This window comes from Microbacterium sp. NFH-22A-Y (assembly GCF_021401375.1).
In the GTDB taxonomy this organism is placed as follows: Bacteria; Actinomycetota; Actinomycetes; order Actinomycetales; family Microbacteriaceae; genus Microbacterium; species Microbacterium hominis.
Window position 1 is genome coordinate 57325 of the sequence record NZ_JACBGF010000001.1, and the last position, 906779, is coordinate 964103.

Here is a 906779-nt window from a genome sequence, read left to right on the forward strand (position 1 = left end):
CGGCCCGCTCTCCGATCGCTTCGGACGCGTCGCCCCGCTCGTCGCCGGCGCGGTGCTGTGCGTCGCCGCGAGCGTCATCGCCGTCTTCGCCCCGACGGTCGGCGTCCTCATCGCCGCACGTTTCGTGCAGGGGCTCGGCGGTGCCGCCGGCATGGTCATCGGTCGTGCGATCATCTCGGACCTCGCCACCGGACGGCCCGCTGCGCGCGCCTTCTCGCTGATGATGATCGTCGGCGGCGTGGCGCCCGTGATCGCACCGCTCGTCGGCGGCGTGCTCACGGCGGCGGTCGGATGGCGGGGACTGCTCGCGATCGTGCTGGGGCTGGCGGTCGTGATGCTCGTCGCCGTCCTGGTCGTGGTGCGCGAGACCCACCTCAAGGAGCGGCGCGACGCCCTCCGCGCCGAGCGCCGCGGATCGTCGTCCGGGGCGCGTGAGATGCTCTCGCGCACCTTCATCGGCTACGCGGCGAGCTTCGCCTTCGCGTTCGCCGCCATGATGGCCTACATCTCCGCCTCGCCCTTCGTCTATCAGGACATGATCGGGCTCGACAGTGCGGGTTACGGCATCGCGTTCGGCATCAACGCCCTCGTGCTCATGGTGACCAGTGTCGTCTCCGCGAAGCTGGTCGCGACGCGCTCGGTGCGGGCCGTGCTCGGCACCGGGCTCGGCGGCGTGCTCGTCGCCGCCGTCGCGTTCGCCGTCCTCGCTGTCACCGCCGCCCCCGTCGCCCTGCTCGCCGTGCCGCTGTTCCTGTTGTCCGGGAGCCTCGGCTTCGTGCTCGGCAACGGCACCGCGCTGGCCCTCGCGGCCGTCCCGAAGGCGGCCGGCACCGCCTCGGCCGTGGTCGGGGCGCTGCAGTTCGGCCTGGCCGCCCTCGTCTCGCCGCTGGTGAGCCTCGGCGGATCGACGACCGCGGTCCCGCTGGCCGTGGTCATGCTCGCCGCCGCGGTCGTCGCCCTCGCCTTCTTCGCGATCGCGCGCCCCGCCCGCGCCCGCACGACGTGAGCGGGGGCCCGCCGTCCCCGCCCGCCCCTGCCTCCCCCGGACGTGCCTACGATGGCGGGATGAAGATCGTGCTCACCGGCGCCACCGGCTACATCGGCTCCTCCGTTCTCGCCGCTCTCCGGGAGCGGGGCCACGAGGTCGTCGCGCCCGTGCGCAGCGCGTCGTCGGCGCAGAAAGCCACCGCGGCCGGTGCGACCGCCGTCGTCGGCGACATCACCGACCCCGCCTGGTTCGCCCCGATCCTCGAGGGCGCGGATGCCGCGATCCACACCGCCGCGCCCGGCGACGGCAGCTCGCCGCAGTTCGACAGCGCCGTCGCCGACGCCGTGATCTCCGCCTTCGGCGGCGCCGGCAAGCCGTACATCCACACCGGCGGGCTCTGGATCCACGGCCCGTCCACCGACCTCACCGAGGAGACGCCGTTCGCCCCGCCCGCCCTCGTCGCCTGGCGCGAGGCGGTCGAGTCCCGCCTCGCCGACGCCGACCTGGCGCTCACGATCGTCGAGCCCGGCATCGTGTACGGGCACGGCGGCGGCATCCCGGCGTCGTTGGCCGACGCCCCGAGGGATGCCGAGGGTCGCCTCACCGTCGTCGGCGACGGCACGCAGCACTGGGCGACCGTGCACGTCGACGACCTCGCCGACCTCTACGCGCGGGTCATCGAGGGCCCGGCCCCCGTCGGACGCGTGCTGGGTTTGAGCGGACACAACCCGACGGTGGCCGAAATCGGCGAGGCCTTCGCCGACGGCCCGGTCGTGCCCGAAGGCGCCGCCGCGTCGCGCGAGCGCCTCGGCACCCCCTTCGCCGACGCCCTCATGCTCGACCAGCAGGGGTACGGCCGCCGGGCGCGCGCACTCGGCTGGACGCCCGCGCGCCCGACTCTGATCGAGGAGATCCGCACCGGCTACGCCGCCCCCGCGGCCGACTGAACGAGGCCCTGTCGGCCGCGTCCGCTGCGGTCTACGCTCTCGGCATGTGCCGAAACATCCGGGTGCTCCACAACTTCGAACCTCCCACCACCGATGACGAGGTCCGCGAGGCCGCGTTGCAGTTCGTCCGCAAGGTGAGCGGGTCGACCCGTCCGTCGCGCGCGAACGCGGAAGCCTTCGACGCCGCGGTCGACGAGATCGCCGTGGCCACGCGGCGCCTCCTCGACGCGCTCGTGACCGCCGCGCCCCCGAAGAACCGCGAGGCCGAGGCGGTGAAGGGACGCGCCCGCCACGAGAAGCGGATGGAGCGCGAGGTGCGCATCCGTACGGCGTCGTGACGCGGATGCCGCGCCGGCGCGGCATCCGTCGCCATCCGGCGACTTCCCAGGTTCGCGTCACCCCGCTGCCCTACTCTGACTCCAGTCCAGGGGGAGTACTCCGAGACGGACGGTTCGTCATTACGGTCGCATGCGGCCCGGGCCGCCCGGTCCCGATCAGGGATGGAGGAGACTCTGGCGTCGACCACGTCACGCCATTCTTCGGGAGACCCTTGTGAACATCACGCCGCTCGTGTGGATCGTCACGATCGCCGTCACCATCGCCTTCTTCGTGTGGGAGTTCTTCGCGCACGTGCGCAAGCCCCACGAGCCGACGGTGGGCGAGTCGGCCCGGTGGTCGGCGTTCTACATCGGCCTCGCGCTGCTGTTCGGCGTCGGCGTCGGTGTGGTCTCGGGGTGGACCTACGGCGGCGAGTACTTCGCCGGCTACCTCACCGAGAAGGCCCTGTCGATCGACAACCTGTTCGTCTTCCTCATCGTCATGACCGGCTTCGCGGTGCCGAAGATCTATCAGCAGAAGGTGCTGATGATCGGCATCGTCATCGCCCTCATCATGCGCGGCGCGTTCATCGCCGTCGGTGCGGCCCTGATCGAGAACTTCTCGTGGGTGTTCTACCTGTTCGGTGCCCTGCTGCTGTTCCTCGCCTACCGCCAGGCGTTCGCGCACGGCGAGTCCAACCCCGCCGACGGCCGCTTCATGCGCCTCGTCCGCCGGGTGCTGCCGGTGAGCGACGAGTACAACGGCGACAAGCTCACGGTCGTGAAGGACGGACGCCGCTTCGTCACCCCGATGCTGCTCGTCATCGTCGCGATCGGCTTCATCGACCTCGTCTTCGCCGTCGACTCGATCCCGGCGATCTACGGGCTCACGCAGGAGGCCTACCTCGTCTTCACGGCGAACGCCTTCGCGCTCATGGGGCTGCGCCAGCTGTACTTCCTCATCGGCGGACTGCTCGAGCGTCTCGTCTACCTCGCGCAGGGCCTCGCGGTGATCCTCGCGTTCATCGGTGTGAAGCTGCTCATCCACGCGCTCCACAAGAACGAGCTGCCGTTCATCAACGGCGGTGAGCACGTGACGATCATCCCCGAGATCCCGATCTGGCTCTCGCTCGTCGTCATCGCCGCCACGATCGCCGTCGCGACGATCGCCAGCCTCGCCAAGACGCGTCGGGACCGCCTGGCGGTCGAGCCGCACGACGTCGCCTGAGCGCGGCGGGTCGGGCACGAGACCTCCGCGCCGCGGGCGCGCCGGGATCTAGGCTGGTGTCGCCCGAGGAGAGGACGTCGACGTGGATGCTGTGGTGCTCGTGTCCGGCGGAGCAGCCGTCACCCCGTACACCAGCGCGGAGCGTGCCGCGGGCGAGGGTCTCGCCGCCGGCAACACGTCGACGGCCCTGCGCACCCATCTGCTGCAGCGGCACGCCGCGGTGTTCACGGCGCCGGCGCGCATCGGCGACGGCGAGGTGCGCGAAGACACCGGCTGGCAGGGGTTCTCCGACGTCGCCGACGTCCTTCCCGCCGCGATGACGATCAACGCGGTCGGCGACATCGACGCCGCCGGGGTGAGGCTGGCCGCGTTCCTCGGGTGGCTGGGCGAGGAGCACGGCGTCTCGTCGGTCCGGCTCGTGGCGCACTCGATGGGTGGACTGTTCTGCCGGGCGGCGCTGCGCGAGATCGGACGCGGAGGGCCCGCCGTGTCACACCTGGTGACCCTGGGAACGCCCTGGCACGGATCCCTGCTCGGCGACGTCCTCAGCGGCGATATCACCACGGCCGATGCGCACGACGATCCGCCGACGCTGAGCATCCTCGAGGCGTCGCCCGGGTACGCGGCGCAGAACTCGCAGGGCGCGGCCGCCGAGGTGTCGGCTCACTTCCTTGCGGAGTGGAACGCGGCCCAGCAGGGTGTGCTGGACAATGTCGCGGTCACGGTCATCGGCGGCGGCCACTTCCGCGCGTACCGCGAGCCCGATCGGCTGTGGCCCCACGACGGCCTGGTGTCGCTGCGCAGCGCGCTCGCCACCGACGTCCCCGCCGCGGTGCTGCCGCAGGTGCGCCGACACACGGTGGACGACGACGTGCACAGCATCTTCTTCGCGAACGGCTTCGATCTCCCGTGGGAGCGCGCGCTCACGTGGGATCCGGCGGTGTTCGAGCTCGTCGACGCCGCGCTGACCACGTGACGGGTGCCCGCCGGTCGGGGGCGCGGAGAGTTCGGGCCGCGGGGTGGCGCGGAACGCCACCCCGCCCCGCAGCACGGGCCTCTGGGGAAGGCGGCGTCTGCGGGTGACGAGCCCCCCAGCTCATCGAGGCCCGAACACGGCGGGAAACCATCACCGCCGCATTCATGAGATGGGCATTAGCGTGAATCATGACGCGAGTGTCGAAAAGTCGCGGTCGCACCGGTCTGGGACCATGTCGGCATGAGGACGAGCTTCGACCGGCGCGATCTGCGCGTGCGCCCGGCATCCGTCGACGACGCCCGCGGCATCGCCGAGGTGCACGTGCAGGCCTGGCGCGAGGCCTACGCGCGTCAACTGCCGGCTCACCTCCTCGCCGGACTGCGTGTGGAGCCGCGCGTCGAGCGCTGGGCGGCGATCGTCGCCGACGACACCACGGACGTCTTCGTGGCCGAGGTCGACGGACGTGTCGTCGGCTGGTCCACGGCCTCCGGTGGGCGCGACGACGACCGCCCCACGCCGCGGGAGTTGGAGGGCATCTACGTTCTCGCCGAGCTATCCGGCGCCGGCGTCGGGCAGCGCCTGTTGGATGCCGCGATCGGCACCGACCCCGCCCACCTCTGGATGCTGGACGACAACCCGCGGGCCGAGGCCTTCTACCGCCGCAACGGCTTCGTCCGCGACGGTGTCGAGCGCGATCGCACCATGGCCGGGCATCCGATCCACGTCGTCCGCCTGGTGCGCCACGACGGCGTACCGCAGTGGGCCGCGGTGAAGGATGCCGAGATCGCGCTGCTGCGCGCGGACGTGCGCCGCGATCCCGCACGGGTGAGCGCTCTGCTGCATCCGACGTTCGTCGAGATCGGGCGCTCCGGCATCCTGTGGACGCGGGACCAGGTGGTGGCCGCGCTCGCCGAGGAGGGCGGACGCGCCGAGCCTCCCACCGACCGATGGGAGTTCCGGCAGCAGTCCGCGGATCTCGTGCTGATCACCTACCGGCTCACGACGCCGTCGGGACGCAGTCGCCATTCGTCGCTCTGGGACGTCGGTGGCGCCACGCCGCGGCTGCGCTTCCATCAGGGCACGCTCGTGCCGCCCGCGCACGACGCCGCGCGATAGCGGACCGCGACCTCAGCGGTCGGTGCGCTCCCAGTCGGTGCGCAGCAGGCCGAGCACGACCATGTCTTCATAGGCGCCGCGCACCCACGCGTGTTCGCGCAGCCTGCCCTCGACCTCGAAGCCGGCCTTCTCATACACGCGGATCGCACCGACGTTGGAGCTGATGGCCTGCAGGTGCACGCGTCGCAGATTGCAGCGCACGAATGCGAAGGTGACCATCTTCACCAGGGCGGCGCTGCCGATGCCGCGGCCCCGGTGCTCGGCGAGCACGGCGATGCCGATCTCGGCGTGACGGGCGAGGTCGTCGAATCCGAACAGGCTCACGCTGCCGACCGCGGCGCCGTCGACGTCGATCACGAACTCGATGCTGCGCGTGCCCGGTCCGCTCGCCGTGTCGGTGAGCCGCTTCTCGAACGCCGACCGGGTCAACGGGGAGGGCCGCGACGGTGTGCGCTCCTCCCACGTCTCCAGGTCGGCGGTGAGGCGGTAGAGCGCGTCGACGTCCGCGGCGGTGCGGGCGCGCAGGGTCACGAGCGGGGCGTGGGGCATTCCCTCCACGTTACCGGCGGGGTGCGACGATCGGCCCGTCGGCCTCCGATCGGCGGCCGGCCGGCACGCTTCCCGCGGTCGTCGGGAGTCCGAACAGCACGGATGCCGCGCGGCGGATATGGGTCTCCGCGAGATCGGCGGCCCGATCGGCGTCGCCGCCGTCGATCGCGGTGAAGATCGCCCGGTGCTCGGCGCGCAGCCGGTCGGACTCCTCGGGCCACTCCTCGGTGCGCTCGGCGGCGCGGAGGATCGGCACCTTCATCGCGCTGCGGATGGCGGCGGTGAGCGCCGCCGACAGGGCGCTTCCCGAGGCCTCGGCGATCGCCAGGTGGAACTGCGTGTCGGCGTCGTTGAAGGAGTCCCGCGACGAGTGGGGCTGATCCATCCGATCGAGCGCGTCGATCATCCGCGTCCGCGCGGCGTCGTCGAGCCGGCGCGCGGCCGAGGCGGCACTGGCGCGCTCGAGGACGACACGCGCGTCGGTGACGTCCTGGATGGTGAAGTTCGACAGCGCGACGTGCAGCCGGAGGAAGCGGGTCAGCGCGTCGCGGGGGAGGGCGGCGACGAACGTCCCCGCGGTGGCGCCCGCTCCGGGCTGCGATCGCAGGACGCCCTGCGCCTCCAACACGCGCACGGCTTCGCGCACGCCGGCGCGGCTGACCTCGAGGCTGGCCGACAGCTCGCGCTCGGGCGGAAGGGCGTCGCCGACCTGGAGCGCGCCGGAGAGGATCCGGTCCTCGATCGCCTCGATCACCAGCTCGTGGGCGCGGGCCTTCTTCACCGGTCGCCACGGCGATGCCGTCCTGTCGTCCGTCATCGCGAATCGTGCCGCCTTTCGTCCCCGCTTGACAGCCTACGGCGCGTCGAATACCGTGCGCTAGAGGTCAGACCTCTCCATGACCGTGCGTCGTCGCATCCGAAAGGCCCGTCATGTCACCCATCAAGCGCCAGCTGCCCAAGCCCGCCGAGCTGCTCGAACTCATGCAGTTCAAGAAGCCTGAGCTCGACGCGCGCAAGAGGCGACTGGATGCCGCGCTCACGATCGCCGATCTGCGCACGATCGCCAAGCGCCGCACGCCGAAGGCCGCCTTCGACTACACCGACGGCGCCGCGGAGGGGGAGCTGTCGCTCGCCCGGGCACGTCAGGCGTTCCAGGACATCGAGTTCCACCCCGACATCCTGCGTCCGGCGGCGGAGGTCGACATGTCGACCGAGATCCTCGGCGGCCCCTCGGCGCTGCCCTTCGGCATCGCCCCCACCGGCTTCACGCGGCTGATGCAGACCGAGGGCGAGACGGCCGGGGCGGGAGCCGCCGGCGCCGCCGGCATCCCGTTCACCCTCTCGACGCTCGGCACGACCTCGATCGAGGACGTGAAGGCCGCGAACCCGCACGGGCGCAACTGGTTCCAGCTGTACGTCATGCGCGAGCGCGAGATCTCGTACGGACTCGTCACGCGCGCGGCGGCCGCGGGCTTCGACACCCTGCAGTTCACCGTGGACACGCCCGTCGCGGGCGCGCGCCTGCGCGACAAGCGCAACGGCTTCTCGATCCCGCCACAGCTGACCGTCGGCACGATCATCAACGCGATCCCGCGCCCGTGGTGGTGGATCGACTTCCTCACCACGCCCAAGCTCGAGTTCGCGTCGCTGTCCACCACCGGAGGAACCGTCGGTGAGCTCCTGAACGCGGCGATGGACCCGACGATCAGCTACGACGACCTCGACGTCATCCGCGGCCTGTGGCCCGGCAAGATCGTCGTCAAGGGCGTGCAGAACGTCGAGGACTCGAAGCGGCTGATCGACCGCGGCGTCGACGGCATCATCCTCTCCAACCACGGCGGCCGCCAGCTCGACAGGGCGCCGATCCCGTTCCACCTGCTGCCGGAGGTCGTGCGCGAGGTCGGCAAGGATGCCACGGTCATGATCGACACCGGCATCATGAACGGCGCCGACATCGTCGCCGCGGTCGCGATGGGCGCCACGTTCACCCTCATCGGCCGCGCCTACCTGTACGGGCTCATGGCCGGTGGACGCCAGGGCGTCGACCGCACGATCGAGATCCTCCGCAGCGAGATCGAGCGCACCATGAAGCTGCTCGGCGTCTCGACCCTCGCCGAGCTCGAGCCGCGCCACGTGACCCAGCTCGAGCGCCTCGTGCCGCGCGCGGCGAACGGGAGCGTGCTGACCGCGGCATCCGTGTGAATCGGAGGCTGGCCGCGGCGGCCGACCCCGTGTCGCGCCGCGGGCGCTCGGTGTAGCCTCGGGCGCACAGCGACGGCACCGACGCGAAGGAGCGGAACATGGGACTGATCGTGTTCTCCATGTCGCACTCGCTCGACGGCTACATCACGGATGCCGAGGGCCGTTTCGACTGGGGCGTTCCCGACGCGGAGATCTTCCGGGCGGCACTCGAGGAGGTCCGCGGGCTGAGCGCTCACTTCCTGGGGCGCCGTCTCTACGAGACGATGCGGTACTGGGAGGATCCGGAGGTCGCGTCCACCCTCGATCCGCTCGAGCGCGAGTTCGCCGAGGTCTGGAACGAGCTGCCGAAGATCGTCGTGTCGTCGACCCTGGATGCCGCCCCCGGGCGCAACACGACGCTGCTGCGCGGCGACCTGATCGCGGAGGTCGCGCGCCTGCGCGACGACGAGGAGGTCGGGGAGGTCGCGATCGGGGGCGCGACCCTGGCCGCCGCGGTGGCCGCGGCCGGACTCGTGGACGAGTATCGGAGCGTCGTGTACCCGATCCTGCTCGGCGGGGGCACCCCGTTCTATCCGCGGGGCGTCGGTCCGACGAGCCTCGAACTCGTCTCGAGCCACCGGTGGGCCCGCGGCATCCAGGCGTTGCGCTACCGCGTGGTGCGGCCCGCGCGCTGAGCGCCTGCGGGGTGGGGTGGGGTGGGGCGCGGGCGTGGCCCGGCGGCATCCGAAATGCAAGGGATGCCGGGCGACACGCCGGTGCGCCGCGCGCCCGGGCGGCGTGTCGCCGCGGTGGCCTTGCAGTTCGGGTCATGGGTGGAAGGCAGCAGGCCGGCCGCCTGCCGCCGGAGCAGGCCGAGCGAAGTCCTGGCCCGGCGGCGGACGGTGCGGGCGGGGCCGAAAGTAAGCTCGACGCGTGAGCAGATGGCGGACGTCTCCCGCGCGACGGACGCACCACGCGGCATCCGAGACGCCCCGCTTCTCCCCGACGGTCGAGGCCCGAGCGACACGGTGGGCGCTGGGCGCCGCTCTTGTCGCAGCGGCGGCGACGGTGCTCGTCATGGGTGGGGTGCGGATGCCGCTCGGCGGCGGCGAATCCGTCGGGAGCCTGGCGGCGCTGCTCGCGGCGATCGCGGCCGGTCCCGCCTTCGCCGTCTCGTTCGCCCTTGAACGGCGCCGTGGATATCTCGCGTGGCGCAACACTCTGCCGCGCGCCAAGCGGGCCACCGACCTGATCGCGCTGTCGGCCGCGATGATGATGCTCGCGGCGCTGGTGGTGGTGGCCGTCGCGGAGCTGTTCCAGCTGGGATTCCGCGGCCTCACGATCGACCCGTTCGGTGCCGCTGCCCTCGCCGCCGCTGCCGTCGGAGCGATGACCTACGTCGCGTCGGCCTCGGGCGCGCGGGTCACCTCGACCGGGGTCGCCTCCCTGGCCACTCTCGTCTTGTTCATCGGCACGCTGGCGAGCATGGTCAGCGCCTCACAGGGCGATTGGTGGAGGTTCCACTTCTCCGAACTGGGCAACGAGTCGGGATACGCCGGCTACCAGTTCAACCTCTCCCTCATCACGACCGGTGCGGTGATCACGGCGCTCGCGAACTTCGTCGCCCACGATCTCGAGATCGGACTGCGCGCGCACGTCGAGACCGCGCAGCGGCGTGCACGACTGTTCGCCTGGCTGCTCGCGGTGATCGGCCTGTGTTTGATGGTTGCCGGGTTCGTTCCGGATGCCATGGCTTTCCCGGTTCACGTGGGCGCGGCATCCGGGATGGTCGTCGTCTTCGGCGTGCTCGTGGGTTGCCTGCTCGCCCTCGTGCCCGGGATCGGCCGCGATATCGCGGTCTTCTCGGTGCTGGTGGTCGCGGGCATCCTCGTCGCCGTCGCCCTCTGGGTACCCGTCGATTACTACAACCTCACCGGGTCGGAGTTCATCATCGCCGGCCTGTTGTTCGCGTGGCTCATGCTCTTCGTGCGCCAGGCGAGGGCGTACGCGGATGCCGCCGCACCGGCCGCACCCCTCGCGTCCGCTCCGGTCGCGCAGCCGGACGGGACCGCCGCGACGGTCTGACAGGGCGACCCGCCGTGCGTGCCGGTGACACCCGGCGGGCGGGCGGATGCCGCCGGTGGATCAGGCGCGTCGTTTGGCCTTGCCGGCGGAGCGGCGGACAGCGCCGAAGGCCGCGGTGGCGAGGAAGAGCACGATGCCGATGATCCCGAGCCAGAACAGCCCCTCGATGGCGAAGCCGACGATGCTGAGGATGAGCCAGATGGCGAGGAGGACGATGACGGTCTTCATGGGGTTCCTTCGATGTTCAGCGGGCTGGGGGGGGGAACTCAGATACGTCGTGACCGACGTCGACGAGCGATCGTGGTCAGAGCGCCGCAGCCCACGAGAAGGAGGCCTGCCGCAGCAAGCGGCACGGTGGAGTCGCCGCCTGTCGCCGCCAGCTCCGCGGGGGAGTGGTCGCCGCCGACGTCACCACCCGCCGGAGGGGAGAGGGGGCTCGCCGAAGGCGCGGTCGCCGACGGGGCGACGGTGACCTGAACGACGGTCGTATCGTCCGGCGAGGTGCCGTTGGATGCCGTGATCGTCACCGTCGATGTGCCCGGTGTCGTGGGGGTGCCCGAGATGACGCCCGTCGCGCCGTCCAGGCTCAGCCCGACAGGCAGGCCGGTTGCCGTGAACGTGGGGGCGGGGTTGCCGGTGGCGGTGACCGTGAAGGAGTAGGGCGTCCCGGCGGTTGCGCCGGTCGGCCCGGCCGAGGTGATCACCGGAGCGATGGTCTCCGACGGCGTTCCGGGACTCGGGCAGCCGCTCGGCGCGGTGATCGTGTTCGTGTCGAGCGTCACGGCGCCGTTACGGGCGAGGAGTCGTCCGACGACGACCGCGCCCGTGGTGGCGGTGACCGATTGGTCAGCGAGCACGGTGCCCTGGAACTGCGCACCGGTGCCGATGGTCGCCGAGCTGCCGACCTGCCAGAACACGTTGCAGGAGCTGGCGCCACCGGTGATGATGATGCGCGTGCCCGAGCCGATCGTCAACGTCGAGGCGGCCTGAAAGACCCACACGGAGTTCGCGCTGCCGGCGAGAGTCAACTCACCCGTATCGGCCAGGCCGAGGGTGCCGCCGGAGTAGACACCCGGCGTGAGCGACAGCCCGTTGAGCTCCGTCATGCCCGTCTGGGTGGGGCTCAGCGAGGCGGCGACGTCGTACGCGGTCGTGGCGTCGCTCTGCGCCTGATCGGCCACAGCGTCGGTCTGATGGACCGTGCCGTTGACGACGCCGTCCGGTGCGGCCCCGAAGCCCGTGATCGAGGTGCCCGGGGAGATTCCGAGATCTCCGTTCACGACGGTGGGTCCGGTGTTCGTGACGGCGCTGGCGCCGAGGACACCGTAGGGCGCGGCCGTGCCGAGGTCCACCGGGCCGTCGATCACCGTTGCCGCCGACGCGGACGAGCTGGCGATCATCGCCAGCGACGCGGCGAGAGCGAGGCCGGTGAGGACCGTGAGAAAAGGAGGGAACGAGCGGGATGTGGCCATGGCGGCACCTGTCTGAAGGGGGGAGGACAGGGTAGCCGTCGACGACGTGAGAATGATCTCCTGTCTGTGCAGTATGCTCCTTTCCCGCGCGGATCTGGGGAAACGGCAACGATTGGTGCCAAACGGTCAGGAATGGACGGGCCGCGTCACCGGCTAGCGTGAAGGGGACGAAAGGGCCCGGATGCGTGCAGTGGTGATGGATGCCGTCGGCGAGCCGTTGGAGGTGCGTGAGGTCGATGACCCGGTCGCACCCGCTGGCGGCGTCGTCGTGGAGGTGCGGGCGACAGGTCTGTGCCGCAGTGACTGGCACGCGTGGGTGGGCCACGACGACATCGCGGTGCCCCACGTTCCGGGCCATGAGCTGGCCGGGGTCGTCGTGGAGACGGGCGCGGGGGTCGAGCGTTTCGCGGTCGGCGACCGGGTGACCGTGCCGTTCGTGTGCGGCTGCGGGGCGTGCGAGTGGTGCCGCGCCGGCGACGCGCAGGTGTGCCCCGACCAGCAGCAGCCCGGGTTCACGCACTGGGGCTCGTTCGCCGAGCGCGTCGCCCTTCACGCCGCCGACACCAACCTCGTGCGCATCCCCGACGACGTGTCGTTCGCCGCGGCCGCCTCACTCGGATGCCGGTTCGCGACGGCGTTTCGCGCCCTGACCGCCCGCGCCCGGCTGCAGCCCGGTGAATGGGTCGTGGTCGTCGGGGCCGGTGGGGTGGGGTTGAGCGTCGTGATGATCGCCCGCGCGCTCGGTGCGCACGTCCTGGCCGTCGACCGTACGGAGGCGGCGCTGGCCGCGGCATCCGCTCTGGGCGCCGACGCCGTGGTGCTCGCCGACGGGACGGATGTGCCCGACGCCGTCCACCGGATCACCGGGGGAGGCGCACACGTGTCGATCGACGCGGTGGGCGCCGAACAGACCGCGACGGATGCCGTGCTGAGCCTGCGTCGCCGCGGTCGCCACGTGCAGGTCGGGCTGCTGCCGTCGGAGACCGGGCTGTCGGGGATGCCGATGGCGCGGGCCATCGCCTGGGAACTCGATCTGCTCGGCAGCCACGGTATGGCCGCCGTCGACTATCCGGCGATGCTCGAGCTCATCGCGGCCGGGCGACTGCGCCCGCAGGATCTCATCCAACGCACGATCTCGCTCGCCGAGGCCGCCGCGCTGCTGCCCGCCTTCGACCGTGCCACGCTTGCCGGTATGACGATGATCGATCCTGCGGTGGATGCCGTGTCGGAGGCGACCGCATGAGTGGCGCGAAGCCGAGCGAGCCGACGTTCCAGCGCAACGCCCTCGCCCCCGCGTTGATCGCGGCCGCCGTGCTGTTCCTCGCGCCCGTGCTGTTGACGGCGGGCTGGGGGATCGTCGTGCTCTTCGTCGTCGCGATCCTGGCGCTGATCGTCGGCTGGTTCGCCGTGCAGGCGCGTCAGTGGGTGTGGGCGGCGGTCTTCGCCGTGATCGCCGTGGTGTGGAACCCGGTCTTTCCGTTCGGGTTCGACGGCGTGGTCTGGTCGCTCGTGCAGCCGGCGGCCGCGATCGTCTTCCTCGTCGCCGGCGCGCTGATCAAGACCCCGCGGGGCTGACCCGCCCGGTCTGCGAGGTCTCGCCGCGCCCGTCGATCTTCCCGCGTCCCGAACTGCAAGGTCTGTCGCGCGGCGCGCCGCGGGGTGAGCGGATGCCGCGGCGTGTCGCCCGGCATCCCTTGCAGTTGGGCTCCCCTTCAGGCTGCGGCGGGTCAGGTCGGGCGCGGCCGGGCGGCGGCGCGGGACAGGTTGGGGTGCGTGCGGCGTGCGATGGCTGGTGGCGGTCCGCGTCGGCGCCCGTGCGGCGCCCGGTCTGCAAGGGCTCGCCGCGCCCGTCGATCCTCCTGCGTCCCGAACTGCAAGGTCTGTCGCGCGGCGCGCCGCGGGGTGAGCGGATGCCGCGGCGTGTCGCCCGGCATCCCTTGCAGTTGGGCTCCGCTTCAGGCCGAGCCAGGCCAGGCCGGGCCGCGCAACACCGAGCCCTGCCGCCGGCGGCGGGGGTCAGGCGGGGCGGGCGGCCCGGGCGACGCGCCGGGGGAGGGCGACGGTGCGGGCGCACTCGCGCGCCCGGGCCAGCGCGCCCCGGATGACGACGTCGCCACCGAGCGTCGAGCTCAGCAGCGCCGGCGCGGGAAGGTGGATCTGCGCGGCGAGCGTGCGCTGCGCGGCATCGAGCACGGGCTGGATGCCGTCGGCGATCGCCCCGCACACGATGACGCGCTCGGGGTCGAACATGTTCCCGAGAACGCCCACGATGCGCGCGAGCACGCGACCGACGGCATCCGTGGCTTCGCGGGCGAGCGGATCGCCGGCGGCGGCCAGCTCGAGCACCTCCCGCCCGTGCACGGCGGCGGGGTCGAGCGCGGCCAGCCCGGCACGCCGATCGCCGGCCTCCGCCTCGCCGGCCTCCGCCCCGCCGGCGACCGCCCGGGAGATGAGCTCGCGCGCGTGCCGTTCGAGTGACGGGCCGAGCCCGAAAGCCGAGTCGACGTCGCGGATGTAGTCGAACGCGAACATCTCCCCGACCCCGCCGTGCGCGCCGTGGAGGAGGTGTCCGTCGACGACCACGCCGGCGCCCAGGCGTTCTCCCGCGAGCAGGGCGACGTAGTCGCGGCATCCGACCGCGCCGCCGTCGGTGCCCTCGGCGGCAGCGGCCAGCTGCGCGTCGTTCTTGACCTCCACCACGTCTGCCCAGTCGTGCAGCGCGTCGATCAGCCCCGGATTGGTGCGCTCCCAGAAGCCTTCCGGATGCGGGGGCGAGGCGCCGCGACGCGTCACGGGTGCGGCGACCCCTGCGCACAGCGCCAGCACGCGGTCGGCCGTGATCCGGGCGTCGGCGAGGGTCGCCTGCACGTGCCCCACGATCGCCGCACGACGGTCGTCCACGCTCTGCGCCGGTGACAGCGGAATCTGCGAGCGGACGATCGTCTCGCCCGCCAGATCTGCGATCGCGGCGGTCAGATGCGTGTCACCGGCGTCGAGGGCGACGATGACCCCGGCATCGGAGCGCAGCTCGAATCGGCGCGCCGGGCGCCCCGCGCGGTACTGGCCGGCATCGCGGGCGTTGGGCAGCTCTCGCAGCACCTGCGCCTCGATGAGGGTGTCGATCGCCTCGATCGCGGTCGATCGCGTCAGAGACGCCGCCTGCATGGCGTCGGTCGCGGTGAAGGCCCCGGCATCCCACGCGAAGTCGAGCACGCTGTCGACGCTGGCGCGCCCCGTGCCGCTCTCGACGACCGTCTGATTCACTCTTGACCTCTCCGCGGGTGTTCTGTCAGAGTATTGCCATCCAATTGATTCGACCACTAAATCTAATCTGGATCGAATCTCGAGAGGCGGCGCATGCGCCGCCGGACGGAAGGACGACGGTGTCTGTGAGAACCTCTCGAGCGCTGCGGGCGGTCGCCGCCGGCGTCGCTCTCGCCCTGGCGGGCACCCTCCTCGCGGGGTGCAGCAGTGACGGGCGCGAAACCATCCGCTTCACCTTCAGCAAGCGCGAGGCCCTCGCCTTCATGAACGGCGTGGTCGACCGGTACAACGCGTCGCAGGACCGGGTGCGCGTCGAGATGGACACCTCCGGCGTCGACGTCGTCTCGGCGAGCTTCGTCCGCGGCAACCCGCCCGACATCATGCTCGCGAACTACAACTACGAGACGGCCCGCTTCGTGCAGCGCTGCGCCCTCAGTGACCTGAGCGGTACGACCGCGGCGTCCACGACCCGCGACGACCTGCAGGCCCTCATGGACCAGTACGGCTCGTGCCCGGGTCGCGTCAGCGCGCTGCCGTACTCGGTGATGGCGGCATCCGTCATCTACAACGAGGACCTCTTCGCGCAGGCCGGCATCGACGTGCCCACGACGTGGGACGAGCTGCTCGCCGCCTGCGCGAAGCTGACGGCGGCCGGCATCACCCCGTTCTACGCGACCTTCAAGGACGACTGGACGGTCGGACAGGGCTGGTACGACTACTCGGTCGGCGGCTCGGTCGACGTCGTCGACTTCTTCAACCGCCTCGCCGCGGAAGGCGACGCCGTCGGGCCCGACGCGGCCACCTCGTTCCAGAAGGACTTCACCGCGCCCTTGGAGAAGATGACGCAGCTCACGTCGCAGTTCGTCAACGCGGATGCCGCCAGTCGCGGCTACGGCGACGGCAACCTCGCCTTCGCGAAGGGCGAGGCGGCGATGTACCTGCAGGGACCGTGGGCGTTCAGCGAGATCGCGAAGACCGCGCCCGACCTGAACCTCGGCACGTTCCCGCTGCCGATGACCGACGATCCGGCCGACCTCCGCGTGCGCGTCAACATGGACCTCGCGGCGATGATCCCTGAGGGCTCCCGCCACAAGGATGCCGCGCGGGACTTCCTCGAGTACCTGTACCGCCCCGAGACGATCGAGGCCTACAACGCCGCGCAGCTCGGCTTCACCCCCACCACCGACGCGCCCGCACCGGACGATCCCCGCATCGCCGGAATGATCCCCTTCTACACGGCGGGCAAGGTCTACCAGGGGCCGTCGGTGCTGGTGCCCAAGACAATCCCCGTCTTCAACTACGTGCAGGCCGTCGTGCTGGGCGCGAGCCCCGAGGCGACGCTGCGGACGATGGATGCCGACTGGGCGCGCCTCGCCTTCCGCGCACCCGCCCCCACGACCGAGACAGAGGAGTCCGGGCAATGACCACGTCCACGATCGTCACCGCCGGTGACCGCACCGCCCGGCGCAGCCATCGGCGCGTCGAGCCGATCTACTACTTCTTCCTGCTCCCGAGTCTCGTCCTGTTCACGCTGGCGATCACGGTGCCGGGCGTCGTGGGGATCTTCTTCAGCTTCACCGACTCGATCGGCATCGGCGAGTGGCACTTCACGGGGCTGACCAACTACATCGCCCTGTTCAGCGACCCCGCCATCCTGCAGAGCTACCTGTTCACGATCGGCTTCTCGATCGCGACCGTGATCGTCGTGAACGTGCTGGCGTTCCTGCTCGCGGTGGGCCTCACCGCCCGCATCCGGCTGAAGACGGCCCTGCGGACCGTGTTCGTGATCCCCATGGTGATCTCGGGCATCATCATCGCCTACGTCTTCAACTTCCTGTTCTCGAACTCGCTTCCGTCGGTCGGGGAGGCCCTCGGCATCCCGGCGCTGTCGACGAGCCTGCTCGCCGATCCCGACCTGGCCTGGGTCGCGATCGTGATCGTGACCGCGTGGCAGGCGATCCCGGGGACGCTGCTCATCTACATCGCCGGCCTGCTCGCCGTGCCCGGCGACGTCTATGAGGCCGCGGCGCTGGACGGCGCCTCCAAAGGCCAGCAGCTCGTGCGCATCACCCTGCCGCTGGTCGCCGGGTACGTCGTCATCAACGTCATCCTGGGATTCAAGGGCTTCCTGAACGCGTACGACATCATCGTCGGACTCACCAACGGCGGCCCCGGCACCGCCACCCGCAGCGTCGCGATGACGATCATCGCGGGCTTCAACGGCGGCGACTACGCCTACCAGATGGCCAACGCGACCATCTTCTTCGTCGTCGCCATCCTCATCTCCCTGCTCCAGCTCTCGCTGACTCGCGGAAGGAACGCCTTCTGATGTCCACGCAACCCGCCCTCGTCGCCGAGGATGCCGCGGCCTTCGCGCCCGCGGACGACCGCCGTCGCAAGAGCCCCGCCTCCCGCGGTGAGCGCGTCAGCTGGTCGACCACGGTCGTCCTGATCCTCTGCGCCGTCACCGTGCTGCTGCCGCTGTACGTCACGATCTCGATGTCGCTGAAGACGACCGGTCAGGCCGTCGACGGCAACGCGTTCTCGCTGCCCGCGCCGTTCAGCTTCGACGGCTTCGTCGAGGCGTGGAACCTCACGACGTTCCCGGTCGGGGCGGGCATCTCCCTGTTCGTCACCGCGGGCACCGTCGTCGCGACGATCCTGCTGGCCGCGTTCGCGTCGTACGCGATCGTGCGAAACTGGGATCGGCGGCTGTTCCGGTACTCGTTCTTCTACCTGCTGGCCGCGATGTTCATCCCGTTCCCCGTCGTGGCGCTACCGCAGATCCAGCTCACCGGCCGGGTCGGGCTGGACAACCCGTTCGGGGTTATCATCCTCGCCACGATGTTCCAGCTGAGCTTCAGCGTCCTGCTGTTCACGGCGTTCCTGCGGTCGATCCCGATCGAGCTCGAGGAGAGCGCGCGCATCGACGGCGCCACCACGTGGCAGACGTTCTCGAAGCTGATCTTCCCGCTGCTCGCACCGATGAGCGCGACCGTCGGCATCTTCGCGTTCCTCTACGCCTGGAACGACTTCATGATGCCGTCGCTCATCATCTCCGACCCGGCGCTGCAGACGCTGCCCGTGCGCCAGAACCTCTTCCAGACGCAGTTCAGCAACAACTACAACGTGTCGTTCGCGTCGTACCTCATGGCGATGGCGCCCGCGATCCTCGCCTATCTCTTCACCCAGCGCTGGGTGATGGAGGGCGTCACCCAGGGCGCCGTCAAGGGCTGATCCCGTCTCTCACCTCCCCTCCCATAGCGAAAGGTCCCGCATGTCCGCCCTGCTCTCCGTCTCCGACCGCCCCGCGCTCTCCCGCCCGGAGGATCGGGACTGGTGGCGCCAGGCCGTCGTCTACCAGGTCTACCCCCGCAGCTTCGCGGATGCCGACGGCGACGGCATCGGCGACCTCCGCGGCATCCTGTCGCGCGCCGACTACCTGGCCGAGCTGGGTGTGGATGCCGTCTGGCTCAGTCCCTTCTACCCCTCCGAGCTCGCCGACGGCGGCTACGACGTGGCGGACTACCGCGACGTCGATCCGCGGCTCGGCACGCTCGACGATTTCGACGAGCTCGTCGCGGCGCTGCATGCCCGCGGCATCCGGATCGTCGTCGACATCGTGCCGAACCACACGTCCGACCGGCACGCGTGGTTCCAGGAGGCCCTCGCCGCAGGTCGAGGATCGGCCGCACGGCGGCGCTACATCTTCCGCGAGGGAAGCGGCCCCGACGGATCCGAGCCGCCCACGGACTGGACCGCGGCGTTCGGCGGGTCGGCGTGGGAGCGCGTCGCCGACGGGCAGTGGTACCTGCACAGCTTCGCGATCGAGCAGCCCGACCTCGACTGGAGCAACCCGGAGGTGCGCGCCGACTTCCTGACCACGCTGCGGTTCTGGTCGGATCGCGGGGTCGACGGCTTCCGCATCGACGTCGCGCACATGCTCACGAAGGATCTGAGCGAGCCGCTGCCGTCCGCGGCCGAGCTCGCGGCGCTGCCCGTCGACGGCTCGCACCCGCTGCTCGACCGCGATGACGTGCACGAGATCTACGCCGAGTGGCGCCGCGTGTTCGACGCGTACGACCCGCCGCGCACCGCCGTCGCCGAGGCCTGGGTCGCCTCCGACCGGGTGCCGAAGTACGCGAGCCCGGAGAGCCTGGGCCAGTCGTTCAACTTCGACCTGCTGCGCGCGTCGTTCGACGCGGGCGAGTTCCGCCGGATCGTGACCGACAACATCGCCCTCGCGGCCCGTTCCGGCTCGTCGAGCACGTGGGTGCTGTCGAATCACGACGTGTTCCGGCATGCGACGCGCTACGCACTGCCGCGGGTCGAGGAGATCGACGGCGCCGTGCCGAACCGACACGGCGGGGGCTGGCTCGAAGCCGGCGCCGATGAAGCGGTCATCGATCGGGTCGGGGGACTGCGGCGTGCGCGCGCGGCGTCGCTGTTCCTGCTCGGGCTGCCCGGATCGGCATACCTGTACCAGGGCGAGGAGCTGGGCCTGCACGAAGTGGCCGAGATCCCCGCCGACCAACGTCAGGACCCGACCTTCTTCCGCACGCACCAGGAGCAGTACGGGCGCGACGGATGCCGCGTGCCGCTGCCCTGGACCCGCGAGGGCTCCTCGTTCGGTTTCGGTTCGGGCGGCGCGCACCTGCCGCAGCCGTCGTGGTTCGCGGACGTGTCGGTCGAGGCGGAGGAGGGCGACCCGGCATCCACGCTCTCGCTCTACCGTCGCGCGCTCGCCCTGCGGCACGAGCTGCTCGCGCCGGAGCACCTGGAATGGGTCGAGACCGGCCGGGACGACGTGCTGCGCTTCCGCCGCCCGAACGGGTGGGAGGTCGTGACGGTGTTCGGCGTGGAGCCGTTCGCGCTGCCCCTCGCCTCGGGGCAGCGTGTGGTGCTGTCGAGCGCGCCGATCGACGGGGGCGTCGTGCCGGGGGAGACGACCGTGTGGGTCGCCGCGGCCTGAGCCGGCGGGGTGACCTCAGGGGCGCCCGAACTGCAAGGTCTCTCGGGCGGCGCGCCGCCGGGCGAGCGGATGCCGCGGCGGGTCGCCCGGCATCCCTTGCAGTTCGGGCACCGCGGGCGGGGCCGCGCGAACCTGCACGATCAGACGATCGCGCGCGCCTTGTTGTTGCGGGGGTCGTGCGTCAGTTCGATCAGACCCAGCCGCTCCAAGAGCGGAGGAACGTACATGGCGAACCGTCCTCGATACCCCTTGCGCAGGCCGTACCACCCACCGACAGGGTTCGTGGGCTCCCGAGCCCACGCTTCGATCGTTCCGGGAGATGCCGGCTTGTTCTCATCCGCGGCTCCGAGTGGAACCCAATCCCCCTGCGCCGCGAGCCACTGCGCCAGATCTTCGACGGCACGGGCGTGGTAGGTGAGCCAGGTGGTGCCCACGTGGCAGAACAGCACAGGAGGGTCGGCGGAATCATCCCGGTAGATGCTGTAGCGGGATGTGCCCGGGGCGGTGGTCAGATCCCAGGGGGATTGCTTCGTGCCTTCGACCATGGCTGCCTCCCGCGAGCGTGCTTGACCGTCAGGCTCGCACGGCACCGGCGCCGAGTCAACGATCGCGGCAGCGGTCGAGCCCAGGTTGCCGAGGCGAGGGGGCTGTGGAGAACTTCCGTGGCGGGTTCGTGACGCTGGCTAGGATGCCCGGGTGACAGCCCCCCGCTTCGTACCCCGTACCGCTCTCGTCCTCCTTCTCGGCGCCGCTGCTCTCGGCTTCGCGGGATGCGCCGCCGCGGCCGACGTCGCGTCATCGCCGTCGGTCTCCGGCTCGGGCGCCGTCGGAGCCGCGACGCCCACCGGCAGCACCGGCGATCCCGGCGACGGCGACGGAGGCGACGGCGGTGGTGACGCGGGCGGGGGCAGCGCACCGTCGGTCCCGACCATGGCGCTCGCCGACGTGCTCGGCCGCTACCCCGACTGCGCCGCGATGGGGTCGCTGCTGGGCTCGGCGCTCGACGGGCTCGAGCCGAACGGTGCGGACAACGACGGCCAGACCGTGCAGTGCGACTGGATCTCGGCGATCGGCGACGACGTCAACAATGTCAGCATCACGGTCACGACCAACAACGGCGCCGTCGACGTCGCCGCCAAGGAGGACATCGCCGCCATCGGCTCCGACTATGTCGCGGATGCCGCGCTCGAGGCGCGCGGCGGCATCGCCTGGCTGACGAAGAACACCGGCGACCTGCGCATCTTCGTGACCAACGTCGACGTGCCGGGGCTCGCCGTCGCGATCACCTCCGGGGCCCTCAACCAGGATCCGCGCATCTCCGGCGGCCCCGCGGTCGCCGCCGCGAAGCAGCTCCTCGGCATCGCGGGCTGACACTCGACCGCCGCGCCGCCTCCGGCCCGGGCACACCGACCCCCGGCCCGGGCGTGCCCGGGTAAACTCTGGCGTGCCCGAAAGTCCCGCCGACCCCGCGAACACCCCCGAGAGCTCCGCCTCGGCACCGCCGACGACCGACCCGAGCGCGGCGACGATCGACCCGGCCGAGCTCGAGATCGCGCTGCGCGTCATCGACGCGGCATCCCAGCTCGACCGCGACGACCCCGCGTACATCGCCCTGCGCCGCCAGACGGGAAAGATGTACAAGGACGTCAAGCGCCTGTCCCGTCAGGAGAAGCGCCAGCGCATCGCCGACGCCGACCGCGCGGTGGTCGCCGCCACCGCCACGGGCGCCCCCGACCGCATCGACGACGAGACCCGCGGCATCCCGCTCGCGGCGCGCACGGCGGCGCCGATCGCCGGCGAGCTCATCAAGCCGCGCGCCTGCTACATCTGCAAAGAGCTGTACACGACCGTCGACGCGTTCTACCACCAGCTGTGCCCCGACTGCGCGGCGATGAGCCACGCCAAGCGCGACGCCCGCACCGACCTGACCGGCAGGCGAGCCCTCCTCACCGGCGGCCGCGCGAAGATCGGCATGTACATCGCGCTGCGGCTGCTGCGCGACGGCGCGCACACGACGATCACGACACGCTTCCCCCGCGACGCCGTCCGCCGCTTCTCGGCCCTCCCCGACAGCGCCGACTGGATCCACCGGCTCAAGATCGTCGGCATCGACCTGCGCGATCCCGCCCAGGTCATCGGTCTCGCGGATGCCGTGGCCGCCGACGGACCGCTCGACATCCTCATCAACAACGCGGCGCAGACCGTGCGCCGCTCCGCCGGGGCCTACAAGCCGCTCGTGGATGCCGAGCTCGCGCCGCTGCCGACGGGACCCCTGCCGGAGCTGCTGACCTTCGGCCACACCAACGACGCGCATCCCCTCGCGCTCGCGCAGTCGGTGTCGAGCCACCCCATCCTCGCAGCCGCGGCCCGCACGGCCGACGAGCTGACCGCCGAGGCGATGGCGGCGGGCTCGTCGTCGCTGGAGCGCCTGGCGGCCGGTACCGCCATCGACGCGGGCGGTCTCGTGCCCGACGAGAACCACATCAACAGCTGGACCCAGTCGGTGGACCAGGTCGAGCCGCTGGAGATGCTCGAGGTGCAGCTGGCGAACATGACCGCGCCGTTCCTGCTCGTCTCCCGCCTGCGCCCCGCCATGGCGGCGTCGACCGCGCGGCGAAAGTACGTCGTGAACGTGTCGGCCATGGAGGGGGTGTTCAGCCGCGGATACAAGGGGCCGGGGCATCCGCACACGAACATGGCCAAGGCGGCGCTGAACATGCTCACGCGCACCAGCGCCCGCGAAATGTTCGAGACCGACCGCATCCTCATGACGGCCGTCGACACCGGCTGGATCACCGACGAACGCCCCCACTACACGAAGGTGCGCCTCGCCGAGGAGGGCTTCCACGCACCGCTCGACCTGGTCGACGGCGCGGCCCGCGTCTACGACCCGATCGTGCGGGGCGAGGCGGGCGAAGACCTGTTCGGCATCTTCCTCAAGGACTACCGCAAGAGCCCGTGGTGACCGGCCGCTGACCGGTCGGCGCGCTCAGCGCTCCGGCAGGAAGTAGGCCGCCGCGAGCGGCGCGACCTCCAGAGCGGATGCCGCGGCCCGGTCGACCCAGCGCAGCTCCTCGATCTCGGCATCCGTCACGGGCTGCTGATCGCCGATGTCGACACGGAAGACGTCGGCGACGACGGCGAAGCCCGGCTCGTTCGCGGCGGGCGCGGTGAACTCGCCGAGCGGCGTGAGGTCGGCACCGGTCAGGCGCAGCCCGATCTCCTCGGCGAGCTCGCGGATGAGCGTCTGCGCGGCATCCTCGCCGGCCTCGGGCTTGCCGCCCGGCTGCATGAACGCGCGGGTGCCCGCCTTGCGCACGAGGAGCAGGCGGCCGTCCGCGTCGGTGATCACGGCGGCGGAGACGCGGATCGAGCGTGCGGGTCCGGTCGGGGCGGCGGAGGCATCCGGAGTCGAGGTCACCCACGAACGCTAACAGTCGACGACCCCGTGCCGCCGCGCTCCCGACCGCGCTGAGCCCGCGCGCCCGGCGAGGGCGGCCCCTGGCCGTGCGCCGCCGCAGACGGTTGACTGGGCGTATGAAGCTCCTGCTGACCTCGGGCGGGGTCACCAACGACAGCATCCGCCGCACCCTCGAGGAGATGCTCGGCAAACCCATCGCCGACAGCTCCGCGCTGTTCGTGCCGACGGCCCAGTGGGGGCAGCCGATGTGCTCGCCCGAGACGGTCTGGCGATCCACGGCGGGCACCTGGCCGGACGGCATCCCCAGTCCCGTCGAACTCGGATGGCGCTCCGTCGGGGTGCTCGAGCTCACCGCACTGCCGACGATCGCGCCCGAGCGGTGGATGCCGTGGGTGCGCCAGGCCGACGCCCTGCTCGTCGACGGGGGTGAGGCCGTGTACCTCGCCGAGTGGATCCGCACCTCGGGGCTCGGCGATCTGCTGCCCGAGCTCGAGGACACCGTCTGGGTCGGCATCAGTGCCGGGAGCATGGCGCTCACACCCCGCGTGGGCCCGGAGTTCGTCGACCGCGACCCCGGCGGCACCGACGAGACGCTCGGCCTCGTCGACTTCTCGATCTTCCCCCACCTCGACTACCCGGGCTGGACGGGGAACACGACCGCGGCGGCGCACCGATGGGCGGCCGCCCTCGGGGCGCGCGCCTACGCCATCGACGACCAGACGGCCATCCGGGTCGTCGACGGCGCGGTCGAGGTGATCTCCGAGGGCACCTGGGAGCTGCTCAACGCGTGAGCATCACCTTCAGCGCCTCGCGCGCGTCCATCGCGGCGTAGGCGGCGGGCGCCTCGTCGAGCGTCATGATCCGGTCGAACACGCGGCCGGGATCGATCGTGCCGTCGAGCACCAGCGGGATCGTGTCGTCGAGATAGGCGCGCACCGGGGCCACCCCTCCGGTCAGCGTGATGTTCTTGCCGAACAGCGACGCCGATCCGACCGGTGCGCTCTCGTACTGCGGCACGCCGACGCGGGAGATGACACCGCCGGGGCGCACGACACCGTACGCCTGCTCGTACGCGGGCATGTGGCCGACGGCCTCGATGACGACGTGGCTGCCCTCGCCGTTCGTGAGGTCGCGGACACGCGCGATCCCCTCGGCTCCCCGCTCCGCGACGACGTCGGTCGCGCCGAACTCCACGCCGAGATCGGTGCGGTCGGTGTGCCGACCCATCAGGATGATCCGCTCGGCCCCGAGGGTTCGGGCGGCCAGCACCGCCGACAGGCCCACGGCGCCGTCGCCGATCACGGTGACCGTCTGCCCGGCGCGGACCCGGGCGAGATGCGCGGCGTGATAACCCGTGAGGTACACGTCCGAGAGCGTCAGCAGCGAGGCGAGCAGCGCGTCGGATGCGGCATCCGGATCGACGTCGCGCACGACGACCAAGGTGCCGTCGGCCTGGGGGATGAGGGCCCGTTCGGCCTGGAGGCCGCCGACGCGCCCGCTGCCGTAGAACCCGCCGTGCAGGCACGAGGTCTGGAAGCCCTCCCGGCAGAAGACGCACGTGTTGTCGGAGTAGACGAACGGCACGATCACGAAGTCGCCCGGGCGCACCGCCGTCACCTCGGCGCCGGTCTCCTCGACGACGGCGATGAGCTCGTGCCCCATCCGCCGGCCCTTCGACGACTCGGCCATCGAATGGTACGGGTGCAGATCGGAGCCGCAGACGCACGCGCGGACGATGCGCACGACGGCGTCGGTCGGCTGCTGGACGACGGGATCGGGGACGTTCTCGACGCGGACGTCTCCGGCGCCGAACATGACGGTTGCTCGCATGAGTACATTTCACGCCATCCGGCCTGCCCTTTCCATTATCCCGCGCGGAGGGGGGCTTGCCGCAAGGGCCCCTCCGTGGGGCAGAATCGCAGGTCGCGCCGTCTTTTGCGGCGCGGGAAGGGGATTCGGATGCCGACGGGAAACACTCCGAAGAGCGTGTTCGATCTGCCGCCACGGCTGCACCGCAAGGCCGATCCGCTGCTCATCGGCCGGGACGAGCAGCAGTTCGCCGCCATCGCCCAGGCCCTCGCCGCCGACGTGCGGCGCACCGAGGAGCGTACGGCGGCGCTGCAGCGCGAGGCCGTCGGCGGCGGCCAGCGGGCGCTCGAACGCGACCTCGAGGTGCAGAGCCTGACGGCGCGGCTGCGCATCCTCCGCCGCTTCGGCCTCGATGCCTGCATCGGCCGGATGGTCGATGCGGCGGGAACCGTCACCTACATCGGGCGCTTCGGTCTCGCGGATGCCGCGGAGGAGCGGCTGCTGACGGACTGGCGGGCCCCGGCATCCGCCCCGTTCTTCTCCGCGACCGCGGCGCGTCCGCTCGGTCTCACGAGCCGGCGCCGCTATCGCTGGCGGGAGGGACGCATCGTCGACTACTGGGACGAGGTGTTCGCCGACGACGGCGTGGACCACAGCGGCGCGCTCGACGACCAGTCGGCGTTCATCGCGAGCCTCGGCGCGAGCCGTTCGCCCCGGATGCGCGACGTGCTCGGGACGATCCAGGCCGACCAGGACGCGATCATCCGCGCCGACTCCCGGCGCGCGCTCGTCGTCGACGGCGGCCCCGGGACGGGCAAGACGGTCGTCGCGCTGCACCGCGCCGCGTACCTGCTCTACGACGATGCGCGGATGCGGGCCGGACACGGCGGGCTGCTGTTCGTGGGCCCGCACCGCCCGTACGTCGACTACGTGGACGACGTGCTGCCGAGCCTCGGGGAGGACGGCGCGCTGGTCTGCGCCGTCGACGATCTCGTCGCCGGGGGCGCCGAGGCGGCGGAGGAGGCCGATCCGCAGATCCGGCGCCTGCTCGGCGACGGTCGCGTGGTCGACGCCGTCGACGCCGCGGTGCGCCGGTGGCAGCGCCCGCCGACGCGTGCGACCGCGATCGAGACCGCGTGGGGGACCGTCGTGGTGGGGCCCGCGGAGTGGTCCGAGATCTTCGCCGACGCCGACGAGCTGCCGCACAACGCGCACCGCGCGCGGGCCTGGGATCGCCTGCTCGACCTGCTCGAGGACCGCATCGACGACGACCTGCGCGACGGCGGTGGCGGGTCGGCGGATGCCTGGGGGGAGGGCTGGGGCGAGGCGTCCCGTCCTCGCGACGACTTCGACGCGTACGGCTCGGGCTGGGAGGAGGACGAGTCGACCCGCGAGACGCTGGAGAACGACGAGGAGCTGCGGGCGCTGTTCGATCGGGCCTGGCCGCTGCTGGATCCCGAGGCGCTGCTGCGCGGGCTTCTCTCGACGCCCGAGCTGCTGCGACGCTGCGCACCCTGGCTGGCGGCCGCGGACGTCGACGTGCTCGTCGCGCGCGGTGCGCCGCCCGCGTGGACCGACGTCGATCTGCCTCTGCTCGATGCGGCCCGCCGCGGCGTCGGCGATCCGCGCAGCGAGGTGCGCGAGCGGCGGGCGCGCCGTGCGGCCGCCGAAGAGCGCCGGGTGATGTCCGACGTGGTGAGCGACCTGATCGCGGCCGACGACGGCGACCTGCGGATCATGTCGATGCTGCGCGGGCAGGATCTGCGCGGCACGCTCGCGCAGCCCACGGCATCCGAGCGCGACCCGTACGCCGGGCCGTTCGCGCACCTGGTCATCGACGAGGCGCAGGAGCTCACCGACGCGCAGTGGCGGATGCTGCTGCGCCGGTGCCCGTCGCGGAGCGTGACGATCGTCGGAGATCGCGCGCAGGCGCGCCACGGTTTCCCCGAGACCTGGGGCGAGCGGCTCGCGCGGGTGGGCCTGGATCGGGCGAACGTCACGTCGCTGAGTGTCAACTACCGCACGCCCCAGGTGGTGATGGACGTCGCCGGCCCGGTCATCCGCGCCGCGCTGCCCGATGCGAACGTCCCGGAGTCGATCCGCCGCACCGGGATTCCGGTCGCCTACGGGTCGCGGGACGAGCTGGAGGCGGTGCTGGACGCGTGGGAGCGCGACCGCGCGGAGGGGACGGCCGTGGTGATCGGCGCACCCGCGTTCGCATCACGACCGCGGGTGGCGTCGCTCGATCCGCAGCGGGTCAAGGGCCTCGAGTTCGACCTCGTCGTGCTCGTCGATCCCGACCGGTTCGGCGGGGGGATCACCGGCGCCGTCGACCGGTACGTCGCGATGACCCGCGCGACCCAGCGCCTCGTCGTGCTCTCGTGACACGGGGTGCGCGCGGGAGCGCCGGCACGCTCAGCCGGCGCGGCGCAGACGCAGCCCGAGGAAGAGCACCGCGGATGCCGCGGTCAGCGCCGCGGCGAGCACGATCACCGCGGTCCAGTCGGCGCCGGCGAACAGGTGGGTCGAGGCCGTCCCCGCCACGGTGCTGCCCAGGTAGTACGTGAGCAGGTAGGCGCTCGAGGCGCGCGACGTGCTGCGCCCGGTCGCCTGGGCGCGGGCGACGACCCAGCCGCTGAGCACCGAGTGCGTGCCCAGGAACGCCGCGGTCAGCAGCCCGAGTCCCGCGAACACCGCGACGACGTCCGGCCAGACGAGCAGGCCGATCGCGCCGAGGGTGGCGGCGGCGCCGAGCAGCGATGTCACCGCGCGACCGCGGCGGCGCGAGATCCGGTGGAACAGCCCCGGCGCGAGGATGCCGAGGGGGTAGGCGAGGTAGACGAACACCTCCGCCGCTCCGAGCGAGAAGGGCGGCCCGTCGAGGCGGAACGGCACGGCGTTGTACAGCCCGACGAACGTCGCCATCGCGAGCGCACCGGCGGCGCACACCGCCAGGATGACGGGGTCGCGCAGGGAGGCGACCGTGCCGCCGAGCAGGTCGCCGAGTCGGAGGGGGAGGGGCGCCGCCCCGTCGCGGGGCAGTGCGATCCACACCAGGGCGCCGACGACGACGCTCACGCCGCCGAGCACGATGCTCACCGTCTGCCAGCCTCCGAGGGCCGCGAGCGGCAGCGGAGCGAGCCGCCCGACGGCCCCGCCGACCGCGGTGCCGGAGATGTACAGCGCGTTCGCGCGCCCGTGCGCGTCGTCGCGCACGGCGTCGCGGAGGTAGGCGAGTGCGACGGCGGGCAGGACGGCCAGGGCGAGGCCGCCGGCGGCGCGCAGGGCGAGGAAGAGCTCCCAGGTGGGCGCGACGGCGCAGGACACCGACAGGACTCCGGCGAGCACGAGCGAGCCGCTCATCGCGGTGACGCGCCCGATGCGGTCGGAGAGCGGGCCCGACAGCAGCAGTCCCAGCAGCATGGCCGCGGTCGTGGCGGAGATCGCGAGCCCGGACGCTCCGGCATCCACCCGGAACGACGCCGCGATCGCGGGCAGCAGCGGCTGCGGGAAGTAGATGATCGCGAAGTTCGCGAGGCCGCCGGCGGCCAGCAGGCCGACGACCCGGCGGTAGGAGGGCGTTCCGGCGGCCAGGCGCGCGATCGAGCCGGTGGGGGTGCGGTCGAGCACGCTGGCGGCCATGGGCTCCATCGTGATCCGCCGGTGTCGTGTCCGGAAATGATCTGACGCGCCCGTGTGATGCGTCTGGCGCATAATGAGGCGCATGGACGAGCAGGCACTGCGGATCTTCCTCTCCCTCGCCGAGACGCAGAACACCCGCGACACCGCGGCCGAGCTGCGTGTGAACCAGTCGAACGTCTCGCGCGCCCTCGCCCGCCTGGAGGCGCAGGTGGGGATGCCGCTGTTCGCGCGGCACGGCAAGCGACTCGAGCTGAACGCCGGCGGCCTCGCCTTCCGCGCCGACGCGGCCGGTGTGCTCGACGCCTTCGACGCGGCCCGCCGTCACGCCGAGCTCATCGCGGAGGAGGGGCGGCTGCTGCGCGTCGGGTTCCTGCACTCGGTCGCGCGGTGGATGGTGCCCGACGTCGTGCAGCGCTTCCGCGCGCTCCGGCCCGACGTGCGCGTCTCGCTGCGGCAGGGCTTCGCCCGCGATCTCTACGGCTGGCTCGCGCTCGATGCGATCGACGTCGCGCTGAGCACCGCGCCGATCGCGCCGTCCGCGGCGTCCGACGACATCGGCTGGCTCGCCCTCGCCGAGGAGCCGTTGTGCATCGCCGTCCCGGCGGGGCACCCGCTCGCGGCGGCCGACGGGGTCGAGGTCGGCGACCTCGCCGGTCGCGACTTCATCGGCTTCTCGCGCATCGCCGAGCTGCGTGCGGTGGTCACCGGCATCCTCGACGAGGCGGGCGTCGCCGTGAACGTGACCTTCGAGAGCAGCGAGATCGACACGATGCGCAGCCTGGTCGCCGGCGGTCTGGGCGTCTCGATCCTCCCGCGCACCCCGGGTCGCGACGATCCGGGGGTCGTCTACCTGCCCCTCCGGCCGCGGCGCGTGCGGGCGCTGGGCATCGCGTGGAGCCCGACGGCGCAGGGCGCCCCCTACGCGACCGAGCTGGTGGCGGCGCTCGCGGCTCCGTAGCCACCCGGCCCGACCCGCGAGCCCCGCGCGGCGGACCGACTGACCGACGACGGGCGACGATCCGGACACACGGACGCGGCGGCATCCGCCAGAATCGTGGTGCCCGGCCGTCGCGCGATGGCCGGGCATCCGTTTCGACCCGCCCTCATCCGAAGGACGTGCTCCCGATGACCGAGAACTGGTTGCTGGCCCGACCCGACGTCGACCTCGACGAGGTGCGGGCGCTCGCTCGTCGCGAGTACGGCGTCGACGGCGAGCTGACCGAGCTGGGCAGTCAGCAGGATCGCAACTTCCTGGTGCGCGGCGCCGACGGCGCGGGTCTGCTCGTCAAGATCTTCCACCCCACCGTCGACGCGGCCGCGGTCGCGCTGCACATCGCCGCATCGGACCGCCTGCGCGCCCAGGGGCTGCTCACGCCCGAGGTGCTCACGACGGCAGACGCCGCCCGCACGACGCAGATCATCTGCGCCGACGGGCAGATCGCCCGCGTGGCCGGGTTCCAGATCGTCGACGGCCGGCCGCTGTCCGACGTCACCGACGCCGATGGGGCCCAGGCCGAGGAGCTCGGCGCGCTGGTCGCGGAGGTCACCACCGCGTTCGCGGGGCTGGATGCCGACGACACCGACCGCAATCTGCAATGGGAGCTGGGCAACGCGCTCGCCGTCGTCGAGCAGCTCATCGACGACCTGCCGGAGGATCGGCGCGAGCAGTGCCTCACCGCGGCCCGGCGTGCGGCGGCCGAGCTGGACCGTGTCGCGGCGGACCTCCCGCGTCAGGTGATCCACGGCGACCTGACGGCCGACAACGTCATGCGCGACCGTCGGGGACGGCACTGGGTGATCGACCTCGGCGACGTCGCGACGTCGTGGCGGGCCGCCGAGCTCGCGATGCTGCTCGCCGACCTCATGGGCCGCACCGACGACCTCGCGATCGTCGGCCGGGCCGTCGCCGGCTTCGATGCGCACGCGCACCTCGCCGACGCCGAGCTCGAGGCCCTCTGGCCCCTCGTCGTGCTGCGCGGCGCCGTGCTCGCCGTCAGCGGGTGGAGCCAGCTGCGCATCGACCCGGGCAACGACTACGCGCGTGAGCGGGTCGAGCACGAGTGGCAGGTGTTCGCGCGGACGGCGCGCGTGCCGTCGTCCGAGGTGACGGCGCAGCTGCGTCTCGCGGCCGGGCGGCCGCACCGCCGGGGCGTCGCCTACCGGCCCGTGCTGGCGCGGGGGGATGCCGCGGCCACCGTGGATCTCGGCATCCGGAGTCCGCTTCTCGATCGGGGCCGCTGGACCGTGCCCGGCATCGAGCAGGAGCTCGTGAGGGAGGCGTTGAACGATGCGCCGATCGCCGTGCTCCGCTACGGCGAGAGCCGGCTGAGCCGCGTGTCGACCGACACCACGCGGTCCGCGGCGACGCGGGCGCGCTGCGTCGAGCTGTGGACGCGTCCGGGCGCCGCGGTCGCCGCGCCCTTCCGCGGCTTCACGCAGGTCGACGGGGGCGCCGGGGCGGTGGAGCTCCACGACGCGGGCGTCGTCCTGCGGATCGAGGGGGTCGACCTCGCCGCCGAGGTCGCGGCGGGCGAGGCGGTGGATGCCGGGGCCGTGCTCGGCCGTGTCGCCGAGGCCGAGCCGGGCCTCGGGCGCCTGCGCATCACCCGGCGCCTGCGCGACGCCGCACCGGCCGCCCCGTTCGTCGACGCCGACGGGGAGGACCAGACGCCGGGCGCCGCGGATCCGTCGCCGATCCTCGGCGTGCCGCGGGTGGCCGACCCGGTGGCTGCGACCCGCCGCGCCCGACGGGTGCGGGAGGAGGCGATCGGCGCCGCCGCGGAACGGTTCTACGCCGAGCCGCCGCAGATCGAGCGCGGCTGGGGTGCGCTGCTCGTCGACACGCAGGGCCGCGCGTACGTCGACCTCGTCAACAACGTCTCGGCCATCGGTCACGCCCACCCCGAGTTCGCCGACCGTGTCGCCCGCCAGCTGAACCTGCTCAACACCAACTCGCGCTTCCTCTACGACGCGTTCGCGGAGTTCGCCGCGCGGCTCGTCGCCCATGCCCCCGACGCGTCGCTCGACACGGTGATCCCCGTCAACAGCGGCTCGGAGGCGGTCGATCTGGCCCTCACCCTCGCCCGCGTCGCGACCGGCCGGCGCGATGTCATCGCGGTGCGCGAGAGCTATCACGGGTGGACGAGCGCCGCCGACGCCGTCAGCACGTCGGCGTTCGACAATCCGCACGCCGCCGACTCGCGACCCGACTGGGTGCACCTCGTCGACGCCCCGAACGCCTACCGGGGTCGCCACCGTGGGCCGGATGCCGGGGCCGCCTACGCGCGCGAGGTCGCCGATCTCGCGCGCTCCCTGGCCGCGGAGGGCCGCCCCGCGGGTGCGTTCATCTGCGAGCCGGTGCTCGGCAACGCCGGCGGCGTCATCCCGCCGCGCGGGTATCTCACCGCCGTCGCCGACGCCGTGCGGGCCCACGGCGGCCTGGTCGTCGCCGACGAGGTGCAGGTCGGCTACGGGCGCCTCGGCGACGCGTTCTGGGGGAGCACGCTGCAGGGGCTCGTCCCCGACATCGTCGCGGTGGCCAAGGCCGCCGGCAACGCCTACCCGCTGGGAGCCGTCCTCACCCGCCGCGAGATCGTCGACGCGCTCGCGCGGGAGGGGACCTTCTTCTCGTCGGCCGGCGGCACCCCCGTCAGCGCCGTCGCGGGATCGGCGATCCTCGACATCATCGACGCGGAGGGGCTGCAGGACAACGCACGCCGGGTCGGCCGCGTGATCGCCGACGGGGCCCGCGCGCTGGCGGAGCGGCATCCGCTCATCGGCGCGGTGCACGGCACGGGCCTGTACCTCGGCATCGAGCTGGTCCGCGACCGCGACACCCTCGAGCCGGCCCGCGCGGAGGCCGCGCGCGTCTGCGACCTGCTGCGCGAGCACGGTTTCATCGTGCAGCCGGCGTCGGAGCGGCAGAACGTGCTGAAGGTCAAGCCGCCGCTCGTGCTGACCGAGCCCGACGCGCGTCGGTTCCTCGCCGCCCTCGACACCGTCTTGAGCACGCTCGGCGACTGAGCGCGCTCAGCCCCGCAGGACTGCGACGATCTCGTCGCGGGTGGGCATGCCCGCCGCGGCGCCGGGGCGGGTCACGGCGAGGGATGCCGCGGCACTCGCCGCCGCGAGGGCGTCCGTCAGCTCGGCGCCGTCGGCGAGCCACGCGACGAGCACTCCCGCGAACGTGTCGCCGGCGCCGGTGGTGTCGACGGCGTGCACGGCGCGGGCGGCGACGGGCGCGAGGAGGGTGCCGGCCCGGGCGACGATCGCCCCGGCTGCACCCCGCGTGACGACGGCGATGCCGCTGCCGTCGCCGCCCGCGGCGCGGGCGCTGAGCGCGCGGGCCGCCGCCTCGGGGCCGTCGCCCACCGCCCCCTCGTGGTCCAGCGCCCGCAGCAGCACGGCGGCCTCGCCGTCGTTCGGGATGACGATGTCGGCGAGCGGAACGAGCTCGGCGGCCGCGGGCACGGCGGGCGCCGGGGTGAGCACCGTCCGCACACCGGCGGTGCGCGCGAGCTCCAGAGCCGCGCGCACGAGCGTCAGCGGGCGCTCCAGCTGTACGAGGAGGAACGCCGCTCCCGCGATGGCGCGCCGGTCGGCGTCGGTGAGGGCGTCGTCGGCGTTCGCCCCCGGGACCACCACGATCGCGTTCTCGCCGTCGTCGGTCACGCTGATGGCGGCGACCCCGGTGGACCCGGCCGCCGCGGGCGCGGTCACGGTGCGGATGCCGTCGGCATCCACACCCGCCGCGCGCAACGCCTCGACGAGCCGGTGGCCGAACGCGTCGTCGCCGACGCACCCGAGGAACGCGACGGTGTCCGCGGACCCGGCGGCCCGCGCCGCGGCGATCGCCTGGTTGAGCCCCTTGCCGCCGGGCCCCGTGGCGAACGACGTGCCCGCGAGCGTCTCGCCCGGCCGCGCGAGACGCGGCTGTCGCACGACGAGGTCCATGTTGGCGCTGCCGAGGACGACGATCCGGCTCATCCTCAGACTCTACGGGGAGCGCCCCGCGCGGCGGCCGGCCCGTCCGGGGCGGCTCGTAGAGTGGGGGAGATGACTTCCTCGCCGCAGTCCCGTCGCCCCCTCTCGTCCCGGCCGCTTCCGCGTCGTACCCCTGTCGAGCTCGGCATCCCCGAGGCCGCGGTGCTGGCGCTCGCGGAGAGGCTCGCGGCCGAGGGCCTCGACCCGCACGCGCTTCTCGTCGCCCGCCACGGAGAGGTCGCGTTCGAGACCGCGTGGGCTCCGTACCGGTTGGAGCGGCCGGCGCTCGTGTACTCGGCATCCAAGACGTACACGTCCCTCGCGATCGGCTTCCTCGCCGACGAGGGCCGGCTGCGACTGGACGACTCGGCCGGCATCGCCGTGGGCGAGGACAACCCGCACGGCATCACGGTGCGCCATCTGCTCACGATGAACACCGGGCACTCCGCGGAGCAGATCGACCGGATCGGCGCGGACCCGCTCGTGCTTCTCCGGGAGGCTCCGGCGTTCGCGCCCGGCACGCACTTCGCGTACAACTCCCCGGCCACGCACACGCTCTCCGTGATCGTCACGGCCCTCACCGGCGAGCCGCTCACGACCTACCTGCGCCCGCGGCTGCTCGACCCGCTCGGCATCGGGGAGCGCTGGATGTCGCCGTACGGAGGCATCGAGCACGGCGCTTCCGGCTTCCACCTCACGGTGGACGACCTCGCGCGGACCGCGATCATGCTGGGTGCGGGCGGCGTCTTCGACGGCGTGCAGGTCGCACCCGCCTGGTACGTCGAGGAGCTGTCGCGCCCCTGGTCGGAGACGGCGGCGTTCGACGGTCCGGTGGCCGCCGACGGCGAGGTCAACGACTGGGCGGTCGGCTACGGCTACCAGGTGTGGCGCGGCCGTCACGGGTTCCGGCTGGACGGCGCCGCCGGGCAGTTCGGTCTCGTCCTTCCCGAGCATGACCTCGTCATCGCCTACCAGGGCGCCACGCTCGACACCCAGGCGACGCTGCGCGCGTTCTGGGCGTTCGTCGCGGCCGTCGAGGTCGCGGATGCGGCGGGCGGGGCGGATGCCGCGACCCCCGCTGCCGGGGCGGGCGCAGGCGCGCTGGCCGTGACCGCCCCTGCCGTGCCGCGCGATGCGTGGACCGCGCGTGACCGGCTCGCGGTCAGCGCCGAGCCGTTCGCCTCCGCGGGGCTCGTCCTCGACGACACGGCGGACGGGTGGAGCCTGGTGCTGCCCGACGTCGGCACGCTTCCCGTCGCCCCCTTCTGGCAGGAGGTCGCGGTCGAGGGCCCGGCCCCCGACGGCGCCCCCGGCGCCACCCACCTGCGCCTGGCCACCCGCGGGGAGCGCGGCGACGACGGCAGCGTCCTCGTGCACGTCGTCGACACGACCTCCCCCCACCGCGCCATCATCCGCCGTGCCGCCTCCGGCGCCGTCGACGCCGGCTGGCACGTGCCGCCGCTCGGGGGAGGCTGGGAGGTGCTGCGCGTCCCGGCATCCGTCCCCCGCATCGACACCTCGGCATCGGCCGTGCTGCTCGACATGGACGGCACCCTCGTCGACTCGCACGCCGTCGTCGAACGGCTGTGGACGCAGTGGTCGCTCGATCACGGCGTCGACCCGGCGCGGACCCTGTCGATCATCCACGGCCGCCAGGGGCAGGACTCGATGGCGCTCCTGCTGCCGGATCGCCCGCACGAGGTCAACCTCGCCGAGAACGCCGCGCTGCTCGCCCTCGAGACCGCCCAGACCGACGGGGTCGTCGCGATCCCCGGCGCGGCCGCCCTGCTGGCCGCGCTCGCCGCGGCCGACCTGCCCTACGCCCTCGTCACCTCGGCGACCACGGAGCTCGCGACCGCGCGCATGCGGGCGGCCGGGCTGCCGCTGCCGCCCGTCGTCATCGCCGCCGCCGACGTGAGCCGCAGCAAGCCCGACCCGGAGGGATTCCTCGCCGGCGCTGCCGCGCTCGGGGTGGATGCCGCGCGCTGCATCGTGGTCGAGGACTCCGCCAACGGCATCGCCGCCGGACTCGCCGCCGGCATGCGCGTGATCGGCGTCGGTCCGCACGCCGCCGAGGCGGCGCCCACGTGGACGGTCGCGGACGCCCGCGGCATCCACGTCACCCGCCCCGACGGCGCGGACCCTCTCATCACGCTCGACTGACGCCGCCCGCCGCCCCGCCGCGCCCCCTCCCCCTCACGCGAGAAACCACATCCGCCCCGAGAAACCACGGCGCCGACGGTTTCTCGGGGCGGATGTGGTTTCTCGGCCGCAGGGCGCCCCGCTCGGCCGCGGGGTGTCGCCGTCAGTCGGTCTCGCCGTGCGGGGCGCGGTGGCCCTCGCTGAAGCTGAGGTTCTTGCCGAAGGCCTTGCCGATGATCAGCGCGATGCCGACGATCACGAGACCCACGGCCAGGCCCGCGACGGCCGACACGAAGGTGTCGCCGACCCAGACCACCACGGGCCCGAGGGGTTCGAGCGCGTGCTCGACCGCGTGGAGCAGTTCCACCGGCGCGTGCCAGCCGACCTCGCCGAGGTTCGCGAGCACCAGGTGGCCACCGACCCAGAGCATCGCGACGGTGCCGACGATCGAGATGACGCGGAAGACGCCCGGCATCGACCGCACCACCCGCATGCCGGTGTGGCGCACGCGCGCCGACGAGCTCTTGGCCATCTTCAGGCCGATGTCGTCGATCTTGACCAGCAGTGCGACGGCCCCGTAGACCAGCGCGGTCATGGCGAGCGCGATGACGGCGAGCACGGCGAGGCGCAGCCAGAAGTCGAGCTCCGGGTCGACGTTCGACAGGCCGATGAGCATGATCTCGGTCGACAGGATCAGGTCGGTGCGGATCGCGCCTCTGACCAGGCGCTTCTCGTCGCGCCCGCCCTCGTCGTCGTGACCGCCGTGGTGGAAGCCGAACCACTCGAGCACCTTCTCGGCGCCCTCGAAGCAGAGGTACGCACCCCCGACGATGAGCAGCCACGGCAGCACCCACGGGGCGAAGGCGGTGAGCACCATCGCGATCGGGATGATGATGAGGAACTTGTTCGCGAGCGATCCCAGGGCGATCCGCCCCACCACCGGCAGCTCGCGCGCGGGCGACAGCCCCTGCACGTACTGCGGGGTCACGGCGGCGTCGTCGATCACGACCCCCGCCGACTTCGCCGACGCCTTGAGCGCCGCGCTGAGGATGTCATCGACGACGGCGAGCAGACCCACGGACATGCCAGCAACAGTACCGGCCGCGCACGACCCGGCTCGCGGATGCCGGGGCTTGCATCCTCCGAATCGATTCGATAGCCTGAGACCCGGCGCTCCCCTCCGGAGCGCCTTTCGCCGTTTCCGCCCCCGTCTCGAACCCGGTCGTATGTCACGTTCTCTCACCACCGGTAGCCCCTGGCGCGTCATCCTCGCCTTCGCGGTGCCCCTGCTCATCGGCAACGTCGTGCAGCAGCTCTACCAGTTCGCCGATGCCATCGTCGTCGGCCGTCACCTCGGCGTCGACGCCCTCGCCGCCGTCGGCGCGACGGGAAGCCTGCTGTTCCTGCTGCTCGGCTTCGCATGGGGCCTCACGAGCGGGTTCGCCATTCCGACGGCGCAGGCGTTCGGCGCGCGCGACCTCGGCGCGGTGCGACGCTCGGTGGCGGCGGGGACCGTCCTCACCGCCCTCACGACGCTCGTGCTGACCGTGGCGGCGCCGTTGCTCGCCGGCCCGGCGCTGCACCTGCTGCAGACCCCGCCCGAGCTGATGGAGCAGGCGACCGTGTTCGCCCAGATCAGCTTCCTCGGCGCCGGCGCCATCATGGGCTTCAACTATCTGTCGGCGATCATCCGGGCCATCGGCGACTCGCGCACCCCGCTCGTGTTCCTCACGATCGCGTGCGCCCTCAACGTCGCCCTCGTGATCGTCATGGTCGGCCCGCTGGAGCTCGGCGTCGGAGGCGCCGCGCTGGCGACCGTCGTCTCCCAGGCGCTGTCGGTGCTGCTGTGCCTCGAGTACGTGCGGCGCCGGCTGCCGGTGCTGCACATGCGTCGCCTCGACTGGCGGGTGACCCGCGCCGATCTCACCGAGCACCTCCGCCTCGGCCTGCCGATGGGCTTCCAGGCCTCGATCATCGCGATCGGCACCCTCACGGTGCAGGTGGCTCTCAACACCCTCGGCGCCGATGCCGTCGCCGCCTACACGACAGCGTCGCGCGTGGACGGCCTGGCCGTCGCGCTCCTGCAGTCGCTCGGGCTCGCGGCATCCATGTACGCCGCACAGAACCTCGGTGCGCGCCGTCCCGACCGCATCCGCCGCGGCGTCGTGCAGGCCGTGTGGATGGCACTGATCGCCGCCGTGGTCCTCGGGGCGCTGCTCATCGCCTTCGGTGCGCCGCTCGTGCGTCTGTTCGTCGGCGACGGCAGCGACACGGTCGTGCAGCTCGCCGCGCTCATGCTGCTCATCAACGGCGCCAGCTACACCGCGCTGGGCGTGCTGTTCATCCTGCGCGGCACGCTGCAGGGCCTCGGCAGCACGATCATCCCGACCGTCACGGGCCTCGTCGAGCTCGTCATGCGCGTCGGCGCCGCCGTCGTGCTCGGCCACCTCTTCGGCTTCGTCGGCGTGGTGTGGAGCAACCCGCTCGCCTGGATCGGCGCCGCGGTCATCCTGATCCCCGCCTACGTCCGCGCCCACCGCGCCCTCGAGCGGATGCCGATCGACCCCGACGAGCCGACCCTCACGACCCCGATCGCCGTCATCGGTCCCACCGACGGGTCGATGGTGGTGGATGCCGTGGTCACCCAGCCCATCCCGCTACCGCAGCAGCCGGCCGCCGACCTCGTTGCGGCCCGGCCCCGGCGGTGGAAGGGTGGGACCCGAGCGAAGCGGAGGACGCGATGAAGGCAGTTCTGGGCGATGCGACGGTGGCCGAGGCCGACCGCGACGATCTCATCTCGATCGAGGGCAACTGGTACTTCCCGCCGTCGAGCGTGAACTGGGATCTCCTGGAGGAGAGTCCCACTCCCTACACGTGCCCCTGGAAGGGCGAGTGCCAGTACTACTCGGTGCGCGGCGCCGACGGCCTGCTCGCCGACCGGGCCTGGGCGTACCCGCACCCGTACGAGAGCGGCATCGCCCGGGTCGGCAAGGACTTCTCGGGCTACGTCGCGTTCTGGAAGGAAGTGCGCGTCGAGGACTGACGCGCACCGCAGCGTCGCGGCGACCGCAGAGGCGGCAGGATGGATACCGTGACCGCTCCCCTTCAGAACCTCACGCAGATGCCCGACCCGCAGTACCTCATGGTCGGCGACGGCTACCGCATCGCGACGTACTCGTGGGGTGACGAGGACGCGCCGACCGTCGTGGTCGTGCACGGGTTCGCCTCGAGCACGAAGGACAACTGGGTCGCAACCGGGTGGGTGCGCGACCTGACCGCCGCCGGCTACCGGGTGCTCGCGCTCGACCAGCGCGGTCACGGCGCGAGCGACAAGCCGCATGAGCCGAGCGCCTACGACATCCGCCAGCTCGCCGGCGACGTCGAGACGATGCTCGACACCTACCTCGTCGACGAGGCGTCCTACGTCGGCTACTCGCTGGGGGCGCGGGTGGGGTGGGAGGTCGTGCAGGACATCGCCCCGCGCATCCCGCGGGCCGTCCTCGGCGGGGTCCCCGACGGCATCCCGCTCGCGCGCCTCGACCTCGCCCAGGTGCGCGCCCTCATCGCCGACGGCACCCCGGTGACCGATCGCGTCACGCAGAACTACATCGCGCTCACCGAGCGGGTGCCCGGCAACGACCTGCGCGCGCTGCTGGCGATCGCGGAGGGCATGCGGTCCTCAAAGACCGTCGACCCCGACCCCGCGCACGCGCCGCAGCAGCCGGTGATGTTCGCCACCGGATCGCTCGACGGCATCATCGAGGGCTCGAAGGCGCTCGCCGCGGCGTGCCCGCAGGGCCGCTTCGTCGAGATCCCCGACCGCCACCACTTCAACGCCCCCGGCTCGCGCGTCTTCCGCGCCGCCGCCCTGGATTTCCTGGCCGAGTAACCCCGCCGCCACCCCGCCGAGCCGCCACGCGGTGTGCGAGCCGCCATGCCGCGGGCGGGCCGGCGCGTAGCGGCTCGGCCGCGGCGTAGCGGCTCGGCAGAAGAGGGTCAGGCCTTGGCGATCGCGTCCTCGAGGGCGACCCAGGCGAGCATCGCGCACTTGACGCGCGCGGAGAACTTCGACACCCCCGACAGGGCGGCGGCGTCGCCGTAGACCTCCTCGTCGAGCTCGATCGTGCCGCGCGAGCGCAGCGCCTCGCGGAACCCCTCGACGAGCTGCAGCGCCTCGGCGCGGGTCAGGCCCTCCTCGGCGACGAGGTCCGCCAGCATCGAGGCCGACGCCTGCGAGATGGAGCAGCCGCGACCCTCCCACTGCACGTCGGCGATCGTCTCGCCGTCCACGCGGGCCCGAAGGGTGATCTCATCGCCGCAGACGGGGTTCTTCTGGTACGAGGTGCCGATCGTGCCGGCGACGGCGGGCGCATCGCCCTCATCGGCCAGGCCGAAGTGCTGCGGATGCTTGGAGTGATCGAGGATCAGCTCGCGGTAGAGGGCGTCGAGATCGCTCATGTCAGACTCCGAAGTAGGGGCGGATGCCGCCGACGGCCTCGATCAGGCGGTCGACGTCGTCGGTCGTGTTGTACAGCGCCGTGCTCGCGCGCACGCTCGCGGTGACGCCGTAACGGCTGTGCAGGGGCGCGGCGCAGTGATGGCCGACCCGGACGGCGATGCCGAGCGCGTCGAGATACTGCCCGGCGTCGTGCGCGTGCACGCCGTCGACGTCGAACGCCCACAACCCCACGCGCTCCACCCCCGCGGCGTCGCCGAGCAGGCGGATGCCGGGGATCTCCACGAGCCCCGCGCGCATGCGCTCCGCGAGCATGCTCTCGTGGGCATGTATTCGTTCCAGGCCGATGCCGTCGAGGTAGCGCACTGCCGCGGCCAGCCCGATCGCCGGCCCGACGGGCTGCGTGCCCGCCTCGAAGCGCTGCGGCGGCGGCAGGTACTCGGCCCGGTCGAGCGTGACCGTCGTGATCATCGACCCGCCCGTCAGGAACGGCGGCAGCGCCTCGAGCACCGGCGTGCGTCCGTACAGACCGCCGACGCCGTAGGGTCCCAGCATCTTGTGGCCGCTGAAGACCGCGAGGTCCACGCCGAGCGCAGGCAGGTCGAGGGGAAGGTGCGGGGCCGACTGGCAGGCATCCATCACCGTGATCGCGTCCACCGCACGGGCGAGGGCGATCAGCTCGGCCACGGGGTTCACGATGCCGAGCACGTTCGACACGTGCGTGAACGCGACGACGCGGGTGCGCTCGCCGATGAGAGATGCCGCGGCATCCAGATCGAGGGTGCCGTCGTCGTGGGCCGGGATGTGGCGGAGCACGGCGCCGGTGCGGGCCGCGAGCTCCTGCCAGGGGATGAGGTTCGCGTGGTGCTCGACGGCCGTCGTGACGATCTCGTCGCCGGGGCGGATCAGTCCCGCATTCCCGATCGAGTATGCGACGAGGTTGAGGCCCATGGTCGCCCCGCTCGTCCACACGAGCTGCTCCGGCTGCGCGCCGACGAAGCCCGCCACGGTCGCCCGGGCGTCCTCGAAGAGCTCGGTCGCCTCGGCGGCCAGCGTGTGGGCGCCGCGGTGCACGGCGGCGTTCGCGTGCGTGAGGAAGTCGCGCTCCGCGTCGAGCACGGCCAGCGGCTTCTGGCTGGTGGCGGCGGAGTCGAGGTAGGCGAGGGGATGCCCGTTCACCTGCTCGCCGAGGATCGGGAAGTCCCTCTTGATCGCGGAGGCGTCGAGGGCCGCCACGGGTGCGGCGGAAACGGGGGACGCGGTCGCGGAAGTCACCCCTCTAGGCTACGCCCCGGCACAGCGCACGGCTCCGGAGCGCGGCCCGGCCTCGGCCGCCGCTCAGTGGTCGTCGTCCGTGTGGGCGACGAGTCCGTACGAGGTGATGCGCCCGGCGCGGTCGTCGCCCGGCAGCGGCCGCGAACGGCGCCCGTAGATGAGCTCCGACGAGTCCAGCAGCCAGGGCACGAGGGTGATCTGCACGCCGTGCACGAGCATGAGCTGCTGCGCGATGCGGCGCGCCCGCCGGTTGTGGAGGAAGGTCTCCCACCAATGGCCGACGATGTACTGCGGCAGGTAGACGGTGATCACCGACGGGCCGTGCTTCTTGCGGTACTGCTCGATGAACTGCGCGAGCGGTGCCGCGTACTGCCGGTAGGGCGACTCGATCACCAGGAGCGGGATCGGCATCCGGTGGAACTGCCATTCGTCCTGCACGTCACGCGCCTCTTCGGCGGTGACGGCGACATGCACCGCGAGCGTCTTCTCGTGCTTGGCCGACAGCGCGTAGTCGACGGCCTTCGCCGTGGGCTTCTGCAGCTTGCCCACGAGCACGATCGCGACGTCACCGGTCGAGCCGTAGTGCACGTCGTCGTCCATCGCGATCTCGTGCTCGACATCGCGGTAGTACCGGTGCACGCCGATCATCAGGAAGGACAGCAGCGGGATCGCGATGAAGACGAGGTAGGCGCCGTGCGTGAACTTGGTGATCGTGACGATCACCAGCACGACGATCGTGAACGTCGCGCCCAGCGAGTTGATCAACAGGCCCGACACGGCCTCGCGGCGGGGCTTGACCGCCTTGGGCGAGAGGAGACGCAGCTCCCGGCGCCAGTGCTTCACCATGCCGAGCTGGCCCAGCGAGAACGACACGAACACGCCGATGATGTACAGCTGGATCAGCGTCGTCAGCTTCGCCTGGAAGATCACGAGCACGAGCACGGCGGCCAGTCCGAGCACGATCATCCCGTTGGAGTAGACCAGCCGGTCGCCGCGCGTGTTGAGCGCCTTGGGCGCGTAGCCGTCACGGGCGAGCACCGAGCCGAGCAGCGGGAAGCCGTTGAACGCCGTGTTCGCCGCGAGCAGCAGCACGGCCGCCGTGGCCGCCTGCACGACGTAGAACAGGATGCTTCCGCCGCCGAAGGTGGCCGCGGCCACCTGCGCCATGAGGCTGGGCTGCACGAGCGCCTGGCAGTTGAAGCCGATGAGACGGCAGGGGTCCTCGGAGTAGTGGACCCCGGCGACGAGCGCAAGGATCGTGAGGCCCGCGAACATGGTGATCGCGATCGAGCCCATCAGCACCAGCGTCGTCTGCGCGTTGCGGATCTTCGGCTGGCGGAAGGCGGGCACGCCGTTGGACACCGCCTCGACGCCGGTGAGGGCGGAGCAGCCGCTGGAGAACGCACGCAGCACCAGGAGGATGAGGGCGGCCTGACTCAGATCCTCCGCCTGCACCGCGAACTGGGCGCTCTCGGCGATGGGCGCATCCCCCAGCATCCACCGCACGAGGCCGGTGCCGATCATGAGCATGACCGACCCGATGAACAGGTAGGTGGGGATCGCGAACGCCGTCGAGGCCTCGCGGACGCCGCGGAGGTTGACGAGGATGATCAGGATCACGAAGCCGACGGCCAGCTCCACCCGCCAGGGATCGAGGTTCGGCAGGGCCGAGATGATGTTGTCGACGCCCGAGGCCACCGACACGGCGACCGTGAGGATGTAGTCCACCAGCAGCGCCGCCGCCACCACGACGCCCGCCTTCTCGCCCAGGTTGGTGCGGGCGACCTCGTAGTCGCCGCCGCCGGAGGGGTAGGCCTTGATGAGCTGCCGGTAGCTGAGGACGACGACGATCAGCAGCGCCACGACGGCCGTCGCCACCCACGGGCTGAGCGCGAGGAAGGCCGTCCCGCCGATGAGGAGGATCATCAGCAGCTCCTGCGGGGCGTACGCCACCGAGGACAGGGCGTCGGAGGCGAAGATGGGCAGCGCCATCTTCTTGGGGAGCAGCTGTCCCTCGAGCTCTTCGCTCGTCAGCGGCTCGCCGATCAGGATGCGCTTGGCGATCGGCGTCTCTTCGCCGGGGCCGCGACTGTCGTCTGTCACGGCGGGCGACATTACGCGGTCGCGCGACGCCGCGCAATCCCGGCGTGCGTGAGAATCCGCGCGCGCGGCTGAGAGGATCGGAGCATGGGGAATGAGGTCTACTCCGGTGCGGTCGCGATCGGCATCGGATTCGTCGTCGGGATCGTGCTGTTCGTGCCGTTCGTGGCGCTCAGCTACCGCCGTCGCGGGCGTCTCACCGTCGGCCGCTTCGCGCTGTGGGCGGCCGCCCTCGTCTACTTCTGGGCCATCTGGACGTATACGCTCCTTCCCCTTCCCGACGCCGAGGTGTACGCCTGCGCCGGGGTCAACCTCGATGTCTGGGCGTTCGTCGACGACCTGCGCGGTGCGCGGAGCCTCACCGACTTCGCCGTCCTCCAGCTCGCGCTGAACGTGCTGCTGTTCGCGCCGCTCGGCTTCTTCCTCCGGGTGCTCGGCGGCCGCGGCATCCTCGTGGCCTTCGTCACGGGCGCCCTCGTGTCGTTGACGATCGAGACCACGCAACTGACCGGCGTGTGGGGGCTGTACCCGTGCGCGTACCGCGTGTTCGACGTCGACGACCTGCTGACCAACACGGTCGGCGCCGTGGTCGGCTCGCTGGTCGGCTTCCTCGTGCCCCGACGCCTGTGGGGCAGCCGGGTGGCGGATGCCGGGTCGCGTCCGCATCCGGTCACGCGGGGGCGGCGACTGCTCGCGATGTTCTGCGACCTGCTGGGAAGCGGCCTCGTCGCCTATGGGTCGGCGATCGCGGTCCAGGTGTTCCTGGAGTACGTCGTGCGCGATCACGCCGCCGTGCTCGACGGCGCCGCGGGCCGCTTCGTCATGACGGCGTCGCCGATCGCGGTCTGGGCCGTCGTGGTGCTCGCGACGGGCCGCACACCCGGTGATCTCGCCGTCGAGCTGCGCTACCGGGGCGGGCCGTTGCCGGCGCCGGTGTCACGGCCGCTGCGCTTCCTGACCGGGATCGGCGGGTACCTCCTGCTCGGGCTGCTGCCCGCGCCCTGGTCGATCGCCCAGTTCGTGTTCGTCGTGGCATCCGTGGTGCTCGTGTTCACCACGCGCGGCGGGCGCGGCCTGCCGGGACTGCTGACCGGCCAGCAGCTCGTCGACGCACGCGAGAGCGGTCGGGCCGGAGAGACGGTCGCGGCGACCGCGCCGGAGGGCTCCTCCGCGGAGGCGGGGCACGGCGCTCCGCAGTCGTGAATGCGGGACGGGACGACCGGACCGGCGGCCGCCCCGTCGGCGGGGGCTACTGCGGCGCGTAGAAGTACAGGATCGTCCCGATGGGGCCGTCCGCGCCGTCGGTGTCGGCGAAGACACTGTACGACGGCACGCCGTTCTTGAACGAGGACCGCTGCGGGTCGAACCCGAAACGGATGCTGCCGGACGCGCGCGCCGTCTCGCTCGCCGGCGGCGGCGTCAGCGCCCGCACCTGGTCCGCGGTCATGCCGATCTTCAGGCCGAACTCCGCCGTGATCGCGACCCCGTTGACCTCGTTCGCGGTGAACAGCGCGTAGGCGGGCTGCGAGAAGCTCTCGCGCGTGAGCGCCGCGGTCGGCACCATCTCGAACAGCGAGAAGCCGCTCCACGAGTACACCGTGTAGTCCGGCAGGGTCGAGCCGTCGCCGGCCTGCGTCCGCTGGGTGGGGGCGGCTCCGAAGGCCGTCGTCAGCGCGGCGATCGCGGCCGTGGGATCGTCCGCCCACCGGTAGGTGAGCGGGGCCCCGGAGCTCGTCTGCAGCGTGAAGCCGGTGGCCGACAGCGTGAGCCCCAGGGCGGTCGCGTCGGTCGGGCTGGGTGTCGGCGTCGGGGTGGATGCCGGGACCGACGCCGCCGCGGACGAATCGGCGGGCGCGGGACCCGCGGGCTGCGCCGAGTCGGACGGGCGGGTGAGGGCGAAGCCGAGCACCGCCACCACGGCGACGGCCAGCACGCCCGCGACGATGCCGAGGACGAGCGTGCCGCGCGATCGGCCGTCACTCGGATCGCGCGGTTCGCGCGGCGGTTTCGGCTCGCGCGGCGGGCGGGGTTCGCGCGGCGGGCGGGGCTCGCGCGGGGGTTTCGGTTCGCGCGGGGGCTTCGGTTCGCGCCCCGCCGGTGACGGTCGTTCCGGCTCGTCCGGCTGAGGGCCGAAGAGGTCTTCGAGGCTCATCCGAGGAACTCCCGGGCGGCGACGACGAGCGCGTCCACCCCGCGCTCGATGGTGGGATGCAGCAGCGGCGCGAAGAACGGCGAGTGGTTGGTGGGAATGTCCTCGTTGACGGTGCCGCGGGCCACGGCATCCGCGAACTGCTGGGGGTCGAGCCCGCCCCAGAACCAGTACACGAGCGGCACGTCCGCTTCGCGGGCGAACCACGAGACGTCCTCGCTGCCGGTGAACATGCCGGGGTCGACGACCGTGCCCTCGCCGAAGGCGCGGTCCCAGGCGGCGGTCAGGCGTGCGGTGGCGTCGTGGTCGTTGATCGTCGGCGGGAGCGAGTGGTCGGTCGTGATGACCGGCTCCTGCTCCGCTCCGGATGCCGCGGCCTCCGCCCGCACGATGCGCTCCACCCGTGCCAGCACGTCGGCGCGCGCCTCATCGTCGGGGTAGCGCAGGCTCAGCTCGAGCTTCGCCTCGGCGGGGATGATGTTGTTCTTCAGGCCGGCGTGGATCGAGCCGACGGTGACGACGGCCATCTCCCGCGGATCGATCTCGCGCGACACGATGGTCTGCAGGCGCATGACGGTCGCCGCCGCCATGACGACCGGGTCGATCGTGGCGTGGGGGCGTGACCCGTGGCCGCCGCGTCCGAGGAGGCGCACCGTCAGGCCGTCGGAGGCGGCCATCTGCGTTCCCGGGCGCACGCCGATGGTGCCCGCGGGCAGCGGCGTGAGGTGCTGGCCGAGCACGATGTCGGGCTTCGGGAAGCGATCGAGCACGCCGTCGGCGATCATCGCCTGCGCCCCGGCGCCGTACTCCTCCGCGGGCTGGAACACGGCGACGACCGTTCCCGACCACTCTTCGCGCGTCGCGGCGAGCCGCTCCAGCGCCCCCAGCAGCGCGGTCACGTGCATGTCGTGTCCGCACGCGTGCATGACCGGCACCTCGGTGCCCGCCGGGTCGACGCCGCGGGCCGTGCTCGCGTACGCGAGTCCGGTCTGCTCGGCGACGGGCAGGCCGTCCATGTCGGCGCGCAGCCACACGACCGGGCCCTCGCCCGCGCCGGTGCCGGTGATGCTCGTCGCGACGCCGGTCGTGCCCAGGCCCTCGACGTAGTCGAGCCCGAGCGCCGTCAGCTCGCGCGTGATGACGCCCGCGGTGCGGGTCTCCTGGAAGGACAGTTCCGGGTGGCGGTGCAGGTCGATGTAGAGGGCTTCGAGGTCGATGCTCATGCCATCGAGAGTACGCGGCGTCGCGTTACGGCATGCCCATGCCGTATTCAGTCTGGGCGGCCGCGGCATCCGGCACGGCCCGCGTCGTTCCGCGGCACGGGCGCCGAGCGGCCGCGGCGGAGACTGAATACGGAACAGCGAGCACGGCGCGCCCGCCGGCCGGGCCGGTCAGCGCGGCGGCGCGGTGGAACCCCGCGCGACGAGCTCGAAGGGCAGGGATGCCGAGGGTATCGGCACCCCGTCGACGCCGAGGGCCGCGAGAACCGCCTGACCGGCCCGCTCGCCCTGGGCATGCGGGAACTGCGCGATCGTGGTCAGGTCGAACAGACTTCCCAGCTCGTGCCCGTCGACGCCGATGACCGAGAGCCGGCCGGGCACCTCGATACCCAGCTCGCGGGCCGCGGAAAGGACGCCGTACGCCATCTCGTCGGACGCGGCGAAGATCGCCGTGGGCGCGTCGGGGCCCGCGAGGAGATCGCGCGCGACGCGCCGCGCGCCGTCGACGGTGAAGTCGGCCGCGACGAAACGGGGCGCCGTGACCCCGGCATCCGTCATCGCCTGCGCGAACCCGCGACGCCGCCGGGTGGGGATGTCGAGCGTCTCGCCCGCATCGTCGGGCAGGCTCCAGCCGAGGTGCACGATGTCGCGGTGCCCGAGCGCGAGCAGGTGCGCCGTCGCGAGCCGGCCCACCGCCGTGTCGTCGACCCGCAGCCCGTTCAGCTCGGCGTGCGGCACGCCGAGCCCCACGACCGGCACGGGCAGCTCGTCGAGCTGGCGCAGTTCGTCGGCGCTCAGCTCCACCGACAGCACGATCAGGCCGTCGACGCGCCGCCGCCGTAGCGACGTCTCGAACAGGTTGCGCCGCTGGGCGGGGTCGTCGGTGAGGTTGTAGAGCGTCATGTCGTAGCCGCGGGGCGCGAGCTGCGCGGCGATGCCGTCGAGCACCGTCGCGAAGAACCAGCGATCCAGCAACGGCACGATCACGCCGATGTTCTCGGCGCGCCCCGAGGCGAGCGTGGATGCCGCGGCCGACACGACATACCCGAGATCGGCGGCCGCGGCCCGCACGCGTGCGCGGGTCGCCTCGGACAGTCGGCCCCGGCCGCTGAGGGCGCGCGACACCGTCGCCGTGGAGACGCCGGCGGCGCGCGCGACCTCCTCGATGCCGGTCATGTCAGTCCGCGAGCATCCACACCGCGACATCGGCGGGAAGCTCCGCGCCGTCGAACGGCTCGCTGGCGACCAGCACCGTGCCCGACGGCAGGGCGACCGGGGAGGTGCCGGCGTTGGCGATGACGGTGACCGCGCCCGAGCGGAACGCGATCACGTCGTCGCCGTAGCCGTCCAGCCACTCGAGGCTCGCCCCGCCGAGGCCCTCCGCGCGTCGCGTCGCGAGCAGCGTGCGGTACAGCCACAGCGTCGAATCGGGGTCGCCCTCCTGGACATCGCGGGCGAGCGTGGCCCACTCGGCGGGCTGCGGCAGCCACGACTGTCCGTCGGGGCTGAAGCCGTAGGCCGGGGCATCCGACGTCCACGGGATCGGCACGCGGCATCCGTCGCGGCCGTAGCGCTCGCCGTCGGTGCGGAACCACGTCGGATCCTGCCGCGACTCCGGCGGCAGCGCGATGACCTCGGGAAGACCCAGCTCCTCGCCCTGGTAGAGGTACGCGGAGCCCGGAAGCGCCAGCATGACCGCCGTCGCCGCGCGGGCACGGCGCAACCCCACCTCGGGGATCGGCTGGCCGGGGGAGTCGGGACCGATGCCGTGGCCCTGCGGGTTCTCGGCGGTCAGCGCGAGCCGCGACGCGTGGCGCACGACGTCGTGGTTGGAGAGCACCCAGGTCGCCGGGGCGCCGACCGCGGGGAACGCGCGCAGCGACTCGGAGATGACCTCGCGGATGGCCGCGGCATCCCACTCGGTCATCAGATAGGGGAAGTTGAACGCCTGGTGCATCTCGTCGGAGCGCACCCACTCCGCCGTGCGGTCGACGGTCGGCAGCCATGCCTCGGCGCAGAGGGCGCGGTCGCCGTCGTAGGCCGCGAGCACGCGATGCCAGTCGCGGTAGATCTCGTGCACGCCGTCCTGCCCCCAGTAGGGCACGTCCTCGTCGGAGCCGCCCATGCTGTCGGCATCCACGGCGGGCAGGTGGTCGGGCAGGCCGTCGGACTTGACCAGACCGTGCGCCACGTCGACGCGGAAGCCGTCGACGCCGCGGTCGAGCCAGAACCGCAGGATGCCGCGGAACTCCTCCTGCACCTCGGGGTTGGACCAGTCGAAGTCGGGCTGGCTCGTGTCGAACAGGTGCAGGTACCACTGGCCCGGCGTGCCGTCGGCCTCGGTGACGCGGGTCCAGGCCGGGCCGCCGAAGACCGACTCCCAGTTGTTCGGGGGCAGCTCCCCGTTCTCGCCCTTGCCGTCGCGGAACAGATAGCGGGCGCGCGCGGCACTGCCGGGGGCCGCGGCGAGCGCCTCCTGGAACCAGACGTGCCGGTCGGAGCTGTGGTTGGGCACGAGGTCGACGATCACGCGGATGCCGCGGTCGTGCGCGGCGGCCAGCATGGCGTCGAAGTCGGCGAGCGTGCCGAACAGCGGGTCGACGTCGCAGTAGTCGGCGACGTCGTAGCCGGCATCCTTCTGCGGCGAACGGTAGAAGGGGCTCAGCCACACGGCGTCCACCCCGAGCGCGCGCAGGTCGTCCAGGTGCGCGGTCACGCCGGGAAGGTCGCCGATGCCGTCGCCGGACGCGTCGGCGAACGACCGCGGGTAGATCTGGTAGATCACCGCGGTGCGCCACCATTCGGCGCCCGGGCGGCTCTCGCCGATGTCGGGAAGGGAGGAGGTCAGCTGCGACGTCATGCGCACCAGAATAGCGCAAGCGCTTGCGCACGGGGTCACGGGTCCCGGGGCGCGCGGCGGACAGGAGCCCGGGCAGTCGGGCCGCACCGCACCCCGCTGTGGCGGCGCCCGGCGGTCGCGCCGGCCGGCCGTGACGAGCGTCGGAGATCCGCCGCCGGCCGCCGCCGGCACGGCGCCACCCGGCCCGGGGTCGACCGGAACTCCGACGTTCGTCACGCGCCCCGCCCCGCGGCCCCCGACTAACCCGGCGCCCCGCCGCGCCGCGCCCCGGCCCCCCGACAAACCCGGGCCGCGCCGGCCGGCCCCGTGACGAGCGTCGGAGGTCCGCCGCCGGCCGCCGCCGACACGGCGCCACCCAGCCCGGGCCCGACCGAAACTCCGACGTTCGTCACGCGCCCCGCGCCGCGGCCCCCGACAAACCCGGGCCGCGCCGCCGCGCGCGGGGCCGCGCGTACCGGCGGCTAGCCTTGACCGGTGACTTCCGAGGCTCTCGCCCACGCCGAATCGCTCATCGCCGGCATCCCCGACTTCCCCGAACCCGGGGTGCTGTTCCGCGACATCTCTCCTCTGCTGGCCGACGCCGTCGCCCTGCGCACGGTGGTGGATGCCGTCGTGGAGCCGTTCGCGGGGCGCTTCGACGTCGTCGCGGGCATCGAGGCCCGCGGTTTCATGCTCGCGGGAGCCGTCGCGATCGCGGCCGGCGTCGGTATGGCGCCGATCCGGAAGGCGGGGAAGCTGCCGCGTCCCGCGGCGTCGGTCGCCTACGCGCTCGAGTACGGTACGGCCGAGATCGAGATGAGCGCCGACCTCGCCCCGGGAACGCGCGTGCTGCTCGTCGACGACATCCTCGCGACCGGCGGCACCCTGCGCGCGGGGCAGCAGCTCCTGGACGAGCTGGGGCTGCAGCTGGCGGGAACCGCCGTGCTCATGGAGCTGGTCGAGCTCGGCGGACGCGAGGTGTGCGGTCCGGTCCACTCGGTGTTCCGGGTCTGAGGTCCCCCGGTCAGCCGCGCTCGGCGACCGACTCGCGCGTGCGCAGCGGCAGCGGGATCAGGTGCACGGCCCCACCGGGGCCCCCGGCCTCGTCCCCGTCCTCGCGGGCGCGCTCGATCAGGTCGATGAGCTCGTCGGTCGCCCGCCGGCCGAGCGCCCGCTGCGGGAACGCGAACGTCGTGAGCCCGGGTCGCAGCCAGCGCGCGAACGGGGTGTCGTCGAACGACAGCACCGACACGTCGTCGGGCACCCGTACCCCGGCCTCCTGCAGCGCCTGGTATGCGCCCATCGCGAGCCTGTCGTTGAAGCACAGCAGGGCGTCGGCGGGCTCGCCCCGTTCGACGAGCGCCGTGGTCAGGCGGAAGCCCTCGGGCGGCAGCCACTGGCCGGCGGGCTGAGCGGATGCCACGCGCAGCCCCTCCTCGGCCAGCACGTCCAGCACGCCGCGCAGGCGCTGCGCGGCGGCGAGGGCGAACGGGTGCGCGTGCGCCGGGTCGTCCCCGACGCCGATGAGGTGGATGCGGCGGTGGCCCGTGTCGACCAGCAGCCGCGCCGCCTCGCGGCCGGCGCGGTACTCGTCGGGCAGCACCTGCACGAGATCGGTGCCGCCGTCGGGTTCGATGTTGAGCAGCACCGTCGGCATCCGCGTCGCGGCGGTGGGGATCGTGCGGGCGTGGGTGAGCATGGTGGCGAGCACGATGCCGTCGACCTGGCGGTCGAACATCGCGTCGAGCAGGTCGCGTTCGAGCTGGCCGTCGCCGCCCGTCTCGCCGACGAAGACCATGTAGCCCCGGGCGCGGGCGGCCTCGATGGCGCCGCGGATCATCTCGCCGGCCAGCTGCGACGACGCGACCGAGTCCGAGACGAAGCCGAGCGTGCGCGTGGAGCCGGTGCGCAGGCCGGCCGACAGCGCGTTCGGCCGGTACCCGAGCCGGCGGGCCGCCTCGCGCACGCGCTCCTGCGCCGTGGCGGAGATGCGCAGCTCGTCGGCGCGGCCCGCCAGCACGAGCGAGGCCGTGGATGCCGCGACCCCCGCCTCCTGTGCGACCTGCGACAGGGTCACCCGTTTCCTGACCACGCGGTCCTCCCTGATTCCGTCGTCGGCGTCCCCGGTTCGATGAGGGGGTTGCGCGCGTCGATCTCCGCTAGTACGTTTTAGCACGCGAGCTGAATCGGTATAGCAGCAAACTCCATCCTCGCACCGAGAAACTGCATGGAAAGGCAGACAATGATGTCGAACACGAAGCGCATGCGCGCCTCCGCTGTCGTCGCCACGACCGTGATCGCAGGAGTGGCCCTCACCGCCTGCGCTCCTCCCGGGGCCGACACCTCCAGCACCCCGGCCGCGTCCAGCGACGTGGTCCTGAGCTGTGGAACCGATCCGGTCACCCTCAGCGCGTACGTCGAGACCGGATTCCCGCTGTTCAACGACCTCACGGCGGAGTTCACCAAGCAGTTCCCGAACGTCACGTTCGACACGCGTGAAGACCAGTTCGCGGTCATCACGCAGAACGCCCCGCGTGTGCTCGTCGACTCGCCGCCGGACATCATGCGCCTCCCCACGATCGTCGACCTCGTGAACGACAACCTGCTCTACAACCTCGACGGCTACGCCAAGGGCTACGGGTGGGACCAGTGGCCGTCGTCGCAGCTCGAGCAGCTGCGGGTCAACGACAAGGGTCAGCGCGGCGACGGCTCCCTCTACGCGATGGGCGTCAACTACTCGGTTACCGGCGTCTTCTACAACAAGAAGCTCGCCGCGCAGATCGGCATGACCTCCGCCCCGACGACGCTCGACGAGTTCGACTCCTACCTGAAGAAGGCGAAGGATGCCGGGATCACGCCGATCGCGCAGTTCAACGGCGGGGCGACCGGCGGTCTCGCCTTCCCGCTCCAGGCGCTGATGGCCAGCTATGGCAAGCCGAGCGCGATCAACGACTGGATCTTCCTCAAGGACGACGCCACGATCGACACTCCGGAGAACGTCAAGGCCGCGGAGCACCTCGACTCGTGGATCACGGCGGGCTACTTCGCCGACGACGCCAACTCGATGGACTACTCCCAGATGATCAGCCGCTTCACGAGCGGCCAGAGCCTGTTCATCTTCGACGGCGACTGGGAGTCGGGCAACTTCGACACCCAGATGCCCGGCGACGTGGGCTTCTTCCTGTCGCCCCCGCTCGAGGCGGGCGGCCAGAACGGCGCCATGTCGGCTCCGCTCACCTACGGCGTGTCGGCGAAGGCCGCGCACCCCGACTGCGCCGCGTTCTTCTTCAACTGGGTCGCGACGAACGAGACGGCGCGCACCATCGCGGTGGAGAAGGGCGGCTCGCACCCCATGGGTCCCGCCGACGCCTTCATGCCCGCCGTCAAGGAGGGCACCGTGACGGCCGAGACCCTGGCCGCGGGCGCGCAACTCTCGCAGAACAACGGTTCGATGGACTTCATCGCCAACGCCACCGGCTCGATCTACGCGAAGAGCCTCACGCCGAACCTGCAGGAGCTGTTCGCGGGCAAGCAGACCCCGGCCGGCCTTCTGACCCAGGTGCAGACCGACTATCTGAGCAGCAAGAAGGGCTGACCCATGAGCACGTCCACGCAGCCCGGGCAGGCCCGGGCTGCGCGGGACCGTGCGGCCGCCCCGGCCCGCGACCACCGCGCTCGACGCGCGCGGTGGTCGCGGGAGGCGGTTGTCGGTCTCGCGCTGATCGCACCCGCCTTCGTCTTCTACGCGCTCTTCGTGCTCGTGCCGCTCGCCTCGACGGTGCAGTACTCGTTCTACGACTGGAACGGGGTCACGACCGCCACGTGGGCGGGGCTCGACAACTACGTGCGCATCTTCACCGACGCGCAGCTGCTCGGACCCATCGTCAACGCGCTGACGCTCATCCTGTACTTCTCGATCATCCCGGTGACCGTCGGGCTCGTCGCCGCTGCGCTGATCCGCAAGCTCGGGGGCAGTCGTCTGGCCTCCGTGTCACGCACCGTCCTGTTCCTCCCGCAGGTCATCCCGCTGGTCGCCGCCGGCATCATGTGGACGTGGCTGCTGGCCGCCGACGGTGCGGTCAACCAGTTCCTCAGCGCGATCGGGCTCGGCGGGATCACCCGCGCGTGGCTCGGCGACTTCGACACCGCTCTGCCCGCCGTCGGCGTGATCGGCGCGTGGGTCTCGCTCGGCCTGTGCATGCTGCTGCTGCTCGCCGGCATGACCAAGATCGATCCCGCCCTCTACGAGGCCGCGCGCATCGACGGCGCGGGGCCCATCCGCGAGTTCTTCACGGTGACCCTGCCCGCCATCCGGCAGGAGCTCGGCGTCGCCGTGCTCATCACCGTCATCGGGGCCCTGCGCAGCTTCGACATCATCTACATCTCCACCCAGGGCGGCCCCGGCCGCAGCACGATGGTGCCGGGTCTGGAGATCTACTACCTCGCGTTCTTCGAGCGGCAGGTCGGCCAGGCCTCCGCCCTCGCGGTCGTGCTCACCCTGCTGGTGCTCGCCGTCGTGCTGCCGCTGAACAAGCTCACCCGCGGAAAGGACGAGAGCTGATGAAGACCTCCGCCGTCGAGGTGTGGACCGGCCGCCTCCTGCTCATCGTCGTCATGGCGCTGACGATCATCCCGTTCATCTCGCTGTTCGTGACCGCGCTGCACGCCCCCGGGACCTACCCGGCGGGCCTGTCCTGGCCCGACGAGCCGCACTGGGACAACTTCCTCCTCGCGTTCCAGTCGGCCGACATGCTGAAGATGCTGGGCTCCAGCATCCTCATCGAGCTCGGCGTCGTGCCCGTGAGCCTGTTCGCCGCGACGCTCGCCGGCTTCGCGCTCGGGCACCTCAAAGTGCCGCTGTCGCGCACCCTCTTCGTCGTGTTCGTGCTGGGACTGACCCTCCCGATCGAGGGCATCATCGTGCCGATCTACTACCAGATCCGCAGCTACGGGCTCCTCAACACCCAGTGGGCGATCGTCCTGCCGCTGATCGGCCTGTTCATGCCGTTCGCCGTCATGTGGATGCGGGCGCATTTCGTCAACATGCCGCACGAGCTGACCGAGGCCGCCCGCACCGACGGCGCCAGCACCTGGCAGCTGTTCTGGCGCATCCACGTGCCGCTGTCGGGTCCGGCGATCTCCTCGCTCGCGATCCTGCTGTTCCTGTGGACGTGGAACCAGTTCCTCCTCGCGATCGTGCTCGTCGACGACCCGACCAAGCGGACGATGGCCGGTGCCCTCGGCGCGTTCCAGGGTCAGTGGGGCACCGACATCCCGCTGCTGTGCGCCGGGTCGATCCTGATCCTGCTGCCGACCCTGATCGTGTTCCTGGTGTTCCAGCGGCAGTTCGTCGCGGCGCTGCTCCAGGGTGCGGTGAAGGGATGACGCCGCCGCCGTCGGCCCGCCCGCGGCCGCCGCTCGACCCGGGTGTCGCCCGCGCCTTCGACGAGCTCGACGACATCGTCGTCTCGATCACCCCCGACGACATCGTGCGGGTGCGCGAGAGCGCGACGGTGGCACCGATGACGGACCTCACGCAGCACGGAGCGTTCACGCGCGCCGCGCGCACGATCCCGGGCGCGACGGGCGACGTGGCCGTCGTGGTCTCGCTGCCGGTGGAGTGCCCCCGCCCGGTACCCGTGCTGCTGCACCTGCACGGCGGCGGCCTCGTGTCGGGCACCCCCGATTCGGAGATGCCCGCCGTGACCGCGATGGCCGACCGCGTCGGCTGCGCCGTGGTGTCGGTCGACTACCGGCTCGCTCCCGAGCACCCCTTCCCCGCCGCGCTCGACGACGCCATGGCCGCCCTGCGGTGGCTGGCCGGTCCCGACGCGCCCGCGCAGATCGACCCCGACCGCATCGTCCTCACCGGGGTGAGCGCCGGGGCGGGCCTCGCGGCGGCGCTCGCACTGTACGCCCGCGACCACGGCGGTCCCCGGCCGGCCGGCCTGCTGCTGCAGGCGCCGATGCTCGACCACCGATCGGCGTCGGCGTCGGCGATCCAGATGGCGGGCCACGGGTCGTGGGACCGCGCGGCCAACGAGGTCGCCTGGGCCGCGTACCTCGGCGGCGCCGACGGAGCCGGCCGCGTGTCGGCCTATGCCTCGCCCGCGCTCGCCGACGACCTCGCGGGTCTGCCGCCGACCTTCATCGACGTCGGCTCCGCCGAGACCTTCCGCGACGAGTGCGTCGCGTTCGCCGATGCCATCTGGCGCGCGGGGGGCGACGCGGAGCTGCACGTGTGGCCGGGCGGCACGCACGCGTTCGACCTCATGGCGCCGTGGCTGCCGCTGTCGCGCGAAGCCCGCCGCGCTCGCCGCGCGTGGCTGCGACGTCTCCTCCGGCGCGCGTAGCGCTCCGCATCCCACCCGAGAACCCAGAGAGAGAACCCCGTCATGAACGGCACGCCCCCGCAGCTGATCACCTACGTCGACCGCCTCGCCGGAACCGTCGCCGGCGTGCAGGAGATGCTCGACACACGACTGTCGGGGATGTTCGGCGGCATCCACCTCCTGCCCTACTTCACCCCGTTCGACGGCGTCGACGCGGGCTTCGACCCCCGCGACCACACCCGCATCGATCCGCGGCTGGGCACGTGGGACGACGTCCGCGCGCTCAGCGGCGACGCCGTCGTGATGAGCGACGTGATCGTCAACCACGTCTCGGCCGACTCCGACGCCTTCCTGGACGTGCGCCGTCGCGGCGACGCCTCGCCCTGGGCGCCGATGTTCCTCACGCTCGACGCCGTCTTCCCGGACGGCGCCCGCGAGGACGACCTGGCCCGCATCTACCGCCCGCGGCCCGGTCTGCCGTTCACCGTGATGGAGCTGGGCGGGCGCAAGCGTCTCGTCTGGACGACCTTCACCGCCGACCAGGTCGACATCGACCTGCGCACCGAGGTCGCCTGGGACTACCTCACCTCGGTGCTCGACGCGCTCGGCGCCGCCGGTGTCACGATGCTGCGCCTGGATGCCGTGGGCTACACGGGCAAGGAAGCGGGCACCGACTGCTTCATGACGGCATCCACCGATCGGTACACGCGACGCATCCTCGAGCTCGCCCACGACCGGGGCATGCAGGTGCTGCTCGAGGTGCACGGGCACTTCACGCAGCAGATCGACATCGCCCGCAGCGTGGACTACGTCTACGACTTCGCGCTGCCGCCGCTGCTGCTGCACGCTCTGCACGCGCACGACCTGCGTCCCCTCGCGCAGTGGCTCGACGTGCGCCCCGCCAACACGATCACGGTGCTCGACACGCACGACGGCATCGGCATCGTCGACGTGGGCGAGAGCGACCTGAAGCCGGGGGTCCCGGGGTTGCTCGCCCCGGCGCAGATCGACGCGCTCGTCGAGGCGATCCACGACGCGAGCGGCGGCACGAGTCGCCTCGCGACGGGAGCCGCGGCATCCAACCTCGACCTGTACCAGGTGAACTGCACCTACTACGACGCCGTGGGCGCCGACGACCGCGCCTACCTGCTCGCCCGACTCGTCCAGCTCATGGTTCCCGGCATCCCGCAGGTGTACTACGTGGGACTGTTCGCGGGCCGCAACGACGTCGAGCTGCTGCGTGCGACGGGGGTCGGCCGCGACGTGAACCGCCACCACTACACCGCCGACGAGATCGACCTCGAGCTCGAACGCCCCGTCGTGCGGGCGCTGGGGGAGCTGCTGCGTCTGCGGGCGGCCCATCCCGCCTTCGACGGCGCGTTCACGGCCGACCTCGCCGACACCCGTGGCCTGCTCCGGTGGGAGCAGGGCGCGCATCGTGTGACGGTGGAGCTCGACGTCGCACAGCGCAGCTTCACGCTGACGGCGACCGACGGGGATGCCGACTGGCGACGCACCGTCGACGAGCTGCTCGCCGGGGCGTGAGAGCCCCCTTCCCGGGTGTTGTGCGGGCGTCGATGGGATACTCGTAGGCGTGACCTACGAACCGACCGTCCTCGTCACCTCGCAGACCGCCGCCGAGATCCATCTCGCCGGTGAGGTCGACGAGGTCTTCGCCTCGACGCAGGAAGGGCTGCGCAGTCGCATCGTGGAGTCCATCCGCCTGATGGCCGCGTCGGCCGGCGAGCCGGTGACCGCCACGGTCGTCGACGGCGCCACTCGGTGGGCGCTCGTCGTCAGCCCCGACGGCAGCTTCACGGAGGCCACGGCCCCGGCTGTGGCTTCCGCTCCGGCTGCGGCCTCCGCTCCTGCGGCTGCGGCTTCCGCTCCGGCCGCGACCCCCGGGGCCGAGGACGTCTCCTCGGTCGCGGCATCCTCGGTCGCCGCCCCCATCTCGGCGGTGCCGCTGTCGACGGCCCCCGCTGCCGCGGTCGCGGAGCCGGTTCCGGCGGAGACCGCCGCGGAGCCCGTGGCCGCCGCCCCGGCGACGTCGGCGACGACCGCCGTTGCGACAGCGACGGTCGACGGACCGCTGCGCAGCGGTGCGACGCGGCGGGAGGGCGCTCAGCGCAGCCCCGCGCAGCGCGCGACGCCGACGGTCGACGACCTGCTCAACTCTCGAGCCGACCGGGCGCGGCCGCGTGCGACCGAGGGTTGGCGCGGCGCGATCCGGCGTCTGACCGGCGGCGCGATCTCCCCGCGGCCCGGAAAGGCGGAGCAGTCGCGGCTGGATCGCGAGCGCCTCGTGCAGCGCCGGCTCGACGCGCCGCGCACGATCGTCGTCCTCAACCCCAAGGGCGGTGCGCACAAGACGACGTCGACGCTGCTGCTCGCCGCCACCTTCGGCACCCAGCGCGGCGGTGCGACCCTCGCGTGGGACAACAACGAGACCCGGGGCACGCTCGGCTGGCGCGCGCAGCACGCCCCCCACCACCGCACGGCCGTCGACCTGCTCGACGACCTCGACCGCTTCACGACGCCCGACCGTGCCAGCCTCGCCGCCCTCGACACCTACGTGCGCACGCAGGTCGACGCGCGGTTCGACGTGCTGGCGTCCGACGAGGATGCCGCGGCATCCTCGACCATCGACGCCGCCGGATTCGATCGCCTGCACGACGTGCTGTCGCGCTACTACCGACTGCTGATCGTCGACACCGGCAACAACATGCGCGCGTCGAACTGGGTCGCGGCCGTCGCCGCCGCCGACCAGCTCGTCATCGTCTCGACCGTGCGCGAGGACACGGCGGCCAGCGCCGCGTGGCTCCTCGACGGCCTGCGCGAGAAGGGCTTCGATCACAAGATCGACGAGGCGGTGACGATCCTCGCCGCCCCGTCTGCGAAGCCCGACCGCAAGCTCGCCGACCGCCTCGAGCGCCACTTCGCGCAGGTGACCGCCGAGGTCGTGCACGTGCCGTTCGACGCCGCGCTGGTCGACGGCGGCCCGATCGACTTCGACGCGCTCTCGCCCGAGAGCCGCGACGCGTGGCTCACCGTTGCGGCCTCCATCGCCCGCCGCCTCTGACCCCTCCGCGCGCTAGCTGCGCCGTGCGCTGCGGCCGCTGCGCGCGCAACTGCAAGGCCGCAGCCGCGACACCCCGCGCCGGTGCCCCTGTGCGGCGGCGCGTCGCACGGCATCCCTTGCAGTTCGGTCGAGGCGGATGCCGCGGGTGGGCCCGGATGCCGCCGCACGACCGGTCGGTGACTCGTTCGCGTGCTGACCGCCTGCGAACCACTCAGACTGGGTCCGCCCCGCCCTGCCCCGCCGCCCGCCAACATGCGCAACTGCAAGGCCTCAGCGGGGACACCCCGCGCCGGTGCCCCTGTGCAGCCGCGCGTCGCGCGGCATCCCTTGCAGTTCGGTCGGGAGAGGGTGATGGCGGATGCCGCCGCATCGAGCGGATGCCGCCGCCCTTCCGTCGTCCACCAACGTGCGCAACTGCAAGGCCGCAGCGGCGACACCCCGCGCGGGTGCCCCTGCGCGGCGGCGTGTCGCGCGGCATCCCTTGCAGTTCGGTCGGGAAGGGCGATGGCGGATGCCGTCGCCCACCAACATGCGCAACTGCAAGGCGTCAGCGGCGACACCCCGCGCCGGTGCCCCTGTGTAGCGGCGTGTCGCGCGGCATCCCTTGCAGTTCGGTCGGGAGGGGCAACACCGGCCCCGCCCCCACCCGCCCCCAGCGACCCGCTCAGCCGGGCAGCAACCCGCCGCCGAGGTTGACGGGGCTGTCCTCGATGTTGCCGACGATGCCGCGGATGATGCCGGCGCCGTCGGTGCCGCGCAGGCTCTCGTACCAGGCGTCGGTCACGGCGGGGTCGAAGGCGTGCGTCTCCCACCCGCGCTTGCGTGCCCGCAGCACGAGCTCGCCCGCCCGCTCGACCCGCATCGCGGCGTAGCGGCGGAGGGTGTCGGCGACGTCGAGCGTGTTGGTGGCGAACGCGATGCCGAGGGCGAACGCGTCCTCGAGCGCCGAGCACGCTCCCTGGCCGATGTCGGGGGCGGTGTTGTGCGCGGCATCCCCGAGGATGGCGACCCGCCCCTTCGTCCAGGTGTCGAACGGGGTGATGTCCCAGATCTCCACGCGGTTGAGCGAGGTCGCGGGGTCGATCGCGGAGAGCAGCTCCTGCACGCCGGGCGCCCAGTCGCCGAAGGCCTCGAGCAGAGGGGTGAGGTCGCCCCGCTCGTAGGGGAGTCCCGACGGCTGCGGGATGTCGAACCAGAAGTAGAAGCGGTCGCCCGCGATCGGCATGACGGCGGCGCGCTTGCCCTCGGCGACGTAGGTCGTCCAGGCGGTGGCGCGCCCGATGGTCTCCGACACCGGCACGAGCCCGTTGAGGTTCGTGTATCCCGAGTACTCCCGCTCGATCGGCGGCGCCCCGTCGGGCTGCACGTAGGCGCGCACGATCGAGCGCGCGCCGTCGGCCCCGATGAGCATGTCGGCCGTGTTGGTGGTGCCGTCGGCGAACGTCGCGGTCACGGTCGTGCCGTCGTCGGAGACGTCGGTCAGTCGCTTGCCGAGGTGGATGCCGCCGAGGCCGAACCGCTCCATCAGCAGCGCCTGCAGGTCGGCGCGCGCGACGGGGTAGGGTTTCTGCCCGGTCTGGGCCGTGACGGGCGCGAGCGAGAAGTCGCACATCGTCTCGCCGGTGTGCCCGTCGAGGTAGACCATGTCGGCCATGTCGCCGCCGAGAGCTGCGACCTCGTCGCCGAGTCCGAGCCAGTTGAGCACCTTCACGCCGTTGGGCCACAGTGACAGCGCCGCGCCCACGGGCCGGTTCTCGCGCATCTGGTCGTAGATGACGACCTCGTGCCCGAGTCTCTGCAGCGCGATCCCCGCGCTCGTTCCCCCGACACCGGCTCCGACGACGATCACCTTCATGTCCGTCACGCTACGGATGCCGTGTCACCGCGACGTTTCCCCCGGGTAACCGCGCGGCATCCCGCGCCCGGGGCGGTCCCGCCGGAACCGGAGCGGATCAGGTGCCGCGGTACGTGGAGTAGGCGAAGGGGCTCAGCAGCAACGGCACGTGGTGGTGCCGGCCGTCGGCGACCGCGAAGGTCACGGTGACCGAGGGGTAGAAGGTCGCGGTGTCGCGCGCCGCGAAGTACGCCCCGGTCTGGAACACGAGCGCGTACGTGCCGGCGGGAAGCTCCTCCGGGCCGAGGGCGAGGCGGCCGTCGACATCCGTACTCCCGGCGGCGAGGGCGTCGCCGTCCGCGTCGACGAGGGTCACCTCGACGCCGGATGCCGCGGCCCCGGCGGCCCCGTCCAGCACATGCGTGGTCACGTGGCTCATGCGATCGTCGCCTCCAGTCGTCGCAGCGCGATCTGGCGCAGCTGGTCGAGCGCCTCCGCGGTCTCGGTCTCGTCGTCGTTGTGCAGCCGTCGCTCGAGTTCCGCGCGCATCTCTTCGGGGCTGCGACCCGCGGCGCGGATGAGGAACACCCGGCCGAAGCGCTCCTCGTACGCGGCGTTGCCGGCCGCGATCGCGGCGGCCGTCGCGGCCTCCGCCGTCGACATCGAGGCCTGCTCGTGACGCGAGGCGTGCGCCTCGGCGCTCGCGCCCTGCGGTCTGTCGCCGATGCGCGGGTGGTGGGCGAGCGCGCCGTCCAAGTCGGCGCGCGTCCAGGCGCGCGCGAGCTCGTCCGCGCGCGCGGCCAGCGCAGCCCGCGTGCCGTAGGGGCGTCCCGCGACGACCGCGTCGATCCACGCGGGCACGGCGGCCCAGACGCGCACGAGGGAGGCCGCGGCATCCGGGTCGAGGGTGTCGAAGTCGGGAAGGGCGAGGACGTCGGTCATGTCAGTGGGCTCCGTGGACGATGAGCCAGCGGGCGACGGCCGGCTCGGAGGACGTGTTGTGGAGTCGATGCGGACGCGAGCAGGGATAGCTGATCGCGTCCCCGGCGCGCAGGACCACGCGCTCGTCGTCGAAGTCGACGGTCAGCTCGCCCGAGACGACCGTGCCGATCTCGTAGCCCTCGTGGCGGAACAGTCCGCCCTCGCCGTGCGCCGTCGCCCCCGGCGGATAGGTCGACTCGAAGTAGTCCACCCCGGGCGTCGCGACCGGGGAGATGCGGCGGAAGGCGACGCCGTCGTCGAGGAGGATCGCCGTGTCGTGGGCGGCGCGGCGCAGCCCGAAGCTCGTCGCGCCCGTCCGGGCCGGTGCGCCGGAGGGGTCGAACACCGACGTCAACGGCACGTCGAGCTCGTCGGTGATGGCGATCAGGCGCGACACGCTCGGCCGCATGACGCCCCGCTCGATCTGCGAGACAGCGCTGGGCGAGATGCCGAGCCGTCTCGCGAGGTCGCGCGCCGACATGCCGCGGGCGATCCGCAGCGCGCGCAGGCGCTCGCCCACGCCGTCGCCGTCTCCGGCGGCCGCGCGATCAGCGGCGTCCGCGGGCGCGGCGGTGTGCGACGCGTCGACGGCGGACAGGCGGCTCATGGTCGAGAGCGTAGCGGGCGGCGGCATCCCGTCGGCCCGGTGCCGGGGATTCGACCCGGATTCGTCATCTGTGAAGGGGCGACTTCACATGCTCGTTACACGGGAGACATCCTGCCGCGAAGATGAAGCTATAGCTTCACACTCGAGCCCGGCGCGTCCGGGCGGAAACACCCGCGAAACGACGCCTCGCTAGCGTCGGACCCATTCCCGAGAGAGGCGGCGCCGTGGCAGAGGTGAGGGTGATCCGGGCCGAGCGCGCGTGGATCGACGGAGGGTTCCGCCCCGCGCAGGTGCGCATCGTCGACGGGGTGATCGCAGAGGTGGCCGGTCTCGACGGGCTCGGCGGTCTCGACGGGCTCGACGACGCGGATGCCGCGGCATCCGCCGAGGTCGTGGTGCTCGCTCCCGACGAGGTGCTGCTGCCGGGCCTCGTCGACTCGCACGTGCACCTGGACGAGCCGGGCCGCACCGACTGGGAGGGCTTCGCGACGGGCACCGCCGCCGCGGCCGCCGGCGGCATCACGACCCTGTTCGACATGCCGCTGAACTCGGTGCCGGTGACCACCACGCCCGCGGCGCTCGCCGCGAAGCGGGCCGCCGCGGGCGGAAAGCTCGCCGTGGACGTGGGCTACTGGGGCGGCGCGGTCCCCGAGAACCTCGGCAGCCTGCGTGAGCTGGCCGATGCCGGCGTCGTCGGCTTCAAGTGCTTCCTCGTGCCGAGCGGCATCGACGAGTTCGGACACCTCGACGGCGCGGGCCTGCGCGCCGCGCTGACCGAGCTCGCCGCCTTCGACGGCCTGCTGATCGCCCACGCGGAGGACGAGGCCCACCTGCACGAGGCCGCCGTCGAGGTCGGGGCGGGACCCGACGGAGAGCTCGGTCGTCACTACGACGCGTTCCTGCGCAGTCGTCCGCCCGTCAGCGAGGAGGCCGCGATCGCGGCGGTGATCGACGCGGCCCGGGCCACCGGCGGCCGTGCGCACATCGTCCACGTCGCCGACGGGCACGCGCTCGACCTGATCCGCGCCGCGAAGGCGGAGGGTATCCGCCTCACGATCGAGACGTGCCCGCACTACCTCACGCTGTCGGCCGAAGAGGTGCCCGACGGGGCGAGCGCGTTCAAGTGCTGCCCGCCGATCCGCGACCGGGTCAACCAGGACCTGCTGTGGGAAGGCGTCGTCGACGGCACGATCGACGCGATCGTCAGCGACCACTCGCCCGCGACGCTCGCCCTCAAGACCGCGGGCGGCGGCGACTTCGGCCTCGCCTGGGGCGGCATCGCCGGCGTGCAGACGGGCTTCGCGAGCGTCTGGACCGCGGCGGCGCGCCGCGGCATCCCGTTGGAGCGCCTGCTGCCGCTGTTCACGACCGGGCCGGCGCGCATCGCCGGGATGCCGGGACTCGGCGTCATCGCGCCGGGCGCGCGGGCGAACCTCACCGTGTTCGCCCCGGAGCGGTCGTGGACGGTCGACGCACAGCGGCTGCTGTACCGGCACAAGCTGTCGCCGTGGGACGGCCGCGAGCTGCGCGGCGGGGTCGTCGCGACGCTCGTCGGCGGTACCGTCGTGTACCGCGCCGGCGATGACGAGGCGCGGGCCCGGCCCGGCGTGGAACTGCTGGCCGGTGCCGGTCCCCGTGCCGGTGCGTTCGCCGGTGACGACGTGCGCGAAGGAGCGACATCATGACCGAGACCCTCGAGATCCTGCAGCCCCGCGAAGGGGCGATCCCCGGCGACCACTACGTCGCGGCATCCCCGGCGACGGTGCTGTGGGGGCGACTGCCCTGCGCCGCGGACGCACCGGTGCTGACGATCGCGGCGGGCGAGACGGTGACCATGGACACCGTGAGCCACGAGGGCATCCTCCCCGATCAGGGGCAGGATCCGCTCGGCTACTTCACGGGGCACGGAGTGGCGGCCGCGCACGTGCTCACCGACGCGATCGAGATCGCCGCCACCGTCCCGCGCGATGCGCTCGCCGACGGTCCGCACGTGGTCACGGGACCCGTCTTCGTCACGGGCGCCGAGGTGGGCGATCTGCTGAAGATCACCGTCGTCGACCTCGCCCCACGGGTGCCCTACGGGGTCATCTCCAACCGGCACGGCAAGGGCGCGCTGGTCGGTGTGCTCCCGCGGGGGACCGAGAACGTCAGCGTGTTCACGCCGGTGTCGGACGGCAGCGGCATCCTGCCCCTGGTCGACGGGGGCGAGCGCGTCGTGCGGTTCCCGCTCGCGCCGTTCCTCGGGACGATGGGCGTCGCCGTCGCCGGCGAGGAGCGGCCGCACTCGGTGCCGCCCGGCGCGCACGGCGGCAACATCGACATCAACCTGCTCGTCGAAGGTGCGGTGCTGTACCTGCCGGTGCAGGTGCCCGGCGCGCTCGCCTACGTCGGCGACCCGCACTTCGCGCAGGGCGACGGCGAGGTGGCGCTGACCGCCCTGGAGGCGTCGCTGCGCGCGACGCTGCGCTTCGACGTGGTGCCGCGGGCCGAGGCCCTCGCCGCGTTCGGCGAGGTGACCGGACCGCTCGTCCGCACCGACGAGTACCTCGTGCCGACCGGGCTCGACGTCGATCTCGACGAGGCGATGCGCAAGGCGGTGCGCGCCGCCCTCGATCTGCTGCAGGCGCGGTACGGCATGGCCGAGCACCTGGCCTACGCCTACCTGTCGGCGGCGACCGACTTCGACATCTCGCAGGTCGTCGACATCGTCTGCGGCGTGCACGCGCGCATCCGCGAGGCGGACTTCGCCGCCGTCCGGCCCGCCGCCGGTTCCGCCGCCGGGTCGGTGCCGGGTGCCTCGGCGCCGTCGGGAGCCCCGGCGTGACCGGGGTGGCGGGGACGGGCGCCGCGGTCGGGGTCCCGAACTCCTCCAACTCGCTGCGGTTGCGGGGCGGGGGCGCCCGGACGCGGCCCGCGCCCCCGCGCGTGGAGGAGTCCGGCGCGCGCGCGGCGCGCGAAGCCCCCGGGCGGGTCATCGGCTGCCCGAGCGACTCCGCGGCGGTCGCGGCGGCGGGTTCGCGTGCCGCGTGCGCCCCGAACTCCTCCATCTCGACCGGATTGCCCGGCCCTGAGCACCTCCCGCGGCCTGCGCGGCCCGCGGTGGAGGAGTTCGGGACACCACCGCCACCACCGCCACCACCGCCACCACCGACGCCACAGCAACACCGGCGGGGAGGCCACCGATGACCGCCGACCAGCCCCTGCCCGACGACCTGCGCGCGGCGTTCGAGGCGTACGAGCGGGCGATCCTGGCGAACGACCTCGACGCCCTGGATGCCGCGTTCGCGCCCGGCGACCGCACTCTCCGCGGCGACGGCGCCGGACTGCTGGTCGGCCACGACGCGATCAGCGCGTTCCGCGGCTCTCGCGGCGGTGTGTCGGCCCGCACCATCGAGCGCGTCGAGTACCGGCCGCTCGCCGACGGGGTCGCGCTCATCGTCGCGGTGTCGCGGTTCGCGACGGGCGGCACCGGTCTGCAGACGCAGGTGTGGGAGCTGATCGACGGCCGGTGGCTCATCACCGCCGCGCACGTCACGCCGCGCTCGGCCGCGTTCGACCGCTCGATCTGGCGTACCGTCGGCGACCCGCTGTACCAGGGCGCGTGGGACGGACCGCTCGCCGGTCTCACCGTGGCCGTCAAGGACCTCTTCGCGATCAAGGGCTATCGCATCGGCGCCGGCAACCCGGCCTATCTCGCCTCGGCTCGCGCCGAGACCACGAGCGCGCCCGCGGTGGGCGATCTGCTGCGCGGCGGGGCATCGCTGCGGGGCATCGCCCGCACCGACGAGTTCGCGTACTCGATCGCCGGCGACAACGCACACTACGGCACCCCGCCCAACGCCGCGGTGCCCGGTGCGCTCCCCGGCGGCTCGTCGAGCGGTCCGGCCTCCGCCGTCGCCCTCGGCCACGCCGACGTCGCCCTCGCCACCGACACCGCCGGGTCGGTGCGGGTGCCGGCGTCGTACCAGGGACTCTGGGGCCTGCGCACGACGCACGACCTCGTGCCGCGCCAGGGCCTGCTCCCGCTCGCGCAGTCGTTCGACACCGTCGGGTGGCTCACCCGCGACGGCGCGACGCTGCAGGCCGTCGCGGACTGGTGCCTGAGCTACGACGGCTCCGACTCGACCGCATCGGTGTTCGGTGCCTCCGGCGACGACCTGCCGTGGCGGTTCCGCGTGCCGGTCGAAGCCCTGGCGGCGGCCGACCCGGCCACGCGCGCGGCGTTCGAGGGGATGCTCGCGGCCTCCGGCCTGCCGGTCGAGGAGATCGCGCTGGGCGACCTCGACGATTACCTCGTGCCGTTCCGGACGGTGCAGGGTGCAGAGGCCTGGCGCAACAACGGCGACTGGCTGCGCGCCCACCCCGGCTCGACCGGGCCCGCCGTGGCCGAGCGCTTCCGGACGGCTGCCGCCGTGACCGCGGCCGACGAGGCCGCGGCCCGCGCCGCCCTCGCCCCGCTGCGCGAGGCACTGCACGCGCACGTCCGCGACGCCGTGCTGCTGCTGCCGACGGTGCCCGGACCGGCGCCATCGCGCGCGGCCACCGGCGCGCAGGTGGATGCCGTCCGCCAGAACACCCTGCGGCTGACCACGCCGGCCGCCGTCGGCGGCCTCCCCGCGCTGTCGGTGCCGGTGCTCACGGTCGCCACCGACCGCGGCGACGCTCCGGTCGGCGTCAGCCTCGTCTCGCGCGCCGGCACCGACATCGCCCTCGTGCGCCTCGGCCGCGCCCTCCACGCCCGCATCACCGAAACGGAATCCGTATGAGCACCACCGCCCTTCCCGGCCCGATCGCCCCGCCCGCCCGTCTGCTCATGGGCCCGGGGCCGATCTCGGCGTACCCGAGCGTCCTCACCGCGATGTCGGCGCCGCTGGTCGGCCAGTACGACCCGTTCATGACGGCGACGATGACCGAGACGCAGGAGCTGTACCGCGGCGTCTGGAGCACGCACAACGACGCGACCCTGCTCGTCGACGGCACGAGCCGTGCCGGCATCGAGGCCGCGATCGTCTCGCTCGTGAAGCCCGGCGACCGGGTGCTCGTCCCGGTGTTCGGCCGCTTCGGGCACCTGCTGGCCGAGATCGCCGAGCGGGCGCTCGCCGAGGTGCACACGATCGAGACCGACTGGGGTCAGGTGTTCCCGGCATCCGTGATCGAGGAGGCGATCGTGCGCGTGAAGCCGGCGCTGCTCGCCCTCGTGCAGGGCGACACCTCGACCACGATGCTCCAGCCGCTGGAGGATGTCGGCGAGCTCTGCCGCCGCCATGGCGTGCTGTTCTACTCCGACGCCACCGCCTCGCTGGGCGGGAACGCCTTCGAGGCCGACGCCTGGGGGCTGGATGCCGCGACCGCCGGGCTGCAGAAGTGCCTGGGGGGTCCGAGCGGATCGTCGCCGATCACGCTGAGCCCGCGGGCGGTGGAGGTGATCCGGGCGCGCAAGAAGGTCGAGGCGGGCATCCGCGAGCCCGGCGACGAGTCGTCGGCCGACTTCGTCCGCTCGAACTACTTCGACCTGGGCCAGATCCTCGACTACTGGGGCCCCCGCCGCCTGAACCACCACACCGAGGCGACGAGCATGCTCTACGGCGCCCGCGAGTGCGCCCGGCTGCTGCTGGTCGAGGGTCGCGAGGGCGTCATCGCCCGCCATGAGCTCGCCGGACGCGCGATGCTCGCCGGCGTCGAGGCGCTCGGCCTCGTCGTGTTCGGCGACGTCGGCCACAAGATGAGCAACGTCGTGGCGGTCGAGATCCCGGAGGGCGTTCCCGGTGATGCCGCCCGGTCGGCCCTGCTCGAGGACTTCGGCATCGAGATCGGCACCTCGTTCGGGCCGCTCCACGGCAAGGTCTGGCGCATCGGCACGATGGGCTACAACGCGCGCAAGGATGCCGTGCTCACCACCCTCGCCGCCCTCGAGAGCGTGCTGCGGCGCTTCGGTGCCGCGGTGCCGGCGGGTGGGGGCGTCGAGGCCGCGGCCGACGTGTTCGCCGCCGCCCCGGCCGCCCTGCACGCCCCCGGCGCGCCCGCTCCCACGGGGGCGCCGTGACCGCGGCATCCCTCCTGCGCGCCGCGCCCGATGACATCGCCGCCGCCGCGCGACGCGTGATGGCCCGGTGCGAGGAGCTCGCGCGGGTGAGCGCGGATGCGGCATCCATCGAGCGCGTCTACCTCTCGCCCGAGCACGCCCGCGTCAATCGCCTGGCGGCGGAATGGATGCGCGAGCTGGGCATGCGCACGTGGCAGGATGCCGCGGGCAATCAGGTCGGCCGGATCGGCGACCCGGCGGCGCCCGCGCTGATGCTGGGCTCGCACCTGGACACGGTGCTCGACGCCGGGCGCTACGACGGCATCGCGGGGGTGCTGATGGCGCTCGAGGTCGTGCGGCTGCTGCGCGTGCCGGCGGGCGAGGGCTGGACCGTGCCGCTGCCGTTCGCGATCGAGGTGGTCGCCTTCTCCGACGAGGAGGGCACCCGGTTCGGCAAGGCGCTGCTCGGATCGTCTGCCGTGGCCGGCACGTGGAACGACGCGTGGTGGGAGCTGGCGGATGCCGACGGCGTGAGCCTGCGCCGGGCGTTCCTCGAGTTCGGGCTCGACCCCGCCCGGGTCGGGGAGGCCGCGCGGCGACCGGACGAGCTGGTGGGGTACCTCGAGGCGCACATCGAGCAGGGGCCCGAGCTCGACCGGGCCGGGGAGCCTCTCGCCGTCGTCTCGTCGATCGCGTCGGCGCGGCGGTTCCAGCTGGTGGTGGAGGGTGAGGCCCGTCACGCCGGCGGGACGCCGTACGACATGCGTCGTGACGCGCTGCTGGGCGCGAGCGAGGCCGCCCTGGCCGTGGAGCGGATCTGCTCCGCCGAGCACCACATCGTCGGCACCGTGGGCCGCTTCGAGGCGTTCCCGGGGGCGGTCAACGTGATCCCGGGCGAGGTGCAGTTCTCGCTCGATCTGCGCGGCGAGTTCGACGGCGAACGCGACCGCGTGTGGGACGCGCTGGCCCGCGAGCTGGACGACATCATGGGGCGCCGCGGACTGCGCTGGCGCTCACGCGAAGTGCACAGCGCGCCGGCGGTGTTCTGTGCGCCCCTGCTGCAGGACGTGGTGGCCGGCGGCATCCGCGCGACCCTCCCGCCGCGGTCGGACGCCCCGCCCGTGATCTTCAGCCGTGCCGGGCACGACGGCATGTCGCTGGGGGCCGTGACCGACGTCGGCATGCTGTTCCTGCGCAACCCCGACGGGGTCAGCCATCACCCCGACGAGTCCGTCTCCGCGGGCGATGTGGCCCACGGCATCCGCGCCCTCGCCGAAGCCGTCCTGCTGCGCGGGCGGGAGCGCGTCTGACCGCCGCGGGCCGGCCCGACGCCCCGAGAAACACCTTCCGCCCCGAGAAACCTTCGCTGCGGGGGTGTCTCGGTGCGAGAGTGGTTTCTCGCTCCGAGCCGGATGCCGCCGGAAGCGCTAGGGACGCACGGGCAGCGACAGGGCTCCGGTCATCTCGGCGCCGGGCGAGGCCGCGGTGCGCGCCGGGGGTACGTAGTCGCGCAGACGCGCGAGCGCCTCGGTGGCCTCGGTCGCGACGACGAGCATGTCGGTGTAGCGGGGGTGGGTGAAGCCGCGGTCGCGCATGTTGGCGACGAACGCGAGCAGCGGGTCGAAGTACCCGTCGACGTTGAGCACTCCCACGGGCTTGTCGTGGATGCCGAGCTGCGCCCACGTCCACTGCTCGGTGAGCTCTTCGAGGGTCCCCGGTCCGCCGGGAAGCGCCAGGAAGGCATCGGCGCGGTCGGCCATGAGCATCTTCCGCTCGTGCATCGTGTCGACGAGGATCAGCTCGGTCAGGTCCTCGTTGACGGCTTCGCGCGCCCGCAGCGCCCGCGGGATCACTCCGGTGACCTCCGCGCCGGCCGCGAGGGCGGCATCCGCCACCGTGCCCATGAGTCCGACGTGGCCGCCGCCGTAGACGAGCGCCATGCCGGAGCGTCCGATCGCCGTGCCGACGGCGCGGGCCGCCTCGACGTAGACCGGGTCGAAGCCCGGGGAGGATCCGCAGAAGACCGTGACCGTGAATCGCGACATGCACAGACGCTAATCCGCCCGTGTTTCCGGGCCGTGCACGGGTGTTTCCGTGCCGTGACAGGTCGGAAACATGGCCTGATTAGCGTGCAGAGCATGTCGCTCCTCGTCACGCACGCCCGTCTGATCACCGTCCCCGCCGGCACGGATGACCCGGGCTACATCGAGGACGGCTGGATGCTGGTGGGCGACGACGGCCGCATCGCCGCGCTCGGTGCGGGCACGCCGCCCCTCGGGACGATCGCGGACGAGACGCTCGACGTCGCGGGAGCCTTCGTCGCACCGGGGTTCGTGTCGAGCCACTCGCATCTGTTCACGAGCGGCCTGCGCGGGCTCGGCGTCGCCGACACCCTCTACGGCTGGTGCGACGCGATGCTCGGCACCACCGCGCACATGAGCGCCGACCAGCTCTACTGGGCGACGCTGCACGGCTCGCTCGATTTCCTGTCGAACGGGGTCACGACGGCGTACAACTTCACCGACCCGCTGCAGGCCTGGGAGCCGATGGTCGACGGCAAGCGCACCGGCACCGCGGGCCTGCGCGGCCTCGAGTACCACTGGCGCCAGGCGGACGGCACGCGCGACGCCGGCATCCGTTTCGTGGATGCCGCCGGCATGGACGTCACCGCCGGCACCCCCGAGGAGGTCTTCGACCGCTTCGCCGCGGAGGTCGCCCACACCCGCACGTTCGATGCCGACTTCGCCCTCGGCTCGTCGATCATGGGCCAGGTGCAGTGGTCGCCGCATCCGGATGCGGCGGCATTCGAGGTCGAGGCGATGCGCCGGTTCGGGGTCACCAACCAGGCCCACTTCCTGGAGTCGCCGGAGGCCGTCGAGCACCAGCAGTCCAAGTTCGCGCTCTACCGGGATGCCGGCGCCCTCGGGCTCGGGCTCGTGTTCGGCCACTTCATCCAGACGACGCCCGAGATCATCGCGGAGTCGGTCGCCGGGGGTGCGGCGATGTCGTGGCAACCGGCATCCAACGGGCGCCTCGCGTCGGGGACCGCGCTCGTACCCGAAATGCTCGAGATGGGGATGAAGGTCGGCGTCGGCCTCGACGACCAGGCCTGCACCGACGTGAGCGACCCCTGGCAGAACATGCGCATCGGCATCTACGCGCAGCGGGCGCGCACGAAGGACCCGCTGTCGATGATGCCCGAGCGGATGCTGCGCCTGCACACCCTGGGCTCCGCGGAGATCATGGGCGTCGCCGATCGGGTCGGCTCGCTCGAGGTCGGCAAGTTCGCCGACTTCGTGGTGGTCGACCCGCGCCGCCCCGACGTCGGACCGCTCTGGCATCCCGTGCGCTCGTACGTGCTGGCGATGAGTCCGCGAAACCTCAAGGCCGTCTACGTCGGCGGACGTCTCGTCAACGCCGACGGGGTCTCGACCAATCCGCTCGCCGAGGAGGCGTCGGCGAAGGTGCACGAGCTGCCGGCCGCCGTCCTCCCGCTGCGCGGCCACCCGCACTGACCCCGCCGGCCGCGGTCGCCCTGCCCCGTCGGGCGTGGCCCTTGCTCGCTGCCCGCCCCAGGTCGACCCAGCTCGACCCAACTGCAAGGGATGCTGGGCGACACGCCGCATCCATGAGTCTGGGGCCGGCGTGTCGGTCGCGGGGCCTTGCAGTTCGGTCGCGCTTGAGGCGAGGCGAGGCGAGGCGAGGCGAGGCGTCGGCAAGGCTGCTCACTCGCCCCCCGACATCCGTGCCCGACTCAGCTCGACCCAACTGCAAGGGGATGCTGGGCGACGCGCCGCATCGGCGGCCTGGGCGGCGGCGTGTCGGTCGCGGGGCCTTGCAGTTCGGTCGCGGGCGAGGCGAGGCGAGGCGGCCGGGCTGCGGGATCCGGGGCCCGGAGAGGGCACCGAGTTTGCCCGCCCGCTACTCGCCCGCGCGCGGTCCTCGCCACACCTAGCTCGACCCAACTGCAAGGGGATGCTGGGCGACACGCGGCGTCCGCGGCCCCGGGGGGCGGCGTGTCGGCGGCGGGGCCTTGCAGTTCGGTCGCGGGCGAGGTGAGGCGAGGCGGCCGGGGCGAGGCGGGGCGTCGGCAAGGCTGCTCCCCCCATGCCGCCGCCATGCCCGACTCAGGTCGACCCAACTGCAAGGGATGCTGGGCGACACGCGGCATCCGTGGGCCTGGGGTCGGCGTGTCGGCCGCGAGGCCTTGCAGTTCGGGTCGCCGCCCCGCCCAGCCCCACCCAGCCCCGCCCCAGCCCCACCCGACCCACCCCACCCCGGCCGGGTCAGGCGTCGCGGTGCGGCGACGCCAGGCGCCAGACGCGGTCGCGGCGGAACGGCTGGACGTACGGGCGGGCGCCGAGCGCGCGGGCGATCGCGTTGCCGATCGCGGGCGCGACCGGGTTGTACGGCGACTCGCTCATCGACTTCGCCCCGAAGGGTCCGAGCTCGTCGGCGGTGTCGGCGAAGTAGACCTCGGTCTCGGGCACGTCGCCGAACTGGGGCACGCGGTAGAGCCGGAAGACCGGGGTGACGACCTTGCCCTCGTCGACCATGACCTCCTCGTAGAGCGCGCTGCCGATCCCCTGCGCGACGCCGCCCTCGATCTGGCCGCGGCACTGCGCGGGGTTCATCACGAATCCGGCATCCGCCGACTGGATCGACTGGAGGATGCGGACGACGCCCGTCCGCGGATCGACCGCGACGCGCACGGCGTGCACGTTGAAGGCGAGCGAGCGCTGCTCGCCGGCCTCGCTGCCGTCGGCCGAGATCTCGCCGTCCGCCGTCAGCTCGGCGAAAGACACCACTCGTGCGGGTGTGTATACGCCGTCGGGCATGAGTCGGGCGTGGGCGGCATCCGTGCCGGTCAGCGCCGCCGCGTCGTCGCGCAGTCGCGCCGCCAGGGCGAGGCACGCGGCGTGCAGCGCCTTGCCGGCGACGGTGATGCCGGCGGACGCGAACGCGCCGGTGTCGTGCGCGACCGCGTCGGTGTCGGCGTGCCACAGGGCGATCCGGGCGGGATCGGCGGCGAGGTCGGTCGCGGCGATCTGGCGGAGCACGGTCGTCGTGCCGTTGCCGAACTCCGCCGTCCCGGCGCGCACCAGGTAGGTGCCGTCGGCGCGCAGCGTCGCGCTCGTGTGCGCGATGTGGCCGAAAGGCGCCATCGTGGCGATCATCGCGGCGGCGACGCCCTCACCGACGAGCCAGCCCGCGGGCGCCTCGGCCCCGTTGCCGCGCCGCAGCGCCGACTCGGCGAGGTCGAGGCACTGGTCGAACCCATAGCTGCCCCAGACGAGGTCGTCGTGCTCCGGATCGTCCTCCGGTGTCACCGCATTGCGGCGCCGCAGCTCGAACGGGTCGATACCGAGCCGCTCGGACAGCATGTCCATGGCCGACTCCACGCCGAGCACGATCTGCCCGAGCCCGTAGCCGCGGAAGGCGCCGGAGGGGACGTTGTTCGTGTAGACGACCTCGGCGTCCAGTCGCTTGAGCGGCACCCGGTAGATCGTCGTGGACTCGGCGAGCGAGTGGAACATCACGCCGCGGGAATGGTTGCCGTAGGCGCCCGTGTCGCTCAGCACGTCGATCGCCATGGCCGTGAGCCGGCCCTCGTCGTCGGCGCCCAGCGTGACGCTCACCCGCATCGGATGCCGCACGGCGGCGCGTTGGAACTCGTCCGCGCGCGTGAACTCGAACGCGACCGGCCGGCCCGTGCGCAGCACCGCGAGGGCGACGAGGTCTTCGGTGAACAGCTCCTGCTTGCCGCCGAAGCCCCCGCCCAGGCGCGCGGCGTGCACCCGCACGCGGTCGCGGTCGAGCCCGAGGATGCGGGCGAGCTCGTCGCGCGTGAGGAACGGCACCTGCGTCGAGGAGCGGATGACGAGGCGACCCTCGTCATCGATCCAGCCGATCGATCCGTGGGTCTCGAGCTGCGCGTGGCTCACGCGCGAGGTCTGCCAGGTGCCGCTGACGGTCACGGCGCTCGCGCGGAGGGCCGCGGTGACGTCGGGGCCGGTGTGCACGCTAACGATGACGTTGCGTCCCGCCTCGTCGACGCGGTCGTCGGGCGTGCGCTCAGGGTGCAGCAGCGGGGCGCCGGGTCGTCGCGCCTCGTCGGGATCGAACACGGCGGGCAGCGGCGCGTAGTCGACGCGGACGAGCCGGCACGCCTCGTCGGCGGCCTCGGCGGTCTCGGCGACCACCGCGGCGACCCGCTGGCCGATGTGGCGGACGACGTCGTCGAGCATGCGCGTGTCGTCGGGGTCGTCGGTGCGGTGCTCGTGCCGACCCGTGGAGTAGCGCACGTCGGGCACGTCCCGGTGCGTCAGGACGGCCACGACGCCCGGAACGGCGCGAGCCGCGGAGACGTCGATCCCGGTGATCCGCGCGTGGGCGTGCGGGCTCGTGACCAGCCGCAGCACCAGCGCGTCGGTCGCCGGATGACCGGGCTCGAGGTCGAAGGTGAAGGGCTCGCGTCCCTGCGTCAGCCGCGGCCCGGCCTCCGGCGGTACCGAGCGCCCCACGAGCGGCGCCTCCGGCGGAGCGACGACCCGCTCGCGGCGCGACGGTCCGGTCTCGCGGACGGCCGTCATGATCGCCTCGCGGATCGGACGGTAGCCGGTGCAGCGGCAGAGATTGCCCTTCATGCGTCGGTCGAGGTCGTCGAGATCCGACGCGCACAGGGTGGAGGCCGTCACGCTCATGCCGGGCGTGCAGAACCCGCACTGGAAGCCGAAACCGGAGGCGAGCGCCTCCTGCACGGGGTGCAGCTCGTCGCCGGGTGCGAGCCCCGCCGCCGTCGTCACGGCGCGTCCCTCGACGCGGACCGCCGGGATGAGGCAGGAGTGCACCGGCTCGCCGTCCAGCAGCACCGTGCAGGCGCCGCAGTCGCCGGCGTCGCAGCCCTTCTTGACCTGCGTGTGCCCCGTCTCGCGCAGCAGCGTGCGCAGGCACTGGCCGGGGCGGGGGTCGGCATCCCTCTCGGCGCCGTCGACGGTCCACCTCATGTCAGCTCCCTCCGGATCTCCTCGGCGAGCACGGCGCTGACGCCGCGGCGCCAGTCCGCCGACCCGAGGGGGTCGGTGTAGTAGCCCGCGGCGCCGTCGACCGCCGCGGCGAGGACCGCAGCATCCGGCACGGCGGGGAAGCGCAGCACGGTCGGGCGCCACGTGGCCGCCGTGACCGTGAAGACGCTCGTGCCGTCGGGGTCGACGCGGCCCGTGACGACGGCACCCGAGCGCCCGTGCTCGGCGAGGGCGATCTTGCGCAGCGCGGCGCGCGAGCGCAGCGCGGCGGCCGGCAGGCGGATGCTGCGCAGCACCTCACCGGGGGCGAGCGCTGTCGTCCCGTTGCCGGTGACCAGCTCCGCGACCGGCAGCTCGCGATCGCCCGCCCCGCTCCAGATTTCGGCGACACCGTCGAGGGCGACGCACAGCGACACCATGGCGCCGGCGGCGAACGCCCGGCAGACGTTCCCGCCGACGGTGGCGGTGTTCCAGATCTTGAACGAGGCGAGGAGGGCATTCGCGGCATCCGGGATCAGGGACGCGGCGGTCCACTCGATCGGTGCCTCCGCGGCGAAGGCCACGAGACGCGCAACCGTGCAGGTGGCTCCGATGCGCAGGCCGTCCGCGGCGACTTCGATGTCGGGCCAGCCCATCCCGGTCAGGTCGACGAAGCCGGTCACCCCCGGCTGCGGCTCGCTCATCAGCCACGTGCCGCCCGCGATGACGACCTCTCCGGGCGCGAGCACGAGGTCGTCGCGGGTGTGCGCGAGGCGGAACGCGCGGACGGTGGTGATGTCCATGGTGCTGCTCCGTTACTCGTTCGATGGGTGCGCGGCGCGTTCGCCTGCGCGGGCCCGATGGTGATCGAGTGAAACAGAGCGCCGTTTCGCCCGTGTTTCACGCGCCCGCAACAGGCCCGCAACGAGCGGTGGTTAGCGTGGCGGCCATGCGCGAGATCCTGTCCCCGGCGGCCCGATGGGTGCGCGAGGGGCGAGCGTTCGCGATCGCCACGGTCGTCGGCACGTCGGGCAGCGCGCCGCGTCCGGTCGGCTCGAGCATGATCGTCTCGGCGGCCGGGGTGTTCGGCAACGTGTCCGGGGGCTGCGTCGAGGGCGCCGTCTACGAGCGCGCTCTGGAGGCGATCGCGACCGGCGACGCCTCGGTCGAGACCTTCGGCTACAGCGACGGCGAGGGCCTCGCGATCGGCCTGACCTGCGGCGGGGCGGTGGACGTCCTCGTGCGCCCGGTTCCGCCGACCGGTGCGGCGGCGGCGCAGCTGGCGCTGCTGGCCGAACGGGATGCCCGCGGCATCCCGACCCGGTTCCGTCTCGTCACGTCGGGGCCGCTCACCGGCGCGGGATTCGTCATCGAGGCCGGGGACGAGGACGGCGACGCCGGTACGGATGCCGACGCGGTCGTCGTCGAGGTCGGCGCGCGGCCACGGCTCATCGTGGTCGGCGCCGTCGAGTTCGCCGTCGCGCTCGCCCGGCTGGGCGCCGCCCTCGGCCACCGCGTCGTGGTCGTCGACCCGCGGGAGGTCTTCGCGAGCGTCGACCGCTTCCCGGGAGCCGATGTCGTGGTCGACTGGCCCGACCGCTACCTCGCGACGCAGAGTCTCGAAGGCCCGACCGCGATCTGCGTGCTCAGCCACGACCCGCGCCTCGACGTTCCCGCGCTGCGCGTCGCGCTCGCCTCCGGTGCCGACTACGTCGGCGCGATGGGCAGCCGGCGCACGCACGACGACCGGATGCGGCGGCTGCGCGAGGCCGGTGTCGGCGACCGCGAGCTCGCGCGCCTGCGCTCTCCGATCGGCCTCGACCTCGGCGCCGTCTCGGCCGACGAGACGGCGCTGTCGATCCTGGCCGAGATCGTCGCCGACCGTCACGGGGGGTCGGGCGCTGCGCTGTCGACCCTCGCCGGTGCGATCCACGGCGGCACCGACCCGGCGCCGCCGACGCGCGAGCGGCCCGCAGCGCCGGGCGGCACCGACCCGGCGCCGCCGACGCGCGAGCGGCCCGGAGCGCCGCGCGCGGTGGTCTGCGCGGTGCCGCGGGCTCCGGTGGAGCGTCGGTGACCGTCTGCGCCATCGTGCTCGCGGCGGGTGCGGGCACCCGCTTCGGCGGGCCGAAGGCGCTCGCGCGCGACGCCGCGGGCGAGCCGTGGCTGGCCCGCGCGGTGCAGACGCTCCGGGCCGCCGGGTGCGACCCGGTGCTCGTGGTGCTGGGCGCCGCGGCCGACGACGCTGCCGTCCACGTGCCCCCCGAGGCCGTCGTCGTCCGCGCCCCGCGGTGGCGCGAGGGGCTGTCGGCCTCCGTCCGGGCCGGCCTCGACGCGGCCGCCGGGACCGCCGCCGCGGCCGCGCTGCTGGTGCCGGTCGACGTCCCGGAGCTCCCGGCATCCGCCTGCCGTCGGGTGATGCGGAATGCCGGGCCGAGCAGTCTCCGCCGGGCGCGCTACGCCGGCGCTCCCGGGCATCCCGTGCTCATCGGCCGTGACCACTGGGGCCCGCTGGGGGCGTCGCTGCGTGCCGACCGCGGCGCCGGCGGCTACCTGCGCGCGCACGGCGCGGAGACGGTGGAGTGCGCCGACCTCTGGCACGGGCGCGATGTCGACCGTCGTCCGACGGAGGCGTAACCGCCCCGAAACAGACCCCCGATGTCCGCGAAACGTGCATCTCCTAGCGTCGCTTGCAGTCGCGCCGGTGGCGCACGAGGTCCTCGCCCCGAAGAGAACCGTCAAGAACACGGAGATCACAGCACATGAGCATCCTTTCCTCGCGACGCGCTCGCCGCGCCGCCGCCGCCCTTGCGGGCACCGCCCTCGCCGTCGCCGCCCTCGTCGGCTGCTCCTCCTCGTCGGCGTCGTCGTCCGACCCGTCCGCGTCGGCCGCGGCCGACTACGGCGACCTGACGGTGCAGCTGAGCTGGATCAAGAACGAGGAGTTCGCCGGCGAGTACATCGCCGACAGCAAGGGGTACTACAAGGAGGCCGGGTTCTCCTCGGTGAACCTCGTCCCCGGTCCGTCCACCGGTGTGGCGGAGCTCGCCAGCGGCACGGCCACGGTCGCCCTCAGCGACTCGGTGTCGGTCGGCGCAGCCGTCGCGAACGAGGGGGCGCCGGTCAAGATCATCGGCGCGACGTTCCAGAAGAACCCCTTCACGATCCTCTCGCTCAAGAGCGGCGGCAACATCTCGACCCCCGCCGACCTGAAGGGCAAGAAGATCGGCGTGCAGGACTCCAACGCGTCGCTGTTCAAGGCGCTGCTGAGCGCGAACGGCATCGACCCCTCCGAGCTGACGATCGTCCCCGTCCAGTACGACCCGGCACCGCTGGTCAACGGCGAGGTCGACGGCTTCGTCGCGTACCTCACGAACGAGGCGATCACGCTGGAGATGAAGGGCATCGCGACCACCAACCTCCCGTTCGCCGAGAACGGCCTCCCCTTCGTCGCGGAGACCGTCGCGGCGACGGACGACACCATCGCCAACAAGCGCGAGATGCTCAAGGCGTTCCTCAAGGCCGAGATCCGCGGCTGGAAGGATGCGCTCGCCGACCCGCAGGAGGGTGCCGACCTGGCCATGTCGACGTACGGCGCCGACCTCGGGCTCGACCCCGCCAAGACGCTCGCCGGATCGAAGGCGCAGAACGAGCTCGTCGTCTCGGACGAGACCGTTGCCAACGGCCTGTTCACCATCTCCGACAAGCTCCAGAGCATGACGATCGAGAGCCTCGCCGGCGCCGGCATCACGCTCAAGGCATCCGACCTGTTCGACCTCAGCCTCCTCTCCGAGGTCTACGCCGAGGACCCGAGCCTCGTCGCGTACGCGGGCTGAGGCCGGGGACGACGGAGCTTTCGTGACCGACACGGCCACCCGGACCGGTGCCCAGGCGATGAGCCCGGGCACCGGTCTGCAGATCACCGCACTCAACAAGACCTTCACGGTCGGTCGCACGCAGGTGGTGGCGTTGCAGGATGCCGATCTGCACACCGATCAGGGATCGTTCCTGTCGCTGCTCGGGCCGTCCGGTTGCGGCAAGTCCACGATCCTGCGCATCCTCGCGGGGCTGGAGGAGCCCACGAGCGGAACGACGCGCGTCGACGGCAAGAGCCCGAAGGAGCTGCGCAAGGCGGGGGAGCTGGGCATCGCGTTCCAGGACTCGGCACTGCTGCCCTGGCGCAGCGTGCAGTCCAACATCCAGCTCCCGTTCGAGGTGGCGGGCCGTCCCGTCGACCGCGACTACGTGCGCGAGATGATCGAGCTGGTCGGGCTCAAGGGCTTCGAGAAGGCGAAGCCGGCGCAACTGTCGGGCGGCATGCGTCAGCGCGTGTCGATCGCGCGCTCGCTCATCATGAAGCCGTCGGTGCTGCTGTTCGACGAGCCCTTCGGGGCCCTCGACGACATGACGCGGCAGAAGCTGAACCTCGAGCTCCTGCGCATCTGGACCGAGAAGCCGGCGACCACCCTCATGGTGACGCACGGCATCTCCGAGGCGATCTTCCTCTCCGATCAGGTGGCGGTGATGAGCCCGCGGCCGGGTCGCGTCAAGGAGGTCATGGAGATCGACCTGCCGCGTCCGCGGCTGCCCGAGATGATGCGCACGCCGGAGTTCCACGCCTACGTCGACCGGGCATCCGAGCTGCTGTTCGGCGCGGGAGGCGCCGCGGCCGATGACCACTGACCAGGCGATGACGCGCGGCCTCACCCGCCGCGCCGTCCGCCTCCCGGCCTGGCTCACGGGCGTGCTGGGCGGCGTCGGGATCATCCTGCTGTGGTGGGTGCTCGCCGCCACCGTGTTCGCGCGCGTCGGCCCGGGCGGGGTCCAGGCCATCCCCACCCCGCCGCAGGTCGTCGCCGAGATCGTGGACAGCGGATGGTCGTACTTCGCCCGCAACTTCTCCGTCACGATCAGTGAGGCGGGAACCGGGTATCTGTGGGGCAACGGCCTCGCGCTGCTGCTCTCCGCCCTCGTGCTCGTGGTGCCGCGCCTGGAGGGGGTGGTGATGCAGCTCGCGATCATCACCTACTGCATCCCGATCGTCGCGATCGGGATGCTGCTCGTGGTCATCATCCCGGTGCCCAAGCCGGGCGAGCCGTCGGGCACGGCATCCTTCCTCGCCGCCCTCGCGGTCTTCTTCACGACCGTCGTCGGCGCGCTGCTCGGCCTCAAGGCCGCCGACCGGGCCAGCCTCGACGTGGTCGCCGTCTACGGCGGGTCCCGGCTGACGCAGCTGCGGAAGATCCGGCTGATCGCGGCGCTGCCGTCCGTGCTCAATGCTTTGCAGATCGCCGTGCCGGCGGCCTTCCTCGGCGCCGTGCTCGGCGAGTTCTTCGGCAAGGTGGAGCTCGGTGTGGGGCCGGCGATGATCGCCGCGCAGCAGGCGCTCGACGCCCCGCGCGTCTGGGCGCTCGCCCTCGTCTCCGGCGCCGTCGCGCTGGTCGGCTACGCGCTGCTCGGCCTCGTGGCCCGCCTCGTGGCGCCCTGGGCGAAGGGAGCGCGCCGATGAGCGGCACGGGCGCACTGCGCGCGCTGGGGTCGAGCGTGCTCACCCTCGTGCTGACGGTCGTGACCGTGCTCGTGCTGTGGGCCGGTGCGCTGTGGGCGTTCCGGGTGAGCCCGTACGTCGGCAAGGGACCGCTCGACGTGTGGAACTACCTCTTCACCGTTCCCGCCGCGGAGGCCAACCGGGCCACCGTCTTCGGCCAGCTGTGGGTGTCGCTCGGCCACGCCGCGATCGGCTTCGTCGCCGGGCTGCTCGTGGCGATCCTGGTCGCCGCGCTGTTCCAGCTGAGCGCGGGCGTCGAGCACGCCCTGATGCCGCTCGCGATGCTGCTGCGATCGGTGCCCCTGATCGCGATGGCCCCCGTCATCATCCTGATCTTCGCCCGCGACTTCGCGACGATCGCGGTGCTCGGCGGCATCGTCGTGCTCTTTCCCGCCCTCGTCACGATCGCCTTCGGCCTGAAGTCCGCGCCGGCGCACATGAACGACCTCGTCGAGGTCTACGGCGGATCGTCGTGGACGACGCTGCGCAAGGTCGCGCTGCCCAGTGCGCTGCCCTCGCTGCTCGCGGCGGTGCGCATCTCGGTGCCCGGCGCCATCACCGGGGCGCTGCTGGCCGAGTGGCTCGCCGTGGGCGGCGGCATCGGCGGCGCGTTCGGCGGCTACATCGCCGCCGCGCAGTTCTCCGCACTGTGGTCGTCGGTCGCGGTGATCACCGTCGCGGCGCTGCTGCTGTACAACCTCGTCCATATCCTGGAGGCGGTCCTCCTCGCCCGCATGGGCATGTCCGACCGCGCCTGATCCCCCGCCCCGAAAGGTCCACGATGTCCGACCTCGCCGAGTTCGCCTTCGGCCTGCCCAAAGCAGAGCTCCACCTCCACCTCGAAGGCACGCTCGAGCCCGAGCTGAAGTTCGCGCTCGCCGAACGCAACGGCATCCACCTCGCCGAGACGAGCGTCGCCGAGGTGCGCGCCACCTACGACTTCACCGACCTGACGAGCTTCCTCGCCGTCTACTACCCGGCGATGGAGGTGCTGCAGACGGCGGACGACTTCCACGACCTGGCCTGGGCGTACCTGCTGCGCGCGAAGGAGCAGGGCGTCGTCCACGCCGAGATGTTCTTCGACCCGCAGGCGCACACCAGCCGCGGCGTGCCCTTCTCCGCCGTCATCGGCGGCTACCGCCGCGCCGCCGTGCGGGCTCAGGACGAGCTGGGCATCTCCGCCGAGCTGATCCTCTGCTTCCTGCGCGACTTCTCCGCCGAGTTCGCCATGGCGACCCTCATGGAGGCGCTCCCCTACAAGCAGTGGATCGTGGGCGTCGGGCTCGACTCCGACGAGCGCGACAACCCGCCGTCGAAGTTCGCCGCCGTCTTCGCGCGGGCGAAGGCCGAGGGCTTCTTCCTGACGATGCACTGCGACATCGACCAGGTCGGCTCGATCGACAACATCCGCGAGGTGCTCCGCGACATCCGCGTCGACCGCATCGACCACGGCACGAACATCGTCGAGGACCCGGAGCTCATCGCGATCGCGAAGGAGCGCGGCCTCGGCTTCACGTGCTGTCCCGTGTCGAACTCGTTCGTGACCGCTCAGATGAAGGCCGACGAGATCGTGACGCTGCTGCGCGAGGGCGTGCGCGTGACGATCAACTCCGACGACCCGGCCTACTTCGGCGCGTACGTCGCGGAGAACTACGTCGCGCTCGCGCAGCAGGCCGGGCTCACCGAGGCCGACCTCGCCCAGCTGGCGATCAACTCCTTCGAGGCGTCCTGGCTGACCCCGGCGCGCCGCGCCGGGTTCGTCGCCGCGGTCCAGGAGTACGCGGCCGAGCGCGGTGTGAGCCTGCCGCGCTGACGGCGCACGGGTCAGACCTCGACGGCGCCGCGGGCGTTGTAGACCACCGCGTCGCTCGCGCCGTAGGCCCGGTAGACGGCGACGGCGTCGTCGTAGCCGACGCCGGTGCGCACCCGGATGCCGCGCCGCTCGAACTGTGCGGCCCAGTCGTCGACCATCGGGCCCTCGTCGAAGCCGGTGAGCTCCTCCAGGAGGTCGCCCTCGCCCGCGACGACGAGAGAGCGCACACCGCTCCACATCGTGGCGCCGTAGCACTGCACGCACGGGCGCCAGTTGACCACGAGCGTCAGGTGGGCGCCGCCCGCGCCGAGGTCCCACCGTCCGAGGGCGCGCTGGGCGAGCGCGAGCGCCATGACCTCGGCGTGGGCCGAGGTGACGCCGGATTCGAGCACGACGTTGACGCCGACGGACACCAGCGCGCCCGTCGACTCGTCGACCACGATCGCGGCGAAGGGGCCGCCGTTGCCCGCGCGCCAGTTGCGGTCGGCGAGTTCGTTCACCAGGCGCATCTGCTCCTCGGCCGAGGGCAGAGCCGTCGGCAGGGCGTCCAGGTCGGCGATGAGCCAGCCGGGCAGGGAGGCCGTGTAGGAGGTCGCGAGTGCCGTCATGCCGCGACGATATCGGCGCCATGTTTCGGCCAGGCTACGCCCCGGCGAGGGCCGCGACCGCAGGGGCGCCCGCGTCGCGGATTTACGCGGCGGCGCCCACCACGGCGGCGATCGCCGACGTGAAGAAGGCCAGACCGTCCACACCGGAGCGCATGGCCTCGGGGGTGTCGGGGCCGAAGCCGGGCTCCACCGCGTGCTCGGGGTGCGGCATGAGCCCCACCACGTTGCCGCGCGTGTTGGTGAGACCGGCGATGTCGTCGAGCGAGCCGTTGGGGTTCACGCCGAGGTAGCGGAAGGCGACGAGCCCCTCGCCCTCGATCCGCTCGAGCGTCTCGGTGGAGCAGATGTACCCGCCGTCGGCGTTCTTCAGCGGGATCGTGATCTCCTGGCCGGCCTCGAACTGCGAGGTCCAGGCGGTCGTCGCGTTCTCGACGCGCAGGCGCTGGTCGCGACGGATGAACTGCTGGTGGGCGTTGCGGATGAGCCCGCCGGGCAGCAGGTGCGCCTCGACGAGCATCTGGAAGCCGTTGCAGATGCCGAGGACGGGCATGCCCTGCGCCGCGGCATCCTTCACCTCGGACATGATCGGCGCGAGTGCGGCGATCGCGCCCGCGCGCAGGTAGTCGCCGTAGCTGAAGCCGCCCGGGAGCACGAGGGCGTCGACGCCCTCGAGGTCGTGCGAGCCGTGCCACAGGGCGACGGGCTCGGCGCCGGCGAGGCGGATCGCGCGGTGCGCGTCGCCGTCGTCGAGCGAGCCCGGGAAGGTGATGACCCCGATGCGGGCGGTCACTCGACGACCTCGATGCCCACGACGTCCTCGATCACCGCGTTCGACAGGATGTCGGCGGCGAGGGTGCGCACGGTCTCCAGGGTCTTCTCGTCGGCGACGTCGACGGTCAGCTCGAAGCGCTTGCCGATCCGGACGGACGAGAAGCCCTCGACGCCGAGGCGGTCCAGGGCGCCGGCCACGGCCTTGCCCTGCGGGTCCAGCAGCTCGGCCTTGGGCATGACGTCGACGACGATGGTGGGCATTCGGTCCTCCTGTGGGCCGCGCACGGCCGCGGCTTCCGGTCGCCCCGCGATCGCGGATGCCGGTGGGCCGGCGCACCGCGGATCGAGGGAGGGGTCGGCACCAGTCTACGGGCGCGCGCGGCCTTCGCGGAGCCGACCGGGAGGGCGGCCGCGGCCGGATTGTCACGGCTGCCGTTACACAACCGTGATGCACTCATGGGAGCGCTCCCTTGTGTTCCTGGGAGCGATCCCATAACGTCGTCGCTGTCCGGTGAGAGCGCTCCCATTCCCACATCGATGCGATGGCGCGGGAGGGCGGGAACGCGAACACGCACCTGCAACACATCCACAAAGGAGTGACACGTGAACACACGCGCACTGCGGCGCATCGGCCTCGTGGCCGGCGCCCTGACCACCTCCGCCCTCGTGCTCGCCGGCTGTGCCGGCGGCAGCGGCACGGCGGCGACGGCCGATCCCAACGAGAAGGTCACGCTGACCGTGGCGACCTTCAACGACTTCGGATACTCGGACGCCCTGTTCGCCGAGTACACGAAGGAGCACCCGAACGTCACGATCGTCCACAACAAGGCAGCGACGAGCAACGACGCACGCGCCAACTACTTCCAGAAGCTCGGCAAGACGGGCCTGGCCGACATCGAGGCCATCGAGGTCGACTGGCTGCCCGAGGTCATGAAGTACTCCGACCTGCTCGCGCCGGTCCCCACCGACCTGAAGAGCCGCTGGCTCGACTGGAAGGTCAAGGCCGCCACCGACGCGCAGGGCAACCTCATCGGCTACGGCACCGACATCGGGCCGGAGGGCGTCTGCTACCGCTCCGACCTGTTCGCCGCCGCCGGCCTGCCGACCGACCGCGAGGAGGTCGCGAAGCTGCTGACCGGCGACTGGAAGACCTACTTCGACACCGGCGCGAAGTACACCGCCGCGACCGGCAAGGCGTTCTTCGACTCCGCCGGCGGCACGTACCAGGGCATGGTCAACCAGATCGAGGCCGCGTACGAGAACCCCTCGGACGGCAAGATCGACATCGACCCGAAGGTCGAGACCATTTACAACCAGGTGCTCGACGCCTCCGCGACGCAGTCCGCGCACCTCAGCCAGTGGTCCGACGACTGGATGGCGGGCCTGTCCAACGGCTCGTTCGCCACGATGCTCTGCCCGGGCTGGATGCTCGGCGTCATCTCCGGCAACGCCAAGGACGTCAAGGGCTGGGACATCGCCAACGTCTTCCCCGGCGGCGGCGGCAACTGGGGCGGCTCGTACCTGACCGTTCCCGCGAACGGCAAGAACGTCGCGGCCGCGCAGCAGCTCGCCGACTGGCTCACCAGCCCCGACACGCAGCTCAAGGCGTTCGAGGCGGCCGGTACGTTCCCGAGCCAGGTCGACGCGATGAAGTCCGACACCCTGCTGAGCTCGAAGAACGAGTTCTTCAACAACGCTCCGGTCGGCCAGATCCTCACCGACCGTGCCAACGCGGTGACGGTCTCGCCCTTCAAGGGACAGTTCTACTTCCAGATCAACGACGCGATGCAGAAGGCTCTGACCCGCGTCGAAGAGGGAACGCAGGACAAGGCGGCCTCGTGGGCCCAGTGGCAGACGGAAGTCGCCGCCATCAAGTAATCCCCTTCACCGGTCGTTGAGCGAGGATGCCGTCGGCATCCGAGTCGGAACGCCCGCCCGCTCGGGCGTTCCGACTCGCCCCGCTCGCTCAACGACCGGTGCCCATCGACTCCCGAAGGACATGCCGTGACCACCACCACCTCCCGCGCCCCGAAGCGCATCGGCTTCGGCAGCCGGCTGAGCTCGTGGGATCTCAAGCTCTCGCCCTACCTCTACATCTCCCCGTTCTTCATCCTGTTCCTCGTCGTCGGGCTCTTCCCGATCGGGTACACCGCGGTGATCTCCTTCATGGACTGGGACCTCGTGCGCAACTCGGGAACCTTCGTCGGGTTCGACCAGTACGCCACGGTGATCTCCGACCCGAAGTTCTGGGCGGCGCTGCGCAACACCTTCAGCATCTTCCTGCTCTCGTCCGTGCCGCAGCTCATCGCCGCCGTGGTCATCGCAGCGCTGCTGGACCAGAACATCCGCGCCAAGACCTTCTGGCGGATGGGCGTGCTCGTCCCGTACGTGATGGCGCCCGTCGCCGTCGCCCTGGTCTTCTCCAACATGTTCGGCGACCAGTACGGCATCATCAACACCTGGCTCAGCAGCATCGGCCTGCCCCCGGTCATGTGGCACTCCGACACCTTCGCGAGCCACATCGCCATCGCCACGATGGTGAACTTCCGGTGGACCGGGTACAACACCCTCATCCTCCTCGCGGCGATGCAGGCCATCCCGCGCGACTACTACGAGGCCGCGACCGTCGACGGCGCCGGCAAGGTGCGTCAGTTCTTCGCGATCACCCTGCCCAGCCTCCGGCCCACGCTGATCTTCGTCATCATCACGTCCACCATCGGCGGCCTGCAGATCTTCGACGAGCCGCGCATGTACGACCAGACGGGCACCGGCGGCGCGAACAACCAGTGGCTGACGATCTCGCTCTGGCTGTACGACATCGGGTGGGGGCAGTGGAACCTCGGCCGCGCGGCGGCGCTGGCGTGGATCCTCTTCCTCATCATCCTGGTGATCGGCATCATCAACCTCTTCATCACCCGCAACCTCGTGCGTGACGAGGGCAGTCGCAACAGCCTCACCCGCGCCCAGATGCGCGCCGCGGCGCGGGCCGCCCGCGCGGCGGTGGCGGCCGACCGCGCCGCGGCATCCGAACCCCGTCGCACGAACGAATCAGCGGAGGTGACGCGATGAGCGTCCTCAACGAACAGGCCGTCCCCGTCGTCGACGACGCGCTGCCCGCCCCCAAGAAGGGTGCGAGGACGCGCCGTCCTCGCCACGTCAAGGGCACCCGCCCGGGCTGGATCGTCTACGCCTGCCTCGCCGCCGTGCTCGTCGGCAGCCTCTTCCCGTTCTACTGGTCGCTGCTGATCGGCTCGGGCGACTCGTACACGATCCGCGACCCCAACATGTCGTGGATCCCGGGCGGGAACTTCCTCGCCAACGCGGCGAAGGTCGTCAACGACCCGGCGGTGAACTTCTGGGTCGCCCTGTGGAACTCGATCATCAGCTCCGGCCTGATCGCGATCTCGGTCGTGTTCTTCTCCACCCTGGCCGGGTGGGCGTTCGCGAAGCTGAAGTTCAAGGGCTCCAGCTGGCTGCTGGTGTTCGTCATCGCGACGATGGCCGTTCCCACGCAGCTCGGCGTCGTGCCGCTGTACATCCTCTTCAGCGACCTCGGCTGGACCGGCCAGCTCGGCGCGATCATCGTGCCCGCGCTGGTGAGCGCCTTCGGCGTGTTCTGGATGACGCAGTATCTCCGCCAGGCCGTGCCCGACGAGCTCATCGAAGCGGCTCGGGTCGACGGGGCGAGCTCGTTCCGCACGTTCCTGACCGTGGGCCTTCCCGCCGCGCGTCCCGCGGCGGCGATGCTGGCCCTGTTCACCTTCGTGTCGGCGTGGAACAACTTCTTCTGGCCGTTCATCGTGCTCGATCGGCAGAACCCCACGCTTCCGGTGGCTCTATCGTTGCTGCAGTCCAACTACTTCATCGACTACTCGATCGTGCTGGCGGGGGTGCTCCTGGCGACCATCCCTCTGCTGATCCTGTTCGTCTTCGCCGGCAAACAGTTGGTCAGCGGCATCATGCAAGGCGCGGTCAAGGGCTGAGGCCCGGACCGCTTCAGAAAGGTCGATTCATGACAGAGTTCTCGCGCCCGTTCCCGAAGGGCTTCCTCTTCGGCGCGGCCACCGCCGCCTACCAGATCGAGGGTGCGGCCTTCGAGGACGGCCGCACGGCCTCCATCTGGGACGCGTTCAGCCGGGTGCCCGGAGCGGTCATCGCCGCCGACAACGGCGACGTCGCGTGCGACCACTATCATCGCTTCCGCGACGACGTGGCCCTCATGAAGGACCTCGGGCTCGACACCTACCGCTTCTCGGTCTCGTGGTCGCGGGTGCGCCCCGACGGCGGACCGCTCAACCGCAAGGGGCTCGACTTCTACGAGCGTCTCGTGGACGAGCTGCGGGCGGCGGACATCCTGCCGTGGCTCACCCTGTACCACTGGGACATGCCGCAGGCCATCGAGGAGCAGGGCGGCTGGACCGTGCGCTCCACGAGCGAGCAGTTCGTCGAGTACGCCCTGAGCGTGCACGACGCCCTCGGCGACCGGGTGCAGAACTGGACGACCCTCAACGAGCCGTGGTGCTCGTCCTTCCTCAGCTACACCGCCGGCATCCACGCGCCGGGGCGCTACAGCGTGACCGACGGCGTGCTCGCCGCGCACCACCTCCTGCTCGGCCACGGCGCCGTCGTCCGCGAGCTGCGCGAGCGCGACGCCGACCTGAGCCTGGGCATCACGCTCAACCTCACGGTGGCCGACGCGGTCGACCCGGCGGATGCTGCGGACGCGGACGCCGCCCGGCGCATCGACGGCCAGTTCAACCGCTGGTTCCTCGACCCGATCTTCCGGGGGGAGTACCCGGCCGACGTGGTCGAGGACATCCGCGCGGTCGCTCCGGAGGCGATCGAGGCCCTCGTGCAGGCGAACCGGCCGGGCGACCTCGCCACGATCTCCCAGCCGCTGGACGCGCTGGGCGTGAACTACTACCACGGCGAGTTCGTCGGAGGATCCCCCGACCCCGAGCCGCCGCTTCCCGGCGACGCGCCCACCGACCGCCCGGCGGCATCCCCCTTCCCGTCGCACGAGGGGATCTACTGGCACGACCGCGGCCTGCCGCGCACCAACATGCACTGGGAGGTGCAGCCCGAGGGGCTCACCCGCCTCCTGCAGCGCGTGGGGGACGAGTACGCCGCGCCCGCGGGCACCGCCCTGTACGTCACCGAGAACGGCGCGTCGTACGACGACGAGCTCGTCGTGGAGGACGGCGTCGCGCGCGTGCACGACGTCGAGCGCACCCGCTTCCTGCTCGGTCATCTGGAGGCGATCCTCGACGCGGCGGATGCCGGCGTGGACGTGCGCGGCTACTTCTACTGGTCGCTCCTGGACAACTTCGAGTGGGCCTGGGGATACGCCAAGCGCTTCGGCATCGTGCACGTCGATTACGCCACCCAGGTGCGCACCGCGAAGGACAGCGCGCTGGAGTATCGTCGGGTCATCGACGCTCGCGCGATCGAGGACGCGGCGGTGCCGCTGCCCCGACCCGCCGTCCAGATCACCCCCACTCAGATCTCCAGCCTTCAGAGGTAGCCGTGACCATCGACACGCCGCGAGTCGCACCGACCATCGAAGAGGTCGCCGCCGCCGCGGGGGTGTCCCGGTCGACCGTCTCCCGCGTCGTCAACGGCTCCACGGCCGTGAGCCCGGCGGCGCTGGAGGCGGTCACGCGCGCCATCGCCGAGCTCAACTACGTGCCCAACCGGGCCGCGCGCTCGCTCGCCAGCCGCGCGACGATGGCGATCGCCCTCGTCGTCCCGGAGGACACCACGCGGTTCTTCGGCGACCCGTTCTTCGCCTCGATCGTCTCGGGCATCAACGCCCGGCTCAGCCGCTCGGAGTACGTGCTGAACCTGATCATCGCGAGCGACGACCCGGGCGACAAGACCTCGGCGTATGTGCGCAGCGGTGCCGTCGACGGCGCGATCGTCGTGTCGCACCACACCAGCGACACGTTCATCGACCGCATCGCGCACGTCGTGCCGGTCGTGTACGGCGGTCGCCCGGTGCGCGAGCGCGAGCGCGACTTCTACGTCGACGTCGACAACGTCGCGGGCGGCCGCGAGGCCACCGCGTACCTGATCGGACGCGGATTCCGCCGGATCGCCACGATCGCGGGGCCGGTCACCATGCCGGCCGGCATCGACCGTCTCGTGGGCTACCAGGAGGCGCTGTCGGACGCGGGGCTGGAGGCGGCCGCCGTCGAGGACGGCAACTTCACCGCCGACGGCGGGGCGGCCGCGATGCAGCGCATCCTGGACTCCGGCGTGCCGTTCGACGCCCTGTTCGTCGCGAGCGACCTCATGGCGCGCGGCGCCCTCGCCGCGCTGGGGCGGGCGGGCGTGCGCGTGCCCGAGGACATCGCGATCATCGGCTTCGACGACTCGCCCGTCGCGCGCACGGTCAACCCGCTGCTCACCACGATGCGCCAGCCCTCGCACGAGCAGGGCGAGAAGATGGCCGACGTCCTGCTGTCGATCCTCGCCGGCGGCACGCCGCCGCACGTCACCATCCTGCCCACCGAGCTCGTCGTCCGCGCCTCCGCCTGATCCGGCGGCGGATGCCGCGGGCTCAGCCCACGTTCTCGGGATCGCCGCCCAGCGGGCCGATGGGCACGATCGGGCCGCCGTCGTCGGCGCCGGTCTTGCGCGCCCGCGCGATGGCGTTGCCGAGGTGGTAGATCACGAGGGCGGCGACGGTGCCGAGCACGATGGCGCCGAAGCTCAGCGTGCCGAGGTTCATCGTGAACCCGGCGATCGCGATGACGAACGCGACGGCCACGGTGTACTGGTTGACCGGGCGGGAGAAGTCCACCTGGTTGTCGACCCAGATCTTGATCCCGATGACGCCGATCAGGCCGTAGAGGGCGGTCGTCACGCCGCCGAGCACGCCCGCCGGCATGGCGAAGATGACCGCGCCCACCTTGGGGGAGAACGCGAGCAGGATCGCGACGATGCCGGCGACCCAGTAGGCCGCGGTCGAGTACACGCGGGTCGCGGCCATGACGCCGATGTTCTCGCCGTAGGTCGTGGTGCCCGAACCGCCGCCGAGACCGGCGATCGTGGTCGCGAGGCCGTCGGCGATGAGCGCGCGCCCGGTGCGCTTGTTGATCGAGGCGTCGCCGGTCATCGTCGCGACACCGCGGACGTGGCCGACGTTCTCGGCGATGAGCACGAGGATCACCGGCAGGAACATCGGGAGCATCGCCCAGGCGTGCGCGTCGCCGAAGGCCGGCAGGTGGAACTGGGGGAGGCCGATCCAGGCGGCATCCGCCACCCCGGACCAGTCCACCCGGCCGAGGAGGGCGGCGACGACGTAGCCGACGACGACGCCGAGGAAGATCGAGATGCGCCCGAGGAACCCGCGGAAGAACACCGCGAACAGGATGCAGGCGGCCAGCGTGATCGCGCCGAGCAGTGCGTCCTGCTGGAAGTTGGTCCACGCCACCGGCGCCAGGTTCAACCCGATCAGGGCGACGATCGCGCCCGAGACCACGGGCGGCATGAGCCGCTCGATCCAGCCGGTGCCGGTCGCCTGCACGAGGAAGCCGATGCCGGCCAGCAGCACACCCGCGACGAACACGCCCAGCAGCGCCTGGCTGATCTGCTCACCGGTCTGCAGGGCCTTGCCGTCGCCGGGGCCGAGCGCGAGGATCGGCGCGATGAACGCGAACGAGCTGCCGAGGTAGCTCGGCAGACGGTTGCCCGTCAGCAGCAGGAACAGCAGGGTGCCGAGGCCGGAGAACAGCAGCGTCGTCGACACGGGGAAGCCCGTCAGCAGCGGCACGAGGAACGTGGCGCCGAACATCGCGACCACGTGCTGGGCGCCGATGGCGATCGTGGCCGGCCATCCGAGCCGCTCGTGCGGCTTGACGACGGCACCGGGCTCGACGGTGCGGCCGTCTCCGTGCGGGGTCCAGATGGGCATGCGCGTGCTCCTCGGTCGTCGAGATCCGGTGGTCGTCGGGGTGGCGGGATGCCGAGGTCAGGCTACCTGGGAGCCGGCTGTGAGCCGCGCACGCGCGCCGTGAAAGTCGGTCGGTGAGAAATCGTGCGTCAGCCCGCGGGCCGCGAAGCCCACGCGGCATCCGGATCGCGAAGCACCTCGTCCAGTCGCGCCTCGACCGCTGTCGCGTGCTCCTCGAGGGCGACGAACTGCGCCTCGCGCTGGTCGATGTACGCGGCTTGATAGCGCGCAGTGAGGTCGTACAGCTCTTGGATGGCCCCGGTCTGCTCGCTGCATTGGGCGGCGACCACGGCGACTCGCACCATCGTCTCGTCGGCCCGCTCTCCCGTGCCGTAGTCGGAGCTCGGCATGGATGTCTCGGGATCGACCACGACGCCCTCGTTCTCCATGCACGTGGTGCGCTTCTGGAGGGCGGCCTTGCCCTCGGGGGAGTCCAGCGTCGCGCGCGCCGCCTGGCGGTAGACCTGATAGTCGACGTTGGTCGAGCTCTCGATGAACGTGAGCTCCGGCGCGAGCACTTCCTGCATCCCGTCCCAGCACGGGGTGAGCTGCGAGTTGTAGGCGACGCCGCGCGCCACGGTGTCGATGCGGAACCCTTCGAGCGTGTCCGGTGACGGCACCGCACCGAATCGACTCGCGAGCGCCGTGCTCCAGCGCCCGTAGAGACGATCCTCGTCGGGGGCGATGGCGGGCCAGGAGACGTCCGCGCTCACCCGCGGGTGCCCGTGCTCGGCCATGCACGCGTCCGTGACGGCCCAGATCGCGCGGCGACTCTTGTTGGCCACTTCGGGGGTGACGGCTCGCACGGCGTCCAACGGCATCTCCACGGTGCCGGTCTCATAGTTCAGACGCGCCGTGACATGCGAATAGTCGGCGATCGAGACCTCTCCCCAGTCGTCCTCCGTCTGCGGGCTGGTGGGGGAGCAGCCGCTCAGTGCGGCCATCCCCACGATCGCGAGCAGGATCACGGATGCCGAGCGGGATGTCATCGATCGCCGACCAATCTCTTCGCGGTGTGGTGCCGTGCGGCGTCAGTAGACGCTGCTGGTGAGGTCGTTGAAGTGGTGGTCGACGAGGTTGGACTTGTTCGAGCTCCACGTCGGCGTGGAGGCGCCGCCGTAGTTCTCGTGCTCATACAGCTTCGCGGTCGTTCCGCTGATCTTGACGGCGCTCGCGCGGTCGTTCCAGCTCCCGAGTGCCACCTGCAGGCCGTTGCCGAGGTCGCGCGATCCCCCTCCGTACATGATGTCGTCGTAGATGACGATGGAGGCCTGCGCGGGCGAAGCGAATGCGACGACGCCGGCGACGGCGGCCGCGATGGCGAATCCGAGACGTGCTTTCTTCATGGTCGATCTCCCCTTTTTGTGTCGTGCCTGTCGGCGACGGGCGAGCGTGGCATCGGCTCGCTGGCGGCAAGCTAGCGCCAATGCGGGTGGCGGGGTTCCGGCGCGTCGACGGCCTCTCCCGCGCCCGCCGCGTGATCGCGCGGATCGGAGCGGGTCCGCGAGCGAAATCCGTCGCGAGATTTCACTCGGTCGGATGAAAAAGGCGCGCGGATTCGGCGGCCCCGGCCCACGGCACGATCCGCGGGCAACGCCGGAAGTCCGCGTCATCTCGGGTCGTCCGCGCCGTGGCGCGATGCTCGCGACCGCGCGGGGCACGCCGACGCCGCCGCGTGCGGTCGGTTACGGTCGAGCCGTCCGGCTCCCAGGAAAGCGACGACGATGGTACCCACCGATTCATCCGAGCCCACCGGTGACGACGCCTCCGAGACGAGAGGCTCCGCGACGGGAGCGATCGTCCGGCTCCGCCGCGTGCAGCACCCCGGACGGATCATCGCCTTCGTGGCGGTGGTGATCGTCATGCTGGCCGCGTCGTTCGTCGCCGGAGCCATGCTGGTGGCGCCGGAGAGAGAGGCGGTCGACAACGCGACGACGCGCGTCGAGCCGACGTTGTTCGTCGAAGAGCGGGTCGTCGCCGCCGAGCTCCAACTGTCGGCCGGTGTCGTCGCCGGTGCCAGCTACGACATCGTCCGGGGCCCCGAGTACCTTCTGGGCGCCGAGCGGAGCGTCGTCAGCGCGATGCGCGTCCTGCCGGGCGATCTCATCGACTACGGGACCGTCGTCGCCGAGGTCTCCGGTCGGCCCGTCATCACCGTGCCGGCGGCCACTCCGCTCTACCGTGATCTGCAGGTCGGCGCCGAGGGGGCCGACGTGCGCGCCTTGCAGGTGATGCTGGCCGACCTCGACTACCGCGGCGTCACGGTCACCGGCGTCCTCGACGAGGGGACGATCGACGCGATGCGTCGCCTGTACACGGCGAGCGGCTACCAGCTGTCTCCGGATACGGAGGGGAAGACGATTCGCTGGCGGGAGTTCGCCCGGATTCCCGTCGATCACGGCACCCTCGTGCGGGCGGCCGAGGTGGGTACCGTTCTCGACGGTGAGACGCCGCTGATGACGGTGCAGACCGCGCCCCCGACGCTCGTCGCCCGGGCGACGCTGCTCGAAGCCGACCGGCTCACCGTCGGCCAGGAGGTGATGGTGTCTGCCGGCGGCGGCGCCCCCGTCTCGTCCACGGTGCTCGCCATCGGCGAGTTCAGCACGGATGCGGTCTCCGGGGCCGGGGGCAAGCAGATCTCCGTCGCGTTGCCGCCGTCGCTGGTCGCGGACGCCGGGCAACCGCTCACCGTGCGCTCGCGTGCGCCGGAGCCGACCGGTCTCGCGGTCCCGCTGGTGGCCGTCCAGACCGACGATGAGGGCACGTTCGTGCGGGGGTTCCGCAGCGCCGGCGAGCGTGCCGCCGAGGCCGAGGAGGGCCTTGAGGAGAGCGCGGCCGCCGCGGCGGAGGGCCGGATCGCGGTCGAGGTGACGGCACAAGCCGGCGGATGGGTCGCGGTGGCTCCGAACGATCGGCTTCGCGTCGGCATGCGGCTGGGGATGCCGGAATGAGCGGATCGGGCGCGCCGGGTCGCGCTCCCCTGCTGAGGCTGCGGGGAGTCGGACGCTCCTTCGGCGGTTTCGGCGGTTCCGGCGGTTCCGTGCAGGCGTTGCGCGACGTGAGCTTCGACGTCTACGAGGGCGAGTTCGTCGCCATCGTCGGCCCGTCCGGAGCCGGGAAGTCCACGTTGCTGAATGTGCTGGGCCTCCTGGACGAGCCCGATGCCGGCGAGTACGTGGTCGACGGTGTGGATGTGCGCTCGCTCAGCGAACGACAGCGCGACGCGCTGCGCTCGCGGGCGATCGGGTTCGTCTTCCAGGCGTCGCACATCATGGGAGATGCCACCGCCGCCGAGAATGCGGCGCTGGGTCTGCGGGTGCAGTCGGTGTCGTTGGCGCGACGACGTGTGGAGGTCGCGCTGGCGCTGGAGCGTCTCGGCCTGCTCTCGCGCGCCGGGGCGCTCGGTCGCAACCTCTCAGGAGGTGAGCGTCAGCGGGTCGCCATCGCTCGTGCGATCGCGACGTCACCCCGTCTGATCCTCGCGGACGAGCCGACGGGCGCGCTGGATTCCGCGAACTCCCGGCGTCTGCTCGACTACCTCCGTTCGTTGAACGAGGCGGGGACGACCATCGTGATGATCACCCATGACGAGCGCGTCGCCGCGCAGGCGGGCCGACGATTCCGGCTGTCCGATGGGCGTCTCACGGACGCGGAGCCGGTCGACGACGACCCGTTCCGCCTCCGCCCCGACGCGGGCCCGGACGGGCCGCCCCCCGAAGCGCGGGCCGGTAGGTTGCGCCGCGGAGTGCGCACGGTGGTGGACGAGACGCTCGAAGCCGTGTCTCACCACGCCAACGCGCCGGTGCGCGCGCTGCTCCTGCTCCTCGCGTTCCTCCTCGGCACGGCGGGGTTGGTCGCCTCCCTCGGCATCAGTCAGAGCGCCGCGGCCCAGGTCTCCCAGCGCATCACCACCGCCGGTCTCGATGAGATCACCGTGGAGCCGACGGGATCCACGCTGGAGGACATCGATCGAGACCTGAGCCGGATCCGTCTGCTCGACGGCGTGGAGGAAGCGGGGTTCTCCGCGGCGATCACCTCGGGGGACGCCACCGTCACGGCCCTGGCGCAGAGCCCTCGGCTGGGTCAGGACCGGTTCACCGGGAACGTCGTCATCGCGGATGCCGCTTACCTGGACGCTCAGGGCATCGAGGTGTCTCCCGCCCACGCCGCTGCGCTTCTCGACAACGACTGGGCGGGGCCGGTGGCGATCCTCGGAGCGGACGCCGCCGCACGGCTCGGCGTGGTCGGTTCCGGTTCGACGCAACGGATCTGGATCGACGACGTCGCCGTGGACATCGTGGGCGTCGTCAGCGCACCGGGGCGCGACAGCGGGGTGGCCGGCGGGGTCATCGCGTCGGCGGCTCTCTACGACACCGTGCACCACGGCGCACCGCAACTGCTCGTGCGCACTCGGGTCGGTTCGCCGGCACCGGTCGCGGAGGCCATCCCGCTCAGCCTCGACCCCGGCAACCCCGCCGCGGTGCGCGTGTCCACGGTCGCCGACCTGCGCCGGCTGCGCACGGGCGTGGGGGAGGATCTGGCGACGTTGATCGGTGTCAGCTCGGTGGTTCTGCTCGCGCTCGCGTCATTGAGCGCCGCCACGGCGATGTACCTCTCCGTGCGCAGCCGAGCGCCCGAGATCGCCCTACGCCGTGCCATCGGGTCGAGTCGATCGGCGATCTGGCGCATGTTCACGTTGGAGGGAGCGGTGATCGGCGCGGCCGGGGGCATCGCCGGAGGAGCCGTGGGGATCCTCACCCTTCTCGTGACGGCCGCGATACAGGGGTGGGTGCCGGTCCTCGACCCGACCTTGCCGGCAGTGGGGCTTCTGCTCGGCACGGTCACCGGCGTGGTCTCCGCCACGTATCCCGCGCTCGCGGCGGCTCGCGCGAACCCGGCGGAGGCGATCCGGGGCTGAGCATCCCGCCCGCTCACGCATCGACCGGTGCCGCGCGCATCTCCGTCAGCCGGTGAGCTTCTCGAGCAGCTCGCGATACTTGTCCGCCGTGCGATCGACGATCTCCGCGGGCAGCTCGGGGGGCGTCCCCTGCCCGTCCCACGCGGCGGCGAGCCAGTCGCGGACGATCTGCTTGTCGAAGCTCGCCATCCGCTCCGCGGGGGTGGAACCGGCCGCCCAGGCCGCGGCATCCCAGTACCGCGACGAGTCGCTCGTGAGCACCTCGTCCGCCAGGGTGAGCACGCCGTCGGCATCCACGCCGAACTCGAACTTCGTGTCGGCGAGGATCAGGCCCTTCGCCTCGGCGGTCGCGGCGGCGCGCCGGTAGATCTCGAGCGAGAGGTCGCGCAGCTGCGCCGCGCGCTCCGCGCCGACGAGCTCCTCGGTGCGGGCGAACGAGATGTTCTCGTCGTGCTCGCCCATCGGCGCCTTGTACGCCGGGGTGAACAGCGGCTCGGGGAGGCGGTCGCCGTCCTGCAGGCCCGCCGGCAGGGGGATGCCGCAGACCGTCCCCTCGGCGACGTACTCCTTCCAGCCCGAGCCGGTCAGGTAGCCGCGCACGACGCACTCGATCGGCAGCATGTCGAGGCTGCGCACCACCATCGCCCGTCCGGCGACGGCGGCGGGGACGAGGTCGACCGCGTCGTCCGACGCGGGCGCGAGCGCATGCGTGGCGGCGAGGTGGTTGGGGATGCGGCGGCCGCCGTCCGCGCCCGCGAGCTGGTCGAACCACCACAGGCTGAGCGTGGTGAGCAACTCGCCCTTGCCGGGGATGCCGGGGCTGAGGACGTGGTCGAACGCGCTCACGCGGTCGCTCGCGACGACCAGCATGCGGTCGGCCCGTGCGCCCGCCGCCGGCTCGGGCCGGTACAGGTCGCGCACCTTGCCGGAGTAGACGTGGGTCCAGCCGGGCAGGTCGGTGGCGGAGGAGGGCGCGTCGGAGTTCGAGGAGGCGTCGGTCACGCGTCCATTATCGCGGGGTGGCGCGGTGCGCGCGGGCTGCTCAGCGCGGCGTGATGCGGTCGACGAACGCGTACGCCTCCGCGACGATATCGGGCCAGAGGTCGAGGGCGTCCGGACCCGCGAAGACCCACTCGCGCATCGCGCGGCCGCGCATGGTCATGCGTTCGGCTCTGCCGGTCCGCTCGAGCGCGGTGACCCGCTCTTCGGGCAGCTTTGCGATCAGTCCCGACCGATAGCCCAGGAAGGCGAAGACCTTTCCGCGGATGCGCAGGCCCTCGCTGCCGAACATCGGACCGATGTCGACGCCCGGGAGCATCATGTACTCCGCGGCGATGTCGTCGAAGACGGTGCGCGCGTCGGGGCCCATGAGCAGACGCTAGCGCGCCGGGAGAAATCCCGGTATAGTCCACGTGGACTAGTCGATATGGAGTAGTCGAACGATCATCGAAGGAGTCGCCGTGAAGACCGCCATGAACCGGCTCACACCGCTGGGGGTGATGGTTCTCGCGCTGCTGCGGGAGGACGACATGCATCCCTACGAGATGATCCGGCTCCTGCGGCACCGCCGCGACGACCGCATCGTCGCGATCACCAACGGCACGGTCTACCACACCGTCGCACGGCTCGAGAAGCACGGGCTGGTCGCCGAGGTCGGCGTCGACCGCGACGGGAACCGTCCGGAGCGCACGACCTACGCCCTCACCGACACCGGGCATCGCGCCGTCGAGGAGTGGGTGCGCCGCGAGCTCCCGCTGATCGACCGGCCCGTCGAGTTCCGGGTGGCCCTCGCCGAGGCCCACAACCTCGACCGCGACGAGACCGTGGCGCTGCTGACGGCACGCCTGGCGGCGCTCGCCGCCGCGCGGGACGAGCTGGCCGACGGCATCCGCGGCGCGCGGGATGCCGGGGCGCCCGTCGTCGAGCAGTACCTCCTCGAGATCGACCGCGAACGGGCCCTGCTCGCCGCCGACCATGACTGGCTCGCCGCCCTGCTGGGCCGGCTCGCCCACCCCGACTTCGTGTGGGGATCACACGAGAAAACCGATCGCTACCTGGCACAGAGAGAAGCCGCACGCTCATGACCGAACAACGCACGCGCGACGTGACCGCGCCCGCGCCCACCCCCGAACGCAGCCCGTGGCCGGCCCTCTGGGCGCTCGTCATCGGGTTCTTCATGATCCTGGTCGACACCACGATCGTCTCGGTGGCGAACCCCGCCATCAAGGCGGCGCTCGACCCGTCCACCAACAACCTCGACAACGTCGTGTGGGTCACCTCGGCCTACCTGCTCGCGTACGCCGTGCCGCTGCTGATCACCGGGCGCCTCGGCGACCGGTTCGGCCCGAAGCGCATCTACCTCATCGGACTCGCGATCTTCACGCTCGCCTCCCTCGGCTGCGGCCTGTCGGGGACCCTCGAGATGCTCATCGTGTTCCGCGCGGTGCAGGGCCTCGGCGCGGCACTCATGACGCCGCAGACGATGGCCGTCATCACCCGCACCTTCCCGCCGAACGCCCGCGGCGCCGCCATGGGCCTGTGGGGTGCCACCTCGGGCGTCGCGATGCTCGTCGGCCCGCTGGCCGGCGGCCTGCTCGTCGACGGCCTGGGATGGGAGTGGATCTTCTTCGTCAACCTGCCCGTCGGCGTCATCGGCTTCGTGCTCGCGTGGATGCTGGTGCCGAACCTCCCGACCCACGAGCACCGTTTCGACCTGATCGGCGTCGTGCTCAGCGCGATCGGTCTCTTCCTGATCGTGTTCGGGCTGCAGGAGGGCGAGCACTTCGACTGGGCCGCGTGGGTGTGGACGATGATCGCGGGCGGCGTGCTCGTGATGGCCGTGTTCATCTGGCAGCAGGCCAAGACGCGCAGCGAACCGCTCGTGCCGCTCGGGCTCTTCCGCGACCGCAACTTCTCGGTCGCCAACATCACGATCGCCACGGTCGGCTTCACCGTGACGAGCATGTCGTTGCCGCTCATGTTCTTCGTGCAGCTGGCCCGCGGTCTCACCCCCACCGAGTCCGCGCTGCTGCTCGTGCCGATGGCCGTGGCCGCCGGTGTGCTGTCGCCGCTCACGGGACGTCTGCTCGACCGCGTCGACGCGCGCGTGCTGTTGGTGCCGGGTCTTCTCCTGGTCGCGGGATCGTTGTTCTGGTACGCGTCGCTCATGCACGCCGACACCCCGATCTGGATGTTCCTGCTCCCGTCGCTCATGATGGGCATCGGCAACTCGGGCATGTGGGGGCCGCTGGCGACGACGGCCACCCGCAACCTGGAGCCGCGTCAGGCGGGCGCCGGCGCCGGCATCTACAACACGACGCGCACGATCGGCTCGGTGCTGGGCTCGGCCGCCATCGCCGCCTTCATGCAGTCGCGGCTCGAGGCCAACCTCCCCGGAGCATCCGACACCGGCGGCGACTTCGGTTCGGGGCAGCTGCCCTCGTTCGTCGTCGACGGGTTCTCCAGCGCGATGGCGCAGACCATCCTGCTGCCGGCGATCGTGATGCTGATCGGCGTCGTGGCGGTGCTGTTCATGAAGCGCCCGCCGCACCTCGACAAGCGCTGATCGCGCGCCGCCGCGCACGCCATCGCCGTCCGGGCCGTCAGTCGACGGCGACCCGGGCGGCGATGTCGCGTCGGAAGTGCGCGCCCTCGAGCGCGATCTCGCCGAGAGCGGCGTAGGCGCGCTCGCGAGCCTCGGCGAACGTGCCACCCGTCGCGACGACGTTCAGCACCCGGCCGCCGGTGGCGACCAGTGCGCCGTCTCGGTCGGCGGTGGCGGCGTGCGCCAGGTGCACGCCGGCGACGGATGCCGCGGCATCCGTGCCCGTGATGACCCGGCCGGTCTGCGGCGCCTCGGGGTAGCCCTCGCTCGCGAGCACGACCGTGATGGCCGCGGTGTCGGCGAACGTGGGCGCGGGCTCGTCCTCGAGCGTCCCGGACGCGGCCGCCATGAGCAGCCGGGAGAGCGGGCTCGTCAGACGGGCGAGGACCACCTGGGTCTCGGGGTCGCCGAAGCGCGCGTTGAACTCGATGACCTTGATGCCGTCGGCCGTCAGGATGAGTCCCGCGTACAGCAGCCCGATGAACGGGGTGCCCTCGGCATCCAGGGTGCGGATGACCGGCTCGGCCACCGTGCGGGTCACCTCGGCGACGAAGGCCTCCTCGCCGCCGAAGCCGTCGGCCAGCCACGGCAGGGGAGAGTAGGCGCCCATGCCGCCGGTGTTCGGGCCGGCGTCGCCGTCGAAGGCCCGCTTGAAGTCCTGGGCGGGGCTGAGCGCCCGCACCGTGTCGCCGTCGCTCACGAAGAACAGGGAGACTTCGGGGCCCGAGAGGAACTCCTCGACGAGCACCGGTCCGGTGGGCAGGTAGGTGTCGGCGTGCGCGAGGGCCGCGTCGCGGTCGTCGGTCACGACGACGCCCTTGCCGGCGGCCAGACCGTCGGCCTTGACGACGTGCGGTGCGCCGTAGGCGGCGAGGGCCGCCTCGACCTCGGCGCGGGTCGTCGCCCGCGTCGCGCGCCCGGTCGGCACCCCGGCGGCATCCATGATGCGCTTCGCGAAGGCCTTCGAGCCCTCCAGCTGGGCCGCCGCCTTCCCGGGCCCGAACACCGGGACGCCGTGCTCGCGCAGGGCATCGGCGACGCCCGCGACCAAGGGCGCTTCGGGGCCGATGATGACGAGGTCGATGTCGTGGTCGTTCGCGTACTCCGTGACCGCGGCGGGCGCGTTCGCGTCGAGGTCGGCGACGATCGTCGCGTCGGCGGCGATGCCGGCGTTGCCGGGGGCGGCGAACAGCTCGTGCCCGGCGCCCTCTCCCTTCAGTGCGAGGAGGATGGCGTGCTCGCGGGCACCGGAACCGAGGACGAGAATGCGCACCCGGCCAGCCTACCGACGGGCCCGTCGCGCCGCGGCTGCGTGACGATCGTCGGAACTCCCGGCCGCCCGGCGCCGCACGCCGCGCCAGGGCGCGGGCCGCGCCGTCGCCGGGCCCGCAGATCCGACGTTCGTCACGGGCTAGCGTGGAGGGATGGTCCGCAAGATCTCCACCGGCGACGGCCGCGACGCGCTTGCCGCGGTGGCCCAGGCCGCGGATGCCGGCACGCCGCCGGCGCGCACCGCCCTCGCCACCGCGGTGCGCTACCTCCTGCAGCTGCTCGCCGAGAAGGCGCCCGGCAACACGGTCGAGGTCCGGGTGCCGCCCTTCGGCGCGGTGCAGGTCGTCGAGGGCCCGCGGCACACGCGCGGCACGCCGCCGAACGTCGTCGAGACGGATGCGGCGACGTGGATCGCTCTCGCGACCGGCGCCGAGCGGTGGGCGGATGCGGTGGCCGCCGGCCGGATCCACGCATCGGGCACGCGTGCCGACCTCGCCGCCCTGCTGCCGCTGCGCCCCTGAGCCTCAGCCGGCCCCGCCCGGCGGGATCAGACGGTGACGACGATCTTGCCGCGGGTGTGGCCCTCCTCGAGTTCCGCGTAGGCGGCGGCCGCCTCGTCGAGCGGGTAGGTCGACGCGATCTCCACGCGCAGGTCGCCGGCCGCGGCCAGCTGCGCGAGCTCGCCGAGCTGGGCGGCATCCGGTCGCACCCAGATGTAGTGCCCGCCGAACTCGGTGCGTGCCCGGCTGTCGGCGATGGAGGCGACCACGCCGCCCGGTGCGAGGAGCTCGCGCGTGGTGTCGAGGGTCGACCCGCCGACGAAGTCCACGATGACGTCGAACCCCGACGGCACGAGCGCCCGGGCCGCGTCCACCAGCCCGTCCCCGTAGACGACCGGTTCGGCGCCGAGCTCTCGCAGGTACGCGTGGTTGCGCTCCGAGGCGGTCCCGACCACCCGCGCGCCGCGCAGCCGCGCGAGCTGCACGCCGAACGACCCGACGCCGCCCGCGGCGCCGTGGATGAGCACGTTCTGCCCCGCGCCGACCGCGGCGCGCTCGAGCGTCTGCAGCGCCGTCAGCCCCGCGAGCGGGAGCGCGGCGGCCGCTTCGAAGGAGAGCCCGTCGGGCTTGCGGGTGGCGGCGCGCACCGGCACCGGCATCAGCTCGGCGACCGACCCGTGGCCGACGACGTCGGCGCGGGCGTAGGCGAGCACCGGGTCGCCGACGGCGAACTCGGGCGTGTCCAGTCCGGTCTTCTCGACGATGCCCGCGACGTCCCAACCGGGCACGGCCGGCAGCTGGCTGTCGATGAGGCCGCGCAGGTAGCCCTCGCGGATCTTGTAGTCGACGGGGTTGATGCCCGCGGCGACGACCCGCACGACCAACGTGTCGGGCCCGACGTGGGGCTCCTCCCGCTCGGTGAGCTCGAAACGATCGTTTCCGCCGAAATCTGAGTAGACGAGTGCCTTCATGCTCAGGCCCAACCCTCGGCGCGCGGCATCCATTCCGGAGGCGACGCCCGCGCGCCTATCCTGGGGGCGTGATCAGACTCGCCACGATCGGCACCAGCACCATCACCGAGAAGTTCGCGGATGCCGTCGCGCAGACGCCCGGCATCCGCATCGACGTCGTGTTCTCGCGCGACGCCGACCGCGGGCGGGCCTTCGCCGACCGGCTCGGGATCGACCGGGTGAGCACGGATCTCGACGCGCTGCTGTCGACGGGCGAGGTGGATGCCGTCTACGTCGGCTCGCCGAACGGGGCCCACGCGGCGCAGGCCGCCGCGGCGATCGCGGCGGGGGTCCACGTGTTCCTGGAGAAGCCCGCGACCCCGACGGCGGACGAGTTCGCGCGTCTCGTGGACGACGCCCGCGATCGCGGGGTCGTCGTGTTCGAGGGGATGCGCAACGTCTACGACCCGGGGATGAGCCGCCTGCGCGAACTGCTGCCGCGGGTGGGCGCGGTGCGCCTCGTGTCGTTCGGGCAGAGCCAGCGCTCGGCGCGGTACGATCTCGTGCTCGCCGGCGAGACGCCCAACATCTTCGATCCGGCGCTCGCCGGCGGAGCGCTCTTCGATCTCGGGGTGTATCCGCTCAGCGCCGCGATCGAGCTGTTCGGGGCGCCCTCCCGCGTGCTCGGGGCGACGGTCGCGATCGCGACGGGTGCGGACGGCGCCGGGGCCGCCGTGCTCGACTACGACGGCTTCGTCGCGCAGATCGCGTTCTCGAAGATCGGGGCCTCGCGCCGACCGAACGAGATCCAGGGCGAGCTGGGCACGATCGAGATCGACGAGATCACGGCGCCCCGCCGTCTCGTGCTCGACCTCTTCTCCGGCATCCGCGAGGAGATCGAGATCGACGGCCCCGACAACAACATGCGGTTCGAGGTCGCCCGCTTCGCCGCGCTCGTGCGCGGCGACGCCGACCCGGCCCCGGACCAGCGCCGCAGCCTGGAGGTGCTCCGGACCGTGGAGGCGATCCGCGCCGGCGACGGTGCCCGGGGGCCCGCACGGCCGTGACCTCGGGGATCGACCTCGACACGCTGGTGCGGATGCGGAGGGTCCGCGACATGATGGACCGCGACTACGCGCAGCCCCTCGACCTCGCCGCCCTGGCGCGCGCCGTGCACGTCTCGGCCGGCCACCTGTCGCGCCAGTTCCGGCGGGCGTACGGGGAGACGCCGTACTCCTACCTCATGACCCGGCGGATCGAGCGCGCGATGACGCTGCTGCGCACCACCGAGCTGAGCGTCACTCAGGTGAGCCTCGCGGTCGGGTGTGCGTCGCTGGGCACGTTCACGACGCGTTTCACCGAGCTCGTCGGCGTATCGCCCGGGCGCTACCGGGAGCGCGGTGCTCCCGTGCGCGCGGGGATGCTGCCGTGCATCGCGCGCCGGCTGACCAGACCGATCAGGAATCGAGAAGCGGAGGGCCCGCGACCGGGCCTATCGTGAGCCGCATGGGTATCAGCATCCACTCCTCCTTCCTCCCCCACGTCGATGCCGAGGCGTCGCTGGAGTTCTACCGCGACGTGCTCGGGTTCGAGGTGCGTCTGGACGTCGGCTACGAGGACCTCCGCTGGATCACCGTGGGTCCCGTGGGTCAGCCGGACACCGCGATCGTCCTGCATCCGGTCGCGGTCGGCACCGACATCAGCGACGACGAGCGGCTCGCCCTGCAGGAGCTGGTCGCCAAGGGGAGCTACTTCGGCGTGAACCTCGCCTCGGACGACCTCGACGCCGAATTCGCCCGCATCGCGGCCGCGGGCGCCGACGTGGTGCAGGAGCCCACCGATCAGGACTACGGTCTGCGGGATGCCGCGATCCGCGACCCCGCGGGCAACCTCATCCGCATCCAGCAGACCCCTCCCGCGGCCTGAGCGCCGACCAGGAAAGAAGAGGACCGACATGGCCGACACCACCGGCGGATTCAGCGACGACGAGCGCGCGGCGATGCGCCAGCGCGCCGAGGAACTGCGCACGACGAAGGGCCTCAAGGGCGCCGCGAAGCTCGCGAAGGAGCTGGAGGCGTGCGTCGAGGCGATCGAGGGGCTGCAGGGCACCGACCGGGAGGTGGCGACGCTGCTGCACCGCGTGGTCTCCGAGGTCGCTCCCCAGCTCGAGCCCAAGACCTGGTACGGCTTCCCGTCCTACGCCCGCGACGGCAAGGTGGTCGTGTTCTATCAGCCGGCGAGCAAGTTCGCGACGCGCTACGGCACGGTCGGCTTCCAGGAGGACGCCTTCCTCGACGACGGCGACATGTGGGCGACCTCGTTCGCCGTCGTCGCGGTGACTCCCGCCGTGGAAAAGAAGCTCCGCGCCCTCGTGGAGGCGGCCGCCGGCTGAGGCCGCGCCGGCGCGGTGCCGTGGCGGGCGGAGGCGGATCCCGGCGGCGGACGACCTAGACTGGTGAGGTTCCGCCTTCCCCGATCCGATGAGTCCGACGTGTCCGACGACGCCCCCGCTGCCTCCCGCACCACCGGTGCCGGTGAGCGCCCGACGCGCGCCTTCGACGTGCGTCATGTGCAGCTCGGCCGGGCGCTCCTGGCCGCCGTCGCCGCGGTCATGGTCACGTTCTCGCCCGACCATTCGGCCGCCGTGGGCCTCGCGGTCTTCAGCGGCTGGGCGATCGCGACCGCCCTCGTGCTGCTGATCGGCGCCGGGCTGGTGTACCCGCGGGAGCGCCGCGCGGCGCCCGTCCTTCTCGGTGTCCTGACGCTCGTGGCCGGGATGGCGACCGGCATCCCGGGGCTGCGCTCGACCGCGCTCTTCTTCGTCGTCGTCATCGTCTGGGCGGCGGCGTCCGGGATCGCCGAGCTGGTCGGCGGCATCCGCCTCCGGCGGGGCGAGTACCGCGACGAGGGCCGCGACGGCATCCTGATCGGTGCGGTGACCCTCGCGCTCGGCGTCGCCCTGCTCCTCGTCAATCCCGCCTACAGTCTCGAATACTTCATCTCCGAGGCCGGGCGCAGCTTCACGCTGACCGGCATCACGATCGGGGTCGGTCTGTTCGGCGGGTACGCCGCCGTCATCGCCGTCTTCCTCGGCATCGCCGGCTTCTCGCCGCGCCGCCCGATCGCCGCGGAGCCCGTCTCGTCAGGAGAATCCGCATGAGCACGCCGCGCACCACCCGCCGTGATCTCCTCAAGCCGGTTCAGCTGTTGGGTTTCGCCTTCGCCGCGGCCCTCTTCGCCGGTCTCGTGACGCTCGTGTCGATGGGCTTCTTCCAGGACCTGACGGGCGACGAGCGCGTGCACGTCGTGGTCGTGGCGCTCGTGGTGGCTGGGATCGCGTTCATCGCCACCCTTGTGATCATCGCGCTGTGCATGCTCGCCGTCGACCCCGCCCAGGTGACCCGCGAGGTCGACCACGGCGTGCTCGTCGACGATGCGGATGCCGCGGCATCCCCCGACGCGTCCGACGACGGTTCCGCGCCGCGCGACTGACCTCTCGCGGGAACCGCAGAGCCGCGTCGAAACGCCCTCAGACGCGGTCGACGAGCTCGTCGGCGAGGCCGATGTAGCCGGCGGGGGTCAGCGCCAGCAGGCGCTCCTTCGCGGCATCCCCGATGTCGAGGGTGCGCACGAACTCCGCCAGCTCCGGGCCGCCCACCCGGCGGCCCCGCGTGAGCTCCTTCAGGAGCGCGTACGGGTCGGTGATCTGCGACCGGCCCGCCACGATCTCGGCGCGCACGACGGTCTGGATGGCCTCGGCGAGCACCTCCCAGTTCGCGTCGAGGTCGGCCAGCAGCACGTCGCGCGAGAGGGAGATCTCGGTGAGACCGCGCTGCAGGTTGTCGAGCGCGAGGAGGGAGTGGCCGAAGGCGACGCCGATGTTGCGCTGCGTCGTCGAGTCGGTGAGGTCCCGCTGCATCCGGCTCGTCACGAGCGTCGAGGCGAGGGTCGTGAACAGGCCGCCCGAGATCTCCAGGTTCGCCTCGGCGTTCTCGAACCGGATGGGGTTGATCTTGTGCGGCATCGTCGACGACCCGGTGGCCCCGGCGACCGGGATCTGCGCGAAGAAGCCCATCGCGATGTAGGTCCAGATGTCGGTGGCCAGGTTGTGCAGGATGCCGCCGGCGTGGCGGACCCGGTCGTACAGCTCGACCTGCCAGTCGTGCGATTCGATCTGCGTCGTCAGCACGTTGAAGTCGATGCCGAGGCCCTCGATGAACGTGCGCGACAGCTCGGGCCAGTCGACCTCGGGAGCCGCGGCCAGGTGGGCCGACCAGGTGCCGGTCGCGCCCGAGAACTTGGCGAGGTACTGGCCGCCCGCGATCTGCGCGGCGACGCGCTCCAGGCGCCACGCGAAGACGGCGAGCTCCTTGCCCATCGTCGACGGCGTCGCCGGCTGACCGTGCGTGCGCGAGAGCATCGCGGCATCCCGGTGCTCGTGCGCGAGGGTGCCGAGGGCATCGATGACGACACGGAGCTTGGGCAGCCACACCTCGTCGACCGCACGCTTGACGGTCAGGGCGTAGGAGGCGGAGTTGATGTCCTCGCTCGTGCAGGCGAAATGCGTGAGCTCGGCCACCGCCTCGAGCCCGAGGGTCTGCAGTCGGTCGCGGACGAGATACTCGACGGCCTTGACGTCGTGCCGGGTCACCGACTCGGTCGTGGCGAGCCAGTCGATCTCCGTCTGCCCGAAGTCGCGGTAGAGGGCGCGCAGCGAATCCTTCTGCGCGTCGGTGAGCGGTGCCGAGCCGAAGAGGGAGCGATCGGTGAGGGTGATGATCCACTCGACCTCCACCTCGACACGTGCGCGGTTGAGGCCGGCCTCGGAGAGGTACGCGGACAAGCCCGAGACGGCGCCGCGGTAGCGGCCGTCGAGGGGGCTGAGGGGCTGGTGGGCGAGGGTGTTCGCGGTGGTCACGACGCGGGCTCCGATCACGGTGTCTGTCGACGCGCGGCCGGTGCTCAGGGTGACGTGCTCAGCACGGGCGGATGGCCGGTTCGAGCTGCCGGAAGAGCGCCCGACTCGCGCTCTCGATCATACCGAGCACGTCGTCGAACATCTCCGGCCCCGCGTAGTACGGGTCGGGGACGTCCAGGTTGCCGTGGGCGTCGGCGTCGAACGACAGCAGGAGCGCGAGCTTGTCGGCATCCGCCGTCGTTCGCGCCCAGGTCGACAGGATGCGCTCGTGGGACCGGTCGAGGGCGACCACGAGGTCGTTGCTCTCGAAGTCGTCGAGCGTGAACTGCCGGGCGCGGTGGCGCGCGCCGTCGTAGCCGCGGCGCTGGAGCGCGTCGAGCGTGCGCGCGTCGGCCCGTTCACCGACGTGCCAATCACCCGTTCCCGAGCTGGTCGAGACGACGCGGTCGCCGAGTCCGGCGCGCTCCGCGACGTCGCGGAAGACGATCTCGGCCATGGGAGAACGGCAGATGTTGCCGGTGCAGACGAACACGACGCGGAAAGGTGCGGCGCGGCGAGTCACCTCCCCATTGTGGAGCAGGTCGCTCCCGCGCCGAAAGTGCTCCGTGCCCGGACTCGCGTCGTCGCCCGAGTCCTCCTCCCCCGCGGCGGCGTGCGCCGGAACGTCCACATTCCCCCGGACGTCGTCCGCTGCCGCCGCTGCTTCCGGGACGATCGGGGGGTGAACCGCGTCGACGACATCGACCGCGCCCTCGCCCAGGTGCGGGAGGCGAGCGCGCTGCTGGCGGAGGTCCGTGCCCGCGCTCCCGCGCTGATCGACGAGGTTCCGGGCGGCAACTCCGCCGTGGCGCCGCTGCGCGATGAGCTCGTCGCCTGGACCCGGCTGCTGGCGGCCGCGGCGGCGGAGATCGACGAGTGGGAGCGTTCGCTGCGGCGCGAGCGTTGCCGCGCCCTGGCGGAAGCGGCGGGATGACGGGGGACGTCGACATCCGATCCGGCGGGCTGGTGGTCGTCGACACGGACACGCTCCGACACCTCGCGGCCACGCTCGCCCTGTTCGCGGCACGCCTCGCGGAGGCGGGGGATGTGCTCGGACGCGCGCACGCGTCGTCGCTCGCGGGCGGGCTCTGGGTGGCGTCGCCGCAGGGCGGGGCGCGCGCCGCCGAAGACGCGGCCGCCGCTCTGGCGCGCAGCGTGCGCAGACTCGCGGAGGTCTACGAGCTCGCGGAGCAGGAGGCGCTCGCGCGCATCCGCGGCGCGGGCGGCGCGGACGGCGCGGACGGCCTGCGGCTCGCCGCCCGGCGGCTCGCCGTCGCCCCCGACGTCGCCGCGGAGGCCGCGCACCTCGCGGAGGCGTGGAGCGAGGGCCGCCACGCCGAGATCGAGGGTCAGATGCGCGCCGCCGCCGGGATGCTCGGCGTCTACGGCCCGCTCGGCCCGAGCCTCACGCTGCTCACGGGCGCCGTCCGCGCGGCCGACCGGGGCACGATCCCCGCCGACGCGCCACCCCTGCGGCCGGTGGGGGCGACGGCATCCGTCGTGGAGCTGAGCCGGCACCGGGCCCCCGGCGCCGCGGCGGCTCCGCGCTCGCTCGTCGAGATCATCGACCGGATGCCGGGGGAGGACGGGCTCGACGGGGCGCGCGTCCGCGTCGAGGAGTACCGGTTCGCGTCCGGTGAGCGCGAGTTCTTCGTCTACATCGGCGGCACGCGGGCGGCCGTCGACCGCGACGAGCCGTGGGACATGGCATCCAACGTGCAGCTGTACTTCGGCGAGGAGTCGTCGTCGTACGAGGCGGTCGAACGGGCGCTCGCGGCGGCGGGAGCGGTCGCGGGCGATCGGCTGCACGTCGTCGGGCATTCGCAGGGCGCGATGATCGGAGCGCATCTGGCCCGTCAGGGCGGCTACGACGTGCGCACCCAGATCGGCATCGCGGGTCCCGTGCAGGCGGAGCTTCCGGCGGGGGTGCTGTCCCTGACGATCCGCCACACCGACGATCCGGTCGCGGCCCTGGCGGTGGGCGGTCCGCCCGGGGTGTCGGGCTCGACCCAGAGCCTGGTCGTGCAGCGCACCGCCCACCCGGCTCCGGCGTGGACCGATGCGATGCTGGTCGTGCACGGCCTCGACGCGTATCGCGACACCGCCGGGCTCGTCGACGCCGCGTCCGACCCGCGTGTCGCCGCGGTGCGCGACCGCCTCGCGCCGCTCGCGGGCGCGGTGACAGGCACGTCGATCGTGTACGGGGCCCGCCGCACCTCGTCGGCGGACGACGCACGCGTGCGTCGACGCTCCGGCGGGCTCTGAGGACGCCGGTCAGCGGCGCTTCTTCTCCTGGGGTCGCAGCAGGATGCCGAAGACCCAGTTGATGAGCGAGATCACGATCGCCGCGACGACGCCGAGCCAGAAGTCCCCGACGGTGAGCCCCCAGCCCCACGAGCTCGTGACCCACGCGGTGATCCAGAGCAGGAGGCCGTTGATGACGAACGAGATGAGTCCGAGCGTCAGGATGTACAGCGGGAAGGCGACGATCTTGATGACCGTCCCGATGATCGTGTTCACCAGGGCGAAGATGGCCGCGACGGCGAGCAGGGTCAGCACGAGCTGCAGCGTCTCGCCGGGGGCGAACGGGGTCACCCCCACCTCGAGGGCGGGCAGGAGCGTCACGACCCAGAGGGCGAAGGCGTTGACGACGACGCGGACGATGAAGCGCATGGTCCCTCCAGTGTTCCACGCGGCCGCGCCGCCGGGAAGGTGTCGTCCCGCACGCGTCGAGCGGCGCCCTCGTAGACTCGTCCCGTGACCGAGCTGCCCGTCCGCATCCGCCCCGAGATCGCCGCCCTCCCCGCCTACAAGCAGGGCAAGCAGGCCGGTGCGGAGGCGTTCAAGCTGTCCAGCAACGAGAACCCGTTCCCGCCGCTGCCGAGCGTCGTGGCGGCGGTGCAGACGGCGGTCGCCGTCAACCGCTACCCCGACGCGTCGTCGCCGCGGCTGCGCGCGCGCCTGGCGGAGCGCTTCGGGGTGGGCGACGACGCCGTGCACATCGCGGCCGGATCGGTGTCGATCCTCTTCCAGCTGGCACAGGCCACGAGCGGACCGGGCGACGAGATCCTCTTCTCGTGGCGCTCCTTCGAGGCCTACCCGAGCCTGGCCACGGTCGCCGGCGCCACCGCCGTCACGGTTCCGAACGACGTGGACGGCGGCCACGACCTCGAGGCGATGGCGGATGCCGTGACCGACCGCACCCGCATGGTCATCGTGTGCAGTCCGAACAACCCGACGGGTCCCGTCGTGACCGCCGCGGGTTTCGACGCCTTCCTCGCCCGGGTGCCGGCCGACGTCCTGGTGGTCCTCGACGAGGCCTACGCGGAGTTCGTCACCGACCCCGACGCCGTCTCCGGTCCCGCGGTGCTGGCCGCCGGGCACCCGAACGTCGTCGTGCTGCGCACCTTCTCGAAGGCCTACGGCCTCGCGGGCCTGCGCGTGGGCTACGCCGTGGGCGACCCGCGCATCCTCGCGGCCGCGCGCAGCACCGGCATCCCCCTGTCGGTCACGGCCGCCGCCGAGGAGGCGGCCCTGGCGAGCCTCGACGCCGAGGACGAGCTGCTCGACCGTGTGCGCACCCTCGCCGGGCACCGCGACGACCTCGCCGCGCGGCTGCGCGAGACCGGCTGGGACGTCCCCGAGGCGCAGGGCAACTTCGTCTGGCTGCCCGCCGGCGAGCGCGCGCTCGAGGTCGCCGCGGCGTTCGAGGAGGCCGGGCTGATCGTCCGCCCGTTCGCGGGCGACGGCGTGCGCATCTCCATCGGCGAGCACGAGGCGCTCGACACGATCGTGCGCGTCGCCGCATCCGTCGCGCCGCGCTGAGGCCTCCTCGCCCGAGTTTCGGACGCCACGAGCGCCCGAAACCCGCCCCCACGCCGTTTCGGTCGCCAGAGGCGTCCGAAACTCCCCGTCGCGCGATTTGCCCCGGCGCGTTGTGGCGCGGGCACGGCGGATCGCGGCTCCCGTTGTCGATCCCATGCAGTACGACGCATGCGGAGGGCGTTAGCGTGGGAACATGACCCCGCCTGACGACCCGGCCCTCGTGCGCGTCCTGGCGGCGGACGGGACGTTCGCCCCCACGCCCGAAGCCGAGCGCTACCTGCCGCTCATCGATGCGCTGTCCGATGCCGAGCTCGAGACGTTCTACCGCGACATGGTCGTCGTCCGCGCGTTCGACCGGCAGGCCACCAACCTGCAGCGACAGGGCCAGCTCGCACTGTGGCCCCCGTCGCTCGGTCAGGAGGCCGCGCAGGTCGGGTCGGTGCGCGCCGCCCGCCCGCAGGACCACCTCTTCCCCTCGTACCGCGAGCACGTCGTCGCCACGACCCGCGGCGTCGACCCGATCGACATCATCCGTGTGATGCGCGGTCTCACCCACGGCGGGTGGGACCCCACCGACCCGAAGAACGGCAACGTGCGCATCTACACGCTGGTGCTCGGGTCGCAGACGCTGCACGCCACCGGCTTCGGCATGGGGCTCGTGTTCGACGGCCGCACCGGCACGGGTGACGCGAACCGCGACGAGGCCGTCGTCGTCTACTACGGCGACGGCGCGTCCAGCCAGGGCGACGTGCACGAGGCGATGGTGTTCGCCAACACGTACCGCACGCCCCAGGTCTTCTTCCTGCAGAACAACCACTGGGCCATCTCGGTGCCGGTCGCCACCCAGTCGCGCGCTCCGCTGTACCGCCGCGCCGAGGGCTACGGCATGCCGTCGATCCTCGTCGACGGCAACGACGTGCTCGCCAGCTACGCGGTGTCGCGGCTCGCGCTCGACGAGGCGCGCGCCGGCGACGGTCCCCGCGCGATCGAGGCGATGACCTACCGCATGGGCGCCCACACCACGAGCGATGACCCCACCAAGTACCGCACCTCCGACGAGGAGCAGTCGTGGGCCCGCCGCGACCCGATCGCGCGGATGCGCGCGTACCTCGAGGGCCGGGGGGCCGCGGCATCCTTCTTCGAAGACGTGGATGCCGCCGCCCAGGCCTACGCCGACGACGTGCGGGTGCGCACCAACGCCCTGGGCACGATCGAGCCGGACTCGATGTTCGCCCACGTCTACAGTGAGGACCACCCCCTGATGGTGGAGCAGCGGCGCTGGCTCGCCGCCTACGAGGCATCGCTGGAGGGAGGCGTCTGATGGTCGAGTCCATGCCCCTGGCCAAGGCCCTCAGTGCGGGCCTGCGCGCCGCGATGGCCGCCGACGACCACGTCCTGCTGATGGGCGAGGACATCGGTCGTCTCGGCGGCGTGTTCCGCGTCACCGAGGGCCTGCAGGCCGAGTTCGGCGACCGGCGCGTGCTCGACACGCCGCTGGCGGAGTCGGGCATCGTCGGCACGGCGATCGGTCTCGCGATGGCGGGTTTCCGGCCGATCGTGGAGATCCAGTTCGACGGCTTCGTCTTCCCCGCGTTCGACCAGATCACGACACAGCTCGCGAAGCTGACGAACCGGCACGAGGGCGCGCTGCAGATGCCCGTCGTCATCCGCATCCCCTACGGCGGCCACATCGGCGCGGTCGAGCACCACCAGGAGAGCCCGGAGGCGTACTTCACGCACACGGCGGGCCTGCGGGTCGTGTCGCCGTCGACGGCGAACGACGCGTACTGGATGATCCAGGATGCCGTGCGCTCCCCCGACCCGGTGATCTTCCTCGAGCCCAAGGCGAAGTACTGGATGAAGGGCGACGTCGACGTCGACGAGCGGCCGCTGCCGTTGCACGCCTCGCGCCTCGTGCGCCGCGGCACCGACGTCACGCTCGTCGGCCACGGCGCGATGGTGACGACGCTCCTGCAGGCCGCCGCGCTCGCCGAGAGCGAGGGCACGTCGTGCGAGGTGATCGACCTGCGCTCGCTGTCGCCGATCGACTACGGCCCCATCCTCGACTCGGTGCGCCGCACGGGCCGCATGGTCTACGCGCAGGAGGCACCGGGATTCACCTCGGTCGGCTCTGAGGTCGCGGCGACCGTCATGGAGCGCGCGTTCTTCGCGCTCGAGGCGCCCGTGCTGCGCGTGTCGGGCTTCGACGTGCCGTTCCCGCCCGCCAAGCTCGAGGGCACGTACCTCCCGGATGCCGACCGCATCCTCGAGGCCGTGGACCGCGCCCTCGCCTACTGAACGTCCGCCGCGAAGGAGAACCACGACATGAGCGAGCAGATCTTCCACCTGCCGGACGTCGGTGAAGGACTCACCGAGGCCGAGATCGTGCAGTGGCGCGTCGCGCCCGGTGACGCCGTCGAGGTCAACGACGTGCTGGTCGAGATCGAGACCGCGAAGTCGCTCGTCGAGCTGCCCTCGCCGTTCTCCGGCACCGTGGGCGAGCTGCTCGCGCCCGAGGGGCAGACCGTCACGGTCGGCGCGGCGATCATCACCATCGCCGGCGACGCGGGGGATGCCGCGGCATCCGCTCCCGCCCCGGCCGAGCAGGCCGCGGCATCCGACGACGACGGCGGTGCGGTGCTCGTCGGCTACGGCACGGGCGCCGGGGCCACCTCCCGCCGTAAGCGCCCCGCCGAGCGGGGCGAGACGGTGCGGGCGTCGGTCGGCGTGGTCGCCAAGCCGCCGGTGCGAAAGCTCGCGCGCGACCTCGGGGTCACGCTGTCGGAGGTCACCCCGACCGGTCCCGCCGGGGAGGTCACCCGCGACGACGTCGTGCGCCACGCGGAGCAGGCGAGCGTCTTCCGCAACATCGCGACGCCGGTCGCTCCCGCCGAGCGCGAGCAGACGATCCCGGTCTCCGCGCCGGCGCCCGCCGCTCCGCCCGTGGGCGAGCGTGAGGAGGCGATCCCGGTCAAGGGCGTGCGCAAGGCCACGGCATCCGGCATGGTGCGCTCCGCCTACACGGCGCCCCACGTCTCGGTGTGGACCGATGTCGACGCGACCCGCACGATGGAGCTCGTCAAGCGGCTGAAGGCCTCGCCCGACTTCGCCGACATCAAGGTGTCGCCGCTGCTGATCATGGCGCGCGCCGTGATCTGGGCGGTCCGGCGCACGCCCCTGATCGGCGCCGCGTGGATCGACAAGGAGGACGGCTCCGCCGAGATCCGCGTGCGCAACTACGTCAACCTCGGCATCGCCGCCGCGACGCCCCGCGGCCTGCTCGTGCCGAACATCAAGGACGCGCAGGACCTCAACCTCCGCGAGCTCGCGAAGGCGCTCGAGAAGCTGACGCTGACCGCTCGTGAGGGCAAGACGACCCCGGCCGACCAGCAGGGCGGCACGATCACGATCACGAACATCGGTGTGTTCGGGATGGATGCCGGGACCCCGATCATCAACCCGGGGGAGTCCGGCATCGTCGCGATGGGCACGATCCGCCAGAAGCCGTGGGTCGTCGACGGCGAGGTGCGTCCGCGGTTCGTGACGACGGTCTCGGGCTCGTTCGATCACCGCGTCATCGACGGCGACGGCATGAGCCGGTTCATCGCCGATGTCGCGTCGATCCTCGAGGAGCCCGCGCTGCTGCTGGACTGATCGAGCGGGCCGGCTGCACCACAATGAAGGCATGCTGAGCGTCTTCGTCGCCGCGCTCGCGGCGCTCGTCCCGATCACCAACCCGATCGGCGCGGTCGCCGCCTACGCGGGGCTGGCGGCGCATCTCGACGAGGCGGACCGCCGCCGGCAGTCGTGGCTCACGGGTGTGTACGTCGCGGTGATCCTGACCGTCTTCGCCCTTCTCGGCACGCTGATCCTCGAGTTCTTCGGCATCTCGCTCGGGGCGCTGCAGATCGCGGGCGGCCTGGTCGTGATGCACGCCGGGTTCGGCATGGTCGTGCCGCGCGCTCTGGGGGCGGGGGCCTCGGATGCCGAGAAGGAGCACGCCGCGACGAAGACGGACATCAGCTTCTCGCCCATGGCGCTGCCGCTCATCGCCGGCCCGGGCGCGATCGGCGTCGTCGTCGGTCTCGCGGCGCGCAATCCCGGCATCCTGGACCGCGTCGCGATCGTCGCGGCCGTGCTCGTCATCGCCGCCGCGATCGCGGTGCTGCTGCGCTACGGGACGCCCCTCACCGAGAAGCTCGGTGCGACGGGCGTCGGCGCCATCACGCGCGTGATGGGCTTCCTCATCCTCGCGATCGGCGTGGAGATCCTCGTGCACGGTCTCGCGGCGGCGCTTCCGGGCCTCGCGTGAGCGGACCGTTTCGATGTCGCTCTTGCGTGTTTCGAATGTTTGTTCTATAGTGGGGTGAAGAAACCCCGCGCGTGCCCACCTTCTGTTGCGGGTCCTGTCCTCCGGTTGTGGCCGGGTCAGGGGTGATGATGCACGCGCTGTCGAGTACACGTGAGGGTGATACGACCTGGCCCGGGTTGGATGCCGTGGTGGCCGGTGTCGTGGATGCGCGGCGGTGTGTGGCTCGGGCGCAGGCCGCGGAGGCGCAGTTGCTGGCCGCGGCAGTGGATGTGGTCGCGGAACGTGCCGCGGTGCTGAGGCAGGAGGCGCAGCAACAGGGGCGGTCGGTGAAGTCGTCGGACGCGGATCTGCCGTTGCGGGAGGTCGCGTTGGAGCTCGCGATGGCGTTGCGGGTGTCGGATCGGGGTGTGCAACGGCGGATGTCGGAGGCGTACCTGCTGACGACCCTGTTCCCGCGGACGTTTGAGGTGTGGGCGGGCGGGGAGATCGATGCGGGTCATGCGTGGGCGATCAGCCGCACGGGCACGCTTCTTACCTCTGAAGCGGACCGGGCGCGGTACGAGACCCTCGCCCTGGAGGCGGCCCGGTCGGAGTCGCCAGCGCGGATGAGCGCGGCGGCGAAGGCGATCGCCGCGACCATCGACCCAGCCGCCTTCACCGAGGCCGCGCAGCGCGCGTACGACGAGAGATCCGTGCGCTTGTTCGCCTTGGAGGATGGGATGGCCCGGCTGATCGCGGATCTTCCCGCCCCGCTCGCCCACGCCATCCACGACACCCTGACCGCCCGGGGCCGGGCGATCCTCGATCAGACCGACGAGGACAGCGACGGTGAGGCGGATGTCACCGACGCGGATGCCTTCGCCGATGTCGACACCGATGTCGACACCGATGTGAACACGCGCGTCGCGCGGGGCACGAGTGGCGGCCCGTGTGGCGAGACGCTCATCACGGGCCCCGCCCGCCCCACCGACGCGACCTGCACGACCACGCGCACGGCCACGACCGCCGTGAAGGACACCCGTACGCTGGCGCAGGTGCGTGCGGACATCCTCACCGACCTGCTCCTGACCGCCACTGCCTCCACCCGAGCCACCGGTGCCGGAGTGGAAGCGGTGACGGCGCAGATCCAGGTGACGGTCCCCGCCCTGACCCTCGCCGGCGACCCGAACAGCGGCCCGCCCCTGCTCACCGGGTACGGGCCCATCGACCCGACGACCGCCCGCCGCCTCGCCGGGCTCGCCCCCGGCTGGGATCGGGTGTTCACCGACCCGACCACAGGCATCCCCATCGCCGTCGACCGGTACCGACCCAGCGCGGAAATCCGCCGCTACCTGGCTGCACGGGATGAACGCTGCCGCACCCCCGGCTGCACCCGCCCCGCCCACCGGTGCGACCGCGACCACACCACCGCAGCCGCAGACGGCGGCCCCACAGCACCTGACAACCTCGCCCACCTCTGCCGCCGCCACCACACCGTCAAGCACCACACCGCCTGGCGGGTCCGACACCTCGGCCACGGCACCCTCCAATGGACCTCACCCACCGGACGACACTACGAAGACCGCCCACCCAGCCTCGTCAGATTCGTCCCCACCACCGCCAGACCGAACGACCCGCCCCCCTTCTGAGCGGCGAGGGCCTTCCCGATGTGCACGACCGCGATTGACATCACGCACGCGGGCGCGCCGGCGGACGGCGGCGTCACCGCGCATCCCGACTCTCCGTCCGGCGTCAGCGCGGACGCGAGACCGTGCGAAAGCCCGCGTTGCCCATCGACGAGTCCGGCGTGTTCTGCGAGCGCGCCGAGTTCCGGTAGCGGTTGCAGTACGAGACGTGGCACAGATAGCTCCCGCCGCGCAGGACGCGGGAGGTGCCGGTCGCAGGCCCCCGCGGGTCGACCCGCGGAGAGCGCGCGTAGTAGTCGGGGTCGAACCAGTCTGCGCACCACTCCCAGACGTTGCCCACGGGCTGCCACAGGCCGTAGCCGTTGGGGGCGAACGAGCGCACCGGGGCGGTCGTGAGATAGCCGTCGTCCATCGTGTTCACGCGGGGGAACTCGCCCTGCCAGATGTTCACGGGCCAACCGTCGGTCCCGGGTTCGCGCTCCCCCCAGGGGTACTTCTCGGACTCCCGCCCGCCGCGAGCGGCGCACTCCCACTGCGCCTCGGTGGGCAGCGCGCGTCCGGCCCAGTCGCAGTAGGCGATCGCGTCGTTGAAGCTCACGTGGACGACCGGGTGGTCGGGCAGATCGTCGACCGTCGACGCGCGCCCTCCGGGATGCCGCCAGTCGGCCCCGCGCACGCCGATCCACCAGGGCGTTCCCGGCGCCCTGCCCAGAACGTCCTCCGCGGGGGCGGCGACCGCGAGGTGGAACACGGCGGAGAAGCCGAACGCCTCCGCGTCGGTGACGTATCCGGTCGCCTCCACGAAGGCCGCGAAGGACGCATTGGTCACGGTGGTCGCGTCGATGTCGAACGCGGCGAGCTCGACGGCATGCACCGGGATCTCGCCGTCGCCGACGTTCGCATCGCCCGACGAGTCGCCCATCAGGAACGCTCCCGCCGGCACGTGGATCTGTTCGATGTCGTGGGCGGCGGCCCTCGCCGAACCGTCGTCCGCGCGGCGCACCGGGCCGAGCGCGACGAACGCGTCGCGTCGCGGTCCTCCGCACGAGCAGTTCGGCCCGCACGACCCGCCGTCCTGTCCCGTCGTCATGGTGCCCCCGGTGTGTGCTGTGCGGCCAGGACGAGGACGGCGACGATCGCGGTGACGCCACCGCCGGCGACGAGCCCGGCCAGGACGAGCGTCAGCATCCCGACCGTGGGCACGACGCGATTGGCGGTCAGCTCGCGATACGTGTGCCGGAACCGTCGTTCGCTCAGGAGGTGGAGGGCGACGGCGGTGGCGATGATCGCGAGCGGGACCGGCAGCGCCCAGGGGCCGAGCGCGGACGGCAGCAGCCGCAGCGCGATGAGCCCCGCTCCGCCGATCGTGAGGAGGGTGCGCCGCCACGCCAGCAGCGTCCGCTCCGGCTGGAGCCCAGGGTCGAAGATCTCGGTCATGGCGATTCAGGCGATGAGGAGCCCGAGCACGATCAGCACGGTCACCACGGCGAGGACCACCGCGAGGGGGAGGGCGACGACGGGTACGGGCAGGGGCGTCTGCTGCCGCATCGCCCTCTCGGCCCGGCCCCAGCCCACCCACGCCAGCAGCGGCAGCGCGGCTCCGGCGGCGAGGAGGATGAGGGAGGCCGTCAGGCGCAGAACGGGATGCAGCGGAAGCCCGAGCGCTTCCAGTGCCACCCCGCCCGCGATGAGAGCGAGCGACGTGCGGATCCAGGCGAGGAACGTCCGCTCGTTCGCGAGGGTGAACCGGGGGTCGGGCTCCGTACCGTGCCGGTAGATCCACCGGAGGGTCCGGCCTGCGCGCGGGTTCACCTGGTCTCGCCTTCTGCCGGATGCCGCGTGGTCTGTCTCTCCGAGAGGACGTAGGGCAGCGTCGCGTGCGGGGGATTGCGGCCCGCGATCAGCTGGGACAGGTGTTCGACCAGCGCCTCGCCGCTGGCTTCGGCCGTGACGCCGATGGTCGACACCGCGGGCGTGACGAGCTCGGCCAGTCCGACCTGCTCGCACGCGATGATGGCCAGGTCGTCGGGCACGAGGCGACCGCAGTGGTGCGCCGCGCGCACCGCACTGAGCGCGAGCGGTACGGTGCCCGCGATGATCCCGTCCGCCGGCGTGCTCGCTGACAGTTCGCGCAGCACGAGCTGGGTGGAGGTCGCGTCGGAGTACTGCGTCTGGAGGACGACGGCATCGAGGCCCGCTCGTTCGACCGCGGCGCGGTAGCCGGCTGCCCACCGCGCACCCACGTAGGTGTCGGCGTCGCCGATGAGCAGGATCGGCCGCCGCGACCCGTTCTCGATGAGCCGGGTCGTGGCCGCGTCGGCGATGGACGTGAAGTCCACCCCCACGCCGAACAGGTCGTCTTCGGGGAGGCGGCCGGAGATGACGATCGGCGTTCCGCCGGCGCGGGTCTCCGCGATGACAGCGCCCGCGCGGGAGCGCGACACGTCGTCGCCCGTGGAGATCACGATCCCGTCGACGCCCTGACGAGGAAGCTGACGCAGGAACGTGATGAGCCGCTCCTCGCTGTGATCGAGATCGCAGAGCAGCACGTTGAGGCCGCGTGCCTCCGCGGCGCGCGCGACCGCTTTCGCGACGGCGCTCTGGAACGGCTGCGACGCATCGCCGACCAGCAGTGCGATGGTGTCGAAACGTCCCGTGCGCAGGCCGCGGGCGCGGCTGCTCGGCCGGAAGCCGAGCTCGTCGATCGCGCCCTCGACGCGGGCGATCGTGTCGGCGGGGACGAGGTCGGGATGGTTGAGGACGCGTGAGACCGTGGTGCGCGAGACGCCCGCCAACGCGGCGACGTCCAGGATGGTGGCCGTCCCCGGGGAAGGGGCCGACGGAGAGGTGGCCGGTCGCGATGCAGCCATGCGAGTTCCTCCTCACGTCGTGGTCACACCACGGTATCCGGTGGACGTTCGCGTTCCCGACGGTGGGGCGGAATCGAACACCGCTTGCATGATGCCCTGTTGATCCCCTACCGTAGCGGAATCGATTCCCGGAATCGATTCCAGCGATATTTTTCCCGCCCCGCCTCACACTGGAGTGACCGATGAACCGACCGCACCACCCGCGAGTGCTCACGAAGCAGCAGATGTCGACCCGCGCCCTCGCCGGCGCCACGATCGGCTCCATCCTCGAGTACTACGACTTCTTCGTCTTCGGAACGCTGTCCGCCCTCGTCTTCGGGCGGGTGTTCTTCCCCCAGGACAACCCCGGCGTCGCGTCGCTCCTCGCGCTGGGGACCTTCGCCGTCGGCTTCATCGCCCGTCCGCTCGGCGGCATCATCCTCGGCAACTTCGGCGACCGCATCGGCCGCAAGCGGATCCTGCTCTTCAGCTTCATGCTCACCGGTGGCGTCACGCTCATCATCGGATTCCTGCCGACCTACGCCCAGGTCGGCGTCGTCGCCCCGATCCTCCTCGTCGTCCTGCGTGTCGCGCAGGGCGTCGGCATCGGAGCGGAGTGGAGCGGCGCCGCCCTCCTCGCCGTCGAGCACGCGCCCGACGGGAAGCGGGGCTTCTTCGGCAGTGTCGTGCAGGCCGGTGCGCCGATCGGCGTCATCCTGTCCAGCGGCTCCGTCGCGCTGCTGACGGCCACGATCGGCCTCGAACAGCTCGTCGAGTGGGGCTGGCGCGTGCCGTTCCTGGCGAGTGCGATCCTGTTGCTGGTCGGCATCTGGCTGCGCTTCAGCGTCGACGAGTCCCCCGAGTTCGAGAAGATCGAAGCCGCCGACGACAAGGTGAAGGTCCCCGTCTGGGAGGCCGTCCGTCGCTATCCCGCGCAGATCCTGGCCGCCGTCTTCATCCACGCCAGCGACGCCACCCTCGGACTCGTGGTCGGCGTGTTCGTCCTCGGCTACGCCTCCAACGTCCTCGGCATGGACCCGACGGTCGTCCTGCTCGCCAACATCCTCTCGTCGGTGACGAGCCTCATCATCACGCCCATCGCCGGTCGTCTCGGCGACCGTGTCGGCCAGCGTGCAGTCCTCGTCGTCGGGCTGGTCGCCCTGGTGCTGTGGGCGTTCCCGATGTTCCTGCTGATCGGAACCGCCACCGTCGGGGGCCTGTTCCTCGCCACCGGCATCTCCGGTCTCATCATCGGCACGCTGTTCAGCCAGCAGGCCACCCTGTTCGCCCACTACTTCCCGCCGCGCGTGCGCTACTCGGGCATGTCCGTCGGCTTCCAGCTCGGAACCGTGCTCGGCGGCGGCTTCGGCCCGGTGATCGCTCAAGCGCTCACCGGCGCCGCGAACGGCGCGACCTGGACGGTGTCGATGTACATCGCCTTCATCGCGGTCATCGCCCTGGTGTTCACCATCACGGTGAAGCCGCGCCACACCGTCTCCATCGCCGCCCCGAGCGCGCCCGCGACGGCCCCGGCCACCCGGTGACCGTGCCGTCCCCCGCAGAAAGCAGTCACCGATGACGACCCTCGACCCTTCCTTCCGCGGATCCGTCGGCACCACCGTGGCGGATTCCGTCCCGTGGTGGCCCGAGCCGAACACGACGCCGCGACGGAACCTCGTCGTCGTGATCCTGGACGACACGGGGTGGTCCGATCTCGGATGCTTCGGCTCGGAGATCGCCACCCCCCACATCGACGCGCTCGCGCACAACGGGGTGAGATACAGCAACTTCCACGTCACCCCCCTGTGCTCGCCGACGCGGGCCTCCTTCCTCACCGGGAAGAACAACCACGCCGTCGGGATGCGGTTCCTCGCCGACACCGACACCGGCTTCCCGAACTCCCGCGGATCGGTGCGGGCGGGAACGCCCGTGCTGCCGCAGGTGCTGCGCGAGCAGGGGTACGGCACCTATCTCGTCGGCAAGTGGCACCTCGCCCCGCTCCACGAGATCACTCCCGCGGGTCCGCACGGCAACTGGCCGCTGGCGCTCGGCTTCGACCGCTATTACGGCTTCCTCGACGGGTGCACCGACCAGTACGAGCCGGAGCTCTACGAGGACAACCACGCCGTCCCCACCCCCACGCGGGACGGGTACCACCTCAGCGAGGATCTCGTCGACAGGTCGATCTCGTACCTGCGCGACCACCTCTCGTTCCGGCCGAACGATCCGTTCTACCTGCAGGTGGCCTTCGGGGCGACCCACGCGCCGTTCCAGGCGCCGCGCGCGTTCATCGACAAGTACCTCGACGAGTTCGCGAAGGGGTGGGACCAGACGCGACGTGAGCGCCTCGCGCGGCAGATCCTCACCGGCGTCGTCCCGTCGGGCACGCCTCTGACCGAGCGCAACGAGGGCGTCAGCGCGTGGGAGGAGCTCACCGACGCCGAGCGCGAGGTGTTCACCCACCTGCAGTCCGCCTTCGCCGGGTTCCTCGAGCACACGGATGCGCAGATCGGACGGCTGCTGAACGCCCTGGAGGAGTTCGGTCAGACCGATGACACCGTGTTCGCGCTCTTCTCCGACAACGGCGCCTCGCGCGAGGGCGGCCCGACGGGCGACGTCGACACCAACGGACCGTACAGCGGCATCCGTCGCCCCGCGGCGGCGATGGTCGGCGAGCTCGACAGGGTCGGCTCGGTCACCGGCGGCGCGCACTATCCCGAGGGATGGGCGATGGCGGGGAACACGCCCTTCCGGCGCTACAAGCAGTTCGTCGACCTCGGCGGCGTGCGCTCGCCGCTCGTCATCTCCACGCCCGAGACGTCGCGGGCCGCGGTGCGGACCCAGTTCATGCACGTGGTCGACCTCGCACCGACGCTCTACGACCTCATCGGGGCGACCGCTCCCGACGGGATGGACGGTGAGAGTCTCGCCGAGAGCATCGTGGATGCCACGGCCCCCGTCGGCCGCACCACGCAGTACTGGGAGACGCTCGGCCACCGCGCGATCTGGCACGACGGGTGGCGTGCGGTGACGGCTCACGAGGTCGGCGCGCCGTACGCCGACGACACCTGGCGCCTCTACGACACGCGCACCGACTTCGCCGAGGCGCGCGACGTCGCGGCGGAGCACCCCGACGTGCTCCGCCGGCTTCAGGACCTCTGGTGGCAGGAGGCGGGCCGTCACGACGTCCTGCCGCTCGACGACCGCCCGCTGCGCGTTCTCATCGAGCTCGCCGGACCGCACGGGCTGATCGCGCAGGACCGTCTCGAGCTGCGTCCGGGTCAGAGCCACGTCCCCGGCGCGACCGGGGTCACCGGCTCCCACCGCACCCTGACCGTCCGCGCCCGGCTCGCCGCCGACGTCAGCGCCCTCACGGGAACCATCCTGTCCTCCGGCAACGCGCAGGGCGGCTACTTCCTGTCGGTGCAGGGCGGCGTGCTGCGCTTCGAGCACAAGCTCCTCGACACGCACCTGGCGCTGGTCGGCGACCGGCCGATCCCGCCCGATGCGCAGACCGTCGGATTCACTCTGCACGCCGCGGAAGACCGTCGGGCCCGCGTCCGTCTGACGATCGACGACGTCCCGGCATCCGACGAGCTGGTGATCCCGACGTCGTCCTCGCACCTCTCCTTCTGGGGCCTCGACGTCGGTGCCGGCGTCGTCTCCGGATTCAGCCCGCTGCAGACCATCGCCCTGCCGGCGCAGACGATCGCGCTCGTGACGATGGATGCCTCGCCGCAGGAGGACGACGCGCGCGAGCGCGCCGACGTCATCCTCGCCTCCGAATGACCGATCCGACCCAGAGAGGGCTCCCCGATGTCTGAACCGTCCCCCACCCACCAGGCCGCCGCTGCTGCCGCCGACATCGCACGTCTGACCGGCGTCGCCGAGCACGACATCGCCGTGACGCTCGGCAGCGGCTGGAAGACGGCCGTCGAGCACCTCGGCACCACCGTCGCCGACATCCCCGCCGCCGAGGTCACGGGCTTCCGTGCCTCCGCCGTCCAGGGGCACGCCGGAACGCTCCGCTCCCTCGTCACGGATGACGGGACCCGGGTGCTCGTGCTCGGCGCGCGCACCCACTTCTACGAAGGACACGGCGTCGCCGCGACCGTCCACGGCGTCCGCACGGCCGCCGCCGCGGGTGTGAAGACGATGATCCTCACCAACGGCGCGGGCGCCCTCGACCCCGACCGCATCCCCGGCACGGCGGCACTGATCACCGATCACATCAACCTCACCGCGCTGTCTCCCGTGACCGGCGCCCGCTTCATCGATCTGACCGACCTCTACTCGTCGCGGCTGCGCACCCTCGCGCACGCCGTCGCGCCGGAGCTCGGCGAGGCCGTGTACGTGCAGCTCACGGGTCCGCACTACGAGACCCCGGCCGAGGTCCGCATGCTCCGCGGCCTCGGCGGCGACCTCGTCGGGATGTCCACCGCGCTCGAAGCGATCGCCGCCCGCGAGGCGGGGCTCGAGGTCCTCGGGCTGTCGCTGATCACGAATCTCGGCGCCGGCCTCCAGTCCGGGGCGCTGAGCCACCAGGAGGTGCTGGAGGCCGGGAAGTCGGCCGAGGCGACCCTCGGTCCGCTGCTGGCGCGCGTCATCCGCGCGATCGCCGCCGACTCCTGAGGGGGGTGGGCGCCCGTTCACACGGAGGACGACGCCCAGCCCGCCGTCCTGAGGGCGCTCTCCGCGCGCCAGCGGGAGATCACCTCTTTCAGGCGGGCTTTGGTTCCGGCTGCGGCGGGATCGTCCCACAGCGAGTGCTCCTCGTGCGGGTCGGTGCGGAGGTCGAACAGCTGACCCTCGTCGGAGTCGATGAACTCCACGAGCTTCCACTCCGTGTCCCGCACCATGGTCATCAGAGCCGTCTCGGTGAGGATCATGTCGCGGGCGTGCTCGGCGAAGACGTGTGCGCGTCCCTCCCAGCCGTCGCCGGTCAGCGCCCCGCGCAGTGAGGTGGCCTCCATCCACGGGGGGATGTCCGCGCCGGCGAGCTCGAGGATCGTGGGACCGAGGTCGAAGAGCGAGGCGAGGCCGTCGACCCGCGATCCCTGGCGGACGAACTTCGGGCCCCACACGATGGCGGGCACGCGCACGCTTCCCTCGTACATCGTCCACTTCTGGCTGTGGCCGTGGTCGCCGAGCGTGTCTCCGTGGTCGGAGGTGAAGATGACGACCGTGTTGTCGAGCACTCCCCGTGCCTCGAGGGCGTCGAGCAGGCGGCCGATCTGCGCGTCGATCATGGAGATGTTCGCGAGATAGTGGCGGCGCTGTCGCAGGCTCCGGTGCCGCTCGGGGTCTTCGTCGTGCACGACCGAGTCGTGGTCGTTGCGCACGTGCTCGGTGCGGAGGGCCTTGAGCACGGACGGCTGGCCGTCACGGTCGGCCGCGGAGTTCACCGGCTCCGGCACCTCTCGCCCCTCGAAGAGATCGAGATGCGCGGGCACGGCGTCGTAGGGCGGATGCGGCCCGGGGAAGCCGATCTGCAGGAAGAAGGGGAGGTCCGTCAGACCCGGGAAGACGTCCACCCAGTGCCGCGCCATGTTCCCGACGAAGTTGTCGACGTGCAGCTCCTCGGGAAGCTCCCAGACGAACGCCCCGAGACGATCCTGGTAGTCGGGCACGTCGCGCAGCGTCCGACGGTCGGGCTTGACGTACCCGTGGCTCCACAGCGCCTTGTCCCAGTTGTCGAAGAGGAAAGGCAGCTCGGGATTGCCGCGATCCTTGTTCTCCATCACGTGGCGCTCGTGGAATCCGACGGCGGCGTCATAGGGGAACGTGTGCATCTTCCCGACGTTCACGCAGCGGTAGCCCTGAGCGGCGACGCGCTCGACCCAGGAGTGTCGCCAGACGTCGTCGTTGCGGTAGACGCCGGTGGTGTGCGGGTACAGGCCGGTGAACAGGCTCGCACGGGAGGGCGCGCACGACGGTGAGGTCACGTACATGTTGGTGAAGGCGGTGCCTTCCCGCACGAGGCGGTCGAGGTGGGGCGTGATGGCATGCGAGTGCCCGAGCGCGGCGATGGTGTCCCAGCGCTGCTGATCCGTGATGATGAACACCACATTCGGCGGGGTGTCTGACTGAGGCATGAATCATCTCCGATTCGTTCACACGGCTCTCGTGCCTGACGCAGGCTCGAACTCTGAGGGAAAGCTAGCACAGGTGCTCACATATGAGAGCCTTTATCCCATTTTGCCGCTCGTATGAGCGCTCACCGCATGCTGAGGCCGCCGTCGACGTCGAGGCAGGCTCCCGTGACGTACGCGGCGTCCGACCCGAGCAGGAAAGCGATCGCGGTGGCCACCTCGCGGGTCGAGCCCAGACGCTCGAGCGCGATGCCGGCGGCCGCGTCGCGGCGGACGTCGGCGAGGGCGCGGCCCGTGTCCTCGGCGACCTTCTCCATGACGGATGTCTGCATGGGGGTCGCGATCAGGCCCGGGCAGACCGAGTTCACGCGGATGCGAGGCGACAGCTCCCGGGCGAACGCCTTGGTGAGGTTCACCACGGCGGCTTTCGAGGCCGAGTACGCCATGGAGGCGGGGAAGCGCGCGAGGTGCGCCGAGGTCGAGGCGATGTTCACGATCGCGCCGCCGTCGACCAGTCCCGTGCCGGCGGCGCGGCAGAGATGGAACACCGATTTCACGTTCACGTCGATCGTGCGGTCCCACATGTCGTCGGTGATCTCGTCGACGGGGGCGGAGAGTGCGATGCCGGCGGCGTTCACGAGCCCGACCGCGCCCTCGAGCGCGGTGGCGACGACGGCGCGGCCATCGGCATCGCTGAGATCTGCGGCGACGACGCCGGCGGAGTCGCCAGCGGAGGGGCGGACATCCGTGGCGAAGACCTCGTAGCCTCGTTCCCGCAGCGTCGCCACGATGGCCCCGCCGATCGCGCCGCCCGCTCCGGTGACGACGACGCGGCCGAGGGGGCGGGGTGTGGAGCTACTCATGGTCGTCATGCCTCTCGAATCAGAGTCGCTCATATGAGCGCTTTTGTGTCACACTGGATGCTGACTGTTCTACCCCGCCACGTGATGCATGTGCAAGGAAGCCACAATGACCGACATCGCCGCCACCGACCCGCTCCTCTCGAAGGAACTCATCACCCGTGTGGCTCACGCCTACTACCTGAAGGACGAGTCGAAGGTCGACATCGCCAAGCAGCACGGGATCAGTCGATTCCAGGTCGCCCGGCTGCTGCAACGGGCGCGTGAGCTGGAGATCGTCAAGATCGAGGTGCGTTCGCTGGACGGCGTGAACCTCGGGCTCAGCGAGCGGTTGCGGGCAAAGCTGGGGCTGACCGCGGCATGGGTCGTCGACTCCTCCGACCCGGCCGACGTCGTCGACATCATCGGCGCCACGATGGCGCGGATCCTGGAGGAGACCGTCCACCCCGGCGACGTCATCGGGATGTCGTGGAGCCGTGCGCTCGTCGCGATGACGCGGCACCTCGAACGTCTCCCGAAGTGCGTGACCGTCCAGCTCGCCGGACATGCCGGCAACAGCGCCGATCTCCCCGACAGCTCGGAGCTCGTGCGCCGGATCGCGCGCGCGTCCGGGGGAGCCGCCTATGCGATCCCGTCTCCGCTGCTCGTCACGGACGAAGGCGCGTTGCGCTCGCTCCTCGGCCAGCCGATGATCTCCGCCGCCACGGCGATGTTCGATGCGATCGACGTCGCGGCGATCTCGATCGGCGCGTGGCGTCCGGACGAGTCCGCGGTGTACGCGGCCGCCTCGGAGCGCGACCGCGCTCGCGCCAGCGAGCTCGGCGTGGTGGGCGAGATGAACGGGCGGCTGTTCGACGCCGACGGTGTGCCGGAGGACTCCGTCATCGGCAATCGCGTCGTCGGCATCCCCCTGGATCAGCTCGCGAGGATCCCGCGGCTGATCGCCGGCAGTTTCGGGGCGGCGCGTGCCGAGGCCACCATCGCCGCCACGCGTGCCGGCTACGTCAATGAGCTGATCGCCGATCGGCGGCTCGCGGAGGCCATCCTGAGCGCGTGAGCGCCTGACCCCGTTCCGCCCCGCGCGATCTCGTTCTTGCGCGGGGCGGCGTCATCCCGTACAAATGATCATACGAGCACCTCAACCGCTCGAATGATTGGGACGAGAATGACCTCGAACACGGGATCGGGCACGGCCGCCTTCGATTTCTCCGGCGCGCGCGTCCTCGTCACCGGCGGCTCGCGCGGCATCGGTCAGGCCATCGTCGACGCCTTCGTCGCCGCGGGCGCGGACGTCACGTCGGTGCAGCGCAGCGACCGGGCGGGCGATGCGGCGAGAGTGCGGCGGATCGCGGCGGATCTCACCCTGCCGGACGACGTGGAAGCGGTCATCGCGCAGGTGCGGGCCGCGGGCGGCGTCGACGTGTTGGTGAACAACGCGGGACTGCAGGCGTGGCACGACTCGACCGACTTCCCCCTCGACGAGTTCGACCGGATCCTGTCGATCAACCTGCGTGCCGTGTTCCGGCTGAGTCAGGCGCTGGGCGGCGACATGCTGCGCAACGGGGCGGGGAAGATCATCAACATCGCATCGATGACGTCGTTCGTCGGCGGCTTCCGCGCTCCCGCCTATGCGGCCTCCAAAGGCGCCGTCGCGCAGCTGACCAAGGCGCTGTCGAACGAGTGGGCGGGTCGCGGTCTCAACGTCAACGCCATCGCCCCCGGATACATCGACACCGAGCTCAACCAAGAGCTCAAGGCCGACGCGGCGCGCTCGCGAGAGGTCTCCCACCGGATCCCCGCGGGCAGATGGGGGACCCCCGAGGACATCGCCGGCGCGGCGCTGTTCCTCGCCTCCGACGCGGCCGCCTACATCCACGGCGTCGTCCTGGCCGTCGACGGCGGCTGGCTCGCCCGCTGAACACCCCGCACCCTCAGAAAGGCCTCGCAATGGAGCGACTCACTCAAGACACCCTCGCGGCACTGCCGGAGGACATCGCCCGGCCCACCTACGACCGCAGCGCCGTCACCGCCGGAATCGCCCACATCGGCGTGGGCGGCTTCCACCGCGCGCATCAGGCGATGTACGTCGATCGCCTCCTGCAGCGCGGGCAGGCGCGGGAGTGGGGCATCTGCGGCATCGGCCTGCTGCCCACCGACGCGCACATGCGCGACGTCATGCGCGAGCAGGACGGCCTCTACACCCTCGTGCTCACGCACGCCGACGGCCGCCGCGAGCGTCGCATCATCGGGAGCATCGTCGACTACCTGTTCGCGCCCGACGACATCGAGGCGGTGCTGGAGAGGCTCGCCTCCGCAGAGATCCGCATCGTCTCGCTGACGGTCACCGAGGGGGGATACAACTTCTCCGCCTCGACGGGCGAGTTCGACTTCGCCAACCCCGCCGTCGTCGCCGACCTGCGAGACCCGACGCGACCGAGCACGGTGTTCGGCATCGTCACCGAGGCGCTCGCGCGCCGCCGGGACCGAGGCATTCCGCCCTTCACGGTCCTGTCGTGCGACAACGTCCAGGGCAACGGCGCCATCGCCCGGCGTGTGTTCTGCGCGTTCGCGAGCCGGCGGGATGCGGAGCTCGGCGCGTGGGTGGAGCGGCACGTGACGTTCCCCGACACGATGGTCGACCGCATCACGCCGGTCACCTCGGACGCGGACCGGGTGGAGAACGACGCGGCCATCGGCGTGCACGATGCGTGGCCGGTCGTCTGCGAGCCCTTCGAACAGTGGGTCATCCGGGACGACTTCGTGAACGATCGACCGGAGTGGGATCGCGTCGGCGCGCAGTTCGTCGCGGACGTCCATCCCTACGAGCTGATGAAGCTCCGTCTGCTCAACTCCAGTCACCAGGCGATGTGCTACTTCGGGGTGCTGGCGGGCTACACCTTCGCGCACGAGGCGGCGACGGATCCCGACATCGAGCGCCTGTTGCGCCGATACATGGACGAGGAGGGCACGCCGACCCTCGAGCCGGTCCCTGGGATCGATCTGACCGACTACAAGGACACGCTCATCGAGCGCTTCCAGAACCCGGAGGTGCGCGACACCCTCGCTCGGCTGTGTGCGGACTCCTCCAACCGCATCCCCAAGTGGCTCCTGCCGGTCGTTCGCGATCAGCTCGCCCGGAGCGGCCAGGTGCACCTCTCCGCCGCGATCGTGGCGAGCTGGGCGCGGTACGCGGCAGGGGTCGACGAGAGCGGGAAGGCGATCGAGGTCGTCGACGCGCTCAAGGAGCAGGTGATGGCCGCGGCGCGGGCCCGCCGGGACGACCCGCTGGCCTTCCTGCGCAACGAGGAGCTGTTCGGCTCCCTCGCGGACGAGCCCGCCTTCACCGATCCCTACCTGCGGGCGCTGGACTCCCTGTGGAGCGAGGGGGCGAAGCGCACCGTCGCCGTGCTGGCCGCGTCCGCGGATCCGGCCTCCCGCACCGCCGAGGACGCCCGATGACGACGACGAGGACGCTCGCGCTCAAGGACGTCCCCCGCCGCCGCCGGCCCTCGCTGGAGCCGGTGTGGCGCCGCGAGCCCAGGAAGCTCACGTCCCTGCTCATCTCGGTCGGCTCCGCCGTGGCACTGATCGCCGTCTGGGCGTGGGTGACACGTCCCGGAGGCGCGATCTCCCCGCTCTTCCTGCCCTCGCCGGGCGACGTGTGGGATGCCGCCGTCCGCTTGATCGAACGTCCCTACCTGGGCTCGACGCTCGGCGGGCACATCGTCTCGAGCCTGACCACCGTCATCGCCGGCTGGCTGCTCGCGGCGGCCGTCGGCATCCCTCTCGGAGTGTGGATCGGCTGGTCGCGCAAGGCCCGGTGGACGGTCTACCCGATCTTCCAGCTGCTGCGACCCATCCCGCCCATCGCGTGGATCCCGTTGGCCCTCGTCTGGTTCGGCATCGGGGATCCTTCGCGGGTGTTCGTGGTGTTCGTCTCCGCGATCGTTCCCTGGACGCTGAACTCGATCCACGCCGTCACCTCGGTGGAGCCCACCCTCGTCAACGCGGCACGCGTCCTCGGGGCGCCGCCGCTGACCATCCTGGGACGCGTCGTGATCCCGACGGCGATGGCCACGTTGCTCGCCGGCGGTCAGATCGCGATGGGAAACGCCTGGACGACGGTCATCGCCGCCGAGCTGCTGGGCGCGCTCAGCGGACTCGGATACGTCGCCCTCAACTCCTCGCGCACCCTCGACACCGACATCTTGCTGGTGTCGATGATCACCATCGGACTGATCGGAGCGCTGTTGTCCGCATTGATGAAGCTGCTCACCCCGGGAGGACGGCGATGACCGTCGTGAACGACCTTCCCGCCACCGTGACCAACGCGGTCGTCGACAGACCGCGGCGCGCTGCACGATTCGACACCGGTGCCATCGTCTGGACGACCGGGACGCTCGTGGGCCTGATGATCCTGTGGATCGTGGCGACCGACGTCCTCCAGCTCGTTCCCGAACGGGTGCTCCCGTCGCCGTCGGCGGTCGCCGGGAAGTTCGTCCAGGTCCTCGTGGAGCCGTTCGCCGGCGCGACGCTCGGAGGCCATGTCCTGGCGTCGCTCGGCCGATGGCTGAGCGGTGTGCTGATCGCGATCGTCGTGGGGGTGCCGCTGGGGTTCATCCTCGCGTGGATCCCGGTCGTCCGCGCGATCGTGGCGCCCGTCTTCGAGCTGCTGCGCTACATCCCGCCCTTCGCCTGGATTCCCATCGCGGTCCTGTGGATGGGCGCGAACACGTCGGCGCAGGCGCTCGTCGTCTTCATCGCCGCGTTTCCGGCGATCGTGATCAACAGCCGCCTCGGCGTCACGCAGGTCGACCCTCTGCTCGTGAAGGCGGCGCGCACGACCGGAGCCGGCTCGGCGCGGATCCTCGCCTCCGTGGTCGGCCCGGTGGCCGCCGCATCCGCCTTCACGGGTGTGCGCATCGGATTCGGAAACGGGTGGATGGCGCTCGTCGGCGCCGAGCTCATCGTGGGCAAGCAGGGCCTCGGCAACCTCATCCTCCAGGGGCAGGCCAACCTGTCCACGCCCATCATCATCGTCGGGATGATCTGCATCGCCGTCGTCGCGACGGTCTTCGACATCATCCTCCAGCGCATCCAGCGGCTGCTCTTCTCGTGGGCGCCGAAGAACAAGGGGAACTGACCCATGAACGACATCTCCACCGACAGCCCCACCGCCGCGGCCGTCCCCCTCGAGGGCGGAACCGTCCCGAAGATGCAGGTGCGCGGCGTCTCCAAGCGGTTCGTCACCAAGAGGGGCGAGGTGCAGGCGCTCGCCGAATGCGACCTCTCCATCGCGGAGGGTGAGTTCGTGACGATCGTCGGCCCGTCCGGGTGCGGCAAGTCGACGCTCATGATGATCGCCGCGGGTCTGGAGGATGCGACCACGGGCGAGATCCTCGTCGACGGCAAGGTCGCCGGTCAGCCGGGCCCGAACCGGAGCGTCGTGTTCCAGAAGTTCGCGCTCTTCCCCTCCCAGACCGTGTTCCACAACATCGAGTTCGGCCTCAAGGTCGCGCGGGTGCCGAAAGCCGAGCGCGAGCGCCGCGTGGACGCACAGCTCGCCCTGATGGGACTCAAGAAGTTCAGGAACTCGTACCCCCACGAGCTGTCCGGCGGCATGCAGCAGCGCGTGGCGATCGCCCGCGCCCCCGTCGTGCGGCCGGAGATCCTCCTGATGGACGAGCCGTTCGGCGCGCTCGACGCCCAGACGCGGACGCTCCTGCAGGAGGAGGTCTCACGCCTGCACCGCCACGATCGGTACACGGTCCTGTTCATCACGCACAGCGTCGAGGAGGCCGTGTATCTCGCGGACCGCGTCATCGTGATGAGCGCGCGCCCGGGACGCATCAAAGCGGAGATCCACGTCCCCCGCGATGCCGAGTGGCGCGCGGCAGACATCGAAGCGGCGATGGGCTACGCCGACTTCAGTGAGATCCGCCAGCGGATCTGGTCGCTCGTCCGGGAAGAGATCGTCACGGACGACTGATCCGCACACCCGAAGCCCGTTCCCCACAGAAGCCCGTCCACCACAAAGGAGTGTTTGATGAAGAAGAAGCGAACCAGCATCCGAGTCCTCACCACCGTCGCCACGTTGGCGACGATCGCCCTCACCGCGAGCGGCTGCGCGGGGGGAGGGGGCAGCGGTCAGGCGGATGCCGACGGCGTGACCCACATCACCATCGCGACGCAGGCGCAGCCCACCGGGTTCTCGCTGTGGCTGGCCCAGGACCTCGGCTACTACAAGGAGGCGGGCCTGGACGTCGACTTCCAGATCGCCGAGAGCGGGGCGGCCCTGCTCGCATCGGGCGCGGCCGGTGACTGGCAGGTCGGGTACATGGGCGGTCCGCCGCTCATCAGCGGCTACAAGACCTGGGGTCTGCTCCCCGCCGGAGCGATGATGGACGAGTACCGCAACCTCATCCTCTTCATGGACAAGGACGTCCTCGCGGGCACCGATCCGGCGACGGCGCTCGCCACGACGCCCGTCGGCGTCGTCGCGAACAGCACCAGCGCCCAGCTCCTCTACGCCTGCGCCGACGCACTCGGTGTCGCCGCGGCCGACATCGAGACGGTCCCGCTCGATCCGGCCGCCATCGCGAACGGGATGCTGAACGACGACATCAACGCCGCCGTCCTGTTCTCGGTCAACAACGCGCCCCTCCTGGCGGACCCCGACAAGTACGTGCAGGTGTGCGACGGGGAGAAGGCGGGGGTGTCCATCCTCGACCCGTACGTCGTCACACCCCGCTTCTGGGCCGAGAACCCGGATGCCGCCGCGGCGTGGGTCGACGCCGTGTACAAGGCCAACGAGTGGATCATCGACACGCCTCGGGACGAGGTGCTGGCCACGTTCCAGGTCTTCCTCAAGGAGATGGGAATCGAGGCGACCGACGAGGAGGCCACGTACGCTCTCGACGCGCGGCAGTGGCTGACCTTCGACCAGGCGCTGGAGCAGATGCGCGGGACCGCCTTCACGGACAGCCTCACCAAGACGGCGGAGTTCCTCGTCGGGGCGGGCGTCTACGACGAGATGCCGGCGATCCCCGAGCTGAACGCGAAGGGGCTGGAGATCATGGAGGCCGCGGCCCAGCGCCGCTGACCTCGGCATCCGCACGATGCCGGAGCGCCCCGCGTCGGGCTGGGCGCTCCGGCATCTCCACTCGACAGGAGGGGCAGTCCCATGACGGTCATCATCGGTTCGGATCACGGAGGGCACGATCTCCGGCGCGACCTCCTGACGCACCTGCGTGCGCGGGGCGTGCCCGTGCGGGACATCGGACCCGCAGACGATGCGATCGTCGACTTCCCCGACGTCGCCGCGCAGCTGACCACTGCCCTCCTGCGCAGCGAGGAGGGAAGCCGCGGCATTCTGATCTGCGGCTCCGGCGTCGGGGTGTCGATCGCCGCGAACAAGGTGCGCGGCATCCGTGCGGCGCTCGCGCACGACCACTACTCGGCGCACCAGAGCGTGGAGCACGATGACGCGAACGTGCTCTGTCTGGGAGGACGTGTCGTCGGAACCCAGGTGGCGCGTGAGCTGGTCGACGCCTTCCTCGGCGCGACGTATCAGGGGGGAAGCGACTTCGAGCGTCGCCTCCGAAAGGTGATCGCCCTCGAGAGCGGGCACGGCGAGCGCGAGCGATAGGCGCCAGGAGCGCCAGGAGCGCCAGGACCGCCGCAGCCGTCCCCGACGCTCAGGCGGTGAGGTGCTCGATGAGGATCTGCGTGCCGATGCCGATCAGCACGAGTCCGCCGAGGATCTCGGCGGGCCGGCGGAAGCGGGTGCCGATGCGGTAGCCGATGAACACCGCGATGAACGACAGGGCGAACGTCACGAGACCGATCGCGGTCACGGCGACCGCGACGTCGACGTTCAGGAAGGCGAACGACACCCCGACGGCGAGGGCGTCGATGCTGGTGGCGACCGACAGCAGCACGACCTCGCGGGTCGTGAACGCCTCGACGTCGTGGACATGTTCGGCTTCCCCGGCCTCCGTCGGCGCGTCGGGGGTGAGGGCCTCCCACAGCATCTTTCCGCCGACCAGCGCGAGCAGGCCGAACGAGATCCAGTGGTCGAACGGGGCGATGGCGTCCGCGAAGGTCGAGCCGAGCAGCCAGCCCAGCAGCGGCATGACCGCCTGGGCGACACCGAAGGCGGTCGCGAAGACGAGGGCCGTGCGCAGCACGTGGGCCCGCAGCTGGAGGCCCTTGCCCAGGGCGACGGCGAAGGCATCCGCCGATACGCCGAGGGCGAGCAGCAGAAGAGTCCAGGGTGAGATGACGGCTCCTCGGAACGGAAAGGCGACGACCGGAGAGGTCACGGTCGGAAAGGGGTGACGGGCCGTCCGCGTGCGCCGTCGGCGCGGGGGCCGAACAACAGCCTGACGTCGCGCGGTGCGCTCGTTCAAGCCGAGAGCCCGGATTGACAGCATTTCGGGCCGCCCGGATTTGATAACGATTATCACTAGCCGTACTCTGGGGGACATGAAGCGTCCCGTCGTCCTCCTCGCCGCGCTGACCGCGGCATCCGCCCTCGCGCTCACCGGCTGCTCCAGCTCGACCGGTGCGTCCTCCACGCCCTCCGCCTCCGCCGACGGCACGATCGCCGTCGTCGCCTCCACCAACGTGTACGGCGACATCGCGAAGACGATCGGCGGCGAGCACGTCGAGGTCACCGCCCTGATCGCCGACGAGAGCAAGGACCCGCACGAGTTCGAGGCCACGGCGGCCGACCAGCTCGACATCCAGAACGCGCAGCTGCTCATCGAGAACGGCGGCGGCTACGACCCGTTCATGGCGACGCTGAAGGATGCCGCGAAGTCGGACGCGCCGCTCATCAGCGCCGTGACGTTCTCCCGCGAATGGACGGGCTCCGACCCGTCCGAGGCCGTCGACGGCTTCAACGAGCACGTCTTCTACGACCCGCAGACCATCGCGGCCGTCGCCGACGAGATCGCCGCCCAGTTGGGCGCCCTCGACCCCGCGGAGGCGAGCGTGTTCACCGCCAACGCGAAGGCGTTCCGGGCGGACATCGACGCGAAGGTCACGCCGATCCTCACCGAGGTGGCGGCGGCCCACACCGGCACCGAGATCTTCGTCACCGAGCCGGTGCCGCTGTACCTCGCCGAAGCCGCGGGTCTGACGAACGTCACGCCCGCCGCCTTCAGTGAGGCCGTCGAGGAGGGGCAGGACGTGCCTCCCGCGACCCTTCTGGACGCGCTCACCCTCGTCGGCGGCGGGTCGGTGAAGATCGTCTTCGTCAACGCGCAGGCGGCCGGCGCGGAGACCACGCAGGTCGAGACGAAGGCCGGCGAGGCGGGCGTTCCCGTCATCAAGGCGTCGGAACTGCTCCCCGAGGGCGAGAACTACGTATCGTGGATGACCGACATGGCCACGCAGATCAAGAGCGCCCTGGGTTCGTGACCCCGGCGACATCCTCACCCCTTCGCATCATGGCCGCCGCGCTCTCGCGCGGCGGCCATGAGCTGTGGCGCGGCCTCGACCTCGAGCTCCAGCCCGGCGAGCTCGTCGCCGTGCTCGGCCCGAGCGGGGCCGGCAAGACCACGCTCCTGCGTGCCGTGCTAGGCCTGGAGCGGCTGACCGGCGGCACCATCGAGGCCCTCGGCGAGCGCGTCCGTCGCGCCGGCAACCGCCGCATCGGCTACATCCCCCAGCAGCGCCCGCTGCCCCGGCACACGGCCATGCGCGGGCGCGACCTCGTGCGCCTCGGCGTCGACGGCCACCGCTTCGGTCCGCCCCTGCCGCGCCGCGGCGACCGTCGGCGCGTGCAGGAGCTCATCGACGCCGTCGGGGCGACCGGCTTCGCCGACCGCCCCGTGGGCCTGCTGTCCGGTGGCGAGCAGCAGCGGCTGCGCGTCGGGCAGGCGCTCGCCGACGAGCCCGGCCTGCTGCTGTGCGACGAGCCGCTGACGAGCCTCGACCTGGCCAACCAGCGCGACGTGATCGATCTGATCGATCGCTACCGCACCGCGAGCGGCGCCGGGGTGCTGCTGGTCACCCACGACATCAACCCCGTGCTCGAGAAGGTCGACCGCATCCTCTACCTGACGGGCGGCCGCTTCACGCTGGGCCGGCCCGACGAGGTGCTGACCTCGCAGACGCTGACCGCCCTCTACGACACGCCCGTGCACGTCGCGCGCGTCGGGGGACGACTGGTCGTCGTCGGCGCCCCCGACTCGGATGCCGACCACCATCACCACGGCGACGCCGCCGCACCGGGAGCTGTCGCGTGAACATGGACGACATCGCGAACGCGCTCTTCGGCGGGCTCTCGCGCTACGGCGACATCCTCGCGCTCGTGCAGAACTCGGTGTGGGCGGGAGCCGTGCTCGGCATCGTCGGCGGGCTCATCGGCGTGTTCGTCATGCAGCGCGACATGGCCTTCGCGGTGCACGGCATCAGCGAGCTCTCCTTCGCCGGAGCGGCCGCCGCGCTCCTGCTCGGCTTCGACGTCGTGACGGGCTCCATCTTCGGATCGCTCGTCGCGGCCGGCCTCATCGGATGGCTCGGAGCGCGGGCGCGCGATCGCAACTCGATCATCGGCGTGCTCATGCCCTTCGGGCTCGGCATCGGCATCCTGTGCATCTCGCTCTACAACGGGCGCAGCGCCAACCGCTTCAGCCTGCTCACCGGCCAGATCGTTTCGGTGCAGAGCGATCAGCTCACCGTGCTGATCGTGCTGAGCGCCATCGTGCTCGTCGCGCTCCTGCTGATCTGGCGCCCGCTGACCTTCGACTCCCTCGACCCGCAGTCGGCCGCCGCCCGCGGAGTGCCGACCACGGTCGTGTCCTTCGCCTTCATGCTCCTGCTCGGCATCGTCGTCGCCGTCGCCGTCCACATCATCGGCGCACTGCTCGTGCTCTCGCTGCTGGTCACCCCCGCCGCGGCGGCGATGCGCGTGTCCAACGGTCCCGTCGCGGTGCCGCTGCTCGCCGCCGGCTTCGGCGTCACGGCGGCCGTCGGCGGCATCCTCCTCGCGATCGCCGGCACGCTGCCGGTGAGCCCGTACATCACGACGCTGTCCTTCCTCATCTACCTCGTCTGTCGTGCGATCGACGGGGTCCGTCGGCGGGGCAGTGTCGAGGCGTGAGGGCGGGCTGCGCCGTGTCCAGCCCGCTCCAAGACCCCGTGGGTAGACTCGCCGCATGGCCCAGCGCAACACCTGGCAGCGCGATCGCGTGCGCGAGGCGCTGAGCGACGCCACCGGTTTCGTCAGCGCTCAGACGCTGCATGCCACCCTGCGCGACGAGAACACCGGCATCGGTCTCGCGACCGTCTACCGCGCCCTGGCGACGCTGGCCGCGAGCGGCGAGGCCGACCAGCTGCAGAGCCCGGACGGCGAGGCGATCTACCGCGCCTGCACCAGCACGGGCCACCACCATCACCTGATCTGCCGTTCGTGCGGGCTCGCCGTGGAGATCGAGGCCAGCGAGGTCGAGGCGTGGGCGCAGCGCACCGCCGCAGCGCACGGGTTCACCGAGGCCGAGCACGTGGTCGACATCTTCGGCGTGTGCGCGGCCTGCGCGGCGCAACGGGCGGCGGCGAGCCCCGGAGACCGTGTCGACTGAGGTGCGCGCCGCGCCGGTCCGCACCGCGGTGGCCGTCGGCATCGGCGTGCTGGTCGTCGCGACGCTCGTCGTCATCGCTCTCCTCTCGCCCGGGCCGTCGCTTCCGACGAGGGCGCAGGACGGACTGACCCTCGCGATCAGCGTGCTGATCGAGTCGCTGCCCTTCGTCGTGCTGGGCGTGCTGCTGTCGATCGTCGTGCAGGTGTGGGTGCCTGCCGGCGTCATCGAACGGTGGATGCCGCGCGCGCCGTGGGCGCGCCGCGCCGTGCTGTCGTTGCTCGGCATGCTCATCCCGGTCTGCGAGTGCGGCAACGTGCCGTTCGCCCGCGGCCTCATGATGCGCGGACTGGGCGTCGCCGAGACCCTCACCTTCCTGATCGCGGCGCCGATCGTCAACCCGATCGTCATCATCACGACCCATCAGGCGTTCGGCTTCGACGACGGCATCCTCATCGCCCGCCTGCTCGGCGGGTACGCCGTCGCCAACCTCATCGGATGGCTGTACAGCCGGCATCCCGACCCGGACGGCCTCATCACCGACCGCTTCCGCGCCAGCTGCGAGCTCTCGCTCGACAACGCCGCCCACGGCGGCGGCCCCGGCAAGGCGCAGCGCAGCCTCGCCCAGTTCGTCGTGGAACTGCGCGCCGTGATGCCGGCTCTCGTCATCGGCTCCGCCATCGCCGGCGCCGTGCAGGTGCTCGTGCCGCGCTCGGCACTGCTGGCGATCGGCTCCAACCCCGCACTGTCGATCATCGCGATGATCGCGCTCGCGATGATCGTCTCCATCTGCTCCAATGTCGACGCCTTCTTCGCGCTCTCGTTCGCCTCGACGTTCACGCCCGGCTCGATCGTCGCGTTCCTGCTGGTCGGACCGCTCGTCGACGTCAAGATGCTGGCGCTGCTGCGCACGACCTTCCGCACGAAGGTCCTCGGCGGTCTGGTGATCGTCGTCGTGCTGTTCGCCATCGCCGTCGGATCGGTGGTGAACCTCGTTGCGTGACCTCCTCGGATCCCGGCTCCTCGGTGTCGGCCTCGCCGCCGGCCTCTCCGCCGTCACGGTCGTGCTGTGGCTCACCGGTCAGCTCGCGCTCTACATCAACCCCTCGTCGAACTGGTTCGCGGTGCCGATGGCGATCCTCGCACTGGTCGGCGCCGTGCTCAGCTTCGCGCTGCCGCGCGGCGCGGAGGCCGATCACGGGCACGACCACGGCGACGGGCACGAGCATGAGCACGGCGACGGACACGACCACGGCGACGACCACGGGCACGAGGCGCGCTCGGTGTGGGGCACCGCCGCGACGGTGAGCGGCGGCATCCTGGCCACGGGCGTGGTCGCCGCCATCGTGCTCACACCCCCGGCGACGCTGTCGGCCGAGCTCGCCATGCAGCGCGACACCGGAGCGCCGCCGCTGTTCCAGGGCTCCGACACCGTGGCCCTCGCGTCGACCGGCGACACGTCGACGTTCGGCGTCGGCGAGTGGGCGAGCGTGTTCGCGACCGCGACCAACCCCGAGGCGTTCGACGGGGACACCATCACCCTCACCGGTTTCGTCACGCCCACCGACGGCGGCTTCGGGCTCACCCGGCTCGTGATCACCCACTGCGTGATCGACGCGCAGCCGGCCAGCGTGCCGGTCGCGCTCACCGACGGCATCCCGTCGACCGGCACCTGGGTCACGGTGACCGGGACGATCCGCGACGCCGACGGGCGCCTGCAGATCCAGCCGGCGTCGGTGCAGACCGTCGACCAGCCCAAGGACCCGTATGAGTACTGATCGCGCGACGCGCCGCGAGCGCACGCGCCGGCGACGCTCCCGCGCCTTCCTCGCGGGCTTCGCGCTCGTCGTCGGCGCCCTCGCCGTCGTCGGGCTCGCCGGCTCCGCCGTGACGGTCGCGCAGGGGCCGCGCGTCACCAACGTGAGCGTCGACCCGGATGCCGCGGCGAGCGCCTCCGGCTCGCGCCTGATCATCACCACGACGCAGTCGCTGGCGACGGTCGAACCCGCACAGGTCACGGTCTCTCCCGCGGCGCCGTTCACGGTCGACACGTCGGGGCGCAGCGTCGGCATCCGCTTCACCCAGCCGCTGTGGGACGACACCTCCTACACCGTCACGATCGCGGGGCTCGTCGGTGTGGGCGGCGGGCCGACGGCCGCCGTCGAGCACAGCTTCACGACACCGCCCCTCCACGCGTACGTGCTCCAGCGCGGCACCGGCGGCGACACGATCCTGCGCACCGACCTCGCCGGAGAAGACCCCGAGCCGGTCTACACGAACGCCCACATCGAGGACTTCCGCGCGACGTCCGGCCACCTGGTGATGTCGACCCTCGGCGACGACGACACCTCCCACCTCGTCGTCACCGACCTCGACGGCGGCAACGTCCGCGAGCTGGCACTGCCCGGCAACGGCACCGTGACCGATCTGCAGAGCGCCGATCGCGGCGATCTCATCGGCTACACGTTCACCGACGCCACGGTCGGCACTCCCGGCGCCCGCGAGGCCCGCCTCTTCACGGCGTCGCTGACCGCCGCGCAGTCCGATGCCGCACCCACGATGATCGAACGCACGGGGGGAGAGTCGCGGGTCGACGACTGGCGTTTCGTGCCCGGCACCGACAGCATCCTGATGCTCACCTACGACGGCGCCCTCACCCTCATCTCCCCGTCGGGCGGCGACCCGGTCACGCTGGGGACGGCCGTCTCCATCGACGGCATCGCCCGCGGCACGACGACCGCGATCATCGAGCGTGTGGAGGGACCGGCGGCCATCGATCTGGCGACCGCCACCCAGGTGCCGCTGCCGCCCACCGACAAGGCGCTGGGCCAGACGAACAAGATGACGCCGATGACCGACGGGAGCACCCTGCGCGTGCTCGCCGTCGTCGACGGGTTCACCGTGCGGTCGACGACCGTGAACGTCGTCGACGCGTCGGGGGCGGCGACCCCCGTGTTCTCGGTCGATCCGAAGGACATCCTCATCCAGTCGTGCGTCTCGCCCAGCGGGCGCTACGCCGCCTTCCTCGTGGCGCCGGATGCCGTGTCGAACCCGTACGACGGCTACCGCCTCCCCCTCCCGACCCACGTGCGGACGCACGTCGTCGCGCTGACGGGGGCCGACGCGGGCACCGAGGTGGGCGCGCTCGCCGGCTTCGACATCTCGTGGTGCCAGACCCCTCCGCGCGGATGACGCCATGACGACGACGGGTCTCGTCCCGGCCACGCGCGCGGCGCTCGCGGGGCTGCCGGTCGACGTCGCGCCGCGGCTGCTCGACGGCGTGCTGGAGGTCGCGAGCGACGGCGCGGTGGTCGCGGTGCGCCTCACCGAGGTCGAGGCCTACCACGGCGCCGGCACGGGCCCCGAGCCCGACCCCGGCTCGCATGCGCGCGGCGGACGGACCGCCCGCAACGCCACGATGTGGGGACCGCCCGGGCACCTCTACGTCTACCTGAGTCACGGCATCCACTCGTGCGTCAACGTCGTGTGCGGACCCGAGGGTCAGGCGGGTGGCGTGCTGCTGCGGGCCGGTGAGATCGTCGCGGGAGAGGACGTCGCGTTCTCGCGGCGCCCCGCGGCCCGCGCCGGCCGCGACCTCGCGCGGGGTCCCGGCCGGCTCGGGGATGCCGTGGGGCTCCGGCATCCGCTGCACGACGGCATCGACGCGGTCACGGGAGCGCCGTGGGCCGGCGCGGTCGCCCGGCTGTGGCTGCCGACCCGTCCGCGCACCGACGTCGCCGCGGGTCCGCGGGTCGGGGTGGCCGGCGTCGGGGGCACCGCCGCGTTCCCGTGGCGGTTCTGGATCGAGGGCGATCCCACGGTCTCGCCGTTCCGGTGGGGACGGGGAGCCGGGCCGCTCGCGGGAGTCAAGGCGACACGCCCGGCCGTGCTAGACTGACTCTTTGTCTGCGCGCACTCCAGCACGCAGTTCGTATCCCTGTGTTCAGAGGGATGCAGACAAGGGATCTTGGGTGGCACCGTCCGGTGTCACGGTACTAAGGAGAATCACTATGGCAGCAGTGTGCCAGGTGACCGGAGCAGTTCCCGGCTTCGGTCACAACATCTCGCACTCGCACCGCCGGACGAAGCGTCGCTTCGACCCGAACGTGCAGAAGAAGACCTACTACGTTCCTTCGCTCGGTCGCAAGATCACGCTGAACGTCTCGGCCAAGGGCATCAAGGTCATTGACGCCCGCGGCATCGAGTCGGTCGTGAAGGACCTCCTCGCGAAGGGTGTGAAGCTCTAATGGCGAAGAAGGCTCAGGACGTCCGTCCGATCATCAAGCTCCGGTCGACTGCCGGCACGGGGTACACCTACGTGACGCGTAAGAACCGTCGCAACAACCCCGACCGCATCGTGCTGAAGAAGTACGACCCGGTGATCCGCAAGCACGTCGAATTCCGAGAGGAGCGCTGATCTCATGGCCAAGAAGAGCAAGATCGCGCGCAACAACCAGCGCGAGGAGGTCGTCGCCCGTTACGCCGAGAAGCGTGCCGAGCTGAAGAAGACCCTCGTCGACCCGAACGCGACCGACGAGGCCCGCGAGGCCGCCCGCGTCGGCCTGCAGAAGCTTCCCCGCAACGCGTCGCCCGTGCGCCTGCGTGGCCGTGACGCCATCGACGGTCGCCCCCGCGGCTACCTGTCGAAGTTCGGCATCTCGCGCGTCCGCTTCCGCGACATGGCGCACAAGGGCGAGCTGCCCGGCGTGACCAAGTCGAGCTGGTAAGCACCGCACCCGTCGGAAGGCCCGGTTCTCCTCGCGGAGGCCGGGCCTTCTGCTGTGCCCGCCGCGGTCACATCAGCCACATCCGTCACCGATCCGGGCCGACACGCCGGTGAAGATGACGTCTGAGGGCCGGAAATCCGCGGATTTCCGCGGATCGTAGGTATATTCGGGGACGGTCCAACCGACCAAACCGGTCGCCTCGCGTCCGGTCCGATCTCACTGAAGGCGGCATCTGCTGCCGTCTGGAGGACAACCCCAATGGCTATCACCAAGACTGAGCTCGTCGCGAGCATCGCCAGCGCCACCGGCGAGAGCCAGGCCACCGTCGGCCGCGTCGTCGACGGCCTGTTCTCGGCTGTCTCCGAGGCCGTCGCCAAGGGCGAGAAGGTCACGATCCCCGGCTTCCTCTCGTTCGAGCAGGTCGCCACGGCCGCCCGCACGGGCCGCAACCCGCAGACGGGTGAGGAGATCAAGATCGCCGCGGGCAAGCGCGTCAAGGTCACCGCGGGCTCGAAGCTCAAGGCCGCCGTCAAGTAAGCACGGTCCTGCGAAGGGGGGATGCCGCTCGGCATCCCCCCTTTCGTGTGTCCGGCGCCGCGTAGGCTGGACGGGTGATCTCGACCCGTGCGCTGCGCCTCGCGGGCCCCGCGATCCTCGTCGCGTCCGCCCTCGCCGCTCTGGTGCTCGGGCTGCTGTACGGGGGCGGGGCCGCGCCCCTGCTCATCGGCGACGCCGGTCCCGTCGTGCGCTGGGGGCTTCCCCTCGTGACGCTCGCCGTCAACCTGTCGGCGGCGGGGATGCTCGGTGCCCTGGTGCTCGCGCTCTTCGCGCTGCGGGCCGGGGAGAGCACGTTCGACGCGGCGCTGGACACGGCGTCCATCTCGGCCGCCCTCTTCACCGTGGCCAGCGGGCTCACCGCGTTCTTCACCTTCCTCAGCATCTTCAACGCGACCCCCGACGTCGGTGCGGAGTTCGGCGGACAGCTCGGACGCTTCCTCGTCGAGACCGACGTGGGCCGCGCGTGGTCGCTCACGACGATCGCCGGGGCGGGCCTGACGGTGCTCACCTTCGCCGTCCGCGGGTGGACGTCGACGCTCGTCGTGGCGGTGCTGGCGGCGGCGAGCCTCGTGCCCATGGCGACGCAGGGCCACTCGGGCGACGAGGCCGGTCACAACATCGCCGTCTCGGCGCTCGTGCTGCACATCGTCGCCGCGGCCGTCTGGCTCGGCGGCCTGCTGCTTCTCATCGTGCTGCGACCGCAGCTGCGCGTCGCGGAGCTCGGCGCGGTGCTGACCCGCTACTCGAGCCTCGCGCTCGTCGCCTTCGTGGTCGTGTCGCTGTCGGGCGTCGCCCGCGCGGCCGTCGGCGTCGTCGAGCCCCGCTATCTGCTGTCGCCGTACGGCGCCCTGCTGGGTGTGAAAGTGGTCGCGCTGCTGCTGCTGGGCGCGCTGGGCGCGCGGTACCGCACGGGAGTGATCGCCCGTATCGCCCGCGCCGATCGGGCGGGCCAGGATGCCGCGGCGCGCCGCTTCTGGGGCCTCGTGACGCTCGAGCTCGTCTTCATGGGCATCGCCAGCGGTGCGGCGGTGGCGCTCTCGCGCACCCCGCCGCCCGTGGACACGACCCTGCCAGAGGTGAAGACGCCGGCCGAGATCCTGACCGGAACGCCGCTACCGCCCGAGCTGACCATCACGCAGTGGTTCACGCAGTGGGACATCGACATCCTGTGGGTCTTCGCCGTCGGCTTCGGGCTGTTCTTCTACCTCGCCGGGGTGTGGCGCCTGCACCGCCGCGGCGACCGCTGGCCGATCTACCGCACCGTGCTCTGGGTGCTCGGCCTGCTGTCGCTGTTCTGGGTCACGAGCGGACCGATCAACGCGTATCAGGACTACCTGTTCAGCATGCACATGATCGGGCACATGCTGCTGTCGATGGCGATCCCGATGATGCTCGTGTTCGGGGCTCCCGTGACCCTGGCCTCCCGGGCCATCGCCAAGCGCGACGACGGCACGCGGGGCGGTCGCGAGTGGATCCTGTGGGCGGTGCACACGCCGTTCTCCCGGGTGATCACGCATCCGCTGTTCGCCGCGGCGATGTTCATCGGGTCGCTCTGGGCGTTCTACTACACCGACCTTTTCCGCTGGACCCTCTACGACCACATCGGCCACGAGTGGATGGTCGCGCACTTCCTGATCTCGGGGTACCTGTTCGTGCAGTCGCTCGTCGGCATCGATCCGGTGCCGCTGCGCTACCCCTATCCGTTCCGGCTGCTGACCCTCATCGGTGTCATGGCCATGCACGCGTTCTTCGGCATCGCGATCATGATGTCCACCGGCCTGTTCGTCGCGGAGTGGTTCGGCTCGATGGGACGCACGTGGGGCGAGGCGCCGCTGGTCGATCAGTACACGGGCGGCGGGGTCGCCTGGTCGATCGGCGAGATCCCGACCCTCATCCTCGCCATCACCGTCGCGATCCAGTGGAGCCGTTCCGACGAGCGGACGCAGCGGCGCAGCGACCGTCACGCCGACCGCACCGGCGACGCCGAGCTGGAGGCTTACAACGCCCGGCTCGCCGAGCTCGCCGAACGCGACGCCCGCGCGGCGCGCTGAGGCGACCGCGTCCTCAGCTCGCGGGTTCCACCTGGATGGAGGCGGTGCCGTCGGGAAGCATCGTGATCGTCCCGCCGACCCGGAACGGCACGTCCTCGTCGACGTGACGGACGGTGCCGTCGAAGATCGATCTGATGTCGACGACGACGTGCGCCACGGCATCCGCTGCAGCGATGGCCCACCCGGCGCCGTCGGGCTCGAGCGTGATCGTGGGCTGCGTGACCATCGACCACACCGGCGGCTCGACGATGCGGTTGCGCACCTGGAGTCCGAACGGGCACCCCGTCGGCTGCAGCACCTGCTGGGTCGTGCACGCCGTCAGGAACGACTCGACGCGGTCCTGCACGACCGCCACGAACTGCGTCGTCGGCTGCGTCTGGATGTCGACGGGCACCTGGGCCTGCGGCGTGTCGGACAGGACCGCGACCCCCGCACTCGTGGAGACGGGGGTGTCGACCGAGATGGAGTAGAGGCCGGGCGAGAAGACGAGGAGCGCGACCGGCGCGAGCGGATCGGCCTGCGCACCGGCCGGCGAGACCTGCCGCGTGTCGACCGCGAACCCGTTGACCGAGAACGCGGTGGCGCCGCGGAGCGTCAGGTCGATCACCGCGAGAGGACTCTGCGCGAACCGCCACGTGGGCGCCAGCCCGACCCAGCCGGAGCGCTCCACGCGGAAGGTCGACGTGCCGCGGTGCGGGCCCGCCTGGTACGACATCGTCACGACCTCGACGCCGTCGCTCTCCTGCTCGCTCACGACCTGGATGTCGCTGAGCGGGGCGAGCGCCGCGCGGCGCAGCAGCGCCTCGCTCGCGTCGGCGGGCAGGCCCGCGGAGGTCAGATCGGTGGAGTCGATCGTGACGCCCGGCAGCGCCAGCGCCTCCGGCGCGCGGCCCTGGCTCAGCATCTCCAGATACCGGGTGACGAAAGCGCCGGGGCTGTAGAGATCGCGGTAGATCGTGACGGTCGCCGCGCCGACCGCCGCCAGCAGCAGCACGCCGACCACGGCGAGGGCGGTCAGGTCCAGGGCCAGCCGGCGGCTTCCGCGGCGGGCGGAGGAGCGGAGCGACGCGGCATCGCCTCGCGTCTGCGCCGCGCGCGCATCGACACCCACCACCCCGTCCACAGGTCCAGTCTAGGAAACGGATGCTGATGGCTAGCATGGATCCGGTGAGCATCCCCGCCCTGTCCGCCGAGCAGGAGGAGCTGTTCCGCCTCATCGAGGACACTCGCGAGCACGTGTTCGTGACGGGACGGGCCGGTACCGGCAAGTCGACCCTCCTGCAGCATCTCGCGTGGAACACGCAGAAGCAGATCGCCGTGTGCGCGCCCACGGGCGTGGCGGCGCTGAACGTCGAGGGGCAGACGATCCACTCGCTCTTCCGGCTGCCGATCGGGCTCATCGCCGACAGCGAGCTCGACCAGTCCGAGCCGGCCCGCCGTGTGCTGAAGGCGATCGACACACTCGTGATCGACGAGGTCTCCATGGTCAACGCCGACCTCATGGATGCCATCGACCGCTCCCTCCGCCAGGCCCGGGGCCGCCGGTCGGAGCCGTTCGGCGGGGTGCAGGTGATCATGTTCGGCGATCCCTACCAGTTGTCACCGGTGCCCCCGCGCGGTGATGAGCTGCGCTACATCAACGATCACTACCGGTCGTTCTGGTTCTTCGACGCGCAGGTGTGGGCGGGACCGTCGGCCGACGGCTCCGCGATCCGCTCGGACGGACTGCTCGACCTCGGCCGGGTGGGCGCGCCCCTGCACATCCGCGAGCTGCGCGAGATCCACCGGCAGGCCGACAACGGCTTCAAGGCCATGCTGAACGCGGTGCGCCACGGGGTCGTGACCGCGGAGATCGCCGGCATGCTCAACGCCGCCGGGGCTCGTCCCGTCCCGGAGCCGGTCGACGGCGAGCCTCCGATCATCACCCTCGCCACGCGCAACGACATCGTCTCCCGCATCAACCAGCGTCACCTCGACGCGCTGCCCGGGCCGGTGCAGACGGCGCGCGCCGACATCAGCGGCGACTTCGGCCGGGGCGAGGCGTCGTATCCGGCCGACACGGAGCTGCAGCTCAAGGTCGGCGCCCAGGTGATGTTCCTGCGCAACGACGTGGGCACGCGGGGCGACGGACCGCGCTGGGTGAACGGGTCGATCGGCACCGTGACCCGGATCGCGGGTGGCACGGTGCGCGTCGAGATCGACGGCGAGGAGGTCGACGTCGAGCCGGCCGTGTGGGAGAGGTTCCGCTACGCGTACGACCCGGCCTCGCGAAAGCTCACGCGTGACATCGTCGCCGAGTTCACGCAGTTCCCGCTCCGCCTGGCCTGGGCCGTGACGATCCACAAGTCGCAGGGGAAGACCTACGACCGCGCCGTCATCGACCTCGGCTCGGGCGCCTTCGCCCCCGGACAGACGTACGTCGCGCTGTCGCGGCTCACCTCGCTCGACGGCCTGTACCTCTCACGGCCGCTCCGCCCGAGCGACATCCTCGTGGATGCCGACGTCCGCCGCTTCATGGCCGGGGTCCGCGCCGCCGGCTTCTGACCCTCGGGCGTTTCGACTCGCTGCGCTCGCTCAACGACCGGGGGTCGCACCCGGTCGTTGAGCGACGAGCGCAGCGAGGAGTCGAAACGCGCGGTCAGGCGGATGCCGCGGTCGCGGCCTTCGCGGCGGCGAGGTCGACGAAGAGGTCGGTGTTGAACTGGTATGCCGTCAGGACCTCGTCGATGACGCGCTCGCGTTCGGCGGCATCCCAGGCGACCGCGTCGAGCTGCTCGCGGTAGACATCCTTGAACGCGGCGGGATCGGCGATCTCGTCGAAGAGGTAGAAGCCGATGCCGTTGGTCTCGAAGCCGAACTGCCGCGCCATCAGCTTGCCGATGAAGAGGCCGCCCGAGAGGTCGCCGAGATACCGGGTGTAGTGGTGGGCGACGAAGCCGCCGGGCCAGCTGGTGCCGACCTCCCGGATCCGCTCGACGTAGCGCCGCGTCGTGGGCAGGGGCTCGATGCGCGCGCGCCAGTCGTCGCCGATGAGGAACGCCAGGTCGGCCTCGATCGCGGGCAGCCGCGTCAGCTTGTCGCTGATGAACGGGGCGGCGACGGGGTCGTGCCGCATCGTCTCGGCGGCGGTCTCGAGGGCGTCGTAGATGAACCAGTGCTGTGCGACGAGGGCGACGTAGTCGTCGCGCGTGCCGCGACCGCGCATCAGGTCGTCCATGAAGCCGGCGTGCTCGCTGCCGGAGTGGGCGGAGCGCGAACGCTCGCGCAGGGCGGTGGAGAACGGGATCGGCTCGGTCACAGCCGTCAGTGTATCTGAAACTAAGGCTCACCTAAACTGAAGGTTGCCTCCGAGAATGCTCAGGAGTGCGGGCGCGGCGTGATCCCCAGCCGGGCGCAGGCCTCGTCGTACAGCGCGACGATCTCGCGGCGCACCTCACGGCGCTCCGTGATGGCACCGCCCGGCCACGGGACCACGATGACGTCCTCGGTGCCGTCGGCGAGGCGGACGCGCCACCGGCCCGCCGCCCCGTCGAATCCGATCATCTCGGAGCCGACGACATCGGTGAGCGGAGCGAAGGCGCGGGCGATGAGGAGGTTGTCGTCGGAGTGGTCGTCGTTCATGTGACCGAGCACGCCGGCGAGGGCGTCGTCGTCGAAGGTGTGCGCCATGGCACCCACCTTAGAGCCGGCGCCGCCGCGCCCCGCGACCGGCCGCCGGCGAAATCCGTTCACAGAAACGTCACAGGAGTGTCACGGCGTCCGGTCCGGTGCGCATCGTGTTCTACGCTGAAAGAACTGATCAGGGGGTGAGGATGCGGGGTCTTCGTCGATCGCGACGTCTCGCGGCTGTAGCCGGCACGCTCGCGTTGGCGATCGCGCTGGCCGCGTGCTCGTCGGACGATTCCGTCTCGCTGCCGCTGCCCGATCAGGTGGATGCCGCCATCCCCGCGGACGTGCAAGGACAGCTGCAGACGGCCGTCGAGCGCGCCCTCGCCGCATCCGGTGCGTCGGGAGCCGTCGTGGGCGTCCGGGTGCCGTGGTCGGGCGTGTGGGAGGCGGGCGTCGGCACGACCGCGCCCGAGGGCGCCGCCGTCAGCGACACGATGACCTTCCACGCGGGAGCGACCACGCGGTCGATGACCTGCGATGTGCTCTACGGGCTGGTGCACGACGGCGTCGTCAGCCTCGACGACACGGCCGGCGAGTACGTGGCGGGTCTCGGCGACCAGGGGGGCGTGACCCTCGGCCAGCTCTGCGACTCGACGGCGGGACTCGCGTCGTACGGGCCGTCGATCGAGACGCGCACCCGCGCGACGCCGGCCCGGCAGTGGAACCCCCGCGAGCTTCTCGGCTACGGCATGTCGCGAGGCTCGACGGCCCAGCCCGGCACGGTCTTCGCCGACTCCGACACCGGCTACGTGCTGCTCGGTCTCGCGCTCGAGCGCGCGTCGGGCAAGAGCTCCGCGCAGCTCTACCAGCACTACGTCTTCGGCCCGAACGGCATGTCGGACAGCTCCTTCCCGAGCACCGGCTCCGCGCAGCTGCCCGGGCTGTGGACGGGCAACGCCGAAGACGGCAGCGCGGCCTGCAGTGCTCCGACGCCGATCGAGGACCTCTCGCCGGCGGCGGGGTTCACGGCATCCGGTGTCATCACGGATCTCGCCGATCTGAGCCGCTACGTCCAGGCGCTGGCCCTCGGGCTGCGCCCCTACGACGCCGCCGGCCGCTTCGACAACGCACTGCCGGCGGTCGCCGACGGCCCGTCGTGGTTCACGGCGCGCGGCGGCGTCTACCAGGCGGGCAGTCTCGTCGGGCAGTACGGAGCGGTTCCCGGCGCGCTCACGGCGGCCTTCGCCGACCGCAACACCGGGATGAGCGTCGTCGTGACGCTGAACAACTCCCGCGCCTCCGCCGATCTCGTGCGGAGCCTCGCCTGGGAGCTCGCCGCGATCGCCTCCAAGGCGCCCGCCGCCTCGGGGCGCACGGCCCCGCAGGCGGGGCTCCCGTGGACCGCCGAGGACATGGCCGCCCAGGTCGCGGCGGTCGCCGTCTGCCCGATCCCGTGATCCGCCGCCGGTGACCAGCGGTCGCGCGGGGGCGTCCGCGGCTCCGGCCGCCGTCGCGCTCGTCGTCGCCGGGCTCGCCTTCCAGGAGGGCGGCGCGGCCATCGCGGTCACCCTCTTCCCGCACGTCGGCCCGCTCGGCATGGTGATGCTGCGGCTGGTCTTCTCGGCCCTGATCCTCCTGATCGTCGCCCGTCCCCGGCTGCGGGGTCGCGGCGGTGCCGCGTGGCGCGACGTGGTGGTGTTCGGCGTCGTGCTCGTGATGATGAACGGGCTGTTCTATCTCGCGCTCGAGCGGCTCCCCCTGGGGGTCACGGTGACGATCGAGGTGCTCGGCCCGCTCGCCCTCTCGATCATCGCCGGCCGCGGGAGGGCGGCCTGGATCTGGGCGCTGCTCGCGTTCGCCGGCGTCGTCGCCCTCGCCGGCGGCGGATGGGATCGGCTCCGCCTCGACGGCGTGCTGTTCGCGCTCGGGGCGGCGGCGAGCTGGGCGCTCTACATCCTCGCGTCGTCGCGGGTGGGCGCCGCGTTCCCTCGTCTCGACGGGCTGGCGATCGCGATGACCGTCGGCGCCGTCCTCTCCCTCCCGTTCGGCCTCGTGGATGCCGGTGCTGCGCTCCTCCGGCCCGAGATCCTCGGGCTGGGCGCCGCCGTCGCGCTCTTGTCGTCGACGCTGCCCTACGCCTTCGAGCTCATCGCCCTGCGCCGTCTTCCGGCCGCGGCCTTCGCCGTGCTCATGAGTCTCGCCCCGGCCGTCGCCGCACTCGCCGGATGGGTGCTTCTCGGTCAGCATCTCGCGTGGTTGGAGGTCGTCGGCATCGCTCTGGTGATCGCCGCCTCGATCGGCGCGGTGCGCTCGGCCGGACGGCGCGCGGACGAGGGTGTCGAACCGGTCGGGTGACAGCGGTGACGGGGGGCGATCTCAGCCCCCGCTCGGCTGGCGGATAGCCGGGCGTGGCAGGATGCCGCAGGTGAGCAGCCGCCCGTCGACGTCGCGCCGAGCCGCGGGCCGCCGCCGCCCGGCGGTCAGCGCCCGACGCCGCCGTCAGCTGCGCCGCCGGCGCGCGATCGCGCTCGCCGTGGCCGCCGTGCTCGCCGTGGGTCTGGGGATCGCGGGCGTGGCGATCGGGCGGTCGATCCATCACGCGGCCGTCTGCGCCGAGGCGGACGGCTTCGGTCGGGAGCAGCTCGACAACGCGCGCACCATCGTGGCCGCCGGGCGCGATGCGGGCCTGTCCGCGCGGGATCAGACCATCGCCGTGATGACCGCGCTGGGGGAGTCGAGTCTGCAGAACATCGACTACGGCGACTGGGAGACGGACGGCGTCACCAATCCGGACGGCTCCCGGACGACCTCGATCGGACTGTTCCAGCAGCAGGACGGCTGGGGGAGCCGGGAGCAACGGCTGGACCCGTACACCGCCGCCACGCTCTTCTACCGGGCGATGGTCGAGGACGTGCCCGAGCCGGAGCGATCGGAGACCGCACCCACCGAGGTCGCGCATCGCGTGCAGATCAACCGCGATCCGCAGCACTACGCGCCCTACTGGCCGCTCGCGGAGCGCATCGTGGCGGTGCTGGACGATCAGACCGTCGTCGACACCTGCCTCTGAGTCGCGCCGCGAGGGGCCGGGCCGATCTCGACGGCGACGACCGCGGTGACCGTGCCGGCGGCGGCGGTGAGCAGCATCCCGATCGTCGAGGGGACGAACGTCGCGGCGGCGACGGCGGCCGTCCCGAGCAGCAGGAGCGTGTTGCCGGCCGCCGTCAACCGGGTCCGCAGCGTGAGTGCCCAGATCCCGAGGATGAACAGCGCCACGGGCACGGTGAGGGTGGCGTGCGCGGCGATGTCGGACAGGTGGGCCTCGCCGCCGATGGCGTCGACGGCGATCTCGATGCCCGCCGAGAAAGCACCCGCCGCGGCGAAGATGACGTAGTGGAAGTACCCGTAGCGGAGGGAGGAGGCGAGGGTGCGGATGTGTCCGGTGTGCTCGCGGGAGAAGTACACCCACCACATGCCCGCCGCGATGACCAGCGCCGCCGCCGACACGACGATCAGCTCGGCGAGGTGGTCCTGCTTCTGCACGGCCTCGATGATCGCGCCCGCCGAAGCGAGGATCGACTCGCCGAGCAGGATCAGGGTGAACAGGCTGTAGCGCTCGGTGATGTGATGCGCGTTCCACGGGGCGTGGTCGCGGTGCTCGGCCCAGATGGGCACGAGCGCCTCGGCGAGCACGAGCGCGAAGAAAGCGATCGTGCCGGCGCCCGGGGGCAGCAGCAGGCGCAGCACCCACGCGACCTGCACGAGGGCGATTCCGCCCGCGTACCTCAGGCACACGCGGCGGTACGCGGGTACGGATGCCGCCGCGCGCAGCCACTGCCCGACCATCGCGAGGCGCATGATCACATAGCCGAGCGTCACGATCGTGAAGTCCTGGTGCTCCATCGCGGCGGCGCTGCCACTGGCCAGCACCAGGACGCCGGCCATCTGGACGATCGTCATCACGCGGTACAGCCAGTCGTCGACGGCGAACGACGTGCCGAACCAGGTGAAGTTCATCCACGCCCACCAGACGGTGAAGAACACCATGATGTAGCTCAGGACGGCGACGCCCAGCGCGCCCTCCGACTCCATGTGGTGCAGCTGCTGCGACGACAGTGACACGGCGACCACGAAGACGAGGTCGAAGAACAGCTCCAGGGGGCTCGCGGCGCGGTGCCGTTCACCGGGATCGCGGGCCGTCATCCGGCGGAGGCCGAAACGAAGGGGTGGTGCGGCGTCCTGCGTCATGCTCCCGCGCTCCTCGCTCGCGCACGGTGCGCGACCCGCGGGAAAGATACCAAGAGGCGCTGCGCGCAAGAAAGTGGAGGGGCTGACGGGAATCGAACCCGCGCTGTGCCTCGCATTGGCAATTGGTAGCTGCGGGTCTCGCGCTGTCGCCTGGACAAGCCGCTTCCTCGCCTCGCTGTCGGAGGACGACGATGTTGTGGAGCGCGGTGACGGCCGTGCCATCGGCTTCCCACCGCGAAGCGCTACGCAGCATCTCTTTCGTCGGGCGTGTCCAGCTCGGCGAACTTGGCCGCCATGGTCGGGTTCCCCTTGGTCAGCTTCTTGACCGTGAGTGCAGCAGCCTTGTCGTTCGCGAGGCGGAGGTTGTTCTCGGAGCTGAGCAGGTTGTCCTTGACCTTCTGGAGCCGATCGATCGCGTTGTCGATCTCCTTGATCGCGGTGTCGAACTTGCCCTTGGCGAGCTGGTAGTTGCGACCGAACGCCGACTTGAAGCCTTCGAGCTCTGACTCGAAGTCGGTGATGTCGATGTTCTGCTTCTTGATCTGTTCGAGTTCGGCCTTGACCACGATGGTGTCTTGCGCGGCGTTGCGCAGCAGGGCGATGATCGCCAGGAAGAACTGCGGACGAACGACGAACATCTTCGGGTACTCGTGCGAAACATCGGTGATGCCGGCGTAGAGCTCGGAGTCTTCTTCGAGCATCGAGACGAGCACCGCGTACTCGCAGCCCTTGTCCTTGCGGTCCTTGTCGAGCTTGGCAAAGAAGTCGCTGTTCCTCTTCTTCGTGGCCGTGGCGTCGGACTCGTTCTTCATCTCGAACATGATCGACACATACTCCACGCCGTCGTCGCTGAAGTCTCGGAAGACGTAGTCGCCCTTCGTGCCGGCGGAGGCGTCGTTGTCCTTCCCGAACGTCGCGTAAGGGAACGCGAGAGAGCGCATGCGGTTGAACTCGACCTCGCAGTGCTGCTCGAGGGTCTCGCCGAGGAGCTTTACCGACAGCTTCGCCTTCATGTCCCTGTAGCGGGCGATGAGTTCGTCCTTCAGGGCGAGCTCCTTGGCGTGCGACTCCGTGAGCGCGGCTTCCTTGACCTTCTGCTCGGCCGCCTGGAGATCCAGCTTGCTCTTCGCCTCGTGGAGGTTCTTCTCCGCCGCCGACCGAGCCTTCGTGACAGCAAGCTCCTGGTCGGTCGCCGCCGACTTGAGCGCGGAGGCGAGCTGCTGGATCTCGCTGTCCTTGGCAGCGCTCGCCTTCTGCGCCTGCTGTGTTGCGTTGGCTACAGCGAGAGCGATCTCGGTGGCCTTGGTCTTCTCGGCTTCCGCGAGACGTGCGTGAAGCTCGTGCTCGAACTCGGCGGTTCGCACCTGCTGCAGGATGTCGGCGTACTGCGCCTCGTCGATGGTGAAGAGGGTGCCGCAATGCGGGCACTTGATCTCGTTCGCAGATGTGGTCGGTGTGGTGTGGGTCATGGGTGTCTCCAAAGGGGCGGAAAACGGATCCCGCAGGCGGGGCGGCCCCAACAGTGCTCCGCCTGCGACAGCGACGTGATGCCGCCAAGCAGATCGTGGGTCACAGGGATGTCTGCGCACAAAAAAGGCGCTGATAAGTCGCCTTATCATGTGATGAGGACCAAATTCTCAATGTCGGAGTAGGTTGGCTTCATGTCCACAGCGCCTTCGCTCCTCATCGACCTGGCCGGCGTCGCCCGGCTGGCGGGTGTGCAGCGACCCGTGGCATCGATGTGGCGGTCGAGGTTCGCGTCGTCCCCGGATCCTTTCCCGCGGGCGATCAACGTCGAGGGCGGCCGGGCCGGTTTCGAGGCCGAGCAGGTCGCCGACTGGCTTGTGCGCACCGGACATGGCAACAACCCGGAGGCACGTGGGGACGCGGCGGCGGCTGCAGCTCCCTCGGACTTCTCCTTCTCCGACGAGGTCGCCGTCGCCGAGCTGCAGGCACTCATTGCGCTGTGCGCGCAGGTCGACGACCTCGCCGAACTCACGCGTTCAGAGGTCAAAGAGGCCGCCGCCGCGGCCGACCCTGAAGATCGCTTGCTGCGGCGTGAGATCTTCGCTCACGTGGACCGGGGAGCGCCGTGGCTCGCCTACGCCACCCGCCTTGTCGATGCGGCGTACTCGTCGTCGGCCGCGCTGGCGCTTGTCGCCCGCCGCCACGCCGCTTCGGACCGGGTTGCGGGATCGGCTGGGCCGCTCGTTGCCGACGCGATCGCCCTGGTCGCCGACGCTGCTCTTGCCCTCGCCGGTGAGGACGCCGTTGTGACGCTGGATGCGAGGGACGCCGCGCTGTCCTCGTCGGTCGCGAGCCGGCTCGGTGACGACGTGAACATCGTTCTGCCGCTCGGCGCGGAGTCTCGCCACGTCCGACGTCAGTTGCTCGTCGATGATCGTTGGGTCGCCGACGAAGCCGACCCGGCGCGCAGCTGGGTCGTCGTCGCCCGTGTTCCTTCTGGTCGTGGCGAGGACGTGGCCGCGATCTTGCGAGCGGTGGACGACGTCTCCCTCTCGCTACGGAGCGCGGATACCGCGGTTGTCATCGGCCCAGCGCGGGCGCTCGTCGACCCGTTGGCGCCCACCGAAGAGCAAGCGCGCGCAGACATCCTTCGCTCCGGCCGGGTGCGAGGCATCGCGCGCCTGTCGGCCGGGCTCGTCGACAGCGCGGTGCGCGAGTCCCTCGCTCTCTGGATACTCGGCGAGCCAACAGCCGAGGTCGCACCCGCGCAGCGAATCACCGCGGTCGCAGATCTCACCGGCGTGAAACTCACCCCCGCGACGCGCGCCGACCTGATCTCGGACCTCATGGCGGGCATGGGCAGCGGTCAGGGTCTGCGCGCGCATCAGTTCCGGTTCGCGGCATTTGTGCGCACGACGTCGCTCCAGGCACGAAGCGGCTCCCTGGTGGCATCGGCGACGCGAAGACTCGCAACTTCGACCGAGGACGCGGCAGAGCTTCCTGCCCTCCTCGACATCGCGGCCCAGGCGGTTCGCTCCGACATCGAGCCGATCGAGATCGTGCCCGATCCGCACGACGTCCCGCTCGCCACGTCCGTGGCGGAGCTCATCAATGCCGGACACTTGAGGAGGGTTCAGGGCACCCGCCTTGACCCTGATCTGCTCGGTCCGGAAGGACTCATCGTCGTGACCGCATCCGATCTCGACGCGCCCGCATCGATCGGCCGCATGCGCGTCGACCAGCTCGCGTTCGCAAGCCGGCACCCTTCGGCGCAGCTGACGCGCCCCGGCGACGTGATCTTCCGCACCAGCCCCACCGCCGCCGCGTGGGTCGATACCGACGGCTCGAAGGTCGTCGCCTACCCGGCCCGTGTGCTGCGCATCAAGGCCGCGGATCCCGGTGGCCTTGTGCCCGAGATCGTCGCCGCAGACATCACAGGCGCGCCCGCCGCGCCTGGGGCGTGGACGCGATGGACGCTGCGTCGCGTCGCCCCGCGCACGATGGCACCGCTCCGACAAGCCCTGGCCGACATCACGACCGCCCGCCGAGACCTCGAGGCTCGCGCCGCGCGCCTCACCGACTATGCCGCCTTGATCGTCGCCGGCGCGACGTCGGGCGCGGTGACCATGATCGACTTGGACCACGCCGCGGATGCGGCAGACACGCAGTAAGGATCATCCATGCCCCGCACACCGAAAGCCGCGCCCGCGGCGCCGTCGACCATGAAAGAGCTGAAGGACACGCTCTGGAAGGCGGCCGACAAGCTGCGCGGCTCGATGGATGCCTCCCAGTACAAGGACGTCATCCTCGGCCTCGTGTTCCTGAAGTACGTCTCGGATGCCTTCGACGAGCGACGCGCGGGTATTCGCACCGAACTCGCCGCCGACGGGTACGACGACGACCAGATCGCGGAGCTGATCGACGACACCGACGAGTACACCGGACGCGGGGTGTTCTGGGTGCCTGCCAACGCACGATGGGGCTTTCTCGCCGAGAACGCGAAGGGCCTCGGTCCGTCGATGGACGCACCCGAGAAGTCGATCGGCGCGCTCATCGATGAGGCGATGGATGCCGTGATGCAGGCGAACCCGCAACTGTCGGGCACATTGCCGCGCATCTTCAACCGCGACAGCGTCGACCAGCGCCGACTCGGCGAGCTGATCGATCTGTTCAACTCGGCGCGGTTCACGGCGCAGGGCCAGGGCGGGATCGACGGGCGGCGCGCCCGCGACCTGCTCGGTGAGGTGTACGAGTACTTCCTCGAGAAGTTCGCCGCTGCGGAGGGTAAACGAGGCGGGGAGTTCTACACGCCCGCCGGTGTCGTGCGCGTGCTCGTCGAGATGCTCCAGCCCACGCACGGGCGCGTGTACGACCCCGCGTGCGGGTCGGGTGGCATGTTCGTGCAGGCTGAGAAGTTCATCGACGCCCACCACGGCGAAGGATCCGACATCTCGGTCTACGGGCAAGAGCTCAACGAGCGCACGTGGCGCATGGCGAAGATGAACCTCGCCATCCACGGGCTCACCGGCAACCTCGGCCCGCGCTGGGGCGACACGTTCGCCCGCGACTTGCACCCCGACCTCCAGGCCGACTTCGTCATGGCCAACCCGCCGTTCAACATCAAAGACTGGGCACGCAACGAGTCCGACCCGCGCTGGCGATTCGGCGTGCCGCCGGCGGGCAACGCGAACTACGCGTGGATCCAGCACATCCTGTCGAAGCTGGCACCCGGCGGTCAGGCCGGCGTCGTCATGGCGAACGGCTCGATGTCGTCGAACTCGGGTGGTGAGGGCCAGATCCGCGCCGAGATCGTCGAAGCCGACCTGGTCTCCTGCATGGTCGCGCTGCCTACTCAACTGTTCCGCTCCACCGGCATTCCGGTGTGCGTGTGGTTCTTCGCGAAGGACAAGGGGAAGCGCGCAGGCGAGGTGCTCTTCATCGACGCCCGGAACCTCGGCCACATGGTCGACCGCGCCGAGCGCGCGCTCTCGGATGAGGACATCGCCCGCATCGCCGACACCTACCACGACTGGCTCGGCCGCCCCCCGGTCGTTGAGCGGGAGAGCGAAGCGACCGAGTCGAAACGCCCGACCGCCTACGAGAACATCCCCGGGTTCTGCTACTCCGCGACGCTCGCCGAGATCAAGGCGGCAGATTACGCACTGACGCCGGGGCGCTACGTCGGGGCGGCTGAGGCTGAGGACGATGGCGAGCCGATCGATGAGAAGCTCGCACGGTTGCGGACAGAGCTCGAGGCGCAGTTCGCGACGTCGGCGCGGCTCGCCGACGTCGTGATCGCGCAGCTGAGGAGGGTCTCATGATTCGTTCGACTCTCGCGGGGAAAGTCGAACTGCACCGGGGACAGTCCTACAAGAGTGCGCTTCTCGACGAACCAGGGCCCTACCTTCTCGGGCTCGGAACCATAGCGCGGAATGGTGGTTTCTCAGAAGGGTCGCTTCGAACGTATGGTGGCGAGTCACCTGACCGGATCCTTTTGCGCCCCGGCGACCTCTACCTTTCGCTGAAGGACGTCACACACAAAGCGGAGTTGCTCGGTGCTGTGGCACGTGTTCCCGCGGATGTACCGCTCGGGAGACTGACACAAGATACGGTGCGCCTCCAGGTCACGAGCCCCGAAGTCGATGCTGACTATCTCTATTGGCTCCTTCGGTCACCTGACTACCGCGCCTATTGCCGGATGCGAGGAACGGGCACAACCAACCTCGACCTGAGTCGCGCGGACTTCCTTGGTTATGAGTTCTTGCTACCTGCCGTTCCTGAGCAGCAGGCGATCGCCGAGGTGCTGGGGGTCCTCGACGACAAGATCGCCGCCAACACCGCCCTCGCCGCCAATACAGAGCAGGTTCTTAGAGCCGAGATCGACGTGGCGTGGTTGCGCAGAGAGGACAGATCATCGACACTCGCCGAGTTTGTTGAATTGAATCCGAAGGTAAGTGTTCCGCGCAGTAAGTCCGCGGTCTACGTAGACATGAAGCGGCTTCCCGAGTCGGGTTGGTCTATCGACGGCTACGACCATCGCGAGCCGAGAGGTGGGGCACGCTTCAGGAATGGTGACACGCTTCTCGCTCGCATCACTCCGTGCCTGGAGAACCGCAAGACTGGCTTCGTCAATCATTTGGAAGATGATGAAGTCGGTATTGGCTCAACTGAGTTCATTGTCATGCGCACGCGCCATGGCATCGCAGCGCCGGTTTCGTTTCTTCTGGCGACGGAAGCACGGTTCCGCGAGTTCGCCATTCAGCACATGATTGGAACCTCCGGACGTCAGCGCGTGGCTGCTTCCGACCTCGCAGCCTTCGAGTTGCCGACGCCCGACTTTGCCTGGCTGGATCAGTTCGGAAGACGCGTCGATGCGCTCTTCGCCGCAGTTGCTGCGCAAGCACGCGAGAACCGCACCCTCGCCGCGACCCGCGACGCGCTGCTGCCGCAGCTCATGTCCGGGAAGCTGCGCGTCCGTGATGCCGAGCAAGCGGTCGCGGCAGCTGGCGTCTGAGCGCGAGCGATGCCGAGAGCCGATACATTCACAGAACTGCACCGCTGCATGAATCTTGGGGGATTCACCGCATGACCGACTACTCCGAACTCCACGAACCACCCGACAGTGGCCCGGGGAATGAGATCGAACTGATCAGCGACGGCGAAGGGCTCGTCGTCATCGGCTCACCGGCGGCCGTCGAGCTCTTCGTCGCGTCGGCGGGGGTGCCGTCGCGCGAGCTCGATCTGCGACGACTGAACTCGGCGGTCGCCAAGGGCGGGTCGGCAATGCAGACCGCGTCGGAGATTTCGGCCAACGCCGGACGGTGGATGAAGCTGACCGAGGAGTCGGCGCGTGCTGCCCACAGCGCGAACCTCGTTCAGCGTTCGGGTGGGCAGTTCGTCCAAGCGACGACTCGCGGGCCGAACGGCCAGTTCGCCAAGAACCTGCAGTTCATCAAGCCTGGAAATGCGGGTGCGTTCCTCACCAACCCCGCGATTCTCGCCGGGGTCGGCGGCATCATGGCGCAGTACGCGATGCAGAAGCAGATGGAGGAGATCACCGAGTACCTCGCGAAGATCGACGCCAAGGTCGATGACATCCTTCGCGCACAGAAGGACGCCGTGCTCGCCGACATGATCGGCGTAGAACTGATGCTCGACGAGGCGATGGCCGTTCGCGCAGAAGTCGGCCGCGTGTCGGAAGTCACCTGGTCGAAAGTGCAGGGCTCGGCCGCAACCATCGCTCGCACACAGGCGTACGCGCTGCGTCAGCTCGATGCGCTGGCCGAGAAGCTCGAGGAAGAGACAAAGGTGGGCGACCTCGCAGGGCTGTCGAAGCACGCGCAGGACACGGTCGTCGAGTGGCTTGCGGTCCTTGCGCGCTGCTTCCAGCTGCAGGACGCGATGGCGGTACTGGAGATCGATCGTGTGCTCGACAGTTCACCCGACGACATCGATAGTCACCGGCTTGCCTTGCATGCGGCGCGCCAGCGACGACAGGATGCGATCTCGAAGGCCACGTCGCACCTCGTTTCGAGGATGGACGCAGCCGCGATGCGCGCAAACGCCAAGGTGCTGCTGAACCCCGTTTCGGCCAAGGTCGTCGTGAAGGCGAGCAACGAGGTCGCGTCCGGTGTCAGAGACCTTCACCTCGCTCTCGGGCTCGCTGACGAGCGCGACTTCCTCGAAGCCCGCCGCTGGTCCGCCGCGGCCGCCGATGTGCGCGATGACATGGTCGGCGCGAGCAAGGTCGGCCTGCAAGCCGCCGGTCGCTTCAGCACCGAGACGCTCGAGAGCGCCCGCATGACAACGGGACGACTGGCTGAGAAGCTCGCGAACCGTCGGCAGAATGCGGAGAAGGCCGCCTCCGCCGCGGCCAAAAGCGACGCCGATGAGGAGCAATCATGAGCTTCGCTGTCGTCGACTTCGAGACCACGGGCATCCTGCCGTCGTACCACCACCGGGTCGTCGAGATCGGTGTCACGCACGTCGAGGATGACGGCACGATCACCGCACGCTGGGAGACGCTGATCAACCCCGAACGCGACCTGGGGCCGCAGAGCATCCACGGCATCCGCGCCGCTGACATCCTGGATGCGCCGGTCTTCGCCGACATCGCCGCGGAGTTCGCCGATCTGCTGCGCGGACGGGTGTTCGTGGCGCACAACGCGACGTTCGATCTGCGGTTCTTGCACGCCGAGTTCGAACGGGCCGGTTACGGGCTGCATGCCGATACACCGAGCGTCTGCACGATGGCATTGGGGTCGAGCTTCGGTCTCGGAGCGTCCTGCTCCCTGGCGCATGCGTGCGTCACGTGTTCCATCGAGCCCGGCCTCTCGCACAGTGCCGGCTCCGATTCGTACGCGACCGCTCAGCTGCTTTCGCACTACCAGCGGGCCAGCTCCACGTGGCCCGGATGGGCGGAGTACTGGCAACGCACGGCAGAGGCCGGGCGGGCGCACGAGTACCCCGTGGGTCGCCGAACCAGTGCAACGGCGAAGCCTCGGTCTACGGCAGCTGTCGCTCCCGCGAGCTTCCTCGAGCGAATCTCGACTGAGTCTGTGCGGGATGCGGTTGAGGGAGCGGCGGCGAGATACACAGCGCTTCTCGACCGCTGTCTGCTGGACGGAATCATCTCGGTGAGCGAAGGCGCACAGCTCGGTGAGGTTGCCACGGAGCTCGGCCTCACGCGAGCTGTGGTCCACGGCATCCACCGCGACTACTTCGTCGAACTTGAGCGACGCGCGTGGGCAGACGGAGTGCTGACGGAGGAGGAGAAGGCGGACCTCCGTGCCGTGGGCGCCTTGCTGCAGCTCGGTACGGACGACATTGCCGCGGCCGTCGATGATGTGCGGCCCGCGGCCGACCCCCTGGATTCGGAAGCATTCGCTCTCGCGACGGGGGATCTGATCGTGCTCACCGGCGACATGGTGCGCCCACGCGACGTGTGGGAGGCGGAACTGCGCGACCGCGGCTACCTGCCTCACCCCACCGTGACCAAGAAGGTCACGCTCGTCGTCGCCGCCGATCCCGACTCGCTCTCGGGCAAGGCGAAGAAGGCGCGCGACTACGGGATCCCCATCGTCAGCGAAGACGGACTCGCGAAGTTGCTCGAAAGGGATGAGTGATGACCGCGCTACCTGAAGCTGCGTGGGAGCAGGACGCTCTCGAAACGCTCGCCGAGCCGTTGGGGTGGCGACCGGCGAAGGGCGATGAAGTCGCACCCGGGAGCGGTGAGCGCGACACGTGGGACGACCTGCTGATCCGTCCGCGTCTGCTCGACGCGCTGCGGCGACTCAACCCCGGAGTGCCTGCCGAGTACTTGCAGCAAGCGGTCGCGGAGATCGCGGCGCCGAAGTCGCAGGATGCGATCACCGAGAACCACCGCATCCATCAGTACCTCGTCAGCGGATATCCGTTGAGCTACATCGACACCGACGGCACCGAACAGAATCCGCGGCTCCGACTGCTCGGCACCGACCCGTCCGACAATGACTGGCTCGCCGTCAACCAGCTGACGCTCCGGCGCGGTGACCTCCACCGTCGACTCGACATCGTGCTGTTCGTGAACGGGATGCCGCTCGTCATCGTCGAGCTGAAGCGTGCTGGCTCGGCATCCACCGGCGTCGCCCCGGCGCATGCACAGCTGCAGACGTATCTGCGCGAGTTCCCGATGGTGTTCCGTTTCTGCATACTCACCCTCGCGACCGACGGCATCGATGCGAAGTACGGCACGCCCTTCACGCCGCTGAACCACTTCGCGCCCTGGAACGTTGACGATGACGGCAAACCGCTCGCGCAGCCGCGGATCGAGGACGGTGTGTCGGTCGAGCCGATCGATGACGCTCTCAACGGCCTGTTCAATCAGGAGCGGTTCCTCCAGCTCGTGCGCAACTTCACGGCGTTCGACGAGAACGCCGACGGCCTCACGAAGCGCATCGCGAAGCCGCACCAGTACTTCGCGGTGACGAAGGCGGTCGGCAGCACCGTGCAGGCCGTCGAGACCAACGGCAAGGCCGGTGTCGTCTGGCACACGCAGGGCTCGGGCAAGTCAATGGAGATGGAGCTGTACGCGAACCTCGTATCGCGGCATCCGAAACTCAAGAACCCCACCGTCGTCGTCGTCACCGACCGCACCGAGCTCGACGGGCAGCTGTTCCAGACGTTCGACCAGAGTCTGCTGCTCGCCGAGAAGCCCGTCCAGGTGCGCGAACGCGCCCAACTGCGCGACGAGCTGCGCAACCGAGTCACCGGCGGCATCTACTTCACGACGCTGCAGAAGTTCGGGCTCACCGAGGCAGAGAAAGCGTCTGGCACGCAGCATCCCCTGCTCACCGACCGGCGCAACGTGATCGTCGTCGTCGATGAAGCCCACCGCAGCCACTACGACGACCTCGACGGCTACGCCCGTCACCTGCGTGATGCGTTGCCGAACGCGACGCTCATCGCCTTCACCGGTACGCCGATCTCCTTCGCGGAGCGCGATACGCGCGCAGTGTTCGGCGACTACATCGACATCTACGACCTCACGCGGGCCGTCGGCGACGGCGCGACCGTCCCTGTCTACTTCGAGCCGCGGCTCATCAAGGTGTCGTTCGCCGAAGGTGCGAGCGAGGACGATATCGACCGTGCCGCCGACGAATACACCGTGGGGCTGGATGACACAGAGCGGGCGCGGCTCGAGGCATCCGTCGCCGTCGTCAACGCCGTCTACGGCGCGCCGGAGCGCATCGAGACGCTCGCGGCCGACCTCGTGCGGCACTGGGAAGAGCGGCGGGAGCGGATGAAGCCTTTCCTCGCCTCCCCTGGCAAAGCCCTCATCGTTGGCGGCACGCGTGAGATCTGCGCGCGACTGTATGCGGAGATCGTGCGTCTGCGGCCCGACTGGCACTCCGACGCGCTGGATTCCGGCAAGATCAAGGTCGTCTACTCGGGGTCCGCATCCGACCAGCCGCCGGTCAGCGACCACGTGCGCCGAGACTCCGAGAACAAGGCGATCAAGGCGCGGCTGAAGGATGCCGACGACGAGCTCGAACTGGTCATCGTCAAGGACATGATGCTGACCGGCTTCGACGCTCCGCCGCTGCACACGCTCTACCTCGACCGACCCCTCAAGGGTGCCCTGTTGATGCAGACCCTCGCGCGGGTGAACCGCACGTTCCGAGGAAAGGAGGACGGGCTGCTCGTCGCGTACGCGCCGCTCGCCGACAACCTCGCGAACGCTCTTGCGGAGTACACGACATCGGATCAGGAGAACAAGCCCGTCGGCCGAGATGTCGACGAAGCGGTTGCTATTGCGACTGAGCTCGTTGCTGAGATCCGCGAGATGCTCGCCGACTGCGATTGGCGAGCGATCGTCGCGCGCGGCGGCTCTCGCGCCTGGCGAACGGCAGCAACGACCGCAACCAATTTCCTGCGAGACGCCGCGAATCCGCTGAACGACCCTGAGCTCGGCATCGACCGGCTGTCGGTGCGATACCGCACCGCGACGGGTCAGCTGGCTCGGGCGTGGGCACTCGCGTCCGGCCGTGACGGACTTGCTGAACTGCACGAAGAGATCGCCTTCTACGAAGAGGTTCGCGTCTGGATGGCGAAGTTCGACGCCGCTGAACGGCAGGCCCGCGACGAACCGATTCCCGAGGAGATCTCGCGCCTCCTCGGATCGCTCGTCGCCGAGTCCATCGCTCCCGGGGAAGTTCTCGACATCTATGACGCGGCCGGGCTTCCGCGGCTGGCGCTCGACAACCTCGGTCCTGACTTCCTCGCCAAGGCGCAGGCGGCGCCGAACGCGCATCTCGCGATCGAAGCGCTGCGCAAGTCGCTGACGGATGCCGGCGCGAGCGCGACACGCGGCAACCTTGTTCGCCAACGGGCGTTCTCGGAACGGATCGCCGAGATCATGAACCGCTACACGAACCAGCAACTGACCTCCGCTGAGGTGATCGCGGAGTTGGTGGAGCTCGCGAAGGAGGTCGCCGCTGAAGCGTCGCGCGGCACCCACTTCTCCCCACCGCTCTCTAGCGACGAACTGGCGTTCTACGACGCCGTCGCCACGAACGAGTCGGCGATCGATGTGCAGGGTGAGGACGTGCTCGCGCAGATCGCCCGGGAGCTCGTCGCCGTGATGCGTCGTGATGTCCGCACCGACTGGACCGTGCGCGATGACGTGCGCGCGAAGCTGCGGTCGTCGATCAAGCGGCTGCTCGTGAAGTACAAGTACCCGCCGGACAAGCAGCCCGAGGCTATCAAGCTCGTCATGGACCAGATGGAATCGATGGCTCCGCGGTATGCGGGGGAGCGGTAGAGGAGTGGGTATGGGGGAGTTCAACGCGCGCGCTGAGATCGAGGCTGTCCTCGACGTGCTCGTCGACGGTCTGGCGCCACTGGTGGCGGCTCGGTTCGACGAACTCGCACCGGGCATGGGTGAGTGGACAGAGGTCATCGAAGCCAGGGACCGTCAGGCGGGTCGAGGCTCGGCGAGGTACAACCCGCGTGACCTGTCGCTGATCCTCCGCGCGTTCACAGAGTCCTTCGGATCGTTCGGGTACCCGTTCGCGGACTCGCTCAGCCGCCGCGGGAGGAGCCTTGCGAGTGAGCTCCGCGACGTCCGCAACCGGTGGGCGCACAACGAGGACTTCTCGACCGCGGAGGCGTATCGCGCGCTCGACTCCGCGGAGATGCTCCTGCGTGATGTCGGGGCAGAGCAGCAAGCAGATGAGGCGCATCGACGCAAGGCTCCGGTGCTCGCGGCCCTCGCAGCGGCATCCGACATCCCGGCATCATCCTCGTCGACAGAACCCGTCACAGTCGCCCCGGTCGACAGTCGTTCGGAGCCGCCCGCGGCAGCGTCGACCGCCGACGAGAGCGACCCGACGGTGAGTTTGCTTCCACAGATGTCTGCTGCGGCAGCGGAGCTTGAAGGCAAGGCTCGCATACATGTACATTCGCTGCCCGACCTGAGCTACGCCCAGGCGCTGAGCGCTATCCCTGTCGTCTCGGAGGTGACGGTCGATTACCGAGGCCCTGAGTTGCGGGCTGCGTCCATCGAGATCGACGCGATCTGTGCGCTCGGTCCGCTGGGGGACCCGAAGGTCGTGCTGGCTGACCTCGACGGTCGCGCACCTTCCGTGCTGCGCGGAGTTGATCTGACCCTCGACCCTTCTCGCATGCTCTCGGTCGAGAACCCGATGCCAGGTTCGATCCGCGTGACGCTGCGCGACGCCGCGGGCGTGCCCGTCGCGCGCCACGAGAGTCCGGTCGCCGTGCTCGCCGGGAATCAGTGGCGAGCAAACCCGTTGCAGCTCGGAATCGAACTTCTGGCGGCATTCGTTCAGCCGAATTCGCCAGCGATCGCACCGCTGCTCGTCGAGGCGTCCGACCGACTTCAGCAGACGACGGGCAGCCCAGCGCTCGACGGATATCAGCAGGGGTCGCGCGAGCGTGTGGATTCGATCGTGGGGGCGATCTACGAGAGCATGCGAGCTCGCGACATTCGATATTCCGCGCCGCCCGCGAGCTGGGGGCTCGACGGGCAGAAGGTCCGGACGCCCGCCGAGGTCCTCGACGGGCGTATCGGTACCTGTCTCGACACCACGGTCACTTTGGCCGCTGCTCTCGAAGAGGCGGGCATCAACTCGACTCTGTGGTTGCTCGACGGACACATCTTCCTCGGCTATTGGCGCGATGATGCGAGTCTCGACGGCCCTGCGCAGATGGATGCGGCAGAGGCCGTCAACTACGTTGGCCTCGGACAGATCGAGGTCGTTGAGACGACGTTCCTCACCGGAGGGGCGTCGTCGAGGCCCTTCGCCGATGCGCGGCGTCACCACCACACGGAGACTCTCGCTCGTGACACGTCGTTGATTCTCGGGATCACCGACATCATGCAATCGCGGCTTTCCCGCATCTACCCGCTCCCGAGTCGCACCGTCACAGAGTCGGGCGAAGTGAAGATCGTCGAGTATGCAGTGCGGCAGGGCCCTGCCGCGCTTCACTACGCCCCGTCCGAGCAGGCAATCGCGGGCGGATCGCTGCGCGACGTCCCGGCGCGAGTAGGGCAGTGGAAGAACGCGCTTCTCGATCTCAGCCTGAGAAACCGACTGATCAACTACGGCGAAAAGGCGGGCTATCCCCTTGCCGTGCCGCAGCCTTCGATCGCTGCGTTCGAGGACATGGTCAATCAGGGTACTTCGATCAGCCTCGTCCCGAGCGACCGGATCCCCACTGTCGATGGAACTCGCGGCATCCGCTATGGACAGGAGCTGTCGGAAGCGATGCGCGCCGCTCAGCTCGCAGAGCGGAAGCAAGTCTACGTCGGGGTGACCGAGGCGGCCTATGCCACCCGATTGCGTGCGCTCGCGTACAAAGCGCGGACCATCCGCGAAGAGACCGGCGCCAACAACCTCTACCTCGCCTTCGGGATGTTGCGCTGGAGGAGTGGCGACCGCGATCTGCGCTCCCCCCTCGTGCTGGTTCCGGTCTCTCTCGAAGCAGCCGGCGCCGGCAGGACGTTCCGAATCACGCTCGACGAATCGGGTGAGTCCACTCCGAACTATTGTCTGCTCGAGAAGCTCCGCCTGAGCTTCGGACTCGATATCCCAGGGCTCGCCAATCCCGCGCGCGACGAATCCGGCATTGACCTGGCGGCGGCGTTCTCAGCGACCCGTCGGGCCCTCGCCGCGGCGCAGTTGCCTTTCACCGTCGACGACACGGTTGACCTGGCGATCCTGCAGTTCGCGAAGTATCGACTGTGGAAAGACCTCGACGACAACTGGGGTGAGCTCGCGAAGAACCCGCTCGTCAACCACCTCATATACACGCCGACCGCGGAGTTCTCAGATCCGGCGCCCGGGCCGAGGAATGTCGACCTCGACGCACTCAACAACGCGGTCCCCGTCGCAGCTGACTCCTCTCAGCTCGAGGCGGTCGCGGAGGCGGAAGCCGGACGGACTTTCGTCCTTGAAGGACCTCCCGGCACGGGAAAGTCGCAGACCATCACGAACCTTCTCGCACACGCTCTCGCGAAGGGGAAGCGGGTGCTCTTCGTCGCGGAGAAGCGGGCAGCGCTCGATGTTGTCAAAGACCGACTGGATGCTGTGGGTATCGGGCCGTTCGCTCTCGACCTCCATGACAAGGGGGCGCGGCCCGCTGCGGTGCGGGCCCAGATCCGTGCCGCGATCGATGCAATCGCAAGGCCCGATGAGGCGGCTCTCAGCGCGAACCGAGCGACAGCGGACTCAAGTCGCGGGGCGCTGAAACGCTACGCGCAGCGACTGCACGAACCCAACACCGCGGGGCTCTCCCTCTACGCCGCGCGCGCGCAGTTGCTCGCATTGGCTGACGATGCGGAGCCGTTGGAGATTCCTCAAGCGCTGGTCGCGTCCCGCGCCGCAGGGGACTTCGACCGGTTGCGTGAGCTCATGCGGACACTTCCTGAGACGGCAGACTTCGCACACCCGTCGCGGCTGCATCCCTGGGGGTTCGTGCCCTCGTCCGTGCAGGACAGTGTCGCGGTGCACGCGGCTGCGCGGGAGTTTGACGCTGCACTGAACGCTATTCCGACCGAAGGCGAAACGCAGACGCTGCTGGCAACTGCCTCGAGCCCGGAGCATCTCGAGCAGTGGGCTGTGGTGGCGAATGCGCCGCGGTTTTCGGTGGAAGCGTTGGATGCGGTCCACGGGCGCGCGCTCACAGGCGAGATCGGAGCGATTCAGGCCCTGTTGGAGTCCACCGGCGGAGCGCGAGGTTGGTTCTCGGCGGTGGGGCCGGAGGTGCTCCTCAGCGACGTTCACGAGGTGTATCGGGCAGCCGTCGCGGCGGACGCCTCGGGATTCTTCGGTCGACGGAAGCGCCAGCGGGCTGCCCTCGCGGGATTCGGTTCGGCACTTCGCGTTGATCCCCGCACCTACCCGGCGCGCGATGTCACCCCGCTCGTCGCGGAGGTTGTCGGCGCCGCCGAAGAGATTGGGTCTCTCCGCGCGCAACTGATCAGTCTCCCGCTCCCGCTTGTGAGTGCGACATGGACTCCGTACAGCGAAGAGGGCACCGACTCGGTCAAAACCTCGCTCGCCTGGGCGGTGTGGCTGGGTGACGCGTTGTCCGGCGGCGGTGCGGACTTCAAGGTCGGTTTGCGACGCAACTATGCTGCTTCGTCGCCTGCCCCCGACCTCGCCGGGGCGCTCACTCGTCTCGCGGCGGCGTGGCGTGGCTTGGCAGCGGCGATCGGCGACATCGATCGTCGCGATGGCGTTTCGGGTGCCCTCGCGGCGTGGGCCCCACCGGGGGAACTCTTCGCGGTCTGGCGTTCGACATCAGGGGGTCGAAACCTCGCGACGTCCGAGCCCGTCACTCTCGACCGATGGCTTGCCTTCCTGCAACACCTCGAGCCGCTACTCGGCTTCGGGATGTCGCGTGCCCACAACTCGCTGTTGACAGGAGCGGTCCCCGCAGACCTTGCGTACCTCGCGCTGGAGCGCGGAATTGCGGATGCGTCGATTCGAGAGCGCGAGGAGTCGCAGGCCATGGTGTCATTCGACGTCGCGGCGCACAACCGTGCCATCACGCGGTTCACTACGAGCGCAGCATCCATCCGTGCCGAACTGCCCCGCGCGATTCCTGCGGAGATCCTTGCCCAGCGTCGAATCGATCCGGCCTTCGACGGCGGGATGATGGGCGAACTCAAACGTCAGTTGGGTCGTCAACGCGGTGGTATGGCGGTCCGTACGCTTTTCGAACACTACGGCGATCTGATCACGCAGATTGCCCCGTGCGTGCTCATGAGCCCGGAGTCGGTTGCCCGCTTCTTCCCGGCTCGCGCTGCGATGTTCGACATCGTGGTTTTCGACGAGGCGTCGCAGATCCGCGTGGCTGATGCGGTCGGGGCGATGGGCAGGGCCGGGTCGGTCGTGGTGGTCGGGGACAGCAAGCAGATGCCGCCCTCGAGCTTCGCGGAGGTCAGTAGCGACATCGAGTCCGACCCCTCGTCGTTCGCGGATCAGGTCCTCGATGAGGAGTCGATTCTCACCGAGTGTGTGCAGGCGCGGGTGTCGCGAAAGTGGCTCTCGTGGCATTACCGCAGCCAGGATGAGGCGCTCATCAGCTTCAGCAACCAGGCCTACTACGACAGTCGACTCTCGTCGTTCCCCGCTCCGTGGCCGCACGCGGGTGACAACGCGCGCGCCGATCATGGGATCTCGCTCGTGCGAGTCGACGGGCGGTTCAATCGCTCCGGTCGCGGCAAGGACCTGCGCACGAACGCAGCCGAGGCAGGGGCCATCGTCCGAGAGGTCACCCGCCGGTTCGAGATGTCCGTCGAGAGCACACCTTCGGTAGGGATCATCACGTTCAACTCGCAGCAACGCACGTACATTGAGGCGCTCCTCCGAGAGTCGCCGAACGAACGAATCGCGCAGGCGCTTGACGAACGGGATGGATTGTTCGTCAAGAATCTCGAGAACGTACAGGGAGACGAGCGAGACACGATCTTGTTCTCAGTCGCCTTCAGCGCGAACGATCGAGGCGTCGTCCCCCTGAACTTCGGTCCGCTTTCGCGGGCCGGTGGGGAACGGAGGCTGAATGTCGCCATCACCCGCGCGCGTCGTCAAGTCGTGCTCTTCGCGAGTTTTGACCCGTCTGATCTGCGAGCTGAAGAGACCTCTTCGGTCGGCATCAAGCACCTGCGAGCGTACCTTGAGATGGCGGCATCCGGTGTCGAGTCGAGCGACGGCATGAGTCGTGAGCGTCTCGTCGACCGTCACCGGGACGAGATCGCAGCTGCGCTGCGTTCCCGGGGGTTTGCGGTGCGTACGGACATCGGCCTTTCGGACTTCCGCGTCGACATCTCGATAGCGGATGCCGCAGAGCCCGCCCTGCCGCTCGTCGCGGTGCTGCTAGACGGGGAGAGCTGGCGGGCGCGTCGAACAGTCGCGGATCGTGACGGTTTGCCGGTCGACGTGCTCAAGGGGCTCATGGGATGGCCCGCGGTCGAACGCGTATGGCTGCCCGAATGGATGCAGCAGCGTGAGGAGACGATCGATCGTCTGGGCGCGGCAGTTGAGGCCGCGAAAGCTGGTGTCGAGGCTGCTGAGCCTGTGGCAGCTGAGGCTACTGGGGTGGCGACACTCCCGGTGTCGAGCGAGGATGACGCTGAGCTTGGTATTCGCGATGTCGCCGACATCGGGGTCGGCGCCGCGCCGGAAGTGCCCGCCCCGGTCAGATCCGCGCCGGCGCCGACATCCGGTGTCGCGAGTGCCGAGCTGCGGCATCCGCGCGTGCGTCAGTTCACGCCCTGGACCCCGAGCAGGTCGGGGTCGATTGAGACCCTCGACGATCTTCCCGATCGTCGGGCCGTGGATCAGGTGCGAACGGTGATCACCAAGATCGTCGAATCGGAGGGTCCGATCCATCGTGAGCGTCTCGCGCGACTCGCCGCAGAGAGCTTCGGACTGAGCCGGGTCGCGCCAGCGCGGATGGATGCCATCCTGCGGTGCCTTTCATCAGATCATGTGCGCGCGGCGGACAAGTCGTGTGCCTGGCCGAGCGGTATCGAGCCTGACCGATGGCGTGATGTCCGAGTGAGCTCGCCGGGTGACGGTCGTCCGCTGGAGCACGTGCCGCTCGACGAGATCGCGAATGCGATGGCTGTCGCCGCGGAGCTCGGAGGCGGGATGGCAGAGGGAGAGCTGAAGAGGCAGGCCCTCAACATGTTCGGCGGCAAGCGGGTGACGGCGGGTATCGACGCAATCCTCACGGCAGCGCTGACCCGCGCGGTGAAAACGGGTCGGATCGCGAGGGACGAACGAGGCGTCTTCCTCGCCCAGGGGTAGGCGGACAGTCGGCTCTTGCCAAAGTCCCTGCGCGAGACGCTCCCGGCCTTCTCGAACGGCATACACCTGCCTCTGGCTGAGGCTGAGCCGACCCGGAAATTCGCGCAGAGGCCACGCATCGAGCCGGTGAGCTGGGAAAGGCCGTTCGCAGCTCGGATTGAAGCTGTTCGAGGACCTATGCGAACAGAGCCGCGCACTTCTGCGAACAACCTTTGTGGAGGGGCTGACGGGAATCGAACCCGCGCTGTCTGCTTGGGAAGCAGAAGTTCTGCCATTGAACTACAGCCCCATGCACCGGGAGGTGCGCGGCCAGCTTAGCAAACCGACCGGAGGCCGCCGCCCGCCCCGTCACTCCGACAGGTGCTGCACCGTGTTGGTGTAGGTGATGGAGTCCGCCGTCGACCCGACGAGACCGAGGGTCACGCCGAACATCGACTCGAGGCCCTCGGCGGGCGGCGGGGTGTCGGCGCCCAGGGTGAGCAGCCGGCCCCCGGGCAGCGTCGCGCTCAGCGAGTTGAGGTAGACGGCCACGTGGCCCTCGAGCGTCATCGTGTCGGCGGTCGTCGTCAGGATCGGGCCGGTCTCGTGGCGGACGGTCAGGCTGAAGCCCGAGATCGTGATGCGGTCGGCTTCGAGCTTGAGCGCGGTGGTCCGCGAACCGTCCGCGAGGGGGACCGTCACGACCGAGATCCCCCGCAGCCCGCTGAACGACAGCGACGTCGACCCGAGCTGTGCGGACGGCTGCGTGAACACCGGCCCGTCTTCGTCGGCGACGGGCGCGACCGCCGGGGGCGTGCTCCCCTCCGACGGAGCGGGAGACGGGGCGGGAGGCGGTGCGGGCGCAGGAGTCCCGGGATCCGGGACGGCGGGGGCTGTCTCCGTGGGTGACGACGACGGCGACGGACTCGGCGACGGCGAGGAGGCGCCGTGGCACGGCAGGATGATCGGGATGCACCACTCCGCCGGATGCGGGGTCGACGCCGCGACCGACGTCGCCGGCACGATCGCGGCCCCCATGACGGCGGGCGTGAGCGCGAGCAGCGCCGCCGCGACCGCCGCAGCGCGGGCGCGCGGACGACCGGTCATCGCGCGACCGCCTCGTCGGGGACGATCGCCCCCTCGGGCTCCCTGTCCGCGTCCGCGTCTGCCTCCGCGGCGGGGTCGGTGCCGGGTCTCGGCATCCACGAGACGGCCAGGATGCCGCCGACGGCCGACAGCAGGAAACCGACGAGGAAGCCGCCGAGGTTGACGCCGACGATCGAGTAGACGCTCGTCGCCAGCGCGATGACGCCGTAGAGGATGCGGTGCGCCGGTGTCGCGATGACCAGGGCGCCGAGCACGATCAGCAGCAGGGGGATCACGACGGCCTGCAACCCCTCGATGCCGAGGTGGATGTGCAGCCGGCCGAAGTCGAGCTGGCTCGATCCGAACATCACGAGGCCGCCGAGGATGAGCAGGATGCCGCCGACCAGCGGCCGTTCGCGCCGCCAGCTCCGACCGCGGCCGGGGGAGCGCGGCGCCCGGGCCGCCCGACGTGTCAGAAGCATCCGGTCGATCCGTCCGTCAGTGTCAGCGACATGCCGGTCAGCGTGAACACGGAGGCCTGCGTGCTCCAGGAGATCTGCTGGAGGTTGTCGATGGTGACGCTGTCGGCATCCTGAGCGAAGTCGCCGACGGAACCCTTCGCCGCCGTGTTGACGGTGGACGCGTCCACGCCGATGCGGATGTTCGAGAACGACGAGTCGCCCTTGAGGTCGGTCATGCCGATCTGCAGATCGGTCGCCGAGGCGGGATTCCCGCCGCCGCCCGCGGTGATCCGCACGCCGACCTTGCCGAGCGGGGTGTCGGAGATCACCGACTGACAGAGGTCGTAGAGCTGGGCCGACGCGATGTTCGCGATCGCGACGTTGTGCGAGCCGCCCGCGGTGTCCTGCGTGACCCCCGCGTACTGCGAGAAGCCGGTGCCCTCGAGCTTGGAGGCGCTGATCTGGAACTGGCTGCCGGAGACGGCGAACGAGACGGGGACGGCGCCCTGCGCGACCCCGCCCAGCAGGAACGTCGAGGCCAGGACGACGGGGACGGTGGCGAGGGTGATGCGCCCTGCGCGGGAGCGGGTCGGGTTCGAGAGTCTCATCGATCCTCCGGATGCCGTGGGCGCCGGCTCCGCTGCCGACGCGCTCGATCATCGACTGTGCGCCGGAATTGACAATCAGTCAATAAGGCCGACCGAGTGTGAGAGAACTCTCACCGACCCCTGCGACGTGGCCCGGCCCCTCGGTGTCGGGGAGCGGCTCGGTAGGGTCGGGACATGTCCTCCGACCAGCGTCGACGCCTGTCGCGGGAGGATCGTCGTGCCCAGCTGATCGCCTCGGGGGTCGCCTTCCTCGTCTCCCAGCCGCTCGACGACCTCACGATCGAGGCCCTCGCCGCGCGGGAGGACGTCTCCCGGGCGCTCGTGTTCCACTACTTCGGCTCGCGTCAGGGACTCCACACCGCGGTGGTGACGACGGCGCGGGACGCGCTGATCGCGGCATCCGCGCCGCGCGAGGAGCTGCCGCCGCGCGAGCGCCTCGACGACACCGTCGCACGCATCGTCGCGTTCGTGCGCGCCCACACCGGGACCTTCTACTCGCTCGTGCGGGGCGTCGCCAGCGGCGACCCCGTCGTGCGCGAGCTCGTCGACGAGGCACGCGACGAGAACGCCCGCCGCATCCTCGACGTCTTCCGGGAACTGGGCCACGCCGACTCGGCGACGCTGCGGGTGGCGGCCCGCGCCTGGGTCGCGTTCGCGGAGGACGTGCTCATCGAGCTCGCCATCGCCTCCGATCGCCCCGCGGAGGAGATCACCGGGCTTCTGACCCGGTCCGCTCTGGCCGTCGCGGCATCCGTCGACGGCTGACCCGGAGGCGGTCGCCGGACACGGCCAGTAGGCTGGCGGCGTGCTGCTCAGCGATCGTGACATCCGCACCGAGATCTCCACCGGACGGGTCGGGCTCGCGCCCTGGGACCCCGCGATGGTGCAGCCGTCGAGCGTCGACGTGCGGCTCGACCGGTACTTCCGGCTGTTCGACAACCACAAGTACCCGTTCATCGACCCGGCCGAGGACCAGCCCGATCTGACACACCTCATCGAGGTGCGGCCCGACGAGCCGTTCATCCTGCACCCCGGCGAGTTCGTGCTCGGGTCGACGTTCGAGCAGGTGACGCTGCCCGACGACATCGCCGCGCGGCTGGAGGGCAAGTCCTCGCTCGGCCGCCTCGGGTTGCTGACCCACTCGACGGCGGGGTTCATCGATCCCGGCTTCTCGGGCCACGTCACCCTGGAGCTGTCGAACGTCGCGACGCTGCCCATCAAGCTGTGGCCCGGCATGAAGATCGGCCAGCTCTGCTTCTTCCGCCTGTCGTCCGCGGCGGAGAACCCCTACGGCACCGGCCCGTACCTCAACCGCTACCACGGCCAGCGCGGTCCGACGGCGTCGCGGTCGTTCCAGAACTTCCACCGCACGGATGTCGGGTCCACCGACGCCGGAGCGCGGGGCGCATGAGCGGGGCGAGCCCGGCGGCGCCGGCGGCCGACCCGCTGGCCTCACGCCCGCTCGCCCGCTGGGTGTTCTGGCCGGCGGCGGCGATCATCGTCCTGGTCACCGCCTTCGCGGTGCTGTTCCCGGCGACCGCCGAGAGCGCGTTCGCCGCGGTGCAGGCCACGATCGTGCGCACATTCAGCTGGTACTACGTGCTGATCTCGGCCTTCTTCGTCGCCTTCGCCCTGGTGCTGGGCTTCAGCCGCTTCGGCGACATCAAGCTCGGCAAAGACGACGACGAGCCGGAGTTCTCGGTCGGCGCCTGGTTCTCCCTGCTGTTCGCGGCGGGCATGGGGATCGGGCTCGTGTTCTACGGCGTGAGCGAGCCGCTCAGCCACTTCGTCTCGCCCCGGCCGGGCGTCACCGGAACCGACGCGCAGCTCGCGCAGAGCGCACTCATCCAGACCTACCTGCACTGGGGCGTGCAGGCGTGGGCCATCTACGTCGTCGTCGGGGTCGCGCTGGCCTACGCCATCCACCGCCGCCGGCGGCCGATCTCGATCCGCTGGGCGCTGGAGCCTCTGCTGGGACGGCACGTGCGCGGCACCTGGGGCAACGTGATCGACACGATCGCCCTGGTCGGCACCGTGTTCGGCGTCGCCACCTCGCTCGGCCTGGGCGTCATGCAGATCGGCGCCGGCCTCTCCAGCGCCGGGTTCGGCACCCCCGACACCCTCATGCAGGTGGTCATCATCGGCGTCATCACCGTCTTCGTGCTGTTCTCGGTGCTGTCGGGCGTCGCCAAGGGCATGAAGTGGCTGTCGACCTTCAACCTCGTGCTGGCGGCGCTTCTGCTGGTGTTCGTGCTCGTCGTCGGGCAGACCGAATACCTGCTGCGGGAATGGGTGCAGTCGATCGGGGCGTACCTGCAGAACTTCGTCGGGCTGAGCTTCACCGTCAGCGCGTTCCAGGGCGAAGCGGGGGAGCAGTGGCAGGCGGCCTGGACCTCGTTCTACTGGGGCTGGTGGATCTCGTGGGCCCCGTTCGTCGGCATCTTCATCGCTCGCGTGAGCAAGGGGCGCACGGTGCGGGAGTTCGTGCTGGGCGTCTTGATCGTGCCGACGCTCGTGGGCATCATCTGGTTCGCGGTGCTCGGAGGCTCCGCGCTCTACCAGGAGCTGAACGCCCCCGGGTCGATGCTGCTCCCGGACGGCAGCGTCGATCTGCAGGGCGCGCTGTTCCAGCTGTTCGCGCATCTGCCCGCCGGGCAGGTGCTGACGATCGGCGCGATCGTGCTGATCGGCATCTTCTTCGTCACCTCCGCCGATTCCGGCGCGCTCGTGATGGGGATGCTGGCGACCGGCGGCGACGCGGAGCCGAAGCGGTGGGTGCGGGTTTTCTTCACGCTCGCCACGGCGGCGCTCGCGATCGCGCTGCTCCTCGCCGGCGGGCTGTCGGCGCTGCAGACCGCGGCGATCACGATCGCGCTGCCGTTCAGCGTGGTCATGCTGCTCATGTGCTGGTCGACCGTCATCGCCTTCCGCCGGGAGCGGCGTGTCTACGACCGTGCGGAGCGTGCCCAGCTCGTCGACTACGTCGGCGAGCACTACGGGCTCGACGTCGAGAGCGGCAACGAGCAGGGCGTCCGGATGCCGTCCTGGTGGCGGCGCACGCCGCGCTGACGCGCGGGGCGCCCGGGCGCGGTCCCGGACTCCTCCAATGGCGTCCCGTGCCGCCGCAGGAACCGCGTGGACGCGGGGCTGCGGCGACGGTGAGGGCGACGATCGGAGGAGTTCGGGACGGGCGCACGGCGGTTCGGAACGAGCTCACGCGCCGGCGGCGGTGCGGCCCTCGCTGAAACCGGCGGCGAAGCCGCGCTCGTACGCGCTCTCCGCGTCGCGCTGACGCGGGGCGTGGTCGCGGCAGCCCTCGCCGTGATGAGCCCGGCCCCGGCCGTGCGCGCCCGGTCCGAAGCCGTGCGCGCCCGGTCCGAAGCCGTGCGCGCCGGGGCCGAAGCCGTGGCGGCGGTGTCGGGGATGGCCCTCCGGGCCGTCGCCGTCCGGAGCGCCGAGCCCACGGGCGACGGCCTCGAGGGTCGTCGTGGCGGACGCGAGGTCGTCGGCCGACACGGCCTCGGCGAGGCGGGTTCCGATCTCCTCCCTGCGGTGGGTGAGGTGCTGGGTGAGTCGCTGGGCGGCGGCGCGGCCGGCCTCGGTCAGCGTCCAGGTGCCGTCGGTCTCGGTCGCCCAGCCGCGCTCGGCCAGCCGGCGAAGGCGCTTGCCGCCGTGCGGCAGGTGCTCCGGCAGGTCGGCGGCGCGCTCGGAGGCGAGCAGGTGCAGCAGTCGCGCCTCGCGCGGGCCGATGTCGTCGGCCGTGAACGCGGCGGCGCGCTCCTGCCAGAGGGCACGAGCGACCCTGCGCACCTCGCGGGCGAAGGCGCGCTGGTCGGGGGCGGCGGGGGTGGTTTCGGGGATGTCTGTGAGGTTCTCCATGGGAGGTCCTTTCGTGAGGGATCGCGGGTGCGATCCATTTGCATGTCAATGTGCATGTACATGCAGTGTGACATGCAATGCCGGAACATGTCAAGAGACATGTAAATTCGAGGTATGCCGGATGCCGACTCCTCACCCTCCGACGCCGACCTCGATGCCATCGATGCCGCCCTCGGTCGTCTGCGCGGGCGGGGTCCGGGCCCCGGCGGCGGTGACCGCCACGGGCGTCCCCCGGGCGCGGAGGAGGGAGCGGGCGGCCCGCCCTGGATGAGGGGCGGACGCGGTCGCCACGGCGGTCATCACGACGTCGGGACGCCGCCGTCCTGGCCCGGCGCCCGAGAGGGCGGCCCCGCGATCCGCATGGGCGGCCCGGCACGGCTGCGGTTGATCGAAGCGCTGCACGCGGCATCCCACCCGCTCAGCGTGAGCGAGCTCGGCGAGGCGATCGGAGTGGATCAGCCGCGGGCGTCGCGGCTGGTGCAGCAGAGCGTCGAGATGGGTCTGGTGCGGCGCGAGGCCGACCCCGACGACGCCCGTCGCACGCGCATCGCGCTCACGCCGACGGGGGAGCGGGCCGCGACGGGGTTCCGCGGACGGCGCCGGGAGCACCTCGCCGCCGCCCTCGCGGACTTCAGCGAGACCGAACGCGCCGACCTCGCCCGACTGCTCACGAAGCTCGCCGCCGCCTGGCCGCGAGGCTGAGCGCCGTCGTCAGTCGTCGGCGGGCCAGATCTCGTCGACCTCGAGCGTCAGATCGATGATCTGCTGCAGCAGGCCGCCCATCGTCGTCGCCCGCAGGAGCCGCTGCTGGTCGTACTCCACCAGCGGGGCGATCGCGGCGATCTGCCACACCGCGGCCACCGGGTCGGACGACAGCTCGATGTGCGCTCCCCACGGCGCGTCGGGGAACCGGCCGAGCACCCGCCGCACGATCGCCTCGGCCTCGGTGCGCAGCGGTGTCAGCGCGTCGTTCCATACCAGCGGATCCCGCCGGGACACCTCCGCCCGCGGGTAGGGGGCGTCGTCGAGCCACCCGTCGACGGTGAACCGGTCGGTGCCGACGGCGACCACCTGCAGAGCGTCCGCCCCGGCCGCGACGTTGACGAGGCGCGCCAGCGTGCCGATGTCGGACCGCTGATCGCCGCCGCCGGTCTCGTGTCCGCGCTCGATCAGCACGACACCGAACTGCGGGTCGTCGCTGTCGAGCAGCTCGCCCATCAGCTGCAGATACCGCGGCTCGAACACCCGCAGCGGCAGGGGCGTGTGGGGGAAGAGCACCGCCCCGAGAGGAAACATCGGCATCACGGTCATGCGTCCAGTCAACACCGACGCACGTACAGTGGGCGCATGCCCCGCCCTCTCCCCGAAACGCCGGCTCCCGGGCAGGAGTCGGTGTGGGACTACCCCCGCCCGCCCCGCGTCGAGCCGGTCGCGGCACGGGTGACGATCCGCCTCGGCGGTGAGCTGATCGCCGACACGCGTGACGCGGTGCGCGTGCTCGAGACCAGTCATCCGCCGGTCTACTACCTGCCGATCGCCGACTTCGCCCCGGGTGCGCTGGTGGATGCCGAAGGCTCCTCGTTCTGCGAGTTCAAGGGTGCCGCCCGCTACCTCGACGTGGTGGGCGGCGGCCTCACCCGTCCGGGGGCGGCCTGGAACTATCCGCAGCCCTCGGCGGGCTACGGCATCCTGCGCGATCGGGTGGCCGTCTACGCCGCCCCGATGGACGCGTGCACCGTCGACGGGGAGGTCGTCACCCCGCAGCCGGGAGGGTTCTACGGCGGGTGGGTGACGGCGAACGTCGTCGGGCCGTTCAAGGGAGTGCCCGGCTCGATGGGGTGGTGACGGCGCCGGGCGACTACCGTGGTCACATGGCCTCTGACAGCTCCACCGATCCCGTCGAGGCCGCTCCCGCGCCCGACACCCGCATCGCCGACTCCGCCGAGGCTCCGGCGGCGCCCGGATTCGCCGACCTCGGCCTCGACGCCGCGGTGCTCAAGGCGCTGAAGGACGTCGGCTACGAGACGCCGTCGGCCATCCAGGCCGCGACGATCCCGCCGCTGCTCGCGGGCCGCGACGTGCTCGGCACCGCGCAGACCGGCACCGGCAAGACGGCCGCGTTCGCGCTGCCGATCCTCTCGCAGCTCGACCTGTCGCAGAAGACGCCGCAGGCGCTCGTGCTCGCGCCGACCCGCGAGCTCGCCCTGCAGGTGTGCGAGGCGTTCGAGTCCTACGCCGGTCACCTCCGCGGCGTGCACGTGCTGCCCGTCTACGGCGGCCAGGGCTACGGGCAGCAGCTGTCGGCGCTCCGCCGCGGCGTGCACATCGTCGTCGGCACCCCCGGTCGCATCATGGACCACCTCGACAAGGGCACCCTCGACCTCTCCGAGCTGCGGTTCCTCGTGCTCGACGAGGCCGACGAGATGCTGAAGATGGGCTTCGCCGAGGACGTCGAGACGATCCTCGCCGACACCCCCGCGGGCAAGCAGGTCGCGCTGTTCTCCGCGACGATGCCCGCGCAGATCCGTCGCCTCGCCGGCACGTATCTGAAGGATGCCGAAGAGATCAACGTCAAGGCGAAGACCTCGACCGCGACCAACATCACCCAGCGCTACCTGATCGTGTCGTACCCGCAGAAGGTCGACGCGCTCACCCGCATCCTCGAGGTCGAGAACTTCGAGGGCATGATCGTCTTCACCCGCACGAAGAACGAGACCGAGACCCTCGCCGAGAAGCTGCGGGCGCGCGGATACGCCGCGGCCGCCATCAACGGCGACGTCGCGCAGGTGCAGCGCGAGCGGACCGTCAACCAGCTCAAGGACGGCAAGCTCGACATCCTCGTCGCCACCGACGTCGCCGCCCGCGGTCTCGACGTCGAGCGGATCAGCCACGTCGTCAACTTCGATCTGCCCATCGACACCGAGTCGTACGTCCACCGCATCGGCCGCACCGGCCGCGCCGGCCGCTCGGGCGACGCGATCAGCTTCGTCACGCCGCGCGAGCGCCGGATGCTCGCCTCCATCGAGAAGGCGACGCGCCAGCCCCTCACCGAGATGTCGCTGCCGAGCGCCGAGGACGTCAACGCGACGCGCCTCACCCGCTTCGACGACGCGATCACGGCGGCACTGGCCGAGACCGAGCGCATCGACCGCTTCCGCGACATCATCAACCACTACGTCACGCACCACGACGTGCCCGAGGCGGATGTCGCCGCCGCGCTCGCCGTCGTCGCGCAGGGTGAGACCCCGCTGCTGCTGGATGCGGACGCCCCCGAGCCGCGCCGCGAGCGCGCGGACCGCGGCGACCGCGGCGACCGTCCCGTCCGTGACGGTGACCGCGGTGACCGCGGCGACCGGCCCCGGCGTGAGCGCAGCGGCGGACCCACCGCCACGTACCGCATCGAGGTCGGGCGCCGTCACAAGGTCGAGCCGCGCCAGATCGTCGGTGCGCTCGCGAACGAGGGCGGCCTGCGTCGCGAGGACTTCGGCGCGATTCAGATCCGTCCCGACTTCTCGCTCGTGGAGCTGCCCGCCGACCTCCCCCGCGACACGCTCCAGCGGCTCGAGGGCACGCGGATCAGCGGCCGCCTCATCGAGATCAAGCCCGACCGGTTCCAGCGCTCCGCCAAGCGTCCGGACCGCGGCGAGCGTCCCGACCGCGGCGAGCGGCGCCCGCGCCGCGACTGAGCGCGGCTCGGCATCTATCGGCGCGGGAGCCGCGTTTCGACTCGCTGCGCTCGCTCAGCGACCGGGCGGCGAGATCAGCGGGCGGGCGGACGCACGGGGATCAGCAGTGCCAGCCCCACGAGCAGCACGGCGACGAGCCCGAGCACGCCCCAGTACTGATCGCCTCCGAGCGTGACGAAGACGCCGAACATCATCGGGGCGAGGAAGACGGCGGCGCGGCCGGTCGTCGCATAGAGGCCGAACACCTCTCCCTCGCGACCGGTGGGGATGCTGCGGGCCAGGAACGTACGCGACGCGGACTGGGCGGGGCCGACGAACATCGCCATCGCGAGACCGAGGCCCCAGAACACGGCAGGCCCTCCGTCGTGGAGCACGAAGATCAGGATGCCGCCGACCACGAGCGCGACGAGCGAGACGATCATGACCGGTTTCGGTCCGAACCGGTCGTCGAAGAAGCCCGACGCCATGGTCACGATGCCCGCCACGACGTTGGCGGCGATGGCGAAGATGAGCACGTCCGCGGCGGTGAGCCCGAATGTGCCGGTCGCCAGCACTCCGACGAAGGTGAAGACGCCCGTGAGTCCGTCGCGGAAGATCGCGCTGGCGAGGAGGAACCAGACGGTCGGACGGCTCTCGCGCCACAGCGAGGCGACCGTTCCGAAGAGCACCCGGTAGGAGGCGAAGAAGCCGATGCGCGCCGCGCCGGGCGTGGACGGCGTGTTCTCCGGCACCGCGAACAGCAGGGGGAGGGCCGACAGAGCGAACCAGATCGCGGCGAGGAGCATCGACACGCGCACGGCCATGCCGTCGGCCCCCGTGACGCCGAACAGTCCTACGTCGGGCTTGATGAGCCCGAAGTAGAGCACGAGCAGCAGCACGATGCCCCCCAGGTAGCCCATCCCCCAGCCGAAGCCGGAGACCTTGCCCACCGTGCGCGGCGTGGAGATCTGGGAGAGCATCGCGTTGTAGTTCACGCTCGCCAGCTCGTAGAAGATGGTGCCGACCGCGAGCAGCGTGAGCCCGAACCACAGGTAGGCGGTGTCTTCGCGGACGAAGATCATCAGCGCCAGCATGAGCACGACGACGCCCGTGTTGATGGCGAGCCACCGCTTGCGGTGCGCCGAGGCGTCCGAGCGCTGTCCTGTGATGGGCGCCGTGATGAGCACCACCAGGCCGGCGAGGGTCAGGGCCAGCGACAGGGCCTGCGACGTGCTCGCCGCGTCGCCGAAGGCGCTGCCGGTGAGGTACACGGTGAACACGAACGAGGTGGCGACGGCGTTGATCGAGGCCGATCCCCAGTCCCACAGCCCCCACGCGAGCACGGCGCCACGACCGGTCGAGCGGGCGAGGGGTGCCGGCGGGGCGGGCTGGTCGGGCAGTGACATGTTCGTCACGGTATGTCCCTTCGGTGAACACCGGGTGGCGCGTCATCGCGCGTGCAGGTCACGTTACTCCCGGCATCCGTCGCGAAAGTTGAGCCGATTCATATCAACTTGGGTTTGACAGCCGTGGGTGCCGGGGCTATCGTGGAACACATCGAAGTTGAGCCGGTAGGACTCAACCCCGCAGACTTCCTCAGATCCGTTTCACGAAAGGGAACACAATGGCACGTGCAGTGGGTATCGACCTCGGGACGACGAACTCCGTCGTCTCCGTCCTCGAGGGCGGCGAGCCGAAGGTCATCGCCAACGCCGAGGGCTTCCGCACGACCCCGTCGGTCGTGGCCTTCACCAAGGACGGCGAGGTGCTCGTCGGCGAGACCGCCAAGCGCCAGGCCGTCACCAACGTCGACCGCACGCTCTCGTCGGTCAAGCGGCACATGGGCACCGACTGGAAGACCCAGTCGATCGACGGCAAGCAGTACACCCCGCAGGAGATCTCCGCGCGCATCCTCCAGAAGCTCAAGCGCGACGCCGAGGAGTACCTGGGCGACAGCGTCACCGACGCCGTCATCACCGTCCCCGCGTACTTCAACGACGCCGAGCGTCAGGCGACGAAGGATGCCGGTGAGATCGCGGGCCTCAACGTCCTGCGCATCATCAACGAGCCCACCGCCGCCGCTCTCGCCTACGGCCTGGACAAGGGCAAGGAGGACGAGCTCATCCTCGTCTTCGACCTCGGTGGCGGCACGTTCGACGTGTCCCTGCTCGAGGTGGGCAAGGACGACGACTTCTCCACGATCCAGGTGCGCGCCACCGCCGGTGACAACCGCCTCGGCGGCGACGACTGGGACCAGCGCGTCGTCGACTACCTCATCAAGCAGTTCAAGGACACCACCGGCGTCGACGTCTCGGGCGACAAGATCGCGCTGCAGCGTCTGAAGGAGGCGGCCGAGCAGGCCAAGAAGGAGCTGTCGAGCTCGACGAGCACCTCCATCAACCTGCCCTACCTGTCGCTGACCGACTCGGGCCCCGTGTCGCTGTCGGAGACCCTCACCCGCGCCAAGTTCGAGGACCTCACCAAGGACCTCCTCGACCGCACGAAGAAGCCGTTCAACGACGTCATCGCCGAGGCCGGCATCAAGGTCGGCGACATCGACCACGTCGTGCTCGTCGGCGGATCGACCCGCATGCCGCAGGTCACCGAGCTGGTCAAGCAGCTCACCGGCGGCAAGGAGCCCAACAAGGGCGTCAACCCGGACGAGGTCGTCGCCGTCGGCGCCGCCCTGCAGGCCGGTGTCCTCAAGGGTGAGCGCAAGGACGTGCTGCTCATCGACGTCACCCCCCTGAGCCTCGGCATCGAGACCAAGGGCGGCATCATGACCAAGCTCATCGAGCGCAACACGGCCATCCCGACCAAGCGCAGCGAGACCTTCACGACCGCCGACGACAACCAGCCGTCGGTCGCGATCCAGGTCTTCCAGGGCGAGCGCGACTTCACCCGCGACAACAAGCCGCTGGGCACGTTCGAGCTGACCGGCATCGCGCCGGCTCCCCGCGGCATCCCGCAGATCGAGGTCACCTTCGACATCGACGCCAACGGCATCGTGCACGTGTCCGCGAAGGACAAGGGCACCGGCAAGGAGCAGTCGATGACGATCACCGGCGGCTCGTCGCTGCCCAAGGACGACATCGAGCGCATGGTGCGCGAGGCCGAGGAGCACGCCGCCGAGGACAAGAAGCGCCGCGAGGCCGCCGAGGTCCGCAACCAGGCCGAGACCCTCTCGTACTCGATCGAGAAGCTGATCAAGGACAACGAGGACAAGCTCCCCGCCGAGGTGAAGACCTCCGTCCAGGCCGACGTCGACGCGCTGAAGACCGCGCTCGCCGGTGACGACGAGGATGCCGTGAAGAACGCGTTCGACAAGCTCAACGCGTCGCAGCAGCAGCTCGGCGAGGCCATCTACGCCTCGGCGCAGGCGGCGGGCGAACAGGGCGACCCCACGGTGGCCGACCCGGGCAACGGCAGCGTGCCGAACCCCGAGGAGGACGTGATCGACGCCGAGGTCGTCGACGACGAGGACGAGAAGAAGTAAGAGAATCGAGCCATGACGAACAAGGACTTCGAAGAGCCGATCGACGAAGTCCCCGGTGACGAGGGGTCGGAGGCGCACGCCTCCGGCCCCGACTCGCAGGGGGCCGCGGATGACGGCGACGCGCTGACCGTCGACGACATCCTCGACACGGCGCAGACGGACGAGGCCGCGGTGGCGGAGGCATCCCCCGAGGACCGCGACCTGCTGCTGGATCTCAAGCGGGTGCAGGCCGAGTACGCCAACTACCGACGGCGCACCGAGGAGCAGCGCGAGGTGGAGATCGCCCGTGCGAAGGGCTCGGTCGCCAAGGGACTGCTGCCGGTGCTCGACGACCTCGACCGTGCCGAGAAGCACGGCGATCTGGTCGAGGGCTCGCCGCTGCTGGCGATCGCCGAGAAGCTGCGCGCCGTCGTCGCCCGCCTCGGGGTGGAGACCTACGGCGTCGCCGGCGAGGCCTTCGACCCGCAGCAGCACGAGGCGATCTTCCACGCCCCGAACCCCGGCGGGGTCGAGGACGGCACCATCCTCGATGTCGTCGAGGTCGGCTACCGCCTGGGCACGATCGAACTGCGACCGGCCAAGGTCGTCGTCGCCGGTTCCGCCGACTGACGGGAGGAGGTGTCCATGGCCAGTCAGGATTGGTTCGACAAGGACTTCTACAAGGTCTTGGGCGTCTCCAAAGACGTGTCCGAGGCCGACCTGAAGAAGGCGTACCGCAAGCTCGCGCGCACCTACCACCCGGACTCCACGCAGGGAGACCCGGCGAAAGAGGCGAAGTTCAAGGAGATGAGCGAGGCGTACGCCGTGCTCTCCGACAAGGCCCAGCGCGAGGAGTACGACCAGATCCGCGCGATGGGCGCCGGAGGCGCACGCTTCCAGGCGCCCGGCGCGGGTGCCGGCGGGTTCGAGGACGTCTTCAGCCGTTTCGGCCAGTCGCGCGGGTCGGCGCAGTCGGCCGACTTCGACGACCTGTTCTCGATGTTCGGCCAGGGCGGCGGCTTCGGCTCGGGACGCTTCGGTCAGTCGACCGGGGGATTCCGCGGCTACGGCGGTCCGCAGCGCGGTGCCGACGTCACCGCGCGCACCACGCTGGACTTCCAGACCGCCGTCAAGGGCGAGACCATCACGCTGGCCGGCGAGGACGGCAAGCCGTTCAAGGTGAAGATCCCGGCCGGGGTCTCCGACGGCCAGAAGATCCGGCTGCGCGGACGCGGACGGCCGTCGCCCGACGGCGGCGAGGCGGGCGATGTCGTGGTGAGCGTCACCGTGCGGCCGCATCCGGTGTTCACGCGTGACGGGCTCAACCTGCGCGTGACCGTCCCGGTGACCTTCACGGAGGCGGCGCTGGGGGCGACGATCGAGGTGCCGACGCTCGGCGGCGATCCCGTCAAGCTCCGCGTCGCGCCCGGCACCCCGTCGGGTCGCGTGCTGCGGGTCAAGGGCCGAGGTGTCCACACCGCGAAGGGCACGGGCGATCTGCTCGCCGAGGTCCAGGTCGCCGTCCCGGCGCACCTGGACGACCAGGCGAAGGAGGCGCTGGAGCGCTTCCACGAGCTGGAGCCGAAGGAGAATCCGCGCGCCGACCTCATGGCCAAGGCCCGGGAGTGACGATGAGCGACGAGCAGCCCGACGAGGAGGCCCCGATCTTCGCGATCGCCGTCGCCGCCGAGCTCGCCGGCATGCACCCGCAGACCCTCCGCCAGTACGACCGGCTGGGGCTGGTGGTCCCCGGCCGCACCCAGGGCGGGTCGCGGCGCTACTCGCTGCGTCACGTCAAGCAGTTGCGCGAGGTGGCCGCGCTCTCGGCCGAGGGCATGAGCCTGCCGGCCATCTCGCGGCTGATCGAGCTCGAGAACGAGGCGCGCGGCCTGCGCCGTCGCGTCGCCGAGCTGGAGCAGCGGCTGCAGGAGGAGCTCGCCCGTCGCTCCCGCGTCTTCGCGGCGGGGGCGACGGGGTCGGTCGTGACCCTCCGCCACGGCACGCGCGTGCGCCGGGCGACGGAAGTCGTCCTGTGGCGACCGCTGCCCGCGGCGGACGCCGATCCCGAGCAGTAGCGGCGACTAGACGGTGCGGGTGCCGACGGCGTCGACGAAGGCGCCGTAGTCGGTGCGGGAGAGCGCCGCGTATCCGTACGCCCACTCCACGATGGACTCTGCGGCGGCCCGCCCCGCACCCAGGTAGCCGACCACGCGCGCCGCGTTCGGGGATTGGCCGTGGGCACGCGCCAGCACCGTGGCGCACGCCTGGGCGTAGAGCCGGAAGGGCGCGTCCTCGAGCGTCTCCGCGTCGATCCCGCCCTTCATGTCGCGGAACTGGCGCACGTAGTAGTCGGTGCTCGCGCCGCGGAAGTGCCCGAGGAACGGGTCGGACGAGCCCTGCAGGATCCGCTGCAGGGCGACGACCCGGCCGCCCTGCCCGTGGCTCGCCACGAACGAGGCGAGCTCGGCGGGCTGCGCGGCGCCCCCGTACTCCTCGAGCACGCTGCGGCCGGCCTCCTTCACCTGCATGAGCAGGGCGGCCCCGTCGCCGTCGACGAACACGGCCACGTAGCAGCGCGTGCCCACGCTGCCCACGCCGACGACGCGTCGCACGACGTCCGACAGCGAGTAGTGCGACAGGACGAGCTGCACATCGGCGCGGGTGGTCGCGATGTACTGGGCGAGGGAGGCATCCACCGCGGCGACGATCTCGTCGGTGACGTGGGTCATCGTCGGCGGCTGTTCCACGAAGCGCAGCCGGCCGTCGGGATCGAGGGCGGTCATCTTGCGCACGGCCTTGTCGCCGGTGCGCTTCTCGGCGTCCGCGATCGCCGCACGCAGCACCTTCCGCGACGCCTTGTCGCCGCCGATCAGGCCGCCCGCGGCGTCGAAGTGCTGGTAGAACCGCGCGAGCGGCGTCGTGGTGTCGCCGACGGCGAGGGCCCGCGCGTAGCGCACGACCGCGGCGCGCGCGGCATCCGCGGTGACCGCGTCGTCGCGTCCGGTCGCCTGACCGGCGACGACGATGCTGGCGACCAGGCGCTTGAGGTCCCACTCCCAGCTGGCCCACGCCGACTCGTCGAAGTCGTTGAGATCGAACACCAGCGTGCGCTGGGGCGAGGCGTAGAAGCCGAAGTTGGCGACGTGGGCGTCGCCGCACGACGCGACGAGGATGCCGCTGCTCGGCCCCGCCGCGAGGTCGTCCGCCATGAGCGCCGCAGTGCCGCGATAGAACGCGAACGGGCTGGCCGACATGCGCTCGTCGCGCAGCGGCACGAGTTCCGGGACGCGGGCGGCGTTCTGGGCGGAGAGGATGCCGAGGGGGTCGCGCCGGTGCGTCGGCAGTTCGGCCAGCATCCTCCGGGGGAAGCGTCGGCGCTCGCGGCGGCCTTCCTCGTGCGCGCTCTGCCGGCTCGTGGGCGCTGTCCAGGAAGCGAGGGTCATGCGCTCATGATGGCATCGAATCGTCGGCGTCCCCCGGCGTCGAGCCGCGGGCGGCGTCGAGCGCGCGTTCGTGCTGGAGACGCTGGCCCACCCGGTGCATCTGGTCGGTGAGCGCGGAGATCACCGTGGCGCTGGTGACACCCAGCACGATGAGCCCTCCCATCATGAGCCCCACGGCGATCGTCCGACCGAGCGGTGTCACCGGGACGAAGTCGCCGTAGCCGACCGTCGCCAGGGTCGAGAAGCCCCACCAGATCGCATCGCCCAGGTTGACGATGTTCGCGTGGGCGTCCTGCCGCTCGGCGAGCCACACGAGCGTCGACGCCGTGAACACGAACAGCAGCGTGAAGATCGAGACGAGGATCACCAGGCGCAGCCGCTGGCGCGAGGCGCTGGCGCGGAACCACGGCAGCCGCCACAGGTAGGCGAGGATCACGAACGGACGCAGGTAGACGATGACCAGCGCGACCGCTTCGAACCATCGTGTGCGCAGGAACTCCCGCGGCGACCCGCAGATCGCGAGGCGCACCACGATGTCGGCGATGAACACGATCCACAGGACGCCGATCAGTCCCACCAGGAGGTTCTGCTGGTGCACGGTCAGCTTCGTGTCCGCCAGGCTCCAGACCCACGCCGCGAAGAACACCAGCGACAGGGCGAACATCGGCCAGGCCGTCCGGTCCTCCCACCGCAGCACACGCGGCGACAGCGGCCGCCGGCGGCGCTTCCTCTCGCTCATGCGGCCACCCTAGCGGCCGTCTGCAGGCGCGTCAGCGCGCGTCGCCGAGGTCGAAGAGCTCGATCTGCCGCAGCCGCACCGACTGGCGGGCGCGCACCCGGAGGAAGCGGGCGCGCACCGGCTCGGCGAAGCGGAACGGGGTGGTCCGGTCGGGGGCCAGGGCCGTCGGTGCGGTCTCCGCGACGGGCCGCCACGACACGGCATCCTCGCTCGCCTCCCACTGCAGAGCGTCGGCCTCGACCGCGCCGACCGCGGTCACCGTCGCATCGGTCACGACGGTCGTCGCCGGGAACGCCCACCCGGCCCACGCCCCGGTGCGCAGACGCACGCCGCGGTCGCCGCGCGCCGCGCCGTCGTCGAAGAGTCGTCCGGCGAACCAGACCCCGCGGGAGCGGAGGGCGCGCCCGGCGGTGCCCGTGAGATCACGGTGCCAGGGCGCGGCCGGCGGCGTCGGCGCCGTCCAGAGCGCTCCCTCCGGGACCTCGCCGACATCCAGCTCCAGCTCGACGTCGCCCGCGAGCACCTCGACCGGCAGCGTCGGCGCGCCGAGCGGCATCCCGTTCACCCTCGCCGAGCGCAGCACGTGGGCGCCCGGACCGCTCCGCCGCGTGCGGATGCGCAGGCGCGAGCCGTCGGAGCGCGCCACGGAGATGTCGTCGAAGAGCGGCGAGCCGATGACGAGCGCGCCCGAGGCGGGGTCGAGCGGGTAGAGGCCGAGCGCCGCCCAGAGCCACCACGCGCTCATCTCGCCGTTGTCCTCGTCGCCCGGGAAGCCCTGGCCGATGTGGCCACCGGTGAACAGCCGCCGCGCGAGTCCGTGCGCCACCCCGCCCGCCCGCCAGGGCTCGTCGCTCGCGGTGTACATGTACGGGATGTGGTGCGCGGGCTGGTTCGAGACGGCGCACATCCCGCTGCGCAGCGCCCGGGCCTCGCGCTGCTCGTGGATGACCTGGTGGTAGGAGCCGGCGTAGGCGCGGTCGGCCGTCTCCGGCTCCGCGAACAGCCGATCGAGGTGGGTGCGCAGTCCCCGCGGTCCGCCGTACAGCTGCGCCAGCCCCGCCGGATCGTGCACCGCGCTGACCGACATGCCCCACGCGTTCGTCTCGACGTAGTCCCCGCCCCAGACGCGCGGATCGAATCGCCCGCCCGGGAACGCGCCGTCGGCGTCCCGCCCCCGGAAGAAGCCCACGGCGGGGTCGAAGAGCTGCCGGTAGGAGAGCGAGCGGTTGGCGAGCCAGCGGGCGAGGGCGTCGTAGCGGGATGCCGACGGCTCCGGGGTCCGCGCCGCGAGCCGCCGGGCGAGCCGGGCGAGCGCGGCATCGCTGATCGCGTTCTCCACGCTCCAGCTCATGCCCTCGTGCGTGTCGCGGGGGATGTAGCCGAGGAAGCGGCCGCGGCCGATGCCCTTGCGTCCGCGGCGGGCATCCGGTGCGCGCTCCCCGGCGTTGCGCCACCCCGAGGCGAACGCCGCCTCCGCATCGTCCAGCAGCCCCCAGCGCTCGCCGTCCGCGAGGATCTGATCGCTGGAGGTGCCGACCATCGCGTCGACGTATCCGGGCGCCGACCACCGCGGCATCCACCCGGTGCGCCGCTGCTGCTCGAGGATGCCGTCCAGCAGTCGTCGCGCCCCGTCCGGGTCGACGAGCGAGAACAGCGGCCAGGCGGTGCGGTAGGTGTCCCAGTAGCCGTTGTTGACGGCGAGGCGTCCCGCCACGACCGGCGCGCCGGTCGCCTCGGCCGAGTGCGGGCCGGACGGGACGAACGGGTCGGCGTACACCGGTGCGGGCTGCTCCGCCGTGCCCGCGTTCTCGTGGGCCGCGTTCGGATACAGGTGCAGCCGGTACAGCGCCGAGGCCAGCTGCGCGCGGGAGTCGTCGTGCGCGAGCCCGCGGAACGGGCGCTCGGATGCCGGCAGGTCGGGGATCCGCACGCGATCGACGACGGTGTTCCAGGCGGCGTGGGTGCGCTCGCGCAGCTGATCGAAGGAGAGGTGCTCCGGCGCCTCCAGCGCGAGGGAGCGGCGAGCCTGCTCCAGCGAGACGAACGAGATCGCGATGCGCAGCTCCAGCTCGCCGCGGCCCGCGACGAAGCCGGCCCGGTCGCCGCGTCCGTCGTCGTCGAGGCGGCCCGCCCGCCCGGATGTCGTCCGCACGACGCCCACGAAGAACGTCCGGCCGCCGTTGCCCCACTCGGCATCGCCCTCGCCGACCCAGCCGTGCACGGCGTCCGCCGTCGCGGTCAGCGCGCCGTGGCGACCCGGCTGGTCGATCACGAGTCCGACGTCCCCATCGGCGTGCGGCGCGCACACCCGGAAGAGCCCCACGTGGTCGGTCGCCGTCGCCTCCACGCGCAGGCCGCCGTCGAGGCTCGCCATCCACACATGCGGGTGCGCGCGCTCCGAGCCCGGCGCGATCCATCGGCGCCGGCGGGCCGGGGCGGAGGCGGGGGAGCCGTCGAACGGCATCACCTGGAGCACCCCGCGGTCGCCGATCCACGGACTCGGCTGGTGGGAGAACTGCACCGCCTCCAGACGTCGTCCCGCATCGTCGTCGTGCACGAAGGGGCGGTAGGGCCAGCGCTGGTCGCGGGCATCGGTGGCCGGGACGAGGAAGGTGAACCCGTGCGGGACGGCGACGGCCGGGATCGTGTTCCCCCGCGAGAACCGGTCGCCCGCGTGCGAACCACGACGCGTGTCGACGCGTTCGGCTGGGGAACGGTCCCCGTGCGGCATCCGCTCGACGCGCACCTCGACGTAGCCGCTGACCTCGTCGACGCCGGTCAGGCCCGGCGCGCCCAGAATCACCTCGACCGCCGCCGTGCGTCCGGCGAACGGCGCCAGGCCGACACTGTCGGCATTCCACTGCTCGGGCAGGCTCCACCGGGCCGCGAACTGCGCCTCCGCGGCGATCGGGAAGTCGTATCGATCACGCACACGGGGGTCAACGCTCAGCCGGTCCTCGCCGCTGCGGGCGTCGACGGCCACCGCCAGTGCGGCCCACGGGGCGTGCACGGCGGCATCCCCGTCGGCGTAGAAGGCCCAGTGCAGCACGGTGTCGTCCGTGCACGCGACCTCGTCGAGTCCCGGCACCACCACGGTGACGACGCCGTCGGCCGGACGGAACCGGTAGCGGAACACCGTGCCGCCCAGCACCCCCGTGTGCGGGCGCGAGGACGGCGGGTCGGCCGGCCCGTCCGCCGGCTCCAGCGCGATCATGCCGGGTCGATGCGGAGCACCGTGGCGCTCTCGCCGACCGACAGGTCGTCCACGACCCGCAGCGACCGCGCGAGGTCGTCGACGGCGGGCACCACCGTGCCGAACCGCTCGCGGTCTCCGCCGGTCGCCGTGACGGTGACCAGGTGCGTGCCCGTGTCCCACGTGTAGGTCGCGAACGGCGGCGGCGTCGTGCCCCCCTCGCGCGTCGGGGGCGTCGGCATGACGAGCCGCTCGCCGACGCCGAGGTAGGTGCCGCGGAAGCTCTCGGTGTCGTCGTACTCGATCGGCATCATCGCCCGTGCGGTGCGCAGTTGGGGCGTCAGCTGCTGGATCTGCGCCATGACGACCACGAGCTCGGGATCGGACTTCCACACCCAGACGAGCACGCGTCCGGCCGCCTTGCGCATCAGGGCGGGGGCGGCCTGGCTCATCGCCCAGGCCGCGAACCCGCCGCCGGGCCGGGGCTGCGCGCCGACGGCCGCGTTCGCCTGGCCGAGCAGCATGCGGATCGCCTTCTTGCGGGCGCGACGCCCGGAGAAGCCGAAGGAGTCGGTCACGGCGACCCAGCGAGCCGGGTCCGCATCCGCGGTGAGTCGAGCCATGGCACCACGTTACGCGGCGCGGCTCCTCCCGGGCCAGAGAAGGCCCTCGGGTAGACTCGACGGCGGTGGCTCCGCGATCCGCGGTCTCGCCGCCGCCGCACAGATAGGCCCCGCACCCCGTGACCGAATCCGCGACACCCGACGACCCGACCCCCCTGCATCGGCCGCTCACGATCGTCATCGCCGCCGACACCTTCAGCCCCGACGTCAACGGCGCCGCCCGCTTCGCCGAGCGCCTCGCCGCCGGACTCGCCGGGCGCGGCCACGACGTCCACATCATGACGCCGAGTGTGAAGCACTCCGTGCATGGCACGTTCCGGGAGACGATCGAGGGTCAGGAGATCACCGTGCACCGCCCGCCGGGGTGGCGCTGGCCTCCGCACGACTGGCTGCGCTTCGTGCTGCCGTGGATGGCGAAGCACTATTCCCGCAAACTCCTCGACGAGGTGCCGGCCGACGTCGTGCACAGTCAGTCGCACATCGTGCTCGGGCGCGCGCTGACCCGCATCGCCCGTCAACGCGGCATCCCCGTGGTCGCCACCAACCACGTCATGGCCGAGAACATCCTCGACTTCACGACCCTGCCGCCGCTGCTGGACAAGGTGGTCGTCAAGCTCGCGTGGGACGACGCGAAGCGCACCTTCGACATGTCGCGTGCGGTCACCACCCCCACGCGCAAGGCGGCGGAGTTCCTCGAGAGCACCATCGACATCCAGGGCGTCATCCCGATCAGCTGCGGGATCGACAAGCGCAACTACACGCCCGACCTGACCCCGCGCACCCACCGCCGCGTGCTGTTCGTCGGACGGCTCACCACCGAGAAGCACGTCGAGGTGACGCTCGCCGCGGTCGCGAAGCTCGCGCCGGAGCTGCCCGAGATCACGTTCGACATCGTCGGCGGCGGCGACCAGCGCCGCGCCCTCGAGCAGGCCGTGCAGCGCCTCGGCATCCAGGACCGGGTCACGTTCTACGGACGTGTCGAAGAGGACGACCTGCGCGCCGCCTACACGCGTGCGGACGTCTTCGCGATCGCCTCGATCGCCGAGCTCCAGTCGATCGCGACGATGGAGGCGATGGCCTCGGGCCTGCCCGTCGTCGCCGCCGACGCCGTCGCCCTCCCGCACCTCGTGCGCGACGGCGAGAACGGCTACCTGTTCGAGCCGGGCGACGTCGACGACCTCGCCGACAAGCTCCGGCGCGTGCTCACGGCCTCGCCGGAGGAGTACCTGCGCATGCAGCAGGCATCGCTCGACGGCGTGGAGATCCACGACATCGAGAAGACGCTCGACACCTTCGAGAAGCTGTATCGCGGTGAACCGATCGGCGGCTGAGATGCGCCTGCTGTTCGACGCCCGCTACATCCGCACCGACTTCCACGACGGCATCAGCCGCTACTCCGCGGAGCTCGCGGCCGCCGTCGCCGCCCTCGCGCCCGAGCGCGACGTCGAGGTCGCGTACCTCATCCACGACGAGGCGCAGCGCGCGTTCCTCCCCGACGGCGCACGTGCACTGCGCATCCACGCCCCGACCGCCGTGCGGGAGCCGCTCACGGCGCTCGTGCTCAACCGGTACCGCCCGGATGCCGTCTTCTCGCCGATGCAGACGATCGGCACGCTCGGCCGGCGCTTCGGGCTGATCCTGACGCTGCACGACACGATCTACTACCGCCACCGCACCCCGCCGCGAAACCTCCCCTGGTACGTGCGTGTCGGCTGGCGGTTGTTCCACCTGTCCTACGTGCCCCAGCGCCTCACCCTGAACGCCGCGGACATCGTCGCGACGGTGAGCGAGACCAGCGCCGCCGAGTTCGCCCGGGTGCGGCTGACGACGCGGCCCGTCGTCGTGATCCCGAACGCCCCGCAGCGTCTCGCGGAGCTGCTGCCGGACGGCATCGTCGTCGAGCCGGGCGCGGAGAACCTCGTCTACATGGGCTCCTTCATGGGCTACAAGAACGTCGAGACGCTCATCCGCGCGATGGCGGAGCTGCCCGGGCGCACGCTGCACCTGCTGTCGCGCATCTCCGACGAGCGGCGCGCCGAGCTCGAACGCCTCGCCGACGGTCGCGGGGGGACGGTGCGCTTCCACAACGGCGTCACGGATGCCGAGTACGCCGCCCTGCTGGCCGACCGGGCGGTGCTGGTGTCGGCATCCCTCGATGAGGGCTACGGACTGCCGGTCGCCGAGGCGCTCGCGCTCGGGGTGCCGGCCGTCGTGACCGACATGCCGATCTTCCGCGAGGTGGCGGGCGGCGGCGCGCTGTACGCCCCCGGCACGGATGCCGCGGCCTTCGCCGCCGCGGTGCGCGAGCTGGACGATCCCGTTCGCCGCGCCGCCGTGATCGCGGCGGGCACGGACCGCATCGCGCGGTTTTCCTGGGAGCGGTCGGCGAACGTGCTGCTCGACGCGGTCACCCGGGTCTCCGGCGTCGCCCGCGGTCGCTGAGCGGGGCGCGTCCCGAACTCCTCCACTCCGACCCTCCGCGGGTCAGATCGGCGCGGATCAGGGGCGTCACGCCCCGCGGTGGAGGAGTTGCGGCCGGCCAGTCACGGCAGCCGGTTCGGGTCCGTCGGCACCTGCCGGTGGCCGTCGGTGAGAAGCGCGCGGACGGTGGCGCCGATCGCGATGAGCGAGAGGGTCGCGAGGGGGATGATCACAGCAAGCATGGCAGAAAAGCTACGCTGGGCTTAGTTCTGCCACGAGTGGCAGGACTGCTCAAGAGAGTAGGATTCCTGCCATGAAGACCATCGCCTGCGTCGTTCAGCCCGGTTTCGCCCCGTTCGAGTTCGGGCTCGCGTGCGAGGCGTTCGGCCTCGACCGGTCCGACGACGGCATCCCCAGCTTCGACTTCCGCGTCGTCGCGCCCGATCCGGGCGCCGTGCCCAGCAACCTGCGCTTCTCGATCAACGTCGACGACGACCTCACGTTCGCCGACGAGGCCGACCTCGTCGTCATCACGCCCATCCCGCGCGAGCAGTGGGCCCACGTGGACGAGCGGGTCGCGGCCGTCGTGCGCCGCGCCGTGGAGCGCGGCGCCTGGGTGCTGACGGTGTGCAGCGGCTCGTTCGTCGTGGCCGCCGCGGGGGTGCTCGACGGCCGCCGGGCCACGACCCACTGGCGCTACGCCGACACGATGGCCGCGATGTACCCCGAGATCGACGTGGATGCGAACGTGCTCTACGTGCAGGACGGCCGCATCATCACGAGCGCGGGAACCGCCGCGGGCCTCGACGCATGCCTCCACCTGCTGCGCATCGAGCTGGGCGCCGAGATGACCAACACGATCGCGCGCCGCATGGTCGTGCCTCCTCAGCGCGACGGCGGGCAGGCGCAGTTCATCGCCAAGCCGCTGCCCGAGTCGACGTCGCTGTCGCTGACGCCGGTCACCGAATGGATGCTGGAGAACCTCACCCTCGACCTGTCGGTGGACCAGCTCGCCGCCCGTGCGCACATGTCGCCGCGGACGTTCGCCCGGCGGTTCAAGGCCGACTACGGCACGACCCCGGCCGCGTGGCTGGGGCGCCAGCGCATCATCCACGCGCAGCGACTGCTCGAGCAGACCGATCTCGGCCTCGACGCCATCGCCGCCGCCTGCGGCTTCGGCTCGGCGGCGGTGCTGCGGCAGAACTTCGCGCGCACCCTCGGGCTCACCCCGACCGCCTACCGCGCGCGCTTCACGTGCGCGACGCCGGCGCAGGAGTCGATGGCGGCGATGGCGTCCTGACCGTCGGCGTCAGGCCAGGCGGATGCTGCGTGCCAGCTCGTCGACCACGGGGTCGAGCGCTTCGGCCAGCGGCAGATCCGAGCCGGCCGTCAGCACAACGATGTCGCGCTCGGGAGTGCGCCACACCCAGTTGGTCGCCCGGACGATCGTGTCACCCGCAGTGCGGATCCACCGCGTCGACTTCGTGCCCGTCCCCAGCGTCTCGGAGGCGAACGGGACGACCTCGGGCTCGCGCACGGCGGGCCCCTGGTTCTCATGGGTGAGGTCGGTCAGAGCCACGTCCTCGCGGCGCGGCAGGTCGTAGACGTCGACGATCGCGTGCGGCGCGGTGATGTTCGGCAGGTGCGCGAAGCGGATGGTGCCCGACCGGTTGTTGCGCACCGCGCCCACGAGGTACGCGCGCAGCCAGTCGACGAGCTCGGCCGGTGCGGCCGTGCGTCCTTCTCCGCCGAAGGCGCGCGCGACGGCATCCGCCCACTGCTCCTCGTCGGCGAACGACTCCCAAGGGAACACGTTCGGAACGTAGACCCACCGGTCCAGGTCGTAGTCCATGTCGATGGCCATGAGGATCCTCTCAGTCCCAGCGGAGCGTGCGCAGCAGAAGGTCGCCGAGCTCCGCCAGGGCGTCGACGATCGGGGCGAGCTGCGGGTCGGCTGTGCCGCTGACCGTGCACACCGCGCGCAACCGGCGGTCGGTGCCGGGGATCGGCCAGGCGAAACGCAGGCGCAGGAGCGGCGCCATCTCCGCGGTGTCGGCGGGCGCCGCGAACCGTGCCGTCTCCCGTTCGGCCTGCCCGGCGGAGGTGGTCACGCTCTCGCGGACCTCGGATGCCGACGCCTCCTCGTCTTCGGGGGTCGTCGGTGCCGGGCCGGTGCTGATCGCGATCGCGAGAGACACGGGCGCGCGCCACGGCACGCCCATCGGGACGATGAGATCGAGCACGCCCGCGTTGCGCGCGCTGCGGGCCGAGGCGACGAGCTGGGCGGCGGTCCTGTCGATCTGCGGGCCGTAGCTGTCGCGCGGCAGGTCGCGGTAGTGCCGACGGACGAGGTCGGCGATCTCGGCGTCGGTCGAGCGCGCCACGGGGATGAGCAGGAACCCCGGCGGCAGCACGAGCCGGTAGCGCGGGGGAGCGATCTCGGTCACGGTGCCCGTCGCGGTCACGGAGTCCTTCGCGGTCACGGTGTCCTCCGCGGTCTCGGAGGGCGGCGCTGCGCCCGGTCCCGATTCCAGTCCCACGGGCGGCGCGGGGTGCGACGCACGATCTCCTTCGGCGCCACCACGGTACCGTCCTCGTCGATGTACTCCCGCCACGGTCGCGGCAGCAGGCGCATCGCGCTCAGGAGCATGCGCGCGACGGTGAGGAGGATGAGGAAGAACTGGATGAAGACGAGGGTGTCGACGCCGAAGAAGTTCACGCGGCCCTGGTGGGCTTCGGCCGCGGCGGTCGCGGCGGCGATGACCAGCGTGGTGCTGACGCTGAGCACGAGCACCGTCAGAAGCGTGCTGCGTGTGGTCGCCCGGGGTCCCCGCAGCGGCAGCGGCAGAGATCCGAGCGCCAGCACGACGAGGAGCAGTGTCAGGGGGTACGCCGCCCACCACGGGGGCATGAAGGCCGGGAAGCCGTCGGGCACGCTGCCGTTCTCGACGACGGCACCGGTGACGAGCTGTCCGATGAGCAGCCCGATCGTCGGCAGGGCTCCGAACACGATCCACAGGATCGTCGCGACGAAGAGGCCGTCGCCGAAGCGGGCCTCCCACGCCACCTGGCGCTGCAGCCTCACGGGGCGGAGGGGGTGCGCCAGTCCGCCCCCATCGGCGCTTCGAAGAGGCCGGGAACGAATCCGTACACCTCGTTGAGGCCCGTCGTGAGGGCGCCCAGCGGGGTCTGCACCCCCGTCTGGTCCTCGACGCCGTGCACGATCTGGTCGCCCAGCTTGATGCCGATGCCGAGCACGTTGTAGCCGTCCAGCGCCGAACCGATCTTGCCCGTGGTCCCGACCACGGCCTTCAGGCCGTCGACGCTGCTCGTCACGAGGTCGTCGACGGCTCCCCCGGCGCCGAGTCGGGCCTGCGCGGCGATCTGGTCGAACTCGGAGATGATGATGCTGTCCGACTCGCGGATGCCCTTGATGGCGTCGTCGCCCCAGCGCGTCACCACCTGTGCCAGGTTCGGCCGCGCGGACAGCACGCTCGCGCTCTCCTCGGCCACCATGCGCAGCGGCTGGCGGATCGAGCCCACCAGGCCGCGGTCGAGCAGATTGCCGACGACCTGGCGAGCGCCGTTGCCCCACACCATTCCGGGGCTGCGGACGGCGAGCGTCGCGGCGCGGCCGCCGCGCAGGGCGACGGTGCCGAGCTTGATGCCGGCCAGGGCGGCCGTGCCGACGCCGAAGGTCAGCACGCCGATCGCGTCGAGTGCGAAGTCGAACCACGACCCGTCGCCCGACGACGCCAAGAGGAAGCTCAGTCCCATCGACACGACGGCCAGGCCGAGGGCGATGGGGGCCAGGACGGGGAAGAAGATCGACAGCACGCCGACGATCGCGGTCACGATGGTCAGCACGTCCTTGACGACCTTCAGCCACTCGGCGTTCTGGTTCACCCAATCCAGCACGTTGTCCCAGGCCGAGTCGTTGAGCTCGTCGCTCGACACGGTCCGCGAGATCGTCGAGGCCGCCGTGTCGCCGGCGCGCTGCACGCGCTCGACGGCGGCGTCGTACGCGGCCTGCGCCTGCGACAGGTCGGTCGCGGCCGTCGTGCTCAGCGACGAGTACCGCCGCGCGGCATCCGTGGCCTCGGCGAGCTCGCCGGGATCGACCGTCTGCCGGGTCGCTTCGCGGGCCTCCGAGAGGTTGCGCTGCGCGTAGGTGTGCCGGCGCTGCGCGTCGTCGTGCGCGGAGATCGCGGATGCCGCCTGCTGCTGCGCCTGCTCGAGCTCGTCCGCGAAGGTGGCCAGCGCGGAGCCGGCGACCTCGTAGCGCTCCCGGATACGGGAGAGATAGGTCTTCGTGTCGCCGATCGTGCCGGCCAAGGCCTCGACGGCCTCGCTCGTCTCCTGCGCGGACGCGTCGATCACCGCCTGCAGCATCTCGACCGCGTCCGACACCGCACGGGCGGTCGAGCTGTACCGCGAGGCGTGCCCGCGGATGCCGGCGACATCGCCGCCGAGGGGTGCCATGGTCATCCGTCGCTCCCGTCCGTGAGTTTGTCGGCCAGCTGGCCGTCGACGCCGTCGAACGCCTCCGCCGCGCCGTCGGCGCGCTGCTGGAGCTGGTCCACGCGATCGGCGAGGTCCTTGCGGCGCCGGTCCCACCCGGAGGTGAAGGAGTCGACGGCGGAAGCGAGCCCGGCGTGGGGGATCATGCCCGCCAGGTCGCGCGCGTCGCCGTCCGCGGCGGTGAGGGTGCCGTGGACGGTCGCGAGCTGGTGCGCAAGGTTTCGGAGGTTCTCCGTGTTGACGACGAGATCGGCCACGTCGTCACTTTAAGCGGCCCCGCAGGGCATCGCGATGGGGAGGAGTCCCCATCTGCCGCCCCCTTGCCGCCCGCATCACGTTTTGATAAAGTTGAGTCCAGATGGCTCAAGTTTGAGCCTCGCAGATTTCCTCACGAGTTTCAAGGAGAAACGATGAACGCACAGCCCCAGCCCGGGCAGGAGGAGCAGCAGAGCGCCCTCGAGCAGTTCGGGATCAACCTCACCGACCGCGCGCGGCAGGGAAAGCTCGACCCGGTGATCGGACGCGACAGCGAGATCCGCCGCGTCAGCCAGGTGCTCACCCGCCGCACGAAGAACAACCCCGTCCTCATCGGCGAGCCCGGCGTCGGCAAGACGGCCGTCGTCGAAGGGCTCGCGCAGCGCATCGTCGCGGGCGACGTCGCGGAGTCACTGAAGGACAAGGAGCTCGTCTCCCTCGACATCTCCGCCCTCGTCGCCGGCGCGATGTACCGCGGCCAGTTCGAGGAGCGCCTCAAGAGCGTCCTCAAGGAGATCACCGAGTCCGAGGGTCGCATCATCACCTTCATCGACGAGCTGCACGTGCTCATGGGCGCGGGCGGCGGCGAGGGGTCGGTCGCGGCGTCCAACATGCTCAAGCCGATGCTCGCCCGGGGCGAGCTGCGCCTGATCGGTGCCACGACGCTCGACGAGTACCGCGAGTTCATCGAGAAGGATGCCGCGCTCGAGCGCCGCTTCCAGCAGGTGTACGTCGGTGAGCCCAGCGTGGAGGACACGATCGCGATCCTCCGCGGCCTGAAGGAGCGCTACGAGGCGCACCACAAGGTCGCGATCGCCGACGGGGCGCTCGTGGCCGCGGCATCCCTGTCGAACCGCTACATCCCGAGCCGTCAGCTCCCCGACAAGGCCATCGACCTGATCGACGAGGCCGCGTCGCGGCTGCGCATGGAGATCGACTCCGCACCGCTGGAGATCGACGAGCTGCGCCGTCACGTCGACCGGCTCAAGCTGGAGGAGCTGGCGCTCAAGCGCGAGAAGGATGCCGCGTCGAAGGAGCGGCTGGCCACGCTCCGCGAGACCCTGAAGGTCGAGCAGGCCCGCCTCGACGAGCTGCAGGCCCGGTGGGAGCGCGAGCGCGCCTCCCTCAACGCGGTCGGCGACCTCAAGACCCGCCTCGACCAGGCGCGCGTCGAGGCCGAGCGGGCGCAGCGCGAGGGCAACCTCGAGAAGGCGTCCCGGCTGTACTACGCGGAGATCCCGGCGCTGGAGCGCCAGGTCGCGCAGGCCGAGAACGCGGAGGCCGCCGAGGGCGGCGAGCGGATGGTCGGCGACCAGGTCGCGGATGCCGACATCGCCGCCGTCATCGCGGCGTGGACCGGCATCCCCGTCGGGCGCCTGCTGCAGGGCGAGAGCGAGAAGCTCGTGCACCTCGAGGCCGAGCTCGGCAAGCGCCTGATCGGGCAGAAGGACGCCGTGAAGGCGGTGTCCGACGCGGTGCGCCGCTCGCGCGCCGGCATCAGCGACCCGAACCGGCCGACCGGTTCGTTCCTGTTCCTCGGCCCGACCGGCGTCGGCAAGACCGAGCTCGCCAAGGCGCTCGCAGAGTTCCTGTTCGACGACGAGCGCGCCATGGTGCGCATCGACATGAGCGAGTACGGCGAGAAGCACTCGGTCGCGCGGCTCGTCGGTGCCCCTCCGGGATACATCGGCTACGAGCAGGGCGGTCAGCTCACCGAGGCCGTCCGGCGCCGTCCCTACTCGGTGGTGCTGCTGGATGAGGTCGAGAAGGCGCATCCCGAGGTGTTCGACATCCTGCTGCAGGTGCTGGACGACGGCCGCCTCACCGACGGGCAGGGGCGCACGGTCGACTTCACGAACACGATCCTGATCCTGACGTCGAACCTCGGCTCGCCGATCCTCATCGACCCGACGCTGTCGGTCGCGCAGAAGCGCGAGCAGGTGATGGCCCTCGTGCGGACGGCGTTCCGCCCCGAGTTCCTGAACCGCCTCGACGACATCGTCATGTTCCAGGCGCTGAGCCAGGACGACCTGGCTCAGATCGTGGAGCTGTCGGTCGACGCGCTGCAGCGGCGCCTGCGCGATCGCCGGCTGACGCTGGCGGTCACGCCCGACGCCCGCGCGTGGCTCGCCGAGCGCGGCTACGACCCGATCTTCGGTGCGCGGCCGCTGCGCCGGCTCATCCAGTCCGAGATCCAGGACCGTCTCGCGATGGCGCTGCTCTCGGGCGGTGTGCGCGACGGCGACCTGGTGCGGGTGGACGTCGCGGCCGACGGTGCGAGCCTCGTGCTCACCAGTGCGGGAGCGGCGCCCGACGAGGGCACGGATGCCGCGGCATCCGACGACGACGTGATCGAGGCCGAGCTGCTCGACGACTGACGACGCCCGGGTCCGCCGACTCAGGCGGCGTCCGCGGGGAGGGTCCGCATCCGCCAGAACGGGCCGATGACGACGGGCAGTGCCGACAGCAGCGCGCCGAGAGCGCCGATCCAGATCGTGGGGACGGTGCCGATGGCGGTGCCGAGAGCCCCGGCGGCCAGTGCGGCCAGCGGCATCACCCCCCAGACGCAGAAGCGGATCGAGGCGTTCATCCGCCCCAGCAGGCGCCGCGGGGTGATGCGCTGGCGGAACGTGACCTGCGTGATGTTGTAGAGCACGACGGCGAAGCTCATGGCCGCCCACTGCGCGGCGAGCAGCGCGAAGGCGGGACCCGAGGGCAGCAGCGCCGCGAGCGGCAGCGGGATCGTCGCCAGCGAGAACCCGATGGCGCTCAGCGGGATGGCGCGTGCCTCGCCGACGCGCGCGGCGATGCGGCCGGAGAGGGCGGCCCCGAGCAGCCCCCCGACCGCGCCGAGCGAGAACAGCAGGCCCATCGCCGCGGGCGAGAACCCGAGCACGCGCAGGACGTAGATCGGCACGAGAGTGAAGACGATCGTCGAGAAGAGGTTCGAGATCGCCGTCGTCGCCACGATCCGCCGGAGCAGTCCGTGTCCCAGCACCCATCGCAGACCCTCCCCGATCTCGCGGTGCAGCGGCGCGCGGTCGACTGGGGAGCGGAGCACCTCATGGTCCCGCGTGAAGGCCAGGGAGGCCAGGGAGAGCACGTACGTGAGCGAGGTCGCCGCGATCGCGAAGGGCGCGGAGAGGATGCCGACGAGCCACCCGCCCGCCGCAGGGCCCGCGAGTCCGGCGAGCTGATTGGTCGACTCCAGCTTGCCGTTGGCCTCGGCGATCTGGTCCCCGCGCACGAGCGAGGGGACGATGCTCTGGTAGGACACGTCGAAGAACACGGTCGCGACTCCGACGGTCAGGGCCACGGCGTAGAGGTGCCACATCTCGAGCCGTCCGGTCAGATGCAGCAGGGGGACGACGGCGAGGGCGAGCGCCCGGGCGCCGTCGGCCACGATCATGACGCGACGCTTGCGCATGCGGTCGATCCACGCGCCGGCCGGGAGCCCCACGACGAGGAAGGCAGCCGTCGCCGCCGCAGTGAGATAGCCGACCTGGGCATCGGTCGCGTGCAGCAGGAGCACGGCGAGGACGGGGATCGCCAGCTCGACGACCTGCGCGCCGAACTGGCTGAGCGCCTGCCCCGACCACATCGTGAGGAAGTTGCGGTCGCGCCACAGCGAACCGCCGTGACCGGCGGGGGTCGGCGCGGGGATCGTCTCCGGCGCTGCGGCATCCGATTGGGACATGTCAATCAGTATGGGCTACTGATTGGGAAAGTCAATCAGTTGCTAGGATGAGGCGCATGGACGACGTCTCCGGCCGCGCGGCCGCGCGAGCACTCAGCTCCCCGCTGCGGATGCGCATCCTGCGACTGTGCCGATTCGATGCGCGCACCAACAAGGAGCTCGCCGACCTGCTCGAGGCCAATCCCGGCACGATGCTGCATCACGTCCGCACTCTGGTCGACGCCGGCTTCCTGCAGCCTCAGCCCGCTCGCGCCGGCGCGCAGGGGGCGCGGGAGGTCCCGTACCTGGCGACCGGCCGATCCTGGGACGCCGCCATGGACGACGGGGTGCCGATCATGATGGAGACCGTGCGGCAGCAGGTCGCGCTCGCCGATCCCGAGACGGTGCAGCTCGCGTGGCTGGGCCTGCGCCTGAACGCGGAGGCGAAGGACGAGCTCGACCGCCGCGTCACGGCGCTGCTCGACGAGTACAAGGATCGCCCGCCGGACGTCGACGGCGAGCCCTACTCGCTCGTCGTGATCACGCATCCCGACCTCAACCCGCCGCCGCGCTGATCACCCGCCCGGGTGAGACACACCTGCAGATGCGAAAAACCACTCCTGCACGTGTTTCTCGTGCGGGGAGTGGTTTCTCGCGGGGCCGGCGCGGCGGAGGCCGCGTGCCGGGCGTCAGTCGTTGGCGATCAGCGACTCGGCGATCGGACGGCGCACGCGCGGGGCCAGCTCGCGCTCGCGCAGCGCCTCGGGGGCGGCGTCGATGTCGCCCAGGGCGCCGACGGCCATCACGGTCACGGCGACGATGTCGTCGCCGAAGCCGAACGCCGCGGCGATCGCCTCGCGGTCGAAGCCGCCCATCTGGTGGGTGTGCAGGCCCGACGCGTGCGCCTGCACCGTGAAGTGCGCGGCGGCCTGGCCGGTGTCGTACGCGGCCCACGGCAGCGGCTTGCCGTCGAGGGCGGCCGACGAGGCGAACACGACGAGGGCGGCGGCATCCGTGGCCCACGACTGGTTGAAGCCCATCAGGGCGTCCACGATCTGCGCGTGCGCGGCCGAGCCGCGGCGGGCGACCACGAAGCGCCACGGCTGCGTGTTGTTGGCGGACGGCGCCCAGCGGGCGGCCTCGAGCGCGCTGGCGAGCGCATCCTCGTCGATGGGCGTCGCGGGGTCGAAGATGCGGGTGCTCCAGCGCTCGGCGAGGACGTCGAGAATCGGCGCGTCGGTGTCGGCGGGGTGTGCGGCGATGGTGCTCATGGTCGTCTCCTGAAGAAGGATGAAGGACGGTTTGTCGGTGGGACGCCATCGGCCCGGTCGATGCAACCGTATGCACACGCGATCTGTTCCCGCCGAGAAGGCGCCGGCTTTTGCCGTCCGCGGAAGGACCGCGGATCTTCCTCGGATGCCGAGGGCACCGCGGCCTGTGCCGGTCGCTACGGTGGCCCCATGACCATCGCGACGGCCGACCTGTACGACGAGCGCGGCGACGCGCTGGACTCCCTCGCCCTGCAGCTGCACGACATCGGCGGACGGGCGGCGTTCGACGGCCCGATCCGCACGATCCGCTGCCACCGTGACAACGCCCTCGTCAAGGCGACGCTCGCGACCCCCGGCGACGGCGCCGTGCTCGTGATCGACGGCGGCGGCTCGCTGGAGTCGGCGCTCGTAGGCGACCTGATCGCGGCATCCGCGGTCGAGAACGGCTGGGCCGGCCTCATCGTGCACGGTGCGATCCGCGACCGCGTCGCGATCGGCGCGCTCGATCTCGGTGTCAAGGCCCTCGGCTCGAACCCCCGCAAGAGCGCCAAGGCGGGCATCGGCGAGCTCGACGTGCCGGTGGAGATCGGCGGCGTCGTGTTCCGCCCCGGCGCGCACGTGTGGGCGGATGCCGATGGGATCCTCGTCGAGCGCTGAGGGTCTTGCGCGGTCCTCGCCGGAGGTCGATGCTGAGAGCGCCGCCGCATCCACTTCGGGAGTGTCAGATGATCGCGTTCGCCTCCGCCTTCTCCGGGTTCTCCGTCGACGACATCGACGCCGCGGAGGGGTTCTACCGTGAGGTGCTCGGCCTCGCCGTGCACCGCAACGCGATGGGCATCCTGGACATCGACCTCCCCGGAGGCGGCCGGGTCATCGCCTACCCGAAGCCCGATCACCGACCGGCTGCGTTCACCGTCCTCAACCTCGTGGTCGACGACGTCGACGCCGCGGTCGACGCGCTGAACGCGGCGGGCGTGGTGACCAAGATCTACACCGACCCGGATTTCGGCACCGATGAGCGCGGGGTCTCGCGCGGACGCGGCCCCGACATCGCGTGGTTCCGCGACCCCGCGGGAAACGTGCTCTCGGTGATCGTCACCGACTGAGGCGACGACTGGCAGACTGATCCCCGAACCGGGGCGTGCTCACCCCGCGCGACGAGAGGGTGAACGGTGCCGCTGATCTTCCTGCTGGGCTTCGTCGTGATCGGGCTCTGGTCGGTCGTCGCCCATCGCTTCGAGCGCACCGGCGTCGCCGGACCGGCCGTCCTCGCGGTCGCGGGGGCCGCGCTCGTGCTGATCGACGTGACGGGCTTCGCCGATGCCGTGGGCAGCGACTCCGCCGAGCACGTGGTCGAGCTGATCCTCGCCGTGCTGCTGTTCGTCGACGCCTGCGAGGTGAGCGGCGGCGTCTTCGGCGGCGAGGGCCGCATCATCGCGCGCCTCGTCCTCATCGCGTTGCCGCTGTCGCTGCTCGCCGTCGTGCTCAGCGGCGTCTTCCTGCTGCCGCAGCTCAGCGTCTTCGTGCTCATCGTCATCGCCTGCGTGATCATGCCCACCGATTTCGCCCCCGCCGCGACGCTGCTGCGCTCGCCGCGGATCCCCGCGCGGATCCGGCAGATCCTCAACGTCGAGAGCGGCTACAACGACGGTCTCGTCTCGCCGATCTTCGGCATGGGGCTGGCCGCGGCCATCGCGTGGCCCACGATCCTGGCGGCCGTGAACTCCGACACGCTGTCCGCGGAGAACGAGGCGCAGCTCGAGGAGCGCATGGGTGAGTTCTTCGAGGCCTTCTTCGGGGCGGTGCCCGCCACCCTGTTCGCGATCGTCGTCGGCGCCGTGATCGGCGGGGTGTTCGGGTTGTGCGTCCGTTGGGCGTCGCGTCGCGGCTGGGCGGATGCGCCCGGCATCCGCTACGTCATGCTGCTCGTGCCGCTGATCACGTTCGGCGTCGCCACGCTCAGCGCCGTCGCGGCGAACGGGTTCGTCGCGGCCTTCGTCGCGGGCATCGTGTACCGGCTGGCCCGTACGCGGCGGACCGACGAGCGCACGATCCCGCACCAGGAGGTGCTGTTGGTCGAAGAGGCGGGCACCCTCGCCGCCAACATCGTGTGGTTCGTCCTCGGCGCCATGACGACGGTCGTCGTGTTCAACGGCTTCGACGCGCGTCTGCTGGTGATGGTCGTGCTCGCCCTGACGCTGTTCCGCGTCGTCCCCGTGTACGCGGCGCTGCTCGGCTCGTCGCTGTCGTGGGGCTCGCGCACGTTCGTCGGCTTCGTCGGTCCGCGCGGCACGGCGACGATCGTCTTCGGCCTGCTCGCCTTCAACAAGCTCCCCGACACCGAGGCCTACGACGTCCTCGCGGTGATGGTCCTCACCGTCGTCGGCAGCATCCTCCTGCACGGGATCGTCATCCCGCAGGTCGTGAATCGGCGGATGCCGGTGCTCGCGTCGTCCGCGCAGCCACCGGCATCCGCCGAGCACTGATCCTGCGCGGTCAGCCCGCGAGGGCCTCCGAGAGCTTCACGCGCGCGCCCATCCGCAGCAGCGAGTTCTGGTAGATCTTCGCGCCCACCCAGATCGCCGCGGCGCACGTGACGAGCATGATCGCGAGCGAGAGCACCGGCTCCCACCACTGCGCATCGCCGAGGAAGATGCGCACCGGCATCCCGACGGGGGCGGAGAACGGCACGTACGACATGATCGTCATCACCAGCGGGTTGTCGTTGAAGAAGATGACGAGGAAGTACGGCGCCATCACGAGCATGGTCAGCGGGGTGGTGGTCGAGCCGATGTCCTCCATCCGCGAGACCATCGCGGCGGCGGCGGCGAACAGTGCCGCCAGCAGGATGAAGCCGAACAGGAAGAACACCGTGAACCAGGCGAGCGGCGCACCGAGCCCCGCCAGCAGATCGCTCTGCCCCGTGACCGTGAGCCCCACGATCGCGATCGCGGCGAGGCCGATGATCTGACCCATCGCGAGGATCGTGTTGCCGATCACCTTGCCGGCCAGCAGCGCCCGCACGGGCACCGCCGAGATCAGCAGCTCGACGACACGCGTCTGCTTCTCCTCCACCACCGACTGCGCGATCGTCGAGCCGAAGGTGAGGGCGGCCATGAAGAAGATGATCCCGAACCCGAGGGCGACCAGGTAGCGCAGCGCCGGGTTCGTGCCCGACGGGTCGATCAGCTCCACCTGCGGCGTCAGGCTGAGCACCTGCAGCAGCGACGTCGGAGCCGCATCCTTGGCGACCACGGTGTAGTCGAACGGTGCCGCGCCGCCGGGAATCAGCGCCGCCTCGACGGTGCCGTCCTGCACGAGGGCGCGGGCGGCCGCGGCATCCGCGACCTCCGTCGGGTTCAGGGCGGGGTTGTCGGCGACCGACGCCGCGGTCTCGGCGGTCACCGCGATCGGCGTGCGATTGTCGGACTGCGCGGAGAAGCCTCCCCAGAGCACGCCGACGAGCGCGAGCACGAAGAGGATGCCGGTGGAGATGAGGTAGGCCTTGCTGCGGAGCTTCGAGCCGACCTCGCGCTCGGCGACGAGCCACGTGCTCTGGGCGAAGGACGGAGCGCTGGTGTTCACTGGATGACCTCCTTGAAGATCTGGGCGAGAGAGGGCTGCTTCGGGGCGAAGCTCGCGACGGCGCCCGCGGCGACGGCACGGTGCAGCACGCGCTGGGCGGCGGCGTCGTCGTCGACGTCGAAGAGGGCGTAGCCGCCGTCGAACGAGAGCACGTCGACGCCGGGCTCATCGCGCAGCCACCCCAGGTCTCCCGCCGAGACGAGCTCGTAGCGATGCTGGGCGTGCTCCGCGCGCAGCGCGTCGCGTGTGCCGGCCGCGCGGATCGTGCCGCCCGCGATGATCACGAGGTCGTCGCAGAGGCGCTCGACCACGTCGAGCTGGTGCGACGAGAAGAGCACGGCGGCGCCCTCGGCGGCGCGCGCCTGGAGCACACCGGCCACGACGTCGACGGCCATCGGATCGAGGCCCGAGAACGGCTCGTCGAGGATGAGCACCTGCGGATCGTGCACGAGCGCGGCCGCGATCTGGGCGCGCTGCTGGTTGCCGAGCGAGAGCGTCTCGACGTTGTCGCGCAGGCGCTCGCCGAGTCCCAGCTCGACCAGGAGCGCCTCGGCGCGCGCCGTCGCCTCGGCCTTGTCGAACCCGTGCAGCCGGGCCAGGTAGACGATGTGCTCGAGCACGCGCATCTTCGGGTAGAGGCCGCGTTCCTCGGGCATGTAGCCGAACCGGCGTCGGTCGGCCGCCGTGACGGGGGCGCCGTCGAGGGCGACCTCGCCGCCGTCGCGGCCGAGCACGCCGAGCACGATGCGCATCGTCGTGGTCTTTCCCGCGCCGTTGCCGCCGACGAATCCCGTCAGACGGCCCGAGGGCACCCGGAAGCTCACGTCGTCGAGCACACGCGTGGTGCCGTAGCTCTTGGTGATGCCGGTCAGTTCGAGCATGTTCTCCTCCTCACGCGGCGCTGTCGGGGAGGGGGTCGTCCCGCGCCGTCGCCGTCGTCTCCACGCTAGGGAGAACGGATGCCGCAGACCTCCCCCGCACGGTGGGGATCCGGCTCGCCTCCGCTGCCGGGGAGGCCGCGGCATCCGTCGCGCGGGGGAGTTCTCACGGCGCAGAACCGCGGTGCACTCGGCGAATTGTCAGGAACAGGTAACACCGCGTCCACCATTCCCCCAGGTGATCTCTTCTACACTCTGTCGGGTGACGAGCGCTCCTGAGGTGACCCGCGCCCTCGGCGCCCGTGTATCCGACCGTGCTCGGGAATGGTGGCCCCGGGCCCTCCATTTCGCGTTCACGCGTCGCGGCCTGCTCATCGGCTTCGCCGTCGTGCACGCGCTCTTCTTCCTGGCGCTGCTGAAGGTCATGATCTTCGGCGGCACCGAGGGCGACCTCCCGCTGTACCGTCTGTGGGCCGAGCAGGCCATGCACGGCCACTGGCCCGTCATCGACATGCCCTGGGTCTACCCGGCCGGGGCTCTCGCGCCCATCATGGCGGCCATCGTCGCCGGGCCGTGGAACTACCAGCTCGTCTGGCTGCTCATGATGGTCGGGGCGAACTTCGTCGCCGTCCTGGCCCTCACCGACAACCTCCGCAACCGCAAGGGCTACGTCGCCGCCTGGTACTGGCTCGCGATCCAGGTGCTGCTGGCGCCCGTGTCCATGCTGCGCCTCGAGGGCTTCGCCGCGCCGCTGGCCATCGCCGGTCTCGTCTGGCTCGTGCGTCGTCCGTTCGTCGCGGGCGTGCTCATCGCCGCCGCGACGTGGATCAAGGTGGCCCCCGCCGCCCTCGCGGCGGCGGCCGTCGTGGTGTCGTCGATGCGGATGCGGATCATCGCCGGCGGCCTGGCGCTGAGCGCCGCCATCGCCGGCATCGTCGTCGCCCTCGGCGGCGGCGCGAACCTCTTCAGCTTCGCGACGATCCAGGGCGACCGCGCCCTCCAGCTCGAGGCCCCCGTCGCCACCCCGTGGGTGTGGGCGACGGTGCTGGGTCTGCCGGGCGCGCAGATCCACCAGAACTACGTGCTGGCCACCCGTGAGGTCGCCGGCCCCGGCGCGGCCGCCGCCGGCGTGCTCGTCGGCTACGCGATGCCGATCGCGTTCGCCGTCATCGTCGTGCTCCTGTGGCGCGCGCGTCGCCGTGCGGTGCAGGAGGGCGCGCTGTCGCTCATCGGCGAGCAGCACCTCATCCTCCGCGGGGCGTTCGCGCTCACGTCGGCGCTGATCGTCTTCAACAAGGTGGGCTCGCCGCAGTACATGCTGTGGCTGGCGCCCATCGTCGCGGCCGGGCTGCTGATCGATCGCAAGGCCTGGACCTCGGTCGCCGTCTGGCTGGCCGTCACCTGCTTCCTGACGACGCTCGTGTTCCCGGTGCTCTACCTGCCGCTGATCGATGCGCACCCGTTCGCCGCGGGCGTGCTGCTCGCGCGCAACGTCCTGCTGGTCGGTCTGTTCGGCTGGAGCCTCGTGGCGCTGTGGCGGCCCGACGCCACCCTGGTGTCGCTGCGCGAGCGTCTCTCGCGGGCCGCCACCACGGCGACGACCGGTTCGATCCCCGTCGCCATCCGCGGCTGACGCACCCGGCGCCGGTCAGACCAGACCGTGCCGGTGGGCGTAGACCACCGCGGCGACCCGGTCACGGGCGCCGAGCTTCTGCAGCACGTTCGAGACGTGCGTCTTCACGGTCGCCTCTCCGATGAACAGCGCCGTCGCGATCTCGGCGTTGCTGCGCGCGTCGGCGAGCAGCCGCAGCACCTCCGCCTCGCGATCGGTCAGCTCGGCGACCAGCGCGGCGCGCGGCTTCTGCGCCGCGGGCGCCGCCGACGGGGCCGCGTACGCGGGGGATGCCGCGAAGCGCTCGATCACGCGGCGCGTCACGGCGGGCGCGAGCAGCGCGTCGCCGGCTGCCGCGACACGCACGGCGGTGACGAGCTCTTCGGGGCCGGCGTTCTTCAGGAGGAAGCCGCTCGCGCCGGCGTGCAGCGCCTGGAAGAGGTAGTCGTCGCGGTCGAAGGTGGTCACGATGACCACGACCGCGTCGACGTCGGGATCGGAGACGATCCGGCGGGTCGCCTCGAGGCCGTCCATGTCGGGCATCTGCACGTCCATGCAGATGACGTCGGGTCGCAGGGCGGATGCCGCGGTCAGCGCTTCGGCGCCCGATCCCGCCTCCCCGACGACGACGATGTCGCCCTGCGCCTCGAGGATCATGCGGAACCCCGCACGCATCACGGCGTGGTCGTCGACGAGCAGCACGCGCACGGGGGCGCTCACGACCGCGCCTCCTTCGCCCGCGCCGGCACGCGCACCCGGACGAGGAACCCGCCGCGCGGGCGCGGACCGGCCTCGAGGGTGCCGCCCGACGCGGCCGCGCGCTCGCGCATGCCGACGATGCCCAGCCCCGCGCGCCCGGCGACGTGCTCGCGGCCGCTGTTGGCGACCTCGAGCTCGACGTGGTCGTCGGCGAAGCGCAGGCGGACATCGGCCGCGGCATCCGGCCCGCCGTGGCGACGGGCATTGGTGAGCGCCTCCTGCGCGATGCGGTAGAGGTTCACCTGCACGAGCTCGGGCGGCTCGACGGCGTCGCCCACGACGGCGAAGGTCGTCGGCATCCCGTTGTCGTTGGCGTGCGCGACCAGCTCGGGGATCGACGCGAGGCGCACCGTCGACGCCGCGGGGGTGTCGGCGTCGGGCGTGCGCAGCGTCTCGAGCAGCTGACGCAACTCGCTCAGGGCCTCGCGGGCGGACGCCTCGACCGTCACGAGCGCCTCGCGGGCGGCGTCGGCGTCGTGATCGAGCACGGTGCGGGCGGCGCCGGCCTGCACCCCCATGGCCGAGACGTGGTGGGCGACGACGTCGTGCAGCTCGCGCGCGATGCGCACCCGATCGAGGGCGACGGCCTGCGCGGCGGTCAGTTCGCGTTCGCGTTCGAGCTCTCGCGTGCGCTCTTCCAGCACGGCGCGCGAGCGCGCGTCGGCCCAGGCCCGCTCCCCGAAGAAGAACGCGCCGCCGAAGAACGCCACGTTCACGAGGAACTGGATGATCATCCACGCCGCGAACGGGGAGAACAGTCCGGCGCGCGACGGGCCGGCGCCGTCCGGGTCGATCGCCGCCTGGAACGTCGTCACGAGCAGCCAGAGGAACATCCCGACCACGACGGCCAGTCGCACGACGGTCGCGCGTCGACGGTCGCTCACCCAGGCGCCCACGGTGTACATCGCGATGAACACCGCGACGTTACTGACGTACACCTCGGGGATGCGGGCCGAGACGCCCACGAAGAAGGCGAGTGCCACCACGATCAGCGTGATCTCCGGGAAGCGACGACGCAGCGCGAGCGGGAGCGTGAGGGCGGCGACGTACACCAGGGCCCATCCGAAGGCGGGCGTGTCCTCGCCGTAGAACCCCGCGACCTTCCCGAGCCAGGCGCTGATCACCGCACTGACGAGCAGCGCCAGCGCGAGCCAGACGTCGTTGCGCCGCTGGGCGGGCGTCGTCGTGCGGGCGAGGTCGGTCGAGCTCATCCCTCCACGCTAGGGCGAGGCGGATGCCGCGGCATCCCCCGTGCGACGGAGAGGGTCTCGACGCGGCGGGCGGCGCGGTGCATGCTCGCTGTATGACGAGCATCTTCGTGAACATCCCGACGAGCGACCTCGAGCGCAGCATGGACTTCTACCGGGCCCTCGGCTGCGACATCAACCCGAACTTCACCGACGAGAACGCCGCGTGCGTCGTCTGGTCGGGCGACATCTACTTCATGGTGCTGCGTCGCGAGTACTTCGCGACCTTCACCGACAAGCCGGTGGGCGAGCCGAAGGAATGGGCCCAGACGTCGTTGTCGTTCTCGCGCGACTCGCGGGAGGACGTCGACGCGATCGTCGAGGCCGGCGTCGCCGCCGGCGGCACCGAGCCGCGCCCCGCCCAGGACTACGGCTTCATGTACAGCCGCGACCTCGACGATCCCGACGGCAACAGCCTCGGCTTCCTGTACATGGATCCCGTCGCCGCCGAGCAGGGACCGCCGGAGGACGCCGACGCGTCGGGCGGCGAGGCGGACGGCGCGTGATGCGCGGGCGGATCGTCATCGACCTGTTCACGACGCTCGACGGCGTCGCCCAGGCACCGGGCGGCCCCGAGGAGGACACCAGCGGCGGGTTCCCGTTCGGCGGATGGCAGGCGCCGTTCGAGGACGCCGTCATCGGCGAGGACGTCGGCAGCGGCATCCGACGGATGGACGCCCTCCTGCTGGGACGACGCACCTACGACATCTTCGCCGGGTACTGGCCGCACCACACCGACGGGCCCGAGGGGTTCATCGGTCGGCACTTCGATGCCATCCCGAAGTAAGTGGCGACCCGGGCCGGCCTCGAACCGGGGTGGGCGGGCACGAGTGTGCTGACGGGCCCGGATGCCGAGGTCGTCGCGGCCGTCGACGCGCTGCGCGACCGCCACGCGGAGGTGCACGTGATCGGCAGCGTCGACTTCGCCCAGACCCTGCTGCGCGCCCGCGTCTACGACGAGCTGAAGCTGTGGGTGCATCCGGTGGTGCTCGGACAGGGCAAGAAGGTGTTCCCGGACGGCGCCGCACCGGCGCGGCTACGGCTGATCGCCCCGGCCGTGTCGGGCCCCACCGGCACGCTGCTGCTGCGCTACGCGCCCGACGGCGACGTCACGACCGGCGACATGACCTGACCCCCGGTCACCAGATCATCGGCCGGTCGTCGTCGTCCGGACCCGCGAGGTCGAGGTCGACGACGACCGGTACGTGATCGCTGGGAATCTCGCCCTTGCGCTCGTCGCGATGGATGGCGGCCGCGGTCACCGCGTCGGCGAAGGCGTGCGAACCGAGGATGAAATCGATGCGCAGACCCTCATTGCGCGGGAAGCGCAGCTGCTTGTAGTCCCAGTAGGTGTAGCCCGTGGGAACGAGCGGACGGACGGTGTCGGCCAGTCCGGCATCGAGGAGCGCCTGGAACGCGGCGCGCTCGGGCGGCGAGACGTGGGTGGTCACGCCCTCGACGACGGTGGGGTCGCCGTTGTCGGCATCCGTCGGGGCGATGTTGAAGTCGCCGGTGAGCGCCAGCGCTCGGTCGGGGTCGGCGGCGAGCGTGTCGGCGGTGTAGCCGCGGAGCGCCTCCAGCCAGTCGAGCTTGTAGCGGTAGTGCGGGTCGTCGAGTCCGCGACCGTTGGGCACATAGAGGCTCCAGACCTCGACGCCGCCGATCGTGGCACCGAGCGCGCGGGCTTCGAGAGGAGCGCCGGGACCGTCGTGGCCCTTCGCGAAGCCGGGCATACCGGGGAACCCGACCTGCAGGTCCTCGATCGGCTCACGGCTGGCGATCGCGACGCCGTTCCACTGGTTGAGCCCGTGCGCCTCGACGGTGTAGCCCGCCTCTTCGAACGCCTCGTACGGGAACTGCTCGGGCTTGCACTTGATCTCCTGCATCGCCAGCACGTCGATGCCCTCGCGGACGGCGAAGTCGACCGTGCGGACGACGCGGGCGCGGATCGAGTTGACGTTCCAGGTGGCGATGCGCATGGCATCCAGCGTATTGGCCCCCGCCGACGCCCCGGTCACCCGGCGCCCGCCTGCACAACTCATCCCCAGCCGGCGGCAGTGCCGTCTCGGTACCCGCGCCGCGCGCTTCCGGCGGAGTTGTGCAGGCAGGATCGATGGGCCGAGCTCCCGGCGGGCGGGTGCCGACGCGTGGGGTCAGCCGAGGATCGCCGAGACCCCGACGATCACCGACAGCGCGAGCGCGCCCACAGCCACCGTGACCGTCGAGGCGGCTCGGCGCCGCGGCTGGCGGAATCCTTCGATGATCCACAGGATGCCGACGACCGCGCCCCCGCAGGCAAGAGCGAGCCGGGCGATGCGCGTCGCGTCGGGGGCCTGAGCGATCGCGACGATGAGGGCCACGGCGATCGCGAGGCCGAGCACCACGACGGTCACTCGCGGGAGTGCGTGCCAGCGCGTGCCGAACCCGTCGCCCGGATCAGCGGGGGTGGGCACGGGCGGTTCGGGTGATCCCCCTGCGCGCCGCAGCACGTCGGCGGCATCGGCCGACAGGGGACGGTCAGAGAAGATGCCGGCGAGTTCACGCAGCCTCGATTCGACGGGGCGGGCCCGGAGCTGCCCCGCGAAGGCGGTGCGCTCCGCGGGCGTGCTGAGTCCCGGCTTCGCGCACCCCCACCGACCCGCCTCGTCGAGCCGTCCTGCCATTCGGCTCTGTTCGACCATCGCGGCCCTCGCGCCGTCGACGTCGATGTCAATCATGCGCCGGAGCAGGATCCTGCTGGCGCGATCGTCGCCGGCATCGTGCAGCCGCCACGCGAGCGAGGTGCCGAAGAAGCGATCCTGCGGCTCGATGTCCGGCGAGATCGGCGTCGATGGGCGACGCCCCCGCGCGCGGTCCGCGAGCACGAACCCTACGCACACGAGGGCGGCCGCTGCGCTGAGGAGCGCCAGCGTCGGAGCCGACGCGACGACTCCGATCGTGAGGACGTTCCAGACGATCGCGGAGAGCAACATGATCGCGGTCAGCCCGCTGATGGTCGCGCCGAGGGGGAGGGCGCATCCCGGGCCGGATACCGCCGGTTCGCCGGCGCGCGGTGGACGGAAGGCCGTATCGACGAGGTCGGCGACGGCCCGGGGCAGGGGCGCGTCGGGGGGGCAGCAACAGGGCGTCGCGCACGTAGTCGCCCCCGCGGAACGTGCCGAGGAGGTAGCGGCGCAGATCGCGCAGTTCGCGGGCCGTCGCCCACCCCTCGGTCACGATGCCCCATCGGCCCGCCTGCGACGGCTCACCGTGACGTCGGTCGTGCGCGGCCAGCGCCATCCGCAGTGCGGTGAGGTCGACGTCGCCGCGGAACCGGCCCGCGCGCAGTCGCGACACCGCCGCGCGACGAGCCCGTTTCCGCTCGGACGTCGATGACGCGCTCCGCAACGCATCGACCAGCAACTGCGGGCTCTTGCGGCCTCTCGCCATGGATCGATTATGGCGGCTCGGCCCGGAGGAGCCGGGCACCCTCGGGTCACAGCGCCCGCAGGATGTCCTCCACCCGCTGCTTGGCGTCGCCGAACAGCATCTGCGTGTTGTCGCGGAAGAACAGCGGGTTCTGCACGCCGGCGTAGCCCGAGGCCATCGACCGCTTGAACACGATGACGCTGCGCGCCTCCCACACGTGCAGCACCGGCATGCCGGCGATGGGAGAACCCGGGTCTTCGGCCGCGGCCGGGTTGACCGTGTCGTTCGCCCCGATCACGAGCACCACGTCGGTGTCGGCGAAGTCGTCGTTGATCTCATCGAGCTCCAGCACGATGTCGTACGGGACCTTGGCCTCGGCCAGAAGCACGTTCATGTGGCCCGGCAGGCGCCCGGCGACGGGGTGGATGCCGAAGCGCACCTCGACGCCCCGCTCGCGCAGCCGCTTCGTGAGGTCGGCGACTGGGTACTGCGCCTGGGCGACGGCCATGCCGTAGCCGGGGGTGATGATGACCGACCGGGCGTCGCGGAGGAGCTCGGCGACGGCCGCGGCATCCGTCTCGTGGTGTTCGCCCTCCTCGGCGTCGGCACTCCGGGGCGCCTCGATGCCGAACCCGCCGGCGATGACCGACAGGAACGACCGGTTCATCGCCCTGCACATGATGTACGAGAGGTACGCACCCGACGAGCCCACGAGGGCGCCGGTGACGATCAGCAGGTCGTTGTTCAGGAGGAAGCCCGCCGCGGCCGCCGCCCAGCCGGAGTAGCTGTTGAGCATCGAGACGACGACCGGCATGTCGCCGCCGCCGATCGAGGCCACCAGGTGCCAGCCGAGAGCGAGGGCGAGCACGGTCACGGCGACGAGCAGCCAGATCGACGGGGTCGCGACGTACCAGACGGTCAGGGCGAGGAACAGCACGAGCGCGCCGACGTTGAGGGTGTTCTTGCCGGGCAGCATGAGCGGCTTCGACGACATGCGCCCCGAGAGCTTTAGGAATGCGACGATCGAGCCGGTGAAGGTCACGGCGCCGATGAACACCCCGATGAACACCTCCGCGTGGTGGATGCCGACGAGCTCGGGCGCGATCCCGTCGGCGTACAGGTGGCCGTTCCAGCCGACGAGCACGGCCGCGAGGCCCACGAAGGAGTGCAGCAGGGCGATGAGCTCGGGCATGCCGGTCATCTCGACCACGCGCGCCCGCCACAGGCCGATGGCGCCGCCGACCACGACCGCGGCCACGAGCAGCCCGACCCCGAGCGCGGCGGTCGCGCCGTCGGGCAGGAGGGTGCCGTTCGCGATGACGAGCACGAGAGTGGCGAGCAGGGCGATCGTCATGCCGGCGATGCCGTAGACGACGCCGCGACGGGCGGTCTCCTGTTTGCTGAGGCCGGCGAGGGCGAGGATGAACAGCAGCGCCGCGACGATGTACGCGGCGGTCGAGACGGACTGGGCGAGCGCGGTCACTTCTGGTCGCCCTTCTGGAACATGGCGAGCATGCGACGGGTCACCGCGAAGCCTCCGAAGATGTTGATGGATGCCAGGAGCACCGCGATCGCCGCGAGCACCTGCACCACGGGGTTCGGAACGACGATCTGGGTCATGGCGCCGACGACGATGATGCCGCTGATCGCGTTGGTGACGCTCATCAGCGGCGTGTGCAGGGCGTGGGCGACCTTGCCGATGACGTAGAAGCCGATCACGACCGACAGGGTGAGAACGAGGATGTGCTGCGGCAGGGGCGCGGGCGCGACGGCGCACACGAGGAACAGCGCGGCGATGCCGGCGACGATCAGACCGGTCTTCGCTCCCGCCGAGAGCCCCTTCTTGGCGGCCGGTGCGGGGGTGGATGCCGCGGCATCCGCCCCCGGCGTCGCGGGCGCGGCCGAGACCTGCACGGGCGGCGGCGGCCAGGTGACGGCGCCGCCGCGCGTGACGGTGACGGCGCGCTGCACGACGTCGGTGTCGTCGATGACGAGCTGCCCGTCCTTGCCGGGGGTGAGGAGGGCGAGCAGGTTCAGCAGGTTGGTGCCGTAGAGCTGCGACGCCTGTTGGGGGAGGCGTCCGGCGAGGTCGGTGTAGCCGAGGACGATGACGCCGTTCGCCGTGACGACGCGCTCACCGGCGACGGAACCCTCGACGTTGCCGCCCTGGCCCGCGGCCATGTCGACGATGACGCTGCCCGGCTTCATCGCCGCGACGTCGGCGGCGGTGATCAGTCGCGGGGCCGCGCGACCCGGGATGAGCGCCGTCGTGATGACGATGTCGACGTCGGCGGCCTGGTCGCCGTACAGCTTCGCGGCCGCGGCGTCGTAGGCGGCGCTGGTGGCCTTGGCGTAGCCGTCGGCCGAGACCTCCTTCTGCTCGTCGGGCACGACGACCTCGAGGTAGGTGCCGCCGATCGAGGCGACCTGGTCGGCGACCTCGGGGCGCGGGTCGGTGGCGCGGACGATCGCGCCGAGGCTCGAGGCGGCGCCGATCGCCGCGAGTCCGGCGACGCCCGCGCCGGCGACGAGCACCTTCGCGGGCGGGACCTTGCCGGCGGCGGTGACCTGCCCGGTGAAGAAGCGGCCGAACTCGTTCGCGGCCTCGACGACGGCGCGGTAGCCCGCGATGTTGGCCATGGAGCTGAGCACGTCCATCGACTGCGCGCGCGAGATGCGTGGCACGGCGTCCATGGCGAGGGCCGTCACGCCGCGGGCGGCGAGGGCGGCGAGCAGGTCGGGGTTGAGCGCGGGGCTCAGGATGCCGATGAGCGTCGCCCCCGGCTGCAGCAGCGCGATCTCGGCATCCGTCGGGGCCGCGACCGACAGGACGACGTCGGCGCCCCAGGCCTCGTCGCGGGTGGCGATGGTCGCACCGGCGGCGGTGTAGGCGGCATCCGGGAACGACGATGCCGCGCCCGCGCCCGTCTCGACGCTCACGTCGTAGCCGAGCGCGCGGATCTTGCCGACGGTGGTGGGGGAGGCGGCGACGCGGGTCTCGCCGTCCCGCTCGCGGACGATGCCGATACGGGCCATGGTGCTCCTTCGATCGGGTCGGGCGGAGCGTCCGGGATCGCCCGGGCACCGCGCCGGGTGACGTTCCCGACTCTAGGGCGCGAGGCGGATGCCGCGGCGGGTGATGACGCGGAAATAATCCCGGTTCTTCGCTTCCGTAGACTCGTGTGCATGACCGCCGCCTCCACGCCCGAGCTCGAGTCCGAGCGCCGCGCCCTCGTCGACCTCATCGCCGCCGAAGCCGTCTTCCACGGCGACTTCACGCTCTCCAGCGGCAAGAAGGCGACGTACTACGTCGACATGCGCAAGCTCACGCTCGACCACCGCGCGGCTCCCGCGATCGGCCGGCTCGTGCTCGACGCGGTGCGCGACCTGAACGTGGATGCCGTGGGCGGCCTCACCCTGGGGGCCGACCCGATCGCGAACGCCGTCATGCACGCGTCGGTCGCCGCCGGTACCCCCGTGGACGCGTTCGTCGTGCGCAAGGAGCCGAAGGACCACGGCCGCGGTCGCCAGATCGAGGGCGCCGAGGTGGCCGGGAAGCGTGTCGTGATCGTCGAGGACACCTCCACCACGGGCGGCTCCCCCCTGAAGGCCGCCGAGGTCGCCGCGGCCGCGGGTGCGGAGATCGTCGCGGTGGTCACGGTCGTCGACCGCAAGACCGGCGCCCAGGCCGCCGTCGAGGCCGCCGGCTACGAGTGGCGGTCGATCATCGACCTCGACGACCTGGGCCTGCAGGCGCAGTAAGGGCCTGCGGCTCGCGCGTCCCGCGCCGCAACGGATTCGGAGATCGCTGACGGATTCGGATGCCGTCGGCCGGCAGATCCGAATCCGTTCTCGGCATCCGATTCCGGCGACGATGACCGGGGAGAGGTGGCTCAGCGGAAGATGGGCAGCTGCGACGCCAGTGCGAACACGAGGCCCGCGAGCGTCAGCAGCAGGATGCCGCGGCCGTTGGGCAGCGGGGTTCCCTGCGGGGCGTCGCGGCGGCCGCGCACGAACAGCACGAGCGCGACGATCAGCAGGATCATCGCCGTGACGACGAACACGATGGCCATCACTGGTCGCTCCCGTCGCCGCGGTCGCGCCGGCGGCCGCGGATCACCTGCATGACGAACACGACGAGCGTCCCGGCCAGCACGAGGGCGGTCGAGGCGAACAGCAGGGTCTGCTCGGTCGCGTTCACGGTGTCTCCTCCGCCCGCGTGGAGGCGGGCAGTCTCAGCCTAGCCGCGTCCGCGGAACGAGCCCGGTCCGCGGAACGAGCCCGCCCGCGCCGAACACCGCGGCGGCGAACCGCGCCGCGATCTCGGCATACAACTCCGTGTCGGGATGCAGGCTGTCGGGCAGCGTGTAGCGCGCCTGATCGTCGGGGCCGTAGAGACTCAGTCCGTCGAGGTACGCGATCCGCTCCCCGGATGCCGCGCGCATCCGCACCACCTCGGCCAGCTGCCGCCGCGACTCGGTCATGGTCAGCGCGCCGCGGGCGACGTCGGCGGCATCCCCGGCGGCATAGCAGCGGACGTGACCGTCGTCGAAGAACTCCACGTCCGATGGTCCGGGGTTGTCCTCGCTCCCCGGCCAGAGGATCGACGACGCCAGCACGATGGGGGTGTCGGGATGTCCGGCGCGCACTCGATCGAGGAAGCCGTGCACCGCGGGGGTGAACGTGCGCTGATCGAACGACCGGGCTCCCACGATGTTGATGCCCACCTTCAGCGTGATCACGTCGGCGGGCGTGGCGGCGATGGTGTCGGCGACGAACGGATCGAGCATGCACTGTCCGCCGAAACCCAGGTTGATCAGCGAGAGATCGCTCGTCCGCGCCGCGATCACGGGCCACACCCCGGTCGGCGACGGCGTCTCGACGCAGTGGCTGATCGAGCTGCCGTGGTGGATCCACACCGGTGCGCGCGACGGCTCCGCGGCGGTCACCGGGGCGTCGGCCCGGAGGTCGAGCAGATCGACGATCATCCCCTGCGGCAGCCACACGCTCACGGCCTTCTCGGTCGCCGCACCGCCCGAGTCGCCCGTGCCGCCCGTGTCGCCCTCACCGTCCAGGGCGATCTCCAGCGTCGCGGGCTCGGTGACGGGCTCGTCGGCCGCGGCATCCCCGGTCCACGACAGCCGCCGCAGGTCAGTGATGGGGGCGCGCGCCGTGTGCACCGGCCGGCCGTCGACCTCGACGACCACATCGTTGACCGGCCCGGCGAGCTCGGCGAAGTACAGCTGCGTGCACCGCAGCGTCAGCGACAGCCGCGTCGCGGCGGTCGTGAACCGCAGCCGCACACCGCTGGCGTTCGCCGTGATCGCCCGCAGGATCTCGCCGTTCGGCGGGAACTGCGCCCACGTGCTGCGTGGCAGGCGCAGGGGGCGGATGCCGCGGCTCTCGTCGACGTCGAGGTGCCCCTCCAGCAGCACCTGAGCCTCGCCGAGGCGCACGACCTCGCCGATCCCGGTCGTGTCGGTGGCGCGGGTGGAGGTGACGGACGTGCTCACGATGCGGTCCTCTCGGAGTGGATCTGGATGAACGAGACGGTGCGGGAGATCAGCTCGTCGCGCTGGGGGAGCTCGGCCCACCCGTGATCGGCCCCCTCGACGACGACCACCTCGGCGCGCTCGCCGAACACATCCGCCGCGGCGTAGCGCTCGGCATAGGAGACGGGCACGAAGTCCGCCGTGCCGTGCAACAGGAGCGCCGGCCCGCCGTACCCGGCGGCCCGCGCGTACGGGTCGAACGTGAGGGCGTCGTCGCGCATGGCCGGCCCCATCCGCATGCCGAGGAAGTCGAAGAACCCGTCCGGGCCGTCGAGCGCGGCCAGCGAACGTCCCTGGATCTGCCCCGAGCGGATGTCGTCGACGAACACCGCCGCCGTCGACCACATCGTCAGCGACCGGATGGCGCCCCCGCCCCCCGCCTCGGCCGCGACGGCCGCCGCGATGACCGAGCCGAGGCTCATGCCCACCAGATGCAGGTTCGCGGCATCCACCGCGGGGCTCTCGCGCAGGGCGGCGAGCACCGCGGCCGTGTCGGCGATGTCGCCGGATGCCGTCGTGTCGAAGAACTCCCCGTCGCTCTCGCCGTGGCCGGCGCGGTCGAACGCCAGCACGCCGAACCCGGCCGCGACCAGCGCGCGGGCGAGCGTCACGAAGACGCCGGTGGTCTCCACCCGCGATCCGCCGAAGCCGTGCAGCAACACGACGGTCGGTCGCGGCTCCCGGGCCGCGCCCGCCGCGGCATCCGGCAGGTAGTGCGTGCCGCGCAGCGTCCGTGCGCGGACGGTGGTCTCGAAGGGAACGAGTCGCATGGGAGTTCTTTCGTCGGGGTCAGCGGGCGAGCGTCGCAGAGCGGGGGAGGTCGGTGGATGCCGTGACCGTCTCCGACTCCACGTCGAACGCGTTCGTCACGCCGCGGCGGAAGCCGATCCAGCCGATGAGGAAGCCGGCGGCGGCGACCACCGAGACGGCGACGTAGACGGCGCTCGGGTTGAGGGCGAGAAGAGCCGGTGTGACGACGTTGAACCCGGCCGTCGCGAAGCGGGCGACGGCGTAGACGGTGCCCTGCGCCGTGGAGCGCAGCATGGTGGGGAACGACTCCTGGGTCCACACCTTCATGATCGTCTCGAAGCAGAACGCGCCGGCGAACGTCGTCACGACGACCGAGACGACGAGGGCGGGCAGGGTGAAGCCGAACACCACGGGCACGAGGTTCGCGACGACGACCGCGATCGCGCCCGCCACGTAGTAGCTCATGCGGAACGTCGTGTCGGCGACGGCCATGAACCAGACCGCGCCGAGGATGGCGGCAGGCATCGCCAGCAGCGTCCACGTCTGGTACTCGTTCACCGGGATGCCGGCGACGTTCACGGCGACGAAGGTGCCGAAGCTGCCGGCGACGCTGATCGCGATGGATGCGAGCGTGTAGTAGATCAGCAGCGTGACGAACGGGCGGCGGTACTGCGGGCGGCCGAAGTCGCGCAGGCGCCCGCGTTCGGCGCGGACGGTCTGCACGCCGGTGCGGCGCTCCTGCTGGGCGGCGAGCCAGGTCGCCGACTCCGGGATCGTCAGTCGCAGCGCGAGCACCACGAGCCCCACGCCGCCGAAGGCGGCGAACATGATGCGGCCGCCGGTCTCGCCGAGCGCGCCGAAGAAGATGCCGATGAGCACGGCCAGCAGGATGCCGAAGCCGCCCAGGAGGTTCGAGAACACGAGGATCTTGCCGCGGTTGCGGTCGTCGGCGGCCTCCGAGATCGAGGCGAGAGCCGCCGGCAGGTCGGCGCCGACGCCGAGGCCGATGAGCGCGATGCCGGGCAGGAGGAGCCCGAAGGAGACGCCGAAGAACGGCGTGAGCGATCCGAGCACGATGAGGCTCATCGTCACGAGGAAGACGCGGCGGCGGCCGAACCGGTCGGCCAGGCGCCCGCCGAGGAGCGAGCCGATCGCGACCCCGGCGGTGAGGACGCCGGTCAGCAGGCCCACCTGGTCCGCGGTGAGCCCGGGGGTGCCGGGGGTGAACGACTGGAAGAGGACGAGGGCGACACCGATGCCGGTGGTCGCGGCGGCGTCGACGAACGTCGCCATCCCGCAGACGAAGCCGACCCACCAGGGGTTGGGGGCGGTGCGAGCGGTGAGTGCGCTCATGGTCATACTCCTTTGTACGTGCGGGATGGAGGTGGCTGGCGTCATCCGCATGCATGTCCGAACTCCGGGCTCCGACGCCGTCGAGAGACAAGCTATACCGATATAGCACCGCGATGCAAGCGCGAATGTCGCCGTACGGGCCGGAGGAATCGGAGCGGCCGGGGCGGCATCCTCGACGTGGCGGAGGTCGGCCGTGACGAACGTCGGATTCCCGCGCTCGATGCCCCCGCGGTCGGCCCGGTTCGGCCGACAGCGTGCGGATTCTCCGGCGATCGTCACGCCGCGGATCGGACTCGGGTCTCGACCTCGGCGCTCACGCCCGGGGTGCGGCGATGGAGCCGCCGGCGCTGACCGGCATCTCGACCAGCTCGTGACGCACGCCTTCGCCCGGGGACAGCAGCAGATCCGCCGCCCGGCGGCCGATCTCGGCCTGGGGCAGGCGCAGCGAGACGAGTTGCGGGTCGGTCGCCTCGGCGAGCACGCCGCCGTCGAACGACACGAGCGAGACGTCGTCGGGCACCCGCAGCCCCGCACGGCGCAGGGCCTGGAAGACCCCCACGCCGACGGCGTCGTTGACGCAGATGATCGCCCGCGGGCGCGCCCCCGTCGCGAGCAGGCGCTCCGCGGCATCCCGGCCGTCGTGCACGGTCCAGTCGTCGTCCACCGCCACGTCGCCGGCGAGCTCGATGCCCGCCCCCGCGAGCGTCTCGCGGATGCCCTCGAGGCGCCGCGGCAGCGCGACGGGACCCCACTCGTGCCAGGCGGAGCCGCCCGTGCGGCCCGGAGCCAGCGTGCCGACGAACCAGATGTCACGGTCGTGGCCGGCGTCCAGCAGCGCGCGGGCGGCCGCCGCTCCGGCGGCGCGCTCGTCGGGTACGACCGAGCTGATCGCGGGCGCGTCGGCCTCGCAGTTCATGAGCACGAGGGGCGTGTGCCGGGCGGATGCCGGGGGTGTCACGCGCCGCGTGAACATCGAGGCGTACAGGATGCCGTCGATGTCGCGGGCGACGAGGTCGTCGAGGAAGCGGCGCTCCATCTCGGCATCCCCCTGCGTGTCGACGGTGAACAGGAGCAGCCCCGCCTCGCGCAGGCGCTCCAGCGCCCCGCGCACCATCGAGTTGGCGAACGACGTCGAGCTGACGAAGTCCGAGACCAGGGCGACGGTGCCCGACCGGCCCGTGCGCAGCGTCTTGGCCGTGACGTTGGCGCGGTAGCCGAGATCGTCGGCGGCTTTGCGCACGCGCGCCATCGTCTCTTCGGACAGGCGCTGGTCGAGGCGTCCGTTCAGGGCGAACGATGCGGCCGAGCGGGAGACGCCCGCCCGCTCCGCGACCTCGGTGAGGGTGACCCGTCGACCGGAGCTGCGCTCCGTCACAGGCCCTCGGGCATCTCGGACTCCGCCGGCTCGGCGGCGAGCAGGTCGGCGACCGAGTCCACGATCTCGTCGGGGCGGAAGGGGTAGCGCTCGATCTCGGCGTCGTCGGAGATGCCGGTGCGCACGAGGATCGTGTGCAGGCCCGCCTCGATGCCGGCCACCACGTCGGTGTCCATGCGGTCGCCGATCATCCCGGTGTTCTCGGAGTGGGCGCCGATGCGGTTCATCGCCGAGCGGAACATCATCGGGTTCGGCTTGCCGACGACGTAGGGCTCCTTGCCGGTCGCGTGCGTGATGAGCGCCGCGAACGAGCCGGTCGCCGGCACGACGCCCGTCGGGGTCGGACCGGTCGCATCTGGGTTGGTGATGATGAAGCGCGCGCCGGCGTTGATGAAGCGGATCGCCTGCGTGATGCGGTCGAACGAGTAGTTGCGGGTCTCGCCGATGACGACGTAGTCGGGCTGCGTCTCCGTCTGGACGTACCCCGCCTCGTGCAGAGCGGTCGTCAGCCCCGCCTCGCCGATCACGAACGCCGTGCCGCCGGGCTGCTGCGAACGCAGGAAGTCCGCCGTCGCGAGCGCCGACGTCCAGATGCGGTCTTCGGGCACCTCGAGGCCCGAGATGCGCAGCCGCGCGCTCAGATCGCGCGGCGTGTAGAACGGGTTGTTCGTCAGCACGAGGAACGGCGTGCCGGCGTCGCGCCACTGCGCGAGCAGCTCGGCGGCGCCGGGGATGGGCTTGTTCTCGTGGACGAGGACGCCGTCCATGTCCGTCAGCCAGCATTCGATATCGGCGCGTGTCCGCATGGGGCCAGCCTAGCGGGGCCGTCCGGTCGTAGTCTCGACGCGTGGCACGCGATGACTGGGACCCGACGACGCTCCCCGACCTGTCCGGGAAGCGGTACCTCGTCACGGGGTCGACGGCGGGCTTGGGCTTCTTCTCCTCGCTGCAGCTGGCCGGTGCCGGCGCCCACGTCATCATGACCGGCCGCAATCCGAACAAGCTCGCCGTCGCGCGCGCGGCGGTGCGTCGTCAGGTGCCGGATGCCGAGATCGCGACGCTCCTGCTCGACACGAGCAACCTCGGGTCGGTGCGCGCGGCGGCCGCGACCGTCCGCGGCCGCGCCGGCCTGCACGGCCTGCTGCTCAACGCCGGGATCGTGCACCCGCCGCGCCATCGCGAGACCACCGCCGATGGGCACGAGGTCGTCTTCGCGACCAACGCGCTCGGCCACTATGCGCTCGCCGGCGAACTGCTGCTGCCCCTCGCCGCGGGGCGCGGACGCATGGTGTGGGTCGGCTCGATGTCCACCGCCATGGGCAACTACGACCCCGTCGACCCCGAGCTGGAGGCGAACTACTCGCCGTGGCGCGCATACGTGCAGTCGAAGGTCGCGACGACCGCGCTCGGCTTCGAGGCCGACCGGCGGCTGCGCGCCGCGAACGTGCCCATCGACAGTGTCGTCGCGCACCCGGGCTACGCCATCAGCGGCCGCACCCGCGGCATCCTGGGGGTCAACGAGCCGTCGCGGATGACGCGCTTCGTCGACAACCTGCAGGCTCCGATCACCCAGTCGAAGGAGCACGGGGCCTGGCCGCTCGTGCGGGCGCTCGTCGACCCCGAGGCGACGGGCGGTCAGTTCTGGGGCCCGTCGCGCCTCGTCGCCGGGCCGCCGGCACTCGGCACCGCCAGCAAGCTCACGCGCGACGAGGACATCGCCGCGCGGTTGTGGGCCTACTGCGAGCACGCCACGGGGATCACCTGGCCGTACCTGAAGGCCAGTCGCACCCGCCGCCCCTGGCGGCGCTGAGCCCGCCGCCAGCTTCTCCGCGGTCCCGGTCGCGATGCCCCCCTCGCCCCGACCGTGTCCCACTTATAGCGGGGTGCGTCCCAGATTGTGCGGTGCGGAGGGCCCGCAGGGGACCTCTTTTGGGACATGCCTGTCGCGGACCATCCCTGCCGGGGCGGCGGGCGGGGGCCACCCGGGTCAGGCGGTCAGCCAGACCGCACCGGCCGCGCCGGCGGGAAGCGTCACGGTCGCGCCGTCGTCGACGCGGACGACGTCGGCTCCCGCGACCACGAGGCGGTGCCCCACATCGATGCCCGCTCCCTCCAGCGCCCGCAGCAGCTCGGGATCGCGGTCGCTGACGCGGAGCACCTCGCCGGTGTGGCCCAGGTCGGCGGCGGCCAGGAGCACGAACGGGAGGCGGTGGACGTCGCCCGCGGCATCCGGGATCGCGTCGCCGTGGGGGTCGAACCGGGGGTGACCCAGTCGCTCGTCGATGCCCGCGAGCAGCCGGTCGCTGATCGTGTGCTCGAGGACCTCCGCCTCGTCGTGCACCTCGTCCCAGGCGTAGCCGAACTCCTGCACGAGCCACGTCTCGATGAGGCGATGTCGGCGGATGATGGATGCCGCCCGGAGCCGACCCGCCTCGGTGAGGGACACCGGACCGTACGGGCGGTGGTCGACCAGGCCCAGGCCGACGAGCTTCTGCACCATCTCGGTCACCGTCGAGGGAGCGAGCTTCAGCTCGGATGCCAGCTGCGACGACGTGATCGGCGTGGTCTGCCACTCGGTGTGGTGGTAGATCGTCTTCAGGTAGTCGTCGATCGCGACGGAGTTCGCAGCCACGTCTTCAGGCTAGCGCGCCGGGACTATCCGCCCGACAGCACGAGCCACAGCAGCACGGCGTTCAGCGCCACCAGGAACGCCGAGGCCAGCGCGCCCGCGACGGTCGTCCACCAGCGGTTGCGGTGCGCGCCGAGCACGTCGCGCCGCGCCGTCAGCGCGACGAGGGGGATGAGCGCGAACGGGATGCCGAAGCTCAGCACCACCTGGCTGAGGATCAGCGCCCAGGTCGGGTCGACCCCGAGCGCCAGGATCGCGATGGCCGGCACGAGGGTGACGAGCCGCCGCGCGATCAGCGGCACGCGGATGCGCAGCAGTCCGTGCATGATCTCGGCCCCCGCATACGCGCCGACCGCCGTGCTGGCCAGCCCGCTCGCGAGGAGGCCGACGGCAAACATCGTCGCGACGACCCCGCCGAGGCCGGCGGAGAGGGCGGCGTACGCACCCTCGAGGCTGTCGGTCCCGGCCACCCCGGCGAGGTTCGCCGCCGCCAGCAGCAGGATCGCGAGGTTGACGGTGCCCGCCACGACGAGCGCGATCGTCACGTCCCACCGGGTCGCGCGCAGCAGGGTCGGGGTCGACTGCGCGCGGTCCTCCGCCCGCGCGCCCGGCGCGGAGAAGCGGTCGCGCGCCAGCGCGCTGTGCGCGTAGATCGCGTGCGGCATGATCGTCGCACCCAGGATGGATGCCGCGAGCAGCACCGACTCGGAGCCCTCGAACCGGGGGACCATGCCCGCGGCGACGCCGGCGGCATCCGGTGGGGCGACGAACACCCCGTAGGTGAAGCCGATGGAGATCACGACGAGCAGGCCGATCACGACGAACTCGAAGCTGCGGGCGCCGCGGCGCTGCTGAACGAGCAGGAGGGCGATCGACACCGCCCCGGTGATGAGCCCGCCGACGGGGAGCGGCACCCCGAACAGCAGCCAGAGGGCGACGGCGCCGCCGATCACCTCGGCGACGTCGGTCGCCATGGCGACGAGCTCGGCCTGCAGCCAGTACAGGCGGCGGGCCCAGGGGGTGCGCAGGCGGGTGCCGAGGGTCTCGGCGAGGCTCTGGCCCGTGACGATGCCCAGCTTGGCCGACAGGTACTGGATGAGCCACGCCGTCGTGTTACCCAGGACGACCACCCAGACCAGCAGGTAGCCGAAGCGCGCGCCGGCGGTCATGTTGCTCGCGACGTTGCCCGGGTCGAGATAGGCGACCCCCGCGACGAGCGCCGGCCCGAGCAACCACGCCGCGCGCCGCGTCCTCGCCGGTACGGCTGCGGGCCGCGCAGGCCGGGTCGCACGGCTACCCGTCTCCAGCGTCGAGGGAGGATTTTTCGGCATGCCGAAAAATTAGCAGAGATTTCGGTGCGCCGAAATCTCGCCCGTCGGAGGTGCGGCGTCTGCGTGACTCCGCCCGAGCGGCGACAGGTGGGGGTGTAACCGGCCGCGAGACCGGCTCGGGCGGAGTTGTGCAGGCCGGAGGGCCGTGACCGGCCGGATCGGTAGCCTGGAGCGATGACCGACCCCGCGCGATCGCCGGATGCCGCGCCCGACGCGGACGGCGAGCCGCAGCTGCCCGTCGGCGTCGGGCCGTGGCCCGGGGGAGCGGACGCCTGGCCCGACGACCCCCGGTACGACCGTGACCTGCTCGCCGACGGCGACCGCCGCAACGTCGTCGACCGGTACCGCTACTGGACCATGGCCGCGATCGTCGCCGACCTCGACGAGCACCGGCATCCGTTCCACGTCGCCATCGAGAACTGGCAGCACGACATGAACATCGGCTCGATCGTCCGCAGCGCCAACGCGTTCGGCGCGGCCGAGGTGCACATCATCGGCCGGCGCCGGTGGAACCGCCGCGGCGCCATGGTCACCGACCGCTACCAGCACGTCCGCCACCACGAGGACGTCGCCGCCTTCACCGCGTGGGCCCGGGAGGCCGCGATCCCCGTGATCGCGGTCGACAACGTCGACGGGTCTCTGCCGGTCGACCGGGCCGAGCTGCCCGAGCGGTGCGTGCTGCTGTTCGGGCAGGAGGGCCCCGGACTGTCGGCCGAGGCGGTGGCGGCGGCATCCGCCGTCGTCGAGATCACGCAGTACGGATCGACCCGCTCGATCAACGCGAGCGCCGCCGCGGCGGTCGTCATGTACGAGTGGTGTCGCCGCTGGGCGTGAGCCGCCGTCGTGCTCAGGCGCCCGCGGTGGTCCATTCCGGCCGCCGCACCCGCCAGCCGAGGGTCGCCAGCCGCGCCAGCATGTACACGCCGAAGAAGCAGATCGCGAGCCACATCAGGCCCGAGGCGCCCGTGGGATGCACGATCCACAGCACCGCGAGCGCGGGGATGTAGGGGACGAGGTTCACCGCTCCGGCCAGCGCCAGGTAGCGCACGTCGCCCGCGCCCATGAGCACGCCGTCGAGGACGAAGACGACGCCGCAGACGGGCTGCGCGACCGCCAGCGCCACGAGTGCCGGCTGCACCAGCGCGGCGACGTCGGGCGAGCCGGTGAAGACGAGACCGATCACCCCCGACAGGGCGCCGATGGCGCCGCCCACGAGCACGCCGAACCACACGCCCCACGCCACGGTGCGGCCGAGGACGCGGCGCACGAACGTCTCGTCTCCCGCCCCGAGCCCGCGCCCGATGAGGGCCTGCGCCGCGATCGCGAGCGCGTCGAGCGCGAAGGCGGCGGTGGAGAAGATCGTGAAGGCGACCTGCCAGCCGGCCAGTTCGTCGGTGCCGAGGGCCGTCGCCGCGAACACCGTGGCCAGGAACGCGGCGCGCAGCGAGACGGTGCGCAGGAACAGCCAGCCACCCGCCCGCGCCGATCCGCGCAGTCCGTCGCGCTGGGGGCGCAGGGATGCCGCGTGGCGCTGGGCCAGCCGGCCCACGACGACGGCGTACGCGCCGACCATGGCCCACTGCGCGGCCACGGTGCCCGCCGCGGAGCCGGCGATGCCCCACCCGAACCCGTAGATGAAGACGGCGTTGAGCAGCGCGTTCAAGCCGAACCCGAGCCCGGCGATCCACAGCGGCGTCACGGTGTTCTGCATGCCGCGCAGCAGTCCCGTCGCGGCGAACACGATGAGCATCGCCGGCAGGCCCCACATCGACAGCTGCAGGTAGATCACGGCCTGCGCGGCGACGTCGGCGCCCGCGCCGAACAGCGAGACGAGCCAGGGGGTCAGCAGCGATCCGGCGACGGCGAGCACGGCGCCCAGGCCGAGCGCGAGCCAGAGGCCGTCGATGCCGGCGCGGACGGCGTTGGTCTGGTCGCCGGCGCCGAATCGCCGCGCGACGGCGGGTGTCGTCGAGTAGGCGAGGAACACCATGAGGCCGACGATCGTCTGCAGCACCGCCGAGGCGATGCCGAGACCGGCCAGCGGCACGACCCCGAGGTGGCCGACCAGGGCCGCGTCGACGATGAGGAAGAGCGGTTCGGCGACGAGCGCGCCCAGGGCCGGAACCGCCAGCCGCAGGATCTCGCGGTTGAGGGTGGGGGTGGCCATACTCCGAGCCTAGGGGCCGCTGCCGACCCCGTCCGGAGGGCGAGCGCGACTCCTCTAGCCTGGATCGATGGCGCGGCACGGCATCCTGCAGGACCTCCCGCTGTGGCGGCTGCACGCGCGGATGCCGGAAGGGCTGCGGATCGCGCTCGCGATCGCGACCGTGGCGCTGGGCGCCGTGATCGTCTGGCGCCCGACGACCGCGCTCGACGTGCTGGCCCTCCTCCTCGGCGGCGGCATGGTGCTCACCGGCGTGCTGGAGGCGAACGGCCGTGCCGAGGAGCGCGGCGGCCGCTGGTGGCGGTGGCCGGTCGCGATCGGCTGGTTCGCCCTCGGGCTGTTCGTGCTCGTGTGGCCCGGGCTCACGGTGCGGGCCGTCGCCGACATCACCGGCATCCTGCTGCTCGTCAACGGCGGGATCGGGGTGCTGTCCGCGTTCCGGGCGGGCCGCGGCTGGGATGAGCGGATCTCGGATGCCGCCTTCGGCGCGACCGGCCTGATCTTCGGCGTCCTGGCGCTCGTCTGGCCCGACATCACGCTGCTCGTCGTCGCCGTCGTGTTCGGGGCCTCGCTCATCATCCGCGGCAGCGTCGACCTGTGGGCGGCGCTCCGCCGGCGCCGCGACGAGCGCCGTGACCCCCGGCGCCCCGCGCCGCAGCGCCGCTGGGGGCGCACCGCCATGGCCCTCGGCTCCGTGGCCCTCGCGGTGACCGTCGCCATCGTGACGACGCCGCTGCGCGACGGCTCCACGGTCGTCGACGAGTTCTACGCCGCTCCGCGCGACGTGCCGTCCGAGCCGGGCCGGCTGATCCGTGCGGAGGAGTTCACGAACGAGGTCCCCGCGAAGGCGCGGGCCTGGCGCATCCTCTACACGACGACCGGCGTCGACGGACGGCTCCGCGTCGCGAGCGGGATGGTCATGGTGCCGCGCGACCGCGCGGAGGGCACACGCTGGCCGGTCGTGCAGTGGAACCACGGCACGACGGGGTTCGCCCAGCACTGCGCTCCCACCCTGCAGCAGCGCCCGTTCTGGGTCGGCGCGATGTACTACCCGCGCAAAGTCGTCGCCGAGGGGTGGGCGATGGTCGCGACCGACTACAGCGGGCTGGGCACCACGGGGCCGCATCCGTACCTGTTCGGCGAGGCGAGCGCGTGGGCCTCGCTCGACGCCGTGCGCGCCGCGTGGGAGCTCGAGGACGCGCACCTCAGCCGCAACACCGTGATCTGGGGCCACTCCCAGGGCGGCGGTGCCGCGCTCTGGTCGGGCGCGCTCGCCCGCTCCTACGCCCCCGGCCTGTGGGTGCGCGGCGTGGCGGCCCTCGCTCCCGCCGTCGATCCGCTGCGGCTCGTGCGCGACGTCTCGCAGGTGGCGGGCGGGACGATCTTCGCCTCCTACGCCTTCGCCGCCTACGAGGCGATCGATCCCGAGGTGACCTACGACCGGTACATCCGCCCGGGCGCGCAGACGGTCGTCCGGGCCATGTCCCAACGCTGTCTGAACGAGCCCACGATGGCGCTGTCGGTGCTGGCGGTCGTCGGACTCAGCGAAGACCGCGACATCTTCGCGGACGACCCCACGACGGGTCCGCTCGGCGCCCGGCTGCGCCAGAGCACCGCCCCCGCGCTCATCGGTCCCCCCGTGTTCGTCGGTCAGGGGCGCGCCGACACGATCATCTCGGTGGGGGCGCAGGACGACGCCGTCGCGCGCATGTGCGACGCCGGCCAGCGCGTCGACTACCGTCGCTACGACGGATACGAGCACGCCCAGATCATGGAGGGCTACGCCCCGACGACCGCCGATCTGCTGGCGTGGACGCGGGCCCGGTTCGAGAGCGAGCCGGTGCCCGACGGATGTACGACGAACGACGGGTGAACACGGATCGCGCGGTCAGAACCGGCGCGTATCCTGTACGGCATGACCGATCCCTCCCTGCGCTCGGGTATCGAGCTGTCCGCGTTGAGCCCCGGCATCCGTCCTCAGGACGACCTCTTCCGCCACGTCAACGGAGCCTGGTTGGAACGCACCGAGATCCCCGACGACAAGGCGCGGTGGGGCTCGTTCCACCTCATCGCGGAGCAGGCCGAGAAGGACGTCCGCGCGATCATCGAGGAGTCGACGGCGGCGGAGCCGGGGACCGAGGCGCGCAAGATCGGCGACCTGTTCACGAGCTTCATGGACACGGAGCGGATCGAGCAGCGCGGCGCCGAGCCCCTGCGCGACCAGCTCGCCCGGGTCGACGCGATCGACTCCGTCCCCGCGCTGCTGCGCACGGTCGGCGAGCTCGAGCGCGAGGGCGTCGGCGGCATGATCGGCGTGTACATCGAGCCCGACCCGGGCAACCCCGAGCGCTACGTCTCCTTCTTCGTCCAGTCCGGGCTCTCGCTGCCCGATGAGAGCTACTACCGGCTGGAGAACTTCGACAAGACCCGTGTCGCGTTCCGCGACTACGTGCAGACGATGCTCGCGCTCGCCGGCGTCGACGCCGCGGGCGAGGATGCCGGGCGCCAGGCCGACCGGGTGCTCGCGCTCGAGACCGAGCTGGCGACGCACCACTGGGACAACGTGCGCACGCGCGACGCGGTCGCCACCTACAACCTCATGACCTGGGATGAGGTGCAGGGGCTCGTCGGCGTCGACCTCGATCCCTGGCTCGACGCCGTCGCGCCGGGGCGCCGCGATGGGTTCGCCGAGATCAACGTGAATGAGCCGAGCTACTTCTCCGGCCTCGGCGGCCTGCTCGTCGAGGACCGCCTCGACGACTGGAAGGCCTGGCTGCGACTGCACGTCGTGCGCGCGTCGGCGGCGTTCCTGTCCGATGCGTTCGTCGAGGCCAACTTCGCCTTCTACGGCACCGAGCTCACCGGCGTCCCGGTCAACCGTGAACGCTGGAAGCGCGGTGTCGGCTTCGTCGAGGCGGCCATGGGCGAAGCGGTCGGCAAGGTGTACGTCGATCGCCATTTCCCGCCGGCGGCCAAGGAGGCGATGGACGAGCTGGTGGCGAACCTCATCGAGGCCTATCGCGCGTCGATCGCGACGCTGGAGTGGATGACGCCCGAGACCCGCGACCGTGCGCTGGAGAAGCTCGCCGCCTTCACGCCCAAGGTGGGCTACCCGCAGAAGTGGAAGGACTACACCGCTCTGGAGGTCGACGCCGCCGACCTCATCGGCAACGTCCGCCGCACCAACGCGTGGGAGCACGAGCGGCAGATCGCCAAGCTCGGAGCACCCATCGACCGCGACGAGTGGTACATGACCCCGCAGACGGTCAACGCGTACTACAACCCGCTGATGAACGAGATCGTCTTCCCCGCGGCGATCCTGCAGTACCCGTTCTTCGAGCTCGATCGGGATGCCGCGGCCAACTACGGCGGCATCGGCGCCGTGATCGGCCACGAGATCGGCCACGGCTTCGACGATCAGGGGTCGGCCTTCGACGGCACCGGCGCCCTCCGCGACTGGTGGACCGACGAGGATCGCGCGGCGTTCCAGCAGCGCACGGCGGCCCTGATCGCGCAGTACGACGAGCTCGTGCCGCAGGGTCTCGCCGCCGAGCACCACGTCAACGGGGCGCTCACGATCGGCGAGAACATCGGCGATCTCGGCGGGCTCGGCATCGCCATCAAGGCGTACCGGCTCTCGCTGGGTCTGGACAGCGGCGCCGACGTCACGGACGACAGCGCCGACGGGCCGGTGATCGACGGTTTCACCGGCATCCAGCGGCTGCTGCTGAGCTGGGCGCAGATCTGGCAGCAGAAGGGGCGCGACGCCGAGACGATCCGTCTGCTGACGATCGACCCGCACTCGCCCAACGAGTTCCGCTGCAACCAGATCGTCCGCAACGTCGACGAGTTCTACCGGGCGTTCGACGTCGCCGAGACCGACGCGCTGTGGCTGGACGCCGACCAGCGCGTCACGATCTGGTGACCACCGCATCGCCGCGGCGGGGGGAGCGCCCCGCATCCCGCCGCTCGCCGCGGCGATCCGGCGGGCGGACGCGATCGTTCTCGACGGCGCTCGCCGCGCTCGACGCCGTGGCGGCCGCCGGTGCGCAGGTCTCGGTGTGCGTGACCGACCTCGACTCGGGCGAGACGGTGCTCGCCGGCGACGCCCACCTCGTGCTCCCCGTGGCGGGCATCGGCGTCGTGCCGCTGCTCATCGAGGTGGCCGCGCAGATGGATGCCGGCACGCTCGATCCCCTCGAGATCATCGAGCGCACGTCGGTGCCGCCGGTCACGGTCGGCGGCCTCTGGCACCGGCTGGCGGCGCCCGCCCTGCCGGTGCGCGACCTCGCCGTGCTGGCGGCGGCGGCGTCGGACGCGGCCGCCGCGAACGCCCTGCTCGAGCGCGTCGGGCTCGACGCCGTCCGTGCGCGCGTCGAGCAGATCGGTCTCGTCAAGACGGCCCTGATCGACGGCTTCCGCGATCAGCGCGGCCTCGACGACGCCCCGCACGTCGGCCTCGCCTCGACGGGAGAGCTCGTCACCCTCTTCGCGGGCCTCGTGAACGCCCAGGTCGTCTCACCGGCGGTGAGCGCACAGGTGTCGGAGTGGCTGAGCCTCAACCAGGATCTGGCGCTGGTCGCCGCGAGCACGGCGCTCGACCCCTTCGCGCACGACGACGACCGCCACGGTCTGCTCTTCGTCAACAAGACCGGCCGGGGCGACGGCATCCGCGCCGAGGCCGGAGTCATCGCCGGGCCGCGCTCCGGCGCCGCCTACGCCCTCATCGTGTGCTTCGACGATCTGTCGGTCGCGCACCGGCTGCGCGCGCACGAGGCGTTCCGTGCCCTCGGGCTCGACCTCATGGAGTACGTGTACTGACGCCGGCCGGGCCGGGCCGCCGCTCAGGCCCGTGACGTTCGTCGGGGATTCCGGGCGCGTCGGCGCCGCGGGCGGCCTGCCGGGGTCGTCTGGAGCCAGAAGTCCGACGATCGTCACGGCGTGGGCGGGGCGGGGCGGGTCGCCGGGGTCGGGCCGTCACCTGCCCGCCGGGCCGGGCCGCCGCTCAGAAGACGATCGTGTGGTTGCCGTGGCGGATGACCCGGTCCTCGGCGTGCCACAGCACGGCACGTGAGAGCACCTGACGCTCGACGTCCGCACCGCGCCGAGCGAGCTCCGCCGACGACTCGGCGTGGGTGACCCGCACGGTGTCCTGCTCGATGATGGGTCCCTCATCGAGATCGCCCGTCACGTAGTGCGAGGTGGCGCCGATGAGCTTGACGCCGCGCTCCTTGGCCTTCTTGTAGGGCTCGGCGCCGATGAAGGCGGGCAGGAACGAGTGGTGGATGTTGATCACGGGCACGCCGAGGCGTTCGAGGAACTCGGGCGAGAGGATCTGCATGTAGCGCGCCAGCACGACGAAGTCGACGTTGCCGACGAGAAGCTTCAGGATCTCCTCCTCCGCCGCCGACTTGTCGGGGCCCGCGACCGACGGCACGTGGAAGAACGGCACGCCGAAGCTGCGGACGTCCTCGGCCGTCGTCGTGTGGTTCGAGATCACCATGGGGATGGTGACCGGCAGGTCGCCGCGGCGGTGGCGCCACAGCAGGTCGAGCAGGCAGTGGTCCTGCTTCGAGGCGAGGATGGCCATGCGCTTGGGTACCGACTGATCGGTCAGCGACCACTCCAGCTCGAAGCCCGCGAGGGTCTGAGCGATGTCCGCCTCGATCGCGGGGCGCTCGAGGGCGAAGTCGGGGCGGTGGAACACGACCCGCTGGAAGTACGCGCCGCCGCGGTGGTCGTCGGAGAACTGGTCGAAGGCGACGATGTTGCCGCCGATGCGGGTGATCATCGCCGATACGGCCGCGACGATGCCGGGCTTGTCGCTACCGTGCACGATGAGGCACGCGTGGTCGGCGGGAAGGTGGGGATCGTGCACGGGAGCCATGGATCGATTCTGCCGGATCGGCGCCCGTGTCTCGTGCGCGCTCACGGGATGCCGTGCAGCACGCGGATCAGCCGCTCGACCCGCTCCACGTCGCGCGTCACGATCGCGGTGCGCAGCTCGGCGCACTCGACATGCTGCACCTCGGTGGCGACGCGGCGCAACGGTCCGCGTCCCAGCACCCGCGTCAACGCGATCGCGGCATGGCCATGTGCGCGGCGACCCCGGCCATGTAGCCGGCGAGCTCGCGGTGGTGACGGACCATTGCCTCATCGACCGCTGTCACGCGGGTGAAACGGCTGGGTTCGATCTCGACCAGGCCGATCCGCTCCAGGCGCATCAGTGCTTCGCGGACGGGTGTGCGAGAGACGTGGAGTCGCTGCGCAAGCTCGCGATCGCGCAGGGTGCTGATCCCCCCGCTGCGCCGTACTCGCGGGCCGTCGACGGTGTCGACGCGGACCCGACCTGCTTCCGATTCGATTCTGTCCCGCCTCGCCGGAGCGCAGCCGATATTCCGGCATGAAACGTCCCGGGGGACGCGCCGGAGTGCCATCAGGCGCGGCGGGCGCCCTCGCCGAGCGTCTCGAGCTTCGCCCAGGCGATGTCGGGGTGGAGGCGTCCACCGAGCCCGCAGTCGGTCGAGGCGATGACGCGGTCGGCACCCACGATGTCGGTGAACCGGCGGATGCGCTGCGCGACGAGCTCCGGGTGCTCCACGACGTTGGTCGCGTGGCTGACGACGCCGGGCACGAGCACCAGGTCGTCGGGCACGGCGGCATCCGCCCACGCACCGAACTCGTGCTCGTGGCGGACGTTGCCGGCCTCGAACGAGATCGAGCCGACGTTCGCCTGCAGTACGACGGGCAGGATGTCCTTCAGCTCGATGTCGGTGGTGTGCGGCCCGTGCCACGACCCCCAGCACAGGTGCAGGCGCACCTGCTCCTTGGGGAGCCCGGCGATGGCGTGGTTGATCGCGTCGATGCGGATCTTCGTGAAGGCCTGGTAGTCGGCGATCGAGGGTTCCGGGTTGATCTGGTCGAAGTTCTCGGCGAGCGACGGGTCGTCCAGCTGCAGGATGAGCCCGGCGTCGACGATCGCGCGGTACTCCTCGCGCAGGGCGTCGGCCCACGCGAAGATGTGCTCCTCGTCGCCGGCGTAGTACTCGTTGCGCACGCGCGCCGCAGACCCGGGCGCGATGGCCGTGAGGAAGCCCCGCTCGCCGTCCCGGAGGGCGCCGGTGAGGTGACGGATGTCGGATGCCACGGCATCGTGACCCCGGTACGCGAGCGGTCCGGTCGTCGTGGGGAACGCGGTGGCGGTGCGCCCCGCCTCGACGGCCTCGGCGTAGACGGCCGGGAACAGCTGCCGATCGCGGCGGTCGAGGAAGCTCGTGAGGCGGATCTCGCCGGGCGCGGAGCGCACCGGCGGCTCGTTGAACGCGTTGACCTCGGTGAGCGACAGGCCGCTCACCCGCTGGAACGAGTACGACCACCAGGCGCCGTAGTCGACCGCGTTCGACATGGCCTTGCCGAACTCGCCGTCGCCGACGAGGGTGATGCCGGCGGCGCGCTGACGCTCCACGACGTCCGCGACCGCCTGGGCGGTCAACGACTCGAACGCGGGCGTCGACTGCAGCGTGAAGCCGTCGTCGGCGAGGGTGCGCGAGGCGTTCGCCTCGATGAGGGCGGCGGTGCGGGGCAGGCTGCCGGAGGTCGTGGTGGCGACGGACATGGGTCTCCTCCTGAGGACGATGGCCCGCGGGGCGGGCGAGTGTCAGAATGCTCTTGCAGCGGCGAGGGGCGCAGGCTGCTCAAGGCGGAGGCTTCCGGTTTTCGAGCCACCGCCAGGATACGGCGACCGGCGCCGTCCGCGCGGACGTGTGACGTCGGGTGACACCCGCGTCCGGTGGGCGGATGCCGCCTCAGCGCACGCCGCGCATGAGCCGGAGGACCGGCTTCGCGAAGAGCAGCAGCAGCACGCCGACGCCGATCGCGATGAGGCCCAGCACGGAGAAGTAGGGCACCTCGTCGTCGGGGTCGTAGAGGGTCGCGAGCTGGCCGGCGATCGCGGTGCCGAGCGCCACCGACAGGAAGAACAGCGCCACCATCTGGGTGTGGAAGGCCTCGGGGGCCAGCTTGGTCGTCACCGACAGGCCCACCGGCGAGAGCAGCAGCTCCGCCACGGTGAACACGAACAGGATGCCGACGATGGCCAGCAGCGGCGTCGAGTTCTCGCCGCCGCCCGCGAAGGGCAGGAACAGCAGGAACGCCGCGCCCATCACGATGGCGGCGACGCCGAACTTCACCGGAGTGGCGGGTTGGCGCGCGCCGAGCTTCGTCCACACCGCGGCGAAGACGCCGGAGAGCACGATGATGAACACCGGGTTGATGGAGTTCACCCACGACACCGGCATCTCCCAGCCGAACAGGTCGCGGTTCAACCGCTTGTCGGAGTAGACCGTCAGCACCGTGAACTGCTGCTGGTACAGCGACCAGAAGGCGACCGAGGTGAGGAACAGCGGCACGAATCCCCACACGCGGCTGCGCTCCTCGGCATCCACCCGGCGGCTGGACAGGATGACCGCGAAGTAGGCGATCGCCGCCCCGATCACGGTGACGATCACGATCAGGGCGAGGTTGTCGGCGCGGATGACGCCGAGCAGCACCAGGACGACGATGAGGACGACGCCGGCGACCGCGATGCCGATCATCAGCGGGTAGCGCTCGCGCGGCAGCGGGTTGGGCACCGCGCGTGCCTCGGCGGGCAGCTGGCGGCGGCCGAACGAGTACTGCACGAGCCCCAGGGCCATGCCGACGGCGGCCAGGCCGAAGCCCCAGTGGAAGCCGAGGCTCGACTGGAGGAGGCCCGTCAGCAGCGGCCCGGCGAACGCGCCCAGGTTGATGCCGAGGTAGAACAGCGAGAATCCGCCGTCGCGGCGGGTGTCGTCCGGGCCGTAGAGGGTGCCCACGACGCTGGTCGCGGTGGCCTTCAGCCCGCCGGAGCCGATCGCGACGAGCACGAGGCCCACGCCCACGCCGACGAAGCCCGGCAGCAGCGCGAGGGCGATGTGGCCGGCCATGATGACGATCGCGCTGAGGAACAGCACGCGCTCCGCGCCCAGGATCCGGTCGGCGATCCAGGCGCCGAGGATCGTGGAGAGGTAGACGGCGCCGCCGTACGCGCCGACGATGCCGGCGGCTACGCCCTGATCGACGCCGAGGCCGCCCTCGCTCACCGAGTAGTACAGGTAGATGAGCAGGATGCCCTGCATGCCGTAGAAGCTGAACCGCTCCCACATCTCCACACCGAACACGTGGGCGAGCGCCCACGGCTGGCCGAAGAACCGGGTGTCGCGGTCTCCGGAGGACGCGGGCGCGGGCAGGACGGGCTGGCGCGGACTCATGGTGCGAGGCTAGTGGTCCGCCGGCAACGCGGGGTGGTGCTCGTCGGCGGGGCGCAGCGGGATGAAGGCCGCGACCGTGAGCGCGATGACCGCGGCGGCGAGCCCGAGCCAGAACGACACCTGGAAGGCGGATGCCGTGGGCACGGCGCGTCCGTCCTGCACCGTCGACATGCCGGCGAGCACCGCCCCGACGACCGCCGCGGCCGAGCTCGTCCCCAGCGAGCGGAAGAGGGCGTTGAGGCCGTTGGAGGCTCCGGTCTCGGTCTGCGGCACCGAGCGCATGATGAGCATGGGCATCGCGGCGTAGCCGAACCCGATGCCGACGCCGATGAGGAGGTTCGCGATGAGGATGTGCCAGACGGCCGACGCGAACAGCAGGCTGAAGCCGTAGGCGGCGATCAGCGCGATCGCGCCGAGGATGAGCAGCCGTCGCGGCCCGACCGTGCTCGCGAGGCGCCCGGAGAACGGGGAGAGCACCATCATGACCAGGCCGGACGGCATGATCACCAGGCTCGCCGCCAGCAGCGTGAGCCCGAAGCCGGTCGGTGCGGGCAGCTCGAGCAGCTGCGGGTAGGACACGTTGGACGAGAACAGCGAGAACCCCATCGCGACCGACGCGAGGTTCGTCAGCAGCACGGGGCGCCGGGCGGCGACGCGCAGGTCGAGCAGAGGCTCGGCGATCCGCAGTTCGTACCACCCCCAGACGAGGAGGACGGCCACACCGCCGAGGCCGCAGCCGAGGGTCGCCGGTGACGCCCACCCCCAGGCGTCGCCGCGCGAGATGGCGAGCAGGATGCCGAGCAGGCCCACCGCGAGACCGAGCGCGCCGACGTAGTCGAAGCGGCCCGCCGTGCGCAGGACGCTCACGGGGACGACGAGCAGGACGAGCACGAACACGATCGCGCCGAGGGCGGCGGCCGTCCAGAAGAGGGCGTGCCAGTCGGCGTTCTCGGTCACGAGCGCACTCACGGGGAGTCCGAGTGCGCCGCCGACGCCGAGGGTCGCGCTGATGAGGGCGATGGCCGGGTCGACGCGGTCCTCGTGGAGCACGTCGCGCAGGATCGAGATGCCGAGGGGGATCACGCCGGTCACGGCCCCCTGCAGGGCGCGGCCGACGATCAGCCAGACCAGTCCCGTCGACAGCGCCGCGACGACGGAGCCGACGACGAGCGTCGCCAGCAGCACCAGCACGATGCGGCGCTTGCCGTACATGTCGCCCAGACGCCCCGCGATCGGCGTGATGACGGCGGCCGCGAGGAGCGTCGCGGTGACCACCCACGCCGTGTCGTCGCGGTCGGCGTGCAGGAGGTCGGGCAGGCGCGTCTGGATCGGGACGACCAGCGTGAACATGAACGACGAGGCGAGGCCGGCCAGCGCCAGCACGGCGACGATGGCGCCCTGCGGCGGCATCCGCGCCAGCCGTCTGCGCGCGGAGTCGTCGGTAGCCATCGTTTCAGGCTATCGTCCGGTCGGCGCGGTGGCTCCGTCGGGGTCCGGCGTAGGGTGACGTCATGGCGGACCTCGACAGCCGGACCCCCGACGGGTTCCGCATCCGACCCCTGCAGACCATGGCCCAGATCACGGCGGCGTCCGCCGTGCTCAGCGAGGTGTGGGGCGGCGATCGCACGGGCATGCCCGCGAACCTCCTGAGGGCGCTCGCGCACGTGGGCAACTACGCCGTCGGGCTGTACGCCGCCCCGACGGAGGGTGATCCCGCGGCGGAGCGCATGATCGGCGCGTCGGTCGGGTTCTTCGCCGCTCCCGACGACCGGTCGCTGCACTCGCACATCACCGGCATCGTCGGCGGGTATCGGGGGCGGGGACTCGGGCGCCTGCTCAAGCAGCATCAGCGGGAGTGGGCGCTCGGGCGCGACGTGCACCACATCACCTGGACCTTCGATCCGCTCGTCGCCCGCAACGCGTCGTTCAACCTGCGCGTTCTCGGCGCGCGCGTGGGCGCGTACTTCGTGGACCACTACGGCGCCATGGACGACGGGGTGAACCGCGGCGACGAGACCGACCGCATCTTCGCCGTCTGGGATCTGGATGCGCCCGCCGCCCCGCCGCGCGAGCAGGACATCGTCACCACCGTGGAGGTGCCCGCCGACATCGAACGGCTGCGACGCGAGGCACCCGGTGAGGCGCTGGACTGGCGGTACCGCGTGCGGGAGGCGTTCCTCGGGCTCACCGAGGACGGGTTCAGGGTCGCCGGATTCGACGACCGCGGCTACCTGTTCGTCCGTGAGGGGGTGACGGCGTGAGCGTCGGCGGCGTCGTTCCGGAGGACTGGACGGTGCACCGCCGGGAGGACGGCGAACGTCTCGGCTGGATACGGCCGGACGGCGACGCCTGGACGGCGATCGACGTGCTGGGGCGGGTGGTCGCGGCATCCGTCGACTGGCTGGATGCCGAGGACGCGCTCGAGCGGCGGGGTCTCGCGTTCCTGGCCGAGCCGTGGATGCTCGAGCGCGGTGAGGGGCAGCCGGTGCGCGTCCGGCTCGTCGAGGTGACGCCCGCGCGGATCGTCGTCAAGGTCGACGACTACGGCGACATGAGCCGGCCGCACGAGGGGATCGTCCTGCCGTGGCCGCTGCCGCCGCAGCTGCGGCCGCCGCGGGAGGGCGATCCGGACGGGTTCACGCTGTCGCGCTGACACGTCTCCCGAGACAAATTGTGCACAACTGAATTGTGTGCAATGCTTTCCTCATGTCCGCTCCCGCCACGCTCGACGAGTTCGTCTGCTTCGCGATGTACACCGCCTCGCACGCCACGACGCAGGCCTATCGCGAAGTGCTGAAGCCGTGGAAGCTCACGTATCCGCAGTACCTGGCGCTGATCGTGCTGGCCGCGGGCGAGCGCACCGTGAGCGGACTCGGCGACGAACTCGGCCTCGACTCCGGCACGCTCTCGCCGCTGCTGCGGCGTCTGGAGGACCGCGGTCTGGTCCTGCGTCGCCGTGACGCCGCCGACGAACGCGTCGTGCGCGTCGCGCTGACCGCCGCCGGGCGCGAGGTCCACGCCGACGTCGTGGCGGCTGCCGGCTGCCTCGTGCCCGCGTTCGTCGACAGCGGCCGCGGCCTCGGCGAGCTGCTCGAACAGCTCGCCGCCATCACCGCCAACATGCGCGCGCTCGCCGCCGACCTGCGCACCGCCGCCTGAGCGGCGCGCCTCCCACCTCCACGAAAGGAACCACCATGGACACCCTCTACACCGCAGAAGCCCTCGCCACCGGCGGCGGCCGCAACGGACACGTCCGCACCACCGACGGCATCCTCGACTTCGACGTGCGCGTCCCCAAGGAGATGGGCGGCGCCGGTGAGGCCCCGAACCCGGAGCTCCTGTTCGCCGCCGGGTACGCGGCCTGCTTCCACAGCGCCCTGCAGAGCGTCGCTCGCGCCCAGAAGGTGAGCATCGAAGGCTCCAGCGTGGGCTCGCGCGTCGGCATCGGCCCCAACGGCCAGGGTGGATTCCAGCTGGCCGTCGCGCTCGAGGTCAACATCCCCGACGTCGACCTCGCCGTCGCGCAGCAGCTCGCCGACGCCGCCCACCAGGTGTGCCCGTACTCGAACGCCACGCGCGGCAACATCGAGGTCGCGGTCACCGTCGTCGACGACTGATTTCGCGAACCCGCGTCATAAGCCACGGCATCCGCCCTCTCTTGAGTGAAGACCTCGAGAGGACGGATGCCGTGCGCACTTTCATCACCGCCATCACCGGAGCCCTGCTGCCCCGGGCGCCGCGTCGCAGCACCTACATCGCGCCGCGCTTCGCCGTGCTGCGCGCCCACCGCTGAGCACGAGCCCGCCGCACCCGCGCGCGGCGTAGCCTGAGCGCATGCCGATCGCCCGCCCCGCCGCACCCGTGCGCCTCGACGCCGTCGAGCTGCGCGTCGTGCACCTGCCGCTGGTCTCGCCCTTCACGACGTCGTTCGGCACCGAGACCGTGCGGGAGGCGATCGTCGTGCGCGCCCGCACGGCCGGCGGCGACGGGTGGGGCGAGATCGTCACCCAGCAGGCGCCGCTGTACTCCAGCGAGTACACGCAGGGCGCGTGGGACGTGGCTCAGCGCTTCCTCGTGCCGGCGCTGCTGGATGCCGGGTCCTCCGCCTCCGGCGGCCTTTCGCCCGAGGACGTGTCGGCCGTGCTGGAGCCCTTCGTCGGCCACCGCATGGTGAAGGCCGGCCTGGAGCTCGCCGTCCTCGATGCGGCCCTCCGCGCCGAGGGGCGCCCGCTGGGCGAGTACCTCGGCGCCACGGTCGACCGCGTGCCGAGCGGGGTGTCGGTCGGCATCCAGCGCGACCCGGCCGCGCTCGTCGATGTCGTGGCCGGCTACCTCGACGAGGGCTACGTACGGATCAAGATCAAGATCAAGCCCGGCCGAGACGTCGCCGACACCGCCGCCGTGCGGGACGCCTTCGGCGCCATCGCGCTGCAGGTGGATGCGAACTCGGCCTACACGCTCGCCGATGCCGACACCCTCGCCGAGCTCGACCGGTTCGACCTGCTGCTGATCGAACAGCCGCTGCAGGAGGACGACATCGTCGACCACGCCGCGCTGGCGGCACGGCTGCGCACGCCCCTCTGCCTGGACGAGTCGATCGTGTCGGCCAAGGCCGCGCGCGACGCGCTCGCCCTGCGCGCCGCCGCCATCATCAACATCAAGGCCGGACGCGTCGGTGGCTACCTCGAAGCGGTCCGCGTCCACGACCTGTGTCGAGAGGCGGGCGTCCCGGTGTGGTGCGGCGGCATGCTCGAGACCGGCATCGGCCGTGCGGCGAACGCGGCCCTCGCGGCGCTGCCCGGTTTCACCCTGCCGGGCGACGTCTCGGCATCCTCCCGCTTCTACGCGCGCGACATCGTGCGCGACCCGATCGTGCTGGAAGACGGGTACGTGCGCGTGCCGACCGCGCCGGGCATCGGCGTGGAGATCGATCCCGTCGCCCTCGACGATGCGACGGTCGCGCGGGTGGAACTGCGGCGGTGAGCCGCGTGCGGCACCGGTCGGCCGTCGCTGCGGCCGTGATCGCGGCGGCGCTGCTCGCGGGGTGCGCCGCCGACGCGGCGCCGGTCGTCAGCCCGGGGCCGCCACCGGCGGGGGTCGCGGTGGTCGTCACCCAGCAGCGGTCCGATGTCGCCGACCGGCAGGCCGAGGTGCGGATCGAGAACCACGGCGACGTCGCGATCGAGGTGGGTGCGGTCCGACTCGACGATCCCCGGTTCGCGGCGCCCGCCACGCGCATCGTCGACAGGGTCTCTCCGTTGGGTCCGGGGTCGACGGTCGACGTCCGCGTGCAGTTGCCGGGCGCGGTGTGCGACGCCCCGCAGGATGCCGCGAGCACCGTGACGTTCGACTACGTGATCGACGGACGGGCGGGCCGGGCGACCGGGCCGGCGCCGGAGCTGTTCCCGTTCCTCGCCGCGCTCCACCGGCGCGACTGCGTCGAGCAGCACGTGCGCCAGGTCGCCGACGTCGACCTCACCGCGTTCGCCCCGTCGGCCCCGGGAGCGCCCGCGACGCTGTCGGTGTCGATCGTCCCGCGCGGCGGCACCGCCGACGTCGAGCTCACCGGCATCCGCGAGACGAACCTGCTGACGTTTCCCGCCGCCACGGGAGGCGTGTACGCGCTGGACATCGATCTCGCCGACGGCCATCGTGACCCGACGACCATCGCGCTGCCGCTCGTGCCGGCGCGCTGCGACCCCCACGCCGTGCAGGAGGACAAGCGCGGCACCGTCTTCGTCGTCGACGTCGTGGTCGACGGCGAACCCGGCCAGTTCGCCCTCGCCGCCGGCCCTGCCCTCAAGGGGGAGCTGCTGGCGTGGGTCACCGCCTGGTGCGGCGAGGGCGACGGCGCCGGTCACTGAACGACCGGCGCCCGCGCCTCGCTTCATCTCCGATCAGGGGGTGGGGACCTCGGCGGATGCCGCGGCATCCGTGCGCGATGCCTGCTCCTCGCGCAGGCCCTGGGCCATCCCCCGACCCGTCGCCTGCCCCTGGATCACCTGACGCAGGTCGATGCCGGTGGCCGCCTGGATCGCGTCGAAGCTCGCCCGCATGCTCGAGGCCGACTCCGCCGCCATGTGGCTGGAGGCGCCCTCGCCGCCGAGCACCGTGATCGAGCCGACCTTGTCGAAGCCGCGCGCGAACTCGGTCATCATCGGCACGAGCGCCTCGAGGGCGCGCTGTGCGAGCAACGCCTCCTGGTTCTTCGAGAGGGCTTCGGCCTCCGCCTCGATCGCGGACGCCCGCGCCTCGCCGACGAGGCGCACCGCGTCGGCCTCGGCCTGAGCGCGCAGGCGCGTGGCCTCCGCCTCCTGCGCCGCGATCTGCGCACGCGCCTCGGCGGCCTTCACTTCGCCATACGCCGCGGCATCCGCGGCGCGCTGGCGCTGGTAGAGGTCTGCATCGGCGACCTTCTTGATGTCGGCGTCGAGCTGCGCCTGCTTGTTCTCGGCACCCTGCAGCAGCACCGCCTGCTCGCGCTCGGCCCGCGCGAGGGCCTCGGCCTGCTCGGCCTCGGCGCGAGCCCGACCGACCTCGGCGGCCGCCGCGGCGGAGTTCTTGTCGAACGCGGTCTGCTCGACGAGGTTGGCCTCGTCGGTCGCGATCTGGCGGGCGCGCACCTCCCGCGCGGCGTTGATGCGGGCGACCTCGGCCTCGCGGCGGACGCGCTCGACCTCGGTGGCACCGAGGGCGTCGATGTAGCCGTTCTTGTCGGTGACGCCCTGGATCTGGAACGAGTCGAGGATGAGCCCCTGCGCGAGCAGGTCGCTCTTGATGCCCTCGGCGATCTGGTCGGAGAGCTTCTGGCGGTCCTTCATGAGCTGCTCGACCGTGAGGGTCGCGACGACGCCGCGCAGCGCGCCCTCCAACTGCTCGGTGGTGAACTGCTCGATCGCGCCGTCCTGCGAGAGGAAGCGTTCGGCCGCACGGCGGACGAACTCGGGATCCGAACCGATCTTCACCAGCGCGACGCCCGAGACGTTGACGGTCACACCGTTGGAGGCCTGCGCCGTCGGCTCCATCTTGATCTGACGTGCGCGCAGCGAGATCATCTCGGCGCGCTGCGTCAGCGGGTTGACGAGGGCGCCGCCCCCGGTGATCACCGAGATGCGCGACGACTCGCCGCTGGCGTTCTTCTGGTTCTTGCCGACGATGACCAGGGCCTGGTCGGCCTTGGCGACCTTGTACCAGGCGCGGACCATGATGAGCAAGAAGATGAGGAGGACGATCGCGGCGACCACGGCGATGCCGACGATCACGAGCGTTCCCCCAGCGGCAAGAATCTCCACGTTACGAACCCACTTTCCTTTGCGTTGCCGATGTCCTTCGACCGTATCGAACGATGCCCCCGGATGCCGAGGAACGCCCAGATCTCGGGATAACCCCCTCGGACCCGGCGTGTCCAGACCTCTACGCTGGTCGCATGACCACTCCGCCGTATCCGCAGCCCGGCCCGCAGCCGATGAACCCGTCCGACGAGAAGATGTGGGCGACCCTCGTGCACGTCGGCGGGGCCCTCTTCGGATTCCTTCCGGCGCTCATCGGCTACCTCGTGCTGAAGGACCGCGGCCCGTTCGTGCGCGCGCACACCGCGACCGCGCTCAACTTCCAGCTCACCCTGCTCATCGCCGAGGTCGTCGGCTACGTGCTGATGATCGTGCTGATCGGCTTCCTCGTCGTCCCCCTCGTCTACGTCGTGCGCATCGTCTTCTCGATCATCGCCGCCGTGAAGGCGAACAAGGGCGAGTGGTACACCTACCCGGTGGCCATCTCCTTCCTCAGCTGATCGCCGACGGAGCGGAGGTCCGCCCGCACCCCGCGGCGCGGAGCTATCGTTTTCCGAGTGACCACGACCGACTCCCTCCCCGCCGGAACGTTCTCGATGAGGAGCCCCTACGGGCGACGGGCCGCCGCACTGTCGGTCGCCGCCGCGGTCGGCGGGTTCCTCTTCGGCTTCGACTCCTCCGTCATCAACGGCGCCGTCTCCTCCATCGAGTCCACGTACACGAAGGACGCGCTCCTCACCGGATTCGTCGTCGCCGTCGCCCTTCTCGGCTGTGCGCTGGGAGCGGTCATCGCCGGCGCGCTGTCCGACCGCTGGGGGCGCCTTCGGGTCATGCTGCTCGGCTCGGCGATGTTCCTCGCCAGCTCGATCGGGTCGGCCTTGACCTTCAGCGTCCCCGATCTCATCGTCTGGCGCGTGCTCGGCGGCATCGGGATCGGCATCGCCTCGGTCGTCGCCCCCGCCTACATCGCGGAGGTCGCGCCGCGCCAGGTGCGCGGCAGCCTCGCCTCGCTGCAGCAGCTCGCGATCACGCTCGGAATCTTCACCGCCCTGCTGAGCAACGCGGTGCTGGCCGGCGCCGCCGGCAGCGCCGACAACGTGCTCTGGTGGGGGCTGGAGGCCTGGCGCTGGATGTTCCTCATCGGCGTCATCCCGGCCGCGGTCTACGGCATCCTCTCCCTGACGATGCCGGAGTCTCCGCGTTTCCTGCTCGCCAAGGGGCGCAACGACGAGGCGCGGGCGATCTTCGAGCGTCTCGTCCCGGCGGCCGACCTCGACAAGACGATGAACGAGCTGATCAGCGGCATCGAGGACGATCGCAAGAACCGGACCGCCTCCCTCCGGGGCTCGGCACTCGGCCTTCAGCCCGTCGTGTGGATCGGCATCATCCTGTCGGCGTTCCAGCAGCTGGTCGGCATCAACGTGATCTTCTACTACTCGACGACGCTCTGGCGGGCCGTCGGCTTCGATGAGAGCAACTCGCTGCTGATCAGCGTGTTCACGTCCGTGACCAATGTGCTCGTCACGCTGATCGCGATCTTCCTGGTCGACCGCATCGGCCGCAAGCCCATCCTGATGACCGGCTCGCTCCTGATGGCGCTCTCCCTGGGCACGATGGCGCTCGCCTTCGCGTTCGCCCAGACGGTGGACGGCGAGGTCACGCTGCCCGGGGCGTGGGGGCCGATCGCCCTGGTGGCGGCGAACCTTTTCGTCGTCGGATTCGGCGCCTCCTGGGGCCCGATCGTGTGGGTGCTGCTCGGCGAGATCTTCCCCAGCCGCATCCGCGGGAAGGCGCTCGGCGTCGCGGCCGGGGCGCAGTGGATCGCCAACTTCCTCGTCTCGTGGACGTTCCCGCAGCTCGCGGCGTTCTCTCTCCCGTTCACGTACGGCATGTACGCGGTCTTCGCGGCGCTGTCCTTCGTCTTCGTCCTCTGGAAGATCCCGGAGACGAAGGGCATGCCCCTCGAGCAGAGCGAGACGCTCTTCGTCCGCACGCCGAAGCGGTCGGCCCGGGCGCACTGAGCCGGCCCGCGAACACGCCGGACCCGCCCGCTCGCATACCTCAGTTCAACAGGCCGGGCAACGCGGTTGCCGAACCCCGTTCGCCGCGTCTAGCTTCGCTAGGGTTCGGCAGCCTGGAGACGCGTGACGAGGAGTAGGCAGTGAGTGGATTTTCCGCAGGACCGGCGTGGGCGCGGTTCTGGAATCGCGGGCAGTGGTGGAAAGCGGTCATCCTGGCCGTCGGCTATCTCGTTCTGTACGAGCTTGCCTCCCTGGCGCTGACGCCGCTCGTCCCCCTGGCGGGAGAGGCGGGGACGGCTGCGAACGTCTTGATCTTCTACGCCGTGCCGATCTTCATCGGCTGCGTGATCCTCGTCGTCTTCGGTGCCTCCGTCGGCTGGCTGAGAGGGCTGTTCGCGACGCAGCCGATCGGTGGCCGCTGGTGGATGTGGATCGCCGTCGCGATCGTGGTCGGCTTCAACATCCTCCACCTGCTGAGCATCGACTACAGCCAGGTCGGGCTCGACTACTTCCTCACCTGGATGCTCGCGGGTCTCCTCATCGGCTTCGCGGAGGAGACGCTCACCCGGGGCTATGTGGTGCGCATCATGCGGGAGGCGGGACACCGGGAGATCGCGGTCGCGCTCGTGTCCGCCGGCGTCTTCGCGTTGCTGCACGCCACCAACCTGCTCAGCGGCCAGCCGCTGATCGCGACGGCGATCCAGCTGATCTACACCTTCTTCTTCGGGATCATGATGTACCTCGCGCTGCGCGTCACGCGCACGCTGATCGCGCCGATCCTGCTGCACGCGAGCACCGACCCGAGCATCTTCATGCACGCGCAGTACCCGGCGGCGGGCTCTCTCGGGACGATCGCGAGCCTCGGGAACTGGGCCGTCATGATCGTCGGGCTCGTGCTGGTGTTCTTCATCCGTGGACGGGTGGGCCGGGAAGCCGCTGCGGCGGAAGACTAGACTCGACGGATGCCGGAGCTCTCGGCATCCACACCCTTTTCGCATTCGCGACACGACCATTTGGAGCCACCTGTGGCCGAGCAGTCCCGCCTCGACAAAGTCATCGCCCTCGCCCGTCATCGCGGTTTCGTCTTCCAGGCCGGCGAGATCTACGGCGGATCGCGGTCGGCGTGGGACTACGGCCCCCTCGGCACGGAGCTCAAGGAGAACATCCGCCGTCAGTGGTGGCAGACGTTCGTGCGCGGCCGCGCCGACATGGTCGGGCTCGACTCGAGCATCATCCTCCCCAAGCGCGTCTGGGAGGCCTCCGGCCACGTCGCCACGTTCACCGACCCGCTGGTCGAGTGCCTCCACTGCCACAAGCGCTTCCGCGCCGACAACCTCATCGAGGACTTCGAGGCGCGCAAGGGCCGCCCCGCCGAGAACGGTCTCGCCGACATCCCCTGCCCCAACTGCGGCACCAAGGGCCAGTACACCGAGCCGAAGGCGTTCTCCGGTCTCGTCAAGACCTACCTGGGTGTCGTCGACGACGAGTCGGGCCTGTACTTCCTGCGCCCCGAGACGGCGCAGGGCATCTTCGTCAACTTCTCGAACGTGCTGACGGCGTCGCGTCGCAAGCCGCCGTTCGGCGTGGGCCAGGTCGGCAAGGCCTTCCGCAACGAGATCACCCCCGGCAACTTCATCTTCCGCACGCGCGAGTTCGAGCAGATGGAGATCGAGTACTTCACGCCGCCCGCCGAGGCGCACCAGTGGTTCGAGCACTGGGTGGAGGCGTGCTGGAACTGGTTCGTCGACCTCGGTGTCGACCCCGCCAACATGAAGCGGTTCGACGTGCCCGAGGAGGACCGCGCGCACTACTCCGCCGGCACCATCGACGTCGAGTACCGCTTCGGCTTCCCGGGCAAGGAGTGGGGCGAGCTCATGGGTGTCGCCAACCGCACCGACTACGACCTCAAGAGCCACTCCGAGGCGTCCGGCCAGTCGCTCACCTTCTTCGACCAGGCCTCGGGTGAGAAGTACACGCCCTACGTCATCGAGCCCTCGTTCGGTCTCACCCGCGCGATGATGGCGTTCTTGGTCGACGCGTACCGCGAGGAGGAGGTGCCCAACGCCAAGGGCGGCACCGACACCCGAACGGTGCTCGCGCTCGACCCGCGCCTGGCTCCCGTGAAGGTCGCCGTGCTGCCCCTCTCGCGCAACGAGCGTCTCTCGCCGCTGGCGCGCCAGGTGGCCGACGACCTGCGCGCGCAGGGCTGGAACGTCGATTTCGACGACGCCGGGGCCATCGGTCGGCGCTACCGCCGGCAGGACGAGATCGGCACGCCGTTCTGCGTGACGGTCGACTTCGACTCGCTCGACGACCAGGCCGTCACCGTGCGCGATCGCGACACCATGGCGCAGGAGCGCATCGCCCTCGACGCGCTCGTGGGCTACCTCGGCGAGCGCCTGCGCGGCGCCTGAGCCGCGGCATCCACCGATCGCCGCCGCGACGGTCGCCGTCGAACGGCTACCGTGGAGGCATGGCATCCGGCGCATCCGAGTCCACGCTCAGCATCCGCGATCTCGACACGCTCGACGAGATCTTCGCCGCGCATCGCATCCTCGTCGAGATCTGGGGTGGGCGCGATCCGCTGCCGGCGCCGCTCATGCGGGCGCTGCAGTACTCGGGCAACTACGTGGTGGGTCTCTACGACGGCGATCGCATCGTCGGGGCATCCGTCGCGTTCTTCTCGCCGCCCGAGCAGCACGCGATGCACTCGCACGTGACCGGCGTGCTGCCGGAGTACCAGCGCCGCGGGTTCGGACGCCTCCTCAAGCAGCAGCAGCGCCAGTGGGCCATCGCCCGCGACATCGGCACCGTCACCTGGACGTTCGACCCGCTCGTGCGCCGCAACGCCCACTTCAACGCCAAGACGATCGGCGTGCGGTTCGTGCAGTACCTCGTCGACCAGTACGGCTCGGCCTACGACGGCGCCGAGCTCGACCAGCGCGGCCAGGGCGTCGACAGCGACCGCCTGCTGGTGGCGTGGGCGCTCGCCTCCGCTCCAGTGCGCGAGCCGGATGCCGCGGACGTCGTGGCGACGGTGCAGATCCCCGATGACATCGAGGCGCTGCGGCGCACCGACCCGACCGAGGCGGCCGCGTGGCGACTGCGCGTGCGCGACGAGATGCTCGGCCACTACAGCCGCGGCCTGGTCATCGGCGGTTTCGACGACGAGCGCGGGTATCTGTTCGTGCAGGGCTGAGCCGGTGCGCTGGGGGCGTTTCGACTCGCTGCGCTCGCTCAACGGCCGGGGGTCTTCCTCCCGGCCGCGACGCCTCAGCGCTTCGCCGCCGCCTTCGCCGCCTTCTTGAACTCGCGGACCTTGGCGAGCGAGTCGGGCGAGACGATGTCCGCGACCGACCGGTACGACCCCTCCTCGCCGTAGGCCCCGGCGGCCTCGCGCCATCCGGCGCCCGTGAAGCCGTACTGCTTGCCGAGCAGGGCGAGGAAGATCTTGGCCTTCTGCTCGCCGAAGCCCGGCAGCGCCTTCAGCCGCTTCAGCACGGTGGGGCCGTCGGGCTCGCCCTCGGTCCACAGCGCCGCGGCATCCCCGCCCCAGTCCTGCTCGAGGGTGCGGCAGAGGGTCTGCACCCGACCCGCCATCGACCCGGGGTAGCGGTGCACCGCGGGCGACTGCTGGAAGGCGGCGACGAGCGCGTCGGGGTCGTAGCCGGCGATGGTGGCGGCATCCACGGCGCCGATGCGCTCCGCGATCTTCAACGGGCCGCTGAACGCCGTCTCCATGGCCACCTGCTGGTCGAGCAGCATGCCGATCAGCAGCGCGAGCGGGTTGTCGGTGAGCAGGGTGTCGGCGGCCGGGTCGTCGGTGATGTGCAGGCTCATACATCGAGTGTGTCACCCGCAGACGCACCGTGACAGCGCCGTGACAGCGGCATCCTGCTCGTGACAGCGGGGCGGCAGCGCCTCCGGCGCACAGTGGATGACATGACCACTTCCTCCACTTCCACACCCACCCTCGCGGTGCGCGCCGAAGGCCTCGTGAAGGTCTTCGGCGACAACCGGGCCGTGGACGGCGTCGACCTGACGGTCGAGGCCGGCACGGTCTACGGTGTGCTCGGCCCCAACGGCGCCGGCAAGACCACCACCATCAACATGCTCGCCACGCTCCTGCGTCCCGACGGCGGCCGCGCCGAGATCTTCGGCCACGACGTGATGCGCGAGCCGAACGTCGTGCGCCAGCTCATCGGCGTCACCGGCCAGTTCGCCTCGGTCGACGAGACCCTGTCGGCGACCGAGAACCTCATGATCTTCGGTCGGCTGCTGGGCCTGTCCCGCGCCGAGGCGAAGAGCAAGGCGGCCGACCTGCTCGAGCGCTTCGCTCTGACGGATGCCGCGCGCCGGCCGCTCAAGAAGTTCTCCGGCGGCATGCGGCGCCGGCTCGACCTCGCGGCATCCCTTCTCGCGCAGCCGCCGCTCATCTTCCTCGACGAGCCGACGACGGGCCTCGACCCGCGCACGCGCGGACAGATGTGGGACACCATCCGCGAGCTGGTCGCGACGGGCTCCACCGTCGTGCTCACGACGCAGTACCTCGACGAGGCCGACCAGCTGGCCGACCGGATCGCCGTGATCGATCACGGCCGGGTCGTCGCCGAGGGCACCGCCGACGACCTCAAGGCGTCGGTCGGCACCTCCTCGCTGATCCTGCGGCTCGCCGACGCCGCCGACACCGACGACGCCCTCCGCGCGATCGCGCAGGTGCTCGGCGTGCGCGGCGCGCTGTCGCCGGAGGCCGCGCGCATCACGGCGCCGATGGCCGACCCCGACCGGGTCGCCGACCTGCTCATCACCCTGCGCGAGGCCGGCATCCACCTCACCGAGATGAGCGTGCAGAAGCCGACGCTCGACGAGGTGTTCCTCACCATCACCGGCCGACCGGCGGATGCCGCGGCCACCGACCCCGCGTCCGCCGACGCCCCCACCGCCAACGCCGCCACCACGGAGGTCCGCGCATGACCACCATCACCCCGACCCCGATCGCCCTGACCCCCATCACCCCGGCATCCGAGCGTCGCCTGTCGAACCGCACGAGCCTGCGCCAGACGGTCGAGAACACCCTGACCATGGCCTACCGCGGTCTCGTGAAGATCCGCCGCACGCCCGAGCAGCTCGTCGACGTGACGGTGCAGCCGATCATCTTCACGCTGATGTTCGCCTACATCTTCGGCGGGGCGATCGCCGGAAACGTCGAGAGCTACCTGCCGGCGCTGATTCCCGGCATCCTGGTCCAGACCGTCATCACGACCTCCGTCGTCACCGGCACGCAGCTGCGCGAGGACATGGACAAGGGCGTCTTCGACCGGTTCCGGTCGTTGCCGATCGCCCGCATCGCCCCGCTGTCGGGCGCCCTGCTGGCCGACACCCTCCGCTACGCGATCGCCACGACCATCACCTTCGTCGTGGGCTTCCTCATGGGCTACCGTCCGGCCGGAGGCCTCGGGGCCGTGGTCGCGGCGGGACTGCTGGTGATCGCCTGCTCGTGGGCGATCAGCTGGATCTTCGCCTTCTTCGGGGTCGTCGCCCGCACCGCCTCCAGCGTGCAGGGCATCTCGATGCTGATCCTGTTCCCGCTGACGTTCCTGTCGAACGCCTACGTGCCGATCGACTCGCTGCCCGCGCCGCTGGCCTGGTTCGCGAGCATCAACCCGATCTCGCACCTGGTCACGGCGGTGCGCGACCTGGCCAACGCGGGCACCATCGGGACGGACTTCTGGACCTCGCTGGTGGGGGCTGCGGTCATCGTCGCGGTGTTCGCGCCGCTCACGGTGCGCGCCTACATGCGCAAGGCCTGACCGACCGCGGGGTCAGTCGAGGAAGGCGGCGAGGGCATCCACGTCCTCGCCGCCGTCCTCTGCGTCGCGCAGCGGCAGTGCCGGATCGGGATCGCCCAGCGCGGCGCGCAGCCGCGCGAAGGCGGGGTCGGTGACGTCGGCGCCGCCGCGCAGACGCACGGATGCCGCGAACGCCCGCCGCGCGGCATCCGTACGGCCGACGGCGGCGAGCCACGCCGCCGTCGCGAGCACCACGTCGGCGGCGATCGGCTGATCGTCGGCGGCGAAGGCGACCGGCAGGGTCTCGCGCAAGGCATCGCGCGCCTCGTCCGTCCGTCCGAGCAGCAGCAGCCCCTGGGCGCGGCGGGCACCCGCCCAGGCCTGCAGCTGCGGCTGCGGGTCGCCGATCGCGGCGGCGGGGATGGCCTCCAGATGGCGAAGGGTCGCCTCCGCATCCTCGGCGGCGATCGCGAGCGAGGCGGCCGTCGAGTGGTACTGGAACAGCGCACGACTGGATCCGTCGAGCTCGGCGAGGCGTCGCACCTCCTCCAGGCGCTGCTGGGCCTCGTCGAAGCGTCCGAGCCGCGCCAGGATGCCGAGGGTGAGCGAGCTCTGCTGGATGACGTCCCAGATCGAGGTGAGGCCCGCCAACCCCTCCGCCGCCGCGTCCGACACCGCGAGCGCCTCGTCGAGGCGGCCCTGCAGCACGAGCCACTCGGAGCGCAGCTGGCTCGCCAGCGCGAGGCCCCACGGATCCTGCAGGTCTTCGAACATCCGCAGGGCCCGGGCGCTCGCCGTCTCGAGGGTCGCGATGTCGCCACTGTTCTGCGCGGATGCCGCGTCGAGCACGGCCAGGAAGGCGTGCGTCCAGGGCGGCGCATCGGCGGCGGCCTCGTCGTGGGCCGAGAAGTTCCACGACCGGATGCGGCGGCCGCCGCTCTCGATGAGCGAGCGCGACGCCGCCCGCAGGAGGGCGGCGACGGCGAGGGACAGCTCGGAGGGGTGCCGGGCGGCGCCCGTCGAGATCTCGGCGGCGCGGCGGGCAAAGCGGTCCACCTCGGCGGGAGGGAGCGGATCGGCGGACGCCGCCACCGTGAAGGAGGGGATCATGAGCAGCAGCGCGTCGAGCACGACGGCCGCTTCGCTCTCGGGGACGCCGTCGGTGTGCGCGACCCGCTCGATCGCGCCGCGCAGCTCGCCGAACCGCTCACGCATGAAGAACGGCCACACGGTCGCGCGCACGAGCGACCGGCCGAGGTCGCCGAGGTCGGGGTCGGTCTGGGTGAGCCGGATCGCGGCGGACAGCGACTCGTCGTTCTCGTCGAACCAGGCGAGCCCGTCGCGCACCCCGGGACCGCGCAGCTGCTGCTCGTGCTGGGCGCCGAGCGCCGCGAGCACGCGCGCGGCGGCGATCTGCGCCTCGCGCTCGCGGCCCTCCGCGCGCAGACGCTCGCGGCCGTACTCGCGAACGGTCTCCAGCAGGCGGAACCGCCCGTGCGTGCGCGTCAGCAGGGAGCGGTCCACGAGGGCGTCGAACGCCTCGGGTCGCGTTCCGAACGCCGCGGCGACGGCGGCGGCATCCCGCACGCCGACGCCGTCCGCGAAGACGGATGCCGCCGTCAGCGCCGTCCGCTCGTCCGTGGGCAGCGGCTCCCAGCTCCAGTCGATCAGGGCGCGCAGGGTCTGGTGCCGCGGATCGGCGACGCGGGGCCCCGAGCCCAGGAGAGCGAACCGGTCGTCGAGGCCGGAGTCGATCTCCGCGAGGGTGAGCGTGCGGGCCTTCGCCGCCGCCAGCTCGAGCGCGAGCGGGAGCCCGTCGAGCCGATGGACGATGCGCGCGGTGGTCTCCGCCTCGGCGGCGTCGGGCGGCGTGCCGCGCGCGGCACGCACGCGCCGCTCGAAGAGCTCGACGGCGTCGGTGTCGGGCAGCGGTCCCAGCGCGACGAACGCCTCGCCGGGCACGCCCAGGGGCTCGCGGCTCGTGGCGAGGATCCGCGCCGCGGGCAGGGCGGCCAGCAGATCTCGCGCGACGGCCGCCGCGGCCGCGCTGACGTGCTCGCAGTTGTCGAGCACCACGAGCACGTCACGGCCGCGCAGGGCCTCGACGACGCGGTCGCGGTCGCTCTCCTCGCGACGCGGCGGGGTCTCGCCGAGCCGGATGCCGCGGCCGGCGGACGCCGCGATGGCCGCCCAGATCTCGGCCGCCGCGGCCGGGGCGAGCTCGACGAAGAGCGTGTCGGGCGTTCGGCGCGCCGTCTCCAGGGCGAGCGTGGTCTTGCCGGCGCCGCCGGGACCGATGACGGTGACGAGTCGCTCCGCGCGCAGCTGCGCCGCGATGGTCGTCAGCTCGTCGCCGCGGCCGATGAGCGGCGTCAGCGCCGCCGGCACGGCGGGCGCACGGGAGGCGGCGGGGGCGTCGGCGTCCGGTGCGGCGGCGGGTGTCGCGGCGTCCGCGGCGACGAGGCGCTCCGCGTGGGCGCGGTCTTCGAGGAGGTCGCGCAGGGCCCAGTCGAACCCGTCCGGCACCCACGGATCGCCCACCCAGAGGGCGATCGCTCGGCGTGCGAGCGCGGCCGCCGCGGCGGGGTCGCCCGCGGCCCGGGCCTCCGACACGAGATCCTGGAAGCGTGTGAGATCGATCTCGTCTCGGCCGATCGTGAGGCGGTAGCCGCCCGACACCGACGCGATCGTCGCGGCCCCGAGGGCGCGGCGCAGCCTCGAGACGAGGGACTGCAGCGCGGCGCGCGGGTCGTCGGGCGCATCCAACGACCAGAGGTCGTCGGCCAGCGCCCGCACCGACACGACGGTGCCCGCGTCGACGGCGAGACGGAAGAGAAGTCCCTCCTGCCCGCGTCCGCGCGCCGGCAGGGGGCCGGCATCCCACGCCGGACCGCCGAAGTAGGTGAGCCGCACGGCTCCACTCTAGGTCCGCACTCCCGCGTTCCTGCGTGCGGGATTCGAAGATTTGTTCTATACTGGGATGAAGAAGCCCCGCGCGTGCCCCCTTCGTGATGCGGGTCGTGTTCTCCGGCGTGTGCCGGTGGGGGAGTCATGCGCGCTGTGGTGGAGGCGCCGGGATCGCCGGGATCGGTGTGGCGGGCGTTGGCCGTGCTGGTGTCCGGCGTCGTCGATGCGCGCCGTCGTGCGGCCCGGGCGCAGGCGGCGGAGGCGCGGTTGTGCGCGGCGGCGGTCGATGTGGTCGCGGATCGGGTGGCGCTGCTGCGTCAGGAGGCGCTGCAGCAGGGACGGTCGGTGCGGTCGGGTGAGGCTGATCTGCCCTTGCGGGAAGTCGCGCTGGAGCTCGCGATGGCGCTGCGGGTGTCGGATCGGGGCGTGCAGCGACGGATGTCGGAGGCGTACCTGCTGCGGGAGCAGTTCCCGACCACGCTGGAGATCTGGGGGCAGGGGCGGATCGATGCCGGTCACGCGTGGGCGATCGGTCGCACGGGCGGGCTGCTGCGCACCGAGGCCGACCGTGCCCGATTCGAGGCCCTCGCTCTGGATGTCGCGCAGTCGGAGTCCCCGGCCCGGATGGCGGCGGCTGTGAAGGCGATCGCGGCGACGATCGATCCCGCCGCGTTCACCGAGGCCGCCCGCCGCGCGTACGACTCCCGGTCGGTGCGTCTGTTCCCCCTCGGCGACGGGATGGCGCGGTTGATCGCGGATCTTCCCGCCCCGCTCGCCCAGGCGATCCACGACAGCCTCACGACCCGTGCCCGCGGCATCCTCGACCAGCCGGCTGACGGTGATCCCGACGGCAACGGTGGTCACGACGATGCTGATGGCGGCGATGTAGGCGGCGGCGATGCGGGTGGTGAGTGTCTGCGGACCGGTCCCACCGGCGGGACGGATGCTCGCACGCTCGATCAGGTCCGCGCGGACGTGTTCAGTGACCTGCTCCTCACGAGCACCCCGTCCACGACCGCGACCGGCGCCGGCCTCGATGCCATCACCGCACGAATCCAGGTCACCGTGCCCGCGCTGACCCTCGCCGGCGACCCCGACGGAGGCCCGGCCCTGCTCGCCGGGTACGGGCCCATCGACCCGACGATGGCCCGCCGGCTGGCGGGGCTCGCACCTGGCTGGGATCGGGTGTTCATCGACCCGACCACCGGCATCCCCGTCGCCGTCGACCGGTACCGACCCAGTGCGGAAATCCGCCGTTACCTGGCTGCGAGGGATGAGCGCTGCCGCACCCCCGGCTGCACCCGCCCCGCCCACCGGTGCGACCGCGACCACACCACCGCAGCCGCAGAAGGCGGCCCCACAGCACCTGACAACCTCGCCCACCTTTGCCGCCGCCACCACACCGTGAAGCACCACACCGCCTGGCGGGTCCGACACCTCGGCGGCGGAACCCTCGAATGGACCTCACCCACCGGACGCCACTACGAGGACCACCCACCCGGACGCGTCCGATTCGTCCCGCACACCGACGACCCACCACCGTTCTGAGCACCACGCACGGGTCACGTCGTGCGCGGGCGCCCCGGCGCAGACGGGATGGGAGGATGGGGACGTGTCCGAGCGCGCCGAACCCACCCTCGCCGACCGTGCCCGCGCCACCCGCGTGGTCGTCGTCGGTGGGGGGATCGCCGGCCTGACGGCCGCGTGGGAGTGCGCGCGCATCGGGATGCCGGTCGTCCTCCTCGAAGCCGGCACCCGCGTGGGTGGAGCCATCGAGACCGCGACGCTCGACGGGATCGACATCGACCTGGCCGCCGAGGTGTTCTCGCTCTCCGCCCCCGCCCTCGCCGACCTGATCGACCAGCTCGAGCTGCGCGCCGACGTCGAGCCCGCGGCCGACGAGAGCGTCGCCGTCGCCGTCGCGGCCGGTGACGGTCTGCACGTCGTGCCGCTGCCCGCCAACCGCGCCGGCATCCCCGCCAACGTGTGGGCGCCGGCCGTGCGCCGCCTCGTGGGAAGCGCGGGCGTCTGGCGGGCCTACCTGGACCGCCTGCGGCCTCCGCTGACGATCGGCCGCGAGCGTCGCCTGGGCGCCCTCGTGCGCACACGGATGGGAGCGCGCATCCGCGACCGGCTCGTGGCCCCGCTCACGATCGGCACCTGGGGAGTCGACCCCGACGAGATCGACGTCGACCTCGCGGTGCCCGGCCTCAGCGCAGCGCTGACGCGGGCGGGTTCGCTCGGCGGCGCCGTCGACCAGCTTCTCCCGGCGCGGTCGGAGGACGGCGCCGAGCCGCCCCGGGCCCGCAGGGCCACCCTGCGCGGCGGCATGGGCCGCCTCGTCCAGGCGCTCGCCGAGCGGCTGCTCACCCTCGACGCCGACATCCGCGTCGGGCACGCGGTCACCGCGCTCTCCCGCACCGAGACGGGCTGGCTCGTCCACGTCGACGGCGGCGATGACGCCGTCGATCGGGGCGACGACGGCGTCCCTCAGCCGCTGCCCGCCGACATCGTCGTCCTCGCGGCCGGTGCGCCCGCCGCGTCGACCCTGCTCGCCCCGCTCGGCGTCACGCTCGACGCCCCCGCCCGCCCCGCCCGCGAGGTCGTCACCCTCGTGATGGATGCCGGCACCAGCGCCGCCGGCCCGGCGACCGTGTACCCGGTGCCGGGCGCGATGGCCGCGGCATCCGTCATCGACGCCGGCGCCGCCTGGCCGAGCGTGCGTGCCGCGTCCGGCCCCGCGCGGCGCGTCTTCCGCGTCACCGTCGATCCCGACCAGGGCGGCGATGACCCCTTGGCTCTCGCGGCGCGCGACCTCACGCGGCTGTGGCCGGGCATCGGCGCGATCCGGGCGAGTGCGCAGCGCACCGCGTTCCTCGCGCCGCCGTCGTCGACGCTCGGTCACGCCGAGCGTGCGGCCGCCCTGCGCGCCCGCATCGCGCCGCTCGGGCGCATCGTCGCGGTCGGGGAGGACCTGGCCGGAGGCGGCATCTCGAGCGTCGTCGCCGACACGATCGACGAGGTCGAGCGTGTCCGCCACGATGTTCTGTGGGGCCGGCCCTAGCACAGCGCGCCCCCGCGGGACAGCCCCGCACCGATCGGATGCCGGAATCGGAATATGGGGCTACCCTGGAGGAACGAAGCACCACGGGCTCGAACACGAGGAGACGCCATGAGGGGCAAGATCGGGATCGTCGTGGGACTCGCCGCAGGCTACGTACTCGGCTCCCGCGCCGGGCGTGAGCGCTACGAGCAGATCAAGGCGGCGTCCCTCAAGCTCTGGAACACCCCGCCGGTGCAGAAGCAGGTCGTCAAGGCGAAGGAGCTCGGAAAGAGCGCCGCCCTCGCCCTGCCGAGCGCGTTGTGGGACGGTGCCGTCAAGGTCACCCGCGCGGCCGGCAAGGGCTCGACCCCCGGACAGAAGCTCGATTCCGCGCTGAAGGCGGGGCGCGCGTCGGCCGACGACGTCGCCCGCGGGGCGGAGAAGACGGCGGCCGAGGTCAAGAAGGCGGCCGACAAGGCCGTCGCCGACGCGAAGAGCGAGGCCAAGAAGGTGGCGGGCGACTGAGATGGCCGCATCCCGAGGGTTCCGCGATCGCTCCGACGACAGCCTGCTGACACTCGTCGGCGAGGTCCCCGAGCTCGTCCGCAACCTCGTCGTCGCCGAGGTCGACTCGGCGAAGAACTGGGCGAAGAAGGCGGGCAAGGATGCCGGCATGGGCGGCGTCTGGTTCATCGTCGCGCTCTTCTTCCTCTTCTGGTCGCTGCCGGCACTGGCCGCGTTCGCCATCATCGGGCTGTCGTCGTGGATGCCCGCGTGGCTCGCGAGCCTCATCGTCGTGGTGATCGCCCTCGTGGGAGCGGCCGTGTTCGCCTGGCTCGGACTCCTGCGGTTCAAGCATCTGAGCCGCTCGACCAACCCCGTCGACGCCGTGAAGGTCGACGCGCGCATCGTGAAGGACGTGGCCGATGAGTTCTGACCAGCCCATTCCGCGCACCGCGGTCGCCCTCGGGATCACCGACCCGGTGGAGAGCGCCCGCGCCGAGCTCAAGGCCGCCCTCGCCGCGATCGAAGAGAAGGCGAACGTCCCGAAGCGGGTCGCGAACGCCGCCGACCGCGCGGTCGGCGACGCCCGCCGGTTCGCCCGCCGCAAGCCCGCTCCGGCGACCGCCGCCGTGCTGGGAGCCGCCGCGCTGGTGGGGCTCACGGTGTGGGGCATCGTCCGCGCCTACACCCGCTGACCCCGCGCGACGCCCGCACGCGCGCGATATTGCGTGTCGGCGAGGCGCTGTCAACCCGTGTCCGCGCGTCCCGCGCCCCGGGGTATGCTCGTGTCTCAGGCAGCGGCAATGGTGCGCAAGCTGCCGGCAACGACGACCCGAGCCGCGCAGCCTTGGCGTTCGCGCGTGCACGCCCCGTCGTTGCCGGACGCGCGAAACCGTGTGTCCCGACTGAGCATCACGAGAGTCGAGCATGATCCCTGACCCGCACGCCGCCAAGCCCCTCAAGGGGTGGCGAGTGCTCGTGCCCCGCGGTGGACCGTGGGGCGACTCCGTGGCCGCGACGTTGCGTTCCCAGGGTGCCGTGCCGGTGATCGCCCCCCTCATCAACTTCGCCCCGTCGACCGACCAGGCCACCCTCGAGACGGCCCTCGCCGCCCTCGCCGCCGGCGCGTTTGACTGGGTCACCCTCACGAGCGCGACGACGGTCGACGTCCTGTACGCGTACCGCGCCGTCATCCCGGCGACCACGCGCGTGGCCGCGGTCGGCGAGACCACGGCGGCCGCACTCAGCGCGGTCGGGTACCGCGTCGACCTGGTGCCCGACGACGACAACTCCGCCGCCGGGATGGCCGGTCAGCTCATCGATCTCGAGCCCGAGCCGCGGCACATCCTCACCCTGCGCAGCGAGATCGCCAAGCCCGTCTTGACGCGCAGGCTCACCGAGGCCGGTCACGACGTGCGCAGCGTCGTCGCCTACCGCACGGTCGGCGTGCCGGTCACCGAACGCATCGCCCACGACGTCGCGAACGGCCGCATCAACGCCATCCTCGTCAGCAGCGGCTCGGTGGCCGAGCAGGTGCGGCTGCAGTTCCCCGAGATCCCCGACACGACGGTCATCGCCGCGATCGGCCCGCGCACCGCGAAGGATGCCCGCAAGGTCGGGCTCGGCGTCAGCGCGGTCGCTCGCGAGCAGACCGTCGACGGCCTCATCGCGGCCGTCTCCAGCTTCCCCCTGCCGCACGCCAACGACGAGTTCCACCTCTGAGCGCGCGGGCGTGAGGCGCCCGGATGCCGGGCGTCAGCCGAGGAGCCTCGCGAGGAACAGCGCCTGCTCGTCCCACTGGAACGCCTGTCCGCCCTCGTGCTCGTTGAAGTCGTAGACCCGCATCTGCTTGTCGTCGCGGTCGACGTGGTTGAAGGCCGCGTAGACGGTCGACGGCGGGCAGACGGGATCGAGCAGCCCGACCGAGAACAGCGACGGCGCGCTCACGCGCCGCGCGAAGTTGACGCCGTCGAAGTAGGAGAGGGTCTCGAACACGCCGGCGCTGGCGCCGCGGTGCACCGAGAGGTAGCGCACGACCTCGTGGTACGGCTCGCGGTCGGTCATGCCGATCGCGCGCTCGAAGTGGCAGAGGAAGGGCACGTCGGGCATGACGGCGAGGAGGCCGTCGCTCAGGCCCGCGGCGGCGAGCGTGATGCCGCCGCCCTGGCTTCCGCCGGTCACCGCGATGCGGTCGGCGTCGACGATCGTCAGCGTGCGCGCGGCATCGATGAGGCGCACGGCGTCGGTGAAGACGCGACGGTAGTAGTAGTCGTCGGGTGACTCGATGCCGCGGGTCATGAACCCGTTCGTCGACGGGCCCGTGCCGTGCGGATCGGGCGTCGCACCGGGGGAGCCCCACGTCGAGCCCTGGCCGCGGGTGTCCATGAACAGGTGCGCGTAGCCGGACGAGGCCCAGCCCAGCCGCTCCGTCGGAAGCCCCCGGCCGCCGCCGTAGCCGTTGAACTCGATGACCGTGGGCAGCGGCCCGGCCTCGGCGCGAGGAACGCGCAGCCAGGCCTTGACCGGCTCGCCTCCGTAACCGGGGAAGGTCACATCGAACACGTCGATGGTCGTCAGCACCGTCTCGACCGGCTCCAGCGTCACCTCGCCGCCCGCGGCCCGGGCGCCGGCGAGCGTCCGCGACCAGAAGTCGCCGAAGTCCGCGGGCTCGCGCACGTCGGGGCGGTAGGTCTCGAGGGCGTCGGGATCGAGGTCGAATCGTGGCATAGCGGGCTCCGTGCTGGCGGTCGGACGGGGCGTCTGCTCCGCCGAATCCTCACGATATCGCCTGGCGAGACCGGATCGTTGCCGTGCTGTGAGCATCCGCACATGGCGGCGCTGGCAGACTGATGGCATGGTGACCCTGCTGCTGGACGCGACGCAGCTCGAGGTCGTGCTGTCGGGCGTCGAACGCGCTCTGTCACGGCGATCGGAGAGCGTCCGCGTCGACCGTTCGCACATCCTGAGGGTGCAGCTGACCGACGACGCCTGGACCTGGCTGCGCGGCGTGCCCGCCCCCGGCACCCTCGTGCGCGGGACGGTCGCCATGGGCACCTGGCGTTCGGCGAGCGGGTGCGACTTCGTCGTGGTCCGCCGGCGCCGGCCCGCCGTCGTCGTCGACCTGGCGCCGGATGCCGAGTTCGAGCGGCTCGTGCTGACCACGCGCCACGGCCTCGCCCTCGTGCAGGCGTTGCGCCTGGACGGCGACGACGCCCCGGTCGACGTCGCCGAGATCGCCGACCGCGCCTGAGACGACTCAGGCGACGTCGCGCCGCCAGCTGACGAGATACCCGAGCCCGAGCAGGACGACGGCGTAGGCCAGCAGGATCAGTCCGCCGCCCCACCAGGTCAGCGTCGAGCCGGCGGCGCCGCCGATGCTCGTGTAGATGCTCGCGCCGACCAGCGCGTCGGAGGCGGCTCCCGGCAGGGCGGTCGTGACCGACGAGAGGCCGTCGACGAAGCCCGCCACCGTCCGCAGGATCGGCTCGACGAACTGCGTGAACGCCAGCACCCCGACGACGGCGGCGACCTGGTTGCGCACCAGCGTGCCCACGCCGATCCCGATCAGCGCCCAGAGGACGAACGCCACGACCATCCGCGCGATCATCGCCCAGGTCTCCCCCTCCCCGAGGCGGGTGTCGACGCCGACGAGCGCGAGCGCCCCCGCGCCGATGCCGACGGCCGCCAGGAGGGCCACCACGGCGTACAGCAGCCCCATGAGCACGCCCGCGATCACCTTGCCGCCGAGTGCGACGCCGCGCCGCGGCGTGGCGAGGAAGGTGGGGGTGAGGGTCTTGTGGCGGAACTCGTTGGTGACCAGCAGGGTGCCGATCAGCAACGGGAAGACGTACCCGACCGAGGTGGCCAGGCTGTACACGAGCGGCGGGACGACGTCCGCGGGAAGGGCGGGCGTGTTCGTGGCGCTCGTGTCGAGCGCGCCCGTCGCGAGCGCACCGAAGGTGGCGGCGAGCCCACCGGCGGTCACGCCGACGTAGGCGAGCAGGACGGCGGCGAGGATCCACCACATCGCGGTGGTGAACTGCTTCGTCATCTCCGACCGCGTCGCGTTCACGATGCTCATCGGTGCGCCCCTTCCTCGTCGTGGCCCGGATCGTCGGAGACGTCCCCCTCGATCGGATCGTCCTCGACGGCGTGCACGTACTCCGTGTCGTCGACGGCCGGCTCCTCCCACGACTCGGCGTCGGCAGCGGGGGCGGCGGCGACGGGAGGAGCGGACACCGGAGCGGACGCCGGCGTGGATACCGCCGCGACGTCCGGTCGCGGGGCGTGCACGCGCGTGCCGTTGACGAGATCGAGGAACACCTCTTCCAGTGCAGGTCCGCGGCGGTGCAGCGCCGACAGGGCGACCCCGGCGGCGGCCGCGACGGCCCCGAGCTCGACGGGCTCGCGGCCGCGCACCGTGAAGCCGGTCCGCAGCGGCGCGTACGCGATGCCCGCGGCATCCAGGGCGCCCGCGAGCGCGGCGCGGTCCGGCGCATCGATCACCGTCGCCACGTCGTCGGGGTCGGTCAGGCCCGCGACGTCGCCCTCGTAGACCAGGCGCCCGTGGGAGATGATCAGCAGCGCCGTCACCGTCTGCTGCACCTCGGCGAGCATGTGCGAGGAGACCAGCACGGTGCGGCCCTCGGCGGCGAGCTGGGCGAGGAAGCCGCGGAGCCACTTGATGCCCTCGGGGTCGAGGCCGTTGGCGGGCTCGTCCAGCACCAGCACCCCCGGGTCGCCCAGCAGCGTGGCGGCGAGGCCGAGTCGCTGGCGCATGCCGAGCGAGAAGCCGCCGACCTTGCGTCCGGCCGCGTCGGCGAGACCCACGAGACCCAGCACCTCGTCCACGCGCGAGGCGGGGATGCCCGCCGCCTGCGCCGACACCGTCAGATGCCCGGCGGCACTGCGGCCGGGGTGGAAGCTCGACGCCTCCAGGGCGGCGCCGACCGTCTGCAGCGGGTGACGCAGCTCCGCGTAGCGGGTGCCGCCGATGGTGGCGCTTCCCGAGGTGGCGCGGACCAGGCCGAGCAGGATCCGCAGCGACGTCGTCTTGCCGGCGCCGTTCGGTCCGAGGAAACCGGTGACGCGTCCGGGCTCGACACGCGCCGAGAAGGAGTCGACCGCGCGGATCGCCCCGAATGTCTTCGTCACGTCACGGAACTCGAGGAGGTGTCCTTCGGGCATCGTCGTCCTCTCCTGGAGGCACGCGCAGTCACGTGCCTCTTCCATCCTGCCCGATGCGCGCCCCGACGCCCGCGGAGGCGCGACGCCGACCGCGCGGGTAACGTTGCCAGCGTGAGTGACGCCGCCGAACCCACCGTGCTGGTCCGCACCGACCGCGGGGTGGGACACGTGACCCTCAACCGGCCGCGCGCCATCAACGCGCTCGATCTCGGCATGATCCAGGCGCTCTCCGCCGCGCTGGACCGCTGGCAGGACGACGCCGACATCGATCTCGTCCTGCTCGACGGGGCCGGCGAGCGCGGGCTCTGTGCGGGCGGCGACGTGCGCGGCCTGCGCGAGCAGATCCTGGCCGGGGCGGTCGCGGCCACGGCGGACTTCTTCCGGGCCGAGTACGCGCTCAACGCCCGCATCGCGGAGTACCGCAAGCCGATCGTCGTCGTCGCGGACGGCGTCACGATGGGCGGCGGCATCGGACTGGCCGGGCATGCCGCCGTGCGCGTCGTGACGGAGAGGTCGCGGCTGGCCATGCCCGAGACGCGCATCGGCTTCACCCCCGACGTCGGCGGGTCGTGGCTCCTCGCCCGCGCGCCGGGTCGCCTCGGCGAGTACCTCGCGCTGACGGGCGAGGCGATGGATGCCGCCGACGCCCTCTACGCCGGCTTCGCCGACGCGCTCGTGCCGAGCGAGCGGATCGGCGATCTGCGCGCCGCGCTCGCCGACCGCGCCGATCCGGGCACCCCGGCCGAGATCGTGCTGCTGTTCGACGAGACCCCCGGGCCGTCGCGGCTCGAGGCGGCGCGCGGGTGGATCGACGAGGCGTTCTCCGCTCCCCGCGTGGCGGAGATCATCGAACGGCTGCGCCGCCGCCCCGAGCCCGAGGCGGGGGCGACCGCCGACCTGCTCGAGGCGTCGTCGCCGACGGCGCTGACGGTGACCCTCGCCGCCGTCCGCGCGGCGCGGACGCTCCCCGACCTCCGGGCGGCCCTCGCGCAGGAGTACGGGCTCGTCCTCTGGTTCGCGCAGACCCAGCCGGATCTTCCGGAGGGCATCCGGGCGCAGCTGGTCGACAAGGACCGCGATCCGCGGTGGCACCCTGCCGCGCTCGCCGACGTCGACGAAGACCTCGCCGCGCGCGCCCTGGCCTCGCAGCCGCCCGCGCCCCTGTGGGCGGTCCCGTGAGCCGCAGCCGTGCGCAGCGACGCTGGTCGATCGGGGTCGCGATCGACCAGTTCTTCTTCGTCTTCGCGGGACTGGCCGCGATCTGGCTGGCCTACCTCGGCTTCACCGAGAGCCTCACGATCGGGTGGTGGGGCATCGTCGGGTTCATCCTCTTTTGGGTGCTGCTCGCCTACCTGGTCCTCCCGCGCCTGCACCGCATCCTGACGACCGTCTACGTCCCCGACTACTTCATCGGCCGCGCCCGCACGAGCGACGGCCTGCTCGGCGACCCCGTCAACCTCGCCTTCCTCGGCGACGGCGAGCAGATCGAGCAGGCGATGCGCGCGGCGGGCTGGACGAAGGCCGACCCCGTGACGCTGCGGTCGTCGTGGCGCATCGTGACCTCCACGCTCGCGCGCCGCAGCTACCACGAGGCCCCGGTCAGCCCTCTCTTCCTGTTCGGCCGCCAGCAGGACTTCGCCTATCAGCAGGAGGTCGACGGCAACCCCGCCCAGCGTCACCACGTGCGCTTCTGGAAGTGTCCCGACGGATGGCTGCTGCCCGGCGGGCGCCGCGTCGACTGGCTCGCGGCCGGCACCTTCGACACCTCCGTCGGGCTGTCGCTGTTCACGCTGCAGGTGACGCACCGCATCGACGCCGACACCGACGTCGAGCGCGACCACATCGTCGCCACCCTGCGCGCGGGGGAGCCGGCCGTGCACGTCGACCTCATCGCCGACTTCTCGACGGGCTACCACGCCCGCAACGGCGGCGGCGACAGCATCCGCACCGACGGCGACCTGCCCGTCGTCGACGTGCGGGCGGTGACGGCATGAGCGCGGCGGAGGGCGGCCGTCGGCAGCGCCACGAGAAGCGCCCCTCGTACGAGCCCGTCACCCGACTGCTCCAGCCCGTCGCCCACGACCCCGGCATGCGGCGGCCGGCGACCACCGTCGCGGGGGCGGGGCTCGTGCTGCTGAGCGCCCTGGTGGGGATCGTGTCGATGATCGATCTGGCCGTGCACTGGCGTGCCTACGCGGGCGAGCTGGAGCTCGATCTGGACGGGATCGAGGTGACGCCCGACGTGCTCGATGCCTCGCTCCTGCTCGTGCTCGCGGTGTTCGCGATCGGGGCGGCGATCCAGCTCGCGTGCGTGCTGCTGCTCTACCGCGGGAGCAACCTCGCCCGGGTCGCGGTCATGACCGTCGCCACCCTCTCCATCTCGGCCGCCTTCGCGAGCTGGTGGGTGCGCGACCAGGAGATCACGCTCTTCTCGACGCTGCCCGCCCTCGCGCTGGACATCCTGGTTCTGCTCGCCCTGTCCAGCCGCAGCGCCGCCGCCTACGCACGTCGCAACGAGAAGCGCTGAGGGATCCCGTGTTCGACAGTCCGCTCTCCGCGTCCGCCTACGAGGTGCTCGGCGTCGCGCCGGACGTCGCCGAAGACGAGCTGCGCCGGGCGTATCGGCTGCGGCTGCGCCAGACCCACCCCGACACGGGCGGCGATGCGGCGCAGTTCGTGCAGGTGCAGCGGGCCTGGGAGCTCGTCGGCAGCGCCGAGGCGCGGGCGGCGTACGACCGCGGGCACGGCTTCGGCGGGGTCGAGGTCGCCGCCTACGGCCCCGACGCCGCGGCGGACGGCGGGTGGCGGCCGCCGGCCCGCCCGGCCGACACGAGGCCGCGGGCCCGATCGTTCGGACAGCCCGGCGGCTGGCGCCGCGAGCGCTACCTCGACCTGATCCGGGAGTGGGCGGGGCGGGGCACGGCCCTCGCCGACCCCTACGACCCGGCACTCGTGCGGGCGGCGCCCCGCGAGCTCAAACGCCTCCTCGCCGACGCCCTCGCCGAGGAGGCGACCGCGCGCATCGTCGGCGAGCTCGGTATGGGCTACACGGTGTGGCACGACGTCGCCGCCGACCCCCGCGACCCGTCGCTGAAGCTGGACCACATCGTCCTCGGCCCCAGCGGCCTCTACGCCCTGCTCAGCGAGGACTTCGGGGGTCCCGTGCGTCTGCGCCGCGGCGAGCTGATCGGCGACGGCGTGGGCGCGCCGATCGCCGACCTCGTGGCGGGGGTGCGGGCGCTCGCCCGCGCGGCCCGCGTGCGGTTCAGCGGCGCGATCGTGGTGCTCCCCGACGACGACGTCGTCACCGCGATCGAGGAGATCGGCAAGGTGCGCGGACTGCCCGTGGCGGTCGTGGCCCGCTCGGCGCTGTCGACCGTGCTGCGGCGCGGCCTCACCGGCGCACGCGACATCGGCGGAAACGAGCTGTTCGACGTCCGCACCCGCCTGCAGCAGACGGTGCGGTTCGTCTGAGGCCGCGGCGTCGCGTCTAGGGTGAGGGCATGGACCCCGCCGCCTGGACCTTCCTGATCCTCGCTCTCGCGGTCGTGGCCTTCGTCAGCGGTCGCGTGCCGCTCGCCCTCGTGTCGCTGGGGGTCGCCCTGGCGCTGTGGGCGACCGGGGTGCTGACGCTGGGCGAGGCGTTCGCGGGCTTCGGCGATCCCACCGTGCTGTTCATCGCGTCGCTGTTCGTGGTGAGCGAAGCACTGGATGCCACGGGTGTCACGGCCTGGCTGGGACAGCAGGTCGTCACGCGCGCGGGCCGTGGACGCGGACGGCTGACGGCGATCATCGGCCTGCTGGCGGCGGTGCTGACCGCCTTCATCTCGATCAACGGCGCCGTCGCGGCGCTGCTGCCGGTCGTGGTGGTCGTCGCAGTGCGCGCCGGCATCGTCCCCTCCAAGCTGCTGATCCCGCTCGCGTTCGCCGCGAGCGCGGGGTCGCTGCTGACCCTCACCGGAACGCCCGTCAACATCGTCGTCAGCGAGGCGGCGGCCGCCGCCGGCGGTCGGGAGTTCGGCTTCTTCGAGTTCGCGCTCGCCGGCATCCCGCTCGTCCTGCTGACCGTCGCGGTCGTCGCGCTCGGCGGCGGCCGGCTGTTGCCGGAGCGGACGGCGGAGCGGCTGGGCGAGGTGGCGCCGGACCCGCGGGAGCACGCGCAGGCGCTCCGCGCGAGCTACGACGTCGACCTCGACACCGGGTTGCTGTTCAGCGCACGCGAGGGCGTCGCCGAAGTGCTGGTCGCGCCGCGATCGCGACTGATCGGACGTACGGTGTCGGCGGGCATGACGACCCGCGGCGAGGACCTCGTGATCCTCGCCGTCCGCCGCGGTGACGACGAGGGCCCCAACGCGTCGCGGGGCACGGGAGTGGCCGGCGCGCTCGTGCTCCAGGCCGGCGACGCCCTGCTCGTGCAGGGACCCTGGGCCGCGCTGACCCGCTACGCCCAGTCGCCGGACGTGATCGCGGTGACCCCGCCCCAGGATCTGCAGCGTGCCGTGCCGCTCGGCCGCGGCGCCAAGCGCGCGATCGGCGTCCTCGGCGCGATGGTCGTGCTCCTCGCGACGGGGCTCGTGCCGGCGGTGGTCGCCGGACTGCTCGCGGCGGGAGCCCTCGTGCTGCTGCGGGTGCTGACGGTGCCGCAGACCTACCGCGCGATCTCGTGGACGACCGTCATCCTCATCGCGGGGATGATCCCGCTGTCGTCGGCGTTCATCACGACGGGGGCGGCGGACATCGTCGCCGACGCCGTGCTGGGCGTCATCGGCTCGGGCTCGCCGCAGCTCGCCCTACTGGTGCTGTGCGTGCTGACGATGGTGCTGGGTCAGTTCATCTCGAACGTCGCCACGGTGCTCGTCGTGCTCCCGATCGCGGTCGCCATCGCCCAGACGCTCGGCGCCAGCGTGCAGCCGTTCATGATGGCGCTGACGGTGGCCGGCGCCGCCGCGTTCCTCACGCCCGTGGCGACTCCGGCCAACCTGATGGTGATGCAGCCGGGCGGCTACCGGTTCGGCGACTACGGCAAGCTCGGCCTGCCGCTGATGGCGGTGTACCTCCTCGTCGCCGTGGTGTACGTGCCGCTGATCTGGCCGTTCTAGCGCCACCGCGTCGCGGCCCGCGGCTCAGTCGGCCAGACCCCACAGCTGCAGCGGGTGGGTCAGACGCCACCACGCGTCCGGATCGGGGATGTCGGCGGTGAGGTGCACGCCGACGGTCGCCGCGTCCAGCGGTCCCGTCACCCGCACCTCGCCGACGGCCGCGTCGACGGTGCGCGCCGCGCCCAGATCGAGGTCCGTCGTCACGGTGGACGCCGCGCCGTTCCACAGGATCACCGCCGCGTCGGCATCCGTCACAATGTTCGCCGTCGCCCCCCACGCGGTCGAGACGACGCCCGCGAGGGTGCCGGCCGGCAGGGTGCGCGGCGCGGCGACCTCGGCGGCCACGTCGGCCAGCAGGCGCGCCGTCTCCTGGTCGCGGGCCTCGTCGGACGACTGGCCGAGCGCGGTCGCGTAGACGCGCACGGTCACCGCGCCGACGGTGACGTCCTTCGCCGCCAGCAGGTTGTAGAACCCCGCCAGGCTGCCGGTCTTGAGACCGACCACGGCCGGGTCGGCGAGCAGGTCGTTGGTGTTGGTGACCTCGCCGGCCCCGGGAAGCTCGACCGTCCGGGTGCGGACGATCTCCGCCACGACCGGGTGGGCCAGCGCGATCCGCGCGAGCGCGATGAGCGCGGCCGGATCGGCGGCGTTCGCGGGGTCGATCCCGGTGGGCTCGGCCAGGGTGATCCCGGGCAGTCCGTGGCGGTCGAGCCACGCGCGCGCGGCGGCCGAGAAGACCTCGTCGGTCGGCCAGATCGTGCCGGCGAGGCGATCGGTGTAGTTGCCGGCCGAGCCGATGAGGATGCCCTGGAGCATCTGATACTCCGTGAGCGAGCCGCCGACGGGCACGTCGAGGGCGGACTCGTCGTTGGCCAGATAGTCGTAGTAGGTCGAGCGGTCGCGCGAGGTGAACGCGAACTCCCGCCCCTGCTCCCCGACGTTCAGCGGCATCTCGTCCAGGATCATCAGCACCGTCACGAGCTTCGAGATGCTCGCCATCGAGACCGCCGCATCGCTCGAGGCGGCCACCGCGTCGATGCCCCCGACCCCGACGGCGCCGGCCCCCTCCGTCGGCCACGCCACGGCGGTCGCCGGCGAGCCGGGACCGTCCGGGTCGATCGCGCGCACCGTCGGCGTGACGGCCCAGAGCGGCCAGAGCAGGGTCGCCGCGGCGTACGCGCCCGCGACGGCGATGGTGGTGAGGATCGGCGCGATCACCCCCGCCCGCAGGGGCGATCGGCGCGGCCGCCTCGTGAGCAGGTCGGGTGCGGGCGCGGTGTTCGCGACGGCGAGTGTCCCCGTCACGGTCGTGTCGTCGAGCCAGCCGAGCGCCTGACGTCCGTCGCGGCCCCGCACGATGACGATGTCGGTCGGTGCGGTGGACTCGCGCAGCGCGCGTCGCGACGGCGGGGGCGCGTCGTCCGAGGTCACCCGCCCAACGTACCCGGTCGCCGCTATACTCGAGCGCACAACCACGGGAGTCCGGTGAGCCGGGCTGAGAGGAAGCGATCCACGCTTCGACCGTCGAACCTGATCCGGATCATGCCGGCGCAGGGAGGAGAGAAACATGCACGCGTCTGCGTCCCCGTCCACCGTCTCGTCGGATGCCGCGGCATCCCGTTCCGCCGCGCGCACCGGCCGCCTGCGCTGGCGCGTCGTCGACATCGTCGTCGCCAGCGTCATCGGTGTGGCCGCCGGTGTCGTCTTCTGGCTGTGGGGCCAGGCGTGGACGCCGCTGAGCAGCATCCTCGCGTTCGCACCGGGGCTGGAGGGGCTGCTCTCCGGCGGGTGGCTGTTCGCCGGTGTGCTCGGTGGTCTCATCATCCGCAAGCCCGGCGCCGCGCTGTACACCGAGGTCGTCGCCGCGGTGGTGTCGATGGCCGTCGGCACGCAGTGGGGCTTCCTCACGCTGGTCTGGGGCGTCGTGCAGGGCATCGGCGCCGAGCTCGGGTTCGCGCTGTTCGCGTACGCGAACTACCGTCTGATCGCGGCGCTCACCTCGGGCGCCCTCGCCGGCCTCGCCGTGGCCCTTCTCGACACCAACTTCTCCTCGATCGCCGCCTACGAGTTCGGGCCGCGAGTGATCTACTTCGGTGCCGCCGTCGTCTCCGGCATCCTCGTCGCGGGTCTGGTGTCGTGGCTCATCGCCCGTGCCCTGGCCGCCACGGGCGCGCTGGACCGGTTCGCGGCGGGTCGAGAGGCACGTATCGCGGACGCGCCCGACGCGGCGTGAGCCCGGCCTCGCTCGCGGCGCCCGCGGCGGTCAGCGCACGAGGGTGGGGCTGGCGTCACGCCGGCCGTCGGCGCTGGGCCGTGTCGGAGCTCAACCTCGACATCGAGCCGGGCCAGCACGTCCTGCTCCTCGGCGCGAGCGGCTCGGGCAAGTCGACGCTGCTGCGCGGGCTGGCCGGCGTGCTGGGCGATGCGGAGGACGGTGAGGATGCCGGTGCGCTCCTGATCGACGGCCACGCGCCCGCCGCGGTGCGCGGACGGGCGGGCCTGGTGCTCCAGGATCCCGATGCGCAGGTCGTGCTCGCCCGGGTGGGCGACGACGTCGCCTTCGCGTGCGAGAACCTCGGCGTCCCCGCCGACGAGATCTGGCGGCGGGTCGACGAGGCCGTCCGCGCCGTCGGCCTCGACGTGCCGCGCGACCACCCGACCGCCGCCCTCTCCGGCGGACAGAAGCAGCGGCTCGCGCTCGCCGGCGCCCTCGCGATGCGGCCCGGACTGCTGCTGCTGGACGAGCCGACGGCGAACCTCGACCCGGCCGGGGCCGTCGCCGTGCGCGACGCGGTCGTCGAGGCGGCGTCGCGGACGGGCGCCACGCTCGTCGTCGTGGAGCACCGCGTCGCGCTGTGGGCCGAGCACATCGACCGCGTCGTGGTGCTCGGATCCGACGGCGGGGTGCTCGCGGACGGGAGCGCCGAGCGCGTCTTCGGCGCGCACGGCGCGGCCCTGACCGAGGCGGGCGTCTGGGTGCCGGACGTCCCCGTCGTGATCGACCCCCGGCCGCGCACGGGCACGGGGGAGGTCCTGCTGAGCGCCGACGCCGTCGCGGTGGGCCGGCGCCCGTTCGGCGAGCGGATGCCGCGGATCGTCGCGGCCGGCATCGACGCCCGGCTGCGGGCCGGGCGGGCCCTGGCGATCACCGGGGCGAACGGGGCCGGGAAGTCGACGTTCGCGATGACCCTCGCGGGGCTCGTGCCCCCGGCATCCGGGACCGTGCGCGCGAGCGCCTCGCTCGCGGCCGGCACGGGGCGCGGCGACGCGCCCGTGCGCTGGCGCGCCCGCGATCTGCTGACCCGCATCGGCACGGTGTTCCAGGAGCCCGAGCATCAGCTGCTGACCACGCGTGTGCGCGACGAGCTGGCGGTGGGCCCCCGCGCCCTCGGGCTCTCCGCGTCCGAGGTCGCCGCGCGCGTGGAGCCGCTGCTCGAACGGCTGCGGCTGACCCGTCTCGCCGAGGTGAACCCGTTCACGCTCTCCGGCGGCGAGAAGCGGCGGCTCACGGTGGCCGCGACCCTCGCGAGCAGACCCCGCGTGCTGCTGCTGGACGAGCCCACCTACGGACAGGACGCCCGCACGTGGCGCGAGCTCGCCGACCTCGTCGACGAGCTGAGGGCGGCCGGCTCGGCGATCGCGTTCGTCTCCCACGACCCCGCGCTCGTGTCCGCGCTCGCCGACGAGACCCTGACCGTCGCCCGCCTCGGGAGCGGCGCATGAGCCTGTTCTCGCTCGACGTGGCGCGCAGTCCCCTGGGGCGCATCAACCCGGTGACCAAGCTCGCCGCCACCCTCGTGGTGACCATGACGCTGCTGCTGTCGATCGACCCGGTCTCGGCGGGCGTCACCCTCGCGGCGACCCTCGCGCTGCTGCCGCTGGCGCGGTTGCGGGCGCGGCAGCTGCTGCTGCGGCTGTGGCCCATCGCCGCGGCGGCGGCCATCGGCGCGGCGGCGACCGTGCTGTACGGCCGCGTGTCGGGTCAGGTGTACCTCGAGTGGGGGCTCGTGCGCATCAGCGACGGCTCGATCGCGCTGTCGCTGGCGATCCTGCTGCGCGTCCTCGCGATCGCGGTGCCGAGCGTCGTGCTGTTCGCCACGACCGATCCGACCGACCTCGCCGACGGGCTCGCCCAGATCGTACGCCTGCCGCCGCGGTTCGTGCTGGGGGCGCTCGCGGGCCTGCGGATGGTCGGCCTCCTGATCGACGACTGGCGAGAGCTGTCGATGGCCCGTCGCGCCCGCGGCGTCGCCGATGACGGCCGCATCCGCCGCTTCCTGAGCCAGGCCTTCGCCCTGTTCGTCCTCGCCGTGCGCCGCGGCACCAAGCTCGCGACGGCCATGGAGGCCCGCGGGTTCGGCGCCGACACGGCCCGCACGTGGGCGCGCCCGTCGCGGATGTCGGGAGCCGACGCCGTCCTGCTGCTGATCGCCGTGGCGATCGCCGCGGCATCCGTCACCGCGGCCGTGCTCGCGGGGACCTGGGTCTTCGTCTTCAGCCTCTAGCCCGTCGCTGCGGAGTCAGCCGCGGCCCGCGGTGTGCGGCAGCTCCACGATGCGGCGGGCGAGCGCCTCCTCCACGACGAGCTCCGTGATCAGGCCCGCCGCGAGCGCCCCGCGCAGCGCATCGAGCTTCGACAGGCTCGACACGGCGCACAGGCGGCGCGGGATGCGGCGGATCACGTCGAACCCGGGACCGCTCGAGCGGTCGTTGAGCTCGATCCCCGAGGTCGATCCGTCCAGGCGGTAGAAGACCGTCGCGCAGTCGCCGACCACCCCGTCGCGCAGGAGCATCCGCAGATCCTCGCCCGTGAGGTAGCCGCCCGCATAGACGTGCGAGGGCACGTCGGCCTGCGGTGAGCCGAGGCCGAAGACGAACACCTGCACCCGCGCCTGCGCCTCGACGACGCGACGGATCGCGCGCTCCCGCCAGAGCAGCTGCTTGGTGTGGGGGTCGTCGAACAGCGCCGGCACCGAGAACTGCTGCACGTCGCTGCCGAACGCCTGGCCGAACCGCTCCAGGATGGCGCCGGAGTAGCTGATGCCCGACGTCGACTCGTTGGCCGCGCCGTTCATCTGCACGATCTGGGACTCCTGCAGCCGCTTGGTGGGGAGGTGGCGGGCGATCGCCGAGACGGTGGCGCCCCACGCGATGCCGATGCTCGTCTGCGGGTCGAGGGTGGTCGACAGCACGTGCGCCGCCGTGCGTGCGGTGCGCTCGAGGCGCTCGGCGTCGGTCGAGCGGGGCGGGGTGCTGACGACGTGGACGGAGATGCCGAAGCGCTCGCCGAGGCGGCGGGCGACCACGCTGTTGGCCTCCTGGGGCGAGTGCACCGTGATCTCCACGAGCCCGATCTCGCGCGCGTGCGCGAGCAGGCGCGACACCGACGATCGCGACAGCTTCATCTCCGCGGCGATCTGCTCCATCGTCCGGTCCTGCACGTAGTAGAGCTGCGCCGCGTGGAGGGCGTCGCGCGCCCGCGCCTCGGGATCGATCTCGCCGGTCACGTGTCCTCCTCGTCGTGCACATCCGTGCACAGCACGCCTCGCGGTGCACGTATGTTCACGTGCGTTGCGCGTTCGTTCACCCAGGTCTCAGTGTAGATCGCGACCACCGTGAAAAACACGCGGCGAGACCACGCGAAGCCGCGGAAGGAAGAGCGATGACCGAGTCGATGGCGACCACCCGTCCGAACATCCAGGCGCTGCGAGAGCGCCCCCACGCCGAGGTCCTCATCATCGGAGGCGGGATCAACGGCATCGCGACGTTCCGCGACCTCGCCCTCCAGGGCGTCGACGTCGCGCTCGTCGAACGCGACGACTACGTCAGCGGCGCATCGTCCGCCTCCAGCCACATGGTGCACGGCGGGGTGCGCTACCTGGAGAACGGCGAGTTCCGCCTCGTGCGCGAGTCGGTCACCGAGCGCAACCGTCTCGTGCGCAACGCCCCGCACTTCGTGCGTCCGCTTCCCACCACCATCCCGATCCACCGCACGATCTCCGGCATCCTGACGGCGCCCTTCCGGCTGCTCGTCACCCACGGCCGCGGCAAGCCGCGCGAGCGCGGGGCGCTGCTGATCAAGCTCGGCCTGGTGATGTACGACACCTTCTCCCGCGACGGGGGCGCGGTGCCGCGTCACCGCTTCCACGGGCGCCGGCGCTCCCGCGAGCTCTTCCCCGACCTCGACGACCGCTTCCGCTACACCGCGACCTACTACGACGCCTCGATGCACGACCCCGAGCGGCTCGCGCTCGACGTGCTGCGCGACGGCACCCGCGAGGAATCGGCACGGGCGGCGAACTACGCCCCCGTCGTCGGCGCGGACGGCTCGGCGGTGATCATCCGCGACGCCCTCACCGGCGACGAGTTCCCGTTCACGGCCGACGTCATCGTCAACACCAGCGGACCCTGGACCGACATCACCAACAGCGCGCTGGGCGCCCCCACCCGCTTCATGGGCGGGACGAAGGGCTCGCACATCGTGCTCGACAACCCGGCGCTGCTGGAAGCCACGCGCGGCAACGAGATCTTCTTCGAGGCCGCCGACGGCCGCATCGTGCTGATCTACCCGCTCAAGGGCCGCGTCATGGTCGGCACGACCGACATCGATGCGGACCCCGCCCAGCCCACCGTCTGCACCGACGAGGAGATCGAGTACTTCTTCGACCTCATCGGCCAGGTGTTCCCCCGGATCGCGGTGGACCGGTCGCAGATCGTGTACACCTTCTCCGGCATCCGTCCCCTGCCCCGCCACGACGACGTCGCACCGGGCTTCGTCTCGCGCGACTACCGCATCGAGCTGTCGCGTCTCGGCGCCGTGCCGGTGCTCAGCCTCGTCGGCGGCAAGTGGACCACGTTCCGGGCCCTCGCCGAGCACCTGTCCGACGACGTGATGACGGCCCTCGGCCGCACGCGCCGCATCTCGACGCTCGACCTGCCGATCGGCGGGGGAGCGGGCTACCCGCGCACCGAGGCGGATCGGGCGCGCTGGCTCGACGCGCACCGCGGAGCGCACACGAGCGCCTTCGCCGACCGGATGCTGGAGCGCTACGGCACGTACGCCTCCGAGGTGCTCGGCACGCTCCCGGTCGCGCAGCGCCCCCTCGAACACGCACCCGGCTACTCCGCCGAGGAGATCGCCTTCCTCGCCGGCCGCGAAGAGGTCGTGAGCCTCATCGACCTCCTGCTGCGCCGCACCCACATCGCCTTCGTCGGCGGGGTGGGCGTGGAGACCCTCACCGAGGTCGCGGAGGCGGCCGCCCCGGCCCTCGGCTGGGACGGCGAGGCCGTGCGGGCGCAGGTCGACGAGGCGGCCCGCGTGCTGCAGGAGCGCCATCGCATCGACGTCCGCACGTCCCACCTCGCCCCCTCGGGTCGGTGAGGATCCGACCGCCCAGCCCCGGCGCGGCCTGACGCCGGCAACCGATCAGGCCATCCCTCGCGCGGCGACGTCGCCCGCGGCATCCATGCAGAAAGGTCAATGCTGACATGCACGACATCAATCTCGGGCTCTACTTCGTGTCAGAGCTCGTCGGGACGGCGATGCTGCTCCTGCTCGGCGGTGGCGTGGTCGCCAACGTCATCCTCGCAAAATCCAAGGGATTCGGCGGCGGCACCCTGATGATCAACTGGGGCTGGGGTCTGGCGGTCTTCGCCGGTGTCCTCGTCTCGTCCTACTCCGGCGCGCAGCTGAACCCCGCCGTCTCGATCGCCCTGCTGATCGGGGGGAAGATCGGCGTCGCGCAGTTCTTCGTCGCCATCGCCGCCCAGCTGGTCGGCGCGTTCATCGGCGCGGTGCTGTGCTGGCTCGCCTACCGCCAGCACTTCGACGAGGAGCCCGACGCGGCGACCAAGCTCGGCGTCTTCTCCACCGGCCCCGCGATCCGCTCCTACGGCTGGAACCTCATCACCGAGATCATCGGCACCTTCGTCCTCGTGTTCGTCATCTTCGCGTTCGCCGACTACGGCGACGTCCAGATCGGCGTCCCCGGCGCCCTCGGCCCGCTGACCGCCGTGCCCGTCGCGCTCCTCGTGGTCGGCATCGGCGCCTCCCTCGGCGGCCCCACCGGGTACGCCATCAACCCCGCCCGCGACCTCGGCCCCCGCATCGCGCACGCGGTGCTGCCGATCAAGGGCAAGGGCTCCAGCGACTGGTCCTACGCGTGGGTCCCCGTCGTCGGTCCGCTCGTCGGCGGTACGCTTGCCGCGCTCGCCGCTCCGGTCCTGCTCCACCTCGCCCACGCCTGATCCCCATCCACACCCAGACAAGGACGTCACCTCATGAGTGAGTACATCATCGCCCTCGACCAGGGCACGACCTCCAGCCGCGCCATCGTCTTCGACAAGAAGGGCTCGATCGTCTCCGTCGGCCAGAAGGAGCACGAGCAGATCATGCCGCGCGCCGGTTGGGTCGAGCACGACCCGATCGAGATCCGCGACAACATGCGCGAGGTCATCGGCATCGCCCTCGGTCGCGCCAACCTGACGCGTCACGACATCGCCGCGGTGGGCATCACCAACCAGCGCGAGACCGCCGTCGTGTGGGACAAGAACACCGGCATTCCCGTCTACAACGCGATCGTGTGGCAGGACACCCGCACCCAGCCGATCGTCGACCGGATCGCCGGCGACGCCGGCGTCGACCGGTACAAGGACATCGTCGGCCTGCCGCTGGCGACCTACTTCTCGGGCACCAAGATCGTGTGGATCCTCGAGAACGTGGAGGGCGCGCGCGAGAAGGCCGAGGCGGGCGACCTCATCTTCGGCACGACCGACACCTGGGTGCTGTGGAACCTCACCGGCGGTGCCGACGGCGGCGTGCACGCGACGGATGTGACCAACGCCTCCCGGACGCTGTTCATGGACCTGAAGACGCTCGCATGGCGCGACGACATCCTCGCCGACTTCGGGGTGCCGCGCTCGATGATGCCGGAGATCCGTTCCTCCAGCGAGGTCTACGGCGAGGCGCGCGACACGTCGCTGCTGCGGGAGACCCCCGTCGCCGGCATCCTCGGCGACCAGCAGGCGGCGACGTTCGGCCAGGCGGCCTTCGACGCGGGCGAGAGCAAGAACACCTACGGCACGGGCAACTTCCTCATCTTCCAGACGGGGACCGAGATCGTGAAGTCGGAGAACGGACTGCTCACCACCGTCGGCTACAAGCTGGGCGACGAGCCGGCCCACTACGCCCTCGAGGGATCGATCGCCGTCACCGGCTCGCTGATCCAGTGGCTGCGCGACCAGCTGGGCATCATCTCGTCCGCGCCCGAGGTGGAGGAGCTCGCCGCGAAGGTGGAGGACAACGGCGGCGTGTACTTCGTGCCCGCCTTCTCGGGCCTGTTCGCGCCCTACTGGCGTCCCGACGCCCGTGGCGCCATCGTCGGCCTCACCCGCTTCGCGAACCGCAACCACATCGCCCGCGCCGCCCTGGAGGCGACCGCCTTCCAGACGCGCGAGGTGCTGGATGCCGTCAACGCCGACTCCGGCGTCGACCTCACGGAGCTCAAGGTCGACGGCGGCATGATCGCCAACGACACGCTCATGCAGTTCCAGGCGGACATCCTGGGCGTCCCGGTCGTGCGTCCCGTCGTCGCCGAGACGACCGCGCTGGGCGCCGCGTACGCCGCCGGGCTCGCCGTGGGGTTCTGGAACGACCTCGACGAGCTGCGGGCGAACTGGCAGGAGGACAAGCGCTGGACGCCGAACGACGACGTCGCCGAGCGCGAGCGCCAGCTGCGACTGTGGAAGAAGGCCGTCACGAAGTCGATGGACTGGGTGGACGCCGACGTGAACTGATCTCGCTCAGCGCGATAGCCCGATCGGGGTCGTATGCGGTCGCCTCTCGTGAGGCTCCACCACCGCATGCGGCCCCGATTTCGCGTATCGGCGCGTACGGGGCGGTCAGGTCGCGTTCCCGAGGTCGCGGGAGAACCGCAGGCGCTCGGCACGGCATCCATCCTGCCTCTCGCGCCCGCCGCGGCGTCCGTGGTGAGATGGGCTGTGCCCACCTCTGTCGCCCGCCGTGTCGGCGTGCTCACCGCTCTCGACGACGCCGACGGGCCGGCTGTCGCCCTCGGGGATGCCGCGGCCCGCCATGTCCGCTTGCGCGCCGACGGCCTGCAGCCCGCGCTCGGCGACGCGCCCGCGGGCTTCGTGCCCTGGGCGCAGGTGCGGGCGGTCGTCGCCGAGGTGCCGATGACGTGGTGGCCGCATCCCGCGCTCGGCGACACCCTCGTGCCGCTGATCGAGGGCATCTTCGGCGGCGCGTCGGGAGAGATCGCCGAGACGCCGACTTTTCCCGTCCGGGTCACCACCGACGACGGGGCGGTCCTGGAGTGGCGAGCGACGCCGCACTACCTCTCCGGCTATCGGCGGCGGGATGCCGCGGTGGCCCGGCGCCTCGTCGATCACCTGGTCGCCGCGCCGGAGGCACGCGTGCTGCTCGCCCGTCCCGACGAGCTGTTGGCGCGGCTGGGGGAGATCCTCCGAGCGCACTGAGAGAGCGTGCTGAAACCTGGTACCGCGTATGCTGGCACTCAGTAGCGCCTCCCGTCGCTGAGCGACGGGAGCGGCCCGGACTTCGAAGGAGAATCCATGGACATCGCCGGCGCATCCGCGCTCGTCACCGGCGGGGCCAGCGGCCTCGGCCTCGCCACCGCCCGCCGTCTGAGCGACGCCGGCGCCCACGTCGTGATCGTCGATCTCGGCGCCTCTGCCGGCGCCGAGCGGGCCGCGGAACTCGGCGGCACCTTCGTGGCGGCCGACGTCACCGACCCGACGCAGATCGCCGCCGCCGTCGAGACGGCCGCCGCGCAGGGGCCGCTGCGGGTCGTCGTCAACTGCGCCGGCATCGCCCCACCCGCCAAGGTGCTCGACCGCGACGGCCTCCCCACCGACCTCGCCCACTTCGAGCGTATCGTGCGCGTCAACCTCATCGGCACCTACAACGTGATCGCGCAGGCCTCCGCCGCCATCGCGACGACGGAGCCCACCGACGGCGGCGATCGCGGCGTCATCGTCAACACCGCCTCGGTGGCGGCCTTCGACGGGCAGATCGGCCAGCCCGCCTACTCCGCGAGCAAGGGCGGTGTGCACGCCATGACGCTGCCGATCGCCCGCGAGCTCGCGCGCCACGGCATCCGCGTCGTCACGATCGCCCCCGGCATCATGGAGACGCCCATGCTCGCGGGCCTGCCCGAGGCGGCGCAGCAGAGCCTCGGTCAGCAGGTGCCCTACCCCGCCCGCCTCGGACGGCCCGACGAGTACGCGAGCCTCGTCGCGGAGATCATCCGCAACGGCTACCTCAACGGCGAGACCATCCGCCTCGACGGCGCGATCCGGATGGCGCCGAAATGACCGCCTCGATCATCCACACCCGCGACGGCGCGCTCGCGCGGCTCACGTTCAACCGGCCCGCATCGCTGAACGCGATGGGCTTCGAGATGGGCACGCGCTGGCGCGACCTCGCCCACGAGATCACGGCGGACCCGTCGGTCGGCGCCGTGCTCCTGGATGCCGCGGGCCCGGCGTTCTGCGCGGGCGGCGATGTCGTCGAGATGGCCGCCTCCGGCTCGAGCGGCGCCGACATCACCGCGATGGCGCACGTGATCCACGACGGCATCCGCACCTTCGTCGAGTCCGGGATCCCGATCGTCGCGGCGGTGCAGGGCGCCGTCGCCGGCGGCGGACTCGGGCTCATGCTGACCGCCGACTACATCGTCGCCGGCGACCGTGCCCGCTTCGTCAGCAAGTACGCGAACATCGGCCTCACCCCCGACCTCGGCGTCTCGACGCTGCTGCCGGCGGCGATCGGGCAGACCCGCGCGTTGCGGATGCTCCTCGACGACCTGACCATCGACGCCGCGACGGCGCTGGAGTGGGGGCTGGTCACCGAGGTCGCGGACGACCCGGCCGCCCGCGCCGAGCAGATCGCGCGCCTCTGGCTCGACGGCGCGACCGCCGCCTTCGGACAGGCCAAGCGGCTCGTGCGCGCCGGCGCGCGCCGCCCCTTCGCCGACAACCTCGACGATGAGGCGCGCACCATCGGCGCGAGCTTCGACACCCCGGATGCCGCAGCGCGCGTGGCCGCGTTCGCCGCGGCCTCCGCCAAGACCACGCACGACAGGGGACACGCATGACACTGGCCGGCAAGACCATCCTCATGTCCGGCGGCAGCCGCGGCATCGGCCTCGCGATCGCGCTGCGTGCCGCCCGCGACGGCGCGAACATCGCCCTCCTGGCCAAGACCGACACCCCGCATCCGAAGCTCGAGGGCACGGTCCACTCGGCCGCCGAGGCGATCGAGGCCGCGGGCGGTCGGGCGCTGCCGATCGTCGGCGACGTGCGCAACGACGACGACATCACGGCCGCCGTCCTGAAGACGCAGGGGGAGTTCGGCGGCATCGACATCGTCGTCAACAACGCGTCGGTCATCGACCTGTCGGGGTCGATCGAGCTCGCCGCCAAGAAGTACGACCTCATGCAGGACGTCAACGTCCGCGGCACGTTCATGCTCAGCCGTGCGGCGGTGCCGATCCTCAAGGATGCCGAGAACCCGCACATCCTGTCGCTGTCGCCGCCGCTGAACATCACGCCGCGCTGGCTGGGCGCTCACACCGGCTACACGCTGGCGAAGTACGGCATGACGATGGCCACGCTGGGGATCGCCGCGGAGTTCGCGCGCGACGGCATCGCGGCGAACACCCTGTGGCCCGAGACGACGATCGCGACGGCGGCCGTGCAGTTCGCGCTCGGCGGCGACCGGATGATGAAGGTCAGCCGCACGCCCGAGGTCTACGCCGACGCCGCGTACGAGGTGCTGATCCGCCCGGCGCGTGAGCGCACCGGTCAGACGCTCATCGTCGAGCAGGTGCTGCGGGAGGCCGGGGTGACGGACTTCTCCCGCTACGCGGCGACACCGGGCACGCCCGACGACGAGCTGTTCCCCGACATCTTCCTCTGAGCTCTGCGTTTCGACTCGTCGCTGCGCTCCTCTGCGTTTCGACTCGTCGCTGCGCTCCTCGCTCAACGACCGGGGGAGAGCGACCCCGGTCAGATCAAGCCGAGGCGGGCCAGCGCGTTGCCGACCCCGTCCTCGAGCACGCCGGTGGTGACCAGATCGGCCATCGCCTGCAGCTCGGGATCGGCGCCGCCCATCGCGACGGCGGTGCCCACGACCTGGAACATCTCGACGTCGTTCCAGCTGTCACCGATGCCGACCGCGTCCGCGGCATCCATGCCGAGCACCTCCAGCACCTCGAGGATCGCCGCGCCCTTGTTGACGCCCTGCTGGCAGATCTCGCCGTTCGAGCCCCCGGGCAGCGGGATCGATCCCGGGATGACGTGGAACTCGTCGCCGAGCTGTTCGGCCGCGCGCGACAAGGTGTCGCTCGCGGTGCTGAGGAACGTCGCCTTCACGACCGTGTCGAGGTCGACCTCGTCGAGCGGACGGTAGTGGTTCAGCAGGGCCAGATCCTCCGTCTCCGCCGCGTGCTCGCCGCGCGGGTCGACCGGCGGGTGGGCGCGCAGGAAGCGCTGCGCGTGCTCGAGCACGCCGGGGCTCACGTAGACGCTGCGATCGGTCTGCAGGAAGTAGTGCGCGCCCTGCTCCTCGAAGTAGGCGACCATCCGGTCCACGAGCGGACGGGGCATGAGGTGGGCCACGATCTGCTCGTCGCCGCGCACGGCGAACGCTCCGCCGTTGGTGATGGCGCCGTCCACCTCGATCTCGCGGACGCGGGGGTTGATGTCGCCGGCCGATCGTCCCGTGCAGAGGTAGACGAGGTGGCCGTTCGCGCGGGCGGTCGCGATGGCGACCGGCGTGGAGGGGGACATCCGTGCCCCGTGTTCGAGGATGGTCCCGTCGATGTCGATGAAGACGATCCGGCGGCGCGAAGGGGGAGGAGTCACCCCTCCATTGTCCCCGGATCCGTCAGTGCTTCGGGCCCGTCACCAGCAGGATGCCGCCCAGGCCGATCATGAGCCCACCGCCCGTCGCCGTCAGTCTCTCGATGCGCTTCGGCGAGCGGGCGAACCAGGCGCGCGCCGCGGCGGCGGCGAGCACCCAGATCGAGTCGGAGACGAGGGCGAGGACGGCGAACACGACGCCCAGCTCCATGAGCTGCAGCGGCACCGATCCGGCGTGCAGGTCGACGAACTGCGGGAGGACGGCGACGAAGAAGGCGATGGTCTTCGGGTTGGTGATGCCGACGACGAAGCCCTGCCAGAGCTGCCGGCCGTGGCCGGTGGGCAGCCGGGTCGGATCGGGAGCGCTCGCGGCATCCTTGCGGTGACGGATGGCCTGGATGCCGAGGTACACGAGGTACAGCGAGCCCGCGATCTTCAGCACCGTGAACAGCACCACCGACTGCGCCACGACACCGCCCACCCCGACGGCGACGAGCGCGACGATCGGGATGAGCGCGAGGCTCACCCCGGCGACGCTCAGCAGCCCGCCGGTGCGTCCCAGTGCGAGGGTGCGACCGACGGAGAAGAGCACCGCCGGGCCCGGGATGAGGATCAGGACGAGGGCGGCCAGCGTGAACGCCAGGAGGTTGTCGAACGGCACCATGGCGTCAGTGTACGACCGCGTCAGATCAGCCCGTTGCGGCGGAACGCGGTGCGCAGGCCGTCCTCGTCGATCGCCGTCGTCACCTGATCGGCCAGCGCCTTCACGCCGTCGACGGCGTTTCCCATCGCGATGGAGGTGCCCACGACCGCGAACATCTCCGCGTCGTTCCAGTTGTCGCCGATGCCGACGGCGTCGTCCGGGTCGAGGTCGAGCTCGCGCAGCAGCGCCTGGATCGCCGCGCCCTTGTGCACGCCGCGCGGTGCGACCTCGCCCGAGGCGGCGAAGGCGACGGGGATGGTCCCGCCGACGACCTCGAAGTCCTCCGCGAGCTCGGTGAGCGCGCGGGCGGCGGCATCCTCGTCGTCGGTGAGGAAGACGAGCTTCGCGATGAGGGTGTCGTCGACCTGAGCGTCGTCGTGGAACGACTTGGACGGGAAGCCCGCCGCCGTGAACCGCTCCGCGAGCAGCTCCGCCAGGCCCTCCGAGGCGAACAGGCCGTCGTACGACTGGAAGTAGCCGTGCAGGCCGGTGCTCGCCAGATAGTCGCGCAGGCGCGCGACCTCCTCCGGCGTGAACAGCGTCGCCGAGACGATCCGCTCGCCCAGGCTGGCGAAGGCGCCGCCGTTGGTGACGGCGCCGTCGAAGCCGATGTCCATCAGCTCGGCGTGCAGCTCCGCCGTCCCGCGGCCCGTGCTCAGGAACACCAGGTGTCCCCGAGCGCGGGCCGCGCGGATGGCCTCGACCGCGGACGGCGGGATGTGCCGTCCGTCCTGCAGGATCGTCCCGTCGACGTCGAGGAAGATCGCACGGGTCATGCGGTCAGCGCACCGCCGTTCGTGCGGATGACCTCGGCGTACCAGGCGAACGACTTCTTCTTGTGGCGGTCGAGCGTGCCGGAGCCGTCGTCGTTGCGGTCGACGTACACGAAGCCGTAGCGCTTGCTCAGCTGCGCGGTGGATGCCGAGACGAGGTCGATGCAGCCCCACGTCGTGTAGCCGAGCACGTCCACGCCGTCGGCGATCGCCTCGCCGACCTGCACCAGGTGGTCGTTCAGGTAGGCGATGCGGTAGTCGTCGGCGACCGTCTTGACGCCGTCGATCTCGACGAGCTCGTCCTTCGCGCCCAGACCGTTCTCGACGATGAACAGCGGCTTCTGCCACCGGTCCCAGAACTGGTTGAGCACGATGCGCAGCCCCACGGGGTCGATCTGCCAGCCCCACTCGCTCGCCTCGAGCGTGGGGTTGGGCACGCCGCCCATGATGTTGCCCTCGCCGGCGACCTTCTTGGCGGGGTCGGCGGTCGCGGCGACCGACATGTAGTAGCTGAACGACACGAAGTCGACCGTGTTGCGGAGATCCTCGCGGTCCTCGTCGGTGATCTCCAGCTCGATGCCCTTCTCGCGGAGGGTCCGCAGGAAGTAGCCCGGGTAGGCGCCGCGCGTGTGCACGTCGCCGTAGACCAGGTTCGAGTGGTCGAAGTCCATGACCGCCAGCGCGTCGGCGGGCGACGGGGTCAGCGGGTAGACCGGCATCGACAGCACCATGCAGCCGATCTGCGCGTTCGGTGCGACCTCCCGCGCGATGCGGGTGGCGCGTGCCGACGCGACCAGCTCGTGGTGCATGGCCTGGTAGAGCGTCTGCTCGCTGAGCTCGCTCTTCGGCGTGTTGATGCCGCCCGACATGAAGGGGGCGTGCAGGAGCGAGTTGATCTCGTTGAACGTCAGCCAGTACTTCACGCGGGCGCCGAAGCGCTCGAAGAGCGTGCGGGCGTAGCGCTCGTAGAACCCGATGAGGCGGCGGTCGGTCCACCCGTCGTACGTCTCGGCGAGGTGCAGCGGCGTCTCGTAGTGGGAGATCGTCACGAGCGGCTCGATGCCGTACTTCTCCAGCTCGTCCAGGAGGCGGTCGTAGAACGCGAGTCCCGCCTCGTTGGGCTCGGTGTCGTCGCCGTTCGGGAAGATGCGGCTCCACGCGATCGAGAACCGGTACGTCTTGAACCCCATCTCGGCGAAGAGGGCGATGTCCTCCGCGTAGCGGTGGTAGTGGTCGATGCCGACGAGCTTGAGGTTGTCCGGCGTCGGCGCGGCCGTGCGGGGGCCGACGATGCCCCGGGGCATGACGTCCTGGACGGACAGCCCCTTGCCGTCGGCGTCGTAGGCGCCTTCGAGCTGGTTGGCGGCGGTGGCGCCGCCCCAGAGGAAGCCGTCGGGGAAGGCGGGTGCGGTGGTGGTCATGGTGGTTCTCCTTACGTCGCCGGGGGTCACTTCGTCGCCGCGACCGAGTCGACCGAGACCGCGGTGAACAGCGGCTCGCCGTGCGCGATCGGGCCCGACGCGGCATCCGCGACAGCCGGGTAGAGGTCGGGGTTGGTGACGATGACCGGGGTGGTGAGGTCGTACCCGGCCTTCTCGATGGCGTCGCCGTCGAACTCGACGAGCAGATCGCCGGCGGCCACCTGCTGGCCGGTCGTGACCTTCACCGAGAAGTGCGCGCCGCCGAGCTTGACGGTGTCGAGGCCGATGTGGATCAGCACCTCGGTGCCGTCGGCGTGGCGCAGCCCGAACGCGTGGCCGGTCGGGAAGGCGGCGACCACGGTGCCGTCGAACGGGGCGTACACGGCGCCCGAGCGCGGCTGGATCGCGACGCCCTGACCGAGCGCGCCGTCGGCGAAGGCGGCGTCGGCCACCTCGTTGAGCGGGATGACGGTGCCGTCGATCGGCGAGAGCACCGTGACGTCGTTGGCGGCGGCGGGGGCCGGAGCCTCCGTCGCGGCGTCCTCGGCGGGCTCCTTGAAGCCGATGAGCACGACCAGCAGGAACGGGAGCACGATGGCCACGAGCAGGCCGAGGCCCAGCATCACCATGTTGCCGTTGCCGAGCAGCCCGGTCACGGCCAGGCCCGAGGGGACGACGAACGACTTCGAGAACACGCCGCCGAGGGCGATGATCGCGCCGCCGATCGCGCCGCCGACGATGCCGAAGGCGAACGGCCGCTTGAGGGGGAGGTTGAGGCCGTAGATCGCCGGCTCGGTGATGCCCGCGAGGAAGCCCGACAGGGTGGCGGGGGCGGCGAGCGACTTGAGGTTCTTGTTGCGCGCACGCACCCACACGCCCGCGACGGCACCGGCCTGCGCGAGGACGGCCGCGAACACGGGGCCGAGCAGCAGGATCTGGCCGGTCGTCTGGAACTCCACCTGGAAGACGGGAACGAGGCCCCAGTGCAGACCGAAGATGACGAAGACCTGCCACAGGCCGCCCATGATCGCGCCGCCGGCCCACGGGGCGACATCCCACACCCAGCTGACCGCGTTGCCGACGCCCTGCGAGAGCAGGTCGGAGATCGGGCCGATGACGACGAACACCAGCGGCACGGCGATGAGCACGACGATCATCGGGGTGACGAAACGGCGGATCGCGGCGGGGAGCTTCGCGTAGAGGAACTTCTCGGCGTGCGACTGCAGCCACACGACGATGATGATGGGGATGACGCTCGAGACGTAGCTCACCATCGTGAAGGGGATGCCGAAGAACGTGAGGTCGGGGGCTCCGTTCGCCGCGACCACCGTCGGGTAGACGAGGGCGCCGGCGATCGCGAGCGAGGTCCACTCGTTGGCCTTGAAGTAGCGCGCCGCGGTGATCGAGAGCACCATCGGCAGGAAGTTGATGAACGCGTCCGAGAGCGCGTTGAGCACGAGGTAGGTCGAGGAGGCGGCGTCGATCCAGCCGAACGTGGCGGCGGCCGACAGGAACGCCTTCAGCAGGCCGGTGCCGGCGAGGGTCCACAGCACGGGGGTGAAGATCGCCGAGATCATCGAGATGAACCGGTTGAACAGGTTGCCCTTCGGCCCGGTGTCCTCGGCCGCGGCGTCGTGACCCCCGCCGAAGCGGGAGACCTTGCCGATCTCGGCGAACACCTCGGGCACGTCGTTGCCGATGACCACCTGGTACTGGCCGCCCGCCTGGGCGACGGTGATGACGCCCGGGGTGGCCTTGACCGCCGCGGCATCCGCCTTGCTCTCGTCCTTGAGGACGAAGCGCAGACGTGTCGCGCAGTGCACGAGCGAGCTGACGTTGTCTTCGCCGCCGACGCCGGCGAGCACGCCGGCCGCGGTCTTCGCGTAATCCGCCATCGGATTCGCCTTTCCTTGTGTGTGGAAGGCCCGGGCACCTCTGCCCGGGCAACAAAAAAACCTGGACTCGATGAGTGCCGAAGCTCTCGGTGAGTCCAGGTTTCGCCCGCTGATGCGGTAACGATCCAGGGATCTGCGATCAAGTTACCACAGGGTCGGGTTCAGCGCCAGGGGCGATCTGACTCTTCAGACGCTCGACGTGGACGATGAGGTACAGCAGCTCCTCGTCGGTCAGCTCCGACCCGGTCGCGCCGCCGACGTACGCCTTGACCTCCTCGGCGATGGCGTACGAGCGCGGGTAGCTGTGCTTGGCGAACTCGAAGAACGAGGTGTCTCCGCTCGCGAGCATGGTGCGGCTCACGAGCCGCTGCAGCAGGAACTGCACGTGCAGGATGAACCGCGCGTAGTCGGGGCCGTCGACGTCCAGGCGCACGCCGAGCGAGTGCTCCACCACCTCGACCACGTGCTGCACGCGGCGAAACAGCAGCGCGGCCGTGCCGTTGGGCTCGTCGCGGGTGGCGTTGAGCAGGTGCATCGTGAGGAACACCGCCTCCTCGGCGGGAAGCTCGCGGTCCAGGCTCGTCGCGATCGATCCCGCCATGTGCTCGGCGGCGGCGAACTCCTGGGGGTGGAGCACGCGAAGCTCGGGCATCGAGGTCGTGGTGATCCGCATCCCCTTGTCCAGCCGCTCGATCACGTAGGCGACGTGGTCGATGACGGCGATCGTGAACCGCCGTCCCAGATCGCGGCCGAGTCGGCGCTCGGCCTCGTCGACCGCCCGCGTGGCGGCCTCGACGATCGGGTACGGGACGTCGGTGAGCAGGCGCCGCTCGCGCTCGCCGTCCGCGCCGGTGTCGAGGATGAACGTCTTCTCCACCTTGGCGGGATCGAGCACGTCGGCCGGCTTCAACCCGAAGGCGAGCCCCCGTCCCATCAGCACGCGCTCCCGCCCCGACTCGTCGACGGCGATCACGACGTTGTTGTTGAGCACCTTGTGCACCGGGACGGCGTGCGTCGCGGGGGTGCGCCGAGCGGATGCCGCGGCGTCGGGGGTGCTCATGTGGAGAAGTCTAGAAGTCGCGCCGCCGACCGCTCCGACGATTTCGTGGTTGTAAAGGTTTCATTACGTACTGAAAGTTCGAAAGCTTTCGCCTCTACTGTGTGGGTATCTCGCCGGTCCTGCTCCTCGCCGGTGAGGCGCAGCACCTCACCCGTCCCGCAACCCGCAATGAGGAAACCATGAACAAGAGGCTCCTGGCCGCGGCGGCCACGGTCGTCGCCGCCGCCCTCGCACTGTCCGCCTGCAGTGCGACACCGTCCGATTCCGGCGCGGATCAGAAGAAGGAGATCCGCGTCGCCTCCACCGACCCGCAGCTGATCGTCCCGGGCCGCCAATCCGTCGCCTACGACGTGAACATGGCGGTGTGGGCGCCGCTCGCGTTCCTGAACTCCGACGGCTCGCTCGAGTACGTCCAGGCCCAGTCCATCGAGTCGCAGGACGCCACGACCTGGACCGTCACCCTGCGCGAGGGCTGGACCTTCCAGGACGGCACCCCCGTGACGGCGCAGAGCTACGTCGACTCGTGGAACGCGGTGGCGTACGGTCCGAACGCGTTCGAGAACTCCGGACAGCTGGCCAACATCGTCGGCTACGCCGACCTCAACCCGGCATCCGGCACCCCGTCCACGACCGAGATGTCCGGGCTGAAGGTCGTCGACGACCTCACCTTCACGGTGACCCTCATCGGTCCCGACAGCCAGTTCCCGCTGCAGGTGACGCAGGCGCAGACCGCGATGTTCCCGATGCCCGCCTCGGCGTTCGCGGACTTCACCGCCTACAACACGCATCCGGTCGGCAACGGTCCCTTCCAGTTCGCGCAGGACTACGTCGAGAACGAGCCGATCGTCCTCGACGCCTACAGCGGCTACAAGGGCGACAAGCCCACGATCGACCGCATCACGTTCGTGCCCTACACCGACAGCGAGACCGCCTACACCGACGTCCTCGCCGGCAACCTCGACGTCGCGGGGGTCCCCGCCTCCAAGCTCACGCAGGCGTCGGCCGACTTCGGGCAGCGTCTGTACTCGTTCGAGGCGCCCGGCATCTCGTTCCTGGGCCTGCCCCTGTGGAACTCCGCCTACCAGGACGTGCGTGTGCGCGAGGCGATCTCCATGGCGATCGACCGCGAGGCGATCATCGACGTGATCTACGGCGGCACGTACGCCCCGGCGACGGCGTGGACGCCGGCCATCGAGCCCGGCACGCCCACCGGGATCTGCGGCGACTACTGCTCCTTCGACCCCGAGGCGGCCAAGGCGCTGCTGGCCGAGGCCGGCGGGTTCTCGGGCCCGATGGAGATCTACTACCCCGGTGGCGGCGGACTGGACCCGCTCTACCAGGCGATCGCGAACCAGCTCCGACAGAACCTGGGGATCGACGCGACGGCCACCCCGAGCGCCGACTGGGCCGAGTTCCTGCAGAACCGCAACGACGAGAACATCACCGGTCCGTTCTTCTCGCGGTGGGGCGCCCTCTACCCCAGCCAGCAGGCGACGCTGCGCGTCTTCTTCATCAAGGGCGGCGGCTGCACCAACTGCATCCCCTGGTACAGCGATGAGGTCGCCTCGGCGATGACCGCCGCCGACGCCGATCTGTCCACCGACGGCTCCGCCTACGCCGCCGTGCAGCAGATCATCCAGAAGGAGTTCCCGGCGGTGCCGCTCTTCTTCGAGAAGTACTCCTACGTCACCTCCCCGCGCGTCGCACAGCTCGTCACCTCGCCGGTGGGCAACCCCACCTACCGGTCGATCGTCCTCACCGAATGACGGTCGGGGTGCGGAGCGTCCCGCCCGACGCTCCGCACCCGCCCCGGCCGCACCCGCCCTCGACCCCCCTGCGGGGCCGTTCCAGTTCCAGACGAGAGCGCTCATGACCTTCCTCCCCGCCGCCGCTCCCGGTGCCGCCGACGCGATCGACGGCTTCCCCACCGTCGACGCGCTGCGCGCCGATCTGCAGGAGCTGTGCCGAGCGCATCCCGACCGGGCGACGGCATCGGTCATCGGACACTCGCGCGAGGGTGCGCCCATCGACGTGATCACCATCGGCGACGGGCCGGCGCAGGTCGTGGTCGCGGCCGGCGTGCACCCCAACGAGCCGATCGGCTTCCGCACCGTCCAGCGGCTCGCCCGCCTGCTGCTCACCGAGCCCGAGCACTCCCGCGGCGCGACGTGGCATCTCGTCCCGTGCGCCGACCCCGACGGCACGCGGCTCAACGAGGGCTGGTTCGCCCCGCCGCTTCGCCGGGCGGACTACTACCGCGGCTTCTACCGGCCGGCACCGTCCGAGCAGGTGGAGTGGTCGTTCCCGTTCGCCTACCGGGGGGCGCGCTTCGACGCCCCGATCCCCGAGACGCTCGCCCTGATGGGGCTGTTCGACCGCGTCCGGCCGGACGTGTTCGTCGGCCTGCACAACGGCGAGTTCGGCGGCGTCTACTTCTACACGAACGACGCCGACCCCGCGCTCGCCCGCGAGCTCAGCGCGATCCCCGCCGCGTTCGGGCTGCCGCTGGACGTCGGAGAGCCCGAGATGGACGGACTGACGCCGCTGGCCGACGCCGTCTTCCGGGCACCGCTGACGCGCGAGCTGATCGATCACCGCCTCGCGTCCGGCCTCGGCCTCGACGCCCGCGCGGGCGGGGCGGGCACCGCCGACTACCTCGAGCGCTACGGGACGACCACGATGATCGCCGAGCTGCCCTACTGGATCCACCCGGACGCCGCCGACACGACCGCCACCGACCTCGCCTACCGCGAGGTGCTGCGCACGAAGGCCGACCACCTCGACGAACTGCACGCGCTGCTGACGGGCACCCTCGACGCGGTGCGCCCGCTGCTGACGATCGACTCGCCGTTCCTGCGCGCCAGCGAGGCGTTCGCGCCGGGCATGGGCGCGGTCGCCGTCGCCGAGCGGCGACGGTCGGCGGCGGCCGCCGCGGATCGTCCCGCCACCGTCGCGGAGGTCTTCGGCAACACCGAGGTCGTGCGCACCTTCCGGCTGCGTTTCGCCGGCATCCTGCGTCGCGCGCTGGATGCCGAGGTGCACGCCGGCACGGCCGCCGCCGACATCCGCCGCGCGCGCGACGCCCTCGCGGCGCAGTGGGAGCGGTGGCTCGCCGAGGACCCGCACGCCGACCTGCCGCCCGTTCCGGTCGAGGCCCTCGTCGGGGTGCAGCTCGCGGCGCTGTTCGCAACGGTCCGGCGGAGGCTCGCATGATCGGCGCGCGGCGCATCGGGGGACGCCTGGCGGAGTTCGTCATCGTCGTCATCGGCGTCACCTTCATCATCTACGCCACCGTGTGGGCCCTGCCGGGCGATCCGATCGCCGCCCTCGGCGGAGACCGGCCCCTCCCGGCGAACGTCGTCGCCCAGCTGCGGGCGCAGTTCCACCTCGACGAGCCGCTCTGGCAGCAGTACCTGCGCTACCTGGGCGGGCTGTTCTCCGGAGATCTCGGCACGACCTTCAGCGGTGTGCCGGTCGCGGATCGGATGGCGTCGCGGTGGCCGGTCACGATCACGCTCGCGCTGACGGCGTGGGTGATCGAAGTCGTGCTCGGCGTCGCGCTCGGCCTGCTCTCGGGTCTGCGCCGCGACAGCGCGATCGACCGCACGGTGCTCTTCGGGACGATCCTCGCGACGTCGATCCCCGTGTTCGTGGTGGCCGTGACCGCGCAGCTGGTCTTCGGACTGCAGCTCGGCTGGTTCCCCATCGCGGGCACCGATGCGGGGTGGCCGGCGTCCTACCTCCTGCCGGCGCTGGTCATCGCCCTCTTCGGTCTCGCCTCGATCACCCGGCTCATGCGCGGCAGCGTCGTCGACTCGATGGACTCCGACTTCGTGCGCACCCTGCGGGCCAAGGGCATGCCCCGCCGCCGCATCGTCGGACTGCACGTCATGCGCAACTCGGTGGCGCCCGTGCTGACGTTCGTCGCGATCGACCTCGGGTTCCTCCTGGGCGGCGCCGTCGTGGTGGAGGGCATCTTCAACCTCCCCGGGATCGGACAGCTCCTCTTCGGCGCCATCCGCACGCACGAGGGACCGACGATCGTGGGGGTCGGCACGACGCTGATCCTCATCTTCCTGGTGCTGAACGTGCTCGTCGATCTCCTGAACGCGTTGCTCGACCCCCGGAGCCGTCATGACTGAGACCGCTGTGACCGCCCTCGAGCACATCACCGTCCGCCGCGGCGTGTGGATGAGCCTGCGCCGTCGCGTCCTGTTCTGGCTCAGTGCCACGATCCTCGCGGTGCTCGCGCTCGTCTCGCTGTTCCCGTCGGTCATCGGCGGGCTCTTCGGCCAGCCCGACCCCCGCGCGTGCACGCTGCGCGACAGCGCCCAGCCGCCGAGCGCCGCGCACGTGTTCGGCACCGACCTGCAGGGCTGCGACGTCTACGCCAACGTGATCCACGGCACCCGCACCTCGCTGTTCATCGGCCTGACCGCGACGGTCATCGCGCTGGTCATCGCGATCGTCGTCGGCACCGTCGCGGCCTACTACGGCGGCATCGCCGACGCGATCATCTCCCGCCTGACCGACGTCTTCCTCGGCTTCCCCTTCATCCTCGGCGCGATCATCGTGCTCAACAGCGTGGGGGAGCGCACGCCGCTCGTGGTCGCCGTCGTGCTCGCGGTGTTCAGCTGGCCGACGCTCGCGCGGCTCGTGCGCACCTCCGTGCGCACCGTGCGGCGGACGGACTACGTCAGCGCGGCACGCGCGATGGGCATCTCCCACACCCGGACGCTCCTCACGCACGTGGTCCCCAACGCGCTGGGCCCGGTGCTCGCGATCACGGCGACGATGGTGGGCAGCATCATCGTCGCCGAGTCGACCCTCACCTTCCTCGGCGTGGGCCTGCGCGCGCCGTCGATCTCGTGGGGGCTGCAGATGGCGAACGCCCAGTCGTACTTCGGCACCTCCCCGCACATGCTCTTCTTCCCCGCTCTCTTCCTGAGCGTGACCGTCTTCGCGCTCATCACCCTCGGCGACATCCTCCGCGATGCGCTCGACCCGAAAGGACGTCGTCTGTGACCGCCTCCGCCTCCCCCTCCGACGACGAGACCGCCGCACGTCGACGCCGAGCCGTCGAGGATGCCGCGCGCTACGCGGCCCGGTGGTTCGCCTTCCTCGGCGCCCAGCGGGAGGTGCCCGGCATCCAGGCCGCCATCCGCGTCGACGGCGAGCTCGTCCTCGACTTCGCGTGGGGCCGTGCCGACGCCGCGAGCGGAACCCCGCTCACCGGCGCGCACCTGTTCCGCATCGCGTCGCACTCCAAGACCTTCACCGCGACGGCGGTGCTCCAGCTCGCCGAACGCGGTGATCTCCGTCTCGACGACACCGTGGCCGCCTGGGTGCCCGAGCTCGTCGACACCGAGCTCTCGGCGGTGACCGTCCGCGAGCTGCTCGCGCATCAGGGCGGTGTCGTCCGCGACGGACGCGACGCCGACTACTGGCAGCGCGGCGGGCCCTTCCCGGATCGTGCGCGCTTGGTCGAGATCTGCCGCGCGGAGGGGCGGGTGTTCGCGCGCAACGAGTTCTTCAAGTACTCCAACATCGCGTACGGACTGCTGGGGCTCGTCATCGAGGCGGCATCCGGCGTGGACTACGACGCGTACACCCGCACGCACATCTGCGCGCCGCTGGGGCTGGTGCGCTCGGGGTCGGACTGGCAGGGCGCCCGCGAGAGCGAGTACGCCGCGGGTCACACGGCGCGACTGGCCGACGGCGAGCGTCGCGTGATCGGTCACGTCGACACGCGCGCGCTCGCCGCCGCGACGGGCTGGTACTCGACGGCCGCGGAGACCACCGCCTACATCGCCGCCCACGCGCTCGGCGACGATCGCCTCCTCGCCGACGACAGCAAGCGCCAGGCCCAGCACGCGCACTCGCGCATCGACATCGGGGGCGTGACGCGGGACTACGGCCTCGGCTTCGAACTGCACACCCTCGGCGGACGCCGCCTCGTCGGACACAGCGGCGGCTACCCGGGGCACATCACGCGCACCTGGCTGGATGCCGAGGACGGGATCGCCGTCAGCGTCTTCACCAACGCCATCGACGGCCCGGCCGACCTGCTGGCCACCGGGGCGATGGCGATCATCCGGCTCGCCCTGACCCACGCGGATGCCGATGCGCGCGCCGATCTGCCGGAGGAGCGGTTCGCGAGCCTGTGGAGCGTGCTCGACATCGCCCACCTGGGGGGCGCCACCTTCGCGCTGCACCCGGTCGCGGACGACCCGGCGCGCGCGGCCGAGAAGATCGAGGTCGACGCCTCCGGACGCATGCACCAGGCGCGCCGCGACGGCTTCGGCGCGACCGGCGAGCCGATCGAGGTGGCGAAGGCGCCCGGCGGTGGGGTGGAATCGATCGTGTGGAGCGGCATGACGATGTGGCCCCAGGCCGTGTTCGAGGCGGCCATGGCGCTCCCGGAGCCGGGGACGGTATTGGAGAGGATGTCGCTATGAGCGAGGAGACCGACCGTCAGGCGGAGCAGCTGAGCGAAGAGGCGCGCACGTTCGTCGAGGACTTCGCCTTCTCGTGGGGCGCGGCGGGCAACCCGCGGATGGACGGGCGGGTGCTCGGCCTGCTGCTCATCGTCGACCGACCGTTCCTGTCCTCCGCACAGATCGCCGAGATGCTCGGGGCGAGCGCCGGCGCCGTCTCGATGTCCACGCGCGCCCTCGTGAGTCTCGGGTTCTTGAAGCCGCACTCGCTGCCCGGCGATCGCAACCGCTACTTCCGCGTCGAGGAGGATGTCTGGGGCAGCTTCCTCGCCGGGGAGCGCGACTACGCGCGGCGGGTCACCTCGACCATCGAGTACGGTCTCGACATCCTCCCCGATGCCGCCTCCGGACCCCGCACGCGCCTGCAGAACGCGCGACGCTACATGATCTGGCTGATGGGCTACCACCGCAAGATGCTCGCCGACTGGCAGGCGTACCGCGACGCCGACATCGACGAGGACGTCGCGCCGTGACGTCGCTGCTGGAGGTGCGCCACCTGGCGGTGGACTTCGTCACCGGGGGCGAGACCACGCAGGCCGTCCGGGGCGTGTCGTTCGCGCTCGAGCGCCGGGAGGTGCTCGCCCTGGTCGGCGAGTCGGGATCGGGCAAGAGCGTGAGCGCGCTGGCGCTGGTCGGGCTGCTCCCGCGCAACACCGTCGTGCGCGGGGAGGCGCTGCTGGACGGCGAGGACCTGTTCACGATGACGCCGGCCCGGCGCGAGGCCGTCCGCGGAACGCGCATCGGCGTGATCTTCCAGGATCCGGGCAGTGCGCTCGATCCCGTGTTCTCCATCGGCGCGCAGATCGAGGAGATGCTCATCGTGCACCGGCCGGAGATGACGCGGGCCCAGCGACGGGCCCGCGTGATCGAGCTGCTGGAGATGGTCGAGATCGCCGAGCCCCGCAAACGCCTCTCCAGCTACCCGCACCAGCTGTCGGGCGGCCAGGCGCAGCGGGTCATGATCGCGATCGCCCTGGCGTGCGACCCGGAGATCCTCATCGCCGACGAGCCGACGACGGCGCTCGACGTGACGGTGCAGCGCGAGGTGCTCGACGTGCTGCGTCGGCTGCGCGACCGCGTCGGCACGGCGATCATCATGATCACGCACGACATGGGCGTCGTCGCCGACATCGCCGACCGCGTCGTCGTGCTCCACGACGGCCTCGTCGAGGAGGCGGCGGGCGTGCAGGAGCTGTTCTCGGCGCCGACCGCGGACTACACGCGCCGGCTGCTCGCCGCGGTGCCGCGCCTCGGCGCGCCCGAGCGCGATGATCCCTCCGGCAGCACCGTCGTGCTCGACGTCGACGCCCTGTCGGTCGTCTACGGGCGGGGCCGGCACGCGGTGGCGGCGGTGGACGATGTCACCCTGGCCGTCCGGGAGGGCGAGATCGTCGCGCTGGCGGGGGAGTCGGGGTCGGGCAAGTCGACCATCGGGCGCTGCGCCCTGGGCCTCACGCCCATCTCGGCCGGGACGGTGCGCGTGTGCGGCGTCGACCTGCGCGCCGTCAGCGGACGTCGCGCCGTCGCCGTGAAGCGCCAGGTCGGCGTCGTGTTCCAGAACTCCACCGCCGCGCTCGATCCGCGCCGCACCGTCGGTGACGCCGTGGCCGAACCCCTCCGCGTGCACGCGCGGCTGCGGGGCGCCGCGCTCGACACGCGCGTCGCCGAGCTCCTGGATGCCGTGGGCCTTCCCGCCGCCTGGCGACGCCGGTATCCGCACGAGCTGTCGGGCGGTCAGCGTCAGCGCGTCGCGATCGCGCGCTCCATCGCGCTGCGCCCGCGGCTGCTGATCGCCGACGAGCCCACGAGCGCGCTCGACGTCTCGGTGCAGGCGACCGTGCTGGAGCTCCTGCGCGAACTGCAGCGGGAGCTGCGCTTCGCGTGTCTGTTCATCAGTCACGACCTCGCGGTCGTCGACGAGCTCTGCGATCGCATCGTCGTCCTGCAGCACGGCAGGGTCGTGGAGGAGGGGCGGCGCACGCAGGTGCTGCGCGCGCCGCGGCATCCGTACACGTCGGCGCTGATCGCCTCCTCTCCCGTGCCGGATCCCCTCGTCCAGGCGCAGCGGCGCACCGCCTGACGCGACGGTCGGTGTCGTTTCGGCATCGATGCTTGACGAACCGGCGAGCTCGGGTCAATAATCACTCCAGACGTTAAATCGATTTATCACGAGGAAGTGGTGACATGGCCCGCGTACGCATCTCCGACGTGGCGGCAGCGGCCGGTGTGTCGGTCACGACGGTCTCGCTCGTGCTGAACGACGTCGAGTCGCGGATCTCGCAGGAGACACGAGACCGCGTGCGCGCCGCCGCCGCCGCGGTCGGCTACGCGCCGAGCGCCCTCGCGCGCGGCCTCCGCCAGCAGCGCACCAAGACCGTCGGGCTCATCTCCGACCAGATCGCCACCACGCCCTTCGCCGGCCGCATGCTCGCCGGTGCGCAGGACGTCGCCCGCGCGAACGAACACCTCGTCTTCCTCGTCGACACGGGATCGGACGCCGCGGTGGAGGACGCCGCGATCCGGGCCCTCACCGCGCAGCAGGTCGACGCGCTGATCTACGCGGCGATGTGGCACCGCATCGTCCCGGCCGACGTGAAGCTGCCCGCCGACACGGTGTTGCTGGACTGCCGTCCGGCGGACGGCGTGACGGGCTTTCCCAGCGTCGTGCCCGACGACCGCGCCGGCGGCGCCGCGGCGACCCGCGAGCTCGTCGCGGCGGGCCACACGCGCATCGCGTACATCGACACCGACGAGGACCCGGGTCGTCCCATCGCCGCGGATCTCCGCCTCGAGGGCTATCGCGAGGTGCTCGCGGCATCCGGGATCGTCGTCGACGACGAGCTGCACGTGCACGGGGAGACCTCGCACCGCGGCGGGCGGGGCGCCGCCGAGCGCCTGCTCGATCTCCCGTCGGAGCGCCGCCCGACGGCGATCTTCTGCTTCAACGACCGCATGGCCACGGGGGCCTACACCGCGATCCACGCACGCGGGCTGCGCATCCCCGAGGACATCTCGATCATCGGCTACGACGACCAGCAGTTCATCGCCGCCGAGCAAGACCCCCCGCTGACCACCGTCGCGCTGCCCCACTACGAGATGGGCCGCTGGGCGATGGAGGTCGCACTCGGCATCCGTGAGGGGGGAGAGGATGCCGTTCACCAGATGGAGTGTCCCGTCGTCCGACGAGACTCCGTGGGCCCGCCGCCGGCGCATGTCGCCAAACCGAACCGGCGACGGACCTCACAACACACCGAGCGGTCGCTTTCGGCGACCCCCGATCGGTGATCGACGCACGCGTCGATCACGAGACAAGGAAATCACAATGAAGCGCACATCCGTGTCGGTCCTCGCTGCGGCGGGGCTCGTCGGGGTGCTGGCACTGACCGGCTGCGGTCAGGCCGGCAAAGGTGACAGCACGACCGAGGACGGTCGTACGAAGCTGACGATGTGGACGCACTCGGCCGGAAACCCGGCCGAGCTCGCGGTCTACCAGCAGATCATCTCGGACTTCAACGCGTCGCAGGACCAGTACGAGGTGGTCGAGGAGTCCTTCCCGCAGGGCGCCTACAACGACGCCGTCGTCGCTGCGGCGGCATCCGGCGACCTGCCCTGCCTCCTCGACCTCGACGGGCCGATCATGCCCAACTGGGCGTGGGCCGGCTACCTGCAGCCGCTCGGCATCGACACCAAGATCACCGACGCCCTGCTGCCGACCGCCGTCGGCACGTGGGACGGACAGATCTACTCGGCCGGCTACTGGGATGCCGCGCTGTCGATCTTCGCCCGCAAGTCCGTTCTCGAGGCGAACGGCATCCGCATCCCGACCGTCGACAAGCCCTGGACGAAGGACGAGTTCGGCTCCGTGCTGGCCACGCTGAAGGCCGCGGGCTACGAGACCCCGATCGACATCGGCGCCGAGGACAAGGGCGAGTGGTGGCCCTACGCCTACTCTCCCTTCCTGCAGAGCTTCGGCGGAGACCTCATCGACCGCTCGAGCATGCTCACCGCCGAGGGCGCGCTCAACGGCGACGACGCCGTCGCGTGGGGCACGTGGTTCCAGAACCTCTTCCGCGACGGCTACGCCAACGCGAACGGCACGGTCGGCAACCAGGAGTTCGTCGACAACAAGGTCGCCCTCAGCTACACCGGCGTGTGGAACGCGCTCGCCTCGGTCGACGCCGTCGGCGACGACCTGCTGATCCTGCCCCCGCCGGACCTCGGCACCGGCCCGAAGATCGGCGGCGGCTCGTGGCAGTGGGCCATCTCCAAGGGCTGCAACGACGCCGACGGTGCCCGCAAGTACCTCGAGTTCAGCTTCCAGGACAAGTACATCACCCAGTTCGCCGACCAGCAGATCGTGATCCCGGCGACTGACTCGGCCGCGCAGGCCTCGAAGTACTTCAACGATGAGGGCGTGCTGCGTCCCTTCGTCGAGCTGTCGCAGAAGTTCGCGGTGCTGCGTCCCGCGACGCCGGCCTACGCCGTCATCTCCACGACGTTCGAGACCGCCGCGAAGGACATCATGAACGGCGCCGACGTCAAGACCTCGCTCGACCAGGCGGTCAGCGAGATCGACGCCAACATCTCGTCCAACGACGGGTACGGCTTCACCAAGTGAGCCCGAGCGGGTGGGACCTCGCGTCCCACCCGCTCCGCTCGACGACCTCGAAAGAGTCACCATGACTGTCACCCCTGCCACGGCCGTGGCCGAGAAGCCGCGCCGCGCCCTGAGCCGCTTCCGCTCCATCCGCGGACGCGAGACGTGGGCCGGCCTGGCGATGATCGCCCCGGCCGGCATCCTCCTCGTCCTGTTCCTCGTCATCCCCGTGCTGCTCGCCTTCGGGCTCTCGTTCACGAACGCGCGCCTCATCTCGCCGAACCCGCCGCGCTTCGTCGGCCTCGACAACTTCGCCCGTGCCTTCGGCGCCGACCCGATGTTCCTGCAGTCGGCCTGGAACACCTTCCTGTTCGCGCTCGTCGTCGTGCCGGTGCAGGCCGGCCTCGGCCTGCTGCTGGCGGTGCTCGTCAACCGGCGGATGCGGGGCGTCACCGCGTTCCGCGTGATCTTCTTCATCCCCGTGGTGACCTCGATCGTCGTCGTCTCGATCCTCTGGAAGTTCATGTACCAGAAGGACGGGCTCATCAACTCGTTCATCGACACGCTCACCTTCGGCGCCTGGCAGAGCGTCGACTGGCTCAACAACCCCACCACCGCGCTGCCGGCGATCATCGTGCTGTCGATCTGGCAGGCGGTCGGCTTCCACATGATCATCTGGCTGTCCGGTCTGCAGACGATCCCGGAGGAGCTCTACGAGGCCGCGAAGATGGACGGCGCGAGCCCCTGGCGCCAGTTCACGAGCGTCACCTGGCCAGGACTGCGTCCCACCATGGTCTTCGTCCTCGTCACGATCACGATCGCCGCGCTCGGGCTGTTCGTGCAGGTGGACGTCATGACGCAGGGTGGGCCGACCGGCTCGACCTCCACGATCGTCTACCACGCCGTCCGCAAGGGCTACCAGCAGCAGGAGATCGGGTACGCCGCGGCGATCTCGCTGATCTTCTTCGTCGCGGTACTGATCATCGCGCTCATCCAGCGCCGGCTCACGCGAGACAAGGACTGAGTCATGACCGCCACCGTCACCCCCCTCGCCGCTCGCGTCCGCAAGGACGCCAGCGAGAGCCGTCGTCGCCGCCTCGGCCGGATCCTCACGTACGTCGTGATGAGCGGCTTCGGCATCCTGTTCCTGTTCCCGCTGGTGTTCATGTTCGTCTCGAGCCTCAAGCCCGATGCCCAGATCCTCCGCGACGTGAACTCGCCCGCGGCGTTCCTGCCCGTCGGCGACATCAGCCTCGACAACTACTTCGGCGTGTTCGACCGCGTCCCCGTCGCCCAGTTCATGTTCAACTCGGTGCTCGTCACCGTGCTGACCGTCGGGCTCGGGCTCATCGTCAACTCGATGGCGGGCTTCGCCCTGTCGCGCCTGCGGTGGAAGGGACGCCTCGTCGTGATGGCGCTGATCATCGCGACCCTGATCGTCCCGTTCGAGACGATCGCCGTCCCGATGGTCTACTGGGTCTCCCAGCTGCCGACCCTCGTCATGGAGGGCGGCGTGCTCAAGTACGACTTCGGCTGGCTGAACACCTACCAGGTGCAGATCGTGCCGTTCATCGCCAACGCGTTCTCGATCTTCCTGTTCGCCCAGTACTTCTCGACCATCCCGGCCTCGCTCGACGAGGCGGCGCGCATCGACGGGGCCAGCTGGTTCACGATCTACCGCCGGATCATCGTGCCCCTGTCGGGGCCGGCGTTCGCGACGGTCGCGATCCTCACGTTCCTCCCCGCCTGGAACCAGTACCTCTGGCCGCTCATGGTGGTGCAGAAGGAGGGGCTGCGGCCCGTGATGGTCGGGATGCAGTACTTCTTCCAACTGAACACGGCGTGGGGAGAGGTCATGGCGTACACCTCGCTGATCACCCTCCCCGTCCTCATCGTGTTCCTCGTCTTCCAGCGCGCGTTCGTCAGCAGCATCGCGGCCAGCGGAGTGAAGGGCTAAGCGCACATGTTCGACCTCTCCTCATCCTGGGTGTGGGACTACTGGTTCGCCGACGACGGCGAGACCTACCACCTCTTCTTCCTCTACGCCTCGCGCGCCCTGCACGACCCGGACGCGCGTCACTACCGGGCCTCGGTCGGCCACGCCGTGTCCGACGACCTCCTGACGTGGACGCCGGTGGCCGACGCCATCGTCCGCGGCGAGGCGGGCAGCTTCGACGACCTCGCCACCTGGACCGGCTCGACCGTCCGTGGCGACGACGGGCTCTGGTACCTCTTCTACACGGGGTCGTCGCTGGCCGCCGACGGCAAGAACGTGCAGCGGATCGGCTGCGCGACCTCGCCCGACCTCCTGGTGTGGACGAAGGTGCCGGGACCGCTGCTGTCGGCATCCGGCCCCTGGTACGAGACGCTCGCCGACGGCGACTGGCACGACGAGGCCTTCCGCGACCCGTGGGTGTTCGCCGATCCCGACGGCGACGGCTGGCACATGCTCGTGACCGCCCGCGCACCCGAGGGTCCGGCCTTCGGCCGCGGCGTCATCGGCCACGGCTGGTCGCCCGATCTGAAGACGTGGGAGCTGCGCCCGCCGCTGTCGGCGCCCAGCGAGCGGGGCTTCGGGCAGCTCGAGGTCATGCAGGTCGAGGTCGTCGACGGGCGGCCCGTGCTGCTGTTCTCCTGCCTCGCGGAGCACGCGATGCCCGCTCGCGCCGTCGAGCGCGGCGGCACGTGGGCGGTTCCCGCGGCGAGCGTGCTCGGGCCGTTCGAGGTCGAGGAGGCCTACCCCGTCACCGACGAGAGCCTCTACGTCGGGCGGCTGCTGCGGCGGCGCGACGACGGCCAGTGGCTGTTGTTCGCGTTCCACAACCTCGACGAGCACGGCGCGTTCGTCGGGGGCATCACCGACCCCCTGCCCGTCGGCTGGGTCGATGGCCGCCTCACGGTGCGGGAACTCACCCGACCGTCCTGACCGATACAGACAGAAGGATCCGACGATGCATCCTCGCCTCCGCGGACAGCGTTCCGCCACCACCCGATCGACCGCGCTGCGAACCGTGCGGGGGGTCGTCTGCGCCCTCGGCACGGTCGTGGCGCTCGCCGCCGCCCCCGCCGTCACCGCCTCGGCATCCGAGCCGGCCCCGAGCCTGCGGGCGCAGTACCACTTCACGGTGCCGGACCACTGGAAGAACGACCCTCAGCGACCCGTCTACATCGACGGCGCGTTCCACTACTACTACCTGTACAACGCCGACTACGACGCGAACCCGTCGGCCAACTTCGGCACGGCGTGGCGGCTCGCCACCACGACCGACGGCGTCTCCTTCGCCGATCAGGGGATCGCGGCGCCGAAGGGCACCAACGCGAACTACGACCTCTGGTCGGGCTCGGCCGTGGTCGATCACGCCGGCACCGCGGGGTTCGGTGCGGGCGCCGTCGTGATGCTCGTCACGCAGATGGACCATCCGACACCGGCCCAGAAGCTCGACGCGTCGGGGCAGCAGGCGCAGTTCCTCTGGTACTCGATCGACGGAGGCCGCACGTTCCGCCCCGACGGGGACCAGCCGGTGATACCCGGAGACGGGCGGCGCGACTTCCGCGATCCGAAGGTGGTGTGGGATCCCGACCACCAGCGGTGGGTCGCCCTCATCGCCGAAGGCGACCGGGTGAGCTTCTACACCTCCCCCGACCTCCACTCCTGGACGCGTCGGTCGGAGTACGTGAACACCGGCATCGGCACGATCGAGTGCCCCGACCTGTTCCGCATCCGCGCCGACGACGGCACGTCCCACTGGGTGTTCGGGGTGAGCGCCAACGGCTTCGCGACCGGCGAGCCGGCGACCTTCGCGTACTGGACGGGCTCCTTCGACGGGGAGCGGTTCACCCCCGACCGGACCGCCCCGCAGTGGCTCGACCACGGGTTCGACTGGTACGGCGCCGTCACCTGGGAGGACCCGTCCGCCCCCGACGACCGGCGGTACGCGGTCGCCTGGATGAACAACTGGGACTACGCGCATTCCTCCGTGACCTGGCCCTCGGACGGGTTCACCGGCACCGACTCCATCACGCGGGAGATCCGGCTCGTGCGCGCCGGGACCGGCTACACGCTCGCCTCGCAGCCGGTCGCGGCGCTGCAGCAGTACGCGTCCGCGCGCCACGAGCTCGGCGACGTGACGGTCGACGGCTTCCGCGAGCTCGCGTACCAGGGCGACGCGTACGAGATCACGACGCGCGTCAGTCGGCAGACGGCCCAGAACATCGGTCTGCAGCTGCGCCGCTCCGCCGACGGCAGCCGGCACGCGGATGCCGGGGTCACCTCCTCGTACGCGTACCTGAACCGCGGTCAGACGGGGCATCCCTCGCCGACCCACAAACTCGAGAGCCGGACCCCGTTCGACGGCGGGGCGGGAGAGGTCACCCTCCGCATCCTCGTCGACCGGACGACGATCGAGGTGTTCGTCGACGATGGACGCTACGTGCAGTCGAGCCAGGTGTTCGCTCCCGCCGCCGATCGCGGCCTGGCGCTGTACACGAGCGGGGGACCGGCCGTGTTCCACGACCTCACCATCACGGAGTTCGCCGGCCTCGCGCAGCGACCGGCGCGCGTGATCGCCGACTTCGAGGGGACGACGTGGGGTGACGGCTGGACCGCGACCGGGAGCCTCGCGGGGATCGGCCCGTCCGCCGCGGAGCTTCCCGGCCAGGTCGGTGCGCGCGTCGCGGACACCTTCGCGGGATCGGACGCGGCCACCGGCGTGCTCACCTCGCCCCCGTTCGTCGTGGACCGCGATCACCTGCACCTCCTGATCGCCGGCGGACGGCATCCGCTGGGGGTCGAGCCGGCCACGTCGGTGCAGCTGCTGATCGACGGACAGCCCGTGCGCACGGCCACCGGCGACGACTCCGCGACACTGCGCCCCGTCGACTGGGACGTGCGCGCGTTCGCGGGGCGGACGGCGCAGCTGCAGATCCTGGACGACGCGACGGGAGCGTGGGGACACCTCATGGTCGACCACGTCGTCCTGAGCGACTGAGCTCGCGCGGGGCGGCGGGGCGACGATGGGATAGCGTCGGAGGCGGGTCCGCGGGTGGGCGGACCCGCCGGCGACGAAGGAGAGGCGACATGGCGCGACCCAAGCTCCAGGACGTCGCCACGCGCGCCGGCGTCTCCGTCACGACGGTCTCGCGCGTGCTGAACAATCGCGGCTATCTCAGCGACGAGGTGCGGGCCCGGGTCAACGCGGCCATCGTCGAGCTGGGATACCGCCCCGACGGGATCGCGCGTTCGCTCATCGGACGCAAGTCGGGACTGGTCGGGGTGATCGTCCCGACGGTCGCCGACCCCTTCTTCGGCGAGCTGGTGGCGGCGATCGAGAACGCCCTGGCCGAGCGCGGGTACAAGGTGCTGCTGTGCGACTGCCAGGAGAACCCCGAGCGCGAAGCCGAGTACCTCGATCTCCTGCAGGCGAACCGCGTCGACGGCGTGATCACCTCCACCCACAATCGCGAGGTCCGCGGCTACGACGCCGCCGAGCTGCCCCTCGTCGCCGTCGACCGCCGCATCGGCCCGCGCGTGCCGATCGTCCGCGGCGACAACGCCGCCGGCGGACGCCTGGCCACGGAGCACCTGCTCGCGCGCGGAGCGCGCCGGCCGCTGCTCGTGACCGCGACCGACCACCCGGGCAACGACCGCGCCCGCGCCTACCGCGACGTGGTCGCCGCCCACGGGATCGAGCCGCGCGTGCGGGCCTACGGGTACTCGACTCCCGCCGACGAGCGTCGCGCGCTCATCGAGACCTGGCTCGCCGAGACCGGGGCGGACGCCGTGTTCGCGACCGACGACCTCACCGCGCTGATGGCGCTGGAGTGGGCCCACAAGACGGGGCGGCGCGTTCCCGACGACGTCCGCATCGTCGGCTACGACGGTTCCGCGGCCGTGCGGCTCGGCATGCCCGGGCTGACCACCGTGCGTCAGCCGATCGCCCGCCTGGGCGCGCGCGCCGCGGAGCTCATCGTCGACCGCATCGCCGACCCCGACGCCCCACCCGCCGCCGAGCCGCCGCTGCCGGTGGAGCTGCGGCTCGGCTGGACGAGCTGACCGGCCTCAGCGCTGCGGGTCGACCACGGCGAGCGGGGTCACCGACATCGCGTCGATCCTCACCGGGGCATCGACCGCCTCGACGCTGACCGGCGTCGTCGCGGTGGGATAGGCCGCCATCGTCAGCGACGAGCCGTCGCCGGTGAACACCTCGATGCTGGACGCATCGACGAGCACGTCGAGCTCCAGCCGGCCCCCGGCATCCACGGCGCTCGTGCGCACCGTGCGATAGGTCTCGGAGAGCCGCCCAGCCACCGTGTCGTGCGCACGGTCGACGAAGACCGCGCCCGCCGCCGCGTCGTAGCCGACGGTCACATCGCCGCCGGCCTCTCCCAGTCGCAGGCGCAGGGTGCCGCCGGACGGGTCCAGCGTGACGCGCAGACGGTAGGACGCGGATGCCGGCTGCACCGCGAGAGGCGCGATCGCGCCCGGCTCGATGGTCTGCGCGGGAGCCGACGATGCGTCCCCCTCCAGCCCGCGCAGAGCCTCGGCCGGACGCGACCGCAGTCGGAGCCGACCGTCGCTGTCGTCGAGGACGATGCGGCGCGTCACCGACAGCGCCCCGCCCTGCCAGCCCTCGGTCGGAAGATCCCTCGCGTACGCCCAGTTGTTGATCCACCCGAGCGCGTAGCGCTCGCTCAGCCGGTCCGTCGCGGATCGGCGGGGATCGTCCCAGGTCACGGCGGCGTAGAAGTCGGCGCCGTCGTCGAGCCACTGCGGGTCGGCGGCATCCGCACTGAAACGCTCGCCGTCCCAGCTCCCCGTCCAGTAGGCCAGGCCGGTCGTGCGTCCCTCGCGCGTCCCGTCGGCGCTGGCGGCGAGGATCCAGGTGCGCCGGCCGGAGGCAGGGTCCACCATCTCGAACAGGTCGGGGCACTCGAGCAGCCCCAGACCGTCCGCGTCGACGTCGGAGACGTAGCGCCAGGAGCGCAGGTCGCTCGAGACGTAGAAGCCGATGCGCTGCCCCTCCGCGAGCGTCATGACCCAGCGGTCGTGGCGGTCGTCGCGCACGATCTTGGGGTCTCGCCAGTCGACGGCGCCGGGGTTGTCCATCACCGGGTTCCCGTCGTACTCCTGGAAGGTGTAGCCGTCGTCGGTGGAGAAGAAGAGCGACTGGCGCTGCACGCCGTCGTCCTGCTGCGTCACGAGGGCGACGACCGCTCCGGCGCCGAACCCGGCGCTGCCGGTCTCGTCGACGACCGCGGATCCGGTGAGGATGTCGCCGAGCCCGTTGCGGTACTTCTCGATCGCGACGCCCTCGTTGCGCCACGTCACGAGGTCGTCGGATGTCGCGTGGTACCAGGCGGTGCCGTTGCCGTGGGGGTAGTCGGCGTTGTAGAGGTAGTAGAGGTGCCACGTGCCGCCCGCGAACACGGGGCGCTGCGGATCGTTGATCCAGTGCGCGGCGGGCGTGAGGTGGAAGCCGGGGCGGAACCGCTCCCAGTCGGCCGGGCGGTCGAACGTCAGCGCGTCCCCGCCCGGTGCGGTCGGTGTCGGTGTCGGCGACGGGCCGCGGTCGTCGCGGCCCGCCACGACGACGGCCGCCACCACGAGCATCACGGCCAGGGCCGCCGCGGCGGCGATGACGAGGGCGCGCCGCCGCGACCCGCCCCGCCGCCGCGGCGTGCTCACGAGGTGCTCCGGCGGTCCCGCCGACGCGCGCTTCGCAGCGCGAGCGCGCCCGCGGCGCCCAGCGCGACGGCGACGGCGATGCCCGCGGCCGCTCCGGCGATCGATCCGCCGGTCGCGGCGAGCCGCTCACCCGGACGGGGCCCGGGCTCCGCCGGCACCTCCGGGGTGAGCGGAGGTGCCGTGATCGCCTGGAGCGTGGTCGCCCTCACGACGGTCGGCGCCGTCGCGCGGGTCGCGGTGACCACCGCGGTGTTCTCGACGTCGCGCGGCCCACCGGCCACCGTCGCGTCGAACGCGACCTCCACGATCTCGCCGTCCTGCACCGCCGTGACGGCGACCCGGAGGCTCCCCGAGACGCACGAGACCTCGACGCGGTCGGCGGCCACGTCGGTCAGATCGACGAGGTAGCCGGTGTCGGGCTCCATCCGGGTGGTGGAGCGGACGCTCACGCCGGCTGCGCAGTCGATGTCCTGGCCCGGTGTCACCGTGTCGACGACCTCGACGGTGTCCCAGGGGCCGCGCGGGGTGTCGATGCTCCAGCGGACGACCGCGGGTTCGGTCGACGTCCACAGCCCGTACTTGTTCGCGGCATCCCGGTCGACGACGCCGTGGAAGGCGCCCGGCACATCGTCGGCGCGCAGACGGCTCGTCGCGGAGGACGTGAACGACTCCGGGGTGCCGGGTGTCGTGGATGCCGTGGTCGTCACGATCGTCTCTCCTCGTCGGTTCGCGGGGTCGTCGGCCGCGTCGGTCAGCGTGATGGACAGGTCGCCGTCCGGGCCGAGCACGGCGATGCCGATCACCGCCCCCGAGGCGGCGATCCAGCGCCCGTCCCCGAGGCTCGACGAGGCGTGGTCGGGCAGCGCCAGCCGCACGGTGTCGCCGCCCCGGGCGGAGTCGGGCAGCTCCCACACCGTCGACGTCGTGACGGTGTCGGCCCCGACGCCGGTGGTGCTGGTCGCGATGAGGTCGTCGCCGGTGGCGCCCCGGGCGGAGGCGCCACCGGCGATCGTGACGACCGCGGCCAGGATCGTCGTACCGAGGCCGATCATCCCCCGGCTCGCGGTCGCGCCGATCATTCCGCTCCCACCTCCGGGGTGGCCCGGCGGCGCGCACGCAGGGCGAGCGTCGTACCGGCGGCGGCGAGGGCGAGGCCCCCGATCACCGCCCCGGCGACGAGGGCGCCGTCGCCGCCGGTGCGGGCCAGCGACCCGCTGCGCTGCGCGTCCGCCAGCGGGGTCGACGTCGCTGCGGCCGGCGCCCCGGTCGGGGCGGCCGACGCCGAGGGGTCGGGCGTCGGCGTCGCCGCGGGGGCGGACGACGAGATGCCGCCGGACGCGAGGATCAGCGTCGTGTCGAGGTGGCCGTCGACCGTGTCGGCGACCGCCGCCACGATGGAGGTCTCCGCTCCCGGCGTCACCGCGGCCGTGCAGGTGAGGGCCGTCGTGAAGCCGTTCATCTCGGTGTCGTGCGCGGTCGACGGGGTGCGTCCGTCCGCGTTCGACACGAACGACGCGGCGTTGCGGGTCGCGTTGATGGTGTCGATGCCCGCCGGCACGCCGTCGATCAGCGAACACCGTGTGCCGTCGACGAAGATGCCCAGCGCGTCGGTGTAGTCCTTGGCCTCCCAGACGCCGTACTCCTCGCTCCCGAACTGGTAAACGATTGACAGAGTGTCGCCGGCGGGGACCACCGTCAACGCCAGCTGCGCGGCATCGTACGTCGTGGCGCCGATCGCCGCGGACAGCTCCGCGGAGCCCTGGCCGCCCAGGTCGCCGGTGGTCGTCAGCGTGCTGTTCGGCCCGGTGAGCGCGGACCGCGAGAAGTCCACGTCGGCGGACGAGCTCGGATCGGCGGCGCGCAGCGACCCCGTGGTGAGGGCGACGCCGGACCCGATCGCGGGGTCGAGCGCCGCGCCGGTGACGGTGCCGATCTGCACGGCGCGCCCGTGCGCGATGGCGGCGTCGCGCAGCTGGATGTTGCTGCCGATCAGCGTCGCCGCGGCATCCTGGACGGAGATGGACTCCAGCGTCGTCACATCGGTGGCGGCGGATGCCGAGGCGGCGAACGCCGCGGCGGCCACGAGGCCGACGGCGGCGCCGGCGGCGAGGACGCGGCGTTCGCGCGTCGTGCGGAGATGGAACATGGCACTCCCTGGTGCTGTCGGTGCACCGCCGCCCGCGGGCACTGCCGGGGGCGCGACGGTGCGAGGGGGGATGAGAGATGGGCGTGCGCCCCGAGAGTCGATCCACGGGTCCCTCCGGATCGGAGGTCTCCACGGATGAGTGAACCATGGCGACTCGCGATATGTCAAACGTTTGACATATCGCGCCCTCTCGCCCTAGGCTCAGCCGCGAGAGACGACCACGCCTTCCGCCCTTCTGAGAAAGCAGACAGACGTGACCACCATTGACCCCCGCCGCCGGCGCCGCCCCCTCGCGCGTGCGTTGGCGATCGTCGCGACCGCCGCGGCCGCGGCGACGCTGCTCGCGGCATCGCCCGTGCAGGCCGCCGACGAGATCGACGCCGTTCCCGGCCACCCCGCTCCCACCGTGCACACCCAGCAGGCGTACGATCCCGCCGCCGACTTCACGGCGCGCTGGACCCGTGCCGACGCGCGGCAGATCGCCGCGATGAGCGATCCGACCGCGGCTCCGCGGCAGAACTCCCTGCCCGAGGAGTACACGATGCCCACGGTTCCGCAGGACTTCCCCGACATGAGCAACGACCAGGTCTGGGTCTGGGACAGCTGGACGCTGACGGACGAGACCGCGGCCCAGCCGAGCTTCAAGGGGTGGGAGGTCGTGTTCTCGCTCGTCGCGGATCGCAGCCTCGGGTTCGACGACCGCCACACCTTCGCGCGCCTCGGCTACTTCTTCCGCAAGGCGGAAGTGGCCGAGCGTCCCGCCGACGGCGGATGGACCTACGGAGGCCTCGTCTTCCCCGACGGGGCGTCGGGAGCGATCTTCGAGGACCAGTCGTTCAGCCACCAGACCGAATGGTCGGGCTCCACCCGCATCTTCGACGGCAACAAGCTGCGCATCTTCTACACCGCGGTGGCGTTCTACCGCAACGAGGACGGCAGCAACCGCAAGCCCTACGACCCGCGCATCGTGCAGAGCGAGGGTCGCATCTTCGCCGACGAGAACGGCGTCTGGCTGACCGGATTCCGCGACCAGCACGACATGCTGCAGGCCGACGGCACGTACTACCAGACCGGTGCGCAGAACGAGTTCTTCAACTTCCGCGACCCGTTCACCTTCGAGGACCCGGCCCACCCCGGCAAGACCTTCATGGTGTTCGAGGGCAACACCGCCGCCCCGCGCGGCGAGCGCGTGTGCACGGAGGAGGACATGGGCTACCGCACCGGCGACCCGTACGCGGAGACGGCCGCCGAGGTCATGGACCGCGGTGCCCACTACCAGCTGGCGAACGTGGGTCTCGCGGTGGCCGACAACGCCGCGCTGACCGAGTGGACCTTCCTCCCGCCGATCCTCTCGGCCAACTGCGTGAACGACCAGACCGAGCGCCCCCAGATCTACATCAAGGACGGCAAGTACTACCTGTTCACCATCACCCATCGCGGCACCTACGCCGCGGGCGTCGACGGGCCCGAGGGCGTCTACGGCTTCGTCGGCGACGGCATCCGCAGCGACTTCCAGCCCGTCAACCGCGGATCGGGTCTGGCGCTGGCGAGCCCGTCGAACCTGAACTTCGCCGCGGGCACGCCGTTCGCCCCCGACGTGAACCAGCACCCCGGCCAGTTCCAGGCGTACTCGCACTACGTCATGCCGGGCGGGCTCGTGCAGTCGTTCATCGACACGATCGGCACGAGCGACGACTTCGTCCGCGGCGGCACCCTCGCCCCCACCGTGAAGGTCGACATCGACGGGTCCTCCGTGACGGTCGACCGCGCGTACGGCGACAACGGCCTGGGGCAGTGGGCCGACATCCCCTCGGGTTACGCGAACGACGTCCCGGCGACCGCGGACGTGCGTCCGACGCGGTGACCGTGCACGGCTGACGCTCGTCGCGGAAGGCTCCCCTCTCCTCGTGGGAGGGGAGCCTTCCGTGTCCGCACGGACAGGCGGGCGGGCCCCTGGCTACGCTGAGGACGACCGAGGGAGGTCGCCATCGACGAGAGCCCGGTGCCGGCGGAGCGGATCGTCGCCGCGCTCGGCGACGTGAGCAACATCGCCGCATCCACGCACTGCGCCACGCGGCTGCGCATCGCCGTCGTCGATCCCGCCGCCGTCGACGAGCGCGCCCTGGCCGGGATCGACGGCGTGCTGGGCGTCGCGCGCGTGGGCGAGCAGGTGCAGATCGTCGTCGGGCCGCGTCGGGTCGCATCGACGCACGAAGCGCTCCGCGAGCTGGTGGACGCCGCGGCCGCCGCCGCGCCGGCGCCGGGCGAGGCGCCGGTGCCCGATGAGGCCGACGGTGCCTCGGGACGGCGCTGGCTGCGACCCGTGACCGTGGTGATGGACGTCATCGTGCCGCTGCTGCCGACCTTCGTCGCCGGCGGACTCCTCCTCGGGCTCCACAACCTGCTGACGGCGCCGGGCATCCTCGGACCGGCGGCGGCGGTCGAGGCGCTGCCCGGGATCAGCGGGATCGCCGCCCTGATCGGCATCCTCGGGGTGGGGGTCTTCACGCTCCTTCCCGTGATCGTCGGGTTCTCGGCCGCGCTGCGGTTCGGGACCAGTCCGTACCTGGGCGCCGCGATGGGCGCCGCCCTGGTGGTCGCACCCTTCCTCGTGGATGCCGGGGTGTTCCCCGCGCTGCGGCTCGACGGCGCCGGGGGATGGACCATCGCCGGCGTCGATGTGCTCGGCATCGACTACCGGGGCACGGTGGTGCCCATGATCGCCGTCGCCTACGTGCTCGCGCGGGTGGAACGGCTGTGGACGCGCCTGCTCGGCGGCACGGCGCGCTACCTCTTCGTCCCCACGCTGACGCTGCTCGTCACGGGGCTCCTCGCCTTCCTCGTGATCGGGCCGGTCCTGGGCTGGCTCGGCGACGGTCTGGCCGCCCTGCTCACGGCGGCGTACGAGGCCACGGGCATGATCGGCGGCGCCCTCTTCGGCGCCCTGTATCCGCTCCTGGTCGTCACGGGGACCCATCAGAGCCTGGTCTCGGTGGAGCTGGGCCTGCTCGGCCAGGGCGGGTCGTTCATCTTCCCCGTCGCGGGCGCGGCGAACCTCGCCCAGGCGGGTGCCTGCTTCGCGGTGGCGCTGCTCGCCCGGCGACGCTCGTCGATGCGGGCGCTCGCCGCCGGCGCCGGCCTGCCCGCGTGCCTCGGCATCGCCGAGCCGGCCATCTTCGGCATCACCCTGCGGCTGCAGTTCCCGCTCGTGGCCGCCGTGATCGCCTCGGCGGCGGGCGGCGCGATGCTCGCCGCGTGGAACGTGCAGGCCGTCACGCTGGGCGCGGCCGGCGTGCTCGGGATCGCCTCCATCGCCCCGGGTCTCGGCATCCCCTATCTGGCGAGCGTGGCGACCAGCGCCGTGGTCGCGTTCGGGCTGACCCTCGGCTGGGGGCGGCTGCGCCGACGCCCGATCGATGACGGCGCGCCCGGCGCCGACCTCCGCCCTCCCGCCGCGCATCCAGGCGGCCTCGGTACCCTGGAGACATGACCGAGTCCAGCCCCGTGCGCACCACCCGTCCCCGACAGGTGCGCCCCCGCACCGAGGGCTGGACCCAGCGGGTGGATGCCGACGGCAAACCCCTGCTGCAGTTCGCCGCGCCCAAGCGCGGGATGCCGCCCGTGCACCTGGCCGACCTGACGCCCGAGCAGCGCGTCGAGCGGGTGAAGGAGCTGGGGCTGCCGGGGTTCCGGGCCAAGCAGGTCGAGAAGCACTACTTCCAGCACTACACGTCCGACCCCGCCGCGATGACGGATCTGCCGGCATCCGGACGGGAGGAGCTGGTCGCGGGCCTGCTGCCGCATCTGCTCACCGAGGTGCGACGGCTCGAGACCGACCGCGGCGACACGATCAAGTTCCTCTGGAAGCTGCACGACGGGGCGCTCGTCGAGTCGGTGCTCATGCGCTATCCCGGCCGCATCACGCTGTGCGTGTCGAGCCAGGCCGGCTGCGGCATGAACTGCCCGTTCTGCGCGACCGGTCAGGCGGGGCTCACCCGCAACATGTCGGCCGCGGAGATCATCGAGCAGGTCGTCCGCGCGAACGCGGCGATCCGTGCCGGTGAGCTGGGCCCCGCCGAGCACGCCGACGAGCGCGTCACGAACATCGTCTTCATGGGGATGGGGGAGCCGCTCGCCAACTACAACCGGGTGATGCAGGCCGTCCGCACGATGGTCGACAAGGATCACGGGCTCGGGATGAGCGCGCGCGGCGTGACCGTGTCGACCGTGGGTCTCGTGCCGGCGATCAACAAGCTCGCCGCCGAGGACATCCCGGTGACGTTCGCCCTGTCGCTGCACGCGCCGGACGACCACCTGCGCGACGAGATGATTCCGATCAACTCGCGCTGGAAGGTGGACGAGGCGCTCGATGCGGCCCGCGGCTACTTCGAGAAGACCGGCCGCCGCGTGTCGATCGAGTACGCCCTCATCAAGGACATGAACGACCACGCCTGGCGCGCCGACCTGCTCGCCACCAAGCTCAACGAGCGCGGTCGCGGCTGGGTGCACGTCAACCCGATCCCGCTGAATCCCACGCCCGGGTCGGTGTGGACCGCGTCCGACAAGGAGGTGCAGCGCGAGTTCGTGCGGCGACTCAACGAGGCCGGCATCCCGACGACCCTCCGCGACACCCGCGGCAAGGAGATCGACGGCGCCTGCGGCCAGCTCGTCGCGACCGAGGAGGACCGCGCCGTCGCGGCATCCGTGCCCGTCGACTGACCCGGCCCGGTGCGCGCCGGCGGTAGCGTTGAGGAATGGTCAACTATCGCTATCTCGGCAACAGCGGCTTCAAGGTCTCGGAGATCACCTACGGCAACTGGGTGACCCACGCCTCCCAGGTGGAGAACGACGCCGCCATCGCCACCGTGCACAAGGCACTGGACCTCGGCATCACGTCGTTCGACACGGCGGATGCCTACGCCAACACCGCCGCCGAGGTCGTGCTGGCCGAGGCGCTGAAGGGCCTCGAGCGCACCGACTACGAGGTCTTCACGAAGGTCTACTGGCCGATCGGCAAGAAGGGCCCGAACGACCAGGGCCTGTCGCGCAAGCACCTCTTCGACGGCATCCACGGCTCGCTGCGCCGCCTGAACGTCGACTACGTCGACCTGTACCAGGCGCACCGCTTCGACTACGAGACCCCGCTCGAGGAGACGATGCAGGCCTTCGCCGACATCGTGCGCCAGGGCAAGGCGCTCTACATCGGCGTGAGCGAGTGGACGGCCGAGCAGCTGCGCGAGGGCGCGGCGCTCGCGAAGGAGCTGAACTTCCAGCTCGTCAGCAACCAGCCGCAGTACTCGGCGCTCTGGCGCGTCATCGAGGGCAAGGTCGTCCCGACCTCCGAGGAGCTCGGCATCTCGCAGATCGTCTGGTCGCCGATGGCGCAGGGCGTGCTCAGCGGCAAGTACCTGCCCGGACAGCCCGTTCCGGACGGCTCGCGCGCGACCGACGAGAAGAGCGGCGCCAACTTCATCAAGCGCTTCCTCAACGACGACACGCTCGCCGCCGTGCAGAAGCTCAAGCCGATCGCCGAGCAGGCGGGCCTCACCATGCCGCAGCTCGCGATCGCGTGGGTGCTGCAGAACCCGAACATCTCGGCAGCGCTCGTCGGCGCGTCGCGCCCCGAGCAGCTCGAGGACTCGGTCAAGGCCTCCGGGGTCGTGCTCGACGCCGAGGTCATGTCGGCGATCGACGCGGCCCTCGCGCCGGTCGCGGTCACCGACCCCGAGGAGACCTACACGGTCTCGCCCGCCTCGCGCCCGCTCTGATCGTCCCGGCCGCGAGTCGCGGAGCCTGACGCTGATGGTCACGACGAGCGCCGGCATCCTGCTGTACCGGAGAGATCCGGACGGCACGGTGTCGGCGCTCGTCGCGCACATGGGCGGTCCCGTCTGGGCGCGCAAGGACGAGGGTGCCTGGTCGATCCCCAAGGGCGAGTTCGACCCGTCGCAGGAGTCGGCGCGGGATGCCGCGGTGCGCGAGTTCCGCGAGGAGCTGGGCGTCGACCCGCCGGCGGTCGACGACGTCGAGCTCGGAACCTTCGCGTACGCGTCGGGGCGCAAGACGGTCACGGTGTTCTGCCGCGACGGCTCCGGGTTCCTGACTTCCGCCGCCGAGCGCGCCGCGCTCGTGTTCGGGTCGTTCGAGATGGAGTGGCCGCCGCGGTCGGGGCGTCGTCAGCGCTTTCCCGAAGTCGATCGCGCCGAGTGGATGCCGCTCGCCGAGGCTCGTCCGCGCCTGGTCGCCGGTCAGCGGCCGGCGCTCGACGCGTTGGACGTGCTGCTGCGCCAGGAGTGACCCTCTTGTGGTCGCACCGTCCGCGGCGCAGACTGTGCGCGGCGGAAGGAGCCATCATGGCGCACGGCGACATCACCCACATCGACATCCCCGTCGCGGACCTCGCGAAGGCGGCCGCGTTCTACTCCGATCTGTTCGGGTGGCAGATCGCGGAGCCGCCCGGTTTCGAGGGCTACCCGATGTGGTCGGCGCCCAACGGCATCAGCGGGGGCGGGCTCGCGCCGCGCAGTGACGGGTTCACCCAGCCGCGGTCGTACGTCGAGGTCGACTCGATCGACGACACCATCGCGAAGGCCGAGGCGGCGGGAGCGACCGTCGCCATGGCGAAGGAGCCGATCACCGCGAAGAGCTGGTGGGCGATCATCGTCGACCCCGACGGCAATCACATCGGACTGTTCGAGGGCACGACCCAGGACTAGCGCTTCTTCTTCGGCGCCGCCGACACGTCGAGCTGCGGGTGCAGGCCGCCCAGCGACGACCACGCGCTCGCGGTGCCCTTTGCGGCGTGCTCGGCACCGCGGACGGCGCGCTCGTCGGCCCACTCGTTGAGCACGTGGCCCTGGTGACCGCGGACGTGCTCCAGCACGACGTCGGGCAGGCCCGCCGCGCGGCGGGCGTCGCGGGCGGCGATGAGCTGTTCGAGGAGGTCGCGGTTCTTCGTCGGCGCGCCCGTGGAGGTCTTCCATCCGCGGCGGCGGTGCCCGTCCATCCACGACGAGTAGGTGTCGATGGCGTACTTGGAGTCGGCCTGCACGACGAGGTGCGCGGTGTCGGCGTGGTCTTCGATGGCCTTCAGTAGCCCCATGAGCTCGCCGATGTTGTTGGTGCCGCTCGGGATCGCGCCGGCGGCCCAGTGGCCGTCCTCCCCGACCCACGCCCAGCCGGTCGGTCCCGGGTTGCCCTTGCAGGCGCCGTCGGTGGCCACGGTGTAGGTGTCGTTCGGGTCGGTCGCGGAAGTCACCGTTCGACGGTACTCGATGGGGCAGGCGGCGGACGCCGCGGGCGCGTCGTGGCTCCTCTCGTATGCTGACGACATGACCGGTGTGCGCGTGACGACCGAGCTGGACGACATCGACCTGGGCCTCGTGCACCGCTGGCTCTCCGAGGAGGCGTACTGGGCGCTCGGGCGCAGCCGTGAGCTCGTCGAACGCGCCGCCCGGGCGTCGCTGAACTTCGGGGCTCTGGATGCCGAGGGTGCGCTGGTCGGCTACGCGCGCGTCGTCACGGATGCCGCGACGTTCGCCTGGGTGTGCGACGTGTTCGTGGCTCCCTCTGCGCGCGGTGCGGGTGTCGGCACGCTGCTGGCCGAGACGATCGCGGCCACGGTTCGACCGTGGGGACTGAAGCGGACGATGCTGGCGACCGCCGACGCCCACGGCGTCTATGCGAAGGTCGGCTTCGTGCCGCTGCCGAATCCCGAGCGGATGATGGTCCTCGGCGGCTGACCCTTCATCTGAGTGGCCCCGCGCCCAGCGCACGCCACCGCCACGAGAATGGGAGCATGACCTCTCCGCGCCCTGTTCTCACTCTCATCGGCGGTCCCACGGCGATCCTCGAGTACGGCGGCATCCGCCTGCTCACCGACCCGACGTTCGACGAGCCGGGCGACTACCCGTCCGGCGCGGTCACGCTGCACAAGCTCACCGGTCCGGCGCTCGCAGTGGACGAGGTCGGCGAGATCGACGTCGTGCTGCTGTCGCACGATCAGCATCCCGACAACCTGGATGCCGCGGGTCGCGCCTTCCTGCCGCGCGCCGCTGCCGTGCTCTCCACGCCCGCCGCGTCGGCCCGCATCCCCGGCGTCCACGGCCTCGAACCGTGGCAGACCCGCACCGTCGGCGACGTCGAGGTCACTGCCGTCCCCGCGCTCCACGGTCCCGACGGCGCCGAGGAGCTCTCCGGGCCGGTCACCGGATTCGTCCTGCGCGCCCCCGACCGGCCCGTCGTCTACGTGGCCGGCGACAACGCGTCGCCCGCGCTCGTCGCCGACATCGTCGACCGCGTCGGACCGATCGACATCGCCGTCCTGTTCACCGGCGCGGCCAACGTCGGCCGTTTCGGCGACAGCGACCTCACCCTGAACGCCCGCACCGCGGTCGAGGCGGCGCGGGCGTTGGGGGAGGCGATCATCGTTCCGGTGCACGCCGAGGGCTGGCACCACTTCAGCGAGACGATCGACCGCCTCGAGCGCGAGTTCGCCTACGCGGGGCTCGCGGACAGGCTCCGGGTGCCCGCCGCCGGCGTGCCGTTGCCGCTCTGACGCGCCGCGGGGTCGGTCGGTGCCCCGGCGACGAGGTCGCCGACCGTGAGCGCGCGGAGGGCCGGATGCCGCCGCGTCGCGGTCGCGATGGATCGGACCAGCATCGGCGTTCGCGCACCGGGCGGGCACGCGGGCTGACGGAGCCGACGCGCGATGCCGGCGTCGATCGCGCCGAGCGTGTCGCGGTGGGCGTCGAGGGCCTCGTGACCGTCCGTGTCGCCGCCGCGGTCGTCGTCCGCGAGCCAATCGATGACGCGTGCGATGGTCCACTCCGACAGAAGTGGCATGGGGGATGGCTGATTCTGCGGGTGTGGGGTCACGCGGGGGTGGGTCATTGGACCAGAATCGGTCTCGATGGACGCTCACGACAGGGCCACTTCTCCGCGAGTGGTCACACGATTGGCCGATGCGGACCGCACCGCAGTGGTGTCTCCCGCGGCGCTGGCGGCGCGGCTGGGGCGCTGGGTCGACTCCGACGGGTCGCTGACGGCGAGTCTGGCCGCCGCTCTGCGCGCGCTCGTGAGCTCGGGCGAACTGCGCCCCGGTGACCGGCTGCCCTCGGAGCGTGCGCTCGCCGCGGCCGTCGCGGTCTCACGCGGCACGGTCGTGGCGGCCTACGCCGCGCTCGCCGACAGCGGCGTGCTGGAACGGCGGCAGGGCAGCGGCACGCGCGTCGCGGGGGCGGCGATCGCTCTGCCGGCCCGGCGCTCGCAGGGCGAGAGCCTCTTCCAAGCCGCGCCCGCCTCCATCGACCTCCTGCGCGCGGTGCCGCGCATCCCCCCGCGCACGATCGAGATCGTGCGCGGCTTCGATGCCGCCCTGGTCGCCGCGACGGCCGCCGATTCCGACCCCGCGGGCCTGCCCGAGGTGCGGGAGCGCATCGCGCGACTGCTGTGCGACGACGGCACGCCGACGACGCCCGAGCAGGTGATCGTCACCAGCGGCGCCCAGCAGGCGCTGAGCCTCGTGATCGACGAGCTCGTCGCGCCGGGCGACGTCGTGCTGAGCGAGGAGCTCAGCTGGCCCGGTCTCGTCGACCCGGTCCGGCGGCGGGGAGCGCGCGTGCACGGGGTGCCGATGACGCCGGACGGCGTCGACGTGGATGCCCTGGAGGCCGCGATCGTGGCCCTGCGCCCCGTCCTCATCGCCCTCAACCCCCACCACCACAACCCGACCGGATCACGGATGCCGCCGGCATCCCGTCTGGCGGTCGCCGAGCTCTCCGCCCGTTACGGCGTGCGCGTCATCGAAGACCGCGTGCTCGCGAACATCTCCTTCGACGGCGTCGTGCCGGTGTCGCTGGCGGCGTTGCGGTCGGACGCGCCCGTCATCGTCGTCGACTCGCTGTCGAAGTGGGCGTGGTTGGGCCTGCGCATCGGGTGGGCCCGCGCCGATCCCGTGCTGATCCGGAGACTGCGCGCATCGCGGCAGCTCGTCGACCAGGCCGCCAGCGTGCCGGCGCAGCGGATGGCGCTGGGTCTTCTCGACGAGGCGCCCGCCCTGCGCCGCGACGCGAGCACCACCCACGCCGCGGCGCTGGAGCGGCTGGTCCCGGTGGTGCACGAGCACCTTCCGGGGTGGACGTTCGACGTGCCGCGCGGCGGCCTCTCGCTCTGGGCGCGCCTGCCCTCGGGGTCGGCGACCGCGTTCGCGCGGCGCGCGGCTCTGGCGGGTGTGGCGGTCGCCGGCGGCTCGGAGTTCGCGGCATCCGCACCCGCCGACGACCACATCCGCATCCCCTTCACCGCTCCCGACGAGCTGCTCCACGTCGCGATCGAGCGGCTCGGGCGGGTCTGGCGCGCGGGGTGATCACCCGGCGCGCGGGGCCGTCGCCTCGGCGGTCTTCGACAGCCGCAGCCACGTCTCCACGACGGTGTCGGGGTTGAGCGACACCGACTCGATGCCCTCGGCGACGAGCCATTCGGCCAGATCGGGATGATCCGACGGGCCCTGCCCGCAGATGCCCACGTACTTGCCGGCCGCGCGGCACGCGCTGATCGCCATGGACAGCAGGCGCAGCACGGCCGGGTCGCGCTCGTCGAACGTCGACGCCACGAGCCCTGAGTCGCGGTCGAGGCCGAGGGTCAGCTGCGTCATGTCGTTCGAGCCGATCGAGAACCCGTCGAAGAACTCCAGGAATCGGTCGGCGAGCAGCGCGTTGGACGGCAGCTCGCACATCATGATGACCTTGAGGTCGTTCTCGCCGCGGCGCAGCCCGTTCTCGGCGAGCAGCTCGACGACCGCGTGCCCTTCGCCGACGGTGCGCACGAACGGCACCATGACCTGCACGTTCGTGAAGCCCATCTCATCGCGCACGAACCGCAGCGCCTCGCACTCCATGTCGAAGCAGGGGCGGAAATCGGGCGAGATGTACCGCGACGCCCCGCGGTACCCGAGCATGGGGTTCTCCTCGTGCGGCTCGTACAGCTCGCCGCCGACGAGGTTCGCGTACTCGTTCGACTTGAAGTCGCTGAGACGCACGATCACCGGCTCCGGCCAGAAGGCGGCGGCGATCATCGACACCCCCTCCGCCACGCGGCGCACGAAGTAGTCGCGCGGCGTGTCGTACGCCGCCGTGGCGTCGGCCACCCGCTCGCGCAGCTCGCCGTCGAGCGTGTCGAACTCCAGGAGCGCCCGCGGGTGGATGCCGATCTGCCGGTTGATGACGAACTCGAGCCGGGCCAGGCCCACGCCGCGGTGCGGCAGCCGCGAGAACGAGAAGGCCTGGTCGGGCGTGCCGACGTTCATCATGATCTTCACCGGCGCCTCCGGCATGGAGTCCAGCCGCGTGATCTCCTCCTCGAACGGGAGGATGCCGCGGTAGACGAACCCGGTGTCGCCCTCGGCGCACGAGACGGTGACCTCGTCGCCGTCGGACACGATGGTCGTGGCATCCCCCGTGCCGACGACGGCGGGGATGCCGAGCTCGCGCGCGATGATCGCCGCGTGACAGGTCCGCCCGCCGCGGTTGGTCACGATCGCGCTCGCACGCTTCATGATCGGCTCCCAGTCGGGATCGGTCATGTCGGCGATGAGCACCTCGCCCGGCTGGAAGTCGGCCATCTGGTCGAGACTGCGCAGCACCCGCGCGGGTCCCGCACCGATGCGCTGGCCGATCGCACGGCCCGCCGTCGCCACCTCGCCGCGCGCGCCGAGCACGAAGCGCCGGATCACGCCCGCCTCGACCCGCGACACGACCGTCTCCGGGCGCGCCTGCAGGATGTAGAGCCGTCCGTCGATCCCGTCCTTGCCCCACTCGATGTCCATCGGACGTCCGTAGTGCTCCTCGATCACGAGCGCCTGGCGGGCGAGTTCGACGAGGTCGGCGTCGTCGATCGAGAACAGACGCCGAGCGGATGCCGGGACGTCCTCGAACCGTGTCGAGGCGCCCGCCTCGCGGGCATCCGTGTACCGCATGGCGATCGCCTTCTCGCCGACGGAGCGCTTGAGCACCGCGGGGCGACCCGCGCGCAGCGCGACCTTCGAGACGTAGAACTCGTCCGGGTTCACCGCACCCTGCACGACCGCCTCGCCGAGTCCGTACGAGCTCGTGATGAACACGGCGTCCTCGAAGCCCGACTCGGTGTCGACGGTGAACATGACGCCGGCGGCGCCGACATCGGAGCGGACCATCTTCTGGATGCCGGCCGACAGTGCGACCTCGTCGTGGTCGAACCCGTGGTGGGCGCGGTACGCGATCGCCCGGTCGTTGTAGAGCGACGCGAACACCGACCGGATCGCGGCGAGGACGTTGTCGATGCCCGCGACGTTCAGGAACGTCTCCTGCTGGCCGGCGAACGAGGCGTCGGGCAGGTCTTCGGCGGTCGCGGAGGAGCGCACCGCGAAGGAGGCCTCGGGGTTCTCGCCCGCGAGGCGGGCGTAGGCCGTGCGGATCGACGCCTCCAGCTCGGCCGGGAAGGGCTGCTCCTCGATCCACGCCCGGATCTGGGTCCCCGCGTGCGTGAGCGCCGCGACGTCCTCCACGTCCACGTCCGCGATGGCCGCGGCGATCCGCTCGCGCAGCCCGCCCTCCGCCAGGAACTCCCGGTACGCGTCGGCGGTCGTGGCGAAGCCGCCGGGCACGCTCACCCCCAGAGCGGCGAGATGCGACACCATCTCGCCGAGCGATGCGTTCTTGCCGCCCACGGCGGGGAGGTCTGCCATGCCGAGCTGATCGAACCAGAGGATGCTGCTCATGTGTCGGGCCTTTCGGTGGGAGGGGGCGCGGGGAGGGGTGGGACGCTCAGGTGCGGAGCTTGAGGGACTGCATGATCACCGCCGACATCTCCTCGACGCTCTTGGTCGACGAGTTCACGAACGGGATGTGGGTGCGGCGGTAGAGGTCCTCGGCGCGGCGCAGCTCGAGCGTGCACTGCGCGAGACTCGCGTAGGTCGAGTCGGGGCGCCGTTCGTGGCGCACCTGGCTGAGGCGCAGCGGCGTCGTGGTCAGTCCGAAGCAGCGCGCGGCGTAGGGGGCGACCGCTCGTGGCAGCCCCTCGGTGGGGAAGTCGTCGTCGGTCAGCGGGTAGTTCGCGACGAGCAGCCCGTACTGCAGCGCCAGATACATGGTCGTCGGCGTCTTGCCGCAGCGCGACGGTGCGACGATGAGCACGTCCGCCTGGTCGAGGGCACGCATGCTCTGGCCGTCGTCGTGCTCGATCGCGTACTCGACGGCGCGCATGCGGGCGAAGTACTGCTCCGTGTCGCCGACGGTGTGGAACGAGCCGAGCTGCTCCGATGCCGTGGTGCCGAGCGCCGCTTCGAGCTCGGTGAGGTGGCCGCTCAGCAGGTCGATGTGGGTCGCCCGGGCTCCGCCCAGCACGCGGGCCACCGCGGGGGAGCGCACGGTGTGGAACACGATCGGCTCCTCACCCGCCGCGGCGGCGCGGTCGATCTCGCGGGCGACGGCGGCGGCGCCCTCGGCGGAGTCGACGAACGGCACGGTGTGGCGGCGGAACGTGACCCCGGGGAAGTTCACGAGCAGCGCGCGGCCGAGCGTCTCGGCGGTGATGCCGGTGGAGTCGGAGACGAAGTAGGCGGCACGGGGCGTCGTGGGGGTCACGCGGGTGCTCCTCGTCGCCTCGGGGGGAGACCGGCCGATCGACCGGTTGTTCCGAGGCTACGAAAGATGACCCTTCCCTCTGCGCGCTGGGCGCGTAAAGAACTTCCGTTCTTGCGGCTCTGTCAGGAAGTCGCGATCGGGTGCGGCCCTCAGGCGCGCAGCTCGCGGCGCCGCATCGCCAGTAGGGCGGCGGCCACGGCGAGGGCGGTGGCGAGAGCGAGGGGCAGGATGCCGCGGAGATCGACGCCGTCGGAGGTCGGCACCGGCGCGGACGCGAACGGCGCGACGTCCACGAGCGCCGCGCTCATCCCGAAGAGCGGGCCGAAGAGCGCCACGACGGCGCCGATCGCGACGAGGGCCCACGCGGTCGGGATCGCGAGTCGCGGCAGCACCACGACGAGCACGGCGGCCAGCCCCGCGAACAGCCAGGCGGGCACCAGCTGACCCGCCCCCGCGATCGCCGCATCCCGCACCAGCCCCGCGCCGTCGCTCGCCGCCTGGGCGCCGGCGGCGGCCCCCAGGACGCCGCCGACGAGCGTGAGCGTCGCCGCGACCAGCGCGACGACGACGTGATCGCCCAGCCACCGCCGGCGTGCGACGCCCGACGACAGCAGCAGCTCGGCGGTGCCGCGGGTCTCGTCCTGGCGGGCGCGGACGACCGTCTGCGTCGCCGCGCACGCCGCGAAGACGCCCAGCATCACGAAGAAGACCACGACGAGGCCCCGCGCGAGATCCGCGCCGGCGCCCCCGAGGGCCCGCAGGACGGCGGTGACCGCCGGGTTGTCGTCGCCGATCCGGTCGGCCACGGAGCCCAGCGAGGTCGAGAGGACGCCGACGAGCACCCCCGCCGCCGTCCAGCCGATGACGGAGGGCAGGCTCTGGCGGGCGACGAGCGCCAGATGGGAGGCGAGGGCGGGGCGCGCGTGCGCGCGACCGCGCCGCTCGGGGAGGAAGGCGGCCCCGAGGTCGCGATGGGCGTGCAGCGCCGCCGCCGCGCCGATCAGGACCGCCGCGACCACCGCGCCGAGGATCAGGGGCCGGGGATCGTCGGCGTCGAAGGGGCGCACGTTCTCGGCCCAGCCGAACGGCGACGCCCAGGAGAGGCCCGAGCTCGTCATGCGGGTGAGGTCGTCGCTCGGGGTGCCGAGCGCGTTGCCGACGCCCGCGACGACGAAGCACCCGAGCAGCACCCAGACCGACAGGCTGTTCGCGCCGCGCGCGGTGGGCAGCAGCTCCGCCGCCGCCAGACCCACGCCCAGGAAGACGAGCGCCACGACGAGGCAGGCCGCCCCGGCCAGCGCCGATCCGAGCGCGGGAGCGCCGCTGGCGACGAACACGGCGCTCACCACGACGCCCAGCACCGCCGCGGCGACCGCCCCGTGCACCACCGTCGCCGCCAGTGGGACGGACCGGCCCGCCGGCGTCGCCGCCACCAGCTCCAGACGACCCTCCTCCTCGTCGCCGCGGGAGTGCCGCACCGCGAGGAACGAGCTCATCAGCGCTCCCAGCAGCAGCAGCCACGGCAGCAGGAGGAACGCGACCATCTGCGCTTCACCCGCCCCCGACGGCAGCCCGCGGAAGAGCAGGATCACCGGATTGGCCATCACCGTCGCCAACAGCGCCACGCGCTCCTGCTCGTCGCCGTACGAGCCGCGCACGCCGGGGTAGCCGGCCGCGGCGAGGGCGGCGGTGCCCCCGATCCACACGCTCAGCTGCACGGCATCGCGGCGCAGGCGTTGGCGCAGGAGCGGAGCCAGCGTCGTCATCGCGGCCCCTCGGTCGGCTGGGCGCTGTAGTGGCGGAGGAACAGCTCCTCGAGCGACGGGGGAGCCACCCGCAGCCCTTCGGCGCCGAGCGCGCCCAGGCGCGGCAGCGCCGCCGCGACGGCATCGCTCGCGAGGGTCAGCGAGATGCGGCCCGCGGCCTGCGTGACGTCCTCGGCGCCGGGCACCGTGCGCGCCGCCGCGAGCGTCGCACGATCCGTCGCGACGAACGACACCTCCGTCCGGGTGAGGTGGCGCATCTCGGCGAGCGTCCCGGCATCCACGATGCGACCGCCGCGCACGATCGACACGCGGTCGCACAGCAGTTCGACCTCCGACAGGATGTGGCTGGACAGCAGCACGGTGGCCCCGGCATCCCGCACCCGGGCGACCTCCTGACGGAAGACGACCTCCATGAGGGGGTCGAGGCCGCTCGTGGGCTCGTCGAAGACGTACAGGTCGGCGGGGACGGCGAAGGCCGCGACGAGCGCCACCTTCTGACGGTTGCCCTTCGAGTACGCGCGGCCCTTCGTGCGGGTGTCGAGATCGAAGTCCGCGCAGAGCCGGCGTCGCACCGCGGCATCCGCCCCGCCGCCGCCCGTGCGCAGGCGGCAGAGCAGGTCGATCGCCTCGCCTCCGGACAGGTTCGGCCACAGGCTCACGTCGCCGGGGACGGAGGCGATGCGGCGGTGCAGGCGGGAGGCCTCCGCCCACGGATCGCCGCCGAGCACGGTCGCCGAGCCGGACGTCGGCCGCGCCAGCCCGAGCAGGATGCGGATGGTGGTGGACTTGCCGGCGCCGTTGGGGCCGAGGAAGCCGTGCACCTGGCCCTCGTCGACCGTGAGGTCGAGCCCGTCGAGGGCGTGCACGCGGCCGTAGTGCTTCGTGAGGGCGTCCGTGCGGATGACGGCGGTCATGCGCCGGATGCTACGCCGAGGGCGGGTGCCGCGGTAGATGCGACACCCGCCCTCTCCCCCGGTGCGTCGGGGACGGCGCTCAGATCTGCGAGCGCGGCCCCGGTTCGACGATCTTGTTGAAGCCGGTGACGGGCTGGTTCTCGTCGAACGAGACGACCGGCCGGCGGAAGCCCCGCGTCAGGAAGACGAGGTACAGCAGGCCGAGGCCCGTCCAGATGAGGCCGACGATGAGCGCGTGGTCGTCGAGGTTCACCCACAGCAGTCCGGTCAGCGCCATGCCGATGGCGGGCATCACGATGTAGTTGACGACGTCGCGCGGTGTGTGGCGTCGTCCCTGGCGGATCGCGAACCAGGCGATCACCGAGATGTTCACGAAGGTGAACGCGATGAGGGCGCCGTAGTTGATGTAGTCGACGATCTGGTCGAGGGTGAACGCGATGGCCGCGAGGCTCACGATGCCGACCAGGACGACCGTGAAGGCCGGCGTGTGGGTGCGCGGGCTGATGTAGCCGAAGAACTTCTTGGGCAGCACGCCGTTGCGGCCCATCACGAGCAGCATCCGCGCGACGGAGGCGTGCGAGGCGAGCCACGACGCGAGCGTGGCCGCGAAGCCCGCCGCCGTCAGCACCGACTGCAGCACGATGCCGCCGACCTGCGAGCCGATCTCCGGCAGCGTCGAGTCGGCGATCGCCTCGGGCGGGAACGCCTCGTGGGACGGGAAGCGCAGCTGCGTGAAGTAGGCCGCGATGAGGAAGATCGCCCCGCCGACGAGCACCGTGAGCAGGATGGCGCGCGGCATCGTCTTGGGGTTCTTCGCCTCCTCGGCGTACATCGTCACCGCGTCGAAGCCGATGAACGAGAAGCACACGATCGTCGCGCCGGCCAGGACCGCGCCGAACTCCACCTCCGGGTGGAAGAAGGGCTGCACCGAGGCGACCGTGCCGGCGCCGGCGCCCTGCACGAGCTGGACGATGACCATCACGACGAACACCGCCATGACCACGATCGAGAAGATCAGCAGGATCATGTTGACGTTCGACGTGCCGCGCATCGTCAGGTAGATGATCCCGGTGACGCCCGCCGTGAAGGCGACCACCCACACCCAGCCGGGGATGTCGGGGAACAGCGCCTCCATGTAGCTGCGGAGGATCAGCGCGTTCACCATCGGCAGCAGCAGGTAGTCGATGAGCGAGGTCCAGCCGACGAGGAAGCCGAGGCTCGGATGCATCGACTCGCGCACGTACGTGTAGGCGGAGCCGGCGCTCGGGATGACCCCGACCATCTTGCCGTAGCTGATCGCCGTGAAGCCCATGACGATGAGGGCGAGGGCGTAGGCGGCGGGGACGACGTTGTTGGTCTCGACGGCCACGTTGCCGAAGGTGTCGAACACGACCGTCGGCGTCATGTAGCCGAGGCCGAGACCGACGATGGACCAGACCCCCAGCGAGCGTGCGAGGGTGGCGGAGCGCGAGGATGCCGACGTGGCGGCCAGTGACTCGTTCGTGATTCCTCCTGATGATGAGGTCTTTCGGGTGCTCGAATACTAGGGTCGGCCTGTTTCGTTTGTGTAGCGTCGCCGTCACCTCGGATGACGCGTCGGCGCCATGTCCGGACGATTCGACCGGGGATCGCGTCCGCGCGGACGAACGGTGCGGGCTCAGACGCCGCGCAGGCCGTCGGTGCGTTCGAAGATGAGGCTCGTGTTGGTCGCCGCGACGATGGAATGGGTCGAGAGGTGGTCGGTGACGAAGGCGCGCAGGTCTGCGCTGTCGCGTCCGCGGAAGTGGATCACGAAGTCCTCCGCGCCGGCGACGTAGAAGTACTGGGCGACGTCGGGGTGGGTGCGCAGCTCCTCCGCGAAGCGCGTCAGCTGCGCCCGCGCCCCCGGACGGATGCGCACGGAGACGAGCGCCTCCGTGCGGTAGCCGAGCGCCGCGGGGTCGACGTCGATCGTGAAGCGGCGGATCGCGCCGCGTGAGACGAGTCGCGCGATCCGCGCGTGGACGGTGGACGCCGCCAGCCCCAGGGTCGTCGCGAGACGGCTGAGCGGCTGCCGCGCGTCCGCCCGCAACTCGTCGATGAGTCGGAGGTCCGCGGCATCCATCGAATCATTAGAGCCTGATGCGACCATGCGCCGATCCTATTTCGGTGGAACGTGCCGATGTCAACGAATCTTCGGTGGATCTTGTCGAGGTTCCGCGGGACTGACATCGTGATCGCGCTGCACCGCTCCACCTCACCCGCCCGTGGACCAGCACGAAGGAGTCCCGCCATGATCATCGGTGTTCCCGCAGAGATCAAAGACAGCGAGCGCCGCGTCGGCATGACGCCCACCGGCGTCGACGAGCTGGCCGCGCACGGCCACCGCGTGCTCATCCAGAGCGGCGCCGGCGTCGGGTCGGGCTTCGGCGATGAGGCGTACCGCGCCGCCGGCGCCGAGATCGTCGCCGACGCCGCCGAAGTGTGGGGCGCGGCCGACCTCCTCGTCAAGGTCAAGGAGCCCATCGCCCCCGAGTACGGCTTCCTCCGGGAGGACCTGACGCTCTTCACCTACCTGCACCTGGCGGCCGCCCCGGCGTTGACGCAGGCCCTCCTGGATGCCGGGACCACCGCGATCGCCTACGAGACGGTGCAGCTGCCCGACCGCTCGCTGCCCCTGCTCGCGCCCATGAGCGAGATCGCCGGGCGCCTGTCGGTGCAGGTGGGCGCGCAGCAGCTGCTCGGTCCGGCGGGGGGCCGCGGCATCCTGCTGGGAGGAGTGCCGGGCACGCCGCGCGGCCGTGTCGTCGTGATCGGCGGCGGTGTCGCCGGAACCCACGCCGCCCAGATGGCGGTGGGCCTCGGCGCGCATGTGACGATCGTCGACCTGTCGATCCCGCAGCTGCGGCGCCTGGACGAGCGTTTCGACGGTCGGGTCGACACGCGCGTGTCCACCCGTTCGACGATCGCCGACCTCGTCGCCGACGCCGATCTGGTCATCGGGTCCGTGCTCGTCCCGGGCGCCGCGGCGCCCAAGCTCGTCACCCTCGACATGGTCGAGCGGATGCGGCCGGGCTCGGTGCTGGTGGACATCGCGGTCGACCAGGGCGGCTGCTTCGAGGGCACCCACGCCACGACCCACACCGACCCGACCTACCGCGTGCACGACGCGATCTACTACGCCGTCGCGAACATGCCCGGCGCGGTGCCGCTCACCTCGACCCTCGCCCTGACCAACGCGACGCTGCGCTACACGCTCGCGCTCGCCGACCTGGGCACCGGCGCCGCCCTCGAGGTCGACGCGTCGCTGCGCGCCGGCCTGTCGATCCGCGGCGGCGAGGTGGTGGACACCCGCATCCTGGGGTGACACCACTCCCGCCCGGCGGGCGCGGGATGCCCGTCAGAGGCGGGTCCAGGCCTCCGTCAGCACGCTGCGCAGGATCTGCTCGATCTCGTCGAACTCGGCGGGTCCGATCGTCAGCGGCGGGGCGAGCTGGATGACGGGGTCGCCCCGGTCGTCGGCGCGGCAGTACAGGCCCGCGTCGAACAGGGCCTTGGAGAGGAAGCCGCGCAGCAGGCGCTCGGACTCGGCGTCGTCGAAGGTCTCCTTGGTGGCCTTGTCCTTGACCAGCTCGATGCCGAAGAAGTAGCCGTCGCCGCGCACGTCGCCGACGATCGGCAGGTCCAGGAGCTTCTCCAGCGTGGCGCGGAAGACCGGCGAGTTCTCGCGGACGTTCTCCAGCAGCTTCTCCTCCTCGAACACGTCGAGGTTCTCCAGCGCCACCGCGGCCGACACGGGGTGTCCGCCGAAGGTGTAGCCGTGGGGGAACGACAGGTCGCCGTGCGCGAACGGCTCGTAGACGCGGTCGTTCACGATCGTGCCGCCGAGCGGCGCGTACCCGCTCGTGACGGCCTTCGCGAACGTGATCATGTCGGGCTGGTAGTCGTAGGCCTGCGCGCCGAAGTAGTGGCCCAGGCGGCCGAAGGCGCAGATGACCTCGTCGGAGACGAGCAGCACGTCGTAGCGGTCGCAGATCTCGCGCACCCGCTGGAAGTAGCCGGCGGGAGCGGGGAAGCAGCCGCCCGCGTTCTGCACGGGCTCGAGGAATACGGCGGCGACCGTCTCGGGGCCCTCGAACTGGATCATCTGCTCGATGCGGTCGGCCGCCCACACGCCGAACTCCTCGGGGGTTCCGCCGCCGAACCCCGACTCCGCCGCGCGGTAGTAGTTCGTGTTGGGCACCCGGAAGCCGCCGGGGGTGACGGGCTCGAACATGTGCTTCATGACCGGCAGGCCCGTGATCGCGAGGGCACCCTGCGTCGTGCCGTGGTAGGCGATGGCGCGGGAGATGACCTTGTGCTTGGTGGGCTTGCCCTGCAGCTTCCAGTAGTGCTTGGCGAGCTTGAACGCGGTCTCGACCGCTTCGCCGCCGCCCGTGGAGAAGAAGACGTGGTTGAGGTCGCCGGGCGCGAGGTGCGCGATGCGGTCGGCGGCCTCGATGCCGGACGGGTGCGCGTAGGACCACAGCGGGAAGAAGGCGAGCTCCTCCGCCTGCTTCGCGGCCGCCTGGGCGATGCGGCGACGGCCGTGGCCGGCGTTCACGACGAACAGGCCGGCGAGCCCGTCGATGTAGCGCTTGCCGCGGGAGTCCCAGATGTGGTGGCCCTCGCCCTTGACGATGATGGGGACCCCGGGGCCCTCCGTCATCACCGACTGGCGTGCGAAGTGCATCCAGAGGTGGTCGCGGGCCTTGGCCTGCAGGTCGGCGTCGTCGATGGTCATCGTGTCCCCCAGTTGTAGAGCTGACGGTGGAGTTTGAGGTAGACGAAGGTCTCGGTCGAGACCACCTCGGGAAGGGCGCGGATCTGCTCGTTGAGCAGGTCCATGAGGTCGTCGTCGTTCTCGCAGACGACCTCCACGAGCAGATCGAACGAACCCGCCGTCGACACGACGTAGCTGACCCCCGGCAGGGTCGACAGCTGTGCGGCGATGCCGCGCGTGTCTCCGGCGACGCGGATGCCGATCATCGCCTGGCGGGCGAAGCCGAGCTGCAGCGGGTCGGTGACGGCGACGATCTGCATCACGCCCTGGTCGACGAGCTTCTGCACGCGCTGGCGCGTGGCGGCCTCGCTGAGGCCGACGGCCTTGGCGATCTCCGCGTAGGGACGTCGGCCGTCCTCCTGCAGCTGCTCGATGATCAGCTTGGATGCGGCATCCAGGGTCTGTCGACGCGAAGCTGCGATTTCCGTCGTCTGAGGCATGATCCGCGACGATATCAATCGCGGCAGTGAATAATCAAGACTGATTCAGAAGCTCTCGGGGGTCTCCATGGTATCCAGGATGCCGATGAGGTCCTCGAACGTGGTGCGCGGGTTGAGGATCGCGAACCGCGCGTTCGCCCGGCCTTCGTGGCTCGACGGCGTGACGAAGGCGTGCTGCACGTCGAGCAGGCGCTGCGACCAGGCCTCGTATTCGGTCCGGGTCCAGCCGTCGCGCTCGAAGACGACGACGCCGAGCTGAGGCTGGCGCACGAGCGAGAAGCCGGGGCGCGCCGCGATCTCGTCGGCGATGCGGCGCGCCAGCACGATCGACGCGCTCACCGCCTCGCGGTAGGCGGCGGCGCCGTGCGTGGCGAGCGAGAACCACAGGGGGAGCCCCCGCGCGCGGCGCGTGAGGTGCGCGGCGTAGTCGGACGGGCTGTAGTCGGAGCGGTCGGTCAGCGTGTCGAGGTACTCGGCGTGCTGAGTGTGCGCGCGCCGGCCCTGCTCGGGGTCGCGGTAGATGAGGGCGCACGCGTCGAAGGGGGCGAACAGCCACTTGTGCGGGTCGACGATGACCGAGTCGGCCTGCTCGACCCCCGCGTACAGGTGCCGGGCCAGCGGCGAGAGCATTCCGGCCAGGCCGTAGGCGCCGTCGACGTGCAGCCAGACGTCGTGCGCGTGGGCCGCGGCGGCGACCCCGGCGATGTCGTCGACGATGCCGAAGTTGGTCGAGCCCGCCGTGGCGACGACGGCGAACACCCGCTCGTCCACGTCGGCCAGCGTCGCGGCCACCGCGTCGCCGCGCAGCATGCCGTCGGCATCCGTGGGCACGGTGATCACGTCGACGTCCATGACGCGGGCGGCCGAGGCGATCGAGGAGTGCGCCTGCGAGCTGCAGACCACGGCCCAGCGCGCGGGGGCGGGCGCTCCCGCTTCGGCGTGCCGAGCGCGCGCGGCTTCCCGCGCCGCCACGAGGGCGGAGAGGTTTCCGAGCGTGCCGCCCTGCACGAACACGCCGCCCGCGGATGCCGGCAGGCCGAACTCGTCGGCCAGCCAGCGCAGCACCTCGTTCTCGGCGTGTACCGCGCCCGCGCCCTCCAGCCACGAGCCGCCGTAGAGCGCGCTCGCCGACACGACGAGGTCGAACGCCGCCGCGGCCTTCGTGGGGGCCGTGGGGATGAAGGAGAGGTAGCGGGGGTCGTCGGTGGTGATGCAGGCCGGGGCGAGCACGTGCGTGAACACACCGAGCGCGCGCTCCGCGCCGACGCCGTCCTCGGAGATCGTCCGACCGGCGAGCCGGCTCAGCTCCGCCGCGGAGAGCGGCTTGTCGAGCGGGGTGTCCTGGGCGAGCAGGCGTTCGCGGGAGTAGTCGAGCACGAGATCGACGATGCGGCGGGTCTCGGCGGTGACGTCGTGCATGCGGGCGGCATCGGTCATGTGCGGTCCTTCAGGGCGGGGGTGCGCGGCGGCACCGGTCGTTCGGGGGTGAGTGTCTCGATCGCGCAGCCGAGGCGCAGGAGTGCGACGTCGTCGCCGGATCGTCCCGCGATCGTCAGCCCGACCGGCATCCCGATGTCGGACAGGAGTCCCATCGGCACCGTCACCGTCGGGATGCCGAGATGGCGGATGGCGAGATTGCCGTTCGCGACCCACACGCCGTTTCGCCAGCCGAGGTCGGCGGAGGCGGGGTTCACGTCCATGTCGGCGGGGCCGACGTCGGCGACGGCGGGGAAGACGACGGCGTCGAGGCCGCGATCGTCCATCCAGGCCTCCAGGTCGAGCCGGCGGGTGCGCTCGAGGCCGCGGAGGCCCTCCTCCAGCTCGGGCATGTCGCGCCAGGAGGTGCCGGGGTGGGCGCGCACCCAGTCGGGGTAGGTCGCGATGTCGTCGTCGAAGCCGGTGTAGCGGTCGGGAAGGGCGCCGGCCGGGTGCGGGAAGATGCGGGCGCCGTCGACGGCGGCGAGCGAGGACAGGGCGGGGTCGCCGTTCGCGGTGAGGAAGTCCTCCCACGCCCACGCCGAGAGGTCGACGATCTCGCGGCGCAGGTAGGCGGGCGAGACGAGCCCGCGGGTCGCGATCGTGGGCGCGCCCGGGCGGTCGCCCTCGTAGTTGCTGACCACGGGGAAGTCGACCTCCACGACCTCGGCGCCCGCGGCCTCCAGAGCGGCGCGCGTCTGCTCCCACAGCGAGATCACGGAGGCACGCGTCCGGATCCGCTGCCCCGTCGGGCCGCCGATGCCGGGTGCGGCGGAGGTCCCGGCATCCGGATCGGCGTTGACGTACATCCGGGGGATGCCGAGGCGCAGTCCGGCCACCGCGGCGCCGGAGGCGAGCGTCCGGTAGTCCTCCGGTCGCAGTGCCGAGGGGGTCTGGAGGGAGATCCACGGCTGTGTGCGCCAGAAGTCGCCGCGGGCGTCGGGGTCGTCGGCGACGATCACGTCGAGCACCTCCAGGAGGTCGGCCATGGTGCGGGTGTGGGGCACGACGACGTCCATCGTGGGCACCAACGGCCAGTTGCCGCGCGTCGAGATGACGCCGCGCGAGGGCGTGTAGGCGCACAGCGCGTTGTTGCTGGCGGGCCCGCGGCCGCTCGACCACGTCTCCTCGCCCAGGCCGAAGGCCGCGAAAGACGCCGCGGTCGCCGTTCCCGAGCCGTTGGACGAGCCCGAGCCGAACGGCGCCGTCAGCCAGTCGCGGGAGTAGGGGCTCTCGGTGCGCCCGTAGACGCCGCGCTGCATGCCGCCGTTGGCCATCGGCGGCATGTTCGTCAGTCCGAGGCAGATCGCACCGGCGGCGCGCAGGCGCTCGATCGTGAACGCGTCGCGCTGGGCGACCAGCTCGGCGAAGGCGGGGGAGCCCGCGGCTGCCGTCAGGCCCCGCACGAGGTAGCTGTCCTTCGCGGTGTACGGGATGCCGTCCAGCGGCGAGAGCGCAGCGCCGCGGGCGCGGCGCGCGTCGGAGGCCGCGGCCTCCGCGAGCGCCTCGGGGTTGCGGACGACGACGGCGTTGAGGGCGGTCGCCGTGTCGGGGCCGTCGTAGGCGGCGATGCGCGCGAGGAAGGCCTCGACGAGTTCGACGGCCGTCGTGCGCCCGTCCTCGAGCGCGGCGCGGAGGTCGGCGATGGTGGCCTCGACGACGTCGATCATCGCGGCGTCTCCTGCCCGCCGAGTGCGGGCTGCTGCTGTGTGATGCAGTGGATGCCGCCGCCGCGGGCGAAGATCGGGCGGGCGTCGACCGTGACCACCTCGCGTCCCGGGTAGGCGTGGGCGAGGATCGCGCGAGCCTCGGCATCCGCCTTGTCCTCGCCGAAGCCGCAGGCGATGACGCCGCCGTCCACGACGAGGTGGTTGACGTAGCTCCAGTCGACGAAGCCCTCGTCGTCGCCGTGGCCGTCGCGCAGCGTCGCCGGCGCGGGAAGCTCGATGACCTCGAGGCGGCGCCCGGCCGCGTCGGTCTGCGCGGCGAGCAGCTCGTGCAGGGCCGCGCTGACGGCGTGGTCGGGGTGTGCGGGGTCGCGCTGGGTGTGCAGCAGCACGCGGCCGGGGGAGGGAAAGGTCGCGACGATGTCGACGTGGCCGTTGGTGCCGAAGTCGTCGTAGTCGCGCGTGAGCCCCCGCGGCAGCCAGATGGCCTTCGTCGTGCCCAGCGTGCGGGCGAACTCCGCTTCGACGCGGGCCCGGTCGGCGTAGGGGTTGCGGCGCGGGTCGAGCTGCACCGTCTCGGTCAGCAGCACCGTGCCTTCGCCGTCGACGTGGAAGCCGCCGCCCTCGGTGACCAGCGTGGAGGACACGAGCTCGGCGCCGACCTCGGCCGCGATGAGGCGGGCGTGCTCCGCCGAGCGCTCCCACCGCGCCCAGTCGTGGGCTCCCCACCCGTTGAAGATCCAGTCGACGGCCCCCAGGACGCCGGGACGTTCGTCGTCGACGACGAACGTCGGGCCGTGGTCGCGCATCCAGAACTCGTCGACGGGCGCCTCCAGGATCGAGACGTCGCCGGGCAGCATCCGCCGGGCGCGCGCGAGCTCGGAGGGGTCGACGACCATCGTCACCGGCTCGAAGCGGGCGATCGCCGCGGCGACCTCCGTCCAGGCGGCGTAGCCCTCGTCGCGGTCGGCATCGCGCTCGCCGAGGGTCGGCCCCTCGACGGGGAAGGCCATCCACGTGCGCGCGTGCGGCGCGGTCTCGCTCGGCATCCGCCAGCTCATCGGCATCCTCGACTCTCGTCCGGTCCTGGAGTAGCTTATTGATCACATGATCAACTCATCGGAGGGTAGCGAGCGGATGCCGCAGACGTCAACCACCGCACGCGCGCGATTGAGCGCCGAGCAGCGGCGTGAGCAGATCGCCGGCGCCGCGCACGACCTGGCGCTCGCCGACGGTCTGGACGCGGTGACGCTGCGCGCCGTCGCGACGCGCGTGGGGGTGGCGTCGGGACTCGTCGCCCACTACATCCCGAGCATGGACGACCTCGTCGCCGACACCTTCTTCGACATCGTGGCCGGCGAGCTCGACGAGGTGCGCGCGCTCCTTCCCGACGCGCCCGCGCCGGTGCGGATCGGTGCGCTGCTGCGGACCACGCTGGATCCCGCCCGGCGCGACGTCACCCTCGTCTGGGTGCAGGCGTGGGCGCTGGGGACGCGCAACGCGCCGCTCGCCGAGAGGGTGCGGGCGGCGATGGACGCCTGGCGCGGCGCGCTCGCCGACGAGATCGTGCGGGGGATGGATGCCGGGGTGATCCCTGCCGCCGATCCGGAGCCCCTCGCCTGGCACCTGCTGGCGATGATCGACGGTCTCAGCGCCCACGCGCTGGTCGGCTGGGGGCCGGGGATCGAGCCGGTCGCGCCCGTGCTGCGCGCGGCCGCGGGCCTGCTCGGGGTGGAGGCGGAGGCGCTCGACGGGGCCTGACGGTGGCCTCGGGCGGTCGCGGGATTCCGCGATCTCCCTCTTGCTCTCTCTTGCGATCTTCGAAGTTTTGTTCTATAGTGGGGTGAAGAAACCCCGCGCGTGCCCACCTTCTGTTGCGGGTCCTGTCCTCCGGTTGATGCCGGGTCAGGGGTGATGATGCACGCGCTGACGAGTACCCGTGAGGGTGATACGACCTGGCCCGGGTTGGATGCGCTGGTGGCCGGTGTGGTGGATGCGCGGCGTCGTGCGGCTCAGGCGCAAGCTGCCGAGGCGAGGTTGCTGGCCGATGCCGTGGGACTGGTCGCGGAACGTGCGGCGTTGCTGCGTCAGGAGGCGCAGCAGCAGGGGCGGTCGGTGCGGTCGTCTGATGCGGATCTGCCGTTGCGGGAGGTCGCGTTGGAGCTGGCGATGGCGTTGCGGGTGTCGGATCGGGGTGTGCAACGCCGGATGTCGGAGGCGTACCTGCTGACGACCCTGTTCCCGCGGACGTTTGAGGTGTGGGCGGGCGGGGAGATCGATGCCGGTCACGCGTGGGCGATCAGCCGCACCGGCACGCTTCTCACCTCTGAAGCAGACCGGGCACGGTACGAAACCCTCGCTCTGGAGGCGGCCCGGTCGGAGTCGCCTGCGCGGATGAGCGCGGCGGCGAAGGCGATCGCGGCAACAATCGACCCGACTGCGTTCACCGAAGCCGCGCAGCGCGCGTATGAGGAACGCTCGGTGCGGTTGTTCCCGTTGGAGGACGGTATGGCTCGGTTGATCGCGGATCTTCCCGCGCCGCTCGCCCACGCGATCCACGACACCCTGACCGCCCGGGGTCGGGCGATCCTCGACCAGCCCGGCGAGGACGTCCCGCACCAGGACGAGGGTGCTTCATCGGATGCCGGCGCGGACACGGACGACGGACCGCACGGCGAGAGGGTCATCACCGGCTCCCGCCCCTGCGCTCATGCAGACACCCGCACGTTGGCGCAGGTGCGTGCGGACATCCTCACCGACCTGCTCCTGACCGCCACTGCCTCCACCCGAGCCACCGGTGCCGGAGTGGAAGCGGTGACGGCGCAGATCCAGGTGACGGTCCCCGCCCTGACCCTCGCCGGCGACCCCGACGGAGGCCCGGCGATCTTGACCGGGTACGGGCCCATCGACCCGGGACTTGCCCGCCGGTTGGCGGGGCTCGCACCCGGCTGGGATCGCGTGTTCACCGACCCGACCACCGGCATCCCCGTCGCCGTCGACCGCTACCGACACTCCGCGGAAATCCGCCGCTACCTCGCTGCGAGGGATGAACGCTGCCGCACCCCCGGCTGCACCCGCCCCGCCCACCGGTGCGACCGCGACCACACCACCGCCGCCGCAGACGGCGGCCCCACGGCACCCGACAACCTCGCCCACTTGTGCCGCCGCCACCACACCGTGAAGCACCACACCGCCTGGCAGGTCCGACACCTCGGCCACGGAACCCTCGAATGGACCTCACCCACCGGACGCCACTACGAGGACCACCCACCCAGCCTCGTGAGATTCGTCCCCGAACCCACGCCGGCCGAGCCGCCACCCTTCTGACGCCGAGCGGGGTCCGGCCGTGTGCGTGTGCGTCAGTCCAGGCTCGCCATGACGTGCTTGATGCGGGTGTAGTCCTCGAAGCCGTAGACGGAGAGGTCCTTGCCGTACCCGGAGTGCTTGAAGCCGCCGTGCGGCATGTCGGAGACGAAGGGGATGTGCGCGTTGATCCACACGCAGCCGAAGTCGAGGTCGCGCGAGAACCGCAGCGCTCGGGCGTGCTCGCGGGTCCAGACCGACGCCGCGAGGGCGTACGGCACCCCGTTCGCCAGCGCGAGCGCGTCCTCCTCCGACGCGAACGGCTGCACCGTGAGCACCGGGCCGAAGATCTCCTGCTGCACCACCTCGTCGTCCTGGCGCACACCCGTGACGATCGTCGCCTCGAAGAAGCAGCCCGTCTCGCCCTGTCGGCGTCCGCCGATCGCGATCGACGCGTGCGACGGCAGCCGATCGACGAACCCCTGCACGCGCGCGAGCTGGTCGGGGTTGTTCACCGGGCCGAAGAACGCGTCGGGGTCGTCCGGCGCGCCGGCTCTCGCGTGCTCGCGCGTGTGGGCCACGAGTCTCTCGACCAGGTCGTCGTGCACCGCGGCATCCACGAGCACGCGGGTCGCGGCGGTGCAGTCCTGTCCTGCATTGAAGAACGCGGCCTCCACGATGCCGCGCGCCGCGCGATCCAGGTCGGCGTCGGCGAACACCAGCGCCGGCGCCTTGCCGCCGAGCTCGAGGTGCACGCGCTTGAGGTCCTGCGCGGCCGACGCGGCCACCTGCATCCCGGCGCGCACCGAGCCGGTGATCGCGACGAGCTGCGGCGTCGGATGCTCGACCAGCATCCGGCCGGTCTCCCGGTCGCCGAGCACGACGTTGAAGACACCCGCGGGAAGGATCCCGGCGGCGAGCTCCGCGAGGCGCACCGTCGTCTGCGGCGTCGTCTCGCTCGGCTTCAGCACGACGGTGTTGCCCGCCGCGAGGGCCGGACCGATCTTCCACACCGCCATGTTCAGGGGATAGTTCCACGGCGTCACCTGTGCGACCACACCGATCGGCTCGCGGCGCACATAAGAGGTGAACCCCTCCGCGTACTCGGCCGCCGCCCGCCCGTCGAGGTCGCGGGCGGCGCCCGCGAAGAAGCGCAGCTGGTCGATCGACTGGACGATCTCGTCGGCCACGAGGCTCGCCCGGGGCTTGCCGGTGTCCTGCGACTCCAGATCGGCGAACTCCTCCGCGTGGGCCTCGAGCGCATCCGCGAGACGGAACAGCAGCAGCTGGCGCTGGGCGGGCGTCGTCCGCTTCCACGTCTCGAAGGCGCGGGATGCCGCCGCGAACGCGGCATCCACCTCGTCCGCCGTCGAGATCGGCGCGTGCGCGTACACCTCGCCGGTCACCGGGCTCACGAGCGGCAGCGCCGCGCCGACCGAGGCGACCGGCACGCCGTCGACGACGTTGCGGAGCACGGTCGTCGACGGCGTCACGATGCCACCTCGGCATCGGTGACCTCGAGCGCGCGGTCGATGATGTCGAGGCCCCGCACGAGGTCGTCCTCCGACACGATCAAGGGCGGCGCCACGTGCGCGCGGTTGAAGTGCGTGAACGGCCAGAGCCCCGCCTTCTTGCACGCCGCGGCGAACGCGGCCATCGGGGCGGCATCCGCTCCCGCCGCGTTGAACGGAACCAGCGGCGCGCGCGTCTGCCGGTCGCGCACCAGCTCGATCGCCCAGAACAGGCCGAGTCCGCGCACCTCGCCGACCGACGGATGCCGCTCTGTCATCTGCTCCAGTCGCGGACGCACGACACGCTCGCCGAGGTCGCGGACGCGCTCCAGGATGCCGTCGCGACGGAACACCTCGAAGGTCGCGATCCCCGGGGCGCACGCCAGCGGGTGGCCCGAGTAGGTGAGCCCGCCGGGGAACGACACGGTGTCGAAGTGCGCCGCGATGCGGTCGGAGACGACGACGCCGCCCAGCGGCACGTAGCCCGAGTTGACGCCCTTCGCGAAGGTGATGAGGTCGGGCACGACGTCGAAGTTCTCGAAGCCCCACCAGGTGCCCAGCCGTCCGAAGCCGACCATGACCTCGTCGGCGATGTACACGATGCCGTAGCGGTCGCACAGCTCGCGGACGCCCGGCAGATACCCGGGCGGCGGGATGAGCACGCCGTTGGTGCCGACGACGGACTCGATGATGATCGCGCCGATCGTCGAGGCGCCCTCCAGGATGATCGTCTGCTCGAGATGCGCGAGCGCCCGCTCGGCCTCCTGCTCCGGGGAGTCCGCGTGGAACGGCGACCGGTAGGCGTACGGACCGAAGAAGTGCACGACGGACGCGTCGGCCGGCTCGTTCGCCCACCGGCGCGGGTCGCCCGTCAGCGTGATGGCCGTCGACGTGTTGCCGTGGTAGCTGCGGTACATCGCGAGCACCTTGCGCTTGCCGGTGACCAGGCGCGCCATCCGGACCGCGTTCTCATTGGCATCAGCCCCGCCGTTGGTGAAGAACACCTTCGAGAAGCCGTCGGGGGAGATCTCGCTGATCCGCCGCGCCAGCTCGCCGCGCGTGTCGTTCGCCATCGACGGCTGGATCGTCGCCAGGCGCCCGGCCTGCTCCTGGATGGCCGCGACGAGGTCGGGGTGCTGGTGGCCGAGGTTGAGGTTCACCAGCTGCGACGAGAAGTCGAGGTAGCTGCGTCCGGCGTAGTCCCAGAACGTCGCACCTGCGCCGCCCGCGACCGGCAGCGGGTCGATCAGGGCCTGCGCGCTCCAGGAGTGGAAGACGTGGCGGCGGTCGTCGCCGCGGACGGCCGCGTCGGCGGCGGAGTCGGCGGCGGGGGCGATGGTGCTCATGGTGTCTCCTTCGGATGCCGCGGGGTCAGTGGTTGCTGGGGAAGCCGAGGCTGATCTGGCTCTCGCTGGGGTCGGGCCAGCGGGTCGTCACGACCTTGCTCCGCGTGTAGAAGTGGATCGACTCGGGGCCGTAGATGTGCGAGTCGCCGAACAGCGAGTTGCGCCACCCGCCGAAGGAGAACGCGCCCACCGGCACGGGGATCGGCACGTTGACGCCGACCATCCCCACCTCGATGTCGAACTCGAACTGGCGGGCGGTGCCGCCGTCGCGCGTGAACACCGCGGTGCCGTTCGCGAAGGGGCTCGCGTTGATGAGGGCGACCGCCTCGTCGTAGGTCGCGACGCGCGCGACGGAGAGCACCGGGCCGAAGATCTCCTCGTCGTAGACCTTCATGCCGGGAGCGACCCGGTCGACGAGCGAGACGCCGATGAAGAAGCCGTCGCCCTCGAACTGCTGCGTCGTGCCGTCGACGACCACCGTCGCGCCTTCGGCGGCGGCGCCGGAGACGTACGCGGCGACCTTGTCGCGGTGCTCGCGCGTGATGAGCGGGCCCATCTCGCTCGCCGGGTCGGTGCCCGCGCCGATGGTCAGCCCGGCGATGCGCTCCGCGACCTTCTCGACCAGCGCGTCCGCCACGTCGTCGCCGACGGCGACGAGCACGGAGACGGCCATGCAGCGCTCGCCGGCCGAACCGTAGGCGGCCGACACGGCGGCGTCGGCCGCGGCATCCAGGTCGGCGTCGGGCATGACGACCATGTGGTTCTTGGCGCCGCCGAGGGCCTGCACGCGCTTGCCGTTCGCGGCGGCGCGCTCGTAGATCGAGCGTGCGATCGGCGTCGAGCCGACGAAGCTCACGGCGCGGACGGTGGGGGAGTCGAGGATCGCGTCGACGGCGACCTTGTCGCCGTGCACGACGTTGAGGACACCCGCCGGCAGGCCCGCCTCCTCGTAGAGCCGCGCGAGGAAGAGCGCGGCCGAGGGGTCCTTCTCGCTCGGCTTGAGCACGACGGTGTTGCCGCACGCGATGGCGGATGCCGTCATCCACAGCGGAACCATCACGGGGAAGTTGAACGGGGTGATCGCGCCCACGACGCCCACCGGCTGCTTCACCGAGTGCACGTCCACGCCGCGGGACACCTGCTCGGCGTGCTCGCCCTTCAGCAGATGGACGAGTCCGGCCGCGAACTCGACGTTCTCGATGCCGCGGCTGATCTCGCCCTTCGCGTCGGAGAGCACCTTGCCGTGCTCGGCGGTGATGATGGCGGCGAGCTCGTCCGCCCGCTCGACGAGGAGGTGGCGCAGGCGGAAGAACACGTCGGCGCGCTTGATGAGGCTCGTCGCCCGCCAGGCCGGCAGCGCGGCGGCGGCCGCCGCGATCGCGGCATCCGTCTCGGCGGTCGAGGCGAACGCGACCTCCGCCTGCACGACGCCGGTCGCCGGGTCGTAGACGGGGCCGGTGCGCTCGGCCGATCCGGTCGATCGGCCGGCGACGTGGTGACGGATGAGATCCATGCGGGGCTCCTGACGGGAGGGGAGACGACGGGCGGGTACGCGGGTCGGACAGATCGACCGGCACGTGCCATGCTTATGCTGACTCAGCGATGGGGGAGGCGCAGGTGTCTGTTCGTCACGATGTAGACGTTTCCCGGACAGAACGTCCGACAACGGTTCTGCCGACCGTGGCGGAGGTGCTCGCCCTGGCGGTGTTCTCCGCCGGAGCGCCCGTCGTGGTCGTCGGCGGCGACGCCCTCGGCGCCGCCGTGCGATGGGTCCACGTCTCCGACAGCGCCGACGTCGCGCGGCTGCTCGAAGGCGGCGAGCTGCTGCTGTCGACGGGCTCCGGCTGGCCGGACGACCCCGCCCTGCTCGCCGGGTTCGTGACGCAGCTGGCCCGGGTCGGCGCGGCGGGCATCGTGCTCGAGCTCGGCTCGCACTACCGCTACGTGCCGGCGGTCCTCGCGGATGCCGCCCGCTCGGCGGGCCTCGCGCTGGTCGCCCTCCACCGCGAGGTCAAGTTCGTCACGATCACCGAGGCCGTGCACCGTCGCATCATCGCCGACCAGACGACGGCGCTGGAAGCGCGCGACGCGGTACGGACCCTGTTCACCGGGCTGGCGCTGCGCGGAGCGCCGGCCGAGTTCATCGTCGAGCAGGTCGGGCTCGCCCTCGCCGCCCCCGTCGTGCTGGAGACCGTCGCGCACGAGGTGGTGGTCGCCCACGTCGGCGGGGCGATCGAGACGCAGACCCTCCGCGGCTGGGGACGCCGGTCGCGTGCGGCCGCGGCGGCCCCCGACCACGAGGGGCGGGCGATCGTCGCCGTCGAAGCCCGCGGCATCCGGTGGGGATGGCTCGTCGCGCTGCCCGGAACACCGCACCCGGCCGGACGGGAGGCCGTCCTCGAGCAGGCGGCCACGGCGCTCGCCCTGGGCCGGCTCGCCGATCCGGGGGGAGAGGAGTGGTCCCGGCTGGGGCGCCGCCGCGTCGTCGACGCGCTCGTCGACGGCCGGTTCACGAGCCTCGGGGCGGCGGCGGCCCGCCTGGACGCGGCCGGCCTGCCCCTCGCCGGCGTCGTCGCGTTCCCGCTCGTCGCGCTGGCCCCGGCCGGTCGCGAGGATGCCGTGGGTGTCGCGACCGCGGCGGACGTCGCCGCCGCCGCCCTGGGTGCGCGTGCCGTGTGCGGTTCGAGCGCGACGCTGGAGGACGGGTCGGGCCTCGTCCGCACGCCGGTGCTGCTCACCGTCCCCGCCCGCGCCGCGACCGCCGCGGACAATCGCGCCGATGCCTTCGCCGCCGCACTGGAGGAGGCGTTGCGCGTCGCCACCGCCTCCGCCGGCGCCTCTGCGACGACCCTGCCGTCGCGCCCGGCGCGGCCGCGCGTCGTGCTCGGCCCCGGTGTCGCCATCCCCTCCGTCGAGGACGAGCGGGGCATGGGCCTGCTCGTCGGTGCGCTGCGCGAGACGATCGACCTCGTCGCGGCCGACGACGGCGTCCGCAGCGCGCGCCGCGACCGCGAGGGCGACGGGCGCCGCACGGTCGAGCGGCCCCTGACCCGGGTCGTCGCCGCGATGCGCGACGATCATCGCCTCGTCGCGCACGCGGACCGGATGCTCGCCCCGGTGCTGGCCGAGGCCCGGGGCCGCGGCGGCGACCTGCTCGACGTGCTCGCGGCCCTGCTGGCGCACCCGTCCAACCGCACGGCCGCCGCGGAGGCGGCGCACCTGTCGCGCTCGGTCTTCTACCAGCGCATCGCCCTGCTCGAAGACCTGCTCGGCATCGACTTCGACGACGGCGAGCAGATCGCGGCCCTACACCTCGCCGTGTTGACCCATCGGCTCCACGTTCCCCACTGAACCGCGGCGCGCGCGACTTTCTGTATGCACTAGTAGCAGTTCGGGGTCGATGACTTCCCCTCAGAGCCACTTTTGTATACAGTGATGGCGACGAGAGGAGTTGTCGTGCGCGCGAGCGATCGGGCCTACCGCAGTCTCCTCGACGAGATCCAGTCCGGCGTCCTCCGCCCCGGTGCCGTGCTCGCCGAGGTGGAGCAGTCGGTGCGCCTCGGCGTGAGCCGCACGCCGCTGCGCGAGGCGCTCGGCCGGCTCGCCGCGGACGGGCTCGTCGTGCAGGCGTCGCCGCGCATGACCGTCGTCAGCGACCTCGACGCCGACGACATCCGCGAGCTGTTCGAGGTGCGCCGGGCGCTCGAAGAGACCGCCGCGCGCCTGGCGGTCCGCTCCGGGGCCACGCCGCCGTTCGCCGCGCTGGCGACAGAGTTCGCCGCCACGGATGCCGCCGCCGACCCCGACGCCTACTACGCCCTCATCGCGCGCTTCGACGACGCGCTCGATCTCGCCGTCGCCAATGACTACCTGACCGCGGCGCTGAAGACGGTCCGCACGCACCTCGTGCGCGTGCGCCGCCTCGCACGCGACAACCCCGAGCGGCTCGCGGCGTCCGTGGCCGAGCACCGGCTCATCGCGTCGGCCATCGGGGCCGGCGACGCGGAGCTCGCCGCGCACGCCACCCACGTCCACCTGCACAACGCGCTCGCCGCGATCCTCGCCTCGTTGGAAGGAACCCCATGACCGTCACCCACCACGTCCGTGTGCACCGCAGCGAGGAGAACCTCGCGCGCGAGGATCAGCTCGCGTTCGCGATCGCCGAGGTCGCCGCCGACCCGGTGGCAGCCCTGCCCGAGGTCGTCGAGATGATCATCAACCGCGTCATCGACAATGCCGCGGTGGCCGCGGCATCCCTCACCCGGGGCCCCGTGACCGCCGCCCGCGCGCAGGCGCTCGACCACCCCGTGTCGCGCGGCGGACACGGCGCGACCGTGTTCGGCGAGCCCGACGACGTGCGCACCAGCCCGGAGTGGGCGGCGTGGGCCAACGGCGTCGCCGTGCGCGAGCTCGACTACCACGACACCTTCCTCGCCGCGGAGTACTCCCACCCGGGCGACAACATCCCGCCGATCCTCGCCGTCGCCCAGCACGTCGGCGCCGACGGGGCGGCGCTGGTGCGCGGCATCGCGACCGGCTACGAGATCCAGATGGATCTGGTGCGCGCCATCAGCCTGCACCGGCACAAGATCGACCACGTCGCCCACCTCGGCCCGTCTGCGGCCGCCGGCATCGGCACGCTCCTCGGCCTCGACGCCGGCACCATCGCGCAGGCCGTCGCGCAGGCCCTGCACACGACCACGGCCACCCGTCAGTCGCGCAAGGGCGAGATCTCCACGTGGAAGGCGCACGCCCCCGCGTTCGCGGGCAAGATGGCGGTCGAGGCCGTCGACCGCGCGATGCGCGGGCAGACCTCGCCGTCGCCCATCTACGAGGGCGAGGACGGCGTCATCGCCTGGATGCTGGATGGCAAGGACGCCGCGTACGACGTGCCGCTGCCCGCCCCCGGCGAGCCCAAGCGGGCGATCCTCGACTCCTACACGAAGGAGCACTCGGCCGAGTACCAGGCGCAGGCCTGGATCGACCTGGCCCGAAAGCTCCACGGCACCCATCCCGAGCTCGCCGACCCCGCGAACGTCGAGAGCATCGTGCTGCACACCAGCCACCACACGCACTACGTGATCGGCTCCGGCGCCAACGACCCGCAGAAGTACGACCCGGCGGCCTCCCGCGAGACCCTCGACCACTCGATCCCGTACATCTTCGCCGTCGCCCTGCAGGACGGCGGCTGGCACCACGTCGACTCGTACCTGCCCGAGCGGGCGGCACGCGAGGACACCGTCGCGCTGTGGCACAAGATCACGACCGCCGAGGATGCCGAGTGGACCCGCCGCTACCACTCCGACGACCCCGACGAGAAGGCCTTCGGCGGACGCGTCGAGATCCGTCTCACGGACGGTTCGACGATCGTGGACGAGATCGCGGTCGCCGACGCCCACCCGCTCGGCGCGCGCCCGTTCGCGCGCGCCGACTACATCCGCAAGTTCCGCCTGCTCGCCGAGCCGGTGCTGGAACCCGCCGAGATCGAGCGGTTCCTCGCCCTCGCCGAGCGACTGCCCGAGCTGACCGCCGATGAGGTGCGGCAGCTCAACATCGTCGCCCGCGACGGCGTACTTGCCTCGGTTCCGAGCCCGAAGGGGTTGTTCTGATGCTCCGTTTCGACGCGTCGCTCCGCTCCTCGCTCAACGACCGGAGTACCCAGGACGGAGCCGACTGATGCTGTACAGCCAGACCCCGGCATCCGAGAAGCGGCGCCTGCTGCGCGAACGCCTGCGCGCGGGAGAGCTCGTCCGCTTCCCCGGCGCGTTCAACCCGCTGTCGGCGCGGCTGATCGAGCAGAAGGGGTTCGAGGGCGTCTACATCTCCGGCGCCGTCCTGAGCGCCGACCTCGGGCTTCCCGACATCGGGCTCACGACCCTCACGGAGGTCGCCGGCCGCGGGCAGCAGATCGCCCGCATGACCGAGCTCCCGGCGATCATCGACGCCGACACCGGCTTCGGCGAGCCGATGAACGTCGCGCGCACCATCCAGACCCTCGAAGACGCGGGGCTCGCGGGCACGCACATCGAAGACCAGGTCAACCCGAAGCGCTGCGGCCACCTCGACGGCAAGCAGGTCGTCGACACCGGCACCGCGCTGCAGCGCATCCGTGCCGCCGTCGACGCCCGCCGCGACCCGAACTTCCTCGTCATGGCGCGCACCGACATCCGTGCGATCGAGGGTCTGGACGCCGCCGTCGACCGCGCCAAGGCGCTCGTGGATGCCGGGGCCGACGCGATCTTCCCCGAGGCGATGCGCGACCTCTCGGAGTTCGAGGCCGTGTGCGCCGCCGTCGACGTGCCGGTGCTGGCGAACATGACCGAGTTCGGCAAGAGCGACCTGTTCACGGTCGACCAGCTGCGGGATGCGGGCGTGCAGATCGTGATCTGGCCGGTCTCCCTCCTGCGGATCGCGATGGGTGCGGCCTCCCGCGCGCTGGATACCCTGAACGACGAGGGGCGTCTCACGTCCCGTCTCGGCGAGATGCAGCACCGCGCCGAGCTGTACGACCTCATCGACTACGAGGGCTACAACCACTTCGATTCGAGCATCTTCGACTTCCAGATCACGAAGGAGTGACATGAGCGACCAGCAGATCCACAAGGGACTGGCGGGCGTCGTCGCCGACACGACCGCCATCAGCAAGGTCAACCCGGAGACGAACTCCCTGCTCTACCGCGGCTATCCGGTGCACGAGCTGGCCGCGACGCAGCCGGCCGAAGCCGTCGCCTACCTGCTGTGGAACGGCGAGCTGCCGACCGCCGACCAGCTCGCCGAGCTGCGCGCGACCGAGCGCCGGTACCGCGCGCTCGCGGACGACGTCAGGGCGGTGATCGAGCTGACTCCGCTCGACGCGCACCCGATGGACGAGGTGCGCTCCGCCGTCAGCGTGCTCGGCGCCCGCGACCTCGCCGGCACCGGCTCGGTGCTCGACGCGAGCGGGTCGCCCGCTGACAACCTCGCCCGCAGCATCCGCCTGTTCGCGGCCCTGCCCGCGATCGTCGCCTACGGACAGCGCCGCCGCCGCGGCCAGGAGCCCATCGCCCCGCGCGACGACCTCGACTACGCGGCCAACTTCCTCTGGATGACCTTCGGCGAGGAGTTCGACCCCGTCGTCGTCGACGCGTTCAACCGCTCGATGATCCTGTACGCGGAGCACTCCTTCAACGCGTCGACGTTCACGGCGCGGGTGATCACCTCGACCCTCAGCGACCTGTACTCGGCGGTCGTGGGGGCGATCGGAGCGCTCAAGGGGCCGCTGCACGGCGGCGCGAACGAGGCCGTCCTGCACATCTTCGACGAGATCGGCGACGCCGACAACGCCGGGCCGTGGCTCGATCGCGCCCTCGCCGAGAAGCGCAAGATCATGGGCTTCGGCCACCGCGTGTACAAGCACGGCGACTCGCGCGTCCCGACGATGAAGGCCGCCCTCGACACGCTCATCGTCCACTACGACCGCCCCGACGTCGAAGCGCTCTACGCGACGCTCGAGCGCGAGTTCGTCGAGCGCAAGGGCATCTACCCCAACCTCGACTACCCGTCGGGCCCCGCGTACAACCTGATGGGCTTCGACACGCTCACCTTCACGCCGCTGTTCGTCGCGGCGCGGGTGGTCGGGTGGACCGCCCACATCAGGGAGCAGGCGGCATCCAACGCGCTCATCCGTCCGCTGTCGGCCTACAGCGGTGTCGACGAGCGGCACGTCGACGGGTTCGTCGACGAGGCCGGCACCTCGTCGATCGCGCTGCGGGCCGCCGAAGCCGAGGGCTGAGCAGACATGCGCACCGCCGTCATCGTCGACGTCGTGCGCACCCCGTCCGGGCGCGGCAAGCCGGGCGGGGCGCTCAGCGGCATCCACCCCGTCGACCTCGCGGCCGAGGTGCTGCGCGCGACGCTGGAGCGCAACGGGCTCGCCTCGACGCAGGTCGACGACGTGCTGCTCGGCTGCGTCAGTCAGGTCGGCGAGCAGACGATGAACGTCGCCCGGCAGGCGGTGCTCGCCGCCGGCTTCGACGAGCGGGTGCCGGCGACGACGATCGACCGGCAGTGCGGATCGAGCCAGCAGGCCGCGCACTTCGCCGCCCAGGGCGTCATCTCCGGCCAGTACGACGTGGTCATCGCGGGAGGGGTCGAGTCGATGAGCCGGGTGCCGCTGGGGGTCGCGGCCTCCGTCGCGGGCTCGCCCTTCTCGCCGGGGCTGCACGCGCGCTACCCCGACGGGCTCGTGAACCAGGGCGTCTCCGCGGAGCTCATCGCCGCGCGCTGGGGGTTCTCGCGCGAAGAGCTCGACGCGTTCGCGGCGGAGTCCCACGAGCGGGCGGCCGAGGCGCAGGCGCAGGGCCGGTTCGCCTCGCAGATGCTCGCGGTCGCCGGGGTCACGGTCGATGAGACGGTGCGACCGGGAACGACCGTCGCCGCCCTGGCCGGGCTGGCGCCCGCCTTCCGGACGGATGCCGCGGCGCAGCGCTTCCCCGAGATCGACTGGCGGATCACCCCCGGCAACTCCTCGCCGTTGACCGACGGCGCCTCCGCGGCGCTGATCATGAGCGAGGAGAAGGCGCTCGAGCTCGGGCTCACACCCCGGGCCCGCTTCCACGCCTTCGCGGTCGTCGGCGACGATCCCCTCCTGATGCTGACGGGGCCGATCCCCGCGACGCGGCGCATCCTCGAGCGGAGCGGGCTGACGATCGACGACCTCGACGCCTACGAGGTGAACGAGGCGTTCGCGTCGGTGCCCCTCGCCTGGGCGGCAGAGCTCGGGGCGGATGCCGCGAAGCTCAACCCGTGGGGAGGGGCGATCGCGCTCGGTCACGCGCTCGGATCCAGCGGCACGCGCCTGCTCGGAACGCTGCTCGCGCACCTCGAGGCCACGGGCGGTCGCTACGGCCTGCAGACGATGTGCGAGGGCGGCGGCATGGCCAACGCGACGATCATCGAACGGCTGTAGGGGGGCGGCGTCCCATTTACTAGGACGTCCATGTAAAATGATCGCTGTGCCCTACCCGGCACGATTCTGGCTGTCGATCTGTTTCACAAGGACGTGACGCGATGAGCATGACTTTCACCCCCTCGCTCTCCGCCGATGAGCGCGGAGCGATCCTCGACGCGGTGCGCGAGTTCGCGCGCACCCGGCTCGAGCCGCACGCTCTGGAGTGGGACCGCGACAAGCACTTCCCCCGCGACGTGCTCGCCGACGCCGGTGAGCTGGGGCTCGGCGGACTGTACGTGCGCGAGGACGTCGGCGGCACCGGGCTCGCGCGCGAGGACGCCGCGCTGATCTTCGAGCACCTGGCGATGGGCGACCCGACGATCGCGGCCTACATCAGCATCCACAACATGGTCGCGTGGATGATCGACACCCACGGCACCGAGGCGCAGCGCCACGAGTGGCTGCCGCGGCTGACGACCCTGCGCGACCTCGGCGCCTACTGCCTCACCGAGCCCGGTGCCGGCTCGGATGCCGCGGCCATCACCACCAGTGCGATCGCCGACGGCGACGCGTACGTGCTCACCGGCGTGAAGCAGTTCATCTCCGGCGCCGGCGACGCGGCGGTCTACGTCGTGATGGCCCGTACCGGCGAGCCCGGGGCGCGCGGGATCAGCGCCTTCCTGGTTCCGGCGGACGCCGTGGGGCTGAGCTTCGGCCCCAACGAGCGCAAGATGGGGTGGAACGCGCAGCCCACCCGCCAGGTGATCCTCGACGAGGTGCGGGTGCCGGCATCCGCTCTGCTGGGAAGCGAGGGCGGCGGGTTCCGCATCGCGATGAGCGGTCTCAACGGCGGCCGCGTCAACATCGCGGCCTGCTCCGTCGGCGGTGCCCAGTGGGCGTTCGATCGTGCCGTGCGCTACGTACACGAGCGCTTCACGTTCGGCGAGGCGCTGGCCGAACGCCAGAGCGTGGTTTTCGCGCTCGCCGACATGGCGACCCAGCTGCAGGCGGCCCGCGCGCTCGTCCGCGACGCCGCCCGCGCGATCGACACCCACGCCGAGGACGTCGCGGTGCAGTGCGCGATGGCCAAGCGCTTCGCGACCGATGCCGGCTTCGAGGTCGCCAACCGTGCGCTGCAGCTGCACGGCGGCTACGGCTACCTGCAGGAGTACGGCATCGAGAAGGTGGTGCGCGATCTGCGGGTGCATCAGATCCTGGAGGGCACGAACGAGATCATGCGCGTGATCATCGGCCGCGACGTTCTGGGAGCATGAGCACATGAGCGACTACTCCACCCTCCTCGTCTCCACCCGCGGCCGCGTCGGGTGGATCACCCTGAACCGCCCCGAGGCGCTCAACGCGCTCAACTCCACGCTGCTGGGCGAGCTGGCCGACGCGGCCGTCGCGTTCGACGCCGACGAGCAGATCGGCTGCATCGTCGTGACCGGGTCGGAGCGCGCGTTCGCCGCCGGCGCCGACATCAAGGAGATGGAGGACAAATCGCCGGTCGAGATGTCGCTGCGCAGCCCCTTCACCGGTCTCGAGGCCTTCTCGCGCGTGCGCACGCCGGTCATCGCCGCCGTCGCGGGGTACGCACTCGGCGGGGGGTGCGAGCTGGCGATGGCGTGCGACATCATCCTCGCCGCCGACACCGCGCGTTTCGGCCAGCCCGAGATCACGCTCGGCGTCATCCCCGGTCTCGGCGGCACCCAGCGCCTGCCGCGCGCGATCGGCTACTACAAGGCGGCCGAGCTCGTCCTCACGGGCCGCATGATGGATGCCGCGGAGGCCGAGCGCTCCGGCCTCGTCTCGCGCGTCGTCCCCGCCGCCGACCTGCTCGCCGAGGCGGAGGCCATGGCCGATCAGATCGCGGCGAAGTCGCTGCCGGTGCTCTACGCCGCCAAGGAGTCGCTGCGGGCGTCGCTGGAGACGACCGGTGCGGAGGGGCTGCGGTTCGAGAAGCAGGTGTTCACGTCGCTGTTCGGCCTCGATGACCAGAAGGAGGGCATGGCCGCCTTCCGCGAGAAGCGCGCGCCGAGGTTCACGAATCGCTGACCACGTCGCCGGCGCCGGCGCGCAACCGCGCCACGATCGTGATGAGCGCCTCCACGTCGCCGTCGTCGAGGCCCGGCGCCGCGAACACGCGGGCGTTGAGCGCCGCCGTGGCACGCGTCGCCAGCTCGCGTCCCGCCGGGGTCAGTGCGACGAGCGTCGCACGCCGATCGCCCGGGTGGGGCTCGCGCGTGACCAGTCCGGCCGCTTCGAGCCGATCGACGGTGTTCGTCACGCTCGTGGGATGCACCTGCAGGCGGCTCGCCGCCGAGGACAGCGGCATCCGCCCTGCGCGGGTGAAGCTCAGCAGGGTCAGCAGCTCGTACCGCGCGAAGGTGAGGGCGAACGGCTTCAGCGCCTCATCGACACGGGCCAGGAGCAGCTGGTGGGCGCGCATGATGCTCGTGACTGCGGTCATGCCGGCCGCGGCATCCGCCCAGCCGTGCTCCACCCACTGCCGGCGCGCCTCGGCGATGGGGTCGCGGCGCGGCGACGGGTCACGGTTCACGGGTCCTCCTCGGAGCGGGTGTGTGCTCTCACGCTAGCGCGTGAGCCTCAGTGTCAACGGATGCGATACTGAGTCGCACCTTCTAGAATGAGTGCGTCGTGAAGGAGAACCGATGAAGATCGTGGTGCTGGTCAAAGAAGTCCCCGACACCTATGGCGACCGGAGGCTCGATCTCGAGACCGGTCTCGCCGACCGCGGCGCCTCTGACCGCGTACTCGACGAGATCGGAGAGCGGGCGCTCGAGGTGGCGTTGAGCTACGCCGACGCGCACCCGGGCACCGAGGTCACCGTCGTCTCGATGGCCTCCGAGGATGCCGCCGCGACCGTGCGCAAGGGTCTCGCCATGGGGGCGGCGTCCGCGGTGCAGGTCGTCGACCCCGCGCTCTCCGGCGCCGACCTGGGCGTCACCGCCGCCGTGCTGGCCGCCGCCGTCCGACGGGCGGGGTTCGACCTCGTCATCACCGGCAACCTCTCCACCGACGGCACGGGCGGGGTGCTTCCCGCCATGATCGCCGAGCATCTGCAGGTGCCCCAGGCCACCGCCCTCTCGTCGGTCGAGATCGGCGAGAGCGAGGTCGCCGGAACGCGGGCGACCGACTTCGGCACGGCACGCGTGACGGCGCCGCTGCCCGCCGTGATCTCGATCACGGAGGCGCTGCCCGACGCCCGATTCCCGAACTTCAAGGGCATCATGGCGGCGAAGAAGAAGCCGTTCGAGACGGTCTCGCTCGCCGACCTCGACGTCGACGTCGACCCGGCCACCGCGCCGCAGTCGATCATGACCGCCGTCGGACAGAAGCCGCCGCGCGGCGCGGGTGTGAAGATCGTCGATGAGGGGGATGCCGCCGACAAGCTCGCCGCGTTCCTCGTCGAGAACAGACTGGCCTGAGGAACAAGGTGGGAAACGACATGGTGGACTTCGCCGCGGATTCGATCCTCGTCCTGCTGGACGTCACCCCGGCCGGTGAGCTCGCGAGCTCGGCCGCGGGGCTCCTCGGGGCCGCCGCCGGTATCGGTGCGCCCGTCGCGCTGGTCGTCGCCGACGAGTCGCGCCACGCAGCGCTCGTCGAGGCCGCCGGCGCGCTCGGCGCGCCCCTCGTGCTGACCGCCCCGCTCGGCGGTGCGGACAGCGCCCTCACCGTCCCGCTCGTCGACGCGCTCGCCGCGGCATCCGCGCTCGTGCAGCCCGACGCGGTGCTGGTGTCGAACTCGATCGAGGGCCGCGACGTCGCCGGCCGCTTCGCGGCGCGCACCCGCTCGGCGCTCGCGGTGGACGCGGTGGGCGTCGCCCGCGACGAGGAGGGCGTGCTGGCGCAGCACTCCGTCTACGGCGGGTCGTACAACGTCACGAGCGCGCCGACGTTCGGGACCCTCGTGGTGACGGTCCGGCAGGGAGCCGTCGACGCGCGCGCCGCGTCGACGGCGGCGCAGGCCGTGCCGCTGGAGGTCGCCGCCTCGGGCGCGCCCGCCGCGCGGATCACCGGCTTCGAGGCGGAGGTCGCCGCGTCGTCGCGGCCCGAGCTGCGCGGCGCCGCGAAGGTCGTCTCGGGCGGGCGCGGACTCGGCTCGGCCGAGAAGTTCGCGCTGGTCGAGCAGCTCGCCGACACGCTCGGCGCCGCGGTGGGTGCCTCGCGGGCGGCCGTGGATGCCGGCTACGTCCCTTACTCGCACCAGGTCGGCCAGACCGGCGTCTCCGTCTCGCCGCAGCTGTACGTCGCGCTCGGCATCTCCGGCGCGATCCAGCACAAGGCGGGCATGCAGACCGCCAAGACGATCGTCGCGATCAATAAAGACGGCGACGCCCCCATCTTCGACATCGCCGACTTCGGCATCGTGGGGGACGTGTTCACGGTCGTCCCGCAGCTCATCGCGGCCCTCGAAGCCAGGAAGGCCTGATGGCGACGGGAGGATCGTCGGTGCGCCGGGGGCTTCCCCGCGTCGCCGGAGGCGAGCCGTGGCCGCCCCTCGACACCGGGAGCGCTGAGGCGGCGGTGGTGGAGACGGTGACGGAGGCGGCCCCCGCTGCGGCCGTCGCGCCCTCTCCGGCCGCGTCCTCGGCGGTGCGGCGCGGACTCCCGCGCACGCCCGGGGGAGAGCCCTGGCCCGAGGCGGCGGAGATTCCTGCCGTCGTGGAGGTCGCCGAGCCCGTGCGCGAGCAGGGCGTCGGGGTGCGGCGCGGGCTGCCGCGCGTGGCCGGGGGAGAGGCCTGGCCGCCGGCAGACACCACGGTGCCGATGGCGGAAGCACCGGCAGAGGTCGTCGCGCCGACCGCTGCACCCGCGGTCCCGGCGGTGCCCGAAGGCCCCCGCGCGCCGCTGACGGTGCCGCGGAGCGCGTGGGCGGGACGCGCGGTGTCCCACCGCCCCATCCCGAAGACCGAGCCGCGACGGGTCGGACCGTTCACCCGCACGCAGTGGGCCGGAGCCGTCGTCGTCGGGGGCCTCGCACTGCTGTTCGCGGCGGGCATGGCCGTGCTCGCGGTGAGGTTCCTGCTGAGCCTGGACGGCATGCGGGACTTCCTCGCGACCTACCCGGGGGAGTACCACCTTCCCGACGGTGCGCCCGTCGGCATCCCCGCCTGGCTGGGCTGGCAGCACTTCTTCAACGTGTTCCTGATGGTGCTGATCATCCGCTCGGGCCTCACCATCCGTCGCGAGAAGCGTCCCACCGTGTTCTGGGCGCCCAAGAACAACCCCAAGGGCAAGACCAGCCTGACGATCTGGTTCCATCAGGCGCTCGACATCCTGTGGCTGGTCAACGGCGCCGTCTTCATCGTCCTGCTGTTCGTCACGGGGCAGTGGATGCGGATCGTGCCGACGAGCTGGGAGGTGTTCCCCAACGCGCTCAGCGCCGCGCTGCAGTACGTGTCGCTGGATTGGCCCACCGAGAACGGCTGGGTCAACTACAACTCGCTGCAGCAGCTCGCGTACTTCTCGACCGTCTTCATCGCGGCCCCGCTCGCGGCGATCACGGGCTACCGCATGAGCGGGATGTGGCCGAAGAAGAACCTCACGCTCAGCGCCGCCTACCCCATCGAGTGGGCGCGGAAGGTGCACTTCCCGGTCATGCTGTTCTTCGTGGTGTTCATCGTGATCCACGTCGTGCTGGTGCTGGCGACGGGGGCGCTGCGCAACCTCAACCACATGTACGCCGCGCAGGGCTCCGTGGATCCGACGGCCTACGCCGACAACTGGACCGGCTTCTGGCTGTTCGTCGTCTCGCTCGTCGTGATCGCCGGAGCCTGGGTGGCGGCGCGGCCGCTCGTGCTGGCGCCCATCGCGCGTCTGTTCGGGACGGTCAGCGGACGCTGACCGTCACCCGGCGGACGCGTCAGCGGACGAAGCGGACCTCGGTGAGCGTCTCGCCGAGGAAGGGCTCGGTGTGGCTCGCGCCGTCGAGGGCGAAGCCGTTGCGCACGTAGAAGCGGTGCGCGCGAGGGTTGTCCTCGGCGACCCAGAGGTACAGCTCCTCGCCGGGCTCGACGGCGGCATCGAACAGCTGCTGGCCGATGCCGGTGCCGTGGAACTGGTCGAGCAGGTAGATGAAGTACAGCTCGCGGGTGCGCGGGGCGTCGCGGTCGCGCGCGGGGCCCGATCCCACGAAGCCGACGATGTCGCCGTCGACGAGGGCGGCGAACATCTTGAACTCGGGGCCCTGCTGCGCCCAGTGGGTCCACAGCTCGGCGAGGCGCTTCGGCGAGACGTTCTCGAGTGCGGCCTTGCTGATCAGATGGTCGTAGGTCTCGTGCCAGCAGCTGGCGTGGACGCGTCCGAGGGCCTCGGCATCGACGTCGCGAACGGGACGGACGACGGTGTCGGTCTGCGCTGAAAAGTCGGTGGTGGCTGCCATGGCCAGACTCTACGGCGGCCCTCGGAATTCGCGAAATCGGCGCAGCCCGGCCCACGGCGCGGCCCGGGACGCGTCGAGCGGACTGTGGGATGCCCACAACGGATTTCCGCTGACCCCTGTCGAACCCGCTAGCATCGCGCTTCGTGAACGTGTGGTGGCGGACCCTGCTGACGATCTGGCGTGCGAAGGTGCTGCTGCACCGCCGGGGGCCGATGCCGCCGCGCAGCGTGGGACGACTGCGGCTGCGCACCCTGCCGACCGACATCGATCTGCTCGGTCACATGAACAACGGCCGCTACGCCTCCCTCTTCGACCTCGGGCGCTTCGATCTGCTCATCCGCACCGGCATCTGGGACGCCATGAACGCCCAGGGGTGGTACGCGGTGGTCGCGAGCGAGACGGTGACCTTCCGCAAGTCGCTGCAGCTGTGGCAGCGGTTCACGGTGGAGTCGCGGCTCTACGGTCACGACGACAAGGCGGTCTATCAGATGCACCGGGCCGTCGTCGACGGCGAGGTCTACGCCGAGATGATCGTGCGCGCGCGGTTCCTGCGCCGCAGCGGCGGCGTGGTCAACACCGACGAGCTGTTCGAGGCGCTGCAGCGCCCGGACGATCTCCCGCCGCTGCCGCAGTGGGTCGCCGACTGGGCGCGCGACAGCGCACTGCCCTCGACCAAGGCCCCCGCCCCCAGCGAGTGGGACTGATCCTCGCGCCGGCCTCAGCGTGAGCGTGCGGCGAACGCGTCGCTGAGCGCGTCGCGCACGGCCCGGATGCCGGGCCGGTTGCGGCTGGCGCGGCGCGCCGCCGTGAAGATCTCGCGGACGGGGTCGCCCGGCAGGGGAGTCAACCGCACCCGGGGCACGCCGCCGCCCCACAGCAGGTCGGGCAGCAGCCCGACGGCGTGACCGGCCGCGATGAGCTCGACGTGCCCGCCGAGATCGGCGAGCTCGAAGCGCACGTCGGGCTCGAAACCCGCAGCGCGGCACTGCTGCAGGGCCCACTCCCGCGCCGCGGTGCCGCGGGGCTCCATCACCCACGGGCGGTCGCCCAGCGCGGCGAGCGGGCGCGGCTCGCCCGAGGTCGCGAGCCGGATCGGGTCGGAGCCGAGTACGTCGCGGTCGAGCTCGGAACGGTGCGGCCGGGTCAGCCCGGGGTACTGCTCGGCGATCGCCAGGTCGAACCCCCGGGCGCCGAGCTCGAAGAGGCCCTCCTCGGGCGGCAGCTCGGCGAGCTCGACACGCAGCCCGGGAGCCCGCGCCGCGAGCAGGGTCAGGGCGGAGGGGACGATCGTGCGCGCCGCCGTCTGCAGCACCGCGACCCGCACGGGGGCGACGCCGGCCTGCAGCTCCTCGAGCTCGCCGCGGATCTCCTCGTCCGCGGCGAGGGCGCGCGCCGCGAAGGCGGCGAGCGTCTCGCCGTGCGCGGTGAGACGGACGCGGCGACCGTCGGGGGTGAGAAGAGCCACGCCCGCGTCGCGTTCCAGCTGCGCGAGCTGCTGCGAGATGGTGGACGGGCTGTACGAGAGGGCCTGTGCGACGGCGGCGATGGTCCCCCGCTGCGCCAGCTCGTGGAGCAGGCGCAGGCGCCGCAGCTCGAACATGTCCGCTCCTCGCACCCGCCGGGAAAAACATCGGTCTCATCGAACGATATCCGTCGAGGATCATCGCTTTTGCCGAATCATATGCGTGCCGCACGCTGGACGCATGGACACAGTGCACTCTGGAAGCGTGATGGACGACGACACTGCGCCCCCTTCGGCATCCGAGCTCGCCGAGCGCGCCGTCGCGCTCGCGCGCCGCTGGGTGGACGAGTCCGCCGCGGCGGACGTCGACCCGGCCGCCGCGCGTCTCGCCGGGGTGCTGAAGGACCCGCACGGCCTGCCGTTCACGATCGGCTTCGTCGACGGCGTGATGCGGCCCGAGTCGCTGGGCGCCGCGGCCGCGAACCTGCAGCGCGTCGCCCCGCTCGTGCCCGGCTTCCTGCCCTGGTACCTCCGCGCCGCCGTCCGCACCGGCGGCGCGCTCGCACCGCTGCTGCCCGCGCCGACCGTGCCCCTGGCCCGCCGTGCCCTGCGCGAGATGGTCGGCCACCTCATCGTCGACGCCCGGCCCGACAAGCTGGGCCCCGCCCTCGCCGCGATCCGCGCCTCGGGCGCCCGTCTCAACCTCAACCTGCTGGGCGAGGCCGTGCTGGGCGAGGACGAGGCGCGCACGCGGCTCGACGGCATCCACGACCTCATCCGGCGCGACGACGTGGACTACGTCTCGGTGAAGGTGTCGGCCATCGCCAGCCACATCTCGATGTGGGCGTTCGACGAGGTCGTCGAGAAGGTGGTCGAGCGGCTGCTGCCGCTCTATCTGACGGCCGCAGCCGCACCGGGTCCGGACGCGACGCAGACCTTCATCAACCTCGACATGGAGGAGTACCGCGACCTCGACCTGACGATCGCGGTGTTCACCCGTCTGCTCGCCGACCCGCGGCTGCAGCGGCTCGAGGCGGGCATCGTGCTGCAGGCCTATCTTCCCGACGCGCTGCCCGCGCTGCGGCGGCTGACCGCGTGGGCGCAGGAGCGCGTGGATGCCGGCGGCGCGCGCATCAAGGTGCGCCTCGTCAAGGGCGCCAACCTCGCGATGGAGCGGGTGGATGCCGCGATGCACGGCTGGCCGCTCGCGACGCACGCCAGCAAGCTCGACGCCGACGCCGGGTACATCCGCTGCCTCGACGAGGCGCTGCGAGCGGAGAACACGCGCGCCGTCCGGCTGGGCGTCGCGGGACACAACCTCTTCGACATCGCCTTCGCGTGGCTGCTCGCCGGTGAGCGCGGGGTACGCGCCGACGTCGAGTTCGAGATGCTGCTCGGCATGGCGCAGGGGCAGGTCGCGGCGGTCTCGGCCGAGGTGGGCCACGTGCTCCTCTACGTGCCCGTCGTCCGCCCCGACGAGTTCGACGTCGCCATCAGCTACCTGGTCCGCCGCCTGGAGGAGAACGCGTCGAGCGACAACTTCCTCTCCGCGGCCTTCGACCTCGCCGACGATCCCGCGATGTTCGCGCGCGAGCGCGACCGTTTCCTCGCGTCGCTCGATCGTGCCGTGGACGCGGCCCTGCCAGCCGGCCCGCTCCGCACGCAGGACCGCGGGGCGCAGGCCGCGGCATCCGAGGCGCCCCTCGCCGTCACCCGGCCGGCGCCGGCCGATGCCGACGCCGACGCCGACCTCACGCAGGTCGTCCTCGGCATCGCGAGCGGCCGGGACGACGGCGGTGCCTTCGTCGACACCGCGGTGTTCGACCTCCGCGAGAGCGCCGCCGCGGAGGGGGCTCCCGGCTTCGCGAACGCCCCCGACACCGACCCCGCGCTGCCCGCGAACCGCGCGTGGGCGGCGGACATCCTGTCGCGGGTGGAGGGCTCGACCGCGGGGGAGGCCGCGATCGCCGCGGCCCGCATCGACGATCCGGCCGCGCTCGACGAGGTCGTCGCCCGGGCCCGTCGCGCCGGCGCGCGGTGGGCCGCGGTGCCGGCCGACGATCGCGCCGCGGTGCTGCAGGCCGCCGCACGCGGCCTCGAGGCGCGTCGCGGCCGGCTCATCGAGGTCGCCGCCGCCGAGACCGGGAAGGTGTTCGCGGAGGCGGATGTCGAGGTCAGCGAAGCCGTCGACTTCGCGAACTACTACGCCGCGACGGCGCGCGAGCTCGACCGCGTCGCGGGGGCCGTCTTCGTCCCGGCGGCGCTGACGGTGGTCGCGCCGCCCTGGAACTTCCCCGTCGCGATCCCCTCGGGCGGGGTGATCGCGGCGCTCGCGGCGGGGTCGGGCGTCGTCTTCAAGCCCGCTCCGCAGGCCCGGCGGTGCGCCGCGGTCGTCGCCGAGGCGCTGTGGGAGGCCCTGGAGGGCGCCGGCATCGACCGCGACGTCCTCGCGCTCGTCGACCTCGACGAGGGGGAGCTCGGTGAGCGTCTGATCGCCCATCCCGACGTCGACCGCGTCATCCTCACGGGATCGTGGGAGACGGCGCGGCTGTTCCGGTCGTGGCGGCCCGACCTGCCGCTGCTGGCGGAGACGAGCGGGAAGAACGCGATGATCGTCATGCCGTCGGCGGACCTCGACCTCGCCGCCGCCGACCTCGTGAAGAGCGCGTTCGGTCACGCCGGACAGAAGTGCTCCGCGGCATCCCTCGCGATCCTGGTCGGTCCGGTCGCCCGGTCCGAGCGCTTCGCCCGCCAGCTGGTCGACGCCGTGCGCTCGCTGCGGGTGGGACCCCCGTCCGACCCGCTCAGCGAGGTGGGGCCGGTGATCGAGGTGCCGCACGGCAAGCTCGAGTGGGCGCTGACCACCCTGGAGGAGGGGGAGAGCTGGCTCGTCGCACCGGAGCCGGTGGACGCGGCCGACCCCGTCCACGCGGGACGGCTGTGGCGGCCCGGCATCCGCGTGGGCGTGCACCCGGGGTCGCGGACGCATCTCGAGGAGTTCTTCGGCCCGGTCCTCGGGATCATGCACGCGGCATCCCTCGCGGAGGCGATCGAGCTGCAGAACGCCGTCGCCTACGGGCTGACCGCGGGCCTCTACACGCAGGATCCCGCCGATCTCGAGCTGTGGCTCGACGAGGTCGAGGCGGGGAACCTCTACGTCAACCGCGGCATCACGGGGGCGATCGTGCAGCGCCAGCCCTTCGGCGGGTGGAAGCGCTCGTCGGTGGGAGCGGGCACGAAGGCGGGCGGGCCGAACTACCTGATCGGGCTCGGCTCCTGGCGTCCCTCGGCCGGCGGGCCCCCGTCGTCGACGCTGCACCTGCGGGGTCTGGACGCGCGCATCACCGCGCTCATCGAGGCCGCCCAGCCGTCACTGGACTACGAGGCGTTCGAGTGGCTCCGCCGCGGCGCCCTCTCCGACGCCGTCGCTTGGGATCGTGAGTTCGGGCGCGTCAAGGACGTCTCGCACCTGGTGATCGAGCGCAACCTCTTCCGCTATCGCCCCGTGCCGGTCGCGATCCGCGCGACCAAGGATGCCGCGTGGCACGCGCTCCTCCGGGTCGTCGTCGCGGGGGTGCGCGCCGGCGGCGAGATCACGATCAGCGCTCCGGTCGGGCTTCCCGCGGGGGTGCGCCGCGCGCTCGGAGACGTCGACGTCGCGGTCTACGTCGAGACCGACGACGAGTGGATCGCCCGCCTCGCGGCGACGCGCGAGGAGGACGGATGGCCGCGCGTGCGGTTCGTCGGGCCGGTGGGCTCGGTCGCGGCCGCGCACGGCGTCCTCGTCGCAGCGACCGACGGCGACCCCGACCTCGCCGTGTACGACGGCGAGGTGACGACCGCGGGGCGGGTCGAGCTGCTCCCGTTCCTGCACGAACAGGCGATCTCGATCACGGCGCACCGTTTCGGCAACCCCGACCGGTGGAGCGAGGACGTGATCTAGGCGCCGGGCGGGACGTCCCACCCGAAAGAGAAACAACTTATCTTTCTGGCGATGGAAGGTTGTGCGAGCGACGATATCTATGGCGCAACTGGGGAGCGCCGGACGGCGACCTCGTCCTTCGAGGATGCATCGGTCGTGCCGTCATCCGACACGCCGGGGGGAGTGTCGCTCTGGGGCCGGGGGGATCACTCGACCCCAGAGCTCCCGGAGTGCGCGCCGGGGCGCCGGGCATCGTCGATCGGCGTCATGAACCCGGAGATGAGGGCCCGGACGCCGAGCGCGAACAGCGTCCACGTGCCTTCGGGGATGTCCTCCGCCGCACCGACCTCGAACGTCGGATGCGGGATGCCTTCGACGGCCCGCAGCGCGAAGCCCTCCGACATCGCCGCCATCACCGCCGTGAAGTCCTCGACCGTCAGAGGAGAGCGCATCCGCAGCCCGTACGCCTCCATGAGGTAGACGTAGAACTCCGCGAACGCGGCGATCGAGCCGTCGTGACGCTCGCGGCTCGCCTCCTTCAGCTCGGGCCAGGTCTCCGCCGTGGCCCGCAGCGCCAGCGTCACGAGGAACTGCTGCGCGTCGAGCGCATGGTCGGGGCGGTCGGCGTCGATGGAGATGCTCTGCACGTGCGCCGCGGCGGCGGCACGGATGACATCGTCGCCGTCGGCGCCCTCCGCCACGAGCTTCTCTACCGCCTCACGCGCGTACGCGGTCGGGCTCGTGCGCAGCCGCAGCCGCACCATGGACACGGCGAGGTCGCGCTGGTAGTCGTTCTGATCGGCCCAGAGACGGTAGGCGGCGCCGGTGGTCAGCCCCGCGCGGCGCAGCACCTCCTGCAGACGGATGTGCTGCACGCCGGCGGAGACGCCGCGCTCGAGCAGCATCTGCATCCCGACGCGCAGCAGCAGCGCGCGCGTCTCGTCCCCCGTTCGCCGGGCCATGAGAAGAAATCTACTCACCTGCATGCGCTCCGCAACGGGGGCGCCGAACGGCCGTCTGGCACAATGGACACCTGGCGTGGAACGAGGAGCGAGAATGCCCGACCGGATCGCGCAGCACCGCCGGTACCTGATGTGCCGGCCCGAGCACTTCACGGTGAGCTACCGCATCAACCCGTGGATGGAGCCCGCCCTGCCCACCGACACGGCGAAGGCCGTCGCGCAGTGGCAGACGCTCTACGACGCCTATCGGGCGCGGGGGCACGAGGTCGAGCTGATCGACCCGCTGCCGGGGCTTCCCGACATGGTCTACACCGCCAACGGCGGGTTCGTCATCGACGGACGGGCCCTCGGGGTGCGCTTCCGCGTGGCCGAGCGCCGCGGCGAGGAGCGCCCCTTCATGGACTGGTTCGCGGCGCACGGCCTCGAGGTCGTGGAGCCCGTCGAGGTGCAGGAAGGGGAGGGCGACTTCCTGCTCGTCGGGCAGACGATCCTCGCCGGCACCGGGTTCCGTTCCACCGGCGACAGCCACCGCGAGGTCGCGGAGGTCTTCGGGCGCGAGGTCGTGTCGCTGCGCCTCGTCGACCCGCGGTTCTACCACCTCGACACCGCGATCTGCGTGCTCGACCCCGTCGAGGGCCCCGGCGGGGTGGATGCCGCGAACATCGCCTACCTGCCCTCCGCGTTCGACGAGCCGTCGGTGCGCGTGCTGGAGGACCGCTACCCGGACGCCATCCGCGTCGACGACGCCGACGGGGCGGTGTTCGGTCTCAACGCGGCATCCGACGGGCGTCACGTCTTCGTCTCGCCGCGCGCGACCGGTTTCGCCGCCCACCTGGCCGAGCGGGGGTACGTGCCGGTCCCCATCGATCTGTCGGAGCTCCTGCTCGGCGGCGGAGGCATCAAATGCTGCACGCTCGAACTGCGAGGAAAGCGATGAGCACCACCACCGAGCCCGACGACGTCACCGCGACCCTGATCGCCGCCGAGGAGGCGCACGTCGCCCACAACTACCATCCGCTGCCCGTCGTCATCGCCCGGGGCGAAGGCGCCTGGGTGACCGACGTAGAGGGAAAACGCTACCTGGATCTGCTCTCGGCGTACTCCGCGGTCAACTTCGGGCACCGCCACCCCGCCCTCGTCGCCGCCGCGAGCGCACAGCTGGGGCGGGTGACGCTCACCAGCCGCGCGTTCCACAACGACCGGCTCGGACCGTTCGCGGAGGCGCTCGCCGCGCTCTGCGGCAAAGACCTCGTGCTCCCGATGAACACCGGCGCCGAGGCGGTCGAGACGGGGATCAAGGTCGCCCGCGCGTGGGCGTACCGCGTGAAGGGCGTCGCCGCCGGGGCCGCGACCGTCATCGTGGCGGACGGCAACTTCCACGGCCGCACGACGACGATCGTCGGCTTCAGCGACGACGAGCAGGCGCGCGCCGACTTCGGGCCGTTCACCCCCGGGTTCGTCCGGGTGCCGTACGGGGATGCCGCGGCCATTGCCGCCGCGATCGACGAGACGACGGCGGCCGTGCTCGTGGAGCCGATCCAGGGCGAGGCGGGAGTGGTCATCCCTCCCGACGGGTACCTGCGGGCGATCCGCGAGCTCTGCGACCGCGAGAACGTGTTGTTCATCGCCGACGAGATCCAGTCGGGCCTCGCCCGCGTCGGCACGACGTTCGCGTGCGACCGCGAAGACGTGGTGCCCGACGTGTACCTGCTCGGCAAGGCGCTCGGCGGCGGCATCGTCCCGGTGTCGGCCGTCGTCGCCGACCGCGACGTCCTCGGGGTTATCCGTCCCGGCGAGCACGGCTCGACCTTCGGCGGCAACCCCCTGGCCGCCGCCGTCGGCCTGCAGGTGGTCGAGATGCTCGCGTCCGGCGAGTTCCAGACCCGGGCGCTCGCCCTCGGCGCGCACCTCGAGGAGGCGTTGCAGCCGTTGATCGGCAGCGGCGTCACGGCCACGCGCGTCGCGGGACTCTGGGCCGGCGTCGACATCGACCCGGCGCACGGGACCGGACGCGAGGTGGCGGAGAAGCTGCGCGGTCGCGGCGTGCTCGTGAAGGACACGCACGGCCAGACCATCCGCATCGCGCCCCCGCTCGTCGTGCGCGGCACCGAGCTCGACTGGGCGGTCGAGCAGCTGCGGCTGGTGCTCGCCGGCTGAGGCTCGCCGTCAGGCGACGGTGATCTCGACGCGGGGCCAGCCGGTCGCGCCGTCGGGCGCCGGCGGGGCGGCCGTCTGCGTCTGCGGTTCGCCGTCGAGGCCGATCGCGCGCGCCGTGATGGTGTGCTGTCCGGGGCTCGCCTGCCACGGCAGCGACCACTGTACCCAGGTGTCCGCGGAGATCGCGGTCGCGAGGGTCGCCTCCTGCCAGTCGCCGTCGTCGATGCGCACCTGCACGCCGCGCACCCCGACGTGCTGCTGCCAGGCCACGCCCGCGATGACGCTCTCTCCCGCCGCGACGGTGCCGCCGCGGCGCGGCACGTCGATGCGGCTCGCGAGCTTGATCGGTCCCCGCTCCGACCAGCCGCGCGGCGTCCAGTACCCCTGGGCGTCGGAGAACCGCGTGACCTCCAGGTCGGTGACCCACTTCGTCGCGGAGACGTAGCCGTACAGGCCCGGCACGACCATCCGCACGGGGAAGCCGTGCGCGATCGGCAGCGGCTCGCCGTTCATCCCGACCGCGAGGATCGCGTTGCGCTCGTCGGTCAGCGCCTCCAGCGGGGTGCCCGCGGTGAACCCGTCCGCCGATGTCGAGAGCACCATGTCGGCATCCGCCTGCACACCGGCGCGGGCGAGGAGGTGACGGATCGGGTAGCCGAGCCACAGCGCGGTGCCGATCAGGTCGCCGCCGACCTCGTTCGACACGCACGTGAGCGTCGTGACGCTCTCCTCGAGGGGGAGTGCGAGCAGCTCGTCCCAGCTCAGCTCGATCTCCTCGTCGACCTTGCCGTGGATGCGCAGCCGCCACGTCGCCGGATCGATCTGCGGCAGCGCGAGCGCCGTGTCGATGCGGTAGAAGCCGGCGTTCGGGGTGATGACGGGTGCCAATCCCGGGATGCCGAGGTCGGCCCCCGCCGGCACGGTCGCCGCGGCGGCGGCCCGCGGCAGGGTGATCGCGGCGCGGACGGCGGTGGCGGCGCGCGCACCGGTCTGCAGCGCCCATCCGCCGACCGCGGCCAGCGCGCCGGTCGCTGCCGCGCCGGCCGTCCACAGGAGGAAGGTGCGGCGCGAGGCGCCCGAGCCCACGGCATCCGTGTCCGATGCGGTCGCGGGCGGGGCCGCGGCGATCGCGCGCGTCACGAGAGCGCTCAGAGCGAGGAGGGTCGCCCCGGCGCCGACCGCCGGCGGCACGACGGCGAGGGCCGCGGCATCCGCCCGGGTGACGGCCGCTCCGGCGCCGAGGAGACCGAGCACGACCACGAGCGTCTGCGCGGCTCCGCGGGAGCGCACGGCGAGCAGGCCCGCGGCGGCGCCGAGCAGCAGGAGCACGATCGCGACCGCGGTGACCAGGGCCGCCTTGTCGCCGGTGCCGAACAGGGCGATCGCGAGGTCTTTGCCCCACGGCGGCGCGAGGTCGATGAGCGCTCCGCCGACGGCGGCGATCGGGCTGGCGCCGACGATCGCGCCGGTGAGCTCGGCGAGGCCCGCTCCGAAGGCCGCCGCGGCGGCGCCGGCGAGCGCGGCTCGACCTCGTGATCGCGTGCGCATGCGCTGATCCTAAGTCGCGGGGGCGCGATGAGGGTGCGGATGCCGCGGCATCCATCGTCACACTCAGGAAACACGGCCCGGACTAGGCTCATGGCATGGGTGACCTGTTCGACGGATACGGCTCGACGCTGGCTCCACGCAAGACCGTCTCGGGCGTGCCCGCCTTCGACGAGATGTTCACCGCGCCGGCGTCCTCCGGCGCCCCGACGACCTCACGCGCGGCGTACCGCGAGCTGCATCAGGCGCTCGCGAGACTCACGCAGGAAGAACTGCGCGGACGCACCGAGTCGCTCGCCAGCTCGTACCTGGCGCAGGGCGTCACCTTCGACTTCGCGGGCGAGGAACGCCCCTTCCCGCTGGATGCCGTGCCGCGCGTGATCGAGTACGACGAGTGGTCGCACATCGAGAAGGGCGTCCAGCAGCGGGTGCGCGCCCTCGAGGCGTTCCTCGACGACGCGTACGGCCACCAGCACTGCGTGCGCGACGGGGTGCTGCCGGCGGCGCTGATCGCGTCGAGCCAGTACTACTACCGCCAGGCCGCCGGCATCCACTCCGCGAACGGCGTGCGCATCCAGGTCGCCGGCATCGACCTCATCCGCGACGAGCACGGCGAGATGCGCGTGCTCGAGGACAACGTGCGGGTGCCCTCGGGCGTCAGCTACGTCATCTCCAACCGGCGGGTCATGGCCCAGACGCTGCCCGAGCTGTTCGTCTCCATGCGGGTGCGCCCGGTCGGCGACTACCCGAACAAGCTGCTGCAGGCCCTGCGCGCGTCGGCCCCGCCCGGCATCGAGGACCCCAATGTCGTCGTGCTCACCCCCGGCGTCTACAACTCCGCCTACTTCGAGCACACGCTGCTCGCGCGCCTCATGGGCGTCGAGCTCGTCGAGGGTCGCGACCTGCAGTGCGTCGGCGGCAAGGTGTTCATGCGCACGACGCGGGGACCGCGCCGCGTCGACGTGATCTACCGCCGCGTCGACGACGACTTCCTCGACCCGCTGCAGTTCCGCGCCGACTCGATGCTGGGAGCTCCCGGCCTCATGCTGGCCGCGCGCCTGGGCAACGTCACGATCGCCAACGCGGTCGGCAACGGCGTCGCCGACGACAAGCTGCTGTACACGTACGTGCCCGACCTCATCCGCTACTACCTGGCCGAGGAGCCGATCCTCAAGAACGTCGACACGTGGCGGCTGGAGGAGCCCGAGGCGCTGGAGGAGGTGCTCGACCGGCTCGACGAGCTCGTCGTGAAGCCCGTCGACGGCTCCGGCGGCAAGGGACTGGTCGTCGGGCCCGACGCGTCGCCGGCCGAGCTGGAGAAGCTCCGCAAGAAGCTGATCCGCGATCCGCGTGGCTGGATCGCGCAGCCCGTCGTGATGCTCTCCACCATCCCCACGCTCGTCGAGGACGGCATGCGGCCCCGTCACGCCGACCTCCGCCCGTTCGCCGTCAACAACGGCGACGAGGTCTGGGTGCTCCCGGGTGGGCTCACCCGGGTCGCGCTGCCGGAGGGCCAGCTCGTGGTCAACTCGTCGCAGGGCGGCGGCTCGAAGGACACGTGGGTGGTCGGCGGGGAGGCGCCCCGCCGCGGCGACTACGCCGTGCAGACCTCCGGGGGTCTCGCCGGGCTGGTGGCGGACCAGGCGTCGGTGACCGAGGCGATCCCGATCATCTACGACGCGCAGGGGCAGCAGTCCCATTCGCCGCAGGATCGCCCCCGCACCACGCGCGAGCAGCAGGAGCAGCAGCAACAGCAGGTCTCCCGTCCGGTCGGGGGTGAGCACGGATGCTGAGTCGCATCGCGGAGAGCCTGTTCTGGATCGGACGGTACATCGAGCGCAGCGACGGGACCGCCCGCATCCTCGACGTGCACCTGCAGCTGCTGCTGGAGGATCCCTGGATCGACGAGGACACGGCCTGCCGTTCGCTCATGGGCGTCATGGGCTCCGTGCCGCCGCCGGCGGGAACCGAGGTCACCCGCTCCGACGTGCTCACGAGCCTCGCCGTCGACCGCGCCAACCCGTCGAGCATCGCCTACGCCGTGCAGGCGGCGCGCGAGAACGCGCGCCGCGCCCGCGAGATCGTGTCGACGGAGCTGTGGGAGACGCTCAACACCACCAACTCGCGGATGCCGCGGCGCCTGCACAACGAGAAGGTGCACGAGTTCTTCCAGTGGGTGCGCGAGCGCTCCGCGCTCGCCGTCGGGATCACCGACTCGTCCACGAGCCGCGACGAGGCCTGGCAGTTCCTCACGCTCGGCCGCTCGATCGAGCGCACCGACATGACGGCGCGGCTGCTCGCCACGCGTGCGCTGACCGAGGCCTCGGGGCCGTCCTGGACGACGATCCTGCGCTCGTGCGGCGCGTACGAGGCGTACCTCCGCACGTATCGCGGGATGCCGAGCGCGTCGAACGCGGCGGAGTTCCTGCTCCTGGACCGCCTGTTCCCGCGCTCGATCATCTACTCGATCGCGCAGGCCGAGGCGTGCATGCGCGCGATCGACCCCGTCGCCGACCGCGTTGGCCACTCGAACACGGTGCTGCGCGCGCTCGGCCGCATCCGCAACGACCTGGAGTACCGTCCCATCGGCGAGATCCTCAGCGAGCTGCCCGACCACATGGAGCGGGTCCAGAAGGTCACCCGAGAGGCGTCGGAGGCCATCCGCGGGCGGTTCTTCCCGACACACGCCGAGCCGAGCTGGATCGGAGAGACCTCATGATGCGCCTGCGGATCGAGCACACCACAGGCTTCGCGTACCAGGGGGAGGTGGGCGCCTCCTACAACGAGGCGCGGATGCTGCCGATCTCCACCGACAGCCAGTTCGTGCTGAGCTCCCAGCTCGACATCGACCCGTCGACGAGCGTCAACTACTACCTCGACTACTTCGGGACGCGCGTCGCCGCGTTCGACGTGCTCGCGGGCCACCGCGACCTCGAGATCACGGCGCGCTCGCTCGTGGAGGTCCGCCCGCGTCCGCTGGAGTTCCCCGAACTGAGTTGGGAGCGCCTGGCCGCCGAGAGCGCCCGCTCCATCGGCACGGTCGAGATGCTCGGCCAGTCCGTGCGGACCGCGCCGCACCCCGACGTGGTGGAGCTGGCCCGCTCGATCGCGGGCCGGCACGCCGAGCCGGCCCGCGCGGCGGTGGAGATCGCCACGGCGATCGGCGACGCGATGGAGTACATGCACGGCATCACCGGCGTGCACTCGACGGGGGCCGAGGCCTGGGCCGAGCGCAAGGGCGTCTGCCAGGACATCACCCACATCACGCTGGGCGCCCTGCGCGCGGTCGGCATCCCCGCCCGGTACGTCTCCGGCTACCTGCACCCCGACCCGGACGCCGAGGTCGGAGCGCCCACGACGGGCGAGTCGCACGCGTGGGTCGAATGGTTCTCCGGCGGCTGGCAGGGCTTCGACCCGACCAACAACGTGGAGATCGGCGACCGCCACGTGCTCGTCGCCCGCGGCCGCGACTACAACGACGTCCCGCCGCTGCGGGGCGTCTACGCCGGCCCGTTCAAGAGCAACCTTCACGTCAAGGTCACCGTCACCCGGGAGGCGTAGCGCCCCGCGCCGTCACTCGTAGCGCAGCGACTCGACCGGGTCGGCCCGCGCGGCCCGCGCGGCCGGCAGCGTGCCGGCCAGGAACGCGATGCCCATCACGATCAGCGTCGTGACCAGGATGGAGACCGGGTCGAAGGCGATCAGCTCGAGGCCCGGCAGGTCGGAGAACAGGCTCGTGGCGAGCTGCGCGCTCACCGCCGTGCCGACGACGATCGCGACCAGCGCGCCGATCGCGCTGCCGAGGAAGCCGATGACCACCGCCTCGAGGCTGAACAGCGTGAAGACGCGGCCGCTGCCCATGCCCATCGCCTTCATGAGCCCGATCTCCCGGGTGCGCTCCTGCACCGACATCAGCAGGGTGTTGACGATGCCGAAGCTCGCCGCCAGCAGCGCGATGACCGCGAACGCGTTCAGCACGAGCACGATGCCGTTGATGACGGCGGTGAAGGTGCCGAGCTGATCGGCGACGGTCGTGGCGGTGTACCCCTGCGCCGACAGTGCGGCCTTGACGTCGTCGAGCTGCGCCGGCGTCGCGTCGGCGGACACCCAGGCGTCGGCGCTCGCGAAGCGGTCCAGCTGGTCCTGGGGCACGCCGTCGTTCTGCAGCGCGAACATCGCATCGGTGAGGGCGGTGTTCGGCGTGACGGAGGTGCCGGCGGCGAAGGCCGCCTCGGTGACCCCGGTGATCCGGGCGGTGACGGTGTGCTGCGCGCGCAGGGGGTCGGTGACGGCGATCGTGGCCGTCTTGCCCACGGCATCCTCCGCGTCGGCGAAGCCGAGCGGCTCCACGAGGGCGAGGGGGATGGCGACCTGCGGCGTGCCGTCGGCGTCGTCGGGTGCGGCTCCGGCGGCCAGCTGCAGGGTCTGACCGGCGACGAGCGTCCCGACGCTCGCGACGTAGCGGGGACCGTCCGCGTACTGGATGTAGTCCGCCGTCACGGTGCGCACCGGCTCCACCTTCAGGATGCCGTCGGTGGCGGTGATCGCGGCGATGTCGTCGGGCGTGAGCGCCGTCACCGACGCCGTGCCGCCGCCGGGGGCTCCGGGCTGGCTCGACGCGACGGCGTCGGGGTCGTACTCCTGCGGGCCGCCGCCGGTCGCGGCGACGGTCTTGGTCACCGTCAGCACGTCGGAGGCCCCGAAGGAGGCGACCGTGCTGTCGATGAACCGGTTGATGCCCGTGCCCAGCCCGTTCGTGATGGTGAGGGTGAAGGCGCCGACGAAGATCGCGAGGATGGTGAGGATCGTGCGCGTCTTCGAGCGGAACGTGTTGCCGACGGCGGTGGTCAGCAGATCGGCGGTCTTCATGCGGCGCTCCTCTCGTCGGGGACGAGCACGCCGTCGCGGATCTGGACGCGGCGGTCGCAGCGCGCCGCGAGCTCCTCGTCGTGGGTGACGACGATCAGCGTGATGCCGTGCTCGCGGTTGAGGCGGAAGAGGATGTCCTCGACCACCGCTCCCGTCGCCGAGTCGAGGTTGCCGGTGGGCTCGTCGGCGAAGATCACGTCGGGATCGTTCACGAGCGCGCGCGCGATGACGGCGCGCTGCTTCTGCCCGCCCGACAGCGCCGTCGCCTTGTTGCGCGCCTTGTCGGCCATGTCGAGCTCGGCGAGGGCGGCCATGCCGCGGCGGCGGCGCTCCGCGCGGCTCACCCCCGCGATCTTCAGCGGCAGCACGACGTTGTCGAACACCGAGGCGCTGGAGGTCAGGAAGAACTGCTGGAAGACGAACCCGAACGTCTTGTTGCGGGTGCGGTTCAGGCGGCGGCCGCGGAGGGTGTCGGCATCCACGCCGTCGAGCAGCACCCGCCCGCTGGTGGGGGCGTCCATGAGCGCGAGCAGGTGCATGAGCGTGGACTTGCCCGAACCGCTCTTGCCGACGATCGCGATGCTCTCTCCCCGCCGGATGTCGAGGCTGACGCCGCGGAGAGCGTCGAAGCGGGCGGAGCCGCGGCCGTAGGACTTGTGCAGGTCGTGGACGGAGAGCAGGGGCGGGGGCGCGGACGGCGCCGGATCGGATGTCATGACGACCAGCCTTCCCGTCGGCCGGCGCGGCGGCATCCCGTGGCTGCGGCAGATGCGTACCCCAGGCGGGGGATGCCGGGATCCCTCGCCGGGGCGATCCGTTGTGGTGTCCGGGGCGTCAGACTGGAGTCGTGAGCTCACCGGACGACACCTTCCCGCCGCCGCACCCCGTGGGCCCGGCGTGGGCGGCGGACGTCGTCCTGGTCGTGCTCGTCGTCCTCCCCGCCCTGCTCCCCCTGCCGATGGCGGAGCTGCGGCCGTCGACTCCGCTCGTCCTCGTCCTCGTCCTCCTGCCCGCCCCGGCGCTGCTGCTGCGGCGGCGCTGGCCGGTGGTGACGCTCGCGCTCTGCGCGGCCGCCTACGTCGCCGCGCTGGTGTGCGGAACGAACTCTCCCGGGGCGGCCCTCGCGGCGCTGGTGGCGATGTTCATCGTCGCCCGCGACACCTCCCGTCGCACCGCCGTCGCGGCGGCCGCGATCGTGGTCGCCGTCGTGGTGGGCGTGGGCATCGGGGTCACCGTCGCGACGAGAGCCGACACGCGGTTCCTGCAGATCGGGCTCGCCCTGGCGCTCGCGGCCGCGGTCGGGGACGGGGTCCGCTCGCGCCGCGCGTACCTCACGGCCGTCGTCGACCGCGCCCGCCGCGCGGAGCAGACCCGCGACGCCGAGGCCCGTCGGCGCGTCACGGAGGAGCGGCTGCGCATCGCGCGCGATCTGCACGACGCGGTCGCCCACCAGATCTCCGTGATCAGCCTCAATGCGGGGGTGGCCTCGGCGGCGCTCGACTCCCGCCCGGAGCGGGCGCGGGAGGCGCTCTCGACGATCCGCACGGCCTCCCGCGACGTGCTCAGCCAGATCGGCGGCATGCTCAGCGTGCTGCGCGCGGATGAGACGACCGCGCTGCGGGAGCAGCCGGGGCTGGCCCGGCTGCCGGAGCTCGTGGAGTCGGTGCGGGTCGCCGGTCTCGACGTGGTGCTGCGCGACGAAGGCGGCGACCTCGTCGACACCCCGCTTCCGCTGGCGGTCGACATCGTCGCGTACCGGGTGATCCAGGAGGGGCTCACCAATGCGCTCAAGCACGGGGCCGGCGCGCGGGCGCACGTCCTCCTGCGGCTCGAGGACGACGCGCTCGAGGTCGTGGTCACGAACCCCGTCGACCGCAGCCTGCCGGTCGAGTCGGGCCCGGCATCCGGGTTCGGCCTGCTGGGGCTGAAGGAGCGCGTGGGGTCCGTGCGGGGCCGGCTCGAGTCGGGGCGCGCGCCGGGCGGCTTCCGGCTCGCGGCGCGGCTGCCGATCGATGCGGTGGTCGCCTCGTGATCGCCGTGGTCGTGGTCGACGATCAGGCGCTCATCCGCACCGCCGTGCGCGACCTCCTCGACGGCGAGCCGGACATCACGGTGGTCGCGGAGGCGACGGACGGCGAGAGCGCCGTCGAGGAGGTGCGCCGGCGACGGCCGGACGTGGTCGTCATGGACATCCGGATGCCGCGCATGGACGGCATCGAGGCGACCACCCTGATCTGCCGCGACCCCGCCCTCGCCGACACGCGCGTGCTCATCCTCACCACGTTCGAGGAGGACGAGTACGTCGTCGCGGCGCTGCGCGCGGGAGCGAGCGGCTTCGTGGGCAAAGGCGCCGAGCCGGAGGAGATCGGCCGCGCCGTCCGCGCGGTCCACGCCGGCGACGAGCTGCTCTCGCCGGCCGCCACCCGCGCGCTCATCGGCAGATTCGTGCGCTCGACGGCCCCGGTCGCGGCGCCCCGCTCGCTCGCGCCGCTGACCGACCGCGAGCGGGAGATCCTCGTGCTCGTGGCCCGCGGCCGCTCCAACGACGCGATCGCGGCCGAGCTGTTCATCTCGCCGCACACCGCCAAGACCCACCTCAAGCGCGTGATGACCAAGCTGGGCGCGCACGACCGCGCCCAGCTGGTCATCGCCGCCTACGAGAGCGGACTGGTCGCGCCCGGGTCCTGATCGTCACCGGTCGCCGGGGCGCCGGTGCCGGCGGCGGCGCGCTGCTCCCGCTCCCGCTCCTCGGCCTCGGCGCCGCCGATCGCCTCGCCGCGCGCGACGAGGCCGGCGACGTCGGAGAGGGGGATCTGCTTCAGCGTGAGCGCCAGCACGAAGGCGAGCGCGATGAAGGGGACGAGGTACCAGAACACCGGCGCGAGCGCGTCCGCGTAGGCGTTCACGATCCCGTCGCGCACCTCCGGGGGAAGGGTCGCGAGCGTCTGCGGGTCGAGGTTCGCGGTGGCCGCCGCCGACTCCGACGCGCTGGCCCCCGCGGAGGAGAAGACGTCCCGGAGGTTATCGGTGAGCCGCGTCGTGAAGAGGGTGCCGAACACCGCGGTGCCGAGGGCGGCGCCCACCTCGCGGAAGTAGTTGTTGGTGCTGGTGGCGGTGCCGACCTCGGCGGCGGGCACCGCGTTCTGCACGACCAGGACCACGACCTGGATGATCAGGCCCAGGCCCGCGCCGAAGAAGAACAGGAAGACGCAGATGAGCCAGATCGGCGTCGCCGCGGTGAGCGTCGTCATCGCGATCATCGACGCGCCCGTCACCAGCGTGCCCACGATCGGGAAGATCCGGTAGCGCCCCGAACGGCTGATGAGGATGCCGGAGGCGATGGAGGTGCCCATCAGTCCCGCCATCATGGGCACCATCAGCAGCCCCGACTCGGCCGCCGAGGTGCCGGAGGACATCTGCAGGAACGTGGGCACGAACCCGATCGCCGCGAACATCCCGATGCCGAGCGTCAGTCCGATCGCCGTCGCGTTGAGGAACACCGGGTTGCGGAACAGGTGGAGCGGGATGATGGGGTCCTCGGCGCGGGACTCGACGAGGACGAAGCCGCCCGCCGCGATGACCAGCCCCAGGCCCCACGCCCAGGTGGCGGGCGAGGTCCAGCCGAAGTCGGTGTCGCCGCCGAAGTCGGTGAAGAAGATGAGGCAGGTCGTCGCGATCGACAGCAGCACGATGCCGAGGACGTCGATCCGGCGGGTCGCGCGCTTGTCGGGCAGCGTCAGCGCGAACAGGGCGATGACGAACGCCGCGATGCCGACGGGGATGTTGATGTAGAACGCCCACTGCCAGGTCAGGTGGTCCACGAAGAACCCGCCCAGCAGGGGGCCGGCGATCGCGGAGAGACCGAAGACGGCGCCGAGCGGGCCGAGGTACTTGCCGCGCTCCGAGGCGGGGACGATGTCGGCGATGATCGCCTGCGACAGGATCATCAGGCCGCCGCCGCCCAGCCCCTGCACGGCGCGGAAGAACACGAACATCCAGAAGTCGCTCGCCAGCGCGCAGCCGACCGAGGCCAGGGTGAACAGCGCGATCGCGATGAGGAACAGGCGGCGCCGGCCGAGCACGTCGCCGAACTTGCCGTAGACGGGCATGACGATCGTGGTCGCGAGCAGGTAGGCGGTGGTGATCCACACCTGGTGCTCGACTCCGCCCAGCTGGCCGACGATCGTGGGCATGGCCGTCGAGACGATCGTCTGGTCCAGACTCGACAGGAGCATCCCGGCGATGAGCGCGCCGAAGATGATCCAGACGCGCCGCGGGGTGAGCAGCAGGGGGGAGGTGGACGGCGAGGCGGCGGCGGACATGGTCATTCCTTCGGCGAGGTCGGGGAGAGGGCGGCGCGGCCCGCGTCGGCGCGGCGGCGCAGGAGGGTGAGGAAGTCGGGGTGCTCCTCGTCGAAGAACGCCGCGATCGCGGACCGCAGGAGCGGATTGATCATCCGCACGAGCATGTCGACGACGAGCGGGTCGGTCGGCGCGTCGGGGCGGCTGCGCACCAGCGCGATGTCGTTGACCTCGGCATCCGCCATGATCGACATCAGCTGGGCGTGCAGGCGCGGCTCGTCCGCGAGCAGGCGCCCGACCTCCTCGGCCTCCGTCCGGGTGTGGCCCATCAGTGCCCAGCGGGCGGCGTGCAGGTGCAGGTACTCGTCGAGCAGGTCGCCGTCGCCGTGCACGAACCGCTCGTCGAGCTCCTCGAGATGCGCGCGCAGCGTGAGCCCGAGCACGGCGTTCTCCTTCGATGCGAAGTAGTTGAAGAACGTCCGGCGTGAGACCCCGACGTCGGCGCACAGCTGGTCGATCGTGAACCCGTTGAGTCCGTGCGCGGCGGTCAGCCGTCGTGCGGCGGTGCGCAGCGCGGCCGCTGTCTCGGCGATGCGTCTCCCGCGGGATCCGTTTGCACTCTCGGTCACAGAGTGCATGTTTGCACTCTTGGGGCGACAGTGCAAATTTCACGGATTCGCGGCGCCGGGAATGCGGATCGCACTTTGTTGTTGCATCAACCATCGCCGCTCGGAGTCGCCGACGGCCCACCGAAAGGACCGCTCGTGCTCATCGTCTCCTTGACCGTCGTCGGTGGCGGGGTGCCGGCATGAGGGCCGCGACCCTCGACTGGCGGCCCGCGCCGGTGCACACCGCGGGTGCCGCCGCCGACGCCACGCGGATGGACACCGTCGAGCTGCTCGTGGGCGACCTCGACGCGCAGACCGCGTTCTACCGCGACGCCGTCTCGCTCGAGATCCTCGACCAGTCCGGCGCGCAGGCGACCCTCGGCCGTGACGGCATCCCGATCGTCGCGCTCACGCACGCCCCCGAGCTCCCGCCGTTCGACCGCCACGGTGCGGGCCTGTACCACACGGCGATCGCGTTCCCCGATCGTGCGGCGCTGTCGGCGGCCGTGATGTCGATGGCGCGCCGCGCCGGCGACACCTTCGAGGGCGCGACCGACCACACCTTCAGCAACGCGTTCTACTTCCACGACCCCGAGGGCAACGGCATCGAGCTGTACTGGGATCTGCCCACCGAGGTCTGGCAGGACAAGCCCGCCGGATGGATGCCGCGCAACACCGCGATCGACCCCAACGCCTTCCTCCGCGAGCACTTCGACCCGGCCCGCACGACCGCCGACGAGGCCACCGTCGGCCACGTCCACCTGCAGGTCGGCGACATCCCCACCGCCCGGCGCTTCTACGTCGACACGCTCGGCTTCGACGTGTCGATCGACGTGGGCTCCGCGCTGTTCCTCTCCGCGGGCGGCTACCACCACCACATCGGACTGAACACGTGGCACAGTGCGGGCGCCGGCCCGCGGGCCGTGTCGCTCGGACTCGGCGACGTGCGGCTGCGGATGCCGGAGCGCGACGACGTGCTCGCCCTCGCCGATCGTGCGCGGCACGCGGGCATCGCGGTGCAGGACGACGGCGCCGGGGTGCGCCTGCGCGATCCGTGGGGGACGCTGCTGACCGTGCTCCCCGAGGGGAGCGCCTGATGGCGCTCACGGCCGGCGGGCTGCCGGCGGCGACCGTCCGCACCGCGGTGACGGTGCCGCTGCGCTTCTCCGACGGGTACGAGACGACGGCGCGCGTGCACACCTTCCACGCTCTGGTGGACGGCGCCGAGCACCTGCTGCTGAGCTTCGAGGGACGAAGGCCCCGCGCGCGGGAGAGCGCACCGCTGGTCCGTCTGCACAGCGAGTGCCTCACGGGCGACGTCTTCGGATCCGAGCGGTGCGACTGCGGACCGCAGCTGCGCGAGGCCGTCGAGCGGCTCTCCGAGGACGGCGGAGCGCTCCTCTACCTCCGGCAGGAGGGACGCGGCATCGGTCTGTACGCGAAGCTCGACGCCTACGCGCTGCAGGACGAGGGGCTCGACACCTACGAGGCCAACACGGCCCTCGGGCACGGCGAGGATGAGCGCGACTACAGCGCCGCCGCGCAGATGCTGCACGCCGTCGGCATCCACCGGCTGCGTCTGCTCACGAACAACCCCGACAAGGTCGCGCAACTGCGCGCGCTCGGCGTCGAGGTGGCGGATGCCGTGGCCACCGGCGTGCACCTGACGGACGCGAACGCGCGCTACCTGCGTGCCAAGCGGGACCACACCGGTCACACGATCGACGTCCCCGCGGCCTGAGGATCATGGTGTATCCCGTTCCGCGCATGACCACCGCCGAAGCAGAGGCCTGGCTCGGGCTCATCCGCGTGTGCGACCTGCTGCCCAGCGCGCTCGACTCGCAGCTGCAGCGCGACTCCGCCCTGACGCACTACGAGTTCGGGGTGATGACCTTCCTCCGGCGCATGCCGGAGGCCACGGCCACCATGAGCGAGGTCGCCGAGGCGACCAACGCCACGCTGTCGCGGCTGTCCCACGTGTGCTCGCGTCTGCAGACGCGGGGTCTCGTGCTCAAGAGCGGGTGCCCCACCGACCGTCGGGTGAGCCGGGTGACCCTGACCGGCGCGGGGCGCCGGGAGCTCATCCGGGCCACCCCCGGCCACATCGCGACGGCCCGCTCGCTCGTGGTCGACGCGCTCTCCGCGGACGACCTCGCCCACCTGGCGCGGATCACGGCCGTCCTCGGCGAGCGTCTCGACCCGGACCACCGGTTCGGGGCGCACCAGTGAGCCGCGTCGGTACGCTGGCACCGTGACCACCTGGCGCAGCTCGCAGAAGGCCGACCGGCGGGCGCGACTGCTCGTGGAGGCGGCGGCGCTGTTCGCCCGTCGCGGCTTCGCCGCCGTCACCACCGTCGAGATCGGCGAGGCGGTGGGGATGAGCGGCCCGGCGCTGTACAAGCACTTCCCGAGCAAGGACGCGATCCTCGCCGAGCTCCTGGTCGACGCCAGCGAGCGGCTGCTGCAGGGCGGCCGAGAGATCGTCGCGGGCACAGGTCCGTCCGACGCCGTCGCCGCGGGAGCCGTGCTCGACGAGCTCATCGCCTTCCACATCGGCTTCGCGACGGCGGCGCCCGACATCATCCGCATCCAGGATCGCGAGCTCGCCGGTCTCGACTCCGACACCAACCATCGGGTGCGGCGGCTGCAGCGCGCGTACGTCGCCGAGTGGGACGTCGTGCTCGCCACCGCCGCGCCGGCCCTGAGCGCGCCCGAACGCGAGACCCGCCTGCTCGGCGTCTTCGGCCTGCTCAACTCGACGCCGCACAGTGCGGGGGCGAGCGGGGACGACGCGGCACGGATCCTCGCCGGGATGGCGCGGCGTGCGCTGCGGGACGAGGCCTGAGCTCACCCCTCCTCGGTCGGTGCGCACCGCATGAGCACGCTGCGGGTCGCGGTCGCCACGACCTCGCCGCGCTGGTTGCGCATCGTGTGGGCGAGCTCGACGACGCCCTGACCGGGACGTGAGGCGGACCGCCGCGTGCCGACGACGAGCGTCTCGGCGTACAGCGTGTCGCCGTGACGCACGGGAGCCGGGAAGCGTACCTCCCCGAATCCCAGGTTCGCCACGATCGTGCCCTGGGTCAGCTGCGCGACCGAGAGGCCGACCATCGTTGAGAGCGTGAACATGCTGTTGACGAGCCGCTCGCCGAACTCCGTGCCGGCCGCCCACGCGGCATCCAGGTGTAGCGACTGCGTGTTCATGGTGAGCGTCGTGAACAGCACGTTGTCGGTCTCCGTCACGGTGCGCCCCGGGGCGTGCACGTAGAGCGCCCCCTCGATGAACTCCTCGAAGTACAGTCCCCGCTGCCGGATGACCTCGCTCACGTCGTCCCCTCCTCGTCCTCGTCCTCGTCCTCGTCCTCGTGCCCATCCTCGTCCGCGGGCTCGATCGCGGCGACCACGCCGCCGCGCACCACCTGGTCGCCGACCGCGACGCGCAGGCGGAGGATGCCGTCGACGCCGGCCCGCAGCACGTGCTCCATCTTCATCGCCTCCACGGCGACGACCGGCTCTCCCGCGCGCACCCGCGCGCCGTCGTGCGCGGCCACCATCACGACGGTCCCCGGCAGGGGGGAGGCGATCGTCGGCGACGCGTCCGCGCGGTCGTCCGCGGCGTCGTCGATCGTGCGCTCGGAGACGAGGACGGCCCCGGCGTCGCTGCGCAGCCACAGCCCCGCGGGGGCGGCGGCGACCGGGAAGGTGCGGCCGCGACCGTCGATGACGACCGTGGCCGACCCGCCGTCCGCGCCATGCCGCCGCACGGATGCCGCGACCGGCGCCGTATCGCCGACGGCGACGCGCTGCGGCGTGGACCACACCCGCACGCGGGCCTCGGCGTCGGCGGACACGAGGTCGTACACGCTCGGGGCCGCCGCCGCGCCGAGACGCCAGCCGTCGGCGCGGCTCCAGGGGCCGCTCACGGTCGCGTCGGGGGCCCGGGTCGCCGACGCCGCGTGCATCACGAGCGCCGCCTCCGCGAAGGTGCGCTCCGTGACGTCGGGGAAGGGCAGCTCGTCGAAGACGCGGGCGATCAGGCCGGTGTCGAGCGCGCCGGAGACCACCTCGGGGCGCTCCAGCAGCAGGCGGAGGAACGTGAGGTTCGTCTCGAAGCCGAAGATCGCCGTCCCGTCGATCGCGCGCACGAGGCGCCGGCGCGCCTCCTCTCGGTCGGGGCCCCACGCGATGAGCTTCGCCAGCATCGGGTCGTAGTCGGTCGAGACGACGAGGCCGTCCTCGAGCGCCGTGTCGACCCGCACCCCGGCCCCCGACGGGTGGACGACGCGCGTGACCGGACCGCCGGTGGGCAGGAACCCGGCGCGCGGGTCTTCCGCGTAGACGCGCACCTCGATCGCGTGACCGTCCAGGCGCACGTCCTCCTGGGCGAACGGCAGCGGCTCCCCGGCGGCGATCCGCAGCTGCAGCTCGACGAGGTCGTGGCCCGTGACCATCTCGGTGACGGGATGCTCCACCTGCAGGCGGGTGTTCATCTCCATGAAGAAGAACGTGTCGGGCCGGTCGCCCGGCACGATGAACTCGACCGTGCCCGCCCCGACGTAGCCGACGCTCCTCGCCGTCTCGCACGCGGCCGCGCCGATGCGCGCGCGCGTCGCGGCGTCGAGCAGAGGGGAGGGCGCCTCCTCGACGACCTTCTGGTGGCGCCGTTGCAGCGAGCACTCGCGCTCGCCGAGGTGCACCACCGTGCCGTGCGCATCGGCGAGGATCTGCACCTCGATGTGGCGCGGTGCGGTGACGTAGCGCTCCAGGAACAGCGTGTCGTCGCCGAAGGATGCCGCGGCCTCCCGGCGGGCGGCGGCGACCGCGGCCGGAAGCCCCGCGGCCTCCGTGACGACGTGCATGCCCTTGCCGCCGCCGCCCGCGGACGGCTTGATCAGCACCGGGAAGCCGACCTCCGCCGCCCCCGCGATCAGCTCCGCGTCGGTGAGGCCCGCGCGGGCGATGCCGGGGACGGTGGGCACGCCGCGCGCGGCGACGGTGCGTTTGGCGGAGATCTTGTCGCCCATGACCTCGATCGCCTCGGGCGACGGGCCGATGAAGACGAGGCCCGCGTCGGCGCAGGCCCGTGCGAAGGCGGCGTTCTCGGCGAGGAAGCCGAACCCCGGATGGATCGCCTCGGCACCGGTGGCGAGCGCGGCATCCACCACGCGTTCGATCGACAGGTAGCTCTGCGCGGCGGCGGCGGGCCCCAGCCGCACCGCCTCGTCGGCCAGGCGCACGTGGAGCGCGTCGGCGTCGGCGTCGCTGTAGACGGCGACCGAGCGGATGCCGAGCGTGCGCAGTGTCCGGATGATGCGGACGGCGATCTCGCCGCGGTTGGCGATGAGGACGGTGCGGAGGGCGCTCATGCGATCACATCCGGAAGACGCCGTAGCCGGCGTCGGGCATCGGGGCGCGGGCGACGACGTCGAGGGCGAGCCCCAGCACGTCGCGGGTCTGCGCGGGCTCGATCACCCCGTCGTCCCAGAGGCGCGCGGTGGAGTAGTAGGGGCTGCCCTGGTGCTCGTACTGCGCACGGATCGGCGCCTCGAACGCCTCCTTCTCGGCGGTGGTCCAGGGGGTGCCGGCGGCGTCGAGCTGCTCGCCGCGCACCGTGGACAGGACGGACGCCGCCTGCGGCCCGCCCATGACCGACACCCGCGCGCCGGGCCAGAGCCAGAGGAACCGGGGCGAGTAGGCGCGCCCGCACATCGAGTAGGTGCCGGCGCCGAACGAGCCGCCCACGACGACCGTGAGCTTGGGCACCCGCGCGCACGCGACGGCGTTGACCATCTTCGCGCCGTGCTTCGCGATGCCGCCGTGCTCGTACTCGCGGCCGACCATGAAGCCCGTGATGTTCTGCAGGAACAGCAGCGGGATGCCGCGCTGGTCGCACAGCTCGACGAAGTGCGCGCCCTTGAGCGCCGACTGGCCGAAGAGCACGCCGTTGTTCGCGACGATGCCGACGGGGTGACCGTGGAGGTGCGCGAAGCCGGTGACGAGCGTCTCGCCGTACTCGCGCTTGAACTCGCTGAAGCGACTGCCGTCGACGAGGCGGACGATGATCTCGCGGGCGTCGTAGGGCGTGGTCAGCTCGACCGGGACGACGTCGTACAGCGAGTCCGGGTCGTGCACCGGCGGGTCCGCGGGCCCGAGCCGATACGGCAGCGGTGCCGGCTCGGGCACCGTCGCGACGATCTCGCGGACGATGCGCAGCGCGTCCGCGTCGTCGGCGGCCAGGTGGTCGGTGACGCCGGAGATGCGCGAGTGCGTGACGCCGCCGCCGAGCTCTTCGGCGCTGACCACCTCGCCGGTCGCGGCCTTCACGAGCGGCGGGCCGCCGAGGAAGATCGTCCCCTGATCGCGGACGATCACGGTCTGATCGCTCATCGCCGGGACGTACGCGCCGCCGGCGGTCGAGGAGCCCAGGACGGCCGCGATCTGCGCGATGCCGTCCCGCGACATCCGGGCCTGGTTGTAGAAGATGCGTCCGAAGTGGTCGCGGTCGGGGAACACCTCGTCCTGGAGGGGGAGGAAGGCGCCGCCCGAGTCGACGAGGCAGATGCACGGCAGGCGGTTCTCCGCGGCGACCTCCTGCGCGCGCAGGTGCTTCTTCACGGTCATCGGGTAGTACGTGCCGCCCTTGACGGTCGCGTCGTTGGCGACGACCATGACGTGCCGACCGTGCACGAGCCCGATCCCCGCGACGACCCCGGCCGCGGGCGCCTCGCCGTCGTAGAGGCCGTCGGCGGCGAGAGGGGCGAGCTCGAGGAAGGGGCTGCCGCGGTCGAGCAGCAGATCGATCCGGTCGCGCGCCAGCAGCTTGCCGCGCGCGGTGTGCCGGCGCCGCGACGGCTCGGGGCCGCCGAGGGCCGCGGCCTCCCGCCTCGCCCGCAGCTCCGCGACGAGGGCGCGGTACCCGTCCGTGGTCGTCGTCGACACGGCATCCTCATTTCGGTTATCAATCAGTAACCCGATCAGGAACATAGCGCCTGCGCCGCCGAATGTCCACCGTCGGCGCCGTTCTGGGACGGCGCGGCGCGCGTGGGGCACAATGATGCGATGAGCACGACGCCCGATCAGCCCGCGTCCTACTGGTACGTGGACGACGATGCGCGGTCGACGTCGGTCATGGAGGCCATGCGCTCCTACCGGGCGGCCGAGGTCGCGATGCGTCGACGGACGCAGCAGTCGATGGACATGGGCGAGAACGAGCTGCTCGTCCTGCGCTTCCTCGCCCGGGCGCGACTGCGGGGCGAGCCGGTGACCCCCGTGACGCTGAGCAGATATCTCGGCATCACCTCGGCATCCACGACGGCGCTGCTGGATCGCCTGGAGAGGTCGGGGCACATCACGCGCACGCCGAACCCGGGGGACCGGCGCAGTGTGCTGATCGCGTCGAGCGAGAAGTCAGACCTCGAGGTGCGTCACACCCTGTCGGCGATGCACGAGCGCATGATGGCGGTCGTGCGCGAGATGGACGAGGACCAGCGCGACACCGTCATCCGGTTCCTGGATGCGATGCGCGTGGCCGTGGATCACATCGACGCGTAGTCGCGCGAGACGACCGATCCGGCGATCTCGTCGGCGGCGCCGGTCGCGGCGTCCAGGAAGCTCAGCACGGCGGCCCGCCCCGACGGGTCGAGCCTGCGGATGGCCGCGGCCACGCGGTTCTCGAAGGCGTCGACGAGGTCGGCGACCTCCGCCGCGGCCCGCTCGGTCGGCGCGATGAGGATGCTGCGGCGGTCGGTGGGGTGGTTCACGCGCTGCACGCTGCCGAGACGCTCCAGGCGGTCCAGCAATGCGGTCGTGGATGCCGAGCTGATGCCGAGGTGGCGGGAGATCTCGCTCGGTTTGACGTCCAGGCCGTCGCGGTCGCAGGCGAGGACGTACTGGAGGATGCGCAGTTCGTTCTCGCCCAGTGCGGCGTTGGCCCGGACGCGCTGATGCATCTGCGCGTCCGCGGCCCGGAAGCGCGCGAGCGCATCCAGGACATCGGTCGTGCCGGATGTGTGTGTGGTCGTCACCGCACTCACCTCCACTCAGAGTCGGCGCCCGTAAAGGGTTCGGTGACACCAATATAGCTCATGATATATCTCGCTTGACTAACTACTTATTCACGGAATAACCTACTTCACGACAGATCCACCGCTGCGGCGAGGCCGAGCCCGACGCGCACCGAATGAGGGAGTCACGATGGGACGCTTGTACTACGGCAACACCAGCGACGCGATCGAGGTCGACGACACCGACCTGGCTCACCTGAGGATGGTGGCGATGACGAAGCTGCGTCGTTCCGAGGGCTTCAGCCTCACCTTCTCGTCGCCGACGCGTGGCCGCAGCGCCCTCTGGGTGCACTGCGCCATCCCGCTGCGCTTCGAGTTCGATGCGGCGGAGCCGATCCGCCTCGAGCCGGCGCGCGTCAACGAGCTGGCCCAGGCCGCCGCCTCCGCGGCGGGCATCGTCGTCGAGCTGGCCGCCGAGGCCGTGCCCTCGCGTGCCGAACTGGCGGCCGTCGCATGAGCGTGCTCGCCCTCGCGTCGGCGCCCACCGGCCGCGTGACCTGGGCGGCCGTCAGCGACGGCTTCTACGTCGCCTCCCGCGTCGGTGACTACGTCGGATGCGTCGAGTGCACGCCCGACGGTCACTTCGTGGGGTTCGACTTCCGCTCCACCCCCGTCGGGCGCTACGCGTCGCTCGGGGAGGCGCAGCGCGCCGTCGGCGGCGCCCACGAGGCGCGCCCCCTGCTCCCGTCACCCGAGCCGTCGCCCCGCGCGCAGGCGCTGTGGCAGACCGCCGCCGCGATCAGCGGGGTGGTGGCGCTGGGCGCCCTCGCGACCGCGGTGCTCACGACACCGCTGGTGTGAGCGCGCCGGCCGGCCGGCGCTAGGAGGCGCTCGCGGTCTCGGCGATGGCCTTCTCGGTGCGCTCCTGCAGGAAGCCGCACAGCTCGGCGACGGCGGCGAGATCGGAGGACAGGCGTGCGACGCCCGCGGCATCCAGGTCGAAGCTGTCGGCCCGCGCCTCGAACGTGACCACCCATCGCGGGCCCTCGTCGTGGACGACGGGCTGGATGTAGGTGACGGTGGAGGCGTTGCTCAGGGCGACGACGACGAGGCCCGAATCGGGGCCGGGGGTGTAGTCCTTCTCGAGGACGGAGATCGACGACTCGGCCGCCGGGTGGCCCGCGAGGTACTCGCGCACCCATGCTTCGACCGTCGCTTGATTGCGGTAGGGCATGGGACCTCGATCCTGGGTGTCGACGCGCCTGACGGCACGCCTGTCCCATTATGCCGTGCGCGGGCGCAGGAGCGAGGTCAGCAGGAGTTCCATCGCGGCGACGGGATCGGCGTCGTCGGCGAGCCAGCGGATCTGGATCCCCTCCCATCCCGTGACGATGAGGCCCGCCAGGGCCGTGTCGTCGTCGTGGATCGGCGCGATCCGCCCGCGGGCGCGGTCGTGGGCGATCAGCGCGGCGTAGTCCGTGATGACGGACGCGTAGCGGCGCTGGAGCCACTCGTGCGCCTCGTGCCCCGGGTAGGTCGCCTCGGCGGAGACGATCGAGAACATGCGCACGAGCTCGCGGCGGCCGAGGTTGCGCCGGACGACGCCGAGCACGGCCGGGAGCAGGCCGTCGCGCCGTGCACGCTCGGGGAAGTCGGCGTCGGCGGCGTCCTCCTGCTCGAGCACCGCGGCCAGCAGTGAGACCTTGGTGGGGAAGTGGTGCATCACCGTGGTGAGGCTGAGGCCGAGCTCGGCGGCGATCTGCCGCAACGACCCGCCGCGGTAGCCGTGCGCGCTGAAGATGGCGGTCGCCGACGCGATGATCTCGGACCGCCGCTCCGCCGACTTCGCGTACGGCCCGCGGCGAGCGGGCGACGAGGTGGCCATGGCATCAGAGCGTACCGCGCGGCTCTCCGAAAAAACCGTGCATGTGCACGATATTCGTTATAGGATGCCGACATGGCAACGCACGCGCGGGAGTATCGCTGGGTTCGAGACGGAGCAGCGGGGGCAGGACGCATGCGCTACGGCGCGGACTACAACCCCGAGCAGTGGTCACGCGACGTCTGGGCGGAGGACATGCGCCTCATGCGCGAGGCCGGCGTGAACATCGTCTCTCTCGCGATCTTCTCGTGGGCGCTGCTGGAGCCGCGTCCCGGCGAGTTCGACTTCGGCTGGCTCGACGAGGTCATCGACCTGCTCCACGAGAACGGGATCGACGTCGACCTCGCCACCGCCACGGCATCCCCGCCCGCGTGGCTCTCGCAGCGTCACCCCGAGATCCTGCCCCAGACCGAGGACGGCACCGTGCTGTGGCCCGGCGCCCGGCAGCACTGGCGGCCGACCTCGCCCGTCTTCCGCACGCACGCGCTGCGACTCGTGCGGGCCCTCGCCGAGCGCTATCGCGACCATCCCGCGATCGTCGCGTGGCACATCTCCAACGAGCTCGGCTGCCACAACCTCTACGACTACTCCGACGACGCCGCGGCCGCCTTCCGCACCTGGCTGCGCGACCGGTACGGCACCCTCGACGCCCTCAACGAGGCGTGGGGCACCGCCTTCTGGTCGCAGCACTACACGGAGTGGGAGCAGATCCTGCCGCCGCGCACGGCGCCCACCCACCGCAACCCCGGCCAGCGCCTCGACTTCGAGCGCTTCTCCTCGGACGCCGTGCGCGACCACCTGCGGGCGGAGGCCGCCGTGCTGGCCGAGCTCACCCCCGACATCCCCTTCACGACCAACTTCATGGTCGCCCAGAACGTCCGCGACATCGACTACCCGACGTGGGCGGGCGACGTCGACTTCATCTCGAACGACCACTACCTGCGCCCGGGTGAGCTGGGCCGCGACGACGTCTCCTTCTGGGCCAACCTCACGGGCAACATCGCCGAGGGACGCCCCTGGTTCCTCATGGAGCACGCCCCCAGCGCCGTCAACTGGCGCGAGGTGAACCCGCCGAAGCGCCCGGGGGAGCTGATGCGCGACGCCCTCACCCACGTCGGGCACGGCGCGGATGCCGTCTGCTTCTTCCAGTGGCGCCAGTCGCGCGCCGGAGGCGAGCGCTTCCACTCGGGGATGGTGCCGCACGCCGGCGAGCACAGCCGCGTGTTCCGCGACGTCGCCGCCCTCGGCGCGCGACTGGGGGAGCTCGGCGCCGTCACGGGCTCGCACCGCGAGCGCGCGCGCGTCGCGCTGGTCTTCGACTACGAGTCCTGGTGGGTCAGCGGCCGCGACTCCCACCCCTCCGACGCGCTGCGCTACGACGACGAGACCCTCGCCTGGTACCGGGCGCTGCTCGATCTCGGCGTCCGCGCCGACGTCGTCCCCGTTGCGGCGTCCCTCGACGGCTACGACGTCGTCGTCGCCCCGATGCTGCACGTCGTGCCCGACGCCCTGCGGACACGGCTCGAGCACGTGGTGCGAAGCGGGCGCCACCTCGTGACCACCGCCTTCTCCGGCATCGTCGACCAGCACGACCGGGTGTGGCTCGGCGGCTACCCCGGGGCGCTGCGGGAGGTGCTCGGCGTCACCGTCGAGGAGTTCGTCCCGCTTCTGGCCGACGAGACGGCGCGACTGGCCTCCGGGGCCGTCGCGACGCACTGGAGCGAGCGGATCAGCCACGTCGCCGACGATGTCGAGGTGCTCGACACCTACGCCGCGGGCGATCTGGCCGGGATGCCGGCGGTCACGCGTCGCCGCGTCGGCGCCGGGTCGGCCACGTACGTCTCCGCCGACACCGGCCGTGACGGGGCGCGCGCGGTGCTGGAGCGCCTCGCGGGCGACATCGGCGCGCTGGCCGGTGACCCCCTCGCCGCCGACGGCCGTCTCGAGGTCATCGTCCGCGTCGACGCCGCGCGTCGCCATGTCTTCGTCGTCAACCGCACCGACGACGAGGTCGTCGTGGACGATCCCGAGCTCGGCGCGCTGCGCGTGGCGCCCCGCGGTGTCGAGACGCGCAGCATCCCGGCGCAGGAGCCCGCGCTCGCCGGCGCGCACGGAAGGATGGACGCATGAGCGAACGCATCGACTGGAGCGCCGGCACCTGGACCACACCGCCCGCGGCGGCGGTGGTGCGCGAGGACGGGCTGGCCGTCGTCGCGGTCGAGGGCAGCGACGCCTGGCGCCGCACGGCCTACGGCTTCATCCACGACACCGAGCACGCGCTGCTGGCCCCGTTCGAGGTCGGCACGGCGATGGAGGTCGTCTTCATCGCCGACTTCACGGCGCAGTTCGATCAGGCGGGCCTGTTCGTGCGCGCCGACGACGAGCGGTGGATGAAGGCCGGCGTCGAGAACGCGGACGGGGTGCTCGGCGTGGGCGCCGTCGTCACCGACGTCATGTCCGACTGGTCGGTCGGCGCGGTGCCGGAGTGGGCGGGCCGCCGACTCCGCGTGCGGGTCAGCCGCGGACCCGACGCGCTGACGGTGCGCGCCGGCATCGACACCGAGCCGCTGCGTCTCGTGCGCGTCGCGCCGTTCGCGGGAGAGCTCGCTGCCCAGGCCGGCCCGTTCGTGTGTGCGCCGATGCGCGCCGGGCTCGAGGTCGTGTTCGCCGAGTGGACGCGCACCGACGCCGACGCGTCGCTGCACTGACGACGCGCCCCGCGATCACGTCTGCGGCAGGTAGCGACGCGGTGCGTGCGTCTGTGCGACCAGGTCGCGCAGCGCGTCGAGCGAGCCGCTGACGACGCCCGCGGCGCGTGCCTGCACCAGCACGTTGCCCAGCGCGGTCGCCTCGACGGGGCCCGCGAGCACCGGCATCCCGGAGCGGTCGGCGGTGCGCTGGCACAGCAACTCGTTGCGGGCCCCACCGCCCACGAGGTGGATCGTGCGCACGGCGACACCCCCCAGCCGGCTCGTCGTGACGACGGCGTCGGCGAAGGCCTGGGCGAGCGACTCCACGATCGCCCGCACATAGGCGGCGCGGGAGCGCGGCGGCGCGACGTCGTGCTCGGCGCACCAGGCGTCGATGCGGGCCGTCATGTCGCCGGGCGGCAGGAAGCGCGGATCGTCGACGTCGAACACGGGCACGGCGGATGCCGGGACGAGCGCGGCCGCCGCGAGCAGCCCCGACAGCTCGGCGCCGGCACCGTCGGCGGACCAGCCGCGCACCGCCTCCGTCAGGATCCACAGGCCCATCACGTTGTGCAGCAGACGCACCCGCCCGTCGACCCCGCCCTCGTTGGTGACGTGCGCGGCCGCGACGGCGTCGTCCAGCACCGGATGCTCCACCTCGACGCCGACCAGGCCCCACGTTCCGCAGGAGATGTAGGCGGCCGCGTCCGCCCGCATCGGCACGGCCACCACGGCGGAGGCCGTGTCGTGCGAGCCGACCGCCGTGACCGGGACCGTCCCGCCCAGCGCCGCCGCGACGTGCGGCAGGAGCGCGCCGACCCGCTCGCCGGGCGCGATCAGCTCGGGAAGCAGCGACCGCGGCACGCCGAGCCGCGCGGCGAGCTCGTCGTCCCAGCGGCGGGTGCGCGCGTTCAGCAGCCCCGTCGTGGACGCGTTGGTGAGCTCGGCCCGGGCCCGGCCGGTGAGCCAGTACGCGATCAGGTCGGGGACGAGCAGCGCCGTGTCGGCGATCGCGAGCACCTCGGGCGGCTCGGCGGCGAGCTGGTACAGCGTCGTGAAGGGCAGGAACTGCAGGCCGTTGCGGTCGAACAGCTCGGGGTACGGCACGCGGGCGTGCGCGCTCCCGACGCCGCGCTCCGTGCGCGCGTCGCGATAGTGGAACGGGAGGCCGAGCAGGCGCCCGTCCCGCAGCAGCCCGTAGTCGACGGCCCAGGAGTCGACGCCGATGCTCGCGATCGCGGGCTCGGCGCGGAACGCGTCGCGCAGGCCCCGCAGCGCCGCGGCGTACAGGCCGGGGATGTCGCCGTGCAGGCCGTCGCCCAGGCGCAGCGGGGCATTCTCGAAGCGCGCGATCGTCGTGGTCTCCAGTGTCCCCCGGCCGACGTGCCCGAGGATGACGCGGCCGCTCGTCGCGCCCAGGTCGACGGCCGCGACCGCCGCGGTCATCGCAGGAACGCGGCGGCGACGCCGGAGTCGACCGGGATGTGCAGTCCCGTGGTGCGGCTGAGGTCGGGCCCGGTCAGCACCGCGACGGCGTCGGCGACGTTCTCGGGGACGACCTCGCGACCGAGGATCGTGCGGGCGGCGTAGAACTGCCCGAGCTCCTCCTCCTTCACGCCGTAGGTCGCGGCGCGGTTCGCGCCCCACCCCGAGGCGAAGATCCCCGAGCCGCGCACCACGCCGTCGGGGTTGATGCCGTTGACCCGCACGCCGTGCGCGCCCAGCTCGACGGCGAGCAGGCGCACCTGATGGGCCTGATCGGCCTTCGTCGCCGAGTACGCGACGTTGTTGGGGCCGGCGAAGACGCTGTTCTTCGACGAGATGTAGACGATGTCGCCGCCGAGGCCCTGGGCGATGAGCACGGATGCCGCGGCCTGCGACACCAGGAACGAGCCCTTCGCCATGACGTCGTGCTGGAGGTCCCAATCGGCCTCCGTCGTCTCCAGCAGCGGCTTCGACAGCGACAGTCCCGCGTTGTTGACGACGAGGTCCAGGCCCCCGAACGCGAGCACGGCGTCGGCCACGGCGGCCCGCACGGCCTCGCCGTCGGCCACGTTCACGGCGACCCCGACGGCGACGTCGGCGCCCCCGAGCTCGGCGGCGGCCGCTCGGGCCTTCTCGAGGTCGAGGTCGGCCACCACGACGCAGGCGCCGGCTGCGGCGAGGCGGGCCGCGGTGGCCTTGCCGATGCCGCTCGCGGCGCCGGTCACGAGCGCGATGCGGCCCTGGTGGCTCTTCGGCGCGGGGCGGCGCTGCAGCTTCGCCTCCTCGAGCGCCCAGTACTCGATGCGGAACTTCTCCGCATCCGAGATCGGCGTGTACGTCGAGACCGCCTCCGCTCCGCGCATGACGTTGATCGCGTTGACGTAGAACTCGCCCGCCACGCGCGCGGTCTGCTTGTCGGCGCCGTAGGAGAACATGCCGACGCCCGGCACGAGCACGATCAGGGGATCGGCGCCGCGCATCGCCGGGCTGTCGGCCGTCGCGTGCGTCTCGTAGTAGTCGCGGTAGTCGGCGCGGTACTGGGCGTGCAGCTCCCGCAGTCGCGCCAGCTGCTGGTCGACCGACGCCGTCGCGGGCAGGTCGAGCAGCAGCGGCTTCACCTTGGTGCGCAGGAAGTGGTCGGGGCAGCTCGTGCCGAGCGCCGCCAGGGCGGGCGCCTTCTGTGAGGCCAGGAAGTCGAGCACGACCGGGGAGTCGGTGAAGTGTCCGAGCAGGGGGCGATCGGTGGAGACGAGCCCGCGGATCGTGGGGGCCAGCGCCGCCGCCCGGGCGCGCCGCTCGGCGGCGGGGAGCGCGTCGAATCCCTCACGGACGGCCCCGAACGGCGCGGGGTCGCCGTGCTCGGCCAGGTAGGCGGCCGCGGTGTCGATGATCCACGACGAGTTGCGCTCGGCATCGTCGGAGGTGTCGCCCCACGCCGTGATGCCGTGCCCGCCGAGGATCGTGCCGATCGCCTGCGGGTTCTCTGCGGCGATCGCCGCGATGTCGAGTCCGAGCTGGAAGCCGGGGCGCCGCCAGGGCACCCAGACGACGCGGTCGCCGAAGATCGTCCGCGTCAGCTCGGGCCCGTCGGCCGCCGTCGCGATCGCGATGCCCGAGTCGGGGTGCAGATGGTCGACGTGTGCGGCATCCACGAGGGCGTGCATCGCGGTGTCGATCGACGGCGCCGCGCCGCCCTTGCCGTGGAGGCAGTAGTCGAAGGCGGCCACCATCTCGTCTTCGCGGTCGACTCCGGGATAGATGTCGACCAGCGCGCGCAGACGGTCCCGCCGCAGCACGGCCAGGCCCTCGGGCGCGAGGGTGCCCAGGTCGCCGCCCGAGCCCTTGACCCACAGCAGCTCGACCGGCGCGCCGGTGACCGGGTCGATGTCCTCGCCCTTGGCCGACGTGTTCCCGCCGGCGTAGTTGGTGTTCTTCGGGTCGGAGCCCAGGCGGTTGCTGCGCGCGATGAGCGCGGCGGCGGTGGGGTTCGTCATCTCAGGCACCCCATCCCGCCTGGACGCCGCCGACGCGCTCGTCGGCGATGGTGCGGGCGTAGCCGGAGGCGAGGTAGGCGGCCATCGGATCCGCGGGCAGCCCGCGGCTCTCCCGCCAGGTCGCCAGCTGCGGCCGGACGTCGGTCTGGAAGGCGTCCATGAGGATCGCGTTGGCCGTCAGCACGTCGTTCTCCTCCTGGGCGGCGGCCAGCGCGTCACGATCGAGCAGCAGCGCCCGCGCGGTCATCTCCTGCACGTTGAGCACGGAGCGGATCTGGCCGGGGATCTTGTCCTCGATGTTGTGGCACTGATCGAGCATGAAGGCGACGTCCGGGTTGTTCAGCCCGCCGCCGCGGACGACCTCCACGAGGATCCGGAACAGCTGGAAGGGATCGGCGGCGCCGACGATGAGGTCATCGTCCGCGTAGAAGCGGCTGTTGAAGTCGAAGGAGCCCAGGCGCCCCAGTCGCAGCAGCTGCATGACGATGAACTCGATGTTCGTCCCGGGCGCGTGGTGGCCGGTGTCCAGGCACACCATCGCCTTCTCGCCGAGCGCGGCCACCTGCACGTAGGACGTCCCCCAGTCGGGGACGTCGGTGTGGTAGAACGCCGGCTCGAAGAACTTGTACTCCAGCACGAGCCGCTGCGCGTCGCCGAGCCGCGCGTAGATCAGGGAGAGCGAGTCGTGCAGGCGGTCCTGACGCGCGCGCATGTCGTTCTGGCCGGGGTAGTTGGAGCCCTCGGCGAGCCAGATCTTCAGGTCGCGCGAGCCGGTCGCATCCATGATGTCGATGCAGGCGAGATGGTGGTCGATCGCCTTGCGTCGGATGCGGTCGTCGTGGTGGGTGAGCGCGCCGAACTTGTAGTCCTCGTCCTGGAACGTGTTCGAGTTGACGGTGCCGAGCGTCACGCCGAGGTCTTCGGCGTGACGGCGCAGCGCCGCGTAGTCGTCGACCGCGTCCCACGGGATGTGCAGCGCCACGGTCGGGGCGAGCGCCGTGTGGCGGTGCACCTGGGCGGCGTCGGCGATCTTCTCGAACGGGTCGCGGGGCGTGCCGGGAGTGGGGAAGACCCGGAAGCGGGTGCCGGAGTTGCCGAACGCCCACGAGGGCAGTTCGATCCCCTGGGCCTGGAGCGTGGACAGGTTCTCGGCTGACAGCGTCGTCATACTCTCGCGCTTTCGGTGTGGAATCCGCGCCTCCGCGGATCTCTGCTGTGAATCGTTTCAAAGAGTAGTGTGGTTGAAACGATTCGTCAAGCGGCGACGACGACCTCGGAGGAGCGTGGATGAGCGCCAGCGTCAAAGACGTCGCCGCGGCGGCGGCGGTGTCGGTGGGCACGGTGTCGAACGTGCTGAACCGGCCCGAGAAAGTCGCCCCCGAGACCGTCGCGCGCGTGCACCGGGCCATCGAGAGCCTCGGGTTCGTCCGCAACGACGCCGCCCGGCAGCTGCGCGCCGGGCGCAGCCGCTCCATCGGCCTGGTCGTGCTCGACACCGCCAACCCGTTCTTCGCCGAGGTCGCGCGCGGCGCGGAGGAGCGTGCCGCGCGCGACGGACTGGCGGTGCTGCTCGGCAACAGCGACCAGAACGCGCAGCGCGAGAGCGCCTACCTCGACCTCTTCCGCGAGCAGCGCGTGCACGGCGTGCTGCTCACGCCGCGCGACCTGGACCCCGCGCCGCTGCGACGGCTGGCGCTGGCCGGCATCCCCCTCGTCTTGGTCGACGGCGACATCCCGGGCGAGCAGATCCCCTCCGTCGCGGTCGATGACGTGCAGGGCGGGTACGCGGCGGTCGAGCATCTCCTCGCCCGCGGACGGCGCCGCATCGCCTTCGTGGCGGGGCCGCTGACGATCCGTCAGGTGTCCGATCGTCTCGCCGGCGCGCGCCGCGCGCTCGAGACGGCGCCGGATGCCGCGCTCGAGGTCATCGAGACGACGGCGCTGACGGTGCTCGCCGGTCGCGCGGTGGGCGAGCAGCTGGCGCTGCGCGCGCCCGCCGACCGGCCCGACGCCGTCTTCTGCGCCAACGACCTCCTCGCCGTCGGCGTGCTCCAGGGGGCCGCCATCCTGGGCGACATCCGTGTGCCGCAGGATCTGGCCATCATCGGCTACGACGACATCGACTTCGCGCAGGCGGCCGTCGTCCCCCTCAGCTCGATCCGCCAGCCGGCGCGGGAGATCGGTGCGACCGCCGTCGACCTGCTGCGCGAGGCCGCCGCGGCTCCCGGATCGCCCGCCCGCCACGTCCGCTTCAGTCCCGAGCTCGTGGTGCGCGCGTCGACGCAGGCGTGACGCGCGCGGTCAGGGCGCCCCGCCCGTCCGCACCCTCTCGAACAGGTCGTCGTCCCCGACCTGGCCGCCCTTGAGCAGCAGTTCGACCCCGTCGAGCGGGCCGTCGGCGTGCGCGCGCAGGAGCGCGACGTTGCCCCAGGGGTTGGCGGCGATCGACAGCGCCCGGATGCCGAGGAGGCGCACGACGCGACTCGACGAGTCGCCTCCGCAGACGATCACCCGGCGCGTCTCGCCGGCCGCCACCGCGGTGCGCACGATACGCGCCGCGCGCCGGGTGAGCCCGTCCAGCGCGCCGTCGTCGTCCGGCCCGAGATCCGACGCGAGCACGACGCTGCGCCCGGCGCGCAGGGCGTCGCGGGCGGGTGCGGCTTCGCGGTCGTCCCGCGGAAGCGGCGCGACGAACCACCCGGCATCCGCGGCCGCCGCCGTCTGCCGTCGCGTCCGCGGCGACCGACTGCCCGAGACGACCAGGACCGGTCCGCTCGCGGCGGCCACGGCGGCCGGTGCCGGCCGGCGCGGTGCGGCATCGGCGATCGCCGCGCTCAGACCGCCCGAGCCGACGACGAACGCGGTCGGGGCGAGCCGGCCGATCGCCTCGCCGATGAGGCGCAGGTGGTGCGCGTCGAGCGCGTCGAGCACGACGGCGTCGGCACCGCACGCCTCGATGCGGCGGGCGAGGTCCGCGGCATCCGTGTAGCTGGTCAGGGGGATGCCGGTGAGGGCGAGCGCGGTCTGCGCGCCGAGGTGGCGCGCGATGTCGGACTCGGACATCGGGGTCGACGGATGCCGGGACATCGTCGGCTGCCGGTCGAGGCGGTACACGACGCCGTCGTCGGCCGCGAAGTGGTGGCCGAACACGGTGTAGCGGCCGAAGTCGGGCTGGGCGAACAGGAGCGGCACGGGGCGGGCCCCGGTGAGGTCGCGCCCGATCTCGAGGACGCGGCCGAGGCTGCCGACCTCGGGCGAGGAGTCCACGGTGGAGCAGGCCTTGTACTGCAGCACCGCGGGCCGCAGCGCGGCCAGCGCCGAAAGCGCCGGCCGCACCTCGGCCTCCAGCGCCGCGGGGCCGAGGGAGCGGGCGATGCCCGCGATGCCGACGACGTCCCCGTCGTCTGCCGCGTCGGCCAGCGCCGACGGGGACGGGAGCGAGGTGAACAGGCGTCCGCGCCACCCGCGGCGGGTGAACTGCAGCAGCGCGTCGACGCTGCCGGTGACGTCGTCGCCGTAGAACCCGACCGCCGGCTCACTCACGGACGGGTCCGAACGTCTCGGCCGCACGGCGCAGGGCCGGTGAGGCCGCGAGGGCCTGCGCGACGCTCTCGCCGCGTTCGGCGGACGACCACGCCTCGCGCATGGCGGTCACGCCCGCCGCCGCACCGTCCGGGTGGCCGTGGATGCCGCCGCCGGCCATCACCAGCAGATCGGCGGTGCCGGTCGCGGCGTAGGTGGCGTGCGCGAGGCCGCCCCACTGGCCGGAGGAGAGCACCGGCACGGTCGAGGTCAGGCCCGGCAGGGGCGTGCGCACGGCGGCGACGGAGGCGAGCACGTCGTCGTCGGACTCGTAGAACTTGTTGGAGATGCCGTTCGTGTGGAGGTGGTCGACGCCGCACAGCCGCGCGAGCTTCTGCCACGCCGTGAACGAGATCCCCAGCCGGTCCGAGCGGCTCAGCGCGCCGAACCCGGCCCGGTGCCCGTGGATCGGCACGCCCGAGATGCGGCGCAGGTGGGCGATGCCGGCCAGGCCGACGTGCGCGATCACGGCCATGACGCACGTCCCGCCCGCCGCGACGACGAGGTCATGATGGGCTTCGAGCCGGTCGATGTCGTCGGTGATGTTGAACGCGTACATGGGTTTGACCCCCGTGCGGTCGGCATGCCTCTCCAGCACCGGCATCACCGCCGCGACGCGCGCCGCCAGCGGGGCGTGCGGCGCGTTGCCCTGCAGCTCGTCGTCCTTGATGAAGTCGACGCCGGCGCGCGCGAGCTCGCCGACGAGCTCGGCCAGCTCCGCGGGCGAGAGTCCGATGGAGGGCTTCACGATCGTGCCGATCATGGCGCCGGTCGGCCGCGACATCAGCCGCCGCGTGCCCTCGAGGCCGAAGCGCGGACCCCCGTAGCGCTGCGCGAAGGCCGGCGGAAGATCCAGGTCGACCAGCTTCACGCCGGACAGCTCCTTGATCTCGAACAGGTTGCCGGCCACCGTGCTGAGCAGGTTCGGGATCGACGGGCCCGAGTTCTCGAGGGGGAACCGCACGCGCACGCGGGCGCGCCGGCGGTGGCCCAGGTCGCCGACGGCGCCGGGCAGGGGCGAGGAGTCCGCCGGGGGCAGCTCGGTGATCTCCACGACGCGCGCGGCGAAGCGGTCCCGCAGCGCGTCGCTCTCCCGCTCCACCCGCACGAAGGTTCCCGTCGACTGCTCGCCGGCGAGGATCTCCGCGGCCCGCTCGAGGTCGAGCCCGGTCTCGATGACGTAGGTCGCGACGACCGCGTCGGTCGCGGCGCTCACCAGATCACCGGCAGCCAGACGGACATCTCGGACGGGCCGCGATTGGCCCACGCGAAGTACGGCACCAGCCGCACCGTCGCCGTCGCGATCGGGTCGTCGTCGATCTCGTCGTACAGCGTCGCGGGCGTCGGCGGGAGGACGGCCGCCTCGGTCTCCAGGGCGACGACGCGTCGGCCCGCGATCTGCGTCGGCACGGCGCGCAGCGCGGCGCCGCGACGCAGGGCGATGCGTTCCAGGTCGATCCCCGCGGGCAGGTCCGGGCTCTCGACGCAGTACACGACGGGTCCGCGCTGGACGGCGACCTGCGCCGTGAGCTCCTCGGCCAGCCGGTGACCGCGGAGGAGGCGGGCGGGCATCGGGAGGTCCAGGACGATCTCGTCGCCGGCGTGCCACGCGCGGTCGACCCGCGCGTACGACGAGGCCGCCGCGATCTCGACGTCCGCGCCCGCGACGGTGAGCCGCGCCCCCCGCGCCCACCCGGGGATCCGCAGGTGCACCGGCACCGTGCCCTCCGCCTCGGTGACCGTGAAGACGATGCGCCCGTCCCACGGGTAGTCGGAGCTCTCACGCAGGCCCAGGACCCGCCCGTCGCCGAACGCATGACGGATCTGCGATCCGCCGTACTGGTGCACCCACAGCCCGTCGTCGGACACCGAGCCGATCCGCTCGTGGAACTGCGCGAGGGTGCGCGCGATGTTCGGCGGGCAGCAGAAGCACGACAGGTACGGCTCGCGCAGGCGTTCGTCGGACGGCGGCGGGGCGGGCACCGGATGCAGCCCCGTGTCGCCCGCGCGCCGCAGCGGGAAGGGGAGCTCGCGTACCTGTCGCAGGGGGTTCGTGTAGAAGTAGGTGGCTCCGTCCAGACCGATGCCGGACAGCAGCGCGTTGTACGCGACGGTCTCGATGACGTCGGCGTACCGGGCGTCGGCGCGCAGCGCCAGCATCCGCTCGCTCCACAGCACCATCCCGATCTGCGCGCACGTCTCGTTGTGGGCGGTCGTGTGCGGCAGCTGGTAGGGGCGTCCGTAGGCCTGGTGGACCCGGCTGATCTCCTCCTGCCAGGGGTGGGCGTCGGGAGAGGCGCCGTCGTAGAGCGCCCCGCAGCCGCCGGTCACCGCCAGCTTGGTGTCCACGACATCACGCCACAGCGTGTCCAGCACGGCGTGCAGCTCCTCGTCGCCGGTCTCGATGACCAGGTCGGCCAGACCCGCGTAGAGGTAGTTGGCCCGCACGGCGTGCCCGGCCACGACGCTCTGGCGGCGCACGGGGATGCGGTCCTGATTGTCGTCGCCGCCCTCGTCGAACTCGTCGCGCACCCGCAGGAACGACTCCGCGAGCGTGAGGTAGCGGCGCTCGCCGGTCGCGCGGTAGAGGTCGACGACGGCCATGTAGTGCGAGGGACAGATCGCGCTGCGGGCCAGCTCGCGCGGCTTGTCAGTCGCGAGGTGCTCCAGGAACCGCGCCGCCCCGCGGGCGACCTCGAGCAGGGTCGGCGATCCGGTGACGCGATGATGGCGCACACCGGCGGTGATCAGATGGCCGAGGTTGTACGTCTCGAAGTTGAAACGGTCGGCCAGGGCCGAGACGGGCTCGTCGTCGCGCGCGGCGATCGCCGTCGGCGTGTGGACGTAGCCGTCCTCCCGCTGCACCGCGGCGATCAGACGGGCGATGCGCTCCAGCTCGGCCTCGAGAGCCGGATCGGGATCCGTCTCCAGCCGGCTGATCGCCGCCTCCATCCACTTGTAGAAGTCGCCGTCCATGAAGGGGGGACCCTCGTGGCGGCCCGGACGCAGGCCCGCGGCCACCTCGAAGTTCGCGAGGGCCGGACTCGTGGCCGGGTCGGCGAGCATGGCGCCCATCGTCGGCACCGTCACCTCGCCCGTGCGCCGGGCGATGCGGCCCCAGAAGCCGTCGGCCCAGCGCGCATCGGCTGCGCCGAGGGGAGTCAGCGTGCCGCTCATGCCCGCGCCTCCGTTCCGGTCGCGTCGAGCGTCCGCGCGAGCCGCTCGACGCCGAGGGCGACGCTGGTCAGCACGGGGACCGTGGATGCGGCCGCCGCCGCGGCCGATGCCATGGAGGCCTGCGCGAGGACCACGACATCGGCGCCCGCGGCCGCCCGCTCCACGGCCTGGGCCACGAGACGGTCGTGGCGGTCGCGATCGCCGCCGGCGACGGCCGCGAAGGCGTCGTCGATCACCTCGGCATCGATGCGCGGCCGCGTTCCGGCGCGGTCGGCGCGCTCCCGCAGGAGCGCGGCCGTCGGCGCGCAGGTGGTCGGAAGGGTCGCGAGGACCGCGATGCGTCCGTCGCCCGCCGCCGTGACCGCGGCATCCGCCATGGCCTCGTCGATGCGCAGGACCGGGATGCCGACCGCTGCCGCCGTCGGCGCGGCCAGCGTCGAGATGGACGAGCAGGTGAGCATCACCGCCTCCGCCCCCGCGTCGCGCGCGGCGCGGGCGAGCTGTGCGATCCGGGCGGGCACCGACGGGGCCTCGTCGCGCGAGAGGTCGGCGACGATGCGGTCGTCCAGGTAGTTGACGATCTCCACGCCCGGCAGGAGCGTCGCCGCCTCCGCGGCGACCATCGGGATGACGACGGCGCCGGTGTGGATGAAGGCGACACGTCGCGGGGCGCTCACGCGACCACCTCCACCGCGCGGCGGACCACCCGTTCGTGCACGCCGTGGCCCACCCGTTCGGGGTCCCGACCCGGCAGGTCGACGATCGCCTCGGCGCCGACGGGCACCCGCATCCGCACGCGCAGGTCGTCGCCCTCGCTGACCCAGGAGATCTCCGCGGGTCCGTAGGGGGTGAGATGGCGGGCGCTCGCCGAGGTCAGCCCGCCTCCCGGACGCGGTGCGAACCGGATGCGCCGATAGCCCGGCGCGTCGGGGGCCAGGCCGGCGACCGTCCGGTGCAGCCAATCGGCCACCGCGCCCAGCGCGTAGTGGTTGAAGGAGGTCATCGTGCCCGCGTTGACCGATCCGTCCGGCAGCATGGCGTCCCACCGCTCCCAGATCGTGGTGGCGCCCATCTCCACCTGATACAGCCACGACGGGCAGCCGCGCTCGAGCAGCAGGTCGTACGCGGCGTCGAGGTGACCGTTCGCGCTCAACGCGTCGCACACCAGCGGCGTGCCCACGAACCCGGTCGCGATGTGGTTGCCGGCCTCGCGCACGAGGTGGGCGAGGCGGTCCGCGGCCGAGGAGCGCAGGTGCGCGGGGAGGAGGTCGAACTGCAGGGCGAGCGCGTAGGCGGTCTGCGCGTCGGAGGTCATCGTGCCGTCCGGGCGGACGTAGGCGGCCACGAAGGCCTCGACGATCTCGTCGGCCAGCCGCCCGTACGCGCCCGCCTCCTCGGCGCGCCCGAGCTCCGCCGCCATCCGCGCGACGATCCGCGCCGACAGCGCGAAGTACGCCGTCGCGACGAGGTAGCGGTCGGTGCGGGCATCCGCCGGATCCTGCGGCGGTGCGGCCGGGTCGAGCCAGTCGCCGAGCTGGAAGCCCGTGTCCCAGAGGCGGCTCGGGCCGGCGATCTCGGCCTGGAGGTCCACCCACCTGCGCGCGCTGTCGAACTGCGCGCGCAGGATCTCGGGGTCGGCGAACCGCGAGAACAGCGTCCACGGCACGACCGTCGCCGCGTCGCCCCAGGCCGCTCCGGGCCGCTGCGGCGTCCACATCGTGTCGGCCGGGATCACCGGGACGAACCACGGCACGGTCCCGTCGGGGAGCTGTTCGAGGGCCAGGTCGCGCAGCCAGCCGCCGAGCATGCCGGACACGTCGAAGAGGAAGGAGGCGGTCGGGGCGAACACCTGGAGGTCGCCGGTCCACCCGAGGCGCTCGTCGCGCTGCGGGCAGTCGGTCGGCACGTCGACGACGTTGCCGCGCATGCCCCATACGACGTTCTCGTGGAGCCGATCGAGCATCGGATCGGAGGAGGAGAACCAGCCGGTGCGCTCCAGGTCGGTGTGCAGCACGCGCGCCTGCAGCGCGCCGGCGGCGGCATCCGCGTCGAGATCGCCCGGCCAGCCGTCGACCTCCACGTAGCGGAACCCGTGGAACGTGAACCGCGGCTCCCAGGTCTCGCCCTCGGGGCGGCCCGCGAACGTGTAGGTATCCGTGGAGCGTGCGTCCCGCAGCGGCCGCGTGTAGAGCTCGCCGTCCTGCAGCACCTCCGCGGTGCGCAGGGTCACCGTGGTGCCGGCGGGTGCCGTCGCGCGCAGGCGGACGACGCCGACCATGTTCTGCCCGAAGTCGAGGATGCGCCTGCCCGACGGCGAGGTGAGCACACGGCGGGGCGGGAGCTCCTCGGTGACGCGCACGGGCGGGCCGGTCGGGGCCACGAGGGTCGCGGGGTCGCGTCGCCGCATCTGCACCCGCTCCCAGCCCGCGTCGTCGAAGCCGGGGCGTGACCAGCCGGGCTGCTCCTCGCGCGCGTCGTACACCTCGCCGTCGTAGAGCCCGGCCTGCAGGATCGGGCTCGGCGCGGCCCGCCACGACGTGTCGGTCGGGACGACCACGCGCGAGCCGTCGTCGTAGACGAGCTCGAGCTGGGCGAGGAAGGAGAGGTCGTCGCCGAAGAGGTTGCGAAACCCGCCCCGCCAGCCGAGGCGCCCGCGGTACCAGCCGTCGCCGAGCCAGGCCCCGATCGCCGCGCGCCCGCTCCGCAGCAGCCCGGTCACGTCGTAGGTCGTGTAGCGCAGCCGCTCCCGGTAGACCGTCCAGCCGGGGGCGAGCAGGTCGTCGCCGACCCGCTCGCCGTTGATCTCCGCCTGGAACAGGCCGTGCGCGCTCGCGTACAGCCGGGCGCGCACCAGGCCGGGCGCGACGTCGAACTCCCGGCGCACCAGCGACGGGCGCCGCTCGTCGCTCATCGGGTTCTCGTTCCACAGCGCCCCCACCGGCGCGGCCGCCCAGTCGGACGGGTCGAGGAGTCCGATCTCGACGGGCGCCCACGGGCCCGGCGCGCTCCAGACGCCGTCGTGGCCGCGGACGCTGATGCGCACCTCACGGCGCTCGCGCGACCGCAGGGCGGCGAACGGCCACGCGACGAGGATCTGCGCGGAGGAGGCCACCTCGGCGCGCTCCGCGGCGCGCTCGGCGGGATCGGCGGCCGCGTGCGGGTCGCGGGCCTCCACGCGGTAGGCGCTCTGGTGCCACTCGGGGGCCGCGTCGTCGATCGTCCAGGACAGGCGCGGCGCGCTCTCGCCGATGCCGAGCGCCTCCCGATGGTGTTCGAAGCGCGGTGCGGACACGGTGGCCGTCATTGGTCACATTCCCCTCGTTGGGCGGTCGAGTCGACTCGAAACGTTTCAGTCTGTCGATTGCGATGCGAATCGCAGAGCGAACCAATAGCATTGGTACGTTTCAAACCATAGCAAAAGGAGCGGTCATGATCATCGCCGTCACGGGCAGCAGCGGGACTCTGGGACGGGCCACCGTCGAGCGGCTGCGCGCCGACGGGCACGACGTCGTCGGCTTCGACCTCGCCGGCCCCGCGGGTCCCGGGTTCACGCGCGTCGACCTGTCCGACTATGGACAGACGCTCGACGCGATCCTCGGCGTCACGGCCCGCCACGACGGCCTCGACGCCCTCGTCCACCTCGCCGCGGTGCCGGTGAACGGGCTGATCCCGGATGTCGCCACCTTCGAGAACAACCTGGCGGCGTCGTCGCACGTGCTCTTCGCGGCGCACCGCGCCGGCATCCGGCGCATCGTCATCGCCTCGAGCATCACGGCCGCGGGGTTCCCCTTCGACGTCGCGCCGCCGGCGCTGCCCGTCGACGAGGGCTACACGCGCGCGTTCAACACCTACGGCCTCGGCAAGGTCGTCGAGGAGACCCTGGCCGCGCAGATCGCCGGCTGGCGCGAGGGCGTCTCGATCACGGCCCTGCGCTTCACCAACGTCGTCGCCCCGGACGGCTACGCCACCTTCGCGCGTGCCGGCGAGGACGACTACCGACGCGATCTGCTCGGCTCGTGGGTCGATGCCCGCGACGGGGCCGAGGCCGTCGCCCTCGCCCTCGGGCGCGGACGCCCCGGATTCGAGGTGTACAACGTCGCGGCACCCGAATCGGGGCTGTCGACCCCCTCGCGCGAAGTCGCGGCGCGATGGTTCCCGGGCGTGCCCGTCGCGGAGGACCTCGGCGCGTTCGAGTCGCTGCTGTCGACCCGGAAGATCCGCGCGGAGCTGGGCTTCCGCGCCCGGCACGACTGGCGCTGAAGGATGCCGGCGGGTGCCGTCCTCGCGACCCGCCGGCATCCGGCTCATCCCTTGACCGCGCCGGCCGCGAGGCCCTTCATGATGCGCTGGTTGAGGAAGAGGTAGAGGACGAGGATGCCGACGACCGTGATGCAGATCGCCGCGAACAGCGGCCCGTAGTTGATGGCCCCGTACTCGCCGGAGAAGTTGAGCAGGCCGACCTGGATCGTGTTGAGGCTCTTCTTGCCGCCGAACACCAGCGCGATCAGCAGGTCGTTCCAGATCAGGAAGAACTGCACGATCGCGACCGTGAGCACGGCGTTGCGCATCATCGGGAACCCGATCGAGAAGAAGGCGCGCACCATCGAGGCGCCGTCGATGGTCGCCGCCTCGAAGATCTCGCGGGGGATCGCCCGGAAATAGGTCGCCATCATGAACACCGTCAGCGGCAGTCCGCCCGCCGTGTAGATGAGGATCATCGGCAGGTGCGAGCCGTTGATCCCGAGCTGGAAGAAGGCGTTGAACAGCGGCAGGATGATCATCTGCCCCGGGATCATGATGCCGGCGAGGAAGAGCAGCAGGACGGCACCGCGCCCCTTGAAGACGAGGACCTCGAGCGCGAAGCCGGCCGCGGTGCCGAGCACGACGATGAGCAGCAGCGACGGCAGCGTCACGATGATCGAGTTCATCACCGTCGTCGAGAGGTTGCCCGTCTGCCAGGCGGTCGCGTAGTTGTCCCAGCGCCACGTCTCCGGGAAGGCGTACGACGGGTTGTTCAGGAAGTCGGTGTTCGACTTCAGCGAGTTGATGAACATCCAGAACAGCGGGTAGGCCGTGACGACCACGAGGAAGAGGATGGTCAGCCAGGTCGGCACGCGGCGCAGCAGCGCGAGGGCGCGCCCCGCCGGCGTCGGTCGCTGCGACCTGACGGCACGGGGGCTCGTGACGGCGATGGTGTCGAGAGTCGTGGTCATGAGGTGCTCCTCTCAGACGGTGTTGTCGCGGCGCGACGAGCGGAAGATGGCGAGGGTGACGAGAAGGCACATCACCGTCAGCAGGAGCGCGATGGTCGACCCGTAGCCGAAGTCGCTGTACTGGAACGCGGTCCGGTACATGTAGAGGGTCAGCGGCGTGGTCGAGTTGCCCGGCCCGCCGCCGGTGAGGGCGAAGACCGAGTCGAACACCTTGATGGTGCCGTTGATGCTGAAGATGAACGAGGCGAACAGGATCGGCAGCGACATCGGCAGGATGATGTGCCGGAACAGCGAGAAGGTCTTGGCGCCGTCGATGCGGGCCGACTCGACGATCTCGTCGGGGATGTCGAGGAGGCCGGAGAAGACGAGCACCCCGTAGAAGCCGACCGAGCGCCACACGTCCATCACGACGATGACCACGAAGGCCGTCGTGCCCGAGCCCAGCCAGTCGACGGACGACAGGCCGACGTTGACGAGCAGCTCGTTGACGAGACCGTCGTTGGGGGCCGACTGGAAGATCTTCTGGTACAGGATCGCGATCGCGACGGTGGGCAGCACGACGGGGAAGAACACGAGCGTGCGCACCAGGACCGACGACCGGCGCAGGACGAACTGGTACAGCAGCGCGAGGCCGTAGCCCAGGACGACCTGCAGGATCGTCACCAGCACGGCGTACTTCAGCGTGAAGACCAGTGCGTCGCCGACGTAGGGGTCGGAGAGCAGCCGGGTGAAGTTGTCGATGCCGTTCCACTCGAATCCGGTCAGCACGCTGCCGGAGAAGAACGTGAGCCCGAACGACCAGAGGACGGGGACGAGCATGATCAGGGTGTAGACGATGAGCGCGGGAAGAAGCAGCAGCGTGATCGCCTTGCGGTCGCCGAGGACGGACTTCATGGGTGGCGGCTTTCGTGCGGAGCGGAAGGGGGTCGGGCGCCGGCCGGCCGGGGATCGGGACCCCGGCCGGCCGGCGCGGGGAGGGTCACCCCTCGTCGAGCGCGTCCTGGACGAGCTTCATGAACTGCTCGGCGGAGAGCTGACCGGTCACCAGCAGGGCGGCGTTGGTCGAGGAGATGTTGCTCGCCTTCGCGTTGAACAGGGCCTCGAACCAGAGGACGCTGTCCTTGGCGCCGGCGATCTCGTCGGCGATCGTCTGCGAGATCGCGGGCAGCTCCACCTTCTTGTCCGCGATGAACCCGGTGATCTGGCCCTGCGCGAGCGCCTCGTTGCCGTAGTTCGACGTGATGCACTTCAGCCACGCCCCGACGCTGTTGTCGGCCGCGTAGGTCTTGGCGTTGAAGGTGGCCGGCAGGCCGACGTTGGAGGGGTACTCGTCGATCGAGCCGCTGCCCCCGGCGACGCCCGGGAACTTGAAGAAGCCCACGTTGTCGGCACCGATCTGGTTGCTGTCGCTGTTGATGTTGCCCAGCAGCCAGCTGCCCATGTAGATCATCGCGGCCTTGCCGGTGAGGAACTCGTTCGTCGCGGCGTCGTAGTCGAGAGAGGCCACGTTCGAGCCGAAGTAGCCGGCGGCGCCGAGGTCGGCGACGGCCTGCGCGGCCGCGACGTACTCAGGATCGGTGAGCTTGGCCTTGCCGTCGGCGACGTCCTGGAGGGCGTCGGCGCCGAGGGAGCGGAACAGGTAGCCGGAGATGAGGCGGGTCAGCGGCCAGCCCTGCTCGCCCGATGCCGCGAACGGCGTGAGCCCGGCGCTCTTCGCCTCGCCCGCGATCTTCAGCAGGTCGTCCCACGTCTCGGGCACCGCCCAGCCGTTCTTCTCGAAGAGCTCCTTGTTGTAGAAGATGCCCTCGATGTTGTACTGGTAGGGCAGGAAGCTGAAGGAGCCTCCGTAGAGCTTCTTGATCGTCGACACGGCGCCCTCGGCGACCTTGTCGCGCACGCCGAGCTCGGTGAGGGCCTTGTCGAAGTCGACGAGGTAGCCCGCCTTGGCGAGCTTGGCGCCCTCCGCGGGGTTGCCGCCGGCCGAGAACATGGGGGGCAGGCCGTCCTGCGTCGCGAGGAGCTGGACCTGTGCGTCGAGGTCCGCCTGCGGGACCGAGTTGACCTCCAGGGGAGCGGCGTCGTTCTCGGCCGTGCACGATCCGGATGCCAGCGCGTCGAGCACGGGCTGGGTGGTCGTGTTCTCCGCGTTCTTCAGGAACTCGAACGTCGTCGGGTTGTCCGTGCCGCCGCCGCTGCCGCCGCCGGAGCAGCCGGTGAGCACCAGCGCGCCGGCGCCCAGGAGCACCACGGCGCTGAGAAGCGGCTTGTTCGGGCGCCGCCGTTTCGCTGTGAACACATTTCCTCCTTGAAAGTGGTCATCTCTTCTTTTGAGACGTTTCAATAGTGGATGCTAGGGCGCTCGCCGACCCCTGTCAACAGTGATTCCCGGCCCTGCGGAGCGGCAGAGCGGCGAAATCCGTGACAGGGGTGAGCCGACTGGGGCAAGATGGGGACGTGGAGTTTGAAACGTCACAATCTCATAACGGGTCGTCGTCGACCCGTCCCGGCGTGCGCGTCGGCATCCGTGACGTCGCCGCTCTCGCCGGTGTCGCCGTCGGCACGGTCTCCAACTACCTGAACCATCCCGACCGCGTCTCCGACGACAAGGCGCAGCGCATCCGCTACGCCATCGACTCCCTCGGCTTCGTGCCCAGCATCGCGGGCCGTCAGCTGCGGCTCGGCGTCAGCCAGGTGATCGGCTACATCGCCCCCGACGTGAGCAACCCCTACTTCGCCGAGATCGCGGAGAGCGTCGAGCGTCGAGCCAGTGAACGCGGCGTGACCGTCTTCCTCGCCAACTCGCATCGCAGCCGGGAGCGGGAGGACGCGTACCTCGAGGTGTTCGAGCAGCACCGCGTGCAGGGACTGCTGGTGTCCTCTCACCTGCCGATCGAGGACCGTCTCGCCCAGGTGCGCAGACGCGGCACCCCGTCGGTCATCGTCGGCCAGCGCGCCGAGAGCTCCGAGCAGCCGTCCGTGTCGCTGGACGACGTCTCCGGCGGGCGCCAGGCGATGCAGCACCTGCTCGATGTCGGATGCCGTCGTATCGCCTTCGTGGGAGGCCCCCTCGGCATCCCCCAGGTGGCCGACCGCCTGGCCGGGGCGACCGAGGTCGTCCGCACCTTCGGCGCGGCGACCGTCGAGGTGATCGACATGCCCGACCGCACGGTGCGCGGCGGCCGCGAGGTGGCGCGCGCGCTCGTCGCGCGCCCCGAGCCGTTCCGCCCCGACGGCATCTTCGCGGTCAACGACCTCCTCGCGCTGGGCATGATGCAGGTGCTCGTGCAGGCCGGCATCGACGTGCCGCGCCAGACGGCCATCGTGGGCTACGACGACAACGAGTTCGCCGAGGTGTCCCTCATCCCGCTCACCAGCGTCCGGGGCCGTCACGAGGGCTTCGGCATCGCGGTCGTCGACGCCCTCTTCGACGCGATCGCGGGCCGGTCGGCCGCGGACCCGCATCGGATGTTCCAGCCGGACCTGGTCGTGCGGGCCAGCACCGAGGGCTTCGGGCGCGGCTGAGAGCGACGGGCCGCGCCGACGGCTCAGAACTCCGCGACGACGGGGCGTCCCTCCTGCCACGCCATCATGTTGAGCACGAGGAAGTTCCAGTTCTGGAAGCCGCTGGTCATGATCGGCTCGCCCGTGTCGGGGTGGTAGTACTCGTGCAGCGCGCCGGAGGCCGCCAGATCGCGCCCGAACAGGGCGACCGTCTCGTCCACGAGCGCCGCCGCATCCGCGTCGAAGCCGTAGCGCGCCAGCGCGCGGAAGACGAGGTAGTTGCTGATGCCCCAGACCGGCCCGAGCCAGTTCGAGGGGTTGTTCGACGCCCTCAGGTCGTACTGCTGCTCCAGCCGCGACAGCGTCCGCACCCCGTAGGCGGCGCGGAACGTGCGGCGGTCCGCGATCCGCGCGCGCACGCGCTCTGCGCGGTCGTGCGGAGCGATGCCCGCCCAGAGGGGGAGGAAGCTCGACCAGTTGTCGATGCGCAGCAGCAGCGAGTTCCAGCGGCGCGGCGCGCCGCGGTGCAGCCAGTCCTCGGGGTCGACGGGGCGGAGGTGGAGGTCGGCGCTGTAGTACATGCCGTCGCGCTCGTCCCAGAGCAGCGCGTTGACGGCATCGGCGAGGTCGGCGGCGCGTCCGCGCCAGTGCAGGGATGCCGCGGCATCCCCGAGGTCCTCGCACAGGGCGCCGAACGCGAGCATCTCGCGGTAGAGCAGGCTGTTGAGGTAGACCGAGGCCGTGCTGCGGTCGGGGCGGTAGTACACGGACGGATCGTTGTCGACGCCGATCGCGAAGTCGGTCTGCCAGTAGGCGAGCCCGGTCGCCGGGTCCATGTGCGAGTGCACGTACCGCTCGAGGAAGCGTCCGATCCGTTCCCGCTCGGGTCTCAGCCACTCGGCCGACCCGCGCCGACGGGCCAGCAGCAGCGCCTGCTGGGCGACGATCGGCTTGTGCATGTTCTCGGTGAAGCCCGCCGCCCGTCCCGGATCGCGGTGCAGGAGCGGTCCGCCCGGCTTGATCAGGATCGGCATGACGCCGTCCTCGTCCATGTGGTCGAGGAAGTTGCGGATCGTCCCCTCCTCGTAGACGCCGAACAGGCCGGGCCGTCCGGTCTCCACCTCGACCTGGCCCATGACGACGCTGATGAACCACGAGTCCCAGTCCCAGAGCGTGTCGGAGTAGAAGGGGGACTCGGGGGCGCTGGGCACCGTGTACGGATGGGTGAGCACGCCGGAGGGCTCCCGGGTCATCCGGATCGTGGCGGCGTGGATGTACTCCGTGAGCAGGCTGCGGTGCGGTGCGGTCATGGGGGCTCCTCGATGAGCGGGTCGGTCGGGGCGGATCAGTCGTGAGCGGACGGTGCCGTGAGCGGAAGGATCGCGAAGGCTCCGGCGGGAACGGTGCGGGTGCCTCCGGGCTCGACGCGGACGACGCGCGGCACCCGGTCGAGGTTGGCCACGAGGACGCTCCCCCCGTCGTCGCCGCGCCCCCCGACGGCCCAGACGAGGCCGTCCGGGCTGTCGCCGTGCAGCAGGGTACAGGCTCGCCCGTCGGGCCCGGCGACGTCGGCGAGGGCGCGCAGCGCCGCGGCGACCGGCCGGTCCCGGCCCGCGGCGGTGCGGATGCCGCGGGGTCCCCACTCCTCGAAGAAGGTCAGCGCGGCCACCCCCGGCACGGCGAACGCCGCCGCGCTCGCGATCGTCCATGCGGCCAGCTCGTCGCTGTCGTGGCGCGGATCGTCGGCGTCGAGCAGCTGGGCGCCGTACCCCTCGGCCAGATCGGTGCGCCCGGGGCGGGGCGGGGGCGTGGTCGCGACGTCGTTGAAGCGCGGCCGGAGCGTGACCGGTCCGATGTGCACGGGGAGCCCCGACGCGATGTCCACGGCCTCCTGCGCCACCCGTCGCTGCATGGCGAGCGCCTCGACGAGCTGGTCGGTGCCGCGGCTGTGGAACAGCGGCGTGCTGCTGAGCACGATGCCGTCGAGCCCGTCCGGGAGGCGGTGGTGCTCGCGGTTGAGCTCGGTGAAGTGCGCGCGGGTTCCGCCGACGACCGGCACGTCGACGTCGGCGGCGCGCAGCGCCGCGCGCAGCGCCCGGATCGTCGGGCCGTCGGACACGTGGCGGGCCGGCCCGGTCGCAGGGAAGGCCGTCACGCGTGCCGTCCGCCGTCCGCGGAGGGCACGCGCCGCCGCCCGGAGCGCGTCGGGGTCGTCGTCCGCGAGCACCAGGCGCACCTCGACCGGCAGTCCCGCCGCGCCCGCCCGGTCCAGGGCCGCGCGCCAGTTGGGATCGGCGAGATCGATGTCGGCGACGACGTGCGAGCCGAGCGGCGAGCCGAGCGGCGGCGCCGGATCCGGCGCCGTCGCGGCGCCGAGGCCGAGGCGCGGGAACGCGCCGCCCGGTCGAAGCTCGATCACCGCGGCCGGGGCGGGCCCCGTCGTCTCGATCACCGGGGCCGAGGCGGAGGTCGTCGCCTCGATCGTCACCGTCTGCGTCACCCGTTCGCCCGCCGCGACGCGGTACGGGAACGGGAGGTCGAGGGGGCGGCTGTACGTCTTGAACGAGGCGTCCGTCCAGTTGCGCTGATCCTCCATCTCGAACACGTCGCCGTCGAAGGTCAGCGCGACGCCGACGCCGCCCGCCGTCCACGCGAGGGCCGCGATGTCGCGCACGGGCTGGTGCGCGCTGATGCGCGCGGGGAAGCGCGTCTCCTCCGGCTCCGCCGCGGAGTGGACCACCCGCAGGGGCGTGCCGGCCAGCGTCGGCGGATGCAGGACCACGAGCCCCGTCCGATTGGTGTCGAACGGCTGCCGGGAGGTCAGGTCGCAGACGATCTCCAGACGATCGCCGTGTGTGTGCACCTGCACGGTGCCCGCGAACGACGACCCCAGCCCGCTCGAGTGCAGGGCGATGACGATCGCGTCGTCGCGGGCGTCGACATCGTCGATCACGAGGGGTGCGGTGCGCCAGTCGTGGTCGCGGACGACCGCGCGCGCGGAGCGGAGCACCACGACGCCGTCGTAGGCGATGTCGGCGAGCTCGTCGCCCCGCAGCTCGAGCGACCACCGCGCGCTGCGCCAGGGTCGCCGAGCCTCGTCATCCCACGTGCCGCTCACAGCGACGTCATGCCTCCGTCGACCTGGAAGACCGCGCCGGTCGCGAAGGCGCCGTCGTCGCTCGCGAGGTAGACCATGATGCCGGCGACGTCGTCGGGGGTGCCGGCGCGCCCGATCGGGATACGGCCGACGATGGCCGCGCGCGCTTGCGGGTCGTCCGTGATGGCCGCGACCAGAGGGGTCTCGGTGTAGGCGGGCTGCACCGTGTTGACGCGGATCCCCCGATCGGCGTAGGCGGCGGCGACGGTGCGTCCCAGCCCGTGGATCGCGGCTTTCGACGCGCTGTACGCCGTGAAGTCCCGGCCCTCGCCGTTGACCGCGGTCGGGCTGCCGGTGAGGATGATCGCCCCGCCGCCGCGGGGGAGCATGCTGCGCACGGCGTGCTTGACGGTGAGGAAGGTTCCCGTGAGATTGACGTCGAGGGTGCGCCGCCAGACGTCCAGCTCGAGGTCGGCGGCGGGGGCGTCCTGCCCGAACAGCTGGACGCCCGCGTTCGCGACCACGACGTCCGGCGCCCACCCTGCGGCCTCCAGCTCGGCGAACCCGGCGGCGACGGCCGCCTCGTCGGAGATGTCCATGCCCTGGGCGCGCGCGTGCACGCCCAGGGCGGAGGCCGCGGTGGTCGCGGCATCCACGTCTCGGTCGGCGAGCACGACCCGCGCGCCCTCGCGGACGAAACGGGAGGCGACGGCGAGGCCGATGCCTTTGGCCGCCCCCGTGACGAGGGCGGTCTTGCCGGTGAGCTGTCCCATGCGATCCTCAGCGTTCGATGCGGTCGAGGTGGAGCATCCGCGCGAGGTTCTTGTCGAGCTCGTCGTCGCGGAAGATCTTCTTCCAGTCGTCCTTGATGATGCTCTCGCGACCGTAGTCCATCGCGATGAGGCAGGCGTCGCTGAAGGGGTTGTCCCCCCGCAGTCCATTGGCCAGCGCCACCTGCGTGTGCCCGTACAGGATGCTGCGCGCCGCCGCCTCGGGAACGCCCATCGTGTGGATCGCCTCGTGCAGCGCCTCGTTGAGGAGGGATCCGATCATGCACGCGACCGTCTCGACGAGGGTGGGCTCCAGCTGGGCGAGCTGCTTGACGCTCACCCAGTGCACGTCGATGACGGGGGCGTAGATGGCGCGCACCGTCTCCTCGACGATCGCCTTCTTGCGCGGGTCGTCGCTCTCGATCGCGGCGATCGCGTCCTGCGGTGCCGCGACGCCACCGAAGGTGTCGGCCCATTCCTCCTTCGACGTGCGCTCGAGGAACACCGACGGGTGGCACGGATGGGCGACGGCCTGCACGATGTCGTCGCGGGTGGTCAGCAGGCCCGCGTAGGCGGCTGCCGGGTCGAGCGTCAGCACGATCGTCCCCGGCCGCAGCTGCGGAACCAGCTGCGCCGTCACGGGCCCGAGCGCGAGGTCTGGCACGGCCAGCACGACGATGTCGGCGTCGGCGACGGCGTCGGCGGCCTCGGACAGCGCGCGACCCGCGGCGCTCACGCGCTCGCGACCGGCGGGCGACGTCTCGACGTAGTGGACGGTGTGATCGGTGCGCACGAGGTTGTCGGACACGCGCGTGCCCATCTTCCCTCCGGCTCCGAAGACGGCGATGGTGTGGCTCATGGGGTTCTCCTCAGGTAGTCCAGGGCGGTGCGGGTCCATTCCCGCTCGGTGCGGACGGTGGTCTCGGCGTCGCTCTGCCAGGGCAGCCAGTGCTCGACGATCTCGTTGATCCCGCGCGCGGCGGGACGCACGGCGGCCCGCAGGTGCGCGTAGTCGTGCAGTCCGGTCCCCAGGGGGGTGCCGGTGAAGGTGAAGCCCACCCAACCGTCCTGCCGCGCGAAGGCGAAGTCCTTGACGTGCACGTTGACCGTGGCGGACGCCGCGAGCTCGACCGTCGTCCGCGGTGTCTCCAGCCGGGCCACGACGTTGGCCGGGTCGAGGCACACGCCCAGCGCCGGGCTGCCGACGGCGGCGATGAGAGCGAGCAGGTCCGACGTCGCGATCTGCTCGTACGTCTCCAGAGCCAGCGTCACTCCGGCTCGCTCGAAGTCCCGCACGGACGATCCGAGCCACGTCTGCGCCTCCGCCGTCGTGGGCGCCGAGCCGGGGCCGTTGAGCATGGACCGCACCAGGCGGGCGTCGAAGACCTCGGCCACCCGCAGGTAGCGGCTCAGGTGCTCCGGGGCGATGCCCTTCGTGCCCAGCTCGATGGTTAGGCCCAGGTCGCGGGCGGCGGCCGCCGCCGCGCGCAGCTCCCGCTCGTTCATCGCGTCCAGCGGCGCGTAGTCGCAGATCTGGAACAGGTCGACCCCCAGCGCGCGGGTCGCCTCGAAGGCGCCGACCAGCGACAGGGGGTGGGCGACGCGCGCGGAGTGCTGCCAGAAGAAGGCGTACGTGCCCAGCCCGATCATGGCGCGAGCCCCGGCATCCGCGCGGCCTCGTCGACGACCGCGCGGAAGGCGGCGGGGTCGTGCGCGAACCGACCCAGGAACAGGCCGTCCACGGCGTCGCCGAGGCGGGCGAGCAGGCCGGGGCCGGCCGATCCGCCGTAGACGACGGCGGAGCCGGCGCGTGCGGCGTCCGCGTCGAGCGCGACCCGCAGGGCCCGTGTCACCGCGGCGACGTGCGCGACGGGCGCCGGTGCGTCGGCCCCGATCGCCCACACCGGCTCGTAGGCGACGACCAGCCGTCCGGCGGGGGCGCTGTCGGTCGCGGCGCGCAGTTGCGCGAGGGTGGCGGCCGCGGCCGCCGCGGCATCCTCGCGCGCGCTCTCCCCGAGGCAGAGCACGGGCACGACGCCCGCGGCGAGGGCGGCGGCGACCTTCTCGGCCACGTCGGCGTCGGTCTCGCGGTACAGGCGCCGCCGCTCGGCATGGCCGATCTCGGCCAGCGTCACACCGGAGCGGGTGAGCTCGGCCGCGGAGACCTCACCGGTGAACGCGCCGTCGCCGTGGGCGGAGACGTCCTGCGCGGCGACCGCGATCGGTGTGTCCCGGAAGGCACGGACGGCGTCGTCGATCTGCAGGTAGGTCGGCGCGACGAACACCTCGACGGCGCCGGCGCGGACCGCCGGGTGGGCGCCGACCTCGGCGGCGACGACGTCGAACCAGCGGCGGGCGCGGTCGCGGTCGAAGTAGGCCTTGAGGCTGACGCCGACCGTGACGGGGCTCACCCGCACGATCCCGTGCTCTCGTAGGTGGCGATGACGGCGACCTTCTCGGCCGACGCCGACGAGGCATCGAAGCGGTAGGTGAGCCATTCGCGGACGAGGCGGCGCGCGAGCTCGATGCCGACCACGCGCTGGCCCATCGTGAGCACCTGCGCGTCGTTGGAGAGCACGCCGCGCTCGACGGAGAACGAGTCGTGGGCCGTCACGGCGCGGATGCCGGGGACCTTGTTGGCCGCGATCGCGACACCCAGTCCGGTGCCGCAGATGAGGAGCGCGCGGTCGGCCTCGCCGCGGGCGACGCGCTCGGCGGCCTCGATCGCTACCGTCGGGTAGGGCGTGTGGCCGTCGGCGTCGACGCCGACGTCGACGAGGTCGGCGACGAGAGGGTGGGCCTGGAGGTCGCGCTTGAGGACCTCCTTGTACTCGAAGCCGGCGTCGTCGCTGCCGATGACGAGGCGCAGGGGTGCGGTCATGACGGGGTCCTCTCGGAGGGGCGTGCGGCGAGCACGGGGCCCACGGCGGTCGCGATGAGGGCGAGCGAGTGCGCGCCCGGGTCGGGGGTGCCGACGCTGTTGCGGCCGTGGGTGCGGGCGCGGCCACGACGGGGTACGAGGTCGGCGGTGGCGTCCGCGGCGGCGCGGGCGGCGGCGGCCGCGAGGGGCCAGGCGTCGGCGAGGCCGGCGCCGTCGCCCACGGCGCGCGAGAGCTCGGCACTGAAGGGCAAGAGGGCGTCGACGAGCGTCTTGTCGCCGGGCTCGGCGCCGCCGTACCGCTGCACGGCGCGCACGGCGTCGGCGACGCCGGCCGCGATCGCCGCGGCATCCGGCGCGCCGGTGTCGCCCAGGTGCTCCGCGATGCGACCGAGGATGACGCCCCAGAGCGCTCCGGACGTGCCGCCGGCGCGGTCGGACCAGGCGTCGGCGGCGCGCAGGAGCGTCCCGCGTGCGCCTGCGCCGGCGGCGGCGGCCTCCGCGGCGGCGTGCCGTGCGGCACGGGCGCCGCGCTGCATGCCGATGCCGTGGTCGCCGTCGCCGGCGACGGCATCCATCCGGCCGAGCTCCGCGACGTTCGCGTCGATGGTGGCGGAGAGGGTGCCGAGCACATCGACCACCGTGGCGGCGCAGCGGCGCGAGGCCTCGTCGCCGGGAGGCGCCGCGGGCGCGGCGCTCGGCGCGGCAGGGATGACCGCGGCGGGGGCGGGCGCCGCGGGGCCGGGCGCGGCCGTCGCGCCGCGGCGGTACGCGGGGGTGTCGACCGGGCTGTCCCAGAGAGCGGCCAGCTCGTCGTCGAGCCAGAGGAGCGTGAGCGACGTGCCGGCCATGTCGAAGCTCGTGCAGTAGTCGCCGACGTGCGGGTCGATGACCTCCACCCCGGCGGCGGCGAGCAGATGGGCGACGCGGCGGTAGACGACGAACATCTCCTCGTGCGCCAGCGAGCCGAGCCCGTTGAGGATCGGCACCACCCGGGCGCCGCTCGCCTCGACGCCGTCCGGGATCTCGCCGAGAAGCGCGTCCACGAGCAGAGCGGCGAGTCCGTCCGCGGTCGGGACGTCGGTCTCGGCGACGCCCGGTTCGCCGTGGATGCCGAGACCCACCGCCATCCGGCCGGGCGGCACCGAGAACAGGGGCGCGTCGGCGCCGGGCAGGCTGCACCCGGAGAAGGCGACGCCGAAGGAACGGGTGCGCTCGTTGGCGAGCGCCGCGACGCGGGCCACGCCGTCCAGGTCGTAGCCCGCCTCGGCGGCGGCACCGGCGATGCGGAACACGGCGAGGTCGCCGGCGATCCCGCGGCGGCGGTGCCGCTCCGCGGGGGCCGCGCTCATGATGTCGTCGGTGACCGCGACGGTCGCGCACGCGATGCCCTCGCCGCGCAGTCGCTCCTGCGCGGCGTCGAAGTTGAGCACGTCTCCGGCGTAGTTCCCGTACGCGAAGAAGACGCCGCCGCCGGCGTGGGCCGCCGACGCGACGGCGTGCACCTGCTGCGCGGAGGGGGAGGCGAACAGGTTCCCCATCGCGGCGCCGTGCGCGAGGCCCGGGCCGACGAGACCGCCGAAGGCGGGGTAGTGGCCCGATCCGCCGCCGACGACGACCGCGACCCGGCCGGGCGTGGTGCCGGCGGCGCGGACGACGCCTCCCGTGACGCGGCGCACGTAGCGGGCGTGCGCCGCCACGAAGCCGTCGATCATCTCGTCGGCGAAGTCGGCCGGATCGTTCCACAGCCGCGTCATCGCGCGCTCCGCCCGGTCGCAGCGTGCGCACGAGTGCTCTGGAGTGGGTCCACGGTGACTCCTGGTCGATCGGTCCGGCGGCGAGCTGCCGCTCACCCGTCGATATTCTGACAAACCGGTTGACCAATTGCAAGAACCGGTTGACCAATATCTCACCCGTGACGGCGACTGCCGTATGTTGGTCCCGTGCCCGCCTACCCGGACGACCGCTCCGCCGAGATCACGGCGGCGCTCGGCGCGCTGCCGTCCGGGACGCCCGTGTCCGAGGTCGCCCGACGGCTCATGGATCTCTTCACCGGCGGCTCGCTCGCGCCCGGCACGCGTCTCCCGCCCGAGCGTCAGCTGGCCGCCACCCTCGGCGTCGGCCGCTCGGCCGTTCGCGAGGCGCTCGCCGCGCTGGAGATCCTCGGCATCGTCGACGTCCGCGCCGGCTCCGGCACCTACCTGCGCGGGACGGCCAGCGACCTGCTGCCGCAGACGCTGCGCTGGGGACTGCTGATCGGACAGCAGAACACCGCCGAGCTGCTCGAACTGCGCTCGGGCCTGGAGATCTACGTCGCACGCCTCGCGGCCGGACGGGCCGACGCCGCGCATCGGGCCGCCCTCGCGGCATCCCTCGATCGCATGCGGGCGGGCACCGCCGACCTGGGCGCCTTCGCCCGCGCGGATGCCGAGTTCCACGAGACGCTCGCCGCGGCCGCCGGCAACGACACGCTGGTCGACCTGCTGCACGTCGTCCGGTCGCTCCTGCAGGTCTACGCCGACCGCGCGGTGCACGACGAGGCGGCGGCCCTGCTGGCCATCGACGAGCACGCCGCCGTGCAGGCCGCCGTCGCCGCCGCCGACGCCGATCTCGCCGCCTCGGCGATGGCGACGCACATGGCGACGGCCTCGCGCCGGCTCTCGGAGGATTCGGACCCGCTCAGGCCGGAATGACGACGGTGCTGAACGAAGCCGCCGGCAGCTCGAGCGACAGCACCCGTTCGCCCAGCAGCAGGTTGATCGGCAGGGGCTCGGCCAGCTCGTTGTGCAGGACCACCACCACCGAGCCGTCCGGGTTGCGGAACACCAGCTGATTGTCGTGGCCCGCGACGCACCACGTCGGCAGCACGCGGGCACCGGGCCGCACGAACGCGGCCACGTGCTTGAGCACGAGGTAGTCGGGGGTGTACCGGAAGGTGCGGCGCTGCGGATCGACCACGACGAGCGAGTTCTGGGTCCAGCCCCATCGGCTGCGGCCGCCCTCGGGCAACGCGATGTTCCAGTACTGGTAGGCGTTCGCGCCGTTTCCGAGGAAGTGCTTCATGAGGCGCCACGCGTAGCGCGCCTGGCGCCAGTCGTTGCGGCCGTCGCCGCACTCCTGCTCGGTCTGGACGATGCGCAGGTCCGGATGCAGGCGGTGCAGCGCCGCGACCGCGCCCTTGCCCGCCCACTGCACGCCGAGCCCCGACACGACCGCGGCCGCCGCATCGTCGGCGAGCACCGCGCCCACCAGACGGTCGTCGGCGCGCTCGAGGGTGCCGAGGTACACCTCGACCCCTCGGGCCGCCATCTGCGGCCCGAGGTGGCGCAGCAGGGCGGCCAGCCCGGCCGGCGTCCACGTGCAGCTGGGGAAGACCTGCGGCGAGTTGAACTCGTTCTGCGGCATGACCATCGAGATCGGGATCCCGCGCTCGGCGTAGGCGTCGACGAATCGGCCGAAGTAGGCGGCGTAGGCGCGCAGGTGCTCCTCGTCGGTGCGGAACATGTCGGTGCCCTCCGCGCCGACCTGCTCGGGTCGCAGCCCGTTGTCGACGTCGCCGAAGAACGGATGCGGCATCGCGCCGGCGTAGTGGCCGTTGCGCTTCATCCACGTCGGCGGGCTCCACGGGGACGCCCACAGCCGCAGGTCGGGCCGGTGCGCGCGTGCGGCGCGGATGAACGGGACGAGCGTCTCGTCGTCGTGCGACGCGTCGAAATGCGCCAGCGCGAGGTCGCCCGGCGTCTCGTCGTACGAGTACCAGTCCAACGAGAAGTCGTTGGCTCCCACCGGCATCCGGCACAGCCCGAACGACGCGCCCACCCCGGGGGCGAACAGCTCGCGGAGGATGCCGTCGCGCTCCTGCGCCGTGAGCAGCCCGAGCGCCGCCCAGCCCAGTTCGTTGAAGCAGGCGCCGAAGCCGTCGATCTCCTGCTGCGGGTCGTCGACCGCCACGATCACGTCGGGCATGGCCGTGGGGGCCGCCAGGACGGGCGGGGGCGCGGCGCGCCACGGCTCCTCCGGCGTCGTGACGGTCCAGGTCGTCGCGTTCATGCGTCGGTCCGGGTGAGACGCACGGCGATGTACGGGCGACCGGGCAGCTCCACCCGCAGCTGACCGGTGTGGTGGCCCGGGATCTCCTCGATCGTCATGTTCCAGGTGTCGATGACCTCGACGCGCCAGGTGCCGTCGCCGAGGATGACGTGGCGGAAGCGCGGGCGGTTGAACCCGAAGTAGCCGACGCGCACACGCCCGCCTCCGTCGCCTCCCCAGGGCACGTCCCAGTCGCCCGGCAGCGGGTCCCACACGCCGTCGGGGGCCTCGCCGATCAGCCGGTCGAGGAAGGCGATGCGGGCGGGGGAGGTGCCGTGGAGCACGCCGCCCTTCGACCACCACAGCACCTCGTCGTCCTGGTCGTCGGCGTCGGCGTCGGCGTCGGCGGGATCGGCGGGGAGCGCGGGCGGATAGTAGGTCTCGCCGTGGCCGATGTAGCCGCCGCGGACGGCGCCCTCCCAGAAGCGGCGGACCAGCTCCTCGCCGGTGATGTTGCCCCAGCCCTGGTCGATGTCGCCCTCGTAGGCGCACTCGTCGACGACCACCGGCTTGCCCCACCGCTCGCGCCACTGGTCGGTGTTCTCCGCCGTCCGGTACACGTCGACCCGCTGCACGGAGACATGGGTGATCCACGGCCGGCCGTAGTCGTAGAAGGGCCGGCAGTTGTGGATGGACAGCAGATGGCCGAACGGATCCTCCTCGCCGATGACGACGGCGAGGCGCTCCCAGTCGTCGAGGTCCTTCGACCACAGCAGGTCGTACTCGTTCGCCAGCGACCACCAGACGTTGGCGAAGCCCGTCAGCCGACGGATCACGTAGCGCAGGTAGCGCTCGTCGACGGCCGGGCCGAGGTCGGAGAAGCCCCAGCGGTCGTAGGCGTGGAACAGGATGAGGTCGGCCTCGATGCCGAGGGCCGCGAGATCGGCGATGCGACGCTCGAGCCGGCGGAAGTGCGCGGGATCGAACCGTTCGAGATCGAAGCCCTCCGCGAGTGAGCCGACGAACGGGAAGTCGAGCGGCTCGTTCGCGTTGTACAGGTACGACTTCGGGAACACGCACATGCGCAGCTTCGCGAACGGCGCCGCGGCCAGGGTGCGCAGCGTCTGCTGCTGTCGGGCCTCGCTCTGGTGCGTCCACGCGTAGGCGGTGGTGCCGATCGGGCGGTGGCGTGCGCCGTCCGCGTGCCGGAAGTGGAACCCGTCGACGCGCACCGGTCCGTGCGCCTCGACGGGGGCGGCGGCGACCTCGAGGCGTCCGGTCACGCCGTCGAGCGAGCGCGCGGTCGATCGGGTCTCGAAGCGCCATTCGCCCTCGGCATCCGCGAGGGCACGGATCACGTACACGCCGTCGCCGTCGTAGAAGCCGCCGACGCGCACCGTCGTGCCGTCGGGTCGGGTGAACAGGGCGTCGAGGTCGACGTCGACGAAGGGGTTGCCGTGCGCGGGACCCGACAGTCGCACCTCGAGCGGGTCCCATCGCCGCGTCGGCGCCGCCGGCGCCGGAACGGCCGAGCCCCGGGGCACGTCCTCGCCCTCGTAGGCGGGATCGGGCGCGATCGCGGGCGCGTGCGGCGCGCGCGCCGTCCCGTCGCCGACCTCGGCCAGCGCGGCCCACAGCGCGTCGCGCGCGGACGGGTCCTCCAGCTCCGGCACGAGGGCGACCAGCTGGCCCAGGCGCGCGTCGCGGAACTGCTGCGCCATCGGCGAGGCGGCGATGCCGGGCAGGTGCTTCTCGAGCACCGCGCGGCCGGCGGGACTGTCGAGCGTCTCGCCGAACGTGCTGGCGCGGTCGAACATGGTGCTCCTCGGGTGGGTGTCAGGCGGTCGGCGTCGTCGCCGCGCGGACGGCGGCGTCCACGGCGGCGAGCACCGGGGGCGGGGTGAACATCAGGGCGGTCGCGAGCGGGCGCCCGGCCGTCCAGGTCGTCTCGGCGCGCACGGTGGCGACGCGCTCGGGCGCGGCGGCGGCGAGTGCCTCGAGGAGGGCGGCGTAGGCGCGGGGGTCGTCGATCACGGCGGCGAGGTCCGCGTCGAGCCCGGGCAGCGGAGGACGGGGCGCCGGCGGAGCCGCCTCGACGCGCCACTCGTGCGTGCCGGGGCCGACCGTGGTGCGCAGCCCCGGAAGGTCGACCTCGGCATCCGTGTTGGCCGGCACCGTCGCGGTGACGACGATCGTCCCGCCCTCGCGGCGCCACGCGACGGCGGCCTCACCGTAGGGGGTGAGGTGGCGCGCCGACGCGTGGTCGAGCGACGCGAGGGGGCGGGGTGCGACGCGCAGGCGGCGATAGCCGGGGGATGCCGGGCCGAGCCCCGCCACGGTGCGATGCAGCCAGTCCGCGACGGCTCCGAGCGCGTAGTGGTTGAACGAGGTCATCTCGCCCGGGTTGACCGTGCCGTCGGGAAGCAGCGAGTCCCACCGCTCCCAGACCGTCGTGGCGCCCTGCGTGATCGGGTACAGCCACGACGGGCACTCGGTCTGCGTGAGCAGACGCTCGGCGGCGTCGAGGTGGCCGGTCGCGGTGAGGGCGTCGGCGACGAGCGGCGTGCCGACGAAGCCGGTGCCGATGCGGTAGCCCCCCTCCCGGACGAGGGCCGCGAGCCGTGCGCCGAGCGCCGCGCGCAGGTCGTCCCCCTCGACCAGATCGAACTGCAGCGCGAGTGCGTACGCCGTGGGCGCGTCGCTCATCATGCGGCCGGCGGGGGTGACGTACTCGGCGGCGAAGGCGGCGCGCGAGCGGGCGGCGAGGGCCCCGTAGCGCGCGGCATCCGCCTCGTGTCCGAGCAGGGCCGCGGCGTCGGCGACCTGCTGCAGCGAGCGGGCGAGATAGGCGGTGGCGACGATGTCGACGTCGACCTTCGCCTGGCCCGGCTTGTCGGGCGGGGCGGCGGGGTCGAGCCAGTCGCCCAGCTGCATGCGTCCCGCCCAGAGACCACCGTCGCCCGCGTCGCGCAGCACCGCCTCGACCCACGCGCGCATGCTCGGATACTGCGCGGCGAGGACCTCGCGGTCGCCGAAACGCTCCCACAGGACGGTCGGCACCACGGTGGCCGCGTCTCCCCACGCGGCGGTGGGCCCGCCCCCGGCGAACGCCGGCAGCGCCGAGGGCACCACGAGGGGGACGACCCCGTCGGCGCGGGCCTGCTCGTGGGCGAGGTCGCGCAGCCACGACGCGAGGAAGCCCGCACAGTCGTAGAGGAACGTCGCGGTCGGCGCGAACACCTGGATGTCGCCCGTCCAGCCCAGACGCTCGTCGCGCTGCGGGCAGTCCGTCGGGATCGAGAGGAAGTTGCCCCGCATGCCCCACCGCACGTTCTCGTGGAGCTTGTCGACGAGGGGGTCGGATGCCGTGAACCAGCCGGTGCGCGTGAGATCGGTGTGCAGGACGATCGCCTCGACGTCCTCCGGGGCGACGTCGAGGCCCGTGATCTCCGCGTAGCGGAAGCCGTAGAAGCTGAAGCGCGACTCGAGGACGTCGTCGCCGCCGGACAGCTCGAAGGTGGCCGTCGCGGCGGCGTTTCGCAGGGGGCGGAGGGCGAGCTCGCCGTCCTCGAGCACCTCGGCGTGACGCACGACCACGCGCGTGCCCGCCGCCCCGCGCACGCGCAGGCGCAGGCGGCCGACGAGGTTCTGACCGAAGTCGAGGATCGTGCCGCCCGAGGCGCTCGTGACGACGGCGGCGACGGGCAGCGCCTCGATCCGCCGCACGGGCGGGGCGATGCGCGGCTCGGGCACCGGGACCCGGTCGTAGCCCGGCCGCGCCGCGGGGCCGACGCGGGCCGGGCTCCAGGATGCGCCGGCGGCGTCGCGGCGCAGGTCCTGGTGTTCGCCGGCGTAGATCCCACTGTCCACGACCGGCCCGTCCCCACTCGCCTCCCACCCGGGGCCCGTGGCGGCCACCGTGGCGACCGTCCCGTCGGCGTAGGTCACGCGCAGCTGCGCGAGCAGCGACGGCTGGTCGCCGTAGAGGCGGTCGGTGAAGGTGAAGAACCCGTAGCGCTCGGTGTACCAGGCGCCGGCGATGGCGGCCGACAGCTCGTTGGGGCCGGGGTGCACGAGCGCCGTGACGTCGACCGTCTCCAGGACCAGGCGGTCGCGGTAGGCGCTCCAGCCGGGGGAGAGGACGTCCGCCGTGACGGGGGCGCCGTTGACGGCGGGCTCGCCGACGCCGAGCGCGGTCCAGAACAGGAGCGCGCGGGTGACGGGGCGATCGAGCGTGAACCTCGTGCGGACCTCGGCGGGCTGCGCCGCGCGCGCGGGCTCGGCGAGGCCGATGGGCAGCGCGACCCACTCGCCGTCGGCGAGGAAGCCCGCCTCCACCTCGCGCGGTGCGCTCCAGGGCGTGGACCGGCCGTCCGTGCTGTGGGCGCGCACCCGCACCGAGCGCCGTTCACCGGCGGCGAGCGGGGCGAACGGCCACGCCACGAGGGCGCTCTCGTCGCCGGTGAGCGTGACCTGCTGCGCTCCGTCGGACAGCTCCGCCGACGCCTGCCGCCAGCCGGTGACGTCCCCGCCGACGACCCAGCTCAGTCGCGGACGCGCGGTCGGGACGAAGGCGGTGTCGTCGCGCACCTCGGCGCGCAGGCTCTCGATCACGGTGCTCACGGTCACGCTCCGAGCAGGGTGCCGAGCTCGCGCGCGAGCGACACGGCCCGAGGGTCGGCGCCGCCCGGCCACGGGCCGCGCACGATCGTCCAGGCGAAGGTGACGCCGGTGTCGGGGTCGGCGCACGCCAGCGCCCCCGCCGCGCCGTCGTGGCCGAAGGCCCGGGGCCCGCCGAAGGCGAGCTGCTGGGACGGCTTCTGGAAGACGATCGCGTGGGCGCGGTCGTGCTGGTGCAGCACCTCGTCGTAGCCGCGAACCTGTTGCTGGCCGATCTGCTCGACCGTGTCGGACGAGAGGAACGGGGCGGCGCCGTCGACGCCGGTGACCGCGGCGGCGAACAGGCGCGCGAGCCCGCGGGCCGTCCCCGTCCCGGCGGTCGCGGCGTGGCCGTACCGGTAGTTGCGCGGCGAGTTGGTGTGGTCGATGTCCCGGCTGAGGGGTCCGAACACCACGGGCCCCAGGGCGGAGAACTGCGGGGTCGCCGTGGCCGACACGGGACGCACCATCGGCTTCAGGGGCGTGAAGCGGTGCTCCTGGTCGGCCGGCAGGCCCAGGTGGAAGTCGATCCCGTGGGGGGCACGGATCTCGCGCTCGTAGAACTCGTGCAGCGTCCGGCCCGTCACCCGGTGCACGAGCTCGTCGCCGAGGCTGCCGATCGTGATCGCGTGGTAGCCGAACGCGCTCCCCGGTCGCCAGAAGGGTCGCGTGTCGGCGAGACGGGCGGCCGCGGCGTGATGGTCCCACAGCTCCTCCCACGTCAGCGGCGTGCTCGCCTGGGGGAGCCCGGCCTGGTGGGAGAGCAGTTCGCGGACGGTGACGGCATCCTTGCCCTTTGCGGCGAACTCGGGCCAGTAGTGGGCCACGCGTTCGTCGAGGTCGATGAGGCCGCGCTCGAGGAGGAGCCCGATCGAGAGCCCGATCGTGTTCTTGGTGACCGAGAAGGGGATGAGCATCGAGTCGGCGCGGATGTCGGGACCGCCCCAGGCGTCGAGCACCGGGGTGCCCCGGTGGAACGCGGCGACCTGGAACGACAGGCCGTCGTCCTCGCGGAGGTATCCGTCGAGGCGTTCGACGACGGCCGCGAGCCGCTCGTCGGCTGCGCCCTGCAGCAGGCTCGCCTCGACGGCGGGCATCGGCGCGTTCACGCGGTCACCGTCCACGATGCCGCGAGCGGCAGATCGACGACCGAGGCGCCGACGCGCAGCGTGTACGTGCCGGGCTCGACGCGCCACCCGCCGCCGTCCCAATACGCGAGTCGCCGGTCGGGGAGCGGAACGGAGACGGTGCTCGTCTCTCCCGGCGACAGCTCGACGGCGGCGAAGCCGACCAGCCAGCGCTCGGGACGCTCCACCGCCGAAGCGGCGCGCTCGGCGTACACCTGGACGACCTGCTTCCCGGTGCGCGCACCCGTGTTGGTCAGCGTCACCGCGACCGCGTCGCCGTCGCGCTGCGCGTCGTCCCACGACCAGGTCGTGTAGCCGAGACCGTGGCCGAAGGGGAAGGCGGGTGCGGCGGTCTCCTTGAGCCAGGCACGGTAGCCGATGTGGATGCCCTCGCGGTAGCGCAGCACGCCGTCCTGCGGGGTGACGTCGACCACGGGGACGTCGGCGAGCGTCGCGGGCCAGGTGGTCGGCAGGCGGCCGCCGGGTTCGCGGGCGCCGGTCAGCACGTCGGCGATCGCGTGGCCGAACTCCTGGCCGCCGAAGTAGCCCTGCACGACGGCCGACACCTCCTGCGCCCAGGGGAGCGCGACCGGCGAGCCGGCGTTGACGACGACGATCGTGGGCGTGCCCGTCGCCGCGACGGCGCGCACGAGCGCGTCCTGCGCGCCCGGAAGGTCCAGGCTCTCGCGGTCGTAGCCCTCCGACTCGACGCGGGAGGTGGTGCCGACGACCACGACGGCGACGTCGGCGGATGCCGCGGCGGCCACGGCCCGGGCGACGAGCTCGGCGTCGGGGGTGGGCGTGGGCGCGATGCCGACGGTGGCGCTGAGCGCGCCGGCGAGGGCGCCCTGCGGGTCGCACGTGAACTCGACGCGGATGTCGCGGGGCGCGCCCGCGGTGACGGCGACCGTCGTCGTGAGCGACGGCGGGTTGAGGAAGGCGGCGCCGAGGTCGGTGCCCTCGATGACCGGGCTGTCGTCGAGGACGAGCTCGCGGTCGACGAAGAGGCGGCCGGGGTTCGCGCCCGCGAACCCGAGCTCGATCGCGCCCGTCTCGGCGGGGGTGAAGCGGGTCTCGAACACGACCGTGCGGCTCGCGGCGATGGGTGCGTCGCCGCCGAACCACACGAGCGCCGTCGAGCGGCGATCCTCGGCGAACAGCTCCGTGCCGGCGTCGTCCAGGAAACGCACCCGCAGACCCGGCTCGCCGGTGACGGGGTTCTGCAGCTGGGCCAGCGGGATCTCGACCACGCCGTCCTGCACGAGGGCGCCGAGCTCGTAGGAGACCTCGACGCCGGGAAGCGCCGCGCGCAGACCCTCCAACGGTGAGACGACGTGCGCGGGGACGACGGTGGCGCTGCCGCCGCCCTGCGTGCGGGCGTCACGGGCGTTCTGGCCGATGACGGCGACCGATCCGAGGGATGCCGCCTCCAGCGGCAGCGTGCCGTCGTTGCGCAGCAGCACGGTGCCGGCCACGGCCGCGTCGCGGGCGAAGGCGGGGCCGTCGATCGCGGGCACCGCGGCGCGGCCGGCCGGGCCGGCGTCTCCGAGGGCGCCGACGCGCTCGGCGAGCAGGAGCAGGCGCAGCACCTTGCGGTCGAGGTCCTCCTCGGCGACGCGACCGTCGCCGACGGCGGCGACCAGGTCGGCCCACGCGGGGGCGGGCCCGGGCATCGCGAGGTCCTGCGCGGCCGCGACGGCGTCGAGCGAGCGCACCGCCGTCCAGTCGCTGATCACGACGCCGTCGAAGCCCCATTCGCTGTTCAGCGGGGTCTCGAGCAGATCGTTCTCGGTCATCGTGACGCCGTCGACCGCGTTGTACGCGCTCATGATGCTCCAGGCGTGCGCCTCGGTCACGGCGCGCTCGAACGGGGCGAGGTACAGCTCGCGCAGTGCGCGGTCCTCGACCTCGACATCGACCGTGAAGCGGTCCGTCTCCGAGTCGTTGGCGACGTAGTGCTTCGGGCAGGCGGCCACGCCGTTGTCCTGCAGGCCGGCGACGTAGGCGGCCGCCAGCGCGCCGGAGAGTTCCGGATCCTCGCTGAAGCACTCGAAGTGGCGGCCGCCGAGGGGACTGCGGTGCAGGTTGATGGTGGGGCCGAGGACGACGTCGACATCCTTCGCGCGGGCCTCCGCCGCGGCGGCCGCGCCGTAGCGGTAGGCCAGATCCACATCCCACGACGCGGCCAGCGCCGACCCGGAGGGCAGGTTCAGCGACGGCTCGCGCTCGTCCCAGCGCGGCCCGCGCACGCCGGCGGGACCGTCCGACAGGGTCATCGCCCGCAGCCCGATCTCGGGCAGCGGCACCGTCGTCCAGAAGTCGGCGCCCTGGACGAGGGCGGCCTTCTGCTCGAGGGTGAGGGCCTCCAGCAGCGGGCGCAGGTGGTCGACGGGGGAGGTCATGGAGGTCCTTCCGGGGGTGGGTGTGGTCGCGGTCATCAGGAGGATGCGCGGATCTGGCTGACGTACTGCTCGACGCGCGCCAGCAGCTCGTGGTCGTACGGCCCCCAGTCGGGTCGGGGAGTGTCGGGGCCGGCATAGGGCAGGTCTCGATAGTGGTCCTGGTACTCGCGAAGGGTCTGCTCGAGCTGGGCGCGCACCTCGACGTACGCGGGATCGTCGGCCACGTTGCGCAGCTCGGCTGGATCGGCGACGAGGTCGTACAGCTCCCATTCGGGCTCGAACTCGGCATCCGAGGCACCGGGCACGCCCATGCCCACCCCGTAGTAGTGGATGAGCTTGTGCGTCGCGGTACGGATGCCGTAGTGCGCGGGAGCGGCATGGATCGGGTCGTCGTGCTCCCAGTAGCGGTAGTACGCGGCCTCCGGCCAGTCCTCCACCTCTTCGCCGCGCAGCAGCGGGCGGAAGCTGCGGCCCTGCGAGGTGGGCAGGGCGGATGCCGCGTCGATCCCGCACACGTCCAGGAAGGTCGCGGCGAAATCGACGTTGGTGACGATGCCCGCGCAGCGGCTCGCGGCGGGGATCTCGGCCGGCCAGCGGATGAGCATCGGCATCTGCAGCGACTCGTCGAACATGAGTCGCTTGTCGAACCAGCCGTGATCGCCGAGGAAGAACCCCTGGTCGGAGGTGTAGACGACCATCGTGTTCTCGGCGAGGCCGCGCTCGGCGAGGTGGTCGAGCAGTCGGCCCACGTTGTCGTCGATGGACTGCACGCACTGCAGATAATCGCGCATGTAGATCTGGTACTTCCAGCGCATGCGCGCCTCGCGGTTCTCGGGGCCGCGCAGGTGCGCCGGCACCTCCTCCTTCAGGTCGTCCGCCCCCATGTCGTCGGCGATCGTCATACGCACGCCCTGCACGGCCTTGCTGCGCGTCGCGTGGTCGTCGAAGAACGTGTCGGGCTCGGGGATCGTGCCGTCCGCGTAGAGGTGGTGGTGCTTCTCGTCCGGAACCCACGGCCGGTGCGGCGCCTTGTGGTGGACCATCATGCAGAACGGTTCATCACCCCTCGTGGCGACCTCGTCGATCCAGTCGATCGCGAGGTCCGTGACGATGTCCGTCGCGTAGCCGGGGACCGGCCCGCTGCCGTTCTCATCGATCATCTCCGGGTCGACGTAGTCGCCCTGTCCGGGGAAGATCTTCCACGCGTCGAACCCGCGCGGCAGCGCGTTGCCGTGCTCGCCGAGATGCCATTTGCCGAACATCGCGGTGCGGTATCCGGCGCCGTGGAGCACATCGATGAACGTCGGCACCCGGTAGTCCATCTCGGTCCAGATCGAGGAGACGCCGTTGATGTGGCTGTAGGTGCCGGTCAGGATCGTGGCCCGGGACGGGCTGCAGATGGAGTTCGTGCAATAGACGGCATCCATGCGCACACCCTCCTGTGCCAAACGGTCCAGGTGCGGCGTCGCGTTGACCTTGCTGCCGTAGGCGGAGATCGCGTGGGCGGCGTGGTCGTCCGACATCACGAAGACGATGTTCGGGCGACTCATCGTGCGGCGGCCTCGGCCGCGAGCACCGCTCGTCGGGCGAGGCGGCGCTCCTCCTGCTTGTCGGGATCGGGCACGGGGGCCGCCATGAACAGCCGCTGCGTGTAGGGGTGCTGCGGCCGAGAGGTGACCTGGTCGCCGTCGCCGGCCTCGACGATCTCGCCCCGGTACATGACGGCCACGCGGTGGCTGACGTGACGGACGACGGCGAGGTCGTGGGTGACGAAGAGGTAGGCGACGCCCGTGCGCTCCTGGATCTCGATGAACAGGTCGAGCACGCGCGCCTGGGTCGACAGGTCCAGCGCCGACACGGGCTCGTCGCAGACGATGAGGCGAGGACTCAGCGCGAGGGCGCGGGCGATCGCGACGCGCTGGCGCTGGCCGCCCGAGAACTCACGCGGCAGGCGGCTGCGCGCATCGCCGGGCAGGCCCACCTGATCCAGCAGCTCCCGCACGCGGGTCTTGGCCTCCGCCGAGCCGACGCCGGCGACCGTGAGGGGCTCCGTCAGGATCTGCTCGATGGTCATCGACGGGTTCAGCGACGAGTACGGGTCCTGGAAGACGACCTGGATCTGCGAGCTCAGGGCGCGGCGCTCCCGTCGCCCCAGGTGCGAGATGTCCTGGCCGTCGAAGCGGATCGTCCCCGCCGTGACCGGCGCGAGCCCGAGCGCGGCGCGCCCCAGCGTCGTCTTCCCCGATCCGGACTCGCCGACCAGTCCCACCGTCTCGCCCGGCAGGATGTCGAGGGAGACGCCCTTCAACGCCCGGAACGGTTCGGCGCGGAAGCCCTTGCCGGGGTATTCGACGACGAGGTCGGTGACCTCCAGCAGCGGCGCGCTCATGCTTCGGCTCCGTTCGTGGTGGGGAGGAGGGGGCCGCGGGCGGGACCCTCGTCGAGGATCGCGTCCAGCAGCGTCTGCGTGTACGGGTGCCGCGCGTCGGTGAAGATCGCCCGCACGGGGCCCTGCTCGACGAAGCGGCCGTTCTGCATGACCGTCACGCGGTCGCAGAGGTCGGCGACGACGCCGAAGTTGTGCGTGACCAGCAGCATCGCCATGTTGCGCTCCGCCTGCAGGTCGCGCAGCAGATCGAGCACCTCGGCCTGCACCGTCACGTCGAGGGCCGTCGTCGGCTCGTCGGCGATGATCAGGTCGGGGTCGGTCGAGACGGCGCCGGCGATCAGCACGCGCTGGGCCATGCCGCCCGACACCTCGAACGGGTAGGCGTCGAAGGTGCGCTTCGGCTGCGGGATGCCGACGCGGGCGAGCAGATCGAGCGCGCGCTCGCGTGCCTCGGCCTTGGATAGGCCCAGGTTCTTGCGCAACGGCTCGACCAGCTGGCTGCCGATCGTGAACGACGGGTCGAGGTTGCTCATCGGCTCCTGGGGGATGTAGCCGATGCGCTTGCCGCGGATGCCGGAGTACACGCGCTCCGAGGCGTCGGCCAGCTCGGTGCCCTCGTAGAGGATCGAGCCGCCGGTGACGGTGCCGCCGCGCGGGAGCAGCCCCAGGACGGCGAACGCCGTCTGGGTCTTGCCCGATCCGGACTCGCCGATGAGGCCGTGGACCTCGCCGCGGCGGATGTCGAGGGACACGCCGTGCACCACCTCGATGTGCGAGCGGTCCGGCTGGTCGTAGCCGACCCGCAGGTCGCGCACCTGGAGCACCGTCGCGCTCGCCTTGCTGCGCGCGTCCTCGGGGTGCACGATCACGTCGGCGCCGTCGAGGACCGGCGGCTCGTCGGGGTCGACGAGGTCGCCGCCGCCGAGTCGCACCGACGTCGTCACCGCGGCGATCGAGCCGGTGGCGGTCGTGACGGCGCGGCGGCGCTTGCGGCGCACCGTCACGGTCCGCTCGAGCTCGTCGCGCATGACGTTGGCGAGCAGCGTCAGGGCGATGCAGGTCAGGGCGATGGCCAGCGACGGCCACAGCATGAGCGTGGGCTGCTTGTAGATGCTCTTGAAGCCGTCGTTGAGCATGGCGCCCCAGGTGGGCACCGACGAGTCGCCGAGGCCGAGGAACTCGAGGCCGGACTGGATCGCGATGGCGATGCCCGCGATGATCGCCGACTGGATGATGATCGGCGCGCGCACGACCGACAGCACGTGGCGGCCGATGATGCGGACGTCGCTGAGGCCGGAGACGCGCGCGGCATCCACGTAGAGCTCGGCGCGCACGGCCGTGACGGACGCGAACACCAGCCGGAAGTAGGCGGGCGACAGCAGGACGCCGAAGATGAGCATCGACAGCCACACCGAGGGGCCCAGCGCGGCGCGCGCCGCGAGCAGGACGACCATCGCCGGCAGCGCCATGTTCAGCTCGGTGACCCAGGTGGCCACCGTGTTGAACCAGCCCTGGTAGTAGCCGGCGATCAAGCCGGCCACGACGCCGAGCAGGAGGGCGGTGATCAGCGCCACGAGCGCCGCGGCGATGCTGGTCTGCGTCGACAGCAGCAGACGCGAGAACACGTCGCGGCCGGCGCTGTCGGTGCCGAGCAGGTGAGCGCCGCCGGGCGGGGCGAGGATCGCGCGGATGTCGGCGTAGTTGGGGTCCTGGGGGGCGATGACGGGACCGATGATCGCGATCACGGCGACCAGGGCGAGGAACGCGAGGGAGACGAGGCCGAGCGGGCGGCGCACGAGCCGGCGCATCAGCGAGACGCGCACGGGCGCCACGGGCACGGCGGGGGGAACGTCGACAGCGGTCATGACAGACGCACCTTCGGGTTGAGAGCGGCCTGAACGAGATCGATCAGGAGGTTGACGACGACGACGATGATCGCGAAGACGATCACCAGGCCCATGACGGCGGGGATGTCGCCCTGCGTCGTGGCCTTGACGGTCAGCTGGCCCATGCCGGGGATCGCGAAGACCTGCTCGACGATGACGGCGCCGCCGAGCAGCCCGATGAACTGGACCGCGAGCACCGCGAGGGCGGGACCGCCGGCGTTGCGCAGCACGTGCTTGTAGACGACGGAGCCCGTCGACAGGCCGCGCGAGCGGAGCGTGCGGACGTAGTCGCGGGACATCGCGTCGATCACCGAGCCGCGCACCTGCTGGGCGACGGTGGCGATGGCGCCCAGCGAGAGGGCGATGATCGGCAGCGTCACGGACGCGATCCAGCCGCTGAACGATGTGGTGAGGGGGACGAACCCGGTCGCCTTGAACCAGTGCAGCTCGATCGCGAAGACGAGCACGAGGCCCAGGGCGATGAGGAAGCCGGGGATCGCGAAGCCGATGAGCGAGAGGAACTGGACGAGGCCGTCGATCCACCCGCCGCGGCGGGCGGCGAGCACGCCCAGGACGATCGAGAGGACCGCGGAGACGAGGGTGGCGCCGATCACGATCGAGAGCGTCACGCCGACGCGTCCCGACACGCTGACGCTGACGAGCTCGCCGCTGAACCAGCTGCGGCCCAGGTCGCCCGTGAGCGCCGAGGTCAGCCAGTCCCAGTACTGCACCAGGAGGGGCCGGTTCAGGCCGAGCTCCTCGGTCTTCTTGGCGACCGTCTCGGCCGTGGCGGTCTCGCCGAGGATGCGGCGCGCGATGTCACCGCCGGCCGCATAGAGCAGCACGTAGGCGAGGAAGGAGATGACGGCGACGAGGACGACGCCCGAGGCGATCCGCCTGAGGATGAAGGTGAGCATGGCTCTCTCCGGGTTCGAGCGGCGCTGCCCGCCTGCGGAGGCCGCAGGCGGGCAGCGCGGCGGATCAGTTCTTCGGCGAGAAGCTGAAGATCGACGGGTAGGCGTTCGTCGGCCAGAAGTCGACGGTCGTGTTCGCGTCGGTCGCGAAGGAGCCCTGCACGCGGAAGAACGGGGCGAACCATGCCTGGTCGACCAGGTACTTGTTCAGGTCCTTCAGTGCCTGGTCGGACTCCTCGGTGGAGCCGGTCTGGATCGTCGCGATGTACTCGTCGACCTTCGGGTCCTGGGACTTGAAGGGGTTGAAGGTCGCGCCGGGGGCGATCATGAAGTTGATCAGCTGCCAGTCGGGGTCCTGCTGCAGCGCCATCCAGGTCGCCGGGTACTTCGGCGTCAGCATGTCGGAGATGAAGTTGTTCGTCCCGGTGTCGGTGTACTGCACCGTGACGCCGATGTCCTGCAGCTGCTGCTTGATCAGGTCGAACGAGGTCTGGAAGGCGGCGACCGAGGGCATGCTGATCGTCAGCCCGTTCGCGTAGCCGGCCTCGGCGAGCAGCTTCTTGGCGCCCTCGGGGTCGTAGGCGTACGTCGAGTCCAGCGCGGCGTCGTACGCGACGGAAGAGGTGGGGAAGACCTGCTCGGTGACGGTGCCGTAGCCGCTCTGCAGCGACTGCAGGAGCGCCTCGCGGTCGAAGGCCATGTTGATGGCCTGGCGCACCTTGACATCGCCCAGCGCCGGGTTCATCGTGCCCGCGCGGTCGAACAGGAGCAGGCCCTGGAAGTCGAGCTCGTTGGACGCGATCGTCCAGCCCGAGCCCTCGACCTCGCTGATGGTCGTGTTGTCGGCGATCTTCGCGCCGTTGGCCTCGCCGGCCTTGATGGCGTTCAGGATGGCGGTGGTGTCGTCGATCACGTTGACGGTCAGGTTGTCGTACTTGACGGCATCCTTGTTCCAGTAGTCGGGGTTCGCCGTGTACACGTACGTCGTGCCCGTGACCGTGGCGGCCGTGTCGAGGATGTAGGGGCCCGATCCGACCGGCTTGGTGGCCACGTCCGCGTCGGTGAACGACGACGGGGCGGCGACGAGGCCCTGGGCGAGCGAGAGCGAGTTGAGCAGCGCCGGGTTCGGGGCGGTGAGCGTGATGGTCACCGTGTGGTCGTCGGTGGCGGCGTAGACGTTGCCCTTCATGGTTCCCGCCTGCGGCGACGTGCCGTCGCGGAAGCGCTCCAGGCTGGCGACGACGGCCTTCGCGTCGACGGGCGTGCCGTCGGTGAAGGTCGCGTCGGTGCGCAGCGTGAGCGTGAGGACCGTCTTGTCGTCGTTGTAGGACCACTCGGTGGCCAGGTTGGGCTGGAGCTGACCCTTCGAGTCCTGTCGGAGGAGGGTGTCGAACACCGCCTCGAAGTACTCGCTGCGGTTTCCCCATTCGGCGCCCGCGCCGATGTCGTAGCTCGTGGGGGCGGCGATCGTGATGAGGGTGAGGCGGTCTGCCCGCTCACTGCTCGACCCGCTGCCGCCGCCGGATTCCCCGCCACCGGCGCAGCCGGTGAGTGCGAGTGCAGCGACGACCGCGAGGGCTGCTGTGGCCTTCCAACGGAACATCCTTGGTCCCTTTCTCGGGTGGGCGATACCCCTGCGGACCGCCCTGTCGGGGGACGCTAGCAGCAAATCCGAAGGAGCACTAGGTTTTGAAGTCAAATATCTAACGACTACTAGGTTTTCGTTATGAAACCGTGCACACTGGTGCCGACGGCGCCGAACCGCGGCGACCGGGATGGGGCACGATGGTCACGATGACCGAGACGACGACACCGCGACGCGCACAGCGCGGCGAATACGCCAAGAGCGAGGTCACGCGCAACGCGATCCTCGATGCGGCGCTGGAGGTGTTCGCCCAGGGCGGCTACCGGGCGGGATCCCTCCGGGAGATCGCGCAGCGCGTCGGCATGAGCGAAGCCGGCCTGCTGCACCACTTCAAGAACAAGAGCACGCTCCTGCTCGCGGTGCTCGACCACCGCGACGAGCAGTCGCGCAAGGTCGTCGACTTCGACGACGAGGACGGGGTCGAGACGCTGCGCGCGCTCGTGCAGCTCGCCCGCTACAACGCCTCGATCCCCGGCGTCATCGAGCTCTTCTGCACCCTGTCGGCCGAGGCCACGTCGCCGTCGCACCCCGCGCACGGCTATTTCTTGCGCCGCTACGAGTACGTCCGCTCCAGCATCGCGGCGGCCTTCCGGAAGATCGAGGCCGACGGACGTCTGATCGGCACCATCGATCCCTTCCGTGCCGCGGTGGCGACCACCGCGCTCATGGACGGCCTGCAGGTGCAGTGGCTGCTCGACCCGACGTCGACGGACATGGCCGAGGCGCTCGCGGAGTTCTTCCGCGGGTTCGTGCGCGGCTACGACCTCGACGCGCTGGAGCAGATCCTCGACGCGCGGATGGGTGCCGAGCCGGACGTCGCCCCGTGATCCGGCTGCCCTTCCACCAGGGGTGGACGGTCGCGCCCAAGCTCGCCGCGTTCGAGAGCCGGGAGGCGGCGACGGCGCCGGTGCCGGTCGCGATCCCGCACGATGCGCTGCGCGATCTTCCCCGCGGCGCCGACAACGACGGCGGTGTCCACACCGGCTACATCCCCGGCGGGGTGTTCGTCTACGCGCGCTCCTTCGAGGTGCCCGCCGCGTGGGAGCACAAGAGCGTCACGATCGAGTTCGAGGGCGTCTACCGCGACGCCGTCGTCTACGTCAACGGCGACTTCGCGGCCCATCAGCCCGACGGCTATGCGGCGTTCACGGTGGCCGTCGACGCGTTCCTGCGGTTCGGTCGCACCAACACGATCACGGTCGAGGCGCGCGCCCATCGCGACAGTCGCTGGTACACGGGTGCCGGCATCTACCGGCCCGTCCACCTCGTGGTCGCCGACCCCGTGCATCTCAGCCTGGACGGCACGACGGTGACCACCCCCGACATCGATGCCGAGCGTGCGGTCGTCGAGGTCGCCACGCGCGTCGCGAACCTCACGCGTCACACCCGCACGCTCCGGCTGCGCTGGGAGCTGGTCGATCCCCGCGGAGGCACGGTCGCCGCGACGCACGCGCCCGTCACGGTGCTGCCCGGGGCGTCGGCCGTCGCCCGGGCGCGCCTGATCGTCGAGCGCCCCGCGCTGTGGGGGCCCGACGATCCCGCCCTCCACGAGGTGCGGATGACGCTCGCCGATGAGGCGGCGGAGGAGGAGGTGGAGAGCGGCGGTGCGGTGCTCGACGAGGATGCCGTCCGCTTCGGCATCCGGCGCCTGCAGCTCGACCCGCAGCACGGTCTGCGCATCAACGGCGTCGTGGTGGATCTGCGCGGCGCGTGCGTCCACCACGACAACGGCGCGCTCGGGGCGATCACGCACCCCGACGCCGAAGACCGGCGCGTGCGGCTGTTGAAGGATGCCGGGTTCAACGCGATCCGCAGCGCGCACAACCCCGCCTCCCGGGCGCTGCTGGATGCCTGCGACCGACACGGCATGCTCGTGATGGACGAGTTGAGCGACGTGTGGACGCGCGCCAAGACGGGCTTCGACGCGTCGGTCGGCTTCGACGGCCGGTGGTCCGCGTCGGTCGCCGCGCTCGTCGCGAAGGACCGCAACCGTCCGAGCGTCATCCTGTACTCGATCGGCAACGAGATCCTCGAGCTGGCGACGCCGCACGGCGCGACGTGGAGCCGGCGCATCGCCGAGGAGTTCCGCCGTCTCGACCCGACCCGCTACGTCACCAACGGCATCAACGGTGTGATCGCGAACATGGAGCGGCTGCCGGAGATCCTCGGCGAGATCGCCGCGACCGACCCGAACACGATGATGGCCGGACTCGGCGCGCAGATGGCCGCCGCGAACGCGTCGGAGCTGATCACCCGCTCCACGGAGGAGTCGGCCGCCGTGCTCGACGTCGTCGGCTTCAACTACGGCGATGTCCGCTACGAGCTCGACGCGGAGCTGTTCCCCGACCGCATCATCGTCGGCTCGGAGACCTTCCCCGACCGCATCGCGCACCTGTGGGAGCAGGTGCGCCGGCTGCCGCACGTCATCGGCGACTTCACCTGGACCGGGTGGGACTACGTCGGCGAGGCCGGCATCGGTCGGGTGGAGTACACCGACGTCGACGGGTACCGCTCGACCGGCACGGCCGGGCCGTACCCGTATCTGCTCGCGCAGTGCGGCGACATCGATCTGACGGGGCGGCGCACCCCGGCATCCTTCTACCGGGAGATCGCGTTCGGGTTGCGCCGCGCGCCGGCGATCGCCGTGCACCGGCCCGCGCACCACGGCCGGCCGGTGGAGAAGACGCCCTGGTCGTGGGACGACGTCGTGTCGTCGTGGTCGTGGGCCGTCGAGGCGGGCGCGCCGGTGACGGTCGACGTGTACGCGGATGCCGAGGAGGTCGAGCTGCGTCTGGTCGACGCGGACGGCGACCGCCTGATCGGCCGGGCGCCGGTGGGCGACCCGCGGCCGCTCATCGCGCGGTTCGAGACGCACTACCGCCCGGGGCGGCTGGTGGCGATCGCGTGGCGGGGCGGGGCGGAGGTCGGTCGCACCGACCTGGTCACCGCGGGCGCGCTCGCGCTGCGCGTTCGTGCCGAACAGGATGCCGTGGACGCCGACGGCGGCCTGGCCCATCTCGTGATCGAGCTCGCGGATGCCGCTGAAGCCAGTGCCGATACCGGTGCGGACGGCGCCGTGGTGTGCGACCGCGACACGGAGGTGACGGTCCAGGTGACCGGCGCGGGCGAGTTGGCGGCGCTCGGGTCGAGCCGTGCGCGGACGACGGAGTCGTTCGCCGGTCCGTCGCGTCGCACGCACGACGGACGGGCGCTCGCCGTGGTGCGCGCCACGGGTGAGGGAGAGATCACGGTCACCGTGTCGGCGGAGGGATACGCCCCCGTCGTGCGGCGACTGGTCGCGCAGTCGCGGTAGGGAGTGTTGCGGGAACCTGCCTCTGCTAGCGCGAGCTCTCGGTGGAGCGGAGGGCATTGAGGCGCTCCTGAAGGCCGTACTTCACGGTCGGCCATTCCCCGTCGATGATCGAGTACACGACCGTGTCGCGGATGGTCCCGTTCTCGAAGACCGTGTGGTTGCGCAACACGCCGTCTTGCTTCGCGCCCAGTTTCTCGATCGCAGTGCGGGACTGTCGGTTGTGCCAGTGCGCGCGGAACTCGACCGCCCCGCAGCCCAGATCGTCGAACGCGCGACTCAGCAGCAACAGCTTGGCGGCGGGGTTGATCCCTGTCCCTTGCGCATTCCTGCCCAGCCACGTGCCTCCGATCTCCAGGCGTCGATTCGTCGGCTCGATGTTCAGGTACGACGTCATGCCGACGGCACGGTCGGAGGCGGCATCGATCACAGCCCACGGAACCATCGAGCCCTCGGCGTGCGCGGCGAGACGTTTCTCGATGGTCCCCGACATCTCGTCCGGCGAGGGGATGTGGGTGTACCAGGCTTCCCATACGTTGCCCACTCGAACGGCGTCGACCAGGTCGGCGCGATGCGCCGCGCTCAGCGGTTCCACACGCACGAACTCGTTGCCGAGAACTGGAGCGGCGAGGAAGTCCATTTTCCCATCGTATGGTTCCCGCTCACCTCGACATCGAGCCCCACCACTCTCGAACAACACGCCCGAGGCGCCCGCGACGCGCGGCGTCAGAAGGGTGGTGGCTCGGCCGGTGTGGCGGCTGTGGGGACGAATCTGACGAGGCTGGGTGGGCGGTCTTCGTAGTGTCGTCCGGTGGGTGAGGTCCATTGGAGGGTTCCGTGGCCGAGGTGTCGGACCTGCCAGGCGGTGTGGTGTTTGACGGTGTGGTGGCGGCGGCACAGGTGGGCGAGGTTGTCGGGGGCGGTGTGGCCGCCGTGGCTGGCGGGGGTGGTGTGGTCGTGGTCGCACCGGTGGGTGGGGCGGGTGCAGCCGGGGGTGCGGCAGCGTTCATCCCGTGCAGCCAGGTAGCGGCGGATTTCCGCGCTGGGTCGGTACCGGTCGACGGCGACGGGGATGCCGGTGGCCGGGTCGGTGAACACCCGATCCCAGCCGGGGGCGAGCCCTGCCAAGCGGCGGGCGATCGCGGGGTCGATGGGCCCGTACCCGGTGAGGAGGGCCGGGCCTCCGTCGGGGTCGCCGGCGAGGGTCAGAGCGGGGACCGTCACCTGGATCTGCGCCGTCACCGCTTCCGCTCCCGCGCCGGTGGCGCGGGTGGAGGCAGTGGCGGTCAGGAGCAGGTCGGTGAGGATGTCCGCACGCACCTGATCGAGCGTACGAGAGTCCTTCACGGCGGTTGCCGTGGTCGTGGTCGTGCAGGTCACGTCGGTGGGGCGGGCGGGGCCCGTGGCGGGCGCGCGACTGGTGATGAGCGTCTCGCCACGGCGGGTGTCGCTTGCGCCCCCGGCAGCAGTCGTGCGCACACCGGCGTCGTCGATCACCGTTCGCGGGCGGGAGGTGACATCCGCCTCACCGTCGCTGTCCTCGTCGGTCTGATCGAGGATCGCCCGACCCCGCGCGGTCAGGGTGTCGTGGATGGCATGGGCGAGGGGTGCGGGAAGGTCCGCGATGAGTCTGGCCATCCCGTCCTCCAACGGGAACAACCGCACCGAGCGTTCCTCATACGCGCGCTGCGCGGCCTCGGTGAACGCAGTCGGGTCGATGGTCGCGGCGATCGCCTTCGCCGCCGCAGTCATCCGCGCAGGCGACTCCGACCGGGCCGCCTCCAGAGCGAGGGTCTCGTACCGTCCCCGGTCTTCCTCGGTCGTCAACAGCGTGCCGGTGCGGCTGATCGCCCACGCATGAGCGGCATCGATCTCCCCGCCCGCCCACACCTCAAACGTCCGCGGGAACAGGGTCGTCAACAGGTACGCCTCCGACATCCGCCGTTGCACACCCCGATCCGACACCCGGAGCGCCATCGCGAGTTCCAACGCGACTTCCCGCAACGGCAGATCCGCATCCGACGCCCGCACCGACCCACCCCGCTGCTGCGCCTCCTGACGCAGCAACGCCGTCCGCTCCGCCACCAGCCCCACGGCATCGGCCAGGAGCCTCGCCTCCGCCGCCTGGGCTGCAGCCGCCCGACGACGCGCATCCACGACACCGGCCACCACGGCATCCAACCCGGGCCATCCAGGCTCAGCCGGGGACGACACCGAAGACGGCGGATCGATCAGCGCGTGCATCATCACCCCTGACCCGGCATCAACCGGAGGACAGGACCCGCAACAGAAGGTGGGCACGCGCGGGGTTTCTTCACCCCACTATAGAACAAACATTCGAAACACGCAAGAGCGACATCGATGCCGGACCCCGTGGGCTCGCGGCATCCGCCGCTTACCGCCGCGTCGGGTCGGGCAGTGAGATCGGCGTGGTCCCGGCGACCTCGTCGCTGAACTCCTCGGGCGCCACGACGGTCAGCGGTCGCGTCTCGTCGAGGGAGAGGGCGAAACGGCGCGACTCGTGGCGGTGCAGCCGGCCCGACCAGAGGAGCCAGCCGAACCCGATCGCGAAGGCGACCAGTGCCGCCGCGGCGCCGAGGAGGATGGCGGCGCGGGCGCCGTACTCCGCGGCGACCCAGCCGACGATCGGGGCGCCGATGGGTGTCCCGCCCATGAGGATCGCCATGTAGAGCGCCAGCACGCGGCCGCGCAGGGCCGGATCGGTCGTCGTCTGGACGTAGCCGTTGGCGGTGGTGAGCGTCGTGACGACGGCGAACCCGGTGAACATCAGCGTGAGGGCGTACAGCCAGTAGTCGGGCATGAAGGCCGACACGGTGCCCGCGACCGCGAACATCCCCGTGCCGACGATCACGAGGCGCATGCGCGCGCGATCGCGGCGCGCGGCCAGCAGGGCCCCCGCGAGCGAGCCGATGGCGAGGATCGAGCTGAGCAGGCCGTAGCCGTCGGCGTCACGACCGAACTCGAGCGCCATCGTCGAGGCGAAGATCGGGAAGTTCATGCCGAAGGCGCCGAGCAGGAACACCATGATGAACGTGACGACCAGGTCGGGGCGCCCGCCGACGTAGCGGAACCCGTCGGCCAGGCGCGACGCCCCCGGCGCCGTGATCCGCGGCACCAGCTCCTCGGAGCGGATCAGGCGCAGGGCCACGATCATCGCGAGGAAGGTGACGGCGTTCACGAGGAACACCCAGCCGGTGCCGACCGCGACGATCACGATGCCGGCGACGGCAGGCCCGATCATGCGGGCGCCGTTGAAGGATGCCGCATTCAGCGCGACCGCGTTCGAGGCGTTCTCGCGGTCGACCAGATCGGAGACGAACGCCTGCCGCGCCGGGTTGTCGAACGCGGCGACCAGTCCGAGCGCGAAGGCGAACACGTACATGAGCGGGAGCGTCATGACGCCGCTGAGGACCAGGATGCCGATGGTCGCGCCCAGCACCAGGAGCGATCCCTGCGTCACCATCAGCAGGCGGCGCCGCTCGAAGCGGTCCGCGACCCAGCCGGTGACGCTCACGAGCAGCAGCGGCGGGGCGAACTGCAGCGCCATCGTGACGCCCATGGCGCCCGCGTCGTTGTGCGTCAGCTGGGTGAGGACGACCCAGCTGAGCGCCGTGGCCTGCATCCATGCGCCGATGTTGGAGACGAGGGCGCCGATGAACCAGACGCGGTAGTTGAAGACGGAGAAGGAGCGGAACATCGCGGAGGAGCTCATCGCGCGGCCACCTCGCGCATCAGCTCGGCCGCGGCGCTCAGGAGGTCGCGCTGCTCGTCGGTGAGCTCGGACAGGGCCTGCTCGAGCCACGAGTCGCGGCGGCGCACCGTCTCGTCCACGACCGCGCGGCCGGTGTCGGTGAGCGCGATGTTCACTTTGCGGCGATCGTCCGCGTCGGCGGTGCGGGTGAGGTAGCCCGACTCCTCCAGCCCGTTCACGGTGCGGTTCATCGACGGCGCCGAGACCCGTTCACGGTCGGCGAGCTCGCCGAGGGTGTGCTGGCCGTGCACCGACAGGGCCGCGAGCACGGCGAACTGGCCGTCGCTCATCGTGTCGACCGCGCGCTGCGAGCGCAGACGTCGCGCGAGGCGGAAGGTCGCCATCCGCAGATCGGAGGCGGCGGTGGACAGTTCGGGTGCGGCGGGGGTGGTGTCGGTGCTCATTCCGATATTTAGCATAGCTCATTAGTCATGCTAAATATCCGCATCCTCCATCTCCTCCATCTCCTCGTCCCGCCGCCCCTCGCGCCCGAGGGGGATCGTCGCGAGCAGCCCGATCACGAGGAAGCCGGCGGCGGTGAAGGCCGACAACCGCGTGGCATCGGAGAACGCCGCCTTCGCGTCCTGCGCGATCGGAGCCGTCTCGGGGTTCGCGGCGAGGCCCGCGATCGTCCCGCCGGAGCTGTCGACGACGGCCGACACGATCTGATCCCGCTCCTGCGCGGGCAGCCCGCGCGCGTCGAGCGCGGAGGAGAGGATGCCGGCGGTGCCGGAGAACAGCACGGTGCCCAGGATCGCGATGCCGAGCGCCGACCCGACCTGCCGGGCCGTGGACTGCGTGCCCGATCCCTGGCCCGACAGCTCCACGGGCACGTCCTGGAGGATGACGCCCGTGAGCTGCGCGGTCGCCAGGCCGACGCCGAAGCCGTAGACGAACAGGGCCGGCAGCAGCCAGAGCCACGCCGCCTGCGTCCCGGCATCCCAGCCCACGACGAGCCCGGCCGCGGCGACGCCCACGATCTCGGCGACGAGGCCCGCACGCACGATCAGCACCGGGCTGATGCGGCCGCTGGACGCCCCGGCGAACCCGCTCGCGACGAACGAGCCGGCCGCCAGGGCGATGAGGATCAGTCCGGTCTGGAGGGCGTCGAAGCCCAGGACGAACTGCAGCCAGAGCGGCAGCGACAGGATGATGCCGAACTCGCCGAGGGCGACGACCAGCGCCGCGATGTTACCGCTGCGGAACGTCGCGATCGAGAACAGGCGCGGATCGAGCAGCGTCGGCCGGCCGCGTCGCGCCTGACGTCGCGACCACGTCACGAACGCGACGGCGGCGAGCGCGGCCAGGAGGAAGGCGAGGGGCACGGGGGACAGGGGGAGGGGCCAGCTCCAGCCGCCGACCGTGAAGGCGTCGTTCACCTCCCACCAGCCGAGGGTGCGCCCCTCGATGAGCCCGAAGACCAGGGCGCCGAACAGGACGACGGACAGCACGGCGCCGACGGCGTCGAGGGACGGCGCGTTCGCGGCGCGCGACTCCGCGACCGCCCACAGGACGCCGATCGCGATGATGATCCCGAGCGGGATGTTGATGCCGAAGGCCCATCGCCACGAGAACGAGGTGGTGAGCCAGCCGCCGAGCAGCGGGCCCACCGCCGCCATCCCGCCGATCGTCGACCCCCACACCGCGAACGCGATGCCGCGCTCGCGGCCGTGGAAGGTCGCGTTCAGCAGCGACAGGGTGCTCGGCAGCATCATCGCCCCGCCCACGCCCTGCACGAGCCGGGAGAGGATGAGCAGGTCGCCCGTCGGGGCGAGCGCCGCCGCGACCGACGAGCCCGCGAACAGCACGACGCCGATCAGCAGCAGCCGGCGCCGGCCGATGCGGTCGGCCAGCGACCCGAACAGCAGCAGCAGTGAGGCGAAGACGAGGGTGTAGGCCTCCTGCACCCACTGCACCTGTGTCGACGAGATGACCAGATCGGTGACGATGGCGGGGATCGCGACGTTGACGATCGTCGAATCCACGATGATGAGCGCGACGGCGAGGCTGATGAAGACCAGACCGAACCACCGACGAGACGTGACGTCCTTCATGAATGGCTAGCTTATCTAGCTATCTGGCGAATCCCAACCCCTAGACTCGCACCATGGCAGCGGCGCGGCGCGAAGAACGCTCGTTCACCGATTCCCACGGCATCCGCATCGTCTTCGATGTCTACGTGCCGGGGCCCGACGATCCCGTCGCCCGCGGCGTGGTGCAGCTGCTGCACGGCGTCGGGGAGCACGCCGGACGCTACGCGCACGTCGCGGCGGCCCTGACCGCGGCGGGCTACATCGTCTACGCCGACGACCACCGCGGACACGGCCGCACCGGCATGGCGCAGCACGACGGCGACGCCCGCCGGCTCGGCCGGCTCGGACCCGGCGGCCTGCGCGCCGCCGAGGCCGCGTGCGCTCAGCTCACCGGCATCATCCGCGACGAGAACCCCGACCTGCCGCTCATCCTGATCGGCCATTCCTGGGGCTCCTTCCTCGCCCAGATGCTGCTGAACCACCACCCCGAGGCCTACGACGCCGTCGTGCTCACCGGCTCGGCGCTGCGCTGGCCGGGATCGCTCAACTCGGGTGACCTCAACGCGCCGTGGAAGGCTCCGGATGCCCTGGGCTCCGAGTGGCTGTCCTCCGACCTGGCCGTCGGCCGTGCCTTCCTGGACGACCCGCTGACCACGTCGGAGCCGCTGGCCAGGCTCTTCGGCCCGATCGACACCCTGCGGCTCATCGGCAAGCCGGCGAAGAACCTCCCGCGCGACGTCCCCGTGCTGCTCATGGTCGGCCGCGACGACACCGTTGGCGGACCCCGCAGCATCCACCGCCTCGCCGACGCCTACCGCACCCGCTCGGGGCTCACCGACGTCACGACGCTGATCTACCCGGACGTGCGGCACGAGGTCTTCAACGACGTCACCCGCGAGGACGTCATCGCCGATCTGCGGGCGTGGCTCGACCGGCGCTTCCCCGCGCGCGGCTGAGGACACCGTCGGGCGCGGACCTCGTACGCTGGAGACATGCACGGGGAATACAAGGTTCCGGGCGGCAAGCTCGTCGTCGTCGATCTCGAGGTCGACAACGGGCGCATCGCCGACTTCCACCTCGCCGGAGACTTCTTCCTCGAGCCCGACGACGCCCTCGCCGACATCGATGCGGCCGTCACGGGCCTTGCTGTCGAGACGGATGCCGCGGGCATCGCCGCCGCCGTCCGCGGGGCCCTGCCCGAGGGGGCGCAGCTGCTGGGGTTCACCCCGGAGGCGGTCGGCACCGCCGTGCGGCGCGCGCTCGTGACGGCGCCCGGCTGGCGCGACTTCCGGTGGGAGGTCGTGCACGAGAAGGCCGTCTCGCCGGCGATGAACCTCGCCCTCGACGAGGTGCTCACCACCCGGGTCGGCGACGGCCGCCGCACCCCGACGCTGCGCATCTGGGAGTGGGACCAGTCCGCGGTCGTCATCGGGTCGTTCCAGTCGTACCGCAACGAGGTCGACCCGGAGGGCGCCGCCCGCCACGGTTTCGACGTCGTCCGGCGCATCTCGGGCGGCGGCGCGATGCTCATGGCGGCGGGCTCGATCGTGACCTACTCGCTCTACGTCCCGGCATCCCTGGTCGCGGGTCTGACTTTCGCCGACTCGTACGCCTTCCTCGACGACTGGGTGCTGCAGGCGCTGCGCTCGCTCGGCATCGACGCGACCTACCAGCCGCTCAACGACATCGCCTCGCCCTCGGGCAAGATCGGCGGCGCCGCGCAGAAGCGGCTCGCCAACGGCGGCGTGCTGCACCATGCGACGCTGTCGTACGACATGGACGGTCAGGTCATGACCGAGGTGCTGCGCATCGGCCGCGAGAAGCTGAGCGACAAGGGCACGGTGTCGGCGGCGAAGCGCGTCGATCCTCTCCGCAGCCAGACCGGGCTTCCGCGCGAGGCGATCATCGAACGGTTCGTGCAGACCTTCTCCACGCTCTACGGAGCCGAGCCCGGACGTATCACCGAAGAGGAATACGCCGAGGCGGAGGCGCTGGTCGCCGAGAAGTTCTCGACCGACGCGTGGCTGCAGCGGGTGCCGTGACGGCCGCCGAGCCGGGCACGGTCGAGATCCAGCCGGGCACGGTCGAGATCCATCGGGGCGACAACCTGGCGCTCGCGCGGGCGCTGCCGGATGCCGCCTTCACCCTGATCTACCTCGATCCGCCGTTCAACACCGGGCGGCGGCAGGGCAAGGCCATCGAGTCCGCCGACCGCGACGGCGTGCGCGGGGAGGTCAAGGCGGGCTTCCGGGGCACCAGCTACGCGCGCCTGCGCGGCGACCTGCGCCGCTACGACGACCGCTTCGACGACTACTGGGACTTCCTCGAGCCGCGCCTGCGGGAAGCCTGGCGGCTGCTGGCCGACGACGGCACCCTGTACCTGCACCTCGACTACCGCGAGGCCCACTACGCGAAGGTGCTGCTGGACGCCCTCTTCGGGCGGGAGTGCTTCCTCAACGAGCTGATCTGGGCGTACGACTACGGGGCCAAGAGCCGGCGGCGCTGGCCGACGAAGCACGACACGATCCTCGTCTACGTCAAGGACCCGAAGTCCTACGTCTTCGACGCGGAGGCGGTCGACCGCGAGCCCTACATGGCCCCCGGACTGGTCACCCCCGAGAAGGCCGCGCGCGGCAAGCTGCCGACCGACGTCTGGTGGCACACGATCGTCCCGACGAGCGGGCGCGAGAAGACCGGCTACCCCACGCAGAAGCCGGAGGGCATCCTGCGGCGCATCGTGCAGGCGTCCAGCCGTCCCGGCGACCGCGTCCTCGACCTGTTCGCCGGCAGCGGCACGACCGGCGCGGTGTGCGCCGCGCTCGGACGCCACGCCGTGCTCGTCGACGACAATCCGGAGGCGATCGCCGTCATGCGCCGCCGCATCCCCGGGGCGTCCGTGATCGGCGACGACTGAGGGCGGGCGTGCCATGATCGGTGGCGTGCACGACGATCCCGAGACCACCCTGTCCGCCGGACGCGTTCGCGGACGCTGGCGGGTCGACGCCGACGGGACGCGGTCGGCCGCCTTCCTCGGCATCCCCTTCGCCGAGCCGCCCGTCGGCGACCTGCGCTTCGCGGCGCCGGTGCGCGCCGCGGCGTGGGACGGGGTGCGCGACGCGGGCGTCTTCGGCGCCACCGCGCAGCGCGGCGACCCGGGCATCACGCTGATCCCCGAGCCGAGCATCCCCGGATCGTCGACGCTGAACGTCAACGTCTTCACCCCCGATCCCGGCGCGGCCGGGCTCCCCGTGCTGGTGTGGATCCACGGCGGCGGGTTCTTCTCCGGATCGCCGGCCAGCCCCTGGTACGACGGACGCCGCTTCACGCGCGACGGCGTCGTCACGGTCACGATCTCGTACCGCCTCGGGGTCGACGGCTTCGGTGCGATCGCGGGTGCCCCCTCCAACCGCGGCGTGCGCGACTGGCTGGCCGCTCTGGAGTGGGTCCAGGAGAACGTCGCCGCGTTCGGGGGAGATCCCGCGCGGGTCACGATCGCGGGACAGTCGGCCGGCGGCGGTGCGGTGCTGACCCTTCTCGGGATGCCGGCGGCGCAGCACCTGTTCCATCGGGCGTGGTCGATGTCGGCGGCGCTCGGCGACGTCGCCCCGGAGCGTGCGCGGGCGTTGACCGCCGGGATCGCGCGCGCCGCGGGCGTGACGGCCGATCGCGACGGTCTCGCGTCGATCGACGAGGAGCGCCTCCTGGCCCTGCAGAAGCAGGCGACGGCGATCGATCCCCGGGCCGTCGGTGCCCTGCTGAGCGAGGGGCTCTCGCTCGGTCCCGAGATCGACGGCGACCTGCTGACCCGGCCCACCGGCGAGGCGCTGGCCGCGGGGGTCGGCGCCGACAAGCCGCTCGTGCTCGGCACGACCGACGACGAGTTCACGATGGCGCTGGCGGGTGCCGCGCGCACGCTCCGCTGGGTGCCGCGGGCCATCGTGCTCGGCCGGCTGGGCCTCGGTCGTGAGCGGCGGCGCGCGTACCTGGCGGCCAATGCCGACGTGGCCGCCCGCGGCACCGCGCGGATCGCGGGCCGCTACGTGACCGACCGGATGTTCCGGCTGCGCAACGTCGAGCTCGCCGACCGGCGGGGCGCGGCGCCGACGTGGATGTACCGGTTCTCGTGGCCCTCGGGCGTCTTCGGCTTCGCCGAGCACTGCCTCGACGTGCCGTTCTTCTTCGACTGCCTCGACGCCGAGCAGGTCGAGCCCCTGGCCGGCCCCCACCCGCCGCAGGGGCTCGCGGATGCCGTGCACGCCGATGCCGTGGGGTTCGTGGCGGGCGGCGAGCCGGCGTGGGCGCGCTGGGGGAGCGACGGCACCGCCCGCGTGTACGACGTGCCGGTCGCCGACCGCGCCGGCGCCTACGCGTCGCTCGCGCCGCTGCGCTGACCGCGCCCGCCGTCGTCGATGCCGTCCGGCGGTGACAGCAGCGTGAACAGGGCCTCGATGGGAACGCTCATGTCGACCTCCCGATCGACGAGCCACTGCAGCTGCATGCCGTCGGCCAGCGCCTGCACCATGCGGGCCAGCGTCTCGGCGTCGACGCGGTCGCTGACACGGCCGTCGGCCTGACCGGCCCGCACGGCGTCGCCGAGGACCTCGCGCAGCGCGGCGCTGCGCTGGAGGAAGAACCCGTGGGCGGGATGCCCGGCGTCGGTGGCGTCGACGGCGAGGCGCGAGAACAGCTGCACGAGACCCGGCACGTCCCTGTTGTGGCGCACGAGCGCGAGGAACTCGTCGCGCATCTCGTCCAGCGGGGTGGGACCGGACGCGGGGCGCCAGGAGAGGGCGTCGGCCTCGTCGCGCTTGCGGAGGATCTCGGTGAAGAGCTCCTCCTTCGAGTCGAAGTAGTGCAGCAGCCCCGCCTGGCTCAGTCCCACGGCGTCGGCGATCGCCTTCACCGACGCGCCGCCGTAGCCCTCCCGCGCGATGACCTCCAGGGCACTGCTGAGGATCTCCTCGCGCTTGGCGAGGCCCTTGGCGTAGGAGCCCCGTCGTTCGGGGCGCTGCGGCGACATGGCGTCCAGTAAACACCACCTTGACCGCCAAAACCGAGTGACATATGGTTTTCGTGGAGGCCCCCATGACCGACATCACCGCATCCGACCTCACGCTCGAGGAGAAGGCATCGCTGACCAGCGGAGCCGACTTCTGGACCACGAGGGCGATCGACCGCGTCGGACTGCCGTCGGTCATGATGACCGACGGGCCGCACGGACTGCGCAAGCAGCAGGGGGCGACCGACCACCTGGGTCTGGCGCAGAGCGTGCCGGCGACGTGCTTCCCGCCGGCCGTGGGCCTCGGGTCGTCCTGGGATGCCGCGCTCGCCGAGCGCATCGGCGTCGCCCTCGGCGTGGAGTCCGCGATCGAGGACGTCGCGGTCATCCTCGGACCGGGAGTCAACATCAAGCGCTCGCCGCTGTGCGGGCGCAACTTCGAGTACGTCTCGGAAGACCCGCTGGTGTCCGGTGTGATCGGTGCGGCGCTGGTGCGCGGCATTCAGTCGCAGGGCGTCGGCTCGTCGCTCAAGCACTTCGCCGCCAACAACCAGGAGTTCGACCGCATGCGCGCGAGCTCCGACATCGACCCGCGGCCGTTGCGCGAGATCTACCTGCGCGCGTTCCAGCGGATCGTCACTGACGAGCAGCCGTGGACCGTGATGTGCTCCTACAACCGCATCAACGGCGTGTACGCCTCGGAGGACCCGTGGCTGCTCACGCAGGTGCTCCGCGACGAGTGGGGCTTCGCGGGCCTGGTCGTCAGCGACTGGGGCGCCGTGAACGACCGCGTCGTCGGCCTTCCCGCGGGCCTCGACCTGGAGATGCCCTCCAGCGGCGGCCGCACCGACGCCCAGCTCGTCGCGGCGGTGCGCGGTGGCGCGCTCCCCGAGGAGAAGCTCGACCTCGCCGCCGATCGCGTGCTCGAGCTCGTCCGGCGGGCCCGGCGGCGTCCGGCCGCGGCGGGACCGCTCGACGTCGACGCGCACCACGCGCTGGCCCGCGAGGCCGCCGCCCGCTCGATCGTGCTGCTGCGCAACGACGACCGCGGCGGGGCGGGCGCGCTGCTGCCCCTCGACCGCGGCGCCGCGATCGCGGTCATCGGCGAGTTCGCGCGCACGCCGCGCTATCAGGGCGCCGGGTCGTCGCTGATCAACCCCACCCGCCTGGACACGGCGCTCGAGGAGATGCGGCTGCTCGCCGACGGCGACGTCGCCTTCGCCCCCGGCTTCACCCTGGACGGCACGGGGGACGGCGAGGCGCTGCGCGCCGAGGCCGTGGCCGCCGCCGCGGCGGCCGAGGTCGCCGTGGTGTTCCTGGGGCTTCCGGCGGCCCAGGAGTCGGAGGGCTTCGACCGCGAGAGCCTCGATCTGCCGGAGGCCCAGCTCGCGCTGCTGGCGGCCGTGCGGGAGGCGAACCCGAACGTGGTCGTCGTCCTCTCCAACGGCGGCGTGGTCGCGCTCCCCTTCCGCGACGAGGTGCCCGCGATCGTCGAGGCCTGGCTGCTCGGCCAGGCGGGCGGCGGCGGCACCGCCGACGTCCTGTTCGGCGTCGTGAACCCGTCGGCCAAGCTCACCGAGACCATCCCGCTGCGCATCGAGGACACCCCCGCCTTCGGCAACTTCCCCGGCGAGTTCGGCCACGTCCGCTACGGCGAGGGGATCCTCGTCGGCTACCGCTGGTACGACGCGCGGGCGCTCGAGGTCGCCTATCCGTTCGGGCACGGCCTGTCCTACACGACCTTCGCCTACGGCGACGCGGTGGCCGCCGTCACGGACGCGGGCGACGTCGAGGTGAGGGTGCCCGTCACCAACACCGGAACGGTCGCCGGCCGCGAGGTCGTGCAGGTGTACGCCGGTCCGCTCCGGTCCGTCGTGCAGCGCGCGCCGCGCGAGCTGCGCGGCTTCGCGGCCGTCGAGGTCGCCCCCGGGCAGACGCGGGATGCCGTGGTCACGGTGCGCCGCGACGACCTGGCCTACTGGGACGTCCGCGTCGACCGCTTCGTCGTCGAGGGCGGCGCCTACCGCGTCGAGGTCGCCGCGTCGAGCCGCGACGTGCGCGCCGAGACCGTCGTGGAGATCGCCGGCGACGAGCTCGTGCTCCCGCTCACGATGAACTCGTCGGTCGCCGACGTGTTCGCCCATCCCGTCACGGGGCCGGTCGTGCAGCAGCTCATGGCCGGCGCGCTCGCTGGGTTGGGCGGTGCCGACAGCTCGGCGGCGTCGATGCTGCCCGACGACGACGCGCTGCAGAAGATGATGGCGTCGTTCCCGATCGGGCGCCTCGCGGGGTTTCCCGGGATGCCGCTCGGCTACGACCAGATCGAGGAGCTCATCCGGACGGCCAACGCCGGCGGCGCGCCCGATCCGGAGCTGTTCGCCGCGCGTCCCGCGACGGCGTCGTAGAACGTGAGGGCGAGCCGGAGCACCCCCAGCTCGAGGACGCGGAAGTCGCGCGTCGGACGAAGCCGCTCCCACAGTCCGGGATCGAGCTCGCGCAGGTAGCCGCGGGCACGGCGGGCGTGCGCCGTGTTCGACGCGATGCGGATGCTGCGCGCGTCCCGCAGCCACGGCAGGCTCCGCGAGAGATTCTCGCGCGTGCTCTCGGCCGCCGGCTCGATGGCCACGGCATCCGGGTCGACGCCGAGGCGCGTGGTCGCGTAGCGCGCCATCATGACCGCCTCGGGCTCGACCCCGCGCACCGCGCCTCCGGAGAACACGAAGAGGGCGCCGGGCGGGGCCGACCGCACCGCGATGCGGGTGCGCCACGCCTGGAGCGCGTTGAGCGCGCCGTCCGCGCGGGAGCGGAACCCGAGCACGAGCACGACGTCGCGCCCGCCCGCGGGGCCCGTCGCCGGGCGGGCGGGATAGTCGGCCCGCGACGTGCGCCACGCCTGGACCTCCCCGAACGCGAGCAGGCCGGCGCCCGCGGCGGCGACGGCGGATGCCGCGACCAGCGCGCGTCGCGGCATCCGCCCGATCCGTCTCACCGTTGTCGGTCTCACTCCGCCAGGAAGTCGAGCAGCGCCGCGTTCACCTCGGCGCCGTGCGTGCGCAGCAGGCCGTGCGGGGCGCCCTCGATCTCGACGTAGGTGAGGGGCGTGCCCTCCGGGACGAGGTCCCGGAACCGGCGGGCCGTCTTGTCGATCGGGAGGATGTTGTCGGCCGTGCCGTGGAGGATCAGGGTCGGCACCGTGAGGGCGGGCAGGTCGCCGCGGAAGTCGGTGGGCCAGGTCAGCGGCGCGGCGGCGAGGGCCGCGTTGCCGGCCTGGGTGGCGACCTGCACCGAGGCGGCGACGGCCTCCGGCGAGATGCGCGTGCCCAGGAGGTCGTCGAGGTTGTAGAAGTCGCGGAAGAACCCCGTCAGGAACGCGTGCCGGTCCTCGGCGACGGCGGCCGCGGTGCCGTCGAAGAACGCCTGGTCGCCCGCGCCGTCGGGGTTGTCGTCGGTGATGAGCAGGAACGGCTCGAGGGAGCCGAGGAAGGCGGCCTTCGCGATGCGCCCCGCGCCGTAGCGGGAGAGGTAGCGGGCGATCTCGCCGGTGCCCATCGAGAAGCCCACCAGGATCGCGTCGTCGAGCTCGAGGTCTTCGATGAGGGCGTGCAGGTCGGCGGCGAACGTGTCGTAGTCGGAGCCCGACGCGGTCTTGGTCGAGGCCCCGAAGCCGCGGCGGTCGTAGGCGACCACGCGGTAGCCGGCCGCGAGGAGCGCCCGCTGCTGCAGGTCCCACGACTCGCCGTTCAGCGGGAAGCCGTGGATCAGCACGACCGGCTGGGCGTCGGAGGGTCCCTGGTCGGTGTAGAAGATCTCGACGTCGGCCGAGTTCTCGGTCCCGACGGTGATGTAGGCCACGGTCGCTCCTTCCGGGACGCCGCCGGTCGGCACCCCGCTCACGACGCTAGCCGTTCACTGGTCGCGGTGGGCGCCGTCCGACGGGTGGACGGTGAACACGTGCGGTGCGCCGAAGCCGGCCGCGGCGAAGGCCGCCTGGACCGCGGCGGCGACCTCCGCCACGCGGGCGTGGTCGACGAGCGCGATCGCCGAGCCGCCGAAGCCGCCGCCGGTCATGCGGGCGCCGACGGCGCCGGCCGCGCGCGCCGTGTCGACGGCCAGGTCGAGCTCGGGGGTGGAGATCTCGAAGTCGTCGCGCATCGAGGCGTGCGACGCGTCGAGCAGGCCGCCGATCGAGCGCGGGCCCTCGGCGCGCAGCAGCCGGACGGCGTCGAGCACGCGCTGGTCCTCCGTGACCACGTGGCGCACGCGACGGAACGTGACGTCGTCCATCAGCTCCCGGGCGCGGTCGAGGTCGGCGGGGGTGAGATCGCGAAGGGCCGGGACGCCCATGATCCGCGCGCCCCGCTCGCACGCCGCGCGGCGCTCGCCGTAGCCGCCCGTCGAGTGGGCGTGGCTCACGCGGGTGTCGACGACGAGAACCTCGAGGCCCGCGTCGGCGAAGCCGAGAGCCACGACCGCGGCATCCAGCGACCGGCAGTCGAGGAAGATGCCGGCGTCGGCGCGCCCGAGCATCGAGGCCATCTGGTCCATGATCCCCGTCGGTGCGCCGACGGCGTCGTTCTCGGCGCGCCGGCCGGCCTGCGCGAGCGCGACCGGCGACAGCCCCAGGCCCCAGATCTCGTTCAGCGCGGTCGCCGTCGCCCCCTCGATCGCGGCGGACGACGACAGGCCGGCGCCGACGGGCACGTCCGAGGCGAGCGCGATGTCCACGCCCGGTAGCGCGTCGGCGCGGCCCGCAGCGCGCGCGGCATCCTGCAGCGCCCAGGCGACGCCGAGTGGGTAGCGCGCCCATTCCACGATCTCGTCGCGGCGGTTGGGGAAGAGCGCGTCGAGGTCGGCGACGGGCACCTCGACGGGCACGGGGTCGAAGGTCGACACGACGCGGATGCGGGCGTCGTCGCGGACGCCGACCGCGGCGACGGTGCGTCCGTCGATGGCGAACGGGAAGACGAAGCCGTCGTTGTAGTCGGTGTGCTCGCCGATGAGGTTCACCCGCCCCGGTGCCGACCAGAAGCCCGCGGGCGCCGACCCGGTCAGCTCGGTGAACAGATCGCGCGCGTCGGTCTGGGGGGATGCCGTGGCGGTCACAGCTGGACTCCTTCGATGGCGGAGCGCAGCCGGTCGGCTGCGGTCTCGGGCGGGACGTCGCCGATCCAGGCGCCCATGGCGGCCTCCGATCCGGCGAGGAACTTGAGCTTGTCGGCGGCACGGCGCGGGCTCGTGATCTGCAGGTTCAGACGCACGGTGTCGCGACCGACGTGCACCGGCGCCTGGTGCCAGGCGGCGATGTAGGGCGTCGGGTCGCCGTAGAGGGCGTCGACGCCGCGCAGCAGGCGCAGGTAGACGGGCGCGAGCTCATCGCGCTCGTCGTCGCTGAGCGCCGCGAAGTCGGGGACGTGACGGTGCGGCAGCAGGTGGATCTCGAGCGGCCAGCGTGCGGCGAAGGGCACGAACGCCGTCCAGTGCTCGCCGCGCAGCAGAACGCGCGGACCCGCCTGCTCGAAGGCGAGGATGCGCGCGAACAGGTCGGGCGCCGTGCGGTCGATCGCGTCGAGCAGCCGACTGGTGCGCGGTGTGATGTACGGGTACGAGTAGATCTGTCCGTGCGGGTGCTGCAGCGTGACCCCGATGGCCTCGCCGCGGTTCTCGAACGGGAACACCTGCTGCACTCCGGGCAGCGCCGACAGTGCGGCCGTGCGATCGGCCCACGCCTCGATCACGGTGCGCGCCCGGGTCGGGCTCTGCGTGCCGAACGAGCCGGTGCGCTCGGGGGAGAAGCACACCACCTCGCAGCGGCCGACGCTCGTGCGCGTACGGCCGAGGCCGAGGTGCTCGAGGTCGTCGAGCCCGCGGGGCGGATCGGCGGCGGCGGGCGCGTCGCCGAACGCCTCGGCGAGGGCCGGTCCGAAGGAAGGGGAGCGGTTCTCGAAGACCGCGACGTCGTAGACGGAGGGGATCTCCGACGGGTTGGTCGCGGTCTGCGGCGCGAGCGGGTCGAGCTCGGCGGGAGGCAGGAAGGCACGGTTCTGTCGGGCCGCGGCGACCGACACCCAGTCCCCGGTCAGCACGTCCTGGCGCATGGTCGCCGTCGCCGGTCGGGGGTCGAGAGCGCGCGTGTCGGCGGCCCGCTCGGGCCCCAGCGTGGTGCCGGGATCGTCGAAGTAGATGAGGTCGCGCCCGTCGGCGAGACGGGTCGGTCGCTTCACGACACCCGCGCCGAGGAGGGTCCCCTCGGGGGTGATGGATGGCAGCTCCGGCATGTTCACGATAACACGATAGGGGTAGGTGCGTGCTATCGTCAACACGGAGGTTGGGATGGCACACAAGCGCGCATCGATGGCGGATGTCGCACGCATCGCAGGAGTGTCCGCGCAGACGGTGTCGCGGGTGGTCAATGCGAGTCCCCGCGTCGATCCGGCCACGCGCGCCCGCGTCGAGGAGGCGATGGCCCGCAGCGGCTACCGCATCCACCGCGCCGCCCGCGCCCTGCGCACCGGCCGCTCCGGCACCATCGGCGTCGTCGTCTCGACGCTCTCCACCGTCGGCAACTCGCTCATGCTCGAAGCCGTCACCGACGCCGCCGCCGCACGCGACCACGACGTCGCCGTCGTGACGCTCGGCGCGGGCGACGCCGCCGAGGCGCTGGAGCGTCTCAACGAGCAGGGCGTCGACGGCGTCGTCGTCATCAACGAGGCGTCCGCGCTCGTGCGGTCCGCCGACCTGCCCACCGCCCTCCGCCTCGTCGTCGTCGACTCCCCGCCCGACGACCGCTTCGCCGGCGTCGAGACCGACCATGCGGGCGGCGCGGCCGCCGCGACAGCGCACCTCCTCGCGCACGGCCACCGCACGGTCGCCCACATCGCCGGCCCCGAGTCGTCGTACGCCGCCGCCGAGCGCGAGCGCGGCTGGCGCGAGACCCTCGAGCGGGCCGGATGCCCCGTCGGCGCCCTCGTGCGGGGGTCGTGGACCTCGGCCTCCGGTTACGATGCGGCCATGACCCTCCTGGACGCCGGGACGCTCGGCACCGCGCTGTTCGTCGCCAACGACCAGATGGCGCTCGGCGCGCTGCGGGCGCTCGCCGAGCACGGTGCGCGTGTGCCCGAAGACGTGAGCGTCGTCGGCTTCGACGACGTCGACGACGCGGCGAACTACCGTCCTCCGCTGACGACCGTGCGCCAGCACTTCGACCGGCTGGGGACGCAGGCCGTCGTCGCCCTGCTCGACGAGGTGGAGGAGGGTATCGAGGCCGGCACGGAGGCACCGACGGTCTCGGAGCGCACCGTCATGCCCGCCTCGCTCATCGTGCGCGGCAGCACGGGGCCCGCCCCGGCCTGACCGGTCGGCGGCGCGCGCCCGGTCAGTCGATCGCGGAGGCGGTGATCAGCGCGGCCGCCTGCGGCAGCAGCACGGGCGGGCGAAGCCCCACGGATGCCGCGGCGCGCCCGCTCAGCACGACCGTCTCCTCCTCCCAGGCCAGAGGCGACTGGCCGAGGTAGCCGGTCGAGCCTTCCGGGACCATGACCGCGATGCGGTAGCGCCGGTCGGGGTCGAGGCCTGGCAGCGTGACGGGGGCGGGCGGGTGCGCGCTGCTCGTGCGCACCTGCGTGTGCACGTAGAGGGCGGCGCCGCCGTCGCGCGCCACGACGCCGCGCAGGTCCAGCGCCGGGTCGGCGAGATCGGCGTGGACCCTCCGCCCCGTGGCGATGAGCGCGCGGTGCTCGCGGTAGAGGGCGACCCAGCCGGCGATCCGCTCCAGCGTCGCGTCGTCCTCCGCCGTCAGATCCCACTCGACGCCGAAGTGGCCGAGGAGAGCCGTGAGCGCGCTGAGGGAGAGGGACACCGTGCGCCCCGTCGAATGCACGATCGGGCTCGTCAGGTGCGCCCCCATCAGCTCGGGCGGGACGACCAGTCCGGTGTAGCGCTGGATGTCGAGCCGTTCGATCGGGTCGAGGCAGTCGCTCGTCCAGATCCGGTGCGTGCGCTGGAGGATGCCGAGGTCGACGCGGGCGCCCCCGGAGGCGCATGACTCGATCTCCAGGCCGGGATGACGCTCGCGCAGCTCGTCGAGCAGGCGGTAGAGGGCCAGGACGTTCGCCCGCACGCGCGGCCGCCCGTGGGGTCCCGATCCCGGCTCGGCGAGGTCGCGGTTGTGATCCCACTTGAGGTAGGCGATCGGGTACTCGTCGAGCAGCGCGTGCAGGTGCTCGGCGATGTAGGCGTACGCCTCGGGGTGGGCGAGGTCGAGCACCTGCTGCTGCCGTCCCGACGGCGGCAGCTCGTCGCGGGCGCGCAGCAGCCAGTCCGGATGCCGCCGCGCCAGGTCGCTGTCGGGGTTCACCATCTCCGGCTCGACCCAGAGCCCGAACTCCATCCCGCGCTCGCGCACGTGGTCGATCAGCGGCGCGAGGCCGTCGGGCCAGACCTCGGCATCCACCCACCAGTCGCCGAGTCCCGCGGTATCGTCGCGGCGGCCGTGGAACCAGCCGTCGTCGAGCACGAAGCGCTCGGCGCCGATCCGCGCGGCCCGGTCGGCGAGAGCGCGGAGGGTGTCCAGGTCGTGACGGAAGTAGACGGCCTCCCAGGTGTTCACGGTGACCGGGCGCGGCCGCGTCGGGTGCATCGGGCGTGCCCGCAGCTCGTCGTGGAAGCGCGCCGCGAAATCGTCGAGCCCCTCGCCCCACGAGCCGACCGCGTCGGGGGTCTCGTAGCTCTCGCCCGGCGCCAGCAGCACCTCGCCCGGCTCCAGCAGCTCACCGGCGCGCAGGACGGCGTCGCCGGTGGGGGTGCGCTCGGCGAGCAGGCGGTGATCGCCCGACCAGGCCAGGTGTACGCCGTGCACCAGCCCGCGCTCGAATCCGAAGCCCGGCGTCCCGGCGATCACGACCAGCGTGGCGTCGGCGCCGGGGCGCCCCCGCCGGCTCTCGCGGAGGTGGCCGCCGACCGTGAAGGCGTGCCGTTCGGGCGCGCGCTCGCGCAGGTGGTGGCCCGTCGTGGTGAGCAGCTCGGTCGCCGTGGACGGCAGGGGGAATCCCGCGCTCAGACCGTCGACGCGGTAGGGGGCGTCGCCGTCGTTGACCAGGCGCAGGCGCTGGTGGAGCAGACCGCTGACGCCGAGGGACAGTTCCACCTCGACCCTCAGGTCGGCCGCCGCGTCGCGCAGCACGAACGTCGCCGTCGTCGGGGTGACGTGCGCGGTGGTCGTCATCAACCGGGTCGAGAAGTCGGCGCCGTCGCGATCGCCCGTGAGCCCCGGGGTGGTCAGCCACCCGCCGGAGGCCTGCGGCAGCACCGTGAGGCGACCGGTGGCGTCCAGCCCGCCCGACACGCGCTGCGGTCGCGCCGCCCGTGCGATGCCCTCGAGCTCGATGTCGGTGAGGGCGCCCAGGTCGCGCCCCCAGTGCACGATGGTCGGCTGGTCGGCGCTGCGCACGTCGACGACGACGCTGGTGCCCCCGGCGCGCAGGTGGACGTGGGCGGGCAGCGCCGCGGGCAGGGAGGTCACGGGGGTCGGTTCCTTCATCGCAAGTCGGTGGCGGGACGGCGCCCGGCGCGCGGGCCGGTGGAGCCGCGGACGACGAGGGAGGTCGACACGTGGTGGACGCCGCCGGACACCTCGCGTCCCTCGATCTGGTCGATCACGAGCGACACGGCCAGCGAGCCGGCGGTGCCGAAGTCCTGGTGGACGGTCGTCAGCGGCGGCCAGAAGTACGCCGCCTCGGCCATGTCGTCGAAGCCCACGACGCTGATCTCGGCCGGCACGGGCCGGCCCCGCTCGTGGAAGGCGCGCATCGCGCCGAGGGCCATCTGATCGTTCGCGGCGAACAGGGCGGTCAGCTCGGGCACCGCGGCCAGCAGGCGGCCGATCCGATAGCCCGACTCGGCGGTCCAATCGCCGACGTGTACGTCGGGCACGGGGCGTCCGGCCGCCGTCAGGGTCTCCTGCCAGGCGAGCCGCCGCTGCTCGGCGGCCTTCGACTCGGGCGGGCCCGCGATGTGCCACACCGTCTCGTGCCCGAGCTCCAGCAGATGGGAGACCGCCTGGCGGCTGCCGTGCACCTGGTCGGCGGTGACCGAGGGGCGCTCGTCGGCGGCCCCGGACTGGATGAGCACACTCGGCATCCCCGGCGGGAAGCCGACCGACGCCGACGACATCAGGTGCGACTCGATGACGACGATGATGCCGTCGACGGCGTCCTGGTCGAGGCGGGAGACGGCCGAGGCCACGGCGTCGCCGGCCGTCAGTGCCGGCTGCGCCTGGATGAGCTCGATCGCGTACCCGCGCGCCGCCGCCGCCGAGAGGATGCCGCCGATCGTGCCGATGTTGCCGAGGGAGTCGAGGCTGAAGACCACGACACCGATCGACCCGAAGGCCCCGCGGCGCAACGCCCGGGCCGCGACGTTGGGGCGATAGCCCAGTTCGCTCATGGCCGCGAGCACGCGGTGGCGCGTCGGCTCGGCCACCCGCTCGGAGTTGTTGGCGACCCGCGAGACGGTCTGCCCGGAGACGCCCGCATGCCTCGCGACGTCGTGCAGGGAGACGCTGCGGCTGCCGTCTGCTGACCTGTTCATCGGCGTCCCTCCTCGCGCGTCGACCGGGAAGTCTTGACACATGTTGACGTCAACATGCTACTCTCGACCTCGCCATGTTGACGTAAACATGGCACCGTCCGACAGAAGGCAAGACGAAGATGTCCGTACTCACCGCTCCCGCCCCGGCTCGACGCCGGGCGCGCAGGACCGACCGCCAATGGGCGGGATTCTGGTTCGTCCTGCCGTTCCTCATCGTGTTCGCCGTGACGTTCCTCGCGCCGCTCGCCTACTCGATCTACCTCAGCGTGTTCCGCACCAAGCTGATCGGCGGCACGTCGTTCGTCGGTGTGGACAACTACGTGCAGGCCTTCAGCGACCCGCAGTTCTGGTCGGGCTTCGGCAACGTGTTCCTGGTGCTGATCATCCAGGTGCCGGTCATGCTCCTGCTCGCGCTCGTCGCGGCGCTCGCCCTGGATTCGCGCCGCCTCGCCGGCAGCTCCCTGTTCCGCATCGGGATCTTCCTCCCGTACGCCGTGCCCGGCGTCGTCGCGGTGCTCATGTGGGGATTCATGTACTCGGACCGCCTGGGCCTGGCCGGCAACATCAACCAGCTCGTCGGCTTCGAACTGGTCACGCCGTTCACCCAGCAGTGGATCCTCCTGGCGATCGGCAACATCATCACGTGGGAGTTCATCGGCTACAACATGCTGATCTTCTACTCCGCGCTGCGGACGATCCCCGAAGACCTCTACGAGGCGGCGGCGCTCGACGGCGCCGGCCAGTTCCGCATCATCCGGGCCATCAAGCTCCCCGCGCTGCGCGGTGCGCTCGTCATCGCGACGATCTTCTCGATCATCGGCAGCTTCCAGCTGTTCAACGAGCCCAACATCCTCAAGACGCTGGTCCCGAACCTGCTCACGACGTACTTCACCCCGAACATGTACGCCTACAACCTGAGCTTCATCGGCCAGCAGGTCAACTACGCCGCCACGATCGCGATCATCATGGGTGTCATCACCGCCGTCATCGCCTACGTCGTCCAGCTGCGTGGAACGCGTAAGGAGAACCGCTGATGGCCGGCCTGCCCCTCGATCACACCGGCACGCTGACCGGTCGGCCCCGTCGACGCCGCTCCGACGTCGGTGAGCGCGGCCCGCGCAAGTCGCCGCTGCTGACCATCATCATGTCGCTGTTCCTGGTCTACTCCTTCCTGCCGCTGCTGTGGCTCGTGATCAGCTCGACCAAGACGCAGCAGTCGCTGATCGGCTCGTTCGGCCTCTGGTTCTCGGGACCGTTCGCCCTGTTCGACAACATCGGCCAGGTGCTCACCTACAACGACGGCATCTTCCTGCGGTGGTTCCTCAACACCCTGATCTACGTCGTGATCGGCGCCGGCGGCGCGACGCTGCTGGCGACCCTCGCCGGCTACGGCCTCGCGAAGTACAACTTCCCCGGCAAGCGCGCCGTGTTCGCCGTCATCCTCGGCGCCATCGCCGTGCCGGGGACCGCGCTCGCGGTGCCGACGTTCCTCATGTTCAGCCAGCTGGGCCTGACGAACACCATGTGGGCGATCATCATCCCCTCGCTGATCTCGCCCTTCGGCCTGTACCTCATCTGGGTCTACGCCGTCGACTCCGTCCCGACCGAGCTGCTCGAGGCGGCGCGCGTGGACGGCTCGGGCGAGTTCCGCACGTTCTTCACGATCTCGCTGCGGCTGCTCGCACCGGGCGTCGTCACGGTCGCGCTGTTCGCGATCGTCGCGACCTGGAACAACTACTTCCTCCCGTTGATCATGCTCAACGACCCCAACCTGTTCCCGCTGACGATCGGTCTGCAGCAGTGGAACCTCCAGGCGGTCGGGGTCAGCTCGCAGCCGATCTTCAACCTGGTCATCACCGGGTCCCTCCTCACGATCATCCCGATCGTCATCGCCTTCCTCCTGCTCCAGCGCTACTGGCAGTCCGGGCTGAGCGCAGGAAGCGTCAAGCAGTGACAGGGGTGTCGCTGCAAGACGAACACCACCCCACCCCATATCCGACGAAGAAGCGGAAGGACACAGCATGACAAGCACCAAGAAGATCGCGCGCGTGGTCGCGATCGGAGCCACCGCGCTCCTGATCGGCAGCGGCCTCGCGGCCTGCGCCGGCGGCAACAGCTCGAGCAGCACCGACGCCGGCAGCGCCTCGTCGATCGACGAGGCCCTCAAGGCCGGCGGCGAGCTCACCTACTGGACGTGGACCCCCTCCGCCAAGGACCAGGTCGCCGCGTTCGAGAAGGCGTACCCGAACGTCAAGGTGAACCTCGTCAACACGGGCGGCGCCAACGACAACAACACGAAGCTGCAGAACGCGATCTCCGCCGGCTCGGGCATCCCCGACGTCGTGCAGATCGAGTACCAGTCGCTTCCGCAGTTCCAGCTCTCCGGTTCGCTGCTGGACCTCACGGCCTACGGCTTCGGCGACCTGGAGAAGGACTACACCGCCTCGACGTGGGGCGCGGTCTCGCAGAACGGCGGCATCTGGGGCCTGCCGCAGGACTCGGGCCCCATGGCCCTGTTCTACAACAAGGAGGTGTTCGACCAGTTCGGTATCTCCGTGCCCAAGACGTGGGACGAGTTCGTCGCCGCCGGTGAGCAGCTGCACGCGGCCGACCCGACGAAGTACATCACCAACGACCAGGGCACCGACGCCGGCTTCGGCACCTCGATGATCTGGCAGGCGGGCGGGCGTCCGTTCAAGACCGACGGCGAGAACGTCACGATCGACCTCGGCGACGCCGGAGCCAAGAAGTGGACCGCCGTCTGGGACAAGCTGCTGCAGAACGGCTCGCTCGGCAACATCCCCGGCTGGAGCGACGAGTGGTTCCAGGCTCTCGGTGACGGCACGATCGCGTCGCTGCCGATCGGCGCCTGGATGCCGGGTGTGCTCGAGGCCAACGTCCCCGGTGGCAAGGGCAAGTGGGCCGTCGCGCCCATGCCGACCTACGACGGCACCCCGGTGACCGCCGAGAACGGCGGCTCGTCCGAGGTCGTCATGAAGGGCTCGAAGAACCAGGCGCTGGCCGCCGGCTTCCTCAAGTGGCTCAACAACTCGCAGGACTCGATCGACGTCTTCCTCCAGTCGGGCGGCTTCCCCGCCACGACGGCCGACCTCGAGTCGAGCGCGTTCCTCAACACGACCTCCGACTACTTCGGCGGTCAGAAGATCAACGAGGTGCTCGTGGATGCGGCCAAGTCGGTCGGCACCGGCTGGCAGTACCTGCCGTGGCAGTCGTACGCGAACAGCATCTACGCCGACACCGTCGGCAAGGCCTACCTGAACAAGACGTCCATCGCGGACGGTCTGACGGCCTGGCAGGACAAGAACGTGTCGTACGGCACCGACCAAGGCTTCAGCGTCAACAAGTAAGCCCATCGCACGACCCGCGGCGGTGGGGTGGTCCCGATCACCCCACCGCCGCGGCTGTGAACGACAGTGACTGAGAGGCCCGCATGGCTACCGGCTCCTTCCGCATCGGTGAGAACGACTTCCTGCTCGACGACGAGCCGTTTCGGGTGCTCAGCGGCGCCCTCCACTACTTCCGCGTCCACCCCGATCAGTGGGCCGACCGCATCCGGGCCGCGCGCCTGATGGGTCTGAACACGATCGAGACCTACGTGCCGTGGAACGAGCACGAGCCCGAGCCCGGGGTGTTCCTCAGCGACGGCGCGCTCGACCTCGCGCGCTTCCTCGACCTCGTCGCGGCCGAAGGGCTGCGCGCCATCGTGCGTCCCGGCCCCTACATCTGCGCCGAATGGGACGGCGGGGGACTTCCCGCGTGGCTCTTCCGCGACGGCGACATCGGGGTGCGCTCTGCCGACCCGCGATTCTTGGCGCCGGTCACCCGCTTCCTCGACCGCGTGCTCGAAATCGTCGTGCCCCGCCAGATCGACCGCGGCGGCCCGGTGATCCTCCTGCAGGTCGAGAACGAGTACGGCGCGTACGGCGAGTTCACGGCGGGTGAGCGCGAGGAGTACCTGCGGGCCCTGCGCGACGTCTACCTCGCCGCCGGCGTGAGCGTGCCGCTGACCAGCGTCGACCAGCCCACCGACGAGATGCTCTCCCGCGGGAGCCTGCCCGAGCTGAACCGCACGGGATCGTTCGGCGGCAACGTCGCCGAACGCCTCGCGGTCCTGCGCACCCACCAGCCGACGGGGCCCCTGATGTGCTCCGAGTTCTGGTGCGGCTGGTTCGACTACTGGGGATCGTTCCACCGGACCTCCTCCACGGCGGCATCCGTCGCCTCGCTGGAGGCGCTGCTGGCGGCGGGCGCCTCGGTGAACATCTACATGTTCCACGGCGGCACCAACTTCGGTCTGACCAACGGCGCCAACGACAAGGGCGTGTTCGAGCCGACCGTCACGAGCTACGACTACGACGCCCCGCTGGACGAGGCGGGCCGGCCCACCGAGAAGTTCTGGGCCTTCCGCGAGGTGATCGCGCGGTACGCGCCCGTGCCCGACGTCGCCGACGGCGACCTGCCGGCGCCCCTCGCCGCGGCGCCCGCGTCGGTGCCACTGGAGCCGGTCTGCGCGCTGGACGCCGTGCTGGCCGATGTCGAGGTGCAGCGACGGGGCCACGCCCCCACGATGGACGAGCTGGGGATCGCGCGCGGGTTCCTGCGCTACGAGACGCGTCTCGCCCACGGCGACGCGCCCGTCGTCCTCGCGATCGGCGAGGTGCGCGACCGCGCGTGGGTGAGCCTGGACGGCGTCCCGGTCGGGGCCCTCTCGCGCGACCGCCGCGAGCGCACCCTCGTGCTCCCGCGCGGCACGGGCGTGCTCGGCATCCTCGTCGAAGACCAGGGGCGCGTGAACTACGGTCCCCGCATCGGCGAGCACAAGGGACTGATCGGACCCGTCACCGTCGGCGGCGCCGCGCCCGCCGCGTGGGACGCGGTCGTGGTGCCGTGGGAGCAGCTGCCGGCGCGCGCCGCCGACGCGGCCGCCGCGGACGGCGCACCGGTCGCCGGAGCCGCGGTGTTCCGCGCGGTCGTCGAGCTGGACGCCGCCCGCGATCTCGTGCTCGATCTGCGCGCGCTCGGCACGGGCCTCGTCTGGATCGACGACGTCTGCCTGGGACGGTTCTGGCAGACCGGGCCGCAGCACTCGCTGTTCGTGCCGGCGCCGCTGACCCGGGCGGGCCGTAACGTGATCACCGTGCTCGATCTGGAGCCGACCGGGGCCGACGTCCTGGCGTTCAGCGACCGGCTGCTGCTCGGGCCTGTCGAGTGGTGAGGCCTGTCGAGTGGTGAGGAGAGAAACCATGACCGCACGTGTGATCGCGTCCGGACCCGTCGGCGAGATCGACCCGCGGGTGTACGGCGGCTTCGTCGAGCACCTCGGCCGGCACATCTACGACGGCATCCACGAGCCCGGCCACCCCGCCGCCGACGAGGAGGGGTTCCGCACCGACGTGATCGCGCTCGTGCAGGAGCTCGGCGTCACGACGATCCGCTATCCCGGCGGCAACTTCGTCTCCGGCTATCGGTGGGAGGACGGCATCGGTCCCCGCGCGGATCGGCCCCGACGGCTGGACCTGGCCTGGCGCTCGACCGAGACGAACCAGGTGGGGCTGCACGAGTTCTCGTCGTGGCTCGAGAAGGTCGGCAGCGAGCTGATGCTGGCGGTCAACCTCGGCACTCGCGACGTCGCGGAGGCGCTCGACCTGCTCGAGTACGCCAACGTGGCCGCCGACACCGCGTGGACCCGCCAGCGCGCCGCGAACGGGCGGGACACGCCCTTCGACGTGCGCATGTGGTGCCTGGGCAACGAGATGGACGGCCCCTGGCAGCTGGGCCACCGTGACGCCGAGGACTACGGCAAGCTCGCCGCGCGCGCGGCGAAGGCGATGAGGATGCTCGATCCGACGATCGAGCTCGTCGCGTGCGGCTCGTCGGCGCGCGACATGCCGACGTTCGGGCAGTGGGAGCGTGAGGTGCTGCGCCACACGTTCGACGACGTCGACTTCATCTCGTGCCACGCCTACTACCAGGAGCGCAACGGCCAGGCGCAGGAGTTCCTGGTGTCGGCCGTGGACACCGACCTGTTCGTGCGCGAGGTCGTCGCCGCGGCCGACGAGGTCGCCGCGGAACGCGGCTCGGACAAGCGGATCATGCTCTCGTTCGACGAGTGGAACGTCTGGTACCAGTTCGCCGACGACGGCACCAAGGCGGGCGACCTCGTGCCCGACGGCTGGCCGGTCGCGCCGCGCCTGCTGGAGGACGAGTACAACGTGATGGATGCCGTCGTCGTGGGCGACCTGCTCATCACGCTGCTGCAGCACGCCGACCGCGTGCGCTCCGCATCGCTCGCCCAGCTCGTGAACGTCATCGCGCCGATCATGACCGAGCCCGGCGGCCCCGCCTGGCGGCAGACCACGTTCTACCCGTTCTCGCTCACGTCGCGGCTCGGTCGCGGCACGGCGCGCCGGCTCGAGCTCGAGGGGGCGCCGCGCGTGCAGAGCACCCGCTTCGGCGACGTCTCCGCGGTGAACGCCGTCGCGACCACGGATGCCGAGGGCACGAGCGTGTTCCTCGTGAACCGGTCGGTGGCGGAGGCGGCGGACATCGAGATCGACCTGGGGGAGATGGACGCGGCATCCCTGTCGCTCGTCGAGTCGTGGGTGATCACCGACCCCGACTACCGTGCCTCCAACACCCTCGCCGACCCGGACCGGGTGACCCCGCGGCCGCTGGAGATCACCCGCGCGGGCGACCTGCTGCGTGTCGCCCTGCCGCCCGTGGCGTGGGCGGTCGTCCGCCTCGGGGACTGACACCGCGTTTCGACTCCGCGCTGCGCTCAACGACCGGGAGATCCGTACTCCCGGTCGTTGAGCGAGCGCCGGTCGTTGAGCGAGCGCCGGTCGTTGAGCGAGCGCAGCGAGTCGAAACGCAGAGTCGAAACGCAGAGTCGAAACGCAGAGTCGAAACGCCGCGCGACCCGCGCTGTCAGTGCGCGGCGCGGCGGGCTTCCCAGCCGGTGCGCACCATCTCGTCGACGGTGTAGCGGTTCGCCCAGTCGAGGTCGCGCGCGGCCAGCTCGCCCGTCGCGACGATGCGGTCGGGGTCGCCGGGGCGGCGCGGGCCGATCCGCGGCGTGAAGTCGATGCCGGTCACCCGTGCCACGGCATCCATGATCTCGCGTACGCTCAGGCCGTTCTGGGAGCCGAGGTTGTACGCGGCCTCGATGGGCGCGCCCGCCTCGAGGCGCTGCGCCGCCACGACGTGGGCCGCGGCGATGTCGCCGACGTGCACGTAGTCGCGCACGTTCGTCCCGTCGGGGGTGTCGTAGTCGTCGCCGTTGATCTGCGGCGTCTCGCCCGCGATCAGCTTCTCGAACACGATCGGGAAGAGGTTGTGCGGGCTCGTGTCGTACACCGACGGGTCGGCCGAGCCGACGACGTTGAAGTAGCGCAGCGAGGTGTGCCGCAGCGGGTGCGCGTCGGAGGCCGTCGCGACGCCCTGGTCGCGCAGCAGCCACTCGCCGATCAGCTTCGACTCGCCGTACGGCGACGCCGGACGCTTGGGCAGATCCTCGGTCACGAGCGGCACGTCGGGGGTGCCGTACACCGCGGCCGACGACGAGAAGACGATGTTGTGGACACCGGCATCCGCCATGGCCGCCAGGACCAGCCGCGTGCCCTCGACGTTCTGCTCGTAGGTGTGCAGGGGGCGCTGCACCGAGACGCCCGCGTACTTGAACCCGGCGACGTGGATGACGCCGGTGACGCCGTGCTGGCGCATGGTGTCGACCAGCAGGTCGCGGTGCAGGATCGTGCCCTCGATGAACGGCACGCCCTCCGGCACGAACGACGCGTGGCCGCTCGAGAGGTCGTCCACGACGATCGGGGCGATGCCCGCCGCCTGCAGCGCGCGCACCACGTGCGCACCGATGTATCCCGCTCCGCCGGTCACAAGCCACGTCATGGCTCCATCCTGCCCGATGCCGGAGGCGGCCGATGACCGCCGGGGCGGCCGCCGCGTAGCATCGGCCCATGACCCGCCTCGTCGTCGCCCCCGACAGCTTCAAGGGCACCATCACCGCGGCGCGGGCGGCGGCCGCGATCCGTGACGGATGGCTGTCGGTGCGGCCGGCCGACGAGGTCGTGCTGCGGCCGATGGCCGACGGGGGAGAGGGCACGCTGGACGCGTTCGCCGCCGCGGTGCCCGGTTCGCGGCGGATGCCGGTCGACGTCACGGCGCCGTGGGAGGGCGGACCGGTCGCGGCGAGCTGGCTGCGGCTTCCGGCGACGCCGGACGCGCCGTCCGGCACCGGCGTGGTCGAGCTGGCCTCGACGGCCGGGATCGAGCTCTTCGGCGACCGCCGCGATCCGTGGCGGGCCTCGACGGCGGGCTTCGGCGACGCGATCGCGGCCGCACTGGATGCCGGGGTCTCGCGCCTCGTGCTCGCGATCGGCTCCAGCGCGTCGACGGACGGCGGCGCCGGGCTGCTGCGGGCGCTCGGCGCGCGGTTCCGGGCGGACGCGTCCGTGGTCGAGGCCCCCCGGCTCGGCGCCGGGCACCTGCCGCTGCTGCGGGGTGTCGAGCTCGCGGGGCTCCGTGCCCTCCCGCCCGGCGGCGCCCTGGTGCTCACCGACGTGTCGGCGCCCCTGTGCGGACCGACGGGGGCGGCGCGCGTGTACGGTCCGCAGAAGGGCGTCGCCGCCGACCGGCTCGCCGAGCTCGACGCCATCCTCGCCCGCTACGCCACGCTGTTCGACGTCGATCCCGCGACGCCCGGTGCCGGCGCGGCGGGCGGAACGGGGTTCGCCCTGCTCGTCTGGGGCGCCGCGCTGGCGCCCGGGGCGCTCGAGGTCGCCCGCCTCATCGGGCTCGAGGACGCCGTCGCGAACGCCGACGTCGTCGTCACGGGCGAGGGCACCTTCGACGGTCAGTCGGCCGCCGGCAAGGCTCCCGCGCACGTGTCGGACGTGGCCGCCGCGCTCGGCGTGCCGGCGGCGCTCGTCGCCGGGCGCATCGACCCCGACGCGGACACGACGGCCTTCGCGGCATCCGTCTCGCTCACCGAGCTCGCGCGCCGCGCCGGAGCCCCCGACCCGGCCGGGGCCGCCCTGGCCGATCCCGTCCTGTGGCTGCGCGCGGCGGGCGCGGAGCTGGCCCGCGCCCTCTCCTGACCCGGCGCGACGCCGGCACGACGCACGGACGTCATCGATGTTGACGTCAACATCGGCAATCCTCTAGGCTTGTCCCAGCCATGTTAACGTCAACATGCATTGGCTCCCCGGTCGCGACGACGCGATACAGAGAGGAATCCCCCACGATGAAGTCCCCCGGCCTGATCGCCCTCGCCGCCGTGACCGCCCTCGGCGTCACCGGTCTCGTGGCGCCGCTCGCGGCGCCGGAACCGGCCGTCGCGGCATCCGCCGTCACCATCACCCCGAACCCCGCCTACGCGTCCGAGGCCTTCGAAGGGTGGGGCACGAGCCTCGTCTGGTTCGCCAACGCGACCGGCGGCTATCCCGAGCAGGTGCGCCAGGACCTGCTCGAGAAGGTCTTCGGCGAAGACGGCCTCAACCTCAACATCGCCCGCTACAACATCGGCGGCGGCAACGCCACCGACGTGCCGTCGTACCTGCGGCCGGGCGGGGCCGTGGACGGATGGTGGAACCCCGACCTGAACGCCAGCGACGCGTCCGGGCCCATCACCTCCACCTACGCCGACCGCGCCCGTTACGCCGCGGCCTGGAACCCCGACGACCCCGACGCCTTCGACTGGAACGCCGACTCGACACAGCGCTGGTGGATCGAGGCGCTGAAGGACAAGATCACGAAGTGGGAGGCCTTCAGCAACTCGCCCCCGTACTTCCTCACGCAGAGCGGCTACGTCTCCGGCGGCATCAACAACGCCACCTCCGAGCAGCTCGCCCCCGCCGACATGGACAAGTTCGCGGGCTACCTCGTCAAGGTCGTCGAGCACCTCGAGGAGACCTACGGCATCCAGTTCGACTCGCTCGACCCCTTCAACGAGCCGAACACGAACTACTGGGGCACCACGATCCCGCAGGGTGCGACGTGGCCGAGCTCCGCGAGCCGCCAGGAGGGCGCGCACATCGGTCCGCAGCGACAGGACCAGATGATCCAGGCGCTCGCCGCGCGCCTCGCCGCCCCCGGCACCACGACCGACGTCCCGATCTCGGCCATGGACGAGACCAACCCCTCGACGTTCGTGACGAACTGGAACGGCTGGTCGCAGACCTCTCGCGACGAGGTCTCCCAGCTCAACGTCCACACCTACGGCACGTCCAACCGCACGATGGTGCGCGACATCGCCAAGACCTCCGACAAGCCGCTGTGGATGAGCGAGGTCGAGGGCAACTGGGACAGCTCGAACGCCGGCTTCAACCAGACCAACATCGACAACGGCCTGGGCATGGCCGGTCACATGATCGACGACCTGCGCGAGCTCGAGCCGCGCGCCTGGGTGTTCTGGCAGCCCGTCGAGGACCTGTACAACATGCAGAAGGTCGAGAAGACCAACTGGGGCAGCGTCTTCATCGACTTCGACTGCAACGCGCAGAACCAGTCCGCCCGACGCCTCGCCGACGGTGACGCCGACGCGTCCTGCAAGGTGCTGACGAACGCGAAGTACAACACGATCCGCAACTTCACGCACTACATCCGGCCCGGCGATCACATCGTCCCGACCAACGACACCCAGACCACGGCGGCCGTGACGGCGGCGGGCGACGGTGTGAACCTCGTGCACGTGAACACCGAGGCATCCGCCCGCACGGTGCGCCTGGACCTGTCGAACTTCGGCCAGATCGCTCCCGGTGCCAAGGTCACCCCGATCGTGACGACGCAGTCGCCGGCGGATGCGGTCGAGCAGAACGCGCTCGTGCGCGGAAGCGACGTCGCGATCGACCCCCTCACCCGCACGGCCACGCTGACGGTGCCGGCCAAGTCGGTCACCACGTTCGTGGTGTCGGGCGTCTCCGGCGTCGCGGCGGCCGCGCCGGCCGTGAAGGACGGCGCGACCTACCAGCTGCTGGGGACCCAGAGCGGCAAGGCGCTCACGGTGCAGAACGCCGCGCTGACGATCCGCAGCTCCGCGACGACGGCGGATGCCGCGACGGCGCAGACCTGGACGGCGGTCTCCCTCAGCGGTGCCGGCACCGATCGCCAGCGGGTGCTGCTGCGCTCGGGCGACGGGCGCTATCTCGCCTCGTCGGGCACCTCCCTGACCCTCGCGACCGAGAGTGCCGAGCAGGCGGCGGCCGATCCGGCCGCGCAGTGGGTGCCGAACACCCTCGACGGTCGGAGCTACTCCTTCCTGAACGTCGCGAGCACCCGGGTGCTCGACGTCAACGGCGGGGGCACCTCCGACGGCACGAGCGTGGGGCTCTGGACCTCCAACAACGGCGCCAACCAGTCGTGGACCCTCGCGCCGACCGCGATCGACACCGTCGCGAACGTGACGGTCACGACGGAGGCGGGCGTGGCTCCCACCCTCCCGGGCACGGTGCAGGTCCGCTACCTCGGCGGCCTCACGCGCACCGCCGCGGTGACCTGGGACCTCTCCGGACACGACTGGTCCGCCGGGACGACCGAGGTCGCCGGCAGCGGCACCGACCTGTTCGGCGCACCGTTCACCGCCCGCGCGCTCGTCGACGTCGGCGCCTTCACCGCGGCCGTGCCGGTCTCGCTCACCACCTACGCGGGAACCACGCTCGACGCCGTGTCGGCGGCGGCGCCGCCGACCGTGCCCCTGGAGGTGCGTACGGGCGGCGCGACGGTGGCCGCACCGGTCACGTGGTCGTGGGATGCCGTGACGGATGCCGAGCTGGCCGCGCCCGGTACCGTGCGCGTGCCGGGAACCGTGGCCGTGCCCGGAGGCGGCACGCTCGACGCCGTGCTGACGGTCATCGTGACGACGCCCACCGAGAAGAACGTCGCCCCGACGAGCACGCCCACCGCCACCTACACGGAGAGCGGCTACCCGGCCACGCGCACGATCAACGGCGTGACGACCGACAAGGGCTGGTCGAACTGGCGCGGCGGCACGCTCAACGCCTCCGACACCCTCACCTACGCCCTGTCCGCTCCGACGCCCGTCACCCACGTGAAGGTCTACTTCAAGCGGGACGGCGGCACGTCGTGGGCTCAGACGATGCACATCGACCACCGCCTCGGCACCGGGGAGTGGGTGATCGGCGACACGATCACGGTCGGCACTCCGGCGACCGGCGATCCGCAGGTCGACGTCCCCGTCGATGCGGCCTCGGCCGACCAGGTGCGCGTGGTGATGAACGCGTATCCGAACACGCACCTCATCGTCTCGGAGGTGGAGATCTACGCCCCGGCCGCCTCGCCGTCGGAGGTCGCCGACCTCGCGCGACTGACCGTCGGGTCGGCGTCGGTGAAGGACTTCTCCGCCGACACGACCGCGTACGAGGTCGCCGTCGCGGGCTCTGCGTGGCCGGTGGTCTCCGCGACCGCGGTCGACCAGGACGCGAGCGTCCGCGTCGTCCAGCCCGGCGACGGGCAGGGGACGGCCACCGTGACGGTGACCGCGCCCTCCGGTGCGCAGAAGTCGTACACCGTGACCGTCGCGCGTGCGGCCGTGCTCTCGGGCGTGACGATCGGCGGCACGCCGACGGTCGGCGCCGCCCTCAGCGCCGTGCCCGGCACCGTCGACCCCGCCACCGCCGACCTCGCCTACGTCTGGCAGCGCGACGGCGTCGCGATCGACGGGGCGGACGGCGCGCAGTACACCGTGACGACCGACGACGTCGGACACGAGCTGACCGTCGTGGCGACGGCCACCGCGCCCGGCTTCACGGCGGGTACGGCGACCTCGGACGCGGTCACCGGTCAGCCGGGCACCGCCACGCCGACCCCGACGCCGACCGCGACGCCGACGCCGACGCCGACGCCGACCGCGACGCCCGAGCCGACGGGATCGCCCACCGCGAGCCCGTCGCCGTCGGCGACCGCGACGAGCGCACCCGGCACGTCCACGCCGACCGAGGCCGACCTCACGACCGCGCTCGAGGGGCGCATCTCGGGCCCGGCATCCATCGCCGCCGGCAGCACCGTCTCGGTGCAGGTCGGCGCCGATCGGGCGGGCCAGCAGGTCGCCGCGTGGCTGTTCTCGACCCCGCGGGCTCTCGGCGCCGCGACGGTCTCGGCCGCAGGGACGATCCCCGTGACCGTTCCGCTGGACGCGGTCGCCGGTGCGCACCGCCTCGCCGTGACGGATGCCGCGGGCACCGTGATCGGCTGGTACGCCGTCACGGTCACGGCGCCGCCGACCACGCTGGCCACTACCGGTGCGACGGCGCCCTTCGCCCTGGCGCTCACCGTCGCGGTGCTGCTGCTGATCGCGGGAGCCGCCCTCGTGCGGCGTCGGCGCCCGGCGCGCGGCTGAGAACGCCGTGACGACCGCCTGAGCGGCGTCACGGCAGCGGCCCCGCCCTTCCGAGAGGAGGGACGGGGCCGCTGCCGTGTGTGACGCGACGTCAGGCGTCGCGCGACGTCACGAGTCGGCCAGGGCCGCGGAGACGACGGCGCGGGCCTCGGCCTGCACCTCGCGCAGATGCTCCTCACCGCGCAACGACTCGGCGTAGAGCTTGTAGACGTCCTCGGTGCCGGACGGGCGCGCGGCGAACCAGGCGTGCTCGGTCTGCACCTTCAGGCCGCCGATCGCGGCGCCGTTGCCCGGCGCGTGGGACAGCTTCGCGGTGATCGGCTCGCCGGCGAGCTCCGTCGCGGTGACGGCCTCCGGAGCGAGCTTGGACAGCGCCGCCTTCTGTGCGGGGGATGCCGGGGCGTCCACGCGCTGGTAGGCGGACGCACCGAACTCGGCCTCCAGCTCCGCGTAGCGCTGCGACGGGCTCTTGCCGGTGACCGCGATGATCTCGGCGGCGAGCAGGCACAGCAGGATGCCGTCCTTGTCGGTCGTCCAGACGGTGCCGTCGACACGGAGGAAGGACGCCCCCGCCGACTCTTCGCCACCGAACGCCACCGAGCCGTCCAGCAGGCCCGGGACGAACCACTTGAAGCCCACGGGCACCTCGAGCAGGCGCCGACCGAGCGACGCGGCGACCCGGTCGATGATCATCGACGACACGAGCGTCTTGCCGACGGCGGCGTCGGCCGGCCACTGCGGGCGGTGCGCGTACAGATAGTCGATCGCGACGGCGAGGTAGTGGTTCGGGTTCATCAGGCCGGCGTCGGGCGTCACGATGCCGTGCCTGTCGGCATCCGCGTCGTTGCCGGTGAGCACGTCGTACTCGTCGCGGCGGGCGACGAGCGCGGCCATCGCCGAGGGCGACGACGGATCCATGCGGATCTTCTCGTCCCAGTCGAGCGTCATGAAGCGCCACGTCGGGTCGACCTCGGGGTTGACGACCGTGAGGTCGAGGCCGTAGCGCTCGCCGATCAGCGCCCAGTACTCGACGGACGCGCCGCCGAGCGGGTCGGCGCCGATGCGGACGCCGGCGCGGCGGATGGCCTCCACGTCGATGATGTTCGCGAGGTCGGCGACGTAGCCTTCGCGGAAGTCGTAGCTTCCGAGCGTGTCCGCATCGATGTCCTTGAACGGGGTGCGCGCGACCCCGTCCAGGCCCGCGGCGATCAGGGCGTTGGCCCGGTCGGCGATCCACCCGGTGGCATCCGTGTCGGCCGGCCCGCCGTGCGGCGGGTTGTACTTGAAGCCGCCGTCGCGCGGCGGATTGTGCGACGGGGTGACGACGATGCCGTCGGCGCGGCCCGGGTCGTCCAGGGCGCGGCCGCGGTTGTAGGTGAGGATGGCGTGGCTGAGGGCCGGCGTCGGCACCCACGCGTCGCGGGAGTCGATGCGCACGTCGACGCCGTTCGCGACGAGCACCTCCACCGCGGTGCGCTCGGCCGGCAGCGACAGCCCGTGGGTGTCGCGACCGAGGAACAGGGGGCCGGTGATGCCCTGGGCCGCCCGGTAGTCGACGATCGCCTGGGTGGTCGCGAGGATGTGGTCCTCGTTGAAGCTGGTGCTCAGCGACGACCCGCGGTGGCCGCTCGTGCCGAACGCGACGCGCTGTTCGGGAACGGACGGATCGGGTCTGCGGTCGTAATAGGCGGCGATGAGCTCATCGATGTCGATGAGGTCGTAGGCTTCGGCTGGCTGTCCTGCGCGGCTCATGTCCACAGTCTGTCACTGCGGCGGGCCGGCGGTCACTTCCGATGCAGGACCGAGGCTGCCGTGCTGTCGGACAGCTTGTTGATCAGCGTCAGCGTGTCGGGCTTGCAGCCGTACTTCGCGTCGGTGATCGGGGCGTTCGAGATCTGCTGGCTGATGGCACCGGCATCCGTGCCCTTGCCGTCGATCGTCGCGACGATCTCCATGCCCGAGGTGTCCTGCGTCTGGCTGCCGATGCCGTTGCCGGTCACGGTGTAGGTGCCGGTGATGGAGCCCTTGAACTGGATGAGGGTGACCGTCCCGGAGATGTCGACCGCGACCCGCTCCGCGGGGGTCCACGTGTACGACCCGTCCTTGCGCAGCTCGAGATCCGCGGTGCCGGTCGCCGTGAAGGTGGCACCCGAGCTCGCCATCAGCGAGTTCACGTCGTTGTAGAACGCCGTCACCTGATCCTGGCCCATGTGCCACTCGCCGACGAGACAGGCGAGATCCGCGGTCGGAGACGGGGAGGGCGTCGGCGTCGGTGTGGGTGTGGGCGTGGTGCTCGCGGAGCCGCTGGGGCTGGGCTCGGTCGCCGGCTTGTCGTCGACCGGTGCGCAGGCGCTCAGGCTCAGGGCGAGGGCTGCTGCGGTGACGACGGCGAGAGAGGAGAATCGGCGGATCACCCCTTCAGCGTAGGCTGTCACCCGTGACTTCCGCGCCTTCGTCGACCGCGGCACCCGCGGCACCGCTGCCCTCGCGCCGCACCTACAGCTATCTCGGTCCGGCCGGAACCTTCACGGAGGCGGCCCTCGCGCAGGTGCCCGAGGCGCGCGATCAGATCTGGCGTCCGGTGCGCAACGTCGCGGAAGCGCTCGCCGATGTCGTCGACGGCCGCTCGGATGCCGCGATGATCGCGATCGAGAACTCGGTCGACGGCGGGGTCTCCACGGCGCAGGACGCGTTGGCGACGATGCCCGGGCTGAGAATCGTCGGTGAGTATCTCGTGCGAGTCAACTTCGTGCTCGTCGGCCGCCCCGGCATGCGCCTTGAGGACGTGCGACTCGTGGCCGCGCACCCGGTCGCCTACGGCCAGTGCCTGCGGTGGTTGTCGGCGACGCTGCCCGACCACGCCCACCTGCCCGCGTCGAGCAATGTGGCCTCGGCGGTCGACATGATCGAGGGCGTGAGCGACGCGGACGCGGCCATCGCACCTCCCGGCATCCTCGAACACCACGACCTCGAGTTGCTGGCCGAGGAGATCGGCGACAACGCCAACGCCGTGACGCGCTTCGTGCTCGTGAGCCGCACGGTGTCGGCGCCGCCGCCCACCGGCGCGGACAAGACCTCGCTGATCGTCGAGCTGCCCGAGGAGTACCCGGGTGCGCTGCTCGAGCTGCTGGAGCAGTTCGCGACGCGCGGCATCAACCTCTCGCTGCTCGCGTCGCGGCCCATCGGCGACGCTCTCGGCCGCTACCGCTTCGTCATCGACGCCGACGGCCACATCCAGGACGAGCGCATGGCCGACGCCCTCCTGGGCCTGCGCCGTTTCAGCCCGAAGGTCATCTACCTGGGGTCGTACCCGCGCGCGGACCGCGCCATCGTGCACTACCCCGACCGCTACTCCGACGAGGTGTTCGTCGAGGCCCGCGACTGGCTGCGCGGCCTCATCTCCGGAGCCCCCGAGGCCTGACGCCTGCGGCGGGGCGTTTCGACTCGTCGCTGCGCTCCTCGCTCAGAGACCGGGGATGCGCCTGTTACCGGTCGTTGAGCGAGCGCAGCGACCGGGGGTGCGCCTGTTGCCGGTCGTTGAGCGAGCGCAGCGAGTCGAAACGCCGTACGCAGCTCCGGAGTCAGGCCGCGAGCAGCTCGAGAGTCTGGATGCGGCCGGTCGCGCTGTCCATCGCCTCACCGTCGTAGGCTCCCGAGACGGGGGAGATCATGACCTCGTCGACGCCGTGGCGGTCGGCGAACGCGGCCAGGGCCGCGCGGGACTCTTCGCCCGTGCCGACGAACCAGCGGCGGCGCAGAGCGTCGATGAGCGGGGCCGCGAGGCGGTCCTCCGCTTCCGCCGCGGCGGCCTGCTCGACGGTCTCGAGCGCCGTCAGCGGGCGGCCGCCGCGCAGCCGCGCCATCATGCGCGCCTGCGGCAGCATCCGCTCCTCGGCCTCCGCCGCCGTGGGCGCGACGACCGCGTTGGCGGTGAGGAAGGTGCGCGGGACGTCGAGGTGGGCCGACGGCTGGAACTGCGCGCGGTAGAGATCCAGCGCGCGCTCCAAGCCCTCGCCCGAGAAGTGGTTCGCGAACACGTACGGCAGCCCGAAGGCCGCGGCGAGCTGGGCGGAGTAGTCGCTCGAGCCGAGCAGCCAGACCTCCGGAGCGCCCGTGGCGGCCGGTGTCGCGTGGATGCCGTACCGATCGTCCCCGTCGCCGCGACCGGTCAGGCGCACCGTGGCGCCGTCGGGCGACATCAGCGCCGAGATGTCGCGCACGTGCTCGGGGAAGCGGTCGACGTCGCTGGACGTGCCGCTCATCCGCAGCAGCTGGGTGATGACCGGATCGCTTCCGGGCGCGCGTCCCAGGCCGAGGTCGATCCGTCCCGGCGCGATCGCCTCCAGCGCGGCGAACTGCTCCGCCACCACGAGCGGGGCGTGGTTGGGCAGCATCACTCCGCCGGAGCCGACCCGGATGCGCGACGTGCGGGCCGCGGCCGCGGCGATGAGCACCGGCGGCGTCGTCGAGGCCACCGCGGGCATGTTGTGGTGCTCGGCGAACCAGTAGCGGCGGTAGCCGAGCTCGTCGGCCCGCTGGGCCAGGGCGAGGGAGGAGGCGACCGCCTGGGTGCTGGTCTGATCGGTGCGGACGGGGACGAGATCGAGGACGGAGAGCGCAGGAGACATCGTCGGAGACAACCCCGCGGGCGGTCCTCGCATTCCGCGAGCGCTCAGCCGGCGCGCTTGACCTCCTCGTACGCCGCCAGCGCGGCGTCGCGGGTCTCCTTGAGATCGACGATCGGCTCGCGCTCCGCGGCATCCGGCGCCCATTCGCGGACGTACCGCCCGTCGGCGTCGAACTTCTTCGCCTGCAGCTCGGGATTGAAGATGCGGAAGTAGGGGGCGGCGTCGGCGCCCGACCCGGCCACCCACTGCCAGTTGAACGGGTTGCTGGCGGCATCCGCGTCGACGAGCGTGTCCCAGAACCACTCCTCGCCGCGGCGCCAGTCGATCAGCAGGTTCTTGATGAGGAAGGATGCCGTCACCATCCGCACCCGGTTGTGCATGAAGCCCGAGACCCAGAGCTCCCGCATCCCGGCATCCACGAGGGGCACGCCCGTCTCGCCCCGTTGCCACGCCCGCAGCATCGAGGGCTTCAGCCGCGGCCAGGGGAATGCGTCGTAGGCGGGCTTGAGGTTCTTCGTCGCCAGGTCGGGGGCGTGGAAGAGGGTGTGCCACGCGAACTCCCGCCAGCCCACCTCGGAGAGGAAGCCGCCGACGCGCGCACCCGACGACACCGCCGCGTGCCAGACCTGGTGGGGGCTCAGCTCGCCCCACCGCAGCCGGGGCGACAGCATCGAGGTCGCCCCGCCTGCGGGCTCGTCGCGGGCCCGGTCGTAGTCGGCGACGTCCTCGGCGAGGAACGCGTGCAGGCGCCGCCGCGCCGCCGGCTCGCCGGGCGTCCAGCGCTCGCGGAGGCCGCCCGCCCAGTCGGGCGCCGTCGGCAGCAGTCCCCAGTCGTCGAGGTCGTCGGATGCCGGCGGCGCCGGCGGCCCTGCGATCTCGCGGGGCTCGGGCAGCGGCTCGCGCGGCGCGGGCAGCTGCTGGCAGGCCCTCCAGAACGGCGTGAAGACGCCGTAGGGCGTGCCGGCGCCGGTGCGGACGGTCCACGGCTCGAACAGCAGGGATGCCGCGAACGAGCTCACCTCGTGGCCGTCGGCGCGCAGCGACTCCTTGAGGCCCGCGTCGACCGCGCGCTCCGGCGCGCTGTAGCGCCGGTTCCAGAAGACGGCGCCGGCGCCGACCTCCGCGGCGAGGCGGGGGATGACCTCGGCGGCGGCGCCGCGGCGCAGGATGAGCGCGGTCCCCTTCTCGCGGAGCCCGTCGGCCAGGGCGGCGAGCGAGTGGTGCAGCCACCAGCGGGCGGCGCCGCCGAGGGGACGGAAGCCGGGGGACTCCTCGTCGAGCACGAAGACGGCCACCACCGGTCCGCCGCGGTCCACCGCCGCTCGCAGGGCGGGGTTGTCCGCGAGGCGGAGATCGTCGCGGAACCAGACGAGACTCGGGGATGCCGACATGCTCTCCATGGTGCCGGGTGCGTCGGGCCGCGGCGAGCCCTTGCGTGCGCGGTGGGGATGGCGGTACGCGGCGGGAATCTTTGTGAGTACAGTTGTACTCACAAAGAGGGAGAGGTGGGTCGCATGATCGTGACGCTGATCGTGGCGTGCGAGGTCGGGTTCTGGGTGGCCGTGCTCGCCGGCCTCCTCGCGCGCTACCCGCTGCGGCGGCCGCGGCTGGGGGCGGCGCTGCTGATCGCGGCTCCGGCGATCGACGTGGTGCTGTTGACCCTCGTGGCCGTCGACCTGCTCCGCGGCGGGACCGCCTCGTGGCAGCACGGGCTGGCCGCGATCTACATCGGCTTCTCGGTCGCCTTCGGCCATCAGGTCATCGCGTGGGCCGACGTGCGCTTCGCGCACCGGTTCGCCTCCGGGCCCCCGCCCGTCAAACTCTCGGGTACCGCGTACACGATCGCGTGCTGGAAGGACGTGCTGCGCACCATCGTCATGGTCGTGATCGCGGGCGGTGTCACGTGGGGGCTGATCGCGCTCGCCCGCGACGGCAACGGGACGGACGAGCTGCTGATCAACGTCCGGATCCTCGGGATCATCCTCGCCGCCGACGTGATCTGGGCCGTGAGCTACACGATCTGGCCGCGGCGCGCCCCCTCGTCGCCGGCCGTCGGGGCACACTAGCTCTCGTGCCCCGGCTCATCGACCACGACGCCCGCACGCGAGAGATCGCCGCGGCTTCGCTGCGCGTGCTCGAGCGCGACGGCCTCGCGGGACTGTCGGTGCGTGGCGTGGCCGACGAGGCGGGCATCGCGGTCGCGTCGCTGCGGCGCACCTTTCCCACGCAGCACGCGCTGCGCGAGCACTGTCTGCTGCTCATCGATCAGCGGGTGTCCGCGCGTATCGCCGGGCTCGGCGGGCACTTCTCAGGACGGCGGCTCGCCGAAGAGATCCTAAAGCAGCTGCTGCCCCTCGATCACGACCGGAGGGTGGAACTGCTCGCCCAGATCCAGCTCGGGGTGCTCGCTCTCACCGATGCGCGGCTGCACGACTCGGTCCGGCGCCTCAACCGCGGGGTCGCCGCGGCGTGCCGCGCGTGCATCGAGCTTCTGCGGGAGGCCGGCGACCTCGGCGCCGGGCGTGACCCGGGCCTGGAGGCCGAGCGGCTGCACGCCCTGCTGGACGGCGCCGCCCTGCACGCGGTGTGGGGCGGGGACGATGACGCGGAGGCGGCGCGCCGCCTGGTCGTCGCGCATCTCGACGACATCGCCCGGCGTCCGCGCTAGAGCGCGGGGGAGGTGTGCCCGGAGGGCACGGCGAGCCGGAGCGAGGCGGCGTGGATGCGGACGTCCACCGCGGTCGCCTCGCCGAACTCGTCGCCGTCGAGCTGCACGGGCGTGGCGGCGCCCGCCGCGATCTGGATGCCGGTGCCCCGCGCGTACCGGATCGAGTTGTCCTTGGTCCGCAGTCGCAGGATCCGGCGACCCGTGCGGAAGCGTCGCAGCACGCTGTTGTCCCACGCGACGCGGCGCCAGACCGCGAGCCAGCCGAAGGCGGTCTTGGGCTGGAAGATCGCGATGTCGAGCTGGCCGTCGGCCACCGACGCCTCGGGGATGAGCTCGAGCCCGGCCGGCAGCGACCCGCAGTTCGCGAACAGTACGCTCTGCACCTGGGCGCGATGCATCCGGTGACCGGCGACCTGGTACATGATCGAGAACGGCTTCGCCTTCACGAGCGAGCGTGCGGCACCGTCGACGTACGCGACCCAGCCGACCTTCTTCTTCAGGTCGCCGCTGGTGTTGGCGATCATCGCGGCATCCAGGCCCATTCCGCCCATCACGACGAACGCACGCTCTTCGCGCTCGCCGTCGGGGCGGACGAGTTCCGCGAACCCGACGTCGATCGCCTGCACGTCGCCCTCGAACGTCGCCGCGATCATCGCGTCGGGATCGGTGAGCGGCAGCTGGAGGTTCCGGGCGAGCAGGTTTCCGGTGCCGCTCGGCACGATCGTGAGGGGCACCTCGGACCCGGCCATCGCCTCGCTGACGGCGCGGACCGTGCCGTCGCCCCCCGCCACGAGGACGGCGGCGGCTCCGGCGTCGATCGCTTCGCGGGCCAGCCCGTCGCCGAGCTCGTCGACGGTCGTCTCGAAGAAGAGGGGCTCGCCCCAGCCGGCATCCGAGGAGTGGCTCGTGACGGCGGCGCGCAGAGCGTCGGCGTCGACCTTGATGGGGTTGTAGACGAGCGCCGCGCGACGGCGCGGCACCTCGTCACCGGAGGGCGCAGTGACGTCAGCAGGTGCCATGTGGCTAAACATACCCGGCGGTGAACATGAGCGGCGGGGCGGGCACGTCCGGGGAGACCAGGCCCGTCGGGCTCGTCCACTCGAGGACTCCGCCCGGACGCTGGGCGACCCGCCACGCCGAGCGCGCGCGACCCCGCGAACTAGACTTGTCGGGTGATCGATCTCGCGCTCCTCCGTGACAACCCGGACCTCGTCAAGCGCTCGCAGCAGGCCCGCGGCGAGTCGCCCGACACGGTCGACGATGCGATCGAGGCCGACCGTGCCCGACGCGCCGCGATCACCGCCTTCGAGGAGCTGCGCGCCGCGCAGAACGCCCACGGCAAGACCGTCGCCGCCGCGCCCAAGGAGGACAAGCCCGCGCTCGTCGCCCAGGCGAAGGAGCTCAGCGACCGCGTCAAGGCCGCGCAGCAGGCCGTCACGGTCGCCGAGGAGGCGGCGGATGCGGCCCTCGCGCGCATCGAGAACATCGTCATCGACGGCGTTCCGGCCGGGGGCGAAGAGAACTTCGTCACGGTGCGGACGCACGGCGAGCCGGCATCCTTCGACTTCGAGCCGCTGGACCACCTCGCCCTCGGCGAGAAGCTCGGCGCCATCGACATGGAGCGCGGCACCAAGGTGTCGGGCAGTCGCTTCTACTTCCTGACCGGCATCGGAGCGCGCCTCGAATACGCGCTCATGTCCCTCGCGCTCCAGCGCGCCGTGGATGCCGGGTTCATCCCCATGATCCCGCCGACGCTCGTGCGTCCCGAGGTCATGCGCGGCACCGGATTCCTGGGGCAGCACGCCGACGAGGTCTACAAGCTGGAGGCCGACGATCTCTACCTCGTCGGCACGAGCGAGGTCCCGCTCGCCGGCTACCACATGGGGGAGATCCTCGACCTGACGGCGGGCCCCAAGCGCTACGCCGGCTGGTCGACCTGCTACCGCCGCGAAGCGGGCTCGTACGGCAAGGACACCCGGGGCATCATCCGCGTGCACCAGTTCAACAAGCTCGAGATGTTCGTCTACACGACGCCCGAGGACGCCGAGGCGGAGCACCTGCGGCTCGTCGCGCTGCAGGAGCAGATGCTGCAGGACCTCGGCCTGAGCTACCGCGTGATCGACGTCGCCGCGGGCGACCTCGGCTCCAGCGCGGCCCGCAAGTACGACGTCGAGGCGTGGGTCCCCACGCAGGGCTCGTACCGCGAGCTCACCTCGACGAGCAACTGCACGACCTACCAGGCGCGCCGGCTCGACGTGCGGCACCGGCCCGCCGTCGAGGGCGGCGGCGCGGGCAAGACCGCGCCCGTCGCGACCCTCAACGGCACCCTCGCCACCACCCGCTGGATCGTGGCGCTGCTCGAGACGCATCAGCGGGCCGACGGCTCCGTCGTGATCCCCGATGTGCTGCGGCCCTACCTCGGCGGCCTCGAGGTGGCGGAGCCGATCGCGTGAGGAGCGCCGGAGAAGAGCTGCCGCACACCGGAGCGGTGTCGGTTGTCGCGCAGAAAGACGCGGCTCACCTCATCGAGACCATTGCGGACGACACCGAGAATCCGACGATCGTCACCGAGCGCCTGCTCATCGCCCTCGACGTCGACGGCACCGTGCTGCTGGAGGACGAGACGCTCAGCCCGGGAGTCGTCGAGGCGATCGCGCACGCGCACCGCGCCGGGCACGAGGTGATGCTCGCCACCGGGCGCAGCTGGGAGGGCACGCGCGGCATCCAGCACGTGCTCGAGCTCGCTCCCGATTACGCGGTCTGCTCCAACGGGGCGGTCATCATGAAGCGGGTCGGCGGCGACTTCGCCGAAGAGGGCCGGTACGAGCGCTTCCACATCGAGACGTTCGATCCGTCGGAGGTGGTCGGGCTGCTGCGCGCGCACCTGCCGCACGCGAAGTACATGGTCGAGCTGGCCGACGGCGAGCGGCTCTACACGGAACGCCTCGATGACTGGAACCTGGCGAACGCGCGCCGCGTCGACTTCGCCGAGCTGGTCGCCCAGCCGGTGTGCCGTGTCGTCGTGGTCTCGCCCGACGAGACCGACGAGGACTTCCTCGAGCTCGTCGGCCGCATCGGCCTGAGCAAGGTGTCGTACGCCGTGGGCTGGTCGGCCTGGCTCGACATCGCACCGCAGGGCGTCGACAAGTCGACCGCGCTGGAGCGCGTGCGCACCTGGTTGGGCGTCGAGCCCGACCGGGTGCTGGTCATGGGGGACGGGCGCAACGACCTCGGGATGTTCCGGTGGGCGCTCGAGCACGGCGGACGCGCGATCGCGATGGGGCAGGGGCCCGAAGAGGTGCGCCGCGAGGCGGGGGAGATCACGGCATCCGTCCACGCCGGCGGTGTCGCGGACGTCCTGCGGCAGCTCTGAGCTGCCGACGACACGACCCGCGCTTTCAGCGGCTGCCCAGGCGCACGCGCGAAGATGGGCACGGTCCGTCGACTAGACTCGACGCCTGTCTGGGGATGCCGCGGCGTCCGTCAGGGAGGGTTGTCCGAGCGGCCGATGGACCCGGTCTTGAAAACCGGTGGGCAGAGATGTCCCGTGGGTTCGAATCCCACACCCTCCGCAGGAGCGGTCGTGTCCGCTGTCGAAAGGTCCCCCGTGAGCCCACGCCCCGAGCGCCCTCGTCGGCAGCCCGTCGCCCGACACGGCATCCTGAAGTCGCCCCACCCGCTCTCGCAGGTGCTCGCGATCCTCGCCGCCGTCGTCGCGGTCGCCGTGATCAGCACGACGGCCGTCGGGGCGTTCTACGTGTGGGACGCCACCCGCGCCGTGGAGGCCGCCGGTGTCTCCATCGGCGGCGATGACGAGCAGCTGCCGCCCACGCTCGGTGAGATCGAGGGCGGCGTCAACATGCTCGTCGTCGGCACCGACTCGTGTGAAGGGCCGAACGCCGCGCTGTCCGGCGCCTGCCAGAACGGCGACACCGACGGCGAGCGCAACGACGTCACCATGCTGGTGCACATTTCCGACGAGCCCCGTCGCGTGACCGTCGTCTCCTTCCCCCGCGACATGATCGTCCCGATCCCGTCGTGCACGGGCCCAGACGGCACGCAGTACTCCGCGATGAGCGGTCAGATGCTGAATGCGTCCTACATGTACGGCGGTCTGTCCTGCACCGTTGCCACCATCGAAAAGCTGACCGGCGTCGACATCCGGTTCGCGGCCGCGACGCGGTGGACCGGTGTGATCAACATGTCGGACGCCATCGGCGGTGTCGACGTGTGCGTTGCGGACGACATCAGCGACAACCACACCGGACTCAACCTCACGAAGGGTGAGCACACGCTGAAGGGCGCCGAGGCGCTGCAGTTCCTGCGCATCCGTCACGGCATCGGCGACGGATCGGACCTCGGCCGCATCTCGAACCAGCAGCAGTTCCTGAGTTCACTCGTGCGTAAGCTGCAGTCGGAGGGGGTGCTCGGCAACCCCGCGACGCTGTTCAACCTCGCCAACACGGCGCTGCAGCAGGTGACGTCCGACCCACCGCAGGTCGTGCTGAGCAAGAGCCTCGCGAACCCCCAGAACATGGTGCAGATCGCGATGGCCGTGCGCAGCGTGCCCTACCAGGACATCGTCTTCGTGCAGTATCCGACGGTGTACGCGTCGGACGGCTCTCGTGTCGACCCGGTGACGTCGGCGGCGAAGGTGCTCTTCGATGCCCTCGCCAACAATCAGCCGATCCAGCTGACGGGCTCCACGAGCGACGGCTACGGAACCGAGGTCGTCGGCGAGGCCACGCCCACGCCCAGCGACCCGGCCACCCCGGAACCGACGGCGACAGCGGATGCCGGGGCCACCGCGGCGGCGCCCACGCCGACGCAGGAGGCCGTGCAGCTGCCGAGCTCCATCACGGGTCAGACGGCGGCGCAGGTCACCTGCACGGTCGCGCAGCGCTGACGCGCGGGCACGGGCCGGATGCCGCGGCTTCCGGTTCGGCGGGAGGGCTCGGACCGGTTATGATTGCCGGGTGCGTTCGCGCGGTTTCGGCCGCGCAGCGCGTGGAGACGTCGCATAGTCAGGCCTAGTGCACCACCCTGCTAAGGTGGAGTCCCCTTACGGGGACCGAGGGTTCAAATCCCTCCGTCTCCGCCACTTTCCTCTCGCTCCGGCGGAGCTGCTCCCCGTCAGTTGAGGATCTCGCCTCGTTCCCTGGGCGGTCGCGATGTGATGCGATCGCGCCACCGCTGCCGTTCCTCGGGCGTCAGTCGCGGCCAGTCCTCCACCTCCTCGACCACGCGCAGCGCCGCCGTGCTGCGGTAGGAGCGCGTGGGATTGCCGGGGAACTTCTTGTCGGTCACATTCGGGTCGTCGTCGAAAGCGCCTGTCGGCTCGACGAGGTAGACGCGAGGAGCGCGGCCGTCGCCGACGAGGTCAGCGGCGAGTTCGGCCGCGAGAGCGGCGCCGGACAGCAGCGCGGTGAAGTAGATGTGGTTCATCACGACGTCGGGTCGATAGTTCGATCGGAACCCCGGGCTCAGGAGGTCGCCCGGGTGCAGTTCGGCGACCGTGCCGTGGAAGAAGGGACCCGTCTCGTCGACTGCGCTCACGATCTCAGCGTAGGTCGCCGGCGGCGCGCGCGGAACGAGATGCCGACGAGGCGGCCGCAGACGATGATCTCTTCCAGAAGAAGGAGGACGGCTGCATCACGGGCGTCCTCTCCGGAGGCGGCATCGGTCGAGGTCGCACCTCCCGTTCCGACGGCGCGGGACGTCAGGATGCGGTGGGGCGAACGTAAGAAGCCTGCCCGCGACGCACCGAGGGGGTTGACCCGGTGGACGGTGAGCGATACGGATGGACGCCATGTCCGAGATCATCATTCGCCCCATCCGTCCCTCCGATGCCGGGGAGGTGCTGACGGTTCAGCGCGCGGCGTTCGTCACGGAGGCGCTCATCTACGGCGACCCCGACATGGCGCCGCTGACGCAGACCCTGGATGAGGTCGCGTTCGAACTGCGCGAGAACCTCGGCTGCGTCGCACTCGCCGCGTCGCGCCTGGTCGGGGTCGTGCGCGCCGTCGCGGATGGTGAGGTGCTTCTGGTGGGTCGCATCGCGATCGCGCCCGACCAGCAGGGGGAGGGCATCGGCTCGCGTCTCCTCGAGGCGGTCGAGCAGCGGGGGATCGAGAGCGGATGCCGGCGGGCGGAGCTGTTCACCGGCTCGCTGAGCACGCAGAATATCGCGCTGTACGAGCGTCTCGGCTATCGCGAGAGTGAACGAATCGATCAGGGCGACGGCACCGCGCAGGTCTTCCTGCAGAAAGTGCTCGCCGAGCAGTCCTGACGTCCGGCGTGCCGACCAGCCTCCGCGTCGGTCACGCCGTGAGGGAACGACGTCGACTGCTACCGCATCGCCGTCAGCGGTACGGCGGCACCGCTCACACGAATCCCGCCCGTCGCAGGGATGTCGACCGCGAGCAGACCGGGGCGTCCGACGTGTGCGCCCTGTTCGATGGTGATCCGGCCCGGAACCTCGACCGCCCGCAGATCCCGAAGGTATGCGCCCAATGCGGCGGCCGCCGACCCGGTCGCGGGATCCTCGGTGATGCGTCCCACCGGGAAGAGGTTGCGGGCTGCGAAGCGATCGGCGGTGAGGCGGTGCGCGACCGTGATCGTGGCCGGCCAGCCACGTGCGTCCATGAGGGTGCGCACCTGGCCCGGGTCGAAGGTGAACCCATCGAACGTGGAGCGGTCGGCGAGCGCGATCACGGGGTGGGGGTTCCCGGCGTCGCTGAGGCGCGGCGGGAGCGCCGGATCGAGGTCGGACGACGCCAGAGCGAGCAGGTCGAGGATCGCGTCGCGGTCCTCGATCGGCAGCGGACGCACCGACGGCGGCACGCTCGTGAACGCGGCGCGGATGCCGTCGGCGTCCCGTTCGAGCTCGATGCGGATGTCGCCCACGGGGGTGGCGAACACGATGGCGTCTCCCGCGAGGTCGCCGCGTTCGGCGACGGCGACCGCGGTGGCCACCGTCGCGTGCCCGCAGAACGGCACCTCGGCGATGGGGGAGAAGTAGCGGATGCGGCGGGCGCCGTCTTCGCGGGTACCGATCACGAAGGCGGTCTCGGCGAAGTCGACCTCGGCCGCGATCCGCTGCATGGTCGCCGCGTCGAGCCCGCGCGCGTCGAGCACCACGCCGGCCGGGTTGCCGCCCTCGGGGTCGGAGGTGAAGGCGGCGTAGCGCAGGACGTCGGGAACGGTCATCGTCCCAGGCTAGGGCGCCGGCCTCAGCGGGGCGACTGGAGCAGGCGCGCGAAGGTGCGCAGGGTGTCGCTGAGTCCGAGGGACGGCTCGAGCAGCCACTGGATCTGCAGACCGTCGGATGCCGCGATCAGCAGGGCGGCGAGGTCTTCGGCGGGCACGTCGTCGCGGATGTCGCCGGCCGCCTGCTGCGTGCGGAAAGAGGCGGTCAGCTCCGCGCGCACCCGGTCGAAGCGTGCGGAGAAGAACTCGCGCCCGACGTCGTTGCCGGCCTCCAGCGAGGCGGCGAGCAGGGTCGAGTAGAGCTGGACGAGCCCCGGCACGTCGACGTTGGCGATCGCGGCGTCGATCATGGTGTCCACGCCCGGCGGGCCGGACGGGCTCGCCGTCGCGTTGCGGCGGGCCTCGGCGTGCGCGTAGACGGCGACGAGCAGCTGCTCGCGCGAGTCGAAGTAGTGCAGCAGGGCGGCGTGCGAGACGCCGATCGCCTCTGCGATGCGCCGCAGCGACGTGCCGTCGGCGCCGCGCTCGCGGAAGACCTCGATCGCGCGGTCGAGGATCTCCTGGCGGCGGGCGACGCCCTTCGGCTGCAGTCCGCGCCGACCGATCACCGCCTCGTCGTCCGTGCTCACGGCATCCAACCTAGCCGATGGCGGGAAACAAAACCTCCAGGTGGAGGTTTTGTGATACCGTCGCCTCAGCGCCGAACGGACGACGAGCCGGCGACGCCGTACACACGAGACAACGAGGTTCGAAGGACGCACGTCATGACACTGCCCGTCGCTTCCGTCCAGCTCTACACGCTGGCCAAGGAGTTCACCGCCGACATGGGGGGCTCGCTCGACAAGCTCGCCGCGATCGGCCTGCGCAACGTGGAGGCGTTCGACTTCGTCTCCCGCCCGACGCAGATCCGCGCCGCGCTGGATGCCAGCGGCCTCGCATCGCCCACCGGGCACGCGCCGCTGCTGTCCGACACGCTCTGGACCCCGGACGGCGAGATCCCGACCCCCGCCCCCGAGGTGGTGTTCGCCGCCGCCGCCGAGATCGGCATGACCACGGTCATCGACCCGTTCGTCGCCCCCGAGCGGTGGCTGACGGCCGACGGCGTCGCCGACATCGCCGACCGCCTCAACCGCGCCGCCGAGAAGGCCGCCGAGTTCGGCCTGAGCGTCGGCTACCACAACCACGCGCAGGAGTTCGTCGCCTCCTTCGACGGCGCCACCGCCTACGAGCGCTTCGTCGCGCTGACCGACGAGCGCGTGCAGCTCGAGCTCGACCTCTTCTGGGCGCTGACCGGCGGCCAGGACGTGCCGGCTCTCGTCTCCGCGCTGGGCGATCGCCTCGTCGCGGTGCACGTCAAGGACGGTGTCGTCCCGGCATCCAACCCGTGGGCTCCGGGCGCCGGCTCGTTCGGCTCGGACAGCCTCGACCAGCGTCACGCCGGCACCGCCGACGTCCCGCTCGCGGAGGCGCTGACCGCGGGCACCGCGATCCGCTACGCCGTCATCGAGTACGACAAGGCCCCGGGAGACGTGTTCGAGGACATCGCCGCCAGCTACGCCTTCCTCCGCGACGGGGGGTACGTCAAGTGAGCGCCCTGCGCGTCGGTGTCATCGGCACCGGAGTCATCAGCCAGACCTACCTGGAGAACCTGACCTCGTTCCCCGACGTCGAGGTCGTGGCGGTGGGCGACCTGCTGCCCGAGCGCGCCCGGGCGAAGGCCGAGGAGCACGGCGTGCCCAGCTGGGGAACGGGCGAGGACGTGCTGGCCAATCCCGACGTCGACCTCGTGGTCAACCTCACGATCCCGGCGGTGCACGTCGCGGTGTCCCAGGCGGCGGTCGCCGCCGGCAAGCACGTCTGGACCGAGAAGCCGCTGGGCCTGGACCGTGAGAGCACGCGCGCGCTGCTCGCGCAGGCGGATGCCGCCGGCGTGCGCGTCGGCTCGGCGCCCGACACGATCCTCGGGCCCGGCTTCCAGACCGCCAAGCGCGCCATCCGCGACGGCGTCATCGGCACGCCGCTGTTCGTGCAGACGTCGTTCCAGACGCAGGGTCCCGACCTCTGGCATCCCGAGCCCGCGTTCCTGTTCGCCCAGGGGGCCGGCCCGCTCCTGGACATGGGCCCGTACTACTTCTCGGCCCTCGTGAGCCTGCTCGGCCCCGTCGCCGGCGTCACCGCCCGCGGTTCGCGCTGGCAGACGACGCGCCAGATCCACACCGGCCCGCGGGCGGGGGAGAGCTTCCCCGTCGAGGTGCCCTCCACGGTCCAGGTGCTGACCTCGTTCGCCGGCGGCCAGCACGGCACCCACCTGCTGAGCTTCGACTCGGCGCTGGAGCGCCACGGCGTCATCGAGATCCACGGCTCGGAGGGCACCATCGTCCTGCCCGACCCGAACGCGTTCACCGGGCGGACGGCCTACGTCAAGCCGCTCGGGGTCATCCGCGACGGCATGCGCTTCGAGCAGGAGTGGATCGAGGTCGAGGAGCAGGGCACCGTGGTCGGCCGCGGACTCGGCGTGCTCGACATGGCCCGCGCCATCGCGGACGGCCGTCCGCACGTCGCGACCGGAGAGCTCGGCTACCACGTGCTGGACGTCATGCTCTCGGCGCAGGAGTCCGCCGGCACCGGGCAGACGCTCACGATCGACAGCACCGTGGCCGACGTCCCGCTGCTGCCGGACGGATTCGACCCCTTCGCGCGCACGCTCTCCTGACCGTCCCGCGCCGCGCCGCCGTCAGTGGCCGGCGTGCGGGTCGACCACGATGACGGTGCCGTCGGTGCGCAGCAGCGCCGCGTCCTGCACGGCTCCCAACGCCGGGGTGGCCACCACCGCCACGATCGCCGCGGCGAGCAGCAGCGGCACCGTGCGGATGGCACCGGGCGCGGACGGGCCGCGACGCGCGGCGGCGATGGTCATGACGGCGACCAGCAGAAGGAGCACGATCGCGACGGCGGCGGCCAGCACGCTCGCGCGGCCTCCGGTCGCGGCGAGGAGCGCGGCGACGCCGATGACAGTGACGAGCGTCGACGCCGCCGCGGTTCGGGGGATCGGCAGACGTCCGGCGGCCAGCGCCGCGGCGCCCCAGGCGAGCCAGGCCGCGCCGGCGGTCGCGAGGACGATACCGATCCCCCGACCCCAGACGGACGAGGAGGCGGCGGTGACGGCCGCCGCCCCCATGCCGATCGAGATGAGTCCCGCCCCCCACGCGAGCGGGACGATCCAGGCGCGCAGAGCGGCTCCCGGGGCGGCCGCGGCGTGGGAGGGCGCGCTCATGCCGTGACCGACCGTGCGCCGCGCTCCGCGCCGAGGCCCACGCCCAGCAGTACGATCGCGCTGCCGAGGTGCAGGAAGTGGTCGGGCACGTTGAGCGCCAGGATGTTCGCGGACGTGCCGACCAGGAAGAAGCCGACCACGCCGAGCAGCAGGTAGGCCGCGCCGATCGTGGCGTTGACGGTCTTGGCGGCACGCACGCCGCTGAGGCCGGCGATCACGAGCGCGGCACCGATCAGAAGGTGGGCGATGTTGTGCAGCGGGTTGACGGCGAAGATGCCGAGCAGCAGCCCGCCGTCGGTGGCGAGGAACCCCACGCCGCCGGTGACGGCGAAGCCGAGGGCTCCGACGACGAGGTAGACGGCGCCGAAGACGACGGCGACGAGGCGGTTCGGTGACGAGCTCATGACTGACCTCCTGTTCAGGTCGCGACGGGTGTCGTGACGGAGGTTGTTCGGGGCTCGCGGGGAAACGGATTGCCCGGGTGCGCCGTCAGGCCCAGCGTTCGGCGACGATCGTCGTCGCGGCGGCGGGGTCGAGGCGGTGACCGACCGACTCGGGCACGATGAGAAGCTCCGCGGCCGGCATGGCCGCGGACAGGCGCTGCGCCGCGGCCGACAGCATCGGGAACGTCTGCTGCCCGCAGAGGATCGTGACCGGGACCGCGACCGACAGCATCCCCTCGTCCGGGGTCGACAGCTCACGGGTGAGCGCGGCGTCGTAGACCGTGGACTGCGCGAGCGGAACGATCTGCGCGAACATCGGGGTCGCGCGGAACTGCGCGATCATCGCCTCGGGCAGGCCGACCGCCTCCCGCTGGAACAGCACGACGGCCTCCTCCTCGTCGCCGGCGTCGACCAGGGCCTGGATGCGGTCGGCGAGGTCGACGGCCGGCTCGTGGACGCCGAAGTGGAACGGCGGCTCCGAGAGGAACAGCCGACGGATCCCGCCGCCCGAGGGGAGCGAGGCCGTGTACAGCGCCAGCACGGCGCCGGACGAATGACCGAGGACCGCGGCCGCGCCGCCGGCGGCCGCGACCACCGCGGCGAGGTCCTCGGCCTCCCGCTGCGGGGCGGAGGGTCGGGTGTCGCCGCTGTCGCCGCGGGCGCGGCGGTCGTACGTCACCGCGCGGAAGCCGGCGCGCGCCAGCGCCTCGGCGAGGGGCGCGGCATCCCGCGCCGTCGACAGGGCGCCGTTGACGATGACGACGGCGGGACCGGTTCCGGTCTCGTGCAGGGCGATGGCGGTGCCGTCGGCCGATGTGATGTGACGCATGAGCAGATGCAAGCACCGGGTGCCGACATCGTCAACACGAGCGGGCCACGCGCCGCCGACGTCAGAGCAGGTCGGCGCGGTGCACGAGCGCCGCCGCGCCGATGAGCGGGGCGTCGCCGCCCAGGCCCGCGCGCACGACGGGCAGTCGCGCGGCGTACCCGTTGATCGCCGAGGCGCGCACGACCTCCTCGATCTGGTGCGGGTAGTCGTCGGCGACGAACGAGAAGCCCCCGCCGACAACCGCCAGCTCCAGGTCGAGCAGGGTCGCGGCGCTCGCCAGGCCGATCCCGACCGCGTGCGCGGAGCGGGCGACGGCCGCCCGGGCGATGCGGTCGCCGTCCCGATACGCGGACGCGAGCTCCTCGCCGGTCGAGCCCGTCCAACCCCGCTCCTGCGCCCACGCGACGGTGTGCGGTCCCGAGGCGCGCTGCTCGAGGGTGGATGCCGCCGGGTCGCCGTCGATGTCGGCGACGAGCATCTGCCCGAGGTGCCCGGCGTTGCCCGACCCTCCGGCGACGAGTCGTCCGTCCGACAGGATGCCGCCGCCGACGCCGGTCGAGACGACGAAGACGATCGCGTTGCGGACGCCCCGGGCGGCGCCCCGCCACGCCTCGGCGAGTGCGATGCAGGTGCCGTCCAGGCGCAGTGTGACGCCGTCGAGCCCGCTCGCCGCGCGCACCGCCTCGACGATGCCGAAGCCGTGGGCCGCGGGGAGATTGATCGGCGCGATGGTGCCGGCGGCCAGATCGATCGGCCCGGCGGCGCCGATCCCCGCGGCGGCGACCTCGCTCCAGCGCGGGTGCGCGCGGCATCCGTCGATCACCTCGGCGAGGCCGCGTGCGAGCACGGTGACATCCGAGGCGGCGCCGGCCCCCGTCGGCGTCCGTCGCCGGGAGCCCTCGACGATCGCGCCGTCGTCGTCGACCAGGGCCGCTTCGATCTTCGTGCCGCCGAGATCGATCGCCAGTGCGAGTGTCATGCCGCATCCTTGAGGGCTGGGAGCAGGGGAGCGGGCCGGAGAGTATGCCCGGAGCCGTATAGACGTAAGCGTAGTGTCGGGACCAGCGATCGGCATCCGCCTTTGGCTTCGCCCAACGGGCATCGCGTGGTGCGATGGACCGCCGATCAACGGAGCCGGACATGGCCACCATCGCCCCCGCATCCACTCTCGGACCGATTCGACAGACCTACGCGACGTCGGAGACGTTCCCGTCGGTCGCTCGGTCGTACACCCAGGTGTCGCAGGTCGTGAAGGAACTCGGCCTGCTGCGCCGCGCGCCCGTGTTCTACGCGCTCGTCGGCGCGGCGCTCGCGCTGTGCCTCGGCGGGTGCGTCGCGGGCTTCGTGCTCCTGGGGCAGAGCTGGTTCCAGCTGCTGATCGCGGCGGCGCTGGGCATCGTGCTCACCCAGGTCGCGTTCCTCGCCCACGAGGCGGCGCACCGCCAGATCCTCTCCTCCGGCCCGGCCAACGACCGCCTCGCCCGCATCCTCGCCGCCGGCGTCGTCGGCATCAGCTACTCGTGGTGGGACTCCAAGCACTCCCGCCACCACGCGAACCCCAACCGCGTCGGCAAGGACCCGGACATCGAGGTCGACACGATCTCGTTCCTCGTCGAGGACGCCGTGCAGGCGCGCGGCATCCGCCGGTTCATCACGCGTCGCCAGGGCTGGTTCTTCTTCCCGCTGCTGACGCTCGAGGGCCTCAACCTCCACGCCCACGGCATCCGCCACCTCCTGTCGCGCCAGCCGGTCAAGAAGCGCGGACTGGAGCTGGCGCTGATCACGACGCGTCTGGCCGTCGTCATCGTCCCGGTCTTCCTGCTCCTGCCCCTCGGCATGGCGTTCGCCTTCCTCGGCGTGCAGCTCGCGGTGTTCGGCGTGTACATGGGCGCCTCGTTCGCCCCCAACCACAAGGGGATGCCGATCGTCGACGCGAGCGCCCGCCTCGACTTCTTCACGAAGCAGGTGCGCACGTCGCGCAACATCACGGGCGGCTGGTGGGCGACCTGGATGTTCGGCGGTCTGAACCACCAGGTCGAGCACCACCTCTTTCCCAGCATGGCCCGACCGCACCTCTCGAAGGCGCGTGCCGTGGTCCGCGACTACTGCAAGGGCGCCGGCATCCCGTACACGGAGACGAGCGTCTGGCGCTCGTACGCCATCGTCATCGACTACCTCAACCGCGTCGGCCTCGCGGCCCGCGACCCGTTCGACTGCCCGATGGTGGCGGACTACCGCCGCGCGTGAGTGTCGGCGGCGCCGGGGTCTGACAGGGTCGCCGGAGGCTGTCAACCCCCTCGTCGTCGCCCGCCCGGTTCGGTTGACTGTGGACTCCCACCCGACGTTGTTCTGACGATTCCCTGGCGAGGCCGAGCCGTGAAAGACATTCTGATCGAGGGTCACCGCATCCTCACCACCGATGACGTCGCGGACGCGGTGCTGACGTACGCCCAGCGGCTGGTGCAGACCGGGTCGACCGACATCGTGGAGTTCCCCAGCATCGACGACGGATCGCTCAGTGTCTGCCGGATGCTGCTGGGCAGCGGCATCCCCGTGGCGGTGCTCGACGCCACCACCTCGCTGGCGTCCGACGTCGTCGGGGCCGACCGCGCGTGCGCGGAGATCTCCCGCCGCACCGCGGCACTGGCCTGAGCGGCGCGCCGGCGTCGGAAGCTCGCAGTACGGTAGAGCCGTGGGACGGTTCAGTTACGACGGCAGTGTCAAAGCGGAGTTCGACGACCGGGTGCTCGCGCACCTGCAGGTCGTCATCAGTCAGAAGCTGCGGCGCGGCGAGACGTTCACCTTCAGCTGGCGCAACGACACGAGCCTCGGCGACGGACGCACCGCGATCTGGCTGCACCCGCACGCGTCGCTCGTGTACACGTACCACGGCAGCCGCCAGCCGGCGCTCAACCGTGCGTGGCTCGAGGCGCTGACCCACGCCGCGAACTCCACCGCCGGGCTCCAGATCGTGCCCGAGCCCGAAGGCCCCTACAGCGGCGAGGTCATGACCGGCTGAGCGCCGCACCTCTCACGTCGGCAGGGGCCTGTCAATCCCCTCGTCCGTCGTCTGCGCGACGCGCAGACTGGGGGATGAAGGCGGTGACGGTGATGACGCATCCTGCGCGAATCGACGGCCCCCTCGAACTCATCCCCATCGACGACGATGCGTGGCGACTGTGCGACACGCGTGTGGGCGCCAACGACGCGGAGTTCGTGGTGGCGTACATCGAGCGAGGCGACGACGGCTACGACGCGGTGTGGATGCGGGGTCCGCGGCGCCGCTCGCGCCATCGCCGCCTGGACGAGTGTCTGAGCTGCGGCCACGCCCTCCTGCGGGCGGAGGAGTCGTCGACCGCGAGTCGGCCGATCCCGATCGCGCATTTCCCGCCCGTGCGGGCCACGTGAGGACCCTCAGGCGTCGGCGACCGCGACCGTCTGCGGCGCGTTGTCCTGCGCCTCCTCGTCGGCGGGGGCTTCGATCTGCTCCTCCGTCAGGAGGATGCCGCCGGACGAGCTGGCCGACTGCGCCAGCTCCTCGATCCACGCCCGGTTCAGCTCGGTCGGCTCGGGGTCGTCGAACACGAAGCGCAGCGCGATGGACGGATGCAGCCAGATCGTGCTGCGACCGCCGGGCTCGCCCTCGGGGTGCTGCCAGGAGACGGTGAAACTCTCGCCGCGGCGCAGTTTCGTCGCGACGACGACCTTGAGGTGCGCCAGCACCCGGTCCTCGATGTGGATCGGCGTCGCCGACCCTCCGTAATAGATGGTGCCCACGCTGCGATTGTAGGTCGCGTCGCGTCAGGGTGTCATCACGCTGACACCGGCCTGACCCAGCGCCGCGGCGAGGGGCGGCGCGGGCGGCGCGTCGGTGATCAGGTAGTCGGCGCCGTCGAGCGGCGCGACCTGCGCGAACAGGCGCCGCCCGAGCTTGGAGGAGTCGGCCAGCACCGCGGTGCGGTCGGCGCGGTCGATCATCTCCGCCATCATGGTGGCGTCGCCGAGATTGCTCGTGGAGTACCCGGACTCGTCGACGGCGCCCACCGCGACCAGCGCGAGGTCGCAGCGGATGTCGAGCTCGCGTCCGCCGGCCGCCATCGTGAACGTGACCGGCCCGGTGGTCGCCTGGGTGATGGTGCGCACCGCGCCGCCGAAGACGTAGAGGTCGCGGAAGGCGGAGGGGGCGATCTCGGCGGGGATCCGCAGGTTGTTGGTCGCGATCGTCAGATCCCGGTGACTGCGCAGGGCGCGGGCGACCGCGAGCGTCGTCGTGCCGGCGTTGAGCATGATGACCGCGCCGTCGTCGACCATCTCCGCCGCCAGTCGGGCGATGCGCTCCTTCTCCTCCACCTGTACGCGCAGGCGCACATCCAGCCCCCGGTCGCGCAGCGCGCCGTCGGTGGCGCTCACGGCGCCGCCGTGGGTGCGGATGAGCGCGCCCTCGCGGTGCAGCTGATCCAGGTCGCGGCGCACCGTGTCGATCGAGACGTCGAAGTGCTCCGACAGCTCGGCGACGGTGACCTGTCCGTGTTCGGCGACGTAGGCCGCCAGGTCGGCCTTGCGCCCGGCGGGGAGACGTCGGCCGCGGGGGGCTGCTTTGTCCATGCCTCCATCACTAGCACAGGGCACGCCGTTTTCACCTCTCAAATCAGCAAAAGGCGGCAGAAGTCAGCATTGTTTGCGAAGGAGCTCTTGACGAAGCGGCAAAAGACGGCATAATGGTGCTGAAAGACGCATGAATCCGCAGCGGTGCGGATCGCGCACATACTCAAAGAGGAGAAGCGATGTCCAGAGTGGGGCGGGGTCACAGCAGGGCCCTCACAGTCGTCGGCGCGGTCGCCGCGGCGACGACGCTGTTGGCGATGTCGGGCTGCTCGAGCAGCGCATCGCCGTCCGGCAGTTCGGACGCCGGCGGCGACGTCACGATCGAGTTCGCCCAGTGGTGGGAGCCGGAGCTTCCCGACGGGCAGTTCCGCGCGCTGATGGATCAGTTCGAGTCCGAGAACCCCGGCATCAAGGTGAACCTGGTCAGCGGCCCGTACGCCTCGACCAAGGAGCAGCTGTTCGCTGGCGCCGCGTCGGGCACCATGCCCGACGTCGTCGGCCTCGACGGCGCGTGGGTCAACGATTTCGCCTCCAAGGGCGTCATCGCGAACCTCACCGACCTGATGAAGGACAGCGGCTACGACGACAGCCAGCTCGCGAGCCAGATCAAGGTCGACGGCAGCACCTACATGATCCCGGTCGTCAACTTCGTCTACCCGATGTTCACGAACGACGACCTGCTCGCCAAGGCCGGCGTCACCGCGCCCCCGTCGACGCGCACCGAGTTCGCCGACGCCGCGAAGAAGATCACCGCTCTCGGCGGCGACGTCTCGGGCTGGGTGCTCCCGCTCTCCCTCGAAGCCCCCAACGGCGTGCAGAACGACGTGATGTCGTGGGTCTGGGCGTCGGGCGGCTCGATGCTGAAGGACGGCAAGCCGGACCTGACGAACAAGGACGTCACCTCGGCGATGGACTACATCGACGGCCTCTGGAAGGACGGCGTCATCGCGTCCGGCTCGTTCACGATGAAGGAGCAGGACAAGGTCGAGGAGTTCACGAACGGTCGCGTCGGCATGATGATCGACTCGCTCGCGCACATCAACCTGATCCGCGAGTCGAACCCCGACCTCAAGTTCTCGATCTCCGCCATCCCGGCCGCCGACGGCTACACCGGCGAGCGGGGCATCCCGTACGCCTCCTGGGGCATCGGCGTGGCCGAGAACTCGGCGCACAAGGATGCCGCCTTCAAGCTCGTGTCGTTCCTGATGAGCAAGGACACGAACTCGAAGCTGTCGACCCTGGCGAAGGCCTTCCCCGGCAACACGCAGTCCACGCCGGACTTCTCGGGCAGCGACGAGCTCTTCAAGCAGGCCTTCGACATCTACAAGGCGGGCTATCCGGCCAACGAGTTCACGGGCCTGCCCACGGCCGAGGACCTCATGCGCCAGCTCGGACAGCAGCTGCAGACGGCGCTGGACGGGCAGCAGTCCATGGACGATGCGCTCAAGAACGCGCAGACGTCCTGGGAAGCGGCGTTCTAGCGCTTCCCCCTCTGCCGGGTGCCGCATCGCCGATGCGGTGCGGCACCCGTCCACCGCTCGCCACGCCTCAGCCCCCTCAACCGGTCAGAACTAGGAGCCGTGCGGTCTCATGACCCTCAAAACACCCGTCTCGATGGACACCGAAGTCCTGGTGACCGGCGTCGCGCACTCCCGGCGCCGCCGCCAGCTGCGGCGCACGACCGAGTCGTACGCGTTCCTCGCACCCACCCTCGCGCTGCTGCTGGTGCTCATGATCATCCCGATCGTCATGGTCATCGGCTACTCGCTGCAGAGCAACGTCATCCTCAGCAAGAACGGCGAGTTCGTCGGCCTCGAGAACTACCTGACCGTCCTGGGCGACGGCACCTTCTGGAAGGCGACGTCGAACACGGTCGTCTTCACGGTCGTGAGCGTCGCCGCGCACCTGGTCCTCGGACTCGGCTTCGCCCTCATGCTCAACAGCCCGCTCATCGGCGGCGTGCCGCGCGCGATCTTCCGCGGCCTCTACGTCCTGCCGTGGCTGTTCACGGTCGCCGTCATCGCGGTGCTCTGGCGCATGCTCCTCGCCCCCAACGGCGTCGTCAACTTCCTCCTGAACGCCAACATCGAGTGGCTCGCGTCGCCCCAGCTGGCGCTCGGCACCGTGACCTTCATCAACATCTGGGCGGGCTACCCGTTCTTCATGGTGAGCCTGCTCGCCGGGCTCCAGGGCATCCCGAGCGACCTCTACGAAGCCGCAACGGTCGACGGCGCGAGCAGCGTGCAGCGCTTCTGGAACGTCACGCTCCCGCAGCTGCGCCCTATCATCATCAGCCTGCTGCTGCTCGATCTGATCTGGACCTCCCAGCAGTTCGCCCTCATCTGGATGACCACCGGCGGCGGCCCGATCGACGTCACCGAGGTGCTGAGCACCTACACCTACAAGCTGGCCTTCGCGAAGTACGACTTCTCGCTCGCGGCGACCTCCGCCGTGCTCGTCCTGCTCATGTCGATGGTCCTCGCCGTGTTCTACGTGCGGCATCAGAAGGCGAGGGATTGAGATGGCCATGTCCGTGCAGACCCGTCGGCGCACCGCGCGCGCCGGCATCTACCTCGGCCTGCTGCTGGGTGCGGTCTTCGCCGCGGGACCCGTGCTGTGGATGCTGTCGAACTCGTTCAAGTCGAACACCGAGATCTTCGAGCTGCCGCCGCGGCTGATCACCGACACGTTCTCGTTCGACGCGTACGTCGCGATCTTCACCAACCCGGAGACGGTCCGCTTCTTCATCAACAGCTACGTCGTCGCCGGCGCGGTGACGGTGCTGACGCTGCTGGTCGCGATCCAGGCCGCGTACGCGTTCAGCCGCTTCGAGTTCCGCGGCAAGCGCATCCTCAACGTCATCATCGTGAGCGTGCAGGCGGTGCCGCCGATCACGCTGCTCATCCCGTACTTCGGTCTCGTGGTCGGCCTCGGCCTCTACAACACCTACCCGGGCCTGATCCTCACCTACATGGTGTTCACGCTGCCCTACGCGATCATCATGATGACGGGGTACTTCAACACCCTGCCGCGCGAGCTCGACGAAGCCGTGCGCGTGGACGGGGCCGGATCGATGACCGCGCTGTGGCGCGTCCTGGTGCCGATCTCGGTGCCCGGCATCGTCTCGGTCGGCATCTACACGTTCATGATCGCGTGGAACGAGTACCTGTTCGCCCTGACGCTGACCCGCACGATCGACATGCGCACCGTCCCCATCGGCATCCAGCTGCTCATGGGCCAGCACTCGTACGAGTGGAACCAGATCATGGCGATGAGCGTGCTCGGCTCGATCCCCGTGCTGATCCTCTTCCTCTTCTTCCAGCGCTACTTCATCAGCGGGCTGACGGCCGGCTCGGTCAAGAGCTGACCGGACCCGCCCGCACAGGCGTCCACAACCACCCCCACCGACAGGAGAATCCACCGTGGTGCTGTACACCGGCAAGTCCATCCTCGACATCGCCAATCAGAACAACTTCGCCATCCCGGCCTTCAACATCAGCGACTGGGCGATGTTCCTCGGCGTCATGGACGTCAGCGAGGAGAAGAACGCGCCCGTCATCATCGCGATCCACCCCGACGAGGTCTCCCACGTGACGACCGACCTCATCGTCGCGATCCGCGAGCGCGCGCACCGCTCGAGCGTGCCGGTCGCGATCCACTGGGACCACGGCGGGACGTACGAGCAGATGATCACCGCCATCCAGGCCGGCTTCACCTCCGTCATGATCGACGCCTCGCTCCTGCCCTTCGAGGAGAACGTGGCGCTCACCCGCAAGGTCGTCGAGGCCGCGCACGCCGTCGGCATCCAGGTGGAGGGCGAGCTCGGCACGATCGGGGCGAACGACAGCTACGGCGAGTCCGGCGCGGCCGAGATCATCTACACCAACGTCGACGACGCGGTGCGCTTCGTCGAGGAGACCGGCGTGGACAGCCTCGCGATCGCGATCGGCACCTCGCACGGCCTGTACCCCGCCGAGAAGAAGCCCGAGCTGCGCCACGACCTGCTCGAGCAGATCAAGGCCGCCGTCAAGATCCCGCTGGTGCTGCACGGCGGCTCGGGAAACCCCGACGCCGAGCTCGCCCGCGCCGTGTCGCTGGGCATCAACAAGATCAACATCTCCAGCGACATCAAGGTCAGCTACCACAACCGCATGCGCGAGATCCTCGGCACCGACGAGCGTCTGCGCGAGCCGAACGCGATCCAGCCCGAGCCGATCGCCGCGCTGAAGGTGACGGCGGCGGAGAAGATCGACCTGTTCGGTGCGACCGGCAAGGCGGATCTGTACTGACCACCCCCGGCGGGAGATCATCGACACCATGAGCGCGCGACTCGTCCTCGGCCTCGGCGGCACCGTCGACTACGAGATCCGGTGGGATGCCGCGGTCATCAGCGCCCTCGCACACCGGCACGGTGTGCGGCGGGCCGAGCTGACGACCACGGCCCCTATCGACGACGAGCGCGCGCTCATCGTCGCGATCCTCGCCCTCTTCGAGCGCGGCGTCGGGGGAGAGCGGTTCGCCGCCACCTCCGACATCCTCGAGCGCTTCGCGGCGCGGTTCGAGACGTCCGTGACGCTCGGCGGCACGGGGGTGCGGGCGGGGATCGCGCTGGCGAACCTCGGCATCCCCAGCACCCAGCACCTGGTGAGCATCGACGACAACGTGCGTCGTCTCATGCCGCCGATCATCGACTGGGTGTGCTCGGCGACGACCGACACGCTCGACCCGCACCTGATCGTGCAGTATCCGGAGGGCGCGACCGTCGCGCTCGCCGACGGCGAGGTCGTGGCGCCCTCCGCGAACCGCGTCATCGTGGCCAACGACCGTCCGAACCGGGAGATGGCGATCTCCGCGCAGCTGGGCGATCGCCTGCGCACCGCGGACGCCTTCCTCGTGTCGGGCTTCAACACGATGCAGGACGCGGCGCTCCTGGCGTCGCGCCTCGACGACCTCTGGGCCGCGATGCGCCAGCTTCCGTGGGGAGCGCTCGTCTATTACGAGGATGCCGGGTTCTACCGTCGCGACTTCGCCGCGATCGCCCGAGACCGCCTCCTCCCGCGCATCGACGTGTACGGCATGAACGAGGACGAGCTGCAGGAGTACGTCGGCCGCGAGGTCGACCTGCGCGACGGGGCGGACGTGGCGGCCGCGCTCGATGAGGCGCATGGCCTCATCCCGGTGCCGGCGCTCGTGGTCCACACCCGCTTCTGGTCGATCGCCGTCGGACCCGACGCGCCCCGCCATCGCGCCGCCCTCGAGGCGGCCGTGCGGGTCTCGGCCACGCGGTACCGGCTCGGCGACGTCTTCGACGCGGCCGACCTCGAGGTCACGTCGCGCCTGCCGCGGCATCCGGACGGCGTCGGCGTCGTCGCGGCCGTCGGCGCCCACCGCCCGGATGCCGCGGGCGTGGCGGCCGTCGTCGCCGACACCCCGACCCCCACCACCATCGGGCTGGGCGACAGCTTCGTCGGCGGCTTCCTGTCCGTGACCCGCGCGGCCGTCGACGCCGCGACCGCGCACTGAGGGCGACCGCGATGCCGATCCGTCTGTCCGCGAACCGTCCCGCCGCACGCTTCTATCGCGGCGGTGAACGCATCGCGCTCTTCCGCGGGGCGCCGCGGCCGGCCGGACGCGAGGCGGAGGAACGCGAGCCGGAGGACTGGATCGCCTCGACGACGACCGTCGCGGGCGAGACCCGCACGGGGCTGACCGTGCTCCCGGACGGCGTGCTGCTGCGCGATGCGGTGGCGGCCGACCCGGTGCGCTGGCTGGGCGCCGCGCACGCGCACCGGTGGGGGAGCGACACGCGGCTGCTCGTGAAGCTCCTCGACGCGGGCCAGCGCTTGCCCGTGCACGCCCATCCCGACGACGCCTTCGCCGCGGCGCACCTGGGCCGTGCCCACGGCAAGGCCGAGGCCTGGTACATCCTCTCCGAGGGGACCGTGCACCTGGGACTGCGCGAAGACGTCGAGCCGGCGCGGCTGGCCGCGCTCGTCGCGCGCCAGGACACCGACGCGCTGCTCGGGCTGCTGCACCGCACCGCGGTGCGTCCGGGCGATGTGGTGTGGGTGCCGCCCGGTGAGCTGCACGCGATCGGCGCGGGCGTCCTCCTGCTCGAACTGCAGCAGCCCGAGGACCTGTCGATCCTGCTGGAGTGGCGCGGGTTCGCGCTGGACGGCGCCGTCGACGGCCACGTCGGCATCGGGTTCGACCGGGCGCTGACCGCCGTCACCCACCGCGCCCGCAGCTCCGCCGAGATGGCCCGTCTCGTCCACCCGGCACCCGCCGAGACCGACGGGTCGGTGTTCCCCGCCGCGGCCGACCCCTTCTTCCGGCTGGAGCGCCACGCGCTCGACGGCGAGCGGGCGCTGGCCGCGGGCTTCGCCGTCGCCGTCGTCAGCGCGGGAGAGCTGCGGCTCGGCGGCCAGGAGGCGCCGGCGGGCACGACCTGGCTGATCGCCGCGGCCGAGGGCGCCGTCACGGTGAGCGGACGCGGCGAGATCCTCGTCGCCCGGCCGCCCGCTCCCTAGTCGAGGGGGCCGCCGATGCCGCCGGGCGTCAGGAGAGGCGGGAGTGGTCGCCGAGGCGGTGCCACGTGCGGTTGTGGTACACCAGCGCGTCGCCGTGGTCGCCGACGGCGACATCGCGCTCGAGCTGCGACTGCAGGGCGTGGGCTGCGAAGACGGTGGAGCCTCCGGCATCCATCCGCTCGATGACGGCGCAGCGCACCCACGCGCGGACGTCGTGGTACACCGGCTCGCCGGTGACCAGGCGCGACCAGGGGCGCGAGCCGTCGAAGCGGTCGACGCCGCTCGTCGCGCCCAGACGCGCGAGGTCGAGGTCGTTCGCGTCGAGGAGGTGGACCACGACCGTCTCGGCGGCGGCGAGGACGGCGGCCGACGACGACTGCGACGACACCGAGAAGATCAGCAGCGGCGGCTCGGCGCTCACGCTCGACACGCTGGTCGCGGTGAGGGCGACCGGCCCGTCACCGGCGTCGGCGGTGATCACGGCGACTCCGCCCGGGTGGCCCCGGAAGAGCGCCTTGAACTCGTCCGCCGACAGCGACGAGGCGAAACCCGCGGCGGCGAGATCCGCGCCTCGGCCGTCGCGGGCGTCGGTGGGCTCGGGAGCCGCGAACGGTGCGTCGATCGGTGCGGGGGGCGACGAGGTCATACATCCACGGTAAGCGCCCCGACGGGGGCGGGCTCCGCTGCGCGCAACACGGCGACATGTCGCGCGTCGCGGCAGGGCGTTCAGGTGGCGGCGGAGAGCGCGCGGTCGAGGTCCGCGAGGAGATCGGATGCCGTCTCGATGCCGATCGAGAGCCGGATGAGACCGTCGCCGATGCCCAGACGCGCCCGCTCCTCGGGCGAGAACGAGACGTGCGTCGTCGTGGCCGGGTGCAGCGCCATCGAGCGGACGTCGCCGATGTTCGTCATCCGGCTGATGAGGCGGAGACGATCGAAGAACCGCTCGGCGGCGGGCCGGCCGCCGCGCACCGTGAAGGCGAACACGGAGCCGGCGTGACCGCCGAAGCGCTCCTGGGCGATGCGATGGTACGGACTCGACGCCAGGCCGGCGAAGTCGACGCTCTCCACCGCGGGGTGGGCGTCGAGCCAGCGCGCGACGACCGCGGCGTTCTCGAGATGCTTCGCCATCCGCAGCGACAGCGTCTCGATGCCCTGCTGCAGCAGGAAGGAGTTGACGGGCGACAGTGCGGCACCGAGGTCGTTGACGATGCCGAAGCGCAGGTACGCCTCCAGTGCGCGCTCGCCGTGGCTGTCGACGAGCGACGGGCGGCCGGGGGCGACCGGCGCGGTGAGGCCCGGGTAGGCGCGCGACGAGCCCGCCCAGTCGAACCGTCCGCCGTCGACGATGACCCCCGACAGTGCGGCGCCGTGCCCGGTGAGGAACTTCGTCGAGGAGTGCACGACGACATCGGCGCCGTGCTCGAGCGGGCGGATGAGGTAGGGCGTCGCGACGGTGTTGTCGACGATGAGCGGGATCGTGTGGCGCCGGGCGATGCGGGCGACGGCGGCGACGTCGACGAGGTCGTTCTTGGGGTTGGGGATCGTCTCGACGAAGATCGCCTTCGTCTGCGGCGTGATCAGACGCTCCCACTCGGCCTCGTCGGACGGGTCGCGCACGTAGTCGGTCGTCACTCCCAACCGCGCGAAGGTGCGGTCGAAGAGGATGCGGGTGCCGCTGTAGATGCTCGCGGTCGACACCAGCCGCTCACCGGCGCCCGCGAGCCCCAGCAGCAGCGCGGTGATCGCCGCTTGACCGGAGCCCACCACGATCGCCCCGGTGCCGCCCTCCAGCGATGCGATGCGCCGCTCGGCGACCTCGTGGGTCGGGTTGAGGTTGCGCGAGTACAGCTGGCCCGCCTCGGCACCCGTGAAACGGTCCTCCGCCTGCGCGAACGAGTCGAAGCGGTAGGCCGCCGTCAGATAGATCGGGGTGATGCGCGCACCGTGGTTGCGCTCGTCGACCTCGCCGGCGTGCACCTGGCGGGTGTCGAAGCCGTAGTCGTCGGTGTCGTCGTGCGTGCTCACCAGCACAGAGTAGGGCGGGCGCGACGAATGTGACGGATCGGGCGTAACACTTCGCGGCATCCCCTCGCCGTGGGTTAGCATCCTGACGTGGCCCTGACCTGTCGTTGTTGTCGCTGAGCGCTCCGCGCTCCCTTCGACGACCCCGACAGCCCGCCGCCCTCTCGCGCGCTCTGCGCACGCGGCACCACCCTCAGGACACCCCTCATGCGTTTCGCCTCGCACATCGCCGACGTCGTCGGCAACACCCCGCTCGTCCGTCTGAACGCCGTCGCCGCCGAGGTGCAGGCGACGGTGCTCGCGAAGGTCGAGTACCTCAACCCGGGCGGCTCCGCCAAGGACCGCATCGCCCGCAACATCGTCGACGCGGCCGAGCGCGACGGGCTGCTCCGCCCCGGCGGCACGATCGTCGAGCCCACCAGCGGCAACACCGGCGTCGGTCTCGCCCTCGTCGCGCTCCAGCGCGGGTACCGGATGATCTTCGTCGTCCCCGACAAGTTCACGGGGGAGAAGACCGCGGTGCTGCGGGCCTACGGGGCGGAGGTCGTGGAGGTGCCCACGAACGTCCCGCCGGAGCATCCCGACTCGTACTACAGCGTCTCCGACCGGCTCGCCCGCGAGATCCCCGGCGCGTTCAAGCCCAACCAGTTCGCCAACCCGAACGGTCCGCGCGCCCACTACGAGACGACGGGCCCGGAGATCTGGCGTGACACCGACGGGCGCGTCACCCACCTCGTCGCCGGAATCGGCACCGGAGGCACGATCAGCGGCACCGGCCGCTTCCTCAAGGAGGCGACGGCGGGCGAGATCGTCGTCGTCGGCGCCGACCCCGAGGGCTCGATCTACTCCGGCGGACCGATCCACGGCTACGCCGTCGAGGGTGTGGGCGAGGACTTCTACCCCGACACCTTCGACGCGTCCGTCGTCGACCGCTACGAGCGGGTCTCGGATGCCGAGAGCTTCGCCATGACCCGCCGGCTCGCCCGCGAGGAAGGCCTGCTCGTCGGGGGCTCGTCGGGCATGGCGGTCGTCGCGGCCCTGCGCACCGCGCGGGGGCTTCCCGCCGACGCCGTCGTGGTGGTCGTGCTGCCCGACCACGGCCGGGGCTACCTCACCAAGCTCTACGACGACGCGTGGCTCGCGGCCCGCGGCATCACTCTCGACACCCTCACCGAAGGAGCATCCGCATGACCACCGACGCCGCCCGCCGTTTCGCCAGCCTCGCCGTCCACGCCGGGCAGGACCCCGACGAGAGCACCGGGGCGGTCATCCCGCCCGTGCACTTCTCCACGACGTTCGCCCAGGACGGGATCGGCGGTCTCCGCCAGGGCTACGAGTACGGGCGCAGCGGCAACCCGACGCGCACCGCCCTGCAGGCCCAGCTCGCCGCGATCGAGGGCGGCGCCCACGCGTTCTCGTTCGCGTCGGGACTCGCCGCCGAGGACGCGCTGCTGCGGGCCGTGCTGGTCCCGGGCGACGAGGTGCTGCTCGGCAACGACGTCTACGGCGGCACCTACCGGCTGCTCGCGCGGGTGCTGGGCCCGTGGGGTGTGCGGCTGCGCCTGGTCGACATGAGCGACGAGGACGCCGTCCGTGCGGCCGTGGCCGAGCGGGCCCCGCGCCTGCTGTGGGTCGAGACGCCGTCGAACCCGCTGCTGCGGATCACCGACATCGCGACGCTCGCGCGGATCGGTCACGACGCCGGCGCGCTCGTCGTCGTCGACAACACCTTCGCGACCCCCGCGCTCCAGCAGCCGTTGGCGCTCGGTGCCGATGTGGTCGTGCACTCGACGACCAAGTACCTCGGCGGCCACTCGGATGTCGTCGGCGGCGCGCTCGTGCTCGCCGAGACCCACCGCGACGACGTGCTCGCGGCCGAGATCGGCTTCCTGCAGTTCGCCGTCGGGGCCGTCTCCGGTCCGCTCGACGCCTGGCTCACCACCCGGGGCATCAAGACGCTCGCGGTGCGGATGGAGCGCCACAGCCGCAACGCGGCGGCGGTCGCGGCCTTCCTCTCGGAGAGCGACCGGGTCGCCCGCGTGTACTACCCCGGGCTGGCCCACCACCCCGGCCACGCGATCGCGGCGCGGCAGATGAGCGGCTTCGGGGGCATCGTCTCGGTGGCCCTCGAATCGGGCGAGGCGGCGCGCCGCTTCGCGGAGTCGACGCGGCTCTTCCAGCTCGCGGAGTCGCTGGGCGGCGTCGAGTCGCTCGTGAACTACCCCGACGCCATGACGCACGCCTCGGTGCGCGGCACCGAGGCCGCGGTGCCCGTGGAGGTCGTGCGGCTGTCGGTGGGCATCGAGGACGAGGCCGACCTGCTGGAGGACCTCGACCGCGCCCTGCGGGCATGATGGAGGCATGAGCGAGAGAGCACGCTGGGCGGTCCTGGGCGCCGGTGTCATCACGGGCGACTTCCTGGCGGCGCTGCCGCACGCCGAGCACGGCGTGCTCCACGCGGTCGGCGCGCGCGACGGCATCCGGGCGCGGGAGTTCGCCGACCGGTTCGGCGCGCCCGTCGCGGGCACGTACGACGAGGTGCTGGCACGGGGCGACGTGGATGCCGTCTACATCGGCACCGTGCACACCACCCACGCCGAGCTCGCGCACGCCGCGCTCGACGCGGGCAAGGCGGTGCTGTGCGAGAAGCCCCTGGGGGTGACGGCCGCCGAGACCGACGCCGTGCTCGCGCACGCGGCCCGGGTGGGGCTGCCGGTGGTGGAGGCGTTCAAATACCGCTTCGGCCCGTTCCCCGAGCGGCTGCGGGCGCTCGTCTCCGCGGGGACGCTGGGCGAGCTCGTCTCGGTGGACTCGACCCTCGGCTTCGCCGCCGACGCGCACGACGGGCGTCTGTTCGATCCCGCGACGGCGGGCGGGGCGATCCTCGATGTCGGGTGCTACCCGGCATCCCTCGTCGTGGGCCTCGCCGCGTGGGCGGGGATCGACGCCGAACCCGTGATCGTCGCGGCCGACGGCGTGGTCGGCGCCGTCGACGAGCAGGCGCGCGCGACGATCGCGTTCGGCGCGTTCGAGGCGCGCATCGCCACCGCGATCACCGCCGACCTGCCGCGGCGGGCCGTGATCCGCGGCACCGCCGGCGAGCTGGAGATCGAGAACGTGTGGGGCAGCCGCGTCGTCTCGACCGCCGAGGCGGTGCTGCGCCGCTCCGACGGGACGGTCGAGCCGATCCGCACCGCCACCGTCAGCCCGATGGCCGCCGAGGCGGACGCGACCGTGCGGGCGCTTCGCGAGGGGCGCACCGAGGCGCCCGAGATGCCGTGGTCGCAGACCCGCACGACCGCGCGCCTGCTCGAGGACTGGCGCGCCGCACTGGACTGAGCCCGTTCGCAGAATCGGAGATCAGCAACAGACGCGGATGCGGGGGCGCTCGCCATCCGCATCCGTTGCTCGTCTCCGCATCCGATGCGGCGCTCAGACGGCGTGGATCGCCCCTGACGGCGATCCGTGCAACTGGCCGTGGAGCCGTTCCATGCGGGCGTCGAGGAGGGATGCCGACTCGGCGGCCTCCTTCAGCTCCACGAGCAGCCCGTCGGGCACCGCCCCGGCGTACTTGTAGTAGATCTTGTGCTCCAGGCTCGCCCAGAAGTCCATCGCGATCGTGCGGAACTGCACCTCCACGGCGACGTCGACGCGGCCCGACGAGAGGAAGACCGGCACCTCCACGATGACGTGCAGGCTCTTGTACCCGTTCGTCTTGGGCTGGGCGATGTAGTCCTTGACCTCGCGCACCGTGATGTCGTCCTGCCGGGTGAGCAGGTCGAAGAGGCGATAGGCATCCTTCGTGAAGCTCGTCGTCACCCGGATGCCGGCGATGTCGGTGATCGCGGCGCGGATCGCGTCGAAGCTGGGCTCGACGCCCTTGCGGGTGATCTTGTCGACCAGGCTGTCGGCGCTCTTGACGCGGCTGGAGACGTGCTCGATCGGGTTGTAATCGTGCATGAGCAGGAACTCGTCGCGAAGGATCCCGAGCTTGGTCTCGACCTCGCGGAGCCCGAATTGGTACTCCAGCAGGAAGCGCTGGAACTCGTCCCGCATCATCCGCAGCTGCGCGGCGGAGAACGTCGCGATCCCCTCGTCGGTCGACACGGACAGGCCCGGCGCACTCGCTTCCATGCCTCCGACCGTAGCGAGCGCTCCTCGGCGGATGCTGTGGGCTTCGGAGGACCCGGCCCACCGGCGGGGGACAATGGAGGGATGCCGTCGCCCACCCCGCCCGCCCGCTTCGGCGATCGTGTGCGCGCGGAGGCGGCGCACGTCGGGCGGAGCCTGGCGACGTTCGGCCCCGCGCGCGGGCGCCGCTGGCCGTTGGCCGTGCAGGCGGGGCTCGCGATGGCCGTGCCGATCGTGGTGCTCGCGGCATCCGGTCACGCCGAGCTCGCCCTGCTGTCGGCGACCGGCGCGTTCGCGGTCATCTACGGCGGGTGGCTGCGACCGCGGGAGCGCGCCCGGGTGGCGCCGCTGCTCGCGCTCGCCCTGTGGGTGTGCGCGGCGGCCGGCACGCTCGCGGCCGGCGGCGGCGTGCTCGCGGTGCTCGGCGGAGTGCTCGTCACCACGGTGGTCACCGCGGCGCTCGCGGGCGCGGTCTCGCTGGGCCCTCCCGGACCGGTGTTCTTCGTGCTGGTGTTCGGGCTGTCGGCCCAGGTGACCGCCGTCCGCGGCGGTGCGCGGGTCGTCGATCCGTGGATCTACCTCGCGATCGTCGCCGCATCGGGGGCCTTCGCGTGCCTCGTGGTGGCGGCGCCGCTGCTCCTGCCGCGCTATCGACGGGAACGCCCGCGATCGCTGGGCGTCCTGTTCCCGCTGCGCTGGTCGGCCGTCGCCCGCATGCTCACGCTGCGCGCCGTCGTCGTGGGCGTCGTGGGCGTGGCGGCCGCCGCGGTCGTCGACCCGGCGCGCTCGTACTGGATCGTGTGCGCCGGCCTCGCCGTGGTCGGACTGCCGGTGGGACGGCGGGATGCCACGACGCGCGGCATCCACCGCACCGTGGGCACGGTCGTCGGCGGCGCGCTCTACCTCGCCCTCGCCTTCCTGCCGCTGCCCGTGTGGGCGCTCGGCCTGCTGCTGGGCGTGCTGCAGGTCGCCATCGAGATGGTCGTGGTGCGCCACTACGCGCTCGCGCTCGTGTTCATCACCCCGCTCGTGCTGCTGCTCATCGGCGCGGCGACGGGCACGGTCGAGACGCTCCCGCTCGCTCTCGAGCGGATCGTCGACACGCTGGTCGGCGCGGCCGTCGGCACGTTCGCGGCGCTCGCGGTGCGGGGGCGGTCGCCGGAGTGACGCCCGCGCCGACCATGTGGTTTCCGCGTATGCATATACTGAGAAAGCACATCGGGCGGTCGGGGGAGCGGGGGAGCGGATGTCGGTACGGCAGAGCCTGTTGGCGATCCTCGATCAGGGCCCCTGCTACGGGTACCAGTTGCGCGCCGAGTTCACGCGTCGCACCGGGGCGGCCTCGCTGAACGTCGGCCAGATCTACAACACGCTGGAACGACTCGAACGCGACGGGCTCGTCTCCAAGGACGAGGTCGACGCCGAGGGGCACGTCTACTGGCGCATCACGGATGCCGGTTCCGCTGCCGTCCGCGACTGGTTCGACACCCCCGTGGAGCGGGTGGAGGGCGCCCGAGACGAGCTGACGCTGAAACTCGCGCTGGCCGCGACCCTGCCCGGCGTCGACGTGCTCCCGCTGGTGCGCGCGCAGCGCGCGGCGTCGCAGGGGCGGCTCGACGAGCTGACGGCGCGCTATGTCGCCGTGGAGGTCGGCGACCCGGCATCCGTGGTCGCGGCGTTGCCCCTGTCGGCGACGCTCTTCGCGGCCGAGAGCGAGGTGCGCTGGCTCGCCCACGTCGAGGACCGGCTCTCGGGCCCGTCCTTCGTGCCGCTCGCGCAGGAGCTCTCGTCCGACCGGCCCAAGCGCGGACGGCCGGCGAAGACCGCCGTCACCGCCTCGTGATCGGCGGCCCTCAGCGCTCGTCGCGCCAGGAGTGGCGCGGCGTCCAGCCGAGCAGGCGCTGCGCCTTCGTCGTCGAGAACAGCGACGCGTTGACGCCGAGGTCGCCGCGCACCTCGACGTCGGGGAAGACCTCCGCGACGAGCTCCGCGTTGGGGCGGCTCATGACGGTGTCGCCGGCGGCGATGAGGAAGTGGTCGAACCCGGCGGGGGCGACCTCGAGGGCGCGGGCGATGACGGCGGCGCCGTCGCGGGCGTCGATGTAGCTCCACAGGTTCCACTTGCGTCGGGCGGCATCCGCGTCGAACGACGGGAACTCGGCGTAGTCGGCGGGGACCATGACGTTCGAGAAGCGCAGCGCCGTGAGCGACACCTCGGGGTGCCAGCGCACGAGCTCCTTCTCCAGGGTCTCCTCGAGGTGCTTGACCAGCGAGTAGACCGACTCGGGGCGGGCGGCGTAGGCCTCGTCGACGGGGATGTAGGGCGGTGGCACGTCGAACGGAAGGCCCTGCACCGTCTCGCTCGACGCCGTCACGATCCGGGTGATGCCGAGGCGGATCGCCGCCCACAGCACGTTGAACGTGACGGCGATGTTGTTGTGGAACGTGGCGACGTCCGACCGGATGCCGGGCGCCGGGATCGCCGCCAGGTGCACGACCGCGTCGAGGCCGTCGTGCTGGTCGTTCACGCCCTGGAGGGCGTCGACGGTCTGGCCGTAGTCGGTGAGGTCGACCTGCACGAAGCCGGCGCCGCGCGTGCCGACGACGTCGAGCCCGACGACGTCGTGGCCCGCCTCCCGGAGCTCGTTGACGACGACGGTTCCCAGCTTTCCGGATGCTCCGGTCACGGCGATACGCATGGGCCCGAGCCTAGCGGCGGGCGAAGGTGTGCAGGCGGGCGGCGCCGACCAGGCCCAGCAGCAGGAAGGCCGACGCCACCAGCAGCGACCAGCGCGTCGCGTCGGCGAATCCCGCCGAGAGCGCCTGCACGGCGGCATCCGTCTGCGCGCCGAGCATGCTGGAGGCGCCCTGCGCGCGCAGCTGCGAGATGAGCGTGCCGGCCGAGGTGCGCGTCGCATCGGCGAGCTCGGTGGCCGCGGTGCCGGTGATCCCGGCATCCGACAGCGCGCCGGGCAGGGTCACGGCGAGCGAGATCGACAGGGCGGCGCCGGCGAACGCCGTGCCCAGCGCCGTGCCGATCTGACGCACGGTCGACTGGGTGGCCGAGCCCTGGCCGCTGATCTCCACGGGGACGTCGCGTAGCACGGTGCCGGTCAGCTGCGCCGAGGCGAGGCCGAGTCCGAGGCCGTAGACGACCAGCGGCAGGGCGATGAGCCAGCCCGGGGTGGTGGCGCTCGCGAGGGCGGCGAGGACGAGGACGCCGACCACCTCCAGCCCGAGGCCGATCAGCACCGTGCCGGGGGAGCCGAAGCGCGCCGCGAGGTGGCGGGCCGCCGCGCCCGAGGCGAAGGCGCCGAACGCCATGGCGGCCAGCACGAGACCGGTCTGCATGATCGACAGGCCGAGTGCGGCCGTGAGGTACAGCGGCAGCACGAAGATGATCGCGAACTCGCCGACCGCGACCATGGCCGCGGTCACGTTGCCCCAGGAGAAGGTGCGCAGGGAGAACAGGTGCAGATCGAGCAGCGCGTCGCGCTGCACCCGCTCGCGGTGCCGCTCCCAGAAGACGAAGAGGGTCAGCGCGACGGCCGCGACCGCCAGGCAGATCGGCACGACCGAGATCGGCGCGGACGCCGGCCAGGTCCACGAGCCGAGGGTGAGGTCGGCTTTCGGCGTCCACCACCCGAGGTCGGGTCCCTCGATCACGGCGAACACGAGCGCGCCGAAACCGATCGCCGACAGGAGGGCCCCGTCGACGTCGGCGCCGCGGCGGAAGCCGGAGCCGCGCGTCTCGGGCACCGCCCACACGGCGAGTGCGAGGATGAGGGCCCCGAGCGGCAGGTTCACCAGGAACACCCACTGCCAGGAGGCGTACTGCGTGAGGGCGCCGCCGACGAGCGGGCCGATCGCGGCGGCGCCGGAGATCACGGCGCCCCAGACCCCGAAGGCGGCGGCGCGGTACCGACCGCGGAAGACGGCGTTCACCGTCGACAGGGTCGCGGGCATGATGAACGCGGCACCCACGGCCTGCACCGCTCGGGCCCCGATGAGGGCGCCCCCGGTGGCGGATGCCGCCGCCCACACGCTGCCGCCCACGAAGACGACGATGCCGACGAGGAACAGGAGCTTGCGTCCGAAGCGGTCGGCGAGCTTGCCGGTCGACAGCAGGAGTGCGGCCAGCAGCACGGCGTACAGGCTCGACACCCATTGCGCGTCGGTGAGGTCGAGGTGCAGATCCCGGATGATGTCGGGCAGGGCCACACCGACGATGGTGCCGTCGAGCACGATCATCCCGAGGCCGGCCGCCAGCACCGCAAGCCCCATCCATTCCCGCCGGGAGGGGGCCGGTTCCCGCACACCTTCAGTCATACTGAAAGTATGCACCCGGGGTCGGCGTGCGTCCAGTCGCGACCGCCGTCTGTTATCGATAACCATCGAAACGGTCGTCGAAAACGTTGCCGAGCGCCAGTGGTAGCGGTAACATCACGAATGTTCCATCTGAAACGGGATGTCGGGGGCAGTGTCGCTCACCCGAGCGCACCCGTCTCCGCACGGACCGGACGACTCCCCGGACGGGGTCCGGTCGATCGTGCATGCCGGCACGTTCGACCGCGCACGTTCACGTGCACCCGCCGTCCGAGGAGTCGTCGGAGTGTTCCTGACTGTGCAGGGGCGGCGATGCCGCCTCGGTCCGGAACGGCGAAAGTGTACACCTCGCACCGCGTGGTCGCGCTGAACGCCAGGCTCCTGCGATGGGCGCACCGCAGTCACAGATCAAAGGAGTCATCGACGTGAGTCAACCCACGAAACCGCCCGCCGCCGAGCATCGGCCGATGATGCGGCGGGCCGGCGCGCTCGCCGGTATCGGAGCCCTCGTGCTCTCCGCCCTCGCGGCGGCCCCCGCCGCCGCGGCGGCGACGCCGGTGCCCGCCGTCAACGTCTTCGCCGCGGCCACGGAGAGTCCCGCCGTGCCGGGCAACCTTCTGCCCGACGGTCGCTTCGTCGAGGGCTTCACCGGCTGGACCACCGTCCAGGGCGGCACGCTCGCACTGAGCGACGACGCCGCCAGCGGCGCGCACGCGCTGAAGGTCACGGGTCGCACCGCGACGCAGTCCGGTCCCTTCGCCAGCGTGACGGGAAAGCTGCAGCCGGGGGCCTCCTATCGCCTCACGGGCAAGATCAAATACACCGACGGCCCCGCCACACAGCGGTTCAACTTCACGTTCTGCCCGTCGAACTTCAACGGCTGCGACGACCGGGGACAGACCTTCACGAAGGGCGAATGGGGCACGTACACGGCCGACTTCGTCGCCGAGGCGAAGCACGCCGACATGGCATGGCTGTTCGTCGAGACGCCCTGGGGCTCTGCCGCCCTGCAGGACTTCCTCCTCGACGACGTGTCGTTGGTGAAGACGGCCGACGCCCCCGCGGGGCCGGCGTTCACCTCGCTGGAGAAGGTGCAGACCAAGCCCGTCGGCGACCACAACCCGATCGTCGGGCAGAAGTTCGGCGCCGACCCGCACCACCTCGTCTACAACGGTCGCCTCTACATCTACTCGACCAATGACACCCAGCAGTACGAGGCGAACAGCAAGGACGCCAATGGTCTGCCCACCCAGTCCAACGGCTACGGCGCCATCACGACGCTGAACGTCATGTCGACGACCGACATGGTCAACTGGGTCGACCACGGCGCCGTTCCCATCGCCGGGGCCGGATCGGCCGCTCCCTGGTCGCGCAACTCCTGGGCGCCCGCGGCGATCGAGAAGGACGGCAAGGTCTACCTGTACTTCTGCGACAACGGCACGGGCACCGCGGTGGTCGTGGGCGGCTCGCCGCTCGGCCCGTGGACCGACCCGCTCGGCAAGAAGATCATCCCCGACACGGTCTCGCGCGACTACATCAACAGCGGCGGCTTCCCCGCCGGCATGTGGCTGTTCGACCCGGAGATCTTCATCGACGACGACGGCCAGGCCTACCTGTACTTCGGCGGCAACTCGCAGATCGGATCGGGCAGCAACGTCCAGGGGCCGCAGAACCCCAAGTCGACCCGCGTCGTGAAGCTGAAGGATGACATGGTCACCCTCGACGGCGACCCCGTCGAGATCGACGGCCCCGGCATGTTCGAGGCCTCGTCGATGTTCAAGCGCGACGGCAAGTACTACTACTCGTACTCGTCGAACTTCCAGGTCAACGAGGTTGCGGGCCAGTACCCGTCGCGCGGCGGCATCGCCTACATGATGACCGACGACCCGATGGACCTGCCGTCCGCGAAGTACGCGGGCGTGGCCTTCCAGAACCAGAGCGCGTTCTTCGGGGCGGGCAACGGCGGCAACAACCACTCCGACATGTTCACCTACAAGGGCGAGACCTACTTCACCTACCACGCGCAGACGCGCGGGGCGGCGTGGGCGCAGGCGCTCGGCACCCCCGGCCAGACGCAGGGCTACCGTTCGGTGCACATCGACAAGCTCGACTTCAACGCCGACGGGACGATCAAGCCGATCGTCGGCACGCGTCAGGGTGTCGCGCAGATCGAGGACTTCGACCCGTACCGCGCGTTCGAGGCCGAGACGCTCGCGTGGCAGCTCGGTGTGAAGACGGTGCCGACGACGGAGGCATCGGTGGAGTTCCCCGAGCACAACGGCAGCGGCAACATGGCGCTGTCGAGCCTCGACGACGGTGACTTCGCGGCGCTGTCGCAGGTCGCCTTCGGCGACGGTGCGAAGTCGGTCTCCGCGCGGGTGAAGCCGCTCGTGGAGGGCGCGTCGATCCAGGTGCGTCTCGACAACGTCGACGGACCGGTCGTCGCGGAGATCCCCGTGACGGGCACCGCCGGCGAGTGGACGACCGTGTCGGCCGCCGTCACCGGTGCCGAGGGGACGCGCGACGTGTTCTTCGTGTTCGCGCAGCCCGAGGGTGCCGAGGTCGAGGACGGCCTGTTCGAGGTCGACAGCTGGGAGTTCGCCCCCGTGTCCGACGAGCCCGGGCAGACGGACCCCTCGATCGCGCTGAGCGCGACCGAGGTGCGCGCCGGTGAGGCGCTCACCGTGACCGGCAGCGACTTCGCGGTGGACCGCGTCGAGGTCGGCATCGCCAGCACCTATCGCGCGCTGGCGCAGGCGGATGTCGTCGACGGCGCCTTCTCGGCACAGGTCACCGTTCCGTCCGACCTCGAGCCGGGATCCCACACCATCCAGGTGCGGGTCGACGGCGAGGTCGTGGCCTCGGCTGCCATCACCGTGCTCGCCGCGGCGGGGACCGACCCCGGCACCGGGTCGGGCACGCCGACGCCGACACCGACGGCGACGACGGCGGGCGGGTCCACCCTGCCCGCGACGGGCGGCACCCCCGACGGTCTCGTCGCGGGCGTCCTCGTGGGACTGCTGCTCATGGCCGCCGGTGGTGCGGTCGTGCTGCGGCGGCGTCGCCTGAACTGATCGACGGTCGGATCGCATGATCGCGGGCGGATGCCGGGACTCCGGCATCCGCCCGTGTGCGTGTCGGGCGTAACGTCGGAGCCATGACATCCCCGACGCCCCTCGTCGACGCGAGCGCCCTCGCCGTCGAGCTGTCCTCGCCGACGCCGCCCGTGCTCCTCGACATCCGCTACCGGCTCGATGCTCCCGACGGCAGCGCCGCCTACGCGGCCGGCCACCTCCCGGGAGCCGTGTACGTCAGCCTCGACGACGAGCTCGCCGCCCACGGCGATCCGGGGGAGGGGCGCCATCCGCTCCCGTCCGCGGCCGCGTTCCAGCGCGCCGTGCGACGGTGGGGCATCGATGACGGCGACGAGGTCGTCGTCTACGACGACTGGAACTCCTTCGCCGCGGCGCGCGCCTGGTGGATGCTGACCGACGCCGGGATCGCCGCGCGTGTGCTCGACGGCGGCCTCGGCGCCTGGACGCGCTCCGGCGGCGCCCTCCAGACCGGCGTCGTGACGCGCCCGGCCGGCACCGCGACCGTGCGACCGGGGCGACGCCGACGGCTCGACATCGACGACGCGGCCGCCCTCGCCCGCGACGGCGTGCTGCTCGACGCGCGCGCCCCCGAACGGTATCGCGGCGACATCGAGCCCCTCGATCCCGCCGCCGGGCACATCCCGGGGGCGCGCAACGCGCCGACGACCGCGAACCTCGACTCCGACGGACGCTTCCGTCCGGCCGAGGCGCTGCGCGCGGCATACGCCGATCTCGACGGCCTGCCGGTGGGGGTCTACTGCGGCTCGGGGGTGACCGCGGCGCACGCCGTGCTGGCGCTACGGGTCGCCGGCCACGACGCGGCGCTGTATCCCGGGTCGTGGAGCCAGTGGTCGAATACCCCCGGCCGGCCGGTCGCGATCGGCGACCGGCCCTGACACTACGATGTTGACGATGCCACTGTCACCTGCACACCTGTCTGCGACGTCCGTCCCCGCCTCGGGCACCGACGTCACCCTCCGTTCCGGATCGTACGAAGCGCACATCGCCAGTGTCGGCGCGTCGCTGCGCGCCCTCACCCTGGACGGGCGCGACCTCGTCGTCCCCTTCGCCGCCGACGAGGTGCGTCCGGCCTACCGCGGCGCCACCCTCGCTCCGTGGCCCAACCGCGTGGTCGACGGGGTGTACACCTTCGCGGGGCACACGCACCGGCTCGCGCTGAGCGATCCCGGCCGCCCCAACGCCCTGCACGGCCTCGCGGTGTGGCTCGACTTCGACGTCGTGGCGCAGAGCGAGAACGAGGTGACGCTCGCCACCGAGATCGTGCCGCAGGCCGGCTACCCGTGGCGGTTGCACGTCGAGACCACCTACCGCCTCTCCGCCGACGGCCTCACGCAGACCGTCGCCGCGACGAACCGGAGCGCGGATGCCGCGCCGTTCGGCACCGGCCCGCACCCCTACCTCGTCGCGGGCCCCGCGCGGCTCGACGAGTGGACGCTCGACCTGCCCGCCGACCAGGTGCTGGAGGTCACCGACGCGCAGCTCGCGCCGATCGGGCTGGCCGACGTCACGGGGTCGCCGCGGTTCGACTGGCGTGCGGAGCGTACGCTCGGCGACGTGGAGATCGACCACGCCTTCACCGGTCTGCAGCGCACCGACGGCGCCGCGGTCGTGCGCCTCACCGACCCGTCGGGCACCGGGGTCGAGATGGTCTGGGACGCGGCGTGCCCGTGGGTGCAGATCCACACCGCCGATCTCCCGCCGCTCGCCGACGGCAGCGCGCCCGCGGGGCACCGGGCCGGACTCGCGGTCGAGCCCATGACGTGCGCGCCGGATGCCTTCAACGCCGAGCGCTACGACTACGACGCCGGACTCGTCGTCATCGAGCCGGGCGCCACCGCCGCGGCGTCGTGGCGGATCGCCGGGTTCGCGCGCTGACACCGCAACGACGAGGGGCCCCGGAGAACTCCGGGGCCCCTCGTCGTGCGGCGGGTCTCACGCGTCTCCGCGGAGCTCTTCCTTCACTTCGTTGCGCTTGTGCACCGAGTCGCGCTCGGCCTCGGCCTTCTTGACCTCGGCATCCGCCTTGACCTCGTCGATCTTGTCCTCGACGCGGTCGACGGTGTCTTCGAAGCCTTCCTTGAGCTTGCGGCCGGCCGTCTCCGCGGCGCTCTTCGCGTCGTCGATGAATCCCATGATGTGACTCCCCTCGTCCAGCTCGTACAGTGTCCGTTCCACGGTAGGCGCCCCGGCGGGGCCGCCACGAGGGGCTTGTCCGGCCCTCCGACACGTGCTATCGGTCAGGTCACGGACGCTGGCCGCCGCCGCCCATGCCGCCGCCGGGGCCCATCTCCGAGGACGTCTGCTCGCCGGCCACCGCCGAGCCCACCGTCGTGCCGCCGGAGCTGCCGCCGCTGGTGAGCCCGCCCAGCAGCGCGGTGCCCGCGGTGCCGCCGGAGGTGAGGGTGTAGGTCTGGCCGTTGACGAGGGCGGCGTCGGAGTAGACGAGGCTCTGCGTCTGCTTCGTGGTCGTGAAGGTCGCGAGCACCGTTCCCGACGAGTCCACCACCGACAGGACCGTGCCGGCCGCGATGGTCCCGCTCGTCGTGAACTGCACGGAGGCCTGCGCCGAGTCGGCGGACGGTGCCATCGCCATGCCCGACGAGCCGGCGGCGAGGAAGACGCCGCCCGAGATCGTCATGCCGTTGTCGACGTCGAGCGCGCCGTTGTCGTTCGCGGTCGGGCCGTTCACCACGACCGTGCCGCCCGACATCGTCAGCGTGCCGGAGTTGACGTCCAGGCCGTCGCCCTGCGCGTCCACCAGGAGCGTCCCGCCGGTGATCACGAGGGTCTGCGCCCCTCCGCCGGCATCCGGCTCGGAGACGTTGAGGCCGTCGTCGCTCGAGGTCACGGACGTGTCGCCGCCCGAGACCGTGATCTGCGCCGCCTCGAATCCCTCGTAGGCCCGGGCGACCGTGGTCGTTCCCGCCGAGACGACGAGCTGCAGGTCGGCGTGCACGCCGTCGTCGCCCGAGGAGAGGGTGACGGCCGCGCCGCCCAGGTGCGCGTACGCGTTCGTGTTGACCGCGTCGTCGGCGGCATCCACCTGCACCGTCCCGCCCTCGAGCACGGCGATGACGCCCGCGGAGATGCCCTTCGCGCCGCCGTCGGCGTCGCCGCCGGAGCCGCCGCCCGCCGTGATCGACAGGGTGCCGCCGGTGGTGACGACGTCGGTGGCGGCGTCGATGCCGTCGTCGCCGCTCGTGATCGTCGTGGTGCCGTCGGCGAGGTAGACGTAGCCGCGTGCGGCATCCTCCGTGTTGTCGCTCTTCAGGCCGTCGCCGCCGGCGGACACCGTGATGGCGCCGCCGCGGACGACGACGTAGTCCTTGCCGCGGATGCCGTCGTCGACGGCCGTCACCGCGACGGTGCCCGACTGGATCACCAGGCCGTCCGTCGAGGCGATGCCGTCGTTGCCGTTGCCGGTCACCGTCAGTGAGCCGGTGCCCGTGATCGTGAGGTCGGCGGCGCTGTACAGGGCCGCGTTGTGGGCCCCGTCGGCGTAGCTCGACGCGTCGGAGAGGCTGTTCGTCGTGCCGTCCGCGAGGATCACGACCGCCTCGTCGGCCGCCTGAACGTCGATCGCGGCGCCCGCCGTCGTGGCGATCTGGGCCCCGTCGAGCACGAGGCGCACCTGTCCGTCGACCGTCGAGTCGACGACGATCTGGCCGCTGTACGAGCCGGAGAGCACGTACGTCCCGGGAGCGGTGATCTGCACGGTCGCCCCGCTGACGGCGGCACCCTCCCCGGAGACGGTCGCGGACGATCCGGACAGGGCGATCGTGGTCGCCGTCGCCGCGTCGTACGCGTCGTCGTCGGCCTTGTCGTGGGTCTCCTGGTTGCCGGCGAGCACGTCGGCGGCCGTCTGGGTGGCATCGGTGGCGCCGGTGATCGCGCTGGAGAGCGTGGACGCCGTCTCCACGGTGGAGGCGGACGCGGTGGCGCTGGGCGTCGGCGAGGACGTCGCCGTGGCGGCGCATCCTGCCAGCACGAGGCTGACCGCCAGTGCGGGGGCGGCGAGCAGCCAGAGCCGGCCGCGAGGGGTGCGGGGCGTGCGGGCGGTGGGTGTGTCGTTCATGATGTCGTCCTTTCGACGGGGGAGTGGAGGAGCGGGGCTCACGCGGCGACGGTGGTGACCGTCGCGGCGGAGAAGTGCCGCGTGAGAACGCGGTTCCAGCGATGGGCGGGCAGGTCGCGGTACAGCGCGGCCATGCCGGTGCCGTACTTCGACACCGTCGCGGGGCGGTGTCCGTGGCGCCACAGCGCGCGGTCCAGGGCCCCCGCGCGCTGGCCCGACTTGGTCTCGACGACCACGGATGCCGGCAGCCGCAGCATCCGCCCGTCGCCGTCGAGCCGCGTCAGCCAGGCGAGGTCGGTGTCGATGGTCGCCCGCGACGGGTCGTGGCGGTCGGTGCCGGGCAGGAGGATCGTCGTGCGCCGGTAGCGGGTGACGAGTACCGGCACGAGCGCCGTCGCCAGCCGTTCGGCGTTGGGGATGCCCGCGTCGGCGAGCAGGTCGGTCGCGTACGAGACGGCGTCGTCGTCGAGGACGTCGTCGGCGGCGTGGACCGCGACGGGGACGCGATCCTTCACGGTGGCGGCGCGCGCTCCCCGGGTCTTCACCTCGAGGAACGATCCGCCCGAGTCGAGGTAGGTGCGCGAGCGCACCTTGAAACGGCGGCGGCGGCCGTGGACGGCGCCGTAGTAGCTGTCCAGCGCCGGGGTGTCGAAGTACTGGGAGGCGTAGCGCAGCGACCGCTCGCCCGCCACCTCCAGCACCTGGGCGCCCGCGGGGAGCGCGGCGAGCACCTCCGGGAGTGCGCGGAGGGGGAGGAGGTACTTCCTGTCCACGCGGGTCTGCAGTGCGGCCTCCGCGTTCAGCGCGGTCAGATCGACGGTGTCGAGGTGCTGCAGCGGCTGCAGGGCGGTGAGCGGGCTCATCGTCCCAGCCCCGGCGTGCCGATGGTCTCCAGCGTCTCGGGATGCCGCGACGGTGCGCTGCCCGGTCGCGGAGCCGAGTACCGCACGTCCACGACGGTGGTGTCGGCGACGAGGTCGATGCTGCGGGTGGTGATGCGGTGCGCGGGGGTGCCCAGCAGCTGGGCGACGGCCCGGTGCAGCTCGGCCTCGTCGATGTAGGCGCGGTCGAGCACGAGCTGCTGCTCGCGCGAGCGGCGCAGCAGCGCCGGGCTGTCGACGACCGCGATGACGCCCACCACGAGCGCGATCAGGCCGATGCTCAGCCACGTCACCGACGAGCTCAGACCGGCGATGAGGCCGATCGCGAGCGCCGCGAGGTAGTACGACATCTCGCTCTGCTCGATCTCGCGCGAGCGCAGACGGATGATCGAGAGTACGCCGAACAGGCCGAGCCCGAGCCCCGCCCCCACGGCCGTGTCGGTGAGGACCATCGAGACGGCGAGCACCCCGACGTTCACCCCCACGAAGGCGACCGCGAGGTCGCGGCGCCGATGGCGCGGGTAGTAGACGGCGAAGGCGAGCAGGGCGATCGCGACGAGATCGAGGGCGACGGCGGCGAAGGGGGCCATGGGAACTCCTGACGTGTGTGTCCGGATTCCCATGACAGACGGGCTCGCTATGCACTTTCTATGCGGCGCGTCGGTCGCGCTTACGAATGCGTCGGCGGGCGATGCCCTAGCATGGCGCCGTGATGACCAGCGCAGGCACCCTCGACCAGTGGCAGTCCTTCTTCGGGCAGGGGACGGGGCTCGCGCTCTTCCTCACCTACTACGTGCTGCTCGCGGTGGCGATGTGGAAGGTGTTCAGCAAGGCCGGGTATCCCGGCATCCTCGCGCTGATCCCCATCGTGAACTGGTTCATCCAGGTCAAGATCGCGGGCTTCTCCGCGTGGTGGGGACTGCTCGCGATCGTTCCGCTGGTCAACATCGTGTTCTCGATCATCGTCGCGCTGCGCATCGGACGCGGCTTCGGGCACGGCGGCTTCTTCTCGTTCGTGCTGCTGTGGGTGATCGCGCCGATCGGCTACTTCGTCATCGGTTTCAGCGGCGACCGCTACTCCCGTCCGGCGTGAGGCGGGAACCCACGGCGCCCGCCTCGACCCCCGCGGAGCCGGTTCCGTAGGATCGAGGGTGAGGGGGTGCCGTGGCAGCCAGCAGCAAGCGCGTACGCACCCGTGACGTCGTCGCGGAGGGGCTGTACATCGCGTCCGCCGCGACGCGTCTGAGCCTGAAGAACACCATCCTCGTGCACATCCTCGCCGACGGTGAGGACTTCGACCTCGACCGTTACCTCCCGGAGGCGAAGGCGGCGCTGGAGGCCCTCGCCGCGGAGGCCGAGGACGACGCGGCACGCACGGAGCGCGAGCGCCGCGCGGCGCGCGGGCGCCACACCGACTCCGACGGCACGCACGACTATCGCAGTCGCGACGTGCGCAACCTGCGCCGGCGGCAGAAGCAGTCGCTGCACGTCGCGCACGAGCTGCGGGTGCGCGCCGACGACGAGGAGGAGCTGCGCAAGCTCGTGATCGACGCGCGGGATGCCGCATGGGCGGAGGTCGCGAGCAACATCGACCGGACGCTGCGCATCGAGGCCGCCCGCCCCGACCTCGACCCCGACTACGACCGCATGCGCAACGCCCGCATGCAGGCGCTGCGGCTCGTCGACCTGCCGAAACTGCGCGCCCACCGCCGCAGCGTCGCCGCGCAGCAGAAGCAGCGCGCCGCGGGAGTGGAGCCGGCGGAGATCGCGGAGCGCTCGGGTGCGGGGACGCCCGGCCTGGACGAGCTCGACGTCGGCCTCGATTCGTCACATCCCGGCGCGTAGGCTAAGCTGGTCCTCGGCCCTCGACGAGGTGCCGAAACTGCGCCCGTAGCTCAATGGATAGAGCATCTGACTACGGATCAGAAGGTTAGGGGTTCGAGTCCCTTCGGGCGCACACTGTGTTGAGACAGTAACGAAGAAGGCCCGCGGCATGCCGCGGGCCTTCTTCGTTGACGCCGTCGATGACGACGCTCGTGCATGAAGAACTGTGACGGCGACGGCCCCGTACGCCGCCATCGCGCCTACCGTGTGAGGGTGACCACCTCCTCCGCCCCGTCCACCGCACGCCCCGCCGGCATCGATCCGCGCGGCCCGCGGTTCGCGGCATCCGTCACCGCCGCCCTGCTTCTGGTCGGCACCTTCCTCGCCCTCGTCGGCTCCTCCACGGCCACGACGGCGACGACGCCCGGGGAGCGCGTCACCGATCCGGCGTTCCTGCTCCTGCTGGTCGTCGACCTGCTGTTCGTGTGGGGCTTCGCGGCTCCCCGCACCGCGCCGTGGGGCGCGCTGTACCGGGTCGCGATCCGGCCGCGCCTGCGGCCGCCGGTCGACCTCGAAGACCCGCGTCCGCCGCGGTTCGCGCAGGTCGTCGGTTTCATCGTCGTGACGGTCGGGCTCGTGCTGCACGTCGCCGGCGTCGCGTGGGCGCTGCCGATCGCTGCGGCCGCCGCGTTCATCGCAGCCTTCCTCAACGCCGCCTTCGGCCTGTGCCTGGGCTGCCTGCTGTACCTCGCGCTGGCCCGCGCCGGTGTCTTCCGCCCGCGTGGCGGCCTGCTCGGCGCCTGAGCTGAGCCTCAGACGGGGCGGACCCGCAGCCACACGAAGCCGTGGGGGCGGAGGGCGACGCCCTCGTCGAGGTCGACCTCGACGTCGTGCACCGGGTCGAACGCGGTCCGCTCGAAACCCGACAGGGTCAGCGGGTCGATGGTGACCTCGGCATCCCCCACGTTCGCCAGCACCAGCATGCGCGTCTCGGCGCCCGGCCGCTGGTAGCCGACGACGGCGGCGTGCGGGGTGTGGAAGGGGAGGAGGGCGTTGCCGGCGAGCTCCGGCGACTGCCGGCGCACGGAGATGAGCTTCGTGAGGCGGTGGAAGACGCGGCCGGCGGCCGTGGTGTCGTCGCCGCGGTGGGCGTACGCGTCGCGGGGACGGTTGCCGCGGTGCACCCACCGGGTGTCGCCGCGGCGCACCGGGTCGTCGGCGTAGGTGTAGTCGTTGAGCTGCGCGACCTCGTCGCCGAGATACAGCAGCGGGATGCCGCCGGTCGACAGCGCCAGGGCGTGGGCGAGGATGACCCGGTCCTCGCCGCCGGGATCGCCCGCCTCGATGCCCGCGAGCGACGCGGTGGTCCCGGTCACGCGGGCATCCCCCGTGGCGGGGTTCTCCTGGAAGGCGACGCCGCGCGCGAAGGTGCCCTCGTGGCGTCCGGTGTAGAAGCGGTTGAGGAACTGCCGGTGCGCGTAGCCGTCGATGCCGAGCTCCGCGGCATCCTCGTCGGCGAAGGTCCACCCGATGTCGTCGTGGCTGCGCACGTAGTTCACCCAGGCCGTGCCCGGCGCCAGGGCGTGGCGACGATCCAGCGCCTGCTGCAGCAGTCGTCCGTCGCGGGTGGCCAGCGCCTCCCACGTCAGCGCCATCTGCAGCGGGTTGTACGACAGCTCGCACTCGTCGGGCGAGATGTAGCTGACGACCTCGTCGGGGTGGACGATCGCCTCCGACTTGAACACCATGCCCGGAGCGGCCATCGCCAGCACCGCGTTGAACGCCTGCAGCAGCAGGTGCGCTTCGGGCAGCGACTCGCACGAGGTGCCGAGCCGCTTCCAGATGAAGGCGACGGCGTCCATGCGCAGCACCTCGACGCCCTGGTTCGCGAGGAAGAGCATCTCACCCGCCATCGCCCGGAAGACGGCGGGGTTCGCGTAGTTGAGGTCCCACTGGTAGTGGTAGAACGTCGACCAGATCCAGCGGCCGTCCTCGAGCGCCACGAACGAGCCGCGGTGGTCGTCGGGGAAGATCTCCCGCGTCGTGCGCTCGTACGCGTCGGGCATCTCGCGGTCGGGGAAGATCAGGTAGAAGTCGGCGTACTCGGGGTCGCCGGCGACGGCCTTGCGTGCCCACTCGTGCTCGTCGCTGGTGTGGTTGAAGATGAAGTCCAGCACGAGCGAGATGCCCGCCAGCCGCAGATCGGCCGCCAGCTCGGTGAGCTGCTGCATCGTGCCCAGGCTCGGGTTGACGCGCCGGTAGCTCGAGACCGCGTAGCCGCCGTCGTTGTCGCCGTCGGGGGCGTCGAACAGCGGCATGAGGTGCAGATAGGTCAGTCCCAGCTCGCGGAAGTACGGGATCTGGTCGCGGATGCCGGCGAGGTTGCCGGCGTAGCGGTCGACGTAGCAGACGCCGCCCAGCATCCGCTCGGACTGGAACCACTCGGGGTCGGCCTCGCGCTGCGCGTCGCGCACCTTGAGATCGAGCGGGCGTGCGTTCCACGACGCGGATGCCGCGGCCACGGTCGCCGCGAGCTGCTCCTGGCCGTCGGCGCGATCGCCGTACAGACGGGTGAAGAGCTCGTGCAGGCGGGGGAACTGGGCATCGACGCGGGAGAGGAACCCCTCGTCGACGCGTCCGGCGCCCTCGCAGGCCTCGAGCGCGGCGCGGAGGTCGACCTCCGGCCTCGTCAGTGCGGTCATGGTGCCCCCTCCGAGTTCTCAGCGTAACCGGCGCGTAGGCTCGGAGCGTGAGTGCGTACGTCTCGGCGTTCGAGTTGTTCTCCATCGGGGTGGGCCCCTCGAGCTCCCACACGGTGGGTCCGCTGCGCGCGGCCCGCGACTTCGCGCGCCGCGCGGCCGATCGCGCCGCTGCGACGGGAGCCGGGATCGTCCGGGTCGAGTGCGCGCTGTACGGCTCCCTCGGCGCCACCGGCATCGGTCACGGCACACCCGACGCCGTCGTGGCGGGGCTGCAGGGCCACGAGCCCGAGACGGTCGATCCGGCTCTCGTGCGCGGCGCGTGGTCGGGCTGGACGGACGGGGCGGACCTGCTGCTCGACGGACGTCTCGCCGTCGCGTTCGCGCGCGCCGACATCGTGCTCGCGCCGCGCACGCGCCTTCCCGGTCACCCGAACGCGATGACGCTGGTCGCGCGGGATGCCGCGGGAGCGGCGGTGTGCGAGGACACCTATTACTCCATCGGCGGCGGGTTCATCCGCCGCGAGGGCGAGGAGGCGGCCGTGTCCGCGGCATCGTCGCCCCTGCCCTTCTCCACGGCGGCGCAGCTGCTGGACGTCTGCGACGAGTACGGTCTGACGATCGCGGAGGTCGCCCGACGCAACGAGGAGGCGCTGCGATCCGAGGAGGAGGTCGCCGCCGGCCTCGACGCGATCTGGGACGCGATGGCCGCGTGCGTCGACGCGGGGCTGCACGCCGAGGGCGTGCTCCCCGGCATGCTCAAGGTGAAGCGGCGCGCCGGAGCGATCCGGGCGCAGCTGGAGGAGGTCGCCGCGTCCGGGCGGGAGCTGCCCGGGGAATGGCTGGGCGCGTTCGCCCTCGCCGTCAACGAGGAGAACGCCGCGGGCGGACGGGTCGTGACGGCGCCGACCAACGGTGCGGCCGGCATCCTGCCCGCCGTCGCGATGTACTGGTGGCGCTTCCTCGCCGACTCGGGGATCGGCGCCGCGAACGCCGTCACCCCGTACGGGGAGCTGGTCGGCTCGGCGCTGCTCGGCCTGCACGGCGAGACCGATCCCGTGCCGGAGGCGGTCGCGGCCTCTGCCGAGGCGCTCGCCGAGGCGAACCGGCGCCGCGGCATCCGTCGGTTCCTGCTGACGGCGACGGCGCTGGGCTCGCTGTTCAAGGCGAACGCGTCGATCTCGGGTGCGGAGGGCGGATGCCAGGCCGAGGTCGGCTCGGCGTGCGCGATGGCGGCCGGCGGGCTGACGGCCGTGATGGGCGGGACGAACCGTCAGATCGAGAACGCCGCGGAGATCGCGATGGAGCATCATCTGGGCCTCACCTGCGACCCCGTCGGCGGGCTCGTCCAGATCCCCTGCATCGAGCGCAACGCCATCGCGGCCTCCACCGCCGTGACGGCGGCGCGTCTCGCGCTGCGCGGCGACGGCACCCACTACGTGCCGCTGGACGCCGTCGTCGAAACGATGCGCCAGACCGGCATCGACATGTCGACGAAGTACAAGGAGACGAGCGAGGGCGGTCTCGCCGTCAACGTCGTGGAGTGCTGAGCACCGGCTCGCAGCCGCGGCTCGGTTGGCGCTCGCGCCGCAAACCGTGCTGCCATTTCTAGCGAACGGGCCCACCGAGCGGCCGGTCACGCAGGCGCGGCGCGGCGCGCGAGGGCGGCGCGCACCAGTGCCGCGCCGCAGGACGGATCCTGACGGATGTGCGCGGAGGTCAGGCGTACGACGTCCCAGCCGAGGTTCGCGTAGTCGGCGTACTTCTGGAGGTCCCGCGCCCACTGGCGACGCGAGGTGCGGTGGTGATCACCCTCGATCTCGACGGCGACCTGGTGAGCCCGGAACGCGCCGTCGCTGATGCCGAGCAATCGCCCGTCCGAGGTGCGCACCTCGACGTCGAGCTCGGGCTCCGGCAGGCCGGTCCCGATGAGCGACAGTCGCCAGTCGGTCTCGAGCGGCGACATGCTGCCCGTGCGCAGCAGGGGGAGTGCTGCCCGGAGCTTCCCGATTCCCTGTCGGCGTCCTGCGGCGACGGCCGCACCCAGGTTCTCGGGCCTGGCGAGCTGGCGTTCGGGCACACGCCGCCCCCATCCGTCGCGGGGCACGCGGATGATCGCGTCGCCGATGACCACCAGATCGCGTGTCGAGTGCTCACGGGCGAGCATCGCCCAGGTGGAGCCGAGCGTCGCGACGGGAATTCCGGCCCGGACCGTGGAGTGGACGAGCATCGGCGCGACCTGCACGGCGGCGATGCCCGTCCGCCGGAGCGCACGGTGCGGCGCAGGCACGGCGACGTCGAGGTCGCCGGATGCCGCGGCATCCGCGTCGAGGAGGGGGAGTCCGTGGATCGCGAGCGCCGTCGTTCCGATGTAGAACGCGTGGGGCGGAAGCACCAGCACGTGCGCGCGGACGCGACGCAGGATGGCGCGCCGCGCGATCTCGTCCGGGGCGTCCTCGCCGAGCGTCGCCGCGTCGTCTGCCTCACGCCGGAGGCGGACTCCGCGGAAGGGTGCGTCCAGGTCGCGCGCCGCGAGTCGTCCGCGGGCGACGCCCGCCGCCGCCGCATCGGCGGCGGTGAAGACCTGGGGCAGAGTCGACGGAAGCGGGCGTGGTGGGCGCGGCATCCCCTCAGCGTGGGCGCATTCGCTGCCGTCGCGCGCCGCGCCGCGAGGCCCCGTGGAGAACGTGCGCGGGTGCGCCGTCTGGGGAGGAGGAGGGCGCTGCCCGGCGAGTTGGCGCCGACGCCGGAAACGGTGGCGTGGTTTCCGGCTCGTGCGTCAACTGAGCCCGGGCAGGTCGGAGGGTTCGCTGTGCGTGAACCGTTGGCACTCTCCTGGTGTGAGTGCTAATCTGAAGCTAGTTGAGTCGACGAGGCTCAACTTTCAGAACTCACAGAGCCATACACGAACAGGAGAGAACAATGGCCACGTATGACCCGTTCCGTGACCTCGACCGCATCGCGTCGGGCCTCTTCGACACGCGCCGCGGACCGCGCCGGATGCCGATGGACCTCTACCGCGACGGCGACCACTACGTGCTGAGCGCCGACCTGCCGGGCATCGATCCGGGCTCGGTCGACATCGACGTGGACGGCCAGCTGCTGACGATCCGCGCCGAGCGCACCCTCACCGAGGGCGAGGGAGTGAAGTGGATCACGCGCGAGCGCGAGACCGCGAGCTTCCTGCGTCAGCTCAACCTCGGCCAGGGCATCGACACCGACGGCATCGCCGCGACCTACAGCAACGGCGTGCTGACCGTGACGATCCCCGTGAGCGAGAAGGCCAAGCCGCGCAAGGTCCAGGTCGTCGCCGACGGCGGCGCGCCCACGATCCAGGCCCACGCGTCGGCACAGGAGCCGCAGCCCGTCGAGCCGTGACCGTCGGCGCCCTGCGCCACCGCCCGAACCGCCCCGCGTCCGCCTCGGACCGGGGCGGTTCGCGTCGACAGCGCTAGTGTCGAAGCACCCGACCCGGAACGTCAGCAAGGATGCCGATGCCCGACCTCCCCGCCGCGCACGAGCGCGAGCTCACCGCACCCGTCTCCCTCACGCGCCCCGACGGCCGGCTGAACCCGGCCGCGATCGGGTTCAGCCGGAGGCCCCTCGTCGACACCGACGGCATCGGCCGGGGGCGCGGCCGGTTCGTGCGGTCGTGGGGTCGCAACAAGCGGTGGGAGTACTGGAACGTCATCACGCCCACGCACATCGTGTCGCTGACCGTGTCGTCGCTCGACTACGCCGCGGTCCACGAAGTGTGGATCCGCGACCGCGCCACCGGACGCACGTGGTCCCGCAACGCCACCGTCCTGCCCTCGCGCGAGGTGTCGCTGCCCGGCTCGCTCGGCACGGGCATCACGATCGCCCGTCATCGCGACCTCGCGGCGACCATCACGCCCGCCGAGCGCGGGCAGCTCTGGCGGCTGCACGCGGAGATCCCCGCCGCGTCGTTCGACATCACCGTGACCCGCCCGCCCGGCCATGACCTGCTCGCCGTCGTGGTGCCGTGGTCGTCCCGGCGCTTCCAGTACACCGTGAAGGACGTCGCGCTGCCGGCATCCGGCACGCTCACCCTCGACGGGATCGATCACGACGTGCCGGCCGGATCGTGGGCGGTCCTGGATCACGGGCGGGGCCGCTGGCCGTACGACGTGGCGTGGAACTGGGGTGCCGGGTCGGGTCTGCTCGCCGACGGCCGGACGTTCGGCATCCAGGTGGGCGGGCGCTGGACCGATGGGACGGGGGCGACCGAGAACGGCGTGGTCGTCGACGGCGTGCTGCACAAGATCTCCGTCCCCGTCGCCTGGGACTACGACCTCGCCACGCCGCTGCGTCCGTGGCGGGTGCGCGGCGGCGGTCTCGACGCGGTGTTCGAGCCTGCGTTCGACAAGCGGTCGGCGACCAGCCTCGGGGTCGTCGCCTCGCGCACCGACCAGTGCTTCGGCCGGTGGTCGGGACGCGTCGCCGTGGAGGGCGGGGTCATCGACTTCGACGGCATCGAGGGCTTCGCCGAGGATGTCCGCAATCGCTGGTAGAGCTGAACACGAGGCGGAGGCACCGCCGGAAGGGAAACGGATGTCGTTTCAGGCATATCTCGACAACATCGAGGACAAGACCGGGCTCACCCCGCGCCAGTTCGTGGAGCAGGCGACGCAGAAGGGCTTCGGCCCCGGCACGAAGGCCGGGGAGATCGTCGCGTGGCTCGCCGACGAGTACGGCCTCGGCCGCGGGCATGCGATGGCTCTCGTGCACGTGATCACGAAGGGCCCGAAGATCGCGTCGACCCATGTGGGCACCGCGTCGACCCACAGCGATGCGAGCGACACGCTGTGGCTGGACGGCAAGGCCACGAACCCCGCGCGCGCCTCCTGAGGCGGATAATGCCCCCATGACGAGCATTCCCGAGGTGTCGTCCGCCCCGGCCGCAGCGTCGGCCCGGGCCGTGGTCGTCCGCGGCCTCGTGGTGCGGCGCGGACGCGACGCGGTGTTCGACGGGCTCGACCTCGACATCGCCGCGGGGCGGATCACGGGGCTGCTCGGGCCGAGCGGCAGCGGCAAGACGACGCTCATGCGTGCGATCGTCGGGGTGCAACGCCTCGCGGCGGGCACGGTGACGGTGCTCGGCGCGCCGGCCGGATCGCGGCCGCTGCGCCACCGCGTGGCGTATGACAGTCAGGGGGCGTCGGTCTACGACGATCTCACCGTCGCCCAGAACCTGGAGTACTTCGCGGCGGTCCTCGGCGCGACGCGCGGCGACGTCTCGCGCGTCCTCGACGACGTCGGGCTGCGGCCGCAGCAGCGCCGGCTGGTGGGCTCCCTTTCCGGAGGCCAGCGCGGACGCGTCTCGCTCGCGGTCGCGATGCTCGGTGCGCCCGACCTCCTCGTGCTCGACGAGCCGACCGTGGGCCTGGACCCGCTGCTGCGCGAGACGCTGTGGGGCATCTTCCGTTCCCTCGCGGATGCCGGTGCCACCCTGCTCGTGTCGAGCCACGTGATGGACGAGGCGTTGCGCTGCGACGAGATCGTGCTGCTGCGGGAGGGGCGGGTGCTGGCGCACTCCACGCCGGAGCGGTTCCTCGCGGCGACCGGGACCACCGATCCCGACGCGGCGTTCCTCGCGCTCGTGCGCGCGGCGGGCGACGGGGGGATGCCGTGAACGCGCGCCGTGTGGGCGCGACGACGGCGCGCGTCCTGCGCCAGCTGCGCCACGATCCCCGCTCGATCGTGCTCATGCTGGTCGCCCCGGCGCTGCTCGTCGGACTGTTCGCCTGGATCTTCTCCGACCGGGAGGGGGTCTTCGCGCAGTTCGGCGGCGGCATCCTGGCGGTCTTCCCGTTCATCGTGATGTTCCTGGTCACCTCGATCACGACGCTGCGCGAGCGTCGCGGCGGCACGCTGGAACGGTTGATGACGACGCCGATCGCCAAAGCCGACGTCATCCTCGGCTACGCGCTCGCCTTCGGGCTCGTGGCGCTCGTGCAGGCCGTCGTCACGGTCGCCTTCGCCGTCGTGGTGTGCGGGCTGGAGGTGGACGGCGAGATCTGGCAGCTCGGCGTGGTCGCGGTGGTGGACGCCCTGATGGGGACGGCGTTCGGCCTGCTCGCCAGCGCGTTCGCGCGCACGGAGTTCCAGGCCGTGCAGTTCATGCCCGTGCTCGTCTTCCCGCAGCTGCTGCTGGGCGGCCTCTTCCTGCCGCGCGATCAGATGCCCGACGTGCTGCGCGCCGTCAGCGACGTGCTGCCACTGAGCTACGCGATCGACGCCGTCGCCGCCGTGAGCGCGGGCGACGACGGATGGGACCTGTGGGCCCCGGTGCTCGTGGTCGCCGGGGTCGCGGTACTGTGCCTCGCGCTCGCCGCCCTCACCCTGCGGCGGCGCACCCCCTGAGCCGCCCCTGGGCCCCCTGGGCCCCCCTGAGCCCTCTGAGCCCTAGGCGCCGCGCAGTTTGCTCGTGAGTCGCTGGAGCTGCTCGAGCTCGGCGTCGCTGAGCACCGACATCCGCTCGGCGATGGAGCGGCCGTGGACCGTCGCGACGCGGCGGAACGCGGCGACGCCCTTGTCGGTCGCCCGGACGATGGCGCCCCGCCCGTCGTGCGGATCGGTGCACTTGCTGATGAGATCGCGCGCGACCATTCGGTCGACGAGGCGCGAGACACTCGGCTGGCTGATCAGCATGTTCGCGGTGACGTCGCGCAGTCGGGCGGCGTTGTCGTCGCCGCGCACCACGGTGAGCAGCACGTCGTACTCGGCCTGCGTCAGATCGTCCTCGCCGAAGTCATCGCTGATCTCGCGGAGCACTTCGTGCTGCGCGCGGAAGAGGCTCTCCCAGGCGGCGACGGCGAGGCGGCGGTCGGTCATGGCGTCCACTGTAGTGCGCGGGCCGGGCACCGCCGCCTAGGGTGGAGCGCATGGGGCATCGGCGAGGCGGACGGGCGCTGCTCGTCGGGATCGGATCGGCTCTCGCGGCGCTGCTGCTCGTGGGTCCGGCGGCGCCGGCGTCGGCGACCTCTGCGGCGGGTCCGCTCGCGGCATCCGCGCCCGCCCTGCGCCCGGCGAGCGCCGATGATTTCTCGTTCTCGTCGATGACCGCGGACTACACGCTGACCCGCGCCGACGACGGGACGAGCCGCCTCGAGGTGGTCGAGACGCTGGTCGCGCAGTTCCCGGATGCCGATCAGAACCACGGCATCCGTCGGTCGCTGCCGACCACCTACAACGGGCAGCCGCTGCACCCGGAACTCGTGTCCGTGACCGACGAGAGCGGCGCGCCGCGCCCGAGCGAGATCGACAGCGAGGACGGCGCCTTCTCGATCGTGTCGCGCGCGGACGGGTTCCTGCGCGGGACGCAGACGTTCGTGCTGACCTACACGCTCGAGAACGTCACGTGGGTCTTCCCGGACTCCGGTCTGGAGTTCTACTGGGACGTCAACGGCGTCGACTGGCCGCAGGTGTTCGGCACCGTGACGGCGCGGCTGCACCTGGGGTCCGAGCTCGCTCCCGCACTCACGGGCCGGATGGCCTGCTATCAGGGGGTGCAGAACTCGTCGACGCCGTGCGCGTCGATCGCCGCGTCGCCGGATGCCGGCGGTGGCACGATCGTGACGGCGGTCGCGGACGACGTGCAGCCGTACGAGACGCTGACGATGGCGGTCGGCTTCACGGACGGCACCTTCTCGACCTACGACACCGGCTACCTGGCGTCGCCGTTCGGGTGGGGGCAGGCGGTGGCCGGGCTCCTCGCCGTCGCCGGCGGCGTGCTGGGCGTGCGGGCGCGACGCCGGCAGCTCGCGGACGAGCCGGGGCGGCCGACGATCATCGCCGAGTACGACCCGCCCAAGATCGTCGATGCGCTCGAGAGCGCGGTGCTGCTCGGCGAGACGTCGAAGGCGATCCCCGCCGAGGTGCTGGAGCAGGCCGTGCGCGGCTCGATCCGGATCCTCGACACGGACGGCGGCTGGTTCGGCAAGGACAAGCTGGCGGCGGAGCTCGTCGACCCGTCGAAGGCGGACGGCGACGGCAGGATGCTCCTCGACGGACTGTTCCCGGACGGCGTGCCGGGGGAGCAATACCGGTTCGGCAAGCAGGACACCCGCCTGTCGAAGGTGGCCCAGAAGATCCTCGCCGCGGCGGAGGTAGAGCTCGGTGCCCGAGGGCTGCGCCGACAGGTGCCCGCGCGGGCGCGCTGGCTTCCGATCCTGCTGGCGGTCGTCGGTGCGGGGGCCGCGATGGGCCTCGGTTTCGTGGCGCTGGGCTCGTACGTGCAGCCCGCCGTGCCGTGGACGGTGCTGGGTGTCAGCGTCGCGATCGCAGTCGTCGTGATCGCGATGTGCTCCCGTAAGCCGCTGACCGCGCTGGGCGCCGAGACGCGCGATCACCTCAAGGGGCTCGAGGAGTTCATCCGCTGGGCCGAGGCCGATCGCATCCGCATGCTGCAGTCGCCTTCCGGCGCGGAGCGGGCGCCGGTGGACGTGGACGACCCGCGACAGAAGCTGGTGCTGTACGAGAAGCTCCTGCCCTACGCCGTCGTGTTCGGTCAGGAGAAGGAGTGGTCGGCGCAGCTCGCGGTGCTCTACACGGCTGTCGGCGCGACGGGTCCGTACTGGTACTACGGCTCGGGGGCTTTCGATGCGTCGGCGTTCTCGTCGGGCATCGGCTCGCTCTCCAGTGCGGCGATGTCGTCGTCATCGACGTCGGGAGGATCGGGCGGCGGAGGCTCGGCGGGTGGGGGCGGAGGCGGCGGCGGGGGCGGCGGCGTCTGAGGCGGTCGCTCGCCGCGGCGGTCAGGCGAACTGCCCGTCAGCGCCGCCGAGGATGGCATGGAGGGTGGCGAGGTCGATCTCGTCGCGGTCTCCGTCGACGTGTTCGTGGAGCGTGAACGGCAGTCCGAGGTCGGTGAGGTAGTCGATCGTCTTCTCCAGACGGGGGACCACGTCGATGTGGGCGTTGCCGAAGAGGGCGGCGGTGAACAGCGGCTGCCGGCCCTGGATGCTGCGCCGGAGCTCGACCGTGGAACGCCCGGTGATGCGGTAGAGCGCCTGCAGGATCGCGCTCGGCAGGTCGGGTGTGCCGTCGAGGGTGAGCGAGATCGCGGTGTCGGTCATGGTGTCATTCCATCACGGGCGCGCGGGCGGGCTGTGCCGGCGGGGCGAGCGGGCTCGGGCGGGTGGCGGGTGCGTCAGAACGGCGCGGGCTCGAAGGCGAGCGAGCGCGCGGGGCGATCGTCGTAGGTGCGCCCGGCCGGGCTGGTCCATTCGAGGGTGCCGTCCGGCCGCTGCTGGACCCGCCACGCGGAATGGTGTTTGAGGGTGTGGTGGCGACGGCACAGGTGGGCGAGGTTCGCCACCGTCGTCGGACCGTCGTGCTCTCGGGCGATCGTATGGTCGATGTCGCAGCGTGGGGTGGGCTGGCGGCATCCGGGGAAGCGGCAGTGCTCGTCGCGTGCCCGGAGGAGGCGGCGCTGCTCGTTGCTCGGGCGGTAGCGGTCGACGGCGAGCACGGCCCCGCCGGTCGGGGCGGTGAACAGTCGGTCCCACCCGGGTGCGGTCTCGGCCAGGCGCCGGGCGGTGTCGGCATCCACGGGGCCGTGCCCGGCCAGATCGGCGGGGCGGTCATCGGCGCCGACGAGGGTGAGGAGGGGGATCGTGACCTGGATCCGCGCGCGGATCGACGCGCTCTCGGGCAGGGACGCGTTGCTCGCCTCGCTCGTGGCGTGCCCGCTCAGCAGCAGGTCGAGCGCGACGTCGCTGCGCACCTCGTCGAGGCGTCGCGTGTCGGGGGACGCGCCGTCTTCCGCGGGGAAGAGGGCGTCGCGCGGTTCGCCGTCGGCCGTGGGTCGAGTCGTGTCGGCGGCCGCGAGAGCGGTCGTGGCGCTCACCGGATCGACGGCGGGCGGGCGACGGCGGGCGTCGGTGACGGCGCGCGCGAGTTGCGTGAGCCGGTCGAACGCGCCGTGGATCAGGTGCGCGGGACCGGTGAGGCCGAGCTCGGCCATGCCGTCGTCGCGGTCGGCGACCCAGACGCGACGATCGCGGCGAGCCGTGCGGTGACGTTCGTCGAGGGGGACGGGATGAGCGAGATCGGCGAGACGTCGCGCGACGGGACGCAGTCGGCCGACCGTCTCGCGCTCGGCGACGGCGAGTACCGCGCTCTCGTACGCGTCGCGCGCGTCGTCCGTGGGGATCGCACCCCCGGCATCCACGATGACGGCCGCGTGCGCGCGGCTGATCAGGCCCGCGCGCAGGGCGGCGAGAGTCGCCGGGAAGCGCGCGACCAGGGTGGCGGCGTCGCCCATCCGCGCCTGCACCGTGCGGTCGGACTGGAGGGTCGCGGCGCCGATCTCGGCCGCCACCGAACGCAGCGGGAGGTCGTCGGGCTCATCGCGATCGGCCGCGAAGGCGTCGTGTCGCGCGAGCGCGAACTCCTGGGCGGCATGGAGCAGCTCGGCTTCCTCGGCCTGTAGCGCGGCGATGCGGCGGCGCCGGTCGAGAAGGCCATCGAGGATCGCGTTCAGGCGCGCGCGGTCGTCCGGCGGCGTGAGCGGATCGGTGTCTTCCATGCCTCGATTCTGCCGCGGACCTCCGACACCGGAGCGGGAAAAGGGCTGGTCAGAGTTCTTTTGTGGATAACTGCACAGGCGGCTGGACTGGGGAGGAAGACGCGCAAGAGTAAGGGCCGGTCGGAGAGGCTTCCGACCGGCCCTTGTCCCTTGCACCAAGAGTGTCCTGCAATCACATGCCGGTAGCTGCCACAGCAAAACAACTACCGTGCGAGCACTCTATAACGACCAGGTAACGGCCCACAAGGGGTTTCCGTTACCTTTTCGTGACTTCATACGAAAGTCGCATGCGGCTCTCGAACTGCCGTCTCCGGCTGTTCGATCTCGACGGCGTCGTCCGTCACTTCGACCCTCGGCTGACGGCCCCGACGCCGTGCTGTTCACCGACGATTCGCCCGGCCATGTCGCGGCAGCGCGCCGTGTCGGCATGGTCTCGCAGCACTTCGTGGGAGTGGCGGAGCTCGTGCACGCGCTGGAGGAGAACGGCGTCCCCGTGGACCTCTCCCGCTGAGAGCGGACGCCCCTCCCATCCGATCCGGCGTCGGTGACGAACAACACGCGTAACCCCGACCCCGGCGGCAGGAGATCACTGTGACGACACGCAACGGCCGTGTGAGGTCTCTCGCCCTGGCAGCCCTCGCGGGTCTGGTGAGCGGCGCCGTGTTCCTCGGTGTCGCGGAGCTGCTCGCCCTCCTGCTCGCGCGCACCGCCAGCCCGATCCTCGCGGTCGGCGGGTTCGTGATCGACATCGTGCCGCAGCCGTTCAAGGAGTTCGCGATCGCGACCTTCGGCGCGAACGACAAGATCGCCCTGCTCGCGGGGCTCGGCCTCGCCGTCGTCATCGCCTCCGCGATCGGCGGGGTGCTCGAGTACCTGCGCGCTCCGCTGGGCGTCGTGATCGTCGTCATCGCCGGAGTGCTCTCCACGGCCGCGGTCGTCTCGCGGACGGGGGTCACGCCGCTGTCGTTCGTTCCGCCGGTGATCGGCACGGTCGCGGCATCCGTCGTCCTCGTGCTGCTCGGCCGTCGCCTCCGGCGCTGGCGTGGCGCGGCCGCCGGGGAGTCCGGCGCCCCCGACGACGGCGCACCGTCGGAGCAGGCCCTCGGCCGTCGCGGGTTCTTCCGCCTCGCCGGCGTCGCCGGCGTCTCGGCGGTGATCGTCGGCGTCGCCGCACGCGTCGTGACCGCGGCGACCTCGTCGGTGGACGCGATCCGCGACGCTCTCAAACTGCCCGCACCCCGACGGGCGCTGACCATCCCCGCGGGCGCCGAGCTCGACGTGCCCGGCCTGTCGCCGCTGTTCACACCGAACGCCGACTTCTACCGCGTCGACACGGCCCTGACGGTGCCGACCATCGATCCGGCCACCTGGCGACTCGTCGTGGACGGCATGGTCGACCGCCGCGTGGAGCTGGGCTTCGACGAGCTCGTCGCGATGGGGCTGGACGAGTACGGCATCACCCTGACCTGCGTGTCGAACGAGGTGGGCGGCGGGCTGCTCGGAAACGCCACCTGGCTCGGGGTGCCGGTGCGCGACATCCTCCGGATGGCCGGTCCCCAGGCCGGCGCCGACATGGTGCTCTCCCGCAGCATCGACGGCTACACCGCGAGCACGCCGCTGTCCGCCCTCACCGACGACGGCCTGGACGCGATCCTGGCCGTCGCGATGAACGGCGAGCCGCTTCCGGCCGAGCACGGCTTCCCCGTGCGGATGATCGTGCCCGGCCTCTACGGCTACGTGTCGGCGACGAAGTGGCTCACCGAGCTGAAGGTCACGACCTTCGCCGCCGACGAGGCGTACTGGACGCCGCGCGGCTACAGCGCCGAAGCGCCGATCAAGCTCTCCTCCCGGGTCGACGTGCCGAAGATCGACACGCCGGTCGCGCCCGGCACCGTCGCGGTCGCCGGCATGGCGTGGGCGCAGCCGGTCGGGGTCGGGCGCGTCGAGGTGAACATCGACGACACCGGCTGGATCCCCGCCACGATGTCCACCCCCGTCAACGACGACAGCTGGGTGCAGTGGATGCACGAGTGGGATGCCACGGCGGGCACGCACTACATCGCGGTGCGCGCCTGGAACAAGAACGGTGAGCTGCAGGTCCAGGAGCGGGCGCCCATCGCGCCGAACGGCTCGACGGGATGGCATCGCGTGCTGGTGACGGTGTCCGAGTGAGGATGCCGCGGACGTGCCGGCTCCGTCGGAGCGCTCCGCGGTCCAGAATGTGTCCATGACGCCCCGGTGGTCCGCCCTCGCCCTCACCTACCTCGCGCTCGCGGTCGTCGGGCTGGTCGGCACGTTCGCCCTCAACGTCTGGTCGGTCGTGCTGATGCGCAACTACGTGCTGGACCTCGTGCAATCCGGCCCTGCGGTCGGCTCGATCGGCGTCGACCTGATGGTCGCGGCCGTGGCCGGCAGCATCCTGATCATCGTCGAGGGGCGCCGCCTGGGCATGCGCCGCCCGTGGCTGTACGTCGTGGCGTCGCTGGTGACGGCGTTCGCCTTCGTGTTCCCGCTGTTCCTCGCGATGCGGGAGCGGACCCTCGCCGTCCGCCGGGAGGTGGGGCGGTCGGAGTCGGACCGGGACGCGTCTAGGTAGCCGGGGTCTCGGGGCGCCGATCCTGGCGCTCGCGGGAGATGGTCCGCGCCAGCACCTGGCCGCCGCTGGTCAACAGGGCGCGTCGCCACGGGAGCGTCCCCTCGATCTCGATCTGGATCGACATGGACAGCACCGTCCGGATGACGACGATGAGCCCGAGGATCACGGCATCCTCGATCGACGGCTTCGAGGTGATGGTGCGGATGAGGTCCGCGGCCACGAGCACCTCGAGACCGAGGAGGATGGCCGCGCCCAGCGTGTTGCGCAGCACCAGGTACGCCGCGTGTCCCTCGCCCGTGCGCCGCAGCGAGCGCCACGCCAGGACGACGGCGATCACGAAGCCCACGACCATCGCGAGGGCGCCGATCATCTCGAAGGCGATCGCGATCACCGTGAAGAAGGGCTCGATGTGCTCGGACATGGTCGCTCCACCTCGGATATCGTCGTCCCACTCTAGGGCGGCGGACCCGTCGACGCAGAACGACGCCCCCACCGCGAGGGGTGGGGGCGTCGCGAGCGGGGGCTTACTTGAACGCGTCCTTGACGTCCTCGCCGGCCTTCTTGACGTGGGCCTTGGCCTGGTCGGCCTCGCCCTCGGCCTCGAGGCGCTCGTTGTTCGTCAGCTTGCCGACGCCTTCCTTGACCTTGCCGCCGAGGTCCTCGGCCGCGTTCTTGATCTTGTCGTCGAGACCCATGATGTCTTCCCTTCTCTGGACTCCCGATCTCGACGTTAGGAGCGCCGCCGTGAGCACGGCAGAGGGTTGACGGGTTCGCCGTGAAGGGCTACATCGGCCCGCTCGCATCGGAGCGGGGGTCGCGCGGGGCATCGGGTCGCGCGTCGTCGGCCCACACCGGCCAGGCGGGCAACGGGTCGTCGAACCGCGCCCAGGCGGCCGGACCGGCCTCGAGCTCGCGATCCGTCAGGAGCGCACCGTCGAGGGTGCGCGCGACGGCATCCGCGACGAGATCCAGTCCCGTCAGAGCGAGGTCCTGGGCGGTGAGGGCCGCGTGCTCGCCCGCGTCCTGGGGGTCGATCCACATCGCCGAGCCGACCTGTTCCCACCGGGCGAGGATGCCCGCGCGGGTCGCGAGCCGGCAGAAGCCCGCCGAGCGCACGAGCAGGCCGAGGCGACCGGTGTCGAGCTCGTCGAGCGCCGCGGCGAGCCGCGACGGATGGAACGGGCGCAGGCGCTCGTACCGGAGGGTCGTCACGCGCGGATCGGTCATGTACGGGTCGTGCTCGTCGTTGAGTGCCATCACCCAGCCCGCGCGCTCCGGCAGCGGGGGCTCGCCGACGCCGTCCGGGTGCCCGTGGGCCAGCGCCGGAAGGTCCTCGGCGGGGCCGCGCGATAGGCGGACGCGCGCCCGCGGCGCCAGGTGCGAGGCCAGCGCCATGAGCAGCGACAGCTCGGCGGTCTCGACCCGCTCCCAGTGCACGAAGCTGATGAGCGTCGCGGCCTCCAGGAGCGTGACCGCGCGACGCGCCCGTGCGCCGGTGTCGGCGTCGCCTCCTCCGCCGGGAGCCTCGTCGCGGAGCGGGCTGGGATCGCGCAGATCCGCCAGCAGGTGCCGGGCGTCGACGACGCACACGATCGGTGCGGGCTCCGCACGCGTGACGAGGTCCAGGTGCAGCACGTCGACGTCGATGTCGGCATCGATGACGACGCGCTCGATCTCGCGCCGGTCGCGCAGCAGCGGCACGGCGACGGGGCCGTCGGGTGTCGGTGCCGTCCCGCCCCTGCTCGCGCTGACCCGCAGCAGGCCGCGACCGCTGGCGTGGGCGAGACCGGCGGCGTAGCGGCGGCGCTCGGGTGTGCACAGTCCGGCGACGATCAGGGGGGAGGGGGGCACGACGATCCTGCTCTCGGGTTGACGGACGGGTCGCACCACTCTAGCGTTTTATTGATAAGTATTCTCAATAAGGAGTCATCGTGAAGGTTCGCGCATCCCTCAAGTCCCTCAAGGCGCAGCCGGGCGCACAGGTCGTCCGCCGCCGCGGGCGGGTCTACGTCATCAACAAGCTCACCCCGCGTTTCAAGGGACGCCAGGGCTGAGCCCGATCGGTCCCCCGCACGCTCAGGCGAATCGGCCCAGGTGGATGCCGGCGTAGGCGAGCGCCGCGACCGTCTCGCCGTCGGTGATGTCGCCGTCCCGCACCATCCGCAGGGCGTCGGCGAACGGCACCCAGCGCACCGCGTCGATGCCCTCCTCGTGCTGGGTCGCGGCGGCATCCGACGCCCGTTCGACGCCGCGGGCGAGGAAGACGAACTCGGGCGCACGCGCGATGCCGTTGAGGGCGTTCATCCGTCCGAGCGGCGTCCACTCGCGCGCCGTCATCCCGGTCTCCTCGGCCAGCTCCCGTCGCGCCGCGACGAGGGGGTCCTCGCCGTCGGAACCGCCTGCGGGCACCTCCCACGACGAGCCGGTGGTGTAGCGCTCGAGCGAGACCAGGCAGACGCGGTCGTCCTCGTCGAGCGCCACGACGAACACCGCGGGATGCTGCATCTCGACGACGCCGTAGATGCCCTCGCCGTGGGGGCCCAGGACGTCGTGCTCGTCGACGCGGATCCAGCGATTCTCGTACACGGTGCGCGAAGCGCGCGTCTGCCACGTCATGCGCCCACCCTAGAACGCGAGAACGGCCCGGACGGATTCGTCCGGGCCGTTCTCGGGGCATGGGGGAGCGGTCAGTACCAGCCGACCGACTCGGAGTGGTCCCACGCGCCGCACGGGGTGCCGTAGCGGCCGGAGATGTAGCCGAGGCCCCAGGCGATCTGCGTCGCCGGGTTCGTCTCCCAATCCGCGCCCGCCGAGGCCATCTTGCTGCCGGGCAGGGCCTGCGGGATGCCGTACGCGCCACTGCTGTTGGCGGCGTTCACACGCCAGCCCGACTCCTTGTTCCACAGCGACACGAGGCACGCGAACTGGTCGTCGCCCCAGCCGTAGCTGGCGGCCGCCATGGAGCGGGCGATGCCCTGCGCCGAGGCGGGGTCGACGTTCACGTCGACCGAGGGGACGGACGCCGATGCCGACGAGGCCTTCGCGGCGGCGGCGGCTTCCGCCTCCGCCTGCGCCTGTGCGGCGGCGGCCGCGGCGGCCGCCTCGGCGGCGGCCTGAGCCGCGGCGGCCTCGGCGGCCGCCTTCGCGGCGGCATCCGCTTCGGCCTTGCGCTGCTTGGCGGCGTCGAGGGCGGAGCGCAGGTCGGCGGTCTGGGTGCGCACGGCCTCGGTCTCGGCGGTGGCATCCGCGGTCAGCGACGGGATCATCATCGCCGGCGTCACCTCGAGCGCCTGCAGCTTGTCGACGAGCGCGCTGAGCTTCGTGGTGTCGATCACGATGTCGGTGCGGCCGACGTCGAGGCCGGAGGCCGTGATGTCCATGGAGACCTTCGCGGCGCCGGCGACGGCGGCCTGGGCCTTGGCGAGGGCGGTGATGCCGCCCGCCGTGATGGCGCTGAGCGGCGCGGAGGTGGACTCGGCGACGACGGAGCCGCTGGTCGCGGCCGGGGCGGTGCTCACGGCGAAGGCCGGAACGGCCCCCGCGGTGGTCGTGGCGGCGCCGATCACGAGGCCGAGGCCGAGGAGGGCGGACGTCACGGGACGGTGGGGCAGACGGGGCATAAAGAGAGCAGCTTCCGGTGGATCAGAATCGCCCCGGGGCGGGTGAAGGGGCGATGCGCGTCCTCGGGTGGACACGAAGGTCACAGCTTCACAACGTTTTCTGGACGTCCCCGGCACGGAACCTGAGTGAAACCTGAACGCGGATGCCGGGCGCGGAGCGGGTCGAGGGGCCCCGATTGCCACGGTCCGGGGCCTGTCCGCCGTCCTGACGGCGATATAGAGTCGCCTGCGACAGATCGTCATCGACAGGACGTCGCACAACGAAAAAGAGGCGAAAACATGGCATCCAATTCGGCATCCGAGATCGTCGACGCCGTCGGCGGGCCCGGGAACATCGCGAGTCTTACGCACTGCGCCACACGGCTGCGCTTCCAGCTCAACGACGGCGACAAGGCCGACAAGACCGCCGTCGAGGCCATCCCCGGCGTGCTCGGAGCGGTCCCGCAGGCCGGCGACCGCTTCCAGGTCGTGATCGGCGGCGGCGTGCAGACCGTCTACAACGAGATCATGGCGCTGCCCGTCATGGCCGGCGGCGGCGCCCCCGCCAGCGCGGAGAGCGACGCCGACATCAAGGCGCGCGAGCGCGCGAAGGGACCGCGCGGCACGAACGCGTGGCTCGACACCCTCTTCGAGTTCCTCTCGGACTCGTTCCGTCCGATCCTCGGCGCCCTGCTCGGCGCGTCGCTGTTCATCACGTTCATGGCCCTCGCGGCGACGCTCGGCTGGATCCCCGCGTGGAACGCGCCCGGCGTGGTGCTGCCGCCGTCGTGGGCCTTCGTCAACCTCATGTGGCAGTGCGTGTTCATCTTCCTGCCCCTGATGGTCGCCTACAACGCGTCGCAGAAGATCGGCGCCGACCCGTGGGTCGGCTTCGCGATCATGGCCGTCGTCATGCTCCCCGGCTTCACGGCGCTCGGGAAGACCGAGGATGCCGTGCAGACGACGTTCCTGGGCTCCGACATCACCACGGTGCAGGTGTTCGGGATGCCGCTGACCATCTTCGACTACAGCTCCCAGGTGTTCCCGCCGCTGCTCATGGCCGCGGTGCTCGGCCTCGTCTACAAGGGGCTGAAGAAGGTCATCCCCGAGAACATCCAGCTGATCTTCGTACCGTTCATCGCGATGCTCGTGATGATCCCGCTCACGGCGTTCCTCATCGGCCCGATCGGCGTGTACGCCGGTGCCGCGCTGGCGAACGCCCTCAGTGCCATCAACTCCTTCTCGCCGTTCATCTTCGCGATCGTCATCCCGCTGGCCTACCCCTTCATGGTGCCGCTGGGCCTGCACTGGCCGATCAACGCGATCATGCTCCTGAACATCCAGACGCTCGGCTACGACTTCATCCAGGGCCCCATGGGCGCGTGGAACTTCGCGTGCTTCGGCGCGACCGCCGGCGTGCTGGTGCTGGCCTGGCGTGAGAAGGACAAGCAGATGCGGCAGACGGCGACCGGCGCCCTGGCGGCGGGCCTGCTGGGCGGCATCTCCGAGCCGTCGCTGTACGGCATCCATCTGCGGTACAAGCGGATCTATCCGCGCATGCTGGTCGGCTGCCTCACGGGTGGTCTGATCATCGGCATCGGATCGCTGCTGCTGGGCCTTCCCCACGGCATCACGACGCAGGCGTTCGTCTTCACGTCGCTGCTGACGATCCCCGCCTTCAACCCGATCGGCCTCTACCTCATCGCCGTCGCGGGCGCGTTCGTGGTCGCGATGGTGCTGGTCATGATCTCGGGCTACAAGAACCCCGAGCCGGCCGACGCGGCCGTCGCGACGGCCACGGCCGGTGCGGGAGCGGTCGCCCCGGGCGCCGCTCGCGACAGCATCCCGGCCGTCGCCGGCGGTGCGGAGCTCGTCGGCGTCGCGGGCGAGACGGCAGCGGCCACGACGGCGACCGCCGTCGCCGAGCGGCCTGCGGCCGTGGGCGAGCTCGTCCAGGTGGCCGCGCCGCTGGACGGGACCGTCGTCGCCCTCGACCAGGTTCCCGACCCCGTCTTCGCCGGTGGTGTGATGGGACCGGGCGTGGCGATCGAGCCGACCGGTGACACGGTCTACGCGCCCGGTGCCGGCACGGTGGTGGCCGCGCAGCCGACCGGACACGCCTTCGGCCTGCAGCTGGACAACGGCACCGAGGTGCTCATCCACGTCGGCATCGACACCGTCAACCTGAAGGGCGAGGGCTTCGACGTGAAGGTCAAGAACGGGGATCGTGTCGAGACCGGCACCCCGCTCGTGACCTTCGACCGCGCCGTGATCGAGAAGGCGGGCTACCCGCTGATCACGCCGGTGATCGTCCTCAACGGCGACTCGTTCGACACCGTCGACCCGGTGGCCCTGGGCCCCGTGGCCCACGGATCGCCGCTGCTGGACGTGCAGAAGAAGGCCTGACCGCAGGCGCTCTGCGTTTCGACTCGCTGCGCTCTGCGTTTTGACTCGCTACGCTCTGCGTTTCGACTCGCTGCGCTCGCTCAACGACCGGGAAGAGGAACCCCGGTCGTTGAGCGAGGAGCGCAGCGACGAGTCGAAACGCGGCGAGCCGCTCAGCGCACGACGGCGACGGCGTCCCAGATCGCGTCGGCGACGGCGCGCTTGGAGCCCGCGGCCTCCGCGACCACCGCACCCGAGGCATCCAGCAGGAGCACACGGTTCTCGGTCGCCTCGAACCCGTGCTCCCAGTCGACGCGGTTGACGGCGAGCAGGTCGACGCCCTTGCGCTCCCGCTTGCGGCGCCCGCGCGCGAGCAGCTCGGTGTCGTCGGCCGCCGTCTCGGCCGCGAACCCGATGACGATCTGGCCCGGCCGCCGCGCCGCGACCAATCCCGCGAGGATGTCGGGGTTCGGCACGAGATCCAGCCGCGGTGCGCCGTCCTCCTTGCGGAGCTTGTGGTGCGACACCTCCGCGACGCGGAAATCGGCGACCGCGGCGACCATCGCGACGACGTCGGCGGTGGCCGCGGCATCCGTCATCGCGGCCTGCAGCTCGGCGGTCGTCCCCACGCGGACGACCGCGATGCGGGGGTGGCGGGATGCCGCGGTCAGCACGCCTTCGTCCACGTGCGCCGCCACGAGCGTCACCTCGGCCCCGCGCGCGGCCGCGGCGACGGCGAGCTCGGCGCCCTGACGTCCGCTGGAGCGGTTGCCGAGGAAGCGCACGGGGTCGATCGGCTCGCGCGTGCCGCCGGTCGAGACGGCGATGCGCCGTCCGGCGAGGTCGGCCGGGTGCCCGGCGGCGACGGCCAGCGCGGCCGCGACGATCTCCTCCGGCTCCCGCATCCGCCCGGGGCCGCTGTCGCCGCCCGTGAGCGGGCCGTCGGCGGGGTCCACGACGTGCACGCCGCGCGAGCGCAGCGTCGCGATGTTGGCCTGGGTGGCCGCGTGCTCCCACATGGCCGTGTGCATGGCGGGGGCCACGACCACCGGGGCGGTCGTGGCGAGCAGGGTGACCCCGAGCAGGTCGTCGGCGATCCCCGCGGCCATCTTGGCGAGCGTGTTGGCGGTCGCCGGGGCGATGACGACGAGGTCGGCGGAGGTGCCGAGGGCCACGTGGCGTACGCGGGAGACGTCGTCGTGCACGCTGGTCGTGACAGGATTCCTGCTGACGGCCTCCCACGTGGTCGTCCCGACGAAGCGCAGCGAGTCCGCCGTGGGAACAACGTGCACCTCGTGCCCGTTGGTCACGAGGGCGCGCACGAGGTGCACCGTCTTGTACGCGGCGATGCCGCCCGTCACGCCCACGACAACGAACATGGTCCGATCCTCCCACGCCCGCCGGCGCGGGCACGAGGAGCGGACGGAGAGGTCACGAGCACCGTGTGCACCGTCATCGTCCACGTCCCGGCCGACCCCGCAGCGCCCGTGCGGCTGCTCGCCGTGCGCGACGAGGACCCCGCCCGCTCGTGGGACCCGCTCGGGCGGTGGTGGCCCGAGCTCCCCGACGTCACGGGGGTGCGCGACCGGCGCGCGGGCGGCGCCTGGCTGGCGGCGGATGCCGGGGCCGGACGGGTCGCGGTGATCCTCAACCGCGCCGACGTGCTGCCCGCCGACGGGGCCGGGCATGCGGAACCGCCACGGTCGCGGGGACGGATCGTCCTCGACGCCGTCGCGGGGGAGGGTCCGGTCGCGCCGCCGCACGCGCAGGGGTTCAACCTCGTCGAGGTGACCCGGGCCGGCGCGACGGTGACGATGTGGGACGGCACCGACCTGCGCCGCGTCGGTCTGACGCCCGGCATCCACATGATCGCGCACGACGACATCGACGACGAGGCGACGGCGCGCATCGCCGCCTGGCGCGACGCTTTCGCCGAGCCCGCCGCCGCGGACGAGCGCTGGTGGGAGCCCTGGCTCGACACGCTCGAGCGCACCAGCGGGGTCGGCCCCACCGACGACCGCGCGATCGTGCGGGACAACCGACCGTTCGGCTATCCGACCCTGTCGCTGCTGGTGTGCGCGGCATCCCTCGGCCCCGACGGCGTCGACGTGCGCTACGCGGAGTTCGACGAGCCGGGGCAGTGGAACCGGCCCCGGCTCGCCTGAGCCCGTCCGGGCCGCCGCCGCCGACGCCTCAGACGCCGCGGCGGATCGCGGTGACGAGGGGCCGCGTCGCGACGAGCGACAGACGCACCAGCAGGATGCCGGCCACGAACGTGCCCGCGATCACCGCGAGCGAGGCCGGTGCCACCAGCACCGTGAGTCCCACGATCGGCAGCGCCAGTGCCGCTCCGACGAGCGCGCCGCCCACCGCCGCCCACCGCAGCGGCACCATCACCGTGAGGGCCCGGGCGCGGCGGAGATCCCTCTCCGGCATGCCGAGGCGATCCAGCCCCACGATCAGCTCGCGATCCTCCAGCACGGAGGCGGCCTGCGTGACGCCCACCGAGCAGGCGAGCAGGGCGAAGCCGATCGCGAGCGTCACCAGCACGCCGGTGCGCATGTCGGCGAAGACGACCGCCTGGGCACCCGTCCCGCCGTCGTCGCCGGCGAGCATCACCAGACTCGCGCCCGCCCCGCCCACCACCGCGATGAACGCGATCATCGCGATTCCCGACACGCGACGCCAGGCCGAGGCGGCGTGCGCCGACAGCTCCCGCCCGGCGATGAGCCGCGCGGGGGAGGAGGTCGTGCGCGCCAGGCCGCGGCCGCGGGCCGCGATCAGCGGCGTCCCGACGACGTTCACCACCAGCAGCGCCGCCCCGAACAGGCCCACCAGCACGATGAGGCCCACGGCGGCTCCCCACACCTGCGCGATCGCCGTGATGTTCGACACCACGGTCGCCACGGCGATGAGTCCCAGGATGCCGAAGACGAGCGCCGCGGTGCGCCGCCGCGGCGGATCGGTCCGCCGCGCCACCCCGAGGGGGGTCAGCTGCACCCTGCGCAGGCTCAGCGCGGCGCTCGCCGTCGCGATGACCACGACGCCGGCGACCGCCGCGACGACGATGGCCGCGCCCGTCCACAGCGCGCCCGCGCCGACCGGACCGCCGAAGAACGGCAGCAGGCCCACCGCGGGCAGCAGCGCCGCGTACAGTCCGACCCCCAGGATGCCGCCGGCCATCGCCGTGCCGGCGGCCTCCAGCACCGTCATCGCGCTCACCTCGCCGACGCTCGCGCCCAGCAGCCGCAACGTCGCGAGCCGGTCGTTGCGCCGGCGCGCCGACAGTCGTGCCGCCGCCGCGCCGAGGGTCGCGATCGGCACGGTCAGCAGCACGAGGGCGAGCGCGCTGAGCACGCGATAGAGGATCTCCATGTCACCGGCGGCCCGCGGGTCGGTGAAGAACATGCGCACGCCGCCGGCGACGACCAGCAGCAGCGCCGTGGTCACGGCGAACGCGACCACGGGCAGCGCGAGCGCCGCGCGCCCCTGGCGCGCCGGGCGGGCCAGCATCGCGGTCAGGCGGAGCGTTCCGGCGAGGCTCATGCGACGCTCCCGTCCGGGGCGGGCGCGCGGTCCGCGGCGGCCGTCGGGCTCGTGATGCGTCCGTCGATCATGTGCAGCGTGCGATCGCAGCGGGCCGCGACGCCCGGGTCGTGGGTCACGACGACCAGGCTGCGCCCCTGGCCGGTGGTCGCGTGCAGCAGTGCGGTCATGACCTCGCCGGAGGTCCGGGAATCGAGCGCTCCGGTGGGCTCGTCGGCGAACACGATCGGCGCACCGGTCACCTGCGCCCGCGCGATCGCGACCCGCTGCGCCTGGCCGCCCGAGAGCTGGCCGATGCGGCGCTGCTCCATGCCCGCCAGCCCGAGCGTCCCGAGCCAGGCGGCGGCGTGCGCCTCGGCCGCCGCGCGTGGCCGGCCCTGCAGCAGGAGCGGAAGCGCGGCGTTCTCGACCGCCGTCAGCTCGGGCAGCAGCAGGTGCTCCTGGAAGACGAAGCCGAGGTGCGCGCGTCGCACCGCCGACCGCTGGTTCTCCGTCATGCCGACGAGCTCGACGGGGGCGGCGTTCGGGATGCCGAGGCGCACCGAACCGGCATCCGGGGGGATGATCGCCGCGAGACAGTGCAGCAGCGTGGTCTTGCCCGACCCCGACGCGCCCATCACGGCGACGGCCTCGCCGGCGGCGATCTCGACGTCGACGCCCGCGAGCGCGGTGAGATCGCCGTAGCGCTTGAGGAGGCCGGTCGCAGACAGCACGGGAGTGTTCATGCCTCCAGTCTTCGCGCCGCCGTCGTCGGCGTCGTCGGCCGCGGGGTGTATCCGGCATCCGTCGGCAGAGCGATCTCTGGCCGGTGTCTCACGGCGCTGATAGCGTCGCGGCATGAGCGATGCCGGTCCCGAGGCGGTCTTCTTCGCGGATGCCGCGGCCTTCCGGGCCTGGCTCGAGCAGCACCACGCCACGGCCACCGAGCTGTGGATGGTGCGCCGCCGCAAGGGGCATCCCGAGCAGGGGCTGCGCTGGGAGGACGCGGTCCCCGAGGCGCTCTGCTTCGGCTGGATCGACTCGACCAGCCGTCGCCTCGACGACGACGCGCGCATCCAGCGGTGGACGCCCCGCACGGCCTCCTCGACGTGGAGCGCCGTCAACATCGCCCACGTGGAACGGCTGACCGCGGAAGGGCGCATGCACCCCGCCGGCCTCGCGGCGTTCGAGCGGCGCCGCCCCGACCGCAGCGCCGTCTACTCCTACGAGACGCGCGACGAGCTCGACGAGGCCGAGCTGCGGGCCCTCGCCGCCGTCCCGGCGGCGCAGGCGTTCTGGGATGCCGCCACCGACGGCTACCGCCGCGTCTGCGCGCACTGGGTGCGCGGCGCCAAACGCGCCCAGACCCGCGCCGACCGCCTCGCCGCGCTCGTGGCGGACTGCGCGGAAGGCCGCCTCATCCCACCGCAGCGCTACGGCACGCCGCCCGCCTGGCAGCGCCGCGCCGCCGCTGCTGCCGCTGCCGCCGCTGCTGCCGCCGAGAAACCATAACCAGCGCGAGAAACCGCGTGGCGGGGTGTTTCTCGCGCCGGATCCGGTTCCTCGTCGGCGCGAGCCGCGTCCGCCGGGGCGGTCAGCGGCGGCGCAGCAGCAGGATGCCGTCCTTCAGCACCGCCTGCTCGCCCTCGGGGCCGGTCACCTCGCGATCGCGGATGTCGACGATCACGCGCTCCCACGCGTCGGGGTCGAGCGCGAGCAGCTCCAGCTCCTCGGCGGGTGGCAGCAGTCGTGGCGCGTGGCCGTCGCCGTGACCGGTGGACCAGGGCGGCGCGGCGGCGTGCGAGACGACGAGGAGGTGGCCGCCGACGGCGACGCGGTCGGCCGCCGCCCGCAGGAGGGCGATCCGCGGGAAGTCCTCCTCCCACGAGTGCAGGAAGCCGGCGCTGACGAGGTCGAACGTGCCGGGCGGGGCGGCATCGGCGCCACTGCCGACGAAGAACGCGATCCGGCCGCCCAGTCCGCGCTCGGCCGCCGCGGCGGCGCCGCGACGGATCGCGGTGGGCGAGAGGTCGACCGCCGTCACGCGCCAGCCGCGCTCCGCGAGCCACACGGCATCCGCGCCCTCGCCGCAACCGATCTCGAGAGCGGTGCCGACCTCGAGGCCACCCGCGACGGCGGCGACGGCCGCGTTGACCCGGCCCGACCAGATGCGGTCGCGCTCCGCGTAGCGCTGCTCCCAGTCGGCGGCGCGCTGCCGGGCGCGCGCTGCGACGGCGAGGTCGGCGTCCTCCGCCGCGAGGGCGGCGTTGACACCCGCTCCGGCCATCGACCCGGCCGCCAGGGCGACGGGCACGTTGCCGTAGGGTGCCACGACGTTGCCGGCGGCCCACACGCGAGGGTGCGAGGTCGCCCCCAGCACGTCGACGGCGAGCGGTGAGCCCGGCAGATCGGCGCGGGCGAGGCCCAGCGCGTCGGCGAAGGCGACGTCGACCACCGGTGTCGGCGCGACGAACAGGGCGTCGATCCCGTGGCTGCCGCCCGCGGCATCCTGCACCGCCCGCAGCGTCCCGTCCTCGCTCCGCACGCCGGTCACCGGGGTGTCGACGATGCGGATGCCGCGGGCGCGCAGGCGCGCCCGGACGGTCTCGTCGAGCGGTTCGATCGCCGCCGTGAACGCCGTGAGGTCGGCGCTCCACTGCCGGACGAGCTCGATCTGGTGCAGGCTCTGTGCCGACGTCGCCAGCACGCCCAGGCGGGCATCGGCCACCTCGTAGCCGTGGCAGTACGGACAGTGCAGGACGCTGCGGCCCCACAGCGCGGCGATGCCGTCGACCGGCGGCAGGACATCGCGCACGCCGGTCGCGATGACGAGCGCACGGGCGAGGTCGACCGTGCCGTCGACGCGCGTGATCCGCAGCGTCGCGCCCTCGTCGCGGACCGCCCCGACCTCACCGGCCTCGACCCGCACGCCGTACCGGGCCACCTCGTCGCGCCCGCGGGCGAGCAACTCTCCCGGCGCGATGCCGTCGTGCCCGAGCACGGCGTGCATGTGCTCCGCGGCGGCGTTGCGCGGCGTGCCGCCGTCGATGACGAGCGTCCGGCGCCGGGCGCGCCCCAGCATCTGCGCCGCGCTCAGCCCGGCGGCCCCGCCGCCGATGACCACGGCATCCCATTCCCGTTCCTGCATGGCTCCACTCTGCGCGAGGGATGCCGCTGTTGCAATCTGATTTGCGGTAATGGCAAGATCGGCGCATGGAAACGGGGCTCGATCAGGTCGGTGCGCGTCTGCGGGCCGCGCGGCGGGCCCGCGGCTGGACGCTGGACGACCTCGCCGGCCCGAGCGGCGTCTCGGTCAGCACGCTCTCGCGTCTCGAGTCCGGCAAGCGGCAGGCCTCCCTCGAGCTGCTGCTGCCGCTGACGCGTCAGCTCGGCATCCGCATCGACGATCTGCTGCCGGCTCGCACCGCCGACCCGCGCGTGCACCGCGCCGTCGAGCGCCGCGACGGCATGGTCATCGCACCGCTCACGCGGGAGAGCTCCGCCGTGCAGGCGCTGAAGATCGTCTACCCGCCGTCGGCGGCCGCCCCGGCGCCCCGCATCCACGACGGTTACGAGTGGCTGTACGTGCTGAGCGGTCGCGTGCGGCTCGCCCTCGACGGCACGGAGCACACCATCGCCGTCGGGGAGGCGGCCGAGTTCGACACCCGTCTGCCGCACTCCCTCAGCGCGACCGCGGAGGGCCCCGCCGAGGTGCTGAGCATCTTCAGCGCCGCCGGCGAACGCTTCCACACGCACCTCGCCTGACGGCGAGAAACCACCACCGCCGCGAGAAACCACGCCGGCGCGTGTTTCTCGACGCGGCGATGGTTTCTCGAGGATGCCGCGGATGCGCGGATGCGGGAGTCAGCTGCGGTGGGAGCGGTAGTAGGACAGCAGCGCCTGGGTCGAGGCGTCCTGCGCGGCGGTCGCGGCCTCGTCGCCCTCGATCGCGGGGGCGATCTGCAGGGCCAGCTGCTTGCCGAGCTCGACGCCCCACTGGTCGAAGGAGTTGATGCCCCAGACGACGCCCTGGGTGAACGTGATGTGCTCGTACAGGGCGACCAGCTCGCCCAGCACCCGCGGCGTGAGCGCGGGCGCGAAGATCGACGTCGTCGGACGGTTGCCGGGGAAGGTGCGCGCCGCGACCAGGGCGCCGGTCGTGCCCTCGGCCTCGACCTCCTCGGCCGTCTTGCCGAAGGCGAGCGCCTTGGTCTGCGCGAGGAAGTTCGCCAGGAACAGGCCGTGCACGTCGCGGCCGCCGTCGCTGAGGTCGTAGGCGGGGTTCACGAAGGCGATGAAGTCGGCCGGGATGAGGCGCGTGCCCTGGTGGATCAGTTGGTAGAAGGCGTGCTGGCCGTTGGTCCCCGGCTCGCCCCAGAAGATCTCCCCCGTGTCGCTCGTGACGGGAGAGCCGTCCCAGCGGACGCTCTTGCCGTTGGATTCCATCGTCAGCTGCTGCAGGTACGCCGCGAAGCGGCTGAGCTGCTGGGCGTAGGGGAGCACGGCGTGCGACTGGGCGCCGAGGAAGTTCGTATACCAGACGTTGAGCAGCCCCATCAGCACCGGGACGTTCCGCTCGAACGGGGTCGTCCGCACGTGCTCGTCGATCGCGTGGAAGCCCGCGAGCAGCTCGCGGAACGCGTCGGGGCCCAGCTCCACCATCAGCGAGAGGCCGATGGCGGAGTCGACCGAGTAGCGGCCGCCGACCCAGTCCCAGAACCCGAAGGCGTTGGCCGGGTCGATGCCGAAGGCCGCGACCTTGTCGAGCGCGGTGGAGACCGCGACGAAGTGGTGGGCGACGGCATCCTGCTTCTGCGCGTCCGACCCGTCGATCGCGCCGGCGGCGGTCAGGCCCGCCCACAGCCAGTCGCGCGCGAGTCGCGCGTTGGTGAGGGTCTCCAGCGTGGTGAAGGTCTTCGACGCCACGATGAACAGCGTCGTCTCGGGGTCGAGGTCCTTCGTCTTGTGGGCGAGGTCGAACGGGTCGATGTTCGAGACGAAGCGCGCCTGGATGCCGGCGGTCGCATACGGCTCCAGCGCCGTGGAGATCATCGCGGGGCCGAGGTCGCTGCCGCCGATGCCGATGTTGACGACGTGCGTCACCTTCTTGCCGGTGACGCCCTTCCATGCCCCCGACCGCACGCGGTCGGCGAACGCGGTCATCGCCTCCAGGACGGCCTGCACGTCGGCATCCACGTCCTGTCCGTCGACGACGAGCTCGGGCGTCGCGCCGGCGGGACGGCGCAGCGCCGTGTGCAGCACGGCACGGTCTTCGGTCGTGTTGATGTGCTCGCCGCGGAACATCGCCGCGAGGCGGTCGGCGAGGTGCACGTCGTCGGCGAGGGCGAGGAGCGACGCCAGGATGCCGTCGTCCAGCAGGTTCTTGGAGAGGTCGACGTGCAGGTCGGCGGCGTCGAAGGTCAGGCGTTCGACACGCGTCGGGTCGTCGGCGAACCAGGCCCGCAGATCGGGCGCGAAGCTCGAGGCGCGGTCGGAGAGGGCGGCCCAGGCGGGAGTGCGGGTGGCGTCGATGGGAGTGCTCACGCCCTTACGCTAGCGCCCGCGGGCGAGGGTGCGCAGTCGTGTGTCCTGTGAGAAAGACACGGCCCGCGCCGGTGCCCGACAACGACGGTGGGCCGGCCGTCCGAGAGGACGACCGGCCCTGCAATCCGTTGCACCACATTCGCAGGGGGAGAGTCCTGCGTCGCCGACCCCCGGATCATGGAGTCGTATTCGGGTTCCGGCGATGACTTCACCGTATAACGGTTCGGTCACGGAGCCGAGGGAGCCCGACGAGTGCATACCGTTCGCATACCGTCCTGTCAGCTACGGCGGCGACGACTCACGAGCGCAGCGACGCGAAGCCGGCCGCGACGCTGATCGTGATGCGGTGCGGCGAGGCCGGATCGACGCGGAGTCGGTTCTCGACGTCGCCCGCCGACGCATCGGTGGACACCGCGTAGGTGTCGTCCGGCAGCACCAGCGCGAGGCGTCCCGCGCTCAGCTCCGCCGTCAGCGCGCGCGGCGCGGACCCCGTGAGACTGCCCTCCACGGAGCCGGCGCTGAGGGTGAAGTCGGCCGTCTGCACGCGGTCGAGGTCGATCACCAGCCGCCCCGCGGACACGTCCGCCTCCAGCGCGGACGCCCGACCCGACACGGTCATCGACCCGGCGCTCACCGTGAGGTCGAGCTCGCCGTACGTGCCCTGGGCGCGCAGCGCGCCGGCGCTCAAGGAGATGTCGGCGTCGAGCGCGCTGCGTTCGAGGGCGCGCGGGAGGGTCAGCACGGCCGTGTCGCTCTCGGCGAAGGGGCGGATGCCGCTCCACCACGCGCGCTGCGTCTCGACCACGAGGCTGCCTCCGTCCCGGCGCAGGCGCCAGTCGGAGGCCGCGCCGTCGACGTCGAGGGTGACCTCGTCGCCGCCGTAGACGATCGTGAGGTCGGCCGCGGCGACGTCGACGTCGAGCGAACGGATGCCGGCGGCATCCGCCGTCAGCGTGCCGCCGGCACCGCGCGTGGCGGAGCCGAGCGCACCGAGTGCGGCCGTGCCGAGCGCGCCGAGGATCAGCGCGCCGCCGAGGGCGATCGTCAGGATCGCGACGACTCGGGAGGCCGAGCGCGTGGTCGCGGGCGGCTGGGGCGGGGCCGGAGGGGACGGCGGGACGGGAGGCGGGGTGAGGGTGGTCATCGGGTGGTTCCGTTCTCCCAGTGGATGAGGGCGGCGAGCACGCGGCGGTTGCCGTGCTCGTCCTGCTCCAGATCGAGCTTCTGGAACAGGGAGGTGATGTGCTTCTCGACGCTCGCCTCGCTGACGAACAGCGTCTGGGCGATCGCCTGGTTGCTCTTGCCTTCGGCGATGAGCGCCAGCACGGTGCGCTCACGGTCGGTGAGGCGTTCCATGCGCACGTCGCGACCGCGACGGGTCAGCAGCTGGGCGACGACCTCCGGGTCGAGCACGGTCGCCCCGGCGCCGATCCTCTCGACCGCGTCGAGGAAGTCCGAGACGTCGGCGACGCGGTCCTTCAGCAGGTAGCCGAGCGAGCCCGACTGCTCGGTGATGAGCTCGCCGGCGTACCGCTCCTCGACGTACTGGCTGAGGACCAGCACCGCCAGGTCGGGGCGGGTGCGGCGCAGGTGCACCGCGGCGCGGATGCCCTCGTCGGTGAAGGTCGGGGGGAGGCGGACGTCGAGGATGCAGAGCTCGGGCGCGGTCGCCTCGACCGTGGCGACGAGGTCGCCGGCGTCGGGCAGGGCCGCGACGACCTCGTGTCCGGCGTCGTCGAGCAGTCGTACCAGCCCCTCGCGCAGCAGCGCGGAGTCCTCGCAGATCAGGATGCGCACGGGACGCTCACCTCCAGCGCCGTCGGGCCGCCGTGGGGACTGTCGAGCCGGCTCATGCCGCCGGCCGCGGCGATGCGGTGGGCGATGCCGTCCAGCCCGCCGCCGGGGAGCACCTGGGCTCCGCCGACGCCGTTGTCCTCGACGCGCGCCCAGAGCATCGGCGGCGCGCCGTCGACGCCGTCGCGTAGACGCACCGTGACACGCACCTCGCTGCCGCGCGAGTGCTTGGCCGCGTTGGTGAGCGACTCGGCGATCGCGAAGTAGACGGCCGCCTCGGCGGTGCGGCTGCAGCGGCCGGCCGCGGGGGCGGGGAGGCGCACGTCGAGGCTCACCGGCACGTGCGAACGCGCGGCGAGGGCGCTCAGCGCGGCATCCAGCCCGCGGTCGTCCAGCACCGACGCATGGATGCCGCGGGCCAGCTGGCGCAGCTCGGTGATGGCGGCCTTGGTCGAGGTGTGCGCCTCGTCGATCAGGGCTTTCGCAGTGGCCGGGTCGGAGTCGATCTTCTGCTGGGCCAGGCCCAGCGTCATCCCGACGGACACGAGCCGGGGCTGCACGCCGTCGTGGAGGTCGCGCTCGATGCGGGTGCGCTCGACCTCGCCGGCGCGAACGGCGCTCTCGCGTTGGGTGCCGGCCGTGCGGGCCTGTTCGAGGAGCACGGCCTCGCGGCTGGGCACGAGGACGGCGCGGGTGAGCACGCCGTGCAGGAGGGCGGCGCCGACCAGGAGGGCGAGGCCGGCGAGGATGCCGACGACGCCGACCAACACGGCCCACTCGCTTCCGATGTGCACATCGGTGCTCGGCACGCGCACGCTGTCGCCGCCGACCAGCGGGGTGAACAGCACGGCGACGCTGGAGGCGAGGGCGCCGACGATCGGCAGCACCACGAGACCGAGGATCGTGGAGATCGCCGCCGAGGCGATGCCGCGCCACATGGGTCCGTCGGTGAACTGACGCCACAGCGAACGCAGCCAGCCGCCGAACCCGGGACGGCCGCTGTGTCGGAGGGGGAGGGCGGGCAGGCCGAACGAGTAGAGCCCGTCGACGCGGGCGTACTCGAGCCAGGCGGTGGCCCACATCGCGTAGACGAAGGCGACGAGGAAGACCGCGCCGATGCCGAGGGCGGGCAGCAGGCCCAGCCCGAGGCTCAGCAGCAGGAGGAGGACGGTGAAGACGGCGGTGCCGGCGAGGCCCATCGCGGCGAGCTGCGCGATGGCGCCCAGGTGGGCGAGCAGGCCGATCCGACGCGTGGGCGTCGCCTCGGGCACGGTCGCCGGTGGCGCGGGAGGGGAGCCGGCATGATCGGTGTGGGGCATGACTCCACGCTAGGGCGCGGCCGACCGCGGGCGCAGGGGAGCGGTCCCCCGGTTCCGTTTCGGGTTATCCCCCGGTCGCGGCGCGCGACGCGCGGCGGGGCCGGTGGGAGAGGATGGAAGCGTGACCTCCGCCGACATCCGTCTCATCGCCGTCGACATGGACGGCACGCTGCTGCTGCCCGACGGCTCGGTGCCGGAGGGCCTGTGGCCCCTGCTCGAGCGCCTCCGCGATCGGGGCATCGCCTTCGCTCCCGCGAGCGGACGGCAGCTCGCGACGCTGCAGCGCACGTTCGCCGGTGTCGACGCGGAGCTCGACTACATCGCCGAGAACGGCGCGTACGTCGTCCGCGGCGACGTCGAGGTCAGCTCCGACGCCGTCGACCCGTCGGTCGCGGCCGAGGTCGTGGTGCGCGTGCGGTCGCTGGTCGCCTCCGGAGCCCTGCGGGCCGGGCTGGTGCTGTGCGGCAAGCGCTCGGCCTACGTCGAGGACACGGACGAGGCGTTCCTCGCCGAGGTGGACAAGTACTACGCGCGGCTGGAGGTCGTTCCCGACCTGCTCGAGGTCGATGATCAGATCCTCAAGCTGGCGATCTTCGACGTCGACGGCGGGGAACGGCACACGGCGCCCGCCTTCGCCGACCTCGCCGCGACCCATCAGGTGGTCGTCTCCGGTCAGCACTGGGTCGACATCATGAACCCGACCGTCAACAAGGGCGTCGCGCTGCGCGCGCTGCAGGACGCGTTGGGCGTGACGTCGGCGCAGACGGCCGCCTTCGGCGACTACCTGAACGATCTCGAGCTGCTGCGGGCCGCCGACTGGTCGTATGCGATGGCGGACGCGCATCCCGAGGTCGCCGCCGTCGCGCGCTTCCGCGCGCCGTCGAACGCGCAGGCCGGCGTGCTGACCGTGATCGCACGGCTGCTCGGCGACTGACGGTCCGCCGCGGGGCGTAGCGTGGGGTCATGGTCACGATCCCCACGGTCTCCCTGAACGACGGCACCGCCTTCCCGGAGCTCGGCTTCGGCACTTACACGCTGCGCGGCGACGACGGCGTCGCGGCGATCGAGGCGGCGATCGGAGCCGGCTACCGCCTGCTCGACTCGGCCGTGAACTACCAGAACGAGGTCGAGGTGGGCGAGGCCGTGCGCCGCAGCGGCATCCGCGACGAGCTCATCGTCACGACGAAGGTGCCGGGCCGCGAGCACGGCTACGAGGAGACCGTCCGCAGCGCGCACGGGTCGCTCGAGCGTCTCGGCCTCGACCGCATCGACCTCTACCTCATCCACTGGCCGAACCCCAGCGTCGATCGCTACGTCGAGACCTTCCGCGCGATGATCGACCTCCGCCGCGACGGGAAGGTCGGCTCGATCGGTGTGTCGAACTTCACCGCGGCGATGCTCACGCGGCTCATCGACGAGACGGGCGTGACGCCGGCCGTGAACCAGGTGGAGATGCACCCCTACTTCCCCCAGGACGCCCTCCGCGCCTTCCACGCCGCCCACGGCATCCGCACGGAGAGCTGGAGCCCCCTGGCGCGGCGCAGCGAGCTGCTGAGCGAGCAGGTCGTCGCCGACGTCGCGGCCGCGCACGGCGTGAGCCCGACCCAGGCCGTGCTGCGCTGGCACACGCAGCTCGGGTCGACGCCGATCCCCAAGTCCGCGACTCCGGCGCGGCAGGTGGAGAACGCCGATGTGTTCGACTTCACACTCACGGATGCCGAGATCCGCGCGATCAGCGGGCTCGAACGCGGCCGCCTGTGGGACGGCGACCCCGAGACCCACGAGGAGATGTAGGCGCGTCGTCGCTCAGCGGGCGGGCTCCGCCTCCGCGGCGGGCCCGACGCGCGCGAGCAGCCGGTCCAGCCCGAGGAAGAGATAGCCGACGGCGACGAGCGCGACCGTCAGGCCGACGATCCACACCGCGACGCCGCCCACGCCGTGCGTGGACACGTCCATGAACGGGTAGGGCACCGTCGTGCCGCCCGCGAAGCGGCCGCCGAGGGCGCTGTAGCCGAACGCGAACACGAGGTAGGCGTAGGGGATGAGCGCCCACAGCAGGGGGTCGTAGCCGCGCAGTCGCCCCTTGGGGACGAACAGGAGCCAGTCGACGATGACGAGGACGGGCGTGATGATGTGCACGAGGTTGTCGGTCAGGGTGAACGGCTGATAGGCGCCCGGCTGGGTGAACAGCGACGGGGCGAGCACGAAGAGGTAGATCAGCATCGTGACGGTGATCGCCTCCATGACCGCCGCCGCCCAGCGCGCGGAGGGCGTCGAGGCTCCGGTCCAGCCCTCGCGCTGCGCGTCGCGCAGCGTCACGACGGCCGACAGGATCATCCAGGCCAGGCACAGCACGTTGCTGAGCACCGTGTAGTACAGGAACGACGTCCAGGTCGGCGACGCGGTCCACAGTCCCGACACCCGCGCGATGCCGACGACGATGACGAGCGCCGCGACGGCGCGATACCCGAAGGCGAGGAGGCGGGAGCGCACGATCATGCGCCCATGTTAGGGGGCGGGGCGGCGGTCGACGGCTCAGTGGGGTGCGTGGTACTCGCTCTCGCCGCGCTTCCAGTAGCCCTTCACGACGATGCGGTCTGCGGGTAGGCCCCAGCGCTCGACGAGCAGCGCCCGCCCGGGGCGGACGATCCCCTGCTCGGCGGCGACGAAGCCGAAGACGTCGCCGGCCGGCCGATCGGCGGCCCCGAGCGCGTCGAGCCGGTGCGCGAGCGCGACGCCGGCGGCCGCGCCGCCGCGATGCACCTGCTCGACGATCACCCCGGGCGGCGCCGCGATCGGCAGCTCGTGCGCCTCGTCGGACGACTCGACGAGGATGCGCCCGACGGCGTCGGCGTCCATGAGGTGCGCGAAGCGGCGCATCGCGGGCACCGCCGTCTCGTCGCCGGCGAGGAGCCAGCCGTCGGGCCGGCCGGTGAGCACCATCGAACCGCGGGGGCCGCCCACGCCGATCGCGGCGCCCGGTTCCGCGTCGCGCGCCCACGCGGCGGCCACGCCGTTGTCGCCGCCGTCAGCACCGTTTTCCGCACCGTTTTCCGCACCGTGCAGCGCGAACTCGATGTCGAGCCATCCCTCCTCGGCATCCCACGCGAGGGGGGTGTACTCGCGGCTCGGCGCCGCCCGCAGCTCCTCGAGGGACGCCGGCGGCGCGTCGGGGAAGAAGAGGCGGAGGTGGTCGTCGGCGCCCGGGGAGTCGAATCCACGCAGGTCCGCGCCGGAGACGCGCACGCGCACGTAGGCGGGGGTCAGCCACTGACGCGCGGTCAGCTGCGCGCGGCGGAACCGCAGCTCCAGGGGGCGACGCTCGAGGCGGAAGGCGGGGGTGGCGGTCATGCGGGCTCCTCAGTGGACGGGCGGACGGTGGTAGACGGCGAATCGTCCCGTCGGGCCGTCGAGGACGGTGACGGGGGTGCGGAAGACGCGGCTGAGGACATCGTCCCGGATGATCTCGTCGGGGGTGCCGTGCACCACGATCGCGCCGTCGTCCATCGCGACGATGCGATCGCTGTAGGCGGCGGCGAAGTTGATGTCGTGCAGGACGATCACGATGGTCGTCCCGAGGGCGTCGGCGGCGTGTCGCAACTGCATCATCATCCGCACGGAGTGCTCGGCGTCGAGGTTGTTGAGCGGTTCGTCCAGCAGCACGTAGCGCGTGTCCTGCGCGAGCACCATGGCGACGTACGCGCGCTGGCGCTGGCCTCCGGAGAGCTGATCGAGGAACCGCTGCTCGAGCGGGGCGAGATCGAGGAGGTCGATCGCCTCGGAGATCTTCTCCTCGTCGCCGGCGGTCAGCCGGCCGCCGCTGTGCGGGAACCTCCCGAATCCGACGAGCTGGCGCACGGTCAGCCGCGTGACGAAATGGTTCTCCTGCCGCAGGATCGACACGATGCGCGCGACCTCTCTCGACGCCGTGCGGTGCACGTCGACGCCGCCGATCGTGATCGTCCCCGTGTCGGGCGTCGAGAGGCGGCCCATCATCGTGAGCAGCGTGGACTTGCCCGCGCCGTTGGGCCCGACGAGGGAGATGATCCCGCCCGCGGGCAGTTCGAGCGAGACGGGGCCGATGCGGGTGGCTCCGTAGTCCTTCACGACACCGTCCAGACGGATCACAGGCGCCCCTTCCGGAAGACGACGAGCAGGAACAGGATGCCGCCGATGAGCTCGACGACGATGGTCACGCTGTCCACGAGCGAGAAGACGTGGCGCAGCAGGAAGTAGGCGCCGGTCAGGATGACGTAGCCGACCAGCCACGCGGGCGGCAGCACCCGGCGGTGCTCGTGGGTGTCGGCGACGGCGTAGGCCAGCGTCGCCGAGAGGAAGCCGAGGAACGTCATGGGCCCGACCAGCGACGTGCTCATCGCCATCAGCACCGCCACCAGGGTGAGCATGAGCATCACCTGGCGCCGGTGGCGGATGCCCAGACCCGTGCTGATGTCGCCGCCGAGCGCGAGCACGTCGAGCCGCCGGGACAGCAGGAGCACCGCCCCTCCGGCGACGGCGCAGATCGGGACCACGAGCCACAGCAGCCCCGTGTCCGCGTTGCCGATGCTGCCGAACAGGCGTGCGCGCAGCACGTCGAAGGTGCTGGGATCGAGCAGCTGCTGCAGGAAGGTCGACAGCGAGCTCATGGCCGTGCCGAGGACGATGCCCACGAGCAGCATGACGTGCAGGTTGCCGAAGCGTCCCGACAGCAGCCACGAGTACAGCAGCACGGCGAACAGCACCATCGCCGCCGACTGCAGCACGAAGCGCCAGGTCGGGGACAGGCCCGACACCGACGTGGTCCCGAACACGAAGACGACGGCGGTCTGGATGAGCACGTACATCGACTCGAACCCCATGATCGAGGGGGTGAGGATGCGGTTGTTCGTCACCGTCTGGAACGCGACGGTGGCGTGGGCCTGGCAGAACGTCACGAGGGCGATCACGACGACGGTCGTGGTCCGCATCGACGTCACCCGCCACCAACGATCGCTGAACGGCTCGAACCGGTTGTCCCACGTCAGCAGCAGCACCGTGAGCGCGAGGGCGACGGCGACGAGGGCGGCGGTCCGCAGGTGCGCGCGCGAGCGCCGCGCGGCGCTCGCGTAGGCGCCGACGGCGCGGGGCGCGGCGGGGGCGGATGCGGTGGCACGGCCGGTGGCGCGGTCAGCGAGCATCGGTCCTCCGGGTGCGCAGCAGCATCCCGATGAACACCACCGGCCCGATCACGCCGAGCACGAGGGAGACGGGCATCTCGAAGGGCATGATGACGATGCGACCGATGATGTCGCACACCGTCACCACCCAGATTCCCGCGAGGAACACCCACGGCAGGTTCTCGCGGAGGTCGTCGCCGCGGATCATCGAGACCAGGTTCGGCACGATGAGGCCGAGGAAGGGGAGCATCCCGATCACGACGGTGACGACGCCGGTCGTGATGGCGACGAGCCCGACGCCGATGAGCACCACGCGCTCGTAGTGCAGCCCGACGTTCGTGGCCACCTCCTTGCCGAGCCCGGCGACGGTGAAGCGGTCGGCCGTGAACGCGACGACCGCGGCGACGGCGACGACGATCCACAGCAGCTCGTAGCGACCGGCCTCGACGCCGGTGAAGCGGCCCAGGAACCATCCGCCGAGCATCTGCAGCAGCCCCGCGCGGATGGCGATGAACGCCGTGACGGCGCTGATCACGGCGCCGAACATGATGCCGACGATGGGGACGATGAGGGAGGACTTCAGCGACACGCGCCGCAGGAACGCGAAGAAGACGAGGGTGCCCACGAACGCGCACGCGATCGCGGCGAGCATCTTCGCCACCACTCCGGCCGACGGCGCCAGCACCGCGGCGAGCAGGAGTCCGAGGCCGGCCCACTCCGTCGTGCCGACGGTGGTCGGCTCGACGAAGCGGTTCTGGGTCATGAGCTGCATGACGAGTCCCGCCATCGCCATGCTCGCCCCGGCCAGCATGAGCGACGCGGTGCGCGGGACGCGGGTGATCCACAGGAAGTCGGCGCCGGCGGGGTCGGTGATGTCGGCGACGCCGACGAAGAGGGAGACGCCCAGCAGCACCGCCGTGGCGGCGACGCCCGCGGCGAGGGTCACGGCGCGCCGGCGCCGGATCCGCGCGGGTGCTCGCCGGGTGGCGAGCGCGTCGACGTTCGTCACGCGACGCAGGGCGGTGGGATCGGGCATGGGAGGCGGCTCCGAGCGTTGGCCGCCGCCACGGCCTCCCGGCCCGCCGTGCGGGATGCCGGGGGTCGCGGCGGCGACCGGTGGGGGCGTCAGCGGCTCTCGAAGAGCGTCGTGAGGCCGTTGAGGACCGAGATGTAGGCGAAGACGTCCTCGGTCAGGTAGTAGTCGGACGGGAGGACGTAGATCGCGCGATCCTTCACCGCGGCGACGTTCGCCAGCGCGGTCGAGCCCGTGATGAGATCGAGCGCCGGGGTGACCTCCCCGTCGCCGACGGCGGCGTCGCGGTCCAGCACGAGGAACACGTCGGCGTCGGCGGCGGCCAGCGCCTCGAGCGAGAGGGTGTCGCCCTTGTCGGTCTGCGTGCCCGCGGCATCCAGGGCGGGCGTCAGCCCGAGCAGGCTGAAGAAGATGCTCGCGCCGCGCCCGTCCGTCGGATTGGAGTAGTTGATCTCGCCGCCCGTCGTGATCAGGCCCATCACCGTCGTGGCCGGGTCGTAGGCGGCCGTGGCGGCGGCGACGGCGTCGTGGAACTGCGCGATCAGCGCGGCGGCCTCGTTCTTGCGGTCGAAGATCTCGCCCATGAGCGTGACGCTCTTCACGAGGTACTCGTCGGCCGACATCCCGGCGGGGGTGTCGGTGTCGACGATCGCCGCGTCGGGGGCCGCGTCGCGGACGCCCTTCGCGGTCTCCTCGCCTCCGAAGCGGTAGCCCGTGATGACGAGGTCGGGGTCGGCCGCGACGATCTGCTCGTAGTCCGGCTCGCCGTGCGTGCCGATGTTGAGGATGTCCTCGTCGTCCTTCAGCGGGTTGTTCGGGCTCATGAGATCGCGCGGCGCGACCGTGATCGGCAGATCCCAGTCGGCGGCGAGCTGGAAGAGGCGGTTGTCGGTGATCGCGACGCTGTTCGCGCTCTCGATCGTGACCTCGTTGCCGCCGAGGTCGGTGACCGTCACGGGGTAGTAGTCGGCGGCGGCCGCGGCGGACGACGCGGGCGCGGTGGAGGTGCCGGCGCAGGCGGACAGGACGAGCAGGGATGCCAGGGCCAGCGGCACGGCGGCCGCGAAACGGCGCAGGGTCATAGGGAACTCCTCGGTTGCGGTGTGACGCGACCGTCGTCGCGAGATAGGTTAGGCATACCTAATCTCTACTATGCCGGATGGGCGTCGACACCGCCAAAGGAGGGGGTCAGAGCTGCGCGCCGTCGTCCCAGGGATCGTCCAGCCGCGGGGTGCGACCGCGCCACGACTCGTAGGCGAGGAGCCAGCCGATGGAGACGATGACGGCCAGCAGCAGTCCCAGCCAGACGTTCTGCAGGATCAGCCCGAACACCACGCCGGCCGCCAGCAGAACGAGCGTGCCGACCAGCCATCCGATGCGACCGCGCGGCCAGCCTCTGTGCGTCATGCCGTCAGCCTAGGAGATCGCCGTCACCGCGTCACCGCGCGCGATGGTCCTCCGGCGCGAGGCGCGGACCCCGCCGCGGCTCGAACCGGCCGCTGAGCCCGAGCAGGCGGATGACCCGCTGCCGGTGCCCGCGCCAGGGCTCGAGCAGCTCCAGCATCCCGTCGTCGTCGACGCGGCGTCCCGTCAACGCGTAACCGACCTGGTGGGCGAGGTGATAGTCGCCGACGCTGACGGCATCCGCGTCGCCGAAGGCGCGGATGCGCGCCTCCGCGCTCGTCCACGGACCGATCCCGCGCAGAGCGGTGAGAGGTGCATGGGCGGATGCCGCATCCGTCGCGACCCGCTCGATCGACGCGCGCCGGGCGGCGGCCTCGACGATCGTCCGCGACTGCGCCGGCTCGAGCCCCGCGCGATGCCAGGTCCAGCTGGGGATGCGATGCCAGTCGGCGGGCGGGGCGAACATCGGCAGTGGCGTGGGACCGGGCGCGCGCTCGCCGCACCAGGTCAGGATCATCCGCCAGGCGCCGAAGGCCTGCAGGCCCGTGACCTTCTGCTCGAAGATCGCGCTGACGAGCGCGTCGAAGACGAGATCGGTGCGGCCGAGGCGCAGGTCGTCGTGCCGGCGGTGGGTCTCGGCGACGACCGGATGGTGGTGCGCCTCGAAGCCGGCGGGGTCGTCATCGGCGCCGCACAGTGCCGGCACCTGCGCGAGCGCCCACGCGGCTCCCGGTCCCCACGCGGCGGCACGCACGCGGGTGCGTTCGATGCGCAGCGCGAGCGTCGCGACGCCCTCGGGCGTGCGGGTCGCGCGCCAGATGACCCCCTGGTGCTCTCGCTGCGACGGATCGTGCGCGCCGCGCTGCTGGTGCCGGATCGCTCGCGCCGCATCGATCGGCAGGCGCGGGCGGTACTCGGTCTCGACGGGGCGCGGCGAGGCGGGTCGCGGGTCACGGGTGCGCGCCGGTGCCGTGCGCGCCGGCATCCTCTCCCGCGTCGTCATGCGCACACCCTACGTCACCACCTCCGACACCGCGGGCGGTCGGACGCGCCGGACGCGCCGTGGCTCAGAAGCGGTCGGGCGAGGGGGTGCCGTGGCCGTAGCGGATGACGACGTCGGCGTGGCGGTCGAAGCGGTAGCCGATGCCGCGGACGGTTCGCACGATGTCCTCGTAGCGGCCGAGCTTGGAGCGCAGCCGTCGCACGTGCACGTCGATGGTGCGCTCGCCGGGGGCCTCCTCGGCGTCGGCGTGGCTCCACAGCGACGAGACGAGCTCGGCCCGCTCGATCGTGCGCCCCTCGCGCAGCACGAGGTACTGCAGCAGCTCGAACTCCTTGAACGTCAGCTGCGCCGCCTCGCCCTCGATGTGCACGCGCCGACGCGAGATGTCGATCGTGACGCCGCCGGGGACGTGGTCGTCCTCCGGCTCCTCCTGCTTGGTGCGCGCGACGGCGCTGGGCTCGTGCAGGGCGAGGCGGACGACGTCGACGTCACGGCCGCCCGCGCCGGCCGGGGCCAGGGCGACGGTCGCGTACGTCTCGGCGTGCGGGGCGAGCTCGCCGAGCGTGCGCCGCAGGGCCTCGACGAGCGTCGACAGCGACACGCCGGCGGCAGCGGCCTTCGCCTCGTCGATGCCGACGTACAGCGCGAACCCGCGCGGAGCGGTGCCGGCGGGAACGCTGCCGGTCGCCGGTGCGGCCGTCGCCGGAGCGGCAGGAGCGGGAGCGGCAGGGCGGGCGGCGACGTCGGGGACGGCGCGGAGGTGACGGACGGGGGCGGGCGAGGCGAGGAGAGCGGAGTTCGACACGGGAGATGTCCTTCGGAGGCGGAACCCGGGCGGAGGGCCGAGAAGCGGGTTCGAGTGTGTGTTGCGAGGGGCCCGGAGGAAGATGTCGCATCGGATCCGATGCGAGGGCCTGTGCGAGACAGCCGGCATCCGCGTTGTGCGCGGTGCGGTGCTCGGGGGGTGGCGCCGGCTGAGGGTGTGGGTCAGCGTCGGCGGGCGCACCCGGCGGGGTTCACCGTCAGTGGCACATTCGGCAACACATGGCAACGCGCGGCATCATGATGCCGGCATGTCCGTTCGCCTCCAGGGCGGACAGAGTGCGTGCGTTGTCAGTCATGCGCCTGATTATGACGAACGGTGTCCGGATGTGTCAAACCGCACGGATGCCGCCGCCGCAAGATGACGGAATATGACAGAGTGCATGATCGTGCGCGCGTCCCCTCCCCATCGCATCCGTGTCGTCGGCACCTCGGGGTCGGGCAAGTCCCGGCTCGCGGAGGTCGTGGCCGCGCGGATGGGGCTCGCCCGACTCGAGCTCGACGCGGTGTTCTGGGACGAGGGGTGGACGTACCGCGACCTCGACGAGGCCCAGGACCGCGTGCGGGCGTTCCTCGCGGCGCACCCGGAGGGGTGGGTCGCGGACGGCAACTGGAACTCGCGCCTGGGCGACCTGATGGAGCCCGGCACCCCGGGCGGCGCCGACGCCGTGGTCTGGGTGGACCACTCGCGGCCGGTCGTGATGGCGCGGGTGATCCGGCGCACGCTGCGCCGCGGCATCCTTCGCGAAGAGCTCTGGCACGGCAACCGCGAGCGCCCGCGGACCTGGCTGAAGTGGGCGCCGGAGGACAACATCATCCGCTGGGCGTGGACCACCCATCCGACGATGACCCGGCGGATGGAGGCGCGCATCGCGGCGGGCGATCCCGTCGTCCGGCTGCGCGGGCAGCGCGAGGTCGACGCGTGGGTGCGCTCGCTGCCGGAGGCTCCGCGGCGATAGCGACGCACCCGGCCCCCGTCACGGCGGCGCGGCGTAGCGTAGAGGCATGACCGGAGAGACACGCGACGACCTGTCCTTCACGAACGAGGCGGAGCAGTCGCGGTACGTCCTGCGCGACGGCGAGCAGATCGTGAGCGTGCTCGACTACCGCGACGACGGCCGCACGGTCGCGATGACGCGGGCGTACACCGTCCCGACCTTCCGCGGCCACGGCTACGCCGGCGAGGTCGTCGCCCGCGCCGTCGCCGAGGTCGCCGCCCGCGGCGATCGCGCGATCAGCCCGGTCTGCTGGTACGTCTCCGACTGGTTCGACGCTCACCCCGAGCACCGGTCCCTGCTCGCCGAGCGCCGCGCCGGCTGAGGGCCTACTGCGGGCCCGACCGCGCCGTCAAGGCCCTGGCCCGCCGGCCGCGCGGGCGGCACAGTGATCTCAGCCACGACGTGGGCTCGGCGAGGAGGAGGACACCATGGTCGACGACCGTGACGGACGGCCCGAGGGTGCGAGCGGCCCGCAGGGCGCCACGCAGGACGAGCCCGCGCTCGCGATGCACGACGCGACGGAGGGGGAGCGGCTCGACGGGCTGGTCGCGCAACTGCGCGCCGACGTGCTCGGCGAGAACGTCGCGACGGTGGAGAAGGCGGTCCGCGGACGCATCGCGGAGACCGGGCTCACCGTGGACGAGGACGTCGTCGCGCGTCTGATCGCGGAGCTGTCCGCCGCCGACACCGCCGGCTGAATCGTCGCGGAGCTCAGTCCTGCGACAGCCAGCGTCGCAGCTCGGATGCCGCCGGCTCGGCCGTGCGGATGAGCGTCTCGTGGCGATGTCCCTCGATCACGAACGGGCGCGCATCGGGGATCGCGGCGACGACCTCGTCGAACCACGGTGCCGGCACGACGACGTCGAACTCCCCGCGCACGACGAGGGTGGGCGCGGCGATCCGGGGGAACGCGTGCTCCGGGCGGTGTGCGAGCATCGCCCGCATCTTGCGTCGCAGGTGCGGCCCGGCCCGCACGTACTCGCGCGCACCGAGGAGCAGCACCTTGGGGCTCTCGCCCCAGAGATCCCGCCCGAGGCGCCACAGCTGGCGCAGGGCCCGCCGGTGGTGGCGGTCGACGGTCGGCGCGACGAGGACGAGCCTGCCCACGGTCTCCGGGTGACGGGCGGCGACCTCGGTGGCCACCTGCGTCCCCATGGAGTGGCCCAGCAGGACCACCGGACCGCGGTCGAGGTGTCGCAGGTAGGCCGCGACGAGATCCGCCATGCGTTCCATCGTGGGCGTGCGCGGCGGCTCGGGGGCGTCGCCGTAGCCCGGCAGGTCGACGGCCACGACGAGCGCATGGTCCTGCAGGTGCAGCACGAGGTCGCCGAACACCTTCCGTCCCATCCCGATCCCGTGGATCAGCACGACCGTCAGCTCGGCCTGCGGGTCGCCGCGGCGCTCCGCGATCAGGCTCGCCCCGGCATCGGCGAACACCTCGATGCGGCCGTCGTCGGTGGGCACCCCGGTGATCTCGTCGATCGCGCGGTCCACGGCATCCACGACCGCGTCGACGGCGTCGGCCGGTGTTTCGGGGGCGGCATCGTCCAGAGGCATGCCTCGAGCGTATGACGACGGGGGCCCGTTCCCGACAGAACGGACCCCCGTCGTCGACGGACGATGCGGCGGCGTCAGCCGCAGCTGCGGGCGGCGTAGGCCACGGTGAGCGGGGACACGGCCCCGCCCTGCGTCACCGTCGCCGACAGCTGACCGGCCGGCATCGTCGTCAGACGCGTCGTGAACGCGTACGAGGACGTCGCGCCCGCGGCCAGCGTGATGTTGCGGGACCCGTACGGGGTCACGACCGTGACCGTCGCGTCGCCGCCGCGCTCGTTCGCGGTCGTGACGACGAGCGTCGCCTTGCCCAGGACGCAGCGGGCCGTGGTGGTCACCGCGACGTGGGCCGCGGCCGTCACCGTGACGGTGGCCTCCACCGGCATGCGGGAGTCGTCCTGCGCGACGCCGCGCACCGTGAAGGTGCCCGGCTGGGCGTACGACGACGGGGCGACCGCGTCCCACACGACGTCGACGGTGCGCTGGGCGCCGCTGAGCGTGGTCAGCGTGGCCTGCGGCAGCGTCGGGGCGGTGCCCGCCGTGGTGGACAGGTCCATCGCCGCGACCGAGGCGACCGCGATGTCGGGGGCGTACGCCTCCAGCACCTTCTGGTACTCGGCGCGGGTGATCGGCAGGACGGTGCCGTGACGGGGCTTGCCGCCGTCGGCGTTCTGCGGCAGACCCTGCCGCAGCTTCGCGCCGAGCGGCTGCCAGGTGCCCCCGTCGAGGTCGGTCGTGCCGAACGGGACGTAGTGGTTCGGTCCGCCGTGGTAGTTCGGCTGGTCGATGAACAGATACCAGTCCAGCCCGTTCACGTCGCCCTCGTTGGCGGGGAAGACGTTCGGCCCCTCGCCGCTGGAGTACACGCCGCCCGGCTCGCCGTTGGACAGGCCCGTGGCGACGCGCTCCTGGACGAGCGTCCACTGGTCCGCGGCTCCCGAGGTGCCCGGCAGCGAGCCCGTGACGGTCGCCAGCAGGTTCGTCGACTTCTCCTCGCGGATCGTCATGCTCGCCTCGTCCTTGGTGAAGCGGTAGTAGACGTCGCCGACCTTGGCCACGGTGGAGTCGATCGTGCCGAGACCCGTGCCGCGACGCACGTCGATCCAGGGCTTCGCCTCCGAGAAGGTGACGAAGTCGTCGGTCGTGGCGTACATCATGCGGTTGTAGGTGACGGCGGTGCGGTCGGCGGCGTTCGCGGTCGGGTAGAGGTTCGAGGCCCAATAGACCACGAAGGTGTCGAGCTCCTCGTCCCAGTAGGCCTCGGGCGCCCAGGTGTTGCCGGCGAAGTCGCTGGAGACCTTCACGTGGCGCTGCGCCGACCAGGTGACGAGGTCGGTCGACTCCCACACCTCGATGTAGCGCGAGCCGGAGATCTGCGCCGTCGTGAAGCCGCCGGCCAGCCCGTCGATCTTGAGGTCGGTGGCGATCATGTAGAACTTGTCGCCGCCGGGCGCCCGCAGGATGAACGGATCGCGCAGGCCCTGCGTGCCCACCGTCGAGGAGAACACGGGCTGCCCGCCGTTGAGCGTGTTCCAGCTCAGCGCGTCGTTGCCCTTGGATGCCGCGATGCTGACCCGCTCCGCGCCCTGACCCTCGCCGGTGAAGAACGTCCAGAAATAGGCCTCGGTCGTGGCCGAGCCGCCCGGCATCGGCTGCACGCGGGCCGTGAAGGTGCGGCTGGCCGTGGCGTCGCCGCTGCGGGCGACGGCCGTGAGCTCGACGGTGGCCGCGGCGGATCCCGCGGCCGGTCGGGCGACCACGACGGTGCGCGCGTCGGCGCGCACGCCGTCGCGGAGCGAGGCCGAGGCGGCGCCGGAGCTGACGGTCCAGGTGATCGTCGAGCCCTGCGCGCCGAGCGTCGGCACCGAGAAGTTGGTGCGCACGTCGTCGAGGCCGCTCACCTGCACGGCCGCGATGTCCTGCGACACCCGCTGCTGGTCGGTCAGCTCCTGCGGCACGGTCACGGAGTAGGTCTGCGTGCGCGTCGTCGTGCCCACCGTGAAGGTCGCGGTGAGGGTCACGTGCGCGTCGCCCGCGCCCCCCGCGGGCCGGCGCACGGTCGCGGATCCCCCGGAGACGGAGATCGCCGCGGCATCCGACTGCCACGCGACGGCGACGCCGGCGCTCGTCGTCGGGAGGGTGAAGTCGGCCGTCGCCGTGGTGGGGACGGTCACCCCCGCGACGGCGCGGTCGAGGGCCTGGCCCGCGTAGAGGCTCTGGACGTCGGCATCCGACATCGCCTGGGAGTACACGGCGAAGTCGTCGACCAGACCGCTCCAGTTGGTGTCGTTGTACGTCGAGCGGCCGAGGCTCGCCGTCAGCGTGGCGCCGAACGAGGCGACGTCGCGCGCGATGGCGTTCTGGGTGATGCGCGACCCGTTGACGTACACGCGCAGCTGTCCGCTCGTGCCGTCGATCACGGTGGTGTACAGGCTCAGCCCCGCCGGCGTGCGGGCGCCCGCGGTCGCGGCGCCGGTCGCGCCCGCGCCGACCTCCGTGCTCCACGGCGACCCGGCGTTGGTCGCGTTGGTGATGACGGACTTGACGTAGCCGGAGGGGTTGCTGGGGTTGAGCAGCCAGTAGCCGGAGGAGTACGACGCGCCGGAGGCGACCGGTGCCCCGATGAAGGCGGCGGCCGTGTTCGCGGCGCCGGTGCGGGGGGAGAGCCACGTCGAGATGGTGAGGTCCTTCTTGCCCACGAGCGCGGCGGTGGGGATCTCGAGGTAGGCCGCCGTCGCGCGGGCGCCGCCGGGCAGCGACAGCGCGCCGTCGGCGACCGTGGCGCCGGTGAGGCGGATCGTGGCGTCGTTCCCGTTGCCGCTCGCGTCGGCGACGGTCGTGCCGGCGGCCGCGTCGAACGAGTAGTGGATGATCGGCTGCGCCGCGGCATCCGCTTGGGCGGCCGTGGGAACCGTCGCTCCGGCGACCGCGAGGGCGACGGCGGTCAGGACGGCGCCGGCGCGGATCGGCGGCCGGGCGGCGGCGGGACGGTTCGGGACTCCGGGGAGGCGGAATCGGGCTCTCGGGCGCGTCGTCATGCGCGGGTACCTCGCTGTTCTCGGTCGCGGCGACGAGCCGGTGGTCCGATCCCGCGACGGCTGCGTCGCGGGGGCGGGAGGGCGCCATCGCTCAGGGGGTCGACCGCCGATGGACGGTCGTGGGTGTTAGCGGAAACAATCCGACGCGGCTCACGGTAGGGCGGCGGCCGCGGGCGTGTCAAGGCACCCGACCGCGGGAAGGCGGGGCGTGGTCGGGGCCGTCGGTCGCGCCGCGACGGCGTTATCAAAGCGTTACTGTTTCCGCTAACCGTTATCGCTAACATTTCTCGGAGTCGAGGCCCACCGTCGGGCCGACAGCATCCGGCGCGGCGCAGAGGCCGCTCTGAGAACGGGAGTCAAGCAATGAAGAAGAACGTCGTGCTCGCGCGCACCGCCGCCGGTGTCGTCGGAGGGCTGCTGCTGATCGGCGGCGCCGGAGCCGCCTTCGCCGCCGAAGACAACGCGGTGGGCAACCAGGAGGTCGGCGTCGACGTGCAGATCGACGCGGTGGGCGCCCTCACGCTGAGCGTCGCATCGGGCTCGACCTCGCTGACCGAGGTTCCGTCGGGCGACGCCGGCATCCGCCAGTTCAACGGCGCCCTGCCCGACGTCACGGTCACCGACGACCGTCAGAGCGTGCCGGAGGGCGTGTTCTGGTACGTCACGGGCCAGTCCAGCGCACTGACGGACGGCACGAACAGCATCGACGCCGGTCACCTCGGCTGGGCGCCGAAGCTGATCACCGACACCGGTGACGGCGAAGTGGGCGAGGGCGCTCAGGTGAACACGGTCCTCGACGCCCCCACGCCCAACGTGCCGGCCGACAACGTCGGACTCGTCGGCAACGAGCTGCTCGCGCTGAGCCTCGACTCGCAGAGCGCCGCGAGCGTCGGCAGCTGGACGGCCGGCGCCGACCTCTTCCTGAAGGTCCCGAGCACGGTCACCCCCGGCGCCTACGCGGGCACGATCACCCTCACGCTCTGGGAAGACCAGGTGGACTGACACCCCTCACCCCCGCTCCACCCCGTTCACCCCCAGGAGACGCAATGACGCGCACGACGCCCCGAATCAGGATCCTGGCCGCCGCCACCACCCTCGCGATGTCCGTCGCGGGCGTGGTGGGCCTGGCGGCCCCGGCGACCGCGGCGACCGGACTGGTCGCCCACTACCCGCTGGACGACACCTCCGGGACCGTCGCGCGCGACGCCTCCGGCAATGCGCGCGACGGCCGCTACGTGGGCGGTCCGACCCTGACCGGGGGCGAGGGCGTGCGACTGGACGGCGTCGACGATCACGTCGCGCTGCCGGCGAACCTCCTGGCCGGTCTCACGTCCATCACGATCAGCGCGGACGTGCTGATCCGCGGTGAGCAGGGCACGCCCTACTTCATCTACGGGTTCGGGAACACGGATGCCGGCGGGGTGGGCAACGGCTACCTCTTCTCCAGCGGCAACGGCTACCGCGCGAGCATCGCCAGCGGCAACTGGAGCACCGAGCAGACGGTCTCCAGCGGCCAGAACCTGCCCCGCGACGTCTGGAAGACGATCGCCTACACCCTGGACGACGCCACCGACACCGCACGTCTCTACCTCGACGGCGTGCAGGTGGCCCAGCAGTCCGGTGTGACCCTCACCCCGGCATCCATCGGCGGCGGCCTCACGGCCGCGAACGTCCTCGGCAAGTCCGTGTACACCGCCGACCGCACCCTCGCCGGGAGCCTCCGCGACGTCCGCATCTACGACCACGCCCTCACCTCGACGGAGGCGGCCGCCCTCGCGCCCTCCGACGACGTGCGGGTCGCCCGTGACCGCGCCGCGCTCGCCCTCGGCGACCTCGGCGCGGTGACGTCGGACCTCACCCTGCCGACGACGGGGCTCAACGGCTCGCAGGTGGCCTGGGCGTCCAGCGACCCCGCCGTGATCACCCCCGCCGGCGCGGTCACCCGCCCCGCCGCGGGCAGCGCTCCCGCCGCCGTCACCCTGACCGCGACGATCACGCGCGGGGCGGCATCCGCCACCCGCGCCTTCGCGGCGACCGTCTCGCCGGCGGCCGATGCGACGGCGCGCGCCCAGCAGGACCTCGACGCCCTCTCGATCCCCGGCGCGCAGGACATCCGCGGCAACATCACCCTGCCCGCGGCGGGCGCGGTCAACGGCAGCACGATCGCCTGGTCGGCGTCGCCGGCCGGCATCATCACGACCACCGCGCAGGGCGCCGCCGCCGCCGGCGTCGTCACGCGCGGCGCGACGACCCGCCAGGTCACCCTCACGGCCACCGTGCCCGGCACGAGCGCGGTCCGCTCGATCGACGTCACCGTCACCGCGGCTCCGCAGAACCTCGACACCGACTACTCCGCGGGCTACCTGTGGACCCACTTCGCCACGAGCGGGGGCTACGAGAAGATCTTCTTCGGGCACTCCACCGACGGTCTGCACTGGTCGAAGCTCAACGACGACAAGCCCATCCTCGCCAACCTCGCCGGAGACCTCGGCGTGCGCGACCCCCACCTCGTGCGATCGCCGGAGGGGGACAAGTACTGGATCATCGGCACCGACCTCCACGCCGAGGGCGGCGGGGCCGGCGGCTCCGGGTGGGACCAGCTGAACGCGAGCAAGAACCTCGTCGTCTGGGAGTCGACCGACCTCGTGACCTGGAGCGACCAGCGCATCGTGTTCGCGGGCTTCGACGATGCCGGATGCGTCTGGGCGCCCGAGGCCACCTACAACGAGGCGACCGGCGAGTACTACGTGTACTGGGCGGCGCGCGACCGCACCGACAACGGCACGTCCGACTGGGCGCTGCGGATGTACCTGACCAAGACGCGCGACTTCGTGACCTTCACCGAGCCGGTGATCTGGACCTCCCTCAACGACAAGGGCGACGGGCAGTCCGGTCCGAACATCATCGACTCGACGATCGCGAAGGAGGGCGACACCTACTACCGCTTCTCCACGTCCGACTGGATGACCGTCGTCGACACCGCCACGAGCCTCGACGGACCCTGGACCCGCGTCATCGAGCGCGGGGATGCCGCCGCGCACGGTCTGCGCGCCTCGATGGAGGGCCTCACCGTCTACCCGCTGCCCCAGGGCGGCTGGGCGGTCATGGGCGACCAGAACGGGTACTACGCGCAGACGACCTCGTCGCTGGCGAGCCTGTCGTTCACGCAGCTGAGCGCCGGCACCGGCGCGGACCAGTACTCGTTCGACAAGCCGTTCCGGCACGGCTCGGTGCTGCGTCTGTCCGCCGCCGAGGAGGCGCGCCTCCTCGCCGCGTACGGCGACGACGCGACGACGCCGGAGCAGCCGCAGCAGGGACCCATCGCGCAGTACTCCTTCACGGGGGGCTCACTGGCGGACGAGGTCGGCGACGCCGACCTGACCGCCCACGGCACGGCGGCCGTCGTCGACGACCCCGACCGGGGTGCCGTGCTGCGTCTGACGGGCGCCAGCGGGGGCTACGCCTCCTTCCCGACCGGTTTCTTCGACGGGCGCGACACGATGACCGTGTCCCTCGACGTGAAGTCGGAGAAATCCAGCGGCAACTTCTTCACCTTCGCGTTCGGAACGGACTCGACGCGGTACGCCTTCCTGCGCCTGCGCGGCGGCGACGTGCGCACGGCCATCACGCAGAACTCGTGGACCGCGGAGTCGGCCGTGACCGGGAGCGTGAGCGCCGGGCAGTGGCATCGACTGGACCTCGTCTTCGACAAGAGCACGATGCGGGTGTACGCCGACGGCGCGCTGCTCGGGGAGAACACGGCCCTGGGCGCCACGGTGTCGCAGCTCGGCAGCGATCTGGTCGGCTACCTCGGCAGATCGCTCTACAGCGCGGACGGCTACTTCCAGGGCGCTTACGACAATGTGCGGGTCTACAACCGCGCGCTGTCGCAGACCGAGATCCTCGCCAACGCGGGCATCGAGGACCGGCTGCTGGACGTCTCGCTCGCCCAGCCGGAGGCCCTGAAGCTGGCGCCGATCGTCGACGCCGCGGCGCACCGCGTCATCCTGCCGGTGGTCAAGGGCACCGACCTCACCCGCCTCGCGCCGACGTTCACGACCGTGTCCACCGCCACGGTGTCGCCCGCCAGCGGCACGACGGTCGACCTGTCGTCGCCGGTCACCTACACGGTGACCACCGGAACGGGCGCGACGACGGCCTGGACGATCGAGGCGCGCGTCGTCGCGAGCCCGGTGCTGCCCGGCCTCTACGCCGACCCGAACATCGCGGTCTTCGGCGACACGTACTACATCTACGCGACCAGCGACGGCGTGCCGGGCTGGGGCGGGAACACGTTCTACGTCTGGAGCTCGAAGAACCTCGTCGACTGGGAGCGCTCGGCGCAGCCGATCCTCACCCTCGACGGCGTCAATGGCACCGTGCCGTGGGCGACGGGGAACGCGTGGGCACCGACGATCATCGAGCGCGCGGGCAAGTACTACTTCTACTTCTCCGGGCACAACCCCACGTACGACCGCAAGACCATCGGGGTCGCCGTCGCCGACAGCCCGACCGGGCCGTTCGTGGCGAAGACCACCGCGATGATCCTCAACAACGAGGCGATCACGTCGGGTCAGGCGATCGACCCGGCCGCCTTCCACGACCCGGTCACCGGCAAGTACTACCTCGGCTGGGGCAACGGGAGCCCGGTGCTCGCGGAGCTCTCCGACGACATGGTGTCGATCAAGCCCGGCACGTACCAGCGCATCAACGGGCTGACCGACTTCCGGGAGGGCGTCTTCTTCAACTACCGGCAGGGGCTGTACCACCTGACCTACTCGATCGACGACACCGGCTCGGAGAACTACCGGGTGGGCTACGCGACCGCGACCAGCATGAACGGCCCGTGGACCTACCGCGGCGTGATCCTGCAGAAGGACCTGTCCCTCGGCATCAAGGGCACCGGGCACAGCTCCATCATCAACGTCCCGGGAACCGACGACTGGTACATCGCGTATCACCGGTTCGCGATGCCGTCGGGTGACGGCACGCACCGCGAGACGACGATCGATCGGGTGGAGTTCGGTCCCGACGGCCTGATGAAGACGATCACCCCGACGCTGGAGAGCGTCGCGCCGCAGACCGTCGCGGTCGGACCGCGCATCTCGGTGTCGGCCACGACGCGCTGCGTCGCCGGTAAGGTCTACGTCACCGTGCAGACCAAGAATCTCGAGAGCGCCGCGATCTCCGCGGACGTGACCACCGCGTTCGGCAGCAAGGCCTACTCCTCGATCGCCGCCGGGGCGACCGTCACGTGGGCCGTCTCGACGCGCGCCGCCGCGACCACCGCGGGCACCGTGTCGGTGACCGCGCGCAGCGGGTCGGACGTCGCGGCGCCGCAGACCGCGGCCTACGCCGCACAGGCGTGCGGGTGAGTACGCGGACGCCGTCCCGTGCCGCGGCGGCGCTCGCCGCCGCGGCACTCGGGCTCGCCGCGCTCGTGGGCGGCATCCTGCTGCCGACTCCGGCGCACGCGGACGACGCGGCGCCGGACGTGCGGTGGTCGGTCGTGCCGGCGGACGCCTCCGGTCCCGACGGCCGTCGCACCGTCGACGTGCGTCTCGACCCCGGCCAGAGCGTCGAGGACCACTTCGCCGTGCGCAACGTCGGGGATGCCGAGGTCACCTTCCGCCTGACCGCGGCGGACGGGTTCACGACCCCCGCCGGGCGCTTCGACATCCTCGCCGACGGCACGGCCTCGGTGGATGCCGGGACCTGGATCTCCGTCCCGGAGAGCGTGACGGTCGCCGCCGGTGCGACCGTCGTCGTCCCGTTCACGATCGCCGTGCCCGCCACCGCCGAACCGGGCGACCACGCGGCGGGCATCACGGCGAGCGTCCTGTCGGTGCGGCGCGCCGACGGCGGGGCGAGCGTCGGGGTGGAGAGCCGCGTCGGCTTCCGGGTCCTCACGCGGGTGACGGGCGAGATCGCTCCGGCCGCCGCACTGGACGCGACCGCCGCCTCGTACGACATCGACTGGAACCCGCTGCGGCCGGGGACGGCGGTCGTGACCTTCGACGTCGCCAACGCCGGCAACACCCGGCTGGTGGCGGCCGGCACGGTCTCGGTGGGCGATCGCACCGTGTCGTTCCCCGCCGAGGGGGAGTCGGCGACGGAGCTGCTGCCGGGTGACCGGCGGACGATGCGGGTGGTGGTGGACGGCGTGTGGCCGCTGGTCTACGTCCCGGCCACCGTCTCGCTCGTGCCCCGCGCCGTGACCATCGCCGGCGACACCCCCGCCGTGGCGCCGACGTCGGCGGAGGCGTCGCTGTGGGCGCTACCGGCCCCCCAGGCGATCGTCCTCCTCGGCATCGCCCTCCTCGTCTTCGCCCTGTTCTGGGGGCGCACACGATCGCGCCGCCGGATCGATCAGCTCGTCGCCCAGGCGCACGAGGAAGGCCGTCGCGCGGCGGCCGCGGACCTGAACCAGGAGGCCCCCCGTGGCTGATGACATCCCCCTCGACCCGGTCGCGGATCCGAACGGCCTGGGCGTGAACGTCAACGTCGTGATCGCCCCGCTGCCCGCCCCCGGCACACCCCTTCCCGCGACCGGCGGCACTCCGCCGATCGAGCTCGGCCTCGTCGGCGTGGCCGTCGTGCTCGCCGGCGCGGCGATGATGCTGCGCTCCCGGCGCCGGCGCGGCGCGTCGGGCGGTGGCGCTCCGGATGGAGTGTGAAACGATGAGGCATCCGCTCCCGAGCGCGTGACGACTCCATCGGAACGGTCGCGCCGGCAGGTGGCCGATGCGGAGCTTTCTCAGGGGAGGGGCGCAGATGGCTGACCAGAACGGTCGCGGATGGGCCAAACCGAGCATCTACGACGTCGCCAACCACGCCGGCGTCTCGCACATGACGGTCTCACGGGTGCTCAACGGGCATCCGAACATCCGTGAGTCCACGCGGGTGCGCGTGCTGCAGGCGATCGATGAGATGCAGTACACGCGCAGCTCGATCGCGCGTGCTCTCGCGACGAGCAGGTCCATGCGCATCGGCGTGCTCGTGGACAGCCCCGTCCAGTGGGGCCCGAACAGCACGCTGCGTGCGATCGAGGAGGCCGCGCGCGCGAGCGCGTACTCGGTGAGCGTGTTCTCGACGTCCGACGAGGATGCCGCCACCATCTCGACCGGCATCAGCGATCTCGTCGCGCAGGGCATCGACGCCCTGTGCGTCATCGCGCCGCGCTCCTCCGCGCTGGAGCTCTTCCGCGAGCACAGCTCGAACATGCCGACCCTCGTCATCAAGGCCGAGCCGGACCCCCACCTCCACACGGTCGCCGTCGACCAGTACACCGGCGCGCGGATGGCGGTGGCGCACCTCGTCGGCCTGGGGCACCGCACCATCGCGCACGTCGCGGGCCCGCTCGACTGGTACGACGCCCGCGCCCGCTGGCAGGGCTGGCGCGACGAGCTGCAGGCGGCGGGCCTGCCCGAGGGACCGATGGTCCCGGGGGACTGGACGTCGGACCGCGGCTACGAGATCGGGCGCTCGCGCCAGCTGGGCGCCGCGACGGCCGTGTTCGCCGCCAACGACCAGATGGCGCTCGGCACGGTGCACGGGCTCGTGGAGCGCGGTCTGCGCGTGCCGGAGGACGTCAGCGTCATCGGGTTTGACGACCTTCCCGACGCGCGCCACTTCCTGCCGCCGCTGACGACGGTGCGTCAGGACTTCGCCTCGCTGGGCGCTCTCGCGCTGCGGTTGATCATCGCGGCGATCGACGGCGACGACACCGCCATGCACGCCCTGATCGCCCCCGAGCTGGTCCTGCGCGCCTCCACGGCGCCCCCCGCGCGCTGACCCCGTCGACGCCCGCCGCGTGCCGCGCGTGTTCGCGGTAACAAACAGGTAACGAAAGTCACGGAAACCGCGATCCGGGCTTGTGTTCGCCAATTGTTAGCGCGCACAATCGTCCTGCAGCATCCCATGCGCCCCCCGGGGCACCACACACATCCTCCGCAATCGTCGCGGAGGACTCTCAAGGAGGAGAAAGAATGGACATCAGCAAGCGCGGATTCCGTGGACTGCTCACGGTCGCAGCCGCCGGCGCGATGGTCGTCGGGCTGAGCGCATGCTCGGGCGGCTCGGAGCCTGCCGGCACCGGTAGCGCCGCCGCCGGCAGCGACACCATCACCGTCGGCTTCGTCGCCGTGGGTCCCGAGGGCGGCTGGCGCAACGCCAACGAGCAGGCCATCAAGGACGCGTTCACCAAGGACGCCGGCTTCGACCTCAAGTACGCCCCCGCCGCGAGCCCCAGCGACCAGAAGTCGCAGCTCGACGCGTTCTCGACCTTCGTCAACGACGAGGTCGACGTCATCCTCCTCACCGCGACCGAGGCGTCGGGCTGGGAGGACGAGCTGAAGAAGGCTAAGGAGGCCGAGATCCCGGTCATCCTCCTCGACCGCGGCGTCGACGCCCCGTCGGACCTCTACGTCACCCGCATCGCGCCCGACAACACGCAGGTCGCCAAGTCGGTGGGCGAGTGGGCCGCGACCACCTTCCCGAGCGGAGCGAACTACTTCGTCCTCGAGGGCGTGCCCGGCCTGTCCGTCGTCAACGAGCGCAACGAGGGCTTCGACGCGGCCATCTCCGGCAAGTCCGGGTGGAACAAGGTCGGTGCGCAGACCGCCAACTGGAAGACCGACGAGGGCAAGTCCGTCATCGAGACGGTCCTCAAGGCCAACAACAACAACATCCAGTTCATCTTCGCCCAGAACGACGAGATGGGCATCGGCGCGGCGCAGGCCGTCACCGCGGCGGGCCTCAAGCCCGGCACCGACGTCAAGATCGCCACGATCGACGGCACCAAGGGCGCCCTGGAGGCCCTCGCCAAGGGTGACCTGAGCTTCGTCGCGCAGTACAACCCCTTCTTCGGCACCGACGCTGTCGACGCCGTGAAGAAGGCTCTCGCCGGCGAGACGGTCGACTCGACCATCATCGTCAAGAGCGCCACGTTCGACTCGCCGGAGGCCGCGCAGACGGCCCTGGACGAGGGCCTCGGCTTCTAAGCCGCGCCACCGAGCCCGCTCGACACACGGGGACGGGGATCGCCGCCCGCGGCGGTCCCCGTCCCACCATCCACCCGCAGTGGTGACCCACCCATTCAACGAGGAAGTCTGCACGTGGTGACCGAACCCCTCCCGATCGTCGAAGTCCGCGGCGCGTCGATCACGTTCCCGGGCGTCAAGGCCCTCGACGACGTGAACTTCCGTCTGCTGCCCGGCGAGGTCCACACCCTCATGGGCGAGAACGGCGCCGGCAAGTCGACGCTCATCAAGGCGCTGACCGGCGTCTACCAGATCGACTCCGGCTCGATCCTCGTCTTCGGCGAGGAGCGACGCTTCTCCGGCACGGCGTCGGCGCAGGCCGCCGGCATCTCCACCGTGTACCAGGAGGTCAACCTCTGCACGAACCTCACCATCGGTGAGAACGTCATGCTCGGTCACGAGACCCGCTCGGTCTTCGGCATCGACTGGCGCAAGACCCACGCCCGCGCCCGCGAGGTCCTCACCGACATGGGGCTGGGTGACCTCGACCCCCGCGCCCCGCTGCAGTCGATCTCGATCGCCCTCCAGCAGCTCGTGGCGATCAGCCGCGCGATGGTCACCAAGTCGAAGGTGCTCATCCTCGACGAGCCGACCTCGAGCCTGGACGCCGCCGAGGTCGAGACGCTGTTCGGCGTCATCCGACAGCTGCGCGACCAGGGCGTCGCCATCCTCTTCGTCTCCCACTTCCTCGACCAGGTGTACGCGATCAGCGACCGGATCACGGTGCTGCGCAACGGCCGGTTCGTGGGGGAGTACCTCAAGCGCGACCTCGACCGCACCGAGCTGATCTCCAAGATGATCGGCAAGGACCTCGGCGCCCTGCGCGCGCTCGGCTCCAACCGTCAGGTCGATGACCGCGACCGCACCGCGACCCCGGTCTACGCGGCCGAGGGCATCGCGCGCAAGGGCGCCCTGGCACCCACCGACATCGAGATCCACAAGGGCGAGGTCGTCGGCTTCGCGGGCCTCCTGGGCTCCGGCCGCACGGAGCTCGCCCGCCTGATCGTCGGCGCCGACAAGCCGGATGCCGGCAGCGTCCGCCTCAAGGGCGCCAAGGCGAGCATCACCTCTCCGGTCTCGGGCCTCGCCCACCACATCGCCTACTCCACCGAGAACCGCCGCGACGACGGCATCGTCGGCGACCTCAGCATCCGCGAGAACATCATGCTGGCCGTGCAGGCCCAGCGCGGGTGGCTGCGCCGCGTGCCGGCGCGGGAGGTCGACCGCCTCGTGAAGACCTACATGGAGCGCTTCAGCGTGCGGCCGAACGATCCCGACCGTCCCATCCGTCTGCTCTCCGGCGGCAACCAGCAGAAGGTGCTGCTGGGCCGCTGGCTGGCCACCGACCCCGAGCTGCTGCTGCTGGACGAGCCCACGCGCGGTATCGACGTCGGCGCGAAGGCCGACATCCAGGAGACCGTCGCCGAGCTCGCCGAGGGCGGCATGAGCGTCGTCTTCATCTCCTCGGAGCTGGAGGAGGTCGTCCGCCTCTCGGAGCGCATCGTCATCATGAAGGACCACCAGAAGGTCGGCGAGGTCGTCAACGGCCCCGACGTCACCGCGGAACGGATCGTCTCGATCATCGCCGCCGACTCGGATGCCGCGGCGGAAGCCCGCGCGGACGCCCTCGCCGACGAGGTCGAAGGAGAACAGGCATGAACCGTCTGAGGGCGCTCGTGCGCACACCGTGGTTCTGGGGCATCGTCGGCATCGTCCTGCTGCTCGCCCTGAACACGCTGAAGGACCCGTCCTACCTGGCGGTCGGGGTGAACCCCACGACCGGTCAGCTCTCGGGCAACGTGCTGGACATCCTGCGGGTGTCGGCGCCGATCGTGATGATCGCGCTCGGCATGACCTTCGTCATCGCGACCAGCGGCATCGACCTGTCGGTCGGCTCGGTCATGGCCGTCGGCGGCGCGATCGCCATGGTCACCCTGAGCGGCCTGGGCCAGCCCACCTCGGTGGGGGCGATGTTCGCCGCCATCGGGCTCGCGGTGCTGCTGGGCGTGGTGCTCGGCGCGGTCAACGGCTTCCTCGTGGCGGTCATCGGCCTGCAGCCGTTCATCAGCACGCTCGTCATGATGCTCGCCGGCCGCGGCATCGCCCGCGTCATCACCGGCGGGCAGAACACGAACGCGGAGAACGCGCCGTTCCGGGCACTGGCCAACGGCCAGTTCCTCGGGCTGCCGCTGAGCTTCGTGCTCGCGATCGCCATCGTGATCCTGGTGGCGCTCGTCATGCGCCGCACCGCGCTCGGGCTGATGATCGAGTCGATCGGCATCAACCCGCAGGCCAGCCGCCTCGCCGGCATCCGTCCGCGGCCCATCCTCATCTCGGTGTACGTGCTGTCGGCGGCGCTCGCCGCGGTCGGCGGCCTGTTCACCGTGTCGGAGGTCATGACCGTCGACGTGTCGGGGACGGGCTACCAGATGGAGCTCGACGCGATCCTCGCGGTCGTGATCGGCGGCACCTCGCTCGCGGGCGGCAAGTTCTCGATCGTCGGGTCGACGGTCGGCGCCCTGCTGATCGCCACCCTCAACAAGACGGTGCTCTTCCTCGGTGTCTCGGCGGCGGCGACCCCCGCCTTCAAGGCCATCGTCATCGTCGCCCTCGTGCTGCTGCAGTCCGAGCGCATCCGCTCCCTCGTGCTGCGTCGCGGCGACCGCTCGCGCACCCCCGAGGCCCCCCTCTCCGAGTCCACGCAGCCGAAGGAGGTCGTCGCATGAGCGACGCGTCCACCACCCGCGAACGCACCGCGCCGGAGCCCGCGGGCGGCACCGCGGCGATCGCCACGCCCCGGGGCACGGCCTGGTCGCGCCTCTGGGGGCGCAGCCAGTCGCTGATCCCGACCCTCGCCGCCGTCGTGCTCTTCATCGGCATGCTCGTGTACGCGGAGCTCGCCTACGGCCGCGTCTTCCACCTCGGCACCATGTCGAGCCTGCTCGTGAGCTTCGCGCCGACGATCATCCTCGCCGTCGCGATGACGATCGTCATCCTCTCCGGCGGCATCGACCTCTCGGTCGGCGCGGTCGTCGCGTTCACCTCGGTCGCCGGTGTCATGCTCATGGGCATCGGGGTCAACGGCTGGCTCGCGATCGTGCTGATGATCGTGTTCGGTGCGCTGTTCGGACTGGTCTCGGGCGTGCTGATCCAGTACTTCAACGTGCAGCCGTTCATCGCGACGCTGGCGATGATGTTCCTGGCACGCGGACTGGCCTCGATGCTCTCGACGGTGCCCGTCCACGCCCCGGACGACGCGCCCATCCGCCTCTTCGCCACCGACTTCAAGCTCATCGACGGTGTCAAGACGAACGACCTCGTGCTCACGCCGGGCTTCTTCGTCGCCGTGATCATCGTGATCGCCGCCGTGTTCTTCCTGCACCGCACCCGCACCGGACGCACCGTCTACGCGATCGGCGGCGCGGAGTCGTCCGCTCAACTGATGGGCCTGCCCGTCGCCCGCACCCGCGTCTGGATCTACGTGATCAGCGGCGCGCTGGCCGGCGTCGCGGCGGTCGTCTACACGGCCGAGGTCGGCGGCAAGGCCCAGAACGTCACCGGCATCGGCTGGGAGCTCGATGCGATCGCGGCGGTCGTCATCGGCGGCACCCTCCTGACCGGCGGCGTCGGCTACGTGCTCGGCTCCGTCGTGGGAACGCTCGTGCTCGCGGCGCTGTGGATGATCATCACGAAGGACGGCTCCATCAAGCCCGAGTACCTGACGATCATCACCGGCGGCATCCTCCTGGCCTTCGTCCTGCTCCAGCGGGTCCTCACGAAGCGGATGAGCGGGCACGAGGGCGCGGTCGTGATCGACGCCGCGCTGCAGGAGCGCATCGATGCGGTGCGCGCCGATGTCGCCGCCCTCCACGGCGAGCTGGTGCGGTACGGCCTCGTCGTCTGGACGGGCGGGAACGTGTCGGGACGGGTTCCGGACAGCGACCTGTTCGTCATCAAGCCCTCCGGGGTCTCCTACGACGACCTGGCGCCGGAGAACATGATCCTCTGCGATCTCGACGGCGCCGTCGTCCCCGGCACGCCGGGCAGCGACCGCAGCCCCTCGAGCGACACGGCGGCCCACGCCTACGTGTACCGGAACATGCCCGACGTCGGCGGTGTCGTGCACACCCACTCCGACTACGCGGTCGCCTGGGCGGCTCGCGGCGAGGAGATCCCCTGCGTCATCACGGCGATGGCCGACGAGTTCGGCGGACCGATCCCCATCGGCCCCTTCGCGATCATCGGCGACGACTCGATCGGCCGCGGCATCGTGGAGACCCTGCGGGGCCACCGCAGCCGCGCCGTGCTGATGCAGAACCACGGTCCCTTCACCATCGGCGTCAACGCCAAGGATGCCGTCAAGGCCGCCGTGATGTGCGAGGACGTCGCCCGCACCGTGCACATCGCCCGCCAGGCGGGGGAGCTCATCCCGATCCCGCAGGAGAAGATCGACGCGCTCTACAACCGGTATCAGAACGTCTACGGGCAGGGAACGGACGAACGGCGATGACCACCACGGGTGACACCGTCCTCGCGGAGGCGATCCGCGCCGGTCGCACCAGCCTCGGCATCGAGTTCGGCTCGACCCGGATCAAGGCCTGCCTCGTCGACGCCGATGCGCCGGCGACGGTGCTGGGCGTCGGCGCCCACGCGTGGGAGAACCGCCTCGAGGACGGCCGCTGGACCTATCCGCTCGACGCCGTCTGGGTGGGACTGCAGGACGCCTTCGCCGACCTGGTCGCCGACGTCGAGCGCCGGTACGGGGTGCGGCTGGAGACCGTGGGCGCGATCGGCGTCTCGGCGATGATGCACGGCTACCTCGCCTTCGATGCGCACGGCGAGCTGCTCGTCCCCTTCCGCACCTGGCGCAACACCAGCACGGGTCCGGCCTCCGCGGAGCTGTCGGAGCTGCTGGGCGTCAACATCCCGCTGCGCTGGACGATCGCGCACCTGCGGCAGGCGGTGCTCGACCGCGAGCCGCACGTGGCGCGGCTCGTCGCGGTCACGACGCTGGCCGGCTACGTGCACGAACGCCTGACAGGTCGGCGTGTCCTGGGCGTCGGAGACGCCTCGGGCGTGTTCCCGATCGGCGCCGACACGGCGGACTACGACGAGCGCCTGGTCGCGCGCGTGGACGCGCTCATCGCGCGCGAGGGCGCCGCCCTCCCGCCGCTGCGCTCGCTGCTGCCCGAGGTGCTGCCCGCGGGCGCCGATGCGGGGTCGCTGACCCCCGAGGGTGCGGCGCTGCTCGATCCCCGCGGCGCGCTGCGGCCGGGCGTGCCGTTCTGCCCGCCCGAGGGCGACGCCGGCACCGGCATGGTCGCGACCGGCGCGGTCGCTCCGCGCACCGGCAACGTCAGCGCCGGCACGAGCATCTTCGCCATGGTCGTCCTGGAGCGGCCGCTCGCCGGGCGTCACCACGAGCTCGATCTCGTGACGACCCCCGCCGGGGACCCGGTCGCGATGGTCCACTGCAACAACGGCGCCAGCGAGCTCGCCGCCTGGGCGGGCCTGTTCCGCCGGTTCGCGGCGGCATCCGGAGCGCCCCTCGACGACGACGCCGTGTTCGAGGTCCTGCTGCGCGAGGCGCTCGAGGGCGATGCCGACGCGGGCGGACTGCTGGCCTACAACCACCTCGCGGGCGAGCCGATCGCCGGCCTCACGGCGGGGCGCCCGCTGTTCGTGCGCACGCCGGAATCGACGTTCGACCTGGCCAACGTCATGCGCGCGCAGGTCTACGGCGTGTTCGGCACCCTCGCCCTGGGCATGACGGTGCTGCACGGGGAGGGCGTCGCCCTCGACCGGATGTACGCCCACGGCGGCGTCTTCCGCACCGCCGGCGTCGCGCAGCGCTTCCTCGCGGCCGCCCTCGACGCCCCCGTGGCCGTCGGCGACACCGCATCCGAGGGCGGGGCGTGGGGCATCGCGGTGCTCGCGGCCTTCCGTCGCGCGGTCGCGGCGCGCGCCGCCGAAGGCCTCGGCGCCTACCTGGACGCCGTGGTGTTCGCGGATGCCGCGGCCGCCGTCGTCGACCCCGATCCCGCGGACGTCGCGGGATTCGCCCGCTATCTCGACCGCTACCGCGCCGGCCTCGCCGTCGAGGCGGCGGCCGTCACCGCTCTCTGAGGCCGCGCCCCTTCGCGGCCGCCCACCCCCGTCCCCACGACCGGAAAGACATCATGACCCTCTCCACCACTCTCGAGAACTACACCGTCTGGTTCGTCACCGGCAGCCAGGGGCTGTACGGCGAGGAGACGCTGCAGCAGGTCGCCGCGCAGTCGCAGGCGGTCGCCGCCGGTCTCGAGGGGCTGCCCGTGCGCGTCGTGTGGAAGCCGGTGCTGACCGACTCCGACAGCATCCGCCGCCTGGCCCTGGACGCCAACAGCGACGACTCCGTCATCGGCGTCGTCGCCTGGATGCACACCTTCAGTCCCGCCAAGATGTGGATCGCGGGCCTGGACGCACTGCAGAAGCCGCTGCTGCACCTGCACACGCAGGCCAACGTCGAGCTGCCCTGGAACGACATCGACTTCGACTTCATGAACCTGAACCAGGCCGCCCACGGCGACCGTGAGTTCGGCTACATCCAGACCCGGCTGGGGGTGGCCCGCAAGACCGTCGTGGGTCATGTCTCGAACCCCGCCGTGCGCGATCAGATCGAGCAGTGGCAGCGCGCCGCCGCCGGATGGCAGGCCGCCCGCACCCTCAAGCTCGCCCGCTTCGGCGACAACATGCGCTACGTCGCGGTCACCGAGGGCGACAAGACCGAGGCCGAGCTGCGCTTCGGCGTGCAGGTGAACACGTGGGGCGTGAACGAGCTCGCGGATGCCGTCGCCGCGGCATCCGACGCCGACATCGACGCCCTGGTGCAGGTGTACCTCGCCGAGTACGACGTCGCCGAGGAGCTGCGACCCGGCGCCGAGCGCCACGCGTCGCTGCGCGACGGCGCGGCCATCGAGATCGGACTGCGCACCTTCCTCGAAGCCGGCGGCTTCGGCGCCTTCACGACCTCGTTCGAAGACCTCGGCGCGCTGACGCAGCTGCCGGGTCTGGCGGTGCAGCGGCTCATGGCCGAGGGCTACGGCTTCGGCGCCGAGGGTGACTGGAAGACTGCGATCCTCGTCCGCGTCGCCAACGTCATGGGCGCGGGCCTGCCGGGCGGTGCGAGCCTCATGGAGGACTACACCTACGACATGGTCGCCGGGGACGAGAAGATCCTCGGCGCGCACATGCTCGAGGTCTCGCCGTCGCTGACGACCCAGAAGCCGCGCCTGGAGATCCACCCGCTCGGCATCGGCGGCAAGGACGACCCGGTGCGTCTGGTCTTCACCGCCGACCCCGGCCCCGCCGTCGTGGTCGCCATGAGCGACATGCGCGACCGCTTCCGGCTGGTCGCCAACGTGGTCGAGAACGTCGACGCGCCCGACCTGCCGAAGCTGCCGGTCGGACGCGCGATCTGGAAGCCGGCGCCCGACTTCGCGACCAGCGCCGCCTGCTGGCTGACCGCCGGCGCCGCGCACCACACCGTCATGACGACGGCGGTCGGCATCGAGGTCTTCCGCGACTTCGCCGACATCGCCGGCACCGAGCTCCTCGTGATCGACGAGGACACCACCGTCCGCGGCTTCCAGAAGGAGCTGCGCTGGAACCAGGCCTACTACCGCCTGGCCCAGGGATTCTGAGCCCCCTCGCCCGCCCTCGACACCACCTACCCGAAAGAGAAAGGTCTCGACGATGAGATCAGCACTGCTCCCGCCTGCCCCCGCGGCATCCGGGCGTTCGTCCCGCCGCGCGGTCGCGGCCGCCCTCGCCGGTGTGCTCGCGCTCACCGGCGTCGGCCTCGCAACCCCCGGTGCCGCGTCGGCCGCCGGCGTGCCCGCCCCGACCGCGCACTACGACATGTCGCACAGCGGCACGACCCTGCTCGACGTCTCCGGCAACGGGCGCAACGCGACGCTGACGGGCCTCACGGACGGCTCCTTCGCCGACGCGGGCGGCGACGCCGTCCTGCGCTTCCGCGCCGACGGCTATGCGTCCCTCCCGTCGGGGCTCATCACCGCGGCGGACAACGACTTCACGGTCGAGTACACGGTGTCCACGCAGACCTCCGCGAACCACTTCGGCTGGGTCATCGGCGACGGCGTGGGCGCGTGGAACACGACGGCCCTCGGCAACCACATCTTCCTCAGCCCCCGCTCGGCTCAGGGCGGCTACACCGACCAGGTGCTGTCCGCGATCCGCGTCAAGAACGGCGGCAGCAACGGCGAGAGCCGTCTGCCGGCCGGCGGCGGGCTCAACCCCGGCTTCACGACCCTGACGATGGTGGGCTCGGGCAGCACGCTGACCCTGTACCGCGACGGCGTGCAGATCTCTACGCTCACGCACGCGCTCTCGCTCAGCTCGATCATCCCGACGGGCTCGGTGCTCGGCTACCTCGGCCGCTCGCTCTACCAGGGCGATCCGCTGCTGAAGGCGGACGTCTCCGACGTCAAGTTCTGGGACGTCGCGCTGTCGTCCTCCGACGTGTCGGCGAGCATGCCGACGGCGCAGCAGAAGAGCGCGACCACGTCGGCGCTGCTGCGCGGTGACGTCCTCGCGCAGATGCTGGGCTCCAACGCCTCGCTCTCGAGCGTGTCGTCGAACCTGACGCTGCCGGCGACGGTGAACGGCGTCTCCCTGACCTGGTCCTCCTCCAACCCGTCGGTCGTGTCGACCACCGGTGTGGTCTCCCGCTCCATCGGCGCGAACACGGCCGTCACCCTGACGGCGCAGACGGGCCTGTCCAGCACGCTGACCTTCGACGTGACGGTGCTCGCGCCCAGCGTCGCCGCCGACCTCGACGCCATCACGCTCGCGTCGCGCACCACCGAGAACCTCCCGCTGGCCACGAAGGGCGCCGTCAACGGCGCCGCCATCACGTGGACCTCCTCGGACGCGTCGCTGGTGACCCCGACCGACCCCGGCTACACGGCACCGGCGGTCGGCGCGGCCGATCCGTATCGCGGCGGCGGCATCGTCGCGCGGCCCGCCTACGGCGCGGGCGACCGCACCGCGACCCTCACGGCCCACGCGACGCTCAACGGCGCCACCGCGGAGCGCAGCTTCACCGTGACCGTCGCCGAGCACGGTCGCTGGGCTCCGGATGCCGGCTACGCGGCGGCCTACTTCAAGTCCGACAGCGACGAGAAGATCTACCAGGCGGCCACGTCGGGCAACGACTTCTTCACGTTCTCGCCCGTCAACGGCGGCAACGCGGTCATCACCTCCACCGCCGACACGAAGGGCCTGCGCGACCCGTACATCCTCCGCTCGAAGGACGGCGACAAGTACTACATGGTCGCGACCGACCTGTGCATCGGATGCGGCACCGGCTGGGGCCCCGCCCAGTCGGCGGGAAGCCTGAAGATCGAGGTGTGGGAGTCGACCGACCTCGTCACCTGGAGCCGCACGAACGGTGAGAACACGGGCATCACCGTCAACCAGCCGGCGGCGGGCATGACCTGGGCGCCCGAGGCGTACTGGGACGACGACCTGCAGTCCTATGTCGTGTTCTTCGCGTCGCGGCTGTACTCGGATGCCAGCCACACCAACAGCGACAACCTGTATGCGCGCATGTTCTACGTGCTGACGCGGGACTTCCGCACCTTCACGTACCCGCCGACGAGCTGGCAGGACACCGGCTACGCCCGCATCGACTCGACCGTCACGAAGATCGGCAACTACTACTACCGCTTCACCAAGAACGAGGAGGGCGGCGCCGCCGGCACCCTCGAGGCGGGCAAGGACATCTTCCTCGAGCGTTCGAAGGTGCTCACGGCGCCCACGACCGCGTCGAGCTGGACGGCCGACCCGTCGACGACGTGGCAGCTGGTCGACACGCACATGACCTCGCTCGAGACCGGGCAGGCGGGCGAGGGTCCCGAGATCGTCAAGCTCAACGAGGGCGACCCCAACAACACGGGCGACGGCTACGTCTTCCTCGTCGACAACTACGGCGCGGGCGGCTACCGGGCCTTCCTCACGAGCGGCGGCGCCATCGCCTCGAGCACGCAGAGCGACCGGCTGTCGCAGCGGTCGACGTGGAACGTGCGGGCCACCGGCGGCCTGCCCGCCAGCCCCCGGCACGGCGCGTTCGTGAGCGTCACCCAGGGTGTGCTCGACGCGATGCACGCGTGGACCGGCGTCTCCGCGGTGGCCTCCACCACCACGCTGAGCGCCCAGGGCCGCGAGGTCACGGCGCGCGTCGCCGCGGCGGACGGCGGCGACGTCGTCGGCACGGTGACCTTCTCCGGCGGCGGCTGGAGCGCCACCGTGGCGCTGTCCGACGGTGCCGCCCACGTCGAGGTGCCCGGAACGGTCACGGCCGTCACGGCGCACTACGACGGCTACCGCGACGGGCTGGTCAGCGCGTCGACGTCGGCATCCGTCTCGTTCGGGCCGCGCATCGCCGTTTCCGCGACGACGCGCTGCGTGCTCGGCAAGGTGGTCGAGGTCGTCACCGTGACGAACAACGAGACCGTCGCGGTCTCGGCGGCGCTCGCGAGCCCGTCCGGCGCGAAGACGGTCTCCGTCCCGGCCGGCAAGAGCGTGTCGACGACGTTCACCACGCGCGAGAGCGCGCTGGCGGCGCACACCGTGACCGTGACGGCCACGGCCGCCGGCAACGCGTCGTCGACGGTGCAGACGGCGACGGTGGCGGCCGCCTCCTGCCGCTGATCGCCTGAGGGGAGGGGTCCGCCGCGAGGCGGACCCCTCTTCTCGTTCCGCGGCCGCCCCGCCGCGCAGGGACGCTAGCGTGGGACGGTGACGAGTCCCGCAACGGCCAGCATCCCCCTCGACAGCGCTCAGCGGTGGCGCGCCTTCTGGGTCTGCGTCTCGGTCGCTGCGCTGACCATCCTCGATCTGAGCAAGGTGAACGTCGCGCTGCCCTCGATCGAGAAGGCGCTGGGCGCCGGCTCGACGCAGCTGCAGATCGTCGTCTCGGGCTACGTGCTGATGTTCGGGCTGGCGCTCGTGCCCTTCGGGCGCCTCGGCGACCAGCGCTCCCGCAAGACCCTGTTCCTCGTCGGGCTGAGCCTGTTCCTCGTCACGAGCATCGTGTGCGCCGTCGCGCCCACCATCGAGGTGCTCATCGCGGGCCGCCTCGTGCAGGGACTGGCGGCCGGCATCCAGATGCCCCAGGTGCTCGGGACCATCCAGCAGATCTTCGTCGGCGCCGAGCGCGGGCGCGCGTTCGGCCTGTTCGGCGCGACGATCGGCATCGCGACGGCGATCGGCCCGACGCTGGGCGGGCTCATGATCGCGCTCGGCGGAGCCCAGGACGGCTGGCGGTGGATCTTCTGGATCAACGTGCCGCTGTGCGCGCTCGTGATCGCGGGCGTGCTCGGACTGCTGCCGCGTACGCGCCGCTCGACGCCCGGGCGGCTCCAGCTCGATCCCGTCGGGCTCGTGCTCCTGGCCTTCACGATCATCACGCTCATGTGGCCGTTCCTGTTCACCACCGGTGCTCCGAGCGACGACCCGCGTCGGTGGTGGTCGCTCGTGCTGTTCGTGGTGTTCGTGACCGCGTTCACGTGGTGGGAGCGGCGCTACGCGGCATCCGGCCGGTTGCCTCTCGTGCCGTTCTCGCTCTTCTCGATCTCGTCCTTCCGCAACGGCACGCTCGTGGTCACGACCTACTTCACCGCGATCCCGGCGATGTTCCTGCTCACGACGCTGTTCCTGCAGACCGGGGTCGGCACCGAGCCGGTGTTCGCGGGCATGGTCTCGATCGGCTTCGCGGTCGCCAGCGCGATCACCGCCTGGTTCGGCGGCAACCTGGTCGCGCGGCTCGGGCGGCCGCTCGTGGTGTGGGGCCTGGTGATCGTGCTCGTCAGCGTCGCGGCCCTCGCCGTCGTCGCCTACACGGTGCCGGCCGGCGTCGTCGAGTACGCGATGGCGGCGGTCATGGTCGTCGCCGGTGCGGGCGCCGGACTCGTGGTCGCGCCCAACCAGACGCTCACCCTCGCCGACATCCCCACCCGCGCGGGCGGTTTGGCGGGCTCCGTCGGCCAGCTCGGACAGCGCGTCGGGACCGCCGTCGGCACGGCGATCGGCCTGTCGTTGTTCTACTCGACGATCTACCGGGAGAAGGGCGAGGGGCACGACGGGCTCGAGGTCTTCCACAACGCATACGCGTACGGGATGGTCGCGGTGGGCGTCTTCGTCGCGATCGCCCTGCTGATCGGTGTCATCGATCTCGGCGTGCGGCGCCGCGCGGCCCAGGACTGAGGGCTCCGCCGCGGGCCTTCCGGGCGATGTCGCCGGCTCCGCCTACCGTGGAGTCATGCGCATCCTCCACACCTCGGACTGGCACATCGGGCGGACCTTCCACGGTCATTCCACGCTCGACGCGCTCCGCGGGGTGCTCGAGGCGCTCACGCGACAGGTGCGCGAGCACGACGTCGACGTCGTGATCGTCGCCGGCGACGTCTTCGACTCCGCCGCTCCGGCCGCCGCCTGCTACACGCTCCTCTCCGACACCCTCCGGGCGCTCGCCGACACCGGGGCCCAGGTCATCGTGACCAGCGGCAACCACGACTCGGCCGCGCGTCTGGGCTTCCAGGCGGGCCTGCTGCGCGACGGCATCCACGTGCGCACCGACCCGGAGCGCCTCGACGAGCCGATCACCGTGTCCGATTCGCACGGCCCGGTGCACTTCTACGGCATCCCCTACCTCGAGCCGGCGCTGCTGCGCGCGTCGTGGCCCCAGGCGCGCACGCACGCCGACGTGCTCGGGCACGCGATGCGGCGGGTGCGCGCGGACCGGGCCAGCCGGGGCGGGCGCGCGGTCGCCATCGCGCACTGCTTCGCCGCGGGCGTCGAGCCGACCCCTCACCTCGAGCGCGACATCCAGCAGGGCGGGCTCGACGTCGTGCCGCTGTCGGTGTTCGACGGAGTGGACTACGCGGCGCTCGGACACATCCACGGCCGCCAGCGGCTCGCCCCCCACGTGCGTTACGCCGGCGCCCCCCTCCACTACAGCTTCGGCGAGGGCGACAAGCCGCGCGGGTCGTGGCTGGTCGAGCTGGATGCCGAGGGTGCGGCCGAGGCGACGTGGCTCGCGCTGCCGGTGCCGCGCCGGCTCGTCACGCTGCGCGGCCCGTTCGCCGAGATCCTCTCCTCTCCCGCGCACGCCGCGGCGCAGGACGCGTGGGTGAGCGTCGAGTACACCGACGCGCTGCCCGAGCGCGATCCGCTGCGCCGCCTCCAGGAACGGTTCCCGTTCTGCGCCAAGGTCGTGCACGCTCCGGCCGTGGTGCGCAGCGACGACGGGCGCTCGTACTCCCAGCGCGTGCGCGCCGCGCGCAGCGACGCCGAGCTCGTCGACGCCTTCCTCGCGCACGTGCGGGAGGGCGAGGGCGCGACGGCGCGCGAACGCGAGCTCCTCGGCGACGTCCTCGACGAGCGCATCCGCGTCGAGGCGTTCGCGTGATCCTCCTCGGGCGTGCGGAGCGACGGTCATGAAGCTGCACCGGCTCGAGCTCACCGGTTTCGGTCCGTTCCGCGACACGCAGGTGGTCGACTTCGACGCCTTCGACGACGACGGCCTGTTCCTCATCTCCGGGCGCACCGGCACGGGCAAGTCCAGCATCCTCGACGGGGTCAGCTTCGCCCTCTACGGCACCGTGCCCCGCTACGAGGGCGGCGAGAAACGGCTGCGCAGCGACCACGCCCACCCCGCCGACCCCACCGAGGTGCGGCTGGAGTTCACGGTGGGCGCGCGGCGGTGGCGGGTGACGCGGGCTCCCGAGTACGACCGTCCCGCCAAGCGCGGCGGCGGTCTGACGACGGCGCCGGCCCGCGCCGAGCTCGACGAGCTCGTCGACGGCGTCTGGGTCGGCCGCGCCGCCAAGCCGCGCACCGTCGGCGAGGCGCTGGGCGAGGTGCTGGGGCTGAACGCCGCGCAGTTCCAGCAGGTCATCCTGCTGGCGCAGAACAAGTTCTCGCGGTTCCTGCTCGCTCCGGGCGACGAACGCCAGACGCTGCTGCGCACGCTCTTCGGCACGCGGCGCTTCGAGCGCTACCGTGACGACCTGGAGCAGCGCCGCCGCGACGCCGCCGATGCACTGAAGGCCGTGGACGGACGGGCCCGCACCCTCCTGGGCGAGGCCGAGCGTCTCATCGGCACCCACGGTCTCGAGCCCGCCGACGGCGCGAGCGCGGCCGACGCGCCCCTGCCCGAGCGGCGGGCCGCCGCCGAGCGGGCGCTCCAGCGTGCGCAGTACCGCGTCGAGCAGGCGGACCTCGCGCGCCGCGGCGCCGACGCCGCCTCCGAGGCCGCGGCGGCCGCGCACGCCGCTCTGCAGACGCGCGCGGAGCGCGGGCGCGAGCGCGCGGCGCTCCGCGAGAGGCTGAGCGGGCTCGAGGAGCGCTCCGCCGCCGTCGACGCCGACCGCCGGCGCCTCGCCGACGCGCGGGCCGCCGCACTGCTGCGGGCGCCGGGAGATGCCGCGGAGCGCGCCGACCGTGCCGCTGCGACGGCCACGGCGGATGCCGCGGCGGCCTGGCGACGATGGACCGACGGCGGGGGAGACGCCGACGCCGATGTGGCGGCGCTCGTCGACACCCTCACCGGAGACCTCGTGCGATGGGAGGCCGCCGCCGTGCACGAGCGCGAGCTCGACGAGCGGGCGGCCGCGCACGTCGAGACGACGCGCGTCGTCGCCGACCTCCGCGCCGCGTGCGACGCCCTCGACGAGCGGCGCGCGGGGGTGCCGGCCGCGCGCGCCGCCCTGGACGAGCAGATCGTCCGGGCGGAGGCCGGTGCGGCGCGCCGCGACGAGCTCGACGCCGAGCGCGCACGGCTCCGTGACGTGCTCGACGCCGCACGCCGCGCCGAGGCGCACACGGACGCGCTGACCCGCGCCGAGACCGCGTACGCCCGGGCGTCGGCGGCGACGGAGGCCGCGGCGGCCGAGGTCGGCGCCCTGCTGCGCCGGCGACTCGCCGGGGCCGCGGGCGAGCTCGCGGCCGCTCTGGTCCCGGGCGAGCCCTGCGCGGTCTGCGGCTCGACGGCCCATCCCCGTCCCGCACACAGGGGCGACGAGCCGGTGACGGACGAGGTGCTCGCCGCCGCCGAGCGTGCGCGCGACGCCGCCGTCGCGGCCGAGGGCACCGCCCGCGAAGCGGCGGCCCGCGTGCGCGACGAGCTCGCTCAGGCCCGGGCGGAGGCCGCGGGCCTGGAGGTGGCCTCGGCCGAGGAGCAGCTCGCGAGCGCCGCCGCCGTCGCCGCCGCGGCGGCGCAGGCCGCTGCCCTGCTCGACGAGCTCCACGCCCGCCGCCGCGAGCTCGATGCCGCCGCCGCCCTCGCCGAGACCGAACGCGCGCGCGTCGCCGACGACCTCGCCGCCGCCCGCGAACGGCTCCGCGGCCTCGAGAGCGACATCGCGCGGCTGACGGCAGCCGTCGTGGAGGGGCGCGGGGGCTTCGACAGCGTCGCCGCGCGGATCGCCGCGACGGCGGCGGAGCGGGATCGGGCGCGCGCCGTCGTGGCCGCCGTCGCCGCGCGCGATGAGAGGCTCCGCGTCCGCGACGCCGCGACGGCCGAGTTCGAGACCCGCCTCGCGACGTCGCCGTTCGCGGATGCCGCCGCGGTCCGTGCGGCACTCCTCGACGACGCCGGCATCGCGCAGCTCGACGCCGAGGTCGCCGACCACGCGGCCCGGCTGACGGCGACGCGGGCACGGCTGCTCGAGCTCGAGCTCGACGCCGTCGGCGACGAGATCGATGCCGACGCGCTCGCCCGTTCCGCCGAGACCGCGGCCGCGGCGGACGCGGCCCGCGCCGAGGCGATCGCCGCGCACACCGGCGCGGACGGTGTCGCCGCACGCCTGGACGATCTGCTGCGGCAGGTCGATGCGGCACTGGTCGCGGTGCAGGAGAGCGGCGAGGACGCCGCCGCCGTCATCCGCCTGGCCGACACGGTCGCCGGTCGCGCGCCCAACACGATGAAGATGGATCTGGAGACGTTCGTGCTGGCCGCCGAGCTCGAGGAGATCGTCGCCGCCGCCAACGTCCGGCTCGCCGAGATGTCGTCGGGCCGGTACACCCTGCACCATTCCGACGCCCGTGCCGCCCGCGGACGGGCATCGGGACTCGGCATCGACGTGCTCGACGCGCACACGGGCCGACTGCGCTCGCCCCAGTCTCTCTCTGGCGGCGAGACCTTCCTCGCCTCGCTCGCCCTCGCCCTCGGTCTGGGCGAGGTGGTCACCTCGCGCGCCGGCGGCATCCGTCTGGACACCCTCTTCGTCGACGAGGGCTTCGGCTCCCTCGACCCCGAGACGCTCGAGCTCGCCATGCGCACCCTCGACGACCTCCGGGCGGGCGGGCGCACCGTCGGCGTCATCAGCCACGTCGAGGCGATGAAGGAGCAGCTGCCCGCCCAGATCCTCGTGTCCTCGACGCACGAAGGGCCGAGCGTCATCCGTCAGGATGCCGCCCGGCCCTCGGCCGAGAGCGCGCGCGAGGCGCGCTGAGCGCTACTGCAGGTAGGTCTTCGCGGAGGCCAGGATCTCCTGGTACAGCGTGCGCAGCAGGTCGGCGGCGCTCTCATCGGCGCCGATGCTGGTGATGGTCTGCTGGACGAGGTCTTCGACGCCGCTGTCTCCGGTGACCAGCAGCGTCTGGCCGATGATGATGAGCGACTCGTCGGGGAGCACCTCCTCGATGACGTCCGGCGTGGCGGTCGGGTCGACCTCGGCGAAGATGTCGTTGACCTTCGGGCGGACGTCGGCGATGAACGCCTGCTCGGCGGCGGTCTCCTCGGCCGCGTCGGCCTCGCTGTCGTCGGTCGGCAGACCGGCGCCGGGCGTGACCTCCGCCGACGGCGTCGCGGAGGGGGCCAGCACGTCGTCGATCGACGACCCGGCCGCGGAGAGGCCAAGAAGCACGATCGACCAGATCAGGGCGAACGCACCGATCGTCGCGCCCACGAGCGACAGCACGAGCGCCGTGATGCTCAGCGGCTTGCCGCCGTAGCGCTTGCCGGCCAGCCCGACGATCGAGAAGATGAAGCCCGCCAGCAGCAGCAGACCGCCGATGAGCACGGCCACGAGGCCGACCCACGGCACGGGCACGAGGCCGACGAGGCTGAGGATCGTTCCTCCCGCCGCCAGTCCGAGCGCCGTCCACGCGATCGCCTTGGACCGGGTGTCGGGCTGTCCCGGCTGCGGAGGGACGGGGCCGGGCGGCACCGCCCCGGGCTGTCCGTACGGCGCGGCCGCGTATCCGGGCTGGCCGTACGGGGCTGCCGCGGGCGGCACGGGAGGCAGCGGGGGCGCGGTCGGCGCGACGTACGCGTCGCCGTAGCCGCCGGTGGCCGGCGGGTAGGCCTCGGTCGGCTGGGCATCCGGGGCCGGGTAGGCCTGGGTGGGCTGGTCGTCCGCCGGGGCGGGCGCGGCGGCATCCGGGGTGTCGCCGGGGGCGCCGTCGGGGTCGGTGGGCGGAGGTGTCGACATGCACTTTTCCTTCGTCTTGTCCGTCACGGCGCAGCACGGCTCTCCGTGGAGAGGATGCGCGGATACATAGACACTATCGAGTGCGCCCCGCTCCGCGGGCTTTCTCACGCCGCATCCCCTCCCTGCGGGAGGCCGATGTGGGTCAAGATGGGACGGCGTGGCAATCCCCGTCGGCACGGGGGAAGGAAGGACGACATGACACTCACCTCGGTACTCCTGGACACCCCCTCCTCGGTTGCGGCGCGTCTCGGGTGGGATCCCGGCACGAGCGTGCACGATCGCCGCCGCATCCTCGCGAAGGAGCTCATCGCCGCGCGTCTCGGCTGCGACATGACCGAGATCCGCATCGAGCGCGAGGCCCCGCGCGGCTTCGGCTACCACACGCGTCTCATCGCCTCGCGCGACGGGCAGGAGCTGCCGATCGCGATCGTCACGGCGAGCTATCGCGCGGCGACGGTCGTCGCGATCTGCGACCCCGGCCTGCCGCTGGGCATCGACATCCGCGACATGACGCCGGAGCAGGCCGACATCCGGCTGATGCAGAAGCACTCGCACCTGTTCGATCCGAACAACATCCCCGACCTGTTGCAGCACTGGGTGCGCGTGCAGGCGGTGCTCGAGGCCGACGGCCGCGGGGTGCGCGTCGCTCCCGAGCGCGTGCGGCTGGACATGGGGCGGCTCAAGGGGTGGATCCCCGACCGCAACATGAAGTACACCCTGGTCGACGCCTCGCGCGACAGCTGGGTCATCACGGTCGCGATCGGAACGCTCCCCGCCGCCTGAGCACCGCCTTCATCCGTCCCCTCGCGTCGCCTCGCGCGGCGCGACACGACGACACGGGACCGGATGAACGGCGACGGGGGTCAGGCGGGCGGCAGCGCCCGGTCGAGCTCGGCGAGCCAGACCGCGGGATTGCCGTCGCTGGGGGCGCGCCAGTCGCCGCGCGGCGACAGCGAGCCGGCCGCGAGCACCTTGGGGCCGTTGGGGATCGCCGTGCGCTTGAACTGGGCGAAGCCGAAGAAGCGGCGCAGGAACACGCGCAGCCAGCGCACGACGGTGTCACGGTCGTACGCGTAGCGGTCGGATGCCGGGAAGCCGGGCGGCCATGTCCCGGCATCCGCGTCGCGCCAGGCGCGCTCGGCGAGGAAGGCGATCTTCGACGGACGCAGGCCGTAGCGCAGCACGTGGAACAGCGTGAAGTCGTGCAGGGCGTACGGCCCGATCGTGTCCTCCGTCGACTGCACCTTGCCGTCCTGACCCGCCGGGACGAGCTCGGGGCTGATCTCGGTGTCGAGCACCGACTGCAGCACGGCCTTCGCCTCGTCGGTGAGGGCGGTCCCGTCGCCGTCGGAGTGGGCGATCACCCAGCGGATGAGGTGCTGGATCAGGGTCTTGGGCACGCCGGCGTTGACGGCGTAGTGGCTCATCTGGTCGCCGACGCCGTAGGTGGCCCACCCCAGGGCGAGCTCCGACAGGTCGGAGGTGCCGACGACGAAGCCGCCGTTCTGGTTCGCGAGTCGGAAGAGGAAGTCGGTGCGGGCGCCGGCCTGCACGTTCTCGAACGTCACGTCGTAGACCGGCTCGCCGTCGGCGAAGGGATGGCCGATGCCCGTGAGCAGTGCGGTCGCCATCGGACGGATGTCGATGGTCTCGATCGACGCGCCGATCGCCTCGGCGAGGGCGATCGCATTCGACTTCGTGTGATCGCTCGTCGCGAAGCCCGGCATCGTGTAGGCGAGGATGTCGCTGCGCGGGCGGCCCATCCGGTCCATCGCGCGGGCGACCACGAGCAGGGCGTGCGTCGAGTCCAGGCCCCCCGAGACGCCGATGACCGGCTTGGGCGAGCCGATCGCGCGCATGCGCTGCTCGAGGGCGGAGACCTGGATGCTGAACGCCTCGAAGCAGTCCTGGTCGAGACGGGCCGCGTCGTCGGGGACGAACGGGAAGCGGTCGAGCGCGCGGCGTAGACCGATGTCGGATGCCGGGGGGTCGACGGTGAAGGCGACCGTGCGCGCGCCGGGCGCGCTGACGCGGCGGTTGTCGTCGAAGGTCCCCTGCCGGAGCCGGTCCTGGCGCAGGCGGTCGAGGTCGACGTCGGCGACCGAGGAGCGCGGGCCGTCGGGGAAGCGCTCGCTCTCGGCCAGGAGGGCACCGGACTCGTAGATCATCGTCTGGCCGTCCCACGACACGTCGTTCGTCGACTCGCCGATCCCCGCCGCGGCGTACACGTAGGCGGCGTTGCAGCGGAACGACTGCGCCTTCGCGAGCAGATGCCGGTCGTCGGCGCGGGCGACCGTGATGGGGCTGCCGGACAGGTTGAGCAGCACCGTCGCGCCGGCGAGGGCGGCGGCCGAGGACGGCGGGATCGGCACCCACATGTCCTCGCAGACCTCGGCGTGCACGACGAGCCCGGGCACGTCGGTCGCGGCGAACAGCAGGTCGGCGCCGACCGGCACCTCCTGACCCGCGAGGACGGTGGCGGCCGGGGCGCCCGCGCCGGCGGCGTACCACCGGGCCTCGTAGAACTCGCGGTAGGTCAGCGGGTAGCTCTTCGGGACGACGCCGAGCACACGGCCGCGGTGGATGAGGACCGCGCAGTTGTACACGCGGGCGTCCAGGCGCAGCGGCGCGCCGACGGCGATGAGCGGCCGGAGCTCGGTCGACGCCTCGACGAGCGTCGCGATGGCCGCGTGGACGGCGTCGAGCACGGCATCCTGCATGACGAGGTCGTCGATGGCGTATCCGCTGAGGCAGAGCTCGGGGAAGACCGCGACGGCGACCGCGTCGTCGCTCAGGGCCCGGGTCGCATCGATGACCGCCTCGGCGTTTCGCGCCGGGTCGGCGATGGCGACGGGGATCGTGGCGGCGGCGACGCGCGCGAAGCCGTGCCGGTAGACGCTCTCGAACGGCAGGTTCTCGATCACGTGTCCAGTCTGGCAGGTGCACGGCGCTCCGGCGGGTGCGCGGCGGCCCGCGGTGCGCGATGTCGGCGCCTCCGACTAGCGTCGAAGACGGAAGGGCGACATGCGATACATCGAAGACAGCGGCAGCGGGGCGCGCATCGTCTGGAGCGCGACCGATCTGAAGGCCGCTGCGGAGTGCGAGTTCGCCTGGCTCCGGGCGATCGACGCCAAGCTCGGACGGGTGCCCGCGGTGGAGGAACCCACCGATCTCACCCTCGAGCGGGCGGGACGGCTGGGGACGCAGCACGAACGGCGCCAGCTCGAGGCGTACCGCGCGCAGTACCCGGGCCGTGTGGTCGAGCTGCCCGAGACGCGGTCCTCGGATGCCGAGGCCGTCGCCGTCGCGGTCGCCGCGACCACCGCGGCGCTGGCCGATCCGACGGTCGCCGTCGTGTATCAGGCCGTCTTCGCGACGGACGAGTTCGTGGGCTTCGCCGACTTCCTCGTCCGCGACGATCCGACGGCCGCCGCGCCCACGCCGTGGGTCGTGCAGGACACGAAGCTCGCCCGCCGCGCGCGGGTGACGGCGCTCATGCAGCTCGCGGCATACGTCGATCAACTCGACCGTCTCGGCGTCGCGCGCAGCGACCGGGTGGAGCTGCTGCTGGGCGACGGCTCGACCTCGACGCACGCCGTGCGCGACCTCATGCCGGTGTTCCGCCTGCGGCGCGAGCGCCTGCGTGCGCTCATCGCCGACCGCGATCTGGCCGCCGGTGCCGACGGTGACCCGATCGCGTGGGGCGACGACCGCGGCGCCCTGCGCGTCGTGGCGTGCGGCCGGTGCGCGACGTGCGACGCGGAGGTCGTCGCCCACCGCGACCTGCTGCTGGTCGCCGGCATGCGTCCGGTCCAGCGCGATCGGCTGCGCCTGGACGGCATCCGCACGATCGACGCGCTCGTGGCGGCGCGCGAGGCCCCGGCGCGCATGTCGTGGGACGCGTTCGCGGGCCTGCGCACGCAGGCCCGACTCCAGCTCGAGAGCCCGGCCGGCGGCGTCGGCGATAAGCCGCCGACCTCGGAGCTGCCGCCGGTGCCGACCTACGAGGTGGTGCTCCCGACAGCCATCGGCGCGCTCCCGCGCCCCGACCGCGGCGACCTGTTCTTCGACTTCGAGGGCGACCCGCTCTACACCGAGTCCGCCGACGGTGCCCCCGGGACGACCGGGACGACCGGGGCGACGGGGACGAACGGGGCGATGTGGGGGATCGACTACCTGTTCGGGTGGGTCGACGACGACGAGCAGTACGCGGCGCTGTGGGCGCACACCTTCGCCGAGGAACGCCGGGCGCTCGAGGACTTCCTCGACGTCGTGGCGCTGCGTCGGCGCGCCCACCCCGGCATGCACATCTACCACTACGCGCCGTACGAGCCGACCCACCTGCTCGCGATGGCCGCCCGCTACGGCGTGCGCGAGGCCGAGGTCGACACGCTGCTGCGCGAGGGCGTCTTCGTCGATCTGTACCCGATCGTGCGCCGGGCGCTGCGGGTGGGGTCGCGCTCGTACTCGATCAAGAAGCTGGAGCCGCTCTACATGGGCGCCGAGGTGCGCACGAGCGACGTCCAGCGCGGCGACGACTCGATCGTGAAGTACGTCGAGGCCCGCGCGGCGATCGAGTCGGGGGCTCCGGATGCGGGGGCCGCCATCCTCGACGACCTCGCGGACTACAACCGCTACGACTGCGTCTCCACGCGCAGGCTGCGCAACTGGCTCGTCGACCGGGCCCGCGAGGCGCGCCTCGTGCCCTCGGCGGACGTCGACGCCGCGGAGCGTCCCTACGAGCCCTCCCCGCGGGCGGAGGCACTGAACCGGATGGCGGTGGCGGCGGCATCCGCGGCGGCACCCGACGAGACGGCCGTGCTCGCCCTCCGGCTCGGCGCGGCCGCGATCGACTACTACCCGCGCGAGGCGAAGACGTTCTGGGCGACGCACTTCCTGCGCCTGCGCGAGCCGGTGTCGATCTGGGAGGACACGCGCGACGTCATCGTCTTCGACCACGACCGCTGCCGCATCCTGAGCGACTGGCACATCCCGGAGGGAGGTCGGGTGCAGCGACGCGTGGTGGAGCTGCGCGGCGACCTCGCTCCCGGGACGAAGCTGAGCGCCGACGGCTCGGCGTTCGTGCTCTACGAGCTGCCGGCGCCGTTCCCGATCGACACGAGTCCGCGCTGGATCCACGCCGCACGATCGGTGCGGATCGTCGACGTGCTCGATGACGGCGTGGTCGTGGAGGAGAACTCCGTGCAGGGCTTCACCTGGCAGGAGCTGCCCCTCGCGCTGACCCCGCCCGCCCCGCCCCAGGCAGGATCGCAGCAGGCCGCGATCGATCAGTGGGCCGATGGGCTCATCGACTCCGGCGCCGCCCGCACCGCGGACTTCCCGCGGGATGCCGCGACCGACCTCCTGCTGCGCCGTCCGCCGCGCACGCGTCGGGGCGGGCTCACGCGGGCGGTCATCGCCGGCGACCTGCCCCGCGACGACGTCGACGACATCGCGCGGTCGGTGCACGATCTGGACCACAGCTACCTGGCGGTCCAGGGCCCGCCGGGCACGGGCAAGACCTACGTCGGATCGCACGTCGTCGCGCGGCTGGTGCGTGAGCACGGCTATCGCGTCGGGGTCGTGGCGCAGTCCCACGCCGTGGTCGAGAACATGCTCGCGCGCATCGTCGAGGCGGGCGTGCCGGCCGACCTCGTCGCGAAGGCCATGAAGGGCAAGGGGCCCGCGTCCGGTTCCGAGCCGTTCACCCCCATCGCCAAAGACGGCTACGCCGCCTTCGCCGCCGACCATCCCGGGGGCTTCGTGATCGGGGGCACCGCCTGGGACCTCAGCCACGCCGGACGCGTGCCGCGCGGCAGCCTCGACCTGCTGGTCATCGACGAGGCGGGCCAGTTCTCGCTCGCCTCGACGATCGCCGTCTCGGTCGCCGCCCCGCGCCTGATGCTGCTGGGCGACCCCCAGCAGCTCCCGCAGGTGAGCCAGGGCACGCACCCCGAGCCGGTGGACACATCGGCTCTCGGCTGGGTCATGGACGGCGCCGCCGTCATCGCGGAGGATCGCGGCTTCTTCCTCGCGCAGACCCGCCGCATGCGCCCCGAGGTCGCGGCGCCGGTGTCGGAGCTGTCGTACGACGGGAAGCTGGCCGCGCATCCGTCGACCGCGGCGCGCCGCCTCGCGGGCATCCTGCCCGGCGTCGTGCCGGTCGCGCTCGCGCACACCGGCAACGCGACCCAGTCGCCGGAGGAGGCGGAGGCGGTCGTCGCGCTCGTGCGCGACCTCGTCGGCCGCGAATGGACCGCCGCCGCGGGCGCCGCGCCGAGGCCGCTCGAGCCGGACGACCTCATCGTCGTCACCCCGTACAACGCGCAGCAGGTGCTGGTCGAGGCGGCGCTGGTCGAGGCCGGGTTCGGCACGGTCCCGGTGGGCACGGTCGACAAGTTCCAGGGGCAGGAGGCCGCGGTGGCGATCGTCTCGCTCGCGGCATCCAGCGGGCGGGACGCACCGCGGGGCCTCGAGTTCCTGCTGCTGCAGAACCGTCTGAACGTCGCGGTCTCCCGCGCCGAGCACACGGCCTACGTCGTGTACGGCACGGGGCTGCTCGACGATCTGCCGCGCACGCCCGACGGGGTCGCCCGCCTCAGCGCGTTCGCGCGGCTCGTCGGCGCGGACCGCACGTAGACTCGCCGGAAGACGTCCCTGCCGGCGGGCGGCCCCGGCGCCGCGGCCGACGCACCGCGAGAAGGAGGACGGCATGAACGATGAGACGCCCCGGCAGTTCGAGATCGACCTGCCCCCCGAGATCGTGGCGGGCACGTACGCCGACTTCGCGAACGTCTGGCACACCCCCGACGTGTTCGTGATGGACTTCGTCTGCCTCGCCCGGCCCCCGCAGGCGGGGGTGGATGCCGAGGGTGCCCCGGTCACGGTCGTGCCCGGCCGCGTCGTCCAACGGGTGCGCATCCCTCCCCAGCAGGTGTTCGAGCTCGCGAAGGCGCTCACCCAGCAGCTGGAGTTCTGGGAGCAGGAGACGGGGCGCCGCTCCGAGGCGTGAGCCGCCTGTGAGGTCACGTCACCCGCGGGGGCTATACTCACCGAGGCCCGTCACCGCGTATCCGAGCGCGGCGGGCCCCGATCCGAGGCGGTGAGACACCATGGCAGACGATAGTAGGCGCGCCGCGGTGGGCGCCGCCGGCATCACCTCGCTCTGAGAGCCGGCCCCTCCGCGGCGCTTCCGTGCGCGCCGTCAGCCGCGCGCACCCCGCGCCCACCCGACACGGGTGCGCGATGACCCGCGCCTGCGCCACCCCCGCGCCGCGCGCCATCCGGAGGAGGACCGACATGACCCTGATCGACAACGCCGTGTACAAGGACGGTGTCCGCGTCGCGACGCCGGCCTCGTTGGACGAGGCCTACGCGCTGCAGGAGGCGCACGCGGGCTTCGCCTGGATCGGTCTCTACCGGCCGTCCGAGCAGGAGCTCGCCTCGGTGGCCGCCGAGTTCGAGCTGCACCCCCTCGCCATCGAGGACGCCGCCCTGGGCCACCAGCGCTCGAAGGTGGAGCGCTACGGCGACACGCTCTTCGTGGTGCTGCGCCCGGCCCGCTACGACGACGAGCGCGAAGAGCTCGACATCGGCGAGCTGCACCTCTTCGTCGGCCCCGACTTCCTCATCACCATCCGCCACGCCGAGTCGCCCGACCTCGGCGCCGTCCGGCGGCGGCTCGAGGAGCAGCCCGAGCTGCTGGCACTCGGGTCGGAGGCCGTCCTGTACGCGGTGTTGGATCGCGTGGTCGACGAGTACGAGCCGCTCGTCGCCGGCATCGAGAACGACATCGACGAGATCGAGGACGACCTGTTCGGCGACGCCGACGACGACGCGCTCTCCCGCCGCATCTACGAGCTGTCGGGCGAGCTGAACCGGTTCGCGCGCGCGACGCATCCGCTGGTGCCGATCATCGAGTGGCTGCAGCGGGGCCATGAGGCGTACCACGTCGACATCGAGCTGCAGCGCCGGCTGCGCGACGTCCGCGACCACGCGCTGCGGGTCACGGAGCGCATCGACGGGTTCCGCGCCGTGCTGGACAAGGCGCTCACCGTGCACTCGGCGCTCGTCGCCCGGCGGCAGACCGAGGTCAACCTCGCGCAGAACGAGCAGGTCAAGAAGATCTCCTCGTGGGCGGCCATCATCTTCGCGCCGACGCTGATCGGCACCGTCTACGGCATGAACTTCGACGTCATGCCGGAGCTGCACTGGGAGTACGGCTATCCGGTCGCCCTCACGGTGATGATCACGTTCCCGGCCGTGCTGTACGTCATCTTCAAGCGCCGCCGCTGGCTGTGACCGCCACCCGCGCTTCGTCCGTCCCGCGGCGCCGCTTCGCCGCGGCGATGGCGACCGGAGCGGACGGATGAAGGCGTCGGCGGCGGGTCAGACGGTGCCGTAGAGGCGGTCGCCGGCGTCGCCGAGACCGGGCACGATGTAGCCCTTCTCGTTCAGCCGCTCGTCGAGCGCGCCGAGCACCAGCGTGACGTCGCGGTCGCCGACGAGCTCCTCGATCTTCGCGACGCCTTCCGGGGCGCCGAGGATGCAGATCGCGGTGACGTCCTGCGCCCCGCGGGCGAACAGGAAGTCGATCGCGGCCCCCAAGGAGCCGCCCGTCGCGAGCATCGGGTCGAGCACGAAGCACTGGCGGTCGCTGAGGTCGTCGGGAAGGCGCTCGGCGTACGTGTACGGCTGGAGGGTCTCCTCGTTGCGCGCCATGCCGAGGAAGCCGATCTCGGCGGTGGGCAGCAGCTTCACCATGCCGTCGAGCATGCCGAGGCCGGCGCGCAGGATCGGCACCACGAGGGGACGCGGCTCGGAGATGCGCACCCCGGTCGTCGTCGTGACGGGCGTCTGGATCTCGACCTCCTCGACACGCACGCCGCGGGTCGCCTCGTAGGCGAGCAGCGTCAGCAGCTCCTCGGTGAGCTGGCGGAACACCGGCGACGGTGTGCGCTCGTCGCGCAGCACCGTGAGCTTGTGGGTGATGAGGGGGTGATCGGCAACGTGCACGCGCATGATGTCAGCCTACGCGTCCGCCTCGTCGTCCGACGGCGCGAGCTGCCACGCCGCGGCCAGCACGACGGCGTCACTGAGCGTGCGCACGGCGTCGAGCTGGTCGACGTGCGGCGTCGAGAAGCTCACCAGGCAGAGGCCGCGTCCGTCGGGGAACTGCAGCCAGTAGTCGATCACTCCCACAGGGCGTCCGCTCAGCTCACTGGGTCCGAGGCGCCGCGTCGTGTGACGCAGCAGGGGGCCGCCAGCGGTGGATGCCGTGACGAGCTCGTCCTGCGTTCCGGTCGCGGCCGCGAGGCGGGTTCGCAGGCTCAGCATGTGGTCGTCGGCACCGGCCGGCCCGAGCTCCTGCCAGTACACCGTGACCGCCACGGCCGCCGCGGCGTCCGTCGTTCGACGGGTGAGGTAGGCCATCGACCGCCCGCCGGCGCCGGCCGCCGTGCGCGCCGACTGACGCAGCCACGCGATCAGCTGCCCGCGCAGCACCGGCGCAGGAGGAAGCCCGGTCAGCTGGGCGTCGACGATCGCCTTCGCATCGGCGTCGATCGTGAGGGATGAGGTGAGATCGAGCTGGGCCCAGTCATCGCCGAGGAAGAGGTCGAGTCCCACGACGCGCTCGCCGGCGCGCAGCCCGCGCTCGGGTTGCTGCGTGATCCATGCGACGTCGTCGTCGCCGGGTTGCGGTTCGAGGGCGGCGCGCACGTCCGCCGCCGAGGCGTGAACCGGGTGCGGACCGGCGGGATCGAACACCACACGACGCAGCAGCGGCGCGTACGCGTCGAGCAGCGGCACCAGCCCGGGACCGCGTTGCAGTGCGAACTCCGCCGCTTCGCGCTCACCCGCCGCCCAGGCCGCGAGGGTCTGCGACGACGAGAAGAGGTGCAACTCCCAGCGGCGCTCGCCGTCGGGGTCGTCGGCGGCCACCGTGAGGGTCTGTGTCTGCCCGTCCGGGGTACGCATGAGGGGGATCACGACGACGTCGTGGCGCAGCGCCCGCCCGATCTCGATCGGATCGTTCGTCGCCAGGGCGGCGGCGAGGCGCTCCGAGCCCACGTCGACGGCGGGCGCGGTGGGGATCGGCGTGAGCGGATCGTCGGTCACGGTTGTCAGCCTAAAGCTCTCCGGCGTCTTCGAACTCGACCTCCGCGCGCTCGCGGAACCGCCGGTCGAGCGGACTGCGGACGTTCTCCGCGGATGCGGTCGGGTCGACGTCGTAGAGCAGGCCCATGCCCCATCGCCGTCCGCGCACGTCGCGGGCCAGGCGCGTGTCGATGTAGCCGTACTGCGGCCCGGCACCCGTGTCGTAGACGATGAAGGCCCCCGCCGCATGCAGTGCGTCGTCCGACGCGGCCACGCGGACGCCGTCGAAGGGCGCCACCGTATTGATGAGGCGCAGAGCCACCGGGAACGAGAGCTCCGAGACCCTCATCGCGCCACCGACCAGACGATGTCCGTCACGTTCGTCAGTCCCTTCGACGCGAGGTCGCCCCCGACGATGATGTACTCCGGGGCGCCGCCGGGCATCCCGTCCAGCGGCAGGGCGTGGCGCTGCAGCACGACGGCGCCCACATCGTCGACGGTGGCGTGGACGAGTCGCTCCGCGGAGTTGACGTCGGGAAGGCCCAGGGCGCTGCGGTAGTCGCCGAAGGTGGACGGGGCCCGCGTCGACCAGGAGGCGCCGGTCTGTGCAGCGCCGTCGCCGTAGAGGCGGAAGACGTCGTCCCCCTTCGCCAGGTCGGCCACCGTCGTCGCCCAGAGACGCTCCGACTCGGCGAGCTGCTGCGGGCGCAGCCGGATGGCCTGCTGCGCCGTCAGGGCGCCGAACGTCTCGGTGCCCCCGCGGGCTGCGACCTCGGCGGCGGCCTGGGCGTTGATACGGCCCGCCATCGCAACGTTCCCGACGACGCGGGCGGCGCCGCCCAGGCCGATGACGGCGAGCGCGGCGCCGACGATGCTCACGGCGGCCTCTCCCCACGTGCGGTCGCCCGTCGAGGCCAGCACGATGTTGCCGACCGCGTTGATGATCGCGGCGATGCCGGCCACGAGCAGCAATGCGGCCGCGAGTGCCTGGCCGATCACCGGGATCCACGACACCACGAGGGCGAGGATGCCGGCGATCGCGGAGATCGTACCGGCGACATCGGTGATGACGGACAGGACGTCCTTGCCCCAGTCGTCCCACCAGGAGTCGTTGAGACCGTCCTCGCTGGTGGTGTTCTGGATCTCGTCGCGAGCAGTTTCCGCGGCCCGGTCGCGGCGGGCGGCGGCGTCGAGGATCTGCTGACGAGCGACGCCTGCGGCGGCGCTGGCCTGGCGCGAATCGATGCCTGCATCGTCGGCGAGGCGCTCGTAGCGGAGGGCCTCCGCGGGATCGTCGGACGACTCCGAGAGGTGAAGGTAGCGTCGCCGCTCCCGCTGGGCGTCGACGGCGCCGTTCTGCGCCGCGTGCGCGCGCTGCAGAGCGGCGAGCGAGTCGTCCTGCGCCGATGCGAGCGCCGCCGCGTAGCCGACGAGGGCGTTGCCGGTGGCCCGATACCGTTGCTCGGCCCGGGCGATGTCGTCGGCAACCGTGCGCGCCGTCTCGCCCAGGGCGTCGACGGCCTCCGACACGGTGCCGCCGAGATCAAGGGTGCGCAGCCCGCGCACCGTGTCGCCGATGGTGTCGGCGATCTGGAGGTAGTTCCCTCCGCCCTGGCGCACCCCGTCGGGGTCGCCAGGCACGGGATCCGTCCCGAAGCCGGCCGCCGACCAGTCCGCCGGCCTCACGATGCTGCCTCCGGGCGTCGGCCACCGCCGGCCGGTGTCGAGGCGCCGACCGTCGAGGTGCCGTCCATCGCGGCGGCGAGTTCCTGATCGGCCTGTTCGAAGGTGTCGGCGATCGCGGTCGTCGCCTCGCCGAGTCCCGAGATCGACGACGTCATCTCCTCGCGGGTGTCGTCCCACGCGTGCGCGAAGGAGCGGACCGCCTCCGCGAGTGAGTCGTGGCCGACCGCCTCCGCGATGCGGTCGCTGCGCACGTTCGCGTTCTGGAACTCCGCGGCGATCCGCGACAGTCCCGCGCCCACCGCGCGCACCTGCTCGGTGTTCAGCTCCAGATCCGCCATCGCGTCCTCCGGAACACGAGTCTAGGTCTGCCGGTGACGGGCTTCGATGGGGAGAACTCCCCATCCGTCGCCCTACGCTGAAGGGGTGAGCCTGCCGATCCGCGTCGACGACGAGAGCGCGCTGCGTCGCGCGCTCGCGCTCGCCGCCGAGGCCGGTGCCGCGGGCGAGATCCCGGTGGGTGCCGTCGTGCGGGATGCCGGGGGCACCGTGATCGGCGTCGGACGCAACCGGCGCGAGGCCACGGCCGATCCCACCGCCCACGCCGAGGTCGTGGCGCTGCGCGAGGCCGCGGCATCCCTCGGCTCCTGGAACCTGGAGGGGTGCACGCTCGCGGTCACCCTCGAGCCCTGCCTGATGTGCGCGGGGGCCGTCCTGCAGGCGCACATCGGACGCGTCGTGTTCGGCGCGTGGGACGAGAAGGCCGGCGCGGCCGGGTCGGTGTACGACGTGCTGCGCGACCGGCGCCTGCCCGTGCGCGCCGAGGTGGTCGGCGGCATCCTGGAGGACGAAGCGCGGGCGCTGCTGCGGGACTTCTTCGACGCGCGCCGCTGACCCGCCCGATCGCGGGGAGCGGGTGCGCGGTCAGTCGGACGAGCTGAGGATGATCGCCTCGGTCGGCGGCGCCGGGTCGGCCGGACGGCCGATGTAGCCGACGTTCTCCAGCAGCGCCCGGCGGAAGACGGCCGGCTGCTCCAGGTGCGGCGCGTGTCCGACGCCCTCGAGCACGAGCTCGGTGACGGCACCGCCGGCCGCACGGTAGGCCTCCAGCACGTCGCGGGTCTGCGACACCATCTCCTGGGCCGGCGCGACGTCGGCACCCGGCCAGCCGGGGATCACCCCGAGCGCGCCGAGGTGGTTGAGGTCGAAGAACGACGCGTCCGAGACGATGGCGTCCGCGTCGCCGCGTACCCAGAGGATCGGGGGTTTGCGCGCGATGTCGACGATGCCCGAGGTGTCGAAGTACCGCGGCGCCATCGTGTTGAGCACGCCGATGCTGCCGGCGGCGAACCCCGGCCAGTTCTCGCTCGCGACGCTGTCGCCGGGGTAGTTGCCCGTCGCCGTCGAGGTGGTGTTCATCGACTCGACCCAGAGGTCCTCGTGCGCGCTCGTGTAGCCGGGCGCGACGTAGCCCGAGCGGAAGACGCTCCGCGGCGACGTCGGCGCCTCGTCGGTCGTGTCGCGGTCGGTGAGCCGCTGCACGAAGTCGGGGTTCGCCGCGCCTCCGCCGCAGCCGGCGTCGTCGTCGGTGAGCCGCGATCCGTCGCGGCGGGTGCCGCCGAAGCCGTAGGGCGAGACGGGCGCCTGCAGGGTGAGCGAGAGCACCGGGTGATCGATCGCGTACTGCATGACGACACCGCCGCCCATCGACCAGCCCACGAGGTGGGCGGTGTCCAGCCCCAGCACCTGGAGCGTCGCGAACACGTCGTCGCTGAAGTCGCGGACGCCGCGCGTCGCGTCGACGGGCGTGCTCTCGGAGTCGCCGAAGCCGCGGAGGTCGATAGCGATCACGCGCAGGTCGCTGGGCAGGTCCTGCATGAGCTCCTGCCAGAACAGGCTCGACGACACGTTTCCGTGGACGAGGACGACCGTCTGGTCCGCCGCGGCCGCGGCGTCGTCGCCGACCCGTTCCAGGATGCCGACGCGCAGCCGATCGGTGTCGATGATCCGGGAGGTGATGCCGTCGAGGAGCGTCATGACCGCATCCTACTCCGCCGCTCCCTGTGCATGAACAGGGTTTCAGGTGAACGCGTGGAGCGCGCCGAGCCGTGGCCCGCGCCACGCCTTCCCGGCCCGGGGCGGTGCATACGGCCCCGCCGTGCTGGTGCGTTTGCCGAGGGCGATCAGACCCTCCGCGAACCGCACGGCGGCGGCGACGCCGTCGACCACGGGAACCCCCAGTCGGCGCTCCAGTTCGGCGTCCAGCCCCGCGAACCCGGCGCAGCCGAGCACGAGCACGTCCGCGCCGTCGGCGAGCACCGCGCGTCCGGTCGCCTCGAGCACGTCCGCGGTGCGGGCGACGTCGTCGGCGATGGCCGAGACGTGCACCTCCGCGGCACGGACCGATCGGCACCGGCCGCTCGTGCCCATCGTGGCGAGACTGTCGTGGATGCCGGCGACCGCCGCGTCGACCGTGGTGACGATGCCGAAGCGGTGCCCGAGCAGGCAGGCGGCGAACACGGCCGCCTCCGTGATGTCGACGACCGGCTGGCGGACGAGCTGGCGCATCCCCTCCCGGCCGTGCTCGCCGAAGCCTGCCATCACGACGGCGTCGAACGGGGCGGTGCGGCTCGCGACGGCGTCCATGACGGCTGCGGCCGTGACGAGGCTCTCGACGTACCCCTCCGCCGAGGCGGGACCCCAGGACGGGGTGACGCCCACGACGCTCGTCCCCGCCGAGGCGGCGGCCTGGCCGATCGCCGCGATGGCGGACGTCATCGCGGCATCCGTGTTGCAGTTGACCGCCAGGATCGTCGCCGTCATCGCAGGTCGTCGTCCTCGGCCACGACGCGGCCGCGGTGGATGACGAGGCGCTGCGGGAGACGGTCCATGACGGCGGCGGTCGCGGTGTCGCCGCGGACGACGACCAGCTCGGCCGGGTCGCCGACGGCGACGCCCGGGCGCGCGCCGGGGGAGAGGCGCGGCAGGTCGGCGTCGATCACCGACGCGCCGCCCCAGGTCGCGATCGCGAGGCAGTCCTCGATCAGGTCGTCGCGGGAGAACCCCTGCGTGAAGGCGAGCATCCACGTGCGCTCGAGCATGTCGCCGTCGCCCCACGGCGACCAGTAGTCGCGCTGGCCGTCCATCCCGAGCCCGACGCGGATCCCGAGCTGCAGCAGCCGCTCGATCGGGAGGTCGAGGGGGACCGACAGCGAGCCCTTCGGGGCGATCGTGGTGAGGGCGACGTCGAGCTCCGCGATCTGCTCGAGCGCGCGGTCGACGCCGGCGGAGCGGTCGGCGAGCGAGAAGGCGTGCGACACGCTGACCCGTCCGGCCATGCCGAGTGCGCGGGTGCGCTCGAGCACGAGGTCGAGGGAGAACAGGCCCAGCGAGCCGCCCTCGTGCAGGTGGATGTCGACGCCGACGCCGTGACGGTCGGCGAGGTCGAAGACGGTGTCGAGGTGGCGCACCGGGTCGCGGTCGATCTCGCACGGGTCGATGCCGCCGATGAGGTCGGCTCCCGAGCGCAGCGCGACATCGAGCAGGTCGGGCACCCCGTCCTCGAGGTGGATGCCCACCTGCGGGAAGGCGACGATCTCGACGGACGCGCGGTCGCGGTGCGCCTCGCGCGCCGCGACGACGCCCTCGAACTTCTCCAGGCCGGAGTCGGCGTCGACCTGGGCGTGGCTGCGCACCCGGGTCGCCCCCTGCGCGATCATCCGCCCGAGCGTGTAGGTCGCCCGCTCGGCGACCGACCGCTCCGCCGACCGCCAGTTCTCCCGGTCGTTCATGATGTGCGACCAGCGCGTGTCGCCCGCGGTGTTCGGGCGGAACGGCAGCCCCATCCGCGTCGAGTCGAGATGCACGTGCACGTCGCTGAAGGACGGGATCAGGATGCCGCCGTCTCCGTCGACCGCGACGGCATCCGGCGCCGTCAGCGTGCCGGGTGCGCCGATCGCGCGGATGGCGTCGGCGTCGAGCAGGACGTCGGACGCGTCGGCGGCCCAGGGGCGGACGTTGCGGAGCAGAGTGAGGGGCACGGAAGGGCCTTTCGGGGTCGGGGAGGAGCGGGGCGGGGCCGGCGGGGCGAGGGGGCGGCGGCGGACCGCCCCCTCGCCGGCGCTCAGCCGGTGAACGCGACGTCGGTGAGGTCGTACTCGCCGTCGACGCGCGGCGTCCAGGTGACCTTCGGCGAGACCGCGTAGTCGGCCTCGGGGGTGAACAGCGGCACGATGTACGCACCCTGGAAGTTCGCCTCGGCGAGGTCGCGGAAGGCGGCGATGCGCTCGTCGCCCGCGACGGTGCGCTGCCTGGCGACGAGCGCCGCCGTCTCCGGGCTCTTCGCGTAGTCGTTCTGTCCTCCCGCGAACAGGTTGGTGGCGGGCATGTCGCCGTCCATGGTGGAGGGCGCCCAGGTGTTGAGGTACAGGCCCTTCATGTCGACCGTGCTGTAGATGCGGTTCGACAGCGTGGCCTGGTCCATGCCGGAGAGGCTGACCGTGAAGCCCACCGCCTCCAGGTAGCCCGCGATCGCCTGCGCGATCTCGGCGCTCATCGGGATGCGGCCGCTGGTCGCGTACTCCAGGGGGATCGCCTCGCCGGCGTACCCGGCCTCGGCGAGCAGCGCCTTGGCGGCGGCGGGGTCGTACGCCGGTCCCGTCGCGTCCGACACGTAGCCGGTGACGTTGGCGGCGACGATCTGGTCGTTGGCGACGGCGCGGCCGCTGAGGACCGTCTTGACGAGCGCGTCACGGTCGATCGCGTGCCACACGGCCTGACGGATGCGCTCGTCCGCCAGCGGGCCGGACGTGGAGTTGACGCCGAGGAACGTGGTGCCGTTGGCCGCGCGGGAGCGCACGTCGATGCCGCTGCCCTCGGCCGACGAGACCTGGTTCGGTGAGATCAGGGCGATGTCCAGGCTGCCGGAGATGACCCCGTTCAGTCGGGCCTCCTCGTCGGACACCGTCTGGAAGGTGAGGGTGTCGATCTGGGGAGCGCCGCCCCAGTAGGCGTCGTTGCGCTTGAGGACGTAGTCCACGCCGCGCTTCCAGCTCACGAAGGAGAACGGGCCGCTGCCGACGGGCGCGGCGGCGAAGCCTTCGGAGCCGAGCGCCGTGTAGACCTTCTCCGGGACGATCGACTGCGCGGTCGTGATGGACGGCCACGGCGAGAACGACGAGTTGAGGTCGAAGACCACCGTGTGGTCGTCGGGGGCGGAGACCGATTCGAGCATGCCCATGTAGCCGAGGTTGTCGGAGTCGGGCGTGTTCAGCACGGTCTCGTAGGTGAAGACCACGTCGGATGCCTTCAGCGGTTCGCCGTCCTGGAAGGTCACGTCGTCGCGAAGGGTGAACGTCCACTGGGTGAAGTCGGCGTTGGGGGTCCACGCGGTGGCCAGCGACGGCTGGATCGTGCCGTCGGCGTCGAGCACCGTGAGCTGGTCGAAGAGGTTGTAGTAGATGTTGTAGCCGGCCAGCGAGCCGTCGACGATCGGGTCGGGCGACTTCTCGGGCTCCGCGACGACGCCGATCGTCAGGTTGCGGGTCTCGGCCGTCGACGCCGAGCCGCCCGCGCAGGCGGACAGCACCAGCGCGGCGCCGGTGAGCGCGGCGGCCGCGGCGAGCGCGCGGCGGACACGGGATGAGCGGTGGGTCATGACGTTCCTCTGTTCGTTCGGGTGAGGGCAGGGGATGGTGCGGGTGGGGCATCCGCCCGCAGGCGCGGGTCGGGGATCGGGATGGCCGCGAGCAGCGTGCGCGTGTACTCGTGGCGGGGATCGTCGAAGATCTGGTCGCGCTCGCCGATCTCGACGATGCGTCCCTGTCGCATCACCGCGACGCGGTCGGAGAGGTGGCGGACGACGGAGAGGTCGTGCGCGATGAACAGATAGGACAGCGCGTGGGTGCGCTGCAGGTCCTGCAGGAGGTTGATGACCTGCGCCTGCACCGACACGTCGAGGGCGGAGACGGGCTCGTCGAGCACGAGCACCTCCGGCTCCAGCGCGAGGGCGCGCGCGATGCCGATGCGCTGACGCTGGCCGCCGGAGAACTGCGCGGGCGTGCGCCGCAGCGACTCGGCGCCGATCCCGACGCTCTCCAGCAGCTCGACGACGCGGTCCTTCGAGTAGCGCCCCACGATCGTGAGCGGCTCGGCGACGATGTCGTGCACGCTCAGTCGCGGATCCAGCGACGAGTACGGGTCCTGGAACACCAGCTGCACGCGGTTGCGCAGCCGCCGGCGCTGCAGCGGGGGCAGATCGTCGATGCGATGCCCCAGGATGCGGATGTCGCCGGATGCCGGGGTGTTGAGCCCGAACACGGTGCGCACGAGCGTCGACTTCCCGCAGCCGGACTCGCCGACCAACCCCAGGGTCTCCCCGCGGTGCAGTGTCAGCGAGACGCCGTCGACGGCGTCGACGACGTGGCGGCGGCGCCATCCGGTGCGCCGCGTGAATCGCACGTGCAGGTCGTCGATCTGCAGGACGGGTTCGGCGTCGCTCATCCGGCGACCTCCTCGGCGAGGGCGGAGACGGCGTCCGCGTGGTGGCAGGCGGAGGCGTGATCGGGCGCGACCAGGCGCAGGGCGGGCCGTTCGGCGGTGCACAGCGCCGACTTCGCGGGCAGCTCGCAGCGCGGCGCGAAGGGGCATCCGTGCGGGCGTGCCGCCGGCTGCGGGGGAGAGCCCGGGATCGCGTAGGCGCGCCCGGCCGCGCTCTCGGAGGTCAACAGGCTCGCGAGCAGGCCGGCCGTGTAGGGATGGCGGGGCGCGGCGAACAGGTCCCACACCGTCCCGCTCTCCACGATGCGGCCCGCGTACATGATCACGATCCGGTCGGCGGTCTGCGCCACCAGCCCCAGATCGTGCGTGATCAGGGCCATCGCCGCACCGGTGCGCTGTCGCGCCTCGGCCAGCAGGTGCATGATCTGCGCCTGGATGGTGACATCGAGCGCCGTCGTGGGCTCGTCGGCCACCAGGAGATCGGGGTCGTGGGCGATCGCGGCGGCGATGACGGCGCGCTGGCGCATGCCCCCGGACCACTGGTGGGGATAGGCGCGGGCGCGCGCCGCGGCATCCGGCACGCCGACCGCGCTCAGCAGTGCGGCGGCGCGCCGATCGGCCTCGGCGCGGCTCACGCCGTCGCCGTGCCGTCGCACGGCGCGCGCGATCTGGGCGCCCACGCGCTTGACCGGGTTGAGCGCGGTCATCGGATCCTGGAACACCATCGCGAGGCGGCGTCCGCGCAGCTCGCGCAGACGGCGCTCGCCGGCGGCCAGCAGGTCCTCGCCGCGGTAGTCGACCCGTCCGGAGAGCACCTCGACGCCGGCGGGGAGGAGCCCCAGCACCGCCGCCATCGTCAGGCTCTTGCCCGAGCCCGACTCGCCGACCACGCACAGCACCTCGCCTTCGGCGATCTGGAAGGAGACGCCGTCGACGAGACGCACCTCGCGTCCGTCGGCGTCGCGCGTGCCGACGACCAGGTCGTCGACGCTCAGCAGCACATCCCGGGTCATGCGCGGGCCTTCTTCCGTCGGCGGAGGGTGGACAGGTCGCGCTCGGCGGTGAAGCGCTGGCTCACGAGGTTCGTGCCGATCACCACGAGGAAGATCGCGATGCCGGGGATCAGGGCGAGGTACGGCGCCTCGCGCACGTACTTCTGCCCCTCGCTGATGAGCAGTCCCCAGGAGGGCGTCGGGGCCTGCACGCCCAGCCCGAGGTAGTCGAACGACGACGTGAGCAGCAGCACGCCGCCGATGTCGGCCGAGGCGAGGATGAGCACCTGCACGCCGACGTGCGGCGCGATGTGGGTCGACACGATCCACTGGGCGGTGGCGCCCTGGATGCGCGGCGCGACCACGAAGTCGCGGCTCTTCAGCGACATCGCGGTGCTGCGTGCCACGCGCGCATAGCCGACCCAGTAGGTCGCCGCGAGTGTGATGACCATCAGCCAGACGCTGGGGCCCAGCGCCGCGGACAGGGCGATGAGCACGAGGATGATCGGCATCGCCAGCTGCACGTCCGCCCAGCCCATCAGCAGGTTGTCGAGTCGTCCGCCCGCATACCCCGCGATCATGCCGACCACCATGCCGATGAAGGCGTTGATGGCGACGACGAACAGCACGATGCCCAGCGACACCTGCCCGCCGAGCGCCAGCCGGCTCGCGAGGTCGCGGCCCAGCATGTCGGTGCCCAGCAGGTGCGCGCCGTCGGTGAAGGGACGGATGAAGGAGGCGGACAGATCCTGTGCGTAGGGGTCACTGCCGGGCAGCAGGGGCACGATCAGGATGAAGGCGGCGACGACGGCGAGGATGCCGATGCCCACCCATTCGGCCGCCCGCAGGCGGGGCCACGTGAACCGTGCGGCGGTATCGGCAGGCGGAGCGGGCGTGACCGTCTCGGCGGGCGACGCGGGCGGCGAAGCGATGGGCGCGGTCATGCGAGGTGCCTCACTCTCGGGTCGACCAGAGCGCTCAGGACGTCCACGAGCGCGTTGGAGAGGATGAACAGGGCGGCCACGACGATGAGGCCGGACTGCACGACCGGGAAGTCGCGGGCGTACACGGCGCTCAGCATGAGCTGGCCCAGCCCGGGCCAGGCGAAGACGTTCTCCACGATGACCAGACCGCCCAGGAACGAGCCGAGGCTGATGCCCGCGATGGTCATCACCGGCAGCACCGCGTTGGGGAGCATCTCCGACACCACCACGTGGAACCGGCTCTCGCCCCGGGCGTAGGCCGTGCGGGCGTAGTCGAGTCGGGACTGCTCGCCCAGCGCGTTGTCGAGCAGCCGCAGGTACACCACGAACTGCGCCGTGGCGATGGTGGCGGCCGGCATGATGATCGCGAGCGGATCGCGGTTGCCGAGCGAGGGCAGCATCCCGAGCGCGACGGAGAACACGAGCACGAGCAGCAGCCCGAAGAAGAAGTCCGGGATGGCTTGTCGGGCCGCACCGACGGTCAGCAGGGTGGTGCGCAGGGCCCGGCTGCGGGTCAGGTGGACGGCGACGGCCGCGACGGCGGCCAGGATCACACCGGCCACCAGGCCCACCGCGCCGAGCTCGAGCGACGCCGGCACCCGTTCCAGGACCAGCTGCATCGACGGCACGCCGCTCTGACGGTACGAGTCGCCGAAGTCGCCGCGGGTCACGATGCCGACGAGGTAGTCGAGGTACTGCTTCCACAGCGGCTGGTCGAAGCCGAGGCTCGCGTTGAGCGCGTCGATCTGCTCGCGCGAGGCGTTCTCGCTGAGCAGGAGCGCCGCCGGGCTGCCGCTCAGCCGACCCAGGGCGAACGCGATCGTCACGACGACGAAGATCGTCGACAGGGCCTGAATCAGTCGTCCTACGACCAGTCGTGCCATCGGCTTCTCCTCTCCGTCATCAATCTGGGATACAGAATCCGCCACTTCTGTTACGGCGATGTGTCCCGCGGTTTCGGTGCAGTGAACTCTTTCGCGCATCGCGATCGGTCTCCGAGTGTGCCTTTATGCCGTTTTTGCGCGGTTCTTCGTGCGTCGCGATGACCCTGTGGGTGTTGTGAGCGGGAGTCGGGGTGATGTGACCGCGGTGGCCTCGTTCTACATTTGGGATACCAAAAGGAGATCCGATGACGACACTCACCCTGACCTCCGACGACGTGGAGGCGCTCGCGGATGCCGACGGCATGCGCGAGGCGATGGCGGCGGCCCACCGGGCGCTGCGCACCGGACGCGCCGTGCAGCCGCGGCCGCACGCGCTCCCCGCTGCCGCCGACCGGACGGCGGACGCCCCGACCGTCGTGCCGATGAGCGCGATCTCCGAAGAGCTCGGGATGTTCGCCGTCAAGGTGCTCGCCGACGCCCCGCGCAACCGGTCGGTGGGACTGCCCGCCCAGCGCTCGACCGTCGCGGTCTTCGACGCGGCGACGGCCGAGTGCGTCGCCATGATCGACGGACGGGCGCTCACCCGCATCCGCACCGCCGCCGTCACGGCACTCGCGACCGACGTCCTCGCGGATCCCGCGGCGCACGTTGCCGCCCTCATCGGGGCCGGTCCGCTCGCCGCCGAGCACGCCCGCGCGCTCATGCGCGTGCGCCCCTTCGCGGAGCTGCGCGTATGGTCGCGCAGCGCTCCGCGCGCCGCCGAATGCGTCGCGGCGCTGCGCGCCGACGGCATCCCCGCCGTGACGACGGACAGTCGCGAGGGCGCTCTGGAGGACGCCGACGTGGTCTGCACGCTCACGCCCGCGGAGCAGCCGTTCCTGGCGCGTCGGATGCTGCGCGCCGACGTGCACCTCAACGCGGTCGGCTCGCCGCCGCGGCCGATGTTCAGCGAGGTGCAGGCGGACGTCTTCGCCCACGCGCGTAGCGTCGTGGTCGACGATCCGGCGGTCGCCCTCGCCGAATCGGGCAACGTGCGCGGCGCGTGCGACGCGGGTGCGCTCGATCCGGCGGGTCTGGTCCCGCTCGGCGACGTGCTCGACGTTCCGCCCCTCCGCGGCCGCGGCGGGCTCACGGTCTTCAACTCCGTGGGCCTCGGCATCCAGGACCTCTACGCGGCGCACCTGCTGTGCGGGCGCGCGAGCGTCGTCGGCGCTGGCACAATGGTCGCGATCCGCTCATGAGCGCGCGTGCCGCCCTGGTCCGCCCGTGACGGGATCGCCGTGAGCGGCACCGTGAGGGGAGACGGCATGTCCGAGGCGCAGGATGCAGCCGACGACTCTCTGGCGGCGACGGCGTACCGCCGCATCCGCACCGCCATCATCCTGGGGCGCTACGCCGACGGCGCCGCGATCACCGAGGGGCGCCTGGCCGACGAGTTGCAGATGTCGCGCATCCCGGTGCGGGCCGCGATCCTGCAGCTCGGCGTCGACGGGTTCCTCGCGACGGCGCCGCGCCGCAGCGCCCGGATCGTCGGGTGGGACCGGCGCTCGATCGACGAGCTGTTCGACGTGCGGCTGAGCCTCGAGACGCTCGCCGCGCGCCTCGCGGCCCAGAACGCCGGCCGGGGCGCCCCCGTGGAGGTGTTGGACCGGGCTCTCGCGTCGGCCCATGACGCGGTCACGAGCGGCGAGCGGCTCGCGATCGCCGAGGCCCACGCCGCCTTCCACGCCCGCATCGTCGAGATGGCCGACAGCACCCTGCTCACCTCCCTCACCCGCGTCGTCAGCGGACGGCTCGTGTGGCTCTTCTACCTGACCGGCGTCGGCCGCGACGCCCGGGAGCAGTCCCACGAGCACGACGAGCTGCTGGCGGCCATCGCGGACGGCAACGCCCGCCTCGCCGAGAGCCTCGCCTTCAGCCACATCGAGAAGGGCCGCGCCCCGTCGATGCGGCTCATCCTGAACGAGCCCCGCGACTGAGACCCCTCCGAGACTGAGACCCCCGCGGCGGGCTCCCGGGGCGGGTGTTTCCTCTGCGAGGATGGGGGCATGGCCTCTCCGCTTCCCTCGATCGCGATCCTCGGTGCCGGCTCGATGGGAGGTGCCATCCTGCAGGGCCTCGTCCGCTCGGGCGCGGCACCCCGCGTGACCGTGACCAACCGCACGGCGGCCAGCGCCGCGCCGCTGGCAGCGCTGGACGGCGTGACGAGCCTCTCCCTCGAGGAGGATGCCGCCGCCAACACCACGGCCGCCGCCGCGGCGGACATCGTGCTCATCGGCGTCAAGCCCGTGATGGTCCCGGACCTCCTGCGCGAGATCGCTCCGGTCCTGCGACCGGGCACGATCGTGGTGAGCCTCGCCGCGGGTGTGACGCTCGCGACCTTCGCCTCCATCGTGGGCGAGGACGTCGCCGTCATCCGGTCGATGCCGAACACCCCCGCGGTGGTCGGCAAGGCCGTCACGGGACTGTCGGCCGGTGCCGCGGCATCCGCCGACGACCTCGCCCTCGTGCGCCGGCTGTTCGAGACGTGCGGCGTGGTGATCGAGGTCCCGGAGTCGCAGATCGACGCGCTGTCGACGATCTCGGGGTCGGGTCCCGCCTACGTGTTCCTGCTGATCGAGGAGCTCGCCGAGGCGGCCCGTGGAAAGGGCTTCTCCGACGCGGACGCCCGCCTCATGGCCGAGCAGACCTTCATCGGCGCCGCGGCGCTCCTGGATGCCACGGGCGAGGACCCCGCAGAGCTGCGCCGCCGGGTGACCAGCCCGAAGGGCACGACCGAGCGCGCCATCGCGGTGCTGCAGGGCGCGCGCCTGGACGGCGTCTTCGCGGAGGCGACCGACGCTGCCCTCGCCCGCGCGAAGGAGATGGCCGCCGGCGCCTGACCCCCCTCCTCGCCGCCTCCTCGCCCCCCGCCCGCGAGAAACCACCTTCGGCGCGAGAAACCACCGCCGCAGGTGTGTGTCGTCCCCGTTGTGGTTTCTCACCGTGGTCGGTGAGGGAGAGCGCGGGGCGTCTGGCGCAGGCTCGCCAGTCCGGCGCGGTCGCGCGGGCGGACGAGCCGCACCCCAGCGCGCTGCAGGGCGGTCGCCAACGGCTCGACCCGCACCGCATCCGCCATCTCCCAGCGCGCGACGGGATGCCCCGCGCGGCGCAGCCGGTCTTCGCGGCGCTTCTCGTCGCGGAAACGCCGTGCGGCGTCCGCGGGCGCGTCGCCGTCGCCGATGCCGTACTTGCCCCAGCCGTCGCTCTCGCCCACCGTGCGGCTCGACGGGAACAGGAAGTCCGTGCGGTCGGTGACCCCCTCGTAGCGGAACTCGGCCTGCAGCACCGGGTCTTCGAAGCCGCACCAGCGGATGACGGCGCGGCTCACGCTCTCGCCGGGCGACTCGGCCCGCGCGTCCGCGTGCGCCCAGGCCCACGCCAGCCGCGCGACGCCCCGGCGGGAGGCCTGCGACGCGGCCCGCTCCCGGAGGTCGTCGACGACGAGCGCGCCGCCCTGTCGGGGCGAGATCGCGGCATCCACGACGGCGAGCGCCTGCGCGGGTGGGAGCACGCGGGCGAGGTCGATGACGGCATCCGCCGGCGACGTGCACAGGATGCTGTCGACCGGCACGACCTCCCGCGCGTCGACGCTGGTGTGCACGCACACGTCGCCGAACCGGCGGGACGCCGTGCGGTCCGGATCGAACACGTGGATGTCGCGCGTCTCGCCGAACAGCGGCAGGCCGAGCAGCACCGCGGCGGACTCCAGGCACAGCACGGCATCCGGGTGGACGAGCGCGAAGGCGTGCACCCGCAGCGCGTACCGCTGCCACGGCGCCAGCCGCGCCGCCGCGGCGGCATCCACGTACACGCCGCGGCGCACCCGCGCGAAGCCGGGACCGGCCAGCGCCAGCCGCAGCACGCGGGCCTCGGCGGAGGTGACGAGCGGGAGCGGTGACCGGGTGATGGCGCGGTCGGTCAGCAGGTGCGGCATCCGCAGATCATGCCCCGCCACCCGCGGCGCCGCGCGCTCGTCCCCACCCTCCCCGCCGCCACCCCTTCCCACCCCCGCCTGGGGAGGAGCCCCCGCGCCGCCGCGGATGCGCGGTCAGCGGTCGAGGGAGGCGAAACGCTCGATGTCGCTGTTGGTGCCCGACACGATGATGAGGTCGTGGTTGGTGACCACGGTGTCGGCCTCGGCGTAGCGGAACGGCTTGCCCGGGCTCTTCACCCCGACCACCGTCACGCTGTACTTGGAGCGCACGCCCGACTCGTTCAGGCCGATGCCGCGGATGAACTTCGGCGGATACATCTTGGCCAGCACGAAGTCGTCGTCGAAGCGGATGAAGTCGAGCATCCGGCCGCTGACGAGGTGCGCGACCCGCTCACCGGCCTCGCGCTCGGGGTAGATGACGTGGTTCGCTCCGACGCGGGCGAGGATCTTGCCGTGCGACTGCGAGACGGCCTTGGCCCAGATCTGCGGCACCTTGAGGTCGACCAGGTTCGCCGTGATCAGCACGGATGCCTCGATGGAGGATCCCACCGCGACGACGGCCACCTGGAAGTCCTGGGCGCCGATCTGCTTGAGCGCCTCGATGTTCTTGGCGTCGGCCTGCACCGTGTGCGTCACGCGCTCGGACCACTTCTGCACGAGCTCGAGGTTGTCGTCGATCGCGAGCACCTCGCGATCGAGTCGGTCGAGCTCGCCGGCGCACGCGGCTCCGAAGCGGCCGAGGCCGATCACCAGGACGGGAGCATCGCTCCGGATCTGCTCAACCAACGATCGGCCTTTCGACGGGCAGCGAGTAATGCTGCGATCGGCTCGTCGCGGCCACGGCCGCAGCGAGAGTGACGGTACCCACACGCCCCATGAACATCGTCGCCGCCATGACGTAGACGGCGAGATCGGGGAGGTCCTGCGTGATGCCCGTGGACAGTCCCACGGTGGCGAAGCCCGAGACCACGTCGAACAGCACGTATTCGACCGGATATCGCGTGATCTGGGCGATCGTGATGGTCGACACCGCGACGATCGTCGACCCCCACGCGACGACGGACAGTGCGACCCGCTGCACGTCGCTGGGGATGCGGCGGCCGAAGGCCTGCACGCTCGGGCGCCCCTTCGCCTCCGACCAGACGGCGAGGGCGAGCACGGCGAGCGTGGTCACCTTGATGCCGCCGGCGGTGGATGCCGAGCCGCCCCCCACGAACATGAGCATCGAGCCGACCACCAGCGACGATCCGTGCAGCTCGCCGATGTCGACGACCGAGAAGCCGCCCGAACGCGTCATGGCCGACAGGAAGAAGGCCTGGAAGGTCGTGTCCCAGGCATCCATCCCGCCGAACGTCTTCGGGTTGTCGTACTCGAGCAGCAGGAAGACGGCGGCGCCGACGAAGAACAGGATCACCGTCGTGATGAGGGTGAGCTTGGCGTGCAGCGACCAGCGGCGCACGTGCAGGTGGTGGCGCCACAGCGCGAAGATCACGGGGAAGCCGATCGAGCCGAGGAAGACCCCCGCCATGAGCAGCGTGAGCAGCACGTAGTTGGTGGCGAAGGGGGCGATGCCCTCGGCGTTGGGGGCGAACCCGGTATTGGTGAAGGCCATCGCCGCGTAGTACGGCGCCTCCCACAGGGCGCTGAGGGGGTCGACGCCGCTGGCCAGCAGCGACGGGTAGAGCAGCACCGCGAGGCCCGCCTCGATCACGAGCGTCGACAGCGCGACGGTCGCCAGCAGCTGACCCACCTCGCCGAGGCGCACGGTCTGGCCCTCGTTGACCGGGCCGCCGTGGGCGCGCAGCGGGTTGGTGTCTCCGGCGGCGATCAGCTTCGCCCGCAGGCCGAGCCGCTTGGAGATGACGAGTCCGAGGATGGATGCCAGGGTCAGCACGCCCATCGCGCCGACGTTGACGCCGACGTAGACGAGCACGTGCCCGAACGCGCTCCAGTGGGTGCCCATGTTCACGGTCGACAGGCCGGTCACGCAGATCGTCGACACCGCCGTGAACAGCGCGTCGGCGAAGGGGGTGACCCGGCCGTCGGCGGATGCCGCGGGCAGGGAGAACAGGGCGGTGAACAGCAGGATGAGCGCCAGGAAGATGCCCACGGCGAAGCGCGAGGGCGACGAGGTCGTCGCGTCGCGGAGGCCGTCCCAGGCCGCGCTCATCGATGCGCGCAGGGAGCGCCACGCACGGGCACCGACGGTGTCGCCCGTCATGGTCCGCCCCTCTCTGCCCAAGAACCGTTGTCATGGTACTCCGGAGCGCGGCGCGGGCTAACCTATCGTCATGGCGGACATCTTCGACGTGATCGCCGACGGCACCCGTCGGGACATCCTGCAGCTGCTGCGCGAGCGCGCGTCCGCGGGCGAGCGCGGGACGAGTGTCTCGCACATCGTCACCGAGCTCGGGGTCAGCCAGCCGACGGTCTCCAAGCACCTCAAGGTGCTCCGCGAAGCCGAGCTCGTCACGGTCCGCGAAGAGGGCCAGCACCGTTTCTACAGCCTGTCGCCGGCGCCGCTGGACGCCGTCGACGACTGGCTCGTGCCGTTCCTCGACGAAGACCTCGTGGCCGCGCCGGCGGGCGCCTCGACCCTGCCCGAGCCCGCGGTGGCCGCCGCCGATCTGGTGGGGCGGGCCGCGGCATCCGCGAAGCACGCCTGGGACACCGCGCTCAAGCGTCTTCCCGGCCGCTGAGCGGCGCGGGGCGTCACCGTCCTGCTCATCCGTCACACGGATCACACGGGTTTACACGCGGCGCACCGAGACCCTAATGTTGTTCCACAGCAATGCGGAGGCACCGCATCGGGGATCGGTGGGGGAATCGGGATGCCGGACCTTTCTGACGTGCGTTTTCTGACGGTCGCCGAGGTGGCCGACATCATGCGTGTGTCGAAGATGACCGTGTACCGGCTGGTGCACGCCGGAGAGCTGCCCGCGGTGCGCTTCGGGCGCAGCTATCGCGTGCCCGAGACGGCCGTCACCGACGCCGTGCAACGTCCCATCGCCGACGTCGGCTAGACTGATCCGAGGGCATTTTTCGAGATGCCCGTTCCCGGACGCGGCCATCCGCGTCCAGACCCCTGACATAGTGAGGTTTTCCGTGGGTTCTGTCATCAAGAAGCGCCGCAAGCGCATGGCGAAGAAGAAGCACCGCAAGCTGCTTCGCAAGACTCGCCACCAGCGCCGCAACAAGAAGTAATTCGTCGCGGCACGCTGCAAAACGACACCGAGCGCCTGTCTCCGAGATCTTCGATCCGGGACGGGCGCTTCGTGTCTGCCCGCCCGCCGGAGTGGGGCAGGATGGATGCCGTGACCACCCTCACGATCATCTCCAAGCCCGACTGCCACCTCTGCGACGTCGCACGGGAGATCGTCGACACCGTGGTCGCCGACCTGCCCGAGGATGCCGTCGAGGTCGAGGAGCTGTCGATCCTCGACGACCCCGCGCTGTATGCGCAGTGGTGGGAGAAGATCCCCGTGGTGCTCATCGACGACCGGCTGCACGCGCACTGGCGCCTGTCGCCCGATCGGCTGCGTGCGGCGCTCGAGGACGCCTCCGCACCGGCATCCCCCGTCCCTCCCACCCCCGAGGAGTCCGCATGATCCGCCATGTCGTCGCGTGGAAGCTGAAGAGCGAAGACCCCGTCGAGAAGGCCGCGCAGGCGCAGAAGATCTCCGCCGACCTGCTGGCCCTGCGCGGCGTGGTCCCCTCGATCATCGAGATCGCCGTCGGCCCGGACGTCGTCGGCGGCGCGAACTGGGACGTCGCGCTCGTCGCGGACTTCGCCGACCAGGCCGGACTCGACGCCTACCAGACCCATCCCGACCACCAGGCGGTCGTCGGCTACGTGCGGGCGGTCGTCGCCGACCGGGTCGCGGTGGATCTCGAGGTCTAGCAGGCTCCGCCGCGCAGCCTCCGGCGCAGCGCATCGATCCCGTCCGCGCTCAGGCCGCCCGTGGCGAGGTAATCCGCGGCCCCTCCGTGCGTGCGGTCGATCCAGTCCAGGGCCGCGCGGATCGCGCTCGGCGGGGTCTCGGTGACGAGCGTGCGCAGGGCCGGGGTGAGCGGCATCCCGAGCGACGAGATCATCGCCAGCATGCCGTCGGCCCAGGCGCCGGCGAGGTGCTGCTGCGACGCGGCGTAGTCGGCGACGACCGCGTCGCGCTCGACCCCCGCGGCGTCCAGGAGGAGGGCGACGGCGACGCCCGTGCGGTCCTTCCCGGCGGTGCAGTGCACGAGCACGGCCGTGGGCTCGTCGTCGCGGGAGACGCCGACCCGGCGGGCCACCTCGGCGAAGGATGCCGCGCCGTGCTGCAGCATGCCCACGTACAGCTGGTCGAGGGTCGGCAGCTGGGCGAGCGCGTGCTCCACGAGCGCGGGGTCGGCCGCGCCGCCGGAGGCCAGCACGCGCTGCGCCATCTCTGCCATCGCTCCCTCCAGAAGCGACAGCTCGAGGATCTCGATCGGGCGCGACGGCGGGAGCCGGTCGGGAGCCGCACGGCGCTCGTCGGGCGTGCGGAAGTCGGTGACGACGCCGATCGGGCTGTCCGCGAGCGCCTCCAGGCCGGCGTCGGTCAGCCGGTCCAGCGCGGCGGAGCGGTACAGCACGCCGGCTCGCGTCGTGCCGCCTCCGATCAGCGGCATCCCGCCCGTGTCGCGGAAGTTGTGCAGTCCCTCGATCGCGTGTGCCACGGCATCCAGCCTAGGCCCGCGTGTTCGAGGGGCCGGTTCAGGGCGCCAGGCGCGTGGGGCCGCGGAAGAGGAAGGTGACCTCGCGGATGGAGTCCTGTCCGAGCATGAGCATCAGCACGCGCGCGAGGCCCATGCCGAAGCCGCCGTGGGGCGGGATGCCGTAGCGGAAGAAGTCGAGGTAGTGCTCGAGGCCCTCCAGCGACAGGCCCTTCTCGAGCGCCTGCGCCTCCAGCACGTCGATGCGGTGCTCGCGCTGCGCGCCGGTGGTGATCTCGGTGCCCTGGAACAGCAGGTCGTAGCTGTTCGTCAGCCCGGTCTCGGGGTTGCGCATGTGGTAGAACGGGCGGATCTCGGGGTGGTAGTCGGTGATGAACACGAACTGGTGCCCGAAGGTCTCCCGCACGTGCGCCGAGATCTGACGCTCGCCCTCGGGGTCGAGGTCGCCGTCGGTGCGGGGGATGTCGTAGCCGCGCGCCGCCACGATCTCGCGGGCCTCGGCCAGCGGGATGCGCGGGAAGGGGAGCGTCGGCACGACGACGTCGATGTCGAACAGCTCCTTGATCTCGTCGCCGTGCTTGTCCTTGACGGCCTGGAACGCGGCGGCCAGCAGCTCCTCCTGCATCGCGGCGACGTCCTCGTAGGAGTCGATCCAGCTGATCTCGGCGTCGATCGAGGTGAACTCGGTCGCGTGGCGGCTCGTGAAGCTCGGGTCGGCGCGGAACACGTCGCCGATCTCGAACACTTTGCCGAAGCCGGCGGCCTGCGCCATCTGCTTGAAGTGCTGCGGGCTCTGCGCGAGGTAGGCCGTCTGGTCGCCGAAGTACTCCAGGGCGAACAGCTCGGCGTTGCCCTCGGCGGGCGTGGACATGAGCTTGGGGGAGTGGATCTCGACGTAGTCGCGCTCGATCCAGTAGGTGCGCATCGCGTGCTCGAGCGTCGTCTGGATGCGGAAGACCAGGTTGTTGCGGCGCTGGCGCAGGTCGATGAAGCGCCAGTCCATGCGCTTGTCGAGGCCGCTGTCGGCGGCGATCGGCGTCTCGGGCAGGGCCGCGGCGGCGATCTCCAGGGTGGCGATCTTGATCTCGACGCCGCCGAGCTTGACCCGCTCGTCGTGCTTGAGCTGACCGGTGACCGTCAGGAAGGTGCCCGTCGACAGCTCCGAGATCAGCGCGGTGAGCGCGAGGGCCGCGGCATCCTGCTCGGCGCCCGTCGATTCGAGGAGAGCCGGGTCGGGACGCGTCGCGGGGTTCACGAGCTGGACGGCACCGGTCTCGTCGCGGAGGATGACGAACTGCACCTTCTTCTGGTCGCGGACGGTCTCCACCCATCCGGACACCGAGACGGTGCCGTCTTCGCGGGACTGCAGCTGGCTGACGAGGGTGCGTTCACTCACGAGGGATCAGTCTACGTGGAGCGGCGTTTCGACTCGCTGCGCTCGCTCAACGACCGGGGGTGTGCGGCGTTTCGACTCGCTGCGCTCGCTCGACGACCGGGGGTGTGCGGCGTTTCGACTCGCTGCGCTCGCTCAACGACCGGGGGTGTGCGGCGTTTCGACTCGCTGCGCTCGCTCAACGACCGGGGGTGAGGGCGGGCCCGGTCGTTGAGCGAGGCGCGCAGCGCCGAGTCGAAACGCCCCGCACCCGGCATCCGCCCAGGTTCCGGTCACCTGCGGTGGGTACCGTCGACGCCATGGCGATGGCATCCGACGGCTCGTGGCTCACCGCGCTCGTCGATGCGGTCGTCGGCCTCATGAACCTCATCGGGGCTCCCGGCGCGGGCATCGCGATCGCGCTCGAGAACCTCTTCCCGCCGCTGCCGAGCGAGGTCATCCTCCCGATGGCGGGACTGGCCGCGGCACGCGGATCGTTCACGCTCGTCGAGGCGCTGCTGTGGACGACCGCCGGCTCGGTCGCGGGCGCCTTCGCGCTCTATGGCCTCGGCGCGTGGCTCGGTATCGCCCGGCTGCGTGCGCTCGTGCGACGGATGCCGCTGCTGAAGGTCGACGACGTCGACCGCACGGTCGCGTGGTTCGAGCGCCACGGCGGCAAGGCGGTGTTCTTCGGGCGCATGCTCCCGATCTTCCGGAGCCTCATCTCGATCCCCGCGGGCGTGACACGGATGCCGCTGTGGCGCTTCGGACTGCTGACCCTCGCCGGATCGTTCCTCTGGAACGCCGTGTTCGTGCTGTCCGGCTATTTCCTGGGCGACCAGTGGCACGTCGTCGAGGAGTACGCCGGGGTGCTGCAGTACGCCGTCATCGGCGTCGCCGCCGCGGCCCTCGTCTGGTTCACGGTGAACCGCGTGCGCCAGCTGCGCGGACGGACCGCGGATCGCGATCCCGCCTGAGCGCCGCCGCGGGCTCCGTTCCCAGCCCGGCCACAGATGAGGCCCGCGTAGACTGAAGGTGTGCCCGCCGATCGCCTCCACCTCGTGCGCCATGGCGAGGTCCACAACCCGGGCCGCGTGCTGTATGGTCGCCTCCCGAACTTCCGGTTGAGCGCCGACGGGCGCGAGATGGCGCGCAGCGCCGCCGCGCACCTGTCCGCTCTCGGTCGTCCCGTCACGGCGCTGTACGCCTCGCCGCTGCAGCGCACGCGCGAGTCCGCCGAGCCGATCGCGGAGCTGTTCGACCTCGATCCGATCATCGACGAGCGCGTCATCGAGCCGACCAACGTCTTCGAGGGCAAGCGCATGAAGCGCGCCGTGCTGAACCCGCTCAACTGGCGTCACCTCGCCCGCCCCGCCGTGCCCAGCTGGGGTGAGCCCTACGCCGAGGTCGTCGCCCGCATGGATGCCGCGATGACGGAGGCGTGGAACGACGCCGACGGCGGCGATGTCGTCATCGTGTCGCACCAGCTGCCGATCTGGGTGACGCACCTCGCCGTGGCCGGCGAGCCGCTCCGTCACGATCCGCGCAAGCGCCGCTGTGCGCTGTCCAGCGTGACGAGCTTCGAGCGCGACGGCGCCGGCTGGCGCGAGGTGGCCTACGCCGAGCCGGCGTCGACATCGCGCGCCGTGGACGTGGGGGCGGTATGAGGCGCTCGACGACCGCGAAGCTCGCGGCATCCCTGGTCGCCCTGGCGCTCGCCGTCGGTCTGGCGGGGTGCAGCGGAGCGAACGACGACCTGGCCAACCAGTACAAGCAGGGCGACGGCAAGGGGTACATCTCCGGCGACGGCAGCGTGCAGGAGATCGCGCCGGAGGACCGCACGTCCGCCGTCGCATTCACCGGGACGGCCGTCGACGGCTCCACCGTCACCAGCGCCGACTACGCGGGCAGGGTCCTCGTGCTGAACTTCTGGTACGCCGGCTGCGGTCCGTGCCGGGCCGAGGCGCCCACCCTCGAGAACACCTTCCAGTCGGTCGAGCCTGCCGGCGCGGCCTTCCTGGGCGTCAACATCTACGACGGGCCGGAGGCGGCGACCGCGTTCGAGCAGACGTACGGCATCAGCTACCCGTCGCTGCTCGCGAAGGACGACGCCGACCTCAAGCTCGCCTTCGCCTCGTGGACGCCGCTGCAGTCGGTGCCCATCACGCTGGTGCTCGACAAGCAGGGCCGCGTCGCGGCGCGCTTCGTCGGTCGCGTCGAGAGCGAGTCGATCCTCAAGACGATCGTCAACGACGCGCTGTCGGAGACCTCGTGACCGAGGTCGTCTTCAGCGGGGCGCTGTGGCTCGCGATCCCGATCGCCATGCTCGCCGGTCTCGTCTCCTTCCTCTCGCCCTGCGTGCTGCCGCTCGTCCCCGGCTACCTCGGCTTCCTCGGCGGGGCATCCGGCGCCGCCGCGGCGCGCGGGCGCACGGTGCGCGCCGGCCGCGGACGGCTGCTGATCGGCGTGCTCCTGTTCATCGCGGGCTTCACCGTCGTCTTCGTCGCGATGGGTGTGCTGGCGGGCACCGCCGGCCGCTTCTTCATCCAGTACGGAGAGCTGCTGACGCGCATCCTCGGCGTGGTCGTCATCGTCATGGGGCTCGTGTTCCTCGGGCTGTTCGGCTTCGCCCAGCGGACGCTCAAGCCGCAGGTGCGCAGCGGCCTCGGCCTCGCCGGTGCGCCGCTGCTGGGGGTCGCGATGGGCATCGGCTGGGCGCCGTGCATCGGCCCCACCTACGCCGCGATCCTCTCGATCTCGCTGACGCAGGCCGATCCGCTCCGGGCCGTGCTGCTGGCCGTCGCGTACTCGCTGGGCCTCGGCATCCCGTTCCTGCTGCTGGCCGTCGGGTTCGGCTGGGCCACGCGGTCGGTCGCGTTCCTGCGCCGCCACATCCGCACGGTCAACGTCATCGGCGGCCTGCTTCTGATCGTGCTCGGTCTGCTGATGGTGACCGGGCTCTGGACCGCGGCGATGTCGCAGCTGACGGGGGTGATCGGCGGTGTCGAACTCCCGCTCTGAGCGCGCGGGCAGCGATCCGCTGCGTCCGGACGACCACGCGGATGCCGAGGCGCCCGCCACCGGGATCGCCCAGCCGCGGCTGGGCGTGGTCGGCTGGCTGCGCTGGGGGTGGCGTCAGCTCACCAGCATGCGCACCGCGCTCGTGCTGCTGCTGCTGCTCGCGATCGCGGCGATCCCCGGCTCGATCGTGCCGCAGCGCTCCGCCGACCCCAACGGCGTGCTGCAGTACAAGACGGACAACCCCGACCTGTTCCCCGTCCTCGACACGCTGCAGCTGTTCGACGTCTACTCGTCGGTGTGGTTCTCGGCGATCTACATCCTGCTGTTCATCTCGCTGATCGGGTGCGTCATCCCGCGCACCAAGCACCACTTCAACGCGCTGCGCGCGCGTCCGCCCCGCACGCCGGTGCGGCTCTCGCGCCTCGACGACCACGCGGAGATCGACCGTGTCGTGCCCGCGGGCGCGGACGCCGCGGCCTACGCCGAGGCCGCCGTCGAGCTCGCGCAGGCGCAGCTGCGCAAAGCGGGGTACCGCGTCGAGCGGTACGACACGCCCGCGACGGGCAAGCGTCCCGCCACGGCATCCGTCTCGGCGGAGCGCGGCTACGCCCGCGAGACCGGCAACCTCGTCTTCCACGCCGCGCTCGTCGGCGTGCTGATCTCCGTGGGCGTCGGCGGCGGTCTCACCTACACGGGCCAGACCGTGATCGTCGAGGGCGACAGCTTCGTCAACTCCCTGGGCCTGGGCTACACCTCCTTCAACCCCGGACGCTTCGTCGACACGAACGCGCTCCCGCCCTACTCGCTGACCCTCGACAGCTTCGATGTCACGTACGTCCCGGTCGGCGAGGCCGGGCAGGGGCAGGCGGGCGACTTCGCGGCGAACCTGACCACGCGCGAGCCGGGGCACGATGCGCAGCAGCAGACCGTGCGCGTCAACCATCCGGTCGACATGGCGGGCGACCGCGTGTACCTCATGGGCAACGGCTACGCGCCGACCATCACGGTGCGAAACCCCGCGGGCGATGTCGTGCTGCGCGAAGACGTCGAGTTCCTGCCGCAGGGCGCCACCATGACCTCGCTGGGTGTCGTGAAGGTGCCCGACGGGCTCGCGCAGCAGGTGGGCCTGGTCGGCTTCTTCTATCCCACCGCGGCCAAGCTGCACACGGGGGCGCTCACCTCGGCCTACCCGGCCCTGGCGAACCCCGTGCTGACCCTCGACGTCTACACGGGCGACCTCGGCATCGACGACGGCACCCCGCGCAACGTCTACGCACTGGACGTCAGCGGCATGACGCAGCTCACGGGCCGCAGCATCGACGTCCCCTCCCTCGAGCTCGCGCCGGGGCAGACGGTGGACCTGCCCGACGATCTGGGCACGATCACGTTCGAGGACGCCAAGGCCAGCGGGGCCGCCGAGCAGGTGAAGCGCTACGTCTCCCTCTCCATCCACCGCGACGTCGGTGCGCCGTGGGTGCTGGGCTTCGCGATCGTCGCCCTCGCCGGGCTGCTCGCCGCGCTGTTCGTCCCGCGTCGGCGCATGTGGGTGAAGGCGACCGCCGACGGCGACGTCGTGCACCTGGAGTACGCCGGCCTCGCGCGCGGCGAGGACCCCGCGATCGCGGCGGCCGTCGCCGACCTCGTGCGCGAGCACGGTGCCGCCATGGATGCCGCGGGAACCGCCGGCGCCGCGGCATCCGACCGGACCGCTGCGCAGACCGCCGACGTAGACTGATCGTCATGCCCGACGGCCTCTCCCTCGACGAAATCTCCCGGCTCCTGGTGTGGACCGCGGTCGCGATCTACGCGCTCGCGTTCATCGCCTACGCGATCGACCTCGGGCGCCGGTCCGACCTCGCCATCCAGCAGAAGGATGCCGCCCGGGAGCGGGTGCTCGTCGGTGCCGCCGCGGGGGTGTCGGCCACGGCAGCCACGTCGCCCGCGAGCCCGCTCGACGAGATGCGGGCGCAGCAGCAGGCGGCCAAGGCGGAGCTGGAGGCGCCGCTCGCCCGCCGCACGCGCTACCTGTGGGCGCGCATCGGCACGTCGCTGACGGTGCTCGGCTTCCTGTTCCACGTCGCCGGCGACGTGCTGCGGGGCATCGCCGCCAGCCGGGTGCCCTGGTCGAACATGTACGAGTTCGCGCTCACCGGGACGATGCTGATCATGGCCGTCTACCTGGTCGTGCTGTTCAAGTACGACCTGCGCTTCCTCGGCACCTTCATCACCGGCCTCGTCGTCGTGCTGCTGGGCGGCACGGTCCTCTGGTTCTACACCGCGGTCGTGCCGCTGTCCGATCCGCTGAAGAGCGTGTGGCTCGTCATCCACGTCTTCGTCGCGTCGCTGTCGACGGCCCTGTTCGCCCTCGCGTTCGCCCTCTCGGTGCTGCAGCTCATGCAGGCCCGCCGCGAGCGCCTCGCCATCGCCGCCATCGCCGCCGCGGGAGAGGAGAGCAAGGCGCGCCGCCGCGGTCCGCGCTTCCTGCGGACGCTGCCGTCGGCCGACGTGCTCGAATCGCTCGCGTACCGCTTCACGATCATCGGCTTCATCTTCTGGACCTTCACCCTCATCGCCGGCTCCATCTGGGCCAACGACGCGTGGGGCCGCTACTGGGGCTTCGACACGAAGGAAGTCTGGACGTTCGTCATCTGGGTGCTCTACGCGGGCTACATCCACGCGCGCGCGACCCGCGGGTGGCGGGGCACGCGCTCGGCCTGGCTGTCGATCATCGGCTTCGCGGCGGTCATGTTCAACTTCACGATCGTCAACATGTTCTTCAAGGGCCTGCACGTCTACAGCGGCCTGAACTGACCCGCGGTCGGCGGCATGCCGCCGCCGCGCGGGCCGTCCGCGGCGGTCAGGCCAGGGCGGGGGATGCCGCGAGCAGCGCGCGGGCGCTCGCCGTGCGGCGCCGCGTCACGGCGATGGTGCTCGCGATGAACGCCAGCACCGCCCACGCGATCATGGCCGTCAGCCCGGCCGCCGCTCCGCCGGCCGACGTGGTCGCCGCGAGCAGCGCGGTGTAGGCGGGCGAGGTGGGCATGGCGCCGGCGATCGAGGCGAGGATGCCCGGGATCGTCGACACGATCCCGGTCGCCACCGCGAGCACGCCCACGAGCGTCGAGATCCACCGGCCGGCGCCTCCGAACACCGCGACCAGCGCCTGGTTGACGGCGGCGAACGAGATGCCGGCGACGACGGCGAGGCCCGCGAAGGCGAACCAGGTGCCCGCGTCGTAGTTCGCCGCGATCTGGGCGACACCGGCGACCAGCAGGCCCTGTGCCGCGCCGATGGCGGCGGCCGGAGCGAGGCTGCGCAACGCCAGCAGCACCGACGGGCGGCGCGAGCTGAGGGCGTGGCGCGGCACCGCCTGGAGCGCGATGAACGAGCCCAGACCGCCGAACCAGAGCGCGAGCATCGCCAGCAGCGGGATCGCCGACGCGCCGAAGAGGTTCGTGCCGATGCCGTCGGCGCTCACGGGGTTCGCCACCACCTCGGCGGTGGCGTCGGCCTGCTGCTGCGAGTACGTCGGGATCTGCGAGACGGCCGAGTCCAGGCCCTGCGCCAGCGAGCTGGAGCCCGAGGCGAGCTGGGTCACGCCGGTGCTGAGCTGGGTCGCGCCGTCGGCGAGCTGCGTGGCCCCGTCCGCCAGCTGGGAGGCACCCGTCGACAGCCCGGTCGCGCCGGTGGCCGCCTGGTCGATGCCGTCGGCGAGCTGGCCGAGACCGGACTGCAGCCCCTGGGCTCCACCGGTCAGCTGGGCGATTCCCGCGGCCGTCTCGGGCAGCGCCTGGTCCTTCAGGCCGTTCGCGTATCCCGCGGCGTACCCGGCGTTGGTGGCGGAGCTTTGGACATCCGCCGCCAATGTGAGAAGCGCCGCGCAGGTCGGTGTCTGGACCGGCGACGTCGGGTCGCAGGCATTGGACACGAGGAGCTTCTGGTACTGCGTCGCCAGGCTCTGCGTCGAGGCCGCCGCCGCCGACGCGTACTGCGCCGTCGTCGACACCGTGCCGCCGAGCGTGTTCGGCTGCGTCGAGGTGACCTGCGCCGACAGCTGGTTCAGCCCGCCGGCGAGCTGTCCCGCTCCCGCGGACGAGTCGCGCGCACCGGTCGCGAGCGTCGCCAGCCCGCTCGACAGGTCGCTCGCGCCCGAGCCGAGCTGGCCCGCTCCGGAGGCGAGTGCCGTCGCCCCGTCCGGGAGCTGCGCGGCGCCCGTCGCCGCCTGCTGGGCGCCGCTGGCGAGCTGGTCGGCGCCGTCGGCGGCCTCACCGAGCTGGTCGTGAAGCGTCGTGAAGCCCATGAGCACGTTGGTGAGGTACTGCTGCGAGACGGCGCTGCCGAACACGGATGCCGCGGTCTGGGTGATCGTCGCCGTGATGGCGCCGTCGACGACGCGGCCGTCGGGGGCGGTCTGCACCTGGATGGTCGCCTTCTCCGGCGTCTTGCCGGGCGCGGTCGAGGTCGCGGCCGCCGAGAAGTTCTGCGGGATCGTGATCACGGCGTCGTAGGTGCCGTCGGCGAGACCGGAGGCGGCGTCGTCGGTGTTCGAGATCACCCAGTCGAGGTTGCTCGGCACGTCCGACGAGCCTTCCACGAGGCCGGCGGTCAGCTGCCGCCCGAGCGGTGCGGTCTGGCCGTTGATCGTGACGGGCTCGTCGTTGTTCACGATCGCCGCGCGGACGTTGCCGAGGCGCTCGGTCGGGTCGTAGAGCGCCGTGAGGAGGATGCCGCCGATCAGCACGGGCAGCAGGAGGACGCCGAGCACCGTGAGCCAGGTCACGGGGCGGCGGGAACGAGCGCGTTCGAGGGGGAGAGTCATGCGGAGATCACCTGCGTGGGAGAGTCGGCGGTACCGGTGGTGAGGGACAGGGCGGTCACGCTCCGGCGATGAGCGTCGGCGAGCACGTCGAGGGCGGGGCCCTCGCGACGTGCCGACGCGATGAGGGTGAGCGGGCGGGCGTGTGCGCCGCCGCGGGAGATGCGCGCGGCGGCGCGCTCCTGGGCGTCGCGCAGCAGGGCGGCGGCCTGATCGCGGTCGGCGCCAGTGAGCGTGTCCAGGCCGTCGATGGCGACGATGGTCGTCCCGCCCGCGAGCGCTCGCCGCAGCTCCGTGAGCGGAGCGGCGGCGCCGTCGAGGAGGGCGACGCCCACGTGGGCGCGCACCCACGCCCCGCGGCCGGGCAGGAGGTGCCCGGCGACGCGCAGGCGCCCCTCGCTCGGGTCGACGCGGCCGGCGACGGCGAGGACGAAGGCGCGTCCGGCGCGCGGGTCGGCCGCCGTCGCCAGCAGGGTGCCGCCCTGCTCGAGACGGATCGTCGACGCGCGGAAGAGCATGACCTCGCCGACACCGGCCCCGCCGTCGACGCGGACGGTCAGGTCGTCGGCGGCCAGCGCGCCGTCGTAGCCGGGCTCCGGCCATGCGGTGAGCGCGAGCTCGCGCTCGACGGCCGCGCCCTCGATGTCGAAGTGCGGGAGCACACGGTCGAGCCATCGCGGCATCCACCAGGCCTTGTCGCCGAGGAGCGTCATGATGGCCGGGCCGAGCGTCATCCGCACGAGGAAGGCGTCGACGGCGATGCCGACGGCCAGTCCCAACGCGATCGGTTTGATCGAGGTGTCGCCCTCGGGGATGAACGCCGCGAAGACCGCGAACATGATGACGGCCGCCGCGGTGACGACGCGCGCCGAGGCCGTGAAGCCGCTGCGCACGGCGTCGACCGCCATCGCCCGGTCGGCGCGCCCGCCGCGGTCGCGGCGCGCGTGGACGAAGTCCTCGCGCATGCGCGAGACGAGGAAGACCTCGTAGTCCATCGCGAGGCCGAACAGCACACCCATGAGGATGATCGGCATGAAGCTGATCACCGGCCCGGTGCGCGTCACGTGCAGGGCGTCGGCGAGCCAGCCCCACTCGAACACCGCCGCGACGGCGCCGAACGCCGCGAGGATCGACAGCAGGTAGCCCAGCGTCGCCTTCAGCGGCACCCAGATCGAGCGGAACACGATCATCAGGAGCACGAACGACAGGCCCACGACGAACAGGCCGAACGGCAGCAGTGCGGCGCCGAGGCGGTCGGAGATGTCGATCGCGATCGCCGTGAAACCGGTCACCTTCAGATCGATGCCGTACTTCTGGAGCCACTCGTCGTGGTGGGCGCGCAGCTCGCGGACGAGCTCGGCGGTCTGCGGCGCGTCGGGGGCGGTGGTCGGGACGATCTGCACCAGCCCCGTGTCCGCCGTCTCATTGGGGGTCGACAGGGCCACGCGCTCGACGCCGGGGATCTTCTCGACATCCGCTTTGAGGTCGGCCATGAGCGTGAGCGGGTCGGTCGAGGTGACGATGGTGCCGGTGAGGATCAGCGGTCCGTTCGCGCCGGGGCCGAAGTGCTCCGCCGTCAGGTCGTACGCCTGGCGGGCCTCGCTGGATGTCGGCTGCATGCCGGCGTTGGGCAGCGCGAGCTGCAGGCTGGAGGCCGGGATCGCGATGACGCCGAGCGTCAGGATCACCGCGAGCGTGCTGACGACGGGATGGCGCGTCACGAGGGCGACCCACGGGTTCGTCTTCGTGACGGGCGCCGCACCGGCGGCATCCGCCTGCGCGCGCGCCGGGCGGCGCCGGCGACCGACGCGGATGCCGCGACCCAGGACGCGGCTCCAGCCCACGACGCGGCCCTTCGCGAAGCCCAGCAGCGCCGGGGTGAGGGTGATCGCGACGACGACGGCCACCGCCACGGCGCCCGCGGCGGCCAGGCCCATCGTCGTGAGGAAGGGGATGCCGGCGAAGCCGAGGCCGACCAGCGCGATGAGCACCGTGATGCCCGCGAACATGACCGCCGAGCCGGCCGTCCCCGTCGCACGGGCCGCGGACTCCTCGGGGTCGACACCGGCGCGCACCTGATCCTGATGTCGCGCCACGATGAACAGCGCGTAGTCGATGCCGACCGCGAGCCCCAGCATGATGGCGAGCATCGGCGTCGTCGAGGACACGGTCGCGAACGCCGTGGAGGCGAAGATCAGCACGACCGACAGGCCGACGCCGATGAGGGCGCTCACCAGCGGGAACCAGGCGACGGCGAGCGAGCGGAAGGTGACGATCAGCACGAACAGGGCGATGAGCACGCCGATGGCCTCGATGATCGACAGGGCAGGCAGCGAAGTGGAGAACAGGTCGCCGCCGACCACCACGGTCGAACCGGCCGGCAGGGCGGCGTCGAGCGAGGTGGACAGGTCTTCGAGCGTGGTCTTCGTCGCGGCCGGCACGTCGGTCGCGGTGCCCTGGAACTGCAGGCGGATGAGGGCGGCCTGACCGTCGCCGCTGACCATGCCGTCGACGTTCTCGCTGAACGGGTCGGTCACGGCGAGCACACCGTCGAGAGAGCCCAGCTCGGAGACCGCCGAGGCGATCTCGTCGGAGTACGGCTTCTCGTCGACGCGGTCGCCCGCCGCAGCGACGACGATGTACTGCGCGCTCGTCCCGCTCGCCTGGGGGAATGTGCGGTTGAGCAGCTCGAGGCCCTCCTGGCCCTCGGTGCCGGGGATCGAGAAGGAGTTGTCGAAGCCCTTCACGGCGCCGGTCGCGACGCCGACGCCGACCGCGCCGCCCACCACGCCCAGCAGCAGGAGCCACGACACGAGGACCCGCCACGAGTGGCGGTAGGACCAGCGGCCCAGCGAGTAAAGCAGAGTGGACACAGGTGCTCCGGTTCAGACGATCGGGGTGGGGGCGGACAGGGACTCGATACACCGCTGTATCCGATACACAGATGTATCCTAAGAGCCGGGGTTCTCGCAATCCTGAGCACTCGATGTGAAACTGAGGACCGGCGCCGAGCGCCGCGTCCCGCCGACGAAGGGAGGGCACCGTGACGGACATCGCCGAACGCGCCGACGGCAGTCGCCCGCCCAGCCAGCGCCGCGAGCAGACCCGGGCGCGTCTTCTCGACGCGGCGCACGACGTGTTCGCCGAGGTGGGCATGGATGCCGCGTCGGTCGAGGCGATCTGCGAGCGCGCGGGGTTCACCCGCGGGGCGTTCTACTCGAACTTCGAGTCGAAGGACGAGCTCTTCCTCGCGCTCGTGACCCGCCTGTCCGACGCGAAGCTCGACGCGGTCGCCAGCCGGGTCCACCGCCTCTCGCCCGACGGTCCCGTCGACGTCTCCGAACTCGTGGGCCAGCTGGGAGCGCCGTTCGGCGAGGGCATGGATCCGCAGCTCATGACGGAGATCCGCGTGCAGGCGCTTCGCGACCCGCGACTCGCCGAGGCCTTCCTCACCCTGCAGCGGCGCATGCTCGACCGCATCGAAGGATTCCTCGAGCACATCATCGCAACCTACGGGCTGACCCTGCGTCTGTCGGTGGCGGAGGCGGCGCGCATCCTCCTCGACGTCGCGAACGAGACCTGCACGACGGCGATGCTGCAGGGCATCGAGGACGACGGGGTCACCGCTGCGCTGCGCGGACGCCTCGACGCCCTGATCCCGGCGCTGGTCGCCGCCGGTGGGGAGCGGGCCTTCCGCTACGCCGACCGCTGACCGCCGCGGTCACAGCCGATGCGATCCGCCGCGGTCACAGCAGCGCGGCGCACCGCTCCAGGCGGTCGAGCCACCACGCGCGCCGATCGGGCGTCGCCGCATGCCGGGCGAGCGCGGCGGCATCCGGGACGACCCGCCCCACGGGCAGCATCCCGCCGGAGGGACGCAGGGGCCGCGCCGTGACATCCGCCGCGAGCAGCGAGGCCGTGCCGAGGCCGCAGTCGTAGGGCAGATCGGGCAGGGCCGCGGCGAGGGTCGTGCCCATCGACAGGCCGATGCTCGTGTCGAGAGCGCTCGAGACGACCGCCGGAAGGCCCGCCTCCGCGACGATCGCCAGCGCCGCGGCGACCCCGCCGAGGGGCTGCGCCTTCACGACGAGCAGGTCGGCCGCGCCGGCGCGCGCGACGGCCAGCGGGTCGGACGCCTTGCGCACCGACTCGTCGGCGGCGATCGGGATGTCCCAGTCGGCGATACGCGCACGCAGCTGGGCGAGCTCCTCCACCCCGGTGCAGGGCTGTTCCAGGTATTCGAGGTCGAACTCGGCCAGCGCGTGCACGGCGTGCTCGGCCTCGTCGACGTTCCACCCGCCGTTGGCGTCGAGGCGCACCCGCCCCTCCGGGCCCATCGCGGCGCGCACGGCACGCACCCGCGCGACGTCGTCGGCGAGCGTCTGGCCGCGCTCGGCGACCTTCACCTTCGCGGTGCGGCACCCGTCGAAGCGGGCCAGCACCCCGGCCACCTCGTCGGCCCGGACGGCGGGGACGGTGGCGTTGACGCGGACGGTGTCGCGCCGCGGATCGGGCTGGCGGCGCCATCCGAAATCGATCGCCGCGGCGAGCCAGACGGCGGCCTCCGCGTCGTCGTACTCGAGAAACGGGGAGAACTCGGTCCAGCCCTCGGGGCCCTCCATCAGCACCGCCTCGCGGTGGTCGACGCCGCGGAAGCGGGTGACGAGGGGCAGCGATACCACGTGCGCCGTGGCGAGCAGCTCGCCGAGTGCGGGGACGGTCATGGCTCCATCCTGCCTCGGGAGGCCGCCGCCGCGGGGACCCTGCGTCGCGGCCCGCCGTCTGCGGCGGCGACGCCCGTAGAATCGGGCGGTGACCGCCTCCCTCGCCGCCGCCCGCTTCGCGCTCGACATCGACGGTGTACCGCGCCCCGCCCGGGCGCAGGCGCTGCTGGACGCCCTCGCCGAGCGGGTCGTCATCGCCGACGGGGCGATGGGCACGATGCTGCAGCGTCATGACCTGCGGATCGACACCGACTTCGCCGGCCTCGAGGGCTGCAACGAGATCCTGAACGTGACGCGACCCGACGTGGTCGCCGACATCCACGACGCCTACTTCGCGGTCGGCGTGGACGCCGTGGAGACGAACACGTTCGGGGCGAACTGGTCGAACCTGTCGGATTACGGCATCGACGACCGCATCACGGAGCTCGCGGCCGCCGGGGCGCGGATCGCCCGCGAGCGTGCGGAGGCGGCGGAAGCGGTCGACGGGCGGATGCGCTGGGTGCTCGGCTCGATGGGGCCCGGCACGAAGCTGCCGAGCCTCGGCCACACCACCTATGCGCATCTGAAGGAGACGTTCGCCCTCCAGGCCGAGGGGCTCATCGACGGGGGAGCGGATGCGTTCCTGGTCGAGACGAGCCAGGACCTGCTGCAGACCAAGGCCGCGATCAACGGCTGCAAGCAGGCCATCGTGGCCCGCGGCATCCGGCTGCCGATCTTCGTCGAGGTCACCGTCGAGACGACCGGCACCATGCTGATGGGCTCGGAGATCGGGGCGGCGCTCACGGCGCTGGAGCCGCTGGGCGTCGACGCCATCGGCCTGAACTGCGCGACCGGTCCGGCCGAGATGAGCGAGCACCTGCGCCACCTGTCGAAGCACTCTTCCGTGACGATCGCGTGCATGCCCAACGCGGGGCTGCCGGTGCTGACCGCCGATGGTGCGCACTACCCGCTGACGCCCGCGGAACTCGCCACGGCGCACGAGCAGTTCGTCCGCGAGTTCGGCCTGGGCCTCATCGGCGGATGCTGCGGCACGACGCCCGAGCACCTCGCCGCGGTGGTGGAGCGGGTGGGGTCCCTCCCGGTGACCTCCCGTCGGATCGTCGACGGGCTGCCGGGGGACGCGGCGACGGAGTACACCTCGCTGGCCTCGCGCTCGCGCACCACGCTTGTCGGCGCGGCGCCCCTCGCGGTCGACCGCGAGCCCGGCGTCGCGTCGCTGTATCAGCACGTGCCGTTCCGGCAGGATGCCAGCTACCTCGCGATCGGGGAGCGCACCAACGCGAACGGGTCGAAGGCGTTCCGCGAGGCGATGCTGGAGGGCCGGTGGGACGACTGCGTCGAGATCGCCCGCGGGCAGATCCGCGTCGGCGCGCACCTGCTCGACGTGTGCGTCGACTACGTCGGCCGCGACGGCGTCGACGACATCCGCGAGGTGGTGTCGCGGTTCGCCTCGGCATCCACTCTTCCTCTCGTGATCGACTCGACCGAGCCGGCCGTCATCCAGGCGGGGCTGGAGCTGATCGGCGGCCGTCCCGTCGTGAACTCCGTCAACTACGAGGACGGCGACGGCGCGGCATCCCGCTTCGGGCGCATCATGCCGCTCGTCAAGGAGCACGGCACCGCCGTCATCGCCCTCACGATCGACGAGCAGGGGCAGGCGCGCACCGCCGAGGACAAGCTGCGCATCGCGTCGCGGCTCGTCGACGAGCTCGTCGGGGCGTGGGGCATGCGGGTCGAGGACATCATCGTCGACTGCCTCACCTTCCCGATCGCGACGGGCCAGGAGGAGACCCGCCGCGACGCGATCGAGACCATCGAGGCGATCCGCGGGCTGGTCGCGAAATACCCGGGCATCAACACGACGCTCGGCGTCTCCAACGTCTCGTTCGGGCTCAACCCGGCCGCCCGGTCGGTGCTCAACTCCGTGTTCCTGCACGAGGCGACGCAGGCGGGGCTGACGAGCGGCATCATCGACGCCGCGAAGATCGTGCCGCTGGCCTCCCTCCCCGAGGAGCAGCGGAAGGTCGCGCTCGACCTCGTCTGGGACCGGCGCGAATGGGATGCCGACGGCGCCCTCACCTACGACCCGCTGGCGACGATGCTCGACCTGTTCGCCGGGGTCGACACGGCGGCGCTGCGCGACCAGCGCGCCGCCGAGCTCGCGGCGCTGCCGGTCGGCGAACGCCTCGAGCGCCGGATCATCGACGGCGAGCTGAAGGGTCTCGAGGCCGACCTCGACCTGGCGCGCGCCGGCGATGCGGATGCCGCGCCGCTCAGCCCGCTGCAGATCATCAACGACCACCTGCTGGAGGGCATGAAGGTCGTCGGCGAGCGGTTCGGGTCGGGACAGATGCAGCTGCCGTTCGTGCTGCAGTCCGCCGAGGTCATGAAGACCGCGGTCGCGCTGCTCGAGCCGCACATGGAGAAGACCGACGAGGCCGGCAAGGGCACGATCGTGCTCGCGACGGTGCGCGGCGACGTGCACGACATCGGCAAGAACCTCGTCGACATCATCCTCACCAACAACGGCTACACGGTGATCAACCTCGGCATCAAGCAGCCGATCGCCGACATCATCGCCGCCGCCGAGGAGCACGGCGCCGACGTCATCGGCATGAGCGGCCTGCTCGTCAAGTCGACGGTGGTGATGAAGGAGAACCTGCAGGAGCTCTCGGCGCGAGGGCTCGGCACGCGGTGGCCGGTGATCCTCGGCGGTGCGGCGCTGACGCGCGCGTACGTCGAACAGGATCTCGCGGAGCTCTTCGACGGCGAGGTCCGCTACGCCAAGGACGCGTTCGAGGGGCTCGCGCTCATGGAGCCGCTCGTGCGGATCGCGCGCGGCGAGGCTCCGGATGCCGTCGGCCTGCCGCCGCTGAAGAAGCGCATCCACGCCGCGGGGTCGCGCCTGACCCTCACCGAGCCCGAGGCCATGCCGGCCCGGTCGGACGTGGCATCCGACAACCCCGTGCCCGCGCCGCCGTTCTGGGGGACACGCATCGTCCGCGGCATCGCGCTCGCCGACTACGCGGCCTTCCTCGACGAACGCGCGACGTTCATGGGGCAGTGGGGGCTCAAGCCCGGGCGCGGGGAGGACGGGCTGTCGTACGAGCAGCTGGTCGACACGGAGGGTCGTCCGCGGCTGCGGTACTGGCTCGACCGCATCCTCGCCGAGCGCATGCTCGACGCGTCGGTGGCCTACGGGTACTTCCCGGTCGTCTCCGAGGGCGATGACCTCGTCGTGCTGCACCACGGCGACGACCCGACCGGTCTGCTCGGGCCGGCCGGACTGCTGGCGCCGGACGGCGGATCGGGCGGCGCCCTCGGCAGCGACCGGCTGCGCTTCCACTTCCCGCGGCAGCGGCGCGACCGCCACCTGAACCTCGCCGACTTCGTGCGCTCCCGCGCGTCGGGGCAGGTCGATGTGCTGCCCGTGCAGCTGGTCACGGCGGGGGCGGCCATCGACGCCGTCACCGCGAAGATGTTCGCCGAGGACCGCTACCGCGACTACTACGAGCTGAACGGGCTCGTCATGCAGCTCACCGAGGGGCTCGCCGAGTTCTGGCACGCGCGCATCCGCGCCGAGCTCGGCTTCGCCGGGGAAGACCCCGCCGACACCGCGGGACTGTTCAAGCTCGAATACCGCGGCGCGCGGTTCTCGCTCGGCTACCCGGCCTGCCCCGACATGGAGGACCGCCGCAAGGTCGTCGAGCTGCTGCGTCCGGAGCGCATGGGCGTCGAGCTGAGCGAGGAGCTGCAGCTGCATCCCGAGCAGTCGACCGACGCGTTCGTGTTCCACCACCCCGAGGCGAAGTACTTCTCGGTCTGAGCCGGTCGCGGCATCCGCGGGTGGGGCGGGTGCGGGTTCCGGGTGTCTCGGCCTCTGGCCGAACTGCAAGGGATGCCGGCGACACGCCGCGGCCGGGCGCGGGGTGGCGGCGCGTCGCGGCTACGACCTTGCAATTGGGTTGGGGTGGGACGGCCGGGGTGGATTGGGTGAGACAGCGCTGGGGTGAGGCGGCGCTGGGTCGGCATCCGGTGTGCCCGGGCCGAACTGCAAGGGATGCCGGGCGACACGCCGTGGCCGGGCGCGGGGTGGCGGCGCGTCGCGGCTACGACCTTGCAGTCGGGGCGTGAGGAGGTGGAGGTGACGGTGGGGCCGAAGCGGGCTCAGCGACGTGCCAGGGCGGCGGCATGCGCCGCGATTCGGGCGAACACGCGTCGCTGCACCGCGTACGACTCCTCCCAATCGCCGTCCGACTGCAGACCGTGGTCGGCGCCGGCGATCTCCATCACCGCGGCTGCGGTCTCGCTGATGCGGTCGGGCCACCACGTCGCATCCGTCGTGCCGGCGACGATGAGATGAGTCGCGGATGCCGCGCGCAGCGCCGTAGCCACGACATCGTGGCCGACCAGCGGCGTCAACCACACTCCAGGTATGCCTGCCGCGACGGCGTGTGAGGCCGCGAAGGTGCCCAGAGACTTGGCGACGACAAGGTCGGGCGCGCACGGGAGGGCCGAGATGATTTCGCCCCACTCCCGGGCGACGAAGTCGGCCGGGTCGTCCGCGGCGTCACCCAATGCCCACTCGGCGGCGTAGACGTCCCATCCGTTCTGAGCCAGGATGACGCCGGTCCAGTGCAGCAGCGGTGCCTGCGCGGTGTATCCGCGCCCGGGCAGCAGGACCGCTGCAGGTGCGCCGTCCGACGACGGTGTGAGGCGGTGCAGCACGACCATCCCGCGATCCTAACGGCCAGCCGCACACACCGAACTGCAAGGGATGCCGGGCGACGCGCCGTGGCCGGGTGCGGGGTGGCGGCGTGTCGCGGCTGCGGCCTTGCAGTTCGGATACGGCCCGCGGGTGAGGGTCAGGCGACGGGAGCGCCGCACATGCCGCAGATGCCGGTCGCGGGCACCTGCACGAAGCAGTCCGGGCACATCACCGCGGGGCGCTCGGGGATGGTGGGGGCGGCGACGGTGCGCGGCGTGCCCGAGGCGACACGGGCGGCGCGGGCACGCTCGCGCGTGGTCGGCGCGGGCGCGGCGGCGAGCTTGGCCGCGGGCTTGTGGTCGGCGCAGTAGAACCGCACGAATCCGGCCGGATTGTTCGGATGCCGGTGCTTCATCACCCACAGCGCTTCGCGCGGCCACGGCTCGCTGGTCGGTCCGCAGCCCGAGCACCGGGTCGCGTCGCCCGGCACGGCCTGCTCGGCGGCGACGGCGATTTCGAACGGCAGGGCATCTCGCCAGTCCGAGGAGTTCCTGATCTGCACGACATGCCCTTCCGGCGGCATCCTCGGGTGGACGACGGCCGTGCCCCATTCTCCCACGGCCGCGCCGCCGGCGGGTCTCACTCCGCAGCGGATGCCACCGTGGATGCCGCCCCCGCCCATCCCGACCACTCCGCCGCGTCGACGACGCAGAACCGGTTGCCCTCGGGATCCTCCATGATCACGTAGTCCGCATCGGCCGGCTGCCGGTCCCACACGACGCGGCGCGCGCCCAGACGCTCCAGCCGCGCCACCTCGGTGTCCTGGTCCTGCGCGTAGAGGTCGAGGTGGATCCGCGGGGGCAGGACGCGCGGCGCCGCGACGGCATCCAGCGACACGCTCACCCCGGCACCGTGCCGCGGATGCAGCAGCGCGAAGTCGTCGCCGGCGGGCTCGCGCACCACGTAGTCGAGGGCCGCGGTCCAGAAGGCCGTCTCCCGCGCGAGGTCGTCGACGCGGATCACGACGGAGCCGACGATCAGCATCACCCGGCCTCCGGGTTGCGAGCCGTCACCGTGATCCACGGGTCGGTGGCCGCGGCATCCGGGGCCGTCGTGTCGCGGACGACGACGTCGGTCCAGCCCGTGGCGGCGAAGGCCTCGGCCAGCGGATCCTCGCGCCACAGCACGAAGTGTCGCGGCGCGTCGAGCTTGTGCGCCGACCAGTGCTCGCCCTCGCCCTTCTTGAACGAGGCGATCATGACCCCGCCCGGCCGGGTCGCGGCGCGCGCTCGCCGCAGCACGCCCCGCAGCCGCGCCCGCGGCACGTGCAGCAGCACGGCGCTGGCGAACACGGCGTCGTACGGGCCGCCGAAGTCGGCGTCGCGCACGTCGAGCAGGCGTGCGCGATGGCCCGCCGCGTGCTGCAGTGCGATGAAGGATGCCGCGGCATCCGTGCGGTCGACGGCGAAGCCCGCCGCCTCCAGCGCATCGGCGTCGCGGCCCGGGCCCGAACCGAGCTCGAGCACGGAGGAGCGCGCCGGCAGCAGCGTCCCCAGCTCCGCGACGAGCGGCGACGGTGTGGCCGACGTGCGCTGGGCGTAGCGCAGGGCGTGGTCGCGGTAGACGGCGAGGGTCAGCTCGAGCGGGTCGCCGAGCGGCGGGATCGTGCAGTCGTAGCGCTGCCGAGTCGGCCACCGCGGGTCGCGCGGCGCATCGGAGACCGCGAAGCCGAGGCGACGGTAGAACTCGACCGCGTCGTCGTCGGTGCTCGCGAACAGCGGGAGGGTCGGGTCGGCGCGACGCGCGGCATCCACGAGCCGGGACCCGAGACCGGTGCCCCGCGCCTCGTGCGCGACGGCGATGTAGTGCAGCTCCGTGCGGCCGCGGGCGGGGTCGGGGCCGAAGGCGGCGAAGCCGAGGATGCCGCCGGCCACGACGCCGACGACGGTGAGCCGGGGCAGTTCGGCGTCGCGGATCCACAGGAGCGCGTCGGCATCCACCCCGGCCGCCTCCCAGAGGAGGGGGAGGAACGCCTCCGAGCCGATCTCGTCCGGGGTCAGGGGCCGCACCGTCGTGGTCATGATTCGACTGTAGCGAGCGCTCCGCGGGGTCTCTGAGGGGGCGACGGCGGCCCGGGAGCCCCGGCGACGGGCTTCGCGCGCCGCAGCGAGCGCAGCAGCGCACGCCCGATGAGTCCGATCCCGATGACCGTGGTGACGGCGCGCAGCGTGTCCCAGCTGAGGGTCGAGGTCACCAGCGAGTAGACGAGGAAATTCCCGAGGTTCTCGATGAGGGGCGCGCCCGGGCTGTAGGAGATGCTCGTCCCGGCGCCGACGGCGAACGGCCAGAACCACATGTTCATGATCAGCCCGAACACGTACGCCGACACGACGCCGTACGCCGCGAGCATCGCGACCTCGGCGCCGCCGCGCACGCGCCGCGGCAGCAGCCCCGCGCCCGCCGCGACCCAGCCGCAGGCGAACATCTGGAACGGCAGCCACGGGCCGACCCCGCCCCACAGCACCGCCGACAGGGCGAGGGATGCCGCGCCGAGCAGCAGTCCGAAGCGCGCCCCGTACGCCCGCCCGGCCAGGATCAGGAGCACGAACAGCGCCTCCACGCCGCCCACCCCGGTGCTCGCGATGCGCACGGCCGCCCCGACCGCCGCGAGCACGGCCAACAGCGCGAGGGTGTGCGCCGACCGCACCGTCGTGTCGAGGCTCGCGAGGGCGACGATGATCGCGAGAGGGGCGAGCGCCATCGCGATGACCGGCGCGGCGGCCTGCGCCTGCGCCGGCACCGCCGTCGCCACGAGGGGCCACAGGAACGCGGCCGCCGCGACGAGGTTCGCCGCGATCAGGGCCGCGGTGAGGCTGCGCCGCGGTCGGGGTTGGGGCCGGGGCTGCGGGGTCCTGGCTGCGGCTCGCCGTGGGGTGCGGGTGGGGGGCGTGTCCCGAACTCCTCCGGGTTGCGGCGCGGGGCCGGGCGGGGACCCCGAGACGGGGTCGGCGGTCGCGGATTGGAGGAGTTCGGCGCGGGCGGGGTCGGCGAGGGCGGGCTCGGTGCGGGCGGGCGGGGCGGCGGGCGAGGCGGCGAGCCGCCCGGCCGCCAGGGGCAGCACGCGGTCGGCGCGGGCGATGGCCGACGGATCGTGGGTCGCGATCAGGACGGCGGTCCCGGCATCCGCGAGCCGCGCGAGGGCGGCGTCGACCAGGCGGCGCGCGTCGGGGTCGAGGCCGCGGGTCGGCTCGTCCACGAGCAGGACGGGGGCGCCTGTCGCCGTCTGGATCGCGAGAGCGAGGCAGCGCCGCTGACCGGCGGACAGGTCACGCGGATGCCGGTGCCACAGCTCTCGCGCCGCCTCCACGCCGCCCTCGTCGTCGCTGTCGCGCCCGAGGAGCCCGGCGAACCGGTGGGCGGTCGTGCCGGCCGGCAGGCGCGCCCGCCGGTCGGTGCGCTGACACTCGGCGGCGACGGTGTCGCGCACGAACAGCGCGTCGGAGTCATCGGGGACCAATCGCACCTCGCGGGCGTGCGCGCCGGTGGCGAGGGCGACGAGCAGGCTCGACTTGCCGGCGCCGTTGGGGCCGACGAGCGCCACGATCTCGCCGGCGTGGAGCGCGATCGGTGCGTCGTCGACGGCGACGCGGTCTGCGTACCGCACGGTGACGCGGGTCGACAGCACCGGTTCCGTGGCGGGAGTCCGGGGGGTCGCCGCGTCGGGCGCCGTCCGCGGCGGTCGGGGACGACCTACCTGCGCGAGCCCCGCACCCGCGGTCGCGAGCACCCCGGCCCGCTCGCGGGAACCACCCGCGTCGATGCGCAGCCACGCGTCGGCGACCGCGCCGAACTCGTCGCCGCGGTGCTCGGCGACGACGACGCAGACGCCGGCCTCGTGGGCGAGCGCGCCCAGGAGCGCCACGATGCGGGCGCGGGCGGTGCGGTCGAGGTCGGCGAGCGGCTCGTCGACGAGCAGGAGGACCGGCTGCTCGATGATCGCGGCGGCGATCGCGACGAGCGTCGCCTGCCCCGCCGACAGTGCCCCCAGCTCGCGGTCGAGCAGGTCCACGATCCCGACCCGCACCGCCACCTCGCGGACGCGCTCGTCCACGACGACGGGGACCACGCCCCGCAGCTCCAGGGCGAGGCCGATCTCGTCCCGCACGCGCGTCGTCGCGAAGGCGGCGCGCGGGCTCTGCAGCACGACGCCGACGACGCGCGACAGATCCCGGGGCGCCGTGGCGCTGCGCTCGTGTCCGGCGACGCGCAGCCCGCCGCGGATCCACCCGCCGTCGACATGGCTGTGCAGGCCGCTCAGCGCCCGCAGCAGGGTCGTCTTGCCCGACCCGGTCGCTCCCGTGAGCACCGTGAGGGCGCCCGGGCGGATGCCGGGGCCCACCGCGTCCGCCACGACGACCGGGTCGCCGGCGCCGAACCCGAGCGCGACGTCCTGCCCGGCCACGGGGTGCGCGCAGTCGCCTTCGAGCCCCCGTCCGGCGTAGCCGCGCAGTTCGAGGGCCGCGGCAACGGCGCTCGCACGCTCCAGCGTCGCCTCGAGCACCGGCGCGAGCAGTCGGGCCGAGCCCGCGACGCCGACCCGTTCGCCGCGCAGCCGCGCCGCCCGCCGTGCCGAACGCACCGCGTCGGCGAGCGACGGCAGCGTCGCCCAGCCGATCGACAGCGCCCGGGCGAGGCCCTGGAAGGGGCCGCGCCGGGCGCCGCGGGCGAGCAGGCGCGGCAGGTCGAGCACGGCGCTGAGCAGTCCGAACGCGAGGATCGTCAGCGCGATCGGCAGGGCGCTGACCGCGGCATCCCAGAGCCCTCCCGCCGTCGCGGGGCCGAGCACCTCGACGTGGGCGAGCGGCGGCGCGAGGCGCCACAGGGGCAGTGGCAGCACCACCGGCCCGGCGCCGTCGGCGCCGTGGAAGAGCACCCGGTACCCCACGCGCACCGCGACGAAGCCCACCGCCAGGGCGGCGGCGGCACGCAGGGGGCCGGGGCGGAAGCTCACGCGCCGAGATTACGCGCGTCGGCGCCGCTCAGGCCGCGGGAGCCGCGGGCGACCCGTCCAGGCTGAAGAGCAGCTCGACGCTCTCGCCCGGCTGAGCCGTCAGCGTCGACACGCCCTCCTGGGCGTAGTCCCACGCGCCGCCGGCGGGCTTGGTCCACAGTGCCCAGTACGCGAACGCGGCGGGCATCGACTCGCACTTCTCGACATACGCCGGGTCCTGGGTGGAGCCGACCGGCTCGGATGCCGAGGGCAGCCCGTCGACGCGGCAGATCACCTGGTCGCCGTACTCCTTCGTGCCCTCGATCTCGAGCCCGGCCGCGGCGACGATGTCGGCGACGGCGACCTCGGCGGTGGTCGTGTAGCACCGCGTGTCGGAGGTGCCGCCCGCCAGGGCGGAGGAGTCGACGACGAGCGTGACGCCCTCGGTCCCTTCGCACGCGCCGGCGGTGATCGGCGACGCGGTCGCGTCGGTCGCGGTCGGCGACGCCGCACCGCCGCCCGTCGAGGCGCAGGCCGACAGGCCGAGCGCGAGGGCTCCGGCGGCGAACAGGGCGAGGATGCGGGGGGTCGACGTCACCGTCCCAGCGTAGGGGGAGTCGCCCACCCGTCCCGGCCATATGACGACACCCTCACGACGCCATGGCGATGCCCGCGCGTAGGCTGGCCGGGTGACCGACACCTTCGTCTCCGAGCTGTTCGATCCGACCGCGTGGACGCTCGCGCCCGGCGCGGCCGACTACACCGACATCACGGCGCACGTCTCCGGCGACGGCCGCATCGCGCGCATCGCGTTCGATCGGCCCGAGGTGCGCAACGCCTTCCGGCCGCACACGGTCGACGAGCTGTACCGGGCCCTCGACGTCGCGCGACAGGACCCGCGCATCGGTGTCGTGCTGCTGACGGGCAACGGCCCGAGCCCCAAGGACGGCGGCTGGGCGTTCTGCTCCGGCGGCGACCAGCGCATCCGCGGCCGGGACGGCTACACCTACGCGGCCGACGACGCGATCGCCCCCGACCCGGCCCGCGCCGGCCGGCTGCACATCCTCGAGGTGCAGCGGCTCATCCGTTTCATGCCGAAGGTCGTCATCGCCGTGATCCCCGGGTGGGCCGCCGGCGGCGGGCACTCGCTGCACATCGTCTGCGACCTGTCGATCGCGAGCGCCGAGCACGGCCGGTTCAAGCAGACGGATGCCGATGTGGGCTCGTTCGATGCGGGGTACGGGTCCGCCTACATGGCGCGTCAGGTCGGTCAGAAGCTCGCGCGCGAGGTGTTCTTCCTCGCGGAGGAGTACTCGGCGCAGCGCGCCTACGAGATGGGCGCCGTGAACCGCGTGGTCCCGCACGCGGAGCTCGAGCGCGAGGCGATCGCGATGGCGCGGACGATCCTCGGCAAGTCGCCCACCGCGATCCGCATGCTGAAGTTCGCGTTCAACGCGATCGACGACGGCATGGTCGGCCAGCAGGTGTTCGCGGGCGAGGCCACGCGCCTCGCGTACGGCACCGATGAGGCCGTGGAGGGTCGCGACGCCTTCCTGCAGAAGCGCGACCCCGACTGGTCGCCCTATCCGTACCACTACTGACGCGACGGCGCGGAGGCGACGGTGAAGCTGGAGCGGGTGGATGCCGCCGATGCGCGCGCGGTGCTGCGCGGACTGCGGGGCGCGGTGCTGGGGGCGGGCCCCGCGATCGCCCTCGGCGCGCCGTCCGGCTCCGGAGATGCGCTGCCCGCGGAGGTCCCGGCCGGCACCGCGGTGGTCGTCACGACGTCCGGGTCGTCGGGATACCCCAAGGCGGTCGCGCTCAGCCGTTCCGCGCTGACGGCCTCGGCGCTCGCGACGAGCGCGCGCATCGGCGAGGGGGCGTGGCTGCTCGCGCTGCCGCCGGGCTACATCGCCGGGGTCCAGGTGCTCGTGCGTGCGCTCGTCGCCGGACGCGAGCCCGCGCTCCTGTCGGGGCCGTTCCGCACGGCGGGGTTCGTCGCCGCCGCATCCTCCATGGCATCGAGCCACGGGGGGCGTCCGGTGCCGACGTACACGTCCCTCGTCCCGGCGCAGCTGCAGACCCTCCTCGACGCCCCCGATCCGGCCGCCCGCCGCGCACTCGCCGGGTTCTCGGCGGTGCTGGTGGGCGGGCAGGCGCTCGCCCCCGCGCTCGCCGCGCGCGCCGCCGACGCCGGCGTGCGAATCGTGCGCACCTACGGATCGAGCGAGACCGCGGGCGGCTGCGTCTACGACGGCGTGCCGCTCGACGGCGTCGGCGTCCGCATCGACGACGGCGAGGTGCTCCTGTCGGGTCCCACCCTCGCGGACGGCTACCTGGGCGATGCCGCGCGCACCGACGCCGCCTTCTTCCGCGACGCGGCGGGCACCCGCTGGTACCGCACCGGTGACGCCGGCGCGTTCGACGGACGCCTCGCGATCACCGGTCGCCGCGACAACGTCATCATCTCGGGCGGGATCAACGTGGCGCTCGACCGCGTCGAACGGGTGGTGCGGACCCTTCCCGGGCTCGTCGACGCCGTCGTGGTCCCGGTGCCCGACGAGAGGTGGGGCGAGGCATCGGTCGTGGTCGTCCCGGCCGGCGCGGGGGATGCCGATGACGCCCTCCGCGGCATCCGCGCCGCCGTCGAGGCCGAGATCGGTGCGCCCGCACGCCCCCGGGCGGTCGTGCCCGTCGCCGCCATCCCGCTGCTGCCGAGCGGCAAGCCCGATCGCGCCGCCCTCCGCCGGCTCGCGGCGGACGCCGGCGCGTGAGCGCGCCGCGTCGGCATCACAGGGGACTCATGCGTCCGCGGGCATAGGATTCTCGCGTGGCAGGCAGCACCCGCAAGAAGAAGGCCCGTTCGGGACGGCGCTCCGCGGCGCACACGCCGCGCGGCAATCCGCAGAGGGCGCAGCTCTCCGGCGACCCCGCGCACGTCGAGCGCGCCACCGCGCGCGACTGGATCGGCGCGGCGCGCCTGCGCACCCTGCCCCTCGCCGTCTCGCCCGTGCTCATCGGCACCGGCGCGGCGCTGCTCGGCGGGATGCCGCTGCGCTGGGTGGTCGCGCTGTGCTGCCTCGTCGTCGCGGTGTCGATCCAGATCGGCGTCAACTACGCGAACGACTACAGCGACGGCATCCGTGGCACCGACGACCACCGCGTCGGGCCGGCGCGGCTCACCGCGTCGCGCAAGGCGCAGCCGCGCACCGTCCTGATCGTCGCGCTCGTCTTCTTCGGCATCGCGGCGGCCGCCGGTATCGCCCTCATCGTGCGCACGGGGTACTGGTGGATGGCGCTGATCGGCGCCGCGTGCCTGGTGGCGGCCTGGTTCTACACCGGCGGCAAGCGTCCCTACGGGTACGCCGGTCTCGGCGAGCTGTTCGTCTTCGTCTTCTTCGGCCTGGTGGCCACGGTCGGCACCACCTTCGTCCAGGTCGGCACCGTGCCGCAGGAGAGCTGGTTTGGCGGCGTGATCGCCGGGCTCCTCGCCTGCGCCGTGCTCCTGGCCAACAACCTCCGCGACATCGATCAGGACCGCCTCGCCGGAAAGCGCACGCTCACGGTGCGTATCGGGCGCCGGGCGACGCAGATCCTGTTCACGGTGCTGGTGGTCGGCGCCTTCGCGATCGTGGCGTTCCTGGCGGTCTTCTACCCGCTCGCCTGGCTGGCGCTGCTCGCGCTCATCCCCGCGGCCTGCGCCGTCCTGATCGTCTGGACCTATCGCGCGCCGCGGGAGCTGGTCGTGGCGCTCGGGCTGACGTCGCTGACGTCGCTGGCCGTCGCGGCGCTGCTGTTCTGGGCGTTCACGGGCTGACGGCACCGGTCACCCGGCGCCCGCGCTCACTCCGTCGGTGCCGCGGCGGCCTGGTCGGCCGCGGCATCCTCGACGTCTTCGTCGGTCGCGGCGCGGCGCGCGCGACGCTCGGCGAGGCCCGCGGTCAGATCGTCGAGCGGACGGCGCAGGAACAGCACCGACAGGCTCAGGCCGATGAGGGCGGCGAAGATCGCCGACAGCCAGTAGTACTCGCGCATGACCGGGAACAGCATCATGATCCCGAACGGCACCACGAACACCAGGAGACGCAGCACGCTGTAGACGAGGGCCGAACGGACACGCATGCCTCCAGCCTACGCGCGTCGTCCATGCGCCCGTACCCGTGCCCGCGCCCGCCGAGGATGCCGGCGCGCGCCTAGGATGGAGGGGTGGTGCGCATTCTGCTGCCTCTGGCGCTGTTGCTGATCGCCTTCTGGGTGTACAGCATCGTCGACTGCGCCCTGCAGCCGCCGACGCGCCATCGCGGCGTCAGCAAGCCGGTCTGGATCCTGCTCGTGGTGCTGCTGCCCATCATCGGCGGCGTGATGTGGTTCGTGGTCGGTCGCGGCCGTCCCCAGCGGGCGAGCACCTTCCGCGCCCCCGACGACAACCCCGACTTCCTCGGCAGCCTGGGCGCGATCTCGATCGCCGACCAGGACGAGCGCATCCGCCGCCTGGAGGCGGAGCTGGCCGCCCTCGACTCCGAGGGCCCGGAGCCCGACCGCCGGCGCGGCGCCGGCGACGAACCCGCGACCGCCCCGGACGACGACCCCGACGAGAACCGTCGCGGCAGCGCCGCCTGACATGGACGAGAGCCCTCTCGCCGGTCGCGCGCCGGCGACGGATGCCGCCGCGGCGCTCCTGGGGCGCCTCGTCGAGCTCGGCGTGGGGCACGTGGTCGTCAGCCCGGGATCGCGCTCGCAGGCGCTGGCCCTCGTCGCGGCCGAGCTGGAGAGCCGCGGCGCCGTGCGCGTGCACGTGCGCATCGACGAACGGGTCGCCGGCTTCACGGCGCTCGGCGTCGGGCGCGAGTCGGGCATGCCCGCGGTCGTCGTGTGCACCTCCGGCACCGCGGTCGCCAATCTCCTTCCCGCCGCACTGGAGGCGCACCATGCCGGTGTCCCGCTGATCCTGCTGACGGCCGACCGTCCGCCCGAGCTGCGCGGCGTCGGCGCCAACCAGACCACCCGCCAGCCCGGCATGTTCGCTCCGAACATGCGGCTGGAGGAGGATCTGCCGGTGCCGGACGAGGTGGATGCCGACGGCACCGGGGAGCAGTCCGCCATGCTGCGGCGGGTGGCGGAAGACGCGGTCGCCGCGGCGCTCGGCGCGGGCACCCGTCAGGCCGGGCCCGTGCACCTCAACCTGCCGCTGCGCGACCCGCTGGCCGGCGGCCTGCCGCCGTGGCTCGGCACGCCGGAGCTCGAGCTGGACACCGCGCCCGTCGGGCCCGACGTCGCCGCGGAGGATCCGGTCCAGATCGAGCCGTCGGGCGCGCTGTACCAGGGCGGCGGCGGCATCGGCGAGTCGAACCTGCCGACCGATCCCGACGGCGACCCCCATGTGCTCGTGCGCGGACCGCGCACCGTGGTGATCGCCGGCGCGGATGCCGGGACCGGCGCCGAGGCGCTGGCGCACGCCGGCGGGTGGCCGCTCGTCGCCGAGATCGTCAGCGGGGCGCGGTTCGGCCGCAACCTCGTGCACGGCTACCGCCGCCTGCTCCGCGACCCGGAGCTCGGCGGTCGCATCGAACGCGCCGTCGTGTTCGGGCATCCGACGCTCAGTCGCGAGGTCGTCGCGGTGCTCTCGCGCGACGATGTCGAGGTGCTCGCGGTGCGCGGGCCGGGGGAGCCCCTCAATCTCAACGGGTCGTCGATCGCGGTCGATGCGGTCGTCGCCGCCGTGGGCGACGTCGACCGCGACTGGTTCGGCGCGTGGATGCGGGCGTCGCGCGCGGCATCCGTCGATCTCGCGCCGCCGGCGCCCGACGCCGAGGCCCTGTCGTCGGCCGTTCCCGCCGAACGGCTGGGGGCGATCGCGTCGGAACTGGCGATCGCGCGCAGGCCGATCGACCGGGTCGCGCTGGTCGACGCCGTCTGGCGGGCCACCTGGCCGCACGACCGGCTGCTGTTCGCGTCGTCGCGGCTGGTGCGGGTCGCCGACGAGGTGCTCGGCGGCAAGAAGGTCCCGGTCCACGCCAACCGCGGACTGGCGGGCATCGACGGCACGATCGCCACCGGGACCGGCATCGCCCTCGCGAGTCAGGCGACCGCGGCGGTCGGGGTGACCCGGGTGCTGACGGGAGACCTCGCCTTCCTCCACGACGTAGGGGCGCTGCTGCTGCCGGTCGGTGAGGAGGCCCCGCGCCTCCAGGTGGTCGTCGGCAACGACGGGGGCGGGACGATCTTCGACGGTCTCGAGGTCGCGTCGGTGGCCGCGCCGTCCGCGATGGAGCGGGTGCTCTACACGCCGCAGGACGTCGACGTCGCCGCGCTCGCCGCGGCCTACGGCTGGGACTACGTCCGCGCCGCGACGCGGACCGAGCTGGATCAGGCGCTCACCGCCCGCGTGGCCGGCCGTCAGATCGTCGAGGTCGCGCTCGATCGCTGAGCCCTGGCCGAAACCCCGGGGTCGCGCCATGATGTGGTGATGACCGCGAGAAGCCAGAAGCACTGGAGCGCCGACCCCGCCGACATCCTCCGCGCCGACCCCGGATTCCGCCTCGCCGACCTCGACCCGTCCTCGACGCCGGGGTACGAGGAGGGCAAGAGCAGCGGCCGGTCGGACCTCGAGGCGGGCGCCGACGAGCTGGACGAGCTGCAGGAGCGCCTGTACGCGCAGAGCCGCATCCAGGAGGACGCCCCCGCCGTGCTCCTCGTGCTCCAGGCGATGGACTCCGCCGGCAAGGGCGGCATCGTCCGCCACGTCGTCGGCTCGGTGGATCCCCAGGGCATCGCGCTCGCCGCCTTCAAGAAGCCCACGCCGGAGGAGCTCGCGCACGACTTCCTGTGGCGCATCGACAAGCGCGTGCCGGCGCCGGGCCTCATCGGCGTCTTCGACCGCTCCCACTACGAGGACGTCCTCATCGGGCGGGTGCGCGCGCTGGCCCCGGCCGAGGAGATCGAGCGCCGCTACGGGGCGATCGTCGACTTCGAGAAGGGCCTCACCGACCGCGGCATCCGCCTCGTGAAGGTGATGCTGCACATCTCCGCCGACGAGCAGAAGGAGCGGCTGCGGGAGCGGCTGGACCGTCCCGACAAGCACTGGAAGTACAACCCCGGCGACGTCGACGAGCGGCAGCGCTGGGACGAGTACATGGCGGCCTACCAGACGGTCTTCGAGCGGACGTCCACGCCGAACGCCCCGTGGCACGTCGTGCCCGCGAACCGCAAGTGGTACGCGCGCCTCGCCGTCCAGGCGCTCCTGCTCGACGCCCTCGAGGACGTCGATCCGCAGTGGCCCGCGGCGGACTTCGACGTGGAGGCCGAGAAGGTCCGCCTCGCCGCGACCTGAGCCCGCGGCGCCCGGTCGTTGAGCGCGGCGCGCAGCGCCGAGGCGAAACGCCCTACGCCAGCGCGTCGACGATCGGCCGGAACTTCACGCGGGTCTCCAGCATCTCGGCCTCGGGGTCGCTGCCCGCGACGATCCCCGCGCCCGCGTGGGCGCGGAACGGGATGCCGCCGGCATCCGTCGCCGCGAGGTCGAACTGCGCCCCGCGCAGCGCGATGGCCCACTCCCCGTCGCCGTGGGCGTCGACCCACCCGACCGGGCCCGCGTACCGCCCCCGGTCGAACGGCTCGATGCGGCGGATGGCCGCGAGCGCCGCGGCCGTCGGTGTTCCGGCGACGGCCGCCGTGGGATGCAGCACGCCCAGCAGATCGAGCGCCGACGTCTCGGGCGAGGTGGTCGCCTCGACGTCGGTGGCGAGGTGCCAGACGTTGGGCAGGGCGAGGGTGAAGGGCTGTTCGGCGGCGGCCAGCGCGCTCGTGTGCGGGGTGAGCGCGTCGACGAGGCTGCGGACGGCGTACTGATGCTCCGCCAGGTCCTTCGCGCTGGTGGCGAGGCGCAGGGCCGCCTCGCGATCGGCATCCGGACCCGAACCGCGCGCCACCGTGCCGGCGAGCACGCGCGCGGTGACCTGGCCCCCGGAGACCGTCACGAGCGTCTCGGGGCTGGCTCCGATGAGACCGTCGACCGCGTAGACCCAGGTGTCGGGGTAGGCCGAGGCGAGGGAGCGCACCAGCCGGCGCAGGTCGGCGTCGGCCGGCACCGTGCCCGCCAGCTCGCGGGCGAGGACGACTTTGCTGACCTCGCCCGAGGCGATCGCCGCGAGGCCCGCGCGCACCGCGTCCTGGTAGCCCTCGGGGGTGAGCGCGCCGGGGCCGACCGCGGCCGACCAGTGCGGTCCGTAGCCGATGGCGCGAGGCTCGTCGGGTTCGGGGGCGCCCTCCTCGGGCAGCACCCACGACGCCCACGTGCGCCCGTCGCGCGAGCCCACGGTCAGCAGCGGCACGGTGAGGACGGCCGACGAGGCGGACTGCGTGTCGAAGGGGAGTGCGCCGAAGGCGATCAGCCCCGTTCCCGGCGCCCGGACGTGGTCGTCGACCACCGCCGCCGCCGCGACCTCGCGCCAGCGGTCGGCGAGGGTCGCGGCATCCGTCGCCGAGGCCGTGAGCGTCAGGGCGGAGCCGACACCGACCAGCCACGAGCTGCGCCGGGTCCACACCAGCGGATCGGCCGGGTCGGCGTACTCGAGCGGGTCGTCGATGGGGGCGATCTCGCGGGTCACGATGCGCAGACGGGGCGGACGGGACGGCGCGGAACTCACCCGTTCAGCCTAATCCGCCCCGTCCGCGCCGGCCGCGGCGACGGTGGCGGCCGGTTAGGCTCGCGACCATGACCGCTCGCCCCGCGCCCGGCACCCCGCTCGTCTTCCGCTGGCGCAAGTGGGACGGCGGCCCGCATTGGGAGCACGAGTGCGTGTTCCTCGGCAGCGACGAGCACGGCGACTGGGTCGGCCAGCGTGACGGCTGGCGCAGCGCGCGCCCCGGCGTCGACACGGTCAGCCTCGGCGACAACGTGACGCTCGTCCCGCCGAGCGGCGAGTATGCGGCGACCCTCAACGCGACCCACCCGCGCATCGCGATCTACATCGACATCGCGTGGGATCTGCGATGGGATGCCGCGGCCGACGCCGACGGCATCCCGACGCCGACGGGCATCGACATGGACCTCGACGTCGTGCGCGCCCGCGACGGCCGGGGCATCTGGATCGACGACCGCGACGAGTGGGACGAGCACCGCGTCCGGTATGGGTACCCGCGGGAGATCGTCGACCGCCTGGAGGACGTCGCGGTCGCGCTCGAGGCCGACGTCCGCGCGGAGCGGGCACCGTACGACGGCGCCACCGCCGCGCGCTGGCTGGCGGTGCTCGACGCGGTCGCGCCCGGCGGGGGCGCACCGTGGGCCGGGACCCGCGCCTAGGATCGAAGGGTGAGTGAGCACCGCGCCGACCTGGGCAAGGATCCGTCCCGCGTGAGCGGCATGTTCGACGAGGTCGCGGCGGGGTACGACCGCACGAACACGGTCCTCAGCCTCGGCAACGACCGCCTCTGGCGCATCGCCACGACGCGCGCCATCGCGCCCCGCCCGGGCCAGCGCGTCCTCGATCTGGCTGCGGGGACGGGCGCCAGTTCCGTGGCGATCGCCCGCAGCGGCGCCGAGGTCGTGGCCGGGGACTTCTCTCCCGGCATGATCGCCGAGGGTCGTCGCCGGCACGGCCACGTCCCGAACGTCACGTTCGTGGAGGCCGACGCGATGGCGTTGCCCTTCGCCGACGACGAGTTCGACGTCGTGACGATCTCGTTCGGGTTGCGCAACGTCAACGACCCCAAGAAGGCGCTCGCAGAGATGCTGCGCGTGACCGCGCCCGGGGGCAGGCTCGTCGTCTGCGAGTTCTCGCACCCGCAGAACGCGGCCTTCGCGGGCCTGTACCGCTTCTACAACGACCGGATCCTCCCGACCGTCGCCCGGACGGTGAGCTCCAACGCCGACGCGTACGACTACCTCAACGAGTCGATCAAGGACTGGCCCGACCAGGTGACCCTGTCGTCGTGGATCCGGGATGCCGGGTGGACCCGCGTCGCGCACCGCGATCTCACCTTCGGCATCGTGGCTCTGCACCGCGCGGTGAAGCCGCTGGTCTGAGCCCGCGGCGGGCGGGACCTGACGGCCGCGGGTAGGCTGGGATGGTGACTCCGAGCCCTTCCGCTGCCGGCGCGCGACTGACGGCCAATCTCGGCCTGACCGAGCGCGTGCTCGCCGGTCCCCGGATGCGCAAGCTCCTCGCGGTCGTCGAAGACGGCCTCGACCGCGTCGAGGACACCCTCGCCCGCGAACTGCGCGTGAGCGATGCGCTCGCCGACGCCACCACCCGCTACCTCTACGAGGCGGGCGGCAAGCGGGTGCGGCCCATGCTGACGCTGCTGACCGCGCAGCTCGGCGAGGGCACGACCGAGCAGGTCGTGACCGGTGCGACCGCGCTCGAGATGACGCATCTGGGCTCGCTCTACCACGACGACGTCATGGACGGCGCGGACGTGCGCCGCGGCGTCCCCAGCGCCCACGCGGTGTGGGGCAACAACGTCGCGATCCTCACCGGCGACCTCATGTTCTCGCGCGCCAGCCAGCTGATGGCGCAGATCGGCGAGCGGGCGATCCGCCTGCAGGCCGACACGTTCGAGCGTCTCGTGCTCGGTCAGATGCACGAGACCGTCGGCGCGCAGGCGGGCGAGGATCCGGTCGACTTCTACCTCCAGGTGCTGGCCGACAAGACGGGCTCGCTGATCGCGGCATCCGCCCAGGCAGGCATCCTGTTCTCGGACGCTCCGTCCGAGTACCGCCGGCCCGCGCTGGAGTACGGCGAGAAGGTGGGCGTCGCCTTCCAGCTGCTCGACGACGTCATCGACCTCTCCGACGATCCCGCACAGACCGGCAAGGTCCCCGGCACCGACCTGCGCGCCGGCGTTCCGACGATGCCGTATCTGCTGCTCGGACGCGCCTCCGACCCGGCGTCGCGCGCGCTGAAGGCGACGATCGACGACGGCGTGGCCCGCATCGCCGACGGCGCCGATCCGGCGATCCTCGATGAGGCGATGGAGCAGCTGCGCACCCACGCGGTCACGGAGGCGACCCGGGCGAAGGCGTACGAATGGGCGGATGCCGCGATCGAGGCGATCGACCCGCTCCCGGCCGGCCCCGTCCGCGACGCGCTCGTCAAACTCGCCCACGTCATCGTCGACCGCTCCAGCTGACCGCGTGTCGGCGCGGGCCGGCCGGCCCGGGCTCAACGACCGCAAGAACACGAAGGAAACACCCATGACCAAGCTGAGGCTGGCCATCGTCGGCGCGGGTCCTGCCGGCATCTACGCGGCGGACATCCTGCTGAAGGCGGAGCGCAAGTTCGACGTCTCGATCGACCTGTTCGACCACCTCCCGGCCCCGTACGGGCTCGTCCGCTACGGCGTGGCGCCCGACCACCCCCGCATCAAGGGCATCATCACGGCCCTGCGCGACGTGCTCGACCGCGGCGACATCCGCATCTTCGGCAATGTCCGCTTCGGCGAGGACATCACCCTCGACGACCTCAAGCAGCACTACAACGCCGTCATCTTCGCGACCGGCGCGATCAAGGACGCCGAGCTCGACATCCCGGGCATCGACGCCGTCGGCTCGTTCGGCGCGGCCGACTTCGTCAGCTGGTACGACGGCCACCCCGACTTCCCGCGCGAATGGCCGCTGGATGCGGCATCCGTCGCCGTCATCGGCAACGGCAACGTCGCGCTCGACGTCGCCCGCGTGCTCGCCAAGCACGCCGAGGACCTCCTGGTCACCGAGATCCCCGCGAACGTGCACGCCGGGCTCGAGGCGTCGCAGGTCACCGACGTGCACGTGTTCGGCCGCCGCGGCCCGGCGCAGGTGAAGTTCACGCCGCTCGAGCTGCGCGAGCTCGGTGAGCTGCGCGACGTCGACATGGTCGTCTACGACGAGGACTTCGACTACGACGAGGCCTCGCGCGCCGCGGTCGCGAGCAACAAGCAGGTCATGGTCATCGACCGCGTGCTGCAGTCGTGGCGTCAGCGCCCGGGCGTGAACAACGCCGGCGGTGAGGCGTCCCGTCGGCTGCACCTGCACTTCTGGGCCAAGCCGGTCGAGGTCAAGACCGACGACACCGGGCGCGTCGCGGCCCTCGTCTACGAGCGCACCCGTCCCGATGCGGAGGGCGGCGTCGTCGGCACCGGCGAGCTGCGCGAGGTGCCGATCCAGCAGCTCTACCGTGCCGTCGGGTACTTCGGCTCCCCGCTTCCCGGCGTCCCGTTCGACAAGAAGCACGGCGTGATCCCGAACCACGAGGGCCAGGTGCTGCACAAGGACTCCAACGAGCGTGTCCCCGGTGTGTATGCCACGGGCTGGATCAAGCGCGGTCCGGTGGGACTGATCGGCCACACCAAGTCCGACGCGATGGAGACGATCAGCCACCTCATCAACGACCAGGCGTCGTGGTGGCAGCCAGCCGATCCCTCCGCCGAGGCGATCCCGGCGCTGCTGGAGTCGCGCGGGGTCGCGTGGACGGATCTCGACGGCTGGCACCGCCTGGACGAGCACGAGGTCGCCCTCGGGGCGGCCCAGGACCGCGCCCGCATCAAGGTTGTCGACCGCGACGAGATGGTCCGGGTCTCCCGCGGCGAGTAAGCCGTCGGTTCGGGAGGACATTTCGCGTCGGGAGGTCGTTTTCGCGGCATCCATCCTCCGGAACGGAAATCTCCTCGGTTGGCGCGCACGGGTCGGCCTGCTTCGGCTCCTCCCCAGCGGGGCGAAAGCGACAGGTTGTGCACGGATGCCGCGGCGTGCGTGGTCGCCGGATGTGGCTCGGGTCACGATGTCGCACATGGATGCCGCGACGTGGGCCCGCGAGCGCGGGGGCGTGGTCCGCAGCGAACGGATCGGGCGAGCCGGATACGGGCGCGGTGCGCTCGACCGTGCGGTGGCGCGGCGGGAGCTGGTGCGCGTGGCCCGCGGCTGGCTGGCCGTACCGGATGCCGACCCGCACCTGATCGCGGCGGCACGGTCGGGCGTGGTGATCTCGTGCGTGACGCAGGCGCGCCGGCGCGGGTGGTGGGTGCGCGACGACGACACGCGGGTCCACGTCGCCGCTCACGCGCACGCGGGGAGGGCGCCGACGGCCACCGCGGTCGTGCACTGGGCGCGGCCGGTGGTTCCGCGGCATCCGGATGCCCTGGTCGATGCCCCCGAGAACGTGCTCGCTGCTGTCGCCGCGTGCCAGCCGTTCGAGGTCGCGTTGGCGGTGTGGGAGTCGGCGCTGCGGAATGCGGAGATGGATGCCGCGGCGCTCGCGCGGCTTCGTCTTCCGGCCTGTGCGCGCCGCGTGCTCGCCGCGGCGGAGGTCTGGTCCGACTCGGGGCTCGAGACCTTCGTCGTGCCCCGGCTGCGGTGGATGCGTCTGCCGCTGCGGCGCCAGATCTGGATCGCCGGCCACCGCGTCGATCTGCTCATCGGTGAGCGGCTCGTCCTGCAGATCGACGGCGGCCATCATGTCGGGCCGCAACGGCTCCACCGTGCACGATGAACCGCTCGGGAGGAGATTTCGCGTCTGGAGGTCGTCTTGGCGGCATCCGTCCTCCCGAGGAGAAATCTCCTCCGCTCACGCCGGCGAGGCCGGCATCCGTGCCGCGCACGGGTCCCGCCGATAGGCTGGCGGCATGGCGGGCGGGTGGGGCGCAGACATCCTCGGGCCGGGCTTCGAACAGCTCACGCTCGAGCTCGAGGCGGACGCCGGTCCCGCCACCCTCGTGCGCTCCCTCCCGCGGATGCCGTGGCTGCGCGCCCTGAACGGCGTCGACGTGCTGTACGTGCACGGGTGGTCGGACTACTTCTTCCAGACCGGGCTGGCCCGGCTGTGGACAGGCCTCGGCGCCCGGTTCTACGCGCTCGACCTGCACGGCTACGGGCGCAGCCTGCGCCCTGGCCAGACCCCCGGCTACGTCGCCGCCCTCGAGGACTACGACGGCGACATCGCGGCGGCGCTGGCCGCGATGGGACACGACGGCGCGAGCCGGCGACGGCTCGTGCTCCTGGGGCATTCCACGGGCGGGCTGACGCTCAGCCTGTGGGCGGCGCGGCATCCGGGCGTCGCGAGCGCCGTCGTGCTCAACAGTCCGTGGCTCGAACTGCAGACCGGCACGATCGGGCGTCAGGCGATCGCCCCGCTCATCGAGATGCGCGCGCGCTTCGACCCGCTCGGGGCGCACCCCGTCGTCGACCTCGGCTTCTACACCCGCGCGCAGCGCGAGCTCGGCACCCTGCCCGACAGCCCTGAGGGGTGGCGGCCCGAACGCGGGTTCCCGACCCATCCGGGCTGGCTGGCCGCGGTCATGCGTGGCCACGCCACGGTCGCCGCGGGCGTGACGATCGACGCGCCCGTGCTCACGATGCTCTCGACCGGGTCGACCTCGCCCGTGCTGTGGAGCGCGCAGATGACCTCGACCGACAGTGTGCTCGTCGTCGACGACATCGCCCGCGCCGCGACGCGGTTGGGTCCGCTGGTGACGGTCGCGCGCATCGACGGCGCGATCCACGACGTTTTCCTGTCGGCCCCCGGCCCGAGGGATGCCGCGTACGCCGCGCTCCGGCGCTGGCTCCTGTCCGGCGCGATCTCCTGATCAGGCCGTCGGCGAGGGCGCCGGTGAGGGCGTGGGTGTGACGGCGGGCCGACCGAACGCGCCCGCTCAGCTACACATACGTCGACCGTAATGCAACCCCTCCGGGGCTGTTTCCGCGGCGTGCGAGGATGTCGCTGCGGATATCCCATCCGATCGGGCCTCGGCTCCGAACACCAGGTAGCCACGCCCCATCCGAAGGAGAGCTCTGCCCGTGAGAGAAGCGACGACCGCGCCACTGGCCGACCTGACCGCCTACCGCAACGTCACCGACCTCCTCGTCCGCCGCGTCGCGGAGGCACCCGACCACGTCGCGTTCGACGTGCGCAGCGCCGGCGCGAGCTGGCGCGGTGTCCGCACCGCCGCCTTCGCCGACGAGGTGCGCGCCGTGGCCAAGGGGCTGCTCGCCGGAGGGCTCCAGGCGGGGGATGCCGTGGCGATCATGGCTCCGACCCGGTACGAGTGGGCGGTCGCCGACCTCGCGGTCTGGTTCGCGGGCGGCGTCGTCGTGCCCGTCTACGACTCCTCGGCGCCGAGCCAGGTGGCGGCGATCGTCGACGACGCGCAGGTGCGCGTCGCCTTCTGCGGAGACGCGCGTTCCCGCGCCGCGCTGGAGCAGGCCGGCCTCGCGACGGTGATCTCGCTGGCCGACGGTCTGCCCGCGCTCATCGCGAGCGGGGCCGCCGTCGGCGACGACGCGCTGGAGCGGGCCCGGACGCAGGCCGGACCCGGATCGCCCGCGACGATCGTCTACACCTCCGGCACCAGCGGCACGCCGAAGGGCGTCGTGCTCACCCACGAGAACTTCCTGGGGCAGGTGCTCAACATCGCGGCCGCCTACTCCGACATCGTGCGTGCCGACGGCAGCACCGTGATCTTCCTCCCGCTGGCGCACGTGCTCGCCCGCGGGCTGCAGCTGATCTGCCTGGCGAGCGGCATGCGCATCGCCCACCTCTCCGAGCCGTCGGAGGTCGTCGCGTCGCTGTCGGTCCTGCGCCCGACCTTCCTGGTCGTGGTCCCGCGCATCCTGGAGAAGATCGCCGCGGCCGCCGGTGCCAAGGCCGCCGAGAAGCGTCTGGGCGGAGCGTGGTCCGCGGCGGCGCGGACCGCCGTGCAGGCCGCGCGCCGGGAGGAGCGGATCGACGACGGCGAGGTCCCGGCATCCTCGTGGAGCCTGTCGCTGCGTCGGCGCCTGTTCGACGCGCTGTTCTACCGTCGTATCCGCGCGCTCATGGGCGGGCGGATCCGTTACGTCCTCTCCGGAGGCGCCACCCTGCCGTCGCGGCTGTCGCTGCTGTTCCGGGGGATGGGCATCCCCGTCATCGAGGGCTACGGCCTGACCGAGACGACGGCGCCGCTCACCGGCAACCTCCCGGGGCGCATCCGCTCCGGCACGGTGGGCGTGCCGCTGCCCGGCTCGACCGTGCGCATCTCCGACGACGGCGAAGTGCTCGCCAAGGGCGTCGGCGTGTTCTCCGGCTACCGCAACCCGGACGATGACCGTGAGGCGTTCGTGGACGGCTTCTTCCGCACCGGCGATCTCGGCACGCTCGACGAGCGCGGCCGGCTGGTGCTGCAGGGCCGGGTGAAGGATGTCGTGACCACCTCCGGCGGCAAGACCGTCGCGCCCGCGCGCTGGGAGGCGGCGATCGAGGAGCACCCGCTCATCTCGTCCGCGGTCACCGTGGGGGAGGGGCGCCCCTACCTGACCGCGCTGATCGTGCTCGATCAGGACGCCGTGACCTCGGCCCACGACGGCCGCAGCGTCGCCCTCGACGACCCGGATCTGCGGGCGGCCGTGCAGCGCGCCGTCGACGACGCGAACACGCTGGTCTCGCGCAGCGAGCAGGTGCGCCGCTTCGCGCTCGTGTTCGCGGATGCCGAGGACCGCGAGATCGTCACACCCACCCTCAAGATCCGTCGGCGCGAGCTGCTGAATCGCGAGTCGCGCACGATCGACGCCCTCTACAGCTGACCGCTCCGCCCCCTCCGTTTCCCCCCGTTCCCCCGTCCCACCCGCCCGACTCGTCCCACCCGGAGAGACCCCATGTCACAGCGCCCCGGAGCCATCCTCGTCACGATCCTCGTCGCCCTCGGTCTCGGCGCTGCGCTCGCCGTCGCCGGCAGCACCGCCGGACAGTCGCTCGGCGGCATCCCCCTGTTCGCCCTCGCCGTCGCCGCGGCCTTCACGATCCAGCTGATCGCGTACATCCCGGCGGTGCTGCTGCGCACGGAGAAGTTCTTCGACCTGACCGGCGGCCTGACCTTCGCGCTCGTCGCGGTGGGGCTGCTGATCGCGGTCGCACCCGCCGATGCGCGGGCCTGGGTGCTGGTCGCCATGATCGTGATCTGGGGCGTACGGCTGTCGGTGTTCCTGTTCGTCCGGGTGCACGCCCAGGGCTCGGACGGGCGCTTCGACGACATCAAGGTGAACCCGCTGGCGTTCCTGCGGGTGTGGATCATGCAGGGTCTCTGGGTCGCGGTCACGTCCTCGGCGGCGTGGGTGGGCATCACCGCGCGAGAGAGCCGGGGTTTCGACGTCTGGATCGTCGTCGGCGCGGTCGTCTGGCTCGCCGGTCTCGTGATCGAGATCGTCGCGGACGGGCAGAAGGCCGCGTTCCGGCGCGATCCCGCCAACACGGGCCGGTTCATCGACGTGGGCGTGTGGTCGTGGTCGCGGCATCCCAACTACTTCGGCGAGATCCTCGTGTGGGTGGGTGTCGCCGTCGTCGCGCTGCCCGCCGCGACCGGGTGGCAGTGGGTCACCCTCGTCTCGCCGGTGTTCGTCGTGCTGCTGCTGACCCGCGTGAGCGGCATCCCTCTGCTCGAGAAGCGCGCCGACGCCCGCTGGGGCGACGAGCCCGCCTACCGGGAGTACAAGCGGCGCACGCCCGTGCTGGTGCCGGGTCTCGGCCGCGGCTGAGCGCGCGGCCGGCGCCCTTACCGGTAGTTGGTGAACTGGAGGTCGACGTCGAGGTCGGCGGCCTTCAGCATCCGCTGCACCTCCTGCAGGTCGTCGCGCGACTTGGACTGCACGCGCAACTCGTCGCCCTGGATCTGCGCCTTGACCGACTTGGGTCCCTCGTCGCGGATCATCTTGCTGATCTTCTTCGCGTCCTCCGAGGAGATGCCCTCCTTGAGCGTGGAGGTGATGCGGTACTCCTTGCCGGATGCCTGCGGCTCGCCCGAGTCGAGCGACTTGAGTGAGATGCCCCGCTTGATCAGCTTCGTCTGGAACACGTCGAGCACGGCCTTCGCGCGCTCCTCGCTGTTGGCCTTGATGAGGATCGCCTCGCCGCTCCAGTCGATGGAGGCGTCGGTCCCCTTGAAGTCGTAGCGCTGCTCGACCTCCTTGCGTGCCTGGTTGAGCGCGTTGTCCGCCTCCTGGCGATCGATCTTGGAGACGATGTCGAAAGAGCTATCCATACTTCAGTGGTAGCACAGTCGATCTGCGCCGAGCCACCGCCGCCGCGGGTACGCTCCCCTCGTGGACGATGCTGACGACTACGCGGGCGAACCGACGTGCGACGTCTGCGGCACCGTCATGCACCCCGCGGACGGCGGCTACCAGTGTCGCTACTGCGGGCACTTCGAGGACATCCCCTGGATCGAGCGGCCTGCCGCCGGCGACGAGCTGCCCGGCATCCGCGGAGGCTGATCAGCAGCTCCCGACCCTGTATAGGTGTAGACAAACAGGCGCGCCCTTCTGTATAGTCCTATACATGAACATGGCGATCACCCGCACCGAGACCACCATCGACGGTCTCCCCGCGATCACCTGGACCCTCACCAACGACGGTGAACCGATCGGCCGCCTCGACGCGCACACCTCCGGCCTAATCCTGAATATCGAGGTCGACGAGGCCCACCGCGGCGAAGGCCACGCGCGCCGCCTCTACGACACCGCGGACATCGACCTCCTGCACGCGCCCGCATGGGGTCGCACCTACGAGGGCAACCTCTTCGCCGGCGCAATGGGCGGCGACACGATGGGTGACGAGCAGGCATGCGAGATCCTCGGTCTGGACCTCGACATCGTCACCGGCGCCGCGTTCATCTGACCCGCCAAGGAGACACCATGAGCACCTTCGACCCTCACGCCTACCTCGGCCCCTTCGCCGCCGATGCGAGCGACGAGCAGAAGAGCGCCCTGACCCGCGCGGCCCGCATGGTTGACGCCCGCTACCCTGGCCCGGATGACGACTCGGAGCAGGCGATGTCTGGGGCCGCGCAGATCATCCTCGGCGATGACTCCCTCGAAGGACTCGCGGCCACTTACGTCCGCGCGCGGAGGGCCGAGCGGGATGCGATGGCGCAGCTGGTGGGTGCGATCATCGCGGAGTCCGGGAAGAACGCCAGCGAGGTGGCCCTCGCCGACCGTTCGGGCCTGACGCGCGTGACGGTGCGGAAGGCGCTGGGGAAGTGAGGACCGGCCCGTCGCGGATGCCGCAAGTGCGCGCCGCGTTGCGCCGCACCCTCGCCGACCGCCCGCCCCGGGCCCGTCTCCCCGGGATGCCCACCCCGGTGTGGACTCCGTCGATCGCCGCCCTGCGAGCCCAGCTGTACTGGGTGTCGGACGAGATGGCGCAGGTCGCGGTCGCCGCAGCCCGTACGCTCCCCCCAGACACGCAGATCGAACCACCCGCAACCGCCGGCCTACTGCTCTGGGACCGGTACGTCGAAGAACCCCTCCTCGCCGGCGTGAAGCCGGTGCAGGGTGCACTGTGGTGGGTGGAAGACGGGACCGTGTGGGGCTGCTACCTCTCCGACCTCTACCCGCTCGACGTATCCCCTCCCGTGCAGTTGCAGAATCCGCAGGGCCGAGCGCCCTCTCCTACCGCGTGGGTGCTCGCTGCGACGTGGGCGCTCATGATGCAACCGATCGCGACGACCCGCATCACCCGCGCCCGCCAGAGTTCGGGGGCGGCTGCGCGCGGCGCATTGCCCCCTCAGCCCGTGTCGATCATCGCGCTGCGTCCCACAACGCCGACTCCATCTGAGCAGTCCGCCCTCTCCGAAGCTCACGCGCATCATGTGCGGTGGGTGGTCCGCGGCCACTGGCGACAGCAGCCGGTCGGCGAGGGTCGCGCGCAACGGCGGCTTACCTGGGTCACCCCGCACATCAAGGGCCCGCCCGAGGCTCCGCTACGCGCCGAAAGGGTGCACGTATGGCGGCGCTGACCCTCCACCAGGCCGCCGACGACTTCCTCGCCTCCCACCCGCCGCGCACCGCCGCCCGCTACCGGTTCGAGCTGCGCACCTTCCTGACCTGGTGCGACATGTGTCACCTTTCGCTGTGGGACGTGCGGCGGGTGCACATCGAATCCTTCGGCCGCTGGTGCATCGACGTGCGCGGCATCAGCGTGTCCACCGCATCGAACTACGTCGGGACGGTCTGCCGGCTCTTCCGGTACGCCCACGACGAGGGAATAATCCCCGCCGACCCGGGACGCCTCGTCAACCGCGGTGGTCGCCGCCGATACGCGGCAGGGAACTGGCTGACCGCCTCACAACTGCGCACGCTCCTGGACGCACCCGCGCACCCCGACGTCCACGCCGCAATCTGCCTCACGGCCCTCAGCGGCCTCCGCATCGGCGAAGCGATCGTGCTCACAGTCGACGACGTCACGACCGTCAGCGAACACGTGTGCGTGAGGCTCGCGAACCGGAAGTACGTGCCCGGTGGGCAACTCCTCGCCCTCCCACCCCGCACGATCACCGCGGTCACCGCACTCACCTCGAAGCGGACAACCGGGCTCCTGCTCCGCATCCCTTCGCACGGAGGAGGGCCACCCATCGCAAGAGGCGAACGGGAGCGTAGAGACATCTCACGTCTGCGGTGGGAACTCGCGAGGCTCTGCGTCCAGCACGACCTCCCTAGAATCACCCCGCACGCGCTACGGCGCACCTTCATCACCCTCGCCCGGGACGCGGGCGTGAGCGACCGCGACATCATGGCGTCCGCGGGATGGACCGATCCTCGGATGCTCACCTACTACGACCGCGCCAGCTTCGCGATCACCCGAGACGCCGGCACCCAACTGTCAACGTGGCTGGACTCAACCGATGTCGGCGGGGCTCCCTAAGCTCGCCCCGTGTCCCGCCACGGTCTCGACCCCGACACTGCTCTCGACGTGCTCCTGTCCGCGATCTGCTCACGCAACCGCTACACCACCGACCCCGGACCCGTCATCGATGAGCTGCGCGCCGCCGCAGGCGATCGGCTCGACATCCTCGCGCGCGTCGCCGGATCATGGGCCGGGTACTACGGCGACGAGCACACCCGGACGTTCAGCGAGGCGCTGCTCGAGATCACCGGCGCGGACGCGTGGGTGGCGCTCGGCCGGGAGCGGCGGGAGGCTCCCGTGCACGGCGCCCCGCAGGTGCGACCGTAGGCTGGTGGGCATGCTGACCGGCCTCATCCGCCCCGTGGAGACCCGCACCGTCAACGTCGAAGGCGACTCCCTCGCCGACATCCACGGCAAGCTCACCGCGCAGGTGCCGGCCGGGTGGGAGCTCACGAAAGCACCCGTCACCATGACCGCCGGGTCTACCGCACTCACCGCGACCGGCGCCATCGAACGACGTGACGGGCTCCGCGAGATCGAAGCCGACACCATGACCCAGCTCGAGGCGAAGGTGCCCGAAGGGTGGCAGCTCCTCAGCGTCCGCGAATAGCGACGGTCGTCCAGATCGGGAGCGTGCCCACGGTCACGCTAATCTGGCGGGCATGGGGAAGAGTAAGCGCCGTTCGCGGCGTCGGAGCAGCGACCGTGCTGGCTGGATCGTCTTGGGGCTCGTTGGCCTCGTCGCTGTCGTCGGAGGACTGACCGTCGCGGCGCTGACGGTGAACCGCGCTCCGAGCACGGTCGCAGATGTCACCAAGCCGTCTCCCGCAGCGTCCGCCACCTCGACGCCCGCGCCCGCGCAGCGCGTCGCGTTCCTCGGCGACTCGTGGGCCGGCGGTACTGGCGCCGACCCGTCCGGGCCACGGAACGGCTACCCCGGATTGACCGGCTCGGCGCTGGGGTGGGAGTGGAAGGCGTTCCAGGGCGGCGGAACCGGCTACACCCAGGGCAACGACAAGGGCGAGGGCCCGTTCCAATCCCGCGTTGACGCGGTCGTGCAGTACGCGCCCACCGTCGTCGTCGTGCAGGGCAGCAGCAACGACCTCACCTCCGACTTCGCGACCGTGAATGCGGCGGCCTCCGAGGTCTTCGCGTCGCTCCGTGCGCAACTCCCGAATGCGAGGATCTACGCGCTCGGCGCGATCAACTCGCCGGCGTCGCCCGCATCGCAGATGGACATGGTGCGGTCGGCGGTGAGCGCCGCGGCATCCGCCAACGGGGTCACCTGGATCGACGGGAACGCGGAGGGGTGGCTCGACGTCGCCACAGACTTCGCCGACGGCTTCCACCCCAACAACCAGGGGCACGCGAAGGTCGCGCAGCACCTCGCCGCGGTGCTCGGGGGCTAGACGAAACGCAAAGAAGCCCCGGCAATCTCCGAAGAGATCACCGGGGCTTCTGAGTTCGAGTCAGATCGCGGGGGTGGTGAAGGTGTCACCGTTGAAGCGACCACCAGCGCCGAAGGCGAGCGTCCACGCCGCCTGGTCTGCGATCGCCGCTTGCGCGAACGTGCGGCCGGAGACGGTCAGATCCTCGAGGTGCATGCGGTAGAAGATCCACGAGGGTGCCTTGTTGAAGTTGCCGGAGTTGCTGTTCTGCGACGCTCCCGCCTTCGACGTCGACCCCCAGTACATCCCGGGGTTGAACGACGACGACGTGACGGTTCCGACCTGACCCGATGCGCCGAACTCGCTGTAGTCGTTGCCGAGCGTGTTGATCGCCAGCAGCGACGCGGACCCGAGGCCGACGCCGTTCTGCTTGACGCCCGCCGCGTCCCCGTGCAGGCGAACGAGGTAGTTCGCCGCCGGGCTCGCGTTGTTCTGGATCGCCGCGAGCAGCAGCGACGACGAACCGGACGCTGCGACACGGGTGATGCGCGACCAGACGGACACGAAGTAGTTGTGCGTCAAGTTCGCGAGCAGGTAGGTGCGGATCGCGGAGGGGAGCAGGATGTATGCGCCCTGGTCCGCGGCGGTGATGTTCGTCTGGGAGACGATGCCATGCAGGCCACCCTTGCTGGTCCGCTCGAACGCGCTCGTCGTCCCGGCGACGTGACCGGAGTCCGTCGTGAAGGTCGCCGCGAGCGAGCTCGACGTGCCCGAGCCGAGCAGCGCGGCGGCATCTTCCCATGCGGCGTTCGGGATCGCGAGGCCCGTAGCCGCGCCGGCCGCCGACGGCGTGTAGGAGTGGTTCATGTCCCAGATGCCGAGGAGGCCCTTAGCCGCCCGAGACGACGCGACGGGCATCGCGAGGTCCGGGTTGAACAGCGGGAGCGTCGTGTCGGTGATAGCGACAGCGGATGCGATCTTGGTTCCGGAAGGCATCATGCCCATCCCTTCTGTGCGAGGAACTGGCGCACCAGTGTCCCGATGATGAGGTATCCGTAGTCGTTGAGGTGCACGGCGTCGGAGCGGAACGAGGTCGGGGTGATCCCGTTCGAGATGTCGGTGATGTCCTGGCTGGTCTTCGTGATCCCGGCCATCGTGAACGCGGCATCGGTTCGGAGGAACCCGGCACCGTCGATCCAGTTGTTCGGGAACGCGGCCGCGAGTGCCGCGTTCGCGGCATCCAGCTTCGTCCGTGTGGCCCCGGAGCCGATGGTCTCACCCGACTGCGGGGGGATCGACAGCACCCAGAATCGCTTCTGGTAGGCGCGCATCTTGTTCACCATCGACTGCATGTTCGCGACGATCACGGATGGTGCGACATCAGGGAAGTCGTTACGCCCCGCCCAGAACCCCTGGATGCTGTTGCCGTAGGTAGCGATGACGTCAGGGACGAACGCGGTCGCGCCCGTCAGTGACACAGCCGATCCCGCAGTGTCGCGAGTGAACGTGTACGCGGACAGGGCCGCGGTGCGATCCGATCCGGCGGGAGCTGTCAGCGTGCCGTGGACGCCCCCGATGGTACCGGTGCGAGAGTATGCCCCCGCGGCCCCGAAGAGTAGGTCGAGAGACACGACGACTGTCTGTGCGGATGTCGTCGCGGCGATCGAGTCCCCCGAGAACGTGACGCTCGCCGGACTACCTCCCTGCCGGGCCGCGATCTGAGTTGACGTTTGCCCGCCCGAACCATCGTTCGCGACGGCCTTCCCGAGCAGCTTCGCCAGCACAGCCGGGTAGCCCGATCCGCTCACCGTGGACCCCGTGCCGGCGGTCAGGGAGTCACCAACGGCGTAGAACGAGGTCGCTTCCGACAGGAGCGGATAGGTTGCGCCGCCCGCGGCCGGGATGCACAGCTGCGCGCGCCGAGCGACGGGGTCGCCCTGGTCCGAACGGAAGATCACGACATCCGAGCTGTCGATGATCGGAGACGTGTTCTGCCCCACGGTCGTCAGCTGCACCTTCGCGCCCGTTGAGCGGCTGGTCGAGAACAACTGAGCCGAGCCGTTCGCATCCGCTTCCACGGTGATGATGTAGTTCGCGTTGACCGCGGCGGGCGATGCGGGGATGCCCTTCGCGAACATTGACCCATCCACGCGAGTACCGGCGATGATCCGCCCCACCGAGTCGACAGTGCTGCTGAGCATGCCGGACTCGACCGGCAGGGCACTCGGGATGCCGGCCTGGATGTCGGCTGAGAGCATCGACATCGTGATCGTCCCGGCGGGTGCGGTGAAAGCCTTGCCGAACTGCACCGTGCCATCGGGGGTGATGCTCAGGAGCACGCGCCCAGCGGAATCGGTGAACACGATCACCGTGCCGGACTCGGGCGGCGTAGCCACCACCCCCACCCCTCCCAGGGCGAGCGCGATGTTCGCTGCCGCGGTGACGACGTCCGGCATCGCTGCGAGAACCGGAGCGATGAGACCGGGCACCTCCGCGAGCCGTGCCAGGACGGGCAGCGAACCCCACGCCGCGACTCCATCGGAGATGACCACGCGTCCAGTGTCGGTTTCGACCCCGAGTTCGCCAGCGGCGGGAACGGTCGTGTTCGCTGCTCGTGCCGCGGCAGTGCCGCGCTTCCAAGGTCGTGCCATCAGAAGCTCCCCCCGTCGTAGCCGGCGTCTCCCCATGCGAGGCCAGTGGGCGTTTTGATGAGGGCCTGCCCATCGGAACCACCGACAGGTAGTACTGCGAACCTGGCCGACGCTGCGAGCGCATCACGACCTTCCGGTGTGTTCGGGACGATCGCATCAGGGGCCAGGTAGCCGACCGAGAGGACGTCGCCGATCGCGTTGACCTTCAGGTTGGACGCCTGCATGTCGTCGGCGGGGCCCGGCTTGCCCGACCCGGGCGCACCATCACCAGCCGCCACATCAGTGCGGAGATGCTCATCAATCAGACCCATGCGGGGCTCCTCAGTACACGTTGCGGGTGAGCTCGACGATCCGCTGCTGGATGAGCGCGTCGAGAGTGGATGTGGTCGGGTTCGGCTGGTAGGTCGCCGGGTCGACCGGGATCAGGTCAGCGAGACTCGTCGCATCCTCAGGAATCAGGACAGGGCCTGAGTGATAGCGGCCCATCTGTGTGGACGGGGGTGTCGGTTCGATCGTCACCGTCGCGTAACAGTTCGCATCCGTCGCGGGCACGTCCAGCTGCGCCACCGGTGCACCCTCTGTGATCGCGACCTCGAGAGTCGGTGAGAAGCGAACCTGCGAGCCGTCGATGGTCACCGCCGGGACCGTGGGAGCGGACCAGTATCGGACCCGCACCACGCCAGCCGGCACAGGCGTGTCAGCGCCGAGTTCCCGAGCCACCGCGGTGACGTCGAGAACCGGCATCAGTCGCCCTTCAGATCACGACGGAGAAGCTTCTCCGGGTCCCGCGGCGTCACGACGACGTCCTGCGCTGCACCTGCGACACCGGTCGGCTTCCACAGGCCGTAGTACGTCGACACGGACACCACGAACGTCGGCAGGGCGAGCATCAGCGCCGCACCGATGTCGTAGACGGCGCCCGAAGTGAGAGCGCGTGCGAGCTCGGTGAGCAGCGACGTGAGTAGCGTGAGCGCGGCGAGGAGCCACGCCTTCACCGCCGGCGACGTCACACGGGTCGTGACGAGGCCGACGAGGACAGGGAGGATGAACGCGATGATCAGCTGCACGACCGCGAGCGGGTCGAGCGTGAACGCGATGGAGGGGGTCATGACTACTCCTTGATAGGTTCGGTGTCCTCGAAAGGACCGGTGACGAGGTGGCCGAGGCCAAGGCGTTGCAGGATCGGGGACGGCAGCATGGGGAGGTCGCCGGGGCGTCCGCGCTGATCCCAGAGCCACAGCTGCGTTTCGCGGGCTCGGACGGCGTCGTGCATCTCGCGCGACTCGTCCTTCACCTTCTGCAGCGCTTCACGCATGGGAGCGACCTGCCGCTCGACCTCCGCCTCGATAGCCGCCCGCATGACGGCGGAGAGTTCGATCGCATCGTCCATCCGCGCCGCGAGCGCGGACTCCTGGACGTTCGTGGCGGCGACGGCCGTCTCGTCCTTCTTGCCGCGCAGAGCCAGGACCGCCGTGATGATCACGCCGGCGAGTACGAAGAGAGGGCTGAGCGCTCCGAGGAGCTCGAGGAAGGTCATCGTGTCGTCGTCCGCTTCTTGCGGGGCCCCTTGCGGCGTCGGTACTCCCGCCCAAGCCAGATGATCCGCCAGACGGGCAGCACCGTGACGGCAGCGCACACCCCGGCGATGAAGCCGCGCGCGGGATACTCCGACGTCGCCAGAGCGAGCAGCAGCGCCGCATACAGCAGCAGGATGAAGCTGAGCGTGCACTTGCTGATGAACTCGATCAGCCACAGCCGTGGGAACGCGACACCGATCAGACACCCGGCCGCGGCGATGAGAACAGCGACCGACGCGATCTGCGAGACCGTCTCGTTGTAGACGATCGCGAACGTCGGCATCCCCCCGTTGAGGCCAAGGATGCTCCCGAGGATGAGGGCGGCGTCGATCAGCGGAAGCACCCACCGCTTCACGTCCCGGGCGACCTCACCCTCCAACGCTGGGATCGCGTCGGGGTGCCAGATCATCGACGCCCAGAGCCGGCGGATCACTTCGCGAGCCGCTTCGCCTGCTCGTCCGCGGCGGCCTGCGCGATGCGGGCGACGTCGTCGTCGGAGAGCGGTGCGAGCATCCCGGGCAGCATGATCGCGATCGACTGCGCGAGGGCCTTCCGATCCTCATCGTCGAGCTCGACCGTGACGGGCTGCTTGCCCGCTGCGTCCAGCAGCGTTGCGAGCGCCTTCTCCATCCACTGGAAGATGTCGTACGGGACACCGTTGGGGCCGACTCGGAAGAGGCGGCTGTGGGTGTCACCGACCTCGGCGTAGAGGGTGTCGACCTTCGGGATGCTGAGGCCGGTGCGTTCCTGGCCGTCCAGGAGCGCAGCACGGATCTTCTCGAGGGTCGCTTCGATCCTCGCGTCGCGCGCGGCGTCTTCGGTCGTGTACATGTCGTCCTCCTCGAACGGTCGCGAGCTCGAGCCCGCCGTGTCGCCGCCCAGCGCGGCTCGGATGATGGGGCGCGGGTCGATCACATTCCCCGCGCGAGGGCTGTACGCCGTCGCCGGATTCGTCGACACGACGAAGTGGCAGTGGGCCCCGTCGGATGCGGAGCCCATGTAGTCGTCGCCCGCGTACTGGCTCGTAGACCGCGCGAGCGGCACGAGATCGTCGCCTGCCGTCAGCTGCGTCCCGTACCCGGGGAGGCTCCCCGTGCGCAGGTGGCAGTACGTGTGGAAGGTGCCGTCGCTGACACGCACGACGACGTACCCGCCGATCAGAGCACCCCGCCCCGACTGCACCACCATGCCGCTGACGAGCACCGGCACCGGGGCGAACCAGGACCGCCCGCCGACGTCCTGACCGATGTGGTAGCCGAGCGTGTACGGGTTGTCCTCGTTCGGTCCCGGCCGGTAGCCGAACGCGCGCGTCCACCGATCCTCCGCCCAGAATGCGCTCACGCTCATCCGAGGCTCCGGACCATGAACTCACCGTTCGCGCGGCCCACGCCGCCGATCGAGACAGTTCCCCCCGACGGGACGAGAACACCGCCACCCGGAATCCAGACGCGCAGCTTCGTGTTCGCGGCGAGGCTGATCGACGGGATCGAGAGCTTGACCATCTTGCTGAACGTCGGATGCGTCTCCACGGAATCCTGAGTGAGGATCTGAGCACCGTCGTCTCGGATGATGTACACCGCGATCGCCGGCTGCTTCGTCTTCGAATCCGCAGGGTCCACGTACGAAGCAGCTGCCGCAACCGCGAGGCGTGCCTCGATCGCATACCGGCCCGCATTGACGACCGTGATGTCGCCGGTTGATGCGGCATAGGTGAACCACCCCGCGGTCGCGACCGATTCGCCCGTGCCCGGCACCGACCACACGTCGACGTTGAGCGACCCACCCGGAGTGCGCGAGATCCCGGACACCAGGTCGATCGCAGGGTCCGTCGACAGCCACGACCCGACCCACCGGTACTCCTTGCCAGCGATCATCGCCACATCACCCGTGGTCAGCAGGGACGGGTTCGCCGTAGCCCACGAGTTCGCCGCCGTCAGGCTGGAGAACTGCAGACGCCCCGACGCGGGCACCCAGACGGTCCCGTCGATCGTGTACTCGATGCGGTGCAGGCCGGGAGCGTCCGCGCGCATCACGAACAGCGGATGCGAGGATGACGGTCCCAGACCCGCGGCGAGCATGTCGGTGACGAACTGGTCGCGTGCGGTCGCGTTCGCGACAGGGCGGATGTCGTTGATCGACAACCCGAACTGCGTGAAGAGCACCTCACGCGTGAAGCTGGCCTCGGACCCCTGCGGGATGATGTGGCCGCGGGCGTTAGTGGTGGGCATCAGGACTCGCTTCCCGCCCCGGCAGGGGCCGTGTTGTGCCAGGTGGCGTGGAGGACGGTGTCGGACACCACGCACCCGCAGAGCTCGCAGGTGGACCAGAGCCCGTCGACTGTTGTGCTGCTGCTCGGCGCGGCCATCAGCGGACCACCTCGTACTGGATCGTGAGGGTCATCGCCCCGGCGCGGTCCTGACCGAAGAGGTTCAGGTAGGTCGAGCCGACGAGCGCGAGACCCTTCGCATCGCCGGTGCGGAACGCTTCGAACATCGCCAACGGCAGATCCACCGTCACCGTGTCACCACGGCCGATACCCACGGATGCTGTCGCACCGTATGCGCCAGGCCCACCTGCAGGTGCAGCGCCGCCAGCATGAGCCGTCTGCAGCACCGCCGGGCCCGTGCCCCCACCAGACCCGTTTGCGGGGCGGATGAGCGTGAGCGTCATCTTCGTGATCGCCGACGCGGCGAGGTTCACGATCTGATCACCGTAGACCGCGAGGCCTTGCATGTTCGGGGAGCCGTAGCCCTGCCCCTGGTAGAGCGCGGCGCGGCCGCCATAGTCGGCGATGTCGGTGTTCCAGTTGTCCCACCGGGAACCCGTCCACGACCCCGACCACTGCGGGCCGATCGTCGTCTGCCGTTGCTCCGTCTGCCCGGGGTTCGCCGCGCCGCCGCCCGAACCACCCGGGTCGATGCCGGCGTAGTTGCCCTGGGGGCCGAGGACGTGCACGGGATGACCGAACATGCTCGGCGCCCGCTCCACGTGCACCATCGCACCGACCGTATACGTGCCCGCGTTGTAGGTGAGATCGAACGACGCCCCGAGAGTCTCCACAGTCAGCGTCCCCGCGCCGGCGTTGATCGCGGTGACCTTGCCCGGAGTGATCGGGGTGATGAGGTCGAGAGGGCCCAGGCACCGGATGATGCGGCCGCCGTTCAGCGGTGACCGTTCGAGCTCGACCAGACCACCCGGCGTGTAGATCGCCGGCTGCGCCCGAACCCACAGAGGGTCGGAGTCGGCGATCGTGACCTGCACCGCACGGCGGGTGGTGTCGATGCCGATGACCCGTCCGAGGATCATCGGCTCGAGGTCGGAACCAGCCTCGACACCGACGGGCATTTTCGCGAGGCCGACGAGGTCGAGAGAGGATCCCACAGCGACTCCTATCCGGTGATGTAGAGACGGGTCGGGCCGTCGTTGACGGTCAGGCCGATGTCGTAGCCGACGACATACCCCCACCGGCGTTCCTGCTGCGGCGTACCCCATCCGGTGATCGTTTCCACCGCGTCGTCCAGATCAGGGCGCGGGTCCGGCGCGATCGTCACCTTCCGGATCGTCGACTCACGGACCGCGGCATCCCGCATCGACTCCGCCGCCGCCCGACACTGCTCGTACGTGGTCAGCGTCGGCGCGGCGAGGAACTTCGGGACCGGACGATACGGGCCCGTCGGATCCATCGGCCCGGACAGCACCTGCACCACCGCCTGCACGTCCACGTCCTGCGCCGACGAGCGGGCGACGAAGACGTTGTAGGCGCCGTCGCGAGTGTCGGAGACCGGGGCGGCCATCAGCGTGCCGCCAGGGCCGACAGGGAGCTCGGAGACGACCGTGCCGCCGAGGTAGCGGTCATCCAGCGGGTAGATGTCATCCGCGGGGTACACGTCCCCTGTGGTCACGGTGACGGTCTTCGTCTCCGGGCCACCGTCACGGTAGGACAGGACCGGGGTGGGCACCTCGGGCAGCGGGGGCGAGAACACCATCTGCCCCCACTCGTCCTCCCGCAGACGGGCGGGCCATGTGTCGGCGATGCCGTACAGGTTGTCGAGCCGGTTCTCGTTCCACTGCATCACCAGCGGCACCGCACGGTCGATCAGCCCGTCCGCGAACGCTGCGGACATGTAGCCCGGCAGCATCCGACGTGCCTCACTGATCAGCGTGCCCCCGTCGCGGGGGCCGACCGCGGTCAGGAACCGGTCATCGTCCGCCCACCGCTGAAGCCCATCGGCCTCCACTGTGATCGAACCGTCGTCGTTCTCGTTCCATTCGACGATGAGGTAACGGCCGATCCGCGAGTCCACGCCCTCGACGCTCATCGTCACGTCGACGACCTGCCCGTAGCGGGCGATCGGGTCCGTCGCCTTCTTCGGCAACCATCCCACCGTCCGTCCCGCCTCGACTGTGACCGGCGGCACCTTGAACGACACGTGCTTCTGCACCCGCCGTGACACGTGCCCCGTCGCATGGCCCGTCAGGATCGGGACGTCACCAGCGAGGAGCATGCCACCCAACCAGGACGACACACGGCAACGCCAGGATGCCGTCGTCGACAGAACGGTGACAGACGGTCCGGACCTCACGCCAGCACACTCCAATCGAACGCGTCGACCTCATCCCATGTGCGGCCCGCCATGATCGCTTCCATCACGTCACCCGAGCGGCGCACCGTCGAACCGACCTGCTGCAGCGCATCGATGTAGTCCCACGTGAACGCGCCAAGACGCTGCTCGAGGTACGGGTCGTCGATCAGCGTGATCGGCAGCTCCCATCGACGCATCCCGTGGCCCGCGACGGCGACCGTTGACACGTTCCCGTACGTGACGACGCTCACCGAAGGGAAGTCGTCAAGAGGCTCACCGCACCGAACGAGCAGCGGCTCCCCAGAAGTCAGGAGTGCTCGGACCTTCGAGGTCGCTTCGACGGGATACCAGAACGGCAGCACCGACGCCATGTCGGAGGTCGGCGCGTAGCGAATCACGGGTCGCGGGCGACCAGGAACATCGAAACGCGTCTGGTTGGACTGAAAGTCCAGCGGAAGACGTGAGCCCGCGTAGTCCGCCTCAATCGACACAGATCCTGAGAGCGTCTGAATGACGAGGCCGGAAGCGAAGGGGATGACGATCGGCTGGGACTGCTCGACACGAGACCCAGAGGTCACCTGATAGGTGATCTCGCGGTTCCCGGGCTTCCGGTTATCAGCGAGCGTGACCTGCTGGCCATCACCTATGCCTGACCCCCCTGGAACTGCCCAGACTTCGACGCCGTCCGTGCCGATAACGCTCCACGCTTGGCCGTTGTCGGTCGTGAGGGTCACCTGGACCATCGGTGGCGTCGCCACGCCCACGAGAGCCGCTGTGATCATCGCGTCCGCTCCGTTCCGCCACGAACCACGCCGATAGCTGCGCCTGTTGCCACGTCGACCACCTTCGCCAGCAGGTAGTCCCCGGAGAGAGGGCTCTGCAGGTACACCGACATGCTTCCGAGCGCATCGGCGACAGCTTCGAGGACCGCCCGCGAGATGCCCCCCACATCGGACACGCCGGCAGTAGCCGGGACTGTTGCGGGGGCCGTAGCCACGACCGGTGAAGGCAACCTGGAGCTGACGATCACGGGCCCGCCTGTAGCGAACCGCGGCATGAAGTCGCCGAGTCGCCCCGCTCGTGCCGCCTGCCGCATGGCCATGACGTTCGTGTGCCCTCCGGCGCCATGCACCTCCGCCGCCGACCACACGTGCTCGTCGTTCGAAAGGAGAGCGGCGATCGAGTCGGACGTCGACGTGCCAGGGCCGACCACAGGGCCGCCGCCGGCACGCTTCAGGACGCCGAGGCCCTGGCCGTAGGAACCATCGGCCTGCGTTGTCGCGAAGATCGTCATCCATCGGGGGCGCGTGAGGTTGGTCAGCGCATCCTCGACGGAGACGAACGAGCCATCGTCCTTCTTCACGGTCACGGTCCCGGCGGGGAGCGACGTGATGTCTACCCCGAGAACCCGGAGCGCGTCCCGCAGCCCGGGGATGCTGTCCTCCGAGACTTCGAAGTGGCCGTTCGGGGTGTCGCGGATCTGCGTCGCGAGGTCGATGAGTCGGAGCTTCGCGGCGTCGACCGTGCCGCTGTCATCGACCGCGTAGGCGACTACCTCGGGAGTCGCGAGCATCGTCGAGATCAGCCCGTTGACCTGCTCGTCCGACAGTCCTGCTTCTGCGCCGAGCCCTCGGAGGGTGTCCTGGTACTTCGCCGCGATCTGCCGCGCCTGGTCGACTGCGATTCCCTGCTCGCCGCGGGCCTTCGCGTCCTTGTCAGCGAGGAGGATAGCGTCGAGCATCTGGTCGTTGAGGCGGCTCACCTCGTCATACAGGCCACGCCCTGCCGCCGAGGTGGTGTCGATCGCGCCGGCCGCGTTCACCAGTCCCGGTGCGAGCTTGTTTCCGGCCTCATCCGCGGCGAGGAACACGTCACGGAGGCGGTCGGTCTGCTCGTTCAGGTCGCGGGTGAGGTCCGACTGGGTGCGCGTGCCGCCGTTGAGCTCATCGAGCGCCTGCTTGAGGCCCTTGAGCCGCTCGGTCGCGTCGTGCGAGACGTCCCGCGCGATCTCCAGAGCCGCGTTCATGCGCTCGTTGGACCGGCCGGTCTCGGTCATCGCGGCGGCGGCCTTCTGCTGTTCGACGGCGTAGTCGCGGACCTCGTCGGAGGCCGAGGAGAGAGCCTGCGTCTGCTGGCCGAGGATGTCGCGCAGCTTCAGCGCCGACTGCGTCATGCCGATGGCGATGTTGTCGCCCTCGCGACGCTTCTTGCCGTTCTCGTCCATTGCCGCGTTCACACGGTCGAGGGCGTCTTTCTCGCCGAGGACCGCGGAGACGAAGTCGGCGTAGGAGACCTTCAGCTCCTTCGCGAGCGCGCGCGCATCGGTGTCGGCGAGGTTCTTCTCGACCTGCGCGCGCGTGAGACCTGTGATCGCGCCGGACGCCTGGTTCAGGGAGTCCTTGTAGGAAGCGATCCGGTCGCGCGTGATCTGCGTCTGCTGGGCCTGGGCCGCGAACGCCGCGGTGAGGATGCCCGCCGCCGTCGACACGGCGAGGAGCACGATCCCGACCGGGTTCGAGACGAACGCTGCCTTGATGCTGTTGCCGAGTCCGGTAGCCGCGGCGCCCGCCGCACCGAAGGTGCCCGCGAGACGTGAGGTGTTGCCCTCCATGCTCGCGAGCGCCGCCTGCACAGCGACGTGCTCCCCGATGCGCTTGACCCCATCGGAGAATCCTTGAAGGGCGGGCAGCCCCGCCTTCATGGCGGAGTTCATGGCGATGGCCGCGACCGTCGCTGCGATGACGGGCGCCGGCACCTGGCTGATGATCTCGACGAGCGGCTTCGCGACGCCGACGACGGCCTTGACGACCGCCGCGACGACCGGGAGCGCGACATTCAGGCCGCCCGAGAGGGTCTTGGCCAGGTCGACGGTCACGGGGATGAGCGGCTGCATCGTCCCGAGCAGGGCCCCGAGCTGGGCACGCAGCTCCGGCGACGCCGCGGCGGCACCGGCGATCAGGCCGATGAGCGGGGAGAACGACGGGATGAACCGCCCGACGACCGGAATCGAGGCGAGGAGCTGTGTGTTCACGCCGAGAACGGCGCCGGCGGTCGCGGCGACGGCCGGGCCGTACGCGCCGATCATGTTCAGGCCGCTCTCGAGGCGCGCGGAGTCCCAGGACTTCACTGCGACCTTTGCACGGTCCAGCAGCGCGGTGATCTCCGCGAACGCGGGCGCCGCCCGGTTCGTCAGGATCGACACGACCGGCGTGACGTGCTTCTCCGCGGCGCGCATGACGTCGGCGACCTGGTTTCCCCAGGTGACGAACAGGCCGCCGCCGTTCTTCGACACGAACGGCTCCGCCAGGGCGGCGCCGATGTCTCGGGACGCGGCCTTGATGCGGTCCGTGGTGCCGGCGAAGGTCTCCTTGACGTTGCTCGCCGCGCCTGCGAACTTCGCATCCATCTGCGCGACGAGGACATCGATGGCCTGCGCGGCGTCGAGGGTCCCGTCCGTGATCGACTGACGGATGTCGGCCGCGGACTTGCCGAACCCCTGCCCGAGCAACGTGGCCGCGTCGAGACCGCGGTTGCCGAGCTGGGCGAGATCGTCCGCGGTGATCTTCCCCGAGGATCGGATCTTCGCGAGGATCGAGACGATCTCCGCGATCTGATCGTTCGAGCCGCCGACGGCCGCCGTCGCGTTCTGCACGGCGTTGAGGATCGGGATGACCTTCGACGCCTCGAAGCCGAACCCGATGAGCTGCTGCTGCGCGGAGATGAACGTCGACTTCGAGAACGGCGACGTCTTCGCGAACGCGTCGAGCTTGTCCATCTGCGCGTTCGCGGCCTCGGCGCCGCCGAGGAGCGTGCGCAGCGCGGCGCGGGACGTCTGCTGCAGCTGGTTGTAGGCGACGCCCGTCGAGAAGAGCTTCGTCGTGAACACGGCCGCCGCGGCCGCCGCGACGCCAATCGACGTCGCCGTCGACCGGAACGCGTCATCCGCGGTCTTGCGGATCTTCGCGGTCGCGGAGTCGGTCTGGTCGAGCTTGCCCCGGAACCGTTCCAGGTCACGCTCCGCCGTCGAGACGCCGCCGAGCTGGATTGTTGCGACGAGCTCGGCAGCGCTGAACGACATCTGTCACCTCACGATCGGTCGAGGCCTCTCGCGAGGCGGGAGTCGGGGATGTCGAGGAGGCTGAGCACGAAGATGCGGAGCCACCGCCAGGGGCGAGCGATGGCGTCGAGGTCGTAGGCGTCGACCTGGAAGTACTGCTGCAGGTCGGGCACTACACGGCGGTCCCAGTGGGCGAACGCGAACCGCCAGACGGTCGCTTCGGGGATGCCGGTCTCTGCCTTCGCGGCGGCGGGCTTCGCGTTCGCGGCCTGGATCAGCTCGCGGAACCAGGCGGGGTACTCGTACCGCTCGTAGCGTCCGGTGACGGGGTCGCGGCGGCCTCGCCCCCATCGAGCAATGTCCGCAACAGTTCGAAAGCCTTCGAGAGCCCGTTGCGCTCCATGAGCGTCGACATCGCTTTTGGGTGACCACCCAGCTCACGGTTGAGGACCACGTTCACGAGGTCGATTCCGCCGCCCTGGACGTTCCAGAAGAACGCGGCGTGGATGACCGCTTCCGCCTCCGCCCACCGCAGCTCGTCGTCGACGATGCTCCAGTTCTCCTCGCCGACCGCGAGCTTGCCCATCAGCACGGCGTCGCGTTCGAGGTCCTCGGACTGGGCGAAGGAGATGCCGGCGTGGAGGGCCTGGAGCGCGGCGCCAACCTTTGAGGCGACGGGCTTGACGACGATGCGGACGAACCCCTCGTCGCTCTCGTCGCCGAGATCGATGATGAGGTTCCGGCCACGTTCGTATGCCTGGATGGTCATGGTTCTGGTACTCCGATTCGTGTGCGGGTATGGGGCGGCGGACGTGCTGGCCGCCGCCCCAGGGTGATCAGGGGGTGGTGATCGGGTTCTCGATCGGGAGGACGGGGCCGGCGGCGGTGAACGTGAACGCGTCCCAGCCGGGGCCCTGCGCGCCCGTCTCGGGGCGGCTGTCACGCACGACGAGGAACAGGCCCTCGTACGCGTCCGAGGCGCCCAGCGCGTCGTACCAGCGCAGCCACACGAGGTTCTGCTTGCCGGTCTTGTCGGAGGCGTTCTTCAGCACCAGCCACTCCGGCTGGAACTCGCCCGTGTTGTCGCGGATCTTGAGGATGTTGAACGCCGCGGTCGGCGCCGAACCGACCTTCGTCTGCGCGGTCTGTCCCTTGTTCGCGTAGGTCGTGATCTCCTGCAGCTGCGCGGGGAACTGCGGGTTGAAGGACGTGATGTCCGGGATGTTGATGTACGTCTTCGAGCCGGAGCCGGTGGGCGGCACCGCGACGTCGACGACGTACTCGTACGACTGTGCGACGGAGCCCTCGGTGGGCACCACGTCTGCGTATTCGGTCATGGTGGGTTTCCTTTCCAGGAATGACGAAGGCCCCCAGCGATCTGCGGAGGGCCGTGGTGGTGCCGCGCCTGGCGGCGTTCCCCGAGGGAGGGAAGGATCAGGTGGGAAGGCCTTCGAGGGCCGTGAGGGTCCAGTTCGACGACTGCACCCATCCGTCCTCTGAGATGGGGAGGGCGGCCGTAGCGGAGCGGAAGGCGCCGGTCACGCGAAGCGGGCCGAGCGTCAGCCGCTTCCGGTCGATCAGGTAGGTGAGCTGGTCGAGCAGGTCGACCGTCGCCAGCGGTGAGCCGTGGAGACGGGTGCGGATCTGGATGTGCGAGGCCGTCAGCCGCCGCGCGCCGCCAGCGAGGCGCGTGTACTCGGGCATCGTGAGCGACAGGGCGACGACATCCGCAGGTGTTTCGGGGAACCCGGCGACCGTGATCCCGCGGACCGTGTTCGGATAGAAGCCGTCCTCGCGGTACTCGGCGACGTCGTTGGCGGCGAGGAAGGTCGCGAACTCGTGAAGGAGGACCGTGTGATGGCTCATCCGAGTGCCCGCTTGATCTCGGTCGCGACGACGTCCATCAGGTCGTTCTTCATCTCCATCGCGGGCCGTTCGAGGAACTTCGCCTGCGCGCCGGGGTTGTGGTCGGTGCGGAAGTTCATGTCCAGGCCCTCGTGCACGGCGACGCCGTACGGGAAGCCGTCCTCGGCAGATGCGTTGTACGTCACCTTCGCGACCAGTTCGGTCGGCGTGGCGTCCTGCGTGGCGCCGGAACTGCGGAGGTCTCCGGTGTCCACGGGGACGCGAGCCTGCGACTCGGCGAGCAGCGCCCTGGCGGCACGGTTCAAGCCGCGGGCGGCGCCCTCCTGCATGCGGCGGATCGCCTCGGGGCCGTGCCAGTTGACGGGCATGTCGACCTCCTACTCGAGCGCGTACTCGAAGAACTGCGGCAGCTGAGGCCACTCGGCTTTCGCCGCGACCATGACCGTCGTCGTGCGCTCACGCTCAGTTCCCGGGTGGAGGGTCACGCGGGAGCCGACGGGCATCTCGTGTTCCGGGTCGAGCGCGATGCGTGCCGAAGAGATCGCGGTGGAACCGTCGGTGAGGCGCACGAGCTTCTGCTTCTCGTCAACGGCGGCGCGGTCGGGGGTGACGGGGTCGCCGTACTTGGGTCCGTACGCGCCCTCGCCGAGCTTCGGCTCGTAGCGCACGGCGTTGCGGAACGGCATCATCCGGGCGGGGACGCGGCGCATCAGTACTGCACGTCCCAGGCGATGCCGTCGGCGTGGCGGAGGATCTCGGTGACGGCCGGCGCGACCCGCGCATCCTGCTTCGCCGTGAGGCTGGTCGTCCCGCCGCCGCCGGGGAGAGAGACGGAGAGGATCGAGCCCCCGCCATTCTGCGCGCCCGCGCCGGTCAGATCGCCCGTGTCGGCCCAGAAGGTGAGCTGCGCGCGGGTCGCGTCCTTGATCGCATCGGTGACTGCCTGGGCCGTCGGGTTCCCGTCCCGGTCGACCTCGAAGATCGCGGTGGCGAGCTCGGCGCGCACCCGATAGGAAGCGTCACGCACGGCGGCGTCGGGATCCTCGAACGCGGCGCGCAGTGCTGCGCTCAGGTCCGAGACGTCCAGGAACGGGAACCACACGGCTCAGTCCTCCTTCGTGAAGGCGTCGAGGAACAGCGCGAGGATGTCCTTCTGGCTGGCCTTCGGCGGGACCGCGAGCCCCTCGGTCTGCGCGAGGTCACGCAGCTCGGCGACGGTGCAGTCGGCGAGGAGCTTGTCGCCGACGCGGAGGTCCGCGTACGGGTCGCTGGCGAGCGCTGCCTCCTCGGTGATCGTCGCGCCGACCAGTTCGAGGTAGGTGCGCGCGTTCGGGGACAGCTCGTTCACGACCGCGACGCCATCCTCGAAGCGGACACCAGCGGTCACACCGCTCGCGCCGTCGAGAACGATGCGGACGGTCACAGGGCCGCCTTGTGCGCGTCGATCGCGGCCTTGATCGCGGCACGGTCGGCATCCGCGTCGACGGCGACGCCGAGACTGCGGGCGTAGTCGGCCCACTTCTCGGTGCTCGCGTTGCCGGCGGGCGCCTCCGCAGCGGAGGGAGTCTGCGCCTCGGCCGCGGGCGGCCCCGCGGGGTCGGCGACGGCCGAGGGCGGCGGGTTCTCCGAGGCGGTGAGCGTCGCGAGGAGGTCGGCCGGGGTGAGGTCATGTTCGGTGAGGTAGTCGATCAGGGCCCGGAAGCCCTCATCGTTCTCTGCCGTCACCGGCTCGGCGTCGCGGGCGTCGAGGATGCCCTTGGCCTCATCGACGTCGATCTCCTGCCAGCGCGCGAGCGCTTCGAGGTCCGCGCGCGGCTGGTCGCTGATGACGATCTGACCGTCCTCGGCGCTCTGGTATGCGTGTGCCATCGTGATTCTCCTTCGTGAGGGAGGGGCGCCCGGGCGGACGCCCCTCCCGGGCGGGTCAGGCCTTGTTCGGGCCCTTGATGAGGACGGCGCGGTTCGCGTCGAGCGTCTTCACGCCGTAGAGGATGTCGAGCGAGACGACATCCTTCTTCTTGGCCTGGTCGTAGCCGATGACCACGCGGATGCCGAAGCCCTTGTAGTTCGCGATGGCCGCGTTCGCGGCGCCCATCGGGAGCTCGAGCTGACGGGTGACGAGCGCGACGGCCGTGCGGTGGAACGCGACGTTCACCTCGGTGGTGGGGTCGCCGGTCACCTGCGCGCCCGTGGCCTTGGGCTGGCCGATGTTCTGGCTCATGTAGGCGTCGAAGCCCCACAGGCCGGAACCGATCGAGCCCTCGCGGAGCGCGGCGGTGGAGCCGGAGGCGTCCGCGCGCTTCAGGAGGTCGTTCTTCAGCCACTCGCCGCGGGTGCGGGGGCCGACGATCACGCGACGCTGCGACGCCGGGACCTTCGCGAGGTCCAGGAGCACGCCGGCGTCGACGAGCGACTCCGGCTTGTCGTAGGTCCACGTGCCGCTCGTGCCGACGACCTGCGTGACGTCGTTGCGGAACGTGAGGACGTCGCGGTCGATCTTCTGCGAGATCGACTCCATCGCGGGGTCCAGGAGCTGCTCGCGGAAGTTCTCGATCTTCAGCGCCAGATCCTTCGACGTGACCGCGAACGACGTGTCGGCCCAGTGGTTCAGGGCCACGGGGACGCCGGTCTCGGTCGCGTTCTGGACGTTGATGCCGTTGGTCTCGTCGAACTCGTCGGCGACGAAGACGGCGGGCTTGCGGATCGTGACGGTGTCGCCGACGCGGGCGACGAACTCGGAGTCGTAGTCCCGGTGCACGAGCTGGGCGGCGACCGTGGTCTCGTACAGGGTGGCGAGCGCCGCCTGGGCGATGACGCTCGGGGTGAGCAGGGTGTTTGCCATGGTGGTGGCCTTTCTGTGAGGTGGTGTCAGGCGCCGTCTGCGCGGCGGCCCGCGTAGCTCTTGCGCATGGACTCGATGCCTTCCGGGGCGGGGCTGCCGCCGGCGGGCGCGGGGTCGCCGTTACTCGACTTGGGGGCCACCTGGACCTTCCGGTAACGGGCGTTGGATTCGACCTCGGCCTTGACGAGGGCCTCCACCTGGGAGGCGTAGTCGTCGGCGGCCGGGTCGACGGCCGCGAGCTTCTCGGTGAAGCCGCGGGAGTCGAGGAGGGCGTCGGCGTCGGCGTTGATGGTGCCGGCGACGCGGAGGACCGCGTTCTCGGCGCGCTGCGCGGCGAGGGCGGCCTGGGTGGTGGTGAGGTTCTGGTCGCGCTCCTGCAGCGACGTGCTGAGGGATTCGACGGTGGGCGCTTCGTCGTCCTTCACGATGCCGAGCTGCTTGCCGAACTCGCGGTAGGTCTCTTCGCGAGCCTTCTGTGCGGCGGCGGCCTCGGCGTCCTTGATCGCCTTCTCACGCTTCTTGCGCTCGGCTTCGAGGTCCGCCTTCTGCGCCTGAATGCGCTTCCATGCGCGATCGGCGTCGAAGTCGTCGCCCCACGGCGGCTTCTCCTCGGCGGGCGGATCGGTCGGCGCCGGCGGGTCGGTGGGTTCGGCGGGCGGGTCCGTCGGCTCCGCGGGCGGAGGCGTGACCTCGGCGCCGTCGACGGGGTCGATGTAGCGGAGCCACGGGCGGTGCCACGCGGGAGCGGGCAGGGAGCCGAGGGTGCGGGGCGTGGTGTTCGTGTCCATTGGTGGATTCCTTCTCGACCGCCTGGGCCGGTTGGGGGACCGCACCACCTCGGTGCGGGGGGCTATGTGCGGATGCCGTCGGAGAACTTCACCTGTGCGCGGTCGTAGCGACGGCGCTGGCCGGTCTCGGCGACGTGATCGCGGGTTTCCTTCTGGATCGCGAGGATTCGGCGCTGCTGCGCGAGCGCCCGCTCGGCGTCGCCCGCGGCGATCGCGATCTCCTGCTTCCGCTTCGCGTCGCGCTCGCGGCGCTCGAGGTCGCGGAGGCGGTCGCGCGCGGCGTGCGCGGCGGGGTCGTAGCCGGATGCCGCGACGGGGATGGGGAACCCGGGCAGGTACTCCACGAGCGCGCACGAGCAGTTCGGGTGGTTCGCGCCCGACGCGCGCCACGCGGCGATCGTCCCGGCGACGTTCACGGTCATCGCCTCATCGCGGAACGAGTGCAGCACCGTGCGTGGGCCTGCGGTGCCAGATGCGGCGATGATCTTCCCGAACCAGGGAGCGCAGTGGTCGCACGCGTTCCGACCGCCGAGGACCGAGAACAGGTCGACACCGATCGCCCCCGCGCGTGAGACCTTCGCGTCGGTGTACGCGCGGGTCACGGCCGTGCGGGTCGCCATCTCGGCGTAGGTGCCGATGCGCCAGTTCCGGCCGGCGATGTCGGTGAAGCCCGTCACGCCTCGTTCGAGGAAGTCCTGCAGGGCGGCTCGGCGGGCCTGCTGCTTCGACGCACCGAGCATGACCTGGCCGACGTTGTCCGCGATGACCTGCTGGTAGACGTCGCCGCCGACGATGTACTCGCCCATCGCGTCGCGCGGGTAGCGGAGGATCCGCGCGCGCATGTCCTCGAACTTGTTGCCGAGGTCGAACGCGGTGAGCGTCGCGGCGAGGACATGCTGGTCGGCGAGGGAGGTGATCTGGCCGACGCCCGGGAGCTGAATCACGGACGCCGCGCCGTCGCGCGCGGCCTGCGCGACGAGCGCCTCTGCGGCGTCCCGGGTCAGGCCGGCAGTCAGCTCCCGCGCGAACCGTTCGAGGCCCTGCACGATCCGCAGCTGCTCCGGGATGTCAGGGAGGCTGGCGAGGTCCCGGATGAGGCGCCGCGCGATCTCCGCCAGTAGCCGGGTCTCGGCGTCCTGGAAGATCCGCGCCGCCTGCATCGAGATGCGGTAGACGATCTCGGCGAAGTCGTCGTGCTCGGGGGTGAAGCCGGCCATCCCTCACCCCCGAGCCGTTCGACTACTCGTCCGCGCCGTACGCGCCATCGCGCGCGCGGCGGAGGATGCGGATCGCGGTGTTCGTTTCGCTCCGCGACAGCACATCCGACCAGACGCGCACCGGGTGGTGGTCGGTGGCGTACTCGCCGATGTCCTCGTGGCGACGTGCTTCGGCTGCCGCCTCCCGCTCGGCGTCGGCGAGGAGCTCGCGGAGTTCGTGGAGCGGGATGTCGACGGCGACCTGCAGCCAGGACGCGTCACGGTTCCACTGCACGTGGACGTTGCGGCGCGACTCTTCGACGTTCACGATCGCCGAGTTGCCGGCCGGATCGGGCGGCGTGACCCGCTCGACGATCCGGTTGTGGGTGATCTGTTCTCTGGGCATGCCTGCCCCTTTCGCTCTGCGGCATCACGCCGCCTACCCCGCATCGCGCGGGGGAGTCTCACCGCCGGAAAGCGCGGCGCACGCGCACACGGGATGCCCACGGCGGGGCGACGCTCATGCGCGGGTGGATCGGCCGGCCGGCTGCAGCATCCGAGCCGTCATATCGTGCAGACCACGCGCGGCGGCCGAACAGCGGGTCCGAGGCCTCCGTGACGAACACCCCACGACGACGCGTCGGCTTCTCGTCCCGCCGCCAGCGGAACCAGTTCCGCGCGTACACAGCCGCATAGATGACCGCATTGAGGATGAAGCCGTACTGCTCCGTCGAGACAGCGAACACGATCCACAACGGCTGCACCATGAAGCCGACCAGCCAGCCGAGCTTCCGCTTCGAGCCGGCGAGAAGGATCCCGACGATGCCGACCGCCGACAGCAGGAAGGACCATGCCAGGGGCGTCATGCGTCCTCCGGGTTCGGGGTCGCCTCGCCGGCAGCCTCACGCGCCATCCGGTCGCGCATCCGTGCGATGTCGGCGGCCGTCGGGTCCGTGTTCGGCAGACCCGTCAGCTGCGTGGGGTCCGCGGCGGTGCCGATCCCCTTCTCCTTGTAGATCCGGTCGACCTCGGTGTTCACCGTGTCGCCGTCCCAGTCGGGATGGTTCATCCGCACAGCGGTCTCCACCGACGCAGCATCCGCCTGACGCAGCGCCGCGGTCGTGCGCGCCATCTTCTCCACGTCGACCTGCGACTCCGCGGGGAACCGGAACTCCGGCTCCTCCTTCGGCGCCGCCAGGCTGTACACGAGCGCGTCGAGCTGCAACCACGTCAGGAAGAAGGGCGTGAGCGTCTTCCAGTAGTTGATCTTCTTGTCGCGGGTGCGGTCGGACAGGCGCTCGTCGGCGTGGACCTCCGTCGCGGTGCGGACGCCCTGCGCCTCGCCGCCGGCGGACGCGGGAGTCCACCCGGCGGAGCGCATCGCCTGTTCGCGGAGGTCGCGGACAGTGTCGGAGTGCTCCTGGGTGCGGATCTGGAACTGGTGCGCGTGGAAGCCGAAGGGCTCACCGTTCGGGCCGGTGATGGCCGTCATGCCCTCGTAGACCTCGCGGTCGTAGTCGAACGTCGCGCCCTGACCGAAGCCGCCGGACTGCAGGTACTCCTTCGCGACGACGATGCGGGCCTTCGCGATGCGGATGTCCCGCATCCACGACGACCACGTCTCGTCGACGGCGTCGAAGAGCTGCGTGATGTCGGCGAAGTCCGACTGCCCCAGCAGGGCGAGATGCCCGAGCTTGCGGAACATCTTGTTGGGGCGCATGTTCGGGACGTACGCCGCCGTCAGACCGGTCACTCCCGTCAGGAGGACCGAGTCCTTGTTCACGAGGGGGGCGAGCCACTCGGTGTCCGGACGCTCATTGAGCGGCACCCGCTGGCCGAGGTGCGAGTCGTCGCCCTTGTACAGGGCATGCTCGATCTCACCGGGCCGGTGCTCCTCGAGGTGACGCCACACGTGCTTGTCGTCGTCGGAGTTGTCGAGCTCGGACCAGAAGACCACCGACGACAGGTCGCCGAACTTGAACTTCGGGACGGCGGCGTCCGTGTGGACGACCTCGGCACGGACGGTGCTCAGCGTCTCCGGATCCCACACGAGCCGCAGGTACACGCCGCCGAGCGCCGCAGCGACCTCGCCGCCTTCGAGGAGGAGGGAGTGGAACCGGGACGTGTTGATGACCTTCTCGACACGGTCCTGCAGGCGGTCGCGCTCCGTCTGCGGCGCGTCCTCCGTTGTCCGCGCGCGATCGCCGGGCAGGACGACCCGGGGCGCCTCGCCGAACAGGTAGTCGGCCGACAGCGTCGCGATGTCCGCGGCGAGGGGGATGTGCAGGCGCGCGCGGGCCTCGCCCGGCGTCGGCGGCTTCCCCAGCCACGCCCGCGTGCCCCAGCCGACGATGCCGCCGTTGAACTGTCCGCGGTGGGTGATCGGGCGCTGCTGATACTCGACCTGCAGCCGCTCGACATCGCCGACGTACCAGTCGTTGTACACGTCGAGCAGGTCGAAGTAGTCCTTGAACTGCTTCGGCGGCCATGCGATGTTCCCGCCATCGGGCAGCGTCATGAGGGCTCCCTTCGGGGCGGTGAGAGTGTCGGGAGGGGCGCAGGTACGCCAGCCGGAGTTCCAGCGGCCATAGGGGCGTCCTTCGCGGTGTCCATCGCGTTGACGCCCCTCCCGGGGCTTGTGGTGAGCGGGCGGGCTGACTCGTGCGCTTCGTGGCGCCGCTACCAGCCGGCAGGGTTGAGGGACCTGGCGCCCGCTCTTGCGCGTGCTTCTCGTCTTCTCGGGATGGCGCGTTCCCTCAGCACGGGGTCGGAGGCCCCCGGGACGATGCGTGCGCTCAGGCCGTGAGGTAGGTCACGAGCGCAGGATTGTCGCGGAGGACAGCCAGCGTCGGCGCCTCCCACATGCGGATCACCGTCTCCTCGGCGGCGTCGTTGTCGTCAGGGTGTCCGCTGAGCTTCAGCCAGTTCGGGTTACCCATAGCGACCTCGTCGAGGCAGTGGAGCACCTCATGCCACAGCGTCAGCCGCGTCACATCGGCCGAAGCCTCGGGGTTCAGGTAGATGACCGCTTCGGTGTGCTGCGAGTGGCCGTAGTAGCCCTTCGTCTGCGTTCGATGCTCGATGCCCTGCCACTCCGCCGGATCTCTCGTGACCCGGTACGTGACGACGCCGACGCGGATCTCCGTAGGCAGGATCACTGGTCGCCTCCTGTTCGGTCCACGTCGGCCTGTCGCGGGCGGCCCGAACCCGACGGGCGCGGCGTTGGCGAGGCAAGCCCGAGCCGCCGACGTCGACGAGAGACCGCGGACTGGGAGAGTCCAAACTCCCGCGCGATGCGATGCGGTCGCGTTCGACCGATCGATCTGCCATGCGAGACAGGAGCGTCGCGACGTCGGGCAGGTGCAGCGCGCGGGCCGTACGGTCGAAGGCACGGTACGTCGACGGTCGCAGGAGGATGCGCACAGGAACGCTCGGCTCGTCGCTCACCGGTCGCTCCCGTCGCGGTTGCGGTCCGTGAGACGCCGCCACGCCGAGTAGGCCTCGTTGTACTGCGCGCCCTCGACGACGACCCACTCGCTGCCGCACTCATCGCACGTCCAGATCGTGCCGCGCGGGTACGGCTCCGGCGCGGGGCGGCCCTGGCATCCGGCGGGACGGTCGCAGACGGACCTCCGCGGCGGGGTGAACGTGATCCGGCCGCCCATCAGTCCTCCCACCGGTAGGAGCGGATGTTCACGAGGGGGAACCAGTGCACGTCCGACACGTCGCCGTAGCTGTTCACCGTCTTCACGATGAGCTGCCCGTCGTGCACGTCGGTGCGGTTCCCGCCGACGCGATCCGTTCGGCCGTCCATGAAGTCGATCAGGACGTGCCCGGAGTAGCGCGCCATCAGCCGTGACCCTCGGTGTCGATCTGCCGTACCTGGCGGTGATCGAGGACCGCGCTGAGTTCCACCGTCACGACGACCAGGTCAGGGTTCGACGTCGGATCGAAGACGAACCGGCCATCGTGGAGCAGGCGCCGCGACCGGACCACCGCGTCGACCAGAGCGATCGTCCGCGCGGGCAGGATCGACTCCGGGAGCTGCTCGAATCCGACCTTGCCGCCGAGAGCCTCCCGGACGGCCGTGGCGACACTCCTGACATCCTCCGGCGGCGTCGTCAGGGCGACTGCACCGATCACGGGCCCGTCGAACGGTTCGCCCTCCGGGATGACCCGCACACGCAGAGCTGCGGTGAGCTTCTGGGTCGCGTCGGCGTACGTCAGCGCTTCGACCATCTCCACGCCGCCGGGCTCGTGCGTCGCCGCGAAGATGTCCGGCTTGCACGGGTAGAACTCGCCCTGCACGCCACGGATGACCCAGTCGCCGAGAGCCGCGTGCATGTCACCCTCGAGGGTGCGGATGCGGATGGTGTGGCCGCCGTGGTCGGGCTGGTCCGGATCGACGCAGTGCAGCGATGCTGAGCCGCCAGCGGCGAGGATGCGCTTGATGATCTCGCTGCCGGACTCGGCGTCCGTGTACTGCTGTGCCTCGATCTCGACGGGCTTCTTCCGGAACCGCTGCGGGGCGCTCATCGGACGCTCTTCACTGCCGTGCACAGCGCCGGGTCGGGTGAGAACACGCAGCTCACGTCGCCGCCCGTGATCCACAGGCGGATCAGGAACACGGCCGCGGCGATCACGAGGAAGATCCGCGTCACGATGATGTATGCGGCGGCCGTCGTCCAGTCGGCCGGCTTCCGGGCGCTCATGCGAACGGGCCCGTCGCGAAGATCGCACGGTTCGCGCGCATCGACACGTCCTCGAGCGCCGTCAGCGCGAGGGACTTGTTCCGCGAGTTCGGGGTGTTCTCCTCGATCACGACGGCGAGAAGGACGACAGCTTCGTTGATCGCCGTCACGGCGGCGCGCTGCTCGTCGGTCGGCGGCTGACCCGTCGTCGCGGTGAAGAACCGGCCGCGGGCGCGGTCGGGCAGGGACGAGTTCGTCATGGTGTGGTTCCTCCGGTGGATGGTGCCCCGTGTGCGTGGGGCCGACCCGGCGTGCGTGCCGGGAAGTCGATAGGGTGCGGTCATGCGCAGAATCGCCGCCCTGACCGCCGTCGTGGCCGTCCTCGGTCTCGCCGGGTGCGCGAGCACGCCCCCTCCGATCACCGAAGAGTCGTTCCTGCGTCAGGCGAGCTCGCTGAAGTCGTGGAGCACACTCAGCAGCGACCAGATCGTCAAGCTCGGGCAGGGACTCTGCGGCGCGCTCCAGAAGGCCGAGAGCCGCGACGAACGAAGCCAGGTCGTCGAGTACTACGCCGCGGAGATGGGGGACCAAGCCGCCGACCATGAGCAGGCTGCGGCCGACGCGGCCGTGTTCGCCCAGCTCGCAGTCGACCGCTTCTGCCCCGACCAGACCTTCGACTAGGCGGCGAGCTGCCAGTTCAGCATCGGCCGCCACATCGACTCGGTCGTCGCGACGACATATCGGCCGCCGTCGAGCGAGTGATCGTTGACCTTCACCGGCTCATCCTTGCCGAGCAGCGCCGCCTTCGAATCCCACGCGTACCCCGGCGCCTCAGCGATGAAGCCGGGGCAGTGGTCCGTCGCGACGAGCTGATCCTCCGACAGCAGCGACGCCATGGTGCTGATGCCGTAGGAGACGTTGTTCAGGCCGCCGGCGGTCGGGATGCCGAGGAGGTTCAGCTCGCGTTGGAAGTGGAGAGCGGCGGGGTCCACGATGATGAACTCCGGCTGCAGGTGCGTCTCGTACGGCAGGTGGTCGTCGCGGAACAGCCACTCCTTGAAGAGGCCCGCCTGCTGCGACGGCGACAGCATCGCCGCCTCCGACTTGCGAGCGTCGTGACGCCACTCGTCGATCAGCCACAGGCGTGACCCGTACCGGCCGCGGTCGTTCTTCTCCTTCGAGATGCCCAGCAGCAGACCCGTCGACGGGTTGTTCGTGCCGAAGTCCATCCCGATCCCCAGGAGACGGTGCATCGACGGCGTCGACGCCCACGGCTTCACGTGCCGCGCCGGATCCCACATGCCGAAGATCGCGCCCTCAGCGGACACCCACTCGCCCAGGATCATCCGGCGATACCAGAGACCCGTGTACTGCGACCGCAGCCGATCCTTCACCCGCTCCGACAGGGACGGGTTGTCGTCCATCATGAAGTGGTAGCGGCGCCAATCCCGCAGACGTCGCATCTGGTCAATGAAGTCGACCTTCAGCCAGTGGGCCGGCGAGTCCGGGTTCGTCGTCGCGAACATCTTCGACTCGTCGAGCGACATCCGGTTCAGGGTCTGCTTGAACGCGGACTCATCGATGACCGTCGCCTCGTCGACGTAGACGTAGAGGATCGTCATGCCTCGGATCTTCGACTCCGCACGCCCATCGTTCACGCCGATGACCTGCACCTCGCGACCGAAGATGTGCGCCGTCGGCGCGTTCTGCCGGTACTGCACCGCCCCGCGGAACGCGCGGAGCCCGTCGGAGTCCTCGATCGTGCGGAAGAAGTTGCGGTAGATCGAGCCGAGGTTCTTCCCGATGATCACCAGCTGACCACCCGCGGCCTGCGTGTCATCCAGCTCAGCGACCGCCAAGAGGAACGCGAGCACGGAGACGTACGTCTTCCCCGCTCGAATCGACCCCTCCCACAGGTTGAACGTCGCACCCGGCAGAAGACACGCGTTCAGGGAGCGCGCCTGGTTACGACCCAGGCTCGCCGTCGCCTGGAACGTCTTCGGAGCCGGAGGCGTCATCGCTCACCTGCCCGTACGTGTCATCCGCGGTGAACAGACCACTCAAGTTCTCCCGGAACCTGCGCAGCTCAGCTCGAACCTCAGCAGCGGTGTCGTCTTCCTTGCGGTCGTAGAGGCCGAGGAACTTCGCACGCTGATCCATGATCTTCAGCGCACGGTCGACGGCGAACAGGTCGCCGTTGCGGGCTTGCTCGTAGAACCCGGCGAACATGTCGTCCAGGCGTGACAGTTCGAGCTCGATGAGTTCCTGGGCGGACTCGCGGACGATGTCGGAGATGCCTTTGCGGACGGCGGTGTGTGCGGCGCCTTTGCCGGAGTATCCGACTTCGGCGGCGATGTCGTCGAAGGACCATCCGGCGCGGCGGAGGTCGAGGGCTTTCTTCCGCTTCTCGGCGGCTGTGGCGCGCCGGTCGGTTTCATTCCCCATGGGGTTCTCCTGTGCGTCGCCCGCGCCTGGCGGGGTCGGGTGTGCTCTCCGACGCCTGGTCGGGAGTGGCGGGCGCCCCGGGGAGGTGTGGTGTCCGTCCCCGGGGCGTCCGGTTAGCTTCCGCTGGTGCGGGAAGCTCTGGGGCTTGCGGCGGTGCGGATGCGGCGTCCGGAGAAGCCGGTTCCGCTCATGAGGTTCGCGAAGCCTTCGGCGGTCTGGATGCCGCCGCGGATGTACTGCTGGATGGATCGGCGCATGGCCGTGGGTGCTCCTTCGGGGGTCAGCTGCCGGACGTGCGGGCGCCGGCGGCGGACGAGGCGGTGCGGCGGCGGAGGCCGCGGGTGGCGCGGGCGATGCCGGCGCGGACGCGGGACATGACGTTGCGCATGGGGAGTCACCTCCCTCGGCGGTCGGGGTCAGGCTCTGTTGCGGGTGCGGTCGACGCGGATGGTCTGGTCGGCGAGGGCGCGTGCCCAGGGTTCGCCGTTGAGCCACCAGTGGGATCCGTCGCCGAGAGTCACCAGGTCGCCGGTGCGCGAGACGAGCCCGCCATGGGCGAGTTCCTCGCGACGGTCCGAGTCGGCGCTCATGTCAGTCGAGGGGGATGCCGAGAGTGTGGGCGACGTCGTTGCCGTCGAGGTACTTGTCGCCCAGGTCGGCGAGGCCAGCGGCGCGGAGGAACGCTTCCTTCTCCTCGCGGGTGGTGAAGCAGACCGTGAACCAGAACTCGGAGTCGGTGGCGCGCTTGAACCGAGCATCCTCGGCCTTCGCCCGGTTGCGGTAGCCCTCCTCGAGAGCGGTGAACTCGGCGGCGGCATCCTGCTGCAGGTCGCCGGTGTACTCGACGGCGGCGAGCGGGTCGGGCTCGGTGGAGTACTTCGGGCGGCGGCCGGAGAGGCCCCGGGATTGGCGGGCGGTGTTCCCGCCGCGGCGGGGACCGGTGAGGCCGGACGAGTCGCGGGTCATGACGCCTGCTTCATGTTGGCGCGGAACAGTTCGAGGTCCGCGAGGGGGAACCAGTCGAGGATGCGCTGGAAGTCGTCGGGCGCGTGTTCGCTGATCGGCTTGAGGAACCGGTAGTCGATGCCATCGAAGGAACGGCCGAACCACTGGTAGTCGATGGGAAGGGTGATGCCGGCGGCGGAGATCCGCTCGCGGACTTCACCGACGAGCCAGTCGGCGATCGGGGAGACCTTGCGGTCCTTCGGCTTCATCACGCCATGGCGGGTGAACGAGGCGCGACGGACGATGCTGTCGGCGGCGCGGACGCCATCGGCGACCCAGGTGTCGGCCGGGAGTTCGAGGTCTTTGCGGATCAGCTCCCACATGACGGCATAGTCGGGAGTGGGCAACTGCGCAGCTTCGATGACCTCGCACCGCTCGGGAGGCTGGAACACGAAGTTGTTGAGCCAGCGGTAGAACGACGGGTGCGGGTAGCGGTGGATGCGCTTGCCGAGGGCCTGTTCGAGGTCGGTGAGGCCGCGCTCGACGAACTCGAGGGTGTGGCCGGGGCGCCGGCCGGGGATGTAGTAGAGGTAGGCCAGCACGGTGTCGATCCCGGCATCTTGGAGGGCGAGCTCGGTCGCGATCGCATCCTTGCCGCCGGAGAACGCGACGAGCACGGTGCGGTTCTCCGCGGCGAGCTGCGCGCGGGTCTCAGCGCTGGTCGGTTGGCCCTTGATGATGGTCGGCACGGTGGTCAGGCATCCTTCGGGTGGCAGCGGTCGCACGAGGGGGAGTCGCACCAGGGGGTCGCGATCGAGTGCCGGCCGGTGAGCGCGATGACCTCACCGCGAGCTTGCGCCTGGTCAAGCCGCTCGCGGCGCCATTGGGTCAGGTCGAGGCTGAGGGGGGCACTTGGCATGTAACTAGTGTTGCACTCTGGTTGCCTCAATGCAACTAGTGTTACCCTCGGTCTGTGAGCGCACTCGATGATCTGGCCGCCTTCCAGCGCCGTATGGATGCCATGCCGGCGCGTCGCGCAGAGTTGATCCGAGCGGCGAAGGCGGAGGGAGCGACGTGGCCCGTCATCGCGACCACGCTCGGAATGACCGTTCATGGGGTTAGGAAGGCCGCCATCAGCGTCAAGCCGTTTGGTCGTCCTCGGTCTGGGGCCAGTACAACGACAGAAGCCCCGACCTCCTAGGAGGGACCGGGGCTTCGTCTGGGCGGAGTGCTCCACCATCTACGTTCTATCCTGCGGCCTTTGCGGCTTTTGCGTATTTTGTTCCTGCCTCATCGTCATCGGCGTGTCGGCTTCCCGCGGGGCCTGCCCCGTCGGATCGTCGGCTCGACCCTGACTACCGCCTTGGACAGCACTTCGAGGATGCCGGCGCTGCTCAGACGTGTCGCGAGACGGCCGTCCTCGATCCACTCGTAGATGGTGCGGGGGGACCGCCCGACGAGCGCGGCGGCGACCTTCACCGTCACCCACTCGGGGAGCTTCGCATCAGCCATCGCGACGCCCCCATTCAGCCGTCCCTTGGTTGGTCCACGGGAGGACTAGATCATCGTCGGCGCGACGCGGCAGGTAGTGCATGTGCAGGTGCTCGATCGTCTGGCTCGCCTCGGCGCCGGCGTTGAGGATGAGGTTGAAGGGCTCGGTGATCCGTTCCTCGCGTCGCCACACGTAGAACAGGGGCAGCACCGCGTCGAGCCCGCGCGCTTTGTTCGGGCGCATCCCGCGCTCGGCTCTCACCCGAAGTGCATCCGGTTCGTGGTCGTAGGGGTTCTCCAGTGGCCCTTCATGCCCGCGGGTAACGAAGAGTCGATGCCCGGGCGTGACGGGGTTCAGCGGCTCGAAATGGACTGCGCCCAGCCACGAGCCGTCGTAGTCTCCGGCGCTGATGCGGGCGCAGAAGGGGCAGTTCTCGATGCCGATCATGCGGCCTGTCCTTCCGGGTGGTGGAGGCGTATGTGCACGTCGTGATCGGCGCGAGCTGACTCCTCATCCGACCAGGGCTCCTCGGAGTGGTCGTCGCACTCTTGGCACGACCAGTGCCATTCGGCGTAGACGCTCACTCCGAACCTCCCGGCCGGGTGACCACGAGCGGGCCCTCCCACATGGACCGTTCGGGGATGCGCGGGAATGGGAAGACGCATCCCGGGCACAGGTCTCGCCCGTCCTTCGTCTGCGTCCAGTCCAGGACGTCGTCCTCAATCTCGTGTCGGTGGCAGCGATCGCAGATGAAGTGCACGATCTGCATCACGAGCCCCCATCCGTGTGGTCCTGTACAGCCGGCTGTGGTTGCGGCTCGATCTCGTCTGCGCCGCGTATCCAGACGTTCGCCCGCCCGTCGCTGTACGAGGCGAGCGCGGTCGCCTTCCTCATCGCCTCCGATGCGGTGTCGGCGAGTACGGTCACGTCGTATCCGTAGTCGCTGTTGCGGTTGGATGGCGCCACTCGCGCCTTGAATCGGTACGTCATGACTCCCGTCCCTCCGATTCCTGAGCGTCGATGACTTCGGAGTAGGCCAGCACGAAGTCCTCGGGCAGTGGCTCGGACGTGCGCCAGTCGGAGAACACCTCGGCGAGCGTGTCGGTGTCGAGGTCCTCGATCCAGACCGTCAGCGCCAGATCGCGGTCGGCACCCTCGCCATAGAGGCGGTGCATCCACTCTGTGAATGCCTTCTCGTCAACCTCAACTTCACGCTCGACCTCGATCACGTGGTGCCACTTGGCCTTGACCTTCATCGTTCGCTCCTACCGTTCGTGTGGTTCTCGGTCATCGCTTCGAGGCGCGCTTCCGCCTGGTCACGGCTCAGCTTCGACGGGCCGTGCATTAGGTCGAGCACGGCCTGATCCCACGTCGCGTGGCAGCGACCGCAGGGGCACATGCGCTCGCTCATGACGCATCACCCGGCTCGGGCACGTCGTGCCGCTCGTAGTACCAGGCGGTCATCGGCGCTCCCGTGGGCGCACGGTAGCGACTACCCTGCGAGTCGAGCGACTGTGACACCTTCACGCCCTCGCGGCCGCACCGGCCACACGTCCGCACGCCATCGCGGACAGAGTGCCCTACCCGCGTTACGGTGACCGCCGGATCGTTCACCTTCGCCGTTCGTGTCGCCTCGCACTGAGTCATCTCTGCTCCTGTTCGTTGTGGTCCTGTACAGCCGAACTGTGAGCGCATGACGGCGAGCAGGGCTCGCCCAGCGGATGAGTGTGCACACGCACCCGGCGTCCCGAATCAGCCGAACCGAGCAGAGCGCGACGCAGCGCCTCTTCTCGATCGGCCGGAGTCGCAGGACGTGCCTCGCCGACGTGCTGGTCAGAGCGGAGCGCGTCGTGCATCCACTCGCCGTCCGAGATCCGCCACGTGACGAGCTGCAACGATGCGTAGATGGGGTGAGGCGTAGCCGAGACGAACGTCGCGGACAGGAGGCCGAGTGGCCCGTCGATGACGTCTCCGGGGATCAGGTCTGCAACGGTGCTCATCGCTCGCTCCTACCGTTCGTGTGATTGGTGGTGATCGGTTCCCACGGCCCCGGCTCGTACGTGCGACGCTTCTCGACACAGGCGACGATCTTGTCGTCGTCGGGGACCTCTGCGTTCAGGGCCGGGAGGCGCGCTGCGTTGTCCTCGTAGTAGCGGGTGGCCTCATCGACCGTGCTGAACGTGACCCGTTCGTAGACGCCGCTATCGTCGGCCCACTTCTCTGCGTAGGAGTACTGCCAGCCCATCGCCGGCGCCGCCACCACGGTGGCCGGGTTGTCGATGCACGGGCGCGCTGTCAGACCGCCGTACGGGATCCGCGGCAGCATCTCGGCGCGAACGTCGGTCACCTCCGCGAGCACGCCGCCCCGGATCGTGGCGTAGGCGTACGGGAAGTCGTCACCGGGGCCGATCGCTTCGATCTGGCAGTCGAACGGGACCGGCACGGCGTCACCGATGCGCCACGCCGTCAGCGCACGATCGAGTGCTTTCGTCTGCCACTCCTGGCCGTTGTGGTCGTAGAAGCTGTCGAACATGCCCATCAGGCGGTCTTCCTCTCTGCTCCGGCGTGCCAGATCGACGCGCCGTCGGTTCGCCAGCCACGTCGGTCGACGTAGCCGGTGGCGTGCTGATCCGCGTCCCACACCGCCTGAATGCCCTGCGCGGTCGACGTGCGGCCGATGCTGTGGCAGGCGCAGCGGCACGCGAGGTCCGTGCACGCCTGGTGGGCGAGCATGTCGCCGTCCTCGCACGACTCCGATCCCGTCCAGCGGCTCGACTCGTCACGGATCTTGTCGAGGAGCTCGCCGCAGTGCTGGCACTCGACGATCGTGGCGCCGTTGTGCTGACGCTGTGGGTTAGCGGTCAGCGACAGGCGGTCGCAGTGAGGGCAGCGGACGCGTTCCAGCTTCAGCTCCCGCTTCTCCACCTCGAGGCTCTGGTAGGCGCGCTGTGCGGCGTACGCGAACATGATCGCGTCGCGTGCGCCGGCTTCGGTGTGGACCCACGCATCGAGGGTGAGGCCGTGGCCGGAGCGGCGGAGGCGGTCGCACTCGTCGAGCGCGAGGAACGTGAGCGGCAGGTTCGTGTACCCGTCGGGGGTGGCGCCCTTCGCGCCGCCTTCGGGCGAGACGGCGCGGCCGTCGGTCTCGACGACGAGGCGGCGGAACTGCGGCCAGCGGAGCATCGCTTCGTCGAGGCGTTCCCGGCAGCCCTGGCAGAGGAAGCCGCGCTCCGCTTTCCGGGGGAGGCATCCGCGGCATGCGACGTCGGGGACGTTGGCCTCGCCGGCGACGTGCGCGGCGATCGCGCGGTTCACTTCGCGGTCGGGGCAGTTGATGCGGTGCTGGCCGAGGTGTGTGCAGGGGCGGATGCCGGGGAGGCGTTCGTTCGTGATGCAGAGGATCGTCACGTGGGGTCTCCGTCCTTCGGTTGGAATGCGATGCACGCCGGCCAGCGCTTCGTCATGTCGCGGCCATCGCCGCGGTGGTTCTTCGATCGGGGGTCAGGGGTGCCGCACTTCCACCACTGGCTCTGCTTGAGGCGGAGCATCGCGCAGTCCCCGCACGTCTTGCCGTTGCCAGCGAGCGGCATCTTCGTGGCGGGGTGCACGCCGGCGTCAAGGAGCGCTTGGTCGAGGAGTCGCCGCTGGATGCGCGGCGGCTTGTGATCCTCGGTCTTCTCCGGAACGGGCGGGGGCGGGTCGAACCCAGGCAGGACGTCGCTCATCGCAGGCGTCCGAGTGCGATCGTCACGCCGACGCCGAGGGCCATGGAACCGATGAGCAACGTCCACCATGAAGCGCTCCAAGCCGGAAGGTCTGAGAGCGTGGAGAGAACGAGCCAGAGGCCGACGCCGATCAGCATGAGCAGGCTCCGTTCAGCGCGATCTCGGTGAAGCAGTTCGGACACGTCGGCCGCGGTTCCGGCTCGGGCTCGTCGGGCTTCGGGAAGCACCCGACGTGCACGAGCTGGTCGTCGAGGTAGCGGACGTGGTCGCCGGGGTGGATGCGGTCACCGCACTCCGCGGCGCACGTGCCGTCGTATCGGGCTGTGAAGGTCATGGTGGGTCTCCTCAGAACGGGGTGTCGTCGCCGTACATGGGCGTCGGGGTGGCCCATGCGTCGGGAGCGGCGGTGCCGGGCGTCGCCCACGCCTCATCCGCGGCCGCCGCGGGCCGGGCGCCCTGCGCGGTTCCGGATGCCGCGCGGGTGACCTGCGCGGTCGCGTAGCGGAGCGACGGGCCGATCTCGTCGACCTCCAGCTCGATCGCGGTCCGGTTCTGGCCTTCACGGTCCTGGTACGAGCGATGCTTCAGGCGGCCCGTCGCGACGACGCGCATGCCCTTCGTGAGGGAGCCGGCGACGTGCTCGGCGAACTCGCGCCACACCGACGCGCGGAGGAACAGCGCTTCGCCGTCCTTGTGCTGGCCGGACTGCTTGTCGAAGACGCGCGGTGTGGATGCGATCGTGAAGTTCGCGACGGCGAGGCCGCTCTGCGTGTACCGCAGCTCCGGGTCCGCGGTCAGGTTCCCGACAACGGTGATGACGGTTTCGCCAGCCATCAGTCGGTCACCTCGTTCGCGTCCTCGGCTTCGACCTGAAGGGGGTGGGGCATCGTGAGCGTCTCGGGGATCACCACGATCGCCTCCGGACGCAACGGCAGAAACGCGCCCTTCGGCAGCTCGACCGTGATCTTCACCTCGACCGTGCCCTGCTTCGGCTTCTGCGAGCGGTTCTGCGTCGACCCGACGACCTTCGCGCCTTCGATCGAGTCGGGCTTGTCGAATTCACGCCGCTGCTTTGCCCAGTACGTGTACTCGGGCTGCACCTGCAGGTACACCGTTGCCTTGACTGTCTCGTTCGTCATGCTCTTCTCCTTGTCGGTTGGTCCCACTTGCGTTTCCAGTCGGTGTTGTTCGCTGCGTAGATACGGTTGGCCAGAGCGATGCGCCCTTTGCGGCGAGCGGTGCGCTCAAGGCCGGCGATCGTGCGGCCGACCGTTTGCGCGGCAATCGTCGGTGACTCGCCCGAGTCGAGGAGCCACTCGACCTCGTCGAGCACCTCCGCCCCGGTCATAGGGCGCTCAGCGCGTCGCGCCTCGAGTTCATCCATCTCGACGTCTGGCCACCGGTAGCCGCCGAACGTATTCAGGTGTCGCCAGATGCGCTGCTCATCCAGTACCCACGGTTCGAGGATCATGGCGTCACCGCCAGGCACTGCTCGTCGATGAACTGCTGCACCTCGAGGCTCGACCGGGAGATCGACCCGGTGACGTACCGTTGCGGGCTCTGCGGGAATACCTTCGCCTTGCCGAGGAGCTGCTTCGCCACCCGGTACGCACCGCTGGCGTCGATCTTCCGGTTGGTGTGCTTCTCCGCGGCGTCGATGATCGCCTGCAGCGACGTGATGCCTGCCTGCCGTGCGAGCAGGTCCGTCATGGGCGACACCTCGGGTTCGTTCGGCTGAACGTTCGCCTTCTTGTTCGCCCGAACCTTCCGCATCCGCTCGCGAGCATCCGCGCGGTCTTCGAGGACCTTCTCACTCGTCGGCTGGAACTCGTCCCAGTCGTGAAAGACCCAGCCGTCCTCGTGCTCATCCCACAGTCCCGCTTTCACGAGCGCGGCGGCGAGCTTGACGCCGTTCGGCTTCGACTCCACGAACCAGCGCTCCACGACACCGTCCGTCAGGTACGACATGCAGTGTGATCCGGCGAGGGCCCACAGCCCCATCGCAGCGAGACCAGCGCGGCCCGCCTTCGGGTGCGAATGGAGCTGATCATCGACCTTGAACCAAGCCATCAGCGTGCCCCCATCGTGAACAGGAGGCGGGTGCGGTCGGTGTCGTCGGCGATCGCCTTCCACTCGAAGTACTCGTCGCCGTAGACGTCATCCATCCGGTCGATAGCTTCGAACGCCGTGATCTCGCGGCGGCCGTCGCCTTCGAGGACGAACCAGGCGTGCTCGAACCGGTAGAAGACGGGCACGAGCGTGATGTCGCGGACCCAAATGGGCACCTTCACGCCCCACGCCTTCGCCATCGCCTGCAGGTCGGCGTCCGCTTCGATCAGCCCGTTCAGGAGCGAGTCGGCCCAGAGGACGTTGTCGGGGCGGTGCTTGTCGCGGCGTCCGCCCATGCCGCCCTGCCGGTGCTGCGGGACGATCCGGTCGCCTTCGGTGCTGGTGATCACGCAGCGTCGGGTGCCGTCGGCGGCGTCGCGACGGTCGATGGTGCGGATAGTGGCGGCCGGGGTGCGGTCGGCCATGGGGTCTCCTTCGTGGCATGTGCAGTCGCTCGGGGCGGCGGCGGAGTGACCCAGCGGGGTCCAGCAGCAGGCGCGGCGGCAGCGGGATGCGGGCGGGTCGTGGGGGAGGGTGTCGGGGGCGACGTGAACTCGCATCACGCCTCCAGAGAGGTGATCGTGGGTACGCATCCGTCGTCCCGGCGCGCGTCGATGAAGTCGTGGCGGGGATCGGCGGTGCGTCGGAACGTGTTGGGCACGCGCTGCTCGGCGACCCCCCACGACGGCAGGCTGTCGATCCAGGCGGCGTAGTCGAAGCTCATGAGTGCCACCGACAGAGGTCGTAGGTGCCGTCGCGGCCGCGGGTCGACGTCCAGCCGCTGAGCTTCGCGGCCTCCGCGCGTACCTGAGCGATGGACTTCCCTTCGCCGCCGACGTATTGCTCGCGGCAGCGCGGCTTGTCGCAGAGCAGCGTCACGACGCGACGGGCGGTCATGGGCGCGCCTCCTTCGCCAGGATGACGAGAGGGCGGCGCCCGCGCGTGAGGCCCGTCGCCGACCATCCCGCGCGCTTGAAGCAGTAGCCCGGGTTCGCTGACCGGATGCTTCGCGGGTTGACGTAGGTGTAGAGGCGCTCGCCCGGCCACCTGTCGCGCGCCCACGTCTCGGCGTCGAGGATCATCGCGGAGGCGAGGTACGGAGACTCGTTCCGGAAGACCGCGCAGTTGACGCCGTGCTGGCCGCTCGCGTCGATGAACTTCCGCCAGACGAACAGAGCATCGTCATCATGCGACAGCAGCACCGTCTTCTCTCCGGGCCCGACGAAGAGTGCCGGGTCGCGGCCGTCGGCATAGCGGCGGCTTGAGTAGTGCCGCCTGTAGAGGGCGAGCCCGCGCGGGTCGCCGTCCCGTGATTCGCGCCAGTATTCCGAGCCTGTCATCTGGGCGGTGCTGATCAGAGCGGTCAAGCCGCCACCTCCAGGAGGAACTCGGCGACCGCGTGACCGAGGTCGCGCGCCGCGGGCGGCGTGACCGCGTTGCCGGCCTGCTTGACCTTGTCGCGCTTCGTGCCGAGCAGCAGGTAGTCGGCGGCGAAGCCCATGCCGAGCTGGATCTCGTGGGGTTCGAGCATCCGGAAGCCGGCGTCGTCGACGTCGAGGCTGATCGGCGCTCCCGGCTCGATGAGTGACTGGTGACCGCCCGTCGTGAGGGTGCGCATCGGCTCGTGCACGGGGGTGGACATCTCCGCGCCGCCGTGGTTGTTCCGCATGAGGAGCGCGTGGTGGTTGCCTTCGGCGCTGACCGTGTCGATCGGCTGATCGGTCGGCTTCGCGACCCCGTGGTTGCGCAACGGCACCAGCAGCCCGTCGGCCTCGCGAGTCGTGACCGCGGACATCGGCGCGCCGAGCGGCGTCGCGACGTCACGCCACGTCCCGCCGGCCGGCACCAGCAGGCCCGTCTCGTTCCGCGTCGACTGCGTGCGCAGCGGGTCGCCGCTGGACTGCGCGCTCTTCCCCTCCCTGCCCTCGACCGGGATCAGCAGCGAGGCATGCGTGCCGCCGGCGACGATCGACGGCAGCACCTCGGAGACCGGCTTCGAGCGGGAGTCGTCCGCGCCGGAGACGAGGTTCACGAGCAGCGGCGTCGCGAGGAACATCGACCCGTGCGCGGTGATCGCGCCCATCGCCTCGTCGGCGCTCTTGGCGGGGACCGTGTTCCCCTCGCCGCGGACGACCAGGGGTGGGATCGCGACGCCGTGCTCGGACGTGCCGAGCTGCACCGGGAGCGGCGACCGCACGTCCGACACCCGCAGGTAGCCGGAGCCGGTCGTGACGCCGTCGTACGTGTTCCCCGCGGCCTTCACGACCAGAGGCGACCAGTACCGTTCGATGCCACGGCGGATGCGCTCCCGCGTCTTCTCCGCGAGCGGCTTCTCCCGGTCGCCGATGCGCTGCGCGGGGATCGACCAGTCGATGATCGACGACGCCGGCAGCCAGCCCGGCTCCACGACCTGCCAGCACTCCGGGCACCGGTACAGGTACTGCGCGCGGTAGCGGCCCCACTGCTCCGCCTTCTTGAACGCCTGCGCGGCCTTGATCTGGCCGTGCTCGGGGCAGAACGCGAGGGGGCGCGTCCACTTCGCGACGTCGGGCCCGGCCTTACGCTTCGAGGCGAGGTCGGAGCGCCACATCACGATGTACATGCGGTCGCGGGACTGCGGCGCGGGAAGGCCGCCGACCTGCGCGTGCATGCTGTTCAGCCACACGAACCGCATCCGGTAGCCGAGGGCCTCCATCGCCATCTGCCAGGCGGGGAACTGGTCCCACCGGTACGCGTCGACGACGTTCTCCAGGATGATCGCCATGTACCGGTGGTGCTCGGTGAAGCGGGGGATGTCCCACATCGTCGCGCGAGACCGGTTCGCCGCCTCGTCGGGCAGGGGTCGCGTGCCGTCGAGCTCGAAGAGAGCCTGATCCTGCATCCGCTGACGCTTCACGCCCTTCGCGATCGAATGGTTCGTGCACTCCGGCGAGCCCCACAGCACGTGGGTGCGGGGGAAGTAGCGGGGGTCGACCTGGGAGATGTCGGCCTGCGCGTGATCGGTTTCGGGGTGGTTCGCCTGGTGAGACTGGATCGCCAGATCCCAGTGGTTCGCGGCGATGACGACCTTGTACCCTGCCTCCACGAGGCCCGACGAAGATCCGCCCGCGCCGCAGAACAGGTCCGTGACGGTCAGGCCGTTCCACGCCACCGACGGCCTCTTGTATCCGACTGCAGCCGACATCAGGCGTTCTCCGCCGTGATGAGAAGCCGGGAGCCGTCCCAGAAGGTGATGAGGAGCCGGTTCTCGCCGAGGCGTTCCTGGTGCTTCACGTCGTACAGCGTGGAGACCTCGAGGAGTCGGTCGATCGGGTTCATGCTGCGCTCCCTTCGAGGTCGAGGAGGTCGAACAGGGTGGGCGTGTTCGCCTGGTTGTCGTGGCGGGTGAGGTAGACGACCGAGTCGGCCACGCTCACCGGGTTCAGTTCCGTCCCGAACCCGCGGCGGCCTTGGCGGACCGCTTCGAGGACCGTGGAGCCGAGGCCTGAGAAGCAGTCGCCGACCAGCTCGCCGGGGTTGGAGTACATGCGGATCAGGCGGCGGGGGATGTCGAGGGGGAACGGGCAGATGTGCGCCTCCACCTCTCGGCGGCGCTGCTCGCTGTTGAGGGTGTCGATGCGGAGCACGTCGGTCCACACGTCGCCACGCCACGAGCCGGGCACGAGCGATGCGAACGTGCCGGGGAGGGCGTTGCGCGCGGCGAGACGGTCGGCGAGGGCGACGTGCGCGTCGTAGTCGTAGAGGGTGCGTTCGGACTGGGCGGTGAACAGCTTCGAGCGTGTGCCGACGTCGAGCGCGGCGAGCTCGTCACCGGTCAGGAGGCGGTCGCCGCCCGTGCGCCACTCGCCGGCGGCGTCGATCTGCCACTGCCCGACCGAGTAGGCCGCCTTCTGCTTCTGCACCGGGAGGTCGGCGTAGCCGCGGGAACGGTCGGTCTGCGGCTTGTGGAAGATCAGGACGTACTCCGGCGCGCCGACGCCCATCTTCGAGTGGTCCTTCAGCATCTCCGAGAACGACAGCCGGTAGGTCTGGTTGTTCTCGCGGACGACGTCGGTGGTGACCGTGATCATCCCGAAGTAGTCGAAGCCGTGGCCGACGTAGTGCGCGATCGCTTCGGCGTGGAGGGTGTCGAACGTGTAGACGCCGGCGCCCGTGCGGGAGCCGGGGACAGGGAAGTCCTTCACATGCACGGCGAGGATCCGGCCCGGCATCAGCGCCCGGTACAGGCTGGGCGTGAGGTAGTCCATCTGCCACCAGAACTGGGCGTTGTCGTCGACGTGGCCGAAGTCGGCGTAGTTCGCGGAGTACTCGTACTTCCCCGAGAACGGGATCGACGTGACGATCAGGCCCATCGACTCCGCCTCGACGTGGTCGCGCCACTCGGCGACGGCATCGTTCAGGACGATCCGCCAGTCGCGGCCGGCGTGCTCGTCCCGTTCCACGCCCATCGCGCGGGTGAGCGCGGCGGAGATCGCCGAGGCGTCGAGGCCGAACTCTCGGAGGATCTGCGACATCGTGTCGGTGAGGGCGTCGTCCTCCTGCCACTTCGTGAGGAGGTTGTCGCGGACGTCGCTCTCGGTCTCCCCGTAGATCAGGTGCACGCGGCAGGCGTTGAGCTGCCCGAACCGGTGGATGCGGTGGATGGCCTGCACGGTCTGCTCGTACTTGTGCGTCACGCCGACGAACACGGCCGTGGAGCACTGCTGCAGGTTCAGGCCGCGGCCCAGCATCATCGGCTTCCCGATGAGCGCGTACGTCTCGCCATCGAGCCAGCGACGCAGCTGCTCCTCAACCTCGGCATCGGACTGCGCGCCACGGATCGACGAGAACGGCAGGCCCCGCTCGCGGAGGGCCGCTTCGAGGGCGTCCTGTTCGTCGTTCAGGTCGCACCAGAGGATGATCTGCGGCGCGCCGTACGCGCGGGGGCCCACGAACGGTGCGAGGTGCTCGTCGAGGATGGTCATGGCGCGGTCGACGCGCGCATCCTGCGTGTGCCGCTTCTCCCGTGCCGACTCCACAGCGGACTTCGCGCCCGAGCGGACGAGGACGCCCTGACCGTCCTTCTCCACCTGATCGGACAGCAGCCCGACCTCGACCTCCTCCCACAGCACCTCGAGCGGCGGCAGGTCGTAGCCGGTGTCGTCGTGGCCGAGGTCCGACGGGCGCTGGATGAAGCACGCCCACGTGTTCAGCCACAGCATGAACTCGCGGACCTTGTGCGGGTGAATGCGGAGGTTCCCGGCCTTCGACGGGTCCCGCTTGAAGAACCGGGTGAGGGCCTGGCCGGTGTCCATGATGCCGAGGAACCCGGCGTAGTGGATCAGCTCCTTGTGGCGGTTCGGGGCCGGCGTCGCGGTCGCGACGAACCGGTACGGCACGTCGGCGAACAGGGGGAGGAACGTCTGGTAGGTGTCGGAGCCGAACGAGCGCAGCACGGCGGCCTCGTCGAGCGACGTCGCGATGAACAGGTCGACGTCGAGCTTCCGGTCACGGATCGACTCGTAGTTGGTCACGTAGGTGCCCGACCACGTCGGGTCGATCTCCTCGGTGCGGCGCACGAACCGGACCTCGCGGTCGAGGAGGTTGCGGGCGTCGCGGATGATGTCGAAGCGGACACCGAGCGGCGCGACGATCAGCGCGCGGCGCACCTCGCGGCCGAACGTGTCGCGCGGGCCGCCGAGCTCCGGACCGTGCTCCACGATCAGGCGGAGTACTTCGAGCTGCATGATCGACTTGCCGAGCCCGTAGCGGGCGAAGATCGCGCGGCGGCCGCCCTTGACGCCCCACTTCACGATGTCGGCCTGGTGCGGCTTGAACAGCTTGTGAGCGGGCCGCATGATCGGCGACAGCCACTCGTCGCGCACGTCGAATCCGAACGACCGGTCGAACGCGACCTTCTCGGCCAGGAACTGCTCGTAGGTGAGGGTGCCGTCGTTGCCCGTGTTCAGGGTCAGGAGGCTCATGCGGCCACCGCCCGTTCGAAGACCTCGCCGCGGAGGATCTTGCGGCAGTCCTCTGCCTCGCCGGCGTCGTCGGTGCGGACGACAACCTCGCCTGCGGCGGACGTGACCACGAACCGCTCGCTGATGTGACGGAGGCGGCGCTGGGCCGCGCGGCGGTTGTTCTCCGCCTGGGTGACGGGTTCCAGGTGCCGTGGGTTCACGCACGCCCGCGACGTGCAGCCGAGCTCCTCGACGTAGGCGACGCGGTGCGCGCGGGCGACCTTCTTGCCGTCGACGGCGAAGATGCCGTATCCGTTGTGGTTGATCGCACCGGTCCACAGCCAGCAGCCGTCCGCGGTGCGCACGTCGACGTGCGACCAGAACGCGGCGATCTTCGCGGGCGTCATCGCGTCACCGCCGCGACCGCTTCAGCCTGAACGGCTGGGAGGGAATCCTCGATGGGCGCGCCGGCGCGGCGGGCGCAGATCGCGGCGAGCACCAGCGCGTCGGCCTCATCGTTTCCGGTGACCTCGACGTTGGAGTAGCGCTTGACGACCGCGGCGAGCACGGCATCCTTGCCGGCGTTGCCCTTGCCGGTGGCGTACTTCTTCACGGTCGAGGGCGCCGCGATGATCGTGTCTACTCCGGCGCGCGCGAGTTCTGTGCGTACCAGCCACCAGAGGCCGCCGCGGACGTGCTGACCGAATCCGACCGAGCCATAGGACGGGCCCTCGATCGCTACATGCGTGTGCTCCGTGAGCGGGATCGATCCGAGTATCTCCGCCACGACACGGTCCAGGCGTGCGGCGGTGTCGGAGGTGTTGCCTTGAGTCGCCTTCGATGCCACGCGCCGCACGGTGACGATGTCGCCGTGGATCGTTGCGACGCCTGTCGAAGTGAGGCTGAGGTCGAGGCCGACGTAGATCGGTGTCGGTGGCGCCTGTGTTGTGGGTGCGCCAGAGTAGGGGGTGCTCAAGATGGACTCCTGCCAGGGAGGGAAATCGATGGGTGGAGGGGACCGCCGCGCCGGAATCGCGGCGGTCCCCGTTCTGTGGGGCGCTGAGCCCGGAATGCTCAGCGACCTGTCGTCAGGCGGACGGTTTGCCGTTGAAGATCGGGACGCCGCCGACGCCGTCGTGCACGCGCGTCTCCGTCTCGTCCTTCTTGTCGGTGCGGCCGTCGCGGATCTCGGTGACGATGTCAGCGAACGCCGCCTCGAGGATGTTCTCCGGGCGTTCCAGTCGGAACCCGAGCACGACGTTCCCGCCGTTGAGGCGGTAGCGGAACGACGCCCAGATGGAGTACATCGGACCGCCAACGTACGGGCGCAGCGCGAGCTGGATGCGCGCGGGGATCTCGATATCGCCCTTCTGACCCGCCTTCGCCTTGGTGTCCTCGACGTACTGGAGGGTGACGTCGCCGCTGCCCTCCCGGAAGCCGGACTCGAAGTTCACGCTCGTCTTCGCCTGGAAGGTCCGGGCGATGTCGATGAGCACGGCGGGCGCCGGGTCGATCACGTCGAGGTAGCGGTCGTCGAGGAACTCCGCGAACGTCTGCTGGTCGAACAGCTTCCCGTCGGCGGCTTCCCACGCGAGCCACGCCTTCGACTTCTCGAGGCCGAGCGTGAGGCGGTGCTTCTGCCAGCCCGGATCGCGGAGGCCGCCCTCGTGGGAGTCGATCACGGCCACCACGGACGAACTGTTCGTGTGCGCGTAGATCTCCGTCCCGGCGATCTTGTGGCGGTTCACGTAGGCGACGAACGACGCGGCATCCGTGACGACGCGGGCCGCCGACACGTGCCGAGGGTTCTCCGCGTACTGGTCGGTGTCGACGATCCGAAGGCCGCCGGTGCCGTCCGGGACGAGGTAGACCTCGCCGAGGTCGATCGACTGGTGTGCCTCGCTGTCCGCCTGCTGCTGGATCGATGCGACGACAGCCGCCTCGGTCTTCGTGTCCTCGATGACGGTCATGCGCCCGGAGCCTCCTTGATCTCGCCCGTCTTGAGGTCGATGTGGCCGCCGGCGTCGCGGATGTCCTCATCGGTGAACAGCGGTGCGGTCGTCGGGTCCGTGCGCGACAGGTCGCCCTCGGCAGTGACGAACGCGAGCGCGCCGATCCTGGTCTTCTCGGGGATCTTCTGCGAGATCTTGTCGGTCACGATCACCGCGTCGAGGCCGCCGTCGGCGGGCTTCACGTCCAGCCGGATGACGAGCGATCCGACCTTCCCGGTGTCCTTGACCGCGGCGACGACCTTCCGCAGCGTCTCCGCCGCCTCGATGTCGGTGCCGGGTCGCACCGCCGCGAGCATCGCGGCGAAGCTCGGCGGCTTCTCCTTCTCCTTGTCAGCCACTGGGGCTCCTTTCTGGTGGTGGTAGGTGGGGGCCGGCTAGACGTTGAGGTTTGCCCTACTCGACGTCCTTCCACCGGCCCCGGTCTATGTGGCCGCGCGGATCAGCCGGCGTACGAAGTCGAGAGCCTCGGCGCCGGTCGGGAATGCGGCGACGCCGCCGCCGAACGACACGAGCCACGGCCGGAAGGTCGCGCCCTTCGTCTTTCGGACCCGGATCGGGGCGCTCATCGGGGCTCCGTCATTCCGAACGCGGTTGCGATGCGCTTGCCGATGTTCATGAGCGCGAAGCTGCGGTTCTGCACGCCCTTCGCCTTTTCCTCGGCGTAGCGCAGCTTCTCCTTCGCGAGGTTCAGCTCGTGCAACTCCTCGCGAGTCTTGGAGTGCGCGTACTGGCGGGCCATCTGCGTGCCGGACTTCTCGTGCATGATCATCCACTCGGCGAACTTCGCGAGATAGGTCTCCTCCGCCCGGTTCCGGTCCTCGAGAAGCACGACGATGACCTTCGCGATGTGCTCGATCGTGTCGGCTGTGGCAGCGATCATCTGGTTCGCCTCGGCTGGTCCGAGCGGGAGACCGTAGATGCCAGAGGGGATCGCGAGCATCTCCGCGACTGCCTGCTCCGCCGGGGAGAGGCGGATCTCGCCAGTGCGCCCATCGACAATGTCAGTCACCGGACACCTCCCCGGCTGCTACCGCGGCGTCGAACTCTGCGGCGTCGGACGCCTCGTACTCCTCCTGGGTGATGGGGCCCGCCGAGGGCGTGACGTGGGGAGCGTCAGCGGGGGCGCTGCCCTCGGCGGGAGTCTCGGTGTCGGCGACGATCTCGGCGTCGACGGTGTTCGCTTCGGTGGCGAGGACAGCGGCGCGCGCACGGTAGGCAGCGCGGATCTTGTCGGTGCCCTGCCCGGACTCGGCAATCCGTTCGCCGACGAGAGCGAGTGCCTCTTCGGAGTCGGCGGCGGCGATGAGCGCTTCCCAGTCCTCGGAGGGTTCCGCGGCTTCCGTCGCGTTCGGGCGCAGCTCGTCGTCGGTGTAGACGCCCGAGAGGTCCTGGGGGAACGCCTTGCGCATCGCGAGTGCCTCCGCGCACTTCGCGAGCTGTCCGGGGCCGCGCTGCGCCCACATGGACGTGAGGTCGCCGTTGCGCTTCGTCTGCGCGTACTCGTCCCAGGTGGCGATGCCGACGGCGGGCTTGTCCTTGTCCCAGTCGTGCCGGTAGACCTTCACCCGGGCCGCGAGTGGGTGGTGGCCGTGGAGCTGCTTGACGAACACCTCGACCCACTCACCAGACTCCGTGAGCCACTCAGCGGGGGCTTGCCCCGCGTACTGCTTTGAGCGCTCCGCGACGACCCGGAAGCCGTCGATGCCAGTCTGGATCGACCACTCAATGCCGTCGGAGCCGGCTCTGCCGATGCAGTAGATCTGACGAGCGAGGGGGTCGAGGCCGGTGCGCGCGCTGGTGTGTTGGAAGCGGGCGATGACGGCGCGGGGGGCGAGTTCCTTCTCACCGCGACGCTCACCGTACGTGTGGGTGAACACGAGGCCAGCGGCTTCGATGACGGCGCGCTCCTCGTCGGTCCAGTCGGCGGCCGCGCTGGAGGCGGGAAGGGCAGCTACTGCGGTGGACATCAGAACGGGACTCTCTGGGTCTGGGCCGCGGTGAGCGCGGCAAGAACGGCGTGCGCGATCGGCACGATGAGGGTGGTCGCGGCGACGATGCGTGTGTCGTCGCGCTCGAAGGTGATCGACTGGATCGGCCGACGCAGACGCCACCCGACGGGCGACTTCTCGTCGGGGACGATCTCGCCCCACACCCACTCCGCATGCACCGCTTCGGGGATGCAGTAGAGCTGCCAGGCGAGCTGACGGATCTCGTACGGGGTGGGGTCGGTGACGATGCGGTTGTGCTTCGTCTTGGTCTCGACGATCGCGAACCCGTCGCCTGCCGGCTTAGTGCCGTCGATCGTCGCGCCGAAGCGCCGGTTGTCCGGGTGGTGGATGAACAGCGAGTTCGGGCGGGCACCGACAGCGCCGAGCAGCGCGGGCTCCCAGTCGTTCCCCGAACGGGTGGACTCGTTGCCGGAGAAGGTGCGCGGTTCGAGGATCTGGCGGACGTACGTCTCCACCGATCCCGGCTTCGCGAACTTCCCCGCCGTCGACGAGCCGATGACCTTGTCGTGCACCGCCAGCCAAGACTCGCGGTCGGCGGAGTCCGCGAGGGTGCGGCCGAGCACCGCGAGCGCGCTCATGATGCGCTCACGAATCGTTCGCTGTGGAACCGCTCGCTCACGGTCGTCTCCTCGATCGTGCGGACGGTGCGCCGCTCTTCGGTGATTACGATCCGCTCGGTCTGAACGCCGAATCGGTCTCTGGCGTCCCGCGCTTCGGACTCGGCGCGGGCGGCGACGGAGGATCGCGCCATCGCGTGCTCGTCCCAGTGCGACTGCTTCCACTCCGAGTGGAGCGTGAGCACCTTCCCGGTCGACAGATGGACGTCCGCGCGCCACCGGGCGGTGTGGTTGGACCGCGTCACCTCCCGCTGGACGCTCATGCTCGCCTCTGATCTTCGACGCGAGCCTGCAGGCGGGCGGCCGGGGCCTCGATGTGACGGTGGCGCCAGTCGGCGTCGTTCATCAGGCGGGCAGGGATAACCCGGCCGACCTGATCGCGCGCGCCAGCCGCCATGAGGGTGTGGATGAAGCAGTGGTCACGCTCAGCGTGGATCGACATCGCCTCGGCTACCTGGAGCGTCGCGACGGCTTCCGCGATCATGCGGAGGCTCGGACGGCGGCGGCGCTGCGGGATCTGGACTCGAATGATCAGGATGCCCATCACGCACCCGCCTCGGTGAGCGCGCCGCCCTCGATGGTGAAGCCGATCTGCCGCGACTCGTCACGGTCACGCTCCACGAGGACCGTGTACCCGCGCTCGTCGGCGAGCTCACGGATCGCGGCGAGAGAGTCGGCATCCAGGAGGTCGCCGTCCTTCACGATGACCAGGCGCAGCTTCGGGTCGCCGGCGGTGGCGATCGCGAACGCGACGCGGCGACGCATGGCCGAGTTGACCTGCGTGAACGGGACGTCGTCGAACGTGACGCCGTTCTCATCCACGGACAGGCCGTCGACGGGGAACGTCGCCGCGGCGAGGCCTTCGCTCTTGCGCTTCTCGATCGCGTCGAGGTCGCGGTTCGCGGCGGCCTGCGCGGTCTCCGCTGCGGCGCACTCGGCGGCGACCTTCGAGTACTCGCGTCTCGCGCGCACGGCGGCGTTCGTCTCGTCGACGGCCGCGAGCTTCGCGCGCAGCGCATCGAGGTTCGGACGCTCCGGGGTCTGCTCCCAGTGCTTGAACTCCTGCGCGATGGATGCGCGGTCGGCGTCGGCCAGCTCGAGGTCGAGTCGCGCCGCCTCGAGCGCGCGCTCCAGCTCGTCGACGCGCGACTCGCACCGCTGCATGTGGGCGTCCGCGTCTGCGAGAGAGCGGCGGAGGGTCTCGCCGTCGCGCTCGAACTCCTGCGCGGCCTCGATCTCGGCCAGCACCGCCGCACCCGACACCTCCTCGGCGGGAGCGTCGAGAGGGTTCGGCATCGACGCGAGAGCGCCCTGCAGGCGGCGCACGTCGCGGCCCGCTTCGAGCCGCCGCTGCTCCGCGCCCGCCTTCTCGCGGGCGAGCGCGTCGATGTCGAACGGCAGGTCGACCTTCGCGAGGAGCGCGTCCCGCTGACGCTTCTCGTCGAGGTTCAGGAACGCGACCGGGTCGAAGATCAGCCCGCCCACCAGCGACGCGACGACCTCGGCGGGCTTCGAGTACTTCGCACCGTCGAGGGCGAACACCTCGAGGCGGCCGGCGTCGTTCTTCTTCCAGGTGCGGACGATGCGGACGCCGAGGTCGGTGTCGGTGAACTCGGCGCGGGCCTCGTCCTCGCCTTCACGGATCGGCTTCGGCGTCAGGCGGGTGCCCTTCGGGTCGAACAGCTCCACGAACGCGTCGATGAAGCTGGACTTTCCGGCACCGTTTCCGCCGGCGATGACCACGAGGGAGCCCTCGGGGGAGAGGGTGATCTCGCGGACGCCCTTGAAGTTCGCCACGGAGAATGTCTGGCTCACCGGTGCTCACCGTCCTCGATGACGTTGCGGAACGTCGGCTTACCGAAGATCGGGACGGTGGAGGTGCGGATGATGCCCCTCCAGTCCGGCATCGCGCCGGGCATCACGACCCGCTCGCCGATGATCGGTCGCGACTGGTACATCCGCTCGCGGAGGACAGTGAACAGCTCGCGGGCAGACGGCCGGTAGCGGCGGGCGATGCGGGAGTGCTCTCCCGCGTTGCGCGCCGTGGTGTGGCGCGGGTGGACGGTGGTGTTCATGGACGGCGATCCTTCTTGGACGGAGCCCCGACGATCGTCAGGACGATGAATGCGGTGGTGGCGGCGACGCCGAGGAGGGTGGCGCCGTTGTAGGAGGTCAGGGCGAACGGGATCATCCCGACCGCGAAGATCAGCAGGAACAGCCGCGCCGGCTTCACGACGCCGCCCTCGCGCGTGCGTTGTCCTCGGCGGGGAGAGCGCGGGCCGCGGTCATGAAGTCGTACCCGCATCCCCACTGGCAGGTGCCCTCCGCGTGCACAGGCACGGGGCCACAGTTCGGGCAGTCGGCCATCACGTGCGGGTCGGCCTCGAAGTCGTTGAAGAACTCCGACAGGTCGCCGAGACGGAGCTGCTCGACGGCCTCCGGGACGGTCAGGTCATCCCAGTCGGGACGCGCGACGGGCCGCGGGTCGGTGACGATCATCGGATGATCACCGCCACGACCAGCAGAATCACCGCGACGAGACCGGGAATCGCGGCCAGTACCGCCGGGTTCGCCTCGCGGCGGAACGGCATGGCGATGTCGTCGTTCGAGCGCGCAGCGCGTTCGCGGCGGTCGATGTCCTCGTCCACCGCGGAGAGGCGGGCGGAGAGCTCCGCGTCGGCGATCCAGAAGTCGCGACGAAGGACCGGCGGGAGGCTCATGCGTCCCGCTCCATGAGTTCCTCGGTGACCGCCGGGTGCCGCACGAGTGTGCGCGGCGCGGGGTTCTCGATGAGGGTGCGCGCTTTCTCCGCGAGGATGGCGAACTGCTCGGCGGCGGCAAGACTGCCCTCGTGGAGCAGGGCGATCGCGGCATCCGCGTGCGACTGCTTCTCGCGCCGCAGCGCGTCGATGTCGCCGGCGGCGTGCATCGCGTCGAGGTCAGCGGACCAGCGCTCCAAGAGCTGCGCGGCGCTGTCCGGTACGATCAGGGTCTGAGCCATGTGCTTGGCTCCTTTCTGTGATTCGCCCCCGTGCCAGCGGGGGCGTTTCCGTTTCGATATCGCTACGCCGCGGCAGCGGCGGACCTCAGCTCCTCCCGGGCATCCAGGTAGGCCTCGAACGACAGCTCGAACGCCTTCTCGCGGCGCTCCAACTGCTCAGGTGTCAGCCCCTCGGGGCCCGAGGTGGCGGACATCAGGCGGCCCCCGCGGCTGCTTCGACGCGGTTGACCGGGTTCGCGATGTACGCGCTGAGTGCCCCGATCGTGTTGGCGACGTACTTCTCCGACACGTTCTCGGCTTTGCCGTTCTCCACCTGCGAGAGGTAGCCGGCAGAGCGGCCCGTGAGCTGCGCCGCCTCCGCGAGCGTCAGGCCAGCGAGTTCGCGCACCGCACGGATGCTCTGCCCGGCGGCTCTGGCGGCTTGGTTCCTCATGGGGAAGAAATTACCAGAGTTCCCCACCCTTGTGAAGCAGTTTCACTCTGAGTTACCCATTGTTTTGACTGAAATGAGGAATAGTCGCTAGCCTGACCCCATGAACACGCGATCCGGTGGGGAAGAACTGATCCCGGGACCGATAGATGTCGATTCGATGACGGCGGAAGAACGCACGGCCCTGGGCCCTCTCATCCGCCGAGTCCGCGAGTCGAAGGGCATGACCGCGCTCGAACTCGCGGCGGCAGCCGACATCGATCGCAAGACCCTCCGCTCAATCGAGAACGGAGGACGCGCCGGCCAGCCCGCGAAACTCCACGCCATCCTCGAAGCGCTCGGCATCTCACAGGTCCGCGACTACGACCGGTTCAGCGAGCGCACCCGATCCTTCATCTACGCGACCGCACCGATCTTCGACCACCTGCCCGAAGCGCTCCAAGACGATGCGCAGCACGATGTCGTCGTGCTCCTCACCGGGAAGCTGGCGCGCTCCGCCGACATCCCCACGATCGGTGTCGGCACCGCCCAGCAGGATCGGATGGTCGCTTTCGAGCGCTCCGAGGATCGCGGTGAGGATGGGGAATGAACGAACTACACGACATGCTCGAAGCCCTCGGCATCCGCATCGAGTACACCAAGCACCTCCCGCGTGACCGCGACGGCGAGTACATCCACGACCGGGGCCTCATCCGCCTCCGTGCAGGCATGGCAGAACGCCTCCACCGCTCGGTGCTCGCCCACGAGGTCGCGCACGCCGTGTTCGCAGACGTCCCCTCGATGCTCGGCCCCGTCAACGCGAAGCAGGAACGCCGCGCCGACGAGTGGGCCGCGCTCCAACTCATCACGCCCGAGGCCTACCGTCGAGCCGAAGCGATCCACGGCTCCCACAATGGCGCTCTCGCTCTCGAACTCGGCGTCGTCACTCGGCTCGTCGCGGCCTACCAGCGCATCCTCGCCCGCATTGGCGACACCGTCTACGTCGCCCCCCGCATGGGCGGCGGTCAGTACCACCACAGCGAGCGCGTCGCATGAGTCCGTCCAAACGCTCGCGCGTGTATCTCGTGACTGACTCTAGGAACGTGAGTAGTAGTCAGGGACTGGGACTGGGGTCGTTGAACGAACACCGAACGTTCGCCATGCGTTCGGGCGAACACACACCGAACGAGGCACGATGATGGCAGTGAGAGAGGCACGCCGCCCCGTCCCCGCAGCGCGCCGCGCGATCGCGCTCGTGCGCGTCTCGATGGAGTCCGACAAGCTCACGTCGCCCGAGATTCAGCGTCACGCGATCCAGCAGCACAGCGACCGCCGAGGCGACGAGATCGTGGAGTGGATCGAGGGCATCGACGAGTCCGGGTCGCGCAAGAAGTCGGCCTGGTGGGCGAAGCTCGACTACGCGGTAGAGCGCGTAGAGCGCGGCGAGGTAGACGTCATCTACGTGTGGAAGTTCTCCCGCACCGCCCGCCAACGCCTGAAGTGGGCGCTCGCGCTCGACCGCGTCGACAGCGCCGGCGGCAGCATCGAGTCCGCGACCGAACAGACCGACCCCACCCCGTCCGGACGCTTCACCCGCGGCATGATCGGTGAGATGAACGCCTACCAAGCAGAACTCATCGGCGAGGTTTGGCGCGAGACGCACGAGCGCCGCCGTCGCAACGGCATGCCCCCCACTGGCGGCCCGCGGTTCGGCTACCAACGTGTCGACGGACGCTACGAGCCCGACCCCGTCACCGGCCCCATACTCGCCGACCTCTACCGCTGGTATCTCTCGGGCATGGGCTCCGCGCAGCTGACGCGCAAGCTGAACGAGCTCGGTGTCGAGGATCGCAGATGGACCTACCAAGGCGTCATGGGCCTTCTGGACAGCGGATTCGCCGCCGGCCTCCTCGGCCGCACGCGACCGAAATTGCTCCCCGCCTGGGAGCGGGAGTACACCGAGGGCATCCATCCGCCGCTAATCGACATGGAGACCTGGCACGCGTATGTCGCCCGTCGGCAGCAGCGGTACCGGAAGCAGACGCGCACGCCGCGGCGATACCTCCTCACCGGCCTCGTGCGATGCGGCGACTGTGGAAGCCCGATGTCGGGGAAGGTCTTCGACGGCCGCCCGACGTACGTCTGCTCGCGCTCCACCACCACGGATCTCGTCAAGCGGGTCACGATGGTCGCATGGCGCGTCGAGAAGCTCGTGGATGAGTGGCTCGCCGCCTCCGCAGACAAGTACGCGCGCGCCCAGGCCGTCGAGGCGACCCGTCGGAAATCGACCCGCACCCAGACCGTCGCGAACAGCATCCGCCGCGACATCGAGAAGCAGAACGATCGCCTCGTGCGCCTCAGCGACCTGCTCATCGACAAGATCATGACCGCGGAGGAGTACCGCATCAAGGCCGACGAGATCCAGGCCCGGAAAGACGCGCTCGAGCGTCGGCTGTCGCTCGCCGTCGTGAACCCCGTGCAAGCGGCCGCACCCGCTAACCTCCCCGACGACATCATGCAGCTCTGGCCGACGATGACGGTCGAGCAAAAAGCCGGCACACTTCGGCCGCTCATCGACCGGATCGTGATCTACCCAGCAGCGCGCCGCGGCGCCGTCGACCGGCACGTCGAGATCATCGCCACCTGGGAGTAGGACTGCTATTTCGACAGGCCGTTGTCGAAAGAGCTGTCAGCCATGCGTGGCAGTCTAGCCGCGCCCGCGCGAGCAGACCCCGGATGCCCGCCCCCGCGGGCGCGGACGCGTTCGTAGACTGGACGGATGCAGCCGCTCACGGAGGATCAGGTGCGCGCCGCGCTCGTCAACGCGACACCCGACGAGGTCGATCGGATGGGCGTGCCGCTCTCGCTCGTGCTCGCCGACTGGGACCACCTGGACTTCCTCGCCTGGTCCGACCCCGACTTCCGCGGCCGCGGGTACCTGGTCGTGGAGCGCGACGGCGTACCGACCGGGATCGTGCTGCGCGCGGCATCCGGAGCGCGGCCGCGCGCCGCGATGTGCAACCTCTGCCACACGATGCAGCCCGGCAACCAGGTCGCCCTGTTCACGGCGCGACGGGCGGGGGATGCCGGGGCCCGCGGCGACAGCGTCGGCACCTATATCTGCGCCGATCTCGGCTGCCACGAGAACGTCCGGCTGGCCGCGCCGCTCGCGCCGAGCGAGGTGCGCGCGAGCGTGGACAGGCGGATCGACGGCACGCGTCACCGCGTGGAGGCCTTCGTCGATCGTGTCGTCGCCCCCGTCTGACGAGGCGATGCGCCCTCCGGTTTTTCGGAAGGCGCCCGGCCGGGTAAGATGGTTGATCGCGCCTCCGGTCGACTGCAAAAGCCGGGCGGGTGCGCACTTGGCGAGTTACCCAAGCGGCCAAAGGGATCTGACTGTAAATCAGCCGTCTTCGACTTCGGGGGTTCGAATCCCTCACTCGCCACCCACAGGAAGGCCCCGTTTCGGCGGGGCCTTTCGCGTTCCCGGGTAGCGCGCCGCCCGCCCGCATACCTGCATGGCCGGCGCACCCCGTGTCAGGATGGGGGAACGGATGGATGCCCGACGAAGGGAACGACATGACCGAGCCGACGAGCTCACCGCACTCCACGAAGATCCTGCGAGCGACGATCTGGGTGGCGATCGGGGCGCTCATCGCCGCGGCGCTCGTCTGTGTCGTATGGGTGCTGATCGGCGACTCGAACGGCATCGTCGGCAAGGCGTTCCTGACGATCCTCCTGCTCGCGGGCTTCGCCGGCGTGGCGATCGGCGAGTCGAACCTGGCCCCCCGCCGCCCGACGTGGCTGGCGCTGACGAGCATGATCTCCTGGGTGCTGATCCTCCTGGTCGGGGCGGTGCTCATCTGGATGCCGACCACCGGCTACTTCGGCTCCGGCGCCGAGCGTGTGTTCCGCTTCATCCTCATCGCCCTCATCATCCAGGGCGCACTGCTGCACACGCGCCTGTACCTCAACGCATTCCTGCGTCACCAGACCACGTTCACGTCGATCGTCGCCTACGTCACGATCGGCCTGGTGGCGATCCTGATGGTCATGCTGGTGCTGCCTCTCATGACCGACGAGTACGTGACGTACCGCCCGCTGTACTGGCGTGTGGTCGTCGCGCTGGCGATCCTCGCCGCGGTCGGCACCGCGCTCATCCCGCTCGTGAACGCGCTCTTCGCCCCCAAGCGTCCCCGCCCGCCGGTGCCCGCCCCCGCACCCTACGGCGCTGCCCCCTACGGCGCTGCCCCCTATGGCGTGGCCCCCTATGGCGCCGCCCCCGCGCCGCAGCCGGCCGCTCCCGCCGCTCCCGCCGCGGAGTTCACCCCCTCGGCTCCGTCGCCCGCGCCGTGGCCGACGCACGCCGACGGCGTGACCCCGCTGCCGGTGTTCCCCGACGGGTCTCCCGACTGGAACGCCTATTACACGGGGCAGCCGTCGCCGGGTGCGCGCGTCTGGTTCTCGGATGCCGCCGCCCCGGCCGCCCCCGCGGCACACCAGCCGCAGGCATCCGCGTCGCCCTCCGTCGAGAGCCCGTCGACTCAGGGGTACGAGGGCTTCCCGCCGCCGCCCCCGCTTCCTCCGCAGCAGCACAGCTGACGGTCGGCCGCCGCGGCGCGAGCTTCATCCGAGGATCTCGAGAGCGGCCATCGCGGCGTTGTGGCCGCCGATGCCGCTGACGGCGCCCCCGCGGCGCGCTCCCGATCCGCACAGCAGCACGCGATCGTGGGAGGACGCGACGCCCCACCGCTGCGCGGGCGAGTCCAGAGGCTCATCGTCCGCCGCCCACGGCCACGCGAGCGGGCCGTGGAAGATGTCGCCGCCCGTCATCCGCAGCGATCGTTCCAGATCGACGGTCGTGCGCGCCTCGATGCACGGCGTGCCGTCGGGGGCGGTGTAGATGCAGTCCGCGATCGGTTCGGCCAGCACGGCGTCGAGCGTGCGCTGAGCGGCATCCATGAGCCTCGCGCGGTAGTCGTCGGGATCGACGCCCGCGCTCAGCCGGTGCGGCAGCTGCAGACCGAAGAGGGTGAGCGTCTGCGCCCCCGACGCCTGCAGCCGGGGGCCGAGGATCGACGGGTCGGTGAGGGAGTGGCAGTAGATCTCGGACGGGAGGGGGTCGGGGATGCCGCCGGTCGCAGCCGTCGCGTAGGCGTCGTCGAGCGGGCTCATCGTCTCGTTGACGTGGAACGTGCCCGCGAACGCCGCCTCGGGGGCCACCTCGTGGTCGCGCAGGCGCGGCAGGCGCAACAGGAGGAGGTTCACCTTCAGCTGAGCCCCCTCGGGCGGATCGGCCTCGTCTGTGCGCGGGTCGCCGAGGAGATCGGCGAGCACCGCGGGCCCGACCCCGCTGAGCACGAGCCGCGCCGAGAAGGTCTCGCCGGAGGCGAGCGTGACGGTCCCGTCGGGATCGATCGCGACCACCTCCGCCTCGGCGCGCAGCTCGGCGCCGGCCGCCCGCGCCGCGTGCTCGAGCGCCGCGCTGACGCTCCCCATGCCGCCGACCGGAACGTCCCAGTCTCCGGTGCCGCCGCCGATCACGTGGTAGAGGAAGCACCGGTTCTGGCGCAGCGAGGGGTCGTCGGCCCACGAGAACGTGCCGATGAGGCCGTCGGTCAGGGCCACGCCGCGCGCGATGTCGGTGTGCAGGCTCTCGCGCAGGAGATCGCCGAGCGGGCGTCGGGTCACGGCATCCCAGAGGCCCGCGTCGGGCAGGAGTGCGCGCAGCTCGGATTCGCGCCGGAGCGGTGAGGTCACGGTCGGGAACACCGCGGCGGCGAGCGGCAGCAGGCGATCGGAGAGCTCCGAGAAGCGCTCCGCCTCCCGCACGTCGCCGGTCGTGCGGATGAAGCTCGCGGTGGTGGCCGCGGCATCCGCGTTGTCGACGAGGAGACCGCGGGTCGGATCGCCGGGGTCGGGCGTGTACGAGCTGTAGCGGCGCCGGCGCAGATCCAGCGGGAGGTCGAGGTCGTCGACGATCGTCCGCGGCAGGAGGCTCACGAGGTAGGAGTAGCGCGAGAGCCGCGCGTCCACTCCCGGCCAGGGGTGTTCGGACACCGCCGCCCCGCCCCATCCGTGCTGTCGTTCCAGCACGACGACGCGCTTGCGTGCGCGGGCGAGATAGGCGGCGGCGGTGAGGGCGTTGTGGCCCCCGCCCACGATCACGACGTCGTAGAGCGCGCTCATGAGCCCACGGTAGTGCGCGTACGGTGGAGGCATGGTGGATGCCGAGCGCTTGCACGTGATCGCTGTCGAGATCGCTCGGGAGGCGGGTGCGCTCGCACGGCGGCGGCGCTCCGAGGGCGTCGCCGTGGCGGCGACGAAGTCCACGCTCGCCGACATCGTCACCGAGGCCGACCGCGAGGTCGAGCAGCTCATCCGCGACCGGCTCTGCGCGGAGCGACCCGATGACGGTTTCGTCGGAGAGGAGTCCGACGCGCAGCCCGGCACCAGCGGGGTGACGTGGATCGTCGACCCGATCGACGGCACCGTCAACTATGCCTACGGCATCCCTCACTACGCCGTCAGCATCGCGGCGGTGACCGGTGAGCCCCGCCCGGGCCGGTGGGAGGCGCAGGCCGCCGCGGTCTACAGCCCCGTCGTGGACGAGCTGTTCCATGCGGTGCGCGGCGGGGGAGCCTGGCTCGGCGAGCAGCGGCTGGCCGTGTCGACGGTGACGGATGCCGGGGCCCTCCTGGCCACCGGCTTCGGATACGACCCGGCGACCCACGACGGCGACCTGGCGCGCGTGCGGCGCCTGATGGTGCTCGCGCGCGATCTTCGCCGGGCCGGGGCCGCGTCGCTCGATCTCGCGTACGTCGCGGCCGGGCGACTCGACGGCTACTTCGAGCGCGGATTGAAGCCGTGGGATCACGCGGCGGGCGCCCTGCTCGTCACCGAAGCCGGTGGCCTCGTCGGCGGTCGGCCCGGCGGAGCACCCGGTGCCGACATGACGATCGCCGCCGGGCCCGGCCTGTTCGAGCGGATGCGCGACCTGCTCGACGAGGTCGACGGCGTGGGCGGAAACGGATAGGAACGTCCACCGCGCGTCCATGGCATTCCCAGCGTGCAGCATGTAGTGTTTACCCGATCGTTATCTTTGCCGGCCCGAACGGCAGAGTGATCCGAAGCCCGTAGTACGTCGCCGCCCGGAGCTCCCCCTTCCGTGCGGCCTGACGAGAGCCTGTGATGTGACCCTCGACACCCCCACGGCTGACGCCGCGCCGTCACGGCGCGCAAGCCGACGACCCGAAGCGGCGGCGACGCCGAACGGGTCGGGTGTGCTGACCCGCGCGGAGTACCGGCGCCGGGCTGCCGAGGCGGCCGCGGCCTCCGCTCCCGACGTGGTCTCGCCCGAATCCGCGCTCGCCGAGGCCCCCGCCACCGAGCTGACCGACGAGCCCTCGCTCGCCGAGGCCGTCGTGGCGGATGTCGCCGCGGCGATCGTGGCCGAGACCGTCGTGGGCGCGCAGCCCGACGAGGCGTCGCGTCGGCGTCTGCGCCGCGCAGCGCGCGCCGTCTTCGAGTCCGTCGCCGCCGACGGCGCCGCCAAGGTGGAGGTCCACGTCGACGCCGCCGACGACCAGCCGGTCGCCGCGCAGTCGATCCCCGTCGCCGAGCAGCTTCCGTCGGGCTCCGCCTTCACGGCCCCCGCGGACGATGCCTGCGACCTCGACGAGTTCGAGTTCGCCGCGCGACTGTTCTCGTTCACCGGTGAGACCCCCGTCCAGCGCCCGGTCGTCGACGCGACGGACGACACCGTGTCCGCTGCCGAGCCGGCCCCGCACGTCGCACCGCGTCGGCCCCGTGCGACGGCGGTGGTGAAGCGGATGGCGGCGGCATCCTTCTCCGTGGGCGTCATGGCCGTCGTGGGACTGCTCGCGGTCAGCACGACGACTCCCGCCGCGGCGATCGCCTCGGCATCCGACACCACCACATCGACCTCGACCTCGACCGCCGTGACGGCCAGCCAGAAGCTCACGACGGGATCGGGCAGTCAGATCCAGGCGTTCGTCGCTTCGGGCGCCGAACAGCCCAACGCCCTCGATCGTCCCGAGAGCTACAACGTCACCTCGATGGCGGAGCTCGCGGCCGAGTCCGGTGTGCGCCTGTTCGCCAACACGTGGGTCAACGACCCGACGTCGCCGATCCAGTACCCGTTCCCCGTCGGCGTGCCGATCTCGGCCGCCTTCGGATCGCTCGCCTACGAGTCGGAGTTCGCCACGCCGCACAACGGCGTCGACCTCACGCCGGGCGAAGGGGCCGAGATCCACGCCGTGGCGGCCGGTACCGTGCGCATCGCGACCGAGGCGGGCGGCGACTACGGCGTGACCGTGCTCATCGATCACATCATCGACGGTCAGCTCATCTCCACCCGCTACGGCCACATGCAGTACGGCTCGCTGCAGGTGAAGCAGGGCGACAAGGTCACCGCCGGTCAGGTGATCGGCCGGGTCGGCCAGACCGGTAAGGCGACCGGGCCGCACCTGCATCTCGAGGTGCTCCTGGGCGGCACGACGCGCATCGACCCGATGCCGTGGCTGGCCGAGCACACCAAGGGCGGTCACACCGTCGGTTGACCGATTCTGTCGGACGCCTCGGCTCTGATATTCTTTTCTGGTTGCCCCGCGAGGGGCGGCACGCCCCGATAGCTCAGTGGCAGAGCACTTCCATGGTAAGGAAGGGGTCGTCAGTTCAATCCTGACTCGGGGCTCGCAGCATCCACATCTCGCCGTGTGGGTGCGGCGCGGCGGGGTAGCTCAGTTGGTGAGAGCGCACGACTCATAATCGTGAGGTCGCGGGTTCAAGCCCCGCTCCCGCTACCGAATACCCAGATCAGCCCCGGAATCTCCGGGGCTGTTTTGCGTCATGGGTCGCCCGATCCCGCACTTACCGCGCGGATCCGGGACGCGTGCGTGTCGGCGCCCGGCGATAGCATGAACCGTTCCCACCTCGCCCCGCAGACGGAGTGCCTCATGCTCGGAAAACTCCTCGTCCGTTACCTCTGGACGTACAAATGGTGGCTGCTGGGCGTGCTCGTCTTCCAGTTCGCCTCGGCCATGGCGTCCCTCTACCTCCCGCGACTGAACGCCGACATCATCGACAAGGGCGTCGCGGCAGGTGACACCGGCTACATCTGGTCCCGCGGCGCGTTCATGCTCGTCATCGCGCTGGGCCAGATCGTCGCGTCCGTGATCGCGACGTTCTTCGCGGCGCGCGCGGCGATGAGCGCGGGCCGCGACATCCGACGCGACGTCTACGACAAGGTGAGCGGCTTCTCCGAGCGCGAAGTGTCGTCGTTCGGCGCGGGCACCCTCATCACCCGCAACACCAATGACGTGCAGCAGGTGCAGATGCTCGCGATGATGGGCGCGACCATGCTCGTCACGGCGCCGCTGCTGGCGATCGGCGGCATCATCATGGCCGTCCAGCAGGATGTCGGTCTGAGCTGGCTCATCGCCGTCGCGGTGCCGACGCTGCTCGTGATCGCGGGCTTCATCATCAGCCGCATGGTCCCGCTGTTCCGCGAGTACCAGGGCAAGCTCGACGGCGTCAACCGTGTGATGCGCGAGCAGCTGACCGGTGTGCGGGTCGTGCGCGCCTTCGTCCGCGAACGCATCGAGGAGGCGCGCTTCCGCGTGGCCAACACCGACATCATGGTCGTCGGCCGCCGCGTCGGATCGCTCTTCGTGATCATGTTCCCGCTCGCGATGCTCGTGCTCAACGTCACCGTCGTCGGCGTGATCTGGTTCGGCGGCATCCAGGTGGATGCCGGTCACGTCGAGATCGGCACCCTGTTCGCGTTCATGCAGTACGTCGGCCAGATCCTCATGGGCGTGCTGATGGCGACGTTCATGACGATCATGATCCCGCGCGCCGCCGTCTCCGCCGACCGCATCGGCGAGGTGCTCGACTCCACCGATGCGCTGCACCGTCCCGCCCAGCCGATCGACCGCTTCCCCGAGCTGGGCGCCGTGGAGTTCGACGACTTGTCGTTCAGCTACCCCGGCGCCGAGTCGCCCGTGCTGGAGCACATCTCCTTCCGGGCCGAGCCCGGTCAGACCGTGGCGATCGTCGGGTCGACCGGCTCCGGCAAGACGACGCTCGTCTCGCTCATCCCGCGGCTGTTCGACGTGACCGACGGCACCGTCCGCGTCGGCGGCGTCGATGTCCGCGAGGCCGATCTCGACGAGATGTGGCGCGGCATCGGCTACGTTCCGCAGCGTGCGTTCCTGTTCACCGGCACCGTCGCCAGCAACCTCCGCTTCGGGCGGGAGGATGCCACCGACGACGAGCTCTGGGGCGCCCTCGACATCGCCCAAGGGCGCGACTTCGTCTCCGAGATGGAGGGCGGGCTCACGGCACGCATCTCCCAGGGCGGCACGAACGTGTCGGGCGGGCAGCGCCAGCGGCTCTCGATCGCGCGAGCGATCGTGCATCGCCCGCACGTGCTCGTCTTCGACGACTCCTTCTCGGCGCTCGACGTCACCACCGACGCGCGACTACGACAGGCGCTGTGGCGCGAACTGCCCGACGTGACGAAGATCGTGGTCGCTCAGCGCATCTCCACGATCGCGGATGCCGACGTCATCGTGGTCCTCGACGACGGGCGCCTGGTCGGCATCGGAACCCACGACGAACTGCTCGCCGGCAACGACACCTACCGCGAGATCGTCGAATCGCAGCTGGGGGTGGACGCATGAGCGCGCCGAACACGGCGGCCCTCTCCGAAGAGGAACGCGAAGAACTCGAGCTCGCCGAACAGGCGCGGCTCAACTCCGGGTCGTGGGACTCGGTCGCCCCCGGCAAGGCGGCGAACTTCGGACGCAGCTTCGGTCGGATGATCGGCCTGCTCGCCCCCTACAAGTGGGCGTTCGCGTTCGTCTCCGTCCTCGGGGCGGTCGGCGTCGTGCTCGCGGTCATCGCCCCCAAGGTCCTCGGCGAGGCCACCAACATCCTCTTCGAAGGGGTCGTCTCGACGTCGCTGGCCGCCCAGTTCCCGGCCGGCACGAGCCAGGACCAGGTCGTCGACTCCCTGCGCGCGGCGGGACAGGGCGACATCGCCAACATCGTGTCGGCGATGCACGACTTCCAGGTCGGCACGGGTGTCGACTTCGACCGCCTGAAGTGGGTGCTCGTCGCGGTCCTCGCCATCTACGTCGTCTCCGCCGTGCTGACCTGGCTGCAGGGCTATGTCATCAACGTCATCATGGTGCGCACGATGTGGCGGCTGCGCGAGTCGGTCGAGGCGAAGATCAACCGCCTGCCGCTGTCGTATTTCGACCGCGTCCAGCGCGGCGAGCTCATCTCGCGCGTCACGAACGACATCGACAACATCACCCAGACGATGCAGCAGTCGCTGTCGACCGCCGTCACCAACGTGCTCACGGTCGTCGGTGTGCTCGTGATGATGTTCTCCATCTCCTGGCAGCTCGCGATCGTCGCCCTGGTCGCCCTTCCCCTGATGGCCGTGATCTTCGGCATCATCGGGCCGAAGTCGCAGAAGGCGTTCGCCACCCAGTGGCGCAAGGTCGGGCGGCTCAACGCCCGCGTCGAGGAGTCGTTCTCCGGCCACGCGCTGGTGCGCGTCTACGGACGCGAGCAGGACTCGCGGGAGAAGTTCGAGCAGGAGAACGAGGAGCTCTACCAGGCCGCGTTCAAGGCGCAGTTCCTGTCCGGGCTGATGATGCCCGCGATGATGTTCATCGGCAACCTCTCCTACGTCGGCATCGCGGTGCTCGGTGGCCTGATGGTGGCCTCCGGCCAGCTCCGGCTCGGCGACGTGCAGGCCTTCATCCAGTACTCGCAGCAGTTCACCCAGCCGCTGTCGGAGCTCGGCGGCATGGCCGCGGTGGTCCAGTCGGGCACGGCCTCGGCCGAGCGCGTCTTCGAGCTGCTCGACCAGGAGGAGCAGGAACCGGATGCCGAGGACGCGCCGCAACTGCGCGACGGGCGCGGCGTCATCGAGTTCCAGAACGTCGCGTTCTCCTACACCCCCGACAAGCCGCTCATCCGCGACCTGTCGTTCCGCGTCGAACCCGGTCAGACCGTCGCGATCGTCGGCCCGACCGGCGCGGGGAAGACCACCCTGGTCAACCTCCTGATGCGCTTCTACGAACTCGACGGCGGTCGGATCCTCCTCGACGGGCAGGACATCTCCGCGCTCACCCGCGACGACGTCCGCTCCCGCACCGGCATGGTGCTGCAGGACCCGTGGCTGTTCGCCGGCTCGATCCGCGAGAACATCCGCTACGGCAACGAGTCGGCATCCGATCTGGAGATCGTCGAGGCGGCCGTCGCGACGCGGGTCGACCGCTTCGTCCACTCGCTGCCCGACGGCTACGACACCGTGCTCGACGAGGACGCCGCGAACGTCTCGGCGGGGGAGAAGCAGCTGATCACGATCGCGCGGGCGTTCGTGGCGGAGCCGAGCGTGCTGATCCTCGACGAGGCGACGAGCTCCGTCGACACGCGCACCGAGCTGCTCCTGCAGCACGCGATGTCGGCGCTGCGCGAAGGACGCACGTCCTTCGTGATCGCGCACCGCCTGTCGACGATCCGCGACGCCGACCTCATCCTCGTGATGGAGCACGGCGACATCGTCGAGCAGGGCACGCACGAACAGCTCATCGCCGCGGAAGGCGCCTACTGGCGGCTCTACCGCTCGCAGTTCGAGCAGGCGGCGACCACCGTCGACCAGAGCACCGCGGGAACCGACGCGTGAGCGCGGCCGTACCGGCGGCGCCGCAGCGCCGCCGCGACCTGCGCTTCGTGCTCTCGTGCGTCGGCGTGGGCCTCGCCGCGGGACTGCTCTCCGGCCTGTTCGGCGTGGGCGGCGGCACGGTCATCGTGCCGATGCTCGTGCTGCTGCTCGGATTCGATCAGCGACTCGCGGCCGGCACCTCGCTCGCCGCGATCGTTCCCACGGCATCCGTGGGCGTCGTCTCCTACGCCGTGCACGGGTCGGTGGCCTGGATCCCGGCCCTGATCCTCGCCGCGGGAGCGGTGGTCGGCGCGCAGATCGGATCATGGCTGCTCGCCCGGATCCCGCAGAACGCCCTCCGGTGGGGTTTCGTCGGATTCCTCGCCGTGGTCATCGTGATGCTCTTCATCGTCGTGCCGTCCCGCGACGCGGTGCTCGAGCTCACCGTCGCTTCCGGCATCGGACTGGCCGTTCTCGGACTGTTCACCGGCGTGATGGCCGGGCTGCTGGGTGTCGGGGGCGGGGTCATCGTCGTGCCCGCACTGATCTTCCTGTTCGGCACCAGCGATCTGATCGCGAAGGGCACCTCGCTGCTGATGATGATCCCCACCGCCGTCTCGGGGACGATCGGCAACGTCAAGCGCCGCAACGTCGACCTCGTGGCCGCGGCCCTCGTCGGCGTCGCCGCCTGTACGACGACCGCGCTCGGCGCGTGGATCGCGACGCTGCTGTCGCCGTTGGTCGCCAACATCCTCTTCGCCTGCTTCCTCACCTTCATCGCGGTGCAGATGGCGATCCGCGCAGTGCGGGCCCGTCGCACCCGCTGAGCGGGTTCGTCCGTCCCGCACGGCCGGTACGGGGTGTTTATCGCGGCGGTGAGGGACGGATGAGGGCGGGAGCCCCTCGGTAGGATCGAGGGGTGTCAGTGAACCCCGATCTGGTGGGACGTGCGTTCCCGCCGACCGCGTCCTATCTCGTGGGCCGTGAGAAGGTGCGCGAGTTCGCGCGCGCCGTCTTCGCCGAGGCGCCGCAGCACTACGAGCCGGAAGCCGCGCGCGCGCTCGGCTACGCCGACGTCGTCGCGCCCCCGACGTTCGCCATGGTCGTCCAGGACCTGACGATGCAACAGCTGCTCGCGGTCGAGGACTCCGGCATCGCGCTCGAGCGCACGGTCCACGCGGAGCAGCGCTTCCGCTACTCGCGTCCCATCGTCGCCGGAGACGAGCTGGTCGCCCAGCTCAGCATCACCGGCATCCGCCCCTTCGGCGCCGGTGCGATGGTCACCAGCGAGGCCGAGATCACCGACGTCGACGGCAGCCACGTCGTCACCGCGACGTCCGTTCTCCTGATCGGAGGCGAGGTCGCATGACATCCGCACCCCTCGAGATCGGCGTGGTCGTCGCCGAGCGCACCGTGCACCTCACGCGGGAGTCTCTCGTGCGCTACGCCGGTGCGTCCGGAGACCTCAACCCCATCCACTACCGCGACGACGTCGCCGCCCGGGTGGGCCTGCCGGGTGTGCTCGCGCACGGCATGCTCACGATGGGCCTCGCCGTCGAGACCATCGTCGAATGGCTCGGCGACGCCGGGCGCATCCTCGAGTACGGCGTGCGTTTCACGCGCCCCGTCGTGGTGGATGCCGACGCCGGCGCCGACCTGGTCGTCACCGCGAAGGTCGGTGCTCTCGACGACGACACCGCGCGCATCGATCTCACCGTGACCTTCGCCGACACGACCGTGCTCGGCAAGGCGCAGGTGCGCGTGCGCCGGCAGCCCTGATGGGCGAGATCGCGCCCATTCCGCTCGCGCAGCTCACCACGCTGCGCGTCGGGGGCATTCCGGAGCGGATGGTCGAGGCCCGCACCCGCGACGAGCTCGTCGCGGCGCTGCAGGACGTGTGGGCCGCGGGGGAGCCGTGGCTCGTGCTCGGCGGAGGGTCGAACCTGCTCGCCGGCGACGAGCCGTTCGAGGGGACCGTCGTGCTGGTGCGCACCTCCGGCATCGAACGCCTGGCCGACGCCGGCGACGGCCGCGTGCGGCTGCGCGTGGAGGCCGGTCACGACTGGGACGATCTCGTCGAGTACACCGTCGCGGCGGGACTGGCCGGCATCGAGGCGATGAGCGGCATCCCCGGGTCGGCCGGCGCCGCGCCCATCCAGAACGTCGGCGCCTACGGTCAGGAGATCGTCGAGACGCTCGTCGAGGTGGAGCTGCTGGACGAGGCCACCGGCGAGATCGAGGTGGTCTCCGCCGCCGATCTCGAGCTCGGCTTCCGCACCTCGGTGCTCAAACAGCACTACGGCCGCGGCGCGCTCCGTTCGGGCGTGATCGTCTCCATCACTCTCGAGCTGCACGATGTCGGCCACGGCGAGGTCCCGGTGCGTGGCGGCCAGCTGCGGCAGGCGCTGCGCCTCGCGCCCGACGCCGCGGTGTCGCTGCGGTGGATCCGGGAGACGGTGCTCGCGACGCGCGCCTCGAAGGGCATGGTGCTCGACGACGCCGATCCCGACACCCACAGCGCGGGCTCGTTCTTCCAGAATGCGATCGTGTCGGCATCCTTCGCCCGCACCCTCCCGCCCGAGTGCCCCCGGTGGCCTCTCGCCGTGGAGGTCGACCCGGTGACGGTGATCCCGCTCGCGGCGTTCGACGGCATCGTGCCGCCGCCGGTGTCGGTGCAGCCCGACGTGAAGGTCAGTGCGGCGTGGCTCATCGAGCACGCCGGGCTGGGGAAGGGCTTCCGCCTGCCGCGGTCGCGCGCCGCCCTGTCGACCAAGCATGCGCTGGCCCTCACGAACCGCGGCGGGGCGACGGCGGGCGAAGTCGCCGAGCTGGCCCGCTACATCCAGCACCGCGTGCAGGCGGAGTTCGGGCTGCTGCTGCAGCCGGAGCCCGTCCTGGTCGGTGTGGAGCTCTAGAGCTCCCCGCGTCGCTGCGGACCGGACACCGCCGGCGCCGGTGCCGGTCGCGGCGCGTCGCGCAGGAACGGCACCAGCGGCATGATCGTCCGCACCCAGATCAGCCGGGCGGCGGGGAAGACGCCCAGCACCCACAGCACGGAGGCCACGGCGTCCGTGGGGTAGTGCACGCCGATGATCGACACCGAAGCGGCCATCACGACGACCGCGAGGGCGCCGACGACGATCGCGAGGGGACGCCAGCGCGAGCCCTTGAGCATGACGACCACCGTCACCGCGACGGCCGCGACGAAGACGACGTGACCGCTCGGGTACGACGGGTCCACGGGCATGTGATCGACGGGATGCGGCAGGAGGGTCGCGTCGGGACGCGGGCGGGCGACGGCGATCTTGATGATGTCGGCGGGCACCCACGTGACGGCGACCGTTCCGGCGAACGCGATCGCGAGGGCGATGCGCCCGCTCACCGCCCACACCAGTCCCGTCGCGATGATCGTGATCACGATCGCGGGGACGGGCGAGAACAGGTCGTAGACCAGCGCGGTCACCTGCCCGGCCCCGGCGATGTGCCAGCTGTTGAGCGTGCGCGACAGGTCGGCGTCGATCGGGGCGGCGCGCAGCGCCAGCCCCGCGCTGATCAGGAAGACGACGGTGGCCAGGCCCACCACGAGCGCGGTCGCCGGGTGCACCGAGGGGGCGAGCAAGGCGTTGCGCGGTCGCCGCGACCTGCGCGATGCCGAGACGGAGACAGGGGACGACGAACGCATGAGTCCCGATCGTCCCCCGCTCGTCTCTGAGGTCTCTGAGTGCCGGCTCGGGCTCACTCCGTGCCGAAGAGCTTCTGCAGTCGTTGGACGCCCTCGAGCAGCTGGTCGTCGCCGAGCGCGTACGACAGGCGCAGATAGCCGGAGGGGCCGAACGCCTCGCCCGGCACGACGGCGACCTCGGCCTGCTCGAGGATGAGGTCGGCGAGCTCGAGCGAGGTGTCGACGCGGGTGCCGTTCCATTCCCGTCCGAGCAGCCCGGTGACGTCGGGGTAGACGTAGAACGCGCCGAGCGGGTTCGGCACGGTGACGCCCGGGATCTTCGCGAGCTCCGCGACGATGAGCCGGCGGCGGCGGTCGAACGCCTGGCGCATCTGCTCGGCCTCCGTCTGCGGGCCGGTCAGCGCGGCCAGTGCGGCACGCTGCGCGATGTTGTTGACGTTCGAGCTGAGGTGCGACTGGAGGTTGCCGGCGAGCTTGATGGCGTCGGCCGGCCCCACCATCCAGCCCACGCGCCACCCGGTCATCGCGTAGGTCTTGGCCACGCCGTTGACGAGGATCGTCTGTCCGGCAAGCTCGGGCACGGCCTCCACGATCGACACGGCGCGCGCACCCTCGTAGACGAGGTTCTGGTAGATCTCGTCGCTGACGACCCAGATGCCGTGCTCCAGCGCCCATGCCCCGATCGCCTTCGTCTCCTCGGGCGTGTACACGGAACCGGTCGGGTTCGACGGTGAGACGAAGACCAGCACGGTGGTCTTGTCGGTGCGGGTGGCCTCGAGCTGCTCGACGGTCACCTTGTAGTCCTGGTCGGCGCCGGCGAAGACCTCGACGGGGATGCCGTCGGCGAGCGCGATCGCCTCGGGGTAGGTCGTCCAGTAGGGCGCCGGCAGCAGCACCTCGTCACCGGGGTTCACGACGGCCTGGAACGCCTGGTAGACGGCCTGCTTGCCGCCGTTCGTGACGATGACCTGGGACGGGGCGACCTCGAGCCCCGAGTCGCGCAGGGTCTTGGCGGCGATCGCCTCGCGCAGCACCGGCAGGCCGGCCGCGGGCGTGTAGCGGTAGTTCGCGGGGTCGTGGAGGGCGTGGGCCGCGGCATCCACGATGAACGCCGGCGTCGCGAAGTCGGGCTCGCCCGCCGCGTAGGAGATCACGGGGCGGCCGGCGGCCTGCAGCGCCTTCGCCTTCGCATCGACCTTCAGGGTCGCGGACTCGGCGATGGCGGACAGCTTGCGGGACAGGGGAGCGCGTTCGGTCACAGGCAAAAGCGTAGTGCGTCCGGTTCGCTCAGCGCCGTGCCAGCGCGATGTCGACCTCGAAGCTGCGGTGCCAGGGCAGCGCGACCGAGGCGACCGTCCAGGCGTCTTCACCGGCGAGCAGATCGTCCAGGCGGCTCTGGAGCTCCGCGCCGATGCGGTGGAGGGCTCGGGCTTCGGTGTCGTCGTCGACCGGACCGACCGTGCCGCCGAAGACACTCTCGTGCAGGGCCGGGCGGATGCCGCTTTGGTACGCATGGTCGTCGAGGATCCGGGTGAGCAGCGCCTCTCGGAGAGCACGCGGGTCGGCGGTGCCGTCTCGGCGGCCGACCCACCAGGCCGTCGCCGCGGCGACGGCGCCGCCGATCGCGTTGCCGGCCGTGTTCCAGCCGCCGTAGGAGGTCAGCCGCAGCAGCAGCCCCTCCGCGGCGAGTCGGTCGACGAGCGCCGGATCGCTGCCGTTGCTGTAGCGGACATCGGCGAGCGCCACGATGGCACCGGACGCGAGCGCGTCGCGCACTGCCGACACGGTCGCCTCGACGGCCGCCGGATCGGAGCGCGGCACACGGCCGAAGCAGTCGCCGTGTTCGGGATCGGGTGCGTGTGCGACGAGCACGGCGTCGACCGTGCTGTCGTCATCCGCGACGATGCCGCCGGCGGCGACGATCTGTCGCACGAGGCTGTCGTGCACGGGGGCGTTCTCGAAGTTCGGGATGCGGGTGAGGCCGTCGTCCTCGCCGCAGGCGATCCGCCACGTCGGGCGGTCGCCGCCGGCGGCGACGAGCGCGCGGGCGACGAGGACGGCGCCCACCTCGTCGGCGCCGGGATACATCATCACCTCACCGCCGCGCGGCAGGGCGCGCGCCCAGTGACGCAGCCAGACCTGTTCGGCCGATCCGGCCGAGAAGGCGGCGGTGTCGTCGGCGGTCACCGCGAGGGCATCGATGACGCCCTCCTCGTGCAGACCGAGCGCGGAGAGATTGATGATGTGGTTGCGCAGGCGTCGACGCTCGAAATCGCTCTGCTCGGCGCGCGGGACCGCCGCGGCAGGAACCTGCGGAGGTTCGCCCGGGAGCAGATCGGCTTCCAGCGCGTGATGGAGCGCGCCGCCGAGGGCGTGCAGCGCGCGTCCGTAGGCGCTCCAGTACTCGGGCTCTTCGACCGCCGAGTATGAGTCGCTGGCGCGCATGACCAGGGATGCCGCGGTGATCACGAGCGCGGGGTGGTCGGCGGCGGCGCGGAGCTCGTGGAGCTCTCGGAGCAGGTCGAGGCGGTCCAGCGCGATGCGCGGCGAGTCTGCCGTGATGCGGGCGGGGATGATGCCACCGTGCACGAGCGTGTCGATGCAGACGACGAGGTGGTCCACGCCGTCGCCTCCCGCCGAAGCGGCTGCCACCTCGCGAAGCCAGCCGTGCAGCGCGTCCACGTCGGCCGGCGTTCGGAACCTGGGCAGCGCGTCGACGGGCGGGATCAGCAGGTCGACGCCCGCGATGGCGGCGACCTGGCGGGGCAGCTGGATGTTGACCGGTCGTTCGTCGAGCGGAACGAGGGCGATTCGCATGCGGTGGGTCCTGCTTCCTCAGCGCGAACGATGGATCTGGAGCTCGTAGTGGTAGCGATCGCCGCGGTAGGTCGACTCGGCGTACTCGATCGCACGGTCCTGCGCGTCGAAGCTGGTTCGGGTCACGAAGAAGCAGGGCGAGAACGCCGGTGCCTGCAGGATGTCGGCCTGTTCGGGGTCGAGGACGCTCGCCTGGATGCTCTGCTCGGCCCACTCGATCCGCATGCCGTACTGCTGCTCCAGGATCCGGTAGAGCGAGTCGTTCCCGACGTTCTGGATCAGCCCGGGGAAGAACGACGGGTTGAGGTAGGAGTCCTCGAGGGCCATGGGCTCCCCGTCTGCCGTCCGCGCGCGGCGGATGTGGAAGACATCCTCGGACGGGCTCATGCGAAGCCGCGCGCCCAGGCGTGCTCCCGCCGGGATCGTCTCGGTCACGAGCACCGACGAGCCCGGCTCGAGTCCCCGCGCGCGCATGTCCTCGCTGAACGAGGTCAGCTCGACGGATTTGGCGATCCGGGGTGCGGCGACGAACGTGCCGGCGCCCTGGACGCGGTAGACCAGCCCGTCGTGCTCCAGCCGGTCGAGCGCACGGCGGACGGTGAGTCGGCTGACGTCGAACTCCGTCGCCAGGTCGCGCTCGGTGGGCAGACGGGAATGGGGCTCGAGCCCTTGCCCGATCACCTCGACGAGGTGCTGTCGTAGGCGTTCGGACTTGCTGTGCTGCGCGTCGGTCATCGTGCTCCCGCGGATCCTCGGCAGGGGGGACATCCGCTGCCGTGTGCGAATTGGATATAACCATTGCACAGAACGGTGGCGCCTGTCGAGGTGCCAAAACGCGATCTTTGGAGAAATCTCTTGACACGCTCCGAAAAAATGGAGTACACCAATTCCTACCGAGCTTCACCACCCGAACCCACGCACCTCGAAGGAACACCATGGAAATGACCACCACGGGACGGCGGGTCCTCACCCGCGCCGTCGCGCTCTCCGGCGTCCTCGCGGCGTCCGTCGCTCTGGGAGGCTGCGCGGCGGCCGCGCCCTCCGGCCCGACCACGATCACCTTCTCCTATCTGTGGGGCGGAGAGGAGGCGAAGGCGCTGGAGAAGATCATCGCCGACTTCAACGCCAGCCAGTCCGACATCAAGGTCGTCGGTGTCTCAAGCCCCGACGCGCAGAAGCAGCTCACCTCGATGTCCTCCAGCAACGGCAGCTTCGACATCTCCGACAACTTCGGCAACACCGTCGGCTCGTGGGCCTCCAAGGGGATCCTCGCGCCCCTGGACGACTACCTCGCGGCGGAGAAGGTCGACACGTCCGCGTTCGCGCCGGCATCCATGGAGCAGATGACCTTCGACGGCAAGATCTACGCGCTCCCGATCGCGGTGCACACCCAGCAGCTCATGTACAACAAGGACCTCCTCGACAAGGCGGGTGTGAAGCCGCCCACGACCATGGATGAGCTCGCGGATGCCGTGAAGAAGCTGACGGTCGTCGACGGAAGCGGGGCGATCACGCAGATCGGGCTCGGCAACCCCTCGGCATCCACTCTGTTCACGACCCTCGGCTACGCCTTCGGTGGCACCTGGGACGGCGCCGACGGCAAGACTCCCACCCCCGACGACCCCAAGAACGTCGCGGCCCTCGACTGGTACACCACGACACTGACCGACACGTTCGGTGCCGACAAGATCGCGACCTTCGCGTCGGGTCTCGGCCAGTACATGTCCGCGCAGGATCCCTTCTACACGGGCAAGCAGGCGATGGTCGTCGACGGCGAATGGCAGGCGGTGAACATCCCCAAGGTCGCCCCGAACCTCAACTGGGGCGTGATCGACATCCCGGCGGCCACCCCCGCGCTCGCCGGGACCACGCAGGTCACGACCAGCACGCTGTTCATCCCGAGCAACTCGAAGCACAAGGCCGAGGCGGCGAAGTTCCTCGCGTACATGGTGCAGGACAAGCCGATGGTCGATTTCACGCTCGCCCTCGGCAACCTGCCCTCCAAGACCACCCTGCTGGACGACCCCGCCTACGCCGAGATCCCCCACTTCGACTCGTGGTTGAAGGCGCTCGCGAGCCCCAACGCGAAGTCGCTCGCGAGCCAGCCGTACAGCGCGCAGTACTCCACCGACCTGGCGACGGCCTTCGACGACATCGTCCGCGGCGTCGCCGGCCCCGATGAGGCGCTGGCCTCCGTCGCCGGCAAGGTCTCCTCGTACTGATGGCACCGACCGCCCCCCGCGGCGCGCGACGCCAGACCCTTCTGGGTCTGGCGTTCGCGTCGCCGTTCCTCATCGGCGCCGCTGTCTTCATCGTGTGGCCCGTGGTGGCCTCGGCGGTGTACAGCTTCACCGACTTCAACCTCTTCCAGCCGCCCTCGTGGGTCGGGCTGGACAACTACGCCCAGATGATGCGGGACGACACCTTCTGGAAGGCGTTGGCCAACACGCTGTTCCTCGCGGTCTTGGGCGTGCCGCTCACGATCCTCATCTCCATCGGTGGCGCCCACCTGCTGAACCTCCCGGTGCGCGGTCAGCCGCTCTACCGCGCCCTGGTCTATCTGCCGACGATCGTGCCGATCGTGGTCGGCGGTTACCTGTGGCGGTGGCTGTTGAACACCCAGTACGGATTCGTCAACTACTTCCTCGGGCTGCTGCATCTGCCGCAGCCGGAGTGGCTCGAGCAGCCCCAGTGGGGGAAACCGGCGATCGTGTTGATGTGTCTCTGGACCATCGGAGGCACGATGATCATCTACCTCGCGGCGATCAAGGACGTGCCCTCCGAGCTCTACGAGGCCGCCGAGCTCGACGGCGCAGGCTGGTTCGCCCGGTTCCGCTACGTCACGTGGCCGACCATTTCTCCCGTCACGCTCTTCCAGATCATCGTGACCGTGATCGCCTACCTCCAGATCTTCACGCAGCCGTATCTGCTCACCCAGACGCGACTGAACGAGGCGAGCGGGGGACCTGGCCAATCGATGATCAGCTACGCGATGTACCTGTACCAGAACGCCTTCGTCTTCTTGAAGATGGGCTACGCGTCGGCGATGGCCTGGGTGCTGTTCCTGCTCACTCTCGCGATCACGCTCGTCCTGCTGTGGTCCTCGAAGAAATGGGTCCACTATGGCTCTGACCGCGACTGACCCGCGGCAGGCGGGCGCCTCCCGTCGGCGGACGACGGCACGCCGCGCCGCGCGCACCACCGCCCGATACCTCGTGATCTGGCTGCTCGTGCTGGCGTTCGTCTTCCCGTTCCTGTCGATGCTGAGCACCGCGTTCAAGCTGCCCGACGACATCTTCAGTGCGCCCCCGTCGCTGTGGCCCACCGAATGGACGCTGCAGAACTTCGTCGCGGTGTTCGAAGAGATCCCGTTCTGGCAGTACCTGCTGAACACGATCGTGATCGCGGGCCTGTCCGTGCTGGGCATGCTCATCGCCTCGCCGCTGGTGGCCTACTCGCTGTCGAAGATCGGATGGCGCGGTCAGCGGCCGCTGCTCGTGATCGTCATGGCGACGATGATGCTGCCGCCGCAGGTGACCATGATCCCGCTGTTCCTGATGTGGAACGCTCTCGGAGCGACGAACAGCATCATCCCGCTGGTCGCTCCGGCGTTCTTCGGCACGCCGTTCCTCATCTTCATGCTGCGCCAGTTCCTGACCTCGGTGCCCAACGAGCTGCTGCAGGCCGCGCGGATCGACGGGGCCTCCGAGCTGCGCATCTACTGGTCGATCGTTCTCCCGCAGGCACGACCCGCGCTCATCACCGCCGCGATCTTCCAGTTCGTCTGGGCATGGACCGACTTCCTCAATCCGCTCATCTATCTCAACGACGCGAGCAAATACACGCTGTCCATCGGTCTGTACTCGTTCTTCGGCGAGCGGAACCTGGAGTGGGGTCCGCTGATGGCGGCATCCGTTCTGTTCACCCTTCCCGCGCTGGTGCTGTTCGTCGTCTTCCAGCGCTACTTCGTAGGAGGTGTCGGTGCCGGTGCACTCAAGTGAAGACGCCGTCGTCGCGGTCAAGGGGAGACTGATCGTCTCGTGTCAGGCATCGAACGGATCTCCGCTGCGTCACACGCCGACGATCGCGCGGCTGGCCGCCAGTGCGCTGCGCGGGGGCGCCGCCGCGCTGCGCGTCAACGGCGTGCACGACATCTCCGCTGTGCGAGAGTCGACGCACGTCCCGATCATCGGGCTCGACAAGCGAATGGGGGTGCGCCGGAACGTGATCACGCAGACCGATGAGCAGGTCGTCGCGCTCGTTGATGCCGGGGCCGACATAGTCGCGGTGGATGCCACCCTCGAAGTCGTGGCGGACGTCGCGGCGCGCGTGCGCAGCGCGATCACGCACGCGCGCGTCGCGGTGATGGCGGATGTGTCGACGTTCGACGAGGGGATGGCCGCGTGGGATGCCGGGGCCACCTTCGTCGGCACGACGCTGTCGGGCTACACGCCCTACTCGCCACAGCACCGTGGGCCCGACCTCGACCTCGTCGCCCGACTCGCGGCGCGCGGTGTTCGCGTGCTCGCGGAGGGCCGCTTCCAGACGCCCGCCGAGGTGGCCGCGGCTTTCGACGCCGGCGCCCACGCCGTCGTCGTGGGGGGAGCGATCACCGATCCCATCGCCATCACGCGCCGCTTCGTCGCGGTGACCCCTGGAGCGCGATGAGCGTCCGGGAGGAGAGCGCACGGGCCGTCGTCGCCGTCGACATCGGCGGCACCAAGATCGCGGCCGCCCTCGTGCGCGAAGGCGGGCAGATCGGCCACCGCGTCCAGCGGCCGACCCCGGCAGCGAAGGGGGCGGCAGCCATCCTCGATGCGGCGGCCGCGCTCGTGCGCGAGGTGATCGAGGCGGCCGGTCCGGTCGCCGCGGTCGGCGTCGGCAGCGCAGGGGCTCTCGATGAGGACGGCGTCGTCACGCACGCTACCGATCATCTCGCCGGGTGGCGCGGCACTCCCGTGGCCGCAGGACTCGTCGCACGGCTCGGTGTCCCGGTCGTCGTCGTCAACGACGTGCACGCGGCCGCGCTCGGGGAGCTCGCCCTGGGCTCCGACCGGGACCGCTTCGTCTTCGTCGCGGTGGGGACGGGCATCGGAGGAGCCGTCGTGTCCGAGGGTGCGCTGCTGCGCGGCGCATCCGGGATGGCCGGATCTATCGGGCATCTGCGCGCGGCCACGATGCGCGGACGTGTGTGCTCGTGCGGAGGACGCGACCACATCGAGGCGTTCGCGAGCGGGCCGGGTATCGAGCGCTCGTTCGCGGAGCGCTCGGGAGTCGCCGCACCGCTGCGCGAGATCGCTCGACGTGCGCGGGAGGGCGACACGGTGGCCGCCCAGGTGATCGCAGCGGCTGCGGGGGAGCTGGGCGCGTCACTGGCTCCGGTGATCACCACCGTCGATCCGGGCGTCGTGCTGCTCGGCGGGGGCGTCTCCGCGCTCGGAACCGCTCTGGTCGCGCCCCTCGCGGAGGGCCTGCGAACTGAACTTCGTGCCCCGTTCGTCGATGTGCGGATCGAGATCGCCCGCGCCGGGACGGATGCCGCTCTCCTCGGCGCCGCGTGGCTCGCCGCTCAGACGAGGGCGGCGATGGCCGCGCGGATCGCGTCGTCGTCGCGCCCGTCCGCGCTGTTGTCGTAGAGCGCGTGGTGGGCTCCGCGCCACCGGCATTCGGCGGCCTGGGCGCTCGCCCAGAACTCGTCCCAGTGGGCCAGCTTCCAGGTGTCGCGCTGGTAGCCCCGACCGGCGACGCGATCGCGCACCCGCGCGCCGTCGACGCTCACGTGCACGACGGTGATGCGGGTGTCGGCGGGCCAGTCGTGGGCGAGCGCGGCGCGCTCGAGGTAGTCCGGCTGGGGGAAGTACCTGACGAACGGGGCGTCGAGCACCACCGGCGTCCCGAGCCGGAGGTTGTCGCCGGCGAGGCGCAGCAGGGTCTGATACTCCAGATCCATCACGACCTGCTGGTAGTACGCGTTGTTGTCGCGCTCGTGGGGATCGCTGCCGTGAGCCACCAGGAGCGCCTCGGTGAACAGGGTCGCGACGCTGTCCTTGTCCAGGTAGGCGGCGCCGAGCTGGCGTGCGATGAGCGTGCTGACGGTCGATTTCCCGCTGCCGGCGGGACCGATCACGAAGAAGAGATGCGAAGTCATGTGACTCTCCAGGGCGGTGGCGAGGGGCGTCGCCGCCCCTCGCCGCGGGCTCAGGCGGTGCGGCCGGAGCGGTCCTTCACGAAGAAACCGTAGGACAGCGCCCCGACCAGCAGCAGCACCCCGCCGATGAGGAAGACGAGCGTGTAGTTGCCGCCCGTCGCGGTCAGGATCGCACCGGTGACCACGGGAGCCACGGCGGCGCCGACGAACCCGCCGAAGTTCTGGATCGCGCCGAGGGAGGCGACCTGGTTGGAGGGTGCGACGTCGGAGGCCAGGGTCCACAGGCAGCCGATCGGCACCTGCGAGGCGAAGTAGCCGATCGAGAGCAGGGTGATCGCGAGGGGCGTGTTGTCCACGTAGGCCACCGGCAGCACCGCCGCGGCCGCGAGCACCGCGCCGCCGACGATGGGGATCTTGCGCGCGCGCACCGTGTTGACGCCGCGCGAGACGAGGCGGTTGGAGAGCCAGCCGCCGAAGACGACGCCGATGATGCCGCAGAGGAAGGGGAGGGAGGCGAGCCAGCCGCTCTGGGCCAGGCTGAAGCCGCGGGCCGTCTGCAGGTAGCTGGGCAGCCACGTCAGGTACACCCAGACGGTGTAGAAGATGCCGAAGGCGCCGAGCACCATGAACCACGTGTTGCGCTGCTGGAGCAGCCGGCCCCAGCCCACCTTCGGCGCGGTCGAGGCGATCGCCTCCTGCGCCTGGGCGCCCTTGATCAGCGCCTGCTCGCTCAGCGTGGGGTCGCGGTAGATGCGGAGCCACACCAGAGCGACGACGATCCCGAGGGCGCCGACGATCACGAACATGCCGCGCCAGCTCATCGTGAGCAGCAGGAAGGTCAGCAGCGGCGGGGCGATGGCGTTGGCGATCTGCGAGCCGGTGTTGACGAGGGCGACCGGCAGAGCGCGTTCGCGCTTGTTGAACCAGCGCTCGTTGACCTTCAGGGCCGAGGTGAAGAACGGCGACTCGGTGATGCCGAGGGCGACCCGCAGCGCGTAGAGCACGCCGAAGGAGTTCGCGGCCGCAGTGACCATCGACACCAGCGACCAGGCTCCCGCGGCGAAGGCGAACATCCGCTTCGGCCCGAACTTGTCGACCAGGTAGCCCGCGGGGAGGTTCGCGATCGCGTAGGGCCACGAGAACGCCGACAGGAGCAGGCCCATCTCGAAGGCGTTGAGTCCGAACTCCCCGGCGATCGTGGTGTTGGCGACGCTCAGGGTCGAGCGGTCGAGGTAGTTCACCACACCGCCCAGGATGAGGAAGCCGACGAGGAACCAGCGGATCCGGACGGACCTCTTCTCCTGCGTGGTCAGAAGCGGTGTCTCCGCGAGGGTGTCGGTCATCGTGTGCACTCCTTTGTGGTGGGCGGTTCGGGGGTTGTCGTGGTCGGGAAGGGGAGGGGGACGGGCGGCGTCGCCCGCGCGGGAAGGGCCCGCGGGGACGGGTCAGTGGCGCGCGTCGCGGATCGCGTCGAGGAAGTCGGTCGCGGCCCGGGTCACCCGCAGGTAGTCGCCGTCGGCTCGCGCCGCCTTGGTGACGGCCGAGCCGACGCCCACGGCGAGGGCTCCGGCGTCGAACCAGTCGCCGACGTTGTGCACCGTCGCGCCGCCGGCCGGCAGCACCGGGGTCTGCGGCAGGGGCGCCAGGACCGTGCGGAGGTAGTCGGGGCCGGCGATCTCGGTGGGGAACAGCTTGACGATGTCGGCGCCGCTCTCCATCGTCTGGACGAACTCCGTCGGCGTGAAGGCGCCGCTGATCGTGGCGACCTGGTAGCGGTTCGCCAGGCGGATCATCTGCGGGTTGAGGTTGGGGCTCACGAGCAGCCGGGCTCCGGCGGTGATGGCCGTGAACGCCGCCTGCTCGTCGAGGACCGTTCCCGCCCCCACGGCGATGCCGTCGTCGGCGAACTCCTGCGACAGCGTGCGGATGACATCGAAGGCGCTCGGGACGGAGAGCGTCACCTCGAGTGCGCGGATGCCGCCGGCGACGGCTGCCCGCGCGACGGCGAGGGCCTCGTCCGCCGAGTCCAGGCGGATGATGAGCAGGGCGCCGGTGTCGGCGATGGCGTGGAGGACTTCGTGTTTGCGTAACATCGATGCACACGGTAGCACAAGAATTCACATGTAGTAACAATCTCGAACGTGCGTGTACCGCGGGCGGTCGCGGGACCGCCCTAGAATCAGACGACATGGCCAGCGATCCGCCCCTCATCCCCGAGCAGCGTCAGCACGAGCTGCTGCGGCTGCTGCGCGGCGCCGGTGCCCTCAGCATCCGCCATCTCGCCGAGCTCCTCGGCGTCTCGCACATGACGGTGCGCCGCGACATCGTCGTGCTCGAATCCGAGGGACGCGTCGTGTCGGTGCAGGGCGGCGTGCGCCTCACGGAGCGCGCCGGCACCGAGACGCCCCGGGAGCGCACCTCGCGCGCCGTGCTCGAGCTTCCCCGCAAGAAGGCCATCGCCGGCGAGGCGGCCGCGTTGGTCGTCGACGACAGCGTGGTCTTCCTGGATGCCGGGACCACCTGCGAGGCGCTCGTGCCGCATCTGGCGCTGCGCAGCGGGGTCACCGTCGTCACCAACGACTTCTTCGCCATCGCGACGCTGCGCGACTACCCCTCGATCCAGACCATCCACACCGGCGGCACCGTCGATGCCGCCAGCGGATCCGCGACGGGCCCGCTGGCCGCCGCGACCCTCGGCGCGCTCGCCGTCGACGTCGCCTTCCTCAGCACGGGCGCGTGGGACACGACCCACGGCGTCACGACCCCGGAGCTGGACAAGGTCACCCTCAAGCGCGCCGTGCTCGACGCCGCCTCGGTGTGCGTGCTCGTCGCGGACAGCACCAAGTACGGTGCGAGCGAGCGATTCAAGGTCGCGCCGCTGGATGCCTTCGACGTCGTCGTCACCGATGACGAACTCGACGAGGTGGCGGCCGCGGAGCTTCGTGAGCGCGGCGTCGAGGTGCGGCTGGCGCCGATGGCGGCGCCGTGACGGCCCGCACGCGGCCGCGTGGGGAGCGCTCGCGCGCCCGCCGTGCCGGTCTGTGGGCGCTGGTCCGGCTGGGCGTCGCCACCGCCGCGGTCGGCGTTGCGACCGGAGTCGCCGTGCTCCTGCTGGTGTGGATCGTGCACACGGTCGAGCACCTCGTGTGGGGAAGCGCCGAAGGCCCCTTCCTCGACGGCCTCGCCCTTCCCTCGCCCTGGTGGCTCCCGATCGTCAGCCTGACCGCCGCGGGCGTCATCGCCGCCGGGGGCTGGTACCTGCTGCGCCGGTTCGGCCGGCGCATCGCGAGCGTCGAGGAGGGCGTCGCGGGCACGCGGATGCCGGTGTGGGAGACGCTCGCCGACACCGTCATCCAGGTGACCTCGGTCGGTCTGGGCGCCTCGATCGGCAAGGAGGTGGCGCCGCGGGAGCTGTCCGCGATGGCGGGCTCCACCCTCGTGCGGTGGTTCGGCATCGACGCGCGCTGGCGGACCATCCTCATCGCTTCGGCGGCCGGCGCGGGTCTCGCCGCCGTCTACAACGTCCCCCTCGCGGGCGCACTGTTCGCGATCGAGATCCTGCTGGCGCGGTTCAGCGCCGGGGCCGCCGTCGTCGCGCTGTCGGTGAGCGCCATCGCCACCTTCGTGGCCCGTCCGCTGGTGGCCGACGGATCGCTCTACCAGGTGGCGCCGGTGGAGGTGAACCCCTCGCTGCTGGTGGCGGCGCTGCTCATCGGCCCCCTCATGGGCTGGGGGGCGACCAGCTTCTCCGCGGTCACCGCACGACTGTCGCGCCGGCGACCCACCGGGTGGCGGCTGCTGCTCGTCCTCCCGCTGACGTTCGCGGCGGTGGGCGTCGTGGGCTCGTTCTTCCCCCTGCTGCTCGGCAACGGCCGGGCGCTGGCGACGGCCGGGTTCGATCTCACGCAGCCGGCGCTCCTGCTGCTCGCTCTGGCGGTCCTGAAGTACGTGGTCACGGCGATCTCGTTGGGCTCGGGTGCGATCGGCGGCACCCTGCAGCCGTCCGTCGCGATCGGTGCGTCGCTCGGCGCCGCGGCCGCGGCGGGGTGGGCGTTCATCTGGCCGGGCGCCGACGCGACCGCCCTGGCGATCGTGGCGGCGGGAGCCTTCCTCGCCGCCAACATGAGGGCGCCCTTCACGGCCATCGCGCTGATCATCGAGTTCACGGGCACCGGTTTCACCCTGCTGCTGCCCATCTTCCTGGCCGTCGCCGGCGCGCTCGCCGCGTCGCGACTCGTCGGCGGAGGCGGTCTGGGCCGCTTCGCGCCGATCGATCCGGGACGGGAGTGACTCCGCCCCCGGCGAGAGCTCTCAGCTCGACCAGGTCGACAGCATCCGATCGAGCCCGGCGATCAGCCGCGCGAAGCTCTGCTCCACGCTGACCGGCATCGCGAACCCGCCGCCGTTCTCCAGGGCGCAGAACCCGTGGAGCGCGGCGCGGAGCGCGCGGGTGGCGTCGACGAGCTGATCGTCGTCGGCGATGTCGTAGCCGCGCAACGTCGCCGAGACGACCTCCTGCACCTCGGCGGCGGCGCGCGCGTGCGCGTCGTCGCGGCTCTCGCCGGGCAGCGGCGCCCGCTGGGTCGCCGCGTAGCGTCCCGGATGCCGCAGCGCATACGACCGGTAGGTGCGGCAGAGCCGGTCGAGCGCCTCCGCCCGGGAGACGCCGACGGCCGACATCCGCAGTTCGTGTGCGAGCTCGCGGGTCGCCGCCGTCGCGACGGCGGTGCGCAGGACCTCGAGCGAGGCGACGTGCTTGTACAGGCTCGGGACCTTGACACCCGCCCTCGCCGCGACCTCCGCAAGGGTGAGCGCCTCGCTCCCGACGTCGTCGATCGCCTCGAGCGCGACGGCGACCACGGCGTCGGGGGTGAGTCCGGCCCTAGGCACCCGTCACCTCGCGGCAGAAGGCGACGAGCGCCGGGGTGACCCTCTCGGGATCCTCGGCCTGCGGGTAGTGCCCGGCCCCGTCGATCAGCTCCACGCGGGCGTTCAGGCGCTCGGCGACCCACGCCGCCTCCGCCGCGGGGTCGCGGAAGTCGGGATCGGCGGTTCCCATCACGACCAGTGTGGGGGCCGTGACCCGGGGCAGGCGTTCCTCCGCCGGGGTGTGGTCGGTCCGCGTGGTGCGCACGAAGGCCGCGGTCGCCCCCGGTCGCGTCATCGCCGCGCGGATGGTGTCGCGGTGCGCGGTGAAGTCGGCGGGGAGGCGGCCCGGGTAGAGCTGGGGGAGATAGGCCAGCCAGGCGCCGCGCGCCCACGGGCGCTGCATGAGCAGGCGGAAGAGCGCGGCGGCGACCGGGTTCGTCGGGGCGTTGCGGACGAACGGGCCGATCAGCGCGAGGGCGCGGACCGCCTCGGGCGACTCGGCGGCCGCCCACACCGCGGCGCCCGCCGCCATCGAGGTGCCGACGACGACCGCCGGGGCCCCCAGGTGCGCGATGAGCGCGAGCACGTCGCTTCCGGCGGCCGCATCGTCGTAGGCGGAGAACGTGGCGTCGGAGTCTCCGTGGCCGCGCAGGTCCATGACCGCCACGCGGAAGCCGGCGGCGCGGAGCGCGGGCACGGTGTAGCGGTACGCGGCGGCGATCTCGCCCATCCCGGGGACGCAGACGACCAGCGGTCCTTCTCCGGTGAGGCGGTAGGCGACGCGTCCCTCGGGGCGGCGCAGGTGATGGATGCCGAGTCGCGCGAACGCGGCGGCGGCGGTGTCGTTCGGGCTTGTTTCCATAGCCCTAAAGCTAATGACATTAGCCATACCTGTCAACCCCGCTCCGTCGACGGTCAGCGCACCTCCGCGTCGGTCGTGCCGAACAGTCCGTCGCCGTGCTCCACCAGCGCGTCGAACGCCTCGCCGTAGGTGGTGGGGATGACGGCGTCGCGGTTGAAGCGCGACATCAGCAGCCCCACCAGTCCGCGCGCGGGCGACGTGAGCGGCCGCCGTTTGTGCGTCGCGGTGGTCTGCTCGGCGACCGCCTCGGGGTTGGGCGGTCGCCACAGCGACGACGGCTGCGGCCACGTGTAGGGCTGGCGCGGCACCGTGAGATTGATCGCGTTGAAGACGGGGTTGGCCCCGGCATCCCTCGCGGTCAGCGGCCGGAGACCGTGGAGGCGGCAGAGCGTGTTGATCACCGAGCCGTGGTGCATCTCGTCGTGGATGACCGTTCCCGCGGCGGTGTAGGCGCTGACGACGATCGCCGGCACCCTCAGACCGAGTCGGTCGAAGCGGAAGCCCATCTCGCCGGGCTCGCCCGATCCGGGTGGAGCCGCGGCCGGCGGCGCCACATGGTCGAAGGTCCCTCCGTGCTCGTCGAAGGTGATGACCAGGGCCGTGTTCATCGCGTTCGAGCCGCCGCGGGTGCGGCTCGTGCGGATCGCGTCGTAGACGTCCTGGATGAGCTTGTCGCCCGCGCGCACATCCGACACGGCGCTGTTGTCGATCTCGAGGGTCGACCCGTCGTCGAGGGTCAGGGTGCCGTCGCGCAGCTCGCCCCAGGGCGGGTGCATGTCGTTGTGGTTGAAGATCATGCGGGGCTCGATGAACGAGTACGCGGGCAGCGTGCCCTGCGCGGCATCGGCGTAGAACTGGCGCATGTCCCGGAAGTGCGTCTTCCAGTACTGCTCCAGCACGGGCGCGTGCAGCATCCCGGTCAGCGACACGAGCTGCGTCGGGTCGTAGTACACCCGCCACGGGATGCCGGCCGCCTCCAGTCGGTTGAAGATCGTCGGTGTCGCCGGCGCCTCGATCCACTTCTCGTAGTCGTCGCCGTCGTGGTTCGTGACGAACCCGTGGGACGTCGACGCGTGGAAGAACGACCGGTTGCAGAAGGTCTGCGACGGCACGGCCGCGAACCACCCGTCGTACACCGCGAACTCGCGGGCGAGGGTCGAGAGCACCGGCAGCATCTCGGGGGCGAAGCCGCCCATCGCGACCGCCACCTCCTCGGCCGTGGGCTCCCGTCGCATGCTCAGCCGGAAGTTCACGATGTAGTCCGTGACGAACCCGCTGTTGGTCGGCTGCATGCCCGGCGGCGGCGCGTTGAACGGATCGGACAGCGGGTGCGTCCGCAGGTCCGCGTTGGACGGCGGGTCGATGACGTCGAACAGCTGCGTGTTCACGTGGGGGTAAGTCTCGCCCGGGTCGGGTTGCGGCTGCTGCATGATCGCGTCAGTGGAGCCGGCGTAGATGTGCGCCGGAACCGGCACGCCGTCGGGTCCCGCGTTGGCGTACGCGCCCTGCGCGATCCCGTCGAACTCGCCCGCCGACTTCTCCTGCGCGCTGTAGAGGTGTCCGAGCACGTTGTCGAAGCTGCGGTTCTCGAACATCACGACCACGACGTGATCGAAGCCGGGCGCGTGACGCGGGGCGAGCGGCGTGAACTCGGGCGGGTGCACCGTGGCGGCCGTCGTGACCGCCGCCGCCGCGGAGCCGCCGATCGCCAGCCCCGCCGCGCCGATCCCCGTGCGGCGCAGGAACTCGCGCCGGCTCGTCCCGGCATCCGGGCCCCGTCCGCCTTCCATCCCCCGATTGTAGGGAGGATGTCGGCTACTCTCTGCCCATGGCTCCAACTCTCCGCTTCGACGGCGCCGCCCGCTACGGGGCGGCCATCGTGCTGATGATGTTCGGGGTCTACCTCGGGGTCGCGACCGACTTCTCCGCGATCGTGCAGTCGGAGAGCTTCGCGGGGACGATCGCCACCGACATCCCCTTCCTGAACGCCGCGCAGTTCCTCCTCGTGCTCGGTGCGATCCTCACCGCGATCGTCTTACTGCCCACGTCGGGGTGGCGGCGCCTCGGGGCCTTCACGCTGGCCGCCGTCGTGCTGCTGCTGTGGGCCACCTTCGGGCTCCAGCGCGCCGGCGGGAACCTGGTCGAGCCGGCCGACGTCTGGCGCTTCGTCCTCAACCAGGCGATGGTGATGCTGATCGCCGGTGTCGGAGGCTGGCTGATCGCCCGGGGACGCCACCCCCTGTCGTGGATCGTGCTGGTCCTCGCGGTCATCCCCGCGCTGGTGACGCCGGTCATGACCCAGCACAGCTTCCCGAGCGGAGCGATCGCCCTGATCACGCAGGCGATGACCGCCGTGATCGGGTTCGGCGCGGTCTGGCTCGCGGCGGTGATCGACCGTGCCCAGGGCGGACGCACGCAGGCGGGGGCGGATGCCGCGGCATCCGCCCCCGCCTCCGACGCTCAGTCCTCGTCGGTCAGGTAGTCGGCGTAGGCCCCGAGCGTCAGGAACGTCGGGAAGTCCTCGCCCAGCGCGACATCGCGGAAGATGGCCGCCGCGTCGTCGAACCGGTCGCCACGGTCCTCGGCGGAGACGGGGCGCCGATCCACCTCGCCGAGCACCCGCTCGATGAGGCCCTCCACGTACTCGCGCGTGATGCGGGTGCCGTCGTCGGTGGTGCGGTCCTGGTGGATCCACTGCCACACCTGGCTGCGGCTGATCTCGGCGGTCGCGGCATCCTCCATGAGGTTGTCGATGGCGACGGCGCCGAGGCCCCGCAGCCACGCCTCGATGTAGCGGATCGCCACCGACACGTTGCCGTACACGCCCGCCGCCGTGACCGGCAGACCGATGTGCACGTCGATCAGCTGCGATGCCCGGACGTTCACCTCGGGCCGCTGGCGGTCGATCTGGTTCGGGCGCTCGCCGAGCACCGCATCGAACTCCGCCTGTGCCACCGGGATCAAGTCGGGGTGGGCCACCCACGTGCCGTCGAAGCCGTCGCCGGCCTCGCGCTTCTTGTCCGCGGCGACCTTCTCGAACGCCTGGGCGGTCACCTCGGGGTCGCGCCGGTTGGGGATGAAGGCGCTCATGCCGCCGATCGCGAAGGCCCCGCGCTTGTGGCACGTCTTCACGAGCAGTTCCGTGTAGGCCCGCATGAACGGCACCGTCATCGTCACCTGGCTGCGGTCGGGCAGCACGAAGCGCGCACCGCGGCCGCGGTAGTTCTTGATCATCGAGAAGATGTAGTCCCAGCGCCCGGCGTTCAGGCCCGCGACGTGATCGCGCAGCTCGAACAGGATCTCCTCCATCTCGAACGCGGCCGGCAGCGTCTCGATCAGCACCGTCGCGCGGATCGTGCCGTGCGGGATGCCGATGTACTCCTCGCTGAAGGTGAACACGTCGTCCCACAGCTTTGCCTCTTCGGCCGACTCGATCTTCGGCAGGTAGAAGTAGGGGCCCACGCCGTTGTCGATGAGGCGCTGCGCGTTGTGGAAGAAGTACAGGCCGTAGTCGACCAGCGAACCGGATGCCGCGAGGTCGCGGCCGGCGCGGTCGGTGTAGCGGATGTGCTTCTCCACCAGGTGCCAGCCGCGCGGGCGCATCACGATCGTGGGCGTGCGCTCGGCGGTGACGCGGTACTCCTTGCCCTCGGGGCTCGTGTACGACAGCTGCCCGCGGATCGCGTCGAACAGGGAGAGCTGACCCTCGATGACGTTGCGCCAGGTGGGGCTCGTGGCGTCCTCCTGGTCGGCCAGCCACACCTTCGCCCCCGAGTTGAGCGCGTTGATCGTCATCTTCGGGTCGGTCGGGCCGGTGATCTCGACACGGCGGTCCTCCAGGCCCGGGCCGGCGCCGGCGACCGTCCAGTCGGCGTCCTCGCGGATGTGGGCCGTGTCGGAGCGGAACTGCGGGTCGTGCCCGTTGCCGATCTCGAAGCGGCGCCGCATCCGGTCGGCGAGCCGGTCGTGGCGGCGGCCGGCGAAGCGGACGTGCAGCTCTGCGAGGAACGCGATCGCCGCGGGCGTGAGGATCTCGTCGTAGCGGTCGCGGATCGGTCCCGTGATGGTGATGGTCGATGCGGGCGCGGTGCCCGTGGCGGTGGGAGTCATGGCCCTGCTCTTTCTGTGTCGTGTGGGGTTGGGTGCTCAGTGGAACTGTTCGGCCTCAGTGGATCCCACCAGAGCCAGGGTCGCGCTGTCGGGGTTGAGCGCCGTGGAAACGACGTCGAAGTAGCCGGTGCCCGCCTCGCGCTGGTGCTTGGTGGCGGTGTAGCCGCGGGCCTCCGCGGCGAACTCGGCTTCCTGCAGCTCGACGTACGCGCTCATGGCGCGCTCGGCGTAGCCGGAGGCGAGATCGAACATCGAGTAGTTGAGGGCGTGGAAGCCCGCGAGGGTGATGAACTGGAACTTGTAACCCAGGTCGGCCAGCTCCTGCTGGAAGGTTGCGATCTGCTCGTCGCTGAGGTGACGCTTCCAGTTGAAGCTCGGCGAGCAGTTGTAGGCGAGCATCTTGCCGGGGAACCGCTCGTGGATCGCGCTCGCGAACGCGCGGGCCAGCTCGATGTCGGGCTCGCCCGTCTCCACCCACAGCAGGTCGGCGTAGGGGGCGAAGGCCAGGCCGCGGCTGATGACCGCCTCCAGGCCCGGGCGCACCCGGTAGAAGCCCTCGCTCGTGCGCTCGCCGGTCGTGAACTCCTGGTCGCGGGGGTCGACGTCGCTCGTGAGCAGATCGGCCGCCAGCGCGTCGGTGCGGGCGATGATGACGGTCGGCACGCCGGCGACGTCGGCGGCGAGCCGAGCCGCGTTCAGGGTGCGGATGTGCTGCTGCGTGGGCACCAGCACCTTGCCGCCGAGGTGGCCGCACTTCTTCTCGCTGGCGAGCTGGTCCTCCCAGTGGATGCCGGCGGCACCCGACTGGATGAGCGACTGCGCGAGCTCGTACGCGTTGAGCGGGCCGCCGAAGCCGGCCTCGGCATCCGCGACGATGGGCGCCAGCCAGTCCTGCGTGAGGGTGCCCTCGGTGTGCTCGATCTGGTCCTGGCGGATCAGCGCGTTGTTGATGCGGCGGACGACGGCGGGCACGGAGTTGGCCGGGTAGAGGCTCTGGTCTGGGTAGGTCTGCCCGGCGAGGTTGCCGTCGGCGGCGACCTGCCAGCCGGAGAGGTAGATGGCCTTCAGGCCCGCGCGCACCTGCTGCACCGCCTGACCGCCGGTGTACGCGCCGAGCGCCCGGATGTAGTCCTCGGTGTGCAGGAGGTTCCAGAGGTTCTCCGCGCCGCGGCGGGCGAGGGTGTTCTCCTCGCGGACGCTGCCGCGCAGGCGGACGACGTCCTCCGCGGTGTAGGTGCGCTCGACGCCGTCCCAGCGCGGGTCGGTGTCCCAGATCTCCTGCAGCTCGGCGGCGGTCTGCGTCTGGTCGCCCGCGCGGAGGGGCGGCTGACCGGGGGTGGCCTGGATCGTCATGGTGCTCTCCTTCATCGGATGCCGGGGCGGGGCCGGCGGTGGCTCGTGTCTCCACTGTGGGTGAAGTTTGAGGCCAGGAGTAACCAAATCGAATGTGAAGATTGATCGAAGTTCACGTTCTGTGACACAATCCCGGACATGACGAACGTCGATGTTCCCTTCGCCGACCTCTCGGGCGCCGCCGACGACGAGGCCGACGCCCTCACGATCGGCCGGCGCATCCGGCAGCTGCGCACCGCCCGCGGCATGACCCTCGACGAGCTCGCGGCGGCCGTCGAGCGCGCGCCGAGCCAGCTGTCGATGATCGAGACGGGCAAGCGCGAGCCCAAGCTCACCCTCCTGCGCACCATCGCGAAGGCCCTCGGGGCGACGGTCGACCAGCTCCTCGAGGCGGAGCCGCTGGACGAGCGCGCCACCCTCGAGATCGCCCTCGAGCGCGCCATGAAGGGCCAGACGTTCCGGGCGCTCGGCATCGAGCCGTTCCGCATCGGCAAGTCGGTCCCCGACGACGCCCTGCGGGCGCTGCTCGCGCTGCAGGGGGAGATCGAGCGGCTCGGCGACGAGCGTTCCGCCACCCCGGAGGAGGCGCGGCGGGCGAACGTGGAGCTGCGCCACCTCATGCGACGGCAGGACAACTACTTCGCCGAGCTGGAGGAGCACGCCCGCGGCATCCTGCGCGCCGTCGACCACCCCGGAGGTCCGCTCACGCAACGCACCGCGTCGGACATCGCCGCCCATCTGGGCTTCTCCCTGCACTACGTCGCCGACCTGCCGGCGTCGACGCGGTCGGTCGCCGACATCAAGCACGGGCGGCTGTACCTCTCGAGCACGGTGCCCGCGAAGGGCGACTCGCGCACGGCCGTGCTGCAGGCGCTCGCGAGTCGCATCCTCGGCCACGCCGAGCCGCGCTCGTACGCCGAGTTCCTGCGCCAGCGCGTGGAGACGAACTACCTCACGGGGGCGCTGCTGATCCCCGAGGATCACGCGGTCCCGGTGCTCCACGACGCGAAGTCGCGCCGCGCGCTGTCGATCGAGGACCTCCGCGATGCGTACTCGGTGTCGTACGAGACCGCGGCGCACCGCTTCACCAACCTGGCCACGCGTCACCTCGGCATCCCGGTGCACTTCCTGAAGGTGCACGAGTCGGGGACCATCACGAAGGCGTACGAGAACGACGACGTGAACTTCCCCTCCGACCGCCTGGGGGCCATCGAGGGGCAGATGTGCTGTCGCCGCTGGACGAGCCGGGTCGTCTTCGACATCCCCGACAAGTTCAACCCGTACTACCAGTACACCGACACCGGCAACGGCACGTTCTGGTGCACCGCGCGCGTGGAGGCCTCGAGCGAGGGCGCGCACTCGGTGTCGGTGGGGGTGCGCTTCGACGACACCAAGTGGTTCGTCGGGCGCGAGACCACCAACCGCGGCGTCTCGCGCCATGCCGTCGAGGTGTGCTGCCGCCGTGCTCCCGCCGAGCTCGAGTCGCAGTGGCGCGACCAGGCCTGGCCCAACGTCCGCACGCCCCGGACGCTGCTGGCGACCCTGCCGACCGGCTCGTTCCCGGGCGTCGACACGACCGACCTCTACGAGTTCCTCGAGGCGCACGCCCCGCGCGACTGAGCGGCTCGCCGCTCCGTCGGCGAGAAACCGTTCTCGCACCGAGAAACGCCGCGCGCAGCGGTGTCTCGGTGCGTCGATGGTGTTTCGCGGGACACTGTCTTGACGAAGGTTATGCGCATAAGTAAAGTGGCCAGCGACACCGCAGCGGGTGTCCCGTTCGAGGAGGAACCATGAAACATGTCCGGCTGGGAGCCGTCGCTCTCGTCGCCATCGGCGCGCTCGCGCTCGCGGGATGCGGTCGCGCAGACGACGCCGCGAGCGCACCCGACAGCGCCACGACCATCGGAAGCGAGCCGGCCACCGGCACGATCACGATGTGGGCGATGGGTGCGGAGGGCGAGGCGCTGCCCGACTTCGTGAAGACGTTCGAAGAGGCCAACCCCGGCGTCACCGTCGAGGTCACGGCGATCCCGTGGGATGCCGCGTACAGCAAGATCCAGACCGCCATCGCCGGCGGCACGACGCCCGACATCGCCATGATGGGTTCGACCTGGATGGCCGACTTCGCCGATGCGTTCCAGACCGTGCCGACCGACCTCGACACCTCCGGGACCTTCCCCGGCGCCGTCGCGTCGACCCAGGTGGGCGACCGCATGACCGGGGCGCCCTGGTACGTCGACACCCGCGTGCTCTACTACCGCACCGACCTCGCCGAGAAGGCGGGCTGGACCACGGCCCCCACCACGTGGGACGAGCTGAGCCAGATGGCCGCCGACATGCAGTCCAAGGCCGGTGCCGAGTACGGCATCCGTCTGCCGGGCGGCAACGACTCGTTCCAGGGCACGCTGTGGATGCCGTGGTCCAACGGCGCCTCGCTCGTCGACGGCGACACCTGGACCGTCGACACGCCGCAGATGGTGGAGGCGTACGAGTACTACCAGAGCTTCTTCCAGAAGGGCATCGCCAACCCGGCGGCCGACCGCTCGTCGGGCGCGCAGGAGGCGGACTTCGTCGCCGGCACGACCCCGATGCTCATCGACGGGCCGTTCATGATCGGCTCGCTCGAGAAGGTCGGCGGGGAGGGTTTCTCCAGCAAGTTCACCACCGCGGTGCTGCCCACGAAGGAGTCGTCCACCTCGTTCAGCGGCGGCGCGAACCTCACGGTCTTCAAGAACTCGAAGAACGCGCACTCCGCCTGGAAGCTCGCGCAGTGGCTGACCGACCCGACGACGCAGGCGCAGTGGTACGAGAAGACCGGTGACCTGCCCGCCGTCCAGGCCGCGTGGAAGGAGCAGGCCCTCGCCTCGCAGCCGACGCTCGCCGCGTTCGGCACGCAGCTCGAGACCGCGAAGTCGGTGCCGGCGACCACGACGTGGGTGCAGGTCGCCGCCGCGGGCGACGCCGTGCTCGAGAAGGTGCGCCTGGGCACCCAGAGCCCTGCAGACGCCATGAAGGAGCTGCAGAGCAAGGCCGACGCCCTCGGAATGGGCTGATCGAGATGACGCAGGCATCACTGGCCGCGACCGGAGCGGCCGCCGCCGTCTCCGGTCGCGGCCGTGGTCGCCGACCCGGGTCGTCCCGGCGTCGGCGTCAGGGATGGATCGCGTGGGGGTTCGCGCTCCCGTTCGTGATCGTGTTCGCGGTCTTCATGATCGTGCCGATCGTGGGCTCGTTCGCGATGTCGTTCACCGACTTCCGCGCGCAGGACATCCGCTCCCCGTTCGCGGTCGACTTCGTGGGCCTCGATCAGTACGTCAAGGTGCTGACCGACCCCACGTTCCTGAAGTCGATGGGCGTGACGGCGACGTTCGTCGTCGTCGGCATCCCCGTGACGATGGCCGTCGCCCTCGCACTGGCGCTCGCCCTGAACTCCGGCGGCGGGCGCATCGTCTCGTTCCTGCGCGTCGGCTTCTACGCACCGGTCGTGACGAGCATCGTCGCCGTCGCGGTGGTGTGGCGCTACATCCTGCAGCCGGACGGGCTGCTCAACAGCGCCCTCGCCGTCGTCGGCATCCAGGGGCCGGACTGGCTCAACGACACCACCTGGGCGCTGCCGTCGCTCATCGCGATGGCGGTGTGGCGCAACGTGGGCACGCTGATGGTGATCTTCCTGGCGGGCCTGCAGGCCATCCCGACCGACGTCAAGGAGGCCGCCATGATGGACGGCGCCTCGGCGTGGCGGCGCCTCACCGCGGTCACGCTGCCGATGCTGCGCCCGACGCTGCTGCTGGGCGCCGTGCTCATCTCGGTCGGCTTCCTGCAGTTCTTCGAGGAGGCCTTCGTGATGACCCAGGGCGGCCCGCTCGACTCGACCCTGTCGGTCGCCTATTACACGTTCAAGCAGTTCGGCTTCGGGCAGTACGGCGTCGCCTCGGCGGCCAGCTACATCCTGTTCCTCGCGATCGCGCTGCTGAGCCTGCTGCAGTTCCGGCTGCTGCGGACGAAGGACTGAGAGGACCCCGCCATGACCGCTCCTGTCACCGCCCGCCCGACGCGGCGCGCGCGCCGCGCCGTCACCGGCCGGGCCGTCACCTACACCGTGCTCGTCGTCGGCCTCATCGTGTGGATGCTGCCGTTCGCCTGGATGCTGCTGGGCTCCGTCAAGACCCAGGCCGAGATCCTGCAGCGCCCGCCCACGTGGTGGCCGCGCGAGTTCACGTGGGACAACTTCGCCCAGTGGTTCGGCCCGCTCGACATCGGCCGCTTCTTCACCAACAGCATCGTCGTGGCACTGCTGACCGTGCTCGGCAACCTCGTGTTCTGCTCGATGGTCGGCTACGCGCTGGCGAAGATGGACTTCCCCGGCAAGAAGATCCTGTTCGCCGTGGTGCTCGTGACGCTCATGGTGCCGGGCGTCGTCACCTTCGTGCCGCTGTTCGTGATGGTCTCCTCGCTCGGGCTGACCAGCAGCTACGCGGCGCTGATCCTGCCGTTCATCACGACGCCGCTCGGCGTGTTCCTCATGCGCCAGTTCATGCTCGGCATCCCCGACGAGCTCATCGAGGCGGCGCGCATCGACGGGGCGGGGGAGCTGCGCATCTTCGCCCGTGTCGTCATGCCGCTGTGCGGGCCGCCGCTGGCGACCCTCGGCATCCTCACCTTCCTCGCGTCGTGGAACAACTTCCTGTGGCCGCTCGTCGCGGCCCAGACCGAGAACATGTACACCCTCCCGGTGGCGCTCTCGCTGTACTCGACCGGACAGAACGCGACCGACTACGGCCTGCTGCTGGCGGGGTCCGTGCTCGTGATCGCGCCGATCCTGCTGCTGTTCGTCTTCCTGCAGCGCTACTTCATCCAGGGCGTCGCCACGACCGGGCTCAAGTGAGCCCCCGCGACCCGCCTCGAGAAAGAGAATCATGACCCCCACGTATCTCACCGCGCCCGACGGCACCCGCTTCCGCGACCTCAACGGCAACGGGGTGATGGATCCGTACGAGGATCCGCGCCGCAGCGCCGACGAGCGCGCCGCCGACCTCGTGGCCCGGATGAGCCTGGAGGAGAAGTGCGGGCTGATGTTCCAGACCGTCATCGAGGTGGGGGAGGAGGGCGAGCTGCTGGAGGCGCCCGGGCGCATCTCGAAGTCGCCGACGACCACGGTCGTCCGCGGCAAGCACCTGTCGCACTTCAACGTGCACGCCATCCGCTCCGCCCGGCAGGCGGCCGTCTGGAACAACAACCTGCAGGCCCTGGCCGCGCAGACTCCGCACGGGGTGCCCGTCACCGTCAGCACCGATCCACGGCACGCGTTCGTCGAGAACACCGGCGTGGGCTTCGCCGCCGGCCCGTTCTCGCAGTGGCCGGAGGGCCTCGGACTGGCGGCGATCGACGACGTCGAGACGGTGCGCCGGTTCGCGGACGTCGCGCGGCAGGAGTACCGCGCCGTCGGCATCCGCGCCGCCCTGCACCCCCAGATCGACCTCGCGACCGAGCCCCGCTGGGGGCGGCAGGCCCAGACCCTCGGGCAGGATGCCGCGCGGGTCGCCGAGTTCACCGCCGCCTATCTGCAGGGCTTCCAGGGTGACGCGCTCGGACCCGACAGTGTCGCGTGCACGACAAAGCACTTCCCGGGCGGCGGTCCGCAGAAGGACGGCGAGGACGCGCACTTCCCGTACGGGCGCGAGCAGGTCTACCCGGGCGGCATGTTCGAGTACCACCTGGAGCCGTTCCGCGAGGCGATCCGCCGCGGCACCGCCGCGATGATGCCGTACTACGGCATGCCCATCGGGCTGGAGCGCAACGGGGTGCCCATCGAAGAGGTCGGCTTCGGCTACAACCGGCAGATCGTCACGGACCTCCTCCGCGGCGAGCTCGGCTTCGACGGGGTCGTCGTCACCGACTGGGAGCTGGTCAACGACAACCACGTCGGCGACCAGGTGCTGCCGGCGCGCGCCTGGGGCGTCGAGGAGCTGTCGCCGAGCGAACGCATGCTCAAGATCCTGGATGCCGGGGCCGACCAGTTCGGCGGCGAGGAGTGCGTCGACCTGCTGATCGAGCTCGTGCGCGCGGGGCGCGTCGACGAGGCCCGCATCGACGCGTCCGCGCTTCGCCTCCTGCGCGTGAAGTTCCAGCTGGGCCTGTTCGACGACCCGTTCGTCGACCCCGACGAGGCGGAGCGCATCGTCGGGAACGCGCAGTTCCGGGCGGAGGGGGAGCGCGCGCAGGCGCGTTCGCTGACGGTGGTGCAGAACCGTCCGACGCCGGGCGCGGATCACCCGGTGCTGCCGCTGAGCGGAGCCGGGCGCCGGGTGTACGTCGAGGGGTTCCGCCCCGAAGACGTCGCCGAGCTGGGCGAGATCGTCGCCGACCCCGCCGACGCGGATCTCGCGCTCGTGCGCCTCGGTGCGCCGTTCGAGCCGCGCGACGACCTCTTCCTCGAGGCGTGGTTCCACCAGGGCTCGCTCGAGTTCCCGCCCGGCCGCGTCTACCGGATGAGGAGCATCGCCGCGCACTGCCCGCTCGTGCTCGTGGTCAATCTCGACCGTCCCGGCATCCTGACCCCGTTCGCGGCGTTCGCGTCGGCGATCGTCGTCGACTTCGGCAGCTCGTCGCGCGCGGTCGTCGACGTGCTCACGGGCCGCATCGCGCCCGAGGGGCGCCTGCCGATCGAGCTGCCGCGCTCGATGGATGCCGTGCGCTCCTCCCGCGAAGATGTACCGTCGGATACGGGCGACCCCCTCTTCCCGGTCCACTTCGGCCTGGAGCTGCCGATGCGGGTCGGAGGCCGCGCCGACGCGTGAGGCGGCCGTGGACACGAGGAGGGGCTGCGCATGAGTGACGCCGGCTCGCGTCGCCCGACGGTCTACGACGTCGCGCAGGAGGCGGGCGTGTCGATCGCGTCGGTGTCGTTCGCCTTCCGCCGGCCCGAGCGCATCAGCGAGGCGACCCGCGAGCGCGTGCTGGCCGCGGCGCGCCGCCTCGGCTACGCCCCGAGCGCCGCCGCCCGCGGGCTCGCGAACGGTCGCACCGGCATCCTGGGCCTGCACGCGTTCGACCTCATGCTCGAGCGGGCCGACCCGAGCGACATCGCGCCGCCGCGGCCCGACACGCGCCGTCCGCCGCTGGATGCCGGGGCCATCATCCCGTGGTCGCAGACAGACGACGAGACGCTGTCCGATCCCCGCGCGTTCCCGCTGTACGTCGACGAGGTCCAGCGCGGCTTCGCGCTGGAGTGCTGGATGCTGGGGCGGCCCGTGGTGCTCTCCAGCGGCTCCGACAGCGACGTCTCGGTGGCCGACACGGCGGGCCGGGTCGACGGTCTGGCGATCTTCCCGTCGCCCGTGCTGCCGACGGCGCTGCTGCGGATGCCCGCGACCATCCCCACGGTGCTGTTCAGCGTCGCCCCGGGCGATGACCCGCACCATCGCGTGCGCGTGGACAATGCGGGCGGCATGAGCGCGCTCGTGGATCATCTCGTGCGCGATCACGGCTACGACGACGTCGCGTTCGTCGGCCGGCAGGAGGGCTTCGACAACGCCGAGCGGTTCGCCGCCTACCGTGCGTCGCTGACCCGCTGGGGTCTGCGCCCGCGCGACGAGCCGATCGACGGGACGGTGCGCGGTCCGCACCGCATGGTCGAGCAGCTGAGCGCGCTGCACGCGAGCGGTGCCCTGCCGCGCGTGCTCGTCTGCGCCACCGATCAGCACGCCCTGATGGCGCTGGATGCCCTCGCCGCGCTCGGCGTGCGGGTGCCCGACGAGGTCGCGGTCACCGGGTTCGACGGCATCCTGGCCGGCCGTCTCAGCACGCCGACGCTCACGTCGGTGCGTCAGCCGATGGAGGCGATGGGCCGCGCCGCCGCCCGCATCCTGGCGGGCACCGCCGGCCCGCTGCCGGAGGGGCAGACGCGCTTCGATGCGGTGTTCGCACCGCGCGTGGTGATCCGCCACAGCTGCGGCTGCTGAGCTCCGGCCCGCGTTCCTGTCAGGTTCCTATGGATGCCGCCGGGGCGGCGGATTCTTGGCCTTGTCTCAGAGCCGCTCGGCGACGCTCGACGCATGACCACCCAGGCCGCCACCCGAGCCACCCGAGCCACCTTCGTCGCCGCCGCACCCGCCGTGCGCGCCCGGTCGTGGCGACCGGTGCGGCGCCTCGTCGCGATCGCCGTCATCTGGGCGACCAGCCTGTTCGTCGTGGCGCTGTGGGTCGCCGGCGGCGCCGTGCAGGATCTGCTCGCGTGGGATGCCGACACCCTCAACACGCTGGGCCGCATCACGGGCCTGGTGTCGGCGAACCTGCTGCTGTACCAGGTGCTGTTGATGGCGCGCGTGCCGCTGTTCGAGCGGGCGTTCGGCCGCGACGCGATCACGCGGATGCACCGCTGGGTCGGCTTCTGGTCGTTCTGGCTGCTGCTGGCCCACATCGCCCTGCTGGTCGCCGGCTACGCGGCGCAGGCGGACGTGAACGTGTTCGTGCAGCTGTGGGACTTCGTCTGGAACTATCCCGGGATGCTGCTCGCCACCGCCGGGACGGGCCTGCTGGTGCTGGTCGTGGTGACGAGCATCCGCCGTGCGCGCCGCGCGATGCGCTACGAGTCGTGGCACCTGCTGCACCTGTACGGCTACCTCGGCGTGGGCCTCGCGATCCCGCACATGCTGTGGACCGGCGCGGACTTCGCGGCGCATCCGCTCGCCGAGGTCTACTGGTGGGGGCTGTGGGCCGTCACGGCGGCGGCGGTGTTGGTGTACCGGGTCGGCCTTCCGCTGTGGCGATCGGCACGCCACGGCATCCGCGTCACGGCCGTGGAGGCCGACGGCCCGGTCGGCGTCGTGGTGCGCATGCGCGGCCGCAGGCTCGGGCGGCTCGGCGCCCGTGCGGGGCAGTTCTTCGTGTGGCGCTTCCTGGACGGCCCCGGCTGGACGAGGGGGCACCCGCTGTCGCTCGCCGCCGACCCGCGCCGCGGGGAGCTGGTCGTCGCGGCCCGCATGGTCGGAGACGGCACCCGGCGCCTGGCGACGCTGCGCCCCGGCACGCGCGTGCTCATCGAGGGGCCGTACGGAGAGTTCACGGGGGAGGCCCGCACCCGGCGGGGCCTGCTCCTGCTCGGCGCGGGCGCGGGCGTCGCACCCCTCGTGGCGTTGCTCGAGGCCGAGCCGTACGCTCCCGGGGAGGCGACGCTCGTGACGCGCGACCACGCGCCGGCCGAGGCGATGCGGACGGCGGCCATCGACCGCCTCGTGCGCGACCGCGGCGTCCGCCACGTCGCGCTCCACGGCCCACGGCGGGTCGAGGGCTCCACGTGGATGCCGGCGCACTTCGCCGACGGACGGGGCGCCGAGCTGCTGCGACGGCTGGTGCCGGCCCTCGACGAGCACGACGTGTTCCTCTGCGGACCCGAGCCCTGGATGGCCGCCGTCCGGCGCGACCTGCGCGCCGCGGGCGTGAGCGCCGACCGGATCCACAGCGAAGCCTTCGGCGTCTGACGCCGGGAGAGGAGACGACGATGAAGAAGATCGTCTACGCGATACTCGCGACCCTGAGCGGGCTCGTCCTGCTCTTCAGCTACCGCACGTCGTTGCCCGAGGATCAGGCGTCCGCGGCCACGGACACGGCCACCGCCGCCGCCCGCACCGCGACGGCGCCGACCGCGACGACGCCGACGACGACGCCGCGCGCCACCGCGACGGCCGCCGCGCCCACACCGTCCGCGACGGCCTCGTCGGGCACCGGCCTCGCCGACGGCACCTACACGGGCGCCGCCGCCGACACCCGCTACGGCGCCGTGCAGGTGCAGATCACGGTGGCGGGCGGTGTCATCACGGACGTGCAGACCCCCCAGTACCCGAGCAGCAACGGCCGCGACCGGCAGATCAACCAGAGCGCGCTGCCCCGCCTGATCTCGGAGACGAAGGCCGCCCAGAGCGCCGCCATCGACATGGTCTCGGGGGCGACCTACACCAGCGACGGCTACATCGCGTCGCTGCAGTCGGCGATCGATCAGGCGGCGGCGTGAACGCGCCGCGGCGGCAGGCCTGGACGGCCGCGGTCATGGGCACCACCGTCAGCATCCACGTGATCGCCGCGGGCGCCGTGCCGCCGCGTGCCGCGGACGCCGCGGCATCCACGATCGCGGCGCTGCGCGAGCTCGACGCCCTCTTCTCGCCGTTCCGATCCGCCTCGCAGGTCTCACGGCTGCGTCGCGGGGAGCTGGCGCTCGCCGACGCCGATCCGCGGCTGCGGGAGGTGGCGCAGGCCTGCGCCACGCTCGAGACCGCCACCGGCGGCCGCTTCAGCGCCTCCTGGCGCGGCGGATTCGATCCCACCGGCTACGTGAAGGGCTGGGCGGCCGACCGCTCCGCCGACGCGCACCTGGTCCCCCTCCTCGAGGGCGGCGACGTCGTGGCCGTCGGGATCAACGTCGGCGGCGATCTGCGGGTGTGGACGGCCGCCGACGCGGACTGGTCGTGGCGCATCGGCATCGCCGACCCGCGCCTCCCGGGCGCGCTGCTGGCGACCGTCGAGCTGCGGGCCGGCGCCGTGGCGACATCCGGGACGGCGGAGCGGGGAGCGCACCTGATCGACCCGCGGTCGGGCAAGCCGGTGCCCGGTCTCGTCAGCGCCACCGTCGTCGCCGACGACCTCACCACCGCCGACGCGTGGGCGACGGCGGTCGCCGTCTCGGCAGACGACGACCTCGGCTGGCTGTGGGGTGCGCCGCTGCGCTCCGGACTGGTCGCCGCCGCGACGGACGGCCCCGGCGGCGAGCCCGCGTCGCTCCGCGTGCGCCGGTGGCTCGGCGGCGTGGGCGTGGAGACGGTCATCCACGCGGCGGCCTGATCGCGCCGCGGCAGGCGGCCGGGCGCGGGCCGAGCCGTCGTCAGGCGGCGGGCAGCCGCAGCACCATCGTCGTCCCGCGCGAGGAGGTCGACTCGATGCCCACCGTGCCGCCCACCGTCGTGGCCGCCTCGCGCACCAGTGCGAGCCCCAGACCGAAGCCCCGCCGCCTCCCCGACTCCGGACCGCGGGCGAACCGCTCGAAGATCCGGTCGCGATCGGCGTCGGAGATGCCGGCGCCGGCATCGTGCACCCGCACCTCGACGGTGTCGCCCGACGTCGCCGCGGAGATCTCGACGGTCGCCCCCGTCGGCGAATGCTGCACGGCGTTGTCCAGCAGCGCCACGCACAGCCGGGTGAGGGTGACGCGCGGCATCCGGACCAGAGCGGCGCTCGCGCCGGTGACGACGACCGCGACCCCGGCCTCCTCGGCGAGCGGCGCGATGGTCGCCGTGGCGGCGGCGATCGCGTCCGCCACCGGCGTGGGGGTGCGCTCCGAGGCGCTGCCCTCCGCGGTCAGCAGCATGTCGGTGAGCACCTCGTCCATCACGGCCGCGTCGGAGCGCAGCGCGGCGAGGGTGGCCGTCAGGTCCTCGCCTCGACGGTGGCGCCGTTCGAGGATCTGCACCCGGCTCGTGAGGGCCGTCAGCGGCGTGCGCATCTCGTGGCTCGCGTCGGCCACGAACCCCCGTTGGAGGCGCAGCGCCGTGGCGAGAGGAGTGACCGCCCGCCGCGCGGCGAACCAGGCGACGAGGGCGAGCAGCACCACGCCCGCCACCCCGAGCGCGATCACCCAGGGCAGCACGTGGTCGACGTCGACCACGATCCGGTCGCCGTCCGGGCCGGGGCGGCCCGCGTCCCCGCCGCCCCGGTGCGCCTCGGGGCGCGCCGACAGCAGCAGGATCGAGACGAGCACGGCGACACCGGCGGTCACCACGACGGCGGAGGCGACGCCCACCAGGACGCCCACGTTCAGCGCCGCGCGGTGCAGGCGGCGGCGGTCGGCGTCGTCGCTCATGCGCTGCTCCCGGCGCGGTAGCCGCGGCCCCGCACGGTCTCGATGATCTCGGGCGACGCCTTCCGGCGGATGTAGTGGACGTAGGTGTCGACCGAGCTGAGCGCATCGTCCGAGGAGAAGACGGCACCGAGGATCTCGTCGCGCGAGAACACGTGCTCGGGGCTCTCCGCGAGCAGAGCGAGCAGCCGCGCCTCCGTCGCCGTCAGGGCGATGCGCTCCCCGCCCGCCCCGTACAGGGCCGCCGACTCGGCGATGAAGGTCCAGTCGCCGAGGTGGCGCCGCCGCCCCTCCGCCCGGTGGCCGCGCACCAGGGCGCGCAGCCGCGCGAGCAGCTCGTCGAAGTCGAAGGGCTTCACGAGGTAGTCGTTGGCCCCGGCATCCAGGCCGTCGACCCGATCCGACACGGCGCCCAGCGCGGTCAGCAGCAGGACCGGTGTCGTCAGGCGGGCGGTGCGCACGGCCTGCACCAGCTCGACGCCGTCGAGCCCGGGCAGGCGGCGGTCGACCACGAGCACGTCGAAGCGTTCGGCCAGCGCGCGGTCGCGGGCCGCGCGGCCGTCCGTGAGGTGCGTGACCTCATAGACCTCCGAGAGCACCTCGACGGTCATCCCGGCGATCGTCGGGTCGTCCTCGACGTAGAGCAGCCGTGGTCGGGCACCGTCGCGCGACATGCGTCCTCCGTTCCTGTCCGCCATCATCCACCCACACGCACGCCAAGAGTCCGCCAAGAATCCCGCGCGCGTCTCAGTCCGACGCGACCAGCGCGGCCCACAGCTCCGCCCGTGCCGGGAACCGGGACAGGTCCACGCCGAGCAGCTGCTGCGCGTGCGCGACGCGGGCGCGCACGGTGTGCCGATGGATGCCGAGGCTGCGCGCCGCCTCGTCGATGCGGGCATCGTGCGCCAGCCACGTGCGCACCGTCTCGATCAGCGCCGTCCCGTGGGCCGCGTCGTGCGCGCGCAGGGGACGCAGGCGCGCGTCGGCCAGGGCCCGCGCGGCGGGGGAGTCGAGGCTCGACAGCACGCCGGCGGCATCCGCGAAGCGTCCCACCCGCCCGGGCGCGGCGGTGCGCAGGGCGGTGAGGGCTTGCGCGTGCGCCCGCGCGAACGCCGCGTACTCGGCGGGCTCCGAGACCCCCACGGCGGCGTCGAGCAGCCCCGAGAGCGCCTCGGCGGCCCGCTCGTCGCCGGCGGGTTCGACGAGGACGATGCCGTCGGAGCTGCGGGCGTAGAAGAGGCCGCCGCGCTCGGCCGCGCGCAGCTCGAGCCAGTCGACGGCGGCGTCCGTACGCCCGGGGGAGACGTTGGCCACCGCGACCACGACGGGCGCCGCCGGCAGCGGGCCCCACAGCTCCCGCGACACCCGCCGGGCCAGCTGGGGGTCGTCGGACAGCAGTGTCTGCAGCAGGCCCGTGCGCAGGGCCGAGCGGGCCCGGCCGAGGCCGACGTTCTGTTCGAGGGCGAGCCCGGCCATCGCGATCACCGAGGTCACGACGCTGCGCCCCTCCAGATCGAGGTCGGCGCCCACGATCGCGATGAGGCCGCGCAGGTGGCCGCCGCGGCCGAGCGTCTGCATCGTGACGTGGCGGTCGCCGATGTCGAGGGTCGAGGCGGCGCGCGCGCCGCGGCGGAGGACGGCCCCGGCCTCGGTCGCGAGCGCCGCGAGCGCGGCCTCGTCGAGGGCGTCGGAGGGGGCGCTCTGGGTGAGCGTGCCCGCCGCATCGAACAGCCCGACCCACGCGCCGAGCTGCGCCGCGAGCTCCGCCACCGTCGCGGCGAGCCCGTCGGGGCGCAGGGCGGCGAGCGAGATGGCGCGCTGCGCCGAGAGCGCCCACGTGCGCCGGGCGTACGCCTGGGCGGCGATCGCCTCCGCGTTCGCGCGGGCGAGGGCGATGAACGGGGTGCGGTAGGGCACCTCGAACAGCGGCATCCGCTCGGCGCGGCACGCCTTGACGAGGGCGGGCGGGATGCCGTCGCGGACGACCTCGGTGCCGAAGCCGAGGCCGCGCACGCCGCGGGTGCGCAGTCGTGCGACGTAAGCCGTGTACCCGTCGAGGTCGCCGTCGGGCGCGGGGCCCGCCCCCACGAACTGGGTGCCGGTGGTCAGCAGCAGGAGGTCGTCGGCCAGGAAGGGCGTCGGATCGGCGAGGTCCGAGCTGTGCACCCACCGCAGCGGGGCCTCCAGCGCTCCCGCGTCGAGGTCGTCCGGATCCGACGCGAGGCGCAGATCGAGGTCGCGGCGCGCGAGGAGCGCGCGCAGGGTGGGCTGCGGATCGGTCACGGCGGGGCCTCCTCGGCGCGCTGCGGGGCCGCGCGCGGCGGTGCGGTCTGCGGGTCGACGGGCGCACCTCGCTGTACGCGATGTATGCCCTTCGACTCAGAATGTACACGGCGGAAGGTGTGACGCGGGGCTCGCGGCTCATACGCTCCCGGCATGAGCATCATCGACAGCGCCGTCGTCGGCGGACCGACCCTGGCGCAGGAGCGCCGCCTCGTCACCAGCATCCCCGGCCCTCGCTCGCAGGAGCTGCTGGCCCGCAAGAGCGCCGCCGTCGCCGCGGGTGTCGCGCACACGGTGCCGATCGAGGCCGTCGCCGCGGGCGGCGGGGTCGTCGTGGATGCCGACGGGAACTCGCTCATCGATCTCGGCAGCGGCATCGCGGTGACCAGCGTCGGAAACGCGAACCCGCGCGTCGTGGCGGCCGTGCAGGCCGCGGTCGCCCAGATGACCCACACGTGCTTCATGATCTCGCCCTACGAGTCCTACGTCGCCGTCGCCGAGCGGCTGAACCGGCTGACCCCGGGCGACCACGAGAAGAAGTCCGCGCTGTTCAACTCGGGCGCCGAGGCCGTCGAGAACGCGATCAAGATCGCCCGGAAGGCGACCGGACGTCAGGCCGTCGTCGCCTTCGACCACGCCTACCACGGCCGCACGAACCTGACGATGGCCCTCACCGCCAAGTCGATGCCGTACAAGAGCGGCTTCGGGCCGTTCGCCTCCGAGGTCTATCGGGTGCCCGCGTCCTACCCGTTCCGCGACGGCCTGAGCGGTGCGGACGCCGCGGCCAGGGCCATCTCACTGATCGAGAAGCAGATCGGCGCCGACAACCTCGCCGCCGTCATCATCGAGCCCATCCAGGGCGAGGGCGGCTTCATCGTCCCCGCCGAGGGGTTCCTTCCGGCGGTCGTGGACTGGTGCCGCGCGAACGGCGTCGTCTTCATCGCCGACGAGGTCCAGACGGGCTTCGCCCGCACCGGCGAGATGTTCGCGAGCGACCTGTTCGGCATCGTCCCCGACCTCATCACGACCGCGAAGGGCATCGCCGGGGGCATGCCGCTGGCGGCGGTCACCGGTCGCGCCGAGATCATGGACGCGACCCACGGCGGCGGTCTGGGCGGCACGTACGGCGGCAACCCCGTGGCCTGTGCCGCCGCGCTCGCCGCGATGGACGCGTTCGAGAACGACGGGCTGCTCGAGCGGGCACGAGAGATCGGGGGGATCCTCCGTGCCCGCTTCGAGTCGCTGCAGGGCTCCGACGCCCGCATCGGCGACGTCCGCGGCGCCGGCGCCATGATCGCCGTCGAGTTCGTCGACCCCGCCACGAAGGCACCGGATGCCGCGCTGACCGCGGCGGTCGCCAAAGCGGCGATCGCGCAGGGCGTCATCGTCCTCACGTGCGGCACCTACGGCAACGTCATCCGCTTCCTGCCGCCGCTGACGATCTCGGACGACCTCCTCGCCGAGGGCGTCGACGTGGTCGCCGCCGCCGTCGCCGCCCACGCCGCCGTCGCCGCCCACTGAGCCCGCCCCGGCACCACGCCATCACCCCACCCCATGTCCCACTTGCGCCCGGCGATGTCCCACTTTCGGTCTTCCAGAGGCCACTGTGACAGCGCTTATTGGGACATCGTGCGGGAGCACCACGCAACCGGACCCACGACAGAGGAGACACCATGACCGAGATCACACGTGACGTCGTCGTCATCGGAGCGGGCGCGGCGGGCCTGACGGCCGCGAACCAGCTCAAGAAGGCCGGTCTGTCGGTGGCCGTGCTCGAGGCGCGCGATCGCGTCGGCGGCCGGCTGTGGACCGACACGATCGAGGGCGCGATGCTCGAGATCGGCGGCCAGTGGGTCTCGCCCGACCAGGACGCGCTGAAGGAGACCATCGCGGAGCTGGGCCTGGAGACCTTCGACCGCTACCGCGAGGGCGACAGCGTCTACATCGGACCCGACGGGGTGGCCCACCGCTACACCGGCGACATGTTCCCCGTGAGCGCCGAGACCGAGCGGATCATCGCCGAGGTGACCGCGCGCCTGGACGCGATGGTCGCCGAGATCGACCCCGACCGCCCGTGGGCCCACCCGAAGGCCGCCGAGTGGGACACCGTCTCCTGGGATGCCTGGCTGCGCGAGCAGACCGACGACGACGAGGCCATCCGCAACCTCGCCTTCCCGACGGGCTCGGCGATGCTCACCAAGCCGACGCACTCGTTCTCGCTGCTGCAGTCGCTGCTGATGGCGGCATCCGCCGGCAGCTACACCCACCTCGTCGACGCCGACTTCATCCTCGACAAGCGCGTCGTCGGCGGTCTGCAGCAGGTGCCGCTGCTGCTCGCCGAGCGCCTGGGCGACGACGTCTTCCTGGGCCAGCCGGTGCGCACCCTCGAGTACACCGAGGGCGAAGGCGTCGTCGCCGTCGCCGAGGGGGTGACGGTGCGGGCCCGTCACGCGATCCTCGCGCTGGCCCCCGTGCTCTACAACCGCATCTCGTTCGTCCCGCCGCTGCCGCGTCTGCAGCACCAGATGCACCAGCACATCTCGATGGGCTTCGTCATCAAGGTGCACGCCGTGTACGAGACGCCCTTCTGGCGCGAGAAGGGCCTGTCCGGCACCGCGTTCAGCCCCTACGAGCTCTCGCACGAGGCCTACGACAACACGAACCACGGCGACGAGCGCGGCACCCTGGTCGGCTTCGTGTCCGACCGCACCGCGGACGACCTGTTCCGCCTCAGCGCCGCGGAGCGCAAGGAGCGCATCCTCGAGTCGCTGAGCCACTACTACGGCCCCGAGGCGAAGGACCCCGTCGTCTACTACGAGAGCGACTGGGGCAGCGAGGAGTGGACGCGCGGCGCGTACGCGGCATCCTTCGACCTCGGCGGGCTCCACCGCTACGGCGCCGACCTGCGCACGCCCGTCGGGCCGATCCACTTCGCCTGCAGCGACATGGCCGGCGCGGGCTACCAGCACGTCGACGGCGCCATCCGGATGGGACGCGTCGCGGCGCAACAGATCCTCGACGAGATCCGCGCATGAGCGGTCACCTCGTCGTCGGCTACACCGCGACCAAGCCCGGTCGCGACGCCGTCGCGTTCGCCGCGCGGCTCGCGGCGGCCCTGGACGCCGTGCTCGACGTCGCGATCATCCTGCCCAGCGCGGACCGCAGCGTCATCACCCCGCCGGATGCCGGCTACGACCGTCACCTGCACGCGCAGGCCCAGACGTGGATCGCGCAGGCGATCGACCGCATCCCCGCGAACGTCGTGGCGCACGCCCACGTCCGGCCGGCGGAGTCGTTCGCCGAGGGCCTGGTGACCCTCGCCGACGAGCTGAGGGCCTCGTACATCGTGGTCGGCGCCGCCGACGGCGGCTCGCGCGGCCGCCACCGTCTGGGCTCGACGACGACCGAGCTGCTGCACTCCTCCGACGTGCCGGTCGTGCTCGTGCCGCGCGGTGCGCGCAAGATCGCGCCGGAGACCGGCATCGCACGTCTCACGGTGGCGATCGGCACCCGACCCGGCGCCGACGCGCTGATCACCGAGACGGCCGAGCTCGCCGGCGCCATCGGCGCGCCGGTCCGGCTGCTCTCGCTGCTGCCGGTCGACCTGCCGCCGTCGGCCGACACCGCGGCGATCCGCATCGCCGGCACGACCGAAGCCGACGAGGTGCTCGCCGCGGCGCGCGCCGAGCTTCCCGCGGGCCTGCGCACCGACGTGGCGGTCGCCGCGGGCGACAGCATCGAGGAGGCGGTGTCGTACCTCGACTGGCTTCCCGGCGAGGTCGTGCTGGTCGGCTCGAGCCGACTCGCCCAGCCGCGACGGCTGTTCCTCGGCTCCACCGCGGCCAAGATGCTCCACGAGATCACCGTCCCGGTGATCGTCGTCCCCCGCACCCGTTCCCACTCCGAGGAGGCTCGACGATGAGCGCACCCTCCGCATCCGACGCGCCGGCCGTGCCCGCCGAGACCGGCGGCCTGTCCAGCAAAGGGCTGAGCGCCGGCACGATCGGTCTCATCGGCGCCGTCGTCATCGGCATCTCGTGCATCGCCCCGGCCTACACCTTCACGGCGGCCGTGGGGCCCACGGCATCCGCCGTCGGCGCACAGATCCCGGCGATCATCCTCGTCGGCTTCATCCCCATGCTGCTGGTGGCCTTCGGCTACCGCGAGCTGAACAACCGCATGCCGGATGCCGGGACCAGCTTCACCTGGGCGGCGCGCGCGTTCGGCCCGTGGGTCGGGTGGATGGCCGGGTGGGGCCTGGTGGTGGCGACCATCCTCGTGCTGTCGAACCTCGCCGGCGTCGCGGTCGACTTCCTGTTCCTGCTGCTGTCGCAGGTCACGGGCAACGCGGAGATCGCCGACCTGGCCGCGAACACCTGGATCAACGTCGGCGTGTGCCTGCTGTTCATGCTGGCGGCGACCTTCATCTCCTACCGCGACATGCAGACCACCCAGAAGCTGCAGTACGTGCTGGTCACCTTCCAGGTGGCCGTGCTGCTGTTCTTCGCGATCGCGGCGATCGTGGAGGCCGTGGGCGGCAAGGGCTTCGACTTCCAACCGTTCGACATCGGCTGGTTCAACCCGTTCGCCGTCGGCTCGTTCAGCGCGTTCGCGGCGGGCCTGTCGCTGTCGATCTTCATCTTCTGGGGGTGGGACGTCACCCTCACCATGAACGAGGAGACGAAGGATCCCGAGAAGACCCCGGGCCGCGCCGCGACGATCACGGTGCTCACGATCGTCTCGATCTACCTGCTGCTCGCGGTCGCCATGATCATGTACGCCGGTGTCGGCACGGGAGAGCTCGGCCTCGGCAACGAGGGCATCCAGGAGAACGTGTTCTTCCACCTGTCCGGGCCGATCCTCGGTCCCCTGGCGTTCCTGGTGTCGCTGGCCGTGCTCACCTCCTCGGCGTCGTCGTTGCAGTCGACGTTCGTGGGACCCGCGCGCACGCTCCTGTCGATGGGGCACTACGGCGCGCTTCCGCCCGCGTTCGCCCGGGTGAGCCCGCGGTTCTTCACGCCGGGCTTCGCCACGATCGTCTCGGCGATCGTCGCCTCGGCGTTCTACGCCGTCATGCGCGTCGTGAGCGAGAACACGCTGTGGGACACGATCCTGACCCTCGGCATGATGATCTGCTTCTACTACGGCATCACGGCGTTCGCCTGCGTCTGGTACTTCCGCAAGCAGTGGTTCGACTCGGTGCGCAACGTCTTCTTCACCTTCCTGTTCCCGCTCGTCGGCGGGGCCATCCTCGCCGTCCTGTTCTTCACGACGCTGTTCGACTCGATGGACCCGGCCTACGGGTCGGGGGCCAACGTCGGCGGCGTCGGGATCGTCTTCATCCTCGGCATGCTCATCATCGTGGTGGGCATCGTCCTCATGATCTGGCAGTTCGTGAAGCGCCCCGCCTTCTTCCGGGGCGAGACGCTGTCCACGGACGCCCCCGCCAGCACCCGTCGCCTGAAGGAGGCCGCACGTTGATCAGCGAAAGCGCACTGCTCGAGAAGGTTCCCCGCGGACTGTTCATCGCCGGGGAGTGGGTGGACGGCTCCGCCGGCACCTTCCCGGTGGTCGATCCGGCGACCGGCGACACCCTCGTCGAGATCGCGGACGCGTCGCCCGAGGACGGCATCCGTGCCCTCGACGCCGCGGTCGCGGCGCAGGAGGAGTGGGCGGCCACCGCTCCGCGCGTGCGCAGCGACATCCTGCGCCGGGCGTTCGACCTGCTCACCGCCCGCGCCGACGAGTTCGCCCTGCTGATGACCCTGGAGATGGGAAAGCCCCTCGCCGAAGCGCGCGGGGAGGTCACCTACGGCGGCGAGTTCCTGCGCTGGTTCAGCGAGGAGGCGGTGCGCATCGCCGGCCGCTACGGCTCCAACCCGGAGGGCACCGGGCGGATGATCGTCAGCCAGCGCCCGGTGGGACCGTGCTTCTTCATCACGCCGTGGAACTTCCCGCTGGCGATGGCGACCCGCAAGATCGCTCCCGCGCTCGCCGCGGGGTGCACCCTGGTGGTCAAGCCCGCCGAGCTCACCCCGCTGACGACGCTCGCCTTCGTCGACCTGCTCGTCGAGGCGGGTCTGCCCGCGGGTGTCGTCAACGTGGTCACCACGACGCGCTCGGGTGCACTCTCGGCACCGATCATCGCCGACCCCCGCCTGCGCAAGCTGTCGTTCACGGGATCGACGCCGGTGGGCAAGAAGCTCATCGCGCAGGCGGCCGAGGGCGTGCTCCGGGTGTCGATGGAGCTCGGCGGCAATGCGCCGTTCGTGGTCTTCGACGACGCCGACCTCGACAAGGCGGTCGACGGGGCGATGCTCGCGAAGTTCCGCAACATCGGGCAGGCCTGCACCGCCGCGAACCGCTTCATCGTGCACGAGTCCGTCGCGGCGGAGTTCGCCCGACGCGTCACCGCGCGCGTGGACGCCATGCGCGTGGGCCGCGGCACGGAGGACGGGGTGCAGATCGGCCCGCTCATCGACCGCAAGGCGGTCGAGGGCACCGAGGCGCTGGTGTCGGATGCCGTCTCCCGCGGAGCCCGGCTGCTCACCGGTGGCGAGGCCATCGACGGACCCGGGACCTTCTTCGCCCCCACGGTGCTCACCGACGTCGCCGCCGGCAGCGACATCCTGCGCGAGGAGATCTTCGGCCCGGTGCTGGCGATCGCGACGTTCGGGAGCGAGGACGAGGCGGTGCGCCTGGCCAACGACACGGAGTACGGCCTCGTCTCCTACGTCTTCACCGAGGACCTTGCCCGGGGCCTGCGGATGATCGACCGCCTCGAAACCGGCATGATGGGGCTGAACGCGGGCGTCGTGTCCAACGCGGCGGCACCGTTCGGCGGCGTCAAGCAATCGGGCATGGGGCGCGAGGGCGGCCTGGAGGGCATCCACGAGTACCTGTCGACGAAGTACACGCTGATCCCCGCCACCTGATCCGAACGCGAACCGAGCACGATCCGACACGAACGGAGAACGACGATGACGTATGCGGTTGTGAACCCCGCCACCGGCGAGACCCTCGCCACCTACCCGGACGCCACCTCGTCGGAGGTCGAGGCCGCCGTCGCGGCCGCCCACGAGGCGGCCCAGACGTGGGGGCGCACCTCGACGCCCGCCGAACGCGCGGCGCTGCTGCGCCGCGTCGCCGAGCTGCACCGCGAGCGCCGCGACGAGCTCGCCGCGATCATCGTGCGCGAGATGGGCAAGCCGCTCGCCGCGGCCGAGGGCGAGGTCGACTTCGCCGCCGACATCACCGAGTTCTACGCCGATCACATCGACGAGATCACCGGCGACCGGCCCCTCGACATCCTGGGGGAGGGCACCGCCGTCATCCGCCGCTCGCCCCTGGGCGTGCTGCTGGGCATCATGCCGTGGAACTTCCCCTACTACCAGGTCGCCCGCTTCGCCGCGCCCAACCTGGCGATCGGCAACACGATCCTGCTCAAGCATGCGCCGCAGTGCCCCGAGTCGGCGGCGGCCATCGCGGCCATGTACGCCGAGGCGGGATTCCCCGTCGGCGCCTACGTCGACGTCCGCCTCACGAACGAGCAGGCCGCCGACGTGATCGCCGACCGTCGCGTGCACGGCGTCTCCGTCACCGGCAGCGAGCGCGCCGGCGCGGCGGTCGCCGAGATCGCCGGCCGCAACCTCAAGAAGGTCGTGCTGGAGCTCGGCGGCTCGGACCCCTTCATCCTGCTGTCCACCGACGACCTGGATGCCGCGGTGCAGGCGGCCGTCGATGCGCGCCTGGACAACAACGGTCAGTCCTGCAACGGCGCCAAGCGCTTCCTCGTCGCCGACGAGCTGTACGACGGGTTCGTCGAGCGCTTCGCCGCGGCCCTGCAGGCGGCGAAGGTCGGCGATCCGTTCGCCGAGGACACCGTGCTCGGACCGCTGTCGTCCCTGGCGGCCGCGGAGCGGCTGCAGGAGCAGGTCGACCGTGCCGTCGCGCAGGGCGCGACGGTGGTGACCGGCGGCACGCGCGACGGCGCCTTCTTCCCCGGCACCGTCCTCACCGGTGTCACCGCCGACATGGACGCCTACCGCGAGGAGTTCTTCGGTCCCGTCGGCGTCGTCTACCGCGTCAGCGGCGAGGACGAGGCCGTCGAGATCGCGAACGGCACCGAGTTCGGCCTCGGCTCGTACGTCTTCACGACCGACCCCGCGCAGGCCGCCCGCATCGCCGACCGCATCGACGCCGGTATGGTCTACGTCAACATCGTCCTCGCCGACTCGCCCGAGCTGCCGTTCGGCGGCGTGAAGCGCAGCGGCACGGGACGCGAGATGGGTCTGCTCGCCGCCGAGGAGTTCGTCAACAAGAAGCTCATCCGCATCGCGGGCTGAGCCCGGTCAGGCCGGCAGCACCGCCCGGACCTCGGCCGCCTCGGCGTGACGGCTGAGGCCCTCCAGGACGTCGCCCAGCTCGAGGGCGACGGCCTGTCGGAGGGCCTCGGCGTCGTCGGCGTGGTCGAAGGCGGCGCGGTAGACCGCCACGGCGTCGCCGGGCCGGCCGGCCTCGCGCAGCACGCGCGCCGCCAGCAGCTCCGACCCGCCCGCGCCGGCCGGGTCGCCCGCCGCCGCGAACGCGTCCGCGGCCTGCAGGGCGGTCGCGACGGCGTCGTCGACGTCTCCGCGGCCGATCAGCAGCCGCGCGCGGGTGTCGAGCACGTCCGCGACGAACCAGGCCGCCTCGTGGCGTCGGCCGAGCTCCAGAGCCTCGTCGACCAGGGCGAACGCCTCGTCGTCGCCGCGCTGCTGATGCGCCTGGGCGAGGGTGTGCAGGGCGTCGGCCAGCAGGCCCACCTCGTCGTCGTCGCCGCGGACGATGCCGACGGCCTCGGCGAGCACCTCGATCGCATCGTCCAGGGCGCCGAAGCGTCCGAGCAGGCGGCCCTGCTGCACGAGCGCGTACGCCCGGCCCGCGGCATCCTCGGCCTCCTCGCGGAGATCGGCGGTGTACGCCCACGCTCCCACGGCGTTGCCGTACTCCTCGGCCGCCTGCAGCGCCTGCGCCAGCAGCGCGGCGGTGAGGGCGCGCGAGGCCGGCTCGACGCCGCTCTCGCTCTCCTCGCGGAGCACCTCGTTCAGCGTGTCCACCGCCTCCGCGGCGAACCCGGCGGCGAGCATCGCGCGGCCCTGGCGGAAACGGACGTCCACGCTCGACAGGTCGGCGCCGTCGCGGCGCTCCGCGGCGACCCGGTAGCGGCTGACCGCCGCCGCGGGCGCACCGGCATCCTCGTGCAGCATCGCCGCGAGCAGGAAGGACTCCGAGACGATCACGTCGTCCACGCCGATCGAGACCGCGATCCGCGCCGCCTCGTCGGCGGCCGCGGCGCCCGCGGCGAACTCCTCGACGACACCGTGCAGCCGGGCACGGGTCACCAGGGCGCGCACGCGTCGGCCGTCGTCGACCGCGGGATCGGCCAGCAGCGCGTCGATGACCCGGATGGCGCCGGCCGCGTCGTCGGCGGCCGAGAGCGCGTCCGCCTCGAGCAGCCGCATGCCGTGGGCGCGGCGCACGTCGCCGGCCTCGGCGAACAGGGCCGCGGCATCGCGGGCCGGCGCCAGCGCGGCGTCGTGATCGCCCGTCCAGAGTCGGCCGATCGCGACCGTCGACAGCAGATCCGCCCGCTCGGCGATCCGATCCGCCGCCAGGGCGTCGAGCTCGTCCTGCACGCGCGGGAGCGACTCGACCAGGTCGACGCCGAACAGCACGAGTCCGAGCCGCTCCTCCAGTGCCTCCTGCACGTCCAGGCCCGCCTCCCGCAGGATGGCGCGCCGGTCCGCGAGCGCGGCGGACGCCTCGTCGGTGCGGCCGTACGAGGTGAGGGCGGAGACGAGGTGCGAGCTCAGAGCGACCCGTTCCTCCCCGACGGCGTCCGGGAGGGCGGCACGGATGGCGTCGATCGCGGTGCTCGATCCCGCGCTGGCGAGCACGAGCGCGCGCTCCACCCGCTGCTGCGGGGTCTGCGGCTCCTCGGCCGCGACCAGGGTCGAGAACTCGTGGGAGCGGATCGACACGTCGTAGCGCTCGGCCCCGCTCTCGCGCAGTCGCGCGAGAGCACGGGCATGCGCGTCGGTGCCGTTGCGCGCGTCGAACGCGGCGGCGATGCGGTCGGCTTCGGCCCACGCCCGCGCCGCCAGCTCGGCGGCCGACCACGGGCCGTCGTGCGGGCCGAGCACGGCCACCAGCTCGGCCGCCTCCGAGCCGCGCACGGGCGTGTCGGGGTGCCCGCCCGCGGCGACCGCGTCGAGGCCGACGGCGAACGCGGCCAGGGCGGTCTCGTGCGCCGCGGCATCCAGCCCGTCGTGCACCAGCCAGGGGAGGTGCTTCTCGACGAGGGCCAGGGTGCGGGCGTCGTTGCCGGTGACGGCGCAGAAGACCACGTTGTCCGCGATGATCGCGAGGTTCGCGGGGTTGTCCTTGGCCAGCCGATAGCTGCGCAGGTGCGCGGCGCGCGCCTCGTCCAGCATCCCGGCGCGCAGGTACGGCAGCAGGATGCGGGCGAGCGCGTGCTCCGGCTCCTCGCCGCACGAGAAGCCGCCCTCGATCATCTCCTGCACGAGGCGGATCGCGTCGTCCTCTCGTCCCGTCTCGGCGAAGAATCCGGCGAACTGACTGCGCACGCACGCGTCGCAGTGGCTGTAGTCGTCTCGCGGGGTCGCCTCCAGTCGCTGCTGCAGGGCAGCCGCCTCCTCGACGCGGCCCGCCGACCAGGCGTCCTCGAAGCGCGCCATGAGCACGCCCGACTCGCCGACGCCGGCGCGGCGGTAGTGCTCCGCCATGTCGTCGAGCACCGCCGCGATCTGCGCGGGGGCGAACTCGGGCGAGTTGGAGAGCGCGCCGGCCATCCACTTGTAGTGCCAGAGAAGGTCGCCGGCGGGTTCGAGCACGGCCGGGAAGAGCTCCGGGTCGGCGTCGTGATGGGCCAGGCACCACGCGAACGAGGTGAGCATCAGGTCGGTGTCGCCGGCCATGTTGGCGCTCGATGTCTGCCGCAGCCGGGCCTCGTACTCGAGCCGCTCGTCACCGCTCTCGCGCGCCAGCGACACGGCGTCCGCGACGAGCGCGCGTTCGGCGGGACCCCACGGCGTGCGGTCGATCTCGTCGAAGAGCGTGCGGACGCGGGAGGCGAAGCTGGTCATGATTCTCCTTCGGGGGATGCGGATGCCGCCGGGTCGTCGGCGTGCAACGCACGGCCGAGCAGCTCCGAGAGCGAGGTCGTCATCAGTGCGCGGTCGGCCGCGCCGAGCGGGTGGTGGCCGGCCAGCAGCGACTGGACGTACAGCAGGTGGATGCCGAGGTCGAACACCCGGCCGTCCGGGGCCGATCCGAGTCGGCGCACGAGCGCGTTGGTCCAGTTCAGACACAGCCGCGCGGCGGGGGCGCCGTCGGCGGGCGCGCCGCCGACGACCGCGGCGGCGCGATCGAGCACGCCGCCCCACAGCGCACCGCCGGCGCTGCGGGCACGGCCGCGATCGAGCGCGCGCAGCACGGCGGGGTCGGAGACGAACAGGCCGGGCAGCTCGCCGCGCGCGAAGGAGCGGACCATCACGTCGACGTCGGGCAGCGCCGCCGCCGCGCGGCGTTCCAGCTCCAACGCGGCGGCGCGGTCGTCCAGAGGCGGCAGATCGAGCCGGTCGATCTCGTCCAGCACCTCGATGCGCTCGACGGTGACGTGGGGGAAGACGTCGGGGAGGCGTCGGATCAGATCGGCGTCGTAGACGTAGCCGCCGTCGACCAGCACCCCGCCGTCGTCGATGACGCTCGCCACCTGGCGGAACTCGTCGACGGTCTCGGCGTAGCGCACGTGCGGGAAGCGGCGCACGAGCTCCTCGATCCGCAGCCGGCCCTGCGTGGTCTCCACCGACAGCCAGCGGACGATGAAGCGGGCGAGCTCGTCGTCGTGGCGCACGAGCGCCTTGAGGGCGACCTCGTGGATCGCGACGAACTGCGCGAGACGGGCGGGATCGCTCAGTGCGAGGTCGAGGATCCACCGACGGATGCCGTCGCCCAGCTCCCGACGGGTCTGCTCCAGCGCGTCGTCGTCGACCAGCGCCTCCCGGCTCGCGGTCGGGTGCAGTCCCTCCGAGTCGATGACGGCGCGCGCGAAGAACGCCCAGTCGGGGAGGATGTCGTCGGCGCGCTCGGTCAGCAGCATCCGGCGCAGGTACACGCGGGTGCTCTGCCGCGCCGACGGCGGCGGCGCGAACGGCAGCACGTAGGCGACACCGCGGGTCTGCGTCGCCGGCACCGTCAGCGCGATGACGTCCAGCGGTTCCGCACCGAGGAGGTCGCGGCCGTAGGCCAGCCGCGTCTCGCGGTCGGCGGACAGGAACGGCGGCGCGGTGGTGATCGTCGTCTCGCCGCCGGCGGGCAGGTCGACCGCGATCGTCACGGGCAGGTAGGCGGCGAAGGTCTCGGCGAGCTCGAGCACCGTCGCGGTCTCCACGAGGGCGCGCGTCTCGGCGCGGGGGGAGAGGTGCACGCTGGTGCCGACGGGGGTCTCCGGCGCGCCGGGGCCGACGGTGAAGGTGCCGTCGGAGCGGCCCACCCACTCGACGGCCTCGCCGGCGGCGGCGCTGCGCGAGCGGATGACGATGGTGTCGCAGACCATGAAGCACGACAGCATCCCGATGCCGAACTGGCCCAGGTAGTCGCCGCGCGGCAGGTCGAAGATGTCGCGCTTGGAGCTGCGCCCGACGGTCGCCAGCAGATCGGCGACCTCGGCGGCGGTGAGGCCGACGCCGTCGTCGCGGAGGACGAACTCGTCGGATGCCGCACTCACCGGCGTGATCCGCACGCGCCCGCCCCCGCCGTCGACGCCGCGGCGCGCGGCGATCGCGTCGACCGCGTTCTGCAGGAGCTCGCGCAGATACACGCGGGGGCCGGAGTAGATGTGCCGGCTGAGCAGATCGATGACTCCGCGCAGGTCGACCTGGAACTGATGGGCGGCGTTCTCGTTCAGCGTCATACCTCGGGGTGGAGCGTCGGGGATACCTCCAGGCTATTCGAGAATTTGCCCGGCGCGCGGGGGTGGCGCCGCGCGCGCCGGCGGAGCAGGATGAGGCCATGGACACCTCGGATGCGGTCAGCTTCCTCGATGACCGGCAGTGCTGGCAGCGGCTCGCCGAGCAGGAGCTCGGCCGCCTGGTCACCCACGTCGGCGACGTCCTGGACATCTTCCCGGTGAACTACATCCTCGACGGGGAGAGCATCGTCTTCCGCACCGCCGAGGGCAGCAAGCTGACCGAGCTCACGATCAACGACGGCGTGCTCTTCGAGGTCGACGAGTACAGCGACACCGACGCCTGGAGCGTGGTGGTGCGCGGTCACGCCCACCGCCTGACGACGGCCGACGACGTGCGCGCCGCGGACGAGCTCGGGCTGCGCCCGTGGATCCCGACGGTGAAGTACAACTACGTCCGCGTCGTGCCGGCATCCCTGTCCGGACGCGACTTCCGCCGGGGGCCGGAACCCGATCGGTACGGTGTGCAGGAGTACTGACGGTTCGCGCGTCCAGATGGCATGACGTACACTGGACAGTGCACTTGAAGTCTGCATTCTTTTGCCGTGCCCGCGTGGTTCCCGCGTGGTCCTCGAGCACGGGAGGCGGATTTCACCCTGGGATCCCCGGATCTCTAGGGCGGTAGCTCAATTGGCAGAGCAGCGGTCTCCAAAACCGCAGGTTGCAGGTTCGATTCCTGTCCGCCCTGCGCGTCAGCGATCAGTTGACACAGCAGGCGCGCCGGTCCACGCCGGCGCGGAAGCAAGTCCGAGAACGTCCGAGCACGTCACATGGGTGGGTACATGGTCCAGGAAGAGGCGCACGGCGAGGTCGTCGCAGCAGGCGGCACGCCCCGCGAGAAGAAGCTGAACTTCTTCCAGCGGATCGCGCTCTTCATCCGCCAGGTCTTCGGCGAACTCCGCAAGGTGGTCACGCCGACCCGCCAGGAGCTCCTGAAGTTCACCGGTGTCGTCCTCGGCTTCGTCGTCGTGATGATGGCCGTCGTGTACAGCCTCGACTTGCTCTTCACCTGGGTGGTGCAGGTCGTCTTCGGCGTGCCGAGCTGATCCAGCCGACGCCCGAGCTGTCACCGCACGACCCCCGAGGGAAGAGGACATACGTGTCTGAGAAGTACACCGACGACGTCGACTGGGCCACCGCCGCCGAGCAGTCCAGTGAAGACGACGAGGCGCAGGAGGGCAACGTCCTCGCCGCCGAGGAGCGCGCCTCCGCGCCCGCGGAGCACCTCGCCGTCCACGTGGTCGACGACGAGGACGCGGCCGTCGACGACGACGAGTACGACGACATCGACATCGAAGACCCGGAGGCAGACGCCATCGTGAACGACGCACTGGAGATCGACGAGGCCGCCGAGGCCGAAGCCGCCGCCGAGGTGCTCACCGACGCCCTCGCCGAGGAGGAGGCCGACGCGGCCGCTCACGCCGCCGAGGAGATCGCGCCCTACGACGGTCCCGACGTCAACGGCGAGCCCGACGCCCCCGTGCTGGACGAGGAGTTCGTCGCCGAGGTCGAGACCGCCGGCGAGGTGGTCGAGGCCGCCGAGGACGACGCCGACGCCGCACCCGAAGACCCCTACGAGGCGTTCCGCACCGAGCTGCGGTCGCTTCCCGGCAAGTGGTACGTCATCCACTCGTACGCGGGCTTCGAGCGCAAGGTGAAGGCCAACATCGAGCAGCGCAAGAACTCGCTCGAGGTCGAAGAGGACATCTACCAGGTCGAGGTCCCCATGGAGGACGTCGTCGAGATCAAGAACGGTCAGCGCAAGATGGTCACGCGCGTCCGGATCCCCGGCTACGTGCTCGTGCGCATGGAGCTCAACGAGGACACGTGGTCGGTCGTGCGTCACACGCCCGGCGTCACGGGCTTCGTGGGCAACGCCCACAACCCGACGCCGCTGCGTTTCGAGGAGGCCTTCAACATGCTGAAGTCCCTCGTGCAGGTCACCGAGACGGCGCCCGTCAAGGGCGGCGGGGCCAAGGGCTCCGCGACCCAGGCGCGCAGCGTCATCACCGAGGTCGACTTCGAGATCGGCGAGACGATCACGATCAAGGAGGGCTCGTTCGCGGGTCTTCCCGGCTCGATCAGCGAGATCAAGCCGGAGAGCGGCAAGCTCACGGTGCTCGTCTCCCTCTTCGAGCGCGAGACGCCGGTCGAGCTGTCGTTCGACCAGGTCACCAAGCAGTGATCGCCACCGGATGCCGCGGCATCCGGTAGAATCATCAGGTTGCGCACTCGTCGCGCGACCTCCCCACCACCTTTCGGGTCCGCCGATCGCGTGGAAGCGCGCCCCGATGCTCCGGCCACGGGCGCTCGACAGAAGGAAAGAGAATGGCACCCAAGAAGAAGGTGACCGGCCTGATCAAGCTTCAGATCAACGCCGGTGCCGCCAACCCGGCGCCGCCGATCGGCCCCGCGCTCGGTCAGCATGGCGTCAACATCATGGAGTTCTGCAAGGCGTACAACGCCGCGACCGAGTCGCAGCGCGGCAACGTCATCCCCGTGGAGATCACCGTCTACGAGGACCGCAGCTTCACGTTCATCCTGAAGACCCCGCCCGCCGCGGAGCTCATCAAGAAGGCCGCCGGCGTGCAGAAGGGCTCCAAGACCCCGCACACCGTCAAGGTGGCGAAGCTCACCAAGGACCAGGTCCGTCAGATCGCCGAGACGAAGATGCCCGACCTGAACGCGAACGACATCGAGGCCGCCTCGCTGATCATCGCCGGCACCGCCCGCTCCATGGGCATCACGGTCGAGGACTGAGGGGGAACGCACAATGGCTAAGTCCAAGGTTTACGAAGCAGCCGCGGCGAAGATCGACCGCGACAAGTTCTACACGTCCACCGAGGCCGTGAAGCTCGCGAAGGAGACGGGGTCGAAGAAGTTCGACTCGACCGTCGAGGTCGCCCTCAAGCTCGCGGTCGACCCGCGCAAGGCGGACCAGATGGTCCGCGGCACGGTCATCCTCCCGCACGGCACGGGCAAGACCGCCCGCGTCATCGTGTTCGCGACGGGCCCGGCCGCCGAGGCCGCCATCGCCGCGGGCGCGGACGAGGTCGGCGGCGCCGAGCTCATCGAGAAGGTCGCCGGCGGCTGGACCGCGTTCGACGCGGCCGTCTCCACGCCCGAGCTCATGGGCCAGGTCGGACGCCTCGGCAAGGTCCTCGGTCCCCGTGGCCTCATGCCGAACCCCAAGACCGGCACCGTGACCCCCAACCCGGCCAAGGCCGTCGAGGAGATCAAGGGCGGCAAGATCGAGTTCCGCGTCGACAAGCACGCCAACGTGCACTTCGTCGTCGGCAAGGCCTCCTTCACGGCCGAGCAGCTGGAGGAGAACTTCACCGCCGCGGTCGAGGAGATCGTGCGCCTGAAGCCCTCGAGCTCGAAGGGCCGCTACATCCAGAAGGGCGCCGTGTCGACCACGTTCGGCCCCGGCATCCCGCTGGACGTCAACTCCCTGGTCTGATCCTCGGATCGACCTCACGACGGGGCTCCACCTTCGGGTGGGGCCCCGTCGTCGTCTCAGCCGTCCCGGCGGATCTCGAAGACGCCGGAGCCCTCGGGCGCGATCTGCTCGACCTGCACGTCGTCGACCCAGCCGCCGCGCGGGCCGCGGCGGGCCCAGTCCACGACGTCGGCCACGGCCGCATCGCTGCCCTCCACCTCGGCCTCGACGCTGCCGTCGGGGCGATTGCGCACCCATCCGGTGGCGCCGACGCGCGCGGCGACGGCTTCCATCGTGAATCGGTACCCGACGCCCTGCACGCCGCCGCGGGCGACGAGGTGGACACGCATCATCCCCCCATCCTGCCCGCACCGGCTCAGCGGGGCCAGACGAGGCTCACCGCGAGGGCGATCATCACGACCGCGATCACGCCGTCGACGATGCGCCAGGAGCGCGGCGTGGCCAACCGGCGCCCCAGATGACGGGCGCCGAGGGCGAGCGAGAAGAACCAGAGGACGGATGCCGCGGCGGCCCCCGCGGCGAACCACCAACGGTCCGCGCCGTGCGTGTTCGCGACGGAGCCGAGGAGGAACACGGTGTCGAGGTAGACGTGCGGGTTGAGCCAGGTGAGCGCGAGGCACGTCAGGACGATCGGTGCGAGCCGCGGCGCGCGCTCGGCGTCGCGCGGCCCCTCGTCGGACACCTGCAGCGCCGCGTCCGACGGACGCAGCGCGCGGCGCGCCGCGAGCAGCCCGTAGCCGCCGAGGAAGAGGGCGCCCGCCCACCGCACGGCGTCGATGAGCCAGGGGACGGCGTGCAGGATCGCGCCGACGCCGGAGACGCCGACCGCGATGAGCACGGCATCCGACAGTGCGCACACGAGGGCGACGGCCACCACCCGCTCGCGGCGGATGCCCTGGCGCAGCACGAAGAGGTTCTGCGCGCCGATCGCGACGATGAGCGACAGGCCGAGGCCGAAACCGGCGAGGACGGTGGGGAGCACGGCTTCGACGCTAGGAGGATCGTCGTGATCAGTCCAGGTAACGATTCTCACGCCTCGTAAGCTGAGCTTATGTCCCGCATCTCGCCCGAGCTGGCGCTCACCCTCGCGACGGCCGTCGAGGAGGGGACGCTGGAAGCCGCCGCGCGTCGACTGCACCTCACCCCCTCCGCCGTCAGCCAACGCATCCGGGCGCTCGAGGACGCGCTCGGACAGGTGCTCCTCGTGCGGACGAAGCCGGTGCGCGCCACTTCGGCGGCGCACGGTGTCGTCCGCTACGCCCGCCAGCTCGCGCTCCTCGAGGCCGACGCGATCGCGCAACTGGGCGCGGATGCCGCCACGACGCGCGTGCCCCTCGCCGTGAACGCGGACTCCCTGGCGACCTGGTTCCTCGCCCCGCTGGCGCGGTTGAGCGCGCGCCACCCGGTGGTCTTCGACCTGCACCGCGACGACCAGGACTTCACGGCGGGCCTGCTCGAGTCGGGCACGGTGATGGGGGCGGTCACCTCGCGTGAGCAGCCCGTCGGCGGATGCCGGGTCAGCCCGCTCGGGGAGCTCGTCTACGAGGCGGTCGCGACCCCGGCCTTCCGCGATCGGTGGCTGACCGGCGACGCCGACGGCGACCGCGACGGGCTGCGGCGGGCGCCGGTGATCGACTTCGACCGCCGCGACGACCTGCAGACGCGCTGGTTGACGGCCCGGGGCGTGGACCCCACCGCCCCGCCGCGCCACCGCGTGCCCGCGTCGCACGACTTCGCGACGGCCGTCCAACTCGGGTTGGGATGGGCTCTGCTGCCGCGCCTGCAGTCGCGCGAGGCCCTCGCCTCCGGCGCCCTCGTGCCGCTGGGCGGACCAGAGGTCGCGGTGGCGCTGTTCTGGCAGCAGTGGAACCTGCGCTCGCCCCTGCTCGACGCGGTGGCGGGGGAGATCGTCGCGGAGGGACGCCGCGTGCTGTCGCGGTGAGTCAGCAGTCGCCGACCGCGAGGACGATCTTCCCGCGGGTGTGACCCCGCTCCACCTCGCGGTGCGCCGTCGCGGCCTCGCCCAGGTCGTAGACGTGGTCGACGAACACGCGGATCGCGCCCGAGTCGAGCAGACGCGCCAGCGTCGCCAGGACGGTGCCGTCGGGGACCACCTTGTACGAGGTGGTCCGCACGCCCGCGGCCGCGGCGGCATCCGCGTACTGCGGCCAGCCCCCGGTGGGCACGAGGACGTACAGGCCGCCCGGGCGCAGCACGCCCAGCGACCGGGTGCCCGTGTCGTCGTGCACGTTGCCGACGAGGTCGATGACGACGTCGACGGTGCCGACGACGTCCTCGAAGCGCGTGGTCGCGTAGTCGATGGCGACGGATGCCCCCAGCTCGCGCAGCCACGCGAGGTTGCCGGCCGATCCGGTGGCGATCACCTGCGCGCCGAAGTAGGCGGCCAGCTGCACCGCGAAGTGGCCCACACCGCCCGATCCGGCGTGGATGAGCACCCGCTGGCCCTCGTGGGCGTGCGCGGTCTCGACGACGAGCCCCCATGCGGTGAGCGCCGCCAGCGGCACGGCCGCGGCCTCGGCGTGGGAGAGCGACGCGGGCTTGCGCGCGACGGAGAGGGTGGGCACCACGACGTAGTCCGCGTACGATCCGCCGGAGCGGGGGAAGGGGGTCATCCCGAACACCTCGGTGCCGGGAGGGAACGGGTGCGACTCGTAGGGCGCCGAGACGACGACGCCGCTGAAGTCGAAGCCGAGCGTGCTCGGGAACGCGTCGATGGCCCCCGACACCCCCGCGCCGGAGCGGGTCTTGGCGTCGATGGGATTGACCCCGGCGGCGACCACGCGCACGAGGAGCTCGCTCAGCACGGGAGCCGGCACGGGGATCGTGGCCTCGTGCAGCACCTCCGCGCCGCCGACCTCGTCGAAGACCATCGCGCGCATGTCCCGGGGGATCTCGGGGACGGGGGCGGTGTGGGCGGCATCCGCTGCCGCGGCGCCCCGCAGAGGCCGGAATCGGGTGAGACGGTGAGAGACCATCGGGTCGCTCCTTCCCGTGCGTGTCGGCGTTGGCTGCACGTGCGGCCGGGGAGGCGTGGTGCCCCCGTGCCGACCAGTCAACCCCGGGGATGTCTCCGCCGTGTTACGCGAGTGCTACCGGGCCGCTAAGCGTCGTCAGCGGCGCGTGACGCTCTCGCCGAGCGCATGCAGCAAGCGGGTCAGCGCGTGGATGTCGTCGAGGGGCCAGTCCACGATCGCATCCAGCAGCAGGCCCTGCTGCGGGGCCCGCGCGGCCTCGAGGCGCCCCCGGCCCTCGGCCGTGGCGGACAGCAGGCTCGAGCGGCCGTCGGCGGGGTCGGGGGCGCGCGAGATGAGGCCGAGGCTCTCCAGCTCGCGGATCGTCCGGCTCAGCTGGCCCTTGTCCATCATGAGGTGATCGGCGAGCGTGGACAGGGTCACGCCGTCGCGGCGGGCGATGGTCGTGAACACCTTGTACGCGCCCGGCAGCAGGCCCGGGCTCACCCGGTTCGCGATCTCGCTGATCACCCGTTGGAAGCGGGTGATCAGCTCCCCGAACTCGGCCTCCAGCTCCCGCACCGCGTCGGTACGGGAGCTGGAGGCTGCGGAGGTCTCAGCCATCGTCGCGGGTTCCCGTGCGCACGGTGCGCACCGATCCGGTCGCGGTCAGCGTCTCCATGGCCTCCGGGACGGAGACGGTCGCGAGGTCGGCCTCGCTCGCCTGCAGGCGCTCGACGGTGGTCATCGTCGTGAGCGGCTTGTTGGGGAGGAAGACGATCGCGATCAGCGAGATCACGGCGAAGGGGACGGCGATCAGGAAGGAATGGGAGATGCCGTTGGCGTAGATGTCCTCGAACACGACACGAAGCGTATCGGGCATCGCCGAGACCTTGGGCAGCGATCCGGACTGCAGCTGCTGCCCCCAGTACTGGGCCTGGTCGCCGAGCCCCATCACGGCGGCGGTGATCTCCTCCTTGCGCTCGGCGACGAGGTCGACCACGCGCGCGGCGAGGGCGGCGCCCATGACCGAGACGCCGATGGTCCCGCCGAGGCTCCGGAAGAACGTCACACCGGAGCTCGCGACACCGATCTCCTCCGGACGGGTCGTGTTCTGCACGACCAGCACGAGGTTCTGCATCGTCATGCCCACGCCCGCACCGAGCAGGAACATGTACACCGAGACGAGGAAGAAGTCCGTGTCGTAGTGGATCGTCGACAGCAGCGACGAGCCGGCGATCAGCAGCACGGCGCCGACGATGAGGTACGGCTTCCACGTGCCGTAGCGGGTCACCAGCGTGCCGACGCCGACCGAGGCGACCAGGAGGCCGCCGATCATCGGGATCGTCATGAGCCCGGCCTCGGTCGGGGTCGCCCCGCGCGCCAGCTGCATGTACTGGCTGAGGAACACCGAGGCGCCGAACATGGCGATGCCGGTGGCGATGGAGGCGATGACCGACAGCGTGAACGTGCGGTTGCGGAACAGCGTCAGCGGCACGAGCGGCTCGCGCGAGCGCAGCTCGACGATGACGAACAGGATCGCGGCGAGGATCGCGCCGCCGACCATCAGCACCGTCGTGAGGCTCCACCAGTCGTTGTTGCCGAGATCCCACCAGTCGCCGGTCTTGGTCGTGCCGGCGTTGGTGACCCAGACCAGCAGCAGCGAGACGGCGGCCGACAGCAGCACGATGCCGAGGTAGTCGATCGTCGTCTTCTTCTTCGGGCGGGCCGGCACGTGCAGGGTCGCCTGGACGAGCACGAGGGCGACGACGGCGACCGGAAGCGAGACGAAGAAGTTCCAGCGCCAGCCCCAGGCATCCGTGATCACACCGCCCAGCAGCGGCCCGCCGATCGTGGCGAGCGCCATCACCGCGCCGAACAGGCCCATGTAGCGGCCGCGCTCGCGCGGGCTGATGATGTCGGCCATGAGCACCTGGCTGAGCGCGGCGAGGCCGCCGGCGCCGATGCCCTGCACGGCGCGGAACGCGATGAGCATCTCGGGGCTCTGCGAGAATCCCGCGGCGGCGGTCGCGAGCACGAAGATCACGATCGCGAGCTGGTAGAGCACCTTGCGGTTGGTGAGGTCGGCGAGCTTGCCCCAGATGGGGGTCGAGATCGCCGTCGTGAGCAGGGTCGCCGTGACGACCCACGTGAAGGCGGCCTGGTTGCCGTCGAGGTCGTGGATGATCACGGGCAGCGAGCTGGAGACGACGGTCGAGGCCAGCATGGACACGAACATGCCCAGCAGCAGACCGGACAGGGCTTCGAGCACCTGCCGATGGTTCATGCGCGGTGCGCCGTCGGTGAGGGTTTCTGACATAGGGGTGCTTCCTGGAAGTGCGGCGATGCGGAGGAGTCGCCGGGGGCGATGGGATGGTTGATCTCAGTCAACGTTTGAGCTGGGTCAACTATATGAGCAACGTTGACCTGCGTCAACTATTCCCGACCCGGCTCTGCCCGTGCCGAGGCCCCGGCATCCGGCGGGCGGTCAGTCGGCGAGGGCGAGGGCGCGGAACGGCTCGCGGGCGCGCGGTGCGGCGGCATCGGCCGGCGCCGCACCGGCCCGGCGCGCGGTGGTGCGGCGGTAGAGCTCGTCGATCAGCTCGGTCGCGAGGCGCACGAGGTTGCCGATCTCCCGCTCGTCGCGGTCGACCCAGGCGCACCGGGGCTCGTCGCCGACGGGCACGAACCCGTCGTGCTCCTCCCACACGACCAGGGTGCGCTCGGCACCCAGCACGTGCTGCTGCCACCACACCTGACGCAGGTAGGTGCGGGGGATCGAGCGCCACGTCTTGTTCGTGGTCTTGATCTCCGCGAGCACGACACGACCGTCCTGATCGACCGTGATGCCGTCGGGGGTCGCGAGGTGGCGCTTCTCGACGACGGCGTGGAAGAGGGCCGACGAGGGGTGGATGCCGTGCGTCGCCGCGACCCAGGCGGCGATCTCCGGCTCGCGGCGACGTCCGTGGTCGGTGTACGCGTTGCCCGAGAAGCCGCGCCCGGCGCCGAGCTTGGCGTCGGCCGCGCGCGCGATGGCGGCGGGACTCGTCAGCTGAGCGACATCCGTCGCGGTGATGCCGCGCGAGCGGGCGCGCATCCAGCCCACGCGGTCGCGCGAGTCGGCGACGATGCGGGAGGCCAGTTCCGGAGCGATGCGTGCGAAGGCCTCCGGAGTCATGACATCGAGGCTAACCCGCGCCGTCGACAGCCGGGCCCCGCGACACCCGCGCCGCCCGGATTTGGCGACGGTGCCGGCGTCGCCTATGCTGGGGGAAGCCAAAGACCGCTGGTCTCGGCGTGCGCGCAAGCGGATGCCGACGAAGCTCTGCATCGCAGGGGCCCGCGCAGGTGTCACAGACAGTACCGGGAAACCGGACACGAAGCTCCGTGCGCTTGCGCCGGAGCTTTTTCTCGTTGTGCGGGGTCCGTATCGCAGGACAGCCGGTCGAGGCCGACGCTCCGCCACCGCGGGGTGTCACGTTCACATCAAGGAGTGACCATGGCGCAGAAGGATGCATCGGTCGCCGAGCTCACGAAGAACTTCGAGAACTCGACTGCCGTTCTGCTGACCGAGTACCGCGGTCTGACGGTCGCCCAGCTCAAGCAGCTGCGCAACAGCATCCGTCAGGACGCGAGCTACGCCGTGGTGAAGAACACGCTGACCAAGATCGCCGCGAACAACGCGGGGATCACGGCGCTGGACGAGGACCTCAAGGGCCCCTCGGCCGTCGCGTTCGTGCACGGCGACTTCGTCGCCACCGCGAAGGCTCTGCGTGACTTCGCCAAGGCCAACCCGCTTCTCGTGATCAAGGGCGGCGTCTTCGAGGGCAACGCCCTGAGCGCCGACGAGGTCAACAAGTACGCCTCCCTGGAGAGCCGTGAGGTTCTGCTGGCGAAGGCGGCGGGCATGATGAAGGCGACGATGGGCAAGGCTGCGGCCACCATCGACGCGCTTCGCGAAAAGCTGGAGACCGCCGAGGCCGCGTAAGCGACCGGCGAGCTCTTTCCCATACACCCCACCCATCTAGGAGATACATCATGGCGAAGCTCACCACTGAGGAGCTGCTCGAGCAGTTTGCCGGCCTGACCCTCGTCGAGCTCAGCGAGTTCGTGAAGGCGTTCGAGGAGAAGTTCGACGTCACCGCTGCCGCCCCCGTCGCCGTCGCCGGCGCCGCGGGTGCCGCGGGTGGCGCCGAAGAGGTCGAGGAGAAGGACTCCTTCGACGTCATCCTCGAGGCCGCCGGCGACAAGAAGATCCAGGTCATCAAGACGGTCCGCGAGCTCACCTCGCTCGGCCTCGGCGAGGCCAAGGCCGTCGTCGACGGTGCCCCCAAGGCCGTGCTCGAGGGCGCGAACAAGGAGACCGCCGAGAAGGCGAAGGCTGCCCTCGAGGAGGCCGGCGCTTCGGTGACCATCAAGTAATCAGCTCTTCTCGAAGAACTGCAGCGAAGACCCCCGGGCTCGGCCCGGGGGTCTTCCGCGTCCGTGCGGCGCGCTCAGACCCGCTCGACGCCGTCGCTGATCGGGGCCGTGGAGCTGCGCACGACGAGCCGGGCGGGAAGACGCAGCTCGGTGCGCGCGCGGCCCGGCTCGGCGATCTCGGACAGCAGCACGCCCACGGCGGCCCGGCCCTGTTCCCGCGGCACCTGCTGGAGCGTGGTGAGGGCGAACATGTCGGCGAACTCGTGGTCGTCGATCCCCACGACGCTCAGCGCCGACGGCACCTGGATGCCGAGGCGACGGGCCGCGATGATCGCGCCGATCGCCACCTCGTCGCAGACGCCCACGATGGCGGTCGGGCGGCGGCGCGTGTCGCTGAGCAGATCGGCGGAGGCGGCGTAGCCGTCGGGCAGCGTCACCTCGGAGTGCGCGTGCCGGGCGAACTGCGACAGGCCCGCCTCGCGCATCGCGTGGCGGTAGCCGGCGAGCCGCTCCTGGTCGACGTGCGCCCAGTGGCTCTCGGGAGCGCCGCCCACGAACGCGATGTCGCGATGGCCGAGGGCGATGAGGTGCTCGGTGGCCCGCCGCGCCGCATCCGCGTCGTCCACCGCGACGACGCTGGTCAGCTCGCTCGAGCCGACGACGCTGACGATCGGGCGGTCGATGCGCGTCAGACGCTCGAGCTCGTGGTCCACCGGTTCCAGGCCCACCGCGATCAGGCCGTCGAACCTCTTGCGCGCCAGGAAGTCGTCGAAGATCCGGGCGCGCCCGTCGGTGCCGGGCTTCGCGTCGTACAGGGTGAGGTCGAGGCCGCGTTCCAGCAGCGCCTGCTGGATGCCCTCGAGCACCTCGGCGAAGAACCAGCGGTTGACGTAGGGCATGACGACGCCGACGTTCTGCGTGCGGCCCGTCGCGAGTCCGACGGCCCCGGCGGACGGGACGTAGCCCAGCTCGGCGGCCGCCGCGCGCACCCGCGACTTCGTGCTCTCGGATACGTAGCCGGCGCCGCTCAGGGCACGACTGGCGGTGGCCTTCGAGACGCCCGCGTGGGCGGCGACCTCCGCTATGCCCGCCATCGGCGCTCCTCCTCGAGCTGATCGATCGTCTTTCTCACGGTTCAGTATGGAACCGGTTGCTCTCATCTTCGTGGCGGCGCGTTCCGCGCGATAGTTGTCGTTATCGGGTTGTGACAATCGCTGCCTTGTGTCGTGGGAGCGTGTCCAATAGCTTTGCCTGGAATCGGTTCCGGGAAGGAACCGTGTGCACAGGAATCATCCGAGCACTCAATGAGGAGGAATCACATGGGGATGTCACGGCGGCGCTGGATTGCGCCTCTTGCCGTCATGGGCGTGGCGGCGTTCGCTCTCGCCGGCTGCGCCGAAGGCGGCAGCAGCGGCGGCAGCACAGGGGGATCGGCAGCGGCCGGGGGCACCGTGCGGATCGCGGGCGGTATCACCGGTTCTGAGGCCGACGCCCTGCAGAAGGTCTTCGACGACTGGAGCAAGACCAGCGGGGTCACCGTGGAGTACACGGGCGACAAGAGCTTCGAGGCCAACATCGTCACGAAGGTGACCGGTGGCGATGCTCCCGACATCGCGATCGTGCCGCAGCCGGGTCTGCTGAAGACCCTCGTCGGCACGGGCGACGTGAAGGCGGCACCGAAGGCCGTCGAAGACAACGTCGACGCCAACTGGTCGCCCGACTGGAAGAAGTACGGCACGATCGACGGCACGTTCTACTCGGCGCCGATGCTCGCCAACATCAAGGGCTACGTCTGGTACTCGCCGGCGAAGTTCAAGGAGTGGGGCGTCGAGATCCCGAAGACGTGGGACGAGCTGCTCACGCTGACCAAGACGATCCAGGAGAAGACCGGGGCGGCGCCCTGGTGCGCCGGCTTCGAGTCCGGCGGCGCGTCGGGCTGGCCCGGCACCGACTGGGTCGAGGACCTCGTGCTGCGCCAGTCGGGTCCCGAGGTGTACGACCAGTGGGTCGACGGCACCGTGAAGTTCACGGACAAGCCGATCTCCGACGCGTTCACCGCGGTCGGCGACATCCTGCTGAACCCGTCGTACGTCAACGCCGGCTACGGCGACGTCAAGAGCATCAACAGCACCGCGTTCGGTGACGTCGCGGCGAAGGTGGCGGACGGCTCCTGCCCGATGACCCACCAGGCGTCGTTCCTCACGGCCAACTTCCTGACCGTGAAGACGGCATCGGGTGAGACCCCGAAGGTCGCGCCCGACGGTGACGTCTACGCCTTCGTGCTCCCCGGCTACAAGGAGGGCTCGGCCACGATCGAGGTCGGTGGCGAGTTCGTCGCCGGCTTCTCCGACAGCGAGGCCACGCAGAAGGTGCTCGAGTTCATGTCCAGCCCCGAGTTCGCCGACGCCCGCGTCAGCGAGGGCGGCGCCATCTCGGCCAACCTCAAGGCGGACCCGAGCAAGGCCTCGAGCGAGTTCCTCACCGAGGCGATGAAGCTGCTGCAGGACCCGAACACCACGGTCCGCTTCGACGCGTCGGACCTCATGCCCGCCACGGTCGGCTCCGGCTCGTTCTGGAAGGGCATGGTCGACTGGATCGACGGCAAGGACCAGGCCACGGTCCTCAGCGACATCCAGGCCGGCTACAACAACTAGTCACACCCACCGCGTGACACCGCGGGCGGGATGCCGAGGCCTCGGCATCCCGCCCGCGGTGCCCGCCCTCGTCGTCACCCACGTCCCGCGTCCGCCGAAGCACACGGAGGCTCATCGATGTCCGCAACAACCACCGCGCCCGCGCGATCCCAGACGGATGCCCCGAAGCCTCCGCCGGGCCGGCGCCGCGCCTTCTCTCCCCGCGTCACCGCGGGTATCGCGACCGGCGCGCTCGTCGTCGTCCTCGCGCTCGTCGTCCTGCTGCTGCTGAGCGCACCCGTCGAGGATCCCGCCAAGATCGTCATCCCGGGCGTCTCGCTCACCGCGTTCTTCCAGTGGCTCGGCGTCATGGGGCCGATCGTCCAGATCCCGATCATCCTGATCGTCTTCGGTGCGGTCGTCGGCGTGCTCCTGCTGCTGATCGAGTACGCGCCGCGCCCCGGTCGCCTCTACTTCTGGATCCGCCTCGTCGCGTGCTTCGCCATCCCGGTGATCGCGCTGATGCTGCTGCGGCCCTACGCGAACGCGTTCATCTACGTGCTCGGCATCGCCCTGGTCTCCGGCGGCGCGCTGTTCCTGCTGGACTACCGTGCGCGCAAGGGCGCCGGCTACCTCTTCCAGCTCGTGCTGTTCGCCGCTCCCGCCGCGGTGCTGCTGCTGATCGGTCTGATCTACCCGTTCATCGCCACGTTCGTGCAGTCGTTCTACGACAAGACGGGCGCCGAGTTCGTGGGCTTCGAGAACTACGTGTGGGTGTTCACGCAGCCGGAAGGCACGTGGTCGGTGATCAACACCGTCATCTGGGTGCTGATCTGCCCCACCATCGCCACGATCGTCGGGCTCGCCTACGCGGTGTTCATCGACCGTGCCGCGGGGGAGCGGTTCCTGAAGGTGCTGATCTTCATGCCGTTCGCCATCTCGTTCGTGGGCGCCGGCATCATCTGGAAGTTCATGTACGACTACCGGCAGGGCGATCAGCTGGGTCTGCTCAACGCGATCATCACGGCTTTCGGCGGCGACCCCGTCGCCTGGCTGAGCGTGACGCCCCTGATCAACAGCCTGCTGCTGATGGTGGTGTTCATCTGGAGCCAGACGGGCCTCGCCATGGTCATCCTCTCGGCGGCCATCAAGGCGGTCCCGCCGGAGCAGATGGAGGCCGCCGAGCTCGACGGCGCGAACGCCTGGGACAGGTTCCGCAACGTCACGGTGCCCGGCATCCGCTCGTCGATCGTCGTCGTGGTGACCACCGTGGCCATCGCGGCGCTGAAGATCTACGACATCGTCGCGGTCATGACCGGCGGTCGCGCCAACACCTCGGTGCTCGCCTTCGAGATGGTCAACCAGCAGCAGCGCTTCCAGAGCTACGGCCACGCGGCGGCGCTGGCGGTCGTGCTGTTCATCTTCGTCACGCCGCTGATCGTCTTCAACATCATCCAGATCCGCAAGCAGAGGGAGATCCGATGAGCACCGGCGTCGACGTCATCGAGCCCGTCACCGACACCCGTTCGGCACGGCAGGTCTCCCGCGACACGCGCAAGCACGAGGCGATGGCGCGCAAGCGCCTGTCGTCGAAGGGCGCGACGATCGCGGCACTCATCATCGCGATCTTCTGGACCATCCCCACGTTCGGCCTGTTCGTCACGTCGTTCCGCCCCGGATCGGACGTGCAGAGCACCGGCTGGTGGACGGTGTTCACCGACCCGTCGTTCACGCTGGAGAACTACCAGAAGGCGCTGACCTCCGGCGGCACCGCCCTGACGCTGGGGGAGTCGTTCCTCAACTCGCTGGCGATCACGATCCCGGTCGTCTTCTTCGCCCTCGCGGTCGCCTCGCTGTTGGCCTACGCGTTCGCGTGGATCGACTTCAAGGGTCGCAACCTCGCCTTCATCGCGGTGTTCGCGTTGCAGATCGTGCCGCTGCAGATGGCTCTCGTGCCGCTGCTGAGCCTGTTCTCCCGCGGCATGACGATCGGCGACGTGACCGTCTTCCCGGCCCTCGACCTCCGCGGGCTCGAGCACAGCTTCGCGACGGTCTGGATCGCGCACACGATCTTCGCCCTGCCGCTGGCGGTGTTCCTGCTGCACAACTTCATCGCGGAGATCCCCAGCGAGGTCATCGAGGCGGCGCGGGTGGACGGCGCCGGACACGGGCAGATCTTCTTCCGGATGATCCTGCCGCTGGCCGCGCCCGCGCTGGCGTCCTTCGCGGTGCTCGAGTTCATCTGGGTGTGGAACGACCTGCTCGTCGCGACGATCTTCGCGCCGTCGTCGTCGCTGCCGATCACCCAGTCGTTGAACTCGCTGTCGGGCACGTGGGGCGACCAGTGGTTCCTGCAGGCCGCCGGTACGTTCATCTCGATCATCGTGCCGCTGGTCGTGTTCTTCGCCCTGCAGCGCTTCTTCGTGCGGGGGCTCCTCGCGGGGGCGACGAAGGGCTGATCGTTCGGCACCGCCCTTCGGGGGAGCGGCGCGGAACTCGTGGGGACACGAGCCGCGCCGCTCCTTTAGTGTGAAGCCATGACCAGCCCCGCGCAGGACGTCGGCGTCGAGCTCGAAGAGGTGGACCCGGCCGTCGGCCTCCGCGCCGACGAGGTCGCCGCGCGCATCGCGGACGGGCGCTCCAACGCCTATCGGGCCGAGACGAGCCGCAGCGCCGCCAGCATCGTGCGCGCGAACGTGTTCACCCTCTTCAACGGCATCGTCTTCGCGTGCTTCGGCATCCTGTTCGCCCTCGGCCGCTGGCAGGACGCCCTCTTCGGCTTCGCGGCGGTGGCCAACGCCGTCATCGGCTCGGTGCAGGAGTTCCGCGCGAAGGCCGCGCTCGACAAGCTCGCGCTGCTCAACGCCGCCGCCGCGCGCGTGCGCCGCGACGGGACCGAGCAGGAGGTGGCGCAGACGGAGGTGGTGCTGGGCGACATCCTGGTGCTGCGCGCCGGCGACCAGGTGCCGGCCGATGCCCGGATCGTGGGCTCGCGCGGCCTGCAGATCGACGAGTCGATGCTGACCGGCGAGTCGGATGCCGTGGACAAGCGCCCCGGCGACGAAGCGCTGTCCGGGTCGATCGTCGTCGGCGGCGACGGCGACGCGCAGGTCATCCGCGTCGGGGCCGACGCCTACGCGAACGCGTTCGCCGACGAGGCGAAGCGGTTCTCGCTGGTGGGCTCCGAACTGCGCGACTCGATCAACCGCGTGCTGACCTGGGTCGGGTGGGGGATCGGTCCGATCGGACTGCTCGTGCTGAACGCCCAGATGCAGGTCGCGGGCGGCTGGCGCGCCGCGTGGGAGACCGGCTCGTGGGTGCAGGCGGTGGTGAACACGATCGCCTCGCTCACCGCGATGATCCCGCTCGGGCTCGTGCTGATGACGTCGATCACCTTCGCGGTGGGCGCCGCACGCCTGGCCGCCCGGCAGGTGCTCGTCAACGAGCTGCCCGCCGTGGAGGGCCTCGCCCGGGTCGACGTCATCTGCCTGGACAAGACGGGCACGCTCACCGAGGGCGAGATCGTCTACGACGACGCGTTCCTGCTCGACGAGGTCGACGGCTGGCGCCGCACGCTGGGCTGGTACGGCGCCGCGCCCGACGCCAATGCGACCGCACGCACCCTGCGCGAGCCGTTCGCCGCCGATGCCGCCGCGCGCCCCCGCGTGGCGGCGGAGACCATCGCGTTCTCGTCGGCCCGCAAATGGAGCGCCGTCTCGTTCGACGCCGACGGCGACGCCGCCGGCACGTGGGTGCTCGGCGCGCCGGAGATGGTGTTCGGCGCGGCCGCGAGCGACGTCGCCGACCCGCTCGGCTCCGCGGTGGTCGCGCGCGCCTCCACCGGCCGCCGCACCCTCGTGCTCGCGTATGCGGCGAGCGTGCTCAGCGCCGACGACGCCGAGCACGAGCGACTGCCCGAGGGGCTGGGGCCCGTGGCGGTGCTGACCTTCCGCGAGAAGGTGCGCGCCGACGCCGCCCAGACGCTCGAGTACTTCCGCGCCCAGGGGGTCGGCATCCGCATCATCTCCGGCGACAACCCGCGTACGGTCGCGGCGATCGCGCGCGAGGTCGGCGTGGATGCCGCGGAGGGCTACGACGCCCGCGAGCTCCCCGACGACGACGCCGCGCTCGCCGAGGTGCTGGAGCAGCACACCGTCTTCGGTCGGGTGAGCCCCGATCAGAAGAAGCGGATGGTCGTCGCGCTGCAGTCGAACGGGCACACCGTCGCCATGACCGGCGACGGGGTCAACGACGCGCTCGCGATCAAGACGGCCGACATCGGCATCGCGATGAACTCGGGCGCCGCGGCCACGAAGGCCGTCGCCCGCCTCGTGCTGCTCGACGGGCGCTTCTCGCACCTTCCCGACGTCGTCGCCGAGGGGCGGCAGGTGATCGCGAACATCGAGCGCGTCTCGATGCTGTTCCTCACCAAGACCACGTACGCGACCCTGCTGGCGCTGCTCTTCGGGCTCCTGCTGCTCGAGTTCCCCTTCCTGCCGCGGCAGTTGTCCATCACCGATGGGCTGACGATCGGCATCCCCGCCTTCTTCCTCGCCCTCATGCCGAACGCGCAGCGCTACATCCCCGGGTTCCTGCGTCGCTCGCTGAGCTTCGCGATCCCGACCGGGGTCATTGTGGCGCTGACCCTCACCGCGTACACGCTCGTCGTCCGCGGCGCGGGCATCGAGGTCGACGAGCTGCGCACGGGCGCCACCATCATCCTCGCCGTCGTCGGCATCTGGATCCTCGCCGTGCTCAGCCGCCCGCTCAACCGCTACAAGGGCGCCGTCGTCGGGGGGATGTTCGTCGCCCTCGTCGTCATCTTCTCCGTCGCGCTGTCGCGGTCGTTCTTCCTGCTGGTCGATCCCGGTCAGGTCACCGCGGTCGTGGTGACCGGCGCGTGCGTGGCCGCGATCGTGCTGATCGAGGTCGTGCGCGCGATCCAGCGCCGCTACGTCGCGCGTGCCGTCGCCGATGCGGCTCCGGCGCATGCCGTCTCGCACACGCGGGAGGTCTCGCGTCCGGTGCCGGTCACGATCGCCGTCGCGCTGGTCTACCTCGGCGGTCTGGCCAGCGCCATGTTCGGCATCCTGTTCCTGCTCAGCCGTTACGACGTACCGGGGTCGATGGTGATGAGCGTGTCGCTGATCGGTGTCGGGATCGTGCTGTTCGGCCTGCTGTCCGTGGCCGCCGCGTCGGGACTGGCCCGGAGCAGCGGGCTGTCGCGGCTGTTCGTGAGCGTGCTCGCTCTGGCGCTGATCGCGCTGCAGGCGTGGAGCCTCGCGGTCGACCACGACTGGGACGGGTGGTCGCTCGCCCAGATCGCCGTCCACGCGCTCGTGCTCGCCGCGCTGTGGGCGCCTCCCGCGCACCGCTTCTTCCGGCCCGTGCTCCACGCGAGCTGAGAGAGGATCGACATGAGCGAGCTCATCGTGACCGGCGGAGCGGTGTTCGACGGCGTGGAGCGCATCGACGCAGAGGCCGTGGGCGTGCGCGACGGCGTCATCGTCGCCGTCGGCGCGCGCGACGAGGTGCGCCGCGGGCTGCCGCACGCCGACGAGCTGGATGCCGCGGGCGGTCTCATCGCGCCCTCCTTCGCCGATGCGCACGTGCACCTCGGCCTCGTCGCCCTGGAGGGCCTCGACTGCACCCTCGACGACACCGGCTCGGAGCGGGGATGCCTCGAGCGCATCCGCGCGCACGCCGAGGCGCTCGCCGACCCGCAGGCATGGGTGCGCGGAGGCGGCTGGCGCGCCGAGTGGTTCGCCGGCGGCACGCCCTCGCGCGCGGCGCTCGACGCCGTCGTGCCCGACCGTCCGGTGCTGCTGCTCGACAGCGACCGGCACGGCGCGTGGGCCAACTCGCGCGCCCTTGCCCTCGCCGGGATCGACCGGACCACGCCCGACCCGCCCGACGGGCGCATCGTGCGGGATGCCGACGGCGAGCCGCAGGGCACCCTGAGAGAGGGCGCCGTCGACCTGGTGGGCCGCATCGCCCCGCAGCCGGGCCCCGACGCGCTCGCCCCCGGCATCCGGACGGCCGCCGACCATCTGCTCTCCCTCGGCGTCACGGGCTGGCAGGAGGCGGCGCTCGCCTCGTTCGGCAGCATCCCGGACTTCACCGACGCGTACCTCCTCGCGCTCGCCGCGGGCATGCGCGGGCGCCCCACCGGTGCGGTCTGGGTGCCGCGGGACCTGACGGTCGACGCCGTCGCGGAATTCGTCGCCGGCCTGCGGGAGCGCGCCGATCGAGCGGATGCCACGGGTTTCTCCACCCGCACGGCCAAGCTCATGCTCGACGGCATCGTCGAGTCGAAGACGGCCGCACTTCGCGGGGGCTACCCGGACGGATCGCGCGGGCTCAGCTACTTCCCCGACGAGGTCGTCCACGCCGTCGTCGCGCAGGTGAACGCGGCCGGCATCCCGGTGCACGTGCACGCCATCGGCGACGCCGCGGTCGCCCAGGCGCTGGACGCCTTCGCCGCGGCGGGGCCCGCACCCCACGGCGTGCGCAACCACATCGCGCACGTGCAGGTCGTCGATCCCGCCGACGTCCCGCGGTTCGCCGCGACCGGGACGACCGTCAACGCGCAGGCGCTCTGGGCGTGCCGCAGCGAGGTGATGCGCACCGTCACCGCTCCGCTGCTCGGTCCGCAGCGCAGCGCGTGGCAGTTCCCGTTCGGGTCGCTGTGGCGCTCGGGCGCGGCGCTGGCGATGGGATCGGACTGGCCCGTGTCGGCGCCCGATCCGTGGGCCGCGATCGGCGTCGCCGTCACGCGGAGGGAGGCGGACCATCCCGACGTCGACCCGCTGGGCGCCGACGAGTCCCTGCCGCTGGCGGTGGCCCTCGCGGCGTACACGAGCGGCTCGCACGCGCTCATCGGCGACGGGGCGGCGGGCCGGATCCGCGTCGGCGCCGCCGCCGATCTGGCGATCGCCGACCGTGACCCGTTCGCCGGCGCCGACGACGAGATCGCCCGTACCCGCAACGCTTGGACGATCGCGGCCGGGCACGTCATCGACGCGCGGCGGCACTCCGCCTCCGCCGACGTCTCGGCGCAGGCCTGTCCCGCCTGCGCCTGAGATCTCAGCCGGTGCAGCCCAGGCCGGCGCGCAGCGAGGTCATCAGGTCGATCTCGGCGGACTGGGTGTCGATCACGCCCTGGGCCACCGTGAGCGCACGCGGCTCGTGTCCGAGCTGCAGCAGCGCCTGAGCCATGGGCAATGCGCCCTGGTGGTGCCGGATCATCAGTCCCAGGAACGTGCAGTCCGCCGCGGTGCCCGTCTGCGCGCGCAGCGCGGCGAGCTCGTCCGCACTGGCCATACCCATCTGCGTCATCAGCTCGGCCTCGGACGGGCGGGCCGCACCCGTGCCGGCGTGCTGGTGCGAGGTGTCCGCGGCATCCATCCAGCCCATCAGCGGGCCGCCCGCCTGCGGCAGCCCCCACTTCACGAGCCAATCGTAGAACTCGCCCTTCTGCGCCGACTGCGTCGTGGCGATGTCGTAGGCGAGCACGCGCACATCGTCGTTGCGGGTCGTGCGGTAGATGTCCATCGCCATCTCGACGGCCTGACCGTGGTGCACCTGCATGTCGCGGGCGAACCCCGCCTCGGGCGAGTCGGATGCGGGGGCCGCCGCGGCCGCCGAGGCGCCGAACGTGGAGAATCGTCCGATCGCGAAGGCGAGGCCCGCGATCGCGAGGGCGACGATGAGCACCGCCCACCAGGGCGGCAGGGCGCGCGTCGAGGCGGGGGCGGTCACGACCGCTTGCCGGGACCGTCGATCGCGCCGGTGCACGCGGCGCCGGGCTCGGGCACGTTCTGGTTGCGCCAGTACTCCTCGAAGAAGGTCGGGATGCGGCTGTCGGTCGCGCTGTCGAGCTTCAGCTGCGCGTTCCAGGCGCTGAGCACGATGGGGGTCGGCAGCCCCTCGTACGGCGAGAGGATGACGTACGTCGACGGCAGCTGGGCCTTGAGCGCGTCGAGGTCGGCGCCGCTGACCTGGGTGGCGTCGTAGGTGACCCAGACCGCGCCGTGCTCGAGCGAGTGCACCGCGTTCTCGTTGGTCTGCGGCTGGTCGTAGATGCCGCAGTTGAGCCAGTACTGGTTGTGGGGGCCGCCGGCGGGCGGGTTCTGGGGATAGTCGACGGTGCCCGCGACGTGCTGCGTCTCGTTGGTGAAGGTCTCGACGCCCTCGATCGTCGCGCCCGTCCCACCGGCCTGGTAGGTCGCGGCGCGCGGGGCGAAGACGATCGAGGCCGCGATCACCGCGACGACCGCGACGGCGGCGACGCTGCCGACGACCCACCAGGTGAGGCGGCTGCGCCGGCGTCGCGCGAGCTGTCGCTGGTACTCGGCCAGCTTCTCCTGCTTCTGCTGCTCACGCTGCTGCTTGACGGTGAGCTCGATCTTGGCCTGCGTCGCGGGGTTGCCGCTGGCGCGCTTGCCGCGGGGGGTGGAGGGCGTCGGGGTCATGGAGAGGTCCTCGGCTCGGGGGCGGGCGGGGCCGGTCCGGGAGGGAGCGACCTTTCGATCGTATGCGCACGCATGACTTCGAGTCTGGGGAAAAGGTTAGGATCGGAACCGGCTCGAATCGTTTCGAGTCCTCATCGCCGATGTCGTCCCGCCTCGCTCGGCGCCGCGACACCTCCTCGGCCGCCGCGGCCGGCCTCGCCCGCCCCCGCCCGCTCCGCCCCGCCCTTCGCCCCCACCCGTCTGGAAACCGTGCGCGACAACCCCGCCTCCCGCCCCGCCTCCGCCGCCGCCGAGCGCACCGCCACCGGTGCGATCCGCACGTTGGGCCCGCATCCCGCGACGGCGCCCGTCGTCCTGCACCCGGGAGATGCGATCTCCACGCCGCGACGCGTGGTCTACATCATCCTGCTCGGCGCTCTCACGGCCCTCGGGCCGTTCACGATCGACCTGTACCTGCCGGCCTTCCCGACGCTGCAGGCCGACTTCCGCACCTCCGCGGCCGCGATCCAGCTGACCCTGACCGGCACCATGGTGGGCTTCGCGCTGGGCCAGCTGATCGTCGGGCCGCTCAGCGACAAGGTCGGGCGCCGCCTGCCCCTGCTCGCCGTCACGGCGCTGCACGTCGTGGCGAGCGTCGCGGCCGCGCTGGCCCCCGACCTGACGCTGCTCGCGATCGCCCGGGTGTTCATGGGCGTCGGCGCCGCGGCGGGCGGCGTCGTGGCCATGGCGATCGTGCGCGACCTGTTCGGCGGGCGCCGGCTGGTCGTCATGCTGAGCCGGCTCGCCCTCGTCTCCGGCGCGGCGCCCGTCGTCGCGCCGCTGATCGGATCGGCGCTGCTCACGGTGATGCCCTGGCGCGGCATCTTCGTGGTGCTCGCCGTGTACGGCGCCGTCATGCTCGTGGCGGCGATCGCGCTCGTGCCGGAGACCCTGCCCGCGGCACGACGCCGCGAGCGCGGAGCGACCACGGTGCTGCAGCGCTACCGAGCCGTGTTCAGCGACCGGGTGTTCGTGGGCGTGCTGATCATCGGCGGCATGTCGTTCAGCGGTCTGTTCTCCTACCTCTCCTCCTCGTCGTTCCTCTTCCAGGAGACCTACGGCTTCGACGCCCAGCAGTACGGCCTGCTGTTCGCAGCCAACTCGCTCGGTCTGGTCATCGGCGTCCAGGTGGCCGCACGGCTGGCGGCGCGCTTCGGACCGCAATGGGTGCTCGCCGTCTCGACCGGCGTGCTGGTGCTCGCGGCCGTGGCGATCATCGTCCTCGACCAGCTCGGGCTCGGACTCTGGGGCACGATGGTGCCGCTGTTCGTCTTCATGACGGCGTGCGGGTTCACCTTCCCCTGCGTCCAGGTGCTCGCACTCGACCGGCACGGCAAGGCGGCCGGCACCGCGGCATCCATCCTCGGAGCGACCAACTTCGGCGTCGCGGGGCTCATCTCGCCGATCGTCGGCTGGGTGGCCAAGGATGCCGGGATCACCGCGACCACCATGGCCTCGGTGATGGTCGGCTGCGCGCTCATCGGCTGCACCGCGCTGTGGGCGATCGTGCGGCCGTGGACGGTCGCGCGCCTCACGCCGTAGCGGATGCCGTCGGGCACAATGGGGCGATGAGAGCACCGACCGACGACGACCTCGCCACCGTCGCCCTGCAGCGCCTCGTCGCGGGGGTGCTGCTGATCGCCGCCACGGTGTGGCTCGGCATCCAGGTGGTCGTCGAGGCCGACGTCAACGTGGACGAGTGGTGGAACGTGTTCGTCGATCGCTTCGCCTTCCTCGATCCGGCGGCCCTGGCGATGAACTTCCTCGGCGGGGGCTGGTTCGCGACCTTCGTCGTGCCGCTCGGCGGCGTCGCCCTCCTGCTGGTGCTGCGCCGCCCGCGCGGCGCGCTGTTCGTCGTCGTCGCCTCGGTCGGCAGCGTCGCGCTCGTCCAGCTGCTGAAGGCGCTGTTCGGCCGCGCCCGTCCCGAGGACATGATCGTGTTCTCCGACCACGGCTCGTTCCCCTCCGGCCACACCGGCAACGCGGCCACGGTCGCCACGATCGCCGTCATCCTCTTCCCCCGGGTCGCCGTCGCCGTCGTCGGCGGCGCGTGGGTGTTCGCGATGGCGTTCAGCCGCACCCAGGTGCACGCGCACTGGCTGAGCGACACCGTCGGCGGCGCCCTCGTCGGCGTCGGCGCCACCCTCGTCGTCGCGGCCGCCTTCACGCGCGTGCTGGACCGTGAGAGCGAGCGGGTCCGCTCGCTAGGCTGAGCGCCATGAGTGCTGTCGACGATGCCGAGCTCGCCCGTCTGCAGGCCGAAGCGGAGGCCGCAGAGGCCGCGTTGAAGCTCGCCCAGGCCAAGGCGGCGCTCGCCGCCGCGCAGGCCGCCCGTGCGTCCGCACCGGCAGCAGCAGAGGAGATTTCCGCCCCGGAGGATGCTGCGGGCACATCAGCTCCTCCCGAGGTGATATCTCCTCCCGAAGCGCAGGCGGCGCAGGCGCCGTCGGAGGTGGATGCCGCGGCATCCGGCCCCCTCGACGCCGACCAGGTCGCCGCCATCGCGAAGGGGTACACGTTCGAGGGGCTCACGCTCGACCTCGGCGCGCTGATGAACACCGAGCCGGTGCCCGCGGCGCAGATCCGGATCCCGCTCGCGATGATGAACCGCCACGGCCTGGTCGCCGGTGCCACCGGCACGGGCAAGACGCGCACCCTCCAGGGGCTCGCCGAGCAGCTCGCCGCGAAGGGCGTGCCCGTCTTCGCGGCCGACATGAAGGGCGACCTGTCCGGTGTCGCGACGCCGGGCGAGCCCAGCGACAAGCTGCGCGCCCGGACGGCGGCGATCGGGCAGGAGTGGGCGCCCGCGGCATCCGTGACCGAGTACTTCGCCCTCGGCGGCGTGGGCATGGGCGTGCCGGTGCGCGCCACCGTCTCCGGGTTCGGCCCGCTGTTGCTGAGCAAGGTGCTCGGCCTGAACGAGACTCAGGAGTCGAGCCTCGGCCTCGTCTTCCACTACGCCGACGCCAACGGGCTCGCCCTCGTCGACCTGTCCGATCTGCGGGCGGTGCTCACGTGGCTCACGAGCGACGAGGGCAAGGTCGAGCTGAAGGAGCTGGGCGGCCTGTCGGCGGCGACGGCGGGCGTCATCCTCCGCAAGCTCATCACCTTCGCCGACGACGGCGCCGACGTCTTCTTCGGCGAGCCGGAGTTCGACGTCCGCGATTTCCTGCGCACGGCGCCCGACGGTCGCGGCGTGATCTCGCTGCTGGAGGTGCCGGGCGTCGCCGACAAGCCCGCGCTGTTCTCGACGTTCCTCATGTACCTGCTGGCGGAGCTGTTCGAGATCCTCCCCGAGGTGGGAGATCTCGACAAGCCGAAGCTCGTGTTCTTCTTCGACGAGGCGCACCTGCTCTTCCGCGATGCGTCGAAGGCGTTCCTCGCGGCCATCACCCAGACGGTGCGGCTCATCCGCTCCAAGGGCGTCGGCGTGTTCTTCGTCACCCAGACGCCCAAGGACGTGCCGTCGGACGTGCTCGGCCAGCTCGGCTCCCGCGTGCAGCATGCGCTGCGCGCCTTCACGCCCGACGATGCGAAGGCGCTGCGGGCCACGGTCGGCACCTACCCGAAGAGCGGGTACGACCTCGAGCGCGTGCTGCAGGAGCTCGGCACGGGCGAGGCGATCGTGACCGTCATGAGCGAGAAGGGGGCACCGACCCCCGTCGCCTGGACACGGCTGCGCGCGCCGCAGGGGCTCATGTCGCCCACGCCCGTTCCCGACATCGAGCGGGCGGTGCACGCGTCGCCCCTGCTCGCGCAGTACGGGACGCCCATCGACCGGGAGTCCGCACGCGAGATCCTGACCGCGAAGATGAACGCGGCCGCGGAGGCGGATGCCGCCGCAGAGAGAGCCGCCGCGCAGGCCGCCGCGCAGGCCGCCCAGGCCAAGGCGGATGCCGCCGCCGCGCGCGAGCGGCAGAAGGAGTACGACCGCATCCTGCGCTCCACTGGCGGCACGGGCGCCTCGCGCACGTCCCGCACCTCGCGCGCCGCGCAGAAGTCCCCGCTGGAACAGGTCTTGAACGCGAAGTCCACCCAGACCATCCTGACCTCGGTCATCCGCGGCATCTTCGGCACCGGCCGCCGCTAGCCCTTCGCGAGCCGCTACCCGCCGGCCGAGCCGCTACGCGCCGGCCCGCCCGCGCGGTAGCGGCTCGGCCGCGTCATGGCGGCTCGGGGGAAGGCGGGCTAGCGTGGCGGGCATGAGCGAACTGTCCACGCCCACCGGCCGCGAAGAAGCCCTGCGGGCCGTGCCGCGCGCCGACGGCAGCGCGCCGCGCGCCCTCGTGCTCGGCGCCACCGGCTACATCGGCGGCCGGCTCGTGCCGCGGCTGATCGCGGCCGGGTACCGCGTGCGGGTCCTCGCGCGCGATCCCGCCCGCCTCGCGGCGTTCGACTGGGGGGACGAGGTCGAGGTCGTCGCCGGTGCGGCGGTCGATGGCCCCGCGCTCGCCCGGGCCTGCGACGACGTCGACGTGCTCTTCTACCTCATCCATTCGATGTCGGCGGGCGCGGGGTTCGAGGAGGCCGACCTCGCCGCCGCCCGGGCCGTCGCCACCGCGGCGGCCGCGGCATCCGTGGGCCGGATCGTCTACCTGGGCGGCCTGCACCCCGACGGGGTGCCTCTGAGCCCGCACCTGCGCTCGCGGGTCGAGGTGGGCGACGTGTTCCTGCGCAGCGGAGTGCCGACGCTCGTGCTGCAGGCGGGGGTCGTCATCGGCTCGGGGTCCGCATCGTTCGAGATGATCCGCCACCTCACCGAGGTGCTGCCCTACATGCCCGCGCCGAAGTGGGTGCGCAACTTCATCCAGCCGATCGCGGTGCGCGACGTCATGTACTACCTCCTGGGCGCGGCGCGGGTCGCTCCCGAGGTCAACCGCGCGGTCGACATCGGCGGTCCCGACGTGCTGCGCTACGGGCAGATGATGAACGGCTACGCGGTCGAAGCCGGGCTCCCGCAACGCCCGATCGCCCCGCTGCCGGTGCTCACCCCGGGTCTCGCCTCGCACTGGGTCAACGTCGTCACGCCCGTGCCGCGCTCGATCGCGCGCCCGCTCATCGCGTCGCTGCAGAACGAGTGCGTCATGGACGATCACGACATCGACGCGATCATCCCGCCGCCGGAGGGTGGCCTCACCCCGTACCGCCGCGCCGTCGCGCTCGCCCTCGGTCGCGTCGCGGCCGACAGCGTCGAGACGAGCTGGCAGGATGCCGAGGTCAGCGGGGTCCCGTCGGATCCGCTGCCGTCCGACCCGGAGTGGGCGGGGCGCACGGTCTACACCGACGTACGCACGGCGGCGACCACCGCGGCGCCGGAGCGGCTCTGGGACGTCATCGAGGGCATCGGCGGGGAGAACGGCTGGTACTCGGCGCCCCTGCTGTGGGCGCTGCGGGGGTGGATGGACCGCCTCGTCGGGGGCGTCGGCCTCGTCCGGGGTCGCCGCAACCGTACGCGCGTCGCGGTCGGCGACGTGATCGACTTCTGGCGGGTCGAGAAGGTGGAGCCCGGGCGGCTGCTGCGCCTGCGCGCCGAGATGAAGGTGCCCGGGCTGGCCTGGCTCGACCTCGGCTGCGAGCCGGGCGCCGACGGCGGCGCGGTGTACCGTCAGCGCGCGGTCTTCTTCCCGTCGGGGCTGTCGGGGCGGCTGTACTGGCTGGCCGTGCTGCCGTTCCACGGGTTCATCTTCCGCGGGATGGCCAACCGGATCACCGCGGCCGCCGAGGCCGCGCAGCCGGCGGCATAGAATCGCGGGATGCCGCACCTGCGACCGTTCCGCGCCGGCGACGAGGCCGCGCTCGCCGAGGTCTGCCTGCGGACCGCGGATGCCGGCGCGGACGGCACCGGCATCCTGGACGACGACGACATCTGGGGCGCCGTCTTCGTGCTCCCGTACGCGGCTCGCCATCCCGGCCTCGCCTTCGTCGTGGAGACCGACGACGGCCGCGTGGCCGGCTACATCGTCGGCACCGATGACACCGACGCCTTCGAGGAATGGTTCCGCTCCGAATGGTGGCCGCGGGTCGGCTCGCGCTGGCCGCGGCGCGCCGCGGGTGGCGAGGAGGGGGAGGGCACCCGGCAGGATGCCGTCCTGGCGTATGCCGACAGCCGACGCCCCGGCGCGGAACCGTACGCCGCGACCCATCCGGCGCACCTGCACATCGACCTCCTGCCCGAGCTGCAGGGTCAGGGATGGGGACGGCGGCTCATCGCCGCGCTCGTCGACGCGCTGCGCGCCCGCGGCGTCGCGGGCCTGCACCTCGTCGCCGCGGGCGGCAACGCCGGCGCGATCGCGTTCTACGAGCGCATCGGCTTCTCGCGTCTGGACGGCCCGACCGACGTCGCCGCGTTCGGCCTCGTGCTGTGACATCGGCTCGTCCGCCCGCGCGCCGCGGGAGGGCGGGGCGTAGGCTGGCGGCGTGTCGATGCCTGCCGCTGTGATCACCGTGTCCGACCGGAGCGCGGCGGGGGCGCGCGACGACGTGAGCGGCCCGGTCGCCGTGCGCGTGCTGCGCGAGGCGGGCTTCGCGTGCGCCGACGCGCGCGTGGTGGCCGACGGCGCCGACAGCGTCGAGGCCGCGCTGCGGGAGGCGATCGCCGCCGGCGCCCGCCTCGTCGTCACGACCGGCGGCACCGGCGTGGCGCGGCGCGACCGCACCCCCGAGGGCACGGCACGTGTGATCGATCGGGAGCTCCCCGGCATCGCCGAGGAGCTGCGCCGCCGGTCGGTCGCCGAGAAGCCCGCGGGGATGCTGTCGCGCGGGCTCGCCGGCGTCGCCGGCACCGCTCTCATCGTCAATCTGCCCGGCTCTCCCGCCGCCGTGGCATCCGGGATGCCGGTGATCCTCTCGATCGCGGACCACGTCCGCCACCAGCTCGACGGAGGTGACCACTGATGGCCGTGCGCATCGCCCGCATCACCGACGAACCGCTCGATCTCGCCGTCCACATCGCCGCGGTCGAGGATGCCGCCGCCGGCGCCGTGGCCAGCTTCATCGGCACGGTGCGCGACCACGACCCCGACGCGCACGGGGCGGTCGTCGCGCTCGAATACTCGGCCCATCCCGACGCCGAGGCGACGCTGCACGACATCGCGGTCACCGCGGTCGGCGACCGCCGCGCGATCGTGGCGGTGAGCCACCGCATCGGACGGCTCGAGGTCGGCGACATCGCGGTCGCGATCGCCGTGGCCACACCGCACCGCGCGGAGGCGTTCGAGGTGTGCCGGGAGATCATCGAGGCGATCAAGCGCGAGCTGCCGGTGTGGAAGCGTCAGCTGGCCGACGACGGGTCGGCGGCGTGGAAGGGGCTCGGCGGCTGAACGTGACGGTGCCCCGGGGTTCCGCGACCCGCGCTCAGCCTCCGGCGAAGGGCGGGAGCACGTCGATCAGGGTGTCGTCGCCGAGCGCGGCGTCGCCGTCGGTGCGCCGCCCGTCGACGAGCACGGCGCAGCGCGGCAGGATGCGCCCGAGGCCGGGGTACTCCGCCGCCCACGCGGCGCGCAGGGCCTCGAGGTCGTGCTCGCCGCGGACCTCCTCGTCGCGCCCCGCGAACTCGGCGGCGGCGGCGAAGTAACGCACCCTCGCCATCAGGCCTCCCGCGTCCAGTCGCCCGACTTGCCGCCGGTCTTCGCGATCAGACGCACGTTCTCGATGGCGGTCGCCTTGTCCATGCCCTTGACCATGTCGACGATCGCGAGGGCGGCGACGGCGACGGCCGTCAGTGCCTCCATCTCGACGCCGGTGCGGTCGGCCGTCCGCACGGTCGCGGTGACCTCGACGCCCTCGTCCGTGACGATCGCATCGACGACGGCGCCGTGCACGCCGATGACGTGGGCGAGCGGCAGCAGCTCGGGCGTGCGCTTGGCCGCCTGGATGCCGGCGATGCGCGCGACGGCCAGCACGTCGCCCTTGGGGACGGAGCCGTCGCGGAGGGCGGCGACGACCGGTGCGGCGCAGCGAACGAATCCGCGGGCGGTCGCGGCACGCACCGTCGGCTGCTTCTCGGTCACATCGACCATTCGCGCGTGACCGGCGGCATCCAGATGGGTGAAGCTCATGCGTCCCATCCTTCCAGCAGCATGACGGCGACCGGGTCGCCGGTGCGCACCTCGACGACCTCGGCGGGAACGACCGCGAGGGCGCGGGCGCGGCCGAGTCCGCCGGCGAGATGCGACCCGGAGCCGCCCGCCGTCGCCGGGCGGACGGTCCACGAGCCGTCACGGTCGGTGTCGACGACCGCGGGCAGGTAGTGCCGGCGTCCCTCCGGCGTGCGCCAGGGCGTTCCGGCGGGCAGCTGCAGGATCGGCCGGTGGATCGCGCGGCGACCCTGCAGCGCCAGCAGCGCCGGCCGGACGAAGACCTCGAACGACACCGCCGCGCTGACGGGGTTACCCGGCAACCCGAACAGCAGGGCCGCGCCGGCCGGTGTCGGCAGCGTGCCGAAGCCCTGGGGCTTGCCGGGCTGCATGGCGATGCGGCTGAACGTCATCGCGCCGGACAGCTCGGCGCGCACGACCTCGAACGCGCCGGCACTGACGCCGCCCGAGAAGACGACGGCGTCGACGGAGGCCGCACGCGCCGCCGACACCGCGTCGCGCAGCGCGGCGCCCTCGTCGTCGACGCAGAGGCGCGCGACGACCTCCGCGCCGGCCGCGGCGGCGAGGCCCGCGAGCAGGACGCCGTTGGACTCGGGGATCTGGCCGCGGCGCAGGGGCCTCCCGGCGGGGGCCAGCTCGCTGCCGGTGGACACGATCGCGACGCGGGGGCGGGCCGACACGAACGCCTCCGTCACCCCGGCCGCGGTCGCGGCGGCGATCTGCAACGGCCCGAGGACGGTGCCCTCCTCGAGGAGGATGTCGCCGGCGTGCACGTCGTCGCCGGCACGGCGGACGAAGACGCCCGGACGGGCGGGTGCGCGCAGCACCCGGGCGGTGTGCAGCGAGTCCGCCAGGCCGCCGGCGGTGTCCTCGAAGGGGACGATGGCGTCGGCATCCGCCGGCACGGGGGAGCCGGTCATGATGCGCGCGGCCTCGCCCGCACCCAGACGGGGGTCGTCGCTGGTGCCGGCCGGCAGGTCGGCGACGACGCGGAGCACGGCGGGGGCGTCGCCGGTCGCGGCGGCGACGTCGGCGAAACGCACCGCGAAGCCGTCCATCGCCGAGTTGTCGAAGACGGGGATGTCGAGGGCCGCCCGCAGCGGCGCGCGCAGCGTGCGGCCCGCCGCCTCCTCCAGCGCCACGGTGGCAGCCGCGAGCGGCCGCACCGCGGCGAGCACATCGCCGAGCTGCTCCTCGACGGTCCGCAGCGCCGGCGGCGTCGTGTCGGCGGCGCTCATGCCTGCTGCCAGGCGGCGAGACCGCCGACGAGGATGTCGGCCGCGACCCCGCGGGCGCGGAGGACCTCGGCGGCGTGGCGGGCGCGCACGCCGTGGGCGCAGATGACCACGACACGGTCGTCCTCGACCCGGTCCGGGTCATCGAGCAGGTCGCCGAGGGGGATCAGGACCGACCCCGCCACGATGCCGCCCTGGGTCTCCCACGGCTCCCGCACGTCGAGGAGGGTGGCCCCGGCATCCTGTGCGGAGAGCATCTCGGATGCCGTCAGCTCACGGATCCCGTCCGTCGCGGGCGCCGGCGGCACGGGCGCGGAGGTGCGCTCCGCCGCCGCGTGCAGGGCGACCTCGGTCTGGGTGGCGCGAAGGGCGTCGATGACGAGCACGCGACCCAGCAGCGGCTCGCCGACGCCCACGACGAGCTTGATCGCCTCGGTCGCGAGGATGCCGCCGACCTGCAGGCACAGCGCGCCCAGCACGCCCACCTCGGCGCAGGTGGGCGGCTCGCCCGCGGCGTCGGCGGGGTGCAGGTCCGACAGGCGGACGGCCTCCGTCCCTGCGGGCGGTGCGCTCCAGAAGACGGTCACCTGGGCGTGGAACTCCTGCACCACGCCCCAGACGAGCGGGATGCCGCGGGCCTCGCAGGCCGCCGCGACGGCGGTGCGCGTGGCGAACGTGTCGCTGCCGTCCACGACGAGGTCGACGTCGGCGAGCAGGCGCACGGCGTTGTCGGCGGTCAGGCGCTCCCGCACCGCCGTGACGACGGTCTCGGGCGAGAGGTCCCCGGCCACCCGCACGGCCGAGTCGGTCTTGGGGGCGCCGATGTCGGCGTGGCGGTGCAGGAGCTGTCGCTGCAGGTTGGTCTGATCCACGTCGTCGTCGTCGATCACGGTGAGACCGCCGACCCCGGCTGCCGCGAGGGCCATGATCACGGGGGAGCCGAGTCCGCCCGCGCCGACGACGGCGATGCGTGCGGCGGCGAGGCGGCGCTGACCGAGATCGCCGATGCCGGTGAGGACGAGGTGGCGCTGCGTGCGCGCGCGCTCGGCGGCGGTCAGCGCGGGGACAGGGTCGACGAGGGGAGCGAGGGGCACGGTGTCAGCGTAAACCGCGGCATCGACGGCGGGGCCGGTACGGGTGTCACGAACCCGGCGATTTCCGCGGATGCGGGGAGTACGTGTCACTTTCTCCGCAGATGAGCGATATCGTCGCCGTATGCGCTCGTATCGCATCACCGAAGCCGCCCGTCTGCTGGGCGTGAGCGACGACACCGTGCGTCGCTGGATCGACCACGGCGTCCTGCCGACGACGGGCGAGTCGCCCGCGCGCGTGCCGGGCGACGCGCTCGCCGCGCGGGCCGTGGAGACCGCCCGCGCCGCCGCGGATCCCGGCGATGCGCTCTCGAGCGCGCGCAACCGCTTCGTGGGCCTGGTCACCCGGGTGCAGATGGACGGGGTCATGGCGCAAGTCGACATCCAGTCCGGGCCGCACCGCGTCGTGTCGCTCATGTCGGCCGAGGCCGTGCGCGACCTGGGCCTCGAAGCCGGTGCGCTCGCCGTCGCGATCGTCAAAGCCACGAACGTCATCGTCGAAACCCCCCAGGAGCACTGATGCGCACGCGACGCGGTCCCGCCCTCGCCCTCCTCGCCGCGGCGGCCCTCGCGCTGGCCGGATGCGGCGCCGGCGGTGCGGCCACGGATGCTGCGCCGGCGGCGACCGCCCCGGCATCCGCGTCGGCCGACGCGCTGTCGGGCGAGCTCACGGTCTTCGCGGCCGCGTCGCTGAAGGCCGCGTTCACCCAGCTCGCCGAGGCGTTCGAAGCCGCCCATCCCGGCGTGAGCATCCGGCCGATCAGCTACGACGGATCGTCCACTCTCGCCACCCAGCTCGTCGAGGGGGCGGCGGCCGACGTCTTCGCCTCGGCCGATCAGAAGAACATGCAGAAGGTCGTCGACGCCGGGCTCGCGGCGGCGCCGCAGCCGTTCGCGACGAACGTGCTGACGCTGGTCGTGCCGAAGGGCAACCCGGGCGGCGTGACGGGGCTGGCCGATCTCGCGACGCCCGACCTGTCGGTCGTGCTGTGCGCCGCCGAGGTGCCGTGCGGCGTCGCATCCGCCACTCTGCTAGCCGACGCGGGCGTCACCGCGTCCGTCGACAGCTACGAGCAGAACGTGACGGCGGTGCTGACCAAGGTCGCCAGCGGCGAGGCGGATGCCGGCCTCGTCTACGTCACCGACGCGAAGACCACGACCGACGTCCAGACCGTGACGACCGCGGGGGCCGACGCCGTCGTCAACACGTATCCGATCGTCGCCCTCGCCGGCGCCGCGAACCCGGCGGCGGCCGAGGCGTTCGTCGCCTTCGTACTGTCCGACGAGGGCCGCGCGGTGCTCGCCGGGCTCGGCTTCGGACAGCCGCGATGATCGCCGGGCAGCCGCGATGATCGCCGGGCAGCGCGCATCGCGCGGGTTCGTGCCGCAGGTGCTGCTCGTGCCGGCCGTTGTCGGGGTCGCCTTCCTCGTGCTTCCGCTGACCGCGCTCGTCGGTCGCGTCGATCCGTCCACGCTGTGGGCGGACGTCACCTCGCCTGCCGCCGTGTCGGCGCTCGGCCTCTCGCTCGGAACGGGTGCCGTGGCGACGGCGGCGTGCGTCGTGCTGGGCGTGCCGCTCGCGCTCGTGATCGCCCGGTCGGGGCCGCGGCTGGCGGGTGTGCTGCGCGCGGTCGTGACGGTTCCGCTCGTGCTCCCGCCGATGGTCGGCGGCGTCGCGCTGCTGTTCCTCCTCGGCCGCAACGGCTGGCTGGGACAGCTGCTCGCGGGGGCGGGGCTGCGCATCCCGTTCACGACGACCGCGGTCGTGATCGCGCAGACGTTCGTCGCGCTCCCATTCCTCGTGCTGGCGCTCGAGGGAGCCCTGCGCGCGACCGGCGTGGGCTACGAGCATGCCGCGGCGGCGCTGGGGGCGGGACGGTGGCGGATCCTCTGGCGGATCACGCTGCCTTTGGCCGCGCCCGGCCTGCTCGCCGGGGTCGTGCTGTGCTTCGCGCGGGCCATCGGAGAGTTCGGGGCCACGGCGCTGTTCGCGGGCAACGCGCCGGGCGTGACGCAGACGATGCCGCTCGCGATCTACACCGCCTTCAACGGGGCGGGTGTCTCGCAGGGCACCGCCGTCGCCCTGTCGTTGCTGCTGCTGGTGACGGCGGTGGGCGTGCTGCTTCTCGTCCGTGCCTGGCGGCCGATGCCGGGGGCGGGGCGGTGACCGTGGCCGCGCTCGACGCGCACGTCGTCGTGCGCCGCGACGCGTTCGTGCTGGATGTCGCGATCTCCGCGGCCGCGGGGGAGATCGTCGCCGTCATGGGACCGAGCGGCGCGGGCAAGTCGACGCTGCTGGATGTCGTGTCGGGACTGATGCGCGCGAGCGCCGGGGAGGTGCGTGTCGGAGGTGAGGTCGTCTCGTCGCCCGCGGTGCAGGTGGCGCCGCAGCGGCGGGGTGTCGTGCTGCTCGGCCAGGATCCGCGCCTGTTCCCGCATCTGTCCGCGCGCGACAACGTCGCGTTCGGGCTGCGCGTCTCCGACGATGCCGGGAGGGCGGCTGCCCGGGTCGCGCGCCGCGCGCAGGCGCAGCGCTGGCTCGAGAACGTCGGGCTTCCGGGTGTCGGCCACCGCCGGCCCGCGGAGCTCTCCGGCGGCCAGCAGCAGCGGGTGGCCCTCGCCCGCGCCCTCGCGACCGCGCCGCGGCTGCTCCTGCTCGACGAGCCCTTCACCGCGCTCGACCCGGTGACGGTCGCCGATATCCGCCGTGTGCTCGCCGCGCATCTGCGCGCTTCCGGCACGACGACGCTGTTCGTGACGCATGACGTCGTGGATGCCGTCACCCTCGCCGACCGCCTCGTCGTGATCGAGGACGGCCGGGTGTCGCAGCAGGGACCCGCCCGCGAGGTGCTCACGACGCCCGCGACGGACTTCGTCGCGGCGCTCGGCGGGGTCAACCGCGTGCCGGGTCGGGTGCAGGCGGGGGTGTGGACGGCCGGTGCGGTGCGCCTTCCCGCGCCCGGCCTCTCCGACGGCGACGCCGTGGCGCTGATCCTGACCGGCGCGGTCCGGGTGCGGTCCGCGCGGGGGGCTGGGGAGAGGGATTCGGCTGACGCGGAGGCCGTGGGCGCCTCGGCATCCGGCATCCGCTGGAGCGCCAGGGTGGTGCGGATCGAGGCGACCGCCGCGGGTGTCCGCCTGCACACCCGCGAGCCCGCCGTCGTCTGCGAGCTCGCGATCGCCGAGTTCGCCGCCGCGGACGTCGCCGAGGGTGACGAGGTGCGCCTGTCGATCGTCGCGACCGACGTGCGGGTCGCTGCCCGGTGACGCTGCCCGTGCGTGGTGCTCAGAACGGTGGTGGGTCCTCGGTGTGCGGCACGAATCGGACGCGGCTGGGTGGGTGGTCTTCGTAGTGGCGTCCGGTGGGTGAGGTCCATTGGAGGGTTCCGTGGCCGAGGTGTCGGACCTGCCAGGCGGTGTGGTGTTTGACGGTGTGGTGGCGGCGGCACAGGTGGGCGAGGTTGTCGGGGGCGGTGGGGCCGCCTTCTGCGGCTGCGGTGGTGTGGTCGCGGTCGCACCGGTGCGCGGGGCGGGTGCAGCCGGGGGTGCGGCAGCGTTCATCCCGTGCGGCGAGGAAGCGGCGCAGCTCGGCACTGGGTCGGTACCGGTCGACGGCGACGGGGATGCCGGTGGTCGGGTCGGTGAACACCCGATCCCACCCGGGGGCCAGGGCGGCCAGGCGTCGGGCAAGCCCCGGGTCGATGGGCCCGTACCCGGTGAGGAGGGCCGGGCCTCCGTCGGGGTCACCGGCGAGGGTGAGGGCGGGGATCGTCACCTGGATCTGCGCCGTCACCGTCTCGATACCGGCCCCGGTGGCTCGGGTGGAGGCAGTGGCGGTCAGGAGCAGGTCGGTGAGGATGTCCGCACGCACCTGCGCCAACGTACGGGAGTCCTTCACTGCAGTGGTGGTGGTCGTGGTCGTGGCCGTGGGCGTGGGCGTGGTCGTGCAGGTCACGTCGGTGGCGCGAGCGGGGCCGGTGATGAGCGTCTCGCCACACGGGCCGCCACTCGTGCCCCGGGCGACGCGCGTGTTCACATCGGTGTCGATACCGCCGAAGGCATCTGCGTCGGTGGCATCCGCGGCGCCGTCGATGTCCTCGTCGGGCTGGTCGAGGATCGCCCGGCCCCGGGCGGTCAGGGTGTCGTGGATCGCGTGTGCGAGCGGTGCGGGAAGATCCGCGATCAGCCGAGCCATCCCGTCCTCCAAGGGGAACAACCGGACGGAGCGTTCGTCATACGCGCGCTGCGCGGCCTCGGTGAAGGCGGCCGGGTCGATGGTCGCGGCGATCGCCTTCGCCGCCGCGCTCATCCGCGCAGGCGACTCCGAACGGGCCGCCTCCAGGGCGAGGGTCTCGTACCGTGACCGGTCCTCCTCGGCCGTCAACATCGTGCCGGTGCGGCTGATCGCCCACGCATGAGCGGCATCGATCTCCCCGCCCGCCCACACCTCAAACGTCCGCGGGAACAGGGTCGTCAGCAGGTATGCCTCCGACATCCGGCGTTGCACACCCCGATCCGACACCCGGAGCGCCATCGCGAGCTCCAACGCGACTTCCCGCAACGGCAGATCCGCATCCGACGACCGCACCGACCCACCCCGCTGCTGCGCCTCCTGCCTCAGCAACGCCGTCCGCTCCGCGACCAGTCCCACGGCATCGGCCAGAAACCGCGCCTCCGCGGCCTGCGCGGCAGCGGCCCGACGCCGCGCATCCACGACACCGGTCACCACGGCATCCAACCCGGGCCAGATCGCATCACCCTCACGGGTCCTCGTCTGCGCGTGCATCATCACCCCTGACCCGGCCACGACCGGAGGACAGGACCCGCAACAGAAGGTGGGCACGCGCGGGGTTTCTTCCCTCCATAATAGAACAAAGCTTCGAAGAGCGCAAGAGAACATTCCCCTCGGCCCGCGCCGTCCATCGGGCGGGTAGCCTCGGAGCATGGTCGCCGTCCCGCTCACGCTGCGCGCAACGACGCACGCCGCGCGACAGGACGGCGCCGTTTCCGCGCCCCGGTCGACGTCGCCGGCAGCGCCCGGCGCCCCGCTCGTCGACCGCTTCGGCCGGGTGCACCGTGACCTGCGCATCTCACTCACCGACCGCTGCTCGCTCCGCTGCACCTACTGCATGCCCGAGCAGGGCAACGAGTGGCTCGCGCGCACCAGCATCCTCTCCACCGACGAGATCGTCCGCGTGGCCGCGGTGGCCGCGGCATCCGGGATCACGACGTTCCGCCTCACCGGTGGCGAGCCGCTCCTGCGCGCCGACATCGTCGACGTCGTGCGGCGCCTTGCGGCGATCGAGGGTCCGAGCGGCCCCGTCGAGATCGCCCTGACGACCAACGGCATCCGGCTGGGGGAGGTGCTGCCCGACCTCGTCGCGGCGGGACTGCAGCGGCTCAACATCTCGATCGACACGCTCGACCGCGAGCGGTTCCGCGAGCTCACCCGGCGGGACCGGCTGGACGAGGTGCGCGCGGGGATCGCCGCCGCCGCGGCCTCGGGTCTGCGGCCGCTCAAGCTCAACGCCGTCGCCATGCGCGGCGTGAACGAGGACGAGCTCGCCGACCTGGTCGCCTTCGCGCTCGACCACGGCGCCGAGATGCGCTTCATCGAGCAGATGCCCTTGGATGCCGGGCACACGTGGGACCGCTCGCAGATGGTCACCCGCGACGAGATCCTCGCCGCTCTCGCCGCCCGGTGGACCCTCGATCCGATCCCCGGGCGGGGCGGAGCGCCCGCGGAGCGCTTCCTCCTCGACGGCGGTCCCGCGACGGTCGGCGTCATCGCCTCGGTCACGGCCCCCTTCTGCGGCGCGTGCGACCGGCTGCGGCTGACCGCCGACGGGCAGCTGCGCAACTGCCTGTTCTCGAACGACGAGTACGACCTGCTGCCCGTGCTGCGCGCGGCCGGCTCCGACGACGCCGCGATCGACGCCGTGCTGCACGACTGCGTCGCGGGCAAGCTCCCCGGCCACGCGATCGACGATCCGTCGTTCCTGCAGCCGCATCGCGGGATGAACGCGATCGGCGGCTGAGCCGCATCCGGCGCGCCCGGGTCAGGCCTCGATGCGACCTCCGGCGAGGCGCACCGTGCGGTCGACGAGTCCGGCCGGCACCTCGACGTGCGAGATCAGCACGACGGCCCGATCGGGATCGACGGCCGACAGCAGGTCGGTGAGCAGCGCATCCGAGGCGTCGACGTCGACACCGGCGGTGGGCTCGTCGAGCACCAGGACGGGGAAGCCGTGCAGCAGCGCCCGCGCCAGGGCGATGCGCTGGGCCTGCCCTCCCGACACGAGCGCGCCGCGCTCCCCGACGCGCGCGTCCAGTCCGCCGCGCTCGTGCAGCCAGTCGCCCAGACCGACCCGCTCCAGCACGGCCTCCAGCTCGGCATCCGTCGCGGTGTCGTGGGCGAAGAGAAGGTTCTGCCGGATGTCCTCGTCGAAGAGCATCGGCTGCTGTTCGCACAGTCCGACCGTCTCCCGTACGTCGTCCGGATCGAGATCGGCGACGTCGACGCCGCCGATCGTGTAGCGCCCGCGCACGGTGTCGAGGAAGCGGACCAGCACGTGCGCCACGGTCGTCTTGCCCGCGCCGCTGGAGCCCACCACGAGCACGCGCTCGCCCGGGGCGATCGACAGGTCGAGGTCGTGCAGCGCGTCCTCCCGCGCCGCCGGCCAGCGCGCCGACACGCCGTGGAGCACGATGCCGTCGCCCAGATCGGGGCCCGTGCCGACCGCCGGGACGGTGGCGACCGGGATGCCGGCCGGCACCGTGTCGGGCACCGCCTCGGCGATGCGTGCGGCCGCCGCGCGCACCTGACGCCAGGCGGATGCCGCCGCGGGAACGGCGGTGAAGACCTCGAACACGGCCATCGGCACGAGCACGACGACCGCGAAGGCGGGACCGGTGATCGTGCCGTCTCCGACGGCGCCCACCGTCGCGAGCACGGCGAGCAGCGACGCGGCACCGGCCAGCACCGACACGAGAGCCGTCGAGCCCGCCTGCGCGCCGGCGCGGCGGGTGACCGCGCGGCGCAGCTCCGCGTCGGCGGCGGCGATCCGTGCCGCGCTGCGCCCGGCCGCGCCGTACGCGGTCAGCACGTCGAGGCTCGCGAGATGGTCGAGGACGGCGTCGGCGAGCCGGGCCCGCAGCGGGGCGATCGACCGCTCGGCCCGCGAGCCGGCGAGCCATCCCCAGCCGACCGCGACGAGCGCCGCGACGACCAGGCAGGTCAAGAGGGTGAGCGCGGCCGGCCACCACACGAGCGCGACGAGCACGACGGCGCCCAGGGCGACGGCCGCCGACGACACGAGTGGCAGCACCACCCGCAGCGGCAGGTTCTGCAGCTCGTCGACGTCGTCGACGAGCGCGCCCAGCACCGACCCGCGGCGGGTGCGGGTGAGGCCGTCCGGGGCCAGCGGGATCAGCCGTCGCACGAGATCGGTGCGCGTGACCGCGAGCTGGCGCAGGGCCGCATCGTGGCTCGCGAGCCGTTCGGTGTAGCGGAAGGCCGCGCGGCTGAGGGCGAACGCCCGCACGCCGACGACGGCGGCCGACAGGTACATCACGGGGGGCTGCTCGCTGGCGCGGACGATCAGCCACGCGCTGCAGGCGAGGAGTGCGACCGCGGAAGCCTCGGACAGGAAGCCGGCGGCCGCGCCCGGCCAGAACCGTCGCAGCGACGGCATCGCGCGCCGGAGCACGTCGGTCGTCGTGGTCACCTCGTCACCTCCTCGGCGGAGACGGCGGGAACGGCGGAGTCGGCGGGGGCGGCGGCGCGGGTGACCTCGGCGCCGGTGACGGCGACCACGCGGTCGGCGATCTCGCGTGCACTGCGGCGGTGGGAGATGAGCAGCACCGTCGCGCCGGCGTCGGCGAGCTCGCGGATGCCGCGCCAGAGGGCGGCCTCCGTCGCGGCATCCAGGGCCGAACTGGGCTCGTCGAGGGCCAGCACCGACGCGTGGCCGCGCAGGTGCCGGTACACGGCGCGTGCGACGGCGACCCGCTGGGCCTGTCCTCCGGACAGACCCGCGCCCTGGACTCCGAGATCGAGGTCCGGGTCGAGCTCGTGCGCCTGCGCGATCCGCAGGGAGCGGACGACGAGGGCACGCCGGGCGGCCGCATCGGCATCCTCGTCACCGAGCGCGACGTTCGCGGCGATCGTGCCGGCGACGAGTCCGGGACGCTGCCCCGCCCACGCGAGCCAGGTCGCCGACGGCAGCGCGCTCACCGGCATCCCGTCGAGCTCGGCCGTGCCGTCGAACCCGGCGGCGCCGAGCAGCGCCGCGAACACGCTCGACTTTCCCGCGCCGCTCGGCCCTTCCAGAAGCGTGATCGTTCCCGGCGCGGCGTCGAAGTCGACCGGTGCCAGCGTCGATTCCCCGCGGCGCACGCGGAGCTCGCGGACCACGAGGTGCCCCCGCGGCCCGGGAGGGAGCGCGGGCGCCGCGGCGCGCGCGGCCTCTCCGCCGGATGCCGCCGACGCGCGGGCCTCGTCGAGCACCGCGAACACGTCCTCCGTCGCGGCCACGCCCTCGGCGGCGGCGTGGAACTGCACGCCGACCTGGCGCAGCGGCAGGTAGGCCTCGGGGGCGAGCAGCAGCACGAACAGGCCGACGGCGAGCGTGATCGTCCCGTCGATGAGGCGGAAGCCGATGGACACGGCGACGATCGCCACCGAGATCGAGGCCAAGAGCTCGAGCGCGAAGCCGGACAGGAACGACACGCGCAGCACGCGCATCGTTTCGGTGCGGTAGGTGTCGGTGACCTTCTCGATCGAGCCGGCCGCGCGGTGCTGGCGCCCGAACACCGTGAGGGTCGACAGCCCCTGGACGGTGTCGGCGAAGCGTGCGGCGAGCCGCCCGAGCGTGCGCCACTGCCGCTGCTGGACGGTGCGCGTCGCGAGCCCGATGAGCACCATGAACAGGGGGATGAGGGGGAGGGTCAGCAGGACGGTCAGCCCCGAGATCCAGTCCTGCCACCACATGACGGCCAGCAGGACGGGCGTCGCGATGGCCGTGAGGACGAGCTGCGGCAGGTAGCGCCCGAAGTAGGCGTCGAGCGCCTCCAGCCCCCGTCCCGCGGTCACGGCCAGGCGGGCCGTGTTGCGTCCCGCGAGCCAGCCCGGGCCGAGGATGCCGACGGCATCCACCAGCTGCGCCCGCAGCTGGGCCTGCACGCGCGCGGCGGCCCGCGCGGACAGCACCTCGCGCGCCCACAGCAGCAGTGCCCGCACCACCACGACGCCGCCGAGGGCCAGGAGCGTCGCGGTGAGCTCGGTCCACGGCATCCCCTCGATCGCGCGGGTGATCGCGTGGGTGAGCAGCCAGGCGAACGCGACGACGACGGCCGTCTGCGCCGCTCCGATCAGGGCGATCGCGACGAAGAACGCGCGGGATGCCGACGCATACCGCAGCAGGCGCGGGTCGACGGGTCGCACGCGTGTGTCTGCCATCCTTCGATCCTGCCTCATCCTTCATCCCCCGCGAGCCGCCATCACACGGCCGAGCCGCCACGTTCCGGCCGGCCGAAGCATGTCGGCTCGAACAGAACGTGGCGGCTCGGCGGTGAGTGTCAGTGCGCTTCGGCCAGCTCGGCCTTCTCGATCGTCGAGCGGGTGATGCGCTTGCGGAACACCCAGTAGGTCCACGCCTGGTAGGCGAGCACCAGCGGCAGGAAGATCAGCGCGGCCCACGACATGATCTGCAGCGTCATGGTCGTGCTCGAGGCGTTGGAGATCGTCAGGCTGAACGCGTCGTCGGTCGTCGACGGCATCACGTAGGGGAACAGGGCCAGCCACAGCGTGAGCACCGCGAAGACGATCGTCACGGCGCCGGCGGCGAAGGCCTTGCCGTCGCGGTCGGCGATGTTGAGCCACACCGACAGCAGCAGCGCGACCGCGGCGATGACGCCGCACGCGATGACGGCCCACAGCAGCGGCGCCTCGCGGCCCGCGGCGATGAAGATCGTCCAGACGACCGTGCCCGCGGCGAAGATCACGGTGGGGATCGCGAGCTTCTTGCCGAGCGCCTGCGCGTCGTGGTGCACCTGCCCGTCGGTCTTCAGGCCGACGAAGTACACGCCGTGCAGGAAGAACAGCAGCAGCGTCGTCACGCCCACCCACAGCCCATACGGGTTGAGGAGCGTGAACAGCGAACCGGTGAAGTTCTTGTCGGCGTCGATCGGCACACCCTGCACGATGTTCGCGACCGCGACGCCCCACAGCAGGGCGGGCACAGCCGAGCCGACCACGATCATCGCGTCGAAGCGGCGCTTCCACCGCAGGTCGTCGCGCTGGTGGCGGTACTCGAACGAGACGCCGCGCGCGATGAGCGCCAGCAGGATCAGCAGCAGCGGCAGGTAGAACCCGCTGAACAGCGTCGCGTACCACTCCGGGAACGCCGCGAACAGGCAGGCGCCGGCGACGATGACCCAGGTCTCGTTGAGGTCCCACACGGGGCCGATCGTGTTGATCACCTGGCGGCGCGACACCTCGTCCTTGCCGAGGAAGGGCAGCGACATGCCGACACCGAAGTCGAAGCCGTCGAGCACGAAGTAGCCGACGAACAGCACTCCGACGATGAAGAACCAGAGATAGGCGAGGTCCATGTCAGCTCCTAGTAGACCGTGGACGGGGTCTGATCGACCGGGACGTCGGACGGATCGGGGTCACCGGGCTCGGGCAGCGGCTGCGGGCCCTCCTTGACCGTCTTAAAGATGAGGCCGAACTCGACCACCGCGAGGATCGCGTAGATCGCGGTGAATGCGATGAGCGAGATCAGCACGGTCCAGCCGGGCACGTTGGGCGAGACGCCGTCCTCGGTGAGCATGAGGCCGAAGACGATCCAGGGCTGGCGTCCCATCTCCGTGAAGATCCAGCCGACGAGGATGCCGAGCAGGGCCAGCGGCGCCTGCCAGATGGCCAGCTTCCACATCCAGCCGGCGACGGGGCGCTTCGCCTTCTTGCGCGTCACCCACAGGCCGGCGACGGCGATCGCCGTGGCGAGCAGGCCGAAGCCCATCATCCAGCGGAAGGCCCAGTAGGTGACCCACAGGACGGGGGCGAAGTTGCCGTCGACCTGATCCGCGAACTGCGGGAACAGCTGCGTCGTGTAGAGCTGGTTGAGGTCGTTGATGCCCTCGACGCAGCCGTTGAAGTCGTGGGTCGAGAGGAAGGCGAGCACGTAGGGGACGCGCAGCGACCACACCTCGCCGGTGCCGTCGGGCGTGCCGATCGAGAAGATCGAGAACGAGGCGTCCGCGCCGCACGCGGTGTTGAACATCGCCTCCGCGGCCGCCATCTTCATGGGCTGGGTCTGCACCATCACCAGGCCCAGCTGGTCGCCCGAGAGGAACACGGCCACGAAGCCGGCGATCATCGCCCAGAGCCCGAACTTCAGCGCCGGGCGCAGCATCTCGACGTTCTGCTTGCGGGCGAGGTGCCACGCGGATGCCGCGATCACGACGCCGGCGGAGAACATGATGGCCGACGAGATCGTGTGGGGGAACTGCGTCAGGGCGACCGGGTTGGTCAGCACCTGCCAGAAGTCGGCCATCTCGGCGCGGTGGCCCGCGGCCGACATCTGGTAGCCCTTGGGGTTCTGCATGAACGCGTTGGCCGCGAGGATGAAGTAGGCCGACAGCCAGGTGCCGACGACCGTCATCCAGATGGTGAGCAGGTGGATGCGGCGGGGCAGCTTGTTCCACCCGAAGATCCACAGACCGATGAACGTGGCCTCGAAGAAGAAGGCCATCAGACCCTCGAAGGCGAGCGGGGCGCCGAAGACGTCACCGACGAAGCGGGAGTAGCTCGACCAGTTCATGCCGAACTGGAACTCCTGCACGATGCCGGTGACGATGCCCATCGCGAAGTTGATCAGGAAGATCTTCCCGAAGAAGCGCGTGAGGTGCAGCCACTTCACGTCTCCCGTGCGGTGCCAGACCGTCTGGAAGATGGCGACGAACAGCGACATGCCGAGCGTGAGCGGCACGAAGATGAAGTGGTACAGGGTCGTGAGACCGAACTGCCATCGTGCGAGCAGCAGCGGATCCAGGAAGTCCATCGTCATCCTTCCGAGGGTGGGAGTCTTCTTCGAGACTGAAGCTACACAGGGTTTTCCCAGCCTTGGAGGCGCTGGGCCGTGAAAAAGAAAAGGGTTCTGATCAGGCCGTGGCCGGGGCGAACATCAGCTGGACGACGCACTCGCGCGGGTCGCAGGAGGGGCGCATCTCGTCCACCGCGAGCGGTCCGCCGGCGGCGGCGAGCACGCTCTGCATGAGGCCCAGGTGCACCTGGCAGAGCATCTCGCGGTGCTCCGCCTGTGACGAGGCGTGCGCGCACGGGGTCAGGTCGACCGTCAGCTCCCGCTCGTCGACGAGCGGGTCGAAGCCCGCGTCGATGAGGTCCTCGACCAGGGCGTCGACCTGGTGCAGCGCGTCGGTGTCGAGCTCGGGCGCCGCGCCGGGGAGCACCCGCCGCATGAGGTCGCCGCGTTCGGCGGCGGCGCGCACCTTGCGCCGCTGGATCGGGCTCGAGGCGCGCACGCCGTCGGCCGCGCTGTAGAGCACGCGCGGACGCCCGCGGGTCGTGCGGTGCTCCGCTGCCGAGACGACGTATCCCTCGTCGATCAGGCGCTGCAGATGCTCGCGCACGGTGTTCGGATGCAGCCCCGTCGCATCGACGATCTCGGTGATCGTGCGACGCGGCTGCTCCTGCACGAGGTGCAGGATCTCGACACGTGAATAGCTGGAAATGGCGCTGTACCCAACCGGGCGACCTGTGGTCATACCTCACATTATTCACGGTGACGCCCCCCACCGCCACCCCCGAAATCCGGCGCTTTCTTCCGGTCCCGCGGAAGCTCCGCATCCGCTCAGCGCGACCTCAGGTCTGCGCCCCTAGAGTCGGAGCATGCAGATCTGGCAGTTGCCGATCATCGGTGGTGCCGTTCCGATCGTGGTCCACGCCGTGGCCGCCGTGTTCCTCGCCGTCGTGCTCGTGCGCCGGTGGGATCGACGCGCCCTCCTGTGGGCGGTGATCGGCGCGGTCGCCGGGGCCGGCCTCGCGGTGCTCGCGGTGCACCTCGTGGACCGCTCGCAGGTGTTCGGCGCCGACCCGCTCCCCGCGTTCGTGCTCCAGTGGGCGGCCGGTGCGCTCGCGGCATCCGGATGGGCGATCGGGGCGATGGTCGGTGCCCGTCCGTGGCGGCGGATCGTGTCGGCGGTGGCCGTCCTCAGCTTCCTCGTCTCCGCGACGATCGGGGCCAACGCCTCCTTCGGGCTCAACCCGACGCTCGGCACGCTGTTCGGCATCGCGGTCGACAACAGCATCGACCTTCCGCACGCCGACAACACGAACGGGGCGGCGCCGGCCGTCCCGCTCGCGCAGTCGTTCGTCCCGCCCGCGGGGATGCCGCAGAAAGGCACGCGCGGAACCCGGAACATCCCCGCCACGGCATCCGGGTTCGACGCGCGTCCGGCGGGCATCTACCTCCCGCCCGCCGCCCTCGTCCCGAACGCGCCGGCGCTGCCGCTGGTGATCATGATGATGGGCCACCCCGGCAACCCCGACCCGACGGCGATCAGCGACGTGCTGGACGACTTCGCGGCGCGCAACCACGGCCTGGCGCCGATCGTGATCGTCGCAGACCAGGTGGGCTCGGCGGTCAACGACACCGCGTGCGCCGATTCGAGCGCCTACGGCCGCGCCCGCACCTACGTCACGCAGGACGTGGTGGCGTGGGCCAAGGCGAACCTGAACATCATCCAAGACCCCGCCTACTGGACGATCGCGGGGTACTCCAACGGCGGCGGCTGTGCGCTGTCGTTCGGTGCCGACTACCCCGGACTCTGGAAGAACATCCTGGACATCTCGGGGGAGCCGTTCCCCGGCTCCGAGCAGGTGGAGAACATCACGAAGACGATCTTCGGCGGTGACGCGGCCGCGTTCGAGGCGTCCAAGCCGGTCAACGTCCTGGCCGCCGCGCCGGCGGGCACGTATGCCGGAATGACCGCGGTGTTCACCGCGGGAGCGGACGATCCGACCTATCGCGCCCACGCCGACGCCGTCGCGGCCGCCGCGCAGAAGGCCGGAATGACCGTGACGCGCTACGACATCCCCGGCGCCGGTCACACCGGCGACGCGTTGAAGCTCGGGATCGTGGAGGGTTTCACGGTGCTGTACCCCGTGCTCGGGCTCTCCGTGACGCCCGGCGGGTGACGACGCTTTTACCTTCGCGTCGGCGTCGCGTCAAGATCGGCGACCTCAAGATCTGCGCAAGATTTCCGCAGGCCGAGAGTGCCTCGGACGGCGTTCCCGGGTCGTATGCGCGTGAATGTTGAGGATGCCGCAAGATTCGCGCCGATCGCTGTCTCGTACGAGCCGAACCACGTAGCGTCGTCAGTACGCGAGCCGGCGCCCGAAGTCGGCCAGCGCATCGATGAGGGCGATCGCCGGTCTGGGGGGATACGGCGGTCGCCTTCATCGTCCGTCCGGCACCGACGGCGGCGCGCGGTCACTCCGGCGGTCGGCTGAAGGTGATGTGGGTCACGCCGCTCTCGGCCGCTTCCGACGTCACGCGGTAGCCGTTCTCCAGCCCGCGGAGGTCGTCCCACAGGCGGATGCCGCGGCCCAGCAGGATCGGCACGACCGCCACGTGGATGTCGTCCACGAGCCCTTCGTCGAGGAAGTCGCGCGCCGTGGTGGCCCCACCGCCGATGCGGATGTCGCCGCCGCCGGCGACGGCGCGCGCCCGGGCCAGGGCGTCGTGCGGGCTCGCGTCGAGGAAGTGGAAGCTCGTGCCGTTGGCCATCTCGATCGATGCCCGGGGTGTGTGGGTGAGGACGAACACGGGGATGCGGAAGGGCGGCTCCTCGCCCCACCAGCCGCGCCACTCGGGGTCGTCGCCGTGCTCGTGCAGACCGAACATGCCGGCGCCCATGATCTCCGCGCCCAGGTCGGCGAAGTAGCGCATCGCGTAGCGGTCGTCGACGCCGGTCGTGCCGGCGCCCGACGAGTCGTGCAGCACGCGCTCGCGGAAGGTGCGGGTCGCCGTGTAGTCCCGCGTCAGCCGCATCCAGTCCTCACCGAACGGGTTCTCGGGCGTCTGATCGGTGGTGGTGGCGAAACCGTCGAGGGAGATGTTCAGGTCGAGGCGGACGCGGCTCATGGTCACCAGCGTCGATCATCCCCGTCGCGGCGTCAATCACCGATCCGGACGTCATGCCCGTCTGCGGAGACGCGCACCGGATTCGGATGCCGTGGCATCCGCCGTCCGAATCCGATGCGTTCGTCCGCATCCGCTCCCTACGCGGAGGCGAGGGTGGACTGCCAGCCGAGCGCCGGGGCGACGTGGCGGGCGAAGGACTCGATGATCCGCAGGTTGAACTCCACACCCAGCTGGCTGGGGATGGTGAGCATGAGGGTGTCGGCGGACATGACCGCGGCATCCTGTCGCAGCTGCTCGACGAGCACGTCGGGCGCCGCGGCGTAGGTCTTGCCGAACGTGGAGCGGAAGCCGTCGATGTAGCCGATGCCGTCGCCCTCCTGGCTGTGGCCGAAGTACAGCTCGTCCTCCGCGGTCGTGATCGGGAACACGGAGCGGCTCACCGAGACACGGGGCGTGCCGGTGTGCCCGGCCTCGGCCCAGGCGGCGCGGAAGCGGTCGATCTGCTCGGCCTGCAGGATGTCGAAGGGACGGCCGTCCGCCTCGGTGACGAGGGTCGAGGACATGAGGTTGAGGCCCGTGCGCCCCGCCCACTCGGCCGTGTCGCGCGAGCCCGCGCCCCACCACACGCGCGAGCGCAGCCCGGGCGAATGCGGCTCGATGCGCTGCAGGCCGTGGCCGCCGCCGAAGGGGGAGTTCGCGTCGCGCTCGGCGAGGCCCTCGCCGTCGATCGCGCGGAGGAAGAGGTCCATGTGCTCGCGGGCGAGGTCGGCCCCGCGGGGGTCTGCCCCGGTGTAGCCGAACTTCTCGTAGCCGCGCACGACCGTCTCGGGTGAGCCGCGGCTCACGCCGAGCGCCAGGCGCCCGTCGGAGATGAGGTCGACGGCGGCGGCCTCCTCGGCGAGGTAGAGCGGGTTCTCGTAGCGCATGTCGATGACGCCGGTGCCCACCTCGATCCGCTTCGTCTTGGCGGCCATCGCCGACAGCAGCGGCATGGGGGCGGCCTGCTGGCGCGCGAAGTGGTGCACGCGCACCGCGACGCCGTTGACGCCGAGGTCGTCCATGCCCTGCGCGAGGTCGATCGCCTGGTGCAGCATGTCGCCGGCGGTGAGCTCGCGCCCGCCGCCGAGCGGGCCGTAGTGGCCGAAGGAGAGGGTTCCGAAGCGTTGCATGATGGGGGCAACGTTACGCTTCCCGCATCCATTCCACTGAATGGATGTCGCGGCTGCCGCGGGTCCGCCGGAGGCGACGGAGATTGCCTCCGCGCGATTGTTCCCGCTAACATGCGGTCATCGCCCTGTGAACGACGCGCGTTCGCACCCTTCGGCACGCATCGTCGCTGCCGAAGCCGGCGGATCACGACAGCGCAGCGACGCGCAGGAGGGGACTCATCCCGTGACGATCACCAGCCCGCCCACCCCATCCCGACGACGTCTGCGGAGGGGATCAGCGCTCGCCGTCGCCGTGGCGACGATGCTGTCCGGCACGATCGTCGGTGCGTCCACGGCGCAGGCCGCCGACGACGACGATGCCTGGTCGGGTCAGGGCAAGAGCTTCACGTCCACCCAGACCGCCGACGGCACCTTCCTGAACGCGATCATCGGCTCCGACGTGCCCGACGTGGCCACGATCCGCATCCCCGCCGGCACCGCAGGGGCGAGCATCGACACCTACTACATGATCTCCACGACGATGGAGCTGACGCCCGGCGCGCCCATCCTGCGCTCCTACGACCTCGTGAACTGGGAGATCGTCAACTACGTCTACGACGTGATGGAGGTCACCGACACCAACGCGCTCCGTAACGGCTACAGTGCCTACGGACAGGGGCAGTGGGCGAGCACCCTGCGCTACCACGACGGCACGTTCTACGTCGTGATGAACAGCAACAACAACGGTCACGCCTACCTCTTCACGACGACCGACATCGAAAGCGGACAGTGGGACAAGTTCAGCTACAACCGGAGCTTCCACGACCCCAACATCTTCTTCGACGGTGACACCCCGTACATCGTCTACGGCAGCTCGTCGACCCAGATCGCGCAGATGAGTCCCGACCTCCACTCGGTGATCAGCGACCGTGTCGCCGCCACCACGGCCACCGCGATCAACAACACGGGCCTGAGCACGACCGAGGTGATGGGCAGCGGCTGGGAGGGCAACCAGGTCGAGTACATCAACGGGTACTACTACATCCTCGGCATCACCTGGGGGAAGTACGGCCGCCAGGCGATCGTGCTGCGCTCCCGGAGCCTGCTCGGCTCCGCGGCATCCGATCCATACGAGGTCCGCGTGGGGGTCGGCTCCAACCTCGTCGCGCAGGGCGGATTCATCGGCACGGGCGATTCGGCGACGCCGCAGTGGGCGCTGCTGTTCGGCGACGACTACCCGACCGGGCGCATTCCCGTGCTGGTGCCGGTGGCGTGGGATGCCGCCGACCCGGATGCCTGGCCCGTGTTCGGCACCGGCGTCCTCGGCAGCTCGCAGGTGCCGTTGCCCGGAACGCAGCCGATGCCCGTCACGCTGAGCGCGGCGGATGCCCGCACGGCCCAGGCGGCGAGCGTCGTCACCTCCGACCAGTTCTCCAACGACGCCACGCCGCGCGACTTCCGCAACCCCAACGTGCCCGCGCCCGAGGTGGTGGTGCCCGAGTCCCGGGGCGAGCACATCGCCAACGGCACGATCGAAGCCGGCACGACGGGATGGCAGGCGCTGAGCGGCGCGAGCCTCAGCCTGGGCTACTCCACGCGCCACCAGGGCGCGATGTCGCTGAAGGTCAACGGTCGCACGACCGACGGCGCCGGCGCGTCGCAAGCGGTGACGACCCTCCAGCGCGGTTCGACCTACGCGGTGTCGGCGTGGGTGCACTACCGCGACGCCGGCAGCGACCCGGCGACGTTCGCGATCACCCTGAGCGACGGAAAGGGACACTCTTACCCGATGGCGCAGGCGAGCGTGCCCAAGGGTTCGGCCTCCGCGCCGACCACCTTCGTCCAGGTCGCGGGAGAGTTCACGGTCCCCGCTGAGGTCGACGTCGCCACCGCGAGGGTCTCGATCGTCACGGCCGGCTCGACCACCGTGCCGGACATCTTCTTCGTCGACGACGTCTCGATGGTCGGAGACCGTCCGGTGCCCGACTACTACACCTCCGCGGAGGGTGCCGACAACGGCTCCCACCTCGCCCTGCCGTGGCAGTGGGGGCACAACGTCGACAACCGGTACTGGTCGCTGACCGATCGCGACGGCTGGCTGCGTCTCACGAACGGTCGCGTCGTGACCGGTGCGGCCAACAAGCAGTACCAGCTGACGTACTTCGAGGAGGCGCGCAACACGTTGTCGCAGCGGACGTTCGCCCCGGCATCCTCCGCGCAGACGAGGCTGGACTTCTCGGGCCTCAAGGACGGGGACGTCTCGGGTCTCGCGGTCTACAACCGGCAGCTCAGCTACATCGGGGTCGCCAAGAAGGACGGCGTCTCCACGCTGGGAATCGTGAACCGTCCCGTGCGCGACTACACCGATCAGGAGTCGATCGCGACCGTGGAGGACTTCCTCGCCAGCGTCGCCGTGCCCCAGGGCGTGACCAGCGTCTCGCTCAAGGCGGACCTCAACATGCGCAAGTCCGGGGCCGACCGCAACACGGTCCGCTTCTACTACAGCTGGGACGGCGTCACCTGGCAGGCGCTGGGCGATGCGCAGGCCAAGCGCTCGTCATGGGAGTCCAAGCACTTCAAGGGCCAGCGGTTCGGGCTGTTCAGCTACGCCACGCAGACGAGCGGCGGTCACGCCGACTTCGACGACTTCTCCCTCTCCGACGTGCTGACCGCAGACGGGCTCGCCGTCGACACGGCCGACCTCGACTGGCTGGTGCGCGAGGCGTCCCGGCTGGACGAGCGCGACTACACGGCGCCGTCGTGGGCGAAGGTGCAGAAGGCGCTCTCGTGGGCGACGTCGGTGGCGGAGCCCTCGACGCAGAACGAGGTGGATGCCCCGGCGCAGGCGCTCAACAGCGCGATCGCGTCGCTCGAAGACGGGCCGTACGTCGCGCCGGTGGTCACCGCCACGGTGACGTCGAACGCGCCCGAGGTCTCCGGGTGGTACCGCGGTGCTGTGTCGGTGACGCTCGCGCTCAACGAGCGCGCGAAGGCGGACATCGAGTACCGCCAGGACGGCGGCGAGTGGAAGGGCTACGCGGGCGAGATCGTCGTCGCGGCATCCGGAGCGCACCAGCTCGACTACCGCGCCAGCGAGGACGGCGAGGCGGTCGCCGGCTCGGGCGGCACGGCGTCGTTCTCGATCGACGTCGATGCGCCGGTGACGACGGCGGTGACGGATGCCGCCGCCCGCACCGTCACCCTGACCGCGGTCGATGCGCATTCGGGCCTCGCCCGCATCGAGTACCGGATCGGCGACGCCGCGGACTGGTCGCCCGCCACCGGCGCGGTCGTCGTCGGCGATGCGGCGACGGTCGTCGGCTACCGCGCGGTCGATCTCATCGGCAACGTGGAGGCCGCGCGGACGGTCACGGTGCCCGCGGCATCCACGTCGACCCCGACGCCGGGCGGTGTGCTCGCCCCCGCGGAGAGCGATCTGACCGCGGCGCTGGAGGGTGCGGTGACCGCGCCCCGCACGGTCCGCGCGGGAGCGTCGCTCACGCTGACGGTGCCCGGTGTGCAGCCGGGAGCTCCGGTCCACGTGTGGATGTTCTCGACCCCGACGTACCTGGGGCAGGCGACGGTCACGACGGCCCACGCGGCCACCGTCACGGTGCCCGCGGGGATGAGCCTCGGCGCGCACCGCGTGGTCGTCGCCGACGCCGACGGAACGGTGATCGGGTGGGCGCCCATCACGGTGACCGCCGGCGACGACGCCCTCGCCGTGACCGGCGGCGACGCGACCACCGCCGTGTCGATCCTGCTCACCGCGCTGGTCCTCCTGGGCCTCGGGGCGCTTCTGGTGCGGCGTCGCCGCCGCGGGTCCGCCTGACCCGCGGCGAGACCGCGTCTATCGCCCGTCGCGCACGCTGCGGACGAACGCCTCGACGTTCTCGCGCAGCGCGGCGATGCGCGCCGCGCGCGCGGCTTCCACGTCGAACCCGACGTAGGCCGACGCGGGACGACGGCGCGCGTTGTCGTTGCACTGGAAGCGGTCGCACGCGAGCGTGCCGACCGTGTCGCCGCGGCGTCCGGCGTCACCCACGCGCTTCGCGGTGAACAGCAGCACGTCGTTCGGCAGGTGGATGTCGGCGCACCACGAGCATTGCGCGCGGCTCTTCGGCCGGGTGTCGGCCTGGCGCAGCAGCAGGCCGGTGGGCTCGCCGTCGAGCTCGACGACGACGTAGCCGACCAGCGCCAGCTTGCGGTCGCGGGTGCCGTAGAACTGCCGGGAGTCCCAGTCCGTGTCCGGGAAGTCGGCCGGCAGGGTGAGGCTGCGGCGTTCGGACTGGGTGACGTTGATGAGCGAGGCGCGGATCTGCGCTTCGGTGAGTGCGTACATGAGCATGCCCTTCGGTGAGAGTCGTGCGAAGGCGGATGCCGCGGCGGCATCCGTGACGGAAGGTCGACGATCAGCGCCGGCCGCGTGCGAGACGCGGCGCACGGCGCCGGGGCGACGTCACCTCTCATCGGCGAAGAGCTCGCCGATGACCTCCCTCTGGCCCGCACGGCGGGGGCCGTTCCCGATACTCACCCCTCCAGCGTACGCGTCCGGCCCTGCAACAGATCGGAATGCGCGGAACACGTCCGCCACGGCGGTGGTTGGATCGAGGTATGACCCGCATCGCGCACACCGACATCGACGTCTTCCCCCTCGCCCTCGGCGGCAACGTGTTCGGCTGGACGGCCGACCGCGAGGAGTCCTTCCGCATCCTCGACGCGTTCCACGCCGGCGGCGGCACCTTCATCGACACCGCCGACTCCTACAGCGCCTGGGCTCCCGGCCACAGCGGCGGCGAGAGCGAGACGATCATCGGTGCCTGGCTGGCCGAGCGCGGCCACGGCGACGTCACCGTCGCGACGAAGGTCAGCCAGCATCCGCAGTTCAAGGGGCTCGCGGCATCCACCGTGCGCGCCGCCGCGGAGGCGTCGCTCGAGCGGCTCGGCGTCGAGTCGATCGACCTGTACTACGCCCACTTCGACGACGCCGAGACGCCCTTGGAGGAGACGGTCGCGGCCTTCGGCCAGCTCGTGTCCGACGGCCTCGTCCGCTACACCGCCGTGTCGAACTACTCGGCCGACCGCATCCGCGAGTGGGTGCGCATCGCCCGTGAGCTGGGCGTCGCCGAGCCGGTCGCGATCCAGCCGCACTACAACCTCGTGCACCGCGAGACCGAGGACGACATCGTGCCGGTCGCCGAGGAGTTCGGCCTGTCGCTGGTGCCCTACTTCTCGCTCGCGAAGGGTTTCCTGACGGGCAAGTACCGCTCGACGGATGCCGCTGCCCACGACACCCCGCGCGCGCAGGGCGCCGCGGTGTACGCGACCCCGCAGGGCCTGCAGATCATCCAGGTGCTGGAGCGCATCGGCACGGCCCACGACGTGTCGATCGCCGCGACCGCCCTCGGCTGGCTGCGCGCGAAGCCGACCGTCGTCGCCCCGATCGCGTCGGCGTCGAAGCTGTCGCAGGTCGCCGATCTGCTCGACGGCGGTCGCGTGGAGCTCACGGCCGACGAGGTCGCCGAGCTCGACGAGGTCTCGGAGTGGACGCCCACCGACATGTGAGCCCCCGGGCTGCGCGGTGTCGGATGCGGCGGGTACCGTGGCGGCATGCATCACCTGAGCCGGGAGCAGGCGCGTCGCATCGCCGTGCGGGCGCAGCTGCTCGACGCCGATCGTCCCGGAGACGTGGTCGAGGTCGGCGAGCAGCTCGGGTCCATCAAGATCGACCCGACGGCCACGATCGCGCCCGCCGAGCAGACGATCCCGTTCAGCCGCATCGGCTGGGGCTACGAGCCCGGTCAGCTCGTGAAGGCGGTCGAGGACGACCGGGCGCTGTTCGAATTCGACGGCCAGTTCCACGCGGCATCCCTGCTGCCGGCGATGCTCGCGCGGATGCGCGCGCGGGTCTTCCGCGCGCAGACGGCGGGCTGGCTGGAGGCCAACGCGCGCTTCCGCGCCGACGTGATCGCGCGCCTCCGCGCCGACGGCCCGCTGCTGGCCGGTCAGATCGACGACACCAGCCAGGTCGCGCACAAAGACGAGGCCGGCTGGTACGGCTCGAACCAGGTGCCCAGGATGCTCGACCTGCTGTCGTACGTCGGCGAGACCGCGGTCGTCCGTCGGGAGGGCCGCCAGCGGGTGTGGGACCTCGGCGAACGCGTGTACGCCGACGTCCCGGTGCTCGACCCCGACGAGGCGACGGCGCTGCTCGAGGAGCGCCGGCTGCAGGCGGCGGGCATCGCCCGCCAGAAGTCCCGGTGGACCCCGGTGGGGATGGCGGGGGAGCCCGCGACCGTCGAGGGCTCGTCGTGGTCGTGGCGCGTCGATCCGGCGGCGCTGGCGGCTCTCGACGACGACGCCGGCGGTCGCGTCGCGATCCTCAACCCCTACGACGGCATGCTCTTCGACCGTCCGCGCCTGACCGAGCTCTTCGCGTTCGAGTTCGTGCTCGAGCAGTTCAAGCCGAAGGCGCAGCGCCGGTACGGATACTTCGCGCATCCCATCCTCATCGGCGACGGTTTCGTGGGGCTGCTCGACGCCGAGCTCGACAAGAAGAAGGAGAACCTCGTCGTCACCGCCGTGCACGAGTTCACGCCGCTGGAGCCGGAGGAGCGCGAGATGGTGGATGCCGAGATCGACGACCTCGCCGGATGGCTGGGTGTGCCCGTGCAGCGGGCGCGGTGAGAGGAGCGGGCCGCATGATCGACGACGCCGTCCGTGACTGGCTGCTGGATTCAGACCCCACGTTGCGATGGCAGGTGCAGCGCGACCTGCTCGATCTGCCGGAGGAGGTGTGGGCGCGCACGCGGTCGCGGATCGCCGTCGAGGGCGACGGTGCGCGCCTGCTCGCGCACCAGGATGCCGACGGCCGGTGGGCGGGGGGAGCGTTCTTTCCCGCCGACTTCGACGTCGACACGCAGGATCAGACGCCCGGTCAGCCGTACACCGCGACCACCTGGACCCTGACGACCCTCCGCGAGTGGGGCACCGACGCGGGCGCGCTCGGAGACACCGCCGATCGGCTGGAACGCAGCGCCCGGTGGGAGTACGACGACCTGCCCTACTGGGACGGTGAGGTCGACGTGTGCATCAACGCCATGACGCTCGCCAACGGCGCGTGGCTGGGGCGCGACATGTCGGCGCTGGCGGCGTGGTTTCCCGCGCACCAGCTCGCCGACGGCGGGTGGAACTGCGAATGGGTCGACGGTTCGGTGCGGTCGTCGTTCCACTCGACGATCAACGCCGTCCGCGGACTCCTCGCCTACGAGCAGCTCACCGGTGACGCCTCCCTCGCGGTCTCGCGCCGGCGGGGCGAGGAGTACCTGCTCGCACGCCGCCTGCGCACCCGCCTGTCGACGGGGGAGCAGGTCGGGCCGTGGACCGACGTCATCGTCCATCCTTACCGGGCGCCCTTCACCGCCCTCAAGGCGATCGACCACGTGACGGCCGCTGCGATGCACGACGGCATCCCGCCCGATCCCCGCGCCGCCGACAGCATCGCGATCGTGCGCGTCGCCCGCCGCCCCGACGGCACGTGGCTCCAGGGCCATCACTTCGCCGGCGACGTCTGGTTCCCGCTCGACGTCGCCGTGGGCGAGCCGTCGAAGTGGGTCACCTTCCTCGCGCTGCGTGCGCTGCGACGCTGGGATGCCGCGTACGGCTGACGCGCGACGCGTCACACGACGAAACGCGATTCGCCCGTGACCGCGCCGTCCCGAGACGATGGGGACGTCGACGCGTCCCGAGCCGTCGGCGCGGACAGGAGGACGCCATGAGCAGGCGAGGATTCGCGACCCGACAGGTGCACGAGCGCGCACGCCGCGACGGCGACGCCCGGATCGCGACGTCCCGCGCGACGCCCATCTACCTGACCGCCGGTTTCGAGTTCGGCGAGTACGACGACGCGGCCGCGCACTTCGGTCGCGGCGAGGGCTACGCCTACACGCGCATCGGCAATCCGACCGTCGACGCCGTCGAGCACACCCTCGCCGCCCTCGAGGGCGGCTCTCAGGCGCTCCTGCTCGCGAGCGGCCAGGCCGCCACCACGGTCGCCTTGCTCGGACTGCTCGAGGCGGGCCAGCACGTCGTGTCCTCGACGCACGTGTACGAGGGCACCCGGGGCCTGCTGCGCGACAACCTCTCGCGGTTGGGCATCACGACGACCTTCGTCTCCGAGATCGACGACCTCGAGGCGTGGGAGGCCGCGATCCTGCCGACCACGCGCGTGCTGTTCGCCGAGTCCATCTCGAACGCCAGCAACCGCCTCGTCGACATCCCGGCGCTCGCCGACCTCGCGCACCGCCACGGGATCGCCCTGGTCATCGACAACACGTTCGCCACCCCGTACCTCGTCCGTCCGCTGGAGCTCGGCGCCGACGTCGTCGTCCACTCGGCGAGCAAGTTCCTCGCCGGGCACGGCAGCGTGCTGGGGGGAGCGATCGTCGACAGCGGTCGCCTCGACGAGACCAGCCTCGGACGGCTCTACCCGCATCTGACGGCGCCCGGTCGCGGCGGTGTCCCGAGCGTGTTCGAGCGGGTGGGCGGCGATGCGCGGATCGCGTATGCGCGCGAGGCCGTCGCTCCCCGGTTCGGTCCCACGCCGTCGCCGCTGAACGCCTTCCTGATCGGGCAGGGCATCGAGACGCTGAGCCTGCGCGTCGAGCGGCAGAGCGCGAACGCGCTCGCGGTCGCGCAGTGGTTGGCGGGACGTCCGGAGGTGGCCTCCGTCGACTACGTCGGGCTCCCCGCCCACCGCGACCACCATCTCGCGCTGCGCGACCTCCCGGACGGCTTCGGATCCGTGTTCAGCTTCACCCTCCACGGCGACGCCGACACGGCCCGCGCGTTCGTCGAGGCCCTCGAGGTCTTCACCCACATGACCCACCTCGGCGACGTGCGGTCGCTGGTGCTGCACCCGGCATCCACGTCGCACGCCGCGCTCACGGATGCCGAGCGCGCCGCCGTGGGCGTGCACGACGGCACGCTGCGCGTGTCGATCGGCATCGAGGATGCCGCCGACCTCATCGACGACCTGTCGCACGCGCTCACCGTCGCCAGCGACGTGCCGGTCGCGGTACTGGCATGACGCGTCCGCAGCACTTCGGCTGGTTCCTCGCGCGCGGCTTCGGGCCGCACGGGTGGGGTCATCCGTACCTGGACTGGAACTGGGACTGGACCCGGCCCGAGCTGTATCAGCAGTCCGTCCGCGAGCTCGAGCGCGCGGGGTTCGAGTTCGTGCTCATCGAGGACGCGCCCTCGCTCGGGTCGCCGGACACGATCGACCTGCGCATCCGCCACGCCTTCGGCGGTCCCAAGCTCGACCCGCTGCTGCTCGCCCCCTACCTCTTCCAGGCGACGCAGCGCCTCGGCGTGATCCCGACGGTCAACCCCGCCGCGTACCTGCCCTACACCGCGGCCCGCCAGTTCTCCACGCTGCAGCACCTGAGCGGCGACCGGCTGGGGCTGAACGTCGTGACCGACACCGGCAGTGCGCGCCATTTCGGCGATGCCGCGCCGCTCGGCCACGACGCCGCCTACGACCGCGCGGAGGAATGGCTGGCCGGTCTGCGGGAGCTGTGGAACTCGTGGGGGGAGGGCGCTCTCGTGCGCGATGCCGCGACCGGCGTCTACGCCGACGGCGCCCGGCTCGACGCCGTCCGCCACCGCGGCGAGTACTTCGCCTTCGACGGTCCGCTCAACGCCGTGCCCTTCACCCGCGGGGAGCCGGTGATCGCCTCTCCGGGCGGGTCGGGCCGCGGGCTCGCGTTCGCGGGGGCGAACTCCGACATCCAGTTGGCGCTCGCTCCGCTCACCGAGCAGAGCGTCCGCGCGTACCGCGCGAAGATCCACGCCGCCGCGGTGGAGCGCGGGCGTGCGCCGTCGGATGTGACGGTGATGTTCGCCATCTCACCGGTGATCGTGTCGTCGCCGGAGGAGGCCGATCGCCTGGTCGCCGCCTCCGCGCGGCCCGACGACGACGCGCTGCGCCTGATCGCGCAGCGCCAGTCCAGCGACCTGGAGACCGATCTGACCGCGCTCGAGCTCGACGCGCCGCTGCCGGCGGGACTGTTCGCGGATCACGTCTCGCAGGGATCCCTGCGCCGGCTCATCGGCGATCGGGATGCCGCGACCGCGCCGTTGCGCGCGCACCTGACCGCGCTCGCGCGGCTGGGGCGCATCTCGGACCGGTCGGGCTTCGTCGGTACGGCGGAGGAGTTCGCCGACCTCATCGAGGAGCTCGGCGACTGGGGCAACGACGGCGTGCTGCTGTGGGGCGACCTGCATCCGGTGACGATCCACCGCACGCTCGACGAGCTGGTTCCCGTGCTGCGTCGCCGCGGCATCCTCCGCGACGAGCTCTCGGACGGCGGCTTGCGGGCGAACCTGCAGTCGTTCTGACGCCGCTCCGGCCGGCACGGGCGAGGGGTGTTTCGACTCGCTGCGCTCGCTCAACGACCGGGAGTTTGTAGCCCGGTCGTTGAGCGAGGAGCGCAGCGACGAGTCGAAACGCAGACGAGTCGAAACGCCCGACGCCTCAGCTCAGGCCGTTGGCCTTCAGCCAGGCGGCGGCGATGTCCTTCGTCGACTTCTGATCGACCTTGGACTCGACGTTGAGGGCGACCAGGCCCTCGGGCGTCAGCTTCGCGTTGACCGCGTTGATGACATCCGCCGCGTCGGCGGGGAACGAGCTGCTGACGAGCGGGACGACGTGCGACGCGAGGAAGAGGCCCTTGGGGTCTTCCAGCGTGACGAGGTTCTTCGTCTTGATGCTCGGGTCGGCGCTGTAGACGTCGGCGAGCTGGACGCCGCCGGCGACGAGCTCGTCGACCGTGGTGTCGGCCGTCGCGCTGAAGCTCACGGTGACGCCGTACTTGTCCTTCAGGCCGGTGGGGCCGTAGGGGCGCTGCTCGAGCTCGGGCGCGCCGCCGAGCACGAGGTTCGGGACGTTGGCCAGGTCGGCGATCGAGGTGAGGTTGTGCTCCGCGGCGAAGGCCGCGGTCACGTTGTACGAGTCCTGGTCGGTCGCCGAGGCCTGGTCGAGGACGCTGAGACCCTCGGGCAGCGCCTTCTTGAGCGCCGCGTAGACGTCCTCGGTGGTGGTGGCGGTGGTGTTCTTGTCGAAGTACTGCAGCAGGTTGCCGGTGTACTCCGGCGTCAGCGAGATGGTGCCGTTCTGCAGCGACGGCACGATGGCGTCGCGCTGGCCGATGTTGAACTTGCGCTCCACCGTGTAGCCCGCGCCCTCGAGCGCCTGGGCGTAGATCTCGGCGATGACCTCGTTGGAGTAGTACGCCTGAGAGCCGATGGTGATGGTGGAGGCCGAGCCGGTCGCGTCGCCGGTGGCGGCGGGCTGCTCGAGGGAGCTGCTGGAGCCGCAGCCGGTGAGGGCGAGGGCGGTCACGGTGAGCGCTGTCGCCGCCAGGGCGAGCCGCGCTCCGAGACGGGAGGTGCGCAGTGCGGACATGAGAGGTGCCTTTCGTTGGGTGCTGTGGGAGGAAGAGTCAGGATGCCGTCGCGGCCCGGGCCACGGGGCGCGAACGCGCCGTGCGGGCGGCGACGCCGCGGGGGACGACGATGCGCTGCAGCAGGGCGAACACGCCGTCGAGGACGAGGGCCAGCACGACGACGAGGATCGAGGCCCCGAGGATCTGGGCGGTGTCGCGCAGCTGGATGCCCTGGATGATGTAGAAGCCGAGGCCGCCCAAGCCGACGTAGGTGGCGATGGTCACGGTGGCGACCACCTGCAGTGTGGCCGAGCGCAGGCCGCCGATCAGCAGGGGCAGACCGAGGGGCACCTCCACCTTCCACAGGATCTGGCGGCCGGTCATGCCGACGGCCCGCGCGGCGGAGATGGTCGAGCGGTCGATCGCCTCGAACCCCGCGTAGGCCCCCGCGAGGATCGACGGGATCGCGAGGATCACGAACGCGACGACCGCGGCTTGGCTCTTGTAGACGACGCCGACGAGGAGGTAGAGCAGCACGACGAGTCCGAGCGTGGGGATGGCGCGCGCGGCGCCCGAGAGGGCGACGGCGAACTCGCGCCCGCGGCCGGTGTGCCCGATGGCCCACCCGGCAGGGATCGCGATCAGCGCGGCGATGAGCACCGAGCCGAACGTGAAGGCGAGGTGCTGGGCGATCGCCTCGGGCAGGGGCAGCGACCCGGTGAGGCGGTCGGGGGAGAAGATCCACGCGAAGGCGTCGGCGAACAGATTCATGCGGCCTCCGCGGAGTCGAGCCGACGGGCGGCGAGACGGCGCAGTGCGCGGCGCTCGGCCCGGCTGCCGTCGCGTCGCGGCATCCACGGCATGAGCACGCGTCCGGCGAGGACGAGCAGGAGGTCGAAGACGAGCGCGATCACCACGACGATCACCACGCCCGCCAGCACCTCGGGGATGATCCGGCGCTGGAGCCCGTTGGTGAAGAGGTAGCCGAGGTTCTCGACGCCGATGAGGATGCCGACGGTCGCGAGCGCGATCGTGGAGGTCGCGGTGACGCGCAGGCCGGCCAGCAGCACCGGGCCGGCGAGCGGGAGGTCGACCGTCCAGAACCGTCGCCACGGGCCGTAGCCGACGGCGATCGCGGCGTCGCGGGTGGCGGCGTCGACGGAGTCGAGTCCATCGGTGACCGAGCGCGTCATGATCGCCACGCCGTAGACGGTCAGCGCGATCACGAGGTTGCTCTCGGAGAGATAGGGGATGCCGAAGACCGCCCACAGCAGCGCGAACAGCCCCAGCGAGGGGATCGTGTACAGCAGCCCGATCGTGGTGAGCACCGACCCGCGCAGCGCCGTGTACCGCCAGGCGAGCCACCCGAGGGGGAGCGCGATGACGAAGGCGGCGACGATCGCGATCGCGCTCTGGCGCAGGTGCGCGAGCGCCAGCGAGCCGATCAGATCGAGGTTGTTCGCGACCCAGTTCATGGCACCCCGTCGACGAGCACGCCCTGTGCCCGGCCCGCGGCATCCACGAGCACCGTGCCGTGCGCGGTCTTCTTCGGCGTCAGCGCGCGCGATCCGCGCTCGACCCCCACGAACTCGGCGACGAACGCGCTGGCGGGGTTCTCGATGATCTCGTCGGGCGTGCCGACCTGCGCGATGTGCGCGCCCTTCTCGAGGATCACGACCTGGTCGCCGAGGAGGAACGCCTCGTCGATGTCGTGCGTGACGAAGACGACCGTCTTGTCGAGGTCGCGCTGCAGGCGACGCGTCTCGGTCTGCAGCTCCTTGCGCACGATGGGATCCACCGCGCCGAAGGGCTCGTCCATCAGCAGGATGTTGGGATCGGCCGCGAGTCCGCGCGCGACGCCGACGCGCTGCTGCTGGCCGCCGGACAGCTGGCGGGGATAGCGGTCGGCGAGCGCGCGATCGAGTCCGACGATGTCGAGCAGCTCGAGCGCACGCGCACGCGCCTGCTTCTTGGGCGTGCCGTTGAGGATCGGGACGGTCGCGACGTTGTCGAGGACGCTGAAGTGGGGCAGCAGCCCCGCGCTCTGCAGGACGTAGCCGATGCCCCGGCGCAGCTGCACCGGATCGCGGTCGCGGATCGATTCGCCGTCGATCGTGATCTCGCCGCTCGTCGGCTCGACGAGCCGGTTGATCATGCGCAGGAGCGTCGTCTTGCCGCATCCGGACGAGCCGACGAAGACCGTCGTCTTGTGGGCGGGCAGGACGAGGCTGAAGTCGTCCACCGCGACGGTGCCGTCAGCGAATCGCTTCGTGACGGAGCGGAACTCGATCGCCATACGTCCTCCGGGCTCGGATTCAACCACCCAACCACATACCCCCGACACGGCGACAAGGGGCTGGAATCTGGCGTCACAGTCCGGTATGCGTGAGGAATGGATGTCCAAGAGTACGACCTCATCGTGATCGGAGCAGGACCCGTCGGCGAGAACGTCGCCGATCGGGCGGTACAGGGCGGACTGACGGTCGCGATCGTCGAGTCGGAGCTGGTCGGAGGGGAGTGCTCGTACTGGGCGTGCATGCCCTCGAAGGTGCTGCTGCGCGCGGGTGCCGCGCGCGCGGACGCCGCCGACGCGCCCGGGGCCCTCGCGAGCCCGCCCGCCGGCCCGGTCGACGTGGCCGCGGTGCTCGCGCGCCGCGACGAGATCGTGCACGACTGGAACGACTCCGGCCAGGTCGAGTGGCTCGACGGTGCGGGCATCGCGCTCGTCCGCGGGCACGGCCGCCTGAGCGCGGAGAAGGAGGTGACCGTCACGCGCGACGGTGCGGATGCCGCGGTGCTCCGCGCCCGCCACGCGGTCGCGGTGTGCACGGGGTCGGCGGCGCTGCTGCCCGACATCCCCGGGCTCGCCGCGGCCTCGCCCTGGACCTCCCGCGAGGCGACCGGTGTGCAGGAGGTGCCGGAGTCCCTCGTGATCCTCGGCGGCGGCGTCGTGGCGTGCGAGATGGCGACGGCGTACGCGTCGTTCGGCTGCACGGTCACGGTGCTCGCCCGCTCGGGGCTCCTGGGCTCGATGGAGCCGTTCGCCGGGGAGGCGGTCGCTCAGGCGCTCCGGGACGATGGCGTGGACGTGCGCACGGGCGCTCACCCGCAGGCCGTGTCGCGGGATGCCGCGACGGGCGCGGTCACGGTGACGCTCGCCGACGGCGAGGTGACGGCATCCGAGATCCTCGTCGCGACCGGGCGCGTCCCGCGCACCGGCGACGTCGGCCTCGAGGTCGCCGGACGGGAACCGGGGTCGTGGCTCGACGTCGACGACACGATGCTCGTGCGCGGCAGCGACTGGCTGTACGCGGTGGGCGACGTCAACCACCGCGCCCTGCTCACGCATCAGGGCAAGTACCAGGCGCGCGCCGCCGGCGACGTCATCGCCGCGCGCGCCCGCGGCGGCGAGGTCGACGACGCGCCGTGGGGTGCGCACGTCGCGACGGCCGATCACACGGCCGTGCCGCAGGTCGTCTTCACCTCACCCGAGGTCGCGGCCGTCGGACTGACCGCCGCGGAGGCCGAGGAGAAGGGGCTCGCGACGCGCGTCGTCGACCTGGATCTCGCCAACATCGCCGGTGCCAGCACGCGCGCGGCGCACTACCGCGGGCAGGCCCGCGCCGTGGTCGACACCGACCGCGGCGTGCTCGTGGGGGCGACGCTCGTCGGAGCCGACACGGCGGAGCTGCTGCAGGCGGCGACGATCGCGATCGTCGGCGAGGTGCCGCTGACGCGGCTGTGGCACGCGGTGCCGGCGTACCCCACGCTCAGCGAGCTGTGGCTGCGGTGGCTCGAGGCGATCGGGCGTCCCGTCTGAGCGGACCCGACCGCCCCGAGCCGTCCGTTCAGCCCGCGAGGGCGGCGCGGAAGGTGTCGACGACGGGGGTCGTCGGGCGGCCGATGAGGCGCGCCAGCGTGCCATCCGTGTCGGCGAGGACACCGCCGCGGATGCCGTCCTCCATGCCCGCGACGAACTCGGCGGTCCCGGCATCCAGGCCGGCGCCCTGAAGGGCCGCGACGAAGTCGTCGCGCGAGACCGGAACGTACGCGACCTCGCGGCCGAGCGCCTCGCCGGCCGCGGCCGCGAGGTCGTCGTAGCCCAGGCTGCGGTCGCCGGCGAGCTCGTACACCTGGCCGAGGTGGCCGTCCTCGAGCAGCACGACGGCGGCGGCCTCGGCGTAGTCGGCCCGGGCGGCCGCGGCGACGCGACCGTCGGCGACGGAGGCGGCGATGACACCGGAGTCGGCGGCGCGCTGGAGGTCGGTGAGGTAGTTCTCGGTGTACCAGTCGTTGCGGAGGATCACCGTCGGCAAGCCGCTCGCCGCGAGCGCCTCCTCGGTGGCCTTGTGCTCGGCGCCGAGGGCCCAGTCGAACGTGGTCGCCTTCGAGACGCTCGTGTACACGAACTTCTGCACGCCCGCGGCGACGGCCGCGTCGATGACGTTCTTGTGCCCGGCGAAGCGGCGACCGGCCTCGGAGGCCGAGATCAGCAGCACGGTGTCGACGCCCTCCAGGGCGGCGGCGATCGTGGCGGGGTCGTCGTAGTCGACGTGTGCGGTGCGCACACCGCGGGCGGCGAGGTCGTCGAGCTTGGCGACCGAGCGCGCGCCGGCGACGATGTCGGATGCCGTGGCGCCGCGCGTCAGCAGCGCGTCGACGACGAGGTGGCCGAGGTGCCCGCTGGCACCGGTGACGAGGATGGTCATGAGTTGGTCCTTTCGTTGGGGTCCGAGGGAGGGAACCCGTACGGAGGATCAGTACATTCCGAAGAACATGTACCCACTTTCACGTAAGGTACCTACGTGATGGTTAGTCTTGCGGAAATACGCACCCAGAACGATCAGGCGTTCACGGAGAACTGTCCGACCCGGGTGGTCCTCGACCACGTCATGAGCAAGTGGGGCGTCCTCGTGCTGCTGGCGCTCAGCGAGGGCACCGCCCGCTGGGGCGAGCTGCGGCGCGCCGTGGACGGCATCAGCGAGAAGATGCTGGCGTCGACGCTGCGAACCCTCGAGGCCGACGGGCTCGTCGTGCGCACCGCCTACCCGGAGGTCCCGCCCCGCGTCGAGTACGCCCTCACCGCGCGCGGCGACCAGCTCATGGAGCGCGTCCTGCCGCTCATGAGCTGGATCGCCGACAACGCCGGCGAGATCGTCGGTCGCTGATCGCGCCGAGGGAGGATCAGCGCGTCGCGCGCGCCAGGTTCGCCCGCAGCTCGTCGGCGTCCTGGCGCACGACGTACGCCGGCTGGTCGCGCTCGACGCGCCAGCTCTCGGCGACCGAGCCGATGTCGACGGTGTCGAAGCCGAACGCGTCGTAGAGCGCCGTGGCGAGTGCCGCGGCATCCGCGTGGTCGCTCGCGATCGCGAGGGCGCGTCGGCCGGGCGTGCCGGCGGGAGCGCCGGTGGTGAGGATGTCGGCGGCGGGGATGTGGTTGAACGCCTTCACGACGCGTGCACCCGCGAGATGGTCCTGCACGAGGGCGGTGGTGGTCGTGGTCTTGTCCTCGAGCGCGGCGATGCGACCGTCCCGCTCCCAGTAGTAGTTGTTGGTGTCGAGCACGATCTTGCCGGCCAGGGGGGCGGCCGGCACGTCGCCGATCGCCTTCAGCGGCACCGTGACGACGGCCCAGTCCGCCGCCTCCGCGGCCTCCGCGGCGGTCGCCGCGCGGGCGCGCGCGCCCAGACGGTCGACGAGACCGGCCAGCGTCTCGGGGCCGCGCGAGTTGCTGATCACGACGTCGTACCCGTGGGCGACGAGACCTTCCGCGAGCGCGCTGCCGATGTGTCCTGCTCCGATGATTCCCACTGTTGTCATGCGAGGGGCAACAGCCATGCCTCCTGTGCGCATTCCCCGTGGGTCCGCTGTCAAGACCTGGCGAGGAGGCGCCGCGCGCGACAGGCTGAGGTCATGACCGATGACACCACGGCCGCCCGCGCTCAGCGCCTGCGCGACCTGTACACCGCCCCCGAGATCCTCCGCGTCGTGAACGTCTGGGACGTCGTCTCCGCGCAGGCGGTGCTCGCGCTGCCCGAGACCCGCGCCCTCGCCACCGCCGGCCACTCGATCGCGGCATCCTTCGGGTACGCCGACGGCACCATCCCGCTGGAGACGACGCTCGACATGGTCGGGCGCATCGTGTCCGTCGCGGGCGAGGTGCCGGTCAGCGCCGACCTCGACGACGGCTACGACGAGCCCGGCGAGACGGTTCGCCGCGCCATCGGCGTGGGGATCGTCGGCGCCAACATGGAAGACCGCCTGCGCCCCTTCGACGAGTCGGTCGCGCGGGTCGCCGCCGCGGTCGCCGCCGCCGCGGCCGAGGGCGTGCCGTTCGCGCTGAACGCACGCACCGACGCGATCGTGCGCGGCGGAGAACGCCCGCCGGCGGAGTCGATCGCCGACGCGATCGCCCGCGGTCGCGCGTTCCTCGAGGCGGGCGCGACCTCGGTGTTCGTCCCCGGCGTGCTCGACGCCGACGCGACCGCCCAGCTGGTCGCGGGCATCGGCGAGCGCGCCGTCAGCGTGATCGGCCTGCCCGGCGCGCTCGCGGCCGCCGACTACGAGAAGCTCGGCGTCGCCCGCATCTCGTACGGTCCGCTGACGCAGCGCGTCGCGCTGACCGCGTTCCAGGACGTCGCCGCCCAGCTCTACGCCGACGGGGTGATCCCCGAGGGGACACGCGCGCTGAACTGACGGACGGCAGGCCGGCGACGGGGGAGGAGGATGGAGGCATGTCGCGTTCCGCCTCCCTCCTGCTCGCCGCCGCCCTCGACGTCGCGCTCGTGATCACCTTCGCCGCCGTCGGCCGGGCCAGCCACGACTCCGACGTCTGGACGGGGCTCGCGACGACGGCCTGGCCGTTCCTCGCCGCCCTCGTGCTGGGATGGCTGATCGCCCAGGGGTGGAAGGCGCCGTTCGCCCTCGGGCGCACCGGCCTGCCCGTGTGGGCGGTGACCCTCGTCGGCGGCATGCTGCTGCGGGTGGCGTCCGGTCAGGGCATCGCGGTCTCGTTCGTGATCGTGGCGGGCATCGTGCTCGCGGTGTTCCTCCTCGGCTGGCGGCTCGTCGCGCTGCTGCTGCGCCGGGCCACGACGCGGCGCCGCGCCGCGTGAGGCGCCCCCGCGAACTACGCTGAGACGATGCCCGACTCCACCGCGATCCGCGCCCACGCCGAGGATCTGGCCGCGTTCGTCGCCGCCTCGCCGTCCAGCTTCCACGCCGCCGCGGAGGTCGCGCGACGGCTTCGGGATGCCGGGTTCACGGCGCTCGCCGAGGACCAGGCGTGGCCGCACGCTGCCGGCGGCAAGCACCTTGTCGTCCGCGACGGCGCCGTCATCGCGTGGGTCGTGCCCACACGGGCGGACGCCGCGACGCCGGTGCGGGTGTTCGGTGCGCACAGCGACTCGCCGGCCTTCAAGCTCAAGCCGAAGCCCACGACGGGCCGCCTCGGCTGGCTGCAGGCGGGCGTCGAGATCTACGGCGGACCGCTGCTGAACTCGTGGCTCGACCGCGAGCTGCGCCTCGCCGGCCGCCTCGTCCTCGACGACGGCACGACCGCGCTCGCCGCCACCGGGCCCCTGCTGCGCCTGCCGCAGCTCGCGATCCACCTCGACCGCGAGGCGAACGACCACCTCGCCCTGAACAAGCAGGCCCACACCCAGCCCGTGTGGGGACTGGGCGACGCGGCATCCGCCGATCTGCTCGGCTCGCTCGCCGCCGCGGCCGGCGTGGATGCCGCGCGCATCCGCGGCTACGACGTCGTCACCGCCGACGCGGCCCCGGGCGCGGTCTTCGGCAAGGACGACGCGTTCTTTGCGAGCGGACGCCTCGACGACCTCGCCTCCGTGCACGCCGGGGTCGTCGCCCTCGCCGCTGCCGACACCGACGCCGACCACATCGCGATGCTCGCCGTGTTCGACCACGAAGAGGTCGGCTCCGCGACCCGCTCCGGGGCGGCGGGGCCGTTCCTCGCCGACGTCATCGAGCGGATCCAGCTCGGGCTCGGCGCCGATCGCGACCAGCAGCTGCGGGCGCTCGCGGCATCCTGGTGCGTCTCGAGCGACGTCGGCCATTCGGTGCACCCGAACTACCCCGACAAGCACGACCCGGTCGTCCAGCCCGTGCTCGGCAGCGGCCCCATCCTCAAGATCAACGCCAACCAGCGCTACGCGACGGATGCCGCGGGCGCCGCCGCCTGGCACGGCTGGTGCGACGCGGCCGGGGTCGTCTCGCAGGAGTTCGTCTCGAACAACGCCGTGCCGTGCGGGTCGACCATCGGCCCGATCACGGCGACGCGTCTCGGCATCCGGACGGTCGACGTCGGCATCCCGATCCTCTCGATGCACTCCGCGCGGGAGCTCGCCGGGACGGCGGATCTCCACGCGCTCACGCGGGTGGCGGCGGCGTTCTTCGCCTCCGACGGGTCGCATCGGGTACACTGAAGCGCTGTGTCCCCGACGGGGACGCGAAGTGCATCTACCTGCTCCACCCAGCCATCCGGCCGCGACGTCGCGGCGGGAACGCGGCCCCGGATCCATTCGGAGGGCAAGGCGGCACGTGAATAACGAGCCGATGTCCCGGAGGATTCTGTGCACCACCCCTCGACCGCACGCGGTCGGCAGTCGCTGATCGCGCACACCGGCTGGTCGTACTGGCCGATCGCCTTCATCGCGCGTCTGCCGTTCGCGATGATGACCGTCGGCGTGCTGATGCTCGTCGTCCACGCCACCGGCTCCGTCGGCTTCGGCGGGCTGACCTCGGCGGCCGTCGGCATCGGCGTCGTCATCGCCGGTCCGATCATGGGCGACCTCGTCGACCGCCACGGCCAGCGCCGTGTGCTCGTCCCGATCGGCCTCGCGAACGGTCTGCTGCTGGCCGTGTTCCCCCTCGTCGCGACCGGCGGGATGCCCGAAGGGGTGGTCCTCGCCGCCGCCCTCGCGATCGGGCTCACCGGTCCGCAGGCCGCCGCGATGTCGCGCAGCCGCCTGCTCGCGATCGTCGCGGCCCGCATCGCCCCGGAGCGCCGCACGACGACCACGGCGCGGTTGATGTCGTACGAGTCGGCCGCGGATGAGACCGCGTTCGTGATCGGCCCGTTCCTCGTCGGCATCCTCGCCGCCCTCATCGCGCCGTGGGCGCCCATCGCGATCGCGGCCGCCCTGAGCTTCGGGTTCGTGCTCGCCTTCGCGCTGCACCCCACGGCCCGGATGCTGCAGAGCCGCGCCGACGCCGATGCGGAGCGCGCCTCGTTCCGCGCGGTCCTGACGCGGCCCCTGCTCGTCCTCGTCGCGGCGACCTTCGCCGTCGGCATGTTCTTCGGCTCCACGCTCACCTCGCTGACCGCCGTCGCCCGCGACGCCGGCGACGAGGCGCAGGCCGGTCTGCTCTACGGCCTGATGGGGATCGGCTCGGCCGTCCTCGCGCTCGGCGTCGTGCTGCTTCCCGCGCGCTTCGCGCTGCGTCACCGGTGGCTGGCGTTCGCGGCCGTGCTGACCGCGGCATCCATCGGGTACGCGACCGCGGCGGGGCTGGGCGCCGTGGCGGTGTGGCTGCTGGTGATGGGGCTCGGCGTGGGGCCGACCCTCGTGACGCTGTTCTCCCTCGCCGGCCACCGCGCGCCGCAGGGCCGTTCGGCGACGACCATGACGCTGCTGAGCTCGGCGCTGACGCTGGCGCAGGCGCTGTCGGCCGCGTTCACGGGCTGGCTGGCCGAGCAGGTGTCGGTGGGCGTCGCGATGGTCGTGCCCGCCGTCGCCGCCGCGATCGTGCTCGCGCTCGGCGCGTGGAACGTCGCGATCGAACGCCGCCGCCCGGTCGCACCCGTCCATCCGTCCGGCGAGGTCGCTGTGCCGGCGGCGTGGCGGCACGACGGGACGGACGAACGCGCCCGCGTGCGCTGACGCGTAGACTCGCGACCCATGACAGAGGATGCCGCAGCCCGCACGATCGTGATCACGGGGGCCAGCAGTGGCATCGGCGCCGCCGCCGCGCGTCAGCTGGTGCTGGCCGGGCAGCGCGTGGTGATCGTCGGCCGTGACCGGCGTCGCACGCAGCAGGTCGCCGGCGAGCTGGGCATGCCGTTCCACGTCGCCGATTTCGCCGTGCTCGCCGAGGTGCGCGCGCTCGCGGACGAGCTGCTCGCCGCCCATCCGCGCATCGACGTGCTCGCCAACAACGCCGGCGGCATCTTCGGCGACCGCACGGTGACGGTCGACGGGCTCGAGGCGACGTTCCAGACCAACCACCTCGCGCCGTTCCTGCTCACGAACCTGCTGCGCGAGCGCCTGGTCGATAGCGGAGCCTCGGTCATCCAGACCTCGAGCGTCGCCGCACGCCGCTTCGCCCGTTGGGACATCGACGACCTCAACGCCGAACGGCGCTACTCCGCCAGTGCGGCCTACGGAAACGCGAAGCTGGCGAACGTGCTGTTCACGAAGGAGCTCGCCCGGCGCTGGGGCGGCGACGGGGTCGCGGCGGCCGCCTTCCACCCGGGGGTGATCGGCAGCAGCTTCGCGTCGACCGCGAAGGGCGCCTGGCGGTTCCTGTACACGAACCCGGTCACGAGCCGGCTGCTGACGTCGGTGGACGTCGGCGGCGCGCGACTGGCCTGGCTGGCGCTCGGCAAGCCCGGTCTGGACTGGGAGTCGGGCGGCTACTACGAGGCCAACCGCCCGGCCCGGACCTCGCCGCTCGCCGCCGATCCGGTGATGGCGGGGCGCCTGTGGGAGCGCAGTGCGGAGATGGTCGGTCTCTGACCTCGTTCATCCGTCCCGCGTGGTCGCCACGGCGGCGCGGAAGCGGCGGAGCGGGACGGACGAACCGGCGGTCACTCGACGAAGCGCACCCAGTTCGCGCCGCGGCCGGTCTCGGCGCGCTGGCGGCGCTCGAGCTGCGCGCCGTCCGCCGCGTAGAGCGTGACGGTCGTCGACTTCTCCCCGGCCGCGACGAGGTAGCGCCCCCCGAGGCCCGTGGCGAAGCCGCGAGGCTGCGGCTCGGTCACGGTGAACGACTCGGCATCCGCGACCGTCCCGTCGGCGGCGACCGGCACCGCGGCCAGCGTGCTCTCGGTGCGCTCCGACGCCCACAGCACCGCGCCGTCGGTGCCCCAGTGCAGGTCGGCGCCCCAGATGTAGTGATGGGCGAGCGGGTCGGCGCCGAACTCGCTGTGGCCGAGGCCCTTCGACCGGTCGAAGGCGGATGCCGCGCCCACGAGCTCGAGCGTTCCCGCGGCGGTGTCGCGGCGGTAGTGCAGCACCTCGCCGGAGAACTCGGTCAGCACGTACACGGCATCCTGCGCGTCGTTGAGCACCAGGTGGCGCGGGCCGCTGCCGGCCGAGGCCGCGGCGGTCGCGGGCTCGAGCGGGACGAGCGAGAGGTCGTCGGCGAGGGCGTACTGGGCGACGAGGTCGGCTCCGAGCGAGACGAAGTACGCGAAGCGGCCGTCGGCGCTGGCGAGCACGGAATGCAGGTTCGGGTAGGCGATCCGCGAGACCGGCGCGCCGACGGAGCCGTCCGCGACGGGGCAGCTGATGCCGTAGCCGCCGCCGTAGCTCGCGCCCAGGAGGGCGGTGCCGTCGCGCGTGAGCGCCAGGTAGTTCATGCCGCCGCCCGGCAGGTCGAGTCGCGACACCGTCGTCAGCCGACCGCTCTCGCGATCGAGCGCGAGGGTCACGATCCCGGCGGGCTCGCCCTTGACCGCCGCGTAGACCAGGTCGCGCGCGGCGTCGACGGCGAAGGTCGAGCATCCGGTCAGTCCCTCGGTGACGGCGAGCCGCTCGAGGGCGCCGTCGGCGAGGCGGAAGGTCGAGATCGAGCCGTCCGCGGCGTTGGCGACGAGGACGAGGGGAGTCGTTGCGGTCATGGCTCCAGCGTAGGCGGCGGCGCGTACGCTGGAGCCACCGCAGCGACGACCGGAGGACTGACCATGGCGCGCATCCTGCTCATCGGCGGACACGGCAAGGTGGCCCTGCTCCTCGAGCCGCTCCTGGCCGACCGGGGCCACGAGGTCACCGCCGTCATCCGCAACCCCGCCCACGAGGACGAGGTCTCCGCCACCGGCGCGCACCCGCTCGTCGCGGATGTCGAGCGTTTCGACCTCGACCGGCTCACCGGGCTCGTGAGCGGCTTCGACGTCGTCGTGTGGTCGGCGGGCGCGGGCGGGGGAGACGCCGCCCGTACCTACGCGGTCGACCGCGACGCGGCGATCCGAACGATCGACGCCACGCGTGCCGCGGGGGTCTCTCGCTTCGTGATGGTGTCGTACTTCGGCGCGGGGCCCGATCACGGCGTCGACCCCGAGGACGGGTTCTACGCGTATGCCGAGGCCAAGGCCGCCGCGGACGAGCACCTGCGCGCCAGCGGCCTCGCCTACACGATCGTCGCGCCGTCGGCGCTGACGCTCGACCCGCCGACGGGGCTCATCGACGTGGATGCCGAACGGAGCGCGTCGGTGTCGCGCGCCGACGTCGCGGCCGTGATCGCCGCGGTGATCGACGAGCCGTCGACCGTCGGGCGGACGATCCGCTTCAACGCGGGCGCGACCCCCATCGCGTCGGCGCTTCGGCGCTGAGCTCCGAGCCGCGGCATCCCGGTCGCCCGCGCGCGTCAGCGTCTACGCTGGAACCATGAGCAGGAGCACTCTCGGGACCGTCGTCGGGGTCGTCGTGGCGATCCTCATCGCGTGGGTGCTGGTGAACGTGGTCTTCAGCGTGCTGTGGTTCATCGCGAAGATCGGCGTCGTGCTCGTGGTCGCCGTGATCGTGTTCTTCTTCCTGCGTGGCGCCTTCGCCCGCGGCGACGACTGATCGCCGCCCGCTCCGTGCCCGCTGCTACGGTCGAGGGGCGCGGACCGCGAGAGGACGCGTGGATGCCGAGGGAGGCAACGTGACGGAACGGACCAGCTGGATCCTCGTCGACGGTGAGAACATCGACGCCACGCTCGGCGGATCGATCCTCGGTCGTCGACCGCAACCGGACGAGCGACCGCGCTGGGACCGCCTCCTCGGGTTCCTCGAGGAGCGGTGGCAGCAGCCGGTGCGCGGGCTGTTCTTCCTCAACGCCTCGACGCACCTGCCGATGCCGTTCGTGCAGGCGCTGCTCGCGCTCGGCTACACGCCCGTGCCCCTGTCGGGTCCGAGCGACGCGAAGGTGGTCGATCTGGCGATCCAGCGGACCCTCCGCGCGCTTCGCGATCGCGGGGGCGACGTCGTGCTCGTCAGCCATGATCGCGACTTCGTCGACGACCTCGCCGTCCTCGCCGACGAGGAGCGGCGGGTGGGCCTCATCGGATTCCACGAGTTCCGCAGCAGCGAGTTCGCCGCCGTGCCGGGCCTGGAGTTCTTCGACCTCGAGTACGACGTGCACGCGTTCGACGCCGTCCTGCCGCGGGTGCGGGTCATCCCGATCGAGGAGTTCGATCCGCTGCAGTTCCTCGGCTGAGACCGCGTCGCGCCGCCCGCGCCGCTGCTCGGATTCCAAGCCCGCACACAGACGAACGATATATCGTTGACTATCGTCGAATCGTCGACGCGACATCGGGAGGCATCATGAACGACTCATTCGCAGGTGCAGACTTCGGCGGACGCCGGCCGGGAGCCCACGGCTTCGGCGGGCGCGGGTTCGGCGCGGGAGCATTCGGCGGAGGTCCGGGCGGCATGTGGGACGCGATGGAGAACCTCCGCGCGTCGTTCGAGCAGCGCACCGGCCCGCGCATGGGACGCGGGGACGTGCGCGCGGCGGTGCTCGCGCTGCTCGCCGAACAGCCCATGCACGGCTACCAGATCATCCAGGAGATCGAGCAGCGCAGCGGCGGGGCGTGGAAGCCCAGTGCGGGCTCGGTGTACCCGACCCTGCAGATGCTCGCCGATGAGGGCCTGATCGCCGCCGAGGAGGCGAACGGGCGCAAGACCTACAGCCTCACCGACGCGGGTCGCGCCGAGGCCGACGCGGCCGCGGAGCGGACGGCGCCGTGGGAGACGCCGGGCCAGCGCGACGGCGGGCGCATGAGCGCGCTGCCCAAGGCCGGGTTCGAGCTCGCGCAGGCCGTCGCCCAGGTCGGACGCACCGGCACGCCCGCGCAGGTGCAGCAGGCCGTGGATGTGCTCGACGAGGCGCGTCGCCGCATCTACGCCCTCCTCGCGCAGGACTGACCGGCGTGCCGTCCGGGTCCCGCGCGCGATACCGGCGCATCCTCCGCTTCGCCGCACTGTCGCTGGCGCAGACCTGGTGGTACGACCTGTTCCTCCCGCGCGTCGGGCTGCGCCGACTGGCCGAACGTTCGCGCAGCGCCCGGATGCAGCGCATCGCACGCCGCTTCCACGCGCTCGCCGTCGACCTCGGCGGCCTGATGATCAAGGTCGGGCAGTTCATGTCGTCGCGGCTGGACGTGCTGCCGCCGGAGATCACGCAGGAGCTGGAAGGGCTGCAGGACGAGGTGCCGCCGGTGCCGTTCGCGCTGATCCGCGCGGCCGCCGAGGCCGAGCTGGGCGTGCCCCTCGAACGGGCGTTCGCCTGGTTCGACGAGTCGCCGGTGGCGGCGGCATCCCTCGGGCAGGCGCACCGCGCGCGGCTCACGCCGGCCGATGCGACGCTCACCGGTTACGGCGCGGTGATCGTCAAGGTGCAGCGGCCCGGGATCGATGAGATCGTCGAGGTCGACCTCGCCGCCCTCCGCCGAGTCGCGGGCTGGCTGAGCCGCGTGCGGCTGGTGTCCGACCGGGTCGACGCCCCGGCGCTCGCGGAGGAGTTCGCGGCGACCTCCCTCGAGGAGATCGACTATCTCCACGAGGCGCAGAACGCCGAGCGCTTCGCCGCCGACACCGCCGCCGATGCCCGGGTCGCCGTCCCGGAGGTCGTCTGGGAGCGCTCGACCCGCAAGGTGCTCACGCTCGAGGACGTCACGGCGATCAAGATCTCCGACGTCGACGCCCTGCGCGCCGCGGGGATCGACCCGTCCGAGGTCGCGCACGCCTTCGCGACGACGATGTTCACCCAGCTGTTCCGCACGGGCTTCTTCCACGCCGACCCCCACCCCGGCAACGTGTTCGTCACGCCGCGACCGGCGTCGGCGGATGCCGCGGCGCCGCCCTGGACGCTCACCTTCATCGACTTCGGGATGATGGGCACGGTCGACACGCGGCTGCGCTCGGGGCTGCGCACCGTGCTGCTGGCGGTCGCCGCGCGCGACAGCAAGCGTCTGGTCCAGGGCATCCTCGACGTCGGTGCGCTCCTGCCCGGCGCCGACACCCGTGACCTCGAGCGCGCCTACGCGAAGCTGTTCGCGCGCTTCGGCGGGATGGGCTTCGCGCAGCTGCGCGAGGTCGATCCGCGCGAGTTCCGCGACTTCGCGGAGGAGTTCGGCGACGTCGTGCGGACCCTTCCGTTCCAGTTGCCGGAGAACTTCCTGCTGATCATCCGCGCGATCTCGCTGACGTCGGGCGTCTGCAGCACGCTCGACCCCGAGTTCAACATCTGGGAGAGCGTCGAACCGTTCGCCGGCCAGGTGCTGCGCGACGAGGGCGGCAACGTCGTCAAGGACGCCCTCGCCCAGGTCGGCGAGGTGCTGGCCACCTCGTGGCGGCTGCCGGGGCGTCTCGACGGCCTCATCACGGGTTTCGAGGAGGGCACGGTCGCCGTCGACATGTCGCGGCTGGAGCGGCGATTGGACCGTCTGGAGCGGATCGCCTCGCGAGGGCTCACGGCGATGGTGTTCGGCATCCTCCTCATCGCCGGCATCCTGCTGCGCGCCACGGACGGGGTGTTCGGAACCGTGCTGATGGCGGCATCCGTCGTGCCGCTCGTCATGACTCTGCTGCCGCGGTCGGGTCGATCCCGACGGTGAGGCCGCCGCGTCAGTGCGCGGCGGCGCGCAGGAGCGCGTCGACGACAGCGGGCGTCGCGTGCGGCGCCACGTGCAGGTTCAGGGCGGGCTCGACGAGCTCGACCTCCAGCAGCACGAGCCCGTAGCGGCGCGAGCGCACCGTGTCGATGCGGGCGTACAGGGGGAGGGGGCCGCCGGTCACGGTCTGCACCGCGCGCACGACCTCGGTCGCGAAGGCGATCTCGTCGTCGAACGCGGGGACCTGCTCGGGATGCTCCTCGTACACGCCGCCGATGAGACCGCCGCCCACCTCCAGCAGCGCACCCTTCGAGATCGCGTGGGTGAAGACGCCGTCGACGAGGTAGAGGGCCTTCTCCCATCCGCGCGAGAGCTCCGCCACCTCGGGCTGGATCATCGCCGTGCCGCCGCCGTCGATGATCCGTGCGGCGAGGGCGAGCGCCCCTGGGTCGGCGGCGTCGAACAGCCCGGTGTCGCGGGCCCCCGCCGACACCGATGGCTTCACGACGACGCGCTCGTGGGCGCCGAGGGCCGCGCGGGCGTCGTCGACGCTCCGCGCGTAGGCGGTCGGCACCACGCGGATGCCCGCGCCGTCCAGCTCGGCCAGATAGTGCTTGTCGAGGTTCCAGCGCATGGTCGCGGGGGCGTTCACGACACGCGTGGACGCCTCCGCGCGGTCGAGCCATGCCTGGAACTGCGCGGGACGCTCGGGGTAGTCCCACGGTGATCGGATCGCGAGCAGGTCGAACGCGGCGAGGTCGACGCGATCGTCATGCCAGACCACGGCGTCCGCCGCGGCGCCGCGGCTGCGAAGAGCGTCGAGCAGCAGCGGGGTGTCGTGGTCGGGGTCTTCGTCGGAGTAGGCGTCCGTCACGACGATGCCGATGCGCGGCGCAGGCGAGCTCACCGCTCCACCCTATCGACGGGCGGGCCCGCCCCCGCGCCGTCCGCCGCCGGGAGGCCGTAGCCTGAACGGGTGCCCTCAGAACCTGCTCTCGACCCCGCGGGCGGGGGAGCACGGGCCGAGCTGATCGCGCTCGCCGCCGGCGGCGAGGGCTGGAGCGTGCCGTTGCGCGAGCTGCCCGCCCCGGCATCGGCGCGGCCCGCCGCCGTGCTCATCCTGTTCGGCGTGCTCGATGCGGTGCCCAGTGCGCACGACGCGCAGGATGCCGCGGTCTCGCGCGAGCTCGATGTGCTGCTGCTCGAGCGTGCCACGACGCTACGTGCCCACCCCGGCCAGGTCGCCTTCCCCGGCGGTCGTCTCGACCCCGGGGATGCCGGGCCGATCGCGGCCGCGCTGCGCGAGGCGGAGGAGGAGACGGGGCTCGACCCCGCGGGCGTGGAGGTGCTGGGGGCGCTCCCCTCGGTTCCCCTCGAGTTCTCGGGTCACCTCGTCACGCCCGTGCTCGGGTGGTGGCGGCATCCGTCGCCCGTCCGCGTCGTGGACGACGCCGAGTCGGCCGCGGTCTTCCGCGCCCCCGTCGCGGACCTGCTCGACCCGCGCAACCGCGCCGTCACGGTGATCGAGCGCGACGGCCGCGTCTGGCGCGGACCGGCGTTCGAGGTCCAGGGGCACCTGGTGTGGGGCTTCACGGCGATGCTGCTCGATGCCCTGTTCGACCGCCTCGGCTGGACCGAGCCGTGGGATCTCGGCGATCGGACCCGGCGTATCCCGCTGCCGTCCTGACCCTCGGTCGACATCGAGGCTTCCCCGCGGCTGATAGGATCGTCGGCGGAAGTGTGTCCGAGCGGCCTAAGGAGCATGGCTGGAATCCATGTAGGCGGGGTAACTCGCCTCGCAGGTTCAAATCCTGTCACTTCCGCTCCGAGATGAGCCCCACCTCTCCATGGTGGGGCTCATCGTCATTCCCGTACGCAAGGGCCGGCCGTTCGCCCGCGCGGACGCGATCTGGCTACGAAGCCGGGAATACGGTGGATGAGGACGAGGTTGGCCTCACGAGTCGGGTGATCCTCCGTGGTCGCCGCCGCGGCCGCCGCTCCACCCGGCATCCGTCAATCTGGAGATATCCCCCTCATGAGTTCCACCAGCACCACCGCGCCCGCCGCGCGTCCGCCCAAGCCGAAGAAGCCGTTCTACCGGTCGTTCGGCTTCCAGATCACGATCGCGCTGATCGCCGGCATCCTGCTCGGCGTCCTCGCGCTGAACCTGGGTCCGGATGCCGCGGGAGGCCCGAACGGACTGACGGCGACGCTGTCGACCATCGGAAACGGGTACGTCACGCTGCTGAAGGCGGCCGTCGTGCCGCTGATCTTCCTCGCCATCGTCGCGAGCATCACCCAGTTGCGCAACGTCACGAACGCCGCACGCCTGGCCGGGCAGACGCTGCTCTGGTTCGGCATCACGGCGCTGATCGCGGTGACGATCGGCATCGTCCTGGGCGTCACGATCCAGCCCGGCAACCGCGTCGCGCACGACCAGCTGACCACCGCCGACCCGTACACGGTCGGCACCTGGTGGAACTTCCTCAAGGGCCTGATCCCGCAGAACGTCCTCGGTCTCACCGTCTCGAGCTCGGCGGATGCCGCCACCGGTGCCGTGACGTCGACGGTGGGCTTCAACGTCCTCCAGGTGATCGTGGTCTCGGTGGCCGTCGGCATCGCGGCGCTGAAGATCGGCGCCCGCGCGGAACCGTTCGTCGCATTCACGCAGTCGTCACTGAAGATCGTCCAGCGCGTGCTGTGGTGGATCATCCGCATCGCGCCCCTCGGCACCCTCGGGCTCATCGCGTCCGCGGTGGTGCAGTACGGCACGGACAAGCTGCTCACGCTCGTGTGGTTCGTGGTCGCCGTCTACGCCGGCCTGGTGCTGGTGCTGTTCGTCGTGTACCCGATCCTCATCAAGAGCCACGGGCTGTCGATCAAGCAGTACTTCTCCGGCGTGTGGCCCGCTGTCCAGCTCGGCTTCGTGTCGCGGTCGTCGATCGGCACGCTGCCGCTGACCGAGCGGGTGACCGAGCGCAACCTCGGCGTGCCGCGCGAGTACGCGTCGTTCGCCGTGCCGCTCGGCGCGACGACCAAGATGGACGGCTGCGCCGCGATCTACCCCGCCATCGCCGCGATCTTCGTCGCGCAGTTCTTCGGCATCGAGCTGAACATCGTGTCGTACCTGCTCATCGCGCTGGTGTCGGTGGTCGGATCGGCCGCGACGGCGGGGACGACGGGCGCGACGGTCATGCTGACGCTCACGCTGTCCACGCTCGGCCTGCCGCTGGAAGGCGTCGGACTGCTGCTCGCGATCGATCCCATCCTCGACATGGGCCGCACCGCGGTGAACGTCGCCGGGCAGGCGCTCGTTCCGACGATCGTCGCGAAGCGCGAAGGCATCCTCGACCGCGCGCTCTACGACGCGCCCCGCGACGGGGAGCCCTTCGCGGACGACTCGGCGGACGACGCCGAGAGCGCCCCGGCACTGTCGCGGAGCTGACCCCTCGGCTCTCGCCCCGCGACGCCCCGGTACCGATCAGGCCGGGGCGTCGCGGTCGGCGAAGGCCGACCCGGGCCGGATGAGCAGCGAGCGGGGCAGCGCGATCACGCGCGCGCGCCGAGCGGGCGTCATCGCGGCGAGCATCGCGGCGCGGATGCCGAGGGCGTCCTCGACGGCGCGCGCACCGGCATCCGCCCCCGCTCCCGCGGCGTAGTTCGCGCGCTCCACCGCGGAGACCAGCCGGGACACGGCATCGGGCGGCGCGTCGGCCGACGCCACGAGCACGGCGCCGAAGGCCCGCGGCGTCTGGGACGACGACACGGGCACGCCCGCGTCGATCGCGGTGTCCTGCACGAGCCGCCAGGCGGCGGCCACACTGGCGCGGCGCCGGAGGAGCATCCTCCGCGCGGCGCCGGCCGCGGCCGGCAGGATCGCCAGGACGATCACGGCGGCGACGACGCCGAGCACCGGCCGGGGATCGATGAGGGCCGCCCCCGCACCGGCGGCATCCGCGGGCGCGGTCTCGGCCGGATCGTTCACACTGTCGGTGGGAGCCGTCGTGGCCGCGGCGGTCGGCGACGCGGTCGGCGCGCTCGTGGGCGCGTCGGTGCCGCTCGACGCGGCGCTCTGGAACCGTGTCGCCGTGCCGAGGCTCTTCGTCGGCTCGAACGGCACCCAGCCGATTCCGCGGAAGTACACTTCGGGCCACGCGTGCAGCTGGCTGCCGGTGACGTTCACGACGCGCTCGCCGTCGACGACCTGACCGGTGAACGCGCCCGGAAGGAAGCCCACGACGATGCGGGTGGGCATGCCGAGGCTTCGCGCCATCAGCGCGAACGCGCCCGCGAAATGCACGCAGTAGCCCGTCTTGGCCTCGAGGAACGCGGCGACCGCATCCGATCCCTGGCCGTCGAAGCCCTCCTGCACGGGAGCGTCGAGCGAGTAGGTGAACGCGGGGCCGCGGAACCAGTCCTGCAGGGCGATGAGTCTGTCGTAGTCGGTGGTCGCCGACGCCGTGACCTCGCGGGCGAGCGCGCCGATGATGGGCGGGGTGTCGGCGGGCACCGAGTCGACCTCGATCCGCAGCCCCGTGCCGCCCGCGGAGGTCGCGCGGATCTGCTCGAGGGTGGGGCGGGCGACATCCGCGAGGACGGTGTACTCCTGCCCCTGGGTCGCGCCCTGCGAGCCCATGACCGTGCGGTTGTACGGCACGAACCGCCACGACCCGACGAGGCCGTCGACCTGCGCGGCCGCGTAGGGGACGGGCGCGTAGGCCGTGGCCAGGTTCTTGACGGTGATGGTCGTGCGCTCCTGCGCGACGGTGATGTCGGGGCCGACCTCGAGACGCTCCAGCGGCTCGCCGCCGAGATCGACCGTGCTCGTGCGATCGGGCTGCCAGACGGCGCCGTCGAAGACGGAGAGCGTCGCGACGCGGAGGTAGGGGACGACGGAGCTGTCGCTGCGCATCGTGAGCACGGTCGCATCGCTCTGGCGGCGCAGGTCGGCGCCGAGATCCAACGACGGGTCGATCATGGTGGCCGTGCCGGGCCCCGCCGCCGGCGTGGCCGCCTGGATCGTCGGCCCGAGCGCGAGAGCCGTCACGATCGCCACCGCGCCGATGGTCACCGCGACGGCGGAGACGCCTCCCGCCCGACGCGGCGCCCGCGACTCGCGGGTGCGCGTCTCCGCCCGGATCAACAGGAGCACCGCAACGGCCAGCAGCACGAAGGCGACGACGTCGACGCCCGCGGGCACGGCGATCGCGGGGATCAGCCACACGGCGACCAGCGCGACGCTCGCGAGCAGCGGCATCCGCGCCGTCACGACGACATGGTCGAGCGCGATGGTCAGCAGCCCGAGCGAGGCGACGATCACGAAGGTCAACGGCGTCGTCGCCGTCAGCGGAGCGATGCCGTCGGCGATCGACGTGGATGCCGCGGCGATCATGCGCGGCACCGCCTCGACGAGCGTCCCCGTCGGAATGACGCCGAGGAGCGCATCGCGGGGGAAGAAGACGGCCGTGACGGCGCCGGCCCACACCGCGAGCTCGATGAGCGTCACCACGGTCGCCGCGACCCGCAGCCGGCGCAGCACGTAGCCGATCGTCAGGAGCGCCAGCGGCAGGCCGCCCGCGCCCCACAGCCACGAGCCGCTCTGCACGACGCGCGTGAGCGGCACGAGGGTGGCGAGCAGTCCGAGCCAGAGAGCGAGGGAGAGTCGCAGCTCTCCGCCTTGCGCCGTCCGCCGCCGGCGGCCCTCACGCGACGGCACGGCCGCCCCCTCGCGTGCTGGTCGCGGCGACGGCATCCGACCACGCCGATGCGAGGTCGGCGCCCGGAGCGATGACGCCGAGCCGCCACCCGGTGTCGACGGTGCGAGCACGCGCCGCCTCGGAGGCCGCCACGGTCAGAAGCACCGGCAGCGTGCTGTGATGGGGCAGCGCAGCCAGCGCCGCGGCATCCGCGTCGTCGATCGCGCCGGTGACGAGCACGACGGGACCGGCAGAGATACCCGTGAACAGGCGCACCAGGGCGTCGAGGGGGAGGTCGCGTCGTGCCGTCACGGTCGCCAGCGCGATGGCCAGCTGCTCGACGCCGCCGCCGTCGCCGCCCTCGATGGGATCGGCCAGCACGGCGCCGTCCGCGTCGATCACCGTCACGAGGTAGCCCTCGCGCACCAGCAGCGCCGTCGCGGACAGGCATGCCGACACGGCGATCTCGAAGCCCGGGTCGCCTCCCGGGGCGCGCGCCGCCTCGACGGGCCAGCGGGGTGCGCCGCGGTCGAGCACGACGACGGCCTCGGGCGTCGTCTCCTGCTCCTCCTGTCGCACCATCAACTCGTCGCGGTGGGCGCTGGCGCGCCAGTGGATGCGGCGCATCGAGTCGCCCGGTGCGTAGGTGCGCGGGATGAGGTTGTCGGCCCCCTGCCCGAGACGGTCGACGACGCTGCGGGTGCTGCCGCCGGCGTCGCCGGGCAGATCGCTCAGCGGCCCGAGCTCCACGACCTCCGGCACGATCACGAGCGGAGAGCCGTCACCGACCGAGCGCCGCCGGCGGGTGAAGCCGAAGGGATCGGTCGAGACGACGGAGAGGGGCCCGACCGTGCGGATGCCGCGGCGCATCGCCCGCGCCGAGTAGACGAGCTCGACGCCCTCGGTGCCGGCCACGGCGGAGGCGGTCGCCGGGAACACGCCGGCCGGCCCCGCGGCGGTGGCGTCGGGGCTCGCGTCGATGCCGTCCGGCAGCCGGTCGCGCCAACGGCCCTCGCTGGAGGGGAGGGAGGAGCGGGTGCGCACGCGGAGGCGCACGCGGACGTCGGTGCCGACCGGCGCCACGTCGGGTGAGAACGAGCGGGAGACGCGCGCCGAGCGGGGCACCAGGTACAGCGTCGCCGCGCTGACGGCGACGACGATCGCGAGGAGCGCGCCGACGTAGGCGAGCTCGGCGATGCCGAAGCGCTGCGCGAGGAACCCGCACACCGCCGCGAGCAGCACCGCGCCGGTGCCGCGCGCGGTCAGAGGCCAGCCGGACACGACCGGCCTCAGCGGGTGGCCAGCGGCACTCGCACCGACCCGACGATCGCGCGCAGGACGGCGGCGATGGTGTCGGCCGACGAGCGCCCCCGCGCCGACGCGGTGCCGCGGGCGGCGATGAGGCGATGGGCGAAGACCGGTTCGACGAGCGCGGCCACGTCGTCGGGGATGACGAACTCGCGGCCGTCGAGCGCGGCGCGCACCTTGGCGGCGCGCACCAGCTGCAGGGTCGCGCGAGGACTCGCGCCCAGCCGCAGATCCGGGTGCTCGCGCGTGGCGCGCGCGAGCCCCACGGTGTACTCCTCGACGGCGGGGGAGACGTGCACCCCGCGTGCCCACGCGATCAGGGCGCGCACATCCGCGGCGCCGAGCACGGGGGCCACCCCGTCGAGCGGGTTGACGGTCTCGCGCTGGCGGAGCATGAGCGCTTCGCTCGCGGCATCCGGATAGCCCATGGAGATGCGCATCATGAAGCGGTCGCGCTGCGCCTCCGGAAGTGCGTAGGTGCCCTCCATCTCGAGGGGGTTCTGCGTGGCGACGACGAGGAACGGATCGGCCAGCCGGTGGCTGGTGCCGTCGACGGTCACCTGACGCTCCTCCATCGCCTCCAGGAGAGCGGACTGGGTCTTGGGGGAGGCACGGTTGATCTCGTCGGCGATGACGATCTGCGCGAAGATCGCCCCCGGCTTGAACTCGAACTCGCGGTCCACCGGGTTGTAGACGCTGACCCCGGTCACATCACCCGGCAGAAGGTCGGGGGTGAACTGGATGCGGCGCACGCTCGCGTCGATCGAGGAGGCCAGGGCCCGCGCCAGCATGGTCTTGCCGACCCCCGGCACGTCCTCGATGAGGAGGTGGCCCTCGGCCAGCAGGCAGACCAGCGCGGCGCGCACGGCATCCGGCTTGCCGTCGATCACGCGCGTGACGGAGGTCTCGACCGCCTCGGCGGCCCGGGCGAACGTGGCGGCGGTGAGCGGGTGGTCGGGCATGCGTCTCCCTGTCTCAGCGGCGGTGCTTGCTCGATGCTAACCCGGCTGGCGAGCCGCGGGCGCGACGTCGGGTAAACTCGCATGTAGCTCTCCGCGAGACGGCATCCAGGCCAACTCCCCCAGGACGGAAACGTAGCAAGGGTAACCGGGCTCTGCCGGGTTCGCGGAGAGTCTTTCTTTTGCCCGACGGGGTACGGACCGCGCCGTGCTTCCGTCCCGCCGGAAGGTTTTCTCCGGCAGATCCCTCACGGCCCCGCGGGGGCCCCGCCTAGGCTGGAACCCGTGGCGCAGAGCATCTACATCACCTCCACCGAGGGCCTGTCCGGAAAATCCACGATCGTTCTCGGAGTGCTGGACGCGCTAAGCCGTTCCACTCCGCGGGTCGGGGTGTTCCGCGCCATCGCGCGCTCCATCGACGAGCGCGACTACGTGCTCGAGATGCTGCTCGACCACATCGGCGTCGACCTCGACTACGAGGAGGCGGTCGGCGTCACCTACGACGACGTGCGCAACGACCCGGATGCCGCGCTCTCGCGCATCGTCGAGCGGTTCAAGGCCGTCGAGGCGAAGTGCGACGCGGTCGTCGTCGTCGGCAGTGACTTCACCGACGTCGGCTCCACGAGCGAGCTCGGCTACAACGCGCGCATCGCCGCGAACCTCGGCGCGCCGGTGCTCGTCGTGCTCAACGGGCGCGGCCACGAAGGCGACCGTCTCGGGGTCAGCGAGGCGCGCACGCCGCAGCAGCTGGCGCAGCTCACCGCGCTCGCGCTCACCGACATCACGCACCAGCGCGCCGAGCTGTTCGCGGTGATCACCAACCGCGCCGACCCCGACCACCTGGACGAGATCAACGCGGCGATCGGCGAGGTCGTGCGCGACATCCCGGCCGTCGACGGCAGTCGCGAGGCCGACGTGGCCGTGTGGTCCATCCCCGAGGACGTGTTCCTCGTCGCTCCCGCCGTGCGCGACATCATGCTGACCCTCGGCGGCACGCTGCTGCGCGGCGACGAGGCCCTGCTCGTGCGCGAGGTGCTCGACGTCGTCGTCGCCGGCATGTCGCTCAACAACATCCTTCCGCGACTCACCGAGGGCGCCATCGTCATCGTCCCCGCCGACCGCACCGAGGTGCTGCTGGGCCTGCTGCTGGCCAACTCGTCGGGGACGTTCCCGTCGATCGCGGGCATCATCCTCAACGGCCCGTTCCCGCTCCCGCCGGCGGTCCAGGACCTGATGGTCGGCCTCGACTCGCCGCTGCCGATCATCCAGACCGACCTCGACACCTACGACACCGCGGTGCGGGTCATGGGCACCCGGGGTCGTCTCGCGGCCGGCTCGCAGCGCCGGTTCGACACCGCCCTGGCCCTGTTCGAGCAGCACGTCGACACCGACGAGTTCACGCGCGCGCTGGGCCTCGCCCACTCCACCGTGGTCACGCCGCTCATGTTCGAGTACCAGCTGTTGGAGCGCGCCCGCACGGGACGCAAGCGCATCGTGCTGCCCGAGGGCGGCGACGACCGCGTGCTCAAGGCTGCGGCGACGGTGCTCGCCCGCGGCATCGCCGACCTCACGATCCTCGGCGACGAGGCCGAGGTGCGCGGCCGGGCCGTCGAGCTCGGCCTCGACCTCGGCGCCGCACAGGTGCTCAGCCCCTTCGACCCCCAGATCGTGCACCGCTTCGCCGAGGAGTACGCGGAGCTGCGCAAGCACAAGGGCATCACGTACGAGAAGGCGGCCGACACCATCACCGACGTCTCGTACTTCGGCACGATGATGGTGCACCTCGGCCTGGCCGACGGCATGGTCTCGGGCGCCGCGCACACCACGGCGCACACGATCCGTCCCGCCTTCGAGATCATCAAGACCCGGCCCGGCGTCTCGGTCGTCTCGAGCGTGTTCCTCATGGCGCTCGCCGACCGGGTGCTCGTCTACGGCGACTGCGCGGTCATCCCCGATCCGACGGCGACGCAGCTGTCCGACATCGCGATCTCGTCCGCCGCGACCGCTCGCCAGTTCGGCATCGACCCGCGTATCGCGATGCTCTCCTACTCGACCGGCGAGTCGGGTTCGGGTGAGGACGTCGACAAGGTCCGCGAGGCCACGGCCTTCGTGCGCGAGCGCGCACCGGAGCTGCTGGTCGAGGGACCGATCCAGTACGACGCGGCCGCCGACGCCGCCGTCGCCAAGGCGAAGATGCCCGATTCCGCCGTCGCGGGGCGGGCCACCGTGTTCGTGTTCCCCGACCTCAACACGGGCAACAACACCTACAAGGCCGTGCAGCGCTCGGCGGGCGCGGTCGCCATGGGCCCCGTCCTCCAGGGGCTCAACAAGCCGATCAACGACCTGTCGCGCGGTGCGCTGGTCGAAGACATCGTCAACACGATCGCGATCACCGCGATCCAGGCGCAGAACCAGCAGCAGGGAAACAACGCATGACCGTCGTCCTCGTCATCAACAGCGGCTCCTCGTCGTTCAAGTACCAGCTCGTCGACGTCGAGTCGCAGACGGCGCTCGCATCGGGACTCGTCGAGCGCATCGGACAGGAGATCGGGTCGGCCCGGCACAAGACGGGGGATGCCGACCACACGCGCGAGCTGCCCATCCCCGACCACACCGCCGGCTTCCGCGTGATGCTCGACGCGTTCGAGGAATACGGCCCGTCGCTCGTCGAGACCCCGCCGTCGGCCGTGGGCCACCGCGTCGTCCAGGGCGGCGCGCGCTTCTTCCGTCCGACGCTCATCGACGACCTCGTCGAGATCAACATCGACGAACTCTCGGTGCTCGCGCCGCTGCACAACCCCGGAGCGCTGCAGGGGATCCGCGCAGCACGCGCGGCCTTCCCCGCCCTGCCGCACGTCGCGGTCTTCGACACCGCGTTCCACCAGACGCTGCCCCCGGCCGCCTACACCTACGCGATCGACCAGACGATCGCGCGCAAGCACCGCATCCGCCGTTACGGCTTCCACGGCACCAGCCACAAGTTCGTCAGCGAGGCCGCCGCCGACTATGTGGGACGGCCGCTGCGCGAGCTCAAGCAGCTCGTGCTGCACCTGGGAAACGGCGCCTCGATCACCGCGATCGACGGCGGGCACTCCGTCGACACCTCGATGGGGCTGACGCCGCTGGAGGGGCTCGTGATGGGGACGCGCTCCGGCGACCTCGATCCCTCCGTGCTGCTCGTGCTCGCCCGGCGTGAGGAGATGAGCCCCGGAGACCTCGACGACTTCCTCAACAAGCGCAGCGGCATGGTCGGTCTCGCCGGTGTCTCCGACATGCGTGACATCGAGGACCGCCGCGAGGAGGGCGCCGGTGCGGCCATGCTCGCCTTCGACGTCTACATCCACCGGCTGCGGGCGTACATCGGCGCCTACATCGCGCAGCTCGGCGGGGTGGATGTGATCTCGTTCACGGCCGGGGTGGGGGAGAACTCGCCGCTCGTGCGTGCGGAGGCCCTGGCGACGCTGGGATTCCTCGGTATCCGTGTCGACGCGGAGCGCAACGAGGCCCGCGAACGCGGCATCCGCACGATCTCGACCGACGACTCGAGCGTCACGGTGCTCGTCGTGCCGACCAACGAGGAGCTCGAGATCGCCCGTCAGACGCTCGCGGTCGTGGCCGACTGACCGGCCGATCCGCCGCGACGCGGCTCACCGATACGCGACGTCCGCACCTGCCCACTACGCTGAATCCGTGACAGCCGACCTTCCCGACCTCAGCGCTCTCGACGGCGTGCTCTTCGACCTCGACGGCGTGCTGACCCCGACCGCCGAGGTGCACATGCACGCGTGGGAATCGATGTTCACGGAACTGTTCTCCGCGTGGGGCATCGAGCCCGCGTACACGGAAGAGGACTACTTCCGGTACCTCGACGGAAAGCAGCGCTACGACGGCGTCGCGAGCCTCCTGCGCTCGCGCGACGTCGAGGTGCCCTGGGGCGATCCGGACGACGATCCCTCCGCGGACACCGTCTGCGGCATCGGCAACCGCAAGAACGAGGTGTTCGCGCGTGTCCTGCGCGCCGACGGCATCGCGCCCTACCCGGGCTCTCTGGCGCTCCTCGAACAGCTGCGCGCGGCGGGGACGCCGATCGGCGTCGTCTCGAGCTCCAAGAACGCCGAGGAGGTGCTGGCCGCGGCCGGCATCCGCGACTTCTTCCCCGTCGTCGTCGACGGAGTGGTCTCGGCGCGCGAGGGGCTGCGCTCCAAGCCCGCGCCCGACATGTTCGCCGCCGGGGCCCGCATGCTCGGCGTCGACCCGGCGCGCAGCGCCGCCGTCGAAGACGCGCATTCGGGCGTCGCCTCCGCCGTGGCGGCCGGGTTCGGGCTCGTGGTCGGCGTCGACCGCGGCGCGGGTGCCCAGGCGCTGCTCGACCTCGGCGCGACGCTCGTCGTCGACGACCTCGCGGCGTTCGTCGCCTGATGACCGACCAGTCCGACGGAAGGATGGACAGGATGGATCGCGACCGTTTCCCGATCGACCCGTGGCGTCTGGTGGAGAAGCGCTTCTCGCTCGACGACGTCGGCGTCACCGAGACGCTGTTCGCGCTCGGCAACGGCTACCTGGGCCTGCGAGGCAACCAGCCCGAGGGCCGCCATGCCCACGAGCACGGCACGTTCATCAACGGGTTCCACGAGATCTTCCCGATCCGCCACGCGGAGCAGGCCTACGGCTTCGCCGAGGTCGGCCAGACGATCATCAATGCGCCGGATGCCAAGGTCATGCGCGTCTACGTCGACGACGAGCCCCTGTCGTTCGACGTCGCCGACATCCGCGAGTACGAGCGCGCCCTCGACATGCGCAACGGGCTCCTCACGCGCCACGTGCGCTGGATGACCCCCAGCGGCAAGGACGTCGTCATCGATTTCGAGCGCATGGTCTCGTTTGAAGAGCGCCACCTCGCCGTGATGCGTGTCACGGTCACGGTGCTCAACAGCGACGCCCCGATCACGGTGAGCTGCCAGATCATCAACCGTCAGGACGGCGAGGACGTGTACGGGGGCTCGGCTCCCGGCGGCGGCACCGCGAAGGGATTCGATCCGCGCAAGGCGGAGAAGATCGAGGACCGCGTGCTCCAGCCCGAGGAGTACTGGCAGGAGGGCGACCGCGCCGCGCTCGCCTACCGCGTGACCGCGTCGGGGATGACGATGTCGGTGGTCGCCGACCACGTGATCGAGACGGACAACGAGTACTCGTCGCGCACGCTCATCGAGCCCGACATCGCCAAGAACGTCTACCGGGTGCAGGCGAAGGCCGGGGTGCCTGTGACGGTCACCAAGCTCGTCAGCTATCACACGTCGCGCGGGGTGCCCGCTCGCGAGCTGGTCGACCGCGGACGCCGCGCGCTGGACCGCGTGGCGGCCGAGGGCATCGAGCGCCAGTTCGAGCGTCAGCGCGAGTGGATGTCGGCCTTCTGGGACCGTTCCGACGTCGTCATCGGCGGCCACGACGACCTGCAGCAGGCGACGCGCTGGTGCCTCTTCCAGCTCGCGCAGGCCGCGGCGCGCGCCGACGGTCAGGGCGTCCCCGCGAAGGGCGTGTCGGGCTCGGGCTACAGCGGCCACTATTTCTGGGACACCGAGATCTACGTGCTCCCGTTCCTCATGTACACGACCCCGATCTGGGCGCGCAACGCCCTGCGGATGCGCTACCTCATGCTGCCGGCCGCGCGTCGTCGTGCGGCGCAGCTCAACGAGGCGGGGGCCCTGTTCCCGTGGCGCACCATCAGCGGCGAGGAGGCGTCGGCCTACTACGCCGCCGGCACCGCGCAGTACCACATCAACGCGGACGTCAGTTTCGCGCTCGCCAAGTACGTGCGCGCCACCGGCGACGACGAGTTCCTCTACCGCGAGGGCGTCGACATCGCCGTCGAGACGGCACGGCTGTGGGCGACGCTCGGCTTCTGGCGCTTCACCGAGGACGGCCAACCCGAGGTGTTCCACATCCACGGCGTGACCGGCCCGGACGAGTACACGACGGTCGTCAACGACAACCTGTTCACGAACGTGATGGCGCGCTTCAATCTGCGCTTCGCGGCGCGTGCGGTGCGCGAGATGGCAGAGGACGCTCCCGAGCACTACGCGCAGATGGTCGAGCGGCTCTCCTTCGACCCGGCGGAGGCCGACGCGTGGGATGCCGCGGCCGAGGCCATGCACATCCCGTACAGCGAGGGCCTCGGCATCCACCCGCAGGATGAGGTGTTCCTCGAGCGCGAGGTGTGGGATCTCGAGAACACGCCGCGCGAGCAGCGTCCGCTGCTGCTGCACTTCCATCCGCTCGTGATCTACCGCTACCAGGTGCTGAAGCAGGCGGATGTCGTGCTGGCGCTGTATCTGCAGGGCAACCACTTCACCGACGAGGAGAAGCTCGCCGACTTCGAGTACTACGACCCGCTGACCACGGGCGACTCGACGCTGTCCGCGGTGGTCCAGGCGATCCTCGCCGCGGAGGTCGGCTACCAGGACCTCGCGCGCGAGTACTTCTCGCAGTCGATCTTCGTCGACCTCGGCGACCTGCATCACAACGCCGCGGACGGCGTGCACGTCGCGTCGGCCGGCGGGGTGTGGACCGCGCTCGTCGCCGGCTTCGGCGGCATGCGCGACCACTACGGCGAGTTGAGCTTCGACCCGCGTCTGCCGAAGGACTGGCCGTCGCTCGCGTTCTCCCTCCAGTGGCAGGGGACGAGCCTGAAGGTCGAGATCACCGCCGACGAGCTGCGCGTGGATGCCGGTGCCGGCGAGCCCGTCGCGTTCTCGGTGCGGGGCGAGTCGCTCGTCGTGCAGCCGGGCGCCACGGTGGTCGTGCCGTTGCGCGGCCAGGGGCCGGAGCTGTCGGGCCGCCCCACGATCAGCGACATCGGTGAGGCGCTGCGTGAGGACGGCACACTGCTGTCGGCCTCGGTCCCGACGATGACCACCTCGATTCCGGTGATCACCGGCAGCATCCCGGTGGTCGGTGCGGTCGCGGGCGACGACGCGAACCTCGGCATCGACTCGTAGCGGTGCGACCCGGTCGCCGATGTGCCCGCGTTTCGGCGCGGGTCAGAACGGCGGCGGGTCCTCCGCGGTGGGGACGAACCTGACGGTGGCGGCTGGGCGGTCGCGGTAGTGGTGTCCGGCGGGGCTCGTCCACTCGAGCGTGCCGTTTCCGAGGTGCCGGACGCGCCACGCCGTGTGGTGCTTCGTCGTATGGTGCCGCCGGCACAGGTGGGCGAGGTTGTCGTGGGCGGTGGCGCCGCCCTGCGCGGCCGCGGTCGTGTGGTCGATGTCGCACCGCTGCGCGGGCCGGGTGCAGCCGGGGGTGCGGCAGTGCTCGTCGCGGGCGGTGAGATAGCGGCGTAGCTCCGCGCTGGGGCGGTACCGGTCCACCGCGCGGACCTCGCCGGTATGCGGGTCGGTGAAGATCCGGTCCCAGCCGGGGGCGAGCCCCGCGAGGCGACGGGCGAGAGATGTGGCGATCGGACCGTACCCCGCCAGCAGGGCCGGGCCGCCGGTCGGGTCGCCGGCGAGGGTGAGGGCGGGGATCGTGACGTGGATCCGCGCCGCGACGGCCTCGAGGCCGTCGCCGGTCGCGCGGGTCGTCGGTCGGCCGGTGAGCACCAGGTCGCTGAAGACGTCCGCGCGCACCTGCGCCAGCGTGCGGGCGTCCGCCCCGTGCCGGCTGCCGGTTCGACCGCCCGTTCCCGGGCCGGTTCCCCTGCCGTCCCCGGTGACCACGGCATCCTCGTCGGCGTCGTGTCCGCCATCGGGATCGGCGTGGGCCCGCGGCGTGGCCGCGTCGGCCTCCGCCTCCGGCTCGCGGTCGAGGATCGCGCGGGCACGGGTGGTCAGCGCGTCGTGGATCGCGTGGGCGAGCGGGGCCGGGAGGTCGGCGATCAACCTCGCCATCCCGTCGTCGAGGTCGAACAGGCGCACCGAGCGCTCATCGAAGCCCCGACGGGCGGACTGCTCGAACGCGGCCGGGTCGATGCTCGCGGCGATCGCCGTGATCGCCGGCGCCGCGCGGGTCGGGGATTCGGATCGGGCGACCTCCAGCGCACGATCCTCGAACCGCGCGCGATCCTCGTCGCCGGTGAGCATGGTCCCGGTCCTGCTGATCGCCCAGGCATGACCGGCGTCGATCTCACCGGCCGCCCACGCCGCATGGGTGCGGGAGAACGAGGTCTTCAGCTGATGCGCATCGGACATCCGCCGCTGCACGCCCCTGTCGGAAGCCCGGATCGCCATGCCCAGTTCGAGGCACACTTCGCGCACCGGGAGATCCGCGTCTCCCATCCGCAGAGTCCGGCCCTGCTGCTGGGCCTCCTGCCGTGACACCGCCACCCGCTCTGCGACGAGCTCGACCGCCGCCGCGAGCACGGCCGCTTCCTCCGCCTGCGCTGCGGCGATGCGGCGCCGGGCCGCCCGCAGGCGCGTCACCAGATCATCCAACGCCGGCCAGGCCGAACCCCGAGCCGGGGCATCCGGGATCGCGTGCATCATCACCTCCGCCCGGCCGAGGCCGGGCGGCAGAACCCGCTGAAAGGAGGTGGGCACGCGCGGGACTTCTCCGCCCCAGTATAGAACAAAAGTTCGAAGGACGCAACGGGTTCGGAAGAGACGTCGCATCACGCGACGTACGGCGCGACGTCCTCGGCGACGGGGGTCAGCCGCCCGAGCAGCTCGTCCGCCTCGACGATCCGGTGCCGCGGGCCGGAGAAGGCCAGCGCGCCGGCGATGCCGCCGTCGGCGCCGCGGAGGGGGACGGCCAGGCATCCGAACCCCGCCACGCCGCCGTCGAGCCGGCGCACACCGCCGATCCGCGCGAGCTCGGCCGCCGCGGTCGTCGCGGTGGGTCCGGAATCGCCCGCGGCGACCAGCATGAGGGCGCCGAGCGCGTAGCGCTCCGGCTCGCGCGCCAGGCGTACCGCATCGCTGAAGGGGAAATCGGGATCCTCGTCGAGCAACTGCACGCGGCGGTCGACGTACACGGCGACGTGGACGCCTCCTCGTATGGTCGATCGCGCGTCGGCGACCATGTCGTGGGCGCGGGTGGGCAGTCGAGCGGGGGCGGCGGCCGCGGCCAGCTGCGCCACCTTCGACCCCAGCGCGAATCCGGACAGATCGGGGGTGCGAACGAGGTACTCGTCCTCGACGAGCAGGTTGAGCAGACGGTAGGTCGTCGCGCGCGGCAGCGCGAGCCGCGTCGAGAGCTCGCGCGCCGTCACGCCGGCGCCGAGCTCCGCGACCGCTTCGAGCACGGTGAGCGCGCTGTGGATCGCGCGCGGCTGGCGCGCGGAGAGCGTCGGCTGCGAGGGGCCGGCGCGTGTCTCAGCCATCCCGGTCATCTCGTGCGATGCCGCCGAGCACGGCCGCGGCGACGGGGACGTCGTACGCCCCCAACGGGCCGATCGGGCGGCGCAGGCGCCACGCGATCAGGGCGGCCGAGACGGCGCCGACCGCGGCGGCGATCCACACGGCGGCGCTGCCCGCCGCGATGTCGGCCGCCGCGAAGGCGACCACGGCCCCCGACAGCGCGACGGCGGCGCACAGGGCCGTAACCGCGGCGAGCGACGTCAGCTCCCCGATCCTGCGCAGGAACAGCGGCACCGCGATGCAGGCGAACACGTACGAGACGATGTAGCCGATGCCGCCGAGGGCGATCGTGATGTGCATCGCGTCGCGGAGGTCGACGCCGCAGACGACGAGCGCCAGCGGAACGCCCACCACCGCGGGCAGGGCGATCGCGATGGCGCCGATGGGCGTGCCGTAGCGCGCGTGGGTGCGTCCCGCGAGGCGCGGCATGACGTCGTCGCGTCCCATCGCGAACAGCACCCTCGCCAACGCCGTGGTCGACCCGATGGCGCACGCCAGGAAGGATGCCGCGATGCCGAGGTCGGCGACGCTCGCCCACCCGCCGATGCCGAACGCGTCGGCGAGCTCGTTGAGCGGCGACGCGCTGGCGGCGAAGTCGCGGCGCAGCGCGGCGAACCCGGCGACCTGGGCGGCCGCGGCCAGGAGGTAGAGCAGGAGCGAGATCACGACGGTGGCGCGGACCGCGCGGGGGATCGTCCGCAGCGGGGTGCGCGCCTCCACCCCGAGCGTCGCCGCGCTCTCGAACCCGACGTACGCGGTCAGGGCGATGAGCGCCCCGGCGCCTACCCCCAGCGGCGTGTCGGCGGCGGGCGACGGCAGCAGCGCCGCCGGATCGACCGGACCGATCCGCGTCAGCAGCACCACGAGCAGGACGACGATGAGCACGACGGAGGCGAATTCCACGAGCAGCGCGACGCGAGCGGAGAGGCGGATGCCGCGGACGAGCACGAGAGTCAGCAGTCCCGCCTCGGCCAGCAGGACGCAGGCGATCCCGAGCGGTGCGTCGGCGGCCGGCCAGAACGGCCGGAGCAGGAGGGCGGTGTAGTAGGCGCCGCCGAGGAGCGCGAACATCGCGACGGCGGCGTACCCGACCACGGCGGCGGTTCCCGTCGCGAGTCCGCCCGCCGGCCCGAGTCCGCGCGCCGCGTACGTGTACAGCGCGCCCGACGCGGCGAGGCGGCGCGCGAACTGGCCGACGGCAGAGGCGACCAGCAGGCTCAGGACCCCGGCGACGAGCACCGACACGATGACGCCACCGGGCGACACGCCGGCGACCAGGACCGTGACCGTGGTCGCCGCCGCGGCCGGGGCGACGGCGGCGACCGACTGCGCCATCACGTCGATGAACCCGACGCTGCGCCGGTCCAGGCCGTGCAGCGGTGAGCGTCCGCCGAAGTCGCGGACCGGCGCGGGGCTGCGGATCGCGCGCTCCAGTGCGGTCATCGTCCCTCCTTGCCCGCCGATGCTAGGGCGGCGCCGTTGCCGCCCCACGTCTCTCGTGTTTCCGCCTGGTTTCCCCGAATGAGACGCCGCCGGCGGGCCCTCCCATTCCGGGAGCGCGGGATTTTCACGGCCCGGAGACGGCGCCGTGACGGCCCTGCGCGACGATCCCGGTATCCGTTCCTTCCGCCTCGCTCCGCACCCCGATCTGGAGAGGTCATCATGACGAGAATCGACTCACCCGGCGCCGCCGCCCCGTCCGCCGCGTCGCCCGCCCGCGCCCTGACGGGCTCGCTGGGCGCGACGGCCATCGTCTTCATGGTCGTCGCCGCGGCGTCGCCGCTCACCGTCATCGGGGGTGCGGCGCCGCTCGGCATCCTGATCGGAAACGGGGTCGGCTTCCCGGCCCTGTACGCCGTCAGCGCCGTCATCCTGCTGCTGTTCTCCGTGGGTCTCGCCGCGATGTCGCGGCACATCCCGCGGCCGGGCGCCTTCTTCACCTACGTCGGCTACGGCCTCGGACGTTCGACGGGACTGGCGGCGGCATGGATCGCGATGCTGACCTACACGACGATCCAGGTCTCGGTGTACGGCTACGTCGGCTACATCCTCTCCTACACGCTCGCGTCGACGGCCGGGATCTCGCTGCCGTGGTGGCTGTTCTCGCTGCTGGTCATCGGACTGGTCGGCATCCTCGGCTATCGGCACATCGACCTGTCGAGCAAGGTGCTCGGGGTGCTGCTGATCGCGGAGGTCGGTGTCGTCGTCGTGCTCGTCGCCGTCGTGCTGTTCCGTGCCCCCGAGGGGCTGAGCCTCGCCCCCTTCGAGCCCGCCAACATCGCCAGCGGCTCGCCGGGGGTCGGGCTCATGTTCGCCATCGCGGCCTTCATCGGCTTCGAGGCCACCGCCATCTTCCGCGACGAGGCTCGCGACCCGGATCGCACCATCCCGCGGGCCACCTACATGGCCGTGATCGGCATCGGCGTCTTCTACACCGTGGCCTCTTGGGGTCTCGTGATGGCGTGGGGACCGAGCGCGATCGTCGACGAGGCGGCCGCCGATCCGGGCAGCCTCATCCTGCGCACGATGGCCACCTACCTGGGACCGATCGGGGAGATCGTCACGAACGTGCTGCTGATCACGTCGATGTTCGCGTGCGTGCTCTCCTTCCACAACGTCGTCACCCGCTACCAGCACTCGATGGCCACCGCCGGCGTTCTGCCCGAGCGGCTGTCCGCCGTGCACCACCGCCACCTGTCGCCGCACGCGTCCTCCATCGTCCAGACCGTCACGGCCGCCGTGCTGACGGGGATCTTCGCAGCCTTCCAGCTCGACCCGGTGCTGGCCGTCTTCACGTGGTTCGCCGGCGTCGCCACGCTCGCCATCGCGATCCTCATGGCCGTCACCTCGGTGGCGGTGATCGTCTACTTCCTGAGGCGGCGCTCCGACCGGCGGGTCTGGAACACCATCGTCGCCCCGGCGCTCGGGTTCGCGGGGCTCGTCATCTCGGCGGCGCTCATCGTCGCCTACTTCCCGATCATGGTCGGCGATGTGGATGCCGAGGGCGCCCCGGTGTTCGGCGGGCTGAGCTGGTTCCTCATCGGGCTCGTCGTGCTCTTCCCCGCTCTGGGCTACGTCCAGGCCGCGTGGATCCGCGCGCGCCGCCCCGCCGCCTACGCGAAGCTCACCGACGCCATCGCCGGCTGAGCACCCTCGAACGCCGCACCCCACGAAAGCCCCACCCCTCGAACGAAGGACATCCGGATGACCCTCACCGACCTCACCGCGTCGGGCTTCGCCGCCCCCGCCGTGCCCGCCCACCCGCTGGCTTCCCTCTCCGCCGCCGAGATCGACGCGGTCCGCACGATCGTGCTGGCGCTCGCGTCGACCACCGATCGCGTCCGATTCGTCTACGTCGGACTGGAAGAGCCGGCCAAGGGCGAGATCGCGGCGTGGGAGCAGGGCGGGCCCGCGCCCGAGCGGCGCGCACGGGTGCAGCTGCTCGACATGGCGACGACCCGGTCGAGCGACCTCGTCGTGTCCCTCGCCAGCGGCGAGGTGCTGCGCGAGACGGTGCTCGACGGAACGGCGGGACAGCTCCCGATCCTCGATGCGGAGTTCGAGGAGGTCGGCGTGATCGCCGGCGCCGACGAGGGATGGGTGGCCGCGCTCGCCGCCCGCGGTCTGACCGTCGAGGACGTCGTGCTCGTTCCGCTGTCGGCGGGACACTACGGGTACCCGGCCGAGGAGGGACGACGCATCCTCCGCACCTTCGCCTTCCGCCAGGATCACCCCCAGGACCATCCGTGGGCCCATCCCGTCGACGGCCTCACGGCCTACATCGACGTCGCGGCGCGCTCGGTGATCGAGATCGTGGACACCCCCGGGTTCGCGGTGCCCGAGACGAGCGGCAACTACGACGATCCCGCCCTCCAGGGCCCGCCCCTCGAAGGGCTGAAGCCGATCGTCATCACTCAGCCCGAGGGGTCGAGCTTCACGGTCGACCAGGAGCACGTCGTGTGGGGGGACTGGGATCTGCGCATCGGTTTCGACGCGCGCGAAGGGCTGATCCTGCGCCGGCTGAGCTTCCAGGGACGACCGGTCATGTACCGCGGCTCGATCAGCGAGATGGTCGTCCCGTACGCCGACCCCGCGCCCAACCGCTTCTGGCAGAACTACTTCGACACCGGCGAATACCTGTTTGGGCGCTACACCAACGAGCTGGAGCTCGGGTGCGACTGCGTCGGCGACATCACCTACGTCGACGCGGTGCTCGCCGACGAGCTGGGGATGCCGCGGACCGTCCGCAACGGCGTGTGCATGCACGAGGAGGACTTCGGCTCCCTCTGGAAGCACACCGACATCTTCACGGGCGCCAGCGAGGTGCGCCGCCAGCGCCGGCTCGTGATCTCCTTCTTCACCACGGTCGGCAACTACGACTACGGCTTCTTCTGGTACCTGTACCTCGACGGCACGCTCGAGTGCGAGGCGAAGCTGACCGGCATCCTCTTCACCTCCGCCTACCCCGGCGCGGACTACCCGTTCGCGTCGCAGGTGGCACCCGGCCTGGGCGCCCCCTACCATCAGCACCTCTTCTCGGCCCGGCTCGACATGACCGTGGACGGCGTGGCGAACGTCGTCAACGAGATCGACGCGGTGCGGGTGCCGATCTCGCCGCAGAACCCGGCGGGCAACGCCTTCACGAAGAAGGTCACGCCCATCGTGTCGGAGATGGTCTCCGGCCGCGTCGCCGACGGCGCCGTGAACCGGGTCTGGCAGATCGCGTCGACCGAGCGGACCACGGCGATGGGCCAGCCCACGTCGTACGTGCTCTTCCCGACGGAGACCCCCGTGCTGCTGGCGGACGACGACTCCTCGATCGCCGCGCGCGCCGCCTTCGCGACCAAGAACCTCTTCGTCACGAAGTACGACCCGGACGAGCGGTACGCGGCGGGGGACTTCGTCAACCAGCACCCGGGCGGCGGCGGCATCCCCGCCTTCATCGCCGGCGACGAGCCGCTGGTCGGCGAGGACCTCGTGCTGTGGCACACCTTCGGCCTGACGCACTTCCCGCGCAACGAGGACTGGCCGGTCATGCCGATGGACTACGCGAAGTTCACCCTCAAGCCGTACAACTTCTTCGAGCGCAACCCCGCGCTGCATGTTCCCGCGCCGACGTCCGCGCACTGCGCGCCCGGTCATGATCACGGCGGTCACGGTCATGACCACGGCGGTCACGGACACCACAGTTGAGAACGTGACCCTGCACCTGTTCGCGCTCGCGCCCGCCACGATCGGACTGTGCTGCCTGGCAGCCGACCGGCGGCGGGCGCGAGCCGGGGAGCTGGCGACCGCGCTGCTCATGCTCGTCGCGATGGCGGATGCCGCGGTGACGCGGCTCGTGCCGGTGGTGTGGTGGGTGGCGATGCTCCTGGCCGGGGCGATCGCCCTCTCGGCGGCCGGTGGACGGCGTCGAGGATCCGGCCGGTCCGCGGACGCCGTACGGATGCCGATGGGACTGCATGCCGCCGCGGGCATGGTCGTGATGGCGGCGCTGATGCTCGCGATGACCGGCGGCGGGGTCGCCGACGCCGCGCATCACCATGGGGCGTCCGCTCCGGCACTCGCACCGGTGGGCGTCGCGCTCGCCGGCGCCTATGTGCTCGGATCGGTGCGGGTGGCCGTGCGGGCGCGCACCGCGCTGGATCGCGGACAGTATGCGGCGATGGCGGCATCCGTGGGTCTGATGTCGCTCGCCCTCGTCGTCTGAGGCGCCCTCTCGTCCACAGGCCGTTCCGTTGACGTCCGCGCAGGAAACGCGGGTCTGGTCTCCGGCGTGAGCGTCAACGGAATCGTCACCCTCAGGGGGCGTCGAAGAAGGCGAGCTCGTGACGCATCGACCGCTCGAACGCGGCGGACATCCGGTCGCGGTCGTCCGGGGATGCCGCGGCGGCTGCCGCGTCGGCGATCGCGATCGCCCGCCTCGTGGCCTCCGCGAACGCCGGGTCGCCGTAGGCCCGCAGCCAGTCGGCGTAGGGGTGCGCGTCGTGCGCGAGCGGCGCGAGCCGGGTGCCGAGGTCGGCGTAGAGCCAGAAGCAGGGGAGCACGGCGGCGACCAGCTCCGCAGAGGAGCCGCCCGCGACGACCCGGTCGAAGTGGGCGAGATAGCCGCGCGTGGCCGGGCCCGGCTCGGGGTGGGCCTCGCCGATGCGCACGCGGTGGAGGCGCTCCTCCTCGAGGAGGCACGAGGTCGACGCCTCGGTCCAGAAGGCGCGCTCCTGCCCATCCGCCGCGAGCTCGGCGGCGCGGGCGAGCACGCCGGAGTATGCCCGCAGATACAGGGCGTCCTGCGCGAGGTAGCGATGGAAGCGGTCGAGGTCGAGGGAGCCGTCGCCGAGGCCCGTCACGAGGTCGCACGCGTCGACGTCGGCGCGAACGGTCGAGGTCAGCCGCCACACGCCCGCGCTCCACGGCGCCCCGTCCCGCAGCGCGGGGCGCAGCTCGTGGAAGTGGTCGACGGGTCCGTCGCCCTCGCCGACGCGAAGGGCGTCGGCATGCTGCAACGCGCCCGTCAGCCACGCCTTCGCCCGTGCCAGCGCCGCCGGCCACGGCATCCCGGCGGCGCCGAGCGTGGCCATGGCGGAGGACAGCGAGCACCCGGTGCCGTGCGTGTGACGGGTCATCACGCGGATGCCGGAGACCTCGTGCACGCCGTCGGCGTCGACGATCGCATCGGGAGAGGCGGCGCCGTCGAGGTGCCCGCCCTTCAGCAGCACGGCCGTCCCGGTCTCACGGTGCAGGCGTTCGGCCTGTGCCACGGCCTGCGCCCACGATGCGGCGGGCGCGGCGTCGACGAGGACGGCCAGCTCGGGCAGGTTCGGGGTGACGAGGTGGGCGCGGCGGCACAGCCGGCGGACGGCCGCCACCGCCTCGGCGTCGAGGAGCCGGTCGCCGCTCGTGGCCACCATCACCGGATCGAGGACCACCACCGGCGGACGCACCCGCGTCAGCCAGGCCTCGACGACGCCGGCGATCTCGCCCGAGAGCAGCATGCCGATCTTGACCGCATCGATCTCGACGTCATCGCTGACCGCGCGCAACTGCTCGTCGAGGAACGCCGTCGGCGGCGCGTGCAGCGTGCGCACGCCGCGGGTGTTCTGGGCGACGAGCACCGTGACCACCGCCATCCCGTACCCGCCGAGCGCGCCGATCGACTTGAGGTCGGCCTGGATGCCCGCCCCACCGGTCGGATCGGTCCCGGCGATGCTGAGCACGCGGGGGATGCCGGCGGTCACCGGGCCGCCTCGGCGGCGTGCTCGGCGGGGCCGGTCAGAGCGGCGGCGAAGATCCCCGCCGCCGCGCCCGGATCGGCGGCCGCGCAGATCGCCGAGACCACCGCGACGCCCGCGGCGCCCGCGGCCCGGAGGGCAGGGACGTCGGCCGGCGTCACGCCCCCGATCGCGACGCAGGGCAGTGCGGTCGCGGCGGCGATCCTCGCGAACCCGCCGATGCCGAGCGGCTCGGGGTGATCGGGCTTGGTCGCGGTGGGCCGGATGACCCCCACCCCGAGGTAGTCGAGGGTGCCGGCGGGCATCTCGGCCGCGTCGGCGAGATGGGCGGGGGTGTTCGCCGTCCAGCCGACCAGCGCGTCGGCGCCGAGCAGGGCACGGGCGGTCTGCGGGGGCACGTCGCTCTGGCCCAGGTGGATGCCGTCGACACGGGCGCCGGCGTCACGGGCCGCGAGCACGACGTCGAGCCGGTCGTCGACGACGAGCGCCGCCCGTGCGGCGACGACATCCGACAGAGCGACCGCCTGTGCGATCAGCTCGCGGGCGGTGGAGGTCTTCGCGCGCAGCTGCACCACGCTCGCCCCGCCGGCCACGGCCGCATCGACGATCTCGCACAGCAGCGGGAACGGGACGCGCTCGTCGGTGACGAGGTGCAGCGAGAGGTCGTGACCGGTGGCCCCGCTCATCGCGCGGGCTCCGCAGACGAGAGACGATCGGGGGTGTCGAGGTCGGCCGGCGCCACGGCGGCCAGAGCGTCGAGGAACGCCACCGCGAACGAGCCCGGCCCGCTGGCCGCGCGCGCCGCCCGTTCCGCCGCGACGGCGTGCACGGCGGAGGCCGCGACCGCCGCCGACAGTGGGTCGCACACGCCCAGGAAGGCCGCCATGGTCGCACCGAGCGCGCATCCGCCTCCCGTCACCCGGGTCAGCAGCGCGTCGCCGCCGTGCACCCGGACCACCCGGGTGCCGTCGGTGATCAGGTCGACCGGCCCCGACACCGCCACCACCCCGCCCGTCCGCCGGGCGAGCGCGACCGCCGCGTCCCCCGCGGCCTCCGGGTCGTCGGTGGCATCCACGCCGCGTCCGCCCGCCCCGAGGCCGGCGAGTGCGAGGATCTCCGACGCATTGCCGCGCACGATCGCGGGTCGGCGCTCGACGAGCTCGGCGGCGAGGGCCGTCCGCACCGGGAGCACGCCGACGGCGACGGGATCGAGCACCCAGCGCTCGGTCGCCGCGACCGCCTCGCGCGCCGCGGTGCGCTGCTCGGCCGTCGGCGTGCCGAGGTTCACGAGCACGCCGTCCGCGATGCCCGCGAACACGCCCGCTTCGCCGGGGATGTCGCACATCGCGGGGGCGGCGCCCAGGGCCAGGAGGGTGTTGGCGGTGAAGTTCGTCACCACCGCGTTGGTGATGCACTGCACCAGCGGATGGGCCGTGCGCACGGCATCCACGGCGTCGGCGGGGGAGAGGTGGGCGCGCGCGCTCATCAGGGGACATCCCTTCGCTCGTACGAACGAGATCAGGTTCGACGGGTGTGATCTCAGCCCATGGTTCGGGCACCCCGTGTCGTTGACCAGGAATGTAGCAGGGCGTCGCCGCGGGCGCGAACCCGCCGTCGGCGGCTCAGACCGGAGCGGCCGCGAGGTCGGCCACGATCGCGCGCACCGCGTCGCGGCCGGCGCGGTTCGCGCCCACCGTCGACTGCGACGGCCCGTAGCCGATGAGGAACAGCCGCTGCTCGTCCACGGCGCGACCGTTCGCCACGCGGACACCGCCGAGCGCGGTCCGCAGCCCCAGCGGGGCGAGATGGGCGATGTCGGCGCGGAAGCCGGTGGCCCACAGGATGACGTCGGCGGGCTCGAACGACCCGTCGGGCATCCGTACCCCGTGCTCCTCGATGCGGGTGAACATCGGGTGGCGCACCAGGACGCCGCGCTCCTGCGCACGCCGCGCCCAGGGCGTCCAGTGCTGGCCCGTCACCGAGATCACGCTGCCCGGCGCCTCACCGCGCCGCACCCGCTCCTCCACGCCCGCGATCGCCGCGACGCGGGCCGCGGTGTCGAACTCCGCGGCATCCCACCGCACCTCCTGCCGCGTGACCCAGAAGGTGTCGGCGACCCGGGAGATCTCCTCCAGGAGCTGCACGGCCGAGATGCCGGCGCCCACGACGACGACGCGCTGACCGCGGAACTCGTCGGCCGACACGTAGTCGTGCACGTGCAGCTGGCGGCCCGCGAACTGCTCCTGACCCGGGTAGTGGGGCCAGAACGGCCGTCGCCAGGTGCCCGTGGCGTTGATCACGAACCGCGCGTGCCAGGCTCCGCGATCGGTGTCGACCTCCAGGAGGCCGTGCGGATCGGCGTCGACGCGGCGCACGGCGGTGACGTCCACGGGCCGCTGGACCCTCAGATCGAATCGCCGCTCGTAGTCGGCGAAGTACGCCGGGAGCACGTCGGCGCTCGCCGCGTCGGGGTCGGCCGGGGGAACGGGGGCTCCCGGCAGTTCGTGGATGCCGTTGACGGTCGCCATCCGCAGCGAACGCCACCGATGCTGCCAGGCGCCGCCCGGAGCGGCATCGGCGTCGAGCACGACGAACACGGGGGCGCGTCCGTCGCCCGGTGCCGGGACGAACCCGCGGCGGCGCAGATGGTAGGCCGCCGACAGTCCCGCCTGGCCGGCGCCGATCACGAGGACGTCCACCGTCCGGTCGGGCAGGGCGAGACTCATGCCCATCCCAACGCGGTCCGGCCGCAGATGTTCCCGCCGGGGCGCCCGCCGCGCCGCATGTCGGGGGCACGCCGTAGTCTGTTCTGGTGACCACCGCCCTGTACCGCCGCTACCGTCCGGAGACGTTCGGCGAGATGATCGGGCAGGCGCAGGTGACCGAGCCGCTCATGACCGCCTTGCGCGGCGACCGCGTCGGGCACGCGTATCTGTTCAGCGGCCCGCGCGGCTGCGGCAAGACGACCTCGGCGCGCATCCTCGCCCGCTGCCTGAACTGCGCGGCGGGCCCGACCGACACCCCCTGCGGCGTCTGCGACAGCTGCGTGGAGCTCAGCCGCGGAGGCGGGGGCTCCCTCGACGTGGTCGAGATCGACGCGGCCTCGCACAACGGCGTCGACGACGCCCGCGACCTGCGTGAGCGCGCGATCTTCGCCCCCGCGCGCGACCGGTTCAAGATCTTCATCCTCGACGAGGCGCACATGGTGACGGCGCAGGGGTTCAACGCCCTGCTCAAGCTCGTCGAGGAGCCGCCGGAGCACGTCAAGTTCATCTTCGCGACGACCGAGCCCGAGAAGGTCATCGGCACGATCCGCTCGCGCACCCACCACTACCCGTTCCGCCTCGTCGCGCCCGCCGCGATGCTCGAGTACGTCGAACAGCTGTGCGCACAGGAGGGTGTGCAGACGGAGGCGGGCGTGCTGCCGCTCGTGGTCCGCGCCGGCGGAGGGTCGCCCCGCGACACGCTGTCGCTGCTCGACCAGCTCATCGCCGGATCCGATCCGGTCGACGGCGCCGCCGGTGCGACCGTGCGCTACGAGCGCGCCGTCGCCCTGCTCGGCTACACGCACGGCGCCCTGCTCGACGAGGTCGTCACGGCGTTCTCGGCCCACGACGCGGCCGCCGCCTTCGCGGCCGTCGACCGCGTCGTGCAGACGGGTCAGGACCCGCGTCGATTCGTCGACGACCTGCTCGAGCGTCTGCGCGACCTCATCATCGTCGCGGCCACGGGAGACGGTGCCGGCGCGGTGCTGCGCGGCATCCCGGCCGACGAGCTCGAGCGGATGGGCCGTCAGGCGTCCGCGTTCGGCACCGATCGCCTCTCGCGCATCGCCGATCTCGTCGTCGGAGCCCTCGACGACATGAGCGGTGCGACGTCCCCGCGGCTGCAGCTGGAGCTGCTCGTCGCCCGCGTCCTCGCCCACACCGCCGGATCCGTTCCGGCGGCCCCGGACTCGCCGCCGGTGGCCGTGCCCGCCGCCGCTCCCGTTGCGGAGCCGCCGGCCTCCCACCCGGCTGCGCCGGCCGCCGCGCCGACCCCGCCGGCTGCCGCCGCGCCGGCCGCACCGGCTGCACGGGTCGCGTCGACTCCGCCGGAGGAGCCGCTTCCGCCGGCTGCCGCCGCACCGACTCCGCCGCCGGCCGCCGCTCCCGTGCCGCCGGCAGGTCCCGTCACGCTGCCGCAGGTGCGCGATGCATGGCCCGAGATCCTGCAGCGGCTCGAACCGGTGAGCCGGTCGTCGTGGATGATCGCGACCGACGCCACCCCGATCGCGTTCGCCGACGACGTGCTGACCCTCAGCTTCCGGACGCAGGGCGACGTGGCCGCCTTCAAGAAGCTCGCGGCCGGGAAGGGACCGAGCGAAGACCTGCGCGGAGCGATCCACGCTGTCCTCGGCATCCGGGTCAAGTACGTCGCGCGCTTCGACGCCGACCCGCCGTCCGACGGTGCTCCCGCGGAGCCCTCGCGCCCCGCATCGCCGCCCGCGACCGCGCCCGCTCCCACGGGCGACGCGCGCCCGGGCGGAGGCGGACGGGCGGGCGGCACCGTGGCCTCCGCGGCCGCCGCGCCCGTGACGGAGTGGGCCGTCGCGCCGATCCCGACCGATCCCGGCCCGGTGGCGGCCGCGCCGTCCGCTCCCGTCGCATCCGCCCTGACGGAGGCGCCCGGGCTCGCGGTCGACGACGAGCCCGAGGATGCCGTGGCGGCGCCCGTCCGCACGCTGACGGCGGTCCGCGAGGCGCCGTCCCCGGCAGCGGCCGAGTACACCCTCACCGACGACGACGCTCCGGACGACGACGAGTTCCCGCCGCCCGTCGACGACGCGCCTGTCCCGCCGCGGGCGCCCGTGGCCGTCGAGCGTCCCGCCCCCGTACGCGCCCCCCGCCCCGGCGGGATCGAGCGCGTGGGGGAGGCGGTCGTGCGCCAGGTGCTGGGAGCGACGTTCGTGCGCGAGGAACCGTACACGCCGCCGACGAGGTTCAACTGATCCATGTACGACGGCATCGTCCAAGACCTGATCGACGAGTTCGGCCGCCTTCCGGGCATCGGACCGAAGTCGGCGCAGCGCATCGCGTTCCACATCCTGCAGACGCCGACCTTCGACGTCGCGCGTCTCTCGCAGCTGCTGGGCGAACTGCGCGAACGGGTGCGCTTCTGCGAGATCTGCGGAAACGTCAGCGAGCAGGAGCGTTGTGCCATCTGCCGCGATCCGCGACGAGACCAGACGTTCATCTGCGTCGTCGAGGACGCCAAGGACGTCTCCGCGATCGAACGCACCCGTGAGTTCCGCGGGCTCTATCACGTGCTCGGCGGCGCGATCAGCCCCATCGCGGGCGTCGGGCCCGAAGATCTTCGCATCGCGCAGCTCATGCAGCGCCTCGCGGACGGCACCGTGCAGGAGGTCATCCTCGCCACCAACCCCAACCTGGAGGGGGAGGCGACCGCGACCTACCTCAGCCGGCTGCTGCACACCCTCGAGATCCGTGTGACGCGACTCGCGTCGGGACTGCCGGTCGGCGGCGACCTCGAGTACGCCGACGAGGTCACCCTCGGCCGCGCCTTCGAGGGCCGCCGGAGCATCTGATGTCGCCGGCGGCGTCCGACCGCGCCTGGGCGCTCTAGCCCCGGTCGCGCGCAACCTCTCGTGCGCGAGATCGACCTCCCGCGTTCACCCCGCCGACCCGTCCGCGTCGCCTGCAGCCGACACTCTTCCTTCGCGGCCGAGTGCACGACTTCCGGTGTCGCGAAAGGGAGCATCATGTCCGCGCGTCTTCTCTACGCGCACTTTCCCGCGGCCACGCACCCCTCCGCCCTCGAGTGGATGCGCGTCGTCGCCGAGATCGCGGCGGGCCGGCCCGGCGTGGGACCGTTCCTCACCGGTCAGGACGTCCTGCCGCCGGCGCCCGCGGTCGCATGGCGCCTCGTGAGCGAGAACCGTCGCGAGATCGCCCGCGGATGCCGCCTGTTCGCCGATGAGACGGCGGCGCGGGCCGATCTCGCGGTCGTGCTGCGGGATGCCGCCGCCTTCGAGATCCACACCAACCCGGCGCCGCGGCTGCGCAGCACGGGATGGTTCGTCAGCTCCGGCGGGGCACTGGTCATGATGGGGGCACGCCGCTACGAGAAGAGATCGGCGGCGGAGAGCGCGGCGGTGCTGGCGGTGCGTCTGATGCGCGAGCTCGCCGCGGCGGGCGAACCCGTGCTCGCGCGCCCGGAGCCGACGGATCCGCTCATCCTGCGATGAGCGATGGCCTGATCGCGGACCGGTTCCACCTCCGCCGGCTGCTCGGCAGCGGGGGGACGGCGTCCGTCTTCGAGGCCGACGACGTCGTCGGCGGCGGCGTCGTCGCCCTGAAACTGCTGCACCCGCACCTCGCCGTCGGCCCCGCCGTGTGGGAGGCGTTCTTCGAAGAGGTCCGGGCCGCCCGCGCGATCGCGCATCCGAACCTCGCGGAGGTGTACGACGCCGGGGTGGACGACCGCGACCCGCCGGTCGCCTGGATCGCGATGGAGCGCGTGGACGGCGAGACGCTCGCCGATCACGTCCGCGAGCACGGGCCCCTCGAACCGTGGGCGGCCGTCGCGCTGATGGGCGCCGTGCTCGATGCGCTGCAGGCGGTGCACGACGGCGGGGTGGTGCACCGTGACCTCACCCCCGCCAACATCATGCTCGACCCTCGTCTGAGCGCCGACGCCGGCAACGCGGACGCGTTCGCGCGGAGCGTCCGGCTGCTCGACTTCGGGCTCGCGGACATCCCCGGCCGCACGACCCTCGGCGCCGACGCCCTGCTCAGCGCGGACGACTCCCGCACCGCGGGTGTCGTGGCGAGCGTGCCCTACGCGTCGCCGGAGCAGCTGTCCGGCGCCGCCGTGGGGGAGGCGAGTGATCTCTACCAGGCCGGCGCCACGCTCTGCTTCGCCCTCACCGGGTCGGCGCCGTTCGCCGGCGATGCGCGCGCGGTGGTGCGCGCCCACCTCACCGCTCCGCCGCCCGTGCCCTCCGCACGGCGGCGCGGCATCCCGCGGCCGCTCGACCGCGTCGTGACGACCGCGATGCTCAAACGGCCCGACGACCGGTACGCGGATGCCGCGGCGATGGCCGCCGCCCTCGCCGCCGCCGTCCCCGCGATCGGTGTCACCGCGGACACGCCTCCGGACGAGGCGGGGGAGCAGACGGCGCGGACCCGCGTGTACCGCACCCGTCTCGCGGGCGACCCCGTGACGCCCGCCGCCGCGGCGGGGAGCGCACCGCCACCCGCCGTGACCGCGGCCCGCGGCGCGTGGCGGGCGCCCCTGGTCGCTGCCGTCCTCATCGCCGCGGTGACCGCCGCCGCGGGCCTGTCGGCGATGGCGGCATCCACGAGCGCTCCGCCGGCCGCCTCGCCGACGGCCCCGTCCGCGACCGCGTCGCCGTCCGTCGCCGCGCCGCCGACACCGACGAGCGACGCGGTGGTCCTCGTAGGGGTTCCGCAGCTCGGGGGGCTCGGTCTCGCCGAGGCCACCGCGGCGCTGGAGAGTGCAGGGCTTGCCGTCGGCGACCTCGCGCGCGTCGACGGACCGGCTCCCGCCGACGTCGTGCTGGAGTCGTCGCCGGGGGCGGGGGAGCGTGTGCGGGAGGGCTCGCCCGTGACGCTCCGTCTCGCGTCGGGGAGCAATGCGATCCCTGCGGTGGTGGGGATGACGCTCGCCGACGCCCAGGCCGCCCTCGTGTCCGCGGGGTTCGCGTCGCGGACGGCGGTCGCCGGCGCGGGCCCCTCGGGCGCCGTCTCCGCGTCGATGCCCTCGGCAGGCGAGCGGACTCCGGTCGGCACGGTGGTGGTGCTCTCGATCCCGGTCGAGACCGTCGCGACGCCCACCCCGTCGGCATCCCCGACGCCGGTTTCGACACCGTCGCCGGCGGTCACCGACCCACCCCGTCCGTGACCTTGCGCGCACCGTCCCGAGCCGTCATCTCCCGCACGGCGAGGCGTAAGACGGCGGTCATGAAACGACCGATCCTCGTTCACCTCGTGCCGCCATCCTGTGACCGCGGCGTGCGTCCCGAGCGCCCCGCAGCGCGCGCGGCCCGGATCCACAAGCGTCGCTCGACATCGCGATCCGCTGACCGATTCGGCCCGCCAGGGAGGCGCCATGACCACTGACTCCGTGACGGAGGTCATCCCGGCGCCGACCGTGCCGACCCCGCGGCCGCTCACCTCCCGCCCGGTGCAGGCGGACCGCATCTTCCGCGCCGTCTGCTACACGGCGGGCGGGGTCACGGTCGCGATCATGCTTGCCGTCGGCGTCTTCCTCTCCGGGCGCGCCGGCGAGGCGCTCGCGCGGTCGGGGCCCGCCTTCCTGTGGACCCAGGAATGGTCGCCCGAGACGGGCGAGTTCGGCATCGCGGCCGTGCTCTTCGGCACCGTGACCATCGCCCTGATCGCCCTCACCATCGCCGTCCCGCTGTCGCTGTCGACGGCCCTGCTGATCAGCGAGGTGGTGCCGGGATCCGTGCGGCCCCTGCTGATCTCGCTCGTCGATCTGATGGCCGCCGTCCCGAGCGTCGTCTTCGGGCTGTGGGGCGTGTTCTTCCTCCAGTCCAACGTCATCCCCATCTCGCAGTGGATCTCGACCTACTTCGGCTGGATCCCGCTGTTCGCCGTCACCGACGACACCGGCGCCCGCATCACGGATGCCGGGGCCTTCACCTCCTCCGCGTTCATCGCCGGCATCGTCGTGTCGCTGATGATCGTCCCGACGCAGACCTCCGTCATGCGCGAGGCGTTCTCGCAGGCGCCTCTCGGCGAGCGCGAGGGCGCGCTCGCCCTGGGCTCGACGAGGTGGGGCATGATCCGCACGGTCGTGCTCCCGTTCGGCCGCGGCGGCATCATCGGCGGAACCATGCTCGCCCTCGGCCGGGCGCTCGGCGAGACGATCGCCGTCGTGATGATCATCTCTCCGATCTTCTCGATCAACCCGCAGGTGCTGAAGACGGGGACCAACTCGGTGTCGGCGCTGATCGCCCTGCGCTACGGGGAGGCGAGTCAGTTCGGGCTGTCCGCGCTGATGGCCGCCGGGCTCGTGCTGTTCATCATCACCCTGATCGTCAACTTCACGGCATCCACGATCGTGGCCCGCAGCCGTTCGGGAGCGGAGAGCAACTGATGACGATCCTCGAGACCGCCGCGCCGGAGCGCGCGGAGAGCGCCGCCGCGGGGCGGACGGCCGTACCGCACCGTCGCGACGAGGTCGCCGCTCGTCGCGATCTGCGCAGCATCCCCCTCGACGACGCGTTCAACGTTTTGGGTGCGGTCGCGGCGGGCCTGGCGATCGCCACCCTCCTGTTCGGATGGCTGACGCCCATGACGGGCTTCGTCGGGTGGCTGATCATCTCCTTCATCGCGTTCCTGGGCGTGTACGGCGTCCTGTCCGCCCTGCGCGCCGACCGCCTCACCGTCAGCGAGCGCATCATGACCGCGCTCTTCTACTCGGCGGGCGCCCTGCTGCTCGGCGCCCTGGTCTTCGTCCTCGGCTTCACCGTCGTGCGCGGCGTGCCCGCGTTGATCCATCCGAACTTCTTCGTGGAGACCATGCGGCTGGCGGGACCGCTCGAACCGCTCAGCGTCGGGGGGATCGCACACGCGATCGTCGGGACGCTGATCCAGATCTCCATCGCCCTGGTGATCACGATCCCGCTCGGCATCACCACGGCGGTGTTCCTCAACGAGGTCGGCGGGCGTTTCGCGCGGTTCGTGCGGACGATCTCCGATGCGATGACGGCGCTGCCGTCGATCGTGGCCGGATTGTTCATCTACGCGGCCGTCGTCACGCTGGTCACGCACCAGCGCTCGGGGTTCGCCGCGGCGCTGGCGATCAGCGTCATGATGCTGCCGATCATCATCCGCGCCTCCGACGTCGTCCTCCGCCTCGTGCCGAACAATCTGCGCGAGGCGTCCTACGCGCTGGGCACGACGCGCTGGCGCACGGTGTGGAACGTGGTCCTGCCGACGTCGCGCTCGGGTCTGGTCACGGCCGTGATCCTCGGCACCGCGCGCGGGATCGGTGAGACCTCGCCGGTCCTGCTGACCTCCGGGGTCACGGCGGAGATGAACGTCAACCCCTTCACCGGGCCGATGATCTCCCTGCCGCTGCAGGTGTTCGACTTCGTCAAGTCGCCGGAGCCGAACATGATCGCGCGCGGCTTCGGGACGGCCGCGGTGCTCATCATCCTCGTCCTGCTCCTCTTCGTGATCGCGCGCGTCATCGGCGGCCGGGGAGCGGGCGTCCTCTCCGACCGTCAGCGGCGCCGCGCGTCGCAGCGCTCGCGCGACGACCTGCTCCGCATCGAGCGTCGTCGCGGCTCCGCACGCGTGACCCCTCCGCTCGCCGCCTCTCACCAGGAGACATCGTGACCCGTCGACTTCGCCTCCTCGTCCGGACCGCGGCTGCGGTCTCGACCGTCGTCGCCCTCTCGCTCGTGTCGGTGCTGCCCGCCGGCGCTGCGCCGTCGTACGTCGCGATCTCGGGCTCCGGGTCGACGTGGTCGCAGAACGCGCTCGACCAGTGGCGCCGCAACGTCGCCAACAACTTCGCGATGACGGTGAACTACTCCGGTACCGGGTCCTCCGCCGGTCGCACCGACTTCATCAGCGGTCGTGTCGACTTCGCCGTCAGCGAGATCCCCTTCCAGCTGACGCCGGACAACCCCAACGACGCGCCCGAAGACCCCTCCGGTCGGCCGTATGCCTATCTCCCGATCGTCGCCGGCGGCAGCTCGTTCATGTACAACCTGAAGATCAACGGCAAGCGGGTCACGACGCTGCAGCTGACCGGAGAGGTGATCTCCAAGATCTTCACCGGAGCGATCACCGCGTGGAACGACCCGGCGATCCAGTCGCTCAACCCCGACCTCGCTCTTCCGAGCCGTCCGATCACCCCCGTGGTGCGCTCGGACGGATCCGGCTCGACGGCGCAGTTCACGCGCTGGATGGCGACGCAGTACCCGTCCATCTGGACCTACCGCATGACTTCGCAGTTCCCGACGATCAACAGCACGTTCAAAGCCCAGAACGGGTCTCTCGGTGTGTCCGGGTACGTCAAGCAGGACTACGGCGAGGGCGCGATCACCTACGTCGAGTACTCCTACGCGCTCAACGCGGGCTTCCCCGTGGTGCGGGTGCAGAACGCGGCGGGCGCCTTCGTCGAGCCCACCGCCGCGAACGTCCAGGTCGCCCTGACGCACGCGAAGATCAACACCGACCAGAGCTCGCCCGACTACCTCACGCAGATCCTCGACGACGTGTACAACGCCCCCGAGGCCGATGCGTATCCCGTCTCGAGCTACTCGTACATGATCGTGCCCACAGCGGTCGGCGGCGTCTTCACCGATGTGAAGGGGTTCACGCTCGGCGAGTTCCTGAAGTACGTCGTCTGCGAGGGGCAGAACCAGGCCGCGACGCTCGGCTACTCGCCGCTGCCGATGAACCTCGTCCAGGCGGCGTACGACCAGATCAAGCGCATCCCGGGAGCGTCCGTGAGCGGATTCGATCCGTCCACGTGCAAGAACTCCGGCGCGCCGGCGAACGATCCCGGCAGCGGCGCGAGCGGCGGCAGCGGCGACGGCTCCGGAGGCGGCGGGGCCGCCGCCGCGGCGGGAGGAACGGCCGCGGCGGCCGGGGCGGCGGCATCCGATCCCGTCTACGACGCCAACGGCAACCTGGTCTCCGGGGCGGCAGCCGGCGGGGCGCAGGCGGTGTCGAGCCCGTTCACGCTCGCGTCCGACGCGTGGGGGGTGCCGCAGACCACGATGCTCGTCGCCGGGGGACTCCTGGTCGCCGCGGTCATCCTGCCACCGCTGCTGTCGCGACGGCTGCGCAACGATCGGCGACGCTGAATTTCCTGCCCGGCCTGGGGTTTGACCGCGTTCGAGCGTTCGGTACCCCGACGAGTCGCCTCGTTCCCAGCTCGTTCATCTCGAATCCATAGCGCGCTTCTAGCGTGATCACGTCGCGCGAGAGATCGCCGGCGATACCCGAAAGAACGGTTCCAGGATGCTGCGTCCTCGACGGCGGACCCTGCTCGCCTCCACGGCCAGCGGCTTCGTGACGGCCGCCCTCGTGTTCACCCTCGTGGCGGGCGCGAACGTCGCCCTCGGCTCGCCCGCGCAGGCGGCGACCCCGGCGTCCTCCGCCGTCACCGTCACCGCCGCCGAGCAGGATCGCGACCTCACGCACGCGCCGATGCCCGACCTGGCCGTGACGGTCTCGCAGACCGAGAACCTCGTGGCGCAGGGTGTGCGCGTCAGCTGGACCGGCGGCAAGAAGTCGGTGGTGTCCAGCGTGAGCAGCGGTGGCGAGAACTTCCTGCAGATCTTCATGTGCTGGGGCGACGACCCGACCGACTCCTCCCGCCCCGACCGCACCACGTGCCAGTACGGGGCTCCGGGCAACATCGGCGCGTCCCGCGACGCGTACCGGGCTTCGGGCACCGCCCTCGCCGACGTGCCGAAGGAGGATCAGGCGTACACCGCGCCCGGTCTCGCGAGTTTCCTGCCCCCGTACACCGCGATCCCGTTCGTCGCGCGTGACGGCAAGCGCGTCGACGCGATCAAGACCGATCCCACGACGGGGGCGAAGTCGCGCGATCTGACGGTCGATCTGAGCACCAACGAGTTCTTCACGTCGTACACGACCAACGAGATCCCGTGGGCGGGCTCGGGGGACGACGGCAGCGGCTCGGTGTCCTTCGAGGTCCAGACCCTCGCGCAGTCCAACGGGCTCGGCTGCGGCACTCCCGTCGTCCACGACGGCGTCACCACCGGTGCCAGCTGCTGGCTGGTCGTGCTGCCGCGCGGCACCGCCGACAACGGCGCCTCGAGCATCTCGCAGTCGGGCCTGTTCATCGACTCGTGGAGGCATGCGCTGTCGATCAAGCTGGACTTCGAGCCCGTCGGCAGCAGATGCGAGGCGGGCGCGAAGGAGCACCAGCTCGCCGGCAGCGAGCTCATCTCCTACGCCGCGGGCTCGTGGCAGCCGGCCGTCTGCAAGCAGGCGTCCGGGGGCGTGTACTCGCTTCTCACGGTCCCCGAATCGGATGCCGTGACGGCCGCCGCGACCACCGACGACGCGCCGCTGGCCCTCACCTCGTTCCCGCTCGCCGCAGACGGCGGGTCGGATCCGCTCGTGTACGCGCCCCTGGCCATCAGCGGCATCAGCGTCGCGCTGGCGATCGACCGCTCGCCGGACCCGTTCCTGCAGGACATCCCGGAGAAGTACCTCGCGGCGGCGCACCTGCCGTTCACCTCGGTGAACCTGACGCCGCGGCTGCTCGCGAAGCTGCTGAGCTACTCGTACCTGTCGTCCCTTCCCACCGGCGCCGACACGTCGTACATGGGTGCCAAGAACCCCAGCAACATCACCAAGGACCCGGACTTCCTCGCCGTGAACGACCCGGAGTGGGCCGCGCAGGATCTCGCCGGACCCGCGATCGCGGACGTGATCGTCCCGCAGGGGCGCTCCGACGCCGCGCGCGCCGTGTGGGCCTACATCGCAGCCGACGACGACGCGCGCGCCTTCCTCGCGGGCGAGCCGGACCCGTGGGGGATGACCGTCAACCCCTGGTACGCCACGGACGCGGCGAAGAACAAGACGGGAAGCGCCTTCTCGCTCGATCGCGACGACTTCCCGAAGGCCGATCCCGTCGAGTACGCCCCCACCAACTCCGGTCCCGTGAACCTCGTCACGTGGCGTCCGTACGCGTCCGACCTCGGCACGGTCTCCTATCTCACCCTCCGCGGCGACGGTCAGATCCTCGGCGGCTGGGATCCCTACGCGAGCCCGCCGCGCTACGCCAAGGCGTCGCGCATGGCGACCGGGTCGCAGGCCATGCTCGGGTTGACCAGCTCCGCCGCGGCCTCCCGGTACCAGGTGATCTCGGCATCCCTGCGAAATCCCGCGGGAAGCTTCGTCGCGGCCACCGGCGACGCGATGGCCGCGGCCGCCGCCGCGATGACCGCGGACAACGCCGCGGGCGCCGTCGTCGGGTTCCAGCCGGCGTCGCCGGAGGCGAAGGCCGCGACATCCGCCTACCCGCTCACGCTGCCGATCTACGCCGCCAACAACCCCGCGAAGACCACCGCTGCGGTGCGGACCTCCTACGCCGCCTTCATCCGCTACGCCGTCAGCACGAACGGCCAGACGCCGGGCGCCGACGAGGGACAGCTCCCGGCCGGATACGCGCCACTGCCCTCCTCATGGGTCGCGCAGGCGACCGCGGCCGCCGAGCGCCTGGAGACGTACGCCCCCGCCACCACCACGGCGCCGCCCACCAGCCCGGCCGCCGCGGCTCCCGCGCGACCGGCCGCCGCGGCGGCTGCTGCGGCTCCCGTCGCGGCTCCCGCCGCCGCGGCGCCCACCGCGACGGGAGCGGCCAGCGGTGCGCTGGCCGGCGCGACCACCCCCGGCGACCCGGATGTCGGGGCCCTCGCCGCGGCCGTTCCCGCGACCGTCCTCGGCGGCGCCGCGGGTGCACTCATCGTCCCCCTGATCACCCGCTTTCGCCGGCGGGTCCTCTGAAGCGCGTCCCCGCGTCGCTTCTGCCTTCCACCAACGCAGTACCCGACAAGGAAACAGGAACACATGAAACTCCAGAAGTTCGCGGCCATCGGTGCCGCGGTCGGCGTCGCCCTCGCAGGCTTCGGCGTGAGCGCTGCTCACGCCGACCCCGTGACCGACGGCTACTCGATCGTCGGCTCGGACACGCTGCAGGATGCGGTCAGCGCCCTGGCCAACGGCACCAACATCAC

852 protein-coding genes, 9 tRNA genes, 1 other RNA gene, 1 pseudogene and 2 riboswitches (2 of these 865 only partly in view) are annotated in these 906779 nt (G+C 71.7%); of the genes and pseudogenes, 459 read left to right on the forward strand and 404 right to left on the reverse strand.

Translation table 11 applies throughout. The features are described 5' to 3' along the window. From L0965_RS00270 to L0965_RS00295, 6 genes are all read left to right on the forward strand, one after another. Nucleotides 1-1006: the 3' portion of a multidrug effflux MFS transporter gene (locus L0965_RS00270; protein WP_101305252.1), read on the forward strand. 245 nt of this gene lie to the left of the window's left edge; the window shows 1006 of its 1251 coding nt (coding positions 246-1251); its start codon lies beyond the left edge, outside the window; the stop codon is at nt 1004-1006. Nucleotides 1007-1065: 59 nt separating this feature from the next. Next, nucleotides 1066-1935, forward strand: a complete 870-nt coding sequence (locus L0965_RS00275; protein ID WP_101305253.1) for an NAD-dependent epimerase/dehydratase family protein — start codon at nt 1066-1068, stop codon at nt 1933-1935. 44 nt (nt 1936-1979) lie between these two features. After that, nucleotides 1980-2273, forward strand: coding sequence for a DUF2277 domain-containing protein (locus L0965_RS00280; RefSeq protein WP_101305254.1), 294 nt, complete (start codon nt 1980-1982; stop codon nt 2271-2273). Between the two features lie 214 nt (nt 2274-2487). Beyond that, complete coding sequence (locus L0965_RS00285) at nt 2488-3480, forward strand: TerC/Alx family metal homeostasis membrane protein (RefSeq protein WP_101305255.1); 993 nt, start codon at nt 2488-2490, stop codon at nt 3478-3480. Nucleotides 3481-3562: 82 nt separating this feature from the next. Next, nucleotides 3563-4456 (forward strand): alpha/beta hydrolase, encoded by an 894-nt coding sequence (locus L0965_RS00290; RefSeq protein ID WP_234057898.1) that lies wholly within the window; start codon nt 3563-3565, stop codon nt 4454-4456. A gap of 240 nt (nt 4457-4696) precedes the next feature. Next, nucleotides 4697-5572, forward strand: a complete 876-nt coding sequence (locus tag L0965_RS00295) for a GNAT family N-acetyltransferase (RefSeq protein ID WP_157831543.1) — start codon at nt 4697-4699, stop codon at nt 5570-5572. A 12-nt stretch (nt 5573-5584) separates the two neighbouring features. On the opposite strand, the gene L0965_RS00300 is transcribed toward L0965_RS00295, so the two are convergent. Both L0965_RS00300 and L0965_RS00305 read right to left on the reverse strand, forming a co-directional pair. Continuing rightward, complete coding sequence (locus L0965_RS00300) at nt 5585-6121, reverse strand: GNAT family N-acetyltransferase (protein ID WP_101305257.1); 537 nt, start codon at nt 6119-6121, stop codon at nt 5585-5587. Nucleotides 6122-6131: 10 nt separating this feature from the next. Beyond that, nucleotides 6132-6938 (reverse strand): FadR/GntR family transcriptional regulator, encoded by an 807-nt coding sequence (locus L0965_RS00305; RefSeq protein WP_223848778.1) that lies wholly within the window; start codon nt 6936-6938, stop codon nt 6132-6134. 113 nt (nt 6939-7051) lie between these two features. Here L0965_RS00305 and L0965_RS00310 point away from each other — a divergent pair, with 113 nt between their 5' ends. The 3 genes from L0965_RS00310 (at nt 7052) to L0965_RS16680 (ending at nt 10387) form a co-directional block, all read left to right on the forward strand. Beyond that, the gene (locus tag L0965_RS00310; protein ID WP_101305258.1) at nt 7052-8323 is read left to right on the forward strand and encodes an alpha-hydroxy acid oxidase; all 1272 of its coding nucleotides are present in this window, start codon (nt 7052-7054) and stop codon (nt 8321-8323) included. A gap of 98 nt (nt 8324-8421) precedes the next feature. After that, entirely contained in the window at nt 8422-8997 is a 576-nt protein-coding gene (locus L0965_RS00315; RefSeq protein WP_101305259.1) for a dihydrofolate reductase family protein, read from the forward strand. 238 nt (nt 8998-9235) lie between these two features. Next, nucleotides 9236-10387, forward strand: coding sequence for a DUF998 domain-containing protein (locus L0965_RS16680; RefSeq protein WP_101305260.1), 1152 nt, complete (start codon nt 9236-9238; stop codon nt 10385-10387). A gap of 60 nt (nt 10388-10447) precedes the next feature. On the opposite strand, the gene L0965_RS00325 is transcribed toward L0965_RS16680, so the two are convergent. Then, nucleotides 10448-10615, reverse strand: a complete 168-nt coding sequence (locus L0965_RS00325) for a hypothetical protein (RefSeq protein ID WP_167626536.1) — start codon at nt 10613-10615, stop codon at nt 10448-10450. A 38-nt stretch (nt 10616-10653) separates the two neighbouring features. Next, complete coding sequence (locus L0965_RS00330; RefSeq protein ID WP_198553661.1) at nt 10654-11859, reverse strand: ice-binding family protein; 1206 nt, start codon at nt 11857-11859, stop codon at nt 10654-10656. A 181-nt stretch (nt 11860-12040) separates the two neighbouring features. Here L0965_RS00330 and L0965_RS00335 point away from each other — a divergent pair, with 181 nt between their 5' ends. Both L0965_RS00335 and L0965_RS00340 read left to right on the forward strand, forming a co-directional pair. Continuing rightward, complete coding sequence (locus L0965_RS00335) at nt 12041-13102, forward strand: zinc-binding dehydrogenase (protein WP_101305261.1); 1062 nt, start codon at nt 12041-12043, stop codon at nt 13100-13102. Next, a complete protein-coding gene (locus L0965_RS00340; protein WP_101305262.1) occupies nt 13099-13434 on the forward strand; it encodes a DUF6804 family protein in 336 nt (111 codons plus the stop codon). Before L0965_RS00335 ends, L0965_RS00340 begins: the two co-directional genes overlap by 4 nt. Before the next feature lie 441 nt (nt 13435-13875). Here L0965_RS00340 and L0965_RS00345 read toward each other — a convergent pair whose 3' ends face one another. Beyond that, nucleotides 13876-15123: an ROK family protein gene (locus L0965_RS00345; protein WP_232783960.1), complete on the reverse strand. Its 1248-nt coding sequence runs from the start codon at nt 15121-15123 to the stop codon at nt 13876-13878. Nucleotides 15124-15242: 119 nt separating this feature from the next. Here L0965_RS00345 and L0965_RS00350 point away from each other — a divergent pair, with 119 nt between their 5' ends. From L0965_RS00350 to L0965_RS00365, 4 genes are read left to right on the forward strand one after another with little or no spacing between them, the layout of a single operon-like run. Further along, the gene (locus L0965_RS00350; RefSeq protein ID WP_101305263.1) at nt 15243-16547 is read left to right on the forward strand and encodes an ABC transporter substrate-binding protein; all 1305 of its coding nucleotides are present in this window, start codon (nt 15243-15245) and stop codon (nt 16545-16547) included. After that, nucleotides 16544-17452 carry a carbohydrate ABC transporter permease gene (locus L0965_RS00355; RefSeq protein WP_060960129.1) on the forward strand — a complete coding sequence of 303 codons (909 nt, stop codon included), beginning with the start codon at nt 16544-16546 and terminating at the stop codon, nt 17450-17452. The genes L0965_RS00350 and L0965_RS00355 overlap by 4 nt, the downstream gene beginning before the upstream one ends. Next, nucleotides 17452-18360: a carbohydrate ABC transporter permease gene (locus tag L0965_RS00360; protein WP_101305264.1), complete on the forward strand. Its 909-nt coding sequence runs from the start codon at nt 17452-17454 to the stop codon at nt 18358-18360. Before L0965_RS00355 ends, L0965_RS00360 begins: the two co-directional genes overlap by 1 nt. A 40-nt stretch (nt 18361-18400) precedes the next feature. Then, nucleotides 18401-20095: a glycoside hydrolase family 13 protein gene (locus L0965_RS00365; RefSeq protein ID WP_101305265.1), complete on the forward strand. Its 1695-nt coding sequence runs from the start codon at nt 18401-18403 to the stop codon at nt 20093-20095. A gap of 140 nt (nt 20096-20235) precedes the next feature. Here the strand turns inward: L0965_RS00365 and L0965_RS00370 are convergent, their stop codons facing one another. Further along, complete coding sequence (locus L0965_RS00370; RefSeq protein WP_101305266.1) at nt 20236-20640, reverse strand: DUF6855 family protein; 405 nt, start codon at nt 20638-20640, stop codon at nt 20236-20238. Between the two features lie 151 nt (nt 20641-20791). Here L0965_RS00370 and L0965_RS00375 point away from each other — a divergent pair, with 151 nt between their 5' ends. Both L0965_RS00375 and L0965_RS00380 read left to right on the forward strand, forming a co-directional pair. Beyond that, entirely contained in the window at nt 20792-21466 is a 675-nt protein-coding gene (locus tag L0965_RS00375) for a hypothetical protein (RefSeq protein WP_101305267.1), read from the forward strand. 73 nt (nt 21467-21539) lie between these two features. Further along, nucleotides 21540-23060, forward strand: a complete 1521-nt coding sequence (locus L0965_RS00380; RefSeq protein ID WP_101305268.1) for an SDR family oxidoreductase — start codon at nt 21540-21542, stop codon at nt 23058-23060. Nucleotides 23061-23084: 24 nt separating this feature from the next. Here the strand turns inward: L0965_RS00380 and L0965_RS00385 are convergent, their stop codons facing one another. Beyond that, nucleotides 23085-23516: an NUDIX domain-containing protein gene (locus L0965_RS00385; RefSeq protein WP_101305269.1), complete on the reverse strand. Its 432-nt coding sequence runs from the start codon at nt 23514-23516 to the stop codon at nt 23085-23087. A gap of 116 nt (nt 23517-23632) precedes the next feature. Here L0965_RS00385 and L0965_RS00390 point away from each other — a divergent pair, with 116 nt between their 5' ends. Next, entirely contained in the window at nt 23633-24307 is a 675-nt protein-coding gene (locus L0965_RS00390; protein WP_060960135.1) for a Type 1 glutamine amidotransferase-like domain-containing protein, read from the forward strand. On the opposite strand, the gene L0965_RS00395 is transcribed toward L0965_RS00390, so the two are convergent. Beyond that, nucleotides 24297-25346: a zinc-binding dehydrogenase gene (locus tag L0965_RS00395; RefSeq protein ID WP_197425776.1), complete on the reverse strand. Its 1050-nt coding sequence runs from the start codon at nt 25344-25346 to the stop codon at nt 24297-24299. The genes L0965_RS00390 and L0965_RS00395 overlap by 11 nt on opposite strands. A gap of 129 nt (nt 25347-25475) precedes the next feature. On the opposite strand from L0965_RS00395, the gene helR reads away from it, so the two are divergent. Further along, nucleotides 25476-27710, forward strand: a complete 2235-nt coding sequence (gene helR / locus L0965_RS00400) for an RNA polymerase recycling motor ATPase HelR (protein ID WP_101305270.1) — start codon at nt 25476-25478, stop codon at nt 27708-27710. 30 nt (nt 27711-27740) lie between these two features. On the opposite strand, the gene L0965_RS00405 is transcribed toward helR, so the two are convergent. Next, nucleotides 27741-28967 (reverse strand): MFS transporter, encoded by a 1227-nt coding sequence (locus tag L0965_RS00405; protein ID WP_232783961.1) that lies wholly within the window; start codon nt 28965-28967, stop codon nt 27741-27743. Between the two features lie 82 nt (nt 28968-29049). On the opposite strand from L0965_RS00405, the gene L0965_RS00410 reads away from it, so the two are divergent. Together L0965_RS00410 and L0965_RS00415 are read left to right on the forward strand one after the other, a co-directional pair. Further along, nucleotides 29050-29925 carry a LysR family transcriptional regulator gene (locus L0965_RS00410; RefSeq protein WP_101305272.1) on the forward strand — a complete coding sequence of 292 codons (876 nt, stop codon included), beginning with the start codon at nt 29050-29052 and terminating at the stop codon, nt 29923-29925. Nucleotides 29926-30092: 167 nt separating this feature from the next. Further along, nucleotides 30093-32990 carry an aminotransferase gene (locus tag L0965_RS00415; RefSeq protein ID WP_101305273.1) on the forward strand — a complete coding sequence of 966 codons (2898 nt, stop codon included), beginning with the start codon at nt 30093-30095 and terminating at the stop codon, nt 32988-32990. Between the two features lie 6 nt (nt 32991-32996). Here the strand turns inward: L0965_RS00415 and L0965_RS00420 are convergent, their stop codons facing one another. Beyond that, nucleotides 32997-33953 (reverse strand): ribokinase, encoded by a 957-nt coding sequence (locus L0965_RS00420; RefSeq protein WP_101305274.1) that lies wholly within the window; start codon nt 33951-33953, stop codon nt 32997-32999. Nucleotides 33954-34022: 69 nt separating this feature from the next. Here L0965_RS00420 and L0965_RS00425 point away from each other — a divergent pair, with 69 nt between their 5' ends. Beyond that, complete coding sequence (locus tag L0965_RS00425) at nt 34023-36113, forward strand: HAD-IA family hydrolase (RefSeq protein WP_101305275.1); 2091 nt, start codon at nt 34023-34025, stop codon at nt 36111-36113. A 142-nt stretch (nt 36114-36255) separates the two neighbouring features. Here the strand turns inward: L0965_RS00425 and L0965_RS00430 are convergent, their stop codons facing one another. Continuing rightward, nucleotides 36256-37176 carry a DUF808 domain-containing protein gene (locus L0965_RS00430; RefSeq protein WP_061782508.1) on the reverse strand — a complete coding sequence of 307 codons (921 nt, stop codon included), beginning with the start codon at nt 37174-37176 and terminating at the stop codon, nt 36256-36258. A gap of 142 nt (nt 37177-37318) precedes the next feature. Between L0965_RS00430 and L0965_RS00435 the strand changes: the two genes are divergently transcribed. From L0965_RS00435 to L0965_RS00445, 3 genes are read left to right on the forward strand one after another with little or no spacing between them, the layout of a single operon-like run. After that, a complete protein-coding gene (locus L0965_RS00435) occupies nt 37319-38836 on the forward strand; it encodes an MATE family efflux transporter (protein WP_101305276.1) in 1518 nt (505 codons plus the stop codon). Continuing rightward, complete coding sequence (locus L0965_RS00440) at nt 38833-39135, forward strand: DUF427 domain-containing protein (RefSeq protein WP_060960516.1); 303 nt, start codon at nt 38833-38835, stop codon at nt 39133-39135. The genes L0965_RS00435 and L0965_RS00440 overlap by 4 nt, the downstream gene beginning before the upstream one ends. A 39-nt stretch (nt 39136-39174) precedes the next feature. Continuing rightward, complete coding sequence (locus L0965_RS00445; RefSeq protein WP_060960515.1) at nt 39175-39981, forward strand: alpha/beta fold hydrolase; 807 nt, start codon at nt 39175-39177, stop codon at nt 39979-39981. A 107-nt stretch (nt 39982-40088) separates the two neighbouring features. On the opposite strand, the gene sufU is transcribed toward L0965_RS00445, so the two are convergent. The 3 genes from sufU to L0965_RS00460 all read right to left on the reverse strand — a co-directional run bounded on the left by sufU (nt 40089) and on the right by L0965_RS00460 (nt 43938). Further along, nucleotides 40089-40550 carry a Fe-S cluster assembly sulfur transfer protein SufU gene (gene sufU, locus L0965_RS00450; RefSeq protein ID WP_060960514.1) on the reverse strand — a complete coding sequence of 154 codons (462 nt, stop codon included), beginning with the start codon at nt 40548-40550 and terminating at the stop codon, nt 40089-40091. A gap of 1 nt (nt 40551) precedes the next feature. Continuing rightward, nucleotides 40552-41823, reverse strand: coding sequence for a SufS family cysteine desulfurase (locus tag L0965_RS00455; RefSeq protein WP_101305277.1), 1272 nt, complete (start codon nt 41821-41823; stop codon nt 40552-40554). Nucleotides 41824-41886: 63 nt separating this feature from the next. Next, on the reverse strand, nt 41887-43938 hold the full coding sequence (locus L0965_RS00460; RefSeq protein WP_060960512.1) for an APC family permease: 2052 nt from the start codon (nt 43936-43938) through the stop codon (nt 41887-41889). 72 nt (nt 43939-44010) lie between these two features. Between L0965_RS00460 and L0965_RS00465 the strand changes: the two genes are divergently transcribed. Then, nucleotides 44011-45126 (forward strand): VanZ family protein, encoded by a 1116-nt coding sequence (locus tag L0965_RS00465; RefSeq protein WP_101305278.1) that lies wholly within the window; start codon nt 44011-44013, stop codon nt 45124-45126. 46 nt (nt 45127-45172) lie between these two features. Here L0965_RS00465 and L0965_RS00470 read toward each other — a convergent pair whose 3' ends face one another. The 4 genes from L0965_RS00470 to L0965_RS00485 all read right to left on the reverse strand — a co-directional run bounded on the left by L0965_RS00470 (nt 45173) and on the right by L0965_RS00485 (nt 50152). Beyond that, on the reverse strand, nt 45173-45856 hold the full coding sequence (locus L0965_RS00470) for a hypothetical protein (protein WP_223848781.1): 684 nt from the start codon (nt 45854-45856) through the stop codon (nt 45173-45175). Nucleotides 45857-46071: 215 nt separating this feature from the next. Then, a complete protein-coding gene (locus L0965_RS00475) occupies nt 46072-47295 on the reverse strand; it encodes an amidohydrolase (protein ID WP_101305280.1) in 1224 nt (407 codons plus the stop codon). Between the two features lie 168 nt (nt 47296-47463). After that, nucleotides 47464-48468: a LacI family DNA-binding transcriptional regulator gene (locus L0965_RS00480; protein ID WP_101305281.1), complete on the reverse strand. Its 1005-nt coding sequence runs from the start codon at nt 48466-48468 to the stop codon at nt 47464-47466. A gap of 1 nt (nt 48469) precedes the next feature. Then, complete coding sequence (locus tag L0965_RS00485; RefSeq protein ID WP_101305282.1) at nt 48470-50152, reverse strand: glycoside hydrolase family 13 protein; 1683 nt, start codon at nt 50150-50152, stop codon at nt 48470-48472. A 474-nt stretch (nt 50153-50626) separates the two neighbouring features. Here L0965_RS00485 and L0965_RS00490 point away from each other — a divergent pair, with 474 nt between their 5' ends. Then, a complete protein-coding gene (locus L0965_RS00490) occupies nt 50627-51145 on the forward strand; it encodes an adenine phosphoribosyltransferase (protein ID WP_060960218.1) in 519 nt (172 codons plus the stop codon). Between the two features lie 10 nt (nt 51146-51155). Here L0965_RS00490 and L0965_RS00495 read toward each other — a convergent pair whose 3' ends face one another. Then, a complete protein-coding gene (locus tag L0965_RS00495; RefSeq protein ID WP_198553662.1) occupies nt 51156-52223 on the reverse strand; it encodes a LacI family DNA-binding transcriptional regulator in 1068 nt (355 codons plus the stop codon). Nucleotides 52224-52358: 135 nt separating this feature from the next. Between L0965_RS00495 and L0965_RS00500 the strand changes: the two genes are divergently transcribed. Genes L0965_RS00500 through L0965_RS00525 form a run of 6 tightly spaced genes read left to right on the forward strand, consistent with a single transcriptional unit; the run spans nt 52359 to nt 59545 of the window. Continuing rightward, the gene (locus L0965_RS00500; protein WP_232783962.1) at nt 52359-53726 is read left to right on the forward strand and encodes an ABC transporter substrate-binding protein; all 1368 of its coding nucleotides are present in this window, start codon (nt 52359-52361) and stop codon (nt 53724-53726) included. Between the two features lie 3 nt (nt 53727-53729). Then, nucleotides 53730-54692: a carbohydrate ABC transporter permease gene (locus L0965_RS00505; RefSeq protein ID WP_061782430.1), complete on the forward strand. Its 963-nt coding sequence runs from the start codon at nt 53730-53732 to the stop codon at nt 54690-54692. Continuing rightward, complete coding sequence (locus tag L0965_RS00510) at nt 54692-55516, forward strand: carbohydrate ABC transporter permease (protein WP_101305284.1); 825 nt, start codon at nt 54692-54694, stop codon at nt 55514-55516. The genes L0965_RS00505 and L0965_RS00510 overlap by 1 nt, the downstream gene beginning before the upstream one ends. After that, nucleotides 55513-56484, forward strand: coding sequence for an alpha/beta hydrolase (locus tag L0965_RS00515; RefSeq protein WP_101305285.1), 972 nt, complete (start codon nt 55513-55515; stop codon nt 56482-56484). Before L0965_RS00510 ends, L0965_RS00515 begins: the two co-directional genes overlap by 4 nt. A 42-nt stretch (nt 56485-56526) precedes the next feature. Next, a complete protein-coding gene (gtfA, locus tag L0965_RS00520; protein ID WP_101305286.1) occupies nt 56527-58008 on the forward strand; it encodes a sucrose phosphorylase in 1482 nt (493 codons plus the stop codon). A 49-nt stretch (nt 58009-58057) separates the two neighbouring features. After that, nucleotides 58058-59545 carry a chromosome partitioning protein gene (locus L0965_RS00525; protein ID WP_101305287.1) on the forward strand — a complete coding sequence of 496 codons (1488 nt, stop codon included), beginning with the start codon at nt 58058-58060 and terminating at the stop codon, nt 59543-59545. Between the two features lie 664 nt (nt 59546-60209). Here L0965_RS00525 and hpxO read toward each other — a convergent pair. The 4 genes from hpxO to L0965_RS00545 form a co-directional block, all read right to left on the reverse strand. After that, nucleotides 60210-61400, reverse strand: coding sequence for an FAD-dependent urate hydroxylase HpxO (hpxO, locus tag L0965_RS00530; protein ID WP_101307122.1), 1191 nt, complete (start codon nt 61398-61400; stop codon nt 60210-60212). 97 nt (nt 61401-61497) lie between these two features. Beyond that, nucleotides 61498-61818: a hydroxyisourate hydrolase gene (gene uraH / locus L0965_RS00535; protein WP_101305288.1), complete on the reverse strand. Its 321-nt coding sequence runs from the start codon at nt 61816-61818 to the stop codon at nt 61498-61500. Then, complete coding sequence (uraD, locus tag L0965_RS00540) at nt 61815-62321, reverse strand: 2-oxo-4-hydroxy-4-carboxy-5-ureidoimidazoline decarboxylase (RefSeq protein ID WP_101305289.1); 507 nt, start codon at nt 62319-62321, stop codon at nt 61815-61817. Before uraD ends, uraH begins: the two co-directional genes overlap by 4 nt. 1 nt (nt 62322) lies before the next feature. Continuing rightward, nucleotides 62323-62967, reverse strand: a complete 645-nt coding sequence (locus tag L0965_RS00545; protein ID WP_101305290.1) for a helix-turn-helix domain-containing protein — start codon at nt 62965-62967, stop codon at nt 62323-62325. 224 nt (nt 62968-63191) lie between these two features. On the opposite strand from L0965_RS00545, the gene allB reads away from it, so the two are divergent. The 5 genes from allB to L0965_RS00570 all read left to right on the forward strand — a co-directional run bounded on the left by allB (nt 63192) and on the right by L0965_RS00570 (nt 70299). Further along, nucleotides 63192-64652, forward strand: a complete 1461-nt coding sequence (allB, locus tag L0965_RS00550; RefSeq protein WP_101305291.1) for an allantoinase AllB — start codon at nt 63192-63194, stop codon at nt 64650-64652. Next, nucleotides 64649-65791 carry an acetamidase/formamidase family protein gene (locus L0965_RS00555; protein ID WP_101305292.1) on the forward strand — a complete coding sequence of 381 codons (1143 nt, stop codon included), beginning with the start codon at nt 64649-64651 and terminating at the stop codon, nt 65789-65791. The genes allB and L0965_RS00555 overlap by 4 nt, the downstream gene beginning before the upstream one ends. Before the next feature lie 358 nt (nt 65792-66149). Further along, entirely contained in the window at nt 66150-67733 is a 1584-nt protein-coding gene (locus L0965_RS00560; RefSeq protein ID WP_101305293.1) for an AtzH-like domain-containing protein, read from the forward strand. After that, entirely contained in the window at nt 67730-69010 is a 1281-nt protein-coding gene (locus L0965_RS00565) for an alanine--glyoxylate aminotransferase family protein (protein WP_101305294.1), read from the forward strand. Before L0965_RS00560 ends, L0965_RS00565 begins: the two co-directional genes overlap by 4 nt. Further along, nucleotides 69007-70299 (forward strand): allantoate amidohydrolase, encoded by a 1293-nt coding sequence (locus L0965_RS00570; RefSeq protein WP_101305295.1) that lies wholly within the window; start codon nt 69007-69009, stop codon nt 70297-70299. The genes L0965_RS00565 and L0965_RS00570 overlap by 4 nt, the downstream gene beginning before the upstream one ends. 117 nt (nt 70300-70416) lie before the next feature. Here the strand turns inward: L0965_RS00570 and L0965_RS00575 are convergent, their stop codons facing one another. Next, nucleotides 70417-71034 carry a TIGR00730 family Rossman fold protein gene (locus L0965_RS00575; RefSeq protein WP_101305296.1) on the reverse strand — a complete coding sequence of 206 codons (618 nt, stop codon included), beginning with the start codon at nt 71032-71034 and terminating at the stop codon, nt 70417-70419. 93 nt (nt 71035-71127) lie between these two features. Between L0965_RS00575 and L0965_RS00580 the strand changes: the two genes are divergently transcribed. Beyond that, complete coding sequence (locus tag L0965_RS00580; protein ID WP_101305297.1) at nt 71128-72504, forward strand: amidohydrolase family protein; 1377 nt, start codon at nt 71128-71130, stop codon at nt 72502-72504. Nucleotides 72505-73275: 771 nt separating this feature from the next. On the opposite strand, the gene L0965_RS00585 is transcribed toward L0965_RS00580, so the two are convergent. Both L0965_RS00585 and L0965_RS00590 read right to left on the reverse strand, forming a co-directional pair. Then, complete coding sequence (locus tag L0965_RS00585; RefSeq protein ID WP_101305298.1) at nt 73276-75996, reverse strand: molybdopterin cofactor-binding domain-containing protein; 2721 nt, start codon at nt 75994-75996, stop codon at nt 73276-73278. Then, entirely contained in the window at nt 75993-76796 is an 804-nt protein-coding gene (locus L0965_RS00590; RefSeq protein ID WP_101305299.1) for a xanthine dehydrogenase family protein subunit M, read from the reverse strand. The genes L0965_RS00585 and L0965_RS00590 overlap by 4 nt, the downstream gene beginning before the upstream one ends. A gap of 146 nt (nt 76797-76942) precedes the next feature. On the opposite strand from L0965_RS00590, the gene L0965_RS00595 reads away from it, so the two are divergent. The 7 genes from L0965_RS00595 to add all read left to right on the forward strand — a co-directional run bounded on the left by L0965_RS00595 (nt 76943) and on the right by add (nt 83354). Continuing rightward, nucleotides 76943-78070 (forward strand): XdhC family protein, encoded by a 1128-nt coding sequence (locus L0965_RS00595; protein WP_101305300.1) that lies wholly within the window; start codon nt 76943-76945, stop codon nt 78068-78070. Continuing rightward, nucleotides 78067-78630 (forward strand): NTP transferase domain-containing protein, encoded by a 564-nt coding sequence (locus L0965_RS00600; RefSeq protein ID WP_101305301.1) that lies wholly within the window; start codon nt 78067-78069, stop codon nt 78628-78630. The genes L0965_RS00595 and L0965_RS00600 overlap by 4 nt, the downstream gene beginning before the upstream one ends. 125 nt (nt 78631-78755) lie before the next feature. After that, on the forward strand, nt 78756-79829 hold the full coding sequence (locus tag L0965_RS00605; RefSeq protein ID WP_101305302.1) for an ABC transporter substrate-binding protein: 1074 nt from the start codon (nt 78756-78758) through the stop codon (nt 79827-79829). A gap of 58 nt (nt 79830-79887) precedes the next feature. Then, the gene (locus tag L0965_RS00610; RefSeq protein ID WP_060960779.1) at nt 79888-80676 is read left to right on the forward strand and encodes an ABC transporter ATP-binding protein; all 789 of its coding nucleotides are present in this window, start codon (nt 79888-79890) and stop codon (nt 80674-80676) included. Further along, nucleotides 80666-81502 carry an ABC transporter permease gene (locus L0965_RS00615; protein WP_231735184.1) on the forward strand — a complete coding sequence of 279 codons (837 nt, stop codon included), beginning with the start codon at nt 80666-80668 and terminating at the stop codon, nt 81500-81502. The genes L0965_RS00610 and L0965_RS00615 overlap by 11 nt, the downstream gene beginning before the upstream one ends. After that, complete coding sequence (locus L0965_RS00620; protein ID WP_060960770.1) at nt 81499-82299, forward strand: ABC transporter permease; 801 nt, start codon at nt 81499-81501, stop codon at nt 82297-82299. Before L0965_RS00615 ends, L0965_RS00620 begins: the two co-directional genes overlap by 4 nt. A gap of 23 nt (nt 82300-82322) precedes the next feature. Continuing rightward, the gene (add, locus tag L0965_RS00625) at nt 82323-83354 is read left to right on the forward strand and encodes an adenosine deaminase (protein ID WP_101305303.1); all 1032 of its coding nucleotides are present in this window, start codon (nt 82323-82325) and stop codon (nt 83352-83354) included. 11 nt (nt 83355-83365) lie between these two features. Here the strand turns inward: add and L0965_RS00630 are convergent, their stop codons facing one another. The 3 genes from L0965_RS00630 to purS all read right to left on the reverse strand — a co-directional run bounded on the left by L0965_RS00630 (nt 83366) and on the right by purS (nt 84994). Then, nucleotides 83366-83962, reverse strand: coding sequence for a nucleoside deaminase (locus L0965_RS00630; protein ID WP_060960768.1), 597 nt, complete (start codon nt 83960-83962; stop codon nt 83366-83368). Nucleotides 83963-84044: 82 nt separating this feature from the next. Continuing rightward, on the reverse strand, nt 84045-84752 hold the full coding sequence (gene purQ / locus L0965_RS00635) for a phosphoribosylformylglycinamidine synthase subunit PurQ (RefSeq protein ID WP_061782419.1): 708 nt from the start codon (nt 84750-84752) through the stop codon (nt 84045-84047). Further along, nucleotides 84749-84994, reverse strand: coding sequence for a phosphoribosylformylglycinamidine synthase subunit PurS (gene purS / locus L0965_RS00640; RefSeq protein ID WP_060960766.1), 246 nt, complete (start codon nt 84992-84994; stop codon nt 84749-84751). The genes purQ and purS overlap by 4 nt, the downstream gene beginning before the upstream one ends. Nucleotides 84995-85336: 342 nt before the next feature. On the opposite strand from purS, the gene L0965_RS00645 reads away from it, so the two are divergent. The 5 genes from L0965_RS00645 (at nt 85337) to L0965_RS00665 (ending at nt 91273) form a co-directional block, all read left to right on the forward strand. Further along, entirely contained in the window at nt 85337-86611 is a 1275-nt protein-coding gene (locus L0965_RS00645; protein ID WP_060960765.1) for an ABC transporter substrate-binding protein, read from the forward strand. 126 nt (nt 86612-86737) lie between these two features. Beyond that, nucleotides 86738-87802, forward strand: a complete 1065-nt coding sequence (locus L0965_RS00650) for a carbohydrate ABC transporter permease (protein WP_061782418.1) — start codon at nt 86738-86740, stop codon at nt 87800-87802. Further along, the gene (locus L0965_RS00655; RefSeq protein WP_060960764.1) at nt 87799-88716 is read left to right on the forward strand and encodes a carbohydrate ABC transporter permease; all 918 of its coding nucleotides are present in this window, start codon (nt 87799-87801) and stop codon (nt 88714-88716) included. The genes L0965_RS00650 and L0965_RS00655 overlap by 4 nt, the downstream gene beginning before the upstream one ends. Nucleotides 88717-88745: 29 nt before the next feature. Further along, nucleotides 88746-90257 (forward strand): GH1 family beta-glucosidase, encoded by a 1512-nt coding sequence (locus L0965_RS00660; RefSeq protein ID WP_101305304.1) that lies wholly within the window; start codon nt 88746-88748, stop codon nt 90255-90257. Between the two features lie 2 nt (nt 90258-90259). Continuing rightward, nucleotides 90260-91273: a LacI family DNA-binding transcriptional regulator gene (locus L0965_RS00665; RefSeq protein ID WP_060960762.1), complete on the forward strand. Its 1014-nt coding sequence runs from the start codon at nt 90260-90262 to the stop codon at nt 91271-91273. Nucleotides 91274-91295: 22 nt separating this feature from the next. On the opposite strand, the gene L0965_RS00670 is transcribed toward L0965_RS00665, so the two are convergent. From L0965_RS00670 to L0965_RS00680, 3 genes are all read right to left on the reverse strand, one after another. After that, complete coding sequence (locus L0965_RS00670; protein WP_101305305.1) at nt 91296-92651, reverse strand: uracil-xanthine permease family protein; 1356 nt, start codon at nt 92649-92651, stop codon at nt 91296-91298. A gap of 128 nt (nt 92652-92779) precedes the next feature. Beyond that, a complete protein-coding gene (locus tag L0965_RS00675; protein ID WP_061782416.1) occupies nt 92780-93679 on the reverse strand; it encodes a hypothetical protein in 900 nt (299 codons plus the stop codon). Nucleotides 93680-93721: 42 nt separating this feature from the next. Then, nucleotides 93722-94036 carry a hypothetical protein gene (locus tag L0965_RS00680; RefSeq protein ID WP_060960759.1) on the reverse strand — a complete coding sequence of 105 codons (315 nt, stop codon included), beginning with the start codon at nt 94034-94036 and terminating at the stop codon, nt 93722-93724. Between the two features lie 378 nt (nt 94037-94414). Here L0965_RS00680 and L0965_RS00685 point away from each other — a divergent pair, with 378 nt between their 5' ends. Together L0965_RS00685 and L0965_RS00690 are read left to right on the forward strand one after the other, a co-directional pair. Continuing rightward, nucleotides 94415-95641 (forward strand): peptidoglycan-binding domain-containing protein, encoded by a 1227-nt coding sequence (locus L0965_RS00685; RefSeq protein ID WP_101305306.1) that lies wholly within the window; start codon nt 94415-94417, stop codon nt 95639-95641. After that, entirely contained in the window at nt 95638-97608 is a 1971-nt protein-coding gene (locus L0965_RS00690) for an ATP-binding cassette domain-containing protein (protein ID WP_198553663.1), read from the forward strand. Before L0965_RS00685 ends, L0965_RS00690 begins: the two co-directional genes overlap by 4 nt. 45 nt (nt 97609-97653) lie before the next feature. On the opposite strand, the gene L0965_RS00695 is transcribed toward L0965_RS00690, so the two are convergent. Together L0965_RS00695 and L0965_RS00700 are read right to left on the reverse strand one after the other, a co-directional pair. Beyond that, entirely contained in the window at nt 97654-98610 is a 957-nt protein-coding gene (locus L0965_RS00695) for a phosphoribosylaminoimidazolesuccinocarboxamide synthase (RefSeq protein ID WP_101305308.1), read from the reverse strand. 40 nt (nt 98611-98650) lie between these two features. Next, complete coding sequence (locus L0965_RS00700) at nt 98651-98977, reverse strand: hypothetical protein (protein ID WP_101305309.1); 327 nt, start codon at nt 98975-98977, stop codon at nt 98651-98653. A gap of 91 nt (nt 98978-99068) precedes the next feature. Between L0965_RS00700 and L0965_RS00705 the strand changes: the two genes are divergently transcribed. Next, nucleotides 99069-99692: a PadR family transcriptional regulator gene (locus L0965_RS00705; protein WP_101305310.1), complete on the forward strand. Its 624-nt coding sequence runs from the start codon at nt 99069-99071 to the stop codon at nt 99690-99692. Next, the gene (locus tag L0965_RS00710; protein ID WP_101305311.1) at nt 99689-101173 is read left to right on the forward strand and encodes an MFS transporter; all 1485 of its coding nucleotides are present in this window, start codon (nt 99689-99691) and stop codon (nt 101171-101173) included. Before L0965_RS00705 ends, L0965_RS00710 begins: the two co-directional genes overlap by 4 nt. 37 nt (nt 101174-101210) lie before the next feature. On the opposite strand, the gene purD is transcribed toward L0965_RS00710, so the two are convergent. Beyond that, entirely contained in the window at nt 101211-102485 is a 1275-nt protein-coding gene (gene purD / locus L0965_RS00715) for a phosphoribosylamine--glycine ligase (protein WP_101305312.1), read from the reverse strand. Between the two features lie 151 nt (nt 102486-102636). Between purD and L0965_RS00720 the strand changes: the two genes are divergently transcribed. Then, entirely contained in the window at nt 102637-103005 is a 369-nt protein-coding gene (locus tag L0965_RS00720) for a sterol carrier family protein (RefSeq protein WP_101305313.1), read from the forward strand. A gap of 26 nt (nt 103006-103031) precedes the next feature. Here L0965_RS00720 and L0965_RS00725 read toward each other — a convergent pair whose 3' ends face one another. Further along, a complete protein-coding gene (locus L0965_RS00725; RefSeq protein WP_101305314.1) occupies nt 103032-103955 on the reverse strand; it encodes an NADP-dependent oxidoreductase in 924 nt (307 codons plus the stop codon). Nucleotides 103956-104023: 68 nt separating this feature from the next. Here L0965_RS00725 and L0965_RS00730 point away from each other — a divergent pair, with 68 nt between their 5' ends. From L0965_RS00730 to L0965_RS00755, 6 genes are all read left to right on the forward strand, one after another. After that, nucleotides 104024-105001, forward strand: coding sequence for a Gfo/Idh/MocA family protein (locus L0965_RS00730; RefSeq protein WP_101305315.1), 978 nt, complete (start codon nt 104024-104026; stop codon nt 104999-105001). A gap of 50 nt (nt 105002-105051) precedes the next feature. After that, nucleotides 105052-105435 (forward strand): helix-turn-helix transcriptional regulator, encoded by a 384-nt coding sequence (locus tag L0965_RS00735; protein ID WP_232783963.1) that lies wholly within the window; start codon nt 105052-105054, stop codon nt 105433-105435. Nucleotides 105436-105440: 5 nt separating this feature from the next. After that, nucleotides 105441-105860 carry a VOC family protein gene (locus tag L0965_RS00740; protein WP_060960749.1) on the forward strand — a complete coding sequence of 140 codons (420 nt, stop codon included), beginning with the start codon at nt 105441-105443 and terminating at the stop codon, nt 105858-105860. A gap of 28 nt (nt 105861-105888) precedes the next feature. Further along, the gene (locus tag L0965_RS00745) at nt 105889-106326 is read left to right on the forward strand and encodes an iron chaperone (protein ID WP_101305316.1); all 438 of its coding nucleotides are present in this window, start codon (nt 105889-105891) and stop codon (nt 106324-106326) included. A 99-nt stretch (nt 106327-106425) separates the two neighbouring features. Beyond that, complete coding sequence (locus L0965_RS00750) at nt 106426-107094, forward strand: acyl-CoA synthetase (protein ID WP_101305317.1); 669 nt, start codon at nt 106426-106428, stop codon at nt 107092-107094. Further along, the gene (locus tag L0965_RS00755) at nt 107091-107426 is read left to right on the forward strand and encodes a hypothetical protein (protein ID WP_060960746.1); all 336 of its coding nucleotides are present in this window, start codon (nt 107091-107093) and stop codon (nt 107424-107426) included. The genes L0965_RS00750 and L0965_RS00755 overlap by 4 nt, the downstream gene beginning before the upstream one ends. A 37-nt stretch (nt 107427-107463) precedes the next feature. Here the strand turns inward: L0965_RS00755 and purB are convergent, their stop codons facing one another. Continuing rightward, nucleotides 107464-108852, reverse strand: coding sequence for an adenylosuccinate lyase (gene purB, locus L0965_RS00760; protein WP_198553664.1), 1389 nt, complete (start codon nt 108850-108852; stop codon nt 107464-107466). 58 nt (nt 108853-108910) lie between these two features. Beyond that, nucleotides 108911-109414: a low molecular weight protein-tyrosine-phosphatase gene (locus L0965_RS00765; RefSeq protein ID WP_082734313.1), complete on the reverse strand. Its 504-nt coding sequence runs from the start codon at nt 109412-109414 to the stop codon at nt 108911-108913. A gap of 159 nt (nt 109415-109573) precedes the next feature. Here L0965_RS00765 and L0965_RS00770 point away from each other — a divergent pair, with 159 nt between their 5' ends. Both L0965_RS00770 and L0965_RS00775 read left to right on the forward strand, forming a co-directional pair. Then, nucleotides 109574-109825 carry a hypothetical protein gene (locus L0965_RS00770; protein ID WP_101305319.1) on the forward strand — a complete coding sequence of 84 codons (252 nt, stop codon included), beginning with the start codon at nt 109574-109576 and terminating at the stop codon, nt 109823-109825. After that, on the forward strand, nt 109822-111156 hold the full coding sequence (locus tag L0965_RS00775; RefSeq protein WP_101305320.1) for a hypothetical protein: 1335 nt from the start codon (nt 109822-109824) through the stop codon (nt 111154-111156). Before L0965_RS00770 ends, L0965_RS00775 begins: the two co-directional genes overlap by 4 nt. A gap of 9 nt (nt 111157-111165) precedes the next feature. On the opposite strand, the gene L0965_RS00780 is transcribed toward L0965_RS00775, so the two are convergent. After that, the gene (locus tag L0965_RS00780; protein ID WP_060959767.1) at nt 111166-111564 is read right to left on the reverse strand and encodes a phage holin family protein; all 399 of its coding nucleotides are present in this window, start codon (nt 111562-111564) and stop codon (nt 111166-111168) included. An 84-nt stretch (nt 111565-111648) separates the two neighbouring features. Between L0965_RS00780 and L0965_RS00785 the strand changes: the two genes are divergently transcribed. The 6 genes from L0965_RS00785 to L0965_RS00810 all read left to right on the forward strand — a co-directional run bounded on the left by L0965_RS00785 (nt 111649) and on the right by L0965_RS00810 (nt 118656). Further along, on the forward strand, nt 111649-112716 hold the full coding sequence (locus L0965_RS00785) for a histidinol-phosphate transaminase (RefSeq protein ID WP_101305321.1): 1068 nt from the start codon (nt 111649-111651) through the stop codon (nt 112714-112716). A 193-nt stretch (nt 112717-112909) separates the two neighbouring features. Next, nucleotides 112910-114037, forward strand: coding sequence for a thiamine pyrophosphate-dependent enzyme (locus L0965_RS00790; RefSeq protein ID WP_101305322.1), 1128 nt, complete (start codon nt 112910-112912; stop codon nt 114035-114037). Beyond that, complete coding sequence (locus L0965_RS00795; RefSeq protein ID WP_060959764.1) at nt 114037-115014, forward strand: alpha-ketoacid dehydrogenase subunit beta; 978 nt, start codon at nt 114037-114039, stop codon at nt 115012-115014. Before L0965_RS00790 ends, L0965_RS00795 begins: the two co-directional genes overlap by 1 nt. Before the next feature lie 27 nt (nt 115015-115041). Continuing rightward, nucleotides 115042-116370, forward strand: a complete 1329-nt coding sequence (locus L0965_RS00800; RefSeq protein WP_101305323.1) for a dihydrolipoamide acetyltransferase family protein — start codon at nt 115042-115044, stop codon at nt 116368-116370. 31 nt (nt 116371-116401) lie between these two features. Further along, nucleotides 116402-117028, forward strand: coding sequence for a MarC family protein (locus L0965_RS00805; protein ID WP_101305324.1), 627 nt, complete (start codon nt 116402-116404; stop codon nt 117026-117028). A 107-nt stretch (nt 117029-117135) separates the two neighbouring features. Then, nucleotides 117136-118656, forward strand: coding sequence for an HNH endonuclease signature motif containing protein (locus L0965_RS00810; protein WP_234057899.1), 1521 nt, complete (start codon nt 117136-117138; stop codon nt 118654-118656). 103 nt (nt 118657-118759) lie between these two features. Here L0965_RS00810 and L0965_RS00815 read toward each other — a convergent pair whose 3' ends face one another. Genes L0965_RS00815 through L0965_RS00830 form a run of 4 tightly spaced genes read right to left on the reverse strand, consistent with a single transcriptional unit; the run spans nt 118760 to nt 121523 of the window. Next, the gene (locus L0965_RS00815; RefSeq protein ID WP_101305325.1) at nt 118760-119743 is read right to left on the reverse strand and encodes a formylglycine-generating enzyme family protein; all 984 of its coding nucleotides are present in this window, start codon (nt 119741-119743) and stop codon (nt 118760-118762) included. Continuing rightward, nucleotides 119740-120090 (reverse strand): DUF202 domain-containing protein, encoded by a 351-nt coding sequence (locus L0965_RS00820; protein ID WP_101305326.1) that lies wholly within the window; start codon nt 120088-120090, stop codon nt 119740-119742. Before L0965_RS00820 ends, L0965_RS00815 begins: the two co-directional genes overlap by 4 nt. A 6-nt stretch (nt 120091-120096) precedes the next feature. After that, a complete protein-coding gene (locus tag L0965_RS00825; protein ID WP_101305327.1) occupies nt 120097-120465 on the reverse strand; it encodes a YidH family protein in 369 nt (122 codons plus the stop codon). Then, nucleotides 120462-121523, reverse strand: coding sequence for a LacI family DNA-binding transcriptional regulator (locus L0965_RS00830; protein ID WP_061782191.1), 1062 nt, complete (start codon nt 121521-121523; stop codon nt 120462-120464). Before L0965_RS00830 ends, L0965_RS00825 begins: the two co-directional genes overlap by 4 nt. Nucleotides 121524-121705: 182 nt before the next feature. Between L0965_RS00830 and L0965_RS00835 the strand changes: the two genes are divergently transcribed. From L0965_RS00835 to L0965_RS00845, 3 genes are read left to right on the forward strand one after another with little or no spacing between them, the layout of a single operon-like run. After that, complete coding sequence (locus L0965_RS00835) at nt 121706-123046, forward strand: MFS transporter (RefSeq protein WP_101305328.1); 1341 nt, start codon at nt 121706-121708, stop codon at nt 123044-123046. A gap of 31 nt (nt 123047-123077) precedes the next feature. Continuing rightward, a complete protein-coding gene (locus L0965_RS00840) occupies nt 123078-125291 on the forward strand; it encodes an arylsulfatase (protein WP_101305329.1) in 2214 nt (737 codons plus the stop codon). 27 nt (nt 125292-125318) lie between these two features. Next, nucleotides 125319-126134 carry a purine-nucleoside phosphorylase gene (locus tag L0965_RS00845; protein ID WP_101305330.1) on the forward strand — a complete coding sequence of 272 codons (816 nt, stop codon included), beginning with the start codon at nt 125319-125321 and terminating at the stop codon, nt 126132-126134. Between the two features lie 17 nt (nt 126135-126151). On the opposite strand, the gene L0965_RS00850 is transcribed toward L0965_RS00845, so the two are convergent. Together L0965_RS00850 and L0965_RS00855 are read right to left on the reverse strand one after the other, a co-directional pair. Next, nucleotides 126152-127597 carry a sulfatase gene (locus L0965_RS00850; RefSeq protein WP_101305331.1) on the reverse strand — a complete coding sequence of 482 codons (1446 nt, stop codon included), beginning with the start codon at nt 127595-127597 and terminating at the stop codon, nt 126152-126154. Nucleotides 127598-127719: 122 nt separating this feature from the next. Beyond that, a complete protein-coding gene (locus L0965_RS00855; protein WP_157831544.1) occupies nt 127720-128457 on the reverse strand; it encodes an SDR family NAD(P)-dependent oxidoreductase in 738 nt (245 codons plus the stop codon). 106 nt (nt 128458-128563) lie between these two features. Between L0965_RS00855 and L0965_RS00860 the strand changes: the two genes are divergently transcribed. The 8 genes from L0965_RS00860 (at nt 128564) to rpiB (ending at nt 136102) form a co-directional block, all read left to right on the forward strand. After that, complete coding sequence (locus L0965_RS00860; protein WP_157831545.1) at nt 128564-129511, forward strand: sugar-binding transcriptional regulator; 948 nt, start codon at nt 128564-128566, stop codon at nt 129509-129511. A gap of 108 nt (nt 129512-129619) precedes the next feature. Then, nucleotides 129620-130372 carry an SDR family NAD(P)-dependent oxidoreductase gene (locus tag L0965_RS00865; protein WP_101305334.1) on the forward strand — a complete coding sequence of 251 codons (753 nt, stop codon included), beginning with the start codon at nt 129620-129622 and terminating at the stop codon, nt 130370-130372. Nucleotides 130373-130401: 29 nt separating this feature from the next. Beyond that, complete coding sequence (locus L0965_RS00870; RefSeq protein WP_101305335.1) at nt 130402-131913, forward strand: mannitol dehydrogenase family protein; 1512 nt, start codon at nt 130402-130404, stop codon at nt 131911-131913. Beyond that, complete coding sequence (locus L0965_RS00875; protein ID WP_101305336.1) at nt 131910-132749, forward strand: ABC transporter permease; 840 nt, start codon at nt 131910-131912, stop codon at nt 132747-132749. The genes L0965_RS00870 and L0965_RS00875 overlap by 4 nt, the downstream gene beginning before the upstream one ends. Next, nucleotides 132746-133597 carry an ABC transporter permease gene (locus L0965_RS00880; RefSeq protein WP_101305337.1) on the forward strand — a complete coding sequence of 284 codons (852 nt, stop codon included), beginning with the start codon at nt 132746-132748 and terminating at the stop codon, nt 133595-133597. Before L0965_RS00875 ends, L0965_RS00880 begins: the two co-directional genes overlap by 4 nt. A gap of 3 nt (nt 133598-133600) precedes the next feature. Beyond that, nucleotides 133601-134443: an ABC transporter ATP-binding protein gene (locus L0965_RS00885; protein WP_232783965.1), complete on the forward strand. Its 843-nt coding sequence runs from the start codon at nt 133601-133603 to the stop codon at nt 134441-134443. Between the two features lie 57 nt (nt 134444-134500). After that, nucleotides 134501-135556 carry an ABC transporter substrate-binding protein gene (locus L0965_RS00890; protein WP_101305338.1) on the forward strand — a complete coding sequence of 352 codons (1056 nt, stop codon included), beginning with the start codon at nt 134501-134503 and terminating at the stop codon, nt 135554-135556. 81 nt (nt 135557-135637) lie between these two features. Beyond that, entirely contained in the window at nt 135638-136102 is a 465-nt protein-coding gene (rpiB, locus tag L0965_RS00895) for a ribose 5-phosphate isomerase B (protein WP_101305339.1), read from the forward strand. 49 nt (nt 136103-136151) lie between these two features. Here rpiB and L0965_RS00900 read toward each other — a convergent pair whose 3' ends face one another. Next, nucleotides 136152-136778: a manganese efflux pump MntP family protein gene (locus tag L0965_RS00900; RefSeq protein WP_060959756.1), complete on the reverse strand. Its 627-nt coding sequence runs from the start codon at nt 136776-136778 to the stop codon at nt 136152-136154. A 163-nt stretch (nt 136779-136941) separates the two neighbouring features. Between L0965_RS00900 and L0965_RS00905 the strand changes: the two genes are divergently transcribed. From L0965_RS00905 to L0965_RS00965, 13 genes are all read left to right on the forward strand, one after another. After that, the gene (locus tag L0965_RS00905; protein WP_101305340.1) at nt 136942-137880 is read left to right on the forward strand and encodes a metal ABC transporter solute-binding protein, Zn/Mn family; all 939 of its coding nucleotides are present in this window, start codon (nt 136942-136944) and stop codon (nt 137878-137880) included. A gap of 29 nt (nt 137881-137909) precedes the next feature. Beyond that, nucleotides 137910-138710, forward strand: a complete 801-nt coding sequence (locus tag L0965_RS00910) for a metal ABC transporter ATP-binding protein (RefSeq protein ID WP_232783966.1) — start codon at nt 137910-137912, stop codon at nt 138708-138710. Nucleotides 138711-138712: 2 nt separating this feature from the next. Continuing rightward, nucleotides 138713-139567 (forward strand): metal ABC transporter permease, encoded by an 855-nt coding sequence (locus L0965_RS00915; RefSeq protein ID WP_267956415.1) that lies wholly within the window; start codon nt 138713-138715, stop codon nt 139565-139567. 55 nt (nt 139568-139622) lie between these two features. Continuing rightward, a complete protein-coding gene (locus L0965_RS00920; RefSeq protein WP_060959752.1) occupies nt 139623-140045 on the forward strand; it encodes a Fur family transcriptional regulator in 423 nt (140 codons plus the stop codon). After that, a complete protein-coding gene (locus tag L0965_RS00925; protein WP_061782192.1) occupies nt 140035-141045 on the forward strand; it encodes a permease in 1011 nt (336 codons plus the stop codon). The genes L0965_RS00920 and L0965_RS00925 overlap by 11 nt, the downstream gene beginning before the upstream one ends. Next, the gene (locus L0965_RS00930) at nt 141038-141820 is read left to right on the forward strand and encodes a TIGR03943 family protein (RefSeq protein ID WP_101305342.1); all 783 of its coding nucleotides are present in this window, start codon (nt 141038-141040) and stop codon (nt 141818-141820) included. The genes L0965_RS00925 and L0965_RS00930 overlap by 8 nt, the downstream gene beginning before the upstream one ends. Beyond that, the gene (locus L0965_RS00935; RefSeq protein WP_101305343.1) at nt 141810-143234 is read left to right on the forward strand and encodes a hypothetical protein; all 1425 of its coding nucleotides are present in this window, start codon (nt 141810-141812) and stop codon (nt 143232-143234) included. Before L0965_RS00930 ends, L0965_RS00935 begins: the two co-directional genes overlap by 11 nt. Before the next feature lie 4 nt (nt 143235-143238). After that, on the forward strand, nt 143239-143940 hold the full coding sequence (locus tag L0965_RS00940) for a DNA-3-methyladenine glycosylase (protein WP_101305344.1): 702 nt from the start codon (nt 143239-143241) through the stop codon (nt 143938-143940). Nucleotides 143941-144052: 112 nt separating this feature from the next. Further along, nucleotides 144053-144289 (forward strand): 50S ribosomal protein L28, encoded by a 237-nt coding sequence (gene rpmB / locus L0965_RS00945; protein ID WP_060959747.1) that lies wholly within the window; start codon nt 144053-144055, stop codon nt 144287-144289. Continuing rightward, a complete protein-coding gene (rpmG, locus tag L0965_RS00950; protein WP_005051772.1) occupies nt 144289-144459 on the forward strand; it encodes a 50S ribosomal protein L33 in 171 nt (56 codons plus the stop codon). The genes rpmB and rpmG overlap by 1 nt, the downstream gene beginning before the upstream one ends. 4 nt (nt 144460-144463) lie before the next feature. Continuing rightward, complete coding sequence (rpsN, locus tag L0965_RS00955) at nt 144464-144769, forward strand: 30S ribosomal protein S14 (protein WP_005051773.1); 306 nt, start codon at nt 144464-144466, stop codon at nt 144767-144769. 258 nt (nt 144770-145027) lie between these two features. Then, nucleotides 145028-145306, forward strand: coding sequence for an HU family DNA-binding protein (locus L0965_RS00960; RefSeq protein WP_005051774.1), 279 nt, complete (start codon nt 145028-145030; stop codon nt 145304-145306). A 77-nt stretch (nt 145307-145383) separates the two neighbouring features. Next, a complete protein-coding gene (locus L0965_RS00965) occupies nt 145384-147378 on the forward strand; it encodes a cytochrome c oxidase assembly protein (protein WP_060959779.1) in 1995 nt (664 codons plus the stop codon). A 13-nt stretch (nt 147379-147391) separates the two neighbouring features. Here the strand turns inward: L0965_RS00965 and L0965_RS00970 are convergent, their stop codons facing one another. Next, nucleotides 147392-148489, reverse strand: a complete 1098-nt coding sequence (locus L0965_RS00970) for a hypothetical protein (RefSeq protein ID WP_101305345.1) — start codon at nt 148487-148489, stop codon at nt 147392-147394. A 47-nt stretch (nt 148490-148536) separates the two neighbouring features. Here L0965_RS00970 and L0965_RS00975 point away from each other — a divergent pair, with 47 nt between their 5' ends. Continuing rightward, nucleotides 148537-149922 (forward strand): AAA family ATPase, encoded by a 1386-nt coding sequence (locus L0965_RS00975; protein ID WP_267956420.1) that lies wholly within the window; start codon nt 148537-148539, stop codon nt 149920-149922. 94 nt (nt 149923-150016) lie between these two features. Here L0965_RS00975 and L0965_RS00980 read toward each other — a convergent pair whose 3' ends face one another. Next, a complete protein-coding gene (locus tag L0965_RS00980) occupies nt 150017-150676 on the reverse strand; it encodes a heme oxygenase (biliverdin-producing) (RefSeq protein WP_101305346.1) in 660 nt (219 codons plus the stop codon). Nucleotides 150677-150735: 59 nt separating this feature from the next. Beyond that, the gene (locus tag L0965_RS00985; RefSeq protein ID WP_101305347.1) at nt 150736-151047 is read right to left on the reverse strand and encodes a DUF2470 domain-containing protein; all 312 of its coding nucleotides are present in this window, start codon (nt 151045-151047) and stop codon (nt 150736-150738) included. A gap of 143 nt (nt 151048-151190) precedes the next feature. Between L0965_RS00985 and L0965_RS00990 the strand changes: the two genes are divergently transcribed. From L0965_RS00990 to L0965_RS01000, 3 genes are all read left to right on the forward strand, one after another. Then, nucleotides 151191-152444, forward strand: a complete 1254-nt coding sequence (locus L0965_RS00990) for a serine hydrolase (protein ID WP_101305348.1) — start codon at nt 151191-151193, stop codon at nt 152442-152444. A gap of 10 nt (nt 152445-152454) precedes the next feature. After that, a complete protein-coding gene (locus tag L0965_RS00995; RefSeq protein ID WP_101305349.1) occupies nt 152455-153342 on the forward strand; it encodes a DMT family transporter in 888 nt (295 codons plus the stop codon). A 70-nt stretch (nt 153343-153412) separates the two neighbouring features. Continuing rightward, nucleotides 153413-154054 carry a peptidase M23 gene (locus tag L0965_RS01000; RefSeq protein ID WP_232783968.1) on the forward strand — a complete coding sequence of 214 codons (642 nt, stop codon included), beginning with the start codon at nt 153413-153415 and terminating at the stop codon, nt 154052-154054. Here L0965_RS01000 and L0965_RS01005 read toward each other — a convergent pair. Next, nucleotides 154027-155187, reverse strand: a complete 1161-nt coding sequence (locus L0965_RS01005; RefSeq protein ID WP_101305350.1) for a low temperature requirement protein A — start codon at nt 155185-155187, stop codon at nt 154027-154029. The genes L0965_RS01000 and L0965_RS01005 overlap by 28 nt on opposite strands. A gap of 287 nt (nt 155188-155474) precedes the next feature. After that, nucleotides 155475-156701 (reverse strand): DUF2130 domain-containing protein, encoded by a 1227-nt coding sequence (locus L0965_RS01010; RefSeq protein ID WP_101305351.1) that lies wholly within the window; start codon nt 156699-156701, stop codon nt 155475-155477. A gap of 192 nt (nt 156702-156893) precedes the next feature. On the opposite strand from L0965_RS01010, the gene L0965_RS01015 reads away from it, so the two are divergent. From L0965_RS01015 to L0965_RS01045, 7 genes are all read left to right on the forward strand, one after another. Further along, a complete protein-coding gene (locus L0965_RS01015) occupies nt 156894-158870 on the forward strand; it encodes a hypothetical protein (RefSeq protein WP_101305352.1) in 1977 nt (658 codons plus the stop codon). A gap of 9 nt (nt 158871-158879) precedes the next feature. Next, nucleotides 158880-160520: a class I SAM-dependent DNA methyltransferase gene (locus L0965_RS01020; protein ID WP_198553665.1), complete on the forward strand. Its 1641-nt coding sequence runs from the start codon at nt 158880-158882 to the stop codon at nt 160518-160520. Beyond that, the gene (locus tag L0965_RS01025; protein ID WP_157831547.1) at nt 160517-161713 is read left to right on the forward strand and encodes a restriction endonuclease subunit S; all 1197 of its coding nucleotides are present in this window, start codon (nt 160517-160519) and stop codon (nt 161711-161713) included. Before L0965_RS01020 ends, L0965_RS01025 begins: the two co-directional genes overlap by 4 nt. A 71-nt stretch (nt 161714-161784) precedes the next feature. Further along, nucleotides 161785-163104, forward strand: coding sequence for a hypothetical protein (locus L0965_RS01030; RefSeq protein WP_101305354.1), 1320 nt, complete (start codon nt 161785-161787; stop codon nt 163102-163104). Beyond that, the gene (locus L0965_RS01035; protein WP_101305355.1) at nt 163101-164324 is read left to right on the forward strand and encodes an exonuclease domain-containing protein; all 1224 of its coding nucleotides are present in this window, start codon (nt 163101-163103) and stop codon (nt 164322-164324) included. The genes L0965_RS01030 and L0965_RS01035 overlap by 4 nt, the downstream gene beginning before the upstream one ends. After that, on the forward strand, nt 164324-167500 hold the full coding sequence (locus L0965_RS01040; protein ID WP_101305356.1) for a type I restriction endonuclease subunit R: 3177 nt from the start codon (nt 164324-164326) through the stop codon (nt 167498-167500). Before L0965_RS01035 ends, L0965_RS01040 begins: the two co-directional genes overlap by 1 nt. 10 nt (nt 167501-167510) lie before the next feature. Beyond that, nucleotides 167511-174020 (forward strand): DUF3320 domain-containing protein, encoded by a 6510-nt coding sequence (locus tag L0965_RS01045; protein ID WP_157831548.1) that lies wholly within the window; start codon nt 167511-167513, stop codon nt 174018-174020. 215 nt (nt 174021-174235) lie between these two features. On the opposite strand, the gene L0965_RS01050 is transcribed toward L0965_RS01045, so the two are convergent. The 4 genes from L0965_RS01050 to L0965_RS01065 form a co-directional block, all read right to left on the reverse strand. Further along, a tRNA-Gly gene (locus L0965_RS01050) sits at nt 174236-174309 on the reverse strand. A 59-nt stretch (nt 174310-174368) separates the two neighbouring features. Further along, entirely contained in the window at nt 174369-175106 is a 738-nt protein-coding gene (locus L0965_RS01055) for a hypothetical protein (RefSeq protein ID WP_101305357.1), read from the reverse strand. Then, nucleotides 175103-175567 (reverse strand): DUF6114 domain-containing protein, encoded by a 465-nt coding sequence (locus L0965_RS01060; RefSeq protein WP_232783970.1) that lies wholly within the window; start codon nt 175565-175567, stop codon nt 175103-175105. Before L0965_RS01060 ends, L0965_RS01055 begins: the two co-directional genes overlap by 4 nt. Beyond that, on the reverse strand, nt 175558-176154 hold the full coding sequence (locus tag L0965_RS01065; protein ID WP_060959737.1) for a DUF6230 family protein: 597 nt from the start codon (nt 176152-176154) through the stop codon (nt 175558-175560). The genes L0965_RS01060 and L0965_RS01065 overlap by 10 nt, the downstream gene beginning before the upstream one ends. A 174-nt stretch (nt 176155-176328) precedes the next feature. Here L0965_RS01065 and L0965_RS01070 point away from each other — a divergent pair, with 174 nt between their 5' ends. Genes L0965_RS01070 through L0965_RS01080 form a run of 3 tightly spaced genes read left to right on the forward strand, consistent with a single transcriptional unit; the run spans nt 176329 to nt 179223 of the window. Further along, on the forward strand, nt 176329-176919 hold the full coding sequence (locus L0965_RS01070; RefSeq protein WP_060959736.1) for a TetR/AcrR family transcriptional regulator: 591 nt from the start codon (nt 176329-176331) through the stop codon (nt 176917-176919). A 40-nt stretch (nt 176920-176959) separates the two neighbouring features. Then, entirely contained in the window at nt 176960-177565 is a 606-nt protein-coding gene (gene dcd / locus L0965_RS01075; RefSeq protein ID WP_061782197.1) for a dCTP deaminase, read from the forward strand. Continuing rightward, nucleotides 177562-179223, forward strand: coding sequence for a BCCT family transporter (locus tag L0965_RS01080; protein ID WP_101305358.1), 1662 nt, complete (start codon nt 177562-177564; stop codon nt 179221-179223). Before dcd ends, L0965_RS01080 begins: the two co-directional genes overlap by 4 nt. 144 nt (nt 179224-179367) lie before the next feature. Here L0965_RS01080 and L0965_RS01085 read toward each other — a convergent pair whose 3' ends face one another. Further along, entirely contained in the window at nt 179368-180033 is a 666-nt protein-coding gene (locus L0965_RS01085; protein ID WP_101305359.1) for a hypothetical protein, read from the reverse strand. A gap of 114 nt (nt 180034-180147) precedes the next feature. On the opposite strand from L0965_RS01085, the gene L0965_RS01090 reads away from it, so the two are divergent. Next, on the forward strand, nt 180148-180735 hold the full coding sequence (locus L0965_RS01090; RefSeq protein WP_232783971.1) for a MarR family winged helix-turn-helix transcriptional regulator: 588 nt from the start codon (nt 180148-180150) through the stop codon (nt 180733-180735). A gap of 9 nt (nt 180736-180744) precedes the next feature. On the opposite strand, the gene L0965_RS01095 is transcribed toward L0965_RS01090, so the two are convergent. Further along, nucleotides 180745-181344 (reverse strand): LON peptidase substrate-binding domain-containing protein, encoded by a 600-nt coding sequence (locus L0965_RS01095; protein WP_060959733.1) that lies wholly within the window; start codon nt 181342-181344, stop codon nt 180745-180747. Between the two features lie 36 nt (nt 181345-181380). Here L0965_RS01095 and L0965_RS01100 point away from each other — a divergent pair, with 36 nt between their 5' ends. Next, a complete protein-coding gene (locus tag L0965_RS01100) occupies nt 181381-181878 on the forward strand; it encodes a DUF427 domain-containing protein (protein ID WP_060959732.1) in 498 nt (165 codons plus the stop codon). Nucleotides 181879-181904: 26 nt separating this feature from the next. Further along, nucleotides 181905-183719 (forward strand): DEAD/DEAH box helicase, encoded by a 1815-nt coding sequence (locus L0965_RS01105; RefSeq protein ID WP_232783972.1) that lies wholly within the window; start codon nt 181905-181907, stop codon nt 183717-183719. 74 nt (nt 183720-183793) lie between these two features. Here L0965_RS01105 and L0965_RS01110 read toward each other — a convergent pair whose 3' ends face one another. Continuing rightward, entirely contained in the window at nt 183794-185104 is a 1311-nt protein-coding gene (locus tag L0965_RS01110; protein WP_060959775.1) for an MFS transporter, read from the reverse strand. A gap of 218 nt (nt 185105-185322) precedes the next feature. On the opposite strand from L0965_RS01110, the gene dnaK reads away from it, so the two are divergent. Genes dnaK through L0965_RS01130 form a run of 4 tightly spaced genes read left to right on the forward strand, consistent with a single transcriptional unit; the run spans nt 185323 to nt 189248 of the window. Continuing rightward, nucleotides 185323-187194 (forward strand): molecular chaperone DnaK, encoded by a 1872-nt coding sequence (dnaK, locus tag L0965_RS01115; protein ID WP_101305360.1) that lies wholly within the window; start codon nt 185323-185325, stop codon nt 187192-187194. Nucleotides 187195-187206: 12 nt separating this feature from the next. Beyond that, complete coding sequence (locus L0965_RS01120; protein ID WP_101305361.1) at nt 187207-187803, forward strand: nucleotide exchange factor GrpE; 597 nt, start codon at nt 187207-187209, stop codon at nt 187801-187803. Between the two features lie 15 nt (nt 187804-187818). Then, nucleotides 187819-188802: a DnaJ C-terminal domain-containing protein gene (locus tag L0965_RS01125; RefSeq protein WP_060959729.1), complete on the forward strand. Its 984-nt coding sequence runs from the start codon at nt 187819-187821 to the stop codon at nt 188800-188802. Nucleotides 188803-188804: 2 nt separating this feature from the next. Further along, nucleotides 188805-189248, forward strand: a complete 444-nt coding sequence (locus tag L0965_RS01130; protein ID WP_101307131.1) for a heat shock protein transcriptional repressor HspR — start codon at nt 188805-188807, stop codon at nt 189246-189248. Between the two features lie 6 nt (nt 189249-189254). Here the strand turns inward: L0965_RS01130 and L0965_RS01135 are convergent, their stop codons facing one another. Genes L0965_RS01135 through L0965_RS01150 form a run of 4 tightly spaced genes read right to left on the reverse strand, consistent with a single transcriptional unit; the run spans nt 189255 to nt 195171 of the window. Next, nucleotides 189255-190616, reverse strand: coding sequence for a DUF2252 domain-containing protein (locus tag L0965_RS01135; protein ID WP_232783973.1), 1362 nt, complete (start codon nt 190614-190616; stop codon nt 189255-189257). A 4-nt stretch (nt 190617-190620) separates the two neighbouring features. Then, nucleotides 190621-191355 (reverse strand): potassium channel family protein, encoded by a 735-nt coding sequence (locus tag L0965_RS01140; RefSeq protein ID WP_101305363.1) that lies wholly within the window; start codon nt 191353-191355, stop codon nt 190621-190623. A 31-nt stretch (nt 191356-191386) separates the two neighbouring features. Then, entirely contained in the window at nt 191387-194569 is a 3183-nt protein-coding gene (locus L0965_RS01145; RefSeq protein WP_101305364.1) for a GH92 family glycosyl hydrolase, read from the reverse strand. Further along, on the reverse strand, nt 194566-195171 hold the full coding sequence (locus L0965_RS01150) for a hypothetical protein (RefSeq protein WP_101305365.1): 606 nt from the start codon (nt 195169-195171) through the stop codon (nt 194566-194568). The genes L0965_RS01145 and L0965_RS01150 overlap by 4 nt, the downstream gene beginning before the upstream one ends. Nucleotides 195172-195290: 119 nt before the next feature. On the opposite strand from L0965_RS01150, the gene L0965_RS01155 reads away from it, so the two are divergent. The 3 genes from L0965_RS01155 (at nt 195291) to L0965_RS01165 (ending at nt 198892) form a co-directional block, all read left to right on the forward strand. Then, nucleotides 195291-196502 (forward strand): glycosyltransferase, encoded by a 1212-nt coding sequence (locus L0965_RS01155; RefSeq protein WP_060959724.1) that lies wholly within the window; start codon nt 195291-195293, stop codon nt 196500-196502. A gap of 1 nt (nt 196503) precedes the next feature. Beyond that, nucleotides 196504-197613: a glycosyltransferase gene (locus tag L0965_RS01160; protein WP_101305366.1), complete on the forward strand. Its 1110-nt coding sequence runs from the start codon at nt 196504-196506 to the stop codon at nt 197611-197613. Between the two features lie 292 nt (nt 197614-197905). Beyond that, nucleotides 197906-198892 (forward strand): GlxA family transcriptional regulator, encoded by a 987-nt coding sequence (locus tag L0965_RS01165; protein ID WP_060959722.1) that lies wholly within the window; start codon nt 197906-197908, stop codon nt 198890-198892. Nucleotides 198893-198901: 9 nt separating this feature from the next. Here the strand turns inward: L0965_RS01165 and L0965_RS01170 are convergent, their stop codons facing one another. The 5 genes from L0965_RS01170 to L0965_RS01190 are packed head-to-tail and all read right to left on the reverse strand — an operon-like array spanning nt 198902 to nt 202370. Beyond that, the gene (locus tag L0965_RS01170) at nt 198902-199456 is read right to left on the reverse strand and encodes a hypothetical protein (protein ID WP_101305367.1); all 555 of its coding nucleotides are present in this window, start codon (nt 199454-199456) and stop codon (nt 198902-198904) included. A gap of 10 nt (nt 199457-199466) precedes the next feature. Then, nucleotides 199467-200075, reverse strand: coding sequence for a hypothetical protein (locus tag L0965_RS01175; RefSeq protein WP_232783974.1), 609 nt, complete (start codon nt 200073-200075; stop codon nt 199467-199469). After that, nucleotides 200072-200677: a hypothetical protein gene (locus L0965_RS01180; protein WP_101305368.1), complete on the reverse strand. Its 606-nt coding sequence runs from the start codon at nt 200675-200677 to the stop codon at nt 200072-200074. Before L0965_RS01180 ends, L0965_RS01175 begins: the two co-directional genes overlap by 4 nt. After that, nucleotides 200674-202080 (reverse strand): hypothetical protein, encoded by a 1407-nt coding sequence (locus tag L0965_RS01185; RefSeq protein WP_101305369.1) that lies wholly within the window; start codon nt 202078-202080, stop codon nt 200674-200676. The genes L0965_RS01180 and L0965_RS01185 overlap by 4 nt, the downstream gene beginning before the upstream one ends. Beyond that, on the reverse strand, nt 202077-202370 hold the full coding sequence (locus L0965_RS01190) for a type VII secretion target (protein WP_060959718.1): 294 nt from the start codon (nt 202368-202370) through the stop codon (nt 202077-202079). Before L0965_RS01190 ends, L0965_RS01185 begins: the two co-directional genes overlap by 4 nt. A 153-nt stretch (nt 202371-202523) precedes the next feature. Between L0965_RS01190 and L0965_RS01195 the strand changes: the two genes are divergently transcribed. Then, a complete protein-coding gene (locus L0965_RS01195) occupies nt 202524-204746 on the forward strand; it encodes an ATP-dependent Clp protease ATP-binding subunit (RefSeq protein WP_101305370.1) in 2223 nt (740 codons plus the stop codon). Nucleotides 204747-204766: 20 nt separating this feature from the next. Here the strand turns inward: L0965_RS01195 and L0965_RS01200 are convergent, their stop codons facing one another. Then, on the reverse strand, nt 204767-206065 hold the full coding sequence (locus L0965_RS01200) for an MFS transporter (protein WP_101305371.1): 1299 nt from the start codon (nt 206063-206065) through the stop codon (nt 204767-204769). 56 nt (nt 206066-206121) lie between these two features. Between L0965_RS01200 and L0965_RS01205 the strand changes: the two genes are divergently transcribed. Next, a complete protein-coding gene (locus L0965_RS01205) occupies nt 206122-206619 on the forward strand; it encodes a transcriptional regulator (protein ID WP_223849544.1) in 498 nt (165 codons plus the stop codon). 114 nt (nt 206620-206733) lie between these two features. Here the strand turns inward: L0965_RS01205 and L0965_RS01210 are convergent, their stop codons facing one another. Continuing rightward, on the reverse strand, nt 206734-207315 hold the full coding sequence (locus L0965_RS01210) for a nitroreductase family protein (RefSeq protein ID WP_101305373.1): 582 nt from the start codon (nt 207313-207315) through the stop codon (nt 206734-206736). Nucleotides 207316-207504: 189 nt separating this feature from the next. Here L0965_RS01210 and rraA point away from each other — a divergent pair, with 189 nt between their 5' ends. The 3 genes from rraA to L0965_RS01225 all read left to right on the forward strand — a co-directional run bounded on the left by rraA (nt 207505) and on the right by L0965_RS01225 (nt 209801). Continuing rightward, a complete protein-coding gene (rraA, locus tag L0965_RS01215; protein WP_101305374.1) occupies nt 207505-207972 on the forward strand; it encodes a ribonuclease E activity regulator RraA in 468 nt (155 codons plus the stop codon). 68 nt (nt 207973-208040) lie between these two features. Next, entirely contained in the window at nt 208041-208421 is a 381-nt protein-coding gene (locus L0965_RS01220) for a VOC family protein (protein ID WP_060959714.1), read from the forward strand. Between the two features lie 66 nt (nt 208422-208487). Continuing rightward, nucleotides 208488-209801, forward strand: a complete 1314-nt coding sequence (locus L0965_RS01225; protein ID WP_101305375.1) for a cation:proton antiporter — start codon at nt 208488-208490, stop codon at nt 209799-209801. Nucleotides 209802-209811: 10 nt separating this feature from the next. Here the strand turns inward: L0965_RS01225 and L0965_RS01230 are convergent, their stop codons facing one another. Beyond that, nucleotides 209812-210900 (reverse strand): ABC transporter permease, encoded by a 1089-nt coding sequence (locus tag L0965_RS01230; RefSeq protein WP_060959712.1) that lies wholly within the window; start codon nt 210898-210900, stop codon nt 209812-209814. After that, nucleotides 210897-211781, reverse strand: a complete 885-nt coding sequence (locus L0965_RS01235; protein WP_060959711.1) for an ABC transporter ATP-binding protein — start codon at nt 211779-211781, stop codon at nt 210897-210899. Before L0965_RS01235 ends, L0965_RS01230 begins: the two co-directional genes overlap by 4 nt. Nucleotides 211782-212040: 259 nt before the next feature. Between L0965_RS01235 and L0965_RS01240 the strand changes: the two genes are divergently transcribed. Then, entirely contained in the window at nt 212041-213411 is a 1371-nt protein-coding gene (locus tag L0965_RS01240; protein ID WP_223848798.1) for a hypothetical protein, read from the forward strand. A gap of 15 nt (nt 213412-213426) precedes the next feature. Here L0965_RS01240 and L0965_RS01245 read toward each other — a convergent pair whose 3' ends face one another. Both L0965_RS01245 and L0965_RS01250 read right to left on the reverse strand, forming a co-directional pair. Then, on the reverse strand, nt 213427-214110 hold the full coding sequence (locus tag L0965_RS01245; RefSeq protein WP_101305376.1) for a response regulator transcription factor: 684 nt from the start codon (nt 214108-214110) through the stop codon (nt 213427-213429). Then, nucleotides 214107-215360, reverse strand: coding sequence for a sensor histidine kinase (locus L0965_RS01250; RefSeq protein WP_101305377.1), 1254 nt, complete (start codon nt 215358-215360; stop codon nt 214107-214109). The genes L0965_RS01245 and L0965_RS01250 overlap by 4 nt, the downstream gene beginning before the upstream one ends. Nucleotides 215361-215452: 92 nt before the next feature. Here L0965_RS01250 and L0965_RS01255 point away from each other — a divergent pair, with 92 nt between their 5' ends. Genes L0965_RS01255 through L0965_RS16690 form a run of 3 tightly spaced genes read left to right on the forward strand, consistent with a single transcriptional unit; the run spans nt 215453 to nt 216528 of the window. Further along, nucleotides 215453-215902: a VOC family protein gene (locus L0965_RS01255; protein ID WP_234057900.1), complete on the forward strand. Its 450-nt coding sequence runs from the start codon at nt 215453-215455 to the stop codon at nt 215900-215902. Next, nucleotides 215899-216183, forward strand: a complete 285-nt coding sequence (locus tag L0965_RS16685; protein ID WP_308192891.1) for a dihydrofolate reductase family protein — start codon at nt 215899-215901, stop codon at nt 216181-216183. Before L0965_RS01255 ends, L0965_RS16685 begins: the two co-directional genes overlap by 4 nt. Continuing rightward, entirely contained in the window at nt 216184-216528 is a 345-nt protein-coding gene (locus L0965_RS16690) for a dihydrofolate reductase family protein (RefSeq protein WP_308192892.1), read from the forward strand. It abuts the gene before it with no gap. Between the two features lie 7 nt (nt 216529-216535). On the opposite strand, the gene L0965_RS01265 is transcribed toward L0965_RS16690, so the two are convergent. From L0965_RS01265 to L0965_RS01280, 4 genes are all read right to left on the reverse strand, one after another. Continuing rightward, nucleotides 216536-217375 (reverse strand): exodeoxyribonuclease III, encoded by an 840-nt coding sequence (locus L0965_RS01265; protein ID WP_101305379.1) that lies wholly within the window; start codon nt 217373-217375, stop codon nt 216536-216538. Nucleotides 217376-217549: 174 nt separating this feature from the next. Further along, nucleotides 217550-218368, reverse strand: a complete 819-nt coding sequence (locus L0965_RS01270; protein ID WP_101305380.1) for a hypothetical protein — start codon at nt 218366-218368, stop codon at nt 217550-217552. A 503-nt stretch (nt 218369-218871) separates the two neighbouring features. Continuing rightward, on the reverse strand, nt 218872-220287 hold the full coding sequence (gene pntB / locus L0965_RS01275) for a Re/Si-specific NAD(P)(+) transhydrogenase subunit beta (protein ID WP_101305381.1): 1416 nt from the start codon (nt 220285-220287) through the stop codon (nt 218872-218874). Continuing rightward, the gene (locus L0965_RS01280) at nt 220284-221840 is read right to left on the reverse strand and encodes a Re/Si-specific NAD(P)(+) transhydrogenase subunit alpha (protein WP_101305382.1); all 1557 of its coding nucleotides are present in this window, start codon (nt 221838-221840) and stop codon (nt 220284-220286) included. The genes pntB and L0965_RS01280 overlap by 4 nt, the downstream gene beginning before the upstream one ends. A gap of 150 nt (nt 221841-221990) precedes the next feature. Between L0965_RS01280 and pyrE the strand changes: the two genes are divergently transcribed. After that, entirely contained in the window at nt 221991-222566 is a 576-nt protein-coding gene (gene pyrE, locus L0965_RS01285) for an orotate phosphoribosyltransferase (protein WP_060959703.1), read from the forward strand. 131 nt (nt 222567-222697) lie between these two features. Here the strand turns inward: pyrE and L0965_RS01290 are convergent, their stop codons facing one another. From L0965_RS01290 to L0965_RS01315, 7 genes are all read right to left on the reverse strand, one after another. Next, on the reverse strand, nt 222698-222877 hold the full coding sequence (locus tag L0965_RS01290) for a hypothetical protein (protein ID WP_223848799.1): 180 nt from the start codon (nt 222875-222877) through the stop codon (nt 222698-222700). Then, nucleotides 222877-223005: a hypothetical protein gene (locus L0965_RS16495; protein ID WP_255266080.1), complete on the reverse strand. Its 129-nt coding sequence runs from the start codon at nt 223003-223005 to the stop codon at nt 222877-222879. Before L0965_RS16495 ends, L0965_RS01290 begins: the two co-directional genes overlap by 1 nt. A 34-nt stretch (nt 223006-223039) precedes the next feature. After that, the gene (locus L0965_RS16695; RefSeq protein WP_101305383.1) at nt 223040-224317 is read right to left on the reverse strand and encodes a GDSL-type esterase/lipase family protein; all 1278 of its coding nucleotides are present in this window, start codon (nt 224315-224317) and stop codon (nt 223040-223042) included. Next, nucleotides 224314-225126, reverse strand: coding sequence for a S9 family peptidase (locus L0965_RS01300; protein ID WP_101305384.1), 813 nt, complete (start codon nt 225124-225126; stop codon nt 224314-224316). The genes L0965_RS16695 and L0965_RS01300 overlap by 4 nt, the downstream gene beginning before the upstream one ends. Before the next feature lie 19 nt (nt 225127-225145). Further along, the gene (locus tag L0965_RS01305) at nt 225146-226459 is read right to left on the reverse strand and encodes an MFS transporter (RefSeq protein ID WP_101305385.1); all 1314 of its coding nucleotides are present in this window, start codon (nt 226457-226459) and stop codon (nt 225146-225148) included. A gap of 313 nt (nt 226460-226772) precedes the next feature. Further along, on the reverse strand, nt 226773-227834 hold the full coding sequence (locus L0965_RS01310) for a LacI family DNA-binding transcriptional regulator (RefSeq protein ID WP_101305386.1): 1062 nt from the start codon (nt 227832-227834) through the stop codon (nt 226773-226775). Beyond that, a complete protein-coding gene (locus L0965_RS01315; RefSeq protein WP_060959698.1) occupies nt 227831-228640 on the reverse strand; it encodes an HAD-IIA family hydrolase in 810 nt (269 codons plus the stop codon). Before L0965_RS01315 ends, L0965_RS01310 begins: the two co-directional genes overlap by 4 nt. A 41-nt stretch (nt 228641-228681) precedes the next feature. On the opposite strand from L0965_RS01315, the gene L0965_RS01320 reads away from it, so the two are divergent. After that, a complete protein-coding gene (locus tag L0965_RS01320; protein ID WP_101305387.1) occupies nt 228682-229644 on the forward strand; it encodes an SDR family NAD(P)-dependent oxidoreductase in 963 nt (320 codons plus the stop codon). Between the two features lie 177 nt (nt 229645-229821). Here L0965_RS01320 and L0965_RS01325 read toward each other — a convergent pair whose 3' ends face one another. Then, complete coding sequence (locus L0965_RS01325; protein WP_101305388.1) at nt 229822-230466, reverse strand: metal-dependent transcriptional regulator; 645 nt, start codon at nt 230464-230466, stop codon at nt 229822-229824. Between the two features lie 23 nt (nt 230467-230489). Beyond that, a complete protein-coding gene (locus tag L0965_RS01330; protein WP_232783975.1) occupies nt 230490-231794 on the reverse strand; it encodes an Nramp family divalent metal transporter in 1305 nt (434 codons plus the stop codon). Between the two features lie 174 nt (nt 231795-231968). Here L0965_RS01330 and L0965_RS01335 point away from each other — a divergent pair, with 174 nt between their 5' ends. Beyond that, nucleotides 231969-232628: a TrmH family RNA methyltransferase gene (locus L0965_RS01335; RefSeq protein ID WP_101305389.1), complete on the forward strand. Its 660-nt coding sequence runs from the start codon at nt 231969-231971 to the stop codon at nt 232626-232628. Between the two features lie 13 nt (nt 232629-232641). Here L0965_RS01335 and L0965_RS01340 read toward each other — a convergent pair whose 3' ends face one another. Then, the gene (locus L0965_RS01340; RefSeq protein WP_101305390.1) at nt 232642-233961 is read right to left on the reverse strand and encodes an MATE family efflux transporter; all 1320 of its coding nucleotides are present in this window, start codon (nt 233959-233961) and stop codon (nt 232642-232644) included. 67 nt (nt 233962-234028) lie between these two features. Between L0965_RS01340 and L0965_RS01345 the strand changes: the two genes are divergently transcribed. The 3 genes from L0965_RS01345 to L0965_RS01355 are packed head-to-tail and all read left to right on the forward strand — an operon-like array spanning nt 234029 to nt 238779. Beyond that, nucleotides 234029-235831 (forward strand): lipase family protein, encoded by a 1803-nt coding sequence (locus L0965_RS01345; RefSeq protein WP_101305391.1) that lies wholly within the window; start codon nt 234029-234031, stop codon nt 235829-235831. Nucleotides 235832-235873: 42 nt separating this feature from the next. Continuing rightward, complete coding sequence (locus L0965_RS01350) at nt 235874-237883, forward strand: M13 family metallopeptidase (RefSeq protein ID WP_101305392.1); 2010 nt, start codon at nt 235874-235876, stop codon at nt 237881-237883. Continuing rightward, nucleotides 237880-238779, forward strand: a complete 900-nt coding sequence (locus L0965_RS01355) for a serine hydrolase (protein WP_232783976.1) — start codon at nt 237880-237882, stop codon at nt 238777-238779. The genes L0965_RS01350 and L0965_RS01355 overlap by 4 nt, the downstream gene beginning before the upstream one ends. 184 nt (nt 238780-238963) lie before the next feature. On the opposite strand, the gene purU is transcribed toward L0965_RS01355, so the two are convergent. The 6 genes from purU to L0965_RS01385 all read right to left on the reverse strand — a co-directional run bounded on the left by purU (nt 238964) and on the right by L0965_RS01385 (nt 244655). After that, on the reverse strand, nt 238964-239845 hold the full coding sequence (gene purU / locus L0965_RS01360; RefSeq protein ID WP_101305393.1) for a formyltetrahydrofolate deformylase: 882 nt from the start codon (nt 239843-239845) through the stop codon (nt 238964-238966). A 41-nt stretch (nt 239846-239886) separates the two neighbouring features. Continuing rightward, the gene (locus L0965_RS01365) at nt 239887-240024 is read right to left on the reverse strand and encodes a hypothetical protein (protein ID WP_157831549.1); all 138 of its coding nucleotides are present in this window, start codon (nt 240022-240024) and stop codon (nt 239887-239889) included. Between the two features lie 5 nt (nt 240025-240029). Further along, complete coding sequence (locus L0965_RS16790) at nt 240030-240395, reverse strand: GntR family transcriptional regulator (RefSeq protein WP_101305394.1); 366 nt, start codon at nt 240393-240395, stop codon at nt 240030-240032. Next, nucleotides 240395-241573, reverse strand: a complete 1179-nt coding sequence (locus L0965_RS01375; RefSeq protein WP_101305395.1) for a cobalamin-independent methionine synthase II family protein — start codon at nt 241571-241573, stop codon at nt 240395-240397. The genes L0965_RS16790 and L0965_RS01375 overlap by 1 nt, the downstream gene beginning before the upstream one ends. Before the next feature lie 190 nt (nt 241574-241763). Then, nucleotides 241764-243245: a peptide MFS transporter gene (locus tag L0965_RS01380; protein ID WP_060959677.1), complete on the reverse strand. Its 1482-nt coding sequence runs from the start codon at nt 243243-243245 to the stop codon at nt 241764-241766. A gap of 9 nt (nt 243246-243254) precedes the next feature. Further along, nucleotides 243255-244655 carry an MFS transporter gene (locus tag L0965_RS01385; RefSeq protein ID WP_101307135.1) on the reverse strand — a complete coding sequence of 467 codons (1401 nt, stop codon included), beginning with the start codon at nt 244653-244655 and terminating at the stop codon, nt 243255-243257. 101 nt (nt 244656-244756) lie between these two features. Between L0965_RS01385 and L0965_RS01390 the strand changes: the two genes are divergently transcribed. From L0965_RS01390 to L0965_RS01415, 6 genes are all read left to right on the forward strand, one after another. After that, entirely contained in the window at nt 244757-245506 is a 750-nt protein-coding gene (locus tag L0965_RS01390; protein ID WP_060959676.1) for a hypothetical protein, read from the forward strand. Next, the gene (locus L0965_RS01395; RefSeq protein ID WP_101305396.1) at nt 245503-245898 is read left to right on the forward strand and encodes a hypothetical protein; all 396 of its coding nucleotides are present in this window, start codon (nt 245503-245505) and stop codon (nt 245896-245898) included. The genes L0965_RS01390 and L0965_RS01395 overlap by 4 nt, the downstream gene beginning before the upstream one ends. A gap of 53 nt (nt 245899-245951) precedes the next feature. Beyond that, complete coding sequence (locus L0965_RS01400; protein WP_061782214.1) at nt 245952-246404, forward strand: MarR family winged helix-turn-helix transcriptional regulator; 453 nt, start codon at nt 245952-245954, stop codon at nt 246402-246404. Nucleotides 246405-246439: 35 nt separating this feature from the next. Continuing rightward, nucleotides 246440-246862, forward strand: coding sequence for an organic hydroperoxide resistance protein (locus tag L0965_RS01405; RefSeq protein WP_060959673.1), 423 nt, complete (start codon nt 246440-246442; stop codon nt 246860-246862). Nucleotides 246863-247079: 217 nt separating this feature from the next. Then, a complete protein-coding gene (gene menC, locus L0965_RS01410; RefSeq protein ID WP_061782215.1) occupies nt 247080-248228 on the forward strand; it encodes an o-succinylbenzoate synthase in 1149 nt (382 codons plus the stop codon). Further along, nucleotides 248225-249109 (forward strand): hypothetical protein, encoded by an 885-nt coding sequence (locus L0965_RS01415; RefSeq protein ID WP_101305397.1) that lies wholly within the window; start codon nt 248225-248227, stop codon nt 249107-249109. The genes menC and L0965_RS01415 overlap by 4 nt, the downstream gene beginning before the upstream one ends. A gap of 33 nt (nt 249110-249142) precedes the next feature. Here L0965_RS01415 and L0965_RS01420 read toward each other — a convergent pair whose 3' ends face one another. Then, a complete protein-coding gene (locus L0965_RS01420) occupies nt 249143-250507 on the reverse strand; it encodes a flotillin family protein (protein WP_101305398.1) in 1365 nt (454 codons plus the stop codon). A gap of 164 nt (nt 250508-250671) precedes the next feature. Here L0965_RS01420 and L0965_RS01425 point away from each other — a divergent pair, with 164 nt between their 5' ends. From L0965_RS01425 to L0965_RS01445, 5 genes are all read left to right on the forward strand, one after another. After that, nucleotides 250672-251034, forward strand: a complete 363-nt coding sequence (locus L0965_RS01425) for a DUF4870 domain-containing protein (RefSeq protein WP_232783977.1) — start codon at nt 250672-250674, stop codon at nt 251032-251034. 96 nt (nt 251035-251130) lie between these two features. Continuing rightward, on the forward strand, nt 251131-252555 hold the full coding sequence (locus tag L0965_RS01430; RefSeq protein WP_267956435.1) for a sugar porter family MFS transporter: 1425 nt from the start codon (nt 251131-251133) through the stop codon (nt 252553-252555). A gap of 140 nt (nt 252556-252695) precedes the next feature. Continuing rightward, on the forward strand, nt 252696-253508 hold the full coding sequence (locus L0965_RS16700; protein ID WP_101305401.1) for a CPBP family intramembrane glutamic endopeptidase: 813 nt from the start codon (nt 252696-252698) through the stop codon (nt 253506-253508). Nucleotides 253509-253580: 72 nt separating this feature from the next. Beyond that, on the forward strand, nt 253581-254969 hold the full coding sequence (locus tag L0965_RS01440) for a glycine--tRNA ligase (protein WP_101305402.1): 1389 nt from the start codon (nt 253581-253583) through the stop codon (nt 254967-254969). A 59-nt stretch (nt 254970-255028) separates the two neighbouring features. Next, complete coding sequence (locus tag L0965_RS01445) at nt 255029-255754, forward strand: GNAT family N-acetyltransferase (RefSeq protein WP_060959664.1); 726 nt, start codon at nt 255029-255031, stop codon at nt 255752-255754. A 74-nt stretch (nt 255755-255828) separates the two neighbouring features. Here L0965_RS01445 and L0965_RS01450 read toward each other — a convergent pair whose 3' ends face one another. Continuing rightward, nucleotides 255829-256395, reverse strand: coding sequence for an HhH-GPD-type base excision DNA repair protein (locus L0965_RS01450; protein ID WP_101305403.1), 567 nt, complete (start codon nt 256393-256395; stop codon nt 255829-255831). Nucleotides 256396-256497: 102 nt separating this feature from the next. Here L0965_RS01450 and L0965_RS01455 point away from each other — a divergent pair, with 102 nt between their 5' ends. Continuing rightward, on the forward strand, nt 256498-257529 hold the full coding sequence (locus tag L0965_RS01455) for an ATP-binding cassette domain-containing protein (RefSeq protein ID WP_198553666.1): 1032 nt from the start codon (nt 256498-256500) through the stop codon (nt 257527-257529). After that, entirely contained in the window at nt 257526-258365 is an 840-nt protein-coding gene (locus L0965_RS01460; protein WP_174524672.1) for an ABC transporter permease, read from the forward strand. The genes L0965_RS01455 and L0965_RS01460 overlap by 4 nt, the downstream gene beginning before the upstream one ends. 12 nt (nt 258366-258377) lie before the next feature. Here the strand turns inward: L0965_RS01460 and L0965_RS01465 are convergent, their stop codons facing one another. Beyond that, nucleotides 258378-261257 (reverse strand): AAA family ATPase, encoded by a 2880-nt coding sequence (locus L0965_RS01465; protein WP_101305404.1) that lies wholly within the window; start codon nt 261255-261257, stop codon nt 258378-258380. 138 nt (nt 261258-261395) lie between these two features. Here L0965_RS01465 and L0965_RS01470 point away from each other — a divergent pair, with 138 nt between their 5' ends. The 6 genes from L0965_RS01470 to L0965_RS01495 all read left to right on the forward strand — a co-directional run bounded on the left by L0965_RS01470 (nt 261396) and on the right by L0965_RS01495 (nt 266520). Then, nucleotides 261396-262799 carry an HNH endonuclease signature motif containing protein gene (locus tag L0965_RS01470; RefSeq protein ID WP_101305405.1) on the forward strand — a complete coding sequence of 468 codons (1404 nt, stop codon included), beginning with the start codon at nt 261396-261398 and terminating at the stop codon, nt 262797-262799. Nucleotides 262800-262863: 64 nt separating this feature from the next. Then, nucleotides 262864-264315, forward strand: a complete 1452-nt coding sequence (locus tag L0965_RS01475) for an NAD(P)/FAD-dependent oxidoreductase (protein WP_101305406.1) — start codon at nt 262864-262866, stop codon at nt 264313-264315. A 108-nt stretch (nt 264316-264423) separates the two neighbouring features. Further along, nucleotides 264424-264819: a hypothetical protein gene (locus L0965_RS01480; protein WP_060959272.1), complete on the forward strand. Its 396-nt coding sequence runs from the start codon at nt 264424-264426 to the stop codon at nt 264817-264819. A 1-nt stretch (nt 264820) separates the two neighbouring features. Continuing rightward, on the forward strand, nt 264821-265231 hold the full coding sequence (locus L0965_RS01485) for a phage holin family protein (RefSeq protein ID WP_060959273.1): 411 nt from the start codon (nt 264821-264823) through the stop codon (nt 265229-265231). Next, complete coding sequence (locus L0965_RS01490; protein ID WP_101305407.1) at nt 265221-265493, forward strand: hypothetical protein; 273 nt, start codon at nt 265221-265223, stop codon at nt 265491-265493. The genes L0965_RS01485 and L0965_RS01490 overlap by 11 nt, the downstream gene beginning before the upstream one ends. 232 nt (nt 265494-265725) lie before the next feature. Continuing rightward, on the forward strand, nt 265726-266520 hold the full coding sequence (locus L0965_RS01495) for a uroporphyrinogen-III synthase (RefSeq protein ID WP_101305408.1): 795 nt from the start codon (nt 265726-265728) through the stop codon (nt 266518-266520). Nucleotides 266521-266553: 33 nt separating this feature from the next. Here L0965_RS01495 and L0965_RS01500 read toward each other — a convergent pair whose 3' ends face one another. Continuing rightward, complete coding sequence (locus tag L0965_RS01500; protein ID WP_101305409.1) at nt 266554-267525, reverse strand: acetylxylan esterase; 972 nt, start codon at nt 267523-267525, stop codon at nt 266554-266556. 127 nt (nt 267526-267652) lie between these two features. On the opposite strand from L0965_RS01500, the gene L0965_RS01505 reads away from it, so the two are divergent. Beyond that, nucleotides 267653-268048 (forward strand): hypothetical protein, encoded by a 396-nt coding sequence (locus L0965_RS01505; protein WP_082808084.1) that lies wholly within the window; start codon nt 267653-267655, stop codon nt 268046-268048. A 6-nt stretch (nt 268049-268054) separates the two neighbouring features. On the opposite strand, the gene L0965_RS01510 is transcribed toward L0965_RS01505, so the two are convergent. Further along, a complete protein-coding gene (locus L0965_RS01510; RefSeq protein WP_101305410.1) occupies nt 268055-268879 on the reverse strand; it encodes an ABC transporter permease subunit in 825 nt (274 codons plus the stop codon). Next, entirely contained in the window at nt 268876-269952 is a 1077-nt protein-coding gene (locus tag L0965_RS01515; RefSeq protein ID WP_223848807.1) for an ATP-binding cassette domain-containing protein, read from the reverse strand. The genes L0965_RS01510 and L0965_RS01515 overlap by 4 nt, the downstream gene beginning before the upstream one ends. Nucleotides 269953-270096: 144 nt before the next feature. Between L0965_RS01515 and L0965_RS01520 the strand changes: the two genes are divergently transcribed. The 5 genes from L0965_RS01520 to L0965_RS01540 are packed head-to-tail and all read left to right on the forward strand — an operon-like array spanning nt 270097 to nt 275084. Continuing rightward, the gene (locus tag L0965_RS01520; protein WP_101305412.1) at nt 270097-271164 is read left to right on the forward strand and encodes an enoyl-CoA hydratase/isomerase family protein; all 1068 of its coding nucleotides are present in this window, start codon (nt 270097-270099) and stop codon (nt 271162-271164) included. Continuing rightward, nucleotides 271161-271979 (forward strand): LssY C-terminal domain-containing protein, encoded by an 819-nt coding sequence (locus L0965_RS01525; RefSeq protein ID WP_101307137.1) that lies wholly within the window; start codon nt 271161-271163, stop codon nt 271977-271979. Before L0965_RS01520 ends, L0965_RS01525 begins: the two co-directional genes overlap by 4 nt. Beyond that, nucleotides 271976-272512 carry a hypothetical protein gene (locus L0965_RS01530; RefSeq protein ID WP_060959280.1) on the forward strand — a complete coding sequence of 179 codons (537 nt, stop codon included), beginning with the start codon at nt 271976-271978 and terminating at the stop codon, nt 272510-272512. The genes L0965_RS01525 and L0965_RS01530 overlap by 4 nt, the downstream gene beginning before the upstream one ends. 8 nt (nt 272513-272520) lie before the next feature. Then, entirely contained in the window at nt 272521-273459 is a 939-nt protein-coding gene (locus L0965_RS01535) for a nuclease-related domain-containing protein (protein WP_101305413.1), read from the forward strand. A 29-nt stretch (nt 273460-273488) separates the two neighbouring features. After that, nucleotides 273489-275084, forward strand: coding sequence for an SLC13 family permease (locus L0965_RS01540; RefSeq protein WP_101305414.1), 1596 nt, complete (start codon nt 273489-273491; stop codon nt 275082-275084). 24 nt (nt 275085-275108) lie between these two features. On the opposite strand, the gene L0965_RS01545 is transcribed toward L0965_RS01540, so the two are convergent. Further along, nucleotides 275109-276515, reverse strand: coding sequence for a D-alanyl-D-alanine carboxypeptidase (locus tag L0965_RS01545; protein WP_232783978.1), 1407 nt, complete (start codon nt 276513-276515; stop codon nt 275109-275111). Between the two features lie 33 nt (nt 276516-276548). Continuing rightward, nucleotides 276549-276658: riboswitch (TPP riboswitch) on the forward strand. On the opposite strand from L0965_RS01545, the gene L0965_RS01550 reads away from it, so the two are divergent. From L0965_RS01550 to L0965_RS01560, 3 genes are all read left to right on the forward strand, one after another. Further along, a complete protein-coding gene (locus L0965_RS01550; protein WP_101305415.1) occupies nt 276652-277317 on the forward strand; it encodes an ECF transporter S component in 666 nt (221 codons plus the stop codon). (Overlaps the previous riboswitch by 7 nt.) 80 nt (nt 277318-277397) lie before the next feature. After that, a complete protein-coding gene (locus L0965_RS01555) occupies nt 277398-278807 on the forward strand; it encodes an ABC transporter ATP-binding protein (protein WP_101307139.1) in 1410 nt (469 codons plus the stop codon). Then, nucleotides 278804-279589, forward strand: a complete 786-nt coding sequence (locus tag L0965_RS01560; protein WP_101305416.1) for an energy-coupling factor transporter transmembrane protein EcfT — start codon at nt 278804-278806, stop codon at nt 279587-279589. Before L0965_RS01555 ends, L0965_RS01560 begins: the two co-directional genes overlap by 4 nt. Before the next feature lie 15 nt (nt 279590-279604). Here the strand turns inward: L0965_RS01560 and L0965_RS01565 are convergent, their stop codons facing one another. Further along, nucleotides 279605-280591: a sugar-binding transcriptional regulator gene (locus L0965_RS01565; protein ID WP_101305417.1), complete on the reverse strand. Its 987-nt coding sequence runs from the start codon at nt 280589-280591 to the stop codon at nt 279605-279607. Nucleotides 280592-280746: 155 nt separating this feature from the next. Here L0965_RS01565 and L0965_RS01570 point away from each other — a divergent pair, with 155 nt between their 5' ends. The 7 genes from L0965_RS01570 to L0965_RS01600 all read left to right on the forward strand — a co-directional run bounded on the left by L0965_RS01570 (nt 280747) and on the right by L0965_RS01600 (nt 288045). Continuing rightward, nucleotides 280747-282465, forward strand: a complete 1719-nt coding sequence (locus L0965_RS01570) for a glycerol-3-phosphate dehydrogenase/oxidase (protein ID WP_101305418.1) — start codon at nt 280747-280749, stop codon at nt 282463-282465. Nucleotides 282466-282572: 107 nt separating this feature from the next. Further along, on the forward strand, nt 282573-283331 hold the full coding sequence (locus L0965_RS01575; protein ID WP_060959286.1) for an MIP/aquaporin family protein: 759 nt from the start codon (nt 282573-282575) through the stop codon (nt 283329-283331). A gap of 33 nt (nt 283332-283364) precedes the next feature. Continuing rightward, complete coding sequence (gene glpK, locus L0965_RS01580; RefSeq protein ID WP_101305419.1) at nt 283365-284879, forward strand: glycerol kinase GlpK; 1515 nt, start codon at nt 283365-283367, stop codon at nt 284877-284879. 204 nt (nt 284880-285083) lie between these two features. Then, nucleotides 285084-285581, forward strand: a complete 498-nt coding sequence (locus L0965_RS01585; RefSeq protein WP_101305420.1) for a hypothetical protein — start codon at nt 285084-285086, stop codon at nt 285579-285581. 96 nt (nt 285582-285677) lie between these two features. Next, the gene (locus L0965_RS01590; RefSeq protein ID WP_101305421.1) at nt 285678-286439 is read left to right on the forward strand and encodes an SDR family NAD(P)-dependent oxidoreductase; all 762 of its coding nucleotides are present in this window, start codon (nt 285678-285680) and stop codon (nt 286437-286439) included. Then, the gene (locus L0965_RS01595) at nt 286436-287221 is read left to right on the forward strand and encodes an enoyl-CoA hydratase/isomerase family protein (RefSeq protein WP_101305422.1); all 786 of its coding nucleotides are present in this window, start codon (nt 286436-286438) and stop codon (nt 287219-287221) included. The genes L0965_RS01590 and L0965_RS01595 overlap by 4 nt, the downstream gene beginning before the upstream one ends. Next, the gene (locus tag L0965_RS01600) at nt 287218-288045 is read left to right on the forward strand and encodes an NAD(P)-dependent oxidoreductase (protein ID WP_060959291.1); all 828 of its coding nucleotides are present in this window, start codon (nt 287218-287220) and stop codon (nt 288043-288045) included. Before L0965_RS01595 ends, L0965_RS01600 begins: the two co-directional genes overlap by 4 nt. A gap of 89 nt (nt 288046-288134) precedes the next feature. Here the strand turns inward: L0965_RS01600 and L0965_RS01605 are convergent, their stop codons facing one another. From L0965_RS01605 to L0965_RS01630, 6 genes are all read right to left on the reverse strand, one after another. After that, nucleotides 288135-288992 (reverse strand): Cof-type HAD-IIB family hydrolase, encoded by an 858-nt coding sequence (locus tag L0965_RS01605; RefSeq protein ID WP_060959292.1) that lies wholly within the window; start codon nt 288990-288992, stop codon nt 288135-288137. 22 nt (nt 288993-289014) lie between these two features. After that, nucleotides 289015-289653, reverse strand: a complete 639-nt coding sequence (locus L0965_RS01610) for a LysE family translocator (RefSeq protein WP_101305423.1) — start codon at nt 289651-289653, stop codon at nt 289015-289017. Between the two features lie 20 nt (nt 289654-289673). Beyond that, nucleotides 289674-290468 (reverse strand): HAD family hydrolase, encoded by a 795-nt coding sequence (locus L0965_RS01615; protein ID WP_101305424.1) that lies wholly within the window; start codon nt 290466-290468, stop codon nt 289674-289676. After that, nucleotides 290465-291886, reverse strand: a complete 1422-nt coding sequence (locus L0965_RS01620; RefSeq protein ID WP_101305425.1) for a glycoside hydrolase family 1 protein — start codon at nt 291884-291886, stop codon at nt 290465-290467. The genes L0965_RS01615 and L0965_RS01620 overlap by 4 nt, the downstream gene beginning before the upstream one ends. Before the next feature lie 26 nt (nt 291887-291912). Continuing rightward, the gene (locus L0965_RS01625) at nt 291913-293781 is read right to left on the reverse strand and encodes a beta-glucoside-specific PTS transporter subunit IIABC (protein ID WP_101305426.1); all 1869 of its coding nucleotides are present in this window, start codon (nt 293779-293781) and stop codon (nt 291913-291915) included. A gap of 139 nt (nt 293782-293920) precedes the next feature. Beyond that, entirely contained in the window at nt 293921-294841 is a 921-nt protein-coding gene (locus L0965_RS01630) for a PRD domain-containing protein (RefSeq protein WP_082734122.1), read from the reverse strand. A gap of 179 nt (nt 294842-295020) precedes the next feature. On the opposite strand from L0965_RS01630, the gene L0965_RS01635 reads away from it, so the two are divergent. From L0965_RS01635 to L0965_RS01700, 14 genes are all read left to right on the forward strand, one after another. Beyond that, complete coding sequence (locus L0965_RS01635; RefSeq protein ID WP_101305427.1) at nt 295021-296607, forward strand: ABC transporter substrate-binding protein; 1587 nt, start codon at nt 295021-295023, stop codon at nt 296605-296607. Between the two features lie 103 nt (nt 296608-296710). After that, a complete protein-coding gene (locus tag L0965_RS01640) occupies nt 296711-298054 on the forward strand; it encodes a M14 family zinc carboxypeptidase (RefSeq protein ID WP_101305428.1) in 1344 nt (447 codons plus the stop codon). Further along, a complete protein-coding gene (locus L0965_RS01645) occupies nt 298051-298983 on the forward strand; it encodes an ABC transporter permease (protein ID WP_101305429.1) in 933 nt (310 codons plus the stop codon). Before L0965_RS01640 ends, L0965_RS01645 begins: the two co-directional genes overlap by 4 nt. Beyond that, the gene (locus tag L0965_RS01650; protein ID WP_101305430.1) at nt 298976-299866 is read left to right on the forward strand and encodes an ABC transporter permease; all 891 of its coding nucleotides are present in this window, start codon (nt 298976-298978) and stop codon (nt 299864-299866) included. Before L0965_RS01645 ends, L0965_RS01650 begins: the two co-directional genes overlap by 8 nt. Further along, entirely contained in the window at nt 299863-301299 is a 1437-nt protein-coding gene (locus tag L0965_RS01655) for a serine hydrolase (protein ID WP_101305431.1), read from the forward strand. Before L0965_RS01650 ends, L0965_RS01655 begins: the two co-directional genes overlap by 4 nt. Beyond that, nucleotides 301296-301811 carry a GbsR/MarR family transcriptional regulator gene (locus L0965_RS01660; RefSeq protein ID WP_060959302.1) on the forward strand — a complete coding sequence of 172 codons (516 nt, stop codon included), beginning with the start codon at nt 301296-301298 and terminating at the stop codon, nt 301809-301811. Before L0965_RS01655 ends, L0965_RS01660 begins: the two co-directional genes overlap by 4 nt. After that, nucleotides 301808-303418 carry an ABC transporter ATP-binding protein gene (locus L0965_RS01665; RefSeq protein ID WP_101305432.1) on the forward strand — a complete coding sequence of 537 codons (1611 nt, stop codon included), beginning with the start codon at nt 301808-301810 and terminating at the stop codon, nt 303416-303418. Before L0965_RS01660 ends, L0965_RS01665 begins: the two co-directional genes overlap by 4 nt. A gap of 104 nt (nt 303419-303522) precedes the next feature. Continuing rightward, nucleotides 303523-304623 carry a LacI family DNA-binding transcriptional regulator gene (locus L0965_RS01670; RefSeq protein ID WP_101305433.1) on the forward strand — a complete coding sequence of 367 codons (1101 nt, stop codon included), beginning with the start codon at nt 303523-303525 and terminating at the stop codon, nt 304621-304623. A 37-nt stretch (nt 304624-304660) separates the two neighbouring features. Continuing rightward, nucleotides 304661-305956, forward strand: a complete 1296-nt coding sequence (locus tag L0965_RS01675) for an extracellular solute-binding protein (protein ID WP_060959305.1) — start codon at nt 304661-304663, stop codon at nt 305954-305956. Between the two features lie 61 nt (nt 305957-306017). Then, nucleotides 306018-306959: a carbohydrate ABC transporter permease gene (locus tag L0965_RS01680; protein ID WP_101305434.1), complete on the forward strand. Its 942-nt coding sequence runs from the start codon at nt 306018-306020 to the stop codon at nt 306957-306959. A 3-nt stretch (nt 306960-306962) separates the two neighbouring features. Further along, nucleotides 306963-307892 (forward strand): carbohydrate ABC transporter permease, encoded by a 930-nt coding sequence (locus L0965_RS01685; RefSeq protein ID WP_060959306.1) that lies wholly within the window; start codon nt 306963-306965, stop codon nt 307890-307892. 6 nt (nt 307893-307898) lie between these two features. Continuing rightward, the gene (locus tag L0965_RS01690; RefSeq protein ID WP_101305435.1) at nt 307899-308861 is read left to right on the forward strand and encodes a glycosyl hydrolase family 32; all 963 of its coding nucleotides are present in this window, start codon (nt 307899-307901) and stop codon (nt 308859-308861) included. Between the two features lie 25 nt (nt 308862-308886). Further along, nucleotides 308887-310923 (forward strand): glycoside hydrolase family 32 protein, encoded by a 2037-nt coding sequence (locus tag L0965_RS01695; protein WP_101305436.1) that lies wholly within the window; start codon nt 308887-308889, stop codon nt 310921-310923. An 89-nt stretch (nt 310924-311012) separates the two neighbouring features. Next, on the forward strand, nt 311013-311987 hold the full coding sequence (locus L0965_RS01700; protein ID WP_101305437.1) for a LacI family DNA-binding transcriptional regulator: 975 nt from the start codon (nt 311013-311015) through the stop codon (nt 311985-311987). 6 nt (nt 311988-311993) lie between these two features. On the opposite strand, the gene L0965_RS01705 is transcribed toward L0965_RS01700, so the two are convergent. From L0965_RS01705 to L0965_RS01715, 3 genes are read right to left on the reverse strand one after another with little or no spacing between them, the layout of a single operon-like run. Then, nucleotides 311994-313619: a glycoside hydrolase family 32 protein gene (locus L0965_RS01705; protein WP_232783980.1), complete on the reverse strand. Its 1626-nt coding sequence runs from the start codon at nt 313617-313619 to the stop codon at nt 311994-311996. Continuing rightward, nucleotides 313616-314698, reverse strand: coding sequence for a hypothetical protein (locus L0965_RS01710; RefSeq protein ID WP_101305438.1), 1083 nt, complete (start codon nt 314696-314698; stop codon nt 313616-313618). Before L0965_RS01710 ends, L0965_RS01705 begins: the two co-directional genes overlap by 4 nt. Continuing rightward, nucleotides 314695-315765 carry a choice-of-anchor L domain-containing protein gene (locus L0965_RS01715; RefSeq protein WP_101305439.1) on the reverse strand — a complete coding sequence of 357 codons (1071 nt, stop codon included), beginning with the start codon at nt 315763-315765 and terminating at the stop codon, nt 314695-314697. The genes L0965_RS01710 and L0965_RS01715 overlap by 4 nt, the downstream gene beginning before the upstream one ends. A 253-nt stretch (nt 315766-316018) precedes the next feature. Between L0965_RS01715 and L0965_RS01720 the strand changes: the two genes are divergently transcribed. The 6 genes from L0965_RS01720 (at nt 316019) to L0965_RS01745 (ending at nt 322481) form a co-directional block, all read left to right on the forward strand. After that, complete coding sequence (locus L0965_RS01720; protein WP_232783981.1) at nt 316019-317629, forward strand: glycoside hydrolase family 68 protein; 1611 nt, start codon at nt 316019-316021, stop codon at nt 317627-317629. Nucleotides 317630-317767: 138 nt separating this feature from the next. After that, nucleotides 317768-319255 (forward strand): PTS transporter subunit EIIC, encoded by a 1488-nt coding sequence (locus tag L0965_RS01725; protein ID WP_101305440.1) that lies wholly within the window; start codon nt 317768-317770, stop codon nt 319253-319255. After that, entirely contained in the window at nt 319252-320484 is a 1233-nt protein-coding gene (gene rlmN, locus L0965_RS01730; RefSeq protein ID WP_101305441.1) for a 23S rRNA (adenine(2503)-C(2))-methyltransferase RlmN, read from the forward strand. Before L0965_RS01725 ends, rlmN begins: the two co-directional genes overlap by 4 nt. 35 nt (nt 320485-320519) lie before the next feature. After that, nucleotides 320520-321533, forward strand: coding sequence for an aldo/keto reductase family protein (locus tag L0965_RS01735; RefSeq protein WP_060960239.1), 1014 nt, complete (start codon nt 320520-320522; stop codon nt 321531-321533). 34 nt (nt 321534-321567) lie between these two features. Beyond that, a complete protein-coding gene (locus tag L0965_RS01740; protein WP_101305442.1) occupies nt 321568-322062 on the forward strand; it encodes an NUDIX domain-containing protein in 495 nt (164 codons plus the stop codon). A gap of 56 nt (nt 322063-322118) precedes the next feature. Next, nucleotides 322119-322481, forward strand: a complete 363-nt coding sequence (locus tag L0965_RS01745; protein WP_060960237.1) for a VOC family protein — start codon at nt 322119-322121, stop codon at nt 322479-322481. Here L0965_RS01745 and L0965_RS01750 read toward each other — a convergent pair. Then, nucleotides 322478-323023 carry a ribonuclease H gene (locus tag L0965_RS01750; protein ID WP_060960236.1) on the reverse strand — a complete coding sequence of 182 codons (546 nt, stop codon included), beginning with the start codon at nt 323021-323023 and terminating at the stop codon, nt 322478-322480. The genes L0965_RS01745 and L0965_RS01750 overlap by 4 nt on opposite strands. A gap of 73 nt (nt 323024-323096) precedes the next feature. On the opposite strand from L0965_RS01750, the gene L0965_RS01755 reads away from it, so the two are divergent. Both L0965_RS01755 and L0965_RS01760 read left to right on the forward strand, forming a co-directional pair. After that, the gene (locus tag L0965_RS01755) at nt 323097-323507 is read left to right on the forward strand and encodes a GNAT family N-acetyltransferase (RefSeq protein WP_101307142.1); all 411 of its coding nucleotides are present in this window, start codon (nt 323097-323099) and stop codon (nt 323505-323507) included. Nucleotides 323508-323563: 56 nt separating this feature from the next. Continuing rightward, nucleotides 323564-324322: an MBL fold metallo-hydrolase gene (locus tag L0965_RS01760; RefSeq protein WP_101305443.1), complete on the forward strand. Its 759-nt coding sequence runs from the start codon at nt 323564-323566 to the stop codon at nt 324320-324322. On the opposite strand, the gene L0965_RS01765 is transcribed toward L0965_RS01760, so the two are convergent. Continuing rightward, nucleotides 324262-324609 carry a hypothetical protein gene (locus L0965_RS01765; protein ID WP_060960233.1) on the reverse strand — a complete coding sequence of 116 codons (348 nt, stop codon included), beginning with the start codon at nt 324607-324609 and terminating at the stop codon, nt 324262-324264. The genes L0965_RS01760 and L0965_RS01765 overlap by 61 nt on opposite strands. Nucleotides 324610-324745: 136 nt before the next feature. Between L0965_RS01765 and L0965_RS01770 the strand changes: the two genes are divergently transcribed. After that, the gene (locus tag L0965_RS01770) at nt 324746-326131 is read left to right on the forward strand and encodes a PLP-dependent aminotransferase family protein (RefSeq protein WP_234057902.1); all 1386 of its coding nucleotides are present in this window, start codon (nt 324746-324748) and stop codon (nt 326129-326131) included. Here the strand turns inward: L0965_RS01770 and ppsA are convergent, their stop codons facing one another. The 6 genes from ppsA to L0965_RS01800 all read right to left on the reverse strand — a co-directional run bounded on the left by ppsA (nt 326132) and on the right by L0965_RS01800 (nt 334195). Further along, a complete protein-coding gene (gene ppsA / locus L0965_RS01775; RefSeq protein WP_101305445.1) occupies nt 326132-328519 on the reverse strand; it encodes a phosphoenolpyruvate synthase in 2388 nt (795 codons plus the stop codon). A 46-nt stretch (nt 328520-328565) separates the two neighbouring features. Further along, the gene (locus tag L0965_RS01780) at nt 328566-329384 is read right to left on the reverse strand and encodes a pyruvate, water dikinase regulatory protein (protein ID WP_060960231.1); all 819 of its coding nucleotides are present in this window, start codon (nt 329382-329384) and stop codon (nt 328566-328568) included. 149 nt (nt 329385-329533) lie between these two features. After that, nucleotides 329534-331150 carry a polyketide antibiotic transporter gene (locus L0965_RS01785; RefSeq protein WP_101305446.1) on the reverse strand — a complete coding sequence of 539 codons (1617 nt, stop codon included), beginning with the start codon at nt 331148-331150 and terminating at the stop codon, nt 329534-329536. Next, nucleotides 331147-332064 carry an ABC transporter ATP-binding protein gene (locus L0965_RS01790; RefSeq protein ID WP_101305447.1) on the reverse strand — a complete coding sequence of 306 codons (918 nt, stop codon included), beginning with the start codon at nt 332062-332064 and terminating at the stop codon, nt 331147-331149. The genes L0965_RS01785 and L0965_RS01790 overlap by 4 nt, the downstream gene beginning before the upstream one ends. Nucleotides 332065-332143: 79 nt before the next feature. Next, nucleotides 332144-333508 (reverse strand): APC family permease, encoded by a 1365-nt coding sequence (locus L0965_RS01795; RefSeq protein WP_255266099.1) that lies wholly within the window; start codon nt 333506-333508, stop codon nt 332144-332146. A 213-nt stretch (nt 333509-333721) separates the two neighbouring features. Further along, nucleotides 333722-334195 (reverse strand): Lrp/AsnC family transcriptional regulator, encoded by a 474-nt coding sequence (locus L0965_RS01800; RefSeq protein ID WP_234057903.1) that lies wholly within the window; start codon nt 334193-334195, stop codon nt 333722-333724. A gap of 141 nt (nt 334196-334336) precedes the next feature. Between L0965_RS01800 and ald the strand changes: the two genes are divergently transcribed. Continuing rightward, nucleotides 334337-335410, forward strand: coding sequence for an alanine dehydrogenase (ald, locus tag L0965_RS01805; RefSeq protein ID WP_101305448.1), 1074 nt, complete (start codon nt 334337-334339; stop codon nt 335408-335410). Between the two features lie 33 nt (nt 335411-335443). Here the strand turns inward: ald and L0965_RS01810 are convergent, their stop codons facing one another. Genes L0965_RS01810 through L0965_RS01830 form a run of 5 tightly spaced genes read right to left on the reverse strand, consistent with a single transcriptional unit; the run spans nt 335444 to nt 341509 of the window. Further along, nucleotides 335444-336826: an aspartate aminotransferase family protein gene (locus L0965_RS01810; protein WP_060960226.1), complete on the reverse strand. Its 1383-nt coding sequence runs from the start codon at nt 336824-336826 to the stop codon at nt 335444-335446. Further along, on the reverse strand, nt 336823-337305 hold the full coding sequence (locus tag L0965_RS01815; RefSeq protein WP_101305449.1) for an Lrp/AsnC family transcriptional regulator: 483 nt from the start codon (nt 337303-337305) through the stop codon (nt 336823-336825). Before L0965_RS01815 ends, L0965_RS01810 begins: the two co-directional genes overlap by 4 nt. Nucleotides 337306-337350: 45 nt before the next feature. Beyond that, a complete protein-coding gene (locus L0965_RS01820; RefSeq protein ID WP_101305450.1) occupies nt 337351-338742 on the reverse strand; it encodes an aminotransferase class V-fold PLP-dependent enzyme in 1392 nt (463 codons plus the stop codon). Next, a complete protein-coding gene (locus L0965_RS01825) occupies nt 338739-340451 on the reverse strand; it encodes an amidase (RefSeq protein ID WP_101305451.1) in 1713 nt (570 codons plus the stop codon). Before L0965_RS01825 ends, L0965_RS01820 begins: the two co-directional genes overlap by 4 nt. Then, nucleotides 340448-341509, reverse strand: a complete 1062-nt coding sequence (locus tag L0965_RS01830) for an agmatine/peptidylarginine deiminase (protein WP_101307143.1) — start codon at nt 341507-341509, stop codon at nt 340448-340450. Before L0965_RS01830 ends, L0965_RS01825 begins: the two co-directional genes overlap by 4 nt. 76 nt (nt 341510-341585) lie before the next feature. On the opposite strand from L0965_RS01830, the gene L0965_RS01835 reads away from it, so the two are divergent. Both L0965_RS01835 and L0965_RS01840 read left to right on the forward strand, forming a co-directional pair. After that, complete coding sequence (locus L0965_RS01835; protein ID WP_101307144.1) at nt 341586-342209, forward strand: TetR/AcrR family transcriptional regulator; 624 nt, start codon at nt 341586-341588, stop codon at nt 342207-342209. A gap of 156 nt (nt 342210-342365) precedes the next feature. Continuing rightward, nucleotides 342366-343775, forward strand: coding sequence for an HNH endonuclease signature motif containing protein (locus L0965_RS01840; RefSeq protein WP_234057904.1), 1410 nt, complete (start codon nt 342366-342368; stop codon nt 343773-343775). Nucleotides 343776-343807: 32 nt separating this feature from the next. On the opposite strand, the gene L0965_RS01845 is transcribed toward L0965_RS01840, so the two are convergent. Genes L0965_RS01845 through L0965_RS01855 form a run of 3 tightly spaced genes read right to left on the reverse strand, consistent with a single transcriptional unit; the run spans nt 343808 to nt 348121 of the window. Then, nucleotides 343808-345244, reverse strand: a complete 1437-nt coding sequence (locus L0965_RS01845; protein ID WP_101305452.1) for a gamma-aminobutyraldehyde dehydrogenase — start codon at nt 345242-345244, stop codon at nt 343808-343810. Further along, complete coding sequence (locus L0965_RS01850; RefSeq protein WP_101305453.1) at nt 345241-346608, reverse strand: aspartate aminotransferase family protein; 1368 nt, start codon at nt 346606-346608, stop codon at nt 345241-345243. Before L0965_RS01850 ends, L0965_RS01845 begins: the two co-directional genes overlap by 4 nt. Before the next feature lie 25 nt (nt 346609-346633). Further along, nucleotides 346634-348121, reverse strand: coding sequence for a CoA-acylating methylmalonate-semialdehyde dehydrogenase (locus L0965_RS01855; protein WP_061782457.1), 1488 nt, complete (start codon nt 348119-348121; stop codon nt 346634-346636). Nucleotides 348122-348288: 167 nt separating this feature from the next. Between L0965_RS01855 and L0965_RS01860 the strand changes: the two genes are divergently transcribed. The 8 genes from L0965_RS01860 to L0965_RS01895 all read left to right on the forward strand — a co-directional run bounded on the left by L0965_RS01860 (nt 348289) and on the right by L0965_RS01895 (nt 357592). Continuing rightward, on the forward strand, nt 348289-349959 hold the full coding sequence (locus L0965_RS01860) for a PucR family transcriptional regulator (RefSeq protein ID WP_232783984.1): 1671 nt from the start codon (nt 348289-348291) through the stop codon (nt 349957-349959). 105 nt (nt 349960-350064) lie between these two features. Beyond that, a complete protein-coding gene (locus tag L0965_RS01865) occupies nt 350065-350694 on the forward strand; it encodes a GntR family transcriptional regulator (protein ID WP_101305454.1) in 630 nt (209 codons plus the stop codon). Then, entirely contained in the window at nt 350691-352217 is a 1527-nt protein-coding gene (locus L0965_RS01870; RefSeq protein WP_101305455.1) for an MmgE/PrpD family protein, read from the forward strand. The genes L0965_RS01865 and L0965_RS01870 overlap by 4 nt, the downstream gene beginning before the upstream one ends. 67 nt (nt 352218-352284) lie before the next feature. Continuing rightward, nucleotides 352285-353187, forward strand: coding sequence for a methylisocitrate lyase (gene prpB, locus L0965_RS01875; protein WP_060958349.1), 903 nt, complete (start codon nt 352285-352287; stop codon nt 353185-353187). Between the two features lies 1 nt (nt 353188). Continuing rightward, on the forward strand, nt 353189-354379 hold the full coding sequence (locus tag L0965_RS01880) for a bifunctional 2-methylcitrate synthase/citrate synthase (RefSeq protein ID WP_101305456.1): 1191 nt from the start codon (nt 353189-353191) through the stop codon (nt 354377-354379). 6 nt (nt 354380-354385) lie between these two features. Then, nucleotides 354386-355555: a thiolase family protein gene (locus L0965_RS01885; RefSeq protein WP_101305457.1), complete on the forward strand. Its 1170-nt coding sequence runs from the start codon at nt 354386-354388 to the stop codon at nt 355553-355555. A gap of 101 nt (nt 355556-355656) precedes the next feature. Next, a complete protein-coding gene (locus L0965_RS01890) occupies nt 355657-356811 on the forward strand; it encodes an acyl-CoA dehydrogenase family protein (RefSeq protein WP_101305458.1) in 1155 nt (384 codons plus the stop codon). Between the two features lie 4 nt (nt 356812-356815). Continuing rightward, on the forward strand, nt 356816-357592 hold the full coding sequence (locus tag L0965_RS01895; protein ID WP_060958356.1) for an enoyl-CoA hydratase-related protein: 777 nt from the start codon (nt 356816-356818) through the stop codon (nt 357590-357592). On the opposite strand, the gene L0965_RS01900 is transcribed toward L0965_RS01895, so the two are convergent. Continuing rightward, nucleotides 357579-358097, reverse strand: a complete 519-nt coding sequence (locus L0965_RS01900) for a MarR family winged helix-turn-helix transcriptional regulator (RefSeq protein WP_101305459.1) — start codon at nt 358095-358097, stop codon at nt 357579-357581. The two genes, L0965_RS01895 and L0965_RS01900, sit on opposite strands and share 14 nt — an antisense overlap. 112 nt (nt 358098-358209) lie before the next feature. Here L0965_RS01900 and L0965_RS01905 point away from each other — a divergent pair, with 112 nt between their 5' ends. The 3 genes from L0965_RS01905 to L0965_RS01915 are packed head-to-tail and all read left to right on the forward strand — an operon-like array spanning nt 358210 to nt 361408. After that, complete coding sequence (locus L0965_RS01905) at nt 358210-358986, forward strand: electron transfer flavoprotein subunit beta/FixA family protein (protein ID WP_101305460.1); 777 nt, start codon at nt 358210-358212, stop codon at nt 358984-358986. 20 nt (nt 358987-359006) lie between these two features. After that, nucleotides 359007-359993, forward strand: a complete 987-nt coding sequence (locus L0965_RS01910) for an electron transfer flavoprotein subunit alpha/FixB family protein (RefSeq protein WP_061782462.1) — start codon at nt 359007-359009, stop codon at nt 359991-359993. Beyond that, nucleotides 359993-361408, forward strand: coding sequence for a cytochrome b/b6 domain-containing protein (locus tag L0965_RS01915; protein ID WP_101305461.1), 1416 nt, complete (start codon nt 359993-359995; stop codon nt 361406-361408). The genes L0965_RS01910 and L0965_RS01915 overlap by 1 nt, the downstream gene beginning before the upstream one ends. A 19-nt stretch (nt 361409-361427) precedes the next feature. On the opposite strand, the gene L0965_RS01920 is transcribed toward L0965_RS01915, so the two are convergent. Beyond that, the gene (locus L0965_RS01920; protein ID WP_060959336.1) at nt 361428-361946 is read right to left on the reverse strand and encodes a GNAT family N-acetyltransferase; all 519 of its coding nucleotides are present in this window, start codon (nt 361944-361946) and stop codon (nt 361428-361430) included. Between the two features lie 143 nt (nt 361947-362089). On the opposite strand from L0965_RS01920, the gene L0965_RS01925 reads away from it, so the two are divergent. Then, nucleotides 362090-362650 (forward strand): thioesterase family protein, encoded by a 561-nt coding sequence (locus L0965_RS01925; RefSeq protein ID WP_060959337.1) that lies wholly within the window; start codon nt 362090-362092, stop codon nt 362648-362650. Between the two features lie 14 nt (nt 362651-362664). Here L0965_RS01925 and L0965_RS01930 read toward each other — a convergent pair whose 3' ends face one another. Continuing rightward, nucleotides 362665-363546, reverse strand: coding sequence for a LysR family transcriptional regulator (locus L0965_RS01930; RefSeq protein WP_061782463.1), 882 nt, complete (start codon nt 363544-363546; stop codon nt 362665-362667). 130 nt (nt 363547-363676) lie between these two features. Between L0965_RS01930 and L0965_RS01935 the strand changes: the two genes are divergently transcribed. Then, nucleotides 363677-367351 (forward strand): bifunctional proline dehydrogenase/L-glutamate gamma-semialdehyde dehydrogenase, encoded by a 3675-nt coding sequence (locus tag L0965_RS01935; protein WP_234057953.1) that lies wholly within the window; start codon nt 363677-363679, stop codon nt 367349-367351. Nucleotides 367352-367536: 185 nt separating this feature from the next. Here the strand turns inward: L0965_RS01935 and L0965_RS01940 are convergent, their stop codons facing one another. After that, entirely contained in the window at nt 367537-368292 is a 756-nt protein-coding gene (locus L0965_RS01940) for a hypothetical protein (RefSeq protein ID WP_101305463.1), read from the reverse strand. 94 nt (nt 368293-368386) lie between these two features. On the opposite strand from L0965_RS01940, the gene ddaH reads away from it, so the two are divergent. Both ddaH and rocD read left to right on the forward strand, forming a co-directional pair. Then, the gene (gene ddaH / locus L0965_RS01945; RefSeq protein ID WP_101305464.1) at nt 368387-369229 is read left to right on the forward strand and encodes a dimethylargininase; all 843 of its coding nucleotides are present in this window, start codon (nt 368387-368389) and stop codon (nt 369227-369229) included. Next, entirely contained in the window at nt 369226-370449 is a 1224-nt protein-coding gene (rocD, locus tag L0965_RS01950) for an ornithine--oxo-acid transaminase (protein WP_101305465.1), read from the forward strand. Before ddaH ends, rocD begins: the two co-directional genes overlap by 4 nt. A 9-nt stretch (nt 370450-370458) precedes the next feature. On the opposite strand, the gene L0965_RS01955 is transcribed toward rocD, so the two are convergent. After that, nucleotides 370459-371997 carry a molybdopterin-dependent oxidoreductase gene (locus tag L0965_RS01955; RefSeq protein ID WP_101305466.1) on the reverse strand — a complete coding sequence of 513 codons (1539 nt, stop codon included), beginning with the start codon at nt 371995-371997 and terminating at the stop codon, nt 370459-370461. 95 nt (nt 371998-372092) lie between these two features. On the opposite strand from L0965_RS01955, the gene L0965_RS01960 reads away from it, so the two are divergent. From L0965_RS01960 to L0965_RS01970, 3 genes are read left to right on the forward strand one after another with little or no spacing between them, the layout of a single operon-like run. Continuing rightward, on the forward strand, nt 372093-373787 hold the full coding sequence (locus tag L0965_RS01960; protein ID WP_101305467.1) for a circularly permuted type 2 ATP-grasp protein: 1695 nt from the start codon (nt 372093-372095) through the stop codon (nt 373785-373787). Then, entirely contained in the window at nt 373781-374713 is a 933-nt protein-coding gene (locus L0965_RS01965; RefSeq protein WP_060959958.1) for an alpha-E domain-containing protein, read from the forward strand. Before L0965_RS01960 ends, L0965_RS01965 begins: the two co-directional genes overlap by 7 nt. Continuing rightward, nucleotides 374710-375555: a transglutaminase family protein gene (locus L0965_RS01970; protein WP_101305468.1), complete on the forward strand. Its 846-nt coding sequence runs from the start codon at nt 374710-374712 to the stop codon at nt 375553-375555. Before L0965_RS01965 ends, L0965_RS01970 begins: the two co-directional genes overlap by 4 nt. 12 nt (nt 375556-375567) lie before the next feature. On the opposite strand, the gene L0965_RS01975 is transcribed toward L0965_RS01970, so the two are convergent. Continuing rightward, nucleotides 375568-376863, reverse strand: coding sequence for an ABC transporter permease (locus tag L0965_RS01975; protein WP_060959956.1), 1296 nt, complete (start codon nt 376861-376863; stop codon nt 375568-375570). Next, nucleotides 376860-377579, reverse strand: a complete 720-nt coding sequence (locus L0965_RS01980) for an ABC transporter ATP-binding protein (protein WP_101305469.1) — start codon at nt 377577-377579, stop codon at nt 376860-376862. The genes L0965_RS01975 and L0965_RS01980 overlap by 4 nt, the downstream gene beginning before the upstream one ends. Before the next feature lie 131 nt (nt 377580-377710). On the opposite strand from L0965_RS01980, the gene L0965_RS01985 reads away from it, so the two are divergent. Next, nucleotides 377711-378895, forward strand: a complete 1185-nt coding sequence (locus L0965_RS01985; RefSeq protein ID WP_232783985.1) for a sensor histidine kinase — start codon at nt 377711-377713, stop codon at nt 378893-378895. Then, nucleotides 378892-379551, forward strand: coding sequence for a response regulator transcription factor (locus L0965_RS01990; protein WP_060959952.1), 660 nt, complete (start codon nt 378892-378894; stop codon nt 379549-379551). Before L0965_RS01985 ends, L0965_RS01990 begins: the two co-directional genes overlap by 4 nt. Here L0965_RS01990 and L0965_RS01995 read toward each other — a convergent pair. Continuing rightward, on the reverse strand, nt 379518-381185 hold the full coding sequence (locus tag L0965_RS01995; protein WP_101305470.1) for an MDR family MFS transporter: 1668 nt from the start codon (nt 381183-381185) through the stop codon (nt 379518-379520). The genes L0965_RS01990 and L0965_RS01995 overlap by 34 nt on opposite strands. Nucleotides 381186-381187: 2 nt before the next feature. Continuing rightward, complete coding sequence (locus L0965_RS02000; RefSeq protein WP_234057905.1) at nt 381188-381793, reverse strand: TetR/AcrR family transcriptional regulator; 606 nt, start codon at nt 381791-381793, stop codon at nt 381188-381190. 179 nt (nt 381794-381972) lie between these two features. Here L0965_RS02000 and L0965_RS02005 point away from each other — a divergent pair, with 179 nt between their 5' ends. Genes L0965_RS02005 through L0965_RS02020 form a run of 4 tightly spaced genes read left to right on the forward strand, consistent with a single transcriptional unit; the run spans nt 381973 to nt 384617 of the window. Further along, entirely contained in the window at nt 381973-382869 is an 897-nt protein-coding gene (locus L0965_RS02005; RefSeq protein ID WP_101305472.1) for a VOC family protein, read from the forward strand. Further along, nucleotides 382869-383513: a GTP cyclohydrolase II gene (gene ribA / locus L0965_RS02010; RefSeq protein WP_060959949.1), complete on the forward strand. Its 645-nt coding sequence runs from the start codon at nt 382869-382871 to the stop codon at nt 383511-383513. Before L0965_RS02005 ends, ribA begins: the two co-directional genes overlap by 1 nt. 26 nt (nt 383514-383539) lie before the next feature. Then, the gene (locus L0965_RS02015) at nt 383540-384001 is read left to right on the forward strand and encodes a MarR family winged helix-turn-helix transcriptional regulator (RefSeq protein ID WP_223848815.1); all 462 of its coding nucleotides are present in this window, start codon (nt 383540-383542) and stop codon (nt 383999-384001) included. Between the two features lie 22 nt (nt 384002-384023). After that, nucleotides 384024-384617 carry a TetR/AcrR family transcriptional regulator gene (locus tag L0965_RS02020; protein ID WP_060959947.1) on the forward strand — a complete coding sequence of 198 codons (594 nt, stop codon included), beginning with the start codon at nt 384024-384026 and terminating at the stop codon, nt 384615-384617. A 2-nt stretch (nt 384618-384619) separates the two neighbouring features. On the opposite strand, the gene L0965_RS02025 is transcribed toward L0965_RS02020, so the two are convergent. From L0965_RS02025 to L0965_RS02035, 3 genes are read right to left on the reverse strand one after another with little or no spacing between them, the layout of a single operon-like run. Beyond that, nucleotides 384620-385099 carry a MaoC family dehydratase gene (locus tag L0965_RS02025; RefSeq protein WP_060959946.1) on the reverse strand — a complete coding sequence of 160 codons (480 nt, stop codon included), beginning with the start codon at nt 385097-385099 and terminating at the stop codon, nt 384620-384622. Further along, nucleotides 385096-387138 (reverse strand): biotin carboxylase N-terminal domain-containing protein, encoded by a 2043-nt coding sequence (locus tag L0965_RS02030; protein ID WP_101305473.1) that lies wholly within the window; start codon nt 387136-387138, stop codon nt 385096-385098. The genes L0965_RS02025 and L0965_RS02030 overlap by 4 nt, the downstream gene beginning before the upstream one ends. 4 nt (nt 387139-387142) lie before the next feature. Further along, a complete protein-coding gene (locus tag L0965_RS02035; protein ID WP_101305474.1) occupies nt 387143-388756 on the reverse strand; it encodes a carboxyl transferase domain-containing protein in 1614 nt (537 codons plus the stop codon). 75 nt (nt 388757-388831) lie between these two features. Here L0965_RS02035 and L0965_RS02040 point away from each other — a divergent pair, with 75 nt between their 5' ends. Next, nucleotides 388832-389323, forward strand: a complete 492-nt coding sequence (locus tag L0965_RS02040) for a MarR family winged helix-turn-helix transcriptional regulator (RefSeq protein WP_101305475.1) — start codon at nt 388832-388834, stop codon at nt 389321-389323. Here L0965_RS02040 and L0965_RS02045 read toward each other — a convergent pair. Next, nucleotides 389308-389796, reverse strand: a complete 489-nt coding sequence (locus L0965_RS02045; RefSeq protein ID WP_060959942.1) for a MarR family winged helix-turn-helix transcriptional regulator — start codon at nt 389794-389796, stop codon at nt 389308-389310. The genes L0965_RS02040 and L0965_RS02045 overlap by 16 nt on opposite strands. A 169-nt stretch (nt 389797-389965) precedes the next feature. Between L0965_RS02045 and L0965_RS02050 the strand changes: the two genes are divergently transcribed. Together L0965_RS02050 and L0965_RS02055 are read left to right on the forward strand one after the other, a co-directional pair. Next, on the forward strand, nt 389966-390292 hold the full coding sequence (locus L0965_RS02050; RefSeq protein ID WP_061782473.1) for a hypothetical protein: 327 nt from the start codon (nt 389966-389968) through the stop codon (nt 390290-390292). Continuing rightward, a complete protein-coding gene (locus tag L0965_RS02055) occupies nt 390289-390636 on the forward strand; it encodes a hypothetical protein (protein WP_061782474.1) in 348 nt (115 codons plus the stop codon). Before L0965_RS02050 ends, L0965_RS02055 begins: the two co-directional genes overlap by 4 nt. Nucleotides 390637-390655: 19 nt before the next feature. On the opposite strand, the gene L0965_RS02060 is transcribed toward L0965_RS02055, so the two are convergent. Both L0965_RS02060 and L0965_RS02065 read right to left on the reverse strand, forming a co-directional pair. Further along, complete coding sequence (locus tag L0965_RS02060) at nt 390656-391009, reverse strand: hypothetical protein (RefSeq protein WP_060959939.1); 354 nt, start codon at nt 391007-391009, stop codon at nt 390656-390658. Between the two features lie 48 nt (nt 391010-391057). Further along, nucleotides 391058-391660, reverse strand: coding sequence for a TetR/AcrR family transcriptional regulator (locus L0965_RS02065; RefSeq protein ID WP_060959938.1), 603 nt, complete (start codon nt 391658-391660; stop codon nt 391058-391060). Between the two features lie 72 nt (nt 391661-391732). Here L0965_RS02065 and L0965_RS02070 point away from each other — a divergent pair, with 72 nt between their 5' ends. After that, nucleotides 391733-393787, forward strand: a complete 2055-nt coding sequence (locus L0965_RS02070) for a beta-galactosidase (protein WP_101305476.1) — start codon at nt 391733-391735, stop codon at nt 393785-393787. Beyond that, nucleotides 393784-394365: a DUF1349 domain-containing protein gene (locus L0965_RS02075; protein WP_101305477.1), complete on the forward strand. Its 582-nt coding sequence runs from the start codon at nt 393784-393786 to the stop codon at nt 394363-394365. Before L0965_RS02070 ends, L0965_RS02075 begins: the two co-directional genes overlap by 4 nt. A 15-nt stretch (nt 394366-394380) precedes the next feature. Here the strand turns inward: L0965_RS02075 and L0965_RS02080 are convergent, their stop codons facing one another. From L0965_RS02080 to rhaI, 3 genes are read right to left on the reverse strand one after another with little or no spacing between them, the layout of a single operon-like run. Continuing rightward, entirely contained in the window at nt 394381-395793 is a 1413-nt protein-coding gene (locus tag L0965_RS02080; RefSeq protein ID WP_101305478.1) for a rhamnulokinase family protein, read from the reverse strand. After that, the gene (locus tag L0965_RS02085; RefSeq protein ID WP_101305479.1) at nt 395790-397826 is read right to left on the reverse strand and encodes a bifunctional aldolase/short-chain dehydrogenase; all 2037 of its coding nucleotides are present in this window, start codon (nt 397824-397826) and stop codon (nt 395790-395792) included. Before L0965_RS02085 ends, L0965_RS02080 begins: the two co-directional genes overlap by 4 nt. A gap of 1 nt (nt 397827) precedes the next feature. Next, nucleotides 397828-398994: an L-rhamnose isomerase gene (gene rhaI, locus L0965_RS02090; RefSeq protein ID WP_101305480.1), complete on the reverse strand. Its 1167-nt coding sequence runs from the start codon at nt 398992-398994 to the stop codon at nt 397828-397830. Between the two features lie 119 nt (nt 398995-399113). Between rhaI and L0965_RS02095 the strand changes: the two genes are divergently transcribed. After that, nucleotides 399114-400118 (forward strand): LacI family DNA-binding transcriptional regulator, encoded by a 1005-nt coding sequence (locus tag L0965_RS02095; RefSeq protein ID WP_101305481.1) that lies wholly within the window; start codon nt 399114-399116, stop codon nt 400116-400118. Between the two features lie 9 nt (nt 400119-400127). On the opposite strand, the gene L0965_RS16705 is transcribed toward L0965_RS02095, so the two are convergent. Genes L0965_RS16705 through L0965_RS02120 form a run of 5 tightly spaced genes read right to left on the reverse strand, consistent with a single transcriptional unit; the run spans nt 400128 to nt 407889 of the window. After that, nucleotides 400128-401369, reverse strand: coding sequence for a four-carbon acid sugar kinase family protein (locus L0965_RS16705; protein ID WP_101305482.1), 1242 nt, complete (start codon nt 401367-401369; stop codon nt 400128-400130). Then, nucleotides 401362-402624, reverse strand: a complete 1263-nt coding sequence (locus L0965_RS02105; protein WP_061782481.1) for a RuBisCO large subunit C-terminal-like domain-containing protein — start codon at nt 402622-402624, stop codon at nt 401362-401364. The genes L0965_RS16705 and L0965_RS02105 overlap by 8 nt, the downstream gene beginning before the upstream one ends. Beyond that, entirely contained in the window at nt 402621-404585 is a 1965-nt protein-coding gene (locus L0965_RS02110; RefSeq protein ID WP_101305483.1) for a glycoside hydrolase family 127 protein, read from the reverse strand. Before L0965_RS02110 ends, L0965_RS02105 begins: the two co-directional genes overlap by 4 nt. Beyond that, entirely contained in the window at nt 404582-405262 is a 681-nt protein-coding gene (locus L0965_RS02115; RefSeq protein ID WP_061782483.1) for an aspartate/glutamate racemase family protein, read from the reverse strand. Before L0965_RS02115 ends, L0965_RS02110 begins: the two co-directional genes overlap by 4 nt. After that, the gene (locus tag L0965_RS02120) at nt 405259-407889 is read right to left on the reverse strand and encodes a glycoside hydrolase family 78 protein (protein ID WP_101305484.1); all 2631 of its coding nucleotides are present in this window, start codon (nt 407887-407889) and stop codon (nt 405259-405261) included. The genes L0965_RS02115 and L0965_RS02120 overlap by 4 nt, the downstream gene beginning before the upstream one ends. A 125-nt stretch (nt 407890-408014) precedes the next feature. On the opposite strand from L0965_RS02120, the gene L0965_RS02125 reads away from it, so the two are divergent. Beyond that, on the forward strand, nt 408015-408845 hold the full coding sequence (locus L0965_RS02125) for an NAD(P)-dependent oxidoreductase (RefSeq protein ID WP_101305485.1): 831 nt from the start codon (nt 408015-408017) through the stop codon (nt 408843-408845). A 44-nt stretch (nt 408846-408889) separates the two neighbouring features. Here L0965_RS02125 and L0965_RS02130 read toward each other — a convergent pair whose 3' ends face one another. The 3 genes from L0965_RS02130 to L0965_RS02140 form a co-directional block, all read right to left on the reverse strand. Beyond that, on the reverse strand, nt 408890-409798 hold the full coding sequence (locus L0965_RS02130; RefSeq protein WP_061782486.1) for a carbohydrate ABC transporter permease: 909 nt from the start codon (nt 409796-409798) through the stop codon (nt 408890-408892). 12 nt (nt 409799-409810) lie between these two features. After that, a complete protein-coding gene (locus L0965_RS02135; protein WP_060958298.1) occupies nt 409811-410692 on the reverse strand; it encodes a carbohydrate ABC transporter permease in 882 nt (293 codons plus the stop codon). A gap of 85 nt (nt 410693-410777) precedes the next feature. After that, a complete protein-coding gene (locus L0965_RS02140; protein WP_101305486.1) occupies nt 410778-412094 on the reverse strand; it encodes an ABC transporter substrate-binding protein in 1317 nt (438 codons plus the stop codon). 212 nt (nt 412095-412306) lie between these two features. On the opposite strand from L0965_RS02140, the gene L0965_RS02145 reads away from it, so the two are divergent. Next, complete coding sequence (locus L0965_RS02145) at nt 412307-413320, forward strand: LacI family DNA-binding transcriptional regulator (RefSeq protein ID WP_157831550.1); 1014 nt, start codon at nt 412307-412309, stop codon at nt 413318-413320. Nucleotides 413321-413343: 23 nt separating this feature from the next. Here L0965_RS02145 and L0965_RS02150 read toward each other — a convergent pair whose 3' ends face one another. Genes L0965_RS02150 through L0965_RS02185 form a run of 8 tightly spaced genes read right to left on the reverse strand, consistent with a single transcriptional unit; the run spans nt 413344 to nt 421801 of the window. Further along, on the reverse strand, nt 413344-414609 hold the full coding sequence (locus L0965_RS02150) for a trehalase family glycosidase (RefSeq protein WP_101305488.1): 1266 nt from the start codon (nt 414607-414609) through the stop codon (nt 413344-413346). A 35-nt stretch (nt 414610-414644) separates the two neighbouring features. Beyond that, complete coding sequence (locus L0965_RS02155) at nt 414645-416417, reverse strand: hypothetical protein (RefSeq protein WP_101305489.1); 1773 nt, start codon at nt 416415-416417, stop codon at nt 414645-414647. Then, nucleotides 416414-417169 carry an SDR family NAD(P)-dependent oxidoreductase gene (locus L0965_RS02160; RefSeq protein ID WP_101305490.1) on the reverse strand — a complete coding sequence of 252 codons (756 nt, stop codon included), beginning with the start codon at nt 417167-417169 and terminating at the stop codon, nt 416414-416416. Before L0965_RS02160 ends, L0965_RS02155 begins: the two co-directional genes overlap by 4 nt. 7 nt (nt 417170-417176) lie before the next feature. Continuing rightward, the gene (locus L0965_RS02165; protein WP_101305491.1) at nt 417177-418025 is read right to left on the reverse strand and encodes a phosphogluconate dehydrogenase C-terminal domain-containing protein; all 849 of its coding nucleotides are present in this window, start codon (nt 418023-418025) and stop codon (nt 417177-417179) included. Further along, nucleotides 418022-418816 (reverse strand): sugar phosphate isomerase/epimerase, encoded by a 795-nt coding sequence (locus tag L0965_RS02170; RefSeq protein ID WP_101305492.1) that lies wholly within the window; start codon nt 418814-418816, stop codon nt 418022-418024. The genes L0965_RS02165 and L0965_RS02170 overlap by 4 nt, the downstream gene beginning before the upstream one ends. Next, nucleotides 418813-419577, reverse strand: a complete 765-nt coding sequence (locus L0965_RS02175; RefSeq protein ID WP_232783986.1) for a triose-phosphate isomerase family protein — start codon at nt 419575-419577, stop codon at nt 418813-418815. The genes L0965_RS02170 and L0965_RS02175 overlap by 4 nt, the downstream gene beginning before the upstream one ends. Next, nucleotides 419574-420047, reverse strand: a complete 474-nt coding sequence (locus L0965_RS02180) for a ribose-5-phosphate isomerase (RefSeq protein WP_101305494.1) — start codon at nt 420045-420047, stop codon at nt 419574-419576. Before L0965_RS02180 ends, L0965_RS02175 begins: the two co-directional genes overlap by 4 nt. Then, nucleotides 420044-421801, reverse strand: coding sequence for a dihydroxyacetone kinase family protein (locus tag L0965_RS02185; RefSeq protein WP_101305495.1), 1758 nt, complete (start codon nt 421799-421801; stop codon nt 420044-420046). The genes L0965_RS02180 and L0965_RS02185 overlap by 4 nt, the downstream gene beginning before the upstream one ends. Before the next feature lie 186 nt (nt 421802-421987). Here L0965_RS02185 and L0965_RS02190 point away from each other — a divergent pair, with 186 nt between their 5' ends. After that, nucleotides 421988-422737 (forward strand): FadR/GntR family transcriptional regulator, encoded by a 750-nt coding sequence (locus tag L0965_RS02190; protein WP_101305496.1) that lies wholly within the window; start codon nt 421988-421990, stop codon nt 422735-422737. On the opposite strand, the gene L0965_RS02195 is transcribed toward L0965_RS02190, so the two are convergent. From L0965_RS02195 to L0965_RS02240, 10 genes are all read right to left on the reverse strand, one after another. After that, on the reverse strand, nt 422724-424094 hold the full coding sequence (locus L0965_RS02195) for a glycoside hydrolase family 30 beta sandwich domain-containing protein (protein ID WP_101305497.1): 1371 nt from the start codon (nt 424092-424094) through the stop codon (nt 422724-422726). The two genes, L0965_RS02190 and L0965_RS02195, sit on opposite strands and share 14 nt — an antisense overlap. Further along, a complete protein-coding gene (locus L0965_RS02200; RefSeq protein WP_101305498.1) occupies nt 424091-425890 on the reverse strand; it encodes a DUF5605 domain-containing protein in 1800 nt (599 codons plus the stop codon). The genes L0965_RS02195 and L0965_RS02200 overlap by 4 nt, the downstream gene beginning before the upstream one ends. A gap of 19 nt (nt 425891-425909) precedes the next feature. After that, the gene (locus tag L0965_RS02205) at nt 425910-428696 is read right to left on the reverse strand and encodes an alpha-L-rhamnosidase (protein WP_234057906.1); all 2787 of its coding nucleotides are present in this window, start codon (nt 428694-428696) and stop codon (nt 425910-425912) included. A gap of 2 nt (nt 428697-428698) precedes the next feature. Further along, nucleotides 428699-429841: a serine hydrolase gene (locus L0965_RS02210; RefSeq protein WP_234057907.1), complete on the reverse strand. Its 1143-nt coding sequence runs from the start codon at nt 429839-429841 to the stop codon at nt 428699-428701. Next, complete coding sequence (locus tag L0965_RS02215) at nt 429838-432261, reverse strand: glycoside hydrolase family 3 C-terminal domain-containing protein (protein WP_234057908.1); 2424 nt, start codon at nt 432259-432261, stop codon at nt 429838-429840. Before L0965_RS02215 ends, L0965_RS02210 begins: the two co-directional genes overlap by 4 nt. Before the next feature lie 35 nt (nt 432262-432296). Beyond that, on the reverse strand, nt 432297-433811 hold the full coding sequence (locus L0965_RS02220) for a sulfatase (protein WP_234057909.1): 1515 nt from the start codon (nt 433809-433811) through the stop codon (nt 432297-432299). Then, nucleotides 433808-434650 carry an ATP-binding cassette domain-containing protein gene (locus L0965_RS02225; protein ID WP_101305500.1) on the reverse strand — a complete coding sequence of 281 codons (843 nt, stop codon included), beginning with the start codon at nt 434648-434650 and terminating at the stop codon, nt 433808-433810. Before L0965_RS02225 ends, L0965_RS02220 begins: the two co-directional genes overlap by 4 nt. Then, complete coding sequence (locus tag L0965_RS02230; protein WP_101305501.1) at nt 434647-436515, reverse strand: dipeptide/oligopeptide/nickel ABC transporter permease/ATP-binding protein; 1869 nt, start codon at nt 436513-436515, stop codon at nt 434647-434649. The genes L0965_RS02225 and L0965_RS02230 overlap by 4 nt, the downstream gene beginning before the upstream one ends. After that, entirely contained in the window at nt 436512-437453 is a 942-nt protein-coding gene (locus L0965_RS02235; RefSeq protein ID WP_060958965.1) for an ABC transporter permease, read from the reverse strand. Before L0965_RS02235 ends, L0965_RS02230 begins: the two co-directional genes overlap by 4 nt. 64 nt (nt 437454-437517) lie before the next feature. Further along, on the reverse strand, nt 437518-439053 hold the full coding sequence (locus L0965_RS02240; protein WP_060958966.1) for an ABC transporter substrate-binding protein: 1536 nt from the start codon (nt 439051-439053) through the stop codon (nt 437518-437520). 191 nt (nt 439054-439244) lie between these two features. On the opposite strand from L0965_RS02240, the gene L0965_RS02245 reads away from it, so the two are divergent. Beyond that, nucleotides 439245-439922 carry a TetR/AcrR family transcriptional regulator gene (locus tag L0965_RS02245; RefSeq protein ID WP_101307148.1) on the forward strand — a complete coding sequence of 226 codons (678 nt, stop codon included), beginning with the start codon at nt 439245-439247 and terminating at the stop codon, nt 439920-439922. Next, nucleotides 439919-442408 (forward strand): glycoside hydrolase family 2 TIM barrel-domain containing protein, encoded by a 2490-nt coding sequence (locus L0965_RS02250; RefSeq protein ID WP_101305502.1) that lies wholly within the window; start codon nt 439919-439921, stop codon nt 442406-442408. Before L0965_RS02245 ends, L0965_RS02250 begins: the two co-directional genes overlap by 4 nt. Nucleotides 442409-442433: 25 nt before the next feature. On the opposite strand, the gene L0965_RS02255 is transcribed toward L0965_RS02250, so the two are convergent. The 5 genes from L0965_RS02255 to L0965_RS02275 form a co-directional block, all read right to left on the reverse strand. Then, on the reverse strand, nt 442434-443045 hold the full coding sequence (locus tag L0965_RS02255; protein ID WP_101305503.1) for a GNAT family N-acetyltransferase: 612 nt from the start codon (nt 443043-443045) through the stop codon (nt 442434-442436). An 86-nt stretch (nt 443046-443131) separates the two neighbouring features. Next, nucleotides 443132-444574, reverse strand: a complete 1443-nt coding sequence (locus L0965_RS02260) for an HNH endonuclease signature motif containing protein (RefSeq protein WP_232783987.1) — start codon at nt 444572-444574, stop codon at nt 443132-443134. Nucleotides 444575-444800: 226 nt separating this feature from the next. Further along, the gene (locus L0965_RS02265) at nt 444801-446123 is read right to left on the reverse strand and encodes an MFS transporter (protein WP_191009627.1); all 1323 of its coding nucleotides are present in this window, start codon (nt 446121-446123) and stop codon (nt 444801-444803) included. Nucleotides 446124-446134: 11 nt separating this feature from the next. Beyond that, nucleotides 446135-446581, reverse strand: coding sequence for a MarR family winged helix-turn-helix transcriptional regulator (locus tag L0965_RS02270; RefSeq protein ID WP_198553667.1), 447 nt, complete (start codon nt 446579-446581; stop codon nt 446135-446137). Nucleotides 446582-446611: 30 nt separating this feature from the next. After that, the gene (locus L0965_RS02275) at nt 446612-448231 is read right to left on the reverse strand and encodes a DHA2 family efflux MFS transporter permease subunit (protein ID WP_101305506.1); all 1620 of its coding nucleotides are present in this window, start codon (nt 448229-448231) and stop codon (nt 446612-446614) included. A 53-nt stretch (nt 448232-448284) separates the two neighbouring features. Between L0965_RS02275 and L0965_RS02280 the strand changes: the two genes are divergently transcribed. From L0965_RS02280 to L0965_RS02295, 4 genes are read left to right on the forward strand one after another with little or no spacing between them, the layout of a single operon-like run. Next, nucleotides 448285-449166: an alpha/beta hydrolase gene (locus L0965_RS02280; RefSeq protein WP_101305507.1), complete on the forward strand. Its 882-nt coding sequence runs from the start codon at nt 448285-448287 to the stop codon at nt 449164-449166. Between the two features lie 36 nt (nt 449167-449202). Further along, nucleotides 449203-450252, forward strand: a complete 1050-nt coding sequence (locus L0965_RS02285) for a biotin/lipoate A/B protein ligase family protein (RefSeq protein ID WP_101305508.1) — start codon at nt 449203-449205, stop codon at nt 450250-450252. Further along, nucleotides 450231-451124, forward strand: coding sequence for a site-specific DNA-methyltransferase (locus L0965_RS02290; protein WP_374198325.1), 894 nt, complete (start codon nt 450231-450233; stop codon nt 451122-451124). The genes L0965_RS02285 and L0965_RS02290 overlap by 22 nt, the downstream gene beginning before the upstream one ends. Before the next feature lie 13 nt (nt 451125-451137). Continuing rightward, entirely contained in the window at nt 451138-452601 is a 1464-nt protein-coding gene (locus tag L0965_RS02295; protein WP_101305509.1) for a carboxylesterase/lipase family protein, read from the forward strand. Here L0965_RS02295 and L0965_RS02300 read toward each other — a convergent pair. Next, nucleotides 452574-453230, reverse strand: coding sequence for a TetR/AcrR family transcriptional regulator (locus L0965_RS02300; RefSeq protein WP_101305510.1), 657 nt, complete (start codon nt 453228-453230; stop codon nt 452574-452576). The two genes, L0965_RS02295 and L0965_RS02300, sit on opposite strands and share 28 nt — an antisense overlap. 65 nt (nt 453231-453295) lie before the next feature. Here L0965_RS02300 and L0965_RS02305 point away from each other — a divergent pair, with 65 nt between their 5' ends. Then, nucleotides 453296-455614 (forward strand): glycoside hydrolase family 3 C-terminal domain-containing protein, encoded by a 2319-nt coding sequence (locus L0965_RS02305; RefSeq protein ID WP_101305511.1) that lies wholly within the window; start codon nt 453296-453298, stop codon nt 455612-455614. On the opposite strand, the gene L0965_RS02310 is transcribed toward L0965_RS02305, so the two are convergent. From L0965_RS02310 to galT, 4 genes are read right to left on the reverse strand one after another with little or no spacing between them, the layout of a single operon-like run. Further along, nucleotides 455521-456180, reverse strand: a complete 660-nt coding sequence (locus tag L0965_RS02310) for a YdcF family protein (protein WP_101305512.1) — start codon at nt 456178-456180, stop codon at nt 455521-455523. The two genes, L0965_RS02305 and L0965_RS02310, sit on opposite strands and share 94 nt — an antisense overlap. 29 nt (nt 456181-456209) lie before the next feature. After that, complete coding sequence (locus tag L0965_RS02315; protein WP_101307151.1) at nt 456210-457061, reverse strand: alpha/beta fold hydrolase; 852 nt, start codon at nt 457059-457061, stop codon at nt 456210-456212. A gap of 54 nt (nt 457062-457115) precedes the next feature. After that, on the reverse strand, nt 457116-458312 hold the full coding sequence (gene galK / locus L0965_RS02320) for a galactokinase (RefSeq protein ID WP_101305513.1): 1197 nt from the start codon (nt 458310-458312) through the stop codon (nt 457116-457118). Next, nucleotides 458309-459484: a galactose-1-phosphate uridylyltransferase gene (gene galT, locus L0965_RS02325; RefSeq protein ID WP_061782018.1), complete on the reverse strand. Its 1176-nt coding sequence runs from the start codon at nt 459482-459484 to the stop codon at nt 458309-458311. Before galT ends, galK begins: the two co-directional genes overlap by 4 nt. A gap of 55 nt (nt 459485-459539) precedes the next feature. On the opposite strand from galT, the gene L0965_RS02330 reads away from it, so the two are divergent. Beyond that, nucleotides 459540-460559 carry a LacI family DNA-binding transcriptional regulator gene (locus L0965_RS02330; protein WP_101305514.1) on the forward strand — a complete coding sequence of 340 codons (1020 nt, stop codon included), beginning with the start codon at nt 459540-459542 and terminating at the stop codon, nt 460557-460559. A 22-nt stretch (nt 460560-460581) separates the two neighbouring features. On the opposite strand, the gene L0965_RS02335 is transcribed toward L0965_RS02330, so the two are convergent. Together L0965_RS02335 and L0965_RS02340 are read right to left on the reverse strand one after the other, a co-directional pair. Then, complete coding sequence (locus L0965_RS02335) at nt 460582-462726, reverse strand: alpha-galactosidase (RefSeq protein WP_232783989.1); 2145 nt, start codon at nt 462724-462726, stop codon at nt 460582-460584. Nucleotides 462727-462740: 14 nt separating this feature from the next. Next, nucleotides 462741-463793: a LacI family DNA-binding transcriptional regulator gene (locus L0965_RS02340; RefSeq protein WP_101305516.1), complete on the reverse strand. Its 1053-nt coding sequence runs from the start codon at nt 463791-463793 to the stop codon at nt 462741-462743. 119 nt (nt 463794-463912) lie between these two features. Here L0965_RS02340 and L0965_RS02345 point away from each other — a divergent pair, with 119 nt between their 5' ends. The 5 genes from L0965_RS02345 (at nt 463913) to L0965_RS02365 (ending at nt 470566) form a co-directional block, all read left to right on the forward strand. Continuing rightward, nucleotides 463913-464827, forward strand: a complete 915-nt coding sequence (locus L0965_RS02345) for a carbohydrate ABC transporter permease (protein ID WP_060958979.1) — start codon at nt 463913-463915, stop codon at nt 464825-464827. Next, nucleotides 464827-465747, forward strand: a complete 921-nt coding sequence (locus L0965_RS02350; RefSeq protein ID WP_060958980.1) for a carbohydrate ABC transporter permease — start codon at nt 464827-464829, stop codon at nt 465745-465747. Before L0965_RS02345 ends, L0965_RS02350 begins: the two co-directional genes overlap by 1 nt. Before the next feature lie 67 nt (nt 465748-465814). Continuing rightward, nucleotides 465815-467161 carry a sugar ABC transporter substrate-binding protein gene (locus L0965_RS02355; protein ID WP_101305517.1) on the forward strand — a complete coding sequence of 449 codons (1347 nt, stop codon included), beginning with the start codon at nt 465815-465817 and terminating at the stop codon, nt 467159-467161. 83 nt (nt 467162-467244) lie between these two features. After that, entirely contained in the window at nt 467245-469029 is a 1785-nt protein-coding gene (locus tag L0965_RS02360) for a beta-galactosidase family protein (protein WP_101305518.1), read from the forward strand. A 28-nt stretch (nt 469030-469057) separates the two neighbouring features. Then, the gene (locus L0965_RS02365) at nt 469058-470566 is read left to right on the forward strand and encodes an alpha-N-arabinofuranosidase (protein ID WP_101305519.1); all 1509 of its coding nucleotides are present in this window, start codon (nt 469058-469060) and stop codon (nt 470564-470566) included. A 175-nt stretch (nt 470567-470741) separates the two neighbouring features. On the opposite strand, the gene galE is transcribed toward L0965_RS02365, so the two are convergent. Then, nucleotides 470742-471719 (reverse strand): UDP-glucose 4-epimerase GalE, encoded by a 978-nt coding sequence (galE, locus tag L0965_RS02370; protein WP_101305520.1) that lies wholly within the window; start codon nt 471717-471719, stop codon nt 470742-470744. A 68-nt stretch (nt 471720-471787) separates the two neighbouring features. Here galE and L0965_RS02375 point away from each other — a divergent pair, with 68 nt between their 5' ends. Both L0965_RS02375 and L0965_RS02380 read left to right on the forward strand, forming a co-directional pair. Next, the gene (locus tag L0965_RS02375) at nt 471788-472927 is read left to right on the forward strand and encodes a glycerate kinase (protein ID WP_101305521.1); all 1140 of its coding nucleotides are present in this window, start codon (nt 471788-471790) and stop codon (nt 472925-472927) included. A gap of 146 nt (nt 472928-473073) precedes the next feature. Continuing rightward, complete coding sequence (locus L0965_RS02380; protein ID WP_101305522.1) at nt 473074-477183, forward strand: RICIN domain-containing protein; 4110 nt, start codon at nt 473074-473076, stop codon at nt 477181-477183. A 108-nt stretch (nt 477184-477291) separates the two neighbouring features. Here L0965_RS02380 and pgm read toward each other — a convergent pair whose 3' ends face one another. Further along, entirely contained in the window at nt 477292-478935 is a 1644-nt protein-coding gene (gene pgm / locus L0965_RS02385) for a phosphoglucomutase (alpha-D-glucose-1,6-bisphosphate-dependent) (protein WP_101307152.1), read from the reverse strand. A gap of 32 nt (nt 478936-478967) precedes the next feature. Beyond that, the gene (locus L0965_RS02390; RefSeq protein WP_223849034.1) at nt 478968-479597 is read right to left on the reverse strand and encodes a hypothetical protein; all 630 of its coding nucleotides are present in this window, start codon (nt 479595-479597) and stop codon (nt 478968-478970) included. Between the two features lie 23 nt (nt 479598-479620). Between L0965_RS02390 and pheA the strand changes: the two genes are divergently transcribed. Beyond that, nucleotides 479621-480604: a prephenate dehydratase gene (gene pheA / locus L0965_RS02395; RefSeq protein ID WP_060958986.1), complete on the forward strand. Its 984-nt coding sequence runs from the start codon at nt 479621-479623 to the stop codon at nt 480602-480604. 160 nt (nt 480605-480764) lie between these two features. On the opposite strand, the gene L0965_RS02400 is transcribed toward pheA, so the two are convergent. Further along, nucleotides 480765-481844 (reverse strand): LLM class flavin-dependent oxidoreductase, encoded by a 1080-nt coding sequence (locus L0965_RS02400; RefSeq protein WP_101305523.1) that lies wholly within the window; start codon nt 481842-481844, stop codon nt 480765-480767. 11 nt (nt 481845-481855) lie between these two features. Further along, nucleotides 481856-483202: a deoxyribodipyrimidine photo-lyase gene (locus L0965_RS02405; RefSeq protein ID WP_101305524.1), complete on the reverse strand. Its 1347-nt coding sequence runs from the start codon at nt 483200-483202 to the stop codon at nt 481856-481858. Between the two features lie 123 nt (nt 483203-483325). Here L0965_RS02405 and L0965_RS02410 point away from each other — a divergent pair, with 123 nt between their 5' ends. Further along, a complete protein-coding gene (locus L0965_RS02410) occupies nt 483326-483877 on the forward strand; it encodes a hypothetical protein (RefSeq protein WP_101305525.1) in 552 nt (183 codons plus the stop codon). Nucleotides 483878-483882: 5 nt separating this feature from the next. Then, complete coding sequence (locus L0965_RS02415; RefSeq protein WP_101305526.1) at nt 483883-484479, forward strand: TetR/AcrR family transcriptional regulator; 597 nt, start codon at nt 483883-483885, stop codon at nt 484477-484479. Here the strand turns inward: L0965_RS02415 and L0965_RS02420 are convergent. Then, complete coding sequence (locus L0965_RS02420; RefSeq protein WP_101305527.1) at nt 484476-485498, reverse strand: diacylglycerol kinase family protein; 1023 nt, start codon at nt 485496-485498, stop codon at nt 484476-484478. The two genes, L0965_RS02415 and L0965_RS02420, sit on opposite strands and share 4 nt — an antisense overlap. 153 nt (nt 485499-485651) lie before the next feature. Here L0965_RS02420 and serS point away from each other — a divergent pair, with 153 nt between their 5' ends. From serS to L0965_RS02445, 5 genes are all read left to right on the forward strand, one after another. Further along, nucleotides 485652-486932: a serine--tRNA ligase gene (gene serS, locus L0965_RS02425; RefSeq protein WP_101305528.1), complete on the forward strand. Its 1281-nt coding sequence runs from the start codon at nt 485652-485654 to the stop codon at nt 486930-486932. Further along, nucleotides 486929-487852, forward strand: a complete 924-nt coding sequence (locus tag L0965_RS02430; protein ID WP_101305529.1) for an HAD family hydrolase — start codon at nt 486929-486931, stop codon at nt 487850-487852. Before serS ends, L0965_RS02430 begins: the two co-directional genes overlap by 4 nt. A 114-nt stretch (nt 487853-487966) precedes the next feature. Next, nucleotides 487967-488051, forward strand: a tRNA-Ser gene (locus tag L0965_RS02435). A gap of 35 nt (nt 488052-488086) precedes the next feature. Then, nucleotides 488087-489385, forward strand: a complete 1299-nt coding sequence (locus tag L0965_RS02440; protein ID WP_101305530.1) for an LCP family protein — start codon at nt 488087-488089, stop codon at nt 489383-489385. A gap of 103 nt (nt 489386-489488) precedes the next feature. Continuing rightward, a tRNA-Ser gene (locus L0965_RS02445) sits at nt 489489-489580 on the forward strand. A gap of 32 nt (nt 489581-489612) precedes the next feature. Here L0965_RS02445 and arr read toward each other — a convergent pair. Then, nucleotides 489613-490035 carry an NAD(+)--rifampin ADP-ribosyltransferase gene (gene arr, locus L0965_RS02450; protein WP_101305531.1) on the reverse strand — a complete coding sequence of 141 codons (423 nt, stop codon included), beginning with the start codon at nt 490033-490035 and terminating at the stop codon, nt 489613-489615. 253 nt (nt 490036-490288) lie between these two features. Here arr and L0965_RS02455 point away from each other — a divergent pair, with 253 nt between their 5' ends. After that, on the forward strand, nt 490289-490768 hold the full coding sequence (locus L0965_RS02455; RefSeq protein WP_101307153.1) for a GNAT family N-acetyltransferase: 480 nt from the start codon (nt 490289-490291) through the stop codon (nt 490766-490768). Between the two features lie 59 nt (nt 490769-490827). On the opposite strand, the gene L0965_RS02460 is transcribed toward L0965_RS02455, so the two are convergent. Both L0965_RS02460 and L0965_RS02465 read right to left on the reverse strand, forming a co-directional pair. Then, a complete protein-coding gene (locus L0965_RS02460) occupies nt 490828-491688 on the reverse strand; it encodes a PhzF family phenazine biosynthesis protein (RefSeq protein ID WP_101305532.1) in 861 nt (286 codons plus the stop codon). Between the two features lie 23 nt (nt 491689-491711). Next, entirely contained in the window at nt 491712-492317 is a 606-nt protein-coding gene (locus L0965_RS02465; RefSeq protein WP_061782006.1) for a TetR/AcrR family transcriptional regulator, read from the reverse strand. Nucleotides 492318-492452: 135 nt separating this feature from the next. On the opposite strand from L0965_RS02465, the gene L0965_RS02470 reads away from it, so the two are divergent. Both L0965_RS02470 and L0965_RS02475 read left to right on the forward strand, forming a co-directional pair. Then, on the forward strand, nt 492453-493277 hold the full coding sequence (locus L0965_RS02470) for a sugar phosphate isomerase/epimerase (RefSeq protein ID WP_060959005.1): 825 nt from the start codon (nt 492453-492455) through the stop codon (nt 493275-493277). After that, entirely contained in the window at nt 493274-494401 is a 1128-nt protein-coding gene (locus L0965_RS02475; RefSeq protein WP_101305534.1) for a Gfo/Idh/MocA family protein, read from the forward strand. Before L0965_RS02470 ends, L0965_RS02475 begins: the two co-directional genes overlap by 4 nt. 21 nt (nt 494402-494422) lie before the next feature. Here the strand turns inward: L0965_RS02475 and L0965_RS02480 are convergent, their stop codons facing one another. The 4 genes from L0965_RS02480 to L0965_RS02495 form a co-directional block, all read right to left on the reverse strand. Continuing rightward, nucleotides 494423-494962, reverse strand: coding sequence for a hypothetical protein (locus tag L0965_RS02480; RefSeq protein WP_101305535.1), 540 nt, complete (start codon nt 494960-494962; stop codon nt 494423-494425). Beyond that, nucleotides 494959-495366 carry a DUF4383 domain-containing protein gene (locus L0965_RS02485; protein WP_060959008.1) on the reverse strand — a complete coding sequence of 136 codons (408 nt, stop codon included), beginning with the start codon at nt 495364-495366 and terminating at the stop codon, nt 494959-494961. Before L0965_RS02485 ends, L0965_RS02480 begins: the two co-directional genes overlap by 4 nt. An 85-nt stretch (nt 495367-495451) precedes the next feature. Then, nucleotides 495452-496234 (reverse strand): alpha/beta fold hydrolase, encoded by a 783-nt coding sequence (locus tag L0965_RS02490; RefSeq protein WP_101305536.1) that lies wholly within the window; start codon nt 496232-496234, stop codon nt 495452-495454. A 61-nt stretch (nt 496235-496295) separates the two neighbouring features. Then, nucleotides 496296-497213: an ROK family protein gene (locus L0965_RS02495; RefSeq protein WP_101305537.1), complete on the reverse strand. Its 918-nt coding sequence runs from the start codon at nt 497211-497213 to the stop codon at nt 496296-496298. A gap of 161 nt (nt 497214-497374) precedes the next feature. Here L0965_RS02495 and L0965_RS02500 point away from each other — a divergent pair, with 161 nt between their 5' ends. The 4 genes from L0965_RS02500 (at nt 497375) to L0965_RS02515 (ending at nt 499642) form a co-directional block, all read left to right on the forward strand. Next, nucleotides 497375-498481, forward strand: coding sequence for an acyl-CoA desaturase (locus L0965_RS02500; protein WP_060959011.1), 1107 nt, complete (start codon nt 497375-497377; stop codon nt 498479-498481). A 129-nt stretch (nt 498482-498610) separates the two neighbouring features. After that, nucleotides 498611-498886 (forward strand): hypothetical protein, encoded by a 276-nt coding sequence (locus tag L0965_RS02505; protein ID WP_060959012.1) that lies wholly within the window; start codon nt 498611-498613, stop codon nt 498884-498886. A gap of 40 nt (nt 498887-498926) precedes the next feature. Further along, on the forward strand, nt 498927-499253 hold the full coding sequence (locus tag L0965_RS02510) for a hypothetical protein (protein WP_060959013.1): 327 nt from the start codon (nt 498927-498929) through the stop codon (nt 499251-499253). 92 nt (nt 499254-499345) lie between these two features. After that, nucleotides 499346-499642, forward strand: a complete 297-nt coding sequence (locus tag L0965_RS02515; protein WP_223849505.1) for a hypothetical protein — start codon at nt 499346-499348, stop codon at nt 499640-499642. A 6-nt stretch (nt 499643-499648) separates the two neighbouring features. Here L0965_RS02515 and L0965_RS02520 read toward each other — a convergent pair whose 3' ends face one another. Then, entirely contained in the window at nt 499649-500011 is a 363-nt protein-coding gene (locus L0965_RS02520; RefSeq protein ID WP_060959014.1) for a hypothetical protein, read from the reverse strand. Nucleotides 500012-500035: 24 nt separating this feature from the next. Next, a complete protein-coding gene (locus L0965_RS02525; protein WP_101305538.1) occupies nt 500036-500839 on the reverse strand; it encodes a DeoR/GlpR family DNA-binding transcription regulator in 804 nt (267 codons plus the stop codon). A gap of 179 nt (nt 500840-501018) precedes the next feature. Between L0965_RS02525 and L0965_RS02530 the strand changes: the two genes are divergently transcribed. From L0965_RS02530 to L0965_RS02555, 6 genes are all read left to right on the forward strand, one after another. Further along, complete coding sequence (locus L0965_RS02530) at nt 501019-502320, forward strand: sugar ABC transporter substrate-binding protein (protein ID WP_101305539.1); 1302 nt, start codon at nt 501019-501021, stop codon at nt 502318-502320. A gap of 109 nt (nt 502321-502429) precedes the next feature. Then, on the forward strand, nt 502430-503359 hold the full coding sequence (locus L0965_RS02535) for a carbohydrate ABC transporter permease (RefSeq protein ID WP_060959017.1): 930 nt from the start codon (nt 502430-502432) through the stop codon (nt 503357-503359). Nucleotides 503360-503366: 7 nt separating this feature from the next. Beyond that, entirely contained in the window at nt 503367-504206 is an 840-nt protein-coding gene (locus L0965_RS02540) for a carbohydrate ABC transporter permease (protein WP_223848829.1), read from the forward strand. Between the two features lie 55 nt (nt 504207-504261). After that, nucleotides 504262-505128 (forward strand): ketose-bisphosphate aldolase, encoded by an 867-nt coding sequence (locus tag L0965_RS02545; protein ID WP_060959019.1) that lies wholly within the window; start codon nt 504262-504264, stop codon nt 505126-505128. Between the two features lie 28 nt (nt 505129-505156). Beyond that, on the forward strand, nt 505157-506362 hold the full coding sequence (locus L0965_RS02550; protein ID WP_101305540.1) for an ADP-dependent glucokinase/phosphofructokinase: 1206 nt from the start codon (nt 505157-505159) through the stop codon (nt 506360-506362). Nucleotides 506363-506373: 11 nt separating this feature from the next. Then, entirely contained in the window at nt 506374-507369 is a 996-nt protein-coding gene (locus tag L0965_RS02555) for a class I mannose-6-phosphate isomerase (protein ID WP_101305541.1), read from the forward strand. A gap of 28 nt (nt 507370-507397) precedes the next feature. Here the strand turns inward: L0965_RS02555 and L0965_RS02560 are convergent, their stop codons facing one another. Both L0965_RS02560 and L0965_RS02565 read right to left on the reverse strand, forming a co-directional pair. Beyond that, nucleotides 507398-508015: a flavin reductase family protein gene (locus L0965_RS02560; RefSeq protein WP_060959022.1), complete on the reverse strand. Its 618-nt coding sequence runs from the start codon at nt 508013-508015 to the stop codon at nt 507398-507400. Between the two features lie 80 nt (nt 508016-508095). Beyond that, nucleotides 508096-509397: an O-acetylhomoserine aminocarboxypropyltransferase/cysteine synthase family protein gene (locus L0965_RS02565; RefSeq protein WP_374198326.1), complete on the reverse strand. Its 1302-nt coding sequence runs from the start codon at nt 509395-509397 to the stop codon at nt 508096-508098. Between the two features lie 204 nt (nt 509398-509601). Between L0965_RS02565 and L0965_RS02570 the strand changes: the two genes are divergently transcribed. Genes L0965_RS02570 through L0965_RS02580 form a run of 3 tightly spaced genes read left to right on the forward strand, consistent with a single transcriptional unit; the run spans nt 509602 to nt 512733 of the window. Next, on the forward strand, nt 509602-510585 hold the full coding sequence (locus L0965_RS02570; protein WP_101305543.1) for a PLP-dependent cysteine synthase family protein: 984 nt from the start codon (nt 509602-509604) through the stop codon (nt 510583-510585). Further along, nucleotides 510582-511748: a cystathionine gamma-synthase gene (locus L0965_RS02575; RefSeq protein WP_101305544.1), complete on the forward strand. Its 1167-nt coding sequence runs from the start codon at nt 510582-510584 to the stop codon at nt 511746-511748. The genes L0965_RS02570 and L0965_RS02575 overlap by 4 nt, the downstream gene beginning before the upstream one ends. A 7-nt stretch (nt 511749-511755) precedes the next feature. After that, nucleotides 511756-512733: a Gfo/Idh/MocA family protein gene (locus tag L0965_RS02580; protein ID WP_061782000.1), complete on the forward strand. Its 978-nt coding sequence runs from the start codon at nt 511756-511758 to the stop codon at nt 512731-512733. A gap of 93 nt (nt 512734-512826) precedes the next feature. Here the strand turns inward: L0965_RS02580 and L0965_RS02585 are convergent, their stop codons facing one another. Continuing rightward, entirely contained in the window at nt 512827-513528 is a 702-nt protein-coding gene (locus tag L0965_RS02585; RefSeq protein ID WP_101305545.1) for a GTP pyrophosphokinase family protein, read from the reverse strand. An 81-nt stretch (nt 513529-513609) separates the two neighbouring features. On the opposite strand from L0965_RS02585, the gene L0965_RS02590 reads away from it, so the two are divergent. Both L0965_RS02590 and L0965_RS02595 read left to right on the forward strand, forming a co-directional pair. After that, nucleotides 513610-514692, forward strand: a complete 1083-nt coding sequence (locus L0965_RS02590) for an FUSC family protein (protein ID WP_101305546.1) — start codon at nt 513610-513612, stop codon at nt 514690-514692. A gap of 79 nt (nt 514693-514771) precedes the next feature. Continuing rightward, on the forward strand, nt 514772-515368 hold the full coding sequence (locus L0965_RS02595; RefSeq protein WP_101305547.1) for a PadR family transcriptional regulator: 597 nt from the start codon (nt 514772-514774) through the stop codon (nt 515366-515368). 10 nt (nt 515369-515378) lie between these two features. On the opposite strand, the gene L0965_RS02600 is transcribed toward L0965_RS02595, so the two are convergent. Together L0965_RS02600 and L0965_RS02605 are read right to left on the reverse strand one after the other, a co-directional pair. After that, nucleotides 515379-516224: an NAD(P)-dependent oxidoreductase gene (locus L0965_RS02600; RefSeq protein ID WP_101305548.1), complete on the reverse strand. Its 846-nt coding sequence runs from the start codon at nt 516222-516224 to the stop codon at nt 515379-515381. 10 nt (nt 516225-516234) lie between these two features. Continuing rightward, nucleotides 516235-517854, reverse strand: a complete 1620-nt coding sequence (locus L0965_RS02605) for an MFS transporter (RefSeq protein WP_198553668.1) — start codon at nt 517852-517854, stop codon at nt 516235-516237. Between the two features lie 422 nt (nt 517855-518276). On the opposite strand from L0965_RS02605, the gene L0965_RS02610 reads away from it, so the two are divergent. The 3 genes from L0965_RS02610 (at nt 518277) to L0965_RS02620 (ending at nt 522842) form a co-directional block, all read left to right on the forward strand. Beyond that, a complete protein-coding gene (locus L0965_RS02610) occupies nt 518277-520925 on the forward strand; it encodes a family 43 glycosylhydrolase (protein ID WP_232783990.1) in 2649 nt (882 codons plus the stop codon). An 83-nt stretch (nt 520926-521008) separates the two neighbouring features. Beyond that, complete coding sequence (locus L0965_RS02615) at nt 521009-521842, forward strand: sulfurtransferase (protein ID WP_101305550.1); 834 nt, start codon at nt 521009-521011, stop codon at nt 521840-521842. A gap of 16 nt (nt 521843-521858) precedes the next feature. After that, nucleotides 521859-522842 carry an aldose 1-epimerase family protein gene (locus tag L0965_RS02620; RefSeq protein WP_101305551.1) on the forward strand — a complete coding sequence of 328 codons (984 nt, stop codon included), beginning with the start codon at nt 521859-521861 and terminating at the stop codon, nt 522840-522842. Between the two features lie 57 nt (nt 522843-522899). On the opposite strand, the gene L0965_RS02625 is transcribed toward L0965_RS02620, so the two are convergent. The 4 genes from L0965_RS02625 to L0965_RS02640 form a co-directional block, all read right to left on the reverse strand. Then, nucleotides 522900-523142: a hypothetical protein gene (locus L0965_RS02625; RefSeq protein WP_223848834.1), complete on the reverse strand. Its 243-nt coding sequence runs from the start codon at nt 523140-523142 to the stop codon at nt 522900-522902. A 67-nt stretch (nt 523143-523209) separates the two neighbouring features. After that, entirely contained in the window at nt 523210-525042 is a 1833-nt protein-coding gene (locus L0965_RS02630; RefSeq protein ID WP_101305553.1) for a carbohydrate-binding domain-containing protein, read from the reverse strand. 38 nt (nt 525043-525080) lie between these two features. Further along, nucleotides 525081-525905 (reverse strand): polyphosphate polymerase domain-containing protein, encoded by an 825-nt coding sequence (locus tag L0965_RS02635; protein WP_198553669.1) that lies wholly within the window; start codon nt 525903-525905, stop codon nt 525081-525083. Then, on the reverse strand, nt 525902-526513 hold the full coding sequence (locus L0965_RS02640; protein WP_060959036.1) for a DUF4956 domain-containing protein: 612 nt from the start codon (nt 526511-526513) through the stop codon (nt 525902-525904). The genes L0965_RS02635 and L0965_RS02640 overlap by 4 nt, the downstream gene beginning before the upstream one ends. A 122-nt stretch (nt 526514-526635) precedes the next feature. On the opposite strand from L0965_RS02640, the gene L0965_RS02645 reads away from it, so the two are divergent. The 4 genes from L0965_RS02645 (at nt 526636) to L0965_RS02660 (ending at nt 528551) form a co-directional block, all read left to right on the forward strand. Continuing rightward, on the forward strand, nt 526636-527016 hold the full coding sequence (locus L0965_RS02645; protein ID WP_060959037.1) for a DUF5684 domain-containing protein: 381 nt from the start codon (nt 526636-526638) through the stop codon (nt 527014-527016). 71 nt (nt 527017-527087) lie between these two features. Continuing rightward, a complete protein-coding gene (locus L0965_RS02650; RefSeq protein ID WP_223848835.1) occupies nt 527088-527768 on the forward strand; it encodes an asparagine synthase in 681 nt (226 codons plus the stop codon). 39 nt (nt 527769-527807) lie between these two features. Beyond that, nucleotides 527808-527880: transfer RNA gene (locus L0965_RS02655), tRNA-Arg, on the forward strand. A 140-nt stretch (nt 527881-528020) separates the two neighbouring features. After that, entirely contained in the window at nt 528021-528551 is a 531-nt protein-coding gene (locus tag L0965_RS02660; RefSeq protein ID WP_060959082.1) for a DUF4395 family protein, read from the forward strand. A gap of 8 nt (nt 528552-528559) precedes the next feature. On the opposite strand, the gene L0965_RS02665 is transcribed toward L0965_RS02660, so the two are convergent. Further along, nucleotides 528560-530449 (reverse strand): alpha-amylase family protein, encoded by a 1890-nt coding sequence (locus tag L0965_RS02665; RefSeq protein WP_101305554.1) that lies wholly within the window; start codon nt 530447-530449, stop codon nt 528560-528562. A gap of 47 nt (nt 530450-530496) precedes the next feature. On the opposite strand from L0965_RS02665, the gene L0965_RS02670 reads away from it, so the two are divergent. Next, the gene (locus L0965_RS02670; RefSeq protein ID WP_101305555.1) at nt 530497-531996 is read left to right on the forward strand and encodes an L-serine ammonia-lyase, iron-sulfur-dependent, subunit alpha; all 1500 of its coding nucleotides are present in this window, start codon (nt 530497-530499) and stop codon (nt 531994-531996) included. An 86-nt stretch (nt 531997-532082) separates the two neighbouring features. Here L0965_RS02670 and L0965_RS02675 read toward each other — a convergent pair whose 3' ends face one another. Further along, nucleotides 532083-533072 (reverse strand): hypothetical protein, encoded by a 990-nt coding sequence (locus tag L0965_RS02675; RefSeq protein ID WP_101305556.1) that lies wholly within the window; start codon nt 533070-533072, stop codon nt 532083-532085. Nucleotides 533073-533368: 296 nt separating this feature from the next. Here L0965_RS02675 and L0965_RS02680 point away from each other — a divergent pair, with 296 nt between their 5' ends. From L0965_RS02680 to L0965_RS02700, 5 genes are all read left to right on the forward strand, one after another. After that, a complete protein-coding gene (locus tag L0965_RS02680) occupies nt 533369-533824 on the forward strand; it encodes an Hsp20/alpha crystallin family protein (protein ID WP_060959041.1) in 456 nt (151 codons plus the stop codon). A 116-nt stretch (nt 533825-533940) separates the two neighbouring features. Beyond that, on the forward strand, nt 533941-534978 hold the full coding sequence (locus L0965_RS02685) for a DUF2804 domain-containing protein (RefSeq protein WP_060959042.1): 1038 nt from the start codon (nt 533941-533943) through the stop codon (nt 534976-534978). Nucleotides 534979-535018: 40 nt separating this feature from the next. Continuing rightward, a complete protein-coding gene (locus tag L0965_RS02690) occupies nt 535019-535315 on the forward strand; it encodes a DUF4287 domain-containing protein (RefSeq protein ID WP_060959043.1) in 297 nt (98 codons plus the stop codon). Between the two features lie 16 nt (nt 535316-535331). After that, nucleotides 535332-536099, forward strand: coding sequence for an ABC transporter ATP-binding protein (locus tag L0965_RS02695; protein WP_101305557.1), 768 nt, complete (start codon nt 535332-535334; stop codon nt 536097-536099). After that, the gene (locus L0965_RS02700; protein WP_101305558.1) at nt 536096-536830 is read left to right on the forward strand and encodes an ABC transporter permease; all 735 of its coding nucleotides are present in this window, start codon (nt 536096-536098) and stop codon (nt 536828-536830) included. The genes L0965_RS02695 and L0965_RS02700 overlap by 4 nt, the downstream gene beginning before the upstream one ends. Before the next feature lie 42 nt (nt 536831-536872). Here L0965_RS02700 and L0965_RS02705 read toward each other — a convergent pair whose 3' ends face one another. Then, nucleotides 536873-537301: a MarR family winged helix-turn-helix transcriptional regulator gene (locus tag L0965_RS02705; protein WP_101305559.1), complete on the reverse strand. Its 429-nt coding sequence runs from the start codon at nt 537299-537301 to the stop codon at nt 536873-536875. Between the two features lie 50 nt (nt 537302-537351). Between L0965_RS02705 and L0965_RS02710 the strand changes: the two genes are divergently transcribed. Continuing rightward, nucleotides 537352-539202: a DUF2207 domain-containing protein gene (locus L0965_RS02710; RefSeq protein ID WP_101305560.1), complete on the forward strand. Its 1851-nt coding sequence runs from the start codon at nt 537352-537354 to the stop codon at nt 539200-539202. Nucleotides 539203-539223: 21 nt separating this feature from the next. On the opposite strand, the gene L0965_RS02715 is transcribed toward L0965_RS02710, so the two are convergent. After that, complete coding sequence (locus L0965_RS02715) at nt 539224-539544, reverse strand: hypothetical protein (protein ID WP_060959048.1); 321 nt, start codon at nt 539542-539544, stop codon at nt 539224-539226. A gap of 74 nt (nt 539545-539618) precedes the next feature. Further along, the gene (locus L0965_RS02720; protein ID WP_101305561.1) at nt 539619-540998 is read right to left on the reverse strand and encodes an HNH endonuclease signature motif containing protein; all 1380 of its coding nucleotides are present in this window, start codon (nt 540996-540998) and stop codon (nt 539619-539621) included. 373 nt (nt 540999-541371) lie between these two features. On the opposite strand from L0965_RS02720, the gene L0965_RS02725 reads away from it, so the two are divergent. The 3 genes from L0965_RS02725 to L0965_RS02735 all read left to right on the forward strand — a co-directional run bounded on the left by L0965_RS02725 (nt 541372) and on the right by L0965_RS02735 (nt 543594). Continuing rightward, nucleotides 541372-541509, forward strand: a complete 138-nt coding sequence (locus tag L0965_RS02725) for a hypothetical protein (protein WP_157831551.1) — start codon at nt 541372-541374, stop codon at nt 541507-541509. An 80-nt stretch (nt 541510-541589) separates the two neighbouring features. Beyond that, complete coding sequence (locus tag L0965_RS02730) at nt 541590-543170, forward strand: molybdopterin-dependent oxidoreductase (protein ID WP_101305562.1); 1581 nt, start codon at nt 541590-541592, stop codon at nt 543168-543170. Between the two features lie 55 nt (nt 543171-543225). Beyond that, a complete protein-coding gene (locus L0965_RS02735; RefSeq protein WP_101307156.1) occupies nt 543226-543594 on the forward strand; it encodes a DUF2834 domain-containing protein in 369 nt (122 codons plus the stop codon). Here L0965_RS02735 and L0965_RS02740 read toward each other — a convergent pair. From L0965_RS02740 to L0965_RS02750, 3 genes are all read right to left on the reverse strand, one after another. After that, nucleotides 543587-544015 carry a DUF1622 domain-containing protein gene (locus L0965_RS02740; protein WP_101305563.1) on the reverse strand — a complete coding sequence of 143 codons (429 nt, stop codon included), beginning with the start codon at nt 544013-544015 and terminating at the stop codon, nt 543587-543589. The genes L0965_RS02735 and L0965_RS02740 overlap by 8 nt on opposite strands. Nucleotides 544016-544118: 103 nt before the next feature. Then, nucleotides 544119-544289 (reverse strand): CsbD family protein, encoded by a 171-nt coding sequence (locus tag L0965_RS02745; protein WP_060959052.1) that lies wholly within the window; start codon nt 544287-544289, stop codon nt 544119-544121. 88 nt (nt 544290-544377) lie between these two features. Beyond that, nucleotides 544378-545445 (reverse strand): GTP-binding protein, encoded by a 1068-nt coding sequence (locus L0965_RS02750; RefSeq protein WP_101305564.1) that lies wholly within the window; start codon nt 545443-545445, stop codon nt 544378-544380. An 80-nt stretch (nt 545446-545525) separates the two neighbouring features. Here L0965_RS02750 and ykgO point away from each other — a divergent pair, with 80 nt between their 5' ends. Then, nucleotides 545526-545648 (forward strand): type B 50S ribosomal protein L36, encoded by a 123-nt coding sequence (gene ykgO / locus L0965_RS02755; protein ID WP_060959054.1) that lies wholly within the window; start codon nt 545526-545528, stop codon nt 545646-545648. 22 nt (nt 545649-545670) lie between these two features. On the opposite strand, the gene L0965_RS02760 is transcribed toward ykgO, so the two are convergent. Then, nucleotides 545671-546210 carry an NUDIX hydrolase gene (locus tag L0965_RS02760; protein WP_101305565.1) on the reverse strand — a complete coding sequence of 180 codons (540 nt, stop codon included), beginning with the start codon at nt 546208-546210 and terminating at the stop codon, nt 545671-545673. A 71-nt stretch (nt 546211-546281) separates the two neighbouring features. After that, nucleotides 546282-547214: a lytic transglycosylase domain-containing protein gene (locus L0965_RS02765; protein ID WP_101305566.1), complete on the reverse strand. Its 933-nt coding sequence runs from the start codon at nt 547212-547214 to the stop codon at nt 546282-546284. Nucleotides 547215-547493: 279 nt separating this feature from the next. On the opposite strand from L0965_RS02765, the gene L0965_RS02770 reads away from it, so the two are divergent. After that, nucleotides 547494-549599, forward strand: a complete 2106-nt coding sequence (locus tag L0965_RS02770; RefSeq protein ID WP_101305567.1) for a glucose PTS transporter subunit IIA — start codon at nt 547494-547496, stop codon at nt 549597-549599. Between the two features lie 152 nt (nt 549600-549751). Here the strand turns inward: L0965_RS02770 and coaBC are convergent, their stop codons facing one another. Then, nucleotides 549752-550957 (reverse strand): bifunctional phosphopantothenoylcysteine decarboxylase/phosphopantothenate--cysteine ligase CoaBC, encoded by a 1206-nt coding sequence (gene coaBC, locus L0965_RS02775; protein ID WP_101305568.1) that lies wholly within the window; start codon nt 550955-550957, stop codon nt 549752-549754. A 63-nt stretch (nt 550958-551020) separates the two neighbouring features. On the opposite strand from coaBC, the gene L0965_RS02780 reads away from it, so the two are divergent. Beyond that, a complete protein-coding gene (locus tag L0965_RS02780) occupies nt 551021-551743 on the forward strand; it encodes an NRDE family protein (protein ID WP_101305569.1) in 723 nt (240 codons plus the stop codon). Nucleotides 551744-551771: 28 nt separating this feature from the next. On the opposite strand, the gene L0965_RS02785 is transcribed toward L0965_RS02780, so the two are convergent. Together L0965_RS02785 and L0965_RS02790 are read right to left on the reverse strand one after the other, a co-directional pair. Then, nucleotides 551772-553124, reverse strand: a complete 1353-nt coding sequence (locus L0965_RS02785) for an FtsX-like permease family protein (protein ID WP_101305570.1) — start codon at nt 553122-553124, stop codon at nt 551772-551774. Continuing rightward, nucleotides 553121-553849, reverse strand: a complete 729-nt coding sequence (locus tag L0965_RS02790) for an ABC transporter ATP-binding protein (RefSeq protein ID WP_101305571.1) — start codon at nt 553847-553849, stop codon at nt 553121-553123. The genes L0965_RS02785 and L0965_RS02790 overlap by 4 nt, the downstream gene beginning before the upstream one ends. A gap of 112 nt (nt 553850-553961) precedes the next feature. On the opposite strand from L0965_RS02790, the gene L0965_RS02795 reads away from it, so the two are divergent. Further along, the gene (locus tag L0965_RS02795) at nt 553962-554615 is read left to right on the forward strand and encodes a YdeI family protein (RefSeq protein WP_101305572.1); all 654 of its coding nucleotides are present in this window, start codon (nt 553962-553964) and stop codon (nt 554613-554615) included. Between the two features lie 82 nt (nt 554616-554697). Here the strand turns inward: L0965_RS02795 and L0965_RS02800 are convergent, their stop codons facing one another. Next, nucleotides 554698-556251: an FAD-dependent oxidoreductase gene (locus tag L0965_RS02800; RefSeq protein WP_101305573.1), complete on the reverse strand. Its 1554-nt coding sequence runs from the start codon at nt 556249-556251 to the stop codon at nt 554698-554700. A gap of 65 nt (nt 556252-556316) precedes the next feature. On the opposite strand from L0965_RS02800, the gene L0965_RS02805 reads away from it, so the two are divergent. Further along, nucleotides 556317-556868 carry a helix-turn-helix domain-containing protein gene (locus L0965_RS02805; protein ID WP_060959061.1) on the forward strand — a complete coding sequence of 184 codons (552 nt, stop codon included), beginning with the start codon at nt 556317-556319 and terminating at the stop codon, nt 556866-556868. Nucleotides 556869-556967: 99 nt separating this feature from the next. On the opposite strand, the gene pgi is transcribed toward L0965_RS02805, so the two are convergent. The 4 genes from pgi to L0965_RS02825 form a co-directional block, all read right to left on the reverse strand. Then, the gene (gene pgi / locus L0965_RS02810) at nt 556968-558647 is read right to left on the reverse strand and encodes a glucose-6-phosphate isomerase (protein WP_101305574.1); all 1680 of its coding nucleotides are present in this window, start codon (nt 558645-558647) and stop codon (nt 556968-556970) included. Between the two features lie 298 nt (nt 558648-558945). Then, on the reverse strand, nt 558946-559791 hold the full coding sequence (locus L0965_RS02815) for an HtaA domain-containing protein (RefSeq protein WP_232783991.1): 846 nt from the start codon (nt 559789-559791) through the stop codon (nt 558946-558948). Further along, nucleotides 559788-560444 (reverse strand): response regulator transcription factor, encoded by a 657-nt coding sequence (locus L0965_RS02820; protein WP_101305575.1) that lies wholly within the window; start codon nt 560442-560444, stop codon nt 559788-559790. Before L0965_RS02820 ends, L0965_RS02815 begins: the two co-directional genes overlap by 4 nt. Next, entirely contained in the window at nt 560432-561760 is a 1329-nt protein-coding gene (locus L0965_RS02825) for a sensor histidine kinase (RefSeq protein WP_101305576.1), read from the reverse strand. The genes L0965_RS02820 and L0965_RS02825 overlap by 13 nt, the downstream gene beginning before the upstream one ends. Before the next feature lie 121 nt (nt 561761-561881). Between L0965_RS02825 and L0965_RS02830 the strand changes: the two genes are divergently transcribed. Together L0965_RS02830 and L0965_RS02835 are read left to right on the forward strand one after the other, a co-directional pair. Then, a complete protein-coding gene (locus L0965_RS02830) occupies nt 561882-562694 on the forward strand; it encodes a Cof-type HAD-IIB family hydrolase (protein ID WP_101305577.1) in 813 nt (270 codons plus the stop codon). Between the two features lie 29 nt (nt 562695-562723). Continuing rightward, the gene (locus L0965_RS02835) at nt 562724-563554 is read left to right on the forward strand and encodes an aldo/keto reductase (protein ID WP_061781984.1); all 831 of its coding nucleotides are present in this window, start codon (nt 562724-562726) and stop codon (nt 563552-563554) included. 12 nt (nt 563555-563566) lie between these two features. Here L0965_RS02835 and L0965_RS02840 read toward each other — a convergent pair whose 3' ends face one another. The 9 genes from L0965_RS02840 to L0965_RS02880 form a co-directional block, all read right to left on the reverse strand. Next, nucleotides 563567-564259, reverse strand: coding sequence for a Pr6Pr family membrane protein (locus L0965_RS02840; RefSeq protein ID WP_060959068.1), 693 nt, complete (start codon nt 564257-564259; stop codon nt 563567-563569). Between the two features lie 36 nt (nt 564260-564295). Next, nucleotides 564296-565111 (reverse strand): siderophore-interacting protein, encoded by an 816-nt coding sequence (locus L0965_RS02845; RefSeq protein ID WP_101305578.1) that lies wholly within the window; start codon nt 565109-565111, stop codon nt 564296-564298. A 9-nt stretch (nt 565112-565120) separates the two neighbouring features. After that, on the reverse strand, nt 565121-565888 hold the full coding sequence (locus tag L0965_RS02850) for an ABC transporter ATP-binding protein (protein ID WP_060959070.1): 768 nt from the start codon (nt 565886-565888) through the stop codon (nt 565121-565123). Next, on the reverse strand, nt 565885-566937 hold the full coding sequence (locus L0965_RS02855) for an iron chelate uptake ABC transporter family permease subunit (RefSeq protein WP_101305579.1): 1053 nt from the start codon (nt 566935-566937) through the stop codon (nt 565885-565887). The genes L0965_RS02850 and L0965_RS02855 overlap by 4 nt, the downstream gene beginning before the upstream one ends. Continuing rightward, nucleotides 566927-567952, reverse strand: a complete 1026-nt coding sequence (locus L0965_RS02860) for an ABC transporter permease (RefSeq protein WP_101305580.1) — start codon at nt 567950-567952, stop codon at nt 566927-566929. The genes L0965_RS02855 and L0965_RS02860 overlap by 11 nt, the downstream gene beginning before the upstream one ends. An 89-nt stretch (nt 567953-568041) precedes the next feature. Next, on the reverse strand, nt 568042-569031 hold the full coding sequence (locus L0965_RS02865; protein WP_101305581.1) for an ABC transporter substrate-binding protein: 990 nt from the start codon (nt 569029-569031) through the stop codon (nt 568042-568044). A gap of 106 nt (nt 569032-569137) precedes the next feature. Beyond that, nucleotides 569138-569356 (reverse strand): hypothetical protein, encoded by a 219-nt coding sequence (locus L0965_RS02870; RefSeq protein ID WP_101305582.1) that lies wholly within the window; start codon nt 569354-569356, stop codon nt 569138-569140. Between the two features lie 31 nt (nt 569357-569387). Beyond that, nucleotides 569388-570356, reverse strand: coding sequence for a DNA-3-methyladenine glycosylase (locus tag L0965_RS02875; RefSeq protein ID WP_101305583.1), 969 nt, complete (start codon nt 570354-570356; stop codon nt 569388-569390). Between the two features lie 64 nt (nt 570357-570420). Continuing rightward, nucleotides 570421-571161, reverse strand: a complete 741-nt coding sequence (locus L0965_RS02880) for a winged helix-turn-helix domain-containing protein (RefSeq protein ID WP_101305584.1) — start codon at nt 571159-571161, stop codon at nt 570421-570423. A 400-nt stretch (nt 571162-571561) separates the two neighbouring features. Here L0965_RS02880 and L0965_RS02885 point away from each other — a divergent pair, with 400 nt between their 5' ends. The 3 genes from L0965_RS02885 (at nt 571562) to L0965_RS02895 (ending at nt 572874) form a co-directional block, all read left to right on the forward strand. Next, on the forward strand, nt 571562-572137 hold the full coding sequence (locus tag L0965_RS02885) for a toxin (protein ID WP_060959374.1): 576 nt from the start codon (nt 571562-571564) through the stop codon (nt 572135-572137). Nucleotides 572138-572183: 46 nt separating this feature from the next. Beyond that, nucleotides 572184-572498 (forward strand): GNAT family N-acetyltransferase, encoded by a 315-nt coding sequence (locus L0965_RS02890; RefSeq protein ID WP_060959375.1) that lies wholly within the window; start codon nt 572184-572186, stop codon nt 572496-572498. Between the two features lie 106 nt (nt 572499-572604). After that, nucleotides 572605-572874, forward strand: coding sequence for a hypothetical protein (locus L0965_RS02895; protein WP_060959376.1), 270 nt, complete (start codon nt 572605-572607; stop codon nt 572872-572874). A gap of 13 nt (nt 572875-572887) precedes the next feature. On the opposite strand, the gene L0965_RS02900 is transcribed toward L0965_RS02895, so the two are convergent. Continuing rightward, nucleotides 572888-573733, reverse strand: a complete 846-nt coding sequence (locus L0965_RS02900) for an alpha/beta fold hydrolase (protein ID WP_101305585.1) — start codon at nt 573731-573733, stop codon at nt 572888-572890. A 74-nt stretch (nt 573734-573807) separates the two neighbouring features. Beyond that, the gene (locus L0965_RS02905; RefSeq protein ID WP_101305586.1) at nt 573808-576768 is read right to left on the reverse strand and encodes an immunoglobulin-like domain-containing protein; all 2961 of its coding nucleotides are present in this window, start codon (nt 576766-576768) and stop codon (nt 573808-573810) included. Nucleotides 576769-577131: 363 nt separating this feature from the next. Between L0965_RS02905 and L0965_RS02910 the strand changes: the two genes are divergently transcribed. From L0965_RS02910 to L0965_RS02985, 16 genes and pseudogenes are all read left to right on the forward strand, one after another. Then, nucleotides 577132-577770, forward strand: a complete 639-nt coding sequence (locus tag L0965_RS02910; RefSeq protein WP_060959379.1) for a hypothetical protein — start codon at nt 577132-577134, stop codon at nt 577768-577770. Between the two features lie 44 nt (nt 577771-577814). Then, the gene (locus L0965_RS02915) at nt 577815-582143 is read left to right on the forward strand and encodes a family 43 glycosylhydrolase (protein WP_101305587.1); all 4329 of its coding nucleotides are present in this window, start codon (nt 577815-577817) and stop codon (nt 582141-582143) included. Then, a complete protein-coding gene (locus tag L0965_RS02920; protein WP_232783992.1) occupies nt 582140-583216 on the forward strand; it encodes a WxL protein peptidoglycan domain-containing protein in 1077 nt (358 codons plus the stop codon). Before L0965_RS02915 ends, L0965_RS02920 begins: the two co-directional genes overlap by 4 nt. Next, the gene (locus tag L0965_RS02925) at nt 583209-583445 is read left to right on the forward strand and encodes an LPXTG cell wall anchor domain-containing protein (protein ID WP_101305588.1); all 237 of its coding nucleotides are present in this window, start codon (nt 583209-583211) and stop codon (nt 583443-583445) included. The genes L0965_RS02920 and L0965_RS02925 overlap by 8 nt, the downstream gene beginning before the upstream one ends. 97 nt (nt 583446-583542) lie before the next feature. Continuing rightward, nucleotides 583543-584562, forward strand: coding sequence for a LacI family DNA-binding transcriptional regulator (locus L0965_RS02930; protein ID WP_060959383.1), 1020 nt, complete (start codon nt 583543-583545; stop codon nt 584560-584562). Between the two features lie 194 nt (nt 584563-584756). After that, on the forward strand, nt 584757-585770 hold the full coding sequence (locus tag L0965_RS02935; RefSeq protein ID WP_060959384.1) for an ABC transporter substrate-binding protein: 1014 nt from the start codon (nt 584757-584759) through the stop codon (nt 585768-585770). 114 nt (nt 585771-585884) lie between these two features. Beyond that, on the forward strand, nt 585885-587468 hold the full coding sequence (locus L0965_RS02940; RefSeq protein WP_101305589.1) for a sugar ABC transporter ATP-binding protein: 1584 nt from the start codon (nt 585885-585887) through the stop codon (nt 587466-587468). Beyond that, entirely contained in the window at nt 587465-588535 is a 1071-nt protein-coding gene (locus tag L0965_RS02945) for an ABC transporter permease (protein WP_060959386.1), read from the forward strand. Before L0965_RS02940 ends, L0965_RS02945 begins: the two co-directional genes overlap by 4 nt. Before the next feature lie 254 nt (nt 588536-588789). Beyond that, nucleotides 588790-589503: pseudogene (locus L0965_RS02950) on the forward strand (ABC transporter permease); the annotation flags it as partial. Nucleotides 589504-589593: 90 nt separating this feature from the next. After that, nucleotides 589594-590319, forward strand: coding sequence for an L-ribulose-5-phosphate 4-epimerase (locus L0965_RS02955; RefSeq protein WP_060959388.1), 726 nt, complete (start codon nt 589594-589596; stop codon nt 590317-590319). Beyond that, nucleotides 590316-591935, forward strand: a complete 1620-nt coding sequence (locus L0965_RS02960) for a xylulokinase (protein WP_101305590.1) — start codon at nt 590316-590318, stop codon at nt 591933-591935. The genes L0965_RS02955 and L0965_RS02960 overlap by 4 nt, the downstream gene beginning before the upstream one ends. Before the next feature lie 53 nt (nt 591936-591988). Beyond that, nucleotides 591989-593491, forward strand: a complete 1503-nt coding sequence (gene araA, locus L0965_RS02965) for an L-arabinose isomerase (protein WP_101305591.1) — start codon at nt 591989-591991, stop codon at nt 593489-593491. A 52-nt stretch (nt 593492-593543) separates the two neighbouring features. Then, nucleotides 593544-596525, forward strand: a complete 2982-nt coding sequence (locus L0965_RS02970; protein ID WP_101305592.1) for an immunoglobulin-like domain-containing protein — start codon at nt 593544-593546, stop codon at nt 596523-596525. A gap of 87 nt (nt 596526-596612) precedes the next feature. After that, nucleotides 596613-598079, forward strand: coding sequence for an MFS transporter (locus tag L0965_RS02975; protein WP_101305594.1), 1467 nt, complete (start codon nt 596613-596615; stop codon nt 598077-598079). A gap of 55 nt (nt 598080-598134) precedes the next feature. Next, nucleotides 598135-599283: an exonuclease SbcCD subunit D gene (locus L0965_RS02980; RefSeq protein ID WP_101305595.1), complete on the forward strand. Its 1149-nt coding sequence runs from the start codon at nt 598135-598137 to the stop codon at nt 599281-599283. A 28-nt stretch (nt 599284-599311) separates the two neighbouring features. After that, nucleotides 599312-602329, forward strand: a complete 3018-nt coding sequence (locus L0965_RS02985) for an AAA family ATPase (protein ID WP_101305596.1) — start codon at nt 599312-599314, stop codon at nt 602327-602329. Nucleotides 602330-602332: 3 nt separating this feature from the next. Here the strand turns inward: L0965_RS02985 and L0965_RS02990 are convergent, their stop codons facing one another. Continuing rightward, on the reverse strand, nt 602333-603310 hold the full coding sequence (locus L0965_RS02990) for a hypothetical protein (protein WP_101305597.1): 978 nt from the start codon (nt 603308-603310) through the stop codon (nt 602333-602335). A 195-nt stretch (nt 603311-603505) separates the two neighbouring features. Between L0965_RS02990 and L0965_RS02995 the strand changes: the two genes are divergently transcribed. Next, nucleotides 603506-604093, forward strand: coding sequence for a hypothetical protein (locus L0965_RS02995; protein WP_101305598.1), 588 nt, complete (start codon nt 603506-603508; stop codon nt 604091-604093). 80 nt (nt 604094-604173) lie between these two features. Here the strand turns inward: L0965_RS02995 and L0965_RS03000 are convergent, their stop codons facing one another. Next, on the reverse strand, nt 604174-606234 hold the full coding sequence (locus L0965_RS03000; RefSeq protein WP_101305599.1) for an NAD(+) synthase: 2061 nt from the start codon (nt 606232-606234) through the stop codon (nt 604174-604176). Between the two features lie 100 nt (nt 606235-606334). Here L0965_RS03000 and L0965_RS03005 point away from each other — a divergent pair, with 100 nt between their 5' ends. The 3 genes from L0965_RS03005 (at nt 606335) to L0965_RS03015 (ending at nt 611611) form a co-directional block, all read left to right on the forward strand. Beyond that, a complete protein-coding gene (locus L0965_RS03005; protein ID WP_101305600.1) occupies nt 606335-609949 on the forward strand; it encodes a bifunctional RecB family nuclease/DEAD/DEAH box helicase in 3615 nt (1204 codons plus the stop codon). A 73-nt stretch (nt 609950-610022) separates the two neighbouring features. Beyond that, a complete protein-coding gene (locus L0965_RS03010) occupies nt 610023-610322 on the forward strand; it encodes a DUF3467 domain-containing protein (protein WP_060961047.1) in 300 nt (99 codons plus the stop codon). A 287-nt stretch (nt 610323-610609) separates the two neighbouring features. Beyond that, nucleotides 610610-611611 carry a magnesium and cobalt transport protein CorA gene (locus L0965_RS03015; RefSeq protein WP_060961048.1) on the forward strand — a complete coding sequence of 334 codons (1002 nt, stop codon included), beginning with the start codon at nt 610610-610612 and terminating at the stop codon, nt 611609-611611. Between the two features lie 87 nt (nt 611612-611698). Here L0965_RS03015 and upp read toward each other — a convergent pair whose 3' ends face one another. Genes upp through L0965_RS03040 form a run of 5 tightly spaced genes read right to left on the reverse strand, consistent with a single transcriptional unit; the run spans nt 611699 to nt 615432 of the window. Continuing rightward, entirely contained in the window at nt 611699-612331 is a 633-nt protein-coding gene (upp, locus tag L0965_RS03020; RefSeq protein ID WP_101305601.1) for a uracil phosphoribosyltransferase, read from the reverse strand. A gap of 9 nt (nt 612332-612340) precedes the next feature. Next, a complete protein-coding gene (locus L0965_RS03025; RefSeq protein WP_101305602.1) occupies nt 612341-613429 on the reverse strand; it encodes a hypothetical protein in 1089 nt (362 codons plus the stop codon). 10 nt (nt 613430-613439) lie between these two features. Then, nucleotides 613440-613757 carry a hypothetical protein gene (locus L0965_RS03030; RefSeq protein WP_101305603.1) on the reverse strand — a complete coding sequence of 106 codons (318 nt, stop codon included), beginning with the start codon at nt 613755-613757 and terminating at the stop codon, nt 613440-613442. Continuing rightward, entirely contained in the window at nt 613754-615094 is a 1341-nt protein-coding gene (locus tag L0965_RS03035) for a putative T7SS-secreted protein (protein WP_101305604.1), read from the reverse strand. Before L0965_RS03035 ends, L0965_RS03030 begins: the two co-directional genes overlap by 4 nt. Further along, on the reverse strand, nt 615091-615432 hold the full coding sequence (locus L0965_RS03040; RefSeq protein WP_101305605.1) for a hypothetical protein: 342 nt from the start codon (nt 615430-615432) through the stop codon (nt 615091-615093). Before L0965_RS03040 ends, L0965_RS03035 begins: the two co-directional genes overlap by 4 nt. Before the next feature lie 85 nt (nt 615433-615517). On the opposite strand from L0965_RS03040, the gene L0965_RS03045 reads away from it, so the two are divergent. Then, nucleotides 615518-615985, forward strand: coding sequence for a nucleoside deaminase (locus L0965_RS03045; RefSeq protein ID WP_101305606.1), 468 nt, complete (start codon nt 615518-615520; stop codon nt 615983-615985). 30 nt (nt 615986-616015) lie between these two features. Here L0965_RS03045 and L0965_RS03050 read toward each other — a convergent pair whose 3' ends face one another. The 8 genes from L0965_RS03050 to L0965_RS03085 form a co-directional block, all read right to left on the reverse strand. Next, nucleotides 616016-617128: an alpha/beta fold hydrolase gene (locus L0965_RS03050; protein WP_101305607.1), complete on the reverse strand. Its 1113-nt coding sequence runs from the start codon at nt 617126-617128 to the stop codon at nt 616016-616018. 42 nt (nt 617129-617170) lie between these two features. Continuing rightward, nucleotides 617171-617914: an aspartate/glutamate racemase family protein gene (locus L0965_RS03055; protein ID WP_101305608.1), complete on the reverse strand. Its 744-nt coding sequence runs from the start codon at nt 617912-617914 to the stop codon at nt 617171-617173. Further along, nucleotides 617911-619131 carry an amidohydrolase family protein gene (locus tag L0965_RS03060; RefSeq protein WP_101305609.1) on the reverse strand — a complete coding sequence of 407 codons (1221 nt, stop codon included), beginning with the start codon at nt 619129-619131 and terminating at the stop codon, nt 617911-617913. Before L0965_RS03060 ends, L0965_RS03055 begins: the two co-directional genes overlap by 4 nt. Nucleotides 619132-619214: 83 nt before the next feature. Continuing rightward, complete coding sequence (locus tag L0965_RS03065; RefSeq protein WP_101305611.1) at nt 619215-620747, reverse strand: ABC transporter substrate-binding protein; 1533 nt, start codon at nt 620745-620747, stop codon at nt 619215-619217. Then, nucleotides 620744-621592: an ATP-binding cassette domain-containing protein gene (locus L0965_RS03070; RefSeq protein WP_101305612.1), complete on the reverse strand. Its 849-nt coding sequence runs from the start codon at nt 621590-621592 to the stop codon at nt 620744-620746. Before L0965_RS03070 ends, L0965_RS03065 begins: the two co-directional genes overlap by 4 nt. Then, entirely contained in the window at nt 621589-622602 is a 1014-nt protein-coding gene (locus L0965_RS03075; protein ID WP_101305614.1) for an ABC transporter ATP-binding protein, read from the reverse strand. The genes L0965_RS03070 and L0965_RS03075 overlap by 4 nt, the downstream gene beginning before the upstream one ends. Next, on the reverse strand, nt 622599-623525 hold the full coding sequence (locus tag L0965_RS03080) for an ABC transporter permease (protein WP_060961059.1): 927 nt from the start codon (nt 623523-623525) through the stop codon (nt 622599-622601). The genes L0965_RS03075 and L0965_RS03080 overlap by 4 nt, the downstream gene beginning before the upstream one ends. After that, nucleotides 623522-624448, reverse strand: coding sequence for an ABC transporter permease (locus tag L0965_RS03085; RefSeq protein ID WP_157831552.1), 927 nt, complete (start codon nt 624446-624448; stop codon nt 623522-623524). The genes L0965_RS03080 and L0965_RS03085 overlap by 4 nt, the downstream gene beginning before the upstream one ends. Nucleotides 624449-624693: 245 nt before the next feature. Here L0965_RS03085 and L0965_RS03090 point away from each other — a divergent pair, with 245 nt between their 5' ends. The 3 genes from L0965_RS03090 to proC all read left to right on the forward strand — a co-directional run bounded on the left by L0965_RS03090 (nt 624694) and on the right by proC (nt 627330). After that, nucleotides 624694-625689: an ornithine cyclodeaminase family protein gene (locus L0965_RS03090; RefSeq protein WP_101305616.1), complete on the forward strand. Its 996-nt coding sequence runs from the start codon at nt 624694-624696 to the stop codon at nt 625687-625689. Between the two features lie 66 nt (nt 625690-625755). Then, nucleotides 625756-626427, forward strand: coding sequence for a GntR family transcriptional regulator (locus L0965_RS03095; protein WP_157831553.1), 672 nt, complete (start codon nt 625756-625758; stop codon nt 626425-626427). 69 nt (nt 626428-626496) lie between these two features. Continuing rightward, nucleotides 626497-627330 (forward strand): pyrroline-5-carboxylate reductase, encoded by an 834-nt coding sequence (gene proC / locus L0965_RS03100; protein ID WP_101305618.1) that lies wholly within the window; start codon nt 626497-626499, stop codon nt 627328-627330. Between the two features lie 98 nt (nt 627331-627428). Here proC and L0965_RS03105 read toward each other — a convergent pair whose 3' ends face one another. From L0965_RS03105 to L0965_RS03115, 3 genes are all read right to left on the reverse strand, one after another. Continuing rightward, a complete protein-coding gene (locus L0965_RS03105; protein WP_101305619.1) occupies nt 627429-628424 on the reverse strand; it encodes a hypothetical protein in 996 nt (331 codons plus the stop codon). 114 nt (nt 628425-628538) lie between these two features. Then, nucleotides 628539-629210 (reverse strand): TrkA family potassium uptake protein, encoded by a 672-nt coding sequence (locus L0965_RS03110; protein ID WP_005049780.1) that lies wholly within the window; start codon nt 629208-629210, stop codon nt 628539-628541. Beyond that, nucleotides 629203-630645: a TrkH family potassium uptake protein gene (locus L0965_RS03115; protein ID WP_101305620.1), complete on the reverse strand. Its 1443-nt coding sequence runs from the start codon at nt 630643-630645 to the stop codon at nt 629203-629205. The genes L0965_RS03110 and L0965_RS03115 overlap by 8 nt, the downstream gene beginning before the upstream one ends. Before the next feature lie 70 nt (nt 630646-630715). On the opposite strand from L0965_RS03115, the gene L0965_RS03120 reads away from it, so the two are divergent. From L0965_RS03120 to L0965_RS03140, 5 genes are all read left to right on the forward strand, one after another. After that, nucleotides 630716-631123 (forward strand): helix-turn-helix transcriptional regulator, encoded by a 408-nt coding sequence (locus tag L0965_RS03120; protein ID WP_060961066.1) that lies wholly within the window; start codon nt 630716-630718, stop codon nt 631121-631123. 132 nt (nt 631124-631255) lie between these two features. After that, nucleotides 631256-631447: a helix-turn-helix domain-containing protein gene (locus L0965_RS03125; protein ID WP_101305621.1), complete on the forward strand. Its 192-nt coding sequence runs from the start codon at nt 631256-631258 to the stop codon at nt 631445-631447. 82 nt (nt 631448-631529) lie between these two features. After that, on the forward strand, nt 631530-631628 hold the full coding sequence (locus tag L0965_RS03130) for a 30S ribosomal protein bS22 (RefSeq protein ID WP_003792170.1): 99 nt from the start codon (nt 631530-631532) through the stop codon (nt 631626-631628). Nucleotides 631629-631738: 110 nt separating this feature from the next. Further along, nucleotides 631739-632032: a glutaredoxin family protein gene (locus L0965_RS03135; protein ID WP_198553671.1), complete on the forward strand. Its 294-nt coding sequence runs from the start codon at nt 631739-631741 to the stop codon at nt 632030-632032. Further along, a complete protein-coding gene (locus tag L0965_RS03140; RefSeq protein ID WP_060961069.1) occupies nt 632029-632325 on the forward strand; it encodes a Dabb family protein in 297 nt (98 codons plus the stop codon). Before L0965_RS03135 ends, L0965_RS03140 begins: the two co-directional genes overlap by 4 nt. Here the strand turns inward: L0965_RS03140 and L0965_RS03145 are convergent. Both L0965_RS03145 and aspS read right to left on the reverse strand, forming a co-directional pair. Further along, a complete protein-coding gene (locus L0965_RS03145) occupies nt 632322-633122 on the reverse strand; it encodes a tyrosine-protein phosphatase (protein ID WP_101305623.1) in 801 nt (266 codons plus the stop codon). The genes L0965_RS03140 and L0965_RS03145 overlap by 4 nt on opposite strands. A 37-nt stretch (nt 633123-633159) precedes the next feature. Further along, a complete protein-coding gene (aspS, locus tag L0965_RS03150; RefSeq protein ID WP_060961071.1) occupies nt 633160-634515 on the reverse strand; it encodes an aspartate--tRNA(Asn) ligase in 1356 nt (451 codons plus the stop codon). A gap of 296 nt (nt 634516-634811) precedes the next feature. On the opposite strand from aspS, the gene L0965_RS03155 reads away from it, so the two are divergent. The 6 genes from L0965_RS03155 to ccsB are packed head-to-tail and all read left to right on the forward strand — an operon-like array spanning nt 634812 to nt 640323. Next, nucleotides 634812-635468 (forward strand): DedA family protein, encoded by a 657-nt coding sequence (locus L0965_RS03155; RefSeq protein WP_101305624.1) that lies wholly within the window; start codon nt 634812-634814, stop codon nt 635466-635468. A 60-nt stretch (nt 635469-635528) separates the two neighbouring features. After that, nucleotides 635529-636158: a histidine phosphatase family protein gene (locus L0965_RS03160; RefSeq protein WP_101305625.1), complete on the forward strand. Its 630-nt coding sequence runs from the start codon at nt 635529-635531 to the stop codon at nt 636156-636158. Further along, the gene (locus L0965_RS03165) at nt 636155-636766 is read left to right on the forward strand and encodes a TlpA disulfide reductase family protein (RefSeq protein ID WP_060961074.1); all 612 of its coding nucleotides are present in this window, start codon (nt 636155-636157) and stop codon (nt 636764-636766) included. The genes L0965_RS03160 and L0965_RS03165 overlap by 4 nt, the downstream gene beginning before the upstream one ends. After that, on the forward strand, nt 636763-637512 hold the full coding sequence (locus tag L0965_RS03170; protein WP_082808075.1) for a cytochrome c biogenesis CcdA family protein: 750 nt from the start codon (nt 636763-636765) through the stop codon (nt 637510-637512). Before L0965_RS03165 ends, L0965_RS03170 begins: the two co-directional genes overlap by 4 nt. Beyond that, on the forward strand, nt 637493-639247 hold the full coding sequence (locus tag L0965_RS03175; RefSeq protein ID WP_101305626.1) for a cytochrome c biogenesis protein ResB: 1755 nt from the start codon (nt 637493-637495) through the stop codon (nt 639245-639247). The genes L0965_RS03170 and L0965_RS03175 overlap by 20 nt, the downstream gene beginning before the upstream one ends. A gap of 5 nt (nt 639248-639252) precedes the next feature. After that, the gene (gene ccsB / locus L0965_RS03180) at nt 639253-640323 is read left to right on the forward strand and encodes a c-type cytochrome biogenesis protein CcsB (protein WP_101305627.1); all 1071 of its coding nucleotides are present in this window, start codon (nt 639253-639255) and stop codon (nt 640321-640323) included. A 46-nt stretch (nt 640324-640369) separates the two neighbouring features. On the opposite strand, the gene L0965_RS03185 is transcribed toward ccsB, so the two are convergent. Both L0965_RS03185 and L0965_RS03190 read right to left on the reverse strand, forming a co-directional pair. Continuing rightward, the gene (locus tag L0965_RS03185) at nt 640370-642331 is read right to left on the reverse strand and encodes a YhgE/Pip family protein (protein ID WP_101305628.1); all 1962 of its coding nucleotides are present in this window, start codon (nt 642329-642331) and stop codon (nt 640370-640372) included. Beyond that, nucleotides 642328-645201, reverse strand: coding sequence for an MMPL family transporter (locus L0965_RS03190; RefSeq protein WP_101305629.1), 2874 nt, complete (start codon nt 645199-645201; stop codon nt 642328-642330). Before L0965_RS03190 ends, L0965_RS03185 begins: the two co-directional genes overlap by 4 nt. Nucleotides 645202-645371: 170 nt before the next feature. Here L0965_RS03190 and L0965_RS03195 point away from each other — a divergent pair, with 170 nt between their 5' ends. Continuing rightward, entirely contained in the window at nt 645372-646040 is a 669-nt protein-coding gene (locus tag L0965_RS03195; protein WP_060958878.1) for a TetR/AcrR family transcriptional regulator, read from the forward strand. A gap of 34 nt (nt 646041-646074) precedes the next feature. Here L0965_RS03195 and L0965_RS03200 read toward each other — a convergent pair whose 3' ends face one another. Continuing rightward, on the reverse strand, nt 646075-647052 hold the full coding sequence (locus L0965_RS03200) for an o-succinylbenzoate synthase (protein ID WP_101305630.1): 978 nt from the start codon (nt 647050-647052) through the stop codon (nt 646075-646077). Nucleotides 647053-647140: 88 nt separating this feature from the next. Between L0965_RS03200 and L0965_RS03205 the strand changes: the two genes are divergently transcribed. Continuing rightward, nucleotides 647141-650878, forward strand: a complete 3738-nt coding sequence (locus L0965_RS03205) for a homocysteine S-methyltransferase family protein (RefSeq protein ID WP_101305631.1) — start codon at nt 647141-647143, stop codon at nt 650876-650878. A 341-nt stretch (nt 650879-651219) separates the two neighbouring features. Here the strand turns inward: L0965_RS03205 and L0965_RS03210 are convergent, their stop codons facing one another. The 6 genes from L0965_RS03210 to L0965_RS03235 form a co-directional block, all read right to left on the reverse strand. Further along, nucleotides 651220-651786 carry a hypothetical protein gene (locus L0965_RS03210; RefSeq protein ID WP_101305632.1) on the reverse strand — a complete coding sequence of 189 codons (567 nt, stop codon included), beginning with the start codon at nt 651784-651786 and terminating at the stop codon, nt 651220-651222. A 131-nt stretch (nt 651787-651917) separates the two neighbouring features. Further along, complete coding sequence (locus L0965_RS03215) at nt 651918-652322, reverse strand: hypothetical protein (protein WP_061782295.1); 405 nt, start codon at nt 652320-652322, stop codon at nt 651918-651920. Nucleotides 652323-652399: 77 nt separating this feature from the next. Continuing rightward, nucleotides 652400-652804, reverse strand: coding sequence for a VOC family protein (locus L0965_RS03220; protein ID WP_101305633.1), 405 nt, complete (start codon nt 652802-652804; stop codon nt 652400-652402). Beyond that, nucleotides 652804-653841, reverse strand: coding sequence for a GNAT family N-acetyltransferase (locus L0965_RS03225; RefSeq protein ID WP_101305634.1), 1038 nt, complete (start codon nt 653839-653841; stop codon nt 652804-652806). Before L0965_RS03225 ends, L0965_RS03220 begins: the two co-directional genes overlap by 1 nt. After that, entirely contained in the window at nt 653838-656771 is a 2934-nt protein-coding gene (locus L0965_RS16530) for an ATP-binding cassette domain-containing protein (RefSeq protein ID WP_101305635.1), read from the reverse strand. Before L0965_RS16530 ends, L0965_RS03225 begins: the two co-directional genes overlap by 4 nt. Before the next feature lie 28 nt (nt 656772-656799). After that, nucleotides 656800-657348 carry a hypothetical protein gene (locus L0965_RS03235; protein WP_198553672.1) on the reverse strand — a complete coding sequence of 183 codons (549 nt, stop codon included), beginning with the start codon at nt 657346-657348 and terminating at the stop codon, nt 656800-656802. Between the two features lie 91 nt (nt 657349-657439). Here L0965_RS03235 and L0965_RS03240 point away from each other — a divergent pair, with 91 nt between their 5' ends. Genes L0965_RS03240 through L0965_RS03250 form a run of 3 tightly spaced genes read left to right on the forward strand, consistent with a single transcriptional unit; the run spans nt 657440 to nt 660567 of the window. Continuing rightward, nucleotides 657440-658351 carry a 1,4-dihydroxy-2-naphthoyl-CoA synthase gene (locus tag L0965_RS03240; protein WP_101305636.1) on the forward strand — a complete coding sequence of 304 codons (912 nt, stop codon included), beginning with the start codon at nt 657440-657442 and terminating at the stop codon, nt 658349-658351. Nucleotides 658352-658372: 21 nt separating this feature from the next. Continuing rightward, nucleotides 658373-659524 (forward strand): AMP-binding protein, encoded by a 1152-nt coding sequence (locus L0965_RS03245; RefSeq protein ID WP_061782301.1) that lies wholly within the window; start codon nt 658373-658375, stop codon nt 659522-659524. A gap of 56 nt (nt 659525-659580) precedes the next feature. After that, the gene (locus L0965_RS03250) at nt 659581-660567 is read left to right on the forward strand and encodes a 1,4-dihydroxy-2-naphthoate polyprenyltransferase (RefSeq protein ID WP_101305637.1); all 987 of its coding nucleotides are present in this window, start codon (nt 659581-659583) and stop codon (nt 660565-660567) included. Nucleotides 660568-660593: 26 nt separating this feature from the next. Here L0965_RS03250 and L0965_RS03255 read toward each other — a convergent pair whose 3' ends face one another. Continuing rightward, nucleotides 660594-660872, reverse strand: a complete 279-nt coding sequence (locus L0965_RS03255; protein WP_101305638.1) for a DUF4229 domain-containing protein — start codon at nt 660870-660872, stop codon at nt 660594-660596. Between the two features lie 84 nt (nt 660873-660956). Here L0965_RS03255 and L0965_RS03260 point away from each other — a divergent pair, with 84 nt between their 5' ends. The 3 genes from L0965_RS03260 to L0965_RS03270 are packed head-to-tail and all read left to right on the forward strand — an operon-like array spanning nt 660957 to nt 664080. Further along, the gene (locus L0965_RS03260) at nt 660957-661370 is read left to right on the forward strand and encodes a PLD nuclease N-terminal domain-containing protein (RefSeq protein ID WP_061782303.1); all 414 of its coding nucleotides are present in this window, start codon (nt 660957-660959) and stop codon (nt 661368-661370) included. Nucleotide 661371: 1 nt separating this feature from the next. Next, entirely contained in the window at nt 661372-663177 is a 1806-nt protein-coding gene (gene menD / locus L0965_RS03265; RefSeq protein WP_101305639.1) for a 2-succinyl-5-enolpyruvyl-6-hydroxy-3-cyclohexene-1-carboxylic-acid synthase, read from the forward strand. 39 nt (nt 663178-663216) lie between these two features. Continuing rightward, nucleotides 663217-664080 carry a polyphosphate kinase 2 family protein gene (locus L0965_RS03270; protein WP_060960363.1) on the forward strand — a complete coding sequence of 288 codons (864 nt, stop codon included), beginning with the start codon at nt 663217-663219 and terminating at the stop codon, nt 664078-664080. 52 nt (nt 664081-664132) lie between these two features. Here the strand turns inward: L0965_RS03270 and L0965_RS03275 are convergent, their stop codons facing one another. After that, nucleotides 664133-665395 (reverse strand): isochorismate synthase MenF, encoded by a 1263-nt coding sequence (locus L0965_RS03275; RefSeq protein WP_101305640.1) that lies wholly within the window; start codon nt 665393-665395, stop codon nt 664133-664135. Nucleotides 665396-665463: 68 nt separating this feature from the next. On the opposite strand from L0965_RS03275, the gene L0965_RS03280 reads away from it, so the two are divergent. The 8 genes from L0965_RS03280 (at nt 665464) to L0965_RS03315 (ending at nt 674226) form a co-directional block, all read left to right on the forward strand. After that, the gene (locus L0965_RS03280; protein ID WP_101305641.1) at nt 665464-666051 is read left to right on the forward strand and encodes a YgaC family protein; all 588 of its coding nucleotides are present in this window, start codon (nt 665464-665466) and stop codon (nt 666049-666051) included. A 9-nt stretch (nt 666052-666060) separates the two neighbouring features. Continuing rightward, nucleotides 666061-666774 carry a demethylmenaquinone methyltransferase gene (locus tag L0965_RS03285; protein ID WP_101305642.1) on the forward strand — a complete coding sequence of 238 codons (714 nt, stop codon included), beginning with the start codon at nt 666061-666063 and terminating at the stop codon, nt 666772-666774. Between the two features lie 44 nt (nt 666775-666818). Then, nucleotides 666819-667880, forward strand: a complete 1062-nt coding sequence (locus L0965_RS03290; protein ID WP_082734227.1) for a polyprenyl synthetase family protein — start codon at nt 666819-666821, stop codon at nt 667878-667880. 64 nt (nt 667881-667944) lie between these two features. Beyond that, nucleotides 667945-669318 (forward strand): FAD-dependent oxidoreductase, encoded by a 1374-nt coding sequence (locus L0965_RS03295; protein ID WP_060960368.1) that lies wholly within the window; start codon nt 667945-667947, stop codon nt 669316-669318. 196 nt (nt 669319-669514) lie between these two features. After that, nucleotides 669515-670213 (forward strand): type IV toxin-antitoxin system AbiEi family antitoxin domain-containing protein, encoded by a 699-nt coding sequence (locus L0965_RS03300; RefSeq protein WP_101305643.1) that lies wholly within the window; start codon nt 669515-669517, stop codon nt 670211-670213. Nucleotides 670214-670346: 133 nt separating this feature from the next. Further along, the gene (locus L0965_RS03305) at nt 670347-671306 is read left to right on the forward strand and encodes an alpha/beta hydrolase (RefSeq protein WP_060960370.1); all 960 of its coding nucleotides are present in this window, start codon (nt 670347-670349) and stop codon (nt 671304-671306) included. Between the two features lie 211 nt (nt 671307-671517). Further along, entirely contained in the window at nt 671518-673278 is a 1761-nt protein-coding gene (locus L0965_RS03310) for a long-chain fatty acid--CoA ligase (protein ID WP_101305644.1), read from the forward strand. 72 nt (nt 673279-673350) lie between these two features. Continuing rightward, nucleotides 673351-674226, forward strand: coding sequence for a DUF1295 domain-containing protein (locus L0965_RS03315; protein WP_101305645.1), 876 nt, complete (start codon nt 673351-673353; stop codon nt 674224-674226). A gap of 17 nt (nt 674227-674243) precedes the next feature. Here L0965_RS03315 and L0965_RS03320 read toward each other — a convergent pair whose 3' ends face one another. Continuing rightward, a complete protein-coding gene (locus L0965_RS03320) occupies nt 674244-674729 on the reverse strand; it encodes a YajQ family cyclic di-GMP-binding protein (RefSeq protein ID WP_101305646.1) in 486 nt (161 codons plus the stop codon). A gap of 61 nt (nt 674730-674790) precedes the next feature. Between L0965_RS03320 and L0965_RS03325 the strand changes: the two genes are divergently transcribed. The 8 genes from L0965_RS03325 (at nt 674791) to L0965_RS03360 (ending at nt 678780) form a co-directional block, all read left to right on the forward strand. Further along, nucleotides 674791-674961 carry a hypothetical protein gene (locus tag L0965_RS03325; RefSeq protein ID WP_234057910.1) on the forward strand — a complete coding sequence of 57 codons (171 nt, stop codon included), beginning with the start codon at nt 674791-674793 and terminating at the stop codon, nt 674959-674961. 64 nt (nt 674962-675025) lie between these two features. Continuing rightward, nucleotides 675026-675364 (forward strand): hypothetical protein, encoded by a 339-nt coding sequence (locus L0965_RS03330; RefSeq protein ID WP_234057911.1) that lies wholly within the window; start codon nt 675026-675028, stop codon nt 675362-675364. 17 nt (nt 675365-675381) lie between these two features. Next, nucleotides 675382-675729: a hypothetical protein gene (locus L0965_RS03335; RefSeq protein WP_234057912.1), complete on the forward strand. Its 348-nt coding sequence runs from the start codon at nt 675382-675384 to the stop codon at nt 675727-675729. Further along, nucleotides 675726-676484 (forward strand): hypothetical protein, encoded by a 759-nt coding sequence (locus tag L0965_RS03340; protein ID WP_234057913.1) that lies wholly within the window; start codon nt 675726-675728, stop codon nt 676482-676484. The genes L0965_RS03335 and L0965_RS03340 overlap by 4 nt, the downstream gene beginning before the upstream one ends. Continuing rightward, the gene (locus L0965_RS03345; RefSeq protein WP_234057914.1) at nt 676472-677389 is read left to right on the forward strand and encodes a site-specific integrase; all 918 of its coding nucleotides are present in this window, start codon (nt 676472-676474) and stop codon (nt 677387-677389) included. The genes L0965_RS03340 and L0965_RS03345 overlap by 13 nt, the downstream gene beginning before the upstream one ends. A 9-nt stretch (nt 677390-677398) precedes the next feature. Then, a complete protein-coding gene (locus L0965_RS03350) occupies nt 677399-677698 on the forward strand; it encodes a hypothetical protein (RefSeq protein WP_234057915.1) in 300 nt (99 codons plus the stop codon). A gap of 10 nt (nt 677699-677708) precedes the next feature. Then, nucleotides 677709-677981: a hypothetical protein gene (locus tag L0965_RS03355; protein WP_234057916.1), complete on the forward strand. Its 273-nt coding sequence runs from the start codon at nt 677709-677711 to the stop codon at nt 677979-677981. Nucleotides 677982-678033: 52 nt separating this feature from the next. Then, on the forward strand, nt 678034-678780 hold the full coding sequence (locus tag L0965_RS03360) for an SGNH/GDSL hydrolase family protein (RefSeq protein ID WP_234057917.1): 747 nt from the start codon (nt 678034-678036) through the stop codon (nt 678778-678780). A 60-nt stretch (nt 678781-678840) separates the two neighbouring features. On the opposite strand, the gene L0965_RS03365 is transcribed toward L0965_RS03360, so the two are convergent. The 34 genes from L0965_RS03365 to L0965_RS03530 all read right to left on the reverse strand — a co-directional run bounded on the left by L0965_RS03365 (nt 678841) and on the right by L0965_RS03530 (nt 703270). Then, nucleotides 678841-679758: a hypothetical protein gene (locus L0965_RS03365; RefSeq protein WP_234057918.1), complete on the reverse strand. Its 918-nt coding sequence runs from the start codon at nt 679756-679758 to the stop codon at nt 678841-678843. Then, nucleotides 679755-681446 carry a hypothetical protein gene (locus tag L0965_RS03370; protein WP_308192894.1) on the reverse strand — a complete coding sequence of 564 codons (1692 nt, stop codon included), beginning with the start codon at nt 681444-681446 and terminating at the stop codon, nt 679755-679757. Before L0965_RS03370 ends, L0965_RS03365 begins: the two co-directional genes overlap by 4 nt. Further along, nucleotides 681410-681721, reverse strand: coding sequence for a hypothetical protein (locus L0965_RS03375; RefSeq protein ID WP_234057920.1), 312 nt, complete (start codon nt 681719-681721; stop codon nt 681410-681412). The genes L0965_RS03370 and L0965_RS03375 overlap by 37 nt, the downstream gene beginning before the upstream one ends. 10 nt (nt 681722-681731) lie before the next feature. Continuing rightward, nucleotides 681732-681977 (reverse strand): hypothetical protein, encoded by a 246-nt coding sequence (locus L0965_RS03380; protein ID WP_234057921.1) that lies wholly within the window; start codon nt 681975-681977, stop codon nt 681732-681734. A gap of 176 nt (nt 681978-682153) precedes the next feature. Then, on the reverse strand, nt 682154-682519 hold the full coding sequence (locus L0965_RS03385) for a hypothetical protein (protein ID WP_234057922.1): 366 nt from the start codon (nt 682517-682519) through the stop codon (nt 682154-682156). Between the two features lie 2 nt (nt 682520-682521). Continuing rightward, nucleotides 682522-682947, reverse strand: coding sequence for a hypothetical protein (locus L0965_RS03390; RefSeq protein ID WP_234057923.1), 426 nt, complete (start codon nt 682945-682947; stop codon nt 682522-682524). Continuing rightward, complete coding sequence (locus L0965_RS03395) at nt 682944-683420, reverse strand: hypothetical protein (protein WP_234057924.1); 477 nt, start codon at nt 683418-683420, stop codon at nt 682944-682946. Before L0965_RS03395 ends, L0965_RS03390 begins: the two co-directional genes overlap by 4 nt. Next, on the reverse strand, nt 683417-684334 hold the full coding sequence (locus L0965_RS03400) for a M23 family metallopeptidase (protein WP_234057925.1): 918 nt from the start codon (nt 684332-684334) through the stop codon (nt 683417-683419). The genes L0965_RS03395 and L0965_RS03400 overlap by 4 nt, the downstream gene beginning before the upstream one ends. After that, nucleotides 684331-685215: a hypothetical protein gene (locus L0965_RS03405; protein WP_234057926.1), complete on the reverse strand. Its 885-nt coding sequence runs from the start codon at nt 685213-685215 to the stop codon at nt 684331-684333. The genes L0965_RS03400 and L0965_RS03405 overlap by 4 nt, the downstream gene beginning before the upstream one ends. A gap of 136 nt (nt 685216-685351) precedes the next feature. Continuing rightward, the gene (locus L0965_RS03410; RefSeq protein WP_234057927.1) at nt 685352-686368 is read right to left on the reverse strand and encodes a hypothetical protein; all 1017 of its coding nucleotides are present in this window, start codon (nt 686366-686368) and stop codon (nt 685352-685354) included. An 8-nt stretch (nt 686369-686376) separates the two neighbouring features. After that, nucleotides 686377-687492 (reverse strand): hypothetical protein, encoded by a 1116-nt coding sequence (locus L0965_RS03415; protein ID WP_234057928.1) that lies wholly within the window; start codon nt 687490-687492, stop codon nt 686377-686379. A gap of 74 nt (nt 687493-687566) precedes the next feature. Next, nucleotides 687567-688304 carry a hypothetical protein gene (locus L0965_RS03420; protein WP_157831557.1) on the reverse strand — a complete coding sequence of 246 codons (738 nt, stop codon included), beginning with the start codon at nt 688302-688304 and terminating at the stop codon, nt 687567-687569. Between the two features lie 44 nt (nt 688305-688348). Continuing rightward, nucleotides 688349-691648 carry a tape measure protein gene (locus tag L0965_RS03425; protein WP_101305664.1) on the reverse strand — a complete coding sequence of 1100 codons (3300 nt, stop codon included), beginning with the start codon at nt 691646-691648 and terminating at the stop codon, nt 688349-688351. An 8-nt stretch (nt 691649-691656) separates the two neighbouring features. Further along, entirely contained in the window at nt 691657-691800 is a 144-nt protein-coding gene (locus L0965_RS03430) for a hypothetical protein (RefSeq protein ID WP_157831558.1), read from the reverse strand. A 101-nt stretch (nt 691801-691901) separates the two neighbouring features. Next, a complete protein-coding gene (locus tag L0965_RS03435; protein ID WP_101305665.1) occupies nt 691902-692396 on the reverse strand; it encodes a hypothetical protein in 495 nt (164 codons plus the stop codon). A 67-nt stretch (nt 692397-692463) separates the two neighbouring features. Beyond that, nucleotides 692464-692964 carry a phage tail tube protein gene (locus L0965_RS03440; RefSeq protein WP_101305666.1) on the reverse strand — a complete coding sequence of 167 codons (501 nt, stop codon included), beginning with the start codon at nt 692962-692964 and terminating at the stop codon, nt 692464-692466. A 97-nt stretch (nt 692965-693061) separates the two neighbouring features. Then, nucleotides 693062-693493 carry a hypothetical protein gene (locus L0965_RS03445; protein WP_101305667.1) on the reverse strand — a complete coding sequence of 144 codons (432 nt, stop codon included), beginning with the start codon at nt 693491-693493 and terminating at the stop codon, nt 693062-693064. Next, complete coding sequence (locus L0965_RS03450; protein ID WP_101305668.1) at nt 693490-693861, reverse strand: HK97 gp10 family phage protein; 372 nt, start codon at nt 693859-693861, stop codon at nt 693490-693492. Before L0965_RS03450 ends, L0965_RS03445 begins: the two co-directional genes overlap by 4 nt. Nucleotides 693862-693870: 9 nt before the next feature. After that, nucleotides 693871-694203, reverse strand: coding sequence for a hypothetical protein (locus L0965_RS03455; RefSeq protein ID WP_101305669.1), 333 nt, complete (start codon nt 694201-694203; stop codon nt 693871-693873). Further along, the gene (locus L0965_RS03460; RefSeq protein WP_101305670.1) at nt 694203-694595 is read right to left on the reverse strand and encodes a hypothetical protein; all 393 of its coding nucleotides are present in this window, start codon (nt 694593-694595) and stop codon (nt 694203-694205) included. Before L0965_RS03460 ends, L0965_RS03455 begins: the two co-directional genes overlap by 1 nt. Nucleotides 694596-694598: 3 nt before the next feature. After that, nucleotides 694599-694916 (reverse strand): hypothetical protein, encoded by a 318-nt coding sequence (locus tag L0965_RS03465; protein ID WP_101305671.1) that lies wholly within the window; start codon nt 694914-694916, stop codon nt 694599-694601. Beyond that, nucleotides 694913-695362 carry a hypothetical protein gene (locus L0965_RS03470; RefSeq protein WP_101305672.1) on the reverse strand — a complete coding sequence of 150 codons (450 nt, stop codon included), beginning with the start codon at nt 695360-695362 and terminating at the stop codon, nt 694913-694915. The genes L0965_RS03465 and L0965_RS03470 overlap by 4 nt, the downstream gene beginning before the upstream one ends. Before the next feature lie 55 nt (nt 695363-695417). Next, entirely contained in the window at nt 695418-696335 is a 918-nt protein-coding gene (locus tag L0965_RS03475; RefSeq protein ID WP_234057929.1) for a P22 phage major capsid protein family protein, read from the reverse strand. Between the two features lie 26 nt (nt 696336-696361). After that, a complete protein-coding gene (locus L0965_RS03480) occupies nt 696362-697123 on the reverse strand; it encodes a hypothetical protein (protein ID WP_234057930.1) in 762 nt (253 codons plus the stop codon). Between the two features lie 62 nt (nt 697124-697185). After that, complete coding sequence (locus L0965_RS03485; RefSeq protein ID WP_234057931.1) at nt 697186-698340, reverse strand: phage minor capsid protein; 1155 nt, start codon at nt 698338-698340, stop codon at nt 697186-697188. A gap of 22 nt (nt 698341-698362) precedes the next feature. After that, entirely contained in the window at nt 698363-698725 is a 363-nt protein-coding gene (locus L0965_RS03490; RefSeq protein WP_101305676.1) for a hypothetical protein, read from the reverse strand. A gap of 58 nt (nt 698726-698783) precedes the next feature. Next, nucleotides 698784-699185: a nicotinamide mononucleotide transporter gene (locus L0965_RS03495; protein ID WP_101305677.1), complete on the reverse strand. Its 402-nt coding sequence runs from the start codon at nt 699183-699185 to the stop codon at nt 698784-698786. Beyond that, nucleotides 699182-700837: a phage portal protein gene (locus L0965_RS03500; protein ID WP_234057932.1), complete on the reverse strand. Its 1656-nt coding sequence runs from the start codon at nt 700835-700837 to the stop codon at nt 699182-699184. The genes L0965_RS03495 and L0965_RS03500 overlap by 4 nt, the downstream gene beginning before the upstream one ends. 277 nt (nt 700838-701114) lie before the next feature. Continuing rightward, nucleotides 701115-701477 carry a hypothetical protein gene (locus tag L0965_RS03505; RefSeq protein WP_101305679.1) on the reverse strand — a complete coding sequence of 121 codons (363 nt, stop codon included), beginning with the start codon at nt 701475-701477 and terminating at the stop codon, nt 701115-701117. 285 nt (nt 701478-701762) lie between these two features. Further along, the gene (locus L0965_RS03510; protein ID WP_234057933.1) at nt 701763-701984 is read right to left on the reverse strand and encodes a hypothetical protein; all 222 of its coding nucleotides are present in this window, start codon (nt 701982-701984) and stop codon (nt 701763-701765) included. Further along, nucleotides 701984-702169, reverse strand: a complete 186-nt coding sequence (locus L0965_RS03515; RefSeq protein WP_101305682.1) for a hypothetical protein — start codon at nt 702167-702169, stop codon at nt 701984-701986. Before L0965_RS03515 ends, L0965_RS03510 begins: the two co-directional genes overlap by 1 nt. Continuing rightward, nucleotides 702169-702855 (reverse strand): hypothetical protein, encoded by a 687-nt coding sequence (locus L0965_RS03520; protein WP_198553673.1) that lies wholly within the window; start codon nt 702853-702855, stop codon nt 702169-702171. The genes L0965_RS03515 and L0965_RS03520 overlap by 1 nt, the downstream gene beginning before the upstream one ends. Next, nucleotides 702852-703031: a hypothetical protein gene (locus L0965_RS03525; RefSeq protein ID WP_101305683.1), complete on the reverse strand. Its 180-nt coding sequence runs from the start codon at nt 703029-703031 to the stop codon at nt 702852-702854. The genes L0965_RS03520 and L0965_RS03525 overlap by 4 nt, the downstream gene beginning before the upstream one ends. Continuing rightward, nucleotides 703028-703270: a hypothetical protein gene (locus tag L0965_RS03530; protein WP_101305684.1), complete on the reverse strand. Its 243-nt coding sequence runs from the start codon at nt 703268-703270 to the stop codon at nt 703028-703030. The genes L0965_RS03525 and L0965_RS03530 overlap by 4 nt, the downstream gene beginning before the upstream one ends. A gap of 82 nt (nt 703271-703352) precedes the next feature. Here L0965_RS03530 and L0965_RS03535 point away from each other — a divergent pair, with 82 nt between their 5' ends. Beyond that, complete coding sequence (locus L0965_RS03535) at nt 703353-703691, forward strand: DUF732 domain-containing protein (RefSeq protein WP_101305685.1); 339 nt, start codon at nt 703353-703355, stop codon at nt 703689-703691. Here L0965_RS03535 and L0965_RS03540 read toward each other — a convergent pair. The 45 genes from L0965_RS03540 to L0965_RS03750 form a co-directional block, all read right to left on the reverse strand. Further along, entirely contained in the window at nt 703688-705028 is a 1341-nt protein-coding gene (locus tag L0965_RS03540; protein WP_101305686.1) for a PBSX family phage terminase large subunit, read from the reverse strand. The two genes, L0965_RS03535 and L0965_RS03540, sit on opposite strands and share 4 nt — an antisense overlap. After that, nucleotides 704976-705455 (reverse strand): hypothetical protein, encoded by a 480-nt coding sequence (locus tag L0965_RS03545; protein WP_101305687.1) that lies wholly within the window; start codon nt 705453-705455, stop codon nt 704976-704978. The genes L0965_RS03540 and L0965_RS03545 overlap by 53 nt, the downstream gene beginning before the upstream one ends. Before the next feature lie 113 nt (nt 705456-705568). Next, nucleotides 705569-705712 (reverse strand): hypothetical protein, encoded by a 144-nt coding sequence (locus L0965_RS03550; RefSeq protein ID WP_157831559.1) that lies wholly within the window; start codon nt 705710-705712, stop codon nt 705569-705571. Between the two features lie 159 nt (nt 705713-705871). Beyond that, a complete protein-coding gene (locus L0965_RS03555) occupies nt 705872-706045 on the reverse strand; it encodes a hypothetical protein (RefSeq protein ID WP_157831560.1) in 174 nt (57 codons plus the stop codon). A gap of 1 nt (nt 706046) precedes the next feature. Then, a complete protein-coding gene (locus L0965_RS03560) occupies nt 706047-706421 on the reverse strand; it encodes a hypothetical protein (protein ID WP_101305688.1) in 375 nt (124 codons plus the stop codon). Continuing rightward, nucleotides 706418-707149, reverse strand: a complete 732-nt coding sequence (locus tag L0965_RS03565; protein ID WP_198553674.1) for a hypothetical protein — start codon at nt 707147-707149, stop codon at nt 706418-706420. Before L0965_RS03565 ends, L0965_RS03560 begins: the two co-directional genes overlap by 4 nt. A 5-nt stretch (nt 707150-707154) precedes the next feature. Beyond that, nucleotides 707155-707319 carry a hypothetical protein gene (locus L0965_RS03570; protein ID WP_157831561.1) on the reverse strand — a complete coding sequence of 55 codons (165 nt, stop codon included), beginning with the start codon at nt 707317-707319 and terminating at the stop codon, nt 707155-707157. A 377-nt stretch (nt 707320-707696) separates the two neighbouring features. Further along, on the reverse strand, nt 707697-707912 hold the full coding sequence (locus L0965_RS03575; protein ID WP_101305689.1) for a helix-turn-helix domain-containing protein: 216 nt from the start codon (nt 707910-707912) through the stop codon (nt 707697-707699). After that, a complete protein-coding gene (locus L0965_RS03580) occupies nt 707905-708339 on the reverse strand; it encodes an HIT family protein (protein ID WP_101305690.1) in 435 nt (144 codons plus the stop codon). Before L0965_RS03580 ends, L0965_RS03575 begins: the two co-directional genes overlap by 8 nt. 321 nt (nt 708340-708660) lie before the next feature. Continuing rightward, on the reverse strand, nt 708661-708882 hold the full coding sequence (locus tag L0965_RS03585; RefSeq protein ID WP_101305692.1) for a hypothetical protein: 222 nt from the start codon (nt 708880-708882) through the stop codon (nt 708661-708663). After that, nucleotides 708879-709148: a hypothetical protein gene (locus L0965_RS03590; RefSeq protein WP_101305693.1), complete on the reverse strand. Its 270-nt coding sequence runs from the start codon at nt 709146-709148 to the stop codon at nt 708879-708881. Before L0965_RS03590 ends, L0965_RS03585 begins: the two co-directional genes overlap by 4 nt. Nucleotides 709149-709535: 387 nt before the next feature. Further along, nucleotides 709536-709892, reverse strand: coding sequence for a hypothetical protein (locus L0965_RS03595; RefSeq protein ID WP_101305694.1), 357 nt, complete (start codon nt 709890-709892; stop codon nt 709536-709538). Continuing rightward, the gene (locus tag L0965_RS03600) at nt 709889-710431 is read right to left on the reverse strand and encodes a hypothetical protein (RefSeq protein ID WP_101305695.1); all 543 of its coding nucleotides are present in this window, start codon (nt 710429-710431) and stop codon (nt 709889-709891) included. The genes L0965_RS03595 and L0965_RS03600 overlap by 4 nt, the downstream gene beginning before the upstream one ends. After that, nucleotides 710431-711300, reverse strand: a complete 870-nt coding sequence (locus tag L0965_RS03605; RefSeq protein WP_101305696.1) for a hypothetical protein — start codon at nt 711298-711300, stop codon at nt 710431-710433. The genes L0965_RS03600 and L0965_RS03605 overlap by 1 nt, the downstream gene beginning before the upstream one ends. Continuing rightward, nucleotides 711297-711617, reverse strand: a complete 321-nt coding sequence (locus tag L0965_RS03610; protein ID WP_101305697.1) for a hypothetical protein — start codon at nt 711615-711617, stop codon at nt 711297-711299. The genes L0965_RS03605 and L0965_RS03610 overlap by 4 nt, the downstream gene beginning before the upstream one ends. Before the next feature lie 130 nt (nt 711618-711747). Beyond that, on the reverse strand, nt 711748-711951 hold the full coding sequence (locus tag L0965_RS03615) for a hypothetical protein (protein WP_101305698.1): 204 nt from the start codon (nt 711949-711951) through the stop codon (nt 711748-711750). Between the two features lie 11 nt (nt 711952-711962). After that, a complete protein-coding gene (locus L0965_RS03620) occupies nt 711963-712451 on the reverse strand; it encodes a single-stranded DNA-binding protein (RefSeq protein ID WP_101305699.1) in 489 nt (162 codons plus the stop codon). Beyond that, nucleotides 712451-712756, reverse strand: a complete 306-nt coding sequence (locus L0965_RS03625) for a hypothetical protein (RefSeq protein WP_101305700.1) — start codon at nt 712754-712756, stop codon at nt 712451-712453. Before L0965_RS03625 ends, L0965_RS03620 begins: the two co-directional genes overlap by 1 nt. After that, complete coding sequence (locus L0965_RS03630) at nt 712753-713088, reverse strand: hypothetical protein (protein ID WP_157831562.1); 336 nt, start codon at nt 713086-713088, stop codon at nt 712753-712755. The genes L0965_RS03625 and L0965_RS03630 overlap by 4 nt, the downstream gene beginning before the upstream one ends. Next, nucleotides 713085-713687 (reverse strand): hypothetical protein, encoded by a 603-nt coding sequence (locus L0965_RS03635; RefSeq protein WP_101305702.1) that lies wholly within the window; start codon nt 713685-713687, stop codon nt 713085-713087. Before L0965_RS03635 ends, L0965_RS03630 begins: the two co-directional genes overlap by 4 nt. Continuing rightward, nucleotides 713687-714151, reverse strand: coding sequence for a hypothetical protein (locus tag L0965_RS03640; RefSeq protein ID WP_101305703.1), 465 nt, complete (start codon nt 714149-714151; stop codon nt 713687-713689). The genes L0965_RS03635 and L0965_RS03640 overlap by 1 nt, the downstream gene beginning before the upstream one ends. A 134-nt stretch (nt 714152-714285) precedes the next feature. After that, nucleotides 714286-714450 (reverse strand): hypothetical protein, encoded by a 165-nt coding sequence (locus L0965_RS03645; protein ID WP_157831563.1) that lies wholly within the window; start codon nt 714448-714450, stop codon nt 714286-714288. After that, on the reverse strand, nt 714447-714623 hold the full coding sequence (locus tag L0965_RS03650; RefSeq protein ID WP_157831564.1) for a hypothetical protein: 177 nt from the start codon (nt 714621-714623) through the stop codon (nt 714447-714449). The genes L0965_RS03645 and L0965_RS03650 overlap by 4 nt, the downstream gene beginning before the upstream one ends. Beyond that, nucleotides 714620-715093 carry a hypothetical protein gene (locus tag L0965_RS03655; protein WP_101305704.1) on the reverse strand — a complete coding sequence of 158 codons (474 nt, stop codon included), beginning with the start codon at nt 715091-715093 and terminating at the stop codon, nt 714620-714622. Before L0965_RS03655 ends, L0965_RS03650 begins: the two co-directional genes overlap by 4 nt. Continuing rightward, nucleotides 715090-716910, reverse strand: a complete 1821-nt coding sequence (locus L0965_RS03660) for a DNA cytosine methyltransferase (RefSeq protein WP_101305705.1) — start codon at nt 716908-716910, stop codon at nt 715090-715092. The genes L0965_RS03655 and L0965_RS03660 overlap by 4 nt, the downstream gene beginning before the upstream one ends. Then, nucleotides 716910-717044: a hypothetical protein gene (locus tag L0965_RS16535; protein WP_267956374.1), complete on the reverse strand. Its 135-nt coding sequence runs from the start codon at nt 717042-717044 to the stop codon at nt 716910-716912. Before L0965_RS16535 ends, L0965_RS03660 begins: the two co-directional genes overlap by 1 nt. Continuing rightward, entirely contained in the window at nt 717041-719689 is a 2649-nt protein-coding gene (locus L0965_RS03665) for a DNA methyltransferase (protein ID WP_234057934.1), read from the reverse strand. The genes L0965_RS16535 and L0965_RS03665 overlap by 4 nt, the downstream gene beginning before the upstream one ends. Further along, nucleotides 719686-720075: a hypothetical protein gene (locus L0965_RS03670; RefSeq protein ID WP_234057935.1), complete on the reverse strand. Its 390-nt coding sequence runs from the start codon at nt 720073-720075 to the stop codon at nt 719686-719688. The genes L0965_RS03665 and L0965_RS03670 overlap by 4 nt, the downstream gene beginning before the upstream one ends. After that, nucleotides 720072-720644: a crossover junction endodeoxyribonuclease RuvC gene (locus L0965_RS03675; protein ID WP_234057936.1), complete on the reverse strand. Its 573-nt coding sequence runs from the start codon at nt 720642-720644 to the stop codon at nt 720072-720074. The genes L0965_RS03670 and L0965_RS03675 overlap by 4 nt, the downstream gene beginning before the upstream one ends. A gap of 112 nt (nt 720645-720756) precedes the next feature. After that, on the reverse strand, nt 720757-721638 hold the full coding sequence (locus L0965_RS03680) for a DUF2303 family protein (RefSeq protein WP_234057937.1): 882 nt from the start codon (nt 721636-721638) through the stop codon (nt 720757-720759). Beyond that, the gene (locus tag L0965_RS03685; protein ID WP_101305710.1) at nt 721635-722018 is read right to left on the reverse strand and encodes a hypothetical protein; all 384 of its coding nucleotides are present in this window, start codon (nt 722016-722018) and stop codon (nt 721635-721637) included. The genes L0965_RS03680 and L0965_RS03685 overlap by 4 nt, the downstream gene beginning before the upstream one ends. A gap of 84 nt (nt 722019-722102) precedes the next feature. Further along, nucleotides 722103-722246: a hypothetical protein gene (locus L0965_RS03690; RefSeq protein WP_157831565.1), complete on the reverse strand. Its 144-nt coding sequence runs from the start codon at nt 722244-722246 to the stop codon at nt 722103-722105. Continuing rightward, the gene (locus L0965_RS03695; protein ID WP_234057938.1) at nt 722243-722560 is read right to left on the reverse strand and encodes a hypothetical protein; all 318 of its coding nucleotides are present in this window, start codon (nt 722558-722560) and stop codon (nt 722243-722245) included. Before L0965_RS03695 ends, L0965_RS03690 begins: the two co-directional genes overlap by 4 nt. Before the next feature lie 121 nt (nt 722561-722681). Next, nucleotides 722682-723647, reverse strand: a complete 966-nt coding sequence (locus L0965_RS03700; RefSeq protein ID WP_234057939.1) for a recombinase RecT — start codon at nt 723645-723647, stop codon at nt 722682-722684. After that, nucleotides 723647-724267, reverse strand: a complete 621-nt coding sequence (locus tag L0965_RS03705) for a YqaJ viral recombinase family protein (protein WP_234057940.1) — start codon at nt 724265-724267, stop codon at nt 723647-723649. Before L0965_RS03705 ends, L0965_RS03700 begins: the two co-directional genes overlap by 1 nt. Continuing rightward, complete coding sequence (locus L0965_RS03710; protein WP_234057941.1) at nt 724264-724569, reverse strand: hypothetical protein; 306 nt, start codon at nt 724567-724569, stop codon at nt 724264-724266. Before L0965_RS03710 ends, L0965_RS03705 begins: the two co-directional genes overlap by 4 nt. Next, nucleotides 724566-724850 (reverse strand): hypothetical protein, encoded by a 285-nt coding sequence (locus L0965_RS03715; protein WP_101305715.1) that lies wholly within the window; start codon nt 724848-724850, stop codon nt 724566-724568. The genes L0965_RS03710 and L0965_RS03715 overlap by 4 nt, the downstream gene beginning before the upstream one ends. Beyond that, nucleotides 724850-726121, reverse strand: coding sequence for an ATP-binding protein (locus tag L0965_RS03720; protein WP_234057942.1), 1272 nt, complete (start codon nt 726119-726121; stop codon nt 724850-724852). The genes L0965_RS03715 and L0965_RS03720 overlap by 1 nt, the downstream gene beginning before the upstream one ends. After that, a complete protein-coding gene (locus L0965_RS03725; protein WP_101305717.1) occupies nt 726118-726381 on the reverse strand; it encodes a hypothetical protein in 264 nt (87 codons plus the stop codon). The genes L0965_RS03720 and L0965_RS03725 overlap by 4 nt, the downstream gene beginning before the upstream one ends. Next, nucleotides 726378-726539, reverse strand: coding sequence for a hypothetical protein (locus L0965_RS03730; RefSeq protein ID WP_157831568.1), 162 nt, complete (start codon nt 726537-726539; stop codon nt 726378-726380). Before L0965_RS03730 ends, L0965_RS03725 begins: the two co-directional genes overlap by 4 nt. Next, entirely contained in the window at nt 726536-726805 is a 270-nt protein-coding gene (locus L0965_RS03735) for a hypothetical protein (protein WP_101305718.1), read from the reverse strand. Before L0965_RS03735 ends, L0965_RS03730 begins: the two co-directional genes overlap by 4 nt. After that, nucleotides 726802-727026 (reverse strand): hypothetical protein, encoded by a 225-nt coding sequence (locus L0965_RS03740; protein ID WP_234057943.1) that lies wholly within the window; start codon nt 727024-727026, stop codon nt 726802-726804. Before L0965_RS03740 ends, L0965_RS03735 begins: the two co-directional genes overlap by 4 nt. Beyond that, nucleotides 727023-727307 carry a hypothetical protein gene (locus L0965_RS03745; RefSeq protein ID WP_234057944.1) on the reverse strand — a complete coding sequence of 95 codons (285 nt, stop codon included), beginning with the start codon at nt 727305-727307 and terminating at the stop codon, nt 727023-727025. The genes L0965_RS03740 and L0965_RS03745 overlap by 4 nt, the downstream gene beginning before the upstream one ends. Nucleotides 727308-727369: 62 nt before the next feature. Beyond that, complete coding sequence (locus L0965_RS16540) at nt 727370-727501, reverse strand: hypothetical protein (RefSeq protein ID WP_267956375.1); 132 nt, start codon at nt 727499-727501, stop codon at nt 727370-727372. Continuing rightward, entirely contained in the window at nt 727501-727740 is a 240-nt protein-coding gene (locus L0965_RS03750; RefSeq protein ID WP_101305721.1) for a helix-turn-helix domain-containing protein, read from the reverse strand. Before L0965_RS03750 ends, L0965_RS16540 begins: the two co-directional genes overlap by 1 nt. 100 nt (nt 727741-727840) lie before the next feature. Here L0965_RS03750 and L0965_RS03755 point away from each other — a divergent pair, with 100 nt between their 5' ends. The 6 genes from L0965_RS03755 to L0965_RS03780 all read left to right on the forward strand — a co-directional run bounded on the left by L0965_RS03755 (nt 727841) and on the right by L0965_RS03780 (nt 732318). Next, nucleotides 727841-728326 carry a helix-turn-helix domain-containing protein gene (locus L0965_RS03755; RefSeq protein ID WP_234057946.1) on the forward strand — a complete coding sequence of 162 codons (486 nt, stop codon included), beginning with the start codon at nt 727841-727843 and terminating at the stop codon, nt 728324-728326. Beyond that, nucleotides 728323-728772 (forward strand): ImmA/IrrE family metallo-endopeptidase, encoded by a 450-nt coding sequence (locus tag L0965_RS03760; RefSeq protein WP_234057947.1) that lies wholly within the window; start codon nt 728323-728325, stop codon nt 728770-728772. Before L0965_RS03755 ends, L0965_RS03760 begins: the two co-directional genes overlap by 4 nt. 139 nt (nt 728773-728911) lie before the next feature. Beyond that, nucleotides 728912-730369: a recombinase family protein gene (locus L0965_RS03765; protein WP_234057948.1), complete on the forward strand. Its 1458-nt coding sequence runs from the start codon at nt 728912-728914 to the stop codon at nt 730367-730369. Between the two features lie 126 nt (nt 730370-730495). Further along, on the forward strand, nt 730496-730981 hold the full coding sequence (locus tag L0965_RS03770; RefSeq protein WP_060960374.1) for an FBP domain-containing protein: 486 nt from the start codon (nt 730496-730498) through the stop codon (nt 730979-730981). Between the two features lie 99 nt (nt 730982-731080). Further along, nucleotides 731081-731162 (forward strand) — tRNA-Tyr (locus L0965_RS03775). A gap of 133 nt (nt 731163-731295) precedes the next feature. After that, nucleotides 731296-732318: a hypothetical protein gene (locus tag L0965_RS03780; RefSeq protein ID WP_101307161.1), complete on the forward strand. Its 1023-nt coding sequence runs from the start codon at nt 731296-731298 to the stop codon at nt 732316-732318. Nucleotides 732319-732342: 24 nt separating this feature from the next. Here L0965_RS03780 and L0965_RS03785 read toward each other — a convergent pair whose 3' ends face one another. Beyond that, nucleotides 732343-733905, reverse strand: coding sequence for an NAD(P)/FAD-dependent oxidoreductase (locus tag L0965_RS03785; protein ID WP_101305724.1), 1563 nt, complete (start codon nt 733903-733905; stop codon nt 732343-732345). 31 nt (nt 733906-733936) lie between these two features. On the opposite strand from L0965_RS03785, the gene L0965_RS03790 reads away from it, so the two are divergent. From L0965_RS03790 to L0965_RS03835, 10 genes are all read left to right on the forward strand, one after another. Continuing rightward, the gene (locus L0965_RS03790; RefSeq protein ID WP_061782309.1) at nt 733937-734752 is read left to right on the forward strand and encodes an inositol monophosphatase family protein; all 816 of its coding nucleotides are present in this window, start codon (nt 733937-733939) and stop codon (nt 734750-734752) included. A gap of 157 nt (nt 734753-734909) precedes the next feature. After that, nucleotides 734910-736298, forward strand: coding sequence for a M23 family metallopeptidase (locus tag L0965_RS03795; protein ID WP_101305725.1), 1389 nt, complete (start codon nt 734910-734912; stop codon nt 736296-736298). A 62-nt stretch (nt 736299-736360) separates the two neighbouring features. Continuing rightward, nucleotides 736361-736432 (forward strand) — tRNA-Thr (locus L0965_RS03800). Nucleotides 736433-736467: 35 nt separating this feature from the next. Then, nucleotides 736468-736541, forward strand: a tRNA-Met gene (locus L0965_RS03805). A 153-nt stretch (nt 736542-736694) separates the two neighbouring features. Next, entirely contained in the window at nt 736695-738422 is a 1728-nt protein-coding gene (locus L0965_RS03810; RefSeq protein ID WP_101307162.1) for an ABC transporter ATP-binding protein, read from the forward strand. Beyond that, entirely contained in the window at nt 738419-740443 is a 2025-nt protein-coding gene (locus L0965_RS03815) for an ABC transporter ATP-binding protein (RefSeq protein ID WP_101305726.1), read from the forward strand. Before L0965_RS03810 ends, L0965_RS03815 begins: the two co-directional genes overlap by 4 nt. Then, complete coding sequence (locus L0965_RS03820) at nt 740440-741249, forward strand: sulfite exporter TauE/SafE family protein (protein WP_082734225.1); 810 nt, start codon at nt 740440-740442, stop codon at nt 741247-741249. The genes L0965_RS03815 and L0965_RS03820 overlap by 4 nt, the downstream gene beginning before the upstream one ends. 92 nt (nt 741250-741341) lie before the next feature. Further along, nucleotides 741342-741791, forward strand: a complete 450-nt coding sequence (locus L0965_RS03825; protein WP_101305727.1) for a MaoC family dehydratase N-terminal domain-containing protein — start codon at nt 741342-741344, stop codon at nt 741789-741791. Beyond that, nucleotides 741788-742201 (forward strand): MaoC/PaaZ C-terminal domain-containing protein, encoded by a 414-nt coding sequence (locus L0965_RS03830; protein WP_060960380.1) that lies wholly within the window; start codon nt 741788-741790, stop codon nt 742199-742201. The genes L0965_RS03825 and L0965_RS03830 overlap by 4 nt, the downstream gene beginning before the upstream one ends. Then, the gene (locus L0965_RS03835) at nt 742201-743337 is read left to right on the forward strand and encodes a UDP-N-acetylmuramate dehydrogenase (protein WP_060960381.1); all 1137 of its coding nucleotides are present in this window, start codon (nt 742201-742203) and stop codon (nt 743335-743337) included. Before L0965_RS03830 ends, L0965_RS03835 begins: the two co-directional genes overlap by 1 nt. On the opposite strand, the gene L0965_RS03840 is transcribed toward L0965_RS03835, so the two are convergent. The 4 genes from L0965_RS03840 to L0965_RS03855 are packed head-to-tail and all read right to left on the reverse strand — an operon-like array spanning nt 743334 to nt 747656. Beyond that, nucleotides 743334-744104 carry a phosphatase PAP2 family protein gene (locus L0965_RS03840; RefSeq protein WP_101305728.1) on the reverse strand — a complete coding sequence of 257 codons (771 nt, stop codon included), beginning with the start codon at nt 744102-744104 and terminating at the stop codon, nt 743334-743336. The genes L0965_RS03835 and L0965_RS03840 overlap by 4 nt on opposite strands. A gap of 53 nt (nt 744105-744157) precedes the next feature. Next, a complete protein-coding gene (locus L0965_RS03845; RefSeq protein ID WP_101305729.1) occupies nt 744158-745363 on the reverse strand; it encodes a pyridoxal phosphate-dependent aminotransferase in 1206 nt (401 codons plus the stop codon). 28 nt (nt 745364-745391) lie between these two features. Continuing rightward, nucleotides 745392-746921 carry a DUF4127 family protein gene (locus L0965_RS03850; protein WP_101305730.1) on the reverse strand — a complete coding sequence of 510 codons (1530 nt, stop codon included), beginning with the start codon at nt 746919-746921 and terminating at the stop codon, nt 745392-745394. 18 nt (nt 746922-746939) lie between these two features. Next, on the reverse strand, nt 746940-747656 hold the full coding sequence (locus tag L0965_RS03855; RefSeq protein WP_198553676.1) for a GntR family transcriptional regulator: 717 nt from the start codon (nt 747654-747656) through the stop codon (nt 746940-746942). A 200-nt stretch (nt 747657-747856) separates the two neighbouring features. Between L0965_RS03855 and L0965_RS03860 the strand changes: the two genes are divergently transcribed. The 5 genes from L0965_RS03860 to L0965_RS03880 are packed head-to-tail and all read left to right on the forward strand — an operon-like array spanning nt 747857 to nt 752557. After that, nucleotides 747857-749143 carry an ABC transporter substrate-binding protein gene (locus L0965_RS03860; RefSeq protein ID WP_101305732.1) on the forward strand — a complete coding sequence of 429 codons (1287 nt, stop codon included), beginning with the start codon at nt 747857-747859 and terminating at the stop codon, nt 749141-749143. Continuing rightward, complete coding sequence (locus tag L0965_RS03865) at nt 749143-750063, forward strand: carbohydrate ABC transporter permease (RefSeq protein ID WP_232783994.1); 921 nt, start codon at nt 749143-749145, stop codon at nt 750061-750063. Before L0965_RS03860 ends, L0965_RS03865 begins: the two co-directional genes overlap by 1 nt. After that, on the forward strand, nt 750044-750922 hold the full coding sequence (locus tag L0965_RS03870; protein ID WP_101305733.1) for a carbohydrate ABC transporter permease: 879 nt from the start codon (nt 750044-750046) through the stop codon (nt 750920-750922). The genes L0965_RS03865 and L0965_RS03870 overlap by 20 nt, the downstream gene beginning before the upstream one ends. Beyond that, nucleotides 750903-751589: an N-acetylmannosamine-6-phosphate 2-epimerase gene (locus L0965_RS03875; RefSeq protein ID WP_232783995.1), complete on the forward strand. Its 687-nt coding sequence runs from the start codon at nt 750903-750905 to the stop codon at nt 751587-751589. The genes L0965_RS03870 and L0965_RS03875 overlap by 20 nt, the downstream gene beginning before the upstream one ends. After that, on the forward strand, nt 751586-752557 hold the full coding sequence (locus L0965_RS03880; protein WP_101305734.1) for an ROK family protein: 972 nt from the start codon (nt 751586-751588) through the stop codon (nt 752555-752557). Before L0965_RS03875 ends, L0965_RS03880 begins: the two co-directional genes overlap by 4 nt. On the opposite strand, the gene L0965_RS03885 is transcribed toward L0965_RS03880, so the two are convergent. The 3 genes from L0965_RS03885 to L0965_RS03895 all read right to left on the reverse strand — a co-directional run bounded on the left by L0965_RS03885 (nt 752491) and on the right by L0965_RS03895 (nt 755162). Further along, on the reverse strand, nt 752491-753069 hold the full coding sequence (locus tag L0965_RS03885; RefSeq protein ID WP_060960384.1) for an ATP-binding protein: 579 nt from the start codon (nt 753067-753069) through the stop codon (nt 752491-752493). The genes L0965_RS03880 and L0965_RS03885 overlap by 67 nt on opposite strands. Before the next feature lie 50 nt (nt 753070-753119). Then, nucleotides 753120-754412 (reverse strand): MFS transporter, encoded by a 1293-nt coding sequence (locus L0965_RS03890; protein ID WP_060960401.1) that lies wholly within the window; start codon nt 754410-754412, stop codon nt 753120-753122. Nucleotides 754413-754514: 102 nt separating this feature from the next. After that, nucleotides 754515-755162, reverse strand: a complete 648-nt coding sequence (locus L0965_RS03895) for a bifunctional 4-hydroxy-2-oxoglutarate aldolase/2-dehydro-3-deoxy-phosphogluconate aldolase (RefSeq protein ID WP_060960385.1) — start codon at nt 755160-755162, stop codon at nt 754515-754517. Nucleotides 755163-755257: 95 nt separating this feature from the next. Between L0965_RS03895 and L0965_RS03900 the strand changes: the two genes are divergently transcribed. After that, nucleotides 755258-756058, forward strand: coding sequence for a DeoR/GlpR family DNA-binding transcription regulator (locus tag L0965_RS03900; protein WP_061782311.1), 801 nt, complete (start codon nt 755258-755260; stop codon nt 756056-756058). Next, nucleotides 756055-757359: a chloride channel protein gene (locus L0965_RS03905; RefSeq protein ID WP_101305735.1), complete on the forward strand. Its 1305-nt coding sequence runs from the start codon at nt 756055-756057 to the stop codon at nt 757357-757359. The genes L0965_RS03900 and L0965_RS03905 overlap by 4 nt, the downstream gene beginning before the upstream one ends. 21 nt (nt 757360-757380) lie before the next feature. On the opposite strand, the gene L0965_RS16710 is transcribed toward L0965_RS03905, so the two are convergent. Genes L0965_RS16710 through L0965_RS03920 form a run of 3 tightly spaced genes read right to left on the reverse strand, consistent with a single transcriptional unit; the run spans nt 757381 to nt 760590 of the window. Beyond that, nucleotides 757381-757959, reverse strand: a complete 579-nt coding sequence (locus L0965_RS16710; RefSeq protein ID WP_101305736.1) for a TetR/AcrR family transcriptional regulator — start codon at nt 757957-757959, stop codon at nt 757381-757383. Next, nucleotides 757952-758800 carry an alpha/beta fold hydrolase gene (locus L0965_RS03915; RefSeq protein ID WP_101305737.1) on the reverse strand — a complete coding sequence of 283 codons (849 nt, stop codon included), beginning with the start codon at nt 758798-758800 and terminating at the stop codon, nt 757952-757954. Before L0965_RS03915 ends, L0965_RS16710 begins: the two co-directional genes overlap by 8 nt. Nucleotides 758801-758853: 53 nt before the next feature. Next, on the reverse strand, nt 758854-760590 hold the full coding sequence (locus L0965_RS03920; protein WP_101305738.1) for an alkaline phosphatase family protein: 1737 nt from the start codon (nt 760588-760590) through the stop codon (nt 758854-758856). Nucleotides 760591-760628: 38 nt separating this feature from the next. On the opposite strand from L0965_RS03920, the gene L0965_RS03925 reads away from it, so the two are divergent. After that, nucleotides 760629-761282, forward strand: coding sequence for a hypothetical protein (locus tag L0965_RS03925; protein WP_101305739.1), 654 nt, complete (start codon nt 760629-760631; stop codon nt 761280-761282). Here the strand turns inward: L0965_RS03925 and aceB are convergent. Both aceB and aceA read right to left on the reverse strand, forming a co-directional pair. Next, the gene (aceB, locus tag L0965_RS03930; RefSeq protein ID WP_060960391.1) at nt 761261-762910 is read right to left on the reverse strand and encodes a malate synthase A; all 1650 of its coding nucleotides are present in this window, start codon (nt 762908-762910) and stop codon (nt 761261-761263) included. The genes L0965_RS03925 and aceB overlap by 22 nt on opposite strands. Before the next feature lie 36 nt (nt 762911-762946). Next, a complete protein-coding gene (gene aceA, locus L0965_RS03935; protein ID WP_060960402.1) occupies nt 762947-764263 on the reverse strand; it encodes an isocitrate lyase in 1317 nt (438 codons plus the stop codon). Nucleotides 764264-764401: 138 nt separating this feature from the next. Here aceA and L0965_RS03940 point away from each other — a divergent pair, with 138 nt between their 5' ends. The 9 genes from L0965_RS03940 to L0965_RS03980 all read left to right on the forward strand — a co-directional run bounded on the left by L0965_RS03940 (nt 764402) and on the right by L0965_RS03980 (nt 775096). Further along, nucleotides 764402-765883 carry a helix-turn-helix transcriptional regulator gene (locus L0965_RS03940; RefSeq protein ID WP_101305740.1) on the forward strand — a complete coding sequence of 494 codons (1482 nt, stop codon included), beginning with the start codon at nt 764402-764404 and terminating at the stop codon, nt 765881-765883. Between the two features lie 170 nt (nt 765884-766053). Further along, nucleotides 766054-767316 (forward strand): extracellular solute-binding protein, encoded by a 1263-nt coding sequence (locus tag L0965_RS03945; RefSeq protein ID WP_060960393.1) that lies wholly within the window; start codon nt 766054-766056, stop codon nt 767314-767316. A 5-nt stretch (nt 767317-767321) separates the two neighbouring features. Then, entirely contained in the window at nt 767322-768275 is a 954-nt protein-coding gene (locus L0965_RS03950) for a carbohydrate ABC transporter permease (protein ID WP_101305741.1), read from the forward strand. 12 nt (nt 768276-768287) lie between these two features. Further along, complete coding sequence (locus L0965_RS03955; protein ID WP_060960395.1) at nt 768288-769148, forward strand: carbohydrate ABC transporter permease; 861 nt, start codon at nt 768288-768290, stop codon at nt 769146-769148. Nucleotides 769149-769179: 31 nt separating this feature from the next. Beyond that, nucleotides 769180-771060, forward strand: coding sequence for a glycoside hydrolase family 3 protein (locus L0965_RS03960; RefSeq protein ID WP_101305742.1), 1881 nt, complete (start codon nt 769180-769182; stop codon nt 771058-771060). A gap of 30 nt (nt 771061-771090) precedes the next feature. Beyond that, nucleotides 771091-772224 carry a LacI family DNA-binding transcriptional regulator gene (locus tag L0965_RS03965; protein ID WP_061782315.1) on the forward strand — a complete coding sequence of 378 codons (1134 nt, stop codon included), beginning with the start codon at nt 771091-771093 and terminating at the stop codon, nt 772222-772224. A gap of 93 nt (nt 772225-772317) precedes the next feature. Then, nucleotides 772318-773742 (forward strand): ferric reductase-like transmembrane domain-containing protein, encoded by a 1425-nt coding sequence (locus L0965_RS03970; protein ID WP_101305743.1) that lies wholly within the window; start codon nt 772318-772320, stop codon nt 773740-773742. A 20-nt stretch (nt 773743-773762) separates the two neighbouring features. Further along, nucleotides 773763-774272, forward strand: coding sequence for an FMN-binding protein (locus tag L0965_RS03975; RefSeq protein ID WP_101305744.1), 510 nt, complete (start codon nt 773763-773765; stop codon nt 774270-774272). Further along, a complete protein-coding gene (locus tag L0965_RS03980; RefSeq protein WP_101305745.1) occupies nt 774269-775096 on the forward strand; it encodes an FAD:protein FMN transferase in 828 nt (275 codons plus the stop codon). Before L0965_RS03975 ends, L0965_RS03980 begins: the two co-directional genes overlap by 4 nt. A 40-nt stretch (nt 775097-775136) precedes the next feature. On the opposite strand, the gene L0965_RS03985 is transcribed toward L0965_RS03980, so the two are convergent. The 3 genes from L0965_RS03985 to L0965_RS03995 all read right to left on the reverse strand — a co-directional run bounded on the left by L0965_RS03985 (nt 775137) and on the right by L0965_RS03995 (nt 778391). Next, complete coding sequence (locus L0965_RS03985) at nt 775137-776111, reverse strand: sensor histidine kinase KdpD (protein WP_061782319.1); 975 nt, start codon at nt 776109-776111, stop codon at nt 775137-775139. Then, on the reverse strand, nt 776108-776782 hold the full coding sequence (locus L0965_RS03990) for a response regulator transcription factor (protein WP_061782320.1): 675 nt from the start codon (nt 776780-776782) through the stop codon (nt 776108-776110). Before L0965_RS03990 ends, L0965_RS03985 begins: the two co-directional genes overlap by 4 nt. A 73-nt stretch (nt 776783-776855) precedes the next feature. Next, complete coding sequence (locus L0965_RS03995) at nt 776856-778391, reverse strand: PucR family transcriptional regulator (RefSeq protein ID WP_101305746.1); 1536 nt, start codon at nt 778389-778391, stop codon at nt 776856-776858. Nucleotides 778392-778544: 153 nt separating this feature from the next. Between L0965_RS03995 and gabT the strand changes: the two genes are divergently transcribed. From gabT to L0965_RS04025, 6 genes are all read left to right on the forward strand, one after another. After that, complete coding sequence (gabT, locus tag L0965_RS04000; protein WP_061782322.1) at nt 778545-779912, forward strand: 4-aminobutyrate--2-oxoglutarate transaminase; 1368 nt, start codon at nt 778545-778547, stop codon at nt 779910-779912. Nucleotides 779913-780064: 152 nt separating this feature from the next. Next, nucleotides 780065-781426 (forward strand): NAD(P)/FAD-dependent oxidoreductase, encoded by a 1362-nt coding sequence (locus L0965_RS04005; protein ID WP_060959222.1) that lies wholly within the window; start codon nt 780065-780067, stop codon nt 781424-781426. After that, nucleotides 781423-782313 carry a universal stress protein gene (locus tag L0965_RS04010; protein ID WP_060959221.1) on the forward strand — a complete coding sequence of 297 codons (891 nt, stop codon included), beginning with the start codon at nt 781423-781425 and terminating at the stop codon, nt 782311-782313. The genes L0965_RS04005 and L0965_RS04010 overlap by 4 nt, the downstream gene beginning before the upstream one ends. After that, nucleotides 782310-783872 carry an APC family permease gene (locus L0965_RS04015; protein WP_060959220.1) on the forward strand — a complete coding sequence of 521 codons (1563 nt, stop codon included), beginning with the start codon at nt 782310-782312 and terminating at the stop codon, nt 783870-783872. The genes L0965_RS04010 and L0965_RS04015 overlap by 4 nt, the downstream gene beginning before the upstream one ends. Further along, nucleotides 783869-785326, forward strand: a complete 1458-nt coding sequence (locus L0965_RS04020; protein WP_101305747.1) for an NAD-dependent succinate-semialdehyde dehydrogenase — start codon at nt 783869-783871, stop codon at nt 785324-785326. The genes L0965_RS04015 and L0965_RS04020 overlap by 4 nt, the downstream gene beginning before the upstream one ends. A gap of 45 nt (nt 785327-785371) precedes the next feature. After that, on the forward strand, nt 785372-786736 hold the full coding sequence (locus L0965_RS04025; protein ID WP_101305748.1) for an NAD-dependent succinate-semialdehyde dehydrogenase: 1365 nt from the start codon (nt 785372-785374) through the stop codon (nt 786734-786736). A gap of 6 nt (nt 786737-786742) precedes the next feature. On the opposite strand, the gene L0965_RS04030 is transcribed toward L0965_RS04025, so the two are convergent. Together L0965_RS04030 and L0965_RS04035 are read right to left on the reverse strand one after the other, a co-directional pair. After that, on the reverse strand, nt 786743-789538 hold the full coding sequence (locus tag L0965_RS04030; RefSeq protein ID WP_101305749.1) for a hypothetical protein: 2796 nt from the start codon (nt 789536-789538) through the stop codon (nt 786743-786745). Beyond that, nucleotides 789535-791367, reverse strand: a complete 1833-nt coding sequence (locus L0965_RS04035; RefSeq protein WP_101305750.1) for an HSP90 family protein — start codon at nt 791365-791367, stop codon at nt 789535-789537. Before L0965_RS04035 ends, L0965_RS04030 begins: the two co-directional genes overlap by 4 nt. A 98-nt stretch (nt 791368-791465) precedes the next feature. Between L0965_RS04035 and L0965_RS04040 the strand changes: the two genes are divergently transcribed. The 6 genes from L0965_RS04040 (at nt 791466) to rplA (ending at nt 794884) form a co-directional block, all read left to right on the forward strand. Then, entirely contained in the window at nt 791466-791900 is a 435-nt protein-coding gene (locus L0965_RS04040; RefSeq protein ID WP_060959214.1) for a pyridoxamine 5'-phosphate oxidase family protein, read from the forward strand. A gap of 136 nt (nt 791901-792036) precedes the next feature. Further along, nucleotides 792037-792109 (forward strand) — tRNA-Trp (locus L0965_RS04045). 94 nt (nt 792110-792203) lie between these two features. Continuing rightward, a complete protein-coding gene (secE, locus tag L0965_RS04050) occupies nt 792204-792467 on the forward strand; it encodes a preprotein translocase subunit SecE (RefSeq protein ID WP_167626531.1) in 264 nt (87 codons plus the stop codon). 53 nt (nt 792468-792520) lie between these two features. Beyond that, entirely contained in the window at nt 792521-793606 is a 1086-nt protein-coding gene (gene nusG / locus L0965_RS04055) for a transcription termination/antitermination protein NusG (protein WP_101305751.1), read from the forward strand. Nucleotides 793607-793749: 143 nt separating this feature from the next. Further along, entirely contained in the window at nt 793750-794181 is a 432-nt protein-coding gene (rplK, locus tag L0965_RS04060) for a 50S ribosomal protein L11 (RefSeq protein WP_005050009.1), read from the forward strand. A 13-nt stretch (nt 794182-794194) separates the two neighbouring features. Further along, on the forward strand, nt 794195-794884 hold the full coding sequence (rplA, locus tag L0965_RS04065) for a 50S ribosomal protein L1 (protein ID WP_005050012.1): 690 nt from the start codon (nt 794195-794197) through the stop codon (nt 794882-794884). 56 nt (nt 794885-794940) lie between these two features. Here the strand turns inward: rplA and L0965_RS04070 are convergent, their stop codons facing one another. After that, complete coding sequence (locus tag L0965_RS04070) at nt 794941-795216, reverse strand: acylphosphatase (protein ID WP_101305752.1); 276 nt, start codon at nt 795214-795216, stop codon at nt 794941-794943. Nucleotides 795217-795239: 23 nt separating this feature from the next. Next, nucleotides 795240-795866 (reverse strand): LysE/ArgO family amino acid transporter, encoded by a 627-nt coding sequence (locus L0965_RS04075; RefSeq protein WP_101305753.1) that lies wholly within the window; start codon nt 795864-795866, stop codon nt 795240-795242. 69 nt (nt 795867-795935) lie between these two features. On the opposite strand from L0965_RS04075, the gene L0965_RS04080 reads away from it, so the two are divergent. Next, entirely contained in the window at nt 795936-796826 is an 891-nt protein-coding gene (locus L0965_RS04080) for a LysR family transcriptional regulator ArgP (protein WP_101305754.1), read from the forward strand. A 1-nt stretch (nt 796827) separates the two neighbouring features. On the opposite strand, the gene L0965_RS04085 is transcribed toward L0965_RS04080, so the two are convergent. The 4 genes from L0965_RS04085 to L0965_RS04100 all read right to left on the reverse strand — a co-directional run bounded on the left by L0965_RS04085 (nt 796828) and on the right by L0965_RS04100 (nt 801034). Further along, a complete protein-coding gene (locus tag L0965_RS04085) occupies nt 796828-797880 on the reverse strand; it encodes an NADP-dependent oxidoreductase (RefSeq protein ID WP_101305755.1) in 1053 nt (350 codons plus the stop codon). Between the two features lie 135 nt (nt 797881-798015). Then, the gene (locus L0965_RS04090) at nt 798016-798480 is read right to left on the reverse strand and encodes a MarR family winged helix-turn-helix transcriptional regulator (RefSeq protein ID WP_060959208.1); all 465 of its coding nucleotides are present in this window, start codon (nt 798478-798480) and stop codon (nt 798016-798018) included. Further along, a complete protein-coding gene (locus tag L0965_RS04095) occupies nt 798473-800176 on the reverse strand; it encodes an MDR family MFS transporter (RefSeq protein ID WP_101305756.1) in 1704 nt (567 codons plus the stop codon). Before L0965_RS04095 ends, L0965_RS04090 begins: the two co-directional genes overlap by 8 nt. 168 nt (nt 800177-800344) lie before the next feature. Further along, nucleotides 800345-801034: a YqaJ viral recombinase family protein gene (locus L0965_RS04100; protein WP_198553677.1), complete on the reverse strand. Its 690-nt coding sequence runs from the start codon at nt 801032-801034 to the stop codon at nt 800345-800347. Nucleotides 801035-801355: 321 nt separating this feature from the next. Here L0965_RS04100 and rplJ point away from each other — a divergent pair, with 321 nt between their 5' ends. Next, nucleotides 801356-801844 (forward strand): 50S ribosomal protein L10, encoded by a 489-nt coding sequence (gene rplJ, locus L0965_RS04105; RefSeq protein ID WP_060959206.1) that lies wholly within the window; start codon nt 801356-801358, stop codon nt 801842-801844. Nucleotides 801845-801894: 50 nt separating this feature from the next. Then, on the forward strand, nt 801895-802278 hold the full coding sequence (gene rplL, locus L0965_RS04110; protein ID WP_060959205.1) for a 50S ribosomal protein L7/L12: 384 nt from the start codon (nt 801895-801897) through the stop codon (nt 802276-802278). Between the two features lie 74 nt (nt 802279-802352). Here rplL and L0965_RS04115 read toward each other — a convergent pair whose 3' ends face one another. After that, the gene (locus tag L0965_RS04115; protein WP_101305757.1) at nt 802353-803372 is read right to left on the reverse strand and encodes a LacI family DNA-binding transcriptional regulator; all 1020 of its coding nucleotides are present in this window, start codon (nt 803370-803372) and stop codon (nt 802353-802355) included. Nucleotides 803373-803597: 225 nt separating this feature from the next. Between L0965_RS04115 and L0965_RS04120 the strand changes: the two genes are divergently transcribed. The 5 genes from L0965_RS04120 to L0965_RS04140 all read left to right on the forward strand — a co-directional run bounded on the left by L0965_RS04120 (nt 803598) and on the right by L0965_RS04140 (nt 811993). After that, on the forward strand, nt 803598-804932 hold the full coding sequence (locus L0965_RS04120) for an ABC transporter substrate-binding protein (protein ID WP_101305758.1): 1335 nt from the start codon (nt 803598-803600) through the stop codon (nt 804930-804932). A 117-nt stretch (nt 804933-805049) separates the two neighbouring features. Beyond that, nucleotides 805050-806396 carry a carbohydrate ABC transporter permease gene (locus L0965_RS04125; protein WP_101305759.1) on the forward strand — a complete coding sequence of 449 codons (1347 nt, stop codon included), beginning with the start codon at nt 805050-805052 and terminating at the stop codon, nt 806394-806396. Further along, on the forward strand, nt 806393-807370 hold the full coding sequence (locus tag L0965_RS04130) for a carbohydrate ABC transporter permease (RefSeq protein ID WP_060959201.1): 978 nt from the start codon (nt 806393-806395) through the stop codon (nt 807368-807370). Before L0965_RS04125 ends, L0965_RS04130 begins: the two co-directional genes overlap by 4 nt. A gap of 78 nt (nt 807371-807448) precedes the next feature. Further along, entirely contained in the window at nt 807449-810316 is a 2868-nt protein-coding gene (locus L0965_RS04135; RefSeq protein WP_101305760.1) for an HAD-IC family P-type ATPase, read from the forward strand. A 12-nt stretch (nt 810317-810328) separates the two neighbouring features. After that, nucleotides 810329-811993 carry an amidohydrolase gene (locus L0965_RS04140; RefSeq protein ID WP_101305761.1) on the forward strand — a complete coding sequence of 555 codons (1665 nt, stop codon included), beginning with the start codon at nt 810329-810331 and terminating at the stop codon, nt 811991-811993. Between the two features lie 4 nt (nt 811994-811997). On the opposite strand, the gene L0965_RS04145 is transcribed toward L0965_RS04140, so the two are convergent. Then, complete coding sequence (locus L0965_RS04145; RefSeq protein WP_060959199.1) at nt 811998-812672, reverse strand: DUF305 domain-containing protein; 675 nt, start codon at nt 812670-812672, stop codon at nt 811998-812000. Next, nucleotides 812669-813385 carry a DUF3105 domain-containing protein gene (locus L0965_RS04150; protein WP_060959198.1) on the reverse strand — a complete coding sequence of 239 codons (717 nt, stop codon included), beginning with the start codon at nt 813383-813385 and terminating at the stop codon, nt 812669-812671. The genes L0965_RS04145 and L0965_RS04150 overlap by 4 nt, the downstream gene beginning before the upstream one ends. Nucleotides 813386-813625: 240 nt before the next feature. Here L0965_RS04150 and L0965_RS04155 point away from each other — a divergent pair, with 240 nt between their 5' ends. The 7 genes from L0965_RS04155 to L0965_RS04185 all read left to right on the forward strand — a co-directional run bounded on the left by L0965_RS04155 (nt 813626) and on the right by L0965_RS04185 (nt 820743). After that, entirely contained in the window at nt 813626-814966 is a 1341-nt protein-coding gene (locus L0965_RS04155) for a multidrug effflux MFS transporter (protein WP_374198328.1), read from the forward strand. Nucleotides 814967-814992: 26 nt separating this feature from the next. After that, complete coding sequence (locus tag L0965_RS04160; protein ID WP_101305762.1) at nt 814993-815637, forward strand: phosphatase PAP2 family protein; 645 nt, start codon at nt 814993-814995, stop codon at nt 815635-815637. A 5-nt stretch (nt 815638-815642) separates the two neighbouring features. Then, on the forward strand, nt 815643-817514 hold the full coding sequence (locus L0965_RS04165; protein WP_101305763.1) for a helicase HerA-like domain-containing protein: 1872 nt from the start codon (nt 815643-815645) through the stop codon (nt 817512-817514). A 112-nt stretch (nt 817515-817626) separates the two neighbouring features. Further along, on the forward strand, nt 817627-819168 hold the full coding sequence (locus L0965_RS04170; protein WP_101305764.1) for an SDR family oxidoreductase: 1542 nt from the start codon (nt 817627-817629) through the stop codon (nt 819166-819168). A gap of 9 nt (nt 819169-819177) precedes the next feature. Beyond that, nucleotides 819178-819789, forward strand: coding sequence for a GNAT family N-acetyltransferase (locus L0965_RS04175; protein WP_101305765.1), 612 nt, complete (start codon nt 819178-819180; stop codon nt 819787-819789). Between the two features lie 58 nt (nt 819790-819847). Beyond that, nucleotides 819848-820318, forward strand: a complete 471-nt coding sequence (locus tag L0965_RS04180) for a molybdenum cofactor biosynthesis protein B (protein WP_191008012.1) — start codon at nt 819848-819850, stop codon at nt 820316-820318. Next, entirely contained in the window at nt 820315-820743 is a 429-nt protein-coding gene (locus L0965_RS04185; RefSeq protein ID WP_101305767.1) for a molybdenum cofactor biosynthesis protein MoaE, read from the forward strand. Before L0965_RS04180 ends, L0965_RS04185 begins: the two co-directional genes overlap by 4 nt. Before the next feature lie 34 nt (nt 820744-820777). On the opposite strand, the gene L0965_RS04190 is transcribed toward L0965_RS04185, so the two are convergent. From L0965_RS04190 to L0965_RS04205, 4 genes are read right to left on the reverse strand one after another with little or no spacing between them, the layout of a single operon-like run. Further along, a complete protein-coding gene (locus L0965_RS04190; protein WP_101305768.1) occupies nt 820778-821011 on the reverse strand; it encodes a MoaD/ThiS family protein in 234 nt (77 codons plus the stop codon). Beyond that, nucleotides 821011-821481, reverse strand: a complete 471-nt coding sequence (moaC, locus tag L0965_RS04195; protein WP_060959193.1) for a cyclic pyranopterin monophosphate synthase MoaC — start codon at nt 821479-821481, stop codon at nt 821011-821013. Before moaC ends, L0965_RS04190 begins: the two co-directional genes overlap by 1 nt. Further along, entirely contained in the window at nt 821478-822758 is a 1281-nt protein-coding gene (gene glp, locus L0965_RS04200; RefSeq protein WP_101305769.1) for a gephyrin-like molybdotransferase Glp, read from the reverse strand. The genes moaC and glp overlap by 4 nt, the downstream gene beginning before the upstream one ends. Beyond that, nucleotides 822755-823849 carry a ThiF family adenylyltransferase gene (locus L0965_RS04205; protein WP_232783997.1) on the reverse strand — a complete coding sequence of 365 codons (1095 nt, stop codon included), beginning with the start codon at nt 823847-823849 and terminating at the stop codon, nt 822755-822757. Before L0965_RS04205 ends, glp begins: the two co-directional genes overlap by 4 nt. 121 nt (nt 823850-823970) lie before the next feature. On the opposite strand from L0965_RS04205, the gene L0965_RS04210 reads away from it, so the two are divergent. From L0965_RS04210 to L0965_RS04225, 4 genes are read left to right on the forward strand one after another with little or no spacing between them, the layout of a single operon-like run. Continuing rightward, nucleotides 823971-824366, forward strand: a complete 396-nt coding sequence (locus L0965_RS04210; protein WP_061782578.1) for a molybdopterin-binding protein — start codon at nt 823971-823973, stop codon at nt 824364-824366. Continuing rightward, on the forward strand, nt 824366-825178 hold the full coding sequence (modA, locus tag L0965_RS04215; RefSeq protein ID WP_101305770.1) for a molybdate ABC transporter substrate-binding protein: 813 nt from the start codon (nt 824366-824368) through the stop codon (nt 825176-825178). The genes L0965_RS04210 and modA overlap by 1 nt, the downstream gene beginning before the upstream one ends. A 16-nt stretch (nt 825179-825194) precedes the next feature. Beyond that, complete coding sequence (locus L0965_RS04220) at nt 825195-826013, forward strand: ABC transporter permease (RefSeq protein WP_101305771.1); 819 nt, start codon at nt 825195-825197, stop codon at nt 826011-826013. A gap of 2 nt (nt 826014-826015) precedes the next feature. Continuing rightward, entirely contained in the window at nt 826016-827113 is a 1098-nt protein-coding gene (locus L0965_RS04225) for a sulfate/molybdate ABC transporter ATP-binding protein (protein WP_232783998.1), read from the forward strand. Between the two features lie 19 nt (nt 827114-827132). Here the strand turns inward: L0965_RS04225 and L0965_RS04230 are convergent, their stop codons facing one another. Beyond that, the gene (locus L0965_RS04230) at nt 827133-828653 is read right to left on the reverse strand and encodes an HNH endonuclease signature motif containing protein (RefSeq protein WP_232783999.1); all 1521 of its coding nucleotides are present in this window, start codon (nt 828651-828653) and stop codon (nt 827133-827135) included. A 136-nt stretch (nt 828654-828789) separates the two neighbouring features. Between L0965_RS04230 and moaA the strand changes: the two genes are divergently transcribed. Further along, the gene (moaA, locus tag L0965_RS04235; RefSeq protein ID WP_060959966.1) at nt 828790-829884 is read left to right on the forward strand and encodes a GTP 3',8-cyclase MoaA; all 1095 of its coding nucleotides are present in this window, start codon (nt 828790-828792) and stop codon (nt 829882-829884) included. A 21-nt stretch (nt 829885-829905) separates the two neighbouring features. Here moaA and cydC read toward each other — a convergent pair whose 3' ends face one another. The 5 genes from cydC to L0965_RS04260 form a co-directional block, all read right to left on the reverse strand. Then, nucleotides 829906-831573, reverse strand: a complete 1668-nt coding sequence (gene cydC, locus L0965_RS04240) for a thiol reductant ABC exporter subunit CydC (RefSeq protein WP_101305772.1) — start codon at nt 831571-831573, stop codon at nt 829906-829908. Continuing rightward, nucleotides 831570-833306: a thiol reductant ABC exporter subunit CydD gene (gene cydD, locus L0965_RS04245; RefSeq protein ID WP_101305773.1), complete on the reverse strand. Its 1737-nt coding sequence runs from the start codon at nt 833304-833306 to the stop codon at nt 831570-831572. The genes cydC and cydD overlap by 4 nt, the downstream gene beginning before the upstream one ends. 119 nt (nt 833307-833425) lie before the next feature. Beyond that, nucleotides 833426-834460, reverse strand: a complete 1035-nt coding sequence (gene cydB / locus L0965_RS04250; RefSeq protein WP_060959969.1) for a cytochrome d ubiquinol oxidase subunit II — start codon at nt 834458-834460, stop codon at nt 833426-833428. Between the two features lie 8 nt (nt 834461-834468). Then, entirely contained in the window at nt 834469-835914 is a 1446-nt protein-coding gene (locus L0965_RS04255) for a cytochrome ubiquinol oxidase subunit I (RefSeq protein WP_060959970.1), read from the reverse strand. A gap of 100 nt (nt 835915-836014) precedes the next feature. After that, a complete protein-coding gene (locus L0965_RS04260; RefSeq protein WP_101305774.1) occupies nt 836015-836638 on the reverse strand; it encodes a metalloregulator ArsR/SmtB family transcription factor in 624 nt (207 codons plus the stop codon). A 124-nt stretch (nt 836639-836762) separates the two neighbouring features. Here L0965_RS04260 and L0965_RS04265 point away from each other — a divergent pair, with 124 nt between their 5' ends. Continuing rightward, the gene (locus L0965_RS04265) at nt 836763-838070 is read left to right on the forward strand and encodes an esterase family protein (protein ID WP_101305775.1); all 1308 of its coding nucleotides are present in this window, start codon (nt 836763-836765) and stop codon (nt 838068-838070) included. Between the two features lie 295 nt (nt 838071-838365). Here L0965_RS04265 and L0965_RS04270 read toward each other — a convergent pair whose 3' ends face one another. Both L0965_RS04270 and L0965_RS04275 read right to left on the reverse strand, forming a co-directional pair. Beyond that, a complete protein-coding gene (locus L0965_RS04270; RefSeq protein ID WP_061782334.1) occupies nt 838366-839019 on the reverse strand; it encodes a dihydrofolate reductase family protein in 654 nt (217 codons plus the stop codon). A 137-nt stretch (nt 839020-839156) separates the two neighbouring features. After that, a complete protein-coding gene (locus tag L0965_RS04275) occupies nt 839157-840188 on the reverse strand; it encodes an LLM class flavin-dependent oxidoreductase (protein WP_060959974.1) in 1032 nt (343 codons plus the stop codon). A gap of 223 nt (nt 840189-840411) precedes the next feature. On the opposite strand from L0965_RS04275, the gene L0965_RS04280 reads away from it, so the two are divergent. Beyond that, entirely contained in the window at nt 840412-843999 is a 3588-nt protein-coding gene (locus L0965_RS04280; RefSeq protein ID WP_198553678.1) for a family 43 glycosylhydrolase, read from the forward strand. 18 nt (nt 844000-844017) lie between these two features. On the opposite strand, the gene L0965_RS04285 is transcribed toward L0965_RS04280, so the two are convergent. Continuing rightward, nucleotides 844018-844509 carry an FBP domain-containing protein gene (locus L0965_RS04285; RefSeq protein ID WP_101307169.1) on the reverse strand — a complete coding sequence of 164 codons (492 nt, stop codon included), beginning with the start codon at nt 844507-844509 and terminating at the stop codon, nt 844018-844020. A gap of 272 nt (nt 844510-844781) precedes the next feature. Between L0965_RS04285 and L0965_RS04290 the strand changes: the two genes are divergently transcribed. The 5 genes from L0965_RS04290 to L0965_RS04310 all read left to right on the forward strand — a co-directional run bounded on the left by L0965_RS04290 (nt 844782) and on the right by L0965_RS04310 (nt 850568). After that, nucleotides 844782-845732: an aldo/keto reductase gene (locus L0965_RS04290; protein WP_060959975.1), complete on the forward strand. Its 951-nt coding sequence runs from the start codon at nt 844782-844784 to the stop codon at nt 845730-845732. 45 nt (nt 845733-845777) lie between these two features. Then, nucleotides 845778-846854, forward strand: a complete 1077-nt coding sequence (locus L0965_RS04295) for a DNA glycosylase AlkZ-like family protein (protein ID WP_101305777.1) — start codon at nt 845778-845780, stop codon at nt 846852-846854. 14 nt (nt 846855-846868) lie between these two features. Further along, entirely contained in the window at nt 846869-847834 is a 966-nt protein-coding gene (locus tag L0965_RS04300; RefSeq protein ID WP_101305778.1) for a squalene cyclase, read from the forward strand. Nucleotides 847835-847941: 107 nt separating this feature from the next. Further along, entirely contained in the window at nt 847942-849255 is a 1314-nt protein-coding gene (locus tag L0965_RS04305; protein ID WP_060959978.1) for an O-acetylhomoserine aminocarboxypropyltransferase/cysteine synthase family protein, read from the forward strand. Continuing rightward, a complete protein-coding gene (locus L0965_RS04310; protein ID WP_101305779.1) occupies nt 849252-850568 on the forward strand; it encodes an LLM class flavin-dependent oxidoreductase in 1317 nt (438 codons plus the stop codon). The genes L0965_RS04305 and L0965_RS04310 overlap by 4 nt, the downstream gene beginning before the upstream one ends. A gap of 136 nt (nt 850569-850704) precedes the next feature. On the opposite strand, the gene L0965_RS04315 is transcribed toward L0965_RS04310, so the two are convergent. From L0965_RS04315 to L0965_RS04330, 4 genes are read right to left on the reverse strand one after another with little or no spacing between them, the layout of a single operon-like run. Next, on the reverse strand, nt 850705-851634 hold the full coding sequence (locus tag L0965_RS04315) for an ABC transporter substrate-binding protein (RefSeq protein WP_060959980.1): 930 nt from the start codon (nt 851632-851634) through the stop codon (nt 850705-850707). A 37-nt stretch (nt 851635-851671) separates the two neighbouring features. Beyond that, nucleotides 851672-852385: an ABC transporter permease gene (locus L0965_RS04320; RefSeq protein ID WP_060959981.1), complete on the reverse strand. Its 714-nt coding sequence runs from the start codon at nt 852383-852385 to the stop codon at nt 851672-851674. After that, nucleotides 852382-853089, reverse strand: a complete 708-nt coding sequence (locus L0965_RS04325) for an ABC transporter permease (RefSeq protein WP_060959982.1) — start codon at nt 853087-853089, stop codon at nt 852382-852384. Before L0965_RS04325 ends, L0965_RS04320 begins: the two co-directional genes overlap by 4 nt. Then, nucleotides 853086-853910 carry an ABC transporter ATP-binding protein gene (locus L0965_RS04330; protein WP_060959983.1) on the reverse strand — a complete coding sequence of 275 codons (825 nt, stop codon included), beginning with the start codon at nt 853908-853910 and terminating at the stop codon, nt 853086-853088. Before L0965_RS04330 ends, L0965_RS04325 begins: the two co-directional genes overlap by 4 nt. A 96-nt stretch (nt 853911-854006) precedes the next feature. Here L0965_RS04330 and L0965_RS04335 point away from each other — a divergent pair, with 96 nt between their 5' ends. Beyond that, nucleotides 854007-855434: an NAD(P)/FAD-dependent oxidoreductase gene (locus L0965_RS04335; RefSeq protein ID WP_101305780.1), complete on the forward strand. Its 1428-nt coding sequence runs from the start codon at nt 854007-854009 to the stop codon at nt 855432-855434. A gap of 28 nt (nt 855435-855462) precedes the next feature. Here the strand turns inward: L0965_RS04335 and L0965_RS04340 are convergent, their stop codons facing one another. Beyond that, on the reverse strand, nt 855463-856323 hold the full coding sequence (locus tag L0965_RS04340; RefSeq protein ID WP_061782336.1) for an NmrA family NAD(P)-binding protein: 861 nt from the start codon (nt 856321-856323) through the stop codon (nt 855463-855465). Between the two features lie 99 nt (nt 856324-856422). Here L0965_RS04340 and L0965_RS04345 point away from each other — a divergent pair, with 99 nt between their 5' ends. After that, nucleotides 856423-856782 carry a helix-turn-helix domain-containing protein gene (locus L0965_RS04345; RefSeq protein ID WP_060959985.1) on the forward strand — a complete coding sequence of 120 codons (360 nt, stop codon included), beginning with the start codon at nt 856423-856425 and terminating at the stop codon, nt 856780-856782. Between the two features lie 16 nt (nt 856783-856798). Here L0965_RS04345 and L0965_RS04350 read toward each other — a convergent pair whose 3' ends face one another. Next, entirely contained in the window at nt 856799-857434 is a 636-nt protein-coding gene (locus tag L0965_RS04350; protein ID WP_061782337.1) for an NADPH-dependent F420 reductase, read from the reverse strand. A 93-nt stretch (nt 857435-857527) separates the two neighbouring features. Between L0965_RS04350 and L0965_RS04355 the strand changes: the two genes are divergently transcribed. The 5 genes from L0965_RS04355 (at nt 857528) to L0965_RS04375 (ending at nt 862371) form a co-directional block, all read left to right on the forward strand. After that, on the forward strand, nt 857528-858310 hold the full coding sequence (locus L0965_RS04355) for an isocitrate lyase/phosphoenolpyruvate mutase family protein (protein WP_061782338.1): 783 nt from the start codon (nt 857528-857530) through the stop codon (nt 858308-858310). Nucleotides 858311-858348: 38 nt separating this feature from the next. Continuing rightward, a complete protein-coding gene (locus tag L0965_RS04360) occupies nt 858349-858729 on the forward strand; it encodes a DUF3054 domain-containing protein (RefSeq protein WP_060959988.1) in 381 nt (126 codons plus the stop codon). A 27-nt stretch (nt 858730-858756) separates the two neighbouring features. Beyond that, nucleotides 858757-860058, forward strand: a complete 1302-nt coding sequence (locus L0965_RS04365) for a M18 family aminopeptidase (RefSeq protein WP_101305781.1) — start codon at nt 858757-858759, stop codon at nt 860056-860058. A 147-nt stretch (nt 860059-860205) separates the two neighbouring features. Further along, nucleotides 860206-861516: an MFS transporter gene (locus tag L0965_RS04370; protein WP_101305782.1), complete on the forward strand. Its 1311-nt coding sequence runs from the start codon at nt 860206-860208 to the stop codon at nt 861514-861516. Nucleotides 861517-861534: 18 nt separating this feature from the next. Next, on the forward strand, nt 861535-862371 hold the full coding sequence (locus tag L0965_RS04375; protein ID WP_101305783.1) for an SDR family NAD(P)-dependent oxidoreductase: 837 nt from the start codon (nt 861535-861537) through the stop codon (nt 862369-862371). A gap of 71 nt (nt 862372-862442) precedes the next feature. On the opposite strand, the gene L0965_RS04380 is transcribed toward L0965_RS04375, so the two are convergent. Next, nucleotides 862443-863477 (reverse strand): beta-propeller fold lactonase family protein, encoded by a 1035-nt coding sequence (locus L0965_RS04380; RefSeq protein ID WP_101305784.1) that lies wholly within the window; start codon nt 863475-863477, stop codon nt 862443-862445. 63 nt (nt 863478-863540) lie between these two features. On the opposite strand from L0965_RS04380, the gene L0965_RS04385 reads away from it, so the two are divergent. From L0965_RS04385 to L0965_RS04405, 5 genes are all read left to right on the forward strand, one after another. Next, the gene (locus tag L0965_RS04385) at nt 863541-864185 is read left to right on the forward strand and encodes an NAD(P)H-binding protein (RefSeq protein ID WP_060959993.1); all 645 of its coding nucleotides are present in this window, start codon (nt 863541-863543) and stop codon (nt 864183-864185) included. A gap of 55 nt (nt 864186-864240) precedes the next feature. Further along, nucleotides 864241-864420 (forward strand): hypothetical protein, encoded by a 180-nt coding sequence (locus L0965_RS04390; protein WP_060959994.1) that lies wholly within the window; start codon nt 864241-864243, stop codon nt 864418-864420. Nucleotides 864421-864499: 79 nt separating this feature from the next. Further along, nucleotides 864500-865054, forward strand: coding sequence for an NYN domain-containing protein (locus L0965_RS04395; RefSeq protein WP_101307170.1), 555 nt, complete (start codon nt 864500-864502; stop codon nt 865052-865054). Nucleotides 865055-865161: 107 nt separating this feature from the next. Next, nucleotides 865162-865764: a PadR family transcriptional regulator gene (locus L0965_RS04400; RefSeq protein ID WP_061782340.1), complete on the forward strand. Its 603-nt coding sequence runs from the start codon at nt 865162-865164 to the stop codon at nt 865762-865764. A gap of 5 nt (nt 865765-865769) precedes the next feature. Continuing rightward, nucleotides 865770-867455 carry an AarF/ABC1/UbiB kinase family protein gene (locus L0965_RS04405; protein ID WP_101305785.1) on the forward strand — a complete coding sequence of 562 codons (1686 nt, stop codon included), beginning with the start codon at nt 865770-865772 and terminating at the stop codon, nt 867453-867455. A gap of 10 nt (nt 867456-867465) precedes the next feature. On the opposite strand, the gene L0965_RS04410 is transcribed toward L0965_RS04405, so the two are convergent. Then, the gene (locus L0965_RS04410) at nt 867466-868359 is read right to left on the reverse strand and encodes a RimK family alpha-L-glutamate ligase (protein ID WP_101305786.1); all 894 of its coding nucleotides are present in this window, start codon (nt 868357-868359) and stop codon (nt 867466-867468) included. Between the two features lie 69 nt (nt 868360-868428). Here L0965_RS04410 and L0965_RS04415 point away from each other — a divergent pair, with 69 nt between their 5' ends. The 3 genes from L0965_RS04415 (at nt 868429) to L0965_RS04425 (ending at nt 870897) form a co-directional block, all read left to right on the forward strand. Then, nucleotides 868429-869139: a CoA pyrophosphatase gene (locus tag L0965_RS04415; protein WP_101305787.1), complete on the forward strand. Its 711-nt coding sequence runs from the start codon at nt 868429-868431 to the stop codon at nt 869137-869139. Nucleotides 869140-869186: 47 nt separating this feature from the next. Continuing rightward, nucleotides 869187-869275 (forward strand) — tRNA-Ser (locus L0965_RS04420). A 212-nt stretch (nt 869276-869487) separates the two neighbouring features. Next, nucleotides 869488-870897, forward strand: a complete 1410-nt coding sequence (locus L0965_RS04425; protein WP_082734188.1) for a dicarboxylate/amino acid:cation symporter — start codon at nt 869488-869490, stop codon at nt 870895-870897. 36 nt (nt 870898-870933) lie between these two features. Here the strand turns inward: L0965_RS04425 and L0965_RS04430 are convergent, their stop codons facing one another. Genes L0965_RS04430 through L0965_RS04440 form a run of 3 tightly spaced genes read right to left on the reverse strand, consistent with a single transcriptional unit; the run spans nt 870934 to nt 875418 of the window. Continuing rightward, the gene (locus L0965_RS04430) at nt 870934-873168 is read right to left on the reverse strand and encodes a DUF3488 and transglutaminase-like domain-containing protein (protein ID WP_101305788.1); all 2235 of its coding nucleotides are present in this window, start codon (nt 873166-873168) and stop codon (nt 870934-870936) included. Further along, on the reverse strand, nt 873155-874429 hold the full coding sequence (locus tag L0965_RS04435; protein WP_232784000.1) for a DUF58 domain-containing protein: 1275 nt from the start codon (nt 874427-874429) through the stop codon (nt 873155-873157). Before L0965_RS04435 ends, L0965_RS04430 begins: the two co-directional genes overlap by 14 nt. An 8-nt stretch (nt 874430-874437) precedes the next feature. Next, nucleotides 874438-875418: a MoxR family ATPase gene (locus tag L0965_RS04440; RefSeq protein ID WP_101305789.1), complete on the reverse strand. Its 981-nt coding sequence runs from the start codon at nt 875416-875418 to the stop codon at nt 874438-874440. An 82-nt stretch (nt 875419-875500) separates the two neighbouring features. Here L0965_RS04440 and ffs point away from each other — a divergent pair. From ffs to L0965_RS04465, 5 genes are all read left to right on the forward strand, one after another. Continuing rightward, nucleotides 875501-875597, forward strand: an RNA gene (ffs, locus tag L0965_RS04445) — signal recognition particle sRNA small type. A gap of 103 nt (nt 875598-875700) precedes the next feature. Further along, nucleotides 875701-877851 (forward strand): phosphate acetyltransferase, encoded by a 2151-nt coding sequence (pta, locus tag L0965_RS04450; RefSeq protein WP_101305790.1) that lies wholly within the window; start codon nt 875701-875703, stop codon nt 877849-877851. Then, nucleotides 877848-879038 carry an acetate/propionate family kinase gene (locus L0965_RS04455; RefSeq protein WP_101305791.1) on the forward strand — a complete coding sequence of 397 codons (1191 nt, stop codon included), beginning with the start codon at nt 877848-877850 and terminating at the stop codon, nt 879036-879038. The genes pta and L0965_RS04455 overlap by 4 nt, the downstream gene beginning before the upstream one ends. A gap of 67 nt (nt 879039-879105) precedes the next feature. After that, entirely contained in the window at nt 879106-879834 is a 729-nt protein-coding gene (locus L0965_RS04460; RefSeq protein WP_061782345.1) for an HAD family phosphatase, read from the forward strand. A gap of 32 nt (nt 879835-879866) precedes the next feature. Further along, entirely contained in the window at nt 879867-882410 is a 2544-nt protein-coding gene (locus L0965_RS04465) for a glycoside hydrolase family 65 protein (protein WP_101305792.1), read from the forward strand. A gap of 42 nt (nt 882411-882452) precedes the next feature. Here the strand turns inward: L0965_RS04465 and L0965_RS04470 are convergent, their stop codons facing one another. From L0965_RS04470 to L0965_RS04480, 3 genes are all read right to left on the reverse strand, one after another. Next, the gene (locus L0965_RS04470; RefSeq protein ID WP_232784001.1) at nt 882453-883946 is read right to left on the reverse strand and encodes an HNH endonuclease signature motif containing protein; all 1494 of its coding nucleotides are present in this window, start codon (nt 883944-883946) and stop codon (nt 882453-882455) included. Between the two features lie 71 nt (nt 883947-884017). Continuing rightward, entirely contained in the window at nt 884018-884728 is a 711-nt protein-coding gene (locus tag L0965_RS04475; protein ID WP_101305794.1) for a helix-turn-helix domain-containing protein, read from the reverse strand. After that, nucleotides 884721-886208 (reverse strand): APC family permease, encoded by a 1488-nt coding sequence (locus tag L0965_RS04480; RefSeq protein WP_101305795.1) that lies wholly within the window; start codon nt 886206-886208, stop codon nt 884721-884723. Before L0965_RS04480 ends, L0965_RS04475 begins: the two co-directional genes overlap by 8 nt. A gap of 219 nt (nt 886209-886427) precedes the next feature. Between L0965_RS04480 and L0965_RS04485 the strand changes: the two genes are divergently transcribed. The 3 genes from L0965_RS04485 to L0965_RS04495 are packed head-to-tail and all read left to right on the forward strand — an operon-like array spanning nt 886428 to nt 890475. After that, the gene (locus tag L0965_RS04485) at nt 886428-887912 is read left to right on the forward strand and encodes an APC family permease (protein WP_101305796.1); all 1485 of its coding nucleotides are present in this window, start codon (nt 886428-886430) and stop codon (nt 887910-887912) included. A 57-nt stretch (nt 887913-887969) separates the two neighbouring features. Beyond that, nucleotides 887970-889958 carry a primary-amine oxidase gene (locus tag L0965_RS04490; RefSeq protein WP_101305797.1) on the forward strand — a complete coding sequence of 663 codons (1989 nt, stop codon included), beginning with the start codon at nt 887970-887972 and terminating at the stop codon, nt 889956-889958. Between the two features lie 4 nt (nt 889959-889962). After that, nucleotides 889963-890475, forward strand: coding sequence for a hypothetical protein (locus L0965_RS04495; RefSeq protein ID WP_157831569.1), 513 nt, complete (start codon nt 889963-889965; stop codon nt 890473-890475). A gap of 91 nt (nt 890476-890566) precedes the next feature. Here the strand turns inward: L0965_RS04495 and thiD are convergent, their stop codons facing one another. The 4 genes from thiD to L0965_RS04515 all read right to left on the reverse strand — a co-directional run bounded on the left by thiD (nt 890567) and on the right by L0965_RS04515 (nt 894720). Continuing rightward, complete coding sequence (thiD, locus tag L0965_RS04500; RefSeq protein WP_101305799.1) at nt 890567-892000, reverse strand: bifunctional hydroxymethylpyrimidine kinase/phosphomethylpyrimidine kinase; 1434 nt, start codon at nt 891998-892000, stop codon at nt 890567-890569. Further along, complete coding sequence (gene thiE, locus L0965_RS04505) at nt 891997-892680, reverse strand: thiamine phosphate synthase (RefSeq protein WP_101305800.1); 684 nt, start codon at nt 892678-892680, stop codon at nt 891997-891999. Before thiE ends, thiD begins: the two co-directional genes overlap by 4 nt. Continuing rightward, entirely contained in the window at nt 892677-893480 is an 804-nt protein-coding gene (gene thiM, locus L0965_RS04510) for a hydroxyethylthiazole kinase (protein ID WP_101305801.1), read from the reverse strand. The genes thiE and thiM overlap by 4 nt, the downstream gene beginning before the upstream one ends. After that, nucleotides 893473-893567: riboswitch (TPP riboswitch) on the reverse strand. (Overlaps the previous gene by 8 nt.) A 49-nt stretch (nt 893568-893616) precedes the next feature. Beyond that, on the reverse strand, nt 893617-894720 hold the full coding sequence (locus L0965_RS04515; protein WP_101307172.1) for an NAD(P)-binding domain-containing protein: 1104 nt from the start codon (nt 894718-894720) through the stop codon (nt 893617-893619). Between the two features lie 86 nt (nt 894721-894806). Here L0965_RS04515 and L0965_RS04520 point away from each other — a divergent pair, with 86 nt between their 5' ends. From L0965_RS04520 to L0965_RS04560, 9 genes are all read left to right on the forward strand, one after another. Beyond that, nucleotides 894807-896984, forward strand: a complete 2178-nt coding sequence (locus L0965_RS04520) for a DNA polymerase III subunit gamma and tau (RefSeq protein WP_198553679.1) — start codon at nt 894807-894809, stop codon at nt 896982-896984. A gap of 3 nt (nt 896985-896987) precedes the next feature. Further along, complete coding sequence (gene recR / locus L0965_RS04525; protein WP_060961043.1) at nt 896988-897581, forward strand: recombination mediator RecR; 594 nt, start codon at nt 896988-896990, stop codon at nt 897579-897581. Nucleotides 897582-897755: 174 nt separating this feature from the next. Continuing rightward, a complete protein-coding gene (locus L0965_RS04530; protein ID WP_060961042.1) occupies nt 897756-898241 on the forward strand; it encodes a hypothetical protein in 486 nt (161 codons plus the stop codon). Next, the gene (locus tag L0965_RS04535) at nt 898238-899920 is read left to right on the forward strand and encodes a serine/threonine protein kinase (protein WP_198553680.1); all 1683 of its coding nucleotides are present in this window, start codon (nt 898238-898240) and stop codon (nt 899918-899920) included. The genes L0965_RS04530 and L0965_RS04535 overlap by 4 nt, the downstream gene beginning before the upstream one ends. Nucleotides 899921-900127: 207 nt before the next feature. After that, nucleotides 900128-901141 carry a phosphate ABC transporter permease subunit PstC gene (pstC, locus tag L0965_RS04540; protein ID WP_060960205.1) on the forward strand — a complete coding sequence of 338 codons (1014 nt, stop codon included), beginning with the start codon at nt 900128-900130 and terminating at the stop codon, nt 901139-901141. Then, nucleotides 901141-902388: a phosphate ABC transporter permease PstA gene (gene pstA / locus L0965_RS04545; RefSeq protein WP_101305804.1), complete on the forward strand. Its 1248-nt coding sequence runs from the start codon at nt 901141-901143 to the stop codon at nt 902386-902388. Before pstC ends, pstA begins: the two co-directional genes overlap by 1 nt. Continuing rightward, the gene (pstS, locus tag L0965_RS04550; RefSeq protein ID WP_101305805.1) at nt 902385-903869 is read left to right on the forward strand and encodes a phosphate ABC transporter substrate-binding protein PstS; all 1485 of its coding nucleotides are present in this window, start codon (nt 902385-902387) and stop codon (nt 903867-903869) included. Before pstA ends, pstS begins: the two co-directional genes overlap by 4 nt. Before the next feature lie 157 nt (nt 903870-904026). Further along, nucleotides 904027-906549: a hypothetical protein gene (locus L0965_RS04555; RefSeq protein ID WP_101305806.1), complete on the forward strand. Its 2523-nt coding sequence runs from the start codon at nt 904027-904029 to the stop codon at nt 906547-906549. Between the two features lie 63 nt (nt 906550-906612). Next, on the forward strand, nt 906613-906779 hold the beginning of the coding sequence (locus L0965_RS04560) for a hypothetical protein (RefSeq protein WP_061782356.1). The gene runs 994 nt beyond the window's last position; only the first 167 of its 1161 coding nucleotides appear in the window; it begins with the start codon at nt 906613-906615; the stop codon falls past the right edge of the window.

What these genes read in the sequence shown, in the direction of transcription:
- L0965_RS00275 (WP_101305253.1), top strand. Translation starts at nt 1,066, where the DNA reads ATGAAGATCGTGCTCACCGGCGCCACCGGCTACATCGGCTCCTCCGTT.
- L0965_RS00280 (WP_101305254.1), top strand. Translation starts at nt 1,980, where the DNA reads ATGTGCCGAAACATCCGGGTGCTCCACAACTTCGAACCTCCCACCACC.
- L0965_RS00295 (WP_157831543.1), top strand. Translation starts at nt 4,697, where the DNA reads ATGAGGACGAGCTTCGACCGGCGCGATCTGCGCGTGCGCCCGGCATCC.
- L0965_RS00300 (WP_101305257.1), bottom strand. Translation starts at nt 6,121, where the DNA reads ATGCCCCACGCCCCGCTCGTGACCCTGCGCGCCCGCACCGCCGCGGAC.
- L0965_RS00305 (WP_223848778.1), bottom strand. Translation starts at nt 6,938, where the DNA reads ATGACGGACGACAGGACGGCATCGCCGTGGCGACCGGTGAAGAAGGCC.
- L0965_RS00310 (WP_101305258.1), top strand. Translation starts at nt 7,052, where the DNA reads ATGTCACCCATCAAGCGCCAGCTGCCCAAGCCCGCCGAGCTGCTCGAA.
- L0965_RS00315 (WP_101305259.1), top strand. Translation starts at nt 8,422, where the DNA reads ATGGGACTGATCGTGTTCTCCATGTCGCACTCGCTCGACGGCTACATC.
- L0965_RS00325 (WP_167626536.1), bottom strand. Translation starts at nt 10,615, where the DNA reads ATGAAGACCGTCATCGTCCTCCTCGCCATCTGGCTCATCCTCAGCATC.
- L0965_RS00330 (WP_198553661.1), bottom strand. Translation starts at nt 11,859, where the DNA reads ATGGCCACATCCCGCTCGTTCCCTCCTTTTCTCACGGTCCTCACCGGC.
- L0965_RS00335 (WP_101305261.1), top strand. Translation starts at nt 12,041, where the DNA reads ATGCGTGCAGTGGTGATGGATGCCGTCGGCGAGCCGTTGGAGGTGCGT.
- L0965_RS00340 (WP_101305262.1), top strand. Translation starts at nt 13,099, where the DNA reads ATGAGTGGCGCGAAGCCGAGCGAGCCGACGTTCCAGCGCAACGCCCTC.
- L0965_RS00355 (WP_060960129.1), top strand. Translation starts at nt 16,544, where the DNA reads ATGACCACGTCCACGATCGTCACCGCCGGTGACCGCACCGCCCGGCGC.
- L0965_RS00360 (WP_101305264.1), top strand. Translation starts at nt 17,452, where the DNA reads ATGTCCACGCAACCCGCCCTCGTCGCCGAGGATGCCGCGGCCTTCGCG.
- L0965_RS00365 (WP_101305265.1), top strand. Translation starts at nt 18,401, where the DNA reads ATGTCCGCCCTGCTCTCCGTCTCCGACCGCCCCGCGCTCTCCCGCCCG.
- L0965_RS00370 (WP_101305266.1), bottom strand. Translation starts at nt 20,640, where the DNA reads ATGGTCGAAGGCACGAAGCAATCCCCCTGGGATCTGACCACCGCCCCG.
- L0965_RS00390 (WP_060960135.1), top strand. Translation starts at nt 23,633, where the DNA reads ATGAAGCTCCTGCTGACCTCGGGCGGGGTCACCAACGACAGCATCCGC.
- L0965_RS00395 (WP_197425776.1), bottom strand. Translation starts at nt 25,346, where the DNA reads ATGCGAGCAACCGTCATGTTCGGCGCCGGAGACGTCCGCGTCGAGAAC.
- helR (WP_101305270.1), top strand. Translation starts at nt 25,476, where the DNA reads ATGCCGACGGGAAACACTCCGAAGAGCGTGTTCGATCTGCCGCCACGG.
- L0965_RS00405 (WP_232783961.1), bottom strand. Translation starts at nt 28,967, where the DNA reads ATGGCCGCCAGCGTGCTCGACCGCACCCCCACCGGCTCGATCGCGCGC.
- L0965_RS00410 (WP_101305272.1), top strand. Translation starts at nt 29,050, where the DNA reads ATGGACGAGCAGGCACTGCGGATCTTCCTCTCCCTCGCCGAGACGCAG.
- L0965_RS00415 (WP_101305273.1), top strand. Translation starts at nt 30,093, where the DNA reads ATGACCGAGAACTGGTTGCTGGCCCGACCCGACGTCGACCTCGACGAG.
- L0965_RS00420 (WP_101305274.1), bottom strand. Translation starts at nt 33,953, where the DNA reads ATGAGCCGGATCGTCGTCCTCGGCAGCGCCAACATGGACCTCGTCGTG.
- L0965_RS00425 (WP_101305275.1), top strand. Translation starts at nt 34,023, where the DNA reads ATGACTTCCTCGCCGCAGTCCCGTCGCCCCCTCTCGTCCCGGCCGCTT.
- L0965_RS00430 (WP_061782508.1), bottom strand. Translation starts at nt 37,176, where the DNA reads ATGTCCGTGGGTCTGCTCGCCGTCGTCGATGACATCCTCAGCGCGGCG.
- L0965_RS00435 (WP_101305276.1), top strand. Translation starts at nt 37,319, where the DNA reads ATGTCACGTTCTCTCACCACCGGTAGCCCCTGGCGCGTCATCCTCGCC.
- L0965_RS00440 (WP_060960516.1), top strand. Translation starts at nt 38,833, where the DNA reads ATGAAGGCAGTTCTGGGCGATGCGACGGTGGCCGAGGCCGACCGCGAC.
- L0965_RS00445 (WP_060960515.1), top strand. Translation starts at nt 39,175, where the DNA reads ATGGATACCGTGACCGCTCCCCTTCAGAACCTCACGCAGATGCCCGAC.
- sufU (WP_060960514.1), bottom strand. Translation starts at nt 40,550, where the DNA reads ATGAGCGATCTCGACGCCCTCTACCGCGAGCTGATCCTCGATCACTCC.
- L0965_RS00460 (WP_060960512.1), bottom strand. Translation starts at nt 43,938, where the DNA reads ATGTCGCCCGCCGTGACAGACGACAGTCGCGGCCCCGGCGAAGAGACG.
- L0965_RS00465 (WP_101305278.1), top strand. Translation starts at nt 44,011, where the DNA reads ATGGGGAATGAGGTCTACTCCGGTGCGGTCGCGATCGGCATCGGATTC.
- L0965_RS00475 (WP_101305280.1), bottom strand. Translation starts at nt 47,295, where the DNA reads ATGAGCATCGACCTCGAAGCCCTCTACATCGACCTGCACCGCCACCCG.
- L0965_RS00480 (WP_101305281.1), bottom strand. Translation starts at nt 48,468, where the DNA reads ATGACCGGCATCGAGGAGGTCGCGCGCGCCGCCGGCGTCTCCACGGCG.
- L0965_RS00485 (WP_101305282.1), bottom strand. Translation starts at nt 50,152, where the DNA reads ATGACGTCGCAGCTGACCTCCTCCCTTCCCGACATCGGCGAGAGCCGC.
- L0965_RS00500 (WP_232783962.1), top strand. Translation starts at nt 52,359, where the DNA reads ATGGAAAGGCAGACAATGATGTCGAACACGAAGCGCATGCGCGCCTCC.
- L0965_RS00505 (WP_061782430.1), top strand. Translation starts at nt 53,730, where the DNA reads ATGAGCACGTCCACGCAGCCCGGGCAGGCCCGGGCTGCGCGGGACCGT.
- L0965_RS00510 (WP_101305284.1), top strand. Translation starts at nt 54,692, where the DNA reads ATGAAGACCTCCGCCGTCGAGGTGTGGACCGGCCGCCTCCTGCTCATC.
- L0965_RS00515 (WP_101305285.1), top strand. Translation starts at nt 55,513, where the DNA reads ATGACGCCGCCGCCGTCGGCCCGCCCGCGGCCGCCGCTCGACCCGGGT.
- gtfA (WP_101305286.1), top strand. Translation starts at nt 56,527, where the DNA reads ATGAACGGCACGCCCCCGCAGCTGATCACCTACGTCGACCGCCTCGCC.
- hpxO (WP_101307122.1), bottom strand. Translation starts at nt 61,400, where the DNA reads ATGAAGGTGATCGTCGTCGGAGCCGGTGTCGGGGGAACGAGCGCGGGG.
- uraH (WP_101305288.1), bottom strand. Translation starts at nt 61,818, where the DNA reads ATGAGCCACGTGACCACGCATGTGCTGGACGGGGCCGCCGGGGCCGCG.
- uraD (WP_101305289.1), bottom strand. Translation starts at nt 62,321, where the DNA reads ATGACCGACGTCCTCGCCCTTCCCGACTTCGACACCCTCGACCCGGAT.
- L0965_RS00545 (WP_101305290.1), bottom strand. Translation starts at nt 62,967, where the DNA reads ATGAGCCGCCTGTCCGCCGTCGACGCGTCGCACACCGCCGCGCCCGCG.
- L0965_RS00555 (WP_101305292.1), top strand. Translation starts at nt 64,649, where the DNA reads ATGACCGAGACCCTCGAGATCCTGCAGCCCCGCGAAGGGGCGATCCCC.
- L0965_RS00560 (WP_101305293.1), top strand. Translation starts at nt 66,150, where the DNA reads ATGACCGCCGACCAGCCCCTGCCCGACGACCTGCGCGCGGCGTTCGAG.
- L0965_RS00565 (WP_101305294.1), top strand. Translation starts at nt 67,730, where the DNA reads ATGAGCACCACCGCCCTTCCCGGCCCGATCGCCCCGCCCGCCCGTCTG.
- L0965_RS00575 (WP_101305296.1), bottom strand. Translation starts at nt 71,034, where the DNA reads ATGTCGCGATTCACGGTCACGGTCTTCTGCGGATCCTCCCCGGGCTTC.
- L0965_RS00580 (WP_101305297.1), top strand. Translation starts at nt 71,128, where the DNA reads ATGTCGCTCCTCGTCACGCACGCCCGTCTGATCACCGTCCCCGCCGGC.
- L0965_RS00585 (WP_101305298.1), bottom strand. Translation starts at nt 75,996, where the DNA reads ATGAGGTGGACCGTCGACGGCGCCGAGAGGGATGCCGACCCCCGCCCC.
- L0965_RS00590 (WP_101305299.1), bottom strand. Translation starts at nt 76,796, where the DNA reads ATGGACATCACCACCGTCCGCGCGTTCCGCCTCGCGCACACCCGCGAC.
- L0965_RS00595 (WP_101305300.1), top strand. Translation starts at nt 76,943, where the DNA reads ATGCGCGAGATCCTGTCCCCGGCGGCCCGATGGGTGCGCGAGGGGCGA.
- L0965_RS00605 (WP_101305302.1), top strand. Translation starts at nt 78,756, where the DNA reads ATGAGCATCCTTTCCTCGCGACGCGCTCGCCGCGCCGCCGCCGCCCTT.
- L0965_RS00610 (WP_060960779.1), top strand. Translation starts at nt 79,888, where the DNA reads ATGAGCCCGGGCACCGGTCTGCAGATCACCGCACTCAACAAGACCTTC.
- L0965_RS00615 (WP_231735184.1), top strand. Translation starts at nt 80,666, where the DNA reads ATGACCACTGACCAGGCGATGACGCGCGGCCTCACCCGCCGCGCCGTC.
- L0965_RS00620 (WP_060960770.1), top strand. Translation starts at nt 81,499, where the DNA reads ATGAGCGGCACGGGCGCACTGCGCGCGCTGGGGTCGAGCGTGCTCACC.
- add (WP_101305303.1), top strand. Translation starts at nt 82,323, where the DNA reads ATGTCCGACCTCGCCGAGTTCGCCTTCGGCCTGCCCAAAGCAGAGCTC.
- L0965_RS00630 (WP_060960768.1), bottom strand. Translation starts at nt 83,962, where the DNA reads ATGACGGCACTCGCGACCTCCTACACGGCCTCCCTGCCCGGCTGGCTC.
- purS (WP_060960766.1), bottom strand. Translation starts at nt 84,994, where the DNA reads ATGCCCACCATCGTCGTCGACGTCATGCCCAAGGCCGAGCTGCTGGAC.
- L0965_RS00655 (WP_060960764.1), top strand. Translation starts at nt 87,799, where the DNA reads ATGAGCGTCCTCAACGAACAGGCCGTCCCCGTCGTCGACGACGCGCTG.
- L0965_RS00660 (WP_101305304.1), top strand. Translation starts at nt 88,746, where the DNA reads ATGACAGAGTTCTCGCGCCCGTTCCCGAAGGGCTTCCTCTTCGGCGCG.
- L0965_RS00670 (WP_101305305.1), bottom strand. Translation starts at nt 92,651, where the DNA reads ATGCCCATCTGGACCCCGCACGGAGACGGCCGCACCGTCGAGCCCGGT.
- L0965_RS00675 (WP_061782416.1), bottom strand. Translation starts at nt 93,679, where the DNA reads ATGACATCCCGCTCGGCATCCGTGATCCTGCTCGCGATCGTGGGGATG.
- L0965_RS00680 (WP_060960759.1), bottom strand. Translation starts at nt 94,036, where the DNA reads ATGAAGAAAGCACGTCTCGGATTCGCCATCGCGGCCGCCGTCGCCGGC.
- L0965_RS00685 (WP_101305306.1), top strand. Translation starts at nt 94,415, where the DNA reads ATGGTACCCACCGATTCATCCGAGCCCACCGGTGACGACGCCTCCGAG.
- L0965_RS00690 (WP_198553663.1), top strand. Translation starts at nt 95,638, where the DNA reads ATGAGCGGATCGGGCGCGCCGGGTCGCGCTCCCCTGCTGAGGCTGCGG.
- L0965_RS00700 (WP_101305309.1), bottom strand. Translation starts at nt 98,977, where the DNA reads ATGGGCCCCGACGCGCGCACCGTCTTCGACGACATCGCCGCGGAGTAC.
- L0965_RS00710 (WP_101305311.1), top strand. Translation starts at nt 99,689, where the DNA reads ATGACCGAACAACGCACGCGCGACGTGACCGCGCCCGCGCCCACCCCC.
- L0965_RS00720 (WP_101305313.1), top strand. Translation starts at nt 102,637, where the DNA reads ATGGTCCGCAAGATCTCCACCGGCGACGGCCGCGACGCGCTTGCCGCG.
- L0965_RS00725 (WP_101305314.1), bottom strand. Translation starts at nt 103,955, where the DNA reads ATGAAGGCACTCGTCTACTCAGATTTCGGCGGAAACGATCGTTTCGAG.
- L0965_RS00735 (WP_232783963.1), top strand. Translation starts at nt 105,052, where the DNA reads ATGATGGACCGCGACTACGCGCAGCCCCTCGACCTCGCCGCCCTGGCG.
- L0965_RS00740 (WP_060960749.1), top strand. Translation starts at nt 105,441, where the DNA reads ATGGGTATCAGCATCCACTCCTCCTTCCTCCCCCACGTCGATGCCGAG.
- L0965_RS00745 (WP_101305316.1), top strand. Translation starts at nt 105,889, where the DNA reads ATGGCCGACACCACCGGCGGATTCAGCGACGACGAGCGCGCGGCGATG.
- L0965_RS00755 (WP_060960746.1), top strand. Translation starts at nt 107,091, where the DNA reads ATGAGCACGCCGCGCACCACCCGCCGTGATCTCCTCAAGCCGGTTCAG.
- L0965_RS00775 (WP_101305320.1), top strand. Translation starts at nt 109,822, where the DNA reads ATGACGGGGGACGTCGACATCCGATCCGGCGGGCTGGTGGTCGTCGAC.
- L0965_RS00780 (WP_060959767.1), bottom strand. Translation starts at nt 111,564, where the DNA reads ATGCGCTTCATCGTCCGCGTCGTCGTCAACGCCTTCGCCCTCTGGGTC.
- L0965_RS00790 (WP_101305322.1), top strand. Translation starts at nt 112,910, where the DNA reads ATGACCCCGCCTGACGACCCGGCCCTCGTGCGCGTCCTGGCGGCGGAC.
- L0965_RS00795 (WP_060959764.1), top strand. Translation starts at nt 114,037, where the DNA reads ATGGTCGAGTCCATGCCCCTGGCCAAGGCCCTCAGTGCGGGCCTGCGC.
- L0965_RS00800 (WP_101305323.1), top strand. Translation starts at nt 115,042, where the DNA reads ATGAGCGAGCAGATCTTCCACCTGCCGGACGTCGGTGAAGGACTCACC.
- L0965_RS00805 (WP_101305324.1), top strand. Translation starts at nt 116,402, where the DNA reads ATGCTGAGCGTCTTCGTCGCCGCGCTCGCGGCGCTCGTCCCGATCACC.
- L0965_RS00815 (WP_101305325.1), bottom strand. Translation starts at nt 119,743, where the DNA reads ATGACGACGGGACAGGACGGCGGGTCGTGCGGGCCGAACTGCTCGTGC.
- L0965_RS00820 (WP_101305326.1), bottom strand. Translation starts at nt 120,090, where the DNA reads ATGACCGAGATCTTCGACCCTGGGCTCCAGCCGGAGCGGACGCTGCTG.
- L0965_RS00830 (WP_061782191.1), bottom strand. Translation starts at nt 121,523, where the DNA reads ATGGCTGCATCGCGACCGGCCACCTCTCCGTCGGCCCCTTCCCCGGGG.
- L0965_RS00835 (WP_101305328.1), top strand. Translation starts at nt 121,706, where the DNA reads ATGAACCGACCGCACCACCCGCGAGTGCTCACGAAGCAGCAGATGTCG.
- L0965_RS00840 (WP_101305329.1), top strand. Translation starts at nt 123,078, where the DNA reads ATGACGACCCTCGACCCTTCCTTCCGCGGATCCGTCGGCACCACCGTG.
- L0965_RS00845 (WP_101305330.1), top strand. Translation starts at nt 125,319, where the DNA reads ATGTCTGAACCGTCCCCCACCCACCAGGCCGCCGCTGCTGCCGCCGAC.
- L0965_RS00850 (WP_101305331.1), bottom strand. Translation starts at nt 127,597, where the DNA reads ATGCCTCAGTCAGACACCCCGCCGAATGTGGTGTTCATCATCACGGAT.
- L0965_RS00855 (WP_157831544.1), bottom strand. Translation starts at nt 128,457, where the DNA reads ATGAGTAGCTCCACACCCCGCCCCCTCGGCCGCGTCGTCGTCACCGGA.
- L0965_RS00860 (WP_157831545.1), top strand. Translation starts at nt 128,564, where the DNA reads ATGACCGACATCGCCGCCACCGACCCGCTCCTCTCGAAGGAACTCATC.
- L0965_RS00865 (WP_101305334.1), top strand. Translation starts at nt 129,620, where the DNA reads ATGACCTCGAACACGGGATCGGGCACGGCCGCCTTCGATTTCTCCGGC.
- L0965_RS00870 (WP_101305335.1), top strand. Translation starts at nt 130,402, where the DNA reads ATGGAGCGACTCACTCAAGACACCCTCGCGGCACTGCCGGAGGACATC.
- L0965_RS00875 (WP_101305336.1), top strand. Translation starts at nt 131,910, where the DNA reads ATGACGACGACGAGGACGCTCGCGCTCAAGGACGTCCCCCGCCGCCGC.
- L0965_RS00880 (WP_101305337.1), top strand. Translation starts at nt 132,746, where the DNA reads ATGACCGTCGTGAACGACCTTCCCGCCACCGTGACCAACGCGGTCGTC.
- L0965_RS00885 (WP_232783965.1), top strand. Translation starts at nt 133,601, where the DNA reads ATGAACGACATCTCCACCGACAGCCCCACCGCCGCGGCCGTCCCCCTC.
- L0965_RS00890 (WP_101305338.1), top strand. Translation starts at nt 134,501, where the DNA reads ATGAAGAAGAAGCGAACCAGCATCCGAGTCCTCACCACCGTCGCCACG.
- rpiB (WP_101305339.1), top strand. Translation starts at nt 135,638, where the DNA reads ATGACGGTCATCATCGGTTCGGATCACGGAGGGCACGATCTCCGGCGC.
- L0965_RS00905 (WP_101305340.1), top strand. Translation starts at nt 136,942, where the DNA reads ATGAAGCGTCCCGTCGTCCTCCTCGCCGCGCTGACCGCGGCATCCGCC.
- L0965_RS00910 (WP_232783966.1), top strand. Translation starts at nt 137,910, where the DNA reads ATGGCCGCCGCGCTCTCGCGCGGCGGCCATGAGCTGTGGCGCGGCCTC.
- L0965_RS00915 (WP_267956415.1), top strand. Translation starts at nt 138,713, where the DNA reads ATGGACGACATCGCGAACGCGCTCTTCGGCGGGCTCTCGCGCTACGGC.
- L0965_RS00920 (WP_060959752.1), top strand. Translation starts at nt 139,623, where the DNA reads ATGGCCCAGCGCAACACCTGGCAGCGCGATCGCGTGCGCGAGGCGCTG.
- L0965_RS00935 (WP_101305343.1), top strand. Translation starts at nt 141,810, where the DNA reads ATGAGTACTGATCGCGCGACGCGCCGCGAGCGCACGCGCCGGCGACGC.
- L0965_RS00940 (WP_101305344.1), top strand. Translation starts at nt 143,239, where the DNA reads ATGACGACGACGGGTCTCGTCCCGGCCACGCGCGCGGCGCTCGCGGGG.
- rpmB (WP_060959747.1), top strand. Translation starts at nt 144,053, where the DNA reads ATGGCAGCAGTGTGCCAGGTGACCGGAGCAGTTCCCGGCTTCGGTCAC.
- rpmG (WP_005051772.1), top strand. Translation starts at nt 144,289, where the DNA reads ATGGCGAAGAAGGCTCAGGACGTCCGTCCGATCATCAAGCTCCGGTCG.
- rpsN (WP_005051773.1), top strand. Translation starts at nt 144,464, where the DNA reads ATGGCCAAGAAGAGCAAGATCGCGCGCAACAACCAGCGCGAGGAGGTC.
- L0965_RS00960 (WP_005051774.1), top strand. Translation starts at nt 145,028, where the DNA reads ATGGCTATCACCAAGACTGAGCTCGTCGCGAGCATCGCCAGCGCCACC.
- L0965_RS00975 (WP_267956420.1), top strand. Translation starts at nt 148,537, where the DNA reads ATGGATCCGGTGAGCATCCCCGCCCTGTCCGCCGAGCAGGAGGAGCTG.
- L0965_RS00985 (WP_101305347.1), bottom strand. Translation starts at nt 151,047, where the DNA reads ATGGCGCACACCTTCGACGACGACGCCCTCGCCGGCGTGCTCGGTCAC.
- L0965_RS00990 (WP_101305348.1), top strand. Translation starts at nt 151,191, where the DNA reads ATGCGGGGTCTTCGTCGATCGCGACGTCTCGCGGCTGTAGCCGGCACG.
- L0965_RS01005 (WP_101305350.1), bottom strand. Translation starts at nt 155,187, where the DNA reads ATGACGGCCCGCGATCCCGGTGAACGGCACCGCGCCGCGAGCCCCCTG.
- L0965_RS01010 (WP_101305351.1), bottom strand. Translation starts at nt 156,701, where the DNA reads ATGACCCACACCACACCGACCACATCTGCGAACGAGATCAAGTGCCCG.
- L0965_RS01015 (WP_101305352.1), top strand. Translation starts at nt 156,894, where the DNA reads ATGTCCACAGCGCCTTCGCTCCTCATCGACCTGGCCGGCGTCGCCCGG.
- L0965_RS01020 (WP_198553665.1), top strand. Translation starts at nt 158,880, where the DNA reads ATGCCCCGCACACCGAAAGCCGCGCCCGCGGCGCCGTCGACCATGAAA.
- L0965_RS01025 (WP_157831547.1), top strand. Translation starts at nt 160,517, where the DNA reads ATGATTCGTTCGACTCTCGCGGGGAAAGTCGAACTGCACCGGGGACAG.
- L0965_RS01030 (WP_101305354.1), top strand. Translation starts at nt 161,785, where the DNA reads ATGACCGACTACTCCGAACTCCACGAACCACCCGACAGTGGCCCGGGG.
- L0965_RS01035 (WP_101305355.1), top strand. Translation starts at nt 163,101, where the DNA reads ATGAGCTTCGCTGTCGTCGACTTCGAGACCACGGGCATCCTGCCGTCG.
- L0965_RS01040 (WP_101305356.1), top strand. Translation starts at nt 164,324, where the DNA reads ATGACCGCGCTACCTGAAGCTGCGTGGGAGCAGGACGCTCTCGAAACG.
- L0965_RS01045 (WP_157831548.1), top strand. Translation starts at nt 167,511, where the DNA reads ATGGGGGAGTTCAACGCGCGCGCTGAGATCGAGGCTGTCCTCGACGTG.
- L0965_RS01055 (WP_101305357.1), bottom strand. Translation starts at nt 175,106, where the DNA reads ATGACCGGTCGTCCGCGCGCCCGCGCTGCGGCGGTCGCGGCGGCGCTG.
- L0965_RS01060 (WP_232783970.1), bottom strand. Translation starts at nt 175,567, where the DNA reads ATGCTTCTGACACGTCGGGCGGCCCGGGCGCCGCGCTCCCCCGGCCGC.
- L0965_RS01065 (WP_060959737.1), bottom strand. Translation starts at nt 176,154, where the DNA reads ATGAGACTCTCGAACCCGACCCGCTCCCGCGCAGGGCGCATCACCCTC.
- L0965_RS01070 (WP_060959736.1), top strand. Translation starts at nt 176,329, where the DNA reads ATGTCCTCCGACCAGCGTCGACGCCTGTCGCGGGAGGATCGTCGTGCC.
- L0965_RS01080 (WP_101305358.1), top strand. Translation starts at nt 177,562, where the DNA reads ATGAGCGGGGCGAGCCCGGCGGCGCCGGCGGCCGACCCGCTGGCCTCA.
- L0965_RS01085 (WP_101305359.1), bottom strand. Translation starts at nt 180,033, where the DNA reads ATGGAGAACCTCACAGACATCCCCGAAACCACCCCCGCCGCCCCCGAC.
- L0965_RS01090 (WP_232783971.1), top strand. Translation starts at nt 180,148, where the DNA reads ATGCCGGATGCCGACTCCTCACCCTCCGACGCCGACCTCGATGCCATC.
- L0965_RS01095 (WP_060959733.1), bottom strand. Translation starts at nt 181,344, where the DNA reads ATGACCGTGATGCCGATGTTTCCTCTCGGGGCGGTGCTCTTCCCCCAC.
- L0965_RS01100 (WP_060959732.1), top strand. Translation starts at nt 181,381, where the DNA reads ATGCCCCGCCCTCTCCCCGAAACGCCGGCTCCCGGGCAGGAGTCGGTG.
- L0965_RS01105 (WP_232783972.1), top strand. Translation starts at nt 181,905, where the DNA reads ATGGCCTCTGACAGCTCCACCGATCCCGTCGAGGCCGCTCCCGCGCCC.
- L0965_RS01110 (WP_060959775.1), bottom strand. Translation starts at nt 185,104, where the DNA reads ATGTCACTGCCCGACCAGCCCGCCCCGCCGGCACCCCTCGCCCGCTCG.
- dnaK (WP_101305360.1), top strand. Translation starts at nt 185,323, where the DNA reads ATGGCACGTGCAGTGGGTATCGACCTCGGGACGACGAACTCCGTCGTC.
- L0965_RS01120 (WP_101305361.1), top strand. Translation starts at nt 187,207, where the DNA reads ATGACGAACAAGGACTTCGAAGAGCCGATCGACGAAGTCCCCGGTGAC.
- L0965_RS01125 (WP_060959729.1), top strand. Translation starts at nt 187,819, where the DNA reads ATGGCCAGTCAGGATTGGTTCGACAAGGACTTCTACAAGGTCTTGGGC.
- L0965_RS01130 (WP_101307131.1), top strand. Translation starts at nt 188,805, where the DNA reads ATGAGCGACGAGCAGCCCGACGAGGAGGCCCCGATCTTCGCGATCGCC.
- L0965_RS01135 (WP_232783973.1), bottom strand. Translation starts at nt 190,616, where the DNA reads ATGACCCTCGCTTCCTGGACAGCGCCCACGAGCCGGCAGAGCGCGCAC.
- L0965_RS01140 (WP_101305363.1), bottom strand. Translation starts at nt 191,355, where the DNA reads ATGAGCGAGAGGAAGCGCCGCCGGCGGCCGCTGTCGCCGCGTGTGCTG.
- L0965_RS01145 (WP_101305364.1), bottom strand. Translation starts at nt 194,569, where the DNA reads ATGATCGCGCTGGAGCCGGCGGACGGGCCGGCCGACCCGCCGTCCTCG.
- L0965_RS01150 (WP_101305365.1), bottom strand. Translation starts at nt 195,171, where the DNA reads ATGGCTCGACTCACCGCGGATGCGGACCCGGCTCGCTGGGTCGCCGTG.
- L0965_RS01160 (WP_101305366.1), top strand. Translation starts at nt 196,504, where the DNA reads ATGCGCCTGCTGTTCGACGCCCGCTACATCCGCACCGACTTCCACGAC.
- L0965_RS01165 (WP_060959722.1), top strand. Translation starts at nt 197,906, where the DNA reads ATGAAGACCATCGCCTGCGTCGTTCAGCCCGGTTTCGCCCCGTTCGAG.
- L0965_RS01170 (WP_101305367.1), bottom strand. Translation starts at nt 199,456, where the DNA reads ATGGCCATCGACATGGACTACGACCTGGACCGGTGGGTCTACGTTCCG.
- L0965_RS01185 (WP_101305369.1), bottom strand. Translation starts at nt 202,080, where the DNA reads ATGACCATGGCACCCCTCGGCGGCGATGTCGCCGGCATCCGCGGGCAC.
- L0965_RS01195 (WP_101305370.1), top strand. Translation starts at nt 202,524, where the DNA reads ATGAACGCACAGCCCCAGCCCGGGCAGGAGGAGCAGCAGAGCGCCCTC.
- L0965_RS01200 (WP_101305371.1), bottom strand. Translation starts at nt 206,065, where the DNA reads ATGTCCCAATCGGATGCCGCAGCGCCGGAGACGATCCCCGCGCCGACC.
- L0965_RS01205 (WP_223849544.1), top strand. Translation starts at nt 206,122, where the DNA reads ATGGACGACGTCTCCGGCCGCGCGGCCGCGCGAGCACTCAGCTCCCCG.
- L0965_RS01210 (WP_101305373.1), bottom strand. Translation starts at nt 207,315, where the DNA reads ATGAGCACCATCGCCGCACACCCCGCCGACACCGACGCGCCGATTCTC.
- rraA (WP_101305374.1), top strand. Translation starts at nt 207,505, where the DNA reads ATGACCATCGCGACGGCCGACCTGTACGACGAGCGCGGCGACGCGCTG.
- L0965_RS01220 (WP_060959714.1), top strand. Translation starts at nt 208,041, where the DNA reads ATGATCGCGTTCGCCTCCGCCTTCTCCGGGTTCTCCGTCGACGACATC.
- L0965_RS01235 (WP_060959711.1), bottom strand. Translation starts at nt 211,781, where the DNA reads ATGCTCGAACTGACCGGCATCACCAAGAGCTACGGCACCACGCGTGTG.
- L0965_RS01250 (WP_101305377.1), bottom strand. Translation starts at nt 215,360, where the DNA reads ATGAGCTCGACCGACCTCGCCCGCACGACGACGCCCGCCCAGCGGCGC.
- L0965_RS01255 (WP_234057900.1), top strand. Translation starts at nt 215,453, where the DNA reads ATGACGAGCATCTTCGTGAACATCCCGACGAGCGACCTCGAGCGCAGC.
- L0965_RS01265 (WP_101305379.1), bottom strand. Translation starts at nt 217,375, where the DNA reads ATGCGCATCGCCACCTGGAACGTCAACTCGATCCGCGCCCGCGTCGTC.
- L0965_RS01270 (WP_101305380.1), bottom strand. Translation starts at nt 218,368, where the DNA reads ATGTTGCTCTCCGCGATCGTCTGGAACGTCCTCACGATCGGAGTCGTC.
- L0965_RS01280 (WP_101305382.1), bottom strand. Translation starts at nt 221,840, where the DNA reads ATGGCCCGTATCGGCATCGTCCGCGAGCGGGACGGCGAGACCCGCGTC.
- pyrE (WP_060959703.1), top strand. Translation starts at nt 221,991, where the DNA reads ATGACCGCCGCCTCCACGCCCGAGCTCGAGTCCGAGCGCCGCGCCCTC.
- L0965_RS01290 (WP_223848799.1), bottom strand. Translation starts at nt 222,877, where the DNA reads ATGGCCATCGTGTTCGTCGTCACGGCGATGATCCTGCTGATCGTCGCG.
- L0965_RS01300 (WP_101305384.1), bottom strand. Translation starts at nt 225,126, where the DNA reads ATGCGACTCGTTCCCTTCGAGACCACCGTCCGCGCACGGACGCTGCGC.
- L0965_RS01305 (WP_101305385.1), bottom strand. Translation starts at nt 226,459, where the DNA reads ATGAGCGCACTCACCGCTCGCACCGCCCCCAACCCCTGGTGGGTCGGC.
- L0965_RS01315 (WP_060959698.1), bottom strand. Translation starts at nt 228,640, where the DNA reads ATGCGGACACGCGCCGATATCGAATGCTGGCTGACGGACATGGACGGC.
- L0965_RS01330 (WP_232783975.1), bottom strand. Translation starts at nt 231,794, where the DNA reads ATGCCGAAAAATCCTCCCTCGACGCTGGAGACGGGTAGCCGTGCGACC.
- L0965_RS01335 (WP_101305389.1), top strand. Translation starts at nt 231,969, where the DNA reads ATGACCGACCCCGCGCGATCGCCGGATGCCGCGCCCGACGCGGACGGC.
- L0965_RS01340 (WP_101305390.1), bottom strand. Translation starts at nt 233,961, where the DNA reads ATGGCCACCCCCACCCTCAACCGCGAGATCCTGCGGCTGGCGGTTCCG.
- L0965_RS01345 (WP_101305391.1), top strand. Translation starts at nt 234,029, where the DNA reads ATGGCGCGGCACGGCATCCTGCAGGACCTCCCGCTGTGGCGGCTGCAC.
- L0965_RS01350 (WP_101305392.1), top strand. Translation starts at nt 235,874, where the DNA reads ATGACCGATCCCTCCCTGCGCTCGGGTATCGAGCTGTCCGCGTTGAGC.
- purU (WP_101305393.1), bottom strand. Translation starts at nt 239,845, where the DNA reads ATGGCTCCCGTGCACGATCCCCACCTTCCCGCCGACCACGCGTGCCTC.
- L0965_RS16790 (WP_101305394.1), bottom strand. Translation starts at nt 240,395, where the DNA reads ATGGCACTCCGGCGCGTCCCCCGGGACGTTTCATGCCGGAATATCGGC.
- L0965_RS01375 (WP_101305395.1), bottom strand. Translation starts at nt 241,573, where the DNA reads ATGTCCGTCGCCACCACGACCTCCGGCAGCCTGCCCCGCACCGCCGCC.
- L0965_RS01380 (WP_060959677.1), bottom strand. Translation starts at nt 243,245, where the DNA reads ATGAGTCCGCGCCAGCCCGTCCTGCCCGCGCCCGCGTCCTCCGGAGAC.
- L0965_RS01385 (WP_101307135.1), bottom strand. Translation starts at nt 244,655, where the DNA reads ATGCCGCCGCAGGGCGCCATCGTCGCCGTGCTGGCGCTGGCCGGCCTC.
- L0965_RS01390 (WP_060959676.1), top strand. Translation starts at nt 244,757, where the DNA reads ATGGCGGACCTCGACAGCCGGACCCCCGACGGGTTCCGCATCCGACCC.
- L0965_RS01400 (WP_061782214.1), top strand. Translation starts at nt 245,952, where the DNA reads ATGTCCGCTCCCGCCACGCTCGACGAGTTCGTCTGCTTCGCGATGTAC.
- L0965_RS01405 (WP_060959673.1), top strand. Translation starts at nt 246,440, where the DNA reads ATGGACACCCTCTACACCGCAGAAGCCCTCGCCACCGGCGGCGGCCGC.
- menC (WP_061782215.1), top strand. Translation starts at nt 247,080, where the DNA reads ATGCCGATCGCCCGCCCCGCCGCACCCGTGCGCCTCGACGCCGTCGAG.
- L0965_RS01425 (WP_232783977.1), top strand. Translation starts at nt 250,672, where the DNA reads ATGACCACTCCGCCGTATCCGCAGCCCGGCCCGCAGCCGATGAACCCG.
- L0965_RS01430 (WP_267956435.1), top strand. Translation starts at nt 251,131, where the DNA reads ATGAGGAGCCCCTACGGGCGACGGGCCGCCGCACTGTCGGTCGCCGCC.
- L0965_RS01445 (WP_060959664.1), top strand. Translation starts at nt 255,029, where the DNA reads ATGGCATCCGGCGCATCCGAGTCCACGCTCAGCATCCGCGATCTCGAC.
- L0965_RS01450 (WP_101305403.1), bottom strand. Translation starts at nt 256,395, where the DNA reads ATGAGCCTGCACATCACCGACGACCCGGCCGCCGACACCCTGCTCACC.
- L0965_RS01455 (WP_198553666.1), top strand. Translation starts at nt 256,498, where the DNA reads ATGACCACTTCCTCCACTTCCACACCCACCCTCGCGGTGCGCGCCGAA.
- L0965_RS01460 (WP_174524672.1), top strand. Translation starts at nt 257,526, where the DNA reads ATGACCACCATCACCCCGACCCCGATCGCCCTGACCCCCATCACCCCG.
- L0965_RS01470 (WP_101305405.1), top strand. Translation starts at nt 261,396, where the DNA reads ATGCGCGCTGTGGTGGAGGCGCCGGGATCGCCGGGATCGGTGTGGCGG.
- L0965_RS01480 (WP_060959272.1), top strand. Translation starts at nt 264,424, where the DNA reads ATGAGGGGCAAGATCGGGATCGTCGTGGGACTCGCCGCAGGCTACGTA.
- L0965_RS01485 (WP_060959273.1), top strand. Translation starts at nt 264,821, where the DNA reads ATGGCCGCATCCCGAGGGTTCCGCGATCGCTCCGACGACAGCCTGCTG.
- L0965_RS01490 (WP_101305407.1), top strand. Translation starts at nt 265,221, where the DNA reads ATGAGTTCTGACCAGCCCATTCCGCGCACCGCGGTCGCCCTCGGGATC.
- L0965_RS01495 (WP_101305408.1), top strand. Translation starts at nt 265,726, where the DNA reads ATGATCCCTGACCCGCACGCCGCCAAGCCCCTCAAGGGGTGGCGAGTG.
- L0965_RS01500 (WP_101305409.1), bottom strand. Translation starts at nt 267,525, where the DNA reads ATGCCACGATTCGACCTCGATCCCGACGCCCTCGAGACCTACCGCCCC.
- L0965_RS01505 (WP_082808084.1), top strand. Translation starts at nt 267,653, where the DNA reads ATGGTGACCCTGCTGCTGGACGCGACGCAGCTCGAGGTCGTGCTGTCG.
- L0965_RS01510 (WP_101305410.1), bottom strand. Translation starts at nt 268,879, where the DNA reads ATGAGCATCGTGAACGCGACGCGGTCGGAGATGACGAAGCAGTTCACC.
- L0965_RS01530 (WP_060959280.1), top strand. Translation starts at nt 271,976, where the DNA reads ATGAGCGCGGCGGAGGGCGGCCGTCGGCAGCGCCACGAGAAGCGCCCC.
- L0965_RS01540 (WP_101305414.1), top strand. Translation starts at nt 273,489, where the DNA reads ATGGACCCCGCCGCCTGGACCTTCCTGATCCTCGCTCTCGCGGTCGTG.
- L0965_RS01550 (WP_101305415.1), top strand. Translation starts at nt 276,652, where the DNA reads ATGCACGCGTCTGCGTCCCCGTCCACCGTCTCGTCGGATGCCGCGGCA.
- L0965_RS01560 (WP_101305416.1), top strand. Translation starts at nt 278,804, where the DNA reads ATGAGCCTGTTCTCGCTCGACGTGGCGCGCAGTCCCCTGGGGCGCATC.
- L0965_RS01570 (WP_101305418.1), top strand. Translation starts at nt 280,747, where the DNA reads ATGACCGAGTCGATGGCGACCACCCGTCCGAACATCCAGGCGCTGCGA.
- L0965_RS01575 (WP_060959286.1), top strand. Translation starts at nt 282,573, where the DNA reads ATGCACGACATCAATCTCGGGCTCTACTTCGTGTCAGAGCTCGTCGGG.
- glpK (WP_101305419.1), top strand. Translation starts at nt 283,365, where the DNA reads ATGAGTGAGTACATCATCGCCCTCGACCAGGGCACGACCTCCAGCCGC.
- L0965_RS01590 (WP_101305421.1), top strand. Translation starts at nt 285,678, where the DNA reads ATGGACATCGCCGGCGCATCCGCGCTCGTCACCGGCGGGGCCAGCGGC.
- L0965_RS01595 (WP_101305422.1), top strand. Translation starts at nt 286,436, where the DNA reads ATGACCGCCTCGATCATCCACACCCGCGACGGCGCGCTCGCGCGGCTC.
- L0965_RS01600 (WP_060959291.1), top strand. Translation starts at nt 287,218, where the DNA reads ATGACACTGGCCGGCAAGACCATCCTCATGTCCGGCGGCAGCCGCGGC.
- L0965_RS01610 (WP_101305423.1), bottom strand. Translation starts at nt 289,653, where the DNA reads ATGGTGCCGTTCGACAACCTCCTGGCGTTCACGCTGGCCGCCCTCGTC.
- L0965_RS01615 (WP_101305424.1), bottom strand. Translation starts at nt 290,468, where the DNA reads ATGACCCGTGCGATCTTCCTCGACGTCGACGGGACGATCCTGCAGGAC.
- L0965_RS01620 (WP_101305425.1), bottom strand. Translation starts at nt 291,886, where the DNA reads ATGACCACCACCGCACCCGCCTTCCCCGACGGCTTCCTCTGGGGCGGC.
- L0965_RS01625 (WP_101305426.1), bottom strand. Translation starts at nt 293,781, where the DNA reads ATGGCGGATTACGCGAAGACCGCGGCCGGCGTGCTCGCCGGCGTCGGC.
- L0965_RS01630 (WP_082734122.1), bottom strand. Translation starts at nt 294,841, where the DNA reads ATGAGCACCCCCGACGCCGCGGCATCCGCTCGGCGCACCCCCGCGACG.
- L0965_RS01635 (WP_101305427.1), top strand. Translation starts at nt 295,021, where the DNA reads ATGAACAAGAGGCTCCTGGCCGCGGCGGCCACGGTCGTCGCCGCCGCC.
- L0965_RS01640 (WP_101305428.1), top strand. Translation starts at nt 296,711, where the DNA reads ATGACCTTCCTCCCCGCCGCCGCTCCCGGTGCCGCCGACGCGATCGAC.
- L0965_RS01645 (WP_101305429.1), top strand. Translation starts at nt 298,051, where the DNA reads ATGATCGGCGCGCGGCGCATCGGGGGACGCCTGGCGGAGTTCGTCATC.
- L0965_RS01650 (WP_101305430.1), top strand. Translation starts at nt 298,976, where the DNA reads ATGACTGAGACCGCTGTGACCGCCCTCGAGCACATCACCGTCCGCCGC.
- L0965_RS01660 (WP_060959302.1), top strand. Translation starts at nt 301,296, where the DNA reads ATGAGCGAGGAGACCGACCGTCAGGCGGAGCAGCTGAGCGAAGAGGCG.
- L0965_RS01670 (WP_101305433.1), top strand. Translation starts at nt 303,523, where the DNA reads ATGGCCCGCGTACGCATCTCCGACGTGGCGGCAGCGGCCGGTGTGTCG.
- L0965_RS01675 (WP_060959305.1), top strand. Translation starts at nt 304,661, where the DNA reads ATGAAGCGCACATCCGTGTCGGTCCTCGCTGCGGCGGGGCTCGTCGGG.
- L0965_RS01680 (WP_101305434.1), top strand. Translation starts at nt 306,018, where the DNA reads ATGACTGTCACCCCTGCCACGGCCGTGGCCGAGAAGCCGCGCCGCGCC.
- L0965_RS01685 (WP_060959306.1), top strand. Translation starts at nt 306,963, where the DNA reads ATGACCGCCACCGTCACCCCCCTCGCCGCTCGCGTCCGCAAGGACGCC.
- L0965_RS01690 (WP_101305435.1), top strand. Translation starts at nt 307,899, where the DNA reads ATGTTCGACCTCTCCTCATCCTGGGTGTGGGACTACTGGTTCGCCGAC.
- L0965_RS01695 (WP_101305436.1), top strand. Translation starts at nt 308,887, where the DNA reads ATGCATCCTCGCCTCCGCGGACAGCGTTCCGCCACCACCCGATCGACC.
- L0965_RS01700 (WP_101305437.1), top strand. Translation starts at nt 311,013, where the DNA reads ATGGCGCGACCCAAGCTCCAGGACGTCGCCACGCGCGCCGGCGTCTCC.
- L0965_RS01710 (WP_101305438.1), bottom strand. Translation starts at nt 314,698, where the DNA reads ATGATCGGCGCGACCGCGAGCCGGGGGATGATCGGCCTCGGTACGACG.
- L0965_RS01715 (WP_101305439.1), bottom strand. Translation starts at nt 315,765, where the DNA reads ATGTTCCATCTCCGCACGACGCGCGAACGCCGCGTCCTCGCCGCCGGC.
- rlmN (WP_101305441.1), top strand. Translation starts at nt 319,252, where the DNA reads ATGACCGAGTCCAGCCCCGTGCGCACCACCCGTCCCCGACAGGTGCGC.
- L0965_RS01735 (WP_060960239.1), top strand. Translation starts at nt 320,520, where the DNA reads ATGGTCAACTATCGCTATCTCGGCAACAGCGGCTTCAAGGTCTCGGAG.
- L0965_RS01740 (WP_101305442.1), top strand. Translation starts at nt 321,568, where the DNA reads ATGGTCACGACGAGCGCCGGCATCCTGCTGTACCGGAGAGATCCGGAC.
- L0965_RS01745 (WP_060960237.1), top strand. Translation starts at nt 322,119, where the DNA reads ATGGCGCACGGCGACATCACCCACATCGACATCCCCGTCGCGGACCTC.
- L0965_RS01755 (WP_101307142.1), top strand. Translation starts at nt 323,097, where the DNA reads ATGACCGGTGTGCGCGTGACGACCGAGCTGGACGACATCGACCTGGGC.
- L0965_RS01760 (WP_101305443.1), top strand. Translation starts at nt 323,564, where the DNA reads ATGACCTCTCCGCGCCCTGTTCTCACTCTCATCGGCGGTCCCACGGCG.
- L0965_RS01765 (WP_060960233.1), bottom strand. Translation starts at nt 324,609, where the DNA reads ATGCCACTTCTGTCGGAGTGGACCATCGCACGCGTCATCGATTGGCTC.
- ppsA (WP_101305445.1), bottom strand. Translation starts at nt 328,519, where the DNA reads ATGAGCAGCATCCTCTGGTTCGATCAGCTCGGCATGGCAGACCTCCCC.
- L0965_RS01785 (WP_101305446.1), bottom strand. Translation starts at nt 331,150, where the DNA reads ATGACGACGCTGGCTCCGCTCCTGCGCCAACGCCTGCGCCGCGATGCC.
- L0965_RS01790 (WP_101305447.1), bottom strand. Translation starts at nt 332,064, where the DNA reads ATGACCGCCGTCATCCGCACGGACGCCCTCACGAAGCACTACGGCCGC.
- L0965_RS01800 (WP_234057903.1), bottom strand. Translation starts at nt 334,195, where the DNA reads ATGGTCGCATCAGGCTCTAATGATTCGATGGATGCCGCGGACCTCCGA.
- ald (WP_101305448.1), top strand. Translation starts at nt 334,337, where the DNA reads ATGATCATCGGTGTTCCCGCAGAGATCAAAGACAGCGAGCGCCGCGTC.
- L0965_RS01810 (WP_060960226.1), bottom strand. Translation starts at nt 336,826, where the DNA reads ATGACCATCGACGACGCCGACCTGCAGGCCAAGGCCCGCGACCACCTC.
- L0965_RS01815 (WP_101305449.1), bottom strand. Translation starts at nt 337,305, where the DNA reads ATGCCTCAGACGACGGAAATCGCAGCTTCGCGTCGACAGACCCTGGAT.
- L0965_RS01820 (WP_101305450.1), bottom strand. Translation starts at nt 338,742, where the DNA reads ATGACCGATGCCGCCCGCATGCACGACGTCACCGCCGAGACCCGCCGC.
- L0965_RS01825 (WP_101305451.1), bottom strand. Translation starts at nt 340,451, where the DNA reads ATGATCGACGTCGTCGAGGCCACCATCGCCGACCTCCGCGCCGCGCTC.
- L0965_RS01830 (WP_101307143.1), bottom strand. Translation starts at nt 341,509, where the DNA reads ATGAGCTGGCGGATGCCGAGCGAGACCGCGCCGCACGCGCGCACGTGG.
- L0965_RS01835 (WP_101307144.1), top strand. Translation starts at nt 341,586, where the DNA reads ATGCCGCAGACGTCAACCACCGCACGCGCGCGATTGAGCGCCGAGCAG.
- L0965_RS01840 (WP_234057904.1), top strand. Translation starts at nt 342,366, where the DNA reads ATGCACGCGCTGACGAGTACCCGTGAGGGTGATACGACCTGGCCCGGG.
- L0965_RS01850 (WP_101305453.1), bottom strand. Translation starts at nt 346,608, where the DNA reads ATGAGCACCATCGCCCCCGCCGCCGACTCCGCCGCCGACGCGGCCGTC.
- L0965_RS01855 (WP_061782457.1), bottom strand. Translation starts at nt 348,121, where the DNA reads ATGGATCTCATCCGTCACCACGTCGCCGGCCGATCGACCGGATCGGCC.
- L0965_RS01870 (WP_101305455.1), top strand. Translation starts at nt 350,691, where the DNA reads ATGACCGTCACCCACCACGTCCGTGTGCACCGCAGCGAGGAGAACCTC.
- prpB (WP_060958349.1), top strand. Translation starts at nt 352,285, where the DNA reads ATGCTGTACAGCCAGACCCCGGCATCCGAGAAGCGGCGCCTGCTGCGC.
- L0965_RS01880 (WP_101305456.1), top strand. Translation starts at nt 353,189, where the DNA reads ATGAGCGACCAGCAGATCCACAAGGGACTGGCGGGCGTCGTCGCCGAC.
- L0965_RS01885 (WP_101305457.1), top strand. Translation starts at nt 354,386, where the DNA reads ATGCGCACCGCCGTCATCGTCGACGTCGTGCGCACCCCGTCCGGGCGC.
- L0965_RS01890 (WP_101305458.1), top strand. Translation starts at nt 355,657, where the DNA reads ATGAGCATGACTTTCACCCCCTCGCTCTCCGCCGATGAGCGCGGAGCG.
- L0965_RS01895 (WP_060958356.1), top strand. Translation starts at nt 356,816, where the DNA reads ATGAGCGACTACTCCACCCTCCTCGTCTCCACCCGCGGCCGCGTCGGG.
- L0965_RS01905 (WP_101305460.1), top strand. Translation starts at nt 358,210, where the DNA reads ATGAAGATCGTGGTGCTGGTCAAAGAAGTCCCCGACACCTATGGCGAC.
- L0965_RS01910 (WP_061782462.1), top strand. Translation starts at nt 359,007, where the DNA reads ATGGTGGACTTCGCCGCGGATTCGATCCTCGTCCTGCTGGACGTCACC.
- L0965_RS01915 (WP_101305461.1), top strand. Translation starts at nt 359,993, where the DNA reads ATGGCGACGGGAGGATCGTCGGTGCGCCGGGGGCTTCCCCGCGTCGCC.
- L0965_RS01920 (WP_060959336.1), bottom strand. Translation starts at nt 361,946, where the DNA reads ATGGCAGCCACCACCGACTTTTCAGCGCAGACCGACACCGTCGTCCGT.
- L0965_RS01930 (WP_061782463.1), bottom strand. Translation starts at nt 363,546, where the DNA reads ATGTTCGAGCTGCGGCGCCTGCGCCTGCTCCACGAGCTGGCGCAGCGG.
- L0965_RS01935 (WP_234057953.1), top strand. Translation starts at nt 363,677, where the DNA reads ATGGACGACGACACTGCGCCCCCTTCGGCATCCGAGCTCGCCGAGCGC.
- L0965_RS01940 (WP_101305463.1), bottom strand. Translation starts at nt 368,292, where the DNA reads ATGGCCCGGCGAACGGGGGACGAGACGCGCGCGCTGCTGCTGCGCGTC.
- ddaH (WP_101305464.1), top strand. Translation starts at nt 368,387, where the DNA reads ATGCCCGACCGGATCGCGCAGCACCGCCGGTACCTGATGTGCCGGCCC.
- rocD (WP_101305465.1), top strand. Translation starts at nt 369,226, where the DNA reads ATGAGCACCACCACCGAGCCCGACGACGTCACCGCGACCCTGATCGCC.
- L0965_RS01955 (WP_101305466.1), bottom strand. Translation starts at nt 371,997, where the DNA reads ATGCGCACGCGATCACGAGGTCGAGCCGCGCTCGCCGGCGCCGCCGCG.
- L0965_RS01960 (WP_101305467.1), top strand. Translation starts at nt 372,093, where the DNA reads ATGGGTGACCTGTTCGACGGATACGGCTCGACGCTGGCTCCACGCAAG.
- L0965_RS01965 (WP_060959958.1), top strand. Translation starts at nt 373,781, where the DNA reads ATGCTGAGTCGCATCGCGGAGAGCCTGTTCTGGATCGGACGGTACATC.
- L0965_RS01970 (WP_101305468.1), top strand. Translation starts at nt 374,710, where the DNA reads ATGATGCGCCTGCGGATCGAGCACACCACAGGCTTCGCGTACCAGGGG.
- L0965_RS01975 (WP_060959956.1), bottom strand. Translation starts at nt 376,863, where the DNA reads ATGAAGACCGCCGATCTGCTGACCACCGCCGTCGGCAACACGTTCCGC.
- L0965_RS01980 (WP_101305469.1), bottom strand. Translation starts at nt 377,579, where the DNA reads ATGACATCCGATCCGGCGCCGTCCGCGCCCCCGCCCCTGCTCTCCGTC.
- L0965_RS01995 (WP_101305470.1), bottom strand. Translation starts at nt 381,185, where the DNA reads ATGTCCGCCGCCGCCTCGCCGTCCACCTCCCCCCTGCTGCTCACCCCG.
- L0965_RS02005 (WP_101305472.1), top strand. Translation starts at nt 381,973, where the DNA reads ATGAGGGCCGCGACCCTCGACTGGCGGCCCGCGCCGGTGCACACCGCG.
- ribA (WP_060959949.1), top strand. Translation starts at nt 382,869, where the DNA reads ATGGCGCTCACGGCCGGCGGGCTGCCGGCGGCGACCGTCCGCACCGCG.
- L0965_RS02015 (WP_223848815.1), top strand. Translation starts at nt 383,540, where the DNA reads ATGACCACCGCCGAAGCAGAGGCCTGGCTCGGGCTCATCCGCGTGTGC.
- L0965_RS02030 (WP_101305473.1), bottom strand. Translation starts at nt 387,138, where the DNA reads ATGAGCGCCCTCCGCACCGTCCTCATCGCCAACCGCGGCGAGATCGCC.
- L0965_RS02035 (WP_101305474.1), bottom strand. Translation starts at nt 388,756, where the DNA reads ATGTTCCTGATCGGGTTACTGATTGATAACCGAAATGAGGATGCCGTG.
- L0965_RS02040 (WP_101305475.1), top strand. Translation starts at nt 388,832, where the DNA reads ATGAGCACGACGCCCGATCAGCCCGCGTCCTACTGGTACGTGGACGAC.
- L0965_RS02050 (WP_061782473.1), top strand. Translation starts at nt 389,966, where the DNA reads ATGGGACGCTTGTACTACGGCAACACCAGCGACGCGATCGAGGTCGAC.
- L0965_RS02055 (WP_061782474.1), top strand. Translation starts at nt 390,289, where the DNA reads ATGAGCGTGCTCGCCCTCGCGTCGGCGCCCACCGGCCGCGTGACCTGG.
- L0965_RS02060 (WP_060959939.1), bottom strand. Translation starts at nt 391,009, where the DNA reads ATGCCCTACCGCAATCAAGCGACGGTCGAAGCATGGGTGCGCGAGTAC.
- L0965_RS02065 (WP_060959938.1), bottom strand. Translation starts at nt 391,660, where the DNA reads ATGGCCACCTCGTCGCCCGCTCGCCGCGGGCCGTACGCGAAGTCGGCG.
- L0965_RS02070 (WP_101305476.1), top strand. Translation starts at nt 391,733, where the DNA reads ATGGCAACGCACGCGCGGGAGTATCGCTGGGTTCGAGACGGAGCAGCG.
- L0965_RS02075 (WP_101305477.1), top strand. Translation starts at nt 393,784, where the DNA reads ATGAGCGAACGCATCGACTGGAGCGCCGGCACCTGGACCACACCGCCC.
- L0965_RS02080 (WP_101305478.1), bottom strand. Translation starts at nt 395,793, where the DNA reads ATGACCGCGGCGGTCGCGGCCGTCGACCTGGGCGCGACGAGCGGCCGC.
- L0965_RS02085 (WP_101305479.1), bottom strand. Translation starts at nt 397,826, where the DNA reads ATGACGAACCCCACCGCCGCCGCGCTCATCGCGCGCAGCAACCGCCTG.
- rhaI (WP_101305480.1), bottom strand. Translation starts at nt 398,994, where the DNA reads ATGACGACGCTGTCAGCCGAGAACCTGTCCACGCTCCAGGCCCAGGGG.
- L0965_RS02095 (WP_101305481.1), top strand. Translation starts at nt 399,114, where the DNA reads ATGAGCGCCAGCGTCAAAGACGTCGCCGCGGCGGCGGCGGTGTCGGTG.
- L0965_RS02110 (WP_101305483.1), bottom strand. Translation starts at nt 404,585, where the DNA reads ATGAGCGGCACGCTGACTCCCCTCGGCGCAGCCGATGCGCGCTGGGCC.
- L0965_RS02120 (WP_101305484.1), bottom strand. Translation starts at nt 407,889, where the DNA reads ATGACGGCCACCGTGTCCGCACCGCGCTTCGAACACCATCGGGAGGCG.
- L0965_RS02125 (WP_101305485.1), top strand. Translation starts at nt 408,015, where the DNA reads ATGATCATCGCCGTCACGGGCAGCAGCGGGACTCTGGGACGGGCCACC.
- L0965_RS02130 (WP_061782486.1), bottom strand. Translation starts at nt 409,798, where the DNA reads ATGACCACGACTCTCGACACCATCGCCGTCACGAGCCCCCGTGCCGTC.
- L0965_RS02135 (WP_060958298.1), bottom strand. Translation starts at nt 410,692, where the DNA reads ATGAAGTCCGTCCTCGGCGACCGCAAGGCGATCACGCTGCTGCTTCTT.
- L0965_RS02150 (WP_101305488.1), bottom strand. Translation starts at nt 414,609, where the DNA reads ATGACCGCACCGCACCGCAGCCTGCTCACGGAGTACATCCACGCCGCC.
- L0965_RS02160 (WP_101305490.1), bottom strand. Translation starts at nt 417,169, where the DNA reads ATGGGACAGCTCACCGGCAAGACCGCCCTCGTCACGGGGGCGGCCAAA.
- L0965_RS02165 (WP_101305491.1), bottom strand. Translation starts at nt 418,025, where the DNA reads ATGAGCCACACCATCGCCGTCTTCGGAGCCGGAGGGAAGATGGGCACG.
- L0965_RS02170 (WP_101305492.1), bottom strand. Translation starts at nt 418,816, where the DNA reads ATGATCGGGCTGGGCACGTACGCCTTCTTCTGGCAGCACTCCGCGCGC.
- L0965_RS02180 (WP_101305494.1), bottom strand. Translation starts at nt 420,047, where the DNA reads ATGACCGCACCCCTGCGCCTCGTCATCGGCAGCGACGACGCCGGCTTC.
- L0965_RS02185 (WP_101305495.1), bottom strand. Translation starts at nt 421,801, where the DNA reads ATGACGCGGCTGTGGAACGATCCGGCCGACTTCGCCGACGAGATGATC.
- L0965_RS02195 (WP_101305497.1), bottom strand. Translation starts at nt 424,094, where the DNA reads ATGAACGCGACGACCTGGACCGTCACGACGCCGGAGGAGCCGTGGCGC.
- L0965_RS02200 (WP_101305498.1), bottom strand. Translation starts at nt 425,890, where the DNA reads ATGTTCGACCGCGCCAGCACGTTCGGCGAGACGCTCGACAGTCCCGCC.
- L0965_RS02215 (WP_234057908.1), bottom strand. Translation starts at nt 432,261, where the DNA reads ATGACCTCCCCCGTCGACCACCTGCGCCCGCTGCTGGAGGCCCTCACC.
- L0965_RS02220 (WP_234057909.1), bottom strand. Translation starts at nt 433,811, where the DNA reads ATGAGTCGCCCGAACATCGTCTTCGTGATGTCGGACGACCACGCCGCC.
- L0965_RS02225 (WP_101305500.1), bottom strand. Translation starts at nt 434,650, where the DNA reads ATGAGCGCGCCGCTGCTGGAGGTCACCGACCTCGTCGTCGAATACCCC.
- L0965_RS02230 (WP_101305501.1), bottom strand. Translation starts at nt 436,515, where the DNA reads ATGACCGCTGTCGACGTTCCCCCCGCCGTGCCCGTGGCGCCCGTGCGC.
- L0965_RS02235 (WP_060958965.1), bottom strand. Translation starts at nt 437,453, where the DNA reads ATGCTCACCTTCATCCTCAGGCGGATCGCCTCGGGCGTCGTCCTCGTC.
- L0965_RS02240 (WP_060958966.1), bottom strand. Translation starts at nt 439,053, where the DNA reads ATGTTCCGTTGGAAGGCCACAGCAGCCCTCGCGGTCGTCGCTGCACTC.
- L0965_RS02245 (WP_101307148.1), top strand. Translation starts at nt 439,245, where the DNA reads ATGACCGAGACGACGACACCGCGACGCGCACAGCGCGGCGAATACGCC.
- L0965_RS02255 (WP_101305503.1), bottom strand. Translation starts at nt 443,045, where the DNA reads ATGGACTTCCTCGCCGCTCCAGTTCTCGGCAACGAGTTCGTGCGTGTG.
- L0965_RS02265 (WP_191009627.1), bottom strand. Translation starts at nt 446,123, where the DNA reads ATGTTCCGCTCCTTCTCCGTCTTCAACTACCGCGTCTGGTTCATCGGC.
- L0965_RS02270 (WP_198553667.1), bottom strand. Translation starts at nt 446,581, where the DNA reads ATGAGCACCGACACCACCCCCGCCGCACCCGAACTGTCCACCGCCGCC.
- L0965_RS02275 (WP_101305506.1), bottom strand. Translation starts at nt 448,231, where the DNA reads ATGAAGGACGTCACGTCTCGTCGGTGGTTCGGTCTGGTCTTCATCAGC.
- L0965_RS02280 (WP_101305507.1), top strand. Translation starts at nt 448,285, where the DNA reads ATGGCAGCGGCGCGGCGCGAAGAACGCTCGTTCACCGATTCCCACGGC.
- L0965_RS02285 (WP_101305508.1), top strand. Translation starts at nt 449,203, where the DNA reads ATGCACGGGGAATACAAGGTTCCGGGCGGCAAGCTCGTCGTCGTCGAT.
- L0965_RS02295 (WP_101305509.1), top strand. Translation starts at nt 451,138, where the DNA reads ATGATCGGTGGCGTGCACGACGATCCCGAGACCACCCTGTCCGCCGGA.
- L0965_RS02300 (WP_101305510.1), bottom strand. Translation starts at nt 453,230, where the DNA reads ATGTCGCCGCAGCGCCCCGAACGACGGGGCTCCTACGCCAAGGGCCTC.
- L0965_RS02305 (WP_101305511.1), top strand. Translation starts at nt 453,296, where the DNA reads ATGACCGACATCACCGCATCCGACCTCACGCTCGAGGAGAAGGCATCG.
- L0965_RS02310 (WP_101305512.1), bottom strand. Translation starts at nt 456,180, where the DNA reads ATGCCGCGACGCGCGCTGGTCGCGGCATCCGCCGTCGCCGCCGCGGGC.
- galT (WP_061782018.1), bottom strand. Translation starts at nt 459,484, where the DNA reads ATGCCGGAGCTGCCATCCATCACCCCCGAGGGGACCCTCCTCGGCGCG.
- L0965_RS02330 (WP_101305514.1), top strand. Translation starts at nt 459,540, where the DNA reads ATGGCACACAAGCGCGCATCGATGGCGGATGTCGCACGCATCGCAGGA.
- L0965_RS02340 (WP_101305516.1), bottom strand. Translation starts at nt 463,793, where the DNA reads ATGAACAGGTCAGCAGACGGCAGCCGCAGCGTCTCCCTGCACGACGTC.
- L0965_RS02345 (WP_060958979.1), top strand. Translation starts at nt 463,913, where the DNA reads ATGTCCGTACTCACCGCTCCCGCCCCGGCTCGACGCCGGGCGCGCAGG.
- L0965_RS02350 (WP_060958980.1), top strand. Translation starts at nt 464,827, where the DNA reads ATGGCCGGCCTGCCCCTCGATCACACCGGCACGCTGACCGGTCGGCCC.
- L0965_RS02355 (WP_101305517.1), top strand. Translation starts at nt 465,815, where the DNA reads ATGACAAGCACCAAGAAGATCGCGCGCGTGGTCGCGATCGGAGCCACC.
- L0965_RS02360 (WP_101305518.1), top strand. Translation starts at nt 467,245, where the DNA reads ATGGCTACCGGCTCCTTCCGCATCGGTGAGAACGACTTCCTGCTCGAC.
- L0965_RS02365 (WP_101305519.1), top strand. Translation starts at nt 469,058, where the DNA reads ATGACCGCACGTGTGATCGCGTCCGGACCCGTCGGCGAGATCGACCCG.
- galE (WP_101305520.1), bottom strand. Translation starts at nt 471,719, where the DNA reads ATGACGTGGCTTGTGACCGGCGGAGCGGGATACATCGGTGCGCACGTG.
- L0965_RS02375 (WP_101305521.1), top strand. Translation starts at nt 471,788, where the DNA reads ATGACCCGCCTCGTCGTCGCCCCCGACAGCTTCAAGGGCACCATCACC.
- L0965_RS02380 (WP_101305522.1), top strand. Translation starts at nt 473,074, where the DNA reads ATGAAGTCCCCCGGCCTGATCGCCCTCGCCGCCGTGACCGCCCTCGGC.
- pgm (WP_101307152.1), bottom strand. Translation starts at nt 478,935, where the DNA reads ATGAGCCGCGCAGGACAGCCAGCCGAAGCCTACGACCTCATCGACATC.
- L0965_RS02400 (WP_101305523.1), bottom strand. Translation starts at nt 481,844, where the DNA reads ATGCGAGGACCGCCCGCGGGGTTGTCTCCGACGATGTCTCCTGCGCTC.
- L0965_RS02405 (WP_101305524.1), bottom strand. Translation starts at nt 483,202, where the DNA reads ATGTCGGCATCCCCGAGTCTCGTCTGGTTCCGCGACGATCTCCGCCTC.
- L0965_RS02410 (WP_101305525.1), top strand. Translation starts at nt 483,326, where the DNA reads ATGATCGTGACGCTGATCGTGGCGTGCGAGGTCGGGTTCTGGGTGGCC.
- L0965_RS02420 (WP_101305527.1), bottom strand. Translation starts at nt 485,498, where the DNA reads ATGGCACCTGCTGACGTCACTGCGCCCTCCGGTGACGAGGTGCCGCGC.
- L0965_RS02455 (WP_101307153.1), top strand. Translation starts at nt 490,289, where the DNA reads ATGTCCGAGATCATCATTCGCCCCATCCGTCCCTCCGATGCCGGGGAG.
- L0965_RS02460 (WP_101305532.1), bottom strand. Translation starts at nt 491,688, where the DNA reads ATGACCGTTCCCGACGTCCTGCGCTACGCCGCCTTCACCTCCGACCCC.
- L0965_RS02470 (WP_060959005.1), top strand. Translation starts at nt 492,453, where the DNA reads ATGACACTGCCCGTCGCTTCCGTCCAGCTCTACACGCTGGCCAAGGAG.
- L0965_RS02480 (WP_101305535.1), bottom strand. Translation starts at nt 494,962, where the DNA reads ATGAGCGCGCCCTCCCACGCCGCGGCCGCCCCGGGAGCCGCTCTGCGC.
- L0965_RS02485 (WP_060959008.1), bottom strand. Translation starts at nt 495,366, where the DNA reads ATGAGCTCGTCACCGAACCGCCTCGTCGCCGTCGTCTTCGGCGCCGTC.
- L0965_RS02490 (WP_101305536.1), bottom strand. Translation starts at nt 496,234, where the DNA reads ATGCGTCACATCACATCGGCCGACGGCACCGCCATCGCCCTGCACGAG.
- L0965_RS02495 (WP_101305537.1), bottom strand. Translation starts at nt 497,213, where the DNA reads ATGACACTCGCACTGGCGATCGATCTCGGCGGCACGAAGATCGAAGCG.
- L0965_RS02500 (WP_060959011.1), top strand. Translation starts at nt 497,375, where the DNA reads ATGGCCACCATCGCCCCCGCATCCACTCTCGGACCGATTCGACAGACC.
- L0965_RS02515 (WP_223849505.1), top strand. Translation starts at nt 499,346, where the DNA reads ATGACGCATCCTGCGCGAATCGACGGCCCCCTCGAACTCATCCCCATC.
- L0965_RS02525 (WP_101305538.1), bottom strand. Translation starts at nt 500,839, where the DNA reads ATGGACAAAGCAGCCCCCCGCGGCCGACGTCTCCCCGCCGGGCGCAAG.
- L0965_RS02530 (WP_101305539.1), top strand. Translation starts at nt 501,019, where the DNA reads ATGTCCAGAGTGGGGCGGGGTCACAGCAGGGCCCTCACAGTCGTCGGC.
- L0965_RS02535 (WP_060959017.1), top strand. Translation starts at nt 502,430, where the DNA reads ATGACCCTCAAAACACCCGTCTCGATGGACACCGAAGTCCTGGTGACC.
- L0965_RS02540 (WP_223848829.1), top strand. Translation starts at nt 503,367, where the DNA reads ATGTCCGTGCAGACCCGTCGGCGCACCGCGCGCGCCGGCATCTACCTC.
- L0965_RS02550 (WP_101305540.1), top strand. Translation starts at nt 505,157, where the DNA reads ATGAGCGCGCGACTCGTCCTCGGCCTCGGCGGCACCGTCGACTACGAG.
- L0965_RS02555 (WP_101305541.1), top strand. Translation starts at nt 506,374, where the DNA reads ATGCCGATCCGTCTGTCCGCGAACCGTCCCGCCGCACGCTTCTATCGC.
- L0965_RS02560 (WP_060959022.1), bottom strand. Translation starts at nt 508,015, where the DNA reads ATGACCTCGTCGCCCCCCGCACCGATCGACGCACCGTTCGCGGCTCCC.
- L0965_RS02570 (WP_101305543.1), top strand. Translation starts at nt 509,602, where the DNA reads ATGCGTTTCGCCTCGCACATCGCCGACGTCGTCGGCAACACCCCGCTC.
- L0965_RS02575 (WP_101305544.1), top strand. Translation starts at nt 510,582, where the DNA reads ATGACCACCGACGCCGCCCGCCGTTTCGCCAGCCTCGCCGTCCACGCC.
- L0965_RS02580 (WP_061782000.1), top strand. Translation starts at nt 511,756, where the DNA reads ATGAGCGAGAGAGCACGCTGGGCGGTCCTGGGCGCCGGTGTCATCACG.
- L0965_RS02585 (WP_101305545.1), bottom strand. Translation starts at nt 513,528, where the DNA reads ATGGAAGCGAGTGCGCCGGGCCTGTCCGTGTCGACCGACGAGGGGATC.
- L0965_RS02590 (WP_101305546.1), top strand. Translation starts at nt 513,610, where the DNA reads ATGCCGTCGCCCACCCCGCCCGCCCGCTTCGGCGATCGTGTGCGCGCG.
- L0965_RS02595 (WP_101305547.1), top strand. Translation starts at nt 514,772, where the DNA reads ATGTCGGTACGGCAGAGCCTGTTGGCGATCCTCGATCAGGGCCCCTGC.
- L0965_RS02600 (WP_101305548.1), bottom strand. Translation starts at nt 516,224, where the DNA reads ATGCGTATCGCCGTGACCGGAGCATCCGGAAAGCTGGGAACCGTCGTC.
- L0965_RS02605 (WP_198553668.1), bottom strand. Translation starts at nt 517,854, where the DNA reads ATGACTGAAGGTGTGCGGGAACCGGCCCCCTCCCGGCGGGAATGGATG.
- L0965_RS02615 (WP_101305550.1), top strand. Translation starts at nt 521,009, where the DNA reads ATGACATCCCCGACGCCCCTCGTCGACGCGAGCGCCCTCGCCGTCGAG.
- L0965_RS02620 (WP_101305551.1), top strand. Translation starts at nt 521,859, where the DNA reads ATGCCACTGTCACCTGCACACCTGTCTGCGACGTCCGTCCCCGCCTCG.
- L0965_RS02630 (WP_101305553.1), bottom strand. Translation starts at nt 525,042, where the DNA reads ATGAACGACACACCCACCGCCCGCACGCCCCGCACCCCTCGCGGCCGG.
- L0965_RS02635 (WP_198553669.1), bottom strand. Translation starts at nt 525,905, where the DNA reads ATGAGCCCGCTCACCGCCCTGCAGCCGCTGCAGCACCTCGACACCGTC.
- L0965_RS02640 (WP_060959036.1), bottom strand. Translation starts at nt 526,513, where the DNA reads ATGGCCCCCTTCGCCGCCGTCGCCCTCGATCTCGTCGCGATCGCCCTG.
- L0965_RS02645 (WP_060959037.1), top strand. Translation starts at nt 526,636, where the DNA reads ATGACCAGCGCAGGCACCCTCGACCAGTGGCAGTCCTTCTTCGGGCAG.
- L0965_RS02665 (WP_101305554.1), bottom strand. Translation starts at nt 530,449, where the DNA reads ATGACCGCACTGACGAGGCCGGAGGTCGACCTCCGCGCCGCGCTCGAG.
- L0965_RS02675 (WP_101305556.1), bottom strand. Translation starts at nt 533,072, where the DNA reads ATGCCGCGCCCACCACGCCCGCTTCCGTCGACTCTGCCCCAGGTCTTC.
- L0965_RS02680 (WP_060959041.1), top strand. Translation starts at nt 533,369, where the DNA reads ATGGCCACGTATGACCCGTTCCGTGACCTCGACCGCATCGCGTCGGGC.
- L0965_RS02685 (WP_060959042.1), top strand. Translation starts at nt 533,941, where the DNA reads ATGCCCGACCTCCCCGCCGCGCACGAGCGCGAGCTCACCGCACCCGTC.
- L0965_RS02690 (WP_060959043.1), top strand. Translation starts at nt 535,019, where the DNA reads ATGTCGTTTCAGGCATATCTCGACAACATCGAGGACAAGACCGGGCTC.
- L0965_RS02695 (WP_101305557.1), top strand. Translation starts at nt 535,332, where the DNA reads ATGACGAGCATTCCCGAGGTGTCGTCCGCCCCGGCCGCAGCGTCGGCC.
- L0965_RS02705 (WP_101305559.1), bottom strand. Translation starts at nt 537,301, where the DNA reads ATGACCGACCGCCGCCTCGCCGTCGCCGCCTGGGAGAGCCTCTTCCGC.
- L0965_RS02710 (WP_101305560.1), top strand. Translation starts at nt 537,352, where the DNA reads ATGGGGCATCGGCGAGGCGGACGGGCGCTGCTCGTCGGGATCGGATCG.
- L0965_RS02715 (WP_060959048.1), bottom strand. Translation starts at nt 539,544, where the DNA reads ATGACCGACACCGCGATCTCGCTCACCCTCGACGGCACACCCGACCTG.
- L0965_RS02720 (WP_101305561.1), bottom strand. Translation starts at nt 540,998, where the DNA reads ATGGAAGACACCGATCCGCTCACGCCGCCGGACGACCGCGCGCGCCTG.
- L0965_RS02735 (WP_101307156.1), top strand. Translation starts at nt 543,226, where the DNA reads ATGACGCCCCGGTGGTCCGCCCTCGCCCTCACCTACCTCGCGCTCGCG.
- L0965_RS02740 (WP_101305563.1), bottom strand. Translation starts at nt 544,015, where the DNA reads ATGTCCGAGCACATCGAGCCCTTCTTCACGGTGATCGCGATCGCCTTC.
- L0965_RS02745 (WP_060959052.1), bottom strand. Translation starts at nt 544,289, where the DNA reads ATGGGTCTCGACGACAAGATCAAGAACGCGGCCGAGGACCTCGGCGGC.
- L0965_RS02760 (WP_101305565.1), bottom strand. Translation starts at nt 546,210, where the DNA reads ATGACGTGGCAGACGCGCGCTTCGCGCACCGTGTACGAGAATCGCTGG.
- L0965_RS02765 (WP_101305566.1), bottom strand. Translation starts at nt 547,214, where the DNA reads ATGCCCCGTCTGCCCCACCGTCCCGTGACGTCCGCCCTCCTCGGCCTC.
- L0965_RS02770 (WP_101305567.1), top strand. Translation starts at nt 547,494, where the DNA reads ATGGCATCCAATTCGGCATCCGAGATCGTCGACGCCGTCGGCGGGCCC.
- coaBC (WP_101305568.1), bottom strand. Translation starts at nt 550,957, where the DNA reads ATGTTCGTTGTCGTGGGCGTGACGGGCGGCATCGCCGCGTACAAGACG.
- L0965_RS02785 (WP_101305570.1), bottom strand. Translation starts at nt 553,124, where the DNA reads ATGAGCCTCGCCGGAACGCTCCGCCTGACCGCGATGCTGGCCCGCCCG.
- L0965_RS02790 (WP_101305571.1), bottom strand. Translation starts at nt 553,849, where the DNA reads ATGAACACTCCCGTGCTGTCTGCGACCGGCCTCCTCAAGCGCTACGGC.
- L0965_RS02795 (WP_101305572.1), top strand. Translation starts at nt 553,962, where the DNA reads ATGAGCGATGCCGGTCCCGAGGCGGTCTTCTTCGCGGATGCCGCGGCC.
- L0965_RS02800 (WP_101305573.1), bottom strand. Translation starts at nt 556,251, where the DNA reads ATGCAGGAACGGGAATGGGATGCCGTGGTCATCGGCGGCGGGGCCGCC.
- L0965_RS02805 (WP_060959061.1), top strand. Translation starts at nt 556,317, where the DNA reads ATGGAAACGGGGCTCGATCAGGTCGGTGCGCGTCTGCGGGCCGCGCGG.
- L0965_RS02815 (WP_232783991.1), bottom strand. Translation starts at nt 559,791, where the DNA reads ATGACCACCCTCACCCCGCCTCCCGTCCCGCCGTCCCCTCCGGCCCCG.
- L0965_RS02825 (WP_101305576.1), bottom strand. Translation starts at nt 561,760, where the DNA reads ATGCCCCACACCGATCATGCCGGCTCCCCTCCCGCGCCACCGGCGACC.
- L0965_RS02835 (WP_061781984.1), top strand. Translation starts at nt 562,724, where the DNA reads ATGGTCACGATCCCCACGGTCTCCCTGAACGACGGCACCGCCTTCCCG.
- L0965_RS02840 (WP_060959068.1), bottom strand. Translation starts at nt 564,259, where the DNA reads ATGATCGTGCGCTCCCGCCTCCTCGCCTTCGGGTATCGCGCCGTCGCG.
- L0965_RS02845 (WP_101305578.1), bottom strand. Translation starts at nt 565,111, where the DNA reads ATGACCGCCACCCCCGCCTTCCGCCTCGAGCGTCGCCCCCTGGAGCTG.
- L0965_RS02855 (WP_101305579.1), bottom strand. Translation starts at nt 566,937, where the DNA reads ATGCTCGCTGACCGCGCCACCGGCCGTGCCACCGCATCCGCCCCCGCC.
- L0965_RS02860 (WP_101305580.1), bottom strand. Translation starts at nt 567,952, where the DNA reads ATGCCCGATCCCACCGCCCTGCGTCGCGTGACGAACGTCGACGCGCTC.
- L0965_RS02865 (WP_101305581.1), bottom strand. Translation starts at nt 569,031, where the DNA reads ATGACCCTGCGCCGTTTCGCGGCCGCCGTGCCGCTGGCCCTGGCATCC.
- L0965_RS02870 (WP_101305582.1), bottom strand. Translation starts at nt 569,356, where the DNA reads ATGACGCACAGAGGCTGGCCGCGCGGTCGCATCGGATGGCTGGTCGGC.
- L0965_RS02875 (WP_101305583.1), bottom strand. Translation starts at nt 570,356, where the DNA reads ATGACGACGCGGGAGAGGATGCCGGCGCGCACGGCACCGGCGCGCACC.
- L0965_RS02885 (WP_060959374.1), top strand. Translation starts at nt 571,562, where the DNA reads ATGATCGTGCGCGCGTCCCCTCCCCATCGCATCCGTGTCGTCGGCACC.
- L0965_RS02890 (WP_060959375.1), top strand. Translation starts at nt 572,184, where the DNA reads ATGACCGGAGAGACACGCGACGACCTGTCCTTCACGAACGAGGCGGAG.
- L0965_RS02895 (WP_060959376.1), top strand. Translation starts at nt 572,605, where the DNA reads ATGGTCGACGACCGTGACGGACGGCCCGAGGGTGCGAGCGGCCCGCAG.
- L0965_RS02900 (WP_101305585.1), bottom strand. Translation starts at nt 573,733, where the DNA reads ATGCCTCTGGACGATGCCGCCCCCGAAACACCGGCCGACGCCGTCGAC.
- L0965_RS02905 (WP_101305586.1), bottom strand. Translation starts at nt 576,768, where the DNA reads ATGACGACGCGCCCGAGAGCCCGATTCCGCCTCCCCGGAGTCCCGAAC.
- L0965_RS02910 (WP_060959379.1), top strand. Translation starts at nt 577,132, where the DNA reads ATGAAGAAGAACGTCGTGCTCGCGCGCACCGCCGCCGGTGTCGTCGGA.
- L0965_RS02915 (WP_101305587.1), top strand. Translation starts at nt 577,815, where the DNA reads ATGACGCGCACGACGCCCCGAATCAGGATCCTGGCCGCCGCCACCACC.
- L0965_RS02930 (WP_060959383.1), top strand. Translation starts at nt 583,543, where the DNA reads ATGGCTGACCAGAACGGTCGCGGATGGGCCAAACCGAGCATCTACGAC.
- L0965_RS02935 (WP_060959384.1), top strand. Translation starts at nt 584,757, where the DNA reads ATGGACATCAGCAAGCGCGGATTCCGTGGACTGCTCACGGTCGCAGCC.
- L0965_RS02945 (WP_060959386.1), top strand. Translation starts at nt 587,465, where the DNA reads ATGAACCGTCTGAGGGCGCTCGTGCGCACACCGTGGTTCTGGGGCATC.
- L0965_RS02955 (WP_060959388.1), top strand. Translation starts at nt 589,594, where the DNA reads ATGAGCGGGCACGAGGGCGCGGTCGTGATCGACGCCGCGCTGCAGGAG.
- L0965_RS02960 (WP_101305590.1), top strand. Translation starts at nt 590,316, where the DNA reads ATGACCACCACGGGTGACACCGTCCTCGCGGAGGCGATCCGCGCCGGT.
- araA (WP_101305591.1), top strand. Translation starts at nt 591,989, where the DNA reads ATGACCCTCTCCACCACTCTCGAGAACTACACCGTCTGGTTCGTCACC.
- L0965_RS02970 (WP_101305592.1), top strand. Translation starts at nt 593,544, where the DNA reads ATGAGATCAGCACTGCTCCCGCCTGCCCCCGCGGCATCCGGGCGTTCG.
- L0965_RS02980 (WP_101305595.1), top strand. Translation starts at nt 598,135, where the DNA reads ATGCGCATCCTCCACACCTCGGACTGGCACATCGGGCGGACCTTCCAC.
- L0965_RS02985 (WP_101305596.1), top strand. Translation starts at nt 599,312, where the DNA reads ATGAAGCTGCACCGGCTCGAGCTCACCGGTTTCGGTCCGTTCCGCGAC.
- L0965_RS02990 (WP_101305597.1), bottom strand. Translation starts at nt 603,310, where the DNA reads ATGTCGACACCTCCGCCCACCGACCCCGACGGCGCCCCCGGCGACACC.
- L0965_RS02995 (WP_101305598.1), top strand. Translation starts at nt 603,506, where the DNA reads ATGACACTCACCTCGGTACTCCTGGACACCCCCTCCTCGGTTGCGGCG.
- L0965_RS03005 (WP_101305600.1), top strand. Translation starts at nt 606,335, where the DNA reads ATGCGATACATCGAAGACAGCGGCAGCGGGGCGCGCATCGTCTGGAGC.
- L0965_RS03010 (WP_060961047.1), top strand. Translation starts at nt 610,023, where the DNA reads ATGAACGATGAGACGCCCCGGCAGTTCGAGATCGACCTGCCCCCCGAG.
- L0965_RS03015 (WP_060961048.1), top strand. Translation starts at nt 610,610, where the DNA reads ATGACCCTGATCGACAACGCCGTGTACAAGGACGGTGTCCGCGTCGCG.
- upp (WP_101305601.1), bottom strand. Translation starts at nt 612,331, where the DNA reads ATGCGCGTGCACGTTGCCGATCACCCCCTCATCACCCACAAGCTCACG.
- L0965_RS03030 (WP_101305603.1), bottom strand. Translation starts at nt 613,757, where the DNA reads ATGAGGGTCTCGGAGCTCTCGTTCCCGGTGGCTCTGCGCCTCATCAAT.
- L0965_RS03040 (WP_101305605.1), bottom strand. Translation starts at nt 615,432, where the DNA reads ATGGCGGATCTGGAGCTGAACACCGAGCAGGTGCGCGCGGTGGGCGCG.
- L0965_RS03050 (WP_101305607.1), bottom strand. Translation starts at nt 617,128, where the DNA reads ATGACGCTCCTCGACGGCATCACCTCCCGGATCATCGACACCGATCGG.
- L0965_RS03055 (WP_101305608.1), bottom strand. Translation starts at nt 617,914, where the DNA reads ATGACGGCGACGATCCTGGCGGTCAACTGCAACACGGATGCCGCGATG.
- L0965_RS03065 (WP_101305611.1), bottom strand. Translation starts at nt 620,747, where the DNA reads ATGACCCACCGCTCATCCCGTGTCCGCCGCGCGCTCGCCGCGGCCGCC.
- L0965_RS03070 (WP_101305612.1), bottom strand. Translation starts at nt 621,592, where the DNA reads ATGAGCGACGCCGAACCCGTCCTGCAGATCGACGACCTGCACGTGCGA.
- L0965_RS03075 (WP_101305614.1), bottom strand. Translation starts at nt 622,602, where the DNA reads ATGACCCGGGATGTGCTGCTGAGCGTCGACGACCTGGTCGTCGGCACG.
- L0965_RS03080 (WP_060961059.1), bottom strand. Translation starts at nt 623,525, where the DNA reads ATGACCGCGCCCATCGCTTCGCCGCCCGCGTCGCCCGCCGAGACGGTC.
- L0965_RS03085 (WP_157831552.1), bottom strand. Translation starts at nt 624,448, where the DNA reads ATGGCACGACTGGTCGTAGGACGACTGATTCAGGCCCTGTCGACGATC.
- L0965_RS03090 (WP_101305616.1), top strand. Translation starts at nt 624,694, where the DNA reads ATGACGACACTCACCCTGACCTCCGACGACGTGGAGGCGCTCGCGGAT.
- L0965_RS03095 (WP_157831553.1), top strand. Translation starts at nt 625,756, where the DNA reads ATGTCCGAGGCGCAGGATGCAGCCGACGACTCTCTGGCGGCGACGGCG.
- proC (WP_101305618.1), top strand. Translation starts at nt 626,497, where the DNA reads ATGGCCTCTCCGCTTCCCTCGATCGCGATCCTCGGTGCCGGCTCGATG.
- L0965_RS03105 (WP_101305619.1), bottom strand. Translation starts at nt 628,424, where the DNA reads ATGCCGCACCTGCTGACCGACCGCGCCATCACCCGGTCACCGCTCCCG.
- L0965_RS03115 (WP_101305620.1), bottom strand. Translation starts at nt 630,645, where the DNA reads ATGACGGGCGACACCGTCGGTGCCCGTGCGTGGCGCTCCCTGCGCGCA.
- L0965_RS03120 (WP_060961066.1), top strand. Translation starts at nt 630,716, where the DNA reads ATGGCGGACATCTTCGACGTGATCGCCGACGGCACCCGTCGGGACATC.
- L0965_RS03125 (WP_101305621.1), top strand. Translation starts at nt 631,256, where the DNA reads ATGCCGGACCTTTCTGACGTGCGTTTTCTGACGGTCGCCGAGGTGGCC.
- L0965_RS03140 (WP_060961069.1), top strand. Translation starts at nt 632,029, where the DNA reads ATGATCCGCCATGTCGTCGCGTGGAAGCTGAAGAGCGAAGACCCCGTC.
- L0965_RS03155 (WP_101305624.1), top strand. Translation starts at nt 634,812, where the DNA reads ATGGCGATGGCATCCGACGGCTCGTGGCTCACCGCGCTCGTCGATGCG.
- L0965_RS03165 (WP_060961074.1), top strand. Translation starts at nt 636,155, where the DNA reads ATGAGGCGCTCGACGACCGCGAAGCTCGCGGCATCCCTGGTCGCCCTG.
- ccsB (WP_101305627.1), top strand. Translation starts at nt 639,253, where the DNA reads ATGCCCGACGGCCTCTCCCTCGACGAAATCTCCCGGCTCCTGGTGTGG.
- L0965_RS03185 (WP_101305628.1), bottom strand. Translation starts at nt 642,331, where the DNA reads ATGACTCTCCCCCTCGAACGCGCTCGTTCCCGCCGCCCCGTGACCTGG.
- L0965_RS03200 (WP_101305630.1), bottom strand. Translation starts at nt 647,052, where the DNA reads ATGACCGTCCCCGCACTCGGCGAGCTGCTCGCCACGGCGCACGTGGTA.
- L0965_RS03210 (WP_101305632.1), bottom strand. Translation starts at nt 651,786, where the DNA reads ATGGTCGTGCTGCACCGCCTCACACCGTCGTCGGACGGCGCACCTGCA.
- L0965_RS03220 (WP_101305633.1), bottom strand. Translation starts at nt 652,804, where the DNA reads ATGCTGATCGTCGGCTCCGTCGTGATCCGCGTCGACGACCTCGCGCGG.
- L0965_RS03225 (WP_101305634.1), bottom strand. Translation starts at nt 653,841, where the DNA reads ATGACCACGACGGTGCGGCCCCTGACCCCGGACGAGATCGGCTCGGAG.
- L0965_RS03255 (WP_101305638.1), bottom strand. Translation starts at nt 660,872, where the DNA reads ATGCGTGTCCGTTCGGCCCTCGTCTACAGCGTGCTGCGTCTCCTGGTG.
- menD (WP_101305639.1), top strand. Translation starts at nt 661,372, where the DNA reads ATGGACGAGAGCCCTCTCGCCGGTCGCGCGCCGGCGACGGATGCCGCC.
- L0965_RS03270 (WP_060960363.1), top strand. Translation starts at nt 663,217, where the DNA reads ATGACCGCGAGAAGCCAGAAGCACTGGAGCGCCGACCCCGCCGACATC.
- L0965_RS03280 (WP_101305641.1), top strand. Translation starts at nt 665,464, where the DNA reads ATGACCGCTCGCCCCGCGCCCGGCACCCCGCTCGTCTTCCGCTGGCGC.
- L0965_RS03295 (WP_060960368.1), top strand. Translation starts at nt 667,945, where the DNA reads ATGACCAAGCTGAGGCTGGCCATCGTCGGCGCGGGTCCTGCCGGCATC.
- L0965_RS03300 (WP_101305643.1), top strand. Translation starts at nt 669,515, where the DNA reads ATGGATGCCGCGACGTGGGCCCGCGAGCGCGGGGGCGTGGTCCGCAGC.
- L0965_RS03305 (WP_060960370.1), top strand. Translation starts at nt 670,347, where the DNA reads ATGGCGGGCGGGTGGGGCGCAGACATCCTCGGGCCGGGCTTCGAACAG.
- L0965_RS03315 (WP_101305645.1), top strand. Translation starts at nt 673,351, where the DNA reads ATGTCACAGCGCCCCGGAGCCATCCTCGTCACGATCCTCGTCGCCCTC.
- L0965_RS03320 (WP_101305646.1), bottom strand. Translation starts at nt 674,729, where the DNA reads ATGGATAGCTCTTTCGACATCGTCTCCAAGATCGATCGCCAGGAGGCG.
- L0965_RS03330 (WP_234057911.1), top strand. Translation starts at nt 675,026, where the DNA reads ATGAACATGGCGATCACCCGCACCGAGACCACCATCGACGGTCTCCCC.
- L0965_RS03335 (WP_234057912.1), top strand. Translation starts at nt 675,382, where the DNA reads ATGAGCACCTTCGACCCTCACGCCTACCTCGGCCCCTTCGCCGCCGAT.
- L0965_RS03345 (WP_234057914.1), top strand. Translation starts at nt 676,472, where the DNA reads ATGGCGGCGCTGACCCTCCACCAGGCCGCCGACGACTTCCTCGCCTCC.
- L0965_RS03355 (WP_234057916.1), top strand. Translation starts at nt 677,709, where the DNA reads ATGCTGACCGGCCTCATCCGCCCCGTGGAGACCCGCACCGTCAACGTC.
- L0965_RS03360 (WP_234057917.1), top strand. Translation starts at nt 678,034, where the DNA reads ATGGGGAAGAGTAAGCGCCGTTCGCGGCGTCGGAGCAGCGACCGTGCT.
- L0965_RS03365 (WP_234057918.1), bottom strand. Translation starts at nt 679,758, where the DNA reads ATGATGCCTTCCGGAACCAAGATCGCATCCGCTGTCGCTATCACCGAC.
- L0965_RS03370 (WP_308192894.1), bottom strand. Translation starts at nt 681,446, where the DNA reads ATGGGGAGACGCCGGCTACGACGGGGGGAGCTTCTGATGGCACGACCT.
- L0965_RS03375 (WP_234057920.1), bottom strand. Translation starts at nt 681,721, where the DNA reads ATGGGTCTGATTGATGAGCATCTCCGCACTGATGTGGCGGCTGGTGAT.
- L0965_RS03385 (WP_234057922.1), bottom strand. Translation starts at nt 682,519, where the DNA reads ATGACCCCCTCCATCGCGTTCACGCTCGACCCGCTCGCGGTCGTGCAG.
- L0965_RS03390 (WP_234057923.1), bottom strand. Translation starts at nt 682,947, where the DNA reads ATGACCTTCCTCGAGCTCCTCGGAGCGCTCAGCCCTCTCTTCGTACTC.
- L0965_RS03400 (WP_234057925.1), bottom strand. Translation starts at nt 684,334, where the DNA reads ATGAGCGTGAGCGCATTCTGGGCGGAGGATCGGTGGACGCGCGCGTTC.
- L0965_RS03405 (WP_234057926.1), bottom strand. Translation starts at nt 685,215, where the DNA reads ATGCCCACCACTAACGCCCGCGGCCACATCATCCCGCAGGGGTCCGAG.
- L0965_RS03415 (WP_234057928.1), bottom strand. Translation starts at nt 687,492, where the DNA reads ATGCTCCTCGCTGGTGACGTCCCGATCCTGACGGGCCATGCGACGGGG.
- L0965_RS03425 (WP_101305664.1), bottom strand. Translation starts at nt 691,648, where the DNA reads ATGTCGTTCAGCGCTGCCGAGCTCGTCGCAACAATCCAGCTCGGCGGC.
- L0965_RS03435 (WP_101305665.1), bottom strand. Translation starts at nt 692,396, where the DNA reads ATGACCATCCAGGCATACGAACGTGGCCGGAACCTCATCATCGATCTC.
- L0965_RS03440 (WP_101305666.1), bottom strand. Translation starts at nt 692,964, where the DNA reads ATGACCGAATACGCAGACGTGGTGCCCACCGAGGGCTCCGTCGCACAG.
- L0965_RS03445 (WP_101305667.1), bottom strand. Translation starts at nt 693,493, where the DNA reads ATGAGCCATCACACGGTCCTCCTTCACGAGTTCGCGACCTTCCTCGCC.
- L0965_RS03450 (WP_101305668.1), bottom strand. Translation starts at nt 693,861, where the DNA reads ATGCCCGTCAACTGGCACGGCCCCGAGGCGATCCGCCGCATGCAGGAG.
- L0965_RS03455 (WP_101305669.1), bottom strand. Translation starts at nt 694,203, where the DNA reads ATGCGCCGCGTCCCCGCCCGGATGATGCCGTTCCGCAACGCCGTGCGC.
- L0965_RS03470 (WP_101305672.1), bottom strand. Translation starts at nt 695,362, where the DNA reads ATGGCACACGCATACCAGAGCGCCGAGGACGGTCAGATCGTCATCAGC.
- L0965_RS03475 (WP_234057929.1), bottom strand. Translation starts at nt 696,335, where the DNA reads ATGGCAAACACCCTGCTCACCCCGAGCGTCATCGCCCAGGCGGCGCTC.
- L0965_RS03480 (WP_234057930.1), bottom strand. Translation starts at nt 697,123, where the DNA reads ATGGACACGAACACCACGCCCCGCACCCTCGGCTCCCTGCCCGCTCCC.
- L0965_RS03485 (WP_234057931.1), bottom strand. Translation starts at nt 698,340, where the DNA reads ATGGCCGGCTTCACCCCCGAGCACGACGACTTCGCCGAGATCGTCTAC.
- L0965_RS03490 (WP_101305676.1), bottom strand. Translation starts at nt 698,725, where the DNA reads ATGCCCAGAGAACAGATCACCCACAACCGGATCGTCGAGCGGGTCACG.
- L0965_RS03495 (WP_101305677.1), bottom strand. Translation starts at nt 699,185, where the DNA reads ATGACGCCCCTGGCATGGTCCTTCCTGCTGTCGGCGGTCGGCATCGTC.
- L0965_RS03500 (WP_234057932.1), bottom strand. Translation starts at nt 700,837, where the DNA reads ATGACGCTGCCCGATGGCGGGAACATCGCATGGCCGCCGAAGCAGTTC.
- L0965_RS03510 (WP_234057933.1), bottom strand. Translation starts at nt 701,984, where the DNA reads ATGGGCGGCCGGATCACGTTCACCCCGCCGCGGAGGTCCGTCTGCGAC.
- L0965_RS03515 (WP_101305682.1), bottom strand. Translation starts at nt 702,169, where the DNA reads ATGGCGCGCTACTCCGGGCACGTCCTGATCGACTTCATGGACGGCCGA.
- L0965_RS03520 (WP_198553673.1), bottom strand. Translation starts at nt 702,855, where the DNA reads ATGAGCGCCCCGCAGCGGTTCCGGAAGAAGCCCGTCGAGATCGAGGCA.
- L0965_RS03525 (WP_101305683.1), bottom strand. Translation starts at nt 703,031, where the DNA reads ATGAGCGCCCGGAAGCCGGCCGACTGGACGACGGCCGCCGCATACATC.
- L0965_RS03530 (WP_101305684.1), bottom strand. Translation starts at nt 703,270, where the DNA reads ATGACGAACTCGTCCCTGCCCGACCGCGCCCGCGGCCGGTTCTTCACC.
- L0965_RS03535 (WP_101305685.1), top strand. Translation starts at nt 703,353, where the DNA reads ATGCGCAGAATCGCCGCCCTGACCGCCGTCGTGGCCGTCCTCGGTCTC.
- L0965_RS03540 (WP_101305686.1), bottom strand. Translation starts at nt 705,028, where the DNA reads ATGACGCCTCCGGCTCCGAAGACGTTCCAGGCGACGGCGAGCCTGGGT.
- L0965_RS03545 (WP_101305687.1), bottom strand. Translation starts at nt 705,455, where the DNA reads ATGGGGAATGAAACCGACCGGCGCGCCACAGCCGCCGAGAAGCGGAAG.
- L0965_RS03550 (WP_157831559.1), bottom strand. Translation starts at nt 705,712, where the DNA reads ATGCGCCGATCCATCCAGCAGTACATCCGCGGCGGCATCCAGACCGCC.
- L0965_RS03555 (WP_157831560.1), bottom strand. Translation starts at nt 706,045, where the DNA reads ATGAGCGCCGACTCGGACCGTCGCGAGGAACTCGCCCATGGCGGGCTC.
- L0965_RS03560 (WP_101305688.1), bottom strand. Translation starts at nt 706,421, where the DNA reads ATGACCCGCGACTCGTCCGGCCTCACCGGTCCCCGCCGCGGCGGGAAC.
- L0965_RS03570 (WP_157831561.1), bottom strand. Translation starts at nt 707,319, where the DNA reads ATGCCAAGTGCCCCCCTCAGCCTCGACCTGACCCAATGGCGCCGCGAG.
- L0965_RS03575 (WP_101305689.1), bottom strand. Translation starts at nt 707,912, where the DNA reads ATGGCTGATGCGAAGCTCCCCGAGTGGGTGACGGTGAAGGTCGCCGCC.
- L0965_RS03580 (WP_101305690.1), bottom strand. Translation starts at nt 708,339, where the DNA reads ATGATCGGCATCGAGAACTGCCCCTTCTGCGCCCGCATCAGCGCCGGA.
- L0965_RS03585 (WP_101305692.1), bottom strand. Translation starts at nt 708,882, where the DNA reads ATGACGTACCGATTCAAGGCGCGAGTGGCGCCATCCAACCGCAACAGC.
- L0965_RS03590 (WP_101305693.1), bottom strand. Translation starts at nt 709,148, where the DNA reads ATGAAGGTCAAGGCCAAGTGGCACCACGTGATCGAGGTCGAGCGTGAA.
- L0965_RS03595 (WP_101305694.1), bottom strand. Translation starts at nt 709,892, where the DNA reads ATGAGCACCGTTGCAGACCTGATCCCCGGAGACGTCATCGACGGGCCA.
- L0965_RS03600 (WP_101305695.1), bottom strand. Translation starts at nt 710,431, where the DNA reads ATGGGCATGTTCGACAGCTTCTACGACCACAACGGCCAGGAGTGGCAG.
- L0965_RS03610 (WP_101305697.1), bottom strand. Translation starts at nt 711,617, where the DNA reads ATGAGCGACGTCCTGCCTGGGTTCGACCCGCCCCCGCCCGTTCCGGAG.
- L0965_RS03615 (WP_101305698.1), bottom strand. Translation starts at nt 711,951, where the DNA reads ATGACCTTCACAGCCCGATACGACGGCACGTGCGCCGCGGAGTGCGGT.
- L0965_RS03620 (WP_101305699.1), bottom strand. Translation starts at nt 712,451, where the DNA reads ATGGCTGGCGAAACCGTCATCACCGTTGTCGGGAACCTGACCGCGGAC.
- L0965_RS03625 (WP_101305700.1), bottom strand. Translation starts at nt 712,756, where the DNA reads ATGACGAACGAGACAGTCAAGGCAACGGTGTACCTGCAGGTGCAGCCC.
- L0965_RS03630 (WP_157831562.1), bottom strand. Translation starts at nt 713,088, where the DNA reads ATGATCCTCGAACCGTGGGTACTGGATGAGCAGCGCATCTGGCGACAC.
- L0965_RS03635 (WP_101305702.1), bottom strand. Translation starts at nt 713,687, where the DNA reads ATGGCTTGGTTCAAGGTCGATGATCAGCTCCATTCGCACCCGAAGGCG.
- L0965_RS03640 (WP_101305703.1), bottom strand. Translation starts at nt 714,151, where the DNA reads ATGGCCGACCGCACCCCGGCCGCCACTATCCGCACCATCGACCGTCGC.
- L0965_RS03645 (WP_157831563.1), bottom strand. Translation starts at nt 714,450, where the DNA reads ATGAGCTTCGACTACGCCGCCTGGATCGACAGCCTGCCGTCGTGGGGG.
- L0965_RS03650 (WP_157831564.1), bottom strand. Translation starts at nt 714,623, where the DNA reads ATGACCGCCCGTCGCGTCGTGACGCTGCTCTGCGACAAGCCGCGCTGC.
- L0965_RS03660 (WP_101305705.1), bottom strand. Translation starts at nt 716,910, where the DNA reads ATGTCGGCTGCAGTCGGATACAAGAGGCCGTCGGTGGCGTGGAACGGC.
- L0965_RS16535 (WP_267956374.1), bottom strand. Translation starts at nt 717,044, where the DNA reads ATGAACCCGATCGACCGACTCCTCGAGGTCTCCACGCTGTACGACGTG.
- L0965_RS03665 (WP_234057934.1), bottom strand. Translation starts at nt 719,689, where the DNA reads ATGAGCCTCCTGACCCTGAACACGGGCAACGACGGCACCCTCACCTAC.
- L0965_RS03670 (WP_234057935.1), bottom strand. Translation starts at nt 720,075, where the DNA reads ATGACGCCCGCGAAGATCGCCGCGTTCTGGTCGCACGTCGACGTGCGC.
- L0965_RS03680 (WP_234057937.1), bottom strand. Translation starts at nt 721,638, where the DNA reads ATGACCGTCATCGAGGACACGAAGACCGAGGCGGCTGTCGTCGCATCG.
- L0965_RS03690 (WP_157831565.1), bottom strand. Translation starts at nt 722,246, where the DNA reads ATGAGCGCCCCGATCCGGGTCCGAAAGACGAAGGGCGCGACCTTCCGG.
- L0965_RS03695 (WP_234057938.1), bottom strand. Translation starts at nt 722,560, where the DNA reads ATGATCGCTGCCACAGCCGACACGATCGAGCACATCGCGAAGGTCATC.
- L0965_RS03700 (WP_234057939.1), bottom strand. Translation starts at nt 723,647, where the DNA reads ATGTCCACCGCAGTAGCTGCCCTTCCCGCCTCCAGCGCGGCCGCCGAC.
- L0965_RS03705 (WP_234057940.1), bottom strand. Translation starts at nt 724,267, where the DNA reads ATGAGCGCGCTCGCGGTGCTCGGCCGCACCCTCGCGGACTCCGCCGAC.
- L0965_RS03710 (WP_234057941.1), bottom strand. Translation starts at nt 724,569, where the DNA reads ATGAGCGTCCAGCGGGAGGTGACGCGGTCCAACCACACCGCCCGGTGG.
- L0965_RS03715 (WP_101305715.1), bottom strand. Translation starts at nt 724,850, where the DNA reads ATGGGCATCCTGATCATTCGAGTCCAGATCCCGCAGCGCCGCCGCCGT.
- L0965_RS03725 (WP_101305717.1), bottom strand. Translation starts at nt 726,381, where the DNA reads ATGAACACCACCGTCCACCCGCGCCACACCACGGCGCGCAACGCGGGA.
- L0965_RS03735 (WP_101305718.1), bottom strand. Translation starts at nt 726,805, where the DNA reads ATGATCGTCACCGACCCGCGGCCCGTCGCGCGTCCCGACTGGGATGAC.
- L0965_RS03740 (WP_234057943.1), bottom strand. Translation starts at nt 727,026, where the DNA reads ATGAGCCTCCCGCCGGTCCTTCGTCGCGACTTCTGGATCGCCGACGCG.
- L0965_RS03745 (WP_234057944.1), bottom strand. Translation starts at nt 727,307, where the DNA reads ATGGCTCAGACCCTGATCGTACCGGACAGCGCCGCGCAGCTCTTGGAG.
- L0965_RS16540 (WP_267956375.1), bottom strand. Translation starts at nt 727,501, where the DNA reads ATGTCCGCCACCTCGGGCCCCGAGGGGCTGACACCTGAGCAGTTGGAG.
- L0965_RS03750 (WP_101305721.1), bottom strand. Translation starts at nt 727,740, where the DNA reads ATGAGGAACCAAGCCGCCAGAGCCGCCGGGCAGAGCATCCGTGCGGTG.
- L0965_RS03755 (WP_234057946.1), top strand. Translation starts at nt 727,841, where the DNA reads ATGAACACGCGATCCGGTGGGGAAGAACTGATCCCGGGACCGATAGAT.
- L0965_RS03760 (WP_234057947.1), top strand. Translation starts at nt 728,323, where the DNA reads ATGAACGAACTACACGACATGCTCGAAGCCCTCGGCATCCGCATCGAG.
- L0965_RS03765 (WP_234057948.1), top strand. Translation starts at nt 728,912, where the DNA reads ATGATGGCAGTGAGAGAGGCACGCCGCCCCGTCCCCGCAGCGCGCCGC.
- L0965_RS03770 (WP_060960374.1), top strand. Translation starts at nt 730,496, where the DNA reads ATGCAGCCGCTCACGGAGGATCAGGTGCGCGCCGCGCTCGTCAACGCG.
- L0965_RS03780 (WP_101307161.1), top strand. Translation starts at nt 731,296, where the DNA reads ATGACCGAGCCGACGAGCTCACCGCACTCCACGAAGATCCTGCGAGCG.
- L0965_RS03785 (WP_101305724.1), bottom strand. Translation starts at nt 733,905, where the DNA reads ATGAGCGCGCTCTACGACGTCGTGATCGTGGGCGGGGGCCACAACGCC.
- L0965_RS03790 (WP_061782309.1), top strand. Translation starts at nt 733,937, where the DNA reads ATGGTGGATGCCGAGCGCTTGCACGTGATCGCTGTCGAGATCGCTCGG.
- L0965_RS03810 (WP_101307162.1), top strand. Translation starts at nt 736,695, where the DNA reads ATGCTCGGAAAACTCCTCGTCCGTTACCTCTGGACGTACAAATGGTGG.
- L0965_RS03815 (WP_101305726.1), top strand. Translation starts at nt 738,419, where the DNA reads ATGAGCGCGCCGAACACGGCGGCCCTCTCCGAAGAGGAACGCGAAGAA.
- L0965_RS03830 (WP_060960380.1), top strand. Translation starts at nt 741,788, where the DNA reads ATGACATCCGCACCCCTCGAGATCGGCGTGGTCGTCGCCGAGCGCACC.
- L0965_RS03835 (WP_060960381.1), top strand. Translation starts at nt 742,201, where the DNA reads ATGGGCGAGATCGCGCCCATTCCGCTCGCGCAGCTCACCACGCTGCGC.
- L0965_RS03840 (WP_101305728.1), bottom strand. Translation starts at nt 744,104, where the DNA reads ATGCGTTCGTCGTCCCCTGTCTCCGTCTCGGCATCGCGCAGGTCGCGG.
- L0965_RS03850 (WP_101305730.1), bottom strand. Translation starts at nt 746,921, where the DNA reads ATGCGAATCGCCCTCGTTCCGCTCGACGAACGACCGGTCAACATCCAG.
- L0965_RS03855 (WP_198553676.1), bottom strand. Translation starts at nt 747,656, where the DNA reads ATGACCGACGCGCAGCACAGCAAGTCCGAACGCCTACGACAGCACCTC.
- L0965_RS03860 (WP_101305732.1), top strand. Translation starts at nt 747,857, where the DNA reads ATGGAAATGACCACCACGGGACGGCGGGTCCTCACCCGCGCCGTCGCG.
- L0965_RS03865 (WP_232783994.1), top strand. Translation starts at nt 749,143, where the DNA reads ATGGCACCGACCGCCCCCCGCGGCGCGCGACGCCAGACCCTTCTGGGT.
- L0965_RS03870 (WP_101305733.1), top strand. Translation starts at nt 750,044, where the DNA reads ATGGCTCTGACCGCGACTGACCCGCGGCAGGCGGGCGCCTCCCGTCGG.
- L0965_RS03880 (WP_101305734.1), top strand. Translation starts at nt 751,586, where the DNA reads ATGAGCGTCCGGGAGGAGAGCGCACGGGCCGTCGTCGCCGTCGACATC.
- L0965_RS03885 (WP_060960384.1), bottom strand. Translation starts at nt 753,069, where the DNA reads ATGACTTCGCATCTCTTCTTCGTGATCGGTCCCGCCGGCAGCGGGAAA.
- L0965_RS03890 (WP_060960401.1), bottom strand. Translation starts at nt 754,412, where the DNA reads ATGACCGACACCCTCGCGGAGACACCGCTTCTGACCACGCAGGAGAAG.
- L0965_RS03895 (WP_060960385.1), bottom strand. Translation starts at nt 755,162, where the DNA reads ATGTTACGCAAACACGAAGTCCTCCACGCCATCGCCGACACCGGCGCC.
- L0965_RS03900 (WP_061782311.1), top strand. Translation starts at nt 755,258, where the DNA reads ATGGCCAGCGATCCGCCCCTCATCCCCGAGCAGCGTCAGCACGAGCTG.
- L0965_RS03915 (WP_101305737.1), bottom strand. Translation starts at nt 758,800, where the DNA reads ATGGAAACAAGCCCGAACGACACCGCCGCCGCCGCGTTCGCGCGACTC.
- L0965_RS03920 (WP_101305738.1), bottom strand. Translation starts at nt 760,590, where the DNA reads ATGGAAGGCGGACGGGGCCCGGATGCCGGGACGAGCCGGCGCGAGTTC.
- L0965_RS03925 (WP_101305739.1), top strand. Translation starts at nt 760,629, where the DNA reads ATGGCTCCAACTCTCCGCTTCGACGGCGCCGCCCGCTACGGGGCGGCC.
- aceB (WP_060960391.1), bottom strand. Translation starts at nt 762,910, where the DNA reads ATGACTCCCACCGCCACGGGCACCGCGCCCGCATCGACCATCACCATC.
- aceA (WP_060960402.1), bottom strand. Translation starts at nt 764,263, where the DNA reads ATGACGATCCAGGCCACCCCCGGTCAGCCGCCCCTCCGCGCGGGCGAC.
- L0965_RS03940 (WP_101305740.1), top strand. Translation starts at nt 764,402, where the DNA reads ATGACGAACGTCGATGTTCCCTTCGCCGACCTCTCGGGCGCCGCCGAC.
- L0965_RS03945 (WP_060960393.1), top strand. Translation starts at nt 766,054, where the DNA reads ATGAAACATGTCCGGCTGGGAGCCGTCGCTCTCGTCGCCATCGGCGCG.
- L0965_RS03950 (WP_101305741.1), top strand. Translation starts at nt 767,322, where the DNA reads ATGACGCAGGCATCACTGGCCGCGACCGGAGCGGCCGCCGCCGTCTCC.
- L0965_RS03955 (WP_060960395.1), top strand. Translation starts at nt 768,288, where the DNA reads ATGACCGCTCCTGTCACCGCCCGCCCGACGCGGCGCGCGCGCCGCGCC.
- L0965_RS03960 (WP_101305742.1), top strand. Translation starts at nt 769,180, where the DNA reads ATGACCCCCACGTATCTCACCGCGCCCGACGGCACCCGCTTCCGCGAC.
- L0965_RS03965 (WP_061782315.1), top strand. Translation starts at nt 771,091, where the DNA reads ATGAGTGACGCCGGCTCGCGTCGCCCGACGGTCTACGACGTCGCGCAG.
- L0965_RS03970 (WP_101305743.1), top strand. Translation starts at nt 772,318, where the DNA reads ATGACCACCCAGGCCGCCACCCGAGCCACCCGAGCCACCTTCGTCGCC.
- L0965_RS03975 (WP_101305744.1), top strand. Translation starts at nt 773,763, where the DNA reads ATGAAGAAGATCGTCTACGCGATACTCGCGACCCTGAGCGGGCTCGTC.
- L0965_RS03985 (WP_061782319.1), bottom strand. Translation starts at nt 776,111, where the DNA reads ATGAGCGACGACGCCGACCGCCGCCGCCTGCACCGCGCGGCGCTGAAC.
- L0965_RS03990 (WP_061782320.1), bottom strand. Translation starts at nt 776,782, where the DNA reads ATGTCGCGCGACGGTGCCCGACCACGGCTGCTCTACGTCGAGGACGAC.
- gabT (WP_061782322.1), top strand. Translation starts at nt 778,545, where the DNA reads ATGAGCATCATCGACAGCGCCGTCGTCGGCGGACCGACCCTGGCGCAG.
- L0965_RS04005 (WP_060959222.1), top strand. Translation starts at nt 780,065, where the DNA reads ATGACCGAGATCACACGTGACGTCGTCGTCATCGGAGCGGGCGCGGCG.
- L0965_RS04010 (WP_060959221.1), top strand. Translation starts at nt 781,423, where the DNA reads ATGAGCGGTCACCTCGTCGTCGGCTACACCGCGACCAAGCCCGGTCGC.
- L0965_RS04015 (WP_060959220.1), top strand. Translation starts at nt 782,310, where the DNA reads ATGAGCGCACCCTCCGCATCCGACGCGCCGGCCGTGCCCGCCGAGACC.
- L0965_RS04025 (WP_101305748.1), top strand. Translation starts at nt 785,372, where the DNA reads ATGACGTATGCGGTTGTGAACCCCGCCACCGGCGAGACCCTCGCCACC.
- L0965_RS04030 (WP_101305749.1), bottom strand. Translation starts at nt 789,538, where the DNA reads ATGACCAGCTTCGCCTCCCGCGTCCGCACGCTCTTCGACGAGATCGAC.
- L0965_RS04035 (WP_101305750.1), bottom strand. Translation starts at nt 791,367, where the DNA reads ATGACGCTGAACGAGAACGCCGCCCATCAGTTCCAGGTCGACCTGCGC.
- L0965_RS04040 (WP_060959214.1), top strand. Translation starts at nt 791,466, where the DNA reads ATGGACACCTCGGATGCGGTCAGCTTCCTCGATGACCGGCAGTGCTGG.
- secE (WP_167626531.1), top strand. Translation starts at nt 792,204, where the DNA reads ATGGTCCAGGAAGAGGCGCACGGCGAGGTCGTCGCAGCAGGCGGCACG.
- rplK (WP_005050009.1), top strand. Translation starts at nt 793,750, where the DNA reads ATGGCACCCAAGAAGAAGGTGACCGGCCTGATCAAGCTTCAGATCAAC.
- rplA (WP_005050012.1), top strand. Translation starts at nt 794,195, where the DNA reads ATGGCTAAGTCCAAGGTTTACGAAGCAGCCGCGGCGAAGATCGACCGC.
- L0965_RS04070 (WP_101305752.1), bottom strand. Translation starts at nt 795,216, where the DNA reads ATGATGCGTGTCCACCTCGTCGCCCGCGGCGGCGTGCAGGGCGTCGGG.
- L0965_RS04080 (WP_101305754.1), top strand. Translation starts at nt 795,936, where the DNA reads ATGTCCCGCATCTCGCCCGAGCTGGCGCTCACCCTCGCGACGGCCGTC.
- L0965_RS04085 (WP_101305755.1), bottom strand. Translation starts at nt 797,880, where the DNA reads ATGGTCTCTCACCGTCTCACCCGATTCCGGCCTCTGCGGGGCGCCGCG.
- L0965_RS04090 (WP_060959208.1), bottom strand. Translation starts at nt 798,480, where the DNA reads ATGGCTGAGACCTCCGCAGCCTCCAGCTCCCGTACCGACGCGGTGCGG.
- L0965_RS04095 (WP_101305756.1), bottom strand. Translation starts at nt 800,176, where the DNA reads ATGTCAGAAACCCTCACCGACGGCGCACCGCGCATGAACCATCGGCAG.
- L0965_RS04100 (WP_198553677.1), bottom strand. Translation starts at nt 801,034, where the DNA reads ATGACTCCGGAGGCCTTCGCACGCATCGCTCCGGAACTGGCCTCCCGC.
- rplJ (WP_060959206.1), top strand. Translation starts at nt 801,356, where the DNA reads ATGGCGCAGAAGGATGCATCGGTCGCCGAGCTCACGAAGAACTTCGAG.
- rplL (WP_060959205.1), top strand. Translation starts at nt 801,895, where the DNA reads ATGGCGAAGCTCACCACTGAGGAGCTGCTCGAGCAGTTTGCCGGCCTG.
- L0965_RS04115 (WP_101305757.1), bottom strand. Translation starts at nt 803,372, where the DNA reads ATGGCGGGCATAGCGGAGGTCGCCGCCCACGCGGGCGTCTCGAAGGCC.
- L0965_RS04120 (WP_101305758.1), top strand. Translation starts at nt 803,598, where the DNA reads ATGGGGATGTCACGGCGGCGCTGGATTGCGCCTCTTGCCGTCATGGGC.
- L0965_RS04125 (WP_101305759.1), top strand. Translation starts at nt 805,050, where the DNA reads ATGTCCGCAACAACCACCGCGCCCGCGCGATCCCAGACGGATGCCCCG.
- L0965_RS04130 (WP_060959201.1), top strand. Translation starts at nt 806,393, where the DNA reads ATGAGCACCGGCGTCGACGTCATCGAGCCCGTCACCGACACCCGTTCG.
- L0965_RS04135 (WP_101305760.1), top strand. Translation starts at nt 807,449, where the DNA reads ATGACCAGCCCCGCGCAGGACGTCGGCGTCGAGCTCGAAGAGGTGGAC.
- L0965_RS04140 (WP_101305761.1), top strand. Translation starts at nt 810,329, where the DNA reads ATGAGCGAGCTCATCGTGACCGGCGGAGCGGTGTTCGACGGCGTGGAG.
- L0965_RS04150 (WP_060959198.1), bottom strand. Translation starts at nt 813,385, where the DNA reads ATGACCCCGACGCCCTCCACCCCCCGCGGCAAGCGCGCCAGCGGCAAC.
- L0965_RS04160 (WP_101305762.1), top strand. Translation starts at nt 814,993, where the DNA reads ATGAGAGCACCGACCGACGACGACCTCGCCACCGTCGCCCTGCAGCGC.
- L0965_RS04165 (WP_101305763.1), top strand. Translation starts at nt 815,643, where the DNA reads ATGAGTGCTGTCGACGATGCCGAGCTCGCCCGTCTGCAGGCCGAAGCG.
- L0965_RS04170 (WP_101305764.1), top strand. Translation starts at nt 817,627, where the DNA reads ATGAGCGAACTGTCCACGCCCACCGGCCGCGAAGAAGCCCTGCGGGCC.
- L0965_RS04175 (WP_101305765.1), top strand. Translation starts at nt 819,178, where the DNA reads ATGCCGCACCTGCGACCGTTCCGCGCCGGCGACGAGGCCGCGCTCGCC.
- L0965_RS04180 (WP_191008012.1), top strand. Translation starts at nt 819,848, where the DNA reads ATGCCTGCCGCTGTGATCACCGTGTCCGACCGGAGCGCGGCGGGGGCG.
- L0965_RS04190 (WP_101305768.1), bottom strand. Translation starts at nt 821,011, where the DNA reads ATGGCGAGGGTGCGTTACTTCGCCGCCGCCGCCGAGTTCGCGGGGCGC.
- moaC (WP_060959193.1), bottom strand. Translation starts at nt 821,481, where the DNA reads ATGAGCTTCACCCATCTGGATGCCGCCGGTCACGCGCGAATGGTCGAT.
- glp (WP_101305769.1), bottom strand. Translation starts at nt 822,758, where the DNA reads ATGAGCGCCGCCGACACGACGCCGCCGGCGCTGCGGACCGTCGAGGAG.
- L0965_RS04210 (WP_061782578.1), top strand. Translation starts at nt 823,971, where the DNA reads ATGCGCTCGTATCGCATCACCGAAGCCGCCCGTCTGCTGGGCGTGAGC.
- modA (WP_101305770.1), top strand. Translation starts at nt 824,366, where the DNA reads ATGCGCACGCGACGCGGTCCCGCCCTCGCCCTCCTCGCCGCGGCGGCC.
- L0965_RS04220 (WP_101305771.1), top strand. Translation starts at nt 825,195, where the DNA reads ATGATCGCCGGGCAGCGCGCATCGCGCGGGTTCGTGCCGCAGGTGCTG.
- moaA (WP_060959966.1), top strand. Translation starts at nt 828,790, where the DNA reads ATGGTCGCCGTCCCGCTCACGCTGCGCGCAACGACGCACGCCGCGCGA.
- cydD (WP_101305773.1), bottom strand. Translation starts at nt 833,306, where the DNA reads ATGGCAGACACACGCGTGCGACCCGTCGACCCGCGCCTGCTGCGGTAT.
- cydB (WP_060959969.1), bottom strand. Translation starts at nt 834,460, where the DNA reads ATGGACCTCGCCTATCTCTGGTTCTTCATCGTCGGAGTGCTGTTCGTC.
- L0965_RS04255 (WP_060959970.1), bottom strand. Translation starts at nt 835,914, where the DNA reads ATGGACTTCCTGGATCCGCTGCTGCTCGCACGATGGCAGTTCGGTCTC.
- L0965_RS04260 (WP_101305774.1), bottom strand. Translation starts at nt 836,638, where the DNA reads ATGACCACAGGTCGCCCGGTTGGGTACAGCGCCATTTCCAGCTATTCA.
- L0965_RS04265 (WP_101305775.1), top strand. Translation starts at nt 836,763, where the DNA reads ATGCAGATCTGGCAGTTGCCGATCATCGGTGGTGCCGTTCCGATCGTG.
- L0965_RS04270 (WP_061782334.1), bottom strand. Translation starts at nt 839,019, where the DNA reads ATGAGCCGCGTCCGCCTCGACCTGAACATCTCCCTCGACGGTTTCGCC.
- L0965_RS04275 (WP_060959974.1), bottom strand. Translation starts at nt 840,188, where the DNA reads ATGCAACGCTTCGGAACCCTCTCCTTCGGCCACTACGGCCCGCTCGGC.
- L0965_RS04285 (WP_101307169.1), bottom strand. Translation starts at nt 844,509, where the DNA reads ATGTACGCACTCACCGAAGCGCAGATCCGCGCCTCGCTCATCAACGTC.
- L0965_RS04290 (WP_060959975.1), top strand. Translation starts at nt 844,782, where the DNA reads ATGACCCGCATCGCGCACACCGACATCGACGTCTTCCCCCTCGCCCTC.
- L0965_RS04295 (WP_101305777.1), top strand. Translation starts at nt 845,778, where the DNA reads ATGCATCACCTGAGCCGGGAGCAGGCGCGTCGCATCGCCGTGCGGGCG.
- L0965_RS04300 (WP_101305778.1), top strand. Translation starts at nt 846,869, where the DNA reads ATGATCGACGACGCCGTCCGTGACTGGCTGCTGGATTCAGACCCCACG.
- L0965_RS04305 (WP_060959978.1), top strand. Translation starts at nt 847,942, where the DNA reads ATGAGCAGGCGAGGATTCGCGACCCGACAGGTGCACGAGCGCGCACGC.
- L0965_RS04310 (WP_101305779.1), top strand. Translation starts at nt 849,252, where the DNA reads ATGACGCGTCCGCAGCACTTCGGCTGGTTCCTCGCGCGCGGCTTCGGG.
- L0965_RS04315 (WP_060959980.1), bottom strand. Translation starts at nt 851,634, where the DNA reads ATGTCCGCACTGCGCACCTCCCGTCTCGGAGCGCGGCTCGCCCTGGCG.
- L0965_RS04320 (WP_060959981.1), bottom strand. Translation starts at nt 852,385, where the DNA reads ATGAATCTGTTCGCCGACGCCTTCGCGTGGATCTTCTCCCCCGACCGC.
- L0965_RS04325 (WP_060959982.1), bottom strand. Translation starts at nt 853,089, where the DNA reads ATGAACTGGGTCGCGAACAACCTCGATCTGATCGGCTCGCTGGCGCTC.
- L0965_RS04330 (WP_060959983.1), bottom strand. Translation starts at nt 853,910, where the DNA reads ATGGCGATCGAGTTCCGCTCCGTCACGAAGCGATTCGCTGACGGCACC.
- L0965_RS04335 (WP_101305780.1), top strand. Translation starts at nt 854,007, where the DNA reads ATGGATGTCCAAGAGTACGACCTCATCGTGATCGGAGCAGGACCCGTC.
- L0965_RS04340 (WP_061782336.1), bottom strand. Translation starts at nt 856,323, where the DNA reads ATGACCATCCTCGTCACCGGTGCCAGCGGGCACCTCGGCCACCTCGTC.
- L0965_RS04345 (WP_060959985.1), top strand. Translation starts at nt 856,423, where the DNA reads ATGGTTAGTCTTGCGGAAATACGCACCCAGAACGATCAGGCGTTCACG.
- L0965_RS04350 (WP_061782337.1), bottom strand. Translation starts at nt 857,434, where the DNA reads ATGACAACAGTGGGAATCATCGGAGCAGGACACATCGGCAGCGCGCTC.
- L0965_RS04355 (WP_061782338.1), top strand. Translation starts at nt 857,528, where the DNA reads ATGACCGATGACACCACGGCCGCCCGCGCTCAGCGCCTGCGCGACCTG.
- L0965_RS04360 (WP_060959988.1), top strand. Translation starts at nt 858,349, where the DNA reads ATGTCGCGTTCCGCCTCCCTCCTGCTCGCCGCCGCCCTCGACGTCGCG.
- L0965_RS04365 (WP_101305781.1), top strand. Translation starts at nt 858,757, where the DNA reads ATGCCCGACTCCACCGCGATCCGCGCCCACGCCGAGGATCTGGCCGCG.
- L0965_RS04375 (WP_101305783.1), top strand. Translation starts at nt 861,535, where the DNA reads ATGACAGAGGATGCCGCAGCCCGCACGATCGTGATCACGGGGGCCAGC.
- L0965_RS04380 (WP_101305784.1), bottom strand. Translation starts at nt 863,477, where the DNA reads ATGACCGCAACGACTCCCCTCGTCCTCGTCGCCAACGCCGCGGACGGC.
- L0965_RS04385 (WP_060959993.1), top strand. Translation starts at nt 863,541, where the DNA reads ATGGCGCGCATCCTGCTCATCGGCGGACACGGCAAGGTGGCCCTGCTC.
- L0965_RS04390 (WP_060959994.1), top strand. Translation starts at nt 864,241, where the DNA reads ATGAGCAGGAGCACTCTCGGGACCGTCGTCGGGGTCGTCGTGGCGATC.
- L0965_RS04400 (WP_061782340.1), top strand. Translation starts at nt 865,162, where the DNA reads ATGAACGACTCATTCGCAGGTGCAGACTTCGGCGGACGCCGGCCGGGA.
- L0965_RS04425 (WP_082734188.1), top strand. Translation starts at nt 869,488, where the DNA reads ATGAGTTCCACCAGCACCACCGCGCCCGCCGCGCGTCCGCCCAAGCCG.
- L0965_RS04440 (WP_101305789.1), bottom strand. Translation starts at nt 875,418, where the DNA reads ATGCCCGACCACCCGCTCACCGCCGCCACGTTCGCCCGGGCCGCCGAG.
- L0965_RS04455 (WP_101305791.1), top strand. Translation starts at nt 877,848, where the DNA reads ATGACCGTCGTCCTCGTCATCAACAGCGGCTCCTCGTCGTTCAAGTAC.
- L0965_RS04465 (WP_101305792.1), top strand. Translation starts at nt 879,867, where the DNA reads ATGGATCGCGACCGTTTCCCGATCGACCCGTGGCGTCTGGTGGAGAAG.
- L0965_RS04475 (WP_101305794.1), bottom strand. Translation starts at nt 884,728, where the DNA reads ATGGCTGAGACACGCGCCGGCCCCTCGCAGCCGACGCTCTCCGCGCGC.
- L0965_RS04480 (WP_101305795.1), bottom strand. Translation starts at nt 886,208, where the DNA reads ATGACCGCACTGGAGCGCGCGATCCGCAGCCCCGCGCCGGTCCGCGAC.
- L0965_RS04485 (WP_101305796.1), top strand. Translation starts at nt 886,428, where the DNA reads ATGACGAGAATCGACTCACCCGGCGCCGCCGCCCCGTCCGCCGCGTCG.
- L0965_RS04490 (WP_101305797.1), top strand. Translation starts at nt 887,970, where the DNA reads ATGACCCTCACCGACCTCACCGCGTCGGGCTTCGCCGCCCCCGCCGTG.
- thiE (WP_101305800.1), bottom strand. Translation starts at nt 892,680, where the DNA reads ATGAGCGGGGCCACCGGTCACGACCTCTCGCTGCACCTCGTCACCGAC.
- thiM (WP_101305801.1), bottom strand. Translation starts at nt 893,480, where the DNA reads ATGAGCGCGCGCGCCCACCTCTCCCCCGCCGACGCCGTGGATGCCGTG.
- L0965_RS04515 (WP_101307172.1), bottom strand. Translation starts at nt 894,720, where the DNA reads ATGAGTCTCGCCCTGCCCGACCGGACGGTGGACGTCCTCGTGATCGGC.
- recR (WP_060961043.1), top strand. Translation starts at nt 896,988, where the DNA reads ATGTACGACGGCATCGTCCAAGACCTGATCGACGAGTTCGGCCGCCTT.
- L0965_RS04530 (WP_060961042.1), top strand. Translation starts at nt 897,756, where the DNA reads ATGTCCGCGCGTCTTCTCTACGCGCACTTTCCCGCGGCCACGCACCCC.
- L0965_RS04535 (WP_198553680.1), top strand. Translation starts at nt 898,238, where the DNA reads ATGAGCGATGGCCTGATCGCGGACCGGTTCCACCTCCGCCGGCTGCTC.
- pstC (WP_060960205.1), top strand. Translation starts at nt 900,128, where the DNA reads ATGACCACTGACTCCGTGACGGAGGTCATCCCGGCGCCGACCGTGCCG.
- pstA (WP_101305804.1), top strand. Translation starts at nt 901,141, where the DNA reads ATGACGATCCTCGAGACCGCCGCGCCGGAGCGCGCGGAGAGCGCCGCC.
- L0965_RS04555 (WP_101305806.1), top strand. Translation starts at nt 904,027, where the DNA reads ATGCTGCGTCCTCGACGGCGGACCCTGCTCGCCTCCACGGCCAGCGGC.